We start from the raw sequence: 922746 nt of genomic DNA, 5'->3' as shown, positions 1-922746 counted from the left end.
CGGGGCGATCTGCCGCTGTTCCTGACCTTCCGCCGCCTGCTGCCGCTGCATGCGGACAGCACCGGGGCGACGTCGAGGGCCCGGCCGGTCGCCGAGCCGGTCGGCGCCCGGCCTGCCACCGCGAAGCCGGTCAGCATCCTCTACGGAAACATGTTCATGGTCAGTGACCGGCGGGGCGACATCGAGCCGGTGCCGTCCGCGCCGTTCGGATTGTTCTTCTACGACACCCGCTTCCTGTCCCACTGGCGGCTGACCGTCGACGGGCAACGGATGAACACCTTGTCCATCGACGACCTGCAGTACTTCGAGTCGCGGTTCTTCCAGGTACCGGGTGAGCCGACGCACTACGTGGACGCCACCATCTCGGTGTTCCGGCACCGCTGGATCGGCGACGCGTTCACCGAGCAGATCGCCGTTTTCAACCACCGGGAGGAGCCCGTCCGGCTGAGCCTGCGCATCGACGCGGGGGCTGACTTCGCCGAGGTGCTGGAGGTCAAGGACGGTTATCACACCGAGCGCGAGATCGAGGTTACGGCCGAGCCTGACGCGCTGCGGTTCCGCTACGAGCGGGGCACCTATTTCCGTGAAACGATCCTCTCCAGCAGTGTGCCGGCCCGCATCGATCCCGGCGGCTTGACCTTCGAGCTGGCCCTCGACGCCCACGACACCTGGTGCACCGATCTGACGGTGAAGACCTTCGTCCGTGGGGCCGGGAACCGCGATCTGCGCGAGAGCCTGCGCAGCTACGCCGAGCGGCCCAAGCCCGAAGTGCACCGGGAACTCGACGAGTGGGTGGCCCGGGCACCGAAACTGATCTGCGACCATGAACCGCTGCGGGAGGCGTACCAGCAGAGCGTCGTCGATCTGGCGGCGCTGCGCTACAAGGGCGTCAACTTTCGCGACATGCTGCCGGCGGCGGGGATGCCCTGGTTCATGACGTTCTTCGGCCGGGACAGCCTGATCAGCTGTCTGCAGGCGCTACCCTTCCTGCCCGCCACCACCGTGCCCGCGTTGGCGATCATGGCGCTGGCGCAGGGCACCCGCGAGGATCCGTTTCGGGCCGAACAGCCGGGGAAGATCCCCCAGGAGAGCCGGTACGCGGAGGCTGCGTTGTTCAACGAGGTCTCGCACGCCGCGGACTTCTCTGCCGCCGACACCACTCCGCTGTTCATCGTGCTGCTTGACGAGTACGAACGGTGGACCGGCGACACCGCACTGGTGCGCGACATGGAGTTCCAGGCCCGCGCGGCGCTGGACTGGATCGACCGGCACGCGGATCTGGTCGGCACCGGCTACGTCTGGTACGGGCCCCGGCCCACCCGCACCGGGCTGTTGAACCAGAGCTGGAAGTGCTCGCCGGGCGCGGTCAGCTTCCACGACGGGCGGGAGGCGACCTTCCCCCAGGCGACCTGTGAGATCCAGGGCTACGTGTACGACGCGCGGTTGCGTGGCGCCCGGCTGGCCCGGACCTGCTGGGGTGACCACGCCTTTGCGGACCGGCTCGAACAGCAGGCGGCCGAGTTGCGGGACCGGTTCAACCGGGACTTCTGGATCGCCGACCGCGGCTACTACGCCCACGCGCTGCAGGCCGACGGCAGCCCGGTCGACGCGCTCACCTCCAACATTGGTCATCTGCTGTGGAGCGGTATCGCTGAACCCACCAAGGCACGGTCGGTCGTCCGGCATCTGATGAGTCCGCAACTCTTCGGCGGCTGGGGAATCCGCACCCTCGCCACTGGGGCGCGGCGATTCAACCCGGTCGGCTACCACACCGGCTCGGTCTGGCCGTTCGACAACTCGCTGATCGCCTGGGGACTGTGGCGGTACGGCTACCGGGAGGAGGCAGCCCGGGTGGCCGGGGCGGTGCTGGAGGCGTCCCAGTACTTCGGGGCCCGGCTGCCTGAGTGCTTCGCCGGCTACGACCGGTCGTTGACCAAGTACCCCGTCCCGTACTCCGCCGCTGGCAGCCCGCACGCCACCTCGGCGGGCGCGACGCTGCTGTTCCTGCGGGTGCTGCTCGGTCTCGACCCGTACGACGGCGACCTGATCATCGACCCGGCCGTTCCGGAGGGGATGGGACACATGGAGCTGCATGACATCCCGGGACGCTGGGGCCTGCTCGACGCCTTGGGTCGGGGCCGACGTGACCTGGCCCGGCCGCGTCGCCGCACGCGCCGTCCCGGTGATCCGCTGCGGGCGGCGCTGTGACCTCGCCGTCTGTCACCGCTACCACGACTTGGCGCAATTGGTCCGGTGGGTTGACCTTCGAGCCGGCCACGGTGGCCCGGCCGGAGTCGGTCGCCGCGCTGTGCCGCGTCCTGCGCGCCGCCGCCGAGCAGGCGGTGACGGTACGGCCGGTTGGCGCCGGGCATTCGTCCGCGCCGCTCGTGCAGACCGGGGACATCCTGCTGAGCCTGGACCGGCTGCCCGCCGGGGTACTCGAACCGCCGCACAACCGGCAGATCTGGGTCGGTGCCGGCACCCGGCTGCACGACCTGGGCCGTCAGCTGCGCCACCACGGACTCGCGATGCCGAACCTCGGCGACGTCGACACCCAGGCGTTCGCCGGTGCCGTCTCGACCGGCACCCACGGCAGCGGCCTCGGCCTGCCGAACTTGTCCGCCCAGGTGACCGGGGTCCGACTGGTCACCGCGGCCGGACAACCGGTGCAGATCGACGTCGACAGCGACCCCGACCTGTTGCCGGCTGCCCAGGTGTCGCTCGGCGTGCTGGGTGTGTTCACCGCGTTGCGGACCCGGCTGGTCCCCGCGTTCCAGGCCCGGCGGCGGGAGTGGGGCCTGCCGGTGGAGGCGTGCCTGACCACGTTCGACGAGCTGCTGAAGGTCAACCGCAACGTCGACTTCTACTGGTATCCGCGGCGTGACGACGCGCACCTGCGGACGGTGAACCCGATCACCGACGATCCCGGCCCGGACACGCTGCCCGGCAGCGGCTGCACCGAGGAACGGACCGGCTCCAGCGACGCCGCGCTGATCAAGCGGCGGTCCCTGCGTTTCCACGAGATCGAGTACTTCGTTCCGGCCGCGGCCGGTCCGGCCTGCTTCCGAGAGGTCCGGCACCGGATCCGGACCCGGCACCGGCAGCACGCCGCCTGGCGGGTCCTCTACCGCTATGTGGCCGCCGACCAGGCGTTCCTCAGCCCGGCGTACGGTCGGGACAGCATCACCATCTCGGTGCACCAGAACGCGACGCTGCCGTACCGCGAGTTCTTCGCCGACATGGAACCGATCTTCCTGGCCCATGATGGGCGGCCGCACTGGGCGAAGATCCACGGGCTGGAAGGCCGGGACCTGCTTGCCCGCTACCCGCAGGCGGACCGGTTCCTCGCCGTCCGTGAGCGACTCGATCCCGACGGGCGGTTCCTCACCGACTACCTGCGTCGGCTGCTGAGCCTGTGACCGAGCTGCTCGGCTGCTGGTGGGGCCGGTGACCGGGCTCGCAGGTCCGGCCCCATCCGGCGGGCCTAAGATTGCCCCGTCCCGCAACCGGGTAGCAGGGGCACCGTCCGCCGCATCGACGGGCCACAAACCCGCCGCGCCACGGGCGGGCAGGAACTGGAGTGGGGAGCCGTGCGACCGACCGCAGCCAGCAACGAACCGTCCACCGACCGGCCGGCGGACGTGCCGGACGGCACGCCACCGGGGACGTCGCGCCGGGCGTTGATCGCCGTCGCCGTCGTCGCCGCCCTGCTGGTGGCGGCGACGATCGTGGCGGTGGTGGTGAACGCAGTGAGCTCCCGCCCGGCTACCGACGGCGACGTGGCGTGGACGGTGCAGACACCACGCGAGGGGCGGTCCGAGGCGCGGCTGGAGATTCCCGACGGTGCGCCAGAGATTCAGGTGGTGGCCGCCGATCTCGGTGATCAGCTGCTGCGGGCAGAGACTCCGGTCGGCGGTGCGGCGGCGCCGGAGGTGACCACCTCCGACGGCGTGGTCCGGGTCGGACTGACCGAGACCGGTTACGGCGGCGCCGGCGAGCTGCGAGTCACCGTCCACAGCGATCTTCTCTGGTCGGTCCGGGTGCTGGGCGGGGCGACCAGCACCCGGGTCGACCTGACCGGGGCCCGGGTCTCCCAGGTGGACGTCGCAGGTGGCGCCAGCGCGTTGGACCTGGCGCTGCCCGAGCCGTCCGGCACAGTTGTCGTCCGGATGTCCGGCGGCGTCAGCACCTGGCGGATCGAGTTGCCGGAGCAGACGCCGGTGCGGATCCGGCTGGGCTCCGGCGCGGGCAGCGTCGACTTGGACGGCGAGCGGCGCGACGGGGTCGCTGGCGGCGAGTCGGTGATCTCGACGGACTGGGACGAGGCCACCGACCGCTACGACATCGACGCCGTCGCCGGGGTCGCCGACCTCATGGTGACCCGACGGTAACCAGGGTTCCCCGCCCTCGGCCGGGCGCCGCCTCGGTGAACGGCGCTGGCCGGCTCAGCGGCGCGTCGGAAGGTCCTGCCGTTCAGCGGCATGCGCGCCGAGTGTCGGTGCGCCGCCGTGCAGGAGCGCCTGAGCGTTGCGGACGGCAGTCTCCGGGGCCTCCTCCGGCGCGGGGAACGCCGGCAGGTGCCGGTCGGCCCGGCCGGCGAACAGCGCCACCTCGTAGGCCACCGAGTCCATGTCGGAGCCGCCGTCGAAGACGGCTGCGATGATGGCACCACCGGGTGTCGCGGCGATGAACAGGAACGCCGTACCCATCTGGACGACGATCTGTCGAACCCGGCCGGTGTCGGCGTGCTGACCGACCGCGACGGCGAGGGCGCGCAGACCCGCCACCAGGCCGGACAGCTGTTCGCCCAGCTCGTGGTCGACCCCTTTGGACCAGGCCAGAAGGATGCCGTCGGGGGAGAGTGCCACCGCCTGTTGCGCCTGCGGCACCCGGTCCACCAGGTCGTCCAGCAGCCGGGAGACGTCACCAGTGGTGACCACGGGATATGCCATGGAGGGTCTCTCTTTCGGTCGGTGCGCGTTCCCGGCCAAACAGTACCCTCGACCCGACCCGTCAGTGCGTAACGGCACGAATCACCGGAATAGATTTCTGATCCATGGTGGAGGCGCGGGCCGCGCCTGCGGCGAGTGGGACGACGAGCGGGGTGCCGCTGGCCGGGTCCTCGATGACCATTACCCGCAGCCCGAACACCTCCCGGACCAGCTCTGGAGTCAGGATCTCGCCCGGTGCGCCGCTGGCCAGTACCTGTCCGTCCTTCATTGCGACCAGATGTCGGGCGTAGCGCGCGGCGAGATTGAGATCGTGCAGCACCATCACCACGGTGCGGCCGCCCTCCCGGTGCAGCCGGTCCACCAGTTCGAGTACGTCGATCTGGTGCGCCAGGTCGAGATAGGTGGTCGGCTCGTCGAGCAGCAGGATGTCGGTGCCCTGGGCGAGCGCCATGGAGATCCAGGCCCGTTGCCGCTGGCCGCCGGAGAGCGTGTCCACCGGATGTTCGGCGAGGCCGGTGAGGCCGGTCCAGGCCAGTGCCTGGCCGACGACCTCCTCATCGGTGCGGGACCACTGGCGCAGCCAGGTCTGGTGCGGCTGGCGGCCACGTGCGACCAGGTCCGCCACGGTGAGCCCGTCCGGCGCGGTCGGCGCCTGCGGCAGGATGCCGAGGCGGCGGGCGACCTCCCGGGTAGGCAACCGCTGGATCCGCTCGCCGTCGAGGAGCACCTCCCCGGCGGTGGGCCGCAGCAGCCGGCCAAGGGCGCGGAGCAAGGTCGATTTTCCGCAGCCGTTCGGCCCGACGATCGCGGTGACCGATCCGTCGACGATGTCCAGGTCCAGGTGCGGGACGACCACCTGATGGCCGTACCCGAGCCGCAGGGCCCGGGTCCGGAGCCGGGGTGCGTTTCCGGTAGGCCGGGTTTCGCGCGGTTCGGGTCCGGGCACAGTCACCGGCAGTTCTGCGAGGTCGGTCATCGGCTGCTCCTCGGCGTCGGTCGGCGAGTCCCGCGTTCCATGAGGGTAGCCTTACCGAAGCTCCGGTTCCACATCGAGGCCGGGTGGTGAGTCTCCACCGGCTAGGTACTCTCGGTAGTGGTCCGTCGAGTTTCTGCGACGTGCGATGGCCTGAACTGGGCATTTGTTTCCCCTTTTGACTACTCGAGGTGATCTTCGTCGGTCGATGGGTTCCTTTCGCCGGCCTGGTCGCACCCTTGACGCCTCTCGTGGTGCCCAGTAGCGTCTCAGATTAAGAACCTAGAACCACAATATGAGTCGCAATGAACTGGGGTTAGCCATGAGATTGCGTACCTTGCGGGTGGTCGGCGCCGCGCTGCTGGTCACCGCCGTCGCCGCAGCCTGTGCCGAGAATCAGGACCCGGGCAGTGGACCTGGCACACCGGCCGAGACGACGACCATCGACTTCGGGGTCGGCGTCGATCCCGCGTACTCGCCGATCTACCTGGCCGATCAGCAGGACCTGTTCGCCGAGGCCGGGCTCGACGTCACCGTCACGCAGTACCAGGAAGGCACCGGTGGCCTCGACGCGATCCTCGCCCGCGAGGGTCAGGTCACCGCGAGCACCGAATCGAGCCTGCTGAACCGAGCCGCCCGGGGCGACGTCAAGGGCGTTGCGGTCTTCTCCCAGTCGCCCGACTTCATCAAGCTCGTGGTCCGCGACGAGATCGGCGAGGTCGCAGACATCTCGCGGTACGGCGTGGTGACCGGAACGGTCAACGAGTACGCCACCAACAAGATCCTCGACAGCTACGACATCAGCCGCGACGCCGTCGAGTTCGTCACCTCCTCGCCAGCGGAGATGCCGGCGCTGCTGCAGCGCGGCGACATCGACGGCTACATCATGTGGGAGCCGTGGCCCTCGCGCGGTGTCGAGGGCGGCGGCAAGATCCTGCTCACCAGCGGTGACGTCGGCTATGTCTACAACCTGATCATCGGGGTGGACGGAGCCTGGTACGAGGCCAACCAAGAGGCCACCGCCACCCTGGTGGACACGATCGGCGAGGCATGTGAGCAGATCACCGCCGATCCGCAGGTCGCCGGCACCGCCACCGAGAACGCCATCGAGGTGCCCGCGGCCGAGGCCGTCGAACTGCTCGCTGGCGTGCAGTGCCAGGTCCGCGACTTCACCGACGAGGACCTGCAGCGCTACGCCGAGATCGCCCAGTTCCAGCAGGACAGCGGGATCGTGTCCGACCCGGCCGACCCGGCCGAGGTGATGATCAGGGGCGTGGCGTGACCGGGCGGACCGCCACCTCCCCCGGCCGGGGACCGGGATCGGGTCCCCGGCCGGGGGGCTCTCCGGTGCAGGTCCGCGACGTCGACATCCGCTTCGACGACTTCGAGGCGGTCGCCGGGGCGACGCTCGACATCGCCGGTGGTGAATTCGTCTGCCTGCTCGGCCCCAGCGGCTGCGGCAAGTCGACTTTGCTGAACGCGATCGCCGGGTTCGTCCGGCCGGCCGCCGGGCAGGTGCTGTGCGCGGGCGAGCCGGTCACCGGCCCGGACGTCAGCCGGGGCGTGGTGTTCCAGAGCGCCGAGGCCCTGTTCCCGTGGCTGACCGTACGTCAGAACGTGGCGTTCGGCCCCCGGATGCGGGGTGTGCCGCGTGCGCAGCGGGCCGGGATCGTCGACCGCTACCTGACCATGGTCGGCCTCAGTCACAGCGGCGACCGGTTCCCCAGCCAACTATCCGGCGGCATGCGCCAGCGGGCCCAGCTCGCCCGGGTGCTGGCCAACGAGCCGTCGGTGGTGCTGATGGACGAGCCGTTCGGCGCGCTGGACGCCCAGACCCGGCTGGTCATGCAGGCTGAACTCGACCGCATCTGGCGCCAGTCCCGGCCCACCATCCTGTTCGTCACCCACGACATCGGCGAGGCGATCCTGCTCGCCGACCGGATCGTCACCATGACCGCAGGCCCGGCGGCCCGGATCAAGCAGGTGTACCCGGTGGACCTGCCCCGGCCGCGGGAGCTGACCGATCCGGCCGCCGCCGGGCTGTTCCGCGAACTGCGCGAGGACATCGGCACCGAGGTCGCCCAGACCCTGCGCGCCCAGGGTCTGGACGACGGGCACGGCCTGAACGGAGGTAGCGGCTGATGGCCGTCGACGTGCAACGTCCACCGGCCGCCCGGTCGGCCGGGCCCCGCCCACGCCGCTTCGCCGGCCGGCGTCGACCCACCCGCGTCGTGCTGTCGGTGCTGTCCGTGCTGCTCGGCCTGCTCATCTGGGATCTGGTCAGCCGCAACTACACCGCGTTCTTCCTGCCCTCACCCCGGTTGACCGGGCAGGGAGCGGTGGAGTTGGTGACCAACGGGACGCTGTGGGACTCCGTCTGGGCGTCCAGCCAGCGCATCCTCAGTGGGTGGGGGCTGGGCGTACTGATCGGGGTGCCGGTCGGGTTGCTGATGGGCCGCAGCCGGTTGCTGCGGCTGATGCTCGACCCGTACATCCAGTTCTTCCGGTTCGTGCCGCCGATCGCCTTCGTCACCCTGGCGATCATCTGGCTCGGCCCGGGTGAGGCCTCGAAGATCGCGTTGATCTTCTACACCACGGTCTTCATCGTGGCGCTGAACACCCTCGCCGGGGTGCTCGCCGTCGACGAGCTGAAGCTGCGGGCGGCGCGGGCGCTGGGCGCCGGGCCGGTCCGCACCCTGGCCTCGGTGATCCTGCCCGCCACGGTGCCATACGCCGTCACCGGCGCCCGGCTGGCGATGGGCAACTCGTTCCTCACCATCGTCTCCGCGGAGATCGTCGCGGCGCAGAGCGGCCTCGGCTCGCTGATCTGGACCGCCCGCAACTACGCCAAGACTGAGTGGGTGTTCGTCGGCATCATCGCCCTCGGCCTGCTCGGCTACCTGTTCGACTGGGTGCTGCGCACGGTCGCCCGCGCCAGCCTGCGCCGCTACGGCGTCACCTTCTGACCGGTTCGGGTTCCGGGCGCGGGCCGACGCTCTCGGCACCCGCCCCGGGGACGTGACCCATCTGACCGAAAGGTTCCCTCATGCTGTGCATCGGCGTCGACATCGGCGGAACTTTCACCGATGTCATCGTGTACGAACCGGCCACCGGCCGGCTCGCCGAGGCCAAGACGCTGTCCACTCCGGCGGACCCGGCGGCGGCGATCCTCGACGGCCTGACCAAGCTCGACGTCCACCTGTCGGACGTCGAGCGGTTCGTGCACGGCACCACCAGGGTCACCAACGCCTTGCTGGAAGGTGCCGGCGAACCGGTCGCGGTAATCACCACCGAGGGTTTCCGGGACGTGTTGGAGATGGGCCTGGGCCACCGTCCCCGCCTGTACAGCGTCAAGGAGGCCGCCCGCCCGGCGCTCACCCCACGTCGGATGCGGCACACCGTCCGGGAACGGCTGACCGCCGCCGGCGACGTCGCCGTCCCGCTGGACATGACCGGTCTCGACGAGGTCACCGACCGGCTGGCCGCAACCGGGGCCACCGCGGTGGCGATTTGCTTCCTGCACTCGTACCGCAACGCGGGGCACGAGCGGGCCGCCGCAGAACGAATCAGCCGTCGCCACCCGCAGCTGTCGTGCAGCACATCCGCCGAGGTGGTCCCGGAACACGGCGAGTACGAGCGGTTCGCCACCACCGTGCTCAACGCCAGCGTCCGAGGTCCGGTCAGCGAGTACCTGTCGGGCCTCGGCTCGACCCTGGCCGGCAGCGGCTACCGCCACCCGTTGGCGATCATGACCAGCAGCGGCGGCGTGGTCTCCACCGACCAGGCCGGCCGGCTGCCGATCAACCTCGCGTTGTCCGGCCCCGCCGGCGGCGTGGCGGCCAGCGCGTACGTCGCCGGCCTGGCCGGCTTCGACAACGTCATCACCTGCGACATCGGCGGCACGAGCACGGACGTCTGCCTGATCAAGGGCGGCGTGCCGCTGATGACCAACCACGGCACCATCGCCGGGCACCCGAACCGGACCTTCCAGATCGAGATCAACACGATCGGTGCTGGTGGCGGCTCGATCGCCTGGCGCGACCGGGGCGGCGAGCTGCGGGTTGGCCCACGCAGCGCCGGCTCCGATCCTGGTCCGGCCTGCTACGGCCGGGGCGGCGCTGAACCAACGACCACCGACGCCCACTTGGTGGTCGGCCATCTCGACCCGCACGGGCGGCTGGGCGGCGAGGTCACCCCGCAGCTCGACGCGGCGCGTACCGCTCTTGGGCGGCTGGCCGCCGAACTCGGTGACGGCCTGACCGAGACCGAACTTGCGTACGGCATCCTTCGCCTGGCCACGGTCAAGATGACCAGCGCGATCAAGGAGATCTCGGTGGCCCGGGGCCACGACCCGCGGGAATTCGTGCTGATGCCGTTCGGCGGCGCCGGACCGATGCACGCCACCGCACTCGCCGACGAGCTGGGCATTCCACGGGTACTGGTTCCACCGGTGCCGGGAAACTTCTCGGCGCTCGGCTTCGTCGCCGCCCGGGCCCGTCACGACTACGTCCGTACCGCGCTGGTCCCCGCCGACTCCGCCGGCCTGGCGACGGCCCGCGTGCTGGTCGAGGAGTTGAAGGCGGCCGCCCGCGACCAGCTCAAGGCCGAGGACGCGGTGGAGGCCGACCAGGTCACCTTCCGGCTGTCGCTGGGGATGCGTTTCCGTGGCCAGAGCTTCGACCTGGCCGTGCCGCTGGACGATCTGCCCGACGAGCCCGCCGATCTGATCCGCGCCTTTCACGCCGCTTACCAGGAGCGGTACGCCTACCTGCGTTCGGAGCACCCGGCCGAGATCGTGAACTGCCGGCTCACCGCGTTCGGGCCACAGCCCGCCGTGACCTTCGCCGCGCCACCTGACGGCCCGGCGCCCGAGCCCGTCACCCTCCCGGTGTGGGGGCCGGACGGCTGGACCGATGCCGCCGTCTGGCAGCGTGGCGAGCTGACCGCCGGCGTACGGGTCAGCGGCCCGGCGGTCGTCCGGGAGAGCGGAAGCACGACAGTGGTCGGTTCCGGCTGGTGGGGGCGGGTGGATCCGCACGGGAACCTGCTGCTGGAGCGCGCCTGATGGCTTCCGTTGATCTGCCGGCGTACGACGCCGTGCTGCTGCGACAGGCCCGGCGACAGCCGGACCGGCCGCTGTTCGCCGTCGCCGGCCGGCCCGCCGTCACCGCCGGCGAGTACGCGGCGCTCGCCGCCCGGACCGCCAGCGTGCTCGCCGCCGCCGGTGTCGGCCGCGGCGACCGGATCGCCGTGTGGGCCGAGAACAGCATCGCCTGGCTGGTGCTGCTCGCCGCCGCGGCCTGGCGCGGAGCCGCCCTGGTCACCGTGCACCCCGCCGCGACGGAGCCGGAGCTGGCCGCCGCGTTGCGTCGGACCCGGCCGGTCCGGCTGTTCGCCGCGCGAGAAATCCGGGACCGCGACGTGACGTCGTGCGCCCGGCGCGCAGCGACCGGGCCGGTCACCTTTCTGCCGGCGGACCAGGCCGGTGACGCCCTCGCCGGCCTGCCCGGTTGGGCCGGACCCCCGCCGGATCCGGTCAGCGACCCCGACGCCCCGCTGAACGTCCAGTTCACCTCGGGATCGACAGGCACCCCGAAGATGGTCGTCCTGACCGGGCGGAATCTGGTCCGCAACGCGACCTGGACGGCCCAGGCCGCCGGGATCGGCTCCGCCGATCGGATCTGCTGTCCGCTACCGTTCGCCCACGCCGCCGGCCTCAGCAGCGGCGTGGTGCTGGCGGCGGTCACCGGGGCGCAGCTGTTCCCGGTGCCGCGGTTTCGTCCCGACGACGTGCTCGACCTCGTGCACCGGCACCGGTGCACGGTCGTGCAACTGGTGCCGACGATGGCGACCATGCTCGCCGAACGACTCGACGAACAGCCGGGGCGGTGGGACCTGGCCGCGCTGCGCCTGGGCTTCCTCGGCGGTGCCAACTGCCCACCGGCCCTGCGCACGCGGGTACGCGACACGTTGCGGCTGCGGCGGTTGGCGGTCGTCTACGGGCAGACTGAGGCCGGTCCGACCATCAGCGTCGACCCCGACGACGGCAGTTGCCCGCCGGACGGCTCCACCGTCGGACGGGTACTCCCCGGGTTGCAGGCCCGGATCGTCGCGGTGGACGCCGACGGGTCGCCCCGGCCGCTGCCCGCCGGAGCAGAGGGTGAACTGCAGGTCCGTGGCGAGTCGGTGAGCCCCGGCTATCTCGACGATCCGGCGGCGAACCGGACGGCGTACGACCCGCAGGGCTGGCTGCGCACCGGCGACCTGGCCCGGCTCGCCGCCGACGGCACCCTGACCCTGACCGGCCGGGTGAAGGACCTGATCATCCGGGGCGGGGAGAACGTCAGCCCGGCCGAGGTCGAGGCGGTCCTGCTGACCTGCGAGGGCGTCGCGCAGGCGTGCGTCGTCGGGGTCGCGTCCCCACGCTGGGGCGAGGAGGTGGTCGCGGTGGTGGTCGCCGCCCCCGGGGCGACCCTGCGCCGCGCCGAACTCGCCGCGGCTGCCGCCGGCAGCCTGTCCCGGCACAAGGTGCCGACCGACTGGCACCTCGTGACCGAACTGCCGCTGTTGCCGTCGGGCAAGGTGGACCGGCGGGCGGTCACCGCGATGATCGACGGAGCGGCACGGTGAATCCGCTCAGTTCCTGCTTCCTCGACTCGTTGACGGTGACCAGCTTCTTCGGCAACGCCGAGATGCGTGGGGTGTTCAACGACCGGCAGCTGATGCAGGCGTGGCTCGACGTGGAAGCGGCACTCGCTGGCGCCCAGGCCGACACGGGCGTCATCCCGGCCGGTGCGGCGGCGCAGATCACCGCCGCCGCCCGGGTCGAGCTGCTGGACCTGGCCGCGGTGGCCGCCGACGCCGCCGACACCGTGCATCCGCTGGTGCCACTGGTACGGGCCCTGACCAGGGCGGCCGGCGACGGCGGCCGCTACGTCCATCTCGGCGCCACCACCCAGGACGTCATGGACACCGGGTTCGTGCTGCGCGCCCGAGCCGGACTGGACATCGTCAGCCGGCAGATCGACGAACTGGTCCGCGTACTGCGCCGGCTCGCCCTGCGGCACCGGGACACGGCGATGGCGGCCCGAACCCATGGTCAACAGGCCCTACCGACCACGTTCGGGCTGCGCTGCGCGGTCTGGCAGAGCGAGCTGCAGCGCCACCGTGAGCGGTTGGCCCAGCTCCGGCCCCGGTTGCTGGTGGTCAGTATGGGCGGGGCGGCCGGCACCATGGCCGGCTACGGGCCACGGGCCTTCGACATCGAACGCGCCGTCGCCGACCGGCTCGGGTTGGGCGTCGCCCCGACCCCCTGGCACGCCACCCCGGACCGGGTGGTGGAGTGCCTCACCCTGCTCGGGCTGATCGCCTCCACCGCCGAGAAGCTGGCCCGCGAGGTGTACTTCCTCGGCCGTACCGAGATCGGCGAGGCACACGAGCCGCAGCGCGATACCCAGGTGGGCAGCAGCACGATGCCGCACAAGCGCAATCCGATCCGCTGCGAGGCGGTCATCGCCGCGGCCGGCACGGTCCGCGCACAGGTGCCGCTGGCGATGCAGACGATGGTGTCCCAGGACGACCGGGACATGGGCGTCGGAATGGCCCTGTGGAAGCTGGTGCCGGAGTGCTTCATCCTCGTCGGGGGCGCGCTGCAGCGCCTCAACGAGGTCTTCGCCGGGCTCCGCGTCGACGTCGCCCGGATGCGCGTCAACTTGTCCACGACCGGCGGTCTGGTGCTGTCGGAGTCCGTGATGCTGCGCCTGGCCGGCCCACTGGGCCGGGAACAGGCGCACCACCTGGTGATGCGGATCGTGCGGGACAGCCTCGACCATGATCGGCCGTTCGCCGAGCTGCTGCGCGCAGATCCGCAGGTCAGGGCGTCTTTGCCGGAGGCGGAGCTGACCCGGCTGCTCGATCCGCTCAGCTACGTCGGACACGCCGCGGCCCTGGTCGACCGCGCCCTACTGCAATCGGAGGCGACGTGACATCGGTACACCTGCAGCGTGCGGGCCGGCTCGCGGTGGTGACCCTGGACCGCACCGCTCGGCGCAACAGCTTCGACCTGGCCATGCTCGGGCAGTTCGAGCAGGTGCTGCACGAGCTCGGCCGCGACGACACTGTCGAGGTCGTGCTGCTGACCGGTGCCGGCACCGCCTTCTGCGCCGGCACCGACCTGACCGAACTGGCCACCCTCGACGCCGCCACCACGATGAGCGTGCAGCGGCGCACCGCCGAGCTGGTCGAGCGCTGGTACCGCCTGGAGCAGACCACGGTGACCGCGTTCAACGGTCCGGCGATCGGCTCCGGGGCGATCCTCGGGCTGGCCAGCGACCTGCGCCTCGCCGCCGACACCTGCTTCTTCACGTTTCCCGAGGTCGGCTTCGGTATCCCGCTGACCTGGGGCGGCATGGCCATCCTCGCTGACCTGGTCGGCGCCGACCGGGCCAAACGCTGGCTGCTGCTCGGCGAGCGGATCGACGCGCCCCGGCTGCACCAGCTGGAGTTGGTGACCGAGGTGGTGTCGCCCGACCGGGTAACCGACGCCGGCACCGAACTGGCCCACCGGCTGCTGGCGGTGCCGGCGCTCGGCCGGTCGATGACCAAACGGACCGCCCGGCTGGCCGGCCCGCGCTTCGACGCGGTGGCCACCGACTCCTATCTGGGTGCGCTGAGCGTCGCGCTGCGTCCCGCCGGCCCGTACCGCCGTCCGGAGGCGGACCGGCACCCGGAGGCGGACCGGTGAAGGTCTACCAGGCGATCGCGGACGCGTTGGTCGAGCACGGGGTGGACACCGTGTTCGGCTTGCTCGGCGACGCGAACATGTTCCTGGTGGCCGACCTGGTCGCCCGGCACGGGGTCCGGTTCGTGGCGGCTCGCAACGAGAACGCCGCGGTGATGATGGCCGACGGATGGGCGCGGGTCACCGGCCGGTGCGCGGTGGCCACGGTCACCCAGGGTCCGGGCCTGGCGGCTGCCGGCCCGGCGTTGACCATCGCCCGGCAGGCGGGGACACCGCTGCTGCTGCTCGCCGGGGACACCCCGACGAGTGACCCGTTGCACGTGCAGAACTTTCCGCAGCAGCCGTTCGCCCTGGCCACCGCCGGTGCCTTCGCGCCGATGACCGGCGCGTCGACAGTGTCGCGCGACGTCGCCGCCGCAGTGTGCGAGGCCGTCGGGCGACCGGGGCCGGTGGTGCTCGACATCCCGTTGGATCTGCAGGACGAGCCGGCCGGGGACCGGCAGGCCGTCCCGCTCGGGGCCGCTGTCATGCCGGCCGGACCGCTGCCACTGGCACCCGACCCGACGGCGGTCTCCGCGTTGGCACACCGCCTGGGTCGGGCCCGCCGCCCGGTGATCCTCGCCGGCCGGGGCGCGGTGCACGCCGGACCGGAGCTGACCGCGCTGGCCGACCACGCCGGAGCCGTGCTGGTCACCAGCCTGATGGCCGCCGGCCTGTTCGCGGGCCATCCGTACGCCCTCGGCGTTGCCGGTGGGCTGGCCCGCCCGCTGACCCGGGACGTGCTGCGCGAGGCGGACCTCGTCGTGACGTTCGGTGCCGGCCTGAATCGGTGGACGGCCGATCACGGACAGCTGTTCGGCGCCGCCCAGGTGTACAGCGTCGACCGGGATCCGGCGGCGATCGGTGCCCGCTGGCCGGTGCACGGTGGGCTGGTCGGCGACGCGGCGCTGGTGGCCCAGGCGTTGACCGGCGCGCTAATGTCGCCGCGGCCCGGTTCGGAGCCGGACGGCTGGCGCACGTCGCAGCTGGCCCGGGCGATTCGCGACGCCGACCCGTTCGCCGAGCTCGGCCCGGAGCCCACCGGCGCCCGGCACATCGACCCCCGCCGGCTGATGGCGATCTGCGCCCGTCGGCTGCCACTACCCCGCACGACGGTAGTCGGGGTCGGCCACTTCGGCGGGTGGCCCAACCTCTACCTGGACTCGCCAGCGGTGGACCGGTCGCTGGTCGCGCCGTGGGAGTTCGGCAGTATCGGCGTCGGTGTGACGTACGCGATCGGCGCCGCGCTCGGCCGACCGGACCGCCCGGTGGTGGCGTTCGAGGGCGACGGCAGTCTGCTGACCGCGTTGGGGGAGCTGGACACCTTGGCCCGGGTCGGCGCTCCGGTGCTGGTGATCGTGCTGGACGACGGCGCGTACGGGGCCGAGGTGCGCAAGCTGCGACCGGCCGGTGCTGACCCGGCCATCGCCCGCTTTCCGTACCGGGACCTGGCCGCGGTGGCCGGCGCGCTCGGTGTCACCGCGTACCGGGCGCACGACGAGGCGACCGTTTCGGCGGCGTTCGACGCGCTGCTGCCGCTGACCGGGCCGGTGCTGCTGCACGTGAAGGTTGATCCGGATGTCGTGCAGCAGCACTTCTGAGCCGGTCGCCGGTCAGCTGCCCCAGATCTGTCCGACGCCGTGGCCGAGCTGGCGGGACAGCTCGTCGGCGGTGCGGACCGCGGCGGCGGCGAGCGTGGCGACCCGTTGCTGGCTGTCCAGCCGGAAGATCGGGCCGGAGACGCTGATCGACGCGGTCACCGCGCCGAGCCGGTCCCGCACCGGTGCGCCGACGACCCGCAGGCCGTCCTCGCTCTCCTCATCGTTGAGCGCCCAGCCGCGTTCCCGCACCCCGGCGAGATCGGCCAGGAAGACGTCGATGTCGGTGATCGTGCGTCGGGTCAGCCGGGTCCAGGCCGCATCGGCGAGCAGCTCGCGGACCTGGTCGTCGTCCATGTCGATCAACAGCGTCTTGCCGGCCGCGCTGCACCACAACGGGATGCGCCGGCCCAGCCGGGAGACCAGCTGCAGGCTGTGCGACCCGGTCACCAGGTCGATCGAGATCGCGTCCAGGCCGTCGCGGATGGCGAGGTTGACCGACTCGCCCTGCTCCTCGGCCAGCTGGTGCAGCAGCGGTCGGGCGATGGCGTGCATGTCGAGCCCGGCCAGGAAGCGGGCGCCGAGGTCGAACACGGTGACCCCCAGCCGGTACGCGCCGGTCTCCTCGTTGCGCTGCAGGAAGCCGGCGTCGGCGAGCGCCCGGAACAACCGGCTGGCGGTCGACTTGTGCAGCCCGAGCTCCCGGCTGACGTCACTGACCTTGCGTTCGGGGGTGTCGCGCCGGAACGCGAGCAGCACGGCCAGCGCGCGATCGAGTGCCTGGGTGCCGGACTCGCGACCGGGGTCGGTGACAGACGACATCTTGCCTTCCCATCCCTGAAGTTGGTAGGTTCATAATATAACACAAGGCTCACATGATGGTCCAATCGATGGTGATCCATCCGGTGGTGATCCATCAGATGGTGATCCATCCGGTAGGTGCCCGTCCCTGTCAGCATTGCGAGGCCCCGCATGTCCCTGAACCCGATCGATCTCGAGGTCGTCACCGAAGGGCTGATCTCGATCGTGCGGGAGATGCGCCAGACGATCTTCCGCACGGCGCACTCCCCGGTGATCGCCGACGCGCAGGACTTCTCGTGCGCGTTGTTCAACGCGGACGGCGAGATGGTCGCCCAGGGCCGCGACATGCCCGGCCACGTCATCGCCATGCCGGCATCGGTGAAAGAGATCTTCGCCGACTACCGCGACGAGTTCCGGCCCGGTGACATCTACCTGGTCAACGACCCGTACCGCGGCGGCAGCCACCTCAACGACGTCACGCTGATCAGCCCGGTGTTCGTCGAGGAGGAACTGTTCCTGTTCCCCTGCGTCCGCATGCACTGGGCCGACATCGGCGGCATGACACCCGGCAGCGTCTCCGGGAAGGCCACCGAGATCCTGCAGGAAGGGCTGCGGGTTCCACCGATCCGACTGGTCGACGCGGGCCAGCCCAACATCGCCGCGACGCGGATCCTCTTCGCCAACGTCCGGATGGCCGACGAACGTCAGGGGGACCTGGAGTCCAGCATCGCCGCCTGCCACACCGCGCAGCGCCGGCTACGCGAACTCGTCGACCGGTACGGCCGCGACCTGATCCTCGGCTGCGTCGAGGCCAACATGGACCGCACCGAGCGGCGACTACGCGACCAGATTCGCGACCTACCGGACGGCACCTACCACTACGAGGACTACCTCGACCTGTACACCGACGGCGAGTACGACGCCGCACTGGTGCGCTGCGCGTTGACCATCACCGGTGACCAACTCGTCGCCGACTTCCGCGGCTCCTCCGCACAGGTCGCCGCCGTCGTCAACTCGTCGCTCGCGATGACCACCGCCGGGGTCTTCATCGCCGTCAAGTCCGCCTTGGACCCCGGTGGGCTGGTCAACCACGGCGCCTTCCGGCCACTGACCGTGCGCACCGACCCGGGAACCGTCGTACACGTCACCTACCCGGCACCGGCCAACGCACACAGCGAGGTCCGCAAGCGGGTCATCTCCGCGGTGATGGCCGCCCTCAGCCAGGTCGCACCGGACCTGATCGCCGCCGACCAGTTCGGTACGACCTTCCAGAACCTGATCGGCGGCATCGACGAACGCACCGGCCAGCCGTACCTCTACTACGACTATCCGGCCGGCGGCAACGGAGGCTTCCTCGGCTCCGACGGCCCGAGCGCGATGAACCCCGTCGACCTCGGCGACATCTCCACCATCCAGTCCGTCGAACGGCTGGAAACCGACATCCCGATCCTCGTCGAAGCCTGTGAGCTGCGTACCGGCTCCGGCGGCGCCGGCCGGCACCGCGGCGGCCTCGGTGCCCGACGGGCCACCCGGCTGCTGGCCACCAGCGGCGCCTACTCGGTGCAGACCGACCGCACCACCGTTGCGCCGTACGGACTCTCCACCGGCGCGCCCGGCGCCCCCACCGCCACCTATCTGCGCCGCGCCGGCCGGCGGATCGACTTCGACACCCCCGGCAAGGTCGCCGGACACCGGATGCGCGAAGGCGACGTACTGGTGATGGAGTCAGCCGGCGGCGGCGGCTGGGGCGACCCGCTCACCCGCGACCCCGACCTGGTGGCCGCCGACGTCGCAGCCGGCTACCTCACCACCGACCATGCCCTCGACCGCTACGGCGTGGTGTGCGACGACACCGGTCTCCTCGACGAAGCGGCCACCGGTGCCGCCCGCGACCAGGCCCGCGCCGCTCGTCACTGGTACCAGGTCACCACCACCGCCGAGCCGGCCTACACCGGTCAGCGGGGCCGCCGTCGCCTCGTCTACACCAACCCCGCCGACGGTCTGCCCGCCAACACGCTGATCGAACTGCACGGCGCCCACCCCGCACCGCTGCGTGCCTGGGTGCGCCACGACCCCGGCGTCGCTCGGCACCAGGCCGCGCTCGACGACGACGGGCTGCGGATCCTCGGCGCCCAGCCCGGTGACCGCTGCCTGCTGCGGGTCCTGCGCGACGCCCCGGCCCCGACAGGAGGACCGCGATGAGCAAGGTGTTCCGACTACCCGCACCGACCCGGGGCACCACGACCCGCACCCGGCGACCGGACTCCGCTGACGCCGCCCGCCCCGCCCCGGCAGGCCGCCGACCCGGTATCGTCGCCGGTTACCTCAGCCCGCACCCGCCGCACCTGATCTACGGCGAGAACCCGCCGCAGAACGAACCCCGGTCACAAGGCGGTTGGGAAGTGCTGCGCTGGGCGTACCATCGACTCCGCCGCCGGATTCGCGAGGTGCACCGGCCCGACGTGCTGATCGTGCACGCTCCGCACTGGATCACCATGGTCGGCCACCACGTCAACTGTGTACCCAACCCGCGCGGCATCTCCGTAGAGCCGATCTTCCCGCATCTGTTCCGCTACCACTACGACTTTCACACCGACGTACCACTTGCCGAGGCCATCGCCGACGAAGCCGCCGACCTTGGCCTGGTCACCAGCAAGCTGCACGACCCCGGGGTACGGGTCGACTACGCCACTATCGGCGCACTACACATGGTCAACCCCGACTGGGACATCCCGGTGGTGTCGCTGTCAGCCAACAACAACCCCTACTTCTACTCCGACGCGTCCCTCGGCCAGATGGAGGTGCTCGGTGAGGCGACCCGCCGGGCAATCGAGAACACCGGCCGACGCGCCGTGCTGCTCGCCTCCAACTCCCTGTCCCACCTGCACTGGCACGAGGAACCCCAGCTGCCCGAGGACATGGAACGTGAGCACCCGTACAACAACCACCAGTACCGCTGGGACATGAAGCTGCTGGAAACGATTCGCCAGGGGCCGACCAGCCGGTTACGCGAACTCATCCCCGAGCACATCGAAGCCACCGCCTCCGAGACGAAGGCCGGCAGCCTCACCTGGCTGCTGTCCGCGCTCGGCTGGCCGGACATCGCCGGCGACGTACTCGGCTACGGCACGATCATCGGAACCGGCAACGCGGTGGTCGAGTGGACACCGGAGAACGTCGATGACTGACCGTGGAATCCAGGCCGGCGTACTGCTGCCCGGCATGCCGCATCTGCTCGCCGACAAGCCCGCCACCAGTTGGGCGGCGTTGGCCGACTCCGCCCGTACGGTCGGCGACCGGCTGCGCGCCCTCGAGCCGGACGTCGTTCTGCTGCTGTCCACCCAGTGGTTCACCGTGCTCGGCCACCAGTTCCAGTGCGACCCGAACCCGCGTGGGGCGCACACCGACGAGAACTGGTACGCCTACGACTACGGCCACCTCAGCTACGACCTGCGCTTCGACGTAGAGTTCACCGAACGCTGGGCGGCCCGGGTGGACGCCGACGGCATGCAGGCCCGCCGCACCCGCTACCAGGGCTTCCCGATCGATACCGGGACCATCGTCACCTCCACGCTGCTCGACCCGCAGCGCACCCTGCGCTGGGCGCAGGTGTCGTGCAACCTGTACGCCGACGCCGACACCCTCGCCCAGGTCGGCCGGGCCGGCGCCGAGGCGGCCCGTGACGCCGGTGTCCGAGCGGCGGTGGTGGTGGTCAGCGGACTGTCCTCCGGGCTCATCCAGCAGTGGATCGAGCCGGACCAGGACCGCATCGCCGAGCCGGCACACGACCGGTGGAACGAACGAATCTTGCAGATGCTGACCGCCGGCGACACCGACCAAGTCCTCGCGGTCCGCGAAGACTACGCCCGCCAGGCCCAGGCCGACAGCCAGTTCCGGGCTTTCGCCTTCCTCGCCGGCACCGGAGTCGCCGCAACCCCGGGGCAACTGCACAGCTACGGAGCACTGTGGGGCACCGGCGCTGCCGTCCTGTCCTGGAATCTGCCGGCACCCGCGTGAACGGCGCCGGCCCGCACCGCATGACCGACAGCCCGACCAGCGGGCACCCGAAACACCAACGACAGGAGGAACCCGATGCGTAACGCCGCTGCGGGCTTCGTCGAAGCCGAGGGATTCATTCCGATCTTCGACGCGGTGGACGCCATGGTCAAGGCGACCGAGGTCGAAGTAACCGGAGTCGTACGCCTCGGCGGCGGAATCGTCGCCGTGGCGGTCCGCGGCGAACTCGCCACCGTGGAGGAAGCCGTCGACATCGGCGAGGAGACTGCCCGAGCCAAGACCGGTCGCCCGGTCCGGTCGATCGTCTTCGCCAGCCCATGCGACGCGGTCACCGCGCTGGCCATCGACCCCGGACTCGTCGGCAACTGAGCCGGCCCGGCCGGCGACACAGCCAGAAGGAGAAGTGCCATGTCCTCAGAGAAGGCGATCGGAATCGTGGAGACCCGGGGCATCGTCGCCCTCTCCGCAGGGATCGAAGCCATGATCAAGACCGCGGACGTACGGTGTATCGCCGTCGAACGGGTCACTAGCGGCTATCTCGCCGCTGCTGTGCAGGGCACCCTGGCGGCCGTACGGCAGGCAGTTTCAGCCGGCGAGGCCGCCATCCGTCAACACGGTGACCTGCGCAGCTCGCAGATCTACCCCAAGCCGCACCCGGCCACCTCGGCACTGCTGGAGGAGGGCGAGTCGACCCGGATCCGGGCCGTCATGGCGTCGATGCAGGGTGACAGCTGATGATTCTCGCGGAAGTGCTCGGCAAGGTCTGGCCCGACCGGATCGTCGCGACCCTTCAGGGACGCCGCCTGGTGCTGATTCGCGAGCACCCGGACGGGCCGCAGCGGGTCGCCGTCGACCTGATGAACGCCGGCACCGGCAGCACCGTACTGGTCGCCACGGATGAGGCAGCCGCCGCCGCGACCGGCGAAGCGACAGTCGACGCTGCCGTCGTGGCCCTGGTCGCTGACCAGGGCAGCGGCGTCGCCACCACGGACTGATCCCGGCACATCCCCGTACCGGCAACGGAAGGTAGAACATGGCAGCCATCGCACCGACGTCGCCCGCCCTGTGGCACCCCGACCTGTACGTCGGCCGGCCGGCCGCCGACGGTCCCGGCCTGCTGCGCAGTTTCGTCCACGGTCGGTTCGTCGATGCGGGGAAGTGGTTTGCGAAGGTGTCGCCGGTGTCCGGGGAGACGGTGTTCGAGGTGGCGGAGGCTGATTCGTCGATGGTGGACGCGGCGGTGGCGGCGGCCCGGTCGGCGTTGCGTGGTCCGTGGGGTGGTATGGGTGAGCGGGACCGGGCGGTGGTGTTGCGGGCGGTGGCCGATGAGTTGGACCGCCGGTTCGATGATCTGGTGGCTGCTGAGGTGGCGGACACCGGTAAGCCGGTGGGTCAGGCCCGGACGTTGGATGTTCCGCGTGGGGCGGCGAACTTTCGGGCGTTCGCGGAGATCGCGGCGACGGCGTCGACGGAGTCGTTCACGACGGTGACGCCGTCGGGTGGTCGGGCGTTGAACTACGCGGTCCGTAAGCCTGTCGGCGTCGTCGCGGTGATCGTGCCGTGGAATCTGCCGTTGCTGCTGCTGACGTGGAAGGTGGCTCCGGCGTTGGCGTGCGGTAACGCGGTGGTGGTGAAGCCGTCGGAGGAGACTCCGGCGTCGGCGACGCTGCTGGCGGAGGTGATGGCGGCGGCGGGTGTGCCGGACGGGGTGTTCAATGTGGTGCACGGGTTCGGGCCGGGCGCGGCGGGGGAGTGGCTGACCCGGCATCCGGGGGTGGACGCGATCACGTTCACGGGTGAGTCGGCGACGGGGTCGGCGATCATGCGGGCGGCGGCCGACGGGGTGAAGGCGGTGTCGTTCGAGCTGGGTGGTAAGAACGCGGGTCTGGTGTTCGCCGACGCGGATCTGGACGCCGCCGTCGCCGGTTCGGTGCGGTCGTCGTTCACCAACGGCGGTCAGGTGTGTCTGTGTACGGAGCGGTTGTATGTGCAGCGGCCGGTGTTCGACGAGTTCGTGGACCGGCTGTCGGCTGCCGCCCGCGACGCCCGGTGGGGTTGGCCCGCCGACGAGTCGATTGCGACGATGCCGCTGATCTCGCACGGCCACCGGGAGAAGGTGCTCGGCTACTACGACCTGGCCCGTGTCGAGGGCGCCGAGGTGCGCGCTGGTGGCGGCGTGCCGACCTTCGGTGACGTCCGCGATGGCGGCGCGTACGTGCAGCCGACGGTGTTGACCGGGCTCGACTCGTCGGCGCGGCTGGTGCGGGAGGAGGTGTTCGGCCCGGTCTGCCATGTCGCGCCGTTCGATTCGGAGGAGGAGGCGTTCGCGTTGGCGAATGATTCTGACTACGGGTTGGCGGCGACGGTGTGGACCCGTGACGTGGGGCGGGCGCACCGGGCCGGCGCCCGACTGGACGCCGGCATCGTCTGGGTGAACACGTGGTTCCTGCGGGACCTGCGGACCCCGTTCGGCGGGGTGAAGGCTTCGGGGGTGGGCCGGGAGGGCGGCGTGCACTCGCTGGACTTCTACTCCGAGTTGACGAACGTCTGTGTGGACTTTTCATGACTGTGGACATTGGGGCGGCTGTCGCGGCGTTGGCCGGGGCGTACGAGACGGGGGTGCCGTGTGCGCCGCTGCGGGACCGGCTGTTGCCGGTCGGTGACGTCGCCGCCGCGTACGCGGTGCAGCGGGAGTTGGTGGCCGGTTGGACAAGGGCCGGGCGGCGTCGGGTCGGCGCGAAGATCGGGTTGACGTCGCCGGCGGTGCAGGCCGCGTTCGGCGTCTACCAGCCCGATTTCGGGGTGCTCTTCGCCGACATGGCGGTGCCCGATGGTGACGAGGTCGACCTGGGCGGGCTGATCCAGCCCAGGGTGGAGGCGGAGGTGGCGTTCGTGCTCGGCGCCGATCTGCCGGACGGGCCGGCGACGGTGGTGGATGTGCTGCGGGCCACCGACTTCCTGCTGCCGGCGGTCGAGATCGTCGACTCCCGGATCACCGGCTGGGACATCTCGATCGTGGACACGGTGGCGGACAACGCCTCGTCGGGGTTGTTCGTCCTCGGTGACCGGCCGGTGCCGGCCGCCTCGGTGGACCTGCGCGGGTGCGGCATGGTCCTGGAATCGGCCGGTGAACCGGTGTCGGTCGGTGCCGGGGCCGCCTGTCTCGGCAATCCGGTGCACGCCGTCGCCTGGCTGGCGTCGACGCTCGCGGCGGCGGGGGATCCGTTGCGGGCCGGCGAGATAGTGCTCTCGGGTGCGCTCGGCCCGATGGTGCCGGTCACCCCGGGGGCGGCGTACGAGGCGCGGATCGCCGGGCTCGGCAGTGTGCGGACCAGATTCAGCGCCAAGTCAGGGGAGGGGTCGTAGTGGGTGTCGGGGTGGCGGTGATCGGGTCGGGCAACATCGGCACCGACCTGATGATCAAGGTGCTGCGGCTGTCCGGGTCGCTGGACATGGTGGCGATGGTCGGCATCGACCCGGAATCCGACGGGCTGGCCCGCGCCCGCCGCCTCGGCGTGGCGACCACGAGTGATGGGGTCGACGGCCTGGTGGCGATGCCCGAGTTCGCCGACGTCGGGTTGGTGTTCGACGCCACGTCGGCCGGCGCGCACCGGCGCAACGACGAGACCCTGCAAGCTTACGGGCGGACGGTGGTCGACCTGACCCCGGCCGCGGTCGGCCCGTACGTGGTGCCCCCGGTCAACCTGGACACGCATCTGGCCGAGCGCAACGTCAACATGGTCACCTGCGGTGGGCAGGCGACGGTGCCGGTCGTCGCCGCCGTCACGCGGGTGGCCCCGGTCGCGTACGCGGAGATCGTCGCCTCGATCGCGTCCCGTTCGGCCGGCCCCGGGACGCGGGCCAACATCGACGAGTTCACCCGGACCACCGCCCGCGCCCTGGAGGTCGTCGGCGGCGCCGGCACAGGTAAGGCGGTCATCGTGTTGAACCCGGCGGACCCGCCGCTGCTGATGCGCGACACCGTCTACTGCCTGATCCCGGCCGGCGTCGACACCGACCGGGTTGCCGACTCGGTGGCGGCCATGGTCGGGTCGGTCGCCGGGTACGTGCCCGGCTACCGGCTCAAACAGGCCGTGCAGTTCGATCCGGTCGACGCGTACGTGCCCGCGTTGGGCGGCCACTTCGTCGGTATCCAGGTGTCGGTGTTCCTGGAGGTGTCCGGTGCCGGGCACTACCTGCCCGCCTATGCCGGCAACCTCGACATCATGACCTCGGCCGCGCTGCGCACCGCGGAACGCCTGGTCGCTGTCCGAGAGGGGGCACGGTCATGACCCGCCTGTACGTCCAGGATGTGACGTTGCGTGACGGCATGCACGCCATCAGGCACCGGTACACCGTCGACCAGGTGCGGCAGGTCGCCGCCGCGTTGGACGCGGCCGGCGTCGACGCGATCGAGGTCGCCCACGGCGACGGGCTGGCCGGATCGAGCGTCACCTACGGCCACGGGGCGGCGTCGGACGCCGACTGGATCCGTGCTGCCGCCGAGTCGATCAGCCGGGCGACGTTGACGACGCTGCTGCTGCCCGGGATCGGCACCATCGACGACCTGAAAGCGGCCCGCGACCTCGGCGTGACCAGCGTCCGGATCGCCACCCACTGCACCGAGGCCGACGTCGCCGCCCAGCACATCGGCTGGGCCCGCGACCAGGGTATGGACGTCGCCGGGTTCCTGATGATGGCGCACATGAACACCCCGGAAGGACTCGCGGCCCAGGCCAAGCTGATGGAGTCGTACGGGGCGCACTGCGTCTACGTCACCGACTCCGGTGGCCGGCTGCTGATGACGGATGTCGCCGCCCGGGTCGACGCCTACCGGCAGGTCCTCGACCCGGCCACCCAGATCGGCATCCACGCCCACCACAACCTGTCCCTCGGCGTGGCCAACAGCGTCGTCGCCGTGCAGCACGGCACCACCCGGGTCGACGCCTCCCTCGCCGGGATGGGCGCCGGGGCCGGCAACGCCCCGCTCGAAGTGTTCACCGCCGTCGCCGACCTGCACGGCTGGAAACACGGCTGCGACACCTTCGCGCTGATGGACGCCGCCGAGGACCTGGTCCGGCCGCTGCAGGACCGGCCGGTGCGGGTCGACCGGGAAACCCTGTCGCTCGGCTACGCCGGCGTCTACTCCAGCTTCCTGCGCCACGCCGAACGCGCCGCCGACCGCTACAACCTGGACGTGCGGTCCATCCTGGTCGAACTCGGCCGCCGCAGGATGGTCGGCGGCCAGGAGGACATGATCACCGACGTCGCCCTCGACCTCGCCGCCGCCACCAACACCGCCCACGGAGGTGCGCAGTGACCACCAGCGCAGACGTCGACCTCGCCGGGTTGGCCGCCCGGCTCGACGAGGCGGCCGTCACCGGCACCCCGATTCCGCAGCTCGCCGACACCCACCGGGTCGACGTCGCCGCCGCCTACGCGGTGCAGCAGGCCCTTCTCGCCCGCCGCACCGGCCGGGGCGAACGCCTCGTCGGCGCCAAGATGGGGCTGACCAGCCAGGCCAAGATGGCGCAGGTCGGCGTCGATGAGCCGATCCTCGGCCAGCTCACCGACACCACGCAGGTGCCCGACGGCGCCGCCGTGGACATCTCCAGGCTGATCCACCCACGCGTCGAACCGGAGATCGCCTTCCTCCTCGACCGGCCGCCGACACCCGGGACGCCGTTCACCGACGCGGTCCGCGCCGTCGCCCCCGCCCTGGAGGTCATCGACTCCCGCTACCGCGACTTCACCTTCTCGCTGCCCGACGTGATCGCCGACAACACCTCCGCCGCCCTGTACGTCGTCGGCCCCTGGCAGCCGGTCCCCGACGAAGTCGACAACCTCGGAGTACTCCTCGACATCGACGGACACACCGTGCAGACCGGATCCACCGCCGCGATCCTCGGCGACCCCCGCCGCGCCCTGACCGCCGGCACCGCCCTCGCCGACCGGCACGGCCCCACCCTCCAAGCCGGGTGGATCTTCCTGGCCGGCGCGGCCACCGCCGCCGCCCCCCTCCCACCCGGCGCGCACGTGCGGGCCACCGTCCAAGGGCTCGGCACCGCCGCCTTCACCACCACCGGCGGTACGCCCCTCACCACCACCGGCGGTACGCGGTGACCGCGCACCTGGTCACCGGCAAAGCCACCCCACGCGGCAAGTTCCCGCACGTCAAGGTCGCCGGCGGGTTCATCTTCGTCTCCGGCACCTCCAGCCGCCGCCCCGACAACACCATCGCCGGCGCCACCGTCGACGAATACGGCACCACCCAACTCGACATCCGGGAACAGACCCGCGCGGTGATCGCCAACATCGCCGACCTGCTCGCCGCCGCCGGCGCCAGCCTCACCGACCTGGTCTCCGTCACCACCTACCTGGTCAACATGAACGACTTCGGCGGCTACAACCAGGTCTGGGCCGAACACTTCGACCACACCGGACCCACCCGCACCACCGTCGCCGTCCACCAACTGCCCCACCCGCACCTGCTCATCGAGATCCAGGCCATCGCCGTGGCACCGGATGGAACCGAGTGATGTCCGACTTGTGGAGATTCGCCGCCGCTGGCACGTTCCGGGTCTGTCAGGGTGCCGATCTCGGACCCCCACGATGCTGTGGCCCGGCTCGATTCTGGCCGGTGGCCGGTACGTGCGGGTGAGCGTGACACCACGTTGCGGGGTCGTCGCATGACCATCGCGGTACGGCAGGATGGGCGACGGAGACGCCCGTACCGCGACGACGACTGCCGGAGACGCCGTGACTACCGACACCCGCCCGCAGACCGCCAAGCCGGACCTGTTCGCCGTACCGACCGGCCTGGAGACTCCCAATCTGTTGCTCGACCTCGACGTTCTGGAGCGCAACCTCGACGAGATGGCCGGGCTGTGCCAACTGCATCAGGTGGGGTTACGGCCGCACGCCAAGACCCACCGGGTGCCCCGGCTCGCATCGATGCAGCTGGATCGTGGGGCGGACGGCATCTGTGTGGCGAAGCTCGGTGAGGCCGAGGCGTTCGCCGCGGCCGGGGTGACCCGCATGACAGTGGCCTATCCGCTGGTCGGCCGGGACAAGGCGGAACGTGCCGTACGGTTGGCGCAGCGCTGTGATCTGACCATCGGCGCAGACAGCGTCGCCGGTGCCCGGATGCTGGGGGAGGCGTTCGCCGCTGCCGGACGGCTGTTGGATGTACTGCTGATTGTCGACAGTGGTCTGGGTCGGTGTGGGGTGGCGCCGGCGGATGCCGCGCGGATCGCCTGGGACGTCGCCGAGCTGCCCGGCGTCCGGTTGACCGGGGTGATGACGTACGAGGGATCGGTGTACGCGGCGACTGACCGTGCGGATCTGACCCGGCGGTCACAGGAGGCGGCCGGTGTCATGGTGGATACCGCGGCCGCGATTCGGTCGGCCGGGCTGACCCTGTCGACGGTGTCGCTCGGTGCTTCCGCTTCCGCCCGGACCGTGGTGGCCGAGCCCGGGGTGACCGAGATCCGGCCCGGCGTCTACGCATTCAACGACCTGGGGCAGATCGCGCTGGGTAATGCCACCGTGGCGACCTGCGCGGTGCGGGTCCTCGCCACCGTGGTCAGCCATCCGGAGCCGCACCGTGCCTGCATCGACGCCGGGTCGAAGACGTTCGGCCAGGACGGCCTGCCGGCGTCGGCGCATCTCGATGCCTACGGCGGCCACGGGCTGCTGGTGGGGTTGCCCGGGTGGCGAATCGACCGGCTTTCCGAGGAGCACGGTTGGCTGCGGTGGGCTGGGCCGGGGCAGCCGAGTCCGCTCACGGTCGGGCAGCGGGTGCAGGTGGTGCCGAACCACGTCTGCATGGTGTTCGCCGGTCTTGGCGAGGTGACGGCGGTACGCGGCGGCGAGGTGGAGGCGGTTTGGCCGACGATCGGGCCGGGCGCGTCAAGGTAACCAGGGGCAGTAGCAGTCAAACTGTAGTTGCAAACTATTGGCAATAGCGCATACTGGTCGGGACCGCTGAGCCCGCGACCGGAGGGTGGACGATGGCTGTCTACACCTTGCCCGACATGCCGTACGACTACGGTGCCCTCGAACCCGCCATGTCGGGGGAGATCCTCGAGCTGCACCACGGCAAGCACCACGCCGCGTACGTCAAAGGCAGCAACGACGCTCTCGACCAGCTTGCCGAGGCGCGCGACAAGGGTGACTTCTCGACGTTGGTCGGTTTGGAGAAAACCTTCGCGTTCAACCTCTCCGGCCACGTACTGCACTCGATCTTCTGGAAGAACCTGTCGCCCGACGGCGGTGACCGTCCGGACGGCGAGTTGTCCGCCGCGATCGACGAGCACTTCGGCTCGTTCGAGGCGTTCGCCGGGCAGCTCTCCACAGCCACCAAGGGGGTGCAGGGCTCGGGGTGGGGGGTGCTCGCCTGGGAACCGATGAGCCGTCGGCTGATCGTCGAGCAGGTCTACGACCACCATGGCAACGTCGGCCAGGCCACTACTCCGATCCTCGTCTTCGACGCCTGGGAACACGCCTACTACCTGCAGTACCGCAATGTCCGCCCGGACTACGTCGACCGCCTGTGGGATCTGGTGGACTGGAGCGACGTCGCGGCCCGGTTCGCCGTCGCCAGCACGGCAGGCAGCCCGATCGTCCTGCCATGAGCGGCGGCGACAGTCGGGCCTTCGCCGAGTCGGCGTTCGTGGCCGCGCAGCGCGCCGCCGGGTTCATCGCCGCCCGTCAGCGCGGCGATCACGACGGCGCGGCGGCGCTGCTGGCGGAGTTCCCCGACGAGGCGACCCGGACCGGCGGCTTCTGCCTGCTGGCCGAGTTGGCGTTGGCGCTGGTCCGGGTGCAGACCGGGCAGAGCATGGACGACCTGGTGCAGGAACTTTCCCTGCACCTGGCAGCCACAGTGGCCGACCCACCGTCCGAGCCACCAGCGGCGGTCTGACCGGCCACCAGGTCAGGTCAGACCGCCCCGGTGGACCCGTTGTTGCTGACGATCGGGGTGCCGGGCGGTTCGTCCGGCGAGGCGAGGCTGACGTCGCTGTCTGCGGCGAGCAAGTCGGCCGGGGCAGCGCCACGCTGCCGACGTGCGCCGACCAGCGGCCGGTGCGGCTCGCAGAGCGCGGCCAACTCGTCGACCAGATCGTCCGGCCGGCCGTACGGGTCGAGCAGGTGCACGTGCACCGGGTCCAGCGCCGGCACCGGGACCTGGGAGATCAGCGGGTGCAGCGGCCGGTTGTCCGGCTCGCCGGCACCGAGCAGGTCCTCGTGCAGCTTCTCACCGGGGCGCAGCCCGGTGTAGATGATCCTGACCGGATTGTCGTACTGCTCGGCGATGCTGCGGGCGACGTCGGCGATCCGTACCGGATCACCCATGTCGAGCACCAGTGACTCGCCGTCGCGGCCGATCGCGGCTGCCTGGATGACCAGTTGCACAGCTTCCTGGATGGTCATGAAGTACCGGGTCACGTCCGGGTCGGTGACGGTGATCGGCTTGCCGGCCGCCGCCTGGGCGAGGAACGCGTGCAGCACCGAGCCGCGACTGCCGAGCACGTTGCCGAACCGGACACTGAGGAACGTGCCCTGGTTGACGGCGGCCGCGAAGGCGGTGAGCCGCTCGGTGATCCGCTTGGAGAAGCCGAGCACACTGGTCGGGTCGGCGGCCTTGTCGGTGGAGATGTTCACGAAACGCTCCACACCGGATGCGGCTTCCAACAGGGTCTGGGTGCCCCACACGTTGGTCTTCACAGCCTCACCCGGGTGACGTTCCAGCAGCGTGAGATGTTTGAGCGCGGCGGCGTGGAAGACCACCTCGGGGCGACGGGTGCGCATGATCTGCCGGATCGTGTCGCTGTCACGCAGATCGGCGAGGATCAGGTCCGGGCTGTCCAGCAGGGCCCGGCCGCGCAACGACAGTTGAACGGCGTGCAGCGCGGACTCGTCGCGGTCGAGCATCATCAGCTCACCGGGCTGGAACCGCTGGATCTGTCGGCACAGCTCGGAGCCGATCGAGCCGCCTGCCCCGGTGACCAGCACCCGTTTGCCGGTCAGATAGCCGGCGATCGAGTCGAGGTCGGTGTCGATCTGGTGCCGACCGAGCAGGTCACTGAAGTCGGGGTCGCGCAGGTCGGTGACGGCCGGCTCGTTCTCCAGCAGTTCGCCGACCGACGGGACCACTTTGAACCGGGCACCGGCCTGGTTCGCGAGGTGGCGTACTTCCCGGATCAGCGCGGCGTCGGCGTTGGCTACCGCGGCGACGACGGTGGTGGCACCGGTACGGGCGGCGACGGCCGGGATGTCTTGTCGGCTGCCCAGTACGGGTACCCCGCTGAGCCGTAGCTGCCGCTTCGCCGGGTCGTCGTCGAGCAGCCCCACCGGCAGGTACCGCCCGCTCGGCTCGTCCAGCATCGCCCGGAGCAGCGACTGGCCGGCGGCGCCGGCACCGAACAGCAGCACCCGCTGGATGTCTTGGCCGGCGGGTCGACGGCGCCGTTGCCGGTGCAGCCGGCGCAGGTACCGGACGCCGAGCATCTGGACGAGGGCCAGGCAGCCACCGACCAGCGGTGCGCTGGCCGGCACCGGCCGTTGTGGTGCGGCGAGGTCGAGCAGTAGCAGCAGGACCATGGTGGCCAGCACGCAGCGGGTTACCACCCGCACCTCGTCGAAGCTGCCCAGCCGGTACCGGTCCCGGTAAAGGTAGTTGAGGTGACCGGCCACCGTGTGCAGCACGATCGCGGCCAGTGTGACCAGGAGCAGACCGTTGAGGTGTGTTCCGGCGAGGGCGAACTCGTAGCGGGTCCAGACGGCGACGACCAGGCCGGCGCACCAGGCGCCGAGGTCCACCAGCCACATCGGTGCGACGGCGCGTTCCCGGTTGCGGCGGGTGGTGGCGTCAGCGGCTCGGGTCGATGTCTGCATTCCAGCCCCGTTCAGTCGGCGTACGGGCCTCCGCCGGGTACAGCCAGCGGTGCCTGCGGTCTCGTTCACTCCGGATGGGGAGCGCGGCAATGCCACTATTTGACCAGAAAACCCCTTTTGGCAGTGCAGATTGGTACAAGATGGTGCTGACCATGACGGAGCAGTATCTTTGGGAGGCCGTACCGATGGAACTGCGTGACTACTTCGACGCGGTGCGGAAGCGATGGTTCTGGGTACTCGCCGCCGTGACCGTCGCGGTCGGCGCCGCCGTGCTGATCAATGTCCGGACCACCCCGCAGTACGCCACCTCGGTCACCTTCTTCGTCTCCACCTCCAGCAGCCAGGGGGTGACCGACGCATACCAGGGCGGACTCTTCTCCCAGCAGCGGGTCAAGTCCTACAGCGGCCTGCTCACCAGCAGCCGGCTCGCCGAGACCGTGGTCGACCGGCACAGTCTCGGCCTGACCGCCGGGGAGGTGCAGTCGCGGGTCAGCGCTCGCCCGGTGCCGGATACGGTCCTGCTGCAGGCGACGGTGACCGACAGCTCACCGAACCGTTCGGAGCAGGTCGCCGAGGCGATCGTCGCTGAGTTCGTCCGCCTGGTCCAGCAATTGGAGACCTCCCCGGGTGCCGACCGGCCGGCGATCAAGGTCGAGGTGATCGCCGGCCCGCTGCTCAACCCGGTGCCGGTCTCGCCGCAACCGGTGCGCAACATCAGCCTGGGCCTTTTCCTCGGGCTGCTCAGCGGGGTCGGTCTGGCACTGCTGCGCGGGATGCTCGACAACACCGTGCGCACGGTCGATCAGATGCGCGACGTCACTGCGACCGGGGTGCTCGGCACGATCCCGTTGGACAACGCGGCCCGGCGCGACCCGCTGATCATCGGCCGGCAGGCGCACTCGGCGCGGGCCGAGGCGTTCCGCCAACTGCGGACCAACCTGCAGTTCGCCGACGTCGACAAGCCGGTGCGCAGCCTGGTGGTGACCAGTGCGATGCCCGAGGAGGGCAAGACCACCACTGCGGCGAACCTGGCATTGACCTTCGCCGAGGCGGGCAACTCCGTGTTGCTGGTGGAGGCGGACCTACGCCGCCCGCAGGCGGCCTCCTACCTGGACATGGAGGGCGCGGTCGGGCTGACGAACGTGCTCGCCGGGCAGGCCGAACTCGACGACGTACTGCAACCATGGGGGGACAGCGGCATGACGCTGCTGCCCAGTGGCTTCATCCCGCCGAATCCGAGCGAACTGCTCGGCTCACAGCAGATGGCGGACCTGCTCGCCACGCTGCGCGGCCGGTTCGACGTGGTCATCGTGGACACCGCGCCGTTGGTGCCGGTCACCGACGCGGCACCGATCGCCGCCCAGGTGGACGGCGTGATCGTGGTGGGACGGTGCGCCAAGACCACCGAGACGCACCTGCGGGCGGCGGTCGCCGCGCTACGCGCGGTGGACGCTCGGCTGCTCGGCTGCGTCTTGAACATGACGCCACACCGCAGTGGTGCCTACAACTACTACTATCACGAGCACGGCCGCCGGCGTCGGTCCGCGAACCCGGCCGGTCCGGCCCGGCAGCGTCAGGCGGTCGCGGTCTCCGACACCACGACGGCCGCCGAGGACCAAGCGACGGCGGACGTTGGCGTACCGGTCAAGACTTCGTGATGACGTCCAGCAGGATGTCGATGGTCTGGTCGATCTGGCTGGCGCACATCCGAAAGTCCCCGACCGGCCGCAGTACCGGGTCGGCGAGGTCGTCCTGCTCGGCGGAGACCGGCTGTACCCGGCTGCGGGCGGCCGCCGCAGCGGCCACCAGCGACCTAGCCCGGTCGGCGGCGTCGGGTGACGAGGTAACCGTTGGCGGGAGTGCGGCCTGGGCCAGCCGTCCGAACTGGCGGACGGTGAAGGTGCGGGCCAGCGCGGCCGGGGCCAGCGCGACGCAGTACGCCCGGTGCCGGCGGCTGGCGGTCAGCACCAGATCCGCGCGGGTCAGCATGGCAGCATCCACCTGCCGGCTGGCGAACCCGTCCGGATCCGCCTGGCGTTCTCGCAGGACCTGCTCGGTATACGGATGCATCGGCCGGCCGGTCAGCGCTTCGATGCCGGCGCTGTACGCGGCGACGCCGGCCCGGTCCGCGCCCAGTCGGGTCTGCACGGCGTACCGGGTCAGCCGTTCAGCGAGCGGCGAGCGGCAGATGTTCGCCCGGCACACGAACAGGATGGTGAACCGATCAGTGGTCATCAACGCCAGCCAATCCGATGTCTCCACGAGCGGCTGCCGGACCGCGCCGGCCAGTCGGTCGCAGCCACCGGCCCGGCCACGACCAGGTCAGCCTAGCCCGCGACCAGGACATTTCTCCGGAGCCGCGCGATGACCGGGCAGATCTACCTGTCCCCGCCGGACGTCGGCGTGCTCGAAGAGGAGTTCCTGGTCCGGACGCTGCGCTCCGGCTGGGTGGCCCCGTCCGGCCCGGAGGTCGACGCCTTCGAACAGGAGATGGCCCGACGGGTCGGCGTTGCACACGCGGTCGCGGTCAACTCGGCGACCGCCGGCCTGCACCTGGCCCTGCTGGCACTCGGAGTGGGGCCGGGCCAGTCGGTGGCGGTACCCACCCTGACCTTCGTCGCCACCGCGAACGCCATCGTCTACACCGGTGCCCAGCCGGTCTTCATCGACTGCGACCCACGGACCGGCAACGTCGACGTCGATCTGCTGGCCCAAGCGCTGACCCGGCGGGAGCCCCATCGGCCGCCGGTATGCGCGGTGGTACCGGTCGACATGTTCGGCCGCTGCGCCGACTACGACGAGATCATCCCGTTGTGCGCGGCGCACGACCTGCCGGTCGTGGAGGACGCAGCAGAGGCGCTCGGCGCCGGCCTGCGCGGTCGTCCCGCCGGCGGCTTCGGCCAGGCCGGGGTCTTCTCCTTCAACGGAAACAAGATCATGACGACCTCGGGGGGTGGGATGGTGGTCACCGACGACGAGGCGATCGCCCACCGGTGCCGCTACCTGGCCAGCCAGGCACGGCAGCCGGTGGCCCACTACGAACACACCGACATCGGCTACAACTACCGGCTGAGTAATCTGCTCGCCGCGCTGGGCCGGGCACAACTGCACCGTCTCGACTCGATGGTCGCCCACCGCCGGGAGACCCGTCAGCGGTACGCGAAGACCTTCGCCGGCGTTCCGGGGGTGCGCCTGCTCGGCGATCTCGGTGACGAGGCGGACCTCGGCGGCAACGCCTGGCTCACGGTGATCATCGTGGAACCGGCCGAGGCCGGCTGGGACGCCGCCGAACTGGGCCGCTACCTCGCAGATCGGCGGATCGAGACCCGGCCGGTCTGGAAACCGATGCACCGGCAGCCGGTCTTCTCCGCCGCGCCGCGGATCCTCACCGGGGCGGCGGACCGGCTCTTCGCGACCGGACTGGCCCTGCCGAGCGGCTCTTCGTTGACCGACGAGCAGATCGGCCGGGTGCTCGCGGCGATCGAGGCGTTCCTCGACGGACACCGGATCGGCCGATGAGCGCCCGGGACCTGGTGATCGTCGGCTGCGGTGGGCACGGCCGTGAGGTGTTCGGAGTCGTCGAGGCCGTCAACCGGGCCGGTCCGGCACCGGCGTGGCGGGTGATCGGATTCGTCGACGACGATCCCAGCCCGGCCAACAAGGATCGCCTCGACCGGCTCGGTGCCGTGCTGCTCGGCGCAGTGGACTGGCTGACCGGGCAGGGCGACCCGCCGGCATACGTGATCGGGATCGGCCTGCCGGCGTACCGCCGGGCGGTAGGCCAGCGGATCGAAGCCGCCCGGCCGGCGGCGGAACCGCTGGTTGCCGCCACCCTGATCCATCCCAGCGCCACGGTCGGTCCGGACAGCCGGATCGGCGCGGGTTCGGTGCTGTTCGCCGGTGCCCGAGTGACCACCAACGTGACACTCGGCCGGCACGTGCACATCAACCAGAACGGCGTGGTCGGCCACGACACGACCGTCGCGGACTACGGCTCGGTCGGACCGCTGGCGGCTGTTTCCGGATCCTGCACGTTGGACGAGGCCGTTCTGGTGGGGACGACTGCGGCGATTCTTCAGGGCCGCCGGGTGGGAGCCGCAGCCACAGTCGGCGCCAGCGCGTGCGTCGTGCGTGACGTGCTACCCGGCGCGGTGGTCAAGGGGGTGCCCGCGCGATGAAGGTCCGTTGGCGGTCGCGACGGGTGCCGCCGGTTTCGAGGGAGGCGTCAGACATGCGGGTGGTCGTGATACTCAAGACAGCCGAGGGCGGCCGGTGGATCGTGCCCCAGGTCGAGGAGCTGCGTCGGCGCGGCAACGAGGTGACGGTCGTGCTGCCTGCCGGGCCGGGCCGGTTGCGCGAACAGTTGTACCGGGCCGGGGTGCCGATGATCGACTCGCCGTTCCGGTTCCGATTCCGCCCGACATTGGCCACAGCCATGCAGCTGTGGTCGCTGCGTCGGCTGCTGCGTCGGCTGCGGCCGGACGTGGTGCACTACCACCACTACCACGCTGCGTTGGCGGTCCGGTTGAGCCTGCTCGGGCTCGACGTCGTCAGGGTCTTCATGGTGCCCGGTCCGCTCTTTCTGGAGTCGGCGCCGATCCGCACTGCGGAGCGCCTCCTGACCCGGCTGGACGACCTCGTGATCGCCGGCAGCACGCACACCGCCGACCTCTACCGGTCGATTGGCCGTCGTGGTAAGACGCTTGCGGCCGTGCCGTACGGGGTGGACACCCGGCTGTTCCGCCCGCCGGACGCCGCCACCCGGTCCGCCGCACGTCGCCGGCTGGGTCTACCGGCAGACGTCTTCGTGGCGGTCATGGTGGCGTACGTGTACGCACCCAAGTCGTTGGTGCACCGGGGGACCGGTATCAAGGGTCACGACGTGCTACTCGCGGCGTGGCGGTCGTTCGCCCGGGACTGTCCCCGATCCCGGCTGATCCTGGTCGGTGGGGGTTGGGACACGTCGGGTGAGGAGCACCGGCGGGACCTGCTACGACGTTTCGACGTGACGGCCGATCCGACCGTCGACTGGTTCGCCGGCGTCATCGACGTACGGCAGTATTACGCTGCGGCTGACGTCAGTGTCAGCCCGTCGCGGTCGGAGAACCACGGAGCGGCGCTGGAGGCCGGAGCCTGCGGGGTGCCCTCTGTCGTGTCCGACGCCGGAGGACTGCCGGAGACAGTCAACCGGGACAGCGGTTGGGTGGTCCCGACCGGTGACGTCGAGGCACTCGCCGCCGCGCTGCGCGGCGCACACGCGGAGTTCCGGTCCGGTCGGCTCGCCCGGCGTTCACCGGCGGCACGGGAGCACATCCAGCGGCGGTTCGACAGCGGTGACTGCGCCCGAGTGGTCGCCGACCTGGTCGAGACGATCGGCGGGCGCCAGCCGGCGCCGCGCCGGCACCTGACTCTGACGACCGCCTTGTAGGGAGCACAGTGGAGAACTCGCCAGGTTCCGCGATGGGCACCGTCGCGGTCAGCACCCAAACCCGGTTCCAACGCACACCGGACGGTGCCGTTTGGACCGTGATCGGGCCGGCGCACGGCTTCTGGGCCCGGTACCTGTCGGCCTTCGACCGGGTCCGACTGCTCGCTGAGGTCACCGACGTACCGCTACCGCCGACCGGCGCCTGCCGGGTGGACGGCGCGGGAGTGGAAGTCTGGCCGCTGCCGTGCGGTCGCCGGCCCCGCAGCCTGCTGCCGGGTCGTGTGGCGCTGCGCAGGTCGTTGCGGTACGGGCTGGACGACGTCGACGCCGTCATCCTGCGGAGCCCGTCACCAGCTGCCAACCTGCTCGCACCGATCCTGCGGCGCTCGCACCGTGGCTACGCGGTCGAGGTCGTGGCAGACCCGCAGGACATGTTCGACGGCCCGGTGGCGACGTACCCGGTGCGCCGCTGGCGCGCTCACCGGGCGGCGCGTCAGCTGCTGGAGCACTGTCGGGACGCTACCGCCGTGGCCTACACCACCGGGACATCGCTGCAACTGCGATGTCCGCCGGGTCCGCACACCGTCGCCGCCGACTACCCGGACGTCGACCTGCGGGCCGACGCGTTCGTCTGCGAGCCACGCGAATCGGCGACGTCCGGCGGTCCGGTGACGCTGATCTCGGCCGGAACGCTCGACCGCTCCCGGCACGGCGTCGACGTCGTCCTGGCGGCGATGCGTCGGCTGGCAAATGACGGCATCCGGGTCAACCTGGTCCACCTGGGCGACGGCCGGTCCCGGCCGCAGCTCGAACGCCACGTGGCCCGGCTGGGACTGACCGACCGGGTGGTCCTCGCCGGTGAGCGTCCCGCCACCGAGATCCGGTCCTGGCTGGACGCCGCCGACGTGTTCGTGTCGCCGACTCCCGCCAGCGCGTACTCCCCGGTAGTGGTCGAGGCGATGGCCCGGGGCCTGCCGGTGGTCGCCGTCGCGGCGGTGGGCTCGCCGGACCTGTTCGAGGCGGACTGTCTGGTCAGCCCCGGTGATCCGGCGACGCTGGCCGAGGCGGTCCGGCGGCTGCTGACCCAGCCGCAGCGGATGGTCGAGGTGGCGGCGGCCGGTCTGGTCCGGTCCCGCCGCTACCGCACCGAGCTCGTGGCGCCCCGGCGGGCGATGTTCTACCGCGTGGTCCGGATGGCCGGTCGCCCGATGCCGGTGGCACCGGCGGCCCGGGCGCGGGAACACGCCCCGACGAGCTGACCGCGTCAGCGCCCCGCCGCCCAGGTAGGCGGCGGGCCGGTCACAGCAGTTCCGTGCCGGCGGTGGCGGTCAGCCTCCGGCGGGTGTCCAGCACCAGTGGTGCATCGCTGAGCAGGGAGTAGTCGATCCCGTCGTGGTCGGTCAGCACGACCACCGCGTCAGCGGCTTCGACCTGGTCGACGGTGAGCGGCACCGCCCGTACGAAGGCTGGCATCTGCTCCGGGCGCAGTTGTGGGTCGACCACGTGCACCTGCGCGCCGGCCAGGTGCAGCAGTTCGGCGACGCGGACAGCCGGGGACTCGCGACAGTCGCCACTGTTGCGCTTGTAAGCCAGCCCGATGAGCAGCACCCGCGCGCCCCGCAACGCCCGGCTGCGCCGGTTCATCGCGCTGGTCAACCGTTCCACGACGTACATAGGCATGTAGTTGTTCACGTCGTTGGCGAGTTCGACGAACCGGAAGTTGCGGCCGAGGGTCCGCTTGACCTCCCAGGACAGGTAGGACGGGTCTACCGGCAGGCAGTGCCCACCGACGCCCGGACCGGGGGTGAACCGTAGGAAGCCGAACGGTTTGGTGCTCGCGGCGTCGATCGCCTCCCAGATGTCGATGCCCAGCATGTGCGCGTACACCGCCAGCTCATTGACCAGGGCGATGTTGACGTGTCGGAAGGTGTTCTCCAGCAGTTTGGTGGTCTCGGCCTCCCGGGTGCCGGCGACCGGCACGGTTCGGTCCACCAGACCGTCGTAGAACGCCTGCACCGACCGCAACGACTCGGGGGTGATCCCGGAGACCACCTTCGGAGTGTTGACGAAGGTCCATTCGCGGTTGCCTGGGTCGATGCGCTCCGGGCTGTACCCGAGGTGGAAGTCGAGCCCGGCCTGCAGACCGCTGCCCTTCTCCAACAACGGCCGGAGAAACTCGTCGGTGGTGCCGGGGTAGGTCGTCGACTCCAGGATCACCGTCGCGCCGGGAGTGAGCTGCTCGGCGAGCGACCGGGCCGCCTGCTCGATGTACCGCAGGTCGGGTGCGCCGTCACGCAACGGTGTCGGCACGGTGATCACCGCAGTGTCAAATCCCGCGGCTGCGGCGTAGTCGGTGGTCGCGGTGTAGCGGCCGCTGCCCAACGCTGCGTGCAGCTCGGCGTCGGTGACATCCTCGACGTACGAGACGCCCGCGCGCAGCATCCGAATCCGCTCGGTGTCGGTGTCCAGCCCGACGACCCGGTGTCCGACCGCTACGGCGCGCATCGCCACGGGCAGGCCGACATATCCCTGGCCGACGATCACCACCGGTGTGTTCGCCATGTCCTCCCACTTTCTGGAACCTAATAACCGACATAAGCATTCAACCATCCTAAGTTGTACCTATACCCCCAAATCTGGTTCTCTGGGTTGGCTGAAATTCGCTCGTGCCGGCGTGGCGGCCTGCCCGACAATCGCCCGATGACAGCGATCACCGAGATTCCGTCACTTCCTGCTGGATACACCCAGCGGCCCGCCGGGCCCGATGACGCACCCGCCGTCTTCCAGTTGATCGCCACCTGCAACACCGCGGTCATCGGCCGACCCGACTACACCCTCGACGAAGTCGCTGACGAACTCGCCGAACCGGACTTCGACCCGACCCGGGACGGTTGGCTGGTACAGGACCCGGGTGGCGTGACGGTCGGCTGGGGTTGGGCGTGCCGCAAGGGGAGTAGCGACACCATCGACATCGATGCGTACCATCTCGACACCGAGTCGGCGGTCGGAGACTGGCTCTGGTACCAGGCCCAACGTCGCGCTGTGGCGATCGCTGCCGAACTGGGCCATTCCCGGGCCGTGCTGGACGTCGGCTGCTACCGGGAGGACACCGCCACGGCCGAACGGCTGGCCGAGCTCGGCTTCTCGGTGGCGACCGTGTTCAACCGACTGTTCGTCGCGTACGAAGCGGCGAGCCCGAGGGCCGACCCCGGGGAACCCGACGGTGTGCGGATTCGCAGCACCGGTGACGATCCCGAGGTCCGTCACCAGGCATGGACGGTGCACCAGGCCGCCTTCGCCGACCACTTCGGTTTCGCGGCCAAGGCCTATTCCGACTGGGTCCGACACCTCGAGTCGCACAGTGACCACGACTGGTCGCTGGGTGAGGTCGCATACCTGTACGGCGTCCCAGCCGCGATGGTGTTGCGGTCGCATGCCTTCGTGGCCGACCAGCAGAGCGGCTACATACGGCTGCTCGCGGTCCGACCTGAATGGCAGGGGCGTGGCCTGGGTCGCCTGCTGCTGCGCCGGGCGTTCACCGCCGACGCCGCCGACCAGCGGCGGGGCACCTTCCTGCACGTCGATACCGATCCCCGGCGGCCGGCGCTGCGCCTGTACCTCTCCGAGGGCATGCGGCCGGTGCAGATCATCGACGCTTGGCGACGGACCGTCCCGGTGACGCCCTGACCGGGTGACGTACCCGACTCGACAGGCTGGATCCGTCGACAGGCTGGACCCGGCTCACCGCTCGGTCACCAGCGCGGCCACCGTCCGCTGTATGGCCTGCTCGAACAGTTCCCCGTCGACGACGGCCAGCGACGCGGTCATCGACACCACGACCAGCGTGGTGTCGACCTGTACGACAGCCAGTGCGGTCGTCGCGGTGACCCGTCCGGCACCGCGGCCGAGCGTCCGTACCAGGTCCATCCGCAAGGCGCGATCGCCGACGGCCGGTGCCGCGCGGGGCAGCGACTGGACCCGTAGCCCGGATCGTCCGTCGGTGAACTCCCGACAGGCCGCGCCGGCCCGTTCGATCGCGGCGAAGACCATCTCCACCGGCCGCGTCGAGGACATCGCTTCCCGCCGGTACGACACGACGTCGATCTGCAGGGTGGTCCGGCCGAGCCCACCTCCGCCCGGTGCAAGCGTCGCGTAGCGCGCCACGCCCTGCCCGGTACGTCCGGCGGCCGCCCGGCGCAGGTAGTCGTTGACGATCGACGGCTGACAGCCGGCCGGTCGACTCCCGGCCGGTGGTGGTGGCGGGAGCGGATCCGCCCGCCACGCCGGGCCGAGCACGAGCTCGACGGCTCGGGCGGCCCGGTCCGCCACGGTCGTGTCGACCGGGACGGGACCGACGGTCCTCGGGCCATCCGGACGGGCACGGCGGGCGCGGTCCGGGTCGGATTCGCCGCGCGGATCGGATCCGGTGTTCGGTACGGCGGGCGACGGCTGGACCAGCAGCGGCGCGGCGAGATTCGGCGCGGCCGCGGTGCCCACCGGGAAGGCGAGCAGACCGGCGACTACTCCGGCCAACATCGCCGGGACAGCAGCTGTGCCCCACGATCCGGCCGCGCTGGACCGTCCAGCGGTCAGCGCTGGCAGCAAACCGGCCAGGACCAGCAGAGCGGGTGCCAGCGCGGCGCCGGCGACCAGCCAGTCTCCCGCGGCGGGTGCCAGGTGCCACAGGACGGACGCCCCGGCCTGGCCCCCTGCCCCGGCGATCACTCCGGCGGCTGGCACGGTGCACCAGGCCACTGCCCGGGCGCCGCGCGTCCCGCCCGGGCCGCGGCGTAATCCGACAGTCAGGACGGCGACGGCGGCGGCCAACAGCAGCACGCGGGTCGTCGACCCGGCAAGCGTGCCGGGCCCTGGTCCGGTGACCGCGGCCGCTGCGGCCAGTGCGGCGCTCACCGAGGTTAGTAGCCACGGCCAGCCGCGCAGCACACCGCGGCGAGTGCTCAGGCCGGAGGCGATCCGGTCCAGTTCGGTGCGGACGAGTGGGTCGAACACCACCGGAACCAACGGCTGTCGGACCGCCGCCGCCGGCAGCACGACCGCCGCCCTCTGGCCCGGCCCGGCGATGCTGTCCGTCCGATGGCCGCCAATCCGCAACCGGGGCCGGTGGGAACCGACCAAGCTGTGCTGCCGGCAGAGTTCCTCGAAACGCGCCTCGGCCAGTGGAGAAGCCGGGGTTAACCGGGCGATCCGGCGTTGGGCGCGTACCGCCGTGACCAGTGTCCCGGCCAGGCCGCCGCCGAGCGCGATCGCCGCCCCGGCGGTCATCAGGGCGCCGACGGCCCAGGTCATCTCGGTCCGGCACATCGTCTGGTCGCTGGCCAAGGGCGGGCAACGGGTCAGCACGTCCAGGTACGCCAGCCCGATGGGACGGTACGCCAGGGCCAGCATCCCGCCGGTGGCCGCGCCGAGCGCGGCGAGTGCGACCGCGACCAACATCAGCGGCCACGTCCTGCCACACCTGGGCGTCATGCCGACGGACCCCCTTGACGTCCTCTTTCAAAGGAAGAGGAATCCGGTCTGCTGCATCCCCGGAGAGGTGCCACGACTTTCCACCGGAGTCCTGAAGAGCGGGGTACTGGCCTGCTTACCGTTGGCCGGACCATCCGTGCCGGATTGCGTACCGAACGTAGCCATCATGCGGGATCCTGGCCCGCTGGTCCAGCGTGACCTGCGGAGACCGTCAGATGGAGTAGCCTCGGAAACACTGTGGAAGGCAACGACGGGGTGAGCAAGCGGGTCGGTGACGAGCGGGTCGGTGACGCGCAGCGCAACCACGTCGTCGAGCTGCTCGCCCAGGCGCTCGGTGAGGGCTATCTGGACCTCATCGAGTACGAGCGGCGGCTGGTCGAGGCGACCGCGGCGACAACGTCGGGGGAGCTCATCGCGCAACTGGCCGATCTGCCGCGGCGGTTCCACTGGGACCCTGGTACGCCGGTCGTCGGGTCGTCGGTCGCCGACCGGGCCCGGGCCCGGCGTACCTCTGCTGCCTTGGTCATAGCCGTCGCGTCGCTGCCGTTCGCCGCCTGCTACGGCGCTGGCGCGGTACCGGCTGTCGCAGCGATCGTTCTGGCGGGTCCGGGCCGACGGGTTCCAGACCAGCGGGGCAGGGCGCTGGCAGCGATCGTGATCGGCTCGGTCGGCGTGGTCGGGTCCGTGCTGAGTGTCGTCCTGCTGCTCGTCGTCAACTGATCGCCCGGCCGTCTCCCGGTAAAGTGCCATCTATGGGCCGGCCGAGTCCGGTCGTCGCGGATAGATGTGATCGTCGATGACATGCGCCCGTCACGAACGGCCCGACATGCCGGGGTCCTCCTTGTTCTGCTGCTGTGTCTGACTGCCTGCAGCGCGACCAGCGCGAAATGCCGAAACAACAGTTGTACGGTCGCCGTCAAGACAACCGAAACTGCAAGCGTGGAGATTCTCGATCACCAGATGGAATTCCGGGATCTCGTCGCCGGATCGGTGACCGTGGTCTACGCCGAACAGCCCTATCACATCCCGGTCGGGCAGAGTGCGGGGGTCGGTTCGCTGACCGTGACGGTGACCTCGGCGGAACCGGGTCGGGCGCAGCTGGTCATCGCCGCGGACCAGCACAGTGGCGCAGATGCCGCTCGTGATCACCGTTGAATCCAGAGACGCAGCTCCTGTGGGTCGAGGCAGGTCAGTACCGCTTCATGCAGGATCATGCTGGCCGCCCGCGCCAAGGTGAGGTCGAACTGTCCGGTGCGGCCGTCGGGTAGCCGCAGCGCGACCGTGCCGGTACGCCGGTCCACGGCACAGCGCAGCGGTAGTTCGGCAGGCCGGCCACCCGGTGATCGGACCAGGACCCGCAGCTCGACCACGCCGTCGGAGACCAGTCGATCAACCATGGGCCCGTTGGCTGGTGGGGCGGGTCGACCGGCCGGCGCAGGCCGGATGCGTGCCGCCGGTTGGCGCTGGGGACGCCGGGGCGGATCGCGTTCCGGGCGGCAGGTCGGTGTCGTGGCGCGTCCGCTCGGTGGGCCCGGAACGGTCGCGGGCCGCGCCGCTCGGGCGGCACGCACGGGTTCGGGCGGTGGCCGCCGGTCGGCGCGGGGCGCGAGTTCGGGGCGGCCGAGCACCACGGTGTCCACGCCGGTGCCCTCCGCACCGGTGACCCGGTACCGGACGGTGACCGCGGTGTCGGACAGGTTGAGCACCACTCCGGGCCGCCAGGCCCCGGTACGGTGGATCCAGATCGGATCACCCCTTCGGTACGCCGTCACGGTACCCGCCGTACCGGCTGGTGGCAGGCGCGAGCTGCGGCCCGTGCCGCTCACCGGAACTCGTACCGCATTATTGGAACTGCCTCTGATCGCCGGGACAGGTCGTGACGTTGCTCGGCCGACGATACTTCCCTGATGACCGGGCGCGGCAGGGGTCGATGCCTGGTGCCTATTCGGATATTGCGGACCAGGAGGTGGGGGATGCCGAGTCGAGTCGTCTTCCCGACGATCAGCGAAGATGTCAGGCGCTCCGCCAGATATCGTAAGCTCCTGCCGCGTTGCCGAGGACCTGATCGACATGACTCGGTGTGAACACGCTTTAAAGGCTCATGCACTGTCGCGTTTCTCCGAACCGCTGTGACCTTGCCGGTAGCGTGCGCCGATGTACCGGGCCGGTGGTCGATCCCCGACCACTGCCGCCCTCGACGAAGTGGTCTGGCGACTCTCCGTAACGCTTTGTGGATGGCCGATGCCGGTCGGGCGGTAGTCCGCATGCCGTGCGGCGCCGAGGATCGGGCGCGTGCGGCATAGGCGGGACGGACAGCCAACCAGCCTCCTAGGATGCTCTAGAGGTTGTGTGGACGGCCGTCAGCTGATGAACGCGAACGTCCATCAGCTACTCACCAAGGAAAGTGTCCGCAGTGGAACATCAGAGCTGGATCGGCCGACCGGCGGCTGTGGCGCAGCGGTTGGCGGGAGCGTTGCTCAACCACCCAGTAGACCGCGGCGCATCGCCGGGCCGGCCGGAGCGCCGCTGATCAGCGGCGTGCGGCGATGCCGTCCAGGAAGAGGGTGGTGCAGTCGGTGATGAGCCGGTTCAGCGAGTACTTGCCGCCCGGCCGGAACCATCGCACGGTGAGCCACACTGCATCGCGGGTGAGCCGGTAGAAGGTCTTCGGGTCGATGTCGGAGCGCAGAGTGCCGTCCCGGCGGCCGGCGTCGATGACGGTGAGCCAGACGCTCTCCACCTCCTTGGCCACGCCCTTCAGGTAGCCGAACCGGGGTAGACCACGCAGGTAGTTCGCGTCGTTCTGGTAGATCTCGGTGGCGTGCGGGTGGCTGGCGGCACACTCGAGCGAGGCCCGGATGAGTTGCCGCAGCTGGTCGTCTGGCCCGTCCGGCCCGTCGAGTATCTGCTGATAGCGGGCGCGTAGGTCGGCGAGGTAGCTGGAGATGATCTCGTCGACCATCGCCTCCTTGGATTCGAAGTGGTGGTAGAGGCTACCGGACAAGATGCCCACGTCGTCGGCGATCTCGCGGACGGTCGTGCCGGCGACGCCTCGGCTGGCGAACAGCGCGCCAGCCCGGTGGAGTATCTGCTCTCGTCGGCTGCGGGAAGTCACCATTGTCTCCCTGGTCGTGTAGCGGTGAAGCGGACACTTGCTTGGCACCTTCCGCGACGAGCCGGCCTGGCGGATCCAGCCGGATTCGGCAGTCAACCATGGTGGCTCTCTGACCAATGTGATCGGTGACCGGGCGGTCATCCTGTGGGGCGGAGGAGGTACGTCCGTCAGTCTAGGACCCAGGCAAGACGATTAACCGTATGCGTCGCGACCCAGTCCAGTGTGTCTTGATCGGCGCTTGCGACGCTGTCCTGAGACTCAGTCGCTGTCCTGATACTCAGGAGTATGGTCAGCATGGACGGTCGGATCGGAGCGGCGTCCGCCGCGACCACGGATGGGCACGCCCGAGAAGTGCAGTCGCCGGTGCACGTAGCTGTACGACACGCCGAGCTCGGCGGCGATGCGCCGGATCGGCGCTCCGGCGAGGTACCGGTTGACGATCTGGGCGTTCGTCGGACGCTCGGCGGGCGGGGTGGCCGGCATGGCTGCTCCATAAGGTTGTTGATCGTCTGGGGTTGGTACCTCAGATCCCCGGAGCGCAGGGTGTGGCTGATGACTGCTTGCCGTGAGGTGGCCTCGTGGGAGTGGCCGCCCTGCCGTTCTGGACGCCCCGGCTGCTGATTGAAATCTGTGCGTGGGTCGCTGTTTATGGAGCTGCTGGCGGGGTCGTCCACGGGGTCGAGGTGTAGGAGGGGAGGACGGGCCCGGTGAAGGTCCGCGAGATGATCTGGGTCGGTATCGATGTGGGCAAGACCCATCACCACGCCTGCGCGGTCGATGAGACCGGCAAGGTGGTGTTCAGTAAACGGCTGGTCAACAGCCAGGCCGATATCGAGGCGTTGATCGGCCGGGCGGGCAAGGCCGCCGAGCAGGTGCGGTGGGCTCTGGATATGACCTCGGGCACCGCCGGGTTGCTGCTGGCGGTGCTGCTCGCCGGTCAGGCGCGGGTGCTGTACGTGCCCGGCCGGCTGGTCAACCGGATGGCCGGCGCGTTCGCCGGGGAAGGCAAAAGCGATGCCAAGGACGCGTTCACCATCGCCGAGACCGCCCGGCTGCGTCGCGACCTGACCGCGATCACCAGCCCCGACCAGGTCGTTGCCGATCTGCGGGTGCTCACCGCACGCCGGGAGGACCTGATGGGCGACTGGGTACGCGGCATCAACCGGCTGCGGGCCCTGCTCGCCTCGATCTTCCCGGCCCTGGAGGCGTCGTTCGACTACTCCACCCGTTCGGCGCTGGTCCTGCTGACCGGGTTCCAGACCCCGCAGAGCATCCGAGACGCCGGAGCGGACGGTGTCACGGCGCATCTGCTGGCCGGCGGGGCCTGGCCCAAGGGCATCCCGGCCATGGTGGACAAGGCCCTGGCCGCCGCGGCCGCGCAGACCATCGCGCTGCCCACCGAGGCCACCACCGCACCGCTGATCGCCCGGCTGGCCGAGCAGCTGCTGGACCTGGACCGAGAGATCAAGGACCTCGACAAGCAACTGACCGATCGGTTCGCCGAGCATCCCCACGCGTCGCGGATCACCAGCGTGCCCGGCTTCGGGCCGATCCTCGGGGCCCAGCTGCTCGCCGACACCGGCGGCGACCTGCCCGCCGCGTTCGAGACCGCCGGCCGATTGGCCGCCTACGCCGGTCTGGCGCCGGTACCCCGCGACTCCGGCCGGATACGCGGCAACCTGCGCCGCCCCAAGCGCTACCACCGTGGCCTGCGCCGGGTGTTCTACATGGCCGCCCTGTCCGCGATCAGGCCGGACGGCCCGTCGCGGGTGTTCTACCAGCGCAAACGTGCCGAGGGCAAGCTGCACACCCAGGCGCTGATCGCCCTGGCCCGCCGGCTGATCGATGTCATCTGGGCACTGCTGCGCGACGGCCGCGAGTTCCATGACTCACCACCGCTCACCGCAAACGCGGCTTGACACGATCATTGAAACTCCCTGGCCGGTTCTGGACGGTGGTGTCGTTGCGGATCCTCCCGGGCGGAGCCGGAGGCTGGTCCGTCGTCACCATGTCCCGCCAGCGGGAGCGGAGGTTGACCGGCCGGGTTGTCAGATCAACGGCACCCGGGCCGACGGATCAGGCCGCCCGGTCCCGGCGGATGCTGGCCGCGCCGCCCCGGACCACCCGCAACGGTGTCGGGCTGGTCGCTGGTGGCTCGTCGTCGAGTTCGACGCGCCAGCGTGACCGGGTGCGGCCGGCGTCCCCCGGTGACGTGTCCGGGTCGCCACCGCGTCGGCGCAGCGTCAGGATGAGCAGATATCCAGCGACGACCAGACCGTGGCTGAGCAGCCGCGGATAGTCGACCCGCCCGGTGATGACGTCGTTGACCGACAGCAGCGCCAGCACCGCGACGAACGCGGTCAGGGTCGGCAGCATCCCGGCCGGCCGGGTGCGCCGGACGGCGATCCACACGAAGCCGGCGCCGAGGGCGACGTTCCAGGCCGCGGACTCGTGCCACAGGTGGTTGGGTGCGGTCCCACCGACCGGATCAGGAACATGCAGATGGCCGTCGGCGACGCCGCCGATCTGGGCCGCGCCGAGCAGGAACTGCGCGATTCCGAGGACGCCGAGGGCGTACCGCAGCAGCAGGGCGACCCGGGCCGCGGTCAGCCGTCGGGGCGGCGCTAGTGCGTCGAGCACCGACTCGCCGACGGTGCCGACCGGTTCCGGGCCGGTACGGCGGGCTAGGTTGGTAACCACCTCGGCGTCGGCGTACCAGGCCCGGCACCCGGCGCAGCCGGTCAGATGGTCCCGCGCCGCGGCCGACTCGGCGGCGTCGGTTTCCCCGTCGAGTTCGGCCGACAGCAGCTCACGAAAGTCCACGCACCCCACATGTCAATAGTCGGTCCGGCCGCCGGGACGGTTCCCACCGGGGTGGTGCCTGGCCGGGCAGGCGCCACCCCGGGCGGGTGGGCTATGGCGGGGGAGGATTGCCGGATACCCTTCCAGGCATGCCGCACGCCGCACCGGACGACGCCCAGATCACCCGTTGGGCCCTCGCGGCCCGCGACGGTGACCGGGCGGCCGCCACGTCGTTCGTCCGGGCCACCCAAGGTCAGGTGCAGAGGTTCCTCACCCATCTGGTGGACAACACCGAGGCGGAGGACCTCGCCCAGGAGACGTTCCTGCGGGCGATGCGGTCGTTGCCGCGCTTCGCTGGGCGCTCCAGCGCGCGTACCTGGCTGCTCTCCATTGCCCGGCGGGTCGCCGTCGACCATATCCGCGCCGTCGTGGTGCGGCCCCGGGTCGCCGACCTGGCCGACTGGCAGGCGGTGGCCGAGGCTGCGGTCGCCGGCCCACGCTTCGAAGAAGTCGTGGCGCTGCGTCAGCTGTTGGCCGGCCTGGCCGCCGACCGCCGGGAGGCATTCGTGGCGACCCAGGTGCTCGGGTTGAGCTACGCCGAGGCCGCCGAGGTCTGTGACTGCCCGGTCGGGACGATCCGGTCCCGGGTCGCTCGGGCCCGCGAGGACCTGGTCGCCGCAATGACGGAGTCGGGGCGGCAGTCCGGCCGGCAGCTACGAGCGATCAGCTGATCCCTCGTGCCCCTGTCCCGCGGGACAGAGTCGGCGGCGTTCGTCCGCCAGTCCTGATGGTCTCGCGGCACCCGCCGGGCTGAACCCGGCACGTTCGCCCCGCCGGCCACCCCCTGCGTGTCCGGGTCCTGCTGGCCCGGCCGTTCGTCGCGGGCTTGTTTCAGCGTCGACCTCTTGCGTTAACAAACGTGAAGTGCAAGGCTTCGTCAACACCAACGAAGACGTCGACGGAGGCCAGCATGCAGAAGGCCCACACCAGGTTGTGGCGTCACGCGGCGGTGATTGGCGTTGCGGTGATCCTGACTGCCGCCTGCTCGTCAGGCGGTGACACGGACACGGACAGTAGTCCTTCGGATGGCACTGCCAACCCCGACGCCACCTTCCGCTTCGCAGACACCCTGCCAATCGACACCCTTGACCCGCACAAATCGCCCGGAGCCGGCAACAACGTCTGGCTCTTTCCCGTATATGACCGGCTCATCCACCTCAACTCGTCGGCCGAGCTCGTCCCCGGCCTGGCGACCGAATGGTCCTTCTCCGATGACGGCCGCACCCTGTCGCTGACCCTGCGGGAGAATGTCAGCTTCCACGACGGCACCGCGTTCGACGCCGCCGCCGTGCAAGCCAACATCGACCGGGCGAAGACGGTGGAGGGGTCGGCCGTCGCCAGCGAACTCGCCGTCATCGACTCGGTCGAGATCATCGACGACACACACGTCGACCTCAACCTCAACGCCGTCAACAGTGCCCTGCCCTACATCCTGACCGACCGTGCCGGAGCCATCGCCAGCCCGGCGGCGTTCGACGCCGACCTGGCCCGCAATCCGGTGGGCACCGGGATGTACCGGGTCACCGAGTACCAGCCGAGCTCCAGCGCGACATACGAGCGCAACCCCGACTACTGGGACCCGGACGCGGCCGCCGCCGCTCGGATGGAGTTCACCAGCATCACCGACTCCCAGCAGCGGCTCAACGCGCTGCGGACCGACTCGATCGACGCCACCATCCTGGACGCGGCGAACGTCGCCGCGGCCGAGTCGGCCGGTCTGGTGGTGGACTCCGCCCCGGTGCTGCAGTTCTACCACCTGCAGCTCAACCTGTCCCGCGAGTACCTCGACGACGTGCGGGTACGGCGGGCGATCAACCATGCGATCAACCGTGAGGACCTGGTCAGCGGCCTGCTGTTCGACCTCGGCGAGCCGGCGGTCCAGCCGTTCCCGAGCGGGTACTTCGCCCACGACGAGTCCGTCGCCGACCTGTACCCCTACGATCCACAGCGGGCCCGGCAGCTGCTCGACGAGGCCGGCGTACCCGAGGGCCACACCCTGGAGTTCATCAACCAGAACGCCCCCGCGTACACCCAGCTGACCGAGGCACTGCAGGCACAGCTGGCGGAGGTGGGTCTCAATGTCGAGATCACCCAGACGGTCAACTTCGCCAACTCCTTCTACGTCGAAGGCCAGGGCGACGCCGGAGCGATCAACTGGACCGGCCGGCCGGATCCGTCACAGACCGTCGGGCTGGTCTTCGCCGAGAACGGTTTCGCCAACCCGGGCAAAGTGACCACGCCCGAGGTGACCGCCCTCTACCAGGACCTGCAGGCCACCACGGACGAGACGCAGCGGCAGGAACTGGCCCGGCAACTGTCGGCCCAGATCACCACCGACGCCCTCGACGTCGTCCTCTACTTCCCGTACAGCAACGTCGCGTACAGCGACAAGGTGGTGGGCCTGGAGAACTGGCTCTCCGGCAAGCTGGAGTTCCCCGGCGTCGGCGTCGCCGACTGATCGTCGTCGTGCCGGGTGGGCGGCAGCGGCCGCCCACCCGGCACGACCCGGACCAGGCATGGTGAGGACATGATCGGACTCGTCGGCCGGCGCCTGTTGACCATGGTGCCGCTGCTGCTGTTCGTCACACTCGTGGTGCACGGCATCGCGATCTTCGTCCCCGGTGACCCGGCGGTCCGGATCGCCGGGGAGAACGCCACTGCCGAACAGATCGCTCTCACCCGGGACCGGCTCAACCTCGACGAGCCGTGGCCGGTGCGGTACTGGCGGTGGCTCACCGACGCGGTCCGGGGCGATCTCGGCAACTCGATCTTCAACAACGACTCGGTGACCCAGCTGATCCTGGAGCGGATGCCGGTGACCCTGGCGCTGACCCTTGCCGCGCTGGTCGTCGCGGTTCTGTTCGGCGTACCGGCCGGCATCCTCGCCGCCCTGCACCCGAACCGCTGGCCGGACAAGCTGGTCCGGGCCATCGCCACCGTCGGCATCGCTTTTCCCGGCTACTGGCTCGGCCTGCTGCTCATGCTGGCCTTCTCGATCCGGCTGGGCTGGTTCCCGACCATCGGCTACACGCCGATCAGCGAGGATCCGGCGGGCTGGCTGCGCCACATCACGCTGCCCGCCATCGCGTTGGGTGCCTCGGCCGGCGCGGAGGTGGCCCGGCAACTGCGCCGGTCGATGCTCGACACCCTGCACCGCGACTTCGTCCGTACCGCCACCGCCAAAGGACTGCGCTACCGGGCGGTGCTCGGCAGGCACGCCCTCAAACATGCCGCCGCGCCCGTGGTGACCGTACTCGCCACCCAGGTGGCGCTGCTGCTCGGCGCCGCCGTGATCATCGAGCAGACGTTCACCATCCCCGGAGTGGGGGCGCTCGCGGTCAGCTCGGTGATCGGCAACGACCTCACCGTCGTGCAGGGCATCGTGGTGGTCAGCACCGTCGCCATCGTGCTGGCCAACATGCTCGCCGACGTCGCCCAGGCATGGCTCGCCCCGAAGACCCGGTGATTCGCACCTGCCCCGACCCACATCCTTGCGACCAACAGGAAGGGAGGCGACCGTGACCGCCACAGCGACGCCGGCCGTGGGCACCTCGTCGACACCGTCGCAGCGCCGCCACCGCTGGCGGTTCCTGCGTCGGTTCGCCGGGCACCCGGGTGCCCTGCTGGCCGCCGGATACCTGCTCGTCGTGGCGCTGCTCGCCGTGTTCGGTGGCCGGCTGACGCCGCACGACCCACTGGCGCAGAATCTTGGCGCGGTGCTGCAGCCACCCACCGGCGGGCACCTGCTCGGCACCGACGACCTGGGCCGGGACCTGCTGAGCCGGCTCATCGTCGGCGCCCGGCCGTCGCTGCTGGCCGTGCTGCAGTCCCTCGCGGTCGGGGTCGGCTTCGGAGTGCCGATCGGGCTGCTCGCGGTGCTGCTGCCGGCGTTGCCCGGTGGGCTGCTGATGCGGATCGTCGACGGGGTGATGGCCTTTCCGCCGCTGCTGCTGGCGATCGGCGTGATCGGCGTGCTCGGCCCGGGGCTCAGCCAGGCGATGATCGCCGTCGGCGTGGTGTTCGTGCCGCGGTTCGCCCGGCTGACCCGCACCAGTGTCCTGCAGGTCTACCACGAGACGTACATCGACGCCTCGCGGGTCATCGGCACCCCGCTGGGTCGGCTGGTCCGCTGGCACGTGCTGCCGAACATCACCGGCCCGGTCGTCGTGCAGGTGGCGGTGGCCAGTGGGTTCGCCATGCTCGCTGAGGCCGGTCTGAGCTTCCTCGGGCTCGGTGTCCAGCCGCCGGACGCGAGCTGGGGCGCGCTGCTCGGCCGGGCGCTGCCGTACATCGACACCGCCTGGTGGCTGGCGGTCGCCCCCGGCGCGGTGATCACCTTGACCGTGCTGGCCACGAACGTGCTCGCCGACGGCGTCGGTGACTCGCTCGGCCGCGAATCCAGGAGCCCACGTTGACCACACCCGCCAGGAGCACCGAATCTGCCAGGAGCACCGCTCAACCGGCGCCGGTCACCGTCGCGGTGCTGCAGGTCACCGACCTCACCGTCGCGGTGGGTAGCGCCGCCGCCGCCGGCGGCTGGACCGACCTCGTTCACAAAGTGTCGTTCGAGGTGGCCGCAGGTGAGACCGTCGGGCTGGTCGGGGAGTCGGGCTGCGGCAAGAGCACCACCGCGCTGGCGTTGATGGGGCTGCTGCCGCCCCGGGACCTGCGGGTCGGGGGCGGCACGGTCCGGCTCGACGGGACCGACCTGTACCGGTTGTCCCGTCGGGGCTGGGAGGACGTCCGCGGCGACCAGATCTCCATGATCTTCCAGGAGCCGATGTCCAGCCTGCACCCGGCGTTCACCGTCGGCGAGCAGATCGCCGAGTCGGTACGCCGGCACCGGGGGCTGTCCCGCCGGGCGGCCGCCGACCGGGCGGTCGAACTGCTCGACCTGGTCGGCGTGCCGGACGCCCGGTCCCGGGCCCGGGCGTACCCGCACGAGTTCTCCGGCGGGATGCTGCAGCGGGTCCTGATCGCCATCGCGCTGGCCTGCGAGCCGAAACTGCTCGTCGCTGACGAACCGACGACGGCCCTGGACGTCACCGTACAGGCGCAGATCCTGGATCTGCTGCACGAGATGCGCGACCGGTTCGGGCTGGCCGTCCTGCTGGTCACCCACGACCTCGGGGTGGTCGCCGAAGTGTGCGATCGGGTGGTGGTGATGTACGCCGGCCAGGTCGTCGAGGAGTGCGACATCGACACCTTCCTCGCCGGTCCCCGCCATCCGTACAGCCGGGCACTGCTGGCCGCCGCGCCGGACGCCGCCGTCGACGGCGAACTGACCTGGATCCCCGGTGCCCCGCCCGGCCCGGACGAACTGCCGTCCGGCTGCCGGTTCCAGCCGCGCTGCCGGTACGCCCGCGACGCCTGTCGCAGCGGACCGATCGTGCTGCGCCGCACGGCCGACGGACACGCGAGCCGTTGCCTGTTCGACCCGGAGGCGATGACCGATGAGTGATCTACTGCGCCTTTCCGACCTGCACGTCACGTTCCCGGGCCGGTCGCTGTTCGGCCGCCGGGCCGCGCCGGTGCAGGCGGTACGCGGGGTGGACCTGACCGTGGCGCCGGGCGAGACGGTGGGACTGGTCGGCGAGTCCGGCTGCGGCAAGTCCACCCTCGGTCGTACCGCAGTCCGGCTGATCCGCCCCACCCGGGGCCAGGTGCTGTTCGAGGGCCGCGACATCGGGGCGATGTCCAGCCGTCAGCTGCGCCCGCTGCGGCCCCGGTTCCAGATGGTCTTCCAGGATCCGTACTCGTCGCTCGATCCGTCGATGAGTGTGCTGGACAGCCTCGCCGAACCACTGCGGGTGCACACCGGCGACGGGCACGCCGAGCGGGCCGCCCGGGTAGCTGCGGCGCTGCGTCAGGTCGGGTTGGACGAGCGGCACCTGTACCGCTACCCGCACGAGTTCTCCGGCGGGCAGCGGCAGCGGCTCGCGCTGGCCCGGGCGATGATTCTCGACCCCCGGCTGATCGTCGCGGACGAGGCGACCAGCGCGCTGGACGTGTCGACCCAGAACCAGATCCTCATGCTGTTGCGGGTGTTGCAGCGGGAACGGGGGGTGGCCCTGCTGTTCATCAGCCACAACCTGCTCGCCGTACGGCATGTCGCGGCCCGGGTGGCGGTCATGTACCTGGGCCGGGTGGTGGAGACCGGGCCGACCGCGCGGGTGTTCGCCGCACCGGCCCACCCGTACACCCGGGCGTTGCTCGCCGCCGTGCCGGGCGCGGCCCGGCGCCGCCGGCGCGGCGTGCGGGCCGCGTCGCCGGTCGGTGAGCTGCCCAGCCCGGTCGCGCCGCCGTCCGGCTGCCCGTTCCATACCCGCTGCCCGCTGGTGCTGGACCGCTGCCGGGTCGAGATGCCGGCGGCGGTGCCGGTGGACGACGGCGGTCACGTCTCGTGTCACCTGCAGACCGATGGTCCGGCGCTCGGCGGCCGGCCGCTGCCGGCGTCGCTGGCGGCCGGCGTCGGACCCGCGACGGCGGCCGGGTGACGCGGCACCGGTCGCGAAATGCCGGTCAGTGGCCGCGGGCGATCCACTCGTCGAGGTGCGGCCGTTCGGCGCCGATCGTGGTGCTGTCGCCGTGTCCGGTGTGCACGATCGTGTCGTCCGGCAGGGTGAACAGCCGGTCGCGGATGGACGCGATGATCGTGCCGAAGTCGCTGTAGGAGCGGCCGGTGGCTCCCGGGCCGCCAGCGAACAGCGTGTCGCCGGTGAACACCACGCCCAGCTCGGGCGCGGACAGGCAGCAGGCACCGGGGCTGTGCCCGGGGGTGTGCAGGACCCGCAGCGTGGTGCCGCCGACGGTGAGCTGCTGCCCGTCGGCCAGCGCGGCGTCCGGCGGCCGCCGCGGGTGGACCTGGTCCCAGAGCACCTGGTCGGCCGGGTGCAGTAGCACCGGCGCGCCGGTCTCGTCGGCCAGGCGCGCCGCGACCCGTACGTGGTCGTCGTGGGCGTGGGTGGCGACGATCGCCCGGACGGTACGCGCGCCGACGACGGCGCGGATCGCCTCGACCTCGTGCGGGGCGTCGATCACCACGCATTCGGTGTCGTCGCCGACCACCCAGACGTTGTTGTCGACATCGAAGGTCTGCCCGTCCAGGGAGAACGTCCCGGATGTGACGGTGTGGTCGATCCGGGTGGACATCAGAACACCACCACCGAGCGGAGCACGTCGCCGTGGTGCATCTTGTCGAAGGCTTGCTCGACCTGGTCGAGCGGGATCTCCTCGGTGACGAAGGCGTCGAGGTCGAGGCGGCCCTGCCGGTACAGTTCGGTCAGCATCGGGAAGTCGCGCGACGGCAGGCAGTCGCCGTACCAGCTGGATTTGAGCGCGCCGCCGCGACCGAACACGTCCAGCAGCGGCAGTTCGACGCGCATCTGCGGGGTCGGTACGCCGACCAGGACGACGGTGCCGGCCAGGTCCCGGGCGTAGAACGCCTGTTTCCAGGTTTCCGGGCGGCCGACCGCGTCGATGACGACGTCGGCGCCGAGCCCGCCGGTGAGCTCCTGGATCCGTTCCACCACGTCGGTCTGCCGGGCGTCCACAGTGTGGGTGGCGCCGAAGCCGCGCGCCCAGTCCAGTTTCCGGGGGTCGGTGTCGACGGCGATGATGGTCGTCGCACCGGCCAGGGCGGCCCCGGCGATCGCGCCGTCGCCGACTCCGCCGCAACCGATGACCGCGACGGAGTCGCCGCGGCCGACGCCGCCGGTGTTGATCGCGGCTCCCAGCCCGGCCATCACTCCGCAGCCGAGCAGGCCGACGGCGGCCGGCCGGGCCGCCGGGTCCACCTTGGTGCACTGGCCGGCGTGTACCAGGGTCTTCTCGGCGAAGGCGCCGATGCCCAGCGCGGGGGAGAGCACGGTGCCGTCGGTCAGTGTCATCTTCCGGGTGGCGTTGTGGGTGGCGAAGCAGTACCAGGGGCGGCCCCGGACGCAGGCCCGGCAGGTGCCGCAGACGGCACGCCAGTTCAGCACCACGAAGTCGCCGGGGGCGACGTCGGTCACCCCGTCGCCGACCTGTTCGACGGTGCCGGCCGCCTCGTGGCCGAGCAGGAACGGGTAGTCGTCGCTGATGCCGCCGTCACGGTAGTGCAGGTCGGTGTGGCAGACACCGCAGGCCTGTACCCGCACCACCGCCTCGCCCGGGCCGGGGTCCGGTACGACGATCGTGGCGACCTCGACCGGCGTACCGGTGCTCCGGGAGATCACACCCCGGACGTGTTGGCTCATCGGAACCCTCCTGGAACATCGTCGTCACACAGGTCCGGTCCGAACCTACCGCCGGGCGGGCCGGCGGGGAACCGTCCCGCCAGCCGTATCCCCTGGTGGTGGTGACGTCTACCGCTGGTCGGCGACCGATTCGACCAGGTGCCGGACCCGACTGAGGAAGGCGGCGCAGTAGGCGCCGTCGAGGACCCGGTGGTCGAACGACGCGGTCAGCACGGCGACCCGGCCGATGTCCAGTCGGGGCCGGTCGCCGTCGCGGACGACGACCGGCCGGTCGGCGACGCTGTCGAAGGACAGGATGGCGGCCTGCGGCTGGTTGATCACGGGGACGGTGAACAGAGTGCCGGACCGGCCCAGGCTGGAGATGGTGAAGGTGCCACCGGCCATGTCGGTGACGCCGAGCCGGCGCTGGTGGGCGCGGGCGGTGACGTCGGTGATCCGGTCGTGCAGGGTGGTCAGGTCGAGTTCGTCGGCGCGGTGCACGACCGGCACGACCAGGCCCGCGTGCCGCAGGTCGACCGCGATACCGAGGTTGACCTGCTCGAAGACCCGGATCCCGGCCTCTTCCCAGCTGGCGTTCAGCATCGGGAACTCGGTCAACGCCTGCGCGGTGGCCCGGGCCAGGTAGGCGAGCATCCCGGGGGGTCGGTCGCCGTGGGCGGCCCGGTCGGCTTCGACGGCGTCGAAGCGGACCTCGACGGCCATCGCCGCGTGCGGGCTGGTCGTGACGGATCTGACCATGTGGGCGGCGATCCGGCGGCGCAGTCCGTCCGGGCGGACCAGTTCGCCGGGCCCGCGGGGGTCGGCGGGCGCGGCGACTGTCGTCCCGGTCCCGGTCCCGGTCCGGGCGGGCGGGCCGGTCACGGCGTCTCGCCGACGATGACGGCGAGGACGGTACGGACCTCGACGACGTCGCCGGGCTGGGCGGTGATCCGCAGGGTGCCGCTGGCCGGGGCGGCGAGCACCTCGCGGGCCTTCTCCGCCTCCACCTCGACTAGGTCGGCGCCCTCCTCGACCCGGTCACCGTCGGCGGCGTACCACTGCATCACCTCGGCTTCGGACATGCCCATGCCGAACTGCGGCAGACGCACCTCGGTCTCCATGCTCACCTCTCTCCGAGCGTGCGGCGTACCGCCGCGACGATCTTCTCTGTCGACGGGTAGATCTGCTTTTCCAGGGCCGGGCTGAACGGCACGTGGACGTCGTCGGTGGTGACCCGCCGGACCGGGGCACGTAGTGCGTCGAACGCCTCCTCGACCAGGTGGGCGGCGATCTCGCTGGCCGCGCTGCAGGTGCGGTTGGCCGGGTCGACGACGACGGCGCGGCCGGTCCTGGCCACTGACGCGACGATGGTCGGCCAGTCCATCGGGACCAGGGTGCGTGGGTCGACGACCTCGACGGAGATGCCGTCGGCGGCGAGCTGGTCGGCGGCATCGAGGGCGAGTCTCACCCCGCCGCCGATGCCGATCACGGTCACGTCGGTGCCGGCCCGGGGAATCGCCGCGACGCCGAACGGGACCAGGTGCTCGTCGTCGGCCGGTGCCGGCCCCCGGCCGCGGCGGCCCCACAGGTTGGCGTCCTCGAAGCACAGCACCGGGTTGTCGTCGCGGATGGCTGTCTTGAGCAGACCCTTGAGGTCCGGTCCGTTGCTGGGCACGATGATCTTCAGCCCGGGGACGTTCATGAACATCGGGTAGGGGCGGTCGGCGTGGTGGGCGGCGGTGCCGCCGTGGTAGTAGAGCGCCTGCCGGTACACCACCGGCAGGCGGGCCTGCCCGCCGAACATGTAGCGGCTCTTGGCGACCTGGCTGATGAACTGGTCCATCGCGCCGAACATGAAGCTGGCCACGGTCAAATCGACGATCGGCCGCAGGCCGGCCATCGCGGCGCCGGCGGCCATGCCGACGCTGGCCGCCTCGGACAGCGGCAGGTCGCGTACCCGGGCCGGGCCGAATTCGGCGAGGAAGCCGGCGGCCGCGCCGAAGACGTTGGCCCGCAGGTCCTGACCCATCAGGACGACCCGCTCGTCGCGGGCCATCTCCTCCTGCTGGGCCTGCTGGATGGCTTGCAGGAAGCCAAGTTCGGCGCTGCGGCGCCGGGTCGGCGCCGCAGCGGTGTCCGCGCTCACGCGTGGGCTCCTTCCGGTTCGTGGTACAGGTCCCGGTAGGCCTCGGCCGGCTCCGGGTAGGGGCTGCTACGGGCGAACTCGACGGCCTCGGTGACCTCTGTGTCGACCTCGGCGCGCACCGCGTCGAGCCGGGCCGGGTCGGTTCGCCCGTCGGCGAGCAGCCGGGCGGTGAACAGGCTGATCGGGTCGCGGTCGGCGCTCCACGTGCCGACCTCGGCGTCCTCGCGGTACGCCTCGCGCAGTTTCAGGCCGTACGCGTGTTCGTGGAAGCGGTAGGTCTTGGCCTCCACGATGCTGGGTCCGTCGCCGGCGCGGGCCCGGGCGACCGCGGTGGCGACCGCCCGGTAGGTGGCGGTGACGTCCTGGCCGTCGACCACCACTCCGGGGATGCCGTACGCGACCGCCCGGGTGGCGATGTCCGGCACCGAGGTGAGGTCGTCGGCGCGCACACTGACCGCGTACCCGTTGTTCTCGCACAGGTAGACGACCGGGAGCTTCCAGACGGCGGCCAGGTTCAGCGATTCGTGGAAGACGCCCTCGTTGGCGGCGCCGTCGCCGAAGAAGCACAGGCAGATCCGGCCGTCGCCGAGGACGTCGGCGGCGAGTCCGGCGCCGGTGGCGACCGGGATGGCGGAGCCGACGATGCCGGACTCGCCAAGGCTGCCGACGGAGAAGTCGGCCAGGTGCATGCTGCCGCCCTTGCCTCTGCAGACGCCGCCGGCTCGGCCCAGCAGTTCGGCCATCAGCCGGTCCAGCCGGGCGCCTTTGGCGATCGGATGACCATGTGAGCGGTGGTTGCCGGTCATGTAGTCGTCGGTGCCGGTGGCCAGGCAGGCGCCCACGATCGCGGCTTCCTGGCCGATGCTCAGGTGCACCATGGCGGGTAGCTCGCCGGCGTGGAACAGGTCGATGGTGGCTTCCTCGAACCGCCGGATGCGTAGCATCCGGCGCAGCATCTCCACCGCCAGGTCGGGGTCGACGTCCGCCAGGTCGGGATCCGGGTCGACCAAGCCGGGGCCGGAGTCGGCTGGGCCCGGGTCGATGTCCGCCGGGTCGGGTGCCCGCTGCGTTGCCAGCTCCATCTCGATCTCCTCCGTGTTTTGCGTCGGCGGTCGCGGCCCGCGTCGTCGCCGCAGGTCGGGGACGGACCGACCATCGCGTAAACACTAGTGTTAACACAGTCGGCCGCGTTGCGGAACGCTCGGGCGGGGTCGATTTGGATTGTCAGCACTGCTGTTGACGCGCGGTCCGGTGCGGTGCTAGCCTTCCGTCAACATCAGCGGTGACGTGCATGTCATCGAGTCCGCCCGACCGGGAACCCCGAGGATGTTGGAGGCGAGGTAGATGGTGGTCGACACCCCGATCCGCCCGGCCCGGATCAATCCCTTCACCACCGAGCGCTTCCGGCACGTGATGGGTCACGTGCCCACCGGCGTGACGGTGGTCACCGCGATGACCCGGCAGGGGCCGGTCGGTCTGACCGTCGGCTCGTTCGTCTCCGCGTCGCTCGACCCGCCCCTGGTGGGCTTCCTGCCGGCCCGCACCTCGAGCACCTGGCCGCTGATGGTCCCGGTCGGGACGTTCTGCGTCAACGTGCTCGGTGAGGAGCACGAGCAGTTGTGCCGCGGCTTCGCCCGATCCGGTGGTCGCAAGTTCGACGGCGTCGACTGGCGGCCGGCGGCCGAGACCGGATCGCCGGTGATCGACGGCGCGCTCGCCTGGTTCGACTGCGTCTTCGAGCGCTGCCACCCGGCCGGCGACCACCTGTTCGTACTGGGCCGGGTGCGCAACCTCGACGTCCGCGCCCAGGGCCGACCGCTGGTCTTCTGCCATGGCCGGTACCAGCAGCTCGCGGCACCCGACGCCGCCCCCGATCCGTCCACTGGAGGCTGAAGCCTGATGCGTGTAGGGATGACCTGCATCTTCGAAGGTCACGAGAACGCGACCGACGAGGAGATCTACCACAACGAGCTGCGGCTCGCCGACCTCGCCGAGCCGCTCGGGTTCGACGCCATCTGGGGCGTGGAGCACCACTTCACCTCGTACACCATGTGCCCCGACGTCCTGCAGTTCCTCACCTACCTGGCCGGGCGCACCGAACGGGTGCAGCTCGGCTCCGGTGCGGTGATCCTGCCCTGGCACGACCCGGTGCGGGTGGCCGAACAGGTCGCCGTGCTCGACATCATCTCCAACGGCCGGTTCGTCTTCGGCATGGGACGTGGCCTGGGCCGCATCGAGTTCGACGGGATGCGGGTGCCGATGGGCGAGTCGCGGGAGCGCTTCGTCGAGGCCGCGCAGATCATCATGCAGGCCCTCGAGACCGGTGTGCTGGAGTACGAGGGCAAGTACTACACCATTCCCCGGCGTGAGCTGCGGCCCCGCCCGACGCGCGGCTTCCGGGACCGGCTCTACGCCGCCGCCGTCTCCCCGGAGTCGGTGCGCATCATGGCCGACGTCGGTGCCGGCATCCTGATCAACCCGCAGAAGGACTGGATGGAGGTGGCCGACGACCTCGACGCCTACCGGGCCACCTTCAAGGAACTCAAGGGCGTCGACGCGCCCGCCCCGCTGGTCACCGGCTGGGTCTGCTGTGACGAGGACCCGATCAAGGCCCGCGACATGGCCCAGGAGTACATCGGCGGCTATTACGAGTACGTGCTCAACCACTACGAACTCGGCGGCCGGCACTTCGACACCACGATGGGCTACGAGTACTACCAGAAACTGGCCCGGTCCATCCAGAAACACGGCTCCGACCGGGTCGTCGACAACTTCATCGAACTGCAGATCTGGGGCACCCCGGAGCAGTGCTACGAGCGGATCGTCGACATCCGGTCCAAAGTCGGCAACGACGGGTTCAACGGGGTCTTCTCGTTCGCCGGCATGTCGCCGCAGACCGCCGAGCACAACCTGCGGCTGTTCGCCGCCGAGGTGATGCCCCGGCTCAAGGCCCTCGACCCGGCGCAGGTGACGTCGTGACCTCCTGGACACCTCGGGTTGTCACTGGCGGCCTCGACTTCCCGGAGGGCCCCAGCCACCTCGGCGACGGCGCGGTCGCCGTGGTCGAGATGCAGGGCCAGCGGCTGACCCGGGTCGACGCCGACGGGAGCCGGTCCACCCTCGGTGACCTCGGCGGCGGCCCCAACGGCAGCGCGCGGGGCGCCGGCGGCGCGGTGTACGTCGCCAACAACGGTGGCCTGTCCGCCACCCGGACCGGTGGATACTGGCACGCGCCCGAACCGTTCGACGGCCGCGTGCAGAAGGTCGCCGTCGACGGCACCGTGAGCACGGTCACCGCCGACCTGCCCGGTCCGGCCCCGCACCGGCCCAACGACCTGTGCTTCGGCCCCGACGGCCGGCTGTACGTCACCGACTCGCACAACTGGGAGAACCTGCGCGACCTCAAGCCTGGCCGGATCGTCGCGGTGTCCGCCGACGGCGCGGTGCAGCAGGTCGCCGAGGTCCCCGCGATGCCCAACGGCATCGCGTTCGGCCCGGACGGACGGCTGTACCTGGCCCAGTCGCTGACCCGGCGGATCCTGGTGTTCGACCACACGCCCGGTAGCGGACTCGGCGACCCGCAGGTCTTCGCCAAGCTGCCCGCCGGCGCACCGGACGGCTTCTGCTTCGACACCGACGGCAACCTGTACGTGTGCGGCAGCGTCGGGCACGTCGTCGTGGTCATCGGACCGGACGGCTCGGTCCGCGACACCATCGACACCCCACCCGGCGCCCAGCCCACCAACTGCTGCATCGGCGACGGTCAGCTGTACGTCACCTTCTCGATGACCGGCGAACTGGTCGCGTACGACCTGGGCGTGGCGGCGTACCCGTTGCACGAGGGAGACATCGGATGAAGTTCGCCCTGATGTACGAGATCGCGGTGCCCCGCCCGTGGGACGACCGCAGCGCCTACGTCGCGTTCCAGAACGTCCTCGACCAGATCGTGCTCGCTGACAAGCTCGGCTTCCACAGCGTCTGGACCGTCGAACACCACTTCCTCGACGAGTACTCGTTCTCGTCGGCGCCGGGCGTGCTCTACGGCGCGATCGCCGCGAAGACGAAGAACATCCGGATCGGGCACGGCGTACGGCTGCTGCCGTTCCCGTACAACCATCCGGTGCGCGCCGCCGAGGCTGCCGCCACCGTCGACGTGCTCTCCGGCGGCCGCCTGGAGTTCGGCACCGGCCGCTCCGGCACCCGGACCGAGCTGGAAGGGTTCGGCATCGACCCGACCGACACCCGGCCGATGTGGGAGGAGGCGCTGGAGGTCATCATGGGCTGCTGGACCCAGGATGAGTTCTCCTGGGACGGCGAGCATTTCAAGCTGCCGCCGCGCGGGGTGGTGCCCAAGCCGATGCAGCGCCCGCACCCGCCGCTGTGGGGTGCCTCGTCCAGCGCCGACAGCCACGAGCTGATCGGGGAGAAAGGTCTGGGGCTGTTGTCGTTCTCGGTGGCCGCCGCACCGGAGACCCTGGTCAAACGGTTCAACCGGTACCGGGACGGAATCCGGCGCGCCAAACCGGTCGGGGCGTACGTCAACGAGCAGATCGCCACCTTCACGCAGGTGCACTGCGCCCAGACCACCGAGGAGGCGTACGCGGCGGCCCGGGACTGCTTCGGCTGGTACGTGCAGACGTCGCTGAAGTCCGTCGCCGAGCTCGGCGACTGGAAGGACGGCGCGCGGCTGGGCAGCTACGAGTACGCCAGGAAGCTGCTCGGCGGGATCGACCTGGACTCGCTGACCTTCGACTACCTGCTCGACAACGACGCGGTGATCGTCGGCAACCCCGATCAGTGCGTCGAGATGGCCAAACGGTACGAGGCGGTGGGGACCGATCTGCTGCTCTGCCTCGTCCAGCCGTACAACATCCCGCACGAGAAGGTCATGAAGTCGATCGAGCTGCTGGGCAAGCACGTGCTGCCCGAGTTCTCCTAGGTACCGAGGGGGTGACTGATGTCCACGCAGCGCACCAGCCGGGCGGCGGACTGGGTCCGGCTGCACGCCCGGAACACGCCGGGTCGGGCCTGCTTCGTCACCGACACCGACTCGTACTCGTTCGCCCAGGTCAACAGCCGGGTCAACCGGGTCGCCAACGAACTGCGCCGGATGGGTGTCGGCAAGGGCGACCGGGTGGCGCTGTTCGCCACCGACTCGCACTGCTACATGGAGACCCTGCTGGCCTGCATGAAGCTCGGCGCGGTCTACGTGCCGCTGAACTTCCGGCTGGCCCAGCCGGAGCTGCAGATGCTGCTGCGTACCGCCGAGGCGAAGGTGCTGTTCTTCAGCGAGCGGTACGCCGCCATGATCGAGTCGGTCGACGTGCCGACGCTGCGCTACACCGTGTCGTACGAGAAGACCGCGGTGGCCGACCGGGGGTACGAGGAGCTGGTGGCCGCCGGTGACGACGTCGAGATCGACACCCCGTTCGGCGACGACGAACTCATGTGCCTGGCCTTCACCAGTGGCACCACCGCCCTGCCCAAGGGCGTGATGCACCACCAGCGGATGACCAAGCACCTGGTGTTCCAGTGCATCCTCGAGCGGCGGCTGCCGGCGGACTCGTTCCACTACTCGCCGGCCCCGCTGTACCACGTCGCCGGAATGGGCTACGTGCTGGCCGGGGTGGCCCGCGGTTTCCCGTCGCTGATCCTGCCGGCGTTCGATCCGGTCACCGTCCTCAAGTGGCTGCGCCGCGATGTGCTCAACGGCGTCTTCCTGGTCCCGACGATGATCGACATGCTGCTGCAGCAGCCGGACGTGCGCGACGCCAGCTACGACCGGCTGCTGTCCATCGCGTACGGGGCGGCGCCGATGTCGCCGACCCTGCTGCGCCGGGCGATGGACACGTTCCGGTGCGACTTCATGAACATGTTCGGCGCCGGCACCGAGGCCGGTCTGCAGACGGTGCTGACCCCGCAGGACCACCACCGTGCGTTGGCCGGCAACGAGCATCTGCTCGGCTCGATCGGCAAACCGGGCATGGGCGTCGACCTGCGGCTGTGCGACGACGACCTGAACGAGGTCCCGGACGGTGAGGTCGGTGAGATCGTCACCCGGTCCGACGCGGTGATGACCGGCTACCTCGGCATGCCGGAGGAGACCGACCGGGTGCTGGTCGACGGCTGGTTCCGCGGCGGTGACATGGCCTGGCGCGACGACGAGGGCTACCTCTACCTGTCCGGCCGCAAAAAGGACATGATCATCAGAGGTGGGGAGAACGTCTACCCGATCGAGATCGAACAGGTGCTGTCGGAGCTGCCGACGGTGCAGGAGGTCTCGGTGGTCGGGGTGCCGGACGATCGGTGGGGCGAGATCGTCCGGGCGCACCTGGTGCTCAACCCCGGTGGCACCTTCGACGAGGACGCCGTCCGGGAGTACTGCCGGACCCGGCTCGCCGGATACAAGATCCCGGCGGTGTTCCGGGTCGAGGAAGCGCTGCCCCGCAACGCCAGCGGCAAGGTCCTCAAGCGGACGCTGCGTACCCGATGACTGCCGTCCGACGCGCTGCGCTATCATCAACGCGACTGTTCATAGATCGACTCTGGTCGGTCGTGCTGGAGGAGTGTGGCGCCCGTGGCGACCCGGGAACGCAACCGGACGGCAGCCAGCGACATCGCCCGTCGCCGGATGGAGCGCAGGCTGGCCAGCGGCCGCAAGTCCGACGCCCGCTGGCAGGAGGTCCTGGACGGGGCGGCCCGGGTATTCCAGCGGCTCGGCTACGCACAGACCACCCTGGAGGACGTGGCCACCGAGGTCGGCATCAACCGGGCCACGCTCTACTACTACGTCGGCACGAAGGAAGAGCTGCTCGTCTCGCTGCTGCATCAGCCGATCGAGCAGATGCGCGTGGAGCTGGAGCAGATCGTCGCCGAGCCGACGCCGCCCCGGGAGAAGCTCGCCCGGGGGCTGCGGGCCTACGTACACGCGATGCAACGCCGCCCGGAGCTGTTCATCTTCGTCGGCGAGAACATCCACAAGGTGATGACCGGCGACGAGGTGACCGACATCCAGCGCAACGCCGACCTGTGGGGCCGGCTGTTGACGAAGGTGATCACCGACGGCGCGGCCAGCGGCGAGTTCCGCTCCGACGTCGACCCGAACGTGGCGGTGCTCGGCATCGTCGGGATGTTCAACTGGACCTACCGCTGGTTCGACCCGGACGGGCCGCGCAGCCTGGCCGACTTCGGCGAGATCTTCATCGAGCTGGCCTTGTCCAGTCTGGCACCGAAGTCCTGACCGTGGGCCGGTGCCGCGGCGCGGCGTCCGGCAGCAGACCGCCCCGTCCGACCGGGACGTGCCGGTGAGCCGGGCCGCACCGGCACCGGCCACCGGCGGTGGCCGTCTGACCGGTCCCGACCTGACCGACCGGGTGGCGCTGGTCACCGGAGGCGGGTCCGGGATCGGCGCGGCGACCGCGCACCGGCTGGCGGCGGCCGGTGCCCGGGTGCTGGTCGCCGACCGGGACCTGACGGCCGCCGAGTCCGTCGCGGCGGCGATCGGCCCGGCCGCCGTGGCGCATCCGGTCGACATCGCCGACGCCGACTCCGTCGCGGCGATGGTCGCCGCGGTGGTCCACCGGTTCGGCCGGATCGACGTCGCGCACAACAACGCCGGGGTGACCGGTGTGTTCGCCGACACCGCCGACTACCCGGCGCACGTCTGGGACCGGGTGCTGGCGGTGAACCTCACCGGCACCTTCCACTGCCTGCGCGTCGAGATCGCCCAGCTGCTGGCCCAGGGCGGCGGCGGGTCGATCGTCAACACCGCGTCCGGTGCCGCGTTGCGCGGGGTGCCGGCGTCGGCCGCGTACGTGGCCAGCAAACACGGCATCGCCGGACTGACCAGGACGGCGGCGATCGAGTACGCCGCCGCCGGCATCCGGGTCAACGCGGTCTGTCCCGGCCTGGTCCGCACCCCGATCGTCCGGTTCGACACCACCGCGCTGGAGGCGACACACCCGATCGGGCGGGCCGCCGAGCCGCAGGAGATCGCCGAGGTGGTCTGCTGGCTCGCCTCGGACGCCGCCAGCTACGTCACCGGGGCGCTGCTGCCGGTCGACGGCGGCCTGGTCGCCGGGCTGGCCCGGCCGTGACGGACGCCGATCCGCAGGTGCTGCGCCCCGGGTTGCTCGCCGGCCGGACCGCGCTGGTCACCGGTGCCGGCACCGGTATCGGCCGGGCGGTCGCGCTGCGGCTGGCCGGCCTCGGCGCCCTGGTGGTCGGTGTCGGGCGGCGGCCGCAGCCGCTGGCCGGCACCGCCGGGCTGGCCGCACCGGGCCGCTTCGTCGCCCGGTCGCTGGACGTGCGTCGTCCGGAGCAGGTAACCGACCTGATCGCCGAGGTCGGCCACCGGTACGGCCTGGACATCCTGGTCAACAACGCGGGTGGGCAGTTCGTCGCCCCGGCCACCGGGATCTCCTCCCGGGGCTTCGCCGCGGTGGCCGACCTGAACCTGACGGCGGTCACCCGGCTGACCGAAGCGGCGCATCCGTGGCTCGCCGCGCGTGGCCACGGCCGGGTGGTGAACGTCTCGCTGTCCGCGCCGGAGGCCGGCATCCCGGGCCTGGCCCACTCGGCCGCCGCCCGCGCCGGTGTGCTGGGCCTGACCCGGTCGCTGGCGCAGCGCTGGTCCGCCGACGGGATCCGGCTCAACTGCCTGGCGCCGGGCACCGTGCTGACCGACGGCGTACGCCACGAACTCACCGGCACCGCGTTGGCGGAGGTGCTGCGTCGCACCCCGCTGGGCCGGGCCACCACCCCGGACGAGGTGGCCGCGCTGGTCGGCTTCCTGGCCGGGCCGGCGGGGGAGTGGATCACCGGCCAGCTGATCGCCCTGGACGGCGGCGCCACGCTCGTCGGCGCCGCCGGTGCGCTGCTGCACCACGGCTGACGGCTGGACCGGACCTGACGGCGATGCCGGTGCCGGAGCTGGTGCACACCCCGGGCCGATCCGGACACGTCGGAACCGACGCCGTCAGATGACGCCGGCGCTTCGCAGCCGCGTGTACCGTTCGTCGGTCATCGCGAGCAGACCGCGGTAGATCTCGTCGTTGTGGGCGCCGAGTGCCGGACCGGGGTGCCGGACCACGCCGGGGGTGCGGTCCAGCCGGGGGAAGACGTTCTGCATCGGCACCGCGCCCAGCGCCGGATCGTCGACCGAGACGATGGTCCGGCGGGCCTGGAAGTGCGGGTCGGTGAGCATCTCCGGTGCCCGGTAGATCTTGCCGACCGGCACCGAGTGGGCGATCAGCGTCTCGGTGAGGGTGTCCACGGTGAGGGTGCGGGTCCAGTCGGCGATCTGGGCGTCCAGCTCGGCCTGGTGCCGGCCGCGGGCGGTGTGGCTGGCGTACCGCTGGTCGGTGCCGAGCTCCGGTCGGCCCATCGCGGTGGCCAGCCGGCGGAAGACGGTGTCCTGGTTCGCGGCGATCAGCACCATCGCACCGTCGCTGGTGGGGTAGACGTTGGACGGTGCCACGTTGGGCAGGATCGGTCCGCTGCGCTCGCGGACGAAGCCGGCCAGCCCGTACTCGGGCACCAGCGACTCCATCAACGCGAGGACCGCCTCGTAGATCGCGGCGTCGACGACCTGACCGGTGCCGGTACGGTCCCGGGCACGCAGCGCGAGCAGGGTGCCGAGGGTGGCGAACGTCGCGGCGAGGGAGTCACCGAGGCTGATGCCGACCCGGCTGGGCGGGGTGGACGGGTCGCCGACCACGTACCGCAGGCCGCCCATCGCCTCGGCGATCGCGCCGTAACCGGGTCGTTCGGCGTACGGTCCGTGCTGGCCGAACCCGGAGACCCGGACCATGACCAACCCGGGGTTGATCCTGGTCAGCTGGTCGAAGCCGAGTCCCCACTTCTCCACGGTGCCGGGCCGGAAGTTCTCCAGCAGCACGTCCGCGTCGGCCAACAGGTCGCGGGCGATCTGCTGGCCGTCCCCGGTGCGCAGGTCGAGTGTGATCGACTTCTTGTTGCGGGCGATGATCGGCCACCACAGCGACCGTCCGTCGGACTTCTCCCGCCCCCATTCGCGCATCGGGTCGCCGACGCCCGGCGGCTCGATCTTGATCACCTCGGCGCCGTGGTCGGCGAGGAGCTGCCCGCAGAACGGGCCGGCGATCAGGGAGCCCATCTCGATGACCCGCACTCCGGCCAGTGGCGGTGCGGTGTCCGGGGTGCCGTCCGGCGGCTCGTGCGTCATGCCTGATGTTATACAGTCCACGTAAACGTTGACGCAACATCAGGGAGTGGTCATGGTCGAGATCGTCGAGGTGGCGCCCCGGGACGGGCTGCAGAACGAGCGCACCCTGCTGCCGACCGCCGACAAGCTCGAACTGGTCCGCCGGGCGGTACGCCACGGCGCACGGCGCATCGAGGTCACCGCCTTCGTCCGCCCGGACCGGGTACCGCAGATGGCCGACGCCGAGCAGGTGGCCGCCGGTCTGTCCGACCCCGGCCCCGGGGTGCGCTACACCGCCCTGGTGCTCAACGAGCGCGGCTACCTGCGGGCCCGCGACGCCGGTTTCACCGAGGTCAACATGGTGGTGCTCGCCACCGAGACGTTCAGCGAACGGAACCAGGCGATGCCGGTGGCGGCGGCGCTGCGGGCGATGACAGCCGTCCGCCGCCGGGCCGCCGCCGACGGGGTACGGGTCGCGGTGACGGTCGGTGCGGCGTTCGGCTGCCCGTTCGAGGGCGAGGTCCCGGTCGTACGTCTGGCGACCGTGCTGCGCGCGGTGCTCGCCGAATCACCGGACGAGCTGGTGCTGGCCGACACGATCGGGGTGGCGGTGCCGACCGACGTGGAGGAACGCTTCGGCCTGGCCGCCGAACTGGCCCCCGGCCTGCCCTTGCGGGCGCACTTCCACGACACCCGCAGCACCGGGGTGGCCAACGCGGTGGCGGCGGTGCGGTCCGGGGTCGCCGCCCTGGACGCCAGCCTGGCCGGGATCGGCGGCTGCCCGTTCGCGCCGGCCGCCACCGGTAACGTTGCCACCGAGGACCTCACCTACACCCTGAGCCGGATGGGCGTCGACGTGGGCCTGGACCTGCCGACGGTGCTGGACGACGCCCGTTGGCTGGCCGCCGCGTTGGGCATCACCGCCCCGGGCCGGCTCAGCCGGGCGGGGCTGTTCCCGTCACCGGTCTGACCGGGTGCCCTCCGCCGGGGCCGGTGCGAGCAGCGGCAGCAGGTCGCAGGCGTAGCCGGCGGCGTCGGCGGCGGGCAGCCGCTGCGCCGCGTCCAGGGCCCGTAGCGCCAGTCCCGCGCCCGGGGAGTCGGCCCAGGACCGGGCCAGCTCACCGGCCCGGTCGGCGCACTGCGGGTCGACTCCGGCGACCAGACCCCAGTCCAGTGCGGTAGCGGCGCCGAGGAACCGGCCGGTGAGGACCAGCTGCCGGGCCCGTCCCGCCCCGATTCGCCGGATCAGCAGGCCGGCCAGGTCACTGGCGAGCAGCGCTCCGCTGTCCGGGTCGCCGGCGGTGAAGGTGCTGGTCGGAGCGGACAGCACGACGTCGAAGTGCAGCAGCGCGGCCAGCCCGGCGCCGCCGACCGGGCCGGTAACGGCCAGGACGTTCGGTGCCGCCGCCCGGCGCAGCGCGGCGCACAGCCGGGCGGCGGCGCCGCCGGCGGCGACCTGGTCGCCCCGCGGGTCCAGCGCCTCCCCGGTGACCTCCACCAGGACGGCGGCCAGCCCGGTCTGCCGTGCCGCGTCGCGTACGGCCGTGGCCAGGTCGACCAGGTCGGCGCCGGCGCCGACCGCGACGGTGGCGATGTTCATCTCGGTCCCTTCGTCACGGATGCTCCGCACCCCACGGATGGTGCTCACCGGCCCTGGAAGCGGGGCGGGCGCTTGTCCAGGAACGCGGTGATCCCCTCGGTGTGGTCCGCGGTGCCGAGCAGCCCGGCCAGCATCGCGCGTTCCAGGTCCAGCCCGGCGCTGAGCGGGGTCTCCTCGGTCGCCCGGACCGCCGCGCGGGCCTGTCGGGTGGCGATCGGGCCGAACCCGGCCAGTTCCCGGGCGACCTCGACACCGACCTGCACCACCCGCTCACGCGGCGCGACCCGGTGCACCAGGCCGAGGTCCCGGGCCCGCCAGGCGTCCACGGTGCGACCGAGCAGGACGACCTCGGCGGCGACGAACCGGCCGGCGACCCGGGCCCAGCGTTGGGTGCCGCCGGCGCCGGGCATGATGCCGAGCCGGATCTCCGGCTGGCCGAACACCGCGTTGTCCGCCGCGACGACCAGGTCGCAGACGAGGGCCAGCTCGCAGCCGCCGCCGAGGACCGGTCCGGCGACGGCGGCGACCAGTGGGGTGCCGACCGACATGATCCGCCGCCACGCACCGACCCGGGGTGAGTCCAGGTACCGGGCGGTGTCGAGGGCGAGCAGTTCGCGTACGTCGGCGCCGGAGGCAAAGGTCTGGCTGCCGCCGGTGAGCACGATCGCCCGGACCTGCGGGTCGGCGTCGGCCGCCGCCAGGGCTTCCACCAGGTCGTGCATCGTGTCGGTGGTGAGCGCGTTGCGCCGGTCCGGTCGGTTGAGCCGGACGACGGCGACGGCGTCCTCCCGCTCGGTGAGCGCCGCCGGTGCCGGCGGCGGTTGTTCGGCCACCGGCCCTGTCGGGTCTGCCACTGTGCGACCTCCTTGACACGTCGGACCCCGCTCGGCAAGCTGGTCGACATCTACGTTGACGTTACCAACGCGACCGGTGGTCGGGAAGTACTGCGGAGACTTCGGAAAGGATCCGGGATGGGCGTGCTGTGGGAACCGGAACTCGACCCGGTCGGGGCCAGCTGGCTGGCCACCGCCCGGACCCTCGCCGCCGAGAAGTTCGCCCCGCTCGCCGCCGAGCTCGACCGGGACCAGCGCTACCCCTGGGAACACGTCGCAGCCTTCGTCGAATCCGGGTTGACCGGCATCTTCGTGCCGACCGAGTACGGCGGTGCCGGGCTGAGCATGCAGGCGGTGTGTGCGATCACCGAGGAGGTCTCCCGGGCCTGCGCCGCCACCGGCGCCATCCTGGCCGCGTACGAACTCGGCGCGGTACCGCTGCTGCTGGCCGGCACCGATGAGCAACGCCGACTGGTCCTCGGTGACCTGCTGCACGGCCGGGCGGTCAGCTTCGCCCTCAGCGAGACCGGCGCCGGCAGCGACGCCGCCGCGATCACCACCACCGCACTGCCCGACGGCGACGGGTTCCGGCTGCGCGGCGAGAAGATCTACATCGGCAACGGCGGCGCCGCACAGCACTACGTGGTCTTCGCCAAGACCGACCCGGACGCCGGGGCCCGTGGCATCACCGCCTTCCTGATCGACAAGGACACCCCGGGCGCGGTCATCGACCGCTACGAGGACAAGATGGGCATCCGGGGCACCCGGACCAGCAACCTGAAACTCGACGCCCGGGTACCGGCCGACGCGATCCTCGGCGAACGCGGCCGCGGACTGCGGCTCGCGCTGCGCACCCTCGACCTGGGCCGGATCAGCGTCGCCGCACAGGGGCTCGGCATCGCGGCGGCCGCCTACCAGCTCGCCACCGCAGAGGCTGCCCGCCGCAGCCGGTTCGGCCGCCCCCTGCTGGAACACCAGGGGATCGGCTTCCGGCTCGCCGACCTCGCCACCGAGCTCACCGCCGCCCGGCTGCTCACCTACCAGGCCGCACACACCTACGACGACGGCGCGTCGGTGTCCACCATCGGCGCCATGGCCAAGCTCTACACCAGCGAGGTCGCCCACCGCGCCGTCGACCTCGCCGTCCAGGTGTACGGCGGGGAAGGCTACTGCAAGCCCTGCCCGGTCGAACGGCTCTACCGCGACCAGCGGGTGCTGGAAATCTACGAGGGCACCTCGGAGATTCAGCGGATCGTCATCGCCCGGGCCATCGGCGCCGACCAGGCGGAGCCGGTCCGGTGACCGCCACGCAGGCCAGCTGCCTGGCCGCCGGCGCGCTCACCGGCCGTACCATCGGCTGGGTCGCCGGCACACCCACCCCGGCGCTGACCGCAGCCCTGGCCAGCCTCGGTGCCCGGCCGCCGGAGGCCGACGGGGCCGCGCCGGACCTGGTCGTCGCCGACCTGCGCGACGGTGTCGCCCCGACCACCGGCGACGCCGCGGCCACCCTCACCGCCGTCTTCGCCGCCGCCCGCGCCGGACACCACCTGCTCACCGGCGCATCCGGCGGCGGCCTGCTGCTGATCGCCGCCGCCGCACCCGGCCCGACCGGCGCGGCGCTGCACGCGGGCCTGACCTCGCTGACCCGGACCCTGGCCACCGAATGGGCACCGCAGCACATCCGGGTGAACTGCCTGCTCACCCCGGCAGCACCGACGGCACCGCCGCTGGCCGACCTGATCGGCTACCTCGCCGGCCCGGCTGCCGCCCTGCTCACCGGGCAGCTGCTCACCCTGACCCCGCCCGCCGCCCGACCGGGGAGGACCGCATGATCGGGCACCGGCCGGTACGCCGCTGGTGGTCGGAGTGCGAGACGTTCCCCCGCGACCGGCTAGCCCAGCAGCAGCTCACGGCGCTGCGCCGCCAGCTCAGCTACGTCTACCAGGCGAGCACCCTGCACCGGCGGCGGATGCTCGACATCGGCTGGCACCCGGCCGACCTCACCGACCTGGACTCGCTGCGGAACCTACCGATCATCGACAGGGCCGACTACCTGGACGGGCTGCGCGAGGAACCGCCGTGGGGGACCACCCGGGCGGCCGATCCGGAGGCGGTCCAGCGGGTCCACTTCTCCTCCGGCAGCACCGGCGACCCGGTGCCGGTGCTGTGGACCGGCCCCGACCTGGACCGCTGGGCCGACCTGTACGCGCGGATGGCGTACGGGCAGGGTGTCCGCGACCGGGACGTCTACCTGTGCCTGTTCAGCTATCCGTGGTTCGTCGGCGGGCTCGGCGCCACCGCCGGCTACCAGCGGATCGGCGCGACGGTCGTGCCAGGCGGATCCGCCGACACGCACCGGCAGATCGACACCATCTTCCGGTACGGCGTCACGGCCGTCGGCGGAACCCCGTCGTTCCTGCTGCACCTGGCCGAGGTCGCCGAGCAGACCGGCCGGCCGCTGCGCGACTGCCCGGTACGTCGGGTCATGGTCGGCGGTGAACCCGGCGGCGCGGTGCCCGCCACCCGGGCCCTGATCGAGCAGGCCTGGGGTGCCCGCTGCTTCGACGGCTACGGCTGCCTGGAGTTCCAGCCGGTGGCCTGGGAATGCGAGGAACAGGCCGGCGGGCACCTCGCCGAGGACTTCGTCCTCGCCGAGGTGCTGCACCCACGTACCCGCGAACCGGTGCCCGACGGCACGACCGGCGTCCTCGTCCTGACCCACCTGGACAAGCAGGCCACTCCGCTGGTCCGGTTCTGGACCGGTGACCTGGTGGTGCGCGACGGCACCGGCTGCGGCTGCGGCCGCACCCACGCCCGGCTGACCGGCGGGGTGCTCGGCCGGGCCGACGACATGCTGGTGGTCCGGGGCGTCAACGTCTTCCCCAGCGCGGTGGAGCAGGTCCTGCGGGAACACCCGGCCGGCCGGGGCCAGTACCAGATCGTGCTGGACGCCGACGTCACCGACCGGCACAGCGGATCCCTGACCGGGATCAAGGTCGAGATCGAGGTGCCCGACGGCACCGCGACCGCCGCCGCCGACCTGACTGCGGCGCTGCGGCAGGCGCTGCGGGTCCGCGCCCAGGTGGTCGCGGTCGCGCCCGGCAGCCTGCCGCGCCACACCCACAAGGCCCGCCGCGTCGTGCGACGCGGCGGCGGGACGGAGCGAACGTGAACCGGCACGTGTATCTCATCGGCGCCGTGCGTACCCCGCACGGACGCTACGGCGGCTCGCTACGCGCGGTGCGGGCGGTGGACCTGGGCGCCGCCGCGGCGAGAGCTGCCCTGGACCGGGCCGGCCTGCCGGCCGACGCCGTCGGCGAGGTGGTCGCGTCCAACTGCCGCCAGGCCGGCAACGGCCCCAACCCGGGCCGGCAGATCACCTTGCGGGCCGGCCTGGCGCAGCGCACCCCGGCGCAGACCGTCAACATGGCCTGCGCCTCCGGGCTGAAGGCCATCCAGCTGGCCGCCCAGTCGGTCGCCGTCGGCGACACCGGGGCCGCCCTGGTCGTCGCCGTCGAGTCGATGAGCACGATGCCCTACCTGGCCGACTCCGGGCTGCGCTGGGACGGCGTACGGCGCGGCGACATCACCCTGGTCGACGGCTGGCGCGACGGCGGCACCGACCCGGTCTGCGGGCTCAACATGGGCCAGACCGCCGAACGGATCGCCGAGCGGTACGGCATCGGCCGCGTCGAGCAGGACGCCTGGGCCGCCCGCAGCCACCAGCGGGCCGCCGCTGCCTGGGCGGACGGCCGGTTCGCCGCCGAGACGGTGTCGGTACCCACCGCCGACGGCGCGTTCGAGCGTGACGAGACGTTCCGTACCGACAGTACGCCGGCCCGACTCGCCGGACTGAGGCCGGCGTTCGTCGACGGCGGCACGGTCACCGCCGGCAACGCCAGCCAGATGGCCGACGGCGCCGCCGCCGTGATCGTCGCCGACGCGGCCACCGTCGAGCGGTACGGGCTGACGCCCGCCGCCCGGCTGGTGTCGTTCGCGGCGGTCGGCGTCGACCCGACCGAGATGGGGGTGGGTCCGGTGCACGCCGTGCCCCGCGCGCTGGCCGGAGCCAACCGGTCGACGGCCGACGTGGACCTGTTCGAGATCAATGAGGCGTTCGCCGCGCAGATCGTGCACAACGTCCGCGAACTCGGCCTCGCCGAGGACCGGGTCAACGTCAACGGCGGCGGTATCGCGCTGGGCCACCCGACCGGGCAGAGCGGCACCCGGATCGTCGTGTCGCTGCTGCACGAACTCGCCCGCCGCGACGCCACCACCGCAGTGGCCAGCCTCTGCGTCGGCGGCGGCCAGGGGGTCGCCGCCGTACTGGAAAGGGTCAGCTGATGGCGACGGTGGACGAACTGTCGGTGGTGGTCGTCGGGCTCGGGCCGATGGGCCGGGGCATCGCCCGGGTGTTCGCCCAGGCGGGTGCGCGGGTCACCGTGGTCGACGCCGACGAGACCAGCACCCGCGACAACGCCGAGCTGCTGCGCCGCGAGGCGCACCGCGACGACCGGCCGGTGCCGGTCACCGCCACCGCCGACCTGACCGCCGCCCTCGACGGCGCCGACCTGCTCGTCGAAGCCGTCGTGGAGGACCTCGCGGTCAAACGGGACCTGCTGGCCCGGGTCGCCGCCGCCGGGCCCGCCGACCTGGTCGTGGCCACCAACACGTCCTCGCTGAGCGTCGCCGAACTCGGCTGGGCCTTCGGCGACCCGACCCGCCTGGTCGGGTTGCACTTCTTCAACCCGGCGACCCGGATGCGGCTGGTCGAGGTGGTCGCCGGTCCACAGACCGCACCGCACGTCGTCGACCGGGCGCAGCGGTGGGTCGCCGGGCTGGGCAAGACCGCGGTGCGCTGCGCCGACACCCCCAACTTCGTGGTGAACCGGATCTGCCGGCCGCTGTACTACGAGGCCCAGCTGCTGGTCACCCAGGGCGTGCCGGCCCCGGTGGTGGACGCGGTGGCCCGAGGCGCGCTCGGCCACCGGATGGGGCCGCTGGAGCTGCTCGACTTCACCGGGCTGCACACCCACCTGGCCTCCTCGGAGACCGCGCTGCGGGAGTTCGGCGATCCGCGCTACCGGCCGATCCCGCTGACCCGGGCGCTGGTCCGCGCCGGGCTCACCGGCCGGGGCGCCGGCCGCGGCTACTACGACTACGCGGCCGAACCACCGGCCGCCGCGCGGCAGCGGGTCGTCCGACCGGCGCCGGCCGGTGCCGGTCCGGTCGTGCTCACCGGGCCGGCCGCCGACCGACTGCGCGGCGTCGCCGGCCTGATCGACGCCGCCGACGCACCCGCCGACGCGGTGCTGCTGTACGCCTGCGCCGGTGATCCGCGCCGGTGCGCCGCCGAGGTCACCGACCTGGTGGCCGCCGGCCGGACCGTCGTGCTGGACAGCTCCGACGCCGGTTGGCTCGACGTCGCGCCGCCCGGAGTGGGCTGGCTGCGGCTGCACCCCACCGCCGAACGGGTCTTCGCCGAGGTGGTCCACGACGACGTCGCCGCGGTCGCCGAGACCGCCGCGGTCACCACCGTGCTCGCCGCCACCGGGGCCGGCTCGGTCCGGCTGCCCGCCCTGCCCGGCCTGGTCGCCGACCGGCTGATGTACACCATGGCGAACGAGGCCGTCACGGTGGTCGAGGAGGGCACCGCGACCGCGGCAGCGGTCGACACCGCGCTGCGACTCGGGATGAACCATCCGGTCGGACCGACGGAGTACGTCGACCGGGTCGGCGCGGACCGGGTGCTCGACGGTCTCGTCGCGCTGGCCCGGTTCACCGGCGACCCCCGGTACCGGCCCGGCCTGCTGCTGCGTCGACAGGCGGCCGGCGCCGCCCGCCGCCGGTCATGACGCGGCCCGCCGACCGGCTGCGCCGGCCCACCCTCACCCTGGCCGAGGCCGTCACCCGCTACGTCGCCGACGGCGACTGCGTCTACCTGGGAAACTTCGGCGCGCAGCTGTTCAGCGTCGGCCACGAACTGATCCGGCAGCGCCGTCGCCGGCTGCACGCGGTCGTCGCGTCCGGCGGCCTGCTGCTCGACCAGCTGATCGGCGCCGGGACGTTGGCCGCCGCGACGTTCGGGCACTGCTGGAGCCCGGTCGGGCCGGACCCGGCGTGGAACTTCCGCCGGCTGGTCGAGTCGGGCGACCGGTCCGTCGCGCTGCGCGAGGTCAGCCTCGGCATGCTGAACGCGGCGTTGACCGCCGCCGCCTGGCGGGTGCCGTTCATGCCGGTGCCGTCGACGTCCGGCACCGGGTACACCGCCAGTGGCTGGTCGGGTGGGCTGCTCGGCACCACCGACGGCGACTTCGGCCCGGCCACCGTCGTGCGGGCGGTCACCCCCGACGTCGCATTCGTGCACGCCGACCTGGTCGACGAGCGAGGCAACGCGGTGATCCGTACCCCGCTCGGTGAGGTGCCCGCCGCCTGCCAGGCGGCGCGGCGGGTCGTCGTGGTCGCCGAGGCCGCCGCCAGCGTCGAGCAGGTGCGCGCGGCCGGTGCCACCCTGCCCGGCCTGCTGGTGACGGCGGTGGTGGTGGCACCCGGCGCGGTACACCCGGACGGCGCACCGGGCCGCTATCCGCGCGACGTGGCCGCCTACCAGGCGTACGTGGCGGCGGCCCGGACCAGCGACGGGTTCGCCCGCTGGCTGGCCGACGAGGTGGCGGTGTCCCGGTGAGCGTCGTCGACTTCCTGGTCCGGGCGGCCGGTGAGTTCCGTCGGGGCGGCTACGTGTTCACCGGCTTCCACTGGCCGGTGCTCGCCGCCCGGCTGGCCCACCAGCTGCCCGGGGAGCCGTTCGCCGAGGTGTACGAGGCGGGGGCGGTGTGTGACGCTCCGGCCACCACCGTCGCGACCAGCACCACCGACTACCACGCGTACGCTGACGCGGTGGGCTGGCGCGGCACCAGCGCCGATGTGCTGCTCTGCCTGGTCGCCCGCTGCGACCGGGTGGTGCTGGACGCGGCCAACGTGGACCTCGCGGGCCGGATCAACGCGAGCATGATCGGCGTCGGCCGGCCGCCGAAGGTCCGGCTGGCCGGCGGGGGCGGCGCGGCCGACGCCGCCGCTGCCGCCCGCGAACTGGTGCTGCTGCACGGCGGTGCCGATCCGGCCCGGCTGGCCGACCGCGTGCAGCACGTCACCGCCGCCCCGGGGCCGGCCACGCCGGTGCGGCTGCACACCCGCTGGGGAACCCTGCACCTCGGCGCCCGACCCCGGCTGGTGGAACTGGTCGATACCGCCGGAACCGCCGAGTTCCTGCACCGGTTGACCGAACTCGGCGTGCCGGTCGACGGTGCCCGGCCGGCGGCACCGGTGGCGCCGGCCGCCCGCCGCGCCGCGCGGCGGACCCTGGCCGAGGCGGCCCGCCGCGGCTACCGGGTGGCCCGCCGGGTGTCGACCGACCAGGCAGGACCCGGCCACCCGGGAACCGACGACGGAGGGCAGCGTTGACCGAGGATCTCCAGGAACTGCGCCGGCAGGTGCGTGACCTCGCCGACCGATGGCGGGCGGCCGGCCGCTTCCAGCCGGTCTGCGACGCCTGGCTGCGTGGGCACGACATCGAGTTCAGCAGGGAGCTGGCCCGCCGCGGCTGGATCGGCATCACCTGGCCGGGCGAGTACGGCGGCGGTGGCCGGTCGAACCTTGCCCGGCTGGTGGTCACCGAGGAGTTGCTGCGGGCCGGTGCCCCGGTGGCCGCGCACTGGATCGCGGACCGGCAGATCGGCCCGGCGATCCTGCGGTACGGCACTGCGCAGCTGCGCCGGGAGTTCCTGCCCCGGATCGCCGCCGCCGAGGTGACGTTCTGCCTGGGGATGAGCGAGACCGAAGCCGGTTCCGACCTGGCGGCGGTGCGCACCATCGCCACCCGCGACGGTGCCGGCTGGCGGATCACCGGCGCCAAGGTGTGGACCAGCCACGCGCACCGCAGCAGCCACGCCTACGTCCTGGCCCGCACCGGCGGCGGTGCGCGCCGCCACGACGGGCTGACCGAGTTCGTCGTCGACCTGGCCGCTCCGGGCGTCACCGTCCGGCCGATCATCGACCTGCAGGGCGAGCACCACTTCAACGAGGTGATCTTCGATGACGTGCCGGTCCCGGACCGCTGGGTGATCGGCGAGGTCGGCCAGGGCTGGCGGCAGGTGACCGAGCAGTTGTCGTTCGAACGCGGCGGACCGGAACGGGTGATGAGCACCTACCCGCTACTGGAGGCTCTGGCCCGGTCGGTGAGCGACGGAGCCGAGCCGGCCGCCGTCGAGGCGGTCGGTGAACTCGCCGCCCGGTTGTCGGTGTTGCGCCGGATCGCCTGGGAGATCGCCGCCGACCTGGACGCCGGCGTCGCCCCGGTGCGTCGGGCGGCGCTGCTCAAACACCTCGGCACCACCTTCGAACGGGAAGTGACCGAGACCGCCCGTCGGGTCACCGGCGTCCGGCCGGATCCCACCGGCGACGGCCTGCCCGCGCTGCTCGCCCAAGGGATCCTCGCCGCGCCCGGGTTCTCCATCCGCGGCGGCACCACCGAGGTGCTGCTGACCCTGATCGCCCGAGGGGAGGCGGACCGTGTCCGGTGACGAACCGACCGACGAGGTGATGCTGCGCCAGATCGTCGCCGAAGCGCTGACCGGTGTCGCGGCCGGGTCGCTGTGGGCCACTGCGCGGGACCTCGGCTGGCTGACCGTCGGCGTCGCGGAGCAGGCCGGCGGTTCCGGTGGCACCGTCCACGACGCGGCCGCAATCGTGCGGGCGGCTGCCGCCGTCGCTCCGGAGCTCGCCCTGGTCGAGGCGATGCAGGCGAGCTGGCTGCTCGGCGAGGCCGGCTGGCTCGACCCGGACCGCGACGAGCGGTACGCGGTGGCGCTGCCCGACCCGGCGGAGGCGATCAGCCTGCACACCGGGCTGACCGGCTCGGCCACCGGTGTGCCGGGGGCGCAGTCGGCATCCGCGCTGCTGGTCGGCGCCGTCGCGGCCGACGACGGCCGGCCGGTGCTGGCCCGGGTCGACCCGGCCGCCGACGGGCTGCACGTCACCCCGGGTACCAACCTCGCCGGCGAACCCCGGGACCGGGTCGCCCTGCGCGGCTGCGTACCGCTACGGGTGGCGATGACCGCACCGCACGTCGCCGACGTGCGGTGCCGGGAGTCGTTGCTGCGGGCCGCCGCACTGCTCGGCGCCGTCGAACGGACCTGCCAGTTGACGATCGAACACGTCCGGGTCCGTACCCAGTTCGGTCGGCCGTTGCTGGCCCAGCAGGCGGTGGCGCACGCGGTGGCGACCATGGCGGGGGAGCGGGAGCAGAGCCGGGCGGCGCTGCGCGGCGCCCTGGCCGCCTGGGGCGGCAACCACGCGGCCAGCCGGGTCGCCGCCGCCCGGGTGGTCCTCGGCCGGGCCGCCACCACGGTGGCCCGGCTGGCGCACCAACTGCACGGCGCGGTGGGCATCACCCGGGAACACCCGCTGCACCGCAGCACCGGCCGGTTGCTCGCCTGGCGCGACGAGCCGGTCGCCACCCGCGTGGCGTCCCATACCCTGGGCATGGTGGTCGCCGACGGCGGCGACCTGTGGCGGTGGACCGTGACCGACCGGATCGGGAGCTGACATGGAAACCCTTTCGTTGCGTACCGCCGACCATCCGGGCGTGCGGGTGCTGACCCTCGACGATCCCGACCGGCGCAACGCGATCGGCACCGTGATGAAGCGGGAACTGGCCGAGACGGTGTCGACCGTCGCCGCCGACCGCGACGCCCGGGTCCTGGTCGTCACCGGCGCCGGCACCGCGTTCTGCTCCGGTGCCCACCTCGACGAGATCTTCGGCGGCCCGGTCCGGCCGGTCAGCCAGACCCGCCGCGACCTGGAGGACATCTACCGCAGCTTTCTCGCGGTGCGCGACCTGGACCTGGTGACCATCGCCGCCGTACAGGGACCTGCCGTGGGCGCCGGCCTCAACCTGGCGATGTGCTGCGACCAGCGAATCGCCGGACCCCGGGCCCGCTTCGGGGCGACGTTCACCCGGATCGGCCTGCACCCCGGCGGCGGCTGCACCTATTTCCTGGTCGACGCGCTCGGCCCGCAGCGGGCGATGCAGATCCTGCTGGACGGCGCGATGCTCGACGCCGCCCGGGCCCACGAGCTCGGCCTGGTGCTCGACGTGGTCGACGATCCGCTGGCCGCCGCGTTGGCCGCCGCGCACCGCTACGCCGACCTGGATCCGCATCTGGTCCGCCACGTCAAGCAGAGCGTCCGGATCGCCGCCTCGTCCGGCCTGGACGCCTCGGTGCAGTACGAGGCGTGGGCCCAAGCCGCGTCGGCCAGCGACCCGGCGGTGCTGGCCACGCTGCTCGGTGACCGGCGCTGAGGCGGACCGCCGCCCGGGGCGTCAGGCCACCCCGATCGGTCCTTCCCGGGGCCCTTCCTCCTGCGCCGGCTGCACCGCCAGCGACGGGAAGTCGGCCAGGTCGCCGTCCGGTTCGGCATCCCACTCCGGAAACACCAGCTCACTCTGCAGGTAGAGGCAGAGCAGCTGGGTGAGGTGCCGCAGCCCCTCCAGGTGGGTGCGTTCGTGGCCGTGGGTGGCGTCCACCCCGAAGCCGAGCAGCGCCACCCGGGCGTGCGCGCCGGCCTCGACCGCCGCCGCCACGTCCGACCGGTAGTAGTCGAAAACGTCGCGGACCAGGTCCACGCCGTGATCGGCGGCCAGCCCGGCGAGCTTGCGGGTCAGGTGGTAGTCGAACGGGCCGACACCGTCGCCCATCGCCAGGGTCGCGGCGTCCTCCCGGGACTGCTGGCCGGGAGCCACCACCGCGGCGTCGACCGAGACGATCTCAGCCACGTCCGGGTCCAGCCCGTGGCTGGCGCCGTGCCCGACCTCCTCGGTGCAGGTGATCAGCAGGTGGGCGGTGACCGGCGGTTGCTGGCCGGCGTCGACCATCGCCTTCACGGCGGTCAGCACCGCCGCCACCCCCGCCTTGTCGTCCAGGTGCCGGGACTTGACGTAGCCGCTGGGCGTGATCGTCGGTGCCGGCAGCATCGCCACGAAGTCGCCGACGTCGATGCCGAGCGCGCGGAGCCCGGCGATGTCGGTGACCGGCTCGTCGACCCGCACCTCGACCTGCTCCCAGCCGACCCCCTGCAGGTCGACGCCGTCGTTGTAGCGGTGGCCGCTGGCCTTCAACGGCAGCACCTGGCCGGTGATCACCCGGTCCAGGCTGTCGGTGTATACCCGCACGTGGGCGCCTTCGGCGAACCGGGCGCTGTGGGTGCCGATCTGCTTGAGCTCCAGCCGGCCGTTCTCCTTCAACCGTTTGACCATCCCGCCGATCGTGTCGGTGTGTACCACGATCGCCCGGTCCGCGCCGGTGGTCCGCGGCCCGCACAGCGAAGCGCTGAGCGCGCCCCGCCGGGTGACCGTGAACGGGATGCCGAGAGCGGACAGCCGTTCCCCGACGTACTGCTGCACGTGGTCGGTGCGGCCGGACGGACTGGGGATGTCCAGCAGCTCCAGCATCACCTGCTGCAGGTAGTCGAGGTCCAGTTTGAGGGGGGCGGGGAGGTTCGGGTCGGCCGGCATGCCAAGACCGTACCGCCGCCGATCACGGCGTTGCCGGCGCCCCGCCGGGACCGGGCGGGCTCCACCGCCGCTGCTGCGCGCTGGTGCCGGGGAACAGCAGGTCGATGAAGCGTTCCGCGGTCGGCTGCGGCTCGTGGTTGGCCAGTCCGGGCCGTTCGTTGGCTTCGATGAAGACATGGTCGGGCTGATCAGGAGCGGTCACCAGCAGGTCCATGCCGGCCACCGGGATGGCCAGCGCCCGGGTCGCGGCCACGCACGCCGCCGCCAGGTCGGCGTGCAGCCGGTCGGTGACGTCGTGAATCGTCCCGCCGGTGTGCAGGTTCGCGGTCCGCCGCACGGTCAGCACCTCGCCGGCCGGCAACACGTCGTCCATCGTGTGCCCGGCCTCGGTGACCACCTCCCGGGTCAGGTCGTCCAGCGGGATCTTCGACTCGCCGCCGGTGGCCGCAGCCCGCCGCCGGCTGTGTCGCCGGATCAGCTCGGCCACCGTGTGTACGCCGTCGCCGGTGACCGCGGCCGGGCGGCGGACCGCAGCAGCCACCACCTCGTGGTCGATCACCAGGACCCGCAGGTCCTCCCCCTGGTGCCGCTGTTCGATCAGCACCTGCGGGCAGTGCCTGCGGGCCAGGTCGACGGCGGCCCGCAAGGCGGCGGGGTCGGTGACGCCGACGGTGATCCCGGTACCCTGTTCGCCGCGGGCCGGCTTGACCACCACCTCACCGACCTTGGCGAGGAACGCCTCGTCGTCGGCGTCGCCGGTGGCGGTCCGGCCGTGCGGCACGGCCAACCCGGCGTCGAGCAGCACCCGCCGGGTCACCCGCTTGTCGTCGCATCGGCTCATCGCCACCGCCGAGGTCAGCTCCGACAGCGACTCGCGGGTGACGATGCTGCGGGCACCGTTGGTCAGCCGCAGCTCGCCCCAGGAGGCGTCGATCACCTCGACCCGGATACCGCGGCGCATCGCCTCGTCGGCGACGATCCGGGCGTACGGGTTCAGCTCGTCGTAGCCGTCCGGCATGCTGGCCAGGAAGAGCCGTTCGTTGATCGGGTTCTTGCGTTTGACGCACAGCGTCGGCGTGCGCTCGAATCCGAGCCGTTCGTAGAGGCGGATCGCGCCGTCGTTCTCCGCCAGCACGGACAGGTCGACGTAGACCCGGCCGCGGTCGGCGAGCCGGCCGGCGAGCTCAAGCAGCAGCGCCTGGCCGGTGCCGGGCGGTGCGTGCAGCGGGTCGACGGTCAGGCACCACAGGCTGGAGCCGTTGTCCGGGTCGTCGAAGACCGCCACGTGGTCGATGCCGGTGATGGTGCCGACGACCTGCCCGGTGACGTTCTCGGCGACCAGGTGCACGAAGCGTTCGGTCGCGGCGTTGTCGACCAGGATGTCGACCGGGGCGGTGACCATCCCGTTGTGGGCGTATATCCGGTTGACCGCGTCGGCGTCGACTTCGTCGTGCAGCGGCCGGATCCGCAGCCCCGGTTCCGGCGGCTGCGGTTCGCGCACCTGGGTGAGGTCCAGCCGGAAGGTCAGCGACGGGTCGATGAACAACTCGTCCGGCAGCCGCGACACCAGTACGTGCGGGTCGGGCAGGTAGATGCAGATGTCACGGGAGCCGGCGGCTTCCGAACGCAGCACGTCGGCGACGTCGGAGGGGTCGGCGAACGTCTGACCGAAGACCAGCCGGCCCCAGCCGCACTCCAGGATGACGTCGGCGCTGTCGGTGGGTCTGGCCGGCGGATCGCCCGGGACGACCGGGTCGCCACCTGGGCCGATCCGCTCCCGCCGGGGGGCGGGGGAGTCGGGGCGGGGCAGGCTCGCGTCGTCAGTCAATGCCATGGTTCTGCAGCCACATCTCCAGCAGTCCGAGTTGCCACAACTTGTTGCCCCGCAGCGGGGTGAGTTCGGCGTTCGGGTCGCGTAGCAGCCCGTCGACGTACCCGTTCCGGAACAGCCCGCGCCGACGGGCCGCCGGCGCGTGCAGGGCGTCGCGCACCCGGTCGAGCAGCTTGCCCTCCAGGTGGGTCAGCCCGGGTACGGGGAAGTACCCCTTCGGCCGGTCGATCACCTCCCAGGGCAGCACCCGACGGCCGATCTCCTTGAGTACCCCCTTGCCGCCCTGGGCCAACTTGAGCTCGGGCGGGCAGGTGGCGGCGAGCTCGACGAACTCGTGGTCGAGGAAGGGCACGCGGGCCTCCAGCCCGTGCGCCATCGTCATGTTGTCGACCCGTTTCACCGGGTCGTCCACGAGCATCACCGTGGTGTCGATTCGCAGCCCCGCGTCGACCGCGTCCTGCGCGCCGGCGCGGCCCAGGTGGGCGGCGGCGAACTCGCGGGCGGGATCACCGGCGGCGAGGTACTCCGGGTTGAGTACCTGGGCGAGACCAGCGGCGTCGCGGTCGAAGAAGGCCGTGGCGTAGGTGTCCAGTGCCTGGTCACGGCCGACCCGGGCGAGCGGCGGGTACCAGTGGTACCCGCCGAGGATCTCGTCGGCCCCCTGGCCGGACTGCACCACCTTGAGGTGCTTGGCGACTTCCTGACTGAGCAGGTAGAACGCGACGCAGTCGTGACTGACCATAGGTTCGCTCATCGCCGCGACGGCGGCCTCCAGCGGCGGCACCAGGTCACGGGCGGCCACCCGGATCTGATGGTGGTCGGTGTCGAACCGCTGCGCCACCAGGTCGGAGTAGACGAACTCGTCGCCCTCCCGTCCACCGACCGCGTCAAAGCCGATCGAGAAGGTGGCCAGACCACGTTGGCCCTGCTCGGCCAGTAGCGCCACGACCAGCGAGGAGTCGAGCCCACCGGAGAGCAGGACGCCGACCGGAACGTCGGCGACCATCCGGCGCTGCACCGCGGTGGTCAACGATTCGAGCAGAGCGTCCTGCCAGTCCTGCTCCGACCAGTCGGCGCGGCGCGGGTCCCGGCCGAACGGCGGATCCCAGTAGCGGCGCTCGTCCACCCGGCCGTCGGGCTGGTAGACCCGCACGGTGGCCGGGGGCAGCTTACGGATGCCGTTGAGGATCGTCCGAGGCGCGGGGACCACGCTGTGGAAGCTGAGGTAGTGGGCGAGTGACACCGGATCGATGCCGGTGTCCACTCCACCGCCGGCCAGCAGCGCCGGCAGGGTGCTGGCGAACCGGACCACGTCGGGGCGCTCGGCGACGTACAGCGGCTTGATGCCCAGCCGGTCGCGGGCCAGGACCAGCCGGCCGCTGTCGCGCTCGGTGATCGCGACGGCGAACATGCCGACCAGGTGGTCGACAAAGTCGACACCCCACTCGGCGTAGGCCTTGACGACGACCTCGCTGTCACCCGAGGAGAAGAACGTGTGACCCCGTGCCTGCAGCTGCTCGCGCAGCTCACGGTAGTTGTAGATGCAGCCGTTGAAGACGCCGGTCAGGCCGGCGGCGGAGTCGACGATCGGTTGGTTGCTGGCCGCCGACAGGTCGATGATCTTCAGGCGGCGGTGTCCGAAGGCCACACTTCCGTGTGACCAGGAACCCCCGTCGTCGGGCCCCCGGTCACTCATTGTCGCCGCCATCCGCTCCACCGCGCCGATGTCGGCGCGAGAACCGTCGCGGCGCAGCTCACCCGCAAGTCCGCACATGCGTACCCATCCTGCCAGACCGTTGCGGCATCGCCCAGTTGACGGCCGGATCCGGTGTCCCGACCAGTGCCCCGGAGCACGGACGGTCCCGCTCGGTGCCCTGCGCCGGATCTCGCTACGCTGACCCGGCGACAGGGCGGTTGTGTGACTAATCAATCAAATGGTTGGTGGGTGCCGTGGGGGCCCCGGAGTTCGTCCCGACGTACGGTTCGCGGTAACGTTCGGTCGGGTTTGATGGCTGGACGGTGGATAGTTCCATCATCCGGCTGGCGTGGGTGCTCCGTCCCGGTTCGGGACGGATGCCGACCGGGGAGGGCTAGTTGCTGACCACGCTTGAGGGACACCACCTGCGGGCCTGCGTCCTCGGCCAGTCCTGGCTCATCCGTCAGTTGGAGCGCCGGGGCGCCGGCCTGGATTCGATCGCCCTGTTCGGGGTGGTCGAAGGGACCTTCGTGACGGTCGTCGACCAGTTGGGTCGTAGCGGGTTCCCACTGACCGAGCTGCGCTGCTTCGCCGACACCGCGGTACGGCTGACCGCCGCCGGCCGGGAACCGGTCTCCGCCGACGAGGTGGTCCGCATCGTCGGCTACCAGTTCGGGGAGCACGTCGACGTCGCCGACATCGAGGCCCGCCGTGCCGTGCCGGTACGCCGGGCGGTGATCGGTACGGCGGTACGGCGGTTGCGGCTCACCCTGCACGATGTGGACAACCTCCTCCGTCGGGGGGAGAGCCTGGCCTCCCAGTGGGGATTCGCCGCCACCACCTACCACCCAGGTCCGTTGACCGCCGCCTACCTGTGGGTCGCGGAGGCCCGGTGGGCGAGTCGGCAGGCGCGACGCAGCCGGCACACCCAACTTGGCCGGGTGCTGTGACCGACCGTACGGTCAGCGCCCCACCGGCAGGTCGGAGGGCGTCGTGTCGTCGGCCGGGAAGCCGAACAGCCCGAGTAGCCCGGTCGCCCACAGCTGCCGTCGGGTGAAGCTGCTGATGTTCTCCAACTCGAGCCGGCTGCCGCTGACCCCGGCAGCCTGGTGACAGGCGACCAGGCTGCCGATACCGGTCGAGTCGATGAAGCTGACGCACGTGAGGTCCAGCACGATCCGCTCGGGTGCGGACCGGGCGAGCAGCGCGGTGACCGCGTCGCGGACCTCGCCGGCTGTGGCGAGGTCGAGTTCACCGTGCAAGGCGAGTCGTACCGTGGTGCCCTGGTAGCTCCTGGTGATGACGAAATCCACGTCGTACCTCCGGTCGGGCGGCGACGGGTGCCGGGAAGGGAGGATTCTTGGCATTGGCATGTGCCGATATCCGCTGATGCGCGCGGTGTGTGAGCCGTCACGTTACGGTATGTGCGGCTGATGTGCCAGCCCCGTTTCGGACTGTGCACCAACCCGGTCGACCACTGTGAGCGATCATCTCGTCCGGGCCCGCCGGTGCGGTCGTCCCGGTCCGACCGCACCGGCGTAGGGCCACGGTCCGGGTCAGCTCTGCGCCGGCAGGGGCGTCTGCGGGCTGACCGTCGGCGACGGCAGGGTCGGATTCACCGTCGGCTCGGGCGTGGCGGTGCCCGGCGTGGTCGGGTCAACCGTGGGGCTCACCCCGGGACTCGGCGAGGTCGGCAGCCCGAGCTGCGCCGCGAGGCCCTGCAACGCCGCGTACAGGTCCTCGAGCACCGGTCCGGCCTCCTGTGCCAGGTTCACCACCCGTTCGTCGGAGCCCTGCGCGATCTCGGCGTTGTTCACCTCGATCGCCTGGGCGTAACCCGCCAGCTGGCTCTCCACGAACGCCGTGTCGAACTCGGCACCGGACAACCCGTCCAGCCGGGTGACCACGTCCTGCTGCTCCTGGGTGGGCGAGTCGGGCAGGGTGACGTCGACCTCACCGGCCACCCGGGTGACCTCCTCGTCCAGCCGGGTGTGGTCGGCCACCATGTCACCGCCCAGGTCCTTCACCGCCTGGTCGGCATCCTGCTTGTCCTGCGCCAACTGGCCGATCTGCACAGCGGCCAGATTGACCTGGTGGATCGTCCGCAGGTAGTCGCTGTCCTGCTCGGACGGTGCCGTCGCGTGCGCGGCCGCCGGGATCAACGCGACGGCGGTCAGCCCCGCCAACAGCCCCAGCCGGGTCAAAACGGTCCTTCTCATCGTGCTTCCTCCTCGCTCAGCGCTCGTCGGGGCACCGAGATACCCGGCACCCCGGACGCCATGCCCACCGGCCGGGATGAGCGCCGCCGGCCGCCGGCGGATGATTCGCCACCCTCGGCCGGGCTAGCCCGACCCGCCGCCGGCATATCGCCGCCCGTACCGGGTAGCCGGACAATGACCGACCAGATCACCGGGAGGCATCGTGACCAACGTCCAGCAACCGGAGATGCGTCGCAGCGGGGACAACCCGCTGGTCCAGGAGAGCAAGGGTCCCGACGGAGCTGACCGCCGGCCCGGGCGCCGTGGCGGCGGCAGCCGGCCCGTCCCGGCCGGCCAGGTCTCGCCGTACGGTCCTCCCCCGCCGGTCGCCGCCGACGACAGCGAATCCGACGACCAGCCGGACTGACCACTCCGGTCGGCCCCGGCACCATGCAGACCTTCCTGCCGTACCCGGACTTCGCGGCCAGCGCCGCCGTGCTCGACGCCCGACGACTCGGCAAACAGCGCGTCGAAGCGTTGCAGGTGCTGCGCGGCCTGACCGTGCCCGGGTACGGCTGGCGTCACCATCCGGCGGTCCGGATGTGGCACGGCCACCTGGAGGCACTGGTCCGGTACGGACTGACGGTCTGCGCCGAATGGACCCGGACTGGCCGGGCCGACACCGTCGCCGACACCTTACGCCGTGAATTCACCGCCGCGACCGGCCGCACCATGGTCCGCGACCAGGCCGAACTCGGTGCCGCCTGCGCGCTGCCGGCCTGGCTCGGCCGAGCCGACCTGCACCTGTCGCACCGCGCCGCACTGGTACACAAGGACCCCGACCACTACCGTCCCCGGTTCGGCGACCTCGCGCCCGTACCGTACGTGTGGCCGTGCCCACCGGCGGTACCGCCGCCGATCGCCCCCGCCCCGTCCGGCGAAAAACGTCCGTGGTCGGATTGAACCGTTCGGCCTCGTCCGCCGAACCCCTTACCGGTGGATCAGGATTCGGCGGCAGCGGCCGCCGACGTACGGGAGGCGAGGCTCATGGCCAACTGTCTGCGCGCGAACGCCGTCCGGATCGGCGCGGTGCTGTCCGGTCCGGTGCTGGCGGTCGCGCTGTCCGGTCCGGCGGTGGCCGCAGCCGGAATCGGCCTGGAACCGACCCAGGCACCTCGTGGGGCCGGCATCCAACTCACCTTCGAACTGCCGCAGGAACGGCCGGACGCACACACCACCGAGGTGCGCCTCGACCTGCCGGCGGACCTGCCCATCGCCGAGGTCTACCCGATGTCGGTCAACGACTGGGCACCCCGGATCATCAACCGGACCCTGCCGGAGCCGCTGCCCGGCCTGCACGGTGGCCTGATGACCGAGGCCACCGAGAGCATCATCTGGCAGCTGGTCGCCCCAGCCGCCGACGAACCGGCGCCGGTGCTGCTGACCGTGTCGGTCGGCCCGCTGCCGGACGCGGACCGGATCGACTTCGCGGTGACCCAGACCTACTCCGACGGCACCGTGGTCCGCTGGGGCGGCCCCGACGCGCAGCGGCCCGGCCCGGTGCTGACCCTCGGGCCGGCCGACCCGGCGGCGGCCGGTCACGGAGCCCACCACGGCGGCCCGGCACCGGCCGCCGCCCAGGACCCGCCGGCGCAGGCCGCCGCGGGCTCGGACGACGCCGCCGGCACCGGGATGGGACTGCTGCTGGCCGGCCTGGCCGGCGGAGCGGCGATCGGCGCGGCCGTCGTCTGGTGGCGCAGCCGCCACCACCGCAGCGTTCCGGCGGACCCGGCGGGCGCCGCCGGCGCCGACGACGAGGGCGAACTGGTCGTCGCCGGCGGCACGACCCCCTGGCGCTTCACTGAACAGTGACCGCTACCGTCCCGGTCTCCCTGCCGCACACTGGCCCGCCGCCGCTCAGCGCACCGGCACGGTGGTACGCACCGTCGCTTGGTCGATGTCGGACAGCCGGATGGTGAAGCGCAGCTCCCACTCGCCCGGCACCGGAAACGCGACCGCGCCGACGGCGTGGTTGTCGTCCACCCCCAGCAGCAGGGTGGTCACCGGTTCGACGTCCTGTGCCGGCAGCGAAGTGGTCATTGTCCACTCCTCGACCCGTACCGGCGCGCCCTCCGGCGTGTACACGTAGGCGTGCACCGTGTTGTGCTCGCCGAGCTGTACCGGGTAGATGTCGAACTGGAGGGTGTACAGCGAGCTGGTCAGCGTCTGGGCGAAGGTGTCCTGCCCGAGGGCCTGGGCCTCGACGACGGCGGTACGGGCCGGTGTCGTCTGCACCAGTACCGCGCTGGCCCCGAGCGCCACCACGGCCACCGCGACCTCGACACCGACCAGGCCGGTGAGTCGCCGCACGTGCGACGCCCGCCAACGCCCGACCAGCCGTCGCGCGTACCCGGCGGTCAGCAGCAGAACCGCCACCAGCGCGATCTTCACCAGCACCAACCGCCCGTACGCGGTGGTGGCCAGTGCGGTCGTGCCGCCGCTCTCCATCAACGCCTGGACGGCACCGGCCAGCAGCAGCCAGCAGACCGCCACCGTCGCCCACCGGGACCAGACCGGCAGAATCCGGCCCAGCACGCGGGGGTGGGTGCGGCGCAGCAGGACCGCGCCCAGGGTCACCAGCCCGCCGATCCACACCCCGACTGCGGCGATGTGCACGGTGTCGGCGGCGATACTGACCGGCGGTACCGGCGCAGCCACCGCGTGACCGGTCAGCGGCCAGGTGACCAGCCCGGCCAGGCCCAGCCCGACGAGGGCCAGCCCGCGACGGGTGCCGCCGACCCCGGCGAGGGCCGGTGACACCAGTGCCGCCACCGCGGCCAGGACCACCAGCCGGCCGAGCAGCGCCAGCCCGTACCCGCTGTCCACGACGGCGGCCAGGTCCCCGGCGGTGGCCTCCAGCAGACCACTGCCCGTCGAGTACGGTGCCTGCAGGTACAGTCCGGCCACTGTGGCCAGGCCGATCAGCCCCAGCCCGGTGCCGACCATGAGCCTGCCGGGCCGGCGGCTCAGCCGGGGCGGCCACAGCAGTGCCAGCAGCAGCGCGGGCCCGACGGCGAGCAGCACCCCGGCGTAGCCGACGTACTTCGCGGTGGTCACGGCGATCGCGACCGGCAACCGCTGTCCGCCGTCGCGCGGCTCGGGCACGGTCGCGGACGGCGCTCCCACCGAGTACGTGTAGCCGCTGCCCACCGGGTGGCTGTCCGCCGAGATCACCCGGTAACTGACCAGGTAGGTGCCGAGCGGGCGGTCGGCGACCCGGACCGGGACGGTGACTGTGGTCCCGTTGGTTCGCGGCGTTCCGTCGTCGATCCGTTTACCGTCCGGTGCCAGCACCTGCAGGCGCCCGGTGACCGGGCGGACCGGTTCGCTGAACGTCAGCACCACTTCCCGGGGCGAGTTGCCCAGCACCGATCCGGGGGCTGGCTCCGCCGTGACCAGCACCGCGTGTGCGGCCGCCGGGCCGGCGGGGGCGACCATTACCAGCATGCCGCCGAGTAGCAGTGCCGCGACGCCGGCTGCGGCGTGCCGGGCCCACCGGGCGGCTCGTCGTTGTCTCACCCCTGGTAGTTCGGTGCGGACGGGGCAACGGTTCATCGCGATCGACTCCGGGCGGGTGGTGGGCGTACCGACCGCCGGTGACGTCGGTCGTTTCGTGGGCCGAGCGCCAGGAACGGGCGCGTGCGTGCCGGGAGGAATCGTGGTCGACCGACCCGGACGTGTGCAAGCCGACCGCCGGTGGCCGCCCCGGTCAGATCCAGATGGTCGTCGATCGGGCCCGACCCGCCAGGTCAGGGCAGCGGTGCCAGCGGGGTGCCGTCGGCGTCGCGGATCAGAATCGCCTCGACCGGACATGACTCAGCAGCGTCGACGACGGTGTCAGCCGGGTCGATGTCGGACGCGGTCGGCCGGGACACCCCGTCGACCAGGCTGAAATGTCCCGGGGCGGTACCGGCGCAGATGCCGGACCCGATGCACCGTTGCCCGTCGACGCTGACCTGCCAGGACCGCTGGTTCATCGCCACCTCCGGGGAACGGCCACGGCACCGGCCGCAGGGGACTGGGACGGCTCATCGTCGATGGACGGCACGGTCGGGACGGTGCGGCGCGCGTCGGGCCCGGGAAGGAGGATCACCCCCAGGTCACCGGCATCGCGCTCAGCCCGCGCACCAGCAGCCCGGTCTTCCACACCAGTTGATCCTCCGGTACGGCGAGCCGTAGCTGCGGCAGCCGCCGCACCACCGCCTCCACTGCCACCTGCAGCTCCATCCTGGCCAGTTGGGCGCCGAGACAGTGGTGCACGCCGTGACCGAAGCCGACGTGCGGGTTGCTGGTCCGGGTCAGGTCCAGCCGGTCCGGGTCGGTGAAGACCTCGGGGTCGCGGTTGGCCGCCGACAACGATCCGATGACGGGTTCACCGGCCCGAACGAGTACTCCGCCGACCTCGACGTCCACGGTGGCGTACCGAGCGAATGAGGATGCGGCACCGAGCGGGACGTACCGGGTCAGTTCCTCGACGGCACCCGGTACCAGGGCCGGGTCGGCGCGCAGGGCGGCGAACTGGTCCGGCTGGGTGAGCAGGACGTAGACGAAGTTGGGTATCTGGGTCACGGTGGTCTCGTGGCCTGCGGCCAGCAGCCCGGCGGCGAGCTGCACGAGTTCGGCCTCGGTGAGCCGGCTCGAGTCGGTGTCCCGGGCGTGGACCATGGCGCCGATCAGGTCGTCGGTCGGGTGCCGGCGGCGCTGTTCGACCAGTCCGGCGATGTAGCCGTGCAGGTTTTCGAGGTACCTCCGTACCTGGTCGGGGGAGAGCGACGTGGTGGAGACGACGGCTTCGCTCCAGGTATGGAAGTGTCCCCGGTCGGCGTACGGCACACCGAGGAGCTCGCAGATGACCCGGACCGGCAGCGGGGTGGCGAAGTGTTCGACGAGGTCCGCCGGCGGCCCGTCGGCGATCATGTCGGTCAGCAGTTCGTCGGCGAATTGCCGGGTCTGCGGTCGGAGCTGTTCGACCCGCCGGGCGGTGAACGCCTTGGCGACCAGGCGCCGTAGCCGAGTGTGTTCCGGCGGGTCCATCGACAGAATTCCGCCCTCGATCTGCCGGGGGGTGATCCGTGGTTCGTCGCGGCCGACGCTGGCTGCGCGGGAGAACCGGGCGTCGCCGAGGACGAACCGGACGTCGGCGTGCCGGGTGGCCAGCCAGGCCGGTTCTCCGAACGGCAGCTGGACCCGGACCAGCGTCCGGTCCTGCTGCAGCTGCCGGTAGGTGTCGTCGAGGTGGAGACGGTCGGGCGCGGAGAAGGGGTAGCTACGGGGTTCGGCGGCCCGGAGCTCGGACATGGTTTCACCTCCTGGCAGCCGGGCGCCCAGCGAAGACGACGACCGGCACGGGACATTCCGATACTAGAGAAGTCTCTCGATTGATCGCAGTCCGGCGGCGGTATCGGACAGCTCAACCTAGCGTCCTAGCCTGATTTAGGGGATGTGCCTGACCGTGCACAAGACAGCCCAACGATGTCACGAAGACCGCAGCGATAGCTGGTCAGCTCCGCCCGGCGGCATCGTCGGGCTGGGCATGGGAGAACAGCACCGGGGTCACCGGTCGGGCCCGGGAAGGCTCGGGGGTCGTCGGCGGGGGATTGCTCGTCCGGGACTCCGCCGGCTGGTGTTCGCCGGTGATAACCAGCAGCTCGTAGGCCCGTTCAGCAGGCAGCCGGCCGGTGACGATCGCGATCCGCAACGGCACCGGCGGGGTTCCGGCGACGACGGCGACGGGCAGATCGAGCACCCTCGGGTCGACCTGCCGAGCGGCGAGGTGCCCGGCGGCCGCCGGGGGCAGGTCCCGCCAGGGGCGGACGGTCTGCTCGGTGAAACCGTGGCTGGCCCACTGGTCAGCCTCCGCGTTGACCCGGTCGGCGACGTGCTGTGGCACCACGTCACGACCGCCGAGGTCGTCGCTGAGCAGCGCTCGGGCGAGTGGGCTGAGCTGGTCGACCGGGTACCACCGGGTCCGCTGCGTACGACGGCGGGAGACCTCGCCTGGTGAGGCGTCGGCCGTGGACCGGTCACGCCGGGCGTCTGGGTCAAGGTGGGCCGGCATGCCCACCATCCAAGCATGATCGACTGCCGTCCGATGGCAAGGGGTCGCAGGTAGCGGGGATGTCGGGCCGGGTGTGCCGGGGTTTGCCGGCGACCCGTGCGGGTAGCCGGGCCGGGTGGCCGAGCAGCGGCAGGCGGTGGCACCGACGGCGGGCGTCGGGTCAGCGCTCGACGAACGTTGGGAGTACGGGTACCTGTACTTCGTGCAGACGGTGGCACCTGCCGAAGGGGGTAGGCAGCCGGCCGCCGGGCCGACGGTCACCGTGGTCGCTGACGGCGCGGGCCACCGGTGTCAGGTGTTGACCCGCCGACGGCTGGAGGTGCTCAACGAACTGGGTGGCCAGGGCTGGATCGTCAGCGACGGCCTGTGGAGCCCGGAGCGGGCCCGGTGGCTGGCTGAACTGGTGGACGGGGTGGAGCGGATGATCGGTTACTGGCAGTCGTTCATGCGTCGCCGGGTGACTGTCGGCGGGGGCGGCGACGGTGAGTCGGCAGGTGATGGGTGAGGGGCGCGTTATAGTGGCGCTCGCCAGGTGACAGTGCCCCTTGGGGGACCGTCGGGCTCGTTCGCCGCCGCTCGTTTCCGGTCCGGTGGGACAGGCCGGTCGGAGCGGGGGAGAGGAAGTGTCGGTGTCGCGTCCGTCCGCGCAGTCCGCGTCGACGCGGACCGATGTGGCGAGCCAGGTCTTCACCATTCCTAATCTGATCAGCTTTGTCCGTTTATTAGGTGTACCTCTATTTTTGTACCTCTTTCTGGTGCATCGTGCTGATGTTGCGGCGCTACTGGTCCTGGCCGTCGGTGGGACCAGCGACTGGGTGGACGGGTTCGTCGCGCGCCGGATCCGTCAGGTGTCCCGGCTCGGTGAACTGCTGGATCCACTCGCCGATCGGCTGTACATCCTGGCCACGTTGCTGGCGTTCACCGCCCGCGAGGTGATGCCGTGGCAGTTCACGGTGGCGTTGCTCAGTCGCGAGGTGCTGCTGGCCGGCTGCCTTGTCGTGTTGCGCCGATTTGGCTACGGACCACCGCAGGTGCACTATGTAGGAAAGACGGCAACCTTCGTACTTTTGGCGGCGTTTCCCATTCTGTTGCTCTCGGCAGTGCTGGGATTCACCACGGCGGCGACGGTGGCGGCTGCGGTCGGATGGGGTCTGGCCTGCTGGGGTCTGGTGCTGTACTGGATCGCGGGCCTGCTGTACGTACGGCAGGCCGCAGCGTTGGTCCGGGCCGCCGGGGCAGAAACGGAGCGGGCATGAGCGAGGCGGACCGCAGCGGTTCCGGCCCGCACCGTGGATACGCGCCGGACTTTCTGACCGAACTGTTCCGGGCGCCGCTGGATCCCGGCTACACGGACGCGGCGGCCCGCCGGTCGGTGACCGGACCACCGCAGGGTTGGCGTCGGGTGACGGCACGGGCGGCGATGGCCCTGTCGATGGCCGCGGTCGGCTTCCTGGTGGTGCTCGCCTACCAGAAGACGGTGGCGGACGAACCGAGCCGCTCGCAGGCACGGGCCGGCCTGGTGGAGCAGGTCACCCAGCGCCAGACGGAGACCGACGAGTTGCAGAACCGCGTGGACGCGTTGCGGGACGAGGTGGCCCGGGAGCGTGACACGGTGCTGGACGGGGCCCGGGCGGCGGACCTGCGCGATCTGGAAGCCGCCGCTGGGCTGGCCCGGGTCACCGGGGACGGGGTGGTCGTCGAGTTGGCCGACGCGCCCGAAGTGGTGGATCCGGTGACCGGTGAGGGCTCGGTCAGTGAGCTGGGTCGGGTGTTGGACCGGGATCTGCAGGACGTGGCCAACGCCTTGTGGAGCGTCGGCGCCGAGGCGGTCGCGGTCAACGGCCGACGGCTGACCGCGACCTCGACGATCCGGGCGGCGGGCAGCGCCATCCTGGTCGACTTCCGGCCGGTGACCGGCCCGTACGAGGTGTCGGCGATCGGCCCGGAGTCGATGGTCGATGCGTTCAGGATCAGTCAGGCGGCCGCGGTGCTGCGGGCGGTCTCGGCTGATCACGGTTTGTCGTTCGGGGTCCGTTCGGCTGATGATCTGATGTTGCCGGCGGCGAGTGGGCCGCAGCTGCGGTACGCCCGCGCGCCGTCGGCGTCGACGAGCCCGTCCGGGACGGGCGGCGCCGACCCGTCCGTGACCGCCTCGGGAGGAGGCCCTCGATGATCGCCGTGTTGGCGCTGCTCGCCGGAATGCTGCTGGGGATCTACTTCGACCCGGTGGTGCCGGCGGTGCTGCAGCCGTACCTGCCGATCGCGGTGGTGGCGGCGTTGGACGCGGTGTTCGGCGGGGTCCGGGCCAGTTTGGACGGAATTTTCGACGACAAGCAGTTCGTGATCTCGTTCATCTCGAATGTTCTGGTGGCGGGTCTGATCGTGTATCTGGGCGATCAGTTGGGGGTGGGCGGGCAGTTGTCCACCGGCGTGGTGGTGGTGCTCGGGGTGCGGATCTTCGGCAACGTGGCGGCGATCCGACGGCATCTGTTCCGGGCGTGAGGCGTGGCTGATGGTGCAACGTAGGAGTACCGGTACGGGCTGGCCGGACGCGGTGCCGGCGCGGTCGCCGGGTGCGGGTGGGCGGGTTCCGGCCGGGTCCGGGGAGCCGCTGGACACCGCCGGGGTGCCAGCTCCGGACAGTCCGGGCGCTGGGGTCGACGGTGGTGAGGACGGGTCGTCGGGTGCCGGCGCGGGTCGGGGTGCCCGGCGGGTGTCCACTGCCGGGCTGATGATCGTGGGTTTGCTGGTGCTGCTCGGGTTCACCCTTGCCGTTCAGGTTCGCAGCACGTCGACGGATCCGACGTTGGCGGCGGCCCGCCAGGAGGATCTGGTACGGATTCTGTCGGATCTGGAGGCCCGGGAGGAGCGGCTGCGGCAGGACATCGCGGAGTTGGAGGCGAGTCAGCGGCAGTTGACCTCTGGTGCCGAGGGCCGGGCGGCGGCGTTGGAGGAGGCGTCGCGTCGGGCGGACGAGTTGGGGGTACTGGGCGGCAGTCTGCCGGCGCAGGGGCCGGGCCTGCGGGTGCGGTTCGTCGCCGGCCGGGAGCCGATCCGGGCGTCGGAGCTGTTGGACGCGGTGCAGGAGCTGCGGGGTGCGGGTGCCGAGGTGATGCAGGTCAGCGGCGGGGACGGGCAGTCGGTGCGGATCGTGGCGAGCAGCTACCTGCTGGACGTCGACGGCGGTGTGGAGGTGGACGGCGTGCGGTTGACCGGCCCGTACGAGGTGCTGGTGATCGGTGAGCCGTCGACGATGCGGACGGCGTTGAACATTCCGGGTGGGGTGGTGGCTTCGGTGTCCGGTGACGGCGGTACGGTGATCGTCGAGGAGCGCGACGTGGTCGAGGTGTCGGCCTTGAGCGATCCGAGCCAGCTGCGGTACGCCCGCCCGGTCTCCTGATCGGACGGGGTGTCGTCGGTGGGCGGGTTGTCAGTGGTGGTGAGTGGTGCACAGACCGAAGGACCGGCCGTGATTCCAGAGGATCTGCGGTATACCGCGGAGCATGAGTGGGTGGCGGGTGACGCCGCCGGTCCTGTGCGGGTGGGTGTGACCCATTTCGCGCAGGAGGCGTTGGGCGACATCGTGTTCGTCGAGCTGCCCGCGGTCGGCGCCGAGGTGACGGCGGGCGAGCCGTGCGGTGAGATCGAGTCTACGAAGAGCGTGTCGGAGATCTACGCGCCGTTGACCGGCACGGTGGTGGCCCGTAACGAGGCGCTGGTGGACGCACCGGAGACGGTCAATGCCGACCCGTACGGTGCCGGTTGGCTGGTGCAGTTGTCGCCGGTTGATCCGCAGGCGGTGAGCGGGTTGCTCGACGCCGCGGCGTACCGGGAGCTCACCGAGCGCTGACCCGGCGGGGGCGGCGAGGTATCGTGTGCCCGCGAGTCTTGTTGACCCTTGTTTTCGGCGCTGGCTAGGCTCGCCCAGTCGACCGAGAAGCCAACAACAGTTGAGCGTTGCGGAAATTGCCGTCCTGGCACGGGGGAGCTTGCGCCTTGCGATCGTTCAAGGTCTGGTGGCCGACCCGACACACCCGACGCCGACCGAACAGATCCGTGAGGTGGTCCATGACGCGCCCAGACGACGAGTTCCCCCCGCTCGACGTCACGTCGACGTTGAACCTCGGTTCGCTCGACGAAGTGCTGGAGGGGCCGGACGCCGACGTGGTGCCGAGCCGGATGTCGGGTTCGTTGCCGCCGGGGATGGCGTTGCTGGTGGTGCGGCGGGGCCCGAACGCGGGGGCCCGGTTCCTGCTGGATCACGATGTGACGACGAGTGGCCGGCATCCGGACAGTGACATTTTCCTGGACGACGTGACGGTGTCGCGGCGGCATGCGGAGTTCCACCGTGACGGCGGTACCTTCACGGTGCGCGATGTGGGTAGCCTGAACGGCACCTATGTCAATCGTGAGCGGGTGGAGGCGGCGACCCTGAGCAACGGTGACGAGGTCCAGATCGGTAAGTTCCGGCTGGTCTTCATCGCCGGTCCGCGGCCGGACGAGGAGGCCGGCCGCGGTTGAGGTCCGGGGCGCGGGCGGAGGTGGCTTCGTGCGCGGTGTGTGGCTGACGCCGGTCGGTGAGCCGGGGGTGTCGTGGTGAGTGAGCAGGCGGCGGCCCGGGAGGACGTGGCCGGTTCGTCGTTGATGAGTATCGGCGAGGTGCTGGCCCAGCTCCGCCCGGAGTTTCCGGACACGACGATTTCGAAGTTGCGGTTCCTGGAGGCCGAGGGCCTGGTGGAGCCGCGGCGGACGCCGTCGGGTTACCGCAAGTACAGCTGGGACGATCTGGACCGGTTGCGTTTCGTCCTGACGGCGCAGCGGGACCAGTATCTTCCGCTGCGGGTGATTCGTGAGCAGTTGGCGGCGCGGGACGCCGAGTCGGCGGCGGGCCGGTCGCGTCCGACGTTGGTCGCGGTCGGTCCGTCCGGTGAGGTGCCGGGCCGGTCGCCGGCGCAGGGGCAGCCGGCGCAGTCCCGGTTGAGCCGGACGGAGCTGCTGTCCCGCAGTGGTCTCGAGTCGGTGACGTTGACCGAGGTGGAGCGGCTGGGTCTGGTGGTTGCAGTGGCGCCGGGCTGGTATGACGCCGATGCGCTGGTGATCGCCACTGCGGTGGCGGGGCTGCTGCGGCACGGTCTCGAGGTGCGTCATCTGCGGGCGGTACGGGCGGCGGCGGACCGCGAGTCGGGTTTGTTCGCCCAGTTGGTGGCGCCGTTGGCGCGGCAGAGTGATCCGGCTGCCCGGGCTCGGGCGGCGGAGACTGCGCGGGAGCTGATCGGGTTGTCGCAGCAGCTGCACGCGGCGCTGGTTCGGGCGGGTCTGCGGGGGGCGCTCGGCCGGTGAGGTGACTGGCGGGACCGGACGGTGGCGCTGTGGTCCGTGTACCGTGCAGGGAGGGCCGGAGCGGGTTAGGTGACGACGACACGGAGGCGGCGGTGCGTGAGCTGAGCGTGGTCGGGGTGCGGGTGGAGTTGCCCACCAACCAGCCGATCGTGCTGCTGCGTGAGGTGGACGGGGACCGTTACCTGCCGATCTGGATCGGTGCGGTGGAGGCCACGGCGATCGCGTACGAGCAGCAGGGCGTGAAGCCGGCGCGGCCGTTGACGCATGATCTGTTGCGGGACGTGCTGGCCGCGGTGCGGGCACCGCTGCAGGCGGTGGAGATCACCGAGTTGAAGGACAACGTCTTCTACGCGGACCTGGTCATCGGTGACAGTGTGCGGGTGTCGGCGCGGCCGAGCGATTCGATCGCGTTGGCGTTGCGGGTCGGTGCTCCGATTCGTTGTGCTGAGCAGGTGCTGTCCGAGGCGGGCATCCTGATTCCGGATGAGCAGGAGGACGAGGTCGAGAAGTTCCGGGAGTTCCTGGACCAGGTGCGTCCAGAGGATTTCGCGGGCTGACCGCTGCCGGTGGGTGTCATCCCGTGGCGTGGCTGCCTGTACGCGGCGTGTCGCGGCCCGGGTTGCCTGGTACGGCCCGCTGCCGGCGTTAGGCTGGTCCTGTCGATCGGCTCATGTTCCGTCCTGGTGTGGGCCGCCCTGACGGGGAGGTTTCCGTATGCCCGCACAGCGAGAGCCGGAGCCGGGATCGTCTGATGATGTGGACGGTGCCGGTTCGGACGCCGACGCCGTCGGCTATCGCGGAGTGACCGCCTGCCACGCGGTGGGGATCAGCTACCGGCAGTTGGACTACTGGGCGCGGACGTCGCTGGTGGTGCCGAGCGTGCGTGACGCGACAGGTTCGGGTTCGCAGCGGCTGTACTCGTTCCGCGACCTGGTGGTGCTGAAGGTGGTCAAGCGGCTGCTGGACGCCGGTGTGTCGCTGCAGAACATCCGTAGGGCGATCGAGACGTTGCGGTCCCGCGGGGTCGGGGACCTGGCGGGGATCACCCTGATCTCGGACGGGACGACGGTGTACGAGTGCCGGTCCCCCGAGGAGGTCGTCGACCTGTTGCAGGGCGGCCAGGGGGTGTTCGGAATCGCGATCGGCGGGGCGTTCAAGGAGATTCAGGGATCGTTGTCGCAGCTTCCGGCGGAGCCGGTGGCGACGGAGCCGGAGCCGGAGCCGGAGCCGGTGGCGACGGTGGCCGGAGGCGACGAATTGGCGGCGCGGCGGGCGCGCCGCCGCGCCGGCTGACCGGCGGCGCTCGGGTCGACACGGCCGGAGCTGGCTTCGTGATCGACGTCACCGCCCCGCAGGGCGGGTGCTGCCGGTAGCGTGGGGATCGCCGTACACCCCGTGCGGGAGAGACCGTCCGCTACCCGGTGGGCGGCGCCGAAGGGGCAAATCCTCCCCGGAACCTCTCAGGCAGAAGGACCACACGGGTTGGCGACTCTGGAGGCGGCGGCGCCGACAGAGGGGGAGGTTGCCTGCCGACCTCGTCCCGGGAGCCGCCTGGTGAGTGCCTCGTCCCTGTTCGTCGACCGTCACGTCGGCGTCGATCCGGTCGCCCAGCAGCGGATGCTGGATGTCGTCGGTTACGCCAGTGTCGCTGATCTGATGGATGCCGCCATTCCCGAGGTGATCCGCTGGCGGGGCCGGCTGGATGTGCCGGAGCCGGTCAGCGAGCCGGAGGTGACGGCCGCGTTGCGGCGGCTGGCCGACGCGAACACCGCGGCGGTGTCGATGATCGGGGCTGGCTACCACGGCACGCACACGCCGGCGGTGATCCGCCGCAACGTGCTGGAGAATCCTGCCTGGTACACCGCTTACACCCCGTACCAGCCGGAGATCAGCCAGGGCCGGTTGGAGGCGCTGCTGACGTTTCAGACGATGGTGTCGGATCTGACCGGGCTGGCCACGGCGAACGCGTCGATGCTGGACGAGGCGACCGCTGCGGCGGAGGCGATGACGTTGACGCGGCGGGCGTCGAAGGCGCACAGCGACGTGTACGTGGTGGACGCCGACACGTTGCCGCAGACGGTGGCGGTGCTGCGGACCCGGGCGGAGCCGCTGGGTGTGCAGGTGCGGGTGTGTGACGTGCGGGCCGGCCTGCCGGACGAGTTTTTCGGGCTGCATCTGCAGTTCCCGGGCGTGTCGGGGCGGCTGCGGGACGACGCCCCGCTGGTGGCGGCGGCGCACGCGGCCGGGGCGCTGGTGACGGTGGCGGCGGACCTGTTGGCGTTGACGTTGCTGCGCCCGCCGGGGGCGTACGGTGCGGACGTGGCGGTCGGCACCACGCAACGGTTCGGCGTGCCGATGGGGTTCGGCGGTCCGCACGCCGGCTACCTGGCGGTGCGTTCCGGTCTGGAACGGATGCTGCCGGGCCGGCTGGTCGGGGTGTCCCGGGACGTGGCCGGTGACCGGGCGTACCGGCTGGCGTTGCAGACCCGGGAACAGCACATCCGCCGGGAGCGGGCGACCAGCAACATCTGCACGGCGCAGGTGCTGCTGGCGGTGATGGCCGCCATGTACGCGGTGTACCACGGCCCGCAGGGGTTGACGGCGATCGCGCAGCGTACCCACGCGATGGCGGCCCGGTTGCGGGCCGGTCTGGCCGCCGGCGGGGTCGCCGTGGCGGACGGGCCGTTGTTCGACACGGTGACCGCGGCGGTGCCGGGTGGAGCTGCGGCGGTGGTGGCGCGGGCCGCGGACCGGGGGGTGAACCTGCGGCTGGTGAACGCCGACACGGTGGCGGTGGCGTGCGACGAAACCACCACCGGGGAGCACCTGGCGGTGGTGTGGGCGGCGTTCGGGGTGCCCGCGTACGTAGGGGAGACGCCGGTGCTGATTCCAGCCCGGTGGCGGCGCACCGGGGAGTTCCTCACCCACGAGGTGTTCCACGCGTACCGCAGCGAGACGGCGATGCTGCGGTATCTGCGGCGGCTCGCCGACGTCGACTACGCCCTGGACCGGGGGATGATCCCGTTGGGGTCGTGCACGATGAAGTTGAACGCGGCGGTGCAGATGGAGCCGGTCAGCTGGCCGGGGTTCGCCGACGTGCACCCGCTGGCGCCGGTCGGGCAGACGACCGGCTACCGGCAGCTGATCGGCGAGTTGGAGCGTTGGCTGGCGGAGGTGACCGGCTACGACGCGGTCAGTGTGCAGCCCAACGCCGGGTCGCAGGGGGAGCTGGCCGGTTTGCTGGCGATCCGCGGCTTCCACCGGTCCCGGGGGCAGACGCGGCGGGACGTGTGTCTGATTCCGTCGTCGGCGCACGGCACGAACGCGGCGAGCGCGGTGATGGCGGGCATGCGGGTGGTGGTGGTCGGCTGCGACGCCGACGGCAACGTCGACGTCGCCGACGCGGCGCGGCTGATCGACGTACACGGTGACGACCTGGCGGCGATGATGGTGACGTATCCGTCGACGCACGGCGTGTACGAGGACGGTATCGCCGAGTTGTGTGCCCGGGTGCACGACGCCGGCGGGCAGGTGTACGTCGACGGGGCGAACCTGAACGCGTTGCTGGGGTTCGCCCGGCCGGGCCGGTTCGGGGCGGACGTGTCGCATCTGAACCTGCACAAGACGTTTTGCATTCCGCACGGCGGTGGTGGGCCGGGGGTGGGGCCGGTCGCGGTGCGGGCGCATCTGGCGCCGTTCCTGCCGGGTGATCCGGTGGGCGGCGATGTTGACCGGCCGGTGGTGTCGGGTGCCCGGTACGGTTCGGCCGGGATTCTGCCGATCCCGTGGGCGTATCTGCGGCTGATGGGTGCCGCCGGGCTGGTGCGGGCTACCGGGGCGGCGGTGCTGGCGGCCAACTATGTGGCGGCGCGGCTGCGGCCGTATTTTCCGGTGCTGTACGCCGGTAACAAGGGTCTGGTGGCGCACGAGTGTGTGCTGGACCTGCGGGCGTTGACCCGGGCGACCGGGGTGACCGTCGAGGACGTGGCGAAACGGCTGATCGACTACGGGTTCCACGCGCCGACGATGTCGTTTCCGGTGTCCGGCACGCTGATGGTGGAGCCGACCGAGAGTGAGAACCTGGCCGAACTGGACCGGTTCTGCGACGCGATGATCGCGATCCGGTCGGAGATCGACGACGTCGCGACCGGCCGGTGGCCGGTGGCGGACAGCCCGCTGCGGCAGGCGCCGCACCCGGCGGCGCTGGTCACCGCCGACGAGTGGGCGCTGCCGTATCCGCGGTCGGTGGCGGCGTACCCGGCGGGGCCGGGGCAGCGGACCGGGAAGTACTGGCCGCCGGTACGGCGGGTCGACAGCGCCTACGGGGACCGGAATCTGGTGTGCGCGTGTCCTCCGCCGGAGGCGTTCGCCGCCGGCTGAGTACGGGTCGGGTCGGCTCGACGGTGAGCCTGCGGTGGCCGCGGCCGGTCAGGCGGCGAGAGCGTGCCGGGCGGGGCCGCGGTGCGGGGCGATGCTGCTGCCGTCGGGAAGCAGCTCGCCGGTGTCCTCGAACACGATGACACCGTTGCAGAGCAGGCTCCAGCCCTGTTCGCGGAAGCAGGCGACGACGCGGGCCGCTTCCCGGTCGACGGCGTCAGCCGAGGGACAGATTGGTTGGTGCTGGCACATCGGGATCTCCGGGAACTGTGGGGGGTGCTGTGTCATGGTTCACATGACCAGTGATGAACGTTACCAAGCCGAACGACACCGTTCCGGGCAGGTGACGGCCTGCGGGACCAAGAATCCTCCCTTCGGCCGATGCATGTCCGACCGGTTGGCGTGGAAACGCTCCCACACATCCTAGGCCCCCGCCGCCACCCGCCGCCTGCCCCGAACGGACCCGCACACCCGGCAACCCGCACCAGTTCCCCGGGTAGCCTGACCGCCATGACCATGCGCCCGATCCGGATCATCGGCGACGCCGCGCTGCGCACCCCCGCCGAACCGGTCACCGACTTCGACGACACCCTGCGCGCACTGGTCACCGACCTGATGGACACCCTGCTCGGCGCCCCCGGTCGCGCCGGCGTCGCCGCCCCGCAGATCGGCGTCAGCGCCCGCGTGTTCGTCTACGACGCCGACGGCCACCGCGGCCACGTCGTCAACCCCCGGCTCGAACCCACCGGCGAGCTGTCACCCGACGACACCGACACCGACGACGAAGGCTGCCTGTCCATCCCCGGCCTGTACTTCCCGACCACCCGCGCCCGCCACGCCACCGTGCACGGCGTCGACCAGCACGGCCAACCCGTCACCGTCACCGGCAGCGGATTCCTCGCCCGCGCCCTGCAACACGAAACCGACCACCTCGACGGCCGTCTCTACGTCGACACCCTGCGCGGCGACACCCGCCGCCGGGCGCTGCGTGAGATCCGCGCCGCCCACTGGGCCCGCCGCTGACCCCGGCACCGGCCCGACCATGGGCCGACGGCACCATCACACCACCACCATCCGCGGGTACGGATGCCGCAGAAAATCATGATGCGAAATGTCCCACCCGTACGCGCCGGCCCGGCCGAACACCACCACGTCACCCACCCGCAGCCGCCCCACCACCTGCCCCCGGCACAGCACATCGCGCGGCGTACACAACTCACCCGCCACATCCACCGCCACCGCCGCCACCTGCGGCCGGGCGAACGGATACGGCCACCGGTCCACCGGCACCACCCCGAACGGATGGTCGTACCCCCACGCCGCCGGCAACCGGAAGTGGTGCGTACCACCCCGCACCACCGCGAACCACCGGCCCTGCGTCCGCTTCAGATCCACCACCTGCGCCACATACCAGCCGGCGTCCGCCACCAGCAGCCGGCCCGGCTCGAACACCAGCCGCACCCCCGACGGCACCGCCAACCCCGCCAACCCGGCCCGCAACGCCGCCACATCGAACCGCCGCCCACCCCGGTAGTCCACCCCGAACCCGCCGCCCACGTTCACATACTCCAACCCCACCCCCCACCGCCGCGCCGCCGCAACCGCCCACCCCACCGCATCCACCACGAACCCCGCATGCGCCACCGCATCCACGTTGTTCGACACCGCGTGCAGACTGAACCCCACCAGCCGCACCCCCGGCAGCGCCGCCGCCACCTGCACCACCGCACCCAGATCGGCCTCGTCGACCCCGAACTGCGTCGCCGCACCCGCCATCCGGTGACTACCCGCCAACCCGCCACCCGGCCGGTTCACCCGCAGCGCCGCCACCGCCGACACCCCCGCCGCCCGCGCCACCAGATCCAGCCGCCGCAACTCCAACACACTCTCCACATTCACCACCGCACCCGCCGCCACCGCCGCCGCCAACTGCCCGTCCGTCTTCGCCGGCCCACCGAACACCAGCTGACCGGCACCCGCCGCCACCGCCGCCGCCAACTCGCCACCCGACGCCACCTCGACCCCGTCCACCGCCGCCGCCAACTCCGCCACCACCGCCGGATGCCCGTTCGCCTTCATCGCGTACAACAGCACCGACCCCGCCGGCAACGCCGCCCGCACCCGCGCCGCCACCGACCGCAACACCGCCCGGTCGTACACGTACGCACACACCGGCTCGTCACCGGCCGCCAACTCCGCCACCACCGCCGCCACCCGCGGCGGCACCACCACACCCGTCACCGCGCCCCCACCGGCGGACCACCATCGAACCCGGCATCACCGACCGGGTTGCGCACCGGCACGTACACGTCCCCGGCACCGGACAACCGCATCCGCACCAACGCCTTGTGCGCCACCATCGGCGCCGTCCACGCCCGATGATCGTCGGCCGCCCACCCCGCGACGACCCCACCAGCCGACCGCAACCCGTCGTACACCTCGTCCACCACCTCCCGCACCACCCGCCACGCCGCCGCCTCGTCGACCCCCCACCCGGACACCAACCCCAGCACCACCTCACCCAGATGCGCCTGCAACGCCGTGTACCCCAACTTCGCCCGCATCACCGCCGCGTCGTCGGTACCCACCACCGAACCCGACGCCAACCCCACCTCGACCCCCGCCCGCGCCAACCGGGGCAACAACAACCGCAGACCCGCGAAGTCCCGCACCACCAACCGGAACGGCACCCCGCCACGGAACGTCGGCAGACAGTTCTGCAGATGCGCCTCCAACGCCACCCCGAACCGGCTCGCCAACCGCAGCAACGGCGGCAACACCACCCGCGCGTACGCCCCCAGGAACCCCAACCCGGCCGCCGCCCCCACCGACCCCCGCACCCCACCGAAATCCGCCACCCGCCGCCCCAACTGCGCCGCCGTCACCAACGCCACCCCCGGCACCGCCACCTCACCCGGCATCAGCCGCCCCGCCAACCCGTCCCGCACGATCACCGACATGTCCCGCCCCGACCCCACCCGCACCGCCGCACCCGCCACCTCCGGCAACAACACCAGCCGCCGCGCCGCCACCTCGTCGGCCGCCACCAACGACGCCAACACCGTCGACAACGCCGGACCGTTACGCACACTCGCCACCGAGATCGTCCGCCGCGTCGACGTCACCTGAATGTCCACCGACATCTTCAGATAGCGCCGCGAACCGTCCCGCCCCGCCGGCAGCAGCACCGTACGCACCGCCGCCGTCGGCACCGCCGGCACCACCCCCGGCAGCAACCGCACCAACCCCCGGTCCAGCAGATCCGCGTACCGCGACGACACCACCGCCCGCTGCCACACATGCACCGGCTGCACCACCCAGCCCGGCGGCGCCACCGGCACCTGCGGATACCAGCGCGCCAACTCCGCCGCCACATCCTCACCCACATGCAGATCCCGGCGCACCGCCACGAACCCGACCCCCGTCGCCGGCGACTCCACATCGTGCGCCACCACATCCGCCACCGACCACCCCAACCGGGTCCGCCCACACGGATGCAGGTTGTGCCCCGCCACCGCCAACCGCTCGGCCCACACCCCCCACCCGTCCGGATCATCCGGACCCCGCGCCGGACCCGGCCGCGCCACCGCCACCGCCAGATTCACCACCGCGTCGGTCAACTCCACCGCCAACGCCCACCCCCGCCGTCGTGCCAGCACCGACACCGGCAACACCGCCAACGGATCCGCCACCGACCCCGCGTCAGCCACGAACCGGTCGAACCCGTGCCACCGGCCCGCGCCCCGCCACGCCCGGCGCACCCCACCCACATCCTCCCGGCACAACGCATCCACCAGCCGGCCACCGACCACCCCCGCCGCCCACGGCACCGCCTCCCGGAACCCCGCCACCAGGTCCGGCGCCACCCGCCCCAACCCGGCCACCGCCGACGCCACCGCCGCGTCCACCCCGACCACACCCAACCCGCAACCACACGACCGGCCACCGGACAGCCCCACCACCGACCCGACGCCGCTCACCACGCACCCGCCAACGGACTCGCCACCCACGCCCACCGCGGCGTCAACGGATCCGACGCCAACCGCATCGACAACACCGCCTTCACCGGCCACCGCCCACCCAGCACCGCCGCCGCCACCGACCCCCGCGCCGCCGCCGGCAACCCCGCCACCACGTCCCGCGCCACCACCGCCACCGCCCGCCACAACACCTGCGGCTCCACCCCGAACTCCCGGGCCAGCACCGCCACCGGCTCACCCAACGCCGTCCCCACCGCCGCCACCGCCGTCACCGCCACCTCCGCCGGATCCTCGGCCACCACATCGCCGTACACCGCCGGCACCGGCACCCCCGCCGCCGCCAGCCGCCGCACATCCAACCGCACCCCACCCACGTCCCGATACCACACCCGCACCAGCCGACCACCGCGCCACACCAGCAGAACGTTCTGCCCGTGCGCCTCCAGCCCCACCCCCCTACCCAGCAGCTCCACCACCGGCCCCAGCACCACCCGCGCCAACCGCGACACGAACGCCACCGGATCACCGCCGTACCCCGCCCGCACCAGACCCGCCACCACCGACGGACCACCCGGCACCCCCACCGGCGCCGCCAACGCCGCCACCGGCATCACCTGCACCCCCGGGCCCACCCGCGGCACCCGACGCCGCACCACCGCCAACGACCGAGACAACCCCCCGTCGACCACCACCGCCCCCGCCGCCACCTCCGGTAACACCCACAACCCCGGCACCCGCCGCGCCAACCGCGCCACCAACGCCGTCACCACCGGACCGTTACGCACCGCCGCCTCCGACACCGTCCGCACCGCACTGGTCATCTGCACATCCACCGCCGTCTTCCACTGCCAGCCCCCGCCTGACGACACCGGCTCCACCGTCCGCAACGACAACAACGGCCGTACCCGCACCACCCGGCCGGTCCGTCGCAACCACCCGTACCCGCCCAGCACATGATCCCGCTGCCACGGATGCACCGGCAGCAGCGGCGGCAACCCCGCACCCGAACTCACCCACCGGTCACCCGGCACCGCCACCAACTCCACCTCCACCACCGGCCGATGCTCCGGCGCGTACGCCAGCACCTCCTCCGTCGACATCCCCACCCGGGTCCGGCACCCCGGATGCACCGGATGCCCGTCCACGACCGCCTGCTCCCAGCCGAGCGCCGACCGGACCAGACCCCCGCCACCACCCGACGCCGCCCGCGCACCCCGCGCCAACGCCAGATTCGCCACACTGTTCGCCAGCTCACCGGCGACCGCCCCACCACCAGTCCACCCCAGCACCGACAACAACTCCGCCGGATCCGCCACCGCCCGGTCACCGGCCGGCCCCACCACCGAGACCCCCAGCCCCGGGCCCGCCGCCGCGAACAACTCCGCCGCCTCCGCCGGGCCCACCACCCGCCGCCCGTCAACCAACCCCAGCACCAGCCGTCCGTCAACCACCCGACGGTCCGTCACCTCCGGCACCGGTTCACGCCCCAACGCACCCCACAACCGTGCCAGCACCGCCGCCCGTGCCCCCGGCACCGCCGCCGACACCGCATCCACCAGCTCCGGCCGGCACCGCCGCACCGCCGCCACCGTCGCCGCCACGTCCGGACACTCCACCGACGACACCGCACCTCCCACGGACCTCGACCTGCGCCACCCACCAGGCAACCGACAAACCACCGGCACGCCTCACCGTCCCCGACGCCGCCGCAGCCACACCCCGCACCAGCCCACCACCAGGAACACCAGCGCGCTGCAGCACAACGCCTTCACCACCATCCCGCCACCCTGCCACACCACCCGCACCCCGTAAGGTGCCCGTGTGCGCATGGCCACCTACAACCTGCTGCACGGGCGCTCACCCCACGACGGGCACGTCGACCCCGACCGGATCACAGCCACCATCGCCGACCTCGACGCCGACATCTGCGCCCTGCAGGAAGTCGACCACGCCCAACCCCGCAGCGGGCACCTCGACCTGACCGCGCTGGCCGCCGCCGCGCTCACCGCCGGCACCCACCGGTTCGCCGCCGCCCTCGTCGGCACCCCCGGCACCACCTACCGGGTGCCCCGTCACGACCACGACGGACACGACGAACCCCGCTACGGGGTCAGCCTGATCAGCCGGTACCCGGCCCGGCACTGGCGGACCGTCCGGCTCGGTTCGGCCCCCGTACCCGCACCGGTCGCCGTCGGTGGCCCCGGCCCCCGGCTGCTGCTCCTACGCGACGAACCACGGGTGTTGCTCGCCGCCGTCCTCGACACCCCGCACGGCCCGGTCACCGTCGCCGCCACCCACCTGTCGTTCGTCCCCGGCTGGAACCTGCGTCAGCTGCGGATCGTCACCCGTGCCCTGCGGGCCATGCCGCCACCGCGGCTCCTCCTCGGCGACCTCAACATGCCGGCCGGGGTGGCCGGCGCGGCCACCGGCTGGCGACCACTGGGCCGGCTGCCCACCTACCCGGCCGCCCGGCCCCGGATCCAACTCGACCACATCCTGCTCGATCCGCGTGACGCGCCGCCCGCGCTGACCGCCGTGACCGCCGCCGCACCGGACGTCCCCGTCTCCGACCACCGCCCACTGACCGTCACCGTCTCGACCGCCACCCGGTAGCGCGCTGGCCCCGCCCGGTCCGGGGCCAGCGCCGTCACCGCCAGTTCAGGCCGGCCCGACGACTTGGCGCAGCGACCGGTTCGACCGGTTGGCCCGCGCCGCCGCCCGCTGCTGGTCGGCCGTCACCTCGATGTAGTTCTGGCTGGCCGTGAGGCTCGCATGGCCCAGCAGCCGCATGATCTCGGCGGCGTTCGCCCCGTCCTCGGCCAACCGGGTGGCGAAGGTGTGTCGCAGCGCGTGCAGCTGCGCACCCCGCGGCACCCGCTCGGTGATCCCGGCCCGCCGGAAACACGACCGCACCAGGTACTGCAGGCCGCCGCGGCGCAGGGCGGCGCCGCGCCGGTCGACCAGCAGCGAACCTCCGGGGCGTACCGACCGGGGGCCGAACCGTCGCCGCCGGCTGGCCAGGTAGCCGTCGACGACGACGTCGACGGCCGCCTCCACCGGGACGGTCCGCAGCCGACCGCCCTTGCCGGCCACCTCGATCCGGCGTTCACCGGGCCGGCCCGCGACCGAACCGACCCGCAGCCCCAGCAGCTCGCCGAGGCGCAGACCGGCGCACAGCGCCAGGGCGACCACCAGCAGGTCACGCTCCGGCCACGGGTCGCGCTGGCGGGGGTCGGTCCGCGCGGCGGCAGCCAGCAGCGTCTCCGGGGTCTCCTCGCCCCGTAGCGGCTTCGGTAGTGGCACCGGGGCCCGGGGGCGGCCCACGGCGGGCATCGGGTTTCCGGCGGCGACGCCATCGGCGACCAGGAAGTTGAACCACGAGTTCCACGTTGACCAGGCCCGGTGCACCGACGCGGGGGATCGGGGGGCCGCGAACCGGGCGAACGCGGCGCGGAGCCGTCGCTGGTCGAGCGCGTCCAGCGGTACGTCGGTCCAGGGCAGGGGAGTCGGTTCGGTGGAGTCGCCGATCAGGCGTAGGACGGCGACGAGGTCGCGGCGGTAGGCGTCCAGGGTGTGCGGGGAGGGTTTGCGGGAGGCGCGGTCGGCGAGGAAGTCCTCGACGAGCCGTACCGCCACCAGATCCACAAATTGGTGCATAAGGTATATTATGCATGCTTTTCGGATCGCCGCCAGAGCCGTCCGAGGGCCGCGGCCGGCAGGGGAGGTCGAACCAAGCGAGCTGAATGGGGGCGTCCCGGCATCCGCTGGAGCCGGTACCGGTCAGGCGACACCTCGGGTGCGAGGCTGAATAGCGGGACGCGTCACCACGGCGCGCCGGTGACGCCCCGCCACCCGCGGGGGTGACGAACGCCCGGAGGGTGTGGGAAGAACGCACCCGATTCCGTCGAGCTCTTTCAGGCCGAACCGAGCCGGCAGTCGCCTTCGTCCGAACCTCTAGTTGACATAATGTATATTATCGACCCAGCTACGAAGAGGTTCTGTGGCCGTGTCCTGCGACGCGGACCCAGGGTTCGTCCCGCACGCCTGCCCGGTGCCGGCGCCCGACGGCGCGTCGACTCACAATCCGCCGGCGACGCGGATCACCGTCCCGGTGGTGTACGACGCCTCGTCGCTGAGCAGCCACGCGACGGCGCCGGCGATCTCCTCGGGTCGGCCCGCCCGGCGCAGCGGCACGGTCGGCGCCACCCGGGCCGGTCGGTCCGGTTCGCCGGACAGGGCGTGGATGTCAGTCCAGACCGTGCCCGGCGCCACGCCGTTGACCCGGATGCCACACGGGCCGAGTTCCTTGGCCAGGCCGACGGTCAACGTGTCGGTGGCGGCCTTGACGGCGGCGTAGTGCACGTACTCGCCGGGACTGCCGAGGGTGGCGGCGGCAGACGACACGTTGACGATGGCGCTGCCGGCGGACATCCGACGGGCGGCCTGCTGGGCGCACAGGACGTAGCCGACGAGGTTGACGTCGACGACCCGGCGCAGGTCGTCGACGGTGAGATCGACGAAGGGGCCGATCCGGCTGGTGACGCCGGCGTTGTTGACCAGTCCGGTGACCGGTCCGAGTTCGGCGGCGGTGTCGAACAGCGCGGTCACGGTGTCGGGGTCGGTGGTGTCGACGGCGACGGTGACGGCGCGGCGGCCGAGCGCCTCGATGTCGTCGCGGACCGCTTCGGCGGCGCCGACGTCGGTCCGGTAGCCGATGACGAGGTCGTGTCCGGCGGCGGCGAGTCGGCGTACGGTCGCGGCTCCGATCCCCCGACTGCCGCCGGTGACCACGGTGACCGGTGTCATCCGGTACTCCTCTCCCCTGCTGTCCGTGTCGGGTCTGGGCCCGCCGGTGACGGTAGCGCGGGTGGTGGGGTCGCGGTCGGCGGTGTCGGCGGCGGCTGATAGGAAGGTCAGCACTCAAACAGGTGTACGGAAAGGGTGTCATGGCTGCCGCGGGTGCTGTTGCGGGTGGGTTGTCGGAAGAGGAGCTGGGGGTGATCCGGGAGGCGGTGTCCGCCGGCCGTAAGCCGAAGGTGATGTTCACCGAGTCGGCGGGGCAGATCGCCGGTCAGGTCGGTCAGGTGGTGGGTCTGGGTGACCCGGCGGTGTCCGACGAGTGGGTGGTGGTGCGGTTCGGTCGTGACGAGTTGCCGTTCTCCCCCGCTGATCTGGTGGTGGCACCGCGGGGCGCGTCGGGTCGGCGGGCGGAGCCGAAACCGGAGCCGGTGGAGCCGGTGGCGGAGCCGGAGTTCAAGTTGGGTGAGCCGCCGGTGGTGCCGGTGGCGCGTCGGGAGGACACGGAGGGGTCCACGGTGGATGCAGGTGCGGAGAAGCCGGTGCGGCGGGCGGCGAAGGCCGCCAAGCCGAAGGCGCCGGCCGGGTTGACGGTGACGTTGGCGTACACCGACGGCGAGTGGACGGTGGCGGCGACGCAGGGGGCGAAGGCGTTGGCGAAGCCGTACGTGGTCCGGCCGGCCGAGGCGTTGAAGATGGTGGCGTTGGTGGACGTGCCGGGTGTCCATGAGGCTGTGGAGCAGATCCTGGCGGCGGAGCGGGCCGAGGCGCAGCGGCAGGCGGAGAAGTTGCGGGCGGAGCTGGCTGAGGTGGAGGCACGGTTGGCGGAGTTGCCGGAGGTCGGTTGACGTCGCCGCGCACCGTCGGTACCCGCCGGACCATCTGCTGTGTCGAGCGGGTACCGACGGTGCGCGGCGGCTTCGCCAGCGACGGGTCGACGTGGCGCGGGTCAGTGGCTGGGCTGGTCGGTGACGCTGACGCGGCGGCGGAAGATCCAGTAGGTCCAGCCCTGGTAGAGCAGGACGACGGGGGTGAGCGCGGCGGCGACCCAGGTCATGATGGTCAGGGTGTAGGGGGTGGACGCGGCGTTGGTGGTGGTGAGGGTGCCGGCGGGGTCGGTGGTGGACGGCAGGACGGTCGGGAACAGGGTGGCGAACAGGGCGGCGACGGCGAGGCCGATGGCGGCGGCGGTGCCGGTGAAGGCCCATCCTTCGCGGCGTACCTGATTGGCGGCCAGCCCGGCGCCGAGGGCGAGCGCCGCGGCGACGGCGAGGGCGACGGCGGTGGGGTTGGCGCGGATGGTGAGGGTCCAGGCGAGGAAGGTGCCGGCGAGGGCGACGGCGGCCAGGCCGGTCCAGCTGGCGACGCGGCGGGCGCGGTGGCGCAGGTCGTCGGTGGTTTTGAGGGCGAGGAAGACGGCGCCGTGGGTGATGAACAACGCGGTGGTGGTGGCGCCGCCGAGCAGGGCGTACGGATTGAGCAGGGTGAGCAGGGTGCCGGTGTATTCGTGGTCGGCGTCCAGTGGTACGCCGGCGACGATGTTGGCGAAGGCGACGCCCCAGAGCGCGGCGGGGATGACGGAGCCGGCGAGGATGGTGTTGTCCCAGCGGGTCCGCCAGTGGGTTTCGGGGCGTTTGTCGCGGTATTCGAGGGCGACGCCGCGCAGGATGAGGGCGATGAGGATGAGCAGCAGCGGTAGGTAGAAGCCGGAGAACAGGGTGGCGTACCACTCGGGGAATGCGGCGAACATGGCGCCGCCCGCGGTGATGAGCCAGACCTCGTTGCCGTCCCAGACGGGTCCGATGGTGCTCAGCGCGGCGCGTCGTTCGGGTTCGGTGCGGCCGATGAGGCGGGCGAGGACGCCGACGCCGAAGTCGAATCCTTCGAGGATGAAGTATCCGGTGAACAGGACGGCGATGAGCCCGAACCAGACGGTGGTGAGTTCCACGAGGGGTCTCCGGTTGGTGGTGTCAGTGGGTGGCGGCGAGGGGCCGGTCGGGGGTGGTGTCGTCGGTGTCGTCCGGTGGTGGCGGGTCGGTGAGGTCGGGTAGTCCGTTTCGGGCGTAGCGGATGAGGAGTTTGACTTCGATGACGGCGAGGGTGGCGTAGATGAGGGTGAAGGCGGTGAAGGAGGTGACGACTTCGGTGAGGGAGACGCTGCGGCTGACGCCGTCGCGGGTGAGCATTTCGCCGAAGACGATCCAGGGTTGGCGGCCCGTTTCGGTGAAGATCCAGCCGAAGGTGTTGGCCAGTAGGGGCAGGACGGGCAGGGTGAGGCTGGCGCGCAGCAGCCAGCGGCTGGTGGGGGTGCGGCCGCGGCGGGTGGCCCAGAGGGCCCAGAGGGCGATGGCGGCGGTGGCGAGGCCGAATCCGATCATGAAGCGGAAGCTCCAGTAGGTGACGGGGATGATCGGGGTGTAGCTGCCGGGGCCGTACTGGGCGGCGTACTGGGCCTGCAGGTCGTTGATGCCCTGGACTTCGCCGGTGGGGTCGCCGGTGGACAGCCAGGACAGCAGGTAGGGGATCTTGATGGTCCAGATTTCGCGGCTGCCGTCGAGGGTGCCGACGGTGACGACGGAGAAGGCCGCGGGGCTTTCGGTGGCGTAGAGGGCTTCGGCGGCGGCCATCTTCATGGGCTGGACCTGGGTCATGATCTTGCCTTGGATGTCGCCGGTGCCGATGACGGCGGCGGTGGCGAGGATGGTGGTCCAGGCGCCGAGTTTGGTGGCGGTGCGCAAGGCGGGGGTGTCGGGGCCGTCGGGGTGGCGGACGAGGTGCCAGAGGGCGACGGCGAGGACGAGGGCGCCGGCGACCATGAAGCAGCCGGCGAGGGTGTGCGGGAACGTGATGAGGGTGACCTTGTTGGTGAGTACGGCGATGAAGTCGGTGAGTTCGGCGCGGCCGGTGTCAGGGTTGATGCGGTAGCCGACGGGGTTCTGCATCCAGGAGTTGGCGGCGAGGATGAACCAGGCGCTGATGATGCTGCCGAACGAGGCGAGCCAGATGGTGGCGAGGTGCAGTGCCTTGGGGAGCCTCCCCCAGCCGAATATCCAGAGTCCGAGGAAGGTGGATTCGAGGAAGAAGGCGAGGAGGGCTTCGATGGCGAGTGGTACGCCGAAGATGTCGCCGACGAAGCGGGAGTAGTCGCTCCAGTTCATGCCGAACTGGAATTCCTGCACGATGCCGGTGACGATGCCCATGGCAAAGTTGATGAGGAAGAGTTTTCCGTAGAACTTGGTGAGTTTGAGGTAGCGGTCGTCGCCGGTGCGGTGCCAGGCGGTCTGCAGGATGGCGACGAGGAGGCTGAGGCCGATGGTGAGTGGGACGAACAGGAAGTGGTAGACGGTGGTGACACCGAACTGCCAGCGGGCTATGTCGAGTGCGTCCACGGCTCCCCCATCTAGATACTACGAGGCGTAGTACATACTACAACCTGTCGTTCTGGCGGCCAGGGTCGGAGGTCCCCTCTCCCCCGGGACGTCGGACCCGGCCGCCGTCACCCCCGCCCGCGCCGGTGTCCCCGCACGGCGGGACCCACCGGCGCGCCCCGCTGTGCGACGATCGACGGTCGATGGACGACACCGCCGCCCTCTCGCCCCGCTGGCGGGCCCCGCTGCTGTGGCGGGCGCTGCAGGTCACCGCCCGGCTGGTCGTCGCGCTGGTCGCCCGGCTACGGGTCAGCGGCGACGTTCCCGGCGAGGTGCGCGACGGCCCGCTGATCCTGGCCGCGAACCACATCAGCCCGTTCGACCCGGTCGTGCTGGCCGCCGCCTGCCGGGTGCGGCGGGTCGCGCCCCGGGTGCTGGCCACCGGCGGGTTGTTCCGGGCGCCGCTGGTCGGCGCGGTGATGCGTTGGGCCGGGCACATCCGGGTGGACCGGCGGACCAGCACGGTCGCCGAGGCGTTGGGGTCGGCCGCGCGTGCGGTTGCCGACGGTTCGGTGGTCCTGGTGTACCCGGAGGGGCGCATCGGGCTGGACCCGCAGATGTGGCCCGAGCGCGGCAAGACCGGCACCGCCCGGCTCGCGTTGGCCAGCGGCGCGGTGGTGGTGCCGGTGGCGCAGTGGGGGGCGCACGCGGTGCTGCCGTGGGCGGCACCCCGCGGCCTGGGCCGGGCGGTGCTGCGGTCGATGCTGCGTCGTCCGGTGGTCACGGTCCGGTTCGGGCCGCCGGTGGACCTGTCCGGGATCGACCCGGCCCGCCCGGGTGCCGCGCAGCGGGCGACGGTGCGGATCGTGGACGCGATCACCGACACCCTGTCCGGGTTGCGGCCCGACGAGCCGGCGATGCCCCGGCATGTCGACCCGACCCGGCCGGTGGACCTGAGCCGGCGGCACCGGCGCGGCCGGGGTGACGTGGTGCCGGACGGGGCGACCGCCGACGTGCTGGCCGACGACGACGCCGACCAGGCCGACCCGGCGCCGGACGCGACCTGACGCGACCGGGTGTGAGCGCCCCCGCGCCGGCTCAGGGTGCCGGTCGTTGCCGCAGGTAGGCGAGGACGGCTTCGCGGGTGGTGCGGACCCCGAGGGCGGCGCGGGCCTGGGCGATGCGCCGGTTCGCGGTTCGCAGCGACAGGAACTCGGCCGCCGCGGCGGCGGCGATGGTCTCGCCGTTGGCGAGCCGTTCCAGCAGGGCCCGCTGCTCGGGTATGAGGGTGTCAGTGGCCGCCGCGGCCGGTGGTTCGGCCTCGGCGTGGCGCAGCACCGGCCCGAGGCGGGACAGGTCGTCGAGCAGGGCGCGGCCGAGGTCACCGGCCGGGTCGCAGATGGCGACGACGGCGGCGCCCCGGGCGGCGGCGAGGACCACCAGGGCGACGGTGTCGGTGTCCGGGACCCGGCCGTACAGGGCGAGCCCTCCGGTGGTCAGGTCCCAGGTGGGGTCGGTGACGGCGAACCCCTCCCGGGTGGTCCAGCCGTCGCGGGCCAGCCGGCGCAGCACCGTGGTGGCGTCGGGGGCGCTGTCGAGGACGTAGCGCGGCGGGTCGCTCATCGGTCGGGCTCCATCGCCAGGGCCGCAGCCTCGGTGCGGGTACGGGCACCGAGTTTACGCATCCCGGCACGGACGTGGGTTTCCACGGTCTCGGTGGAGATGCCGAGCTGGTTGGCGATTCGGCGGGTCGGTTCGCCGCGGGCGACCAGCCGCAGCACGTCGCGTTCCCGCACGGTGAGCAGGTCGCCACTGCGGGGGCCGCGTTCGTCGCGGCGTACCGCGTGCCGGCGCAGGGCGCGGCGGACCCGGCCGAGCAGGACGACCAGTCCGGCGTGCTCGGCGAGGGACTCGGCGGCGAGCAGGGCGGGTACGGCCCCAGCGGGGTCGGGTTCGTGCAGGCCGTGGGCGAGCAGACAGCGGACCTGCTCGCGGACGGCGACGTCGCGCCAGGTGTCGGCGGCGTGGGCGAACTGCCGTGGGTCGCCGGCGGTCCACGCGGTGACGGTGGCGGCGGCCGGCGCCGGCAGCGCCGCCGCCGGGATGCTGTCCGCAGGGGTGGCGGGTCCGGCACCGTCGCGGGCGGCCCAGTGGGCGGTGATCCGCCGCAGCCCGTCGACCAGGGGCGGTACGGGGACGTGGGGCGCCCCGGTGGCGGCCTGGTCCGGTTGGCCGTCGAGCCAGGCGGCTTCCCTGGCCACCCAGTCCAGCACGGCGGTGGTGGTGTTCGGGATGCCGGGGGCACCGGTGAGCCGGGCGCGGGCCGGGGCGAGCAGGCCGCCGTCGGCTTCGAGTAGGCCGGCGGCGGCGACGGCGTAGTCGCGGGCGGCGGCCGGCAGGGTGCGGTCGGTCAGGTCGACGGCGGCGCGCAGCAGGTCGTCGCCGACCGCCGGTGGCAGCCCGGCATCGTCTCTGGGCGGGGGGCCGACGGCTGGACCGGTGCCGTCGGCGGTCGGGCTCGGCGGCGGGCCGGTCGGGTCGCCGCGCAGGGCGAGGCACCACAGCCGGGCGGCGGTGAACCGGACCTGCCAGCTGTAGGCGAGGTCGGCGGCGCAGGCGGTGGCGGCCGCCACCGCGGCCTGCGCGGCCTCGGTGAGCCGTCCGTCGCCGGCGAGGGTCTGCACCAGATGCCAGGCGGTCCAGCGGGCGGTGAGCAGGTCGCCGGCGGCGCCGGCGACCGCTGCGGTGCCGGCGAGGGCGTACTCCCAGCCGGGGTGGCGGCCGGCGGCGGCGGTGGCGGCGAGGGCGGCGCGCAGCCCCAGGTGGGCCGGTTCGGGTCCGTGCCGGCGGGTGATCGTGGTGGCGCGGGCGTCCGCGGAGGTGGGGTCGGTGGCCAGGTCGGCGAGCAGCAGGACCCGGTCGCGGGCGGCGACCACCGGTGGTGGGGCGTCGTCGGGCACCGGCGCGGCGGCGGCGCGGGCGGCGGTCGGGTCGCCGGCCTGCAGCAGCGCCTCGGCGCGCAGCACGGCGGTGTCCGGGGTGGGCAGGGCGGTGCCGGTGAGCAGGTCGGCGGCGCGGCGGGGCCGCCCGGCGGTCAGCGCGGCCGAAGCGGCGGCGCGGCGGACCGGTTCGGTGGCGTCGGGTTGTGCGCTGGCGAACAGCAGCAACTCGGCGCGGGCACCGCCGGTGGTGGCGGTGTCGGCGGCGGTGACCGCCCGCTGGTAGGCGGCGGTGGTGTCGCCGGCGGCGGCGAGGTGCCGGGCGGCGGCCAGCGGGTCGGTGACGAGGTCGGCGAGGCGGCGGTGCAGGGCTCGGCGGGCCGGGTCGTCGAGCAGACCGGCGGCGACGGCGGCCTGGTACGGCGAGGTCGGGGTGACCAGTCCGTCGTCGCCGGTGTGGACCAGGTCGGCGGCGGTGAGTGCGGTGACGCCGTCGCCGAGCAGACTCGCCGGGGCACCGTGGCCGAGCAGGCCGAGGGCGGCCAGGGCGGTGCGGGCGGGGCGGGTGAGGGTGGCCAGTGCGGCGGCGACGGCGTAGCCGACCTGGTCCAGTTCGGCACCGCCCGGGGTGCCGCCGACGGTGGGTGGGGTGCCGGTGCGGGCGGCGTGGCGGGCCAGTGCGGTGGCGGCGAGCGGGTTGCCGCCGGCGTGGCGGGCCACCGCGGCGACGGTAGCCGGGTCGAGCACGGGTGCGGTGCGGCGGATCAGGTCGGCGACGGTGTCCTGGTCGGGTGCCGGCACCGTCAGCCAGAGGCCGGTGTCGCCGCGCAGCGGCTCGAGGGCTGTGCCGGGCAGCTGGTGCGGGGTGCGCAGGGCGACGACGACCCGGCAGTGCCGGGCGATGCCGGGCAGGGCGGCGACGGTCGCCGGGTCGGCCCACTGCAGGTCGTCGAGGACGAGCAGGCCGTGGCGGACCCGGGAGCGGACGGCTTCGGCGAGCAGCGCGGTGTCGTGGCCGGGCAGCCGTACCCGCAGGGCGTGGCTGAGGGGGAACGCCGGGACGTGGCCGAGGGCGGCGAGGCCGCCGCCGGTGTGGACGGGCCCGGTGGTGGCGGCGGCGACGCGGCGCAGCAGGGTGCTGCGTCCGCAGCCGGGTGGCCCGGTCAGTATGACGATCCCGGGACGGGTCAGCCGTTGCGTGGCGGCTGCCACGGCGTCGGCGACGGTCCCGGTGGGGACGCTGTCGCCGGCGGTGGTGCCGTCGGGTCGGGTGCGGGCGGGGTGTCCGCCGGCTGGGTGCCGCACTTGTCCTCCTCCCCCCGCTACGGCTCGTGGCCCCGCCGGGCGAGGTTGGCACGAACATGGGATCCTGCGCCGGTGAGGATATTCGTACGGTGGATGCCGGTGGTGGGCGCACCACCGCGTGCCGTGCTGTCGGGAGGACGACCAGCAAGATGAGTGTGTGCCGCCGTCGGATGCCCGTCGTCGCCGTTGACCGGGCGGCGGGGGGTCGGCTGTGAACGCCGGCCCGTTGAGTGGCCGGGTCGCCGCGTTGTGCGACGAGGTGGGTCCCCGGGTGAGCGCGGCCGCCGGCGGTGAGGTGCTGCGGGTGCGGCGGCGGCTGGACGAGCCGCTGCGGGTGGCGATCGCCGGCCGGTTGAAGGCCGGCAAGTCGACGCTGGTGAACGCGTTGATCGGGCGGCGGGTGGCGCCGACCGAGGTGGGTGAGTGCACCCGGGTGGTGACCCAGTTCCGGTACGGCACGGCCGACCGGGTGGACGTGGTACGCCGGGACGGCGCCCGGGTGAGCCTGCCGCTGGACGCGACGGGGGTGATTCCGCAGCGGCTGGGGGTGCCGCGGGCGCAGGTCGCGTTCGTCGACGTCACGTTGACCAGTGACCGGCTGCGGGGGTTGACGGTGATCGACACGCCGGGGTTGTCGTCGACCAGTGCCGGGGTGAGTGAGTCGGCGCGGCGGTTCCTGTTCGCCGGGGCGGGCGCGCCGGCCGGCTCCGGGGGCGGCGGCCCGGTCGTCGACGACACGGCGCCGTTCGACGCCGGTATCGACGACGACTCGGTCGGCGCGGTGTCCGGGGCCGAGGCGATCGTGTACGTGTTCACCCAGGCGGTACGCGACGACGACGTGCGGGCGTTGGAGGCGTTCCGGTCGGTGTCGGCGTGGCTGTCGAGCAGTCCGATCAACTCGGTGGGCCTGTTCAACAAGGTCGACAAGTTGGTGGCCGGTGGGGCGGATCCGTGGCCGGTGGCGGCGCCGCTGTCGGCCGACCAGACCCGGGTGCTGCGGCGGGTGGTGTCCGATGTGGTGCCGATGGTGGGGCTGTTGGCGGAGACGACCGAGGCGGGCCGGTTGACGGCGGCCGACTGTGAGGCGCTGCGGGCGTTGGCCGGGTTGCCGGCGGCGCAGCGGGCGGTGCTGCTGGCGTCGGTGGACCTGTTCGTGTCTCGGGAGGCTCCGGTGCCGCGTCAGCAGCGTGAGCGGCTGCTGGCGTTGCTGGACCTGTACGGGGTGGGGTTCGCGGTGGCGCAGCTGCAGGCGTCGCCGCAGTTGGCGTCGGGGGACCTGGTACGGGCGTTGTACGCGGCGTCGGGGTTCGCGCGGCTGCGGCACACGTTGGACGAGGCGTTCCGGTGGCGTACCGACGCGATCAAGGCCGGGTGGGCGTTGTCGTGTCTGGAGAAGGTGGCCAGCCACACGGCGCATCCGGGTGACCGGGAGTTGTTGCGGGACGCGGTGGAGCGGCTGCTGCACCAGCCGGAGTACCACCGGCTGCGGCTGTTGGAGGTGGCGCAGCAGGTGACGACCGGCGCGGTGGAGCTGCCGGAGCCGATGGAGCGGGAGTTGACCCGGTTGGCGTTGTCGGCGGATCCGCGCTGGGTGCTGGAGTTGCCGGCGGCGTCGGCGCAGGAGTTGTCGGCGGCGGCGGTGGAGGCGGCGACCCGGTGGCGGGTGTTCGCGGTCGCCGGGGCGTCGCCGGCGCAGTCGCGGGTGGCGTTGGTCGCCCACCGTGGGTTTCATCTGCTGTCGCAGCAGGCGCGGGCGGTGTCGCGGTGAGCGGCGGCCCGGCGGCGTTGGGTGCGCTGCTGTCCGGGGCGGTCGACACGTGTCTCGGGTTCGTCCGCACCATCGACGCGGAGGCGGCGGCGGAGATCGACGCGCAGCGGCGTCGGGAGGTGACCCGGCCGTCGGTGGTGGTCGTCGGTGAGACGAAGCGGGGCAAGAGTTCGCTGGTGAACGCGTTGATCGGGGTGACAGGTTTGTCGCCGGTGGACGCGGCGGTGGCGACGTCGGCGTACCTGGAGTTCGGTCATGGGGCGACGACGTCGGCGCAGGCGTTCGCGCCGGGCCGCGACGAGCCGGTGCCGGTGCCGGTGGACCGGTTGGCGGACTGGGCGACGGTGGCGGCGGCGCTGCCGGACGGGATGCGCCCGCCGCGACGGATCGCGGTGACCTGTCCGGCGCCGCTGCTGCAGTATCTGACGCTGGTGGACACCCCGGGTGCCGGCGGGTTGGATCCGGCGCACACCGAGATCGCGTTGGACGCGGTGTCGCGGGCGGCGGCCCTGCTGTTCGTGGTGGACGCGTCGACGCCGTTGACCCGGCCGGAGCTGGACTTTCTCATCGAGGCGAGCAAACGGGTCGACGTGGTGGTGTTCGCGTTGACGAAGGTCGACGCCTATCCGGGGTGGCGGACGATCCTGGCTGACAACCGGGCGCAGTTGCAGGCGCACGCGCCGAGGTTCGCGTCGGCCGCCTGGTTCCCGGTGTCGGCGCGGCTGGCCGAGTTGGCGTTGACGCTGCCGGCGGAGGCCGCCGGTGAGCTGGTCGGTGAGTCGCGGGTGGCGCCGCTGCAGCACGCGTTGGTGGGGTTGGCCGGCAACGGGCATCTGCTGGCCCAGGCGAACGTGCTGCGGACGGTGCGCAGTGAACTGGTCCGGCTGGATCTGGCCGCCGGTGAGCGGGTCGCCGCGTGTGACCCGGATCCGGCGGAGGTGGAGCGGGTGAAACGGGACCGGGCCGGGTTGGCGGCGCGGAAACGGACCGAGGCGCGGCAGTGGTCGTTGGCGTTGAACACGGAGACGCAGCGGGCCCGGGTGGAGGCGACGGGCCGGCTGCGGACCGCGGTCGGCGGCTTGCAGGAGCAGTTCCTGACCCGGATCGACGCGGCCCGCGGGGAGGCGTTGAAAGCGCTGCCGGCCGAGGTGGACCGGGCGTTGCACGCGTTGTCGCTGCAGCTGTCGTACGACCTGCGGTTCCGGTTCCACAAGGTCGCCGAGCGGACGTTGGCGCAGGTGTTCGCGCCGGCCGAGCTGCAGTTCGTGCTGCAGCGGATCAACGGCACGTTGCGGCACGCGTTGGCGACCCGGCCGCGGCGCGACGGCGGCGGCGGTGACAACGTGATGGTGGCGTTGTCGGCCGGCGGGATGGCGTTCATGGCCGGCCGGGGGGTCGCGGCGGGCGCGTCGGCGTTGGGTGCCGGCGCGCTGGTCGGCGGTGGGCTGCTGATCCCGGTCGCCGGGCTCGGTCTGGGGTTGGCCGCCGGCGCGTTCATCCTGTTCCGGCGGCGGGTCGCCAACGACCGGCAGCAGGCCCGGGTGTGGCTGCGGGAGGTGCTCGGCGAGGCGCGGGCGGCGTTGACCGACGAGTTGGCGCAGCGGTTCACCGACCTGCAGTACGCGTTGACGGTGGCGTTGGACGACGCCGTGGAGCGGCGGTTGGCGCAGTTGGACGCGCACATCGCCGACATCGACGCGGCGTTGGCGCGGGACAAGGCGGACCGGGCCCGGCGGCGGTCGGCGGCGCAGGCCCGCCGCGACGCCGTCCGGGCGCGGGTGAAGCAGGTCGACGAGGTGCTGGCCCGGGCCCGGGTGTTGACCCCGACAGCGGAGGCGGTGCCGCGATGACCAGCGAGTTCGGTGACTGGACCGGGGATGATCCGACCGGTGACGACGCCGACACTGCCGACCTGGGTGGTCCGGCCGACGACGGGTCGGGCGGCCCGGCCGTGGAGGGGTTCGGCGCCGCCGACCCGGTGGAGGGGTTCGGGGCGGCCGACCCGCCGGCCGGCGACGACCTGACCGGCGACATCGCCGACGGCAAGTACGGCGACGGCGGGTACGGCGGGGGTGACGCGGTGCCGGCGCTGGGCTACGGCGATGACCTGTCCGGCGCGGACCCGGCGGAGCCGGTGGACGCCGGGTTCGGGGCGGAGCCGGCGGCCGAGCAGGGGTTCGGGGCGGCGGACCCGCCGCCCGGGGTCGACCCGGACGTGCCGGCGGGGGCCGACGGGTGGCCGGAGGCAGAGTTCCCGCCGCTACTGGACCCGGCGGGGGTGCCTACGCCGGTCGACGGCTGGCCGTGGGCGGACCCGCAACTGCTCGGCGACGGCGGCCCGGTCGGCGCTGTGTCGCCGCACGTCGGCCAGGTCGACCCGGTCGACCTGGCCGGCTACGCGGGGGTGGACGCCGTCGGCGGTGACCTGTGGGCGGTGTTGCTGGGCAGCGACGACCCGGCGACCAGCGCGCTGGCCCGGTTCTGGTCCTCCGGAAGCTGACCAGGCGGGATCAGGGTGTCGCCCGGCCCGGTAGCTGCCCGGTTGGCCGGCGGGCGGGGTCAGCCTGTCGCGGCCGGCGGCACGGCGCAGGCGGCGGTACCGCCGGGCAGCCGGTGCCGGTTGTCGGCGATCCACCGGTACACCGGCCAGGCCAGGGCGGTGACCGGGCGCAGCCCGAGGACGGCCCCGGCGGCCCGCCACAGCGGGTTGCTGGTGCGCAGCAGCGCGGCGATCGCCGCCGGGCCGGCGGCGGAGCGGCTCTTGTCGGCCGGCACCCATTGCACGGCGGTCACCGCCTGGTCACGGGTCAGGCCCAGCGCGGCCAGGTCGGTCCACTGCCACGGCACGACGGTGGCATCGTTGGGCACCCGACGTTCGATGAACCGGACACACATGGTGCAGAACGCGCAGTCGCCGTCGTAGACGAAGGTGCCTGAGGGTGCGCTGGCGTCACTCATACGATCATTGTCCCGCGTCGGCGCCAGCCGGTGCCACCGGATGTGTCCGATCCGGTGGCACCGGCGGCGGCCACGTCGACCGCCAGCGCGGCGGGGCATCTGTCCTATGCAGGGTCGGTGGTCAAAGGCGAGCAGGAACTTGGTCACGGGATCGCCGGCGTCCTAACGAGTCGTTGACCGACAAGATGGGCTGGCGGACCGGATGAGCAGGTGCCTGTCCGACGCAGCCGCAGCCTCGACCACGACAGCCACCGATCATCGGTACGGCGGCCCACGACCACCGACGTCGGGTCCGATCGCGGGTCGACGTCTGCGGCGAACGCCCCCAACCGGCGGGGTAGCGCGAGATCAATTTATCGGATTGGAGGTCTATTCACAGGCGATCCTGTAGAAATGCAGCCCGATGGCACAGGAGATCGTTTCTGTGAAGGTCGCGAGCGGTCTGCGGTAGTCGGTGTGCAGGATTCTCCAGGTCTTCAGGTTCGCGATGACCTGTTCGACGACCCAGCGGATCTTGTTGACCTGCCTGTTGTATTCCTTCTGCCACTCTGTGAGCTCGCCGCCCTTGGGCTTCTTGTACGGAGTGATCATGCCGTTGCCGACGTATCCTTTGTCGCCGATCCAGTCTCCAGGGTTCAGGCTGGCGAGAACACCGGTGTCGTTGATCGCGTACGAGTCGTGGTGGTTGCCGGTGACAGGATCGGAGACCCAGGCGAGCGCGCCGTCGAGGGTGCAGGCGACCTGGACGCTCATGCCCGTGGTCTTGTGCTTGCCAGAGTACAGACAGCGGTCCGTGCGCCATGACCAGCAGGGGAACAGAGTGCCGTCGACGATGTACTGGACGGTCGGGTCGAGCTCGTCGGCGGTCGGCGCGAACCCCGCCAGCACGCGGTCGAGGACCGGGGTGATGCCGGCGACCGCCCGGGAGATCGTCGACTGGGAGACACCGTGCGCCTCGGCGATCTCCGCTTGGACGCGGTTGCGCCGCATGTAGGTCAACGTGACCACGAGGGCGCGGTAGAGGCCGAGGATCGGTGGCCACGGTTCCATGCCCAGGTTCCGGCATTCGGTGCGGACCAGCACGCAGAGGTCGCGGATCTGATCGGTCGTGAAGCCGGTGGTATGATACATGTTCGGCGGTCCGCTTTTCTTTGGTTGTTGTGTGGTAACTCCATCCTATGGGAGGGCGGGCCGTCTCGTTTATCGGGGGGGTCCACTGTGGGCTATCGGGGCCCTGCTGAATAAGCCTCTCTGTCGATCAAATCCAAAAAATCTCAGTTTAATAGCTCTCTCGCTGCCATGAAATGGCCTGGAAGATTCTGACGCAGCTATCCCAGCTAGTAAGTGCCCGTGGTTCAGGTGCCGCAAGAAATGCTCTCGAGGAACGAAAGGATGAGCCCGTGGGGAAGTCAATGGGACGCTCCATGTCGTTGGCGGCGATAGCTGCCGCCGTCGCAGTCGTCGGTGCCATGCTGCCGGCGGCCCCCGCTCAAGCGATTGGGAACAACAGGGAAGTCAGCCGTAGCTGCGGAACGAACTGGGTGGCGAGCGGGCGCTACAGCAGCACCTTCGCCTGGGCGGAAACGTCAAAGGTGAGCGGAAGTTGCTCGGGGCGCCTCAGCGCTGGGTTGCGCGCATCGGACGGCTACACTTGGCCGCACGTGTACGGTACGTCATCATATGCCTACACCTCGCGCACGGGCTCCGCAGGCTTCGGCAGTGGCATGCACTGGGATTGCGACGACTGCAACGTTACCTACAGCTGATAGTGCCATGTTTCATAAGCGCACACTGACAATCGTACTGGGTGTCGCGCTTGTGGCCGGTTGCGAAACGCCGCATGGTCGATTTCTGTAGCCTTCATGATGATTGCCCCGGTCACCTCGGTCGGCGGTGATCTGTTCGGCGACGCCGTTGTCGGCAACCTCCGTTTCGGGTTGGCTGTCGCTGTCGCCTGTTTCGTTCCGCTGCAGGATGCGCGACGCACCACAGGCACCGGGGAGCGGACCGCACCGCGGCAGCCGGGCGCGGTCACCGCCGTGCTGGACCGGACCACACCGTGACCTCATGTGGTCCCGGGCCCTGCCCTGGTCAGCTGAGCAGCAGCACGACCACGACCACGGCGGCGATGCCGACCATGGTGGCCAGTGCGGCCACCAGGACCGGGCCGTGTTCGTCGTACCAGGGGCGGCCCGGCGCGGCAGACACCGGATACGGCGACATCGGCGTCAGGTGCGGTGAGACCGGCGTCGGCATCGGCGCCGGCGACATCGGGGTCGGGTGCACCGGCGCCGGTGGACGCGGGCCGGGCAGGTCGACGCGGGCGGCGGCACCGAGGCGCAGCGCGCCGTCGGCGACGACGGTCTCCGGCTGCTCCAGTGTGGTCGGTGCAACCCCCAGTTCGGTGTGGATCAGCTGCGCGGCGAGCGGGATCCGGCTGGAACCGCCGACCAGGAACACGCCGACCAGGTCGGCCGGGGTAAGGCCGGCGGCGGCGACCGTCTGCGCCAGACACGTCACGGTACGGGCCAGGTGGTCGCGGATCAGCGACTCCAGTTCGTCGCGGGTGACGTGGGCGGCGATGTCCAACGCCGGCAGGTGCACGTCGGCGCTGACCGTGCGGGACAGCATCTCCTTCGCGCCGCGGACGTCGTCGTAGAGCAGGGCGCGGGCCCGCCGCGACCCGGTGTCGGCGGGGGCGACCAGACCGTTCCACACGCTCGTGCGGCTGGGCGAGTAGACGCCGCCGAGATGCTCGACCAGCGCCTGGTCGAAGTCGAGTCCGCCGAGTTCGGCCAGGCCCTGCTCGGCGAGCACGTCGAACCCGGTGGCGGTACGCCGGACCACGGCGGCGTCGAAGGTGCCGCCGCCCAGGTCGTAGACGGCCAACGCCCGCCCGGGCGGTATCGCCGTGCCCAGCGCGGACGTGTAGTAGGAGGCGGCGGCGACCGGTTCGGCGATCAGCGTCGGCCGGGGCAGCCCGGCGGCGTACGCGGCCTGGATGAGGACCATCCGCCGCCGCTCCCCCCACCGCACCGGATGGGTCAGCCGGACCTCGTCGACGCCGCCGAGCTGGCGGCGGGCCTCGGCGGCGACGTGCCGCAGCAGGGCGGCGACCAGCTGCGACACCGCGACGTCGGCGTCGCCGAGCAGCACCGTGCCGTCATCGACGCGGCGTTTCGGGTTGGGCTCGAACCCGGACGGGTCGATGCGGGCGCGGCGGTGCGCGTCCGCGCCGACGAGCAGCCGCCCGTCGGCGTCGCGGTACACCGCCGACGGCAGCAGCGGGGTGCCGTCGAACAGCAGCGGCCGTACCCGGCCGTCGCCGCCGCGTACCACCGCCACCGTGTTCGAGGTGCCGAAGTCGATGCCGAGTGCCCGCATGGGGGCACCCTACTGCCGGCGGCGCGGCGGCCCGCACCGGTCACCGGCCGGGGACCGGTCGGCGTCGCGCAACCTGCCGTACGCCCGCAGGTTGCCCGCGGCGGGCATACTGCGGGCGTGTCGCACCGGTTCGCGTACCTGGACTTGCCGGCTCCGATCGCGTTCGCGCACCGGGGCGGGGCGGCCCGCGGTGACGAGAACACCGCCGAGGCGTTCGGCCGTGCCGTCGGGCTCGGCTACCGGTACGTGGAGACCGACGTGCACGGCACCGCCGATCAGGTGGCGGTGGTGTTCCACGATCCGACCCTGGACCGGGTGACCGGCGACAAGGGCAGCATCGCGCGGCTGCGCTGGGCGGACCTGGCCACGGTGCGGGTCGGCGGGGCGTCGGTGGTGCCGCGGCTCGACGACGTGCTCGACAGCTGGCCGCAGGTGCGGTTCAACATCGACGTGAAGGCCGACGGCGGGGTGGAGCCGACGCTGGCGGCGGTCGACCGGTGCGCCGCCGCCGACCGGGTGCTGCTGGCGTCGTTCTCCGATCGGCGGCTGCACCGGCTGCGGACGTCGACCGGCGGTCGGGTGGCGACGTCGCTGGGCATGCAGGCGGTGACCCGGCTGCGGGTCGGGTCGTTGACCGGCCGGCGGCTGCGGCTGCCGCCGTCGGTGGTGGCCGCGCAGGTGCCGGTGCGGTTCAACCGGGTACGGGTGGTCGACGCCCGGTTCGTGGCGTACTGCCACCGGCTGGGGTTGCAGGTGCATGTCTGGACGATCGACGAACCCGCCCAGATGCACGAGTTACTGGACCTCGGGGTGGATGGCATCATGACCGATCACGTCGAGGTGTTGCGTGACGTGTATCTCGCCCGCGGCCACTGGCCGCCCGACCGGCGGGTCGACGCGGACCGCGCCGCCCACTGACCGACAGTGAAGGATCCGATGGCCGACCCCACCGAGCCACCCAGCGGCACGCCCACCGGGCCCGCGCCCGTACCGCCGCCGTCGGCGTCGCCCGGTGCCGCACCGTCGAGCACCCGGCGGGAACGCACCGGCTGGTACTTCTACGACTGGGCGATGTCGGCGTTCTCCACCACCGTCATCACCGTGTTCCTGGGGCCGTTCCTGACCACGGTCACCAAGCAGGCCGCCGGCTGCGCGGCCGACGCCGACGAGTGCACCGGCTCGGTGTACCCGCTGGGCATCGAGGTGGCGCCGGGGGCGTACTTCCCGTATCTGGTGTCGCTGTCGGTGGCGTTGACGGTGCTGGTGCTGCCGGTGATGGGCGCGCTGGCCGACCGGTCGATGCACAAGAAGCGGCTGCTGGCGGTGTCGGCGTTGCTCGGCGCCGGGGCGACGGTCGCGATGGTGTTCGTCACCGGGGACCGCTACCTGCTCGGCGGCGGGCTGTTCGTCCTGGCCAACATCGCGTTCGGCGCCAGCGTGGTGGTGTACAACTCGTTCCTGCCGCAGCTGGGCGGCCCCGACGACCGCGACCGGATCTCCAGCCGCGGCTGGGCGCTCGGCTACCTCGGTGGCGGGCTGCTGCTGGCCGTCAACCTGGTGGTGGTGCAGTCGTTCAGCGTCGACGGCGACGCGCAGCGCACCCTGGACCTGGCCCGCTGGTCGATCGTGTCGGCCGGGGTGTGGTGGGCGGTGTTCACCCTGGTGCCACTGGCGTGGCTGCGGGAACATCCGGCGGTCGACGCCCGGCCCGGCGGCAACGTGCTCACCGACGGGTTCAAACAGCTGGGCCGTACGGTGCGCGGGCTGAAGGCGTACCCGTTGACGTTGTTCTTCCTGCTGGCGTTCCTGGTCTACAACGACGGCATCCAGACGGTGATCGCGTTGGCCAGCCAGTACGGCACCGAGGAGCTGCGGCTGGGCCAGTCGACGCTGATCGTGACGATCCTGCTGGTGCAGTTCCTGGCGTTCGGTGGGGCGCTGCTGCTCGGGGCGGTCGCGCAGCGTATCGGTGCGTGGAAGACGGTGCTGGGCAGCCTGGTGCTGTGGACCGGGGTGATCGTGGCGGCGTTCCGGCTGCCGGCCGAGGCGCCGGCGCAGTTCATGGCGCTCGGCGCGGCGATCGGGCTGGTGCTCGGCGGCTCTCAGGCGTTGAGCCGGTCACTGTTCAGCCAGCTGATCCCGGCCGGTAAGGAAGGCGAGTACTACGGCTTCTACGAGATCAGCGACAAGGGCACCAGCTGGTTGGGGCCGTTGGCGTTCGGGTTGGTGTTCCAGCTGACGAACTCGTACCGGGTCGGTCTGGTCTCGTTGTTGATCTTCTTTGTGGTCGGGTTCGTGCTGCTGCTGGCGGTGCCGATGCGCCGGGCGATCGTCGCCGCCGGCAACACCCCGCCCCGGGTGCTGTGACCCGGGAGCGGGGCGGGGTGCCGCGGTGAGCGTCACAGGATCGGCTGCGTCGCCTCGATCTGCGTGATGGCGGTGCGGGTGGCCGCCACGAAATCCCAGAACAGCGTGTTGGTGGTGTTCTTGCGCTGGGAACGGGTGTTGGTGCCGAACATCGCCGCCCGCAGCGGAGTGGTCAGCTCCAGCTGGGCGCCCATGCCGAGCAGCGTCCGGTTGACGATGTTGTCAGTGGCGGTGCCGGCGATCGCCGGGATGCCGGTGGCGTCGAACGCGCTGATCCCGGCCGCGGTGTAGGCGGAGATCAGCCCGGCGCGCAACGCCGCGTTGCGGCCGCCGACGGCGACGGCCTGCGCGCCCGACGGCAGCCCGGCGGTGCCCGGGGTGCAGCCGTGCAGGGTGACGACGTTCATCGCGCCGGCCGCCACCGACAACGCCGGGACGTCGTCGCAGTGGCTGGCGGTGACGTGCAGTTCGGCGTTGCCGGACGAGCGGATGCCTTCGAACATCCAGTAGTCGTACGTCGGGCCGGCCGGTGGGGTCGCCGCCAGGTCCGCCGGGTGGTAGCCGGCGATCGCCAGGCACAGCTCCGAGGTGCCGCCTTCGATGCCGCCGCCGTGCGGGGCGATGATCGCGGTACGCGGGAACGGGAACGCGGTGGCGTCGGAGTTGTCGAGCAGCGGATGCCGGCGGTAGCGGCGGGCGTAGTCGACCCCTTCGGTCAGGTTCGGGTCCGAGTACAGGTCGGTGTTCGAGGTGTAGATGTCGGCGGCGGCCGCCGGGGTGGCAGGCAGCGTCGCCAGGGGTCCGGCGACCGCCGCGGTGGCGAGCAGGCCGAGGACCGTCCTTCTGCTGGTGTTCACGAGGTGTCTCCTCAGGTGTGGTTCGCGGTTCGCCCTCCGGTGTTGGGCGAGGCACACCGTGTCACGGCCGCCGACAGCACCGCGAACCATTTGCCGACCGGGTTTCCGTCCGCGCAGGCACCATTCGGCTGAAAAATGCAGCGGTACGGTGCCATTTGCACCGAAGAATCGTCGGATCAGCGACACATTCGGTGTTCGTGACCCGACATCGACAACAGGCCACCAGTCAGCGACTGGCCTTGCCGTACGGAGTGGTTCAGACGGTGAGCCGGCCCGGTCAGCCGGTGAGCCCGACCGCCAGGGCGACCACGCCCAGCAGCGGCGGCAGCCCCTGGATGAGCGCGGCGCGCAGCATCGCCGGCCGGGAGAGCACCAGGACCAGGCTGGCGGCGAGCATCGTGCCGGCACCGGTGAACACCAGCGTCGCGCCGACGGCGGTGGCCCCGGCCGCGACCACGACGATGCCGGCGACGACCGCGACGGCCAGGAACAGGTTGTAGAAACCCTGGTTGAACGCCAGCGTCCGGGTGGTCAGGGCGTCCTGCTCGCTGCGGATGCCGAACACCGCGCGGGTACGCGGCGCGGTCCACACCACCGACTCCAGGTAGAAGATGTAGCCGTGGATCAGCGCCGCCGCACCGGCGAGGACCAGACCTGCGACAACCACGGTGTCCCCGCTCCCACGAGACGTGTACCGACCGGACGCAATCTATCGGACACGCCACGTCGTAGGGTGGCGGCCATGGAACGCACGCCGGAACGACAGTGGCTCGACGCGCTCAGCGACGTGCTGCTGCGCTCCCACCTGTTCCAGCCCGACGAGCTGGCCGGCGCGTTCGCCGACGTGATGGCCACCCTCGGCGTGCACGCCACCATCTACCTGGCCGACGAGGAGCAGCACACGCTGCGGCCCGTACCGGTGCCGGGCCGGGCCGACCCGCAGCCGCAACCAGTCGAAGGGTCCGTCGCCGGACGGGCCTTCACCCTTGTCGAGTCGATCCCGGCGCTGAACGCCCCGGCGTGGTGGATTCCGATGGTCGACGGCACCGACCGGCTCGGCGTCATCGAGTACGTCTTCGACGATGCGGCCGACGCCGCCGGCCCGCACACCCGCCGCCGCTGCGAAACCGTCGCCGGGCTGATCGGGCACCTGATCACCGCTACCCGGCCGAAAGGCGACCATCTGCGGCTGGTCGGCCGGTCCCGGTCGGCGACCGTCGCCGGGGAACTGCTGTCGCAGGTGCTGCCGCCGCTGACCGCCGCCACGCAGCGGATCACCGTCAGCGCCGTCCTCGAACCCTGCTACGACGTCGGCGGCGACGGCTTCGACTACGCCATCGACGGCGACCACGCCTTCCTGGCGATCTTCGACGCGGTCGGGCACAGCCTGAAAGCCGGCCTGGCCTGCACGACGGTGATCGCCGCCGTCCGGTCGGCCCGCCGCTGCGGGCACGACCTGGTCACCCAGGGCCGCACCGCCGACGCGGCACTGACCGACCAGTTTACCGACGCCCGGTTCGTCACCGCGTTCCTCGCCGATCTGGACCTGGAGACCGGGCTGCTGCGGTATGTCAACGCCGGGCACCCGAGGCCGCTGCTGCTGCGCGGCGGCAAAATGGTCCGGGAGCTGCGTGCCGGCCGGCGGCTGCCGCTGGGCATCCCCGACACGGCCGCCCGCGTCGGCGAGGAGATCCTCGAACCCGGCGACCAGCTGCTGCTGTTCACCGACGGCGTGCCGGAGGCCGGGGTGCGCACCGGTGAGCCGTTCGGTCTGCGCCGCCTGGTCGACTTCGCCGAACGGCAGGCCGCGACCGGGCTGCCGGCACCCGAAGCGGTACGGCGACTCGCCCGCGCCGTCGCCGACCACCGGGGCGGCCCACCCGACGACGACGCCACCCTGCTGCTGGCCGAATGGTCCCGCACCGCCGCCGTCCGCGTCCTGCCCACCCCGCTGTGACACCTCCGCCGTAAGGCATCCGACACCGCGCCGGTCCGACCTTTCTGGCGGTACGGATCTACTGTGGCTACCCGACGACGGATCGTATCCAGCGGACGGCAGGGCCACACAGGTGATCAGACATTGGAAGGCGGCGACGCCTGCGGCGGCGGGTGCGGCGGCTCTGCTCGCCGCTGCCGTTGCGCTGCTGCCGGGCCGGCTGTGGCCGACACTGGGGCAGCTGATCGTCGGCCACTGGCTGGTGTTGCTGCTGGCCGTGGCCGGCGTGACCGGGTTGACTGTCGGCGGGGTGCTGTGGCGACGGTCGCAGCCGGCTGCCGAAGCGTCAGCAGCACCCGCCCCGCCACAGCGTCCACTGCGTCCGCTGCCGAGCTGGCTCCTCGGGCTCGGCTTTTTGGCCGTCGCCGGTATCACCTGGGCTGCGGTGTGGGGTCTGCAGTCCACCATCCCAGCCGGCGTCGGATCACCGTTGGAGCAGGCGCAACTGCGGGTGGAGACGATCCGCACCGGCCTGTCGGTCGGCGCGGGTGTCGGTGCCGCCGCCGCGCTGCTGCTGGCGTTACGCCGACAGCAGGTCACCGAACGAACCCAGCAGGCCACCGAGTACGACGCGGGCGAGAAACGGGTCACCGAGCTGTACGTCAAGGCCGCCGAACAGCTCGGCTCCGACAAGGCACCGGTACGCCTGGCCGGCCTGTACGCCCTGGAACGCCTCGCCCAGGACAACCCGGCGCACCAGCAGAGCATCGTCGACGTGATCTGCGCCTACCTACGTATGCCGTACACCCCACCGGCCGAGAAGCAGACGCCGAAGCCGGATCAGCCGACGCAACCTGACCCCCGGGAGGAACGCCAGGTACGGCTGGAGGCACAGCGCATCCTCGCCCGCCACCTGCGGCCGAAGACCTTGGATGGTAGCCCGGGCTCGGGGTACTGGAACGGCGTCACCCTCGACCTGACCGAGGCGACCCTCCTCGACGCAGATTTCACTAATTGTATTCTGCACGCCAGGTTCGACAACGCGTTTTTTGTCGGTGAAGCTGGTTTTGATAACGCAACGTTCGCCAATAGCGCCTGTTTCGACAATGCGAGATTTTCCGGGAAAGCATTCTTCATCGGATCGATAATTGTTGGATTCGGTCATTTCGATGGAGTGTATTTTGGCGAGGGTGTCAGCTTCTCCGGGGTCACATGTAAAGGCGGTATTACATTGACGGCCGCAACCGTAAGGGGCATTGCTGACTTCGACAAGGAGATGTTCGCAAGAAATTCTTTCCTCGACGGGGCTAAGTTTGAAGGTGGGGTGTATCTGGATGATCACATAACCGAGAGCGTTGACAGTTTCACCCATCTGCGACCATTGGCTACTCGATTTCAGATCGATCTCATCAACGGTCGCGTGGTGCACGTACTGTCAGAAGAGAAGCTGGAAGGGGACGCGGAGTCGGAGTGACGGCCCACTGCCGTCACTCGTCCGTGCAGTCCAGTGCGCCGCGATCACCTGGCTGTAGCGGATCCGACAGTGCGGCGGTCCGACTGGCTGGCGGTACGGGTCTACTGTGGTTGCCACCTCGGACGGACGGAGTGGTGGGCATGGTGGACATCGACCCGATCGCGGCGGCGACCGGTGCCGCGTTGATCCAGGCGATCGCGACGGACGCGTGGGAGAAGGCTCGTGACGGGGCGGTCGCGCTGTGGCGGCGGGTACGCCCGCAGCAGGCCGACGCCGTCGCCGCCGAGCTGGCCGAGGTACGCGAGGAGGTCATGGCCGCTCGCCGCGACGGTGACACTGACGCCGAGCGGGGCCTGGTCGACGACTGGCAGCGCAAACTACAGCGGCTGATCCGCCAGGATCCGGCGTTCGCCGCCGAACTGCGTCGCCTCCTCGACGACACCCTCACTCCCCTGCTGCCGCCCGCCGACCAGCAGCAGGTCGGCAGCATCACGATGACCGCCAACGCCAAAGACAACGCCCGCGTCTACCAGGCCGCCCGCGACCAGCACATCACCGAGCGGTGACGCGACCCGACATCCATCTGCGCGGTGAGGCCAGCGGCGACGGGCAGGTGTTCCAGGCCGCCGGTGACCAGCACATCACCATCTACGAGCAACGGCCGGCGTACCGGGTGGAGCGGTGGCAGCCGCCACGGCCGCCGGACCCGCGTACGTTGGTCAACCAGCCGAGCATGTTGCTCGCCGCCAACAACCAGGTGGTGCCGTTCACCGCCCTGCGCGACGCCGACCGCGCCGAGCTGGCCGCCTGGCGCGACGACCCGGCGCGCGGCGTGGCGGTGCGGCTGATGCACGGGCCGGGTGGGCAGGGCAAGACCCGGCTCGCGGCCCAGTTCGGCGCGGACAGCATCGCCGCCGGCTGGGCGGTCGCGGTCGCCCGGCACCGCAGCCAACTCGCCGCCGACGACCCGCCCGAGGCCACCGAGGTAACCGGGCGCGGCCTGCTGGTGATCATCGACTACGCCGAACGCTGGCCCGCCGAAGACCTGCGAGACCTGCTCAAGGACCGGCTACTACGTCAGAGCGTGCCGACCCGGCTGCTGCTGCTCGCCCGACCGGAGTCGACCCTGTGGCCATACCAGCATGATCTGACGACGCTGGGGTATGCGGCCGACGTCACCGCGCTGACCCCGGCCGCCGACAGCCCCGCGAACCGGCAGCGCATCTTCACCGAGGCGGCCGACCGGTTCGCCTACGCCTACGGCATCGACGGCAGCTCGATCCGGCAGCCCGCCGACCTGGCCACCGAGGAGGCGTACCGGCAGATCCTGGTGATCCACATGGCGGCGCTGGTCGCGGTCGACGCGGCCGCGCGTCAGCGGACCGCGCCGACCGGCGATCGGGACCTATCTGCCTACCTGCTACGCCGCGAGGTCGACCACTGGCACAAGCTGTACGAACAGCGGGCCAGCTTCGTCACGACCCCGCAGGTGCTGAGCCGTACGGTCTGCACGGCGACGATGACCCGGCCGCTCGACTACGGCGACGGCCTGGCTGCGTTAACGGTGGCCGGGGTGTGCGCGCCGGACGCCGCCGACCAGGTCCTGACCGACCATGCCGTCTGTTACCCGCCGGCCAAGCCGGACAAGGTGTTGGAGCCGCTGTATCCGGATCGGCTCGGCGAGGACCTCATCGCGCTGCGGCTTCCCGGCCACAAGGTGGCCGGCTCCCCTACCGATCCATGGTCCAGTGGGGCGATCACCCGGCTGATCACCGGCACCGACCCGGACGGCGCTGGTCAGCCACCCTGGTCGGCAGCGGCGTTGACGATGCTGGTCGAGGCAACCATCCGCTGGCCGCACCTCGCGTCCCGGCTGCTCTCTCCGCTGTTGCGTGACCGTCCCGAGTTGGCGGTCGCCGCTGGCGGCACCGTCCTGACCCGCATCGCCGACGTCGACGCACTCGACACCGCCGCGCTGGAAGCGATCGAGCCGCATCTGCCGCAGGGACTGCATGTCGGCCTGGCCATCGCCAAAGCCGCCATCACGAAGCGACTCACGATTCATCGGCTCACCACCGCAGATGAGCCGACGCGAGCGTGGTTACTTGCCACCCTCGGGTACCAGTTGTCGGAGGCGGGCCGGCGCGACGAAGCCCTGACTGCCACCACCGAAGCCGCCGACATCTACCGCCGGCTCGCCACGGTCAACCCCGCCGCCTACGAACCCAACCTCGCCATGTCGCTGAACAACCTCTCCCTCAATTTGTCGGACCTGGGCCGGCGCGACGAAGCCCTGGACGCCACCGACGAAGCCGTCACGATCCGACGCCGGCTCGCCACGGTCAACCCCGCCGCCTACGAACCCGACCTCGCCACGTCGCTGAACAACCTCTCCGTGATGCTGTCGAACCTGGGCCGGCGCGACGAAGCCCTGGACGCCACCGACGAAGCCGTCACGATCCGACGCCGGCTCGCCACGGTCAACCCCGCCGCCTACGAACCCGACCTCGCCACGTCGCTGAACAACCTCTCCGTGATGCTGTCGAACCTGGGCTGGCGGGAGGAGGCCCTGACTGCCACCACCGAAGCGGTCGGAATCTACCGCCGGCTCGCCCAGACCAACGCCGCCGCCTACGAACCCGACCTCGCCACGTCGCTGAACAACCTCGGCATCCGACTGTCGAACCTGGGCCGGCGCGACGAAGCCCTGGACGCCACCGACGAAGCCGTCACGATCCGACGCCGGCTCGCCACGGTCAACCCCGCCGCCTACGAACCCGACCTCGCCATGTCGCTGAACAACCTCGGCATCTGGCTGTCGGACCTGGGCCGGCGCGACGAAGCCGTGGACGCCACCGACGAAGCCGTCACGATCCGACGCCGGCTCGCCACGGTCAACCCCGCCGCCTACGAACCCGACCTCGCCATGTCGCTGGGGGCGTCAGCGTGGGTGCGGGTCGCCCATCAATATAAGCTGCCAGAGGCGTTCAAGGCTATGACCGAGTCAGTCGAGCGCTACGAGAAGCTGTTCCGGCAGATTCCGATGGCGTACGTCGGGGACCTGGTCAGGGCGCTGGGGACGTTGGCGGACGTACTCGACGGGCTCGGTCGCGGGGACGAGGCAACAGCGGTCAGGGCTCGCCGAGACGCGCTGACAGCCGGGCAATAGCTTCGGATTCGGCGATCTGATCGGGCCAGCGGAGGAACCGGCGGTACAGGTCCGGCGGGCTGAGCTGCTCGGCGTCGCATTCCAGCAGGTCGTCGATCGCCTCGTACATCAGGGTGGCGAGGTAGACGCACATACCGATCCGGTCGTTGGCCCAGTCGGCGGTGATCTCGATCTTGGCGCTTTCGCACGGCCATTCGGTACCGCACTCGCGACAATTCCAGTGGGGGCGGGACGCGATGTGCATCAGTGCGCCCCGTTCACTCGGGCGCGCTGTCCGCGCGTCAACAGGCCGGCGACCCACACGTACGCGGTGGGTTGGTTCCATCGGTGGCCGCGATCCCACTGCGGCGACTGCTTCGGCGGCCGATCCGTCGGCTTCGGACGCGGTGCTGGCGTGTTGTGCAGGTACGGCGCGATGGTCGACGACAGGTACTTGTCGGGGCAGGGCCAGCGTATTCCGCAGCGGCAGTACCGGCCGAGTCGCCGCCAGTTCCGGGCGTGTCGTGGCGCGAACCGTATCGCGCCGTCGCGTGTGGACCTCAACCCCATTTGTCAACCCTTCCTGCAACACATTTCCCATGATCGCTGAACTCTTCCTTCACATCATGCTTATTCGCCATCTGGCTCAGCGCAATCTCGCACCGGTAGGTTCGGACCTAACATCCACCCGCCATTACGCGACACGAGAGGACGGGGTTTCGTGGACGACGCCGGCAGCACTGTCCCCCGCAGGCAACTGGGTCGATATCTGAGAGAGCTTCGTGAAGACGCTCATGTCACGGTCGCCGCAGCGGCCAAGGCACTCGAATGGTCGCCGCCGCGCATCTGGCGCTACGAGGGCGGCCAGGTGCCGATCCACCCGAACGACGCCGAGGCGATGTGCCGGCTCTACGGCGCGCCCCCGGAAACGATCACGACGATGCGCAACCTGGCCCGCGAGACCAAGTCACGCGGCTGGTACCACGCCTACGACCACGCCATCACAGAATGGTTCAAGCTGTACGTCGGCCTCGAAGCCGCCGCCTCGACGATCCGCAAGTACGAGCCGAACGTCATCCCCGGCCTGCTCCAGTCCTTGGAGTACATGACGGAGATCATCACCACCGGAAACCCCGACCTCAGTCCGGCCCAGCAGCAGGCCAGGATCGAGGTGCGGTCCAAGCGACAGAAGTTGCTCGCCCGAGTCGTCCCACAGGCCCCCGACCTCGACGTGGTGATCGGCGAGGCGGCGCTACGCTGCCCGATGAAGGATCGGGCAGCGATGGCTCGCCAACTGCGGCACCTCGCCGCCGTCGCGACCCAACGCCACAACGTCACCGTCCGGGTTCTCCCCTTCGCCGCCGGGCTTCCCAGCAGGCCGGAGGTCGGGTCGTTCTCCATCCTGACCTTCCCCAAGGTCAGCGTCCGCCCGCCCGAGCCGACCACCGTCTACTCCGACGGCCCGTGCGGTGCCATTTACCTCGACAAACCCATCGAGATCGAGACCTACGAGGGCATCTGGTCGTCACTCAAGCAACACTGCCTCACCCCGCTAGAATCGACCGAGTTCATCACCCGGATTGCCAAGGAGTACGACCATGAAGGCTGACGGCGTCTGGCGTAAGTCCACCCGGTCCGGTGCCGACGGCGACTGCGTCGAGGTGGCCGGCCACCCGTACCGCGTCGCCGTACGCGACAGCAAGGACCAGACCGGCCCGGTCCTCACCTTCGACACCGCCGCCTGGCAGCACTTCGTCGGCACGGTGAAGACCCCACACTGATCCGCACCACTCCCGACCAACGACGAGCCCTGGTCCGCCGGCTGTCACGCAGCGGCGGACCAGGGCTTCACGTTGCTCTGATCAATCAGCCCGCGAGCCCTGGCTGGCCCACGTCAACCCTCCGGGGGCACACCGATGATCGACGCCGACCACATCGCTGCGACCGTCACCGTCTATCTGGACCGCCATCCCGACGAGGCCGGCCGGCTCGCCCCGCTGACCGCCGCCCTGCGTGAGCCCGGCGACCTGACGTCCCGCGCGACCTTCACCGGGCACGTCACCTGCTCGGCGCTCGTCCTCGACGCGGACCGGCGGGTGCTGCACATCCGCCACAACGTGCTCAACACCTGGCTGCGGCCCGGCGGACACCTTGAACCCGACGACACGACCCTGGTCGGGGCCGCGCTGCGCGAGGTCGCCGAGGAAACCGGCATCAGCACCACGGCGCTGACTCTGCTCGACGAGACGCCGATCGACATCGACGTCCACCCGATCCCGGCCAACCCGGCCAAGGGCGAACCCGACCACCAGCACTTCGACCTGTGCTACGCCTTCACCACCACCGCCCGGGATGTGACGTTGCAGGCCGAGGAGGTTCACGACTTCGCGTGGCTGCCCGCCGCCAAGATCACCCCCGCCGTTCTGGCCGAGCGGATCGCCGCAGTCGCCGCGACGACGTAAACGGCCCTCAGAGACGCCGGTCGCAGCCAAGGCACAGACGCCACATCACGACTGACAGAGAGTTGTGAGTCTTGACCATCGTGTGATCGGCCGGAATGATCTACCCATGCCGGCTGATCGTCACATGTCGATGGGAAGACCATGGGGACTGTTATCCGCCGGCTCGGCCGGATGCTCGCTGCCTGCGCCCTCGTCGCCGCCACCGCCCTAACGGGCGTTGTCGTAACAGGTAGCGCGGCCCACGCAGACGGCTGCTACACGTGGGGGCGCACCCTCTCTCAGGGGATGTCCGGTAATGACGTCAAGCAGCTGCAGATTCGCGTCTCGGGCTACCCGGGCTACGGCGCGGTCCTCGCCCTCGACGGGGCGTACGGCCCCGCCACCCGGTCAGCGGTGATCCGCTTCCAGCAGGCGTACGGACTCGCCGCCGACGGCGTCGCCGGCCCGCAGACCTTCAACAAGATCTACGCGCTCCAGGACAACGACTGCACTCCGGCCAACTTCAGCTACGCCGAGATGAACAACTGCAACAGCAGCTGGTCCGGTGGCGCGGTGTCCGCCAGCACCGCCAAGTTCAACGCCCTCGTGTCAATGTGGAAGCTGCAGGCCATGCGGCGTGCGCTCGGCAACGTACCGCTCTATGTCAGCAGCGGCTTCCGCAGCTACTCCTGCAACAGCGCGGTCGGCGGCGCCTCCAACAGCCGGCACCTGTACGGCGACGGCGTCGACCTGGTCGGCTCGCCCTCGTTCTGTCGGATCGCCCAGCAGGCCCGCTACCACGGCTTCAGCAACATCCTCGGCCCCGGCTACCCCGGCCACAGCGACCACACCCACCTGGGTGCCACGCCGAGCCGGTCCTGGTCCGCGTCGAGCTGCGGCATCTGAGGGCCGATACCCACAACGACCGAGAACTCTCTCCCCGCGACCGGGAATCTGCTCCCGCCTGACCGCCGGTGACCCGATCACCGGCGGTCAGGGCCGGCCGCCCAGCGCCACGGCCACGAATCATGCGCCCATCGGACACAATGAACAGATGGACACCGTCGCGCAGCTGACCATCGTCCGCCACGGGCAGAGCACGGCGAACGCGGCCTTCGCGGACGCCCACGCCCGAGGTCTGGCCGACCACGGCCTCACCGGCCGCGACGCCGACATCGAGCTGACCGCGCTCGGCTGGCAGCAGACCACCCACCTCGGTCATTGGCTTGCCACCCGACCCGCCGACCAGCGGCCCGACGTGGTCGTCTGCTCCCCGTACCTGCGGGCCCGTCAGACCTGGACCCGGGTGGCCGGCACCGCCGCCGCACTCGGCGTGCCGTGCCCGGAGGCGGTCATCGACGCACGGCTGTGCGACCGGCTGATGGGTGACCTCGAACTGCTCACCCCGCTGATGATCACCCAGCGGTTCCCGGCCGAAGCCGCCCGGCTCGCCGCCGACGGGCCGTACGCCTACCGCCCGCCCGGCGGTGAGACGTTCGACGAGGTCGTCGCGCGCGTCAAGGCCGTCCTGGCAGACCTGGACCGCGACCACGCCGGCCGGCGCGTCCTGGTCGTCGCCCACGACGCGGTGGTCATCGCGGCCCGCCACCTCCTCGACGGCTTGCCGTTCACCGAACTCGACGCGATCATCGCGACCACGCCGGTCGCCAACGCGTCGATCACCCGCTACGTCGACACCGGCGACGGCCTCGAACTGGTCGAGTTCGCCACCACCGCCCACCTGCCGCCGTGACTTCTACGGCCGCCCAGGCCGACGAACGCCGCACCCGGTAGCGCAGGTGAAGGACCCGGTTGCCCTGAATGATCACGTCAGGATCCGCCAGGAGGTGCTGCGCGTCGACCGACCCGAAGTAGCGCTTGCCGGACCCGAGCACGACGGGCACGACGTCCATGCGTGCCTCGTCGACCAGGCCTGCGGCGAGCACCTGGCCGCCGACGTCGCCGGCGGCGACCTCGACCAGGCGGTCGCCGGCAAGCTCCCGCGCCCTGGCCACGGCCGCCTCGACGCCGTCGACGAAGTGAAACGGCGCATCGGGATCCCAGCCCTCCGGCGCCGGCCGGTGCGTCACGACGACCACGTGGTCGACCCCCGCCGGCGGCGTGCCGTCCCAGCCGTCCGTCATGTCGAAGACGCGGCGGCCGACGATCGTCACCCCGATCTGGTCCCAGTACGGCCGGGCGTAGTCGTAGGAGATCTGCGACACCGTCAGGCCGCCGCTGTCGTCCAACGGGACGTCACCGCTGGACAGCCAGTCGAACAGCGGTCCGGGCTGGTCCTTCTCGTCCGCGATGAACCCGTCCACCGACACCGAGCTGTACATGACCACCGTGCCCACGGGCTCTCCTCTGCGTCCGGATGCCTCAAGTTAGCGCGCCGTGAGCTGGCGTTCTTGTAGAAAATCAATCCGCCGGCAGCGGCCAGCTGTCCAGCACGTGGCCGGGCTGTTCGCGCAGGAACCGCCGCCGGACCTCGACGTACCGGGTCGGCGTGAGCCCGGTGAACGCCCGGAACTCGTGGCCGAAATGGGCCTGGTCGAAGTAGCCCGCGCCGCTGGCGAGCTCGGTCCAGTCGACCGGTCCGGTCGGGTCGATCGCGAACACGGTGGCGGCGAAGCGGTAGATGCGGGCCAGCCGTTTCGGCGTGACGCCGACGATTTCCTTGAACCGCCGCGCCAGATGGGTGCTGCTGACACCGGCCGCCGTGCCCAGGTCGCCGATCGCGACCGCCCCACGGGTCGCCGTGATGACGCCGCTCGTGTGGCGGACCAGCCCCAGGCCGGCGGTAGCGCGCAGCCGTCGCGTCAGCTCCTGCTCCAGCAACGTCAGCATCTGCTGCGACGTGTCCGCCGACGCCAGCCGGTCCCGCAGCTCGGCGACGGCCGGCCGACCCCACACCTGTTCCAGCGTCACCGGCCGGTCACACAGCTCGGTGGCCGGCATCGGCAGGAACGGCGCCAGCCCCCACGGTTTGACGTGCGCGCCGACCGACCGGGTCCGGACCGGGTAGCTGAAGTCGTACGCGCGGGTGGGCGTGGTGACCACGCAGCCGTCGGCGTACTCGGCCGTCTCGATGTCGGTGCCGGCGCGGATGCGCAACGGCGCCCCGAGGTTGACGATGAGCAATGCCGCCGGCGGGGGCGGCAACGTCAACCGAGCGTGCGGCGGCGTACCCTCCAGGTAGTAGAGGTCGTCGATCAGCCCGTCCAGCGGCGGTTGCGGCACTCTGGACGTGTACTCCATGCCCAACAGCATCACCGACGACCCGCCGGCACCCTACGAGGAGTACGCCGTGACCGAGCCGTACGACACCGGGATGCTCGACGTCGGAGACGGCCACCAGGTCTACTGGGAGGTCTGCGGCAACCCCGACGGCGTACCCGTCGTGGTGCTGCACGGCGGGCCGGGCAGCGGATGCACGCCCCGGCACCGTCGTACGCTCGACCCCGAGCGCTTCCGGGTCGTCCTGTTCGACCAGCGCAACTGCGGCCGCAGCACCCCGTCGGCCGCCGACCCGGCCACCGACCTGAGCGCCAACACCACCGCCCATCTCGTCGCCGACATCGAACGGCTGCGCACGCATCTCGGCGTCGAGAGCTGGGTCGTGTACGGCGGATCCTGGGGTGCGACGCTGGCCCTGGCGTACGCGACTAGCCACCTCGACCGGGTACGCGGCATGATCCTCGTCGCGGTCACCATGACCCGTCGCTGCGAGGTCGACTGGCTGTACCGGGGTGCCGGCCGGTTCTTTCCCGAAGCCTGGCAGCGGTTCATCGCCCACGCCGGCCTGCCCGGCTACCGGCTGCCGACCGACAGCGAGCCGCCGATCGAGCCGGTGCTGCTGCGCTACGGCCAGCTGCTCGCCGACCCCGACCCGGCGGTACGCCAGCGGGCCGCCGACGAGTGGTGCGCCTGGGAGGACGCGCTGATCTCCGAGGAGCGCAACGGCAACCCGGGCGCGTACTCCGACCGTGAGTTGCGGCAGCGGCTCACGATGACCCGGATCTGCGCGCACTACTTCGGCAACGGCGCGTTCCTCGCCGACGGCGAGATCCTGCGTGACGTGCCGAGGCTGGCCGGGATCCCGGGGGTGCTGATCCACGGGCGTACCGACGTCAGTGGGCCGGCGATCACCCCGTGGGAGATCGCGCAGGCCTGGCCGGACGCGCGGCTGCACGTCATCGGCGACGCCGGACATACCGGCACTGCCGCGATGCGCCGTGTCCTGGCCGACGCCGCCGACACGATGGCCCGTCTGGCAGGGGCAGCTCAGTGAGTGACGTTTCGGACTCGGTCCCGCCACAGCGCGTCACCGTCGGCGAGGATCGACCTGGAAGCGACCGAAGATCGGAATCCCCTGGCGGGCTACGATGTGCGCCACTCTTCGTGTCTGAGTGATCACTATACGTAGATAAGACTCTTCCCGTTTGCATCGACGTTTTCTAATATCTGACCCACTGGTGCCACCGGACGGCACCGTCCGGTCTGCCCCCCGAGAGGCCGGGGCGACCAAATCGGAAGATGGGTGAGCAAATGAGCGAATCGTACGGGCAGCGGCCATTGAGTCGACGTGACGTGGTGCGAGGTGCGGCGGTCGGCGGGGTCGCCGCCGCAGCGGCAGTCGGCAGCACCTTCCTCCCGGAATCCCCGGCGGCGGCGGCCCCGCCGGTCAAGCCGATGCCCGCGCCCCCCGCGCAACCGGTGGCGGCGACGGCACCGACCACCGGGCTACTCGGTCTTGGCAGTTGGCTGGGCACGGCTTTGAAGGTCGCGAACGTCGCCGCGCAGGTGCTGCCCACCGTGCTCAGCCCGCAGCAAGGCAACGCGATCCCGTCGCCTTTCTACCTCGGAGACCTCAAGTTTGAATGGAGCAGCGTCGATGGTGGCAACATCTTCGAGTTGTACGTCACGAACAACACCGACAACGACATCGGGCTGTCCTACTCGGTCACCCGAAGCGGCCAAGACGCCAGCCTGTCTCTTCATCAGCCGGTCAGGGCCCATTATTCATACAAATGTCAGGCCGAAATGAGCACCTTCGCCAACGGACAGGTCGCTGCGGCGCCTACGCCGCTGGTTACCCTCTCCAACGCCGTCGACGGCCGCAAATTGTGGGCCGTCGCCAGATCGGTGGGCATAGGGGTCGGCGTCAACCTGCTGAGTGGCATGGTAGGGACGTTCGTCAAGGATTTGAGCAGTCACGGATTCAACTTCACGCTCGAGACGAACGACTCGGGAACTCCGGTTAGCGTGGAGGTTGCGGCGACCGACAAGAACGGCAACACCGTCAACGCCAAGCAAACGTCTTCGGGGCCGACGGCCACCCCCGACTCGACGATTACCATCCCGCTTCCACCCGGGGTGGATCTCGACCCCGCAGTCGCGGACATGCAGCTGGTAGTCGAGCTCGAGGAGTCGGACTACCAACGGCTCGTCGCCGATCGGCTCGACCGACTGATCGCCATCTGACGATCCGGTGCGGGTGCACCTGACTTGCCGGATGTGGGTATCTCCGCCAGGTTCCCAGCAGAGTCGGGTGCACCTTCTGGCGCGCGGCGGCGTCGGACTGCGCATCTTTGCGGGTCTCCCTGGCCGGCCGTCCGCCAGATGCGGCCACGTCCGGATTTGTGGGGATAGCCAGGGTTCGGCCGCGCGAATGAGGATTTGACGGATCCGGGTACGCCCTGGGCGCGCTTGTTGCCGACGTCCGGTTGTGAGGTATTGACATAGATCGCGCACCCCGGCAGTCTATGCCGCAACTACCTGAGGGCCATCGATGTGTCCTTCGGGGACGGTGCCAATGCGTTGTGCCTCAGGACATCCGGAACCGGGGTCGACCCGGCCGTCTGCTCTCTACGGATCGGAGATCTGATGCGTGTCGCCCTGCTCACCACCACCCAGCATGGCCACCTGAACCCGTACATTCCGGTGGTCAACGCGCTTCAGGCAGCCGGCTGTGACGTCGCGTTGCTGCTGTTGTCGGCCGACGGTGGCGTGCTCGACGAGCAGCGCGGTCAGGCCCTGGGTAAGGCGGAGGTGCACGCGGTCGGGCAGGTCGAGATGGCACCGTGGAGCGACGAACCGGCGAAAATCGGCCCGATGCTGCAGTCGTCGCCGGTCGCCGGGCAGACAGCCGACGTGCTGCGCGCGACGGCACCGGATTTCGTGCTCGTCGATTCGCTGCCGGTCACCGCGTCGGCGATGGTCGGCGCACATGCGTCCGGCGTGCCGTACGGGATGATCTGGGCAAATCTTGGTGGCGTATGTCCAGCCGAACATCGGCGCGGTCGCTGGCTGTACGACGAACAGGTCGGCAACTATCTGACCAGGCACGGGGTGATGTGGTCGATGCGTACCCATTCGGCGCGGTCGCCGATTCTCAATCTGATGCCGACGATCCCCGCCCTGGTCGGCGACGACGCGGTCACCGACGACGGGGTGCAGCTGGTCGGGCTGCCCGGTGCGGCGGGGGCCCGCGGCGACGAGGTCACCTTCCCCGGCCTGGACCGGATCGACCCCGACCGTCCGCTGGTGTACGTCTCCTTCGGCACGATCTTCTACCGGCGACCGGACCTGCTGCGTACGGTGATCACCGGGGCGGCGGCGACGGGGGCGCAGGTGGTCGCGTCGGTCGGCGACCTCGCCGCGGAGCTGGCGCTGCCCGACGACGTGCTCACCGCCCCGTACCTGCCGCAACGTGAGGTACTCGACCGCGCCGACGCGTTCATCACCCACGGCGGGTACAACTCGGTGGCCGAGTCGATCCGGGCGCAGACCCCGATGCTGGTGATCCCGCTCGCCGTCGACCAGCCCATCCAGGCGTCCTTCGTCGGCAGCGCCGGCTTCGGCACGGCGCTGGAACCGGCCGAGGTCACCCGGCAGACGGTCGCCGACGCCGTCACCGATCTGCTCAATCCCGCCCGGGAGTACCGGGCCCGGCTGCGGGCCGCGCAGCCGCAGTGCGGCGACTCCGCCGCCCGCACCGCCGACCTGGTCGTCGGCACCGTCGAGACGCTGCGGCGCGAGGGCGAGCGGTGACGCTCGAGCTGCAGCGGCCGGTGGGCGCCCCGATCGTGGTCGACGACCCCGAACGTCACTCGTTCCGGGTGGACCGTCGCGCCTACACCGACGACGACCTGGCAGCGCAGGAGACGACCAGGATCTTCGATCGCTGCTGGTTGTACGTCGGACACGAGTCGGAGGTGCCCGCGCCGGGCTCCTACGTGGCGCGTGACGTCGGCGGGCGGCCAGTGGTGATGGCGCGCGGCTCCGACGGGGTGCTCCGGGTGTTCGCCAACAGCTGCCCGCACCGTGGGGCGCTGGTCTGTTCGCAGCCGGCCGGGCAGGCCCGGTCGTTCCGCTGCCCGTACCACGACTGGACGTTCTCCAACCAGGGCGACCTGGTCGGCGTGCCGATCCCGGACGGGTACGGGCCCGGTTTCCGCAAGGCGGACTTCGGCCTGGCGCGGCACCGCAGCGACAGCTACCGGGGTTTCGTGTTCGTCACCTTCGACCCGGAGCAGCCGCGCACCCTGACCGAGTACCTGGCGGGTGCCACGGAGTACCTCGACCTGATCGACGACCAGTCCGAGGTCGGGATGGAGGTCATCCAGGGTGCCCAGCTGCACGGTGCCCGGGCCAACTGGAAGCTGATGATGGAGAACAGCGTCGACATCTACCACTTCCGGGCGCTGCACAAGCGGTACGTCAGTTACATGGAGTCGCTGGGGTCGGTGCCGCCGCGACGTCGGGGTGGCTTCGGCCGCGCGCTCGGGCTGGGGCACGGCGCCAACGAGCTGCCACCGGCGGCGGCCCGCCCGCTCGCCTACTGGACGCCGATGTTCGGCGCCGAGGTACGGCCCCGGATCGAGGCCACGGCCGCCCGGTTCGTCGAACGGTTCGGTGCGCAACGCGCCGAACGGATCACCGGCACCAACCGCGCGTTGCTGATCTTCCCCAACCTGATGATCATCGACGCGATCGCGATCACCATCCGCAAGATAGACCCGGTCGGCGCCGACCAGATGGCCATCACCTCGGTCGCCCTGGCCCCCCGCGACGAGGACCCGGACATCCGGGAGCTGCGCAAGAGCCACTACCTGACGTTCCTCGGCCCCGCCGGCTTCGCCACCCCCGACGACATCGAGATCATCGAGTCGTGCCAGCGGGGATACCTCAACCGCGCGGTCCGCTACTCGGACCTGTCCCGCGGCATGAACAAAGCGGTCCCGGAGACCACCGACGAGCTTCCCGCCCGCGAGTTCTGGCGGCAGTGGGACCGGCTGATGCAAGGGGCGTGACCACGATGATCACCGAGCTGACGGTCGACGACGCGGCCCGGGTGCGGCTGTGGCACCGGGTGAGCCAGTTCCTCTTCCGGGAGGCGCGGCTGCTCGACGAGTGGCGGCTACGCGAGTGGTACGACGAGATGCTGACCGCCGACATCCGCTACTCGGTGCCGGCCACCGACGTGCGCGGCGAGCCGGCCGACGCGCTCGGGCTCATCGACGACGACGCCGCCCGGCTGCGCCAGCGCATCGAACAGCTGCTCAACGGCGAGGTGTGGTGCGAGAACCCCCGGTCGCGGACCAACCGGATGATCACCAACGTGGAGATCCTGGCCGACCGGGGGACCCACCTCGACGTGGCGGCGAACGTCGTCGTGCACCGGTTCGGGCACGGGCGCTCCGACGCGTACGTCGGAAAGTACCGGTTCGAGCTCGTCGTCGACGGCGGGACGTTCCGGGTCCGCCGCCGGCTCGTCGTGCTCGACCACGAGACGTTGTACGAGCACGGCAAGCTCAGCATCATCCTGTGACCGGACAGTGACGGCGGCCGCCCCGGGCAGCGTCCCACCCGTCGCCGGCACCGCGCCGCCGGGTCTGCCCCGTGAGGTCTACGTCCTCAGCGTCGTCGGTGGCTGCGTCATGCTGGGCCTCGGACTGGTGCTGCCGGTGCTGCCGGTGTACGCGGCGACGTTCGGGGCCGGCCCGGCCCAGATCGGCGTGCTCGTCGCCCTGTTCGCGTTGCTGCGGCTGGCCGCCAGTCCGTTCTGCGGCCGGCTCGCGGCACGGTTCGGGGAACGGCGGGTGCTCGTCGCCGGCCTGCTGCTGTGCGCGGTCTCCTCGGCCCTGACCGCGTTCGCCGGGTCGTACGGGCAACTGCTCGTGTTCCGCGGCCTCGGCGGCGTCGGCTCGGTGCTGTTCTCGGTGTCCGCGCTGGCGACGCTGCTGGCGGTCGCCCCCGCCGACCAGCGGGGCCGGGCCAGCGCCGTGTTCGAGGCCGGCTTCCTGCTCGGCGGGATCTGCGGGCCGGCACTCGGCGGGCTGCTCGCGCTCATCACCCTGTCCGCGCCGTTCATCGCGTACGCCGTGCTGCTGCTGGCCGCCACGGTGCTGACCCTGGCGGTGCCGCGGACCGGCCCGCGCCCCGGCACGGCACCGGGCCGTACCGTTGTCCGACTGCCGGTCCTGCTGCGGGACCGGCGCTACCTGGTGGCCTGCGTCGCGGCGCTGGCGCAGGGCTGGGTCCTGTTCGGACTGCGCAGCGCTCTGGTCCCCACCGTGGTCGTCGCATGGGGACACGACGTGACCTGGGTCGGGTGGGCGTTCACCAGCTCCGCCGTCATCCAGGCGTTGCTGATCGTCCCGGCCGGTCGGGTCGTCGACCGGGCCGGCCGGCGACCCGCCATGATCGCCGGCACCGGGCTGGCCGCCACGGCGATCACCGCACTGGTGTTCGTGGACACCTACGCCTGGCTCGTCGTCGGACTCTGCGGGTATGCGGCCGGATCGGCGCTGCTCAACGCCGCACCGGCCGCGCTGATCGGGGACGCCGTCGCCGGCCGGGCCGGCAGCGGCGTCGCCGTCTTCTCGATGTGCACCGACATTGGTGCCGTCGTCGGACCGGTCGTCGTCGGGCTCGTCGCCGAGCAGGCGGGCGTCGCGGCCGCCTTCGGCAGCGGCACGGCGCTGCTGGTCGTCGCCTTCGCGGCGGCGTGGACGTTGACCACGGTTCGACCGACGAACACTGTCCCACCGACCCGAAGGAGTTGACCGATGGATCAGCCGGCTGCCCGCCGTGACCGCGGTGAGGCCATGTTCCAGCAGGTCTTCGGCCGCGAACCGCGCCCCGGTTCCTACCCGGAGTTCCTGCAGCTCACCGTCGACCATCTGTTCGGTGAGATCTGGACCCGCCCGCACCTGAGCGTCGAGGAACGTGAACTGGTCGCGTTGAGCGCGGTCACGCTGGCGCGCACCGACTGGGAGCTGCGCGGCCACATCGGCGCCGCCCTGCACCTGGGGATGTCGCGGGAGAAGATCATCGAAGTCATCATCCAACTGGCCTACTACGGCGGCTGGCCGGTCGCCAACAACGGGCTGCGGGTCGCTCAGGAGGTCTTCGCCGAACTTGACGCCGCCACCGGCCGGGACACCGACGATGGCCGCTGAACCCTCCCCCCTCGACCCGACCGAGAAGGTCGACCTGTGGCGGCAGCGGTTCTTCGAGGCCCAGGCCGCCGCCGAGGAGTTCATCCTGGCCGAGCACGGCGAAGAAGGGCTGGCCGCGTGGATCCAGGCCAACTCGCGCATCACCGCCGACCTGCTGCGGGCGCAACGGCCCGCCGGGGTGTCCGCCACCGACCACTTCATGACCCGGCTGCAACGTCAACTGCTGCTGTACGACTCGGCGGTGACCAGTGAACCCCAGCCGTCCGGCACCGTGTTGCGCAACGCAGACTGCGGGATCCTCCGCTACCGCAGACGGGCCGCCCGCGCCGGCGTCGTGCTGACCTTCTCGTCACCGTGCCCGTACTGCCAGGAACTCAACACCGCTATCGCCGCCCGATACGTGGAACCGGACGTCACGGTGTCGTGCGAGCAGGCCGGCGACGGCTGCACCTGGCGCGCGGAGTCCGCTCACCCGCCGGAAGACGACGACGCGGCCGGGTCGCCGCAGCGTGGCCGGACCGGCGACTGAACCACCGGCAACGCCGTCCGCTCGTCCACCGACGACCGGCTCATGTCGAGCGTCATGCCGAGCTGCCGGCCCACCGCCACACACAGGTCGACCGCCGCGGTACGGGTCAGGTCCTGATGCTCGCCCTGGGTCACGCACGCCGACGCCACGTTCCTGTTCCGTAGCCGCAGGTACCACGGGAACAACGAGCCCAGCGCGGGCTCGGTCAGCATCGTGCGCGAATGCACGATCGTCCCCACCAGCAGGTTGCCGAACGGGCGCTGCCCGGCGTTCATGAAACTCTTCAACCGTTCCTGGAAGATCTTCAACACCGCCGGTACGTTGCCCGCGTACACGGGCATGGCGAGCAGCATCGCCTGCGCACCCTCGGCCAGGTCGACGACCTGCGCGAAGTCGTCGTCGAGTGTGCACCGACCCACCTCCGGGTCCAGGCAGGTGTCCTCGCCCTCGCACATCGCGATGCGATGGTCGATCAACCGGATCCGCTGGATCCGCGCGTCGCTGACCTCCCGGACGACACCGCTGATCGCCGCCTCGAGCAACGCGTCGGTCAGCGACGGCAGACGCTTCTGTGTGCAGGACAACGCGATGATCTTCACCCTAGGGGCCTCCCCTGTCCGCTCAGCGCCACGGTGGACCGGCCACCTGACCATGCGTACGTGGCCACTCACCGAGACAGCCCCAACCTACCGGTCCGCCTGCCGGGCGAGCTCGAAGCCGTCGAACCTGTCCGGTTGTCGGCTGCGCCGAACCAGCGCGGCAGATGCTGGAGCAGATCCTGCTGGTCGTCGCCGACCCAGGCCACATGGCCGTCGGGACGCAGCAGGACGGCGGGTACGTCCAGGTCGTCGCTGGCGTCGACGACGTGGTCGACCCGGTCCGCCCAGCCGGTGACCGACAGCCGGCCGGTCTGGTCGAGCAGCAGCCCTCGGCCGCCGTGTGTCAGCTCGTAGAGGCGGCGGCCGCCGGTCAGCGCTACGTCGCGCAGCCGCCGGCCGAGCAGGTCATGGGCTGAGCCGCCACCGCCGTCACCGTCCTCGCCGCCGACGTCGTAGCGGATCCCGATGGCGGTGACCTTCTCGATCAGGCGGCGGCTGACCTCCTCGATGTCCATCAGCTCCGCGAGTAGCCGGCGCACCGCCTGCGGACCCGGCTCGGTGGACAGCAGCTCCATCTGCGCCCGGGTGTTGTCCAGCACGGCGGCCGCCACCGGATGCCGTTCGGTGTGGTAGCTGTCGAGCAGCCCGCCGGGGGCCCAGCCGGCGACCTCCGCCGCGAGTTTCCAGCCGAGATTGACCGCGTCCTGGATGCCGAGGTTGAGGCCCTGGCCGCCGAGCGGCGGATGGATGTGCGCGGCGTCGCCGGCCAGCAGCACCCGGCCGACCCGGTAACGCTGCGCCAGCCGGGTGGCGTCGCCGAACCGGGACAGCCAGCGCGGTGAGTGTACGCCGAAGTCGGTGCCGGAGGTCACCCGCAGTTGCCGGGCGAACTCCTCGATGGTCGGTGCGACGCTACGGTCGGCGGCCACTCCTGCGGCGGGCACCACCAGCCGGTACACGCCGCCGCCCAGCGGCGCGGCCCCGAACCGCTTCTCGGTGGCGCGGACCTCGGCGACCACGGCGGCTACGGTCTCCGGCGCTACGGCCACCGTCATCTCGCCCAGCAGGGTGTCGACCCGGGTCGGTTCGCCGGGAAAGGCGACGCCCAGCAGGTTGCGCACCGTGCTGCGGCCACCGTCGCAGCCGATGAGGTAGCGCGAACGCAGCCGCGTCCCGTCGGCGAGTTCCGCGGTCACCTGACCGTCGTCCTGGCGTAGGCCGACCAGTTTGCAGCCGCGCCGGATCTCGGCACCGAGTTCGGCGGCGCGTTCGGTCAGCAGGCGGTCGGTGACGGGTTGCGGGATGGCGAGCACGTACCCGTGCGCGGTGTCCAGCCCTTCCGGCGCGGGTTTGTCAATGCCGGCGAAGCCGCCGAACGGATACCGCTGGCCGTACGCGAGGAACCGGTCCAGCAGGCCCCGCTGGTCCATGATCTCGATGCTGCGCACATGCAGGCCGCCCGCGCGGACGTGGCTGGTCGGCTCCGCGTCCTTCTCCACGACGAGTACGGACACGCCGTGCAACCGCAACTCGCTGGCCAGCATCACACCAGTCGGCCCGCCGCCGGCAATGATGACGTCGAACATCGTTCCCCATTTCTGCGATCAGCCACCTGGGCAGCGTCGATCAGCGGACACACGTACGTGAATCCGCGCGTTTCTGCAGCTGATGGCTTCGGTCGCACATTCTGCGCCGCGACCCGGGTCTTGCCGCAAGACCCCCGATGCGATATACGTTGAATACGGCGAGGAACGATGTTCTCAGTCAGGTCGAGATCCGGTGGCGACCCTCATCAGATTCAGCGCCACCAGCCAGACAGCGGTCACCGTCGTGGACGCTGGCCGGACGTAGGACGTGACCAGCGGAATCGCGACGAAGACGAGCACCGCGCAGACGACTGCCGCGACACCCCAGAAGGTCTGTCGCGTCGCCGCAGCGGTGAACGCCACGCTGACCCATGCCAGGGCGGGAAGGACCTTGCCGGTGCCATCGGGGCACTGCAGCTGCACGCCGGGCGACACGTCCCCACCGGCCGTCCGGCACCCGATCCGCAGCGCGGACAGCACCAGCAGTCCGACGCCGCCGGTGGCGGCGCCGACCAGTACTGCGGCGGCACCGGTCGCGACGTACCAGACGGGCAACTGCTCTACACCGGACCGGAGCCGAGGCTGCGACATCCTGGTATTCCCCCAGTCCCGGTCCACTCAGGTGCCGCTCTGCCGGAGGTCGACTACGGTCGGCCGTCGAGGAACATCCGCAGTCGGGTCAGGGTCTGCTTGTCGTCGCCGGGCAGGTGCCCGTTGACCGCGCGGCACACCCAGCCCAGGCGCAGCGCCACCCGGGTCGCGGCCACCAGGTCGCCGGTGAACCGTTCGGCGTACGGCGCCAGGTAGGCGTCCCGGAACGGCGCGGTGTCGACCGAGTCCCGCACGTCGTCGAGCCCCCACGCCAGCCCACCGTCGAGGGTGACCGATAGGGTGAGGAACGGGTGCGACACGCAGGCGTCGCCCCAGTCCATGATGAGGTGGCGGCCGTCGCGGACGAAGACCTGCGCGTCGTGCAGGTCGTCGTGCTGCAGCAGCTCCGGCAGCCCGTACTGCGCGAGCTCGGCGCACAGGTCGGCCACCATCGGTGCCGCGTCGCGGAACCGTCGCTCGGCGCCGACGGCGTCGATGATCCGTGCGTACGCCTGCGGCAGGGTGGCCAGCCGCCGGTCGGGCACGCCGAGGGCGAGCAGGTCGTCGACGTCGTCGGCCAGGTCGAGCTGCACCGCGGCGTACAGCGGCAGGACGGCGTACCACCGGTCCAGGCTCTGCTCGCGCTGGCTCACCACCCGCAGCGTTTCCCCGGCGTCGGCCATCAGCATCCACCCGGTGTCGAGGTCGGCGGCCAGCGGCGGCGGCACCGCGTCGGGGCGGCGGGCGGCGATCCGTGTCACGACGGCCGCTTCGTGTCGCAGCGACTCGGCGTTGGCCTTGAACCAGACGTCACCGGCGTCGGTCGGGACGCGCAGCACCGTCGACCACGGGTAGATGTGCGGTTGCACGACCGGGCCGGTCCGGGTCGTCCCGAGCTCGTCGAGCCGGCCGTCGATCCAGTCCCGCACCCTGGCCAGCCACTGCGGATCCCGCCACCGTCTGTCGTCCACGGCCGGTGATGCTAGTCAGCCGTCGGCGCCGGCCGACACTTGTTTTTGGCTGGCCGGGACGTCACTGAGTGGCCGAAGGGGACGGGTAGAGGTCGGCCAGCCCGACCGTGCGGACCGGTTCACCGCGGTCGGTCAGGCCCGGTTCGAATCCGACCCCGCTGTAGCAGGTCAGCACCGTGCTGCGGGTGTCGTAGCCACGGCCGGCGAGCAGGTCGCGGGCCCGGCGCAGCCGGTCGACGTGGCGTGCCCCCATCACCTCGCCCCACTTCACCTCGCCCAGGGAGAGCAGACGGCGCCGCTCCCCCGGGACCGCCGGAGCGAACACGGCGACGTCCACTTCGATCCGGTGTCGTCGCTGCGGATCGGTGACGACTCCCGCGCCAACCTCACCGGGCAGCGCGCCGAACCGCTCCGGCGGCGAGGTAAGGGCGTACGCCCGGCACAGCCGTTCGAAGTGCGGACCGATCACCTGCGCGGCAAACCTGGACCGGGCGTCGCGCCACACCAGCTCGGCCCGCCCGCTCTCCAGCAGGCCCCACTGCGGTCGCATGATCACCTGGTAGAAGGTGATCAACGGCTCCGCGATCCGGTAGACGGCCCGGCCGGACCGGAACACGTCCGGTTCCCGCACGAGTAGGTGGCTGTCCTCCAGGACGTTGAGGTGGTGGCCGATGTCTGCCGCCTTGCGGCCGATGTAGCCGGCGATCCCGCCTCTGGTGTTGTTGCCGGCGGCGACGGCGGCCAGCACTGAGTGGTACAGCGCGGTGTCCCGGACGTCGGCTTCCTCCTGGAGCAGATACCGTGCCTCGCGGAACAACGGGGTGGCCGGGTTGAGCACGGTACGGGTCAGCCAGCCGTCGAAGTCGCCGAGGTCGCGCGGCGCGTCGTCGCCGACGAAGCGCCGGTACGCCGGGGTGCCGCCGACCACGGCGTGGTGCAGCACGGCGAGTCTCGGGTCGCTCAGCCCCCAGAACTGGGCGGTGAGCACGTTGTCGAAGGGCTGGACGACGAGTTCCAGGCTGGCCCGGCCGCGCAGCGGGGCGGACCCGGCCAGCAGCCCACCCGTGACCGACATCGCGGATCCACAGAGCAGCAGCGACAACGGCCGCTCATCCGACACGGCCCGGTCGATTTCCCGCTGCAGGATCGACGGCAGGGCCGGCTCAACCTTGCTCAAATAGGGAAACTCATCCAGGACGACCGGACCGGGCCGGTCGGACAGGGTGCACAGGTGGGTGACAGCCTCGTCCCAGCTGTCGAACCGGAGGGAGGCCGCGACACCCAGCCAGGTGTTCAGCGCCTGCGTGAACAGGCGTAATGACTCGGCCGACGTCGCCTGAGTGGCACCGAAGTAGAGCCCGCCGGTCTGCCGGGTCAAGGCCTCCAACAGGTACGTCTTGCCCTGCCGGCGTCGCCCGCTGACCACTCCCAGATGGGGGCCTGGGCGCGAGAGGAACGCGGTGAGCTGCCGCCACTCGAAGTCACGGTCGAAGATCCGGTCCGGTTTCGCGATCAGGACGGGCCTCCAAGAACGAGGAGTACGTTTTGTCGAAGTGTACTCCTCGTTCCGTATGCCAGGCGGGATCAGCCGTGGTCGGGAGCGGCGACTACGGTCGGCCGTCGAGGAACGGGCTGATGGAGCGTTACTGGCAGCTGCTGGGCGTCCTCAACGGCTGGCTGGCCGCCCCACCGCAGGTGCCGGCGTTGGAATGGTTCATCGCCGCGCTGCGCGCCCACGCAGACTGACGACGAATCGGCCGGGTCGCCACGGCGGCAACGTCGTGGCGACCCGACACCCCGCTCGACATCGATCTGGTCCCCTGGCTGGACCGATCCGCGCCATCACCGGCTGGCGGTGCCGGTCGAACCGCACCGGCTGCAGCCGTACCACCTGGTGTTGGTGCCGGTCTCGTACATCCACCGCAGCAGCGCGGGATTGCCGAGAGGTCGACCCGGCGGTCCGGCTGCCAGTGCAGCCGGTGCGGCAGCTCGACGACCCCGCTGACCGGTCCGCGCAGCTCAGAGAGATCAGCGGCGACGACCGCGCGGCGGCCTGGCCTGGCCATGCACCATGCCTGGCTGCGCCCGTCGGTCTCGCTGCGTCTCACCCTCTCGGGGTAGCGGGCAATCCGGCCCGTGACCGGCCTACGGGCCGCTCACCTGGCTCGCCGCAGATGTCACGCTGATCCGATGGGCCGCCCGTGACAGCCACAACGCCACCAGCCAGATGGCGGTCACCGGCAGGGCGAGCGGTACGACCAGCGGCAACCACAAGCCGACCAGCACGGCGGTGGCCGGCACCGCCAGACACGCCGCCAGCACCACTGTCGCGTACGCCGGACGGACGTAGGACGTGACCAGCGGAATCGCGACGAAGGCGATCGCCGCGCAGACGCCCACCACGACACCCCAGAAGGCCTGTCGCGTCGCCGCCGAGGTGGACACCACGCTGACCCACGCCAGGCCGGGCAGCGCCACCACCCAGGCGGCCAGCCACAAGCCGTGCCGGGCCACGCGGGCAACCGTGGAGGCGTCGCCCCGCCGGCTGAGCAGCTCCGCCGCCACCGCCAGGACGACGACGCAGCCGAGACCCGCGAACACCAACGCCGGGAGGACCTTGCCGGTGCCGTCGGGGCACTGCAGCTCGCCGCCGGGCAGTACGTCCCCACCGGTGGGACGACACCCGATTCGCAAGGCGGACAGGACCAGCAGGCCGACTCCGCCGGCGACCACGCCGACCACCGCAGCGGCGGCTGCGGTCGCGAGGTACCAGATGAACAGCTGTTCCCCGCCGAATCGGCGCCGAGGACTCTGCTGCGACATCCTGATCATCTCCCTGAGACCGACAATGGCCCGTGCGCCCAGGCAGCCATGGAACCGGTGACGGTCAGACTACCTGGGCCGGCACTATCAGCGTAGGCGTCAGTAGTAGACCACGGTTGGACAGCCGCTTACTCCCGGAGCGTAGCGAATCGGATTGGTGAATCCCTCTCCCATCAGGAAGCAGGCCGGCGATGTCCAGTTGCGGCTTGAGTTGACCAGCAGGGCGCTGCCGTCGAACCCAGCTGGAGGATCTCGATCGGTGTTCAGTCCCATGCAATCGGTATGCGGGGATAGTCCAAGATTGTTGCAGTCGTTACTCTTCATGCTTACGGACGCGGCCATCCGCGAAGAGCTTTCGTTGCCAGGATACAGCTCGGCGAACGCCAGGTACAGTGTGTCCTGGGCCAGTTGGCGCGGGAAACCGATTCCGATCTCAACTCCGTTTTCGTCGCAACCATCACTTGCAATGTTGTAGTCGGCGTAGGGAGCAGAGGATTCCGGGACGTTCGCCCCCCAAATGCCACCCATCTCGTAGGTGCCGGACCAGAAGTCCCAATCGGAGTCACCAAAGCCGGGCGGACAAAACGGGCGGACGACCCAGCCAGGAAGATCGTCGTTCCACGTTGTTATGCCGAGTTCCATTCCCCAATCACTCGGAAAAGTCGAAGGTTGCGCGCTGTAGGCGCTTTCGTAGACGAACCAGTAGTCATAAGCTCGAAGTTCTGCCTGTACCGGTGGGTAGACGGTACGGTAGGTGTCGCCTTCCCATATTGATGGGTAGTGCTCATCGATGGAACCGTCGAGAGGTTGTACGGTGTCGCGTGCACGCTCAACCGAAAACCTTCTCGACACCACTGCCGGCGCGGTGGTGGTGACCGCAGGTGGCGCCGCAGTCATCACGCTCTGCAACCTCTCGATCTCGGTCGAGGATGTCGACGCCCGGACGACCAGTGCGGATACCACCGGGCGACGATTGAACCGTCGCTGAAACGCGAGCTCGGCCCAGTTTGCCTGGTCCTTGGCGGTCACGCCATCCATCGGGATGATGCCGCCCACCACGCCATTGCCGGAGAACCGCAGCTCCAGAACCTGGATGTCGATCTTCTCCAGGATACTGAGCGCATCCTCGACACCCACTCTTGATGGCAACGTGACTACTCTTGCCTGCTCCCGCCGGTTGACATCGACAGGGAGGTCTATTCACAGGCGATCCTGTAGAAATGCAGCCCGATGGCACAGGAGATCGTTTCTGTGAAGGTCGCGAGCGGTCTGCGGTAGTCGGTGTGCAGGATTCTCCAGGTCTTCAGGTTCGCGATGACCTGCTCGACGACCCAGCGGATCTTGTTGACCTGCCTGTTGTATTCCTTCTGCCACTCTGTGAGCTCGCCGCCCTTGGGCTTCTTGTACGGAGTGATCATGCCGTTGCCGACGTATCCTTTGTCGCCGATCCAGTCTCCAGGGTTCAGGCTGGCGAGAACACCGGTGTCGTTGATCGCGTACGAGTCGTGGTGGTTGCCGGTGACAGGATCGGAGACCCAGGCGAGCGCGCCGTCGAGGGTGCAGGCGACCTGGACGCTCATGCCCGTGGTCTTGTGCTTGCCAGAGTACAGACAGCGGTCCGTGCGCCATGACCAGCAGGGGAACAGAGTGCCGTCGACGATGTACTGGACGGTCGGGTCGAGCTCGTCGGCGGTCGGCGCGAACCCCGCCAGCACGCGGTCGAGGACCGGGGTGATGCCGGTGACCGCCCGGGAGATCGTCGACTGGGAGACACCGTGCGCCTCGGCGATCTCCGCTTGGACGCGGTTGCGCCGCATGTAGGTCAACGTGACCACGAGGGCGCGGTAGAGGCCGAGGATCGGTGGCCACGGTTCCATGCCCAGGTTCCGGCATTCGGTGCGGACCAGCACGCAGAGGTCGCGGATCTGATCGGTCGTGAAGCCGGTGGTATGATACATGTTCGGCGGTCCGCTTTTCTTTGGTTGTTGTGTGGTAACTCCATCCTATGGGAGGGCGGGCCGTCTCGTTTATCGGGGGGGTCCACTGTGGGCTATCGGGGCCCTGCTGAATAAGCCTCAGGGTCAGGCTCTTGAGCGTGAGCAGGCCCGACAGCCAGGAGGCTGCCAATTGTCAACAGTGTCACGGTCGCCGCCGCGAAGGCGCGGCGACGGCGTCGCGTGCGGACAACATTGCTCGATCCCACACTGATTCCTTCCTTCTGCGAGAGGTTGGGGTGATCGCCCGAAGCTTCGGCTCCGCCTGGCGCGGGCTGGATTCGCGACCAGCCGGAAAGGGGGTGATCAGTCATGTCACCGCCAGACATGACTGCGTGTGTAGCTGGTGAACCGACCGTGCGCACCGCGTTGCCTGGCGCATCGACGAGACCTTCCCGTTACCACATTTTTGAACGGTGAGTCATGTTTGTCAATATGAATCTTGACTCCAGGTATAGATCAATGTTTCGTGACCCCGACCTGTGAGCCGTTTTCATCCTGTGTAGGGGTTGGCTTCGACGTGGTGCAGGACGAGGATGGCCTGCACGATCGCGGTGGCGCGGTGCGGGCTGCAGCGCAGCTTGGTCAGGATCTTCCAGGTCTTGAGCGTGGCGATGGCCCGTTCGCCGTGTGCTCGGATCTTCGCGTGCGCCCGGTTGATCGTCTTCTGTCGGCGTGACAGCTTCGGCCGGGAGCGGTGGCGCTTGAACGGGGTGCGGACGCTGCCGGTAGCCCTTGTCGGCGAAGGTCATCACCTGGGCGCTGGTCAGCGCGTGGGTGATGCCGTGGACGCGGGCGGCGGTGAGGTCGTGCGCCGAGCCCGGCAGTGTCCGGGAGGCCCAGACGAGCCGGCCGGCGGCGTCGGCGATGACCTGCACGTTCACGCCGTGGCGCCGGTGTTTGCCGGAGTAGTACGGCTTCTGGTCCGCCACTCGGTCGATCGGGATCAGGGTGCCGTCGAGGATCGTGTACGCCAGGTGTCGGATGCGGCGCATCGCCGTGGTCAGGTCCTCGGCGACCGCGGCGAGCAGGGCGATCGCTTCCTGCACGTACCGCCAGGCGGTGGCGACGCCGACGGCGAACCCGGCGGCGAGCCGGGTGTAGGTGTCGCCGTTGCGTAGGTGGGCCAGGGCGAGTAGTGCCTGGCGGCCGGGGTCGAGGCGCCGCCATCGGGATCGATGCTGGTTGCGGTGGGCTCGGATGAGGTCGGTGAGGTGGTTGAGGGTGCGGCTGGACAGCGGGATCGTGGAGGGGTAAGACAGCACGGGCGAGGCTCCCGGTCGGGGCATCGGATCTTGGTCGACTGCTGTCTTACCTGGAGCCTCGCCCTCATCGCTCTCCGGGCTTACTGCGCCCGCTCTGACCTGCAAGATCAGGTTGGAGAAGGCTCTGTGGTGTCCCTGACGCGGCTACGGTCGGCCGTCGAGGAACATCCGCAGTCGGGTCAGGGTCTGCTTGTCGTCGCCGGGCAGGTGCCCGTTGACCGCGCGGCACACCCAGCCCAGGCGCAGCGCCACCCGGGTCGCGGCCACCAGGTCGCCGGTGAACCGTTCGGCGTACGGCGCCAGGTAGGCGTCCCGGAACGGCGCGGTGTCGACCGAGTCCCGCACGTCGTCGAGCCCCCACGCCAGCCCACCGTCGAGGGTGACCGATAGGGTGAGGAACGGGTGCGACACGCAGGCGTCGCCCCAGTCCATGATGAGGTGGCGGCCGTCGCGGACGAAGACCTGCGCGTCGTGCAGGTCGTCGTGCTGCAGCAGCTCCGGCAGCCCGTACTGCGCGAGCTCGGCGCACAGGTCGGCCACCATCGGTGCCGCGTCGCGGAACCGTCGCTCGGCGCCGACGGCGTCGATGATCCGTGCGTACGCCTGCGGCAGGGTGGCCAGCCGCCGGTCGGGCACGCCGAGGGCGAGCAGGTCGTCGACGTCGTCGGCCAGGTCGAGCTGCACCGCGGCGAGCCGGCCGTCGATCCAGTCCCGCACCCAGGCCAACCACTGCGGATCCCGCCACCGTCTGTCATCCACGGCCGGTGATGCTAGTCAGCCGTCGACGTCGGCCGACACTCGTTCTAGCCGGCCGGGCCAGCCGGCAATGTGGGATCAGTCGTGGTCGGGGGCTCCGGTCAGGTAATGGTCGGCGGCGTACAGGGCCTCGGTGACCAGGCGGCGGACGTGGCCGCCGCGTGCCCGGTAGAGCACCCGGCGGCCGTCGCGGCGGCTGGCGACCAGGCCGGCGAGCAGCAGTTTCGCCAGGTGCTGCGACACGGCGGGGCGGGCGGCGCCGACCGCCGCCGCAAGAGTGCCGACGTCGTGTTCGCCGTCGCGCAGCTGCCACAGCAGGCGCAGCCGGGTCGGGTCGGCCAGCATCTTCAACGCGGTCACCGCCGTGTCGACCTGCGCGCCGGTCGGTTGCTGCTGCCCATCCGTGGCACCTGCAGCGTTGTCGCGTGCGTACATGAGCACGTATTCTGCCATCGTTATGGACCACGACCACCACCGTCACGACCACCACCGTCACGGTCACCGGCATCCGGTGCGACGGGCCCGGTGGCGACGGGCGCTGCACCGGCTCACCCCGCACACCCACGACACCGCCGCCAAGGTCGACGACTCCCTCGAAGCGTCCCGCGACGGACTCCGCGCCCTGTGGATCTCCCTGGCGGTCCTCGCCGCCACCGCCGCCGCCCAGGCCGTCATCGTCGCCGCCAGCGGCTCGGTGGCGCTGCTCGGCGACACCCTGCACAACGTCACCGACGCGCTCACCGCCGTACCCCTGGCGATCGCGTTCCTGATCGGCCGGCGCGCCGCCACCCGCACCTACACGTACGGGTTCGGCCGCGCCGAGGACCTCGCCGGCATCGTCATCGTGACCGTCATCGCCGGCTCGGCGATCGCCGCGGGCTGGACCGCCGTCGACCGGCTGGTCCACCCGGCGCCGATGAGCCACGTGCCGTGGGTGGCCGCCGCCGGGGTCGTCGGCTTCGCCGGCAACGAGTTCGTCGCCCGCTACCGGATCCGGGTCGGCCGGCGCATCGGCTCGGCCGCGCTGGTCGCCGACGGGCTGCACGCCCGTACCGACGGGTTCACCTCGCTGGCCGTCGTCGCCGCCGCCGGGGGCGCGGCGGCCGGCTGGCAGTGGGCCGACCCGCTGGTCGGCCTCGCCATCACCGTCGCGATCGGATACGTGCTGCGCGACGCCGCCCGCGAGGTGTACCGGCGGCTGATGGACGCCGTCGACCCGGCCCTGGTCGACACCGCCGAAACGACCCTGCGCGCGGTGCCCGGCGTCCGCGACGTGACAGCGGTACGGCTGCGCTGGATCGGCCACCGGCTGCACGCCGAAGCCGACCTCGTCGTCGACGCCGACCTGAGCCTGCTCGCCGCGCACGAGGTGGCCGCCGACGCCGAACACCAGCTCACCCACGCCGTGCCCCGGCTGGTGTCGGCGACCGTGCACACCGACCCGGCCGGGCACGCCGGGGCGCACCACCATGTCACGTTGTCGCACCGCCGCCGGGCCGCGACGCTTCGGTAGAAGGTGGCAGCCGGTCACAGCCCTGGGCTTGCACTCGGGTGGAGTGGTCGGCGCGTGCATCGCCTTTCACCAGCCGGTGACCGAGGTACTCGCGGCGTACAACGTCCGGATGTACTGACCCCGGTACCAGTGCCGGCGTGCCGGTGACGTGCCCGGCCCGTCGGATCAGCCCATCAGATCGAACCGGCGGGCCCACCCGGCCAGGTCGGCGACGGTCACGTTGCCGCCGCAGACCACCAGGCCGAGCCGGACGTCCGGGCCGACCCGCTCGACCACCCGGCGGGCGGCGGGCAGCAGACACCCGGCTGCCGGCTCCGCCCACACCTTGGCGTGCTCGGCCAGGTCCAGACTGCCGCCCACCGCCTCCGCGTCCGACACCACCAGCACGTCGGTTACCAGTTCGGTGACGTGGTCGTAGGTCAGCTGCGACACCGTCGGCGCGCTCAACGTCGACACGATCGACGACAGTTTCACCGGCACCGGGCCGCCGTTCCCGCAGGCCTGCGCCATCGCCGACGCGCCGTCGGTCTCCACCCCCCAGACCCGGACGCCGGGCCGGTGGGCGCGCAGCGCGGCGGCCACCCCGGAGATCAACGCGCCGCCACCCACGCTGACCAGCACGTCCGTCGGCGCCGTCCGGTCGTCGACGAACGCGTCAGCGGCGAACTCCAGGCCGACGGTGCCCTGCCCGGCGACCACCACCGGGTCGTCGAACGGATGCACCATCGCCAGCCCGTCGGCCCGCAACCGCGCCGTCAGGTCGAACGCCTCGGCCATGGTGTCGACCACCCGCACCGTCGCCCCGGCCGCGGAAGCGACCTCCACCGCCCGCTCCGGCGCGGAACGCGGCATCACCACCGTCGCCTTCACGTCCAGGGCCTGCGCCATCACCGCCACCGCGATGCCGTGGTTGCCGCCGCTGACCGCCACCACGCCGGCCGCCCGCTGCCCGTCGTCGAGGGTCAGCAACTTCGCCGCCGCGCCCCGCGCCTTGAACGACCCGGTCCGCTGCAGCAACTCCAGCTTCGCCGTCACCGGTACGCCGAGCAGCCCGGACAGGCCAGGGCTGGGCAGCGTCGGCGTCCGCACCACATGGTCGGCGATCCGCCGCGCCGCCGCTTCGATCTGCGCGACGTCAATGATCATCATGCCCTCCGGGTGCACTGGTCAGCAGCGCTACCAGTATGCCCACCGGTACTGCGACCCGTTCACCCGCGCCGGGCCACCTCGTTCAGCACCACTGCGGCGGTCAACAGCGCCGTCGAGCCGAACAACGGGACATGCCCGGCCAGGCGGGACCGGATGTCACCACCGTCGTCCGCCGACTCCCGACGACGCCGTTGCGGCGTCGACAACGCCCCCCACAGCACCACAGCGATCGAGGTGGTGCCCAGCCCCATGACCACCAGTCCGGTCCACCGCTGTCCGATGTTCAACTGCCGCGCGACGGCGAACACGGTGGGTCCGACCGCGACGGCCACGACCACGGCCGCCCCGGCGGCGAACAACGAGTCCCGGTCCGGTCGCACCATGTCGCCATTGTGGCAGGTCCACTCACCACCTCCCGGGGAGGCGGCACCGGTCAGCGTCGGGCGCGTGACCGGAAGTCGCCCACAAATGGGCAATGGCACGGTGTGCAGCGCCGCCGCCAGCGGCGATGATGATCGCCGTCCTGACCGGACATCTCACGTTCACCAGATCGCAGGAGGACTGTGTGAGGGATATATCCACGCCGATCAGACAGATCGGCTCCGCGCTGGCCGCCACCGCCGTACTGGTCGGTGGTCTGCTGGCCAGCCCGGCGGCCGCTGCCGCCGGGCCCGCCCCCGAACTCGGCGGTGAGGCCGCCCTGGCGCTGGCCGCCCGGCTGGGTGACCGGTCCGCCGGGGCGTACCGGGACGAGGTCACGGGTGACCTGGTCGTGACCGTGACCGACGCAGCCGCTGCCCGGGTGGTCCGGGCCGCCGGTGGGGTGGCCCGGACCGTCGAGCGTGGTGCCGACGACCTGGCCCGGGTCACCGGTGCCCTGTCGCGGTCCGCGGCCGTGCCGGGGACCAGCTGGTACGCCGACCCGGTCAGCAACCAGGTCGTGGTCTCGGTCGACGCGACCGTCACCGGAACCCGGCTGGCGCTGGTCGAGGCGGTCGCGGCCCGCTTCGGCGACGCGGTCCGCGTCGAACGCGTCGCCGGCACGGTGGAGACCACCGCCGCCGGCGGCGACCCCATCTACTCCAACGGCCGCTGCTCGCTCGGGTTCAACGTGTACGACAGCGCTGGCCGGCCGGGATTCCTCACCGCCGGGCACTGCACCGAGTCGCGGACGCAGTGGATGGTCGATGGGGTCGCCGACGCCGGCACCACGGTGGCCAGCAACTTCCCCGGTGACGACTTCGGCCTGGTCCGCTGGGTCGACACCACCGTCAAACGGCCCGGGGCGGTCAATCTGTACGACGGGACGCTGCGGGACATCACCGGCGCCGGCAACCCGTATGTGGGGCAGACGGTCAGCAAGAGCGGCAGTACCACCGGGGTCACCACCGGCCCGGTCGTCGCGATCAACGTCACCGTCAACTACTCGGCGGGTCCGGTGACCGGGCTGTTCCAGACCAGCCTGTGCGCGGACAAGGGCGACAGCGGCGGCGCGGTGTTCGCCGGCAGCACCGCACTGGGTCTGCACTCGGGCAGCAACCGGGCCGAGTGCCGGGCCTACCACCAGCCGGTGGCCGAGGCGCTGTCGGCGTACGGGGTCGACGTCTACTGACCGTGGCCGGAGTGGGCGGCCCGACGGCCGCCCACTCAGCCGAGCCCGGTCACGGAGAGCACCCGCACCTGATGGTCGGCGGTGACCACCGCGACGGTGTCGCCGCTGACCACCGCGTGTGTCACCCGGTTGTCCACCAGGTCAGTGCCGACGTCGACCGGTGCGGTCCGTCGACCGGTCGCCGCGTCCCACACGGACACCTGCTGCACGGCGGTCCTCGACGCCGTGTCGATGCGGTGGCCCAGCACCACCACCCAGCCGTCGGCCACCGCCGCCGCCGACCGGGTGTCGTCGGCGGCGGTGATCTCCCCGCCGTCCTCGTCGAGCAGGCAGAAGTCGTCGACCGTGGCGAACGTCTGGTCACCGAAGACGAGCCCGGCCGGCGCCGCGTACCAGTTGTCCTCGAATCCGAACTCACTTGTGCGGTTCCACTTCTCGTCGCCGGTGCCGATGTCGACGGCGATCGTGCGGTACGTGCCGCCGTCGACCGCCGCGCACACCAGTCGCTCCCCGCACGGTTTGACCAGTTCGATGGTGTCACCGGCCGGCAGCGGCACCTCCCACGCGCGGGTGAAACCGTCGAGGTCGTACGCGGCCAGCACAGCCCGTCCCGGCGACGCGCCGTCGGACAGCCGGCCGATCGCGAGCCCTTCGTAGACGGTCCACGCGTCGTGGTCCAGCGGCAGGTCGCCGCTGGCGATCGGGTCGCCGTCGCCGGTGTCCAGCACGAACCCCCGGCCGTTGCCCTCACTCAGCTCGACGACACGGCCCGGCTCGGCGTACCGGTTGTCCCGCAGCCCGTACCCGGCGGCCGGCAGCACCCCGGCGTCCTCGACACCTTCCGTGCCGGTCCACCGGGTCGCCGCGCGGATCCGGGACGCGTCGAGGACCAGCAGGTCATCGTCGGGGGCCTCGCGTCGCCACCGCTGCTCGCCAGTGGTCAGGTCGATCCGGGCGACCGCGTTGTCAAAAATGCCGTCCTTGATCTCGACGATCACGTCGGTGCCCAGCCGGACCACGTCGGTAAGGTCCTGCCAGCTGCGTTTCCACCGCACCGTGCCGTCGGCGGCGTCGAGCACGACCCGCATGTCGGCACCGCCGTCGGTCGCCGAGTCTGCGGCGTCGACGACGAGCAGCCCACCGGCGGCGGTGAGCCGCACCTGCGTCGGTTCGACGTCCACCGTGGCGGTCCAGGCCGGGTCGCCGCCGCCGGCCGGTACCGCGGTGACGGTGGTGCCGCCGACGGCGACCGCCGCGTACACGGCGAGGTCACCGGCGACGGTGACCGTCGACCCGCCGGTGCCGGCGGGCAACGTCACCTGGTGGACCTCGGTCAGGCCGCCCGCGGTGTCCCCCGTCCCGCCGCCGTCGTGGTCGCCGAGCAGGCCACCGAACAGGTTGGTGTCACGGGGCCCGCTACCGTCGCCGGTGAACTGGTCGAGCAGCCAACCGTTGGCCAGGCCGATCCCGGCGGCCAGCGTCACCGCCACGGCGCCGGCGACCGCCGCGACCACCCGGCCGCGACGCCGCCGACGTGCTGGCGGCGACGGCAGATCGTCGCCAGCCGCCGGTGTGGTGGGTCCGGGCACCGGTGGGCCTGGCTGCACAAGGTACGGCGCGGTCGGGCCCGGCCCGGTCGGGGCGGCGGTCGACGGCGCCGCGACATCCGTCGACGGCGTGTGGTGCAGCGCACCGAACGCCACCGGCAGCTCCGGCTGCTCCGGCACCGACGGGGCGACCCCGAGTCGGGCGTGCAACCGGCTGGCGACCAGCGGCATCCGGCTGGCCCCACCGACCAGCAGCAGCGCGGCCAGCCGCGCCGGGTCGACCCCGGCCAGCTGCAGCACCCGGCGGGTCTCGTCGACCGCCCGGTCGACCAGCGGCCCGGCGACGCGGTCCAGCTCCTCCCGGGTCAGATGCATCGGATCGTCGCGCCCGGGCACCGTCACCGGCGCCGCCGAGGCCCGCGACAGCATCTCCTTCGCGGCCCGCACCTCGGACCAGAAAGCGAGCCGGTCACGGCGGTCGGCGGCGGTCACCGGCCGGCTGAGCCGCTGCCACAGCTGCGGGTCCCGGACCGCGACCAGGTGACCAAGGTGGGCGACCAGCGCCTCGTCGATGTCGAGCCCGCCGAGGTCGTCAAGCCCGCCGGTGGCCAGCACCCGCAGCCCGCCGGCTCCGCCCACCGCAGGCTCGTTGCGGACCACCGCCACGTCGAGGGTGCCGCCGCCGAAGTCGAACACGGCCAGCGTGCCACCTGGCGGCACCTGCCGGCCCAGCACCCGGACACAGTAGGTGGCGGCCGCGATCGGCTCGTCGAGCAGCCGCACCGGGCCCAGCCCGGCGGCCGTGGCGGCCGCGCGCAGCAGGTCCCGACGCGGGGCGCCCCAGTCGGCGGGGCAGGTCAGCACGGTGCCGCCGGCCGGATGCACACCGGCGGTCGCAGCCTCGGCGGCGACCCGGCGCAGGGTCACCGCCAGCAGTTGGGCGACCGGCAGCTCCCGGTCACCCAGCAGCACCGAGCCGTCGTCGACGCGCCGTTTCGGGTGCGGCTCGAACCGGTGTGGCTCCCCGGCGGCCAACCGCTGCGCGTCACGTCCGCTGTGGACGCCACCGGCGGCGTCGATACAGACCCCGGAGGCCAGCAGCGGAGTGCCGTCGAACAGCAGCGGCCGAGGTGGCTCGTCGCCCCGGCGGACCACCGCGACGGTGTGTGTGGTGCCCAGGTCGACGGCGAGCCGTACCGGTCCGTTCACGGTCCTGATGTCCTCTCCCGGGATTGCGCCGGCGTGCGTACGCCGCCGGCGGGGATGCTATCGGCCGGCCGCCACCGAGGTGTCGGCACCGAGCTGCTTCAACACCCGGGTACGCAGCGTCTCGTACTGTTCGCGGCAGCGGTGCGGCGGACCGTCCGGCCGGTCGACGACCGTACCGCCGCTGATCCGCTCGTGCGGGCCGAACTGGTCGCGGGTCAGGTCGATCTCGACCACGCCGAGCCGGTTCCACCAGTGCCGGCCGGTCCGCCGCCCACCGGTGCTGACCTCCCCGACCAGCAGCTCACCGCCGAGTAGGTCGTGCAGCACCAGCGCGGTGACGCCGCACTGGCCGCGGGCCGGGTTGCCGGCGTGCCAGTCGGCCAGGTCGACCGGATCGCAGGTGTCGGCGGACCATGCGGTACGGATGACACGTTCGATGTGGGTGAGGGTCCAGGTGCGGGGGAACATGGCGGCAGATCCTGCCACAGTGGTCCGACATCGCTGCCCGGCCCGGGTCGCCCCGGCAACACCGCCTGACCCGGCAACGCGACCCGGGTCGCCGGTGCCGGCGGTAACGGCTAGTAAGCTGCCCGGTCGTGACCGACGACAGTCAGCCGAGGACAGCCGGGCCGGCCGGCGGCGACCAGTCCGCGTTGGCGACCGCCTGCCTGGCCGCCGGTGACGGACGGCTACGGCACGGGGCGGCGTTGAAGTTCTTCTGGGGTCCGATGGACTGCGGCAAGTCGACGCTGGCCCTGCAGATGGACCACAACCACGCCCGGCAGGGCCGCCGGGGTCTGGTGCTGACCCGCAACGACCGGTCGATGGGGCCGCAGGTGACCACCCGGATCGGGTTGGCCCACTCGGCGATCGAGGTCACCGACGACCTGGACCTGGTGGCGCTGGTGCGTGGCCGCTGGGCGGACGGCACCCGGGTCGATTACCTGATCTGCGACGAGGCGTGTTTCTACACCGTCGACCAGGTCGGGCAGATGGCCGACCTCGTCGACGGCTACGACGTCGACGTGTTCGCTTTCGGGCTGGCCAGCGACTTCCGGTCGGTGCTGTTCCCGGCCGCGCAACGGCTGTTCGAGATCGCCGACGAGGTGTGCCGTATCCAGGTCGAGGTGCTCTGCTGGTGCGGCCGGCAGGGCCTGCTCAACGCCCGCGTGGTCGACGGTGTGGTGGCCCGCCACGGCGAGCAGGTGGTGATCGGTGACACCGTCGACCACTCCGAGGTGCGGTACCAGGTGCTGTGCCGGCGGCACCACCGAACCGGGGACCTCGGACCCGGCTAGCCGACCACGTCAGGGACCCGGCTAGCCGACCGCCGCAACCGGCGGAGGGGGTTGGTCGGCGGCTTCGGCGGCGGCGAGCAGCGCCGCCTCCTGAGCCGCGCCGAGCCCCAGCGGCGGCAGGTCGGTACGCAGCGCCGGGCGGTGATCCACGCTGGCCAACCAGGTCCAGGTGTCGGCGACGGTCTCGGCCACCGGCCGGCAGCGCAGTCCGGCGGACAGTGCCCGGGACACGTCACCACGGTGCAGCGCATCGTGCAGCTCGCCCGGCGGCAGCCAGACCGGCAGCTCGGTCCAGGGCGCGACCCCGGCGGCGGCCACCGCCGCCGGGTCGACCCAGCGCAGCCGGGCGGCCGAGCCGGTTACCCGCACACAGGCCGCCAGCAGCTCCCCGATCGTGGTGTGGCCGGGCCGGCTGACCACGTTGCACGGCCCGGACAGCCCGGCTGCGGCCGCGTCGAGCAGCCAGGCCGCCAGGTCCCGGGCGTCGACGTACTGCAGCGGCAGGTCGGGTGGCCCGGGTGCGGGCACGTCGCCGCCCCGGGCGACGCGGTGCAGCCACCACGGCAGCCGGCCGACGTCCTCGTACGGGCCGAGGATCAGCCCGGCCCGGGCCAGCAGCACCCGATCACCGAAGGCGGCGAGCGCGGCGAGTTCACCGCCGCGTTTGGTGCGGGCGTAGGGGACGTCGCCGCCGTCGTCGGCGGACCCGTCGACCACCGGCCCGGTTTCGTCGAGCCCGGCCGGCGGCGGGTACGCGTACACCGACCGGCTCGACACGTACGTGTAGTGGCCGACCCGGTCGCGTAGCAGCCGTGCCGCGTCGCGGACCGCCGACGGTGCGCCGGCCCAGGTGTCGACGGCCAGGTCCCAGTCACCGGTACGCAGCGCGGCGAGACCGTCGGTGGCCGTCCGGTCGCCGACGATCACCTGCGCGCCGGCCGGCGCCGGCCGGTGGCCGCGGTGCAGCAGGGTGACCGCCCAGCCGCGCGCCAGCGCGTCCTCGACGACACACCGGCCGACGAACCCGGTGCCGCCCAACATCAGCAGTCGCATACCACCACTGTGCCGGCCGGCGCTACGACGCGGAAGGCCGTCACGCTGCCAGCGAAACCCACCACAGGTCACTGTCGGGTAGTCGAACTGCTCAGCCGGGACTGAGTCGCAGCTGCCGGGCATGGTAGCGCAACGTCCCGGATTGTCCACCAATGCCGTGTGTCGACGCGCGCGACGCCGCCGACGGGTGCACGATCTCTGACATGGGTTCGCTGGAGATCGGCCCGGGCGTGTGGGCCGTCACGATCGTCGTCATCATCGCGCTGCTCGCCCTCGACCTGGCGGTCGCCGCGATCCGACCGCACGCCGTCGGCTTCGGAGAGGCGGTCGCCTGGTCGGTGTTCTACGTCGCGGTCGCCGTCGTGTTCGGCCTGGTGTTCATGGCCTGGGCCGGCGGCGACTACGGCACCGAGTACTTCGCCGGCTACCTGGTGGAGAAGAGCCTGTCCGTCGACAACCTGTTCGTCTTCGTCATCATCATCAGCACCTTCGCCGTTCCCGAGGAGCACCAGCACAAGGTGCTCACCTTCGGCATCATCGCCGCGCTGGTCATGCGGGCGATCTTCATCGCCGCCGGCGCCACCCTGCTGAACCTGTTTTCCTTCATGTTCCTGGTCTTCGGCCTGCTGCTGATCTTCACCGCCGTGCAGCTGTTCCGGCACCGCAACGAGGACCCGCAGGTCGACGACAACGTGCTGGTCCGCGCCACCCGCCGGGTGCTGCCGGTGACACCTGACTACGTCGACGGGCGGCTCGTCACCCGCCTCGACGGTCGCCGTGTCGTCACCCCACTGTTCATCGTGCTGGTCGCGATCGGCAGCACCGACCTGCTGTTCGCCCTCGACTCGATCCCCGCCGTGTTCGGTGTCACCCAGCAGCCGTACATCGTCTTCGTCGCCAACGCCTTCGCCCTGATCGGGCTGCGGGCCCTGTTCTTCCTGGTGAAAGGCCTGCTGGACCGGCTGGTCTACCTGTCCACCGGGTTGGCGCTGGTACTGGCGCTGATCGGCGTCAAGCTGGTGCTGCACTGGGGCCACACCCTCGACGACCGGGTCCCCGAGGTGCAGACCCCGGTGTCGCTGGGGCTGATCCTGGTGATCCTCACCGTCACCGTCGTCGCCAGCCTGGTCAAGGTCCACCGCGACCCGACCGCCCGCGCCCACGCCGGTTCGCTGCGCGGCCACGACGACCAGCAGCGGCAACGGTGACCTGCCGGATCCGGTGAGACGCTCAGCCGGGCCCGGCGACGCGGGCCGCCCGCGCCGCCGCGATCCGGTACGCCGGATCCCGGTCCAGGTTGTACCGGTCCCGGTCGTACCGACGGGTGGTCCGCGGATCGGCGTGACCCATCGCGTCCTGCACGTCCTCCAGCGGCACCCCTTCGGCGCGGGCGGTGGTGGCGAACGCATGCCGCAGCGAGTGCGGCGACAGCCGGTCGCACGCCGGCAGACCGGCGGCCCGGGCCAGCCGCCGGACCAGCCGGAACACGGCGTGCCGGTCCAGCCGCGCGCCGCTGGCGGTGGCCAGCAGCGGGCCGTCGAGCGCATCGGCCGCGACACCGGCGGCCCGGGCCCGGACGGCCAGGTACGCGTCGAGCACCGCCGCCGTGTCCGGCGCCAGCGCCCGGCGGCGGGCCCGGCCACCCTTGCCGACGAACCGGACGCTGCGGTGCCCCCGCTCGTCGCCGACGTCGGCGACGTCGAGGCTGACCAGTTCACCGACACGCAGCCCCAGGTCGGCCAGCAACGCCAGCACGGCGAGGTTGCGCGCACCGCTCGCCCCGGTGTCGGCGCGGGCCGCCGCGAACAACGCGTCGACCTGGTCGGGGCTCAACCCGACGGTCGCCGAATGGTCCCGGTCGATCCGCGGCCGGTCCGCGTCGGTCACCGGGTTGGCCGGTACCGCCCGCAGCCGCACCAGGAACGCGTACCAGCTGGACATGGCGGACAGTTTGCGGGCCACCGTCGCCGGGGTCAGCAGCCGGCCGCTGCGCGGATCGACGGTGGCCTCCAACGTCCGGGCGTAGGCGTTGACGTCCAGGAACGACGCCTGCAGCGGGTCGAGCCCGGTGGCGGTGCACCACGACAACCAGCCGGTCACGTCCCGGCGGTACGCGGCCCGGGTGTGCTCGGACAGCCGACGGTTACGCAGCCACGCCTCGGTGAAGTCGACGGGGGCGGTGGCGGCGGGCAGGCCGCGGTCGACCGGCCGGGGGACGAGACCGGGGGTGGTGGGGCGACGCATCGCAGCAGGATGCCAAAGCCGGCGTCACCGACGACGCCGAAACGCCGTTCGTGATCTTTCCGCGCTGTTCGTGACCTCGGCCGGCCGGTCCGCGCGACGTGGTCAGGACATCCGGACGATCTGGCCGGTCACGTAACGGGCCTGGTGCGAGGCCAGCAGGGTGACGACCTCGGCGACGTCCTCCGGGCGGGCGATACGGCTCAGCGGGCTCGAACCGGTGATCTGCTTCTCCACCTCCGGCGTCACCCAGCCGGTGTCGGTGACCGGCGGCTGCACGATGTTCGCGGTCACTCCGTACGGGGCGAGTTCGGCGGCGGCCGACATGGTGTAGTTCTCCTGTGCGGCCTTGGCCGCCCCGTACGACACCTCCTCGGGAAAGCCGTGCGGGCCGCCGGAGGTCAATCCGACGATCCGCCCCCAGCTGGCCTTGCGGGCCAGATGCCGGCGGGCGAACTCGGCGATCAGCAGCGCCGGGGCGCGGGCGTCGACGGCGAACTGGCGGTCGAAGGTGCCGGCGTCGACGTGGGTCAACGGCCGGCCGAACCGGTCCCGGCTGTCCGGCCGGAACGTGTCGCTGAGCCAGTCGCTGGCGTTGTTGACCAGGATGTCGACCGGGCCGAACGAGGCCGCCGCCTCGTCGAACAGCCGAGCTGGGGCGGCCGGGTCCGCCAGGTCGGCCTCCACGGCCACCGCCTTGCCGCCGGCGGCGACGATCCGGTCGACGACGCTGCGTGCGTCCTGGGCACGGACCTGCCCGTACTGGGCGGGAAAAGACGGATCGTCGGCGTAGGAGGACGGGTCCATCCGCAGGTACGCGGCGAGCACCGCGGCGCCCTGGGTGGCCAGGGCGAGCGCGATCGCCGCGCCGATGCCCTGGTTCGCGCCGGTCACGATCGCGACGTGCCCGGTCAACCGGGGGTCGATCATCTTCCCAGGATGCCCGGCCGGCGACACCTGCGCGAGGCGTTTTCCCGGCTTGTCCCCCGCCGGGCACGACGAGTCCCCGCCCGGCGCCGGGCGGGGACTCGGTCAGCTGGGTTCAGTTGCTGAGCTGCCGGCGGCCGTCGTCGCCGACGCTGATCGAGACCCGGCGCGGCTTGGCGCGCTCCGCCACCGGGATCCGCAGGGTCAGCACGCCGGCCTCGTAGCCGGCCTCCAGCTTGTCGGTGTCGAGGGTGTCACCGAGGAACAGCTGCCGGGTGAACGTGCCCATCGGTCGTTCGGCGGCGACGAGTTCGACCTTGTCGCCGGAGGGGCGGTGGCGCTGGGCGCGCACCGTCAGCACGTTGCGTTCCACGGTGCACTCGATGCTGTCCGGGTCGACGCCGGGCAGGTCGAACGCGGCGTAGAACCAGTCGCCGTCGCGGTAGGCGTCCAGGTGCATGACGGCCGGACGGGTGGTGGTGCCGAAGAACTGCTCGGCGATCCGGTCGATCTCCCGGAACGGGTCGGTGCGCATCAACATGGTCGGACCTCCTCACGGGTGCGGGCTTCTCGCTACTCGCTACCTCAAGTTGAGCCCTACAGACTCAACTTACTTATAGCTATAGCGCGCAACTCTGGTACCCGTCAAGTTGTCGCACACGGGGACGATCCGGTGGACCGGGCCGACGCCGCACGGCAGGATCACCCGCTTTGCCCACCCCGACCGGTCGGCATCGACACCACCTCCGTGCCGTGGACCCGACTCTGCGACGACGACGGCCACGGCGAGACCTGGCGCCGCGACGCCGAGCACATCGGCGACCGGGCAGCGGACTGGACGCCCGCGCTGCTGGACTGACCGGCGCCGCGCCGGCGAGAGCCGGCGGAAGGCCACCCGTTCATCGAGGCGCTTCGTGGTTCCGTAGTGCGCCGTCGGAGGCGGCCTTCTTACCTTGGACATGCCCGGGCACCGGGTGACGGCCCGCCCCGGAAGCAGACATCCACCGAGGACAGAAGGGAAAGAGGTCATGCCGGTTATCGCCGACAAAGCTGTGGTCTGCCTCGTCTGCGACAGCCCGCTCGCAATCGACGGCGACGCCGAGAAGGGCGAGATCATCGAGTGCTCGGCCTGCGGCCAGGAGCACGAACTGACCGTGGCCGCCGACGGCGTGTACGAGGTCTGCATCGCGCCGGAGGTGGAGGAGGACTGGGGCGAATGAGTGGCCCGCCTACCGACGTCCTGCTGTCGGTAACGGTACTGCGCCCAGAGGAACGGCGGCTCCTGGACGCCCTGCGCGCTCAGGGCCTGTCCGCCCGACCGGCACTGCCACCTGACATCGCCGAGGTGCTCTCCGGACGCGAGGAGCCGCCCCGGGTCGCACTGATCAGGAACCTGTCGCATCGCGAGGCGTTGAGCATCGCCCGGCGACTGGATCGGGCCGGGATCACCACCGTCAACAGCGCGGCGGCGATCGAGGTCTGCGGCGACAAGGGCCTGCAGGCGCTGCTGTTCGAGCGGCACGGCATCGCGCATCCGACGACCCGGCACGCGTTCAACCACGACCAGGTGCGCCAGGCCGTGGCGGAACTCGGCTGGCCGGTGGTGGTGAAACCACCGTCCGGGTCCTGGGGCCGGGGCGTGGTGCGGCTGTCCGACCAGGGCGAACTGGAGGCGTGGACCGGCGGCCGGGAGTCGGCCGACGCGGCCGGCAAGCTGTTCCCCGTGCTGGTCCAGCGGCACGTCGACAAGCCCGGCCACGACCTGCGCGTCATCGTCGTGGGTGAGCAGCCGGTCGTCGCGTTCCGGCGGCGTAGCGAGAACTGGCGCACCAACACCCACCTGGGCGCCCAGGTGGAACGCGTGGACATCGACGCGGAGATCGGCCGGCTCTGCGCCGACGTCGTCGCCGCGCTGGGCCCTGGCTTCTACGGCGTGGATCTCATCGAGGACCGCGCCACCGGCGCGGTGGTGGTGCTGGAGGTCAACGCGAACCCCGAGTTCGCCCGCTCCTGCGACATCCACGGCGTGGACGTGGCCGGCCACTGCGTGGCGTACGCGACCGAGGTGGCGCGCTCCGGGCTCACCCTCGCCGCCTGACCTGAATCTCATTGCTACGGCGGCTGCCCGCGCCGGGCCGGCGCGGGCAGCCGCAGAAAGGAAGACCCGATGGAACAGTTCGATACCGCGCTCGTCCTCACCCGGGTGCTGACCTGCGGCGTGGTGATGAGCATCGAGAAGAACGACAAGGAACTACCGGCACTGGAACGGCTGCTGACCCGGCACAGCGGCCGGTCCCGGGCGGTCCTGGTCAACAGCCGTACCGCTGCGATCCACGCGGCGCTGTGCGGGCAGGGCATCGGACACGGCGACGCGGCCGTACTGCCCGGCCTTGACCCGGCCGCCGCCTCGTTCGTCGACTGGCTCGGGGTGCGGGCCACCGACGGCCCGGCTCCGGCGTTCGACCTGATCAGCCTGACCCCGGACAACGCCGACGAGTTCGCCGCCACCGCGCGCGACCGCACCGCGCCGGCGCTGGCCGTGGACCTGACCGGCCTCGGCTTCGGCCCGGCGGCGGCGATGCTCACCGACGACGAACGGATCTGGGCCCGCGCCGAACGCCTGAAAATCTTCGGAGCCTTCGACCTGCGCACCATGTGGACGCAGCAGGAGGCCGAACCCGGCCTGGCGCCGGGTCTCCAGTTCAACTACCGGCTGAGCCCGCTGGTCGCCGCCTGCGTCCGGATGGCGCTGATGCAGGCCGGCACCCGTACGCCCGCAATGACCGGAGGTACCCAGCGATGATCACTGACTTCCCGTCGGCCCCGCTCCCGTTGCCCGACCAGCGGGACGTCGACGCCGAACTCGCCCAGTTCGGCGGCCCGGCGATGATCGCGTCCGGGCAGCGCCGCACCGTCTTCCCGGTGATCACCAAGGAGGACGTGTTCACCATGCTGCTGGCGCAGCGCAACGACCCGGACAAGGTCGTCGCGGACTTCGCCGACGACTACCGCGGCTACGTCGGTGCCCGGCACGCCCTGCCGACCGCAAGCGGCACCTCCAGCCTGCACCTGGCGCTGATCGGTGCCGGGGTGCGGCCCGGCGACGAGGTCATCGTGCCGGCGTTCACGTTCATCGCCACCGCGCAGGCCGTCGTCGCCGCGAAGGCCGTGCCCGTCTTCGTCGACATCGACCCGCTCACGTACTGCATGTCGCCGCAGGCCGCCGAGGCGGCGGTCACCGGGCGGACCAGGGCGATCATGCCCGTGCACGTGCACGGGCTGCCGGCCGACGTGGCGGCGCTGCGCCAGGTGTGCCAGCGGCACGGCCTGGCCCTGGTGGAGGACGCGTCCCACGCGCACTCGGCGCGGATCGGCGAACGGATGTGCGGTTCGCTCGGTGACGCCGCCGGACAGAGCCTGATGGCGGACAAGAACTTCCCGCTGGGCGGCGAGGGCGGCATCGCGTTCTTCGGCTCCGACGCCGCCTACGCCCGGGCGACGGAGTTCCTGGAGCGCACCGGCATCGACTACCGGATGTCCTGGGTGGCGGCGGCGTTCGGGGCGAGCCAGCTCAAACGGCTGCCGTACTACGACGCGGTCCGGGCCCGCAACGCCGCACTGCTGGCCGGTGCGCTCGGCGAGACCGGCCTGTTCACCGCCCCCTACGTGCCCGACGGGCACACCCACGCCTACAACATGTACCGTATCGGGCTCGCCCCGGCCGCGGTCGGCCTCGACGACCTGCCGGTGTGGGCCGTCAAGGAGGCGGTGCACGAGCTACTCACCGCCGAGGGTGTCCCGGCCCGCGAGTGGCAGAACACGCCGATCCCGTGCCACCTTCCGTTCCGGCACCGCGCCGGGTTCGGCAACGGGTACCCGTTCACGCTGAACCCGGACGCGGTCCGCGACCACGAACCCACCGACTTCCCGAACGTCGTGTCGATGTTGGAGAGCACCGTCGTGCTCTGCCGGGAGCTGCGCTCGCCGGTCGAGTACGAGCGGGTGATCCGGTACGCCGACGCGTTCCGCAAGGTCGCGGCCCGCCCCGATGCCATCCGCAAGCTCGTCGCCGAGCGTGAGTACCGGCGGCCCTACGAGAAGGCGGCCCGTCTTGGCTGAGCGCGGCGCAGTGCGGGTCGCGGTCCTGGGCGCCAGCGGCTACACCGGCGCCGAACTGGTCCGGCTGCTGCTGGACCACCCGCACGTGGAACTGACCTACCTGTCCAGCGAACGGCACACCGGCCGGCCGATCACGTCGGTGCTCGCCGGGGTACGCAATCATCCCCGCGCGGCCGGGCTGCGGTTCCAGCCCGTCGACGCGGTCGACGAGGTCGACGTGGCGTTCGGCTGCCTACCCGGCGGTGCCCTGCCCGCCCAGATGCCCAAGCTGGCCGAGCGGGCCCAGCGGGTGATCAACCTGGCCGGGGACTTCCGCCTCACCGACCCGGCGCAGGCAGCCGCGCACTACCCCGAGTCGCAGGCGTGGACCGAACCGTTCCGGTACGTCGTCCCGGAGTTCGACGAACCGTCGGTCGGGGACCGGTTCATCAACCTGCCCGGTTGCATGGCCGCCACCACCTTGTACGCCCTGCGGCCGCTGGTCGCCGCCGGGCTGTCCGTCGGCGACGTCGTCGTGGACGCGAAGACCGGCGCCAGTGGCAGCGGCAGCCGGTCCAGCGAACACCCCGCCGACCGGATCGGCAACTTCCGGGTCCACAAGCCGTACGGCCACCGGCACGCGCCGGAGATCACCCAGGCGCTCGGCGCGGTCGCCGACGAGCCGCCCCGGCTGCGGTTCTCCACCTACAGCCTCGACGTCGCCCGCGGCATCGTGGTCACCGCGTACGGGCGGCTGCGCCCCGGCGTGTCCGCGCTGCAGGTCAAACGGGCCTACGGCACGGCGTACGCCCGGACCCCGTTCGTGCGGGCACGCACCGCGCCGAAGAGCCCGGGGGACTTCCCGATGCTCAAGAGCGTGGTGGGCAGCAACGTCGCGGAGGTCGCGGTGAGCGTGCGCGACGACGAGTACGTCGCGGTCGCCGCGCTGGACAACCTGCTCAAGGGCGCGTCCGGCCAGGCCGTGCAGACGCTGAACCTGCTGTACGGCTTCGAACAGTCCCTGGCCCTGCCGTTCACGGCGGTGACGCCATGAGCCGCCGGTCGCTGTACGTCATCAAGATCGGCAGCAGCACTCTGCTGCACCCCGGCGTCTTCGCCGAGATCGCGGCGATCCGGGCGCGCGGTGCCCGGGTACTCATGGTGGCCGGCGGAGCCGAAGGCATCGAGCGGTACTACCGCTCGGCGGGCCGAGACATGCCGCAGCTCACCCTCGGCAACGGCGACACCGTCCGGTACTGCCCGCCGACGGAGATGCCGCACATCGTCGCCGCCTACCGGCAGATCACCCTGCCGGCGGTGGAGGCGGGCCTGGCGGCGCACGGCCTCGCGGTGCACGCCTGCGTCGCCGCCGACGCCGCGCTGGTGACCGGCACCGCCAACCGGCCGCTGCGGGTGGTCCGCGACGGCCGCCCCAGGATCGTCCACGACCACCGGGCGGGTACCGTGTCCGGCGTCGACGCGGTGCGGCTCACCACCCTGCTCGACGCGTACGACGTGGTCTGCCTGAGCCCTCCGGTCCGTGACGCCGCCGGTGGCGCCGAGCTCAACGTCGACGCCGACGTGCTGGCCGCGACCCTCGCCAACGCGCTCGACGCCGACCACCTGCGGCTGGTCACCGGCACCCCGGGCGTGTTGAGCGACCCGGCTGACCCGACCTCGACCGTCCGCGACGCGGTCGCCGGCGACTGCGGCCGGTACGCCACCGGGCGGATGCGGCAGAAGGTGCGCGCCGCGGAGCTGGCGCTGCGCGGTACCGCGCACGTGGCCATCACCGGGCCGCACACGATGGTCGACGACCGCGGCTGGACCCGGTTCTGGGCCACCGAGGAACCCGCCGGGGACCTGCGCCTGCTCAGCCACGCCGCGCAGATCCCGTCGGTCTCCCACGACGAGCACGAACTGGCCGCCTACCTGGCCGGCTGGTGCCGCGACCGGGGCCTGACCGCCCGGGTCGACGAGGTGGGCAACCTGGTCGCCGAGCGCGGCGACGGACCCCGGACACTGCTGCTGCTCGGCCATCTCGACACCGTGCCCTTCACCTGGCCGGTGCGCTGGAGCGGCGACGACCCGGCGGTCCTGCACGGACGCGGAACGGTGGACGCGAAGGCCTCCCTGACCGCGTTCCTGGACGTGCTGGCGGGCACCGACGTCCCCGACGGCTGGCGCCTGCGCGTCGTCGGCGCCGTCGAGGAGGAGGTGTCCTCGTCACGGGGCGCGTTCCACGTGCGCGACCACTACCCGGCGGACGCGGTCGTGGTCGGCGAGCCGAGCGGCTCCGGCGCCCTGACGCTGGGCTACTTCGGCCTGTTCAAACTGCGGGTGACCGCGGCCGTGCCCAGTGGTCACTCGGCGGGATTCCAGGCGGTCTCCGCCCCCGACCGGCTCGCCGGGGCGCTGGACCGGATCCGTACCGCCGTGGTCAAGGAGGCCGACGACGCGCTCAGTGCGGTCATCGACCTGCGCTGCGACGCCGACGCCACCAGCCAGTACGCGACGGCGGTCCTCAACTTCCGGGTGCCGCCGGGCGCCGACCTGGACGCCCTGCGCGCCGTCGCCGGCGAGGCTGCGGGCGACGGGGTCCGGATCGAGTTCCTGCGGGCCACCCCCGGATACGCCGGCTCCCGCACCAGCGGCCTGGCGAAGGTGTTCGGGCGCGCCATCGCCCGGGGCGGCAGCCGGCCCAGGTTCTTGCTCAAGAAGGGAACCTCCGATATGAACACACTTGCCACCACGTGGCGCGACGTCCCGATGGTGGCCTACGGTCCGGGTGACTCCACCCTCGACCACACCCGCGACGAACACATCGACGCCGCCGAGTACCGACGGGCCCGGGCCGTGCTGGACGAGGCGGTGACCGCGTTCTTCGCCCTCAGCACGGCTGAGGGCGAACAGCGACCCGGAGGTGCCCGGTGACCGTGACGCTCTGCCCGGCCGCGCCGGCCCGGACCGGCGCCGACGACCTGGCGCAGCGGTCCCGCGCCGCCCGCCGGATGGTGATCGACATGGCGGCGTCCCCGACCGGCTGCCACCTCGGCGGCAGCCTGTCCGTGCTGGACATCCTCATCGCCGCCCTCGACCGGAAGATCAGCGCCGACGACGGCACCGAGGTGGTGCTCAGCAAGGGCCACGCCGCCGCCGGCCTGTACGCGGCGCTGCACGTCAGCGGCCTGCTCCCGCAGAACCCGGTGCCGCACTACGGTACCGCCGACGCCCACTTCACCGGCCACCCCGGGCATGCCGTGCCCGGGGTGCGGTTCCCCACCGGCAGCCTCGGCCACGGCGTGCCGTACGCGCTGGGCTGGGCGCTCAGCCGCCGGCTCGACCGGGCCGGTGGGCTCGCCATCGCCGTCGCCGGTGACGGCGAACTGCAGGAGGGCCTGGTCTGGGAGTCCTGCCAGGTGGCGGCCGCCCAGCAGGTCGGCAACCTGATCGTGGTGGTCGACCGCAACGGCGGCCAGAACGACGGGCCGGTGGCGACGATCTCACCACTGCCCCGGCTGGCCGACCGGTTCGCCGCGTTCGGGTTCGACACCTGCGAGGTGGACGGGCACGACCTCGACGCGCTGCGGCAGGTGTTCACACCGCGGCGCCCGAGCACCGGACGGCCGCTGGCCGTCGTCGCCCGCACGGTCAAAGGCAAAGGGCTCAAGCCGATCGAGGGCAAGGCCGCGGCCCACTACGTGACGATCGACGCGGCCCGGGCCGCGACCTGGAAGGAGCTCGTGCGATGACCCTTCCCGGCCGCGCCGCGTACCGCGACGAATTGACCCGCCTCGCCGCCGAGAACGAACGCATCGTGTGCCTGGAGGCCGACCTCGGCGGTCGTGGCCATCCGTTCGCGCAGGCCTTCCCGGACCGGTTCTTCAACGTCGGCATCGCCGAAGGCGCCATGATCGACATGGCGGCGGGACTGGCCGCCGCCGGCTACCAGCCGTTCGTGTCCACGTTCGCGCCGTTCGCCGCGCTGCGCGCCGCCGAGAGCATCAAACTCGCGATGGGCTACTACGGTGCCGGCATCACCGTCGTCGCCCCGTACGCGGGTGTCTCCGGAGCCTGGTTCGGCACCACCCACCACTGCCTCGAGGACCTCGCCGTGCTCTGCGCCATGCCGGGGATCACCGTGGCGGCCCCGTACGGCGAACGTGAGATGCGGGCCGTCGTCCGCCGCGCGGCGCGCACCGGCGCCCCGCACTACATCCGCACCGGCCGCAACGCCGCCCCGGAGAGCCTGCCCTTCACCGGCGACGAGCCGCCGGTGGTGCTGTGGGATGACACCGGCGCCACGGCGCAGCGCACCTGCCTGGTCTCCGCCGGCGAGGTCGGCACCGAGTTGTGCCTGGCCGTACGGCGGGCCCGCCCCGAACTGCCGCACGCCCACCTGTGCCTGCTCGACCGGGCCCACCTCACCCTGGCGGCGCGGGAACTGGCCCGGCGCTACGACAGGTTCGTCGTCGTGGAGGAACACCGGGCGTCCGGCGGCACCGCCTCGACGCTGGCCCTGCTGCTGCCCGGGCAGGTGGTCCGTTCGGTCGACGCCGGCGTGCGGTGGCCCAGTCACGGCGGCAGCCACCAGCAGGTCCTGGACGAACTGGGCCTCAACGAGACGGCGGTGTGGGACGCGCTCGCGGCGTGCGACGAGCGCCAGCCCCTCGCCGCGAGCGTAAGGAGTCGATGATGAGCACGCATCGTATCGGTCTGGCGCAGGGGACCGCCATCTACGTCGGAGCCATCCTCGGGGCCGGCATCCTGGCGTTGCCCGCCCTGGCGGCGAGCGCGGCGGGACCTGCCTCGCTGCTCGCCTGGCTGATCCTGCTGCTGTTCTGCATACCCGTGGCGATGAGTTTCGCCGCGCTCGGCGTCCGCTACCCGGACAGCGGCGGCGTGGCGACGTTCGTGGCCCGTGCGTTCGGGCCACGGGCGTCCGCCGCGGTCGGGTACTGGTTCTACTTCGCGCTGCCCGCCGGCGCCCCGGCCACCGCGTTCGTCGGCGGCCAGTACGTCTCCTACGCGCTCGGCGGCGGCCAGGGTCTGGCGCTGGCCGTCGCCGCTGGGCTGCTGCTGGCGGCGTTCGGCAGCAACGCGGCCGGGCTCAAGGTCTCCGGCGGGGTGCAACTCGTCCTGGTCGGGTTGCTCGCGGTCCTGCTGACGGTCGCGGTGGTGACCGCGCTACCGTCCGCCCGTGCCGCCAACCTCGAGCCCTTCGCGCCGCACGGCTGGCTGGCCGTCGGTCAGGCGGCGAGCCTGCTGTTCTTCAGCTTCGCCGGATGGGAAGCGGTCACCCATCTCTCCGGCGAGTTCCGTGACCCCCGTCGGGACCTGCCCCGGGTCACCGCTACGACGCTGGTGGTGGTCGGGGTGCTCTACCTGGGCCTGGCGCTGACCTGTGTGCTGGTGCTCGGCCCGCGTCTGGCGGGCTCCGAGGCCCCGCTGACGCAGTTGCTGCACCACGGGCTCGGCTCGGCCGCGTCGATGATCACCGCGGTGATGGCGATGCTGCTGACGTTCGGCACGATGAACGCGTACCTGGCCGGTGCCTCCCGGCTGGGTGCCGCCCTGGCCCGCGACGGCGCGCTGCCGTCCGCCCTGGCCCGTGGGCACCAGCCGGGCGAGGTGCCGCGCCGCAGCCTGGCCCTGCTCTTCGCGCTCAGCGCGCTGGTGTGCGTGGTCGCGCTGGCCACCGGAGCCACGCTGGCCACGGTGATGCTCGCCGCGTCGGCCTGTTTCATCGCGGTGACGGTCGCGGGTTTGGTGGCCGGCGTCCGGCTGCTGCCACGCGGCACCGCGGTCTGGTGGGGCGCGGTCCTGGCCGCCGCCGTGATGAGCGTGGTGCTGCTGTTCAGCGGCGTCGCGCTGCTGGTGCCGTTCCTGCTGGGCGTCGCCGCCGTCGTCGGTGCCCGCCGGCTCGGCAGGCCGCGGTCCGCCGCGCCCGGTACCGGATCCGCGCCGGCCGGAGCGGATCCGGCCGGCGCCGAGATGGCCGGCCAGAGCAGGTGACCACGCAGCTGAGACCGGCACAGCCGGAAGGAGAAACTGAGTGGATCTGGGACTGAACGGCCGTACCGCCATGGTCGCCGCCGCGACGAGCGGGATCGGGCTGGCGGTGGCCCGCCGACTCGTCGCCGAGGGCGCGACCGTGTCGATCTGCGGACGTGACCCGGACCGGCTGGACGAGGCCGTGCGCCTGCTGACGCAGCAGGCGCACGGCGCCGTGCACGGTACGGCGCTGGACGTCACCGACCACGCCGCCGTCCGCACCTGGGTCGACGAGGTCGCCGCCACGTACGGCGGACCGCACGTGGTGGTCGCCAACGCCGGCAGCCCGCCCGAGGGCGGCGCCGAGCGGTTCGACGTCGCCGACTACCGGGCGGCACTGGAGCTCAACCTGCTCTCCGCCGTCACGCTGACCCGCACGGCACTGCCGCACATGCGCGCTGCGGGCTACGGCCGGATCCTGTTCATCACCTCACTCGCCGCCCGGCAGCCCATCGCCGGGCTCGCCCTGTCCAACACGGTGCGCCCAGCCGTGCTCGGCTACGCCAAGTCGCTGGTACAGGAGCTCGCCGAGGCCGGTGAGGGGTCGGTCACCGTGAACGTCATCGCGCCGGGCATGACTCGGACACCGACGTTGCAGGCCTGGGCCGAGCAGCTCGACGGCGGTCTCGCCGCCCTGAGCGCGGACATCCCCCTCGGCCGGCTCGCCGAGCCGGACGAGATCGGCGCGGCGGCGGCGTACCTGGCGTCGGCGCTGGCCGGCAGCACCACCGGCGTGGTGCTGCCGGTCGACGGCGGCGCGGGACGGTCGCTGCTGTGAGCCCTCGGCCCGTCAACCCGCCGCTGTGGCCAGGGGTGACGGGCCGCGCTCGCCGTGCAGCGCGACCGCGAGCTGTGCCCGCCGGCTGATGGACAGCTTGCGGTAGATGCGGGTGATGTGCTGTTCCACCGCCCGCTGCGACACGCCCAGCCGGTCGGCCATCTGCCGGTTGGTGAGTCCGTCGAGCATCATCCGGGCCACCCGCAGTTCGTGCGGGGTCAGCCGGCCGACGTCACCCGGGCGTCCGCTCTCGACGTGCACCGGATGCGGGCGGCGGTGTTGCGGGGGCCGGGCCGGCAGCAGATCACCCAGCCGACGCGTCCGGGTCCCGGCCACCACACCGCCACGGACGTACGGGTCCCCGGACAGCACGGTACGCAGGGCATCGGCGTCCGGCACGTCGAGTAGCAGCGTGTCGCCACGGGCGTCCGTCCAGCTTCCCGCGTACAGCAGGACGCCCTCGTCCGACATGCGGCGCCAGTAGGATCGATGCCCCCGCTCCACGCCGGATGGCACGGTCCCGCCGCGAAACTCCCTCTCCAGCACGAATCTCATCAATCGCTCCTGCTTCTCGGTTGCGCCTCCAGTCTCGCGCCGCCCGCTACCCCCGCCGTCCCGCCCGGTTACCGTACAATTTGGACTTGGGGATCATGACCGGAACCGGCAGCCCGGCGGCGCTCGACACGTATTTGTCATGATCTCTACCGGTCCGGGTTCGCCGTGGCGCTGCAGACGGGAGTGGCACGGTGACGGATACAGCTGAGGGCCCGGTCCGGTTCAACATCCTCGGTCCGCTCGAATGCCGCACACACCGGGGACGGTCGGTGGCCATCGGTGGGCTGGTACCGGAGCGGGTACTCGTCTGCCTGCTACTCGCCCCGGGCCAGCTGGTGCCGGTGCCCCACCTCGTCGAGGCGGTGTGGGGCGAGGACTGCCCCACCACGGCGGCACACCAGATCCGCAAGGCGGTCGCCGGGCTGCGCCGCCGGATCCCGGACGGCCCGCAGCTGATCGCCACGTCCGGGCCCGGTTACCGAATCGTTCCCGGACCGCACCAACTCGACGCGACCGAGTTCGCCGACCTGATCCGGCAGTCACAGCAGGAGGAAGCCGCCGGCAACCCCGGTCAAGCCGTCGACGCGCTGCGTACGGCCCTCGCGCTGTGGCGCGGACCGGTCCTGGCCGGCACCGGCGGCGCGGTGATCGCCGCGGCCTCCGCGGCACTGGAGGAACGCCGCCTCGCCGCCGTCGAACGCTTCTTCGAACTGCGCCTGAGGATGGGAGAAAGCACCGAACTGGTCGGCGAACTGCGCGACCTGGTCAACGCGTACCCCCTGCAGGAGGCGCTTCGCGCCCAGCTGATGCTGGCGCTGTACCGCGGCGGCCGACCGGCGGAGTCGCTACTGGAGTACGACCGGGCCCGCAAGCTGCTCGCCGACGAGCTGGGCATCGACCCGGGCGAACGGCTCGCCACCCTGCACCTGGCGGTGCTGCGCAGCAGCCCAGACCTGGCCATGGCGCCTTCGACACCACACGGCGCCGGAGCGCCTGCCCCGCACCGCTGCACGCTGCCCTACGACCTGCCGGACTTCACCGGCCGCAAGGCGGAACTCGCCCAGCTGGCCAACCACCGCGGCCAGCCCGACGCGGAGCACCGCGACGGTCCCCCGCGCGGACCCGGCTGGAGTCCTCGCATCGTCGCCGTCGACGGCATGGGTGGCAGCGGCAAGACGTCCCTCGCGGTCCGGGTGGCACACCAGCTCGCCGACAACTTCCCGGACGCCCACCTGTACGTGGACCTGCGCGGGCACACGCCCGGCGAACAGCCGCTGCAACCGGGAACGGTCGCCGGGATGCTGCTGCGGATGCTCGAGGTCCCCGGCACGCAGATTCCCGACGACATACCCGGCCGACTCGTGATGTGGCGCAGCACGGTCGTCCACCACCGCCTTCTGCTGCTGCTCGACAACGCCGCCGGCAGCGGGCAGGTGCTGCCGCTGCTACCGGGCTCGGCCGACACGCTGGTCATCGTCACCAGCCGCACCCGCCTGGTGGAGCTCGACGGCGCCGAGTGGATCTCGTTGGGCGTCATGCCCCCCGCCGACAGCACCGCCATGCTCAGCACGATCCTGGGTGCCGAGCGCGCCGGACAGGAACCTGGGGCCGTCGCCGAACTCGCTGAACTCTGCGGTCACCTGCCGCTGGCGCTGCGGATCGCCGGTGCCCGGCTGCGCAACCGTCCCCGCTGGACGGTGCGGTACCTGGTCGACCTCTTGCGCGACGAGACCCGGCGGCTGGAGGAACTCCGGGCCGGCGAGCGCAGCGTCACGGCCACGCTCACCCTGTCCTACGACGCGCTCGACGAAGCGAACCGGGACGCGTTCCTCCTGCTGGGCCAGCACCCGGGCACCGAGATGGACAGGTACTCGGCCGCCGCGCTGCTCGGCACCGATCCGGCACCGGCCGAGGACATCCTCGAACACCTGCTGGACACCCATCTTCTCCAGCAGCACGAGACCAGCCGGTACGCGTTCCACGACCTGGTACGCAGCTTCGCGCTCTGGCTGCGTTCCCGCGACCACCCGCCGGGCGCCCAGGACCACGACGCGCTGGCCCGCCTGGCCGACTACTACCACGCGGCGTCCGACATGGCCTGCGACCTGGCCTTCCCCGGGCGCCGCCCCGAGCAGCCGCCCGGCCCCGCCGCGCCGCTGTCCCTGCCCGTGCTGACCAGCGGCCACACCGCCCGGGCGTGGCTCAGCCGCGAGTCGGACAACCTCGCCCAGGTCGCCGAGCAGGCCCGCGACGCCGGCCAGTACCGGCAGGCAGCGGACCTGGCCCACAACGCCGTACTCGCACTCGACGCCCGCGGCCGGTTCGAGGAGTTCCACCGCATCGCGACCCTGGGCGTCGAGTGTGCCCGCGCCCTGCACGACCGGTCGCTGCTGGCGCGCGGTCTGTCCGACCTGGCGGCCGCAGCCTGGCGGCTGGGCCTCCTTCAGGACGGCCTCACGGCGACCGAGGAAAGCCTGGACCTGGCCGTGTCCCTCGACGACAGGACTGGCGAAGCGGAGAGCACCGGAATGCTCGGCCTGCTGCTCGCCACGCTGGGCCGCTACGACGAGGCCCGAGCGCACCTGCGGCGCTCCATCGAACTCAAGCACGAACTGGGCGCGTACCGCGCGCAGGCCCAATCGCTGACCGACCTCAGCAGCCTGCACGAACACTGCGGCCGCTACCGGGAGGCGGCCGAGGCGGCCCGCCATGCCATCGAGCTGAACCATCGGATTGGCGCATGGGACATGGAAGCCCTCGCACTGACCGATCTGGCCGTCGCCCACCTCGGAATGGACCAGGACGAACAGGCCGGCAACTGCCTGGACCGGGTGCTCGAACTCAACGCGGAGTCCGCCCCGGCCGCAGAGATGTCGCGCGTGCACGCACTGTGCGCCCAGGTCCAGCACCGACTGGGTGCGAACGCCGCAGCGACGCGGCACGCGCAACGGGCCCTGGAGCTCGACGGCAGCAGCCGCGCCCCGCTGCGGCAGGCGGCGGTGCGCAACATCCTCGGCGTGGTGTACCTCGGCCAGGGAAGGTACACGGCGGCAGCCGATCTGCACACCGCGGCCCACGACATAGCCACCGGGGTCGGCTATCGGATCGAGGCGGCCCGGGCCCTCGCTGGCCTGTCGGCGGCGCTGCGGGCAGGCGGAGACACCGAGGCCGCCGACGACTACCGGGGCCGGGCCGCCGCGGAGTTCGACCAACTGGGCATTCCGTCGGGAAACCGCACCTGACCTGCGGCCGACCCGCGCTGGTACCCAGGTTCGCAGTCGCGGATCACCACCGTCACCGCCTCCGGTGAGCAGCCGATGATCCGGGCGACCACAGCGGTCAGCTCGGCCCGAAGGGTCGCCCGGATTCGGCGGTCGTTGCCCTGCCGGCAGTCGAGAGTGAGCACGGGCATGGGGAAGACCTCCTTTGACCTGTTCGGGGACAGCCATCGTCCCGGACAGCCTTCCCAAACCGGTTCCGCTGCGTTCCCGCACCGACGACGGGTACGTCCAGACCCGCGAACGTCGGTGGACCCGTGCCCTACCCGGCTGAGGCTCCGACCCGGCGCTCCAGCCGCCGGTACGCCCGCACCAGCACCCGCCGCGAGTACGCCACGAACGCCCCCTCGGTGCAGATCCTGCGGTGCAGCGCCGCCAACTGACCCCGGTAGCGGTCCACCGTGAAACCCGGCACCGTCCACACCACCTTCCGCAGAAACACGACCACCGCGGCGATGTCGAAGAACTCCATCCGCAGCGACTCCATCCGCAGGTCCACCACGTCCAGACCGGCCGCCGCCGCCGCGTCCCGCACCCGGTCCGGGCGCTTATCGGCACGCGGCGGCACCGACACCCCCAACGCCGCCCGCAGCTCACCGACCGAGTCCGGGCCGATCTGCTGGGACAGGTACGTCCCGCCCGGCACCAGCACCCGCGCCACCTCGGACCAGCCCACCACCGTCGGATGCCGGCTCACCACCAGGTCGAAACAACCGGACCGCAACGGCAGCCCGCCGGCCTGCGCGGCGCGCACGACATGCACACCCAGCGGCGCCAACCGCCACCGGTCTGCACATCCACCGCCCGCCGGACACCGGCCATCTGACGGCCCAGCAGCCGCGCGTACCCCCAGGACGGCCGCTGCTCGGTGGCCCGGCCGGCGAACCAGGAGAAGTCCCAGCCCGCCACCGGCACCGCCGAAGCCTCGGCGATCAGCTCGTCGAACGTCGACACCGGACGAGTCTGACCCGCACCGGGCGACCCCGGCCACCGGGAATCAGTCCGGCCCACAAACCGCCGACCCGGCTGACGCCGCCGCCCGGACACGCAGAAAGGCGTCCAGTTCGGCGGCACCGGCGAGCATCGCCCGGCCCCGCGCGGACAACCGGTCCCGCCAGGCACGCAGCGTCGACTCCAGCGGGGCGACGCCACCGGCCGAACGGACCTGGGTGATCAACGGCGCGATCTGCGCCAGCAGATGGCCACCCCGGCGCAGCTGGTGGATCAGCATCACGTCCCGCACGTCGGCGGCGTCGTAGACCCGGTACCCGGTCCGCCGGTCCCTGCCCGGCCGGACCAGACCGGCGGCCTCCCACGCACGCAGGGTGGCCGGGCGCAGACCGAGCCGGGCCGCCAACGGGCCGATGAACGTCCCGCCACGCTCGGGCGCGACCGGTGCCAGATCACGCAGCGCGACCTCGACCGCCTGCACGGTACGTCGGTCCTCGACCAACTGGCAGTGGCTGTCGTCGACAAGTCGCAGCGCCTCGTCGACGGCACCCCGGTTCACCGCCCGCATGATCGATGTCGCCGTGGCGTGACCGTGCCCGGCGACCAACGCGACGAACGCCCGCAGCGCCTGCGCGTGCACCGGCGTGTAGACCCGGTAGCCTGCGGCGGTACGCGCGGCCGCCGGCAGGACACCGGCCTGCTCGTAGTTGCGCACCGCCTGAGGGGACAGACCATGCTCCCGTGCCAGGTCCACCGGCCGCACAGATACCACAACCTTTGAGGGTTCACCCCGGCGTACAGCGTCAGTCGCGCACAAACCTTACACCGTTGTTTCAACGATACCGTTGAAGGAATGGATATCACGGACATCGCCCGACCCGCCGACGCCGCCGGCATCTCGGCATTCCTGCGGTCGCTGCCCGCCCGACCGCTGCTGCTCGGCCTCGGCGAGGCCCGGCACTTCGTGGCGGAACTGGGCCAGCTACGCAACGACATCTTCCGGCATCTCGTCACCCACGAGGGCTACCGGTCGATCGCCGTCGAAAGCGACTGCCTGATGGGCCTCGTCGTCGACGAGTACGTCGCGACCGGCACCGGCACCGGCACCCTCGACGACGTCATGCGCCACGGCTTCAGCCACCAGTTCGGCACCTCACCGGCCAATCGCGACCTGGTCAGCTGGATGCGGGCCTACAACGACGACCACGACGACAAACTACGGTTCCACGGCTTCGACGGCCCCCTGGAGTACTGGGCGGCCAGCCCACGCCAGGCACTCACCGGCCTGCACGACCTGCTCGACGACCCGCCGCCCGGCACCCGGGACACCCTCGACACACTGCTCGGCCCGGACGAGCGCTGGTCCGACCCGGCCACCGTCACCGACCCGTCCCGGTCGATCGGCCGGTCCACCGACGCCCGGCAACTCCGGCTGATCACCGACGACCTGCTGGCGCTGCTCGACACCCAGGCGCCGCAGCTGGACCCCGCCGACCGCGAACGGGCCGAACTGTACGGGCGTACCGCCGTCGGCCTGCTCCGCTACCACCACGCGATGGCCGACCCGTCCCCGGCCCGGATCGCCCGGCTGTCGGCGCTGCGGGACGCGATGATGGCCGCCAACCTGCGGGCCGTCGCCGACCACGGCCCCGCCCTGGTCTTCGCCCACAACCTGCACCTGCAGCGCAGCCGCAGCGTCATGTCGTTCGGCGACCAGCAGCTGCGGATGTGGAGCGCGGGCGCGATCACCGCGGCCCGCCTCGGCGACCGGTACGCCTACCTGGCCTCCGCTCTCGGCACCATCGGCGACGACACCCCACCGCCGGACACCGTCGAAGGTGTCCTGGCCACCGTGCCGTGGGACACCTGCCTCGTCGACGCCCGCCGACTGGCCCGCACCCTCACCGCAGCCGTCCCACGGGTCAGCCCCGACTTCGCCTACTTCCCGCTGGACCCGGCGCGGCTCGACACGGTCGACGGCGTCGTGTTCGTCCGACACGTCCCCCGACCGGGCGCACCGCGGTGACGGCGGGCGCGCCCACCCGCTGTCTCACCCGGTGATCCTGCCGGCCCGACGTCCGTGGTGTGCGCCGGCGCGTCGGTGTGCCGCGCGCAGCAGTTCACGCACCACCGCGTCGGTCCGCGCACCGGGGTCGACCACCGCCAGCCAGCCGCCGGCACCGTACACGGGATGGGCGAACAGGGTGTCGGCGGCGGCCGGATCGACCCCGGCCGGGGCGGCCCCGCGAGGCTCGTGCCCGGCGTGCCGCAGGAAATCGTCCCTGCCCGCGGCGACGTTGAGCCGGAACACCCCCGGCCGGTCCAGGCGCGACGTCGCGTCGCCCGGGTAGTCCTTGGTCACGATCGTTGCGAACGGCTGCCGCCCGGTCGGGACCGTGCCGTCGGGCGAGACGTAGAAGAACGTGTCGCCCCAGCTGATCGGCGGCGTGCCGTCGCCGGACGCCGGCCTGAGCGTCAGTACGTCGCCGAGGCCGGCGACGAACGCGATGATCTCGTCCTGGGTCATGGCTCAAGCGTTACATTGCAGTGCTTATGGAGACTTCACGGCCACGACAGCAGGTAGACGAGGCGGAAGGTCTCCACTCACCTCGGATGCGCACCGTCGACCTCGCCCGGCGACCCGTACCGCCACCGGCCACCGGGTCTTCGGGCACCTGCACCTGCAGTCGGCGCTGGCCTACCGTGCCCTGGCCACGGCGGTGGGACCGGCCGAGGCCGGCAGGATCGTCCAGGCCGCCCACCGCCGCCCGGCCGACGGGATGCTCGCCCTGCTCGACGCCGCCCACGCCCGGCTGCACACCGAACGCGCCGACCTGCGACAGGCTCAGCTGGCGGCCGAGGCCATCGCCGCCGAACCGATGACCGACATCCGCGCGTCCGACGCGATGAGCATCTCCGAGCTGGCCGCCGCTCTCGGCGTACGCCCGTCGACCCTGCGGCACTGGCACGCCGAAGGACTCGTCGTGCCCGGCCGCGACCGACCGGGCGGACCGCGCCGCTACACCCCGGCCCAGGTCCGCGACGCCCGCGTCGTGCACCAGCTACGCCAGGCCGGCTACCGGGTCGCGCCGCTGCGGGCCCTGATGCCGCGACTGCGCTCCGCCGGCCGGTCGGCCGACATCACCGCCGCGTTGGCGGTCCGTGACGCCGACCTCACCACCCGGTCCCGGGCCCTGCTCGACGCCGCCGCCGCACTGGCCATTGTGCTCGCGCTCACCGCCGCCCCGGACCACTCCCCGACGGTCGACCGGTCGGGTCCGGCCGGCCGACTACCATCGGTGTCGCCGCGACATGCACGTTCCGGGAGCAGCCGATGACCGTCGACGCCACGCTCGCCCGCATCAACGACGGGGTGCAGCTGCACCACCAGCGCGGTCAACGGGACGCCGCCCGTGACCTGTTCAGCCGGATCTGGGACGAGATCGGCGGACAGGACGGGGATCCGCTGCACGTCTGCGTCCTTGCCCACGCGATGGCCGACGTGCAGGACGACGTGCACCAGGAGCTGCTCTGGGACCAGCGGGCCCTGGCCGCGGCTGACCTGCTCACCGACGCCCGGGTGGCGCAGGCCGGCGTGGCCCTGCCGGTGGCCGGCCTGTACCCGTCGCTGCACCTCAACCTCGGCGAGTGTCACCGCAAGCTCGGTGACCTCGACCGGGCCCGGGAACACCTGCGGCACGCGCAGGCGGGCATCGACGCCCTGGGCGACGACGAGTACGCCCGGCTGATCAGAGCCGGCCTGGACCGGCTGACGCAGCTGCTGGCGTCCGGGTAGGAGCACCAGCTTACGGACGTCATCGAAGAACGTGACCGGATACCGCTGAGCTCACTCCGCGCGCTGACCGATACGCAGGACGCTCAGGTACCGGCGTGCCGCTCGGTCGCCCATGCGGGTGCGGATGCGCTCGGCGATGGCATCGAGCAGCGGCTCGCGGACGTCGCGGTCGAGCCTGCGGTACGGCGACTGCGAGCGCAGGAGGTCGGCGAACCCGTCGCCGTCGAACCACTGAACGGTGGGGTACCAGCGCACGATCGTGGGGCCGAACCGGCCGCCAGGATCGTCGACCGGTCCCCAGCCCTCGTGGGTGCTGCGCACGTCGTCCTCAAGCGGCGGACGGCCCCAGTCGGGATTCCCGGGGGAGAACAGTTCGTGGAGATCGGCGGTCTCCGCGTACACCTCCGGCTCGCCGGGCCGGCGGATGACGACGTGGCCGAGCAGCGCCATCCAGCCCTCGGGGTGGAGCACCTCGCGTGCTCGCCGCCAGCCGATCGCAGGTTCGACCCAGTGCCACGCTGAAGCTGCCACGAGGAGGTCGAAGCGTCGACCGCGGTCGTCCCACTCTTCGAACGTCGACGACTCGACGGTGACGTTGACGAAGGTGGCGAGCCGTTGGCGAGCAAGCGCAACCATACCCGCGCCCGGCTCGATGGCGGTCACCGAACACCCGAGTGCCGCCAGCGAACGGGTCGCCTGACCGGTACCGCAGCCCACCTCAAGCACAGGCGACCTCTCACCTAGGCCGGTGATGGTGACGAGGTCGGCGAACATCGCGTCGGGGTACCCCGGCCGGACCCTGTCGTACAGTTCCGGCACCTCGTTGAACACCTGACCGAGGCCACGTCGATCCGCGCCTGCCACCGCACCATCCTCGCCGAGACCGTCGCCGACGTGCCGATTCTGACCGACGGGCGCCCGCCACCTGACGCCAGACCAGGAACGTCCGGTCACCACATAACTGTCATTATGGTGTATCAGTTCTCCGTGACCACACGTCAACTCCGATTATCGGATTGTGATTAACGGTAATTCGATAATCGGGCCACCGGGTGCGGAGGAGCCCGGTGAGCGGGAACCGCCATACTGGTCCGCCATGGACCTGGACGACTACCAGCGCGGCGCCCTGCACACCGCCGCGCCGCGTGACAAGAAGAACGAACTGCTCCACCTGGTACTCGGCCTCGTCGGCGAGTCCGGCGAAGTCGCCGAAAAGTTCAAGAAATGGGTCCGAGACCACGACAGCGACGAGTCCAGGCTCGACCGGGCCGACATCACCAAGGAACTCGGCGACGTCCTGTGGTACGTGGCGACCCTCGCCGCCTACCTCGACCTCTCACTGAACGACATCGCGACCGACAACCTGGCCAAGCTGGCCAGCCGCCAGAACCGTGGCGTACTCGGTGGCAGCGGCGACAACCGCTGACCCGGCCCGTCCACCGTACGGCCCGCGCCCGGGCCGTACGATCAGCGCATGGTCACCCGGCTGGCATGGGTCTCCGCCCACGAGGCACGCGGACAAGACGAGGACGAACCGCTGGCCCTGCCGGCGCTACGGCAGGCCGGCATCGCCGTCGACGTGGTGGTGTGGAACGACCCTGCGGTGCGGTGGGCCGACTACGACCGGGCCGTCCTGCGTTCGACCTGGGACTACCCACAGCAACTCAGACAGTTCCTCACCTGGCTGGAAACCGTCGAACAGGTGACGGATCTGCGTAATCCGCTACCGATGCTGCGGTGGAACCTGGACAAGCACTACCTCGCTGACCTCGACCGGGCCGGGGTACCCGTCACACCGACCACGTTCGTGGAGCCGGGGCACCGTCCACACTTCCCCGCCGGCGACTTCGTGGTGAAACCGGCCGTCGGCGCGGGAAGCCGGCACGTCGCCTCGTACCGGCCGGCACAGCACGACGAGGCGTACGCCCACGTCCGCAGACTGCACGCCGCCGGCACCAGCGTGCTGGTCCAGCCACGACTCACCTCGGTGGCCGACGACGGAGAATGGCCCCTCGTCTTCTTCACCGGCAGGTACAGCCACGCCGCGAACAAACGGGTCCTGCTGCCCCACACCGACCCGGTCGACGACCTGTTCGCGCCGGAAACCAGCACGCCGCATGTCGCCGACCCGGAACTGATCGCCGTAGCGCGCAAAGCCGTCGACACCGTCACCGACTCGTTCGGCGTCCCGCTCTACGCCCGGGTCGACCTCGTCCGCGACGACCACGGCCAGCCATGCGTGCTGGAACTGGAACTGGTGGAGCCCTCCCTGTTCCTGCCCCAGACCACACCGGCCGCGCTCGAGCGTCTGGTCGACGCCCTGCAGGCCGACTGACGCCCGCGTCACCCTCCGCCGGTCCGGTCGCCCGGCAGATCCCGCAGCACCCGCGCCGGGTTGCCGACCGCGAGCACCCCGGCCGGCAGGCTCCGGGTCACCACCGACCCCGCACCGACCACCGTGTCCCTGCCGATCTCCACCCCGGGCAGCACGATCACCCCGCTGCCCAGCCACACGTTGTCGCCGATCCGGACCGGCTCCGCGGACTCCCACTTGTCCCGGCGTGCACCGGCCGCGAGCGGATGCGTCGGCGTCATCACCTGCACGTTGCAGCCGATCTGCACATCGTCACCGACGCTGATGGCCGCCGCATCCAACGCCACCAGCCCGAAGTTGACGAAGGTACGCGACCCGACGCTGATGTGGACGCCGTAGTCGACCCGCAGCGGAGGCCGTACCTCGGTATCCTCCCCCACCTCGGCGAACAGCTCGACGAGCAGCGCCCGGCGCCGCTCACCGTCACGCGCCGACGTGCGGTTGTACGCCTCGGTCAGATCCATCGCCCGCACCGACATCTCGACCAGCTCCGGATCGTCGGCACGGTACAGGTCACCAGCGACCATCCGTTCCCGCATCGACCGCCCAACACCGCCAGAACCCACCAGCCGACCGTACGCCGCACGGCCGGAACACACCCCGCGAAGCAGCCGAAGTCAGACCTGCGGCCACCACGACGGCGGTACGCGTCAGACCGGCAACTACACTTCGGCGGCGATGGACACCCCGCCGCCGGACACCGATACCGCAACCCGGCCCTGCGCACACTGCGGCGCACCCGTACCGCAACGGGCAGCCGCCGGCCGCCCCTTCCGGTACTGCCGCGACAACGACGGAGCCTGCCAACGCGCCTCCCGCGCCAACCGGATGCGCCGCCGCGACGCCCCTGGTCTCGCCGGCCAGATCGCCCGCAGCTGGGAACTCGTCGACCGCCTCGACCAGATGGTCGGCACCCTCACCGAGACACTGCACGCCGAACTCTCCCCAGCCGGCGTCGACCGTCGCGTCGCCGAAGTCCGGGCCGAAGCCGCCGCCACCCTCGCCGCCGCCCAAGCCGAACGCGACGACGCGCGGCAGACAGCCGAAGCTGCCACCCTCGCCGCCACCCATGCACAACAGATCGCCGCGCAGGCCGCCGCCCGCGCCGAAACCGCCGAGACACGCGCCGGAACCGCGACCGCCGAAGCCGCGGCGGCCCGCCAGCAGGCCGCGCAGGCACGGACGGAACAGGCCGCCGCGCAGCAACAGGCCGCCGCCGCCGACGCACTGCTGCGGCAGGCCGAACACGACCGCGACACCGTCCGCGAACAACTGGAACAACTGACCCGGCAACGCGACGACGACCGACGCGTCATCGACGAACTCACCCGGGAGGCGGCAGCGGCCACCGCCGCAGCAGCCGACGCCAGCGCCGCCGCGCGCACCGCCGACGACCAGCGCCGGCAGGCCGACATCCGCGCCGACCGGGCTCATGCGCAAGCCGAGGCCGCCCGGGCAGACGCCGCTCAGGCGCACGCAGAAACCGCCGCCGCGCGCGAGGCGCTACACCAGGCGCGCGCAGACATCGACCAGTGGCAGCGGCGGGCCGATGCGGCGCAGCACGATACCCAGACCGCCCGCGCCGACGCCGACACCGCCCGCGCGGAGACCGCCGCCGCCGTCGCCCGCGCCGAACAGGCCCGACACACTGCGACAGAACTCGCCGCCGCCCTCGACACCACCCGGGCCGAACGTGACAACGCCCAGGCCCGGGTCACGGAACTGTCCCGCCAAGTCAGCGACCTCGCCACGGCGCTGGCGGCGCTCAGCACCGCCCACCGGCCGGTCGACAACCACCCGGCGGCGCCCGCGCAGTGACCTACATCGCATCTACATCGTCACCGATGTGCCAGACTTCGTTAACGCCACGTTTCACCCCGGCGGCGACGGCCTCTGCGCACCGGTGACACGGCAGCAGCGAGCATCGGCCGGATACGCTCGCACACGTCCGGGCCGCGGGCCCTGCCGCTACCAGGCAGCGTCCGCTGACAGCGGGAATCGCCCGCCCCGTACACATCGTTACACCTGAAGACCAGCACCACGACCGAGGGGATAGCCGATCATGGGCGAGCGCATGCTGCGCGGAAGCCGTCTGGGAGCAGTCAGCTACGAGTCCGACCGCAACACGGAACTCGCGCCGCGCCAGACCCGCGAGTACCTCTGCGCCAAAGGCCACCAGTTCGAGGTCCCGTTCGCCGTCGACGCAGAGGTGCCGGTGACCTGGGAATGCAAGTTCGACGGCAGCGTCGCCCGGCTGGTCGACGGCAGCGAACCGGAGCAGAAAAAGGCCAAGCCGCCACGCACCCACTGGGACATGCTCCTGGAACGGCGGTCGATCGCCGAACTGGAGGACATCCTGGCCGAACGTCTGCAGGAGGTCCGCAACCGGCGCGGCGGCGTCTGACCACCCGGCCCCGCCCGGCCGGTGGGCAGCACAGACACCGACGCCCCTGACGCCGCACCCCGGCGTCAGGGGCGTCGTCGCGCTCCCGCACCCGGGCGTGTCCACTCACCGCGGCGGGTCGACGATCTCCCCTTCGATCGCCGGACCGGACGCGGCAGCCTGCGGCGCGGAACCGTCCGCAGACCCCGCCGGTGGCCGGTCCGCCGCCGGCGGCGGATACACCCGCACCCGGCGCGGCCCGAACATCTCCCCGGCCGCCGCCGACGACATCCGCCGCTCCGCAGCGACCTGAACCCGCCGCCGCACCACCCGCCGCACCTTCGGCACCGCCAACACACCACCGAACACGCCACTGACCAGCCCCGGCGTCGCCAACAACACCCCAGCGACCAACCCGAGCAGACCGTCACTGACCTGCTCGCCGGGCGGACGACCGGACTGCGCCGCCGCCCGGAAACTCCGCCAAGCGCGCATCCCTTCCCGACGCAGCAGCGCCATACCCGCCAGGGAAGCGGCGAGCACCAACAGCAACGCCCACCCGTAGCCGATCTGATGGGCGATCAGCAGGAAAACGGCGACCTCCAGCACCAGACCAGCCGCCAACGCCAACGGGATCAACCGCACTCCCCGGCGCATGTCACCTCCTGCGAACGTGGCGTCACGTCACCTGTCCAGCATGACACGCGCCGTCGTCACGGCCAGCGCGCCGACGCCGTGTCGCGACGCCGGCCGGTCAACCCGTCCCGGCGAGCCCGGACCCCCCAGACGGTCACCCGCCACAACGCCTCCCGCACAATCGACGCGCTCATCTTGCTCGCGCCCTGCTCCCGCTCCGCGAACGTGATCGGCACCTCGACGATGCGGAACCCCTCACGGTGCGACCGCCAGGTCAACTCCACCTGGAACGAATAACCCTGCGACGACACACTCGCGTAGTCGATCTTGTCGAGCACCGCGATCCGGTACACCCGGTAACCACCGGTCGCGTCCCGCACCGGCATACCCAGCGCCAACCGCGTGTACAGGTTCGCCCCCTGCGACAGCACCCACCGGTGCCGGGGCCAGTTCACCACCTCGCCGCCCGGCACCCACCGGGAACCGATCACCACGTCGGCGTCCCGCGCCGCGTCCAGCAGCTGCGGCAACTGCTCCGGAGCATGCGAACCGTCGGCGTCCATTTCGACCACCGCGTCGTAGCCACGCTCCCGCGCCCAGCCGAATCCGGCGACGTAGGCCGCGCCGAGACCCTGTTTCCCTGGCCGGTGCAGCACATGCACCTGGCCGTCGGCCGCAGCCAGCTCATCGGCGACCGCCCCGGTACCGTCCGGCGAGTTGTCGTCGGCGATCAGCACGTCGACCTGGGGGACAGCGCCGCGGATCCGGGCGGTGATCAGACGTACGTTCTCCGCCTCGTTGTAGGTGGGAACGACCACCAGCACCCGACCGACACCCGGGTAGCCCTCCGGGCCACCGCCCGCCGACACCGCCTCGCTCACCGTACCTCCGTATCCGAACTGACCACCCGCCGCCGCAGCCACACCGAGGTGACCAGCACCACGCCGGCGAACACCACCAGCACCGCCTCGGGCCAGAAACCCATCCGAGTCGCAAGAGTACGCGTCGCCCCGAGCTCGAGCTCACTCACCACGGCGGCCGCCGTGTTGAACCGGGTCGGCTGCGACACCCGCCCATTCTGATCGACAAACGCTGATATGCCAACGGTCGACGCCATCAACCCGGCCCGACCATGCTCCACCGCCCGCAACCGCACCATCGCCAACTGCTGCGCCGCCTCGGCCTCATTGAACGTCGCGTTGTTCGTCTGCACCGCCAACACCTGCGCACCACCGGTGACCGTGTCACGGACCAACCCGTCGTAGGCCACCTCGAAACAGATGATGCCGCTGATCGCCACCGGACCCACCCGCAGCACACCTGGCTGCGAACCGGCCACGAAATCCGCCCGGACCAGATCCACCTGATCGGTGACCATCCTCGCCAACCGCCGGAACGGCACATACTCCGCGAACGGCACCGGATGCCGCTTCACGTACACCTGCTCGACGTCGCCGCCGGAACCCGGCTCCCACACCAGGCTCACGTTGCGCACCTCCCCGGCACCGGGCCCGTACGCCAACGCACCCACCAGGATCGGCACCCCGACAGCCGCCGCCGCCTCGTCGATACTCGCCGCCGCCTGCGGGTCACGCGTCGGATCCACGTCGCTGGCGTTCTCCGGCCACACCACCAGATCCGGCGCAGGCACCTCACCGGCCGCCACCTGCCGCGCCAACCGGATCGTGCCCTGCACATGGTTGTCCAACACAGCCCTGCGCTGGGCGTTGAAATCCAACCCCATCCGCGGCACGTTGCCCTGCACGAGCGCTACCACCACCGAACCCGACGATCCGTCACCCACCGGCACCAACCCACCCACCAGCAGCACCAGCACCGCCGCACCGACACCCCCGGCCACCGGCGCCAAACCCCGCCACGAACGCCATGAACGCCACACCCCCACCGCTACCGCTCCACCGGCCACCGCCACCACGAACGTCACCAACGGCGCCCCACCCACCGCCGCCCACGACAACACCGGCGAATCACCCTGACTGAACGCCAACCGACCCCACGGGAACCCGCCAAACGGCGTCCGACCCCGCAACGCCTCCTGCCCCACCCACAACAACCCGGTCACCACCGGCCACAGCACGCCCCGGCGACGATCCACCACCGGAGACACGAACGCCGCCACCGCACCCAGCAACGCCAGGTAACCGGCCTGCAAGCCCGACAACAACACCCACGGCAAACTGCCCGTGTGCAGATTCGTCCAACTCAGCAACGGCGCGAAGAACACCACCCCGGCCACGAACCCCAGACCCGCACCCGCCCGCAACCGACGCCGATGCACCGCCACCGACAACGCCGCCACCCCCACCGGGGCCGCCCACCACCAGCCGTACGGCGGAAAAGCCACCAGCAGCGCCGCACCCGACAACACCGCCAGACCGATCGCCCACGGCAACCCCAACGGGCCACCCGCCGACGCGAGCGCCACCGGCCGTGACCGCTCCGGCGCCACCGCCGCATCCACCATCGCCACGTCGAGCCCCACCCGCCAGGCCACCACCCGCGGCAGCCACCGAACCGTCCGACGAAGGCTACCGGCAATCCAGCCCATCCGACGACGACAGCCACAGCCGGCGACGCACCGGCCGCCGAACGAGAAATCGGGGCGCGGCCGATCCGGCCGCGCCCCGCGCTCCCAGGCCCCTCCCCCGCCGATGCGGCAGGACGACCGTACGGTGACCTTCGGACCGGCCAACCGGGAACTGGCTGCCCCCGACGGACCGTTGTCTACTGGCCCCGCACGACCACCTGCCCGTGCACCGGAAAGTCGCGGCCGGTTCGCGCCGCCTCGCCGACCCTCGCCCACTGGACCTGGCCGATGCGGGCACCACCCGTGGCGATCCACGAGCGGCACAACCACATTGCGACAACAGTCGCTCGGCCAGCGGACGAAGAAACGAAGCGAACAACAGCCGCTTCCCGTGGTAGGACTCAAAGACGGTACGCGGGCCACCCCCGGTGCTGTCAACCCGGCCCAGGGGCACCGACCACCCCCACCGGCGTGTCACCACCGGCGTGTCACCGGCCACCCCCGCTCACCTCCCGCCGGCCGCCCGATCCTCCGCCACGAAGATCTCCCGACCCCGCAGCACCGTCCGCAGACACCGCGGCAGCGGCGTCGGATCCGCCGGCCCGCGCAACGCCGGATCCTCCGCCACCAGGACCGGCAGGCCGTCCGCCGACACACCCGCCGGCGTCTGCCACACCGCGAACGTCGCCGCCGCGCCCAGCGTCAACGCCCCCTCCTGCGCGGTCTGCACCACACCCGGCGGCAACGCCCGCCAACCGCCCCTGGTGTGCGCGGCGAACGCCGACCGAACCGCCAACCGCGACGCCGGATTGAAATGCGAAACGGCGGCCCGCACCCCACCCCACGGATCCAGCGGCGTCACCGGCGAGTCCGAACCGAACGCCAACGTGACGCCCACCCCGTGCAACGCACCGAACGGATTCGACGCCAACGCCCGGTCCACGCCCAGCCGGGCCGCGTACATCTGACCCCCACCACCCCACAACCGGTCGAACGCCGGCTGCACACTGGCCACCACCCCGAACTCGACGAACGCCCCGATCACCCGCTTGTCGACCAGCTCGACGTGCTCCACCCGGTGCCGGCCGGCCCGCAACCGCTCCACCCCGACCTCGCCGGCCGCCACCGCGAAGCCGTCCACGACCGCCGCCACCGCCGCGTCACCGATCGCGTGGAACCCACCCTGCATCCCCGACCGGACACAGTCCACCAGATGCGCCGCGACCTGATCGGCGGCCAGGAAACAGCTGCCGCAGCCGCCACCGTCGACGTACGGCTGCGACAGGTACGCCGTCCGCGACCCCAACGCACCGTCGGCGTACAGGTCACCACCGGCAGCCACCGCGCCCAACTCCCGTGCCCGGGCCGCCCCCAGAAACTCCCCCCAGTACCCGTACACCTCCGGCAGGCCGTCGCCCGACATCGCCAGCACGGAGACGAAGTCGGACTCCGACGACGTCTGCGGACCGCCGCACTCGTGCACCGCCGCGATACCCGCGCCGGCCGCCGCAGCCAACGCAGCCCGCTGCGCCGAGGTGCGCTGCGCCGGCGTCAACGATCCGAAGGCCAGCGCCCGCACCGCGTGATGGTCGTCCTCCCGCACCCACCCTGGCGGATCGGAGCGTTCCGCCAGACCCGGCACCGCCGCCAGCATCTCCGACGACACCAGCGCCGAATGGATCGACGCCTGAGACAGGTACACCCGCCGTCCGCCCGACGCCGCCGACAACTGCCGCGCGTCCGGCGGCACCGGCCGCTGCCACGTCGACTCGTCCCACCCGTGCCCCAGCACCACCGCGTCCTGGGGCAGCCCTGCCGCGAAGCCGGCGACCCGGTCGACCAGCTCGGCCGGCGAACGCACCGACGACAGATCCAGGCCGGACAGCACCAGACCGGTGTCGGTCGCGTGCACGTGCGCGTCGACGAAGGCCGGGGTCACCAGCGCGCCGGCCAGGTCGACCACCACATCCGCCCGTGGCGCGTCCGCGTCCGTACCCAACCAGCCGATCCTGCCGTCACGCACCAGCAACGCCGTCGCTCCCGGCACCGCCGGGCAGTACAACCTGCCGCCCCGGTACAGCACCGCGGGCAGCCCGGCCTCCGAACCCACCGTACGAGTCGTCATCAGCTCAGTCTGCCGCCAGCTGCGCGGGAGACGGCAGCTGCCCACCGGAGTCGCCGATCGACAACCGAATCACCACCTTGCACCTAGCAGGACCGGAAGACTTACGGCAGAATAGTCAACACACAGGAAATTATCCAGGAGTGCGGTACGCCCCACCGGACGCACCGAGCCAGGAGGACCGATGCCGCAACCCATCTCGGCGGACAGCCCCGGAACCAGCCCGACGCCGCCCCAACCGTACGAATACCAGCGTCGCGAACTCGTCGAACCCGACTGGAAACGACTACCCGGCTGGCGCGACGTCACCCCCGACCAGTGGCAGTCCGCCCAGTGGCAACGGGCCCACTGCGTCAAGACCGTCGCCCAACTGCACGCCGTCCTCGGCGACCTCGTCGGCGACGGCTTCTACGCCGAACTCGACGCCGACCAGAGCCGACACGCCACGATGTCCATGCTGGTCACCCCGCAGATGATCAACACGATGGTGCCAGCAAGCGCACCCGATACCGACTCCCTGCGGGCCGACCCGATCCGGCGCTACATGCTCCCGCTGGCCAGCGACCGCCGGACCGACTGGCCGTCCCACCCGTACGCCAGCCGCGACTCCCTGCACGAACACGACATGTGGGTGGCGGAAGGACTGACCCACCGCTACCCGACCAAGGTCCTCGCCGAACTCCTCGCCACCTGCCCGCAGTACTGCGCGCACTGCACCCGGATGGACCTGGTCGGCAATTCCACCCCGACCGTTGACAAACTCCGCCTGACCCTCAAGCCCACCAACCGCTACCAGGCTCATCTCGACTACCTACGTGGGCACCCCGGAGTCCGCGACGTCGTCGTCTCCGGCGGCGACGTGGCGAACCTCCCCTGGCGGCATCTCGAGAGCTACCTACAGAGCCTGCTGGACATCGACAGCATCCGCGACATCCGACTGGCCACCAAGGCGCTGATGGGTCTGCCCCAGCATTGGCTGCAGCCCGATGTCGTGACCGGCCTGGAGCGTGTCGCCCGCACCGCCGCCAGTCGCGGCGTCAACCTTGCCATCCACACCCATGTCAATCACGTGCAGTCACTCACCCCGCTGGTCGCCCGAGCCGCCCAGACCGCGCTCGACGTGGGCATCCGCGACGTGCGCAACCAGGGAGTACTGATGCGCGGGGTCAACGCCGACCTGCACAGTCTCCTCGACCTCTGCTTCGCGCTCCAGGGCGAAGCCGGCATCCTCCCGTACTACTTCTATCTCTGCGACATGATCCCCAACGCCGAACACTGGCGGGTCCCGGTCCGGACCGCGCAGCAGCTGCAGCACGACCTGATGGGTTATCTGCCAGGCTTTGCCACCCCGCGGATCGTGTGTGACGTGCCACTGGTCGGCAAGCGGTGGGTGCACATGCTCACCGAGTACGACCGGGAGCACGGCATTTCCTACTGGACCAAGAACTACCGCACCTCACTCGACAGCTCCGACGATCTGGGGCGGCGCTACCCGTACTACGACCCGATCGACACGCTTCCGGAGTCCGGACAGCGGTGGTGGTCCCGGCAACGGACGACCACCACCGGCTGATCCGGCCCGCTGCTCGTCAGCCGCTGAACGCGTCCCGTACGTTGCGGCCGGCGTCCTTTGCGTGCTCCCCCGCGTCCTTCGTCCGCGCCTTACTCGCCTCGGCGGCGCCCTCGGCCCGCATCTGCTCGTTGTCGGTCGCCGCGCCGTAGCGCTCCTTCGCCTGGCCCTTGAGCTCCTCGGCCTTGTTGCGCGCCTTGTCGGTCATGCCCATGGTCGATCACTCCTATCGCGGTACTGACCGAACGGTTTCCGTCCGTGCTTCCTGCATGCCCGGCGTCGTGGGCTTCAAACGGTGCGGCGGTCGGTGTGGTTGCCGGGTTGTTGATGTGTGGGGTTGTGCAAGCACAGCGTCTAGAGCGTCCTAGGACGGCAGGAAGGGCTTCCCGGCAGCCGGGCAGACCAGGCGACAGGCTCAGACGAGTTTCGGCGGACGTGACTCGTACGGGGTGGACAGCACCACCGTCGTCCGGGTGGTGACATTCGCCGCCGTCCGGATTTCCTGCAACAGCCGTTCCAGGTCCGCCGGGCTCGCCACTCGGACCAGCAACAGGTAGAAGTCCTCCCCCGCCACCGAATAACAGGAATCGATTTCGGCCAGATGCGACAGCCGTTCCGGGGCGTCGTCCGGCTGGGACGGGTCAAACGGCCGGATCGCGACGAACGCGCTCAACGGCAGCCCCACCGCCTCGTACGACACCCGGGCGGTGTAGCCGTTGACCACCCCGCGCTGCTCCAGCCGGCGTACCCGCTGATGAACCGCCGACACCGACAGGCCCACCCGCTCGGCCAGCTCGGTGTACGACACCCGGCCGTCAGTGGTCAGCGCGGCGACGATAGCCCGATCGGTCTCTTCCACGGCGAGAAACCTACCGTCACCGGGCCAGTGCCCGGGAGATCACCACCCGCTGGATCTGGTTCGTCCCCTCCACGATCTGCAGCACCTTCGCCTCGCGCAGGTACCGCTCCACCGGATGGTCGGCCACGTAGCCGTACCCACCGAGCACCTGAACCGCGTCAACGGTGACCTTCATCGCGACGTCGGTGGCGAACAGTTTGGCCTTGGCCGCCTCGACGGCGTACGCCCGACCGGCGTCGCGCAACCGGGCTGCGGCCAGGGTCACCGCCCGAGCGGCCGACACCTGGGTGGCCATGTCCGCCAACAGGAACCCCAGCCCCTGCAGGTCAATGATCGGCCGGCCGAACTGCTCCCGCTGCCGGGCGTAACCGACCGCGTGGTCGAGCGCCGCCTGCGCCAGCCCGACCGCGCAGGCGGCTATCCCCAGCCGGCCGGCGGCCAGCGCGGACATCGCCACACCGAAGCCGGAGCCCGCGGCACCCACCAGGTGCTCCGCCGGCACCCTGGCCTGGTCGAACACCAGTTGGGCGACCGGGGAGGAGCGCAGGCCCATGGTGCGCTCCGCCGGCTGCGCCAGCACGCCGGCGGTGCCGGCCGGGACGAACAGGCACGAGATGCCCCGCGTTCCAGGTCCGCCGGTGCGGCAGAAGACGTTGTAGAAGTCGGCCACCGCCGCATGGGTGATCCACGCCTTCGTCCCGGTCACCACGTAGTCGTCCCCGTCGCGAACCGCCCGGGTGGTCAGCGCCGCCGCGTCCGACCCGCCCTGCGGCTCGCTGAGGCAGTACGCACCCAGCAGCTCACCGCCGAGCATCTCCGGCAACAGCTTCCGTTGCCGGTCAGTGCCGTACTCGGCCACCGGATAGCAGGACAACGTGTGCACGCTGACCGCCTCGGCGACCGCCAGCCAACGGCTGGCCAGCACCTCCAGCACCTGCAGATACACCTCGTAGGGCTGGCCCGCGCCGCCGTCGGACTCCGCGAACGGCAGGCCGAGCAGACCGGCCCGGCCGAGGGTGCGGACCACCTCCCGGGGGAACTCGGCCCGTGCCTCGAATTCGGCGGCCCGGCCGGCCAACTCCCGGTCGGCGAGCTCGGTGGCCAACTCGATCAGGTCGTATGCCTCGGGCGTGGGCAGGACGCGTTCGACGGTCATGGTGGTGCGCTCCAGGATGGTGAGCGGGCCGGCGCCGGCCCGCGGTGGCGGGCCGGCGGTGCCGATCGACACCCAACAAGCTTAACGTTCGTTTGGCCGCGTCCCGTTGTGGTCCAGTCCCAGGACGCAACCCATCACCGTGCGGGTCCGCGCGACATCGGTTAGCAGCGCGGTGTGGTCGACGACCTGATCCACCGCCCCCAGCACCGGCAGCGCCCGCAGCTCGCGGTCACCGATCGCCGACCACAGGGCCCGAGCGAACCTGGCCGCGTCGAGCACCAGGAACGGCCGGTCCCGGAACGGCCGTACCGTCGGCTCCACCGGCGCGGCCAGCGCGAGCTGGTTGGTCCGCACCGCCAGCAGCTCGTACGCCTGGCACAACCGTCGCTGCCGCACACTCCACCCGGTCGCCGACAACGCCGCAGCCAACGTCGCGCACAGCCCGTCGTCGTCCGGAAGCCGGGCGAACGCGCTGCCCAGCCACTTGTGATACGGCGGATAGCAGCGGCCGACCAGCAACGCCAGCCGCATCAGGTCCCGCACGATCCGGGCGGTCACCACCGCGCCGCCGATCTCGTCGCCGACCTCCCCGCACCGGCCGACGAACGGCTCCTCGCCGGCTACCCGGGCCCAGGCCGCGGCCAGCACGTACCGCCAGATGTCCGGTGGGTACCAGGCGAGAACCGCACGACGACCGGTAAGCCCACCGGTCGGTTCGGCCGACCGGGCCGCCAGCTCCGGCAGGGCGTCGTGGAACACGTCCCCGGCGGTGAACTCGGCGAGCCGTTGGGTCGGGGTGGCGAGCCAGTCCAGCCGGCCCGGCCCAACGGCCGGATCGAAGCCCAGCACCCGCTGGCACCAGGCAGACACGTCCGTCACCGTCACCCCGTGCCGGGCACCGTCGAGCGCCGGCACCCCCAGAGTGCGGTCGGCGTCCGGCGCGAACCTGGTCGGGAAGCCCAGAAAGGTCGCCGGCAGGTCCTCGGTGACGGCGGCGCACACCTGGTCGGCCAGGCCGGCGTCGGCGCGGTCGAGGAACACCTGCACCCGCGGGCCCCAGTCATGGTCGCGGGAGCGTTCCGTGTCGAACCCGAACAGCTCCGAACCGGTGTCCATCCGGGCCGCGGCGTAGCGCAACCGGGGGAACCGAGCGGCGATCGCCGGCGCCACCACCGCGTGGTGAAACCGGCGGCTCAGTTCCAGGCCGGGCAGGAAGCTCATGTCGGCAGCCTGCCGCACCGGCCCGACGGCCGTGCCGGACAACCAGCGGTGTCACCGGGCTGTGCGAGGCTGTAGCGCGTGAACCGATCCGATGCTCTGCTGGCCGTCGACGCCCCGAGCCTGTACTTCCGGGCGTACTTCGGGGTGCCCGAGTCCGCCGCCCGCACCGCCGACGGCGAACCGGTCAACGCCATACGCGGCTTCCTCGACATGCTGGCCGCGCTGATCACCCGGCGGCGGCCGGCGCGGCTGATCTGCGCCCTCGACCACGACTGGCGGCCCGCCTGGCGGGTACGGTTGCTGCCGTCGTACAAGGCACACCGGGTGGCACCCACCGGCGGGGAGGTCGTCCCGGACACCCTGGTGCCGCAGTTGCCGGTACTGCTGGACGTGCTGTCCGCGCTGGGGGTGCCGGCGGTCGGCGTGGCCGGCTATGAGGCCGACGACGTGCTCGGTACGCTCGCCACCCGCCAGGCCGGCCCGGTCGAGGTGGTCTCCGGCGACCGGGACCTGTTTCAGCTGGTCGACGACGACCACCCGGTCCGGCTGCTCTACGTCGGTCGGGGGGTGGCCAAGCTGGAGGACTGCGATGGCGAGGCCGTCGAGCAGCGCTTCGGCGTACCGCCCGCCGGGTACGCCGACTTCGCCGCACTTCGTGGCGACCCGAGCGATGGCCTGCCGGGAGTGCCGGGCGTCGGCGCCAAGACCGCAGCGCGGCTGCTGCAGCGGTACGGCGATCTTGCCGGGCTGGTCGTGGCACTGGACGACCCACGGTCCGGGTTCGCTCCCGGTCTGCGGGCCCGGCTGGCGGCCGCCCGCGACTACCTGGCGGTCGCACCGACCGTGGTACGGGTAGCCAGGGACCTCGATCTGGCGGTCGAACCGGTGCGGCTGCCCGCCGCACCGACCGACCCCGACCGGTTGATGGAGCTGGCGGACCGGTGGAACCTTGCGGGCTCCTGTCGGCGGCTGGTCGACGCAATGGCACGGGGCGCCGGCGGGTCGGGCGGTGCGGACGCTAGCGGGTCAGGCGTTGAACCCGTTGAACCCGCCTGACCGGCTCGACGCGTTCTGTTCACTACCGGTGTTCGAGCCGCTGCGTAGCGGGGTAAACCCGTTCGGCCGGGCAGGGGTCGGTGGCTGTGGGGCGCTACGCCGCTCGGCGATCCGCGCGTCGAGGTATGCCGCCGCCGCCCGGTCCTCCTCGGTCGGGGCGGACAGGACCGCGTACACCAGGCCGATCACCACGAGCAGCACCGCCACGCCGATCGGTACCAGCAGGGTTGCCGCGGTCGCCCCGTTGAGCACGCCGGTCGGCTCGTGCAGGTGCACCGACATCGCCGTCATGCCGGTGAAATGCATGCCGTTGACCGCGACACCCATCAGCAGCGCGGATCCGGTCATCGCCAGCGGCCGGCGGACCGTGACCGCCAGCCACAGCGCCACCGTTGCCGCGATCACCGCGATCACCACGGAGAGTGTCACCCGGCCCGGCGCGTAGTCGATGTCGCCGTTGAGCCGCATCGCGGCCATCCCGGTGTAGTGCATCGCGGCCACACCCAGGCCGGTGATCACCCCGCCGAGCAGGATCTTCACCAGCGACGGCCGGCCGAAGCCGACCAGGAACAGCCCGAACGCGACTGCGGCGATCGCGATCACCGCGCTGGCGATGGTGATCGCGATGTCGTAGCGGATCTGGGTGCCGGCCACGCTGAAGCCGAGCATCGCCATGAAGTGCATGGTCCAGATGGCGGTGCCACCGATCGCGAAAGCCGACAGCGAGAGCCACCAGGCCCGCCGGCCCGGGGTGTCCGACTCCCGGACCCGCACGGCGCAGATCAGTCCGAGAAACGAACCGAGCACCGACAACGCGTAACTCAGCGTTGGCGTGATGAAGCCATACTCAAAATGGTTGATATCTGCCACGTCCACCCCTTCGGCCCGAACCACAGGCTGGTACTCCCCGGACCGATGGTGAGCAGCGGAAAGGGTCTTCGCAAGCGATCGTTCGGTTGTTTCGCCGGGCCGTGTCGACATTGTGACGCACCACCGGTACCGGCGACTACGGCACGCTGTTCGACCGTCGACCGGCAGTCACCCCGTCGTCTGGTACGCCAGCACGCCGCGCTGCAGCGCGGACACCGCCTGCGCGGCCGTCCGCGCCAGCTGCGACGACGCACCACGGGCCTGGGCCAGCTGTCCGAGCATGTCGGCGACCTGCCGGGCCCACCGGACGAAGTCCCCGGCCGGCATCTCCCCGTCCAGGCTGTCCCCGCTGGCCAGCACCTTGGCCAGCGGTTCGCCCCGGGCCCACCGGTAGATCGGCCAGACAAAGCCGAGATCCGGCTCCCGGGTCGACTCCAGGCCGGCGGCCGCCTCGTCGGCCTCCAGGCTGGCCCAGATCGCGGTGGTGGCATCCACCGCGGCGGTGACCGCCCCCCGCGGCAGCGCCGCCCGCTCGTCGACGTCGCGGCGGGCCTCGTACACCACCACCGACACCGCGGCGGCCAGCTCCGCCGGCGCCAGACCGTCCCAGACACTTCGGCGCAGGCACTCGGCGACCAGCAGGTCGGTCTCTGTCCAGATCCGGGCCAGCATCCGCCCGGCGTCGGTCACCGTACCGTCGGATGTCAGGTAGCCGCGGTCGGTCAGCAGACCGCAGACCCGGTCAAAGGTCCGGGTCAACGATCCGGTCCGGCCCGCCACCCGGGCCCGCAGCTCGTCGGTGTCGCGGGCCAGCCGGTGCCGTCGTTCCGCCCAGCGGGCATGCTCCTCCCGGTCCGGACAGCTGTGGCAGGGGTGCCGACGCAACTCGGCGCGCAACTGGGTCATCCGGTCGTCGTCCCGGTCACCGCGCGCACGCCCCCGGCGGCGAGCGCCGTGGCGACCCAGGCCCGTCCCGGCCACCGCCGCCGCCAGATCCCGCCGGGCCGCCGGTGACCGGTGGTTGAAATGCTTCGGCACCCGGATCCGGGCCAGCACCTCCGCCGGGACGGTGAAGTCGCCGACCGACACCCGGCCCGCCCACCGGTCCTGGGTCAGCACCAGCGGGCGGGGCTCGCCGAACCCCCCCGCCCCAGGATCCAGCACCACAGCCAACCCGGCCCGCCGACCCGACGGCACCCGGATGACGTCACCGACCCGCAGCCGCTCCAGCGAGTCGACCGCCGCAGTGCGCCGCTGCTGCTGACCCTGCCGGGCCAGCTCCCGCTCCCGGTCGGCGATCGCCACCCGTAGATCGAAGTACGCGTCGAAGTCGCCGAGGTCGCAGCGCGTCTCGACGCCGTACGCCTCGATCGTCTCGGTGTTGCGCTGCGCCTGCCGGGCCAGGCCAACCACCGATCGGTCCGCCTGGAACTGGGCAAAGGACGACTCGAGCAGTTCCCGGGCGGCGTTGAAACCGACGGTGCCGACCAGGTTGACCGCCATGTTGTAGGACGGTCGGAAACTCGACCGTAGCGGGTAGGTCCGGGTTGAGGCGAGCCCGGCGACGTGCCGTGGATCGACCTCCGGCGACCAGACCACCACCGCGTGGCCCTCCACGTCGATACCGCGCCGACCGGCCCGACCGGTCAGCTGGGTGTACTCGCCCGGGGTAAGGTCGACGTGCGCCTCACCGTTGAACTTGACCAGCCGTTCCAGCACCACGCAGCGGGCCGGCATGTTGATCCCCAACGCCAGCGTCTCGGTGGCGAACACGGCTTTGATCAGGCCTCGGACGAACAGCTCCTCGACGACCTCCTTGAAGGCCGGCAGCATGCCGGCGTGGTGCGCGGCGAGACCGCGTTCCAGCCCGTCCAGCCAGCCCCAGTAGCCGAGCACCGACAGGTCCTCGGCCGGCAGACTGGACAGCCGTGACTCCACCAGCCGACGGATCTCGGCGCGCTCGTCCGGGGTGGTCAGCCGCAGCCCGGCGGCCAGACACTGGGCGACGGCGGCATCGCACCCGGCCCGGCTGAACACGAACAGGATCGCCGGCAGCAGGCCCTCCCGCTCCAGACGTTCGATCACGTCCGCCCGCAGCGGGGGACGCCAACGTGGACCGCGACCACCGGACCGGCCCCAGCCCGGCCCGTGGGTACGGCCGTCACCGAGCTCCAGCCGCCGCAGCATCTCCCGGCTGTAGCGCAGCAACTCCGGATGCACGTCGTGTTTACGGGCCGCGTCGGCGTCATGGAACAGGTCGAACATCCGCCGACCGACCAGCATGTGCTGCCACAGCGGGACAGGACGGTGTTCGCTGACCACCACCTCGGTCTCGCCACGGACGGTGACGAGCCAGTCGGCGAACTCCTCGGCGTTGGACACCGTCGCGGACAGCGACACCAGGATGACCGACGACGGCAGGTGAATGATCACCTCCTCCCAGACCGCGCCCCGGAACCGGTCGGCCAGGTAGTGCACCTCGTCCATCACCACGTAGGCCAGGCCGTCGAGAGTGGCCGAATTGGCGTACAGCATGTTGCGCAGCACCTCGGTGGTCATCACCACCACGGGCGCGTCGCCGTTGATCGCGTTGTCCCCGGTCAGCAGCCCCACCTGGGCGGCACCGTACCGGTCGACCAGGTCGTGGTACTTCTGGTTGGAAAGGGCCTTGATCGGGGTGGTGTAGAAGCACTTGCGCGGTGGACCACCGGCCGGCGTGGTAACGGCGCGCAGCGCCAGGTGGACCGCGAACTCGCCGACCACCGTCTTGCCCGCCCCGGTCGGCGCGCAGACCAGCACCCCGCTGCCCCGTTCCAGGGCCTGGCAGGCGGCCTGTTGAAAGTCGTCCAGGTCGAAACCGAGATCGAGGGTGAACTCCCCGAGCGCGGGAAAGGCGGCGGCCTGCGCGGCCCGGCGGCGCGCTGCGGCGTACCGCTCGGCGGGGCTCGACATACCGCAAGATTAATCGCAGCCGGCCGGTGGCGTCCCGGTCAGGGGTCTCGTCACTCCCGGGCGCCGATGGTCGAGCAGCGGCGGCGTCCGCGCGGGTTAGGGCAACCTACCGGGCCGCCGAGCCGGCTCGATAAGGTGCAGGCGTGCCGGATCATCCCGAACGCCCCCGCCCCGACGTATCCGCCGGTCCCGGGTACGAACCGGCCGACCGGCCCCGACGCCGCCCGGTCGAGGCGGTCCTGTTCGACTTCCACGGCACTCTCGCCCAGGTCGAGGACCCGGTCCGCTGGGTCACCCAGGGTGCCGAGGCGTGCGGGGTGGCCCTGGACCGGGGGCGGGCTACCGTCCTCGCCGACCGGCTGCTGACCGCCGGCCGGGCCGGTGGGCCACTTCCCACCCGGGTCCCCCCGCAGCTGGCCGAGGTGTGGGCCGACCGCGATCTGTACCCGCAGGCACACCGGGCCGCGTACACCGGGCTGGCCGCGACGGTCGACAGCGGGGTGGACGGCCTGGCCGACGCCCTCTATCAGCGGCTGCTCGGCCCGGACGGGTGGCTGCCGTACGCGGACACCGCCGCGACGCTACGGGCCCTGCACGCCGCCGGGGTGCCGGTCGCCGTGGTCAGCAACATCGGCTTCGACATCCGTCCGCACTTCACCGCCTGGGGCCTGGCCGACCTGATCGGCGCCTGGGCGTTGTCCTACGAGGTGGGCCGCTGCAAACCCGACCCGGCGATCTTCCTGCGGGCCTGCGGGATGCTGCGGGTCGATCCGGAGCGGACCCTGATGGTGGGCGACACCCCGGCCGACGCGGGCGCCGTACGGGCCGGCTGCGCGGCGCTGGTGCTGCCGGCGGCCGACCCGGGTCGGGCCAACGGACTCGCCGCCGTGCTCGACCTGGCCACCGGCGAGCCGGACCGGTGATCACCGCAGCAGCCGCACCGCTCCCGGCACGGCCGTGACGGTCACCGGCAGCGGCCCGAGCCGTTCACCGTCGGCGTAGCAGACCAGATCCGGCGCGTCGATCGTCACCTGGCGGGCCCGGAGGCTGCGCACCATCGGATGGTCGACGTGACTGCCCCTTCGGACCTGCGGTTTGATCCGGATCAGCGTACGGCGGGAGACCGGCCCGGCCACCAGCACGTCGAGCAGACCGTCGGTCGGGTCGGCCGTTGGGCAGATCCGCATCCCGCCGCCGTAGCTGGCGCAGTTGCCGACCGCGACCAGCACCGCGTCGAACTCGTCCGGCTCGCCGTCGCACACCATCCGGTAACGGAGCGGCCGCAGCCGGGCCAGCTCGACCAGGACCGCCAGATCGTAGCGGCGCGGCCCGGCCGGCCAGCGCATCCGATTGGCCCGCTCATTGACGATCGCGTCGAACCCGGCAGCCAGCACCGAGCCGAACCACCGGTCCGGTCGGCCCGGTGCGGACACCCGGGCCAGGTCGACGGGCCGGCTCCGGCCGGCGCGCAGGGCGGCGGCGATGATCGCCGCCGCGCGGGCCGGATCGGCCGGGAAACCGGTGTCGGCGGCGAAGTCGTTGCCGGTACCGGTCGGCACCGGACCCAGCGGGACGTCGGTGCCGGCGAGCGCCTGCAGGGCGAGGTGCACGGTGCCGTCGCCGCCGAGGGTCACCAGTGCCGCCGCGCCGCCGGCCACCGCAGCCCGGCATGCACTCGCCGCCTGTTCAGCGGTGACGGCGGTCAGCAGCGGCACCGGCCGGCCGGTCGCCGCCAGCGCCTCGCGGACCAGCGGCAGGACCGCCGAGTGCCGGCCACGGCCGGCCGCCGGGTTCGCCAGCACCGCCACCGAACCGGGCACGACGGCGGACGGACCGCCGACCGGCCCGGTCACGTCATGTCGTCGTAGCGACGCTCGATCGGCAAAGCTTTCGGCACCGGCTGGGTCGGCACGACCGGGGTGACCGTCTCGGTCCGCTCGGCGACCGCGACCGGCTGCGGGTCGTCGTCCAGCGGCGACGCCTCGTCGTCGTCCATCCCGGCGTAGATCTCCTTGCCCCGGCCACGGCGCTTGTCGTTGAGGAACGCCACCCCGACCGCGACGAAGTACAACAGCGCCAGACACGCCGCCAGCAGGGTCATCCCGAACGGGCCGGGATCCGGGGTGGCGACCGCCGCGAACGCGAAGCAGACGAAGACCACCGCGCGCCACCAGCTGAGCAGGCGGCGTGCGCTGACCACGCCGGTGAAGTTGAGCATCAACAGCACCAGCGGGAACTCGAACGCGACCCCGAACAGCAGGATCATCGTGGTCACGAACGAGATGTACCGGGTGACCTCGAGCTGGGTAGACAGGCCGGTGACGCCGGATTCGAGCAGGAACGCCAGCCCCTTGTCGACGACGAAGTAGGCAAGCATGGCACCGGCCAGGAACAGCGGTGCCGCGATGGAGACGAAGACGTACGCCCATCTGCGTTCGTGCCGGTGCAGGCCGGGAGCGATGAACGCCCAGAGCTGGTAGAGCCAGACCGGGCCGCCGACGATCAGGCCGATCCAGAGCGCCAGCTTCAGCTTCAGGACGAAGCCGTCAGCCGGCGACAGCTGCAGGAACTCCCGGCAGGTGCCGTCTGCGGTCGTCTCGCCGGTGCCGGGCAACTGGCAATACGGCTGCTTGAGCAGTTGGAACGCCGGTTCGGCGAGGAAGAATCCGACGATCAGCCCGACGACGATCGCCAGCGAGGCCCAGAACAGTCGGGTACGCAGCTCACGAAAGTGCTCGATCAGGGTCATCGAGCCGTCGGAGGCACGGTCGAACTTGCTCGGACCGCGCCGGCGCAGGGCGAAGCCCACGGCAGGAGACCTTTCCGGTCAGTTGGCGTCGCGGACGCGCTGTGGCTGCTGATCGGCCGCCGGGGCCGGCGGTGGCTGGTAGCCCGGCTGATGCACGCTGGTCGGCTCGATCACCGGCTCGGCCTGGTACGGCGCGCGGCCGTGCTGGGCGTCGGCCTTCTCGGCGAGGTCCTTGTCGTCGTCGGCGAGGCTCTTGGTCTCGGCCTTGATGATCCGCAGGGAGCGGCCGAGTGACCGCGCCGCGTCCGGCAGCCGCTTGGCGCCGAAGAGCAGGATCAGCACGACCACGAGTACGGCGATGTGCCACGGCTTCAGGGCATGCATGGCATAGCTCCAGTCGGTGCGTCGGGTGGTGACGAGCCCATCGTACGTGCGTTCGCGGGGTCCGCCACCTGCCAGACCGGGTCAATCTGGCCTGGTCGGTGAAGTCTCAACCACGATCAACTGACCCGTCAACCACGGACGGCACAACGCTGACCGGCGCTTCGCAGGCACTGGCCGAACAGGCCAGCCCGGCGTGACCGGCCGGTCAGCCGCGGCCGTCCGGCCGGTCCCCGGCCGGCCCGCGTCGGGTGGTGGCGGCCCCCGCCAAGCTTTGCTCCAGCTTCGCCAGCCGCAGCTGCAACTGCTCGGCCTGCGCCGCCAACGCCTCCGCTTCGTCCTGGCGGCGCTGCAGGGCGAGCGCGGCACGGCGCAGCGCCGGCAACCGGGTCAGCACCGGACGGACCACCGCGACGAGCACCAGCAGCGCGCATCCCAGCACGGCGAGAACGATCCAGGTCAGCACCTGAGCAGACTAGCCGCTAGCGGACAGGTCCGCAGCCGGTGCACCACCGGGAACGGCGTACGCGGCAAGCGCGGCGGACGCGGCCGCGTGCACCTGCGCGACCAGCTGCGCCGGAGCGACCACCGTCACGTCCGGGCCCAGCCCGAGGACGAACCGGCGGGCCCAGGCCAGATCGGTGACCCGCATGGTGACCAGCCACTCCCCGTTCGGTTCGACCCGGACGTCCTCGCACGGGTAGTACTCGGTGATCCACCGACCGCACCGGCCGACCCGCAGGACCACCGACGGTAGGCCCGGCGACGGTTGGAACGCGGCCTCCCGGGGTTCGTGCCGACCGGCCTGCGGCGGAACGGCGGCCGGCTGGTCCAGCTCAACCAGGGCGTCGACCCGGTCGGCCCGGAACAGCCGGACCGCCTCGGCCCGCCGGCACCAGGCCTCCAGATAGCCCCGACCGCCGATCATGAGCACCCGGATCGGGTCGACGACCCGGTCGGTGGTCTCGTCGCGGGCCGCCGTGTAGTAGGTGATCCGTACCGCCCGGCCGCTCTGTGCCGCCGACCGCAGCCGGTCCAGCCGGGCCGTGTCTCCGGGCAGGCGTACCGCGACCGGGGCGCCGGCCGACTCGCCCGCCGCGTCCTCGATCTTGGCCAGTGCCCGCTCGACGGCGTCCCGGTTGGCCAGCCCCGGCGTCTCGGCCAGCATCCGCAGCGCCACCACCAGGGCCAGGGCCTCGTCCGGCGTCAGCCGCAACGGTCGGTCGATCCCGGCGTCGTAGGTGATCGTCACCCGGTCGCCGTCGAACGCCATGTCGATCAGGTCACCCGGACCGTAGCCGGGCAGCCCGCACACCCACAGCAGCTCCAGGTCCTCCCGCAGCTGACGCGCGCTGGTGCCCAGGTCGGCGGCGGCCTGGGCGATCTCCACGCCCGGCCGGGCCAGCAGGTAGGGCACCAGGTTGAGCAACCGGGCGAGCCGGTCGGCGGAGGCCCGCGAGCCGGTCGGTCGGGACGTGGTCACCCCCGCACCTCCGCACCGGCCGGCTGGTGCGCCACCACGATTTCCTTCAGCCGCTGGATCACCAGCTCGCGCAGCTCCGGCGGGTCGAGCACCCGCACGTCGGCGCCGTACCTGGCCAGCTGGCCGGCGAGCGCCTCCGGCTCGGCGTAGCGCAGGGTCAGCCGGTCACCGTCCGGGCCCGGGACGCAGGACTCCGCGCCCCGCCGCAGGCCGGCGGCCCGGCCCGGCCCGGTCAGCACGGTGGCCACCCCGGCACGTTCGACCGGGTCCGACCAACGGGCGACGTGACTGATCAGGTCGACGCCGGTCGGCGGAGAGAAACTGCCGGCCCGACCGGTGAGCCGCACCGCGCCCACCACCCGGGACAGTCGGAAGCAGCGGGTGGCCGCACGGTCCTGGTCGTGGCCGACCACGTACCAGCGGCCCCGCCAGCAGACCACCCCCCAGGGCTGCAGCCGCCGCCGGGTGGGGGTGTCGCCGCTGGGCACCCGGTAGTCGAAGGTCACCGGACGCCGGTCGCGGGCCGCGGCGGTCAACGCGGCGAACGCCGGGTCGACCGTGACCACCGGCTCCACCCCGAGGGTGGCCTGCGGATCAACGTCGATGCCGGCGGCCCGCAACTTGGCCAGCCCGGACGAGGCGGCGGCGGCCAGCCCGGCGTGCTGCCACAGCCGGGCGGCGATGCCGACCGCGGCGGCCTCCTCCGGCTCCAGCGGGATCTCCGGCAGCGCGTACTCGCGGTGGGCGATCCGGTAGCCCGGTTCGCTGTCGAAGGCGCTGGCCGCGCCGGTCTCCAGCGGCACGCCGAGGTCGCGCAGCTCCGCCTTGTCCCGCTCGAACTTGCGCTGGAAGGCCTCGTGGTCACGGACGTCGGACGGATCGTGTTCGTAGCCAGGTACGGTCGCGGCGATCTGCGCGGCGGTCAGGAAGCGCCGCGTCGACAACAGGCAGATCACGAGATTGACCAGGCGTTCGGTCCGGTTGCGGGACACGGCACGACGCTAGCAGTGTCGGCGGGGCAGCGACCGCCCCGCCCGGCCGCTGTACGGGGGTGCAGGTTAGCGTGCCCGGCATGGTGCGATGGCGTGACGGCAGGGTCACCGCGGTCCGGCGGCGGTGGCGCGGGGCGGTCGAACTGGACGTCGTGGTCGACGGGGAGCCGGTACGCGCGGTGGCCTATCCGGCGCTGGTCGGCGAACCCGAACCCGGCGACCGGGTGCTGCTGAACGTCTCGGCACTGCTGATGGGGCTCGGCACCGGCGGGTACGCCCTGGTGGTGGCGGTGCCGGACCGGCTGCCGCCGGACCCGCCGGGCGGGCGGGACCGCTCCGACGGGCATCTGGTGAAGGCCCGCTACACCCCGCTGCAGGCGATCGTGTGCGGGGTCGACGAGGAGGCGTCACCGCACCGACAGGTGCTGGCCGACGCCGAGGACCTGGCCGGGATGCCGGTGGTCACCGCCGACCTGCACTCGGCGCTGCCGGCGATCGTCGCCGGCGTCCTCGCCGACCGGCCCTGGCTGCGCGTCGGGTACGTGATGACCGATGGCGGGGCGCTGCCCGCTGGCTTCTCCCGGACCCTCGACGGGCTGTCCGCAACGCTGGCCGGTACGGTCACCGTGGGCCAGTGCTTCGGCGGCGATCTGGAGGCCACCACCGTGCACAGCGGGCTGCTGGCGACCCGGCACGTGCTGGCCGCCGACGTGACGGTGGTCTGCCAGGGTCCGGGCAACCTCGGCACCGGCACCAGATGGGGTTTCTCCGGCGTCGGGGTGGGCGAGGCGGTCAACGCCGCCGCCGTACTCGGCGGGCGGCCGGTCGGCGCACTGCGCATCTCCGCCGACGACCCGCGGCCGCGCCACCGCGGCCTGTCGCACCACAGCAGCACCGCGTACGGCCGGGTGGCGCTCGCTCCGGCGGACCTGGTGGTGCCGGCGGACCTGCCGGCGGAGATCGCCGACGACGTGGCGACCGCGTTGCGTCAACTGGTGGCGCCGACCGGCCGGCACCGTGCGGTACGGGTCGCCACCGACGGTCTCGACGCGGCGTTGCGGGCCAGCCCGGTGCCGCTGCGCACGATGGGCCGGGACCTGGCCGGCGACCACGCCTACTTCCTGGCCTGCGCGGCCGCCGGCCGGCACGCGGCGGCGCTGGCCGGCGGCGACCAGTGACCTGACAGCGCTGGCCGGCGGCGACGGGGGCGGCCGACCCGGCGGCACCGGCTCAGCTGACGATGATCAGGACCGCCCAGGCACCCAGGATGAGCGCCAACGCCGTGGCGAGCACCCAGGTGGGTACGGTGTACTCGCCGCGCCGGTTGCGGGCGATCTCCGCGGCAATCTTGTTGCGCCGCCGCTCGAGCCAGGTCTCGGTCCGGGGAAACGGACTCGGCTGGCCGGCGTCGGACGGCGGCAGTGGTGGTGGCGCGGGATCGTCGCGGGTGGGGTCAGCCATTGTCTGGTGAGCCTACCGTCACATGCTCGCGATCAGCCGCTCCACCCGCTCGTCGTAGGCCCGGAACGGGTCCTTGCACAGCACGGTCCGCTGGGCCTGGTCGTTCAGCTTGAGGTGGACCCAGTCGACGGTGAAGTCCCGCCGCTTCTCCTGGGCGTGCCGGATGAACTCCCCGCGCAGGCGGGCCCGGGTGGTCTGCGGCGGGGTCTCCTTCGCCTCGAAGATCTCCGGGTCGGTGGCCACCCGGTCGACCTGGCCGCGCCGCTCCAGCAGCGCGTACAGCCCGCGGCCGCGGCGCAGGTCGTGGTACGCCAGATCCATCTGGGCGACCCGCGGGTGGGACAGCGGCAGATCGTGCTTGCGCTGGTAGCGCTCGATCAGCTTCAACTTGGTCACCCAGTCGATCTCCCGGGCGACCGGGTCCAGGTCACCGGTCTCGACCGCCCGCAGTGCCCGGCCCCACAGCTCGACGACCCGTTTGGCGGTCTGGTCGCCGCCCCGGCGTTCGACGAACTCGGTCGCCCGGGCCAGGTACTCCTGCTGAATTTCCAGCGCGCTGACCTCCTTGTTGGAGGCGAGGCGGATCTTGCGCCGGCCGGTGATGTCGTGGGAGACCTCGCGGATCGCTCGGATCGGGTTCTCCAACGACAGGTCCCGCATGACGACACCGGCTTCGATCATCCGCAGCACGATGTCCGCGCTGCCGACCTTGAGCAGCGTGGTCACCTCGTTCATGTTGGAGTCGCCGACGATGACGTGCAGCCGGCGGTACCGCTCGGCGTCGGCGTGCGGTTCGTCGCGGGTGTTGATGATCGGCCGAGACCGGGTGGTCGCCGAGGAGACGCCCTCCCAGATGTGCTCGGCCCGCTGGGACAGGCAGTAGACCGCCCCGCGCGGCGTCTGCAGCACCTTGCCGGCACCGCAGATGAGCTGCCGGGTGACCAGGAACGGGATGAGCACGTCGGCCAGCCGACCGAACTCGCCGTGCCGGGACACCAGGTAGTTCTCGTGGCAGCCGTACGAGTTGCCGGCCGAGTCGGTGTTGTTCTTGAACAGGTAGATCTCGCCGGCGATGCCCTCGTCGTGCAGCCGCTTCTCGGCGTCCACCAGCAGCCCTTCGAGGATCCGCTCGCCGGCCCGATCGTGCGCCACCAGGTCGGTGACCGAGTCACACTCCGGCGTGGCGTACTCCGGATGGGATCCGACGTCGAGGTAGAGCCGGGCCCCGTTGCGGAGAAAGACGTTGCTGGACCGCCCCCAGGAGACCACCCGGCGGAACAGGTAGCGCGCCACCTCGTCCGGCGACAGCCGCCGCTGGCCGCGGTAGGTGCAGGTGACACCGTACTCGGTTTCGAGCCCGAAGATTCGCCGTTCCATGACCAGACATTAGCCGCCCCGAGGGCTCCGTGGTCAGTCTCGGGCGACCTGTCGGACGAACGACGCCCGACAGGTCGCTTTCGCGCAGAGTTAACGGCCAGATGCGTTACGGCGACTCGGCGACGGAGAGCCGGGCGGTGAACTCCCGGCAGCGGCCGTAGTCCGGCAGCAGGCCGTCGGCGCGGGCCTTGGCCAGGGTCGGGGCCGCGTCGTCGCGGGCGGACAGCTGTGGCGCGGCGACCGGCCAGTCGATGGCCAGGTCGGCGTCAAGAGGATGCACGCCGTGCTCGGCGCGCGGGTTGTAGGTGGCAGAGCAGAGGTAGTTCAGGGTGGCGTCGTCGGACATCGCGCAGAACCCGTGCCCGAGTCCTTCGCTGAGGTAGACCGCGCGGCGGTCCACGTCGTCCAGCCGCACCGCCGTCCACCGGCCGAACGTCGGTGAACCGACCCGCAGGTCGACGATCACGTCGACCACCGCGCCCCGTACGCAGCTGATGTACTTGGCCTGGCCGGGCGGCACGTCGGCGAAGTGGATGCCCCGGACCACGCCGCGCGCCGAGACCGACAGGTTGCCCTGGGCCAGCCGCAACGGATGCCCGACCGCCCCGGCCAGGTGGTCGAAGCGGTACCACTCCATGAACAGCCCACGCGGGTCACCGTGCTGCTGCGGGGTGACCTCCCAGGCACCCTCGATCTCGAGCTCCCGGATCTTCATCAGGCCTCCTCGGCCGGTCCGGCACCGGACAACCGGTGGTCGTGGTGCTCCTCGAGCAGGCTCAGCAGGTAGCTGCCGTAACCGCTCTTGGTCAGCGGCTCGGCGAGGGCACGCAGCTGACCGTCGTCGATCAGTCCGGCGCGCCAGGCGGACTCCTCGATGCAGCCGATCTTCATGCCCTGGCGCTCCTCGATCACCCGGACGAACTCAGCGGCCTGCATCATCGAATTGAACGTGCCGGTGTCCAGCCAGGCCGTCCCCCGGTCCAGCACGGTCACCGACAGCTGACCGGCCCGGCGGTACGCCTCGTTGACCGCGGTGATCTCCAGCTCGCCGCGGTCGCTCGGTTTCAGCCCTGCGGCGATCTCCACCACCTGGTTGTCGTAGAAGTACAGTCCGGGCACCGCGTAGCGCGACCGAGGCCGCTTCGGCTTCTCCTCGATCGACAGGACCCGGCCGGCGGCGTCGAAGTCGACCACACCGTACGCCTCGGGGTTGGCCACCGGGTAGGCGAAGATCAGGCCGCCGGTCAGGTCGGCGTGGTCGGACAACTTCCGGCCCAGACCAATGCCGTGGAAGATGTTGTCGCCCAGGATCAGCGCGACGGACTCATCGCCGATGAAGTCCGCGCCGAGCACGAACGCCTGGGCGATGCCCTCCGGCCGGGGCTGCGCCCGGTAGCTCAGCCGCAGACCGAACTGCGCGCCGTCGCCGAGCAGTCGTCGGAACTGCGGTTGATCCTCCGGTGTGGTCACGACCAGGATCTCCTGGATGCCGGACATGATCAGGGTGGCGAGCGGGTAGTAGATCATCGGTTTGTCGAAGATCGGCATTAGCTGTTTCGACACGGCGCGAGTGATCGGCCAGAGCCGAGATCCGGTACCGCCGGCGAGTAGGATTCCACGCACGGCGGGAGCCTACCGGCCTAACCACCCACAGCAACCGTCAATGGGCTCCCTGTACGGGCCGGTCACGGATGTCGGACCCTTCGTCCGACACCTGCTGGGCCGGTCGTGCACCAGTCCATTGCCGGTCCCGGCGGGGACATCGTCGGATAGCCGTCACCGGCGATCCCCCGGTCGACGGTGCCGGTGTCCCGTAGACTCCCGGACCTGTGAGAGTCCTCGTCACCGGCGGTGCCGGCTTCATCGGTTCTGAATTCGTCCGGATGCTGCTCACCGATCCGAACGCCCCGGTCAGTCCGGCTACGGTGACCGTGCTGGACAAGTTGACCTATTCCGGCAATCTCGCCAACCTGGCCCCGGTCCGCGACGACCCACGGCTTGCCTTCGTCCAAGCGGACATCTGCGACGCCGCCGCCGTCGACCGGGCACTCGCCGGACACGACATGGTGGTGCACTTCGCCGCCGAGTCGCACGTCGACCGGTCGATCACCGGTGCCGCGGAGTTCGTGACCACCAACGTGGTGGGCACCCAGACCCTGCTCGACGCGGCGCTGCGCCACGGGACGGACCGGTTCGTGCACGTCTCGACCGACGAGGTGTACGGGTCGATCGACGAAGGGTCGTGGACCGAGGACTGGCCGTTGTCACCGAACTCGCCGTACTCCGCGTCAAAGGCCGGCTCCGACCTGCTGGCCCTGGCCTACCACCGGACACACGGCATGGACGTGGTGGTGACCCGCTGCTCCAACAACTACGGGCCCTACCAGTTCCCCGAGAAGGTCGTCCCGCTGTTCGTCACCAACCTGCTGGACGGCGGTACGGTGCCGCTGTACGGCGACGGCGGCAACATCCGGGACTGGCTGCACGTGCGGGACCACTGCGTGGGCATCGCGCTGGTCGCCGGCGGCGGGCGCGCCGGCGAGGTCTACCACATCGGCGGCGGGACCGAACTGACCAACAAGGAGCTCACCGCCCGGCTACTGGACGCCTGTGGGGTGGGGTGGGAACGGGTCGTCCCGGTCACCGACCGCAAGGGGCATGACCGGCGCTACTCGCTGGACATCAGCAAGATCTCCCGCGAGCTGGGCTACACCCCGAGTGTCACGTTGGACGAAGGACTGGCCGACACGGTCCGCTGGTACCGGGAGAACCGGCCCTGGTGGGAGCCGCTGAAGAAGCCTGTGGCGTCGTCGTGACCGCCGCAGACCGGTGGCTGGTCACCGGCGCCGGTGGGATGCTGGGGCGGGACCTGCTGGCCGCGTTGACCGACCACCCGGACACCCGGTCGGTGACCGCGCTGACCCGTACCGATCTGGACATCACCGACCCGACGGCGGTCGCTGCCGCCGTCGACGGGCACCAGGTAGTGATCAACGCCGCAGCGTGGACCGACGTGGACGGCGCGGAGGCGGCTGAGGAAGCCGCCACCGCCGTCAACGGCACCGCCGTGGCGCATTTGGCCCGGGCCTGCGCCGACAGCGGCGCGCGCCTGGTGCACGTCTCCACCGACTACGTGTTCGCCGGCGACGGCACCTCCCCGTACCCGGAGGACGCCCCGACCTCGCCGGTCAACGGGTACGGCCGCAGTAAGCTCGTCGGCGAGCAGGCCGTCGCCCGACTGCTGCCGGAGCGCGGCTACGTGGTGCGGACCGCGTGGCTCTACGGAACGCACGGACCGAACTTCGTCGCGACCATGCTGCGGCTGGCCGGTGAGCGCGAACACCTCGACGTCGTCGATGACCAGCATGGTCAGCCGACCTGGTCGTACGCTCTCGGCCGCCAGCTCGTCGCACTTGCCGGGGCATCGGTCGCCGGCACCGCCCCCGCCGGGATCTACCACGCGACGGCGAGCGGGCAGACGACCTGGTGCGGGCTGGCCCGCGAGGCGTTCGCGCTGCGCGGCCTCGACCCGGCGCGGATCCGCCCCACCACCAGTGCCAACTTCCATCGGCCCGCCGCCCGGCCGGCGTACTCGGTGCTCGGACATCGGCGTTGGGCGCTCGCCGGACTACCGGTCATGGCAGACTGGCGGAGCATGCTCTCCACCGCGTTGCGCGACCCGGCGTTCGGCGGCTGATCTCGCGGCCGCCGGGTCGACGATCCCGACAGCCGACGGACACGACAGGCACGCCCGCGTCGGGCGGCCCGGCTCCCAGGCCAGGAGAGAAACCGAAATGTCGGAGATGAGCTACAAGTCCCGGGTGCCCTCCGGTCTGCCCCGGGTGAGTGCCGTCGTGCTGGCCTGGGGCGCTGAGCCGCTGCTGCGCCAATCGGTGGAAGCCCTGCTCGCCTCGGTCAAAGTCGACGTCGACGTGGTGCTGGTCGACAACGGGTGCACCACCGACGACGTCGCCGTGCTGGGCAACCTTTCCGGCGTCACGGTGGTCGGCGACGGCCGCAACGTCGGCTTCTCCGCCGGCTGCAACATCGGCGTGGCCGCTGCCGACGGCGAGTACGTGGCGTTGGTCAACGGCGACGCGGTGGTCGAGCCGACCACCCTCGCCCGGCTGGTGGACGAGCTCGCCGACCCGGGCATCGGCATCGCCGCCGGCGCGGTGCGGCTGGCCGACGAACCGGACCTGCTCAACTCCCGCGGCAACGAGGTGCACGTGCTCGGGTTGAGTTGGATCGGCGGGTTCCGCGAGCGGGAGACCCGCACCGAGTCGACCGAGACCGCCGGTGCGATGGGCGCCTGCCTGGTGACGCGGCGTGCGCACTGGGATCGGCTGGAGGGTTTCGACCCGCACTACTTCGCTTACCACGAGGACGCGGACCTGTCGATCAGAACCTGGCGAGTCGGTCTGCGAGTGGTCAACGTGCCGGATGCGGTGGCGCTGCACCGCTACGAATTCAGCCGCAACAGCTTCAAGTTCTACCTTGTCGAACGCAACCGGGTGATGTTCGTGGCCACGACATGGGGCGCCCGGTCGCTGGTGCTGCTCGGCCCGCCGCTGCTGGCCCTGGAGTTGGCGATGCTGGTGCTGGCGGCCCGGCAGGGTTGGCTGGCCGACAAGCTCCGCGGCTACCGGTGGCTGTGGCAGCACCGCAGCCACCTGCGGCGACGCCGGGCACGGCTGCAGGCCGAGCGGACCGTCCCGGACCGGGTCTGGATGCGGGTCCTCACCGACCGGCTGGACACCCCGCTGATCGACCCGCCGGGCAGGACGGTGTTCAACGCCGTACTGTCCGCGTACTGGCGGACGGTGCGGCGCTGGGTGTGACGCACCCGGGTCGAAACGCGGACCCGGCGCGTCACACCCAGCCCGGTCAGTCCTGTTCGGTGGTGCCGGAGTCGCCGGCGGCGTCCTCCAAGTCGGCGGAGGCGGCCGAGGAGGTCGGCTTCTCCGGCGTCGACTCGGGCACCCGGGGACCGCCGGACCGGCCCGCTTCTCCCGACGAGGGCTCGTCCGCCGAAGTGGCGGCACCGCCGTCGAGCAGTGCGGTCAACGCGGCACCAGTGATCCGACGGAAGGTCCGGCCACGGCGGCGACGGTCGAGCACCGCCACCTCCAACTGGTTGGCTGCGATGCTGCGGGTCGCACCGTTCTCGCCGCCGACTTCGGCCAGGGCCCGCACCGCGAGCCCGACCGCGTCGGACAGCGACATGTCGGCCCGATGGTCGGTACGCAGCACACCGGCGATCGTCTCGGCGTGACCGCCCATCGCCATCCACCCCGGCTCGTCGGTGACCGAGCCGTCGTAGGTCAGCCGGTAGATCTCGTCAGCAGCCGGCTCCAGCCCGACCTCGGCGACGCAAATCTCCACTTCGAACGGCTTCGACTGCTCGGTGAAGATCGACCCAAGGGTCTGCGCGTACGCGTTGGCCAGCGCCCGCCCGGTCACGTCGCGACGGTCGTAGCTGAGGCCGTTCAGGTCGGCCATCCGCACCCCCGCCCGGCGCAGGTTCTCAAACTCGTTGTACCGGCCGACGGCGGCGAACCCGATCCGGTCGTAGATCTCGCTCACCTTGTGCAGGGCGCTGGACAGGTTCTCGGCGACGAACAGCACACCGCCCTCGAAGCTCAGCACCAGCGCGCTACGGCCCCGGGCGATGCCCTTGCGGGCAAGCTCGGAACGGTCCCGCATGATCTGCTCGGGCGAGGCGTAGAACTGCATTGCCACGGCGGCGGCTCTCCTTCGACCAGGTGGTAACGACTACAGCGGACGAGACAAGTCGGCGCTCGCGGGTTCAGCCGCCCGGATTCTCGGTACGCGCGGCGACGACCGCCTCGGCGATCTGGGCCGACTCGGCGTCGGTGAGCCGGTGGGTGCCGGCCGCCGTCGCGGTCATCACCACCGGGAAGATCCGGCGGGTCAGGTCCGGGCCGCCGGTGGCGGTGTCGTCGTCGGCGGCGTCGTACAGCGCCTCCACCGCGAGACGGACCGCGTCGGCGCTACTCAACCCGGAACGGTACCGCTTCTTCAGAGCCGCTTTCGCGAACAGCGACCCGGAGCCGATCGCGTCGAAGCCGGTGGTCTCGTACGGACCGCCGGTGACGTCGAAGCTGAAGATCCGGCCGGCCTCGGCCGGATCGGTAGCGGCCAGGTCGAACCCGGCGAACAGCGGCACCACGGCCAGCCCCTGCAGCGCGGCGCCGAGGTTGTTGCGGATCATCGACGCGAGGCGGTTCGCCTTGCCGTCCAGGGAGAGGACGGCGCCCTCCATCTTCTCGTAGTGCTCCAGCTCGACCTGAAACAGCCGCATCAGCTCGATGCCGATGCCGGCGGTGCCGGCGATGCCGATCAACGAGTAGGCGTCGGCGGGATGCACCTTCTCAATGTCCCGGTTGGCGATCAGGTTGCCCATCGTTGCCCGGCGGTCACCAGCCATCACCACGCCTTCGGCGGTGACGAGCGTGACGATCGTCGTGGCGTGCGGACCGACGTCCGCGGACAGCCCGGGCGGCAGTGGGCGGCGCCCCGGCAGCAGATCCGGTGCGGCCGACGCCAGGAACTGGGTGAAGGAGGACGTTCCCGCGTTCGTGAACACGTCCGGAAGGCGTCCGGATGGATCGAATCCCGCTGCCACGTGGTCCCTCTCTGCAGAACGTGATCGCCTGACCGGGCCGCCGTGCCGGCACGGCGCCGGTCAAGGCCACCGGTGTGTTGGAGCAGACTAGCGTGCGCACCCGCTGGGTGCGATCTTCACCGCCGGCGAGCTACTCGCCGCCCTTCTGTACGTAGCCGCGGACGAACTCCTCGGCGTTTTCTTCGAGCACCGAGTCGATCTCGTCGAGCAGGTCGTCGACGTCCTCGGTGATCTCGGCATGCCGCTGCGCGGCCTCCGGATCGGTCTCGGTGACCGTCTCGTCGACTTCCTCGGCCCGGCGGGACTTGCCGGACTGGGACTGACCGCCGCTGTCACGGGTAGCCATCAGGTGCCTCCTCCACACGATCGCCTAGGTGAAACTTACCTCGCGGTGGCGACGGAACCGGCCGGCGTCGGCCACGTTCGCGCCAAGCGAACCTGGCCGGCTCAACCGCCGGTGAGCACCTCCAGCAGGTCCTTGGCGCTGGCGCACCGGTCGAACAGGTCGCCCACGTGGGCCTGGGTCCCCCGCTCCGGCTCCATCATCGGCACCCGGACCAGCGACTCCCGGCCCACGTCGAAGATGACCGAGTCCCAGCTGGCGGCGACCACCTCGGAGGCGTACTGCGCCAGGCACCGGCCGCGGAAGTAGGCCCGGGTGTCCGGTGGCGGCTCGACCATCGCGACGCGGGTGGCGCTGTCGTCGAGCAGGGTGCGCATCGCTCCCCGACCCACCAGGCGGTGGTAGAGGCCCTTCTCCGGCCTGACGTCGGCGTACTGCAGGTCGACCAGCTGCAGTTTCGGCGAGGCCCAGGTGAGCCCTTCCCGCTCCCGGTAGCCGTCGAGCAGCCGCAGTTTCGCGACCCAGTCCAGCTCCTGCGCGCAGGACATCACATCCCGCCCCAGCCGGTCGAGCACGTCCTCCCAGCGGTCCAGCACGTCAGCCGTGGCCTCGTCGAGGTCGGTGCCGTACCGGTCGTCGACGAACGCCCTGGCCCGTTCGTAGAACGCCCACTGCAGGTCGAGCGCGGTGAGCCGACGGCCGTCGCGCAGCCGCATCAGATGCGCCAGGGACGGATCGTGGCTCACCGCCTTGAGCTCGGCCACCGGGTCGGCGATGCCCAGATCGGCGCCGAGCGCCTTCTCCTCGATCATGGTCAGGATCAACGAGGTGGTGCCGACCTTCAGATAGGTGGAGATCTCCGAGAGGTTGGCGTCGCCAATTATCACGTGCAGCCGGCGGTACTTGTCGGCGTCGGCGTGTGGTTCGTCCCGGGTGTTGATGATCGGCCGCTTCAGCGTGGTCTCCAGGCCCACCTCGACCTCGAAGAAGTCGGCCCGCTGGGAGATCTGGAACCCGGCCTGGGAGCCGTCCTGGCCGATACCGACCCGACCCGCCCCGCAGACGATCTGCCGGGTGACGAAGAACGGCGTCAGGTACGCCACGATGTCGGCGAACGGCGTCTGCCGGCGCATCAGGTAGTTCTCGTGGGCGCCGTAGCTGGCGCCCTTGTTGTCGGTGTTGTTCTTGTACAGCTGGATGGGGTGCGAACCGGGGATGGTCGCCGCGCGGCGGGCCGCCTCCGCCATCACCCGCTCCCCCGCCTTGTCCCACCGGACCAGGTCCAGCGGGGTGGTGACCTCGGGGGTGGAGTACTCGGGATGGGCGTGGTCGACGTAGAGCCGGGCGCCGTTGGTGAGGATCACGTTGGCCAGGCCGAGATCCTCGTCGGCGAGGGCCTCTGCCGGATCGTAGGCCGCTCCCGAGTAGGTGAAGCCCCGGGCGTCACGCAGCGGCGACTCCTCCTCGTAGTCCCACCGGGCCCGACCGCCCCGGTTCAGCTCGGGTCGGGCGCCGTAGGCGTTGACCACCTGGGAGGAGGTGACCATCGGGTTGGCTCCGGGCTGACCGGGTACGGAGATTCCGTACTCCACCTCGGTGCCCATGATCCGCCGCACACTCATGCCGTTACCTCATCGCTTCCGTCGGCGCCCGTCGTGTCGAGCGTAGTCCGCGCACCGACGGAACCGGACGTTGGCGTGTCCGTGTGGTCACGCGGGGGCGCGTCGGACACCGGTTCCGAGGCGCGGTCCATGCGCGCCGCGGAACCGGTGTCCCGCACCCCGAGGCGGGGTGCGGGACACCGGACCGTGGTCAGAGGTACTGCCCGGTGTTGCTGGCCGTCTCGATCGACCGGCCGGCCTCCGCGCCCTTGCCGCCGGAGACGAGGGTACGGATGTAGACGATCCGCTCCCCCTTCTTGCCGGAGATCCGGGCCCAGTCGTCCGGGTTGGTGGTGTTGGGCAGATCCTCGTTCTCCCGGAACTCGTCGACGCACGCGTCGAGCAGGTGCTGCAACCGCAGACCCTTGCGCCCGGAGGTGAGGAACTCCTTGATCGCCATCTTCTTGCCCCGGTCGACGATGTTCTGGATCATCGCGCCGGAGTTGAAGTCCTTGAAGTACAGGACCTCCTTGTCCCCGTTGGCGTAGGTCACCTCGAGGAACCGGTTCTCGTCGGTCTCCGAGTACATCCGCAGCACCACGGCGTCGATCATGGCTGCCACGGTGGCCTGCGGATCGTCGCCGTGCTCGGTGAGGTCGTCCGGGTGCAGCGGCAGCCCGGTGAGGATGTACTTGGAGAAAATGTCCTTGGCCGCCTCGGCGTCCGGACGCTCGATCTTGATCTTGACGTCCAGCCGGCCGGGCCGCAGGATCGCCGGATCGATCATGTCCTCCCGGTTGGAGGCACCGATCACGATCACGTTCTCCAGGCCCTCGACCCCGTCGATCTCGCTCAGCAGCTGCGGAACGATGGTGTTCTCCACGTCCGAGGAGACACCGGAACCGCGGGTCCGGAAGACCGAGTCCATCTCATCGAAGAACACGATCACCGGGGTGCCCTCACCGGCCTTCTCCCGGGCCCGCTGGAAGATCAGCCGGATGTGCCGCTCGGTCTCACCGACGTACTTGTTGAGCAGCTCAGGGCCCTTGATGTTGAGGAAGTAGCTGGTGTGCTTCTCCTCACCCCGCCGCTCAGCGATCTTCTTGGCCAGGGAGTTGGCCACCGCCTTGGCGATCAGCGTCTTGCCGCACCCGGGCGGACCGTAGAGCAGGATGCCCTTCGGTGGACGCAGGTGGTGCTCACGGAACAGCTCCGCGTGCAGGAACGGCAGCTCGACCGCGTCCCTGATCTGCTCGATCTGAGCGTGCAGGCCGCCGATGTCGGTGTAGTCGACGTCCGGCACCTCCTCCAGCACCAGCTCCTCGACCTCGCTCTTCGGGATCCGCTCGTAGGCGTACGCCGACCGCGGCTCGATCATCAGCGAGTCGCCGGCCCGCAGCGCACTGCCGACCAGCGTCTGCGCCAGGTGCACCACCCGCTCCTCGTCGGCGTGCGAGATGACCAGAGCGCGGTCACTCGGCTCGCCGGTCGGGTTGTCGAGGAGTTCCTTGAGCATCACCACCTCACCGACCCGCTCGTACCCGAACGCGTCGACCACGTTGAGCGCGTCGTTGAGCAGGACCTCCTGGCCGCGTTGGAGCTCGTCGGCGTCCAACGAGGGGGAGAGCGCCACCCGCAGCTTCCGGCCACCGGTGAAGACATCCACCGTGCCATCCGCGTGTCGGGCCAGGAAGACGCCGTACCCGCTGGGCGGTTGCGCCAGCCGGTCGATCTCCTCCTTGAGCGTGACGATCTGGGCCCGGGCTTCCTTGAGGGTCGCCACGAGCCGTTCGTTGTTCTCGGTCAGTCGGGCCAGCTGCGCCTGCGCTGCCGCCAGCCGTTCCTCGAGCTGCCGGACGTGTCGGGGGCTTTCGGTCAACTTGCGCCGCACCAGAGCGAGTTCCTCTTGAAGAAACGCGACCTGGGTGGAGAGATCGTGGGCCTCCTTCTCCCACCGTGCGGCGCGCGAATCCGCGTCGTCGCTGCGTGCCACGTCCCACCTCCCCGGGGGCTAAAACGTACTGCCCTAACACTAGCCGTTTGCCGGACGTTTCGAACCCACGCAACACAGTCGTCCCACAACCTTGATCGCTCGGGCACGTCACAAGCGGCCGACGGACGCCTGGCCGGCCGGTCCCACGGCGTGTCGGGTACCGTCGGGACGCGAGGACGGGCACGACCCAGGGAGGTGCGCGGTGACGACCCCGACCGAGACCCGGTCCCCCGGAGAGCCGGGCGAAACGGCATCAACCGACACGGAGCTGCAGGTCTGGGTCGACCAGGACCTCTGCACCGGGGACGGGCTGTGCGTGCAGTACGCCCGGGACGTCTTCGAGTTCGACATCGACGGACTCGCCTACGTCAAGGACGCCTCCGGCGAACTGCAGGTCGCCGAGGGCGCCCGGGTCGCCGTCCCCGAACGGCTGCGGCTCGACGTGATCGACGCGGCCAAGGACTGTCCCGGCGAGTGCATCCACGTGGTCCGCGCGGACGACCAGACCGAGGTCAGCGGACCGGACGCCGGTTAGCCACCCAGTACTACCAGTACGGCTGCTGCCCGCCGGCACGGCCACCTGCCCTGCGATGCGTGACCCATGTCACAGCAACGGCCGGCCCACCACCGAGGCGACCACCCGGGCGAACTCCTCGAGCCGCGCGATCTGCCCCGAACCACCGTCGTCGAGCGTCTTGCCGAACCGCAGCGCGTCGTGCCGGGGGCCGAGATGCTCCTCCGGTTGCGTCTCGTCCTGCGAACTGAGCAGCAGGTAGACGTCGACGCTGTCCACCCGGATCTGCCCGGTCGGCGTACGGGTCAGCCGGCGGCGGCAGCCGACCTCGGTGACCGTGGACAACGGCACCACCCGCAGCGACGACGTCATCGACCCGACCGGCCCGTCCCCCGGCGGAACGTCCTCACCGTGCCACAGGACCATCCGGCTGCCGTCGCAGATCGCCACCTCCTGCCAGACCCCGTTGACCTCGTTGACGAACCGCTCGAGGGTGAAGGCGAGAACCTCGGCACCCGCCAGCACCCCACCGAGCGCCTCCAGCGCGACGTCCGGATCCCGCAGGTACGCCCGGCTGGCCGCGTCCAGCTCCGGATAGGGCGACCAGTCAGGGAAGACCGCCGGCAACTCGCCACCACCGAACGCGGGCCGGCTCATGCCGAACCCGTCCCGGCCACCGTGCCCCGCGACGCCGCCGGCCCTTCGGCCCCGTCGGGTGACGCCGGGCCAGCGGCGTCGGACGGCACCGGCGCACCGGTGTGGTCCCGGCGGCGCGCCGCGTACGCCTCCGCCCCCTTGCTCGGCTTGCGCCGCCGCGGCGGCGCGCTCACCCCCGGCGCCAACCGGCGGGCCGACACCAGGAACGCGGTATGCCCGATCATCCGGTGGTCGGGCCGCACCGCCAGCCCGTCGACATGCCAGTCCCGCACCAGCGACTCCCACGCCCGGGGCTCGGTGAACCCACCGTCGGCGCGCAACGCCTCGACCAGTTCGCTCAGCTGCGGCGTGGTGGCTACGTAGCCGACGAAGACCCCGCCGGGCAGCAGCGCCCGAGCCACCAGGTCCAGCACCTCCCACGGCGTCAACATGTCCAGGATGATCCGGTCGAAGCCGACCTCCGGACAGGATGCGACATCACCGACGTGCAGCCGCCACGCCGGGTGCGGGCCACCGAAGAACGCCCGCACGTTCGCCCGGGCCACCTCGGCGAAGTCCGCCCGGGCCTCGTACGAGTGCACCTCACCGTCGGTGCCGACAGCGCGCAGCAGCGAACAGGTCAGCGCGCCCGACCCGGCACCGGCCTCCAGCACGCGGGCACCTGGGAACACGTCACCCATCGTCACGATCTGTGCGGCGTCCTTCGGATAGATCACCTGGGCCCCGCGCGGCATGCTCAGCACGTAGTCGGCCAGCAGTGGACGCAGGGCGAGGTACGCGGTACCGCCGGCCGACGTCACCACGCTGCCCTCGGGCAGGCCGATCAGCTCGTCGTGCGCCAGGGCACCGCGATGGGTGTGGAACGACCGGCCGGCAGCGAGCGTGACGGTGTGCATCCGCCCCTTCGGGTCGGTCAGCTGCACCCGGTCGCCCGGCTGGAAGGGGCCACGCCGGGTCGAGATCGGCGTGGTACTGACGTCGCCGGATGCGACGGCGGTCGGCGGAGGGGTCACGGGCTCATCTTTCGGTTCGGTTCCAACAACTGCGCCAGATCGGCGACGTGCAGCACGCCGATCACGTCCTCGCCCCGGGTCACCAGGTACTGCGCGCCCGGATGTTCCTGCACGGTACGGACCACCTGCTCGCCGGTGAGGTCGACCGGGATCCGGCGTACCCCGTCGATGCCGCGCGCGACGGTGTCGACCGCCACCCACGGGCGGCGCTCCGGCGGGACCGCCGCGGCCGCGGCCCGGTCCACCAGCGCGACCAACCGGCCGACCGAGTCCGTCACCGCCATGGCCGGCTCCCGGCCACCCGGCTGCGCCGGGTGGGGGCCGGCGACCCGACGCTGCGCCTCGGCCAACGGCGTGCCGCTCGGCACCGGAAAGACCGGCTGGGCGAGCATCTCCAGGTCGACCAACGGGAACCGGCGGCCGATGCGCGCGACCCGGATCGACTGGCCGGCACCCTGCCAGAGGGTGAACGCCACCAGTAGCATGAAGATCAGCCCGAACGGGGACAGGATACCGGCCACCGTGAGCAGCACCACCAGGCCGGCGGTGCCCGCCGCCACGGCCCGACCGACCCAACCGGCGGCCTCGGTGCCGACGTGGCGGTCCCTGGTCACCGCCCAGACCGCGGCACGCAGCGCGCGCCCGCCGTCGAGGGGCAGCCCCGGCAACGCGTTGAACACCGCCACCAGCAGGTTCGCCGCCGCCAACTGGAACGCCAACTGGTTGATCAACGTACGGTCCGGCAGCAGCACAGTGGCCACCACCGCGACCAGGCCCAGGACCAGCGACACCGCCGGACCGGCCAGGGACACCAGCAGGTCGACCTTGGGGGTCGGGGCGTCCCGGTCCATCTCGGTGTAGCCGCCGAGCATCTCCAGGGTGATCCCGCGGACGCCGATGCCGTAGCGGCGGGCGGTCAACGCGTGACCCAACTCGTGCAGCAGCACCGAACCGAGCAGACAGACCACGAAGCCCAGCCCGACCGCGTACCGGGCCGGCTGCGGCACGTCCAACTGGGTGCGGACGAACTCGCCGTACAGCACGGTGACCAGGATCGCCAGGAACAGCACCGAGGTGTGGAGGTGCACCGGGAAGCCGAGCACCCGGCCGAGGCTGATCCCCGGCCGCCGGTCAGGGCGCCGGTCGGGGCGTTTCGCGGTGTCCTCCATCGGGTTGATGCTACGGAACACCGTACCGGCCGGCGCGCACGGTTTGACGCCGAGCCGCCGGCCGGATTGTCACAGCGGTGCCATACCCTGCGTGCCTTGACATCTCCCCCTGCTGAAGCAGGGAGGTTCGACCCTCACGGATCGAGCTTTCTGCTTCGCCGACCACAGCCGACCCGAATCAACGGCAAGGGACGGAGCACCGCCCATCGGTCCTACACAGTCTCCACAGACGTCACTTCCACCAGCCCGGCGGTAGACCTGACCGGCCTGGTTGTCACCGGAAAGGCGACGCCACGTTAGCACATCTGTTCGCCCGCCGGAGGGTCCTGGCGCGCGAGCGGTGGACGTCGATCCGCCTCGGCGAATCGACTCTCCCTGCCCTGCTCCGCAGGAGTCCGTTTCCTCCCCGGCCGGAAGGCCGGAGTATCCACGGAAGGCATTTGATGACAATCGGCCCGGACATCGCGCCCGACGTCGAACCACCCCGGCTGGCCACGTTGTCGCCGTCGCGGGCGGCCGATTTCAAGACCTGCCCGCTGCTGTACCGGTTCCGCAGCATCGACCGGCTGCCCGAGCGAACCACCGTCGACCAGGCCCGGGGCACCCTGGTCCACGCCGTCCTGGAGCGTCTGTTCGATCTGCCGGCCGACCAGCGCACCCCGGCGGCGGCCGCCGACCTGGTCGCCCCGCAGTGGCAACGGCTGCTGGACACCGACCCGACGCTGGCCGACGTCGTCACCACCGGGCCGGCGGAGCCGGCACCGGACGAGCAGGCGGGCCGCCCGGAGCTGGACGAGTTCCTGGCCGCCGCCCGACACCTGCTCGACGGTTACTTCACCGTCGAGGATCCCCGCCGGCTGGAACCGGCCGAACGGGAGAGCCTGGTCAACGCGGTGGTCGACGGGCAGCTGTTGATCCGCGGCTACATCGACCGGCTGGACGTCTCCCCCGCCGGGGATCTGCGGGTGGTCGACTACAAGACCGGCGGTGCCCCCCGAGAGGCGTTCGAGTCCCGGGCGCTGTTCCAGCTCAAGTTCTACGCTCTGGTGCTGTGGCGTACCCGTGGCGTCGTCCCCCGGGTGCTCCGGCTGCTGTACCTGCGCGACGCCGAGATCTGCGACTACACGCCGGACGCCGAGGAGCTGCAGCGGTTCGAACGCACCGTCCTGGCGCTGTGGCGGGCGATCCTGCAGGCCACCGAGAGCCGGGACTTCCGCCCCAAACAGAGCCGGCTCTGCGACTGGTGCAGCTACCAGACGTACTGCCCGGTGTACGGCGGGACCCCGCCGCCCTTTCCCGACCTGGCGCAGGACCTGGTTTCCTCCTGAGGGAGGAGGCCAGGTTCGTACCGCGGTGGGCGCGACGCCACCGCCGTACCGGATACCGTCGCGGCATGGAGCCCACCGAGCCGGACCGGTCCACCGGACCGCACGGGTCACGGCGGTGGTGGCGGTGGTGGCGTAGGGCCCGGAGCGCCGGCACGACCGGGCCGGTACCGTCGGTGCTGGCCCGCGACGGTCTGCTCGCCGCCGCGGTCATCCTGGTCGATCTGGCCCTGCACGGACTCGGCCAGCCCGGTCAGTCGAGGCCCGGGCCGGGCCTCGACTGGCCGGCCGTCGTCGGCTGGAGTCTGCTCGCGGCGGCGCCGATCGCGCTGCGCCGAGTCGTCGTCTGGCCCGCCGTGCTGGCCAGCGCCGCGATGGTGGCCGTTCCGCTGCTGACCGGCCACGAACCGGTGAGCATGGCGCTCGCCCTGGTGATCCTGACCTACACCGCGGCCTGCTGGCTGGCGCTGCGCCCGGCGGTCGTCGCCACCGCCGTACTGTGGCTGCCGGTGCTGACCGTCAACGCGGTGCTGCCGCAGGGCACCGAACTGCCGGGAATCTCCCGGATGTACCTGCTGTTCGTCAACGGGCTGACCATGCTGGTCGCCTTCTTCATCGGGCGGACCGTGCACGCCCGCCGGTCGGCGACGCGGACGCTGGCCGAACGCGCCCGGGTAGCCGAGGAGAACCAGCGGGCCGCTGCGGACCAGGCGGTCGCCGACGAACGGCGACGGATCGCCCGGGAGCTGCACGACGTCGTCGCCCACCATGTCAGCGTGATGGGGGTGCTGGCCACCGGTGCCCGTCGGGTACTGCAACGCGACCCGGCCGCCGCCGACGAGGCGCTCGGCACCATCGCCGACACCAGCCGCAGCACGTTACGGGAGATGCGGCGGCTGCTCGACGTCCTGCGCACCGACGCCGAACCGGCCGACGCCGAGCTCACCCCGCAGCCAGGGCTCGGCGGCATCGAATCCCTGGTCGAGCAGATCCGCGAGGCCGGTCTGCCGGTGACCCTGCGGATCGACGGGGTACCCGGGGACCTGGATCCCGGTGTGACGCTGACCCTCTACCGGATCGTCCAGGAGGCGCTCACCAACGCGCTCAAGCACGCCGGAGCGGCAACCGCCGAGGTGCGGCTCAGCTTCGGCGTCTACTGGCTGATTGTCGAGGTCTTCGACACCGGCCGCGGTCCCGGTCCGGACCGCGGCCGGGTCGGGCACGGTCTGGTCGGAATGCGGGAGCGGGTGGCCCTGTACGGTGGCACGCTGCGGACCGGCCCGCGCCCCGGCGGTGGCTTCCGCATCTACGCCAAGCTGCCGATGGAGCAGCTGGGGGCGGTTACCCGACAAGGAGCACCGTGAGCGAACCCGGCATCGCCGCGCCGTCCACCACCCGTCCGGTGCGGATCCTGCTCGCCGACGACCAACCGCTGCTGCGCACCGGATTCCGGATGGTCCTCGGCGCCGAGGACGACCTGGACATCGTCGGCGAGGCGGCGGACGGAGCGGAAGCTGTCGACCTGGCCCGCCGGCTCCTGCCCGACGTCGTGCTGATGGACATCCGGATGCCCCGGATGGACGGGGTGGCGGCGACCCGGGCGATCGTCGACGCCCGGCTGCCGGTCCGGGTCCTCATCCTCACCACTTTCGACCTCGACGAGTACGTGGTGGGGGCGCTGCGCGCCGGTGCCAGCGGCTTCCTGGCCAAGGACGTGCCCGCCGAGGACCTGGTGGCCGCCATCCGAACGGTGGCGGTCGGTGAGGCCGTGGTGGCCCCCCGGATCCTCCGCCGGCTGTTGGACAAGTTCGCGCTCAGCCTGCCCGACCCGGACGCGGCACCGCCGAAGGTGCTGGACGTGCTCACCGAACGGGAACGTGAAGTGCTCATCCAGATGGCCCGAGGGCTGTCCAACGCCGAGATCGCCACCACCCTGTCGGTCAGCGAAACCACCATCAAGACCCACGTCGGACACGTGCTGACCAAACTCCGGCTGCGGGACCGGGTCCAGGCCGTGGTGCTGGCGTACGAGTCCGGCCTGGTCCGCCCGGGCGGATGAGTCCGGCCCGTTGGGATCATCCTCAGGTCGGAGGAGCGGCCCCGTCGTGGACGGAGTGGTGAACCGTTCCCGGGCAGGACCCAGTCACCGTTGCCGGAACATACCGTTGGCGACAGACAACAACGGTAGGAGCCTCCGACGTGACAACGACGACAGCGACCGGACCGGCTGCCCGGGCAGCCGACGTGTGGAAGGTGTACGGCACCGGCGAAGCCCAGGTGATCGCCCTGCACGGCGTCACCCTCGACCTGGAACCCGCCCGCTTCACCGCCATCATGGGGCCGTCCGGCTCCGGCAAGTCCACCCTGATGCACTGCCTCGCCGGGCTCGACACCGTCACCCGCGGCACCATCACCATCGGCGACACCACAGTCACCGGACTCAACGACGCCGGGCTGACCAGACTCCGCCGGGACAAACTCGGCTTCATCTTCCAGCAGTTCAACCTCCTCCCCACGCTCACCGCCGAGGAGAACATTCTGCTGCCCATGGCGATCGCCGGCCGCAAACCCGACCCGGCCTGGTTCGACACCGTGATCGACACCGTCGGCCTGCGTGACCGCCTGCACCACCGACCCACCCAGCTGTCCGGTGGCCAGCAGCAGCGGGTCGCCTGCGCCCGCGCCCTCGTCGCCCGCCCGGACGTTGTCTTCGCCGACGAGCCGACCGGCAACCTCGACTCCCGCGCCGGTGCCGACGTCCTCGGGTTCCTCCGCAACTCGGTACGCGACCACGAGCAGACCATCGTCATGGTCACCCACGACCCGGTCGCCGCCTCCTACTCCGACCGCGTCGTCTTTCTCGCCGACGGCCGGATCGTCGACGAGCTACGGCAGCCGACCGCCGAGGCGGTCCTCGACCGGCTGAAGGGCCTCGACGTCGCGGCGATCGAGCAGGAGCATGCCTGATGCTGCGCGCCACGTTGAAGAGTCTGCTCTCCCGCAAGCTGCGGCTGGTGCTGTCCGGGGTGGCGATCATCCTCGGGGTGCTGTTCGTCTCCAGCGCCACGGTGCTCACCGACAGTTTGAGCAGCCGCTTCGAACGGCTCTTCCAGACCGTCAACGCGGACGTCGCCGTACAGGTGCAGGCGGCCGATTCGGCCGGTCAGCAGGCGGAGCCGCCGCTGCTGACCGACGCTGACCTGGATCGCATCGCCGCTATCGACGGGGTGGCGTCGGTGACCGGTGACGCCAGTTCGACCGGGGTGATCCCGTTCCGGGCCGCCGACGGCAAGGCGGTGCCGAGCCAGGCACCGCAGCTGGGCATCGGCCTGACCGCAGCAGGCGACGACGACGCGCTGCTCCAGATCGCCGAAGGACGCACGCCCAGCGCCGACGACGAGGTCGCGGTGACCCGGTTGACCGCCGAGCAGGCCGGCGTCACGGTCGGCGACCGGCTCCGGGTGTACGTCTCCAGCGCCTACCAGGCCAGCGAGTACGACGTGGTGGGCCTGCTGGAGTACAGCGGGGGCAGGTCCACCCTCGGCGGCGAGACCCTGGTCGCCTTCACCGTGCCACGGGCACAGCAGTTGTTCTACGGCGAGGCCGGAGTGTTCGGCGCGGCACAGTTGACCGCCGACCCCGGCGTCACCGACGACGAGCTCAAGCGGCTGGTGGCCGACGGGCTGCCAGTTGGGTTCGAGGCGGTGACCGGCGCGGAGCTCGCCGACGAGCAGGCGTCCCAGTTCACCCAGCTGCTGACCTTCGTCAACTGGTTCTTCCTCGGGTTCGCGCTGATCGCGTTGCTGGTCGGCATGTTCCTGATCTTCAACACGTTCAACATCCTGGTCGCGCAGCGGTCCCGCGAGCTGGCCCTGCTCCGGGCACTCGGCGCCAGCTGGGCCCAGGTCACCTCGGCGGTGCTGATCGAGGCGCTGGTCGTCGGCGTGATCGCGGCCACCCTCGGCCTGGCCGCCGGCATCGGCGTCGCCGCCGGCCTGCAGTTCCTGGCGGTCGAAGCGCTGTCGCTGCCCGCTGGCGGGCTGATCGTCTCACCGGTCGCGATCCTGGCGTCCTACCTGGTCGGTGTACTGATGACCATGGTCGCGGCGTTGATCCCGGCGATCCGCGCCTCGGCGGTTCCGCCGGTAGCCGCGATGCGCGACGTGGTCCGCCCGGACCGGCCACTGACCGGGCTCACCATCACCGGTGGGGTGGTCACCGCGCTCGGCGCGGGGCTGCTGGCCGTGGGTCTGATCGGTGTCTCCGGGCTGACCGCCGTCGCGCTCGGCGGTGGGGTACTGCTGTCGATCATCGGCGTGGCGCTGCTGTCGCCCGCCCTCACCCGTCCGGTGGCCGGCACCGTCGGTCGCCTGGTCAGCTGGGGTACGGCGACCGGTCTCGGCCGACGCAACACGCTGCGCAACCCGCGGCGTACCGCTGTCACCGCCGCTGCACTGATGATCGGGGTGACCCTGGTCAGCACCATCGCGGTGATCGGGTCGTCGTTGAAGGCGACCACCACCGACCTGGTGGAGAACGGCCTCGGGGCCGAGATCATCATCTTGACCAACGGCCAGCAACTGCCGACCGGGCGGGAGGGTTTCGATCCCGAACGCCTCGACCAGGTAGCCGAGATCGACGGTGTGACCGGCACCGTCGCGTACCACATCGCGATACTGACCGCCGACGGCCGCCCCAACCAGCTCATCTCCGCCACCGACCTGTCACAGGCCGGCCCGATGTTCGCTTTCGAGACCGTACAGGGCCGCCTCGACGCCGGCGACGGCGAGACGGTGGTTGACGTGAACACCGCGCAGTCCAACGGATGGACGGTCGGCGACGACATCGTCATCGACATGCCGCGTGGCGGCGAACGGGCCTACGAACTCGTCGGCGTCTACCGCACCGCGCTCACCGCCGGGCTGATCCTGCCCGAGTCCCAGGTGCAGTACCTCGCCGGGCCGCTGGCCTACCAGGGGTTCGTCGCCACCACCCCGGACGCCGACGTGCAGCGGATCGTCGCCGAGACCGAGGCGCTGATGGCCGACTACCCGTTGGTGACGGTCGGCGACCGCAGCAGCTTCGTCGAGCAGCAGAACCAGTTGGTCGACATCCTGCTCAGCATCTTCTACGTACTGCTGGCCCTCGCGGTGCTGGTGGCCTTCATCGGAATCGTCAACACCCTGGTGCTGAGCATCTACGAACGCACCCGGGAACTCGGGCTGCTACGCGCGGTAGGGATGAGCCGACGCCAGGTCCGCCGGATGGTCCGCGTCGAATCACTGCTGATGGCGGTCTTCGGCTGCCTGCTCGGTGTGGCGTTGGGCGTGGCGCTCGGACTGGCCGCGTCGTTCGCGATGCGCAGCCAGGACGTGCTGTCGGTGGTCAGCGTGCCGGTCGGCCAACTCGTCGGGTTCGTCGTCGCCGCCGCGCTGGCCGGCGTGGTCGCTGCCTGGTGGCCGGCCTGGCGGGCGTCCCGGTTGAACGTACTGCAGGCGATCTCGCACGAGTGACCGGCCAGGCCGGTTGACGGGCAGCCCCGAACCGGGGCTGCCCGTCAACCGGCCGCCACGGGCAGATCGGCCCGGTACGCGGCGAGCAGCGCGGTCAGATCGGCCACGGTCACGTCGCACAGACTGGCCCGTACCTGGACCCGGTCCGGCACCGGGAACGCCGCCTCGGCCGGCACCGCGAGCACCGCCGCCCCGGCGGCGTGCGCGCTGGCCACCCCGGCCGGGGAATCCTCGACCGCCACGCAGTCCGTCGCCGACACGCCGAGGGCGGCGGCGGCGGTCCGGTACGGGGCCGGATCGGGTTTGGTCGCCGGCACCTCGTCGCCGCAGCACACCACGTCGAAGTTGTGCCGCCCGATGGTGTGCAGCGCCACGTCGACCAGGGCACGTTCGGTCGAGGTGACCAGCGCGGTACGGAGGCCGGCCGCCCGGACGGCCCGGACCAGCTCGAAGGCGCCCGGCCGGGCCGGGACGCCGACGCTGAACAGTGCGGTGACCCGACGGGTCAGCCAGGCTGCGCCGGCCGCCGGGTCCCGCCACGGCTGGTCCAGGTCCTCATGCAGCAGCCCCATCGTGGTGGCCATGTCCGAACCCACCATCGCCAACCGCGCCTCGGCAGACAGTTGCCCGCCGTAGTGCACGGCCAGTTCCCGCAGGGCCACGTCCCAGAGCTTCTCGCTGTCGATCAACGTTCCGTCCATGTCGAACAGGACGGCGGCGGGTGGCGGGGTATTCAGCGGAACCTCCCTGGTCCGGGCACGACGGGTTGTCCCACGATCCTGCCTGATCACAGCGCTGTCGCCCAGCCGGCGACGGCGCAGGTCGCCGGCCGGCGTGAGTCAGGTCAGGTCACACCCGGCCAGCGACCGGTCGTACCCGTTGAAGAAGGCCGCGATCCGCTGGTCGGCGGTGCCGTGCGAGCCCTCCTCGAACCAGGGCTGGTCGGGATCGTCCGCCACGCTCGCCAGACCGCGTTGGAACTCCTCCAGGTCACCGTCGTCGAGCTGCAGCGTGCCGTCGCGTACCGAGTCACCGAGATAGGCCCCGGCCAGACAGTCGGCGGCCAGCTCCCGCTGGATGCTGAACCGGTACTCCAGATCCAGCCGCACCTGGATGCCGTGCGCGTATTCATGGCCGATGAGGTAGAACAGGAACGAGTCGCCGACCGTCTGGAACACGTCGAATGCCCAGTTCGCGTCGTAGGCGATGAACTCGGACCCGCTGGTCAGGCAGTAGACCGCGTTGTTGCGCGGAATGAGCTGGTCGCCGCAGCTCAGTTCGCCGTCGCGTTGGTAGGCGATCGCCTGCCCGATCGGCTCGAACGCCGCGCCGAACCCGGCGAACCGCTGCGACCAGTACTGGTCGGCGAGAGCTTCGGCCCCCGCGATGTCCTGCTCGAACTCCTCGACCGTGTCGGTGCCGTCGAGTGACCCGTCGGCCGCCCCGGTGGCACCGCCCCCGGGCACCGCCGGCTGATTGGGTTCACCCGGCCCGGCATCGGGCAGCGGCACCGCGGCGCAGGCCGCCGCCGCGACGACGGCGGCACACAACGCCACCAGCTGAAACCGGCCGCGGACACGGTCGCCGGGCTGACGCATACCGGCCTCCTCGCTCAGTTGTCGGACGGCGACGCGTGGCCGTCTGCGGTCCATGCTGCCCCAGTTGCGCAATACGTACGGCGGCGGTGCGCGGATCAGGCCGCCGGTGGAGCCGGCGCGGCCACCGGGCCGGGTCGTTGACCGGCACGTAGGCTGACAGGGTGAGGCACGACAACTACCCCGCACCCAGACGTCGACGAGTAGTCGCAACGACCGCGCGCACGCTGCCAGGTCGCAATGACGGCAAGGAGGCCCGGTGACCGAGTTCGACGGTCTTCCGGTGCTGCGGTCACCGGTGGCAATCGCCGCGTTCGAAGGTTGGAACGACGCCGCGGACGCCTCCACCGCGGCCGTCGAGCACCTGCAGGAGGTCTGGCGGGCCCGGGAGATCGCCGCGCTGGACCCGGAGGAATTCTACGACTTCCAGGTCAGCCGGCCGACCATCACCGGCTCCAGCGGTGACGCGCGCCGCATCGAGTGGCCGACGACCCGGTTCATGGTGGCCAGCCCGGAAGGCACCGACCGGGACGTGGTGCTGATTCACGGGATCGAACCGAGCATGCGCTGGCGCACCTTCTGTGAACAGGTCCTGGAGCTGTGCCACAGCCTCGAGGTCAACCGGGTGGTGCTGCTCGGCGCTCTACTCGCCGACGTGCCGTACACCCGGCCGCTGCCGATCAGCGGGACCGCCTCCGAGAAGGAGGCGGCGCAGCGGCTCCAGCTCGTCCCGACCCGGTACGACGGTCCCACCGGGATAGTCGGAGTACTGCAGGACGCCTGCGCCCGCGCGGAGGTGGACGCGGTCTCGTTCTGGGTGCACGTGCCGCACTACGCCAACAACCCGCCCTGCCCGAAGGCGACACTGGCGCTGCTGCACCGGGTGGAGGACGTGCTCGACCTGCCGGTGCCGATGGCTGACATGGCCGAGGAGGCGGCAAAGTGGGAGGCCCGGGTGCGGACCACCGCCGAGCAGGACGCCGAGCTGGGCGAATACGTTCGCGAGTTGGAGGAACGGGTCGGCGACGCTGGTATCCAGCCGCTGACCGGTGACGAGATCGCTCAGGAGTTTGAGAAGTACCTGCGCCGCAGGGGCGGGTCGGCCGGCCCGACAGCCGGTTCGTGGTGACCGGCCGGACGGATACCCGACCTGGATCTATCGGCTAACTGACAGCTCCGTCAGTCGGACGGCCCTTTACCGGAAAATGTCCGGATGCTAACCCCCACCCCTCTTATGCGTCTGGTGACCGGTTTCTGGAGCTTCAAGACCCTGGCCGCCGCCGTCGAGCTGAACCTGTTCACCAGGCTCGCCGGCGGCCGGACCATCACCGTCGGGCAGCTGTGCGACGAGTACGGGTTGGCTGAGCGCCCGGCGGATACCCTGCTCGCCGCCTGCGCCTCACTCGGACTGCTCACCAAGCAACCCGGCTCCAACAGCTACCGCAACGCGCCGATCGCCGAGGAGTTCCTGGTAGCCGACCGTCCCTACTACTTCGGCGGTCAGATTCGCTACTGCGACGAACGCACCTACCTACCGTGGCACCGCATCGGTGAGGCGTTGCGTACCGACCGGCCACTGACCTGGGATCCGGACACCCAGGAGTCGCTCTTCGCCGACGTGGACCCGCGGATCCGGAACTTGTTCCTGGAGGCGATGTACGCCGCGTCGATCTTCACGGCCCGCGCACTGGGCGACGCCTACGACTTCAGCGTCCACCACCGGCTACTCGACCTGGGCGGCGGGTCGGGCGCGTATCCCATCGAGTTGTGCCGGCGCTACCCGCATCTGCGGGCGAGCGTCTACGACCTGCCACACGTCGTGCCGGTCGCCGCGGAGAAGGCTGCCGCCGCCGGCCTGGCCGACCGGATCGACACCGTCGCCGGTGACTTCTTCGCCGACGAGAAGCTCCCTCAGGGACACGACACCATCCTGCTCGGCATGATCCTGCACGACTGGGACGAAGCGACCAACCGGGCGCTGCTGGCCCGCTGCCACGATGTGCTGCCGTCCGGCGGCACGATCGTCGTCTGCGAGTTGCTGCTCAACCCCGACCGCACCGGTCCGCCCGAGGCCGCCTTGATGGGGATGAACATGCTGGTAGAGACGGAGGGCGGGCGCAACTACTCGGAGACCGAGTACGCCGACTGGCTGGCCGATGCCGGCTTCGGCTCCATCCGTACCGTCGTCTTCGACGCCCCCGGTGCGAACGGTGCGCTGATCGCCCGCAAGCGGTGACCGCCGCCGGGCGGTGACCCGGCGCGGGACGGCCGGGTCACCGGGCCTGTCATCGACTGTTCCGGTGGTGCGGTTATGCCGGTAGTCGGGCTGGACACGTCTCGTTTGTTTTCCTAGGATGCTAGGTATCTTTCATCGGGAAGGACGGTCGGTTCGCAGATGCAGGTCAATCCTGGAGCCGCCGAGGTTCCACACCGCCAGATCGCCGACTTGATCCGGGAACGGATCCGGCGCGGTGAGTGGGCACCCGGCGAACGGCTACCCGCCATCCCCGCGCTCGCCGAGATGTACGGCGTGGCCAAGCAGACCGCGCAGCGTACCGTCGATCAGCTCCGCGTCGAAGGACTGCTGATCACCAAGCCGGGCTCCGGCACGTTCGTACGGGGCACGAGACGCCGGCTCAACCGACTTGCCCGCGGCCGGTACGGCGGACACCGTGGATACCACGCCGACCTGGCGGCGCGCTACCGCCAGCACCTGACCGAGGTCGGCCGGGCTCCGGCGGTGCCCGAGGTGGCCGACGCGTTCGGCGTCACCGACGGTACCGAGCTGATCGTCCGCCGCCACCTGGTCCGCACCGAGGACTCACCGGTCGAGGTGGGAGCATCCTGGTTCCGCGTGGCCGACGCCGCCGGCACCAGTCTGGAGCGGGCCGAGCCGTTCGGCCGGCCCACCTACCAGGAGGCCGAGGAGGTGACCGGTCGGCGGTACGTCTGGGCGCGCGACGTACTCAGCGCCCGCCAGCCCAGCCGGCAGGAGGCGCAGCTGCTCCGGATCCGTCCGGACACCCCGGTGCTGCATCTGCTGCACGTGGCCTACGACGGCGACCGGCGACCGATCGAGGTGGCTCAGGCGACCTGGCCCGGCCCGGTGACCACCTTGACCGAGGAGTACCGGGTCCCGGAACCCGTGCCTGATCCGGACCCGGATCCCGGTCTCGTACTCGGCTGACCGGGAGTTTCTTTCGCCTTACTTTGTTTTCCATTCAAACTATTGACATAGAAAATCGAGGCGTGTGAATCTCTGGACGGGACTGTCGCGAGGGTCGCGCGGCATGGCGGGACCGGGCTACCCGCCATCCGATCCGGCGGGAACGCCTGTCCCGGCGAACCCGCCACCGCCGTCCAACCTCTGTCCGGGAGCAGACATGCCTTCCCTCACCGCCTCTTCATGGGCACCGCTGCGCCGGGTGCTCACCGTCGCGGCAGCCGCCGCACTGCTGTGCACCACCGCGCTCGCCGACGTGGCCACCGCACACGGATCGTCGATCGATCCGCCGTCGCGCAACTACGGGTGCTACGAGCGCTGGGCCAATGACTTCCAGAACCCCGCGATGGCCACCGAGGACCCGATGTGCTGGCGGGCCTGGCAGGCGGACTCCACCGCCATGTGGAACTGGAACAGCCTCTACATCGACGGCGTCAACGGCCAGCATCAGGCCCACATCCCCGACGGCCAACTGTGCAGCGCTGGCAACACCGGCGGGGTCCGGTACGCCGCACTGGACGAACCCGGCAACTGGCGAGCCTCCGACGTCGGCACGAATTTCACCGTCACCTACCACGACCAGGCGCTGCACGGCGCCGACTACCACCTGGTGTACGTGACCCGGCAGGGATTCAACCCACTCACCCAGCGGCTGCGCTGGAGCGACCTGGAGCTGGTCCGGACCACCGACGGCGCGGACCCCGGTGAGGGCACCCGGACCAGCAACCCCAACCTCAACGGCGTGTCGGTCGACATCCCGGTCAGCGCACCCGGCCGGACCGGACGGCACCTCGTCTATCTGATCTGGAAGGCCAGCCACGCCGACCAGACCTACTACTTCTGCAGCGACGTGAACTTCGGCGGCACCGGCGCGACCCCGACGCCCACCACGCCGGCCCCGACCACCGCACCGCCTACCCCGGCGCCCACGACCGCACCACCGACCACCGCACCACCGACCACCCCGGCGCCGGGCGGCTGCACCGCGACCTTCTCCGTCGTCGCCAGCTGGCAGGGCGGCTTCCAGGCCGAGGTGCGGGTGACTGCCGGCGGAACGCCGATCAGCCGCTGGACGGTGAGCTGGACGAACCCCAGCGGGCAGCAGGTGACCCAGGCCTGGAACGCCACGATCAACAGCAACGGTTCGACCGTGACCGCCACCAACGTCGGCTACAACGGCAGCATCGGATCCGGGGCATCCACCAGCTTCGGTCTGATCGGTTCGGCCACCGGAACCCCTGTCGCACCGACCCTGACCTGCACACCGAACTAACCGGAGCACTGGTCGGGTCCGACGACGGCGTCGGACCCGACCAGTGCTCCGGCGCGGATGCGGTCGGCCGGGTCAGTCGCGCAGGCACACCCCGAGCAGGGCATCGCAGGTCTCGGCCATCAACGCCGGGGCCTGCGGGTCCACCCCGGTACCGGCGAGCGCGTGGTCGGCCCACTCGTCGATCAGGGCCAACGCACCCGGGGTGTCGAGATCGTCGGCCAGCCGGCCCCGGACTCCGGCGAGCAGCTGCGCGCCGGACGGTCCGGCAGCGGACCGGGCGGCCTCGCGCCACCGGTGCCACCGTTGCTGACCGGTTTTGAGCGTGTCGTCGGTCCACTGGCGATCAGCCCGGTAGTGCCCGGAGATCAGCGCCAGCCGCAGAGCCATCGGTGGCACCCCGTCGCCCCGCAGCCGGGAGACGAAGACCAGGTTGCCCCGGGACTTGGACATCTTCTCCCCGTTGAGCCCGATCATGCCGGCGTGCGCGTAGTGGGCGGCGAACGGACCGGTGCCGGTCAGCACCTCCGCGTGCGCGGCGGAACACTCGTGATGGGGGAACAGCAGGTCGTTGCCGCCGCCCTGGACGTCGATCCGGTCACCCAGCAGACCCAGCGCGATCACCGCGCACTCGATGTGCCAGCCCGGTCGGCCGGGGCCCAGCGCACCGCCGTCCCAGGCCGGCTCACCGTCGCGGGCGCCGCGCCACAGCAGCGGATCCAGCGGGTCACGTTTACCCGGACGCTGCGGATCACCACCCCGCTCGGCGGCGAAGACCAGCATCTGCTCCCGGGACAGGTTCGACTCGTAGCCGAACCGCGGCGCGGCGGCCACGTCGAAGTACACGTCACCGGTGCCATCGGCAAGCCGATAGCCGGCGCCGCGGTCGAGCAGGACGCCGACCCGCTCGGCGATGGCCGGAATCGACTCCACCGCACCCACGTAGTGGTCCGGCGGGATGATTCGCAACGCCTCCATATCCTCCCGGAACAGCGCGGTTTCCCGCATCGCGAGGACCACCCAGTCCTCCCCGTCGCGGGCCGCCCGCTCCAGCAGCGGATCATCGACATCGGTGACGTTCTGCACATACCGCACCCGGTGCCCCGCGTCCCGCCACATCCGCTGCACCAGATCGAACGCGAGCATGGTCGCGGCGTGCCCGAGATGGGTGGCGTCATACGGGGTGATCCCGCAGACGTACATCGTCGCCGGGTCGACCGGCCGGGTCGGTGCCACCGCCCGCCGTGCGGAGTCGAACAACGCCAACGGCACACCGGCGCCGGGCAGCCGGGGCACCTCGTGACCGGTCCAGGAGTCCATGGCGCCACCCTATCCAGCAGTGCCGGCGACGCCGGAGAATGGCAGATGAATCACATCGGCGGCCAAGGGATCGCGCTACGTGTCGCTGGCGGCGACGGAAACCGCCCGGCCTCGATCAGCCCGTCGATCCGCCCGGCCAGTTGGGTGATCTCGGCCTGGGTGAGCAGCGACGCCAGCTGCCCGCCCAGCGTCGCGTCGATCGCTGTACGCAGCTGACGCAACGCCGACCCGGCCTCCGGCGGCAACGGGCGCCCGGACCAGCCCCACAAGACCGTACGCAGCTTGTCGTCGACGTGGAAGCACAAGCCGTGGTCGACGCCGTACACCTCGTTGTCCGGTCCGGCCAGCACGTGCCCACCCTTGCGGTCGGCGTTGTTGACCACGATGTCGAACACCGCGAGCCGGGCCAGCTGCGGATCGTCGGCATGCGCCAGAGCGTACGGCTTCCCGTCCGTGTCCCGAGCCGCCGCCACCGGCAGCCAGTCGGTCGGCACCTGGTCGGCCGCGACAAAGTCGACCAGCGGCACGGATCCGTCCGGCTCGTCGATCCACAGCTGGCAGGCACCCGGACCGATCGGACCGTCACGCAACACCGTAGGCGGCACCAACGGCCACCCGAGCGCCTGCGCCACCAAATGGGCGGCGACCTCCCGGCCAGCCAAGGTGCCGTCCGGGAAGTCCCACAGTGGGCGTTCCCCGCGAACTGGTTTGTACACGCACCGGATCGCCGTCCCGTCGGCCTCGATGACGGCCCGCAACGTCGTGTTCGATGCATCGATCAACTGGCCTTCGAGCCGCATCGCGCCGGTACGGAGCAGTCGCAGCACGGTGGCGTCCCGGTCCACCGCCGGCTGCCGGCCGGTCTCCGTCACCTCAGCGGTGGTAGCCGTTGTGCCGCGGGCAGAGGTGGCCCCGCGGGTCCAGCGGTTGACCACAGAGCGGACAGGGTGGACGCCCGGCGGCCACCACCCGCCGTGCCCGGTCGATGAAGCCGCGGGCCGCCGCCGGGGTCAGCCGGACCCGGAGCCGGTCCAGACTGGCGTCGACCTCGTCGTCAGTGTCATCGTCGTCAGTGTCATCGTCGAGCAGGCCGTCGTCGTCGCCGGCTTCGAGCCCGGTCTCCGGCTCACCGGCGGCGATGGCCTCGATGACAACGGTGGTGGTGTCCACGTCGAAGGCCAAGCCGAGCGTGCCGACCCGGAACTCCTCGTCGACCGGCGTTTCCAGCGGTTCGTTGTCCGACTGCCCGGTCGGTAGTTCCGGCACATCGACACCGAACCGCCGCTGCGCCTCGGCCAGCAGCTCCTCGAGCTTCTCGGCCAGCAGCGACACCTGGACCTTCTCCAGGGCCACGCTGACCACGCGACCGCCACCCCGGGCCTGCAGGAAGAACATCCGCTCCCCTGGCGGCCCGACGGTCCCCGCGACGAACCGCTCCGGCGGCTCGAAGGCATGCACCTGGTGGGTCATGTCATCGACCCTATCGGGCGGCCGGGTCGATCCGGTAACGCACCGACCCGATTGACCGGTACGCTCACTGCCGGTCACGTCCGCCGGCACCGGCGCCGCCGCCGACGGCGGCATCGGAATCGGAATCGGCCGACCCACCCCGTCGCCTCGGCCGACGCTGCTTCCCCGGCACCAGCCCGGCCAGGTCACCACCGGTGTCGTTGAGCCGCACCAGGAACGGCCGGGTCGTCGTGTACCGGATCACCGTCAACGAGGCCGGATCGGCCACGATCCGCTGGAACAGGTCAAGGTGCAGGCCGAGCGCGTCGGCCACGATGGCCTTGATCACATCGCCGTGGGTGCAGGCCAGCCAGAGAGCGTCGGGCCCGCGTTCGGCGTCAACCACACCGTTCCAGTGCCGCACCGCGGCCACCGCGCGGGCCGCCACGGCGGCCAGCGCCTCCCCTCCGGGGAACACCGCAGCGCTCGGATGCTCCTGCACGACCCGCCACAGCGGCTGTTTCACCAGTGACCGTAGCGACTGGCCCTCCCACTCGCCGTACCCACACTCGATCAACCCGTCGTCGATCACCGGGGTCGCCCCGGGGACGGCCAGCTCCACGGTCTGCCGGCAGCGGATCAGCGGGCTGCTGACCACCTGTGCCCACGGCACCCCAGCCAGCCGGGCACCGACCGCCCGGGCCTGTGCCTGGCCGGTCTCGTCGAGCTCGACCGGCTGCCGGCCGGCCAAGCCGCCTTCCGCGTTGGCGGTCGTCCGACCATGTCGCAGGAGTACCAACGTCGCCACCGGACCAGCCTACGGGGGGCGGCCGCGCGCCGGCCGGCGGCCGACCCGGTCACAGCGGTCGGGTCCGGTCAGGTGGCCGAGATGGTTCCGGTGACCAGCAGCGCCATCACCAGGGAACCGAGCGCCACCCGGTAGAGCACGAAGGCGTACAGGGTGTGATGCGCGACATAGCGCAGCAACCAGGCGATCGCCGCGTAGCCGACCACGAACGCGATGGCGGTCGCCACCACCATCTGGGCCGCCGTCGGCGCCCGGCCCTGCGGGTCGAACACGTCGGGCAGACTGAACAGCCCGGACATCACCACCGCCGGGATGGCCAGCAAGAAGGAGAACCGCGCGGCCGCCTCCCGGGTGAGGTTCAACAGCAGTCCAGCGGTCAGCGTGCCACCGGACCGGGAGACGCCTGGGATGAGCGCCATCGCCTGGGCGAAACCCATGATCACGCCATCACGCAGAGTCAACCGCTGCAGCGTGCGGGTCTGCCGGCCGAGGTACTCCGCGACGGCAAGGATCAGCGCGAACACGATCAGCACGGTCGCGGTGATCCACAGGTTACGCAGACCGTCGCGGATCTGATCCTTGAACAGCAGGCCGATCACCCCGATCGGGATCGACCCGACGATGACGTACCAGCCCATCCGGTAGTCCGGCTCGCTGCGTACCGAGGGATTCCAGATGCCGACGACCCAGGTCCGGGTGATCCGCCAGATGTCCTTGGCGAAGTAGAGCAGCACCGCAGCCTCGGTGCCCAACTGGGTCACGGCGGTGAACGAGGCGCCCGCGTCCGCCTCGAAGAACAACGCCGAGGTGATCCGCAGATGTGCCGACGAGCTGATCGGCAGGAACTCGGTGAGCCCCTGCACCACGCCGAGCACGATGACCTCGATCCAGCTCACTGCCCCACCCCGGCCACGTCGAGGGCCCGCGCCACGGTCCGCAGCGTCGCCAACCGCGCCTCGGTGTCGGCGTCGAACAGGCTGACCGACAGGGTGGTCACGCCCGCGGCGGCATACTCGCCGATCCGCTGCGCGATCCGGTCCGGCGGGCCCAGCAGCGCGGTCTGATCGATGAACTCCAGCGGTACGGCGGCTGCGGCCTCCCGCAGCCGGCCGGCCAGATAATGGTCCTGCACCTCGTCTGCGGCGGCCCCGAAGCCCATCCGGGTGGCCAACTGGTGGTAGAAGTTCTGCGTCCGGCTGCCCATCCCGCCGACGTACAGCGCGGCGTACCCGCGCAGCAGGTCGGCGCAGGCTGCGACATCGTCGCCGACCACCACCGGCACGGCCGGCACCACGTCGAAGCCGGTGAGGTCGCGACCGGTGCGGGCCCGGCCGGCGGCGATCAACGCCAACTGGTCGGCGGCGGTGCTGGGCGAGAAGAAGACCGCCAGCCAGCCGTCGGCGATCTCGCCGGCCAGTTCGAGGTTGCGGGGGCCGACCGCGGCCAGATACACGGGAATCCGCGGCCGGGGCGGGCGGAAGTTGAGCTTCAACGCCTTGCCCGGGCCGTCGGGCAGCGGCAGGGTGTAGTGCGTGCCCGCGTACTCGACCCGCTGGCGCCCGACCGCGAGCCGGACGATCTCCACGTACTCGCGGGTCCTAACCAACGGCTGACCGAACCGTACGCCGTGCCAGCCCTCGGAGACCTGCGGACCGGAGACCCCCAGGCCGAGCCGGAACCGGCCACCGGACAACGTGTCGATGGTGGCGGCGGTCATCGCGGTCGACGCCGGGGTGCGGGCCGGGATCTGCATCACCGCCGAGCCCACGTCGATCCGGCTGGTCTGGCCGGCCAGCCAGGCGAGCAGGCTCGGCGAGTCGGACCCGTACGCCTCGGCGGCCCAGACCACCGCGTAGCCGAGCCGCTCCGCCTCCTGGACGAGCGCCAGTTGGTCGGCCGGTGAGCCAGCGCCCGTGAGGTAGCCGAGATTGAAGCCGAGTCGCACTCCCAGTCATCCCCCATCCCCCGCCAGGCGGGGCGTCGACGGCGCTGCCGGGGCAGCGGCCGTGGCCAAGCCGCACCAGGGTACGCAATCGTCCGCCACCATTGGACAACCGGCCGGTCGACTCGCCGACCGGCCGGTGCCGGCCGGCAGCAGACGTCGGCGGGAGTGAGGATGTCCGTACCGCCAGGTTCTGCTTAAGGTGCATCCATGCAGCAGCGACCGCTCGGCCGCAGCGGGCTGGCGGTCTCCCGGCTCGCGCTCGGCACCATGACCTGGGGCCGGGACACCGACGCCGACGATGCCGCAGCGCAGCTGAAGAGTTACCTGGACGCCGGGGGCAATCTGATCGACACCGCCGACGTGTACGGCGACGGCGACGCCGAGGCGGTCATCGGTTCGCTGCTGGACAGCATGGTGCCCCGTGAGGATCTGGTCATCGCTACCAAGGCCGGGTTGCGGCCGGGCGGGCCACGGCGGCGTGACACGTCCCGTTGGCATCTGCTGCGTACCCTCGACGCCTCGTTGCGGCGGCTCGGCACCGACTACATCGACCTGTGGCAGGTACACGGGTACGACCCGGACACCCCGATGGAGGAGGCCCTCGGCGCGTTGGACACGGCGGTGACCAGCGGGCGGGTCCGGTACGTCGGGGTGTCGAATTTCAGCGGCTGGCAGACCGCCCGGGCGGCGGCCTGGCAGGCCGCGGTGCCCGGCCGGGCCGCCGTGGTCGCCGCGCAGGTCGAGTACTCGTTGCTGCAACGTGGGATCGAACGGGAGGTGCTGCCCGCCTGCGCCGCACTGGGGCTGGGCGTACTGCCCTGGTCACCGCTCGGTCGCGGGGTGCTCACGGGTAAGTACCGGCATGGCCGCCCGGTCGACTCCCGGGCTGCGTCGCCGCATCTGGAACTGTTCGTCGCGACCTACCTGGAGCCGCGCTGCTCCAGCATCGTCGAGGCGGTCTCGACGGCCGCCGCTGGCCTGGGGGTGGCACCGTTGGAGGTCGCGCTGGCCTGGGTCCGGGACCGCCCCGGGGTCACCGCGCCGATCCTCGGGGCACGCACGGCGGGGCAACTGGTCGGGGCGCTGCAGGTCGAACGGATGACGCTGCCCACGGAGATCACCCGGGCACTCGACGACGTGTCGGCACCGCCCGTCGGCTACCCGGAACGCGACGGGTGACTGAGCCTCCGGAGGAGGCCGACGGGTGACTGAGCCTCCGGAGGAGGCCGACGGGTGACACAGCTCGGGGGCCGACGGCAGGATGGTGGTCATGGACTACGAGTACGCGCCGCTGCGGTTACCGCCGAACGTCGACCGGGTGACCGCAGCCGCGCAGTTGGCGATCCAGGCCGAGTTCTCCGGCTGGGAGCTCGCCCGGGTGCGGCTGTTCCGTGACGGGACGCGCCAGGTGGTGCTCCGGCGCAGAATCGCCCGGCAGCCGCAACCCGGGCTCAGTACGTAGTCGGTACGCTCAGCGCGGGTCGCCGCCCGGGGCCTCGTCGTCATCGTCCGGCAGGTAGGCGTGCTCGTCGAGTCGGCCGACGATCTCGTCGCCGGGGACCGACCGGAACGGTCCATCGACATCGCCGTCGCTGAACGCCTCCGGATCCAGCGGTGTGGTGACCTCGTGCACCATGACCACGCCGTCGAGCGGTTCCAGCTCCGGGATGTCCAGCGCGCCGAGTGAGCCGTCGCCGGCCTGCAGCAGCTCGAGCACCGCCTCTCCGACACCACCGACCGGCTCGGCCGCCTCGGCGGACGGGCTGCCCTGGCGGCGGGCCGCGTCGGCGATGCGGACCAGCGCGGCGACCGACGGCACCCGGTAGTCCCGACGCTGACGTACCGAGACGACCTGCGGGTGCGGGTCGGCCGGCTCGTCGCCGTCGACGCCGCCGGCACCGACACCGAACCGTTCGTCCGCCTCCTGCGGATCGATCGACTCGACGTCCCAGGGGGTCACCTCACCGAAAGCGTCCAGCAACTGCTCGTCGTAGGCGTACGACGCGTTGTTGAGCGTCACGTACGCCTGCCAGACGGCGTCGTCGTCGATCCGGCCGTCGGCGGCCTTGACCGTGGCCAGATGTGCCCGGGCAGCCTGGAACACCTGCTCCAGCGCGGCGTCGAGGTCGGTGTGCTGGTCGGTCATGCGGATGAAGTTCCTTTCACCGTCGATGGAGGCGCCGGCGGTCAGCTCTGGCGCAAGAAGCGGTCGAGCACATTCACGCCGAACTGTAGCCCCTCGACCGGGACCCGCTCGTCGATGCCATGGAACAGCGCAGAGAAGTTCAACTCCGCCGGCAGCCGTAGCGGGGTGAACCCGAAGCATCGGATGCCAAGTTGGCGAAACGCCTTGGCGTCGGTGCCGCCGGAGAGCATGTACGGCACCGTCCGGGCACCCGGGTCGGCGTGGCGCAGCGCGGCGGCCATCGCGTCGACCAGCGCACCGTCGAAGGTCGTCTCGATCGCCGGCTGCCGCTCGACGTGTTCGACCTCCACGTCCGGGCCGATCAGCTGGCCGAGTTCGGCCAGAAACTGGGTCTCCTGACCGGGCAGCACCCGGCAGTCGATGGTGGCGCTGGCCCGACCGGGGATGACGTTCTCCTTGTAGCCGGCTTCCAGCCGGGTCGGGTTGGCGGTGTTACGGACCGTGGCACCGATGATGTTCGCGATCGGCCCCAGCTTGGCGATCGTCGACTCCGGGTCGTCCGGATCGAACTCGATGCCGAGCAGGTCGGAGACCTCGGCCAGGAAGTCCCGCACGGTCGGGGTGACGACGATCGGGAAACGGTGTCGGCCGACCCTCGCCACCGCCTCGCACAACGCCGTGACCGCGTTGTCGTCGTGCATCATCGAGCCGTGTCCGGGACGGCCCCGGGTGTGTAGCCGCAGCCAGTTGATGCCCTTCTCCGCCGTCTCGATCAAGTACAGCCGCAGGTCGTCACTGACCGTGTAGGAAAAGCCGCCGACCTCGCCGATCGCCTCGGTGCAACCGTCGAACAGCCCGGGGTGCCGCTGCACCAGGTGGTGGGCGCCGTACCGGCCACCGGCCTCCTCGTCGGCGGTGAAGGCCAGCACGATGTCGCGCGGTGGCCGGGTCCCGCTGCGCTGCCAGTCACGGATCACGGCGAGCACCATCGCGTCGAAGTCCTTCATGTCGATCGCCCCACGGCCCCACAGGTAGCCGTCGCGCATCTCGCCGGCGAACGGCGGGACCGACCATTCGGAGGTGTCGGCCGGGACCACGTCGAGGTGGCCGTGCACGAGCAGCGCCCCGCGGGACGGGTCGGTGCCGGAGATACGGGCGACCAGGCTGGCCCGGCCGGGTGCGGACTCGACGATGGTGCTGGTGACGCCGACCTCGGCGAGCTGGTCGGCGACGTACTCCGCGGCGACCCGTTCACCGACGCTGGTCAGCGGGTCACCGGTGTTGGTGGTGTCGATCCGCAGCAGGTCGCGGCAGATCCGCACGACCTCGTCGGTCGGCGCCGGCGGCGGGGAGGGTGCAGTCATGCGGTTCTTCTTACCAGCCGTCCGGTCGCTGCCCCAGCCCCGCCGCGGCACGCCACACGGTTTCGGACGACAGCGTGGTGGGTACCGCCGCATTCGCCGGGCCGGCACCCGCACGGTTGCCGACCCGCAACGGCCGGGCCGTACGAGGTCCCCGGTCCGCACCGAAGGAGACGATCGTGTCGGTAGGCCTTCCCCCCATCCCCGAACTCGGCGACGACGACCTGCCGCACGATCCGGGCGGACCGCGGCTCACCACGCTGCTCGTCGAGGAGCACCGCCGCGTCGAGCAGCTCTGCGACCGGCTCGTCGCGGCGGCCGACCCGGACCGGCGGCGTCAGATCGCGGACGTGCTGGTCGCCGTGGTGAGCCGACACCTGTCGGCCGAGGAGCAGTACCTCTACCCGGCCATCCGGGCGGCCCTGCCCGACGGAGGCGCGCTGGCCGACCAGGGCATCGCGACGGACCGGCCGTTGCGCGACGTGCTCAGCTCATCCGACGTGGCGGCGGCCGGGACACCGGCCAAGGTCGCTGCCGCCTGGCGGCACCACCGTACGGTCGTCGAGCAGCAGCTGCTGCCGGGGCTACGGGCGGCGGCGACCGACGAGGAGCTCGTCCGGCTGGGCAACCGCGCGGAGACAGCCGAGGAGGCCGCCCCGACCCGGCCGCATCCCGACGCCCCGCTGCGGCCGCCGTGGAACCGGGTGGTGGATCCGGCGCTGGGGGTGCTGGACAAGACCCGGGATCTGCTGTCCGGCCGTACCACCTATCCCGAGGATCTGACTGCGACGCCGGTCGACCGCGACGGCTAGTCCGGAATATCCGTTCAGTTCTGTTTCATATTGATGTCGGACAACGTTTCCCGCATCGAAGGTCTTCCCGTCGATCCCGTTCTGGTCCTACCGTCACGTTATGAACCTGGAGCTGCGGCACCTGCGGGTTGTCTGCGCCATCGCGGAGACGGGAAGCGTCACCAAGGCGGCCTCCATGTTGGGGTTGGCGCAGCCCGCACTCACCGCGCAACTGCAACGGATCGAACGGACCCTCGGTGGACCCTTGTTCGAGCGCGACCGGCGGGGCGCCCGGCCGACCGCACTGGGTGAGCTGGTCCTGGCCCGGGCCCGGGTGCTGCTGCCGGCGATGAAGGGGCTGCAGGACGAAGCGGCCCGGCTGGCCGGCACGGGCAGCGTGATGAGCAGGTTCCGGCTCGGCGGGGTCAACAGCCCGATCCTGGGTGGCCTGGTACACCGGCTCGCCGCCGACCAGCCGCAGGCGCAGATCAGCACCTACGCCTCCTGGTACGTCGACGAGCTCGCCCAGATGGTGCTCAGCGGTCGACTGGACTACGCGCTCACCGGGGTGTGCGGCGACGCGACCCCGTCGGCTGAGTTCGGCCTGGCGTGGCGGGCGGTCGCCGTTGACGCGATCTTCGTCCTGTTGCCCGAGACCCACCCGCTGGCGCACCGCCCGGAGATCGAGCTCGGCATGCTCGCCGACGAGCAGTGGGTCGCCGCGCCCGGCGACGGATGCTTCGGCGACTGCTTCGCCGCCGCCTGCGCACGGGCTGGGTTCACCCCCCGCAAGATGTACGAGACCGACATCCGCGGCTGTGTCGACCTGGTCGAGTCCGGCGAGGCCGTCGCCCTGTGCCAGGCGACGTTCCGGCCGATCAGCGGGCTGGTGACTCGACCGTTGGCCGGCGCGCCGCTGCGCTGGCGGCTGTTGCTGGGCTGGCACCCGGACGCGACCGCCGCTGCCCTCGCCGACCGGGTGTTCACCCACGCCACCACGGCGTACACCGACTCGCTGGGGCGCAACCCGCAGTATCTCGGCTGGCTCGCCGACAACCCCGGATTCGGGGCGCAGAGGCTGGCCGGGTTCCCGGTCTCGGACAGCTGACCGGTCCTGCCTCTGCCCGACCGACCCCGCTCTGCCCCGACTGATCGCTGTGACGGTATGAGCCAGCTGGTATCTGCCTGCTGACATAGACCGCCATTAAGTTGGCAGCAACTCGACGTTATCCCCGAACGCCGACATCCCGGGCCCACCGGATCACCACGACCGGCGGACCATCCGAGACCCGGCCCGTCGGCGCCGGGAACGTCGGCGCCACGTGCCTCCGGCCGGCTCAGCCAGGCGATCCCTGGCCGCCCACCGGAGTCACTTCCGTTCAATCGTCAGGGGAGCAGATGAGACGAGCACTGATCGCGGCCACCGCGGCCGTTATCCTGCCACTGGGCGCGGCCGGTCTGGCCGCGATGCCCGCCATGGCAGCACCCAACGCCGGGCCGGTCGCCCAGCCGGCCGCCGACGCGGCCGCACCCGGAATGCTCGCGGCGATGCAGCGTGACCTGGGCCTTACCGCAGACCAGGCGCGGGTCCGGATCGCCAAGGAAACCAGCGCCAACAAGAAGGAAGCGATGTTGCGCGCCACGCTCGGCACCGACTTCGGCGGGGCGTGGCTGTCCCCCGACGGCGGCACGCTGACCGTGGCGGTCACCGACTCGGCCCAGACCGCCGCGGTGACCGCCGCCGGCGCGAAGGTCAAGGTGGTCGACCGCAGCGCGGCCGAACTCGACCGGGTCAAGGCCAAGCTCGACCGCACCGCAGCGAAGGCGCCGGCGACCGCCGTCGCCGGCTGGTACGTCGACGTGGCCACCAACACCGTGGTGGTGCTGGCCCGCGGCGACGTCTCGGTGGCCGAGAGCTTCGTCGCCGGCAGCGGTGCCGCGGCGGACGCGGTACGGGTCGTGCGCACCGATGAGACGCCGACCACTTTGTACGACGTCCGGGGCGGCGACGCCTACTACATGGGCGGGCGCTGCTCGGTCGGCTTCTCGGTGACCGGCGGGTTCGTCACCGCCGGGCACTGCGGCAGCGTGGGCACCGCCACCCAGGGCTACAACCAGGTGTCGCAGGGCACCTTCCGCGGGTCGTCGTTCCCCGGCAACGACTACGCGTGGGTGCAGACCAACTCGAACTGGACACCGCAGCCGTGGGTGAACAACTACAGCGGCGGAAACGTCACGGTCGCCGGCTCGGCCGAGGCGGCGGTCGGCGCGTCGGTCTGCCGGTCCGGGTCGACCACTGGTTGGCGCTGCGGCACCATCCAGGCCAAGAACTCGACGGTGAACTACCCGCAGGGTCGGGTGTCCGGGCTGACCCGGACCAACGCCTGCGCCGAGCCCGGTGACTCCGGTGGGTCGTGGCTCTCCGGCCAGCAGGCCCAGGGAGTCACCTCCGGCGGTTCGGGCAACTGCTCGACCGGCGGCACCACCTACTTCCAGCCGGTCAACGAGATCCTCTCGGTGTACGGCCTCACGCTGCGGACCGGCGGTGGCGGCAACCCGCCGCCGACCACCCCGCCGCCGGGCAGCGGAACCTGCAGCGGCTACCAGAACACCTACACCGGTTCGCTCTCCTCTGGCGGCACCCAGATCCAGCCCAACGGCAGCTACTTCCTCGCCGGCTCCGGCACCCACCGGGCCTGCCTGGACGGACCGACCAGCCGCGACTTCGACCTGTACCTGCAGCGGTGGAGCGGCAGCGGGTGGGTCAGCGTGGCCAGCGGCACCAGCCCCGGTCCGGATGAGACGCTGACCTACAGCGGCTCCTCCGGCTACTACCGGTACGTGGTCCACGCGTACAGCGGTTCGGGCAGCTACTCGCTCGGCATCACCCGGCCGTAGCCGTTCGTCTCCCGGCCGAGCCGGTCTGGCCGGGAGACGAACCGGCAGAGCCACACCCCGACGGCGGGTACCGGCAACGGGACCCGCCGTCGGCGTGCGCCAGGTGGAAGTGACTGGTCAGCCCGCCGTGTCCGCGTCGACGCGCAGCGGATCGTGCCCCAGGTCCAGCAGCGCCCGCCGCCACCGGTCGTCCGCCGCGCCCGCCGCCGGGCGGCGGGCGAGCAGGTCCCGGATCTCCTCGACGACCCGCGCCATCACCTGCCGGTCCGGTTCGGTCAGATCCACCCGCCGTTTGCCCAGCACCGCAAGTACGGCACCACCGGGTTGCGGCAGGTCGACGCCGGGTCCGACGAACGCTTGTTCGCCGGACGCCTCGGTCAGCAGCCAGTCACGCAACTGTTCCGAACTGATGTTCACGTACGCGTGGAACTCGTTCCACAACTGATCAGTGTCGGTGTCGGTACGCCGGTGCGCCGCCATTCGACAACCTCCTCACTATGACGGTCAGTCGGGGGGCTCGATGCTGCTCACCGGATCGTCGGAGTCGGCCCGGGTCTGTGTACCGGCCGGTTCCGGGCGCACATCGGTGTCCGCCAGGACGGCGCCGGGTCCGGTCCCGGTGTCCAACGGGCTGTTCCGGGCCAGCACCTCGTCGGTCTTCGCGGACTTCTCACGTTGTTCCTCAGGTTGACTCATGGTCGTCTTCTCCCTTCGGCCGCGCTGACGACATCGAACCGCAGACCACCGTCCCGCGCGTCGACGGTGACCCGTTGCCCCGCCGCCAACGTGCCGTCGAGCAGCAACCGGGACAGTTGGTTGTCGACCTCCCGCTGAATCGTCCGACGCATCGGCCGCGCGCCGAACTCCGGCTGGTATCCGGCTTCGGCTATCCAGTCGGCCGCCGCATCGGTGACCTCCACGGCGATGTGCTGGGCGTGCAGCCGTCGGCGGGTCTCCTCCAGCAGCAGGTCGGTGATCTGGCGCAGCTGCTGCTGGGCCAGTTGCCGGAAGATAATGATCTCGTCGATCCGATTGAGGAACTCCGGACGGAAGTCCTCCTGCAGGCGGCGCAGCAGGCGCTCGCGCAGGTCGTCGTCAGGGCTGTCGCCGTCCGTCCCGCCAAAGCCGACACTGCGGCCGCCGCCGGTGATCAGCTCCGAACCGAGGTTGCTCGTCATGATCAGAACCACGTTACGGAAGTTGACCGTCCGGCCCTGGCTGTCGGTCAGCCGGCCGTCGTCGATCAGCTGCAGCAAGACGTTGAACACGTCGACGTGCGCCTTCTCGATCTCGTCGAGCAGCACCACCGCGTACGGTCGCCGGCGAACCGCCTCGGTCAGCTGGCCGGCCTCCTCGTAGCCGACGTAGCCGGGCGGTGCCCCGACCAGCCGACTCACCGTGTGCCGTTCCTGGAACTCGCTCATGTCGAGTCGGACCATCCGGTCGGCGTCACCGAACAGGGCCGCCGCGAGGGCCCGGGCCAGCTCCGTCTTGCCGACACCGGTGGGTCCGAGGAACAGGAAACTGCCGACCGGCCGGTCCGGATCTCCCAGCCCGGCCCGCGAGCGACGGACCGCCTCGGCGACCGCGGTGACCGCGTCGTCCTGGCCGACCACCCGTTGGTGCAGTTCACCCTCCAGCCGCAGCAACCGGTCCCGCTCCTCCTCGGTGAGCTGACTGACCGGAATGCCGGTGGCCCGGGAAACCACCTCGGCGATCTCCTCGATGCTGACCTGGGGCACCCCGGCGCTGTCCGGGCTGCGGGCCGTCTCGATCCGCTGTTGCACCTGCGTCAGCTGGTCCCGCAGGCCGGACGCCCGTTCGTACTGTTCGTCGGCGACTGCCTGGGCCTTGTCCCGGTGCAACTGCTCGAGCTGCCGTTCCAGGTCCCGGACGTCGGCGGCCGGTGTGCGGGTGCGCAGCCGGACCCGGGCGCCGGCCTGGTCGATCAGGTCGATCGCCTTGTCCGGCAGGAACCGGTCGCTGATGTAGCGGTCGGCGAGTTCCGCCGCCGACAGCAGCGCGTCGTCAGTGAACCGCACCTGGTGATGCGCCTCATAGCGGTCCCGCAGACCGTGCAGGATCGTGATGGTGTCCGCAACGGTCGGCTCGGGTACCAGGACCGGTTGGAACCGCCGGGCCAACGCGGCGTCCTTTTCGATGTTGCGCCGGTACTCGTCCAGCGTGGTCGCGCCGACCACCCGCAGTTGGCCTCGGGACAACGCAGGTTTCAGCATGTTGCTGGCGTCCATCGACCCTTCGGTGCCGCCGCCGCCCGCCCCGACCAGGGTGTGCAGCTCGTCGAGGAACACGATGAGGTCGTCGCCGTGGCTACGGATCTCGTCAATGACCTTCTTCAACCGTTCCTCGAAGTCGCCGCGGTACCGGGTACCGGCGACCAGCCCGGCGAGATCCAGCTGCACCACCCGCTTGCCGATCAGCGTCTGGGGGACGTCCCCGTCGACGATGCGCTGCGCCAGTCCTTCCACAATCGCGGTCTTGCCGACCCCGGCCTCCCCGATCAGCACCGGGTTGTTCTTGGTCCGCCGGGACAGGATCTCCACCGCCTGCTCGATCTCCTCACCCCGGCCGACGACCGGGTCGATCGCACCCTGGGCGGCGAGTTCGGTCAGATCCTGCCCGTACTGGTCGAGGGTCGGGGTCCCGCGGGCCGTCCGCGGCTTGGCCGCACCGCCGCGTTCGGCGCTGGCGTTCTGCAGCGACCGGGGTTCGACGTGGCCGGCAGCGAGCATCCGCCCGGCGGCCGACTCCGGGTTGACCGCCAGCGCCATCAGCACGTGCTCGGGTCCGATGTAGGTCGCGCCGGTGGCCCGGGAGAGCTGATGCGCGTCCAGTAGTGCACGTTTCGCCGCCGGGGTCAGCGAGAGGTTGGCCGGTACCTCGCCCCGGCCGGCCGCCGGTCCGCCCAACTCGGCGAGCAGCCCGTTCGGGTCGGCCCCGGCCCGGCGGACCAACTCCCGCAGCGGTTGACGCTGCAACGCCGCCCAGAGCAGGTGATCGGTGTCCAGGTCGCTGGTGCCGGCCTGGGCCGCCCGCCGGGCGGCGGCGGTGAGCAGGTCACGGGCATCGCCACTCATCAGCCGGGTGATGTCGACCCGGTGCACCGGCAACCGGGGCTCGCCGCCGGTGAGAAACCGGGCCAACAGGTCCTCCCAGGGATCGGTGCCGAGCCCTCCCGGGCCGTACGGTCCGTCACTCATCTGCGCGCCCCCTCGCCGTTTCGCCCCCCGCCGGCTGTGAACCGGACTGTGGCTACCCGGGCCGCCCCGGGCCAAACGTCCCGGTCGACGAGCGACGTCCGAAACCACCCGGCACGCCGTCGAGGTAGCCGGCACGTGGGTCGGGATTGGTGTGGCCGGCCGGGGTGCCGGATCCACGGCCACGCGTGCTGGCAGGCTTGCCGGATGCGAACTCTGCTGATCGTGGACGGCGCGAACGTGGTCGGCTCCCGACCTGACGGTTGGTGGCGCGACCGGATGGCGGCGGCCGCCCGGCTGCGTGATCAACTGGTCGGCGTCGCCGACCGGGGACTCCCCGAGCTGACCGGACCGCTGGAGGTGGTCCTGGTGGTCGAGGGGGCGGCCCGTGGTCTGCCGCCGACCGACGGGGTACGGATCGGCGTGGCTCCCGGGTCGGGAGACGATCTGATCGTCGAGATCGCCGCCGAGGGCGGACCGGACCGGCGGGTGGTAGTCGTCACGGCCGACCGCCGGTTGAAGGACCGGGTCACCGGAGTGGGCGCACAGATCCACGGACCCCGATGGCTGACCGGGCAGTTGACCGGTCCGGTGTCGGACTTCTGACCGGTATTCAGCCTGAATACCTGATCCGCCACCGGCAGTTGCCCAGCTCACACGGGCTAAGCGCCGACGGCCGGACGGCCGCTGCGGAGCAGCCTATCTGCGGGACCAGACAGCCGGGCAGCAATCACCCACCAGCGGTAAGCTCTAATAGAGCCTTCCAGCCCCTTGAGGAGGTTTCGCCCGTGGCGAGTGTCGCCGAGGTCAAGTCCGCCATCGAAGCCGCGATCATGCAGGTGTCGGAGGGCCAGGCTGCCGTCCAAGCCGCCAGCGAGAAGATCGCCGAGGCGCAGCAGAGCCTGGCGGCCGCCTTCGAGGGCAGCGGCCACGAGGCGGTCGGAGCGGCCCAGGCCGCCCTGTTCCAGGCCAGCTCCGAGCTCGAAGAGTGCCTCGCCGCCACACTCGCCGCCGTCGAACAGGCGCAGACGTACTCCGCGACGCTGTAGTCACCAATGTCCCTCGCCGAGAATCTCGCCGCCCGGGTCCGGGCGGCCACCGACGACCTGCCGGTGGGCCAGCTCGCGGTCGCGGTGCAGAGGCTACGCGCCGCGACCGAGCTGCTCATCTGGGTCCGCCAGGAGTCGGCGGACCCGCTGGCGGTGCCGCAGCTCGCCGGCGCCACCGAACACGCGGAGCAGGCCGGCCACGCGATGCGGGTCGCTGCGCAGTCAGTGGACGACTACCTGGCGGCGATCGGCTTCGGCGCCGGCCCGGCATCGGGGGGCGACGGTGGGTGGCGGGCGGCGCTGGACAGCGACCGGGACCCGACGGCGGCACCGGGCGGCACCGGGCGGGCGAGCGCGCCCGCCGCGCCCGAGCTCGGCAACTGGTGGACCGCCCGGGTCGCGGAGCTGACCGACCGGGAATCCGGGGTCGGGCCCGGGCCGGACGCCGCGACCGACACGCCCGGGCCGGACGCCGCCACAGACACCGCCGAACTGCTGCGCAGGGTCGCGACGGCGGTCCGTCGGGAGGACCGGGCCGGACTGCACCGCGACCTCGCCGCGGCGGCCGCGCCGACCGGGCTGAATCTCGCCGCGGTCACCCCACCGCTGCTGCACCGCCTCGCCGGGGACCTGCTGGACCACGAGCCGCAGGCTGAGGACCTGCGTCGGCTCGCCTCCGCCACCACCCGACAGGTACGTGAGCTGCTACCCGGCATGCCGGATTCGGTGCTGTCGACCCTGCTCGCCCGGATCTGCCGGGTGCCGGCCGACGAGCGGGGCGGCGACGATCACCGGGCCGACGGTGAACAGACCGGGCAGCCCCCGGCTCCGCCGCACCCGGCCGACTCGGCGGTCGCCGGCGCGGTACTCACCGGCGTACTGCTACGGCTGCTCGACCGCGAGCCGCAGACGCTGCGCCCGGAGCAGCCCCGCCCGCTGCGGGGGCGCGATGCCTGACGCGCGGGCCGAGCTGGTAGCCGCGGTCCGTCGGGCGCTCGGTCATGCCCGGGCGGCGGCCCGCAACCGACTCGACGACGTCGAACAGGACATCGCCGCGGCGCAACAGCAGCTCAAACGGGTACGCATGGCAGCCGAGCAGGTGCCGCACCGAGCCGCGGCGCACCGCGACCGCCGGCTCGCCGACCTCGCCGAGCAGTACCGCGATCAGTTGGCGGTGACCGCCCGGCGAGCCGTCGCGGCGGTCGACCAGGCAGCGCCAGGAGCCGCCGCCGCTGACTGGGCCCGGTGGCATCCTGCTCCGGCGACGCGCACGGAAGCGCCAGGAGCTGCCCGGATCGGCCTGACCGGGCTGGCCGGAGGTCCCGCCGTACCCGCGCTCGTCGCGATCCTGGACCACGGCCACGTGGCGCTGGACGGCGCCGACCGAGCGGGGTGTGACGCTGTGCTGTCCGCACTGCTGCTGCGGATTCTCGGCCGTACCGCGCCCGGCACCGTCCGGCTGACCGGCTACGACCCGGAACAGCTCGGTGGCGGCCTCGCCGGTTTCGCCCCGCTGGCCGGACCCGGCCTGCTCACCTTCGCCGGCCCCGGTGGGTTGAGCCGGCACCTGGATGAGCTGGTCGACCACATCCGCCGGATCAACGAGACGGTGCTGGCCGGGGAGTTCCGATCGCTGAGCGAACTGGCGACGGCCACCGGCCGACGGCCCGAACCGTGGCGGATCGCCGTCCTGCTCGGCGGGCCCGGGGAGGAGCTGTCCCGGCACGAACGGGCTCAGCTGGACCGGATCACCCGCGCCGGCGCCGCCTGCGGCGTCCATCTGATCGTCCGCGGTGTCGGGCTCAGCGCCGCGCCCACCGTGACCACCGTGTCGGTCTCCGGCGGCACGGCTCGGGTCAGCGGCTATCCGCAGCTACCGGTACGGATCGACCCGCCGCCGCCAGCTGAGCTGGTCACGCGCACCTGCCGGGAGATCGCCGCCGCAGTCGCCGCCGGCCCGGTTCCGGCGGTATTCAGCGATTTGCTGCCCGAGCAGGAATGGACCGAGGCCGCCACCGCCGGGCTGACCGCGCCGGTCGGCGACAGCCCACAGGGCCGGCCGGTGACGGTGACGTTGAGCGACTATCCGCCACACGCGCTGATCGGTGGGCCGTCCGGTACCGGAAAGACCAACCTGATCTACGCCTGGATCGGTGCCCTGGCCGCCCGCTACTCCCCCACCGAGCTGGAGTTCTATCTGCTGGACTTCAAGGAGGGGGTGTCCTTTGCCCGGTTCGCGCCGGGCCGGCGGGACCCCAGCTTCCTGCCGCATGTCCGGCTGGTCGGGGTGAACGTCAACACCGACCGGGAGTTCGGCCTTGCGATGCTGAACTTCCTCGGCGCGCAACTGCGGCAGCGGGCCGACGCCGCCAAACGCCACGAGGTGACGAAGCTGGCGGAGCTGCGCGCCGAGGACCCACAGGGCCGGTGGCCGCGCATCGTGGCGGTGATCGACGAGTTCCAGGTGCTGCTCGCCGGCAACGACGCGCTGGCCACTGAGGCCGCGACGTTGCTGGAGGACCTGGCCCGGCGGGGCCGGTCACAGGGCATCCACCTGATCCTGGCGTCCCAGGACGTCTCCGGTATCCAGGCGCTGTGGGGGCGTACCGCGCTGATCGCCCAGTTCGCACTACGGATCGCGCTACCGAAGGCGCGCCGCGTCCTGCCGGAGACCAACACCGCAGCGGAGTCACTGCCCCGCCATCACGCCGTGGTCAACGCCGAGTCCGGGGCAACGGAGGCCAACCAGATCGTCCGGGTTCCGCCGGCCAGCGACCGGGACACCTGGCAGGAGCTGCAACACCGGCTGTGGCGACGGCGGCCCGCCGACCTGCCCACGCCGCGGCTGTTCGACGGCGACGTGGTGCCCCGGCTGGCCGAGGCACCGGACTACCAGGCGCTGGCCGTCGACGGCGACGGGCCGCGCGTGCCGGTGGCGTTGCTCGGCGAGACGATCGACGTACTGGCCCGCTCCGCCCGGCTCAGCCTGGCCCGGGCACCCGGACGCAATCTCGCGGTACTGGGCACCCGGGTGGACGAGGCGTGCGCCCTGCTCGACGCCGGTGCCCGGTCGCTGGCCCGGCAGTACCCGCCCGGCGCGGCGCGGTTCGATGTCGCCTGTCTGGATCCGGACGCGGAGGCAGCCGCCCACCGGCTACACGCGGCGTTGCCGGCTGGCACCGGACTGTACGACTTGGATACCGTCGGCGGGCTGCTCGCGGACACCGCCGACCGGCTCTCCCATGACGTGCTGGACGGTCCGGTCCGCCCGCACTTCCTCGTGCTGTACGCGGTCGACGCCGCCGCCGGGCGGCTGGCGGCGAAGTTCGCCGGCCGCTCCGGCCTGGACCGGCTCCGCCGGGTGCTGCACCTCGGGCCGGAGCGGCACACCCACGTGCTGGGCTGGTGGCGCGGGGTGGCCCGGATGCGCGACGATCTCGGCGGGGTCGGCTCACGGACCGACCAGATTGGCGCCTGGGTGGCGTTGGACGTGCACGGCTCCGATCTCGGACCGCCGCTGTACCCCCGGGCCGGCGGCCCGGCCTGGTATCCCCGGCCGTGGCGGGCACTGTTCTTCGACCGGACGGTGCACCGCAGTGCCGAAGTCATCATCCCGTACGGGCTGCCCTGATGGACGCCTCCTACCCCGAGCTGATGCGCCGGCTCGCCGAACTCGCCGCCGCGCTGCAGAACCGCCGGGACGAAGCGCAGCAGTGGTACGCGCAACGGTGCGACAGCGCGCAGACCGCGGTGGCCGAGGTGGAGGCCGACCTGGCGGAGCTGCACCACCTCCACGATCAGGCAAGCCGGGAGCTGGCGGACGTCGACCGGGCGGCCGCCGACATCTGGACCGAGGTCGGTCACCGGTTCGGGCCGTTGGCCGGACGGCTCGGCGGCCTCCCGCCGCCGCTGCCGACGCCTCCGGGTACCGCCGTCGACGACGATCCGGAGCACTGGCTCGCGGCCGCCCGTGCTTTGGTCGAGCGGTCCAACGACGTGGGCCCCCTGCCCCGGTCGGCGTATCCGGTGCTGGCGGTGTTCGGCGCCGCCGGCGCCGCCGCCGCGTTCGGGCTGTCCACCGCCGCGCGGTGGGCTGGCCAGCGCTACGGCGGCGACCTGGCGGTCGGGATGCCGGTGATCGCGCTCGTGGTCACCTTGGTCGGTCCGCTACTCGGGCTGGGTCCGGCTAAGGCGCTGGCCGACCGCCGGCACGCGGTGCTCGACCTGCGTACCGTGTCGATCGTCCTGGTCGCCGGCCTGGCAGCGACCGCCGCCCTGCTGACCGGGCTGGGCTGACCCGCCGACGCCCGGCCCCGGTGGTCAGTCGGCGACCGCGACCGCTTCGCGCAGCAGACGGCGGGCCAGCACCAGCTGGTCGGCGGTGGTGTCCAGCCCGGGCAGATCACCGACCCGGACACCGGCGGTGTCCAGCACCGTCCGCAGGGCCGGGAGGCACCTACCCGGAAACTCCACCGTACGGTCGAAGATCTGCAGGGTGGCCCGGTCGTCCGACTGCGAGGTGAGCCGCCAGCGCAACCCGGGTCGGCGGCGGATGACGTCGTCGACGGCCAGCGTCCGGATCCGGTCCGCCTGCCGCAGTGGGGGCAGTGGGGCCGGGCGGACCGCCGACCAGGCCCGACGGCGCATCCGCGCCGCGACCTGGTTGGGCTCGACGGAGGCCAACCAGTCCCGCAGTACCGCCACCGTTGCGCTCAGTTCCGAGGTGATACCGGCCGGTTCGCCCGGGTCGGCGCCGAACGGAAGCGAGGTGCGCAGCCGGGGCTCGGTCACGGCGAGCTCGAGTAGCGCCTCGACCAGCGAGTAGCGGGTGAACGCGCGGACCCCGACGGTGAGGTGGATCGAGCTCTCCTGCTGCGCGGTGGCGCTGTGCAGCCAGCCTCGGGGCAGGTAGAGGGCGTCGCCAGGGCCGAGCACGACGTCCAGCGCAGGTGCGGCCTCGGACCGGACGGCTACCTCGTCGGCCCGGCCCGACCAGGTCTGCTGGGGCAGCGGATCGATCAGTACCGGTTCGTGCACCCGCCACCGCTTGCGGCCCTCGGTCTGCAGGACGAACACGTCGTGGGTGTCGTAATGGGTGGCGAACCCGCGGCTGCCGGCCGGGGTGAGGTAGGCGTTCGCTTGCAACGGCTGGCCCAGTGTGGTGGACAACTCGCCGACGAACGAGATGATCGGTGGCCAGAGCCGGTGCAGGCCCTGCAGAACCAGGGTGGCTCCGTCCGCGTACAGGCCCAACACCCGCTCATCGAGCACCTGGTCGTCGATCTCGGCACCGGCGCCGGCACCGCCGGTGTAGGTCGGTTCCGCGAACACCTCGCCGTCCCGGGCCACCCGGAGGAACGGCGTACGCAGGCCGTGCCTGCTCAGCAGTTGGTCGGCCGCGGGGCGATCGAGCAGATCGGTGAATCCGGCGGGGCCGGCCAGGTCGACGGCGCGGGACAGCAGCGGTCTACGCCCCCAGTAGACAGCCGCGAAGGTCGCCGGGTCCACGGCAACGCACCGGGTCAGCGCCGTCGGGCGGCGCGACGGGTCCGCACCGCCCGGCGGGCCCGGTGACGTCGCGGCGAACCGCAGGTCGGGGAGTCCAGGCCCGCCGGTGCCGGCACCGCGTGACGCGGTGGGCAACTGGGTCAACGCCGGTTCGCCCCGCCGTCGGCACCACCGTCGCGCCCAGCCGGATTCGCCCCACCATCGGCCGGGCCCTCCTGCGCCTTCGGACCAGCGCCGCCGTCGGCACCACCGTCGCGCCCAGCCGGATTCGCCCCACCATCGGCCGGGCCCTCCTGCGCCTTCGGACCAGCGCCGCCGTCGGCACCACCGTCGCGCCCAGCCGGATTCGCCCCACCATCGGCCGGGCCGTGACCCGCTGCGGGCCCGGTGCTGCGGATGTCGTCGTCGTCGAGTGTCATGGCTGCCCCCCTGCGGGTCGGTCGACACGCGCCGGTCGCGCGCCGGCACGGTCCTGCCTGCGGGTGGTACCCAGGGCGGATCGTCACTAACCTCGCATGCACCCGGACCGGCTGAGGACTACAGCTCCTGGTGCGGCGCGCAGCTGTCCCGCACGACCAGCTCGGTGGCGAGCTCCACCCGCGGTGTCTCCAGCGGCTCCCCCTGCGCCAGACGCAGCACCGTGCGCGCTGCGAGCAGCCCCATCTCGGCCAGCGGCTGGCGCACCGTGGTCAGCGGCGGCGACGACCACTGCACCTCGGGCAGGTCGTCGAAGCCGACCACGCTGACGTCGTCCGGGACCCGCAAGCCGCGTTGCCGCAGGGCCTCGTAGGCACCGAGGGCCATCTGGTCGCTGGACGCGAAGATCGCACTGGGTGGTTCGTCGAGGTCGAACAGCGCGGCCGCGCCGGCGAAGCCGGACTCATGGTAGAAGTCGCCGGGAACGACATACTCGGGACGCAGCGGTATTTCGGCCGCCTCCAGCGCGGCCCGGTAGCCGTCGAGCCGGGCCCGGCTGCACAGCAGCCGGGGCGGACCGGCGATGAAGCCGATCCTGCGGTGCCCCAGGGAGATGAGGTGTTCCGTCGCCCGCAGTCCGCCGGCCCAGTTGGTCGCCCCGATGGTGGGAATGTCCAGGCTCGGCACGCCGGCCGGGTCGACCAGCACCATCGGAACGTTGAGCCGTCGCAGTTCGGTGTGCAATGGCGGAGCAAGTTCGCTGGTGACCAGGATGACACCGTCGGTGGCCCGGGTACGCAGGTTCTGCAGCCACTGCCGGGTCGACGCGGACCGGCGGTGGATGGCGGAGACGACGGTACCGACCCCGGCGGCGTGCGCGACGTCCTCTACGCCGCGGATTATCTCCACCGCCCACGGGCTGTCCAGGTCGTTGAAGACCAGATCGATGAGGCTGGCACCGGCGCGGGACCGGGTCGCCCGCCGCCGGTAGCCGTGCCGACGCAGCAACTCCTCGACCCGTTCACGGGTCTGCGGGGCGACGTCGTTGCGACCGTTCAGCACCCGTGACACGGTCGGCACGGAGACACCGGCTTCCTGAGCGATCGCGGTGATCGTGATCCTGCGTCCTTCATCGACCGTCACGTCAGCAGCTCCTTCGTCGAGGCTTCAGCGTACGGCCGAACCTTCCGCCAGCCGGTCCGGCTCCGTGCGCCGAGTCCGGGCCCTATCTTGCCGCAGTTGGAAAACGCTTGGCATCGACCCGGCCGACAGTGTGTCGCCGATGCCGGCGAGCGGGTCGGCCACACCACCGACCGGAACTTTCCGGAAGATCTGGCGGCGGTAGCCCAGACGGTAGCCGGATGGGGCGCTTGCGGCCCCTACGATGCGGGGAGCATACCCGGACACTGCCAGCAAACTGTGGGACGCCGGATCTCGACGGGGCGGTAGGTTTCCGGAAACATGTCGGAAAACAGGGCGCGACGGTCCGGCGACGCCGGATTGGACCGGCGCGGCGACGATCGATAGGAGGCTGCCGGTGAGCGGCAAGGACTACGCCCTGGACGAGGGGCCGGCCAAGCCCGGTCCAGACGGGCAGCCGGACGGTCGCTCCGCCGCCGCGGCCACCGGGCGGGCGGCCGGGCCGCCCGACGCTGACAGCCCCGACCGGTCAGCACCGTGGCGCGACCCCACCCTGGCGGTGGAGGAACGGGTGTTCGACCTGCTCAGTCGGATGTCGCTGGCGGAGAAGGTCGCACAGCTGTACAGCTACTGGCGGGGCGCCAATGCCTCGATCGACGACATGGCCCCGTTGCAGCATGACCTGGTCGACGAGTCGGTCGACTGGGCCGGCCTGCTGCACACCGGCCTGGGGCAGTTGACCCGGCCGTTCGGCACCGCGGCGGTGACTCCGGCCGACGGCGCCGGAGCGCTGCTCCGGCTGCAGACCGAGATCGCCGCCGGTAACCGGTTCAATATTCCCGCGATGATTCACGAGGAGTGCCTGACCGGGTTCATGACCTGGGGCGCCACCGTGTACCCGACCCCACTGGCCTGGGGTGCCAGCTTCGACCCCGACCTGGTGGCGCAGATGGCCGGAAGGATCGGGCAGGACATGCGGTCGGTCGGGGTGCACCAGGGACTCGCCCCGGTGCTCGACGTGGCCCGGGACCCCCGTTGGGGTCGCACCGAGGAGACCATCGGCGAGGATCCGTACCTGGTCGCCACGATCGGCACGGCGTACGTACGGGGGCTGGAATCGGCCGGGGTTGTGGCCACCCTCAAGCACTTCGCCGGTTACTCGGCCTCCCGGGCGGGGCGCAACTTCGGGCCGGTGTCGGTCGGCCCGCGGGAGTTCGCTGACGTCCTGCTCCCACCGTTCGAGATGGCCGTCCGGGACGGCGGCGCCCGGTCGGTGATGCACTCGTACGCGGAGGTGGACGGCGTCCCGGCGGCGGCAGACGGCGGTCTGCTCACCGATCTGCTCCGTGGCCGCTGGGGGTTCACCGGCACCGTGGTCGCGGACTACTTCGGCGTGTCGTTCTTGGAGCTGCTGCACCGGGTGGCCGACGGTCCCACCACCGCCGCCGCCCTGGCGCTCAGCGCCGGGGTCGACGTCGAACTGCCAGCGGTACGGTGCTACGGCCCCCCACTCGTCGAGGCGGTCCGGCAGGGCGCCGTACCGGAGTCGGTGGTCGACCGGGCCGTCACCCGCGTCCTGCGGCAGAAGTGTGAGTTGGGGTTGCTCGACCCGGACTGGGATCCGGTGCCACCGGCGCTGGCCGGTGCGTACCGCCCCGGCGAGGCGAGCGGGCCGTCCGCTGGTCCGGAGATCGACCTGGATTCGCCGGCGAACCGGGACCTGGCCCGGCGGCTGGCCGAGGAATCGGTGGTGCTGCTTGCCAACGACGCCGTCCTTCCGCTGCCCGAGCGGGGCCGTATCGCGGTGGTCGGGCCGCTGGCCGACTCGGTCACCGGGCTGCTGGGCTGCTACACGTTCCCCAGTCACGTTGGTACCGTTCCGGCCGATGTCGGGGAGCAACCCCAGATGGGAACCGTCCTGGCCGCGCTGCGGGCCGAGCTGCCCGCAGCGACCATCGAACACGTCGTCACCGGCCCGGTGGACGGGCAGGACACCCCGGGCATCGTGGTGGCCGCGGACGCCGCGGCGCGGGCCGACGTCTGCGTCGCGGTGGTCGGGGATCGGGCCGGGCTGTTCGGCGCCGGGACCTCTGGCGAGGGTTGCGACGCCACCGACCTGGAACTGCCCGGACGGCAGGGCGAGTTGATCGAGGCGTTGGTGGCCACCGGCACTCCGGTGGTGCTGGTACTGCTGACCGGACGTCCGTACGCGCTCGGTCGGTACGCCGACCGGCTGGCCGGGGTGGTGCAGGCGTTCTTCCCCGGCGCCGAGGGAGGCGGTGCGGTCGCCGGAGTACTCAGCGGCCGGGTCTGCCCGTCCGGCAGGTTGCCGATCGGGGTTCCCCGGCTGGCCGGCGGCCAGCCGACCAGCTACCTCAGCCCGCTGCTGGGACACCGGACCGAGGTGAGCAACGTGGATCCCGGTCCGCTGTACCCGTTCGGCCACGGGCTGTCGTACACCTCGTTCGAGTGGTCGACGCCACTGGTCGACGGGGTCGAGCACGGCTGGGGTGCGGCCCCGGCGCAGATCGGCACCGACGGCACGTTGCGAATTCGGCTGCGGGTACGCAACACCGGCGACCGGGCAGGCAGCGAGATCGTCCAGCTGTACCTGCACGACCCGGTGGCGCAGGTCACCCGACCGGTGATCCGGCTGGTCGGCTACGCCCGGGTGCCGTTGCAGGCTGGCCAGGCGCGCTGGGTCGAGTTCGACTTCTCCGCCGACCTGTCGTGTTTCACCGGGCGGGACGGGCGGCGGGTCGTGGAGCCCGGTGACCTGGAACTGCGGCTGGCCGCGTCGAGCATCGATGTCCGCCAACGGGTCGCGGTCCGGCTGGTCGGCCCCCAACGGCAGGTCGACCACCGACGCCGACTGGCCACCAAGGTGACCGTACGGTGACTGACGGTACGGCCCGCGGCGGCGCGGGCCGTACCGTCAGTCAGCCAACAGGTCGCGCAGTTCGACCGGTACGGTGGCCAGCACGTCGTCCCACTCACCGGAGCTGACGTGCCGTCGCAGCACCCGGCTGACCGTCCGGATCACCTGTTCGGCCCCGCCCTCGACGTCGAACGGAAAGTCCCGTCGCACCCGGGCGACAAACTCGGCACGGTCCAGCTTCGTCGGCGCCGAGGTGGCGTCCCAGCCCTCGTAGTACAGCCCGCGGACCAGCAGCGGCAGTTGCGCCGCGAGCTGCACCACCTCAGCCAGGGGTAGCCGGTCGCGCAGGGTGTGCAGCACGGCGGCGAGCGCCGAGTAGGACTGCTGACGGCGCTGGGCCGGCCAGCCGAGTTCGTGTTCGATCTCGCTGAGCAACCGGTTGGTCTTGTCCACCGTGGCGTCAATGGCGGTCAACTGGGCAGTCGTCATCTCGTGCTCCCTCGTCGGTTCGCGGTGCCGGTGATCCGGGGGGCGCTCGTGATCCGGGCGGCCACGGTCAGGCCGCCCGCCGCTCGCGGGACTGTTTGCAGGTGACGCAGGTGGTGGCCGAGGGATAGATCTCCAGCCGCTCCACCGGAATGGCCACGGCACAGCCCTCGCAACGCCCGTAGTCGCCGGCGGCGAGCCGGGCCAAGGCATGCTCGAACTGGGTACGACGCTCCAGGATGGTCCGGATCAGGGACTGGGCCGCGTCCCGCTCGGCGGTCTTCGTACCGCTGTCGGCCTGGTCGTCGCCAGCGGTGTCGCCCCCTTCGACCAGCCGGAGCACCTGGCTCTGCGTCATCGCCTGCTCGTACTCAGCCGTCAGCTCCTGGTACCGACTGGTCAGCGCGGTGCGGATCCGATCACTGTCGATGGTTCCCGGTGCACCCGGCGCGCCCGGACCCGGTCGCCGGTTCACGTCATGCGTCAGCATGCGCCCATCCCCCTTCAGATCGAGTACGGCGAGCCACGACCGGCTCGGACTCCGGCACACCGGGTCGCCGCGAGACCCGCCACTTACCCGTCGCCGACGGCCGGCAAACCCGTCCGGCCCTTGACCAGCCACGCGCCTTCGGGCCTCGCCGACGCCGACCGGTGCTCGCCGGCGGTGTGATCAGCCGGCGGTGTCGATGCTGACCCGGACGTCGTCGGCGAGCCGGTAGCCGACGCCGTACACGGTGGTGATCAGGGGCGAGTTGCCCACCTTGCCGCGGAGCCGGCGGATGTGCACGTCCACGGTACGCACCCCGGTGTGCTCGTAGCCCCACACCGCGGCGAGCAGCTGCAGCCGGGTGAAGACCCGGCGAGGGTTCTCCACCAGGTGCAGCAGGAGATCGAACTCGAGTCGGGTCAACAGCAGTGGCTCGCCGTCCAACAGAACGGTCCGCGACGCGACCATGACGTGCAGTGCCGGCACGGTGACCGTTGCGGTCCGCCCTGACCCGGTGGCGGGTTCGGTGAACACCCCGCCGGCCGCCGGCGTCGGACCCGGCCCGTCGCGGCCGGCGACGATCTGGTCGAGCACCGCGCCGGGCTGCGCCCGGGCCGCGTCGGCCGCCGGCATCTCCACCGTCGCCTCACCCCGTTCCACCAGCTCCCGGGCGGCCTCCAACAACTGACGGGCGGACGACGAGAGCGTTTCCTCACCGGCGGTGAGCGGAATCGACACGGTGACGGTCACGGTCGCCATCGCCGGGCCGGTCCCCCGCCGGGGCGCGGCGGGCGGACGGGCCGCACCAGACGGTGGCAAACCGGACCAGCCGGCGCGCGGCGAGGCGGGGCTGACCGACATGGTCCTCCTAGACGGTTCCGGCCGGAAGCGTGCATCCCGGCCGCCGGCCGGTGTCCGTACGCAAACGGTAGCCGGGTGGGACGCGGCAGCCGGCACCGGACACAGGGGACGACCCGGTGTGCCGGCGGCTGCGCACGAACCGATGCTGCCGTTCACTCGCTCCCGGGTCAATACCGGACTGCGTTGCAGAAATGTGATGATTGACAAGCGCACCGTAATCGATTGCTCGCTCTGGATACCCGACCTCGGTGCTATTGGCGAACCGGCAGGATGATCACATGCGCGCCATCGTCGCCGGGTTCGCCGCGATCTGGTCGGTCACCCTGATCGGGTACCTGATCGGCCGTTTCGAGCTGCTCGGCCCGGACGGCACCGCCGTCCTGGCCCGGCTGACCTTCTTCATCGCGACACCGGCGCTGTTGTTCACCACCCTGGCCGGCACGTCCCCGACCGAGGTGTTCACCCCCGCGTTCCTCGCCTACCTGGCGAGCACCGTGGTGGTGGCGACCGGCTACCTGGCGCTAGCCGGTTGGCTGTGGCACCGGCCGGCCGGCGACGTCACCATCGGCACGCTCGGCGCGTCCTATGTGAACGCGGCCAACCTCGGCATCCCGGTAGCGGCGTACGTGCTCGACGACGTCTCGGTCGTCGCGCCGGTGCTGCTGTTCCAGGTACTCGTCGCGGCACCGGTGGCCTTCGCCGTCCTGGACCTCACCGCCGGCGACCGCAACCCGTCCGTCCGTCGGCTGCTGTCCCTGCCGGCCCGCAACCCGATCATGATCGCCTCGGCGGCGGGCCTGGCGCTGGCGGTCAGCCGCTGGCAGCCACCCGCCGAGCTGCTGCGGCCCTTCGAGCTGCTCGGTGCGGCCGCCGTACCGCTGGCCCTGCTGGCCCTCGGAATGTCCCTGCCCGGAAGCCGGCCGCTGGCAGCCGACCCGCAGGCCCGGGAACGCTACACCGCTGTCGCCCTCAAGGTGCTCGGCCAGCCAGCGGTGGCCTACCTGATCGCCCGACACGGTCTCGACCTCAGCGGCACGGCGTTGCTCGCCGCAGTTGTCACCGCCGCGCTACCGACGGCGCAGAACGTCTTCATCTTCGCCACCCGGTACCAGCGCGGTCAACGCCTCGCCCGGGACTCGGTGGTGCTCTCCACGGTCGCCACCGCCGTCACGCTGCTGCTGATCGCCGCCGTGCTCGGCTGACGTACCCCAGCGGGCGCGAACCTGGCCGGCGTACCCCGACGACTGACGCTCACCTGCGGCGAGCGCCGCCGCGAACACGACCGGATCACCCGGATCGCCGGTGAGCGCCGCTCGCGCTGTCGCGTCCGGCGTCAGGAACACGAGCGTGGCGGGACAACCGGCGGCGGGACGCCTCTGCCGGGCCGCCACCTCGACCTTAGCCGGCCCGCCACCGGCCAGGATCATCACCGTCGCCGCGCTGGCCGCCAGGTCCGGGTTGCTCGTCGAACGGACCGCGCCGCTGATGTACCGGCGGCCGTCCACCGCCACCGGCCCGGTCACCCCCGGCAGCGCGCAACTGGCCGCGACCGCCCGCGGCAGGGCGATGCCGGCCGTCGAGTCCCACGCCACCAGCTCACCGCTGTCCGCGTCGACTGCGGTGACCAGCAGCCGGGGCGCGCTGGGCCAGCGATGGTCGCGCAGCAGGTCCGCCGCGGCGCGGACGGTGGCGTCCGACGGGTCGGCGGCGAGCGCCAGCCGACCGAGTTGCATCCGGGCCTGCGACGACGTGGCACCGCCGACGCGCAGGCTCCGGCGGGTCTCGTCAACCAGTTCGTAGTCGGTTTGCCGGGCCGCCACCGGCCAGGTCCCGGCCCGCCGTACGGTGCGCACGGCCGCGGCAGGGCCAGCGGCGCCGTAGACCAGCGCCGCAACCAGGGCACCGGTCGACGTCCCCACCACCAGATCCGGGGCGCGCAGTCCGGCGCCCGCCCGGTCGAGTCCGACGAGCATCCCCAACTGCCAGCCGGCCCAACCATCCCCGCCAGCGCCGAACACCACGGCTCGTCCCGTCACCGCCACCTCCGACGCGCGTCGACCTCGACGACGGGACCGCCGTTACGTTCCAACCGCTACGGTCCTGCCGGCGGCACCGCCACCGAGCACAACGCGCCGAAGCTGAACGTTCGGCGGCCTATGGATGAACATCCGACCAACTAGTCAGGCGCGGCGGGTGGTCGGACCGCGGTCCGACCACCCGCCGGTTGCCTCTGTCTCACCAGCGCGGTGTCACCAGCTGAGGTACCAGGGCTGGGTCTGCACGTTCAACTCCGGGAACCGGACCAGCTTGGCGCTCGCCGTACGCCAGTCCTTGAGGTCCAGCACATCCAGACCCTTCTGAATGTCGCTGGAGTAGATGTAGCCGTTGTAGTAGTACGCCGACCAGGGTCCGCCGGTGACCATCCGGGTATCCGAATACGGTCCCCGCTCCCAGTAGGCGATCTCCTGCGGCCTAGCCGAGTTGGTGAAGTCCCAGACCGAGATACCGCCCTGGTACCAGGCCTGGACCATGATGTCGCGGCCCAGCACCGGGATCAGCGAACCGTTGTGTGCCACACAGTTCTCGGTCGACCCGTTGGTCCGTGGAATCTTGAAGTAGCTGCGAAACACCAGCGTCCGCGCGTCACCCGTACCGGTGATGTCGTAGATCGCGCTCGCCCCCCGCTCGGGACCGATGGTCGGGTTGCAGGTCGCCGCCCCGCCCCCGCCGAGTTCGTCGGTGAAGACCACCTTGGTGCCCGAGTTGTTGAACGTCGCCGAGTGCCAGAAGGCGAAGTTGGTGGTGTCCCGGACCTGGTGGACGACCCGGGGTGCCTCCCGGTCGGAGATGTCGAGCAGCACGCCGTCGCCCATGCAGGCGCCCGCCGCGAGATCCTTCTGCGGGTACGCGGTGATGTCGTGGCAGCCGGTGGTGGTGGCGCTGCCGTTGCCGCCCGGGTTGCCGCCGTCCGGGAAGATCGCCGGAGTGGCCACCACGGCCGCGTCGGTCGGCTTCTTCAACGGCACCTTGACGATCGAGATCAGGTCGTGCGGTGGCTGGCAGTCCGGGAAGTTCGTCGACGGGTTGTACGACGAGACATAGAGATAGACGAAGTTGCGGCTCTTGGCCGGCACCAGGGTGTGGGTGTGTGAGCCGCAGTTCGTCTCGACAGACTTGACGTACCGAGGGTTGCTCTTGTCTCGAATGTCGAAGATCTTGATGCCCTCCCAGGACTCCTTCACCGACGCGGACTGGGAGGTGCTGGCACAGGAGTCGTCACTGCGCGACGAGTCTGTGGACAGGAACAGCAGGTCGCCGTGGACCGACACGTCGTTCTGCCCACCCGGGCAGACCACCTGCGAAACCAGCCGCGGCCGCCGCGGGTTGGCGATGTCGTAGATCACGAAGCCGTTGTAGTTGCCGACGAAGGCATACCTGCCCTGGAAGGCGAGGTCCGAGTTCAACGAGGACTCGGTGTCGAACGGCGCGGGCTTGGGCAGGCTGGCGATCTGACGCAGGTTCCGACTGTTGTCGATTTCGTCGACGCCGAGTCCGGGGTCGTCGGTCCCCGCCGCCGATGCCTGGGCCAGGCACAACTCGACCGCCAGCGCGTCGGTGGCGTCGGCGCAGTCGACGTCGAACGGGGTCCCTGCATGACTAGGTGTCGCCAACGCGGTGCTGCCGAACAGGACGGCGATCGCCGCCACTGCCACGGTCCGGAGCTGCCGCGGCCCTCGTGGGGAACGTCTGATCATGTGCGGCACCCTTCGAAAGGGATTGATGATGCTGCGACGATACCGCCCAGTTGCCGACATCGATGTGACAGTGATCACATCGATACATGGAGTTAGCCGGATAGCATCGCGACCGTCCACTCCGGGAGGCCCGATGTCCCGATTGTCACTCGGCCGGCACCGACGGCTACTGGCACTCGCCCTGATACCGGCCGTGGTCGTCGTCGCGGTGGTCGTGCTGCGGACCACCGCAACAACCTCGGCCACGACCACCACCGGCGACGCAGCGACCGAGCCGGCGGGAACATCCACCGGCGCCGACGGGACCACGGACGCACCGCCGGTGATCCTGCCCGGCCGGCCCGGCGAGCCGGCCGAGCTGCGCCCCGCGACGGACGTGACCATCGATCCACCGCAGTACAACGCGCTGGACACCTGGTACGTCCAGATGATGATCCCGCACCACACCCAGGCCGTGCAGATGGCGGCGCTCGCCGCCGACCGCAGTGCCGACCCAGGGGTACGGGCCTTCGCCGACCGCATCCGGGCAGGACAGACCGCCGAGATTGCCGTACTCCGGCAGTGGCTACGGGACCGGCGGTTGCCGGCCGGTGGACACGACCACGACACGATGCCCGGGATGCAGACGGAGCAGGCCGTCCGGGAGCTAGCAGCCGCCCGGGGGGCCGAGTTCGACCGGCTCTTCGTGACGATGATGACCGACCACCACCAAGGCGCCGTCGAGATGTCCGACCGGGTACTCACCGGCGGCAGCGACGTGACCATCGAGGAACTCGCCACCTCGATCGCCGCCGAGCAGGCCGTCGAGATCAACCGGATGCGGGACCTGCTGGGCAGCTGAGCCGGCACCAACGGTCGGGCGCGACCCGGTCGCACCCGAGGAGTCGGCTAGTGGCGGGCCAACGCGTCCAACCCATCCGACCGGCGGCCGCGCTCGTCGGCGGCCGCTACCTCCCCGACGTGGCGCAGCAGAGCCGTACCGTGGCGCAGCCCCGCCACCCCCACGCCGAGGCCGACCAGCTCCACGATCAACAACGGGACGCCGGCCAACGACGTCGGACCGGAGGTACGGATCAGGCCGGCGAGCAGGAACAGCCCGCCCATCGCCGTACTGATCAGGTTGAACCGGACCAGCGAGGAACGGACCGGACCGGATGGCTCGTCCCAGAGATCGACCAGACCCACCGCCACGGTCAGCGCCATCGCGGCCAACCCGGCGACCAACGTCCAGTAGCCGACCTCACCGAACAGGTCGGGTGCCCCGGCCACCACCGAGATGTCAAACAGGGCCGCACAGACGAAGAGTCCGAACGGCAGGGTCACCAGCATCGGCTGGATCGGCTGGCCGGGCACGCGGAGTTGCGCCTGCATCGCCCTCACGCCCTTCCCACTGGTCACACCGGTCACACCACCCGTGCTACCCGATTATCTCCCGCCGCGAACCCACCCGCCATCACCGTTGCTGGCTGTCGGTCCGCAGCACCGACGCCACCAACCGCTCGGCGACCTCCGGCAACGGCATCGCGGTCGCCTCGGCCGCTTCGCGCAGCACCGCGAGCGCCTCCCCGGCCGGGCACCGCCGCTGGGTCATCACGATGCCGATCGCCGGGCCGATCACGTCGCCGTACCCCGGCCGATCGCCGTCGGCCCCGCCAGCCGCCGCGTCGCGACGCCGGTCCCGAACCGCCGCGAGGAGCAGTCCGGCGTGCTCGGTGAGGAGCAGGGCGGTCAGCTGCTCACCGGCACCGAGCGCTCCGTCCCGGTCCGCGTACAGGTTGACCGCACCGATCGACTCGTCGTCGACGTCCACCGGCGCGCTGAGCACGGTACGGATCCCCCGGTCGACCGCCGCCCGACTCCACTGCGGCCAGCGCGACGAGTCGGTGCCCGGAGCGGCCAGCACGATCTCGCGGTCCCGGATCGCGGTCATCGCCGGCCCGTCGGAGGCGTACTGAAGCTCATCCAGGTCCTTGACCAGTGGATCGGACGCCGCCACCGAGGCAGGCCGGCCGGCCCGGAAAACAGACGCTCGCGTACGTCACTGTGGGCAGCGCGGACCGGGTGGTGCGGGCGAGATGCTCCACCGCTTGATCGAAATCGGTGCACCGGATCATGCCGGCGGTCAACTCCCGCAGCAGGGCTGCGGTCTCCAGTACGGCCAGCCTGCTGTCCGCCGGATCGACCTGGGTCAACGGGATCGCGCCCCGGCCGCGCTCAGCGGTGGCCGCTGCCACTGAGCCGGCGGCCAACGGACGAGATCAGCCGGTCCAGCTCGGAGCCGAACGGGTTGTCGTGCACCAGGTAGGTCCAGGTCGCACTGGGCCGGACCAGTTGGGCCTCGTCGGGCTGCCAGTCCTCGTCGAACTCGGTCTGTTCGAAAGTCGCGACGGTGCGGGCCTCGATCTCCGGAATCAGCTGGTTGAACGCGGGCACGGCCGCCCGGTGGAACTCGTCGAGTGGATCGAGCCGGCCGAGGGCCCGCAGATGCACGCCCTCGCGCACCTCGGACAGTTCGGCGAGGTGTTCGGTCCAGAGCCGGTCCAGGTGGTAGAGGGCGATCGAACGGGCGGCCCGCGACAGCAGATCCTCGTCCATCTCGGCGCACCGCTGCGGGAACCGGTCCATCAGCATCAGCGCGGCGACCTCGGTGGTCAGCAGCCGCTCACGCCGCTCCGCGAGCGCCTTGCGCTGCTGCTCGATTACCACGCTGTAGCGCCAGGTGTTCCGGTGGATCTCGTAGTCGACACCCTCGGCGATCCGCTGGGCATGTTCGATGGCGAAGTCAACCTGCTCGTCCTGGACGATGCCGTCGGGCGTCATCCGCGGCGAGGGTGGGATCGCGTCCGGGGCGTGCCGGACGACCAGGTCGTCCTCCAGGCTGACGAAGAACACCGAGCCACCCGGGTCGCCCTGGCGACCGGCCCGGCCGCGCAACTGGTTGTCCACCCGTCGGCTGTCGTGCCGGCCGCTGCCGATCACGTACAGCCCGCCCAGCTCGGCGACCTGGTCCCGGTCGGACTGGTCGCTGCCGCCGAGGCGGATGTCCACGCCGCGCCCGGCCATCTGGGTGGAGACCGTCACCGCCCCCAGCGCACCGGCTTCGGCGATGATCGCGGCTTCCTCGTCGTCGTTCTTGGCATTGAGCACCACGCAGGCAACGCCGGCCTCGCCCAGCGACGCCGCCAGGCTCTCCGACTCCTTGACGTCGAGGGTGCCGATCAGCACCGGACGCCCGGTGGCGTGGGCCGAGCTGATCTCTGCGACCAGCGCCTCGTCCTTCTCGGCGCGGGTGGCGTAGATCCGGTCCGGCTCGTCGGTCCGGACGCACGGGGTGTGTGGCGGGATCACCGCCACCTCCAGCTTGAAGAACTCGCGGAGCTGGTCGCCGACGAGGACCGCCGTCGCGGTCATCCCGCACAGGGTGCGGTACGCCGCGACGAACGCCTGCACGGTGATGGTGCCGAGCACCTCGCCCTCGGCCGTGGCGTTCAGACCCTCCTTGGCCTCGACCGCCGCCTGCAGCCCGTCCGGCCATCGGCGGCGCTGCGCCACCCGGCCGCGCATCTCGTCCACCAGTTCCACGGCGCCGTCACGGACGATGTAGTCGACGTCGCGGTGCAGCAACGCATGGGCGTGCAGGGCGACGTGGATCGCGGACAGCTGCCCGACGTTGTCGTCGGCGTACAGGTCGACGCCGTCCAGCTTGGCCTCGACCGCGGCCAGCCCGGCGGAGGTGAACGCGACGCTGCGGCCGTCGTCGGCGACCTCGTAGTCCCGGCCGGCGCGCAGCCCGCGTACCAGTGTGGCGGCGGCGTGCACCGGGTCCTGCTCACCGACGACTGCCCCGGCCAGCACCATCGGCACCCGGGCCTCGTCGATGAGGATCGAGTCGGCCTCGTCGACGATCGCCGTGGCCAGCGGTGGCTGGACCCGGTCGGCGATGTCGGTGACCAACTGGTCACGCAGGAAGTCGAAGCCGGCCTCGCTCACCGACACGTAGGTGACATCCCGCTGGTACGCGGTCCGCCGCTGCTCGGGGCTGCTGCTCTCGGTGACCCAGCCGACGGTCAGCCCGAGCAACTGGTAGACCGGCGCCATCCACTCGGCGTCTCGGCGGGCGAGGTAGTCGTTGACCGTCAGTACGTGCACCGGCCCGTTGCCCCGCCGCACGTGCCCGTAGGCGGCGATCGTGGCGGTCAGGGTCTTGCCCTCACCGGTGGCCATCTCCGCGACCTTGCCGGCCAGCAGGGACATTGCGCCGAGCAGTTGCTCGTCGAACGGCCGCTCGTCGATCGCCCGCCGGGCAGCCTCCCGGCCGACCGCGCAGAGATCGACGAACTCGTTGGCCCGGCCGGCCTCGGCAATCAGCTCGGCGTCGTCGAGCGCCCGCAGGTCATCCTCCCGGCCGGCGATGTCGGGGAGCAGTTTCGCCAACGGAGCGAGGTCGACCGTGCTGCCCGGCCGCTGGAGGAAACGCCGGAACCGACTCTTCAGACGCTGCGACACACCCATGACCGTCAACGCTACGCGACGCGTCCGGCTCGCGGTGCCCCACCCGCCCCAGGGCGCTCAGCCGTGGCGGCCGAACCCCGATCGGACGACGCATACCCCCCGCTGGGCGGGGTAGCCAGCAGCTGATCGAGCGTCGTCACGGGGGTGGATCATGGGGTACGCGCGAACGGCCGTCGCTCCCACGGTTGCGGACTGGACCGCCCGTCGCACCGGGACGGCGGGCCGGTGGACGCCCTGGGAACTGGCCATGGCCAAGGCCAGGACCGGCCGGCAGGTGAGCGTCGTGCTGCCGGCCCGCAACGAGGAGGCCACCGTCGGCGCCATCGTCGAGTCGATCGTCGGAAACCTGGTGGACCGGGTGCCGCTGGTCGACGACGTGGTGGTGGTCGACTCCCGGTCCGACGACAGCACGGCGGCCGTGGCCGCCGCCGCCGGCGCCCGGGTCGTCGGCCAGGACGAGATGACCCGGGGGCTGCCGCGACTGGAGGGCAAGGGTGACGCGCTCTGGGCCGGGCTGGCTGCCACCGACGGGGATCTGATCGCCTTCGTCGACGCCGACCTGCGGGAGTTCCAGCCGGCCTTCGTGACCGGGCTGCTCGGCCCGCTGCTCACCGATGAGTCGGTCAGCTTCGTCAAGGGCTTCTACCATCGGCCGCTGGTGCGGTCGAGTGACGTCGAGGCGGATGCCGGTGGCCGGGTCACGGAGATAATGGCTCGACCGCTGTTCAACCTCTTCTGGCCGGACCTGTCGGGATTCGTCCAGCCGTTGGCCGGCGAGTACGCCGGCCGACGCGACGTGCTGGAACAGATTCCGTTCGTCTCCGGCTACGGGGTGGAGACCGCGATGCTGATCGACCTGCTCGACGTCTGTGGGCTGGATTCCCTGGCTCAGGTCGATCTCGGCGAGCGGCGGCACCGGCACCAGAGCACCGAGGCGTTGGGGCGGATGTCCGCCCAGATCCTGTTGACCGCCTGGTCGCGGCTCTACCGAAAGGGCTGGGTAATCTCGGAGCGTCCGCCCGGCGGCCTGCTCACCCAGTTCCGGCGCGGCGAGGCCGAGGCACTGAGCAATCTGGAACGCGAGATCGTCGTCAGCGACGTGTCGGTCCAGGAACGGCCCCCGTTGGGCCAGCACCGGCGGGCGCTGGCGACCACCGCGGCCGCCGGCTGACGCCGAGCCCAACCGAATCCGCCGACCGGGTTACTTGCTTCCCGCACTCGGCTTGGTGGCGTGGAACACGATCAGACCGACCACCAACCCGACCAGTGCGATGGCACCGGAGTTCGACGTGTCGTCGCCGGCTCCGGAGATGCCGAAGGCGAACGTGCCCGCGCCTGCGACGATCGCCGCGACCAGGCGGTTTCCACGTTGTTTCACGGTCGGCACGCTATCGGCGCCGGTAACGCCGTCAGCGCCGGCCGGCACCGGTTCCCCCGATCGAGGTAGCGGGGCGAGGCCGGCTCAGACCACGGCGAACAGCGGTGCCAGTCCGGCCACGGTCAGGCTGCGTCGCACATAGGGCTGGGGCCGGGCGAACCGTAGCCGTACCGCCGCCCGGCGGGCGGCCTCGTGGCTGGCCAGCAACGCGGCGATGCCGGCGGCGTCGACGAAGCCGACGCCGTCCAAGTCGACCAGGACCTCGGCGTCGGGGCCGGCGGCCCGGACCGCGTCGACCAGTCCGACGCGGACCCGTTCGGCCGCCTCCCGGTCGAGTTCGCCGGTCAAGCCGATCTCGGTCCGGCCGTCGACGCGCCGGACGGAGACGGTCAGCGCGACGTCGGCCGGCTCCGGCTGGGCGATCCCGGACTCCCACCGGGGCGGGGCGTCGGTCAGCATCGCCTGGCGCAGCCAGGTCAGGGTCCGGGACAGCAGCCGGGAGACATGCATCTGGGAGATGCCGAACTCGGCGGCGATGTCCGACTGGGTGTAGTTGCCGTAGAAGCGCATGGCGAGGATCCGGCGTTCCCGGGCCGGCAGCCGGTAGAGCAGCCCGCTGACCGTCAGCCGGTCGTCGACGGACTCCAGGTCGGCGTCGAGGGCGCCGAACATGTCGCCCAGCTCGGCGGGTCCGTCGTCGCCGACCGGCCCGTTCAGCGACGCGGGTGTGTAGCCGGCGGCGGATTCCAGGGCCGCGAGGATGTCCTCTTCGGAAATGTCCAGCCGCTCGGCGAGCTCGGCGACGGTCGGCGACCGGGACAGCTCGCTGGTCAGCACCGCGGTCGCCTGGCTCACCTCGATGGTGAGATCCTGCAGCCGGCGGGGCACGTGCACGCCCCAGGTCCGGTCCCGGAAGTGGCGTTTGATCTCTCCGGTGATGGTCACCGCCGCGTAGGCGGTGAACGAGCCACGGTCTGGGTCGTAGCGGTCCACCGCCTTGACCAGCCCGAGCCGGGCGACCTGCTCGAGATCCTCCAGCGGCTCGCCGCGACCGCGGTAACGCCGGGCCAGCCGTCCGGCGAACGGCAGGGCCAGCTGGACGAGCTCCTCCCGCAGATCCCGGCGCCGATTCTCAGCCTGGTCGGCGAATCGGGCCGCGTAGGACAGAGCTGCTCCGTCGAGGTCCTCCAGCGCGTGTTCCGAGCGAGTTACCGTACGCCTTTGTCCGGACATTTCGCCCCTCCCCGGTGATCCGGCCCTGAGCTCCGCATTCCGGCACTTTGATCGGGTCGCGAGTCCGGTCCAGCACCGGACGGACGCCCTCACTAAGCCGGACCCTACTGGCAGTGACGACGCCACCCGATCCGAATGCCATGAAAATTCCACGCCGAGGACTGCGACCGACGCACCGGCGGTGCGCTCAGCTGGTGACCGGATCGGAGTACCGCAGAACGGCGCCGACCCCGCCGGCCAGATCCGCGTCACCGGGACCGACCAGCACCAGATCGGCGTCGGTGGCCGCCAGCGCGCGCAGCAGCGCCGCGTCGGCGCGGACCTCGCAGGGCTCGTCCACCGCCATCACGGCCAGGTCGGCCGGGTCCAGGGCGATCTGGGTCGGCTCGGGACCGATCCAGACCCGCTGGGTCGAGGAGGGGTCGTCGACCAGCAGCAGCGTGTCGACCTGAGCCCGCTGCAGCGCGTCGACCACGGCGGGCAGCCCATCGCCCCGACCCTGTTGCGCGCCGTAGCGATCAAGTGCCCGGTCGGTATGCTCGGCGGCCACCGCGGCGATGGCCTGGATGGTGGCCTCGGTCAACGGCTCGGGGTCGGCACCCACCGCCCGCGACCCGGCATCGGTCTGCACCGTACGCGACTGCCAGCGCCTCGGCAGCTGGCCGACGATGAGCTGGCGTGCATCCGGGTCGCCGGCGACCACCAGCACCTCGGCGCCGATCTGGTCGGCCAATGCCGCCGTCGCCGCGGCGCTGGCACCGGCGTTGCGTCGCCACGACACCTCGGCCGCCCGCTGGAACCGGGCCTGGGACCAGGCCCCCGGTTTGACCTTGCGGATCGGGTGGGCGGCCGGACCGTCGACGCCGGCCTGCCGGGGCAACCCGCCGGCGCTGACCGCGTCGATCTCAGCCCCGGTGCGACTGACCAGGACCCGCAGCCAACTGATTTCCTCGCCCCGCTGGGCGACCAGCGGCATCGCGTGCGGCAGCGGGCCGACCGTGGCGAGGTCATGCGGGGGCGGTGCCGGCAGGTAGTTGTGCAGCACCACGTCGCCGCTGGCGGCGCTGAGCGCGAGGCCGTACTCACCGGCACGGGGCACATGCCGGGTCACCGCCGCGCCCAGCGCCACGACAGTCGCCGGATCGGCGCCCTGCCGGTTCAGCTGATCACGCAGCGCCCGCCAGCGCAGTTCGAGCGCGTCCACCGCGTCCTCGGTGTCGTGTGAGGCGTCCAGGTATACCGACGCCCACGGTCCGGGCCGGGCGTAGAGCGGCCGCAGGAAGGACAGATCCATGACGTACCCCCTCCTTTCTCCGCCGGCATACCCGGACAGCTCGACTAATCACCTCAAATCAACCACCACCTTCCCCATGAGCCCATTCATTCACAGCATTCACTCGACCATCTCGATACAATGTGTGAACAAGAGCAAACATTGGGTGGTGATGGATGGATCCCGAACTCTTCCCCGAGCGAGCCGTCCACCGGCGCGGGCCGATCATCACCGGACATGTGGTCCGTCTGGTCGGTGGCTACTCGCGGCCGATCAAAGTCGGTCAGCCCATCCTGATCGGGGTCCTCGCGGCGGCTGGGGTGATCCGAGCGCTCGGCGCGGTGCTCGCCTCGATCCGCCTGGCCGGAAGCGGCTCCACCGCCGCTCGCCGCAAGTGGAAGGAACTGCGTAACGGACCCGAGTTCCTGGTGACCCCCCTGCACATCCGGGACACCGCCGGGGTGCTGTGCGAGATGGAGATTCACGGACATGTGCCGCAGAGCGCCCTCGACCCGTCCGACCACGTGCAGGTGACGGTACGCCGGCAGAAGGATCCCGAGCTGCCGCCCCGGGTGGAACGCATCGTCAACCTCACCACCGGTCAGTTCCTCACCCCACGGACCCCGACCGTCTGGTCGCACCTCGGTCCGGCACTGCTGTTCCAGGCGGTCCTCGGACTCCTCCTCCTGGTCGCACTCGCCGGGCTGGTCGTCGTCTTGGCCTGAGCGTTCTGGCCACCACCCGGAGATTCACTCCGGTTCCGTCCTCCGTCAGACGGAGGAACCCCGGCGCCGAGGTACTTCGTGAGACGGAGACAGCTGCCCCCCGACGGGGTGAGGGTGACCGGCGTCGGGTGAGGGATCATGGGACGATGACGCGCCAAGGGTGCCGACGGGCCCGGTCGTGACCGACTTACTGATCTCCGTGGCCTTCGCTGTCGCCTCGGCCCTCGCGTACGCCCTCGGCGCCGTGGTCCAGGAACGGCTCGCCGTCCGGCTCGGGGCCCAGACCCCCTGGCGGGCGATCGTCCGGGCGCTGCTAAGTGCCCGGCGCTGGTGGCTGTCGGTGGCGCTGAACGCCGCCGGCGCGCTTCTGCACGTGGCGGCGCTCGCGTACGGCCCCCTGTCGGTGGTACAGCCGCTCGGCGTCCTGACGCTCGTGCTGGCCCTGCCGATCGGCGCCGCGTTCGCCGCCCGGCGGGTCGCCGCCCGGCAGTGGGTCGGTGCCGCGGCGACCGTACTCGGTCTGCTCCTGCTGCTCAGCCTGACGGTGCCGGGCAGCGGCGACGGGATGACCTCAGCGGACGGCACCGTCCTGATCGTGGCCAGCGCCGTCGTGCTCACCGCGATGATCGCCGGCACCGCGGCACTGCGCCGTCCGGTGCCCCGGAGCCTGCTGTACGCCACCGGCGCCGGCATCGCGTTCGCCGTCGCGTCCGCGCTGACCCACGCGGTGACCCGCGAGTACGCCGAACACGCAGCGGCCGCCCTGATCGGCCCGACCGTGCCGGCCGTCGCCGCAATGGCCATCGCCGGGGTGCTGCTGTCACAGCTCGCCTACCGCGGCGGCGGCCTCGGCGCGCCGCTGGCCACGGTCACGCTGGCCAACCCGGTCGCGTCAGCGGTGATCGGGGTGGCCCTGTTCGGGGAACGCTTCGCCGACGGACCGGTCGCGATGGTGCTGCTGGTGTGCGCCTGCGGCACCGCCGGTGTCGGGATCCTGCTGCTGGCACCGCCGACGGCGGTGACCGACACCGCCGACCCGGTGGACCCGGCCCCCGACCGACCGGGTCCGCTGGCACTCTGCCGCCGCTGACCGCCGGCCGGCCGGGCATCAGGGGCACCGGCGACCCGGGACCGAGTGTCTTCGGTCACCTCCGGTACCTACGGGATGCGGATCCGGTCCGGATGTCGTTTCCTTGAGTACGGCGGTACCACGCACCGCAGCGTGGCAGCCCGCCCGCCACCGGCCGTCGGCCACCTTTTCTCACTCGCGCCACGGCCATCGGCCGCCGCTCGACCTCGTCGCGCAGCACCAGATCACCGCTTCAACACCCTCTCACCGCCTGTCCTGCCGTCACCGGCGCCGGCGCACCCGCACCTGTTCGAAATGGATGGAGAAGATCGCGATGCCCCTGCGGGTCGGCGACCAGTTCGCCAACGCACTGGTCACTCAGGACGGCCTGTGCCGTCCGGTCCCGACGTCCCGACCGCACCCGCCGCTGCCGGCCGCCGGCGACGCCGCCGACGGACGCCGCCGGATCCTGATGCTGTCCTGGGAGTACCCACCGGTGCTGGTGGGCGGACTGGGTCGACACGTACACGCCCTCTCCGTCGCCCTGGCCAACGCCGGCCACGAGGTCACCGTCGTCACCCGCCACGCCCCCGGCGCCCCCCTCGAGGAATACGCCGACGGCGTCCGCATCATCCGCGCCGCCGAGGACCCACCCCTGTTCCCCCTGGCCACCCCCAGCCTCCTCGCCTGGACCATGGCCTTCAACCACACCCTCACCCGCGCCGCACTCCGCGCCACCCAGACCGCCGAATACGACGTCATCCACGCCCACGACTGGCTCGTCACCCACACCGCCATCACCCTCACCGAACACCTCGACATCCCCCTCGTCGCCACCATCCACGCCACCGAAGCCGGCCGCCACCAGGGCTGGCTCCCCGACGAGATGAACAAGTCCATCCACTCCATCGAACACTGGCTCGGCCACGAGTCCGGCCGGGTGATCACCTGCTCGGCGTACATGCGCGACGAGGTGCTGAGCCTGTTCGGGGTGCGCCCGGACCGGGTCGACGTGGTGGCCAACGGGGTGGACGCCCGCCGCTGGCAGGTGCCGACGGACGCGGTCACCGCCGCCCGGGCACGGTTCGCCGGCGACGGGCCGCTGGTGTCGTTCGTCGGCCGGCTGGTCTACGAGAAAGGCGTCCAGCACCTGATCGCCGCGCTGCCCCGGCTACGCCGCCAGCACCCGAACGTCCGGTTGGTGATCGCTGGCGACGGTCCGTACCGCGCCGAACTGGAGGCCGACATCGACCGGCTCGGGCTACGCGACGCGGTCACGCTGCCCGGCTTCCTCGGCGGCACCGACCTGCCGGCGTTGATGGCGGCGTCGGACTGCTTCGCGGTGCCCAGCGTCTACGAACCGTTCGGCATGGTGGCGTTGGAGGGCGCCGCGGCCGGCGCGCCGCTGGCCGTGTCGGCCACCGGCGGACTCGCCGAGATCGTCGAACCCGGGGTCACCGGAATGACCTTCCAACCCAAGGATCCGGACGGACTGGCCAACGCGGTCGGTACCCTGCTGGCCGACACGACGCTGGCCCGGCGGGTGGCCCGGCAGGCCCGTCGGATGGTCCACGACCAGTACGGCTGGGCGGCGATCGCGCACCGCACCGCGGCGACCTACTCCGCCGCGATCGTCCAGTCCTCGGCGTTCGCCACCGAACGGGCGGCCGCCCGAATGGCGCACGGAAAGGCCACTATCGTCATCCCGGACGGAAACCTCCTCGCCGGCGCGGGGAGCAGATGACCGCTACCCGGGAGGCTGCCCTGACCGAGACGATCGGCGACATCGACCTGCACCTGTTCGCCGAAGGACGCCACGAACAACTGTGGCGGATGCTCGGTGCTCACCCGCTGCCCGGCGGTTGCCGGTTCGCGGTGTGGGCGCCGAACGCCCGCCGGGTCCGGGTGATCGGCGACGGCCCCGGCTGGGGCCCGTACGAAGGCCAGGAACTGGACCGGCTCGGATCCGGTGGCGTGTGGGCCGGCTTCGTGCCGGGCGTCGTCGCCGGGCAACGGTACAAGTACCGTGTCCAGGGGGCCGACGGCTCCTGGGCGGACCGGGCCGACCCGATGGCGCAGGCCACCGAGGTGCCGCCCCGGACGGCCTCGGTGGTGTACCAGTCCGGGTACGTCTGGCAGGACGCGGACTGGTTGCGCAACCGACGCGGTGACCACCACGCCCGGCCGATGTCCGTCTACGAGGTGCACCTCGGCTCGTGGCGACCCGGGCTCAGCTACCGGGAGCTGGCCGACCAACTGGTCTCCTACGTGTCGGACCTGGGCTTCACCCACGTGGAGTTCATGCCGGTGATGGAGCATCCGTTCGGCGGCTCCTGGGGGTACCAGGTGACCGGCTACTACGCGCCGACCTCCCGGTTCGGCACGCCGGACGACTTCCGGCATCTGGTCGACCGACTACACGGCGCCGGTATCGGGGTCCTGTTGGACTGGGTCCCGGCGCACTTCCCCCGCGATGCCTGGGCCCTGGCCCGGTTCGACGGCACCGCGCTGTACGAACACCCGGATCCGCGCCGTGGCGAGCACCCCGACTGGGGCAGCCTGATCTTTGACTACGGCCGGCGGGAGGTACGCAACTTCCTCGTCGCCAACGCCCTGTACTGGCTGGAGGAGTTCCACATCGACGGGCTACGGGTCGACGCGGTCGCCTCGATGCTCTACCTGGACTACTCGCGAGGGCCGGGCCAGTGGCTGCCCAACGACTCCGGCGGCAACGCCCACACCGAGGCGATCGAGTTGCTCAAGGAGCTCAACGCCACCGCGTACCGGCTCAATCCGGGCGTCGTGATGATCGCAGAGGAGTCCACCGCCTGGCCAGGGGTCACCAGACCCACCGACTGGGGTGGGCTCGGCTTCGGACTCAAGTGGAACATGGGCTGGATGCACGACACGCTGAGCTACCTGGCCCGCGACCCGGTGCACCGCAGCCACCACCACGACGAGATGACCTGGCCGGCGGCGTACGCGCACACTGAACAGTTCCTGCTGCCGATCAGCCACGACGAGGTGGTGCACGGCAAGGGCTCGCTGACCGCCAAGCTGCCCGGCGACCGGTGGCAGCGGCTGGCCGGACTGCGCGGGCTGCTGGCCTACATGTGGGCGTTCCCCGGCAAGCAACTGCTGTTCATGGGCAGTGAACTCGCCGACGAGCAGGAATGGAGCGAACAGCGCGGGCTCGACTGGTCGCTGGCCGCCGACCCGGCGGTCGGCGGGGTACGCAACCTGCTCCGGGACCTGAACGCGGTCTACCGGCAGTGCCCGGCGTTGTGGGAGCTGGACGTGACACCGGACGGGTTCGGGTGGATCGACCACACCGACCGGGGAGCCAACGTCGTCTCGTTCCTGCGGCACGGCCGCGACGGTAGCGTCCTGGCCTGCGTGGTCAACTTTTCTGGAGTGCCCCGGCACGGATACCGGATCGGACTGCCGCAGTCCGGACGCTGGCAGGAGACGATCAACACCGACGCCGAGTGGTACGGCGGGTCGAACGTCGGCAACCTCGGGGCCGTCACAGCGGACGGTGCGCCACTGCACGGTCAGCCGACGTCCGCCGTCGTGCAGGTCGGGCCCTTCGCCGCAGTCTGGCTGCGCCCGGACCCAGTAAGGCGGACGAACCACGCTAGTGGCTGACCGGAGCCCGACTATGCGTCCGACCCGCGCACCGACTGACCCGTCCGACGCCATCGGCGGGGTCGCCTGCGGCCGCAGGCGACCCCGCCGATGGCGGTTCAGCGCTGGTCGACTGGGACGAACTGACGCTCCTGCGGACCGACGTAGAGCTGCCGGGGCCGGCCGATCTTGTTGGTCGGGTCGGCGATCATCTCCCGCCACTGCGCGATCCAACCGGGCAGTCGACCCAAGGCGAACAGCACGGTGAACATTTTCGGCGGGAAGCCCATCGCCTTGTAGATCAGCCCGGTGTAGAAGTCCACGTTCGGGTAGAGCTTGCGGGAGACGAAGAAGTCGTCGGCGAGCGCGATCTCCTCCAGCTGCATCGCGATGTCCAGCAACGGGTCCGGCTTGTCCAGCCGGCCCAGCACGTCCTGCGCCGCCTGCTTGACGATGGCCGCCCGCGGGTCGTAGTTCTTGTAGACCCGATGGCCGAAGCCCATCAGCTTGACCCCGGCCTCCTTGTTCTTCACCCGCCGGACGAAGTTCTGGACGTCGCCGCCGGAAGCGTGAATCTCCTGCAGCATCTCCAGCACCGCCTGGTTGGCACCGCCGTGCAGCGGCCCGAACAACGCGTTGACCCCGGCCGAGACCGAGGCGAACAGGTTGGCGTTGCTGGAGCCGACCAGCCGCACCGTCGACGTCGAGCAGTTCTGCTCGTGATCGGCGTGCAGCACGAACAGCATGTCCAGCACCTGCGCGATGACCGGGTCGGCCTGGTACTCGGTGGCCGGCACACCGAACGTCATCCGCAGGAAGTTCTCCACGTAGCCGAGCGCGTTGTCCGGGTAGAGCAGCGGCTGGCCGATCGACTTCTTGTACGCGTACGAGGCGATGGTCGGCACCTTGGCCATCAGCCGCACGGTGGAGATTTCGACGTGGTCGGTGTCGAACGGATCCAGGCTGTCCTGGTAGAAGGTCGACAGCGCACTCACTGCGGAGGAGAGCACCGCCATCGGGTGCGCGTCCCGGGGAAAGCCGTCGAAGAACCGGCGCATCTCCTCGTGCAGCAGCGTGTGCAGCCGAATCCGCTCACTGAAAGCGGCCAACTCGTCACTGGTCGGCAGCTCGCCGTAGATGAGCAGGTAGCTGACCTCAAGGAAGGAGGCCTTGCCGGCCAGTTGGTCGATGGGGTAGCCCCGATAGCGCAGGATCCCGGCATCGCCGTCGATGTAGGTGATCGCCGACGCGCAGGAGGCGGTGTTGACGTAGCCCGGGTCGAACGTGACGTGACCGGTCTCCTTCAGCAGCGCCCCGACCTCGATCCCGGGCGGACCTTCGATAGCCGGCTGCACCGGCATCGACAGTTGGCCACCGGGATGGTCCAGCTTCACATCCGTCATATGGTCCCTCACTTCGCCGGCAGATCTTCGTCGAGTGCCTCATTTCTTACCGTAATCCTGCGGTGATGCGCTGCCGCAGCGAGCAGGTGAGGGTGAGGGATGCGTCACCCGATCCGGTGGCCGGACACCACCAAACACCCCAGAAACGGATGAAAGCACTAGTCAGTCGGTGCGCCGCCGCAGCTCGGTACCGTCACCGACCACCTCGAAGATCTCCACCCGGTTGTCACCGGAGCGCCACAGCGACTCGTCGGTGATCAGTGCGGCGAATCGCCGCCCCTCAGCGTCCGGGGCCAGCGCCGGCACCACGGTGGCGATCCGCCCGTTCACCGCCACAGCGAGCGGAGCACCGGTCCTCACCCGGTCGGGCAGTTCACCGTACGCCAGCGCGGGCAGGTTACCGCTTGCCGGGTCGACGTCGGTGTAGCTGTCGGCGTTGCTGATGGTGGCGCGAACACCGTCGTCGGTGACCGGCAGTTCGGCGACCGGGCGACCGACCAGCTCCGGCACCAGCGGCGCGGGTAACGGCGGACCGGCCTGCCCGGTGGTCAGGGCGGCGAACGTCGCCGGGCCCGGCACCGTCACCGGCCGACCCGGAACGTCCCGGAACTGCTTGTCCGCCCGTTCCCGGGGCGGGCAGCTGCCACATCGGCCGTCGACCTCGAACGGCAGGTCGATGCCCGCGTGCGCCGCGATGGTCGGCAGCAGGTCGACATGCTCCCAGTTACGGTCGTCGACCCGACCGGCCTGCTGGCCCGGCTCCTTGACGAAGGTCGGCACCCACAGCACCTCGGCCGGCGCGGCCCGCACCGCACCCATGCCCCGCCCCTGCTCCCCGAGGGTGAAGCTCACCCCGTGGTCGGCGGTGACGACGAGCAGCGCGTCGTCGTAGCGGCCGCTGGACCGCAGCGCCGCCAGGGTCTGTCCGATCAGTCCGTCGGTGTAGCCGAGCTGGGCCAGGTGCCGCTGACGGGCCAGCTCCACCCAGCCGGCACCTTCGTTCGGGAAGTCCTCGGGAGCCTCGTAGCGGACACCGGACGGCAGGTAGCTCCACGGCGCGTGCGGCATCAGCAGGTGGAGAAAATGCAGCGTTGGCCCCTGGTCCGGGGTTGCCAGCCCGTCGATGAACGTGGTGAACCGGGCTGGCTGGTTGTCGTCGAGTGCGTCGAACCGGAACCTGGGGTCGGTCGGGACGTCGCCACCGGCGAGGCCGGCGTCGCGACGGGTCGGCTCGCGGAAACTCGCCGTCGGGTCGTCGTGACTTTCCACCGGCGACAGGATCTGGCCGAGCAGTGCGGCCGTCTCCTGGAACAGCACCGGCAGGGCCGCCGTGGCGGACTCCGCCTCGCAGCGACTCGGCGCGCAGAGCTCGGTGATGCTCTCCTGCGCCCGGATCTGGTAGGTGCCGCCGAGCGCGCTGAACAGGTTGTCCGGGTGCTGGGAGTAGTGGGGTGCCACCTCGCGTTCGGGATACCGGCCGGACAGCATCGCCGGCAACGCGTACGGGGTCCAGCCGCTGACCGCGGTGGCGTTGCGGTACCAGGTCGAGCCGGCGGCCAGCTCGGCGAAGTTGGGGTAGCGTTCGGCGTCGATCCGCCCTTCCGGGCCGAGCAGCGACAACAGCGGCAGCTCGTCGAGGATCAGCACCACCACCGGTGGATGCTCGCCGTCGCCGGTAGCCGTGCCGGGCCCGGCGCTGGTCCGCTCGCTGCCGAGCACCACCGCCGAGGCCGGCGAGGTGAACACGAACAGCACCACAAAGACCGCTGGACCGACGGCGGCCAGCCGCAGCAGCTGCCCCAGCCCACCCCAGCGCCGGTAGGCCCAGGTCACGGCGGCACCGGCCAGCAGCGCGGCGGCCAGCAGCGACACACCTCGGATCGGCAGCAGATGCTTGCCGACCTGTACCGCCAGGGCGACCAGCAGCAGCCCGACCGTCACCAGGTGAGCGGTCCGGCGGACCGGCGGACCGGCCAGTCCGATCAGCGCGCCGGGCAGCCAGCAGACCAGAGGCGGTACGACCACGTAGAACGCCACCAGCAGCAGGATCTCGGCCGTTCCGGCACCGTGGAAGAGGAAGAAGTCCGGGCTGCGCCCGACGACGTCCAGCAACGGCTGCGCAACGACCAGGCCGCACAGTGCGACGATCTCCAGCAGCCGACGCAGCTCCGTCGCCCGGCGGGTAGGCGGGGCCGGTACCGCCGCAGCGGTACCGGGTTCCGCGTCAGCCACGCGGGACCCCGGCGTACAACGTCCGGGTGCCGGACGGGAGTTCCTCCCGCCGGGTGATCTCGTACCGTTCGGCGAGCAGCCGCTCGAACTCCGCCCGGTGGTAGTCGGGGAAGAGCCCGGCGGGCTTGTTGGCGAGCAGTTGCCGGGCCATCGGATCGTCCGGGTGGACAAACTCGATGATCATCTGGCCGGTGCCGCCGCCGGCCGGAAGCAGGCCGGTCAGCCAGTCCAGGACCCGTGGCAGCGGCACGTTGCGCCCGATCGCCAGGTGGTGGATGACCGCCAGGGCCAGCACCGTGTCCGCCCGGGCCCGGGCGGTGAACGAGGTACGCTCGTCACCGGCCCAGCCACCGCCGGGCGACGGGTCGGCGAGGTCCATCAGGATCGGCAGGATCCGCCGTTGCCCGTCAGCGCGCAGCCGCCGGTACAGATGGTCGACGACCGCCGGGTCACTCTCCACGGCCACCACCTGCTCGGCGTGGGCGGCGGCGATCCGGGAGTACGTGCCGTCGTTGGCGCCGAGGTCGAACACCGTCCCCGGGCGGTGTGCGGCGAGCTCGGCGTCGACGAAGGCGGTCTTCGCCGTCCGGTCAGCATCGGAGTACGTACAGGTCTGCTGGTAGTCGACCCAGTGGCTGCCCGGCGGAGCCCAGTCCAGGCGGTCCACCAGCTTGGCGACGGCCCGAACCGTGGCCCGGACGAGTTCGGTGGAGAAGCCGGCGTCGCGGATCTCCGCCCGCACCGATCCGGTACTGGCCGAGGCGTGCCGGGTCTGCATCGCGTCGTGCAGGTGGATGTGCTTGAACACACCAGCCCGCCACCGCCGGGCACCGCGGAACAGCCGCCGCATCTGACCCGACTCGATGCCGTCTATACGCGCCCGCAGCAACGGCTGGAAGTCCAGGCCCAGATGCGCCTGCAGCATCAACGGATAGAGCATGGTCTGACAGAACTGCCGGTAGCCGGCCCATGGTTCACCGGCAGCGGCCGGCTGGAACGAGCCCACGTCGATGAAGACCGGGTCGACCCCGCGCCACTGCAGGTTGTACGCCGAGCCGTCGGTCATGGTGACCCCGTCGACGAGCGCCGCCTCCAGCACCTCCAGGTGCAGGCGGGCGGCGTCGCGCAGTTGAGCGAAGGACCACTCGTAGGGGTAGGACACGAACGGCACCCGCTCGTGTCGTAGCACCGTCGTCCACCGGTCGGCGACCACGGCGGGCAGGTCCCCCGGCTCGACGGTCTCGGTGGCGACGACCTTACCGGCGGCCATCAGCGGCGCCAGGAAGGAGCTGTCCCGGACCGCCGCCCAGTCGCTCGCAGCCTGGGGTCCCAGGCCGCGGAGCACCGCGCCGTCGGCGTAGAAGATCTGGTTGTCCGGGTCCCGGAACGAGCCGGGCTCGTCACGGGGGGTCGAGGTGGTCGATTCGGAAATCATCGGTGCCGGGCCGCTCAGTCCTTCTTGGTGGGCTGCTTACGGAACCGGCTGACCAGCCGACGCCAGTAGAGCTTGGTCGCGACGACCATGCCGGCGGCACCAGCCACCACCGCTTGGACGATCAGGCTGCCGGATCCGGCATCCAGGTAGGCCAGGTTCTCCACGCCGGCCACCTCCCAACTGTGTCGAGTTCGTGCGGTACGTCCGTCAACTGCGGCCCGGGAGGGCCGACGCCACCGAGTGTTGTCCGGCCCGCCATCTTACGGACAGCTGCCGTACACCACCCTACGCGGCCGACCCTCTGGGCACCGCCAGCCCCACCGGCACCGCCGTTTCCCGACTATCGGAAACGGACCCGAGCTTGCGCGGTTTCGGCAGTGTTTATCACCTTTTCCGCCAGCGGTGCACCCGGCTCGTCCACAGCTGATGGACGAGCCGGGTGCACCGACCGGGTCAGATAACGGTTCGGCAACGGCACGAGGGCTCCTCGCTCCGCCGCACGGAGCCGGACCGCCGCCCCACCCGACCTGCTAGCCGACCCGCCGACCAGCGTCGCCGGAGCCGGCCGAGCCGAGAATCGACGGGAGGTCCCCGGGGTACAGCACCGCCAGCCGCGCGGTGGCCCGGGTCAGCGCCACGTACAGATCGTTACGGCCCCGTGGCGAGTCAGCGAGGATCGCGGCGGGGTCCACTACCACGACCGAGTCGAACTCCAACCCCTTGACCTGCGCGACCGTCAGCACCACCACCGGCGACTCGAGATCAGGCTGCTCGCCGGACGCGACCCGGTCGACTGCTGACCGTACCGGCTCAACCAACCCGTCGTGCCGGCCAACCGGGACGATCACCCCGAGCCGGCCGTCGCCGACCGCGGGCAGTTCCGCCCGGATCAGCTCGACCAGCCGGTCAACGAGCTGGCCGGCCCGGGGTACCCGCTCCCACCGAACCGGCACGCCCGACTCACGGACCGCCCGGGGTACCGAGGCGGCGGGATCGATGGCGCCGAGCACCCGACCAGCCACCGCCAGGATCTCGGCCGGAGTGCGGTAGCTCACCGTCAGCTCGGCCAGCCTCCAGCGGTCCGCCACATACGGCCGCAGCAGTTGAGCCCAGGAGGCCGCGCCGGCCAACGCCCCGGTCTGGGCCACATCCCCGACAATCGTCATCGACCGGTTCGGGCAGCGGCGCATCAGCAGGCGCCACGCCATCGCGGACAGTTCCTGGGCCTCGTCGACGACGACGTGACCGAAGGTCCAGGTACGGTCCGCCGCCGCTCGTTCGGCAGCCGTCCGGTGGTCACCGGCCACCTGCCGGGTCGCCAGCGCCTCGGCGTCGAGCAGGTCGGTCGCGCCGAGGATCTCCGGCTCCGCCTCGTCCTCCACGTCGATGGACTCCGACCCGCGCAGCACGTCCAACGCTCCCTCGGCGTACTCGAGCCGCTGGCGGCGCTGAGCCTCGGCGAGTGCCTGCTGCGCGCTGTCGTCGACACCGAGCAACTCGGCCGCCTCGTCGAGCAACGGTACGTCTGCCGCGGACCAGCCACCGCCCGGGGCGCGGCGCAGCGCGTCGCGTTCAGCTGGATCGAGGTCGGGGGCGGCGGCCGCGAGCCGCTCGGGCGAGGCGAAGAGTTCGGTGAGCAGCCGCTGCGGAGTCAGCACCGGCCAGAACCGGTCCAGGACCGACCGCAGCGCCGCATCGGCGCGCAGCTCCCGTCGAATCTCCGCGAGGTCGGCCTCGGCCAGTACCTGCGGGTCACCAGGAGCGTCGTCGCCACCGAGCGGATCGTCCGCGTACGGATCGATGCCGATCTCGTCGGCGATCTGATCGGCCAACGCGTGCACGATCTCGGTGTCGAACAATGGACGGGCCAGGTTGTGCAGCCGTCCCGACCGGCGGGTACGTTCGCGGGCCTCGGCGCAGATCTGCGCGGTGATCCGCAACTGGTGGCCGTCCACCTCGACCAGCACCGGCTCGTCCGGCACCTCCTGCCGGTCCCGGATCGCGGCCGCCACCACCTCGGCCATCGCCGCCCGGCCCTTGATCTCCGCGACCCGGTCCGGTTCAGTCCGGGTCGCGCGCACCCCGGGATACAGCTCTCCGGGGGTACGCAACAGCACCCCGGTCTCAGCCAACGATGGCAGCACCTGAGCGATGTACCGCAGGAAGGTAGCGTTCGGCCCGACCACCAGCACGCCTCGGCTGGACAGCTCCCGGCGGTGGGTATAGAGGAGGTAGGCGGCACGGTGCAGCGCGACGGCGGTCTTACCGGTACCCGGGCCACCCTGGACCACCAGCGCCCCGTCCACCGGTGCCCGGATGATCTCATCCTGTTCGGCCTGGATGGTCTGGACGATGTCCTTCATCCGCCCGGTACGACCGGCGGTGATCGCAGCGAACAGCGCCGCCTCACCGGTCAGCGTGCTCGTCCGGTGGTTCCGGGCGAGTTCCAGATCGAGCAGCTCGTCATCGATCGCGGTGACGGTCCGCAGCCGGCTACGGATGTGCCGGCGGCGGCGGACGCCGTCCGGCGCCGCCGCGGTCGCCAGGTAGAAGGGACGGGCGGCCGGGGCCCGCCAGTCGATCAGCAACGGCTCGTAGTCGCCCTGTTCGTCGAAGAGTCCGATCCGGCCGATGTAGCGGTGTCCCTCGTCGGTCAGATCGAGCCGACCGAAGCACAGTCCGTTCTCCACCGCGCTGTACTGCGCTATCCGTTCGGTGTGCAGCGCCACCGTGGCCTCGCGTTCGGAGCGCGCCTGCGGCGTGCCACCGGTCTGCCGCAGCGCGGCCACGAGCCGCTGCTGCGCCATCTCCCGCAGGGCGTCCAGTTGTTCGTGCAGCAGGGTGACGTACTGCTGCTCCGCGGCGAGGTCGGCGGCCCGGTCCAGGTCCTCGGGCCGGTCGGTGTCCGTGACGGTCTGGTCCACACCGTTGATGTTGTCACGCCCAGGTGCCTGCACCGCACTTGACAAGTGTGCCCCCTTGCTGTTAGCTGAGGAAGTCAGGCGCCGCAAGGGCGTCTTTCTTCTTGTGGTGTCCGTCCTCGTGGTGATCCGTCGACGAGAGCCTCAGTGACGAGAACCCTTCCGTTGACGAAACGTCAACGATAGCCGCTGGTGGTCGCCACCGCCTTCGTCGCTTGCCCGGCCCCGCCTCGGCACCCGCCCGATCTCGGTGTCGCCGACCGACCAGCCAGGTCACCCCGCGTTTCGCCGGGGCGCCCACGGGTACGCAGCCGCCGGGCAGGACGCGGAGGAGGCGTGATGGGTGCTTCGGAACCCTGGGTCCACCAGGCTTCGGCAACCGCCGAAGCGGGTCGGGTCCGTACCGACGACGGTGAGTTCTCCAGCCGGCTCGCCTCTCCGTTGGCCCCGCACGGCGGCGGCCTCACCCCGGAGCAGTTGCTGGCCGCAGCGTTCGCGTCCTGCCTGCACCACGCGGCGGTCGAGGCGGCCTCCGAGATCACCGACGAGTCGCACACCGTCGAGGTCCACGCCGAGACCCGGCTACGACGCGACCCCGACGGCCGGTACCGCGCCGACGTGCGGGCCAGTGTCGCCTCCTGCGGGCTGACCGTCGAGCAGCTTTCCGCGTTGGCCCGACGGGCCGACCTGCTCTGGCCGTTCTCCGGACAGGACAGTGCGCGGCACACCGTCGACGTCGTCGCCGCCAGAGCAGACGACGACCGCACCGCGACGGAGCACCGCCATCCGGTCGGTAGCGACGGTGCCCCGGTCCGGATGCCGCCGGGCTGACCCGGTTTGGCTCGCTGTCACCCTGATCCGGCCCGACGCAGCCGCGGCATCCGGACGATGTTCGCCCCCGGATGCAGGCTCGGGGCGAGCGCGCCGACGACCCCGTCGCGGCCGCGCCGCAGCATCGAGACCAGCTCGTCAACGTCGGCGGCGGCCGGACCGAACAAACTGCCCTGACCGGCGGCGCAGCCCAGCTCCCACAGCGTCCGTCGCTGCCCGGGGGTGGACACGCCGGCGGCGACCACGGTGTGTGCGAGGTCGCGACCCAGGCCGACCAGCGACCGCAGCGCTGCCGGCGAGTTCTCCGGCACCGCGAGCAGCCGATGGTCGACCTTCACCAGGTGCACCGGAATGCGGAGCAGCGCGGACAGCGGCGCGTCGGAGGTGCCGAAGCCGGCGAACGCGATCCGCACCCCGTCGTCGTGCAGCTGGTGCAGGGCGCTCAGCGCCATGTCCGGGCAGCTGATCCCGGTCGTCTCGGTGAGTTCGACGATCAACTGGTCGGCTGGCACGCGGTGCATGTCCAGCCGGTTTCGCACGTCGGCGGGGAATCCGGGATCCAGCAGGCTCCGCGCGGAAATGCCGATGGACACGGGAAGCACGAAGCCGGCGTCCCGCAGCAGCCGGGTGGCGGCGAGTGTCCGGTCAAACATCCCCCGGGTGAACTCGGCGAGCCAGCCGGAGCGCTCGACCAGCGCGAGCATCCTGGCCGCCGGCTGGTCACCGAGGTCGGTGTTGCCCCATCGCACCACCGCCTCGGCGGCGACCGCCGATCCGCTGCCGAGATCGACGATCGGGTCGAAGCCGACCGCGTAGTGGTGACCGGCCAGCGCGGCGGGAAGCTCACCGCGCAGGGCCAGCCGGTCCGGGTCAGCGGTGTCCCGGCTACGGTCGTACCTGGTCAACCCGCGGCCGCTCTCCTTGGCCTGGTACATCGCCACGTCCGCCCGCCGCAGCAGCTCCTCGGTGCTGGCGTTGCCGTTCGCCGTGGCCAGTCCGGCACTGGCCCGCAGGCTGATCCGGATCCCGTCGAGGTCCATCGGGTCACGCAGCACCTGCAGGATCCGTGCCGCCTGGTGCTCGGCGCGGGCCGGTGCCGCGTGTCCGGTGAGCACAATGGCGAACTCGTCGCCGCCCAGTCGGGCGACGAGGTCACCGGCGGCGGCCCGGTCCAGCCGCCGGGCGACCTCCACCAGAACCTGGTCACCGGCGGAGTGCCCGAGCGTGTCGTTGACCTCCTTGAAGTGATCAAGATCGATCAAGACCAGGGCGGTACGCGGCAGGCTACGCCGGTCGGCCAACGCTGCGGTGAGTCGTTCCCGCAGGTGTCGACGGTTCGCCAGGCCGGTCAGCGGATCGTGGGTGGCGTCGTGCTCGTGCCGGGACGCAAGGTCGATCACCTGTGCGTAGGCGATGGCGTTGCGGATCGCGGTGGTCAGCGCCGCACCGAAGGTACGCAACGTGTAGCGCTCGCGGTCGGACAGGCCCGCGCCGGCGAGGGCGAGCCGCAGCGCACCGGCGGCCTGTTCGGCGTCACCGGTGGCGCCGAGCGGTACCGTCAGCAGGTCACCGTCGACACCGGGCCCTGCCTGATCCACCGGACCGTCGTACCGTAGGCCGTGCTCATCGCCCTGCACCAGGCGTCGCTGCGGGCCGTGCTGGAACTCGATCTCGACGATTCGGGCCGAGAAGAGCCGCGCGGCTCCGGACGACGCGGTGCGCAGTACCGCATCGAGGTCCACGTTGTTGAGGGCGTCGGTGGTCTCGGCCAGCTGCCGCCAGGCCGACCGTTCCTCGGCCAGATGCAGGCGCCGTCGAAAGCTGGAGTGCAGCAGCAGGACCGCCAACGGGGTCGCCACCAGAAGGCGTGCGTCGACCGCCACCACGACCACCGTGGCCAGGGCGAGCAGCAACGTGGCGACCTTAACACCGGCCCGCATCCGAGCACCCCGGCGCACGACCCGCTGCCAGGACGTCCGATCCGCCAGCGCGACCACCGGCACCGGCAACGTCTCGTCGACCGCCGCGTAGGCCAGCGCCGCCACGCAGAGCGAGACGACGGTGACGGTCCAGGACCGGGTCAGGTGGCTGGTGCCGCCCAGCACCGGCGCGAGACCGGCCCACGTCGCCGCCGCCGCAGCAGCCAGCGCGCCGATCGATTCCTTGGCTGTGGCAAACGCCACCTTGACCGGCGCCGACCGGGCGACGGAACGCCCAACGGCCACGCCTACGGCCGTGCACACGACCACCCAGTGCACCGGCAGCACCGCCACCGACACCAGCACCGCGGCACTGGTCGGCGAGATGCCCTGCGGGGTTCGAATCCGGATCGGTACGGTGCAGCCGCTCGCCACGGCGACGAGACTGGTGAGCACCAGGGGGTAATAGAGGGCGGGGAGGCTGAGCGGTGCGCCGATCCCGGACACCGCCCATGCCATCGCCACCAGGCCACAGCAGACGATGAGCCCGACGAGCGGCGTCAGTCGCCGATTCACCCCGTCGCCACGCACCGTCGTCGTCGCCTCACTTCTCGTCTGGACAGCTTCATCCACATGAGCCTCGCGTTAGCGTCTCATAACTCACCGTCCATAGAACAGGTCCGGGATCACAGCCAATCGTTGTCACGCATGTCGCCACCTCCTCAATCCCCGGGATACACCCGAAGGATAGGGAAGATAAGTTGCGCTTGGTATAGCTAAATGTCTTTTGCGCCAGTACGCGATTATTATTGCGTTAATTACTTTGCGCCCGTTTTCGGGAACAGTCGGTAAACACGTCCGTGACCAGCGCCACAAGGGACAGGTCGATCAACCGCCAACCATCGAATCCGTCGACCCCGCCAGGGAAATCACCTTCGATCGCGGGGGTCCAGGGCTCGCCGGCCGTCGAGCAGGAACTGGCAGGCCCGAGGAAAGTCACGCAATGTGCTCGCAAATGCACTTAGGGTGCGTCGAATGCCTGTCACCGGGACGCCACGGGACCCGAGCACCTCCGTCGTCCAGTCGACGGCCTCGACGAACAACGTGGAGTCGTCCACGTAGACCGCAGCGGAAAGAAAGTCCACCAGGTAACCGAGATCGACGACCGTCGCGTCCCACTGCCCGGTGGTGTAGCCGGCCGTCGACGGTTCCCGGTGCCGCAGATCGTCCAGCGCGACGTCGATGATCTCCGCGCGCCGGCTCACCAGCGCGGCGTACTCCTCGCCGCCGAGCCGGCTGGTCGCCCCGAACGTCCGGGTCAGGTCACCGTCGGTGTCGGCGAGCAGGTCCGCCGCGGACCGGGCGTCCGGAGCCCACGCCACCCCCATTGCCCGGGCCCACCGGCCGTCGGGTCCGAAGCCCCGGCCACCGACCAGGACCGGCACGTCGGCCCGCTGGCAGGCCTGGATGGTGCGATGTGCCTGCGGCAGACGCATCGGCAACGCGCAGGCCAGTGCCACCGCCACCGGGTCGTGCCGGTGCAGATAGGTCATCAGGTGCACGGCTGGCACACTTGCGCCCAGAAACGTGACCTGCCAGCCACGCAGCCGCAGGACCTCGGCGACCAGTCGGGGAGGCAGCGCGTGCCACTCCCCGTCCAGGCAAGCCACGATCACCCTGCCCCGGTGCGGCCGGGGTGCGGCCCGGGTAGTGACCGCGGCGACCATCAACTCACTGATGTGCGTCGCCGCGTGCTCCTGGGCCACCGACCACTCGTTGCGCTGCCACCATCGGCCGACCTGGACCTGGGCCGGCGCGATCAGATCCAGCAGTACCGACTCGGCCGGGACCCCGGCCGCCAGCAACTGGTCGGCCAACGCCAGCGCCGCTACCTCGTCTGCGGCCGCCAGGCAGGCCAGCAGGGCCGGGTACGCGCCACCTGCCTCGACCGCTGACGGAGCGACCACTACCGTCGGTTCTCCGGCCCTGGGTCGGGCACGGCGGGCAGACGCCGGTCCCGCTGCCGCTGGCCGGCCGGCTCAGCGCGAATCGCGAGCACGGCGATGTCGTCGTGCTCGCGGCCGGCCAGCCAGTCCCCCGCCAACTGCTCCACCCGTTCGGCGAGTGCCGGCGCCGGCATCTGATGACACCCCTGCAGCGCCTGGGTGAGCCGGTCGAGACCATACTGCTCGATGCCGTACCGCCCACCACGGGCCTCGGTGACCCCGTCGCTGTAGAGCAGGCACGTCTCACCGGGCGCGAGGTCGACGGTCAACTGACCGATCCGCGGTTGCGGGACCACTCCGATCAGCATGCCGCTGAGCGGCACCGTCTGCACCGTAGCGTCGCGGCGCAGCACCAACGGCGGAAGGTGACCACCACCGGCCAGGGTGAGCGTCAGACCACCGTCGCGGCCCGGACGGGCCGACCCCAGCACCATCGTCGCGAACCGGCCCTGCCCCTGAGCCTGAGTCGTCTCCAGGACCGACTCGTTGAGCAGCCGGAGCAGTCGTCTCGGATCGGTCTCGACACTACGCAGCGCCTGCAGCGCCTGGCGTACCTGACCGGTGAACACCGCCGCTTCGACGCCCTTACCGGAGACATCGCCGAGAAAAAACAGCACCTCGCGCTCGGGCAGGTCGAACGCGCCGTAGAAGTCGCCGCCGATACGCAGCGACGAAGGGGCCGGCCGGTACGCCGTGCCCCACTGCACACCCGGCACCGGTCGGGGCGCCGCCGGCAACAGGCTAGCCTGCAGGGTCTCCGCGATTTCCGCCTGGTGGCGGTACAGCACCGCGGCGTCGAGCGCGGAGCCGGCGCGGGCGGCGAACCCCCGCAACAGATGCAGATCGGCGTCGTCGTACCCGACCGGACCAGGTCGGGCGACCAGCAGCACACCAGTCGGATGCGTGCTGCCCGGCAGGGCGGCGACCCGTACGGCGAAGTCCCGGCCTGGCGGCGGGAACAGCCAACCCAGGTCGACGAGTTGCTCGGCAAGCCAGTCCAGGGACGTCGCCTCGACGCCACGCAACGCCTCGGTGAACGCCGGCGGCAACTCGTCCACCGCGATCGTGCCGCCGTCGACCGGTGGTTTTCCACCGGTACCCGGGTCGCTGGCCCGCCACCAGTGGGCGCGACCACGGCGGGGTGCGACCACCAGCACCGCGAACTGTCCCAGCGTCGGCACCGCGAGCCGCACGGCGGCCCGAGCCGCCCGGTCCTCATGCAGTGGGTTGCCGAGTTGCTGGCTGGCGTTGGCCAGGAACATCCAGCGGGCCCGCTCGGCGAGCAGGGCGTCGGCGCGCGCGGTGGGCTCGGTCGTATCGTCGACGTACCAGGCGATCCGGTCGTGCGTCAGGGGAACCCGGCGCAACCGCAGCCGATGCCCATGGTGGGTCAGCTCCGCGGCAGCGGAGCTGTCGAAGGAGACCAGGTCCAGCCCGGCGATGCCGCTGGCGGCGGCCACCTGCCCGAGAACCAGCTCCGGCAGCAGCCGTCGGGCGGTGGCGTCCAGCTGCCGGACCACCCCGGCACCGTCGCAGATCAGCAGCCCTTCGCGGAAGTTGTCGACGGTGGCCTGCCCGGCCGGTCCGCCGGGGGCTGCGGTGGACGGTGTGGTCGGCTCCCCGTGCCGCAGTCGGGGATCAGCCGTGGCATCGAACGGGACAGCTTCGGAAGCCGCCGTCGCCGTCGACTCGGGTGTGCAGACCCGCCCGTCGCCCGGTTCCCAGTCCGTAACTTCGGCGGTGCTCACCAGCCAGGCCTCACTCCCTTGTCCCAGTCGACGGGCCCGGACAGGCGCACCGGGACCGTTGCTCGTGCTCCACCCTACGCGGCTGGTCAGGAACCGCCACCCTTGCGGTCGCGCAGTCGCAGGCGGTGGACCGCCCGCCGTCGGGTTGGTGCGGGCAGCTGCCCAGCCGCCCGCACCCGCCGTGTCAGCCGTCGACCACCAGCGGCAACAGGTCGTGCTCCAGTCGCTGCGCCGGCTCCGGTTCGCCGTCAGTCGGCACCGCGAGCGACATCGCGTGCTTCCACCGGTGGTATATCCGCTCGTACCGGGACGCCATCAGATCCGGCGAGAACGACAGCCGTACGTGCTCAGCGCACACCTGCGGGTCCAGTTGCCCGACCCGCTCGATAGCCTCCGGCAGCTCGGCCGGGTCGGTGCAGACCATCCCCGTCTCGCCGTGTCGCACCACCTCCGGCACCGCACCGCGGTTGAGGGCGACGACCGGGGTGCCGCAGGCCATCGCCTCCAGCATCACCATTCCGAACGGTTCCTCCCAGCGGATCGGCATGAGCAGACACCGGGCCTCGGTGAGCAGTTGCCAGCACCGCTGCCGGTCGGGATTGACCAGCAGCTCGACGTCGGGGCCGAGCATCGGCTGGACGACGTCCTCGAGATAGCGTCGCTCGGACGGCTCGGTCGCCTTGCCGGCAAGAACAAGCGGCACACCGGCTGTACGGCAGGCCTCGATCGCCAGGTCCGGGCCTTTGTCCGCCGCGAACCGCCCGAGCCACAACACCGGGCCGTCGGCCGGCACCGGTTTGGGCCGAACGTCGGCGGCCAGCCCGTTGTGCACGGTCGCCGCCCACGGCAGGCCGCTGCCCACTCGGCGCTGCGCGTAGGAGATCGCCACCAACGCGACGGCCCGGTCGATACCGCGCAGATACTCGCCAAGCTCGCCGTCCGGCGAGTTGTGCACGGTGACCACCGTCGGTACCCGCCGACGGGCGGCGGCGAGCGGACCGACGGTGGTGTGGTCGTGCACCACGTCGAAGGTGTCGTCCTCGATCAGCCGGTCCACCCGGGCCAGGTGCACGAGTTCCGGCAGTGAGTGACCGAGCCGGTCGGCCTGCAGCTCGCGTACGGTACTGACGAAGTTCGCGGCGGTCCCGGTCCGGCTGCCGGCTCCGAACAGCGTCACCTCGTTGCCCCGGGCGACCAACGCGTCGACCAGAGCGGCGCAGACCTGTTCGACACCGCCGTAGCCGGGCGGAGGTAGCTCGTAGTAGGGCGGCACGATCATGGCAATCCGCAACGGCTTGTGCTGCTCGGTGTGCGTGGACGGAACATCGTTCACGGCGCACCCCCTGCGCTGAGCCGACACTACGGCCGGATGTGCACCGGGTACCCGGTAGGGAGGGGCAAAAACTGATATGTCAGCGCGGAGCGGGCCTGCCGGCCGGAGTCCGCCAACGGGCAAAGGTCCCTCGCCGACGAGGTCGGACAACCGAGTATGTTTCTCCTCCGGTCCGTGGCCCGATTCCGGTGCCGACCCGGATGAGCCAAGCTCACTCGACCGGAATGGTCCGCTGCGACGATGGCGCGTTAGAACCGGACAGCTCGGGGAACGCCACCCGCGAAACACAGTCAGGGCCGGCGGTGCGCACAGGCAGCTCCGCCGGCACAGCGACGGGAGTGGCGGATGCGCACAGCCGGACAGGAAACCGTAGCGGGACAGCATCGCGCGCTCCAGCCGACCGCTCCGACGAACCTCGATCCGGTGCCACTGCTCGGATCGAAGACCGCCCCGCCGGATCCACCGGCCGGTTTGCTGGACCGGCCACGACTGACCGCCCGGTTGGAGGTCGGTACGCGTGGCCCGTTGACGCTGCTGGTCGCACCGGCCGGGTGGGGCAAGACCGCGCTGCTGGCCGGCTGGTTCGTCGGCCGACGGGCCAGGGGCAGTGCGATCTGGCTGACCCTGGAGTCCACCGACCGCGGCGACCGGTTCTGGTCGTACCTGCACGCGGCGCTCGCCGCCGAGACGGCCCGCCGGGACCCGAACCGGCCCGCGCCGCCTGCTCCCGGCCGCGCCGATCCCGAACTCTTCCTGCCCCGGTTCGCGTCGGTGATCTCCGCTCAGCCGGAGCCGGTCCTGCTGGTGCTGGACGACGCGCACACCATCACCGACACCGAGGTGGTCCGGGGAATCGAATTCCTGCTACGGCACTGCCGTGGGCGACTGCGTCTGGTGGTGGCCGGCCGCACCGAACCGGCGCTGGCGCTGCACCGGTACCGGTTGACCGGTGAGCTGACCGAGATCCGCGCCGCCGAGCTTGCGCTGACCTTGACCGAGAGTGCCCGTCTGGTCGACGCTCAGGGTCTCGGTTCGGCCACCGACCAGATCCGCGAACTGCACCACCGGGCCGAGGGGTGGCCGGCCGGGGTCCGGTTGGCCGGTCTGGTGTTGCAGGGAGGCGAAGGACCCACGACGGTACGGGAGTACGTCGGCGCCGATCCCGATCCGGCCGCCGACTACCTGTCCGCCGAGGTGCTCGCCGGGCAGGCCGCGCTGACGCGTCAGACGCTGGTCCGTACCTCGGTGCTGGACCGGGTCTGCGGGTCCCTCGCCGACGAGCTGACCGGGCGTGACGACGGCGAGGAGCAACTGGCCGCAGCCGCCCGCGACGCCGCCGGCTTCATCGTCGCCGCGGGCGGCGACCCGACCTGGTACCGCTGTCACCGGATGCTCAGCGACGTGCTGTACGCCGAGTTGAGCAGCCGGTCTCCTGACGAAATCCCGCGGCTGCACGAGCGGGCGTACCGGTGGCATCGCGCTCACGGCCGGCCACTGGCGGCGGTCCGGCACGGGCTGGCCTGCGGTGACCTGTCCGGTGCCGGCCGACTGGTCGACGAGCACTGGCCCGAACTACTGCTCTGCGGTCACGAGGACGCCCGGCACACCCCGCTGCCCACCACCCTGGACCCCGGCCATTCGGCCCTGGCGTTGGCTGCCGCCGTCGACCGGTTGGAAACCGCTGGTTGGCCGGCGGCCGGGCCGCTGCCCGATGTCTGCCGCACGGAACCGACCGGCATCGCCACCCGGATCGTGGTCGCGATCGACGGGAGCCGGTACGACGAGGCGCTGAGCCACGCCGACGAGCTGCTGGCCCTCACCGGCCAGACCGCGACGACCGCAGGTGCACCGGCCGGGGACACCGAGACCCGGGGTGAGCGGGCAGGCGCGGTGGCGACGGCGATGCTCGGAACCGCCCGGTTCGGTCACGGCGACCTGGCAGGCGCCGAGGCGGTGCTGACCGGTCTGGTCACCGCCCCGGCGATCGGCGGGTACGGCTGCCCCTCCCGGTACGCCGCCGGTCAACTGGCGCTGCTGCACGCTTGGCGGGGCGAGCTGGCAGCCGCGGACCGCACCGCTCAGCAGGCCCTGGCCACCACGGCCTGCCCGGGGCGGCGGTGTGCCGGCCATGCCGCCGCCGCTCATCTTGCGCTCGCCCTGGTCGCCCTGTACCGCGACGAACTGCCCGGAGCGACCCGGCAGTTGGAGCTGGCCGCAGCGCTGGTCGTGCCCGGGACACCGGGAACGGTCACCGGGCTGCTCCCGGTGGTCCAAGCCGCACTTCGGCAGGCGGAGGGGGACTTCGCCGCGGTCGCCGATCTGCTGACGACGGCGCCGGAGGACCGGGAGCCACCCGACGACCAGTACAGCCGGCTGCGCCGGCTGGCCCTAGCCGAGGCCCGGATGGCCTGTGGTGACCTCGACGGTGCCCGGGAACTGCTGCTGGACGGGAGCCACGACGAGCGAGTACCGGCGGTGGCAATCGCACTGGCCCGGCTACAGTTGCTCGCCGACGGACCGGCCGATGCGCTGGCAGTGCTGCCCCAGTGGTCGGCGTCGGACGGTGGATCACCGGCGGACCCGCTGGTGATGCGGCCGCAATGCCAGCCGGTGACCCTGCTGGAACGGTTGACCGCCGGGCTGGTCGCGGCCGTCGCCACCCATCGGATGGGTGACCAACGTCGAGCCCGCGAGCTGCTCGAACACGTGCTCGACCTGGCCGCCCCGGACAATCACCGGCTGGTGTTCAACCACGCCGGCTCCCCCGCGCGGGATCTGCTGGTCGAGCACCTCGACTCACCGACCCGGCACCGGAACCTTGTCAACGATCTCGTCGACGGTGCCGGTCGGCGGCACGCCGATCGGCACCGTCCGGCACCGGCGCTGGCCGAACCGCTCACCGACCGGGAACTGACCGTACTGCGGTACCTGCAGGGGACGCTGTCCAACGGTGAGATCGCCGCCGAGCTGTTCCTGTCGGTGAACACAGTCAAGACCCACGTCCGCAACATCTACCAAAAGCTCGGTGCCCCCCGCCGCAGGGAGGCCGTACGCCGGGCACGCGAACTACGTCTGCTCTGAGTCCACCGGCAGCCCGGCACGACGACATTCGTTGGAGGAAAATTGACTGCCGCGACGGTGCGTACGGACGAGGAGATCCAGCGTGACGTCCTCGAGGAACTCAAATGGGACGCCCGGGTCCAGCCCAACGAGATCGGCGTGACCGTGCTGGAGGGCGTGGTGACACTGCTGGGCTGGGTCGACAACTACGGCAAGAAGTGGGCGGCGGAACGCACCACCCACCGGGTACGTGGGGTGACCGCGGTCGCGAACGACATCGAGGTACGACTACCCAGCTCAGCGGAGCGGACCGACGCCGATGTCGCTGGCGCCGCCACCCGGGCGTTGGAGTGGGATGCGTTCGTTCCGATCGAACGACTCGAGGTCACCGTCGCTCACGGCTGGGTCACGCTCAAGGGCGAGGTCGAATGGGAGTTCCAGCGCCGAGCGGCGGAGCGGGCGGTACGCCGGCTCTCCGGGGTACGCGGGGTGACGAATCTGATCGCCGTCCGTCCCCGGATCAACCCTTCGGCACCGCAACTGCGACGCAGCATCGAGGACGCGCTGGTGCGCAGCGCCGCCACCGACGCCCGGCAGGTCACCGTCGACACCGACGGTGGCCGGGTCATCGTCAAGGGGGTGGTCCGCTCCTGGCTGGAGCGCGAGGAGGCGGAGCGAATCGCCTGGTCGGCGCCGGGAGTCACCGCCGTGGAGAACCGGATCACCGTGGAACCCGGTAGCTGACCGGGGCGGCGGACGGAGGTCACCGGACCGTGTGGGACGAGCAGTTGGGTCGGGCAGTGGCGACGGTGGTCGTCGCGGTCGGTGGCTCGCTGGCCCTGGCGTGGCTATCCGGCAGAGTGGTCCGGCACGCGGCGCGCGGCCGGGTCGCACCGTTCCTCAACACCCTGCACCGGGAATGCCACCGGCCATGGAGCGCCACGCTGCTGGTCACCGGATTGCTGCTCGCGGTGCCGTTCAGCGGGATCACCGGCGAGGTCCGTGACGAGGCACTGCACATCCTGCTGCTCGCGCTGATCTACGCCGGCGCCTGGCTGGTGATCCGGATCCTGTTCGTCTTCGAGGACACCGCGTTCCGCCGGCTGCCGGTGGACATGGCGGACAACCGACGGCGGCGACGCGCCCGTACCCAGATCGGTCTGCTCCGCCGGCTCACCGCGGTGATCATCAGTATCGTCGCGCTGGCTGCGACGCTGATGACGTTCTCCCAGCTCCGGGCGCTGGGCGCATCTCTGCTCGCCTCGGCCGGCGTGGCCGGGGTGGTGGCCGGCCTGGCGGCCCAGTCGGTGCTCGGCCACGTTTTCGCCGGGCTGCAGCTCGCCTTCAGCGACGAGCTGCGCCTCGACGACGTCGTGGTGGTCGACGAGGAGTGGGGCCGGGTCGAGGAGATCCGGCTCACCTATGTCGTGGTACGGGTCTGGGACCAGCGCCGGCTGATCCTGCCGACGTCCTACTTCACCACCACCCCGTTCCAGAACTGGACCCGCAACGAGGCGCAGGTGCTGGGCAGCGTGATCCTGCACCTGGACTTCACCGCCGACATCGACGTGCTGCGGGCGGAGGCGCACCGCATCGTTGACGCCTCCGCGCTGTGGGACCGTCGGGAGTGGGTGATGCAGGTGGTCGACGCGACCGAGACGACCATCTGCATACGGCTGCTCGCTTCGGCCGCCGACGCGCCCAGCTCGTGGGACCTGCGGTGCGAGCTACGCGAGGGCCTCTTCGCGTTCCTCCGCCGGCACCATCCCGACTGGCTGCCCAGGGCCCGCAGTGAGCTGGCCGCTCCGGTCGGCGAGGAGGAAGTGCTGCCGCCGGCCCGGCACGCAGCCACCGGCCCGTCGACCGGCCGGGCGGGCACGACCCGCTTGGGACGGCCCGGTGCCGGCGGACCGGACCCGGGAAGCAGCCGCGCCACCGGACCGCGCGGACGGGCGGCCCGCGCCGCCGGCACCCGGCAGTTTGGCAGTGCTGCGGCGACCCGCCGACAACGGACGATCGACTCGGCGGCGGCTGATTCAGCGCGCCCCGGTGACTGAAACGCACGGCCCGGCAACGGAACACGCGGCCGGCCGGTTCATCAGTCAGTCACGTTTGGTGCGACCAATGGAATCAGCAATCGCCGGGACGAACACGACGGCGACCTGTCGCAGCTCCGCGGCGAGCGTCCGCAGCCGCTCCACCGGGGCGTGCTCACGCAACGCGCCCCCGGCGTCGTCGAGAAGCATCCGGGCCCTCGTACGCTCGTGGGGGGGTACTCCGGTGGCCGGTCCGGTCAGTTCCTGCTCGACCAGCTCGATCAGTGACTCCAGATCCCCGGCGGGGTCGGTGGCGGCGGCCAGCGGCCCGGCGTCGCCCGTCGGCGACCGTGACTCGACGATCTCGGTCACCACGATCGATTGACGGCTACCGCCGTCGGCGTCGCGCGCTGAGATCGTCACCAGTCCGTCGGCGTCCGTGTCGATGGTGACCTCGATCCGGGGCACCCCACGCGGTGCCGGCCGGATTCCGGACAACCGGAACCGCCCGAGAACGCGGTTGTCCGCTGCCCGTCGGCGCTGGCCCTGCCGGACGACGACGTCGACACTGGTCTGGCCATCCTCTGCGGTGGAGAAGACCTGGGTCCGGCGGACCGGGATGGCGGTGTTGCGCTCGATGATCGTCGCCATCGTCCCGTCGTGTGCCTGCAGTCCGAGGGCGAGCGGCGTGACGTCACGCAACCGGGCGGGTCCGCCCGTACCGATGAGCAGCCCGGCCTGCACCGCGGCGCCGAGCGCCACCACCTCGTCGGCGTTGATCAACAACTGCGGCTCGTGACCGTCGACCAGCCGGCGCAGCAGGTCGCGCACCGCCGGAATCCGGGTCGCACCACCGACCATCAGCACCTGGTCGAGGTCCGCCGGAACGACCCGCGCGTCCCGCATCGCCTGCTCCACCGGATTGCGACAGCGTTCCACCAGGTCACCGGTGAGTTCGTCGAACGACGGCCGGTCGATCAGGGTCCGCAGGTGTTTGGGACCTGCGGCGTCGGACGCGACGAACGGCAGGTTGACCTCCGCCTCGGTGACTGCGGACAGTTCCTCCTTGGCCCGCCGTGCTGCCTCGATCACCCGCCGCCGGGTCTGCGGATCCGCCGCCAGGTCGATGCCGTGGTCCCGGTGAAACTCGGCGACCAGGTGCTCCACCAGGCGGTGGTCGAAGTCGTCACCGCCCAGGTGGGTGTCGCCAGCGGCGGCGCGGACCTCCACCGTGCCGTCACCGGCGGTCAGCACACTGACGTCGAAGGTCCCGCCGCCGAGATCGACCACCAGGATCGTCTGCCGCTGGCGCAGGTGCAGCCCGTAGGCCAGCGCGGCAGCCGTCGGTTCGTTGATCAGCCGCAGGATCTCCAGGCCGGCGAGTCGGCCGGCCTCACGGGTCGCGGTGCGCTGGGAATCGTCGAAATGCGCTGGTACGGTGACCACCGCCCGGTCGATCCGTTCACCGAGCGTCCTGGCCGCCTCGTCGATGAGGCTGCGCAGCACCAGCGCGCTGATCTCCTCCGGAGCGAACCGGCGGCCCCTGACGTCGAACCGGGCCAGACCGCCGTCACCGACCACGTCGAACACCACCTCGGCGGCCTCCCGGCCGACCTCGTCGTAGCGCCGTCCGGCGAAACGTTTGGCGGAGTGGACGGTACCGTGCGGGTTGAGCACCGCCTGCCGGCAAGCGGCGTCACCGACCAGCAGGGCGCCGGCCTCGGTGAACGCCACCACCGACGGCGTGGTCCGCGACCCGGTCGCGTTCGGTACGACCGTGGGCCGGCCCCCCGAGACCGCGGCGATGACCGAGTTGGTGGTGCCCAGGTCGATTCCCACTGCGCGCGGCATGACCGTCCCCCCTCGTACCGGCGTCCGGCGCGGGCCGGTTGAGCTGTCGTGATCCTGGCAGCCGCCCGGATGACGCCGCGTCACCCGGGCGGAGTGAGCTCGGGTGGGTGACGGCCGGGCGTGGGTCATCTGACGCCCGCCGGGCAGGCGTGGACCGGCCCGGGGCCGGGTACCGCTGCCGCCATGACCGACGCACCACGGCTCCCCGACTACGTCGACGGCCTGGACTTCCCGCTCTCCCGCGAGGACCTGGTCCGGCGGGCACAGGAACTCGGCGCGGACACCGCGTTGCTGCAGGCGTTGCGGGCGCTGCCCGCCGAACGGTTCGTCAACGCCGAGCAGTTGCTGGCCGAGATCGGCCCACCCGGCTGAACCCCCGACCCACGACTTACGGTGTGCACGTACCGCGTTTCGTCCGGTTGACGCCGGGTACCGGCGTCGGGTGTTCTACGCGGAGTTCTCCAGTGCCCGGCACCGGTTGCACGACGGTTACCTGACCACCACGGCCAGCGATCTGCTGGCCGCCGATCCCCGACTGCGCGACCTCGACGTCGAGGTCCGGTTCGACGGCGGCGTCGCGCATGTGACGGGCGACGCCGCCGACGAGGCGGCACTGCGGCGGGCCCGCGAGGCAATCGGACGGTTGGCGGGGGTGCACGGGGTCTGGGACCGCGTCCGGATCGCCGGCGCCGAGCCGGTGATCCTCGACATCGGCTGCGGCGACGGCCCGCAGTACCCCGGCAACATCGGCCTGGACCAGCGACCGGGCAAGGCGGTGGCGGTCGTCGCCGATCTGCGTGACGGCCTGCCGATGCGCGACGACGCGGCGGATCAGATTTTCGCGGTGCACGTGCTGGAGCACCTGACCGACTACCTGCGCCTGATCGACGAGTGCCACCGGGTGCTGCGGCCCGGCGGTGTGCTGCATGTGCTCTCCCCGTGGTGGCGGCATGTCAACGCGGTCGCGGACCCGACCCACCTGCGGTTCTTCGACCTGCAGACGATCAAGGGCATCTGTCAGCAGCCCGGGGCCGCCGGACGCTGGTATCCCCAGCACGCCTCCTGCGACGGGGCCACGGTCTTCGCCGACCTGGTCGCCGCCCGTCCGAACGATCCCGAGCCGTCACCCGGCCACCTCGCCCGGTTCTTCGACTAGTCGCCGGCCGGGTCAGGCCCCGGCCGGCGGCGGCACCAGTCCGCCGGCCACCAGGACCAGCCAGGTGAGTTCCGGATGGACGATGTCGCTGTGCGCGCCGGCCGGTGGCCCTCCGCGGCGCACGACGGCGGTGGCGTTCACGTTGTGGACCCGGCGATGCTCCAGTCGGTAACCGCCGTGGTCTGTTGCCGCCAGTGGCAACGACCGGGCACCGACGCCGGTGGCACCGTGGAAGCCGAGTGCCCCCCACCGCTCGGCGAGCGCCGGGGTCGCTGCGGCGTCGTCCCCAGCGGCCAGCGAGGCGAGCGGATAGAACACGCCCAGGGCCGAGTCGTTGGTCGAGAAGCAGACCGAGACCGGCCCGTCGATCCGGGCCGGCAGCCCGGCCAGAGCACCGGACCGGACCGGATCGAACGGCAGCGCCGGGGCGAAGGCGAACCTGGAGAACGCCCCTTGCAGCAGGGTCAACGACCGTACCGGGCGAACCGCTCCGCCGGCTGCCGGCTGCGCCGCGTCGGCGGCGAAGCTGACCAGGCGAGCCCCGAAGCTGTGCCCGACCAGGTGGATCCGCACGGACGGCGCCATCGTGACGAGCCGGGTCAGCACCGGCCCCAGGCCGGCCCGCCCGATCCGGCCGGCCCGGCCCTTCATCTGCCAGTAGGTCAGTTGCCGCAGCGCCTCCTTGGCCCCGTACCAGATTCCGCGCAGCGGATCCACCAGCCCGGCCGCGCCGCCGACCGCCGCGTCCAGTGGGGTGTGGCAGCGACGCAGCTCGTCGAGGAAGCGGGTGTACAAGGTGACCGGGTCCACGTCGAGCATTCCGGGCAGCGCCGATGCGGGCCCGGCCGGAGCCGGACCGTCCACAGTTCTCCCGGCCACCGTCAGGGCCGGGCTGGTCGGTACCGCGTCGCCGTCGTCGTCGCAACCGTCGTCGGTCACTATCGCGAACTGGCGGAGTTCGTCGGCGAAGGCCCGTACCCGGGCGTGGGTAGGCGAGGTGCGCAGCAGGTGCGCCATCCGGTCCAGGGCCGGCGCGCCAGCCGGGAAGGTGGCCCGCAGCACGTTCCGCGTCTCGTCGTCCAGACCCGCCGATCGGGGACGGCCCGTGCCGCGACGCCGGCCCACCGAGTCTGCCCCGGCACGGGCGGCGAGCCCGGCCGGACCGGGACCGGGCGATGCCGCGCCGGCCGGCTCGAAGTCCGGTGCCGGCTCGTCGGGCCACCGACGTGCCGGCCAGTGCACGCCGACCAGCCCGAGACTCTCCGCCCATGGTCCCGCCCGCCGCACCTGGCGGGTGAGCAGGTTGAAGAAGGCGGCGTAGAGCGCGTCCGCAACTACCCGATCGTTGTTCCAGCCGTGCGCGAGCACCACCAGATCGGTGACGCCATGGGCGCGGGCACCGGACAGCAGCGCGGCCACCGACACCGGATCCGGATCCCCTCCAGCGTCGAAGCGCAGCTCCCACCACGGAACACCGCCGATCCGTCGGTCCGTCATCGGGCCCCTCCCGTCGCCACCGGTGGTCACACCGACTGCAGTGCCCGCATTAGGTCCACCAGCCCGTGGCCCTGGTAGTGCCGGTCGCGGCCGAGCGGCACGGCGGTGTCGAGCAGGATCTGCTTGATCCGCTCCGGCTGGCCGATGAACTCACGACGCACCGACAGGAACGCAGCGACCGCACCGGAAACATGTGGTGCCGCCACGCTCGTACCGGACTCCTCCAGGTAGACCGCCGTGTGCGGGTCCGGGCCGCCGGCCTGGGTGGTGGCCAGCCGGGCACCCGCCGCGCAGGAGACGATCCGTTCGCCGGGAGCGACCAGGTCGGGCTTACGGCGGCCGTCGCCGGTCGGCCCCTTCGAGGAGAAATATGACACCCCGTAGGTGTGCGGCATGTCGCGGTGCGTCGACCCGACCGTGATCGCGCGTTCGGCGTTGCCCGGATCGTTGATCGTCGCGCCCAGCGTGAACTGCGACGGCACGCCCAACGGCGCGCCGACCGCGCCGTACCCGGAGTTCCCGGCGGCAGTCACCACGACCACCCCGGACCGGACCAGTTTGTCCACCTCCCGGCAGAGTGGGGACTGGCCACATGCGAACCACTCCGGATCGAACTCGTACCCGACGCTGAGGTTGACCCCGTGGATGCGCATCACCCGGTCGCTGCGCGCGTTGACCTCGCGTACGTAGGCCAGCGCGGCGATCACCCGGGACACCCGTTCGGTGAGATCACCCCCGCCGTGCAGCACCTTCAGGCTGACCAGCCTGGTCAGCGGCGCGACACCGACCATCGAGGCCGGGTCGACCGCCGGTCGGGACGCCGGGACCGGCACGGCCGGATCGTCGATGTCGTAGCGGTGCTCGATCACCCGTACCGTCCGCTGCGGATGCCGGCGCACCCAGTCGTCCACGCCGCCGGCGATGATCCCCGCGACGTGGGTACCGTGGCCGCTGTCGTCGGTCAGCGCGTCGTGTGACCGGGGCCGCGCCCCGGGCGGGAAGCTGCGGTGCAGGTCGCGGACCTCGGGTGCGGTGAGCGTCGCGTAGCTGGCAAAGTGCGGGTGCCGCGCGTCGATGCCCGAGTCGACCACCGCCCAGACGATCCGTTCGCCGGTGGCGTTGAAGGTCCGCCGGGCCGCGTCCGCCTTGATGGTGGCCGCCGAGACGTCGATCTGCGGCCGGACCGGGAAGTCCGGCCAGATCCGGTGCACGCTGCGCTGATGTGGATCGCCGACCACGGTGTCCGCCGCTACCAGCCGCTTCATCTGGTTGACGCTGAGTTCCCCGACGACGTACTCGCCGGCCAGTGGCCGGGGGTGCCGACCCGCGGTGACCCGGAACCAGAGTCCGGCCAACTGCTCGGTGGCGCGCTGCGGCCCACCGGCGAAGTACAGGTTGACCGCGACCAGCACCGGCACCGGCTCGTCCGGACCGAGTGGGAAACCGAGGCGCTGCCGCCCGGTGACCGCCCGCAACGGATCGGTGATCACCCCGGGCGCGGCGAGCGGCGCTGGACGGTCCGGACCGGGCGCGCCGTTGCCGACGGTGGCGGGCGGCCCGTCGGATGCCGGCACAGCCGGTGCCCCGTGGCCGGCCAGCAGCGTAGCCCGCGCCCGACCGGCGTCGGTCAACGACCAGGTCCGGCCACCGGTGACCAGGTTCGCGACGCGCAGCCGGTCCAACGCCTGCCGGACCCGGTGGTGCCACTGCGGTTCGCCGTCGTGGTCGGCACGCTCGGCGTCGCCGAGCCGGTCACCGTACCGGAAGGCCACCTCGCGCAGCACCGTGACGAGACCGGGGGCGGCCCGGGGGCGGCCGGCGAGCGCGATCAGCGTACGGCTGTCCCAGTCATCCGGCTGCGTCACGGCGGTCCCCTCCCACCAGCGCCGCGAACGGCCGATCGACGACCGCAGCGACCATCTCAAGCATAGAGCGACGAGACAACTACTTAAAGTGAGCAATCGACCTAGGTTCCGGACCGCCACCGGCTCCGAAAACAGGAAACCTGCTCAGATACGCATCGCCCGGCTCTACGGTGAGGAGACGAGAGCCACCACAGACCGTCATCCCCCGGGGCGGACCGACGCCAGGGAGGTGACGCCCGTGTTGGAGCGTCCGGCAGCCACCATCAGCTCGGTACGGCACCGCCGGATGGCTCACGCCCGGCATGCCTGGGCCTACGACGGCCACGCCCATCTCGAGGTCAGCACGGACGACCATGGTCGGGTGATCGTCAACGTGCAGCGGCTGGAACAGGCCCTGCACGAGGTCGACGGAGTGCACTGGGCAGCCTGGAACGGCGCGCTGGGGCGGATGGTCGTCCGGTTCAACCCCGAGGTGATCGGCAACTCCCGGCTCGTCGCCGCGCTCGCCGACGCGGAGCGGCGCGTCGCCCCGCAAGCGACCGGCACCACGCACGTCGATGCCGGCCTCGGCAACGCCGTGTCACTGGCCGGTGACCTGATCGGCGCCGGCGTCGGAGCCGTCGGCAAGGTACTCCGGCTGCCCGCACTACCCAACGAACTCGCCGCGCTGCCCGCCGCCTTCGAGCACGTGCCGCAGCTGCGTTCCTGGTTGCGCCGTACCCTCGGCCCGGTCGGCGCCGACCTGGGCCAAGCACTGTTCAGCACCGCCGTGGCAGCGGCCTCGCAACGCCCGCTGACCAGCCTCACCGATGCCGTACTGCGAGTCGCGCTGATCGCCGAGGATTCCGCCTACCACAAGGTGTGGGCCGCCCGGGCCCACGAACTGCATCCCGACCCGGACAGCAGTCGCGCACCGGCGCTGCCGGCGCCGGCCCGGCCTCGGCCGTTGCCGGACGGCCCGATCGAGCGGTACGCCCAACGGATGAGCACGCTGACCCTGGTCACCGCCGGAGTGCTCACCATGCTGCCGGGCGGCCGGCAGCGTGCCGCCCGGGTCACCGCCGTCGCGTCCCCGCGCAGCGCCCGGACCGGCCGCGACGCCTACTGCGGTGAGCTCGGCCGGCTCCTCGCCCGGCGGGGCGTGGTGGTGCGGGAAGCCGCCGCGCTGCGCCGGCTGGACCGCGTCGACACCGTGATCATCGACGCCTCGGTGCTGCTCACCGGCCGCACCCTGGTCACCGCAGTGGTTCCGATCAGGGGTACCGAGGAGCAGGCCCGCCGCATCGCTGCCCGGCTGCTCGATCCCGTCACCGACCCGGGGGACGGCCGTGACCAGCCCCGATCGACCACCGGCGGATTGGACCGCGACGAGGCCACCGACGGCTGGGCGTTGACCGCCCCGCACCGGCTCACCCATGTGTTGCCAGCCGATCTGCTGGGCCGGCTCGGCAGCAGTGCTCCGCCAAACGGCGCCCGGGCCGGGACTCCTGGCGGCGACCTGCTGGTGCTCACCCACCACGGAGAGCCGATGGCCCTGGTACGCGCCGAGGCCGAGCTGGACCCGCTGGCGGAGGCGCTCACCACGGCAGCCCGCCAGGTCGGCCAGTTGCTCATCGCGGGCCGCAGCCGGGCCGGCCGCAGTCCGGCGACCGGCCCGACCGGCAGCCTGCTCGCCAGCCGCTGCCAGGCGGCGGGGACGGTGGCCGGGGGATCGAAACTGGCCGCCTCGGTAAGGACGTTGCAGCAGGCCGGCCACGGGATCGCCCTGATCGCCGCCCGCAACGACGTCGCCCTGGCCGCCGCGGACTGCGGAATCGGGGTGGTCCAGGCCGCCGACCGCCGACCGCCGTGGGGTGCCCACCTGATCTGCGCGCCCGGGTTGGAGACTGCCTGGCTGGTGCTGGAGGCGACGGCGCTGGCCCGTTCGGTGAGCACCGACAGCGCCCGGCGGGCCATGCTCGGCTCCGTCGCCGCCGCCGCGCTCGGCGTGCTCGACGGTAGCCCCCGTGGCGGCTCGCGGTCGCTACTGATCGACAACGTGGCTGGGCTGGTCAACCTGGCGATCGGGCACCGGGCGGCCCGCGGGCTGCGCGGGCGGGCCACACCCGCGCCGCGCAGCCGGGCACCCTGGCACGCCATGCCGGTCGAAGAGGTACTCACCCGGCTCGGCTCCTCGACCGAAGGGCTCAGCGATGTGCAGGCCCGGCAGCGGCAGGCCGAACAGTCAGGTGACCAACCCGACGACGGGCCAGGACGGGGGCTGTGGCAGGCCACCGCAGCCGAGCTGGATACGCCACTGACCGGTCCGTTGGCCGCCGGCGCCGGGGTGTCGGCGATGACCGGATCGACCGTGGACGCCGTCATGGTCCTCTCGGTGATCATGGCCAACGCGCTGCTCGCCGGGGCTCAGGAGATGGCAGCCGGGCGGGCGCTGCGCCGGCTGCTCAGTGCCGGGGCCCTGCGGGTACGGCTGCAGCGCGACGGCGAACAGCGTGTCCGCCCGGCGGAGGACCTGGTGGCCGGAGACCTCATCTGTCTGGAAGCGGGCGACTCGGTGCCCGCCGACTGCCGACTGGTCACCGCCAACGGCCTGGAGATGGACGAGTCGAGCCTCACCGGTGAATCGGTCCCCGTGGCGAAGACCGTCGACGGCACCGGAGCCGACGTGGTCGCCGACCGGACCAGCATGGTGTACGCGGGCAGCACCGTGGCCGCCGGCACGGCAACCGCCGTCGTGGTGGCGACCGGCCGGTCGACCGAGGCGGGCAGCTCCATCGACCAGGTGCAGGACGAGACTCCACGCGGCGGAGTGCAGGCCCGGCTGCGGCAGATCACCTCGGCGTCGGTACCGACCGCACTCGCCGCCGCTGCGGCGAGCCTCGGCAGCGGACTGCTGCGGGGCCGGCTGGCCGAATCGGTCGGGTCCTCGGTGGCCCTCGCCGTCGCCGCCATCCCCGAAGGACTGCCGTTCGTCGCCACCGCCGCCCAGCTCAGTGCGAGCCGGCGGTTGTCCCGGCACAACGTGCTGATCCGGGATCCCCGGGCGATGGAGGCGCTCGGCCGGGTCGACGTGATCTGCTTCGACAAGACCGGCACCCTCACGCAGGGATCGATCCGGCTGCAGAGTGTCTGCGACGGCCGCCGGACCGAGCCGGTCGACGCGCTGGGCTCCGACCTGCGTCGGATTCTGGCCGCGGCGCTGCGGGCCACCCCGGTCCCGGACGGCGATCAGAAACTGCCCCACCCGACCGACCAGGCGGTGGTCGACGGTGCCCACTCGGCCGGGGTGGGCATCCGGGAGAACGCCGAAGGCTGGGAACCCCTCGCAGAGCTGCCGTTCGAGCCGGGCCGGGGCTTCCACGCGGTGCTCGGTACCTGCCCGGGTGGTGCCGTCATCAGCGTCAAGGGCGCCCCGGAGACGGTGCTGCCGCGGTGCGCGACCTGGCGCCGCGCCGACGGAGTGGTGCCGCTGGACGACGCTGGACGACGCGAGATCGACCTGACCATCGACGGGCTGGCCCGCAGCGGTTTGCGGGTACTCGCCGTCGCCGGTCGGGTCGCGTCCGGTCGCCGGGACCTCGACGACGACCGGATCGACCGGTTGGAGCTGCACGGACTGCTCGGCCTGGCCGACCCGCCACGCGACACCGCCGCCGATGCCGTCCGGCGGTTGCGCCGTGCCGGGATCACCGTGGTGATGCTGACCGGTGACCACCCGAGCACCGCCGAGTCGATCGGCTCGCAACTCGGCCTGCTCGACGGCAGCGCGGTGGTCACCGGGGCGGACCTCGACGCCGCCGGACCGGACCAGCTGCCCTGGCTGGTGTCCCGGACAGCGGTCTTCGCCCGGGTCAGTCCGGCCCACAAGGTCGCCGTGGTCCGGGCGCTGCGCCAGGCCGGTCGGGTCGTCGCGGTGACCGGTGACGGTGCCAACGACGCCCCGGCGATCCAACTCGCCGACGTCGGAATCGCCCTCGGCGATCACGGCACCAGCGCCGCCCGCCAGGCGGCGGACATGATCGTGGTCGACGGCCGGATCGAGAGCATCGCCGAGGGCGTGGCCGAGGGGCGGGCGATGTGGGTGTCGGTGCGCGAGGCTCTCGCCCTGCTGCTCGGCGGCAACCTGGGGGAGATCCTCTTCTCGGTCGGCAGCTCGCTCATCTCCGGCCAGCAGGCACTCAACCCCCGGCAGATCCTGTTCGTCAACCTGATGACCGACCTGCTGCCGGCGATCGCCGTGGCGTCGCGCCCACCACGGAGGATCAGCGCCGACGAACTCGCCCGCGAGGGACCGGAGTCGTCGCTCGGCGCCAGCCTCAACCAACAGGTCGCTCGGCGGGCAGCGGCGACCGCGCTGGCCGCCACCGGAGGTTGGCTGGCCGCCCGGTTCACCGGCTCCCCCGCCCGCGCCGGCAGCGTGGCGCTCGCCGCGCTGGTGGCTTCCCAGTTGGCGCAGACCGCAGTTGCCGCGAAGGGTGATCCGACGGTGCTGGCGGCGACCGGGCTGTCACTCGGGGCGTTGTTCGGGGTGGTGCAGACGCCGGTGGTCAGTCAGTTCTTCGGCTGTCGTCCGCTGGGACCGGTCGGCTGGTCGATCGTCGGCGGTTCGGCGGTCGCCGCAGCCGGGCTCGGCCTGCTGCCGTTGGAACGGATCGAACGGCTCCGCCGAACCCGACTGGGCCGGTTGACCACGGATGTCACCCACCGGGGGGCCGGCCACCGGGTGCGCCGGGCCGTCCGCCCGGTGCGCCGGTTGCGGCCGACCGGCACCGACGCCCCGGTCCAGGTCTGACACCCGGATTCGTCGACCTACGCCGCCGCGCTGATCTGGCGTTCGAAGCGCTGCCGCAGCCCGTCCGCCCGTTGCGGGTCGACGAAACCCTTGAACGCCTGGTCAACGAACTCCGCCGGGATCATCGCCTCGACCTGGGTCCGAAAGTCCTGGTCGAGCCGGGTGACGGTCAGGTCAGGCGGATCCGTGAGCCGGGCCACGATCGGGCCGGCGTTCATCCGGGACAGCAGATACGGCGTGCCCGGCGTACCTGTCGCGCACAGGTAGTAGCCGTAGGCAGTGCCCACCTCGTCGGAACGGGCGGTGGCCGGGTCCAGCCGCCAGACCTCCGCGGTGCACAGCATCCGTTCGTCCGGGTTGACCTCGTGACCGTGCGCGGCATGTTCGTCCGCGGTGGACTGCTCGATGGTGGTCGCGATCCGCAGCGCGGCGTCGTCGCGCAGTTGTGCCTCGGTCAACACCGGCGCCGCCGCCGCGGTCGAGTAGTGAAAGCCTCCCGCGAGAAGCACCAGCACCAGCAGCTCCGGTACCAGCGACCACGCCGCGACGCGTCGCCGCAACACCCGAGGCGAATCGACATCTTTCAACACCGCAACAGTGTCTCAGCAGCCAGCCGGGAAGGGAAGCCACCGGCTGCGCCGGTGGCGACGGCACGGCCGGCGGCTGCGGTCAGTGGCCGCCCTTACCCTCGCCGAGCCGCAACGCCAGCGCCGGGCACATGTTCACTGCCTTGCGGGCACCTGGTTCCAACCACACCGGCACCGGGGACGGCGGGAAGGCCGGATAGCCGTTCGCGTCGAGCCGGATGAACTCCGGAACCACGTGCGCGCACAGGCCGTGCCCGTCGCACCGGGTCCAGTCCACACTCAGCCGCTTGGTGCCGCCGGACGGTGCGTCAGCCGGCAGTGGGAGGACACCCTTGACCGGCTTGCCGCAGCCGTCGCCCTGGGCATGCGCGGCCAGGTCCTCGGTGAACACCTCCAGGGCCGAGATGGCGAACCGGGACGTGCCGTCCGGATGGCTGCAGGCGCCTCGGCCCTTCACCACACTCGCCGCCGCCCGGACCATGTCGACAGCCGCGCTGCCGATGACCAGGGAATCGACGGTGCGGGCCAGGTCCGGCAGGCCGAGCCGGCAGGGCCCGCACTGCCCGGCCGACTCACCGGCGAGATAGTGCACCACCCGGGCGACCTCGCCCATCGGACAGGTGCTGTCGCCGAGCGGGATGGTGATGCCGGCGCCGATCGTGCCACCCACCTTGGTGAAACCTTGCCGGGACACGTCGACCACGGACACCGCCTCGGGGGTGATCCACTTGCCGTGGAACCCACCGATCAGCAGCCCCGGGCCGACCGGCGCCTCGCACAGTTCCAGGATGTCCCGCAGCGGGGTCCCGGTGGGGCACTCCACCACGGCCGGGCGGGCGGCGGACCCGCCGATGGTCAGCAGCACCGTCCCCGGTTCGTCGGCCAGACCGACCGCGCCGTACTCGTAGGGGCCGAGCCTGGCGGCGATGGCGATCTGGGAGTACGTCTCCGCGTTGGACAGCAGCGTCGGCAGACCGGACACCCCGGAGTCGCTGGCCCGGACCTTGACGCCGGGTGGGATGTGCGGCAGACCGTTGATGCCTCGGACCAGCGCCCCGCCCTCGCCGGAGATGAACCGGTGCGGGACGGTGACGATGCTGGCCGGCACCGGCATCCGGCGTTCGGCCAGCGCCGCCGACAGCGACGCGCCGCCGACGCCGTCGTCCGCGACACCGATGACGATCTCGTCGGCTTCCAGCGCGTACGCGGCCAGCGCGGCACCGTCCAGGATCAGATGCGGCGCCCGGGTGAGCAGCACCTTGTCCTTCCAGCTCGCTGGCTCCCCCTCGGTGGCGTTGACCACGACGACAACCGGCTTGTCCTGCTTGTCGGCTGACTCGAGCACCGCCTTGACCTTGCGGTGAAACGGGAACCCGGCACCGCCGCGTCCCCGGAGGTCGATCGCTTCGGCCAGCCGCATAAGGTCGTCGACCGACAGTGGTCCGACCCCGCCGTGCACCTGTTCGTGCGCCCGCAGATCGAGCCGACCGAACTCTTCTAACCCGGCGGTCAACCGGGGCGGGCCGACGGTGGCGACCGGCGGGACCGATGCCGTGCTCAATTCGCCTCTCCTCGAAGCTGCGTCCAGTACTCGTCGTCGGAGTCCTCCGCGTCCCGGCGTCGCCGGGACCGCCGGCTGCCCGCAGACTCTGCCGCAGCCGCCCGTTGGGCCCGCCGGGAGGCCAGGTCGACCAGCGTCGGGGTGTCGTCGGCCGGCAGGTAGTCATCCAGCTCCCGGTCCACCGGAACCGGATCGGGCTCGGCCCGGTAGCGCGCCGCCCGACCGCGGGCCGGCTCGGCGGAGACCGGGCGGTCGTCGAATCGGCCACGTGGACCGGCGCCGGAGACTGGGCGGTCGTCGGCGAACCGGCTGCGGGCACCGGCGCCGGAGACCGGGCGGTCGTCGGCGTAGCGGCCCCGGGAGCCGATGGTCTCCGCCACCGAACGCCGTGGCTCGTAGCCACCGTCGTCGGTGGCCTGGCGCCGCCGACCGCCGTCCGGCTCGGCGTAGCGCCGCTGGTCCGGCTCCTCCGCGTGGCGTCGGCGGGTGCCGGCGTTGTCCTCGGCGTACCGGCCCCGGCCGGTCTCCTCCTCCGCGTAGCGACCGCGGCCGGAGTCGGACCGGCGGTACTCCCGGGAGTCCTCGGCCGCGGCCGGACGCGACCGCGGTGCGGGTCGTCCCACCTCGGGTACCCGGTACCGGTCGGCGGACCGGGTGGAGGTTCCGCGCCCGGCACCGGCCGGCGCCCACGAATCGATCATGTCCGCGCCACGGTCACCGAACGACGCGAAGCGGGCGGTCGCCGGTTCCAGGCTGATTCCCTCGTCCCGGCCGCCCCGACGGCGTGAAGATCCGGACCCGGACCGGGAATCGTCGGCCAGCTTGCCGACCGGCTTCATCGAGGTGCCGGTGGCCTGCGACACGAACGGCTTCTTCTTGCCCACGCCGGTGGCGAACCGGACCAGCAGGGCGATGACCACCAGCACAAGACAGATCACGTAGCTGAGCGTCACCCACGTCGCCGGGGGTCGGCCGGTGCCGAGTCCGTGCGTGATCCCGATCGGCCAGGCGACATATGCGCCGCTGTGCAGCGCCCGCCACAGCCACGGCGGGCCCACACCGACCCACCGGGCCCGCGCCAGACCGGTCCACATGATGGCGAACATGAGGTACGCCGCGAGGGTGCCCATGCCCACATAGATCGCCTGACCGCCGCCCAGGAACGGGATGAACGCCCCGACGGCAGAGACCGCACCGGTGGTGATCTGCGTGATGACGTGCAGCACCAGGAAGGTGATCGCCATGATCCCGGTGGTGCGGTGCGCCGACTGCAGAAGCACCCGGTGCCGGGGCAGCAGCACGATCCGGTCGGTCGCCAGCAGCCCGACCATCACCGTGATACTGAGCGCCACCAGGGCGAAGACGCCACCGAAGAAATCCAGGAAGAAGAACGCGTAGACGTACGCGACACGGCCGGCCGACGTGAGCATCGCCAGTGCCCAGAAGGCCGCCAGCACCGACGCCGAGAGAATCAGGACCGAAAGGCGGGACGGCTGTCGCCCGCCGGAGGGTTCGGTCCTGGGGCCGGCGGGTCGCTGGTTCTGGTTCGTCCGCGCCATCTGCTCCTCGATCTCCACTCGGTGCCATCCGCGCACCCGCACCGGCCGGACTCATCCGCCCGGTCCACCGCGAGTGCCCTGCCCTTGGCTTGGCGCCGGAGAAACCGTACCGCTTCCCGGTCGTTTCGCCCGCTCCAGTGCCGTCCCTCTGCATCTACGTAGTTGAGGCGTCGACGGATGAACGGCGTCGGGATTTGATTGTGAGGTCCCTGGTCTGCCGGAAACATCCCGCTACCTACCACTCAATCCACGTGCCAAAACGCACTCGAAGCCACGCAAAGTCACCGCGTGGTCACAATAGATTCTAAGCCGAAATTAAGATGCCCCTCCGGCGACCGCGAGGAGGGCGGCGCCGGAGGGGCGGGTTCCCGGGTGAGCGGCGGGAACCTGTCTGTGTCGGCCGGGGTCAGTCGTCCCGCAGCTCGCAGGTGGCGAGCTGGTCGAGACCAGCCGGACGATCCCCCTGCCGACCGATCGAAATCGCGATCCGCTCGATCGCCGCCGTCCGCTTACTCGCCAACGGACCAAGAATCGCGTTGTCCACGAAGTTCGGACCACCCTGACCCTGACTGCTCACCAACCGCGCGTTGGCCTCCGCGAGCTGCGTCTCCAACGCCCGCAGATTCCGGTCCACCTCGGCCCGCGCCGCCGCCGGTACCGCCGGCAACCGGTCCACCACGCTCGGACAGACGATCGTCCCGACGACGTCGGCGGCCGCAGCCTCGGGCCCGCCGGCCGGCGGGGTGGTCGCCGCGCCGTCGTCGACGCTGCTTCCACCGGCCTGGCCGGCGGCAACGAGTTCGCAGGTGGCGAGCTGGTCGAGACCAGCCGGACGATCCCCCTGCCGACCGATCGAAATCGCGATCCGCTCGATCGCCGCCGTCCGCTTACTCGCCAACGGACCAAGAATCGCGTTGTCCACGAAGTTCGGACCACCCTGACCCTGACTGCTCACCAACCGCGCGTTGGCCTCCGCGAGCTGCGTCTCCAACGCCCGCAGATTCCGGTCCACCTCGGCCCGCGCCGCCGCCGGTACCGCCGGCAACCGGTCCACCACGCTCGGACAGACGATCACTCCCACGTCATCTGCGGCAGAGGTGTCGGCCGCCGCGAGGCCGAGGCCGGCCCCCATGATCACAGCCGCCAGGCCGACCGTGCCGGCCACCTTCCACCGCCGGGAGTTCAACGGCGAGGGACCGACCGGGTGGTCGACCCTCCGCCGGGGAGAACGCGAGTACATGGGACTGACAACCCAACCCTTCTGGGGACAGTTGCCGGTAGCCGCGCCGCTCGATCGACGGCGTCCCGGTGGGCCGTACGGCCCGTGTCCGGCAGCGCCCCGAGCGTGAGGCCACCAGACACTGTCGGAGGATGTTCGGTGAGGCGTCGACGGTTTCCGCCGCTGTCTCGACCATGCATACGGCGGTCCGACGGGGACGGTTCAACCCGGTCGACAGATCATCCGATCGACGGGCGCCCGGGCAACGGACCGGGTCAATGAAACCCGGGCCGATGAAACCCGGGGTGACCGGACCGCGACCGGGGGGCCACCGGGTCCGTCGCCGACGGCCGGTTTCGAAGGTGGGGCGACGCAGCCGACTCTTGCGGGAGACCGACGTTAAGGCGCGCCGCCCCGCCGACACACACTACTCGCGCACCCTGCGAAAAGGATCACTGGACGCGCTGTAGCGGACTAGCAATTGTTTGGTTCGACGATCGGTGCGGCGCCCCGTTGCTGAGTCGCGACTCAGCGCAGCCGATCCGGCACCAACGGCACCGACCCCGGACCTGCCAGCGCCGGCACGGGCGCGTCGGGACCGCCGACCGGTGCCCACGGTGCCAGAATACGACGGGTGACGACATCTGCTGCCGGGCCGGAGATCAGCGACGCGCTGCGCGACTTCTGGCGCGAACGGCACCTGTGCACGCTGACCACGCTGCGTCCGGACGCAAGCCCGCACGTTGTTCCGGTCGGAGTGACCTTCGACCCGGACAGCGGCGTCGCCCGGGTGATCACCTCCGCCCGGTCCCGCAAGGCGGCACACGTGCGGGCCGCCGGCGTGACCGGGGCTCGGGTGGCCGTCTGCCAGGTCGACGGCAAGCGATGGTCGACGCTGGAAGGCCTGGCCCGGCTCCACGACGATCCGCCGACGGTCCGTGACGCGGAACAGCGCTACGCCCTGCGGTACCGGGTACCACGCCCCAACCCGGACCGGGTGGTGCTGGTCATCACGGTCACCCGCCGGCTCGGCAACGTCTGATCCGGGCGACGTCACGCGGAGCACCACCGACGGGGTGGCCATGTCGAGCAACGCGGCGAACCGATACCGTCGGACGATGCCCCCCAGATCCGGACCGGCTGTGGTCACCGTCGTCGGTATCGGCGCAGACGGATGGGATGGGCTGTCCGGCGCCGCCCGGGCGGCGCTGCGCGCGGCGACCGCGCTACTGGGCAGCCGCCGGCAGATCGAGCTGATCCCACCCCCTGAACGGCCCGCGACCACCGGCACCTGGCCCACCCCGTTGCTCGCCCACCTGCCCCGGCTGCTCGACGAACACCGCGGGCGGCACCTCGCGGTGCTGGCCAGTGGGGACCCGATGCACTACGGCATCGGTGGCACCCTGGTCCGGCTACTCGGCCCCGACCGGGTACGGGCGGTGCCCCACCCGTCGGTGGTTTCGTTGGCCTGCGCCCGGCTCGGCTGGCCGGTCGAGGAGGTCGACGTGGTCAGCGCCGTCGGCCGCCCGGTACAGCTGCTGCACCCCCTGATCCACCCGGGGAGTCGGCTGCTGGTGCTCAGCGCCGGCACGACCACCCCGGGTGAGGTGGCCGACCTGCTCACCGCCCGGGGCTACGGACCCAGCCCGCTGACCGTACTGGAACAACTCGGCGGCACCCGGGAGCAGCTGCGGACGGCCACCGCCCAGGACTGGGGCGGCCTCGATGTCGACCCGCTCAACGTCGTCGCGGTGGACTGCCGGGCTGAGCCGGGCACCCCGCCGCTGCCCCGGGTGCCAGGGCTGCCCGACGACGTCTACCAGCACGACGGCCAGCTGACCAAACGGGAGATCCGGGCCGTCACGCTGGCCCGGCTGGGTCCCCTGCCCGGGCAGCTGCTCTGGGACATCGGGGCCGGATCGGGCAGCATCGCCATCGAGTGGTCCCGTGCCCATCCGCAGTGCCGGGCCGTCGCCGTGGAGCACGATGCACGGCGGGCTGAACGGATCGCGGCGAACGCGGCGACGCTCGGCGTACCGGGCATCACGGTGGTCGCCGCGGCGGCCCCGCAGGCACTGGTCGGTCTCGACCCTCCGGACGCGATCTTCGTCGGCGGCGGGGTCACCACCACCGGGCTGCTGGACGCCGCCTGGTCGGCACTGCGGCCCGGCGGCCGGCTGGTGGTCAACGCGGTGACCGTCGAGTCCGAGGCGCTGCTCGCCGGTTGGCACTCCCGCATCGGCGGCGACCTGACCCGGATCGCCGTCAACCGGGCCGCCCCGGTCGGTGGGTTCACCGGGTGGCGACCGATGATGCCGGTGACCCAGTGGGCGGTGGAACGCCAATGACCGTACGATTCGTCGGCGCCGGCCCCGGTGCCGCCGACCTGATCACCGTCCGGGGCCGCGAGGTCATCGCGACCAGCCCGGTCTGCCTGTACGCCGGCAGCCTGGTCCCGACCGAGCTGCTCGCCCACTGCCCGCCCGGGGCCCGGCGGGTCGACACCGCCCGGCTGACCCTGGACGAGATCGTCGCCGAGATGCTGGCCGCGCACGCCGCCGGGCTCGACGTCGCCCGGCTACACTCCGGCGACCCCTCGCTGTTCAGCGCCGTCGCCGAACAGATCCGTAGGTTGGACGCCGCCGGGGTGCCGTACCAGATCGTGCCCGGCGTGCCCGCCTTCGCCGCGGCCGCCGCCGCGCTCGGCCGAGAACTGACCGTGCCGGAGGTCGGCCAGACGGTGATCCTGACCCGGGTGTCCGCCAGCTCCACCGCCATGCCGCCGGGCGAGGACCTGGCCACCCTCGGGGCCAGCCGGGCCACCCTGGTGCTGCACCTGGCCGTGCAACGCATCGACGAGATGGTGGCCGACCTGCTACCGCACTACGGCCCGGACTGTCCGGTGGCGGTGGTGGCCCGGGCGAGTCGTCCCGACGAGGTGGCGCTGCGGGGCACGCTGGCTGACATCGCCGGCCAGGTGCACACCGCCGGCGTACGGCGTACCGCGGTGATCGTCGTCGGCGCGGTGCTCGGCGCGGCAGGTTTCCCCGACAGCCATCTGTACAGCGCCGACCGGTGCCGGCAGTGACCGGTCACCGGACCCGCCCCGGCCCGGACGGCGGACCCCGGGTGCTCATTCTCGGCGGCACCGCCCAGGCCCGTCAGCTCGCCGCCGCGCTGTCGACCGACCCGACGGCGCGGGTGGTCACCTCGCTGGCCGGCCGGGTGGCCCGGCCCCGGCTGCCGCACGGCGAGACCCGCGTCGGTGGCTTCGGTGGACCGGACGGGCTGGCCCGCTGGCTACGGGACGAGCGCATCGGTGCCGTGGTGGACGCGACCCACCCGTTCGCGAACCGGATCTCCACCTCGGCGGTCACCGCCTGTGCCCGGACCGGCACACCGCTGCTGGTGCTGCGCCGGCCGGGCTGGCCGGCCGGGCCGGGCGACGTCTGGCACCGGGTGCCGGACCTGACCGCTGCCGCCGCCGCGCTGCCCGCACTGGGCAGCCGGGCGATGCTGACCACCGGCCGGCAGAGCCTGGCCGCATTCGCGCCGCTGAGCGGCATCTTCTTCCTGATCCGGACGGTGGACCCGCCGCAGCCGCCGCTGCCCGCCGACCGGGTACTGCTGCTCGACCGTGGGCCGTACACCGTGGACGGCGAACGGACGCTGATGCGCACGCACGCCATCGACGTGCTGGTCACCAAGGACAGCGGCGGCGACGAGACGTACGCCAAGCTCGTCGCCGCCCGCGAGCTCGGACTGCCGGTGCTGATGGTCGACCGGGCCGCCGCGCCACCCGCACCGACGGTCAGCGACGTCAACGCCGCCGTGACCTGGTTGGCCGGGCTCGGCACGGCGGCAGGTGCTCAGCCCGGGTAGTGCCGTGGCGTGAAGACCACCGGCGCCGCGTCCCGGCCGTGGTTGACCTGGGTCGCTGACGAACCGACGATCAGCAGGGTCCGCATGTCCACCGTGACCGGGTCCAGATCGGCCAGCGCCACCACGTCGACACGTTCGCCGGGGCCGCCGATGTCGCGGCCCACCACCACCGGTGTCTGCGCCGACCGGTGCTCCAGCAGCAGATCCCGGGCCCGGGCCAGCTGCCAGGTCCGGCTGCGCGACGCGGGGTTGTAGATCGCGATCACCAGGTCGGCGCGGGCGGCGGCGAGCAGCCTCCGCTCGATCACCGGCCAGGGTTTGAGCCGGTCCGACAACGACAGCACGCAGTAGTCGTGCCCGAGCGGTGCCCCCACCCGGCTGGCCACCGCCTGGGCGGCGGTCACCCCGGGCAGCACCCGGACCGGCACGTCCTTCCAGCGGGGCTCGGCGGCGACCTCCAGCACCGCCGTGGCCATCGCGAACACCCCGGGGTCGCCGGAGGAGACCACCGCGACCCGGGCTCCGTCGGCCGCCAGCCGAAGCGCGTGCGCGGCCCGCTGCGCCTCGACCTGGTTGTCCGACGGATGCCGGCGTTGCCGGGGGTTGGTTGGCACCCGGTCCAGGTACGGTCCGTACCCGACCAAGTCGTCGGCGGCCGCGAGAGCGGCCTGGGCCTGCGGGGTGATCCAGTCCCGGCCGGCCGGTCCGAGGCCGACCACCACCACCTCTCCCCGGCCGGACCGGGCGGTGTCGGCGGCGCTCGCCGCGACGGTGCCACCGCGACGGCTGGCCAGCAACGCCAGGGAGAAGTACGGCACCGTCGTAGGGTCGACGTCGGCCAGCGGCTCGACGCGTTCCCCCCCGGTGCTGGCCCGTTCGACGTACCAGGCGTCGTCGAGCCGGCCGGCGGCGGTCAGCGCGTCGCGTACCGCCGGGAAGGTCCGGCCCAGCTTGAGCACGGCGGCAGCGTCGGTCTCGGCCAGCCGTCTAGTCAGTTCCGCCCCGGACAGGGTGCCGGGCAGGACGGTGAGCACCTCGTCGGCCTCGACCAACGGCCGGCCGAGTGCGGCGGCGGCACCGCTCATCGAGGTGACGCCGGGCACCACCTCGGTCGGATACCGGTCGGCCAGCCGCTTGTGCAGGTGCATGTAGGAGCCGTAGAACAGCGGGTCGCCCTCGGCGAGCACGACCACGGTCCGACCAGCGTCGAGATGGGCGGCGAGCCGCCGCGCGCAGTCGGCGTAGAACTCGTCCATCGCCGCCCGGTAGCCGCCGGGGTGGGTGCTGCGCTCGGTGGTCACCGGGTAGACCAGCGCCTCTTCGATCTGTCCCGCGCGCAGGTACGGCTCGGCGATGGACCGGGCGACGCTGCGACCGTGCCGGGCGCTGTGGTGCACGATCACGTCGGCCGCAGCGATCAGCCGGGCCGCCTTCACGGTAACCAGTTCCGGGTCACCCGGGCCGAGCCCGACGCCGTAGAGCTGACCCGGTCCGCCGCGACGCGCGTTCAACGCCCCACCTGTCCCTCGTCGTCGTTGGCTATCGCGTTGAGGGCGGCGGCGGCCATCGCGCTGCCACCGCGTCGTCCCCGGACCACCAGGTATTCCAGTCCGCCATGGTCGATCAGAGCCTGCTTGGACTCTGCGGCGCCGATGAAACCGACCGGTACGCCGAGCACCGCCGCCGGCCGGCCGGCACCGGCATCGACCAGCTCCAACAGCCGGAACAGCGCGGTCGGTGCGTTGCCGACGGCGACCACCGCGCCGTCAAGGCGGTCGACCCACAGCTCGACGGCCGCGGCGCTACGAGTGGTGCCCAGCCGGTCGGCCAGCTCGGGCACCCGGGGGTCGGACAGGGTGCACAGCACCGCGTTGTCGGCCGGCAGCCGGCGCCGGGTGATGCCGGCGGCGACCATGGTGGCGTCGCAGAGGATCGGCGCGCCGGCCCGCAACGCGCCCTGGGCGGCAGCCACCACCTGCGGCGAGAAGACCAGGTCGTCGACCAGGTCGACCATCCCGCAGGAGTGGATCATCCGCACCGCGACCCGGGCCTGCTCGGCGGTGAGTCGGCTCAGGTCGGCCTCGGCACGGATGGTGGCGAACGACTGCCGGTAGATCTCCGCCGCGTCGCGGACATGGTCCATCATGGCTCCTCACGTGCGGTCTGGACGGCCGCGCCAAGGGCGGCCCCGATCGGGAGGCGGATGCTGGTCCGGTCGGGGGCGTCGATCTGGTACCCGTCACCAGTGGCGGTCACCCGGACCACCGGCCCGGCCGGACTGCCGCAGCCACGCTCACAGCCGATCCAGTGCACCGGCAGGCGGTTACGACTCCCCGGTGCCGGCACACCGCCGGTCGGGGCCGGCCGCCCGGTGTGCGTCGCTGCGGCGTCGGCACGCACGTCGGCCCGGGACCGGGCACAGCCCGGCAGCCCGGCGCAGGCGGTCACACCGAGCCACGGCGAGTCGGGGTCGGTAACCAGCCCGGCGCGGGCGAGCCGGTCCGCCCAACCGGCGGGATCGGTGACCCGGGGCAGTACCACCCCCCGCCACGGCGTGATCCTCAACTGCGGCGACGCGGCCGTGAGCAGGTCGACCTGGTCGACTGTCAAGCGTCCCAACGGGACCGCCACGACGAGGGCGAAGTCGCCGTCGGGACGGTGCCGCATCCCGACCGGCGCGACGGGACCGCCGGCCGGGGTCAGTGGTTGCCACCGCCGCGCGGTACGCCGTACCCCGGGTGCGGTGCCGGCCTGGAACACGACGCGGTCCAGCGCTGCCGGGGTCAGGTCATCGAGGCGCCACGCGCTGCCGGCCGCCGCGTCTGGATCGTCCAGGAAGGCACGGGCGGCGGCGACCGCGACCCGTACCGCGTCGGCGGGCCGGGCCCGCAGCCCGTGGTCGGCGCCGGCGAGCAGCACGGTCACCTCGTCGGCCGGTCCGGGCAGCAGACCGACGTCGGCTCGGACCGCGACGGTGTCACCTCGACCATCGTCGATGGCGAAGAGGAACCGCCCGGAGAGCCGGGCCAGGTCGGGCTCCGCGCAGATCGCCGCGTCGAGGGCGCGGACCTGCGCCCCGACGTCCCAGACCGCCGGGGTGTCGATGTCGGCAAGGGCGGAGCCGAGGATGTTGCGGACCCGTTCGTGCGTGGTCGAAGGCAGCAGCCCGGCGGCGCGCAGCCGGGCGGCGAGCGGTCCGGTGTCGGCGGCCGCGACCGCGCGCACCTGGACGTTTGCCCGGCTGGTCAGTTCGAGATGTCCATCACCGTGGTCGCGGGCGACGGCGGCCAGCAGCCGCAGCTGGACAGCGGTGAGCAGCCCTCCGGGGCAGCGGATCCTGGCCAGCAGGCCGTCGGCGGCCGGGTGCAGGTGCACGGCGCCGGGGCAGGCATCGGGTGCGCCCCGAGCGGGCGGCGACGGCAAGGCGGGCACCCGGCGGATACTACGGGTCGTCCCCGGACGGCGGCCGCCGCACAACGAATACATCACACCTTGACGAAATGTCCGCCGGTCGTGACAGTGTTCGTAGCCAGACGCGGCGACAAGCGGAGGAAGTCCGGTGTGAATCCGGTGCGGTCCCGCCACTGTCACCGGGGAGCAGACCCCACCGACGGCCACGGTCCCTCAAGGGCCGGAAGGCCGGGGCGAGCCTTGATCCGGGAGCCAGGAGACTCCGGTCGCCGCGACCGACGACCCGGGGCGCGGACCCCGAGGGAGGACCGGGCGTCCGATGATGCTACTTTTGTCCACTTCAGATACTGATCTGTTGAGTGGACGGGCCAGCGGTGCCGACTGGCGCCTGGCAAACCCGGCCCGGCTGTCGGTCGACGACCTTCCGCAACTGCTGGCCGGCGTCGACCTCGTGGTGGTCCGGCTGCTCGGCGGCCGCCGGGCCTGGCCGGACGGGATGGACGCACTGCTGGCCGACGGCCGCCCCGTGGTGGTGCTCAGCGGCGAGCAGGCCCCGGACGCCGCCCTGATGGAGCTGTCCACCGTACCGGCCGGGGTGGCCGCCGAGGCGCACGCCTATCTGGCCCACGGCGGCCCGGCCAACCTCGCCGAACTGCACCGTTTCCTGTCCGACACGGTGCTGCTCACCGGGCACGGCTTCGCCGCGCCGCAGCCGGCCCCGGAGTGGGGCGTGCTGGAGCGCACGAACGTGCCGACCGGACCGGGCCGGCCGACCGTGGCGGTGCTCTACTACCGGGCCCACCACCTGGCCGGTAACACCGGCTTCGTGCACGCGCTGTGCGACGCGGTCGACGCCGCCGGCGGTCGGGCGCTGCCGGTCTACTGCTCGTCGCTGCGCTCGGCCGACCCGCAGCTGCTGGCCACCCTGGGTCAGGCCGATGCCCTGGTGGTGACCGTGCTGGCCGCCGGCGGGACCCGACCGGCGACCGTCGGCGCCGGCGGTGACGACGACGCCTGGGACGTCGGGGCCCTCGCCGAGCTGGACGTGCCGATCCTGCAGGGGCTCTGCCTGACCAGCTCGCGGCAGACCTGGGCGGCCGCGGACGACGGACTGTCCCCGTTGGACGCCGCGACCCAGGTGGCCATCCCCGAGTTCGACGGCCGGCTGATCACCGTGCCGTTCTCGTTCAAGGAGATCGACGCCGACGGCCTGTCGGTGTACGTGGCCGACCCCGAGCGGGCCGCCCGGGTCGCCGGCATCGCGGTCCGCCACGCCATGCTGCGCCACATCGCTGCGGCCGACAAACGGATCGCGGTGCTGCTGTCGGCGTACCCGACGAAGCACGCCCGGATCGGCAACGCGGTCGGCCTGGACACCCCCGCCAGCGTCCTGGCGCTGCTGCGGACGCTGCGCGACGCCGGCTACGACGTCGGGCCGCCGGACGGCCCGGACGCGGTCCCCGGCCTGACCGACGGCGACGGCGACGCGCTGATGCACGCGCTGATCGCCGCCGGCGGGCAGGACCCGGACTGGCTGACCGAGGAGCAGCTGGCCGGCAACCCGGTGCGCATCCCGGCCGCCGACTACCGGCGCTGGTACGCCGAGTTCCCGGCGCAGCTGCGCGAACAGGTCGAACGGCACTGGGGTCCGCCGCCGGGCGAGCTGTACGTGGACACCTCCCGGGATCCCGACGGCGAGATCGTGCTCGCCGCGCTGCGTACCGGCAACATCGTGCTGCTGGTGCAGCCGCCGCGCGGCTTCGGGGCCAACCCGGTGGCCATCTACCACGACCCGGACCTGCCGCCGAGCCACCACTACCTGGCCGCGTACCGGTGGCTGGAGCACGGCTTCGGCGCGCACGCCGTGGTGCACGTCGGCAAGCACGGCAACCTGGAGTGGCTGCCGGGCAAGACGGTCGGGCTCAGCGCCGCCTGCGGGGCGGACGCCGCCCTCGGCGACCTACCGCTGATCTACCCGTTCCTGGTCAACGACCCCGGCGAGGGCACCCAGGCCAAACGCCGGACGCACGCCACCCTGATCGACCACCTGGTGCCGCCGATGGCCCGGGCGGAGAGCTACGGCGACATCGCCCGGCTGGAGCAGCTGCTCGACGAGCATGCGAACATCGCCGCCCTGGACCCGGCGAAACTGCCGGCGATCCGGGCGCAGATCTGGACGCTGATCCAGGCCGCCCGGCTCGACCACGACCTCGGTCTGGACGACCGGCCGCACGACGCTGAGTTCGACGACTTCCTGCTGCACGTCGACGGTTGGCTCTGCGAGGTCAAGGACGTGCAGATCCGCGACGGGCTGCACGTGCTCGGCTCGGCACCGGTCGGCGCGGCCCGGGTCGACCTGGTGCTGGCGATGCTGCGGGCCCGGCAGATGTGGGCCGGGCAGGTGGCCGCGCTACCTGGGCTGCGGGAGGCGCTGGGCCTGGACGAGTCCGGCACCGACCGCGATGGCACCGACGCGGCCGAGGCGGTCGCCCGGGAACTGGTGGTCGCGATGGAGGAGCACGGTTGGCGACCGGACGCCGCCGCCGAGGTCACCACGCGCGTGCTCGGCGACGACGGGCTGGTCACGCTGGTCACCCGGATTCTGGAGTTCGCGGCGACCGAGGTGGTGCCCCGGCTGGCCCGCACCACCGACGAGCTGGCCCACGTCGTGCACGCCCTAGCCGGCGGGTACGTGCCGGCCGGGCCGAGCGGGTCGCCGCTGCGCGGGCTGATCAACGTGCTGCCGACCGGGCGCAACTTCTACTCGGTGGATCCGAAGGCGGTGCCGAGCCGACTGGCCTGGGAGACCGGGCAGGCGATGGCGGAGTCGCTGCTGGCCCGCTACCGGGCCGACACCGGCGACTGGCCACGTTCGGTGGGACTGTCGGTGTGGGGCACGTCGGCGATGCGGACCGCCGGGGACGACGTCGCCGAGGTGCTGGCGCTGCTCGGCGTACGGCCGGTGTGGGACGAGGCGTCGCGGCGGGTGACCGGCGTCACGGTGGTCCCGACCGAGGAGCTGGGTCGGCCCCGCATCGACGTGACGGTACGGATCTCGGGTTTCTTCCGCGACGCGTTCCCGCACGTGGTGGCCATGTTGGACGACGCGGTCCGACTGGTCGCGGCCCTCGACGAGCCGGACGAGCTGAACTTCGTCGCCGCGCACGCCCGCGCCGACCTGGCCACCCACGGCGACACCCGGCGGGCCACCATGCGGATCTTCGGCTCCAAGCCGGGGACGTACGGTGCCGGGCTGCTGCAGCTGATCGACAGCCGCAACTGGCGCGACGACGCCGACCTGGCCGAGGTGTACGCGGTATGGGGCGGCTACGCCTACGGCCGTGACCTCGACGGCGCGCCGGCCCGCAGCCAGATGGAGTCGGCGTACCGGCGGATCGCGGTCGCGGCAAAGAACATCGACACCCGAGAGCATGACATCGCTGACTCCGACGACTACTTCCAGTACCACGGCGGGATGATCGCCACGGTGCGGGCGTTGACCGGGTCGGCCCCGGCGGCCTACGTCGGTGACAGCACCCGGCCGGAGGCGGTGCGCACCCGAGCCCTGCACGAGGAGACCGCCCGGATCTTCCGGGCCCGGGTGGTGAACCCGCGCTGGCTGGCGGCGATGCGCCGGCACGGCTACAAGGGGGCGTTCGAGTTGGCCGCCACGGTCGACTACCTGTTCGGCTACGACGCCACCGCCGGGGTGGTGGCCGACTGGATGTACGACAAGCTGGCCGAGACGTACGTGCTCGACGAGGTCAACCAGCGGTTCCTGACCGAGTCGAACCCGTGGGCGCTGCACGGGATCACCGAGCGGCTGCTGGAGGCGGCCGACCGCAAACTGTGGGAGTACCCCGACCCGGCGGTACTGGACGGGCTTCGGGAGGTGTTCCTGCGCACCGAAGGTGACCTGGAGGACCGGGCCGGGTGACCTGCCGCGTGGAGCGGCCGGACGGGCCGGTCGACCTGTCTGATGGAGCGACCGGACGGGCCGGCGGTGCCGCGCGTAAGGTCGAGGCATGAGTGCGGCGGCGTCGGGGAGCATCCGGTACGACGGGACGACGGTCGCCGGCGCGCAGCCGGAGAGCGTGCTGCTACCCGGCCACGACGTGCCGCTGGGCCGCTACACGACGGTCCGGCGGCTGCTGCCGCAGCGACCCCGGCGCATGGTCGGTGCCTGGTGTTTCGTCGACCACTTCGGGCCCGACGACGTGGCCGGGCGGCCCGGCATGCAGATTCCGCCGCACCCGCACACCGGGCTGCAGACGGTGACCTGGCTGGTCGACGGTGAGATTCTGCACCGCGACAGCCTGGGCAGCGTGCAGTCGATCGTGCCGGGGCAGCTCAACCTGATGACCGCCGGGCACGGCATCGCCCACTCGGAGCAGTCGCCGCCGGCGCATCCGCCGGTGATGCACGGCCTGCAACTGTGGGTGGCGTTGCCCGAGTCGGCCAGGCACGGCGAGCCTCGGTTCGAGCATCATGCCGCGTTGCCGCAGGTGGGTGCCGGTGACGCGCGGATCACCGTGGTGGTCGGCGAGTACGCCGGTGTCCGGTCCCCGGCCGAGATGGCCAGCCCGATCGTCGGAGCACAGGTCGACATCGACACCGACGCGCCCGTCGCGCTGACGCTGCGCGACGATTTCGAGTACGCCCTGCTGACGATGTCCGGCACGGCCCGGGTCGACGGGGTGGAGCTGGCCCCGGGCGGGCTGCTCTACCTGGGCGAGGGCCGGTCGGCCACGACGGTAACCACCGACGGCTCGACCCGGCTGTTCCTGCTCGGTGGGGAGCCGTTCGACGAGCCGCTCGTGATGTGGTGGAACTTCGTCGCCCGCAGCCACGAGGAGCTGGTCGCCGCCCGCGACGGCTGGGCGGCCGGTAGGCGGTTCGGCACGGTGACCGGCTGCGTCGACGCCCCGCTGCCGGCGCCGGAAATGCCGATCATCAGGATCAAGGCCCGCGACCGGCACGGCCGTACCGTCGGCTGACCGTCGCACGATCGGTCGACTTCGTCGACGTATCGAAATTCTTCGTTCACAATCTTTACTGTTAACTGTCCTTACGCTAACTTCGTCGGCAACGGCCGGCCGCCCCACCGCCACCACGACGCGCGGAGCGCCCCCATGCGACGACGAATTCTCCTGCCCCTGCTCGCCACCGGCACCATCCTTGGCACCCTGCTGGTCGCCACCCCGGTTAGCGCCCACGGCTACGTCTCCTACCCGCCCAGCCGACAGGCGATGTGCGCGCAGGGCCGGGTCGCCAACTGCGGCCCGATCGTGTGGGAGCCGCAGAGCGTCGAAGGCCCCAAGGGGCAGCGCACCTGCCACGGCGGGGTGAGCCGGTTCGCCATTCTCGACGACGACAGCGTCAACTGGCCGGCCACCACGGTCGGCGGGGCGGTCACCTTCACCTGGACGCTGACCGCCCGGCATGCCACCAGCACCTGGGAGTACTTCGTCGGCAGCGCCCGGATCGCCGTGTTCGACGACGGCGGCCGGCAGCCCAACGCCACCGTGTCGCACACCGTGCACCTCGGTGGCCGCACCGGCCGGCACAAAGTGCTGGCGATCTGGAATGTCGCCGACACCACGAACGCCTTCTACTCCTGCGTGGACGTCCAGATCGGGGCCGGGCCCGGCCCGTCGCCGACCCCGCCACCGCCGTCACCCACTCCGACGACCACCCCACCGCCGCCGACCACCGCGCCACCGACCACCGCGCCGCCCGGCCAGCCCAGTGGCATCTGGTCCGCCGGCACTGCGTACCAGATCGGTGCCGTCGTCAGCTACGCCGGCGTCGACTACCGGTGCCGGCAGGCACACACCGCCCTCGTCGGCTGGGAACCGCCGAACGTACCGGCACTGTGGCAACGGCTCTGACCGGTCGGTGCATCCTGTACGGATGTCGTCACAATCGCTCGGCAAGCCGTTCTGGCGCTTCTGGGGTGCCGCCACCCTGGCCAACATCGGCGACGGGATCCGGGTCGCCGCGTTCCCGCTGCTGGCCCTGTCGCTGACCGGGGATCCGCTCGGACTGGCCATCGTCGCCACCGCACAGACCCTGCCCTGGCTCGTCGCCGGGCTGGCCGCCGGAGCACTCGCCGACCGGATGGCACCCCGTACGCTGCTCGCCGCCGCCGACGCGGTGCGCGCCCTGCTGCTGGTGGTCCTGGTGGCGACGGTGGCAACCGGCACCGCCACGATCGCCCTGGTCGCCGTCTGCGCCTTCGGTCTCGGCGTCGGCGAGGCGGTACGGGACACCGCCGGCCAGGTGGCGGTACCGAGACTGGTGCCGCCGGCCGCGCTGGAGCGGGCCAACGGCCGGCTCACCGCCGGCACCATCGTCGGCAACGAGTTCGTCGGCCCGCCGGTCGGTGCCGCGCTGTTCGTCGTCGGCGCGGCCGTACCGTTCGCGGCCAACGGGGCCAGCCTGGCGCTCGCCGTAATGCTGGTGCTGTCGTTGCCACTGAGCCTGGCCCGTACTCCCACGGCTACGACTGCGGCCACGACCGCCGCCACGACGGTCGGCCCGAGCATCCGGGCCGGGCTGGCCTGGCTCGCCCGCCACCGGACGCTGCGCGCCCTGGCGCTGGTGGTCGCGGCGGTCGCCGCCGCCGACGCCGCCTGGTTCGCGATCTTCCTGCTGTACGCCCGGGACGTGCTCGGTGTCGGCGCGCTCGGCTACGGCCTGCTGCTGTCCGCTGGGGCCGGTGGCGGGCTGGCCGGCGCGTTCCTGGCCGACCGGCTGGTCGCCGGCCGCCGGCACCGGCTGGTGCTGGCGGTCTCCCTGGCGGTCACCGCCGGAGTGCCGGCGCTGCTCATCGCCGTACCGCAGATCTGGGTGGCGGTGGTGGTGACCGTGGTCTCCTCCGGCGCGTTCGCGGTGCTGAACATCTGTGCGGCGACGCTGCGGCAGCGCACCGTACCGGACGGGTTGCTGGGCCGGGTGACGGCGGCGTCCAAGACGCTGATCTACGGTGCCGCCGGCGGCGGCGCACTGCTCGGTGGCGCGCTGGCCGCCGGGGTCGGGCTGGCCGCCCCGTTCGGCTTCGCCGCGCTGGTCGCCGTGGTCGCCACCGCCGGCTGGTCGCTGGCCACCCGGGGCGACGCGCCGTCAGCCCGGCCGGCCTGACCCGCCTTGTCGGCGCCTGATGCCACACCAGTGCAGGGCGCGACCCAGGCGTGTCGGATCATTGCTTGTCCAACTCATCTGACAAAACCACCGTCTCGGTCATGAGCACTCCGACAACGGCGATGCCGAAGCGGCAGTTCCGGGGTTTCTGGCTGGCGACGGTCGCCAACCTGGACTGGCCGAGCCGACCCGCACTGACGCCGGACGCCCAGCGGGCGGAGCTGCGCGGCTGGCTCGACCTGGCCCGGCGGCTGCGCTGCAACGCCGTCGTCGTGCAGGTACGCCCGAGCGCCGACGCGCTCTGGCCGTCGCCGTACGAGCCGTGGTCGGCGGTGCTCACCGGGCAGCAGGGCACCCACCCCGGCTACGACCCGCTGGGTGTGCTGGTCGACGAGGCACACGCCCGCAACCTGGAACTGCACGCCTGGTGCAACCCGTACCGGGTCGCCAACCACGCCGACCCGACCCGGCTGGTCGCCGGCCATCCGGCCCGCCGCCACCCGGAGTGGGTGATCGCGTACGCCGGCCGGCTCTACTACGACCCGGGCCAACCGGCGGTACGGTCCTTCGTCCAGGACGCGATGCTCGACGCGGTCACCCGCTACGACGTCGACGCGCTGCACTGGGACGACTACTTCTACCCGTACCCGGTCGCCGGAGAGACCTTCGCCGACCAGGCCAGCTTCGCCGCGTACGGGGCCGGCTTCGACAGCCTCGCCGCGTGGCGCCGGCACAACGTCGACCTGCTCGTCGCGCAGATGAGTGACCGGCTGCGGGCGGTCAAGCCGTGGGTGCGCTTCGGCATCAGCCCGTTCGGCATCTGGCGCAACGCCGCCACCGACCCGCTCGGTTCGCGGACGAACGGGTTGCAGTCCTACGACGCGATCCACGCCGACAGCCGCCGCTGGGTGCGGGAACAGTGGATCGACTACATCGCTCCGCAGCTGTACTGGCACCTCGGCCACCCGGCCGCCGACTACGCCGAGCTGGTCCGCTGGTGGTCGGCGACGGTGTCGGGTACCAGTGTGGAGTTGCTCGTCGGGCAGTCGACCTACCGGGTCGGCGTCGCCGGGCAGGACCCGGCCTGGCAGGACCCGGCCGAGCTGAGCCGGCACCTGACGCTGCACCACAGCTACCCGCAGGTCCACGGCGACCTGCAGTTCAGCGGCAAGGACGTGCGCGCCGACCGGCTCGGCGGGGTCAGCCGGCTGGTCGCCGACCACTACGCCCGGCCCGCGCTGGTGCCGGTCGCGGCCGGGCGCGGCGGCGTACCGGCCCCGGGCGTCACACCGCCGCCGCCGGCGATCACCGCCGTGACCCGCACCCCGACCGGGGTACGGCTGGACTGGATCGCCGCCACCGGCGCCACCGTCCCGACGGCGTACGCGCTCTACCGCTGCCCCGGCACCGACGCGGCCGACCCGACCGCGTTCGACGACGCCCGGCACCTGCTGGCGACGGTACGGGCCACCGGCACCGGCGGCTCTTTCAGCGACGTGACGGCGGCGCACGGTTCTGCGTACACCTATCTGGTCACCGCCCTGGACCGCCAGCACCGGGAGAGCCCAACCGGGCCGGCGCGGGTGCTGGCTGCCGGCAGCGACGCGTTCAGCGTGATCGTCGACGACGGCACGCCGGGCGGATTCACCGCCAGCGCCGCCTGGGGCACGTCGAGCTGGTCGGCCGGACGCTACGGCGCCGACTACCGGTTCACCAGCCCACAGCCGGTCAGCGACCCGGCCTGGTTCACCGTCACCGTGCCGGCGGCCGGCAGCTACCGGGTCGACGTATGGCATCCGGCGGCGTCGGGCTACCACCCGGCCGCGCCGCACCTGGTGCAGACCACCACCAGGCTGGTCAGCCGGCCGGTGGATCAACGCACCGGCGGCGGCCGGTGGCGGGAGCTGGGTGTCTTCGCGCTGGCGGCGGGGCGGCGGCCGGTGGTCGGGGTGAGCCGGTGGGCACAGCCCGGCGGTCACATCGTCGCTGACGCGGTACGCCTGACCCGGGTGGGCTGACGCGAGGCCGATCGGTTGCCCGGCTAGCTGGTCGAGGCTGACCCGCTCGCGCAGCGGTCAGGTCCGCAGTGACAGTCCGCGCGTCGCACGCTACGTCGGCCGGTCGAGGCCGACGCGGACCCGGCCGGTCTCGTACGCCCAGATCGCGACCTCGACCCGGTTGCGGACGCCGAGCTTGGTCATCAGGGCAGCGAGGTGGCTCTTGACCGTGCTGAGGCTGATGTGCAGCTCGCCGGCGATCTCGGTGTTGGTGCGGCCCCGGGCGACGGCCACCAGCACCTGCTCCTCGCGGTCGGTCAACGGATCGAGCGGCTGGCGGGCCGGCGCTTCCGGACCGGCGGCGGCGAAGGCGCTGAGCAGGCGGGTGGTGACGGCCGGCGCGATGAGTGCGTCACCGGCGGCGGCGGCCTGGACGGCCTGGGTGAGCAGCGCCGTGCCGGCGTCCTTGAGCAGGAAGCCCCGGGCACCCGCGCGCAGCGCCGCGTAGACGTACTCGTCGAGGTCGAAGGTGGTGATGACAACCACGGCGAGCGGATCGACGACGCCGGGACCAGCGAGGCGGCGGGTGGCCTCGATACCGTCCACGTCGGGCATCCGGATGTCGAACAGGCACACGTCGGGACGCAACCGGTGGGCGAGGTCGACCGCCCGTCGGCCGTCGGCCGCCTCGCCGACGACCTCAATGCCCGGCTGGGCGTCGAGGATCATGGTCAGCCCGGTCCGGACGATCTCCTGGTCGTCGGCGACGACCACCCGGACGGTCACGTCCCGGCCCGACCGGCCGGGGCCTGGCGGGGCAGGGACACGGCGACGGTCCAGCCCCGATCCTGGCTCGGACCGGCGTCGCAGGTGCCGCCGAGCAGCGTCGCCCGCTCGGTCATGCCGACGATGCCGAATCCGCCGCCGGTGGCGACCGTCCGCGCCGTGCCGGTGTCGCCGTCGTCGCTGACCCGCAGCCGCACCGCGTCGGCGTCGGCGTCGACGCGGACCTCGATCCGGGTGGCGTGCCGGGCGTGCCGGCGGGCGTTGGTCACCGACTCCTGGGCCAGCCGGTAGACGGCGGTCGCGACGGTCGCCGGGATGTCGTCGAGGTCGCCGTGCAGGGTGACGTCGACGACCGGTCCGGGCTGGTCGCGGCTGGTGAGTCGGGCGACGTCGCCGATGCCGGGATTGGGGGCGAGGTCCGCCGGGTCCAGTCGCGCGGCCGGTTCGCCGTGACGCAGGTCGCGCACCATCAGCCGCATCTCGGACAGGGCGCGGGTCGCCTCGGCCTCGATCACGGCCAGCGCGTCGAGCGCCGCCGCCGGACGGGTCGGCGCCACCGCGATGCCCGCCTGGGCGCGGACCGCCATCGCCGACACGTGGTGGGCCACCGTGTCGTGCAGGTCGCGGGCGAGTGCTTCGCGTTCGGCCGATCTGGCCTGGTCGAGTTCGCGGGCCCACAGCGTCGCCCGGTATCGCTGTGCGGTGGCGACGGCCATCGCGGCGGACACCACCACCGTCCCGCCGACCAGGTCGGCGAGGTCGAGATGGCCCACCCCCATCGACAGACCCAGCTTGGCCAAGATGATCGCCGTACCGGCCACGATCTGCCGGCCGGAACCCCAGCGGTACAGCGCGTACGGCAGGATCAGCAGGTAGACACCGGTGACCAGGTCCGGTTCGTGGCCGACCAGCAGCGCGGCCACGGCGGTGACCGGAAAGGCCACGGCGACCATCAGCAGCGGCCTGGTCCGCCGCCACCACAGCGTCGGCGCCAACGCCAGGGCGATGATCAACGAGTACGCGGGCGACACCAGGTCGGTACGGAGCAGTCCTTCGATGGTCGCCACGACCCAGACCGCGCCGAGCAGTGCCCAGTCCCGCCAGACCCGCGTCGGCGGATCGGCGACGGCGGGCTCCGCCCACACCGACCGCAGCAGCGCACGCACACCGCGATCGTACGCAGCGGGCGTTCACGGCGTACCAGCCAGAAGTACGACGAGCGGCCCCGTCCAACGGCCGGGACGACAACGGCCCGCGTGGCGATGACCATCGGCCGTGCCGCCGCGACGATCGAGCCATGACCACACCCGTACCGAATCCACGGTCGACGCCGCAGTCCTCCGTCCGCACCGCCACCGGCCGCTCTCCCGCCGCCAACTGGCTGATTCCCGCCGGGTTGGTGCTGCTCAGCGTGGTTCCGGTTGCCGCCGGCAGCCTGCGGCTGGCCGAACTGGCCGGCGGGCCGCCCATCGTGCCCGACGGCGACCGGGTCACCGCTGCCCCGGTGGCGTTGGTGACGCACATCGTCGCCGTCACTGTTTTCAGCCTCGTCGGTGCGTTCCAGTTCGCGCCGGGCCTGCGGCGACGCCACCGGGCCTGGCACCGGGCCGCCGGGCGGATCCTGGTGCTCTGCGGGTTGCTCACCGCCGGGACCGGCCTGTGGCTGACCCTGTTCCTGCCGCCGGCGGCCGTCGACAGTGAGCTGCTGGTCGCCATCCGGGTGGTGGTGAGTGTGGCGATGGCGGCGTGTGTGCTGGTCGGCTTCCTCGCGGTCCGGCGCCGCGACTTCGCCGCCCACCGGGCCTGGATGATCCGGGGTTACGCGATCGGGATGGGTGCGGGCACCCAGTTCTTCACCCAGCTGGCCTGGCTGGCCGTGGTCGGCCCGGTGACGGCGTCGGGCCGGACCGGCACCATGGCCGCCGGTTGGCTGATCAACGTGGTGGTGGCGGAATGGGTGATCCGGCGTCGTGCCGTCGCCGGGCGCCGACGGCACGACGCGGTACGGGTCAGCTGATCCGCTCGACCACGACCCGCCGGATGACGAACTTGCCCGGCTCTCGGATCTGTTCGAAGGCGGCGTCGTTGAGCAGGACGCAGCTGCCCGACGGGCTGGTCACCGTGACTGTGATGCTCCGGTCGTTGTCCAGGTTGGTCACCTTGAGCACGGTGCCGACAGGAAAGGTGCCGCTGGAGGCGGCCGGGGCGGCGTCCTCGTTGAACAGGGTGACCGTCGATCCCGCACAGACGACCTCGCCGGGTGCCCCGGTGTCCGGTGCGGCGGCGTCGCCCGTACCGTCGGGCTGCTCCGGCGCGGGCGTTGCGACCGGCGCGCCGACGCCGACGTCGGCCGTGCAGCCGGCGGCGGCCCGCCGCTGCTCGATCAGGTCGACCACTGCCTGCCGGTTGGCGATCCGGTCGTTGGACAGGGCGTCCGGGTTGGCCCGCTGCTCGGCGATGAAGGTCAGGTTGTTCCGCAGCGCGGTGTCCAGGCCGTCGCAGTTCTCCCCCGCGTTGCCGAGCCCGGTGCCGACCGCCAGTCCGCCGCCGAGCAGGGCTGCCGCCGCCACCCCGACGAAGACCTTGCGCGCCCGCCCACTCCTGATGTCCCACCCGTACATGCACCGCTCCTCTCGGTAGCCGCTGCCCGAAACGCAGCTACCGGGCGATACGTGGGTGGATGGTCGACGGATCTGTCCGGAACCTCAAGTTTCTATTAAGGATATTCACAGAATCGCGAACAGTCACATCGTGCGGTTGTCGTCGACGATGGTCATGGCGGAGCCGTGGCCTACCGGGCCGCCGGGGCGCGGACCACCAGACGATCCAGCAATTCGCGGCTGGCGGCGGCGACGGCCGCCACGGCGGCGTCGAACGCCTCCGCGTTGTGGGCGGCGGGTTGCCGGAAACCAGAGATCTTCCGGACATACTGCAGCGCGGCGGCCTCAATGTCGGCGTCGGTCACATCGGCGGTGTACGGCTCACGGAGCGTCTTGATGCTTCGGCACATGCGCTCCATACTGCCGCAGCTCGCGTCGACAGGCGGCCCGAGCCCGGCCCGGCCGAGCCAGACCCACTTGACGCCGGGCCACTTCGACGACCCGGGCCAACTTGACGGGCCAAGCTAACAACATTAGCTTCAACGTTATGATCTGTAGCCAGCCGACGCGGTCCGGCCGCCGACGTGCCTAGAGCAGGGCTCACCCGGGGCGGCCTGGTCGACGCCGCGATCGCCCTCATCGACGAGCAGGGACTCGACGCGCTGTCGCTCAACGCGGTGGCCGGCCGAGTCGGGGTCGCCACACCATCGCTCTACAAGCACGTCACCGGCGGCCTCACCGAACTGCGGGCGCTCATCGGGTCCCGGCTCGTCGGTGAGTTCGCCGACGAACTCACCCGCCACACCCTCGGCCTCAGCCGGGACGCGGCCGTCGCCGCCCTGATGCACGCCAGCCGGGACTACGTCCGCCGGCATCCCGCCCGGTGGGCGGCGATGCCCGCCGACCCGATCCGCGACCCGATCACCGCCACCGAAGGAACCAGGCTGCTGGAGGTGTTCCTGGCCGTGCTGCGCGGCTACGGACTGCAGCGGTCAGCGGCGGTACACGCCACCCGCTGCCTACGGGCGATGATGCACGGCTTCGTCAGCCTGGAAATCGACGGCGGGTTCGGCCTGCCCGAGGACGTTACGGAGAGCTACGAACGGCTGATCGCCATGTTCACCGCCAGCTTGCCACGGGACTGACACCGCCCGCCGCGCGGCCGCGACCAGCCGGGACGCGATCTGCGGCCGGGCGGCCCAGTGCAGGTGCAGATACGACGCGTGCACGCCACCGGCGACGAAACCCTCCGGCGCCGCGCCACGCCACCCCCAGGCCGGTGCCGCGCCGGCCCGCGGCGTCACCTCGGTACGGTGGAACTCGTGGCCGGTCAGCCGGGCCCCCTCCGGCGCCAACACGCTGTCGGTCAACGCCACCGCATCGCGGTAGCCGAGCGTCAACCGGGACGTCATCCGCGCATCCGCCGGCAGCACCCCGCACATCGGCGCCTCGTCGAGGGTGCGGCACAGCCACAGCAGGCCGGCGCACTCGGCGACGATCGGCGCGCCGGCGGCCGCCAACGCCGCCACCTGCCGCCGCAACCCGGCGTTCGCGGCCAGCTCGGCGGCGTACACCTCGGGAAAGCCGCCGCCGACGACCAACGCCACAGTCGCCGCGGGCAGTCGCTGGTCGCGGACCGGATCAACGGTACGCACCTCGGCACCGGCTGCCGTCAGCAGCTCGACGGTCTCCGGATAGCCGAAGCTGAACGCCGGTCCACCGGCGACGGCGACCACCGGCCGGTCACCGCTCGCCTCCCCAGGCACGTTCTCGCCGGGACGGGCGTCCGCATGCCGTACGGCAGCCGCCGGCGACCAGGGTTCGACCGCCAGCGGGGGTGCGGCACCCGCCACCGCCGCCACCGCGGCCAGGTCCACCGACGCGGCGACCAACTCCGCCAGCGCACCGACCGCCGTACGTGCCTCGGCGGCGCGTTCCACAGCCGGCACCAGACCCAGATGCCGGGACGGGGTGTCGACCGACGGATGCCGCAGCAGCACCCCGAGCACCGGCGCGCCGACCTCCGCGCAGGCGTCCCGCAGCACCTGCTCGTGCCGGTCGGAGCCGACCCGGTTGAGGATCACCCCGGCGATGTGGACCTGACCGAACGACCGGAACCCGTGCACCAGTGCGGCGATCGACCGGCTCTGCCCGGCCGCGTCGACGACCAGCAGCACCGGGGCCGCAAGCAGCGCCGCGACCTGGGCGGTGGAGCCGACGTCGGCACCGCCGACCCGGCCGTCGTAGAGCCCCATCACGCCCTCGATGACCGCGAGGTCGGCACCGGCAGCGCCGTGGACGAACAGTGGCGCGACGCGCTCCTCACCGACCAGCACCGGGTCCAGGTTGCGGCCGGGCCGGCCGGCGGCGAGCGTGTGGTAGCCGGGGTCGATGTAGTCCGGGCCGACCTTGAAGCCGGCGACCCGGACACCCTGGACCGCGTAGGCTGCGAGGAGGCCGGTGGCCACCGTGGTCTTGCCATGCCCGGAGCCGGGGGCGGCCACCACCACCCGAGGTACGGCTACCACTCGATGCCCTGCTGGCCCTTGCGTCCGGCGTCCATCGGATGCTTGACCTTGGTCATCTCGGTCACCAGGTCGGCGAGGTCGATCAGCTCCGGCGCCGCGTCCCGGCCGGTGACCACCACATGCTGGCCGCCCGGCCGGTCCCGCAGCACCGACACCACCTCGGCGACGTCGATCCAGCCCCACTTGATCGGGTAGGTGAACTCGTCCAGCACGTAGAACCGGTACGCCTCGGCGGCCAGGTCGCGGCGGATCTGCGCCCAGCCCTCGGCGGCTTCGGCGGCGTGGTCGCGCTCGCTGCCGGGGCGCTGAATCCAGGACCAGCCCTCACCCATCTTGTGCCAGGTCACCGGCGCTCCCCGGCCGGACTCGCCGAGGGTACGCAGGGCTGCCTCCTCGCCAACCTTCCACTTCGGAGACTTGACGAACTGGTAGACGACCACCGGCCAGCCGGCCGCCCAGGCCCGCAACGCCATGCCGAAGGCCGCTGTCGACTTGCCCTTACCGGGCCCGGTGTGCACCGCGAGCACCGGCTGACGCCGCCGGGCCCGGGTGGTCAGCCCGTCGTCGGGGACATGTTCCGGCTTACCCTGTGGCATCAGGCAGCCCTCCCGTCGGCGAGGCCGACCCGAGAATGCGGCAGCACCGCCGACAGCGCCTCCAGCGGCAGCCATTCGGCGTCGAAAGCGGTGGCGAGCCGCTGGGCCAGGCCCAGTCGCACCGGACCGGACTCGCAGTCGAGCATCACCATCGCGGTGCCGGCGAGCAGCGGCGCCAGGGCTATCGGATTCGGCCCGCTGGTCGACCGCCCGTCGGTGACCAACAGGATCAGTGGCCGGCGGCGTGGCTCGCGGCGGCGCTCGGCGGCGACGGTGGCGGCGGCGGCCCGCAGCCCGGCGGCGATCGGGGTACGGCCACCGGTGCGCAGCTGCGCCAGCTTGGCGACGGCCACCTCGTGGCTGCTGGTCGGCGGCAGCACCACGTCGGCGGTGGCACCCCGGAAGGTGATCATCCCGATCCGGTCCCGCCGGTGGTAGGCGTCGCGCAGCAGCGACAGCACGGCGGTCTTGACCACGGTCATTCGCTGCCGGGCCGCCATCGACCCGGAGGCGTCGACCACGAACAGGATCAGGTTCGCCTCCTGGCCGACGTAGCGGGCCTGGCGCAGGTCGGCGGGGGTGATCCGGCGGGCACCCCGGGATGCGGCGGCGCGCACCGTGGCCGGTAGGTGCACCGTCGACGGCCGTCCGGCCGGTGATCCGGCACCGACCACCCGGCCCCGGTCGGCGTGGGCCGCCGAACGTCGGCCGGGCGTCGCGCCGGCCCCGAGCCCGGGTAGCCGCAAAGTCCGGGGCCGGTACGCGGGCCCGGCCGCCGCCGGAGCCGGACCGCCCGGCGGTACGCCGTCCGGCTGCTCGGCACCGTCCGCCGGCCCGCTGGCGTCCGGCGTAGCTGGCTCGGTCGACGGGCCGGCGTCCGACTCGGGCGGGCCGGTTGACGGGCCGCCGGCCGGTGGTGGCGGACCCTGCGGCGGACCGGCGTCCGGTGGTGGCGGATCCGGCGGCGCAGGACCGGGGTCGTCGTCGCCGCACTCGTCCCGCAGCACCTCGTCGAGGCGCTGCTCGTCGGCGCCGGGCGGATCGAGCGGGTCACGGCGCCGCCGGTGCGGCAGTGCCAGCCGGGCTGCCTCGGCGACCTCGGCGGCGGTGACCGCCGCCTGACCGCGCCAGGCGGCCAGCGCGACCGCGGCGCGGGCCATCACGATGTCAGCCCGCATACCGTCCACCTGGTACGCCAGGCAGATCCGGGCGATCCGGTCGATCTCGGCATCGGGCAGCGTGACCGCGGGCAGGGCCGCCCGCGCGTCGCGTACCCGCACTGCGAGCTGGCTGTCGGTGGTCCGCCAGCGGTCCGCGAACGCCACCGGGTCGGTCTCGTACGCCAGCCGCCGGCGCACCACCTCGGCCCGGTCGGCCACCTCGGTAGGTGCGGCCACCGACACCATCAGCCCGAAGCGGTCCAGCAACTGTGGACGCGGCTCGCCCTCCTCCGGGTTCATCGTGCCGACCAGCAGGAACCGGGCGGCGTGACTGACCGACACCCCGTCGCGTTCGACGTGGGCCCGGCCCATCGCCGCCGCGTCCAGCAGCAGGTCCACCAGGTGGTCCGGCAACAGGTTGACCTCGTCGACGTAGAGCAGGCCCCGGTGCGCGGCGGCGAGCAGCCCCGGCTCGTAGGCCTTCACTCCGGCGCTGAGCACCCGCTGGATGTCGAGGGTGCCGACCACCCGGTCCTCAGTGGCGCCGACCGGCAACTCGACCAGAGCGGCCGGGCCGCGGCGTGCGGTCACCGGCGCGGTGTGCGGCCCGTCGGGGCAGGTCGGGTCCGGGGCTGCCGGGTCGCAGCCGAACCGGCAGCCGGGCACCCGGTCGACCTCCGGTAGCAACCCGGCCAGCGCGCGGACGATCGTTGACTTCGCGGTGCCCTTCTCACCCCGGATGAGCACACCGCCGATGCCGGGGTGCACTGCGGCGAGCAGCAGGGCCTGCCGCAGGTCGGGCAGGCCGACGACGGCGGTGAACGGGTACGGCGTCATGGCAGGGGCCGACAGGTGTGCATGGTGAATCCCTCCCGCGGGTGTCCACGCCCGCGTACCGGTGGACCAGCGAGCGGCCGGAGTCTCCTGGCTGCCGGATCGACGTCGCGTCCGGAGCCTTCCCGCCGCTGGGGCAGTGGCTGTCTCATGGGGACGCGACTCACCGGTCACAGTGGCGGGACCGCCCCGGATTCGCACCGGGTTCCTCCGCGCACCGCTCGCGCCGGTCATGCTCCCCCACCGGCGGTCCACCGTCAATGTGGCGCCGGTCCCGGTGCCGGCCACGGCCGCAGTCATTGCCCGAGCGGTCACCACGGCGGTACGCTGCGCAGGCCACGGTGTTCGGGAAGCCGGTGTGATTCCGGCGTGGTCCTCGCCACTGTGACCGGGAAGTGTCCGTTCCACCACGCCACTGGGCCGACGACGGTCCGGGAAGGCGGGACGGCCGCGACGATCCGGGAGCCAGGAGACCGGCCGTGGCATGCACCGCATCGCCACGAGGCATGGACGAGAGGATTTCCTGGCATGACTGCACCTTCTGTCGGCGGCGAGGTCACCACCACCGCCATCCGCGTACCGCTCGCCGGTTGGTTGCTGGCCGCCGTCGCGGCGGTCGTCATCTACCTGGTCGCGCAGGACAACGGGCTGGTGCTGGCCGGTGCCGCCGAGTTCGTGCACGAGTTCACCCACGACGGCCGGCACGCCCTCGGCGTACCGTGCCACTGAGCGGCGGCCAGCTCCGATGAGCACCTACCCGTTCGGTGCGGTGCTGGGTTGCGGCCTGCTCGCCGGCGCGGCCGCCGGCGCGGCGGGCGCGGTGGCGGCCCTGCTGATCGTCGAACCGCAGATCGAGTCGGCGCTGGTCGTCGAGGAAGCCCGCGCGGCGACCGGGCCGACTGGACACCGCCACGACGAGGAGTTGGTCGGTCGGGCCATGCAGGTCTTCGGCGGGCTGGTCGCCACCGTGGCGGTGGCGCTGTGTCTGGCGTTGATCGTCGCCGTGGTCTTCGCGGCGACCCGGCACCTGCTGCCCGGCCGCGACGACTTCCGCCGGGTGGGGCTGCTCGCCGGGCTCGGCTTCGTCGTGGTGGCGCTGCTACCGGCGATCCATTTCCCGGCCAACCCACCGGGCGTCGGTGACCCGGACACCGTCAACCAGCGCACCGGACAGTATCTGTCGTTCATCATCGCCGCGGCCGCCGTGACCTGGCTGGCGCTGCTGACCCACCGGCGGCTGACCGGCTGGGCGCGGCCGGCACCCTACCGGACGGTGGTCGCGGCGGCGCTGGCCGTCGTCGGGTACGCCCTGCTGCTGGCGCTCTGGCCGGCCACCGGGGTCGACGTGCCCGCCGACATCCCGGCGGCGCTGCTGTGGGACTTCCGGCTCGCCTCGCTGGCGCAGCTCGCCACGATGTGGACGGTACTCGGGGTGGTCTTCGGACTGCTACTCACCCCGGCCCGGACCGGTGGTCGGCGGCCCACGCTCGCCGACGTCGCGTGACGACTGAGGACGGCGCGGCGGGCCCGGCGTCCGGGCACCCCGTCCGGGTGACCGTTTGCCGAGGCTGCTGTTGCGGCACCCGCCGCAAACACCCGAACGTCGACCACGACCGGCAGCTCGACGTCCTGCGTACCAGTGCGCCGGTACGGGTGTCCGACTGCCTCAACGCCTGTGACCGGTCCAACGTAGTAGTCGTGCAGCCGGCGGTGTTGGCCCACCGACTGGGCGCCCGTGCGGTGTGGCTCGGCGGGGTGCTCGACGAGACGTCACTGTCGAGTGTCCTCAAGTGGATCGCGGCCGGCGGGCCGGGCCTGGCCGCGCCGCCGGACCGGCTCGCCGGGCTGCGGTTCGCCGCCCCCCGCTGGGGAAAGTCAGCCCCGAGCTCCTGACCGCCGTGGTGCCGTCGCTTGTCGGCCGTGACGATCCGGCGGGCCGACTGGCGACGCCGAACGTGCCCTGCCCGGATCACGGTCACCGATCGGCGCACGGCGCACGGTGCGCGGTCCGCCAGGGCCGATGGGCAGGCGGGACAGGTCCGGCTGCGGCAGCGTGTCGCAGCCGGACCGGAGACGATCAACGACCGGCCGCGCCGTAGTACGCGGTGCGCATGATCTCCTGCATGTCGTCGAGCACCGGCATCCGCGGGTTCGCCGGGGCGCACTGGTCCTCGTACGCGTTGACCGCCTGCTGCGGCAGACTGGCCAGGAACGACTCCTCGTCGACCCCGACCGCCTGGAACGACGGTTCGATCTTCGGCCAGCCGGACAGCTCGCCGGGCCGCGCCCCGTTGTGACGGATCACGTGCGGCATCAGGATCGCGTTGGTCCGGCCGTGGGCGCTGTGGAACGTCGCGCCGGCTTGGTGTGCACCTCAACGACTGCGGTCATGCCGATCACCTCGTTCGGTCGGCACCGGCGGCACCCTGCCGCCGGTGCCGACCTCATCGTCACTCGGTACGGTGATCGAACACTGCCGCCTTACGTCCCGATCGCCGGAACCTAAGTCACCAACGTCGGTCCACTTTGGCTGTCGGGCCGTACCCGGTCAGGTTGCGGAGCGGGCCGCCGCCAGCTCCCGGGCCTTGGCCGGCCAGGTCGGCAGGCTGGCGGTGGCGCGTACGCCGGCGGCACGTACCGCCGCGCGCAGCGCCGCCTCGTCGGTCGCGCCCAACTGCTCGTACGTGCGGATCCCGGCGGACTGCAGGGCGGCGGCCATCTTCGGCCCGATGCCCTCGATGCGTCGGAAGTCGTCCGCCGGCCCCGGTTCGGCGAGCGGCTCGGCAGCAGTGGACGGCTCGGCGGCCGTGGGCGGGTCGACAGCGGGTCCAGCAGCGGCTGGCTCGACGGCGGCGGCAGCGGGTTCAACGGCGGCAGCGGGTTCAACGGCGGCGGCGGGCGTCGCGGGAGCAGGATCAGCGGCCAGCGCCGGCTCGGGGTCGACCGGCTCGGGGTCGACCGGCTTGTCGGCGGTGGGCTCGACACTGACCGGCTCGGCCGCGGCGGGCTCGGCGGGAACCTCGGTGGCGGGCTCGGTCTTGACCGGATCAGCCGGCGATGCGGGTTCCGGCCGGGCCGGTTCGGCCGGCGACGGCTCCTCCGAGGTAGCAGTCGGCGGCTCGGCCACGGCAGTCGCCTCGGGCTTCACCGAGGCGTCCTTGCCGGCGGCGGACCGGCGGCTCATCACGAGCCACCCGGCGACTGCACCGAGCAACACCACGACCAGCAGAATCAGTATGTTCCCGAGGGACCAGTCCACGGCAAACCTCCAGCACCAAAAGTCAGAATCGCGAAAGGGTCTCGTTGTGGCCTTGTCGCTGTCAACCTACGGGCAGTCGCAAGGCGCTTCGAGGGCAGGTCGGTCCCGCTACTCTTCGCCAACCATGGTGGGACGGTGCGTGCCGCCGAAGAACGGAGAGCGCACCCCCCGCGGGTGCAGTTCCGCCGGATCCACGTCACCTGAACCGACCCGCCCGGTGACCGCGCGTACCAATGTCGGCCGGTCCCATCGGCGCGCCGCCCGCAGCGGCGCCAGGGTGGTGCCCGCCGACAGCGCCACCACCAGGTCCGCCGCCGGGGCGGTCAGCCACGACGCCATGCCGAGGCCGTCGGCCAGGTCGACACCGTGGACGGCGAGCTCGACGACCCGGGTGGCCTGGAAGTCGGTCAGCGTCATCAGGTCACCGTGCCGGGTGACGACCAGGCGGTCCGGCGACTGCGCCGCGACTCGCGCGGCGGCGGCCGCTGCCCGCGCCGCCAGCTCGTCGACAGCGGCGGAAACCGTCCGAGCCGCCGCCCACCGCTGAGCGTCGGCGATCCGCCCACCGTCCGCATCGGGACGGAACCGTGCGTCGGGCGTGTAGTAGCCGATCGCGTCCACCGGGCCGTCGGGGCCGGCGGCAGGTGCGCCGTCGTCGAGCATCTCGACGGTACGGGACAGCGCGATCACGGTGTGCGCAAGCAGTTCCTTGACTGTCCACGGCGCGCATCTGGTCGGCCGGTCAAAGTCCGCCCCCGGTACGGCCCGTAGCGCGTCGACCGCCGCTCGGCTCTCGGCGGCGTAGGCGAGGGCCACCTCGCCGGACCGCCAGATCCGCTGCACGATCCGGAACCGTTCGGCCACCACCATCGTCCGGGCGTCGACGGTGAACGTCTCGTCACCGAGAGCGGCCCGCATCGGCGCCGACTGCCAGAAGTCGATGTGCGCGCGGCGCCAGCCGGCTACGTCGGTGAACCCTTCACCTTCGTCGACGGCGTGAGCGAGGTCCACCTCGGCAAGTGGGACCACCCGTACCTCGGTGGTCTCCAGCACCGCGCAGGGCCGGTCCGCCGAGTCCACCAGAACGGACCGGTCCCCCGCGACCGGCAGCGGCTCGTCCTCGTGCCGGTACTCGCGCAGCAGCCCGGACGTGGAAGTCTTCGCACCGGTGAGGATCGCCGCGACCAGCCGGTCGCGCAGCGGCCCGGGGAACGCGAACTGGGCCTTCGGCAGGTCGTTGAGGTGGTGCGGCAGGTTCTGACCGCCACCACGGTCCGCCTCGGTCGCCACAGCGGCAGTGTACTGGCGGCGGTGCCGCCTGGTCCCACCCACGATCGTGTGCCGCCGGCCGACGACCGTCGCGCAATTGACGTGACGGCACACGACCAGGTACGCCACGATGTGCCGGTGACGATGTCAGACGCGCGTACCGTATCGCTGCACCCGATGACCCAGAGCGAGTACGACGTACGGATTCCCGCACTGGTGGCGGGTTATGCCGGTGACCTGCTGCGGTCCGGTCGGGCCACCACCGAGACGGCACTGACCGAGTCCCGCCGCCAGCACGCCGAGTTGGTGCCCGACGGGCTGGCCACCGAGCGGATGCTGTTCCTCGTCGTGCGGCAGACGGGCACCGACGACGCGCGGCCGGTCGGCTGGATCTGGGTCGGGCTGCCGGATCCGGCAGAGCCGGAGCGGCCGGCCTGGATCTACAACATCGAGGTGGACACCGCCCACCGCGGCACCGGGTACGGGCGGGCCATCCTGGCCGCTGTCGAGCCGGTGCTGGCGGCGCGCGGAGTCACCCGGCTCGGGTTGAACGTTTTCGGAGACAACCTGGCGGCCCGCCGACTGTACGAGTCGACCGGATTCACGGTCACCGCTCAGCAGATGGTCAAGCCGATCGGTTCCGCGCCGCAGGAGTCGGCGTGACGAATCCGACGTACCGCTGCCGGCGCGACTTCACGGAGCTTGTATCTCGAGCCGCTTGAGATCGCACAGTGGACGTCGTGGAGATGAACGAGCTGTACCCCACCGGGGATGTCGCCCGACGTACCGGTCTGAGCGTCAGCGCCGCGAGTTGCACCAGGTGTGCACCACCGGGGCCGGGCCGCTGATGACCTCATCGCCGATGCTGGACCGGATGGAGGCGGCTACGCCGATCGGCCAGGCGGTGATGGACGCGGCGCGGGACCGGGTACCACCGGACTCGCCGCAGGGGCGGGAGATCGCCGACCGGTGGATGGGCTGGCTGACCGGCGTATTCGCGACACCGGACAGCCCGGGTTCGCCGGATACCCCCGAATTCCGGATCCAGACGGCCGACCACATGGCGCTGGTCACTGCCGTCAACGGCGTGGAGCCGGAACGGTTCCCGTTCGAGTGGCTGGCCGAGGCGCTGCGCGCGTCCGCCCCACCGGTCTGCTGATCGCGGCGGCCATGCCCGGATCGGAGACTGGCATCATGCTGCTGAACGGGAAGCCCGTCGATCTGGATCACCTGAGAGTCCTGGGTCTCACCAACTACGGTCACTTCACGTCCATGCGAGTGGACGCCGGCCGGGTGCGCGGACTCGCACTTCACCTCGACCGGCTGGCAAGGGACTGCCGCGCGCTCTTCGGCGCGGAACTCGATCAGCACGAGGTTCGCAGCTATGTCCGCCAGGTTGTGGGTTCCGCCGAGTCGACCGTCGCCAGGGTGACGGTGTTCGACCCGGACCTCGACCTGGGGTATCCCGCCAGCGCATCACGCCCTCAGGTGCTCGTCACCACACGAGCGGTGTCGTCGGTCCCACCACGACCGCTGGCGCTTACCACTCGCTGCTACGAGCGGGACGTACCGGCCGTCAAGCACCTCGGCCTGTTCGCGACGATGTTCCACCGCCGGCAGGCTCAACTCGCTGGGTTCGATGACGTGCTGTTCGTGGACAGGGAGGGTTTCATCTCCGAGGGGGCGACCTGGAACCTCGGCCTGATCGAAGGCGACGAGATCGTCTGGCCACGGGCACCGGTGCTGCCGGGAATCACGATGGCATTGATCCAGCAGGTACGCGCAGGGCTCGAGCGCCGCGTCGACGTGTCGGAGCTGGATCGCTACGCCGCGGCCTTCACCACCAACGCCGCGGTTGGCGTCCGGGCTGTCACCGCGATCGACGCCACCCGATGGTCCGACATGACTCCGCTGGTCGAGCAGATTCGCAAGGACTACAGCGCCATCCCCGGCGAACCGCTCTGATGCCCTGCACGTCGGTACATACACCTGCCCCCGGCCAGTGCGGCGCTGCCGCACCCTCCATGTTGCGATCTGCCGGCGCCGCACTGTGACCCGGGTAACACCCTGTCATGCCGGGTCGGGGTGTCTCGTCTGTGGTGGTGAGGACGACGAGTGGAGACCACCCGATGACGACCCGTACCGAAGGGCGGCGGTAGTCGGCCATGCCGCCCACCGAAATCTACGACGAACTGCGCCCGTGGGCGTTCACCATCGCCTACCGGATGCTCGGCAGCGTCAGCGAGGCCGAGGACGTCACGCAGGAGACGTTCCTGCGGATGCACCAGAGTGCGCTGCGGGGCGAGGCGATCGCCTCACCCCGGGCGTACGCCGCCACGCTGGCCACCCGGTTAGCCATCGACCAGCTCCGCTCGGCCCGGGTCCGTAGGGAACGTTACGTCGGCGAGTGGCTGCCTGAGCCGCTGGTCACCGATCCCACACCGGCCGAGCAGGCGGAGACCGCCGATTCACTGTCGCTGGCCTTTCTCGTCCTGCTGGAGAGCCTGTCAGCGCAGCAGCGCGCCGCGTTCCTGCTGCGCGAGGTGTTCGACTACCCGTACCCGCAGGTGGCCGAGATCGTCGGCGCCGACGTGGACGGTGCCCGGCACCTGGTCGCCCGGGCGCGGGAGAAGATCCGCGCGCGCCGACCGCGTTACCACGCCAGCCGGCGGCAACGCGACGAGCTGGCCCGACGGTTCCTCGCTGCCGCCCAGCAGGGCGACCTGCCGGCGTTGGAGCAGTTGCTGGCGCAGGACGTGGCGATGCACGGCGACGGCGGCGGCAAGGTTCCCGCGCTGCCCCGGCCGGTGTACGGGCGTACCCGGGTGGCCCGCGTCCTGGCGACCTGGCTGCCCCGGCTGCCGGATCTCGGGGTACGGCTGAGGCCGGCCTCGGTCAACGGACAACCCGGCGCGGCCGCCTACGACCCGCAGGACCGGCTGGTCGGGGTCATCGGGCTGGACATCGCCAACGGGCGGGTCCGCGCCATCCACTCCATCGCCAACCCGGACAAGTTGCGGCACCTGGGCCCGGTCGGCGACCCCACCACCGTGGTACGTGCCGCTCGCGACCGATCGAAAGGACAACCATGAATTTCGTACTGTGGATCGTCACCGGCTGGCTGGCCGTCGTCATGGTGGTCAGCACCGGGAAGGTGCTGGTGCCCCGGGAGAAGCTGGCCTCGATCGGTCGGGCCGGGGAGTGGGTGATGGACTTCAGCCCTCGCACGCTGTGGGTCATCACGATCCTGGAGCTGTTGGCGGCAGCGGGGCTGATCCTGCCGGCGGTACTCGGCATCGCCCCGGTCCTGGTGCCGGTGACCGCAGTCTGCGTCGCGGTGCTGTTCACCGGTGCGGCGACCATGCGGCTGCGACGCGGCGAGCGCCTGACGGTTTTGCCCGACCTGGTCTATGCCGCGATGGCCGCGTTCGTCGCCTGGGGCCGGTTCGGTCCCGCGCCGTTCACCGGCTGAGTTGATCCGACTCCGCCGGGCCGGTCCGCCCGGCGGAGACGGAGATGCTCAACCCATCGGCACGGCGATCCGCAGGCTCAGTGCACCGTGCAGGTCGAGCCAGACGTCGACCGGGCCGCGTACCAGTCGCAGCAGCACCCCGGTGCAGTGCGGGCAGCGGGCGACCAGGCCGGGCGCGTCGGAGTAGACCCTCAGGGCGGCGAGCGGTCCGGCCCGCCCGCAGCTGGCGCAGCGGCCGATCGCGGTGGTGACGTCCACCGCGAAGATCTCGCCCAGCGGACCGGCCAGCGCGTTACCGTCCAGGTGGTGCTCGTCGGGCAGGTGCTGCTCGTCCGTCAGATGACGTCCGTCGCGCAGCACCGACGTCACGGGCCGATCAGTCATGTCAACCTCCGGTGGGTCCGAATCGTTCCGTGCGGACGCGGCGGGGGTCGTGCCCGAGGGCGATCAGGATGTCGGCGACCGTCTCCACGAAGCCGGTCGGCCCGCAGACATAGCAGGCCGGTTCGAGCATGGCCGGCCAGCCGTCGGTGTTGACCCGGGAGACTCCGATCCGGCCGACCTGGCCGGGCCAGCCCTCGGGCGCCTGGCGGGTGTAGACGTAGCTGACGTCGAGACCGGCGTCGTCGCGGGCGCGGCGGCGCAACTCGTCGGCGTAGTAGACGTCGGCCGGGGTACGCACCGAGTAGATGAGCCGGAACGGTACCCGGCTTCGGGCGACCCGCCGGGCGCGGATCATCGCCATCAGCGGCACGATGCCGGAGCCGCCAGCGATCAACAGCACCGGATCCGTCGTGTCCGGTCGCCACACGAACCAGCCGCCGACCGGTCCGCGGATCTCCACCGGATCACCGACGGCGTACGGGCCGGCCAGGTAGCCGGAGACCTCGCCGTCGGGCACCCGCTGCACGGTCAGCTCGACCCGGTCGCCGTCGGCCGCGTTGGCGACCGAGTAGCTGCGCTGTGCCTGGTAACCGTCGGCGGCGGTGAGCCGCACGTCGACGTGCTGGCCGGGCAGGTGTCCGGGCCAGTCCGGCACGTCGAGCAGCAGGGTACGGGCGGTCGTCGTCTCGTCGCGGACGGCGGCGAGGCGGGCCACCCGCCAGCTCAGTCGCCCTGGTACCGCTGCTCGCGCCATGGGTCACCGTACTCGTGGTAGCCGGCGGTCTCCCAGAAGCCGGGTTCATCGTCGGTCAGCAGCCGGATGCCGTGCACCCATTTGGCCGACTTCCACAGATAGAGGTGCGGCACCAGCAGCCGGGCCGGGCCGCCGTGCTCCGGGCTCAGGTCGGCGTCGTCGTAGCGGTAGGCGATCCATGCCTGCCCGTCGAGCAGGTCGGCCAGTGGCAGGTTGGTGGTGTAACCGCCGTACGAGTGGGCGAGGGCGTAGTCGGCGCTGGTGTCTATGTCAGCCAGCAGGGTGTCGAGGGAGACGCCGTGCCAGCGGGTGCCGAGCTTGGACCACTTGGTCACGCAGTGCAGGTCGACGGTGACGTCCTCACTGGGCAGGTCGAGCAGCTCCGGCCAGCTCCACCGCTGCTCGGTGCCGTCCTCGGTGGTGACCACGAACTGCCAGCCGGCGACGTCGATGCGCGGGGTCGGGCCGGCGGACAGCACCGGGAAGTCCTCGGTCAGATACTGTCCCGGCGGCAGGGTGACAGCGCCGGGAGAACGTGGACGGCCCTGGAACCCGGGCGACACGATACCCATCGGACCGTCGTACCACCTGGCCAGGCGCTTCCGCCAGCGTCGGCGGGGATTGCACCCGTCCGAGGTGCCAGGCCGCGCGCACCTGTCAGAGGTCGAACAGGTCCCGCATCGCCTCTTCCAGTCGGGCCATGCTGGCACCGGTCACCATGCCGACCCGTTCCGCCCCGGATCGGCCGGAGATGCGGCGCATCCGGTTGACCACGACGACTCCGGACAGCGGGTCGGTCTCGGCCAGCGGCACCACGAACGGCGGCAGGCTGGTGGCGCCGCGCTGGCGGACGATCGGCGCGCAGTACGGGGCGGCCCTGGGCCGCTCGTTGTGCGTGTCGCCGGACAGCACCACTACCCGGTAGCGCAGGTCGGAGCGCTCGCCGACGGTCCAGATCTCGCCGCGGTTCACGCCGCGTCAGACAGGTCGGACCAGCCGGACTCCAGCGTGTCGGCGAGTTCGTCGAAGCCGTCCAGTTCGTCGCGGACCTCCGGGTTGGCGGCCAGCCACTCCTCGTGTGCCCGGGCGGCGTCGCGGCGCGCTTCCCGGCGGGCGGCCCGGTCGATCCAGTCGGAGAGCGTCATCCCGTCCCGTTCGGCAGCGGCCCGCGCCCTGGCCAGGGTCTGCGGGCTCAGCCGCAGGGTGACCATCTCTGCCATGTCGCGATGGTACGACCAGGGCGGCCGGCGTGCTGCCCCGGCCCGGCCCGGGTCGGCGGGCATGTCGCGGAGTTGTAACGTTCAAGTCAGCCATTGACGCACATGTAACTGACTCCTAACCTACGTTGACAAGCGCTTCCTGTGGCCCCTGACACATGGTTACGCACCTGCTGGTCGGCTCGGATCCGGAGGTTTCTGATGGCAATATTGAAACGATTCACCAGGTCGCTGGCCATCGCTGCCACCCTCTCGCTGGTCGCCACCGGCACCGTCGCCTGCGGCGACGACACCGAGTCGGGCGAGGTCGCGCTGCGCTACTCCTGGTGGGGCAACGCCGATCGGGCCGACCTGATGCAGCAGGCGATCGACCTGTTCGAGGAGAAGAACCCGGGCATCACCGTGACGCCGAGCTTCCAGGAATACGAGGCGTACTGGCAGAAGCTGACCACCGAGACCGCCGGCGGCAACATGCCGGACGTCCTGCAGATGGACTTCTCCTACCTGCGCGAGTACGCCGACCGGGGAGTGCTCGGCGGTCTCGACGAGCACATCGGCACCGACCTCGTCCTCGACGACCTGCTGGCCGGGTTCGACGGCGCCGGCGCGGTCGACGGCACGCTGTACGCGGTCCCGGTGGGCGGCAACACCTGGAGCATGTTCTACAACCCGGCGCTGTTCGAGCAGGCCGGGGTGCCCGCGCCGGCGATCGGCTGGACCTGGGACGACTACCACGCCGCGATGGCCACCATCAAGGCCGAGACCGGCACCTACGGCGGCGGCAACTACACCGGGGTGATCTACAACCTTGAGGCGCAGCTGCGTCAGGAGGGCGGCGCGCTGTTCACCGAGGACGGCCGCCTCGGCTTCAGCAAGGAACGGCTGGCGCGGTTCTGGCAGCAGGGCATGGACCTGATCGAGCAGGACGTGGTCCTGCCGGTGGAGACCGCCGTCCAGATCAAGCCGGCTTCCCTGTGGGTCGACGATCTGGCCGCCTCCGACCTCAGCTGGGACAACTTCCTCACCCGGTACGCGGGCGAGACCGACACCGAGATCAGGCTGGGCCCGGTGCCCAGCAACAACCCGGGGCAACTCGGGCAGTACCTCAAACCGGCGATGCTGCTGAGCACGTCGGCCGACACCGAGCATCCGGAGGCGGCCGCCAGACTGATCTCCTTCATGATCAACCATCCGGAGGTGGGTCGGATCTTCGGCGGCAACCGTGGCCTGCCGGCTACCAACGCCCAACGCGACGCGGCCGAACTCGACGGACCGCTGGCCGCCGTGGCCGCCTACGAGGAGACCATCGCCGATCTGCTCACCCAGGCACCGCCGGCGCCACCGCGCGGTGCCGGCAGCATCGAGGCGGCGTTCATCCGGATCAGCGAGGAACTGCACTACGGGCGGATCGGCGTGGCAGGAGCGGTCGACCAGCTCTTCGCCGAAGCCGAGGAAGTCCTCGAGCCCTGATCCGTACGCGGTGACCAGCCCGAGAGATCCGATGACAAGCTCCACCGTCGACTCCGCCCGGCCCGCGGCAGCCGGCCGCCGTAGACCGGCGACGCCGCCATCGGGTCGCCGCAACGGCGACCCAGTGGCCGGTTACCTGTTCCTGTCCCCCTGGATCGTCGGCATGCTGCTGCTGACGGTCGGCCCGATGGCGGCCTCGCTGTATCTGTCGTTCACCGACTACAACCTGTTCACCAAGCCGGGATGGGTCGGGCTGGACAACTACCGCCGGCTCTTCGACGACGACCGGTGGCTGCAGTCGGTCCGGGTCACCGCTGGCTATGTGCTGCTCGCCGTACCGTTGAAGCTCGTCGCGGCGCTGGCGGTGGCGATGCTGCTCAACCAGCGCCGCCGCGGCCAGGGTTTCTACCGGGCAGCGTTCTACGGGCCGTCGTTGATCGGCGCCAGCGTCAGCGTCGCCATCGTCTGGAAGGCGCTGTTCAGCGACGACGCGGTGGTCGACCGACTGCTGAGCTCGGTCGGCCTGGACAGCGGCGGATGGGTCGGCAATCCCAACTTTTCGCTGCTCATGCTGGTGCTGCTGGCGGCCTGGCAGTTCGGCGCGCCTATGGTGATCTTCCTCGCCGGACTCAAGCAGGTGCCGACCGAGCTGTACGAGGCGGCCGAGGTGGACGGCGCCGGCCGGGCGCGTCGGTTCTGGTCGGTGACCCTGCCGATGATCTCGCCGGTGCTGTTCTTCAACCTGCTGCTGGAGACGATCAACTCGTTCCAGATCTTCACCTCGGCGTACGTCATCGGCGGCCGCAACGGCAGCCCTGCCGGCTCGACCCTGTTCTACACGGTCTACCTCTATGACCGGGGCTTCACCGACTTCCGGATGGGCTACGCCTCGGCGATGGCCTGGATGCTACTGCTCGGCGTGGGGCTGGTGACCGCGATGCTGTTCCGGACTGCCCGTGGCTGGGTCCACTACTCGGGAGACGACCGATGACCCCCGGGTCCCAGGCGGCGGGTGCCGCCACCCGGCGGCGTCGCCTCGGCAGCGTCGGCTGGCATCTGGCGGCGGTGGCGCTGCTGGTGATCATCCTCTACCCGGTGGTCTGGGTCGTCTCCGCCTCGTTCAAACCGTCCGGGTCGATCGTCGGCAGCCTGGAACTGTTTCCCCAGGACCCGACGCTGGGCAACTACCAGCGGGCGGCCGAGGGCATGGCCGGTATCAGCGTGCTGCGGTTCTTCTGGAACTCGGCGGTGCTGGCGGTGCTCGCCGTGGTCGGGACGGTGGCGTCGTCGGCCCTGGCCGGCTACGCCTTCGCCCGGCTACGGTTCCGTGGTCGTACCGTCCTGTTCGTACTGATGATCTCGACCCTGCTGCTGCCGTTCCACGTGCTGATCGTCCCGCAGTACGCGGTCTTCCAGAAACTCGCTCTGGTCGACACCTACGTGCCGCTGCTGGCCGGCAAGTTCCTCGCCGCCGAGGCGTTCTTCGTCTTCTTGATGGTCCAGTTCATGCGCGGCATCCCGCATGAGCTGGACGAGTCGGCCCGGATCGACGGCGCTGGGCCGTGGGGCATCTTCTGGCACGTGGTGCTGCCGTTGTCCCGGCCGGCAATGGTCACCACGGCCATCTTCACCTTCATCTGGACCTGGAACGACTTCCTCGCCCCGCTCATCTACCTCAGCACCCCGGACAAGTACCCGTTGCCGTTGGCGCTGCAGCTCTACATCGATCAGACCACGCTGTCCGACTACGGTGCATTGATGGCCATGTCGATGCTCGCTCTGCTGCCGGTCATCGGGTTCTTCCTGCTCTTCCAGCGTCTGCTGGTCGACGGGGTCGCCACCTCGGGGCTGAAGGGGTGAGCGCCACCGGCCGCGACGACCTCGCCACCACCGCCGGAGCAGGTGTGCGTGGCGCCCGCTTCGCGTTGTTCGGTGAGACCCTGCTGGTCGGAGTGCTGGTGCTGGTCAGCGGGCTGCCGCTGGTCACGCTGCTGGCCGCGTTGGCCGCCGGGTGCGCGCAGCTGCGGGCGTACGTCGACGACACCGGCAGCACCCGGCTCGGTGCCTTCGGCGTACGGTTGCGGGCCGCGCTGCCCGGCAGCTGGCGGTGGTCGCTCGCGGCGGTCGGGGCCGGACTGCTGCTGTACTTCGACGCGGCGGTGGTACGCACCGGCCAGTTGCCCGTCGGTGAGCTGGTCGCGGCGGCCTGCCTGCTCACCGCGGTCGGCCTGGGCGCCGTACTGTTGCGGGCCGCCGCTGGCTGGCACCCGGGCGCAGCCTGGCCGGCGCTGCTGCGCACCGCGGTGCACACGCTGCGGACCGACCCCGGCGGTACGGTGCTGCTGACGCTTTCCCTCACCGGTCTGATCCTGGTCACCTGGCAGCTGGTCCCCCTGGTGGTGCCGATGACCGGCTGTGTACTGCTCGCCGCAGTCGCGGTGCACCGCCGTCGGGCAGCACCGGCTGGACCCGACTGACCCTCCGGGCCCGTCGGATGGACAGCCGACCGTCAGTCGTGCAGCTGGGCGAGGTGCCGCATCTTGTTCATCGCGTCCAGCGCGGCGACCTTGTACGCCTCGGCAAGGGTCGGATAGTTGAACACGGCGTCGACAAAGTAGTCGACGGTGCCGTTGCAGCCCATCACCGCCTGCCCGATGTGCACCAGTTCGGTGGCCCCGGTGCCGAAGATGTGCACGCCGAGCAGTTGCCGGCTGTCCGGGGCGACCAGCAGCTTGAGCATCCCGTACGAGTCGCCGACGATCTGCCCACGGGCGAGCTCCCGGTAGCGGGCGACCCCCACCTCGAAGGGCATCCGGTTGTCGGTGAGCTGGTCCTCGGTGCTGCCGATGAAGCTGATCTCCGGGATCGTGTAGATGCCGATCGGTTGTAGCTGCGGCATGCCACGGGCTGGTTCACCGCAGGCGTGGTGAGCGGCGAGCCGGCCCTGCTCCATCGAGGTGGAGGCCAGGGCGGGAAAACCGATGATGTCCCCCACCGCGTAGATGTGCCCGGCCGTGGTCTGGAAGCTTTCGTTGACCTGAATCCGGCCCCGGGTGTCGGCGGTCAGGCCGGCCCGCTCCAGATCGAGGTCACCGGCGACGCCCTGGCGCCCGGCGGAGTACATCACGGTGTCGGCGGCGATCCGCTTGCCGCTCTCCAGCACCGCGACCGCCCCGCGCTGGTGGCGCTGCACCGACGCCACCTCCTCACCGAATCGGAAGGTGACAGCGAGGTCACGCAGATGATACTTGAGCGCTTCGACGATCTCCAGGTCGCAGAACTCGAGCATCCGGTCCCGCCGCTCCACCACGGTGACCTCGGTGCCGAGCGCGGCGAACATCGAGGCGTACTCGATGCCGATCACCCCGGCTCCGATCACCAGCATCGACTGCGGCACCTGTTCGAGGTTGATGATGCCGTCCGAGTCGATGATGGTCCGCTCGTCGAAGTCGACGCTGGCCGGGCGGGCCGGGCGGGTGCCGGCCGCGATCACGATCTTCTCGGCGGTGACCTTGTTTCCGTGGCCGGTCGCATCGGTCACCACCACGGTGTGCGGGTCATCGAACCGTGCCGTGCCGGTCATGATCCGTACCCGGTTGCGGGTCAACTGGCTGCGGGTCACGTCGATCTCGCGCCCGATCACGTGCTGGGTCCGGGCGGCCAGGTCACTGACCGTGATGTGATCCTTGACCCGGTAACTCTGACCGTAGACCTCGCGCTGGTTGAGGCCGGTCAGGTAAAGGACGGCCTCGCGCAGGGTCTTGGAGGGGATGGTGCCGGTGTTGATGCACACGCCGCCGAGCATGTGCGCGCGCTCGACGACCATGACGCTCCGGTCGAGCTTCGCCGCGGCGATCGCCGCCTTCTGTCCGCTGGGGCCGGATCCGATCACGAGCACGTCGACGTCATACACCGGCCCAGTCTGACAGGCCCGGGTTTCCGGATGCTTACGACCACCCCTGTCCGTCCGGACGACCTGGGGCGATGGACGGGTTGCCTTCCGCAGCGAAAAGCCTACTATGGGGCAGCACATGAAGGCGACGTGTATGAATATATGACGGCACAGGCGTTGATGTCCGCTATGCCGTAGGCCACCGCTTCCCTCGCCAGTCGGAGCTCCGCCCCGCCCAGTCGGACCTGAGAGGCACTACCGTGAGCCACCCCTACCGCACTGCTGCTGACCACTCCGGATTCTCCCCCTCCCGCCGCCGGCCCGTCTGGCTGTGGATCACCGCGCCGGTCGTGCTGGCCGTCCTGGTCATCGGGATCGGCGCGCTGACCAGGGGCGAGCAGTCGCAGGCGACTCCGGCGCCAGCGGCCGACGAGAGCACATCGCAGACCCCACCGGCCGACACCGAAGGCTGGCAGGCATGCCAGGACCTGCGTGAGATCAGCGCGGCCGAGCTCGACCACGACGTCAATCGGGAAATCGGCCGGCAGGCACAGGCATCGACCGACGCCACCCTGGCCGCTCGCGGAAAAGACCTGGTGGACGCCGCCCGGGCCGCCGCCGACCAGGAGCCGATCGAGGGGAACCTGACGATCTCGGCCGCTCAGGTCGACCTGCGCGAGGCCTGCGACCGGGCGTTCGGCCCGGCCTGACCCGCCGACACGGTGCCGGCCGGCCGAGGGCTAGCCGGCCGGGGCCGGCCGGCGCCACGTGTCGAAGGCGATTCGCACCGCCTGTTCCACCGCCGCGATGCCGGCATCCAGCGAGTCGTGGTGGTCGGACAGCACCGCCACCAGCCAGTCGTGGTCGTCCTCGACGATCCGCCCGATGCTGTTGACAAGCCAGCGTCCGTCATGATCGTCGACGGTGTCCCAGCCGTTCTTCACCCAGGTACGGGAGCCGGTCGTACCGGCACCGACCGGCACCCCCCACCGCTGTCCGTCGACTACCCGACCCATCAGGTCCAGCACCAGGCCCCGGTCCGCCGGTCGCAGCGGGCTCTCCTCGTCGACCAGCACTCGGAGCAGCCGGACCTGGTCGGCTGAGGTGGTGACGGTCGTTCCCCAGGCCGACCTCGGTCGGGTCCGGGCCAGGCCGAGTCCGGTGCTGACCCGGTCCAGTCCAGAGACGCCGCCGATGGCGGCGAAGAGTTCACTGGCCGCCGCGTTGTCACTGGCTGTGATCATGACCTCGGCCCGGTCGCGTTGCACGGCGGTCAACGGGATCCCGTCCCGGTCCAGCAGCAGGGCAGTGAGAATCCCCACCTTGACGATGCTCGCCGTCTGGAACTGGAGCTCGTCACCGGTACGGAACCCGGCCCCGGTGCCGCGCTCGACAGCCGCGAAGCTGAACTGGCCGGGCAGGCCGGCGGCGTATCCGCGTACCTGTCGGGCCGCCAGCGCCGCCCGGCGGCGCTGCTCCGCCACGACGTCCGGGGTCGGCACCGCAGAGGTCGGCACGGCCACCACCGTACCCCGGCCCGCCGGCGGCCACCCGACCGCCGGCCACCGGTAAAAGCGGCGGCAGCGCCGCCACCCATCACCGAGGCCACCCGGGGCCACCTGCGGCGAGCAGGCCGAAGCCGTGCAGTGACCGACGAGATGTCCCGCCACGGGAGTCGGTGCGTCGGCCGGACGTCGCGGTACCACGTGGGCCCCCAGATCCGGTGCTGTCCCCGCTCTGCCGCAGGTGGTCGGGGCATCGCACGGCGGACGTTCGAATCGACGGCTCAGCGGGGGGCGTGTCCGGGTGCGACCGGGTGCAACGCATAGGGTGGCGGGCATCCTCCCGATGACCGACAAGGCGGATCGACGATGGCGGACACGGCTGCGGTTGGCACGCTCGGCGCTGGCGACCATGCCTGTCTCACCTTCTCCGACCAGGAGGAGCGACTGGACCTGGTGGCGGCCTTCGTGCGTGGCGGGCTGCGAGCCGGGCAGAAGGTAATCTGCTGGACCGACTCGGTGAGCCCGGACGGGCTCGCCGGTGAGTTGCACGACCGCGCGGTACGGCCTGGATCGGCCCTGCGCCGGGGCCAGCTGCGCATCGCCTCGGCCACCGAGTCGCTACTCGGCGGGGCACCGGCCGACGCCGGGGCGATGGTGCGGACGCTTACGCGGGAGGCTCGCCAGGCCAGCGACGAGGGGTACGTCGGCCTGCGGGTGACCGCCGACATGTGCTGGGCGACCCGCCCGGCCGCCGCGGCCGATCAACTGGTCGAGTTCGAGACGCTGGTCGCCGACCTGTTCGCGCACGGCCGGCTCTGTCTGATCTGCCAGTACGACCGGGAACGGTTTGACGCCGTCACGCTGGCGTTCGCCGCCCGGGCCCATCCCCGGACCGTCGCCGCTCAGGTCTACCTGGAGCATCCGCTGCTGCGGGTCTGCCGGCAGTACAGCCCGGCCGGCCTGCGCATCGCCGGTGAGCTGGACTACCGGCACAAGGATGTGCTCGAGTTGGCGCTGGCCGAGTCGGTACGGATCGACCGCCACCTGCACATCAACCTGACTGGGCTGGACTACATCGACGGCGCCTGCGCCGGGATCATCCTGGCTGCCGCACGGGCGTTGCCGAGATCGCGCCGGATGACCGTGTCCTGCCGACGGCTGGTCGGTACCGTGCTGTCCCTGGTCGGCGCGGATGACGTGGCTCAACTGCGGGTACAGAGACGCCATGAGCAGCCCTGATCCCACCTCGCTCGGCATCGGGGGACGGCCGACGGACACTCCGTCCCCGGCCGGTGCCGTCGACCAGCCGTTCGACCGGGACGGTCTGTACGGCCTGCGGGCTACGCTCAGCGCACACGCTCCCGGGCTGGACATCTCGGCCGAGCAGACCGAGCATCTGCTCATCGTCGCCGGGGAGCTCGCCACCAACGCGATACGCCACGGCGGCGGCAGTGGCCGGCTCCGGTTGTGGCGCCGCGACGACATCCTGTACTGCCAGGTCAGCGACGACGGGCCGGGGGTGCGTGACCCGCAGGTGGGAACCGTTGCGCCGGATCAGGCGCGGGCCGGTGGTCGGGGGATCTGGATCTGCCGGCAACTCTGCAGCGAGTTGATCATCGATCGTGCCGAACCGGGGCCGGGGGCGGTGGTCACCGCGGCTATCAGCCTGGCCGGGCCGGCCAGCCGGTGACCAACGGTCCGGGGGCGCTGATGCTGGTGTCAGAGGGCCAGGACCGCGACCACGGCGAGGTAGCCGCCGAACAACAGGGTGCCTTCGAAGCCCAACCGGCCCCAGCCGCGGACCTGCCGGGCCAGCAGCCCACCGAGCAGCACCGTGGTCATCAGTAGCGCGGCAGAGGTGAGGAACAGTTCGTCCGAACCGGCCGCGTGGTAGATCGACCCGGGGCGGTAGAAGACGTCAGCGACCACCAGGTTGAGCGCGTCGAGGCAGTTGCCACCGAGGACGGCGGCGACCGCGAGGGTCACCGCCCCGCGCCGTACCGCCGCGATCGCGGTGATCGTCTCCGGCAACGCGTTGACCAGGCCCATGAGCACCCCGCCGACGAATCCGGCCCGTAGCCCGGTCGCCTGCACCAGACTCTCGGCGGCGAGTGCGGTCAGCCAGCCGCTGGCGGCGACGGCCAGCCCGACGAGGGCGAACCGCACCCACAGCCGACGCAGTGGACGGTCATCGAGGACACCGTGGCTCTGCGGCAGATCCCGGCGGGTCTCGTTCGTGTCGACGGCTTGCCAGTAGGGCGTAACGTCGGTGGAGTGGACGATCATGACGCCGCCGAGGTAGCAGCCGACCATGATCATCGAGACCGGGTGGACACCCGCCACCGCGCCGTCCGGGGTGTAGGTGGCCAGCAGCGCCAGGGCCAGCAGCGCCAGCAGCAGGCATCCGAAGAGCAGGTTGGACAGCGAAGCGGCGGCGTGTTCGAGGTTGACCCGCCGGTAGAACAGGTCGGCCACCGCGATCGCGGTGGTCTGCGCAGCGATGCCGCCGACGGCGTTGCTGTAGGCCAGTTGCGGAGCATTACTCACAGCAGTCACCGCAGTCATCACGATCCCGGACAGCGACGTCGCCAGACCAAAGAAGACCGCACCGAAGACCGCTTCTCCCCAGCCGGTCCGGTCGGCGAGCGCGTCACCCACGGCGACGAGCCGGATCCCACCCGCCACCGTCACCACTCCGGCGATCGCGAACGCGGCTATCGACCAGGAGACAGGCCAGCCCGCCGTCACCAGAAAATCCGGCATAGGCGCATTTTTTCACATGTCCGGCAGGCACATGCGATATCACCGGACCACGCCGACAACCGCCCACGACAACCCGTCATGATCGATCAGGATAAACTGAACACCTGCCATCATATCCACACTGGATGCCCTAAATGCCGAGGGCACGGTCCGTCAACCGAGAACCGAGAGGAATGTACGTGGTATTCAAGAAGATGCTGGGCGCTCTGGGAATCGGCGCTCCCAGCGTCGACACGGTGCTACAGAACCCCAACGCCCGGCCGGGCCTTGCCCTCACCGGGCAGGTGAACATCACTGGCGGCAGTCACGACGTGCAGCTGGACCAGATCACGGTCAGCTTGGTCACCCGGGTTGAGGTGGAGGCCGGCGGCGAGGACCACAACGCCCTGGCCGAGTTCCACCGGTTCCCCGTGTCCGGCGGCATCCACCTGCGCGAAGGCCAGCAGTTGTCGTTGCCCTTCCAGGTCCCGGTGCCGTGGGAGACCCCGGTGACCGACCTCTACGGGCAGCGCCTGCACGGCATGACCATGGGTCTGCGGACCGAGGTCGCCATTCCGGGGGCGATCGACCGAGGCGACCTCGATGCGGTGCACATCTACCCGCTGCCGTTGCAGGAGCGCATCCTGGAGGCGTTCGCCCGGCTCGGCTTCGCCTTCAAGGGCGCCGACCTGGAGTACGGGCGACTGCACGGCGTGCCCCAGACCCTGCCGTTCTACCAGGAGATCGAGTACTACGCCGCCCCCCAGTACGCCGGCGGCATCAACGAGGTCGAGCTGACCTTCGTGGCCAGCGAGTACGGCATCGACGTCGTGCTGGAGTTCGACAAGCGCGGCGGTCTTTTCCGGCCAGGGCACGACTCGTACGGCCGCTACCGGGTCAGTCACGCAGACGCCGACCAGGTGGACTGGACCGCCCAGGTCGACACCTGGGTCCGCCAGGCACTCTCCCAGCGCCAGTCGCTGATCGGCGGGTACGGCGCGCCCGGTGGGCACTACGGCGGGCACCATGGCGGGTCGGGAATGGGTGGTGCCGTCGCCGGCGCGGTCGGTGGCGCCGCGCTCGGCTTCGCCGGCGGGATGATCGCCGGCGAGGTCTTCGACTCGTTCGGCGGGGACGACGACCCGGGTGAAGAGTTCGAGGAGGAGTGACCATCAGCCGGGCGTTGGTGCTCCGCTCGGGGCACCAACGCCCGGCGGCGCGGCGACGCCACCAGGTCACCTCGGTACCCGGCACACAATCGAGAAACATCCGACCCACGCCCAAGTTATCCACTGCGGACACCCATCACCGATGGTTCGACAATTCAGCTGGTTCATTCGACAGCTGACGTTGCAATGCTGAGCGACATAGACGTAGGTTGAGGTCAGCCGACCGACGTACACGGCCAACCCGTTCCGAGCGGCGGCATTCGGTACGACCGGCGAGGGTGACGACTTTGCGTATCCGGGTCCTCGGTCAGGTCTGCGCCTGGCGCGACGGTGAACAACTGGATCTCGGACCAACGGCTCAACGGGCCATCCTGGGACTGCTCGCGATCGCGGCCGGACAACCGGTGCGGGTGGCAGAGATCTCGGCTGCGGTCTGGGCCGACCGGCAGCCGCCACCGACCGCCCGGAACGTGATCCAGACCCACATCAAACACCTGCGGCGACGGCTCGAACCCGACCGGCCGCCCCGCGCTCCGAGTACGGTGCTCCCCCAGGTCGGGGACGGCTACGCGCTGCGGCTACCCGCTTCGGAGATCGACGCGGAGGTCTTCCGCCACCGGCTGGCCGCAGCGGCCGGTCTGCAGCGCAACGGCGAACTGAGTCGTGCGGCTGACGAACTCGAACAGGCCCTCCGGCTGTGGCTCGGCCCGCCGATGGCCGACATACCGACGTTGGCCGAGCATCCCCGGGTCGTCGCGTTGCTCGAGGAGCGGCACACCGCCCTGGCACGGTACGGCGACATCATGATCGCCGCCGGGCGGGCCGCCGAGGCGGTGACCGCTCTGGAGGAGGCCGCCGCCGCACAGCCGCTGGACGAGGCGGCACAGGCCCGACTGATCCGGGCGTACCACGCCGCAGGACACCGTGCCCGTGCGTTCCACGCGTACCACCGGGTGCGCCGGCACCTGACCGACGAGCTCGGCGTCGATCCCGGGCCGGAGCTGACCGCCGCACACACCGCGCTGCTGCACGACGAGGAGCTGACCGCCGCCCCAGATTCCCGACCCCCGGGCGGCGAAACCGGCCGGGCAAGGCCCGAACCGGCACCGGCCCAGCTGCCGGCCGACATCCCCGACTTCACCGGGCGGGTCACCGAGCTGGCCGAGCTCGACCAACTGCTTGACGACGCCCGGGGGTGGACCGACGACGACGTGGACCGGTCGCCGGTGGTGACCGTCGCCGCGGTGTCCGGCACCGCCGGCGTCGGCAAGACCGCGCTCGCCGTCCGCTGGGCGCACCGGGTCCGGCACCGGTTCCCCGACGGCCAGCTCTACGTCGATCTGCAGGGCTACGACGCCGAGCAGCCCGTCTCCCCGGGCCAGGCGCTCGCCGGCTTCCTGCGGGCCCTCGGCGTCGCCGGTCCGGACCTGCCGCTGGACCTCGACGAACGGGCGGCCTGCTACCGCAGCCTGGCCGACGGACGGCGGCTGCTGGTCCTGCTCGACAACGCGGCGTCGGCGGAGCAGGTCCGGCCGCTGCTGCCCGGCTCGCCGTCCTGTCTCGTCCTGGTCACCAGCCGGGACTCGCTGGCCGGGCTGGTCGCCCGGCACGGCGCCCGCCGGGTCGGCCTCGATCCGCTGCCGCTGGCCGAGGCGGTGGCGCTCATCCACCGGCTGATCGGCGCCCGGGCCACCGTCGAACACACCGCCGCAGCGGTCCTCGCCGCGCACTGCGCCCGTCTCCCGCTGGCCCTGCGGGTAGCCGCGGAACTGGCGGCCACCCGACCCACCGCGCCACTGGTCGAGCTGGTCCGCGAACTCGCCGATCAGCACCGGCGCCTCGATCTGCTCGACGCCGGTGGCGACCGGCGCACCGGCGTACGCGCGGTGTTCTCCTGGTCCTACCTGCATCTGCCGGCTGACGCCGCCCGCGCGTTCCGGTTGCTGGGGCTGCATCCCGGGCCTGATCTGGAGCCGCACGCCGCCGCCGCGATCACCGCCACCTCGGTGCCCGACGCCCGACGGTTACTCGAGCTGCTCGCCCGCGCCCACCTGATCGAACGTGGGCCCGGCCACCGCTACGGGATGCACGACCTGCTCCGGGCGTACGCCGTGGACCTCGCCGGCCAGCAGGATTCACCGGTCGACCGGCACCGGGCGATGACCGTCCTGTTCGACCACTACCTGCATACCGCCGCAGCCGCCATGGATCTGCTCTTCCCCGCCGAGCGACACCGGCGGCCGGCGGTGACCGGCCCGAGCATCGCGGCGCGGCCGCTGCCCGACGCCGTCTCGGCCCGGACCTGGCTGGAGCAGGAGCGGGCCAACCTGGTCGGCGCCGTCGTGCACACCGCCGGGAACGGCTGGCCGGAACATGCCCGGCGGCTGGTGCTCACCATCTTCCGCTACCTGGAGGGTGCCGGCCACTATCCGGACGCGGTCACCGTGCACCACCACGGTCTGCTCGCGGCCGAGATCATCGGTGACCGGGACTCGCAGGCGCACATGATGACGAACATCGCCGTGGTGTACGGGATGCAGGGACACCGGCAGCTGGTGGCCGACCATCTCCAGCGTGCGCTGGTGCTCTACCGGCAGACCGGCGATCGTGCCGGGAAGGCCCGCGCACTGGGCAACCTCGGCGTCTTCCACGGCCAGCAAGGCCAGTACGACGAGGCCACCGCCCATCTGCGGGAGGCGCTCGGTCTGCTGCGGGACGCTGGTGAGGCGCACGGCGAGGCGATGGCGCTGGGCAACCTCGGCTGGATCGCCGTACTACGGGGCCGTTACTCCGAGGCGGCCGAGCACCTGTCCGACGCGATCGCCCTGTGCCAGCGGATCGGGCACCGGGTGGGGTTGGCGTTCGCGCTGGACTCGCTGGGCCAGTTGCATGCCCGGCTGGGCAGCTTCCGGGCCGCCGCCGACCATCACGGGCAGGCCCTGGAGATCTACCGGGACACCAGTCAGCCGATGGGTGCGGCGTCCGCGCTGGTCGGACTTGCGGACGCGCTGATGGAGGTCGGTCACGCCACCGCGGCCCGGGACCACTACCGGCAGGCGCTGTCGATATCCGCGCAGATCGGCGACCGGACGCAGCAGGCCCGGGCGCACGCCGGGCTGGCCCGTGCCGGGCAGCGGTTGGCCGACACCGACCGCAGACGATCGGTCACCGGCCCGGGCAACACCCCCGACGACGTATGGGACCACTGGTGCCACGCACTGGCCCACTTCAGCGCGATCGGCGCTCCCGAGGCCGAACAGATCCGGGCCCGGCTGGATGCGGCGGACCGCGAGCGGACCGACACCGGGCCCGGCACCGCCCCGGTCACGGTCAGTGGTCCGGACACCCCGGTCACGGTCAGCGCACCGGTACCGGGTCGGTGAGCACGGCGCCGGTCGCCTTTCGCCGCCGGTGCAGGTACTGGGCGAGGAGCAGCCCGCCGGCTCCGACCGCGATGTCGCTGCACACGCAGACCAACCGGCTGGCCAGCACCACGGTGCCGGCCAGCGGCAACGGCATCACCGACGCGAGAGCCAACGCGAGCACCGCTTCGCGCACCCCGATACCGTCCGGCGCGACCATAACCAGCAACCCGGTGACGGTGGCCAGTGCGAACCCGGCGACGCAGATCAGGTACGACCGGCCGGCCGGTGCCCCGGCGACGACCGCCAGCAGCCACAGGTGATGACCGGAGATGATCCACGACAGCGCCTGCGCCAGGATGGACCGACGCACCCCACCGGCCGAGGCTCGGACCTGCGGCGCTGGCCGGCGCAGCACCCGGGCGGCCAGCCGGATACCCCGATCGAGCAGGTCGGGCCGGATCAGCAGGACGGCAACCGGCAGCGCGGCGGCGGCCATCCACCACATCCCGCCGCCGGCGACCGAGGGCCCGGCGGCGATCCCCACGGTAAGCCCGGTGAGCGCGACGATGCTCCAGCTGAGCAGGAACACCGAGGCGAGCCGGACCGGACCAACGTCGACAGCCTTGCCCATCCGTACCAGCACCGGCAACGCGACGAAACGCCCGGGCACGAACTTGACGAGGAAGCCGACGAAGAAGATCCGAGCCGCCGTCCAGGTGTCGACCCGGGCGCCAAGGTCGACGAAGAGCGCCCGCCAGGACAGCACCCCGAGGACCAGTCCGACGCAGTTGACCGCGAAGGCACCGCCGACGGTGAGGTAGACGGCGACCGGGTCGAGAGACCCGGCCAGCTCGCGAACCGGTGCCCAGTCCTGGGTCCGCAGCACGGCGATCAGTCCGACCACCAGCAGGGCGATGAACCCGACGACGAACACCCGGTTCGCCACCCGCAACCAACGACCCCACCGGCCGGATGACGGCACGGCGCTCTGTGGACGGCCCGGCACCGTTGCACCGGCCTCGTCGGTACGGCCGGTCATCGGCCCGTCTCCGGTGCCGTCGTCGACCGGGCCGGTCGGCGGCGGGTCGAGCGCACCAGGCCGGCGGCGAATCCGACCGTCATCCCCGCGAGTTGGGTGGTGTGCATCAGGAAGTGCATCGCGACGAAGTACACCAGAAACCGGTTTCCCTTCCGCCGCCGGACGAAGCGGAACAGGGCCCCGTCCACCAGGGTGAAGGCGGTGAAGGTGGCTGCCGGCACCGCCAACAGCCAGCCGGCGACGGCGGCCAGTGGCAGGGTCAGGGCCGTCGCCGCGCAGCACAGCATCGCGGCCACCGCACCGACGTCGACGCCCGAAGCGGGGCGCGCGGTCTCGGGCCGCTGCCCATCGGCGCGGTGCACCCGACGCCGGTCGTCAGCGACGAGCACGCCGACCAGCAACGCCCCGTAGCTGACCGCACGGCGGACGTGTTCGGCCAGGAACGGCCGCAGCCGGTCGACGTCGTCGTGCCGGCCCACCACGTCGGCGCTCATCCGGATCTCGTACCGGGCGGGCAGTCGGGTGCCGAACTCGATGTCCTCCGCGTCCCGCAGCCGCTCGTCGAAGCCGCCCACGTCGTCGAACGCCTGCCGCCGGATCGCGGTCAACGCGAACAAGGTCGCGTCCGCGACACCGTCACGCTGGCGCCGCCAGTAGTGCTCGAACAGGGTCTTGTAGACCTCCACCGGGCCGTCGGCGGCCAACGGCTCCGCGTCGTAGATGCCCTGCACGACCGCGCACCCGGGATGCTCCCGAAGGACCCGCAACGCGTTGCCGATCGCGTCCGGCGCCAGCGCGATGTCGGAGTCGACGAAGAACAGCACTTCACCGACGGCAGCCGCCGCACCGGCGTTGCGTGCGGCGGACACCCCCTGGTTGGTGGGCAGGCAGATCAACCGGCAGGGCAGCCCGGCGGCGATCTCCCGGGATCCGTCGGTGCTGGCGTCGTCGACCACGATCACCTCGACCGGCTGGCAGGTCTGGCGGTACACGGCGCGGACACAGTCGGCCAGGGTCTTTGCCTTGTTGTATGTCGGAATCACCACCGACACTGTCGGGTACCCGGTCACCATGACACCCACAGCGTCTGCGGCCGGTGGTCGGACATGCCCCGGGCGTCGCCGAACTCGTACCGGTGCACGGTGACTCCGGCGGAGACCAGCGCCCAGTCCAGTCGCCAGGACGACACCTGTTCGGTGGGCCACGACGCGAGGTAGACGGACCGGCTGACCGACCCGGCGTCGCGCAAGCCGGTCGGCAGGCGGCGCAGGTCACCCATCGCGGGGCTGGTGTTCAGGTCCCCGGCCAGCACCACCGGGTTGTCGTTGCCCGCCACGTCCGCGGCCAGCGCCCGGAACTGCGGTATCCGACGCTGGTGCTGTTCCCGGACCGTCCGGTGGAACTCCTCGCTGAACAGGCTGGGGCCGCCGGCCCACAACGGCACCGGCAGGTGCGCGTTGTAGGTGGACAGCACCCGGTCACCGACCCGCACGTCGGTGCGGAGCACCTGGTAGCGCCAGAAGTCGGTGAAAGCGTCCGGGGCCGGGGGAAGTCCGTCGGCCTCCAGCGGCGTCTGGTCGACGATCGGGTACCGGGACAGGGTGACGAGCTCGCCGATGACCGCCACCTGAAAACCCGGCATCTCCCGGCGCAGCCGGTCGAGGTCGTCGATCGGCACGATCACGCCGTCGACCTCGGCGATGTACTCCTGCAGCAGGTATACGTCGGCCCGCTGGTCCCGCAGCAGCTGGTAGAAATCGTCGGCCCGGTCGGTGGTGTGCCAGTACCCGGTGTTCCAGGAGACCACCCGTAACGCGTCCGGCGGCACCTGCGGCGCCGACCGCAGCGGTCCGGGCAGGTTGATTCCGGCCAGTCCGGCGCCGGCCAGCAGCGACACGGCGCACATCAGCGCCGCCGGGCGCCGGGTCCGCCGACAGCCGGCCGCCGCCGTGGCGAACAGCAGCGGTACGGCGACGAACATCACCGGCGGCATCAGCTCGGCGAGCACCCACCACCAGACGCGCCCGCTGAGCAGCCGGTGGGCCAGCACGTACGCCAGCCAGGCCGCCGAGCCGGTCAGGAACACCCGGCCGAGCCAGCGGCGCCACCACCGTCCCCACGGTCCCGGCCCTGCTGAGCCGCCGCCGGTGGGCGTCGCCTCGGCCGGACCGCCGCCGGTGCCCGGCGTCATGTCGACCGGGCCGGCCCCGGCCGGTGCGACGTCACCGGCGGCAGCGGCCTGAGCGGTCATACGGTGGCCTCCGCGGGGAAGGTGCTGTCGTAGAGCTGCCGGAACGGCCGGGACACCAGCCACTGCAGCGTACCGACCGCGACTCCCGCCGTGATGGTCACATTGACCAGGAAGTGCACCGCGACGAAGAAGGCCAGGAACCGGACTCCGCGCAGCCGGTGCGCCAGAGCGTACATCGGCCGGTCGGCGGCGACCGAAGCGACGAACAACCCGAGGGGCACCACCGACCACAGCGGACCGAGCAGCGCCGGCAGCGCCACCGCCGGCACTGCGGCGGCCGCCGCCAGGCTGCCCCAGGCTCGCGACGCCGTCTCGAATCCGGTGGCGAACCGGCGGGCCCGGGCGTACAGCGGGATTCGCAGCCGGGCCCGGTGAAAGAGCTTGCGCAGCAACGGCACCAGCTGGTGGTCGTGATCGTGCCGGCCGCGGACCCGGGAGGTCAGTCGGAGCTGGTGACGGCGGGACAGCCGGTAACCGTAGTCGACCTCCTCGGTCTGCTTCAGCGCCGGGTTGAACGGCCCCACCTCCTGGTAGACGCGGCGCCGGATGGCGCACATCGCCGGGAACAGGAAGGTGACGTTGCCTTCACCGCTGGCCGACCAGTGGTGGTACTGCAGCCCTCGGTAGCGGGCGACGGCGGTGTCGTGCAGCAGCGGCTCCGGGTCCTCGATGCCGCAGACCGCGCCGACCTCCGGCTCATCCTGCAGAATGGCCACCGCCTCGGCGACCGCGTCGGGGGCCATCGCCACGTCGGCGTCGACGAAGAACAGGATCTCGCCGCTGGTGCTGGCGACGCCGATGTTGCGGGCCCGGCCGCAGCCGCCGTTGTCGGCCAGCGCGATCACCCGTACGCCCTGCGCCTCGGCGACCGCCACCGAGTCGTCGGTGCTGCGGTCGTCGACAACCAGCACCTCGATCGCCGGGTAGCTCTGGTCGGCGATCGCCTGCAGGCACACCGCCAGCGAGTCGGCGTAGTTGTAACTCGGCACGATCACCGAGACCAGTGGAGTCGACATGTCACACCGCCTCGGCCGGCTTGTCGTAGAGCCGCCGGAACGCCCGCGACGTGAGGTAGCTGGCGAAGCCGACGGCCGCGGCGACGCCCATCACCACGTTCAGCAGGAAGTGCATGGCGACGAAGTAGCCGACGAACAGCGGGTTGCGGCGGGCCGCGACGAACCGGTACATCGGCCAGTCGCAGGCGACGAAGCCGGCCAACGCGGCCACCGGCAGAACGCTCCACCAGGGACCGAGCAGCAGCGGCAGTACGGCGGTCAGCACGGTGAGCAGCGCGGCGACGCTGCTCCACGCCCGAGGGCCGCTACGCAGCCCGCCAGGGAAGGTGGGGTTCTGGGCGTACATCGGGATGTGCAACATGGTGCGGGTGAAGACCTTGCGGATCATCACCCGCAGTTCGTGGTCGTGGTCGTGCACGCCGCGCACCGCCGGAGTCAACCAGATCTCGTACCGGCTGGCCAGCCGGAACCCGTAGTCGGCGTTCTCGGTCTCGCGCAGCCGCGGGTTGAACGGCCCGATCTCGGCGAACACCTCGGCCCGCATCGCCAGCAGCGCGGTGTACATGGTGTAGATCCGCCCCTCGTCGGCGATCAGCCAGTAGGACTGCTGCATGCAGCGGTACTCCTCGACCAGACTGTCGCGGATCAGCGGCACCGGGTCGTAGTTGCCGCACACCGCACCGATCTCCGGCCGTTCGGTGAGCAGCGCCACCGCGTTGGCCACCGCGTCGGGTTTGGCGGCCACGTCCGAGTCGACGAAGAACAGGATCTCCCCGTTGGCGTTGGCAGCGCCGAGGTTGCGGGCCACCGAGGGACCGCCGTTGACCGGGGTCTGCACGACCCGCACGCCGTACGACTCGGCCACCGCCACCGAGTCGTCGGTGCTGCGGTCGTCGACGACGATGATCTCCAGGCGGGGGTACGTCTGGGCGCGCAGCGCGGACAGACACAGCCCCAGCGCCCGGGCGTAGTTGTAGTTCGGCACGATGACCGACACGAGCGGGTCAGGCATAGGAAGAGACCACTTTCGGGAAGGATTCGCTAGGACGACGGGTACTGGGCGGCGAGCAGGGCGATACCGACGCTGACGGCGAGCAGCGCGGCGGCGACGACGATCAGGCGGTCCCGCAGTACGGTCCGGACCGGGTCGCCGCCGCCCCGACGGACCAGCACCGCCTGCAGGTAGCGGGAGATTCCGAACAGCACGAGCGGTACGGCGCTCAGCAACAGGGCGTTGCGGTACACACCGACCGGCGCGTCCGAGTGCAGGTAGAGCAGGAAGCCGATGACCGCGACGGTGGCGTTCACGGTGAGCAGTTGGTCGGCGAGGTTGAGGTTGTAGCCGCGCAGCGCCGGGCGGTGCGCGGCACCGTCGACGGCGAGCTCCTGCCGGCGTTTGCCGAGAATCAGCAGCAGACAGGTGGCGAAGACGGTGGTCAGCAACCAGGCCGAGACCGGGCCGGCGGTCGCCGCGTAGCCGAGCAGCACCCGTAGCACGAAGCCGGCGGCGACCACGCAGATGTCGACCAACGGGACGTGCTTGAGCCACCGGCTGTACGCCAGGTTGAGCACGAGGTAGCCGGCGACCGGCCACCAGGCCAGGGCAGGTCCGGCGACGACGCCGGCCGCCAGTGCGGTGGTGAGCGTGGCGGCGAACACCCAGGCGGTGGCCGCAGAGACCCGGCCACTGGCCACCGGTCGGGACCGCTTCGACGGGTGGCCGGCGTCCAACCGCCGGTCGGCGACGTCGTTGACCACGTACACCAGCGACGACGCCAGGGTGAACAGCAGCACCGCCCAACCGACCCGGCCCAGCGCGGCGGCGGTCCACACCGGGGCGTCCAGCAGCGCGATCGGAACGGCGAGCAGGTTCTTCGGCCACTGCTGCGGCCGGGTCAGCGCGGCAAGGTCGGCGGTGGTCCGCACCATTCGGGCGGCCGCGCCGCGCGCCGTCCACCCGGACCGTCCGGTCCGGGTCGGGTGGGCGCCAGGCGGCGCCACCGGTGTCGGGGACACCGATGTCGGCTCGGCCGCGACCTCGACAGCGGGCATCGGCACCTCCTGGCTAGAAGAAGACCTTGGCGGCGGCGAGCACACCCTGCCGCCACGGGTCTCGGCTGGTACGGCCGCTGGCACCGGCCGGCGGACCACTCGCCTGCTGCCCCTGCCACCACCGGAACGTCTCCAGCACCGCGTCCCGGTTGCTGTATCGAGGGCTGAACCCGAGTCGTCGCCGGGCCCGACCGATATCGACGTAGGAGTCGTCCATCAACTTGTGCAGCAGCCGGCCGTACACGGGGGACAACTTGGTGCGTTCCAGCAGGCCGAGGGCGGCGAGGGCGGGCCGGGCCGGCAGTGCGACCACCCGCTTGCCGTGCCCGGCGGCGTCCAGCACCGCCTGAAAGTCCTCCCGCAGCGTGCCGAACTCGGCGGCGCCGATGTTGTACGTGTCGTTGGCGACCTCGGCCGGTGCCTGCAGCACGGTGACCACCGCTTCGACCAGGTCGGCGACGTGCAGCATCTGGATCCGGACCTGGCCGTCGCCGAGCACCGGGAAGTTACGTCCCTCCTGGGCCCACTGGAACAGCATCGAGAACAGCCCCATCCGGCCGGGGCCGAGGAACGTCTTCGGCCGCAGCACCGGCAGCACCAGGTCGGCGTCACGGTAGCCGACCGCCAGCCGTTCGGCGTCCGCCTTGGCGGTGCTGTAGGGGTCGACCGGCGCGTACGGGTGCTCCTCCGGTGTCGGCACCTGCCGGGGCAGCCCGTAGACCGCGGTGGAGGAGATGTAGACCAGCCGGGGCACCCGTGCGGCACGCACCGCGTCGAGCACCGCCCGGCTGCCGTCGACCACGATGGAGCGAATCTGTGCCGCCGGGTAGCTGGGCAGCGCGGCGGCGCAGTGCACGACCGCGTCGGCTCCGGTCAGCGCCTGCCGCAGCGCGGCCGAGTCCCGCACGTCGCCGGTCAGGTGCCGGTAGCCGGGCGGGGCGGTGCCCGGTGCGGGTTCCCGCAGGTCGAGTCCGACCACGTCGACCCCGTCAGCGACCAGCCTTGCCACCACCGACGAGCCGAGCATGCCGGCGGCCCCGGTCACGGCGATCACCACAGCGAGCCGACCTTCTGCGCCACGAACCGGGTCAGCAGCCGGTTGAGGCCCTGGTCGAGGACCTTGTCCAGACTGTCCAGGAAGTAGTCGACGTCGTCGTCGGAGGCGACCAGCGGCGGGCCGACCACGAGCGGGCTGGCGCCGTTGAGGGTGTAGTAGGAGTAGATGTCATGGTCGCGGTAGAGCGCGTTGATCACCGCGCAGGTGACCACCTTGGTCCGCAGCTGCGGATCCCGGGCCAGGCCGGCGGGTGCCAGCTTCGCGGCCAGGTCCAGCACCTTGGGGCCGCCGTCGATGAACACTCCCCAGAGCGCGCCCGATCCGGCGACGTCGGCGACCGCGTCGGGGTGCTGTTTGGCGATCCGCCGCAGGCCGGGTGCCAGCAGTTGCTCGATCCGGCGGGCCTGGCCCGGGTAGTCGTCCTCGACGGCGATGTTGACCGCTTCGATCGCGGTGACACATTCCTCGCCGAACCCGTAGTAGGTGGTCGAGGTGGAATGCATCAGCGCGTCCATCGGGTTGTCGTACGCCTTGCGGAAAGTTCCTTCCCGGGCGACGTACGCCGAGATGGACGACTTGCCGCCACCGAACGACTTCGAGGTGGTCAGTACGTCCGGCAGGAGTCCGGGGTAGCGCATGAAATAGAACAGGCTGCCGGTCTTTCCCCAGCCGGTGTAGATCTCGTCGAAGATGAGCACGATCTTGTGTTCGGTGCACAGGTCACGCAGACCGCGTAGAAACTCCTCCGAGCACCAGCGCATGGTGGAGGCACTGAACGGCTCGATCAGGATGGCGTATACGTCATCGGGATGCGCGGCGACCGCAGCGCGTACCGATTCGAGATCATCGTAGCCGAAGGTCACGACACCGGAAATGCCGGGAAACTTGAAATGGTTCTGCGCTCCGCCGGTCAGACTTCCGGAGCCGAGGAGCTTCCCGTGGAAACTGATGTCCGCGCGCAGGATGGTGTTGCGTCGCCCACCGTGGTGCTTGTAGGCCAGCTTGACCGCGCCCTCGACGGCCTCGGCGCCCGAGTTCGGCAGGAAGGACATGTTCAGGTCACCGGGCAGCACCTCGGCCAGATTGTGGGCCAGCGCGGCGACGTACGGCGAGAAGTACGTTTTGTGCACCTCCATCCGCTGCCGCTCGGCGAACCGCTGGCGCGCCGCCAGGATGCGGGGATGGTTGTGTCCGTGGTTGAGAACCCCGACCCCGCCGGTGAAGTCGAGGATGCGACGGCCGTCCCGCAGGTACAGGTAGGCGCCTTCGGCCCGGTCGACCAACTCCCGACCGAACCCGAAGGACGTCATCAGCCCGACCTGGCTCCGGTTGACGTACCGCCGGTACAGATCGTGCACCTGCTTGACGGAGAGCTCGTCACAATCATCGACGGTGAACAGATCAGACACCTATCGACCCTTTCTCCAGAACTCGCGGGTGACACCGCATCGGACACGGAGCACCGCCGGGAGCCCTTGCAATTGTGCCGGCCGGCACTGAACGACGACTGTAAAGTGACTGGAACCGCACTGGACGGCGAGCTACAGCCAATTGACCACCATCGTGACTACGACTATCGTCTCGGCAGTCACGGTGACACACTTCCCGGCGGTCCCGACATTCGACAAAGGTGGTGTCCGTGCCCCCACACGTATCGGTCGTCATCCCCGCCTACAACAGCGAACGGACCCTGCACGCCTGCCTGAGCGCGGTGTACGAACAGACCCACCCGCCGGTGGAGGTGATCGTGATCGACGACGCGAGCACCGACCGGACCCGGGAGATCGCCCGGCGGTTCCCGGTACGGCTGCTGCAGACTCCGGTCAACAGCGGCCCGGCCGCCGCCCGCAACCGCGGGATCAAGGCGAGCACCGGTGACGTGGTCTTCTTCGTCGACGCCGACTGCGCGCCGACGCCGGCCGCGGTCGCCACCGCGCTGCGGATCATGGCTGACGAGCCGGACATCGACTGCGTCCACGGCGTGTACCTCACCGAGCCGTTGTACGACGACGGCCCGGTCGAGGCGTACCGGTTGCTGCACGCCCACTACTGGCGGGTGCGCAACACCGGCCGGGTACGCACCGCGATCTTCGCGCTGTGCGCGGTCCGTCGCTCGGTCTTCGACGACGTCGGGTTCTTCGACGAACGGCTCCGCGCCTCCGAGGACGTCGAGTTGAGCGATCGGATGGCCGACCGGCACGGCATCTGGTTGTCCGCCGACGTGACCTGCCGGCACGACGACGACAGCCGGCTCTGGCCGATGCTGCGCAAGCAGTTCGGCCGCTCGCAGATGCTGGTGCCGGTGGCGGTACGGGAACGGGGCCCGGCCGGGCTGCGGGCCAACCGGCCGGGCGGGGTACTGTCCGCCGCCGCGGTGCTCGGCACCCTACCGTTGGCCGTGCTGACTCCGGTGCTGCTGGTCCTGCCAGGGCTCGCCCTGACCTGGTTCGTCGTCGCCGACCCCGGGCTTGCCGGCTTCGTCCGCCGGGAACGGGGCACCGCATTCCTCGCCCTGTTCCTCGGCCTGCACTTCCTGGTTCACCTGGCCATCGTCTGCGGCGGTGCAGTCGGCGGGGTGCGCTTCCTGCTGGACTCGGACTTCGGACCGACCCATCGACTGGCCCCGGGGACGAGCCGGTGAACCAGCTGCCGATGCTGCGGGCGAAAGCGCTGGAGGCCGGCTTCCTCGGCGTACGGACCTTCCACCGGCTCCGGCCGGTGTCCCCGTCGGCGCGGCGCAGCTGGCCGGTGTTCCGGGTCGGGCCCGGTACGGTCGCACTCACCGTCGACGACGGTCCGGACCCCCGATGGACTCCAGCGCTGCTGGATCTCCTCGCCCGGCACCGGGTGCCGGCGACGTTCTTCCTGATCGGCGACCGGGTCGCCGAGCATCCGGAGCTGGCCCGCCGGATCGTGGCCGCCGGCCACCGGATCGGCAACCACTCGCTGCGCCACCCGATGCCGTTCGCTGCGCTCGACGCCGACCGGTTGCACCGCGAGATCCACCATGCCCAGCGGCGGATCCACGACGCCACCGGGGTCGCCGCCCGGCTGTTCAGGGCACCGAGCGGCGGCTGGTCGGCGCGGGTGCTGGCGGCCACCGTCGACGCCGGGCTGACCCCGGTCGACTGGACGGTCAACTCCAGCGACTGGAAGGAACCCGGCGTCGGCCACATCACCCGTACCCTGTCGCGCGCCGGCTCCGGTCATGTGCTGCTCTGCCACGACGGCGGTGGTGACCGCTCGCAGACGGTCACCGCGCTGGGCACCGTGATCCCCCGGCTGCTGGACCGCGGGCTGCGGTTCGTTCCGGTCCCCGACCGCCCTACCGCCGCCGAGGAGGCGTGATGGCTCACCCGTTGTTCCGGCTTGCCGCCCAGGCGCTCAACTGGCCGCTGACCGTCCTGGTCCGCCCGTACCCCCGGGTGAACGCCGTGATGTGGGACCTGCAGTACGCGCTGGGGTTGTGGCGGTATCTCGACCAGGGACGTGACCGCGCCCCGCTGGAACTCGCCCAACGGGTCACCCCGCGGCCACGCATCCTGGACCTGGGCTGCGGTACGACCGTCAATCTGGCGCTGCCGCCCGGCGGGTACCGGCACTACCACGGTGTCGACATCAGCCGGGCGGCGATCCGCCGGGCCCGCGCGCTGCGCCGGCCGGACACGTCGTTCGAAGCCGCAGACCTGTTGACGTACCGCACGGACGAGCGCTACGACGTGGTCCTGTTCCGCGAGGTGCTCTACTACTTCAGCGTCGACGACGCGGTCGGTCTGCTGCACCGCGCGGCCGACCTGCTGCGACCGGGCGGGCGGGTGCTGGTCTGGGTGTACGACGGGACCACCGACGCCGGCCGCGAACTGCTGTCCCGAGCCCGTAGCTGCGGGCTGCCGGTGCACGATGAGCTTGTCGGTGGGGCGGCCGGCGCGGGCAGCGTTCTGGTGCTGGGGGCCGCCGATCCGGCGCGCAGTGGCCGGTCGTGACCGCCCGCGACACCCTACCGACGGGCGTGGCCCGCGCAGGGGCCGCGCCGGTGGGCGACCGACGACCGGCGGTACGCAGTTGGCTGTTCGCCGGGGCGTCCGCCGCCGCGCTGGGCCTCGCCGCCGGCGTGCTGCACCACACCACCGGCCTGTTCTGGGGGGACCTGGCCGCGTACCGGGCGGGTGCGGTCGCCGCTGCCAGCGGTGACGGGCAGCTGTACCAGGCGGTCCACCGCACCCCGGACGGCATAGCGCTCGGCTTCACCTACCCGCCGTTCGCCGCGTTGCTGATGCAGCCGCTGGCCGTGGTGGCGATGCCGGTCGCCGTCGCGGGGTGGACGGCGGCGAGCGTGGTGGTGCTGGTCGCGATCATCCGGCTGACCCTGCGGTGGATCGGGCCGCCCGCCCGGCAAGGACTGACGTGGACGGTTGGCGGCCTGGTCGGCGCGTTGCCGATCTTCGCGGTGACCGGCCACTTGCAGGTCGGCCAGGTAGGACTGCTACTGACCTGGCTGGTGCTGGTCGACCTGGTCGCCGGCCGGGGCGGCCGATGGCACGGGCTCGGGATAGGTGTCGCCGCCGGGCTCAAGCTCACGCCGCTGATCTTCGTCGGCTACCTGGTGCTGACCGGACGGCTGCGGGCCGCCGCCACCGCGACCGTCGCGTTCGCCGCCACGATTGGCGTCGGCTTCGCCTGGCGGCCGAGCGACTCGAACTGGTTCTGGACCGGTGGGCTGCTGGACACCGACCGGGTCACCGGGGATCCCCGGACCATCCTGAACCAGTCGTTGTCCGGCGCGGTGACCCGGGTGCTGGACGAACCGCGGCCTGCTTTGCCGTGGCTGGTGGTCGCGGTGCTGGTCGGCGCGGCCGGGATGACCGTCGCGGTCCGCTGCGCGCGGGCCGGCGACGAACTGCTGGCGGTGCTCGCCTGCGCGGCCACCGGGCTGCTGGTCTCCCCTGTCTCCTGGCACCACCACTGGGTGTGGTGGGTGCCGGCGCTGCTGGTCCTCGTCGGTGACCAACGGTGGTACGGCCGCAGGTCGACCATCCTCACGGCCGCCGCCGGCTGGCTGGTCCTGGTGGGCAGCACGAGCTGGGTACTGGCCAGTCCGGGCGGGTGGGACCTGCACTTCTCCGGGCTCGGGCTGATCTACAGCAACCTGTACGTGCTGCTGGCGCTCGGTGGGCTCGGGCTGCTCGGCTGGCGGGTACGGCCGAACCGGACCGGACCCCGACGGCGGGCGGCGGCAGCGGTGGGGCCGGCCGAGGCGGCTGCGTCAGGGCTGCGCGAACGCATCGATGTCGATACGCTGTCGAACAGTCAACAGTGATTCGACTGGAGAGGTTCACCAGTGCGGACACGACCGTTTGGTGCCACCGGGATGCGGGTCAGCGCCATCGGCCTGGGTGCCTGGCAGCCGGGCCGCTCGCCGGCGCACTGCGTTTCCTGCTCAGCTACGACACGGTGTCGACGGTGATCCCGGGGAATCAGGTCGGTCGCCCAGCTCACCAGCGGCATCGCCGGTGGTCAGCCGCGTTCCAGCAGGTGACCGATGACCTGCGGGGCCAGCATCACCGGGGTGCCCGAACTGTCCCGGCGCGGATCGAGCTGCGGCAACGCCACCGACTCCCCGGACGGGGTGGCACCGACCGGTCGGGAACCCACCCAGGCCAGTTCCAGCCCCGACTCGCCCTTGAGGAACCGCTGCACCCGGACCCCACCGGTGGCCCGGCCCTTCGCGGGATACTCGGCGAACGGCGTGACCTTGACGTGGTGCCCGGTGGAGGTGACCACCATCGGCTCCCCGTGTACCGGATCGTCGGTCCGTACGGCGGCGAAGAACAGCACCCGGGCATCGGCGGCGAGGTTGATCCCGGCCATGCCGCCGCCCTTGAGCCCTTGCGGACGGACCAGCTTCGCGGCGAACCGCAGCAGCGAGGCGTCAGTGGTGACGAACACCAGGCTCTCGGTGCCGTCGGTCAGCCAACTGGCTCCGACGACCTCGTCGCCGTCACGCAGACCGATCACCTCGAACTCGTCGGCGCGTACCGGCCAGTCCGGCGCGCAGACTTTCACTACGCCTTGGCGGGTGCCCAGCGCGAGTCCCGGCGCGTCCCGTTGGGTGGCCGGGGCCAAGCCGACAACCTGCTCACCCGTGCCCAACGCCAGCAGTTCGGCGACCGGCATGCCGCCGGACAGCGACACCGTTCCGGAACGCTGCGGCAGCACCGGCAACGGCAGGACGTCGGTACGGACCGCCCGGCCGGTGCTGGTGATCAGCAGCACCTGGCCACGGGCGGTGGCCGGCACCACGGCCTGCACCGCGTCGTGTCGGGCCCGGCTGTTGCGCCGGGCATCCTCGACCGACTCCTCGCTCTCGGCGACGGTGCGGGCGACAAGCCCGGTGGCGGACAGGATGACCTGGCAGGGGTCATCGGCGACCTCCAGCGGACCGGCCGGGACCGAGGCGGCCAGCACCTCCTTGAGGTCGCCGTCGACGAGAGTGGTCCGCCGGGGGGTGGCGAACTGCTTGGCCACCTTGGCCAGCTCGTCGGAGACCAGCTTCCGCAGCGCCGCGGGATCGTCGAGGATCCGCGACAGCTCGGCGATCTCGCCACGCAGCCGGTCCTGCTCGGCCTCGAGCTCGATCCGGTCGAACCGGGTCAGCCGGCGCAGCGGGGTGTCCAGGATGTAGCCGGCCTGCACCGCGGTCAGCCCGAACTCGGCCATCAGCGCGTCCCGCGCCGCCTGCGCGTCGTCGCTGCCCCGGATCAGCCGCACCACCCGGTCGATGTCGAGCAGGGCGATCAGCAGACCGTCAACCAGATGCAGTCGATCCTGCCGCCGGCTCCGTCGGTAGAGGCTGCGTCGGGTGACGACGTCGTACCGGTGAGCTAGGAAGGCTTCCAGTAGCTCCTTCAGCCCGAGCGTACGTGGCTGCCCGTCAACCAGCACCAGGTTGTTGACGCCGAATGACTGCTCCATCGGGGTCAGCCGGTAGAGATCGGCGAGCAAGGCCTGCGGGTTGACCCCGATCTTGCATTCGATGACCAAACGGGTGCCGTTCTCCCGGTCGGTCAGGTCCTTGACGTCGGCGATGCCCTGCAACCGTTTGGTCTTGTTGACCTCTTCAGTGATTTTCTCGATGATTCGCTCGGTGCCGACCCCGTAGGGCAGCTCGGTCACCGTGATCGCCTGCCGCCCACGGCTGCCCTCGAGCAGGCCGATCTGCACCTTGGCGCGCATCCGCACCACCCCTCGCCCGGTGGCGAACGCGCGCCGCACCTCGTCGAGTCCGAGCAGCAGACCACCGGTCGGCAGATCCGGGCCGGGGACGAACTCCATCAGTTTGTCGAGGCTGGCGTCGGGATGGCGGATCAGCCAGCGGGTGGCCGCGACGACCTCACCGAGATTGTGCGGGATCATGTTGGTCGCCATCCCGACGGCGATCCCGGACGCGCCGTTGACCAGCAGGTTCGGAAAGGCCGCCGGCAACACCTTCGGCTCGGTCAACGAGCCGTCGTAGTTGGGCTTGAAGTCGACGGTCTCCTCGTCGAGCTCGCCGACGAGCAGCATCGCCGGGCGGGACATCCGCGCCTCGGTGTAGCGGCTGGCCGCCGGGCCGTCGTCGGGGGACCCGAAGTTGCCGTGCCCGTCGACCAGCGGCACGTTGAGCGAAAAGTGCTGCGCCATCCGGACCATCGCGTCGTAGATCGCGGTGTCGCCGTGCGGATGGAACTTGCCCATCACGTCGCCCACCACCCGAGCCGACTTGACGTAGCCCCGGTCCGGGCGATGCCCCTGCTCGCTCATCGAGTAGAGAATCCGTCGGTGCACCGGTTTGAGTCCGTCCCGGGCGTCGGGCAGGGCCCGCGCGTAGATGACCGAGTAGGCGTACTCCAGGTAGGAGTCCTGGATCTCGGTCTCCAGTGGGTTGTCCAGGATCCGGGCGCCGGCCTGGTCGAACGCGGACAGGTCGACCCCGGACTGCTTGCTCTTGCTGCGTGCCATCTCTACGTTTCCAGCGCTTCCTCGATCGAGCAGGTCATGCTCAGGCGTCGATACTCTCCTGGTCGACCCGGCCGGCCGAGTCGATCAGCCAGTTGCGGCGCGGCTCGACCTTCTCCCCCATAAGCAACTCCAGGGTGCGGTCGGCGACCTCCACGTCGGCCAGGGTGATCCGGCGGACCGAGCGGGTCGCCGGGTTCATGGTGGTCTCCCACAGCTCGTCGGCGTCCATCTCGCCGAGGCCCTTGAACCGGGGCACCGGGGTGACGACCTGTCGCCCGGCCCGCTCGATGCGCCGTACGGTCTGCTCCATCTCGGCCTCGGTGAAGGTGAAGATGGTCTCCGCGTTCCGGCCCTTGGTAGTGATTTTGTGGAGCGGGGGCATCGCCGCGTACAGCCGGCCGGCCTCGATCACCGGGCGCAGGTACTTGGCGAACAAGGTGATCAGCAGGGTCCGAATGTGGGAGCCGTCCACATCCGCGTCGGCCATCAGGATCACCCGGCCGTACCGCATGGCGGCCAGGTCGAAGGTGCGCCCGGTGCCGGCGCCGAGGACCTGGACGATCGCCGCTACCTCGGCGTTGCGCAACGTGTCGGCCAGGTTGGCCTTCTGCACGTTGAGGATCTTGCCCCGGATCGGCAGCAGTGCCTGGTACTCGGCGACCCGGGCCATCCGGGCCGAGCCGAGCGCGCTGTCGCCCTCCACGATGAACAGCTCACTGCGCTGCAGGCCGGTCGACCGGCAGTCGACCAGCTTCGGCGGCATGGACGCCCCTTCCAGGGCGGTCTTGCGCCGGGCGGCGTCCTTCTGCTGTTTCTGGGTGAGCCGGACCCGGGCCGCGTCGACCACCTTCTGCAGCACGGTCCGGGCCTCGGTACGGGTCCGGCGGTCCTCCACCCAGGACTTGATGTGCCGCTCCACCACCGTCTGCACCACCCGGGTGATGCCGGCGGTGGAAAGCTCGTCCTTGGTCTGCGAAGTGAACTGGGGCTCCGGGATCCGCACGTGCACCACGGCCGTCATGCCTTCGAGCACGTCGTCGACAGTCGGCGGATCCTCCTTGGGCTTGAGCAGCCCCCGGCTGTTGCGTACCGCGTCGACGACGGCCCGGGTCACCCCGCGCTCGAAACCCCGCCGGTGGGTGCCGCCGTGCACGCTGCGGATGGTGTTGGTGAAGCACTCGACGGTCCGCTCGTAGCCGGTGCCCCAGCCGAGGGCGACCTCCACCTCGGCCCGGCGCTCCACGTCCGACTGCATCACCCCGTTGGCGTCGGCGGCGTTCTCCTTGTAGGTCCCGGTGCCGGTGATGAACAGCGTACCGCTGACCGGTCGGTCCCCGGTCGGGGTGAGGAACTCCACCATTTCGACCAGGCCACGGGGATGGTGGTACACCTCCTCGGCCAGCTCGCCAGAGGTGGCGTCGCGCAGCACGTAGGTGACCCCGGGTACCAGGAAGGCAGTGTTACGCAGCCTGGTCCGCACGGCCGCCACGTCGAGTGCGGCGCCGGCGTCGAAGTAGCGGGCGTCGTACCAGTAGCGGATGGAGGTGCCGGTGGCCTCGCCGCGCTTCATCCGGCCGACCGCCCGCAGCCCCGACTGCCTGGTGAAACCGGCGGCCGGGCCGGGGCCGTCGAAAACCCCCGGAACGCCCCGCTGGAACGACATCTCCGACACCCGGCCGGCCCGCCTGACCCGTACGTCGAACCGTAGCGAGAGCGCGTTCACCGCCGACGCGCCGACCCCGTGCAGGCCGCCGGACGCCTTGTATCCGGAGCCGCCGAACTTGCCGCCGGCGTGCAGCCGGGTCAGCACCAGTTCGACCCCGGACAGCCCGGACCGGGTGTGTACGTCGGTCGGGATGCCCCGGCCGTCGTCGTCGACCTGGACCGAACCGTCGGCGTGCAGAGTCACCTCGACCCGGCTGGCGTGGCCGGCGACGCCCTCGTCGGTGGAGTTGTCGAGGATCTCGTTGAGCAGATGGCCGACGCCCCGGCTGTCGGTGGAGCCGATGTACATGCCGGGCCGCTTGCGGACGGCCTCCAGCCCTTCCAGGTGGGTGAGGTCGTCTGCTCCGTACAGCGTCTCAGGTTGTGCAGTCAACGCGTCGAACTCCCGGTGCCGGCCAACGGTGCCCCGCCTCGCCGATGGACAGGACCAGCCGGCAGGGCAACGACGGTGGCCTGTGAGCCACCGTCCGACGAGCGTAACCGCAGCCACTGACAGCGCCGCGCCGGGCCGGTACCGGGGTGTCGCCGGGCCCAGCCGGGCCGCACCCCGCGCTCCCGGTCGCCGCACGCGGACGGGGCCGGTGCGCGGGACGTCCCGCGTACCGGCCCCGTCCTGGGGTGGTTGCCGTCAGCCGGCGCTGCAGGTCGGGGTCATCCCGCTGCCGGTGCCAGTGCCCTGGAAGCCGAACTGGGTCGACTGCCCGGCACCGATCTGGCCGTTCCACGGTGCGTTGCTGAAACGCACCGTACCGGTGCTACCGCTGGCCTGCGAGTTCCACGCGTTGGTGACCGCCGCCCCGGACGGCAGGGTCATGGTGACCGTCCAACTGCTGGTCGAGGCGGACCCGGCGGTCACCCGCACGTTCGCCACGAAGCCACCTGGCCACTGGTCGAGCGAGATCACCGCAGCTGAGCAGTTGCCACCCGGCGGCTGCGAGGTCGGCGGGGCCGTGGTCGGGGGCGGAGCGGTGGTCGGCGGAGCGGTGGTCGGCGGCGGTGCCGTGGTGGGCGGCGGGGTGCCGCCGGCGTTGAGCGCGGCGAGGGTCGAATCGTACGCCTGCTTCTTGTTGCCGTTGCACTCGAACAGCAGCGGAGTGCCGCCGCTACGCCACGAGTCGCAGTCCCGCACACCCCAGACCGTGATGCCGGTGCAGCGGGACACCGCCAGGCAGTCCTGCACCACGTTGCGGTAGGTGTTGGCCTGGCTGCTGCCGGAGCCTTCGATGTCGAGCTCGGTGATCTGCACGTCAACGCCGAGGGCGGCGAAGCTGGACAGCGTGGTGCGGTAGTTCGACGGGTACGGCGAGCCGCTGTTGAAGTGCGACTGCAGGCCGACGCAGTCGATCGGCACGCCGCGCTGCTTGAAGTCGCGCACCAGGTTGTACGCGGCCTGGGTCTTGGCCCAGGACCAGTTGTCGATGTTGTAGTCGTTGTAGCAGAGCTTGGCGCCGGGGTCGGCGGCGCGGGCGGCCCGGAACGCCGCCTCGATCCAGTCGTTGCCGGTGCGCTGCAGGTTGGAGTCGCGTCGGGCACCGCTACCGCCGTCGGCAAAGGCCTCGTTCACCACGTCCCAGGAGTGGATCTTGCCCCGGTAGTAGGAGGCGACCTGGGTGACGTGGTTGAGCATGGCCTGACGCAGTGGGGCGCCTTCCATCTGCTGCATCCAGCCGGGTTGCTGGGAGTGCCAGGCGAGGGTGTGGCCGCGGACGGCCATGCCGCGGGAGATGGCGTGGTTGACGATCCGGTCGCCGTTGCTGAAGTTGAACTGGCCCTGCTGCGGCTCGGTGGCGTCGAGTTTCATCTCGTTCTCGGCGGTGACGCTGTTGAACTCCCGGTTGAGGATGTTCACGTACGTCGAGTCGCTGAGCTTGTTGGCCGCGACGGCGGCACCGAAGTACCGGCCGGACTGCTCCGCGGCCGCGCCGAGCGTGGACTCGGCGGCGCTGGCGGAGGTCGCGTACAGCAGCGCGGTACCGGCGGCGAGGGCGACCACCGCGGCGGAGGCCAACGCGGCCCGCGGTCCCCTTCTCCTCGGTCTGCTGGCGGATTGATGGGTCATGGTGATGGTTGCCTCTCGGTGCGGAGTGTGGTCGGCAGGTGAACCTCGGCCACACATCGACTTTGATCGAAGTGCTGTTGAGCGATGCTAACGGAAAACTTCCGGTAACTCAATGACCAAGACCGGTACCGGTCGACCCGCTGGTCAGCCAGCGATCCGGGGGACGGCAGCACAGGATCGGCACCTGATGGCGAGACCAGAGGTACCGAAATTTTCGGGAAAAGATCCGGGCAGATCCGGACACCGCGCGCAACACCGTCAGCGGCACCGTCGCGCTACGGGTCGGCGGTGTCGGCCGCGCCCGGACAATGCGGCATGGACACCAGCCGGCCGGCTGCGACTCGCCCGGCCGCTGTATGGAACTCTGTCAGATGAGCGCCCCGGGAGGAAGCACCTTGACGGACTCGACACCGGTCACCCTGCACGACGTCCGCGACGCGGCCGCGCGGATAGCCGGCGCCGCGCACCGCACCCCCGTGCTGCGCTCGCGCACTCTGGACGCCATGGTCGGCGCCGAGGTCTTCGTCAAGTGCGAGAACCTGCAACGGGTCGGGGCGTTCAAGTTCCGTGGCGCCTACAACACGATCTCCCGGCTGTCACCGGCCCAGCTGGCCCGGGGCATCGCCGCGTACTCGTCCGGCAACCATGCCCAGGCCGTCGCGCTGGCCGCCCGGGAGTTGGGCAGCACCGCGGTGATCGTGATGCCGCAGGACACCCCGGCGGCCAAGACGGCGGCGGTCCGCGGCTACGGGGCCGAGATCGTCACCTACGACCGGTACACCGGTGACCGGGTCGCCATCGGTACGGCGTTGGCCGCCGAACGGGGACTGGCCCTGGTCCCGCCGTACGATCACCCGCACGTCATCGCCGGACAGGGCACCGCTGCGCTCGAACTGGTCGAGGAGGTCGGCCCGCTCGACGCGCTGCTGGTGCCGGTCGGTGGCGGCGGGCTGGCGGCGGGCACCGCAGTCGCCTCGAAAGGACTCCTGCCCCGGATCCGGGTGATCGGCGTCGAACCGGCGGCCGGCGACGACACGTTGCGATCGCTGGCCGCCGGCCGGCGGGTCACCATCCCGGTGCCACGCACGATCGCCGACGGGCAGGCCGCCGAGACGCCCGGTGAGCTGACCTTCGCGATCAACCGGCAACTACTCGACGACATCGCGCTGGTCGACGATGACGAGATCCGGATGGCGATGCGGTTCGCCTTCGACCGGATGCGGATCGTCGTCGAGCCCAGCGGCGCGACCGGGCTGGCCGCCCTACTGGCAGGTCGGCCGGCATCGACGCTACGGCGGGTCGGCGTGATCGTCTCCGGCGGCAACGTCGACACCCGGCGCTTCGTCGACCTGATGTCCACCGCCAAGTCGCCCCCGGCCGGCTGATCCCAGGTAACTCACCCGACGCGGGTGATGCGGGTCGGTCTCGGCCCGACCTACGCTGCGCTGGGTACGTCACACGGCGTGAGGAGGTGGGGCCGGATGGTCGACACGGTCGAGGACGCGCTGGATCGGCTGGCCCGCGACGCAAGCTCGGTCCTGACCCGGCTGCCACCCCGGTTGAGCGGCACCGTTCGCTTCGACGTGCACGACGAGAGCAGGACGACGTACTGGTTTGTCACCCTGGGAACCGGGAAGGTCCAGGTGTCGTCGACGGGGCCCGAGCCGGATTCGGTCGTCCGCAGCGACCGGGTCTGCTTCAACCGGTTGGCCCGGGGCGAGGACCGGTTCATCCCCCTGCTGTTCCGTAACGCGGTCGTCGTCGAGGGAGACCTGGGACTCGCGGACCAGCTCTGCCGGGTCCTTTTCGGCCGTGTCCCGGCCGGGCTGCATCCAAGGGACTTCACCCAGAGAGGTGGCGCCGAGAATGAACGAGAAGACAGTCAGCATCCTTGACGGGAACACCTTCGTGGTGACTGACGAGCGCGGCGACGTCACCGCCTCACCAGACCTGCCGACCGGCCTGTTCTCGTTCGACACGCGCTTCCTGTCCACCTGGGTGCTCCGGATCGACGGCCACCGGCTGAACGCGCTGTCCCAGGACGACCTGCACTTCTTCGAGACCCGGTTCTTCCTCGTGCCCGGCCGGCCCACCCACTACGTTGACGCCAAGCTGTCCGTCATCCGTGAGCAGTCGATCGGCGCGGCGTTCGTCGAGCGGCTCACCGTGCTCAACCACGACATCGCGCCGGCCACCCTGACCCTGCGAGTGGATATGGACACCGACTTCGCGGACCTGTTCGAGATCAAGGACGTCCAGCACAAGCGCGGTACGAAGTCGGTCCACCACGACGAAGGTCGGCTGCGATACAGCTACCGGCGGGAGACCTTCCAGCGGGACACCGTCATCTGCAGCACGCTCGCGGCCCGGATCGACGACGACGGCATGACGTTCGACGTCACCCTTGAGCCGCGCGGTCAGTGGCAGACCGAACTCCGGGTGGAACCGGTGATCAACGGCGGCGACACCGCGTCGCCGACCATCTGGGGGGCCTACCGACGCCGGGCCCGACCGCAGGTGCGCCAGGAGCTCGAGCACTGGATCGACCGGGCGCCGCAGCTGCTCGCCGACAACCCCAACCTCACCACGGCGTACGAGCGGAGCCTGATCGACCTCGCCGCGATGCGGTACGCCTCGCTGACCGCCACCGGGCCTATCCCGACCGCCGGACTGCCCTGGTTCATGACGCTGTTCGGCCGGGACAGCATCTTCATCAGCCTGCAGACCATGCCGTTCCTGCCCCGGCTCACTCCCCCGGTGCTGCGGCTGCTCGGTTCGTTGCAGGGCGGCAGCCTCGACGACCTGCGCGAGGAGGAGCCCGGCAAAATCCTGCACGAGTTCCGGTACGGCGAGTCGGCGGCGTTCGAGGAGCAGCCGCACACGCCGTACTACGGCTCGGCCGACTCCACCCCACTGTTCGTGATCCTGCTCGACGAGTACGAACGGTGGAGCGGCGACGTCGAACTGGTCCATGGGCTCGAACGCCAGGCCCGCGCCGCGCTGCACTGGATCGACGAGTACGGCGACCTGGTCGGCAACGGCTACGTCTCCTACTGGCGACGCAACACCCGCAACGGCCTGGAGAACCAGTGCTGGAAGGACTCCTGGGACGCGATCTCCTACCGCGACGGACGGCTGTCAGCGCTGCCCAGGGCAACCTGCGAGCTGCAGGGCTACGCCTACGACGCCAAGATCCGTGGCGCCCGGCTGGCCCGCGAATTCTGGAACGACCCGGCGTACGCCGACCGACTGGAGCGGGAGGCGGCCGACCTGAAGCAGCGGTTCAACCGCGACTTCTGGGTGGCCGACGGCGGATACTACGCGCTCGCCCTCGACCCGGACGGCACCCCCGTCGACGCGCTGGCGTCGAACATGGGGCACCTGCTGTGGAGCGGCATCGTCGAGCCGGATCGGGCCGGCAAGGTGGCCGAGCATCTGCTCGGGCCGGCGATGTTCTCCGGCTGGGGGGTACGGACGTTGGCCGAAACCGAGGCACGGTACAACCCGGTCGGCTACCACGTGGGGTCGGTCTGGCCGTTCGACAACTCGATCATCGCCTGGGGGCTGCGCCGGTACGGGTTCCGGGAGGAGGCCGCCCGGATCGCCGAAGGGATGATCGAGGCGTCCGGGTTCTTCGACGGGCGGCTGCCGGAGGCCTTCGCCGGCTACCGGCGCGAGTTGACCGGATATCCGGTCGAGTACCCGACAGCGTGCAGCCCACAGGGCTGGTCGGCGGGGGCGGTCCTACTGCTGCTGCGTACCATGCTGGATCTCACCCCGTACCACGACCACCTGGGCGTCGACCCGCATCTTCCGCCATCGATACCCCGGATCGAGCTGCTCGACGTACCCGGCCGGTGGGGCCGGGCGGACGCGCTCGGCCGACGGGCCGAGCGTCACCAGCGGCAGCACACCGGGCTGCTCGCCCGACTCGGACGCACCGACAACGGCTGATTCGGGACGGTCACGCCCCGGGCCGGGTCATCGCGCGTGACGGGTGCGTTCGACAAGTGCCGCGCCGCGCCGCGCGGCCGCGTCGGCGTCCACCGACAGATCCGGTTCATCCGCCGGACGCGGCACGCACAGCAGCAGCGCCGCCGGCTGGACCGTCACGCGCAGGGTGGCGCCGGGCTCGATCAGGTCGCCGTCGAGCTCGCGGGGTCGATCACGGTCACTGATCACCGACACCTCGCGCCCCCGGTACACCTGCATCCGCGGCACCCGTCGCCGGCCCCGCACCAGTGCCCAGGCCAGCGCTAGCCAATGCCGCAGCGTCCGTGGCGTCAGCACGGCGACGTCGAGCAGACCGTCGTCGGGTTCGGCGTCGGCCAGCAGGGTCATCCCGCCCTGCAGCCGGCCGACGTTGGCCACCAGCACGGTGCGCGCCCGGGTCCGTACCGGCGGCTGGTCGTCGATCTGGACCCGCACCGGCATCGGCCGGTCCCGCAGGTGCCGCATGGCGCCGGCAACGTACGCCGGCCAGCCGATCCGCGCCTTGGCCTGCTCGGAGGTGGCGGCCAGCAGGCTCGCGTCGAACCCCATGCCGGCCATCACCACGAAGCAGCGCTCGTCGTCGAGCCGACCGACGTCGAGCCGGCGGGTCTGCCGATCCACCGCGACCTCCAGCCCGGCCGCGAGGTCGGTCGACAGCCCCAGGTTGGCAGCGAGCAGGTTGCCAGTGCCGGCCGGCAGGATGGCGAGCGCCACGTCGGTGCCGACCAGACCGGCGACACACGACATCACGGTGCCGTCGCCGCCGCAGGCGAACACGACATCGACCCCGGCCGTGACCGCGTCCCGGGCCTGCGTCCGCCCCGGTTCGGCAACCGTCGTCTCCAGCCAGATCGGTGCCGCCCAGCCGGCTTCGGCCAGGCTCGCGTCGACCGCCGCTCGCAGGCCGTCGAGGTCAGTGACCTTCGTCGGGTTGACCACCACGGCGGACCGTACCGGCGCTGTTTGTCTCTGCACCAGGTCAGTGTGGGCCACCGGGGCCGGCGCGGACCAGTCGACGCCGGTCCGCGCCGTCGGTGGGCGGTGTCTCCGTCGTTGGCGACACCGCCCACCGGGTCAGCCGGTGACGCGGAAGGTGGCGTCGGCGCGTGCCTGCGCGTCGGCAATCGGGTCGAGGCGCAGTTGGTAGCCGTAGTGCCGGATGTAGCGATCCGGGAAGTTGTAGGACTGGAACGACGACCATCCGGCGTCGGCCAGGCCGGCGACCCGGCGGAAGGTGGCGTCGGCGGCGAAGACCGCCGAGCCGTCGTCGGGTGCCAACTCGAAGTCGTACGCGTAGTGCCGCAGGTAGTGGCCCGGATAGTTGACCGACTCGATCGAAACGTAGCCCGAGCCGCCGGTCAGGCCGGGCACCAGCCGGAACTGCGCGTCCTGCGCCGGGCTGACGTTGGCGTCGATGCGTACGTCGAAGTCGGCGTGCCGCACGTAGCGGTCCGGGTAGTTGTACGACTGGATCCGGTTCACCGGGGTGGACGTGCCCCAGCGGGCGAGCACCCGGGACTGCTCGGCCGCGGTCAGGTTGAGGATTGATCCGTGCCGCTTGCGGCTGCCGCCCATGCTGTAGTCCGACCGGGTCCGGAAGTTGCCCGTGCTGCCCAGGTTGGTCGAGGTGACCGGCAGGTAGCCGCGGCCGGTCGCGTACTGGTCAAGCCAGAGCACCCACTCGTTCCGGCCGTTGAACTGGGCCCACATCGGGCCCTCGACCACGTTGCCGCCGCCGGTGCCGTTGGAGATGCCCAGGTGCGACAGGTTGCCGAGGGTCGTCCAGCTGCCCAGGATCGAGTTGCTCGCCTCGATCGTGATGTGACCGTCGGCGGAAGCCCGATAGTAGCGGTAGCCGCCGACGCTGTTCGATACCTCGATGATCTGGGTGTCGATGATGCCCTGGCCGCTACCCCGGTCGATGTACAGCTGCGGAGTACCGATGGTACGGAAGTCGCTGGTCCGCGCGTACCAGATGCGGTGCTTGGTGACCCCGTTGCGGGCCGAGTTGGTCGCCCAGTAGACGACGTAGTCACCGGTCGCCGGGTTGTAGATCGCCTCCGGTGCCCAGGCGTTGCCGGCGCCCACGATACCGCTGGCGACGTTGAGCAGCCACGGCGCCGACCAGTTGACCAGGTCGGTGGACTCCCAGACGACGATCGAGGTGCTGCCCCGGTTGGCGGCGTCGTTCCAGGACGTGCCGCTGGCGATCCGCAGATCGGTGGCGATGATCCAGTACCGGTCGCCGGCCGGTGAGCGGACCAGGACCGGATCCCGTACGCCACGGGTGCCCACTGTAGATAGCAGAACCGGGCCGCCGTTGTTGAGGTCGGTCCAGTGCAGCCCGTCGGTGCTGTACGCCAGATGAATCTGCTCGCCGTTGGCCGACTCACCGGTGAAGTGGGCCATCAGGTATCCGGTGAACGGATCGAGGGCGGCAGCCGGTCTCGCCGCGGTCACCGACCACGAGGTGAGCAGCAGGCAGGCGGCGGCAAGCACGGCGCTGAGCCGGGCAAGGATTCTCGGCATCGGGTCTCCTTCTGTACGAGTTGGTCGGTCCGGCCAATGCCGGTGGTCCGCCGCCTACCGGCGCCTACCGGCCTGGTGATGCGAACTCACCGGCTGGGCACGATCGGGCGGATCGTGCCGTCGGCGAGTCGCTTCTGCAACACGACGCCGCGGTTGAACCGACTGGTCCTGGTGACGCAGGAACCGTCCGGGGTAGTTGACCGACTCCACCGACCGGGCACGGACGGCAGCGACCCGGCGGCCGTCACCGGGCCGGTGTCGCCGGTGCTGCTCGCGGCGTCGGCCCGCCGAGCGCAAGACCGGCGCGGACCAGGATGGCGAGCAGGACCATGGATCCGGTACGCATCCGAACCCTCCATTGTTATCGCTAACATGATGGGGAGAGGATTACCACGCGATTGCCAGGCAGGATCGACAGTGTTAACTACGACGACGACCGATGTCAATGGGCCAGGGCCGAGGACGGACACCTGCCTACCGAGGGTGAGCCGGCCAGCGACCCGGCAGCCGCTTAAGCTGGTGCATGCTCGATGAACTCGTCGCACGCGCCCACCGACTCGTCCCCCGCGACGGCCGGCTCGTCCTCGGCATCACCGGTTCCCCGGCGGCGGGCAAGTCGACGCTCGCGGCGCTGCTGGTCGCCCGGCTACGACAGGACGGAGTACCGGCGGCGCTGGTGCCGATGGACGGCTTCCACCTGTCCGACGTGGCACTGGACCGGCTCGGCCGACGCGACCGCAAGGGCGCCATCGACACCTTCGACGGCGACGGCTACCTGGCCCTGCTGCACCGGCTACGGACCGAACGACACCGAACCGTCTGGGCCCCGGGCTTCGAACGCGATCTCGAACAGCCGATAGCCGGCACCATCGCGGTGGATCCACCGGTACGACTGGTGGTCACCGAAGGCAACTACCTGCTCGCCGACCGGGAGCCCTGGCCGGCGGTGCGCACCCTGCTGGCCGAGGTGTGGCACTGCCAGCTCGACGACGACATCCGGCGGGGCCGTCTCATCCGCCGGCACGTCGAGTTCGGCAAGTCACCCGCTGCCGCCCGCCACTGGGTGACCACCGTCGACGACCCGAACGCCCGGTTGATCGAGGCCGGCCGGGACCTGGCCGATCTCGTCGTCGACATGACCGTGCTGGACGGCCAGGTCACGGCGCTCGGGTGACGGAACCGGATGGCCTGCCGGTCGGGTCCTACCCGGTCGCGGCCAGTACCGCGAAGGACTCCGCCGGCAGCACGACCTGCGCGTCACCGGACTGGACCGGCGCGGACGACAGCAGCACCTTCCCCGAGGGAGCGCCGAACGGCACCGGCTGTTCCACGTCGGCGAGATTGCAGACCAGCCGCACCCCGCCCCGGCGCATCACCAGCCATCGCCGATGCTCGTCAACCTCCACCGCGATCCGGTTCAGTCTCGGATCGGTCAGCTCAGGTCGGCTGCGGCGCAGCGCGATCAGGTCGCGGTACAGCGTGAACAGCCGGTCGTGGTCCGGCTCGGCGAGCTCCGACCAGCGCAGTTTCGACCCGAGGAACGTGTCCCGGTCACCCGGATCGGCGGTGCCGGCCACCCCCCAGGTCGCGCCGAGCTCGGCACGCCGCCCGAGGCGGACCGCTTCCCTCAGCTCCGCGTCGGCGAACGAGACGAAGAACTGCCAGGGACCCCGGCTCCCCCACTCCTCACCCATGAAGATCATCGGGGTGTACGGCGAGCAGAGCACGATCGCCGCCGCACAGCTCAGCAGGCCCGGGTTCAGCACCGCCGAGATCCGCTCGCCCCCGGCCCGGTTGCCGATCTGGTCGTGCGACTGCACGTAGACCAGGAACCGGCTGGCCGGAATCCTGGTGGTGTCCACCGGCCGACCGTAGCTGCGGCCCCGGAACGACGAGTGGCGGCCGGCGTAGACGAAGACGTCGCGCAACGCGTCGCCGAGGGTACGCAACGGACCATAGTCCGCGTAGTAGCCCTGCCGCTCACCGGACAGCGCGGCGTGCAGGCTGTGATGGACGTCGTCGTTCCACAATGCCGTCAGCCCGTACCCGCCGGCTTCACGCGGGGTGACCAGCCGGGGATCGTTCTGGTCGGATTCGGCCAGGAGGACCAGGGGGCGGCCGAGGTGCGCCGCGAGCGCGTCGACCGTCTCGGCCATCTCCTCCAGCAGGTGCACGGCCCGGCCGTCACGCAGCGCCTGCACGGCGTCCAACCGCAGCCCGTCAAGGTGAAAGTCACGCAGCCAGCTGACCACGTTGTCCAACACGTACCGGCGTACCTCGTCCGATCCGTCACCGTCGAGATTCAGCGCCGGACCCCACCTGGTCTGGTCGGCGAAGTACGGTGCGAACCGGGGGCTGTAGGCTCCGGCCGGGCCGAGGTGGTTGTGCACGACGTCCAGCAGCACGCCCAGCCCGCGCTGGTGACAGGCGTCGACGAACCGTTTGAGCGCATCCGGACCGCCGTACGGTTCGTGCACGGCATACCAGAGCACCCCGTCGTACCCCCACCCGGCGTCACCTTCGAACGCGTTCACCGGCAGCAGCTGGACGAAATCGGCTCCGAGCCGCACCAGGTGGTCGAGCCGGTCGATCGCCGCGTCGAACGTCCCCTCGTCGGTGAACGTACCGACGTGCAACTGGTAGAGCACCGCACCGGCCAGCGGACGTCCCCGCCATCCCGAGTCCCGCCAACGGTACGCGGCATGGTCGTACCGGCGGGACGGGCCGTGCACGCCGTCGGGCTGCCACACCGACCGCGGGTCGGGCAACGCCGTCGGATCGTCGTCGAGCAGAAACGCGTAGTCCGTGCCCGGACGGGCGTCGGCCACCTCGGCGTACCACCAGCCGCCGCCGGACGCCGTCATAGCGTGGTCGCGCCCGTCGACCCGGACAGTCACCCTGGTCGGTAACGGTGCCCACACCGAGAACCTGTGCACCTGAGTCAACCCTGATCCTCCGTCTCCTGCGACACGAAACGGCCCGACCGACAGACCGGCCAACGCCCGGCTATCGGATCGCCCGGTCCTGCGGGGCGTCCGACGCGACGGACACCGGGTCGGCCTCGTGCCGCTGCGGGCCGGCCAAGAGGAACAACGGAAGCAGCACCGCCGCTCCCGCGCTGATCGCCAGCACCGGGTAGCCAACCGTGCCGAGCACCATCCCGGCGCCGACGCTGGCCACCGCCGAGGCGCCCCAGACGATGGCGTCGACGCCGCCCTGCACGTGCTGACGATCGGCAGTGGTCAACGCCTGGGTGAGCAGACCACTGCCGCCCACGAAAGTGAGGTTCCAGCCGTGACCGAGCAGGAACAACGCGATGTACAGCTGCGCGCTGCCGGCCAGCGGCACCAGCGCGGCCATCGTGGACAGCGCAATCATTCCGATGCCGGCGATGATCGCGGTCCGCCCGCCGAACCGGTCGGCGACGTACCCGGACAGCGGAGCCAACATGAACATGCCGAGCAGGTGCGCGCTGAGCACCGCGCCGACCGCGCTGAGACCGTGGCCGTGCATGTCCATGTGCAACGGTGTCATCGTCATCACCGCGACCATCGATACCTGGCCGGCGGTCATCGACACCACCGCGGTCCGGACCACTGGGCGTCGCCACACCCCGGCGGAGACCGGGCCGGATACCGTACCGCCACGGCGGGTCCGGGTCGCCGGCAGCGTCGCCGACGCCGCGGCGGCGACGCCCGCGCAGGCCAGTGCCAGGAGGTACGAACCGGCGAGCGGCGGCAGGCCCAGTCCCTCGGAGAACCCGGCGAGCGGCGCGATCAGGTTCGGCCCGGCCAGTGCGCCGACCGTCCCTCCCCAGACGATGACGCCGACCGCGAAGCCCTTGCGATCAGGTGGGTACAGATCCGCTGCGCAGTACCGGGACAGCTGCGCTCCGCCGTTGCCGATGCCGAGCAGCAGCATGCCGACCATCAGCAGGCCTGCCGAATCGGCCGTCACGGCGACGCCCGCGACGACCGCGCCGACGACCGCGACCAGGTACCCCAGCACGAGCGCGGTGCGGCTGCCTCGCCTGGCCATCACCGCGGCCAGGGTCAGCGTGCCGACGGCGGAGCCGACGACCCCGGCCGCGTTGGGAATGCCGCTCCACAGCGGGCTGAGCAGCTGTGCCCCGATCAGCGTGCTCACCGTGCTGGCACCGACCATCGACACATTGGTGGCCGCCGAACCGGTGAACAGGGCGGCCATCGGATAGCGGCGGGCCCGCCGGGCCTCGACCAAGGTGAGATTCATCGTTCCCCCCGGATCAACAGGGCCACGGGATACCGACGCAACAGGTCGGCCACCCGGGGCGTACTCGTCTCGACACGTTCGCCGCTGATCACGTCGGTCCACCGGCCGGTACCGGCCGGCAGCGGCAGCAGCGTCTGCGACCAGCCGGTGGCCGCCAGCGTCATCGGCAAGCGGGTGGCCACCGCCACCACCTCACGTCGCCTACCACGGGCGAAACCGACGAGATGACCGGCCGCCGGCCCCTCCGCCCGCACCGGCACGTACCCGTCCCACAGCTCAGGTCGGTCCCGCCGCAGCCGCAACACCCTGGACACGACGAGCAGCTTCACCGCCGCCGTCTCGTCGACCTCCGGACGCCACCCGCCGTCCAACCGGTCGAGCAGGGCACGCCGGGCGGCGAAGTCCACCGCCCGGCGGTTGTCCGGATCGACCAACGACCAGTCCCACAGCTCGGTGCCCTGGTACACGTCCGGCACCCCCGGACCGGCGAGCTGCAACAACTTCTGGCCCAACGAGTTGGACCAGCCCGGCTCCCGGATCCGGTCGACGAACGCGGCGACCTCGGCGGAGAGCTCCGGATCCGCCCCGACCCGCTGTGGCCAGTCCGTCAGTACCTTTTCCAGGGCATGGTCGGGCTGGGTCCAGCTGGTGCGCTGCCGCGCCTCCCGGGCCGCTTTGAGCAGGAAATCGCTGAGCCGTCGCGGTTCGATCGGCCAGGCACCGACCAACGTCTGCCAGGCGAGCGGCTCCAGCGCCGGATCCCCCACCGGACAGCGGGCCGCCCAGCGCCGCGCCAGGGCCAGGAACTCGTCGGCCATTTCGCTGAGCACCGCCAGCCGGGCCCGGACGTCCTCGGACCGCTTCGTATCGTGGGTGGACAGCGTGGTCATGGTGCCCGGCCAGGCCGACTGACGCGCGGAGTTCGCCGTGTGGAACTCCTCCGGCGACACGGCGAAGCGGGTCAGGTCACCGCCGACCTCGTTCAGTGCGATCAGCCGGTGGTAGCGGTAGAAGGCGGTGTCCTCGACGCCCTTGGCCATCACCGCCCCGGTGGTCTGCTGCATCCGGATGGCGAGCTCACCGCCGGGTCGGGCTACCATCTCGTCCCGGACGGCGGCCACGATGCCGGCCAGGTCCGGACGCCGTCGCCGCGCGATGGCCACCGCCTGCTCCAACGCCCGCCGCTGTTCGGGCAGGTACGTCCGGTACACCGGGAACGCGGTGAGCAGCTCCACCACCGCGTCGTGGCACTGTCGCGGGTCGCGTCCAGGTAGCAGGGCACCGACGAGGGCGGCGACCCGGCGAACCTCGGCGGGAAGCAGGGTGAGCGCCACCTGCCGCCGGCTGTCCGCGGCGACCTCAACCGGGTCGACCGGCTGCTCGGACTCGAACCACCGACGACCGGCCGGGTCGACGAAGACGCCACACACCTGCCGTAGCGCGTCGTACCCGGTCGTCCCGTCGACCGGCCAGGAGATGGGCAGCGGCTCGTCGACGCCGACGACCTTCTCCACCACGATCCAGGTGTCCGGCGCGGCCCGACGCAACCGGCGCAGGTAGCCGCCCGGGTCGGCCAACCCGTCCGGGTGGTCGATCCGCAGCCCGGTCACCTCGCCGGAACGCACCCAGCGCAGCACCTCCTCATGAACCGCCGCGAACACCTGCGGATCCTCGGTCCGCAGCCCTGCCAGCGTGTCGATGTTGAAGAACCGGCGGTAGGTCAGCTCGGCCATGCCCCGTCGCCACGACACCAGCCGGTAGTGCTGACGGTCGTGGATCTCCCGCACGGTGCCGTCACCGGTACCCGGAGCCAGCGGGAAGCGATGCTCGTGGTATCGCAGCGTCGTACCGTCCGTGGTGATCTGCGCCAGCGCCGGGCCGTCGCCCTCGCCGTCGTCGGCAAGCACCGGCAGCAGCAGCGGACCGGCCGACCAGTCGATGTCGAAGAACCGGGCGTAGGCGGAGTCGGGCCCATGCCGCAACACGTCCCACCACCATGGGTTGGCTGCGGCGTCGGCCACCCCCATGTGGTTGCACACCACATCCACCACGAAGCCCAGCCCGGCCCGTCGCAGGCGCGCAACCAGGTCACTGCGGGCATCCTCGCCGCCCCGCTCGTCGCAGGTCCGGGACGGGTCCACCATGTCGTAGCCGTGGGTCGACGCCGGGGAGGAGGCGAGCAGCGGCGACGCGTACAGTGCGCCGACGCCCAGCGCGGCCAGATAGTCGGCGACCGGTCCGGCGTCGGTGAGCCGCAGATGCGGGCCGAACTGCAGACGGTACGTCGAAGTCGGCGCAGCCATCAGCCGGTGAACCCCCGTGCCCGTCGTTGCTCGGCCTGCCGGTCCCGGCCGTAGATCTCGGTGAGTCGACGCAGTCGGACTTCGACACCGGGGGTGAGCGCCCGCGGCTCGTACCGCCACTGCCAGTTCCCATCGGCCCGGCCCGGGGTGTTCATCCGGGCCGCCGACCCCAGCTGCAGGACGTCCTGCAACGGCAGGACCGCCAGCCGGGCCACCGATCCGAACACGGCCCGCGCGGCAGACCAGCAGATGCCGTCCGGCAGGCCACCGAGATACGACTCGACGCGCTCCCGTTCCTCGGCGGTGGCCGTGTCCCACCAGCCGGCCGTCGTGTCGTTGTCGTGGGTGCCGGTGTACGCCACACAGTCGACCGGATAGTGGTGTGGCAGGTGCTGGTTCTCGTCCCCGGAAAACCCGAACTGCAGCAGCCGCATGCCCGCGGCACCGGCATCGACACGCAACTGCTGGACCTCGGCCGAGGCCGGCCCCAGGTCCTCGGCCACCAGCCTGACGTCGGGCAACTCCTTGCGCACGGCGCGGAACAGATCGGCGCCGGGACCCTTCTCCCAGTGCCCCTGGGTGGCGTCCCCCGGCACCGGGACCGCCCAGTAGTCGAGAAAACCACGGAAGTGGTCCAGCCGTACGATGTCGAACAGTTCCTGCATCCGGCGGATCCGGTCGATCCACCACCGGTAGTCCTCAACGGCAATGCTGTCCCAGCGGTACAGCGCGTTGCCCCAGACCTGGCCGTCCTGGCTGAACTCGTCCGGGGGAAACCCGGCGACCGCGGTCGGCCTGCCGTCGCCGTCGAGCTGGAACAGATGCGGGTTGGCCCACACGTCGGCGCTGTGCACGCCGACGTACATCGCGACGTCGCCGAGGATCTCCACGCCCATCGCGTGCGCCTGCTGCCGCACGGCCGCGTAGTGCGCGCCGAAGACGTACTGCTCGAACCGGTGGTAGGCGATCTGCCCGGCGGACTCCTCTGCCGAGCGGACCAGCGCATCCGGTTCGCGGCGGGCCAGCGGCTGCGGCCACCGCGTCCACTCCCAGCCGAACCGGCGCCGCAGAGTCATGTAGTGGGCGTAGTCGTCGAGCCACCAGCTCTGTTGACGGACGAACCGCTCGCTGTCGGGGGTCGGGCTGAAGTTGGCGAACGCCCGGGCCAGCAACCGTTGCTTGATCGCCGTCGCGGCCGGGTAGTCGGCCACCCCGGCCGGCAGTTCAGGGACGTCGGCCAGGTCGGTCCGGCTGAGCAGCCCCATGTCCAGCAACCGGTCGACGCTGATGAACAGCGGGTTGCCGGCCAGCGTCGCGTACGACTGGTACGGGCAGCCGTCCGTGTCGACCGGGTTGAGCGGCAGGAGCTGCCATACCGTCTGCTCGGCGGCGGCGAGGAACTCGATGAACTCGACAGCCTCCGGGCCGAACTCGCCGATGCCGTACCGTCCGGGCAGGCAACTGGGATGCAGCAGGACGCCGCTGCGGCGGGCCGGGCTCACCGGTACCGCTCCGGCTGCTCGTCGGCGTTCGCAGACGACGCCGGGCGTGCCGGGGGACGGTAGAGGCGTTCATAGCGGGCGGCGGCCTCGTCCCAGGTGAACCGCGCACGCATCGCCCGGTCGCGCAGCCGGGTCCAGCCCCGGTCGCCGCGCTGGCGGGTCACGCTCTCCCGGACCGCAGTCAGCAGACCGGACCGGTCGCCGTCAGCGAACGAGAAGCCGAGCCCCGTGTCCGCCACCGTCTGCGCCATCCCGCCGACCCGCCGGACCACCGGTACCGATCCGTAACGCAGAGCGATCAGCGGGGCAAGGCCGCAGGGCTCGAACTCCGACGGTGCGAGGAACAGATCCGACCCGGCGTACGTCAGCCGCGCGATCGCCTCACCGCTGTCCGGGTGGAACGCCAGGTTCGGGTGGAACCGCGCAGCGCGGGCGAAGGTGCGCTCGAACCGCTCGCCCCGACCCACCACCACCAGCTGGACGTCCAGGTCGGCCAGCTCGTCGATGTGCTCCAGGAGCAGCTCCACACCCTTCTGCTTGACCAGCCGCCCGACGAAGGCGACCAGCGGCCGGTCCGGCTCGGTCGGCAGACCGCTGGCCCGCTGCAGCTCGGCCTTGCACACCGCCTTGCCTGCCATGTCGTCCACGTCGTACCCGGCCGGCAGGTGCGAATCGGTCGCCGGATCGAACTGGTCGTAGTCCACCCCGTTCAGCACGCCCTGGTAGTCGTCACCCCGGCTGCGCAGCAGTTCGTCCAGCCCGCAGCCACGCAACGGCGACAGCGTCTCGTCGCGGTAGCGCTCGCTCACCGTGGTGACCACGTCGGCGTACCTGATGCCCTGGGCGAGCAGGTTACCGGTGCCGTACGCGGTGAGTCCGAGCTCACTGGCCTTGGTCTGGGGGAAAAGCCCTTGGTAGGCCAGGTTGTGGATGGTGAGCACCGAGCGGCATTCGGCATCCAGCGTACGCAGGTAGGCCGGCAGGTGCCCGACGTGCCAGTCGTTGCAGTGCACAGCGTCCGGCCGCCACCCGTCGCGGGTCGCCAGCAGGGCCAGGGCCCGGGAGAACAACACGAACGAGGCCAGATCCTTCTCCACGTACCCCTCCGGACGGTTCCACGGAACCGGCCCGGTCGGGCCCACCGTGTAGTAGCGCACCCCGTCGTACCGCCCCTGATCGGCCACCTGGAGGGTCGCCCGGACCGAACCCGCGGTGACGGCCAGCTCGGCGACCGGCTCTCCCGCCGGCAGACCGGTGTACCGGGGCAGGAAGAGCTCCACCTGATGCCCGCGCTGCGCCAGACTCTTTGGCAGCGCCTGCGCCACATCGCCCAGACCGCCGACCTTGACCAGTGGGTACACCTCGGAGGTGGCGAAATGGACCCGGAGTGGACGCCCTCCGGGACCGGGCGTGTCCGGCCGGACGTCGCCGCCCCGGCCCGGCTCGGCGTACCTCATCTCGCCCCTTTCCGATCTGCGGCCGACGCGGCGCCGACCAGCCGGGCCACCGGCGTTCCCGACAGGTCCAGTACGACACCGTCCGCTCCCACTCGGCAACCCACCGCGGCCAGACCAGGAGCGGTCCAGGTCGCGCCGCTGCCCGACAGACTCGACTCGTCGCCCACTCCGACACAGGCTGCGCCGGCCCGTACCGCAGCCGTCACACCACTCGGAGCGTCCTCGAACACCAGGCAACTTGCCGGGTCGTGTCCGAGCCGGTCCGCGCCCAGCAGGTAACAGTCCGGTGCGGGTTTGCCCCGGTCGACCTCGCCCCAGGTCACCAGGACCGGAAACGCCGTACGCAGGCCCAGTACGTCGAGCACCCGGCCGGCACGGTCCGCCGATGCGCCGGTGACCAGCCCGAGCGGGACACCGGCGGTGTGCAGCCGGCCGACCAATTCCGTGGCACCGGCGACCGCGACGAACGCCAGGTCCGGTTCGGCGGCACGGACAGCCTCCAGCAGACCTTCGCGACCGGCATCATCGAGATCGGAGAACAGCGCCGCGACGGTGTGTTCGGGTGCGCAGCCCAGCACGTGACGTTCGATCTCGCCGTCGCTGATCCGCCGGCCGAGCCGGGCGGCAAGGCCGTGCCACAGTGCGACGATCGCCGCGTGGGAGTCGATCAGGACCCCGTCCAGATCGAACAGTGCGCCGGTGAACAGCCGCGTACTCACCCGCCCGCGACCGCCGGTAGGATGAGGATGGAGTCCCCGTCGGTCACCTCGGTGTCCAGCAGGTCGAAACCACGGACGTCCTCGTCGTTGACGTAGATGTTCACGAACCGGCGCAGCGCCCCGTCGTCGCCGATCACCCGGGCACGAATGCCACGGTAGCGGTTGTCGAGGTCGACCAGGACCTCGCCGACCGTCGAGCCGGTCGCCGAGACCTTCTTCACGCCGTTGGTGTAGGACTGGAAAACGGTGGGGATCTCCACGAAGACGGCCATCACCCAACCGCCCCGGACAACCCGGTGGAGATCTCGTCGCCGGGCATACCGCCACTCAGGTACGCCAGCCGCCCCGCCTCCACCGCAGACCGCATCGAGGCGGCCATCAGCAGCGGTTGTCTGGCTTCGACCAGTGCGGTGTTCACCAGCACCGCCGACGCGCCCATCTCCATCGCGAGGGTGACGTGCCGCGCCGTGCCGAGGCCGCCCTCCACCACCACCGGAATGCCCACCCCGTCGATGATCCGCCGGATCGGACCGGGGTCCGGGATACCACGGCCGGAGGCGACCGGCGCCGCCATCACCCGCAGTGCGGAACAGCCGAGCGACTCCAGCGCCGCAGCGTCCTGCTCATCTGGCAGAATGAACGGCAGCACGCTGAATCCCTGGTCGCGCAACGTCGCCGCTATCTCGACCGTCGCCCGGTTGTCCGGCATGTTGCCATCGTCTCGGACATCCAACTTGAGCAGCTCGATGCCGTACGAGTCACGAAGGATGTGGGCGGTACGGAGCGCGCTGCTGCCCGACCGGGCGAAGGAGGTCGTCCCGATCCAGAGGTAGCGGTCCATCGGCAACTCGTCGGCCAGATCCGACAGCAGCAGACTGGGCCGGTTGTTGTCCGGATCCACGGTCGTGATGAAGACCTGTGAATTGGTCACCTCCAGCACCTGACGCACCATGGTCGGCGACGTGTACTGCTCTATGCCGACGAGAAGCCGTGAGGTCAACTCATAGCCTCCCAGAGTCAACCAGTTGTCATCGACGCCAATGTCCCCCGGCGCTGTCACAGACATGCATTCGCCTCTTCCGCGAGATGTTGACTGTTAGCGAGATGTTGACGAGATTCTTCACGGCAGACCGGGAGGAAACTTCTTCCGTGTTGCCCTAATGTGGACTTCAACTGGGCCGGTCGGTCACCCACCACCGGGGTCGTCGGCGCAGGCGCCAGCGGGGTCGCACACCGGCGGGCACGACGGCAGGCGGGCCATGGGGGTAGCCGATGGCCCGCCTGTCCGGTGCCGGCCGACTCGCGGCGTAACGCGGCCGGATCGGCCCGGGCCCGACCTGTCAGTTCGGGGCGTGGACCCCGGTCGCCGCGTAGTCCCTGATGGATCCCCGCACGTACATCTCACTGCTACCGTTGCCGGAAAAGTACTGCTCGATCGAGCCGGGGAACGGCGCGTTGGAGGCGTTGCGCCCGTACACATCGGTGTACACGGTAGATGGACCGCTGTTGCGTACCGAGAAGGCGCCGGGCCGGTACTCGCGAAGGGTGCCCTTGAACGGCGAGCGCGGATCATCCCAGGCGACCTGCTGGCCGGTCTGCTGGGTCACCCGTCGGGCCTCGGCGCAGTAGTCGCCACCGGCGAGGTCCGTGTAGCACAGGTCCACGATCCGGCCCATCCTGTTTGGCAGGCTCGGGTCGTAGTACCGGGACGGATTCACGACGTAGAACAGCGGCGCGAGGTGAAAGTCCAGCCCGGAGCCCGTCACCTGCACGTCGGAGAACCAGAAGTCGTCCATGTCGGAAACCGTGAACGGCACCGGATTGGGGTAGAGCGGGTCGAAGTGCGTACGGCCCTCCCGGATCGCGTCGATACAGCCGGTCTCGGCGATCAGCCGGCCCAACGAGCGGGTGTCCGACGGCGAGTCCGCCGGCACCGGGGGTGCGACGTTGATGAACGGGCGGCCGAAGCCGGGGCATTCGCTGGGGCTGAAGCCGCCGGGTCGACCGAGCGGGATCATCGCGTTGTACCGGGCCTCGGTGACCGGGCCACCGTTGCTTCCGACGCAGCGCTGGTTGAACAGCAACTCGTGGACGTTGTTGGTGAACGCGTCCGGCGAGTGGGTGCCCTGGTGGAACTTGAGCAGGATGTCGCAGACGGCGACGGTGGGCCCCTGCGGCGGGAAGAAGCTGGTGCCGTTGTCGCCCTGGATGACGTTGCTGTTGTTCACCACCAGTACCTTGTGCCCGACGTGGTCCTCGTGGCGGTGACTGTGGTCTGGCATGTTGTCCAGCATGACCTCGCTGGTGTAGCCGAAGGCGGGCCACCCGGCGGTGCCGTACAGGTCCGAGGTCCGCGGATCGTCACCGTGCTCGTGGCCGAAGTAGCAGCCGCTCGGATCCCGGGTCGGGTGCCAGGTCGGGTAGACCTTGCCGTCGGGGCCGTAGGTCCAGTACCGAGCGTGGATCTCGACCGAGCACTCCCCGGCCTGCGGCAGGTAGCCCTTCTCGTTGGCGGTGGCGATCAGTTCGTACGCCCGGCTCCTGGGCGCACTCGCCGGCGGCAACGCCGTACCCCAGGTCGGGTCGCCGGGTGGCATGGTCGGTGGCGGACTGGACGGTGGGGCGGTGGTGGTGGGCGGTGGGGTGGTGGGGTCGGTCGGCGATCCCGTACAGGTGGTGCCGTTGAACGCGAAGCTGGTCGGCGCGGTGTTGCTGCCGTTCCACGAACCGTTGAAACCGAACGACGCGGTCGCCCCGGTGGCGATGCTGCCGTTGTAGCTGGCGTTGCGGGCGGTGACCTGCCCACCGCTCTGCGACACCGTGGCGTTCCAGGCCTGGGTGATCTGCTGACCGTTGCCGTAGCTCCAGGTCAGCGTCCACGAGCTGACCGGGTCACCGAGGTTGGTGACGGCCACGTTGGCGGTGAAGCCACCCGGCCACTGCGAGGCGACGGAGTAGGTGACGCCGCATCCGACGGCAGCGTGAGCGGCCGTGACGGCCACTCCGCTCCCGGCGATGACGGCCGTCACGGTCGCGGCTGACCACAGCCGGGACCGGTACCGGTGTAGGCGCATGTGCTGGCTCTCCTCCACTGTTGTGCGGACGGATCGACAGGGCGCGCTGTCACCTACGGTCGACCACCCCGGGTGGCCTGAAGCGCGAAGTCCCGGTGTGGCGCGGCACGGGTGGCACCGGGCAGCGCGGCGTGGTGGATCGTCCGAAGGGAAGACAGCGAACGCACCATCAATAGATGTTCATAGATGTTACGCCCGGGGCACTCCCTGTCAACTGGATACACTGGCGCCTGTCGGTGTAGGCTTGATCATCTTTGGAGCTGCCGAACCTCGCCTACCCGTTCTCGGTCCGACGCAGTCCGAACGCGTGCGTAAGCTGCGCGCCGCTATCGACGACGACGCCCTCGGCCGCGTACTCAGAGCCCTTCCGGCTCCCCGGGTACGGACACTCACCCCGGATGTCTGTGCCGGACTGGACATCGAACTACGCAACCGCTTTGCGGCAGTGGGATGGACGGCGCGGCTCGACCACTTCCACGCGCGGGGTGTCGCCCAGTGGGGGCCGAGTGGGCGGTACGAGGATGTCCTGACCGGCACCGACATCGACGGCGTCAACATCGTCGCCGTCAAGGAGGGCGAGCTCTCCGAAGCGGTCCTGGTCCTCGCCCACCACGACACGGTCCCGGGCACCGGCGGCGCCGACGACAACGGCACCGGCATGGTCGGGCTACTGGAGCTGGCCCGCCTGCTGGGTGCGGCGCGATTCCGCCGGACGGTGCTACTCGTCGCGGTCGACCACGAGGAGCTCGGCTTTCACGGTGCGCGTCATCTGGTGCGGCAGATGTTGGTTGGCAGGCGGAAGGTGGTCGGTGCCTACGTGTTCGAGATGCTCGGATTCATTAGCACCGAGCCGGGCAGCCAACATCTGCCGCGCGGGCTCAACCTGCTCTATCCCGGGCAGATCCGCCGGATCCGGCGCAACGGGCAGCGAGCGGACTTCGCCGCAGTGCTCTACCAGCGGTCCAGCCGGACGATGGCGGCCCTGTTCGCAGCCGCACTGACCCAGCTGAACGGCCCGACCGGCGCCGTCCTGCTCCGCGCGCCAACCGACCTGCCGGTGCTGGGGCCGCTGCTCAACCGGTTCGTACCGTTCACCCAGCACTTCGCGCGCAGCGATCACCTGCCGTTCTGGGACGCCGGACTGCCCGCGGTCCAGATCACCGACACGGCCAACTTCCGCAACCCGCACTACCACCGGCCCGGCGACGTGCCCGACACGGTGAGCATGACGCAGGTGGCGGACGTTGTCGCAGCCACCGCCCTGGCCGTGGAGATCCTGGCGGAGCGGCTCGGCTAGCTGGAACTGGCGCCCGCGAAATCCGGACGGCATCCTGACACCCTCGACATCTCCCTGTTGGAGAGGGTCTTGAGCGACGTGCCAGACCAAACATCCATGCCGATCAATGAAAGGAGGCCCGCAAGCTTACTGCCTGCGGGCCTCCTTTCGCTGTCGGGACGGCCGGATTCGAACCGACGACCCCTTGACCCCCAGTCAAGTGCGCTACCAAGCTGCGCCACGTCCCGCTTCAGCCGGCACAGCGCCGGCGGCAGCCGGTACAGCGTAGCGCACCGGTCGGCCGGGACACCGTGGCCCCCACCCGGGGAGCCACGACAGCCATACCGGCGACGGGTCTCAGCCGTGGGCCTTGCCCCGCCCGCCGGGACCCACCTGCTTGCGCGGGCGCACCGTGACCTCGATCGGGGTGCCTTCGAAGCCGAACTCCTCCCGCAGTTTGCGCTCGACGAACCGCTGATAGCCGGCGTCGATCGGGCCGGTGGTGAACAGCACGAATCGCGGCGGCGCCACGCCGGCCTGGGTGGCGAAGAGGATGCGCGGCGCGCGGCCGCCGCGTACCGGGTGCGGGGTGGCCTGCACCAGGGCGGTGATCCACTGGTTGAGCTGGCCGGTCGGAATCCGGGTCTCCCAGCTGGCCAGGGCGGTCCGCAGCGCCGGGGCGAGCCGCTCCACCGACCGGCCGGTCCGGGCGGAGATGTTCACCCGGATCGCCCACGGGATGCGCCGGAGATCCCGCTCGATCTCCTTCTCCAGGTAGTACCGCCGGTCGGCGTCGACCAGGTCCCACTTGTTGAACGCGATCACCAGCGCCCGACCGGCCTCGACGACCATCGACAGCACCCGCTGGTCCTGCTCGCTCAGGACTTCGCTGGCGTCGAGCAGGACGACCGCCACCTCGGCCGCTTCGATCGCACCGGCGGTGCGCAGGCTGGCGTAGTACTCGGTGCCGCTGGCCCGGTTTGCGCGCTTGCGCAGCCCAGCAGTGTCGACGAACTGCCAGGGCTCACCGCCGATGTCGACCATGCTGTCCACCGGGTCGACGGTGGTGCCCGCGACGGAGTCGACGACGGCCCGATCCTCCCGGGCGAGCCGGTTGAGCAGACTCGACTTGCCGACGTTCGGCCGGCCGACCAGGGCGACCCGGCGAGGGCCGCGCGGCCCACCCGGCTCGGTGACCGGCGGCGGATCAGGCAACGCGTCGAGGACCGCGTCGAGCAGATCGCCGGACCCGCGGCCGTGTAGCGCGGAGACCGGGTACGGCTCCCCCAGGCCGAGCGACCACAGGGCGGCCGACTCCAACTCGACGGACATGTTGTCGGCCTTGTTGGCGACCAGCAGGACCGGTTTGGCGCTGCGTCGCAGCATCTTGACCGCGGCCTCGTCGACGTCGGTCGAGCCGACCGTGGCGTCGACGACGAACAGGACGACGTCCGCGGTGGCCACCGCGGCTTCGGCCTGGGCGGCGATCGCGGCGGCGCGGTCGCGGGCGTCCGGCTCCCAGCCGCCGGTGTCGACGACGACGAACTGCCGACCGGACCAGTTGGCGTCGTACGGCACCCGGTCCCGGGTCACACCCGGGGTGTCCTCCACCACCGCCTGCCGGCGGCCGATGATCCGGTTGACCAGTGTGGACTTGCCGACGTTGGGACGCCCGACGACGGCGACCACCGGGACCGGGGCGGCCGGCCCGGTCCGCTCGTCCGGGACTGCCTCGGCGCTCACCGGGTCGTCCGGGCTGCGAGCAGCTCACGGAGCCGGTCGACGACCTCGTCGATGCCCATCCCGGTGGTGTCCAGCTCGACCGCGTCGGCGGACTGCTGCAACGGGTCGGCGGCCCGGGTCGAGTCGAGCCGGTCGCGGCGGGCCAGCGCCGCCGCTGTCGCCGCCACGTCGGCGGCGGTCTCGGCGCTGCGCCGCATCGCCCTGGCCTCGGCCGACGCGGTGAGGTAGACCTTGAGATCAGCATCGGGTGCGACGACGGAGCCGATGTCACGGCCCTCGACGACGATCGGGGCCGGCTGGTCGATCAACGCACGCTGCTCGGCGACCAGCCGTTCACGTACCGCCGGCACGGCCGCCACCGCGGACACCGCGGAGGTGACCTCCTGGCTGCGGATCTCGACGTCCACCGCGACGCCATCCGCGCTGATGTGCGGTGCCGCCGGATCGGTGCCGACGGTCAAGGTGACGTCCGACGCGACCTTGACGACCCCGGGCATGTCGTGCGGATCGACGCCAGACCGGAGCACCGCCCAGGTGATCGCCCGGTACATCGCCCCGGTATCCAGGTAGCGGGCGCCTGTCGCGGTGGCCAGTCGCCGGGAGACGGTGGATTTGCCGGATCCGGACGGGCCATCCACCGCCACCACGAAGTGCCCGGTCCGTGCCTGCTCAGCCACCGTCGGTTTCCTCTCTTCCGTACCACCGGCCCCGGCAGTCCCGGGAGCATCCACGAGGGCACCTGCCGAGTGCCCGCTTTCCGGGTCCATCATGCCTGGTTAGTCGCTAACGGCCGAGAAGAGGGCGGCGACCTCCGCGTTGTTCAGCCGCCGGGTCCGCCCCGGCCGCAGGTCACCGAGCCGGATCGGCCCGATGGCGGTCCGCACCAGTCGCGAGACCGGGTGCCCCACCTCGTCGAACAGCCGACGCACGATGTGGTTGCGCCCCTCGTGCAGCACCACCTCGACCTGCGCGGTGCGACCCAAGGTGTCCAGCAGCGCGTACTTGTCCACTTTGGCCGGCCCGTCGTCGAGATCGACACCGGCGAGCAGCCGGCGGCCGACCGCCCGGGGCACCGGGCCGGCAATCTCACACAGGTACGTCTTCGGCACCCCGTACGACGGATGCGTCAGGCGATGCGCCAGCGTGCCGTCGTTGGTCAGCAGCAACAGTCCCTCACTGTCCGCGTCCAGCCGGCCGACGTGGTAGACCCGCTGGTCGACCCGGTCGAGCAGGTCCGACAGCGCGGTACGCCCCTTTTCGTCTGCCATGGTGGAAACGACGCCGCGGGGCTTGTTCATCGCCAGATAGGCGAGCCGGTGGTCGGCGACGACCCGTTCGCCGTCGACGTGGATGACCGCCGTACGCGGGTCGACCTTGTCACCAAGTTGAGCGATGCGTCCGTCGACCGTCACCCGGCGTCGGAAGATCAGATCCTCGCAGGCCCGCCGCGAGCCGACCCCGGCGGTGGCGAGCACCTTCTGCAGACGCTGGACACCGCTGTCGTCATCGCTGGGCATCGGCAATCTCTTCCACGTCGTCGGGCAGGAACGGCGCGAGCGAGGGTAGCTCCTCGACGCTGTCCAACCCCAGTTTTTCCAGGAACAGCGTCGAGGTGCGGTAGAGGTAGGCGCCGGACTCCGGCTCGCTGCCGCACTCCTCGATCAGACCACGGGACAACAGGGTACGGATCACCCCGTCGCAGTTGACACCCCGGATCGCGGAGACCCGACCACGCGTCACCGGCTGCTTGTAGGCGACCACGGCGAGGGTCTCCAGCGCGGCCTGGGTCAGCCGCGCCGACTGCCCGTCGAGCACGAACCGCTCCACGTACGGTGCGTACTCCGGACGGGTGTAGAGCCGCCAGCCGCCGGCTACCCGGCGCAGGTCGAAGCCGTGACCGGCCGCGGTGTAGCCGGCGGAGAGGTCGGCGAGGACCGCGGCGATCCGGTCGGTGGGCTGCTCCAGCACCTGGGCCAGGATCACCTCGGCGACGGGTTCGTCGACCACGAGCAGGATCGCTTCGAGCGCGGCGCGCAGCTCGCCGTCGTCGAGCAACGCCAGCGCCTCCGGCCGGACCGGCGACGGCTCAACCACCGGGGTCGGCTCGGGAGCCGACACCGGTTCAGGCTCGGGAGCCGACACCGGTTCAGGCTCGGGAGCCGACACCGGTTCAGGCTCGGGAGCCGACACCGGTTCGGGCCCGGGGGCCAGCTCCGCCGCCGGGACCAGTTCAGGCTCGAGGGCCGGCGGCGGCTCCGGTTCGGGCGCGGGGGCACGCTCCGCTGGTACGGGGGCCCGCGCCCACGGTGGCACCCAAGCGGCCGCCTGCTCGGCGAGCGAATCGGGCTGCTCGTCGGTGCTCATGAGGTCTCCTCGTGGACGGTGTCCGGCTGGGCGGGCGGTGCCGCCGCGGCGTCCCGTTCCTCCGGGTGGCCGGCGTACTCGTCGATGGTGAGCTCCCCGCCGCTGTCGGCGCCCCCGGTCCAGCGTACGGTCAGATCCCCCAGGGCCTGCTCCTGGCTGAAGCCGACCAGACCCTCCCGGTAGAGCTCCAGCAGCGCGAGGAAGCGTGCGACGACCTCCAGGGTGGACTCGCAGTCCAGGCACAGCGTCTGGAACGTCGCGGTGCCCATCCGGCGCAGCCGGTCACGCAACAGAGTGGCGTGCTCCCGCACGCTCACCCGGATCTGGTGCACGTGGTCGATGGAGACGACCGGTGCGGCGCGTGGCGTCATCGCCCTGATCGCGAGCTTCGCGAGGCGCTCCGGACCGATACCGAGCACCAGCTCGGGCAGCGCCTGCGCGTACCGCTCCTCCATGGTGACCGAGCGGGGATAGCGGCGGGCCCCAGCGGTCTCCAGCTCGGCGATGTGCGCCGCGGCCTCCTTGAACGCCTTGTACTGCAACAGCCGGGCGAACAACAGGTCCCGGGCCTCCAGCAGAGCCAGATCCTCTTCGTCCTCGACCTGAGCTGCCGGCAGCAGCCGGGCGGCCTTGAGGTCGAGCAGGGTCGCCGCGACGACCAGGAACTCACTGGCCTCGTCCAGGTCCCAGTCGTCGCCCATCGCCCGGATGTAAGCGATGAATTCGTCGGTGACCTGGTGCAACGCCACCTCGGTCACGTCCAGCTTGTGTTTGCCGATGAGCTGCAGCAACAGATCGAACGGGCCGGTGAAGTTGTCCAGCCGGACGGTGAATCCGGTGCTCTCGCCGGGCAGGGTCACCCCGGCGGCGCCGCCGGAGCCGGGGGCCGTCTCAGCCACCTGCCCAGCTGTCGCGTCGACCGTCGGAGCGCTCACCCGTCGACCGTAGTCCACCTGCTCGACGAGCTGCACCGCAGGTTAGCGCTCCGCCTGGTGCGCGATGACCTCACGGGCCAGCTGCCGGTAGTTGCGGGCCCCGGAGGAGGCCGGGTCGAGGCTGGTGATCGGCGCGCCGGCCACCGTCGACTCGGGGAACTTCACCGTCTTGGTGATGACTGTCTGGTAAACCTTGTCGCCGAACGCCTCGACCACCCGCTGCAGCACCTGCCGGCAGTGGGTGGTGCGGCTGTCGTACATCGTGGCGAGGATGCCTTCCAGCTCCAGGTCGAAGTTGAGCCGCTCGCGGACCTTGTCGATGGTGTCCAGCAGCAGCGCAACCCCGCGAAGGCTGAAGAACTCGCACTCCAGTGGGATCAGCACACCGTGCGCCACGGTGAGCGCGTTGATCGCCAGCAGACCGAGCGAGGGCTGGCAGTCGATCAGAACGAAGTCGTACTCCTTGCGGATCGACTTGAGCACCCGGGCCAAGGCCATCTCCCGGGCGACCTCGTTGACCAGCTGGATCTCCGCAGCCGACAGGTCGATGTTGGCCGGCAGCAGGTGCAGACCGGCGACATCGGTCTTGATCAGCACGTCCTCGGCGGTGACGTCGTCCTGCATCAGCAGGTTGTAGACCGACAAATCGAGGTTGTGCGGGTTGACCCCGAGCCCGACCGACAACGCGCCCTGCGGGTCGAAGTCGACCAGCAGCACCCGGCGTCCGTACTCGGCCAACGCGGCACCGAGGTTGATCGTCGTGGTGGTCTTGCCGACGCCGCCCTTCTGGTTGGCCATCGCGATGATCCGCGCCGGGCCGTGCCGGTCGGTCGGCATCGGCTCGGGGATCGGCTTGCGCATGGTGTAGGCGGTCGGATCGGCGGGACCGAGCTCCGCGCTCAGATCGAGCCCCGCCTGTTGTTCGCGGAGCGTCGAGGTCCACGCCTCGGCACGGTCACTGTTGCCCGCCATGTCCTGTGCGCCCCCTCCCGACGACTGCTCGGCGCCGGAGCCGACCGGCGTCTGCAGCGGCGTCGCCGCTGCGGGCCTTCGCCTGCCGCCGTACGAAAGCCGCACCGTTGCCCGACTGTACGCCACCCGGCCGGGGTGCGGCGGACACCGGTCCGGCGTGTCGACCCGGCTTGACCCGGGTACGCCCGACGTCCGCACCCGCACCCGGCTACTTATCAACCGTAGGCACGCGGAGCGGGTCAACGACGGGCCCGCGGGTGCGAGGTGGCGTAGACCTCGCGGAGCCGGTCGACGGTCACCAGAGTGTAGACCTGAGTGGTGGTCACCGACGCATGCCCGAGCAGTTCCTGGACCACCCGTACGTCCGCGCCGCCGTCGAGCAGATGGGTGGCGTACGAGTGCCGCAGGGTGTGCGGGGAAACCGGATGCGCCCCGCTCACCGGCAGCCCGGCGCGTTCGGCGGCGCGCCGCAGCACCGTCCACGCGCTCTGCCGGGACAACTGCCCGCCCCGCGCGTTGAGGAAGACGGCCGGGCTGCCCCGTCCCGCCGCCGCGAGGGCCGGCCGCACCCGGGTCAGGTACGCCCGCAGCGCGGCGGCCGCGTACCCACCGACCGGGACCACCCGCTGCCGGCCGCCCTTGCCGCGAAGCAGGACCGCCCCGGTGGCCAGGTCGAGGTCGTCGACGGCGGCACCGACCGCCTCGGAGATCCGCGCCCCGGTGCCGTAGAGGAACTCCAGCAGCGCCCGGTCGCGGACCGCCAACGGCGGCACCGGACCGTCCACTGCCCCGGCGGCGGCCAGCAGCCGTTCGATCTGGTCGAGGTCGAGCGCCCGGGGCAGCCGGCGCGGCGGGACGGCGGGACGGACGTCGCGGCCGGCGTCGGAGTCGGCGTGTCCCTCCCGGACGGCGAACCGGTGCAGCCCGCGGATGGCGCTGGCGGCCCGGGCCGTGGACGCGGCCGACAGCGGCGGCTGCCCATCTGCGCCGGACCGCATCGCGGCGAGGTGCCCGGTGATCTGCGCGGACCCCACCTTAGCCAGCTCATCGATCCCCAGGTTCGCCAGGGTGCCGAGGTACCGGTCCAGGTCGCGCCGGTACGACCGGAGGGTGTGCTGGGACAGCCCGCGTTCGACGGTCAGGTGGTCCAGGTAGCTGCGGACCGCATGCCGCAGCGCGGGTGCCGGCGGCACCGTCGGCGGCGGCGCGTCGCCGGTCAGCCCAGCACCTCGGCCAATGACCGGCTACTCAGGCCGTGTGCCTCGGCCACCGGGCCGGAGGTGATCTCGCCGTCGTGGGTGTTCAGACCGGCGGCGAGAGCCCGATCGTGGCGCAGCGCGTCGCGCCAGCCCCGGCTGGCGAGTTCGAGGGCGTACGGCAGGGTGACGTTGGTCAACGCGTACGTGCTGGTGTGCGGGACGGCGCCCGGCATGTTCGCCACGCAGTAGAAGACCGAGTCGTGGACCGGGTAGACGGGTTCGGCGTGGGTGGTGGGCCGGGAGTCCTCGAAACAGCCACCCTGGTCGATCGAGATGTCGACGAGCACACTGCCAGGCTTCATCCGGGACACCAGTTCGTTGGTGACGATCCTGGGTGCCTTCGCCCCGGGCACCAGGACCGCGCCGATCACCAGGTCCGCGTCGATCACCGCCCGCTCGATTTCGTAAGTGTTTGACGCAACCGTCTTCATCCGCCCCTGGTGGATCGCTTCCGCCTGACGCAGCTTGCTGATGTCCCGGTCGAGCAGCAGGACGTCGGCGTGCATCCCGAGCGCGATCGCCGCCGCGTTCATCCCGGACACCCCGGCCCCGATGACCACCACCTTCGCCGGGTAGACGCCGGGGACCCCGCCCATCAGCACGCCGCGCCCGCCGCCGGGACGCATTAGGTGGTACGCGCCGACCTGCGCGGCCAGCCGACCGGCGACCTCGGACATCGGTGCGAGCAGCGGGAGGGACCGGTCGGCGTTCTCCACCGTCTCGTACGCTATTCCGGTGACCCGCTGCCGCAGCAGGGCGTCGGTGCACTCCCACGACGCCGCAAGGTGCAGGTAGGTGAAGAGCACCTGGCCGGGACGCATCCGGTGGTGCTCCTCGGCGACCGGCTCCTTCACCTTGAGTACCAGGTCGGCGCTTGCCCAGACATCGTCGGCGCTCGGGGCGATGCTCGCCCCGGCGGCGGCGAACTCGTCGTCGGTGATGGAGGACCCGACGCCGGCACCGGTTTCCACCGTCACCTGGTGACCGGCCCGGGTGAACTCGTGCACCCCGGCCGGGGTGATCGCCACCCGGTACTCGTGGTTCTTGACCTCGCGGGGAATGCCAACCTTCACGTCGCCGTCACCTTTCCGCAGGCCACGCTGCCCGAACCTGTCTCCCGGCGAAGTCTAGATCCGGTCGACGGGTCCGACAGCCCGCAGGTTGACAGTCACTGTCGGCGCGGCTTGACGGTGTGTCATCCCGCGCAGCCGCCGGCCAGATAGCCACACAGAGTGAAGGTTCGAGACCACCAGGTAGCACCCGTTCACAGTTTTCCCAGAATCCGGACCTTCGCTGCGACGACCTGGACCAAGGTCACTACATTGCCGCTTCATGACCTTTCCTCAGCATCCTGGCGCCGGTGGCGTCTCCGACAAGAGCAAGATCATCGCCGGGGTCCTCGGCATCCTGCTGGGCGGCTTCGGAGTCGGCCGGTTCTATACAGGCCACACCAAGATTGCCGTACTCCAGCTGGTCGTCAGCGTCGTCACCTGCGGCCTCGGTTCGCTCTGGGGCCTGATCGACGGAATTCTCGTCCTGGTCAACGGCGGCACCGACGCTCAGGGTCGGCCGCTGCGCGACTGACCACACCACAGCTCGGCGACTACCGCCTAACCGGTAGCCGAACGGAGACTGCGACAAGTCGAACGGCGGTCGGGCGGACAACATCCGCCCCGGCCGCCGTTCGCTGTCCACCGGGTCAGCGCGCTGCGCCGCCGGGCGGGCGCGGGGCAGGTTCGGTGACGGCGCGCAACGCCGCCCACCCCGTCTGCCGGGCGCAGGCGGCAGCCAGCAGACCGGCCACCGCCGGACCGTTGGTGATCTCGCCGGCCAGCACCATCCGGGCCGCCTCGTCGAGGTCGACGAGGCGGACCTGCAGCTCCGCCTCCTCGTCGTGGCGGTGGTGCCGGTCCTGCTCCGGCACCGGGGTGAGGTCCCGGGCGAGGAAGATCCGGACCGTCTCGTCCGAGAATCCCGGCGACGGGTGCACATCGACGAGCAGGTCGAGTCGACCGGCGGCCAGGTCGGCCTCCTCGACGAGCTCCCGGTGGGCGGTGACGGGCAGGTCCTCCCCGGCGACGTCGATCAGGCCGGCGGGCAGCTCCCACAGTTGCCGGCCCACCGGGTGGCGGTACTGACGGATCAGCACCACCCGTCCGGCCTCGTCGAGCGCGACCACTGCGACCGCGCCGACGTGCCGTGCATAGTCGCGCCTGGCCACACCGCCGCCCGGCATCGTCACCTCGTCACTGACAACCGAGAAGACCGGGCCGGAGAACCGGTCGGTCCGCGACAACACCTGGTAGGCGTGACCGCCCGAGCCGTCTTCGGCGTCCGGCCCGTGCTCCCGCATCAGGCTCGGCCTCCGGGGGCCGGCGCCAGATCCACCGGCAACTGGTCGGCCTCCGAATAGGTGATCACGGCACCGACGAAGGCGTGGAACAACGGATGCGGCCGGGTCGGACGGCTCTTCAGCTCCGGATGGGCCTGGGTGGCCACGAAGAACGGGTGCTCAGCCCGGTCCAGTTCGACGAACTCCACCAGCCGGCCGTCCGGCGAGGTGCCCGAGATCCGCAACCCGGCTTTCTCCAACACCTCCCGGTACGCGTTGTTCACCTCGTAGCGATGCCGGTGCCGCTCATTTACCTCGGTCGCCCCGTACGCCTGCGCGACGATCGAGCCCTCGGCCAGCAATGCCCGGTACCCGCCCAGCCGCATCGTGCCGCCCATGTCCCCCTTGCCGGCGACAATCTGCTCTTGGTCAGCCATGGTCGCGATGATCGGGTGTTCGACCTCCTCGTCGAACTCTGCCGAGTTGGCACCGGCCAGACCGGCGCCGTTGCGGGCCACCTCGATCGCCATGCACTGCAGACCGAGGCAGAGCCCGAGCACCGGGACACCCCTCTCCCGCCCGTACCGGGCCGCGCCGATCTTGCCCTCGATGCCCCGCACCCCGAACCCGCCCGGAATCACGATCCCGTCGACCCCGCTGAGCGCGGCGGCGGCACCGTTCGGGCTGACACACTCGTCGCTGGGCACCCACCGGATCTGCACCCGCGCACGGTGCCCGAAACCCGCCGCCCGGATCGCCTCGGTCACCGACAGGTACGCGTCCGGCAGGTCAACGTACTTGCCGACCAGCGCCACGGTCACGGTGTGTCGCGGATGGTGCACCCGCTCCAGCAGGTCGTCCCAACTGGTCCAGTCCACGTCCCGGAAGGACAGGCCCAGCCGGCGCACCACGTAAGCGTCGAGGCCCTCCCGGTGCAGCACCTTCGGGATGTCGTAGATGCTCGGCGCGTCGGGGGCGGCGATGACCGCCTCCCGGTCCACGTCACAGTAGAGCGACAGCTTGTGCTTCAACTTGTCCGGGATCTCCCGGTCGGAGCGGCACACGATCGCGTCCGGCTGGATACCGATGCTGCGCAGCGCGGCGACCGAGTGCTGCGTCGGCTTGGTCTTGAGCTCGCCGGACGGCACCAGGTAGGGAACCAGCGACACGTGCAGGTAGAAGCAGCGGTCCCGGCCGACATCGTGGCGGACCTGGCGGATCGCCTCCAGGAACGGCAACGATTCGATGTCGCCGACAGTGCCGCCTACCTCGGTGATCACCACGTCCGGGATCAGCCCGTGCTCGTCGGGCTCCCCCATCGCCCGGATCCTGGCCTTGATCTCATTGGTGATGTGCGGGATCACCTGCACCGTGTCGCCGAGGTACTCGCCCCGGCGTTCCTTGGCGATGACCTCGGAGTAGATCTGACCGGTGGTCACGTTGGCCTTGCAGGACAGGTCACGGTCGAGGAACCGCTCGTAGTGCCCCACGTCGAGATCGGTCTCGGCGCCGTCGTCGGTGACGAACACCTCACCGTGCTGGAAGGGGTTCATCGTGCCGGGGTCGACGTTGAGGTACGGGTCGAGCTTCTGCATCACCACCCGGAGTCCGCGGGCGCTGAGCAGGTTGCCCAGGCTGGATGCGGTCAACCCCTTGCCTAGTGAGGACGCGACGCCCCCGGTGACGAAAATGTGCCGTACCGTCTGTGTCGAAGGGGCCAAGGCGTGCTCCCGTGGGTCGTCTGACTGGTCGTGCAGACCGGCGCGTCACTGATGAAGCTGCTGGCGCGATCCACGGGACTCCACGGTAACACCTGCCGAAACAGCGGACCCGCTGACCTCGTCGGGTGCCTTCGCCGGGATCTGCTCGGCCGAGCCCGCCGGGCCGGTCGACGGTCTGGTCCGGTCCGCCGAGTGCCCGAGCACCCGCAACGCCACCAGCGCGGCCAGCGGCACGGTCACCGCCGCCGCCGCACCAGCCACGTCCAGCGCAGAACCCGCGAGTCCGCCGCCGATCACCGACGACACAGCGATGCCGGCCATCGCCGCCCGCACCGCCGGGTAGATGCCGAACAGCCGTTTCAGCCCGCCCCACGGCTGCAGCAGGGCGAACCACACGAGTACTGCGGCGACCAGCGCCAGCACCGTCAACGGGCTGCTCAGCAGGGCCGACATGTTGGCCGCCGAGGAACGGTGCAGGGTGAGACCGCCGGTGCCATCGGCCAGTGCGGAGAGGAACCGTCCCAGGCTGCCCCGTTCGGTCTCCGGCCGCTGCAGATCGAGCAGTGCGAAGCTGGCGGTCACCAGCAGACCCGCGATCGTCGCCCACGCCACTCTGGGCACACTCAGCCAACCACCGGTGCTGATCGCCGCCGTGATCGCCACCCCGGCGGTCAACGCGATCGCTCCTACCGGATCGGCACCCAGGTAGGGGCTGCCGACCAGGATCACCGCTGCACCACCGATGGTGACCACCACCGTCACCCGCCAGCCCCGCCGGACCCGCTGGGCCAGGCAACCGGCGGCTAGCAGGGTGCCGGCGATCAGCACTCCCAGCCCCACCGTGCCGAGCCCGGCGTAGCGGCCGCCTTCGGAGGCGGAGTACCCGGTGACGCCGTTGAGTTGCAGCCGGGCCCCGGTCAGCACGTCGGCGGCGACGACCGCCGCCGCGATCGTGGCGACCAGCGTCATCGGGGCGAGCGTGTGCCGGTAGGAACGGCTGAACCGGACCGCCGCCGTCGTGGCGGCGACCGCCAGCACCGTGGTCACGGCCAACGCAGGGCCTGGCTGGCCACTGCGCCACCAGGGCACCACCTCGGCCAGCAGCGCCGCCGGGATGACGAGCGCGGCCGCGATCAGCAGCACCTCCATGACGGCGTTGGCCCGTCGGGTGACCGGGTCCGGGCCGGACCGCCCGGCGGTGCGTCGGACCCGGCGCAGCAACGGTACGACGGCCACGGCGAGGACCGTATGAAACCCGGCGAGCAGGCCGAAGAACCAGACCGCGGCGCGTCGCTGGGCGCGGGCCTCCCGGTCGGCGTCGGCCGGGTACGCGATCGCCGTCGCGAGGTCCTCCGGCCGGCCGGGTGCCGAACTCGCCGGCTGGCCGATGAACAGCCCGTCGGGTTGGTCCCGGTCGAGCACGTGCAACGCGGTCGGCGCCAGATCCACCAGCTGCAGGTAGCCGTCCCGGCCGGTGGTCGGCGACGTCATCCACCCGGCGTCCCAGCCGGGGCCGTCGGCGATCGCGACGTGCAACCGGGTCGGTGCGCCGGTGCCGGCCAGCCCGGCGACCAGCACGAGTGAGCGCTGCGGGCGGGCCGCCAGGACCCGCGCCAGCGTCGCGTCGGCCCGCCGGGCGGCGGCGGACCGTTCGGTCGGGTCGGAACCGGCGACCACTCCGGCGTCGACCACGCTCAGCACGCAGGAGGCGAGCAGGTCAGCCGGGTCCTGCGGGAGTGCCGGCTCGTAGCGGTCGACCCGGCCGAACGGCCGGGCGGCGGTCAGCGCGGCACCCGGCCCGACGGCCACCGTGCACCGCACCGACTCGGCCAACGCGCCGGGCACCGCGCCCCAGGCGAGACGTTCCTGGTTGAGGCGTACGGTCGCGGGCTGCGACGTCAGGTATCCGCCGATGCCGTCGGGTTGCTCGACGGCGATCTGCGCCGGCGGGCAGGTGCCGTCGCCGGTGGTGCCGTCGTACGCCGCGTAGTTGCCGGCGCCGAGGGTGACCCAGCCGTCGGCCGGACAGGTCGGCCGCTGCGCGGACCGCACCGACAGTGAGGCGATCGAACCCCGCTCCGCCAGCCGCCACAGCGTCGGCGTCGTCCGCCGGTCGATGTCGTCCCAGCGCAGGCCCGGAACTCCGACGATCACCACGTAGTCGGCGCTGCGGCCGGAGGTGCCCACCGCCGGCCGGTCGGCCAGTGCCGCCACGCCGGCGGCCAGCAGCGCCGACATCAGCAGCAGCGGCACGACCCGGTGACGCATCAGCCGCTCCCGTCCACGGGTCGGTCGTCGCGGTCGGCCGGCCCGTTGCGGCGGCCCGGCACCGACTGACCGCCGGCTACCTTCCGCCCGCCGGCGACGCCCCGCCCGTCGGTCAACTCCCGGTAGACGGATCGGACCAGGTCGAGACTGTCCGCGTCGGTCGGCCAGCCGGCGGCCTGCCGGGGTCCACGATCGGCCAGGTCGGCCCGCTGCTGATGGTCGCTCAGCAACTCACGCACTGCGCCGTCCAGTGCGGCCAGGTCGCCGGGCGGAATCAGCCGGCAGGCGTCTCCGACCAGTTCGGGCAACCCGCCGACCGCGGTCGCCACCAACGGTACGCCGGCCCGCAGCGCCTCCTGGGCGAACAGCTGTCGAGCCTCCCAGTCGCTGCTGACGACCGCCAAATCGGCACCGAGTAGCAGGTCGGCCACGTCATGACGGTGGCCGAGCAGGGTGACCGGGGCCCGTACCGCCGAGATCTGCGCCGCCAGGGACAGGTAACTGGGCCCGGTTCCGGCGATCACCACCTGCGCCGGTGGGGTCAGTTCGCGCCACCCGGCGGCGGCGTCGACCAGCAAATCGTAGCGCTTCTGCGGGTGCAGCCGGCCGACCGAGAGCACCAGGGGTCGACGGGCGCCGACACCGAACTCCGCGCGAACCGCGGCACGGCTGCGTCTCGGCGCGGGCAACTCCGGCGCCGCCACCGGGCCGAGCCGGGCATCGGGCGCGCCGAGCGCCAACGCCCGCTCGACGAGGTCGGCGGAGGCGCCGAGGGTCACCTGGGCGGCCCGCGCCACCCGCCGCTCGACCAGCCGCGCGAGCCGCCCCCGCAGTCCACCTGCGAGAACACTGTTGTGCCAGGTCACCACGATCGGCGCGGACGGTCGGGCGAGCGCCGCGACGAATCCGGCGCGGAGTCCGTGCGCGTGCACCACGTCGGCCCCGTCGGCGAGCACGCGGCGGATCGCGGTCACCGCGCGGGCGTCGGCCAGGGTCGGGTTGGCCGGGATCTCCACCGGGACGAACCGGGCACCGGACGCGGTGAACCGGAACTGCTGTTCGACAGCGAGCGGACCACACACGGTCACTCGCGCCCCGCCCGACACCAGGCCGCGGCTCAGGGATGCGACGTGCTGGCCGATACCGCCCGTGCTGGAGCCGATCAGCAGCAGGACCGCACCGGCCCAGCGGTCGTCCGTCGGATCACTCACCGCGACTCCGTCCCCTTCCTGTCCCGTCGCCACCCGGCCGCCAGTCGCCAGGTCCGGCGCACCGCACCAACAACCATCGGCCGCAGATCGTGGCGGTCCGCAGGCAGGGCCACCGCGAGAAAGACCGCCAACCCGGTCACCCCGGACAGCATGCCCTGCAGCAGCACACCGGGCACGGTCGGGGTGGTCGGCCCCGGCCCGGTCAGGTGCGCCACGCCGGCGCCCGCAGCCGCCGCGGCGGCACTGGCTACCAGACCGGTCGCCGTCGCCCGGCCGAGCCCGGTCAGCACCGCGCCACCGCCGACCCGGCGGAGCGCCGCGACCAGCAGCAGCCCCATCACCAACATGCCCAGCGCGTTGGCCAGCGCCAAGGCGGGGACCCGGTCGCGGTCCGGCAGCACCAGCGACAGCACCGGCGCGGCAACCAGCACGCAGCTCCAGCCGCCGGCTACCGCTGCGGCGGCAGGCGCCGGGCGGCCGGCCGCGTACAGCGCCCTGGAGCCGATCGCGAAGATGCCGTAGCCGATCAGGCCCGGAGCGAAGCCGGCGATGCCGGCGGCCAGCGTCCCGGCCTGCCCGGCCGGGACCAGGAAGGCCGCAACCGGAAGGCAGACCGAGACCAGGACGGCCGCGCCGAGACAGCAGAGCAGGACCACGCCGCGCACGGCCGGACCGAGGTTGGACCGGTACCCGGCGATGTCCCCGTGGCTGTGGGCTGCGGCCAGGGTCGGGTACGCCGCAGTCGCCAGCGGCACCGCGAGCACCGACCAGGGCAGCAGGAACACCGTCTGGGCCAGCGTGAACAGCACGACGCTGCCCTGCGGCGCGCCACCGGCGAAGCAGAGCCAGACCGCGACCAGTATGGCGAGCTGCTGCGCGCCGACAGTCACCGCGCCGGCCGCCGCCAGCGGGCCGACCGCGTCGCGGGCCGCGCCGACGAACCGTAGGCCGGGTCGCAGCCGCAGACCCAGCGGGCGCAGCGGCACGAACAGGCACAGCGACAGCACGGCCACACCGCCGGTGGTACCGGCGGCCAGCAGCAGCTGGCCCGACGCGCCCACCCCGGGCAGGTCGGCCAGCCGTCCCTCGGTGGCGGCGAAGGTCAGGTAGGTGCCGATCACCGTGACGCTGGACAGCAGCGGGGCGATCACCGGCCAGGCGAACCGGTGGTGCGCCTGCAGCACTCCGGTGAGCACCACGGCGATCCCGTACAGCGGAAGTTGCGGGGCGAACAGCCGCAGCATCAGGGTGCCGGCGTCGATCTGCGCGGGACCGGCGTCGGCGTCGAGCAGCCGCACGATCGGCCCGGCCGCGAACGCGAGCAGTACCGCGAGTGGGACCAGCAGGGCCAGCGTCCAGGTGAGCAGCGCCGACGTGGTCGCGGACACGCCGCTACGGTCACCGGCGGCCACCGCGCCGGCGAGCAGCGGCACCACGAGGCTGGCCAGCGCTCCCCCGGCGACGATCTCGAAGATGATGTTGGGGATCGTGTTGGCGGCGAGGTAGATGTCGCCCAGCGCGGTCGGCCCCACCGACCAGGCGAAGACGGCGGTACGGCCGACCCCGGCCAGCCGGCTCGCCACGGTCAGCACCGCGATCAGCGCCGCAGCACCGGCGACCCGGGTGCCGACCGCCGAGTTGGTCATTGCCGCGTCCTGGTCAGGGTGTCCGGCGGCCTAGGGCGTCGAGCTCACGCAGGCCGGGGGTGCGCGCGATCACCTGGGTGAAGCTGACCCGCTCGCTCGCTGCGGTCAGCCCGGCGAGCACGGCGAGCACGGCCGCGCGGCCGGCCGGCCCGGTACGCTGCGCGACGGCGACCCCGAGCAGGGCACCCAGCGCGTTGGCGCCGCAGTCGCCGAGCATCACCTGCTCGTCGAGATCGTCGCGGAGCAGCCCGAGCACCGCGCCGCTGGTCCCCGCGGCGGTGCCCGCCGTCGGGCCGGCCAGCAACGGGGCGGCGATCAGCAGCCCGGCCTTGGCCGCCCGCCCGGGACGCAGGTCCAACAGATTGACCAGGTTGGCGGTGCCGGCGATGACGCCGGCACCGAGCAGCACGTCAGCCGCCCGGGTGACCGGTCGGCGGGCGGTGTCCCGGCGGTCCGCGGCGAGCAGCGCGGCCGCGGCGGTGGCGGCGGCGCCGACCCCCACGATCTTGACCAGCCCACTGGTCACCCGGCCGGACCGCAGCGCCGAGAGATGCCCGGCGAAGCCCTTGGCCGCCCGCTGGTCCGGTCGGGCGCCGACGATGTCGTCGTAGAGCCCGACCGCTCCGGCACCGGCACCGGCGACCAGCGCCGCTGCGGCGGCAGGCGGGCTCGCGGCCCCGAACGCGGCGGCGGTCGACGCGGCGGCGGCGAGGGCCGGGCCGCCGGCGAGGCTCACCGAACGGCCCCGGAAGTTGGTGCGCTCCAATGCGCCACCGGGTGCGATCCGCTTGGCGCTGCGCAGTGCGACGCGGGCGGCGGCGGCACCGGCGGCACCGAGCAGCAACAGGCCCAGCAGGCCACGATTCGGCATCAGGGGTTTCACTCCGTCGACAGGGTGCTATTCGGGACGTTTCGGCATCAACGACGTGGCACCCGCGCCAAGCCCGTAATGCCCGGCCTGATCGAGGGTGAACTGCTCGGCCACGGCGAGCGCCGTCACCGACTGGCCGGCGGTCGTGTTGCCGTTGTCGACGGTCGAGATCGACTGGGTCAGCGTGGGGTCGTCGCGGACCGCGGAGACCAGGTTCCCGTCACTGGAGCCGGTCCCGGCCACCACGACCTGGCTGACCCGGTCGAACTGCACCACCATGGTGACCACCGCAGCGTCCTTCTTGGCGGCGTCCCGGTCGACGTACGGCTGCCCGCTGACCACGACGACCGCCTCAGCAGGTCCGGTGACCTCCTGTTCGACGGTGATGTAGCCGGCGTCGCCGTACGCGTCGAGCAGCGCCGCCAGGTCCGCCGGTTCGACTGCCGGCGGCTCCTCTCGGTCGATGAGCGCGCTGGCCAGCAGCGCGCTGGAGGTCTCCACCCCGTCGCTGTTACCGGGCAGTCCGGCGGTGGGGATGGTGGGGCGGGCCGCCGCCGTGGCGAGCTCCAGCAACTCGACACTGTTGTCCGGGTTGACGAACTTGTCCTGCACGTCGATCCGGCCGGTCAACGTCGCTCCGGCGAGGTCGAGCGCGGCCATCACGCCTTCGGCGTGGTCCCGGCCGCTGGGCAGACAGACCACCAGCAACCGGCGACCGGCGAGCTTGTCGGCGAGCAGGATCGGCGCGGCCTCGGCGACGAAGTCCTCCTCACGGTTGACCTCCTCGCGCAGCGAGTTGACGGTTTCCCGCAACTGCGTGTTGTCCTTGCGGAGCGCATTCACGTTGTCGCTCAGAGAATCGGCAACCGGGCCGTTCAGCGCAGCGGTGCCGACCACGAGGCCGATCGCCAGGGCGAGGAACACCGCGGTGAGCGACACCACGTGGTAACGGAAGTTGATCACACTTGCCGCCTTCTCCGATCCGTCTGCGCTGACCAGCAGTTTCGTCCGCGCTAGAAGAGCTGACCCAACTGGAAGACGAAATTGTCCCACCACTCGGATGCGACCCCGAGATAGGCCTTACCGACCGTGGAAACCGCCACGGCGGACGCCATGGCTGCGATCGCGGAGAGCACCAGCAGCAGCAACGACGAGCCGGAAATGCTCTGCCGGTACAGCCGGCTCACCCCTTTGGCATCGACCAGCTTACCGCCGACCTTCAACCGGGTCAGAAAGGTGGAGGCCATCCCGCCCCGCCCCTTGTCGAGGAACTCGACCAGCGTGGCGTGGGTACCGACCGCGACGATCAACGACGCGCCCTTCTCGTCGGCGAGCAGCATGGCAAGATCCTCGCTGGTCGCCGCCGCCGGGAAGGTCAACGCCTCCACCCCGAGTTCGCGGACCCGGTCCATGCCCGGCGCCCGGCCGTCGCGGTAGGCGTGGACGACCACCTCGGCGCCGCAGCGCAGCACGTCGTCGGTGACCGAATCCATGTCCCCGATGATCATGTCGGGGGTGTAGCCGGCCTCGACCAGCGCGTCCGCTCCCCCGTCCACACCGATCAGGACCGGCTTGAACTCCCGGATGTACGGCCGCAGCACGTCCAGGTCTGCCTTGTAGTCGTAACCCCGGACCACGATCAGACAGTGCCGGCGAGCGATCCTGGTCTCGATGTCCGGTACCCCGACCCCGTCCAGCAGCAGGTCCCGTTCCTGTTTGAGGTACTCCATCGTGTTGGCGGCGAACGCCTCCAACTGGACCGAGAGTCCTTCCCTGGCCTCGGCCATCGCCTTGGCGACCGAATCCGCGTCCTGGCGTACCCCGGACGCCACCCGGTCGTCACCGACGAAGACCCCGGCCCCGTCGACCCGTACCGTGTCGCCCTCGCGAATCTTCTCGAACGCGTCCTCACCAAGGCCGTCGACCAGGGGGATACCCGCCTGGATCAGCACCTCCGGACCGAGGTTCGGGTACCGGCCGGAGACCGACGGCTTGGCGTTGAGGACTGCGGCCACGCCGACGGCGACCAACGAGTCGGCCGCGACCCGGTCCAGGTCCACGTGGTCGATGACGGCGATGTCACCTGGCCGGAGCCGACCGGCAAGGCGCTTCGTCCGGCGGTCGAGCCGAGCCGTGCCGGAGATCGTTCCGGGCTCGGGATTACGGGCTCGACGCAAGGTGGGTAGACGCATCCCTACCATCCTGGCATGTTGGGCGGTGAACACCGACACGACATGCCCGCTGTGCCACTACCGGCAGGTCAGACACACCGGGCCGACTCCGGCAGGTCAACCCCGTCGATCGCGAGCGGCGACCGCGAGCAGTTCCTCCGCGTGCGCGATACCCAGATCCGAGTCGGGTAGCCCGGCGAGCATCCGGGCGAGTTCCCGCGCCCGGTCGGTGTCCTCGACCACCCGCACGCCGCTGGTCGTCACCGCTCCCCCGGTGTCCTTCGCCACCACCAGGTGCCGGTCGGCGAACGCCGCCACCTGCGGCAGGTGCGTCACCACCAGCACCTGATGGCTACGGGCGAGCCGGGCCAGCCGACGACCTATCTCCACCGCGGCCTGCCCACCCACCCCGGCGTCAACCTCGTCGAACACCAGTGTCGGCGGGCCGCCGGCTCCGGCGAACACCACCTCGATGGCGAGCATCACCCGGGAGAGCTCGCCGCCGCTGGCACCCCGCTGCAACGGCAGTGGCGGCGCACCCGGATGCGCCAGCAACCGCAGCTCGACCTCGTCGGCACCGTCCGGGCCGACACCGGCCTCGGCTCCGTCGACGGTCAACGTCGGCTCGCCCCGACCGACCGGCCGGGCGAGCACCGCGACCTCGATCCGGGCGTGCGGCATGGCCAGCCCGGCCAGCTCCACGCTCACCAACTCGGCGAAACGCGCCGCCGCCTGCCGACGGGCCGCCGACACCCGGGCCGCCAGCTCCGCCACCTCGTCGGCCAACCGGGCACGTTCCCGGTCCAGCTCGTCCAGCAGCTCGTCGGAGCTGTCCAACTCGGCCAGCCGGGACCGGGCCCGCTCCGCCCAGCTGATCACCCCGTCCACGTCGTCGGCGTACTTGCGGGTCAGCCCGCGCAGCGCCATCCGCCGCTCGTAGACCACCTGCAGACGCTGTGGGTCGGCGTCCAGCGCGGCGAGGTACCCGGACAGCTCCGCCGCCACGTCGCCGACCAGGGTCGCCGCCTCGGTCACCCGGGCCGCCAGTTCACCGAGCGTCGGGTCCACGCCGGCCTGTGCCTCCAGCGACCGGCGGGCGGTGCCGAGCAGACCGGTCGCGTCCGGCGTGTCGTCGGCCGATTCGGTGCCGCCGGCGAGAGCGAGGGCGGCGAGCTGGGCGGCGGTACGCAGCCCTTCGGCGTGCTCCAACCGTTGCGCCTCGGCCTTGAGCGCGGTCTCCTCGTCCGGCTGCGGATCGACCCGGGTGATCTCGTCGAGACCCAGCCGGAGCAGGTCTGCCTCCTGGTTGCGCTCGCGGGCGTTGCGCCGCCGGTCGGCCAGATCCTCGCTGACCTGGCGCCACCGACCGTACGTCTCCCGCATGGCCGCGAGCAGCTTGTCGTGGTCGGCCCCGGCGAACCGGTCGAGCGACGCCCGCTGCTCAGCCGGGCGCAGCAGCCGCAACTGGTCGGACTGCCCGTGCACGGCGACCACCTGGGCGCCGATCTCGCTCAGCACCGACACCGGCATGCCGCGGCCGCCGACGTGCGCCCGGGACCGTCCTTCAGCGGTCACCGTACGGCTGAGCAGCAGGACACCGTCCTCGTCAGGCTCGCCTCCGGCGTCTACGACCCGTTCGCGCACCACGGCTCCACTGGCACCGACCAGCCGCAGCCGGCCCTCGACGACCGCCCGGCCAGGATCCGCTCGGACCCGCCCGGCGTCGGCCCGGCCACCGAGCAGCAGCCCCAGCCCGGTCACCACCATCGTCTTGCCGGCCCCGGTCTCACCGGTGATCACATTCATGCCGCCGGTCAACGGCAGCGTGGTGTCCTCGATGACGCCCAGCCCGGTGATGCGCAGCTCTTCCAGCACAGCCACCGACAGTAGTAGCGGGCCGCGACGTTGACTACCCGGGGCGGTCAGCGCCGGTTACCCCGCCAACCGTTGACCGGTAGATCGAACTTGGCGACCAGGCGGTCGCTGAACGGTCGCGGATGCAGCCGGACCACCCGCACCGGCAGGTCGCCCCGTTGGACCGTCACCCGCGCACCGGGCGGCAGATCGTAGACCCGCCGGCCGTCGCAGCACAGCACCGCGAACGTGGTGTACGGGTCGACGGTGATGACGAAGGTGGAGCTCGGCGCGGTCACCAGCGGCCGGCTGAACAGCGCGTGCGCGCTGATCGGCACCAGCAGCAGCGCTTCGACCTCGGGCCACACCACCGGACCGCCGGCCGAGAACGCGTACGCGGTCGACCCGGTCGGCGTAGCGCAGACCACCCCGTCCGCGCCGTAGCGCGACAACGGTCGGCCGTCCACGTCGACCATCAGCTCCAGCATCTGGGCGCGCTGCCCCTTCTCGACACTGATCTCGTTCAGCGCCCACGAGTCGATGGTGACGCCGTACTCCAGCTCGGCCCGCACGTCCAGGGTCAACCGTTCGTCCACGGTGTAGTCACAGGCCACCACCTGCCGGACCGCCCGGTCCAGATCACCGATCTCAGCCTCGGCCAGGAACCCGACCTTGCCGAGGTTGATCCCGAGCAGCGGGGCCTTCGCCGGACGGGCCAGCTCCGCGGCGCGCAGGAAGGTACCGTCACCGCCGAGCGCGAACACGATCTCCACCCCGTCGGCAGCCGCCGGACCACCGACCGGCTGCACCCCGGGCAGATCCAGATCGTCGGCCTCCTCGGCGACCACCCGTACCTCGAAACCCGCCTCGATCAGGTCGGCGGCGACGGTCCGGGCATGGTCGGTGCTGCGCCGCCGACCGGTGTGGGTGACAAGCAGCGCCGCTCTGGCACCGCGGGGGGCCATCGGCGCCCCGCCGGTCGGGACTGTCGCGTTCACCGCGCTCCACCTTCTTCCGTGGCCGGACCGGCGTCGACGATAGCCCGCACCCGGATCGGGTCGACGGGGGGCGCGTCGGCCCGGAACCAGACGAAGAACTCGACGTTGCCCCGCGGGCCGGGTAGTGGACTGGCGACCACCGCCGACACGCCGAAGCCAAGCTGGGCACCGGCCTGCGCGACCGCGAGCACCGCCTCGGCGCGCAACTGCGGATCGCGCACCACCCCGCCGGAACCGACCCGCTCCCGGCCGACCTCGAACTGTGGCTTGACCATCAGCAACAGATCGCCGTCCGGCTCGGTACAGGCGACCAACGAGGGAAGGACCAGTCGCAGCGAGATGAACGACAGATCCGCCACGGTCAACCCGACCGGGCCGTCGATCCGGTCGGCGGTGAGGGCACGGACGTTGGTTCGTTCGTGGACGCGTACCCGCGGATCGCCCCGCAGCGACCAGGCCAGCTGTCCGTAGCCGACATCCACCGCGACCACCTCGGCCGCGCCACGCCGCAGCAGCACGTCGGTGAAGCCGCCGGTCGAGGCCCCGGCGTCCAGGCAACGCCGACCGGCGACCGCGACTTCGGTGCCGGTCAGGGCGCCGATCAGCTTGTGCGCACCCCGAGAGACGTACCCGTCCGCCGGGTTCTCGCCGAGCAGCCGGACTGCCTCCGCCGGGTCGACCATCGCTGCGGCCTTGGCGGCGGCGACGCCGCGCACCTCCACCCGCCCGGCCGCGATCAACTCCGCGGCCTGTTCACGGGACCGCGCGAGTCCGCGGCGGACCAGCTCCACATCGAGGCGGTTACGGCGTGCCATGCGACTCCGGGGAGGATCTCGGCCGGTCAGGCCTGGTCGATGGTGGCGAGAGCTTCCTGCAGGGTGCCGTGCGCCGCTTCGTACTGGGCAATCTGGTCGGCCGGCGGCAGATTAGCGGCGTTACGGACCGCCTCGATGGCCGCGTCGACCGCCGGGTGCCCGGTCCGGGTATCGGTACCGCCGGCGGTGACGTGCGTACCGCCGACTGTGCCGTCCACCGCCGCGGTGCCCGACGCGGCGGCCGCACCGGGTGGGGTCGGCGAAACCCGGCCACCGGATGGGGGCCCCGGCACCGGGCCGGTCACTGCCCACCCGCCGAGCCGTCGACGGATCTGCGGCCCACCGTTTTGCTGGCCGGGGCCTTCTTGGCGACGGCCTTCTTCGCCACTGCCTTCTTTGCGACCGTGTTCTTCGCCGCGGCTTTCCTGGCCACCGCCTTGCTGGCCACCGCTGGTTCGGCCCCGGTCCGCTGCGCCGGTTGTCCGGTGGCTGCGGTCGCCGGCTCGCCCGCCGCGCCACCGGTGCTGCCCCTCCCCGGACCGGCGGACGGCGCAATCGCCGCCTCGGCTGTGGCGGCGGCCGCCGAAGCGGCGGCGGCCCGGCTCCGGGCCCGCTCCATGTCGGCCTCCAGCCGGTCGATCCGGTCCCGCAGCGCCACGACTTCCTCGGCCTTTACCAGGCCCACTGCGCCGAGCGCCCGGTCCACCTCCGCCCGCACCAGCCGGGTGAGTGATTCACGGTTCGCGGTGCCGGCCGACAGCAGGTCCTCCGCCACCGCCTGCAGCTGGGCGGCGGTCGCCCCGCCCTTGCCGACCAACGACCGCGCAGTCTGCTCGGCCTTCTTCCGGGACGCCTCGGTCAGGCCGAGGGCCAGTTCCAGGTACGCCCGCCAGGCGTCACGCATGGTCCGACTCCTTCACCGCGGAGAATGTTCGGTTGACACGCTACCGGGACGCGACGCCGCGGTGCGGTACGGTGCCTGTGCTGAACACCGGTGGTGCGACCACCGGTCGCGGTGCCCAGCCGGGCACCGCGACCCACCGCGAAGCCCGGGAGGTGCGATTGTGGCCAGCATCGACGAGTGTCGGCAGGCACTGCGGGAGCTCGCCACCCGGCTCGAGGGCAACGCCGACCAGGTACGCGAACGGGTCAACCTGGACCGTACCCTCGCCTGCCGGATCACCGACCTCGGCGCCGCGTTCCACGGACGGCTGACCGACGGTCGTCTCGTCGACCTCGCCGACGGGGACGACCCGAAGGCCAAGATCGCCATGAACATCGGCAGTGACGACCTGCTCGCGCTGGTCCGTGGCGACCTCGACGTAGGTCGCGCGTTGGCGGCCCGACGGCTGTCGGTCAGCGCCAGCCCGTTCGACCTGTTGAAGCTCAGAAAGCTGCTGTGGGCCGACCCGCTCCACGGCTAGGTCCGCGTCCGCCGGCCCGGCTCACCCGGCGACCCAATCCCCGGTCAGCGTAGGCTGCGGCCCAACGTCGGACCACCCCAGCACGTCAGGTCACGCCAGCCCGAGGACGCGCAGCGCCGACTCGGCTGCGGCGGACTCGCATCGCACCTCGGTCACCGGGTCGCCCTGCCATGCGTGCTGGCAGAGCAACCGCAGCGCCTGCACGCTGTCACCGCCGGTGCCGTCGAGAACGAGCACCGCCGAGCCGTCGCGGTGCACCTGCCACCCGGCACCGTCCGTCGGCCCGTCATCGATCGGTCGGGCGGCCGCGGTCGCGAACAGTCCGGCGAGGTCCGCCGCCAGGTACGTCGGCCGGCGTGCCGGCGGGGCGGCCAGCAGTTCCCGAGCGTCGCTGATCCCGGTCAGCACGAGCAGACTCGCCATGCCGGCGCGGTTCGCCCCTTCGATGTCGGTATCCAGCCGGTCACCGACCACCAGCGGCCGGTCAGCACCGGCACGTCGAGCGGTAGTGACGAACAAACCCGGTTCCGGTTTGCCGACGACCTGGTCCGGCTCCCGGTTCAGCGCCGTTCGCAGCGCGGCGACCAGCGAACCGTTACCGGGCAGCGGTCCCCGGGCACTGGGCAGGGTCCGGTCGGTGTTCGTCGCCACCCAGTCGGCGCCGCCCCGGATCGCCACCGATGCCTCCGCCAGATCGGCCCACCCGATCTCGGGGCCGTACCCCTGAACCACCACTGCGGGCTTGTCATCGGCCGCCGCGACCAGCGCCAGCCCGGCCTCGGTTAGCTCGTCACGCAGCGCGTCCGCGCCCACGACCAGCGCCTTGGCTCCTGGACCGTACTGCTGTGCCAGCAGCGCGGCGGTCGCACCGGCCGACGTCACCACCTCGTCGGCAGTGGCCGGCACCCCCATGCCACGGAGCAGCCCGGCGACGTCGGCCGAACGCCGGGAGGCATTGTTCGTCGCGTACGCGACCGGCGGGCCGGCCCGCCGCAGCCGATCCACTGCCTCGACCGCCCCGGGGATGGGCCGGTCGATCAGGTAGATCACCCCGTCGAGATCAAATATCACCAGGTCGTGTGCGGCGGACAGCCCGCAGCGCCCAGCGGTGGCGTCGTCGGCTCGGGTCATCGGGGCCGGTCTTCTTCCGCGCTTCGGAGAGGTGAGCTGCCAGGGTGTGGCGTGGCGGCCGGCTCGTCGTCGGCCTCGTCGTCCGTCTCGTCCTCAGTCAGCAGTACGCCGTCGATTTCCAGAAGGCGCTCGGTCGCGTCAGTTGCCGCTTCCTCGTCGGCCTCGGCCGCCCGGGCGAACCATTCCCGGGCCTCGTCCTTACGCCCAGCGCTGAGCAGCGCGTCGGCGTACGCATAACGGAGCCGGCAGACCCATGGCTCGGCGGACTCCAGGGTCAGCTCTCGAACCTGCAGCATCGCCACCGCTGCGGCCGGCTGCCCCAGGTCGCCACGCGCACCTGCGGCGACCATCAACAACTCGACGGCGGCAGCGGGGTCCAGGCCGGCGCGATCCGCGCCACGGTATATGTCGATCGCCCGCTCCGGCCGGCCGAGGGCGCGTTCGCAGTCGGCCAGTACGGCGAGGTGCGTCTGACGTCCGGTCATCCGGTGATAGGTCCGGAGTTCGGCGACGGCGGTCTGCCACTGCCCGGCCCGGTACGCGGCCAAGCCGACGGCTTCCCGCACCGCCGCGATGCGGGCGGCGAGCCGACGTGCCGCTAAGGCGTGGGCGAGCGCCGTCTCCGGCTCCTCGTCGAGCAGTTGCCCGGTGGCGACAAGGTGCCGGGCCACCGTGTCGGCCACCGGTCGGGCCAGTCCGAGAAGTTCAGCCCGGATCTCGGCGTGCAGGTCGGTGGCGAGGATATCGTCGGACAACTCCGGCGGCGGCGTACGTTCGGACCTGCGGTCAGCACCGTCCCCGTCGCGCCGACGGTACGGCGCGGCGGAGGCCGCTGCGGAACGGTCCGACGATGCCCGTCGGAAGGGCCGGTCTGTCGGACCGTCCGTACGCCTACGGAACTGCCCCGGCGCGCCGTCGACACGGGACCGGGCGGCGTCACCGGAATGCGGGCGCCGGTCCTCGGACCGAGGGCTTCTCCGGTCGGCCGGTCGACCGGTGGTCGGAAAGCTGCCCGAGCGGCGATCACCGTGGGAACGGTCGCGCCGCTCGTCCCCCTGCCCGGTACGTCGGTCACCACCCCGCTGCTCGAAGCGCCGGTCCTCCCGTCCCCGCCCGGCATCGGACCGACGCTCACCGTCAGCACGCTGGGTGCGAGGTCCCCCGGTCCGGAATCCACCGCGGTCGGACCGGCGCTCGCCACCGTCCCCACCCGTGGTCCGGCGGTCGCTGCGGAAGCCTCGGTCCCCGCGGGACTCACTGCGGCGGCCGTCGTCGGACCAGCTCCTGCGCTCGCTGCGGAAACCGCCGCTTCTGTCCCCCGCAGCGCCACCGAATTCCCCTCGGCCACCCCGACGGTCGTCGTCACGGCGGCGGGCCGGCTCCCAGTCGCCGCGTCGGTCCCGGTTCGGCCGTGATGCGCTGTCGTCGCGCCGGCGGAACCCGGACGGCTCTCGGCCGGCACCGGACTCGTCACGGCGCACGTAGCCACGGTCACGACCGCCGGCCCTACGGTCGTCGGGCTGTCGGCGGTCACGGTCCCAACCGCCCCGGCGGCGGTCACCGTCATTACCGGTGGCACCACCCCGGCGTTCACCGGCGAACGGTTGCCGGCGGTCGGAACGGAATCGCTCCGCACCGCGCTCGCCACCGCGCCGCCCGGTGTCGTGGTCGTCCCGGCGCGGGGTCCGGTCGCCACGGTCGTCCCGGCTGCCGCCGTAGCCGCGGCTGAAGCCGCCGGCGCGACCGTGTCGTTCGTCGGTGCGGCGAGGTCGGTCGCCATCCTGCCCAGTTGGGTTCACGACTCCATCCTCCCTGATGCCGCCTAGCCAAAGTACGGCGGGCAGACACAGTTGAGGGCCGCTCCCCGCAGGGAGCGGCCCTCAACTGTAAGATGTCCGGCGGTGACCTACTCTCCCACACCCTCACGAGTGCAGTACCATCGGCGCTGGAGAGCTTAGCTACCGGGTTCGGAATGTAACCGGGCGTTTCCCCTCCGCCATAACCGCCGTAACCCTAACAACAAACCAAACACACACAGTGTTCGTTTGCCCAGAATCACACAGTGGACGCGTACATCTTCGAAGTCAAGTCCTCGGCCTATTAGTACCGGTCAACTGAACCAGTTACCTGGCTTACATCTCCGGCCTATCAACCCAGTCATCTACTGGGAGCCTTACCCCACAAAATGGGTGGGACACCTCATCTTGAAGCGAGCTTCCCGCTTAGATGCTTTCAGCGGTTATCCCTTCCGAACGTAGCCAACCAGCCGTGCCCCTGGCGGGACAACTGGCACACCAGAGGTTCGTCCGTCCCGGTCCTCTCGTACTAGGGACAGCCCTTCTCAAGTATCCTACGCGCGCGGCGGATAGGGACCGAACTGTCTCACGACGTTCTAAACCCAGCTCGCGTACCGCTTTAATGGGCGAACAGCCCAACCCTTGGGACCTGCTACAGCCCCAGGATGCGACGAGCCGACATCGAGGTGCCAAACCATCCCGTCGATATGGACTCTTGGGGAAGATCAGCCTGTTATCCCCGGGGTACCTTTTATCCGTTGAGCGACACCGCTTCCACACGCAAGTGCCGGATCACTAGTCCCGACTTTCGTCCCTGCTCGACCTGTCAGTCTCACAGTCAAGCTCCCTTGTGCACTTACACTCAACACCTGATTGCCAACCAGGATGAGGGAACCTTTGGGCGCCTCCGTTACCCTTTAGGAGGCAACCGCCCCAGTTAAACTACCCACCAGACACTGTCCCTGAACCGGATCACGGTCCGAAGTTAGAAACCCAAATCAACCAGAGTGGTATTTCAACAACGACTCCACCGATACTGGCGTACCAGCTTCACAGTCTCCCACCTATCCTACACAAGCTAATTCGAGTACCAATGTCAAGCTATAGTAAAGGTCCCGGGGTCTTTCCGTCCTGCCGCGCGTAACGAGCATCTTTACTCGTAATGCAATTTCGCCGGGCCTGTGGTTGAGACAGTAGGAAAGTCGTTACGCCATTCGTGCAGGTCGGAACTTACCCGACAAGGAATTTCGCTACCTTAGGATGGTTATAGTTACCACCGCCGTTTACTGGCGCTTAAGTTCTCAGCTTCGCCCCGAAGAGCTAACCGGTCCCCTTAACGTTCCAGCACCGGGCAGGCGTCAGTCCATATACATCGAATTACTTCTTCGCATGGACCTGTGTTTTTAGTAAACAGTCGCTTTCCCCTGGTCTCTGCGGCCATACAACGCTCCACCCGAAAAGAGCTTCACGTCTCCGGCCCCCCTTCTCCCTAAGTTACGGGGGCAATTTGCCGAGTTCCTTAACCACAGTTCGCCCGATCGCCTCGGTATTCTCTACCTGACCACCTGTGTCGGTTTAGGGTACGGGCCGCTAGAAGCTCGCTAGAGGCTTTTCTCGGCAGCATAGGATCACTGACTTCACCTGAATCGGCTCGGCATCACGTCTCAGCCACACGCACCACGGATTTACCTATGATGCAGCCTACACGCTTACCCCGGCACAACCACCGGCCGGGATCAGCTACCTTCCTGCGTCACCCCATCGCTTGACTACTACCCGCCAGGTTCCCGCGCTCCCTCAGATCAGTCCGAAAACCTCACCAAGTTCGGGCAGTTAGCACAACGAGGTTCATCATGGGCGCTCCTTCGCGGGTACGGGAATATCAACCCGTTGTCCATCGACTACGCCTCTCGGCCTCGCCTTAGGTCCCGACTCACCCAGGGCGGATTAGCCTGGCCCTGGAACCCTTGGTCATCCGGCGGAAGGGTTTCTCACCCTTCTTTCGCTACTCATGCCTGCATTCTCACTCGTGCCGCGTCCACAGCTGGGTCACCCCGCTGCTTCACCCCCGGCACGACGCTCCCCTACCCATCCACACACCTGCACCAACCCTCGAAAGAGTCAGCGAAGTACACGCGTGAATGCCACAGCTTCGGCGGTGTGCTTGAGCCCCGCTACATTGTCGGCGCGGAACCACTTGACCAGTGAGCTATTACGCACTCTTTAAAGGGTGGCTGCTTCTAAGCCAACCTCCTGGTTGTCTAAGCGACCCCACATCCTTTTCCACTTAGCACACGCTTAGGGGCCTTAGCTGGTGATCTGGGCTGTTTCCCTCTCGACTACGAAGCTTATCCCCCGCAGTCTCACTGCCACGCTCTCACTTACCGGCATTCGGAGTTTAGCTGATTTCGGTAAGCTTGTAGGCCCCCTAGACCATCCAGTGCTCTACCTCCGGCAAGAAACACGCAACGCTGCACCTAAATGCATTTCGGGGAGAACCAGCTATCACGGAGTTTGATTGGCCTTTCACCCCTAACCACAGGTCATCCCCCAACTTTTCAACGTTGGTGGGTTCGGCCCTCCACGCGGTCTTACCCGCGCTTCAGCCTGCCCATGGCTAGATCACTCCGCTTCGGGTCTAGAACATGCGACTCAACGCCCTCTTCAGACTCGCTTTCGCTACGGCTACCCCACACGGGTTAACCTCGCCACATGCCACTAACTCGCAGGCTCATTCTTCAAAAGGCACGCCGTCACCCCTAAAGGCTCCGACGGATTGTAGGCGAACGGTTTCAGGTACTATTTCACTCCCCTCCCGGGGTACTTTTCACCATTCCCTCACGGTACTCGTCCGCTATCGGTCACTAGGAAGTATTTAGGCTTACCAGGTGGTCCTGGCAGATTCACGGCAGATTTCAGGGGTCCGCCGCTACTCGGGAACATCCACAGAAGACCAGAAGTTTTCACCTACCGGACTATCACCGTCTACGGCTGGCTTTTCCACACCATTCAGCTAACAACTGGCTTTATCACTTCTCGACCGAATGTCAGTCCGATCAGCAGAGTCCCACAACCCCGACCACGCAACCCCTGACAGGTATCACACGCAGCCGGTTTAGCCTCATCCGCTTTCGCTCGCCACTACTCACGGAATCACTATTGTTTTCTCTTCCTGCGGGTACTGAGATGTTTCACTTCCCCGCGTTCCCTCCACACACCCTATGAGTTCAGGTGCAGGTGACACCACATGACTGATGCCAGGTTTCCCCATTCGGACACCCTGGGATCACAGCTCGGTTGACAGCTCCCCCAGGCCTATCGCGGCCTCCCACGTCCTTCATCGGCTCCTAGTGCCAAGGCATCCACCGTTCGCCCTTGACAACTTGACCACAAAGATGCTCGCGTCCACTGTGTAATTCTCAACAAACGACCAACCCGCAACCCCCAGCCCCACACCAGCACCACCACACACGATGGCCGGTATGCAAGACCAGGCCGCGCCTGGCACCAGAGACAACAACCCACCACGTGGCCTGTTCCCTCAGGACCCAACAGGATGCCCACCATCCACACCAGCCGCACCAACACCACCCTCCACACCCCCACCCGAAAGCAGAAGCAGTACTAGCAGCATCAGCCGTTGCCGACACGAACTCACCAGTGTCTCCGCCACATGAGCACCCCCACCCCACACTCGGGGGCAGCAGGCTCCCTACCCGACCTTCGCCGGGAGAGCGCTCCTTAGAAAGGAGGTGATCCAGCCGCACCTTCCGGTACGGCTACCTTGTTACGACTTCGTCCCAATCGCCAGCCCCACCTTCGACAGCTCCCTCCCACAAGGGGTTGGGCCACCGGCTTCGGGTGTTGCCGACTTTCGTGACGTGACGGGCGGTGTGTACAAGGCCCGGGAACGTATTCACCGCAGCGTTGCTGATCTGCGATTACTAGCGACTCCGACTTCACGGGGTCGAGTTGCAGACCCCGATCCGAACTGAGACCGGCTTTTTGGGATTCGCTCCACCTCACGGTATCGCAGCCCATTGTACCGGCCATTGTAGCATGCGTGAAGCCCTGGACATAAGGGGCATGATGACTTGACGTCATCCCCACCTTCCTCCGAGTTGACCCCGGCAGTCTTCGATGAGTCCCCGCCATAACGCGCTGGCAACATCGAACAAGGGTTGCGCTCGTTGCGGGACTTAACCCAACATCTCACGACACGAGCTGACGACAGCCATGCACCACCTGTGACCGCCCCCGAAGGACCCCACATCTCTGCAGGTTTTGCGGCCATGTCAAACCCAGGTAAGGTTCTTCGCGTTGCATCGAATTAATCCGCATGCTCCGCCGCTTGTGCGGGCCCCCGTCAATTCCTTTGAGTTTTAGCCTTGCGGCCGTACTCCCCAGGCGGGGCGCTTAATGCGTTAGCTGCGGCACAGAGAACCGGAGAGGCCCCCCACACCTAGCGCCCAACGTTTACAGCGTGGACTACCAGGGTATCTAATCCTGTTCGCTCCCCACGCTTTCGCTCCTCAGCGTCAGTATCGGCCCAGAGACCCGCCTTCGCCACCGGTGTTCCTCCTGATATCTGCGCATTTCACCGCTACACCAGGAATTCCAGTCTCCCCTACCGAACTCTAGCCTGCCCGTATCGACTGCAAGCCCACAGTTGAGCTGTGGGTTTTCACAGTCGACGCGACAAGCCGCCTACGAGCTCTTTACGCCCAATAAATCCGGACAACGCTCGCGCCCTACGTCTTACCGCGGCTGCTGGCACGTAGTTGGCCGGCGCTTCTTCTGCAGGTACCGTCACTTACGCTTCGTCCCTGCTGAAAGAGGTTTACAACCCGAAGGCCGTCATCCCTCACGCGGCGTCGCTGCATCAGGCTTCCGCCCATTGTGCAATATTCCCCACTGCTGCCTCCCGTAGGAGTCTGGGCCGTGTCTCAGTCCCAGTGTGGCCGGTCGCCCTCTCAGGCCGGCTACCCGTCGTCGCCTTGGTAGGCCATCACCCCACCAACAAGCTGATAGGCCGCGAGCCCATCCCAAGCCGAAAAACTTTCCACACACCACCATGCGGCAGCATGTAATATCCGGTATTAGCCCCGGTTTCCCGGGGTTATCCCAAAGCCTGGGGCAGGTTGCTCACGTGTTACTCACCCGTTCGCCGCTCGAGTACCCCGAAGGGCCTTTCCGCTCGACTTGCATGTGTTAAGCACGCCGCCAGCGTTCGTCCTGAGCCAGGATCAAACTCTCCAACAAAAACCTGTGAAGAAATCAAACCCGGCATATAAAATGCCAAGGAATCACCAACCAGAAAACCACCACAAACGCGGCAGTCAACCAGCCGGGAACCAAACAAACTTTGGCACTGGCTTATCAAGCACCCTGTTGAGTTCTCAAAGAACAAACACACACCAGCAGAACCACCCACACCAAGCAGGCAACCCCACCAGGGCCATCCGTCCCACCCGACTCCCGCCGGGCACTTTTACTACCTTACTCCGACTCGTTTGCCCCGTCAACCCGGATTTTTCCGGATCGTGGTGCTCTGTGCCGGTTTGACCACCTGGTCGAGCGCACGGTGTCACCCGTGTGTCCGTACCCGGTTTTGCAGGCCGGCCGCGACGTCTCCGTCGACTCGCCCGGTGCCCTGCGGTCATCAACCCTAGCCGGTCGGTCTCGCCGCTCCAAATCGGCCCCGGCGCTGCCGGTGCGACCCTTGCGACCCCGCCCGCCAGCTCCATTCGGTGCGAACACCCGGACCTGGAGGTTGTCCCACAGCTCCGGCCGGTCACCTCGGCTGCGATTGCTGCTCCGGTGTTTCCGTCCGTTCCCCTGCGGGCAGAGAGAAAGTTACGCGCCCGCCCGATCAGTCGTCAAATCGAGCGAACGCGTCCCACGTCACAACGTCGATCGGCGCCTATCTGACCAGCTCAACACCGGCAAACGTTCGCTTGCCGCGGCGCAGCACCAGGAACCGGCCGTACAGCAGCGTCTCGGCCGCAACCACCGCCTCGACGTCCGACACCCGCTGATTGTTGAGGTAGGCGCCGCCTTCGGCGATCGCCCGGCGTGCCTCGTTGAGACTGCCGACGAGTCCCGACTCCTTCAGCAACGTGGCAACTGCCGGCATCTCGCCGGTCACGGTCAGCAGGCCTGCCTCACGCAACGCGGCGTGCAGTGTCTCCGGTGCCAGTTCGTCCAGTGAGCCCCGGCCGAACAGGGCCTGGCTGGCGGCCACCGCCTGGGCAGCCTCCACCGGACCGTGCACCAGGGCGGTGAGCTCCTCAGCCAGCGCCCGCTGGGCGATCCGCGCCGCCGGCCGGGCCGCCGACTCCCGCTCCAGTCCGGCTATCGTCTCGCGATCCTGGAAGCTGAAGTAGCGCAGGAACCGCCCGACGTCGCGGTCGTCGACGTTGACCCAGAACTGGTAGAAGGCGTACGGGCTGGTCAGCGCGGCGTCCAACCAGACCGCGCCGCCCTCGGTCTTGCCGAACTTGGTGCCGTCCGACCGGGTGACCAGCGGCGTGGTGAAAGCGTGCACCGGGCCGGCTCCACGCCGACGCACATAGTCGACCCCTGCGGTGATGTTGCCCCACTGATCGGAGCCGCCGAACTGCAGCAGGCAACCGTGCCGCCGGTGCAGCTCAAAGAAGTCGTTCGCCTGCAGCAGCTGGTAGCTGAACTCGGTGAAGCTGATGCCGCCGTCCAGCCGGGCCCGGACCACCTCACGGGCCAGCATCCGGTTGACCGGAAAATGCTTGCCCACGTCCCGGAGGAACTCGACGACCGACATCGGCCCGGTCCAGTCCAGGTTGTTGACCGCCTGCGCCGCGACCGGCCCGGTGAACGAGACGAACGGCGCGAGCTGGTCGCGGATCCGGTCGACCCAGCCCGCCACCACCTCAGGCGGGTTCAGGTTTCGCTCACCACCCTCCTTCGGGTCCCCGATCTGCCCGGTGGCCCCGCCGACCAGCAGCAACGGCCGATGTCCGGCGAGTTGCAGCCGACGGGCGGTGAGCACCTGGACCAGGTGGCCCACATGCAGGCTGGGGGCCGTCGGATCGAAGCCGACGTAGAAGGTGGTGGGGTCGCGCAGCTGCCGACCCAGCTCGGTCACATCCGTGGCATCCTGGATCAGGCCCCGCCAACGCAGCTCGTCCAGCACGTCAGGCGTACCGGCCGGGTCTTGTTCGTCCGTCACGGCGCGATTGTCCCTCATCGCGGACCAGCACGGACATCCGGTTTCCGACCTGCGGCGCAGCTTGCCAAGAACCCGTGCACCCATCGAAACCTGTCGTTGACAGGGCCAACGCTGCTCGACCCGCCTGCGGTGGAGATCGAACTGGCCGCGACTTGACCTGCGGCGATGACGTCGGATTGGCCGGTGTCGGCGGTGGCCTTGGCCGGCTGAGCGGGCTTCACGTGGTCAATCACCACGCCGTGCCCGCAACGGGTGGCTGTGGCAGGGTGGCACCGTGGCGATGACACCCGTGAGCCCGGCGGCGCGTGGCGCCCACCGAGCCGTCCGGCTCGAGGATGCCATCCATGCCCTGTTGGAACGCCGGCTGCGGCGACGAGGTTGGGATCTCACGCTCATCCCGTACACCGGCTACGGAGCGCCGGGCTGGGTCCGGGTGATGGCGCGGGTGCTGCTGGGTCGGCCCGATCCGCCACGTCGGCGGGCGAAGAAGGTACGGGGCTGGCGCAGCTTCGCCACCCTGCCGGTGAAGGACGCGCCGGTGGTGATCGAAGCTGGCGGCAAGCGGCACGAGGTCCGGGCCGACCGGGGCGGGTTCGTGGACACGGTCGTGCCGGCCGATCTGGAGCCCGGCTGGACGTCGGTACGGCTGCACAGCGGCGACTCCGAGCCGGTTGACGCGCCGGTACGTATCGTCGACCCGCAGGTCCGGTTCGGCATCATCTCCGACGTCGACGACACGGTCATGGTGACCGCGCTGCCCCGGCCGATGCTGGCCGCGTGGAACACGTTCGTGTTGGACGAGCACGCCCGGGCATCGGTCGCCGGGATGGCGGTGCTGTACGAACGTTTGGTCACCGCGCATCCGGGTGCACCGGTGCTCTACCTGTCCACCGGTGCCTGGAACGTCGCGCCGACCCTGAGCCGGTTCCTGTCCCGGCATCTCTACCCGGCCGGCCCGCTGCTGCTGACGGACTGGGGTCCGACCACCGAACGGTGGTTCCGCAGCGGTCGGGAGCACAAGCGTGCCAGCCTGGCCAGGTTGGCGGAAGAGTTCCCGCAGATCCGCTGGCTGCTGGTGGGCGACGACGGGCAGCACGATCCGGAGATCTACGCCGAGTTCGCGGCGCAGCACCCGGACAGCTTGGCTGCGGTGGCGATCCGTCGGCTCTCGCCGACCCAGGCGGTCCTGGCCGGCAATCTGCCGGCACCGGCCGGTGAGACCTCCAGGGCTGCCGGGCCGGGTGGCCGGCGGTGGTTGTCCGCGCCCGACGGTGCCGGCCTGGCACACCTGCTGCGCGAGGCGCGGCTGCTGTGACCGGCTGCCGGAGCCGGCGGCTCAGCTGACCGGCGACTCAGTCTGGAGGCGGGGCATCCGCCGGACCGGCCTCGACGAGGCGCTGTCGGAGCCGGTCTCGGATCTGCTCCGCAGTGTAGGCCCGACGGCGTCGTTCGGCCCGGACGACGACCGCTCCGGTCGCGGCGACCCCGACGAACGCGGCCAGGCCCATTACCTTCCACCAACGCATCGGCCTAGGGTAGTTGAGTGACCGGCGAACCACTCTCCCTCGACGCGGCGGTCGAGCTGACCCGTACCGGTGACCTGTGGCTGTTTCGCGGGCGAACGATGCCCGACCGGGCGATCCAGATGACCACCAACAGCCCGGTGAACCACGTGGGGATGGCGGTGGTGATCGAAGATCTCCCGCCGCTGCTGTGGCACGCCGAGCTCGGTCGGTCACTGCCGGACATGTGGTCGGGCAGCCACCACAGAGGGGTGCAGCTGCACGACCTGCGCGACGCGGTCACGGTCTGGGCACGGCGCTACGGTCAGCGGGCCTGGCTGCGGCAGTTGGAGCCGCCCGCCGACAGCGCGATGGAGAATGCCGTGCTACGGACCGTCGCCCGGTTGGACGGCACCCCGTTCCCGTCCACCGCCGCGCTGGCCTGGCGGTGGCTGCGGGGTCGTACCCCGTCCGTACGGCGGGCGCCGCTGGCCGGCGCGGTACGCGAACGGTTGGTCAGCTGGTTGCCGCCGGCTGGTCGGGGTACGGGTGGCGCCGAAGCAGCCGAGGGGTCGGGTGGCGCCGGACCGTCGACTGACGGTGCTGCCGGACGGACGGATCTGGAGAGTGTCTACTGCGCCGAGGTGGTCGCGGTGACCTACGAGGCGATGGGGCTGCTGCCGACAGGTCGGCGGACCAACTGGTACGACCCGGGCCGGTTCTGGAGCGGTGACCGGCTCCGGCTGAGCGACGGTGCGCAGCTCGGGGTGGAGGTCGCGGTCCGGGTTCCGTCGGCGACCGTCGGACGGCGGGCCGCCGACACAGCGGGATGACCGGCGCCGACGACCGAACTGGAAGCGATCAGCCGGCTGGCGGGTCCGGCCGGGACCGATCCGCCCGGTGGGAACGGCGACTGGCGGTGCCGGTGCTGGTCGCGGCGCTGGCCTCGGTTCCGGCGGTGTTCCTCACCCTCGCCGGCGGGGCCCTGGCGACGGTCGGTGAGATACTGCACTGGGCGAGCGGAGCGGTGCTGGTCGCCGAGACGGCCGTACTGCTGGCCTTCTCCGCCGACCGGCTGGCGTGGCTGCGGCGCAATCGAGGGCTGGTGACGCTGACCCTGATCGTGGTCCCGGTCACCATCCTGGCGTTGGGGCCGCTGCAGGTGTTCCGGTTGGTCTACACGGTAGGCACGTTACGGCTGGTCCGGGCCCGACGGATCGTGCGCGCTGTGCTGGTGCTGCACGGCCGGTTCGGACCGAGCGGGCCGTGGGCGACCGCGTTCGCCGTCGGCGCCGGAGTACTGGTCGCCGCGTTCGTGGCGATCACGTTGGTGGATCCAACGTCCCGCTCCCGGATGCTGCTGCAGGACTGGTTCGGCTGGACCGGCAGCGGTCACGTGGTCGCGGTCTGCCTGGCCGGAGCGATCGTGTTCGGTGCCACCTGGATGGCGCTGCGCAACCGTCGCCGGTCCGGGCAGAGCGACGACGCGGCGTCGGAGTAGTCCGGCAGCCGTCGACGCAGGGCGGCCGGCCGCCGCCACTGCCGCGAGGGACAATGGTCGGGTGAGACCGTGGCTGCAGCTGACCAGCACTGACCTGATCGCCCAACTGCCGGCGGGTGAGGACCAGCAGGTGCACTTTCCGGAGGCTCTGGTCGAGGCGGTGATCGACGAGTACACCACGCCCGGGCAGGCGGTGCTGGACCCGTTCGCCGGCTATGGCACCACACTGGTGACCGCGGCGCGGATGGGTCGACGGGCGACCGGCGTAGAACTGCTGCCCGACCGGGTCACGCTGATCCGGCAGCGGCTCGCCGGGGCGGCCGGTGCCGAGATCGTCGACGGTGACGCCCGGAAGCTGATCGGTCTGGTCGACGGACCGTTCGACCTCTGCCTGACCTCACCGCCCTACATGGACGCGACGGACCATCCGGAGAACCCGCTCAACGCCTACGAGACCCTCGACGGTGACTACACCAGCTATCTCGACGAAATCGGTGACGTGTTCGGTCAGGTCGCCCAGTTGCTGCGGCCGGGCGGCCACGCCGTGGTCAACGTGGCGAACATGCGGGTCGACGGCCGGGTGACCACCCTCGCCTGGGACGTGGGTCGGGTGATCCGCGCCCATCTCACTCTGCTTCAGGAGTCGTTCCTGTGTTGGGACCACCAGCCCGACTGGCTGACCGGCGACTACTGTCTGGTCTTTCAACGGCCGAGCTGAGCGGGCGGTTCTCGGCGGCGGCACGGTCGCCGCCACCCGCACGGTCGCCGTCGTCCCGCGAGGATCGGCGCAGCCGTACACCGCTGATGGCGTGGTGGTCGACGGAGGCGACGGTGATGGTCCAGCCGTCGACCCGGACCGACTCGCCCGCGTCGGTGGGAATGTGGCCGAGCCGGGCCAGCACCAGACCTGCCACGGTGGTGTAGTCGCCGGCCGGGCGGCCGGGTAGGTCGACCCCGATGTCCGGCAGGTCGTGCACGGGGAAGGTCCCGGGGACCAGCATGGTGCCGTCCGGCTCGGTGCGCACGGCGCGGATGTCCCGGTCGGTCTCGTCGTAGATCTCGCCGACGATCTCCTCCAGTACGTCCTCCAGGGTGACGATGCCGTCGACGGCACCGCGTTCGTCGACGACCAGCGCGATGTGCTGGCGGTGTGTCTTGAACCGGCGCAACGCGTCGACCACCGGCAGCGACTCGGGCAGCAGCATGGGCGGGCGGGCCACCGCGTCGACCGGCCGGTCATCGGGTACGCCGACCAGGTCACGCAGGTGGATCACGCCGACGGTGTCGTCCAGCATCCCGTTACGGACCACCGGGGCGCGGGAGTGCCCGGAGGTGGCCAGCACGATCCGGGCCGCCTCGGCAGACGTCCCGCTGTCCAGGGTGAAGACCTCCAGCCGGGGCACCAGCACCGCCCGCAGCCGCCGGTCGGCGATCTCCAGTGCCCCGGAGATGATGGTCTGCTGCTCGGCGGTGAATGCCCGGTGACCGGCCACGATGTCGCGCAGTTCGTCCGGGCTTATCTCGTCGCGGGTCGCCTTCGGATCGCCGCCGACGAGGCGGACCACGAGGTCGCTGGTGGCACCGAGCGCCCAGACCGCCGGCCGGGCCAGGCTGGCCATCATGTCAAGAGGCCGGGCCACCGCCAGCGCCCACCGCTCGGCCCGCTGCATGGCCACCCGCTTCGGGGCCAGCTCGCCGAAGACCAGTGTGACGAAGGTCAGCACCAGGGTGATCAGCACGATCGCCACCGGCTCCGCAGCCCGGCCGAGCACGTCCAGCGCTGGCACCAACGGCTGGGCCAGCGACACCGCGGCGGTGGCCGAGGCCAGGAACCCGGCCAGGGTGATGCCGATCTGAATGGTGGCGAGGAACCGGTTCGGGTCCTTGGCGAGCTTGGCCAGGACCCGACCCGTCCGGCGGGACCGTTCCAGCCGCTGCAGCTGGCTGTCGCGTAGCGACACCAGGGCGATTTCGCTACCGGCGAAGACCGCGTTCAACACCACCAGGATCCCGACCAGCGCGAGTTGTGTTCCGTACCCCTGCACGCACGCACCTTCCATCGCCGCCGTCGTGACCCGGATTCCATCGCCGGTGTGCTGCGGCCTGCTTTGCCCACCCGGGCCGGATGCGAATCCTGCCATCCGTCCGGGTTACCGGGCCCCTCGGGCCGCCAGTCACCTGGCATCCGGCGGCTCTGTGCCCAGCGGGCGAAGACCCCCCTAGCATTTTCTCAGCAAGATTTCGTAGTGTCCGGTCGTATGAGCTGGAAGCATCACCTTGCCGTACGGATCGCCCGGTCGACCGGAATGCAGATCACCCGCCGGGGCGGCCGTCCTGCCTTCGTCCGCCGCCCGCACCGACTGCTGCGCCAACCAGTGTTCATTCTGTCGTCGGTCCGGTCGGGGTCGACACTGCTGCGAATGATGCTGAACAGCCACTCTTCGCTCTACGCTCCGCACGAGCTGCATCTGAGCAAGCTGCGGGTGGAGTTCAGTGACCACTACATCACTGACAGCATGGGCGAGTTGGGCTGGGACGCTCAGGAAATCACCCACCTGCTGTGGGACCGGGTGTTGGACGCGGCGTTGCAGCGCAGTGGCAAACAGGTCCTGGTCGAGAAGACTCCGCACAACGTGTTCATCTGGCCCCGAATCGCCCGGGTGTGGCCGGACGCGCGGTTCGTGTTCCTGCTACGCCACCCGGCCGCGATCCTCGACTCGTGGACCAGGGCCCGACCCCAGCAGACGCCGCAGGAGGCAGCCGAGAGCGTCGGCCGGTACCTGACCAAACTCGCCGAGGCACGCCGGGTACTTCCCGGACACACGGTCCGCTACGAGGATCTGGCGGCCGATCCGACGACCGAGACCCGGCGCATCTGCGAGTTCCTCGGCCTGGAGTGGGAGTCGGACATGGTGGAGTACGGCCGGTTCGACCATGGCCGGATCAAGGCCGGGCTGGGTGACTGGACCGGGCGGATCCGTACCGGCACGGTCCAGCCGCCCCGGGAACTGCCGGCCGACGTGGCGCTGCCGGGTCCGCTGTTCGAGGTTGCCCAGGGCTGGGGCTACCCCGCCCGGCGGGACGACTGAAGGCCGAGGTGCACTGCCGTGTCCCGGGACTCGGTGATGTCGCCGGCGGCGGTCTGCGCAGCCGTGCGGCCTGTCGGTTGTCGCGCAGCAGCGACTCGTACTGCTGGACGGCTCCGGCCAGTCGGCCCTGCTCGGCCAGCGCGCGAGCCAGGCCGAGCTGCGCCCCGGTCCGGGTCAGCGGCTTCGATGGCGAGCCGACCGTACGACAGGGTCAGCGCGGCGGATCTGGTGGCGACCGCGTCCGCTTCCCCGGCGAGTTCGGCCACCGAGCAGCCGAGGGTCTGTGCCAGTCCACGCAGCACCCGTCATCCGGTCGCACCGGTCGCCCGTCATCCGGTCACGTTCGGCGCCCCGGTCCGGCCGCCGCGCGGCCGGGGAGCGGCCCGGCGGTACCCGCTGACCGTCGGCTCGCCGGCCAGCCAGAAGCGCCATGGCGTGTGCTGGGCCGCGCCCACCCCCACCCGGGGGCCGGTGCGGACAGCTCCGGCCGGGATCGGCACCGGCGATGGCGTCAGCGACAGCGGGCCGGTGCCGTCGAGCACCGACGTACCGTTCGCCGTGCCGTCCAGCCCGAGCGCGGCCATCAGCCGGGCCGGACCACGGGCCAGGTCCCGGTCCGGCACCCGCAGGCCACGGCGGCGCCGGGCCGCCCGGTGGCCGGCGATGATCTCGCCGGCCCGCAGCAGCACCGCCGCCGCCTGTCCCGGCGGGCCGGTGACAACGTTGCCGCACCAGTGCATGCCGTAGCTGAAGTAGACGTACAGCTGCCCGGGCGGCCCGAACATCGGGGCGTTACGCGGCGTACGGCCCCGGTGGGCGTGCGAGGCGGGGTCGGCGCCGACCCCGGCGTACGCCTCGACCTCGGTGAGCCGGACCTCGACATCGCCGACGGCGACCCGGCAGCCCAGTAACGCGCGGGCCGCCACGTCGACCGGTCCGGCGAGCACCGTCGCGAGATCGCCGACCGGCGCGGGTGGTCTCATGGTGCCAGCACAGCACAGCGACCCAGCACACCACCGCCCGGGAGCGACCGATGAGTCCCGCCGACACCCCGCCACCGCCGTACTACCTGGTTGTCTTCGCCTCCACCCGCACCGACGACGACCACGGCTACGCGGCCACCGCCCGCCGGATGCTGGAACTCGCCGACGCGCAGCCAGGCTTCCTGGGCGTGGACAGTGCCCGGGACCCCGACGGGGTCGGCATCACCGTCTCCTACTGGCGTGACGAGGAGTCGATCGCCGCCTGGCGTCGACACGTCGAGCACCTGGTCGCCCAGGCCGACGGCAGGGCCCGGTGGTACGCCAGCTTCGCGGTGCACGTGGCCCGGGTGGAACGGGCCTACCGGTTCCCGCCGCCCACCCGGTGACCCGGACCCGGCCGCCGGTTAGGTCAGCGGGGCACCACCGACTCCGCCGCCCACCGGCGCCACCCGGACAGCTGCTCCGTGACGGCGGCCAACTGGTCGGACACCGGACCGGGGCCGGTCGAGCCCGGCGTGGTCCGCACCGCGAGCGCCGACCGTACCGAGAGCACGTCCCGGACGCCGGCGTCAAGGTGCTCGCTGACCAGCCGCAGATCGTCGTCGGAGACCTCGTCGAGCGCGCACTCCCGGGCCGAGCAGAGCGCCACCAGCTTGCCGGTGACCTCGTGCGCGTCCCGAAACGGCACACCCTTGCGGACCAGCCAGTCCGCCACCTCGGTGGCCAGGGTGAACCCGGCCGGGGCGGCGGCTGCGAGCCGGTCCACCCGTACCGTCATGGTGGAGATCATCCCGGCCAGGGCCGGCAGCAGCAGTTGCAGGGTGTCGACGGCGTCGAACGCCGGCTCCTTGTCCTCCTGCATGTCCCGGTCGTAGGTCAGCGGCAGCCCTTTGAGCATGGTCAACACCGCCACCAGCCCGCCGACGAGGCGGCCGGACTTGCCCCGGGCCAGCTCGGCGATGTCAGCGTTCTTCTTCTGCGGCATGATCGACGACCCGGTGGCGAAGGCGTCGTCGAGCTCCACCCAGCCGAACTCCTGCGAGGTCCAGAGCACCACCTCCTCCCCCAGCCGGGACAGGTGCACCCCGACCATCGCGGTGGCGAAGAGGAACTCGGCGGCGAAGTCCCGGTCGGCGACCGCGTCCATCGAGTTGGCGAACGACGTCCGGAATCCCAGCTCCTTGGCGACCGCGACCGGATCCAGCGGAAGGCCGGAGCCGGCCAGCGCGCCGGCACCCAACGGTGACACTGCGGTACGCGCGTCCCAGTCGCGCAACCGGTCCAGGTCACGCAGCAGCGGATGGACGTGGGCCAGCAGCCAGTGCCCGAACGTCACCGGCTGGGCGTGCTGCACGTGGGTCATCCCGGGCGCGGGGGTTTCCAGGTGCCGCTCGGCCTGCTCGACCAGGGCAGCGGCCAGCTCGACCAGCTGTGCGGCCAGGCCACGGGCGTGGTCGCGCAGGTACAGCCGCAGATCGGTGGCGACCTGGTCGTTACGGGACCGGCCGGCGCGCAGCTTGCCGCCGAGCGAGCCGAGCCGCTCCAGTAGGCCGCGTTCCAGCGCGGTGTGCACATCCTCGTCGTCCACGGTCGGCCGGAACGACCCGGAGGCGCAGGCTGCCTCCAGGTCGTCCAACGCGGCCAGCATCCGACCCAGTTCGTCCGGGTCGAGCAGGCCGGCGGCGGCCAACACCCGGGCGTGTGCCCGGGAGCCGGCGATGTCGTACGGGGCCAGCCGCCAGTCGAACTGGACGCTGACCGACAGGCGGGCCAGCGCCTCGGCCGGCCCGCCGGCGAAGCGACCACCCCACAGGCTGGTGCGGTTCGGGCTGGCGGTGTTCTCGGTCAGGCTCTTGTCGTCCACGGCGACCATTGTCGGGGTCAGGCCTGCGAGCCGGGCAGCCGGGTTTGCTCACCGGGGCCGGCGAGCCGGGTGTCGCGGGCGGTGGCCAGCCGGCTGGACAGCCCCCACAGTTGCACGAAGCCCTTTGCCTGGCTCTGGTCGAAGGTGTCACCGGTATCGTAGGTGGCCAGGTTGAAGTCGTACAGGCTGGCCTCGGAACGCCGGCCGACGACGACCGGCCGGCCGCCGTGCAGCACCATCCGGATCTCGCCGGTGACGTGCCGCTGCGTCTCGTCGATGAACGCGTCGAGGGCCTGCTTGAGCGGGGAGAACCACAGGCCGTCGTAGACCAGCTCGCCCCAGCGCTGGTCCACGGTCCGCTTGAACCGGGCCACCTCGCGCTCCACGGTGACGTTCTCCAGCTCCTGGTGGGCGGTGATCAGCGCGATCGCGCCCGGTGCCTCGTACACCTCGCGGCTCTTGATCCCGACGAGCCGGTCCTCGACCATGTCCAGCCGCCCGATGCCCTGCGCGCCGGCGCGCCGGTTGAGCTCCACCACCGCCTGGTACGGGGTGACCGTCTCGCCGTCGACCGCCACCGGCACCCCGGCGTCGAAGGTGATGGTCACCTCGTCGGCGTCGCGCGGCGCGGCCGGGTCGGCGGTGTACGCGTACAGGTCCTCGATCGGGGCGTTCCAGATGTCCTCCAGGAAGCCGGTCTCCACCGCCCGGCCCCACAGGTTCTGGTCGATCGAGTACGGCGACTTGTGCGACACGTCGATCGGCAGCCCCTTCTCCTCGGCCAGCGCGATCGCCTTGTCCCGGGTCCAGGCGAAGTCGCGGGCCGGGGCGACCACCTTCAGCTCCGGCGCGAGCGCGCCGATGCCGACCTCGAAGCGAACCTGGTCGTTGCCCTTGCCGGTGCAGCCGTGCGACACCACGGTGCCGCCGTGCTTACGGGCCGCCGCGACCAGATGCTTGACGATCAGCGGCCGGCTCAGCGCCGACACCAGCGGGTACCGGTCCATGTAGAGAGCGTTGGCCCGCAGCGCCGGCAGGCAGAAATCGGCGGCGAACTCGTCCCGGGCGTCGACCACCTCGGATTCGACGGCGCCGCAGTCCAGCGCCCGCTGCCGAATGACGTCCATGTCCTCGCCGCCCTGACCGACGTCAACCGCGACGGCGATCACCTCGGCGCCGAGTTCCCCGGCGAGGTACGGAATGGCGACCGAGGTGTCCAGGCCGCCGGAGTAGGCGAGTACCACCCGCTCAGTCATGATGTCGTGCTCCTCGTTGAATGTGCGTATCGGGTAAATCAGGTGGTGGTCGGGCGGTACAGCGGGGGTGGTCGGGCCGTTCAGGTGGTGGTCGGGCCGGGCGGGGTGGCGGCCCAGGTGGAGAGCTTTCCGGCCAGGCCGGCACCGCCGGCCGGGTCGCGGGCGACGACCAGGATGGTGTCGTCGCCGGCGATGGTGCCGGCCACGTCCGGCAGCCCGGACCGGTCCAGCGCGCTGGCCAGAAACTGCGCCGCACCCGGTGGGGTACGCAGCACGCAGATGTTGCCACTGGCGTCGACTCCGGTGAGCAGCTCGTGCAGCAGCCGGACCAGGCGGGCCGGGGCCTGCTCGGCGGGCCGCAGCGTCGGGTTGCCGTCCTCGGGAATCAGGTAGACCGCCGGGCCGCCGTCGCGGCCGCGTACCTTGACCGCGCCGAGTTCCTCCAGGTCCCGCGACAGGGTCGCCTGGGTGACCTGCATGCCGTCGCCGGCGAGCAACTCGGCCAGCTCGGTCTGTGACCGGACCGCCCTGGCCCGGATCAGCTCGGTGATCCGGGCGTGCCGGGCGGTCCGGGTCGCCGGGCCGGTCACGACGGCCCGTCCTGCTGGCGCAGCAGCCAGGTGAGCAGCGCCTTCTGCGCGTGCAGCCGGTTCTCCGCCTGGTCGAACACGGCGCTGCGCGCGCCGTCGAGCACGTCGTCGGTGATTTCCTCACCCCGGTGGGCGGGCAGGCAGTGCAGCACGATCGCCTCCGGCGCGGCGGCGTCGAGCAGCTCCTGGTTGACCTGGTACGGCCAGAACGGAGTACGCCGGTCCCGCCCGTCGGCCTCCTGGCCCATCGACGTCCAGGTGTCGGTGGCCAGCACGTCGGCGCCGTCGGCCGCCTCCGTCGGGTCCCGGATGACCTGCACCGACCCGCCGGTCCAGGCAGCGATCTCCCCGGCCCGGGAAACCACCGACGGGGACGGGTCGTGCCCGGTCGGCCCGGACACCCGCACATGCATCCCGGCGGTGGCCCCGGCAAGCAGGTAGGAACTCGCCATGTTGTTCGCGGCGTCGCCGACGTACGCCAGGGTCCGTCCGGTGGTGGCGCCGCAGTACTCCCGGACGGTCAGCAGGTCGGCGAGCAGCTGGCAGGGGTGGAACCCGTCGGTGAGCGCGTTGACCACCGGCACGCTCGCCCCTGCCGCGACCTCGGCGAGCCGGTCGTCGCCGAAAGTACGCATCACGATCGCCGACACGTACCGCGACAGCACCCGACCGGCGTCGGCCAGGGTCTCCCCGCGACCGAAGTGGGTGGCCTGGGTGTCCACCACGATCGGGTTGCCGCCCAGCTCGGCGATGCCGACATCGAACGACAGCCGGGTCCGCAGGCTCTGCTTGTCGAACAGCACCGCGACCGAGCGAGGGCCGGCCAGCGGCCGGTGGCCGTACCGGTCCGCCTTCATCGCCGCGGCCAGATCCAGCACCGCCGACTGCTCGGCCGGGCTCAGGTCGTCGTCGCGCAGCAGGTGCCGGATCATGACGCCGCTCCAGTGGTCGTCGCCGCGGCGTCGGCGACGGCGGTGAGGACCGCCGGCAGCGCGGCCAGGAACTCGTCGGCCTGCTCCGCGGTGAGAATCAGCGGCGGAGCCAGCCGGATCAGATCCGGCTGGGCCGGATTGACCAGGAACCCAGCTTCGCGCAGGCCGGCCGCGACCGCGGCCGAGACGGGCGCGGTGAGCACCACGCCGAGCAGCAGACCGGCGCCCCGTACCCCGGCGATCAGCGGGTGGCCGAGCGACTCGACGCCCCGGCGCAGCTGCTCGCCGACCCGCTTGACGTGGTCGAGCAGCCCTTCGGCGGCGATGGTACGCAGCACGGCGAGAGCGGCGGCGCAGCAGACCGGATTGCCACCGAAGGTGCTGCCGTGACTGCCCGGGGTGAGCAGCGCGGCCGGGGTGCCCACGCCACCGACCTGGGTGTCGGCGAAGGCGATGCAGGCACCGATCGGCAGCCCGCCGCCGAGCCCTTTCGCCAGGGTGATGACGTCCGGGGTGATCCCGTCGGCCTGGTGGGCGAACCAGTGGCCGGTCCGTCCCACCCCGGTCTGCACCTCGTCGAGGGTGAGCAGGGCACCGTGCCGGCTGGTGATCTCCCGGGCGGCGGCCAGGTAGCCCGGCGGCGGCACCACCACGCCGGCCTCACCCTGGATCGGCTCCAGGATCACCATGGCGGTGCGGTCGGTCACGGCTGCGGCGAGCGCGTCGATGTCGCCGTACGGCACGTGGCTGACCTCGCCGGGCAGCGGCCGGAACGGGTCGGCCTTGGCTGGCTGCCCGGTCAACGCCAGGGCGCCCATGGTCCGGCCGTGGAAGCCGTCGTGGGTGGCGACGACGTGGGTCCGACCGGTACGCCGGGACAGTTTGAACGCGGCCTCGACCGCCTCGGCCCCGGAGTTGCAGAAGAACGCCGCGCCGGGGCGGCCGGTGAGGGCGAGCAGCAGTTCGGCAAGGGCCACCGGCGGTTCGGCGACGTAGAGGTTCGAGACGTGTCCGAGGGTGCCGATCTGCCGGGTGACCGCTTCGACGACCGCCGGGTGGGCGTGTCCGAGCGAGTTGACCGCGATGCCGCCCAACAGGTCGAGGTAGCGTCGGCCGTCCTCAGCGACGACGGTCGCGCCCTCGCCGCGGACCAGCGCCAGCGGCGGTGTGCCGTAGTTGTCCATCAACGATGCGGACCAGCGGTCCCGCAGCGAGGCCATTCAGGACTCCCCGTCGTTCGTCGGATCGGTGACCATGGTGCCGAAGCCCTCCGAGGTGAAGACCTCCAGCAGGGTGGAGTGGGCTACCCGGCCGTCGACCACGTGCGCGGCGGGCACCCCGCCCCGCACCGCCCGTAGGCACGCCTCCATCTTCGGCACCATGCCGGCGGCCAGGGTGGGCAGCAGGCCGGCCAGTTCGTCGGCGGTGATCCGGCTGAGCAGGCTGCCGGTGTCGGGCCAGTCGGCGTACAGGCCGGGCACGTCGGTGAGCACGACCAGCTTGCGGGCCTGCAGCGCGACGGCCAACGCCGCCGCAGCCGTGTCGGCGTTGAGGTTGTGCAGTACGCCGTCGACGTCGGGTGCGACCGTGGAGATCACCGGGATGCGCCCGGCGGCGATGATGTCGGCGACGGCCGACGGGTTGACCGTGTCGACGTCGCCGACCTGGCCGACGTCGACCGGCTCACCGTCGACCCAGGCGGGCCGACGCACGGCGGTGAACAGCCGGGCATCCTCACCGGACAGCCCGACGGCGTACGGTCCGTGCTCGTTGATCAGGCCGACGAGTTCCCGGCCGACCTGACCGACGAGCACCATCCGGACCACGTCCATCGCTTCCGGGGTGGTGACCCGCAGGCCGCCCTTGAACTCGCTGGCGATGCCGAGCCGGCGCAGCATGCTGGAGATCTGCGGGCCGCCGCCGTGCACCACCACCGGCCGGATGCCGGCGTACCGCAGGAACACCATGTCGGCGGCGAAGGCCCGCTGCAGCTGCGGGTCGATCATGGCGTTGCCGCCGTACTTGACCACGATCGTCGCGCCGTGGAAGCGGGCCAGCCAGGGCAACGCCTCGATCAGAGTGGCTGCCTTGGTCTGGGCGACACTGAGATCGCGGCTCAGCGTGCTGTGCGGCGTGGTCGGCCGGGTGGTGTCGGTCATGTCGAGTACGCCGAGTTCTCGTGCACGTACGCGTGCGACAGGTCGTTGGTCCAGATGGTCGCGGTGGCGGCACCGGCGTGCAGGTCGATCCGGATGTGCACCTGCCGGCCGGTGAGGTCGACCTGGTCGCGGGGTGCGGCGGCGGCCCCGTCCCGGCAGATCCACACGTCGTTGATCGCCACGTCGAGCTGGTCGGGTTCGAACACCGCGCTGGTGGTGCCGACCGCCGCGAGGATCCGCCCCCAGTTTGGGTCGTTGCCGAACAGCGCCGTCTTGACCAGGTTGTTGCGGGCCACCGCCCGGCCGACCTGCACCGCGTCGGACTCGCTGGCCGCGCCGACCACCTCGATGGCGACCTCCTTGCTGGCGCCTTCGGCGTCGGCGATCAGTTGCCGGGCCAGGTCGGCGCAGGCGGCGGTGACCGCGGCGGTCAGCTCCCCGGCCGACGGGGTGACCCCGGAGGCACCGCTGGCCAGCAGCAGCACCGTGTCGTTGGTGGACAGGCAGCCGTCGGAGTCGATTCGATCGAAGGTGGTGCGGCAGGCTTCGCGCAGTGCGGCGTCGAGGTCGGCGGGGTCGGCGAGCGCGTCGGTGGTCAGTACGCAGAGCATCGTCGCCATGGACGGGGCGAGCATGCCCGCGCCCTTGGCCATCCCGCCGACCTGCCAGGCCGGTCCGCCGGTGCCGGCCGGGCCGGCGTCGACGACGGTTGTCTTCGGCCGGGTGTCGGTCGTCATGATCGCCCCGGCGGCGGCGGGTCCAGCGTCGTCGGCCAGCCTGGCGACCGCCGCCGTCACCCCGGCGAGCAGCCTGTCCATCGGCAACCGTTCGCCGATCAGCCCGGTCGAGCAGACCGCGACCTCACCGGCGCCGACGTCGAGGCCGGTGCCGGACAGTGTCGCGGCGACGTGTTCGGCGGTGGCGTGGCTGTCCTGGAAGCCGCCCGGCCCGGTGCAGGCGTTGGCCCCGCCGGAGTTCAGCGCCACCGCGCGCAGCTTGCCGGCGCGCAGTACCTGCCGGCTCCACCGCACCGGCGCGGCCTGAACCCGGTTGGCGGTGAACACCCCGGCGGCGGCCGTGGCCGGTCCGTCGTTGACGACCAGGGCGACGTCGGCGGCGCCGCCGCTCTTCAACCCGGCGGCCACCCCGGCCGCCCGGAACCCGTTCGGTGCGGTCACCGTCATGGCGCGATCCCCAGAGCAGTCAGGCCGGTGGTCTCCGGTAGACCGAGCATCAGGTTGGCGCACTGTACTGCCTGACCGGCGGCTCCCTTGCCGAGGTTGTCGATGGCGCTGGTCACGATCACCCGTCCCGAGTCGACGTCTGTGGTCACCTGCAGTTGGCAGGCGTTGGATCCGAGGGTCGCGGCGGTGGCCGGCCAACTGCCGGCGGGCAACAGGCGCACGAACGGCTCGTCGGCGTACGCGGCGGTCAGCGCCTTGCGCGCCGCGGCGGCCGGGTCGGCGGCGGTGTCGGCCGGGCGGGCCGTGACCGTGGCCAGGATGCCGCGCGGCATCGGAGCCAGCACCGGGGTGAAGGACAGGCTGGTCGCGCCGGTGGCCTGCTTGATCTCCGGGACGTGCTGGTGGGCGCCGACCTTGTACGGTGACAGGCTGCCCATCACCTCACTGGCCAGCAGGTGGGTCTTGGCGGACCGGCCGGCACCGGAGGTACCGCTGGCGGCGACCACCACGACGTCGTCCGGGGCGACCACTCCGGCGGCGATCAGCGGGGCGAGCGCCAGGGTGGTGGCGACCGCGTAGCAACCGGTTGCGGCGACCCGGTCGGCAGCGGCGACCCGGTCCCGCTGGCCGGGCAGTTCCGGCAGGCCGTACGTCCATGCGCCGGTGTGCTGGCCGCCGTAGTAGCGGGACCAGGCGACGGCGTCGGCGAGCCGGTGGTCGGCACCGAGGTCGACAACCTTGACGTCGGCCGGCAGGGTGGCGGCGAGCGCGGCCGACTCGCCGTGCGGCAGCGCCAGGAAGACCAGGTCCGCGGCGGCCAGGTCGGCCGGATCGGTGGCGACGAACACCAGGTCGAGGCCGGCCAGATGCGGATGTACGGCGGCGACCGGCGCCCCGGCCTGGCTGTGCGCCGTGGCGGCGACCAGGTCCAGCTCGGGGTGCCCGGCGATCAGCCGCAGCAGCTCTCCCCCGGCGTACCCGCTCGCGCCGACGACGGCGACCCGGATGCCCATACCCACCTCCGCATTTCTATGCAGAGGACGGTATCAGGATGCATCCGGGCCGACAAGACCCTTTTCACCTGCCCGTCAGGTGCCCGCCGCTCCGCCCGTCAGGTGTCGACGACCTCCACGTCGCGCCAGAAGGCGACCCGGTCCCGGACCATGTCGGCCGCCGGCAGCGGTGCCGGGTAGTACCAGACCGCGTCGGCGCTGCGTTGACCATCGCGCTCCAGCGAGTAGTAGGACGCGTCGCCCTTCCACGGGCAGTGGGTGTGGGTGTTCGACTCACGTACCAGGTCGTCACGCAGCGACGACCGGGGAAAGTAGTGGTTTCCCTCGACGACGACCGTGTCGTCGCTCTCGGCGATCACAAGTCCGTTCCAGATGGCCTTCGGCATGAGACCCAGCGTAGGCCGTCGATCGTTATACCGCCGATCCGTCGGATGCCGGCGACCGGAAATCCGCACCCGCGAACACTGTAGACCGCGGGGCATCGCGTCGATATTATGTTGTCGGACCGTGCCGGACCGGCTCCGTCACCGTCTCGACGTTCACTGGGTCCTCATCCACACCACCGGTGCCCGCCCCACCTCAATCGAGCGGACGACGGCCGGCCTCCGAGCAAGAGGGAGTTCCGTTGACACGACACCTCCGACGGATCGCGACGTACATCGCCGTGGCACTACTGACCGCAGGCGGGCTGACCTTCATTTCAGCACCACCAGCGCGGGCATTCGGCGGCGAGACGTTCGGCTGCCGCGTCGCTCCCGGGACCGACCTCGTCTGGCGATCGATCTGTTACAACAATCAACCGGCGGGCACCTACAACGCTGGCTTCGCAGTCCGGAACACCTCCGGCACCGGATACACCTACTCTTGGAGCATCAGCGGCTCGTACTTGTACGTGATCACCGGCTGCACCACGACGTCCTCCGACTGCGCCCTGGCAATGCCCAACGCGGACGGCGCCGTTCAGGTCACTGTGACCTACACGCAAGCCGGCCAGAGCGCTACTAGCTCAACCACCGCCGTCATCAGACAGTTCTGCGGCACGTACCTCTGCTGAGCGACCGGCCGGTGCGGGTCACGGAACCGACCGCTGATCACGGGACCGATCCCAGCAGGATCAGCAGACCCGCCACGGCCCCCAGCAGCGCGGCAACCAAGCCAAGACCCTCCCAGGTGTGACGGGTGAGTGTCGGACCGCGACCCGGCGGCACCGCCACGACCGAAGCGCTCCGGCGGTCGCCGACCGGGTTACGTGGTTGCGCACCCAGTAGCCGCTCGATCTTGTCCAGGCGGTGCAGGTCACAGCCGAGGAGCAGGCCATACCCAAGGTACGGGCAGTCGCCGTCGCGCCACAGCGGCTCGCCGCACCGGGCAGGGACGGCGAGGACCGCGTACGGCAGCCCGACAGTGAAGGTGATGAAGCAGCCCCAGTATGGCAGGCCGCTGGCGAACGCCGCCAGCGCCAACGCGACAATCGACGCACCGACGGCCAGACGATTCGTCCGCCACTGAGGCATACCCGCATCCTAGTCGGAGGATCGACCGGGCCCGGCACCCACATCGGACTCCAGTGTGCGGTCCGGGGACGGGCGCGTCTCCCGGTCCCGGCGGGATGCGATCTGGTCGACCACCACAGACATCGGCAAACCTCTATTATTGTCGGTCGGTCTGACGTCCGGTCGGGCCGACCGACAAGGAGGTTGGCGTGCGTCCTAGTGAAAACCACACCGGCTCGTCCAATTCAGCTGCCCCGGTCCGGCGTACCCGATCAGCCGGATGGACGGCGGCGATCAGCGGGGGTGCCGTCCTGGCCATCACGGTCGCGGCCACGCTCGCCGCAACCAACGGCGGCGCCGCACCCCCGGTACCCGCCGCAGCCACCGGCCCGGCCGGCCCTGACCGGCACCCGGCCACCTGGGTCGCCGCCTGGGCGCCCAGCCCGGTCGAGGGCAGCACCATCCCCTGGTCGGACTGCCCGGCCGGAGACGGGCTGACCAACCAGACGGTGCGCAACGTCGCCTTCGTCAGCGCCGGTGGCCGGGCCGTCCGGGTACGGATCACCAACACGTTCGGCACCCGGGAGCTGACCGTCGGCCGGGCCTCGGTCGCCGTGCAACACGACGGCGCGTCCGCCGTGCCCGGCTCGATGCGGGTGCTGACCTTCGGCGGCAGCCACGAGGTCACCGTCGCCGCTGGCGGTCGGGCGCTGAGCGACCCGGTCCCGCTGCGGGTCGCCGCGCTGAGCACCCTGCTGGTCAGTGTGTACGTACCGGAGCCGACGGGACCGGTGACCAACCATCCGTTCACCGCCCAGGGCAACCATCTGGCGGCGGGCGACCGGGCCGCCGCGCCGACCGCCGACGGGTACGCCGACACGCCATGCTGGATGCTCGTCGACGGAATCGACGTGCAGGCCGATCCCCGGGTCGTCGGCTCCGTGGTCGCGCTCGGCGACTCGATCACCGACACCGGCAACACCACCGGCAACGCCAACCGGCGCTGGCCCGATTACCTGGCCCGTCGCCTGCACGACCAGCGCGGGCCCACCCTGTCGGTGGTCAACGCCGGACTCGGCGGCAACCGGCTGCTCGCCCCACGTGACGGGGAACCGTACTGGGGGGTGCCGGCGCTGGCCCGGCTGGAACGCGACGTCTACGCGCAGACCGGAGTCCGGGCGGTGATCCTGCTGGAAGGCACCAACGACATCGGCTACAGCGCCCCGGCCGCCGACATCATCGCCGGCTACCGGCAGGTGATCGCGCAGACCCGGGCCCAAGGGCTGCCGATCCTCGGCGGCACCGTGCCACCGTTCGGTGGCTCCTTCCTGGACACCCCCGAACGGCAGGAGATCTGGCGCGACGTCAACCACTGGATCCGCACCAGCGGTGCCTTCGACGGGGTGATCGACTTCGCGGCGGCGCTGGCCGACCCGGCCGACCCGACCCGGCTGGCGACCGCGTACGACAGCGGTGACCACCTGCATCCCAACGACGCCGGCTGCGCCGCGATGGCCGACGCCGTCGACCTCGGCGCGCTGCTACGACGCTGACCGACGGTCACCGGCCTTTCCCGACCCGGTCCGCCCGTCGTCGCGGCGGACCGGGGCCGGGACCCACTGTCGGTCGGTCAGGCGCCGCGCAGCGTCGCGCCGAGCCGGGAGGCGGCCTCGGCGACCGCGCCGTCGCGGGCCGCCACCGCCTCCTCGACGGTCAGCGTCCGGTCTGCGGCCCGGAACACCAGCTTGTACGCCAGGGACTTGCGCCCGGCACCGAGCTGCTCCCCCGCGTACACGTCGAACAGCCGGACCGATTCGAGCAGCTTGCCCGCCCCGGCCACCAGCGCGGCGCGGACCTGCGCCGCCGGGGTGGCCTCGTCGACGACCAGCGCCACGTCGATCAACGCCGGCGGGAAGCTGGAGAAGTCCGGTGCTGGCACCACCGGAGCCGCCGGCACCGCGTCCAGGTCCAGCTCCATCGCACAGGTACGCCGGGGCAGTTCCAGCGCGGCGACCGCCGCCGGATGCAACTCCCCGGCGTGGCCGACCACCACCCCGTCGACGAGCAGTTCGGCGCAGCGGCCGGGATGCCAGGGCGCGTACTCGCCGGCGCGGACCTCGACCCGATCGGCCGGAACGCCGGCGGCGTCGAGCACGGTCCGACCGGCCTCGACGGCGTCGGCCCAACTGGCCGGCCGGCCCGCGCCCCACCAGCCACCGGGCTCAAGCTCACCGGCCAGCACCACCGCGACGTGCCACGGCTGGTGCGGTACTGCGGCGTCGGCGGCCGCGAACACCTCGTCGGCGGGCCGGTCGTCGACCCCCATCGGCGGCGGTGCGGCGGCACCCGGCCGGGGTTGGAACACCACGCCGATCTCGTAGAGGGCGACGTCGCGCTGCCCCCGGCCGATGTTGCGCCGCAGCGTCGCCAGCAGCGGCGGCAGCAGGCTGGTCCGCAGCAGCGGGTCGGTGTCAGCCAGCGGGTTGGCCAGCCGGACCGCGTCGCGGCGCGGGTCGTCGGCGGGCAGCCCCAGGTCGTCGGCGACCTGCGGGGAGACGAACGGGTAGCAGAGCGCCTCGACGTGACCGGTCTCGGCCAGCGCCCGCGCTACCGACCGGCGGCGGCGTTGGTCGGCGGTGAGCCCCCGGCCGGCCGGGGCGGGCGGCAGGGCGCTGGGCACGTTGTCGAAGCCGTCCAGCCGGACCACCTCCTCGACCAGGTCGGCCGGGTCGGTCAGGTCGGGCCGCCAGCTCGGCGGGCCGACGACCAGCGGCGCCGTACCGTCGTCGGCGGCCGACGCCGCCGAGGTGGCGGTGGCCACGCCGGTGGCGACGGCGCTGGCCACCCCGGCGGTCGACCCGGTGGCGACGGTGCAGCCGACCGCCGCCAGCAGGTCGACGACCCGCTGCCGCGGGTACGCCACCCCGACCCGGCGGCCGGGCAGCCCGGTGTCGAGGACGATCGGGGCCGGCGGGGCGACGTGGTCGATGTCCAGGATCTCCGCGCCGGCGGAGCCGCCGGCGTGTTCGGTGAGCAGTGCGACGGCGCGGTCGATGGCGACCAGCGGCAGCGCCGGGTCGACGCCGCGTTCCCACCGTTTGGCGGCTTCGCTGAACAGCTTGTGCCGACGGGCGGTACGCCCGACCATCACCGGATCCCAGTGCGCGGCCTCGAACAGCACGTTGCGGGTGCCGGGCACCACCTCGCTGGTTTCGCCGCCCATCACTGCGGCGAGCGAGATCGGTCCGGTGTCGTCGCAGATCACCATGTCCTCGGCGTCGAGGACCCGGGCCACCCCGTCCAGGGTGGTCAGCTTCTCCCCCGCGACGGCGCGACGGACCACCAGCGGCCCGGCGAGCCGGTCGGCGTCGAAGGCATGCATCGGCTGGCCGATTTCGAGCATCAGGTAGTTGGTGATGTCGACGGCGAGGCTGATGCTGCGTACCCCGGCGATGGTCAGCCGGCGGGCCATCCAGGCCGGCGTCGGCGCGGTCGGGTCGATGCCGCGGACCATCCGGGCGGCGAACCGGTCGCAGCCGACGGTGTCGCGGACCTCGACCGGGTAGGCCGGGGTGTCGGTGGCGCCGGGTGCGTCGATCGCCGCCGGGTCCCGCCACGGTACGCCGAGCGCCTGGGCGAGTTCGCGGGCGATCCCGCGCACCGACATGGCGTACCCCCGGTCGGGGGTGATCTCGACGTCGACCACGACGTCGTCGAGGCCGACGACGGGCCGGGCGTCGTCGCCGGGCGCGGCGGTGACGTCCGGCGGCAGCACGATGATGCCGGCGTGGTCGTCGCTGACGCCCAGCTCCCGGGCGGAGCAGATCATGCCGTTGGAGTTGCGCCCGTAGGTTTTGCGGGCGCCGATGGCGAATCCGCCGGGCAGCACCCCGCCGGGCAGGATGACGACGACCTTGTCGCCGGGGGCGAAGTTGGTGGCGCCGCAGACGATCTCCTGCGGCTCACCGGTGCCGTTGGCGGTGCCCACGTCGACCCGGCAGAACCGGATCGGCTTTTTGAAGCCGGTGAGTTCCTCGACTTCGCGGACCTCGCCGACGACGAGTGGGCCGGTGACGGTTCCGGCCAGGTCGACGATGGACTCGACTTCCAGGCCGAGGCCGACCAGGGCGTCTTCGAGCCGCTGCGGCGTCAGGTCGGCCGGCAGGTCGACGTGCTCGCGCAGCCAGGAAAGTGCGATCCGCATGTCTCAGACCTCCATCCCGAACGCGCGGGTGAACCGCACGTCGCCTTCCACCATGTCGCGCATGTCGCTGATGCCGTGCCGGAACATCAGGGTGCGTTCGATGCCCATCCCGAACGCGAATCCGGAGTAGACCTCCGGGTCGATGCCGCAGGCTCGCAGCACCCGGGGGTTGACCATGCCGCAGCCGCCCCATTCGACCCACCGTGGCCCGTCGCGGTGCTGCGGGAACCAGACGTCGAACTCGGCGGACGGCTCGGTGAACGGGAAGTAGTGCGGCCGCCAGCGGGTCCGGGCGTCGGCGCCGAACATCGCCCGGGCGAAGTGGTCCAGGGTGCCCTTGAGGTGCGCCATGGTGATACCCCGGTCGACGACGAGCCCTTCGACCTGGTGGAACACCGGGGTGTGGGTGGCGTCGAGTTCGTCGGTGCGGTAGACCCGCCCCGGGCAGACCACGTGGATCGGCGGGGTGCGGGTCAGCATGGTCCGGGCCTGAACCGGTGAGGTGTGGGTACGCAGCACCAGGCCGGGCAGGTCAAGGTGGAAGGTGTCCATCAGCCCGCGTGCCGGGTGGTCGGGGCTGATGTTGAGCGCGTCGAAGTTGGTCCACTCCAGCTCGGCCTCGGGGCCTTCGGCGATCTCGTAGCCCATCCCGACGAACAGGTCGCCGATGCGTTCCATCAGGGTGGTCAGCGGGTGCCGGGCGCCGCGCGGGCGGCGGTCGTACGGCAGGGTGACGTCGACGCGTTCCTCGGCAAGCACCCGACGGGCCCGCTCGGCTTCGAGTTCGCCGCGCCGGGCGTCGTACGCGGTCTGCACCGCGGTACGCGCCTCGTTGACCCGCTTGCCGGCGTCGGCCTTGGCGGCCGGCGGCAGCGCGCCGATTTCCCGGCGGGCCAGCGAGATCGGGGCGCGGTCGCCGAGGTGCTGGGATCGCAGCGCGGTCAACGCGTCCAAGTCGGCGGCGGCGGCGAACGCCTTCTCGGCGTCAGCGACCGCGCCGGTGAGCGCGGCCGGGTCGAGCAACGCGACCTGCTTCGGATCGTATGGGTCGTTGCGGTAGGTCATGACGTGCGGGCACTCCCTCGCGGCGTGCGGTCACCGGGGCCGATGACCGGCAAGAGTCTACGGACGCGCGGCGCTGCCGCAGCCCGCCGGTAGGGTGCGCAGGCAGGAAGGGTCGGTCAGCCCTGCCGCCCGCCGGAACCGGCGGGCCGGGTAAACAGCCGATGAGGTGGCACATCACAGCCGGGTTGCCGGTCGCGGCGCGTCGGATGGTCGTCGACGCGCGCCGGGTAGCTGCGGACGCTCATCGCGTGGGCCTTCCTGGGCGCTGTGCTCTGGCCGAAGTGTACAGGCAGACGGCTGCGGCGGCAGCCAGGTTCAGGCTCTCGGCGCGGCCGTGCAGCGGCACCCGGACCCGGGCGTCGGCCCGGTCGGCCAGCTCGGCCGGCAGGCCGTGCGCCTCGGTGCCGAACAGCCAGGCGGTCGGCGCGGCCAGCGCGCCCGAGTCGGCGAGGTCGTCGAGGTCGGTGTCGCCATGGCCGGTGGTGGCGAGCACCCGCAGGCCGGCGGCGCGCAGCTCGTCGACGACGTGTGCCGGGTCGTCGTGGCGGACCACGTCGACGTGGAACAGGCTGCCGGCGCTGGCCCGGACGCACTTTCCGTTGTACGGGTCGACGGCGGCGCCGGCGAAGACCACGGCGCCGGCTCCGGCGGCGTCGGCGGTGCGCAGCACGGTGCCGGCGTTGCCCGGGTCGCGGATCTCGACCAGCACGGCGGCCAGCGCGGGCCGGCGGCGTAGCGCGCCGTCGAGGGTGACGTCGAGGTGGTCGCAGACGGCGACGACGCCCTGCGGGTTGACGGTCTCGGCCAGCGCGGTGAGCGCGGCGTCGTCGACGGTGGAGACGTCGACGCCGGCGCTGGCCGCCGCAGCGGCCAGGTCGGTGTGCCGGGTACGCCCGGCGGCGGTGGTGAACAGTTCGCGGACCAGTCCGGGCACGGCGAGCGCCTCCCGGACGGCCTGCGGGCCTTCGGCGAGGAAACGCCCCGTTGCGTCGCGGTCGCGGCGCCGGTGCAGCCGCCGGGCGGCCACGATCCGGGGGGTACGGGTGGTGAACGTCGGCTGCTGGTGGTCGACCCCGCCGCCGGTGGTGGCCGGGACACGGTCGAGGCGCCCGGCTGGCCGTGGTGCGGTCATGCCGGACGCCTCGATTCGTGCCACGTGCGGGTCAGGGTCGCGCCGGTTCAGGCGGCCTGGGCCGCCGCGCCGCCGGTGCCTTCGGCGGCGACCGCCGTGCGGGCCACCTCCACCAGGGCGGCGAACGCGGTGGCGTCGTTGACCGCCAGGTCCGCGAGGACCTTGCGGTCGACCTCGACGCCGGCCAGCTTGAGGCCCTGGATGAGGCGGTTGTAGGTCATCCCGTTGGCGCGGGCCGCCGCGTTGATCCGGGTGATCCACAGCTGCCGGAAGTCGCCCTTGCGGTCGCGGCGGTCCCGGTAGGCGTACTGCATCGAGTGCAGCACCTGCTCCTTGGCCTTGCGGTACAGCCGGGACCGCTGGCCCCGGTAGCCGCTGGCGTCCTCCAGCAGGGTACGGCGCTTCTTCTGGGCGTTGACGGACCGCTTGACGCGTGCCATTTCACCTACTCCTTCGGGTCAGTGGCGCGCGTCAGCGGCCGAGCAGCTTCTTGATGCGCTTGACGTCGGCCGGGGACACCTCGACGGTGCCGGTGAGCCGGCGGGTCCGGGTGGAGGGCTTGCCCTCCAGCAGGTGGCGCTTCCCCGCCTGCTCGGCCAGGATCTTGCCACGGCCGGTCACCTTGACCCGCTTGCCCATACCGGTGTGGCTCTTCATCTTTGGCATGTGTCGCGTCTCTCCCCTGTCACTCGCCGGTGTTCCCGGCGGGTCCGGCCGTGGCGGCCGGTGGTGGTGCCTCGACGGCGCCGGATTCCCGGTCCCGGGAGGCTCCGCCGCCCCGGGCCGCCGTCGCGGCGGCCGCAGCGGCCTTGGTGGCCCGGTGCGGGGCCAACACCATGATCATGTTCCGGCCGTCCTGCTTCGGTGCGGCCTCGACGTACCCCAGGTCGGAGATCTCCGATTCGAGCCGGCGCAGCAGCCGGTAGCCCAGCTCCGGCCGGCTCTGTTCCCGGCCCCGGAACATGATCGTGACCTTGACCTTGTCTCCGGCCTTGAGGAACCGCACCACGTGACCCTTCTTGGTCTCGTAGTCGTGCGGGTCGATCTTGGGTCGGAGCTTCATTTCCTTGATGACGGTCTGCTGCTGGTTACGCCGCGCTTCGCGCGCCTTGAGTGCGCTCTCGTACTTGAACTTGCCGAAGTCCATGAGCTTGCACACCGGCGGACGCGCCATCGGCGCAACCTCAACCAGGTCCAGGTCGACGTCCGCGGCCAGCTGCAGGGCGCGCTCCAGCGGGACGATGCCCACCTGCTCACCCTCAGGGCCGACCAGTCGGACCTCACGTGCCCGGATCTGCTCGTTCACGCGTGGTTCGACGCTGATGGGGCCTCCTCGAGTCGGTAATCTCCGTGGTGCCGTCGCACCCCGGGCCGGCCCCCGGTTGGGGACGCCCCGGGAAAGCAGAAGGCCCTGGCACATGCCAGGGCCTGCTCGACCGGTCGGTGACGCCGTCGACGGCGTCGGCCCGGTGGCGGACGGACCGCCGTCGGGAGACCGGACCCGCCCGCTGGATGGTGGTCCGCGGTACGGGTGGGAGCAGGCGCTCCGCTTTCGCGACTACCTCCGCCCGGCTGCCGGCTCGCGCCGGCGCCGCCGGTCGAGGGCAGCGTGGTCGACGCGACAAGACTACCAGGCTCCGGCCATAGCCGTACGCCCGGCCGGGTGTCAACCCACGGTGTCCCCGGCGGGGGTGTAGCCAGTGACGGTCGCCGCGCGAACCCCGCGGCGTCAACCAGCGGGGCGTCAGCCGGCGGCGGCCGCCGCGCGGCCCGCCGCGTGCAGCCGGCGCAACGCCCGGACCGCCTCGACGGCGTGTTCCCGGTCGACAGACTGCAACGCGAGCATCGGCACCAGCTCGTCGTCGGCCAGCTCCAGGCTGGCCCAGGCGGCGTCCCGATCGAAGCGGACCGCCGTGACCAGCGACCACGGCAGCTGGTAGGTGCGCAGCACGTTGCGCACCCGTACCCCGTCGGCGTCGGCGTCGACCCGGGGCCGGGTGAACAACAGGATCACGGCGGCCCCCACCAGGCCGAGGCCGACCATGGCGGCCTGGTCACCACGCTGGAAGCTGCCCAGATTCGCGCCGGTGGACCCGCGCAGGCCGAAACTGACCGCAGTGAAGACCAGCAGCAGCGCGGCGGCCAGCGACCAGCACATCACCCGCAGCCGGCGAGCACGCACCACCAGCGCGCCGGTCAGCTCGGTGGTCGGAAAGGTCGGCTTGTCTGCCACCCGGTCAAGTCTGCCACCGCACGGTCCCGGCCGACCGGCCGGGACCGGCGGGTGCCCCGGCCGGACACCAGCACCGCGACGATGATCAGCGCGGCGCCGGCGATCGGACCCGCGCTGACGCCGGGACCGCCGGGGACCAGGACGTCGATCAGCAGCGCCCCGACGAGCTGACCGGCGACCACCCCGAGCCCGGTCCGCAGCACTCCGACCGACCGGACCCCGACCAGCAGCGCCACCACGATGCAGACGCCGAACAGCCCGCCGAGGTAGAGGTACCACTCGCCCGGCCACGCCCGGCCGGCCGCCGCCCGGTAGCCGCCGAGCAGACCGGCCGCGATCAGCACCAAGGGCGTACTGACCACGAAGTTCGCCACCGTGCCCATCGCGGTGGTGCTGGCCGCCGAAACCCGCCCGTTGAGCGCGGACTGCACCGACACCGCCAGCCCGCCGGCCACGGCCAGCGCGATCACCCCGACCGCGAGCTGCCCGACCGGCCGGCCGATCTGGGCCACCACCACCGCGCCGATGCCGAGCAGCGCCCCGACCAGCCGGGGTATGGTGACGGCGAGTCGGCCGGCCGGGGCCAACCCGACCCGGTCCACCACCAGGCCGCCGAGACTGTTGCCGGCGACCTGGGCGATGGTCAGCACCGCCACCCCGAGCACCGGGACGGCGTAGGTGGCGGCGGTGACGAAGAACGCCCCGCCGACTCCGCCGAGGTAGGTCCACCAGGGCAGCCGGGCGGCCCGCAGGGTATGCAGCCCGGCGCGCATCGACGGCAGGAGCAGCAGCCCGAGGGCGACCAGCAGCGACCCGCCGATGTTGTTGACCACCGCCCCGATGACGGCGCTGCCCATCCGGGCACCGAGTTCGGCGTTGACCGCGCTCTGCGACGCGGACGCCACCCCGCCGAGCCCGGCGACGGCGAGCGCCAGCCAGGGCGGCAGCACCCCGGCGAGGCGGCGCGGGCCCGGCTCCCGCGCCGGCTGGAGAGGCGTGGTGGCCGGCGTAGGGTCCGGTGGTGTCACCCGGTCACTGTCACAGCCGGCCGCGACGATGTCTGTGACGGACATCGCGTACCGTCGACGGATCGACGTCCGTCCAGCAGCTGCCGGTCCGCCGGGTCAGAACGGGAACCGGCTGATGTCGCCCTGCATGGTGAGCCACTGGGTCTCGGTGAACGCCTCGATGTTGGCGGCCGGCCCACCGAACCGGCTGCCGGTGCCGGAGACACCAACCCCGCCGAACGGCGCCACCGCCTCGTCGTCGACGGTCTGGTCGTTGATGTGCACGATGCCGCTGGGGATCCGGTCGGCCAGCGCCATCGCCTTCATCACGTCCCGGCTCAGGATGCCCAGCGACAGGCCGTACTCGGTGTCGCCGGCCAACGCGACCGCCTCGTCCAGGTCGGCGAAGGTGGCGACCGGCGCGACCGGGCCGAACACCTCCTGAGCGAACGCCGGTGTGGTCGGGGTGGCGTCGGCCAGCACCGTCGGCCGGTAGAACAGCTCCTCGTAGGTGCCGCCGGCCGCCAGCCGGGCTCCGGAACCGACGCTGGCCGTGACCAGCGAGTGGATCTTGTCCCGCTGATGTTCGTCGATGATCGGGCCGAGCGCCACCTGGGCCGTCGCCGGATCCCCGACCGGCAGGTGGTCGGCCTTGGCCGCCAACTGCTCGACGTACCGGTCGGCGATCCGCTCGTGCACCAGGTGCCGGCCGGTGGCCATGCAGATCTGCCCCTGGTGCAGGAACGACCCCCAGGCACCGGCCGAGACCGCGAGATCCAGGTCGGCGTCGTCGAGCACGATCAGCGCCGAGTTGCCGCCCAACTCCAGGTGGGCCCGCTTGAGATGGCGGGCGGCGGCCTCGCCCACCTTGCGCCCGGCGGCGGTGGAACCGGTGAAGCTGACCACCCGGACCCGGGGGTCGGCGATCAGCGCCTCGCCGACATCCGCCCCGCCGGGCAGCACGTGCAGCAGCCCGTCGGGCAGACCAGCCTCCTGGAAGATCCGGGCGATCGACACCCCGCCGCAGACCGCCGTACGCGGATCGGGTTTGAACACCACCGCGTTGCCCAACGCCAGGGCCGGTGCGATGGACCGGATGGACAGGATCAGCGGGAAATTGAACGGTGCGATGACGCCGACCACGCCGACCGGCAGCCGACGCGCCAGACTCAGCCGGGGCTGGCCGCTGGCCAGGATCTCTCCGGTCGGGTGCGACGGCAGGGTGGCCGCCTCGTAACACTCCTGGGCGGCGGTGGTCGTCTCGACCTCGGCTTTGGGCGGCACCGACCCGGCCTCGCGGATCAGCCAGCCACCGATGTCGTCGGCGTACTGCTCGAACAGCTGACCGGCCCGGCGCAGCACGGCGGCCCGCTCCAGATAGCTGGTGGCGGCCCAGTCGCGTTGCGCCTGCGCGGCCCGAACGCAGGCCCGCGTCACGTCGTCGGCGTTGCCGACACCGACCCGACCGATCTCCTGCCGGGTGGCCGGTGACATGGCGGCCATGGTGCCGCCGGCCGCCTCGGTCCAGCCGTCGCTGAAGATCATGCCGTGCCACGTCGTCGTGTCGAGTAGTGCCATGAGGAACCTCCGGCCGGTCGGGAATCCGAATCCTCCCTACCTTCCCGCACCAGCACCGGATCCACCTCAGGAACCCGCGTCACCCGTACGAGGAGTTGAGCCGCGACCGGACACGACGACGGCGAGCAGGATCAGTACCGCGCCGACCAGCAGGCCGGCACCCGTCGAGGGCCCGCCGGGAACGAGTATGTCGATCAGCAGCGCGCCGACGAGCTGCCCGCCGAGTACGGCCAGCCCGGTGCGCAGCACACCCACCGACCGGACTCCCACCAGCAGGCCGATCATCACCATGACCCCGAACAGGCCACCCAGGTAGAGGAACCACTCCCCCGGCCAGCCGCCCCGCGTCGCGGCACCGGACGCGCCGAGCAGCGCCGCCGTGCCCAGTACGAACGCCGCGTAGGTGGCGGCTACCACGAAGATGTTGTTCACGATCGCGCCGACCGGTGCGCTGCCCATCCGGGCGCCGAGTTCGGCGTTGACCGCGCTCTGCGACGCGGACGCGACCCCACCGAGCCCGGTGACGATCAGTGCCAGCCAGGGCGGCAGGACCCGCCGCGTGGTCGCGGTCAGAGGCGGCAGGCGTGGATGTCGGTGACCAGGATGGCGCGGGCACCCAGGTCGTACAGCTCGTCCATGATCCGGTGCACCTCGGCGCGGCGGACCATGGCCTGCACCGCCACCCAGCCTTCGCGGTGCAACGGCGAGATGGTCGGCGACTCGATGCCCGGGGTCAGCGCGGTGGCCTGCTCCAGCAGGTCGGCGCGCACGTCGTAGGCGAGCATCACGTACCGGTGGGCGACCAGGACCCCCTGCAGCCGACGGATCAGCTGGTCGGCCTGCCCGGTGGTGGCGGTGCCGGCCGGGTGCACCAGCACCGCCGAGGAGCGCAGGATCGGCTCGCCGACGGTGACCAGGCCGGCCTGGCGCAGCGTGGCACCGGTTTCCACCACGTCGGCGATGACGTCGGCGACGCCGAGCCGGATGGCGTTCTCCACCGCGCCGTCGAGCCGGACCACCTCGGCCTTCAGCCCGTGTTCGCCGAGGTAGCTCTCGACCACCCCGGGGTACGCGGTGGCGATGCGTCGCCCGGCGATCTGCTCCGGCACCCGGGTCAGCGTCTCCGGGCGGGCGGCGAACCGGAACGTCGCCCCGGCGAAGTCGAGGTCGAGCAGCTCCTCGGCCGGGCTGCCGGAGTCGATCAGCAGGTCCCGGCCGGTGATGCCGAGCTCCAGCTCACCGCTGCCGACGTAGGTGGCGATGTCACGGGGCCGCAGGTAGAAGAACTCGACGTCGTTGGCCTCGTCGCGGCAGACCAGGTCCTTGGGGTCGGTGCGCTGGCGGTAGCCGGCCTCGCGCAGCATGTCGGCGGCCGGTCCGGAGAGGGTGCCTTTGTTCGGTACGGCGATGCGCAGCATCTCGGTCTCGCTCCTGTCGAGGGTGTGAGGGTCACACGAGGGTGCGGGTCACGGTCGCAAGGGCGGGTCAGAGATGTCGGTAGACGTCCTCGAGCTCCAGTCCGGTGGCCAGCATCAGCACCTGCGCCTGGTAGAGCAGCTGGGAGATTTCCTCGGCGGCCCGGTCGGGGGTCTCGTGCTCGGCGGCCATCCACGCCTCGGCCGCCTCCTCGACGACCTTCTTACCGATGGCGTGCACGCCGCGCTCCAGCGCGGCCACCGTCGACGAGCCCGGGGTCCCGGCTGCCGCCTTGGCCTGCAGCTCGGCGAACAGCTCCTCGAACGTCTTCACGGTGCCCGATTGTGGCAGCCCGGCACCGGGCGGGTCGGCACCGGGTCCGCACCGGTCCACCTGCTGATCACCGTACGGTGATCGCGGCGTCGACGAGGTACCGGGGCCCTTCGTCGGCGACCATCGACTCCTCGTACGCCTCGATGGTGTAGTCACCGGGTGGCAGGCTCAACTCGACGAACGCCTCCCCCCGGCCAGGTGCGCCCGCGTCGAGCGTGACGTACCGCCGGTGCACGACCTGTCCGCCCTGGCGGACCCGCAGCTGGGCGGTGGCCTCGTGGACGCTGCCGGCGAGGTGCACGGTGAAGGTCCGCCCGACGGTGTCGCCGTGCTGCGGGTCGATCAGCCAGAGCATGGCCAGGGTGTCCAGCGCGGCCCCCTTGGTGATCTCGTCGCCGGTGTCGACGTGACCCCACAGCCGGTCCACCGGCTCGCCGTCGAGCAGCAGCCGGATCCTGGGGTCGCCGCCGGTGACGCCGGCCACGGTCCAGGCGAGCTGCTGCACCGCGGCGGCGGCTGCGGCGGCGTCGAGGTTGGCGACCCCGGCGCCGGTGATGTTGACCCCGACGATGTCGTACTGGGTCCACACGGTGGCCACGGTGGCCCCGGCCGGCCACAGGGTGCGGTAGTCGGGGTCGGCGAGCCGGGCCGCGGTGAGCATCTCGCCGAGCGCGGCCCGCAGTTCGGCGACGACACCGGTGTCGGTCAGCTGAAAACGGTGGAACTCGCGGTAGAGCCGCAGCCCTTCGCCGTCGGCCGTACCGACGTAGTAGACCGGCAGGGTCGCCACCGGGCTGCCGGCCTGCTGTCCGGCGGCGCCGGCGGTCGGCGGACCACCGGTCGCCGGTCCGGCGACCGGGGCGTCGCGGTCGGTCGGCCGGTCCGTCGGCCCAGCGGTCGGTGCCGCGCCGGGCGGGGCCGGGCCGGCGCTGGCCGCCCCGGACGGCGGGCCGGGCTGCGGGGCCGGCGGCAGGCAGCCGACCACGCCGACCAGGCTGGCGGCGACGGTCGCGGCGGCGGCGCCGAGCAGCACCGCCGGCATCCGGCGCCGTCGGCGGGCGTCGATCTTGCCGCGGATCGCGGTCAGCCCGTCGGGCCGTACGTCGACCCGGTCGGCTTCGGTGTGCAGCGCCCGGCGCAGCAGGTCGGCGGTGCTTGCGTCGCCGGGCAGATTGTCGTGGTCGGTGTCCATCACAGGCCGTCCAGGCTGGTTCGCAGTGCGGCGATACCGCGTGCGGTGTGGCTCTTCACCGCGCCTCGGCTGACCCCCATCGCGTCGGCGATCTGGGCCTCGGACAGGTCGGCGTAGTAGCGCAGCACGATCGCCTCCCGCTGGCGGGGCGGTAGGGCGCGCAGCGCGGTGATCACGTCGGCGTGGCGGAGCTGGTCGAGGGCGCCGGCTTCGGCGCTGGGTGCGTCGGGGTCGGGCCGGGCGGCGGCCAGGTGGGCCTGCACGACCCGTCGGTGCCGAATCGCCGACCGGCACCGGTTGACCACGGTGACCCGCAGGTAGCCGAGTGCCTTGTCGGCGTCGCGGAGCCGCCACCAGCGGCTGTGCAGGGCCACGTAGGCGTCCTGCACGATCTCTTCAGCCATGCCCGGTTCCCGCAGCAGCAGGGTGGCGAGGCGCACCAGCGGGCGGTAGTGCGCGGCGAACAGGCGGGTGACCGCCTCGTCCGCCGCCCACGTCGTCGTCTGTGCCCGCTGTCGTGGCATCGTCCTCCCCGAGCCCAGGTCGGTGACCAGTTCGGGTGTCACGCCACTACGACGTGTCACCAGCGCATCTGGTTTACCGCGCGAGCGGCGGGAACGTGACGGGTCGGGGTACCGCGGTTCGAGAGGTCAGGTTCAGCCCACCGGTACGGCGTGCACGGCCCGCAGGGCCAGGGCGGCGTCGAGCACGGCGACCATCGACGACCAGCCCTTGTCCTCGGCCGAGCCGGGCAGCCCGGCCCGGTCGCGGGCCTGGTCGATGGTCTCGACGGTGAGCACGCCGTGCCCGACCGGGGTGGACTCGTCGAGTGACACCCGGGTCAGGCCGTCGGTGACCGACCGGCACACGTAGTCGAAGTGGGCGGTGGCGCCGCGTACCACCACTCCGAGGGCGACCACCGCGTCACAGCGCCGGGCCAGGGCCTGGACGACGACGGGCAGTTCGACGGAGCCGGCGACCCGGACCACCTGCACGTCGGCGACGCCGCAGGCGTCAGCGGCGGCGAGCGCCCGGGTGAGCATCGCGTCAACCAGGTCGGTGTGCCAGCGGGCGGCGACGACGCCGACGGTGAGCCCGGCGGCGTCGACGCTGGAGACCCCGGGTTCGCCGAATCCGGCCATCAGGCCCGCCCTCTGGACAGTTCGCCGACCGGGTCGAGGTCGGCCGCGCCGTCGAGGTCGGCCGGTGCCGCGCCGGCCGGCTGGTCGAGACCGTCGAGCAGGTGGCCCATCCGGTCCCGTTTGGTACGCAGGTAGCGCACGTTCTCCGGATGCGGATGGACGGTCAACGGTTCCCGCCCGACGACGTTCAGGCCGTAGCCGGTCAGCCCGGACACCTTGTCCGGGTTGTTGGTGAGCAGCCGGATCGAACGGACCCCGAGGTCGTGCAGGATCTGCGCACCGGTGCCGTAGTCGCGGGCGTCGGCGGGCAGGCCGAGTTCCAGGTTGGCGTCGACAGTGTCCCGTCCCTGGTCCTGCAACTGGTAGGCGCGCAGCTTGTGGGCCAGACCGATGCCCCGGCCCTCGTGGCCGCGCAGGTAGAGCACCACGCCGCGGCCCTCGGCGGCGACCCTGGCCAGGGCGGCGTCCAGCTGCGGGCCGCAGTCGCAGCGCAGCGAGCCGAAAACGTCCCCGGTGAGGCACTCGGAGTGCACCCGGACCAGCACGTCACGACCGTCGTCGAGGTCACCGTGGACCAGGGCGATGTGCTCGGCCGGGTCGTGGGCGACCCGGTAGCCGACGGCACGGAACACCCCGTACGGCATCGGCAGCCGGGCCTGTGCGACCCGCTCGACGTGGGTCTCGTTCCGCCGCCGGTGGGCGATCAGGTCGGCGATGGTGATCAGGGTGAGCCCGTGGTCGGCGGAGAACTTCTCCAGGTCGGGCAGGCGCATCATGGTGCCGTCGTCGTTGACCAGTTCGCAGAGCACCCCGGCGGGGCGCAGCCCGGCGAGCCGGGCCAGGTCCACGGCGGCCTCGGTGTGACCGGGCCGGTGCAGGACACCGCCGGCGCGGGCGCGCAGCGGCACGACGTGGCCGGGTCGGGACAGGTCGGTCGGGCCGGCGGCGGGGTCGGCGAGCAGCCGCAGGGTGTGTGCCCGGTCGACGGCGGAGATGCCCGTGCTGACGCAGTCGCGGGCGTCGACGGTGACGGTGTAGGCGGTGCCCCGCCGGTCCTGGTTGGTGTGGTACATCGGCGGCAGGTCGAGCCGGTCGCACTCGGCTTCGGGCAGCGGCGCGCAGATGTAGCCGGAGGTGTGGCGCACCATGAAGGCGACGAGTTCGGCGGTGGCGTGTTCGGCGGCGAAGATCAGGTCGCCTTCGTTTTCCCGGTCGGCGTCGTCGACGACCACCACGGCCCGGCCGGCGGCCAGGTCGTCGAGGGCCTGTTCGACGGTGCCGAACCCGGCGGCGGTCACGGGCGGACCCCGCCGACGAAACGTGCCCCGTCCAGTTGCTTCGCCACGTACTTTGCGATCACGTCGACCTCCAGGTTGACCAGGGCCCCGACCGGTTTCCGGCCGAGGGTGGTGAGTTGCAGTGTGGTGGGGATCAGCCCGACGCCGAACCAGCCGGCCACGCCGGGCCCGCCCGACCCGCCGGTCGCGGCCGTGGTCGCGGCCGTGGCGTCGCCGTCGGACACCTCCATGACGGTCAACGAGACGCCGTCGACCGCGATCGAACCTTTCTCCACGACGTACCGGTGCAGGCTGGCGGGCAGGCTGAACCGGACCTGCTCCCAGCGGTCGCCGGGGGTGCGTTCGACGACCGTGGCGACCCCGTCGACGTGGCCCTGCACCAGGTGCCCGCCGAGGCGGGTGGTGAGAGTGGCGGCGCGTTCCAGGTTGACCGGGTCGCCGGGCCGCAGCGTCCCCAGTGAGCTGCGGTCGAAGGTCTCCTTCATCACGTCGACGGCGAACTGTTGGCCGTCGACGGAGACGACGGTGAGGCAGACGCCGTTGACCGCGATCGAGTCGCCGTGCCGGACGTCGGCGGCGACCAGTGGGCCGTGGACGGTGAGCACGCCGCTGTCGCCGTGCCAGTCGAGCGGGCCGGCCGCGCCCAGCTCCTCGATGATGCCGGTGAACATCGACTCAGCCCTCTTTCTGCCGGGGTACGGCGGTGATCCGCAGGTCGGGGCCGACCTGGGTGACGTCGACGATGGTCAGGTCGATGGCGTCGGCGATGGTGTGCACTCCGGCGTCGCCGAGCGCGGCGGGGCCGGCGCCGAGCAGTCTCGGGGCGAGGTAGCCGACCACCCGGTCGACCAGGCCGGCCCGCAGGAACGCCCCGGCGAGCACCGGGCCGCCTTCGAGCAGCGCGGAGCGGATACCCCGGTCGTAGAGGGCGGTCAGCAGGGCGGTGAGGTCGACTCGGCCACGGTGGTCGGCGCCGAGGTCCGCGGTGGTGGCGATCCAGGTGCCGGCGGCGGCGTCACGGACCCGGGCGTCGGCCGGGGTACGCCCGGAGCTGTCCACGATCACCCGCAGCGGCTGCCGGACGGCGGGTCCGCCGGCGCTCGGGGTCCGGACGGTGAGCCAAGGGTCGTCGGCGAGTACGGTGCCGACGCCGGCGATGATCGCGTCGGCGGTGCCGCGCAGCGTGTGGACGTCGGCGCGGGCCGCCTCCGAGGTGATCCACATGCTGGTGCCGTCGTCGGCGGCAGAGCGCCCGTCGAGAGTGGCGGCGTACTTCCAGGTGATGTAGGGGCGGCGCCGACGGACGGCGGTCAACCAGGCGATGTTGGCGATCTCGGCCTCGTCGGCGCGCAGCCCGACCTCGACGTCGATGCCGGCGGCGCGCAGCGTCTCGGTGCCACCGGCGGCGATCGGGTTGGGGTCGGGTACGGCCAGCACGACGCGGGCGAGCCCGGCGTCGACCAGGGCGGTGGAACAGGGTCCGGTGCGTCCGACGTGGTTGCACGGTTCAAGGGTGACGACGGCGGTGCCGCCGCGGGCCCGGTCGCCGGCCTGGGCGAGGGCGGCGATCTCGGCGTGCGGCCCGCCGGCGTGGGCGTGGAAGCCTTCACCGACGACGTGACCGGCGGTGTCGAGCAGGACGCAGCCGACGATGGGGTTGGGGCTGACCGAGCCGAGGCCATGGACCGCAAGGTCGATGGCGCGTCGCATCGCCTCGTCTTCGGAGAGGATCGCCATGGCCGTTTCTCTTCTCCTCGCCTGCCGGGGTGCGCGGCGGGCGGGAGGTGCCGGGCCCGGTAGGGGTGGCCGGCGACAGCATGGCGGCGGCGGAACGCCTCGGCGCGCGGCCACGACGGACCGGCCCCGGGGGCGCTGCACGGGTACGGCGGTGCCGGTCGGCACGCCACACCTGAGCGTCCGTTCCGCGCGCTGTCTCCCATCCGGACTGTCTGGGCCGGTCCGTGCCAGGTCGGCACGGTCTGGCCCAACCGTCGGCTCCGGAGTCTCACCGGATCCACCGGGCGTCGTCTCCGACGACCGGGTCGCGGGCTGGCCACGGCTTGCGCCGTGGATCACCGCCGGTTCGGAATTTCACCGAGTCCCGCCAGCGCGTGGTGGGTGCTTCTCCGAGTGTTACACGGCACACGGGGATCATCGCCAGGGACGCGACCGACCTCACAACTGTCGGATACCCGACAGCAGATCGGTCGTCGGCCCGTTCGGGCAGGTCAGTTGGTGGACAGCCGGCGGTCGACCGCGATGTACGAGCCGGGTTGGCTCTTGGCAACCGACTTCATCTCGTTGGCCACCGTGATGATCTCGCGGGGGTCGCTGAACCGGCGGCTGCCCGCCGACACCGCCACCCCGACCGAGAGAGTGACCAGAGCTGCCTTCTGCAGGTTGCCACGTCGGTCCTTGACCTCCACGTAGCCGCGCCGCGCGTCGGACGGGTCGTACAGCTCGTCGGCGGCCTTCTCGAAGTCGAGGATCGCCTGCTCGATGATCGGCCGTACCTGTTCGGGCGCGCAGACCACCACGAAGTCGTCGCCGCCGATGTGGCCGAGGAACGCCGGCGGCAGCCCGATCGAGACCACCGCCCGGTGCATGCACCGGGCCAGCGCGGAGATGAACTCGTCGCCGCGGGCGAAGCCGTACACGTCGTTGACGCTCTTGAACCGGTCGATGTCGACATAGCCAACGGCGTAGTCGGCACCGCTGCGGACCCGGTCGGTGATCTCCCGGCTGACCCGGGTGTTGCCCGGCAGCCCGGTCAACGGGGACACCTCGCGGTACTCGCGGTTGCGCCGCAGGGTGGAGCTGACCCGGGCGATCAGCTCCGAGGTGTCGAAGGGCTTGACCAGGTAGTCGTCGGCGCCGGCGGTCAGCCCGACGACCTTGTCGACGGTCATCCCCTTGGCGGTCAGCATGATGATCGGCAGCGCCGCGGTCATCGGGTCGGCCCGCAGCCGCCGGGTCAGGTCCAGCCCGCCGATGCGGGGCATCATCAGGTCGACCACGGCCAGGTTGGGCCGGTGCCGTTCGATGATGTCCAGAGCCTCCTGACCATCATGGGCGAGCATCACGTCGAAGCCGTGCAACCGCAGGTTGACCTCGACGAACCGGGCGATGTCAACATCGTCGTCGACGACCAGGATCAGGTCCGGCCGGGACTCGGCCCCTTCCGGGCTCACCACCGTGGCGCGGTCCGCTCGGCGATCTGCCGCAGTCTGCGGACCGCCTCGGCGGGGTCCTCAGCGCCGTACACGGCGGTGCCGGCGACGAACGCGTCCGCGCCGGCTGCGGCGGCCTGCTCGATGGTGTCCGCGGCGATCCCGCCGTCGACCTCGATCCGCAGCTCAAGATGGCCGCTGGCGGCGTGCCGGCGGGCGGCGCGGACCTTGTTCAGCATTTCGGGGATGAACCGCTGGCCGCCGAACCCGGCCTTGATCGTCATGACCAGCAGGGTGTCGAAGCTGGGTAGCAGCTCCAGGTAGTCCTCCACCGGGGTGTCCCGGTCGACCGCCAGGCCGGCCTTGGCCCCGGCCGACCGCAGCTCCTTGGCCAGCGCCACCGGGTCGTCGCACGCCTCGGCGTGGAAGGTGACGTTGTACGCGCCGGCGTCGGCGTAGCCCGGTGCCCAGCGGCGCGGGTCGGTGATCATCAGGTGCACGTCGAACGGCAGTGAGGTGGCCGGCAGCAGGCTCTGCACCACCGGCAAGCCGATGGTCAGGTTCGGCACGAAGTGGTTGTCCATCACGTCGACGTGCAGCCAGTCCGCCGCCCCCTCGACCGCGCGGGCCTCGTCGGCCAGACGGGAGAAGTCGGCGGCCAGGATGCTGGGCGCGATGAGCGGCGCTGGTGCGGTCACCGCGCCAGTCTACGAACGTGAGCAAGCGTTCCACACCCGCCACGACGATCGCCCGCCCGACGGGTGATCCGACGGTCGGAACCGCCGGCGGACCCGCCGATGTACGGCCGACCGGGGGGGTAGCCGGGGCGGTCGGCACCGGGGCCGCGACCGGGCGTCGCAGGCGGTTACGCCGGCCCAACAATCCGCGCGAATGCGTTATTGACTGCCTTTTACCGACATACGCAACGGGGCCGGTGGTGGCTCGAATAACTCCAAGATCCACCACCGGCAATGCAAAATTTCCGATTGTAGCCACGACAGCACCTTCGGTAAGGTGACCGCCATGACCGACCCGCGTCGCGTCGACGCAGATCCGGCTGCCCGCAGCAGATCCAGGCCAGTTCCACGGCTCAGCCTGCGGGAAAATCTCGTCGGGATGCAGGCTATGCGCCGGGATCAGCTTGCATTCCTGCAGGACGCGGTCCGTAACCACGGTGACATCTTCAGGATACGTCTCGGTGGTATACCGATGGTGGTACTGACCAACCCGGAGCACATCCACCATGTCCTGGTCGACAAACACGCCAACTACGACAAGGAAAACTTCCTCTGGCGTACGGTCCGGGCGATCCTCCGGGAAGGACTGATCGGCAACCGGGGCGACGAAACCTGGCAACGCAACCGCCGGCTGATGCAGCCGACGTTCAACCACGCCAGCGTCGCCCGCTTCGCCCCGAACATGACCGGCCTGACCGCAGACATGATGCACCGATGGGCGCCGGAGGCTGCCTCCGGTGCGCCGGTCGACGTCGTCGGACCGCTCACCGACCTGGCGCTGAAGATCGTCCTGCGGTCGCTGTTCGGCGTCGAGCCCGACGAGCGCAGCCACCAGTTCGAACGCGACTTCCTGGAAGTCAACCGCCGGCTCGGCGACTTCCTCCGGTTCCCCTTCCCGCCGCTGAGCTGGCGCACCCCGTCCCGCAACCGGATCCGTGCACTGACCCGGAAGCTGGACGGCTTCGTCCGCTACCTGATCGACACCCGACAGCACGAGCACGACAGCGACCACCGGGACCTGTTCAGCCTGCTACGGCACGCGGTGGACCCGGTCACCGGCACCAGACTCACCCCGGACCAGCTCTCCAACGAGATCCTGGCGATGATCATCGCCGGGTACGAGACCACCAGCAACTCGATCTCCTGGGTGTACTACCAGTTGGCCCGCCAACCGCAGGTGCAGCAACGGGTGCACGACGAGGTCGACACCGCCCTCGACGGGCGGGTGCCGACCTTCGACGATCTGCCCCGGCTGCCGTACACCCGGATGGTCATCGACGAGACGCTGCGGCTGTTCACCCCTGCCTGGCAGACGATGCGGCGGGCGGCGACCGACGATGTGGTCGGCGGCTACCGCATCCCGCAGGGCACCGAGGTGCTGATGAACCTGTTCCTGCTGCACCGGCACCCGGACTTCTGGCCCGACCCGGACCGCTTCGACCCCGACCGCTTCACCCCGGCAGCGGTCGCCGCCCGGCCCCGGCACGTCTACCAGCCGTTCGGCAGCGGCCCGCGGCACTGCATCGGCAAACACTTCGCCCGTACCGAGCTGCACCTGATCACCGTGATGCTCGCCCAGACGTTCGCGGTCAGCCTGCCCGAGGGCGCGCCGCCGGTCACTTTCGCACCGCTGGTCACGCTGCACCCGGCGGGCGGCATGTGGCTCCGACTGCACCGACGCTGACCTGCACCATCGCTGACCGGTCCACCGCGTCGACCCGTGGAAAGTGAGAAGATCATGTCCCCGCAGGTACGCAGCCGAGCCCCGGGCGGCACCCGGGAGATACCCACCGTCACGCCGGGCAGCGGCGTCGGCGGCACCTTGGCCTTCAAACGCGACCAGCTCGCCTTCCTCGGCCGGGGCGTCGACCGCTACGGCGACATTTTCCGGTTCCGGCCCCTGGGTATCCCAATGGTGCTGGTCAACCATCCCGACTACATCCGGCATGTGCTGGTCGACGAGGGCGAGAAGTACGACAAGAACGCCGTCCTGTTCAAGGTCGTCCGGCCGGTGCTGCGCAAAGGACTCATCGCCAACCCGGACATGGATCTGTGGCGACGGCAACGGCGGATGATGGCGCCGCACTTCACACCCCGTACGGTCAGCTCTTTCACCCGAAACATGACCGACGAAGCCGAACAAATGCTCGTCCGGTGGGAGCAGAATTACGGCCGGGGCGGCACCCTCGACGTCACCGACGAGATCGGCCAACTCGCCCTGCGAATCGTCAACCGGTCGCTGTTCAGCGCGCAGGTCGGCGACATCGCGCAGGCCTTCGAACGGGCATTCGGCGAGGCCAACGCGATCCTCGGCGCGTTCTTCCGGTTCCCGTTCCCGCCGCTGAGCGTGCCGACCCCTCGGCACCGCCGGCTGCGCGCCGCGATCGCCGACATGGACACCTTCGTGTCGACGTTCATCAACCGCCGGCTGCACGAGGAGGTGCCCACCGGCGAGGAGACCGACCTGCTCACCCTGCTGCTGCACACCGTCGACGAGACCGACGGCCAGCGGATGGACCTGGAACAGCTGCACCACGAGGTGCTCAACATCTGCATCGGCGCCTACGAGACCACCACGAACACCCTGTCCTGGGCGTTCTACCTGCTCGCCCGGCACCCGGAGGTCGAGGCGAAGCTGCACGCCGAGGTCGACTCGGTGCTCGCCGGCCGGACGCCGACCTTCGAGGACCTGCCCCGGCTGCCGTACACCCGGATGGTCGCCGACGAGACGCTGCGCATCTACTCACCGGCGTACCAGTTCATGCGCCGGGCCAGCTCGGCCGACGTGATCGACGGCTACCGGGTACCGGCCGGCACCAACATGCTGATCAACAGCTACCTGCTGCACCGGCACCCCGACTTCTGGGACGACCCGGAGCGCTTCGAACCGGAACGGTTCACCCCGGAGCAGGTGGCGCGGCGCCCGAAGCACGTCTACGTGCCGTTCGGCAGCGGCCACCGGATCTGCATCGGCAAACACTTCGCGCTGTCCGAGCTGGTCCTGGTGCTGGCCTCGGTGGCCCGTCGGCACCGGCTCGTACTGCCACCTGGCGCACCCGAGGTGCGGCCGGAGGCGCTGATCACCCTGCACCCCAAGGGCGGGGTCCACCTCAACCTGGAGTACCGGTGACCTTCACGGACGACACGGCCAGCCACCTGAGCCTCGACCCGGTCCAGCGGACCCTCGACCGCTTCCCCTACCAGCTCAACCCGCACGTCGAACAGGCCCGCGCGCACCTGACCAGTTGGGTACGCGACACCGGACTGGTGCTGCGTGAGCAGGCCCGCGCCCGATTCGACCACGCCGACTTCGGCTGGTTCGCGTCGATGGTCTACCCGACCGCCGACGCGGCGCACGCCGAGCTGATGGCCGACTGGTTCGCCTGGCTGTTCCTGGTCGACGACCAGTTGGACGACGGTGCCGACGGACGCAGCCCGCAGCACCTCGCCGAGGTGATGGCCGCGATGCGGCGGGTGCTGTCCGCCGACGACTTCGGCGCCGCCGACGCGCGGCGCCGGGACCTGCCCCGGGCGGTGTCGTCGCTGGCCGACCTGTGGCGGCGTACCGCGCCGGACGCCACTGCCCGCTGGCGGCAACTGTTCGTACGGCACCTGGAGCAGTGCCTGACCACCGCCGCCACCTGGGAGGCCGGCAACCGACTGTCCGGCACCGTGCCGGACGAGGCCACCTACATCGAGAAACGCCGGCACACCGGGGCGATCTACGTCTGCATGGACTTCATCGACGTCGTCGAACGCATCGACATGCCCGACGAGGTGTACGACAGCGCGCCGTTTCGCACCGCACTCGACGCCGCCTGCAACGTGGTCTGCTGGACCAACGACATCTACTCACTGGACAAGGAACGCGCTCTCGGCGAGGTACACAACCTGGCGTACATCGTCGGCTACCACCATGGGCTGGACCGCGACGCGGCGGTCGACCGGGTGACCCGGGCGATCGACGCCGAGACCGACCTGTACCTGACCGCGCAGGCGCAGCTGCGGCGAAACTACCCCGGCCGGGCGGCGGTGCTGGAGCCGTACCTGGCCGGGATGCGCAGCTGGATGCGCGGCAATGTCGACTGGTCCAGCCGGACAAAGCGCTACCAGCCGACGCAGACAATTACAGAACCGGCACCACAGGAGTATCTGGAGGCCACGTTGCTCGGGAGCCAGGGTTGACCGCCGCGACCACCGCACAACGCGACGCCTGGGCGCGGCTGGCGGCGGCGCGGACGTTGATCGGGCCGCAGCTGCGCCGCGCCGTCGACCGGCTCGCCGACCCGATCCACACCGTCGCCGGCTACCACTTCGGCTGGTACGCCGCCGACGGCAGCCCGGCCGAAGCCGGCTGGGGCAAGGGGCTGCGCGGCGGCCTGGCACTGGCCGGCGCCGAGGCGGTCGGTGCCCCGGCGGACCGGGCGGTGCCGGCGGCGGTCGCGGTGGAGCTGGTGCACAACTTCACCCTGCTGCACGACGACGTGATGGACGGCGACCGGACCCGGCGTGGCCGGCCCACCGCCGGGGCCGCGTTCGGCGACGCGCAGGCCATCCTGGCCGGTGACGCGCTGCTCGCGCTGGCCTTCGACACGGTACGCGGGCAGGCCGCCCCAGCCGCCGCCGAGCTGTGCCAGGTGCTGCTGGATCTGGTGGCCGGGCAGAGCGCCGACGTGGCGTTCGAGTCACGTACCGCCGTGGGGTTGGACGCCTGCCTGGCGATGGCGGCCGGCAAGACGGCGTCACTGATCGGTGCCGCCTGCGCGGTCGGCGCGATCAGCGGCGGCGCCGACCCGGACCGGGTCGACGGACTGAAAGGGTACGGCCACCACCTGGGGATGGCGTTCCAGCTGGTCGACGATCTGCTCGGCATCTGGGGCGACCCGGCGGTGACCCGCAAACCGGTCGGCGCCGACCTGCGGCAGCGCAAGAAGTCGTTGCCGGTGGTGTTCGCCATGGGCAGCGGCACGCCGGCCGGCGCCGAGCTGGCCTCGCTCTACGCGATACCGGGTGCGTTCACCGACGGGCAGGTGGCCCGGGCCACGCTGCTCGTCGAGCAGGCCGGCGGCCGGGACTGGGCGCGGCGGGAGGCGGACCGGCACCGGGCGGCGGCGCTCGACCGGCTGGCGACGGCCCGGCCCGAGGCCGACGCGGGTACGGCGCTCGCCCAGTTCGCCGACCTGGCCGCCCACCGGGACCGCTGACCCGGATGGACAGTGCTCCGGGGCCCGGCCGGTCCGTGGCCGGCCCGGTGTCGTACCCTCGTCGGCTTGAGTGGACAACGGGGAGGCAGCGGGATCATGGTCCGACGGTGGGGTGTCCGAGCGGGACTGGCAGCGCTGCTGACCGCCGCGTCACTGACCACGACGGCCGGCTGTGTGCCGCTGTCGCCGGGCGTGGACGGGGATCTGGTCAACGGCTGGGTCGCGATCGACGAACCCGTCCACTTCGCACCCGAGGCCGGCAGCTGCCATAACGACAGTCGGCGCTTCATCGACTGGGAGAGCTATCGACCAGTTGGCTGCGTCCGGTACCACCTGGTGGAGACCGTGCACGTCGGGATGCTTGGCGACGAGCCGGCGGTGCCGTTCGACGAGGACGGCGCGGCGGACGGTCTGATCCCGGCCCGGCGGGCCGCCCGGGCCGAGTGTGACCGACGGGTGAACGAGTTCCTTGGCGGTCCCTGGCAGACCGCCCGGCTGCGGATGACGGTCGTGACGCCGTCCGACGCCGCCTGGACCGGCGGGGCCCGCTGGTTCGGCTGCGACGTCGGTGTCGTGGACAGTCCTGGCGGCCCACTGGTCGACTGGTACGGCACCATCGAGGGTGCGCTGCACGCTCCCGGCCATCCGCTGCGCCTGACCTGCTACGACTCGACGGCGGTCGGTATCGACGACGAGCCGCTGACCGAGCCGCTGGACTGCGACACCCCGCACCAGGCCGAGTTCGCCGGCACGTACGTGGAGGACAAACTGGCGTACGACGAGGTGGAGTTGAACGACGAGCGGGTCCACAGCCGGTGCCGCAAGGTGGTGGCCGACTACGCGAAGGTGCCGAACAACGGCGACCTGCAGTACCGGGTGGGCACCATCTACACCTACTCCGACGTCCTGGACTGGGCGGAGGGCGACAGGACGATCCGCTGCTTCGCCTGGCGGGCCGACCCGCTGTTGACCGGTTCGGTGCGCGACGGCGGCACCAGCGCCCTGCCCATCCAGTACCAGTGAATCGGCAGATTCTCATGATCTTGCAGCCGCTACGGACCAGGATGGTCGCGCTGCTGGCCGCCGCGTCGCTGGCCGTTACGGCCGGCTGTGCGGCACCGCCGCCGGGGACCGACGGCACCCTCACCGACGGTTGGGCCGGGTTCGACGAGCCGACCACCTTCGTCCCGCAGGCCGGCACCTGCCACCGCGCCGAGGCTGCCTCGGGCAGCGGCAGGTACTACCGTCCGGTCGACTGCGACGAACTGCACCTGGTCGAGACAGTCCACGTCGGCACCTTCACCGGTGCCGACGCACAACGGACGACCGCCCCGGTGGGCAATGTCCCGGCCCGCGAGACGGCCCGCGTCGAGTGCGATGCCCGGGCCGCCGAGTTCCTCGGCGACATCTGGCAGCACGGCCTGCTCGACATGACCGTGCTGGTGCCGCCGCAGGCGGCCTGGAGCGCCGGGGCCCGCTGGTTCCGCTGCGACCTCACCGAGATCAGCAGTGTGTTCCGGGGCAAGGTGCTGCCCCGGACCGGAAGTCTGCGCGGCACGCTGGCCGACGGTGGCGCGCTGCGGCTGGGCTGCCACGACGTGCGGTGGGGCGACGACCACCTCGAAGCGCTGGAGCCGGTCGACTGCGCCCGGCCGCACCACGGCGAGTTCGTCGGCGTCTTCGACGGCGGCACCCTGCCCGGCAGCTGGCCCGGGGACGAGGCGATTCAGGAGCGCTGTCTGCTGATGATCGCCGACTACGCGGACCTGCCGGTCGACGAGGACCTGCCCTACCGGGTGGCCACGTTCTGGTTCCGGACGGGGAACCCTTCGGTGTGGGCAGGCGACCTGCGGGTCCGCTGCTTCCTGTACGTACCCGACTTCACCACCCCGCTGGTCCGCTCCGCCAAGGGCGGCGGGCCCGACCTGTTCCCGGTCTGGTAGCCGCTCACGATCCCTGGCGCGCCCGACCCCCGACCAGGCATAGTGCTATTCTGCTAGCGACCTAGCAGAATAGGAGTCGGCGTGATCGAGTTCAGGCTGGACCGCCGGTCCGGCGTCACCCCGTACCTGCAGTTGGTGCAGCAGGTACGCCAGGCGGTGCGGCTCGGCTGGCTGCAGGAGGGCGACCGGCTGCCGACCGCCCGGGAGGTCGTCGCCGCACTCGGCATCAACCAGAACACGGTGCACAAGGCGTACCGCGAACTGGAACGCGACGGCGTGGTGCAGTCCCGGCCCGGCGTCGGCACCTTCGTACTGGCGTCGCTGTCGGCCCGCCGCGCAGCCTGGGACCCGGCGATCCGCACCCAGCTCGCGGCCTGGGTCGCCACCGCCCGCGCCGCCGGCCTGGACGACGACGACCTGCGCGCCATCCTGGCGGCCGAACTGGCCGAGAGCGCCTCGACCCGGACGACGGACGACCAGCCGGGGCGGACCGGATGATCACGTTGCAGACCACCGGCCTGGGCAAACGGTACGGCCGCAGCTGGGCGCTGCGCGACTGCACGCTCGCCGTACCGGCCGGCACGGTCACCGCGCTCGTCGGCCCGAACGGTGCCGGCAAGACCACCCTGCTGCACCTGGCGGTCGGGCTGCTCACCCCCACCACCGGGCAGGTCCGGGTCGGCGGACGGCCACTCACCGGGCACGGCCACGACCTGGCCCGGGTCGCGTTCGTCGCCCAGGACAAGCCGCTGTTCGCCGGGTTCACCGTGGCGGAGATGCTCCACTTCGGCCGGGCCACCAACCCGGCCTTCGACACCGGCGGGGCGCGGGCCCGGCTCGACGACTACGGCATCCCGCTGCAGCAGCGGGTCCGCACCCTCTCCGGTGGGCAACGCACCCTGGTCGCGTTGGCCCTCGCCCTGGGCAAACGCGCCGAACTGCTGCTGCTCGACGAGCCGCTCGCCGACCTGGACCCGTTGGCCCGTACCGAGGTGATGGGCGCGCTGATGGCCGCCGTCGCCGACACCGGCGCCACCGTGGTGCTCTCCTCGCACATCCTGGCCGACCTGGTCGACACCTGCGACTACCTGCTGCTGCTCAACCGTGGCCGGCTGCAGGTGGCCGGCGGATTCGACGAGCTGACCGAGGCGCACCGGGTGCTGACCGGGCCGGTCGAGCTGGCGCAGCGGCTGCGGGCGGCGGACCAGCCGCCCGTACACCTGAGCGTCACGGCCCGGCAGACCACCGCGCTGGTCCGGCAGGCGTCGGCCGCAGTACGCGGAGAGCCGGCCGCGGTACGCGGGCAGCCGGCCAGCCACGACGCCGGGCAGGTGCCCGGCCTGGAGGAGCTGGTGCTGGCGTACCTGCGCAACCCGGACGCCGTCTGCCTGCCCGCGCCCACCCTCGTCGCGGCCGGTCAACCGGCGGGGAAGGACGTCCGATGATCTGGCTCGCCTGGCGTCAGCAGCGATTCCCGTTCATCGCCGCCGCGATCCTGATCTGCCTTTACGGCGGGTTGACGGCGGCCGCCCACGTCGACGCCGAGTTCGTCACCATCACCCAGCTGTTCGCCGGCTACCTGACCATCGGGGTCTGCATGTTCTGGGGCGTGCCGCTGGTGGCCCGCGACCTGGAGCAGGGCACCCACCGGCTGGCCTGGACGCAGAGCCGGCCGCGCGGCCACTGGCTGGCCGCCCGGCTGGCGGTCGCGGCGGCCGGGTCGCTGACCGCCGCCACCGTGGTGACCGCCGTCGTCACCTGGGGGTTGCCGTCCGCCGACGGCGACCCGATGCGCTGGTTCGCCTACGAGTCACACGATCTGGTCCCGCTGGCCCGGGTGCTGTTCGCGCTCACCCTCGGCGCGGCGTTGGGTGCGGTGACCCGCAACACGCACGTCGCGATGGCGCTCAGCGTGCCGGTGCTGGGCATCGTCCAGCTGGGCGGTGCACGTGCGGTGCGCGAGGCCAGCTCGTGGACGTACTGGCAGTTGCAGGTCGCCGAGTCCGGCGTCTACCTGGGCGCGGCGGCCGTACTCACCGCAGTCACGTTCCTCGCCGTCCACCGCCGGACCTGACCCGCACTGGCGCCCGCACGGTCCCCGCGCCCCGCTGGCTTTGATGAGCACACCGGTCAGTACAGATCAGTAGATCCAGCTGAATTCCAACTCGTCGATGGTGGTGCCGACGTGGACTTCGGCCAGGAATCGGCGCATCAGGCTGCCCGGATCGGCGGCGTCCTCGATCTGGATCAGCATGCCGCGTCCGTGGGCGACGACGGCGTCGAGCACCAGGCGTTCGAGCTTCTCGGCGTTGACCGGGCCGGGCCGGCAGCCGCACGGTGCGCCGTACGCCCGGCCGCTCAACGTCTGCAGGCAGACGAGCCGACGGTCACAGCCGGCGCAGGCCAGCAGCCCGTCGAGGGAAAACTCGGACCGACCCGCGCGGTCGACGCGGTACATGCCGGTCGGCGGTACGTGTCCGCCGCTGGTGGTGCGCTCGCTCATGTTCGCAACCTCCGTCACGAGATACCGGATTCCGTGAATTCACCCTTGTGGCGGACCACACTTCCAGCCGGCGTACGGCAGACTCAATCGTGGACGCCGGCTCGTCTCCACTGTGATGTGGCGATTTCGGCGACCAGCCCGACCAGCGGTTTCCTTTTGAAACATTGGCGCGGGTGGTGGGTGTGTCGGACGAAAGGAAGGTGAAGCGATGCCGGTCACCGGACCGACTGTGGTGCGCCGTCAGCTGGGGCGGCGGCTGCGCCGACTGCGGGAGGAGGCGGCCCGCACCGAGCAGGAGGTGGAGCGGGCCAAGGTCTGTTCGCGTACGACGTTGTGGCGCATCGAAAACGGAAAGTTTCCGGTCAAGATGAACACCGTTCGCGGTCTCTGCTGGTTCTACGGTGCCGACCCGGAGACGACGGACGCGTTGACCCGGCTCGCCGGGGCCAGTGATGATCACGGGTGGTGGGAGTCGCACGGGGACGCCGTACCGGACTGGTTCCGCTTGTACGTCGGCCTCGAAGCCGCCGCCACCGAGATCCACAACTACAACCCGGAGCTGATCCACGGCCTGCTGCAGACCCCTGACTACATGCGCGCGGTCTTCCGCGCCGCCGACCCGCAGGCGACCGAGCAGAAGATCGAAGGTCAGGTGTCGCTGCGGCTGGACCGGCAGATTTCCTACTACGACCGCGAGGAGCCGGCCCGGATCGTCGCGGTCCTCGGTGCGGGTGCGCTGGCCCGCGAGGTCGGCGGACCGGCGGTGATGGCCGAGCAGCGCGCCCACCTGGCCGGGCTGGGTCGACGGGTACGGGTGGAGATCCGCGTCCTACCCTGGTCGGCGGGTGCGCATGCGGCGATGGTCAGCCCCTTCACGTTGCTGGACTTCGCCGACCCGGACGACCCGGACATCGCCTATGTCGAGTCCCATGTGGGTGCTCGTTACCTGGAGCGGCCGGAGGAGTTGGCGGAGTACCGTCGAATTTTCCGGCTGATCCGTGAGCAGTCGGTCCCGATCGAGGAGCACCTGCGATGAAGCCCGACACCCCCTGGTTCACCTCCAGCCGCAGCGGTGGCAACGGCGGCGAGTGCGTCGAGGCCCGCCGGCACGCCGGCCAGGCCGAGGTGCGCGACAGCAAGGACCGCGCCGGCCCCACCCTCACCTTCACCACGACCCAGTGGGGCACCTTCACCACCGCCCTACAGACCGGCACCCTCCCCCACTGACCACCGCCGATCGCCCTTTCCCCCACCCCTATCCCTGGGGTGGGGGACGCTCGTCCTCCTCCTGACACTGGTGACGCGTGAACGTCCTTGATCTCAACCGAACCTGGGACGAAGCGAGCTACCTCGCGCTGGGCAGGCCACCCGACCGGACGGAACTGGTCGACGGCTGCTTGTGGATCAGCCCCGCACCGAGCAAGCGTCACCAACAGCGAAGGAACCGTTACCGATGCGACCGAGGTCGTGCTGATCTGCGAGATCACGTCTCCGAGCAACGCCGCCACCGATCGACTGCTCAAGATGCAGTTGTACGCCGCCGCCCGAATCTCGTGGTATCTGCTGGTTGAGCACGAGTTGCCGAATCCGTCGGCGGTGACACTCCGGCTCTTCCGGCTCGACAACGAGCACTACGTCGAGCACGTGACCGCGACCAAGGGCGAGTCTTGACCACCGATCAACCGTTCCGGTTCACGCTCGACACGGCCGCACTGCTCGACGAGTAAGCCCTCCGGCCCGGTCAGCCGAAGCCCGTCGCCAGGAACGCTCCGAGGCCGAGCAGCGCCAACGGCAGCGCCGTGGCGAGGCTGAGGATCCGGTTGCGGGTCGTCCGACCGGCAAGAACGATTACCAGTACGCCGAGCACCGCCCGGACCACGACATGCGGGATCTGCTCGCTGCCGTAGCTGGGATCGCCGATCCGGGCCGCCTCCAACGCCGCCTCGGTGTAGCACACCGCTCCCGGCAGGGCCGTACCGATGGTCTGCCGCCAGCCTGAGCCGCGTGCCCAGACACCGCCGACGCCGAAGACCACTCCGGCGAGGACCCCGAAGGCCATCCAGAGCAGAGAGGTCGGCGCCCACAGCAGCGACCAGTCGTCGCCCTGGATCAGCGCCGCCGCGACGTAGTAAGCGGGTACGGCGATCACCAGTCCGGCGGCGGCACCGACAGCGGCCCGCAGCCATCCGGTCCGAACCCAGTAGCCGAAGAAGAACGCGGCGACCGCCCACACCGCAGACGAGTTGCCCAGGTCGGCAAGGGGCCACCAGGGCATGGACTTGATCCATACGAAGTCGACGAACCCCAGCAGGAAGCCGCCGACCACAGCGACGAGCGCAACGCGCCGATTGTCCGGATACATGCCGCCGGACCTTACCGTGCCGCGGGCGCGGGCGCTCCTCGTGCAGCGGGCACCCGCCGCACCGCCACCTGCCCGCTCCCGAGCTCCTCATGCGCCCTTGGGCGTGACGCGGTTTCTGACTCGGAGAGTGACACGTCGGGCACGCTCGCCCGGCTCGCCGGCGTTTCTGTACGCCCTTGGGCGTGACGTGGTTTCTGACCACGTCGACGCTGACCGCTAAGTGGCGGTCGGCATGGTGGGTTTCTATACGCCCTTGGGCGTGACGTGGTTTCTGACCCACGAAGCGCGGTACTACGTCAAGGCAGCAATGATCTACAAGTTTCTATACACCCTTGGGCGTGACGTGGTTTCTGACCCTACCCGCTCTGGCGGGGCTGTGACCAGCGCAGATGCGCGCCCTCTGCACGGCGACCTCCGGAGCTCCACATGCGACGGGGGATGCAGGTCACTTTTCTGGACGTTTCCGCAGCTCAGGGGCTTGCACGGCGTACCGCCGATCTTCATGATCGCCTAACCAGGCCCGACTCGTCCGCCATCCGACCTACTTGCGCCCTCCGTACCTTTCGTCACAGCACCACCCAGTAGGGTGGCTCTGGGTCGATCCGGTGCTGGCCGATCACCACCAACTGATCCTGACAGCCAGCGCAGATCGACACGATGTGAATCGTATCCGTCTCCACGTCGATCATCGCCTCCAACCGGGCGGCAAGTCGAGACAACCTTGCCCGGTCGAGCTGGCAGAGGAAGACGCTGCGCTGGATCCGTTCGCCCCACTGCTGCAGCGCCGCCGCCACCCGCAGCCGGCGACTGTCCCGCGAGATGTCGTAGCACACCAGCACCGTCGTCAACGCCACTCCAACCCGTCCCACGGCACGTCCCGCTCCACCCACGCGGCCAGCCGCTGCGCCTGCCGGTGCAGGTGACGACGGATCGACCCGGTGAAGCCGGGCAGGGCGCTGCGGGTCACCGTCGCCATCCGCTGCTCGTACGCGTCGATCAGCACCGCACGCCCCTCCCGGTTGAGCAGTACACCGGCCCGGTCGGTCTCCTCGCTGCCGTGCTCCAGACCCAGCCGGCCGGTGCGGGCCAAGTGCAGCACCACCTGGTCCACCACGTATGGCCGGAACTCCTCGATCAGGTCCAACGCCAGGCTCGGCCGACGGTCCGCCGGGGTGTGCAGCAGCCCGATCGCCGGGTCGAGGCCGGCCGCCGTCAGCGCGGTCACCGCCTCGCCGAGCAGCAGCGTGTAGCCGAACGACAAAGCCGAGTTGATGACGTCCAGCGGCGGTCGACGCGACCGGGTGGCGAACCGCAGCGGTGCCGGCAGCAACGCGCCCAGCGCCGCGAAGTAGGCACGGGCGGCCGCGCCCTCGGCCCCCATGATCTCGTCCCGGCTGGTCGCGCCCGCCACGGTGTCGATCGACCGGATGAGCCCGAGGATCGCGGCGTCGACCTGGTCGTGCCGTTCCTGCCGGCGGCTGCGGTGCAGCAGCACGGCCTGATTCGACAGCTTCGCCGTCACCACCGCCCGGCCGAACGTCACCGCCCGCCCCGGGTCGTCCGAGGCGCCCAGTTGCGGGCACCAGCCGACAGCCCCACCGGCCCGCACAGTGCCAGGCCACGGACGTGACCGGCCGGCACGCTCAGCAGGGTGACACCGTCGGGTGAGCCCACGACCAGCCGGCCGCCACCCGTACCGTCGCGCCCGGCACCCCGACGTAGATCACCTTGGTCGGCGCGCGATCCCCGTCCGACGACCCGATCCCGCCGTACGAATCGATATCGCCCAGGTCGACGCCGAAGCTCACCGCCGGACCGCCCCGTCTCCCGCCGCTGTCATCACCCGCCGTTACCCGGTCGTTGGCCGAGTCAGCGGACCGACCTGCGCTGCTGTGTTCGGGCGAGCAAGCGTGGTGAGATCAGGCGATGATGTGACCTCTGCTCGACGCCGGACACCGGCTCTACGCCCGCCGGCTGCGCGCCCGGCTCACCGCCGCCGAGTTGCCCCGCCACCTCGCGATGGTGATGGACGGCAACCGGCGGTGGGCCCGGCAGATGGGCTTCGACGACCCCAAGGTCGGCCACCGGCACGGCGCCGAACACCTCGACGAGGTGCTGAGCTGGTGTGCCGAGATCGGAATCCGGCACATCACGGTGTTCGTCGCCTCCGTCGACAACGTCCGCAAACGCGCCTCGGACGAGGTCGACAACCTGATGGGCATGATCGAGACCGTCGTCGCGGATCGGCTGACCCGCGACGGCAACATCTGGCAGCTGCACCTGGCCGGTCGACTTGAGGTGCTGCCCGACTCGACCCGGCACGCGCTGAAGCTCGCCGAGGAGGCGACCCGGCAGCGGGCGACCGGCCACCACTTGACCGTGGCCATCGGCTACGACGGCCGCGAGGAGATCGTCAACGCCGTACGGTCGCTGTTGGACGACCAGGCGCGGCGCGGGGCGACGCTCGACGACATCGCGCAGCGACTGACCGCCGACCAGATCGCCGCCCACCTGTACACCAGTGGGCAACCGGACCCGGATCTGGTCATCCGCACCAGCGGGGAACGCCGGGTGTCCGGCTTCCTGCTGTGGCAGGCCGCCCACTCCGAGCTGCACTTCTGCGACGTCTACTGGCCCGGCTTCCGCAAGATCGACCTGCTCCGGGCGCTGCGCTCGTACGCCGCCCGCAAGCGGAAACCCTGACCGCTACCGCCAGGTCGGTTCGAGGCGGACCAGGCCGAAGCCCCGGCCACGCTGCGCGCCGACCCCGCTGTACGGTGCCAGCCGCCTGCTGGCGGAGTGCCGCAGCTCCGCAACAGCGGCACCAGCTCTGGCGGCTCGGATACCTGGGGGTGCGTGCAATAATAAGCGTGACTTATAGTCACACCATGTGGGAGGTGTCCTTACATCCTGAGGTCGAGGACTGGTTCATCGACCTTTGCCGTACCGACCCGGCCACCGCCGACCGGGTTGCCGAGGCCGTAGACCTGCTGGCCGAACACGGTCCCGCGCTAGGAAGGCCTCTTGTGGACCGGCTCAAAGGCAGTCTGTACCACAACATGAAAGAGCTCCGGCCAGGGTCGACAGGTGATACAGAGATCCGCATGATCTTCGCCTTCGATCCCCTCCGGGAGGCGATATTCCTCGTGGCGGGTGACAAGTCTGGCCAGTGGAAAGCCTGGTACGAGACAGCCATCCCGCTAGCCGATGCGAGGTTCGACGAGCACCTGACGAAACTCAAGGAGAATGTTGATGAGCCCGACGAACTGGCGAGACGTCAAGGCTAAGGCACGCGCGGCCGATCCCGAGTGGGACAACCCCAGCCGGGTTGCTCGACGTGCCGAGATGCGTCAGCAGATGTTGGCGTCCGTGAGCGGTGTCCAGCTTGCCGAGATCCGCAAGCAACTGGGCATGACTCAGGTGCAACTCGCTGAGGCAGCAGGACTGTCGCAAGCTCGGATCAGCCAGATCGAAAATGGCGAAGCTACCAGCCTGGAGTCTCTCAGGTCGTACGTCGCAGGGCTTGGCGGACACCTCGACATCATCGCCCGAATCGGAAACATACAACTGAATGTGGCATAAGTTTCTGGGCTGTCGGCAACACTCTGCACCAGCCTGAGCCGAGCGCATCGGAGTCGCTCATCGCCAGGTCGGTTCGAGGCGGACCAGGCCGAAGCCGCGGCCGCGCTGCGCGCCGACCCCGCTGTACGGGGCCAGCCGCATCAGCCGGTCCACTGCCCCGACCAGGGCGGTCGGCCCGTCGCAGACGTAGCGGATGCGGCCCATGAAGCCCGACACCGTACGCCCGTTGACCTTGACCACGTCGCTGGTGCCGTCGATGTCGCTCACCCACAGCGCGTCCCGGTCCGGCCGCTCCCCCGGCCCATCAGTGCCCGGCCCGCCGATGCCCGGCAGCGGAAGCACCAGCTCCGGCAGCCCGGCCGGCGCGTTCGCCCGCCACACCGCCCGCAGCCCGGCCACCACCGACCACGGGTCCGGCCACGGCGTGAACCCGTTGCCGCGCCGGAACGTCGCCGGGGTCAGGAACCGCAGCGACCACGCCGCGTCGCCGGACGGCCGGGCCAGCTCCAGCCACGACACCCCGGCCACCTGCCGCGCGCCGGTGACCAACGCGCCGACCTGACCACCGAACCGGATCACCGCCCCCGTCGCCGCCCCGGCCCGCAGCTTGTCGACCAGGGCGTCGTCGAGCAGGCCGACCTCGACCAGGGTGCCGGCCGGGTGCGCCACCGGCGGGCTGACGCTGTACGCCTTCGCATGCGACCGGTGCGCCGCCTCGTCCACATCGAACCAGCGGGACACCACCGCGTGGACGTGTTCGAGCCGCACCCCGGCCGGATCGATCCCCGGCACCACGAACTGCCACCTGCTCGGCATCACGCACTCCCCTCTGCCCGGCGAACCCACCAACGTAGGCCAGCCGCTCCACCTTCGACAAGCCTGGACCGTCGTCAGGTGTGGGGGCCGAGACAAGATCAAGTGAAGGCCAGATACCTCAACCGGCGGGTTGATAGGTATCTGGCCTTCACTTGATCTTGCGCATGGTGCGGGCGGGGCCGGTCGGTCAGGCGGGTAGGTCGAGGCGGGCCAGGTGTTCGGCCGACAGTTCGAGGTCGGCGGCGGCCGCCGAGTCACGGATCGTCTCCGGACGTGACGCCCCGGGGATCGGGACCACGACCGGCGCCTTCGCCAGCATCCAGGCCAGGCAGACCTGCTGCGGGCTGACCCCGTACTCCTTCGCGACCTCAGCGAACACCGCGAACCGCGACCCCAGGTCGGCGGCGCTGGCGATGCCGCCGAGCGGACTCCACGGCAGGAACGCGATGCCCAGCTCGGCGCAGAGCGTCAGCTCCGGCTCACTGGAGCGGAACGCCGGGGAGAACTGGTTCTGTACGCTGACCAGCCGGCCGCCGAGGATGTCGTGGGCGAGCCGGATCTGCTCCGGGTCGGCGTTGGAGATGCCGGCGAGCCGGATCTTCCCAGCGTCGAGCAGGTCCCGGATGGCGCCGATCGAGTCCGCGTACGGCACGGTGGGGTCGGGCCGGTGGAACTGGTAGAGGCCGATCGCCTCGACGCCGAGCCGTTTCAGCGACGCCTCGCAGGCGCTCTTCAGGTAGTCGGGCGAGCCGTTCTTGGTCCACGAGCCGTCGCCGGGTCGCAGGTGGCCGCCCTTCGTGGCGATCAGCACGTCGGACGTGTCACCCCCGAAGGTCGCCACGGCGCGGGCGATCAACGACTCGTTGTGGCCGACGTCGGCGGCGTACAGGTGATAGGCGTCAGCGGTGTCGATCAGGGTGACACCGGCGTCCAGCGCGGCGTGGATCGTGGCGATCGACCGCTGCTCGTCGGGCCGGCCCTCGATGGACATCGGCATGCCGCCGAGGCCGATCGCCCCGACGGCGACGCCACCGATGTGACGGGTGTGCATGAAGTCTCCTCTACGGGATGGTCCGTGGGCGCGGTTGTCGTACCCCACACGCCCGGGTTCCACCCTCTTACCCTGCGGTTAAGCTGTCCAACAGAAGGATCCGATCCCGGCGATCAGTTTTGGTGATAAATCGTGGAGCTGCGTCAGCTCGAGTACTTCGTGGCGGTCGCCGAGGAGCGGCACTTCACCCGGGCCGCCGAGCGGATGCACGTCGCGCAGTCCGGCCTGTCGGCGTCCATCCGCTCGCTGGAACGGGAGCTGGGGGCCAGCCTGTTCGTCCGCAACACCCGAAGCGTCGAGCTGACCAACGAGGGGCGGGCGCTGCTCTCCGAGGCCCGACATGCCCTGTCCAACGTCGCCGCCGCCAAGGACGCGGTGGCCGCGGTCCGGGGGCTGCTGCGCGGCCAGCTGGCGGTCGGCACCCTGCAGTGTCTGGGCGCGGTCGACCTGCCGGCGGCGCTGGCCCGGTTCCACGCCGCCCATCCTGGCGTCGAGATCCGGCTCCGGCAGGGCGGTTCGGCGGACCTGGTCGAGCGGGTCCGCACCGGCGACCTCGATCTCGCCTTCGTGTCGATGCCGGCCAGCGCGCCGACCGGTGTCACACTGGCCCCGATCCGCACCGAGCCGATGGTGCTGGCCTGCGGGCCGGACCATCCGCTGCGCGAACGTGCCAAGGTCGACCTGGGCGAGCTGGCCGGTGAGATCTTCGTCGACTTCTCCCCGGGCTGGATCAGCCGGGACGTCGTCGACCAGGCGATGGCCGTCGCCGGTGTCGATCGCCGGGTCGCCTTCGAGGTCAACGACGTGCACTGGCTGCTCGACCTGGTCAGTCACGGGCTGGGCGTCGCCGTCGTACCGCAGTTCTTCACCACCAAGCGGACCGCCGCGCGCTTCGCGCCGATCACCGACGCGCCGCACTGGAACGTCGCGGTGGCGACCGCGAGCGGCCGACACCCGAGCACCGCCGCGACCGCGCTGCTGTCCCTGGACGGTCTCCGCCCCCGATCCTGACGACGACGGCGGTTCCTCGACTTCGCGCAGCAAACGTTCCGGGCTCGTAAGCCCCAGCCTCCGTCGCATACTGTCGGTCGTGGAAGCCACAAAACCGACATCTTCGGTCATGCCCGCCGCACCAGGCATGAAGGTCTCTCGCCTCGAGTTGTTCTACGACCTGGTCTTCGTGTTCGCATTCATCCACGTGACCACTGCCTCGGTCGAGGATCTGCAGCCGTTCGGACTGGTGGCGATCTTTCTGCTCCTGTCGGTGCTCTGGCTGGTCTGGTCCCGGTTCGCCCTGCTGGGGAACAATCTCCGGGCCGACTGGGGAATCATGCCGATCCACGGCTTCACCATCATGGCGATCGTCTTCATCGCGGTGGCGACGCTGCCCGGCCTCGGCGACGAACCGCCGCAGGCACAGCCCGGCGTCCCGCAGGTCATTCCCGGCGAGTTCATCTTCCCTACCTGTTACCTGCTGATCTGGTTGCTGGAAGCCGCCGCGCTGCGCGTCGCCGCGAGGACGCACCCCGAACTACTGGGCACCTGGTGGAGGGACACACCGGTGCTGGCCGCCAGCACCGCGTTGCTGTTCGTCGCCGCGGTGGTACCGCTGTTGGGGTGGCCCGGCGAGGGCGTCGTCACACTCCTTCTGCTCTGGACGCTCGGCGTCGGCGTCGCGTACCTGACCACGGTCCGCCTCGAACCGTTCGCCGTGGTCTCCGCCGGGCACTGGACGGAGCGGCACGCACAGATCGTCCTCATCGGGTTCGGTGAGGCGCTGCTGTCGCTCGGGCTCGGCTCCGGCGCCTCGATCGGGGCGCCGGGCACCGTCCCGGTGATCACCGCGACGCTGCTCGGCATCGCCCTGATCTGCGCCATGTGGTGGGCGTACTTCGACACCCGGTCGTACGCCGCCGAGCAGGTGCTGCACCACACTCACGGGGTACGCCGCGACCGGCTCGCCCGCGACGCCTACACCCTGCTGCATCTGCCCATGCTGTTCGGCATCATCCTGCTCTCCCTCGGGTTGAAGCAGACGTTGGCCTTCCTGGCCGGGGCGTCGTCGACCGGTGACGACGCCCCGCTCGAACCGATCCACCTGCGCGCGCTGTACGGCGGGGTCCTGCTCTACCTGGTGGCGTTGTCGGCCTTCCAGTTACGGACCGTCCGCAGCGTCACCGCCAGCCTGGCCGTACCCGCCCTGCTGCTCGCCGCGCTGCTGCCGGTGGTCGACCGGATCCCGGCGTTCGCGGCGCTGCTGCTGCTCACCGTAATCACCGTCACCGGTGTCGCCGCCGACAGCCAGCGGTCCGGGGTCTGGCGGCACCACCTGCGCGAACACCGACTCGCCGAGCAGCAGGCCCTGGAACGCAGGGAGAGTGACTGGCGGCGCCGCCACGGATGACGGACGTAACCCGCAGTGCGGCGCACACGTAGCCACACTCTCACCGACAGTGATCCTGCTGTCCGCCGGCGATGGTACGGACGACGCCGACCATGTCGAGGGCCCCGTCGCCGCGGCTGACCGCGTCGGCGTAGAGCGCCCGGCACAGCTCGCTGAGCGGGACGCCTGCCCCCACTGCGGCGGCCGCGTCCACAATGAGCTCGGCGTTCATCTGCACATCGGCGATTGCTGCCTGCGCGTCGAGGTCGTCGGCGACCAGCTTCGCGGTCTTGACCCGGGAGATCGGCGAGGACATCTGACCCGCGTCGAGGACGCCGCGTAGCAGGTCCCGGTCGAGACCGTGCCGGTCGGCGAAGTGGAACGCCTCGGCGAGGCCGGTCACGAGGGCGATCAGGAACACGTTGGCGGCGAGCTTCATCGCGATCCCGGACGGCACCGGCCCGCAGGTGGTGATCTGCGCGCACAGCGGGTCGAGCAGCGCGACGGTGCGCCGGACGACGTCGGGGCGGCCCGCCACCATCGCGACCAGTTTGCCGTCCTCCGCCGGGCGGCGGGAGCCGGAGACCGGGGCTTCGACGTAGTGTCCGCCAGCGCTTTCGACCTCGTCGGCCAGCGCCTTGGAGTACTCGGGGGGAAGTGTTCCCATGTTGACGATCGTGCGTCCGGCGACGAGGTGGGCGAGTCCGCCGGGGACGTCACGGAGGACCTGATCGACGGCGTCCGCGTTGCGCAGCATCACGATGACCGTGTCGCACTGCGCGAACACCTCCGGGACGTTCGCGGCGGTACGGGCGCCGGCCGCCTTGAGTTCGTCGTCGGACTTCGGGGTACGGCTCCACACGGTCAGCCCGACGCCGCTGCGGGCGAGCCGGCGGGCCATGGGCAGCCCCATGATGCCCAGGCCGAGGAACCCGACCCGACCCGGTGGGGCGCCGGCGCCGCCTCCGGGCAGCGACTTGACGAACCAGTGGTGCGCGTACGGCTGGTCGTTGAACGGGGCGGCCTCGTCGTATCCGGCAGCCCGGTACAGGCCGATCGCCTCGGTGAGGGTCCGGTTGGTGTCCAGTCGTACGACGCCCGCCCCGAGCGACGCCGCAGCCTCCTCGGCCGCGGCGAGCAGCCGCCGTCCGATCCCCAGCCCGCGCAGCTCGGACGACACCCAGAGCCGGCGGATCTCCGCTGACGTGTCGTCGACCCTGGTGACGGCGACGCAGCCGACGGGGCTGTCCTTCAGCGTCGCGAGCAGGAACAGCCCGGACGGGGGACGCAGCGCGTCGTCGGCGGTGGGGACGGCCCGGTCCGGTCGGAACCCGCCGTCGAACCGGTCGTCGAGCGTGCGGCGGTACGCGTCGACCGCCCGTCGTGCCGGTTCCGAGGACGGGTCGGCAGCGGCGATCGCGACCGTGGAGGCGGTGAACAGGCGGCGTACGGTCTCGGTCGCGGTAGCGAGCTCGTCGCGTTGGCGCTCGGTCAGCGGGGCCAGGATCGTCCCGACGAGTTCGTCGGAGAGCCGGTCCAGCACCGCCAGCTCCGCCAACCCCGACGGGGTGAGGGTGGCCCGGCGGACCCTGCTGTCGTGTTCCGAAGGGGACACGACGACCAGCCCTTCCTGCTCGAGTGCGCGCAGCTGCCGGCTGGTGTAACCGGAGTCGAGTCCGAGGCGGCTGCGCAGCTCACGGACCTCGATGCCCTCCGTGCCGATCTCCCACAGCAGCCGATCGAGGCTGAGCGGTCGGTCGCGTGCCAGGTAGCGGTCCTCCAGCACGCCGAGTCGTTCGGTGACGTCGCGGTTGAACGCACGGATGGTCTGGATCCGGGATTCCAAGCTCACGATCTCTGACTATAGTCAGAGATATCTCCGCTGCCGTCGGCCGGGGCGCGTCCAAGGGGATACCCCGGTCGACCGTTGACACAGACAGGTGGCCGCTATGGACTAAAGGTCCACTACAGTCCGGCCGTAGCGATCACCTGATCCATCCGGTCGGAGGATGCGATCGGCGAGCAGTCGGCCATTGACCTGAGGAGATCAGCCGTGAGATCCAAGTACCGCGCGACGGCGTGCGCGCTCGGCCTGGCCGCCGCGCTGGCATCGGTGACGTACGGTGGCCTACCGGCCGCAGCCGCGAGCGGCACCGTGTGGTCGGCGGCACCGGCCACGGCCGACGCAGCCGGACCGGCGACCTGGAAGGCCGCCGGCCTGGTGGACGAGGGTCAGACCATCTGCACCCGGCCGACCGTCGGGCAGCGCAGTCTCGTCCTGATCAGGCTCGTCGGCAGTTGGCCGCAGTTGGCAACGGACACCAACCACTTGCCCGCCGGGTCGTCGGTCGCGACGTATCCCATTTACCCGGGGTCGAACGACAGTCCCACCCAGATCAGCTCGGCGGTCAACGTGCTGCTGCCGGCGCTGCCGCTCGGCACACAGCGCACCGCCGAGGTCGAGGTCACCGACGGCGTACACACCCAGAGCGTCGCGTTCCACATCGTGGTGACCGAGGACTGCACCGGGTTCCGCCTCTGACCGACGAGCGACAACCGACCGGCAAGGACCGGCCGGGACCCGGTGTCAGGTGGGGCGGCCCAGATCGAGCTGCGGGATCGTGAACTGCGCACCGAGCTGGAAGTAGATCGGCCACACATGCCGCGGCCAGCGGTACTGCCGGGCCGACCAGATGCCGAGCCCGACCGAGATCTCCTGCGGCAGCTGCGCGCCGAGCAGGACGATCGCCTCCGGAGCGGCGGCGGCCTGATCCGCCACCCACTGGGCCGCCGCCGCGACGATCGCCGGATAGTCCGCCCACCGGTGCTGGGTCTCGCCGGGCGGCGGCAGGTAACGCCACTCCCGTAGCTCCGTCGACATCGTCGCCGGCAGTCCCAGCCCGACCGCGTCGTGCAGCTCGAAGACGACCGGTTCGCGGCTGCCCGCCGCCGCGTCGTCGTGGGCGGCCCGGTCGGTGACGTCCACCGGCAGGCTCGGCAGCAGCCCGAACCGGTTGTGGTTGGTCCGCAGCACCAGCAGCAGCACCTGCGGCACCGGTTCCAACGCGGTCCCCGGCGCGGTAGCCGGCACCGGCTCCGGTCCGGCCGCCGTACCCGGCTGACCGTTGCGGCTGATCTGCAGCCGCACCTGGTGACGTCGCACGTTCAACTCGCCGAACAGCCCGTCGCCGGGGCGCTCGATCTGCTGCTGGAACGAATGTCCGTCGTCCTGGACCGGTCGCGCCCGCACCGGGCCCTGGCGGCCGAAGCTGTCCCGCTGGCGGACCCGTACCGCCCGGCCCCGGCTGAGCGCCGTCGTCCGCTGCCCGAACGCGACCGCCACCGGCCACGGTGCCCACACGAACAGCGACCGGTCCAAGGCGGCGTCCCGGCCGTCCGGGTCGTGGTTCACGACCTGGAAGTGCCGGACCACAGCGTCCATGTCACGCCCCCAGCGGGTCGCCTCCTCACCGTGCGGCCACACCGCCGTCCGGTCGAAGCTGCGCAGCGGCGGCACCGGTCGGAACACCGCGAACTGGTCCCGTACGTCGCTCAGGAAGCCTTCCTTCTGCTCCGGGGTCCACTCGGCGGCCGTCTCGTTGACGACGTACGCGATGCCCCGGGTCTCCCGCAGCCGGTTGCGCCACCACCACAGCGTCGCACCGGCGGCGACCGTAGCCACCGCCACGCTGAGGAAGACGACCAGCCACCAGACCCGGTCCCGCCCCTGCGACCAGCCCTCGGCGGCCAGGTCCGGGACGATCCCGCCGGCTGCGCTGAACGCGGCGGTGCCGACGGTGAACAAGACGCCGATGAATCCGGTGCCGGCCGGACCCGCCAGCCACCTCGCGAAACGTGCCACATCCACGGTACGGCGGGCGCGTCGCGCCACGGTTGGCCGATTCCGTTCTACCTCAGACAAGGTCACCTCGCCGCTTTCCACCGGTACGGTCAGCCGACCGTAACCACTTGACCGGCGTACGCAATCCCCCGGGTGGATCTTCCGCCGCCCGCGGGCGGCGGAAGATGGGCGAGATCACACCGGCCCGACCGGGTGACCGGTCGGGCCGGTAGCGGCCGGAAGCGTCACGGGCGCTCCGGCGCCGGAGTACGGAATCTACAGCGGCCAGAGGATCGTCGGCAGGCCGGTGCCGGTCACCACGAACCCGACCGCGACGGACTGACCCGGCGCGAGCGATCCGTTCCAGCTTGTGTTGATCAGGGTGTAGTGCGGCGTACTGGTCGCGATCTGCGCATTCCATAGGTTGGAGACGGTCGACCCCGCCGGTAGCGTGAAGGCCAACTCCCAGCCGGTGATCGGCACAGTGAAGTCGTTCGTGACGACAACCTCGGCGACATAACCGGTCGACCAGGAACTTGTCTGGGTAAATGTTGCCGTCGTCGCCTGCGCCGACGGCGCGAAGAACAATGTCGCGGAAACACCGATTGCCAGTGCCGCGACGAAGCCGAGCAGCTTCCGCATTGAGAGCACCACCATCCACTAGTTCTGCCAGGTGACATGACCTTACGACTTTGCATAGCCACGCTTCAATGCCACTTCTTGCAGCATAAAGTGATGCGCGAATCGCATGACAGACCGGGCCACCGTAGGAAATATGCGAGTTTCACCCACGTGATCCGTAGGGCACCGAAAGCCCGCCGGGAGTCGGCTGCCCACCAAACAGCCACTTTGAACGATGGGCGTCTATGATGAGTGGGCGGGAGCGGCAGTGCTGACAGTCCGAGCCGAGGGCAACGGCGACGGAACCAGACCGTCCCGCCCGGATCGCGCCGGGCGGAGGAGAGGAAGCCTGATGAGGCTCGCCCCCCGTGGCAAGATCCCACCCTCCCAGTTGCGTCGCGGAACCGGCGCGGCGGCGGCACTCGCCGCGGTGACCGCTGCGGTCACCGCGGCGGGCGTCCTGACCGCCCCACCGTCGATGGCCGCGACGCCCGACATCACCGTCAACACCGGCTCGTCGTACCAGACGATCGACGGGTTCGGTGCCGCCACCCCGATCTTCAGCAGCGGCGGCGACCAGTGGACGACCACCGAAACCCAGACGCTCGTCGGCATGGGTCAGGGGCAGCTCGGTCTGTCGATCGTCCGGACCGTCGTGTCACCGACGTCGAGCGAGTGGAGCTGGCCGGTGAGCAGCCTGCGGACGGCCAAGTCCTACGGCTCCGACGTCAAGATCCTCGCGTCGCCATGGACGGCTCCGGCGCACTTCAAGACCAACAACAGCCGGGTCAACGGCGGCAAGCTCAGGACCGACTACTACGACGACTACGCCACCCACCTCAACGACTACGTGCAGTACATGAAGGGACAGGGCGTCACCATCGACGTCACCTCCATCCAGAACGAGCCGGACTGGCACCCCGACTACGACTCGATGGACTGGACCGGCACCGAAATGCGCAACTTCGTCCGCGACCACGGTGCCGCCATCCGGGACACCGAGCTGATGGTCGGTGAGTCGCTGAGGTTCAACCGCGCCTACAGCGACCCCACGCTGTACGACGCCGCCGCGCGCAACAACATCGGGTACGTCGGCGGCCACCTGTACGACACGGAGAACAGCGGAAACCTGTCCCCCTACCCGCTCGCGAACCAGTACGGCAAGAACCAGTGGATGACGGAGTGGAACCTGCACGCCGCCGATGGAAACGGCTCGAACATCTGGGGGGACCCCAGCAACACCGCTGTCTGGAACGAGACGCTGGACGACATCATGCGGACCGTGCACAGGTCGATGGAATCCGGTTGGAGTGCGTACATCTGGTGGTATGGCCGCCGATTCTATTCCTTCATCGGTGACGGCGAGTCACAGTACGGCACCACAAGGGGCGCGCCGCTGCGACGCGGCTACGCCTTCTCCCAGTACGCCAAGTACGTCCGGCCGGGTGACCGACGGGTCGCCCTGTCGAAGAGTTCCCGGGTCTCCGGCCTGGAAGTCACCGCCTACCAGGGGCGGGGCAAGACCACTCTGGTGGTTCTCAACCGATCCAACAGCGTCGTCGACGACGCCGTCGTCCAGATCCCGCAGAACATCTCGACGGCCGAGTACACCGTCACCTCCCGCACCCAGAGCGCCCAGCCACAGCCGGTGAGCGTCAGCGGCGGGCAGGTCACGGTCGACGTCCCTGCGCGGAGCATCTCCACGATCACCCTCACCGAAGGGACCGCACCGCCGACCACCGCACCACCGACGACCGCACCACCGACGACGGCACCACCCACCACCGCACCACCCACTACGGCACCACCGACGACCAACCCGCCGGCCGGCGGCTGCCGGGTGACCAACACGGTCGACGCGTGGAACTCCGGCCTGGTCGACAACATCACCATCACCAACACCGGCACGGCAACGGTCAACGGCTGGTCGTTGAGGTTCACCCTCGCGCCCGGGCAGACCATCACGTCCGGTTGGAACGCCACCTACGCCCCGAACAGCGGTCAGGTGACCGCCACGAACGTCAGCTACAACCCCACCATCCCACCCGGAAAATCGGTCAGCATCGGCTTCCAGGCCACCCACACCGGTAACAGCTCCGCGCCCAGCGGGTTCACCCTCAACGGTGCCACCTGCGGCTGAGCCCGGCGCAACTTGCCCTGAGCCGTACACCGGCCACCTGCGACGGCGGGACAGCAACGGCCGGTGTACGGCTCGGCGGTCATGACAACGGATCCATCCGGAGGTCGGACATGGACCGGTAATCGATCTAGCTTACTGTCAGCGCAGCGTCCACCCCGGGCCTCGCCCTTCGGCACCGGGTCAGGTCGCACTGACCGAAAGGGAATCGATGCGCTGGCTTCAGACATCACGACGGCGCCTGCTGTCCGCCACCGTCCTCATAGCTCTGCCCGCCGCTCTGGCAGTGGCCCAGTCACCGGCCACCGCCAGGCCGCTACCCTCGCCCAGCGGAGCGGCGTTCGACACGCAACTGCTCGCCAAGGCCACCCCGGACGAATGCTTCGCCGGTATCGGCCTGCCCTACCCGGCCGGCCCGCCGTGCGAGTCCGGCCAGGCCAAGGTCAACCAGGCGTACGTGTGGTCGCTCGCCCAGGCCAACGACCGGCTGTGGTTCGGCACCGGGTCGAACGTCAACTGCATCGTCACCGGGGCGACGCTCTCCCTGCCGAACCCCCGGATGACCGACGACTACGTGTGCGAGTTCGCCGAGAGCCAGGTTGCCAAGGATAATCCGATCATGCCGGTCAGCGTCGGTGACCACCGGCAGCCCCGGGCGTACGTCTACGACCTGGCTTCCGGCACGTTGACCGAGAAGACCAGTGACATAACCTCCGCGTCGCCCGATGATCTGTCCCGGCTGCGCCGCACGCTGGGCCTTCGGGCCGGCGGTACCCATCAAGGCGTGGTGCTGCTGGCCGGGCCGGCGCTCGGGGCCACGGTGAGCATGTTCGCCTTCGACACGGTGACCGGTGACTATCTCGGCTCGGCCAACTTCACCCAGTACGGCAACATCCGCAACTTCCTGGTCGCCGACGGCGTGCTGTACGCCGGGGTCGGTGTCGGCCCCAACGGTCGCGACGGCGGGCACATCCTGCGCTGGGCCGGCGACCGGACCGACCCGTTCAACTTCGTCGAGGTCGGGCAGTTGCCGGCGCAGGTCGCCGACCTGGAGTTGCACGACGGCCGGGTCTTCGTCAGCACCTGGTCGGCCGCTGGCAGCGGGTCGGCCGGCGCGCGTACCGCCAAAGGCCGGCGGACCGGCCGGATCGGGGTCACCGATGAGCCAGACCCGGGCATCGCCGGGGTGTGGATGAGCCCTCCGCTGGCCGCCGCCGAGCCGGGTCTGACCCCGGACGACACCGCCGGGTGGACGCAGGTCTGGAGTGCCGCCTCCTACGAGCCGGATCCGGTGATCGCCGGCTCCTACGGGCTCGGCGCGCTGGCCTCGTACCGTGGATACCTCTACTGGGGCACGATGCATGTGCCGATGAAGTCGACCGCGATGGTGGCCGAGGCGTACCCGCCGGTCGACGAACTGGCGGCCCGCACGACGCTGGAGCGGTCGCAGCGGGCGGTGAGCATCTTCCGGGGCAAGCGGTTCGGCACCGCGAGGCAGCGGGTCGACCTGCTGTACGGCGAGGCGGTGCTGCCAGCGTACGACGCCAGCGCGAACGACGGCGCCGGTGCCTGGCGCTGGTCGCTCACTGGCTACCGGGCCAGGTACGGCCACATGGGGTTCGGCAACATCTACAACAACTACACCTGGACGATGGCGGTCTCCGGTGGCCGGCTGTTCGTCGGCACGATGGACTGGAGCTACCTCGCCAAGGACCTGCTGCCGCAGACCGTGGCCGAGATGGGCTATCCGGCGGCGGCCGCCGCGTCGACCGCCGGGCCCGACCCGATCACCATCGATCCGCAGCTGTACGGCGGCGACTTGTGGATGTTCGGCTCGAATCTGCGGCCGGCAACGGCGGTCGACACGCAGGGGCTGGGCGGCAACTACCTCAACTACGGCATCCGCACGATGGTGGCCGACGGATCGACGCTGTACCTCGGCATGGCGAATCCGATGAACCTGCGGACCGATCCGACCGACGACGTGCCGGAGGGCGGCTGGGAGTTGATCAAGCTGACACCGACCGTTCCCTGACCGCGCGCTCACTCCTCAGTGGGCACACACCGCACTCTACATCGGCGGTGTGTGCCCACTCGTCGGTCAGCTACCTGACTGTTCGCTCATGCCGGACATGCGACGGCAGTCGAGGTATGCGGATCGCGGAACAACCGACGGTGAAAGTGGAGCGCGTCAATGCGTCACCCTAGGCTTTGGCGGTCCCGTCACCGTACCGGTGGAGGTTCCATGGTCAGCATCCGATGTCCGTTCGCCGCCCCCGTCTTTGGAATCTCGGTGTACTGGTTCTCGCACGCGAACTGAGGGCGGCCGGTGGCTGCCCCGACGACGCCCAATCCGACACCGCATCCCAGCGCCGAAGCCCGGCGCCCACGGGCCTGACCCAGCAGGCCCGGTGGACAGGGGACAACGGCACGGCGGCTAGTACGGCAGCCGCCATTAGGGCTGTGACCAGGTAGGACGCGTTGGCAGGGTGGTGCGACGTAGACGCAGCCGCCTGTTGATCATGTGTTTGTGAGGACAACAAGATCGAAGGCGGCTGCTGCTGCCAGGGTAGCGGCCGCCCGCGCTGAGCGCGCACGGGCCGAACTGTTGGAGCGAACGCGGTCCTGTTTCGTCCAGGTGCGGACGTGGCTGCACGCGGGCCGGTACGTGTCGGCGCTGGTCAGCAGGATGCCGAAACGCAACGGGTGGACCATCGCCGAGCATGTCGGGGATGCCACGCCGGACCGGACTCAGCGGTTGTTGAACCGGGCGGTGTGGGACGCCGAGGGTGTGGCGAGCCAGGTGCGGCGGTACGCGGCGGCCGGGTTGGACACGGCGGCCGGCCGGCGGCGTGGGTTGGTGGTGGGGGCGCTGGACGAGACCGGGCAGCCGAAGCAGGGCACCGGGACGGCCGGGGTGAAACGGCAGTACATGGGATGCGCCGGTCGGGTCGCCAACGGCATCAACACGGTCCACCTGGCCTATGTGCGGGAACGGACCGGGCACGCCCTGGTCGCCGCCCGGCAGTGGATCCCCGCCGAGCAGATCACCGACCCGGACACCGCCGCGCGGACGGGGCTGCCGACGGACACGCAGTTCCGCACGAAGGGCCAACTCGCGATCGACCTGTGCACCCACGCGTACGCCGACGGCTTGACCTTCGACGTGATCTGCGGTGACGAGGTGTACGGCGGCTGTACCGAACTGAGGGAGTTCCTCGAACAACGTGGGCAGGCGTACGTGCTGCGGGTCGCCTCCACGTTCATGATCCAGATGCCGTCCGGTGACAGGCTGGCCTGCACGCAAGCCGTCACGGGACTCGCCGGCAGGCGCGGTCGTGGCTGGCAGGTCCGCTCGGCCGGTGCCGGGTCGAAGGGACACCGCTGGTACGCGTGGGCGTGGATCGCCACCGCCTCACCCCGCCACCATCTCCTCGTGCGTCGTCACCTGGCCACCGGTGAACTGGCGTTTCACTACTGCTTCGTGCCCGAGGGGCAGCCGGTGGTCGTGTCGCGGCTGGTCCGCGCCGCCGGCCTGCGGTGGCCGGTCGAGGAATGCTTCGAGTTCGGCAAGGACCACTTCGGCCTGGACCAGTGCCAGGCCCGCCTGCACGGGGCGATCGCCCGGCACACCGTGCTGGTCATGGCCGCCCTCGCCGTCTGCGCGGTCACCGCCGCGCGGCTACGCCACCGCACCGACAGCCAGGCACCCCCACCGACCACACCCGACCAGCCGCCACCGACCGAGCCCGGACTGATCCCACTGACCGTGCCCGAGATAGGACGGCTTCTCGCTGACGCCCTCCACCACCCACAACCACCCGACCACGCCCTCAACTGGCTGACCTGGCGACGACGCCACCAGGCCCGAGCCCGCTGGTTCCACCAACGCACCCGACTCAACCGCGAATACGCCCTGGTCAACTAGCAAATGGCGGCTGCCGTACTAGGATTTCGCCCGGCAGAACCACGCACACACCGACTGGGAGTTCACTTCGTGCACACTACAATGAGGACAGCACTGCTGGCGGGTGCCTCGGCAGCGGTCCTCGCCGTCACCGCCTGTGGCGGCTCATCAGCCACAACGGACGAAGGCGGCGCCGAGACGTCCGGCGTACTGGCGCAGCTCGCCAGCGACGCCACCGGCTCGCTGCAGAAGACCGTGGAGACCACCACCAGCGCCAACTCGGCAGCGGTGACGATGACCGGCACCAGCGGTGGGGAACCGGTCGACGTCAGCGGCGTCATCAGCTTCGGCGACTCACCGGCCGCCGAGCTGACCCAGGTCGACCCCGAGGACGGCGAGATCACCGTACGGGTGATCGGCACCGCGTTCTACGTGAGCATCCCCGAGGCCGATCAGGCGTCCATGGACGGCAAGAAGTGGTTCAAGATGGACTTCGCCGCCCTCGGTCAGACCTCGGACGACCTCGCTCAACAGCTCGAAGGCTTGGACCCGGTGCAGAACGTCCGGACCCTGCTGGAGGGTGCGGAGGTCACCGTTGTCGGCGAGGAGACCATCGACGGCGTGCCGACCGTGCACTACACGTCGGTCACCCCGGTGGACACCTACCTGGAGCAGTTCGAGGCCGAGATCCGCGCAGGCGTCGAGGAACAGCTCGCCACGGCGGAGATCACCGAGGTCGCCGTCGACGTGTGGGTCGACGAGCAGTACCAGCCACGTCGAGTGCGGATCGTCATGGGCACGATGAGCGACATGACGATGAACTACACCGACTACGGCAAGGCGGTCACCATCGAGGCACCGCCGGCCGCCGAGACGGCCGACTTCGCCGAGCTGATGCAGGACCTGCAGGATCTCGCCGACGAACTCGAGGGCTGACCTGCGCCGACCAGTGCCGCCACCCGGCGTCCTGGTCGTGGCCTGTCGCCGGAAGCAGGTTCCCTGCTTCCGGCGACACCGGCTCACAGACAGAGTCACCGCAGCACGTTGAGCTCGCCATCACCACGCGGCTCTGGAGCTCACGGTGTCACGGGCGGCGAAGGCCCGTAGCGTCCGGAGCTTGTGGTCCCGGGCCACCCGTTCGATCTCGTTGCTTGACGCGCCCGCTTCGATCAACGCCACTATCCGTTCGTGCTCGTCGATCGACTGCTCGGGTCGTCCCGGCATCATGCCGAACGCCGACCGGCGGATGGTCTCCAGCCGTGCCCATTCCCGTGAATGGGTAGTCCTCAGGTAGGCGTTGGGGCACGCGCTGCAGATCAGTTCATGGAAGGACCGGTTGAGCAGGGTGAAAGCGCGGAGATCGCCGGCCCCGAGACTTTCCTTCATCCGCGCGTTGACGTCGCGTGCCTCGGTCAATTGCGCGCTGTTCAGGTAGGGAGCGGCCTGTGCCGTCGCGGCACCCTCGACGATGGCGAGCACCTCCACCGTCTCGACGTAGGTGTCCGGGTCGATCGCGGCCACAACGGCCCCTACGTTTGGTGTGAAATCCACCAGCCCTTCGGCCTCGAGCCGACGCAGCGCCTCGCGCACCGGCAGCGCACTGACCTGTAGATCGCCGGCGAGTCTGCTGAGCACCAGCCGGTGCCCGGGCAGATAGGAGCCGTCGAGAATCCGGGACCGGATGGCCTGATAGGCGATCTCGGCCTTGGAATGGTTGCTACGTTCGACGATCATCGTTTTCCTGCCTCTGTCCCCACACCAGGCTACTGGTCACTATCGGTAGCGCCACGCATTCGATCGATCAGGGCCAGGGCGTCAGGTAGGTCGTCCAGCTGCTCCCAGCCTAGCCGCTCGACAAAGTCGTCCCGGTGCCCAGCGGCCCGGGCGAGGCGCTCCGCCTTGCCGCGTACCAGGGAAGGGGTCTCCGGATCGTCAGCGGCTCCCCGCACTCGACCCACAGTAGACAGCTGTCGGCCGGCAACGAGTTCGACCCGCACGGACGCCTCGCGCCGGAACAGCCCGTCGGCTGCGGCGCCTTCGACCACGTCGATCCGTTCGATGACGTCGAGCAGTTCCGGACGTGCCATCGCCTCCGGCGTGAACTGGTCGAGAAAGACATCCCCGTCGAGTAGGTAGCTGGCCAGACAGAACCGGAGGTTCATCTGCGCGGACGCCCTGGACGACGGTGTCCACCCGAAGCCGACCGCCCGGTACGCGGCCGGATCCAGCTGAACCTCCACCTGACGGACGGTCGTGGCGTCCACCACCGCCCCGGTCCGCAGTTGCCGGAGCGCCTCCAACGCGGGATGGATGGGAAACCGGCAGGCCCAGAACTTGAACCTGGTGTGCAGCATCGCCCAGCCACCTTCGGGTTGCGCCGCAGCCAGGCCGGAGTCCCAGCTGTCGGCACCGCCGGAGACGACCGGGAAGAACCCACCGTACGGGCGCTCCAGCATGTCGGATCCGCTGGTGAAACCCTCCGCCGCGAGCAACGCGGCAAAGGTGCCGTTGCGGGCGGCGACCCCAGCGAGCAGTCGCTTGCCCATCCCACCGTGCTGGGTGGCCATCAGGCCGCAGGCCTGCTGGGCGGCGTGACCGATCGCGTGGCTCAACCCGGTCGCGTCGAGACCGAGCACCCGGCCCGCGGCGACCGCGGCGGCGAAGGTGGCGATCACGCTGGGTCCGTGGAACCCGACCACCGCGTGCGGGGTCCGGCCCACCACCGCCTGGATGCGCGCGGCGACCTCGCAGCCGGCGACGAGCGCGACCATCAGCTCCCGCCCACTGAGGCCGGCGGCGAGCGGCGCCACCGCCAGGGCAGGCGGCAGCACCGACGCGCCGTAGTGCTGTCCCACCGCCACGTCGTCGAGCTCGTGGGCGTGCACCGCCGTGGCGTTGACCATCGCGGCGCTCGGCGGGGACATCGGACGTCGGGCCGCCCAGGTGGCTGCCGGCCCTGCCGGTTCGACCCGGGCCAGGGCCCTGGTGAGCAGATCGACTTCGTCGCTGTCGACGCCGACGGTCGCGCAGGCCGCGGTGTCCAGCACCAGCAGCCGGACGTGCCGCCGGACCGGCTCCGGTAGATCGTCGAAGCGCAGTGCCGCCGCGTACCGCCCGAGCGTCTGTGACACGGTCTCGGTCACGACCCACCTCCCGGCGCCGTCGGAGCGGTCACCGTCCGGGCGTGGCGGCGCCGCAGCAGTTGGATCGGCCACTGCGCCAGCGGCAACAGCAGCACCAGTACGGCGAGACTGAGCATCACGACGGACAACGGGGTGCTGACGAAGCCCTCGTAGCTGCCGCGTGAGATCACCAGGGTCCGCGCCCACTCCTGCTCCAGCAGCGGCCCGAGCACGATACCCATCACCGCCGGCGCGAGCGGGATGCCCAGCAGCCGGAACGTCAGACCGATGACGCCCAGTCCGAGCACCACGAACAGCAGCACCGGGGTACGCCCGATACTGTAGGCGCCGACCGTGGAGATCACGATGATCAGCGGGTACAGGATCGCGCCGGGAATCTCCAGCAGCTTCACCCAGATCCCGACCAGCGGCACGTTGAGCACCAGCAGCATGGCGTTGGCCACCAGCAGCCCGCCGATCACCCCCCAGACGAGTTCCGGGTTGTTCTGCAACATCAGCGGACCGGTCTGGACTCCGAAGCCCTGCAGGGCACCGAGCATCAACGCGGTCGCGGCCGATCCGGGGATACCGAGGGTGAGCAGCGGCACGAACGAGCCGCCGGAGCCGGCGTTGTCCGCGGCCGACGGCCCGGCGAGCCCCTCGATGCTGCCCCGTCCGAACTCCTCCGGGTGCTTCGCCAGCCGACGTTCCAGGTTGTACGACAGGAAGGTGGCGACCGTGCCGCCGAGGCCCGGCAGCACTCCGACGACGAAGCCGAGCACGGAACCGCGCAGGTACGGCGGGACCGATCGACGCCATTCCTGCCGCGTCATGTACAGCTTGCCGATGACGGCCGGCTTCGCCGGACCGGCACCGAGGTTGGCCAGATTCAGCACCACCACGCTGACCGCGTAGAGGCCGATCGCGACCAGCGACAGGTCGATACCGGAACGCAGTTCGGCGATCCCGAACACGAAACGCTCGTCCCCGCTGATGCTGTGCGTGCCGATCGTGCCGAGGGCCAGGCCCACGGTGAGGGCGAACAGGCCCGGCCACAGCCGGTCACCCATGAGGGTGGTGGTGGCCAGCGCGAAGGCGATGAGGGCGAAGTAGTCGGCCGGGCTGAGCTGGACCGCGACGTCGACGATCGGCCGGGCGACGAAGACGATCGCCGTGGTCGCCAGCAGCCCGCCGACGAACGAGCCGACCCCGTTGCTGAGCAGTGCGGCGCCGGCCCTCCCCCGCAGGGTCATCTGGTGGCCGTCGAAGACCGAGACGATCCCCGACGATTCGCCGGGCAGCCCGAGCAGGATGCTGGTGATCGACCCGGCGTACATCGAGCCGTAGAACACGCCACCGAACAGGATGATCGCGCCGAGCGGATCGCCGAGGGAGAAGGCGACCGGCAGCAGCATCGCCATGGTCATGGTCGGACCGAGTCCGGGCAGTACCCCGACGATGGTGCCGAGTGCCGCGCCGGCCAGCGCGTACAGCAGGTAGATCGGCAGCAGCGCGGTGGTGAGGCCGGCCAGCATCTGGCCGAGGTCGTCAATCATCTCCGGTCACCTAGAACGGCAGGGCCAGCAGGCCGGGCGGGAGTGTGATGCCGAGCAGGCCGAACAGCCAGCCGATCCCCACGGTCAACGCGGCCGACAGGCCGAGGGAGGCTACCGGTCGGCGCCAGAAGTAGGCACCCATGCCGGCGAGCAGCCCGAAGGTCGACAGGGCGTAGCCGAGTGGGAAGAACGTCGCGACGTACACAGTGGTGGCGCCGAGCGCGGTGACGAGACGCCACGGGGACGCGACCGGCTCCGCGTCGTGACCGCCACCGGGCGCGCTGTCCTGGACAATCGCCGGACTCTCCGGCCCGCCCGCCGGACGCTCCTGGCCGATGTCTGCCGTGGCACGCCAGCGCAGGTACCGCAGCACGGCACCGAGAAGCATGCCGGTGGCCGCGAACACCATTGCGGTCCCGACGATGGTCGGGAAGGTGGCGGCGGAGACCGGTGTCGGGCGCCCTGGCGGCGGCAGGACCAGAGCCTGCCACAGGAAGGCACCTGCCAGGACCCAGAGGATGCCGTAGGAGACGACCCGTCTGCGCAGGTCACGCCCGACCGCCCGGCGTCGGTGTGACGCGGCCTCGGTGGGCGACGCGGTAGGCGACACGAGTGTCCTTCCGTTCCGTGCTCGCGGCTGGTGGGTGACGGGCGGCCAGCAGGGCCGCCCGTCACCCGGGCGGTCAGCTGTTGATCAGCCCGATCGTTTCCAGGGCGCCTTGCAGCGAGGCTGCCTCCTCGTCGAGGAAGTCGGCGAAGTCGTCGCCGGCGAGGTAGTCGACCTCCCAGCCGTACTGCTGGGCCGCCTGCTGGAAGGAGTCGGCCTGAACGGCCCGTTCCAGTGCGGCGTACCAGAAGTCCAGGGCGGGTTGCCCCATCGTCGGAGGGGCGAAGACGCCTCGCCAGCTGCCCTGGACGACCTCGTACCCGCTTTCGGTGTAGGTCGGGACGTCCGGTGCGGCCGCAACGCGTTCGGCGGCGGAGATGGCCAGGGCCCGGAAATCGCCCTTCTCGACGAACTGCATCGACTCCAGCCCGCCGGAGATCACGTCCGCGTTGCCGCCGAGCAGGGCGAGCTCGGTCTCCCCGCCGGACAGCGGCAGGTACGAGACCTGGTCGAACGGCACCCCGACGGCGGTGGTGAAGCGGGCGATGGCCAGGTTCGACGGGCTGCCGAGCGACCCGCCGGCGAAGGTCAGCGAGCTGGCGTCCTCGCTCAGCCGCCGCGCGACGTCGTCGACCGTCTGCAGGTCGGAGTCGGCACGGACGTACATGGTCGAGTACTCCTTGAACAGCAGGGCGACCGGCGTCAGTTCGGTGATCTGGAAGTCGTCCGGTTTCTGCAGCGACGTGGTCAGCGACGAGATCGAGGTCAGCTGCAGGATGTCGTCGGTTCCTTCCGGGGACCGACCGAGCTTCTCGGCGGCGATCAGCCCGGAACCGCCCGGCAGGTGGTCGATGCCCATCGGCACGGTGACGGCCGGGTCGGCCTTCAACGCCTGGATGGTGGTGTTGATCGCGAGGTCGATCCCGCCACCCGGTTCGAAACCGGACAGGAACGTGATGCGGTCGGTCGGGTAGTCCGCCTCACTGGCAGCGTCGCCGCCAGCGGCCTGGCATCCGGTGAGTGCGACCACGACCGAGGTCGCGGCGGCCACGCCTATCGTGTGGAGATTTCGACGCATGGTTACCTCCAGACAGAACGATGGTGATGGTGGGGTTCAGTTGGTTGCGTGCAATGTGGTGAGCAGGTCGAGCGCCGAGCCGAGTTCGGCGCTGGACCAGGCCAGGTCGAACGCGTGCCCGGCCCGGTCAGCACCGAGCCGACGGGTGGTCAGGCTGAGGAACTTGGACCGCAGGTCGTCGTGGTCGAGCGGGTTGGCTTCGTGGCCGCGTGGGTTGCGACTGACGATCGTGTGCTCGGTGCCGTCACGCAGGTGCGCCACCAGGCGTACGCCGATCTCGGCGGGCCAGCGGGAGTCGATGTCGGGGTCGGGCACGACGGTGATCCGCCGCATCAGATCCCTGGCGTGCGGGTCGGTGATCGCCTCAGGGGTGAACGCGTCCTCGTCGACCCGGCCGGCGGACAGCGCCCGCCACACCGCGTACGGCAGGCTGTGGTCGGCCGTCTCCCGCGTCTTCGGATCCCACTTCTCCGGCTCGCTGCCCGACTCGTGGGCGAGGAACTTCGCCGTGTGGAAGGTGAGCCGTTCCACGTCCCGCCAGCTGGCGATCCGTTCCCGTAGGTCGAGCGCCGCCCAGATGGCGGGTTGGATGTTGTACGCCACCGGCCAGAACTTCAGTCGGGTCCCGGTGAGCTTCCAGTTGCCGTCGAACGGCGCGATCTCCAGCCGGCCCGCCTCCCCGGTGAGCAGTTCCACGATGCCGTGCCGACCGTCGAACGGCGCTGCCGGCCCGGTCATGCCACGGGCGGCGAGTCCGACGGTGAACACGGCGTCCCGGGTGCTGAACGCGGTGGCGACGCCCTTGTAGTCGGACAGCTGTCCGGCTCGGCTGGCGCGCAGTTGCAGGCCGTTGGTGGCGGCGATGGCAATGGCGTCGCGGGTCTGCTGTTCGTTCAGGTCGTACAGCAGGGCCAGGCCAACGGTCGCCGCGATCGAGATGCCGTAGCCCTGGTCGATCGTCTGTGGACGGCGGATCAGCACGGTCTCGGCGAACCGGGTGTAGACCTCGTGCGCCGCGGCGACGGCGCGGTGCAGTTGTGCCCCACTCGCGGCGGTGGCCGCCACGGCGGCGATCAGCGCGCCGATCAGGTCGCTGGGGTGCCCCGCCGGGTAGGTGTCGTTGAAGTCCAGGTAGCGGATCGCGGCGGTGTTCGCGAAAGCCGCCTGCTCCACGGCGACGCGCTCCGGTCGTCCGATCAGTACTCCGTCGCCGGGCGGACTCATCTCCCGGGCCGCGCGGGCGGCGAGGCAGTCCTGGCCGGCCACCGCGCACGCGACAGTGTCGACGATGACGTCCCGAACCCGCCCGGCGGCGTCCGGGGGGATCCGCGCGTGGCGAACGTCCATTGCGAAAGCGGTGATCGACTCGAGCGTGGCGTCTGCCATCGGGCGCCTCCTGACAAGGTGATGGGGTGCGGCAGACCGTATCACGCATCTGATACGATCTGGAAGCCTCCCAGCAACATCTGGCTGATCTGCCGGATACAGGGTGACAATTATTGATACGATTAGGCGAAGTGCGGGGCACCTGGATGCAGGAAATGATCCGAAGGCCGTCGAAGGTCGTCGCTGTCCACCTCAACTACCGGTGCCGCGCCGCCGAGCGCGGCAAGACCCCGGAGTTCCCCTCCTACTTCCTCAAACCGCCCAGCTCGGTCACCACGTCAGGAGTCTTGGCCCGCCCCGCCGGCACTCGGCTGCTCGGATTCGAGGGCGAGATCGCGTTGGTTCTGGGCACCACCGCGACACGCGTCGACCCGGCCGACGGCTGGCGGCACGTGGCGGCGGTGACCGCCGCCAACGACTTCGGCATCTACGACATGCGCGCCGCCGATGGCGGTTCCAACGTCCGCTCCAAGGGTGCGGACGGCTTCCTGCCCGTCGGTCCCCGCCTCATCGACGCGGGCCTGGTGTCACCCGGACGGCTGCGGATCCGCACCTGGCTCAACGGTGTGCCCGTCCAGCAGGCGACGACCGAACAGATGCTGTTCGACTTCGGCTACCTGATCGCCGACCTGTCCCAGACACTCACTCTGGAACCCGGCGACATCGTCCTCACCGGCACCCCCGCCGGTGCCTCGGTCGCTGTCCCCGGCGACGAGGTCGAGGTCGAGGTGGACGACCCGACGGCCGCCGGGCCGGTCACCAGCGGGCGGCTCGCCACCCGGATCACTGCCGGATCCCATCCGTACCGCATCGGTGCCCGACCCCACACGGACCCGGCGCTGGAACGGCTGGCCTGGGGCGAGGGACGGGTCCCAGGAGGCATTGATGGCTGATCCAACCCCCGGGCACCAGCCGCCGCGCGCGCCCGCCGAGCAGCCCCCCGTGGACGCACCGCTGCTCGACCAGCTCCGGACGATCGCCACCGCCACCCTCAGCGCCCAGCTGCACAAACGGGGATACCGCACCGCCAACATCGAGGGAGTCCGCGCCAACCGTCCGGGGAGCCGCCTCGCCGGGGTCGCCCGGACGCTGCGGCTCGTACCGTTCCGCGTCGACCTGTTCGATGCTCATGGTGGCGGCTACAACGCCCAGAAGCAGGCGTTCGACACCCTGCGGCAAGACGACGTCCTGGTGATCGAGGCCCGTGGGGAGCTGCGCGCCGGCACCCTCGGTGACGTGCTCGCCGCCCGGGCGGCCCATCTCGGTGCGGCCGGCATCGTGACCGACGGCTGCGTCCGCGACGCCACCGCCGTGGCCGCCCTCGGCATCCCCACCTTCGCCGCAGCGCCCCATCCCGCGCTCATCGGCCGGCTGCACGTGCCGTGGTCGACCGACGAGACGATCAGCTGTGGTGGCGCGACCGTGCAACCCGGCGACGTCATCGTCGGTGACGACGACGGTGTCGTGGTCATCCCGGTGCGGCTGGCCCGGTCGGTGGCTCGCGACGCCGCCGCCCAGGAACTGGAGGAACAGTTCATCAGCGAGGCGGTGCAGCGCGGTGAACCGCTCGACGGCCTGTATCCGATGAATCCCGCCTGGCGCGAGCGGTTCGACGCCTGGCGGCGTGCTACATCCGACCCCGAGGAGAAGTAGATGCGCTGGCGCAACAACCCGGCCGACCTGCGTGGTTCCATCGCAGCCCTGGTCACGCCGTTCACCGACGACGGTGACCTCGACCTGGAAAGCCTGCACCGGCTGGTCCGTCACCAGCTCGCACACGGCTCTCACGGGATATCGATCGGCGGTTCCACCGGTGAGCCGAGCGCCCAGACCCTCGCTGAACGGGCGACCGCCATCCGTGCCGTGGGGCGGGCCGTCGCGGACCGGGCGTACTTTGTGCCCGGCACCGGATCGGCCAAGCTCGACGAGACCCTCGAACTGACCGCGGTCGCGGCCGAGGCCGGAGCGGACGCCGTGCTGGTGATCACCCCGTACTACGCACGCCCCACCCAGGAGGCACTTTTCCACTGGTACCGGACGATTGCCCAGGAATTCCCCGACATGCCGATCATCGCCTACAACGTTCCCGGTCGGACCGCCGTCGACCTGGCACCCGAGACCGTGCAACGGCTCTACACCGAGATCGACAACTTCGTCGGTGTCAAGGAGACCACGACCGACTTCCAGCACTTCTCCCGCGTCATCCGGCTCTGCGGCCCGGACCTGCTGGTCTGGTCCGGGATCGAACTGCTCTGCCTACCGCTACTCGCGATCGGCGGGGCCGGGTTCATCTCCGCGACGGCCAACCTCGCCCCCGCCGCCCACGTCGAGCTGTACCAGGCCTGGGTCCAGGGTGACCAGGCCACCGCCCAACGTATCCACTACGGAATGCACCCCTTGGTCGATCTGTTGTTCGTCGAGACCAACCCTGCACCGAGCAAGTGGGTGCTGCACCAGCTCGGTCTGCTCGACTCGCCACGGGTGCGACCACCGCTCATCGAGCCGACACCTGCAGCCGTCGAACGGATCAGCGAGCTGCTCGCGGAAGGCGCCGTCCTCGTCTCACCGACCAGCGCGGACGTCCGACCGTCCGGCACGGACATCGGGACAGCAGCCGCAGAAGTCCGGCCGGGAACGGCAGACGCCAAGGTCAGCGCTCCATGATTACCGCGACGTCACCGACGGGAACGACCACACCGTTGCGCTCGCTGCTGTTCATCGACGGCCAATGGTGCGAGGCCAGCGACGGCGCCCGGTTCGATGTCGTCGATCCGGCCGCCGGACGGCCGGTCGGCTCAGCCGCCAACGCTGGCGCGGCGGACGTCCGCCGGGCGATCGACGCCGCGGCGACGGCGTCCGCCCACTGGCGTGCCACCCCGGCACCCGACCGCGCCAGGCTCCTGCGCCGCAGCGCCGAGCTGCTTCGCGAGCGCACCGACGCGATTGCGGCGGTGCTCACCGCGGAGCAGGGAAAACCGCTTGCCGAGGCGGCCAGCGAGGTCACGTACGCCGCTAGGTTCTTTGACTGGTTCAGCGGCGAGGCCGAGCGGGTGTACGGACAACTGGTCCCGGCGGCCGACGCGACGCATCGGATCGCCGTATCGCGGCAGCCCGTCGGCGTGACCGCCGCGATCACCCCGTGGAACTTTCCCGCCGCCATGGTCGCCCGCAAGGTCTCCGTCGCGCTGGCCGCCGGCTGCACCACGATCGTGAAGCCGGCCGAGGCCACCCCGCTGACCGCCGCGATGCTGCTCGCGGCGGTGTCCGACGCCGGCTGTCCGGCCGGGGTGGCCAACCTGGTGACACCGGCCGATCCGACGGTCTTCTCCGACGCCGTGTTCCGCGACGTACGGGTCAGGAAGGTCTCCTTCACCGGCTCGACGGAGGTCGGCAAACATCTCATCCGCCGCTCCGCCGACCAGGTGAAACGCCTGTCGCTGGAGCTCGGCGGGCACGCGCCCTATGTGATCTTCGACGACGCGGACCCGGAGGAGGCGGTCGAGCAGATCATCGCGTCCAAGTTTCGCAACGCCGGCCAGACCTGCATCTGCGCCAACCGCATCTACGTCCACCGTCCTCTCCATCAGGTGGTGCTGCAGCGGCTGGCGGCCCGCGCCGCCGAGCTGACAGTCGGACCGGGCGACGCCGCCCGGACGCAGATCGGCCCGCTCATCGACGCCGCCGCGCTGGCCAAGGTGGCCGAGCACGTCCGCGACGCGGTCGACAAGGGAGCCCGAGTCGTCACCGGCGGGAGCCGGCTGACCGGCGACGGACTCGCCGATGGCTTCTTCTACGCTCCCACCGTCATCGACGGCGTCACCCCCGACATGCGGATGTGCCGGGAGGAGACGTTCGGCCCGGTGGCCGGGGTCGCCGCCTTCGACACCGAGGCAGAGGCGTTACGGCTCGCGAACGACACCGACTACGGTCTGGCCGCCTACTTTCACACCCGCGACTATGCCCGCCTCACCCGGGTCGCTGAACAGCTGGACTACGGAGTGATCGGGGCGAACACCGGACTCGTCAGCGCCGCCAACGCACCGTTCGGCGGGATGAAGGAGTCAGGTTACGGTCGCGAGGGCGGTGCGGCGGGGATCGACGACTACCTGGAGACCAAGTACCTGCTGGTTGGCGGAGTGGACCCGGCGTAGACACCTGCGTCGGTGGTCGGCGGCGCGCCCGGAGTCCCCGGCGCGAACCGGGGCTCCGGGCGCGGGGGTCCGAGATGTGGTCTCGGACCCCCGCGTGACCTGGCGACCGCGACGCGGTCACCGACCCGCGGTCACAGGTTCAGCGTCCAGCTGTCCAGGTAGCCGGTGTCCAGGCTGGCCGAGTCCTGCACCCGCAGTTTCCAGGTGCCGTTGGCCCCCTCACCGGACAGGTCCCGGGTGTAGGTCTGGAAGATGTTGTCGGTGCTGCCGCCGGACCGGCTGTGCAGCACGTTGATGCTGCCGTCCGGGGCGATCAGCGACACGGTCAGGTCACCGATCCAGGTGTGGAAGATGTTCACCTCGATGGTGCTGGTCGAGCTGGCGTTGCCCGGGCAGCCGGTGATGGTGATCGAACTCTCCACCGTACTGTTGTCGTTGATCGCGACATCGGTCGAGTTGGTCTGCGAGCAGCCGGGCGGGCCGTTGACGGTGAGGGTGAACGGCGCCGACTGCGCCGTCTCCGGCCCGGTGCCCACCACGGTGAGCGGGAAGACGCCGGTGGCGGCCCCGGTCGTGGTGGCGATGGTCAGCGTCGCCGACCCGCCGGAGGTGACCGACGACGGGCTGAAGGTGGCGGTCGCACCGCTCGGCAGCCCGGTGACACCGAGGGTGACGGTATGCGGTGCCCCGATCACGGTGGTGGTGCTGACCGTCGCGGTCACCGAGTCACCCGGGTCGACCGCACCGCTGGTCGGGGTGACCGCGAGGGTGAAGTCCTGGGTGGGCGGCTCGAAGTCGCCGATGTACAGCAGCTTGTTCGGTGATCCGCTGCCCGGGTTGCTGACCGCGTTGCTGGTGGCGTCGTCGACCAGCAGGTCACGGATCTGCTGGGGGGTGTAGCCAGGGTTGGCCGCCAATGCCAGCGCTGCCGCCCCGGCGACGTGCGGGGCGGCCATCGAGGTGCCGCTGATCGTGTTGGTGGCGCTGTTGCTGGTGTGCCAGGCCGAGGTGATGCTGCTCCCCGGGGCGAAAATGTCCAGGCAGGTGCCCCAGTTGGAGTAGCTGGCGCGGGCATCGGTGCTGGTGGTGGCACCGACGGTGATGGCGTCGGGGGTGGCGGCCGGTGAGTAGTTGCAGGCGTTGGCGTTGCTGTTGCCGGCGGCTAGCGAGTAGACCACCCCGTCGGCGATCGACCGGGTGACCGCGTCGTTGACCCCTTGGTCGAAACCGCCACCGAGGCTCATGTTCGCCACTGCCGGTTCGCCGGCTGCGTGGTCGGCGGTGACCCAGTCGATGCCGGCGATGACCCCCGCGTAGGTGCCGCCGCCGCTGTTGTTCAGCACCCGGACCCCCACCAGGGTGACATCCTTGGCCACCCCGTACGCGGTGCCGCCGACGGTGCCGGCGACGTGGGTGCCGTGTCCGTTGCCGTCGTCGGCGCTGCCGCCGTCGACCGCGTCGAAGCCGGTGACGGCCCGCCCGCCGAAGTCGTTGTGGGAGAACCGGATGCCGGTGTCGATGATGTACGCGGTGACACCGGATCCGGAGTTCGGGTAGGTGTAGCTGTCGTCGAGCGGCAGCGCGGTCTGGTCGATGCGGTCCAGGCCCCAGGACGGGGTGGGGGTCTGGGTGGCGGCGAGAGTGACGGTGCGGTTCTGCTGGACGTAGTCGACCGCTGGGTGGGCGGCGAGGCGCTTGGCGGCCTTCTCGGTCAGCCGGGCCTCGAAGCCACGCAGCGCGGTCGAGTAGGTGCGGGCCACCGCGCCGCCGTGCTTCGCGGCGAGGGTACGGGCGGTGCGCCCGACCACCCCTGTGTCCACCTTGTCCTCGTCGAAGACGACGATGTACGAGCCGGCGACGGTGTTCTCGCCGCCCGCGTAGAGGATCTGGCCTTCCGATGGTTCGGCGTTGGCCGGTGCGGCGAACGCCAGCGCGGCGGTCGCCACCGCGACAGTGGTGAGCCCGAGGCGCCAGCGACGCCGGGATGGCCGGGAGAGTGTCATCTCCCGCCTCCTTTCGATGCACGGCAGGCCGGTTTGTGACAGGCCGACCGGTGACCGGGTACCTGACTGACACAGATGTTAGGCCCAAAACAGATTGATGTAGAGATATGTGATTCCGTCTCGTGTTCCCGTACTCTGGCACCTTTTACCAATACCGCTCGAACTCCGGATCCACCCAACATCGCATTGATGTACATCGTCATAGAGTTGACAATGACCAGACTGGAACCAGGCGCCACCCGGTCGGTGGCCGGTCAGAAAATCGCAAGTGCCCGACTCCGGGCCGGCTCCGGGCCGCGTCGGGTCAGAAATCAGCCGACTGAAGGGTGCACGCCGGCAGTGTGCAGCACGGCGTGATTGTTCTCCCGCAACTGGGCGAACGCCTCGACTTCGTCGACGAACGTGTCCCGCCGTACCGACGCCAAGGTGCCGGCGACGACCGCCGCCAGGTCGACGTCGGCCCGGTAGACGTACGACGCGTTGCCCTGCAAGGTGGCCTGCCAGGCCGTCGGGTCACCGGTCAGCCAGGCCGTCGCCACCCCGCCCGGGTTGCGGACGGTGATCCGCTCGCCGGCCCCGGCCAGGCCGAGCCGCGACCAGACCGCCCGGGACGCGACGACACCCGAACCGCACGACGGGGTCAGCCCGGCGCCCCGCTCGTGCGTCTGCACGTAGATCTCGCCGTCGTCGAGCGGGAACACGAACGACAGGTTCGCCCCACGCGGCACCAGGTCCGTGGCGGCGGTGATCCGCTCCCCGGTAGCGACCAGCTCGGCCTCGTCGAACTTCTCCACCACCGCGACGAGGTGATCGTTCGGTACGGAGAGCGCGGTCAACCGGTACGTCGGGTGCAACGCCGGCAGCGGGGTGTCGACGTGCGGCTGCGCCACGGCGACCACCGGCTCGGCGGGATCGAAGTCCACCTTCGGCATCTCGACCGCGGTCTGCCGGACCCCTTCCGCCGTCGACTCGGCCCGCAGCACGACGAAGTCGCTGTCCCCGGCCCGGACCACCGCCCGCTCGGCGTCGCGGGTGTCCAGCACCAGCCGTCCGACGCAGCGCATCCCGTTGCCGCACAGCTTCGCGAACGAGCCGTCCGGGTTGAAGAACACCGCCTGCGGCACCGCCGGGCCGAGATCGACGAAGTAGACGCCGTCGCCGCCGAGCGGCCCAGACCGGTCACAGAGCCGGCGGACCAGGTGCGGCACGTCCGCCTCGGCCGCGTAGTCGCCCGGCCGGCCCTCGACGACCAGGATGTCGTTCTGCGAGCCGTGCGCCTTCAGAATCGGCAGGCCTGACCTCATCCGTACGCACTCCCCCGCTGTCACTCGCCGCCGCGACCGGCCGACGCCGGCGACCAGTGTACGGCTGCGCCACCGGCCGCCGCCGAGTGTCCGTACCGCCGGTCGCCGACCGGGCGGCCGGCTCCACCTACGGCAACGCCGGCGATGTCGGTCGGGGCGGCACCAGCCGACTGGTCACCGAGGCCCGCCGGCTGGTCGCCGCCTCCCGATAGCCGGCCGGTGCTGACCGGGAGGCGGCGCTGTCGAGGTCAGTCCTCGGCCCGCCAGCGGTAGTACTCCTTGGCGACCGCGTCCACCGGGCCACGCCAGGCGTCCTGGTTGTACGGGCCGATGTAAGGGCTCAGCTCTTCCATGATCTTGCCGAACTTCGGCTTGTCGTGGATCCGCGCGTCGTCGGCGGTGTGCGGGACCGAGCGTTCCAGCAGGTGCACGTAGACGTCGTCGATCGAGTAGAGCCAGCGTGCGGTCACGCTCATCTCGACCGGCAGCGTGCCGGCGTCGGATTCGGTGAAGATCCGGGCGACGTTGTCCTCCGCACCGGGCTTGATCCGCCCGACGATCACGGTCAGATGCCGACCGGCCGGGTCCGGGCCGGTCCCTTCCGCTGGGCTGCTCCCCTCCGCAGCCCAGCGGTAGAACTCCTTGGCCACCGAGTGCGACGGGTTCTGCCAGTTGCGCGGGTACGGCGTGACGTACGGGCCGATCGCCTCGGCGATCTCCTTGAACGCCGGCAGGCCCCGGGTCTGCCCGGAGACCGCCGGGTCCTCGTTGCGTTCGACGATGTGGATGTAGAGGTCGTGGTGGGACAGCAGAATGCGCCCGATGACCCCGAAGTCCTGCGGCCGGGTGGCCCTGTCGTAGTGGCCGAAAGTCTTGGCGATCTTGTCCTCGCTGCCCGGCACCATGCGGCAGACGATCACGTTGCGGAAGACCATGACAACTCCTCGCAGAACGGTGTGGATCGGCCGGGTCGGTTCGCCCGGTGGTCGGTGGTACGTCAGCCGGTGGCGGTGAACCGGACCGGCAGCTCGAGCAGCCCGCGGAACGGCGAGGCCGCCGGGAGTCGGCGCAGTTCGGCGGCGGGTACGGCCAGCCGCAGGTCCGGCAGCCGGCGCAGCAGCCCGCCGATGCCGGTCCGGGCCTCGATACGGGCCAGCGAAACCCCCAGGCAGTAGTGCACCCCGTGGCCGAAGCCCAGATGGGGCCCGCGTTCGCTGGTCACGTCGAGACGGTCGGGGTCGGTGAAGTGGTCCGGGTCTCGGTTGGCCGAGTTGAGCACCACCCCGACCGCCGCCCCGCGCGGGATGCGGACACCGTCGTACTCGATGTCCTCGGTGGCCACCCGGGGGCTGGCGATCGGCAGCGGGCCGTCGAAGCGCAGCAGCTCCTCGACGGCCGCTGGCAGCAGTTCGGGCCGGGCCCGCAGCAGCTCGTACTGTCCGGGGTTGGTCAACAGGGCCAGCATGGCGTTGCCGATGAAGTCGGCGGTGGTCTGGTGACCGGCGAACAGCAGCAGGAACGCGGTGGAGACCAGCTCCCGTTCGGTGAGCGCCCCATCGTGGTCGCAGGCGTCGATCAGGGCGGTGAGCATGTCGTCGGCCGGCGTCGCGCGTTTGGCCCGGACCAGCCCGGTCAGGTAGTCGTGCAGCTGTGCCTGCACCTGCTGCACCGCCGCCCGCTCCTGCTCGGGCGGCCGGCTGGCCGACCCGGAGGTCCGGATCACCTGGGTCCAGCCAAGCACCTGTTCGTGGTCGGGTTTCGGCACGCCGAGCAGCTCGCAGATCACCACCATCGGCAGTGGTACGGCGAACTCGTGCATCAGGTCCGCCTCGCCTCTCGGCGCGAACTTGTCGAGCAGGTCGTCGACGACCTGGCCGATCCGGGGCCGCAGGGCCTCGATCCGCCGGGGCGCGAACGCCTGCGACACCAGCCGCCGCAGCCGACTGTGCTCCGGCGGATCCGAGTTGAGCATGTTCTTGTTCAGGCCCTCCGAGTTGGGCCCGAAGAACCGCAGATAGTGGCCTTCCGGGCCGTACAGGTCCTTGGACAGCCGAGGGTCGGTCAACGCCGCCCGCGCGTCGTCGTAGCGGGTGATCAGATAGGAGTCGAACCGGGGTGAGGCGACCAACCGGACCGGGCACTGCGCACGCATCCGGGCGTAGGTGGGGTACGGATCGGCGGCGTAACCGTCGGTGTAGAACTCCGTCGCCGGGACGGCTGGCTCGGCGGGCCCGACCGGCTCGGCCGGTCGTGGGTCGGCGGTCATCGCGGCTCCTCTCGTTCGCTCGGCACGCTGTGCAGCACCTGGTAGGTGTGCCGCTGCGCGGATTCACGCAACTCCCGGATCACCCGCAGCAGCCGGTCGCGCTGCGCGCTGCGGCCGAACGCGTCGAGGCGTTCCCGGTCCGCCCAGTCGGTGATGATCAGGTAGCTGCGGGGATCGTCGGCGTCGCGGACCAGGTCCTGGCGCAGGCAGCCGTCGAGCGTGCGGATCTGATCGGCGATGGTCTGCCACTCGGTCTCGAATCGCCGCTCGCACCCGGGGCGGGTCCGCATCGACAGCACGGCGCGGACGGGTCCCGCCCGCTCCGTCGGGCTTGTCTGGCCCGTCTGGTTCGGGGTAGCGGCGGTCACCGGACACCGCCGTTGAACACCAGGTGCAGGTGGTGGCGTAGTGCATCGACGTCGATCGGCTGGCTGCGGAAGCCGACGTACCCGTCCGGCCGGATCAGGTAAGCGGCGGCACCGGCGGTGCCGTACCCGGCCCGGAACTCACCGGCGACGTCGTGGAGCACCGGTGGATGGTCCGCTGGCAGGGCTGACGTGTCCGGGCTGAGCAGCAGGTAGACCTCGACTTCGCCGTACGTCCGATCCGGCAGGTCGGCGCTGAGCTTGTCGATGGCGGCCAGAGTGGCCTCGTCCGCCGTCCGGTCGGCGTAGAGCAGCAGAGTGTGCCGGGTCCCCCGGGTCAGCTCGTGCAGCCGCATCGGATGTCCGACTCCGCGTCGACGTAGGCCGGACACGTCGGGAGCGCGCTCCCCCGGGGCCGGGCCGGCCCGCAGCGCGTCCACACTGGCCAGCGACTCGCCGACAAGTGGACTGTCGGCGTAGCTGACCAGCATCGACATCTCCTGCAGGAACTGCCTTTCGAGGTCCTCGCGTTCCAACTCATCGGTGAAGGCCAGCCGCACCGCCCGCCCGACGACCTCTTCCCCCTGTGGCCGGCGCTCAATCTGGTAGCTGTCCAGCAGGCCGGGCGCGGCGACACCACGGACCGCCAATGCCAGCTTCCAGGCCAGGTTCCAGGCGTCCTGGATGCCGGTGTTCATGCCCTGACCGCCGGCCGGCGGATGCAGGTGTGCGGCGTCGCCTGCGACGAAGACCCGTCCGTCGCGGTAGCGGTCGACGATGCCGTGACTGATCCGGAAGATCGACGACCAACGCAGGTTGGCCGCGGTCGTTGCGGCTGGGGCGAGCTGGTCCAGCACTGACTGCACGTCGGCGAGGGTCGGTTCGCCGAGTTCGGCGCTGAACCCGGGCGGGGCGTTTTCGCCGCGGGTGGCGGCGAAGTAGCGCGGCGGCGCCATGGTCGCGATCCGGTAGCGGGATTCACCCCGCAGCGGTACGCAGACCAGCATGTTGTCCAGCTGGCCGTCGGTTTCGTGGATGAACCGCAGCAGGTGGCCGGCGGGCATGTCCCAGTCGACGTCGACGTCGCCGAGCATGAACAGTTGCGGGAAGCGGCCCAGCCCGCCGGTGAAGGTGAGGCCGAGCAGTTGGCGTACCCGGCTGTGCGCGCCGTCGGCGCCGACGAGGAACTTGGCGCGGACCGTCTCGGTGCCGCCGTCGGCGTGAGCAAGGTTGGCGGTGACTCCGTCGTCGTCGCTGGTGAAGTCGACCAGTTCGGTGCCGCGCCGGGGCCGTACGCCGAGTGTGGCGAGCCGGTCGGTGAGGATCCGTTCGGTTTCGTACTGCGGCAGCCCGAGGTGTGCGTACGGCAGCCCTGGCAGCTCCCAGCTGCCCCGGTGCACCTGGTGCCCGTTGACGAAGACCGCCTGACCGACCAGCCAGCTGCCGGCGTTCATGGCCTCCCGGTCGACGCCCTGATCCGCCCAGATCTCCATGGTGCGGCAGTGCACCCCGATCGCCTTGTCGGCCTGGTCCGGCGGGCTGGTCAGCTTGTCGATCACCTGGCAGTCGATGCTCCGGCGGGCCAGTTCGATCGCCGTGGTCAGCCCGGTCGGTCCGGCCCCGACCACCAGCACGTCCGTGGTGGTGTGCCGGGCGGCGGGTCGGGTCGCGGCCGGCTGGACGGGTCGCGGGCCCGGGTCGGCGGCGCGGAACACCCGTGGCCGGATGCCGACCAGGAACTCGGCGATCGGTCCCGCTTCGGCCCGCTCGTGGTCGGGGTCGTCGACCCAGCGGCGGAACGGTTCCGCACCGCGCCACTGCGCGAAGATGTGGTGTACCGGTGATCCGGGTTCGCGCAGCAGTTCCTCCCCCAGGTAGCCGGGTACCGCAGCCATCCGGGCTACGACCTCGGCGTGGCCGCGCTGGAACTCGGCGACCCGGTCGGCGGGTACGTCGACCGTCACGTCCACGTACATCAGCGAGTCCGGGTCCGGCTGGTCGTCCATCACCCGGTAGCTGTCGGGGGTCACCGGCTCGCAGGCGGCTTCGACCACACCGGCCAGGTACGCGGCGACCGGCCCGCTCTCGTAGTGGTTCCGGGCCGCCTCGTCGGTCCACTCGGCGACCATCACGTAGGTCGACGGATCGTCGGCGGCAATGAGCAACTGCCACAGACGGTTGCCGGCGCTGTCGCCGACCCGGTCGGCAACGGCTCGCCACGCGGCTTCGACCGTCTTTGCGGATCCGCGACGGGTGCGGATCCGCAGCATCGTCCTGATCATGTGGGCTCCCTGACGGCTCACGCGACACGAGTGGTTGGCGGGCCGGGTGACGACCGGGTGTCGCGGAGGTCGTGCGGCCGGTCCGTGCTGCGGTCGACGATCTCTGACTGACCGTCACCAGGTCGTAACCGGTGACGGGCGGGCCGGATCCGGCCGGTGACGCCGCGGCGACGCCCCGTCCGGCCAGCCAACCGAATGCGTTTCACCCTCACCTTTCGTTCCGATTTCACCGACTTTCGGAAAATCACCCGTCCAGTGGCGACGAAACACCATGGAAATCAGCCCTCCGTAGCCCGCTTCATGCCGCCTTCCGTGCTACAAACTCATCTGGCACCTAGCAGTTCAGTGAAATGCGAAAGGGGCAACCCCGTTGAGGATCATTCGATTTTCTACCGGCGGCAAAGGCGGGGCCCACCGCGCCGTCGAACCACGCTCCGTCGGCAACCGGAAACGGAGGATCGTGCTCGGTTCGGTGGTCGCTGCGGCCCTCCTGGGCGGTGCCACGATCGCACCGCAGGCGTACGCGACGACGGCTTTCGATGGGCCGGGTATCCGCACCGACGTGGTGGACGCGATCACCGGCGAGCCGGTGGCCGACATCTGCGTATTCGCCGTTCCGGTATTCACGTTCAGCTTTACCGACGTCTGCCCGACCCGGAGCGACTCCCGGGGCCGGGTGAATGTCTCGGTTCCCGGGCCGGGTTCCTACAATCTGTTCGCGCTGCCCGACTCGGGTAGCCGGTACGGTGCCCAGTGGGTCAGCCAGGACGGCGGTACCGGCTCCCAGAAGAATGCACGGTGGTTCACCTTCTCCGCCGACGAGGTGCGGCCCGGGCCGACGATCCGACTGGACGCGCGCTCAGTGATCGTCGGCACCGTGCAGGGTGCCGACGACGAGACCCTGACGAACGGTATGGTCGGGCTCGTCGCGCCGGTCGCCGACGGTTCGCGGGATCCGCGCTACGCACCGGTCGACGACAAGGGCTCGTTCGTCATCGACTGGCTGGGGCCGTACGAGTGGCCGCTGCTGTTCAAAGCGGACGGCTACCCGTACCAGTGGAGCGGGCACGTCGGCAACCGGCTGCGCGCCGACCTGGTAGCGGCGGACGTGAACGCACCGCCGTACGCGTACCAGTTGGAGGCCGGGACCTCGGTGAGCATCGAGATCGCCGATCCGCCGCAGGGTCCGGGCCAGCTGGTTCTGCTCAACGTCAGCACGAAAGACCCGGTGGGGATCGTCGAGCTGGCCGACGGGGCGACCGGCGCGTCGCTCATGGTGCTGCCGCGACAGCAGGTGAAGATCCATTGTGTCTGCAGCGGTGAGCACCGCTGGCATGGTGGCACCGACTTCAGCAGTGCCACTGGCGAACCAATTCGTATGAACGGTCCACAAAGCATCACGTTCATCCAGCCCGCCTGATCCGCCACCAGTTGTCCGGCTGCGGCCCGATGCTCCATCGCGGAGCATCGGGCCGCTGTCCGTCGAATCAGCAGGTCACGGTTACTGTGGAGAGTCATTTGACTACGTGAAGTACACTTAGCTGTCTACGATCTTCCAACCACGGGGAGGGCGTACGACATGCGGTGGTGGGTAAGGCTGGTTCTGACGGTCGCCGTTCTGACGACAGCGGCGGGATGCGCGCCCGCTGTCCGGTCCGACATCGGCGATGGCGACCTGACCAACGACTGGGCGAGGATCGCGACACCGAAAGTGTTCGTACCACGGGCCGGCGAGTGCCATCCGGTCTCCGCCGGTACCGTCGGCCAGGGCACCGAGTACAGACCCGTCGACTGCGGACAGTCCCACGAAGTGGAGACGGTCTTCGTCGGGATCTTCACCGGGGTGTACGGCGTACCGGACCACTCCCCTGCCCCTGGCTCGTCCAGCCGGCGGGCCGCCCGCACCGACTGCGACCAGCGGGTCCACGAGTTCCTCGGCGACGACTGGCAGGCCGGCCGGCTCCGGCTCGAAGTTGTCGTCCCGTCCACCACGGCCTGGACCGGCGGCGCCCGCTGGTACCGGTGCGACCTCGGCGAGGTGGTCAGCATGCAGGACCGCACCTTCGTCGCCCGCACCGGGAGCCTCGCCGGCGCCCTCGACCAACCGAGCCCGCTGCGCTGGGGCTGCTTCAACCCGAGCGCCAACGCCGCCGGCGACGTCGGAATCCTCGCACCGGTGGCCTGCACCGAACCGCACCAGAGCGAATTCGCCGGGCTGTACCTGGAAGCCGACCTGCCCTACGACGACTTCGCCGCGAACGCCGACCAGGTACACCAACGGTGCCGCCGGGTCGTCGCCGACTACGTCGGCCTACCCGTCGACGACGACCTGCGGCACCGCTTCGGCACCATCTACGACTACCCGTTCAAGGACGAGTGGGACGACGGCAACCTCGCCGTCCGCTGCCTGCTCTGGCGCGACCAACCACCGCTGACCCGCTCGGTACGCGACGGCGGCACCGCCGCCCTGCCGGTCCGTCAGGGCTGACCGACCCGACGCAGCAACGCCACGAACATCGCATCGGTGCCGTGTCGGTGCGGCCACAGCTGCACCGACGGCCCGGCGCCGAGCCCGGGCATACCCGCCGGCAGCAACGGCCGGGCGTCGACGAAGTCCACCGGTACGCCCGACCTACGGGCCGCCTCGGTCACCGACACGTGCGTCTCCACCCGGTGCGGCGAGCAGGTCACGTAGGCCACCACGCCGCCCGGCCGGACCGCCCGCAGCCCGGCGGCGAGCAGCTCCCGCTGCAACCGGGTCAACGGCGGCAGGTCCGACGGCTGGCGCCGCCAGCGCGACTCGGGTCGGCGGCGCAGCGAGCCGAGCCCGGTGCACGGTGCATCCACCAGCACCCGGTCGAACGACGACTCGGGCAGCTCCGTCCCGGCACCCACCCGACGACCGTCGGCGACGTGCACCGCCACCGGCAGCCCGCGTACCGCCTGCTCCACCAGCCGGGCCCGGTGCTCGGCGACCTCCACCGCGGTCACCTCGGCGCCGCGACCGGCGGCCAACGCGCCGAGCAGCGCCGCCTTGCCGCCCGGCCCGGCGCACAGGTCCAGCCACCGCCGGTCCGAACCGGACACCTCGGCGTCGGCCAACACCGCCGCCACCAGCTGCGAACCTTCGTCCTGCACGTGCGCCCGGCCCTGACGGACCGCCGACACCTCGCCCGGCGCGCCGCCGGGCAGATAGACGGCGTACGGCGAGAACGCGCCCGGTGCCCCGCCGGTGGCGTCCGCCAGCTCGACCGCGTCGGCCCGGCCCGGTCGGGCGCACAGGTGCACCGGTGGCGGCTCGTTGTCCTCGATCAGCAGCCGGGTCGTCTCCGCCAGACCGTCGCCTGGCTCCTCACCGAGCGCCTCCGCGAACGCCCGGACGATCCACGGCGGATGGTGGTAGGTCACCGCCAGGTGGCCTACCGGGTCGGCCTGCTCGTCCGGTGCCAGCTCCGCGAGCCAGTCGTCCAGGTTCCGGGTGGCGATCTCCCGGAGTACGGCGTTGGCGAACCCGACCGCCCCCGGCGCCACGTCATGCACCAGATCCACCGTGGCCGACACTGCGGCGTGCGCCGGAACCCGGGTACGCAGCAGCTGGTAGGCGCCCAGTCGCAGCGCGTCACGGGCCGGTGGGTCGATCCGGTCCACCTCCCGCCCGGCCGCCCGGGCAATGATCAGATCGAGCGTGCCGACCAGTCGTAGCGTGCCGTAGGTCAACTCGGTGGCGAAGGCGGCGTCGCGGCCCTGCAACTCCCGGTCCCGCAGGATCGTCGGCAACGCCAGATTGGCGTAGGCGTCGTCGCGGTACACCGCCGCGACCGCCTCGTACGCCGCGTCCCGCGCCGGATCCGCCCGCCGCCGACGGCCACGCTGGTCGCGGTCGCCCCTGCCGTTCACGACTGCGGGGCTCACTCGCTGCGCTCGTTCACTCCTCGCGCTCACCCGAAGAACTCGCCGGTGGTGATGCGGGCGCCGCGCGCCCAGTCCGCCGCCGACATGGCCTTCTTCCCGGCGGCCCGGACCTCGCCGAGCGCGACCGGCACGGTGGCCGTACCGACCAGCAGGCGGTTACGTTCGGCCAGCGCCTCCCCCGGCTTCAGCTCCGGGCCGTCCGGCACTGGCCGGACCGGCCCGAGTTTGACCCGTTCGTCACGGAACGTGGTCCAGGCGCCCGGCGCCGGGGTGCCGGCCCGCACCCGCCGGTCCACCGCGAACGCCGGATCGGTCCACCGCACCCGGACGTCGTCGACGGTCAGCTTGGGGGCCAGGGACACCCCGTCACCGGGCTGCGGCACCGCACGGGCGGTGCCGGCGGCGATCCCGTCGAGCACCGCGACCAGCAGCTGCGCGCCGCTGGACGCCAGCCGCTGCAGCAGGTCACCGGCGGTGTCCGTCTGGCCGACCTGATCGGTCACCGTGCCGAACACCGGGCCGGTGTCCAGCCCTTCCTCCAGCTGGAACACGCTCGCGCCGGTCACCTCGTCGCCGTGCAGCACCGCGTGCTGCACCGGAGCCGCCCCGCGCCAGGCCGGCAACAGGGAGAAGTGCAGGTTGATCCAGCCGTGGGTGGGGATCGCCAGCGCGGTCGGCGGGACCAGGGCACCGTAGGCGACGACCGGTACGCAGTCCGGGGCCAGCTCGGTCAGCCGGCTGAGGAACTCCGGCTCCCGTGGGCGCTGCGGGGTCAGCACCTCGATCCCCCGCTCGTCGGCCCAGGCGCCGACTGCGGAACGGACCAGCCGGCGCCCCCGCCCGGCGGGGGCGTCCGGCCGGGTGACCACCGCGACGAGGTCGTGCGCGCTTGCGGCGATGGCGTCCAGCGCGGGGACGGCGACCGCCGGAGTACCGGCGAAGACGAGTCGCATCGCCGTCACCCGCCCAGCCCGAACGGGCTGGTCGCCGCACCGGGCCGGAACAGGCCACCGGGTGAGCGGTGCGGACTGACCTTCACCGTCGGCGGTGCGGCGGCGTCGTACCAGTCGGCTTCGCGGATGGCCTTCATCGCCTCCTTGCGGGTGGCGGCGTCGAGCCGGTCCAGGAACAGCACCCCGTCGAGGTGGTCGGTCTCGTGCTGGACGCAGCGGGCCAGCAGACCGCTGCCGACGATCTGCATCGGGTCTCCGTACTCGTTGAAGCCCTTCGCGACGACGTTCTGTCGACGTTTGGTGTCGAAGTAGAGCCCTGGGATGGACAGGCAGCCTTCCGGGCCGTCCTGTTCCTCCTCGTCGGGAAAGTCCAGCACCGGGTTGACCAGGTGGCCCAGCAGGTCGTCGACGTGGAACGTGAATACCCGCAGCCCGACACCGAGCTGCGGCGCGGCGAGGCCGGCACCGTTCTGATCGGTCATGCTGTCGGTCAGATCGGCGACGAGCCCGCGCAGCTCGGCGTCGAAGTCGACCACGGGCTCGGCCGCAGTGCGCAGCACCGGGTCGCCGAAGAGTCGGATGGGCTGGACGGTCACGCGGTCAGGCTCCTTGTCGTGGGCAAACGGTGCCTTCAGTCTACGGGCGTACGCCGGACGTGGTGACGGACGCGGTGGTCACTCGGGCGACCGTGACCGTGAAGTCGGGAAGACGGTATTGACGACATGGTGATCCGGTCGTAATACTTCTTCACTGTTAACGTTCACATCGACGATCTTGGTTGGGCCGGGGTCAGGGCCGTGGCCGGGCGATCAGGAGGCAGCCCATGTTCCGACGATCCGCACGACCAGGGCTGGCCGGCAGCGCGCTGCTGGTCGCATCGCTCGTCGCCGCCGGAGTCGCGGCCGCCGGGCCGAGCCTTGCCAACCCGCCGCGACCGGAGCCGGAGTACACGATCACCGTCGACCCCGCCAGCGCCGGCGTGCCGATCAGCGACACCATGTACGGCGTCTTCTTCGAGGACATCAACTACGCCGCCGACGGCGGCCTCTACGCCGAACTGGTCCGCAACCGGTCCTTCGAGTTCCTGCCGGTGGACAACCAGTCCTTCACCGGGCTGACCGGCTGGACCCCGCGCGCCGAGGCCGGCGGGTCCGGCACCGCAGCCACGGTCGACGACGACAGCCGGCTCAACGACAGTAACCGCACCTACCTGCGGCTCGACCTGGACAACAGCGACGGCGGACGCTACGGGGTGACCAACTCCGGCTACAACAGCGGAATCGCGGTCGAGGCCGGCAAACGCTACGACTTCTCGGTCTGGGCCCGTACCGACGCCGCCGGCAACCAGCTGACCGTCCGGCTGGTCGACGTCGACGGCCGCCGGCTCGCCGAACCGCAACGGTTGCGCGTCCGCGGCGACGACTGGACCAGGTACACCGCCACGTTCACCGCCCACCGGAGCACCGACGTCGGCCGGCTGGCGGTGCTCGCCGGTGGCACCGGCACCGTACGGCTGGACATGGTGTCGCTGTTCCCCCAGGAGACCTTCCGGGGCCGGGCCAACGGCCTACGCAAGGACCTGGCCCAGAAGATCGAGGCGTTGCGGCCGGGCTTCGTCCGCTTCCCCGGCGGCTGTCTGGTCAACACCGGCAGCATGTACGGCTACGACGCCGACTCCGACTGGGAACGCGCCCGCTCCTTCCAGTGGAAGGACACCGTCGGCCCGGTGGAGACCCGGGCCACCAACGCCAACTTCTGGGGCTACAACCAGTCGTACGGACTGGGCTACTTCGAGTACTTCCAGTTCGCCGAGGACATCGGCGCGATGCCGCTGCCGGTGGTGCCGGCCCTGGTCACCGGCTGCGGTCAGAACCAGGCCACCGTCGACGAGGCCCTTCTGCAGCGGCACATCTCCGACACCCTGGACCTGATCGAGTTCGCCAATGGCCCGGTCAGCTCCACCTGGGGCGGGCTACGCGCCGAAATGGGACATCCCGAGCCGTTCGGCCTCACCCACGTCGGTGTCGGCAACGAGGAGAACCTGCCCGACGAGTTCTTCGCCAACTTCCGGCGCTTCCGCGCCGCGATCGAGGCTGAGCACCCGGAGATCACGGTGGTCAGCAACTCCGGACCGGACGACCAGGGCACCACCTTCGACCGGCTGTGGCAGCTCAACCGGGCTGACGGGGTGAAGCTGGTCGACGAGCACTACTACAACAGCCCGGCCTGGTTCCTGCAGAACAACGACCGCTACGACAGCTACGACCGCGCCGGACCGAAGGTGTTCCTCGGCGAGTACGCCTCCCAGGACAACAAGCTGTTCAACTCGCTCGCCGAGGCGGCCTACATGACCGGGCTGGAGCGCAACGCCGACATCGTCGAGATGGCCTCGTACGCCCCGCTGCTGGCCAACATCGACCACGTCCAGTGGCGGCCGGACCTGATCTGGTTCGACAACGACGAGTCCTGGGGCACCACCAGTTACCAGGTGCAAAAGCTGTTCATGACCAACGTCGGTGACCGGACGGTGCCCAGCGAGGCCACCGGGCCGGCCCTCGGCACCCAGCCGATCATCGGACGGGTCGGCCTGTCCACCTGGGCCACCTCGGCGACGTACGACGATGTGACGGTCACCGCCCCGAACGGCACCGTGCTGTTCAGCGACGACTTCTCGGCCGGGGCGGGCCAGTGGACGCCGGTCGCCAACCGGGGCAGCTGGGCGGTGGTCGACGGCGCGTACACGCAGAGCGACACAGCCGCGCTGGACACCATGGTCGCCGCCGCCGAGATCACCGCCACCGACTACGACCTGTCGCTGACCGCCACGAAGAACGCCGGCGCGGAGGGCTTCCTGATCGGGTTCGGCGTCAAGGACGCTGGCAACTTCTACTGGTGGAACCTCGGTGGCTGGAACAACACCCAGGGCGCGGTGGAGAAGGCCACCAACGGTGCCAAGCAGACGCTGATCGCCAAGCCGAACCAGATCACCACCGGCATCACGTACGACATCACCGTCAAGGTGCGTGGCGACAAGGTCACCCTGCTGCTGGACGGCGAGGTGTGGGGCGAGTTCGTCGACGACCAGGTCACCCGCCCGTTCGCCCAGGTCGTCACTCGCGACGACGCCACCGGCGACCTGCTGGTCAAAGTGGTCAACGCGCAGGAGAAGGCGGCCGTGACCCGGATCGACCTTGGCGACCTGCCGGTCCGTTCGCATGCCCGGATGACCGTGATCAGCGGCGACCCCGGTCAGCAGAACACCCGGTCGGCCGAGCCGATCCAGCCGGTCACCACCCAGCTCACCGGCGTGGCGTCCAGTTTCACACACACCTTCGAGCCGTACTCCGTGACCTTCATCCGCATCCGCACCAAATGACTGAGGTGGCCCCATGACGTACGAGGTGAACCGGCGTGCCCTGCTGCACCGCGGCCTGGGCTTCGCCGCTGCCGGCCTGACTGGTCTGGCCGGTGGGCTGACCGCCGGCGCCGGACGACCGGACCCGGCCGCCGCCGCACCGACCGCCGGCAACACCCCCGGCCCGGTCGGCGCACCCACCGACGCGCAGGTCTACGGCGTACCGACGATCGACCCGCTCGTCGACCAGCGGGCCGACCCGTTCGTCACCTACCCGGTCGCCGGCATGTACTACTTCACCGGCTCGGTGCCCGAGTACGACCGGATCGTGGTGCGCGGCGCGTCCACCATCGCCGGGCTGGCCACAGCGACCGAGACGGTCATCTGGCGACGGCCGGCCAGTGGCCGGATGGGCGGCCACATCTGGGCGCCGGAGCTGCACCGCATCGACGGCAAATGGTACGTCTACTTCGCCGCCGGTGACTCCGACAACGTGTTCCGGATCCGGATGTACGTGCTGGAGTCCCCGCTGGACGACCCCCGGGACCCGGCCGGCTGGCAGCTGCGTGGTCAGATCGTCACCGAGTGGGACAGCTTCGCCCTGGACGCCACCACGTTCCACCATCACGGCCATCGGTACCTGGTCTGGGCCCAGGGTGAGCCGGAGATCGCGGTCAACTCCAGCCTGTACATCGCCGAGCTGGCCGACCCGTGGACGCTGAAGACCAAGCCGGTGCGCATCGCCACCCCGACCCGCCCATGGGAGGTGCAGGGGTACGCGGTCAACGAGGGCGCGGCAGTGATCGTCCGCAACGGACGGGTGTTCATGACCTTCTCGGCCAGCGCCACCGACTCCCGTTACTGCATGGGCCTGCTCACCGCCGACGCCAGCGCCGACCTGCTCGACCACCGCTCCTGGACGAAGACCCCCGACCCGGTCTTCGTCACCAACGAACAGACCAGCCGGTACGGCCCCGGACACAACTCGTTCACCGTCGCCGAGGACGGCAGGACCACCGTGCTGGTCTACCACGCCCGTGACTACCGGGACATCACCGGCGATCCGCTGTACGACCCGAACCGGCACGCCCGGGTGCAGAAGCTCTACTGGGACGCCGACGGCAACCCGCTGTTCGGCGTCCCGGTCGGCGAGGGCGGCCCGATCGTGCGGCTCTCCCCCGCCGACACCACCCGTGACACCTTCGTCCGCCACGTCGGCGCGACCGTGCTGGTCGACACCGACTCCCAGCGGCTGGCCGACACCCAGTTCCGCATCGGTGCCGGGCTGGCCGGGGCGGACACCGTGTCGATCCAGTCGGTCGACCTGCCCGGACATTACCTGCGGGCGGTCGACGGCACGGTACGCCTCGCCCCGGCCGCCGACAGCGCCGAGTTCGCCGCCCAGGCGAGCTTCCACCGGATCCCGCGGGTGAACGGACGCATCTCGCTGCGCCTCGCCGGGGTCCCGTCGGCCTTCGTACGCCACGAGAACGGGCAGCTGACCATCGGTCCCGCCGCCGGGGCGCAGTCGGCCTTCCGGCTCAGCTGAGCCCACCGGCAGCACCGAGGTCTCCCACGGCTCCGGCGGGACACAGTGCTAGCTTCCGGGAAGCTAAGAGGGTGTTTGCGATAGGTGTCAGTCGGGCCAGTCGTAGGCGCGGCGTTGTTGTCGGCGGGCCGGGCCGCCGCGGGTCAACCGGCGCAGCATCTGGTTGATCGCCGCCCACCGGACCATCGCCTCCGACACCGCCGGATCACGCTCGTAGTCCCGCGCCAACCGGCGATGCGCCGTCAACCACGCCAGACTGCGCTCGACCACCCACCTGCGCGGATGCACCACGAATCCCCGCTGCCCGGCAGGCTTACGCACAATGTCCACCGTGGTCGACACCACCCGCCGCGCCCACTCCACGAACCCGCCGGCGAAGCCCTGATCAGCGAACACGTACCGCATCGACGGCACCGCCGCCACCGCCGCGACCAGCGCACCCCGACCACCATCGCGGTCCTGCCACGACGCCGCCAGGACCCACACCGTCACCAGCAGCCCCATCGTGTCGGTCACCACGAACCGCTTCCGACCGTTGATCTTCTTCCCCGCGTCGTACCCACGGCTGTCGGACCCGACGGTGTCCGCGCCCTTCACACTCTGCGAGTCGATGATCCCCGCCGACGGGTCCGGATCACGCCCGGCCTGGAGGCGGACCTCCTCGCGCAGCCGGTCGACGATCCGCTCGGTCACCCGCCGCTGTTCCCACTTGCGGTACTGCCCGTACACCGTCTCCCACGGCGGGAAGTCCGCCGGCAACTGCCGCCACGAGCAGCCGGTCCGCACCACGTACAGGATCGCGTCGACGATGTCCCGACGCGGATGCTTCGGCGGGCGACCGGGCTCCTTGATCAACGGGAGCATCGGCTCGATGATCTCCCACTGGGCGTCGGTCAGGTCCGAGGGGTAGGTAGGGGTTCGCGCCACACCAGGTACATCGACCCAACCCCATCCCCACCAACAGACACGCCGTCCGACACACCTATCGCAAACACTCACTAAGGTGCCCCCGCGAACGTGATGCCACAGGTGCATTTTGATGCACCTGTGGCATCAGGCCCAATCGGCACCCCCGACCCTGGGAAGTCAACGGTGCTTTCACTCTCCGGTGGCCCTGTGCCAGGGCTGGACGACGTCGCGCGCTAAAGCAGGTCGAGCGGGTCGATCTGGATGCGTACCGGCTGGCCGGCACGGCGGGCGGTGCGGGCGCCGGCTGCCACCCGCAGCTGCCGGGCCAGTTCGGCCGCCTGCGACCGGCGGACCCGGATCAGCATCCGTTCCTGGCCGTCGGCCGCCGGCACCGGACCGAGCAGTTCGGCGCTGTCCGGCATCCGCAACGCGGCCAGCAGTTCGGCCACCGCCTCGGCGGGGCCGGTCACGCTGGCCATCCGGGCCGCTGGCGGGAAACCCAGCTCCCGCCGGTCGGCCAACTCGCGGGCGGCGAACCAGCCGGGGTCCCAGCGCAGCAGTGCCTGCACCGGGGCGAGCCCGCCGTCGGCGACCACCACCACCTGGCCGCCGTCGGCCGCCGGGCGGGCCAGCGCGGCGGCGGACAGCCAGCGGCGCAGCGTCTCCTCCGCCGCGCGCAGGTCGGCCCGGGTCAGCAACGCCCAGGTGTCCAGCAGCAGCACGGCGCCGTAGCCACCGACGGCCACCGGCTCGGCGCCCGGGGTGGCGACCACCACCGCCGGCTCGGCCGGCACCGAGGTGAGCACCTCGTCGCGGCCGGAGGTCCGCACCGTGGTGCCGGCGAACGCCCGGCCCAGCTCTTCGGCGGTACGCCGGGCACCGGTCACCGACGCCCGTAACCGACGCCCGTGGCAGTGCGGGCAGGCGTAGCCGGCGGCCGGCCGGCCGCACCAGCGGCACTGTGCGGTGGCGGTCGCCGCCGGCAGGGCCAGCGGACCGGAGCAGTGCGGGCAGCGGGCCGGGGTCCGGCAGTCGGCGCAGGACACCGCCGGCAGGTAGCCGCGCCGAGGCACCTGCACCAGCACCGGCGTCCCGGCCTGCAACGCCGTACGCGCGGTGGCGAAGGCCAGGCTGGGTAGCCGGGCGGTGGCGGCGCCGGCGTCGCGGGCCAGCTGGGGATCGTCGCCGGCCGGTGTCACCCGTGGGGTACGTCGCCGGACGGTGGCCCGCGTGGCGACGATCTCCCGGGCCCAGCCGGTCTCGACCAGTTGCTGCGCCTCACCGGAGCGGGCGAAGCCGCCGAGCAGCGCCGCGACCCCGCCCAGCTGCGCGCGGGTGAGCAGTACCTCGCGGGCGTGCGGATAGGGCGCACGGGGCTCGGCGTGCACGTCGTCGCCGTCGTCCCAGATGGCCACCAGGCCCAGATCGGCGACCGGGGCGAACATCGCCGCCCGGGTGCCGACGACCACCTTGACCAGCCCTCGGCTCGCCGCGAGGAACGCCCGGTAGCGCCGGGCCGGGCCGAGCGCCGCAGTGAGCACCACGTGCCGACCGGCACCGAGGACCCGGCGCAGGGACGCGTCGAGCCGGTCGACGTCGCGTCCGTCCGGTAGCACCGCGACCGCGCCCCGGCCGGCCCCTACGGTAGCGGCGATCGCCTCGGCGTACCGCGCCGGCCAGTCCTCGCCAGGCAGCGGCGCCCAGACGGCGCGGGCCGGCCGGCCGTCGGCGACGGCACGTAGGAACGCGGGTCCGGACGGGTACGCCGCCCATCCGTCGGCGGCGGTCGACACGGCGTCGGGTGGCGCAGCAGCCGGTGGCACGGCGGCCGGACCGGGCTCGGGTTCGCCGGGCTCCTGCTCGACGCGGGCGTGTCTCGGCGGCACGGCCAGCCGCAGCACGTCGGCCAGGTGCCCGGCGTACCGGTCGGCGACAGTGCGGGCCAGAGCGGCGATCTCGGCGCTGAGCACCCGTTCCGGCGAGACCAGCTTGTCGAGGAAGGCGAGCTTGCCGTCGTGGCCGGAGGCGGTCACCCGGTCCAGCACCCATCCGGCCACCAGTTGACCGGCGAACCGGACCCGGACCCGGGTGCCCGGCTGCACCCCGTCGTCGAGCTCCGCCGGGACCAGGTAGTCGAACGGGCGGTCCAGGTGCGGCAGCGGCACGTCGACGCAGATACGCGCGACCGGCAGCCGGTCGGCCGGCTGCCGGTCGTGTCCCGCTCGGGTGCTCACCGGGCCATCCTGCCCGGCCGCCGGGGTGGCCGGCGACCCGCCACCCCCGGCGGTACGGTCAGCGGCGGTGGGTCAGGCTCCGGCGGCGGACTTCAGGTCTGCGGCCCGGTCGGTGCGTTCCCAGGCGAACTCCGGCAGCTCCCGGCCGAAGTGGCCGTACGCGGCGGTCGGCCGGTAGATCGGCCGCAGCAGCTCCAGGTCCCGGATGATCGCGGCCGGCCGCAGATCGAACACCTCGCCGATCGCCCGTTCGATCCGGTCCACCGGCACGTTCTCGGTGCCGAACGTCTCCACGAACAGGCTCACCGGGTGGGCCTTGCCGATCGCGTACGCGACCTGCGCCTCGCACCGCTCCGCCAGCCCTGCCGCCACCACGTTCTTGGCCACCCAGCGCATCGCGTACGCCGCCGAGCGGTCCACCTTCGACGGGTCCTTACCGGAGAACGCGCCGCCACCGTGCCGGGCGTACCCACCGTAGGTGTCCACGATGATCTTACGGCCGGTCAGGCCGGCGTCGCCCATCGGTCCGCCGATCTCAAAGCGCCCGGTCGGGTTGACCAGCAGCCGGTAGCCCTCGGTGTCCAGACCGAGGCCCTCCAGCTCGGGGGCGATCACGTGCTCGCGCACGTCCGGAGTGAGCAGTGACTCCAGCGAGATGTCGGCGGCGTGCTGGCTGGAGACGACCACGGTGTCCAGCCGCACCGGCCGCAGCCCGTCGTACTCGACGGTGACCTGGGTCTTGCCGTCCGGCCGCAGGTACGGGATGGTGCCGTCCTTGCGGGTCGCCGACAGCCGCCTCGCCAGCCGGTGCGCCAACGCGATCGGCAGTGGCATCAGCTCCGGCGTCTCCGAGCAGGCGAATCCGAACATCATGCCCTGGTCGCCAGCGCCCTGGGCGTCGAGCGCGTCGTCGGCCGACTCGCCGACCCGGCGCTCGATGGCGGTGTCGACGCCCTGGGCGATGTCCGGCGACTGTGCGCCGATGGACACGCTCACGCCGCAGGACGCGCCGTCGAACCCTTTCTTGGAGGAGTCATAGCCGATCCCGAGGATCGTCTCGCGAACGATGGCCGGGATGTCCGCGTACGCCTGGGTGGTGACCTCCCCGGCGACGTGCACCTGGCCGGTGGTGATCAGGGTCTCGACCGCGACCCGGGACCGGGGGTCCTGGGTCAGCAGCGCGTCGAGGATCCCGTCGCTGATCTGGTCGGCGATCTTGTCCGGGTGGCCCTCCGTGACAGACTCGGAGGTGAAGAGACGGCGTGCCACGGTACTCCTTGAATCCGAAAGCAATGGTTTCCGGCAGTCTAGTCATCCACGTTGGGGTCTGGCGCCGTGCCGACCAAGGAATCCGGCGGTGCGCCGACCGCCGTAGCGCAGCTCACTGCGACAGTCGGGCCACTACCAGATCCCATATGTCGTCGGCGAGCTGCTCCTTGCCGCGTTCGTCGAGCACCGCGACCGGACCGTCGGCGTCGAGCACTGTGGCCGAGTTGGCATCCGCGCCGAACACCTGGTCGACACCCACCTGGTTGGCGACGATCAGGTCCGCGTTCTTGCGCGCCAGTTTCGCCCGGGCGTTGGTCAGCAGGTCCCCTGTCTCCGCGGCGAACGCGACGAGGAGCTGTCCGGGCCGCTTTGCCGCGCCGAGTTCGGCGGCGATGTCCGGGTTGGTGACCAGTTCGATCACCGGTGGTCGCCCGCCGTCGTCCTTCTTGATCTTCGTGGGTACGTAGCTCGCCGGCCGGAAGTCGGCCGGCGCCGCGGCCATCACGACCACGTCGGCTTCGGCTGCTGCGGCGAGCGTGGCGACCCGCAGCTCCTCGGTGCTGCCCACCCGGATCAGCCGGGCACCGGCCGGATCCGGCAGCGACACGTTCGCGGCGATCACCGTCACCTGCGCGCCACGGGCGACGGCGGTACGGGCGAAGGCGTACCCCTGTTTGCCGGACGACCGGTTGCCGAGGAACCGCACCGGGTCGAGCGGTTCACGGGTGCCGCCGGCGGTGACCACCACCCGACGGCCGGTGAGGTCGGCGACAGCACCGGGCGGGCGGGCCAGGACCCGGCGGGCGACGGCGAAGATCTCCCCGGGGTCGGGCAGCCGGCCCTTGCCGGTGTCGGACCCGGTCAGCCGGCCGGTCGCCGGATCGAGGACCAGCACCCCGCGGCGGCGCAGCAGCGCCACGTTGTCGGTGGTGGCCGGATGCTCCCACATCTCGGTGTGCATCGCCGGGGCGAACAGCACCGGACACCGGGCGGTCAGCAGGGTGTTGGTGAGCAGGTCGTCGGCGAGCCCGTGCGCGGCCCGGGCGATCAGGTCCGCTGTGGCCGGGGCCACGAGCACCAGGTCGGCCTGCTGGCCGAGCCGCACGTGCGGCACGTCGTGGACGTCGCTGAAGACGTCATCGGCGACCGGCTGCCCGGACAGCGCCGACCAGGTCGGCGCACCGACGAAACGCAACGCCGCCGCAGTCGGCACCACCTTGACCTGGTGGCCCGACTCGGTCAGCAGCCGGAGCAGCTCGCACGCCTTGTACGCGGCGATCCCGCCACCGACGCCGAGAACGACCCGGGGCGGGACGCGGGCCGGCGTACCGGCGCTCAGGGCTGGTCGGTGGGCTCGGCGGTGAGCAGGTTGGAGTTGATCTCTCGCATGGCGATGGAGAGCGGCTTCTCCTGCGGCGTGGTCTCCACCAGCGGTCCGACGTACTCCAGCAGGCCCTCACCGAGCTGGCTGTAGTACGCGTTGACCTGGCGGGCACGCTTGGCGGCGAAGATCACCAGGGCGTACTTCGACGAGGTCTTCTCCAGCAGCTCGTCGATGGGCGGGTTGGTGATGCCTTCCGGGCTGGCAATGGATCCCACGGGATGCAACCTTTGTGTCGTCGGGCTCTGTCGCTGGGTGTCATCGTCAAACCGACGTCGTGAACCGGTGCTGCCAGACCAGACCGGGCTGTCAGACCGGGCGGTGCGACTGGGCGTCGGTCAATAATGACGAACCGAGCAATCCTACCAGCTCGATCGCGGCTCGCGTCACATCGTCGTTGACCACCGTGACGTCGAACTCCTGCTCGGCGGCCAGCTCCTCGTCGGCGTGCTCCAGCCGGCGACGGATCGTCTCCTCGTCGTCGGTCCCCCTACCGACGAGGCGCCGTTTCAGCTCCTCGACGCTGGGTGGCGCGAGGAAGACCAGCTGGGCCTCGGGCATCGCCGCCCGCACCTGCCGGGCACCCTGCAGGTCGATCTTCAGCAGCACCGGCTCGCCGGCGTGTAGTCGTTGCTCGACCGCCGAGCGCGGAGTGCCGTAGAGGTTGCCGGCGAACTCGGCCCACTCCAGCAGCTGCCCGGTGGCAGCCATCCGCTCGAACTCGGGTCGGTCGACGAAGTAGTAGTGGACGCCGTCGACCTCGTAGTCCCGCATCGGGCGGGTGGTCACCGAGACGGACAGCCAGATCCAGGGCGAGCGCGCCCGGATCAGCTCGATCACGCTGTCCTTGCCGACCCCGGAGGGGCCGGAGAGGACCGTGAGCCGAGCTGCCGGGCGCGCGTCGTCATACATGGTCACTGCTTGTTTCTACACCCTGCCGCGAATCAGTTCGCGGCGAACTCCCCGAGCAGGGCCTTGCGCTGCTGGTCGCCGAGGCCACGGAGGCGACGACTGTCGGCGATCTTGAGCTTCTCCATGATCTGGGTCGCCCGGATCTTGCCGATGCCCGGCATCGCCTGCAGCACGGCGGAAACCTTCAGCTTGCCGACAACGTCGTCGGACTCCGCCCGGTCGAGCACGGCGGCGAGGGTGGTCTTGCCCTGCTTGAGTTGCTCCTTCAACTCAGCACGGGCCTTACGGATCTCCGCGGCCTTCTCCAGCGCGGCTGCGCGCTGTTCGGGGGTCAGTGACGGGAGCGGCACCAGTTCTCCTCAGGTCCCTATCGCGACGGGCGGATCGCACCGCCGCTCTGTGAAACGTGGTGTGGCCGGGAACCAAAGGGGCATGTGGTTCCCAGCGCGGGGAAAACTAGCGGTCAGCGACGTTTTCGGCAACGTGGCCGCACCACGATCACGCGGGGGTGATCGGTCGCTCACTCAGATCAGCACCCCGAGAGCCTCCCGACACTTAACAAGCGTCTGTTCGGCTGCGGCCCGCAGCGCCGACGGGTCCGGGCCGGCGTTCAGCACCTCGCGGGAGTACGACGGAAGGACTGCGGAAAGCGCTTGCCCGAATACTGTCCGCAGGTCCTCGGGCCGTCCACCTTGCGCACCCAGGCCAGGAGCAAGCATTGGGCCATTGACATGCGACAGTTCATGGCCGGTGTCACCAACGGTCGCACCGACCACCAGACCGAAACTACCAATCGGCTCCGCACCCACGTTGAGCTGCGAAATCTCATCGATCACCGTCTGAGCGACGGTGCGTCCATCGGACAGCCGGGCGTGCTGCACGGCCCGCCCCTCGGGATTCGAGGTCAGCGCGACCACGAAGACGCCGCCGCCGTGCCGGCCGGCGAGATCGAACATCGGAGCGAGCGCCCCGACGCCCAGATACGGGTTGGCCGTGACCGCGTCGACCGCCAACGGGCTCGCCGGATCGAGGTAGGCGGCGGCGTACGCGTCGACCGTCGAACCGATGTCGCCGCGCTTCACGTCGAGCAGGACGAGGGCTCCAGCCTCGCGAAACTGTCGGATAGTTGACTCTAGGACACCGATGCCCGCAGCCCCGAACCGTTCGAAGAAGGCCGATTGAGGCTTCACCACTGCGGCCACGTCGCCGAGCGCGTCGACCGCCGTCGCGGCGAACCGGGCCAGCCCGTCGACGTCGTCCGGCAGCCCCCACCGGGTCAACAGCTGCGGATGCGGGTCGACACCCACGCACAGCGGGCCCCGGACGCTGACGGCCCGGTGCAGTCGCTGACCAAAGGTCTCCATCGGCTCTCCCTTCCTCGGCGGTACCACCGGGTGGACCTCAGCGCGGTACCGCGACGGCCGCAGCCGCCATCGCGCGGGCGATCCGCGCGATGTCATCGTCGTCCGCCGGATAGGGCGGCATGGTGTAGATCAGGTCCCGGAACGGCCGCAGCCACACCCCGGCGTCCACCGCCGCCGCGGTCGCCGCCGCCAGGTCGACCGGCCGGTCCAGTTGGACCACCCCGATCGCGCCGAGCACCCGGACGTCGCGCACGCCGGGCAGCGTCGCGACCGGAGCCAGGCCGTCGCGCAGCCCGGCCTCGATCCGCCGTACGGCGACCTGCCAGGCCGCGACGACCCCAGCCGGCGCCGGACCGGTGGCCGCAACCGGCTCGGCCCCGGCCGCCGGCGCGGCGGCGCGCAGCAGTCCGATAGAGGCGTTGGCGACCGCGCAGGCCAACGGATTGCCCATGAAGGTCGGTCCGTGGGCGAGGACTCCGCCGGCGGAGATCCCGGCGGCCACCTCCGGGGTGCACAGCGCGGCCGCCAGTGTGAGGTAGCCACCGGTCAACGCCTTGCCCAGGCAGAGCACGTCCGGTGTCACCCCGGCGTGCTCGGCGGCGAAGAACGCGCCGGTACGGCCGAACCCGGTGGCGATCTCGTCGAAGATCAGCAGGACGTCATGTGCGGCGGTCGCCTCGCGCAGGGCGCGCAGGTACGCCGGATGATGGAACCGCATGCCGCCGGTGCCCTGCACCACCGGCTCGACGATTACCGCGGCGATCTCGTCCGCGTGGCGGGCCACCGCGTCGACCAGCTCGGCCAGGTACCGCTCGTCCGGCGCCGCCGCGAAGTCGCCCGGCGGGGCGGACACGAACACCTGCGCCGGCAGCACTCCGCGCCACAGGTGGTGCATCCCGCCCTCGGGATCGCAGACGCTCATCGGGTGGAAGGTGTCCCCGTGGTAACCGCCGCGCCAGGTGGCCAGTTTGCGCCGGCCGGGCCGGCCCTGGCCGAGCTGGTACTGCAGGCCCATCTTGATCGCGACCTCGACGCTCACCGAGCCCGAGTCACAGAGGAAGACGTGCTCCAGGCCGGGCGGGGTGATCTCCACCAGGGTCTGTGCGAGGCGGACCGCCGGCTCGTGGGTGAGCCCGCCGAACATCACGTGCGCCATCCGACCCAGTTGGTCGGTGACGGCCGCGTCCAGCACCGGGTGCCGGTAGCCGTGCACGGCGGCCCACCACGACGACATCCCGTCGACCAGTTCCCGCCCGTCGGCCAGCCGCAGCCGGACCCCGGCGGCGCTGTCGACCAGCAGGGGCGCCATGGCCGGGGGCAGCGCGGTGTACGGATGCCAGACGTGCCGACGGTCCAGCTCCCGCAACCGATCGGCGCGGTGGCTGTCGCCGGGCACCGGCAGTTGTGCGCTCGTCGGCCCCGGGCCCGCCGGACGCGGTACGCTCATCGGCCCCGGGCCCGCCGGGCGATCGACCGGACCAGCCCCGGGCCCCGGTAGATGAAGCCGGTGTAGAGCTGAACCAGGCTGGCACCGGCGTCGAACATCCGGGTCGCGTCGTCCGGGTCGAGAATGCCGCCGACCCCGATGACCGGCAACGCGCCGTCGGTCTCCCGGTGGACGAAGGAGACCACCTCGCGGGCCCGGCCGGTCAACGGACGGCCGGACAGCCCGCCGGCCTGTCCCGCCTGACCGGCGTCGTCGGCGGCCAGGCCGGATCGGGACAGGGTGGTGTTGGTGGCGATCACCCCGGCCGCACCCCGGGCCAGACAGACCTCCAGCAGTTCGGCGATGGCCGACTCAGCCAGATCCGGCGCGATTTTGACCAGGATCGGCCGCTCCCCCACCAGCGCGGCCAGCAGGGTGTCGAGGTGTTCGCGGTCCTGCAGCTGCCGCAGTCCCGGGGTGTTCGGCGAGGAGACATTGATTACGAAGTACTGGCCGTAGCCGCTGAGAGCCTTGTACGCCGACAGGTAGTCGTCGACCGCCTCCTCGATCGGCACGACCTTCGACTTGCCGAGCGAGATGCCCAACGGCACCGGGCGGTCGGCGTGCGCCGGATGCGAGCGGCCGAACCCGGCCCGCTCGTCCAGCCGGCCGAGCACTGCGAGCCGGTCGGCGAGCGCCTCGGCGCCAGCGTTGTTGAACCCCATCCGGTTGATCACCGCCTCGCTGGTCGGCAACCGAAACAGCCGGGGTCGGGGGTTGCCCGGCTGGGGACGCGCGGTGACCGTGCCGACCTCGACGAAGCCGAAGCCCAGCGCCGGCCAGGCGGGCAGGGCCAGGCCGTCCTTGTCCATCCCGGCGGCGAGGCCGACCGGGTTGGGAAAGTCGACCCCGAAGACGGTACGCGGCGCGGCTACCGCGTACCGGGTACGCAGTGCGGCCAGCGCCACCCGGCTGCGAGACAGGGCGGCCAGCCGGCGCAGCGTCCACTCATGGGCGGTCTCGGCGTCACCGCCGCCGAGCCGGAACAACGCCGACCGGGCCAACCGGTACCCGCCGGATCGGGTCACCGGGCCGCCTGCCGGCCGGCTGTCTCCGGGCGCAGCGCCGCGTGCAGCTGCTGCAGCGGCCGGACCGCCATGTCCCCGTTGATCAGCGCCTCGATGCCCATCACGGCGGCGGCGACCCCGGGCACGGTGGTCACGCACGGGGTGTCCGCGGTGACCGCCGCGCTACGGATCTCGTACCCGTCGGAGCGGGCGCTGGCCCCGGAGCCCTGCGGCGTGTTGATCACCAGGGCGATCTCGCCGGAGGCGATCAGCGTCACCGCGTCCGGTTGGCCGTCGCCGGACTCCTCCCAGTGTTTGCGGGTCAACTCGCAGGCGATGCCGTGGCGGCGCAGCACCTCGGCGGTGCCGGCGGTGGCGACGATGTCGAACCCGAGATCGGCCAGCCGCTTCACTGGAAAGATCATCGCGCGTTTGTCCCGGTTGGCGACCGAGACGAAGACCTTTCCGCTGGTCGGCAGGGAGCCGTACGCGGCAGCCTGCGACTTGGCGAAGGCGTTGCCGTACGCCGGGTCGATCCCCATCACCTCGCCGGTCGACTTCATCTCCGGGCCGAGCAGCGAGTCGACGCCGTGCCCGGCACGGGTGCGGAACCGTTTGAACGGCAGCACCGCCTCCTTGACCGCGATCGGCGCGTCCGGGGGCAACGTGCCGCCGTCTCCGGTGGCCGGCAGCATGCCTTCGTCGCGCAGCTGCGCGACGGTGGCCCCGAGCATGATCCGGGCCGCCGCCTTGGCCAGCGGCACCGCGGTGGCCTTGGAGACGAACGGCACGGTCCGCGAGGCGCGCGGATTGGCCTCCAGCACGTACAGCACGTCGTCCTTGAGTGCGTACTGCACGTTGAGCAGCCCGCGCACCCCGACGCCGCGGGCAATCTGCTCGGTGTAGTGCCGGATGGTGGCCAGGTGCGGGGCGGCCAGGGTGATCGGCGGCAACGCGCAGGACGAGTCGCCGGAGTGGATGCCTGCCTCCTCGATGTGCTCCATCACCCCACCGAGGTAGACCTCGCCGGTGGCGTCGCACAGCGCGTCCACGTCGATCTCGATGGCGTCGTCGAGGAACCGGTCGACCAGCACCGGGTGCTCCGGCGAGATGTCGGTGGCCCGGCCGATGTAGTCGCGCAGCGTCGCGTCGTCGTAGACGATCTCCATGCCGCGCCCGCCGAGCACGTACGACGGGCGGACCAGCACCGGATAGCCGATCTCGTCGGCGATCGCCTTGGCCTGCTCGAACGACACGGCGGTGCCGTGCGCCGGGGCGCGCAGCCCGGCGCGGGCCAGCACCTGACCGAACGCGCCCCGCTCCTCGGCCAGGTGGATCGACTCCGGTGGGGTGCCGACGATCGGTACCCCGGCGTCGGCGAGGCGCTGCGCCAGCCCGAGCGGGGTCTGCCCGCCGAGCTGGACGATCACCCCGACCACGCCGGGGCCGCCGGCGGCCCGGCCGGCGGCGTCCTCGGCCTGCCAGACCTCCAGCACGTCCTCGAAGGTGAGCGGTTCGAAGTACAGCCGGTCGGCGGTGTCGTAGTCGGTGGAGACCGTCTCCGGATTGCAGTTGACCATGACGGTCTCGTACTCGGCTAGCGCCATCACCGCGTGCACGCAGGAGTAGTCGAACTCGATGCCCTGGCCGATCCGGTTCGGCCCGGAGCCGAGGATCAGCACCTTCGGCCGGTCCGACGGTGCTACCTCGGTCTCCGCGTCGTAGCTGGAGTAGTGGTACGGCGTACGGGCGGCGAACTCGGCGGCGCAGGTGTCGACCGTCTTGTAGACCGGGCGCAGACCGAGCCGGTGCCGCAACGCCCGTACCCCGTCCTCGCCGGCCAGCTCCGGACGCAGCGCGGCCACCTGCCGGTCGGACAGCCCGGCCCGCTTGGCCCGGCGCAGCAGCGCGGCGTCGAGCACCGGCGCGGCCTCGATCTCGCCACGCAGCTCGACCAGGCCGGCGATCTCCTCCAGGAACCAGGGGTCGATGCCGCCGGACGCCTCGGCGACCTGGGCGACGGTGGCGCCCAGCCGCAGCGCCCGTTCGACTGTGTAGAGCCGGCCGTCGTGCGGGACAGCCAGTTCGGCCAGGGTGGACTCGACGGTGGCCCCGGCCGGGTCGGGCACCGTCCAGAACCCGGCGGCCTTGGTCTCCATCGAACGCATCGCCTTGTTGAGTGCCTCGGTGAAGTTGCGGCCCAGGCTCATCGCCTCGCCGACCGACTTCATCGTGGTGGTCAGCTCCGGGTCGGCGCCGGGGAACTTCTCGAACGCGAACCGGGGGATCTTGACCACGACGTAGTCGAGGACCGGCTCGAACGCCGCCGGGGTCTGCTTGGTGATGTCGTTGGGGATCTCGTCGAGGGTGTAGCCGATCGCCAGCTTGGCGGCGATCTTGGCGATCGGGAAGCCGGTCGCCTTGGAAGCCAGCGCCGACGACCGGGACACCCGGGGGTTCATCTCGATGACGACGAGTCGGCCGGAGGTCGGGTGCACGGCGAACTGGATGTTGCAGCCGCCGGTGTCGACGCCGACCTCGCGCAGCACCGCGATGCCCATGTCGCGCATCTGCTGGTACTCGCGGTCGGTGAGGGTCATCGCCGGGGCGACGGTGACGCTGTCGCCGGTGTGCACCCCCATCGGGTCGATGTTCTCGATGGAGCAGACCACGACCACGTTGTCGTTGCGGTCGCGCATCAGTTCCAGCTCGTACTCCTTCCAGCCGAGCACGCTCTCTTCGATGAGCACCTCGTGCACCGGGGAGGCGGCCAGCCCGGCGCCGGCGATGCGCTCCAGGTCCGCCGGGGTGTGCGCCATGCCCGAGCCGAGCCCGCCCATGGTGAATGACGGTCGGATCACCACCGGCAGCCCGAGTTCGGCGACGGTGTCGTGCACCTCGGCCATGCTGTGGCAGACCCGGCTGCGCGGGGTCTCGCCACCGGCGGTGGCGACGATGTCCTTGAACAGCTGCCGGTCCTCGCCGCGGCGGATCGCGTCGACGTCGGCCCCGATCAGCTCCACGCCGTACTTGTTCAGCACGCCGGCGGAGTGCAGGGCGACAGCGGTGTTCAACGCGGTCTGCCCGCCGAGGGTGGGCAGCAGCGCGTCGGGACGCTCCCGGGCGATGACCAGCTCGACGAACTCGGGCGTGATCGGCTCGACGTAGGTGGCGTCGGCGAACTCGGGGTCGGTCATGATGGTCGCCGGGTTGGAGTTGACCAGCGACACGCGCAGCCCTTCGGCGCGCAGCACCCGGCACGCCTGGGTGCCGGAGTAGTCGAACTCGCAGGCCTGGCCGATGATGATCGGCCCGGAGCCGATCACCATGACATGCTGCAGATCTGTCCGCTTAGGCATGTTTTCCCTCGATCAGCTCGACGAACCGGTCGAACAGGTAGTCCGCGTCGTGCGGGCCGGCCGCCGCTTCCGGGTGGTACTGGACGGTGAACGCCGGCACCTCGTGGGCCCGTAGCCCCTCGACCACGTCGTCGTTGAGGCACACGTGGCTCACCTCGACGCCGCCGAAATCGGTGTCGATCACCGTGTTCAGCGGGGCGTCCACGGCGAACCCGTGGTTGTGGCTGGTCACCTCGACCTTGCCGGTGGTGCGGTCGAGCACCGGCTGGTTGATGCCGCGGTGGCCGTAGCCGAGCTTGTAGGTGCCGAAGCCGAGGGCCCGGCCGAGGATCTGCGAGCCGAAGCAGATACCGAACAACGGCGTACGCCGGGCCATCACCTGCCGGGCCAGCTCGACCGCGTGGTGTGCGGTAGCCGGGTCACCCGGCCCGGGTGAGAAGAACACCGCGTCCGGCCCGGTGGCCAGGATCTCGTCCAGCGTCGAGGTGGCCGGCAGCACGTGGGTGGTCACCCCGCGCTGGGCCAGCCGGCGCGGCACGTTGCGCTTGATACCCAGGTCCAGCGCGGCGACCGTGTAACGGTGCTCGCCCTGGGCGGTGACCGTGTACGGCTCGGCGGTGGTCACCTCGGCGGACAGGTCCGCGCCGACCATCTGCGGCGCCTGCCGGACCCGGTCCAGCAGCCCCTGCGGGTCGTCGGTCAGCGTGGAGACGCCGACCCGCATCACCCCGCGGTCCCGCAGGTGGCGGGTGAGCGCCCGGGTGTCCACCCCACAGATGCCGACCACACCCTCGGCGGCGAGCCGGTCCTCCAGGTCACCGGTGGACCGCCAGTTCGACGGGCGGCGGGCCGGATCCCGGACCACGTACCCGGCCACCCGGATCCGGTCCGACTCGTCGTCGTCGACGTTGACCCCGGTGTTGCCGATGTGCGGCGCGGTCTGCACCACCACCTGCCGGTGATAGGACGGATCGGTCAACGTCTCCTGGTAGCCGGTCATCGCGGTAGTGAACACCGCCTCGCCGAAGGTCTCCCCGACCGCGCCGTAGCTCTCGCCGGGAAAGACCCGGCCGTCCTCGAGCGCCAGCAGCGCCGGAACCCGCCGACGGGGTGCCGCGGTGGTATTGGTGGTGTCGTTCATCGCACGGCCTTTCCGTCGAGCACCGTCGCGTCGCCGCGCAGGAAGGTGGCGACCACCTGGCCGGGCAGCACCATCCGCGCGTACGGGGTGTTGCGGCTGCGGCTGGCCGACTCGGCCGGGTCGACGGTGCGGCTCGCGACCGGGTCGATCAGGGTGAGGTTCGCCGGAACGCCCGGCGCGGGGTCGTGCCCGTGCCCGGTCAGCCCGGCGATCCGGGCCGGGGCCCGGGACATCCGCTCGGCGATCAGCTCCCAGTCTGGTACACCGGCGTCGTCGTGCAATGCGGTCGTGAGCAGCACCACGGACAGGGCGGTCTCCAACCCGAGCATCCCGGGCCGGGCGTACGCCCATTCGCACTCCTTGTCCTCCACCGCGTGCGGAGCGTGGTCGGTGGCGACGATGTCGATGACGCCCTCGGCGAGCGCGGCGCGCAACGCGGCGACGTCCTCGCCGGTCCGCAGCGGCGGGTTGACCTTGAAGACCGGGTCGTAGCTGACCGGCGCCTCGTGGGTGAGCAGTAGGTGGTGCGGGGTGACCTCGGCGGTGATCCGGACCCCACGGGCCTTGGCCTGCCGAACGATCTCCACACTGCCGGCGGTCGACAGGTGGCAGACGTGCAGTCGGCTGCCGACGTGTTCGGCGAGCAGTGCGTCGCGGGCGATGATCGCCTCCTCGGCGACGGCCGGCCAGCCGGTCAGGCCGAGCCGGGTGGAGACCTCACCCTCGTGCATCTGGGCGCCCTCGGTCAGCCGGGGCTCCTCGGCGTGCTGGGCGACGACGCCGTCGAACGCCTTGACGTACTCCAGGGCGCGGCGCATCAGCCGGGGGTCGGCGACGCAGTGCCCGTCGTCGGAGAAGATCCGCACGGCGGCGGCGGAGTCGGCCATCGCGCCGAGCTCGGCGAGGCGTTCGCCGGCCAGGCCCACGGTGACCGCGCCGATCGGCTGCACGTCGACCAGCCCGGCCTGGCGGCCGAGCCGCCAGACCTGTTCGACGACGCCAGCGGTGTCGGCCACCGGGGAGGTGTTCGCCATCGCGCAGACGGCGGTGTAGCCGCCGAGCGCGGCGGCCCGCGACCCGGTCTCCACCGTCTCGGCGTCCTCCCTGCCGGGTTCACGCAGGTGGGTGTGCAGATCGACCAGACCGGGCAGGGCGATCAGGCCGTCGGCGTCGAGCACCTGCGCACCCGGCGCGGTCAGTCCGGAGCCGGCGTCGGCGACTACGCCGTCGCGCAGCAGCAGGTCGACGGGGTCCCGGCCGAGGACCCGGACGCCCTTGATCAGGTACGCGCTCACAGCGAGGTCCTTTCGTCGTGCGCCTGGGGGCGATGGTGCCGGTGCGCATGTGGGTGACCGATGCGCCGCATCAGCCACGGCCGCCGAGCAACAGGTAGAGCACGGCCATCCGGACGCTTACCCCGTTGGCGACCTGTTCCACGATCGTGGAGCGGGGCGAGTCGGCGACCTCGGCGGAGATCTCCATGCCCCGGTTCATCGGTCCGGGGTGCATCACGATGGCGTGCCCGGGCAGCCGGCGCAGCCGGGCCCCGTCCAGGCCGTACCGGCGGGCGTACTCGCGCGCGGACGGGAAGTAGGAGTCGGCCATTCGCTCATGCTGCACCCGCAGCATCATCACCACGTCGGCGGTGGGCAGCACGGTGTCGAGGTCGTAGCCGACCCCGACCCCGGGAGCGAGCGCGGTGGCGATGTCGACCGGGATCAGCGGCGGCGGCCCGACCAGGGTCACCTTGGCACCGAGGGTGGCCAGCAGCAGGACGTTGGACCGGGCCACCCGGCTGTGCAGCACGTCGCCGACGATCACCACGTGCAGGCCGGCGAGCCGACCCAGCCGGGCCCGCATGGTGTACGCGTCGAGCAGCGCCTGGGTGGGATGTTCGTGGGTGCCGTCGCCAGCGTTGACCACTGACCCGTCCACCCAGTTGGCCAGCCGGTGCGGGGCACCGGAGGCGGGGTGCCGGATCACCACCGCGTCGGCCCCCATCGCCTGCAGGGTGAGCGCGGTGTCCTTGAGGCTCTCGCCCTTGGAGACACTGGATCCCTTGGCCGAGAAGTTGATCACGTCGGCGGAGAGCCGCTTGGCGGCCGCCTCGAATGAGATCCGGGTCCGGGTCGAGTCTTCGTAGAACAGGTTCACCACGGTGCGCCCACGAAGGGTGGGCAGCTTCTTCACCTCGCGGCCGGCCAGCGAGGCGAGTTCGACCGCAGTGTCCAGGATCCGGGTGGCGTCCGTCGCGTCCAGATCGGCGCCGGACAGCAGGTGCCTGATCATCGCTGGCCCCTCTCCCGCTGCGGGCCGTCCGCCGGGTGGGCGGCGCCGGGGGAGCTGAACAGACGTACCTCGTCGGAGCCGTCGGCCTCGGCGAGCAGCACCTTGACGTTCTCGGTGAGCGCGGTGGGGATGTTCTTGCCGACGTAGTCGGCGCGGATCGGCAGCTCCCGGTGACCCCGGTCCACCAGCACCGCCAACTGCACCGAGCTGGGCCGGCCGAGGTCACTGATCGCGTCCAACGCCGCCCGTACGGTCCGGCCCGAGTAGAGGACGTCGTCGACCAGGATGACCCGCTGGCCGTCGATGCCACCGGCGGGCAGCTCTGTGGGCCCGACCGCGCGGGTGGCCTTCAGCCGGAGATCGTCCCGGTAGAGGGTGATATCGAGCACACCGACCGGGACGGCGACCCCTTCGAAGGTGCGGATCCGGTCGGCGAGACGGCGGGCGAGCGGCACGCCCCGGGTGGGGATTCCGAGTAGTACGGTGCGTTGCGCCCCGTTGGTCTTTTCCAGCACCTGATGGGCGATCCGGTCGACGACGCGTTGAATGTCGGCGCTGGTCAGGATGCTCTTAACAGACGGTGGCATCGTCGCCGATGATTGGGTGGCCGACGGGTAAGCCACAGCGGACCCCCTTCCCCGCCTCACGGGACGGGTCGTTAAAGGACGTCATGGGTACCGCCGGCCAGCACCCGGCTGGTCAGCGGACACGCCGAACGTTACCAGCGTCCCGTTGCCGGGCCGATATGGGGCGCTGAGTGTCGCATCAGTAAGACGAAATTTGGGGCAAGTCGTCACGATCTTGTTCACTGGTAGCTATTCACCACTTGACCGCGCTTGCGAACCGCCGTACCGTCACGCTCCGTAGCGATCGCTGGGGAAAGCCCCGGGCAAAGCACTGGGAGAGTCCGTATGCCCTCTGAGTACGCCAAGTCGTTGGGCGCCCGCCTGCGCTCCATCCGTCAGCAGCAGGGGCTGTCCCTGCAGGGGGTGGAGGAGAAGTCGAACGGGCGTTGGAAGGCTGTCGTCGTCGGTTCCTACGAGCGTGGGGACCGGGCAGTCACCGTCTCCCGTCTCGCCGAACTGGCCGACTTCTACCGGGTACCCGTGTCGGAACTGCTGCCGGACGGCAGTGGGGTACGTCACGAGCCCACCAGCAAGATCGTCCTGGATCTGGAGCGGCTGTACGACGAGGTCGGCGAGGACCTCGCCTACGTCGCCCGGTACGCCCGGGCGATCCAGCAGCAGCGCGGTGACTACAACGGTCGGGTGTTGTCCATCCGCGCCGACGACCTGCGGGCGCTGGCGATCGTGTACGACTCGTCGCCGTCCGGCCTCATCGAGCGGCTGAACGAGCACGGCGTACTGGTCGCCGACCCGCGGGCGTTCTTCGCCTCCTGACGGCTGCGCACCCAACCGCCGACGGGCCCGATCCAGCTGGATCGGGCCCGTCGGCGGTGTCGCGTGGCACCGGCGGTCGTGGCGGTGCCCGTCGGGGCGGCGGGAGCCGCTAGTGCGGGGTGTACTCGGCGATCCGGTCCAGCAGACCGTTGAGGAACCGCGGCGAATCGTCAGTCGACATCTGCCGGGCCAGCTCGACCGCCTCGGTGATGGCCACCGGGTCGTCGATCTCGTCGACGTAGAGCAACTCGTAGACGGCGATCCGGGCCAGGTTGCGGTCGACCACCGGCATCCGGTCCAGCGTCCACCCCTCGGCGTAGCTGCCGATCAGCTCGTCGATCCGGTCCCGGTGGGCCGCCACCCCCTCGACCAGGCCGACCGCGTAGTCGAGATGCTCCGGACGCGGGGACAGCCGGGCCAGGTACCCGACCAGCACCTGGGTCGGCGGCAGACTACGCATGTCCGCCTCGTAGAGCACGTCCAAGGCCCGTTTGCGCGCCTTGCGGCGCGCCGGCATCGAGGTCTTCGGCCCCTCGGCCATCAGGCTCGGCCGAGGTAGCGGCCGTCGCGGGTGTCGACCTTTATCTTCTCGCCGGTGGTGACGAACAACGGCACCTGGACGGTGGCGCCCGTCTCCATCGTGGCCGGCTTGTTGCCGCCGGTCGACCGGTCACCCTGCAGGCCCGGCTCGGTGTAGGTGACCTCGAGGACCACGCTGGTCGGCAGCTCGACGTACAGCGGCACGCCTTCGTGGGTCGCCACGATCGCCTCGGCCTCGGGCAGCAGGTAGTTGGCTGCCTCGCCGACCGTGCCGCCGGGCACCATGATCTGGTCGAAGGTCTCCAGATCCATGAAGACGTAATCCTCGCCGTCGGCGTACAGGTACTGCATGGTCCGCTTGTCGACGGTCGCGGTGTCGACCTTGGTGCCCGCGTTGAAGGTCTTGTCGACCACCTTGCCGGAGAGCACGTTCTTCAGGGTGGTGCGCACGAAAGCGCCGCCCTTGCCGGGCTTGACGTGCTGGAACTCCACGACGGCCCACAGCTCGCCATCGAGGTTGAGAACCAGCCCGTTCTTCAGGTCGTTGGTGGTCGCCATTTCCTGCCTTGATCATCAATGTGCGGACGGATCTACCAAGTCTATCGGGCCAGACCCGGCTCAGCTGGGACGGCCCGACCTCTACCCGTCCCGGCTCAGCAGGACGCGGCCCACGACCGGCGCCCGTCCCGGCTCAGCGGGGACTGGCTGCGGCCAACCGGGCGACGTGCAGCAGCGCCAGCCGGTAGCCGTCCACCCCGAGCCCACAGATCACCCCGGTGGCGACCGCCGACACCACCGAGTGGTGCCGGAACTGCTCGCGGGCGTGGATGTTGGAGATGTGCACCTCGACCAGCGGTCCGCGCAGCAGTGCGCAGGCGTCCCGGACCGCGTACGAGTAGTGCGACCAGGCACCCGGATTGAGCACCATGGCGGCCTCGCTGTCAGCGGCCTCGTGCAGCCAGCCGAGCATCTCGTGCTCGGCGTCGGTCTGGCGCACCTCGACGTCGAGCCCGGCGTCCCGGCCCACCTGCTCACACATCGCCACCAGGTCGGCGTAGCTGGTCAGCCCGTACACGTCGACCTGACGGCTGCCCAGCCGGCCCAGGTTAGGGCCGTTCAGCACGTAGGTCCGCATGCCGCGCCACCTCCCGTCACGCCGCCACCTGCCGGTACGCCTCGGCGAGCAACGTGTCGGCCGGGCCGTCGAGGATTCCCGGCCGGGCCAGCGCGTCGAGCACCACCAACCGCAGCCGGCTGCCCCGGGCCTTCTTGTCCACCCGCATCGTGGCCAGCAGCTCCGGCCACGCGTCGGCCCGGTAGCTGGTGGGCAGCCCCAGGGCGGCGAGCACCGACACGTGCCGGTCGGCGACCGTCGCGTCGAGCCGGCCGGCCAGCCGGGCCAGGGTCGCCGCGTAGACCAGGCCGACCGACACCGCGTGCCCGTGGCGCCAGCGGTAGCCTTCTACCTTCTCAATCGCGTGGGCCAGCGTGTGCCCGTAGTTGAGCACCTCACGCAGCCCCGACTCGCGCAGGTCGTCACCGACCACGTCGGCCTTGACCCGCACGGCGCGCTCGATCAGTTCCCGCACCTGCGGCCCGTTCGGGTCGGCGGCCGCCGCCGGATCGGCCTCGATCAGCTCCAGGATCGCCGGGTCGGCGATGAACCCGCACTTGACCACCTCGGCCAGCCCGGCGACCAGGTCGACCGGCGGAAGGCTGGCCAGCAGATCCAGGTCGGCCAGCACCCCGGCCGGCGGGTGGAAGGCGCCCACCAGGTTCTTGCCGGCCGCCGTGTTGATCCCGGTCTTGCCGCCCACCGCCGCGTCGACCATGCCGAGCAGGCTGGTCGCCACCGGCACCCAGCGGACCCCGCGCAGCCAGCAGGCGGCCACGAAACCCGCCAGGTCGGTCACCGCACCGCCGCCGACCCCGACCACCGCGTCGGTACGGGTGAAGCCGGCCGCGCCCAGCTCCGCCCACGCCTGCCCGGCGACCTCGAGCGACTTGCCGGCCTCGGCGTCCGGCACCTCGATCAGCAGCGGCTTGACCCCGGCCGCGGCGCAGCCGGCGGCGATCCGGTCGGCCTGGCCCTGCAACGGAGGCGCGTGCAGTACCGCCACCCGGTCCGCGCCGGGCAGCAGGTCGGACAGCTGGTCGAGCAGCCCATGACCGACCAGCACGTCGTACGGTCGGTCGCCGGGCACCGGGATGCGGGTCGTCGAGTTCATCGGCGCCGAGCCTAGTACCCGGACCGGTCGGCCGGTGTACGCAGCAGGGTGGCGATCTCCTCGGCGACCTGTTCCGGGGTACGGCCGTCGGTTGCCACCCGGTGCGTGGCGACCTGCTCGTAGAGCGGGCGACGCTGCTCCAGCAGGTGCCGCAGCGTGGCCCGCGGGTTGATCGCCAGCAGCGGCCGGCCGGCGTCGAGGCCGACCCGGCGGACCGCGTCGGCCAACTCGACACCGAGGTGGACCACGGTGTGCCCGGCGAGCGCGGCGCGGGTCTCGTCGGCCAGCACCGCGCCGCCGCCGAGCGCGAGCACGCCGTCGAAGCCGCGCAGTGCCGCCCGGACAGCCGCCCGCTCCAGGGCCCGGAAGTGCTCCTCGCCGTCGTCGACGAAGATCTCCGGGATCGGCTTGCAGGCCGCCGCCACGATGTCGCTGTCGGTGTCGCGGAAGTCGCAGCCGAGCAGCCCGGCCAGCGCCGTACCGGTGCTCGTCTTGCCCGCGCCGGGCGCGCCGACCAGCACGCAGACCGGGGCCATCAGCGGATCACCGGAGCCATCAGCGGATCACCAGGTGGTCCAGGTATCCGGCGAGGTTGCGGCGGATCTCGGCGACCGAGTCGCCGCCGAACTTCTCGGTGGCCGCCTCGGCCAGCACCAGCGCCACCATCGCCTCGGCCACCACCGCGGCGGCCGGCACCGCGCAGACGTCGGACCGCTGGTTGATCGCGGTCGCCGGCTCACCGGTGACGACGTCGACGGTCGACAGCGCCCGGTTCAACGAGGAGATCGGCTTCATCGCGGCCCGTACCCGCAGCGGCTCGCCGGTGGTGATGCCGCCCTCCAGCCCGCCGGCCCGGTCGGTGACCCGGCGCACCCCGGCGGCGGTCGGGATGATCTCGTCGTGCGCGACCGAACCCCGCGACCGGGCCTGCTGCCAGGCGTCGCCGATCTCCACACCCTTGACCGCCTGGATCGACAGCACCGCGGCGGCCAGCCGGGCGTCGAGCTTACGGTCCCACTGAACGTGGCTGCCCAGCCCCGGCGGCACCCCGTAGGCGAGCACCTCGACGATACCGCCGAGGGTGTCGGCGTCGGACTTGGCGGCGTCCACCTCGGCGACCATCCGGGCGCTCGCCTCGGGGTCGAGGCAGCGCAGCGGGTCGGCGTCGACCCGCTCGGCGTCCTCCGGGCGGGGCTGCAGCCCGGGTTTGGCGGCCACCGAACCGAGCTCGACCACGTGCGACACGATCTCGATGCCCAGTGCCTGCCGGCACAGCGCCCGGGCGACCGTACCGACGGCGACCCGGGCGGCGGTCTCCCGGGCGCTGGCCCGCTCCAGGATCGGCCGGGCGTCGGTGTGGCCGTACTTCTGCATCCCGGCCAGGTCGGCGTGCCCCGGCCGGGGCCGGGTCAACGGGGCGTTGCGGGCCTGCCCGGCCAGCTCGTCCGGGTCGACCGGGTCGGCAGCCATCACGGTGCGCCACTTCGGCCACTCCGAGTTGCCCACCCGGATCGCGACCGGGCTGCCCAGCGTCACCCCGTGCCGCAGGCCGCCGACGATCTCGATCTCGTCCTGCTCGAAACTCATCCGGGCGCCCCGGCCGTAGCCGAGCCGCCGACGGGCCAGCTCGCGACCGATCTCGGCACTGGTCACCTCGACGCCGGCGGGGACGCCTTCGAGGAGTGCGACCAGTGCGGGGCCGTGGGATTCACCTGCGGTCAGCCAACGCAACACGTCGGAAAGTGTGGCACGGCGTGGTCGGGGCCCGGTGACCCACGTCGCCCGCGTCCCGCCCTCCGGACACCGCTGGAGCTGACCTAACGTACGGTTGGTCGGTCTCGGGGGGTGGGGTTTCGTTCCGGCCGACATCCGCCGCCGACCAGCGGTGCTGCTCATCCTGCTCGGCGCGGTCACCGCGGTGGGGCCGCTGTCGATCGACATGTACCTGCCGGCGTTCCCGGCGATCAGCGACGACCTCGCCGCAACCCCGGCCCGGGTGCAGCTGTCGCTGACCGCCTGCCTGATCGGCGTCGCGTTCGGGCAACTGGTCGGCGGGCCGGTGAGCGACCGGTGGGGGCGGCGGCGACCGGCGCTGGCCGGCTTCCCGGGCTACCGGAATGCGGGCCAGTGCTCCGGCCTTCAGGCCGGGGGTGAAGGCCCGCGCTGGGAGGGCCGCCAGGCCCGAGCAGTGCCTTAACCGGGACGGTTCTGCTGCTCGATGTACTGCTTGATGACGCTCAACGGTGCGCCGCCGACAGACCCGGCGAAGTACGAGCCGGACCAGAGTTTGTTGGCCCGGTAGTAGTGGCGCACCAGGTCGGGGAACTCCTGCCGGAGGCGGCGCGAGGAGACCCCTTTGAGGCTGTTGACCAGCCTGGCCACGGCGACCTTGGGCGGAAAGTTGACCAGCAGGTGGACGTGGTTGTGTCCGCCGTTGAACTCGACCAGTTCGGCCTCGAAGTCGGCGCACACGTCTCGCATGATCGCCTCCATCCGGGTCAGGTGCCGGTCGGCGAACACGTTGTGCCGGAACTTCGCCACGAAAACCAAGTGGACATGCATCGCGAAAGTGCAGTGCCTGCCGGTGCGGATGCCTTGAAGTTCGACCATAGACCAACATGATACAGTGATGGCCGTGCAGCTCCGTTACAACTACCGGATCACCCCGGACGCCGCCCAGCGCACCGCGCTGGCGCAGGCGTTCGGGTGTGCCCGGGTGGTTTTCAACGACGGACTCAGGCTGCGTCAGCAGGCCCGCGAGGCGGGCGAGAAGTACATCTCCGACGGCGACCTGTCGAAGTTGGTCATCACAGCGGCCAGGGCCAGCGAGGACCGGGCCTGGCTGGGTGAGGTGTCGGCCGTGGTGTTGCAGCAGGCCCTCGCCGATCTGAACACCGCGTACCGCAACTTCTTCAACTCGCTGTCCGGCAAACGCCGGGGCCGCACGGTGGCCCCGCCCCGGTACCGGTCCCGTAAGGACAACCGGCAGGCGATCCGGTTCACGAAGAACTCCCGGTTCAAGGTCTGTGACAACGGCCGCCTGCGGCTGCCGAAGATCGGCGACGTTGCGGTGCGCTGGTCGCGCGGCCTGCCGTCGGATCCCACCTCGGTCACCGTGATCAAGGACACAGCAGGCCGGTACTTCGCCTCGTTCGTCGTGCAGATCGGCGAGGACGAGACGCTGCCGCCGGTCGACTCCGAGATCGGCATCGATCTGGGCCTGACCCACTTCGCGGTCATGTCCGACGGCACGAAGGTGACCGCCCCGAGGTTTCTGCGCCGCGCGGCCCGCAAGCTCAAGCGGTTGCAGCAGGCACTCTCACGCAAGCAGAGGGGCAGCAACCGCCGCAGGAAAGCCGTGATCGAGGTGGCCCGCGCTCACGCGCGGGTAGCCGACACCCGGCGGGACTGGCAGCACAAGCTGTCCACGGCGATCATCCGTGACAACCAAGCGGTGTACGTCGAGGACCTGTGCGTTGTTGGTCTCGGCCGGACTCGGCTGGCGAAGTCCGTGCACGATGCGGGCTGGGCCGCCTTCACCGGCATGCTGGAGTACAAGGCGGAGCGGTACGGGCGCGCGTTCGCCCGGGTGGACCGGTGGCTCCCGTCCACCCGGATGTGCTGCGACTGCGGCCGGATCAACGAGAAGATCGCGTTGAACGTCCGGGAGTGGGACTGCCCGTGCGGCAGTCACCACGACCGGGACATCAACGCCGCCATCAACATCAAGGCCGCCGGACAGGCGGACTTCAACGACCGTCGAGCGCACGTAAGACCGGGACTTGTCCCGGCGGCGCGCAGTGAAGCGGTAACCCACCCGGACGCCGCGTGTTCCACACGCAGCGTGGAGGGAATCCTCGTCCCTTAAGGCGAGGAGGATGTCAAGTCGTCGTCTCGCTGGCGTGCGCGCTGGCCCCGAACGCCGAGGCACTGGCCGGGTTGCGGCTGCTCCAGGGCTTCGCCGGCGGGGTAGGGGTGGTCGTCGCCCGCGCGGTGGTGCGCGACCTCTACTCGGGTGCCGACGCGGCCCGGTTCTTCTCCCGTCTGCTGATCATCTTCGGGGTGGCACCGATCGCCGCGCCGGTGCTCGGCGCGGCGGTGCTGCGGGTGGCCTCCTGGCGGGAGATCTTCGTCGCCCTCGCGGTACTCGCCGCGCTGCTCACCGTCGCCATGGCCCGCTGGTTGCCGGAGACCCTGCCGCAGGAGCGCCGCAACCCGGACGGTCTGGCCGGCGCCGTCCGGGCGGCCCGGCTGGTCCTCACCGACCGGGCGTTCGTCGGGTACGCGTCCACCCAGGGTCTGGCGTTCGCCGGCTTGTTCGCCTACATCTCCGGATCGCCGTACGTGCTGCAGGACGGCTTCGGGCTGTCGCCGACCATGTTCAGCCTGGTGTTCGGGGCCAACGCGGTCGGGCTGATCGCGCTCGGGCAGGTCAACGCCCGACTGGTCGGCCGGTACCGGACCCGGCCATTGTTCGTCGGCGCGTTGACCGCCGGAGCCTGCGCTGCGGCGCTGCTGGTGGCCGGCGCGACCACCGGCCAGCTGTGGCTGATCGTGCCGGCGCTGGCCGGCTACGTCGCCACGATCGGGATGCTCATGCCGAACGGGACCGCGCTGGCCCTGCAGGAGCACGCCCGGCACGCCGGCACCGCCGCCGCCCTGCTCGGCGCGGTCCAGTCGGGAATCGCCTCGCTGGCCGCGCCGGTGGTCGGGCTGGCCGGCACGGCCAGCGCCACCCCGATGGCGCTGATCATCCTCGGCGCGGCGGGGCTGTCACTGGTCGCCGTGTCGACAGCGCGGCCCGCATCGCCGGTACCGGCGCGGCGACCCCGGTGAACTGTTCGAACTGCCCGACCGCCTGGGCCAGCAGCAGATCCAGTCCGGAGACCACCCGGCAACCGGCGGCGGCCGCCGCCGAGGCCAGTGGAGTCGGCCAGGGATCGTAGATCGCATCGAAGCAGACCGTGCCGGATACCCACGGCAGCTGGCCGGCGTACGGGTCGGCGGCTCCCTTCGGCAGGGTGGAGACCAGTACGTCGGTGCCGGCCGCCGCCGTCGGGGCCGCCGATAGGTCGGCACCGGTCATCGACACGCCGAGCGCACCGGCGACCGGCACCAGCTCGTCGACCGCCGCCGGCCGTCGGGCCGCCACGATCACCGAGTCGGCGGCCAACGCGGCGGCGGCCGCCAACGCGGCCCGGGCGGTACCGCCGGCGCCGAGCACGGTGAACCGGGCCCCGGCGCCGACGCCGGCGTCGCGCAGCACCGCGACCATCCCCGGCACGTCGGTGTTGTCGGCGAACCAGGTGCCGTCGGCCCGACGTACCAGGGTGTTGGCCGCCCCGACTGCGGTGGCCACCGACGAGGCCCGCCCGGCCAGGGCGAGCGCCGCCTCCTTCAACGGCATGGTGACCGACAGCCCGGCCCACTCCGGGCCGAGGCCGGCGACCAGGCCCGGCAGCTGCACCTCGGCGCATTCGATCGCGGTGTAGCTCCAGCCGGTCAGCCCGGCGGCCCGGTAGCCGGCGTTGTGGATCACCGGCGACAGTGAGTGCCCGACCGGCTTGCCGAGCACCGCGGCCCGCCGCCGGACGGCGGTGGACGGTCGGGGGTCGGACACCTCAGAGGATGCCGTTCTGTCGGGCGATTTCGATGTTCTGGTTGTGCTGGTCGAGGGTCTCGGCGAACGCCGAACGGCCCTCCTTGTCGATCGCCACGAAGTAGACCCAGTCCTCGTCCGGCGGGTTGATCGACCCTTCCAGGGCGGCCTTGCCCGGGTTGTTGATCGGCGTGGGCGGCAGCCCGCTGTGCGCGTGGGTGCTGTACGGATTGCTCTCGTCGTACAGCTCCTCGCGGGTCATGTCCTTGGACGCCTTGGTCTCCTGGTCGGTCAGCTCCCAGTAGTAGTTGACCGTCACATCGAACTGCAGGCAGCTGCACGGGAAGGTCTCGCTGTACACCCGGTTGTACGCCACCCGGGAGACCTTGGCGAGGTCCTCGGCGATGCCGGCCTCGGCCTGCGCCAGCGACGCGACGATCAACGCCTCGTACGGGCTGATCCCGCCGCGTTCGGCCTGCACCCGGTCGGCGTACTCCATCTCGCCGGTGACGGTCAGGAACCGGTTGACCATCACCCGGAGGATCTCCGGTGCGGTGACATCGGGATCGAAGTCGTAGGTGTCCGGGAAGAGGAACCCTTCGGCGGAGACCGTCACCTCCTGACCGTCGGTGCGGGTCATCCACCACTCGGGCACGCCCAGGGCCAACGGGTCCTCGGCTGCGGTGGCGAACTCCTCCGCCGGGATGTCCGTCGACTCGGCCAGCAGTTGATAGATCTGCTTGGCGGTACGGCCCTCCGGGATCGTCACCCGGTTGGAGACCTTGTTTTCCAGGTCCAGCAGCAGGCCGAGCGCGGTCGCCGCGCTCATCTCCAGGCGCAGCGTGTAGAAGCCCGGCTGGATGTTCTGGCTGCGGGAGTTGTCCCGGGCCTCGTTGACGAACGCCTTGGTGCTCTTGACCACGCCGGCCTCGACGAGGGTGTTGCCGATGTCGGTGGCGGTGTCGCCGGCCCGGACCTGGACCACCACCTCACCGGTGCCGCCGCCGTCGTAGTCCGGGGTCGCGAAGTAGCCCTGTACCCGGTCGAAGCCGTACCAGACACCGCCGCCGAGCACGCCGAGCAGCAGCACGGTGACCAGCAGCGCGGCGGCGGTCTTGCCCCGGCCGCCACCGCCAGACGACTTCTTGCGCCGCGCCCCCCGACGGTGCCGGCCCTTGTCGGCCCGGTCCTCGAAGGCGAGGTCCAGTTCGTCGATCATCACTTCTGCCTCCGCTGCGCGTCCAGCCAGCTCTGCAGGATCTCCACGGCGGCCGCCTGGTCGACCACCGCCCGTTGGCGTCGTCCTCGGACGCCCCGCTCGGACAGCCTACGGCTAGCGACCACCGTCGACATCCTTTCGTCGGTCGTCAGGACTGAAATCGGCGATACCGCCACTTCGAGTAACCGTACGTATGCGCTGACCGCGTCGGCGGCCGGTCCGTGGCGACCGGCGAGGTTCACCGGCAGACCGACAATAACCGCACTGACCTCGTACTCATGGACTATCTGGACAATTTTCGCGATGTCCGTAGGCACGTCGGCCGGTGTCGTCGCGCCGCCGGTCGACAGGTCCCGCCGCACCGTCAGCAACGGGGTGGCGAGAATGCCGTCCGGGTCGCTGATCGCCAGACCGACCCGGACCTGCCCCACGTCAACGCCCAGCCGGCGCCCACGGACGAATCCACTCACCTCGTACCGCTCATCTCAGGCCGTCTCGGCGATTGCCTTTTCGACCGCGACCAGCAGGTTCGCCGCCTCGGCCGCCGGCAACCCGCCGCCCTGCGCCAGGTCGGCATTGCCGCCACCCCGGCCGTGCAGCGCGCCCTTGACCAGGTTGGCGGCGGACACTCCGCGTGATTTGCCGGCCGCGTTCACCGCCACCACCAGCGCCGCCTTGCCGTTGGCCCGGGCGGTCACCGCGACCACCGCCGGCCGGGCCGCGTCGATCTTGCCCCGGATCTCCTGCGCCAAGGTCCGTACGTCGTTGCCGGCCGCGCCCTCGGGCGCCTCGGTGCCGACGTAGGCCACCCCGCGCACGTCACGCGCCTGGCCGGCGATCGCCGCAGCGCCGCCGAGCACCAGCTGCGCGCGCAGCTTCTCCAGCTCCTTTTCCGCGTCGCGCAGCTGGGTGACGGTCTGCTGGACCCGGTCCGCGACCTGGTCGGCCGGCACCCGGTACAGCTCGGCGAGCCGCGCCACCAGCAGGTGCTCGCGGGCCAGGAAGTTGAACGCGTCGATGCCGACCAGCGCCTCCACCCGGCGCACGCCGGAGCCGATCGACGACTCGGAGAGGATCTTCACCACGCCCAGCTGACCGGAGCGGGTCACATGCGTGCCACCGCACAGCTCCCGGGCGTAGTCACCAACCTCGACCACCCGGACCTCGTCGCCGTACTTCTCCCCGAACAGCGCCATCGCGCCCAGCCGGCGCGCCTCCTCCTGCGAGGTGATGAACGCGTTCACCTCCAGGTCACGCAGCAGTACCTCGTTGACCTGTTGCTCGATGTCGTGCAGCACCGACGGCGCGACCGCGCCGGGGGTGTTGAAGTCGAACCGCAGCCGGCCCGGCGCGTTCAGCGACCCCGCCTGGGTCGCCGACTCGCCCAGGAAGTTGCGCATCGTCTGGTGCACCAGATGCGTCGCGGTGTGCGACCGGGAGATCGCCCGCCGACGCGGGATGTCGATCTCGGCGTAGCCGGACTCCCCGGCGCGCAGCTCACCGCTGACCACCCGCGCCCGGTGCACGATCAGGCCCGGCACCGGCTGCTGCACGTCGAAGATCTCCACCCGGCCGGCGCCGACGGTGAGCAGGCCGGTGTCCGGCTGCTGGCCGCCGCCCTCGGCGTAGAACGGGGTGCTGTCCAGCACCAGCTCCACGACGTCGCCCTCACCGGCCGCGGGCAGCACCGCGCCGCCGGCGCCGAGCAGCGCCCGGACCCGCGACTCGCGGGACACCTCCGCGTAGCCGGTGAACTCCACCGGCCCGCCGCTGTCCAGCACCCCGCGGTACGCGGACATGTCGACGTGCCCGGTCTTGCGGGCCTGCGCATCCGCCTTCGCCCGGGCCCGCTGCTCGGACATCAGCCGGCGGAAACCGTCCTGGTCGACGGAGAGCCCCTGCTCGGCGGCGATCTCCAGGGTGAGGTCGATCGGGAACCCGTAGGTGTCGTGCAGCTGGAAGGCCTGGTCGCCGGAGAGTTTGCCGCCGCCGGCCGACCTGGTCTGGGCGATCGCCGTGTCCAGGATCGTGGTACCGGCGCGCAGCGTGGACAGGAAGGCGTTTTCCTCGGCGTACGCGTACGAGGAGATTCGCTCGAAGTCGGCGGCCAGCTCGGGGTACGACGGCGCCATGCAGTCCCGGGCCACCGGCAGCAGCTCCGGCAGGGCGCGCTCCTGCCAGCCGAGCAGCCGCACCGAGCGGATCGCCCGGCGCATGATCCGGCGCAGCACGTAGCCGCGACCCTCGTTGGACGGGGTCACCCCGTCGCCGATCAGCATCAGCGCGGTCCGCACGTGGTCGGCGATCACCCGCAGCCGTACGTCGTCGGGGTGCGACTCGCTCGCCGCCTGGCCGGAGCCCGCGCCGTAGCGCTTACCGGTCAGCTCGGCCGCCCGGTCCAGGATCGGACGTACCTCGTCGATCTCGTAGAGGTTGTCGACCCCCTGCAGGATCGACGCGATCCGTTCCAGGCCCATGCCGGTGTCGATGTTCTTCTTCGGCAGGTCGCCGACGATGTCGAAGACCTCTTTGCTCCGCACGTTGGTAATCTCGTACTGCATGAAGACGAGATTCCAGAACTCCAGGAAGCGGTCCTCGTCGACCTCCGGGCCGCCGTCCGGGCCGTACGCCGGACCCCGGTCGTAGTACAGCTCCGAGCACGGCCCGGCCGGCCCGGGGATACCCATCGACCAGAAGTTGTCCTTGTTGCCCCGGCGCACGATCCGCGCCGCCGGTACGCCGGTGCGCCGCCAGATGTCGGCCGCCTCGTCGTCGTCGAGGTAGACGGTGACCCAGATCCGCTCCGGATCCATGCCGAACCCACCCGCGTCGACCGGCCTGGTGGCCAGGTCCCAGGCCAGTGGGATCGCACCTTCCTTGAAGTAGTCGCCGAACGAGAAGTTGCCGTTCATCTGGAAGAAGGTGCCGTGCCGCGACGTCTTGCCGACCTCGTCGATGTCCGGGGTACGGATGCACTTCTGCACGCTCGTCGCCCGCTGGTACGGCGGTGTCCGCTGACCGAGGAAGTACGGCACGAACTGCACCATGCCCGCGTTGATGAACAGCAGGTTCGGGTCATCGATCGCGGGCAGCGGAGCTGACGGCACCACGGCATGGCCGTTGGCCTCGAAGTGCGCGAGGAACCGCCGCTTGATCTCCGCCGTTTTCACCGAACGTCCTCCTGGGGGAATATCTCCACGTCACCGACGCTCGGGTCGCCCCGCAGGTCGGCGAACTGGTCGTCAAACGCCACGCCCTCAGCGAACGCGGCCTGGATCTGCTGCTCGCGCTCTGCCATGCCCTCACGCACGTCCTCCACGAAGGTACGGACCGACTCGACGAAACCACCAGCGGATTCCGACAGCGAGGAGGCGATCCCGGACGGTGTGTAGGAGTGGGCGGTCCGGGCCAGTTTGCGGACCACCACCGCGCCGACGGCGATGCCGACACCGAGCCAGAGCAGGCGTTTCATGACGGCGTCCTCCCGGTCATCCGGCGTTGCGCCGGGCTGCCCGGCGCCGCTGCTTGAGTTCCGCCCGTACGTCGCGCTCCTGCTCGGCGTGCCGACGGGCGGACGCGGCGCGCCGGACGCCGTACCCGAAGGCGGCGACCTTCACCAGCGGGTTGGCCGCCGCCGCCGACACGACGGTGGCGAGGTTCGCCACGTTGGCGGTGACGTTCTGCGCGTGACCGGTCATCGTGTCGATCTTGGCGAGCTGGATGTTGACGCCGTCCAGCGTGGTGTGCACCTGCCCGAGCGCGGTGTTGACGTTCTCCATCGAGGTATTGACCTGCCCGAGCAGTGGACCGGTGCGGTCGTTCAGGTCGTTGATCGCCCTTGTCGCCGCGTCTACGGTGTGCCGCAGCCGCAGGATCGGCACCGCGAGCACCAGCACGAGCATCAGGAACGCTCCGGCCGCCACCAGCGCCGCGATCTGTCCACCGTCCATGCCTGTGTCCTCCTCTGTCACGACGCCTCGCCGCCGCTGCTCACCTGACGGCGGTCAGCTCGCGCCGCACCACCGTGCAGACCCTACCGTCAGTGATGGTCGTCCGCTCACGACGGTTCGACCTCCAGGTCCAGCAGCGGGTCGTCGGTGAAGACCGGATCCGGATCCTCACCGGTGAGCGACGGATCGGTGCTCGGCTGGGGCTTCATCCGGTCGTCACCGATCGCGTTGCGTACCTTGATCGACACGACCGAACCGGTGCAGGTCTCGGCCTCGGTGACCGGCGGCGAGTCGGCCGATTCCCCGTCGGTCGACCCACCGTCGGTCGACTCGCCGGACGGCGGCTCCACCGTCGGCCGCTGCAGTAGCAGGTCGTCCGAGCAGGCCGGCGGCCGGACCCACAGGTCGAGGGTGAGTTCGTCGCGGGTCCAGCAGTTGTACTGGCCTTCGACCGGCTGGGACGGGCACAGCTCGGCGTCCCACGGCAGCCACCCGGCGTCGGTCAGTGCCGCGGTGTAGACCTGGGCGGTCTCCTCGGTGCCGCGTTCGGAGGTCATCGTCCGCTCGCGGAACCGGCAGTCGATGAGGCACCAACGGCTCCCACTGACCGCGTCGGTACGCTCCTGCGCCGCCCACTCGGGCACGTCGAGTCGGTCAAGGGAGTTGAAGACCGGGTCGCGGGTCGCGGCCCGGATGCCGAAGTAGAGCGGGAGGGCGGCCAGCACCACGACGGCGACCATGATCAGGGCCATCGCCCGCAGCCGACGCTGCTGCAGGTTCGGGCCACCCTGCTCGGAACCCGACTGGTCGGCACCGGACTCCTCAGGGCCGGAGTGCTCGGATCCCGACCGGTCAGGGCGGTACGGCCCGGACCGGACCGGTGAGCCACCCCCACCGGACACCGGGGCGACCCCTCCCGGGACCGGCACGGCTCCCGGGACCGGCGCGGCTGCGCCCGACACCGGGGCGAGTCCGCTCGGCGGCACCGGCCCACCCGGCCGCACCGGCACCGACGCCGACCGCGCCACCGTCGCCCCGGCACCGGAGATCGGGCGGGGCGGGGCGGGCGTCGGCCGATCACGGTGCGGCGGCGCGGCGGCACCGGCAGGGCCACCGGACACCGGCCGGCCAGGTGCCGGCGCGCCGGGCATCGTCGCGACGCCACCGGGTCCGGGTTGAGCTGGCCGGCCGGGTTGAGCTGGCCGGCCCGGGTGGCTGGGGCGGCCGAAGGTGCCGACCTCGTTGGAACGGCCCGGCGGGTCGGATCGGCCCGGCTGGCCGGGGCGCATCGGACCGGTGGCGTACGGGTCCCGTCGATCGGTAGCCGGCGGCCCGGTCATCGGTGGCCGCGGCCCGCCACCGGCCGGCACCGGCCCGGCTGCCGGGACCGTCGCCCGGCCGGGACCAGTGCGGGTGGCGGTCGGCGGGCCGGCCGGATGGACTGGCGGCGGTCCTGCCGGGCGGGTTCCCGGACGGGGCGGCTGGTCGGTGCCCGGGTCAGGCTGCGGACCACGGGCCGGCGGCACGGCACCGCCCGGCCCGGGGACCACGGGAGCGGCCAGGGGACCGCCGGGGCCACCCCGGGATGGCTGACCGGGGATCGGCCCGGACCGCGCCGGGCGAGGCCCGCCCGAGGTCGGCCGGGCCGGCTCGAACGGCTGGCCGGCCGAGGCATGCCGGCCGGCCGACGGCCGCGATGGTGCCGGGCCGTCCCCCTCCCGAGTCTGACCCGCCCGGTCCGCCCCGGCGGCCGGGCCACGTTGCGGCGTCTCCGGGCGGCGTTCCCAGCCGCTGGTCTCGTCCGCCGGTTCCGGGGCACGTCGACGCCCGCCGGACGACCTGACCGGCGGAATGATCCGGGTCTCGTCGCGCCCATCGGCACCAGGGCCGGACGTTGGTCGGGTCGGGGTGCCCGGCGCGGAACGGGGGCCGCCGAAGGCGTCGGCGGATGGCCGCTGCGGCGCGGACGGCGGCAACGGCGGTGCGTTGCCCGACTGCGGCACGACCGTGTCCGCCGCTGGCAGGCGTTGCGGCGGTCGCTGGTACCGGCCCGGGGCCGGGCTCGGCCCACCCGGGACCGGGGCCGGGCTCGGCCCACCCGGGACCGGGGCCGGGCTCGGCCCACCGGAGACCGGGGTCGGGCTCGGCCCACCGGAGACCGGGGTCGGCCCGCCCGGGGCGGGGCTGACGGGTCGGGGTCGGGGTCGGGGTTCGGACGGTTTCGCGCCAGCCGGGGACACCGGCTCGGCCGCCCCTGGACCGGTGCGCGGCTGCGGACCCGGACCCGCAGGCGGCTGCGGCTGTGGACGGGACGGGACGGCGGACCGGGAAACCGCCGATCGGGACGGCGGGCCGTCCGTCGAGGAGTCGCCGGATGCTCCGGCGCCGCCGGGTCCGATGTCGATCCGCTGTTCCTTGGCGGTCCGCAGATCGTCCAGCCAGCCAGTCTCCTCGCCGCTGACTTCTTCCTCGACCGGTGCCCGGCCCCACCGACGGCCCTTCGGCTTGCCCTCACGACGCTCGTCGGGGTGATCGGAGCGGTCAGAACCGCGCGCTCTCACTGCTGTACCTCCCCGGCAGCAACGCTGCCGCTGTCATCGGGCACCGGACCAGCCTCGGACGCTGGGACGGATGGATCAGGTTCGGCGGCACCAGCGGACGAGCCGGAGCCGGTGCGTCCAGCGGACGCGCGGGTGTCGGGTGGCAGGCCGCGCACGATCCGGCGGAGCACCGGCAGCCGCGCGGAGACCGTCCGCTCGGCGCCGTGCTCGGTCGGTTGGTAGTAGTCGACACCGGCGAGTTCGTCGGGCGGGTACTGCTGGGTGACCACCCCCCGGTGGTCGTCGTGAGGGTAACGGTAGCCACCTCCGTGGCCGATCCGCCGCGCGCCCGAGTAGTGGCTGTCCCGTAGATGTGCCGGCACCGTCCCACCCCGGCCGGCCCGCACGTCGGCGACGGCCGCCGACAGCGCGGTGGTGGCCGAGTTGGACTTCGGAGCGGTGGCCAGGTGGATCACCGCCTGGGCAAGGTTGAGTTGTGCCTCCGGCAGCCCCACGTACTCCACGGCGTGGGCGGCCGCGGTCGCCACCGACAGCGCAACCGGGTCGGCCATCCCGATGTCCTCGCTGGCGAAGATCACGATCCGCCGGGCGATGAACCTGGCGTCCTCCCCGGCGACCAGCATCCGGGCCAGCCAGTGCAGCGCGGCGTCGACGTCCGAGCCACGCATACTCTTGATGAACGCGCTGGTCACGTCGTAGTGGGCGTCGCCGTCGCGGTCGTAACGCACCGCGGCGACGTCGATCGCCCGCTCGGCGGTACGCAGGTCGATCTCCCCGGTGTCAGTCGCGGTGGCCGCCGAGGCCGCCGCCTCCAGGGCGGTGAGCGCCTTGCGCACGTCGCCACCGGCCAACCTGACCAGGTGGTCCTCGGCCGGCGGGGACAGCCGTAGCGAGCCGCCGAGTCCACGCTCGTCGGTCACCGCGCGCCGGAGCAGGTCACGGACCGCCTCGTCGCCGAGCGGCCGGAGGGTGAGCAGGACACACCGCGACAGTAATGGCGAGATGACCGAAAAGTGGGGGTTTTCGGTGGTTGCTGCCAACAACGTCACGGTACGGTCCTCGACCGCCGCGAGCAGCGAGTCCTGCTGGGTCTTGCTGAAGCGGTGCACCTCGTCGATGAACAGCACCGTCGGCAGCCCGCCGGTACGCCGTTGCCGTCGGGCCTCGTCGATCACCGCACGGACGTCCTTGACTCCGGCGGACAGCGCCGACATCGCTACGAAGCGACGGTCGGTGGCCCGGGCCACCAGGTGGGCGATCGTCGTCTTGCCGCAGCCCGGCGGTCCCCACAGGATGACCGACATCGGCGCGGTACCGGTCACCAGCTGCCGCAGCGGCGCGCCCGGGGCCAGTAGATGCTCCTGGCCGACCAGCTCGTCGAGGCTCGCCGGACGCATCCGAACGGGCAACGGCGCCGGCGTGGTCGGGCCGGAGCCGGAGTCGCCCGCCACCACGCCGTCACCAGCCGGCGACGCATCGCGGCGGTGCTCGGCGGTGGGGTAGGAGAAGAGGACGTCGGACTCCATCAGCAAGACAGTACCGGCCCGATCTCGGACGCCGGAAATGCACCGAGATCGGGCCAGTGAACAGCCGGGTCAGCTGCGCCGACGGCGCCGGGACCAGCCGCCGGTGCCACGACCGACCCCGGCGAAGAACAGGGCCAGGCAGAGCAGGCCGATCAGCACCATGGTGTTCCAGTTGAACAGGTCGGGCGCACCGAGATCGGTGTCGAGCAGGTCGAGCAGCAGGGCGAAGCCGAAAACGACGGCCGCAGCGATGGCGAACATCAGATCCTCCTGGGGGGTTCAGTCACTCGGCCGTTCCGTACCCACCGGCCGCGCCGGCCAATCCAGCTTGGACCAGGCGCGACCAGGTACAGCGGTGCGGCTGCGGCCAGCACGGCCGCACCGACCAGCATTGCCAAGCTGACGGTGGTAGCGCCGGCGATGGCCATCAGCACCACCCCGCCGAGCGCTCCCGCTGGGTGCGCGACCATCGAGTTGAGCGAGAGCACGCTGGTCCGGTGCCGGCCGTCAACCTGCCGGTGCAGCAGGCCCATGTGCACCGGGTTCGACGCGCCGTGGATGGCGTAGCAGGCCAAGAAGGCGGCAACTACTCCGACCGGTCCGGCGAACAGCGCCATGCCCGCGACGGTCGCCCCCTGCAGGACGCGGAACGCGGCAGCGGTCACCGGTGCGCCGAGTCGCCGGGCGACCGCCGGCACAAGCGCGGCGCCGCCGGCCGACGCCAGCCAGGCGGAAGCACCGACCGGGCCGAGCAGCGCCGCCGCCCGGTCGGCGTCGCCGGTCACCTCCGCCAGGCGTACCGGCGTCAGGGTCTCGAAGGAGATCATGCCGAAACCCCAGAACAGCTCGACCGAGACAAGGGCGAGCAGGATCCGGGAACGCCGCAGCAGCGCCAGCGCGTCCCGCATCACGGACGGCACCTGCCGGATCGACGCACCGACCGTCGACACCCGCGCCGAGCGTCCCCCGGCGACCGGCACTGCCCCAGCCGGCCGCGCCTCGACCAGCAACCACGCCAAACCGACGAGGCCGACGACCTGGAGCAGCGCTGCGACGAGCACCGGCCCCGTCATCGCGCTGACCGGACCCACCGGGCCGAGCGCCACGAGCCCACCGCTGGCCAGCGCGGCGGCCGCGATCGCGAGACCCAGCACCACTCCCCCGTGGCTCAGCCCGCCCTCGTACCGCGCGTCGGGGTCGGCGGCGAGCGTGGCGTCGACGTACCAGGACTCCAGTGGCCCGCTTTCCAACGCCCGGTAGACGCCCTGCAGCAGCATCACCACGACGAACAGGGTGAAGGAGTCCGCGACGACGAGCAGCGACAGCGACGCCAGGTTCACCACCGCCGCGCCGATCAGCACCGGCTTGCGACCGACGGCGTCGGCCAGGCCTCCGGTCGGCAGCTCCAGCAGCAGTACGGCCAGCCCTTGTGCCGCGACGACCAGGCCGATCTGCGCCAAGGTGAGCCCGCGTTCCAGCATCAGCAGCACCCAGACGGGGATCAGCAGCCCGACGGGTGCCCAGCGCAGGCCGTGCAGGATCAGGTAGCGCCGGTGCACCTGCCGGACGGTCAGCCCGGTCACGGCTCGCCTCCGACCGACCCGTCCCCGGCAGATCCGCCCCGGTCGCCGTTGACGACGCGGGGGAAGCCGTAGGTGTAGAGCATCACCTGCTCGGCCACGCCGTCGCCGGGGCCGGGGTCGGCGCGGTAGCGCTCGACGACCGCGTGCAGGTCCGCGTTGAGCCGCCGCAGTTGGTCCGAGGTGAGGGTCAGGATGTAGTCGGAGTACTCGGCGGCGTCCCGCCACTCGATCGGGTAGCCGTCGCGGGCCATGTGCCAGTCCTCGGCCAGCCGGACAAACTGCTGGACGAAGTAGCTGTTGAGCCAGTCGGCGGCGGCCCGGGCGTCCGGGTCGTCGTCGAACGAGGTGCCGCGCCACGAGGAGACCTGGTGCACCGAGCGCCACCAGCGCTCACGGCCGGTGCCCCGGGCCAGCTCCTCGCGGACCAGCCCGACATCGGCGAGTTTGCGCAGGTGGTAGCTGGTCGCTCCGGTGTTGGTGCCCAGCTCGTGGGCGAGGGCGGTGGCGGTCGCCGGGCCGTCCAGCCGCAGCGTGCCGAGCAGCCGCAACCGCAGCGGGTGGGCCAGGGTGCGGACCTGATCCCCGGTCAGCCAGACCGTCGACTGTTGCTCTTCCATGCTCTGCACAATAGTTTTGCAGAGATAGTGTGCACAACTTCTTTGCAAGCTTTCTCTGCGGTTCGCTCCGGTCGAACAGAAGCGGGCCGGATCCACGGGCGTGCGAAACTCCCATGGACCCGGCCCGCGAGGGTCAGGGTCGTCGGATCAGGAGGGTTCGACCGGGGCGGCCACCCCTGCCGTACCGGCGGCCGGGGTCGGCGCGACACCGGCCGGCGGCTTTGGCTTGGCGTCCACCCCGGCCTCGGCCCGCTGCTGCGCGGTGATCGGCGTCGGCGCCTGGGTCAGCGGGTCGAACCCGCCACGCGTCTTCGGGAACGCGATCACCTCACGGATCGAGTCCACGCCGGCCAGCAGCATGCAGATCCGGTCCCAGCCGAACGCGATGCCGCCGTGCGGCGGCGGGCCGTACTTGAACGCCTCCAGCAGGAAGCCGAACTTGTCGGCCGCCTCCTGTTCGCTGATGCCCAGCAGGTCGAACACCCGCCGCTGCACGTCGGCGCGGTGGATACGGACCGAGCCGCCGCCGATCTCGTTGCCGTTGCAGACGATGTCGTACGCGTAGGCGAGGGCCTCGCCGGGTGCCCCGTCGAACCGGTCCAGCCACTCGTCGGTCGGCGAGGTGAACGGGTGGTGCACCGCCGTCCAGCCGCCCTCCTCGGTCGGCTCAAACATCGGCGCGTCCACCACCCAGCAGAACGCCCACGCGCTCTCATCGACCAGGTTGGCCCGCCGGGCGATCTCGATGCGGGCCGCACCGAGCAGCTCCTGCGCCTCCCGCCGGTTGGTCGAGGCGGCGAAGAAGATCGCGTCACCGGGCTTGGCACCAACCGCGTCGGCCAGCCCACCCAGGTGCTCGGCCGACAGGTTCTTCGCCACCGGGCCGCGCGGTTCGCCGGTTTCGGCGTCCAGCACCACGTACGCCAGGCCCCGCGCACCGCGCGCCTTGGCCCAGTCCTGCCAGCCGTCCAGCTCCTTGCGGGTCTGCGCGGCACCGCCGGGCATCACCACCGCACCGACGTAACCGCCGGCGTCGATCGCCCCGGCGAACACCCGGAACGCCGTGCCGCGCAGGTAGCCGGTCAGCTCGGTCAGCTCCACGCCGTAGCGCAGGTCCGGCTTGTCGGAACCGTACCGGTCCATCGCCTCGTGCCAGGTGATCCGCGGCACCGGACCGGTGATCTCGTGCCCGGCCAGCTCCCGCCACAGCGCGCCGACGATCGACTCGCCCAGCTCGATCACGTCGTCCTGGGTGACGAACGACATCTCGATGTCCAGCTGGGTGAACTCCGGCTGCCGGTCGGCCCGGAAGTCCTCGTCGCGGTAGCAGCGGGCGATCTGGTAGTACCGCTCCATCCCGGCGACCATCAGCAGCTGCTTGAACAGCTGCGGCGACTGCGGCAGGGCGTACCAGGTGCCGGGCTGCAGCCGCACCGGGACCAGGAAGTCGCGGGCCCCCTCCGGGGTGGAGCGGGTCAGCGTCGGGGTCTCGACCTCCACGAAGTCGCGGTCGTGCAGCACCGTACGGGCGATCTGGTTGGCCCGCGACCGCAGCCGCAACGCCCCGGCCGGGCCACTGCGCCGCAGGTCCAGGTAGCGGTACCGCAGCCGGACATCGTCGCCGGCGTCGACCTGGTCGTCGATGGGCAGCGGCAGCGGCGCGGCCTCGGACAGCACGGTCAGCTCGGTCGCGGTGACCTCGACCTCGCCGGTGGCCAACTCCGGGTTGTCGTTGCCCTCCGGGCGGCGGTCCACGACGCCGGTCACCCGTACGCAGAACTCGTTACGCAGCGCGTGGGCCAGCTGCATCTCCTCGCGGAACACCACCTGCGCCACGCCGGAGGCGTCGCGCAGGTCGACGAAGATGACCCCGCCGTGGTCGCGCCGGCGGGCCACCCACCCGGCAAGCGTCACCGTCGTGCCGGCGTGCGTGGCGCGCAGGCCGCCGGCGTCATGGGTACGAATCACGGCACGGAACTCCTCATCGCGGGTACGGGACTGCTTCCGCATTGTGTCAGCCCGTCCGGTACCGGTCCGCGCCGATCCCGACCCCGGCGGGACGTACCATCACCGGGCCCGACACCATCACCACCGCTCCCGCCGGTCCCGGAGTTCACATGCTGCTGCTGAGTTTCGCCGCCGTACTGCTGCTCGCCGTGCTGGTGTCGGCGTTGGCCCACCGCACCATCCTGTCCACGGCGGCGTTGTTCCTGGTGGCTGGCTTCCTACTCGGGCCGCAGACCACCGGCGTGCTGGACGTGCGGGCCGATTCGTCGATCGTCAACACTCTCGCCGAGCTGGCGCTGTTCGCCGTGCTGTTCACCGACGGGATGCGGGTCGGCTGGCAGGACCTGCGCTCCGCATGGCGGCTGCCCGGCCGGGCGCTGGGCTGGGGGCTGCCACTCACCCTGGTGATCACCGCGGTGCTGGCCCACTACGTCGCCGGGCTGGGCTGGGCGGAGTCGCTGCTGATCGGCGCGGTGCTGGCCCCGACCGACCCGGTGTTCGCCGCCGCGCTGGTCGGCAACAAGAAGGTGCCGTACCGGCTGCGGCATCTGCTCAACGTCGAGTCCGGGATCAACGACGGCCTCGCGTTACCGTTCGTGATCCTGTTCCTGGCGATCGCCACCGGCTCCGGCGACCTGCACCTCGACGAACTGGCCACCGAACTCGCCGTCGGCCTGGCCATCGGAGTCGCCGTCCCCGCACTGGCGATCGCCCTGGAACGGACCCGGTGGTTCGCCGCGTCAGCCCTGTACGCGCCACTCAACGGGGTGGCGATCGGCCTGCTCGTGCTGGCTCTCGGGCAGGCCACCCACGGCAACCTGTTCCTGGCCGCGTTCGCCGCCGGCAGCACCATCGCCACCTTCGGCCCGCGTCAGCGGGCCGCGTTCGAGCATTTCGGCGAGAGCGTCTCCGAGTTGCTCAAACTCGCCGCGCTGTTGGTCTTCGGCGCGCTCATCTCGATCGAGTTCCTCGGCGAGATCTCCTGGCCGGGCTGGGTCTTCGCGGTGCTGGCCATCTTCGTCGCCCGGCCGGTGGCGCTGGCGATCGCGTTCATCCGCTCCGGGTTGGCGCCCCGGGAGCAGGCGGCGGCCATGTGGTTCGGGCCGAAGGGCTTCGCCTCGGTGGTGTACGGCCTGATCGTGCTCAAGTCCGGCATCGACGCCGCCGACGAGGTGTTTCACCTGGTCGCCCTGACCATTGTGATCTCGATCCTGCTGCACTCGTCGACCGACGTGGTGATCGCCAACGCCTTCGACGACGAACGGGAGACACCGGCCTGGCACGACCGCTTCCGGCGCCCAAGGGCCGACACCAGCCACGGCCCGGATCAGTCGTCGGAAGACTGACGACAGGGTCGCGGCACGCCGAACCGCGTACGGCCATCACGACGTGGCCGACTCCGGCGGCCTGGCTCTCTGCGGGTAGATCGTTTCGTGCCGGGCCAGCATGGCGACGATCTCGCCGATCTTCCGCTCGCGGGTCTGCGCCCGTTTGACGCCAATCACCCGGTTGATGAGGGCAAAACGGTTGGTCCTGGTGAGTACGTCGAACATTGCCTGGGCGGCGGGGTCAGCGGCGATCGCAGCGAGCAGATCGGCCGGCACCACGGCTTCCGAAGGCGGCGCATAGGCGGCCGCCCACCGTCCGTCTCCCTTCGCCGCGTCCACCGCAGCACGGCCGGACGGCATCATCCGCCCCTGTGCCTCCAACCGGGCCACGTGGGCGACGTTGCGCTGTGACCAGGAGCTGCGGGTCCGGCGCGGGGTGAACCGGATCCAGGAAGTCTGCTCATCCCGCTTCCGAGCCTGCCCATCGATCCAGCCGAAACACAGCGCCTCGTCGACCGTCTGCTGCCAGGTCAGAGTGGTGACCGTGCCGCCCTTCCTGGTCAGGGCGAGCCACACTCCGGGCGATGTGCCGTGATTGACCGACAACCACCCGCGCAACGCCTCGGCGTCCGCGACGATCAACTCGTCCAACTCGGCGCTTGCCATAACGGCAGGCTAGCCGGTACGCCGTGGCCGCAGCTTCCGCCCGTTCGACCGGCTCGACCCTGCCTGGTTGCATCGCACCCGGACTTCGGACGGGCTGCCCTGCGAGGTCGCCGCAGGTGAGCCGACCCGTGCGTACCAGGCCGGACAGCAGGTGACACCCAGACAGCGGATACGCGTACGTAACGTGATTGAAATGTCAGAATGCCAGCATCTGGCACGACCCAGGTCTCGATCGCTCATGGAGGTCCGGCTTGTTTCTCACCCGGCACGAGCAGGAGCGACTGCTCATCCACGTCGCAGCCGACGTGGCCTGGAAGCGCCGTGAGAGGGGCATCCGGCTCAACCACCCGGAGGCGACCGCGGTGATCACCGCCTTCCTGTTGGAAGGTGCCCGGGACGGCCGCAGCGTGGCGGAGCTGATGGAGGCCGGGCGCACCGTGCTCGGCCGCGAGGACGTGCTCGACGGAGTGCCGGAGATGCTCCCCGAGGTGCAGGTGGAAGCCACCTTCCCCGACGGGACAAAGCTGGTCACCGTACACGAGCCGATCTCCTAGGAGCGAGATTGACTGCACCATCCACGCCGTCGGGCACCGACGGCGGCACAGTCGTTCCCGGTGAACTGATCCCCGGCGACGGGCCGGTCACCGTCCACTCCGGCCGTCCGGTGCTGACCCTGCCGGTCGTCAACACCGGCGACCGGCCGGTGCAGGTCGGCTCGCACTACCACTTCGCCGAGGCCAACCCGGCGTTGGAATTCGACCGGTCCGCCGCCTGGGGTCACCGGCTGGCGGTGCCGGCCGGCACCTCGGTGCGATTCGAGCCCGGCGTCGACCGGGAGGTCACCCTGGTGCCGTTCGGCGGCCGGCGGATCGTCGCCGGGCTGCGCGGCGAATGCGCCGGCGAGCTGGACGGACGCGGCCGGACCGATGCCGCGGGCACCGGACGCGGCCCGGCTGATCAGGCAGGCACCGGCGCGACGGGAGGCACGGCGTGAGCACCCTGGACCGGCGGCGGTACGCCGCACTGCTCGGCCCGACCACCGGTGACCGGATCCGGCTGGCCGACACCAACCTGCTGATCGAGGTCGAGGAGGACCGCTGCGCGCCGCCCGGCGCCGACGGAACCCCGGCGTACGGCGACGAGGTGGTCTTCGGCGGCGGGAAGGTGATCCGCGAGTCGATGGGCCAGTCCCTGGCCACCAGGGCCGATGGGGCACCCGACACGGTGATCACCGGCGCGGTGGTGCTGGACCACTGGGGCGTCGTCAAGGCCGACGTCGGCATCCGCGATGGCCGGATCGTCGCGCTCGGCAAGGCCGGCAACCCGGACACGATGGACGGGGTGCACCCCGACCTGGTGATCGGGCCGGGCACCGAGATCATCGCCGGCAACGGCAAGATCCTTACCGCCGGGGCGATCGACAGCCACGTGCACCTGATCTGCCCGCAACTGCTGGAGACCGCCCTCGCCGCCGGGATCACCACCATCATGGGCGGCGGCACCGGGCCGGCCGAGGGCAGCAAGGCGACCACGGTCACCCCCGGCCCGTGGCACCTGGGCATGATGCTCGCCGCGCTCGACCCGTGGCCGGTCAACGTGCTGCTGCTCGGCAAGGGCAACACGGTCAGCGAAGAATCCATGTGGGAGCAGCTGCGCGCCGGCGCCGGCGGGTTCAAGCTACACGAGGACTGGGGCACCACCCCGGCCGCGATCGACGCCTGCCTGCGGGTGGCCGACGCCTCCGGCGTGCAGGTGGCGATCCACACCGACACCCTCAACGAAGCCGGGTACGTGGAGTCCACCCTCGCCGCGATCGCCGGCCGGTCGATCCACGCGTACCACACCGAAGGGGCCGGCGGCGGGCACGCGCCGGACATCATGCGGGTCGCGGCCGAGCCGAACGTGCTGCCGTCGTCGACCAACCCGACCCGCCCGCACACCGTCAACACCCTCGACGAGCACCTCGACATGCTGATGGTCTGCCACCATCTGAACCCGAGCGTGCCGGAGGACCTGGCGTTCGCCGAGAGCCGGATCCGGCCCAGCACGATGGCCGGGGAGGACATCCTGCACGACCTCGGCGCCATCTCGATGATCGGCTCCGACTCGCAGGCGATGGGGCGCGTCGGCGAGGTGGTCATGCGGACCTGGCAGACCGCGCACGTGATGAAGGCGCGCCGTGGCGCGCTGCCCGGCGACGGGCCGGCCGACAACATGCGGGCCCGACGGTACGTGGCCAAGTACACGATCTGCCCGGCGGTGGCGCACGGCGTCGAGGGCGAGGTCGGCTCGGTCGAGCCGGGCAAGCTGGCCGACCTGGTGCTGTGGGATCCGGCGTTCTTCGGCGTACGGCCGCATCTGGTGATCAAGGGCGGCATGATCGCCTGGGCGCAGATGGGCGACGCGAACGCGTCCATCCCGACCCCGCAGCCGATGCTGCCGAGGCCCATGTTCGGCGCGTACGGCACCGTGCCGGCCGCCACCAGCCTGGCGTTCGTCGCGCCGGCTGCGATCGACGCGCTGCTCGGTGACCGGCTCGGGATCCGTCGCCGGCTCGCCCCGGTCGCCGACACCCGGCGGCGGGGCAAGGCCGACATGCCGCTGAACGACGCCACCCCCCGGATCGAGATCGACGCGGACACGTTCACGGTACGCATCGACGGGGAGACGATCGAGCCGGCTCCGGCGGTGGAGCTGCCGATGGCACAGCGCTACTTCCTGTTCTGACCGCCGGCGATGATGACGATGTGTCACGCCCGGACCCGCCGATGAGCGGGCTCGCCACGCTGCTGGTGCTGGCCGACGGCCGGTTGCCGGCCGGCGGGCATGCCCACTCAAGCGGGCTGGAGGCGGCCGTCGTCGCCGGCCGGGTCGGTGACCTGGCCGGCGTGGCGGCGTACCTGACCGGCCGGCTCACCACCGGTGGGCGTACCGCCGCCGCGTTCGCGGCCGCTGCGGCTGCAACAGCCGCGACCGCCGACGGGGCCGGCCCTGGCCGGCTGGACGCGCTCGACGACGGTATCGACGCGCGCACCCCGTCGCCCGCGCTGCGCCGCGCGTCGCGGGCACAGGGCCGGGCGTTGCTGCGTGCCGGACGGGGCATCTGGGCGCTGCCGGCGGGCGGGCCCCGGGACCGGCACCAGCCGGTCGCGCTCGGCGTGGTCGCCGCCGCCGCCGGCCTCGGTCCGGCCGAGGCGGCGCTGGCCGCCGCGTACACCACCGTCACCGGACCGGCCAGCGCCGCCGTGCGGCTGCTCGGCCTCGACCCGTACGCGGTGCACGGCCTGCTGGCCCGGCTCGCGCCGGACATCGACGCGGTCGCCGCCGGGGCGGCCGCCCTGGCCGACCGGCCGGTCGACGACCTGCCCGCCGGCTCGGCCCCCATCCCGGAGGTCGACGCCGAACACCACGCCACCTGGGAGGTGCGTCTCTTTGCGTCCTGAACCAAACACCCACGTCCACGGCGGGTCCGCCGAACCGCACACGCACACCGACGGGGAGGTGCCGCACACCCATCCCGATCCAGGGGTCGACCCGCACCCGCCCCGGCTGCCGGACGGCTTCCCCGCGCTGCGGATCGGCATCGGCGGGCCGGTCGGCTCCGGCAAGACCGCGCTGGTCGCCGCGCTGTGCCGGGCGCTCGCCGACGAACTGCGGCTGGCCGTGGTCACCAACGACATCTACACCACCGAGGACGCCGACTTCCTGCTGCGCAACGGCGTACTGCCGGCGGAGCGGGTCCGGGCGGTGGAGACCGGCTGCTGCCCGCACACCGCGATCCGCGACGACATCTCCGCCAACCTGGACGCCATCGAGGACCTGTCCGACCAGTTGGGCACCCTTGATCTGGTGCTGGTCGAGAGCGGCGGGGACAACCTGACCGCCACGTTCAGCCGGGGCCTGATCGACCAGCAGATCTTCGTGGTCGACGTGGCCGGCGGCGACAAGGTGCCGCGTAAGGGCGGGCCGGGGGTGAGCACCGCCGACCTGCTGGTGATCAACAAGACGGACCTGGCGCCGCTGGTCAACGCCGACCTGTCGGTGATGGAGCGCGACGCCGCCGCCCGCCGGGGCGAGCTGCCGACGGTGTTCCTGTCGCTGGTGCAGGACCGCACGGCGACGCCGGTGGCCGACTGGATCCGGGGGTTGCTCCGGGCCCGCGCCCAGACACCGGCGGAGGTCGCCGGCTGATGCGGGCCCACGCCCGGCTGGTCGCCGAGGTCGACGCCGCCGGGCGGACCCAGCTGGTCTGCCTGCGCGGCGAGCCGCCGCTGGTGCTGCGCCGCACCGGCCCGGCAGCGGCCGCCGACGGCGGCGAAGTCCAGGTGCACCTGGTCGGCGCGGCGGCCGGCCCGCTCGGCGGCGACGACCTGCGGCTGGACGTCGAGGTCGGGCCGGGGGCGCGGGTGTGTCTGCGTACCGTCGCGGCGTCGCTGGCGTTGCCCGGACCTGACGGCCGCCGGTCGACGCTGCAGATGCTGGTCCGGGTTGCGACCGGCGGCGAGCTGCGCTGGCTGCCGGAGCCGTTGATCGCCGCCGCCGGCTGCCACCACCTGTCCCGGTCGGTGGTGGAGCTGGCCGACGGCGCGGCCGTGGTGTGGCGGGAGGAGCTGGTCTGCGGGCGCGACGGTGAGCCGTCCGGCGACGCCCGGATCGACACCACCGTCCGGTACGCGGGCCGCACGGTGCTGCGTACCGACCTGGCGGTGGGGCCGCGCGCCGACGGCTGGGCCGGGCCGGCGGTGCTCGCCGGGGCGAAGGCGACCGGTTCGGTGCTGGTGGTCCGGCCGGAGTGGGCAGCCGGTGGGCCCCCGGCGGCCGGCCCGCTCGGCCCCGGCGCGGCCCGGCTGCCGCTGGCCGGCGGGCCGGCGGTGCTGGTCACCGCGACCGGCCCGACCGCCCGCGGCGTCCGCGCCGAACTCGACCGGGCCGAACCCGACCGAGCCGAACCGGACCGGGCCGGGGCTCAGCCGCCGACGTAGGCGGCGAGGTGCTCGCCGGTCAGCGTCGAACGGGCCGCGACCAGATCGGCCGGGGTGCCCTCGAAGACGATCCGACCACCGTCGTGACCGGCACCCGGCCCCAGATCGATGATCCAGTCGGCGTGTGCCATGACCGCCTGGTGGTGCTCGATGACGATCACCGACTTGCCGGCGTCGACCAGCCGGTCGAGCAGGCCGAGCAACTGCTCGACGTCGGCCAGGTGCAGGCCGGTGGTCGGCTCGTCGAGAACGTAGACGCCGCCCTTCTCCGCCATGTGGGTGGCCAGTTTCAGCCGCTGCCGCTCGCCGCCGGACAGGGTGGTGAGCGGCTGGCCGAGGGTGAGGTAGCCGAGCCCGACGTCGGCGAGCCGACGCAGGACGGCGTGCGCGGCCGGGGTGCGGGCGTCGCCGGACGCGAAGAACTCCTCAGCCTCGGCCACCGACATCGCCAGCACCTCGCTGATGTCCCGGCCGCCGAGCTGGTACTCCAGCACCGCCGCCTGGAACCGCCGGCCCTGGCAGTCCTCGCAGACGGTGGCGACGCCGGCCATCATCGCCAGGTCGGTGTAGATGACCCCGGCACCGTTGCAGGTCGGGCAGGCGCCCTCGGAGTTGGCGCTGAACAGCGCCGGCTTGACCCCGTTGGCCTTCGCGAACGCCTTGCGGATCGGGTCTAGCAGCCCGGTGTACGTCGCCGGGTTGCTGCGCCGAGAGCCTCGGATGCCGGTCTGGTCGATCGACACCGCCCCCGCGTCGGCCGGGATCGACCCGTGCAGCAGCGAACTCTTGCCGGAGCCGGCGACCCCGGTCACCACGACCAGCACGCCGAGCGGGATGTCGACGTCGACGTCGCGCAGGTTGTTGGCGTTCGCGCCCCGGATCTCCAGCGCGCCGGTGGGCTCGCGGACTGTCTTCTTCAGACTGGCCCGGTCGTCGAGGTGCCGGCCGGTGACGGTGACGCTGGCCCGCAGCCCGTCCACGGTGCCTTCGAACATCACCTCGCCGCCGGCGGTGCCGGCACCGGGGCCGAGGTCGACGACGTGGTCGGCGATTGCGATCGTCTCCGGCTTGTGCTCGACGACCAGCACCGTGTTGCCCTTGTCCCGCAGCCGCAGCAGCAGGTTGTTCATCCGGGCGATGTCGTGCGGGTGCAGCCCGATGGTCGGCTCGTCGAAGACGTAGGTGACGTCGGTCAGTGACGACCCGAGGTGCCGGATCATCTTGGTGCGCTGCGCCTCGCCGCCGGACAGGGTGCCCGCCGGGCGGTCCAGGGAGAGGTAGCCGAGGCCGATCTCGACGAACGAGTCGAGGGTGTGCCGCAGCGCGGTCAGCAGCGGAGCCACCGACGGCTCGGCCAACGACTGGACCCACTCGGCGAGGTCGCTGATCTGCATCGCGCACGCGTCGGCGATGTTGATCCCGTTGATCTTCGACGACCGGGCCGCCTCGTTCAGCCGGGTGCCGGCGCAGTCCGGGCAGGTGGTGAAGGTGATCGCCCGCTGCACGAACGCCCGGATGTGCGGCTGCATCGCGTCGACGTCCTTGGCCAGGAACGACTTCTGAATCCGCGGGATCAGGCCCTCGTACGTCACGTTGATGTTGTCGACCTTGATCCGGGTCGGCTCCTTGTACAGCAGGTCGTGCAGCTGCGACCTGGTGAACCTGCGGATCGGTTTGTCCGGGTCGAAGAAGCCGCAGCCGCTGAAGATGCGCCCGTACCAGCCGTCGACGCTGTAGCCGGGGATGGTCAACGCGCCCTCGTTGAGCGACTTGCTGTCGTCGTACAGCGCGGTCAGGTCGAAGTCGGTGACCGATCCCCGGCCCTCGCAGCGCGGGCACATCCCGCCCAGCCGGGTGAAGGTCTGCTTCGTGGTCTTGCTGGCGCCGCGTTCGACGGTGATCGCCCCGCTGGCCCGCACCGACGCCAGGTTGAAGGAGAACGCGTTGGGCGGACCGACGTACGGCTGACCGAGCCGGCTGAACAGGATCCGCAGCATCGCGTTGGCGTCGGTGGCAGTGCCGACCGTGGACCGCGGATCGCCGCCCATCCGCTCCTGGTCGACGATGATCGCCGTGGTCAGCCCGTCGAGCACGTCGACCTCGGGCCGGGCCAGCGTCGGCATGAACCCCTGTACGAATGCGCTGTACGTCTCGTTGATCAGGCGCTGCGACTCGGCGGCGACCGTGCCGAACACCAGCGAACTCTTGCCCGAGCCGGAGACCCCGGTGAACACCGTCAGCCGGCGTTTCGGGATCTCGACGCTGACGTCCTTGAGGTTGTTGACCCGCGCGCCGTGCACCCGGATCAGGTCGTGACTGTCGGCGGGGTGCGGGGTGGACGGCCGCTCCCCCGAGGCGGTGGCCCTGCTCATCGAGAATCCCTACCTATCGAGTCTGCTGGATGCGGATCAGGTTGCCGGCGGGGTCACGCACGGCACAGTCGCGGACCCCGTACGGCTGCTCGGTCGGCTCCTGGACGATGTCCGCGTCGCCGGCCTGCAGCCGCTCGAAGACCCCGTCGAGGTCGCTGGTGGCCAACAGGATGCCGGCGTAGGTGCCCTTGGCCATCATCTCGGTGATGGTACGGCGCTCGTCGTCGGTGATGCCGGGGTCGACACCCGGCGGGTGCAGCACGATGGCGGTGCCGGGCTGGTCGACCGGGCCGACGGTGAGCCAGCGCATCCCGTCGTAGCCGACGTCCAGGCGCAGCTCGAAGCCGAGCAGGTCGCGCCAGAAGGCCAGCGCGGCGTCGGCGTCGGCGTGCGGCAGGAAGCTGGAGTGAATCGTGATGTCCATGCCGGTCACGCTAGTTGCGCCGCCGGAGCCCGCGCTTCTCGATTCCTGATCGGTCTGGTTACCTGTTTTGCCAGGCAGGCGGGCATCTCCGGGCGGGCGGAGCCGGCCCGGCGCCGGTACACGCTGGGCGGGACGCCGACCAGCTCGGTGAACCGGGTGCTGAAGGTGCCCAACGAGGAACAGCCGACCGCGAAACAGACGTCGGTGACGCTCAGGTTGCCCCGGCGCAGCAGCGCCATCGCGCGTTCGATGCGCCGGGTCATCAGGTACGCGTACGGCGACTCGCCGTAGGCACGCCGGAACTCGCGGCTGAGGTGCCCGGCCGACATGTGCACGCCACGGGCCAGGGCCTCGACGTCGAGTGGCCGGGCGTACTCCCGGTCGATCCGGTCGCGCACCCGGCGCAGCCGCGCCAGGTCGCCCAGGTGCTGCTCATGCCTCACGCTGCCGGTCACCTGCGCGATGCTGCCACACCCCGCCGACAAACTCCCGCCCGGCGGGGCCAAACCTACGGTGCGGCGGGAGCGTAGCGCGCGTTCGGCATGTGAACGACACGTAGGAAGGCGGGCAGGCGCCACGGTCGCGGCCCTCCGACGACGACGTCGCGACGCATCGCGGCCACGGCGGTGCCGGTCCGGCCGAAGAGCATCAGGTTGAACCGGGCCGGACGGAACCGCAGCCGGACGTCGACCGGGTCGTCCGGTGGGGCGAGCCGGATCCGTCCGTCACCGAGCACGACGGTTGCGGTCGGGGTGTACGCGGAACTGAACTGCACCGCGATCGGCCGTTTCGGCATTGCCCGCGAGGTGTCCAGCAGGACGCCGTAGTCGTGGTGCAGCATCCCGAGGAAGAACTGGTCGAAGTACAGCGACGCGTAGTCGTCGGGCATCGACCAGGGGCGGCGCAACACCCGAGCGATGTCCCAGCCGTGCACCAGCAGCTCGTTGACCAGGTGCGCCACCATGCCGGCGATCGGCACCCGCGCGTCACCCAGCCACTGGACGGTCCTTTCCGGCGGCAGCTGGGCGGTCGCCGCGAGGATCGCGTCGGTCGCCTCGCCGAGCAGTTCGGCGAGGCGAGCCGGGTCGCGTTCGGTGAAGTGCCGCAGCACATGGTCGTTGACGTCGGCGACGGTGTCGACGTTCGCGGCGGACAGGGCCGCGCGGATGTCGGGGATCTGCAGCGGCGGCTCGTCACCCTCGACGAGGGTGACGTACAGCATCGCGATGCTCACCACGTGCGCGGCGGTGTCCGACACCGTCCAGTCGCGGGTCGCCATCGCCTTCGGCTGACTGTCGACTGTCAGCAGTGATTGGAATCGGTCGGTGAGGACACTCAACGCCGTACGGGCCAGGGTCCAGCGGTCAACGGGTACAACGAAACTCATCCGGTGATCGTGGCACCGGCTGCGTCGACAGTGTTCCTTGACGTTGCGCGTTTCATGCGCGATTTCCGATGAGCCGACCCTGGCCGGTGTCGCGCCTGGCGACGACACGGGCGAGGGTGCGCAGCATGGTACGGACGAAGCGGTCGAAGACACGGTCGGGCAGAATCCGCCGGGCCGCCAGGATCACCCGGGCGGCCCGGCCGACGGGGTAGCGGGTCCGTGGCCGGCGGGCGCGCACCGCTCTGGCGACGGCGTCGGCGACCACCGAGGGCGGCGACGCCGGGCCGTCCTCGACCGCGAGGATGGCCGCGCCAAGTGCCGCCTGGTCGGCGTACGGGCCGCGACCCGAGGTGGCGAGGAGATGCTGGCCGGCGATGGCGGGCCACTCGGTGGCGATCGCGCCGGGCTGGATGACGACCACGTCGATGCCGAGCGGAGCGAGCTCCATCCGCATCGAGTCGCTGAGCCCTTCGACGGCGAACTTGGTGGCGTGGTACCAGCCGCCGAGCGGTTCGTGGATCTTCCCACCGATTGACGAGATGTTGACGATGCGTCCACTGCCCTGCCGGCGCATCTGCGGCAGCACGAGTTGCGTCAGCCGGGCCAGGCCGAACACGTTGACGTCGAACTGGCGGCGGGCCTCGTCCAAGGGCACGTCCTCGACCGCGCCGAACGAACCGTACCCGGCGTTGTTGACCAGCACGTCGACCCGCCCGGATTCGGCCAGTACCTGTTTGACGAGGTCGACCAGCGCGGCGTCGTCGGTGATGTCGGCCCGCACGGGCCGGATGCCGACGTCGGCCAACGGGGTGATCCGGTCGAGCCGGCGGGCGACGGCGTAGACGTGGTAGCCCATGGCGCGCAGCTTGCGGGCGGTGGCCTCGCCGATGCCGGAGGAGGCGCCGGTGACGACGGCGACCTTGTCGCTCATGATCTCTCCCTTGGTAACCAACTAGATAGTTACATCATCGGCGCTACCCGCGCAGTTGTCAACCAACCAGTTGGTTTTGGGTAGGCTGGCGGCATGGTCCGCGACTCCACCGCAACCAAGCACCGGATCCTCGACGCCGCCACCGTCGAGTTCGCCGCCCACGGCCTGGCCGGCGCCCGGGTCGACCGGGTAGCCGAGCGCGCCGGCGCCAACAAGCAGCTGATCTACGCGTACTTCGGCAGCAAGGAACGGCTCTTCGACACCACCCTCGCCACCCACCTGGAGCGCTTCATGGAAGCGGTGCCCTTCGACGCAGACGACATACCCGGCTACGCCACCGCGATGTTCGACTTCGGCGTCACGCACCCGGACCTGCTCCGACTGCTGCAGTGGCACACCCTCGAACGGCCCGGCGAGCTCGCCCGGATGGAGCAGAACCACCACACGACCCGACGGAAACTGGCCGCCCTGGCCGAGGCCCAGGCCGCCGGCCTGGTCGACGACACGCTCCCGCCCGCCGAACTGCTCGCCGTCGTTCTCGCCGTCGCCCGGGCCTACGACGATCCGGCGCCGACGTCGGTGGCCGCGCGCCGGGCCAGCGTGACCACCGCCGTACGCCGGCTCGTCACCCCCGGCCCGCGCCCGTAGAGCCAGCTCGTCACTCCGCCCGCGACCGTAGATCCCGGCGACCCGGGTCCGGCGCGCCGCCGGTCCGCGACATCGAAACGGTTGTGCCGGGAACCAGCGACGCCGTTGCACCGACTACTCCTATCGGACCCCGGGACATATTATTGACTGACGTCTATCTGGAGTGCTCCGTGCCGCGACCCCGCATGCTTGCCGCCGTCCTCGCCGCGTCGATCGGACTCACCACAGCCTGCAGCGCTGACTCCGGTGGTGGCGCCACCTCGACGACGTTGCGGATCGGGTTGGGCACCGAGTCGGGCGCACTGGACCCGCACGCGTTCACCGGCAACTTCCTGCTCCTCGACGCCATCTACGAGCCACTGGTCAGCTACGGCGAGGACGGGCAACTGGAGCCGGGCCTGGCCGAGTCCTGGACGGTGGCACCGGACGGACGACAGGTGAGTTTCGACCTACGCGACGACGTGCACTTCACCGACGGGACGCCGGTCGACGCCATGGCCGTCAAGTGGAACTTCGACCGGTGGGTGGGCAACGAACGCTTCTCGTTCTTCCGGGCCTCGCAGGTCGTCTCCGCTGTGGACGCCCCGGATCCGGACACGGTCGTGCTCACCCTGTCCGAACCGTACGAACCGCTGCTACAGGAGTTGTCGATCGTCCGTCCTGTCCGGCTGCTCAGCCCGGAGTCCGCCGACGCCGACGGCACCTTCCAGGACCCGGTGGGCACCGGGGCGTGGAAGCTGGTCTCCAACGGCGCCACCGGCACCGTGCTGGAGCGCAACGACGACTACTGGGGGCCGAAGCCCAGTCTGGAACGGCTCGAGTTCAAGGTGATCCCGGATTCGCAGGCCCGCGTCGACGCACTCACCAACGGCGAGATCGATCTGATCGGCGGCGCCTACCTGGCCCCGATCACGCCGGTGGAGGCGCAGTCCTTGCGCGATCGCGCCGGCGTACGGCTGATCACCGGCGCGGCGGACGTCTCGATCCTGCTCGGGTTCAACCCCGACGGCCCCGCCGGCGACCGGGCGGTCCGAGAGGCCGTCGGCCGGGCGATCGACACCGAGGCGCTAGCGACGGCGTTGTTCCTGGGCCAAGCGGAACCGGCCCGTCGGGTGTTCCCGCCGAGCGTGCCGGACTCCGGTACCGATCTGCCGGTCGGCTTCGACCGGGCCGCCGCAGGGCGGGTGCTAGACACCGCAGGCTACCTCCGCGAAGGGGAGATCCGGACCCGCGACGGCGAGCCGCTGTCGTTGCGGCTGCTCATCCCGGCCGCACCGGCCGAGGGGCAACTCGATCCGCGCACCATGGCCGCCGCGATCGCCGCCGCTCTGCAGGAGGTGGGGATCGGCGTGGAACTGGTCCCGGTCGACGCCGCCGCCTACTACGACGAACGGGCCGAGGGCAGGTACGACCTGACCTTCTTCGAAACCCTCGGCGCCCCGTACGACCCATCCAGCTCGATCGTGTCCCTGTTCACCGACGGGGCCCGGGCGCCGCTGTGGGTGACGCCGACCACCGAGGACCTGGTCGACAAGGCGTTGTTCGCCACCGACCCCGCCGACCGCGACAAGGCCTACCAGGACCTCTACGAGGCGGTGGCCGCCGACAACGGGTTCGTCCCGTTGGTGTACCGGCCCCGACTGTGGGCGGTGCGCGACGGGGTGAACGGCTTCGCGGTGCCGCCCACCGACGTGGATCTGGAACTGACCGGAGTCACCGTCGGGTGAGCGGATCCGGGCGGCCACGGACCGTCGGCGGCCACCTCGTACGGTGGACCGTCGACACCGTCGGCGTGCTGCTCGCGCTGTCAGCCGGAACGTTCGCGCTGGTGCTGCTGGCCCGCGGCGATCCCGCCGCGGTGCTGGCAGCCACCCGGGCCGGCCGGCCGGCGACTCCGGAGCAGGTCGAGGCCGTCCGCTCCGAACTTGGGCTGGACGCTCCCGCCCCGGTGCGGTACCTACGGTGGCTGGCCGACGCCGCCACAGGCGACTTCGGACTGTCGCTGCGGACGAACCTGCCGATCGGCCCCGAGGTCGCCGACCGGCTGGCCGTGACGGCGGGGCTGGTGGCGGGATCGGTCGTGGTGGCCGTGGTGGTGGGGATGACCGTCGGCGTCGCCGGGGCGGTGGCCGGGCGGGGACCGCTGCGTGGGGTACTGCGGATCGGGGCGCTGCTGGCGACGTCGGTGCCGGCGTTCTGGCTGAGCTACCTCCTGGTTCTGCTGCTGGCTCTACGGTGGCAACTGGTGCCGACGTCAGGCATGGCCGGTCCCGCCACCTGGGTGATGCCGATGGCGGTGCTCGGGCTGCCGGCGGCCGGAGTGCTCAGCCGGGTGGTGGCGGTCACGTTACGGGAAGCGATCGACCGGCCGTACGTCCTGGCGGCGCTGGCCCGGGGCAGCGGGCCGATGTCGATCGTGCTCCGCGACGGTCTGCCGAACGCGGCCGGGCCGATCCTGTCCGTAACCGGGGTGATCATCGGCGGTCTGCTGGTTGGCACGGTCGTGGTGGAACAGATCTTCGGCTGGCCCGGTCTCGGGGCGTACTTCGTCCACGCCGCCGCCGCCCGTGACGTGCCGGCCCTGCAGGCCAGCGCGCTCGTGCTCGGCGGCGGCTTCATCCTGGCCAACCGGCTCGCCGACGTCGTGCAGGTCCTCGTCGATCCCCGGGCCCGGTCGGGGGTCGGATGACGGCCGGACATGGAAAGTGGACGATGCCCGCCCCGGTACGGACGGCGCTGGTCGGCCTGCCGTTGGCCGGGTTCGCGATCGTGGGGCTGCTCGCACCGGTGCTGGCGCCGGCCGACCCGGCGGCCAACGATCTGTCGGCCGGTCTGCTGCCGCCGTCGGCGGACCATCTGCTCGGCACCGACCAGCTGGGCCGTGACCAGCTCAGCCGGCTCCTGCACGGTGCGCGAATCTCACTCGCCGTCACGGCGGCGGTCCTGCTGGTCTCGGTGACCATCGGGGTGCTCGCCGGCGCTGTCGCCGGATACCTGGGTGGCTGGGTCGACCGAATCGTCGCCCGGGTCGTCGACATGGCGGTCTCGCTACCGGGAATGCTGGTGGCGCTGGCGGTCATCGGCATACGTGGCCCCGGTGTGGGGAATCTTGTCGTCGCGATGTCGCTGTGGACGTGGGCCCCGTACGCGCGGATCGCCCGCGCCCGCGTCGCGGGTCTGCGGGCCAGTCCGCACCTGGACGCGCTGCGGCTGCTCGGCGCCGGCCCGGTGCGCGTCATCGGCCGTCATCTGCTGCCGCGCGCCCTCGCCCCGTGCCTGGTCTATGCCAGCACCGACGTCGGCTCCATCGTGCTCGGCGTCGCCACGCTGAGCTTTCTCGGCCTCGGCATCCCACCACCGCAGGCGGAGTGGGGACAGATGCTCATCGAAGGGCGCGCCTACCTTGCCTCCGCCTGGTGGCTGGCCTACCCGCCCGGCATCGCGATCACCGCCGTCGTGTTCGCGAGCAACCTGCTCGGCGAACGGCTGGCGGTCGGCGACGAGCGCCCGTCGGTGCTGCGTTGGATACTTCCGGCCCGGCTGCGGGTGCCGCGACCCAGGCGGCCGGGGCCCGGGGTGCCCGCAACCGGCAGCACGGAGGCCACGGCCACCGTCACGTCGAGGGCCGCTGCCGACGACGACGTACTGCTGCGGGTGCGGAACCTGTCCGTAGCCTATCCACGTGCCGGCGGCTTCCGGCGCGCCGTCGCCGACGTCTCCTACGCGGTACGCCGTGGCGAGACGCTGGCGATCGTCGGCGAGTCCGGCAGCGGCAAGACCACCTCCGCGTTGGCGCCCTTCGGGCTGCTGGACCCGAGCGCGCTAGTCTCCGGTTCTGCGCAGCTGCGGACCGGGCCAACGGCACGTGAGCTCGTCGGACTCGCCCTCCTGCAACGCCGCCGGGTCAACGGCCGCCGGGTCGGGGTGGTGTTCCAGGACAGTCTCGCCGTGTTCGATCCGCTGCGCAGCATCGGCGCGCACGTCGACGAGGCGGTCCGCAACGCGGGCGGCCGGGGCCGGCGGGCGGCGGTCCGCCGAGTCAGCGAGGACCTGCTGCGTCTGGCTGGTCTGCCCGACCCCACGGCGGTCGCCGGCCAGTATCCTCACCAGCTCTCCGGCGGGATGCGGCAACGGGTCCAGATCGCCGTCGCGATCGCCGGTGAGCCGGAGCTGCTCGTCGCCGACGAACCAACCTCCGCGCTCGACGTCACCGTCCAGGCGCGCCTACTCGACCTGCTCGGGCAGCTCCGCGACGAGCTGCGTATGGCCATGGTCGTCGTCAGCCACGATCTGGCGGTGGTCACCCGGCTGGCCGACGCCGTGGCCGTGATGTACGCCGGCCGGATCGTGGAGTACGGGCCGCTCGACTCCGTGGTCCGTCATCCCGACCATCCGTACACCCGGGGTCTGCTCGACGCCGTGCCGCGTCCCGGTGCGGCGCCGGGCACCCGGTTCCGCACCATGGCGGGACGCTCCGGTGCCGGGCCGGACGACACGTCAGGTTGCGCGTTCGCTCCCCGGTGTCCGATCGCCGTAGCCGGATGCGGGCACGAGCAGCCCGTGCTGTTGGCGGTGGGACCGGACCCGGCGCACCGGTCGGCGTGCCCGCCGACCCGGACGGCCGACGCGTCGCTGCGGCGCGTGGCAATCGGTGACCTGGACGGAGACTGACCGATGCTGGAGATCGAACAGCTCACCGCCGACCACCCCCGGCGGCACGGCCGGGGCCGGCTCAGTGTGGTCGAGGACGTCACGCTCCGGGTCGCCGCCGGTGAGATCGTCGGGCTCGTCGGCGAGTCGGGCTGCGGCAAGACAACTCTCGCCCGCGTGGCCACCGGACTGCACCGGCCCCGGGTCGGCTCGGTGCGGTTCGAGGGTGTCGACATCCACGCCCTGCGCGGTCGCGCGCTGCGGGCACACCGACGACAGGTCCAGATGGTGTTTCAGGACCCGTACCTGACCCTTAGCCCTGTCCAGACGGTGCGCCAGGCCGTCGCCGAGCCGCTGCGCATCCACCGGATCGGCGACGGCCGGTCCCGCGCCGCACGGGTGGAGGAGGTGCTCGACCTCGTCGGGCTCGGCCCCGGGGTCGGCGGACACCGGCCCCGGCAGCTGTCCGGCGGTCAGCAGCAGCGGGTGGCGATCGCCCGCGCGCTGGCGCTGGGACCACGCCTGCTGGTGTGCGACGAACCCGTCACCGCACTCGACGTCTCGGTGCAGGCGAAGATCCTCAACCTGCTGTGCGATCTGCGCGACCGGCTCGGCCTGGCCTGCCTGTTCATCTCCCACGATCTCGCCGTCGTCCGGCAACTCGCCAACCGCGTCGCGGTCATGCGGCGCGGCCGCATCGTCGAGCAGGGACCGACCGGGCAGGTCACCGGCGGCCCGCGCCATCCGTACACCCGGGCGCTGCTCGCGGCGACCCCCACCATCGACCTCGGCGCCACCGACCGGCCACGACGTCACGCGTCCGAGCCGGCCGGGTTGTCGTAGACGGTGACGTGGGTGCCGGTGCCGAGGTAGGGCTCCCGGCGCCAGCCACCCCAGCGGTGCCGACGGCGCAGACCGGCGAGGCGGGCCATCAGGTCGAGTTCGGACGGCCAGGCGTAGCGCATCGACACCGGGGCCAGCCGCATCCCGTCGTTGCTGATCAGGATGTGCTGGCCGTCGAAACGCTGGTCTACGGGGTCGTGGCGGACCGCGACCAGGCGGACGTGGTCGTGGTCGACACGGTGGGCGTCGACGCTCTGCTGCCGCTGGTAGCGGGCGAGGTCGGGCACCAGGCACTCCAGCACGAACAGCCCGCCCGGCAGCAGTCGTCGGGCGACGTTGGCGAAGCACCGCACCTGCTCCTCCTGGGTCATCAGGAAGAAGAAGGTGGTGAAGACGACGAAGACCATGGCGAACCGGTCGTCGGTGCCGGGATCGACGTCGGCCATGTCGCCGATGGTGACGGGAATCCGGTCGCCGCCTGGCTTGGCCCGCATCCGGGCCACCATCGCCTCGGAGGCGTCGATGCCCCGCAGATCGATCCCGCGACCCGCCAACGGAACGGTGACCCGGCCGGTGCCGACCGCCAGTTCGAGGACCGGCCCGGCCGGCCCGTGCCCGATCAGGTCGGCCAGGCAGTCGACGGCATCGGTCGGGTCGAGGTCGGCGTGCCACTCGTCGTAGACGTCGGCGTTGCGCTCACCGTAGGTTTCCGGTCCGTACGTGGTCATGAGGCTCCTGTCCGAGGCTTCAGTGCAGCGGTCGCATGTCGTGGGTGACGGTGCCGGCGGCGGCCAGCGCGTGGTAGAGCCCGATCTCGGCGGTGGGCCCTTCGGCCATCACCAGGGCGGTGCAGCCGCGTTGGTCGGCGAGGTGGACGATCCGGTCACCGGGCTGGGCGGTCGGGAAGAACTCCGGGCCGCCGGGGAACATCGGTAGCCGTTCGGGTCCGCGCCAGCCGGCGAGTCGGCCGGCCGCCGGTGGATGCAGGAACGTCATGCCGTAGCCACGGTCGGCACTCAGTGGTGCGTCGAGCAGCCGGGGCCGTCGGCCGAGCGCGGTGTCGGTCACCGCCGCGTACACGTTCACCCCGAGCGACCGGCACATCATCTCCCCGATGACCGCCCCGGCGATCCGGCCGTTGATCTCCACGACCTCGGGGCCGGCCGGGGTGTGGGCGAACTCGGTGTGTGCCACGCCGTCGGTGAACCCGACGGCGGCGAGGACCTCCCCGATCCAGGTCGCCAGCCGCTCCGACTCGGCTGGCGGGAGCGCGACTGGAAAAGCGACGGCCTCCTCCCGACGGACCGGCTCGGGGGTGTGGATGTGCACGGCGATCCCGAGCAGTCTGGTGTGCCCACGCCAGCTGACGGTCTCGGCGCTGTACACCGGGCCCGGGAAGTACGGTTCGACCACCAGGTGTCGACCCAGCAGGGTGGCTTCGGCGACCTCGCGGGCGGTCCGGTCGCGTTCGGCGTCGTCGCGGATCAGCCACACCGACCGGGACGATGTGCCCGCCGAGTCCTTCACTATCACCGGGTAGCCGATCGCCGCGACCGCCCCGGCGACCGCCTCGCCGGTGGGCTCCACGCGGAGCGCGTCGGCGCGGCTGAGTCCGGCCCGGTGCAGCAGGGTACGGACCTGTGCCTTGTCCCGCAGAGTGTGGGCTACCTGCGGGCCGAGCGTGGCCAGGCCGTACCGGGCCGCCAGCGTCGCACCGGGCAGCATCCACGTGTCGGTGGAGTTGACCAGCCCGGCGAGGTCGGGCAGCCGGTCGAGCACGGCGGCGCAGGCGGCCACGTCGGTGGTGTCGACGTCGATCACCGTCACGTCGTCGGGTCCGAGCCGGTCGAGTTCGTACGCGTAGATTGACCGGTCCCCGGTGAGCAGGCACAGCCGGTGCCCGGACTCGGCGGCGGCGGCGCGCAGCCGGGTGAGGCCGAACGTCAACGCCTCCAGCGACACGATGGTCACGCCCCCGCCTCCTCGGCCTGCCGGGGACGGCTCGCCTGCGCAGGACGGCTCGCCTGCACGATCAGCCGCTGCGCGTGATTGTCGTACGGTTCACCGGCGAAGCCGCCGAAGCAGGTGATGCCGGTGAATCCGACGGTGTCCAGCATGGTGCGGATCTCGGCGGCGCTGTAGACGAACTGTTCGAAGTACGCGTGCCGGGCGGTGTCGCCCCGGATCAGGGTCCAGTCGCTACGAAACCGGGTCCAGTCGTCCAGGATGGTGTCCCGCATGACCAGATGTCCGCCGCTCACCTCGACGACCTTCGGGGTGCCCGCCCACCGGGCGAAGATCTCCTTGCTGAACAGATCCAGCAACAGTCGCCCGCCTGGCACCAGGCTCTGCCAGGCGTTGCGCAGTACGAGCTGGTTCTGGGCCGGGTCGGTGAAATACCCGAACGAGGTGTACATGCTGATGATCAGGTCGTAGCTGTCCCGCTCGACGAACTCCCGCATGTCGGCGCGGACCAGACGTAGCGTCACTCCGGCCTGCTCGCCGGCGAGGTCGGCTCGGTCCAGCATGGTCGCGCTCAGGTCCACCCCGGTGACCCGGGCACCGCGTGCGGCGAGCGGCACGGCGTAGGTACCTGGACCGCAGCCGAGGTCCAGCACTCTGGTCCCGGCTGCGACCTCCAGCAGCGGCGAGGTCGCCACCCAGTTCCGGGCCTCCTGCTGACGGTGCGGGGCGAACAACGCGCCGGCGAAGTCCACCCAGAACCCGTCGTCTGCAAACCACTCCATCGGCAGCTCCGAACTCATGCGACGACTGACGCCTTACAGGTCGCTCAACGACGTGCGGAAGTTCCCCGCCGACCGAAGAAAACTGATCACCTCCACATCAGGGTGAAGCAAATGAATCCTGGATCATTATATCGATGTCGGACATTGTCCAGCGCTCGACTGCCAGCGTCCTGATTCGCACGACAACAGGAACCAATCCACCACTCGGAGCGACCAACATGTCAACGGAACGCCTCGACACCGAGCAGACACATTCCCCGACGACAATGTGATGAACATCAGAGGAGCGATCAGCCCATGCCGTCCACGGGCCCGTCGACGCCCCCGCCGCCGGTACACCTGCACGTCACCGACGCCATCAAGACACCGAGCCTCATCCGCCTGTCGGACACCATGATCCTGGCCCGGTTCGAGACCCTGAAGGTCTACGCCGCCCTCGGCGCGGTACGGGCCCTGCTGGCGGCGGGGACCGTCCGCCCCGGCGACACCCTCGTCGACAGCTCCAGCGGAATTTACGCCCTCGCGCTGGCCATGGCCTGTCACCGGTACGGACTGCGCTGCCACATCGTCGCCTCGACCACGGTGACCCCGACCATCCGGTCGCAGTTGGAGATCCTCGGCGCCACCGTGCACCAGATGCCCGTCGAGAGCGATCTGCGACTGGACCAGCACCGACGCGTGGCGCGGGTACGGGAGCTCCTGCGCGCCAACCCCGGCATGCACTGGATGCGCCAGTACCACGACCCGGTGCACCGACTCGGCTATGCCGAACTGGCGACACTCGTCCGGGCCGCCGTACCGCAGGTCCCGCTGACCCTCGTCGCCAGCGTCGGCACCGGTGCGTCCAGCGCCGGACTGATTCTGCCGATCCGCGCCCACGACCCGTCGACCCGGCTCGTAGGTGTCCAACCGTTCGGCAGCGTCAGCTTCGGCAGTGAACGGTTTCCGGATCCGGACGCGATCATCGCCGGGATCGGCAGCGCCATCCCTTTCGACAACGTCCACCACGAACTGTACGACCAGGTGCACTGGATCGGCTTTCGCCACGCCATGGCCGGCACCATCGCGCTGATGCGGTCTCATGCGGTCTTCGCCGGCCTCTCCACCGGTGCGGCGTACCTCGCAGCGCGGTGGGAGGCCCGCCGCCACCCGGAACGGGTGCATCTGCTGATCGGAGCCGACACCGGCCATCGGTACGTCGACAAGGTCTTCGCCCGCCACCGCGAAGCCCTCGACATGGAGACGTTGGAGCCGGTGGAGATTGCCTCTCTCGACGAGCTGGCCCCGCCCTGGTCGACCTTGCCGTGGGCGCGACGCGCCCATCCGCCGTCAGCCGGCCAGGACCTGCACCCCGCCGCCGTCACCGGCGGCCCAGGAACAGACCGGCCCGCAACAGACCGGCCCGCGACGGCCGGATGAGCGCAGCTAGGAACCCTGCTGCGGTACGCGGCGTCCCAGCCATCGCCCGACAGTGAGCACCAGCACCGGAAGGACGACACACTGGGCGGCGACGACCAGCCAGAAGCCGGGTAGGAACCCGACTTGTTCGAACGCCCCGTACACGCTGCCCCCGGCGACGCCACTGAGGAACGAACCGACCCCCACCGCGAGCCGTTGCTGGCCGAAGGCCACCGTCGCCGACCTTCTCGACCCCGCCAACGCTTCGAGGTCGTTCTTGAGGAACAACACGGCGCTGCCGGCGCTGATCGCGGCGACCCCGCAGACCACCGCCGGACCGTTGCCAACCGCGAACGCGGCCATCCCGGTCGCCAGGGCACCGAATCCGATGGCCATCGCCGCCGGGTAGCTCATCCTCCCCACCCGCTCGGCGACCAGGGGCTGCACCACCACCAGGCCGAGCGAATAGCCCATCATCGCCGCCCCGAACAACAGGGTCGCCATCCGGCCCTGGGCGTAACTGGAGAGGTACTGGTAGAACTGCATGTGCACGTAGAACGACACGGCGGTGACGACGAACGGCAGCACCGCCACCCCGTGCAGCATCCGCCGGAACGGCTCCACCGGTGGCGCGTCGGCGACCTGCCGCTCCCGGCGGAGAAAGACGTGACCGAGCGCCACACCGGCGTACACCGTCGTCACGGCCGCGAACATCACGGTCGGCCGGTGCACGAACAACGCCCCCACCACCGGCCCCACCGCTATACCGAGGTTGCCTGCGGCGTTGCCTGCCGACACCAGCCGGGGCCGCTGCTCGTCGCCCACCTCGTGCACCAGATAGCTGCGGTACGCCGGCGAGTACAGTGATCCGCCGCCGGAGATGAGCAACAGGCCGGCGACGGTCAGCACCGGGAACCGCTGTCCCGCGAGGAACGCCGCCCCGCCGAGGCTGTACAGCGTGAGGGCCGCCACCAGGGCCCGCTTGAGACCGACCCGCTCGGCCACCGCAGCGGTCGCCGGGGCGCTGGCGAACTGCACCAGGGTCGCCGCCCCGAGCACCACCCCGACCTGCGCCATGCCCACGCCCATGCGTTCCCGCAGCAGCACGGCCAGGTACGGATAGATCGAGAACGAGCCGACGTTGACCAGGAATCCGCCGATCAGCACGGCCCACTGGGCCCGGGTGAAGGAACCCCTGCGCAACGCCGACCAGGGGCGGTTGCCCGCAGCCGCGCGGGGGGTGGCCGGTGCGGCCATCAGTCGGCCGGCCCGCCGTCGGATGGGACACCGACCCCGGTCGACGGGTCGACGCCGCCGAAGGCATGCTGGTCGGACGGCAGCACGCCCAGCCCTGGGGCGTCGCCGAGAACGATCCGCCCCTGGTCGAGGCCCAGCCCCCGGAACGGGGGGTCGCGCAGGAGGAACTGGCTGTCGATGTCGATGCGCTCGGCCAGCGGGGCCAGTAGGGCGGCCTGGCTCAGCGCTAGCTCCGACTCGCAGTTGCAGCTGAGCATCACCGACAGGCCCGCCTGGCGGGCGGCCTCCATCACCCGTCGGGTGGCCCGGACCCCGCCGGACTTGGCCAACTTGACCACCACCCCGTCGGCCAGGCCGGCGGCCGCCCGGACACTGTCCACGTCGGTGCAGCCCTCGTCCAGGAAGACCGGCAGCCGGTCGGGCAGCTCACGGTAGCGGCGGTACGCCTCGACCGCGTCTCTCGGGAACGGCTGCTCGACGAGCTGGATGTCGAGGGCACGCAGGGCCGGGGTCAGTTCCTGCGCGGTCCGCAGGTCCCACGCCTCGTTGGGGTCGATCCGCACCGGCAGGTCGGTGACCGCGCGGACGGCGGCCAGCCGGTCGAGGTCCTCGGCGCCGCGCACCTTGATCTTGAACGCGCCGACCGGCGGCGCGTTCGCGACCAGTTCCAGGGTCTGCGCGACGCTGCCGAGCCCGATCGTGTACCCGGTCGGCTCGGGCATGGTGCGCGGTACGCCGTACAACTGCCATGTCGGCACGCCGGCGGACCGGCCCACCCAGTCGTGCACCGCGCCGTCGAGTGCCATCCGCGCGCCGACCGGTCCGTCCCAGTCGGCCACCCGGTCCAGGACCCGGTCCGGATCGGACAGGTCCGGGCCGAGGACGTCTCTGCCGTGTTCGGCGACCGCCGCGACGACCTGCTCGACGGTTTCGCCGTGCGCCCAGGCCGGTGTGCCCTCACCCAGGCCGGTGACGCCGTCGTGGACGACGGCGCTGAGGCAGGTGTCCGTCGAGTCGTAGGAGTGCTGTGAACTCCGGAACACCGTCAACAGGCGCAGGGTCATCCGACGGACGTCGAGCTCCATGCGGATCAGCTTGTCACGCACCACGCCGATAATCCACGGTGATCGATCTGGCGTCCGGGTCAGGGACGGCAGAGGATCTCGCCGTGCAGGATGGCGAACCAGCCGTCGGGCGCGTCGGCCCAGCTAAGCCAGCCGGCGGAGAGCCGTCGCAGGTCGGCGGGGGTGGCGGTGCCGGCGGCGAGGATCTGCCGGGCCATCTCGGAGGCGACGATGCGCTCCGACCACATGGTCCCCCACCAGCGGCGGTCCTCGTCGGTGGCGTAGCACCAGGCGGAGGCGCCGGGCGTGACGTCACCGAACCCGGCGGCCCGCGCCCAGGAGAGCAGGCGGCGACCGGCGTCCGGTTCGCCGCCGTTGGCGCGGGCGGTCGCCTGGTAGAGCGCGAGCCATTCGTCGAGCTCGGGTACGGCGGGGTGCCAGGCGAAACGGTCGTAGTCACTGTCGCGGGCCGCGACCACTCCCCCGGGCTGGCAGACGCGGCGCATCTCGGCGAGCGCGCGGACCGGGTCGCCGACGTGCTGGAGGACCTGGTGGGCGTGGACCACGTCGAACGCGTCGTCGGGGAAGGGCAGATCGTGTACGTCGGCCGTGGTGAAGTCGACAGTCGTGACGCCCCGGGCCTGCGCCTCGGCGCGGGACAGGGCGAGCGCTTCGTCGGTGACCTCGGTGGCGGTGACCCGGCCGGGAGCGACGAGCGCGGCGAGGTCCATGGTGATGGTGCCGGGACCGGCGCCGATGTCGAGCAACGCCTGGCCGGGCCGCAGGTGCGGCAGCAGGTACGCGGCCGAGTTCTCGGCGGTACGCCAGCGGTGGGAGCGCAGCACCGACTCGTGATGACCGTGCGTGTATACAGCTGACATGCTCCGACGATAGACCGGCTGTCTCGCAATTCGGGAGCAGCTTCCCACATTATGGCCACTGCGGGATCACGACGGTACGCGGCTCAGCTGACCCGGGGCGGCCGGTTCTCCTGAATCCACCGCTCGACATCGGCGCGAAGCCAAACCTCACCCTGTTTGAGCTTCGCAACCGGCAGCGGGAAGGTTCGAGACCTGGTGATGGTGTACGTGCGTTGACGGGACAGCGGGCCGCCTGGCTGGCCCAGCATCTCGGCTATCTCAGCGCTGCCGACCAGGTCGATGTCCACACTCTCGCAAGTTAGGCTGCAGGCAACCGCACTTGACGGTTGCCCGTAATTGTTTCACCCTGTTGGGTATGACTGGCAGGGGTGACGGCCGACGGGCGAAGACGTACAACGGGAGAGCTGCCCGGACGGCGGGCATCAACGCGCAGGCCGGCGGGACGGCCCTGCTGCGGCGGCAGGTGGGACGGTGCCTGGCGGCGTTGCGGTACGAGGCCGGGCTGTCCCAGGACGTCGCCGCCGACAAGCTGCGACGCGGCAACAGCACGCTCTGGCGAATCGAGGCCGGCGACCCGCGGGTGCGCTGGACCGAAGCGGACATGTCGGCGATGTGCCGGCTGTACCGGGCCGACGACGAGACCCGGGAACGGCTGCTCGCCCTCGCGGCGGAGATCGACCGCCCCAGCGGCGGGCGCTGGTGGCACGACGGGCTGGCCGGACTGCCGATCGACGCCGACCCGTACCCGGTGTTCGAACAGTCCGCGACGCTCATCCGCTGCTACGGCCAGGCGACGCTGCCGGACCTGCTTCAGACCCCGGGGTACGCCGAGGCGCTGCTGCGCTGCCCGGCCGGTCTGCGCAGCGACGACGACATCGCCGCCCGCCTCGACCAGCTGGCGGCGCGGCAGCGGCACCTGCTGACCCACCCGCATCCGCCGGCGGTGCAGGCGATCGTCGGCGAGGGGGCGCTGCGGCGTACCGTCGGCAACGACGCGACGGCGCGGGCGCAACTCGACCACCTGCGGGCGCTCGCGATCAGGCCGGGGATCTCGGTACGGGTCCTGCCGCTGGCCGGCGGCGCGCACGCCGGCATGACCAACCCGTTCACCCTGCTGCGCTTCGCCGCCGCCACGACGGTCCCCGGACGGCGGCCGGCCGGGTCGGGGCTGGTCCGGCTCGACACCCTGACCGGGACGATGCACCTCGACCAGCCGGCGCACGTCGTTGCGTACGAGCGGGTCTGGTCCGACCTGGCCGCCCGGGCGCAGCCGATACCCGACGGCAACGGGTCGGCAAAGTGACCGAAACCACAGCGGCGTCTACTCCGGGGTGACTCACCAACGGTGAGGCGCACCTAGGGTTCCGCCGCCGCCGGGCAGCCAGGCACGGGCAGCCGGGGACGGGACAGGTCCGAGAGGTGCAGGCGTCGGGCCGCCAGCGTGGCGGGCGGCGTTCCACGGCGGGACAAAAGCCCGGGAGGCAGCCGGATGTCTGGCTGTGCCTCAGCCAGGCCCTCATTCGGAGGTGCCCCGTGGGCTTGCACCACCATCATCACCACAGTCACCAGCACCGCGACCAGCAGCCCAGCGACCAACCCGAGCTGCACGGCAGCTACGGCCCGGAGGCAGCGTACGCGGTCGCCCGCGAGGCCGAACTGCCCACCACCAAGTGGGAAGAGGAGATCGCCCGGGGCCTGGAGTACGGCCTGCCCGGTGCCGATTCGATCGTCGACAAGCGGATCCCGACGTTCTCCCGTGGCGAGCTGCCGCACTTCGCCGGGATCAACACCTTCCTGAAGGCACCGTACGTCGAGGACGTGCGCCGCTGCGGCGAGTACGACGTGGCGGTGCTCGGCGCGCCGTTCGACGGTGGCACGACGTACCGCTCGGGAACCCGGTTCGGGCCGCAGGGTATCCGCAAGATCTCCGCGCTGTACGGGCCGTACTCGTTCGAACTCGGCGTCGACCTGCGCGAGTCGATCACGATCGCCGACCTCGGTGACGTCTTCACCATCCCGGCGAACATCGAGAAGACCTTCGACCAGATCTCCAAGGCGGTCAGCCACGTCTACTCCTCCGGGGCCTTCCCGGTGGTGCTCGGCGGGGACCACTCGATCGGCTACCCGACGGTGCGCGGGGTCGCCGAACACCTCGACGGCAACCTGGGCATCATCCACTTCGACCGGCACGTCGACACCCAGGAGACCGACCTCGACGAGCGGATGCACACCACCCCGTGGTTCCACGCCACCGACATCCCGAACGTGCCGCCGAAGAACCTGGTGCAGATCGGCATCGGCGGCTGGCAGGCGCCCCGCCCCGGGGTCAAGGTCGGCCGGGAACGCGGCACCACGATCATGACGGTCACCGACTGCGTCGAGATGGGCATCGAGGCCGCCGCCGAGAAGGCCCTCGAAGTCGCCTGGGACGGCGCCGAGGCGGTCTGGCTGTCGTTCGACGTGGACTGCCTGGACGCCGCGTTCGTGCCCGGCACCGGCTGGCCCGAACCGGGCGGCTTCCTGCCCCGCGAAGTCCTCAAGTTCATCCAGCTGATCGCCGAACGGCCGTTGGCGGGCATCGAGGTGGTGGAGTGCTCGCCGCCGTACGACAACGCCGAGATCACCTCGCTGATCGCCACCCGGGTCATCTGCGACACCCTCGGCTGTCTGGTCCGCGCCGGGCACCTGCCGCGCCATCGAGCCACTGAGCGCTGAGCCGACGCGGCGCCGATCCCCCGTAGTTTCCCTTCCGCAGGAGGACATAGAGATGCGACGTACCCCCAAATTTTCCCGCCGTTCCACCACCCGGAGGCTGATCGCCGCCGCCTGCGCGACGACGCTGCTGGTGAGCGCCGCCGGCTGCGCCGACGGCGACGACGGTTCCACCACCGACGGCGACGGCTCGACCACCGTACGGCTGGGGTTCAGTGCCTGGCCGGGCTGGTTTCCCTGGCAGGTCGCGCAGGAGCAGGGGCTGTTCGGCGACAACGGCGTCGACGTCGAGTTGACCTACTTCGACAGCTACACCGACAGTCTGACCGCGCTGGCCACCGGCAATCTGGACGCCAACAGTCAGACCCTCAACGACACCCTGTCGTCGGTGAGCGGTGGCGCAGCGCAGACCGTGGTGCTGGTCAACGACAACTCGACCGGCAACGACCAGATCATCGCCGCGCCCGGGATCGACTCGGTGGCCGATCTGGCCGGCAAACGGATCGCGATCGAGGAGGGTACGGTCGACCACTACCTGCTGCTGTTGGCGTTGGCCGAGGCCGGCCTGAGCGCCGACGACGTCGAGATCAGCCCACTGCTGACCGACGCGGCCGCCGCCGCGTTCCTGGCCGGGCAGGTCGACGCGGTGGGCGCGTTCGCCCCGTTCACCACCACCGCGCTGGGCCGCGAGGGCAGCCGGGCGATCGCCACCTCGGCGGAGCACCCCGGCGCGATCCCGGACCATCTGGTGTTCGACTCGGAGTTCGTGGCCGCGCATCCGGAGCAGGTCCAGGCGGTGGTGGACACCTGGTTCGACACCCTGGACTGGATCGCCGACAACCCGGACGAGGCGGTCGAGATCATGGCGGCGCAGGCCGGGGTCAGCGTCGAGGACTACCGCACGTACGACGCCGGGACGACGATTTTCGACCTGGCCGACAACCAGGCGGCGTTCGAGCCGGGCGACACCCCGGCCAACCTGGACTTCCAGGCCCGGTCGATCGCCGAGTTCCTGGTGGCGACCGGTCTGGTGGACGAGGCACCGCCGCTGGACGGGCTGCTCGACGGGCAGTTCGTCGCGGCGGTGTCGCCGTGACCGTCACCCGGGAACCGGCTGCGGCCACCGACCGTGCGGACCGGGCGTCGTGGGGGCCGCTGCCCCGGCGGCGACCGGCCCGCCGGGTCCCGGCGTTACTGGCCATCCGGACGCCGATCCCGGCGACCGGCCGGTGGACGCTGACCGTCGCCTCGATCGTGGTGCCACTGGCCGCCTGGCAGATCGGCAGCATGCTGGTCGACGGGCAGCCGGACTTCCTGCCGTCGCCGCTGGAGTCGGTGGCCGCCGGGGTGGAGATGGCCCGGACGGGTCAGCTGTGGACCGACACCGCAGCGACCGTCGGCCGGGTGCTGCGCGGTTTCGGCCTGGCGGTGGCGGTGTCGGTGCCGCTCGGACTGCTGATGGGCAGTTTCCAGGCCGGTCGGGCGGCGCTGGAGCCGATGATCGGCCTGCTGCGGTACCTGCCGGCCAGCGCGTTCATCCCGTTGCTGATCATCTGGCTGGGGCTGGGCGAGCCGTCCAAGGTCGCGTTGATCTTCATCGCGACGGTCTTCTTCAATACGTTGATGACCGCCAACGTGGTCCGCACCGTGCCGGCCGGGCTGATCGACGTGTCGTACACCCTCGGCGCCCGCCGGTTCGAGGTGCTGCGCAAGGTGATCGTGCCGCACTCGCTGCCCGGCATGATCGACGCGATCCGGGTCAACGCGGCGGCGGCGTGGAACTTCGTGGTGGTCGCCGAGCTGATCAACGCCCAGTCCGGGCTGGGCTACCGGATCGTCCGGTCGCAGCGGTTCAACCAGCTCGACAACATCTTCGCCGTACTGATCGTGATCGCCCTGATCGGGGTGGCGATCGACCTGGCGCTGCGGACGACCCGCGACCGGGTCGGGAGGTGGGCATCGTGACCGTGACCGAAGGTTCGGTTGCCACTTCGGGCCCAGGCCCGTCGCTGGTGCGCCTCGACGGCGTCGGCAAGGACTTCCGGACCATCGCCGGCGGCTCGCTGCGCGCACTCGACGGGGTGGATCTTGCGGTACGTCGGGGCGAGTTCGTCTGCCTGGTCGGCGCATCCGGGTCGGGCAAGTCCACCCTGCTGTCGCTGATCGCCGGGCTGTCCGCGCCGAGCCGGGGCACCGTGCTGCTCGACGGTGCGCCGGTCACCGGGCCGGGTCCGGACCGGGGGCTGGTGCTGCAGAGCGGTGCCGTGTATCCGTGGCGGACGGTGGAACGCAACGTCGCGTTCGGGCTGGAGCTGCTGCCGGTCAGTCGGGCCGAACGGGCCCGGCGGGTCGCCTGGTACCTGGCCGAGACCGGGTTGACCGGGCTGCGGCACGCGCTGCCGAAGCAGCTCTCCGGCGGGCAGCGACAGCGGGTGGCGATCGCCCGGGCGCTGGCCTGCGAACCGCGAGTGCTGCTGCTCGACGAGCCGTTCGGTGCCCTCGATGTGCAGACCAAGGAGGACATGCAGTTGTTCGTCCGCCGGGTGTGGGCCGACACCGGCACCACGGTGGTGATGGTGACCCACGACGTCGAGGAGGCGGTCTTCCTCGGCCAGCGGGTGGTGGTGCTGGCCAGCGACCCGGGCCGGCTCGCCGCCGACCTGCCGGTGCAGCTGCCGCCGGACCGCGACGGCACACCCCGGGACCTGGCCGTCAAACGGCTGCCGGAGTTCCTGACGCTGCGCGCCGAGGTGGAGGACCAGGTCCGCGCCTACCACCAGCGGCACGCCGCCACCGGGTCCGGCGGCTGACGGTGACCGCCGGCTGACGTCGGCCGGGTTCGGCGGCTCGGGCTCAGGCAGGGCCGATCAGGTCCCACCGGTTGCCGGCGATGTCGACGAAGACCACCACCCGGCCGTACGGTTCGGTGCGCGGCACGGTCACGAACCGCACATCGTGGTCCACCATCCGCTGGTACGCGGCCTCGAAGTCGTCCACCCGGAGGAAGAAGCCGACCCGACCGGCCGTCTGGTTGCCAACCGCCGCCCGCTGGGCGTCGCCGTCGGCGCGGGCCAGCAGGATGCCGGTCTCGGCACCGGGCGGCCGCACCACCACCCACCGCTTGGGGCGACCGTCGTTGGTCGTCGACGGGGAGTCCTCGACCAGATCGAAGCCGAGGACGGTGGTGAAGAAGTCGATGGCCGGGTCGTAGTCGTCGACGACGATGGCGGTGAGCGAAATGTGCACGCCCGCAGCGTAGGACTTCAGCCGGTCGGTTCGCGGCGGCGGGCACCGGGGCCGGGGCGGGGAAGTACGTCGCGGGGGTCGGCGACGTCGTGGCCGGCGGCGCAGCGCATCGTGACGCCGACCTCGGCCCCGCAGTCGCGGTGCGCGACGGCGAGCGGGGAGCCGTCCGGGTCGACGCAGTACCGGTCGCCCCACTGCAGCAGGGCGACCAGCACCGGCCACAGGTCGAGGCCCTTGCCGGTGAGCCGGTACTCGTAGCGTTGCCGCTCCCCCGGTTCCTGGTACGGGTGCCGGCGCAGCAGGCCCTGGTCGACCAGCATGGTGAGCCGGTTGGTCAGCACCTGGCGGGGCACGCCGGTGCGCTCGCGCATCTGGTCGAACCGGCGTACGCCGTTGAAGACCTCGCGGAGCACGACGACGGTCCACCGCTCGCCGATGATCTCCATGGTGCGGGCGATGGTGCAGTTGTCGATGGACCAGTCGAGTGCGGTAGGTCTCACCCCGACCAGGCTAGGTCTTGTTGACAGACCTAGCAACCGACTGCCAGGCTGCGTCTATGACACAGACTCAGCAGCCGGCGCCGGACGCGGCGCAGCGCAGCCGCACCTTCTCGTGGACCGACCCCGCCACGGTGCGGCTGGCGGCGTTGAACGGCCTCGACGGGCTGGGTCAACTGCAGGCGATGGCCTCCGGTGAGATCCCCGCCCCACCGGTGATGGTGATGCTGGGCCTCGAAGGCTTGGAGCCCGAGCACGGCCGGGTGGTCACCGTGCTGACCCCGCAGGAGTTCCACTACAACGCCCTGGGCACGGTGCACGGCGGTATCATCTCGACCCTGCTGGACACTGCGGCCGGCTGCGCGGTGCACTCGGTGCTGCCGGCCGGGACGAGCTACACCTCGATCGACCTGAACGTGAAGTTCCTGCGCCCGGTGACGCTCGCCTCGGGCACGCTGCGCTGCGAGGGCACCGTGGTGCAGCGCGGTCGGCGCACCGCGTACGCCGAGGCGAAGCTGACCGACGCCGCCGGCCGGCTGACCGCCCACGCCACCTCGTCCTGCCTGCTGTTCGAGCTGCCACCGACCAGCTGACGGCAGGTCCGGCCGACCGGTGCCGGCCGGGTCACACCGACAGCAGTTGGCGGACCGACTCGTCGCGCAGGTCCGCCTTGTCGCCGGCCCGGACCACCTCGCCGGCGTCGAGGATGACGAACCGGTCGGCCAGCCGCAGCGCCAGTTCGAGATACTGCTCGACCAGCAGGATCGCCAGCCCGGCCTCGGTGTGCAGCCGTTCGATCGCCTCCTCGATCTCGATGATGATCGACGGCTGGATGCCTTCGGTCGGTTCGTCGAGCAGCAGCATCTTCGGCCGGGTGACCAGGGCACGGGCGATCGCCAACTGCTGCTGCTGGCCGCCGGAGAGGAACCCGGCCCGGCGGCGCAGCAGCCCGCGCAGCGCCGGGAACAGGTCCAGCGCCTCGTCGACCGCCGCCTTGTCGGTCCGGGCCGCCTCGACCGCCACCTGCAGGTTCTCGGCGACGGTCAGCTGCGGGAACGTCTCGTGGCCCTGCGGGACGTAGCCGAGACCGAGCCGGACCCGTTCGTGGGTGCGCAGCCTGGTGATGTCCCGACCGGCGAACGTCACCCGGCCGGACCGCACCGGCAGCACCCCGGTGATCGCCTTCAGCAGGGTGGTCTTGCCGACCCCGTTGCGGCCCATCACGCAGACCAGCGACCCGGCCGGGGCCTGCAGGTCGACCCCGAACAGCACCTGGGCCCGACCGTACGCGACGTCGAGCGATTCGACGGTCAACATGGCACTCACGACGACGCCTCCTCAGCGGCTGACGGTCCGGCAGCGGTCGACGGGACGGAACCAGCCGACGGTACGGCGGGTTCAGCACCCTCCTCACCGGAGCGCCCCAGGTAGACCTGCTGCACGCGCGGGTCGGCCTGCACCTGAGCGACGGTGCCCTCGCAGAGCAGTCGGCCCTCGTGCAGCACGGTGACGGTGCTGGCGAACCGGCGCAGGAACTCCATGTCGTGTTCGATCACCATCACCGTGTGGTCCTTGGCGACCTCGCGCAGCAGCTCACCGGTGCGGTCCCGCTCGCTGCGGCTCATCCCGGCCACCGGCTCGTCGAGCAGCAGCAGACTGGGCTGCTGCACGATCAGCATGCCGATCTCCAGCCACTGCCGCTGCCCGTGGGAGAGCACCCCGGCCGGCCGGTACGCCAGGTCGGCAAGACCGGTGGTGTCCAGCGCTCGGGACACCTGGTCGGAGACACCGCGCCGGCGGCGCAGCAGGCCGACCATCCGCCGGCGGAAGCTGGCCGCCAGGTCTAGGTTGTCCAGCACGGTGAGCTGCTCGAAGACCACCGACGTCTGGAAGGTCCGGCCGATGCCGAGCCGGACGATCCGGTGCTCACGGCGGCCGACCAGCTCCTGGCCGTTGAACCGCACCGAGCCGGACGCCGGCCGGGTCCGGCCGGTGACCACGTCGATCAGGGTGGTCTTGCCGGCACCGTTGGGGCCGATCAGGAAGCGCAGCTCCCCCGGCTCGACGGTCAGGTCGAGGTCGCTGATCGCCCGGAAGCCGTCGAAGACGACGTCGAGGCCGCGTACCTCCAGCTTGCCGCTCATGGTTTCGCACCCCCGACCCCGACGGTGGTCTCCGCCGGTCGCCCGGCGGCGTCGGTGGTGGCACCGTCCGTGCCGGCCGCCGGGGAGACCGGTGCGGTCGGTCCAGCCGGTCCGGCGCGGCCCGGCCAACGGTGCCGCACCGCCGCCCAGCCGTCGGCGAGCAGCCCGGCGAGGCCGCGCGGCGCCCACATCATCACCGCGATGAACAGGCCGCCGAGCAGGTAGAGCCAGCCGGACGGCCACTGTTCGCTGAGCACGGTGCTGCCGTAGTTGAACAGGATCGCCCCGCCGACCGCACCGACCAGGGAGAACCGCCCGCCGATGGCGACCGCGACCAGCATCTCGATCGACGGTACGACGCCGAGGTCGGCCGGGCCGAGGATGCCGACCACCGGCACGAACAGCGCGCCGGCGATCCCGGCCATGGCCGCCGACAGCGCGTACACGATGGTCTTCACCACGGCCGGGTCGTAGCCGAGGAAGCGGACCCGGTCCTCACCGTCGCGGATGGCGACCAGCAGCTTGCCGAACCGGGAGTGGGTGAGCTGCCAGGCGGCGAGGAAGACCAGGCCGAGCGCGACGACCGCGACGTAGTAGACGATCCGTTTCTGCGTCGGGTCGTACAGGTCGAGGCCGAAGAAGAACTGCACGTTGGTCAGGCCGTTGGTGCCGCCGGTGAGGCCCTGCTGGCCGACCAGCAGGATCACGAACGCGGCGGCCAGGGCCTGGGACAGTACGGCGAAGTAGGCGCCGCGCACCCGTTGGCGGAACACCAGGGTGCCCAGGATCAGCGCCACCACGGTGGGCAGCACGACCACCATGACCAGGGCGAACGCCGGGCTGCGGAACGGCCCCCAGATGGCCGGTAGGGTTTCCACCCCGCTCCACACCATGAAATCGGGCAGGTTGCCCTCGCCGGCGTCGGCAAGTTTGAGGTGCATGCCCATCGCGTAGCCGCCGAGCCCGAAGAACACGCCCTGGCCGAGGGTCAGCATGCCGCCGCGCCCCCAGGCCAGGTAGATGCCGACCGCGACGATCGCGTAGCAGAGGTACTTGGCGAGCAGGTCGAGCCGGAACGGGCTGAGCACCAGCGGTGCCACCACCAGCAGCAGCACGCCGCCGGCGACGAAGCCGACCGGTCCGGGCCAGCGGCTGGCCGGCCGGGCCGGCCCGGTGGCGGGGGTGGTCGTCCGGGCGGCGCTCATGTCAGCGCCCGGGAACGGAGGACGAACATGCCCTGCGGACGGAACTGGAGGAAGGCCACGATCACTGCGAAGACCACCACCTTGGCCAGGCTCGCATCGGTCCAGAATTCGACGAAGCTGTTGATCGCGCCGAGGGCGACCGCCGCGATCACCGCCCCGCGCAGCTGTCCGAGTCCCCCGGCGACGACGACGAGGAACGCGTCCACGATGTAGTAGGTGCCCAGCGACGGCCCGACCGGGCCGATCAGGGTCAGCGCCACCCCGGCGACACCGGCCAGGCCGGAGCCGATGAAGAAGGTGAGCTGGTCGACCCGCTGGGTGGCCACCCCGGTCACCGCGGCCAGCTCGCGGTTCTGCATCACCGCCCGCATCCGCCGGCCGTACGACAGTTTGCTGAGGTAGAGCGAGATCGCCACCACGCAGCCGACCGCGAGCGCCATGATGAAGATCCGGTTGTACGGCAGCTGTACGCCGGCCACGTCGATCCCGCCGGTGAGCCAGCTAGGTGCGGTGACCTGCACGTTGGGCGCGCCGAAGATGTCCCGGGCCAGTTGCTGCAGGATCAGGCTGACTCCGAAGGTGAGCAGCAGCGTGTCCAGCGGCCGACCGTAGAACCGCCGGATCACCAGCCGTTCCAGGATCAGGCCCATGGTGCCGGCGATGAGGAACGCGACCGGCAGGGCGGCCGGGACGGCCTGCGCCCCGACCAGCCCTTGCATCATGTACGCGGTGTAGGCGCCCGCCAGGATGAACTCCCCGTGGGCCATGTTGATGACGCCCATCTGTCCGAAGGTGAACGTCAGTCCCAGCGCGATCAGGAGCAGCACCGCTCCGATGCTCGCGCCGATGACCAGTTGGTTGAGTACCGCCATGGCGGGCACCTCCCTCCGCTTGCTACTAGCCTGTTACGACAGGCCTTCGGCCCAGTCGTAGCCGGTCAGGTACGGGTCCGGCTTGATCGGTTCACCGGAGTTCCACACCTCCTGGATCTGCCCGTCGGGCTGCACCACGCCGATCCGGGCCGTCTTGAAGACGTGCTGGTTGTCGCCGTCGATGGTGACGGTGCCTTCCGGTGCCTCGATGCTGATCCCGCCGGCGGCCTCCTTGACCGCCTCGACGTCGGTGCTGCCGGCCGCCTCGACCGCCGCCGCCCACAGGTAGACCGCGTTGTAGCCGGCCTCCATCGGGTCGGAGGTGACCTTCTCCGCCCCGTACTTGGCCTTGAATGCCTCGACGAAGGCGGTGTTCCGCTCACCTTCGGTGGTCTGGTAGTAGTTCCAGGCCACCAGGTGGCCGGCGACGTTGTCCGGGCCGATGCCGACGACTTCCTCCTCGGCGACGCTGACCGACACGGTCGGCATCGTCTCGGCGGTGACTCCGACGCTGGTCAGCTGCTTGAAGAAGGCGACGTTGCTGTCGCCGTTGAGGGTGTTGAACACCGCGTCGGGCTGAGCCTGCTGCAGCTTGTTGACCACGGTGCTGTACTCGGTGTGGCCCAGCGGGGTGTACTCCTCGCCGACGATCTGCATGCCGTTGGCCTCGGCGTACGCGGTGATGATCTTGTTGGCGGTACGCGGGAAGACGTAATCGCTGCCGACCAGGAAGATCGTCTGGTGACCCTGCTCGGCGAGGTAGTCCAGAGCCGGGACGATCTGCTGATTGGTGGTGGCCCCGGTGTAGAAGATGTACTCGGAGCTCTCCAGCCCTTCGTACTGCACCGGATACCACAGCAGCGCCTTGTTGCGTTCGAAGACCGGCAGCATCGCCTTGCGGCTGGCCGACGTCCAGCCACCGAAGACGGTGGCAACCTTGTCCTGGGATATGAGCTTCTGCGCCTTCTCGGCGAAGGTGGGCCAGTCCGACGCGCCGTCCTCGACGACGGGTTCGATCTGCTTGCCCAGCACGCCACCGGCGGCGTTGATCTCCTCGATCGCGAGCAACTCTGCGTCGCGTACGGTGACCTCGCTGATCGCCATGGTGCCGCTCAGCGAGTGCAGGATACCGACCTTGATGGTGTCGGAGTCACCGCCGCCACCGGCCGAGGACGTGGGGTCCTCCGCACAGGCGGTCGCGGCAACCAATGTCGACAATATACAGAGTGCGGCGAGGCCGCCCCGGAAGCGTCGTGGCATCCAACTCCCCTTCAGCCGAAGTCGTGGTGCCACGAAACGTAGGGACGCCGAGTTTCATGAATCTTGACCCATCGATTTCCAACGCGTTAAGCCCGTCTCACAACGAACCTGGACCGCTGTGCGGTCGACAGACCGGACGGGCACGGTGGACGGGCCACACACGACGAAGGTCCCGTGGCCGACCAGCCACGGGACCCGCATCTCACGGTTCGCAAACTGCCGCGACAGCACTCACCGGCCGCGGGTGCGCCGCTCCTCCCGCCGGGCCTCGAACCGGGACGCCGTGGTGTCCAGTTGGGTCATCTGCGCGGCGATCTGGTCCCGGGCCGCCTCGCCGTCGGCGTCCAGCCCGGTGACGTTCCAGATGTCCCACTGGCGCAGCACCGGCGCGAGCACCTCGTCGCGGTGCTGCCGCAGGTCGTAGATGCCGGCCATGGCAATCGCCACCGACTTGCGGGCGAAACCCTCGATGCCCACGCCCGGCATCTGGAAGTCGGCGACCACGTCCGCCACCGCCCGCATCGCCTGGCTCGGCGCCAGTTCGAATGCCGCGCCGAGCAGGTTGCGGTAGAACATCATGTGCAGGTTCTCGTCGGCGGCGACCCGGGCCAGCAGCCGCTCGCAGAGCGGGTCACCGGTGGCCCGGCCGGTGTTGCGGTGCGAGATCCGGGTGGCCAGCTCCTGGAACGACACGTACGCCAGCGAGTGCAGCACCTCGTCGTCGTGCTGGTTGGCGTACCCGTTGGACATGTGCACCATCCGGGCCCGCTCCAGCGCGACCGGATCGACCGCCCGGGTGACGGTCAGGTAGTCCCGGATGGCGATGCCGTGCCGACCCTCCTCGGCGGTCCACCGGTGCACCCAGGTGCCCCAGGCACCGTCGCGACCGAACAGGGTGGCGATCTCGCGGTGGTACGAGGGCAGGTTGTCCTCGGTGAGCAGGTTGACGATCAACGCGGTACGGGCGACGTCCGGGATCTGCGAGTCCTCCGGCGACCACGGTTCGCCGCCGAGCAGGCCGTCGAAGGTCCGCCCGTCGCTCCACGGCACGTACTCGTGCGGGAACCACTCCTTGGCCAGGCTGAGGTGCCGGTCGAGGTTCTCGGCGACCACCGGTTCGAGCTCGACGAGCAGCGCGGTCTGGGACATCGGGGTGGTGGCGGCGACGGTCAACGACGTTCTCCCTACCGGGGGTAACCTACGACGGCGTAACTTACGCAACCGTAGGTTAAGTCGGGCCGCGCCGCCACTTTCCCCGACGATCTTGCGGCTATCACCGCTGTATGTCCGCTATGTCGATTGAGTGGTCACCGTCGGCCGGTCACCACCGGTCGCAGGTCCGCTGACGGCGGTGACCAGGCGTCCGCAGCCGCCGGCAGCTGATCCCCCAGGCGGATGTCCTTGACGCTGTCCGGCTCACCATCGACCCCGAGAAACCAGACGTACGGGATGTCACGGCGCTGCGCGTACCGGATCTGCTTGCCGAACTTGGCCGCCGACGGCGACACCTCCGTGGCGATCCCCCGCCGACGCAGCGCGTCGGCCACCCGGTTGCCGGCCGGCCGGTCGGTCTCGGCCGGCAGCGCCACCAGTACGCAGGTCGGCACCGGCCGGGAGATGGCCAGCGCGTCGGCGCCGAACAGCAGCCCCAGCAGCCGGGACACCCCGATCGAGATGCCGACGCCGGGGAAGCGGTCCGCCCCGGCCGAGGCGAGGTCGTCGTAGCGGCCACCCGAGCAGATCGAGCCGAACCGCTCGTACCCCTGCAGCTGGGTCTCGTAGACCGTACCGGTGTAGTAGTCCAGACCCCGGGCGATGCGCAGGTCGGCGACGCACAGGCCGGGCGCGTGCGCGGCCGCCGTCTCCAGCACCGCGACCAGCTCGGTGAGCCCGTCATCGAGCAACGGGTGCTCGACGCCGAGGCCACGGACCGCGTCGGCGACCGAGGCGTCCGGTGCGGAGATCTCCGCCAGGGACAGGCAGGCCTTGGCCTGGCTGTCGCTCGCACCGGCCGTCTCGGCCAGCAGCTCGGCCACCCGCTGCGGGCCGGCCTTGTCCAGTTTGTCGATCGCCCGCAGCGCCGCGTCCGGGTCGGTCAGCCCGATCCCCCGGTAGAAGCCCTCGCAGACCTTGCGGTTGTTCACCTGGATCCGCACCGGCGGGATCGGCAGGCTGGCCAGCGCGTCGCCGATGACCAGCGGCAGCTCGGCCTCGTGGTGCGGGGCCAGCACGTCGCGGTCGACGATGTCGATGTCGGCCTGCAGGAACTCGCGGTAGCGGCCCTCCTGCGGCCGTTCGCCGCGCCACACCTTCTGGATCTGGTAGCGGCGGAACGGGAACTGCAGTCTGCCGGCGTTCTCCAGCACGTAGCGGGCGAACGGCACGGTCAGGTCGAAGTGCAGCCCGAGGGCGTCGTCACCGGCCTCGGCACCCGGATCGGCCTGCAGCCGGCGCAGCAGGTAAACCTCCTTCGAGGTCTCCCCCTTGCGCAGCAGCTGGTCCAGCGGCTCCACCGCGCGGGTCTCCAGCGGCGCGAACCCGTACAGCTCGAAGGTGTGCCGCAGCCGGTCGATGACGTACTGCTCAATCATCCGCTGCGGGGGCGACCACTCCGGGAAGCCGGAGATCGGCCTGGGCTTGCTCATCAAGGTGTCCTTGTCACAGTCCGGTACGTCGGGCCGAGGCGGCGGTGCAGCCGCCGGCGGCCTCGTGCAGGTGGGGCGCGGCCGCGCGGGCGACCTGCTGGAGATAGGGGTTGCTCATGCGCTCCCGGCCGATGGTGGTGGCCGGGCCGTGGCCGGGCAGCACCACGGTGTCGTCGGCCAACGGCAGGACCTTGTCGCGCAGGCTGGTCAACATCGTCGGCATGCTGCCGCCGGGCAGATCGGTACGGCCGATCGAGCCGGCGAACAGCACGTCACCGGAGAGGCAGACCTGCTCGGCCTCCCAGGGCGAGCCGGCGCCGGGCAGCCGGAACAGCACCGAGCCTCCGGTGTGGCCGGGGGCGTGGTCGACAGTGATCTCCAACCCGGCGAGCACCAGCGTGGCACCGTCGGTCAGCTCGGCCACGTCGTCCGGTTCGCTGTACGGCAGCCGGCCGCCGAACATCGCCGCCAGGTCCGCCGACAGGCCCTTCGCCGGATCGGCTAGCAACTCCCGGTCGCCCGGATGCACGTACGCGGTGATGCCACGCGCCCCACAGACCGGCGCGACCGAGAAGGTGTGGTCAACATGGCCGTGGGTGAGCAGCACCGCCGCCGGATGCAGCCGGTGCTCGGCCAGCACCTGGTCCAGCTGGTCGAGCACCCCGATGCCGGGATCGACGACGACGCACTGCTCGCCCGGCCCGCCAGCCACCACGTAGCAGTTGGTGCCGAACGCCTGCGCCGGGAAGCCGGTGATGAGCACGCCTCTCCTCTCTGCTAGGCCGGCCCGCGCGGGCCGGCGGAACCGTCTCCTCGTCGAGCCTAGCCGCCATGACACGCCGGGCCGCCAGGGCACACCCGCCGGCCTGCCCAGGCCGTGACGGCAGCGATGATCTCCGATTGGATACGGAGCGGACCTCGTACAACAATTTCCCAGCCGATACCCGTACACTCTTGCGGGCGTGTGGCGTGGCGCACCGCAAAGGCGCCCGGGTCCGGCACGCCCTCCGCAGGACACGTACCGACCCGCCGCACGGCGCAGGGACGATCAGGAAAGGGGAGCGCGGGTGGCCTCCAGCAGGGACCGGCAGCGCAAATTGGCGCGGGCGAAGCTCGACCGGCAGATGGCCCGGCGTGCCGCCGCGGCCCGGCGCAAGCGGCGGATCCGCGCCGGGGTGGGCGCCGGCCTCGCGCTGCTGCTCATCGCCGGCGGCTCGGCCTGGGCGCTCGGCGCCTTCGAGGGCGAACCGGAGACCCCGGAGGCCGCCGGCATCTGCACCTGGACCCCGCAGGACACGGCCGCCAACAGCAACCTCACCGACGTCGGCATGCCGGAGACCACCGACCCGCCGCACCGGGGGGTCCAGCCGATGACGATCACCACCAACCAGGGTGAGCCGATCACCGTCGAGCTCGACCTGGCCGCCGCGCCCTGCGCCGCCGCCAACTTCGCCCACCTGGCCAGCCGCAACTTCTTCGACGACACGACCTGCCACGAGATCACCGACGAGGGCGCGATCCTGTGCGGCGACCCGAGCGGCACCGGACAGGGCGGGCCGACGTACTCGTACTTCAGCGAGAACGTGCCGGTCTCGCCGCAGCTGGACCCGTCGGCCGACCCGACGCAGGAGCTGGCCGACCATCCGCCGCTCTACCCGGCCGGCACGGTCGCTGCGGTCGGCGTGCCGCAGGGCACCAACGGCAGCCAGTTCAAGATCTTCTTCGAGGACTACACCACCGAGTTCCCCTCGTACCCGATCATCGGGAAGGTGACCTCGGGGATGGACACGGTCGAGGCGATCGGCGCTCTCCCACTGGTGAACAACGCTGCCGGCGCCCAGGTGAAGCCGGAGACCGACGTGGTCATCCAGAGCCTGACCGTCGGCGAGCCGATCGGGGCCGACGAGACCGAGGCGACCCCGTCGACCGACCCGAGCACCTCGGCACCGGCCACCACCGACCCGTCGGCCACCGAGCCGGACGCGGAGGGCACCGACGGCACCGCCGGCCAGTCCTGACCAGACCAGACAATCCGAATCCAGGAGGATCCACCGTGACGTCGACCAGGGAGCGGCAGCGTGCCGCGGCTCGGGCCCGCCTTGAAAAGGAGATGGCCCAGCGCGCCGAGGCGGCCCGCAAGCGCCGCCAGTTGCAGGCCAGCATCGGTGCCGGCGTCGCCCTGCTGCTCGTGGCCGCGGGCACGGTGTGGCTGGTCGCCAGCCTCGGGGACGACGAGAGCGAGACCACGCCCCAGGCCGACGGTGCCGACGCCGGCGTGACCTGCGTGTGGAACGAGATCCCCGCCGAGCAGCGCCGTGAGACAACCGTGGACGTCGGTGTGCCGCCGACCACCACGCCGCCGGACACCGGCACCCAGGTGATGACCCTGGACACCAACTTCGGTGAGATCCAGGTGGAAATGGACCTGGCTGAGGTGCCGTGCACGGCGGCTAGCTTCAGCCACCTGGCCAGCCAGCAGTTCTGGGACAACACCAAGTGCCACCGGATGTTCCCCGGCATGCTGCAGTGCGGTGACCCGAGCGCCAGCGGCGAAGGCTACCGGGACACCGACGGCACCGGCGGGCCCGGCTACCAGTTCGCTAACGAGAACCTGCCGGTTGACGACCGGCCCGCCTACCCGGCCGGGGTGGTGGCGATGGCCAACAGCGGCCCGGACACCAACGGCAGCCAGTTCTTCTTCATCTACCAGGACGTCGAGCTCAGCCCGGACTACACCGTGCTCGGCCGGGTCGTCGAGGGCCTCGACGTCATCCAGGAGGCCACCGAGGCCGGTCACGACGGTGCGTTCGAGCCGTCCCCCGGCGGCGGCCACCCCAACAACGACATTCTGATCAACTCGTTGACGGTGAGCGAGCCGCAGTAGTCCACCGGGCTCGGCGGCCGGCAACGCCGCCGAGCCCGCTGAGCCGGTACCAGTGCGCCAGGGCATTACCCGATGCCCTGGCGCCTTCTTGTCAGGTGCCGGAGGTGACCCGGTAGGCGTCGAAGACGCCGTCGACCTTGCGGACCGCGTTGAGCAGATGACCGAGGTGCTTCGGGTCGGCCATCTCGAACGAGAAGCGGCTGACCGCCACCCGGTCCCGGGTGGTGGTCACGGTCGCCGAGAGAATGTTCACCCGCTCCTCGGAGAGCACCCTGGTCACGTCAGCCAGCAGCTTGTGCCGGTCGAGCGCCTCAACCTGGATGGCGACGAGGAACGTCGACGCCGAGGTCAACTTCCAGGTGACCTCGACCAGCCGTTCCTGTTGCGCCTTGAGCTCGGCCGCATTGAAGCAGTCGTCGCGGTGCACGCTGACGCCGCCGGACCGGGTGACGAAGCCGAACACCGTGTCCGGCGGGACCGGGGTACAGCAGCGGGCCAGTTTGATCCAGACGTCGGTGACCCCGCGTACCACCACGCCGGGGTCGGCGCCGTTGTGCCGTGCCCGGGGCGGGCGGGTTGCGACGGCCGACTCGGCCAGGTCCTCGGCGGCCCCTTCCTCGCCGCCGAGGCTGACCATCAGCCGCTGCACCACCGACTGCGCGGACACCTGGCTGTCGCCGACCGCCGCGTACAGCGCGGCGACGTCGGCCAGGTGCAGGTCGCGGGCGATCGCCATCAGCGAGTCCGTGGTGAGCATCCGCTGCAACGGCATGCCCTGCTTGCGCATCGCCTTGGCGATCGCGTCCTTGCCCGTCTCGATTGCCTCCTCGCGGCGTTCCTTGTTGAAGTACTGCCGGATCTTGGTGCGGGCCCGAGGGCTCTTGACGAAGCCCAGCCAGTCCTGGGTCGGGCCGGCGGTCGCCGACTTGGAGGTGAAGATCTCGATGACGTCGCCGTTGGACAGCGTCGATTCCAATGGCACCAGCTTGCCGTTGACCCGCGCCCCGATGCACTTGTGCCCTACCTCGGTGTGCACGGCGTAGGCGAAGTCGACCGGGGTGGAACTGGTGGGCAGCGGGATCACGTCGCCCTTGGGGGTGAAGACGTAAACCTCCTGGCTGGACAGGTCGAAGCGCAGCGCGTCGAGGAACTCGCTCGGATCGCTCGCCTCCCGCTGCCAGTCGAGCAGTTGCCGCAGCCAGGTCATCTCGTCGATGTGCGCCGGCGGGCCGACGACGGTGGCGCCCTTCTGCTCCTTGTACTTCCAGTGCGCGGCGATGCCGAACTCGGCGGTACGGTGCATCGCGTAGGTGCGGATCTGCATCTCCACCGGCTTGCCGGTGGGCCCGATCACCGTGGTGTGCAGCGACTGGTACATGTTGAACTTCGGCATCGCGATGTAGTCCTTGAACCGGCCGGGGACCGGCTGCCAGTTCGCGTGGATCACGCCGAGCGCCGCGTAGCAGTCGCGGACCGTGTCGACCAGGATGCGTACGCCGACCAGGTCGTAGATGTCGTTGAAGTCCCGCCCCCGGACAATCATCTTCTGGTAGATCGAGTAGAGGTGCTTCGGCCGGCCGGTGACCTCCGCCCTGACCTTCGCGGCGCGCAGGTCGACCTGCACCTTCTGGGTCACCTTGCGCAGCTGGGTGTCGCGCTGCGGCTGGTGTTCCCCGATCAGCCGGTTGATCTCCTCGTACCGTTTCGGGAACAGCGTGCCGAATGCCAGATCCTCCAGCTCCCACTTGACGGTGTTCATACCGAGCCGGTGGGCCAGCGGCGCCAGGATCTCCAGGGTCTCCTTGGCCTTCTGCTCCTGCTTCGCCTTGGGCAGGAAGGTCAGCGTCCGCATGTTGTGCAGCCGGTCGGCGAGCTTGATCACCAGGACCCGGGGGTCCTTGGCCATCGCCACCACCATCTTGCGGATGGTCTCGGCCTTGGCCGCGTCGCCCAGCTTGACCCGGTCGAGCTTGGTGACCCCGTCGACCAGCAGCGCCACCTCACCGCCGAAGTCGGCGCGCATCTCGTCCAGGGTGTAATCGGTGTCCTCGATCGTGTCGTGCAGCAGCGCGGCGACCAGTGTCGTGGTGTCCATGCCGAGATTGGCGAGGATGGTGGCGACCGCCAACGGATGCGTGATGTACGGATCGCCGGATTTGCGGTACTGCCCGGAGTGCCACTTGGAGGCCATCTCGAAGGCGCGCTGCAGCACCCGTGGATCGGCCTTCGGATGGCTCTGCTGATGGGTGGCGATCAGCGGTTCCAGCACCTCGGGGATGTGCGGTGCCTGCCAGGGGGCGTTGAACCGGGCCAGCCGGGCCCGTACCCGACGCCCGGTCGGCGCACCGTTGAAGCCGAAACCGTTGCCCGCCGCTGCCGTGCCGGGGTGGTCAACCGCGCCGTTCGCCGCCACAGCCGCCGCACCGTTCGCCGCCGCACCGTTCGGCGCCGCAGGTTCGGCGCCGCGCTCCGCAGCGATGTCGGGGCCGCCCGAATTGACGGCAGAGCTGGGTGCCTCGTCGTTGGTCACGCCCGCAGTTGGGTTGACCTCGCCAGTCGGATGCACAGTGCCCTCCATGGAAGGAGCGACGACGTCGGGGGACACCGGCCTCCCTCACCTCTGCCGGAACTCAGCCGACCGTATCGGGCTGAGCTGCTACCGCGCTAGCCAGGAGACAGCGCCCCTGACTGACAGGGACCGCAATATTACCCGTCCGGCCGGTGCTGTGCCCGGCGGCCGAGCTGCTCGGTCGGCCGGCTCACACCCGCCACATGGCGTGCACCGACCGGGGCGCGAGCCGGTCCCGACCGGCGAGGAAACCCAGCTCCAGCAGGACGGTGAAGCCCACCACCGTGCCACCGGCCCGATCGACCAGGTCCAGGGTAGCGGCGGCGGTACCGCCGGTGGCCAGCACGTCGTCGACCACCAGGACCCGCTGACCGGCGGTGAAGGCGTCCTGATGCACCTCCAGGACCGCCTCGCCGTACTCCAACGCGTACGAGGCGGAGAACGTTGCCCGGGGCAGCTTGCCGGCCTTGCGGACCGGAACCACCCCGGTACCGGTGGCGTACGCAATCGCCGCTGCCAGCACGAACCCCCGCGCCTCGATGCCGGCGACCACGTCGAAGGAGTCCGCCCCGTGGTGGGCGATGATCCGGTCGGTGATCTCCCGGAACGCCGGCCCGTCGGCAAACAACGGCATCAGGTCCTTGAAGACGATGCCAGGTTTGGGGAAGTCCGGTACGTCGATGACCCGACTCGCCACCAACGCGGCCGTCTCGGCCCCGCTGTCCCCGACGAGCACTGCCTCGGTTTCCGTCACCTTGCGCCTTTCCGTGCCGGATGGGACCGGTGGTGTTCCGGCGGCGACAGTGCCTCCGGAACACCACCGAGGGAATCGTCAGCGACGCTTCGCGCCGCTGGGGCGCTTACGGCCCCCGCCGCCGGGTCGGCCGCCGCGACCGCCGCCGGACTGGCGCTTGCCGACCGGCCGGGCACCGGCCTTCGGTGCGGTGCCGGCCAGGGCGGCGTCCGCGGCGGGCTCGGTCTCGGCGGGCTCGTCGGCCGACGTTGTGGTCGAGGCACCGGTACGCGACCGCTTCGGCGCCTTGTCCCGCTCCGCCAGGGAGGACCGCTTGGCCTGCACCCGCTGGGTGTGCAGCTTGTACTTCGGCTCCTGCTCCTTGAGCACCGTCACCAGTGGCGAGGAGAAGAAGATCGACGCGAAGAAGGCCGCGCCCATACCGACGAACAGCACCAGACCGAGGTCCTTGAGGGTTCCGGCGCCGAGCAGCCCGGCGCCGATGAACAGCAGCCCACCGACCGGCAGCAACGCGACGATCGACGTGTTGATCGACCGCATCAGGGTCTGGTTGACCGCGAGGTTGGCGGCCTCGCCGTAAGTCTGGCTGCTGCCGCCGGTGACGCCCCGGGTGTTCTCCTGGATCTTGTCGAAGACCACCACGACGTCGTAGAGGGCGAAGCCGAGGATGGTCAGGAAGCCAATGATCGTCGACGGGGTGACCTCGAAGCCGGAGGCCGAGTAGATGCCGGCGGTCAGCAGCAGGTCGAGCACCAGGCCGGCGACCGCCGCGATCGCCATCCGCGCCTCGAAGCGCAGCACCAGGTAGATGGTGACCAGCACCATGAAGACCAGCAGACCGAGCAGCGCCCGTTGGGTGACCTGGCTACCCCAGGCACCGCTGACCCGGCTGTCGCTGATCGCCGACTGCTCGATGCCGAGCCGCTCGGCGAGACCCTGCTTGAAGGCTTCGGTCTGCTCGGCGGTGAGCTCGGCGGTGCGGAACAGGTAGGTGGTGCCGCCGACCTCCTGGCCGGAGACCACCTCGAGCGGCTCGGAGGTGTCCAGCTCGGCGAGCTCGGCGTCGAGGGCATCCTCGGCCTGCGGCAGGGTGCCGACGCTCGCCGGCACCTGGAACTCGTTGCCGCCCCGGAAGTCGATGCCGAGGTTGAAGCCCCGGATCGCGACGCTCGCGATCGCGAGGACGACGACCACCGCAGCGATCACGAACCAGGTGTTGCGCCGCTTGACGATCGGGAGGTTGGCCTCACCCCGGTAGAGGCGTCCGGCGAAACCGCTCATGTCAGGCCTCCTTGACGCGCGGGTTGCGGATCGGGGTCTCGTCCTCGGTCTTCACCGCGCGGCCGAGGCCGCTCACCCGGGGAGACAGGAACGCCTTGGTCCGGGCCAGCATCGACATGATCGGGTGCCGGAACAGGAACACCACGACCAGGTCGAGCACGGTCGCCAGGCCGAGGGCGAAGGCGAAGCCCTTTACCGTGCCGACCGAGACGATGTAGAGCACGACCGCCGCCATCAGGGTGATGGCGTTGGCCGAGATGATCGTCCGCCGGGCGCGCAGCCAGGCCCGGGGTACGGCGCTGCGCGGACTTCGACCCTCACGTATCTCGTCCTTGAGGCGTTCGAAGTACAGCACGAACGAGTCGGCCGCCACACCCAGCGAGACGATCAGACCGGCGATCCCGGCGAGCGTGAGGGTGAAGCCGATCTGCCGGCCGAGCACCACCATCGCACCGAAGACCAGCAGCGCCGACAGAATCAGGCTGAGGAAGATCACGATGCCGAGCAGCCGGTAGTAGAAGAACGAGTAGATTGCGACCAGCAGCATTCCGATCCCGGCGGCGAGCAGCCCGGCGCGCAGGTGCTCGGTGCCAAGCGTGGCCGAGATGCTCTGCGCCTCCTGCGGCTCGAAGGTCAGCGGCAGCGCACCGTAGCGCAGGTTGCCGGCCAGCTCGTTGGCGGTGGCGAGGGTGAAGTCGCCGGTGATCTGCGAGTCGCCGGTGAGCACGCCCTGGATCTCCGGTGAGGAGATCACCTCATTGTCGAGGACCACCGCGACCCGGCACTTGCCGTCCTGGCCGAGCGCGCTGGCCTCGCACTCCTGGTCGGTGTTGTTGAACGCCTCGCGGGTCAGCTCGGTCCAAGCCCGCTGGCCGGATCCGGTGAAGTTCAGGCTGACCACCGGCTGGCCGGTGGTCTGGTCCAGCACACCGCTGGCGTCGCTGACGTCGGTGCCGACCACCTTCGCCTCGTCCAGCAGGTACTTGACCAGGCCCTCGCAGGCGACGACCTGCTGGGACTCGTCGCGGATCGAGCCGGCCTGGCGCAGCAGGAGCTTGTCGCAGGTCACGTACGGCACGTTGTACTGCACGCCGGCCGGCAGCACCCGGATCTCCGCCGGGGTCAGTTCGCCGAACGGGGCCAGGGTATCGGCCAGCGTCGGGTCGGCGCTGAAGTCGGCCGGGGCCTGCAGGCCGGTCGCCGCCGCCCAGGCCGCCTCGCCGACCTTAGCCTGGACCTCGGCGAGGTCGGCCGGCCCGTCAGCGTCGGCAGCGGGCGTCGGGGACGCGCTGGGGCTGGCATCGGGGCTGGCGGAGTCGGTCGGATCCGGCTGGGCCATGCCGCCCTCGCCACCGGCGCCCTCGCTCTGCTCGGCCTCCGCCTGCGGCGACGATTCCGCACCCGGCGACGCCTCGGCGTCGGGCGAGGCACCGGGCGTCGGCGACGCGTCGGCCCCTTCCTCACCGGTGCCCTCGCTCGGCGTGGGGGACGCCTGCGGCTGGATCGGCTCACCCCCGTCGGTGGCCTTGAGCACCTTGCGGAACCGCAGCTCGGCCGCGTTGCCGATTTCGCTGAGGTCGCGGTTCTGGCCGGGCAGCGAGACGACGATGTTGCGGTCGCCCTCGGTGACCACCTCGGCCTCGGAGACGCCGAGGCTGTTCACCCGGTTCTCGATGATGTCGCGGGCCCGCTCCAGCGAGGCGGCCGGCGGCGCGCTGCCGTCCTCGGTGGTCGCCTCCAGGGTGACCCGGGTGCCACCGATCAGGTCCAGGCCGAGTTTGGGCTCCAGCCGGTCCTGCCAGCTGCCGCTGGCTCCGGCGAAGAACACCATGAGGTAGAGGACGGCGAAGATGAGCCCGAGTGCGGCGAGTTGCCGCCCGGGGCGCATCTGTCCCTGAGGTGGTGCCACGGCGGTCCTGTCTCCCTGCGCGGTTCGGCCGCTGATGCCCCGGGCGGCAGCGGTTGGTGCCACTGGTGCGAGCGGCGGTGGGGTGGTCGTCGTACCAGCCGCGACCGTCAGGTCGAGCGGTCGTGACCGGCAACACAACGATCAGTATCGTCGATGTAACTCGGGTCTGACGACCCGGGGTGGCTCAGTCCTTGGTCGGCACCTCGTCCGCCGGGGCGGACTCGGTCGTCGCGCTGGCGTCGGTCTTCGGCACCACCCGGGCGATCGCCGGTCGGGCGTAGCGCTCGTGCACGCCGGGCGAGACCTCGAGCATCACCGTCTCCTCATCCATGCTGGACACGGTGCCGTACAGGCCGCCGATGGTGACGACCTCGTCGCCGGCGCTGATCGACGACTGCATCTGCTCGGCTTCGCGGCGCCGCTTCTGCTGCGGCCGGATCATCATGAAGTACATGACGACAAAGAGCAGGCCGATCATCAGGATGGGCATGAAGCTGGCGCCGCCCGCGCCCTCTTGCGCCAAGAACACAACAACAACCTTTCGTCAGCCACTCGCGACGCCGTTACGCTCTGCGGAGGCGAGATCTCAGTGCCGTACAGACCGCGGCGAGTCTAGTCGCTGTGACTGTGAACTCTGTGATCGGCACGGATCACGTTCAGATCACGAGATAATCTAAGCCTCATCCGAGAATAAATCAGGCATATTGGACACCATGCCGCCTGCCGTACCGGCCCGGGACTGAACACCCGGCACGGCCGGACCGCCGAGCGTTCCCGGCGGCGGCACCCGGCCGAAATGCCGCCAGGTCGCCTCGGTCGCCACCCGCCCCCGGGGGGTACGGGCCAGCAGCCCCGCCCGCACCAGGAACGGCTCGCAGACCTCCTCGACCGTGTCCGGCTGCTCCCCCACCGCCACCGCCAGGGTGGACAACCCGACCGGGCCGCCACCGAACGAGCCGATCAACGCGGTCAGCACCGACCGGTCCAGCCGGTCCAGACCCAGCTCGTCGACGTCGTACACGGCCAACGCCGCCCGGGCGGTATCCCGGTCGACCACCCCGGCCGCCCGCACCTCGGCGTAGTCGCGGACCCGGCGCAGCAGCCGGTTGGCGATCCGCGGGGTCCCCCGGGACCGGCCGGCGATCTCAGCCGCCCCGTCCGGCGTGATCGGCACCGCGAGAATCCCCGCTGACCGGGTCAGCAGCACCTCCAGCTCGGTCGACTCGTAGAAGTCCAGATGCGCGACGAACCCGAACCGGTCCCGCATTGGCCCGGTCAGCAGACCGGCCCGGGTGGTCGCACCGACCAGGGTGAACGGCTCCACGTCCAACGGGATCGCCGTCGCGCCCGGCCCCTTGCCGACCACCACGTCGACCCGGAAGTCCTCCATCGCGCTGTAGAGCAGTTCCTCGGCCGGCCGAGCGATCCGGTGGATCTCGTCGATGAACAGCACGTCGCCCTCGGCCAGGCTGGTCAGGATCGCCGCCAGGTCACCGGAGCGCTCGATCGCCGGCCCACTGGTCACCCGGATACCCGAACCCAGCTCAGCGGCGACGATGTTGGCCAGCGTCGTCTTGCCCAGCCCCGGCGGGCCGCTGAGCAGAATGTGGTCCGGCGGCGCGCCCCGGCCCATCGCGCCCCGCAGCAGCAGGTCCAGCTGGTCGCGGACCCGGTGCTGGGCGATGAACTCGGCCAGCCGGCGCGGCCGGACGCTGACCTCCGCGTCGCGTTCGGCGTCGCTGGCGTACGCCGACACCAGGCCCTCGACGTCGCCACTCACCGGCTCTTACCCAACAGCCTGATTGCCTGCTTGAGCAGCACCGGGACCGGCGGCGGCGGGCCGTCCAGGCTCTCCGCCACGGCGGCCACCGCCTGGTCGGCCTGCCCGGCGGTCCAGCCCAGCCCGACCAACGCCTGCCGGACCTGTTCCGGCCACGCCCCAGCGGTCACCCCGGCCGCCCCGTCGGCACCCACCGGCACCGGCCCGACCCGGTCCCGCAACTCCAGCACCAGCCGCTCGGCGCCCTTCTTGCCGATCCCCGGCACCCGAGTGAGCGCCGCCGTGTCGGCATTCGCGATCGCCTTGCGCACCGCGTCCGGGGTGAGCACCGACAGCACCGCCTGCGCCAGCCGGGGCCCGACCCCGCTGGCCGTCTGCAGCAGCTCGAACAGCTGCTTCTCGTCGTCGTCGGCGAAGCCGTACAGGGTGAGCGAGTCCTCCCGGACCACCAGGCTGGTGGCCAGTCGGGCCGGGCTGCCGGGGCGCAGGTTGGCCAGGGTGCCCGGGGCGCAGTGCACCGCCAGGCCGACCCCGCCGACCTCGATCACCGCGCTGTCCGGCGCGACCGCCAGCACCACCCCGCGCAGACTCGCGATCATCAGGCACCTCCGCTCCGCGCCGCCCGCTGTGCGGCGGCCAGCCGGTCATGCGTACCACCTCGCCAGATGTGGCAGATCGCCAGGGCGAGCGCGTCGGCGGCGTCCGCCGGGCGCGGCGGGCGGTCCAGCCGCAGCAGCCGGGTGACCATCGCGGTCACCTGGGCCTTGTCGGCCTGGCCGGAACCGGTCACCGCCGCCTTCACCTCACTCGGGGTGTAGGTCCGCACCGGCAGCCCGGCCCGCGCGCCGGCCAGCACGGCCACCGCGCTGGCCTGCGCGGTGCCCATCACGGTACGCACGTTGTGCTGGCTGAACACCCGCTCGACCGCCACGCTGCGCGGCTGGTGCTCGGCGACCAGGGCGGTAAGCCGCTCGTCGAGGTGCAACAGTCGGTCCGGCAGGTCGTCGCCCGGGTCGGTCTGCACCACGTGGTACGCGACCAGCCGGCACGGCCGACCCGGCACGCCCTCCACCACGCCGACCCCGCACCTGGTCAGGCCGGGATCGACCCCGAGCACCCGCACCGCCGATCCTCCCCCAGCCGACACCACGCCACACGTACGTGTGTTCGACACCCTAGCCAACCAGCAGCGGGCCGGGACAGCCGACACGCGTGCCGGAGCCACCCGGCCGGTACGTCAGTTCAGCTGTACGTCGATGACCGCGTTCTGGCTCAGGTCGACCGCGTACTCCAGGCGCAGGCCGGTGGTGCCGGCGGGGACCTCGAACGGGACGTACCCCTCGACCGAATCACCGGGGGCGAGGGTGACCGCGTCCGGAGCTTCCCCGACCTCGGCGTCGTAGAAGGACGGCGCGTAGGTCTCGTCCGACTCGTCGAGGAGGAAGAACTGCACGACGTTCGACTCCCAGGGTTCGGCGTCGACGTTCTCGATCTTCACCTGGAGGTACAGCACCTCGTTGCCCTCGCCGACCTCCCACAGTGGGGAGCCTGCGGCGGAGGTGCCGAACGATTCGACGGTGAGCCTGCGCCCGTTGAGTTCCTCGGTGTACGGGAGTGGCTCCGCCGCGGTGCCGGTGTCACCGCCGGCATCGGCGCCGTCGGCCGGTTCGTCGGCCTGCGACGGCGCCGCTGTCTGCTCGACGTTCGTCGGCGGCGTCTCCTCCGTCGACGAACAGCCTGCGGCGATGAGCCCGAGTACGCCGAGCACGGCGATCTGGGCAACTGCGGCACCGAGTTTCCTGTTGGCCATCGTGTCCTCGTTTCCGGCTCTGTTGCGACTGGATCTGCGCACCCGAACCACGACAGTGGAGAGCCGCCAGCTCAGGTGATCTTTGACGTCCCCGTGACGCTAGGAGACGTTGTCAAACGGCGCGGCACCGAGCAGCAGACAGTCGTGGCCACGTTCGCGTAGCCCAGCAGCGAGGGCGTGCAGCGCAAGACTCCGGTTCGACCAATTGGTCTCACCGGTCGAGTTCACCGAGGCGGTCGAGGTGGGAGCCACCGGAGGCGGCGATCTCCTGCAGGTCAGCCAGCGCTCGTCGCCGCCGTTCGCGGCGTACTCTCACCACCTGCCGGAGAGCGTCGGTCACCGTCTCCCGCTCCGTGGTCGTGCCCAACGCGGCAGCGGCTTCCGTCAACAGGTCCTCATCAAGATGCAGGTGCGTCGCGGCCATGGACATCTCCCAGGGGATGGTTCTCCGCTCGGCCGGCAGGTGCACGTTGTGCCCGTGCCGGCTCTCGGGACCCAACAGTGCTCCGACGGCTTGATGCCACAGGTGCATCAAGATGCACCTGTGGCATCAGGCTCAACAAGTGCTAGGCCCGGTGAGCCGTGGGGAGGGGTAAGACGCGACGCCCCGGGGCGTTCAGGAGGGGCCCGGAAGCGTCGGGTCCCGAGGAGGGACAGGGGGAAACGATGGGACTGCCCGCCGCGAGTCGCTCGCGGCAGTAGGCGCACACCGGGGCGGGCGTCCTGGTGACCGCCCCGGGCTGGCGCAACGCGTCGCGGTACGCCCGCACGCTGGTGATGCTGCCGTGCCGCCGTGGGTCGTCGCTGACCTCCCGACCGTAGAGCGTCACCCACGAGAACCACTCCGGGGACGGCCATACCTCCTCAACCCGGAGCCGGACCGGGCGATCGGCGTCCACGTGGTCACACTGCCGCAGCGCCACGAGATCCCCGGGGCACACCAGAGCTTCGTCGTCAGGCATCGTCCGATGCTCCGTACGACTCGGCGGACTCGTCACGGCCGTCGTGCGGGTAGCCGGCGGTCATCAACCCGGAGAGATGCAGTACGGCGCGAATCCGCCGGGCATTACTCGGGTCCCAGCGGTCCAGGATGGCGATCGCCCTCAGAAACGGCCGGCAGGGTCCGGGTACGCCGCCGCACCGATGGCATTCCCCGGTGGTCCGGTTCGGGATGTGGGTGCGGGCGGTCGAGTTCGCGTCGTGGACCGCCCGGGACAGTTCCGGGGACCGGGCGGCCACCGAGGACTCTGCCGACCTGGGCGGAGCGGGCGGGCAAGCATCCGCGCGCTCCGCGCTCGACGTGTCGTTCGGGTCGTGTTGGAAAGATCGATATCGCGCGAGGCGTGGTTCACCACCGATTCCGTCGTTCCTGATCATCCGTACCCCCTCGGGTGGAGTCGACCGGGTTGCACTTCCGTCGATTTCCACCCTGGACTGTTCCCGGCAGTGGGCGGAAGATGGATTCGGCCATTGCCCGACGATGGCACACCTGTCGACCGACCATTCGGGGTGATAATCGTGAATGATCTGGCTTCCCTGCCAGCCCGCCTGCGCGAGCTGCGGACCAGCCGGAAGATGGCTCAGGACCGGCTCGCGGCGGCGATCGGCGTGTCGAAGTCCCTGGTGCAGTCCTTCGAGTCGGGAAAGCTGGTGCCGCAGGAGGGCACAGCGGAGCGCATGGACGAGTTCTTCGGCACCGGCGACGAGATCCAACGAGCGGCCAAGGACGCGCGGGAGGACCGGCAGCCCTGGCTGCGCTCCTGGTTCGACCAAGAGCGCCGGGCGACCTTGCTGCGCAGCTGGGCACCGATGCTGGTGCCGGGGCTGTTGCAGTGCGAGTCGTACATGCGCGAGGTCTTCTCGGCCGTGCCGTCGAACGCCGGCAAGGTCGACGCACTGGTCGCCAAGCGGCGGGAACGCCAGGCGGCGACGATCGACCGGGACGACCCGGTGGGGCTGTCGGCGATCATCGGCGAGGTGGTGCTGCGGCGTGGGCCGAGCGAGGTGCTGATGGACCAGCTCGGGCACCTGGTGGACGTCGGCCATCGGCCGCATGTCCGCATCCGGGTGATCCCGGCCGAGTCGGAGGGCATCCACGTCGGGCTCTCCGGAGCGTTCGTGATCGCCAACCTGCCGGACGGCCGGCGATCGGGCCATCTCGATGACCAACTGACCGGCCACGCGCCGACCACCCGTGGCGACCTCGGACACCTGGAGCTAGCCTGGGAGGAGATTGACGCGCTGGCCCTGCCCGTGGTCCAGTCCCGAGACCTGATCCTGAGGACGCTGAATGAACACAGATGAGCCACGCTGGCGCAAGAGCACCCGCAGCAACGGCACCGGCGACTGCGTCGAGGTCGCAGACAACCTTCCCGGCCGCGTCCACGTCCGGGACACCAAGAACCGCGACGGCGGCACCCTGACCTTCCACCCGACCGCCTGGTCGCGTTTCGTCGAGGTGACAAAGACGCACAGCTGAATCCGCGTACGGACGGACAACAAGAGCCCTGGACCCACCTGGATGGGTCCGGGGCTCTTGGCACGCCGCTCAAGTGATCCGCTCCTGCCCATTGCTGCACGACATACTGTCCGCGAATTTCAGGGTGCGGATCACTAGCAGCCGATGATTACTAGGAGGCGAGCTGGCCCGTCAGCTCCACTGCGACACTACCCCCCAGTGCGGTGTCCTCGTCATCGATAGCCAGAGTCTTGGACAGGGTGCTGGGAAAGATTGCGAATGAATCCACACGCACGACGTAAGTTCCAGGCTCCTGGAGCCAGAAACGTGCAACTCCCGAGCCATCGGTTTGACCCGACATAGATATTTCCGGACCGGAGACCATTACATCGGATTCCGGCAGCGGCAGCAAGTAGCACCTACTGGCACTACTCGGACAGTGTTCAGCCTGAACCCTCAGAACGAGCTCGGCACCAGCGGGCCGAGCTAACGTGCACGCATAGGTCGCTGAACCGCTTACGAGAACCGCGAGAACCGAAGCCAGGGTGAGCAGTCTACGCCTTGCTCGGAGAAGCACATTAACGGCAACCCCTCTCTCTCGAATCCTTGCTGTCGAGTAGCCGGATGGAGTTTCACCCTCCGGCTACTCGCTGGGCTTCTGACAGTCCGAGGGATAGCTAGGGCGGTGAACGACGCCCGGTCAGCCGACGGCGGCCATGATCTCGTCGGAGACGTCGAAGTTCGCGTAGACGTTCTGCACGTCGTCGCAGTCCTCCAGGACGTCGATCAGCTTGAAGATCCGCCGGGCGCCGTCCTCGTCCAGCGGCACGTTCATGCTCGGCACCAGGGAGGACTCGGCGGACTCGTAGTCGATGCCGGCGTCGACCAGCGCGGTGCGCACGGCGACCAGGTCACCTGGCTCGCTGACCACCTCGAAGGCCTCGCCGAGGTCGTTGACCTCCTCGGCGCCGGCGTCGAGCACCGCGAGCATCACGTCGTCCTCGGAGTGCTCGCCCTTGGGCACGATCACCACACCCTTGCGGGAGAACAGGTACGACACCGAGCCGGCGTCGGCCAGCGACCCGCCGTTACGGGTCAGCGCGGTACGCACCTCGGTCGCCGCCCGGTTGCGGTTGTCGGTCAGGCACTCGACGAGCAGGGCGACACCGTTCGGCCCGTACCCCTCGTACATGATCGTCTGCCAGTCGGCACCGCCGGCCTCCAGGCCGGAGCCGCGCTTGACCGCGCGGTCGATGTTGTCGTTGGGTACGGAGCTCTTCTTCGCCTTCTGGATGGCGTCGTACAGGGTGGGGTTGCCGGCCGGGTCACCCCCGCCGGTCCGGGCGGCGACCTCGACGTTCTTGATCAGTTTGGCGAACATCTTGCCGCGTTTGGCGTCGATGACCGCCTTCTTGTGCTTGGTCGTCGCCCACTTGGAGTGGCCGGACATGTGCACCTCCGTCGCTTCCCACCTGCTGGGTCAGCCTGCCGCGACGGCCATCTCCACGAACAGTCGGTGCACCCGACGGTCGCCGGTCAGCTCTGGGTGGAAGGCCGTGGCGAGCAGATTGCCCTGCCGAACCGCGACAATCCTACCTGTGGCCGCTCCGGCGGCTACCCGGCCCAGCACCTCGACGTCCTCGCCGACCCGTTCGACCCATGGCGCGCGGATGAAAACCGCGTGGAACGGCGGGCCGTCGACACCGTCGATGACCACCGGCGCCTCGAAGGAATCCACCTGCCGGCCGAACGCGTTGCGCCGCACCGCCATCGAGATGCCGGCGAAGGACCGCTGGTCAGGCCGGCCGTCGAGGATCTCGTCGGCCAGCATGATCATGCCGGCGCAGGACCCGTACACCGGCATGCCGGCGGCGATCCGCTTGCGAATCGGCTCCAGCAGGTCGAACTCGACCGCCAGTTTGCTGATCGTGGTCGACTCGCCGCCGGGCACCACCAAGGCGTCGACCTGCTCCAGCTCCTCGGGGCGACGGACCGGGCGGGCGGTGGCACCGCATTCGGTCAGCGCCCGCAGGTGCTCGCGGACGTCGCCCTGCAGCGCCAGCACGCCGACCCGCACCTGCGCGTCGGGAGCCGGCTGGGCCGCGCCGGTCACCAGCCGCGCTCGGCGAGGCGGTGCGGCACCGGGATGTCGTCGACGTTGATGCCGACCATCGCCTCGCCGAGCCCACGGGAGACCTTGGCGAGCACGTCCGGGTCGTCGTGGAAGGTGGTGGCCTTGACGATCGCCGCCGCCCGCTGGGCCGGGTTGCCGGACTTGAAGATGCCGGAGCCGACGAAGACCCCCTCGGCGCCGAGCTGCATCATCATTGCCGCGTCCGCCGGGGTGGCGATACCGCCGGCGGTGAACAGCACCACCGGCAGCTTCCCGGTCTCGGCGACCTCCCGGACCAGGTCGTACGGGGCCTGCAGCTCCTTCGCCGCGACGTACAGCTCGTCGGGCGACAGGGAGGTCAGCCGGCGGATCTCGGCGCCGATGCGCCGCATGTGGGTGGTGGCGTTGGAGACGTCGCCGGTGCCGGCCTCGCCCTTGGAACGGATCATCGCGGCGCCCTCGGTGATCCGGCGCAGCGCCTCACCGAGGTTGGTCGCCCCGCAGACGAACGGCACGGTGAACGCCCACTTGTCGATGTGGTTGGCGAAGTCGGCCGGGGTGAGGACCTCGGACTCGTCGACATAGTCCACGCCGAGCGCCTGCAGCACCTGGGCCTCGACGAAGTGTCCGATCCGGGCCTTGGCCATCACCGGGATGGAGACCGCTTCGATGATGCCGTCGATCATGTCTGGGTCGCTCATCCGGGACACGCCGCCCTGGGCACGGATGTCAGCGGGCACCCGTTCGAGGGCCATCACCGCGACCGCCCCGGCGTCCTCGGCGATCTTCGCCTGCTCGGGCGTGACCACGTCCATGATCACGCCGCCCTTGAGCATCTCGGCCATGCCGCGCTTGACCCGGGCGGTACCGGTGACGGAGGCGGGCGCGACGGCACCCGGGGTGGCGGCCTGAGCAGCGGGGGTCTCGGACACGACGAATCGGCTCCTCGGCGAAGTACGCGACAGGGGTACGTCTGGGATGCTACGCCCGCCGGCAGGGTCCACCGACAGCCAATCGACAACCCGGTGGCCTGCCCTGTGGCCCAGATCACCGGCCAACAGACCCAGGTCACCGGCGGGTCGGGTCCACCACCCGGGTAAGGGTCGGATCGTCGATGTCGAAGTAGCGGGGTTCGTCGTGCCGGCGGCCGAAGCGCAGCAGCCGCACCAGCGGCCGCCGGCGGGCCAGCAACGCGTCGCGGACCAGGTCGGTGTGCAGTTGACGGGCCAGCACCAGCCGGCGGCTGGCCACCACCACCGCCTCGGTCGCCGGATCCGGGCTGGTCAGCGCCGTCGCCCGCAACTGCCGGGTGAGGTCGTTCTCGGCGGCCTCACGCTCCTCCGGCGACGCGGCGTCCAACGCGATCCGGGCCGCCGCGTACAGCTCCACCGCGTACTGCTCCTCGGCGAGCACCGCGGCGGCCGCCGCCCGGCGCAGCAGGTGCGCGTCGAGCGCCCGGGCGGCCGCCGCCACCCGGACGTGCAGCCGGTCCACCCGGGCCGCGGTCCAGGTGAGGTACGCCGACAGCAGGACGACCGCGACGCTCACACCGACCACCCACCGCATTCCCGGCATCGTAGTGCCGCCGGCGTAGGCCCCGTGGACCCGATCATGGTGGCTCCGCCCACTCCTGATAGAGCACCCGCCCATCGGTGGCCTCGATCGCGGCGGCGTACACCTCCAGCACCTGGCGGGCCACCGCGGGCCAGTCGAAGGTCGCCACCACCTGCCGGGCGTGGCCGGCGAGCGCTTCCCGGCGCGGCGCGTCGTCCAGCAGCCGGGCGACGGCCCGGCGCAGCGCCACCGGGTCACCGGTGGGGAACAGTTCCCCGGCCCGGCCGTCGTCGAGCACCCGGCGGAACGCGTCCAGGTCACTGGCGACCACCGCCGCGCCGGCTGCCATCGCCTCGGTGAGGATCATGCCGAACGACTCACCGCCGATGTTCGGCGCGACGTAGAGGTGCACGCTGCGCAGCATCCGGGCCTTGTCCGGCTCCGACACCAGCCCGAGGAAGGTCACCCGGTCGCGCAGCCCGGCCGGGACGGCGGCGTACAGGTCGTCGGGCCGGCCCGGACCGGCCACCAGCAGCCGCAGGCCCGGGCGGTCCGGGGCCAGCGCGACGAACGCCTCACGGAGCAGACCGAAGCCCTTTCGCGGCTCGGTGAACCGGCCGAGGAAGCCGAGCGTGCCGCCGGTGCCCGGACCGCAGTCACCCGGCCAGCCGGGCAGCGGCTCGGCGTTGGCGTACTTCGCCACCGCCACCCCGTTGGGGATCTCCACCGCGCCGCCGTCGAGGTGTTCGACCTGCACCCTGCGGGCCAGCGCCGACACCGCGATCCGGGCAGTGATCTTCTCCAGCACCAGCTGCAGCATGCCCTGCGCGGCGGCCAGCGCCCGGGACCTGGTCATCGCGGTGTGGAAGGTGGCCACCACCGGACCCCGGGCGCAGAGCACCGCGAGCAGGCTGACGCTGAGCGCGAACGGCTCGTGCACGTGCAGTACGTCGAACTGGCCACGATTGAGCCAGCGCCGGACCCGGGCGGTGACCACCGGGCCGAAACTCACCCGGGCCACCGAGCCGTTGTACGGCACCGGCACCGAGCGGCCGGCGGCCACCACGTACGGCGGCAGCGCTGCGTCCTCGTCCGCCGGTGCCAGCACGCTCACCTCGTGGCCGAGATCGATCAGCGCCTCAGCGAGGTCGACGACGTGGTTCTGCACCCCTCCGGGGACGTCGAAGGAGTACGGGCACACGATGCCGATCCGCACGGTGGCCCCCGCTCATCCCGGCCCGGTGGCCGAGCTGCCCGACCGGTCCCGGTCGGGGTCGGGGTCGGGGTCGGGGCGCTCGTCCAGCCACAGCCGCTGCATCATGTGCCAGTCCTGCGGGTGGCGGGCGATACCGACCGCCAGCCGGTCGGCGATCTGCTGGGTCAGCAGGCGGACCCGCACGTCCAGCGGGCCGACCGACGGGTCGGGAAGCGGCACCGGCCCGTCCAACTCGCCGTGTGCGCGGTCCGGTTCGAACCACATGGTGGTGACGTAGAGCGGGGCACCGGTACGCAGCGCGAGCAGCGCCGGGCCGGCCGGCATCCGGGTCCGGCCGCCGAAAAAACTGACCTCGACGCCTCGGGCGGACAGGTCACGGTCGGCCAGCAGCGGCACGACATGGCCGGCAGCGAGCCGGTCAATCAGGACGTCGAACGGTGGCCGGGGACCGCCAGAGGCCGGGACGATCTCCATGCCGAGTCGTTGCCGGACGGCGACGAACCGGTTGTAGACGCCTTCGGGTCGCAGCCGTTCGGCGACCGTGGTCAACGGCCAGCCGTTGGCCGCCACCCAGGCGCCCGCCGCGTCCCAGTTGCCGGCGTGCGGCAGCGCCACCACCGAGCCCCGCCCGGCGGCCACGTCGGCGGCGAGCATCTCCGAACCGGCCAGGTGGAAACCGTCGAGCCGCTGCTGCCGGCTCAGCGACGGCAGCCGGAACATCTCCATCCAGTACCGGGCGTACGAACGCACCGCTTCCCGGGTGAGCCAATCGAACTCGGCCGCTGGCAGATCCGGGCCGACCACCCGGCGCAGGTTGGCGGCGAGCCGGCGGACCGACGCCGCGCCGCGCCGGTGAGCCCGGTCGGCGCCGACGCGGAACAGGGCAGCTGCGGCCGGCCGGGGCAGCGTCCGGATCAGCCGCCAGGCCGCCGCGTAGCCGAGCTCGACCGGGGTCACGCGTCCACGCCCTGCACCGTCTGTCGGGTGCCCGCCGCCGCGGCGGCGGTCTGCTGGTGGACGTGGGCGATCCGCTGCCAGATCGTCACCAGTGACAGCGCGGCGAGCAGCCAGAGCGCGGCCGGCAGCCCCCAGCCGACACCGAGGCCGCTGAGCAGGCCGCCGACGCCGACCAGGATCAGCCGCTCGGCCCGTTCGGCTACGCCGACGTTGCAGGTCATCCCGAGCCCTTCGGCGCGCGCCTTCACGTAGGACACGATGCCACCGGCGACCAGGCAGATCAGCGCCGCGACCGCACCCGCCCGGTTGCCGCTGACCGCGAGCCAGTACGCCACCGAGCCGAAGATCGCCCCATCGGCGATCCGGTCCATGCTCGAGTCGAGGAATGCGCCGAAGGTGCTCGAACCGCCGCGCAGCCGGGCCATCGTGCCGTCCAGCACGTCGGTCAGGGCGGACAGCGTGACGATCACCAGACCGGTGATCAGGTGGCCACGGGAGCCGAAGCCGATCGCCCCGACGAGCACACCGACGGTGCCGGCGACCGTGACCGCGTTCGGCGAGATCCCTGCGCCGAGCAGTCCGCGGGCTACCGGCTCGATCACCCGGGTGATGCCCGCGCGGACGGACACTCTGAAGATCTTCGCCATGGCGGTCCCACGATAACGGTCGACGGAAAGGGTCGGCACGGTGGCCACGAACGTGAACCGGTGGCGGTCACCTCGCGCGCCGGACTTGTGTACGGCGCGTCGCGGGTGTGGGATCGACACGTGAACGTGAGCGAGCTCACCCGGGCCCGGTTCACGTTACCGAGCAGGTCCCGCCCGCCTGAAGATGTCGCCGCGGATTCACCCCGCGGTCATCCTCTGCGGTCCCGGGCGGTCCGGACCGGACCGGAGCCCGGCCTGGTCCGCAGCGCGGTCGCCCCACCCAGTCAGGCAGCCAGGAGGTGCGCAGTCATGGCGCAGAAGAACCACGACAGGGGGCCCGCCGGGTCCGTTGCGGTGGTCGCCGATCCCGAACGGATCCGCAATGTGGTGCTGGTCGGGCACTCCGGTGCCGGCAAGACCACGTTGATCGAGGCGTTGCTTGCCGCCACCGGGACGATCAGCCGGGCGGGGCAGGTCCCGGACGGCACGACGGTCTGCGACCACGACCCGGCCGCGGTACGCCAGCAACGCTCCGTCGCGCTGACCTGCGCGCCACTGTTCCACCGCGACATCAAGGTCAACCTGTTGGACACCCCGGGGTACGCGGACTTCGTCGGCGAGCTGCGGGCCGGACTACGCGCAGCCGATGCCGCGCTGTTCGTGGTCTGCGCGGCGGACGGGATGGACGCGGCCACCGCCGCGCTGTGGGAGGAGTGCGCGGCGGTCGGCATGCCCCGGGCGGTGGCGCTCACCCGGCTCGACCATCCGCGCGCCGACGTCGACGAGACCGTCGCGCTGTGTCAACGGGTCTTCGGCGACAACGTGCTGCCGCTGCACCTGCCGATGCTCGCCGACGACGGGGTGGGCATCGCCGGGCTGCTGGACCTGCTCGCCCGGCAGGTGCTGGACTACTCGACCGGCCATCCCCCGCAGGTGCGGGAGCCGGACCCGGAGCACCTGCCGGCGATCGCCGAGGCACGCGACGAACTGATCGAGGGGATCATCGCCGAAAGCGAGGACGAGACCCTACTCGACCGGTACCTCGCCGGCGAGCAGCTCGACCCGAAGATGCTGGTCGATGACCTGGAGACGGCGGTGGCCCGGGGCCACTTCCATCCGGTGCTGCCGGTCTGCGCCCACACCGGGGTCGGGCTCGACGCCCTACTGTGGCTGTTGACCGCTGCCTTCCCGGCACCGCCCGAGCACACTCTGCCGGCGGTGACCGAGCTGGACGGCACGCCCCGGCCGCCGCTGGGCTGCGACCCGGCCGGCCCGCTGGTCGCCGAGGTGGTCCGGACCACCGTCGACCGGCACGTCGGCCGGGTGTCGCTGGTCCGGGTCTTCTCCGGCACGCTGCGCACCGACCGCACGGTGCACGTGGCCGGTCATGGCCTCAGCCAGCGGGGCCGCCCCGACCACGACGCCGACGAACGGGCGGCGCACATCTACAGCCCACTGGGTGCCCAGCTGCGGGAGGTCGAGTTCTGCGTCGCCGGGGACATCTGCGCGTTGACCAAGTCGGGCAGCGCGGAGACCGGTGACACCATCTCGGCGGCCACGGATCCGCTGCTGGTCGAGCCGTGGGAGATGCCCGAACCCCTGCTGCCGGTGGCGGTCGTCGCCCGTACCCGGTCGGATGAGGACGCGATGGCCCGCAACCTGGGCCGGCTGGTCGCCGGTGATCCGACGCTGCGGCTGGAACGCAATGCCGAGACCCGCCAACTGGTGCTCTGGTGCATGGGCGAGGCGCACGCCGACGTGTTGTTGGACCGGCTGCGCTCCGGCGGCGTCGAGGTGGACGTCGAGCCGGTCCGGGTGCCGCTGCGGGAGACGTTCACCGCGCCGGCCCGGGGGCACGGACGACACGTGAAGCAGTCCGGCGGGCACGGACAATACGCGGTGTGCGAGATCGAGGTGGAGCCGCTTCCGGAGGGCAGCGGCTTCGAGTTCGTCGACCGGGTGGTCGGCGGGGCGGTGCCGCACAACTACATCCCATCGGTGGAGAAAGGCGTGCGGGCCCAGATGGACCGGGGCGTGGTCAGCGGACATCCGGTGGTCGACCTGCGGGTGACCCTGGTGGACGGCAAGGCACATCCGGTCGACTCGTCGGACGCGGCGTTCCAGACCGCCGGGGCGCTGGCCCTGCGGGACGCGGCCACCACCGGCCGACCGACGCTGCTGGAACCGGTCGATGCGATCATGGTGCGGGTGCCGACCGGTGCGGTCGGGTCGGTGCTCGGCGACCTGGCCGGCCGACGCGCCCGGGTGCTCGGCACCACCGGCGATGACGAATCCGGCGACCGGACGGTCATCCGCGCCGAGGTGCCGGCGACCGAACTGCTGCGGTACGCGGTGCAGCTGCGCTCGATCACCGGAGGTGCCGGCACGTTCCGGCGGGCGTTCGCCCGCTACGAACGCGTATCGTCCAGTTGACCCTCAGCCTCCGGTCCGACTGCTGTGAACGAGACTGCGTCCGGTGTCGACGACAGTGTCCTCTGCCGGCCGCGGTGTCCAGCCGAAGGTTTCGCGGGCGGCGTCGGTGCAGACCGGGCGACGCACCCCCAGGTTGCCGACCATTGCCCGCAGCTGCGGGACGAACGGGGCCAGAATCCGCACCAGCGTCGATGGCATCGCTCGGATGGAGACCTTCGCTGCGTCCGCGCCGAGCCGGCGGCGCAGGATCGCGGCGATATCCCGCAACGACAGCAGGGCGCCGCTGGCGGCGAGGTAGCGGTGCCCGGCGGCTTCCGGCGTCAGCATGGCGGCCATCTGCAGGTCTGCGAGGTCCCGCACATCGACCGGGGACACCCACAGGTCGGGAACGCGCGGCATCCGGCCGGACAGCATCGCCTGGATGATGCCTACCGAGGGGGGATGGTCGCTGCTGAGGACCGGCCCGAAGATTCCGGTGGGGTTGAGGACCACCAACTCCACACCTCCGTCGGTACCCTCGACGAAGTCCCATGCCGCCCGCTCGGCGACGGTCTTGGACTTGATGTACGGGTCGATACCCGGCGCGTCGGGATCCGTCCAGTCCTGTTCGGTGAAGGGACGGTCCGGCGGTTGCTGGCCATAGCCGACCGCCCCAAACGACGACGTCATCACCACTCGATGTACTCCTGCGTCGCGGGCGGCCCGCAACACTCTGAGCGTGCCGTCGCGGGCCGGCAAGACCAGATCGTTCTCGTTGGCCGGTCGGATTCCGGGGAACGGGGAGGCGATGTGCAGGATGTAGCGACAGCCCTGTGCGGCGGCGTCCCAGCCGGCGTCCTCGGTGAGGTCGGCGGTCACCACCTCGATGGAGTCGTCGCCGACGGTGCGGCGTAGCTCGGGGGTCCGGGCCGGCGAGCGTACGGTTGTCCGGACCTGGAAGTTGCGGGCCAGGGCACCTCGGATCACGTACGAGGCGACGAAGCCGGTGCCACCGGTGACCAGGATACGGTTTGTTGACATCGAGATTCCCCAAACTTGACAGCGCGAACCAACGATCACGGACCGTGATCGCTCGGGACAGGCAACGAGCTCGTCGGATGACCTGGGCCAGACGGCGCGGGAGCTGACTCAGCCGCGCGTCGCGCTCAGCAGCGGCAACAGGACCTCATCGACGATTCGGGCGGCCAGGCCGGGCCGGTGACCGAGGTAGAGCTGGCCGGCCAGCAACGGCCCGAGGAGGATCTGGTCCACCAGATCGAGGACCGGGTTGTCCGGGCCGATCCGCCCGGCGTCGACGTGTCGCTGAAGCATCCGACGCATCGCCTGGATCTGCGGCTCGATCATGAGCTCGCGGAGGGCGAGCATCAGCTCGGGATTGAGCAACACGTCCCGGGCCAGACCCGTCATGGCCGCGTCATGCGAGTCCCTGATTCGGGCCGCGTCGCTGGCTATCGTCGCCAGTGCCAGCAGGTCGCCGCGGAGGGAGCCGGTGTCGATTTCGATCGCCGGAGCGGGCTTCTGCGCCTGCAGAGCCCGAATGACCAGCATCGGCTTGCTCTCCCAGCGCCGGTACAACGTAGCGGTGCTGGCCTTTGCCGCAGCCGCGATGTCGTCGATGGTGACCGCGTCGTAGCCGCGCTCGCGCACCATTGCCAGTGCGACCGTCAGCAGCTCCTGCTCGCGCTCCGCCGAGAGCCGGCTGCGACGCGGTCTGGCCTGCGTTTCCGACACCGTCACCTCCTCGCCCCTACCGACACTACGAAAACCAGATACCGAAATCAAGTTTTCGACAACTAGTTTTCGCTAACGGGGACACCCCTGTCAGGTCGCCGGCCACGCCCCGCTGAACAGGTCGCGGGTGTCGGCGAGCAGCTGCGGCAGCACCTTGGTACGGCCGATCACCGGCATGAAGTTCGCGTCCCCGCCCCACCGGGGCACCACGTGCTGGTGCAGGTGGGCGGCGATGCCGGCACCGGCCACCCCACCCTGGTTCATCCCGATGTTGAAGCCGTGCGCGCTGCTCACGGCGCGGATCACCCGCATCGCGGTCTGGGTGAACTCGGCCAGCTCGGCGGTCTCGGCCCGGTCCAACTCCGGGTAGTCCGCGACGTGCCGGTACGGGCAGATCAACAGGTGACCGGGGTTGTACGGGTAGAGGTTGAGCACGGCGAAGACCCGTTCGCCCCGGGCCACCACCAGACTCTGCTCGGCCGGCCGACCGGGGGCCAGGCAGAACGGGCAGCCGGTCGGCGAGTCGTAGCCACCGTCGGGCCGGTCCGCACCGGAGATGTACGCCATCCGGTGCGGTGTCCAGAGTCGTTCCAGGCCATCCGGGCCCGGTTGTCCGGTCGTGCCAGTCACCCCATGATCGTACGGGCTCGGCCGGCCGGACTCACCCGACGGCGACCCGGCTCACTGCCCGGCGGGCCCCTGCTGACCGTCGGACCCCGACTGACTGTCGGGAACGGTCGCGGTCGGGTTGACGTTGGTCCGGGACCGCACCACGTCGACGACGTGGGCCACCGCCTGAGCCAGCGGCACTCCGTTACGCTGTGAACCGTCGCGGTAGCGGAACGAAACGGTCCCGGCCGACACGTCGGCATCGCCGGCGATCGCCATGAACGGCACCTTCTGCTGCTGGGCGGTGCGGATCTTCTTCTGCATCCGGTCGTCGGAGAAGTCCACTTCGGCCCGGATGCCCTCGGCGCGCAGCATGGCGACGAACTCGGCCAGGTAGTCACCGTGATCGGTGCGGATCGGGATGCCGGTCACCTGCACCGGGGCCAGCCAGGCCGGGAACGCGCCGGCGTAGTGCTCGGTGAGGATGCCGAAGAACCGCTCGATCGACCCGAACAACGCCCGGTGAATCATCATCGGCTGCTGCCGGGTGCCGTCGGCGGCCTGGTACTCCAGGCCGAACCGCTTCGGCTGGTTGAAGTCCAGCTGGATGGTGGACATCTGCCAGGTCCGGCCGATCGCGTCACGGGCCTGCACCGAGATCTTCGGGCCGTAGAAGGCCGCGCCGCCCGGGTCGGGCACCAGCTCCAGCCCCGAGTCGATGGCCGCCTGCCGCAGGGTCTCGGTGGCGTCGGCCCACTCGGCCGGGTCGCCGATGAACTTGTCCGAGTCGTCGCGGGTGGACAGCTCCAGGTAGAAGTCGTCGAGGCCGTAGTCCCGCAGCAGGTCGAGCACGAAGGCGAGCAGCGAGCGCAGCTCACCGGGCATCTGCTCCCGGGTGCAGTAGATGTGCGAGTCGTCCATGGTCAGCCCGCGCACCCGGGTCAGGCCGTGCACCACGCCGGACTTCTCGTACCGGTAGACGGTGCCGAACTCGAACAGCCGCAGCGGCAGCTCCCGGTACGACCGCCCCCGCGACCGGAAGATCAGGTTGTGCATCGGGCAGTTCATCGCCTTGAGGTAGTACTGCGCGCCTTCCATCTCCGCCGGCGGGAACATGGTGTCGGAGTAGTACGGCAGGTGCCCCGAGGTCTCGAACAGCTGGGACTTGCTGATGTGCGGGGAGTAGACGAACTCGTACCCGGCCTGCTCGTGCCGACGGCGCGAGTAGTCCTCCAGCTCCCGACGGATGATGCCGCCCTTGGGGTGGAACACCGCCAGCCCGGATCCGATCTCGTCCGGGAAGCTGAACAGGTCGAGGTCCGCGCCGAGCTTGCGGTGATCGCGGCGGGCGGCCTCGTCGAGCAGCCTCAGGTACGCCTTGAGTGCGTCCCGGGTCGGCCAGGCGGTGCCGTAGATCCGCTGCAGCTGCGGGTTGCGCTCGGATCCCCGCCAGTACGCCGCCGCGCTGCGCATCAGCTTGACCGCGCCGATCAGCCGGGTGGACGGCAGGTGTGGGCCCCGGCACAGGTCCGACCAGCAGGTCTTACCGGAGCTCGGGTCGAGGTTGTCGTAGATGGTCAGCTCACCGCCGCCGACTTCCATCACCTCGCTGGCGTCGAAGTCGGCGGTGCCCTTGACGTCGACCAGCTCCAGTTTGTACGGCTCGTCGGCGAGCTCCGCCCGGGCGGCGTCCAGATCGGCGAACCGCCGCCGCCGGAACCGCTGCCCGGATTTGATGATCTCCTGCATCCGCTTTTCCAGCTTGTCGAGGTCCTCGGGCTGGAACGGCCGGGCGACGTCGAAGTCGTAGTAGAAGCCGTTGGTGATCGGCGGGCCGATACCCAGCTTGGCGTCCGGGAACAGGTCCTGCACCGCCTGGGCGAGCACGTGCGCGGTGGAGTGGCGCAGCACGGCGAGCCCGTCCGGGGAGTCCAGGGCGACCGGCTCGACGCCGGTGTCGGCCTCCGGTGACCAGTCCAGGTCGCGCAGGGTGCCGTCGGGGTCGCGGACCACGACGATCGCCTTCGGGCCGTGCACCGGCAGACCGGCGGCGGCGATCGCGTCCGCAGCCGTGGTCCCGGCCGGGACCACGACGGGTTCGGCCTGGGGACTGGCTGCGCTTGCGGACACGACGGGCTCCTCACGGTCGATGGATCGGTGCGTACGGTGGTCCGGCACGGGCCGGCCGGCGCGCGGTGCTCCGGTGGCCGGGGTGGGCCCGGCCGGCCATGATGCTATCGCCCTCCGTCGGCGTGACCGGGTGTCGGTCCGGTTGCAACGCCTGACGTCGACCCGGTTCCGGCGTTAGATTGACGCCGTGGCTGCCACCGACATGGTCGGCGCTCTACGGCGCCGATACGACTCATTTTTCGCCAGCCGGCGGCCGGTGCCGTTCGCCGTACTGGACGTCGCCGGCATCGAGCACCGCTTCGGCCCGGGCGACCCGCAGTTCACCATCGCCGTACGTCACCCCCGTGGTGCCCGGGCGCTGGCCGCGTTGGACCAGTTCGCGGTCGCCGTGGCGTACCTGCAGGGTTGGCTGGACGTCGAGGGCGACCTGTCCGCCGCGCTGCGGATGCGGGCGTTCTTCACCGATCTGCATCCGGTGGCCCGGTTCTCCGGCGTGTTCGCCGGGCTGCTGCGCGGCCGGCGGGAGGACGACCGGCGGGCGATCTCCCACCACTACGACTCGGAGTCGGAGTTCTTCCTGACCTTCCTCGACAACCGGCACCGCTGCTACACGGAGGGCGTGTTCGCCGCCGACGACGAGCCGCTCGAGGACGCGATGACCCGCAAGATGGACCTGGCGCTGGAGGCGATCGGGGTCAAGCCGGGTGACCGGGTGCTGGAGGTCGGCGGCGGCTGGGGGGCGTTCGCCGAACACGCGGCCCGGCACGGCATCGAGGTGACCACCACGACCCTGTCCCAGGAGTCGGAACGCTACCTCGTCGACCTGTTCGAGCGGGAGCAGCTCGACGTACGGGTGGTGCGTCAGCACATCTTCGGCTTCACCGACGAGCGTCGCTACGACGCGATCGTCAACATGGGGGTGACCGAGCACCTGCCGGACTACCGCCGCAGCCTGCGCAAGTACGCGGAGCTACTCAGGCCCGGCGGGCGCGTCTACCTCGACGCGCTGGCGATGCGACGCAAGCACGTCGCGTCGGCGTTCATGAAGCGCTACATCTACCCGGGCCGGTCCGCGCCGCTGCTGCTGCACCAGTACCTGCGGCACGTCGCCCGATCCCCGTTCGAGCTGTGCAGCATCGCCGACGACCGGCACAACTACTACCTGACCTGCCGGGAATGGGCCCGGCGGCTGGACGCCGCCCGGGACGAGGTGGTGCAGCGCTGGGGGGAGCCGATGTACCGGCGGTTCCGGATCTTCCTGTGGGGGTCGGCGGCCGGCTTCGACACCGGGCTGGTGCAGGCGTACCGCTGGGTGTTGCGGCTGCCCTGAGCCATCGTCGGCCGCGACAGACCCAGCGGTCGGCGTCGACCGGGCCGCGACGTACGTCGGGCGGCGCCGCCGTGCGCGGTGACCGCGGTCACCACCGACTTGCCAGGGGCAGTACGGTCGTGAGGTGGCTACGGTGCTCCTGGTCGAAGACGACCACGTTGTGCGCGGCGCCATGTTGCGCTCGCTGGCCGACCGCGGGCACGCGGTCCATGCGGTCGGCACCGCCCTGGACGCGTTACGCCGGGTCGCCGCGGAAACCCCCGACCTGGTGGTGCTCGACCTGGGCCTGCCGGACCTGGACGGGTCAGACGCGTTGCGGATGCTGCGCGGCATCACCGACGTGCCGATCATCATCGCCACCGCCCGCGACGACGAGCAGGCAATCGTCCGGCTGCTGCGGGCCGGGGCCGACGACTACATGGTCAAGCCGTTCACCGGTGCGCATCTGGACGCCCGGATCACCACGGTGCTACGCCGGGCCGGCCGGGCGAGCCGGTCGGTGCCGCCCGCCGTGCACCAGGTGGGTGGGCTACGGGTCGACGTCGGCGAACGCAGCGCCACGCTGGACGGCGAGGCCCTGGCGCTGACCCGCAAGGAGTTCGACCTGCTGGCCTATCTGGCCGCCCGCCCAGGTCGGGTAGTGTCCCGCCGGGAGCTGTTGGAGGAGGTATGGCGGCAGCCGTCGGTCGGCGAGGACCAGACCATCGACGTGCACCTTTACTGGCTTCGCCGCAAAATGGGCGAATCCGCAGCGAAGCCGCGCTACCTGCGCACCGTGCGGGGGGTCGGCTTCCGGCTGGTGGTACCGGACTGAGGTTGGCGCTGGCCTACCTCGGGGCCGGCATGGCATCGATCATCGCGTTGGTCTTCCTGATCCCGCTCGGCCTGCAGCTACAGCGGGAGACCCGCGAGCAGGCACTGGCCGACGCGGCCCGGCGTGCCGCCGTGGTGCGCGGCGCGTTGGCGGTCAGCAACGACCCGGAAGGGGTCCGCCGGGCCGTTGCCGGTCTCGGCGAGAGCGCCGACCGGCAGCCGGTGGTGCACGGGCTCGACCTGGCCGGCACCGTCCGGGCGACCAGCCAGCAGGTCACCGAGGCCGCCGCCGGCACCGGGCCGACGGTGGTGGCGACCGACGGCGGGGTCCTGCACCTGGAGCCGGTCACGGTCGGTGAGGCGGTCACCGTCGTCGAGGTCTTCGTGGCCGACGGCGAGCTCAACCGTGGTGCGGCCGGCACCTGGCTGCTGCTGGTCGGCATTGCCGCGGGTCTGGTCGTCTGCTCGGTCATCGTCGTGGACCGGATCGCCGCGCGCGCCGTCGCCGCAGCGAAAGGGCTGGTCGACGCGGCGATGGCGGTCGGTGACGGAGATCTGGCGGTACGCATTCAGCCGGACGGGCCGCGCGAGCTCGCCGAGGCCGGGTACGCGTTCAACCGGATGGCGGACCGGCTGGTCACCTCCCGCACCGACGAACGTGAACTCGTCGCCGACCTGTCCCACCGGCTACGCACCCCGCTGACCGTACTGCGGCTGGACGCCGACGCGCTCGACTCCGACGACACCAGCGTCGGCTCGTTCAGCGAGGCCGAGCTGGACCGGCGGCGGACGATCCGCCGGATCCGTCAGGCGATCGTCACCCTGGAGGGTGAGGTCGACGTTCTGATCAACACGACCCGCAAGACGGTCACCCAGGAGGTCGGCCAGGGCAGCTGCGACGTCGCCGAGGTGGTCCGCGACCGGATGGTCTTCTGGTCGGCGCTGGCCGGCGACCAGAACCGGCCGTACAACGTGATCGGCGCGCAGCTGCGGACCCCGGTGCCGGTGCCCCGGGCCGAGCTGGCGGCCGCGCTCGACGCGGTGCTCGGCAACGTGTTCCGCTACACGCCGCAGGGCACCGCGTTCGAGGTGGCGGTGTCCCGCCGGGACGGGTACGTGGCGATCCGGGTCGACGACGCCGGGCCGGGTATCGCCAACCCGGACCGGGCACTGCGGCGCGGCGCCAGCGACCAGGGCTCCACCGGGCTCGGCCTGGACATCGCCCGTCGGGTGGCGTTGCAGGCGAACGGGTCGGTCAGCCTGGACCGGGCCCGGCTCGGCGGGGCGAGCGTGGTGATGCTGCTCGCCGACGCCGAGGCCGCCCCACCCCGCCCGATGAGCCGGTTCGGGCTGGTCGGCCGGCTGGCCCGGGAACGTGACCGGGAGCGGGAGCGGGGCCGCACCCGTCGCCGGCCGACGCCGCGCTGACCAGCAGGTCACGGCCGGGTCTTCGCTGGCACAAGTATTCCTTAGGTCTGGGTTAACGTCGTTCCGCGCGCCCCGCGCCGGATGGCAGCATCTGCTCCGAACCCATCGGCGTTCCTGGACGACTCACCCGCAGTACCGTCCCGAATCCCCAGTCCAGGGGCGCTTGCGCGCGGCGGGGCTCGGTCCCCCAACACCGGATGTCCCGCCGCGCGCCCACCCTGGACAGAGGCAGGTCGACGTGTCACCGTCAGCCGCTGCGCCGCCGCCGGCCGCTGAGCCACCGTCGGGTACGTACGCCGTCGGGTCACCGCCAGCGGGGTCACCCACCGTCGACGAGGGCGGGGCCACGCCGATCACCGCGCGGCAGGTGCTGCGCTGGGTTGCGGTGATCGCCGCGCTGGTGGTCGCGGTCCTCGCCTGCTGGCAGGACCCGGGCTACGCGACCTGCGCCAGTAGATAGACCGGCACAGGCGGCGGCTCAGCCGGCCGACGCCAGGTAGCCGTCGATCTCGTCCCGCAGCCGCCGCTGCTCGGTGGCAGGCAGGAACGAGGCGGTCACCGCGTCGCGGGCCAGGCCGGCGAGTTGCTGCGGGCCGGCCTGCAGCAGGGACGCGGCCACCGCGTACTCCTGGTTCAGGCTGGTGCCGAACATCGGTGGGTCGTCGGAGTTGATCGTCACCAGCAGGCCGGCGGCGACCATGTCGGCGAGCGGGTGCGCGGACAGCTGCGGCACCGCACCGGTGCGCAGGTTGGACGTCGGGCACACCTCCAGCGGAATCCGCCGCTCCGCCAGGAACGCCATCAGCTCCGGGTCCCGCACGCTGGACGTGCCGTGGCCGATCCGTTCGGCGCCCAGCTCGCGCAGCGCGTCCCAGACCGTCTCCGGCCCGGTGGTCTCGCCAGCGTGCGGCACCGAATGCAGCCCGGCCGCCCGGGCCTGGTCGAAGTACGGCTTGAACTGGGGGCGGGGTACGCCGATCTCCGGCCCTCCCAGGCCGAAACTGATCAGACCGTCCGGGGCCTCGTCGAGGCAGATCCGCAGCGTCTCCTCGGCCGCCGGCAACCCCGCCTCCCCCGGTATGTCGAAGCACCAGCGCAGCTCGATGCCGAAGTCGGCGCGCGCCCGTCGCCGGGCGTCCTCGATCGCCGCACAGAACGCGGGCGCCGGAATGCCGCGCCGTACGTGCGAGTACGGCGTCACCGTCAGCTCGGCGTACCGGACCTGCTGGGCGGCCAACTCGCGGGCCACCTCGTGGGTGAGCACCCAGACGTCCTCGTCGTCGCGGACCAGATCGACCACACTCAGGTAGATCTCGACGAAGTGGGCGAAGTCGCGGAACACGAAGTAGTCGGCCAACGCGGCCTCGTCGGCGGGGACCGGGGACCTCCCCTCGTGCCGCTGGGCCAGCTCGGCGACGATCCGCGGCGACGCCGACCCGACGTGGTGCACATGCAGCTCGACCTTTGGCAGCCCGGCGATGAAGTCCGACAGCACGGGCGGATCCTCCGACAGCACGGACGGAGACGACGGTTGCTGGCTCACCGTGGCGTTCGACCTCCTCGGGAAAACGGACATCCCCGGCGGGGGCCCGGCTGCGCCGAGCGTACCGTTCGGGCGGTCGTCTAGGCTCGCCAGGTGGACAAGCGTACGTTTCCGCGGCTCGGCCGCGCGGTAGGGGCAATCGGTCTGGGTGCCTGGCAGCTCGGCGCCGACTGGGGGACGGTCACCGAGGACGAGGCGGCGGCGACGCTCACCACCGCCGTCGAGGCCGGCACCACCTTCCTGGACACCGCCGACGTGTACGGCGACGGGCGTAGCGAACGGATCATCGGCCGGTTCCTGCGGGAGTCGGCCGGCGACGATCTGTTCGTCGCCACCAAGATGGGACGCCGGGTAGCGCAGCACCCGTCCGCGTACGTGCTGGACAACTTCCGGGCCTGGACCGACCGGTCCCGGGCGAATCTCGGGGTGGACCGCCTCGACCTGGTCCAGCTGCACTGCCCGCCGACCGAGGTGCTGCGCACCGACGCGGTCTACGACGCGCTGGACACCCTCGTCGCCGAGCAGCGGATCGCCGCGTACGGCGTGAGCGTGGAGACGGTCGACGAGGCGCTGGCCGCGATCGCCCGGCCGGGCACGGCCAGCGTGCAGATCATCCTCAACGCGTTGCGGCTCAAGCCGCTGGAGCGGGTGCTGCCGGCCGCTGCCGCCGCCGGGGTCGGGATCATCGCCCGGGTGCCACTGGCCAGTGGCCTACTCTCCGGCCGGTACGACGAGCACACCAGCTTTGCCGCCGACGACCACCGCACCTTCAACCGGGACGGCTCGGCGTTCGACGTCGGTGAGACGTTCTCCGGGGTCGATTTCCATACCGGGCTGGCCGCCGTGCGTCGGCTCGCCCCGCTGGTACCGCCGCAGGCCACCATGGCCCAGTTCGCCTTGCGCTGGATCCTGGACCAGCCCGGGGTGACGGTGGCGATCCCCGGTGCCCGCAACCCGGCCCAGGCGAAGGGGAACGCGGCTGCCGCGGAGCTACCCCCGCTGGACGACGCCACCCAGCGGGCGGTGCGGGAGGTCTACGACGACCTGATCAGGCCGCAGGTGCACCACCGGTGGTGACCCGCCGCCCAGCGCTTCGCACGAGCAGGGGCCCAGTCGCGCACGAGCGAGGGCCCCGTTGTTCCGGCCGGAACAACGGGGCCCTCGTCACGACCTTCGCGGGTCGGTGCCAGCCCGACCGCCGGACGGCACCGGCGACCGAGGTCAGATCGGGCGGACCTGCTCGGCCTGCGGACCCTTCTGGCCCTGGGCGATCTCGAACTCGACCCGCTGGTTCTCCTCCAGCGTGCGGTAGCCGCTGGTCTGGATGGCCGAGAAGTGGACGAACACGTCAGCACCCCCGCCGTCGACGGTGATGAAGCCGAAGCCCTTGTCTGCGTTGAACCACTTCACGGTTCCCTGCGCCATGTGTATCTCCTTCTGAAACTGGCGGCCAAGCACGCCGTGCGGCCGGTTGGCCGTTTTCGAGCAGCGGCGCCTGAGGTGGCCCCCGGTGAAGGAGGACTTCTCTCAACCCACGCTGTCTCGCAACAGCGTGGACAGCAAACCACGTACGCAAAAACTTCGCACAGCCTACCTGACGAACGTCTCCGACATGTGACCTGAGACGCCGTTCACGCCCTCGTGGCGTGCCCGAATCTGGTCGCCGTCCGGGCCCGGTCCGGTCTGGTCGTCGCGCCTCTGACCAGCGGTGGCGCTCACGACGGCCAACGGCCGGTGAGCCGGCGCACCCCGGTCGCGCCGCCGCGGTCCACAGCGGCCCGGACAACTGAGAAGATCGCCCCCTGCAGTGCGGCCGCGGCCAGCACTTCGCCCCAACCACGCTCCTCGTCGATGGCGTTGGGCGCCTCGTCGTCGCCGGCGGCGAGCTTCCACACCTGCCGGAATATCGCCCCGGCCAGGGCACCCGCTGCCAGCCCGAGCACCAGGCCGACCGGCCGGTAGGCCAACTTGTTGACCGGTTTGCTCACCCGCGCCTCCCTCTCCTCGTCAACCACACCAATACCACCGTGACCACCGTGCCGGCCACCACCAGGGTCGGGCCCGCGACGGTACGCCGGTCGGGCCGGCGCGCCGTGGCCGCCACCTGGCGGGCCGAATCCCGCAGCCGCAACCGGGCCCGGTCGGCCCCGAGCCGCAGCCGGCTCTTCACGTCGGTCTTCGCAGCCAGCGCCTGCACCGTCTGGCCAAGTTCGGCCCGGGTCTGTCGGATCTCGGCCCGGAGCAGGTCGAGATCGCCGGTGCCGTTGCCGGACCTGCCGTTGTGCGACGTCACGACTGCCGCCCCCGCTTCATCGCCGCGCCGAGAACTGTCACGTCCGCCCGTACACTGTCCGCCGCCGCCGACGGCACCGGCGGCGCCGCCTGACGGACCTGTCGTCGCCCGGCGAGCGCCAGCACGCCCGCGACCAGGAGCAGCAGCACCGCGACGGCCAGGGCGGCCAGCCACGGCGGCCAGGCCTGGGCGAGCAGCAGCACGCCGGCGGCGATCAGCACACCGAGGCCGTAGAGCGCGACGACCCCGCCACCGCCGAACAGCCCGATACCAAGTCCGGCATGCTTGCCTTTTTCGGTCAGTTCGGCCCGGGCGAGTGCGAGTTCGTCGCGCACCAGTCGCGATATCTGCTCACCGGCCTGCTGCACGAGTTCCGCGGTGGACCGCTCGGCTGGCGGCCGGTGCAAAGTGTCGGCCATGGTGCCTCCTTTCCCGCTGTTCGCCGCTGTATGCCCGGCCCGGACCTCGGTCAATCCTGCTGGCGGCGATCAGCAACGACGGGTTCCTCGGGTCCGACGAAGACCGACGCGCGGGCGTCGCCCTCGGCGTCACCGCCGAACAGCCGGGCGTCGTCGGGTACCTCGTGCCCGCCGGCAGCGGTGGTCATGACCGGCGCGACCGGGTGACGGCCGTTGCGCTGCCCGCCGGTGACCGGCCGGCGCCGCACGTCCAGCCAGTCCAGCAGACTGTCCCCGTCGCCGACCTCGGCCCGCCACCGGGGCAGCGCGGTCGGTCGGTGGTCGCGGACCCAGCTGACCAGGTGTTCGCGGACCTGACACCGCAGATCCCACAGACTCGGCGAGTCAGCGGCGCTGACCAGTGCCCGCAGCCGGACCGTGCCGCCGGTCGCCTCGGTCACCTGCAGCACGCACACCCGGCCGTCCCACAGGTCGGTGCCCTCCACCAGCCGGCGCAGTTCCTCCCGCATGGCCTGGACGGGGACCGACCAGTCCAAGTCGAACTCGGCGGTGCCGAGCACCGCGGCCCTGGTCCTGGTCCAGTTCTGGAACGGCGTGGTGGTGAAGTACGAGGTGGGCAGGATCAGTCGCCGGTCGTCCCAGATGTGCACCACCACGTAGCTGAGCGTCAACTCCTCGATCCGGCCCCATTCGCCCTCGACCACCACGACGTCGTCGATGCGCACGGCGTCGCTGAAGGCCAGCTGCAGCCCGGCGATGACGTTGCTCAGTAGGCTCTGCGCGGCCAGCGCGCCGACCACCCCGATCACCCCGGCGGAGGCGAGCAGGCTCGCGCCGACACCGCGTACGGCCGGGAAGGTCGTCAGCATCACCCCGACGGTGAGGATGACGATGACCGCGATGGTGACCCGGCGCAGCATCACCACCTGGGTGTGCAGCCGGCGGGCGTGCCGGTTGTCCGGCACGTCGGTGCGGAACCGGGCCAGCGTGGTGTCCTCCATGGCCAGCAGCAGCGCCCCGACCAGCCAGGCACACGCCGCGATCATCGCGAGGACCAGCAGATGCAAGGTGGTACGCCGCCACGGCTCACCGACCGCGTGACCGGTCGAGAAACGGACCGCGAGCTGAATGGCCGTCACGGTCGCGGCCACCAGCGTCGCCCGGTGCGCGTGGGTCGAGACCTCGGCGAGCAGTACGGAACGTCGGCCGAGACGCCGGACCACCCGGTGACCGATCGCCACCACGGTCACCGCGAGCAGCGCAGCCGCGACCGTGACGAGCACCGTCCAGACAACCGGATGCACGAGAGCATCCTCCTTCACATCGCCATCAACAGTGACAAAACGTCAATGATGCCGGGCGAAGGGAGGTCCTGCCATGGGCGGTATGTCACACCTTCCGGTAGCGGGACTGGGCGAAGCAGTAGACACCGAAGGCCGCGAAGCCGGCCGCCACCAGTGCCAACAGGACAGACCCGAACGCCTGCTCGCGCAGGGTGTGCAGGGCTGCGTCCAGGCCCCGGGCCTGTTCCGGGTCGAACTGGACGGCAGCGGTCACCACCAGTGCCCCGGCGGTGCCGTAGGCGACGCCCTTGGCGACGTAGCCGGCCGTACCCAGCCGACAGACGACAGTCCGCACCTGGGCGCTCATCGCCCCGGTCCGCAGCTGTTCGGCGAACCGCCGGGTGACACCGTTGACGACCATCCCGACACCGATGCCGACCACCACCACGCCGACGAACCCGACCAGCCACCGACCGCCGGGAGCGGACATCACCCGTTCGCTCAGCGCCTGCTGCTGGTCGCCGGTGTCGGCGTTGGCGTCACGGAACACCTGGACGGCGGTCCAGGCGAAGGACAGGTAGACCGCGGTCCGACCGACCGACAGGACCCGCTCGAACGTCCGCTTGCTGCCCCGCTCGGTACGGTGCCCCGCGGCGGCCTCGATGCCCTGCCACACCGCCATCGCGGCCAACCCGACCGCGACGGCGATCAGCAGCACCCCGCCGAGCGGCTGCGCGGCGAGGGTACGCAACGCGCCGGACTGGTCCCCGTTAGCGGCCGGGCGGCCGAAGGCGATCTGCAACGCCAGCCAGGCCACCAGCAGGTGGACCAGGCCGTACCCAAGGAAACCGGCTCGGGCGAGCAGCTCCAACGACCGACTGTTACCAACCTGGTGAGCGGTGCGCTGCGCATCCCTGGTGTTCGGCATGGCGCTTCATATGACCGGTCAGCGCCACCGCCAAACGTACCCGACCGGTGGTCAGCCCAGCTGCCGGGCGACCCGGATCGCCACCTCCGAGTCGGTCACCCGCTCGAGACTCACGTCGAAGCCGCCGACCTCGGTGGCCTGCTCGCCGACGGTCAGGGTGACCTGCTCACCGGCCACCTCGACTGTGACCCGGTCGCCCTCGGCCCCGATCAACCGGGCCTCGACGCCGAGAAAACTGGCGCTCGCCTCGACTCCTCGGTAAAAGGTCACCGTGCAGGCGTCCAGCCCGCAGTCGGTGCTGGCGCCCTCGGAGCTGCAACCGGCGAGCAGTGCCGCGCCGAACAGCAACCCGGCGGCCAGACCGGCGATCCGGGAGATGGCGCCGGCCCGGCGGCCGAATCTGGTGGATCGAAAGGCGCGGGAAGCTGATGACAGCAGGGGTCCGGTGGTCACCGGACAAGCCTACTTGGCGCTCGTGACGGTGCCCCGGAGCATCGGCCCGCCGCCGGCCTGCCGCCGCGCCCGCCGGCGGGCTCACGGTTAGGCTCGAAGCCGTGCCGGCCTGCCGATGAGTCGGCCTTGACCCTGTGGGCCCCTGACCGAGGAGGTGTCCGACCGTGACAGTGCTGGTGGAGGACAACCCGGCGCGCAACCGGTTCGAGATCCTGATCGACGACGGCCTGGCCGGGTTCGCCAGCTACCGGCCGGGCCCGGCGGCGGTGACCGTGACGCACACCGAGATCGATCCCGCGTACCGGGGACGGGGTGCCGGTGACGCCCTCGCCCACGGCCTGCTCAGCGAGCTCCGCGACCGGGGCGAACGGGTTGTTCCGCAGTGCTCGTTCATCGCCGCGTACATCGACCGGCATCCGGAGTTCGCCGAGCTGGTCGCCGATGACTGAGCGGCGCTGGCCCGGCCGGGCGCGTACGGCGGTCGCGGTGGTCGGCGTGCTCGTGCTGGCCGCCACGGTGGTGGCGACGGGCGGCTGGCTCGGCTGGTTCAGCGACCCGACGATCTCCGACGCGCCCGAGGCGTCGGCCGACGTCGACGTCGTCGCGACCGGACTCGCCGCGCCGTGGGACCTCGCGTTCCTGCCGGACGGCACCGCACTGGTGACCGAGCGGGACACCGCCCGGTTGCTGGCCGTGGACGCGCAGGGCAGCACCCGGGAGATCACCCGGATCGACGAGGTCGTCCCGGACGGGGAGGGTGGCCTGCTCGGCGTAACGGTGTCCCCGCAGTACGCCGCCGACGGCTGGGTCTACCTCTACTACACCGGCGCCGATGACAACCGGGTCGTCCGGTTCCGGCTCGGGCCCGATGGCCCGACGACGCCCCCTGAGCCGGTGCTGACCGGGATTCCCCGGGCACCGACCCACAACGGCGGCCGGATCGCTTTCGGTCCGGACGGGATGCTGTACGTCGGCACCGGCGACGCCGGTGAGCGGGAAGCCGCGCAGAACCCAACCGGGCTGGCCGGCAAGATCCTGCGGGTGCGACCGGACGGCACCGTCCCGGCAGACAACCCGCTTGCGGGATCACCAGTGTTCAGTTTCGGCCACCGCAACGTGCAGGGACTGGCCTGGGATCCGGCCGGGCAGCTGTACGCCAGCGAGTTCGGGCAGAACCGGCACGACGAACTGAACCGAATCGAGGCCGGCGGCAACTACGGCTGGCCGGAGGTCGAGGGGGTGGCCGACCGGGCGGAGTTCGTCGATCCGGTGGCCACCTGGGCCCCCCGGGACGCCTCCCCCAGCGGTCTCGCCCACCACCAGGGCCGGCTCTGGCTGGCGTGTCTGCGTGGCCAGCGGCTGTACCGGGTCGCCCCGGACGGCACCGACGCCGAGACGTTGCTCAGTGGCGAGTACGGCCGGCTGCGGCACGCGGCGGTGGCACCGGACGGCAGCCTGTGGGTGCTCACCTCGAACCGGGACGGGCGCGGTTCACCCACCGGCGACGACGACCGGATCCTGCGGATCAGCGGCTGACCGGTCCGCCGTGCGGTCCGGCCCGGTCGGGCCGGACCGCACCGTCGGACTCGGCACCGTCGGACCCGACCCGGTCGGACCCGGCGTGCCGGTCCTGGCCACCGGCGTCTGCCAACCGGCCAGCCGCTCGGCGGCGGCTCGGCTGTTCGCCCAGCTCGCCCCGTAGGTCGACAGGTGGACGTCACCGACGATCCGCACCGGTACCCCCATCTCGACCACGACGGCGTCGGGTCGGACGGCGAGCGCGCGGTCGACCGCAACCGACATCCACCGGTGCCGGTGCAGGTCGCGGACCACCAGGACGAGGGCGTGGTGACGGGCGGCGAGCAGCGCGGTGTCCAGCGGCTCAACCGGTCGGCCAGGAACGCCGGCAGCCGTTGACGGAGCCACCGACGCGTCGAGATCCCGCTCGGTCAGTCGGACGGTGAGCGTCCCGGGCCGCAGCGTGGCGAGGGCCTGGCCGATGCCCCACGGGGTCTCGGCCCCGATGGCGATGTTGTGCGGCGGCGCGAACTCCACCACGTACGCGGGTCGGGTCAGCGGCAGCCGGGTCGCGGCCCGGATCCGCAGCGCGCGCCGGGCGGCGGCGAGCCCGACGGCGGACCGCACCGGACCGGTCGACGGGCTGGCGGACGCCAGCGTGTCGGACCTGCTGCCACCCGGTTCGGGTCCGTTGCCGTCCGGTCGGCGGTGCCGCACCGACCACTCCGCCAGTTGCCGGATCCGCTCCGCCGCCTCGGCCAGCCGCTGTGCCGGCAACTGTCCGGTGACGACCGCGTCGACGATCTCGTCGGTCAGTCGCCGGACGGTCTCCTCGTCGGCGTGTTCGCCGCCCACGCAGACGGCGTCGACCCCGGCGGCGAGCGCCCGGACGGTCGCGCCGGCCAGACCGAAGCGCCGGGTCACCGCCCGCATCTCGATCCCGTCGGTGATCACCGCGCCGGTGAACCCGAGCCGGTCCCGCAGCAGGTCGACCAGGACCGCACGGCTGAGGGTGGCCAGGTTGGCCGGGTCGATCGCCGGCACGAGCAGGTGTCCGGTCATGATCGTCCGGGTGCCGGCGGCGATGGCGGCCCGGAACGGGGTCAGCTCCACCGCGTCCAGCCGGATCCGGTCGCCGTCGATGCGCGGTACGGCGGCGTGCGAGTCCACGTTGGTGTCGCCGTGCCCGGGGAAGTGTTTGGCGCAGGCGGCGACTCCGGCGTCCTGCAGCCCGCGGATCCAGGCGGCCGTGTGCCGGGCCACCAGGTGCGGATCGTCGCCGAACGCGCGTACCCCGATCACCGGGTTGTCCGGATTGGAGTTGACGTCGGCAACCGGGGCGTAGTTGACGGTGACTCCCGCGCCGGCCAGCTCCAGACCGAGATCGTGGGCGACCCGCCGGGTCAGTTCCGGGTCGTCGACCGCACCGAGGGCCAGGTTGCCGGGTCGGGAGCTGCCGTGTCCGGACTCGATCCGGGTCACGTCACCCGCTTCCTCGTCGATGGCGACCAGCACGTCCGGCCGTTCGGCGCGCAGCGCGGCGGTGAGCGCGGCGACCTGTTCGGGGTCGCGGACGTTCCGGGCGAACAGCACCACGGCACCCAACCCGTCGGCGACCCACCGGCGCACCCAGTCCGGTGGGCTGGTGCCGATGAACCCGGGCTGCAGCACGGTGGCCGCCATCCGCCGCACACTGGGACTGGAATCGACCATGCGGCTCATGTTCACATCACGGATAGTTTTAGTCAATAAACCTTCCTATTAACCGGGACCCGCCCTGCGGCGACGCCGCCGCTCCGCCGTACGGCACGGTCTGTCGCCGGACGGCCCCGGTGTGGCACAGTGCGTAAGTGGTTCCGTTCGTCCAGTACGCCGCCGAGGAGACCAGCTGGCAGGACATCCCCGGGGTCCAGGTGGTCGGTGCCGTCCTCGGCATCCTGCTTCTGCTTGCCGCGCTACGGGCGATGTTCGGCAAGGGGCGGTGAGCGCGGGTCCGGCGAGCGCCCCGACCGGTCGGCCGGACCGGTCACCGGACCGGTCACCGGACCGGTCACCGGACCGACCGGCCCGTTTGGCCGTGGTCGGCGCCGGGTAACCACGGAATCCGATGAAGCTGCCCCTGCACTCACCCCGGCTGCGCCGCGCTGCGCGCCAACGCTTCGGCTGGTCAGCGTTGCGGCCCGGCCAACTCGGCGCGATGCGGGCCCTGCTGAAGGGCCGCGATGCCCTGGTGGTGCTGCCCACCGGCGCCGGAAAATCGGCCGTGTACCAGATCCCGGCCACCATGCTGCCCGGCCCGACCGTGGTGATCTCTCCGCTGCTCGCGCTGCAGCAGGACCAGATCGCCGCGCTCAACCAACGCGGCCAGGCCGAGCTGCGGGCGGTACGGATCAGCTCCGCGGAGAGCCCGGCCCAGCGACGGGCGGCGCTCGACGACGTCCGTGCGGGTCGGGCCCGGTTCCTGTTCACCACACCGGAGCAGCTGTGCGACCCGGACCGCCTGGCCGAGGTACGACAGCTGTCCCCGGCGTTGGTCGCGGTCGACGAGGCGCACTGCGTCTCGGCCTGGGGGCACGACTTCCGACCCGACTACCTGGCCGTCGGCCACCTGGTGGAGCAGTTGGGCCGCCCTCCGGTGGTGGCGCTGACCGCCACCGCCTCGCCGCCGGTGCGCGACGACATCGTCCACCGGCTCGGGCTGACCGATCCGCACCTGGTGGTGGCCGGACTCGACCGGGGCAACCTGTTCCTCGAGGTGGCCCACTGCCCAACCGAGGACTACCGGTGGCGCAGACTTGTCGCCCTGCTCGACGTGGAACAGCCGCCCGGCATCGTCTACGTGCCGACCCGGCGGGCCGCGACAGACCTGGCCGGTCAGCTCGTCGCCGCCGGCTACCCGGCCCGCTGCTACCACGCCGGGATGTCGGCCACCGCCCGGCAGCAGCTGCACGACGAGTTCCTCGCCGGGCAGGTGCCGGTCATGGTGGCGACGTCCGCGTTCGGCATGGGCATCGACAAACCGGACGTACGGTGGGTGGCGCACACCGCGCTGCCGGACTCGCCCGACAGCTATCTGCAGGAGATCGGTCGCGGCGGCCGGGACGGCCGGCCGGCCCGCGCGCTGCTGTTGTGGCGGGCCGAGGACATCGGTCTGCAGCGGTACTTCACCACCAGCCCGCCCGACCACGACGAGTTGCGTGACGTCGCCGAGGTGCTGGACACCAAGCCGGCCACCCGCGCCGAGCTGCGCCGCCGCACCGGGCTCGGCGCCCGCAAACTGAGCCAACTGCTCGCCCTGTTGGAAGAGGTGGGCGCGGCCCGTACCGTCGCCGGCACCCAGACCGTCCGGCCGTTCTACGCGCCGGACCCGGCGCGGGCCGCCGCCGACGCGGTGGCGGCGGCCGGACATCGCCAGACGGTGCAGCGCTCCCGTACCGACATGATGCGGGCCTTCGCCGAGGCGACCGGTTGCCGCACCCGGGCGTTGCTGGCCTACTTCGGGGAGCATGTGGCGGACGCCTGTGGCCATTGCGACAGTTGCCACGCCGGGACCAGCACCGCCGACGACGGCGCCGCCGGCCCGTTCCCGGTACACAGTATGGTGCGACACGCGGAATGGGGGGCCGGCCTGGTGCTCGGGTACGAGCAGGACCGGATGACGGTCCTCTTCGACGGTGTCGGCTACAAGACGTTGTCGGTGCCGGTGGTCAGCGACCAGGGTCTGCTGGCCGCCGAGCAGCGCTGAGGATCGCCACCGTCGGACACCGGTCCGGCGGGCAGCAGGTTGAGAGGGGCAAAGCGTGACGGAACTGCCGGTGTACACCGAACTCGGGTTCTCTGACGAGGAATGGGGGCTGCTGGTCGGGCTGCCGCAGGCAGTGCTGAACGCGGCCAGCGCGGCCGAGTCCGACGGTGGACGGCGGACCCGGGCGGAGAACGCCGCCGGGCTGGAGACGATCAGCGCCGGCCGGGAGTCGGCCAGCCCGCTGGTCGCCGCGGTCGCCGGAGAACTGGTCAGCCGGGTCGGCGATCCGGAGACCGGCGAGGAATTGCCGGTGATCGAACCGGCCGACCCCCAGGCGCTGATCGCCGACGTGCTGGCCCGGGCGGGTGCGGCGGCCCGACTGCTGGCCGACCGGGTGGACGACGGCGAGGCCGGGGCGTACAAGCACTGGCTGGTCGGCATCGCCGAACAGGTGGTCGGCGCCGCGAGCACCGGCGGGGTGCTGGGCATCGGCGGCGAGACGGTGACCGAGTCGGAGCGGCGGTTCCGCGACCGGCTCGCCCACGTGCTCAACGACTGAACGGGAGGGCTCCCGGTGTACGGGCGGTTGACCACCGCCAGTACGGTCTGGAACCGCGGGCCGCACCGGCCCGGTGGACACCCCTCTCCCGGGAGCATCGATGGAGCTTCTGACCAGCCCCGAGTTGTGGATCGCGTTCGCGACCCTGCTGCTGCTGGAAGTCGTGCTGGGCATCGACAACGTCGTGTTCATCTCGATCCTCGCCGGTCGGCTGCCCGAGCACCAGCAGGCCAGGGCCCGCACCATCGGGCTGTCACTGGCCCTGGTCACCCGGCTGCTGCTGCTCGCCTCGTTGTCCTGGGTGATCGGGTTGACCGCACCACTGTTCGAGGTGTTCGGGCAGGAGATATCCGGTCGTGACCTGATCCTGCTGCTCGGCGGGGGCTTCCTGCTGGCGAAGGCGACCTACGAGATTCACGAGCACCTGGAGGGCGCCGACCACGGCAGTAGCGGCAAGACCGCGTCGTTCGCCGGAGTGATCGCCCAGATCCTGGTGCTCGACGTGGTGTTCTCGCTCGACTCGGTGATCACCGCGGTGGGCATGGTCGACCAACTGTTCATCATGGTCGCCGCCGTGGTGGTCGCGATGGTCATCATGCTGGTGTCGGCCGGGGCGGTCAGCGGGTTCGTCAACCAGCATCCGACGGTGAAGATGCTGGCCCTGTCGTTCCTGTTGCTGATCGGCGGCAGCCTGATCGCCGAAGGGCTCGGCCACCACATCCCCAAGGGGTACGTGTACGGGCCGATCGCGTTCTCCGTCTTCGTGGAGTTCCTCAACCTGCGGCTACGGTCGCGCAAACAGGCGGCGGCACCGGTCAGCCTGCACCCGACGTTCGTCAAGGAGCAGCCGGCGGCGTCCGGCAGTACGGACAGCGCCGACCGGACCGACTCAGCGTAACGGAAGCAGTCGACGGACCGCCTGTTCGGCGGCCGTCCGACTGGGCTCGACGGCGGCGAGCCGGGCCACCCGGCCCCGGTTGAACGACTCGACCACGCGGGGGTCGACGTAGGAGGCGCGGGCCACGGTGGGGGTGTTGCCGAGCAGCTCCGCGACCTCCCGCATCACTGCGGCCACCGTCCGCCGCCGGGCCGCCGCCGACTGCCGTACCCCGGCGGCCGCCAGCCGGGTCGCGGCGAGCACGGTGGCATGCCAGGTACGGAAGTCCTTTGCCGTCATCTCGGTGCCGCTGGCCTGACGCAGATACTCGTTGATCTCGTCGCTGTGCACGTCCCGCCAGCGCCGCCCGTCCCAGTAGCAGAACAGCCGCTGCCCGTCGTGCCGACGACGACGCAGTGCCCGCAGCACGGCACACACCTGCGCGTCGTCGATCCGCCGTACCTGGGCGACGCCCCCCTTGGCCGGAAACTCGAGGACCACGCAACCCCGCTCGAGCCGAGCGTGTCCGGGCCGCAGCGTCGCCACCCCGAACGTGGGCTCGTCGCCGGCGGCGTACTGGTCGTTGCCGATCCGGAACATCCCCAGATCCAGCAGGCGCACCAGGGCGGCCAGCACCCGTTGCCGACCCAGACCCCGGCCACGCAGATCGGCGTCGACCCGGTTCCGCAGCCGGGGCAGCCGGTCCGCGACCCGCCGCACGTGCTGGAACTTGGCAACGTCCCGACGGACCCGCCACTGGGGGTGGTAGAGGTACTGCCGCCGGCCGGCCGCGTCCACACCGACGGCCTGGATGTGACCGGCCGGGTGCGGACAGATCCACACGTCCCGCCAGGCAGGTGGGATCACCAGCGCACGCAGCCGCTTCAGCTCCGCCGGGTCGGTGACCGGCTGGCCCCGGGTGTCGAGGAAGGCGGTCCCCCGGCCCCGGTGACGGCGTCGGTATCCCGGTCGGTGCAGTTCACTGCGCCGCAACCGCATCGCGTTCCACCTCGCCGATCGCGGCGAGCACCTCGTCGACGCAGATGGCGGCCATCGACGGGTGCCAGTCGGCGGCCGGTCCATCGGCGGCCGGCGGGTCGCCGGCCGCGGAGTCGGCGGCTGTGGGGAGGGCCGCCGGCTCCTCGGCCCCGGCGGACAGCAGCGGGTAGTGGACCACCCGGTGCCGCGTCCGGTGCACCCGCGGGCCCCAGCGGGCTGGCGAGGTGGGACCGAACAGCAGCACCGACGGTACGCCGAAGGCCGTTGCCAGGTGCCCCGCGCCGGTGTCGGCGGCGACCAGCAGACGGGCGTGCGCCAGCAGGGCGGCGAACTGGTACAGGTCCATCCGCCCGGCGCAGACTGCGGTGCCGGGCAGCCCGGCACCAGCGGCGACCGCCTCGGCCAGCGGACGCTCGGGTGCCGACCCGGTCACCACCACCCGGTGGCCGGCGGCGGTCAGCCGACCGGCCAGCTCGGCGAACCGGTCGACCGGCCACCGGCGGCGCGGCGCCGCCGCGCCGGGATGCAGTACGGTCACCGCGACCGGCACCCGGTCCGGTACCGGACGGGGCAGCAGCAGGTCGGTCGGGTCACAGTCGACGCCGTACCAGGTGAGCAGTCGGCACCACCGCACCACCTCGTGCTCGTCCTCGCGCCACGGTGGGCCGTCGTGGTGCGCCGCCGCCGGACACCGGTAGGCCCACAACCGGCCCGGCTGCGTCGCGGCGAGCAGCCGGTGCGACTGCGGGCCACGGCCGTGCAGGTTGACCGCCCAGTCCGGGCCGCCGTCGAGCAGCGGCACCGCGTCCAGCCCGGACAGCGGCACCAGCCGGTCCACCACGCCGGTCAGGTCAGCCAGCGGGGCGAGCCAGGCCGGCGCGGCCAGGGCGATCGTCTCGGCCGGGTAGGCGGCCCGCAGCCCGCGCAGCGCCGGCACGGCGGTGGCCAGGTCACCGATGCCGAGAGCCCGCAGCACCAGGATCACGGGTAGGACGTTTCCCGGTCCGCGCAGATCACCATCTCGCGCACCGCGCAGCCGGCCGGCTGCTGCAGCGCGAACAGCACCGCCGCCGCCACGTTGCCGGGGTCGTTGAGCGCGGCGTCGGCCGCCGGCCGGTACCGGGCCTCGCGCTCGTCGAAGAACGCGGTCCGCATCCCGCCGGGCACCAGCAGGGTGACGCCGACGGTGCCGGCGAGTTCGGCGGCCAACGCCCGGGTGAACCCGACCACCCCGAACTTGGCCGCGCAGTACGCGGTTGCGTCACCGACCGCCTTCACTCCCAGGGTGGAGGCGATCGTCACCACCGAACCGCCGGCCGAGGTCAGCCAGGGCAGCGCCGCCCGGATCACCGCCGCGGTGGCCAGCAGGTCGACCGTGACGACCCGTTCCCACACCTGCGCGGGGGTGTCGGCGAGGCGGCCCGGCACGTCCATCCCGGCCGCGGTGACCACCGCGCTCAGCCCGCCGGTGTGCTCGGCGAGCCGGTGAGTGGCGGCCTCGGCGGCCCGGGTGTCGGCCAGGTCGCAGTCGAGCCAGGGCACCCCGTCCGCTGGCGGCTGCCGGTCGATGACGCATGGCCGGTAGCCGGACTTGGCCAGCAGGTCGACGACGGCTGCCCCGAGACCGCTCGCGCCGCCGGTGACCAGCACCGCCGGGCTGCCGGGATGGTTCGTCACGATGATTCCTCCACAGTGGTGGTCGACGGAACGGGCCGCCCGGCACGGGCGGCGGCGATCATGCCGGTGGTGGAGCGTCCGTCGAGGTACGGCACGATCGCCGTCTGCCCGCCCCATCGGCGTACCACTTCGGCCTCGGGCAGGTCCGGCTCGGCGGTGCCGCCACCGGCGTAGTCGCCACCTTTGACCCAGATGTCCGGCCGCAGCCAGCTGAGCACCGCGTGCGGGGTGTCCTCGTCGAAGACGACCACCGCGTCCACGCAGCCCAACGCAACGAGCAGCCGGGCCCGGTCGTGCTCGCCGACCACCGGCCGCTGCGGTCCTTTCAGTCGGGCCACGCTGGCGTCGGAGTTGACGCAGACGATCAGGCAGTCACCCAGCTGCCGGGCGGCCTGCAGCGCCGACACGTGTCCGGCATGCAGCAGGTCGAAGCAGCCGCCGGTGGCCACCACGGTGCCCCCGACGGACCGTACCCGGGCGGCCAGCGCCCCGGCGGCACGCGGACCGACCTGCTCCACCGACGCCGCGGCCAGTGCCCCGGTCTCCACCGGCACCGCAGCCTGGTCGGACCCGGTCAGCAGCCGCCGTAGCCCAGCCGTACCGCCGTCGGCGACGTACCGGGACGCCTCGGCGACCGCCGCCTGGACCGCCTCGGACACCACGGCTCCGGCGGCCAGCGCCGTCGCCGCAGCGGTGGCGAACCGGTCCCCCGCGCCGCAGGTGTCCCCGTCGGTGCTGATCGGCGTCGGCACCATCAACGGCACGCTCCCGGCGTGGCACAGCAGCGCGCCGTCGCCGCCCATCGTCACCGCGACCGCCCCGGCCCGCCAGCGGCGCCGCAGCTCGTCGGCGCCCCGCGTGGCGGTGGCCACCCGGGTGTCCCCGACCGGCTGCCCGGTCAACTGACGGACCTCGGCCTCGTTGGGGGTGATCAGCCGGGCACCGGCGACCGCCGCCGGGCCGCGCGGGTGCGGGTCCCACACCACCGGTGCGCCGGTCGCCGCCAACGCCGCCCGCAGGCCCGGCAGCCGCGCCACCCCCCGGCCGTAGTCGCTGACCACCACCGCCGCAGCCGCCGCGAGCACCTCGGCGGTGGCCGGCGGCAGATCGCCGTGCACCCGGCCGTCCCCGCCCCGGTCCAGCCGCAGCAGCACCTGGCCCCGGGTCCGCAGCCGGATCTTCTCGGCGGTCGCGCCACCCAACGGCAGCGGATGCAGGTCCACGCCGGCCGCGGCGAGCAGCGCCGCGAGCCGACAACCGGCCGGATCGGCGGCGAGCGCGCTGACCAGCACCACCGGGTGTCCCTGCCCGGCGGCGAGCGCCGCAGCCAGCCCGGCGCCACCGGGCCGGTCGGTGACATACCGCTCGTCGAGCACCGGCGCGGCGGCGTCCGGGCAGACCCGGGTCACCGCACCGTCGACGTCCCGGTCGAGCAGCGTGTCGCCGACCACCACGATCGGGCCGGCGGTCACCGGACACCGCCGCGGACGTCCACCGGCAGACCGGCCGTCACGGCGGGCGCCGGGGACGCACCGGCGGGGACGTCGACCGACCCGGCGGGGACGTCGACCGTGCCGGCGAGACCGAGCACGCCGGGTAGTGTCTGGTCGACGTAGCCGCACAGCAGGTGTGCGGTGACCAGATGCAGCTCCTGCACCACCTGCGGATCGGCCGCCGGCACCGCCAGCACCTCGGCGCACGCCTCGGCCAACGGGTTCGGCACCGGGCCGGTGCACGCCCAGCAGCGTAGCCCGACGTCACGGCCAGCCCGGGCCGCGGCGAGCAGGTTGCCGCTACGTCCACTCGTGGACAGCAGCAGCAGGATGTCGCCGGGGCGGCCGTGGGCCCGTACCTGCCGGGCGAAGACCTCGTCGAAGCCGAAGTCGTTGCTGATCGCGGTGAGCGAGGAGGTTTCGGCGGTCAACGCGATCGCGGACAGCGGCGTCCGGTCGTCACGCAGCTTGCCGACCAGCTCGGCGGCGAGGTGCTGGGCCTCGGCGGCGCTACCGCCGTTGCCGGCAATCAGCAGCCGGCCGCCATGACCGAGCGTCCAGGCCAGCTCGGCACCCCAGCGACCCAGCCGGGTGGCCACCTGGCGGTACGGCAACAGCGCCTCTGCCAGCCCGGCGAGGTGGGTGTCGATGAGCGAGTTCACGTCGGACATCTCAGGCCACCACCCGGCTCGGCTGCCGCACCCCACTGACCGTGCCGTAGATTTCGGTCAGCTGCGCTGCGGCGCGCTGCCACGAGTAGCACTGGCGCGCCCGGTCCAGCGCGGCGGTGGCGTAGGCGAACCGCCGGACCCGGTCGTTGAGCAACCGGCGCAGTGCCATACCGAGCGCCCGTGGGTCCCGGGGCGGCACCAGATCGCCGGTGAGGCCGTCGACGACGGTGTCGGTCAGCCCGCCTACGGCGGTGCCGACCACCGGCACGCCGCAGGCCATCGCCTCCAGCGGGGTGAGCCCGAACGGCTCGTACCACGGGGCGGCGACCAGCACGTCGGCCGACCGGTACCAGGACGGCATCTGTTCCCGGGGCACCCCGCCGACCAGCCGGACCCGGTCACCCACCCCGCACGACTCGGCCAGCTGGCGCAGCTGCCGGGCCTGCGGGTCGGTGTCCAGTTCGGCGGCCGGCGGGCCACCCACGACGACGCACTCCGCGTTCGGTACGAGTTGCATGGCCCGTACGACATCCTGGAAACCCTTGCGGGCAACCAGCCGGCCAACGGTCAGCACCCGCAGCCGGCCCTCGTCGCGCGGCACGGCCGGTCCGTCGGGGGCGAAGGTCTGCTCGTTGACGCCGGACGGCACCACCGAGAGCCGGCCCCGGGGCACCCCCATGCTGATCAGCTCGGCGACCTCGTCCTGGGACTGCGCGACCACCCGGTCGACACTGCGGCCCAACGCCCGCTCGTAGCCGATGCGGCGGGGCGGACTGGTGTCCATCGCGCCCTGGTGGCGACGCTTGACCGTGCCCAGCGCATGGTAGGTCTGCACCACCGGCACCCCGGTCAGCCGGCCGGCGTGCATGGCGGCGAGCCCGCTCATCCAGAAGTGCGCATGCGCGACCGCCGGGGTCCAGTCGTGGCTCCACTGTCCGGCCAGCCACCGACTGAACTGCGCCATGTGCGGCAGCAGGTCGTCCTTGGCGATGTGCTCGGCCGGGCCGGCCGGCACGTGCACCACCGCAACCCCGTTGTCCAACTGCACAAGTTCCGGCAGGTCCACAGCGTCCCGGCGGGTGAACACCCGGACCTCGTGGCCGTCGGCGGCGAGCGCGGTGGACAGCTCCGCGACGTGCGTGTTCTGGCCGCCGGCGTCCACTCCGCCGAGCGCGGCGAGCGGGCTGGCGTGCTCCGAGATCATCGCGATGCGCATAGCGCCTCCTCCAGCAGCTCGTCCCAGTCCGCGAGGAACCGGTCCAGTCCGTATCGGTCCTGCGCCGCGCGCCGCGCGCCGTCGCCGAGCCGGCGGGCCGCGTCCGGCTCGTCGATCAGCCACTGGGCGGCGTCGACCAGGGTCTGCACCCGGGTGGCGAGCACCCCGGCCGACGGCGGTACCGCGGCGACCGCCTCGGTGGTGCCGAGGACGACCACCGGCATACCCATCGCCATCGCCTCGATCAGGCTCAGGCCGAGTGAGGTCCACCGACACAGGTGCAGGTACGCGCGGCGGCGGGCCACCTCGGCGTGCATCGCCGACTGCGGCACGTCGTCGTGGACGGCCAGCTGACCGGCGGCCAGCCCGCCGAAAGCCTCGGGCAGCCCGGCGACTCCCATCCCGTACACGTCCAGCGGGGCGACCCGGGCGAACCGGGGCATCAGGTCGGTGCCGGTGACCCGGCGGCGGCGTACCGGCTCGTTGGTGACCACGGCGAGCCGGTCGAGTTCGCCGCTGTAGCGGGCGGCCGGGGCGACGACGCCGTGCTCGATCACCCGGGTCCGGGTGCCGCCGGTGTCCCAGAACAGGTCGTTGAAGTGGGTGACGTGGACCACGGTGAGGTCGTCACGGTCGGCCATCGGATGCCGGCTGGTCGGCACGTCACCCTTTGGCGTGTTGTGCTCGACGTATACCGCCGGCACGTCCCGACCGACGGTCCGGCCGAGCCAGCTGGTGGCCAGGTCGAGCTCCTCGGGGCGTTGCAGGATCACCAGGTCGACCTCGGCGGTGGCGAGCTGCCCGGGGCGGATCTCGGTGACGCCGTCCGGCCACGGGTAGGTGCGCGCCCGGCCCAGCCCGTACGGCCCCCGGTCCGGGGTGACCGGCACCAGGTAGTGGTGCTTGCCGTGGACGAACGCGGTGGTCCACGATCCGTGGACGTGCCAGAGGAAGATGTTCATCCGGCCGTCCCGCAGATCAGTTCGACGGCCTCGACCACGCTGTCCGGGGAGACCGTCGACAGGCACGGATGGCCGGGCACCGGGCAGCGGGCGGCCCGGGTGTTGCGGCAGCCGGCGACCGGGTCGCCGAGCCGGACCCAGGGCACCCGGTAGGGGCCCCACTGGCCGAACGGCACCGTCGGCGCGAACAGGCTGACCACCGGGGTGCCGACCGCCGCCGCGAGGTGTGCCGGCCCGGTGTTGCCGACGACCAACGCGCCGGCCTGCGCGATGATCGCGGCGAGCCGGGCCAGCGAGGTCTGACCGCCGAGGTCGACACCGGACCGACCGGCGACCCGGCGGCTCAGCGCCTGCTCACCGGGGCCGCCGGTGACCACGACCCGGTGCCCGGCGGCGTGCAGCGCGTCGACGAACGCGGCGCACCGCTCCGGCGGGCAGGCGCGGGACTCGACGGAGGATCCCGGGTGCACGACGACGTAGCCCGGTGGCCCGGCCCGGCCCGGCTCCGGCACCCGGCGACGCACACCCGAGCCGGGCTCCGGTGGTACGGGCCCGGCGGCCGGCCGCAGACAGCCCGGGCGTAGCCGTAGCACCGGTTCGTCGTCGCCGGGCAGCGTGAACCCGGCGGCGGCGGCCAGCGACAAGGCGCGTTCCGGCTCCGGTACGCCCGGCGGCACCCGGTGGCGCACGTCGAGCAGGGAGCCGGGGTAGTCGTCACTGATCGCCGCGATCCGGTCCACCCCGGCCTGCCGCAGGAGCAGCGCCAGCGGCAGCGGCGACTGATGAAAGGAGGTGAAGATGATCGCCTCGTCGGCGCCGACCTCGGCCAGCCGGTCCGTCAACCGGGTCAGGTCGACCGGGTCCACCGGACCGGGATCCGGGTCGATCCACGGAATCGGCCACTCGATCAGCTCGCCGACACCGGGCAGCAGTTCGGCGGCGGCCCGGCCGCGCGGACCGCAGAGCATGACCACCTCGTCCGCCCCGGCCGCCACGGCGCGGATCGCCGGCCCGGTGACCAGTACGTCGCCGACCGAGTCGGAGCGCACGACCAGGACCCGGCCGCCGCGCGGGCCGGGCCCGTCGGGGGCGGTCGCCCGGTGCCGACGCAGGATGAGATCGGCGGCGCCGGCCAGGTCACCAGCGACGGCGGGAGCGGCGGCCGTCTCCTGCGGTCGGGTCGTCTCGGTGGGTACCAGGATGCCGGTCGCGCCGGCGGCGCCGGCGGCGACGATGTCCCGGCCGATGTCGCCGACCACGACGCACCGCCCGGCGGTGGTGCCCAGTTCCCGGGCGGCGGCCAGGACCATCCCCGGTGCCGGTTTGCGGCACCGGCAGCCGTCGCCGTCGTCGTGCGGGCAGATCTGCCAGGTGTCGAACGGGCCGAGAAGCTCCTCGATCCGGTCGTGCACCCGACGCATGTCGTGCGCGGTGAAGTGGCCGCGGGCCAGGCCGGACTGGTTGGTGACGACACCGAGCCGCAGGCCAGCGGCGCGGAGCCGGTCAAGCGCGGCGCGGGCACCGCGTACCGGGCGGACCAGGTCCGGGTCGCCGTTGTACGGCACGTCGTGCACGAGCGTCCCGTCACGGTCGAAGAGCACCGCGTCGAACAGCCCGCGGCCCCGACTGATCAGTTCGCTTCGCACCTGGCTCCGTTTCCCGGGTGCGGGGCGAGTAAACCAACCACGGCGTTCGTCCGGTCCGCACCATTTCGCCGGTGGCCGGGTTAGCGTGCCGCCCGCGGGGTACCCGGCTGATCGTGGCTGTCGTGCAGCGGGTGATCCCCGCCCCGCCGGACCAGGTGTTCGCCGTGCTGGCGAACGGCTGGTCGTACAGCGACTGGGTGGTCGGCACCGTGCACATCCGCGACGTCGACGAGCACTGGCCGCAGTCCGGGGCCCGGCTGCACCACACCGCCGGTCCCTGGCCGCTGTCGTTGTCCGACACCTCCACGGTGATCTCCTGCCAGCCGGGTGACGAGCTGACGTTACGGGCCGGACTGTGGCCGCTCGGCGAGGCGACGATCGTGTTCCGGCTCGCACCGACCCCGGGCAACGGCACCCGGGTCACCATCGCCGAGTCGTTCACCGGAGGGCCGCTGCACTGGATCCGTACGAAGCTCGACGATCTGGTCCTGCACCACCGCAACCGGGAGACGCTGCGCCGGCTGTCCGACATCGCCACCCGGCAGACCGTCAGGTGACGCCGGAAGGCCACGGCCTGGGCCCGACGGACGGGTCCACGGCAACAGGGCCCAGTCAGGGCAGATCCTGCCTGGGCAGGTCAGTGGACGGGTGCCGAACGGCACCCGCAGGGAGGTGATCGGGATGAGCCAGACCGTGATGATCACTGGCGCGAGCGCCGGCATCGGACGCGCCACCGCCCAGCGGTACGCACGCCGCGGCGCCCGGCTCGGGTTGCTCGCCCGAGGAGCGGCCGGCCTGGCCGCAGCCGCCGAACAGTGCCGTGAGCTGGGCGCCGAGGCGGTGGCCACGTACCAGGTGGACGTCGCCGACGCAGCAGCAGTCGACGAAGCCGCCGATGACCTGCACCGACGCAACGGCGGCCTGGACGTGTGGATCAACAACGCGATGGTGTCGGTCTTCGCCCCGACCTGGGAGATCAGCGCCGACGAGTTCCGACGGGTCACCGAGGTCAACTACCTCGGCACGGTGCACGGCACGCTGGCGGCGCTGCGACAGATGCGCCCGGCCGGAATCGGCACGATAGTGCAGGTCGGGTCGGCGCTGGCGTACCGGGGCATCCCGCTGCAGTCGGCGTACTGCGCCAGCAAGCACGCCATCCAGGGATTCAACGACTCGCTACGGGCCGAGTTGCTCCAGGCCAGCCCCGAGATCAAGCTGTCGATGGTCCAGCTGCCGGCGGTGAACACGCCGCAGTTCTCCTGGGTGCGCACCCACCTGCCCCGACACCCGCAACCGGTACCGCCGATCTTCCAACCCGAGGTGGCCGCGGCGGCGATCTGCTGGGCCGCCGACAACGGCAAGCGGGAGGTCAACGTCGGTGGCCCCACCCTGCGGGCTCGGCTCGCCGACGTCATCGCCCCCGGGCTGCTCGACCGGCTACTGGCGATCCGGCAGGTCGGATTCGACTCCCAACAGACCGACGAGGTCATCGACCGGGCCCGCTGGCGGGACAACGTGGACGCCCCGGCCGATGCCGAGGTCGATCACGGCGCACACGGCGCCTTCGACGACCAGGCACGTCGGCGGTCGCTGGCACTGTGGGCCGTGACGCACAAGCAGACCGCCGCCGCCGCGGTCCTGGCCACCGCGCTCGGCACCGTTCGGGCGATGGTCGGCAACGGGCCGGCCCGGCTGCGGGCAGCGGTCCGTCGACCGGTCGGGCGGGCGGCGTGACTGTCTGACACCACCGCCGCCCGTTGGGCCGCCGGTCGCCGCCGTCGAACCGGCGGCCGTGGCACACAAGGGGGATACAGCCCGCCCGCCCACCGATGCATCATCGATCGCACGGACGATCATGGGGCGGCGGCGACCGCCGCGCCCAACCAGGAGGTGGCGGTCGATGACAACCGATTCGAGCTGGGACGACTACCTGATCAGCGACACCAGCGCCGACACCGGCACGACGGATTTCACGGGTAGCTCGACCACGCTGCCCGAGCCGGTCGCCGGTGCGGTAGAGACCCATCTCGACCAGGCCGTGGCCGACCAGGAGTGGTCCGACTGGCACGCCGACGTAAGCGACTCGTGGAGCCAGGCTGCCGACGGTCACCTGCAGAACGCGGCGGACAGCGTCGCCGCCGGCTTCGACCCGACCGCCTCACTCGAGGCGGCCGACCGGCAGTACTCGCTGGCGGCTGACGAGGCCGGTACGGCGAGCGACTACGCGGCCGCGACGGACTACAGCGTCGACGCCGCAGCCGCTGAGATCAGCGCGTACGACAGCACCAGCGGTTACGACTCCGGCAGCAGCTTCGACACCGGATTCGGCGCGGAATGACCTGGGCAGACAGCAACGGCAGGGCACCGGCCGGCGGCGATGATCGGCAGGCCGGGCAGCTCGCCGCCGGAGCGGAGCGGACCGTCGCCGCTCCGCTCGCCGTCGTGCGGCAGCATCTTCTCGCCGTCGTACGGAACCTGGGCTTCCAGCTCACCGCCGAGCAGCTCACCGTCATCCAGGCGGTACGCGGTTCCAAGCTCGGTGCGGTCACCTTGCAACCGGCCCGGATGCCGGTGCAGTTGCAGATCGGCCTGGAGGCCGACCCGGCCGCCTGCCGGGTCACCGTCCAGGTGAGCGACCGCTGGCCGGCCAAGGTCGGGCGTAACTGGGGTGCGACCGCGGTCTACCAGGACGTCTTCGGGTCCGTCCTGGCCACCGTCGACGCCGCTCTGGCCCGGCTCGACCCGGCGGCCGCCGGCGGCTTCGCCGGCTGGTGGCGCAACACCGGGACCGGAGACGTCGCCGCCATGCAGAACGCCGCCGGGTGGGCGGCCCAGGCCGGCTCGTTGATCTCCCGCCACACCACCCGGTTCCTCGACGGGACCGACCCGGCAAAGGGTGCCCCGGTGAGCCGGACCGGGGCGGGCACGTTCACCTTCGTCGCTGCGGATACGGTCGCCGAGGTGCCGACCCAGCTCGCCGACGGGATGCTGACCGTCGGTACCCTGATCACCAGCCGGCCCGGACAGATGCCGGCGAATCTCGTCACCCAGATCCAGGGGCTGGTGTACCGGGTCGAGGAGTACATCGCGGCGGCAGCCGCCCCGGCCGGCGCTTCGACGCCGTTCCGGTTCACTGTGGACCCGGCCGACGTGCCGGTCGTGACGTTCCTGCATCAGCAGGCCCAGCTACGGGAGATGCTCCCGGTTCGGACGCTGTTGATCTGCACGACCTGCAAGCTGGAAAAGATCGTCAACCCCGAACTGGAGCGCCTACAGGAACGCAACCGCCGTACCCGCGACCTGGCGACCACGGTGGGTGCGGTGATCAGTCCGTTCGTGCTGGCCGGGCGGCTGGCCCAGACCAAGGGTCCGGCCTTCGCCTGCCCACGCTGCCAGGGTCTGTCAGCCGACGAGTCGGTGGTGACCTTCTGCCGGCAGTGCGGCGACCGGTGTACGGAGTCAGCACTGCGGTCCTGCAACAAGTGCTCGTTCGACTTCCGGTCGCTGCTGCCAAAGGCCCCGCTGTGGGTCGCGCCGACCAGTCGGGACCAGTCCGCCACGCCCGCTGTCGCACCGGAGACCCAGCCGGCGACACCGTCGACAGCAACGGCGTCACCACCACCGGCGGCGACCCGCGCACCGGCAGCTCCGGCACCGACCGCGACACCGGTCGAGGAATCCTGGCCGCGTCCCCCCGGCCAGTGACCCCGACGGTTCCAGCCGGAGATCCGACACCCGCCCCGGGACCTGTCCGCGTCGCGCAGGGCGACCCACCCGATTACTCTAAGTAGCCAGACGCGGACGGGGACGGTCGTCGCCGACCGCCGGCGAGCGGGAGGGCAGATGGCGTACTACCTGGCACCTTCGCTGCGGGTGCTGCGGAGTGAGATCGACGCCCGGTGGCCGGACCGGGACCGCAGGTCCGACGGCTGGATCGGCGACGCCGCGCATGCGGCCCGGACCTCGGACCACAATCCCAACGCGCGGGGCAGTGTCGACGCGATCGACGTCGACCGGGACGGCATCGACGTACCGACGCTCCTGGCCGCGTTCCAGACACACCCCGCCGCCCAGTATTGGATCTTCGATCGGCAGATCGCCAACCGGGCCACCGGTTGGCGGCGACGGGCGTACACCGGGAGCAACCCGCACACCGGACATGTCCACCTGTCGATCCGGCAGAGCGCCGCCGCGGAGCAGGACACCACCGGGTGGGGTCTGCTGCCCGGCCCGGTCGGCCCGGTGCCGTCGGCGCCGGCCCCATCCGGTCCCCCACCGGTGCCGGCACAACCACCCCGGCGTCGCCGGGCCCGGATGATCATCGACTGACCGGTCGGCCACTCGATTCGGCCACCGGCTCAGCGGTAGACCGCGCGCTGCGCCGCCGACACCACGGCCCCGTACATCCGCCCGGTCACCGCGCGGTCGCGGGCCAGCGCCGCCCGCGCTGCGTTCGACCCGGGCGCGCCGTGCACCCCGCCGCCGGGGTGCGCCGACGCCGAGGCGAGAAAGAGCCGGTCGACCGGGGTGTCCGCGCGGCCCAGGCCGGGCACCGGCCGGAAGAACAGCTGCTGGTACGCGGCCGAGGTGCCGCCACCGACCGCTCCCCCTACCAGGCTCGGGTTGTGCTCCTGCAGATCTACCGGACCGGCAACGTGACGGGCCCGGACCAGGGCACCGAAGCCCGGTGCCTGCCGGTGCAGCACCGCCTCCATCCGCGCGACGTGTTCGAAAATCTCCTCGGCCTGCCACGAGGTGCGGTGCGGCAGGTGCGTGTACGCCCACAGCGACTCGGTGCCCGCCGGCGACCGCTGCGGGTCGGCGGTGGTGAGCTGGCCAAGCAGCAGGAAGGGGTCGCGGGGCACCTCGTCGCAGGCCAGCGCGGCGGCGTACCGGGTCAGACCGTCCAGATCGGCCCCGAGGTGCACGGTGCCGGCCCCGGCGACCGCCGGGTTGCGCCACGGCATCGGGCCGGCGAGCGCCCAGTCGACCTTCACCGTCGACCCGTCCCACCGGAACCGGCGCAGGTCGTCCACCATCCTGGTGGGCAGCCACCGAGCGCCGACCAGGTCGAGCAGCAGCGCCGGAGCGGGAACGTCGGCGAGCACCGCCCGCCGCGCCTGCCACAGCCGGCCGTCGACGGTCCGCACGCCGACCGCCCGGCTACGGGCGATCAGCACCCGGCCGGCGGCGGCGCCGGTGACCAACCGTCCGCCCCGGGAACGCAGCCGGCCGACCAGCGCGTCGGTGATTCGTTGCGCGCCGCCCGCCGGCACCGGCCAGCCGATCTCCTGACCGAGCATGGTCAGCAGCCAGCCGTACACGCCGGACGCGACATCGTCGGGGGCCAGGTCGGTGTGCAGCGCGCAACCGGCGAGCAGCGCCGGACCGCCGGCACCGGCGAAGGTCTCCCGGCCGAGCTGGCGGACCGGCAGTAACAGGCGCCGGGCCAGCCGCAGCGATCCGGCGCTCCGGAGCCGGCGCAGCAGCGCGGCGCCGGCCCGCACCGGCGGAAACGGGGTGAACAGCGCGTCGATCAGCGGTGCCGACACGGCCCGCCACTCGGCGTACGCCGACAGCCAGCGTTCGCCGTCGCCGTCGGCGAACGTCTCCAGCGACTCGGCGGTCCGCCGGGGGTCCAGGTTGACCACCGCAGCCCGGTCGTCCGGCAGCAGGTGGGCGAAGGCGTCCGGAGCGTGCCGCCAGCGCAGCCCGAACTCGGCCAGCCGCAGTTCCCGCAGCACCGGCGAAGCGAACCCGAGCGGATAGAACGAGCTGTACAGGTCACTGAGATAGCCGGGAGCGGTCACCTCGGCGGACCGGACCGCGCCGCCCGGCGCCCCGGCCGCCTCCAGCACCAGCACGTCCCAACCGGCGTCGGCGAGCAGGTTGGCGGCGACCAGACCGTTGTGTCCGGCGCCGATGACGACGGCGTCCGCCGTCTCCACATTCGTGTCTGCCATCTCCGCGCGGCTACCCCGGCCGGGCTCGGCCAAACGTTTACCGGCGCGGCCTTCGGGAACGACTGCCGGATGTACGACGTGGAGCAGTTCATCGACGGCGTGTGGGGGCGGTTCGGCGACGGTGCCGAAATCGTTGTCGAGGACCCGTCCGAGGGCACCCCGGTCAGCCGCAGCCCGGTCGCCACCGAGGCGAACATCGGCACCGCGGTGAAGTCGGCCCGCGAGGCGGCACCGGGGTGGGCTGCGACACCGGCGGCGGAGCGGGCCGCCGCGCTGCGGCGAATCGCGGACGCTCTGGCCGCCGCCACCGACCAGGTCGCCGAGGCGCAGAGCGCGGAGATGGGCAAGCCGTTGGCCGGGGCTCGAGCCGGAATCGCCGCCGGCGTGGCGACCCTGCGGCAGTACGCCGAACTGGGTCCGGTGCACCGGGGTCGGGCGCTGGCCGGCGATCCGGCCGCCCTGGATCTGATGGCGTACGTGCCGCGTGGCGTGGTGGCGGTGCTGACACCGTGGAACGACCCGGTGGCGGTGGCTTGCGGGCTGCTCGGCGCGGCGCTGGTCACCGGCAACACGGTGGTGCACAAGCCGAGTGAACGCTGCCCGGCGACCGGCGCGTTGCTCGCCCGGCTGGTCGCCGACGAGGTTCCCGACGGCGTCTTCGCCCTGCTGACCGGCGACGGGGGCATCGGTGCCCGGATCGCCGCCGCCGACGGGGTGGACCTGGTCGCCCATGTCGGGTCGACCGACGCCGGGCGGGCGGTCGCCGAGGCGGGCGCCCGGACCGGGGCCAAGGTGCTGCGGGAGAACGGCGGCAGCGACGCGCTGATCGTCGACGAGGGCGTCGATCCGCGGTGGGCCGCGCAGCAGGCGGCGTCCGGTGCGTTGGCCAACTCGGGTCAGGTGTGTGTCAGCGTGGAGCGGATCTACGTGCACAGCACGATGGCGGAGCCGTTCGTCGAGGAACTCACCGGGCACTGCTCGGGGATGCGGTTGGGGCCGGCCCGTGACCCGTACACCGAGTTGGGTCCGTTGGTGGACCGCCGACACCGCGACCGGGTGCACGCCCAGGTCTCGGCGGCGCTGGCGGCCGGGGCGACGGCGCGGTGCGGCGGGCGGATCCCGGACGGGCCCGGCGCCTTCTACCCGCCGACGGTGTTGACCGGGTGCACCGACGACATGGCGGTGATGCGGCAGGAGACGTTCGGCCCGGTCGCCCCGGTGATGACGGTGGGGTCGTTCGACGAGGCGCTGTCCCGGGCAGCGGCTTCCCCGTACGGTCTGTCGGCGACCGTGCTGACCCGTTCCATGGACCACGCGCAACGGGCCTGGCGTGAACTGCCGGTGGGCACCGTGAAGATCAACTCGGTGTTCGGCGGAGCGCCGGGTGGTGCCGCGCACCCCCGGCGTGGCAGCGGGGAGGGCCTCGGATTCGGACCGGAACTGCTCGACGAGATGACCGTCGTCAAGGTGCTGCATCTGCAGGCTCCGGGTGGACCGGACGGCCGCTGGTGAGCGGTCCGGCCCGGCCGACGCGGTTACGCGAGATCCGGTTGACCACCTGGCGCGCCGTGCTGGTCGGCAGCGGACGCCGGTTCGTCCGGGACAACTGCGTGGACTGGGCCGCTGCGTTGACCTACTACGGGGTACTCGCGTTGTTCCCCTCGTTGATCGTGGTCGTCGCGCTGGTCAATCTGGTCTCCGACGGTCAACGCACGGTGGACACCGTGGTCGGCCTGGCGGAGGAGCTCGGCGCCGGAGCAGTGGTGGGCGACGAGGGTTTCGTCGACGTCATCCACGAGGTGGTCGACCAGCGCAGTTCCGCCGGTGTGCTGCTCAGCTTCGGTCTGGTGGCCGCGCTGTGGTCCGCGTCGGGCTACGTGCGGGCGTTCACCCGAGCTGCCAACGCCATCTACGGGGTGGCCGAAGGTCGCCCCTTCTACCGGTTGCAGCCGCAGCAGCTCGGGCTGACCGCCGCCGGACTGGTGCTGCTCGCGCTGGTCGCCGTGATGCTGATTGTCAGCGGCCCGGTCACCGACGCGCTCGGTGACCGGATCGGCCTGGGCCAGTCCCCACGTACCGCCTGGAGCCTGCTCAAATGGCCGGTGCTGATCGCTATCGTCACGACCCTCTTGTCTCTTCTGTACTGGTTCGCTCCCAACGTCCGCCAGCCGAAGCTCCGCTGGCTGGCCGTCGGCGGCGTGGTGACCCTACTGCTGGCGGCGCTGGCTTCCGCCGGATTCGGCACCTACGTCGCGTACTTCGGTTCATATGACGTGACCTATGGCAGCCTCGGCGCGGTGATCGCGTTCCTGGTCTGGCTCTACCTGACCAACCTGGCGGTGATGCTGGGCGTCGAGATCAACGCGGAGCTGCAGCGCGGCCGGGCCGCCCAGGCCGGCGAGTCGGAACCGGCCGACCCGGTGCTCCCGCCACGTACGCCGGTTTAGCCACGCCGGTCACGGGTAGTCGAACAGCTATGGAACGCGGCAACAGCAAGCACAGTCCCCGGGTGGACGACAGCATGGCCCACGACACCCGTGGGACCACGCAGGGCACCACCGGAGGCCGGGCCGAGGAGTGGCACGAGGCGGAGCCCCCGGGCGAGGACCAGCCGGAGCCGGCTGCGGTTCCGGCCGGCGACAACCGCTCCGGTACGCCGCAGGGCATGACCAGCGAGGAGGTCGAGCAGCGGAGCAGGCTGGGCCGCTACATCAACCTTTCGGCGCTACCCGGCGACCGCAGCATGCTGCGCGACAGCGCGCTGGAGAACGAGGCGCCCGACGACGTGCTCGACGAGATCGATCAGTTGCCGCCGGGTCGCACGTTCCAGACGGTGTCCGAGGTGTGGGCCGAGCTGGGCCATGCCAACGAGACGACCCGCTGGTGACCGCGCCGCCCGCGGCCCGGCGGAAGTAGAGGAGGGACTCACATGGGAGCAGTGACCGAGTATGTCGACGTCGCGGTGCCGGTTCGCGCCGCGTACAACCAGTGGACGCAGTTCGAGGAGTTCCCTCAGTTCATGGAGGGCGTTTCCGAGGTGACCCAGGTGTCGGAGACCTTGACGCACTGGACGACCGAAATTGCCGGGGTGTCGCGTGAGTTCGACGCGAAGATCACCGAGCAGATTCCCGACGAGCGGGTCGCCTGGACCGCGACCGGTGGGGTGAAGCAGGCCGGTGTGATCACGTTCCACCGACTGGATGACACCCACACCCGGGTCACCGCACAGATGGAGTTCGACCCGGAGGGAATCGCGGAGCAGGCCGGCGACAAGCTTGGCATCGTGGACCGCCGAGTGAAGGGCGACATGAAGCGCTTCAAGGATTTCATTGAGAGCCGGCATGGTGTGGAGACCGGCGCCTGGCGTGGCGAGGTTCCTCGACCGCAGCCGTGACAGTTCGACCGACTGCCCGACTTGGAACAGCGCCCACCGGCCGACGGTGAATCCTCCCGAGCCGGTTGGTCGGTGGGTCTGACGGCTGGGGCGGGCGGGCCGAGACCGGCCCGCCCGCCCCAGCCGCGTTTGTCGGCAGCCCGGCCGGGTAACCCGACCGGCATGACTGATTCCGCGGACGACGTTTGGCGCGACGAGGACCGGCTGCCGGTCCGCGAGCTGGAGCGGGCGGTCGCCGCACCAGCGGGCGACGGTGAGGTGGACGACATGACCGGCAACGATGCCGCAGCCGAGGAGGAGTTCGGCCACGGCGCGGAAGCGGTCGACCGGGCCGGCGGCCGCCCCGGCGGACCGGCGACGACCGACCCCGAGCGGCCGTACCGGCCCTCGACCACCGGCCGGACCGGCCCACACTGATCTCGCCAGTCGGTCGCTGACGCATCGGTCAGCCATCCTCGGCCGATCGGCTGACGGCGGTGGGGATCATCCGAGCGAGACTTTTCGGATGCGCCCCACCGCCCTCGGATTCCTCACGCCGCGCCAGCGACGCTGGGCCTGGCTCGGCTTCCTGCTGACCGCGATCCAGGCGCCGGTCTCCGCCTACCTGCTGCCGGACGACTCCTGGTTGTTCAGCGTCTGCGTGGCGCTGATGGTCGCCGCGGTGATCATCGCCGACGACGCGGCCCGCCGCCGCCCGGCCCCGGCCGACAACCGACGCGTCGAGTAGCCGGGCAGGCACAGTACATGAGTCCGTTCCCCGCTGCCCCGCACGGCCTACTGGCCGCCCCGGCCGCCCGAAGGGCGGCGCAGACCTCGTTGGCCGATCTGCACGCCTCGCTCGGTGCGGCCGGCCTGGCCGCCGCAGCGGTCCAGCCCGGCCTGCTGGCCGAGCTGGATCAGCACGCCGCTGCGGTCCGGGACCGGCTGTTCGCCGATCTGCGCCCGCTCAGCCCGGTGACGTTGGCGCGGTACGCCGACGGGGTGCGCGACGCGGCTACCGAGGCCGGCTGGCGCCCCCCGGTGGTCGGGCCGACCACCCAGTGGACGACGGTCGACTGGGTGACGTTGCGGCTGGTCGCCGTCTGCCAGCTGGCCGGGATCAGCGGCGCGGCCCCGCGCTGACCCCGGCCCCGTACTGGCTTCCCGGCCCGACCGGACGGATCAGCTGCGGGAGGTCCCGCCCGGTCCGGTCATGCCCCCCGGCCGGTCGGCGCCCGGCCCGGCCGCGCCCCGGCCGCTGGCCGCCTCACGACCGCCGGACATCGCCGGCGCCTGCTGGGTCTGCGGGATGACCTGCGTCGGTTCGTTCATCCGGCCACCGGCGTCGTCCCGGCCAGCCTGGTACGCCTGGGCACTGTCCCGCACCGCCTGCGATTCCTCCGCCATCCGGGTGAGCCAGCCCTCCCACCGTTGCTGCATGGGTCGGACCAGGCCACCGCCGACCCCGACGATCAGCACGCCGGCGATGGTGGCGAGCACCGCGATCAGCACCGGGGTGGTGACCGTGGTGGCGATACCGACCTGGTTCAGCGCGGCGATGACGCCGAGCGCGACGATGAACACCGACGCGGCGGTGGCCAGCAGGCGTCCGTAGGAGAGCCCACCGAGCGCCCCCGACACCAGGTCACGGACCGCGGTTGCGATGGCAGCGGCGACGACCACGATGACGATCGCGACGAACGCCCGCGGCAGCCACGCCACGACCGCGCTGATCAGGTCGCTGATCGGGTTCGGCCCCCAGACTCCGAACGCGAACTGCAGGGTGAACAGCAGCACCGCGTAGTACGCCAACCGGGCCAGGATGTCGCTGGCGTCGTATCGGGTCCGTTCCAGGGCCTTGCCGATGCCGCCGCGTTCCACCGCCCGGTCGAACCCGACCCGTTCGAGCGCCTTGTCGACGCCCTTCAGCACTGCCCGTGCGATCAACCATCCGACCACCAGAATCGCGATGAACGCGATGGCCCGGGGTACGAAAAGTATCACGGACCGCCACATGTCAGTCAGCGCGTTGCCGATGTCGACCTGCGCCGACGCGTACGTCGAGGACATCCGGTCCCCCCTTTCCGGCTCATCTACCGATGCGTCGCCTCGTTGTCGTACGGACGCGCTGCATCGCCTACCGCCGGCCCGCATACCCACCTGGCGCCGGTCCACGCCACCCACCGACGGCGGCCCCCGGATAGGCTGCCCCCCATGGCAGGCACCGCCGGGCAGACCCGGGACACCCCGTCGGGGGTTCCGGCTGCACGTTCAGCCACCCCGGCCGGCACCAACCCGGACAGCGCCGTACCGGCCGGACTTGTCGACCGGCACGACTGGGCGGGCACACCGCTCGGTCCGCTGGATGGTTGGGATCCGGCGGTACGGGCAGCGGTCGTGCTGGTGCTCGCTTCACCGGTGCCGATGGCCCTGCTCTACGGCGACGACTTCCTGATGATCTACAACGACGCCTACGCGGAGCTGCTCGGTGCCAAGCACCCGGAGGCGTTCGCCCAACCCGCGGCCGCGGTGTTCGCCGACGCATGGCACCGGCCGGGCGTCGGCGACGTGGTGCAACGGGTCTACCGCACCGGCGAGCCGTTCCTCGAGTCGGAGGCTGTGGCGCCGTTCGGCACCGGCGAGTCAGGCTTGTTCGGCGGCACGGCCTTCACCCGTGGCTACTCCGCGGTGCGGGACAGCGACGGGTGGATCGTCGGAATGCTCTCGGTCGCGACCGAGACCGGTACCATCACCCACCGGCTGCAGAGCCTCAGCGAGCTGACCTCGGCGTTGGCCGGCACGCTCACCCTCGACGACGTCGCCCGGGTCGCGCTGCGGTACGGTCTGGCCTCGCTCGACGTCGACCAGGTGGCACTCGGCATCGACGACGGCGGCGGATGGCGAGTGGTCCGCCGGGTCCGCGGTGAACTGCTCGACGAAGCCGACGAGCGACTGCCGCCGGTGTGGCGACGGATCCCCCGGGACGCTCCCACCCCGTTGGCCACCGTCGCCGGCACCGGTGTCCCCCGGTTCGCCGGGGAGGGCCGCCCGCTCGCCAGGTACGCCACGGACCGGCACGACGAGCTGGTGACGGCGCTCGCCGCCCTGCCGCTGCGGGCCGGATCGCTCCGCGGTGGGATCACCTTCGGGTACCGCGAGCCACATTCGTGGGCGCCGGCCGAACGGGCGCTGCTTTCGGCGGTCGCCGAGCTGGTCACTCAGGCGGCCGAGCGGGCCCGGCGGTTCGAGACCCAGCACGGTACGGCTCAACTGCTGCAGCGCAGCATGCTGCCGGAGCAACTGCCGGATCTGCCGCTGCTGCGGTTGGCCGCACGCTACGACCCGGGGGTGGACGGCAATTCGGCCGGCGGGGACTTCTACGACGCGTTCCGGCTGCCCGATGGCGGGCTGGCCGTGGTGCTCGGCGATGTCGTGGGACACGATGTGCGGGCAGCGGCGCTGATGGGCCAGGTCCGGGCCGCGCTGCGCGGGCTCGCGCTGGCCGAACCGGAGCCGACGGCGGTGCTGAACGGGCTGGACCGGCTGGTGCACAGCCTGGGCGCGGAGAGCCGGAACGAGGAGCTGTTCGTGACCGTGCTGTACGGGGTGCTGGATCCGGCGACCGGCGGATTGACGGTGGCCAGCGCTGGTCATCCCGCTCCGCTGATCCGACGCTGGTCGTCGACCACGGCGAGCGCCGAGTTCGTCCCGGTACCGCCCGGACCGCCGCTTGGCCTGGCCGGGCCACGGCGGCCGACCCGGGTCGAGCTACGCCCCGGCGACACGCTGCTGATGTTCAGCGACGGCGTGGTGGAACGACGCGGTCAGGATCTCGGCATCGGGATGTCAGCTCTGGCCACAGCCGTCGCCGAGACCAGCACCAGCGATCCGCGCAACCTCTGCGCGGTGGCCAGTGCGGCGGTGCCGGGCACCACGGACGACGACGTGGCGGTGCTCGCGGTGGAGCACGCGGCCGCGCCGAGCCGGTCGGCGGGGTTGCTGGTTCCTGCCGAGCCGATCGCACCGAGCCGGGTGCGGCACTGGTTGGCCGACCAGTTGGCCGGGTGGCAGGTTCCGGAATCGGTGATCGGTCCGGCGGTGCTCTGTGCCAGCGAGCTGACCACGAACGCCCTGCTGCATGCCGGTACGGAGGCGCGCGTGGAGATCGATCTCAGCCAGGAACGACTGCTCGTCTCGGTTGCTGACAGTGGCACCCGGGGCACGGTCAGTCGGGCACATATCGACACGTTGAGTAGCCGTGGCCGGGGCCTGGGTCTCATCGAGCAGTTGAGCGACACCTGGGGCACCGACCCCTCGGTACGCGGTTCAACGGTGTGGTTCGAGATAATGTTGCCGATCAACTCGTAACCCCAGTGTTTACCCATAGTGATCTAAATTGGGCCATTCGGCCGAGTCGCGGCGGGCGTCTCCGTGGCGTACGGTAACTGACTACGCCAATAGGATATATGACGCGAAGAGGTACAAAGCGGTGCGAATCAGAGGCTACGCCACGGGAACCCCCTGCTGGTCCGAACTACGCACCAGCGACACCGCGGGTTCGAGCGACTTCTACCACGAACTGTTCGGTTGGAAGCCGGTCGACCTGCCGAACAGCATTGGCGCCGAGTTCCACCTGCGAGACATGGCCGTCGCCGGACTCGCCCCCGCCCTCGCCGCAAACCAGCCGGCGGCCTGGCTGACCTACCTCGCCTCGGACAACCTGGCCGCGACGGTCGAGAGTGTGCACCGGGCCGCCGGATCGACACTCTCGCCGCCCGCCCAGGTCGCCGAGCGGGGCCACTGCGCCCTGATCGCCGATCCGCAGGGCGCCGTGCTCGGGCTCTGGCAGCGGGGCACCTTCCCCGGCGCACAGGTGACCGGTGAGCCCGGCGCTACCTGCTGGAACGAACTCGCCACCCGGGACGTGGCCGGCGCCGGGTCCTTCTACGGCTCGGTGTTCGGGTGGACCACGCGACCCAGCATCTACAGTGAAGGGTCCGGATATCAGGAGTGGTTGCGGGAGACCAGCGAGGTGGCCGGGCTGATCGAGATGGGCGAGATGTACCCGCCGCAGGTCCCGGCGCACTGGCGGACGACCTTCGAGGTCGACGACTGCGAGGCGGCGGTGCGGCGCTGCCAGGCGCTCGGCGGGACAGTCTCCTTTGGTCCGTACCAGGCGGGTCCGGGCGCCTACGCACAGTTGACCGACCCGTTCGGTGCCGCGTTCGGGATCATCGCGTTGCGTCCGGAGTTCCGCACGCCGCTGGGCTGACCCAGGCTACCAGCGGGTCAGATATTTCACTTTAGGCCATCTTTGGAACGATTGGCGTCACAGGCTCTTCACATATCAGCAACATCCCCGTACGGTGGTCGATATCTATGGGAGCGCTTCCACTGAACGCTCTCAATATATCGTCCCTACCCGGAGGGAGCACGCATGCGCAGAAGATCTGCGCTCACCGCAGCTGGCGCCGCCGCCGTCATGGCGTTCACAGCGGCCACCGCGGTCGGTGTCGGGCTGCTGCAGCCCACGGCAGCCCAGGCCGCCGACTCCGCCTTCTACGTCGACCCGGACACCTCGGCCGCCCGCTGGGTGGCGGCGAACCCCGGTGACTACCGGGCGAATGTCATCCGCGACCGGATCGCCTCGGTGCCCCAGGGCCGCTGGTTCACCCAGTACAACCCAAGCGAGGTACGCGGCCAGGTCGACGCCTTCGTGGGTGCCGCCGCAGCGGCCGGCAAGATCCCGATCATGGTGGTCTACAACATCCCCAACCGCGACTGCAGCAACCACAGCAGCGGTGGCGCGCCCAACCACAGCGCCTACCGGCAGTGGGTCGACCAGGTCGCGGCCGGGCTCGGCAACCGGCCCGCATACATCGTGCTCGAGCCCGACGTGCTCGCCCTCATGGGCACCTGCATGAGCCAGTCGGAGCAGGCCGAGGTACGCGCCTCGATGGCCTACGCCGGCAGGGCACTCAAGGCGGGATCGTCCCAGGCCAAGGTGTTCTTCGACGCCGGACACTCGGCCTGGCACGCCCCGTCGACGATGGCAGGCCTGCTGGTCGGTGCGGACGTGGCGAACAGCGCGGACGGCATCTCCAGCAACGTGTCCAATTACCGCAGCACCAGCGAGGCAGTCAACTACGTCAAGGCGGTCATCAGCGCCACCGGCGCCAACCACCTCACCGCAGTCATCGACACCAGCCGTAACGGCAACGGCCCGCTCGGCTCCGAGTGGTGCGACCCGGAGGGTCGGGCCATCGGCACGGCGAGCACCACCAACACCGGCGACAGCAAGATCGAGGCATACCTCTGGGTGAAGCTGCCCGGCGAGGCTGACGGCTGCATCGCAAACGCGGGCCAGTTCGTGCCGCAGCGGGCGTACGATCTGGCGATTGCGGCCGGCCCTGTGCCGACCACCGCACCGCCGACGACCGCACCGCCCACCACGGCACCCCCGCCCACCACCGCTCCGCCGCCCACCACGGCACCGCCGCCGACCACCGCTCCGCCACCCACCACGAACCCGCCGGCCGGCGCCTGCAGCGTCAGCTACACCACCAACCAGTGGCCCGGCGGCTTCACCCGGGATATCCGGATCACCAACACCGGTGGCTCGGTCAGCAGTTGGACCCTCGCCTTCTCCGCCGGATCCAACGTCAGCCTGAGCAACGGCTGGAACGGTGACTGGTCCCAGTCCGGCGGCCAGATCACGGTCCGCAACGCTGCCTGGAACGGCTCGCTGGCCTCCGGTGCCACCGTCAGCATCGGCTTCCAGGGGACCTTCTCCGGTAGCACCCTGCCGCCGCTGAGCAACATCACCCTCAACGGCGCGGCCTGCGCGAGCTGACGCACAACGAGTCAGGATCCACAGGCACCCTTCGGCCCCCGCCCGGTACCGGGCGGGGGCCGAAGTCCGTGCGGGGAACGGGTTACCCGGGCGGCTCACCGGGCACTCCTGCCGAGGAGAGGAGGCCAAACATGACCAGATCCACGACGCGTACGGATAATCCGTCGCCGGGCATGTTCGGCGACACCGCCAACTTCCCGGCCAGCAACCTGCCGGCCGGACCAGCCGGACCAGCCACCGCGCCCGGCGCCGCACCGCAGGACGGCGGTCCCGCGCGGACCAGCGTGACCGTCGCCAGCTATCCGGACTACGCCTCCGCGCAGCGCGCCGTCGACCGGCTGTCGGACAACCGGTTCCCGGTGGAGCGCACCGCCATCGTCGGCACCAATCTCCGGCTGGTGGAGGAGGTCACCGGCCGACTCACCACCGGCCGGGCGGCGTTGGCCGGCGCGGGAACCGGTGCCTGGTTCGGCCTGTTCATCGGCCTGCTGATCGGCATCTTCGCGGTGGTGAACTGGCTGGGTATCATCGTCACCGCCGTGGTGATCGGTGCGGTCTGGGGTGCCGTGTTCGGTGCGGTGGCGCACGCCATGACCGGAGGCCGGCGGGACTTTTCCTCCCGCAGCCTGCTACAGGCCAGCCAGTACGGTGTGACGGTCGACGCCGAGTACGCCGACCGGGCCCACCAGGTGCTACAGGAGTCGACCCAGCCGGCCGGACACCCATCCCGTTGACGAGGAGCGGCCCCAGCAAGGAGATCACGAGCAAAGTGGCGGGGCAGCAGCACCCGGGGTGCTGCTGCCCCGCCACTTTGCTCTTCCCGGAACGGTGTTTGGGTGGGGCGGACCGGGTACCCGGTTGCTGCGGCGACACCCGTAGGTGGCACGGCTCCGGGATTCACGGACGAGACCTGCTGCCTACCGTCATTGTCAAGATGCCAGGGCAGCAGGCTGAGGAGGCACGATGAGCACCGAAATCGTCACCCCGGATCCCCAGCAGACCTACTCCGACCAAACCATCCAGAGTGAACAGGGACTACTCCTCGCGGTCCTGGTGATGGTGGTGCTGGGGGTGCTCGGGGTGTTCCTGGTCTCCTGACCCGCCGTGCCCGGCCAGCAGCACGTCGGCGAGGCTCAACGTGGCGGCTGCTGGCCGGCACCGTGCGCAACGTCTGCCGCCGGCACCGCCCCCAGCCGGCCCGCCTGGTAGTCCTCGAACGCGGCGAGCAGCTCCGCCCGGGTGTTCATCACGAACGGCCCGTACCGGGCGATGGGTTCCCGAATCGGCCGACCGCCCATGACGTACACGTCGAGCTGCGGTACGCGGCTGTCCTGCCGGGCGTCGGCTGCGATCAGCACTGTGTCACCCGGCCCGTGGACAGCCAGTTGGCCGGTGCGCACGGGCCGCAGCTGCGGGCCGACGGACCCCCGGCCGCCCAGGATGTACACCAGAGCGTTGAAGTCGGCCCGCCAGGGCAGGTCCACCTGCGCCCCCGGCTGTACCGTCAGGTGGCTGACGGTGATCGGGGTGTGGGTGGAGCCGGGACCGTCGTGCCCGGCGACCGAGCCGGAGATCACCCGGATCAGTGCTCCGCCGTCCGGGGTGGTGAGCAGAGCGACCTGGTCGCCTCGGATGTCCTGGTAGCGGGGCGGTGCGAACTTCTTCGACCGGGGCAGGTTGACCCACAGCTGGAGGCCGTGGAAGAGCCCACCGCTGGCGACCAGGTGTTCCGGTGGTGCCTCGATGTGCAACAGTCCGGAACCGGCGGTCATCCACTGGGTGTCCCCGTCGGTGATCGTGCCGCCACCACCGTGCGAGTCCTGATGGTCGAAGATCCCGTCGATGATGTACGTGACGGTCTCGAAGCCGCGGTGCGGGTGCCAGGCAGTGCCCTTCGGCTCGCCCGGCGCGTACTCCACCTCACCCATCTGGTCCAGATGCAGGAACGGGTCGAGCTCGGTCATCGGCACACCAGCGAATGCCCGACGTACGGGAAACCCTTCGCCCTCGAAGCCCCTGGGGGCGGTGGTGACCCGGCGTACCGGCCGGATCGTGCCGGTGGCCGGATCGTGGGCCGGCACCCGGGGCAGCACGAGTACGTCGTCGACGGTGATGGCGGGCATCGGGATCCTCGATTCCGAACTGCGGTACGCGTGGCTCTGCCGGTAGGTGGGCGGGGTGGTGCTGGTTACCGACCCCGACCAGGTCGCCGGTTGCAGCGTACGCTCTGATCAAGGGTTCAACCATCTGCCGGACGTGACGGGGGTCGCCCTCGGCAGCCGGTGCGACGATTGCGTCCGACGGGTACCAATGGGCAATGGGTGACCAGAGGACGACCCCGCCGGCAGGAGAGATCGGCTGCCGACTCAGCTACCGCGTCGAGGCGGCAGCCACACTGGTACTACAGGTCACGGCGTACCGGCCGGCACCGCCGCCCCGGCTGGTGGCGGGTACCGCGGACGGCGACGACGTTGCCGTGACGGAGATCGACGGGAGTTGGGCCGACGGCGGCCGTCAGCATCTGGTACGGGCGCCGGTCGGAGACCTCACGATCTCGTACCGCGCGACCACGCCGCCACGCCCCGTCCCGGCGGCGGCCGGGTCGACGGTCAGTCAACTGGAGCGCATCACCTACACTCGGCCGAGCCGGTACTGCCCGTCGGACCGGATGGCGGGATTCGCGGCCGCACGGTTCCCCGGCCACCGCACCGACGCGGACGGCGTCCGGGCGATCTGTGACTATGTACACAGCCGGACCTCGTATACGGCCGGGGCGAGCGGGCCGGGCACCGACGCCGCCGAGACATTGCTCAGCGGGGCGGGCGTCTGCCGCGACTACGCGCATCTGACGGTGGCGCTCTGCCGGGCTGTCGACATCCCGGCGCGGGTGGTCGCGGTCTACGCACCCGGCCTGACTCCGATGGATTTCCATCTGGTCGCCGAGGCCGCTGTCGGTGACCGGTGGTATGTCTGGGACGCGACCCGGCTGGCGCCCCGGCCCAGCATGGTGCGGATCGCGACCGGCCGGGACGCAGCGGATGTCGCCTTCGCGACCGCCCTCGACGGCGTGTCGGAGCTGACCGGGATGTCCGTCCTCGCGGTCGCCCCGGGTGACCTGCCGGTCGACGATCATGAGGCGCTGGTGACGCTTCATTGACCGTGTACGGGGTAACCGACGGCCGGAAACGGTGCTCACAGGCAGAGAAATGTCCGACTTGATCAATCATGGGCGATAAATACATCATACTTTCGGCTAGCTTTTGACTGACCGACCAGGTTATTGTTGGAGGCCGAAAGACCCTAGCGGACGCATCAAGACGCACCACTCTCCATATCCGCGGACGAGGTGCAGGGAGGACCACCATGACCGCGACACTGACCGGACACCGCACGGTGACCGAGCCGACGACAGTAGCCCAGCCGAGTACAGTGGACCGGACGATGACAGTGGACCCGTCGGTGACCACGCCGGCCACACTGGACCGTCGGACGACCGCGCCGCAGGACAGCGCGACCGAGCTGCTGGCCGCGATGGCGGCGCTACCGACCGGGCACCCGTCCCGGGAGGCATTGCGGGACCGGGCCATCGAGGCATGGCTCCCGCTTGCCCAACACCTCGCGCAGCGTTACAGCGGCCGGGGTGAGCCGACCGACGACCTCGCGCAGACCGCAGCCGTCGGCCTGATCAAGGCCATCGACAAGTTCGACCCCGCGCGCGGGGTCGACTTCGCCGGCTACGCGATCCCGACGATCATCGGTGAGCTGAAGCGGCACTTCCGGGACCGGACCTGGGACATCCGGGTGCCCCGCCGGCTGCAGGAGCTACGGCTGAGCATCTCGGAGGCGAACAGCACTCTGCTGCAGAAGCTGGGCCGGTCGCCGACGGTCGCCGACATCGCCGCACACCTGCGGATCACCGAGGAGGAGGTGCTCGAAGGCCTGGAGGGTGCCCGCGCGTACAACGCGGTGTCGCTGTCCACGCCGACCGGCGACGGCGAGCGCGCCACCGAGTTGGCCGACATGCTCGGCGCCGAGGACCGCGAGTACGAGCTGGCGGAGCTGCGGGTCGCGCTCGGCCCGGCGCTGGCCACCCTCGACGAGCGCGAGCAGCGCATCCTCACCCTGCGCTTCTACGGCAACCTGACCCAGTCGCAGATCGCCGATCAGATCGGCGTGTCCCAGATGCACGTGTCGCGGTTGCTCGCCAGGGCACTGACCAAGCTCCGCGGACAGTTGCAGTCGACGTACTGATCGTGCCGGTCGGTCGGGCCGTTGCCGGCCGCCGGTTGCGACCCACGCTGCAGGCTTCCCACCGGCTGCGGCCGGCCCCGACCTCCCGGGCCGGCCGCAGCCGGCGACTCGGTAACCGTTACCCGGCAAGGTCGCCGGTGACCTCGGTGATGTCGCCGATGACCACGGTGATGTTGTCCGGACCACCGGCCCGGATCGCCAGGTCGACCAGCCGCTGCGCGCCCGCCTGCGGGTCCGCGTAGGTGGCCAGGACCTCGGCGATGCTCTCCGCCCGTACCACGTTCGACAGCCCGTCGCTGCACAGCAGCCAACGGTCGCCGGTCTGCGGCTCGAAGACCTGGTAGGCGGGGTTGACGTTCTCCCCCTGCAGCGCCTGGGTGACTACCGCCCGACGCGGATGGCTGGCGGCCTGCTCCGCAGTGATGACACCCTCGTCGACCAGCATCTGCACGAACGTGTCGTCCCGGGTGACCTGCTCCAGCGCACCGCCCCGCAGCAGGTACGCCCGCGAGTCGCCGATGTGGGCCAGGGCGATCGCCGCGCCGGACCTGGCGAAGAGCAGGGCGGTCAGCGTCGTTCCCATCCCCTCCCGCGCCGGATCCTCGGCTATCGCCTGACGGATCCCGGCGCTGGCGGTCTCGACCGCCGCCTGCAGCCTCGGTACCAGTTCATCGTCCGCGACGGCCGCATCGAGCGGTGCGATCGCCTCGATCGCGATCTTGCTCGCCAGATCCCCGGCGGCCATCCCACCCATGCCGTCGGCGACGGCGACGAGCCAGTCGCCGGCGTGCACGGAGTCCTGGTTCCCGCTCCGGATCAGGCCGCGGTCGGTCACCGCCGCGGAACGCAGCTTCAGGGTCATGGCTGGCAGCCTGCCAGGAACAGGGCAGATATGTCTCTAGTAGATCAGCATGCAGATGTTAAAGATCATGGAGAATTGCGGTCGGGCGACGGACATAAGTTAAGAAACACCGCAAATCAGACGTCCGGGGCCGGTCGCGCGGCCCGCCGCGCCTGACGTGATTGACACCCCGGTAACACCCTGGCAACATCGTCTCAGATCAATGGGAGCGCTCCCAATTCTGCCCTCCGGCGCGGCCCGGGGAGGACCGACGTCAGGTCCGGTCCTCGGACGCTCCGGCCCGGGCAGTCCGACCCACGCGCGGAAGGAACCCCGTGACCCGATCCAGACGACGCCGGACGGTCGCGCTGCTCGCTGGCACCAGTGCCAGCGTCCTGGCGTTGACCACCCTGACCGTGACGACGGCGTACGCCGAGGAACGCGAACATATCGTCAACGGCACCTTCGACGACGGAACAGCCCCCTGGTGGGGCACCGAGAACGTCGCCCTGGCCGCCACCGACGGCCAACTATGCGCCAGCGTGCCCGGCGGCACCACCAACCCGTGGGACGCCAGCATCGGACACAACGGCATCGAACTCATCGACGGTGCCGCGTACCGCCTGGCCTTCACAGCCGCCAGCGACGTCCCCGCGACCGTACGGGCGAACGTCCAGCTCAACGCGGAGCCCTACACCACCGTCCTCAGCCGCGAGCTGGACCTCGGGCTGGACGGCGAGGCGGTCGTATACGAGTTCACCGCGAACCTCGACTCACCCGACGGCACCCTCACCTTCCAACTCGGCGGCGGTGCCGCCGACTACACCCTGTGCCTGGACGACGTATCGCTGATCAGCGACGACAGCGCCGGTCCTCCGCCCGGCGGGCCGGAGCAGATCACCAACGGCGACTTCAGCAACGGCACCGACGGCTGGATCAGCTACGGCACCAGCAGCACCGGGGTGGTCGACGGACAGCTCTGCGCCACCGTCCCGACCGGGCTGGCCAATCCGTGGGACGCCGGCATCCTGCAGGAGGGCCTGCCACTGATCGCCGGCGAGGAGTACACGATCGGCTTCACGGCGTCCGCCGAGCCGGCCGCCGCCGTACGGGCGGTTGTCCAGCTCGGCGCCGACCCGTACACCGGCTACTTCGGCCGCGACCTGGCGCTGACCGCCGAACCGTCGCGGGTCGAGGCGACCTTCGTCGCCAGCGAGGACACCGAACGGGCCCAGCTCGCCTTCCAGGTCGGTGGCAACGCCGACGAGTACACCTTCTGCCTGGACGACGTCTCGCTGCGCGGCGGCGAGGAGGAGCCGCCGTACGTGCCGGACACCGGCCCACGTGTGCGGGTCAACCAGGTCGGTTACCTGCCCGGCGGGCCCAAGAACGCCACCGTCGTCACCGACGCCACCGAGCCGCTCGAATGGCAGCTGCACGACGCCGCCGGGGCCGTCGTCGCCAGCGGCACCAGCACCGTACGCGGGCTGGACAGTGCCTCCGGCGAGCAGACGCACAGCGTCGACTTCTCCGGGTACCGGGGCACCGGCACCGGGTTCACCCTGGTTGCCGACGACGAGACCAGCTACCCGTTCGCCATCTCCGGCGACATCTACCAGCAGCTGCGCTCCGACGCGCTGCAGTTCTTCTACATCCAGCGCAGCGGCATCGCCATCGACGGCGACCTGGTCGGCGAGGAGTACGCCCGCCCGGCCGGCCACGTCGGCGTCGCCCCCAACCAGGGCGACATCGATGTGCCGTGCCAGCCCGGTGTCTGCGACTACCGACTCGACGTGCGCGGCGGCTGGTACGACGCCGGCGACCACGGCAAGTACGTGGTCAACGGTGGCATCGCCACCTATCAGCTGCTCAGCGCGTTCGAGCGGACCAAGACCGCGCCCAGCGCCGACGGCGGGGCCGGGCTCGGTGACGGCACCTTGCGGGTGCCCGAGCGGGACAACGGCGTGCCGGACATCCTCGACGAGGCCCGCTGGGAGCTGGAGTTCCTGATGCGGATGCAGGTGCCGGCTGGTGAACCGCTCGCCGGCATGGCGCACCACAAGATTCACGACCGGAACTGGACCGGCCTGCCGCTGCAGCCGGAGGACGACCCCGAGCTGCGGGAGCTGCACCCGCCGTCGACCGCAGCCACGCTGAACCTGGCGGCCGTCACCGCCCAGTGCGCCCGGCTGTACGCCCCGTACGACACCGCGTTCGCCGACCAGTGCCGGACTGCGGCGACGACGGCCTACGCGGCTGCCAAGGCCAACCCGGCCCGGCTCGCCGACCCGGCCGACGGCAACGGTGGTGGCGCCTACAGCGACGGTGACGTCAGCGACGAGTTCTACTGGGCGGCGGCCGAGATGTACCTGACCACGGGCGAGCAGAGCTACCTCGACGACGTCACCGCCTCGCCACACCACACCCGGGACGTCTTCGACGCGACCGGCTTCGGCTGGGGATCCACCGCCGCGCTCGGCCGGCTCGACCTGGCCACCGTGCCGAGCGGGCTCGCCCCGCAGGAGCGGGACCGGATCCGCGCCTCGGTGGTGGCCGCCGCCGACTCCTACCTCGCCACTCTGGCCGACCAGGCGTACGGGTTGCCGATGCCGGGTCACCGGGGCGCCTACTTCTGGGGTGCCAACAGCAACATCATCAACAACGCGGTGGTGCTCGCCACGGCGTACGACATGACCGGCGACAGCGGGTACCGCGACGGTGCCGTGCAGACGATGGACTACATCTTCGGCCGCAACGCGCTGAACCACTCCTACGTCACCGGCTGGGGTTCGGTGTACCCGCGCAACCAGCACAGCCGCATCTTCGGCAACCAGCTCGACCCGGACCTACCGATCCCGCCGGCCGGGTCGATCGCCGGCGGCGCCAACGCCGGCCTGGACGACCCGTTCGTCCGGGACCTGCTGGACGGCTGCGCGCCGATGTTCTGCTACGTCGACGACATCGAGTCGTACGCGACCAATGAAGTGGCGATCAACTGGAACTCGGCGTTGAGCTGGATCGCCTCCTTCCTGGCCGACCAGGGCGATGCGGTGCCGGCACCGGCGCCGTTGAGCTGCCGGGCCGAGTACGTCAACTACGGCGAGTGGGCCGGCGGCGGAGGCTTCACCGCCCAGGTCGACATCACCAACACCGGGGACGCCACGGTCGACGGCTGGACGGTCCACTTCGCGTTCACCGGTGACCAGCGGCTCCGGGAGGCGTGGATGGCCGAGGTCAGTCAGAGCGGGGCGACGGTGACCGCCCGCAACGAAACCTACAACGGCCGGCTGGAGCCCGGCGAGACGGCGATGTTCGGGCTGAACGCCACTACCGCCGGCGGGGCCAACCCGGCACCAGAGTTGATCACCGTCAACGGGGTGGCCTGCTCCTGAACAGGTGCTGGTGGCTGGCCCGCTGCTGCGCCGCGAGCGGCGGGCCAGCCACCAGTCGGCCGGCCCGCCGCTCGCCGGGACGGCCGACGGACGGACCCGCCCGTCCCCGTCGCCCTCGGGTGGCCGACGCAGGGCCGCCCGAGGGCCGGACGAATCGTCGCCAGCGGACGGTAGCCATCGGACGGCTGCGGGTCAGCTCCTGCATCGCCCGCGCCAGCAGCTCCTCCAGCGCGACACCGAGCGCCCGGCAGATCGACGCCAACATCTCCGAGGACGGTTCCTTGCGTCCACGCTCCAGCTCCGACAGGTACGCCGTGGACAGGCCGGCGGCTCGGGCGACGTCCTGCAGGGTGCGGCCCTGGTCCTGCCGGAGCCGACGCAGCACCCGCCCGATAACCTGTCGCAGCAGCATCGAGAGTCTCCGTCCCGGCTCGCCCGGTCAGCTGGGGACGCCACCGGTGGACAGCTGTGCCGTGGTGGCGATCACCTGGTCGATGATGCCGTACTCGCGGGCCTGCTCGGCGGTGAACCACCGGTCCCGGTCGGAGTCCCGCTCGATCTCCTCGCGAGTGCGTCCGGTATGGAACGCGATCCGCTCGATCGTCGTCCGTTTGATGTGCAGCATGTTCTCGGCCTGGATGGCGATGTCGGCCGCGGTGCCGCCCATCCCGCCGGACAGCTGGTGCATCATGATCCGGGTGTGCGGCAGGGCGTACCGCTTGCCGGGCGCACCGGCGCAGAGCAGGAACTGGCCCATCGACCCGGCGAGACCGAGGCCGACGGTCGCCACGTCGTTTCCGACGTAGTGCATGGTGTCGTAGACAGCCATGCCGGCGCTGATCACGCCACCCGGCGAATTGATATACAGAAATATGTCGCGCTCCCTGTCCTCGGCCGCCAACAGCAGCATCTGCGCGCAGATCGTGTTGGCCGAGGTGTCGTCCACCTGGGTGCCGAGAAAGATCACTCGCTCCTTGAGCAGCTGTTGGAAGACCTGGTCGCCGAAGCCGGTGGTCGCGCCGTCCGCAGCCATCGCGGGACTGGTGTGCCGCATCAGTGACGCCCTCTCGATCACGGTGATGATGGCTACCAGCATCAACCGGTGGCGGACCGGACCGCTGCCCTTTCTGCTGACAGGAGATCTGCTGTGAGCAGAATGCTGTCGGCGCCATCCACTGTGGGTGCGGCCCTTCGGTCGGACCGAAGGGCCGTACCCGGGTCTCAGTCGAGCAGCTCGGCCACCGTGCCGGCGGCCACCGTCCGGCCGCCTTCCCGGACCGCGAAGCCGAGCCCGACGTCCATCGCGACCGGCTTGCCCAGCTCCACCGTCACCTCGACGGTGTCGCCCGGCATGACCATTCCGCCGTCGGCGAGCCGCACCGACCCGACAACGTCCGTGGTACGGAAGTAGAACTGCGGCCGGTAGTTCGCGAAGAACGGCGTGTGCCGGCCTCCCTCAGCGGTGGTCAGGACGTACAGCCGGGCCTGGAACCGTTGGTGCCCGGTGACGCTGCCGGGCACCGCCACCACCTGACCCCGCTGCACCTGGTCGCGCTTGACCCCGCGCAGCAGTACGGCGGCGTTGTCGCCGGCCTCGGCGATGTCCAGCGATTTGCCGAACGTCTCCAGCCCGGTCGCCACGGTCGACAGGGTCGGACCGAGCCCGACCACCTCCACCGGGTCGCCGATCCGCAGGGTGCCCCGCTCGACCGCGCCGGTCACCACGGTGCCCCGGCCGGAGATGGTCAGCACGTTCTCGATCGGCATCAGGAACGGCTCACCCAACTCGCGGGACGGCACCGGGACGTACCGGTCGACCGCATCGAGCAGCTCCACGATAGAGTTCACCCAGCGCAGGTCGCCCTCCAGCGCCCGCAGCGCCGACACCCGGACCACCGGCACCTGCTCACCGGGGAACCCGTACTCGGTGACGAGGTCGCGGACCTCGAGCTCGACCAGGTCGAGCAGTTCCGGGTCGTCGACCGCGTCGGCCTTGTTCATCGCCACCACCAGGTACGGCACCCCGACCCGGCGGGCCAGCAGCACGTGCTCGCGGGTCTGCGGCATCGCCCCGTCGAGCGCGGAGACGACCAGGATCGCCCCGTCCACCTGCGCCGCCCCCGTGATCATGTTCTTCACGAAGTCGGCGTGGCCCGGCATGTCCACATGAGCGTAGTGCCGGGTCGCGGTCTCGTACTCGACGTGCGAGATGTTGATGGTGATGCCCCGCGAGACCTCCTCCGGCGCCCGGTCGATGCCGTCGAAGGACACGAACCGGTTGGCCGTCGGGTCCCGGTCGGCGAGAACCTTGGTGATCGCGGCGGTCAGGGTGGTCTTGCCGTGGTCGACGTGACCCATGGTGCCGATGTTGATGTGCGGCTTCGTCCGCACGAACTGACTCTTCGCCATGATGATCTTCCAGGGATGGGAAACGAGCTGGCGGACGACGAACGCGGGCGGGTGCCAGACCGCCCGACCGCGGCAGAACCACGCCGCCCGGCGCGCCCGTCGACGGGCAGCGCCGGAAGGACCGGGCCACCCTCCTCCGTGGTTCTGCCGCAGCGGGAGGAGGGTCAGCCTCGGGTATCAGCCAGCCACGCGCACACGACGGCGGCGCCCGGCAGGTGAAGACCTGCGGGCCGCACAGCGCCGACGGTGCCGAACATGGCGGTCACGCTAGCCGGCAACGCCGGGCGGGGCTATCAGATTCCGGCTCACTCGAACGGCGAGAGCCCTGGATCGCAGAGGGCGCGAACGCCGGCTTACTCGAAGAGTGAATGCCGTACGCCCGGTTGCCTCCGCCGGCGGGCCCGGCGGCGACGCTGCACGACGACCAGGTCGACCAGGGCGATCACGGCCAGCACCCACAGCACGATCGCGCCGGCGGTCAGGTCGGCCCGCCAGGCGAGCACCCCGAGCACAGTGCAGAAGATCAGTCCGAAACCGGCCATCGCCAGTCGCAGATTCAACGCGCTGTAGGCGTGACCGACGGTCCCCCGGGCCCCCTTGGGCTGCGACTTCGTGGCCATCCCCGAGCTGTACCCGGCAGACGCCGGGCCGTAACCTCGCCACCGACGCCGGCCCGCACCACCAGGTCGAGCTGAGCACCCCTACTCATCCGGACCGGCCCGGTCCGGCAGGAAGCTGAGCAGATGAACATTCCGTCGCCACCGGAGTGGACCGCACCCCGGGTCGGCATCACCGGGGTCGGCGTCAGCCTGCCCGACCGTACCCTCGCCACCGCCGACCTGCAGGACCGGATCGCCGCCGCCAGCGACGTCACGCTGCCGCCCGACCTGTTCGCCACGATGACCGGGATCGGACAGCGTCGGGTCGCCGCAGCCGACGAGTACGCCTCGACGTTCGCGGTGCGGGCCGCCCGGCGTGCGCTGGACGCCGCCGGGCACACCCCCGACGACGTCGATCTGCTGCTGTTCGCCTCGGCCAGCCGGGACATGGTCGAACCGGCGACCGCCCACATCGTGCAGGCCGAGCTGGGCGGCTCGGCGCACGCGGTCGACGTCAGCAACGCCTGCAACAGCTTCATCAACGGCATCGACCTGGCCCGGTCGATGATCGTCGCCGGTCGGGCGCGGCGGGCGCTGGTCGTCACCGGCGAGACCCCGACCCGGGTGATGCGTCCCCGGCTGGACAGCATGGCGCAGGCCCGGTCGTCGTTCGCCGGCTACACGTTCGGCGACGGCGGGGCGGCGGTGCTGGTCGAGCCGGTGTCAAACGGCGGGATCGTCGACGTCGACACCGAGACCCGGTCCGGGCACTGGGCGGTCGGTGGCATCTTCGGCGGTGGCTCCCGGCATCCGCGCGGTGACGAGCACACCTACTTCCACGGCGACGGGCACGCCCTGCGGTCGGTCTTCGAGCGGATCGGTACCGACATCCTGGATCGGGTTCGGCGGCGCACCGGCTGGGACTGGGTCGACTACGAACGCGTCCTGGTGCACCAGGTCAGCGTGCCGTACCTGGAACGCTTCATCGAGGTCACCGGGGTGCCGAAGGAGAAGCTGGAGGTGACGGTCACCGAGTTCGGCAACCTGGCCAGCGCCACGCTCGGCGTGCAGCTGGCCCGGATCGACGCCGGACTGCGCAGCGGCGACCGGGTGCTGGCGGTCGGCCTGGGTGGCGGGGTCAGTGTGATGACGATGGTCTGGGAGAAGCCGTGACCCGGGCGGTCGAGCAGCCACCCGCCGCACCGGCGGCGGCCGGTACCGGGCCGCTGTGGGTGGTGGTACCGGCGTACCAGGAGCAGGTCCGCATCGGTGCCACGCTGGCCGCGCTGGCCGACCAGACCGACCGGGACTTCACCCTGGTCGTGGTCGACAACGGCTCCACGGACGGCACCGCCGCCGTAGTCGAGCGGTTCGCCGCGGCCGCGCCGTTTCCGGTCCGGCTGCTGCAGGAACCGCAGAAGGGCGTCGGCGCCGCGGTCGACACCGGTTTCCGGTACGCCATCGCGCACGGCGCCCGGTGGCTGGCCCGCACCGACGCCGACTGTCTGCCGCACCCCGGTTGGGTGGCGGCGGCCCGGGCCGGGCTGGCCGGCGGTGCCGGGCTGGTCTGCGGCGCGATCCGGGCCCGCCGCGACGAGCACGGCCCGCTGGGTCGGGCCGGGTTCCGGCTGCTGGTGCTCCTCGCCGCGTCGTTCGGTCGGCTGCGGCCGGCACACCGACGCGGCGACGGCTACCTGGCGCCGTACCGGATGCACGCCGGCAACAACATGGCGGTCACCACCGAGCTGTACCAGGCGTGCGGCGGCATGCCGCGCCGGCCGTCGCCGACCGACCGGGCCTTCCTGAACCGGGTACGCCGCACCACGTCGGCGATCGTCCACCGCCGGGACATGGTGGTGGAGAACTCGACCCGGCGGCTGCGGGCGTACGGCCTGCGCCGCACCGCCGCCTGGTACCTGGACCGGGGTGCCGGCCCGCTGACCGAGGACCCGCGGTGAGTCCGCCGACCGGGAAGGACTGCGGCTGATGCTGGACCGCCTCGCCACGGTACTGCGCGCCGACCCGCTCCGACCGGCGGTGCTGACCGCCACGGCGCTGACCGGTCGGTCCCGGGTCCGGGCCACCACCGGTGAACTGACCAACCTCACCGACCGGTACACCGCCGCGCTGGCCCGGCACGGGCTCGCCGCCGGGGACACTCTCGGTCTGGCGGTACGCCCGGGCCCCCGGTCGCTGGCGGTGCTGCTGGCCGCCTACCACCTGGGGGTGCGGGTGGCGGTGCTGGACCCGACGGCCGGCCCGGATGTGCTGACCGCCCGGCTCGCCGTGGCCGAGCCGGCGTTGGTGCTGGCCGACTCGGCGGCGCAGGCGGTGGCTGGTTGGGCCGGCCCGCTGGCCCGCCGCGCACACCTGGCGTTGCCGGACCTGACCCGGATCGCCCCGGTCCGTACGGTCGGGCGCCGGTTGCCGGGCTGCGCGCCGACGCTGCCGGCGGGCGTCGGCCCGCTACCGGCGGCGTTCGACGGCGACGGTGACGCGGTGATCGTCTTCACCTCGGGGACGACCAGCCGGCCACGGGCGGTGGTGCACACCCGGGCCGGATTGTCCGCCGGGATGCGGGCGGTGACCGGGCTGGTCGGCCCGCAGCCCGATGTGCCGGTGCTGGGCGGCACGTTCTTCGTACTGGTGCCGGCGTTGGCGGCCGGCGCGCCGGTGGCGTTGCCGGCCCGGTCGCCGTCGCTGCTGGCCCGGCAGCTGACCCGGCTGCGGCCGCAGGCGACCTACCTGACGCCGCCGCAACTGCGCGCGGTGCTGGAGCACTCGCCCCGACTGACCGGGCAGGTGTTCAGCGGCTCGGCCCCGGTCAGCGCCGCCCTGCTGGGCCGGGTCCGCCGGGCCGGCGCGGACCGGGCGTACGGGGTGTACGCGCTGACCGAACTGTTCCCGGCCGCCGCCGTTGAGGAGGCCGACAAGCGCGGGTACGCCGCCGACGGAGACCTGGTGGGCCGGCCACTGCCGGGGGTGGTCGCCCGGGTCGACCACACCGGGCAGGTGCGACTGTCCGGTCCGGGGCAGGCGGACCGGTACCTCGGTGAACCGCCGATGGCCGAGGTGGCCACCGGCGACGTCGGCCGGCTCGACGGCGACCGGCTGGTGCTCGCTGGCCGGTGCAAGGACATGGTGCTGCGGGCGGCGGAGAACATCTACCCGGGCCTGTACGAGCCGGCGTTGCACGTGCCGGGGGTGGCGTTGGCGGTACTGGTCGGCGTGCCGGTCGACGACGGTGACGAACAGCTGGTGGCCGTGGTGCAGCCGGAGCCGGGCGCCGACCGGGCCAGGCTGCGGGTCGCGTTGCGGCCGGTGCTGGACCGGATGGGGTCGGCCCGGCCGGACCGGGTGGTGTTCGCCCGGGTTCCGCTGGCCGGGCGGTCCCGCAAGCCGGACCGGCAGGCGGCGGCTCAGCTGGCGGCGCAGGTAACGGCGCGAGCTGCGGCGCGGGTGGCCGGCGATGGATGAACAGCGACCGACCCGGCGGGGCCGCCGCCGGGACCGGCTGGTCTACCTGGGTAGCCATCCGGTGCTGTTCGCCCTGTTGGCGGCGACCCGACGCGCGCCGGTGCGCCGGATCGGCCGCATCGTGCTGGTGCACGACGCGGCGCCGTTCGCCGACGCGCTGCGTCGGGTCCCGTTGGACCGCTCGGCCGAGCGGACCACCGCCGGGGCGGCGCGCCGGGCCACCGGCGGCGACGGGTTCCTGTTCGACCAGGACGGTGCCGGGCACCGACAGACCCGCCGGGGTGCCGCGTCGGTGTTCGGCGCCGACGGGGTCGCCCGGCTGCGGCCGGTCTGGTTGGAGGTACTGCGGCGGCGGCTGGCGCCGCTGGGCGACGGGGGCGAGGTGGATGTCGTCGACCTGGTGGCCGAGCTGTCCGGGGCGAGCACCGCCGCGATGCTGGACGTGTCGGTGCCGGCGCACGCGTTGACCGCCGCGGCCCGGTCCGCTGCGGCGCTCGCCGCCCGGGGGCATCTGCCCGGGCTGCGCTGGCCGGGCCGGGCCCGCCGGGACCGCGCCGCCACCGCGTCGGCCGCCGCAGAGCTGACCCGGCTGCTCGGCGGGCCGGCGGACGAGGCGGCCCGGGCCGGCATGCTGGCCGTCGCCTCGATCAACACGACGGTGGCGGCGATTCCTCGGGCCGTCGCCTGGTGCGCCGACGACCGGCTGTGGCCGGCGGCGGACCGCGCCGATTCGCGGACGGTGCTGGTGGCGGAGCTGCTACGGGTGACCGCGCCGAGCCCGGTGCTGCCCCGGGTGGTGGCCGGCGCTGCCGAGCCGACCAGCACCGCCGAGCTGGCCGGCACCCGGCTGCGGGCCGGCGACCGGCTGCTGCTGGTCGCCCGGCACGCGGCCCGCGCCGATGCGCCGCACCCGAATCCGGACGCGCCGGTGCCGGTGGCGGTCGGGCATCTGGTGTTCGGCACCGGCGCGCACCACTGCCCCGGTGCCCGGCTGGCCCACGCCCAGCTCGACGATGTGCTCGCCGCGCTGGCGCCGTACCGGCCGGTGGTGACCGGGGCGCGGGTGGACCGGCGGTCGGCGCTGCCGGGCTGGGCCCGGCTGACGGTCCGGGCGACCCGGTGAACACCCGGCTGACCGGGCTGCGGGTCGCGGTGACCGGGGCCAGCGGCTTCTGTGGGTCGGCGGTGGCGCGGGCGGCCGCCGCGGCCGGCGCCGAGGTGGTGGCGGTGGGCCGCCGCCCCGGCCCGGTGGGCCGGCACGTGCCGTGGGACGCCGGCCGGGAGGTTCCGGACCTGCGGGGCGTCGACGTCGTCGTGCATCTGGCGGCGGCGGTCGGGGATCCACCGGCCGGCGCGGCGGCAGAGGCCGCGTACCACGCGGTGAACGTGGCGGGCACCGCCCGGCTGCTGCGGGCGGCGGCCGACCGGCCGGTGGTCTGGGTGAGCAGCGCCAGCGTCTACCGGCCGGGTCGGCACGGCGTCGCGATCCGGGAGGATCACCCGACCGACGGCCAGCCCACCGGGTACGGGCGGACCAAGGCCGCCGGGGAGCGGCTGGCGCTGGCGGCCGACGCGGTGGTGCTGCGGCCCCGGGCCGTGTACGGAGCCGGCGACCCGCATCTGCTGCCCCGGTTGCTGGCCGCGGTCCGGCGGGGTCGGGTGCCGGTGCCCGGTCCGGACGTGGCGCTGAGCCTGACGGCGGTGGAGAACCTGGCCGACGCCTGCCTGGCGGCGCTGCGCTGGCCACCGGGACCGTACAACGTGGCCGACGCGACGCCGTACTCCCGCGACGCCGTGGTCACCCGGGTGCTGGCGGCGGCTGGGCGACCGGCGCGGCCGCTGCGGGTGCCGGTTCCGGTGGCGCTGGGCGCTGCGGCGCTGGCCGGCGGCGTGACCCGGCTGGGGGTGCCGGGCACCGGGCGGCTGACCCGGTACGCGGTGGAGCAGCTGGCGTACGGCACGGTGCTGGATCTGGGTCGGGCGTACGCCCAGGGGTGGGTGCCCCGGCGGACCCTGCCCGAGTTCCTGGCGGAGCTGTCGACCCACCGGGGCCGGTGGGTGTCGCCAGATCCACGCCGACGCATATAGTTACCCTTCCGTCGCTTTCCGTCTCGCTGGAGGTCCGGATGCACCGACGTTGGGTGGCCGGCGCCGCCGCTGTCTGCGCCCTCGTGGCGCTGGCCTGCGAAGCCGGCGAGGACGGCGACGGGCCGGGCACGCCGGCACCGCCGCCACCTGGCACCGACCTGCCGTCGTCGATGGCGGCGCTCGGCGACTCGATCACCGCCGGGTACGGCTCCTGCATCGTACTGACCAGTTGCCGGCGCAACTCGTGGTCCACCGGCGACGGTTTCCGGGTGGAGAGCCTCTACCAACGGATCGCCGAGATCAATCCCGCTATGGAGGGGCAGGAGCACGACTTCTCGGTGCCGGGGGCCCGGGCGGCGGCGCTGGCCGACCAGGCCGCGTCGGCGGTGGACGTCTCGGCCCAGTACGTGACGGTGCTGATCGGCGCGAACGACGTGTGCCGGGCGACACCGCAGGACATGACCTCGGCGGCGGCGTTCCGGGACGACGTCGACCGGGCCCTACGGGTGCTGGGCGACGGGCTACCGCAGGCGAAGGTCCTGGTGTTGAGCATCCCCGACCTGTACCGGCTGTGGGAGATCGGGCACGGCGAGGAGCGGGTGGTGCGGGCCTGGGACCGTGGCGTGTGTCCGTCGCTGCTGGCCGACGCCACAGCGACCGACGAGGCCGCGACACAGCGCCGGGCGGCGGTACGCGACCGGGTCGCGGCGTACAACCGCGAGCTGGCCGGGGCCTGCCGGGCGTACGGCGACCGGTGCCGGTTCGACGACGGAGCGGTACACGACACCCGTTTCACCGTGGACCAACTGAACCGGCTGGACTACTTCCACCCGGACACCGACGGACAGAACCTGCTGGCTGAGGTGGCGTACGCCGCCAGCGGCCTGGCCGGGTGACCAGGGCCGCTGGCGGCGTACGGCGTCAAAGGGCTTGACCGGTGTTCCGGTCGGTACGTGGGACGGGCGGAACGGGACGGGCGGTGCTCAGCGGGCCGCGAGCACCGCGGTGACCACGGCATCGGCAGCGGCCTCGTGCTGGGCGTAGTGCCCCGGGTACGCCGAGACCTGCACCGCCTGAGCGGCGACGGTCAGCGGCAGCTGTTCCCAGCCGGCCACCCGCTGCAGGGCGAGATAGAACTGGGTCGCCGAGTAGGTCGGGTTCATCAGGTCGGCCACCGCCCCCCAGCCGGTGCTGGTGCGCTGCTGGAACAGCCCGACCGAGTCATGGTCCCAGCCGGTGCCCTGGTGCGGGTAGTTCTTGGACTCCGGCAGTACCTCGCTGGCCCGGTTGAGCAGGGTCGACTCCTGCATCGCGGTGGCCACCGCGATCACCATGGCCCGGCGCGGCAACTGCAACGCCAGGCCGGCGTCGACGATGGCCGTGGCGTTGTCCATCTGCACCTGGGACAGCCCGGCGACCGGGGCGACGGTGGTCGAGGTCGGCGCCGGGGCGGGCTCGGCGGTCTCGGTGGGCTCCGCAGCGGCGACGTCCGGGTCGGCCGGTGGTTCGGTGGTCTCAGCGGCCTGGGCTGCGGCGGCGGCCGCCGGTTCCCCCTCGCCGGGCTCGGAGCGCTGGGCCCGGGAGGCACCGTCAGCCGCATCGGCCCGGCGCTGCAGGTCGGCCTCGGCGGCGGCCGGAGCCGGCCCGGTCGCCTCCGGCGCCTCGGCGGTCGATTCGACCGCCGCGACCACGCCGAGGGCGCAGACGACGGTGACGACCAGCGCCGTCCGGGCATTGGGGCGGTGACGCAGGGCGGCTCCGAGCGATTGGGAGGTTGGCCGGGCGGAGTGTGGGTACGACAGGGCGGGCAGCCGGTTGCGAAGGCGCTCCCACCGGGCGATGGCCCGGGTCGCGCCGGTCGGCACGGTGTCCGAGGGGACATCAGCCGAACGGTCATCGCGACTCAGGGTGGCGTCCTCGCTCCTTGTGGTGTCGTCATCAGGCATTCGACGAGGCTAGGCAGGCCGAACCCCGATCACCCAGGGTGATTTTGTGATGGGCGCCACATTCTCTCGTCGGCTAATCGGACGATCCCTCAGCGACATCGGCACGACTGACCGATGACGTCAAACCACCAGTAGAGGAAATTTCGCTCATCACTGTCTACTGCGGCATTTGTCACCGGTTAATTGACTACCTCCCGTCACCGCCCCGCCACTCCCCCGTCCGGCCGGCCGGATCATCCGTCCCGCCAGACGCGGCATCCCCCGGACAGGCAGCAGCCGACCAGTGATTGTTGACTTGTCGTGTCCACTGCTGGACCGTGAGTAGTCTCCCGTGTCGGATCGACGCCCGGAAACCGGAATGCGCCGGCATGGGACTAGCGTTGCCGCAACTGGAGATGCCGTACCCGCCGTACCGTTCTGAGGAGGTTGCGCCCGGTGCTCGACCCACACGAGCTCTACGACGTCGTCGATGAGGTGCCCGAGCTCGGTCAGCCGGTGCTGATCCAGGCGATGACGGGTTTCGTCGACGCCGGCAACGCGACCCGACTCGCCCGTGAGCACCTGCTCGCCTCCCTCGAGCACGAGGTCGTGGCCACCTTCGACATCGACCAGCTGCTCGACTACCGGTCCCGGCGGCCGGTGATGCTCTTCGTCGAGGACCACTGGGAGCACTACGAGGAGCCCCGGCTCGAGGTCCATCTGATGCGTGACGACGCCGGCACGCCGTTCCTGCTGCTCGGTGGCCCCGAGCCTGACCTGCAGTGGGAACGGTTCACCGCTGCGGCGATCGCGGTGAACCGCCGGCTCAACGTCGGCACCACGATCGGGCTGAACGCCATCCCGATGGCGGTGCCGCACACCCGGCCGACCGGGGTCACCGCACACGCCAGCCGTCGCGAGCTGATCAGCGGCTACGAACCCTGGCTGCAGCGGGTCCAGGTGCCGGGCAGCGCCGGGCACCTGCTGGAATACCGCCTCGGTCAGCAGGGCCACGACGCGGTGGGCTTCGCCGTGCACGTCCCGCACTACGTGGCCCAGGCCGAGTACCCGGCCGCCGCCGAGCTGCTGCTCAACTCCGTCTCGCGGACCACTGGTCTGCTGCTGCCCACCGAGCAGCTGCACAGCGCCGCCGAGGCGGTCCGGGAGGACATCGACCGGCAGGTAGCCCAGACTGAGGAGGCCGGATCCCTGGTGAGTGCGTTGGAGGAGCAGTACGACAGCTTCACCCGGGGTCGGTCCGGCACCAATCTGCTCGCCGAGTCCAGCGGGCCGCTGCCGACCGCCGACGAGCTCGGCGCGGAGCTGGAGCGTTTCCTCGCCGAGCAGACTCGGCCCGGTGACCTGCCCGGCTGACCTGCTCAGGGCGGCCTGCCCCGGGTGACCCGCCCGGTCCGGGTGAAGCCCGCCCGGTCCGGTCCACCAGATCGATGTTGTGGCACGCTGGCCGGGTGCGGATCGCCACCTGGAATGTCAACTCGGTCAAGGCCCGGCTGAACCGGCTGCTCGGCTGGCTGGCCGACACCGCCCCGGACGTCGTGTGTCTGCAGGAGACCAAGTGCGCGGCGGCCGCGTTTCCGGCCGCCGAGGTCGGTGACCTCGGCTACGAGGTCGCGGCGCACGGCGACGGCCGCTGGAACGGCGTCGCGGTGCTGTCCCGGGTCGGGCTCGACGACGTGCGGACCGGGTTCGACGCCGAGCCCGGCTTTCCGCTGCCGGAGGCCAGATCCGTCGCGGCGACCTGCGCCGGGGTCCGGGTCTGGTCGGTGTACGTGCCGAACGGGCGCAGCCCCGACTCGGCACACTACACGTACAAGTTGGACTGGCTGGCCGGGCTGCGCCGCGCGCTCGCCACGGAGGCCGCCACCGATCTGCTGGTCTGCGGCGACTTCAACGTCGCGCCGACCGACGCGGACGTGTGGGACCCGACGGTCTTCGTCGGCTCCACCCACATCACCCCGGCCGAACGGGCCGCGCTGGCCGACCTGCTCGCTCTCGGCCTGGTTGACGTGGTGCCGCAACCGATGAAGGGCCCGCACCCGTACACCTACTGGGACTACCGGGCCGGGATGTTCCCGAAGAACATGGGCATGCGGATCGACCTGGTCTACGCCAGCGGCACCGTCAACCGACGGGTCCGGGCGGCCTACGTGGACCGCGACGCCCGCAAGGGCCCGACCCCGTCCGACCACGCCCCGGTCGTCGTCGACCTGGACTGAGCCCGCGGTGCCGGGTCGACGACACCGGGCCGTCGGTGCCGGTCGCCGTGGCTGACGGGGCACGCCAGCCACGGCGACCGTACGACCGGACCGGGTCAGCCGGCCGGATCAGTCGGCTGGGTCGGGTCAGCGAGACTCGACCTGGCTGCGGTCGTCGGCCCACAGCACGTGGAAGCTGCCCTCGGCGTCAATCCGGCGGTAGGTGTGCGCACCGAAGAAGTCCCGCTGCCCCTGGATCAGGGCGGCCGGCAGCCGGGGGGCCCGCAGCCCGTCGTAGTAGGCCAGCGCGGACGCGAACCCGGGAGCCGGCACCCCGATCTGCGCGGCCGTGGCAACCACCCGGCGCCAGCCCTGCTGGGCACCGGCGAGCGCCTCGGCGAAGTAGCCGTCGGTCAGCAGCGTCGGCAGCTGCGGCGCCGTGTCGTACGCCGCCCGGATCTTGTCCAGGAACGCGGCCCGGATGATGCAGCCGCCGCGCCAGATCCGGGCCACCGCGCCCAGATCGATGTCCCAGTCGTACTCGGCGCTGCCGGCCTGGATCTGGTGGAAGCCCTGCGCGTACGCGACGATCTTCGACGCGTACAGCGCCTGCTCGACGTCGGCGATCAGCTCGTCGGCCGACCCGGCCCAGCTGCCCACCGGGCCCGGCAGGTCGGCGGCGGCGGCCCGGATGTCGGCGTGGCCGGACAGCGACCGGGCGAAGACCGCCTCGGAGATGCCGCTCACCGGCACCCCGAGGTCGAGGGCGCCCTGCACGGTCCACCGGCCGGTGCCCTTCTGACCGGCCTGGTCGAGCACGACGTCGACGAACGGCTTGCCGGTGACGGCGTCGGTGTGGCCGAGCACCTCGGCGGTGATCTCGATCAGGTACGAGGAGAGCCGACCGGAGTTCCAGCTGCGGAACACGTCGGCGATCTGTGCCGGGGTGAGTCCGCCGGCGCGGCGCAGCAGGTCGTACGCCTCACCGATGAGCTGCATGTCGGCGTACTCGATGCCGTTGTGGACCATCTTGACGAAGTGGCCGGCGCCGTCCGGGCCGATCCGCACGCAGCACGGCGTGCCGTCGACCTTGGCCGAGATGTCCTCCAGCAGCGGGCCGAGCGCGGCGTACGACTCGGCCGAACCACCGGGCATGATGCTCGGCCCGTGCAGGGCGCCCTCCTCGCCGCCGGAGACGCCGGTGCCGACGAAGTGCAGCCCGCGTTCCCGCAGCTCCGCCTCGCGCCGACGGGTGTCCAGGAAGTGGGCGTTGCCGCCATCGATGATCATGTCGTCCGGCTCCAGCAGGGGCGCGAACTCGTTGATCACCGCGTCGGTGGCGGCCCCCGCGTTGACCATGATCACCACGCGGCGGGGCCGTTCCAACGAGGCCACGAAATCGGCCGGGCTCTCCGCCGGCAGGAAGGTGCCCTCGTGGCCGAACTCGGCCATCATCTCCTTGGTCCGGCCGACCGACCGGTTGTGGACCGCCACCACATGGCCGTGCCGCGCGAGGTTACGGGCCAGGTTACGGCCCATCACCCCCAGACCGGTGACCCCGATCTGCGCCGTCTGGCTCATGAATCCTCCTCGGTGCTGCTGGGTGTGCTGGCTATCTTTCCGCCTTCCGGATGGCGGGACACTCCGGGGCAGCCGGTGGCGACGGGGGCACGCTCCACCGGCCGCCCCGGAGGTCGGCCGGGGCGGCCTACAGCCGGCCAGCTCCCGCCCCGGCGGTCACCAGCGCCTCGATCTCCGAGGCTGGATCAAGCTGGTACGCGTACGGGATGTCAGCGACGTCGCCACCGGCCTCTCCGGCGCCCGAATCGAGCAGCAGGTTGTCCCGGGCGATCAAGGTGCCGGGGCCGGAGGCTGCCTCGGCCAGGTGGAACGGGTCGTCGACGCCGACGAACACGTTGCCTTCGACCAGCACCCCCGCGTCCTCGGTGGACGCCACGCCGTAGCCGGACACGTCCTGGTAGAGGTTGTTGAACACGTGTACCGGATTGCCGAATCGCACACGAGGGTTGCGCTGCACAGTGCCCTCGAAAAAATTGTGGTGGTACGTCACCCGCAGTTTGCCGATGTCCTGCGCGCCGTTGTTGTCCGAGTGGCCCAGCAGCATCACCTTGTCGTGGCCGGTCACGCGGTTCCAGGACACCGTGATGAAGTCCGAGCCGCGCTTGATGTCGACCGCGCCGTCGACGCCGACACCGAAGCTGTTGTGATCGACCCAGACATTGGTCGACTCGTCCTCTATGTTGATCGCGTCGTCGTTCCAGTCGTCGAAGGTCAGATTCTGAATGATGACGTTGGTCGACTCACTCAGGGTAAGGCCGCCGCCGGTGATGGTCGCATCGCCGCCGACCCCCACTATCGTCTTGTTCGACCCCACAGGCGTCATGTCGGGCAGCGCGAGCGCTCCAGTCACCTCAACCACCCGGGCCTGCCCGTCGGTCACCGCCTCGGTGAACGCCGCCACGCTGTCCACCTGAACGGTCTCGCCGCCGGCGCCACCGGTGGTACCACCGTTCTGTGTCGCCCATCCGACGAGCTCGGCCGCGAAAGTGCTAGCCGGTTCACCGGCTGCCGGTGACGTCGTTTCCGCTCCGGCCGTTGCGGTCACCGCCAGCATGATCCCAGCGGTAGCGGCAGCGCCAGCGACCAGGACGGGTTTGCGAGCGACTCGGGACGGTCTGGGCTTGGCTGTTGAGGTCATGTCTGCGAACACGTACCCCGACCACCGCTCAGTTCATCACTGTTCGTAGTGGCACCTCAGGCCTTCCTCGTCGACACCAGGGAGGCGAACACCACGATGTTGTCCGCGTACCCGACGCCATTGCCGAGCCACTCGCCACCGCAGGTGATCAGCCGCAGGCCGGGTCGGGCGTAGTCGCCGTACACCTGCTCGACCGGCAACTCGTCCTTGCCGAAGTGCTCGACCGAGTTGACCTCGAAGACGGCCACCACCCGGTCCCGGCGGGTCACCTCGACGGTCGCCCCCGGCTCGATGTCGGCCAGATCATGGAACACCGACGGCCCGTCCCGGGTGTCGGCATGGCCGACGATGATCGCCGGCCCGAACTGACCGGGCGTCGGCCCTCCGTCGTACCAGCCGGCCTGGTTGTGCCGGTGCAGCGCCGGTACGGCGATCGACCCGTCGTCGGCGAGCCCGACCGAGTGCACCGGGGCGCGGATGTCGAGCGACGGGACGGCGATCCGGATCGGCCGGCTCGGCTCCAGCACCGGGAACTCCCGGGGCGGCGGATTGTTGCCGCCGGCCAGGATGTCCCGCCAGTTGCCGTCGCCGCCGGACCCGATCGCGAAGAGCCCGACCAGCACCAGCACGATCGCGGCCGGCCCGGTCCAGCCCCGGCCACCACCCTTCGCCACGGCCCGTCCCCTCCCCTGCCGCGCCTGGTCAGGCCGACCGGCGCCGACGCAGGGTCAGTACGCCGAGCAGCGCACCGGCGGCCAGAGCGATCACGCCGACCCCGGTCAGCAGGCCGCCGGCACCGTCGTCACCGGCGGTGCCACCGAAGCCGGTGGCCGGGCCACGACTGGGCCGGGTCGGGTCCAGCACGTACAGCGTGGTGGCCGCCGACCGGTCGTCCGGGCAGGTCAACCGCACCCGGTAGCTGCCCGCCTCGGTCTCGGCCGGCACGGTCACCGCCGCGGTGAGCTCCTCGAACTGCGGCCGCACCTCGACGCTGCCGAACGCGTCGGACTCGACGGTGGCCGGCGCGGTGTTGTCGGTACAGCTGGCCCGGATGCCCACCAGGTAACCGGACTCCACCGTGCTCGGATTGAGATCGACGAACACGTCGGCGGCCCGGGCCGGGGCCGCGCCAAGCAGCCCGGCGACGACCGCGAGGGTCACGCCGAGCCCTGCGGTGGCCAGTGAACGGCGTACGGACATCGGTCACCATCCTCTCCGCGACGCTGCCGGGATCCTCTCACCACGCAGCCCTGGATGACACCCCGGACACGCTCGGTATCGGAGATAGGCTGTCGCCACGTGAGCATCCGCACCTACCACCCGCGCCGGGGACGGCTCAGCGGCCGACACCATGACGCGCTCGACCGGCTGTCCGACGCGTACCGGACGGTCGTCGCCGAACTGCCGGCGCCGCTGGACCCGGCGGCGTTGTTCGGTCGGACGGCGCCGGTGGTACTCGACATCGGTTTCGGCATGGGCGACGCCACCGCGACGATGGCGGCGGCCGACCGTGACCGCGACTACCTGGCCGTCGAGGTGCACACCCCGGGCATCGCGAACCTGCTGGCGCTGATCGAACAGCACGCGCTGACCAACGTCCGGGTCGCCACCGGCGACGCCCTCGACCTGGCCCGCCGCTGCCTGCCGGAACGCAGCCTGGACGCGGTGTACGCGTTCTTCCCCGACCCGTGGCCGAAGGCGCGCCACCACAAGCGGCGTCTGGTCCGACCCGAGCACGTGGCGCTGCTGCGCTCCCGGCTGCGGCCCGGTGGGCGGCTGCACTGCGCCACCGACTGGGCGCCGTACGCCGAGGCGATGCTGGCCACCCTGACCGCCGACCCGCAGCTGCGCAACCTGCACGACGGGTACGCGCCCCGGCCGGCGTACCGGCCGGAGACGAAGTTCGAACGGCGCGGGGTCCGCGCCGGACGACCGGCGGTTGACCTGGTCTTCGAACGCGTCTGGGGTACGCCCGACGGCTGACGACGGTCACCCACGTTGGCGGCCGCCGGCGGCGGCAGGCAGGATGGACCGACATGACGCAGACCGCCCCGACTCTGACCGACCTGCTGCCGCGCGGCGCGGACCCGGACGCCGTCTACGAGGCGTTCGCCGGTTGGGCGGCCGGCCGTGGGCTGGAGCTGTACCCGCACCAGGACGAGGCGCTCATCGAGATCGTCTCCGGGGCGAACGTCATCCTGAACACCCCGACCGGCTCCGGCAAGAGCCTGGTCGCCACCGGCGCGCACTTCGCGGCCCTGGCCGACGACCGGGTCACCTTCTACACCGCGCCGATCAAGGCGCTGGTGTCGGAGAAGTTCTTCGCGCTCTGCGAGATCTTCGGCGCGTCCGAGGTGGGGATGCTCACCGGTGACGCGAGCGTCAACGCCGACGCGCCGATCATCTGCTGCACCGCCGAGATCCTGGCCAACCTGGCGTTGCGCGACGGTTCCGCCGCCGACGTCGGCCAGGTGGTGATGGACGAGTTCCACTTCTACGCCGAGCCGGACCGGGGCTGGGCGTGGCAGGTGCCGCTGATCGAGTTGCCGCAGGCGCAGTTCGTGCTGATGTCGGCGACGCTCGGGGACGTGACCCGGTTCGTCGACGACCTGACCCGGCGGACCGGGCGGGCCACCGCCGTGGTCTCCTCGGCGCAGCGGCCGGTGCCGTTGATGTTCACCTACGCGACGACGCCGCTGCACGAGACCCTCGAAGAGCTGCTCAGCACCCACCAGGCCCCGGTGTACGTGGTCCATTTCACCCAGGCGGCGGCGCTGGAACGGGCCCAGGCGCTGATGAGCATCAACGTGTGCACTCGGGCGGAGAAGGACGCGATCGCCGGGGCGATCGGCAACTTCCGGTTCTCCTCCGGTTTCGGGCGCACCCTGTCCCGGCTGGTCCGCCACGGCATCGGGGTGCACCACGCCGGCATGCTGCCCAAGTACCGCCGGTTGGTGGAAACCCTCGCCCAGGCCGGGCTGCTCAAGGTCATCTGCGGCACCGACACCCTCGGTGTCGGGATCAACGTCCCGATCCGCACGGTGCTGTTCACCGGCCTGTCCAAGTACGACGGGGTACGCACCAGGCTGCTCAAGGCCCGCGAGTTCCACCAGATCGCCGGGCGGGCCGGCCGGGCCGGGTTCGACACCCTCGGCACCGTCGTCGTGCAGGCCCCGGAGCACGTCATCGAGAACGAGAAGGCCCTCGCCAAGGCCGGTGACGACCCGAAGAAACGGCGCAAGGTGGTCCGCAAGAAGCCGCCGGAGGGGTCGATCGGCTGGGGCAAGCCGACCTTTGAACGGCTGGTCGAGGCCGAGCCGGAGCCGTTGACCTCCAGCTTCCGGGTCAGCCACGCGATGCTGCTCAACGTGATCAGCCGGCCCGGCGACGCGTTCACCGCGATGCGGCATCTGCTCACCGACAACCACGAGGACCGGGCGGCGCAGCGCCGGCACATCCGCCGGGCGATCGCCATCTACCGGGCGCTGCGCGCAGGCGGGGTGGTCGAGCAGCTACCCGAGCCGGACGCCGAGGGCCGGCGGGTCCGACTCACCGTGGACCTGCAACTCGACTTCGCGCTCAACCAGCCGCTGTCGCCGTTCGCGCTGGCCGCGATCGAACTGCTCGACGTGGAGTCGCCGACGTACCCGCTCGACGTGCTGTCGATCATCGAGGCGACGTTGGACGACCCCCGGCAGATCCTTTCCGCGCAGCAGCACAAGGCCCGCGGCGAGGCGGTCGCGCAGATGAAGGCCGACGGCATCGAGTACGAGGCCCGCCTGGAACTGCTCGACGAGGTCACCCACCCGAAGCCGCTGGCCGAGCTGCTGGAGATGGCGTACGAGACGTACCGGCAGGGGCATCCATGGGTGGCCGACTACGAGCTGGCGCCCAAGTCGGTGGTCCGCGACCTGTACGAGCGGGCGATGACCTTTGTCGAGTACGTCAACTTCTACGGGCTGTCCCGGTCGGAAGGTCTGGTGCTGCGGTACCTGGCCGACGCGTACCGGGCGCTGCGCCAGACGGTGCCCGACGACGCCAAGACCGAGGAGCTGATCGACCTCATCGAGTGGCTGGGTGAGCTGGTCCGCCAGGTCGACTCCAGCCTGATCGACGAGTGGGAGCGGCTGCGCAACCCGACCGACGACCCGGAAACCGCGGTGGTCGCCGACGACCGGCCGCCGGCGGTCACCGGCAACCTGCGGGCGTTCCGGGTGCTGGTCCGCAACGCGCTGTTCCGCCGGGTGGAGCTGGCCGCGTTGCGCCGCTACGACGAGCTCGGCGAGCTGGACGCCGACTCCGGCTGGAACGCCGACGCCTGGGCCGACGCGCTGGAGCCGTACTTCGACGAGTACGACGAGATCGGCACCGGGCCGGACGCGCGGGGACCGGCGCTGCTGCTGATCACGCAGGAGCGGGAGCGTTGGCTGGTCCGACAGATCTTCGCCGACCCGGCCGAGGACCACGACTGGGGGATCAGCGCCGAGGTGGACCTCGCCGCCTCGGACGAGGCGGGAAGCGCGGTGCTGCACGTCACCGCCGTCGGTCAGCTCTGACCGTCCTCGCCGTCCCGCGCCGCCTCCGGCAGGTGGCTCTCCGGCCACAGTCCCGCGTACTCCAGCACCGACCTGACCCGTCGGGCCCGGACCGGATCCCAGCGGTCCAGGACCGCGATCGCCTTGGCGAACGGTTCGCACATCGCCGCAGCGCCGCACACCCGGCATTCGCCGACGCGGCTCGGCAGGTGGGTGGTGACGATGTCGCGGGCCCGCAGCACGACCGACTCGGTCGTGCTGCGGCGTGCCAACGGCGAGCGGTTCGGGTTCGGCCCGGTCAGCCGGCCGCGCGGTGGCGTACCGATCGAGGTGTACCGGGCCAGGCGCGGCGTTCCGCCGATGCCGTCGTTTCGCATTTCCGTTCCTCCTGGGTGGAATTGTCGCCCTGAGCGGCCTCACTTGCTTCCACCCTGGACTGTTTGGACCGACGAGCGGAAGATGGTTGGCGACCGAGCGTAGCTATTCGATGACTGACACAAGATCAGATAGGTCAGTCGCGGCAAATTGAGGGATGTGAAGGTATTGTGAGCGGGAGCGAGTATCTGGTAGGCGAGCTGCGGCGTGTCCGCGAAATGCTCGGCCTCACCCAGGAAGCGTGGGGCGAGCGCATCCACTTTTCGACGTCGCACGTCGGCTCGATAGAACGCGGCGAACGGCCCGCACTGCCCGACTATCTGGGTGCGGTGGATCGGGCATTCGGCACCGCGTTCGTGAAGTTCTATCGCGAATTCGTCGTCGGTGAACGCGCCCCGGTCTGGTACCGGCCATTCATCGAGCAGGAGGGCAAGGCGACGCTCATCCGGGTCTTCCAGCCCCTCGCGCTGCCCGGACTGCTACAGACCGAGGCGTACGCCCGAGCGGTGCTGCTCGCGTACGGCGAGCGCGGCGAGGCGATGGACGTCGCGTTGGCCACCCGACTCGGCCGCAAGGAGATCCTCTACCGGCAGCCCGACTCCTGCCAGCTCGTCGCGGTCATCGACGAGAGCGTCCTGCACCGGCGGGTTGGCGACCCGTGCGTGATGTACGAACAGTTGACAGCGGTCGTCGCCGCGTGCGAGCAGCCGAACATCCGGGTCCAGGTGGTGCCGGCCGACGCCGGGGCGTACCCCGGGCTGGACGGACCGTTCGTCATCGCCACCGTCGACGGCAGATCCGTCGGCTACCTGGAGGGGTACCTGCAGGGGCGAGTGGTGGAAAATCCGGACGACGCGTCCAGCCTTGAACGTACCTGGGAGAGCATCCGCGACTACGCTCTATCTGGCCCGCAGAGCCTAGAACTGATCATGAGGACGGCTGAGAGATGGATGTAAGCACCGCGCCCCGGTGGCACAAGAGCACGCACAGCGACAGCACAAGCTGCGTGGAGGTCGCCGAGAACCTGCCTGGGCGGGTGCTGGTCCGGGACACCAAGGACCGCGACGGCGGCACCCTGACCTTCGCGCCGGCCGCCTGGTCGGCCTTCCTCGACCTGGCGACGGCCGACCGGTCGGACGCACGTTAGCCGTGCTGCGCCGTGGCGTGCTGCGCCGCGACCAGAGCTGAGTGATCACTTGCGCAAAATTCGGCCGACACGCCGTTAGCTGCCCTGCAGCACGTCAAGTGATCATGACGGTCACCTCACTGGGCACGCCCGGCGATCGGGACGTACACCTCGGCGGCAAGGATGACGTCGGCCGGGCCCAGTGAGGTCACCAGCAACCCCCGATCGTCCGACACCCCTCGGCGACGGTGAACCGATCATCCCCGCCCCCGGCGCCGATGAACGCCTCGTGCTCGCCTTCGATCAGGCTCTCCACGTACCAGCTGCCCGGTTTCACCCAGAGCCGCAACGCGCGGTCGTCACCGAGGTCGACGGTGTCCACGACGACGTGACCGGCGGGTGGCTGCCACGACCCAGCCGACCCCGGCTCTTCGCGCGGCACCAGGCTGACGACCACAGCCAGCGTCAGCGCGACACCGGCGAGGCCGGCGACGGTACGGATGTTGCCCCGGGTCGCCGTGCTGTCCATCTGTCGATACTGTCATCCGCCACTGTCTGGTGGAGACTCGTCAGGACCGGCCCTCGGCACCGGCCGTCTCGGCCAGGAACGGAAGCATGAGCGCGACCACCTGGTCGGGGAACTGGGTGTGCGGGTAGTGCCCGGCTCCGTCGAGCATCGCCACCGTACCCAGGCCGGCGGGCAGCGCCGCGACGATCGCCTCGCCTTCGGCACGCGGGTCAGCCCAGTCCGGGTCCAGCGTCCCTTCGATGATCAGTACGGGGCAGCGGACGTTGCCGAGCTGCGCACCGGCGTCGGCCGGGCTGGACTGGCCCATCTTCTGCAGCACCTTCATCCGGCCGGGCTCGCGCAGGCGTGCCTCGGTCCCAGCCAGCTGCTCGGCCCAGTCGGCGGGCCGCTGCCCAGGGAAGGCGACGTCGAGGTATCCGAGCCACTGTTTGACGCTGCCGAACACGCCGGCGCCCAGCAGCCGGCTCATGCCCTGCCGGTACCGCTTGACGCGCAGGTCACCGAGGCTGATCGACTGTCTACGGGTGAACGGCGCAAGCTCGACCACGGCGGTGACCAGCTCGGCGGCGGTCGCAGCGGCGATGGTGGCCGCCCCGCCGGAGATCGAGTGCCCGACCAGCACAGCCGGACCGCCCAGGTGCCGAACCAGCGCGACCAGGTCACCGGCGATGTCGGTACGGGAGTACGACGGCCAGCCGATGCTGGACTCGCCGGTGCCCCGCAGGTCGGTGGCGGCGACCCGGTAGCCGGCTGCGATCAGCTGCGCGACGACGAACCGGTACGCCGTGCGGCTCTCGCCCATGCCGGGCGCGAGGACCACGAGTGGGCCGTCGCCGGTGACCTCGTAGGCGATGCGCCCGCCGTCGAGGGACAGGTACGCGGTCATCACGACCTCCAGACCGGGAGCTAATTCTTGTAGCATTTAAGCTAATAGTGTTAGCTAGAACTGTCAACCGAAGGACGAAGAGGTGCCAGCAGAGCGGTGCCGCCGGGGACGACCATCGCCCGGTACTGATCCAGGACGTCGTCGAGGTGAGGCTGGCGCACGTCATTCCGCGATTTGACATGCGCCAGCCTCACCTCGCGAGCGTGCGCACGGTATCGCTGGCCACCCTGGAGACGGAGACGGGCCACACCGTTGACCAACTGCGATCGGACCGGCTGTCTCCTGACAGGCCAGACAGTGCGTCGGAGCGTGATCAAACACTGGGCGCAGCGTCACTTCTCGATTAGAATGGGTGTACTAATCCGGCTCCTGACCTGGGAAGGAACGCCGTGATCGCACCCCCTCCTGCCACCGCCTCGACCCCCACCGCAGCACCGACCAGCCCCGCCCCGGTCCCGTACGCGACCCTGCTCGGTTTCACCCGTTACGTCGGGCAGTCCGGGCCGGCCAAGGCAACCTTCGTCGGCGGGCTGCGCCGGCAGCGGGTCAGCCGCTCCGGGTTCAACCCGCACGGGCAGCTGGTCAAGGCGCTCAAGGCCGACATCCGGTTCCGCACCGGCGGCAGCCACCTGGCGGCCGTGGTCGGGCAGGTCGCCCAGCGCTGGCAGCCGCTGTACGCGACCCTCACCCCAGGCGCGCAGCGCTACCTGGAGTCGCTGGGGGATCTGAGCCAGGTGGAACTGGCGCAGACCCACGACGCGCTCGGCATGGTCGGCAACCTCCCCATCAAGATCAACCCACACTTCGGCCTGCGGTACGCCGACGGGCACGCCGAAGCGGTCCGGATCCACTTCGACGACCAGCCACCCAGCCCCGACGCGTACACCGCGACCCTGCACCTGATGGCCCGGCACATGGACCAGGTGCTGCCGCACGCCGAGCCGGTCCTGGTCGACCTGCGGCGCGGCGCCACCTTCCGCCGTCCGGACGTCACGTCCCGCCCCGACCAGGTGGAGCGCTGGCTGGCCGGTGAGGCCGCAGCGTTCACCGCCATCTGGTCCACCGCCGGCTGAGCCGTCCGGCACATCGCCACTTGATGCGAGCGCAGGGTGCGCCGGGGGTACGCCGCCACGTGCGGCGTATCCTCGGCCACCGGTGAACCTGTGGACCGAACTTCGCGCCGGTGCCGTCCTGTTCGAGGACGACACCGCCCTGGTGCTGAACAAACCTCCCGGTGTCGCGGTGATGGGCGAACGGCACGGCACCGACCTGGCCCGCCTCGCCGAAGAGGCCGGTGAGCCGGTCTTCCCGGTGCACCGCATCGACAAGAACACCTCCGGGGCGATCCTGTTCGCCAAACAGCTGCGCCACCACGGCGACCTGACCCGGCAGTTCAACCGCCGTACCGTGGAAAAGGTCTATCTGGCCGTGGTCTCGGCCGCCGCCACCGATGCCGATGCCGCTCGCGCGCCGCTGCCCGACGTCGGCGTCATCGACCTGCCGCTGAGCGTGGGCCGCAAGAACCGGGTACGGGTCGCCGGCAACCGCGCCGACATCGGCTTCGACGCCACCACCGCGCGCTGGTCGCTCGCCACCGGGACCGAGTTCGACCACGTCAAGACGTACCCGTCGCAGAGCCGGATCACCGCCGTCACCGCCGGGTCCGACGGGGTCACCACCGGATCCGGTACGCCAGTAGCCGACGCCACACACCGGCTGCTCGCCGTCGCGCCGCTCACCGGCCGCCGGCATCAGATCCGGGTGCACCTGGCCTGGATCGGGCACCCGATCGTCGGTGACCCGCTGTTCGACCGAGCCGCCACCGCCAACGGCATGCGGACCTATCTGCACGCCTGGCGGCTCGGCTTCGACACGGCCGGCGGCAGGCGGGTCGACGTAATGGCGTCGCCGGACCCCGACTTCTGGCAGCCGGTGCCCGGCGACGCTCCCCTGCCGGAAGATCTGGGCCGGGCGTACCAGCGGTTGCACGGGTCCGGCTGACCTGGCGGATATCCGCGCCCCGCTGGCCCGGCAGCGCGGCCGTCGGCTGCGCAAGCCGTCCGATGGTGCGCTGCCTCCACCGGCGGGTCAGCTGGTCCAGCCGCCGTCCGAGGTGATGACGGCGGCGTGTCCGTCGGCGGCAAGCAGTTTGCCGGTGCCGTCCAGCCCATCGGTGTCGACGTCGCAGCCGACCACCGGCGCTCCCTCGGCAGCCAGCCGCAGCGCCACCGCCCGGCCGATGCCGGATCCGGCGCCGGTGGGTGCCCTCGACCGTGGCCACTCGACGCAAACTCGCGCTGCCACGACCACCGCCAAGATCAGCTACGTGGGGCGCCTGGTCGAGGTGACGAAGCGGGACCAGGCCGACGGGGCGAAGGTGAGCGTCCCGCCGGTGCGGTCCTTGCTGTCCCGGACCAGGACCCGGCCGGGCAGGTTGTCGGCGACCTCGACACAGGCACCGCCGTTGCTGCTGCTACGGGTGGACGTGCGCCACACCGGCTCGCTCATGCTCATCGATCACTCTCAGGATCAGGTCACGGGACTGGCCACAGGGCAGTGCCCGCGCGCAGATCATCTCCCAGGCGAGCACCAGGTGGCGGAGCTTGTCGGCGGTCTCGCAGACCCGCCCCGCCATCTGGTCGTCAATGTACGCCGCCGTTGCGCCGTCCGGCAGGGTCGCCAACACGAACGCCCCGGCCAGTCCAGGATGCAGCCCGGCGGAGAACGGCAGGACGCGCACGTGCACGGTCTGCCGGTGGCCGATGTCGACCAGATGCTCCAGCTGGTCCTTCATCAGCGCCGACGGCCCGACCCGCAGCGCGGCCTCGCCGATGATCGCGGTCAACGGCACCGGGTGCGGGTGGGCCCGCTCCAACGCCGCCGTCTGCCGCTCCATGCGCTCCCGGGTCATCTCCTCAATCTGCACCTCGGTGTGCGTGCCGGCGGATATGACCTCCCGGGCGTACGCCTCGGTCTGCAGCAGCCCCGGGATGAGCGAGTGCTCGAACCAGCGCAGCTGCACCGCCCGGGACTCGTTCAGCTTCCACGGGCGCATCCACGGGGCGACTGCCTCGCCGCGCGCCTGCTCGGCCAACCGGCGCAGCTCGTCGCCGGTGCCGAGCACCCGGTCCAGGTTGACCGCCAGGTCGTCGGGCGGCAGTGAGCGCCCCGTCTCGTAGTGGCCGATCTGCGATCCGGTCACGTGCACCTGGGAGCCGAGTGCGTCCTGCGACAGTCCTTTCTCGGTTCGCCGCAACCGCAGGATATGCCGAAATTCATTCACATTCGCCATCTGTTCCCCCACGCCGGTGAATTAGTGACCCTATTACCGCCACACATCTTCCTGGCCGGACGACGGATAGTCCAGGGTGGAAGTCAGACCCGGAGGGAATGACCGGCAAGCGTTCCCTCCGGGGCACCCGGATCGCACTCTCCACGTAGGGGGAACGGTGCCTAGAAACGACGGAATCGGCGGGACGCCCCGGCTCGCCCGGTACACCTCGATCGGTACGCCACGCAATGTCGACCCGACCCCGAACCGACCTCCGCTGGCGAAGCGGACCCCCGGGCAGATTGACCCGGACCGTGACTGGCCGTTCCAGCTCAACGGCGCTCAGCCACGCTCCGCCGCACTTGAGGCTGCGATCCGGCAGGCCAACGAAACGGCCCGTACCCACATCCCGAACCGGACCACCGGCGAGTGTCACCGGTGCGGCGGGGTGGTCGCGCCGTGCCGGCCGTCGCTACGGGCGCTCGCCGTCCTGGACCGGTGGGACCCGAGTTCGGCGCGCCGGGTCCGGGCGGTGCTGCAACTCTCCGGCCTGATGCCGGCCGGCTACCCGCACGGCGGCGACCTGAACGACGACACCGATGACGACCCGCCCGACGTAGACCGCGACCCGGCCGGCGACGTCAACGACGAGTGAACCGTCATCTGTGAGACGCCTCGGGGCCATTCCCGACGTCCACACGGGGTCCCTGACTCATCGATGTGAGGCTGAGATACCGATTCCACGCCGGATAACGAATCTCAGCCTCACATCGCGGAGGGGCGGGGCAGGGAAGCGACGGACAGCGCGCGGGGCAGTCGACGGCAGCGCCGTGGCCGGTTAAGCTCACCAGCAGCGCGTCGGGGATCGCGCCGAGACTCGCCGGAAGGCTTGAAGCCACCCCACATGCTTTGGTTCGAGCGACGGACGCCGGAGCTCTGGACCGCCCGTGCGAGTCCGGGCGCAGAGCGAGGTTCCTGTGAAGACGCTCCCCGACAACCCACACCTGAATCACCTGCGGCAACAGGCCAAGGATCTGCTGGCCGGGCTGCGTGAGGCTGACCCGTCGGTGACCCTGGCCGACGCGCAGGCGACGCTGGCCGACCAGTACGGCTTCCGTACCTGGCCGGATCTCAAAGCCGAGGTGGACCGGATGGGTGGGCGGGCCGACACCACCGACCCGGCACTCGCCCAGGCCATCGCGGACCGCTTCGACCTGGGCAGCGTCGCTGGCCCGATGCGCTCACTGGCCCGGCCCGACGACATGGGCCGCCGCTGGTCGGTCAGTACCGACCGGGGCCGCTTCACCGTCCGTACGATGGACACCTGGCTGCCGATCGTCGATGCCGACACCGATACAGCACTGCAGCTGGCGGCCGCTGCGGCCGGCGTGCTGGTGCCGGCACCGGTACGCAGCCGCGACGGCGAGGTCGTCGAGTCCGTAGGTGGTCACCGGTGGCGGGCGTACCAGCAGCTGCCAGCCGGGCCGCCGCTCGCGGCCCCGGTGAGTGCGGCGGTCGCCGGTGCGGTCGGCGACGTACTCGCCACGCTGCACGGTTTGGCGTTGCCGGTCGACCGGGTCAGCCCGTGGCACGCCAGACGGCTCGGTCCGGCCAGTTGGGCCGGGCTGGCGGCCACCGCGACCGCCCGGCAGGCACCCTGGGCCGGGCACCTGGCGGCGGCGGTGCCGGCCCTGGAGGACCTGGCGGCGGTCGGCCGCGACGTGCCGGTGTCGGATCCGGTGCTGACCCACAACACACTCGGGCCGGCGCAGACCCGGCTCGCTCCCGACGGTCGCCTCGTCGTCGTCGGCTGGGAGCACGCCGGTGGCCAGCCGCCAGCCTGGGAGCTGGCGAACGCACTGCTGGACTGGGCAGTCGCCCCGCACGGCCGGGTCGACGCCGTCGGCTCGCGGGCGCTGATCGACGGCTACCGGCAGCGGGCCGGTGGCGGGCCGACGCTGTGCCTGGCCGATTTCCGGGGCGCGGCGACCGGTCTGGTCAACTACGTGTACGAGCAGGTCGAGGCGGCGTTGGCGGCGGAGACGACCGAGGAGCAGCGGTACGCCGACCGCAGCGTCCGCCACCTGCTGACGCACCTGCCGACCCGTACCACCCTGGAACGCCTGCTCGACGCGGTGGCCTGAGCCAGGGACAGGTGGCCGGAAACCCAGGCGACCGGCAGCGGGACGGCGGGTATCGTGGTCAACGCCATGAACCCGCCCTCCGCCGCGCGCTCCGCCCCTGAACTGCTGAAACTCCTCCCCGAGCTGACTCTTCGTGACGAACGGCGGCTGCACCGGCGCCTCGACGGGGTACGCAAGGTCCGCGATCCGCAGGCCCGGCAGGCGGCGCTCGACGAGATCGCCACAGCGGTCGCGTCGGCGCAGCAGGCGGTGCAGCGGCGGCGGGACGCGGTGCCGCAGGTCAGCTACCCCACCGGACTGCCGGTCAGCGAACGCGCCGACGACATCGCGGCGGCGATCCGCGACCACCAAGTGGTGATCGTGGCCGGCGAGACCGGCTCCGGCAAGACCACCCAGATCCCGAAGATCTGCCTGGAGCTGGGTCGTGGCGTACGCGGGCTGATCGGACACACCCAGCCGCGCAGGCTCGCTGCCCGTACCGTCGCCGACCGGATCGCCGACGAGCTCGGCACCACCCTCGGCGACGTGGTCGGCTACAAGGTCCGGTTCAACGATCAGGTCGGCGGCCAGACCCTGGTCAAGCTGATGACCGACGGGATCCTGCTGGCCGAGCTGCAGCACGACAAGATGCTGCGCCAGTACGACACGTTGATCATCGACGAGGCGCACGAGCGCAGCCTGAACATCGACTTCATCCTCGGCTACCTCAAGCAGCTGCTGCCCCGCCGCCCCGACCTGAAAGTGGTCATCACCTCGGCGACGATCGACCCGCAGCGCTTCGCCGACCATTTCACCGAGCCGGGCCGGCCACCGGTGCCGGTGGTCGAGGTGTCCGGGCGTACCTATCCGGTGGAGGTGCGCTACCGGCCGCTGCTGCGGGAGACCGTCGACCCGGACGACCCCGACGCCACGCCGGGCACCGTCACCCTCGACCAGGTCGACGGGATCGGCGCGGCGGTCGAGGAGCTGGCCGGTGAAGGCCCCGGCGACATCCTGGTCTTCCTCAGCGGCGAGCGGGAGATCCGCGACGCCGCCGACGCGCTGGGCAAGCTGGTCGCCAACCGGCCCCGGCTGCGCGACACCGAGATCCTGCCGCTGTACGCCCGGTTGTCCGCCGCCGAGCAGCACCGGATCTTCCAGCCGCATCCGGGCCGGCGGGTGGTGCTGGCGACCAACGTCGCGGAGACGTCGCTGACCGTGCCGGGCATCAAATACGTGATCGACCCGGGTACGGCGCGGATCTCCCGCTACAGCAACCGGTTGAAGGTGCAGCGGCTGCCGATCGAGCCGGTGTCGCAGGCGTCGGCCAACCAGCGCAAGGGCCGCTGCGGGCGCACCTCCGACGGCATCTGCATCCGGCTGTACGACGAGGCCGACTTCGAGTCCAGGCCGGAGTTCACCGACCCGGAGATCCTGCGCACGAACCTGGCCTCGGTGATCCTGCAGATGACGTCGATCGGGTTGGGCGACATCGCCGCCTTCCCGTTCGTCGAGCCGCCGGACCGCCGGCAGATCACCGACGGCGTCGCCCTGCTGCACGAGCTGGGCGCGATCGAGCCGCCGTCGCCGGGCCTGCCGCCCCGGCTGACCCAGGTAGGTCGGCGGCTGGCGCAGCTGCCGGTGGATCCCCGGCTGGGCCGGATGGTCCTCGCGGCCGAGAGTAACGGCTGCGTCGACGAGGTCGCGGTGATCGCCGCCGCGCTGTCCATCCAGGACCCCAGGGAGCGGCCGGCGGAGCAGAAACCCCAGGCCGACCAGGCGCACGCCCGGTTCGCCGATCCGGAGTCCGACTTCGTCGCGCTGCTGAACCTGTGGCGCTACCTGCGGGAGCAGCAGCGGGAACGCTCCGGCAGCGCGTTCCGGCGGATGTGCCGCGCCGAGTTCCTCAACTATCTGCGGGTCCGCGAATGGCAGGACATCCACAGCCAGATCCGACAGGTGCTGCGATCGATGAACGTACCGGTCGACCGGGGCGGTGAGCCGGCCGCGCCGGCCGCCGTACACCAGTCGTTGCTGGCCGGCCTGCTGTCGCACGTCGGGGTGAAGGATCCGGCCAAGCCGGAGTACCTGGGCGCCCGGGGGGCCAAGTTCGCGGTCTTCCCCGGCTCGGCGCTGGCCCGCAGACCGCCGCGCTGGGTGATGGCCGCCGAGCTGGTCGAGACGTCCCGGCTGTGGGCCCGCACGGTCGCCAGGATCGAACCGGAGTGGGTCGAGGCGCTCGCCGGCCACCTGGTGAAACGCTCGTACAGCGAGCCACACTGGGAGAAGAAGCAGGCGGCGGTGATGGCCTACGAGAAGGTCACCCTGTACGGCGTACCGCTGGTTGCCGGCCGCAAGGTGACCTTCGGCCGGGTCGATCCGGTGCTGAGCCGGGAGCTGTTCATCCGGCACGCCCTGGTCGAGGGCGACTGGCACACCCCGCACCGGTTCTTCCATGACAACCGGGCGCTGCTCGACGAGGTCGGCGAGCTGGAGGAACGGGTCCGCCGCCGGGACATCGTGGTCGACGACGAGACCCTGTTCGAGTTCTACGACCAGCGGCTGCCCGCCGAGGTGGTCTCCGGCCGGCACTTCGACTCCTGGTGGAAGAAGACCCGCCGGGACCGGCCCGACCTGCTCACCTTCGACCGGGACATGCTGATCAACCAGGGCAAGGGCCGCATCGACCCGGCGGACTTCCCCGACGAGTGGCACTCCGACGGGATGGCCCTGCCGCTGACGTACCGGTTCGAGCCCGGCACCGGAACCGACGGGGTGACCGTCGACGTGCCGTTGGCGATGCTCAACCAGGTGTCCGACGACAGCTTTGACTGGCACGTGCCCGGGCTGCGCGAGGAGCTGGTCGTGGCCCTGATCCGGTCGCTGCCGAAGCAACTGCGCCGCAACTTCGTGCCGGTGCCGGACTTCGCCCGCGCGGTGCTGGCCGCGATCACCCCCGGCTCCGAACCGCTGCTGGACGCGCTGGGTCGGGAGCTGCGTCGGCTGACCGGGGTGATGGTGCCGCACGACGCCTGGGACCTGACCAAGGTGCCCCAGCATCTACGGGTCACCTTCCGGGTGGTCGACGAGAACGACAAGCCGCTGGCCGAGGGGAAGGACCTGGCCGCGCTGCGCCGCGAGCTGACCACCGAGGTACGCAAGGTGGTGGCGGCCGCCGCGCCGGAAGTGGAACGCCGCGGGCTGCGCGACTGGAGCATCGGCGCGCTGCCGCGCAGCGTCGAGCAGGACCGGGTCGGATACCGGGTCACCGCGTACCCGGGTCTGGTCGACGAGGGGGCGAGCGTCGCGGTCCGGGTGTTCGACAGCGCCGCCGTGCGGGACCGGTCGATGTGGGCCGGCACCCGGCGGCTGCTGCTGCTCACCCTGCCGTCCCCGGCGAAGTTCGTCTCCGGCCGGTTGTCCAACCAGGACAAGCTGGCGTTGAGCCGCAACCCGTACCGCAACGTCGTCGAGCTGCTGGACGACTGCGCCGGGGCGGCGGTGGACCTGCTGATGACGCAGGCGGGCGGTCCGGCCTGGGACGCCGACGGCTTCGCCGCGCTGCGCGAGCAGGTCCGCGCCGGGCTGGTCGACGTCACGGTCGAGATCGTTTCCCGGGTACGCCAGGTGCTGGCGGCGGCGTACGCGGTGCAGCAGCGGCTCGGCCGTACCACCGATCTCGCGCTGGTGGCGGCGCTCAGCGACGTCCGCGAGCAGCTCGCCGCCCTGGTCTACCCGGGGTTCGTGACCGCCACCGGGTACGCCCGGCTGGCGGACCTACCGCGCTATCTGACCGCGATCGAACGCCGGTTGGAGAAGCTACCGCAGAATCCGCGCCGGGACCGCGACCAACAGGCCAGGATCGACACGGTACGCCGGGAGTACCAGCAGATGCTCGACGGGTTGCCGCCGGCCCGGCACAACACCGAAGCCGCCCGGCGGATCCGCTGGATGATCGAGGAGCTGCGGGTGAACGTGTTCGCTCAGGCGTTGGGTACCCCGTACCCGGTGTCGGAGCAGCGGATCTACCGGGTGATGGACGAGGCCGAGCAGGCCGAGTGAGTCAATCAGTTCCGTTGCAGGGTGAGCACGGAGAGTCCGGCGACGGCGTCGATGTCGTACCGGTCGGTCGCGCCGGCCCAGCCCTGGCCGGTGAACACCGCACCGGGGGCGATGCCGTCGTGGCTGCGGGTGTCGATGGTGGCGCTGGCCGCCCCGGACCCGAACCGGACCTGGGCCGGGGGCCCATCCGGAGCGTTGATCAGGAACTGGTTGGCGCCGCCGGTCATCCGCACCGGCAGGGTGCCGTCCGGCGCGGGCAGGGACAGCTCGATGCGGGCCGCCCCGCCGACGATGTCCACTCCGCTCAGCTCGGCACCGGTCAGGTCGATCAGGTGTTCCGCGACGCCGCCGGTGAGCCGCAACTGCCAGCGCACCGACGAGTGCAGCTCGATGTCGACGACACCGGGTCCGGACTGGTCGTTCGGCACCAGGTGCAGCTTGATCCGGTTGCCGTCGGCGATTACCCGTGGTTGCACGTCCGCGTCGATCGGGGTCCGGACCCGGTACAGGTCGCCGCCGAGGTCGGCGGCCCGGATGTTGACTGTCGTGGTACCGCTGACCAGGTCGAACTCGGCCTGCTGTAGTTCGCCGAGCGGGCCGGTCACCAGGCGTTCGGTGGCGGGTTCCGGGTCAACGGCGGCCGGGTCGACCACTGCGGGGCCGTCGGCCGGCGGCGGGGAGTCGGCGACCGTGGGGTCCGATGTGGTCCTTAGCGCGTCGACGACGCCGGCCCCGACCAGCGCGGCGAGCACGAACAGTGCCACCAGCCCGGTGACGACCATCGCGAGTCGGCGCGGACCGCGACCGGTCGGCTCGGACATGTCGGGTTCCGGGTCGAAGAACGGCACCGCCGGGGTGACCGGTTCCGGTCGGTCCAGTTCGCGGGCCAGCCACGGCGGCGGCGGCAACAGGCGCGGCGGCGCGGTCACCGGCTCGTCGTGGTCGGAACGGCCGAGGTGGTGGTCGTCGTGGTCGGTGTGGTCGAGCTGTTCCGGCTGCTCGTCGTCCGGTTCGCGCGGCTGGCCGGGAGCAGGACCAGGCCAGACCGTATCGGGCCGCTGCACTGGGCCAAGCTCGATCGCGGCTGGTTCGCCACCCTGTGCCGGTCGCTGCATGACTGCCCCTCCTCGGCGTTCGCGGGCACGGCGCACCGTTGTGCCCGTACAGCAGTACGCAGCCGGACGTTCGGCGGATCGATGCCGGTGCCGGAATGTTCGGCCGCCGGTCACAGCCTGACCTTGGGCTCAGCGGTCACTCATACTCGGTGGCAGGGCTCGCGTCCACCCCCGCCTACCCGGCGCGAGCCCCGGAGGACAGTGATGCGCATTCAGGTCGAAACGAGCATGCCACCCGAATTGTCCGAAGCGACCTGGCAGTTGTACACCACCGCGTTCGACGAACTCCGGGTCACCGCGGTCCAACGGCACGTGATGGACCGGGCCGAGTTCGACCAGGTGCTGAGCGACACCCGGGTGCTGAAGTATCTGGGGCGCGACGACCGGTCCCCCGATCTGCTGACCGCGCTCGCCACCTTCACCAACGAACTGGAGTCCATGCCGCTGATCTCCCCGGACTACTTCGCCCACCACTGGCCGGACCTGTACGCGCAACGCCGGATCTGGTACATCGGCTTCTTCGCCGTCCATCCGCAGTACCGAGGCAGCGGCATCTTCGAATCGGTGATCGCCGACATGTGGCGACGCGTGCAGGACAGCAACGGTGTCGCGGCGTTGGACATCTGCCGCCGCAACGACCAGATCGGGCTCGGCCGGGCCATCCATCAGACCTTGGAGTCGTTGACCGAGGGAGCGCGGGCGACCCGGTTGGACGAGCAGACGTTCTGGCTCTACGAGTTGCCGCCGCGACCCTGAACCTGCCTGGCAGCCGGCACCGCCGGCCCGTCCACCGGGTCGGCGGGTCGGCTCGCCCACCGTCGGGCGAACTCAGCCGGGCCGACCGGCTCTCCCCAGAGCCTGCCCTGTCCGAACAGCACGCCGAGGACGGCCAGCACGCCCTGCTGCAGCGGGGTCTCCACCCCCTCGGCGACCACGGTCAGGTGCAGGGCGCTGCTCATCGCCACCACCGCCCGGACAATCTCTTCGTCCTTGGCGCTCTGGCCGAGGCCGGCGACGAACGCCCGGTCCACCTTGACCCCGGTCACCGGATGCTTGCGCAGATAGCCCAATGCGGAGAACCCGGTGCCGAAGTCGTCGACGACGATCCGGATCCCCCGCTGCCGGAGGTCAGCCAGCACCTGGCCGGTGACGCTGGTCGGGTCGATCATCACCGACTCGGTGATCTCCAGGACGACGACGGAGGCCGGCACCCGGTACCGGTCGAGCGCGTCGTCCAGCGCCCGGATCAGACCCGGGTCACGCAACTGGCGGGGCGACACGTTGACCGACATCCAGAAATCCGCCGTCACCGTGCCGTCCGCCCGCCACTGCGCCAGCTGCCGCACCGACCGGTCGAGCACCCAGCGTCCGATCGGGCCGATCAGCCCGGTGTCCTCGGCGATCGGGATGAACACCGCCGGTGAGATGTTGCCCCGGCCCGGATGTTCCCAGCGCAGCAGCGCCTCGGCACCGATCAGGCTGCCGCTTTCCAGGTCGACGATCGGTTGAAAGGCGATCCGTAGATCGTCCTCGCCGAGGGCGATTCGCAGGGCCTGTTCGATCTCCACCCGCTCGCGGACCCGCTCGTGCATCGACGCGTCGAACATCACCCAGCGGCCGCGACCGTCGGCCTTCGCCTGGTACATGGCCGTGTCGGCGTCGCGCAGCAACGCGTCGGCGGTCACCGGCGGATCGTTGCCCGCGCCACCGTCGTCGAGGTGGGTCCCGGCGATCCCGACCGAGGCGGTGATCACCGCCTCGACCTGCCTGATCCGCAGCGGTTCGTGCACACAGTCGACGATCCGGTCGGCGAGCGCCACGGCCTGCGCGCGGCTGCCCAACTGGACCACGACGAACTCGTCCCCGCCGACCCGGGCGACCGTCGCCGCGGCCGGCAGCGCCGCCCGCAGTCGGGCCGCCACCTGGGCGATCAGCTGATCACCCGCGTGGTGCCCCCACGAGTCGTTGACCAGTTTGAACCCGTCGAGGTCGAGGAAGAACACCCAGACCCCGGCGTCCGCTGGTCGACCGGCGGTGAGCAACCGGCGCACCTCGGCGGCGAGCATCAACCGGTTCGGCAGGCCGGTCAGTGGGTCGTGGGTGGCGCGGTGCTCGTAGCGGCGTTGCGCGGCGGCGTACCCCTGGACGGCGGAGACCGCCCGCATCATCAGCAGCACCACCATGGCAGCACCGCCTACGCCGAGCACCAGCCGGTCGGCCGTCGATCGCCCGGAGACGAAGACGGTGAGCACGAACGGCGCGGCCAGCGCCGGGCCGATCAGCAGCAGCCGCTGCCACGACCAGGCCTGCACCGGCAGCCGGGCCGCCTGGCCGAGGTCGACCACGGAGGGGTGCAGGGCGGCGGCGCCGATCAGCAGGAAGCCGAGCATGAAGGGCAGATCCAGCAGCCGGGAACCGGTGAGCTGACCGGAGACCCCGATGATGGCGTACAGCACGTCGCCGACCACCAGCAGACTCATGGAGGCGACCAGCAGCAGGTAGCTCGGCCGCCGTACGGCGGTGGTGAAGGCCAGGCTGACCAGCAGCAGGATCAGGATCACGTCGAAGATCGGATACAGCGCGGCCAGGGCGGAGACCAGGGCCGGACGGTCGGCGATGCTGCCCGCCGGCACCGCCAGCAGCAGTACGGAGCACAGCGCCGCACCGATGAAGACGATCAGACCGTCGATCACCGCGTGTGACGGCAGCCGGCCCCGGGTGCGCAGCAGCCCGGCCAGGCCGAGCAGCATGAACAGGTAGCCCGGCACGGTGGCGGCGTCGGCGGTCAATGCGTACGGCCCGTCCTGCTCGACCGCCCACGGCCGGGCCAGCGCCCCGGTGAGGAAGCACACGCAGGCGACGGCGAGCAGCCACCAGGCCCAGCGGGGCTGGGCCCGGTGCCAACGGGGGCCCAGGGTCACGGCGAGCGCGCCACCGACCCCGGCGACGGTGAAGGCCGGTCCGGCGATCATCGGCGTGTCGAACGCCGCGTAGAGCACGGCTGCGACAACGCCGAAGGCCAGGAACACCAGTGCCGGCAACGACGACGACAAGGCCCGTCCCGTCCCCGGCGCCGCGGGTCGCGTCACGATGGCCCCTGCGCACATGTCATTCACCGGCTGATTCGTCGAACAGGCCGACACCATACCAAGGTGACGGGGCGGTCAGCCTGGTCAGGCCGGGCCCGCCACGGTGGGGCCGATCGGTCGCGGCTGATGGTCGCTGCCGCACCGCCGACCAATCGTCCGTTTGGCGTATGGCTCGGTCGGATATCGCCGGTTTGACGTGCGAAGTCGGTGGATATGTTGGCCCGGTGCCTGCCACCCCTCCCTCGCCGGGCCGGCTGCCGTCGCTGACCGGGCTGCGGTTCGCCGCAGCGCTACTGGTCTTCGGCGTGCACGCCTACTCGTTCATCCCGTTGGCTGACCCGCCGGCCGACCGGGTCGCCGGCATCCTGTTCAACGGCGGTGACCTGGGCGTTTCGTTCTTCTTTGTGCTGTCCGGATTCGTCCTCACCTGGTCGGTCCGCCCCGGCTACCGGCCGGGTCGGTTCTGGTGGGGACGCCTGGCGCGGGTCTACCCGGCGCATCTGGTCGCCCTGGTGCCGGCCGTCGTCGGCCTGATGCTGACGGCACGACTGCCGGACATCTGGCCGCGGCTGCTGGCCTTCTCGGCACCGCTGGTCCAGGCCTGGCATCCGTCGGACGTGTACTACCTGGGGATCAACCCCGTCACCTGGTCGCTGTCCTGCGAAATGGCGTTCTACCTGGCGTTCCCCCTGTTGTACGCGGGACTGCGCCGGCTCGGCACGACGGCGCTGCGGGTCGCCGCCGTCGCCCTGCCGGCCGCCGTCTGGCTGATGCCGGTGGTGGCCGACCTGCTGATCGCGGCGGAACACCGCCGCTGGTTCGTCTACATCTTCCCGCCGGTACGGATGTTGGAGTTCCTGCTCGGCATCGTGCTGGCGCTGCTGGTGCGGCGGGGCGCCTGGCGGGGTCCGGGACTGCCGGTGGCCACCGCTCTGTGGGTGGTGAACTATCTCGCCGTCGAGTGGCTGCCGGCGCAGGCCCGCGACACCGCAGCGACGATCGTGACGATCGGTCTGCTGGTCCCGGCGGCGGCACTGGCCGACCTGTACGGCCGGCGGTCCTGGTGGCGGCACCGGGTCGCGGTCCATCTGGGCGAGGTGTCATACGCGTTCTTCCTGCTTCATCTCGTGGTGATCGTGACCGTGATGCACCTCGTCGGCCGGGACCGGGAGTGGACCGCCTGGCAGGCGGTCGGGTTGACGCTGGCGTTCCTGGTCGGGTCCTACCTGTTGGCGGTGCCGCTGCACCGGTGGGTCGAGCTGCCGGCGATGCGTCGACTCAGGCCGACTCCGCCGGCAACTCCGCCCGGACCACCCGAACCGCCGACGCGGGACCGGCGACAGACCGGGCCGGCTCCCCGGCAGGACGCTCTCACCGGTTGACTACGCTCGCCGACGAGGCGGGACCGCCCGCCGACGGGAGGCACCATGGACATGCCAGTGGGTGGGTTCGACGCACAGCTCGGCGTACGGGCCGAAGAGATCTCCGCGGAGCGGGTGGAGCTGCGGCTGCCGGTGACCCAGGCGCTGCACCAGGTGTTCGGGATCGTGCACGGCGGGGTGTACTGCGCGCTGGTGGAGAGCGCGGCGAGCATCGGCGCGGCGACCTGGCTCGGTGACGAGGGCCGGGTGGTGGGGGTGGCCAATCAGACCGACTTCCTGAAAGCGGTCTCCGGCGGGGAACTGATCGCCGTCGGTACTGCGGTCCACCGCGGCTACAGCCAACAGCTGTGGCAGGTTCACATCACCGACGGTGACGGACAACTGGTCGCCCGGGGTCAGGTGCGGCTGCAGAACCTCCGGCCGGGGGGCGGCCGCCGCTCCTGACACCGCCCGCTGCCCGCCCGGGCACCACAGCCCGCCCGTTGCCGCGGCGATCCGGCGAACCGGGCAGCTCTCCGGTCCGTACACACTGGCAGGAGGCGATGAGACATGGGCATCATGGTCAACCCTGCACGCCGTGACACGACCGGTTCCGACCTCTACATCCTGCGCGGTCTGCTGTGGTGCGGTGACCGCCTGTTGATTCCGGCCAGCACCGACGACGGCACCCGCCACTATGCCTGCCCCGACACGGAATGTGACCGTTCCCTGATCAACGCCGAGGAGATCGAACAGCAAGTGTGGCAGCGGTACGTACAGCTGAACGCCGACGCCGCCGACGTGGTCAGTCGCGACCAGCGGCGGGCGGCGCTGGTCGGCGTACTGGCCCGGGTCACCGTCGGCACCAGCCTGGTGGGGCTGGACTACGGCTGGCGGGACTGACCGCCGCCAGGACCGGCACTCACCACCCGAACGGGCCGGTCACCGCACGAACGCTTGGTCACAGCACGAACGCATCGGTCCACAGCTGCCCGGACCGGCCGGTCAACGCGCCCAGCAACGCGACCGCCTGGCCGTCGGTGAGTGAGGCGACGTAGTCGACGATCGCCCGACCCTGAGCGGCGGCGACCAGGCTGCCGCCCGGGGCGCCGCTCACCCCGGGGACGGCACCGGTGCCGGTGGTCGCCGCCAGCTCCGCCTCGGCCAGCTCGACCAGGTCGTGCAGTCGGCGGGGCAGCCGCCCCTGCTCGTCCGGGTCGGTCACCCAGGCGTGCAGCGCGTCGACCAGGGTGGCCAGCAGATCGGCCTGACCGCGCTGATGCAGCGCCAGGTCCGGCCGGGCGAGGACGAACCGGTGGTGCACGAACTTGAGCACCTGCACCTCGTGCCACTGGGCGGTGGCCAGCAGCACGTGGCCGGAGCGTACCGGCGGGTCGGCGGTGACGCCGATCGCGCCGACCAGCCGCCGGGTCCACCGCGCGGAGAACGTGCTGATGCTCTCCTCCGCTTCGATCGACCCGTCGAACGGCACCATCAGCAGGCCGTCCACCAGCTCCTGACGGACGTGTTCGACGGCGGCGGCGAACGCCTCGTCGGAGGCGATCCAGCTGTCCTTACGGTGCAGCTGGCGGCGGAGCCGCTCGATGGACCGGCCAGGGCGGTGCGCGCTGGCGGCGATCTCCGCGTCGGCGAGCTCCCGCAGCTCCGCGGCGGAGCGTTGCCAGGTGACGAGTTCACCGGCGACCGGGCCCTGCTGCAGCACGCCGACCCGGTGGAAGTCCTCCACGTCGTGGATGGCGTACGCGATGTCGTCGGCGGTGTCCATTATCGACGCTTCGACGGTCTGCTGCCACGGCTCGATCACCCCGGCGAACGGTGCCCGGGCCTGCCGCAGATCGGCCGCCTCGGTGGTGTAGGCGCCGAACTTGACCGACCCGACCGCCGGATCGTCGGGCGCGACCGCGGCACCCCGCGGCGCCGGGCGCAGCAGGCTCGGATGCGGCTGCGGATAGGTGCGCCGGGTCCACGGGTACTTGAGCATGGCGGCCCGCACCGCCGCGGTCAGGTCCAGACCGACGGCCGCCTCGCCCCGGATCTCGGTGCTGGTGACGATCCGGTAGGACTGGGCGTTTCCCTCGAACCCGTCCGGCAGACCGAGCCGCTGCCGGGCCACCCGGTCCAGCACCCGTTCACCGAGATGCCCGAACGGCGGGTGGCCGAGGTCGTGGGCGAGCGCCGCCGCCTCGACCACGTCCGGGTCGCAGCCGCCGAGCTCGTCGAGCAGGGTCCGGTGTCGTTCGTCGGCCGTCAGTCGCTCGGCGACGGCCCGGCCCACCTGGGCCACCTTGAGGCTGTGGGTCAGCCGGTTGTGCACCAGCAGGCCGGAGCCGCCCGGGCTGATCACCTGGGTCACGCCGCCGAGCCGGGCGAAGAACGGTGAGGAAACGACCCGGTCCCGGTCGGCCCGGAACGGACTCGCCGCCAGATCGCTGGCGGCGGCGGCCCGTCGGCCGAACAGGCGGCGGGCGCGGAGGTCCCCGGCCGGCGGGGTGGCCGACCGGACTGCTGCTGGTGCCGGGTCCACCAGCAGACGCTAACCCGGCACCGGTGCCGTACCTGGTCCGGGGTGGCATTTCGGCGCTGTCGAAGGAACATTCACCAGTTTCCAACAAAGGAATGGCTTGAGCTGATTGGTCCGGCGTCGTAAGGTTCCGCTTCAGCAAGGTCAACCATCCTTGCCGGGCCGTTCCCGCGGCCCTGCTCGGCTCGCGCACCAGAAACCGCCGCAGGGGACGACTCGATGCGCCGTGCTCGAACTCCGACGGAGTTGACGCTGACCGAGGAGTTCTTCCTGGTTGCGCTCGACGACAGCACCGGCCGGCCGATGGTCGGCCGGGATCTACTCGGTGCCGGGCTCGCCGGCACCGCGATCGCCACGCTGATCCTCGCCGGTCGTGCCGAGGTCTGCGACGGCCTGCTGGTGCCGGTCGACGGGCAGCCGCTCGGTGACCCGGTCGCCGACCCGCTGCTGGCCGAACTGCGGCTGGAACAACGCCAACCGGTGCCGGACTGGATCGCCCTGATGCGACCAGGGCTACCCGGGGTGGTCGCCGAGGATCTGGAGACCCTCGGCGTGCTGCGCACCGAACAGGTCCGCCATCCGGTGACCCGCCGGATGACGACCCGGTTCCCGGCGATGGATCCGGTCCGCGCGGTCGGCCCCCGGGTCCGGCTCGGCCACGCCCTCGGCCGGGTCGTCCCGGTGGACGCCCGGACCGCCGCGCTCGCCCAGATCGTCCGTGCCACCGGCACCGAAGGCTGGTTCGTGACCATGTACGGGGCTACGGTGCGGCGCCAACTGACGGCCACCGCGAGCCGGCTCGACCCGCAGCTGACGGCTGTGGTCGACGCGATCAACCACCCGGTGCCACGGTCCCGGCTGGCGGTGCGGCTGTGGCCGCAGCGGGACACGTCGATCGCCTGGTGACCTGCGCCGTCGACCGGGTCGCGTGGTGGCGCGACACCGACCGCCGGTAGCCGGCAGAATGCTCCCCGGACCACCCACCGTGGTCCCCGGCACCGGCCGCAGGACGGGTGCCGGGCCAGGCATCGGGCCGGGCGGGAGCACCCCCGCCCGGCAGCCGGGGAGTTGGAGCGGGGCACGCGACGTGACCACAGCGATTGATCAGCGGATCGCCGAAGAACTGGGAGTACGGGCCGGGCAGGTGGCGTCCGCCGTCGAACTGCTCGACGGCGGCGCGACGGTGCCGTTCATCGCCCGGTACCGTAAGGAAGCCACCGGGATGCTCGACGACGCCCAGCTGCGTACCCTCGAGGAGCGGCTGCGCTACCTGCGTGAGCTGGACGAGCGCCGCGACGCGATCCTGGAGTCGATCCGCAGCCAGGGCAAGCTCGACGAGGCGCTGACCGCGCAGATCATGGCGGCCGACTCGAAGGCCCGGCTGGAGGACATCTACCTGCCGTACAAGCCGAAGCGGCGGACCAAGGCGCAGATCGCCCGCGAGGCAGGCCTGGAGCCGCTCGCGGATCTGCTGCTCGGCGATCCGGGTCAGGACCCGCGGACCGCGGCCGCCGGCTACGTCGACGCCGACAAGGGTGTGGCCGACGCGGCGGCGGCGCTCGACGGTGCGCGGGCGATCCTGGTGGAACGCTTCGCCGAGGACGCCGACCTCATCGGTGGGCTGCGGGAGCGGATGTGGTCGCGGGGCCGGCTCACCGCCCGGGTACGCGAGGGCCGGCAGACCGAGGGGGCCAAGTTCGCCGACTACTTCGACTTCGCCGAGCCGTTCACCAGGCTGCCGTCGCACCGCGTGCTGGCCATGTTCCGGGGGGAGAAGGAACAGGTCCTCGACCTGACCATGGAGCCGGAGGAGGTGCCGGCCGATGCTGTCGCCGGGCCGAGCAGCTACGAACCGATCATCGCCGGCCGGTTCGGCATCAGCGACCAGGGCCGGCCGGCGGACAAGTGGCTGGCCGACACCGTCCGCTGGGCGTGGCGTACCCGGATCCTGATCCACCTCGGCGCCGACCTGCGGATGCGGCTGTGGCAGGCGGCCGAGGACGAGGCGGTCCGGGTGTTCGCCGCCAACCTGCGGGACCTGCTGCTGGCCGCGCCGGCCGGCAGCCGGGCCACGATGGGTCTGGACCCGGGCGTACGCACCGGGGTGAAGGTGGCCGTGGTCGACGCCACCGGCAAGGTGGTGGCCACCGAGACGGTCTACCCGCACGAGCCGCGCCGGCAGTGGGACGCCTCCATCGACACGCTGGCGAAGTTGGCCGCCGCGCACCGGGTGGACCTGGTGGCGATCGGCAACGGCACCGCGTCGCGGGAGACCGACAAGCTGGTCGCCGACCTGATGGCCCGGAACCCCGGGTTGCAGCTGACCAAGGTGATGGTCTCCGAGGCCGGCGCGTCGGTCTACTCGGCTTCGGCGTACGCCTCCCAGGAGCTGCCGGACCTCGACGTGTCGTTGCGCGGCGCGGTCTCCATCGCCCGCCGGCTGCAGGACCCGCTCGCCGAGCTGGTCAAGATCGACCCTCGGTCGATCGGCGTCGGGCAGTACCAGCACGACATCTCCGAGACGAAGCTGTCCCGGTCACTCGACGCCGTGGTCGAGGACTGCGTCAACGGGGTCGGGGTGGACGTGAACACCGCGTCGGCGCCGCTGCTGACCCGGGTCTCCGGCATCGGTGCCGGGTTGGCCGAGAACATCGTGCTGCACCGCGACACGCACGGGCCGTTCCGGTCCCGGGAGGCGCTGCGGACCGTGCCCCGGCTGGGGCCGAAGGCGTTCGAACAGTGCGCCGGCTTCCTGCGCATCCGCGACGGCGACGACCCGCTCGACTCGTCCAGTGTGCACCCGGAGGCGTACCCGGTGGTCCGTCGGATCCTCGCCGACACCGGCAGCGACCTACGGACGTTGATCGGTGACACGAAGACGCTGCGCCGGATCCGGCCGGAGAAGTTCGTCGACGCCGTGTTCGGTCTGCCGACGGTCACCGACATCCTCGCCGAGCTGGAGAAGCCGGGCCGCGACCCGCGACCGGCGTTCCGTACCGCCACCTTCGCCGACGGTGTGGAGACCCTGGCCGACCTGCGGCCCGGCATGGTGCTGGAGGGCGTGGTGACCAACGTGGCCGCGTTCGGCGCGTTCGTGGACGTCGGGGTGCATCAGGACGGTCTGGTGCACGTGTCGGCGATGTCGAAGACCTTCGTCAAGGATCCCCGCGACGTGGCCAAGCCCGGTGACATAGTCCGGGTGAAGGTGCTCGACGTGGACGTGGCCCGCAAACGGATCTCGTTGACGCTGCGGCTGGACGACGAGCCGGGTGCCGGCCGCGCACCGGGTCAGCGCGACGGCGCGGACGGCAGCCGGGGCGGCGGCCCCGGCCGGGGTGGGCAGCCCCGGCAGCAGGGCCGGGACGGCAAAGGCGGCCGAATCGGCCAGGTCGGCAAGGACGGCCGGGACGGCAGAGGCGGCAGGGACAGCCAGCGCGGCGGAGGCCAGCCCGAGGGTGCGCTCGCCGACGCGCTGCGCCGGGCGGGTCTAGCCTGACCGGTCGGTCTGCACGCGAGGGGTCGGGACGGTTGCCGTCCCGACCCCTCACCGGTCAGGTGCTCGACGAATAGGTGAGGAAGAAGTTGTTCGGTGCCTGCGAACCTCCGGCGTTGAAGCAGATCACGTTGCGAACCAGCGCCGTGTTGGCGGACAGCACCCACGGTGTCTGCAGGTTGCAGTAGTCCGGGCTGGTGCCGAGCGCGGTGACCTGCACGGTGCTCGCCGGAACACCCACCGACGGCAGTGTCACCAGGTACTGCCCGACGCCGGAGACCGCGATGCTGTTGGCCCCACCGGCGGAGTTGAAGTTGGTCGACCCGCCGAAGGGCGAACTCAGCAGGTAGGCGAACCGGGTCGGCGGCACCGAGCCGAAGATCGGCCGCTCCCGGTGGTAGGTCAGGTTGAAGTAGCTGTCGATGAACGACCCGGCTGGGTCGAAGCAGAACACGTACGCCAGGATCGCGCCGCCGCTGGGGGACCACTGGGCGATCTTGCACCGCCGCGGACCGAACGGGTGCTCGGCGGTGGCCTGCAGGTTGCCGTCCAGCAGGGCGGTGCCGAGTCCGTTGAGCTTCACCTCGTAGAAGCCGGTGCCGAGCTGGGTGACCGTGTTGCCGGCACCCATCGAGTTGTAGGACGACAGCATCGCCCCGACCGGGTTCGCCCTGACGTAGCCGAACGCGTCCGACCCCGGCGGCAGCATCCCGGAGGCGGAGGTGTAGTCGACGACGAACCGGGCGTTGTCCGGTACGCCACCGGGCCGGTAGCACTGCACGATCACCATGTGGTCAGGTCCGGCGGGGGCGTTCGAGACCACCTGGCACCATCGTGGTGCGTTGTCGACCGTGGTGACGTGAACGACACCGTTGGGTGAGGCGGCCAGCGGGAACCGCACCTGGTAGCGCCCGACACCGACCTGGTCGACGGTCGCCCAGAGCGCGGGTGCGGTGGCCTTCCAGCTGCCCCACTGCCGGGTGGTGTCGAGGATGGTGCCGGGTGCCGGGGTCGGCGTGTGCAGGTAGGCGAAACCCCAGCGGTCAGCGACGGCCGCCTGAGCCGGCGCGGCGGCTCCGACCACGGCGGCGGTGGCGGTCAGTAGCCCGGTGGCGAGCAGGGCGATGCCACGGCGGACCAAGCCGCGGCCGTTGTTGGATCCAGTGCGGACAGACACCGGTCCACCTCCATTCACGAGGAGCGATATCCAGTCAGCCTAATGAATACACCACGTGCCCGTACAGTTATTGACCGTGATCTGATTTGATGCGGCATCCGGTCCGGCTCACAATCCGGGAATCACCCGCCAGCAGCGACTTTTACCTGATCCGTACCGGAAACTGATGCGGTCGTTTACCGGTCACGTCAAGATGGGCGGGTGACCGCAGCACCGCAACCAGACCGGGGACTGGTGCTCGTCGTCGAGGACGAACAGCCGATCGCCGACCTGATCCGGCTCTACCTCACCCGCGACGGGTTCGGCGTACACGTGTGCGCCGACGGTGACAGCGGGCTGGCCGCCGCCCGACGGCTGCGCCCGGTGCTGGCCGTGCTGGACATCGCGCTGCCCGGCGTCACCGGCACCGAGATCTGCCGGCGGCTGCGCGCCGACGACGACTGGACCCCGGTCATCTTCCTCACCGCCCGCGACGACGAGATCGACCGGGTCGTCGGCCTCGAGCTGGGCGCCGACGACTACGTCACCAAACCGTTCAGCCCCCGCGAACTGGTCGCCCGGGTGCGGGCCATCCGCCGCCGCAGCCTCGGCCCGCCCGGCGGTCGACCGGTCCGTACCGTCGGTGGCGTCACCCTCGACCCGGCCCGGCGCACCGTCACCGCCGACTCCCACCCGGTCGTCCTCACCTCCACCGAGTTCGACCTGCTGGACCATTTGATGCGCCGGCCCGGACGGGTCTACACCCGTGAGGAGCTGCTCTCCGCCGTCTGGGGTTACGCCGCGCACGCCGGCACCCGCACCGTCGACGTGCACGTCGCCCAGGTCCGGGCCAAGCTCGGCACCGCCGCCACCGTGATCCGCACGGTACGCGGCGTCGGCTACACCGCCGATGGTTGAACCGGACCAGACCGGGCAGCGGTCCGGCTGGCGCCAGCTCACCGGCACACTCACTGCCCGTACCGTCGGGGTCGCCTGCGCGGTCGCCCTACTGTCGGTGCTGGTCACCGCAGCGGTCGCCATCCCGCTCGGGGTCCGGGGCACGGAACGCGGCGCCCGCGCCTCGCTGGCCGCCAAGGCCGACCTGGTCGCGGCGGCCGTCACCGACGCCCCGGCCGGCACGCGGACGGCTCTCGCCGGCCGGCTGACCGGCGAACTCACCGACCAGGGCATCGAAGTGCTGCTCGTCCGGCCAGGCGGGACGGTGCCTCGGCAGCTGCCCGGCCAGGTGGTCCGCCGGCTCGCCGCCGGTGCGCCGGTGACCAGCCGCCGGCCGGCCCGCGTCGACGGCCAGCCGACCCTGATCGAAGGACGGCCCACCGGCGACGGCACGGCGGTGGTGCTGCTCCAGCCGGTACGACCAGGAGTCGGCCGGCTGGTCTGGAGCAACCTGTGGCTGGCGTTGGCCGCCGGGCTCACCGCCGGCCTGATCGCCGGGGTGCTGCTCGCCGCCCGGCTGTCCCGGCCGATCCGGGCCGCCGCACACGCGGCGCAGCGGCTGCGCGCTGGGGACCGCACCATCCGGGTACCGCTGGATCCGCCCGTCGAGGCCGAGCAGTTGGCCCGCGCGCTCAACGACCTCGCCGCCGCGCTCGCCGTCAGCGAGGCACGGCAACGGGACTTCCTGCTGTCCATCTCGCACGAGCTGCGCACCCCGCTGACCACCCTGCGCGGGTACGCCGAGGCGATCGCCGACGGGGTGGTGGACCCCGACGGAGCCGTGCGTACCGGGCAGATCATGCTCGGTGAGGCGCAGCGGCTGGACCGCCTGGTCGGCGACCTGCTGGCGCTGGCCCGGCTGGAGGCCTCCGACTTCGCCCTGGAACTGGTCGACGTCGACCTCGGCGCGCTGCTCACCGACGCCGTCGATGCCTGGCGGCCCCGGTTCACCGGCAACGGGGTGACGGTCGACCTGACCCCACCGGCCGCGCCGGTGACCGTCCACACCGACCCGGGGCGGCTCCGGCAGGTCGTCGACATCCTGCTGGACAACGCGCTGCGGGTGGTGCCGGCCGGCGGCACCGTACGGCTCGGCGTACCGCCGGAACCGGCGACCGGGCAGGCTGGATCCGCCGCCGGGCAGCCGGACTTCGTCGCGGTGCAGGTGCACGACGACGGCCCGGGGTTCACCGACGACGACCTCGCGGTGATCTTCGAACGCGGTGCGCTGCACCGCCGCTACCGGGGCGAACGGTCGGTCGGCACCGGGATCGGGCTGGCCCTGGCCGCCGGGCTGGCCCACCGTCTGGGCGGGCGGATCAGAGCCGGCCACTCCCCCGGCGGCGGTGCCGTGTTCACCGTACGGTTGCCGCGCAGGACGGCCCGGTAGCTCGGCTGCCTCCGTCGGACCGACGGCGCCTTACCTGATCCGAACATCGACCTGACGGTGGCTTCGTGTCGGTGGCCGATGCTGACCACATGAGAAGTTCAGTTGGCACGAAGGCATTCACCGGTGCTGCGGCGGGGGCGGTCGCGATCCTGGCCCTCACCGGCTGCGGGTCCGGCGGCTCCCACACCGCTGCGGATCCACTCCCGGTCGCCGCGGTCGACACCGTCGACTACAGCGACTTCGGTCTCTCCAGCGACGACCGGCCCGGCTGGTGGGACGGCCGCCGTGGCGCGTGGGGGCGACCCGGCCCACGCGTCGGCTGGCTACGCGGCCTCGGGGCGGGCGGTGCCGGTCTGCACGGCGAGATGACCGTACAGACCGACGGCGGGCCGCGCACGCTCGTCGTGCAGCGCGGCACGGTCGACTCCATCGACGGCAGCACGATCAGCGTCGAGTCGGCGGACGGCTTCGTCCTCGACTGGACCTGCGCCGACGAGTGCCGGGTGATCGACGACGGCGACGAGGTCAAGCTGTCCAGTCTCGACGTCGATGCCGAGGTCGGCGTCCGCGGACTCCGTGACGGCGAGGAACTGCTCGCCCGGATCGTGCTGCGACCCGAGACGGACTGACCCGCACGTCGCAGTGACCTGTAGTGACCCGTAGTGACCCGCACCGCCGGGCACGCGGCCCGCGCGGTGGACTCCGGTCCCACGACAGCCGCGTGGGCCGCGGTCGATCCGGGCGTCGAGTGCCTTGCCGCGCCGGTCCGGCACCCGGATCGCCGACCCTCCTACAGCGTGATCTGCCAATTCTGCTGCAGGAACTGACGCAGCGCCGCGACGCCCGGTTCCACCGCCGCCCGATACGCTCCGGACCTCGCTTCCAGAACGTTCCGGATTTCCTCGTCGTCCAGCACACCTACGGCATTGGCCAGACTTGTGACCTCGTACAGGTAGACGTTCCCGTTTTCGGTCTTGCCGTGCAGGACATGCCCGTGCTCGTGCCAGATCACCGCTGAGCGGTAGGCCATGGTTCCGTCGAAAACCCCTTCCTGGATCACCAGCGTGTCGAGCGCGACGGTGCCGATGATCCCGTCCCAGTCCACGTCGTCCTCGACGTACTTGCGGACCTCGGGCGCGGCCATTTGCTTCTTCACCCAGTTCACCTGGATCGCCGACTTCAGACAGATGGCCGGGTTCTCGGCCGTGCCGACGGACATCGACTGCGGAACGACGACAACGTTCACGCCGTTGGCGACCTGCCCCAGAATGGCACCTGCCTGCTGCAGCATGGCGTTACTGATCACGTGCCGAACTCCTGTCTCGATCAGGATGGACAACCCGGTCCGCGCACGAGAAGCAGACACCCAACGGGCATCGACAAGGAGCGTGTATCTGGTGCGGAGCGAACAGACCGGGTGGATTCACGTAGTGGTCGACCCGGACGTCGGGCGAATTCTGAATCCGCCTCGACAATAGTCGAACGGCGACCGTGGTCACCACGGTCGCCACGGTCCGGATCACGACAAGGGGTGGATGCCCAGGGCGCCGGCCAGGGCGGCATCGACGGCCCGCTACGGCATCCGACGTACGGGATACGCTCCGACGATGCGGGTGAGCGGGCACGCTGCGGCGGCGGGCACGGCGGTGCCGATCGCCACGCCACGGCTGGTGGGACGGTCCGGTGAGGTGGCGACGCTGGCCACAGCGCTCGCCCGTCCCCCGGCGGTGGTCCTGCTGGAGGGTGAGGCGGGGATCGGCAAGAGCCGGCTGGTGCGGGAGACGTCGGCAGCCGGGGCCGGTCTGCGCCCCGGCACCCTGCTGGCGGTCTGCCCACCGCTACGCGAATCGCTCACCCTGGCGCCCATCGTGGACGCGCTGCGCGATGTCCGGCCACGGCTGGCCGGGGTGGGGCTGAGCGCGTTGGCCGGGGCACTGCGCCCGCTCCTGCCGGAATGGTCGGCCGAGCTGCCACCGCCACTGGACCCGGTGGACGACGCCACCGCGGCCCGGCACCGGCTGTTCCGGGCGTTGGACGAGCTGATCCGTGCGCTCGACGTCGACCTGCTCGTCGTCGAGGACGCGCACTGGGCCGACGAGGTCACTCAGGAGTTCCTGGTGTTCCTCGCCGCCCGACCGGCCCCCGGTGGGCCGAGCCTGCTGGTCACCTACCGGCCCGAGGAGGTCGACGACCGCTCGCTGCTGCTGCGGCTGTCCCGGCCGGCGGCCGGCGGCGGCGCCCGGCTGCGGATCACCCTGGCGCCGCTGGACGTGGCCGACACGGCGGCGATGGTCTCGTCGATGCTGGACGGCAATCCCATGTCGACCGAGTTCGCCACCTTCCTGCACCAGCGCACGAGCGGCGTGCCGCTGATGGTCGAGGAGTCGGTACGCCTGCTGTGTGACCGGGCCGACATGGTGTTCCGGGACGGACGCTGGGTGCGGTTGAGCCTGAGTGAGCTGCAGGTGCCGGCGTCGGTGCGGGACTCGACCCGGGAACGGGTCGGGCGGCTGACCCAGGCCGCCCAGCGGGTGCTGCGCGCCGCCGCCGTACTCGGCGAACCCGCCGACGAGGCCACCCTGGCTGCCACCGCCGGCCTGCTGACCCGGGCCTGCCGGGCCGGTCTGACCGAGACGGCCACCGCCGGTCTGCTGGACAGCGACGAGCGTGACCACCCCGGCGGCGGTCGGTGGCGGTTCCGGCACGCCCTCGCCGCCACCGCCGTCTATGAGGCCATCGCGCACCCCGAGCGGCGTACGCTGCATCTGCGGGCCGGACAGGCGGTCGAGGGTCTGGATCCGCCCCCGGTCGCCCAGCTGGCCCGACACTTCCGCGAGGCGGGTGACGTGGCGCGCTGGGCCCGGTACGCGGAGGCCGCCGCCGATCGGATGATCGCCTCCGGCGACCACACCACCGCCGCGGTCGCCCTCGACGAGCTGCTGACCGTGGCGGGACTGGCGGCACCGGACCGGGCCCGGATCGCCCGTACCGCCGCCGTCGCCGCACTCGGCCGCCGCGAACCGGTCGACGACGTCTACCACCGGGTGGTCGCCACCCTGCGGGCCGTGCTGGAGTCGACCCAGCTGACCGCGCGGCAGCAGGCCGACATCCGCAACCCGCTGGGCCGGCTGCTGATCATCGGCGGTGAGGCACAGGCCGCGCTCACCGAACTCGGCCGGGCGGTGGAGCACCTGGCCGACCCGGTGGAGGCGGCCCGTGCGATGACCTACCTCGGCTGGGCGTACGCCGGCCCGTGGCCGGCCGCCACCCATCTGCGGTGGCTGCACCGGGCCGCCGAGCTGATCCCGCGGATCCCGTCCGCCGCCGACCGGATGTCGCTGGCCGGCAACCGGGCGGCGGCGCTGCTGATGCTCGGCGAACCGCAGGCCTGGGAGGTGGTGGCCGGGCTGCCGACCGACGGCGCGGCGCCGGCCGAACGGCGGGACATCGCCCGGATCCACGCCAACGTCGGCACCGGGGCGCTGATCTGGGGCCGGTACGCCGACGCCGGGCGGCACCTGTCGGTGGCGCTGGCTCTCGCCGACGCCGAGGGTCTGGTCCGGCTGCGCTACAACGTCCTGGTCGAGCAGGCCAACCTGGACTGGTTCACCGGCCGGTGGGACGGCCTGGCCGACCGGGCCGCCCAACTGGCCGAGGCGGACCGGGACCGGCCGGGCGTCTATCTGGGGAGTCTGCGGCTGGCCGGCCGGCTGGCCGCAGCCACCGGTCAGCTACGCCACGCCGAGCAGCAGTTCCAGGTGGTGCTGGACGAGGCGGCCCGGCGCGGCGCGGTCGACGACACGGTGGAGCCGGCCGCCATGCTCGCCCGGCTTTGGCTCGACGACGGACAGGCCGATCGGGCGGTGCGGGTCACCGATGGTCCGATCGGGGCGGTCGCCGCCAAGCGGGTCTGGGTGTGGGCCACTGACATCGCCCCGGCGCGGGTGGCGGCGCTGCTCGCCGCCGGCCGGCCGGACGAAGCGGCCGAACTCGTGCGTCGATTCGCCGGCGGGCTACGCGGCCGGGCCGCGCCGGGCCCGGCGGCCGCGCTGGCGGTGTGCCGGGCCGCGCTGGCCGACGCAGCCGGTGACCATGACCGGGCGGCGGCCGGCTTCGACCGGGCCGCCCGCGCGTGGGCGGCGCTGCCCCGCCCGTACGACGCGCTACTCGCCCGGGAGCGGCAGGCACTGGCGTTGCTGGCCGCCGAGCGGGCCGAGCCGGGACGGGCGCTGCTGGTCGAGGTGTACGACGGTCTGGCTGACCTCGGCGCGCGCGGTGCCGCCGACCGGGTGGCGCGACGGCTACGCGAACACGGCGGGGAGGTGCCGCGCCGGTGGCGGGGCGGTCGCAAAGGGTACGGCGACCGGCTGTCCCCGCGCGAGCTGGACGTGGTCCGGTTGGTGGTGGCCGGGCACACCAACCGGGAGATCGGCCGGATCCTCGCCAAGTCGTCGGCCACAGTGGATCAGCAGCTCCGATCGGCGATGCGCAAGCTGCGGGTGTCCAGCCGTACCGCGCTGGCGGTCGCCGCCGTGGAGGCCGGCGTCCTTGCGGCGGACGACTGAAACGGCCCGGCAACCCGGTCGAAACCGGATCGGGCACATCGACCGCGACCGGTCGATTCTTTGACGTATCTGCTGGATAGCTAACGATCCGCCGGCTCAGCAGCATGACTTGCATGCACGAGCCACCAGGGCGGTCAACAGATGAACCCGCGCCCGAATCCGACCCCGAATCCGACCGACCCGTACCCGGTGGACCCGAGGCGGACGCGGACGCGGCACCCGACGGTGGCACCGGTACCTGCGCGACCTGCAGCGCGGAACGCCGCGACCCGTACCAACCCCTGTGAGGGGCGCGGCGTGCCCACCCGCGTGGCCGATCCCACGGAAGGAACCCCCCAATGAAACCCATCGCACGAGCGTTGTCGCTGGTGCTGCTGGCCGGTGTGGCGTTGGCCGCACCGAATCCGGCGGCGGCGGCACCCCGGCCCGGCCCCGATCCGGGCGGTGACCCGGGGCGCGGCGTCGCAGACAAGATCCAGCCCGAGCTGGAGCGGTCGCTGCAGTCCGACGGCTCCACCGACCTGTGGATTCGGTTCGCCGAGCGGGCCGACCTGGCGCAGGCGAGGCAGATCGACGACTGGACGGCGCGCGGCGAGGCGGTCGCCGAGGCGCTGCGGACCACCGCCGCCACCAGCCAGACCAGTGTCCGGCACCTGCTCGACACCGAAGGCGTGACCTACCAGGCGTTCTGGGCCAGCAACGCGATCTACGTCCGGGACGGATCGTCGATGCTGGCCCAGGAGCTGGCGGCCCGGCCCGACGTCGAAGGCCTCTACCAGCCGGTCGAATACCAGCTGATCGAGCCGACCCCGGACCAGCCGGCCCGCGACGACGCCGACGGTGCGGGCGAGCGTGGCACCCAGGCCGAGGACGTCGAGTGGGGCATCGCCAACATCAACGCCGACGACGTGTGGGAGCAGTTCGGCACCAAGGGCGCCGGCATCACCGTCGCCAATCTTGACACCGGTGTCCAGTTCGACCACCCGGCGCTGGTCGCCCAGTACCGGGGCAACCTGGGCGACGGCACGTTCGACCACAACTACAACTGGTTCGACGCCGACAGCCGGTGCGGCGCGGCCCCGTGCGACCGGGGCTCGCACGGCACCCACACGATGGGCACGATGGTCGGCGACGGCGGCACCGGCAACCGGATCGGCGTCGCGCCCGAGGCGAACTGGATCGCGGCGAACGGCTGCTGCCCGACCGACGCTGCGCTGGTCGCCTCCGGCCAGTGGCTGCTGGCACCGACCGACCTCGACGGGCAGAACCCTGACGCCGGCAAACGTCCACACATCATCAACAACTCGTGGGGCAGTACGCAGCCCTCGCTGGACCCCTTCATGGAGGACGTGTCGCTGGCCTGGGACGCCGCCGGCATCCTCGGCATCTGGTCCAACGGCAACAGCGGCGCGCAGGGCTGCCAGTCCAGTGGGTCGCCCGGTAGCCGCTCCGTGAACTACTCGGTCGGCGCGTACGACGTCGACAACGAGATCGCCTACTTCTCCGGCCGCGGTCCGGGCCAGGACGGCGAGTTCAAGCCGAACATCTCCGCACCCGGGGTCGCGGTCCGCTCGTCCGGACCAGGCGACAGCTACTACAGCGAGAACGGGACCTCGATGGCCGCCCCGCACGTCGCCGGCACGGCGGCACTGCTGTGGTCCGCAGCCCCAGCACTGATCGGTGACACCGACGCGACCCGGGAGCTGTTCGACCGTACCGCGATCGACACCGCCGACCCGCAGTGCGGCGGCACCGGAGCGGACAACAACGTGTACGGCGAAGGCCGCCTCGACGCGATGGCGCTGCTGGAAGCGGCTCCGGTCGGCGACACCGGGACCCTGTCCGGTGTGGTCACCGACGCGGCGACCGGCGCGCCGGTCGAGGGCGCGACGGTGACCATCGGAGGCGAGACGGTCCGGGAGCGGGTCACCGCGGCGGACGGCTCCTACTCGGTCCGGTTGACCGTCGGGACCTACCCGGTGACGGTCACCGCGTTCGGCTACGCCGAACAGAGCACCGAGGTGACCATCACCCTGGGCGGGACGACGATCGAGGACGTCTCGCTGACCGTGCTGCCGACGATGACGCTCAGCGGGCTGGTCCGGGACGGTTCCGGGCACGGCTGGCCGCTGTACGCCAAGGTCAGCGTGGCCGGCACCGGGGTCAGTACCTTCACCAACCCGTTCAACGGCCGGTACCGGCTGGTCCTGCCGACCCACGCGACGTACACCCTGGTGGTGGAGCCGCAGTACGACGGCTACGGCACCGTCGAGCAGCCGGTGCAGGTACACGGCGGCAACCGGACCATGGACGTGGCCGCGCCGGTGCAGCGGTGCGCGTCCGCACCCGGCTACGCCTTCTCCGCCGGGATCGGGATCCTCGGCGACGAAGCCGGAAAGATCGGCGCCTTCCTCGACGACCAGGGCGTCCCGACCACCGAGGTCGGCTGGGACACCGACGTGTCCGGCTACGACGCGATCATCGTCAACCGGCCGAGCAACCCCGGCGAGGAGACGTTCCTGCGGTTCCTGGCGGACACCGACGCGGCCGGCGTGGGTGTGCTGTTCCTGGACACCTGGTCCAACGTGGGTGGTAACGGCATCTACCTGCTCAGCCAGTACACCGGTAACCCGGGGGCCCGCAGCAGCGGCATCGTCTACGACACCGAGGGCGACCTGTCGTACCAGGTGATGCAGGAACACCCGGTGGTGGAAGGGTTCCCGCTCGGCGGACGGATCGCCTTCGACGAGACGGACAACTACTCCAAGTACTACGGCTTCTTCGACGCCTACGGCGGCGAGGGTCGGATGGTGGTCGCCAACGCCGTCACCTCGGAAGTCGGCACCGTCGGGGTCGGCATCGGGGTGCAGCAGCGGACGAACAACCGGCACGTGCTGCTGTCGATGCACGCCGCCAGCTACAACACCGGGCCGCAGACCTGGCACGACGACAGCGCCCGGGTCTTCAGCAACGCGGTGGACTGGATCGCCGAGACCGAGTTCGAGTGTGTGAAGGTCGAAGGCGGGCTGGCCGTCGGCTTCGTCCGGGACGCCAACACCGGCACCGGGCTGGCCGACGCCGAGGTGACGCCGGTGGACGGCTCCGTCGGCACCCGTACCGTCGCGACGCCGCAGGACCCGGACCTCGACGACGGCTTCTACGCCCTGTTCTCCCCCGCCGGCCGGCACCGGATCACCGCTTCGGTGAACCAGTACGCGGAGCTGGCCCGATGGGCAGAGGTCACCGAGGACTGGGTCACCCGGCACAACTACAAGCTGGCGGCCGGACGACTGACGGTGACCGGCTCGCCGGTCGAGGCGACGGTGCCGCTCGGCGGAGCGACGACCGCCGAGGTCACGGTCACCAACACCGGCGGCGCGCCCGCCGAGGTGGAGCTGAGCGAACGAGCCGGTGAGTTCGAGATCCAGCGCGCCGACGGTTCGCGGGCGGCGTCGCGCCAGATCGCGGCGGCCGCCGGGGCACCGACCCGCCGGATTCCACTCGACGCGCCGATCGAGCAGCTCGCCGGGGCCGCGTCGGCGACGGTGTTCGGACCGGGTGCCGCACCGGCGGCGACCCCTGCGGCTGAACCATGGCTCAGCCTGCCGGGGCTGCCCCGGACGGTGATGGACAACAGCGCGGTCACCGTCGACGGCAAGTTGTACTCGTTCGGCGGGTCCAGCGGATTGTCGTCGCTGGCGCAGGTGTACGTCTACGACCCGGTCACCCAGGCCTGGTCCCGGCTCGACGACATGCCGCACGGTGCCCGCAGCCAGGCCGCCGAAGGCGTCATCGGCGACAAGGTCTACCTGGTCAGCGGGTGGAGCACGTTGAACACCGACACGCTGATCTTCGACCCGGCCACCGGCGGGTGGAGCACGGGTGCCGACGTGCCGGCCGCGTCGGCCGCCGCCGGATCGGCGGTGCTCGACGGCGAGTTGTACGTGGTCGGCGGCTGCACCACGACCAGCTGTGCCCCGTACAGCGACCAGGTGTTCCGCTACGACCCCCGGGCCGACGCCTGGGACACCGTCGCCAGCTACCCGGTGCCGATCGCCTGGCAGTCCTGCGGCGCGGTCAGCGGCGGGATCGTCTGTGCCGGTGGACTGTCCAACAGCCAGCCGGTGACCGCCAGCTACTCCTACGACCCGGCCAGCGACTCCTGGACGCAGGTGGCGGACCTGCCGGTGAACCTGTGGGGTTCGGCGTACCACACCGCCGACAACCAGCTGCTGATCTCCGGTGGCGGCACCGGCACCCAGGCGATCACCAACGAGGGGTACGCCTACGACCCGGCGACCGACGCGTGGTCGCCCCTGCCGACGGCGAACAGCCCCGGCTTCCGGCCGGGCAGCGCCTGCGGGCTCTACCGGGTCGGCGGATCGGCGATCTCCGGATTCCAACCGACCAGCACAGTGGAACTGCTGCCCGGCTTCGACCAGTGCGGGTCGATGACGGACACCGAATGGTTGACGGTGGACCCGGGCACCGCCACGATCGCCCCCGGCGAGAGCCTCACGGTGACGCTGACCCTCACCGCCGAGGTGGCCCAGCCGGGCACCTACACCACCGGCGTCACCGTCTTCGAGGACACGCCGTACGCGGTGGACACGGTGCCGGTGACGATGACCGTCACCCCGCCGGACACCTGGGGCAAGATCACCGGTACGGTCTCCGCCGTGGGCTGTGACGGCGACCTGACCCCGATCACCGGGGCGACGGTGCAGTTGAGCACGTGGACGATGGAGCTGCCGTTGACCACCGACGCCGACGGCGGCTACGCCCACTGGCTCGACCACCGGCACAACCCGGTCACGATGATCGTGGCAAAGGACGGCTACATGCCGCAGACCCGCCAGACCCAGGTCACCGCCGGTGACGTACGGGTCGAGGACTGGGCACTGCGCCAGGTGTGCGGCCGATCGGCGGGAGCGCTGGAGACCAGCTGACCCGTGACCCGGCTCGCCGGTAGATGACCCGTCGACGGTGAGCCGGCCCGAGCGTACGCCCCGAGGTGACCCCTCGGGGCGTACGCCATTGTCGGCCGACTCAACGGCTCACCGGCTTCCTGCTCGCGGGCCGGCGGCGGACCAGTGCGGGCAGCCACGGCAGCACCGCCACGAGGGACAACAGCGCCAGCAGCGGCAGCCGCCACGTCCAGGAGACACCGGCCGGCGGCGGATCAACGGCGGCGGCGACCCACGGCCGCGCGGACTTCGACCAGGCGAGGAACGCGTCACCGATCGGCATCAGCCCGAACGCGTACCGCCGGGTGTTCGGGGTGTCGACCGGCAGGCCGGCGAAGTCGCCGTAGCTGGCCAGCGCGGCGGCCAACGCCGCGTCGCCGTGCACCTGGGCCGCGCCGAGGGTGACCACGGTGGCCGACAGGCTCACCCCCAGCGGCAGCGGCCCCGAGTCGACGTCGGCCGGGCCGCTGGTGCCGTCCCGGTACTCCAGCACCGCTGGGCCGAGCCGCAGCGGTGCGGCCACGAACCCGTCCCGGAAGGTCAGGTACTGCTCCCGGGCGAACGCCGCGTCGATCTCCGGCAGGAACCGGTGGATCAGGCTCTGCGAGGTGCCCCGGGCCACCTCGGCCGGCGCGCCGGTCACCGGATCGACCCGGTGTGGCAGCAGGCCGGTGGCCGGGTCGAGACGCTGCCGTACGCCGGCCAGCCAACGCGCCACCGTACCGTCGAAGCGGTCCGGCAACAGGCTGTCGTGCAGCCGCAGCGAAGCCACCGCCACCGTGGAGTCCACCGGCCAGGCCTGCCCATGGTACGCCGGCAGGTACGGCGACCCGGTTGTGTCCAGTGAGGTGTCGAAGGCCGCGCCGAGGTCCGCCGCGGCCCCGGTGAACCGGGCCAGCTCATCTCGGTCCCGACCGCCCGGCGGTTGCAGGCTGAGTACGCCGCCGCGCAGCCAGTTCGTCCAACCCTGGTAGAACACGCCGTACGCCGGGGTCAGGTCGGCGGGAAACGGTGCCCGGCCGGCCGGTGACTCAAGTCTGGTCAACGCCCACCGGGCCTCGGCCAAGGCCTCGGTCCGCTCGCCGGCCGGAGCGCGCAGCCCGAGGTCGACCCAGGCCAGCCCGTACATCGCGTGGCTGAAGAAGTAGCCTTCCGGGAAGAGCCGCTGTGCCTGTTCACCGGCCCCGTCGTCCAGCGCCGCCCGCAGGAAGGTCAGCTGCCGCCGTACGCCGGGCGGTTCCGCCTCGGGCCCGGCGGTGGCCGGTGCGACCAGACGCACCGCACCGACCACCGCCGCCGATCCGACCAGTACCGCGACCACCACCCGCAGGGCCCGGCCGACGCCCGAGGTGGGCGACGGGCCGGACCGACGACGCTGCTCGATCATGGGCCCATCCTGTCAACCGTGCGGGCCCGCCCGGACCGGGCCTCAGCTGAGCGTGCAGGCCGCCGACACCGCGGCGTCGCCGACGCCGGAGGCGAGGAACCCGAAGCTGGCGGTGCCACCGGCCGGCAGGTTGCCGTTCCAGCTCACGTTGCGGGCGGTGACCACCGAGCCGGTCTGGGTCACGCTGGCGTTCCATGCCTGGTTGACCTGCTGACCGCCGCCGAGGGTGAGCGTCGCGGCCCACGCCGACGTCGCCGCCGACCCGGCGTTACGGACACTCACCTCGCCCTGGAAGCCGCCGTTCCACTGGCTGACCACCCGGTAGGTGGCGGTGCAGTCCCTGCCGGCCGGTGGGGTGGTCGGCGCGACCGTCGGCGTCGGGGTGACCGGTGGCGTGGTCGGCGCGACCGTCGGCGTCGGGGTGACGGTGCCGAGGAGTCGCGCGATCGCCGGCGCGAACCGGCCGGCCATCTTGCGGAACCCGGCGTCGTTGGGGTGTACGCCGTCGCCGGTGTCCGTCGCGGCGTCGAATCCGGTCCACTGGTCCACCACGGCGATCGGTGACCGGGCGGTGGTCAGGCCGGTGGCCCAAGTGGCGATCCGGTTGTTGAGCGTCACCGTGTCGGCCGGGCAGGTCGTGCAGCCGTGGTGCGGGATGATCTGCGCGACGAGGATCTTCATGTCCGGGTTGTTTGCCCGCATCTGCCCGACCAGTTTGGTGAACGCGGCCATGATGGTGTCCATCGACTGCCAGCCGCCCCACAGGTCGTTGGTCCCCAGGTGCATCACGACGATGTCCGGGGCCGCCGCGCTCAACCACGGCGGCAGTTGGTTGTTGTCGGCGATGCCGACCGCCGAGAAGCCACCGTGGCCCTCGTGGTCGGGGTCGTACGAGAAGCCGTAGTTGCAGCTACCGCCGTCGGTGGCGCTGCCGACGAAGTCGATGTCGGTGTGCCCGGCGCTGCGCAACTGGTCCCAGACGAGGGCCCGCCAGCAGCCGGGGCCGGCGGTGATCGAGTCGCCCAGCGGCATGATCCGGACCGGGTCGGCGGCCGACGCCGCAGGTGCCGTCGTCACCGCCAGCCCCAGAGCCATGGCGAGGGCGGCGAACAGCGAGCACACGAGGGCTCTTCGTAGCATGGTCTGCGTTCCTTTCGAGGTCACACTGGACCTGCCGGTCACCCGAGTGGTGACCGGCAGGTGCCGTGGAAGGACCGTCGATGGGAGCGCACCCCCAGCTTTGTTTAGCTTCCCGACTAAGTCAAGCAACACGTCCCACCGGCTACCGTGGTCGCGTACGACGGTCGCGAGTCCGACGACACGGGCCGCCGCACCCCGGCTCATGCGGCCTCGGGTCGCGCACCGGCTGGAGAGGACTGGGCGATGAACCATGGCAAGCGGATCCGCGATCCCATGGACAGCGGTGACCGGTCGCACAACCGCGGCGATGTCGACGCCGCCATCCGTGCCTACCGGGGCCGACCACCTCCCCGGCTGACGCCGGGACTGGAGGAGGTCAACGCTCGTAGTGGTACCGGCAGGCGACGATCTCGACGTCCTCCTTGGTGATCCGGTACACGAGTCGGTGTTCGCGATCGATCCGGCGGGACCAGAATCCGGACAGCTCGCCACGAAGGGGCTCCGGCTTGCCAATGCCCTCGTAACCGTTACGCATCACGTCGGCGATGAGGTCGTTGATGCGTTTGATCAACTTTCGATCCGTATGGCTGAGGTACTGGGCCCATGCTGTCGCGGTGAAAACCAGTCTCACGCAACGTCCCGTACGGCGGTTGGATCGACGAGCTGCTGCTCCTGCGCGTCGCCGTTTTCCAGCTCTGCGATCGATCGCCGCAGGGCTGCAGCGTTGCTCGGGTTACGGAGCAGGTACTCGGTCTCCTTCATCGACTCGTACTCGGCGAGCGGCACGATGACGACCGGCTCATGACCCGACCGGGTCACCACGACCTCCTCGGCGTCGTTGACGACGCTGTCGAGCTCGGCGGCCAGATTCTGCCTCAGCTGGGTGAAGTTCACCGTCCGCATGATCACCTCCACGCAGGTACAGAAAATTGTACCTGAAGCGGCGGTTTCGGTCATGCCCGACGGTCGGGTCGGTCGCCCAGCGCGTCGGCGATCATGCGTTCGCCGGCCTGCCGGTGGACGTCCGGGTCGTCGGCGTACCCGCTGCCGAGCACCAGCTCACCCGGCAGGAACCGGGTCACCAGCAGTTTCGCCTCGGCGTTGCCGTACGCCAACGTCGGGGCGCGGCCGATCCTGGTCCACGGGCGCAGCCAGTGCTGGTGGGCGTGCAACTCGCGAGCGAGGTGATGGTCACCGTCGCCGCCGGCCTTGACGATGCACCGCGACCCGGCATGCGTCACCTCCAGGACGGTGGTCGCCACCAGGCCCCAGCTGTGGTCCCGCTCGACGCTCACGCCGGGCAGCCAGCGGTCCAACAACGACCGCTGCTGCCCGGTGAGCGTGCCGAGCGCCGGGTCCACAGCCCTGGACCCTACGGGCGTACACGCCGGCCTACGGGCAGACGGCCACGTCGACGGCGATGGGCTGACGACTGTCCGGGTGCGTTGCGCGTATGTCACACCCGAGCCTGCCGAATGCCGGGGCTTGTCAGTTCGTGCAGAGCGCGCTGACCGTGACGTTGTAGACGTGCCAGGATCCGTCCGGCGCGGTGAACACGTTGCTGGCATTCGTCGCCCAGTTCGCGCAGGCCACGCCGACGGCGAGAATGTCCGCGCGGGCAGCCTGGGCCCCGTTCTGGATCGCGCTGGTCGAGGTGGCACCGCTGCCCTGCCGGGTAGCAGAGCGGGCAACGGTGTACGACGGTGGCGGCGGGGCCGGTACGCAGTAGCCGGTGGCTGTCGCCTCGTAGACGTACGCCGAGCCGTCGGGCGCGGTGTAGAGGTGTCGCGGCGCAGAGACCGTGACATTGCTGCAGGTCTCGCCGAGGTTTGCGGCGAGTGAGGTGAGCGCCGCGCGGGCGTTGTTCGCCGCGTTCTGCTGGCCGGCGGTTGGGCTCGGCCCCCACCCGGTAGATGTCGCCGACCGCCACGCGGCAGCCTGCGCTGCTGCCGCCGGGAGCAGGAAGAGCCCCACGGTGACAGCCAGAGTGACGACCGTCAGCCGGCGGAGCGACCTGCTGATCAGTCCACCCATTCGCCTGCCGAAACCATTCATGCGTTTGCCCCTTTCCGACCGTTAATCATTGCTTTGCTTCGATGTCCACGACGCCTTCTCTGTGATACTAGTCAATGTCTTGGAATCTCGAACCGACAGAGTTGACTCAGCCCTGCCGGTAACCTGGCCGACGGCTGGCACACCGATCACCTCGTAGGTGACCGAGCCGGTCCGCGGTTGACCTCGAGCGCGCTCCAGGTGCAATCCTGAGTCGCAACAGGATCATCGGAAGGAGCACATGACGATGGAACAGCGGCCTCTCGGCAGCATCGGACCGGTCAGCGTCCTCACCCTCGGCGGGGGTGGGCTGGGCCAGGTGTGGGGCGTCACCGACCGGGACGAGGCGGTGGCGACCGTACGGGAGGGGGTCGATGCCGGTATCGACCTGCTCGACGTCGCACCCGGCTACGGCGACGGCGAGGCGGAGCGGGTGGTCGGCGCGGCGTTCGACGGCGGTCTGCCGGCCGGCGTACGGGTCGTCACCAAGTGCGGGCTGGGCAACCCGGCCGCCGGTGACGTCGCGGCCCTGCTGGAGAAGTCCCTCGACGACAGCCTGCAGCGGATGCGACTGTCGTTCGTCGACGCGCTACTGCTGCACAATCCGATCGTGGCACAGGCCGCCCCGGGCACCACCGGGGTCACCTCCGCCGATCTGTTCACCGAAGCCGTCCGGCCGGCGTTCGAGGACCTGGTCCGGCGCGGCCGGATCGGCGCCTGGGGGATCACCGCCGTCGAGGAGCCGGACGTGATCATCCGGGTGCTCGGCGATCAGCCGTCCCCGGCGGTCGCCCAGTGTGTGACGAACCTGCTGGACTCCCCCGGCGATCTCCTGATGCCCGGCAGCGAGGGCTCCCGGCCACGCGACATCCTGACGGCCGCCGGCCGGCACGGCGTCGGAGTGATGGGCATCCGGGCGGTCGCGGCCGGCGCGTTCACCGACGCCGTTGACCGGGACCTGCCGCCGGAGCATCCGACCATGGTCGACTTTCGGCGGGCCGCGCCGCTACGCGAGCTGGCCGGCGAGCTGGGTGAGTCGGCCGCCTCGCTGGCGCACCGGTACACCCTGTCGATGCCCGGCGTCGACACTGTGGTCCTCGGTGTGAAGAACCGCACCGAGCTGCGCGAATGCCTTGCGGCGGAGGCCGCCGGTCCGCTTCCGGCCGACCTGATGGGGATCATCGAGGCCCGCGTCGGCGCTCAGATGTCCAAGTAGTCGGGCGGCACCGCGTCGGTGAGCCACACCCCGTTGGCGCTGCGGTAGAACAGGTGACCATCGCGGGCCATCGCCGCCGAATCGACGGTGAGGATTACGACGCCACCGGCCCGTCGGGCGCCGACCCGGCGGGCCGTGTGGGTGTCCGCCGACAGGTGCACGTGGTGCCGCCTGGCCCGGTGCAGCCCGGTGGCCCGGATCGAGTCGAGCGCGGCGGCGGTGGTGCCGTGGTAGAGCCGCTCCGGCGGAGGCAGCGCGACCAGCCCCAGGTCGATCGGGACCGAGTGTCCCTGGTTCGCCCGGATCTGCTCGGTGCCGTCGGGGTCGCGGCGCAGCGCGAACCGTTGTTTGCCGTCCCGCTCGACGACGGTGTCCAACTCCAGCCGGGTGATCCGCAGCGCGTCGAGCAGGTCCGTCACCCGGACCCAGCCGGCCGGGTCCAGTTCGAGATCGAACCGGTCGGGCGCGTGACGCAGCGCCAGCGACATCCGCTTGCTCATTCTGACCAATACCTTGTCGTTCACACCGGCATTGTCGCCGTACGGCGCACCCGCCCGCATCGACATTGCCGCCAGCCGAGCACACCCCACCAGAGCATCACCGGTAGATGCAGGAGGTAGCCGAGCTGTTCCGCAGCTGCCGACGGGCCGTCGGTCCCGGTTGTCCACGGTAGAACCACAGCGGCGGCACCGGACACTGCGACGGCCACCCCGGCACGGCGCAGCCCGGTCGGCAACGCGATGCCGGACGCGGCCGCCAGGGTCGCAGCCACCCAGAGCACCGTCCTGGAGATCCCGGTCGTGGCTGCCCTGGCCGGCGAACGGAGCCGAAGTGTCAGCCGGGTGTGATTACCTACCGCTATGCCGCACCCGATCATGTTCGACGACGCCGACCCGCTGCTCGCCGAGGTACGCCGGCTCGCGCTGGCCTTCCCCGACGCCGCCGAGAAGATCTCGCATGGGCATCCGGCGTTCTACACCACCAAGGTGTTCGCCTACTACGGCGGCTCGGTGAAGGTCGAGGGCGTCTACCAGCAGCATGATCACTCCGTACTGGTGCTGGTGGACCCGGACGAGCGGGCGGCGCTGCTGGCCGAGCCGCGCTGTTACGCCCCGGCGTACCTGGCCAGCTCCGGCTGGGTGGGGGTGGATCTGGCCGACGACACCGACTGGGCGGAGATCGGCGAGCTGCTCGACGCCAGCTACCGGCGGACCGCCGGGCCTCGCCGGGTGGCCCGGCTCGACGCCCGGTAGGTCGACGCATCAACAGGTCGACAGAACCCCATCCGACGGAACCCGATATCGATCACACAAACTATCCGGAATTTATCCGATCTCCATCATGGACTCCGACTTGTCGCACTGATAGAGGTAGGGGTGGCATTCGACGCACCGCCCCACCATCAGCAGATCGGGGATCCGACAATGCACGAGGTGCACCGCATCATTCGCACACTGCGCACCGAGCGCGGGCTTTCCCAGCAGCAGCTCGGCGCGTTGATCCAGCTCAGCGCGTCGTCGATCGGCAGTTACGAGAACGGCCGCCTGGTCCCGGTGCAGCAGAACGCGAAGATCCTCGACGATGTGCTGGGCAGCGGCGACCGCGTGCAGCGCGCCTCCGCCGAGGCGCGCGGAATGTCCTTCGCCGGCTTCCTGCGCCCGTGGGCCGAAATGGAGGAGCGGGCCACCCTGCTGCGGTCGTTTCAGCTCGCGGTCGTCCCGGGCCTGTTGCAGACCCGGGAGTACGCCGAACGACTGCTGCGCGTCGGCCCGGTCGACGACGTGCCGACCCGGCTGGCGAACCGGCTCACCCGCCAGCAGGTGCTCACCCGCGCCGACGACCCGGCCGAGTTCATCGCCGTCATCGACCGCAGCGTGCTGCACCGTCAGGTCGGCACGCCGGAGCAGATGGCCGAGCAGCTGCGCAGTCTCGCCGAGGCGGCGGCGCGCCCCAACATCTGGGTGCACGTGGTGCCGGGCAGCGCCGACGCCTACCACGGGCTCAACGGCTCGTTCGCGATGGCGACCGTGGACGACCACGTGTTCGGCTACGTCGATTCCCATTTCGGCGGCGACGTGATCAGCAACCCGGCCGACGTGCAGACATTGGAGCGGTCCTGGGAAGGTGTCCGCAGTTATGCTCTGCCTGTCGAGGAATCCCACGACATGATCCTGAAAGCGGTGCAGACATGGAGCTGAGCACCACCCCTCGCTGGCGCAAGTCGACCCGCAGCAACCCCGCTGGCGGTGACTGTGTCGAGGTCGCCGACAACCTCCCCGGCCGGGTCCACGTCCGCGACACCAAGGACCGCGACGGCGGCACCCTGACCTTCGCCCCCGCCGCCTGGTCCGCGTTCGTCACCCTGGCCAGGACCACGTCCGTACGCTGACCGGCTCCGCCAACCAGCGGCGGTAGCGCCGCAGTGACCGGCGTCGCTGGAGCTGCTCCTGCATGAGGGAGACGACCGGGTCTGCCCGGCCGGGGTCGGCGGCTCCTCGCCCGACCTGGCGGAGCCGGCAGTGCACGACGGCCTGGGTGGCCGCCGAGGCCAGGTGCTTGTTCTTCCAGCGCGGGCCCGGGGCCGTGACCGCTGCTTCCTCGCCGCGCAGCCAGCGCCGCGGTAGCTCCGGGTCCACGGCGAGTGCCGTCGCCACTCCGACCACCGCCGCGCCCTGGGCGCGTACCCGCTCGGCGACGGCGCGCCGTCGCACGCCGCCGGTCAGCATCACCGGCACCGGGGCCTGCGGGATGATCGTCGCGGCGGCGTCGAGGAAGTACGCCTCCCGGGCGAGGGTGTGTCCGTCCGCCGGGTAGCCGTTGGTGGCCAGGCTCTCCACCGACCCTCCGGAGAGTTCGACCAGGTCGACGCCGGTGTCGGCGAGCATGCCGACCACCTGCCTGGCGTCGTCCGGGGCGAACCCGCCGCGCTGGAAGTCGGCGGTGTTGAGCTTGACCGCGACCGCCGCGCCGTCGGGCAGTCGACGCCGGACCTCGGTGACCACGTCGATCAGCAGCCGGGCCCGGTTGCGCAGTTCACCTCCCCAGCGGTCGGTCCGCCGGTTGGTCAGCGGGGAGAGGAACTGACTGATCAGGTAGCCGTGGGCAGCGTGGATCTCCACGCCGTCGAATCCGGCCTCGACCGCTCGTTGTGCCGTGCGACCGAACCGGTCGACGACCTCGTCGATCTGTTCCGGCGTCATCGCGGTGGGTTGGGCGAAGAAGCGGGACAGCCGCCCGATGCTGACCGGTATGTCGGACGCCGACCAGGCCAGCCCCGGCATGTCCGCGTAGACGACCCGACCGGGGTGGTTGATCTGCATCCAGGCGCGGGCACCGCCAGCGGTCGCCGCCGCCGCCCAGCGCCGGAACGGTTCCAGCGGGGTACGGTCCGCGAGCACGACGTCGGAGGGGTCGGCGAGGGCACGCTCGTCGACCATGACGTGCCCGGTGATCAGCAGCCCCGCTCCGCCGGCACCCCAGCGCTGGTAGAGCGTGGCGAGCTCGGTGCCGGGCAGCTGACCGTCGACGGCCAGGAACTCCTCCATGGCGGCCTTGGCGATCCGGTTCGGCAGGACCTGCCCGCTGGGCAGTTCGAGCGGTTCGGCCAGTTGGGTCATGGTGCGGCTCCTCAGACATACTTCGAGACTCGAAGCGTTTCAGACCGTAATAGTTCGAGACTCGAAGTGCAAGTGGTACCGTCGGCCGGTGGACCACCGGGACCTCGTTGACGCCATCCGCGCCAACCACGAGATCTTCATGACGGCCAGCGACCGGCTCGAACCCGCCCTGACCGCCCACGGGCTGACCAACGCGACCGCGCAGGCGCTGTGGGCGATCGACCCGACCGGACCGGCCCCGTCAATGAAGGCGCTCGCCGAGCGCTTGTACTGCAACGCCCCCAACCTCAGCTTCATCGCCAACCAGCTGATCGAGCGCGGACTGGTCGAGCGCAGCGTCGACCCCACCGACCGACGCGGCCGGGTGCTCGCCCTCACCGACAAGGGCCGAAAGGTACGCCAAGAGATCATCGCGGCGACGCTGGAGGCGAGCCCGTTCGCCGACTGCCCGCCGCAACTGCTGCACGAACTCGCCACCCTGCTCCGGCAGGTCGCCGCCGGGCACCCGCCGGCAGCAACCTGACTCCGACCGAGGCGCCACGTCTCCGCACAGCTCAGACAGATCCGGGCCAGCACCAGTATTCGGGGGCAGCATGCTCGAGGTTGATCAGATCGGGTTCCGGTACGGCTCCAAGCCAGTGCTCAGGGGCGTCAGTGCGACCTTCGAGCCGGGGGCGACCGTGCTCCTCGGCAGAAACGGCGCCGGCAAGACGACCCTGATCCGAATCCTGGCCGGTGCGGCCGCCCCGAGCGGCGGGCAGGTCCGGCTGAACGGCTCAGCTCAGGGCAGCCACAGCCGGGCAACCCGCGCCGTGCTGCGGCGCATCGGGTGGCTCCCGCAGACGTTCGGATTCCCGCCCCGAATGGCCACCGCAGAGTTCGTAGCGTACGCGGCCTGGCTGAAAGAGGTACCCGGCCGACAGCTGACCAGGCAGGTGGCTGACGCGTTGGCGACCACGGGCCTCAGCGACCAGGCACGGAATCCTCTACAGACGCTCTCCGGTGGGCAGCTACGTCGGGCCGGGCTGGCGGCGGCACTCGTCGCCGAGCCTGAGGTTCTCGTCCTCGACGAGCCCACAGCCGGCCTGGATCCCGAACAGCGGGACGCGTTCCACGGCCTGGTCCGACGCATTCGATCGGAGCGGGTGGTGGTGATCGCTACTCACCTACTGGAGGACGTGGAGGCGCTGGCTGACCGGGTCGTCGTCATCGACCGGGGTAGCGTCCAGTGGACGGGCACCATCGACGATCTGGCCGGACTGTCGCAGCAGCAGGGCCTGTCGGCGCTCCGCGAAGGGTTCCAGATCGTACTCGACCGGGCCGTGTCGTGATCGTCTCCCGCCGTCTCGCAGCGGGACGGATCGCCCTATTCCTCGGCGTCGCGGGGATCACCATCATCCAGGGCATCGCCTCGGTGGCGTCGAAGTCGCAACGGTGGTCCGGCCATTGGGCGAACAGCAGCGTCGTGATCGGCTGGGCAGGAGTGTGGGGCGCGTGCATCGCTGCCGGAGCCACCGCCCTGATCCTCGCTGCGCCCCGCGGCCGAGGGTACGACGACCTGCAGCGCGCGTCGTCCCGCTCCCAGGCTCGGGTCCACCTCGCCGGCCTGGTCACGGTGGCGGCCGGGAGTTTGGCCGGCTACACCGTGGTGACTGGATACGTTGCTGCAGCGACCGCGACGAGCGCGACGCACGGTGGACTCGACATCATCGAACTGCTCCCGACTGCCGCGTCGGTGCCGCTGGCGGTGGGAATCGGCGCCCTCTTCGGGCGGCTGGCTCCGCCGAGGATCGCTCCGGTCGTGGCGGCCGTCGCCCCGTACCTGATCTACATGGCTGTGGTGTACGCCGAGGCGTACAGCGGCCAGATCGCGTACATGGATCTTTTGTGGACAGATCAGGTGGATCGCACCTACCTCAGGCTTCCGGCTGAGCTTCTGGTGTCCCGTGCGGTGCTCTGGATGATGCTCGGTGTCGCTCTGCTCGGCTTGTCGCTCCACGCGTTACGCCTCGCCTACGCCAGCGCCGTCGTAGCCAGCTTGTCCGCCGCCGTGGCGCTACTCTCCCTCGGTACGCGGATCGAAGTGCCGGCGGCGTACGCCGCCGCCTGCTCGGGTGAACAGCCACGGGTCTGCGTCGACCGGGCACACGACCACATTCTGCCCGAGTATCAACGGGAAATCGTCACATCCGTACAGCCGGTGCAAGGTCTGGACCTGTCCACCATGGTCGTCGTGATGGACGAACACCTCGCCGCCCCGGGGGCGGACCTTCCCGGGTCCGGTCCCGACGCGCGGCGGGTCATCGTGCCCATCGTGAAGCGCAACACCGCGCCCGAGCACGAGATCGACTCTGCGACGCTCACCGCCAACGTCGGGTTCGCACTTTTCCTTGCGCCCTGCATGGCGAGGCCGACGGCAGCCGACGACGTCGGGCTGACCACCGCCGCTGCGCTCTACCACTGGTGGCTCACCAGCCACGGTCTGCCGACCGACGGCACGAACTTTCCCGGCGAGCCGAGCCTCGACTCGATCCTGATCGAGAACGAGGAGGCGGCACGTACCGCCGGCAGCTTCGACCGGTTGGTCGAGGAGGAACGACAGGAATGGTTCAGCGAGTCGACCGAGCCGGTTCTGACCTGCACGGCCGTTCCGGCCCGGTGAGCCGTCCGCACCGAACCTCAGCTGCGTTCGCTCTCCGCGCGTTTGCGACGGCGCGGGGCGTTACCGTCCGCGGGCTCGTCGGCTACCTGCTGATCTGGCTGTTCATCGCAGCCGCATCACGGTTCACGGTCTCGGCCACCGGCCTGCAGTTCGCCCCGCCGGGCAGCGCGGCGTTGGACACGGTCGCCGTGATTCTCCTGCTCCTGCCAGCCGGTGTTCTCGCCGGCACGTTGACCTCCCGGACACCGCACCTGGAGGCGACCCGGTCCCGCAGCAGTCAGCCCGCACACGCGATCTGGGTAATCGGCATCACCGCTGTCGGTCTGCTGAGCCCATGGCTCGCCTCCCCGTTGGTCCATCCGTCCATCGACATGGTCGCCTTCTTCACGACCTGGTGCACCGTGCTGGGCCTCTGGTGGGCCGTCGCCCGTATCGGGCCGACGGTTCTCGCCCTGAGCTGTACGTTCATCGTGCTCGCCGGATTCAGCACACCGGGACTCGTACCCTGGCATCTCAACATCGTCTACAACGTGGAGATCGGCGGCAGCGCCGCGCTCGTGGCCACAACCGCTCTCGGCTCAGGCACGATCCTGCAGGCACTACTCAGCCCGCCCCCGAGTCGAGGAAGCGGTGGGCGTTGCCGCCGCGCAGGGCGGCCCGCTGGTCGGCGGTGAGGAAGTCCGCCTTGTCGATCACCGCGCCGACCGGCCGCTCCCCCAATGGGTACGGGTAGTCGCTGCCCAGCAGCACCCGGTCGGCACCCATCGTGTCGACCAGCAGCCGCAGCGCCGCCGGGTCGAACACCACCGAGTCGACGTAGAACCGGTCCAGGTAGTGGCTCGGCGGGCGCGCCGAGCGGCCACGTACCACGTCACCGCGCCGGTGCCAGGCGTTGTCGGCGCGGCCCAGCCAGAACGGGAAGCTGCCGCCGCCGTGGGCGAAGCAGATCCGCAGCGTACGGGGCAGCTGGTCGAAGCCGCCGCCGAGGATCAGCGCCAGGATCGACAGGTGGGTCTCGGCGGGCATGCCGGACAGCCAGCGGGCCATCCAGCGGTCCAGCCGTGGCCCGTCCGGCATGTCCCACGGGTGGACGAACACCGGCGCGCCGACGTCGGCGCAGTGTCGCAGGAAGGCGACGATGCCGGCGTCGTCGAGGTCACGGTCGCCGACGTGGTTGCCGATCTCCACCCCGGCGTGGCCGGCGGCCAGGCAGCGGTCCAGCTCGGCGCAGGCGGCGTCCGGGTCCTGCAACGGCACCTGGCAGAACGGGATCAGCCGACCGCCACCGGCGGCGGTGACCTCCAGGGTCAGGTCGTTGAAGATCCGGGCCACCTTGACCGCCTGGTCGGCCGGCCGGTCGTAGGCGAAGAACACCGGCGTCGGGGAGACGACCTGCACGTCGACCCCGTCGACGTCCATGTCGGACATCCGGGTGGCCGGATCCCAGGTCTGCGGGCCGACCGGCCGGAACTCCGTCTGACCCACCATGATCATGGCGGCGCGTTCGGAGTCGACCCGCAGCCACGGCCAGCCGGTCCCGCCACAGGCGGCGGCGAGATCCGGCCAGCCCTTGGGCACCAGGTGGGTGTGGACGTCGATGGTCTGCCCGGCGTCGGTCACGGTGAGGCTCAGCCCTTGCCCGGGTGCAGCGCGCCGCACTTGTCGCAGGTACGCGCGGACTCGTCACCGTAGAAGGCGGTGAAGACCGGCGGCAGGTCGGCGACGATGTCGCGCACCTGCAACTCCACCTCGTGCACCAGGTTGCCGCAGTCGAGGCAGTACCACTGGAACTTCTCCAGGGTGCCCTCCTCGCGGACCCGTTCGATGACGACCCCGATCGAGCCGGCCTCCGGGCGTTGCGGCGAGTGCGGTACGAATCCGGGCAGCACCCACATCTGGCCTTCGCGGATGTGCACGGTCTGCGGCCCGTCGTCGGTCATCAGGTTGACGTGCATGTTGCCTTTGACCTGGTAGAAGAATTCCTCGTACGGGTCGACGTGGAAGTCGGTGCGCTGGTTGGGGCCGCCGACGACCTGCACGATGAAATCGTTGCCGGTGGGGAACATCTGCTTGTTGTTGACCGGTGGCTTGAGCAGGTGCTCGTTCTCGCTGATCCAGTTGGGAAAGTTGACCGGTTCGGCGATGTCGCTCACGGGTGTCACTCCTTCCGGGTGGGGGCGTCGGCCGGTGCCACGGCGACGGCCTGGATCTCGATGAGCAGGTGTGGGTGGGGTAGTTGGTGGACGGCGACGGTGGTGCGGGTCGGTCCGGTGTGGTCGAAGTTTTCGGCCCAGACCTGGTTGTAGCCGCCGAAGTCGTTCATGTTGACCAGGTAGGTGGTGACGGAGACCAGGTCGGTGAGGCCGGCGCCGGCGGCGGCGAGCAGGTCGGCGATGTTGGCGATGACGGCGCGGGTCTGTTCCTGGATGTCGAGTTGGGTGGTGCCGTATTCGTCGACGGTGGCGCCGGCGATGGTGTTGTCGGGGCGGCGGCTGGACGTTCCGGAGACGAAGATGAATCCGCCAGCTGTTTTGACGTGTGGAAATTTGCCGCGTGGGGTGGCTTTGCCGGTGACCAGGTGCGCGGTCATGATCGGTCACCTCCTGCGTTGGTGGTGAAGGCGGCGGTGCCGAGCCCTTGGACGGTGGCCCGCACGTGCGCGCCGGGGGCCAGCGGCACCGCGGCGGTGGCCGCGCCGGCCAGGAAGATCCAGCCGGCCCGCAAAGCCGGGCCGTGCCGGTCGGCGAGGGCGACGCCGGCGGCGAGGGCCCGGCGGGGGTCGCCGAGGATCGCGGCGGTGGATCCGGTCTGCACCGTGCGTCCGTCGATGTCGAGGAGTACGCCGAGGTTGTCGACGCCGTCCGGGACCGGCTGCCACGCCCCGACGGTGAACAGGGCGGCGGAGGTGTTGTCGGCGATCACGTCGGGCAGCGAGAAGGTGAAGTTGGCGTACCGGGAGTCGATGACCTCCAGGGCGGGAGCGACGGCCCGCACCGCGTCGGTGAACGGCATCCCCAGTGTCGGCGGCCTGTCGAGGAGGAAGGCGATCTCCGGTTCGACGCGCGGGTGGATCAGTCCGGCGATGTCGACGCCGCCGCCGTCGGGTACGGCCGTGGCGTCGGTGAGCTGGCCGAGGATCGGGGAGTCGACGCCGACCTGCGCCATCTTCGCCCGGCTGGTCAGCCCCATCTTCGCGCCGACGAGGCGTTCGCCCCGGTCGGTACGGCGGGCGATCAGCGCCCGCTGCACCCGGTACGCGGCGTCGACGTCCACCCCGTGGGCGGCGGCGAGCTGCCCGATCGGGGTGCCGGTGACCGCCGCCTCGTCGAGCCGGGCAGCGAGGTCGGCGGGGTCGATGCTGGTGGCGGTCATGGGCGCTCTCCGTTGACGAGGTCGAGGGCGACGTCGGTGATCATGTCTTCCTGGCCGCCGACCATCCTGCGGCGGCCGAGTTCGACCAGGATGGACCGCACGTCCAGGTTGTAGCGGTCGGCGGCGCGTTCGGCGTGGCGCAGGAAGCTGGAGTAGACGCCGGCGTAGCCGAGCGACAGGGTTTCCCGGTCGACCCGCACCGGCCGGTCCTGCAGCGGCCGGACCAGGTCCTCGGCGGCGTCCATCAGCGCGAAGGTGTCGCAGCCGTGTTTCCAGCCGTGCAGGTCGGCGACGGCGGTGAACACTTCGAGCGGGGCGTTGCCGGCCCCGGCGCCCATCCCGGCGAGGGAGGCGTCGACCCGGGTGGTGCCGTGCTGCACGGCGACGACGCTGTTGGCCACGCCGAGGGACAGGTTGTGGTGGGCGTGGATGCCGATCTGGGTGGCCGGGTCGAGGACCTGCCGGTAGGCGTCGACCCGGGCGGCGACATCCGTCATCAGCAGCCGGCCACCGGAGTCGGTGACGTAGACGCAGTGCGCCCCGTACGACTCCATCAGCTTGGCCTGGGCCGCGAGTCCTTCCGGGGTGTTCATGTGCGCCATCATCAGGAACCCGGCGACGTCCATGCCGTTGTCGCGGGCCCAGCCGATGTGCTGGGCGGCGATGTCGGCCTCGGTGCAGTGGGTGGCGATCCGGACGCTGGTGACGCCGAGGTCGCGGGCGGCCCGCAGGTCGTCGATGGTGCCGATGCCGGGCAGCAGCAGCGTTGTCAGTCGGGCGTTGCTGATCGACCCGGCGGCGGTGGCGATCCAGTCGGCGTCCGACGCCGCCCCGTGGCCGTAGGTGACGCTCGATCCGGCCAGGCCGTCGCCGTGGGCGACCTCGATCGCGTCGACGCCGGCCGCGTCGAGCGCGGCGGCGATCGCCCGGACCTCCTCGACGGTGTAGCGGTGCCTGATGGCGTGCATGCCGTCGCGCAACGTGACGTCCTGGACGTACAGCCGGGTCATGACCGTGCCCCCTCTCGGACAGTGACCAGGCGTTCGGCGGTGCGCAGCGCCGCCGAGGTCATGATGTCGAGGTTGCCGGCGTACGCGGGCAGGTAGTGCCCGGCACCGGAGACCTCCAGGAACACCGACACCTGGGTGCCGGTGAAATGGCTGCCCAGCGCCGGCACGTACGTGTCGACCGGGTCGAACTGCACCCGCTGCTTGAGCCGGTAGCCGGGCACGTACTCGGCGACCGACGCGACCATGGCCGCCACCGAGTCGGCGACCGCGCCGGTATCGGTGTCGGCCGGGATCAGGCAGTAGACGGTGTCGCGCATCAGCAGCGGCGGGTCCGCCGGGTTCAGCACGATGATCGCTTTGCCGCTGCCGGCGCCGCCGACGACCTCCAGGGCGCGGGCGGTGGTCCGGGTGAACTCGTCGATGTTCGCCCGGGTGCCCGGACCGGCCGAACGGGACGCGATCGAGGCGACGATCTCCGCGTACGCGACCGGCGCCACCCGCGTGACGGCGGCGACGACCGGCACCGTCGCCTGCCCACCGCAGGTCACCATGTTGACGTTCGACTCGGTCAGGTGCGTGTCCAGGTTGACCGGGGGCACCACGTACGGGCCGATCGCGGCCGGGGTCAGGTCGACCACGGTCCGCCCGTGGGCCTGCAGGACCTCGTTGTTGCGCCGGTGCGCACCGGCCGACGTGGCGTCGAAGACGAGTCGCACGTCGGCGAACTCGGGCATCGCCACCAGGCCGTCGACCCCATCACTCGTGGTCGCCACGCCGAGGCGGCGGGCGCGGGCCAGCCCGTCCGATCCGGGGTCGATGCCGACCATCGCCACCATGTCCAGCGACCCGGACAGCCGCAGCACTTTGATCATCAGGTCGGTGCCGATGTTGCCCGACCCGATCACCGCCACCCCGACACCCGTCACGACCCCTCCCCTGACTTGGCGCTGAATCTGGTCCGCACACTGCCGAGCCCGGCGATCCGCGCCTCGTACGCCGCCCCCGGGGTGACCGGCACCATCGGGCCGAGCGCACCCGAGAGCACTATCTCGCCGGCCCGCAACGGATCCCCCGCCGCTGCGAGCGTCGTGGCCAGCCAGGCGACGGCGTGCACCGGGTTACCGAGGCAGGCGGCCCCGGCACCGACCGACACCGGTTCACCGGCCGATTCCAGGACCATGCCGCACCCGCGCAGGTCCACCGAGGCGGCCGGCACCGGCCGGTCACCGAGGACGAACAACCCCGACGAGGCGTTGTCCGCCACCGTGTCCACGATCGAGATGTCCCAGCCGGTGATCCGGGAGTCGACGATCTCGACCGCCGGCAGCAGGAAGTCGGTGGCCCGCAGCACATCCACCACCGTCGCCGGCCCGTCCGGCAGATCGGCGCCGAGCACGAACGCCACCTCCGCCTCCACCCTGGGCTGGATCAGCCCGGCCAGGTCGACCTCGTCACCATCCGCCACCGCTATGTCGGCGAAGAGCACCCCGAAGTCGGGCTGGTAGACGCCGAACGCGGCCTGCACCGCCGGCGACGTCAACCCGATCTTCGCGCCGACCCGACGCCGCCCGGCCCTTGTCCAACCGGCCACCAACTCCCGCTGCACCGCGTACGCGGCGGCGACGTCGCCGGCGGGCAGCAGCCGGTCCCGCAGCGGCGCACACGGCACCCCGGTGTCGTACGCCCCGGCCAACGCCGCGACAGCCGCCCCAATGTCCACAGTCATGTCAAGTCCACGCAGACGTTTGTCAACTCGGAGTAGAAGTCCAGCGAGTGCACGCCGCCCTCCCGGCCCACCCCCGAAGCCTTCACCCCGCCGAACGGGGTCCGCAGGTCCCGCAGGAACCAGGTGTTGACCCAGACGATGCCGGCGTCCAGTCGGGCGCCGGCCCGGTGCGCCCGCCCCACGTCACGGGTCCACACGGTCGCCGCGAGGCCGTAGTCGGAGTCGTTGGCCAGCGCGAACGCCTCCTCCTCGGTGTCGAACGGGGCGATGTGGCAGATCGGGCCGAACACCTCCTCCCGCACCAGCCGCGCCGACGAGTCGAGCCCGGTCAACACCGTCGGCTGCACGTACGCGCCGCCATCGCGGACGTCACCGAAGGTCGGCACGCCGCCACCAGCGCGCACCTCGGCGCCCTCGACACGGGCCAGGTCGTAGTAGCCGAGCACCTTCTCCCGGTGGCCGTGCGAGATCAGCGGCATCGTCGCAATCGACTCGTCGGCGGGCCAACCCCACCGGGCGTCGCGGGCGGCAGCCGACAGCCGGTCCACGAACTCGTCGAACACCGGCCGCTGCACATACAACCGCTCCGTACACAGACACACCTGACCGCCGTTGGTGAACGACGACCGCACCGAACCGGCGACGGCGGCGTCCAGATCCGCGTCGGCGAACACCAGACCCGCGTTCTTACCACCCAGCTCGAACGACACCGCCTTCACCCCGTCGGCCGCCGCCCGCATGATCGCCGACCCCGTCGCCGACTCACCCGTGAACGTGATCGCGTCCACCCCCGGATGCCGGGTCAGCCACTCCCCCGCCGCGCCCGGCCCGAACCCGTGCACCACATTGAACACCCCGTCCGGCACACCCGCCGCCGCCATCACCTCGGCGAGCAGCGTCGCCGACGCCGGGGTCTCCTCACTCGGCTTGACGACGACGGCGTTGCCGCAGGCCAGCGCCGGGGCGACCTTCCAGGTGAGCAGCAGCAGCGGCAGGTTCCACGGCACGATGACCGCGACGACGCCGACGGGTTTGCGTACGGCGTAGTTCAGCGCCCGGCCACCGGTCGGGGTGACCGTGGTGAACGACTCGGTCGGCGCGGTCGCGGCGATCTCCGCGAACGCCCGGAAGTTCGCCGCCCCGCGCGGAATGTCCAGGGTACGGGCCTGGCTGACCGGTTTGCCGGTGTCGGCGACCTCGGCGGCGACCAGGTCGTCGAAGCGGCGGTCCAGTTCGTCGGCGACCGCCCGCAGCACCACCGCCCGGTCCCGCTCGCCCATGCCGCCCCAGGGTCCGCGCAGCGCCGACCGGGCCGCCGCGACCGCCGCGTCGACCGTCGAGGATTCGGCCTCGGCGACCTCGAAGACCGTCTCGCCGGTCACCGGCGACACCTTCGCAAACCGCTTCCCCGCGTCGACGAACCGGCCGTCGACGAAGTTGCGCAGCAGGCCGGGGCCGTCGGCGGCCGGCCGACCGGCGTACAGGTCGGGGTGCCACAGCGTCATGAGCGCCCCCTCGGGGCAGAACTGTGTCCCTGTCGGACAGCACCGTGTCCCTTACCGACGGACCGGGTGACGGCGGCGCCGAGTGCCCCTACCAACAGCGCCGCCGTCCCGGCCACCGTCGCCGCCAGCAGCTGGTGCTGGCGGCGGACCCGACGCCTGACCTCGGCGTACGGGATGGTGGTGAAGGAGACCATTTCGTAGCGGGACACGTAGCGCCCCGGCAGTGCCCGTTCCAGGGCGTGTTCGACCTTGCGGAAGGTCTGGAACGTCGGGGAGGCGACCTTGTCGCGCATCTCGACGAAGTTCGCCAGGGCCATCTGGGCGATTGCTTCGGCGTTGTCCTGGCGGCGGGACTGGTACAGCGGCAGCGCCGCCGCCCAGTCGCCGCCGGTGTCGTCGAGGCAGCGGTCCAGCTCGACGACGTCCTCGAAGGCGCAGTTGGCGCCCTGGCCGTAGAACGGCACGACCGCGTGGGCGGCGTCGCCGAGCAGCGCCACCCGGCCGCCGACCTGCCACGGGTCGCAGCGCACCGTGCCGAGCAGACCGACCGGGTTGTGCTGGTAGTCGTCGACCAGGTCCGGTGCCAATGGCGGCACGTCCGGGTAGTGGGTACGGAAGTGCCGCTCGATCGCGGCCGGGCTGCTCAACGAGGCGAAACTAGACGTGCCGCCGGTCGGCCAGAACAGGGTGCAGGTGAACGACCGGTCCGGGTTCGGCAGGGCGATCATCATCGACGTGCCGCGCGGCCAGATGTGCAACGCGCCCGGATCGAGGGCGTAGTCGCCGCCAACGGCCGGGATGGTCAGCTCCTTGTAGCCGTAGTCGAGGAAGTCGAGGCTCTCGTCGACCAGACCGTGGGCGAGCAGTTGGCCGCGTACCGCCGAACCGGCGCCGTCGGCGCCGAGCACGACCTGCGCGTGCGCGCGGACCGTGCCCTGCGGGGTGTCGAAGGTCGCCTCGCCGGTGTCCGGGTCGAGACCGACGAGCCGGTGGTCGAAGACGACGGTGACGCCGGGCGCGGCCTCGGCGGCGTCGAGCAGCGCGTTGTTGAGCGCGCCCCGGCTGATCGAGTTGATCGCCCGCTGCCCGTCGGCGCTGTAGGGCTGGAAGTCGAGGTCGCCGTCGACGGGGTGGATCATCCGGCCGGGCATCGGCAGCGCGTCGGCGAGCACCTGGTCGGCCAGGCCGATGCGGCGCAGCGCGTCCAGGCCGCGTTCGGACAGTGCCAGGTTGATCGACCGGCCGCGTTCGGCGGTGCCGCGTCGCGGGTCGGGCCGCCGCTCGTAGAGGGTGACCGGCAGGCCACGGCGGGCCAGGAAGCAGGCGAGCAGGCTGCCGGCCAGGCCGGCGCCGACCACCGCGACGGGTGCAGGTTCAGACATCGTCGCCGCCTTCCGTCGGGAGGGTCGCGGCGAGCGCCCGGGCGGCCCGCCAGCAGTCGTGGTACGTGGAGTACAACGGCACCGGGGCGAGCCGGACGATGTCCGGTTCGCGGGCGTCGGCGATCACCCCGTGTTCGTGGCGCAGCCGGGCGGTCAGCGCGTGCGCCCCGCCGCCGGTGGCACCCGACCCGCCACCGATGCGCAGCGACAGTTGGCAGCCGCGTCGGGCCGGATCCCGTGGGGTGACGACGCGGACCGGCCGGCCCGCCACGAACTCGTCGAGCAGTTGCTCGAGGTAGCCGGTGAGCCGTTCGCTGCGTTCGCGCAGCGCCGGCATGCCGACCTTGTCGAAGATCTGCAACGAGGTACGGACCGGGCCCATCGCGAAGATCGGCGGGTTGGAGATCTGCCAGGCGTCGGCGCTGGCCGGTGGCCGCGACACCGGGGTCATCTCGAAGCGGGTCGCCGGCTCGGTGCTCCACCAGCCTTCGAAGCGGGCCAGCGTCGGATCGCCGTGGTGACGTTCGTGCACGTACGCCCCGGCTAGGGCGCCCGGACCGGAGTTGAGGTACTTGTAGGAGCACCAGGCGGCGAAGTCGACGCCCCAGTCGTGCAGCCGCAGCGGCACGTTGCCGGCGGCGTGCGCCAGGTCCCAGCCGACGATCGCGCCGGCGGCCCGGCCCGCCTCGGTGATCGTCGGGATGTCCAGCAGCTCACCGGTCAGGTAGTTGACCCCGCCGAGCAGCACCAACGCCACCCGGTCGCCCTCGGTGCGCAGGTAGTCGACGACGTCTTCGGTGCGCAGCGTGTCCTCGCCGGGGCGGGGTTGCAGTCGGACCACCGTACGGTCGGGGTCGAGGCCGTGGAAGGCGGCCTGGCTGCGCACCGCGTAGCTGTCCGACGGGAACGCCGAGTCCTCGATGACGATCCGGGTGCGGTCGCCGGCCGGCCGGTAGAACGACACCATCAGCAGGTGCAGGTTGACCGTCAGCGAGTTCATCACCACGGCCTCGCTGGGCAGTGCGCCGACCAGTCGCGCGGCGGTGTCGGTGAGCAGTTCGTGGTACGGCAGCCACGGCCGGCCGGCTTCCAGGTGGCCTTCGACGCCGAGCCGGGCCCAGTCGTCGAGGTCGTCGAGCAGCTCGGCGCGGGTGGCCTTCGGTTGCAGGCCGAGGGAGTTGCCGGCGAAGTAGGCGACGTCGGGGTGGTCGCCGCCGGTGGCCGGCGGGATGTGGAACAGGTCGCGGTGCCCGGGGTCGGCGGCGTCGCGGCGACGGGCGTCGTCCTCATTGAACATGCGGCAGCCTCTCACATGCTGGTCCGGGCGGACCAGATCTCGGGGAACACCACCCGGTTCATGCTGCGCTGCAGCCAGGCCAGCCCGGCGGAGCCGCCGCTGCCGACCTTGGCGCCCATGGTGCGCTGCACCGCCTTGAGGTGTTTGTACCGCCAGTCACCGAACTGTTCGGCGACCTCGGTCAGCGCCTCGCCGAGCTGCCGCAGGTGGTTGTCCGGGCCGTTGACCCGGTAGACCTCGACCCAGGCGGCCTCCACCGACGGGTGCGGTTCGTGTTCGGTGGCGACGTCGCGGCCCAGCAGGTCGGCCGGGATGTCCTGGCCGGCGCGGGCGAGCAGGGCGATCACGTCGTCCCACAGGCTCGGCGCGTGCAGGGCCTGCTCCAGCTCGGCGTACACCTCGGGTTGGCGGCGGAACGGGCGGATCAGCGACGGGGTCCGGATGCCGAGGGTGAACTCCAGTTGCCGGTACATCGCCGACTGGAAACCGGAGCCCTCACCGAGCAGGTTGCGGAACCGGTTGAAGTCGGCCGGGGTCATCCAGCGCAGCGTCTGCCAGGAGGCGTTGAGCCCTTCCAGGTGCAGGGCGGCGCGGCGCAGCGGGGCCAGCGCCTCCCACACCCGGTCGGCGCGGATCAGCCGTTGGGCGTCGCGCAACTCGTGGCGGGTCAGCCCGAAGTACAGCTCCATGATCTGGCTGACCATCAGGAACGACATCTCGCCGGGGTCGTCACTGAGGGTGCGCTGCAGGCTGTGCAGGGTGCTTGCGTGCACGTAGGCGTCGTACGGCACCCGGTCGCCGAACTCCAGGGTCGGCTCGCCGGCGTTGGCGGCGGCGCGGGCGTCGCGTTCGGCGGCGTCCACCGGCCGGACGGCCGGCGGGCTGGCCACGTCGGTGCTGTTCACATCGGCTGCCCTCCCTTGGCTGTGTCGCCCATGATTGCCGACTTGCGGTCCGCGGCTGAATACCGGATCAACGGCGGTACGCCGCCGCGACCTGCAGGTCCGTGGCTAGATTTGGGTGGTCGGTTAACGAAGGGAAAGTGTCCGTGGACGAGATGGATTGGGCGCTGCTGCGTGAGTTGCAGGCCGATGCCCGACTTTCCTTCAGCGAGCTGTCCCGCCGGGTGCACCTGTCGCCGCCGGCGGTCGCCGAGCGGGTCCGCCGGCTGGAGGAGTCCGGGGTGATCGACGGCTACCACGCACACGTCGACCTGACCCGGGCCGGCTGGACGGTGATCGCGCTGATCCGGATGTCCTGCTACGGGTCGCACTGCATCCTGCGGGACCCGCAGGTGCCGACCTGGCCGGAGATCCTGGAGATCCACCGGATCACCGGGGACGCCTGCTCGATGCTGAAGGTGGCGGCAGCGTCGATGGACGCCTTCGAGGACGTCATCGACCGGCTCGCCCCGTACGGCCAGCCGTCCAGCACGATGGTGCTCTCCACCCCGCTGGGCTGGCGTCCGGTCACCGCCGCCGACTGACCTTAAGCTCCCCGAGGTGACCACCTCGAAGAAAAGTTGGGAGTCCTCGTGACGATTGTTCGGCCCTACGGCGACGGGGTGTGGGTGCCGCTGGACCGGGCCCGGCAGCGGACCAGCATCAAATGGCGGCTCTACCCGGCTGACGTGCTGCCGGTGTGGGTGGCGGAGATGGACGTCGACCCGGCCGGGCCGGTCGTCGAGGCGATCGACGCGGCGGTGCGTGCCGGCGATCTCGGGTACGCCACCGGTGCCGGTTACGCCGAGGCGGTCGCCGGGTTCGCGGCCGAACGGTGGGGGTGGGACGGTCTGGACCCGGCGCGGACCGCGACCGTGCCGGACGTGATGCTCGGCGCGGTCGAGATGCTAAAGCTGGTGACCGGCCCGGGCGACACGGTGGTGGTCAACCCGCCGGTGTACCCGCCGTTCTACGGGTTCCTGCGCAACCTGGACCGGCCGGTGCGGGAGGCCCCGCTCGGGTCAGACGGCCGGCTGGACCTCGACGCGCTGGCCGAGGCGTTCACCGCCGCCCGGGCGGGTGACCGCCGGGCGGTGTACCTGCTGTGCAGTCCGCACAACCCGACCGGGACGGTGCACACCGCCGACGAGCTGGCCGCCGTCGCGGAGCTGGCCGGCCGGCACGGCGTACGGGTGGTGGTCGATGAGATCCACGCCCCGATGACCGCGTCGGGTGTGACGTTCGTGCCGTACCTGTCGGTGCCCGGCGCCGACGACGGCCTGACACTGATCTCCGGCTCCAAGGGCTGGAACCTGGCCGGGTTGAAGGCCGCCCTCGCGGTCGCCGGACCGGCCGCCGCAGCCGACCTGGCCCGGCTGCCGGAGGAGGTCGGCCACGGGGTCAACCATCTCGGGGTGATCGCGCACACGGCGGCGTTCCGCGACGGCGGCGACTGGCTGGACACCGTACGGTCGGCGGTCGACGCGAACCGGCTGCTGCTGGCCGATCTGCTCGCGGACCGGTTGCCACAGATCGGGTACGCACCCGGTGAGGCGACCTTCCTGGCCTGGTTGGACTGCCGGGCGTTGGGGCTCGGCGACGACCCGGCGGCGGTGTTCCTCGACCGGGGGCGGGTGGCGCTGAGCGCCGGGCTGGACTTCGGCGCGGGCGGGGCCGGGCACGCCCGGTTCAACCTGGCCGCCGCGCCGGAGACGATCACCGAGGCGGTACGCCGGATGGCTGCCGCCCTCGGCTGACCGTCGCCGGGTCCACCGGCTCGTTGCCCTGACACCGACGTCAAGGTTTAGCGTCACGGTGGGTCCGAGGCTGGCCGGGGAGGTCACATGTTGATCGGTGAGCTGGCGCGGCAGGCCGGGACGAGCGCTCGGACGCTGCGCTACTACGAGGCGCAGGGGCTGGTCCGGCCCCGGCGATGCGCCAACGGCTACCGCGACTACGACGATACGGAGCTGCGGGTGGTCGGCGAGATCCGGTCGTTGCTCGCCGTCGGTTTCGATCTGGAGGACATCCGCCCGTTCGTGACCTGCCTGCGGGCCGGGAATCCGTCCGGCGACGTCTGCCCCGACTCGATCTCGGTGCTGCGGCGCAAGCTGGCCGAGGTCGATGCCGGACTGGCGCGGTTGGTAGGTGTCCGGGAACAGCTACGGTGCCAGCTCGACCGGGCGCGGGCAGATCGGCGGCGGCGGTGAGGTTCGCGGTCAGTTACAGCACCCCGCTGCAGGGCACCGACCCGGACCGGCTCATCGGGTACGCCCAGCACGCCGAGGCATGCGGGTTCGAAGGGTTGTACGTGCCGGAACACGTGGTGCTGTATGTATCCAGTTGCGACGGTCGGGGCGGTCGAGATGCCGCCGTCGCTGCCGTACGCGGACCCGTTGGACCTGCTGGCCTTCGTGGCGGCGGCAACCGACCGGCTGCTGCTCGGCACCGGGGTGCTGCTGCTGCCGTACCACCATCCGGTGGTGCTCGCCAAGCGGCTGGCGACGATCGACGTTCTGTCGAAAGGCCGGATGCGGCTGCTGACCGTCGGACTGGGCGGCCTGCCCGGTGAGGCGACGGCGGTGGGGGTCGACTTCCGTTCCCGTGGCCGACGTGCCGACGAGGCGATCGACGTGCTCCGGCTGCTGTGGGGCGGTGACGCCGACGGCGTGTCGTTCCATGGCGAGTTCTTCGACTTCGAGCGGGTGTGCAGCTTTCCGAAGCTGCACGGTGCCACCGCGTTGCCGATTCACGTGGGTGGTTCGAGCCGGGCGGCGGCCCGGCGGGTCGGGCTACGTGGCGACGGCTACTTTCCCGGTGGGAGGTTGACCCCGGACGAGCGGGCGGCACAGTGGGAGCTGACCCGGTCCGTCGCGGCGGAGGCCGGCCGTGACCCTGACGCGCTGGAGTACACCCGGTGGGGGTCGACTGAGCTTTCGGCGCAACGGGTCGAGGCGTACGCGGCGCAGGGGGTGACCCGCATCGTGGTCGGCAGCGGCGCCGACACCCTGGCGGAGCAGCGGGACGACCTGTCCGGTTTCGCCGACCGGTTCGGTCTACGACCGACGAAGGGTGATCAGCGGCTCAGTCGACAGTAGCGTTTCCGACGCTTCGATTGATTACCGGCTATCAGCAGCGCATGCTCACTTCGACTTTGGATATGATGGCCGCCCGGCCGGAGCGTCTCCACCATCGAAGGTGGCGCCACCATGCTGAGCCGTGCCCGAAAGCTCCGTCCCGCCCTCGCGTTGCCCGTCGCGGCGACGCTGCTGATCACCATCGCCGCCGCAAGCGCCGCCGGCACGACCGACGCCACGTCCGCCGCCGACGACCGGCAGTACGTCGCGTTGGCCGACTCGTACTCGTCCGGGGTGGGCGCTTCACCGTACACCGACGGGGACTGCGACCAGAGCGCCCACTCGTACGCCGCCCAGTACGCCCGGAACAACCCGCGTCTGTCGTTCGGCTTCTCGGCGTGCAGCGGCGCCACCACCGACGACGTGATCGCGCACCAGCTCGGCTTCCTCGGGCCGGACACGAAGCTGGTGACCGTCACCGTCGGCGGCGACAATCTCGGCTTCACCTCCACCTTGGAGACCTGCATCACGGCGCTGCACGACAGCACCTGCGAGGACGCGGTAGCCAAGGCCCGCGAATACATCAAGACGACGTTGCCGGGCAAACTGAAGCAGGTGTACGGCGACATTCTCGCCGCCGCCCCGAACGCCAACCTGGTGGTCCTCGGCTACCCGCAGCTGTTCGCCCCGTCGTTCTGCTTCGAAGCGCCGCTGGACGCGAACCGACGGGGGTGGATCAACCACGCGGCGGTGCAGCTCAACGAGGCCATCGGGAACACGGCGAAGACGTACGGCGCGTACGCCCCGGTCGACGCCTTGTTCGACAGGCACCGGGTCTGCGACGACGACCCGTGGCTCAACGGCATCACCGCCGTCGACGACGCGTTCCACCCGAACCTCGCCGGCTACACCGACGGCTACCTGAAGGCGCTCACCGGTGCCCACCCCGCAGCCGCCACCTACTGACCCGGACCGACCCGCCTCGCGGTTGTGCGTGCCGGCATGGCGGACAGGCGACCCCGCCGGGCGGTGCCTCCAGTCGGCGTCCAATCGCGATCCAGCGATAGTTGGGAAGCGGGCCAAACCCGCGATCTGCGGGAAAACGTATGTCCCGACCAACCTTTCAACCACAGTGGATGACGGGTCGGGGCTGCCGTCGGCCAGAAGGGGAGATTGATGAGACGCGTCCTGCTCCGCCGAACCGTCGCCGCTGTCGCCGCGGTCGTGGTCACCCTGCCGCTGGGTGCGCGACCCGTCCAGGCGTTCGGCTTCACCGCAATCATCGGTGCCGCGAAGGCCGCTTACGAGCTGTACAAGGAGTACAAGGAAGGTCAGTCGCTGGATGACGCGACAGACAAGATCATAAATACCATCAACAGCGCCAAGACCGACATCCTGGCCCAGGTCGACCGGCTGGCGACCGCGCAGGCGAAGTCCTGCGCGCGCAGCGCGATCATCGACTTCAACGACATCAAGAACTTCAACCAGACGACCCTGCAGGCGTACGCGCGGGACACCACCGCCTGCGTGACGCTCATCGACAGCCTGCTCGAAGTCGTCACCGACAAGGCCTCCGCCGACCTGCTCGACCGCCATCAAGGGGCTCACTGGCGTCCCGCAGAACGGCGCGGTCTACACCTGGGAGACCAGGTGCACCGCCTACGACGGCAAGACCGCCAGCACCAGCAGACGCATCGCTAACCCGCCGACGACCAACCCAATCGACGTCCCCGGCACCACCAACCTGGTGATGCGCCACACCAGCCACGCCCAGGCAACCGCCGTCCTGCCGGTCCTGCGGGCCACCCCCGCCTGACCTGAGCCGTCCGGTCCGGGTGACCGACCGTCGCGCCCCGGCCACCGCTGCTGTCGCGACGGCGCACGGCCGGCGCGGAAACGCCCGCCCACACCGGCCACACCACCGCCGCGTGATGGCCGTTTTCGCAGCTCAGCACCGGTCCCGGCCTGGTAGCGAGGCGGCCGGCGCTGGTAGCGTGGCGCGACGACGCCGAGGGGGAGAGTCAGGCCATGCCACGCATCCTCGTGATCAACCCGCTCGGTATCGACGTGCACAACGAACACGACCGGCAGGCGGCACGGCAGGCGGTCGGCCCGGACACCGAGATCGTGGTCCGCAACCTGCGCGAGGTGCCGCCGAGCGCGTACATCGCCGCCGACGACCTGCTGTTCAGCCCGCTGCTCGGAGCGGTGCGCGCCGGTGCCAACGACGGTTTCGACGCGATCGCCGTGGCCTGCGCCTCCGACCCGGCGGTACGCGAGGCGAAAGCGCTGGTGCCCGTACCGGTGACCGGGCCGTTCGAGGCGGCTACCCGGATCGCCGCCGCGTACGGCAGGTTCTCGGTCCTCTACCCCGGCGTCGCCTCCGGCCCCAACGAGCAACTGCCGCAGGACGCCAACTGGGTGCGCCGGCTGGCCCGCGAGTACGGCTGCCTCGACCTGCTCGCCGGCGCGGCACCGGTGCCGGTGCGACGCCCGCAACGCGAGGTCACACCGGGGCTGACCGGCGAGGCCGCGCTCGCCGAGGCGGCGGCGGTCGGCACCGAGGTACGGCAGCGGATGGCCGAGGCAATCGGCACGTACGGACCCGAGCTCGCCCGCCGCGCGTACCTCGACCAGGAGGCCCAGGCCGTCTTCGTGGCCTGCACCTTCTGGTCCGGGCAGCTCGACCCGCTACGCGCCGCCGCACCAATCCCGGTCATCGACCCGATCCACGCCCTGGCCCGCTACGCCGACCTGCTCGCCCGCACCCGCTGACGTCAGCCCGCCTGCGACCCGAGCAGGGACCGACCCGCAACTCCCACTCATACGTTCGGCCTGCCCGGACTTCGTCGGCCGTCCGCAGCGGGCGGCGGCGGGATGGTGGTGAGTTCGCCGCATTTGGGGCACCAGCGGCTCTTGACGCGGAACGAGAACAGCCCGGCGAGATAGCCGAGCGGTGCGGCGCTGGTGAGTGCACAGATGTGCATGGCGTACCTCCTGATTGGAAAACACCCGCTCGGCGTCGACCCACCCGCCACCCCGACACACTGGCCCCGCCCGCCCGCCGTACCGCCCGAGGGAGACTCAGCCACACCGCGGCACGGGACCGAGGCTCACGGTGTGGGGCGTACCGTCGCCTCCCGCGTCCCCTTCCCGAGTCGGGAGATGACAGCTACGCAAGCCCTCAGACAACCTTGCATCTTCCGTAGACGAAACAAACGAAGGTAGTTACGATGCTTTCGAGGAGGCAGGGATCATGGTGGCATCTGCACTGAAGGAAGAGACGTACCTACCCCAGCGCAACGAGCAGCTCGCTCAGGTCCATGATTTCCTGCGGGCTCACGAACAGGCAGGCAGAGGGTCAGCGCTGCCGCGATACTTTCTCGTCGGAGCCACGCCGGGCGATCGGGTGGAACTGCCCGCCGAGATCTACGCAGCGCTTCGACAGGTAGTCGACGCCTTGCGGCAAGGCTTCGCGGTGACTGTTGCCCCCCAGACTTTGACCTTGACCACCCAACAGGCGGCCGATCTGCTCGGCATCAGCCGCCCCACGGTGATCAAGCTGCTCGACGAGGGCCAGATTCCGTTCGAACGGGTGGGCACCCACCGCCGTGTCCGACTACCCCACCTGCTCGCCTACCGCGAACGCCGCCGAGCTGAGCAGTACGCCGCCCTCGAAGCCACTGCGGTAAGCATCGACGACGAAGAAGACCTCGACAGCGTAATCACTCGACTACGGACAGCACGCCGGGCGGTCGCACGGCGACGGACCAGACCATCAGAATAGGACGATGTTCGCCGCTCTTCTGGACACTTGCGTGCTGTGGCCGAGCCTACAAAGGGACTTCCTCCTGTCCCTAGCGATCGAGGGCCTGTACCGACCGGTGTGGAACACCGTCATCCTCGATGAGCTGGCGTACGAGGAGCGAGCCAAGCTGATCAACCGGGGCGCGGATGCCAGCACGGCGACCAGACGGGCCAATCGTCTCGTCGCACAGATGCGGCGACACTTCGACGATGCCGAAGTCAACGGATGGGAAGGTCTGGACGGCACGTACGGGCTCCCTGATCCCGACGACGAACATCTGGTCGCCGCCGCCGCCGTTAGCGGCGCCGGTGCGATCGTCACCCACAATCTGCGGGACCTACCGGCCGGCAAGATGCCGTACGGCCTGCAGGTTCTGCCCCCGACGGAGTTTGCGGCGAACACCGTCGCGCTCGGCCCCGCCCGAGCCTGGGCTGCTCTCGCCACGATCGCGGGCCGCTCCGGTAGAACTGGTCAGCCCCGTACCGAGGCGCAGATCTTGGACTTGCTCGAATCCCGCTACGGCATGAAGGAAGCGGTAGATCTGATGCTCGACGCGTCAGCCGACGGATAGCTGGCCGATACGAGCCGTGGAGCCGGTATCTCCATCGATCTCCCGCACCGGTTCCGATAAAGGCATAACCAGTCTGGGAGAAAGAACAGTGATGCCCACACCGTAGAGGTACCTTGATACGCGGGGCCGAACCAGAACCGACGCCTTCGGTGCGAACACGTGGAGAGCTGGCAGACCCGGGGCTTGACAAAGGACGGTCGACCAACAACCGGTGGACTCAAGCGACGCTTGGATCCAAGATTCACCCGTCTGCCACCAGTGGCTGCGACCACCGCGCTGGTCCTGGCCCGGCCACGACAGTCAAAAACCCGGCAAAAAGGCCACCGTACGGTCGTCGACGAGCACCGGCGTGCTGGACGAGTACTCCAGGCCGCCGGCGCCGGCGGCGTTCTCGACGCCGATGGTGGCACCGGCGCCGCGCTCACCCGGGCTGGCCGGATCGATCCCGGTGTAGTTGACCTGGATGACGCCCAGCTCACCGAGCACCACCTGGAACGTCATCCGCTCGTCGGGGTCGGCGGCGCGGCGTACGTCCCGCCATTCGACGACGAACTCGCGGAACGGCGCGAAGCCCCGCGTCGCCGTCACCACGCTGGCCTGCCCGTCAACGATCAGGTCGTCCCAGAACGCGGCGACCATCGCATCGGGTCCGCCGACGGTGGGGATGCCGGCCGGTGTCGGGTGCGAGCCGCCGGGGTCGGTGAAGGTCAGGATCCCGTTGGTGTCCACCCAGGCCGAGTCGTAGGTCTGGCCGAAGAAGGTGACCGGGAACGGCAGTGCGGTCTCGGTGACCTCGTCGTCACCGGTGAGGGCGAGCGCCGTGCCGGACACCGGCGTGAACGGCTGGGTCAGTTCCTGGCAGAGGCTGCCGTCCGGGCTGGCCACCGGGGACAGGAACAGCACGACGTCGGCGGTATCGGGGACGGTGATCTCCGTGCTGGCGACGGCTCCACAGTCACCACTGCCGGAGCTCGCGGTCACGGAGTACTGCCCCGGGTCGACGTCCGCGAAGCTGAAACCGCCGTCGGCGCCGGTGGAGGTCTGCCGACCGCCCGGCTCGAGGGTGACCGTTACGCCGGCACCGACCGGCATGAAGTCTGTCCCGTACACGGTGCCGGTGACCGTCACGGGTGCGGGCAGCACCTGCAGGGTCACGCTCGTGAGCGGGCTGGTGAGGCCTTCGGCGGTCCGGCTGCCGACGAATACCGGCACGTCACCGAGTGCCGTCGGAGTGACGGACACGGTGACCGAGCCTCCGGGTACGTCCGGCACGGCATTCTGGTTCAGAATGGCCGAGCCGACGCTGTAGCGGAACTGGGTCACGTTGGTGTCACCGCCAGCGTCGAAGGTCATCGCAACGGAGGTGCCCAGATCGACACTGGCGCCGTCGGGCAGACTGACCTGGGGCGCGAACGGGCGGGCCTGCTCGCCGATCTCCGATGTGGAAAGCGCTCGCTGGTAGACGCGGACGTCGTCGAGCTGGCCGAAGAACTGGTCGGTGGCCGCGCCGGCCCGGAGCGCCTGCCCGATGGTCACCGGCCCGGTAGCGGCGACGCTGCCGGCGAGAGTGGCGGTCGCGTTCTGCCGAACGCCGTTGACGTGCAGCTGCATCGCGCCGGAGGGCTTGTGGTAGGTCGCCGCGAGGTGGGTCCACCGGCCGGGGACGGCGGCGGTGTCAGAGTCCACACTGATCAGCGTGGCGGCGGCGGAGTCGCCGTCGGCCATCGTGAAGCGCCACCGGTCGGCGGTCGCGTCGTAGCCGATGGAGGCGACCGAGGTGGTGCTGCCGTCGACCGTGACGACGGTCTGTGCGGTACCGGCCGCATCGAGTCTGGCCCACGCCGACAAGGTGAAGGTCAGGTCGGTACGCAGGGTGAGCGCGGCTGCGGTCGTCGGGTGCGGCCAGGTGACTGGTCCAGTGGTGGAGGCGTGGTCGCCGGCTGCGGTCAGTGACAGGGCGGGACTGCTCCGTCCTGGCTCGGTGGTGGCTCCGACGACGGTGAGGGGGTTGCCGTTGCCGGTGTCGTCATCGCCGACGGCACCACCGTCGTCGAAGCCCCAGCGCGCGGCCGGCGCGTTGCCGCTGGCGACCCGGAACTCATACTCCACCACGGTGGAAACCAGCCCTGCCTGGTCCTTCGACCAGACCCGCAAGGTGTTGAAGCCGTCTCTGCTCGGCTGAAGCTCGAGCGTGGCAGAGCCGTCGGCGGCGGCCGGCACCACCGGCGCGGAGCCGGGGCCGATGCCGCTGTCGAGGGTGTAGGCGTAGCCGACGATGCCGGTGGCGTCGGCCGGCGGGCTGATCGTGAAGACTCCCGGGATACCGATCCCGCCGACCGGCGGCTGGTTGGGTGTCATCGGCGGATAGTCGGCCGAGGTGACCGCCGACGGTGGCTGTGGTGCGACGACATCCACGGTGAACCGGCACGGCTTCGACCAGCCCCCGGTCGACGTGCCGTCGCTGGTGCGCGCGCGGAGCAGGTAGGACGCGCCGTGCTCCAACGCGGCTGCCGTCGGCACCGTAGCGGAGGCGAAGGACGGGTTGCCGGTGCTCTGCTGCACCTGCTGCATGGTGTGCGAGGGCTGACCGACCCGCCGCCAGGAGAACGTGGTGGTGAGCGACTGCTGACCGGCGTCCGCGTCGCTGGCGCGGGCGGTGAACGTCGGTGTCGTCGTGACGGTCCAGACTCTGCCGGCGCCCGGCTCGCAGGCGCGGCCGTGCACGGTGAGCTGGGTCGGGCGGTCTGGTGCCTGGTTGGCGGCCGCAGCCGCTGGTGCGGCCGGCACCAGGGTGACCACCAGCAGGGTCGCCACGCCAGCAGCGAGGCGAGGCGGCCAACCCGACAGTCCCTTGAGTACCCGGTCTGCGTCGAACGTCAACTGGCGCCTGCCGTACGGCACGTCCACCCCCGTGATGTGTAAATGTGAATGCCCAAGCAGCCTAGCCACCGGACACCGGCGTCCGTCAATCCCTTTTCTCCACAGGACCTCACGTCAAGGAAGATGTTCGACACGCTGAGTGGTCAACTTCGAGGTCGACGGGCGTGTCCTCGTCAGCGAGCGCATTGTCTGCCGGCGACGTCCGGTCGGGGTTCCGGTCGGGGCGGTTAGTTCGATACCATCGAACAAGAATCGGCGCGGCCCGGCGGGCGGTCCGCGCGGGGGGTCACGGGAGGTCCGGTGCGCAGGTCTGATCGCGTCGTCGCCGACGGCGACGCACGCCAGGATCTGGTCGGCGCCCGGATGCGCCAGTTCCGCAAGGAGCAGGGGCTGACCCTGCGCGGTCTGGCCAGCCGCGCCAACCTGTCGATCGGGTTCCTGTCCCAGGTCGAGCGGGGTGTCTCGTCGATCGGGCTGACCGCGCTCAACAGCGTCGCCGCCGCGCTGGACCGGCCGGTCGCCGAGTTCTTCAGCGCGGAGCCGGCCGAGACCGCCGAGGACCCGCAGGGCAGCCTGCCGGTGCACTTCACCCTCACCCGGGCCGACAACGGTGCCACCGAGTACGTCTCCGGCCAGCAGACCTACCGGATGCTCTCCGACCGTGGCCCCAACCTGGTGCTGGAGCCGATGCTGGTGCACATCGCGCCGGGCGGGCGCCGCGAGGAGGCGTACGGGCACTTCGGCGAGGAGTTCGCGTACGTGGTCAGCGGCGAGCTGCTGTACGAGGTCGACGGGGTGGAGCACCGGCTCTACCCGGGCGACAGCCTGCATCTACGGTCCAGCACCCCGCACCGGCTGTACAACGACACCGACCAGGTGACCACCGTGGTGTCGGTGGTCACCCCACGGCTGTTCTGACCGCCGCACTGCCCACTAGTGGGCAGCATGTTCACTGACACGTAATAATTTCGGGCCGGCTGACCGGGTCCGGCCCGTCACCGGCCCAGGACCCGGTCCAGGAAGTGGTCCACCTGCGTCATCGTCGCCTGCCAGATCGGCGCGGCCGGGTCGATCACCGAGAAATGGTCACCCGGCTGCTCCAGCCAGCCCGGGTCCTCCCCGGCGGCCCGCGCCGCCGCCACGTACCGGCGGTTGAAGTCGATCAGGTCGAGGTCGTCGCCGGCACCCTGGACGATCAGCTGCGGCACCCCGATCGGCAGCCGGGCCATCGGATCCGAGGCGGCGTACACCTGCGGCACGGTGTCGCGGTCACCGCCGAGCGCGGCGGCGACCGCACCGGTGCCGACCTGCCGCCGGTCCCCTTCCGCCAGGTCGAGCACCCCGGCCAGGGAGACCGCCAACGCCACCGGCACCGGGCCGCCGTCGGCGGCCAGCCGCACCGCCAACTGCCCGCCGGCCGAATGGCCGAACACCGCGACCCGGTCCAGGTCGAGCAGACCGTCCGGCACCGCGCCACCGGTCAGCTCCGGCAGGTTGGCCAGCACCGCCAGCCCGGTTGCCACGTCGGCGGTGGTGGCCGGCCAGCCGTGCCGGTCCGGCCGGCGGTACTCCAGGTTCCACGCCGCGTAACCCCGGTCGGCCAGGTCGACGGCGAGCGCGTCCATCAGGTCCGCCGCCCAGATCGACCGCCAAAAGCCGCCGTGCAGCAGCACCGCAACCGGCAACGACTTGGCGGACACCTCAGACGAATCGGCCGGTAGCCGCAGCTCGCCCCACTGCTCCGGGTCCGGGCCGTACGCGACCCGCCGCGCCGGGCGGCGCAGCCGGTGCACGGCGTGCCGGATCGCCCAGGCCAGCCCCCACACACCCCGGCCGGACAGGTGGACCGAGCCAGGGTCGGTCGGCTGCGGGTCGGTCACCTGCGGGTCGTAGTGGACGGCGCGTCCCACCCAGCGGCCGTCGGCGGTCAGCAGCGCCCGTACCGCCGGGTCCGGGCCGGGCAGCAGCACCACCGCGCGCCCGCCGACGCTGCCGACCCCGTCGAGCAGGCCGCGGACCTCGGCGGCGTCGGCGGCGACCACGAAGTCGCCGACCACGCCGAGGCCGGCTGCTTCGGCGACGACCAGGCCCCGCAGCAGCTCCGGGTCGACGGTCAGCCCCGGGCCGGCGACGACGAGTACACCGTCGACTGTCATCGGGAAGCCTCCCTGTGTAGCAGCGGCAGCACCGCGCTGCCGAGCAGCTCGACGCCACGGTCGTCGGTGAGCCCGTGCGGGGTGCCGAACTCGACCCGACGCACCCCCGCGTCGATCAGCGCCTGCGCCTGGGCGGCGACCTGCTCCGGGGTGCCGGAGAAGGCGAACCGGTCCAGCAGATCATCGGGCACCAGCCGGCCGGCGTCGACGTCGCGGCCCGCCGCCACCAGCGACTTGACCTGCGCCAGCAGGTCGTCCGGCACGGTCACCGTCGGGTCCAGATCGGCGACCACCGCCAGGTACATCGCCACCTCGGTGCGGGCCTTCGCCCGCGCCGCCGCACCGTCGGTGTCCACCACGGTCACCGCGCCGAACACGATGCCGACGTCGTCAACGGAGCGGCCGGCGGCGTCGGCACCGGGACGCAGCCGGTCGCGGATCACCGGCACCATGTCCGGGTTGGCGCTGCCGCCGACCTTGATCTCGTCGGCGATCCGCCCGGCGAGCGCGGCACCGCGTGGCCCCCACGCGCCGAGCAGCAGCGGCGGGTCCGGGCGGTGTACCGCGTACCGCAGGGCGGTCTCCGGGGCCAGCCGGAACACCTTGCCGGCGAAACCGGCGGTGTCGCCGCGCAGCAACCGGCGGATCACCTCGGCTGCCTCGGCGAGCACGGTCAACGGACGCGGCTGCTCGATGCCGACCGCGCCCAGCCAGGTGCCGCGGGCAAGCCCCAGGTAGGCCCGTCCGTGCGAGGCCAGGTCGAGGGCGGCGAGCTGGCCGGCGATCTCGTACGGCGCCATCGAGTACGGGTTGAGGCAGGCGGTGCCGAGCCGGACCCGTCCGGTGGCGGCGGCCATCTCCAGCAGCGGGAAGATCGGCGGCTGGTACATCAGGTCACCGAAGACGCTCAGCACGTCGAAGCCGTACGCCTCGGCGGCACGGGCCAGCCGGGCGTAGTCGCCGGCGCGTTTGTCGCTCTGCAGGCCGAGTCCAATTTCCACAGCCACGCGAACCTCCGATGGATCAGGGACAGGTCACGTCAGGTCAGGTCGGCCGAGTTCATCCGCCGCTTGCAGGTCCGTTCGACCCGCATGACCAGGCCCTCCTCCGGGTCCGGGCAGGCGAACAGGGTGTCGCGTTCCAGCCAGTCCCCCGGCGGCATGTCGCGCTGCTTGGCGGCCAGGAACGGCAGCACCGACGCGAGCGCGTACACGCAGAAGTGTTTCCCTTCCGGGATCTTCAGGTGCGCGCTGTCGGTGAGGTCGAAGTGGTCGCCGACGGCCATCCCGCAGACCGACCGGCCGGTGATCCGGTCCACGCTTACCCGCAGGTCGTAGACCTCCATGTCACCGCCGCCGGTCAGGTCGTCGCCGTCGGTGCCGGCAGTCTGATCGCTCACGATTGCTCCCTCGGGTCGATCCGGACGATGATCTTTCCGGTGGTGCGTCGGTCGGCCAGGTCGGCGAGCGCGGCCGGGCTGCCGGCCAGGTCGACGACCCGGTTCACCGGGGGTCGGACCGTGCCGGCGGCGATCAGGTCGAAGATCCGCCGGTACGCCTGGGCGACCGCGTCCGGCCGGGTCCACGGGTACGTCGAGCCCCAGGAGAGCCCGACCAGAGTATGGTTGCCGGCGATCAGCCGCATCGGGTCCACCGGCGGCGGGTCGCCGCCGGCGGCACCGACCGCGACGAGCCGGCCCTCGAACGCCAGGCAGTCCAGCGACCGGGTGAACACCTCCCCGCCGACCGGATCGACGATCACGTCCGCACCGGCGCCACCGGTGGCGTCGCGTACCGCGTCGACGAAGTCGCCGGCCAGGTAGTCGATCGCGACGTCGGCGCCGTTGTCGCGGCACAGCACGGTCTTCGCCGGCCCGCCGGCGGTGCAGATCACCCGGGCGCCGCGGGCGGCGGCCAGCTGGGTGGCGGCGATGCCGACGCCGCCGGCCCCGGCGTGCACCAGCACCGTCTCACCAGGTTGGACTGCGGCGCGGTCCAGCGCGAACCAGGCGGTCTGGTAGGTGACCGGGACGGCGGCGGCGACGACCGGGTCGATGCCCGCCGGCCGCGGTACGGCGAGCGCCGCGTCGATGGTGACGGTCTCACCGAGCGCGCCGTGCGGCAGCGCCGGGCAGGCCACCACGTCGGTGTCGGCGAGCGCTTCGGCGCCGGCACCGGCGGCCACGACCCGGCCGGCCAGTTCGACCCCGGGGGTGAACGGCGGCGCCGGGCGGACCGCGTACTCGCCCCGGCAGAGCATCACGTCGAGGAAGTTCAGCCCGACCGTGGCGACGGCGATCCGCACCTGACCGGGGCCGGGCGGTGGGTCGTCGGGCAGATCGGCGACGGTGAGCACCTGCTCGGGTTCGCCGTACCCGGTGGCGACAAGGCGTCTCATGCCGGACCGCCGGCCGGTTCGAGGGCCGGTCCCGCCGGGTGGCGGACCAGTTCGGAGTGGTGGTGCACGATCCGCCAGCCGTCGCCGGTGTGGCGCAGCACGTCGGTGACCCGGCTGTGTTCGGCCGGGCCGCCGCCGGTCGGCACCGCGACCAGCACGTAGCGGGCCACCGCAGCGTCGCCCCACACGTCGATCCGCAGGTCCTCGGGGGCCAGCCGGTCCAGCACCGGCCGGGCTCCAGCGGCGTCGCGCTGGGACCGGTAGGCGTCCAGCTGGTCGCGGGTGCGCAGCGGGCCGGGCAGGTGCGTCTCCCAGGTGGTCACGTCGGCGTGCAGGTGCCGGTCGAAGCGAACCCGGTCGCCGGCGAGGAACGCGTCGTACATGTCGCCGATCGCGGCGGCGATCTCGGCGGTCTCCTGCTCGGACATTCTGCTCCTCACGTCGTTCACCAGGCGGTCCGGCCGGACCGGTCGTCGCGGACCACCCGGCCGCCGGACATCACCCAGCGCACCCCCCGGAACGCCGACGTGTCGGCGGTCGGGTCGGCGTCCATCGCCACCAGGTCGGCGTACTTGCCGGTCTCGACGGTGCCGAGGTCGGCCTCGGCGCCGAGCCAGCGGACCGGGCCGAGGGTGCCGGCGTACAGGGCGCGGGCCGGGCCGATGCCGCTCTCCGACAGGTACTCCAGCTCCCGCACCGAGGCGTTGGTGCCCTCGAAGGACCAGAACGGCGGCATGTCGCTGCCGAGCAGCACCTCCACCCCGGCTGCGAGGGCCATCGCGTAGCTCTCCAGGTGTCGGGGGCCGGCACCGAGCGAACGGCACTGCATCCATTCCGGTACGCCGAGTTCGTCGAAGAACTCCTTGCACCGGGTGACCAGCAGGGTCGGCACCAGCGCGGTTCCCCGCTGCGCCATCCGCGCCGCCACCTCCTCGGTGAGCTGGTAGCCGTGCTCGACGCAGTCCAGGCCCAGTTCGACGGCCTCACCGATCACCGGTGCCGGGCCGGCGTGCGCGGTGACCTTGCGGCCCCAGGCGTGCGCGGTGTCGATGACGGCGGCCATCTCGTCGGGGAACAGCTGCCGGGTGTGGATCGACTCGTGTTCGCCGGCGATGCCACCGGAGATCATCACCTTGATCAGGTCGGCGCCGGCTCTGATCTGGCTGCGCACTCCACGCCGGAACCCGTCTGCCCCGTCGCATTCCAGGGTGTCGGTGCTCTCGTGGCCGTGCCCGCCGGTGCAGACCAGCGCCCGGCCGGCGGTGAAGATCCGTGGCCCGGTGACCCGGCCGGCGGTGATCGCCCGGCGCAGCGCGAAGTCGGCATGGTCCTTCTCCGCCACGCAGCGGACCGTGGTCACCCCGCAGAGCAGGGTTCGCCGGGCCCCGTCGGCCATGTAGAGGGCCAGTTCGTGCGGGGTCATGTCCTTGACGCTCTGCCCGCCGGCACCGGGCAGGGACAGCGACAGGTGGGTGTGCATGTTGGTCAGCCCGGGTGTCAGATACGCGCCGCCGAGGTCGATCTCGGTGACGTCGGCCTCGGCGCGGGCGGTGGCGGTCACCTCGGCGGCCCGTCCGACGGCGGCGATCCGGTCGCCGCGCACCCAGACGGCGGCGTCGGTGACCGGACCGACGCCGTCGAGGATGCGGGCGTCCACGACGGTGCAGTTGGTCAGGACGGTGTCGACCGGTCCGGGGTGGGTGGCGGCGCTCATGTCGGCGTCCGGTCAGCGGGGTTGGTCATCGCGGGCCTTTCTGCGGGGTGCGGGTGCGGGGACGCCGTAGACGTCGCGGGCGGCCGCCGGTGACACGTGTCCGTAGACGTCGCGGGCGGCCGCCGGTGACACGTAGCCTTCGGCGACGTCGGCGCGAACCGCCTCGGGGTCGCGGTCGCGCGGGTCGCCGTGCCCGCCGCCACCGGCGGTGAGCAGGGTGACCCGGTCACCGGGGGCGACCGGCGTGCGTTTCGTGCTGACCCGTCGTTCCCGGTCGGTGCCGGGGTGGACGACCACCTGGATCGGGTCCGGCTGCCCGCCACCGTCCAGCGCCCACGGCGCCGACCTGGTCTTCTTCACCACCGACAGGAACTCGCCGGCGGTGGTGAACCGGATGTCGCGGCGCAGCCCGGGTCCGCCCCGGTGCCGGCCGGCGCCGCCGGAGTCGGTGCGGATCTCCAGCCGTTCGAAGAACATCCCGGTCCGGGCTTCGAGCACCTCGACCGGGGTGTTGCGGGCCTGGGTCTGGCACAGGTGGTTGGCCGGGCCGATGCCGTCGTGGTCGGGCGAGGCACCCCAGCCGACCGGGTCGTTGTTGCTGACCGCGTACAGCTGCCCGGTGTCCGGGTGGGTGCCGACCATCATGAACCCGGGCACGTCGCCACCGGACGACGCGGCCAGCCGGTCCGGCATGCCCTGGGCCAGCGCCCGGTAGATCAGCTCCATCGCCACCGTGCCGGTCCACTGGGTGAACGTGGCGGCCGGGTAGACGGCGTGGAACAGGCTGCCCGGTTCGGCGACCACCCGCAGCGCGGTGAAGTGCCCGGCGTTGGTCTGCTCGGTCGGTGTGGTGAGCGCCTTGAACGCGACCCGGGCGGTGGCGATGGTCGACCCGTACGGCAGGTTCACCGGTCCGGCGACGGCCGGTGACGACCCGGTGAAATCGACGGTGCAGGTGCCGTCGGCGATGGTGACGGTGACCTGCATCTTGATCGGCTCGTCGGTGATGCCGTCGTCGTCGAGCCAGTCCACGGCGGTCCAGGAACCCTGCGGCAACGCGGCGAGCGCGTCGGCGGTGGACGCTTCGGCGGCGGCGATCGCGGTGTCGACGACCGTGGTGACGGTGGCCGGGCCGAACCGTTCGACCAGCTCGATCAGCCGGCGCTCACCGGTGCGCAGCGCCGCGACCTGGGCGTGCAGGTCGCCGATGACCAGTTCCGGCATCCGCGAGTTGAAGCGGATCAGTTCGATGATCTCGGGCACCGGCTCGCCCCGGCGGAACACCTTGGTGCCGGGGAAGATGACACCTTCCTGGTGCATGTCGGTGGAGTCGAGCACGTAGCCCGGGTCCTTGGCCCCCAGGTCCATCCAGTGCGCCCGCACGCACAGGAACCCGATCAGCGTGCCGTCCCCGGCCGGCCCGTCACCGCCGGCACCGGCCGGCTCCGGCAGGAAGACCGGGGCGAACAGGGTGGCGTCGTAGGCGTGCGCCGCGTTCCAGTACGGGTAGTTCAGCAGCACGATGTCGCCGGCGTGCAGGTTCTCCCGGCCGACGTACTCGACGCCCTTGCGGATCGAGTAGTCGTTGGCGCCCAGGAACCGGCTCAGCCCGGTGGACTCGGCGACCAGCCGCAGGCGTGCGTCGTAGATGGAGATGCCGAAGTCGTACACCTCGTAGATGACCGGGTTGAAGGCGGTGCGTACCAGGGCGGAGCGCATCTCCTCGGCGGCGGCCACCAGGTAGCTGCGCACCACCTCGGTCGCCGCGCCATCCACAGTGGCATTTTCAGTCATCGACGTCGACCCCGTACACCTCGCGGGCAGCGGGCGGCGACACGTAGCCTTCGGCGACGTCTTCGCGTACCGCCGCCGGGTCGCGCCGACGCGGGTCGCCGTGCCCGCCACCACCGGCGGTGAGCAGGGTGACCCGGTCACCGGGCACCACCGGCGTCCGTTTCGTGCTGACCCGCCGTTCCCGGTCGGTGCCCGGGTGCACGACCACCTGGTTCGGGTCCGGCCGCGCGCCGCCGTCGAGCGCCCACGGCGCCGACTTCGTCTTCTTGATCACCGACAGGAACTCGCCCGGGGTGACGAACCGGATGTCGCGCCGCAGCCCCACGCCGCCCCGGTGCCGGCCGGCGCCGCCGGAGTCGGTGCGCATCTCGAACCGTTCGAAGAACATCCCGGTCCGGGCCTCGAGGACCTCGATCGGGGTCATCCGCCCGGTGCTGCCGGAGACGTGGGTGGCGGCGTTCATCCCGTCGTGTTCCCGGGTGCCGCCCCAGCCGACCGGGTCGTTGTTGCTGACTGCGAAGAGCTGGCCGGTGTCCGGGTGAATGCCGACCATCATGAACCCGGGCACGTCGCCGCCGGACGAGGCCGGCAGCCGGTCCGGCATGCCCTGGGCGAGTGCCTTGAGGATCAACTCGACGGCGACGATGCCGGTCCACAGGGTGAACGTCGGCTGCGGGTAGACGGCGTGGAACAGGGTGCCCGGCTCGGCCCTGACCCGCAGCGGCGCGATGGTGCCGGCGTTCGACGGCTGGTCCGGTGAGGTCAACGACTTGAGGATCACCTTGCAGATCGCCTCGGTCGCGCCGTACGGCATGTTGATCGGGCCGGGCACCGCCGGTGACGAGCCGGCGAAGTCGACGGTGAAGGTGCCGTCGGCGATGGTGACGGTGACCTGCATCTTGACCGGGTCCTCGGTGATGCCGTCGTCGTCGACCCAGTCGGTGGCGGTCCACGAGCCCTGCGGCAGGGCGGCCAGGGCGGCCCGGCTGCGGGCCTCGCCGTCGGCGATGATCGCGTCGACGGCGGCGGCCACCGTGGGCCGGCCGAACTTTGCCAGGATCTCCAGCAACCGCCGCTCACCGGTGCGCAGCGCGGCGATCTGGGCGTGCAGGTCGCCGAGGACCTCGGCCGGCATCCGCGAGTTGAACCGGATCAGCTCGTGGATCTCGTGCACCGGCTCGCCCCTGGACACCACCTTCGTGCCGGGGAAGATCAGCCCTTCCTGGTGCATGTCGGTGGAGTCGAGCACGTAACCCGGGTCCTTGGCACCCAGGTCCATCCAGTGCGCCCGCACGCAGAGGAACCCGACCAGGTCGCCGTCGGCGTCCGGTTCGGCGTCGGCCGGGTCCGGCATGAACACGGGGGCGAACAGGGTGGCGTCCGAGGCGTGCGCGGCGTTCCAGTACGGGTAGTTCAGCAGCACGATGTCGCCGCGGTGCAGGTTCTCCCGGCCGACGTACTCGACCCCCTTGGCGAGGGAGAAGTCGTTGGCGCCGAGGAAAAACGTCAACCCGGTCGCCTCGGCGATCAGCCGCAGGTCGGCGTCGTACATCGACATGCCGAAGTCGTGCACCTCGTAGATCACCGGATTGAACGAGGTACGGATCAACGTGGCCCGCATCTCCTCGGCGGCGGAGATCAGGTAGCTGCGCACCACCTCGGCGGTGGCTCCGTCCAGCGTGCTCACTTCGCCTCCTCCAGGGTCACCAGCAGGTAGCCGTGCGGGTCGACCTCGACGCGCTGCCCGCTGGGCACCACCGTGGTGGAGGTGCCCTCGTCGACCAGGGCCGGCCCGGTGAACCGGTCCCCCGGAGCGAGCTTCGCCCGGTCGTAGACGGCGAACGACGCCACCTCGCGGGTGTCGAAGTCGAAGGCGTCTCGGCGGCCGAGCAGCGCCCGCGTCGGGTCGCCGTCGCCGGCCGGCGGGCGGACCAGCTCCGGGCGGGTGGTCCGGCCGATGCCGCGCACCCGCAGGTTGAGGATCTGCAGCCGGTTGCTCATCGCGTGGCCGTACCGGGATCGGTGCAGCTGCTCGAACGCGGACCGGATCGCGTCGCGGTCCAGCTCGGCGCCGACGGTGACGATCAGGGTGTGTTCCTGACCGAGGTAGCGCAGCTCCAGCTGGCGTTCCAGCACCGCCGAGCCGGCGTCGACGCCCTGCTCCACCAGGGAGCCGACCGCCTCCGCCTCGACCTCGACGAACATCGCCTCCAGCGCGGCCAGGTCGACGCTGCCCTCCGGCGCGTCGGCGTCCAGGGTGGCCAGCACGGTCCGGGAGAAGTCGTCGACGATGTCGGCCGACAGCATCCCCCAGGCGGAGAAGCCGGACGGGGCGAACGGCACCACCACCTCCCGGATGCCCATCTCGCGGGCCAGCAGCGGGGCCAGCAGCGGCCCGGCGCCGCCGAAGGCGAGCAGCGAGAAGACCCGGGGGTCGTGGCCGCGTTCCACGGTGATCTGACGGACCGCGCCGACGGTGCGGGCCAGCAGCACGTCGTAGACGCCGGCCGCAGCGGCGGTCGGGCTCAGCCCCAGCGGGGTGGCGATCTGCTCGTCGAGCGCCGCCTGCGCCGCCTTGGCCTGCAGACCCATCGTGCCGGCCAGGAACCGGTCCGGGTCGACGTAGCCGAGCACCACCGAGGCGTCGGTGACGGTCGGCCGCTGCCCGCCCCGGCCGTAGCAGACCGGCCCCGGGTCGGCGCCGGCGCTCTGTGGACCGACCTTCAGCAGCCCCCGGTCCAGCCAGGCGATGGAGCCGCCGCCGGCACCGATGGTGCGGATGTCGTACGTCGGGATCAGCAGCGGGAAGTGCTCCAGCTGCGCCTCGTACGCGGCGACCGGGCTGCCGGCCTCGATCACGCAGGCATCCAGCGACGTCCCGCCGATGTCGAAGGTGAGCAGGTTGTCCCGGCCCAGCGCCCCGGCCAGGTAGGCGGCGCCGACGATGCCGCCGGCCGGGCCGGACAGCACGGTGTGCGTCGGCGACTTCTTGGCCGTCGTCGAGGTCATCGACCCGCCGCCGGACCGCATGATCAGGAACCGGCCGGCGAAGCCCCGGGCGGCCAGCCCGGCCTCCAGCTCGTCGACGTAGCGTTCGAAGATCGGCCGGATGTACGCCTCCAGCACGGTGGTGCTGGTCCGCTCGTACTCGCGGTGCTCGCGCACGATGTCCGTCGACACCGAGACGCTGACCTGCGGGTACGCCTCGCGGATGAGCTCGGCGGCGGCACGTTCGTGGCTCGGGTCGACAAACGAGTGCAGGAAGCAGACCGCGATCGACCCGACCCCTTGCTCCTCGACCAGGGTGCGGGCGGCGGCCCGGACACTGTCCGGGTCGAGTTCGGTCACCACCCGACCCCGGTAGTCGAGCCGGCCGGTCACCCCGGCGGTGTACCGCCGTTTGACCAGGCTCTCCGGCCGTTCGTACTGGAAGTCGTACATGTGGTCGGCGGGCACGTTGCCTCGGCCGAGCAGGAAGACGTCCCGGAAGCCCTCGTTGGTGATGATGCCGGTGGCCCCGCCCCGGCGCTCCAGCACCGCGTTGAGCCCGAGCGTGGTGCCGTGGATGAACAGCTCCACCTCGGACAGGTCGGTGCCGAGCGCGGTCACCGCGTCCAGCACCCCTTCCCAGGGGCGGGCCGGTGTGGTCGACGCCTTGCGGAACCGGACCTGGTTGGTGCGGGTGTCCAGCTCCATCGCGTCGACGAAGGTGCCGCCGATGTCGACGGCGAGCCGGATGTGCGGTGCGGGCATCGTCTCAGGTCACCTTTCGGATGCGGTCAGCAGGTCGGGGATCTCCGGGGCCCGCCAGCAGGCTGCCCGGCTGCGCCCGTACGGCTGCAGTTGCTGTTCCTCGGTACGGCACCGGCCGGTGACGAACGGGCAGCGGGCGGCGAGCGGGCAGCCGGCGGCGGCGTCGGTCTCGTCGAGGTCCTTGAGCAGGTCGACGCGGCCGCCGCCGAACCCGGCGCCGAGGCTCGGCGCGCTGGACAGCAACGCCCGGGTGTACGGGTGCGCCGGGCTGCTGAAGACTTCGTCGACCGGCCCTTCCTCGACGATCCGGCCCAGGTAGAGCACGATCACCCGGTCGGCGAAGCCGCGTACCGTGGCCAGGTCGTGGGAGATGAACACGCTGCCCCGGTCCCGGTCGGCGGCGACGTCGCGGATCACTTCCAGGATCTGCGCCTGCACGGTGACGTCCAGCGCCGACGTCGGCTCGTCGAAGACGATCAGGTCGGGGTCGCCGACCAGGGCGCGGGCGATGCCGACCCGCTGCGCCTGCCCGCCGGAAAGTTCGTGCGGGCGGCGGCCGAGGATCGACCGGTCCAGCTCCATCCGGTCCAGCGCCACACCGACCCGTTCGGCCCGCTGCTGGGCAGGCACGCCGAGGGCGCGCAGCGGTTCGGCGATGGCGTCGGCGACGGTGCGGCGCGGGCTGAGCGCGCCGAACGGATCCTGGAACACCATCTGGGCGCGGGTCCGCAGGGTGCGCAGCGCCCGGCCGCGCAGCTCGGCCATCCGGGCGCCGCCGATCTCCACGGTGCCGCTGGCCGGCTCGACCAGCCCGAGGATCAGCTTGGCCAGGGTCGACTTGCCGCAGCCGCTCTCCCCGACCACACCGAGGGTTTCGCCGGCGGCGACGGTCAGGTCGACGCCGCGCAGCGCGTGGTGCCCGCCGCGGCCGAACCGGCTGCGGTAGACCACGTGGGCGTCCTCGATCCGCAGCACCGTCCGCTCGGCTGCACCGGCCCGCTCGGCGTCGACCCGCGGTGCGGTGCCAGGCGACGCGGTGCCCACCGACGTGTCGACGACGGCCGGGTCGGTGACCAACGGCCCGGTCTGCGGGTGGAAGCAGGCCAGCGTCCAGCCGGCCGTCCCGCCAGCGGCACCGTCCGACGCGGCCGTGACCGACGTGGCGGCCGGCACGGCGCCGGTCGGTGGACGCTGCGCGGCGCAGCGGTCGGTGGCGTGCGCGCACCGGGAGACGAACGGGCAGTCGTCGGGCGGGGCGGTCAGCAGCGGCATCCCGCCGGCGGTGGCCCGCACCGGCCGGCCGTCCACGTCGGGCACCGAGGCGAGCAGCGCCCGGGTGTACGGGTGGGCCGGGGCCCGCAGCACCTGCGCCGCCGGCCCGCTCTCCACGACGGTGCCGGCGTAGAGCACCACCACCCGGTCGCAGACCTCGGCGATCGAGGCCAGGTCATGCGAGATGAGCAGCACCCCACGCCGGTCGGCGTCGGCGGCCTGGCGGAACTGGCGGAGGATCTCCCGGGCCAGGGTGACGTCCAGGCCGGTGGTCGGCTCGTCGGCGATCAGCAGGCCGGGCGCGCAGCCGGTGGCCAGCGAGATCATCACCCGCTGCGCCATCCCGCCGGACAGTTCGTGCGGGTACGCGTCGAGCCGCCGCTGCGGGCTGCGGATACCGACCGCCGCGAACAGTTCCCGGGCCACCTGACGGGCCTGCTGCCCGGTCATCCCCTGATGGGTGGAGAGCCGGTCGGTCAACTGCCGACCGACGGTACGGGTGGGGCTGAGAGCGCCGCGCGGGTTCTGGAAGCAGATCGCCGCGCCGTGGCCACGGTGGCGGCGCAGCTGCTCCGGGTCGAGCCGCAGTACGTCGACCGGTCCGCCGGTGTTGCCGGCACCGTCACTCGGCCCGCCAGCGGGGTCACCGGTGGCGTCACTGGTGAGGTCACCGGTGACGTCGCCGCCGTGGAAGCGGACCCGGCCGGTGGCCTGCGCGCCGCCGGGCAGCAGGCCGACGATCGAGCGAGCCACCATGGACTTGCCGCCGCCGCTCTCGCCGACCAGGCCGACCACCTCGCCCCGGTCGACGTGCAGGCTGACCCCGCTGAGCGCGGCGACCTGCCGACCGGGTCGGCGGATCAGCACCGACAGGTTCTCGATGGCGAGCAGGTCGCGGGTGATCGTCGTCGGGTCCATCGCGGTCACCGCCGTTTCGCTTCCGCGCGTTCCTGCAGCCCTTCGCCGAGCAGACTGAAGCCGAACACGCTGATCAGCAGGAACAGGCCGGGCGGCACCGAGGTCCACCAGCGGCCGGCGACCACGTCCGGCGAGCCGAGACTGATCATCGACCCCCATTCGGCGGTCGGCACCGAGATGCCCAGCCCGAGGAAGGACAGCCCGGCCAGGGTGAGCATCGCCCAGCCGCAGCCGAGCGGGGCGATCACCCGCACCGGGGTGAGACTGTTCGGCAGCACGTGCCGCCACAGCACCCCGAGGTGCGACGCCCCGGAGGTGACCGCAGCGTCGATGAACGGCAGCTCGCGGACCGAGCGGACCTCGGCCCGCACCAGCCGGGCGTACCCGGGCGCGTTGACCAGGGCGATGGTCAGGATCAGGTTGACCGTGCCGCCGCCGAGCAGCGCGGCCACCGCGAGGGCCAGGATGAAGGTGGGGAACGCCTGGAAGATGTCGAGCAGCCGCATCAGCACGTCGTCGATCCAGCCGCCGAAGTAGCCGGCGACCAGGCCGAGGGTGGTGCCGGCGAACACGGCGAGGGCGACCGCGGCGACCGCGATGCCCAGGTCGAGCCGGCCGGCGTGCAGCAGCCGGCTCCACACGTCCATCCCGTTGATGTCGGTGCCGAGCAGGTGGCCGCCGCCGGGCGGCAGCAGGGTGCCGGCCGGGTCGATCTCCTGCGGGCCCCAGGACGACAGCAGCGGTGCGGCGATCGCGGCCAGCGCCACCACCGCGAGGATCGTCGCGCCGACGGAGATCAGGACGGTGGCGAACCGGCCGCCCCGGGCGGTGCCGGCGGCCACCACCGGGGCGGCGTCGTCGGCGCTGTCCGCCGGGCCACCGGCTGCGCGCAGGTCAACCATCAGATCTTCACTCTCGGGTCGAGGATCGCGTGCACCACGTCGGCGATCAGGAAGACGAGGACGTAGCAGACGGCGATGAGCAGCACAGAGGCCTGCACCACCGGGAAGTCGCGGTAGAGCAGCCCGCGCAGCGCCCACTGGCCGAAGCCCTGCCACGAGTAGACGTACTCGATCAGCACGGTCGACCCGACCGCGGTGCCGAAGACCAGAGCGGCCAGCGACGGCAGCCGGACCAACGCGGAGCGCAACAGGTAGCCGCGGCGCAGCAGCCGGTCGCGCAGCCCGTGCGCGGCGGCGGCGGTGTACGCCTCGGAGTGCAGCACCTCCAGCGCGGAGGCGCGCACGCTGCGCAGCAGCGGGGCGACCACCACGATCGCCAGGGTGGCCACCGGCAGCGCCAGGTGGGCCAGCGCGGAGGTGAACGCCGGTCCGTTGGCGGTCAGCGCGGCGTCGATCAGCTCTGCGCCGGTGATCGGGGTGAGGTTGGTGTCCGGGTCGACCCGGCCGCTGGGGGCCGGGAACCAGCCGAGCATGCTGTAGCCGACCAGGACCAGCACCAGGCCGAGCCAGAACTCCGGCACCGAGTTGCCGATCAGGGCCAGTACCCGGATGCCGTGGTCGGCGGCCCGGTCGGCGCGGCGCGCCGACCAGATGCCGCCGACCACGGCGATGAGCACCGCCACGGCGACCGCCAGCACCACCAGTTGCAGGGTGGGGCCGACCCGTAGGGCCAGCTCGCCGGCGACCGCGTTGCCGCTCTGGATCGACGTGCCGAGGTCACCGGTGAGCAGTCCGCCCAGGTAGTCCAGGAACTGTTTCCACAGTGGCTGGTCCAGTCCGTAGCGGGCCCGGGCGGCGGCGGCCTCGACCTCGGTGGCGTTCGGGCCGAGGATGGTCCGGATCGGATCCCCGGGGAGCACCCGTACCAGGACGAAGGTCGCGACGATCACGCCGAGCAGCACCGGTACGAGCTGCAGCAGCCGGCGGGCGACGAAGCGGGCGATACGCATGAGGGGTGGGTGCCGGAGTGGGTCAGGCCGAGGCGTGGAGGTAGCGCAGCCGGGCCAGTCCGTCCATGGGCTGGACCCAGCCGCTGACCTCCTCGCGTACCGGCAGGTTGAAGTTGGGCTGGCAGAGGATCACCCAGGGCACGTCGGCGGCCAGGATCTCCTGCACCCGCAGCCAGAGTTCGTTGCGCTCGGCCGGGTCGACGACGGTGTGCGACCGCTCGTAGATATCCTCCAGCTCAGGGTTGACGTAGTTGGAGTAGTTGAGGTTGGCGCCCTCGACGAAGCTGGTGGCCAGCATGTACTCGACGTCGTTGACCCACAGCTGGCCGGCGGTGATCTGCAGCGGGATGTTCTTCTGCTGCCGCCGCTCGGCCAGGGTGGCCGGGTCCAGCGGGACCAGTTCCAGCTCGATGCCGACCTTGCGGGCCTCGCTCTGCACCAGGACCGCGATCTGCTGCTGGGTGTCGTTGTCGGTGGCGTAGACCAGCTCGGAGCTGATCTGGTCGGCCCCGGCGGCGGCGAGCGCGGCGCGGGCGGCGTCCGGGTCGTAGCCGTACGGGTAGCCGCGCTCGTCGTAGCCGGGCATGTCCAGCGGCACCAGGCTCTTCGTCGGGCGGGCGTCGCCGCCGTACACGTTGTTGATGATCTGGTCGTACGGCACCGCGTGGGCGAGGGCCTTGCGGACGTCGACGTTGTCGAACGGCGCGGTGGTCACCGACATCTGGATGGCGACCTGCTCGTTGCTGGCCGCAGAGATGACCTTGACGCCGTCGGTGTTCTTCAGGTCGGCGATGTCGCGTTGGCCGATGCCCAGCGCCACGTCGATGTCGCCGGCCTCCAGCTGGAGTCGCTGGTTGGCGGCGGCCGGGACCACCGAGATCCGGACGGTCCTGGTCTGCGCCGGGTCGGGGCCCGAGTAGCCCTCGTTGGCGGCGAGCACGATCTCCTGGCCCTGCACGGCCCGCTCGACGTTGAAGTAGCCGCCGGTCGGGGCGTTGTTGGCGAACCACTCGGTGGCCCACGGGTCGGCGTCGGTGGCGTGCGTCTTCGCTTCCTCGGAGTCGAAGACGTACAGCGAGATCGCCTGGATCTGCCGGGTCAACGCGCTGGGGAACGCCTGGGTGAACTGCACCGTGTAGTCGTCGACCACGGTGACCTGGTCCGGCTCGGTCAAACCGATGGTCCGGTAGATGCCGGCGACGTTGGCCTGGGCAGCGAAGGCCCGGTCCTTGGACCACTTGACGTCGGCGGCGGTCATCTCGTTGCCGCTGGCGAAGGTGACGCCCTGACGCAGCTTGAGGGTCCAGACGGTCTGATCCTCGTTCGGCTCGAACGACTCGGCGAAGGTCGCCATGACGTTCTCGGTGTCGAGGATCCGGGAGCCGTCGACCTCGGTGACCCCGTAGTCGATCATGTACGGGAAGACGTTCTTGTACAGCATGAGCGCAACCGGGTCGAAGCCGACGAAGTCCTGGTCCCAGCTGCTCAGGTAGCTGGAGACGGCGATACGCAGGGTGTCGGCGGAGGTGCCCGGGGAGGCGTCGTCGGAGCCGTCGGTGCCCGAGCCGGAGGCACAGGCGCCGGTGGCGAACAGGAACGCGCCGATGCCCCCGAGCTGGAGCACCGACCGGCGGGAGAGGGCGGGCGGGGCGGATCCGCCCCGCGGAGAGGTACCAGCCATGGGAGAAGTCCTCCGTCGTGAACGGCGAGGGTGACCTTGCATTCAGGTAGCTGTGCGTCAGGTAGCGGGTCAAGCGATGAAGCGGGCCGTGAAGTACGGCGCACCACCACCGTGTTCTATCAGGCTGAACGTTAGTGAACAAGAGGTGAAACCCGTTCACCGAGACTATCTCGGCGTGTGGCGAGGCAGAGCAGCCAAAAGACCGAGGCCACGAGCGCAACATTGTTCACAAGGTTTCACACACCTGATACACAGCACTGATCCGACCGCCCACAGGTGATCGACAAAAGTTGATGCTGGGCCTAAGCTGCCAGATTGACCTCTGGTAGCGCTCCCAAAGCCGTCCCCTGCCGGAGGCGCACCGAGAGGAGGAACGGTCATGCGCCGCTCTACCGCGAGCGTACTCGTCGGGGTGGCCGCCCTGACACTCGTCGCCGGCTGCACCCCGCCCCCGACGGGGTCCCCCGGTACCCCGTCGGTCCCGGGCGTCGACACGCCGACCGAGACCCGCGAGCCGATCCAGGTCAACGTCGCCGAAGCGCTCGACGTCGCTCAGCAGGAGTTCGACCTGATCGTCGGCGGCGACTGGTCGGGTGCCTGGCAGCTGTGGACCGCCGAGGCCCAGCAGTCGGTGCCGGAGAACGTGTTCGTCGAAACCAACGAGGCGTGCCCGGTGCAGGACGGCGTCGAGTTCCAACTGCAGGAGGTGACACCGGTCGACGAGACGGCCGTCGACCTGACCTGGCGCCGCGACGACACCGTGGGCAACAGCTCACTGCGGCTGGTGCAGGACACCTGGCGGTTCGACCCGGGCGGCGGCGTACTCGTCGAGTACGCCTCGGGCGCCGCCGACGCGATCGAGAAGCGCCGGGCGGCCGGCAACTGCCCGTCCTGACCTGAGAGGCGGTTGCCCGGTCCGGTGGCAACGGACCCCGACCGTTGTGCTCCGGACCGGGCAACCTGTCGCGGCGTACCGCCTTCAGCGACGCCGCTTGTTCCGGTGCAGTGCGTCCCCCGCCTGCCGTAGTAGCTTCGAGGTACGCGACGACGGGCCCCTACGGGACTCCACCACCGAGCTGAGCTTGCGCGCCCCGGCTGCCGCCAGCGGTACGGCGACCGCGACGACCGCCCAGCGCTTGATCATCCTGCCGACCATGGTCGCCTCCTCCGGTCGGGTATCGACACCCGGCAGACTCATACCCAGCGGCCCGCTCCGCTAAGCCTGATCGGGCACGATCGGCGGAGTGGACCGGCAGCGGGAGGGTGAGGTCTCGGATCAGCCGGTGATGGGCAGGCGCCGCAGAGTCGGCGCGGTTCCGGTCGGGCCGTCGCCGGCCGGCTCAGCGTCAACCACCACGAACAGCTCCAACCGGTTGGCACCAGCGACGAACAGCCGCTCGTCCGGGATCAGCCCGACGAACCGGAGTTGCCCGGCACCGTCGCGCGCCGTCTGGACCACCGTGCCGACCCGCCCGTTCAGCGCGACCGCGACCGGGACGCCGACCGGCACCGACTCCGGCAGGGTGCCGTGCACCAACGCCGGGATCTTGCCACGCTCCGCCCGGACGTCCTGGTACTCGGACAGATTCGTCACGGTCGCTGGCGGGCCCGTGCCGACCACAGTCAGATCGTCGACCGCCGTACCGATCAGGTCCGCCGCTGGCAGAGGCGGGAACACCGGCCGGGCGCTGGAACCCGCCCGTACGGCCGCGAAGTGGGCCGGGCCGTCGATCGTCACCGGCTCGCCCGGTCGCGGATCGAACCGCTTGTCGGTGGTCTCCCGCTCGCCGCGCAGCGCGGAGATGCCATCGGTACGCCACGGCACCTGCACCCCGGCGTGGTCGGCGACGGTCGGCAGCAGGTCGACCTGCTCCCAGTTGCGGTCGTCAATCCGTCCAACCTGTTGGCCGGGTTCCTTGACGAACAGCGGCACCCAGGCGAGCTCGGCGGCGGCGGCGAACTGGTCGTCCATCTCCCGGCCGGCGACCCCCTCGCTGAAGCTGCCGCCGTGGTCGGAGGTCACCACGATCAGCGCGTCGTCGTAGAGGCCGTTCGCGCGCAGCGTGCGCAACGCCTCGCCGATCAGCAGATCCGTGTAGCCGACCTGCTGCAGGTGCCGCTGATGGGTGAGCCGGGCCCACCAGGGTCCGTCGTACGGCAGCCCGCCCGGACCGTCGTACCGCATCCCGCTCGGCAGATAGGTCCACGGCGAGTGGGGCATCAGCAGGTGCAGGAAGTGCAGCGTCGGGGTGTCCCGGGGTCGCAGCGAACCGAGGAACTCGGTGAACCTGGCCGGCTGGTTCTCCTTCAACCTGCTCATCCGGAACCCGGGGCCGGCGTCCGGGGACTTGTCGTTGGCCCGGATGTCGTCGGCCACCGTCGGTTCGCGGAAACTCGCCGCCGGGTCGTCCAGCGAATCGTCCGGAGAGATCAACTGGCCGTACAGTGCCGCGGTTTCCCGCAGCATCACCGGCAGACTGCCCCGGTCCTGCCCGGGACGTCCCCGACAGTGCTGCGGCGGGCAGAGCTGGGTGACGTTCTCCCAGGCCTCGACCTGGTAGGCCGGCCCGAGCAGGGTGAACAGGTTGTCCGGGTGCTGCGAGTAGTGCGGGGTCAACTCCCCGGTCGGGTACCGTCCCGTCAGCATCGCCGGCACCGCGTTGACGGTCTTGCCGCTCACCGTTGTCGCGTTGCGGTACCAGGTCGAGCCGGCGGCCAGCTGGGCGAAGTTCGGCACCAGCCCGGCGTCGATTTCACCCCGCTCGTCGAGCAGCGACACCAGCGGGAACTCATCGAGGATGATCATGACGATCGGCGGGTGGGGACCGATGCTGCGCACCGGCGCACTGGACGCCCCCCGGCCGAGCAGCACCGCCGACGACGGCGAGGCGAAGACGAACAGCAGCACGAACGCCAGCGGACCGACCGCGGCGACCCGCAGCACCTGCCGGGCGACCGTCGACCTGGCGAACCCCGCGAGCAACACCGTGGCGACGACGACGGCGAGCACCACCAGCAGCGGGCCCCGCACATCGATCAGCGCCTTTCCAACCTGCACGATGAACAACACGGTCAAACTGCCGAGCTGGGCCAGATGGGTCCACCGCCGGACCGTCGGCCCGGCCAGCCCCGCCAGCCAACCCAGACCCCACAACAGCGCCGGCGGAACCAGCACGATCACCGCTACCAGGGCGAGAACGGCGGCCGGTCCGGCACCGTGAAAGAAGAAGAAGTCCGGGCTGCGACCGATCACGTCGAGCAGCGGCTGGGCCACCACGAGCCCGCAGAGTGCGATCAACTCCATCAGGTAGGACCACCCGGACACCCGTCGAGGGTCCGGCTTCGGGTCGTCGGCACCGGCGCCGGGCTGCGTCTGGGTCACCGTGCACTCATACCACACCAGGCGATGTCGAATGCCGGCGCGGACGACCGGACGGCTGGCGCGCGGGAAGGTGTGCGCACCAAAGGAGAACTTAACATCTATGAACCTAGATTGACCGTGTTCATCATGGCATGATCAGCCGAACGTCGTCCTTTGCTTTCAATCAGTCACCAGTCGACCCGGTGGACCCTGCGGTCAGGTGGCGGAACGGAGATCGTGTGCAGGGTGACCGCATGATGGGTCCGACACCCCGACCGGGTGCCTCTCCCGCCCCGATGCGTCCGGTCGCGGCGCTACGCGTCCTGCCCGGTCTGGTCCGCGACCCGCTGCGGACCCTCGTCGGGCTCGCCACTGACGCCGACGGCGGCATCGTCCGGCTGTCCGCCGGACCGGCCCGGCTCTATCTGGTCAGTGATCCCGCCCAGGTGGCGCACGTGCTGCGGGACAACGCGGCCAACTACCTGCGCGACGGCCGTGGTTTGCTCTGGCGGCCCATCCTGCGGTTGTTCGGTGACGGCATCCTGGGCGAAGGTCCGGTCTGGTCGGACAGCCGCCGTACGCTGCAGCCGCTGTTCACCGCCCGCCGGCTGGACGCCCTCACCGACGACCTGGCCACAGCGATCGCGGACGCGACCGGGCCACTGGCCGACGCGGCCCGCCACGGACACACCGTCGACATCGGCGACGAACTGGCCCGGCTGGTCTGCCGCGCCATCGTCCGGGTGATGTTCGCCGACCGGTTCACCACCGACCAGGCGCTGCGGATCACCGCGGCCCAGGACACCATCGCCACCGCCGTACTGCCGAGGCTGCTCCTGCCGTTCGTGCCCAACGCGGTCCCACTGCCCCGCGACCGCGCGTTCCGTCAGGCCGTCCGGACCATCGACGACATCGTGCTGCCGGTGGTTCGGCAGGCCCGGGCCGACGGCGACGACACAGACGACGTCGTCGGGACCCTGGTCCGCGGTCGCGACCGCGACGGCCGGGGCTTCGACGAGGCGCAGATCCGCAACGACACGGTGGCCATGTTCGCCACCAGCACCGAGACCACGTACGGCGTACTGACCTGGCTCTGGCCGCTGCTGCACCGGCACCCGGCGGTCGCCGACCGGCTGCAGCGGGAGATCGACGAGGTGGTCGGCGCCGGACCGGTCCGCCACGAGCATCTGCCGCAGCTGCGCTACACCCGCATGGTGCTGGACGAACTGCTGCGGCTGTACCCGGTCGCCTGGCTGATCCCGCGTACCGCGCTCGCCGACGACGTCATCGACGGTGTCCGCATCAAGGCCGGCGCGCAGCTGATGGTGAGCCCGTACCTGACCCACCGACTGCCCACGGTCTGGCCGGACCCTGACCGGTTCGACCCCGACCGGTTCGACCCCGACGGTACGCAAGACACCGACGCCGGTCCGTCGGCCCCGGCGTCGGCACGGCGTCGGCAGCGGTACGCCCACTTCCCGTTCGGCGGCGGACCACACCAGTGCCTCGGCCAGCACCTGTTCTACCTGGAGGCGCCGCTGATCGTCGCCACGATCCTCAGCCGGTTCCGGGTGCGGGTGACGGACGGCCGGCTGCCCACGCCGCAGGCCGGTGCGTCGGTACGGACCGACGCACCGGTACGGGTCCGGATCGAACCGGCCGCCCTCTCCCGGACGGTCTGATGCACACGGTGTCCTCATCGGCCGCAGCGAACCTGCAGAGCGCGGCCGAGAACGGCCGGATCTGCGCGATCGCGATCCACGGTCAGCGTGACCTGGCCGAACACACCCGGGCCTACCCCGGTCTGTTCCCGGCCCGCCCGTTCGACCCGGCGGTCAGCGCCGCGATCTCGCTGGCCACCGCGTTCGCCGCGCCCTGGTGCACCCCGGAGCAGCTACGGCTGGCCAACCGGGCCGCGCTGTGGGTGTTCGCCGCCGACTGGTTGATCGACTACCAGGCCACGACCGACGACGAGATCGTCGCCCTCGTCGACCGGTGCCGCGCCGTGGCGTACGGCGCCGCGGCCGGACCCGACGACGAACTCGGGCGATTCCTCGCCGACATCGTCGCCGAACTCGACCAGGCACCCGCCTTCGCCGACCGACGGGACCGCTGGTGGACCGAGCTGGACCGGACGCTCACCGCCATGCACCGGGAATGGCGGTGGAAGGCGGCCCGCCGCGCCGCCCCGGCGCAAGCCGGCCCGACCTTCGCCGACTACCTCGACAACGCGGACAACTTCGGGTCGACCTTCGTCAACGTGACGCACTGGCTGCGTCTGGGCGACGGGCCGACGCTGGCGCACCTGACCGAGCTGATCACCGTCAGTCGGGAGGTGCAGCGGGTGCTCCGGCTGGTCAACGACCTCGCCTCGATCAAGCGGGACACCACCTGGGGTGACCTCAACGCGCTGCTGCTGACCGCCGACCGGGGTGTCGTGGAGGACCAGATCGGACATCTGGTGGACGGGTGCCGCGACCTGCTGCGGCCGTTGGAGGTCCGCTGCCCCAACCAGGCCGCCTACCTGTCCCGGCAGCTGGGGTACACCAGCGGCTTCTACCGGGTCACCGACTTCTGGGGGGAGCTGTGACGGTCACCGGAAGCCGGGCCGCGCCCGGTGGCGGACGCGCCACGGCCGACCCGGTCCCGGTCCGTGCCCGACGCTACGTCGGACCGGTCACGGACAGCTGGGACCGGGCCGCGCAGGAGATCGTGGACCGACTGCCCGGTCAGCCCTGGGGCCGCACCGACGTCTCCGTCTACGAGACCGCCCGCCTGGTCAGCCTCGCCCCCTGGCTGACCGGACACCGGGCCCGGGTGCGACATCTGCTGGCCAGCCAGCAGCCGGACGGCAGTTGGGGCGGTCCGGGCGGCTACGCGCTGGTCCCGACGCTGAGCGCCGTCGAGGCGCTGCTCGGCGTCAGGGCCGTACCGCCGGTCCGGTCCAGCGCCACGCCACTGCTCGACGCCACATCGCTGCCCGACGCGACGATGCGGGGGCTGACCGCCGCACACCGGATCCTCGCCGCGACGACCGGCGGGACGCTGCCCGACACCCCCGCCGCCGATCTGATCGTGGCGGCGCTGGTCGACCGGATCAACCAACGGATACGGCACCGCCCCGGCCTGCCCGCGAGCGACCCCCCACTACGGCTGCGAGGTGCACTCGACTCCGACCGGCTGGACGCGGTGCGCCGGCTGTCCGCCGGTGGCCGGCCGGTGCCGACAAAACTGCTGCACGCGTACGAGACCTTCGCCGACCAGGTGGCGCCGCCGAGCCGTCCAGCGGTGGCCCCCGTGCCGGCCCACCCGCTCGCAGGGTCCGGGACAGGCGGACAGGCCGGGACGGTCGGCGGTTCGCCGGCCGCCACCGCAGCCTGGCTCGCCACCATCGATCCGGTCCGCACCGAGGTCGACCCGATGCCCGCGCGCCGCTACCTGGAAACGGTGGTACGCCAACACCACGGTCCGGTGCCGTGTGCCACGCCGGTCGCCGTGTTCGAGCGGGCCTGGGTCCTGACCACCCTGTTGCGCGCCGACGTCGCCATGCTGGTGCCACCCGAACTGCCGGGATCCCTGCGTGCGGCGCTCACCCCGGCCGGAGCGGCGACCGGGGCGGGCCTGCCGCCGGACGCCGACACCACCGCCGTGGTCCTGCACTGTCTCGCGCTGCTCGGCCAGCCAGCCGATCCGGCGGTGCTGCTCGGCTTCCGGGTCGGCGACCACATCGCCACCTGGCCGGGCGAGGACGGCGCCTCGGTGACCACCAACGCGCACGCCCTCGACACCCTCCAGGCGGTCGGGGGTGGCCGGCGCGCCGCCGACCTGGATGTACTCCGCCGGTCAATCAGCACCTGGCTGTGCGACCAGCAGCAACCCGACGGCTCCTGGCAGGACCGCTGGCACGCCTCGCCGTACTACGCGACCGCCGCCTGCGCGTTGGCGTTGTCCGCCGCCGGCACCGGGGCCCGGCCGGCAGCCGCTGTGCTGCGGGCGGTGGACTGGGTGCTGCGTACCCAACGGCCGGACGGCTCCTGGGGGCGCTGGCACGGCACCGCCGAAGAGACCGCGTACGCGGTACGGATCCTGCTCGACACCACCGACCCGCCCAGTGACCGGATGCTGCGGGCCGCCCGCCGGGGCGCCGCCCATCTCGTACCGTCCACCGCCGACCAGGGGCCGGCCCTCTGGCACGACAAGGACCTCTACCAACCGATCACAGTGGTCGCGGCAGAGATCGTGGCCGCCGGCAAACTCGCTCACCGGGCACGCGTAACCGGCGTCAACAGGCACGCTTGAGCACCGGACCGCGACGCTGCTAGCGTGCGCCGTGCCAATGCGCTCATGAACAGGCGCGGCGCAGTCCGCGTATGTACGGCCAGGAGTAGCAGGCAGATGACGAGACATTCGCAGGTCAGGCCGGGGACGGTGTAATGGTGTCACGCGGATTTCACCTGCGTACCAAGATTGTCGCGCTGCTGCTGTCACTCAGCGCGCTGTGGGCATTCGCCGCATGGGTGACCCTGCGCGACGGCCTGAATTTGTTGTGGGTGCAAACCTACGACAGCCAGATCTACCAGCCGAGCGAGCCGCTGCTGCTCGGACTGCAGTCCGAGCGGCGCCTGGCAATGGAATACCTGGCCGGGCCGACCGACGAACGCCGCAGCGAACTGGTTGAGCTGCGCGGGGCGAACGAACGGCTCGCGGACGAATTCCAGGCATCCGCCCAGCACTGGTGGGCGGACCTCGCGGCCGGCGCCGAGCTGGAACAGCAGGTCGCCGACACCGTGCGATGGCTGACCGAGCTGCGCGTCACCCGCGACGCCGTCGAGGCAGGGGAAGTCGACCGGGGCAGCGCACACGAGGCCTACACCAACACGATCGCCGCGTTCTTCCAACTGTTCGGTGCGCTGGGCAACCTCGACGAACGCGACATCGCCGACGACACGGCGACCCTGACCGATCTCAACCGGAGTCAGGAACTGGTCGCCCAGCAGGATGCGCTGATCGCCGGTGTGATCGTCGCGAAGCGCTTCACCGCAGCCGAGCACACCCGGTTCGTACAGCTGGTCGGCGCACAGGAATTCCTCGTCGACGCCACCGTGGTGAACCTGCCGGAACCGGACCGGGCCCGGTATGCGGAACTGGTCGACAGCGACAGCTACGAACGTTTCCGCAACGCGCAGCAGCGGATCGTCGCGAACGGGCCGTCCTCCTCGTCGGCACCGTTGACCGAGGCGCAGTGGCGGCCCGCGGCCGACACGACCATGTCCGATCTGCACACGATCGTGCTGGCCGGCGGCGACGACCTCGTCGACCGGGCCGTGCCGGTGGCCCTGCTGGTACTGCTCCGGCTGCTGCTCGCGGCCGGTCTCGGCATGCTCGCGGTCGTCGCTTCGATCATCATGTCGATCACCACCGCGCGGGCGATCGTCGCCCAGCTCGAACGGCTCCGGGACGCGGCGCACCGGCTGGCCGAGGAGCGGCTGCCGGGCGTGGTCGACCGGCTCGGCCGGGGCGAGGAGGTCGACGTGGCGGCCGAGGCACCGCCGCTGGAGTTCGGCAACGACGAGATCGGGCAAGTGGGCCGCGCGTTCAACCGGGTACAGGAAACCGCGGTGCGCACCGCCGTGGAACAGGCTGAGCTGCGGCGCAGCGTCCGCGACGTGTTCCTCAGCCTGGCCCGCCGAACCCAGGCCCTGGTCCACCGGCAGCTCACCCTGCTCGACTCGATGGAACGCCGGGAGGAGGACGCGGACAAGCTGGAGGAGCTCTTCCGGGTCGACCACCTGGCCACCCGGATGCGGCGCAACGCGGAGAATCTGATCGTGCTGTCCGGCTCGACACCCGGCCGGACCTGGCGCCGCGACGTACCGATGGTGGACGTGGTCCGGGGTGCCATCGCCGAGGTCGAGGACTACACCCGGGTGACCGTCGCTCCGATCGGGCAGGTCTCGTTGGCCGGCCGGGCCGTCGCCGACGTGATCCACCTGCTCGCCGAACTCATCGAGAACGCGTTGTCGTTCTCCCCGCCGCACACCACCGTCCAGGTCAAGGGACAGTTCGTCGCCAACGGCTACGTGGTGGAGATCGAGGACCGCGGGCTGGGCATGAGCGACGACGAGCGAGCTGCCGCGAACGAACGGATCACCGAGCATCCGGAGTTCCGGTTGTCCAGCACCGTCCGGCTCGGCTTGTACGTGGTCAGCCGGCTGACCGAACGCACCGGCATCCGGGTGCACCTGAAGGAGTCGCCGTACGGCGGCTCCACCGCTGTCGTGCTGATTCCACGGGAGCTGGTGGTGCCGGGCGACGAAGCCACCGACCCGGATCTGCGCTCCAGCGACCGGCTCCCAGCGGCTGTCCCGGCTGTTTCTGCTGCGACCGACGCCGTCGAGACGCTGCCCCTGGCGGCCGCAGCCGGCCCAGGTCGGGCCGCCGAGCGGCGTTCCACGGTACGGGCGGTCGCCCCGGTGGCCGCCACCGCCCGCTCCGAGCCCGTACCGCAACCGGGCGGCGACGCACCGACAGCGGCGACAGCGGCGGGACGTCCGGCCGGGTCGGTGGAGTCCGAGCCTGACCAGATCCGTGCCGCCCCGCCAGCCGGATCACACACATCGACGTACACCCCGTCCGGGCTACCGGTCCGGGTACGCTCCACAGCCGCCGGATCCGCCGGTGGGCCGGGCGCGAACCCGCCCGACAGGTCACAGCGGGACAGGCACCCGGAAAGCGAACCGGCCGATCCCCCGGCCCGCCCGGCCGAGCAGGTACTGCGGATGATGAGCGCATATCAGAGCGGGACGAGGCAAGGTCGGTCGGACGCGGCGCGACTGCCCGACGCGCCGCCGCCCGAGGATTCTGCGACGGCGCCGCAACAACAGTCACCGGCCACCGCACCGGTCAGCGACGACCGGAACCCACCATCGGCGTGAGCCTCAGCGCTAGGGCTGGCACGAACAGGAGAACCACTGATGCAGCAGACCGCCTCGATCGCGGACCTCACCTGGTTGCTCGACGATCTGGTCGGTCGGGTCAAGCAGGCCGAGCATGCGATCGTGCTTTCCGTCGACGGCCTGTTGATGGCCGCCTCGGCCGGCCTGGGACGCGACGACGGCGAGCACCTCGCAGCACTGGCCGCCGGAATCCAGAGCCTCGCCCGCGGCGCCGGCAAACGATTCCGCGGTGGACCGGTTCGACAGACCATCATCGAGATGGAGTCCTCGTTCCTGTTCGTCACGGCGGCCGGGCATGGTGCCTGCCTCGCCGTACTGGCCAGCGAGGAGACCGACGTGGGACTGATCGCCTACGAGATGGCGATGCTGGTGACCAGGGCCGGCAAGTACCTGGCTTCCCGCACCCGCCCGGCCGAGAACCACACAGAGAAGTGACCCGGCGACGATGAGCCAGTCCGACGAATCCGGTGAGGACCGGTGGATCGACGACCATGCCGGGCCGGTGGTCCGGCCGTACGCGATGACCGGCGGCCGCACCCGGCCACGTCGTGGCCGGTTCGACCTCATCTCGTTGGTGCTGGCCAGGCCACGGACCCCACCGGGGGAAGCTGGTCTCGGCCCGGAGCACCTGGCGATCCTGGACCGCTGCCGCGAGCCGCTGTCGGTGGCCGAGGTCGCGGCCTACCTGGATCTGCCCCTCGGCACCGTCAGGGTCCTCCTCGGCGACCTGCTCGAACACGCGCTGGTCGAGGTACAGGAACCCCGTTCGGCGTCGAACCCGACTGACGACAGCGTATTCGAGGCGGTTATCAATGGACTACGAGCGCTCTGATCCGGCCGGCACCAGGCCGATCGCACCGACCGCGGTGAAGGTGCTCATCGCCGGCGGTTTCGGGGTGGGCAAGACGACCCTGGTCGGTTCGGTCAGCGAAACCCGGCCGCTGCGCACCGAGGAACTGCTCACCGAGGTCGGGGTCGCCGTCGACGACGTCTCCGGCGTGGAGGAAAAGACCACCACCACGGTGGCGATGGACTTCGGCCGAATCACCATCAGCGAGGACCTGGTTCTCTACCTGTTCGGCACCCCCGGCCAGGAGCGCTTCCTCTTCGTCTGGGACGAGCTCGCGACGGGCGCGCTCGGTGCGGTGGTTCTCGCCGACACCCGGCGGCTGGCCGACTGCTTCCCGTCCATCGACTACTTCGAGCAGCGGGGAACCCCGTTCATCGTCGCGGTCAACTGCTTCGACGGTGCCCGGCAGTACGCGCTCGGCGAGGTCCAGTTGGCGCTGAACCTCGATCCGGACGTGCCGGTGGTGCTCTGCGATGCCCGGCAACGGCGGTCCGGCAAGGAGGTCCTGGTGAAGCTGCTGGAACACGCCCGGGATCACTCGCGCCGGTCGGCCGCAGTCGGATAGCCACCCCTGATAGCCGTCGGCCCAGCCGACCTCCGGCACCGGCCGGCGGGACCTCCGGCCCTGCCGCCCTGCCGGGAAATCCCCTGACAATCGATGTGTCGGAGAGAGCGCCGGACACCGACACCGATCAACGACAGGGGAGGGATCCAGATGGCACGCACCACACACCCGGCACCAGCCGCCACCGACAGGGGATTCGCCGCCACGCCAGCCGAGGCCCGGTTCGGCGAGGTCGTCTGGGCAGTGACCAGACTGGTCCTCGGATTCATCTTTCTCTGGGCTTTCCTCGACAAACTCGCCGGTCTTGGCAAGTCGACCCCCAGTGAGCGCGCCTGGATCAATGGCGGATCCCCGACCACCGGGTACCTCAGCAACGTAGAGGGCCCGTTCAGCGGATTCTTCAGCGGCATGGCCGGTCAGGCCTGGGCCGACTGGTTGTTCATGGTCGGCCTGCTCGGCATTGGCGTGGCGTTGATCCTCGGCGTCGGAATGTGGGTCGCCGCAGTATCCGGCTCGTTGTTGCTGACCCTGATGTGGCTGGCGTCGCTGCCGATCGCCACCAACCCGTTCCTGGACGACCACCTGGTCTACGGCCTGGTGCTGCTCGGTCTGGCCGCGACGGGCGCCGGTCTTCGGTACGGTCTGGGCAGCTGGTGGTGGAACCTGCCGCTGGTACGGCGCAACGCCTGGCTCCGCTGACCCAAGCTAGCTCCGTGACCCACCCGGGTCGGTCAACCGTCACGGCCCCGCTGAGTGAACTCAGCGGGGCCGCCCGCTGTCCGCGCAATTCGACGGCAGGGAGCGCACATGAGCGCCGGCTGCGATGATCACCGCAGCCGGCACCCACGTCCATCAAACGGCAGCTACCGAGCATCCGAACCGGACGCTCACCGCTCCTGCGGTCGTCGCCTGAACCAGGCGATCGTCACTGCTCCTCTATCCTAGAGAGCCGCCGTCGGTTCGGTAATGGATTGTGGGCCATCCCACGTGGTGTGGCCGGCCAGTGCCGGCGGACCGGATGATCAGTGACCCCGCCGGGCAGGCATTGACCGCCGCACCCGGATGCCGGTTTCCTCGACCGACCGCCCCCTGGCCAGCGCCAAATGGTGTCCGGAACGAGATCCGGAGCCGGCGAACGCCGACCGCCTGACCACCGACAATGGCCGAAGTGTTGCGGAATCGATGGCCAATGCGTCAGACTCAATTCCGAACACGGCCGTATCCCGAGGAGTGAGCATCTGTGGCCAAGAAAGTCATTACTCTGCTGACCGACGACCTCGACGGCAGCGAGGCCGACCGGACGGTCGAGTTCTCGCTGGACGGTGTCACTTACACCATAGATCTGTCTGAGAAGAACGCCGGCAAGCTGCGCAAAGCCCTAGACACGTACATCGCCGCCGGCACCCGGGTGAGCCGAAGCAGCGCCGGCGGTCGAGGCGGCCGCGGGAGCTACTCGGCCGCGCCGGCCCGCTCCGACCGCGAGCAGAACCGCGCCATCCGCGAATGGGCGGCCAAGAACGGCTACCCGGTCTCCGAACGCGGCCGCATCCCGGCAAACGTGATCGCCGCCTACCACAAGGGCTGACCACCTGTCGGGCGCATTCCAGGCAGAGCTGCCCACGCGTCACTCGGGCAGCTGGGTTATCGGCGCCGGCGGCGCCGCCGGACGATTTCGTCCGGCGGCAGGGCGGACATCCGCCGGCGCCACCGCCCCTTGGCCGGATGGCTGGGAGACACGCGATCAGTCGAACGACACATGGTCGAACGCGAACTCGCCACTCATCTCGGCACGGCGGGACAGCAAGGCCCGAAACTCGCCGGCCAGCTCGTGACGCTTACGCAACTGCGGCTCGCCGATCTCCAGTGTCGTCAACCGCTCCCCAACGGCCGCCGCCGCCAAGTCTTCAGCGAATCGTCCGGGCGCTATCCCGCAGTGCAGCCGGTGCGGCCAGATCCGTACCCTTTCGAACAGCAGCCCACCCTCGCCGGCAGTCAGCCAGGCCCAGCCTTCCGCGCCGCCGTCGGTCCACTCGACGTGCAGGCCACGTAGGAGCGGATCGGACAGCTGCCGGCTGACGAAGGCCTCCACTGCCCGGACGCGTGCCACCGCGCCCAGATCGTTGACCTGGCCGGTCCGACCGTCCGGCAACCGGCCGACGATGTCCCGGTAGCTGATCTCCCCGACGATCTCGCCGGACCGCAACCCGGCCGCGCTCTGCTGGAACGTCCGTGCGTCGAGCACGTACTCCACCACCCGCCGGCCCGGACCGGTCGCCGTCAACGCCGCCGACTCGACCCGCAGCACCGCCAGGCCCACCGCTTCGCACACGGCGTCGGTCATTCGTTCGTCGCGACGCTGCTCGGCGGTCCGGTCGGCGGGGTCGACGAAGTCGGCCACGAAGACCGGACGGTAGTCGTCGGCACCACAGACCACGAGATCGAACCGCGCCCGAGTGGCCACACTCCACTGCCGGGTGGTGACACCCGGTGGACGTCCACCCACCAGCTGCCCGAGCCGCCGGCCCGGCACGATGACACAGCCGGCACGGTCGAACAGCTCGCCGCGCCGAACGCCCGCGGCGTGTTCCGCGAGGCTGAGAACCGGGCGCAGCCAGGGCTCCCGGACGTCGTCGTCGTTGGTCATGGATCGTGTCCTTGGCTTCCTCGCCACGCCGCGACCGGCGGGACCTGCCCATGCTAGACGCCCGTCAGCCAGGGGTGGACGGCGGCGGTACGTGTGGGTCAGCTCGGCGACAGCGGCACGCGGTCAGCGTCGCCGACGCGCCGGCTGGGCGGAGGTCAACCGCAACGCGAGCTCCGGACAGTTCGCCACGGCACGGTCGGCGTGCCGGCGCAGCTCCGCAGGCACCGCCGGCTCCCGGCTGCCGTCCCGGGAAATCGGAAAGCCCCAGTCGTCACGGGTCAGCAGCTCGGGCAGCAGCTCGATGCAGAGACCCCGACCGTCACAGCGAGCCCAGTCGATCTGCAACCGTGCACCGTGCGGATCGTTCACCTGTCGTCACTCCTAACGGCGCCACCCGGTGAAGGCCGTGTGTGGAGCAGCTTCACGCTGGCATCCTGTCCGCCCTGAAGCTGAAGGACGGAGCTGCACGAGATACACCGTACCGTGTTGGTCTATGGCTGAACACGAAGGCGTCCGTACCGGCAGACATTGAGTTCTCGCGATGCATGTCCGTTCTGGTCTTCGTGACGAAGTTTCGGCACGAGGTGCTCGGCGATCGGCACCTGGCCCGCGTGGAGGCGATCACGGGCCAGGTGCCGCGACTTCGAGAAGGGCGTCTCCTCGCGCACTACTCGGGCCTGACGGCCCTCCCAGCGCGGGCTCTCACCCCGCCCTGAGTGCCGGAACGCTGGCCCGCAATCCGATAGCCCTCGGAGTCACCGTACGGCGGGATGGCACCGGCTTCGGGCGGTCGCCGGGCGACGAGGTCGCCGTCGGCGCCAGCGTCGGGCAGCCAGCCCGGCGGGTCCGCCGGCTGGAAGACCGATCCCGGCTTGCGGTACATGTCCAGCAGGCTGGACGGTACGGAGGCGGCGGCCCGGCCGCCGACGTAGGAATCGACCGGGTGCTCTGCCTGACCTACTACCGCAGGCGGACGGTCCCACATCGGCCCGGTCGGCTGATACTCGGCAGGTTGGTAGCCGGCAGGACCGGCAGGTCGGTAGCCGACGGGAACGGCAGGTTGGTAGCCGGCAGACGCGCGGTCGCCCGGCGGGTCGGCGTGCAGCCAGTCGGTCGGCGGACGGACGGCTGCCTCGTCGGTCGTCAGTCCCGACCGCCGGTGCGATCCCCCGGGGGCCTGCCCCCCGGGTCGGGGAGCGTCGTCGGTGGCCCGCCGCCGCGACCGGGGCCGCACCCACAGCAGCAGACGCCAACCGAGCGCGCCCAGCACGGCCGCCAGACACCCGGCGTTGACCGCCACCATCCAGGTCTGGCCGCTGTCCGTGCCGGTTCCGACCGAGTGGCCGAGCGCCGCCGGCCAGGCGGCGTACGCCAGCCAGTGCAGCGCCCGCCACAACCGCACGCCGATCCGCCGACGCAGCAGACTGGTCACCACCAGCACCAGCATCACGTCACCGGCGAGCGTGCCCAGCCCCATGTACAGCGGACGGTACTCGGCACCGAACGGCACGAACAGGTCGTACACCCGGAGCTTGGCGTACGGGTCGAAGAGCAATGTGACCACGTGGACCGTCAGCAGCCCAACCGCCAGCACCGCCGCATTGCGGTGGACCAGGCTCACCGCGAACCGGGGCAGCCCGAACACCGGCCGACCCGACCGGCTGCCCACTCCCAGCACCACGACCACCGACAACACGACGAGCGCCGTCACCCCGGTGCCGCGCGCGACGAACCACCCTGCCTCCGTCACTGTGTCTCCTCCTCCGCGGACCAGCCTCCGACGGTCCGCACCGTGCCGTCCCCGGCCACCAGCCGGGCCGGTGCGCCGAGACCTGCGAGCCACCGATCGGCGGTCGCACCGCGCACCAGCGCTGCGGTGCTCAACGTGTTCGCCCGCACGCAGCTGTACGCCGCCACGGAGACGCTGCGCCACACCTGGCCCGCCGGCGTACCGGTGCGGGGGTCGACGATGTGGTGCATCGTGGCGTCTCCGGCGGTCCACTGCCGGCTCACCGTGCTCGAGGTGGCCACCGCGCCACCAGCCGGCAGACCGATCACGCACGCCGGATCCGACGGACGGTCCTGCACCCGGATCCGCCAACGCTCGTTGGGGGCCGGCCCCGCAGTGGCGATGTCGCCGCCGAGGGCGACCAGCACACCGACCCGGCACCGGCGGGCGACGTCCCGGGCGCAGCGATCGGCCGCCCATGCCTTCGCGGTCGCGCCGAGGTCCAGCTGCACCCCGTCCGGTACGGTCAGCTCGGTCCCGTCGAGCCGGACCTGACGCCAGTCCGCGGCCGGCGGAACGGTCCGCGCCACGGCGGGCCGGCCATGCAGAGTCACCCAGCGCAGATCCTCGTCGTAGCCCAGTCGGCACAGCGCCGAACCGACGGTCGGGTCGACGTCGCCGTCGGTCTCCCGGGCCGCCCGCAGCGCCACCGACACCAGACCGGCGAGCAGCGGACTGATCCGCACCGGCGTTCCTCCGCTGCGGCACGCCCGGACCAGTTCGGAGTCGGCGCGGAACCGGCTGCAGGCGGCGTCGACGGCGGCCAGCACGTCGTCGACGATCGTCCGGGCCGCCGGCACCGCCGCAGGGTCGCTCACCACCACCCGGGCCAGCGTCCCCCACACCGGCCACTGTGCGCAGTCCGGCCCGACCGGGATGGTCTCCAGCAGCGGCATCGCCTCACGACCCGCCGGAGGTGGCCTGGCCGGGTTCGCCACCACCGCCGGTCACCGGCGGAAACTCCGCCGTCGGCGGGGCCTGGTCGACCGGCTGGTCCGGCTCGGCCGCGCCGTCCGGGGCAGGTTGTCCGTCGCCGGCCGTCGCCGCCGCATCGGTACCCGCCTCACCCGGGGCGGGTTGCCCGTCGGCACCGGCCGGCTGCGGCGCGGTTTCGCCCTGCACGCTGCCCGCCGGAGTGTTCGCGTCCTGGTCCGCCGTGTGATCGGCGTGCGCCACCACGGCGACACCGAGCGTGCCGGCGATGCTCGCCACGGCCAACCCGCCGGTGATCATCGTGACCCGCCGCAGCCCCAGCTCCCGCTCCCCCACGTGGCCTCCCGAATCGCCGTGCTCGGCGGACCACCCGCCGTCAACCCGGGATACGGCTCGGAAGGATGCCCGGTTCAACCGACTGGGCACACACCCCCGGCGGGTCCGCCAGGTTTCACCGGCGGCGGATTTACAGCGCTGATGATCGATGACACAGTGTCCACAGCGGAGGACAAAGGTCCCTGCCACTGGTGGCTGGCCGGACCGGCGACCACCTGTCGTCAACGGAGGGAAACTGGATGTCGACAAGGACAACGACGAGGTCCACAGCGGCAACCCTGATAGCGGCGGCGGCGGCACTGCTGATGATCGTCGCCGCGGCACCCGCCAGTCAGGCGGCGACGCCGCACTTCTCGCATCTCAATCCGGGCGGTGCGCCGACGCTCACTGAGAAGGTTCCGGTCAACGTGGTCTTCCTCGGCTACAGCCGGACGCAGGTGGACCGGTCGGCCTACCTCGACGAACTGCCACAGCGCTACGAGCCGGTGGTCCGCTCCCGGCTGTGGTACGACCAGGTCGAGAAGCTGGGCCTGACCTACACCTACGACTACCACGTCCGGTACGCGAACAAGCGGTACGAGGACCGGTTCTTCGCCGAGTTGCAGCGGTTGGCCACACCTGCACCGCTCACCGCCTACCAGGAGCTCTACAACGAGCAGCAGGGCAACGTCGCCACGATCACCGACAACCACCACATCGACGCACCGAGCGTGGAGCGGTGGCTGGCGCTCAACCCACCGGCCGGCGTCGACACCCGACGCAACACCATCTTCTTCATCAACTGGTTCGGCCGGTCGGACTTCAAGTTCCACGTCTACACCAAGACCGATGAACCTGACCCGGACACCGGGCACAACTTCGGCGCCGAACGGGACAGCCGGAAGATCTCCGCGTGGGGCGGTACCACCGCCGACGACGAGGAGAACGGCCTCGGTTCCACCCGGCGGGTGTGGTTCCACGACCTGTCGGCCGGGCCGGAATCGTGGACCGAGAACTGGAACGTCGATGATCCCGACCTCGACGGCAACGGCGTCGAGGACTACCGGATGCCACCGGTCTGGGAGTACGCCGCCGACGGCTACCGCTCCCCCGACGCGCTCACCGGCGACCTCGCTCTGATCACCCGATACGTGGCGATCAACCTGCTGTTCACCACGTCGCCGCTGTACCCGGCGGAGCTGCCGAGTGCCGCACCACCGAAGTCGATCAACATCGACAGCAACGTCTACGAAGGCTGGGACGGCGTTGACGCCTCGGTCCGTTACATCGACGAGGAGCTACTGCAGCTGGAGTTGCGGGAACTGCGGTGGCGCAACGTGCTGGACTACGATGGACAGAACCTCGCGTTCGAAGGTGACGCCGAACGCTGCTACTACGCCGTGCTGCTCGACGACGAGTCCTGCTACCCGGAGCTGGGCTATCCGCCGTTCGCCAACTTCTATCTGCAGAACAGTTTCGAACTCGACCGGGTGCTCGACGATCAGGACCGGGTCGACTACGAACTGCCGGTGTTCAGTTACGCGTTGCCGGCCGGCACCCCGGTGCCGGCGCTGGGCTTCGCCGACGACAACTACACCGACGGTACGCAGTCGTACGTCTTCGCGTTCGTCTCCCCGGAGATCGTCGACAGCGGCTACGGGCTGACCACCACGCTGATCCACGAGGTGGGACACCACCTGGGTATGAGCCATCCGCACGACGGTTACGACAGCGAGACCGGCGTGGACTACGGCCCGGAGGATGACTTCTTCTTCGCCTGGTCCGGCGACCAGGTCAACTCGATGATGAGCTACATCGACCTGAACTGGGACTTCAGCCAGTTCGACCGGGACAACAGCGACCGGTTCCTCACCGCCACGTACAACGAGGCGGCGAACCGGCTCGCCGAGTCGGTGCTGGACGGTCCGCACCCCGGCCGGGCCCACCGTGACCTGCGGGCCGCCGACCGGCTGATCGGTGCGGCCGAGCACGCGCTCGCCCGGCACGACTACCGGCGCGCGCTGGTCCTCACCGAGCAGGCGTACGGGAAGGTCGTCGACGCTGCCGGGCGCGCCGGAGTGCCGGCGGGGACCGTGGCCGAGCAGATGTCTGCCCGGGCGCAGCAGGCCCGGACGGCGTCCGAGGTGACCGGACCGCACGAGTTCATCGACACGCTGGGCCCCGACAGCCCACGTAGCCAGCCCTGACCAGCAGGTAACAGCAGACCAGGAGCCGGGCGGCCTGGGCCGCCCGGCTCCTGGTCTGCTCGCGGACCGCCGTTGCTCTTCCGGTGTCCGTCCGACGGGTGGGCAGAAGCCGGGCCGGGTGAACCGGCGCACCGCCTGCAGAGCATCCTAGGACGAGTTCATCCTACCGGTCAGGCAGCGCAGTCCGGGCTGATCGCCGCCGGCCTGTCCACCCCAAACAGCATCGAGTCCTTCCGCTCCGGCGGGCGACGGCCGCGTCATCAGGTCAGGTCACAGCGGCGGGTACGCGTTCGCCATCAGCTCCTGGAACTGAGCCGAGAACCAGTGCCCGGAAACCGGGGCGTTCGGCAGGGCACCACTCATGTTGTTGTTGTTCCGCGGGTTACCCGTGTACGTCGGGTCACACATCCGGTCGAAACCCTTACCCTCGTCGTTCGGGATCTCCCGGCTCGAACCGTCCGACTCACCCGGCGGCTTGATCCACACGTACGCGTCGATACCCGAAGCGGGCGCCGCGGTCGGACGCTCACCCAGACCCGCACCCGACTGGTTGCACCAGTTGCCCTTCTGGAACCGCCGGTCGATCCGCGACTCGTCGACACGGGTGTCCACATCCGTGGCGTTGCTCGGACCGGTCGGACGGCCCGGACCACCCCAACCGTTACGCGACGTGTCGATCAGCATACCGATGCTCGACGGGAACCCGGCCTGCACCAACCGCTGCCGGAACGCCTGCGCGAACGTCAACTCGTCGTTGTAGTTGTTCCAGTCGATCCACGACGACTGGCGGGTGTTGCTGTCCACCGTGATGTACGGCTCCCGCAACGCCGAGTAGTTCGCCGTGTTCGTGATGAACCCGTGCACATCCGACGGCGACGCACCCGACGCGTTCGCCGCCTGCGCGATGATCTGCGCCGTCGGACCGAAGTTGTCCTCCCAGCCGATCCAGCCGTGATGCCCGGCGTCGATGTAGTTGTACACGTTCGGCACGTCACCCAGCTGCGAGATCGCGTAACCCACACCCGTCACGTAGTTGCCGTTCGCCAGCATCACGTCACACTCAGGCGTCGCCGTCGCCCGGGAACCCACATTCGTCACCAGGTTCGGCAGCGAGTCGATCTCGATCACCGCCACGATCCGCAGATTCCGGTACTCCGCCCGACCCACGATCTCCGCGATCGGATCGATGTACTCCGTCCGGTACGCGCCGATCTCCGTCGGACCCAACTCACCGTTCGACGCCAACGCCGCACAGTCCCGACCCGGCAGGTTGTAGATCACCACCTGGAACACCAACGGACGGCTACCGTTCGCCGCGTCCTGCCGCACCGCCTCGTCCAGATGGTCCGCCAGACCCATGTCACCCGTCGTCGGGCTGTTGTTGCCGTAGATCGCACTCGTGCGGTCCAGCCACACACCCGTCGGCTCGTCCGCGATCCGGCTACCACCCGGCTCAGCCGCCGCGTTCGCACTCCAGATCGGGTTCACGTAGACATCGGCACCCACGTACGGGTTGTCCACCCGCGGCCCACCCGGCGGCGGGGAGGTGGGCGGGGGCGCGGTCGTCGGCGGCGCCGTCGTGGGCGGCGGAGGTGCCGTGGTGACCGGCGGCGGAGTTGTCGGGCCGGTGCCGCCGTTGCACGCCACCCCGTTCAAGGTGAACGCGGTAGGGCTGGAGTAGCTGCCGGTCCACCGCCCGTTGAAGCCGATCGAGGTGGACGCCCCGGTACCCAGGTTGCCGTTCCACGAGGCGTTGGTCGCGGTGATCGCGCCGGAGCTGCCGCTCCAGTTCGCCGACCAGCCCTGGGTCAGGGTCTGACCGGACGGCAGGGTGAAGCGCAGGCTCCAGCCGTTGACCGGATCCTGCCGGTTGCTGATGGTGATGTTGGCGGTGAATCCGCCGGCGCCGGAGCCTTCGTTCCAGGTGTTCGCCTGGTAGGTAACGTTGCAGACCACCGCGGCGTGGGCGGCGGTGGTGGGGACGGTCAGGGCTGCGGCGACCAGTGCGGTGGCGCCGCCGACGGCCAGCAGATTACGGCGTACGGTGCGTCTCGGGACAGATGACATCGTGTTCTCCTACAAATCCGCAGGGCTGCCACCACGGGCCGGAGGGTCGGTCTGGACCGGCTTGCGACCGAATCTGCCTCGGACGGTGCGGCCGCACGGTCGAGGACGGTCGGCGTGGTGGGCTGGGGAGAGGAGTGCCCGGCGCCGGGTGGTGCTCACCCCCGGCGGTCCCCTCGGTCTGAAACGAGCCGCTCGCGTTTGCTCCCGGTGCGGCTGAGGCGAATTCTGGCACGCGACAATGATCGATACAATCACCGATTCAGCCGGCTCGGACGGAGTTGATCCGTCCGGCGGGGTTTGACGTCGTCTGCGAGCATGATCGCCGTGACCAAGCTGACCAGATCATCGCGGTGGAGGAGGGCGTCAAGAGCAAGTCCTTCGCGGAGTTGACCGAGGTGCACCACGCGGTGCAGAAGCAGCCGCTGCTATCCGGAATCTCCCGCACCTACCAGCCGAAGGACGAGGAGGGTGAGCAGTTCCCGCCCGAGTCGACCCGGGTGCAGGTGCACGCCGAGCGGTCGGCTACTGGACGACGGTGTAGTTCTCCGGTGCGCTGCCGGCCCGGCGGGTCAACGAGTTGCTGGACCGGATCGCGGCGCTGCAGACCGCAGTCGAGTTCGCCCGCGAGGAGGCCAACGGCGCCGAGGTCACGGACCAGCGCATCGGCGACGCGGTCTTCGGCTACCTGTTCGGGTAGTCGCAGAGCACCTGCTGGTGGATACGATCACAGTCTCCCCGGACTGAGCCCCGGGGTGGCCGTCAGCCGGGTTCGCACCGGCTGACGGCGGAGGAGCACCAAGCTGAAGCTGACGACGAATCTGACGAAGCGGTCCCAGTGCGGGTTCGAGTCCCGCCCCCGGTACCAGCCATACCGGGGTGGCCCTGCTGGTTCGATTCCAGCTCGCGCCTCCACCGCGGCGCGGTAGTTTGGGCAAAACACGGCGTCATGAAGAGTGATTCATCCCTTTCAAAGGTACTGGCGACAGCAAATGGGCGGCAGCCCAGAGGCCCGGAGACAGGACAGCTCTCCGGGCCTCGCCATGTCCGGACGGGACCCGCTGGGCACACCATCGACCAGGTCAAGACCGACCCCGGCCAGGATGTTGATCGACGACAAACGATTTACAACCTGGTCGGTTGGCCGTATCGTCCACATCATCGGACGACAGCACGGGGGATGTCTGAAATGATTGATTCCGGCGTGCCACTGACCAGCCTGGCGGACAGCCACGTACTCGCGGCCCAGCAATGGGTCAACGCCACCTATTCCGGCGCGCCGGGATACCTCAGCTGCCCGGAGGACGGGCGCACCGGCTGGCCGACCGTACTCTCGCTGACCCAGGGGCTGCAGTACGAGCTCGGCATCTCGCCGACGGTGCAGAACTTCGGGCCCGGCACCCTCGCCGCGGTCCGCACGCGTAACCGGCTGCCAGCCGAGGAGACCAACACCAACCTGGTCCGCATCTACAACGCCGCGCTGTGGTGCAAGGGCTACTGGGCCGCCACCGGTCAGGGAGTCTGGACCGCCGATTCGGAAGCCTCGTTCAGTCAGCTCTACATCGACGCCGGGCTGTCGTACACCGATCTGTCGGCCCGGCGGGCGATGTGGCCGCACGTCGCGCGGGCGATGCTGCGGATGGACCAGTTCCGCATAGTGCCGCAGGGTGACAGCACCGTCCGGGGCATCCAGCAGCGGTTGAACTCGCGCTACGTGGCCGGCATCGGCATCCCGGCGATGAGTCTGGTGCCCTGCGACGGGATCTACTCCAGGGACGTGCAGCAAGGGCTGATGATGGCCATCCAGTACGAGGTCGGCATCCCGCTGGGCTCGATCAACGGTAACTTCGGGCCGGGCACCCAGGCCGGGCTGCGTGGGGTCGGCTCCGGCCGGCTCACCGGCAATCTGCGGCACCTGTTCCGGTCGGCGTGCTACGTCAACTCGCCGACCTTACTGCCGGGCGATCCGCAGCTGCCGCTGCCGTACCACCCGCAGGACATCGACACCGATGTGGAGACCGCCACCCACCTGGCGTGGCTGCGCGCCTTCCAGCGTTTCTCGCAGCTCCCCGAGAGCGTCACCAACGACTACACCACCTGGGCCCAGCTGCTCGTCTCCTGCGGCGACACCGGCCGGCCCGCCACCGGCTGCGACTGCATCACCGAGATCACCGCAGCCCGTGGCGCGCACCTCGTCGCGGCCGGCTACCGGATCGTCGGGCGCTACCTCGACGAGCATCTGCCACCGTCGGACCCGTACTTCTTGAACAAGGCGCTCAAGCCCGGTGAACCGCAGACCATCCTCGACGCCGGGCTGCGATTCTTCCCGATCTTTCAGTACAACGGCACCCAGCTGGGCAACTTCACCTACCCCAAAGGGTACGACCAGGGCCGGATCGCCCATCAGAAGGCCGTCGAGCACCGGATCCCCGCCGGTACCTGCATCTACTTCGCAGTCGACTTCGACGCCCTGGACAGCGACATCGACAGCGGGATCAAGCCGTACTTCCACGGGGTGAAGTCGGTGCTCGCCGAGCTGGGCGAGCGCTACCAGTTCGGAGTCTACGGCTCGCGCAACGTGTGCAGCCGTGTCTCCCAGGAGGTCGGCGCACGGTGGTCGCTGGTGTCCGGGATGTCCTGGGGCTACTCCGGCAACCTCGGCTTTCCGCTGCCGGCGAACTGGGCGTTCAACCAGATCCGGGAGTACGTACTCACGCCTGGCTGGGGACTGGACCACGATGTATGGCGGGACGGAGCCGATCCGGGGGTCGCCGCGCTCGTCGCTGGCGAGTGAGTCGTGCTCGTTGCCGGCCAGCGAGTGAGGAGCCCGAGATGATCAGCAGACGTGTCCTGCTCGGCGGCGCCGTCGGCACCGGCGTGCTCGCTCTGACGCCCACTGGTGCCGCCCGCGCGACCGAGGTTGCCGAGGCGCGGAATGAAATCCACGAGGTGTCCGCAAACGGCTGGCGGATCGATCCGGCCGCCATCGCTGTCCACCGGATCGAGGGTTCCACCGCCTCGGTGGCGCTGCGCCGAGGTCCCGCCGCCGGAGTGCTACTGCACGTCGCCCGCCGCTGGCACTACGAGATCGGCCCGGTCGACACCGGGGAGGGCGGCGGCGTCGCCGGCTACGCTGCCGGCCGCGTGGCGCGCACCGCCGTCGAATCCAACTACCTCTCCGGCACCGCGATCGCCCTGCACCCGACCGCCTACCCGCTGGGCGGTAGCGAGTCGCTGTGGCCGCACCAGGAGGCGGTCGTACGGGACATACTTGCCGACTGCGAAGGCACCGTGGTCTGGGGCGGTGACCTGTCGCCGGCGACGGCCTCGCACTTCCACATCGCCGCCCGGCCCGGTGACCGGGCCCTGACCCGGGTCGCCGCCCGGCTGGGACCCGGCGTCCACGTCGCGCGCCGGACACCGGTGGTCGTCACCGACTAGGCAGGAGTCTCGGCACCGACGTAGGCGTGAGTCCGGGCGGCGACGCGGCCGATTCTCCGGGCCCGCCATCGACCGTTCCCCCTCCGAGCATTGACGCCGGACGCGATGTGGTGCCGATGTGGTGCCGATGTGGCCGGACCGCGAAGAGTCGTCGGTGAGGTGGGACGGACCCGCCACAACGGGAGGACCAGTGATTCGCGCGCTACCCCGCACCGGCCGCCAGCTGCTCGCCACGGCAGGAGCCCTCGTTCTGGCGGTGACCACAGTGGTGGCCCTGTCCGCCGCGCCAGCCTCGGCCCACTCGCAGGCCGAGGTTATCCAGGCCGCCTGCGGCTCCGGATACGACATCGTCAGCGACGGGACGCGGACCATCCGGACCCCGTCCGGAACGGTCTACGGCTACGTTTACCTGACCTACAACGCCAGCAACGGCAACAACTGCGTGGTGACCCGGAAGACGGCCTACCACGGTACGCCGACCCGGACCCGGGTGCAGATCGGAGTACAGCAGTCGAACGGCACCGTTGTCTACTACGACGACGCGGGCGACTACTCGCACTACGCCAACCGGACCGTGTACGCCGCCGACCGATGCGTCAACTACTTCGGCTGGATCTGGAACGTGCCGACCGCTTCCACCGCAGCCGGCACGCTCGCCTCCGGCGGCCGCACCCAGTTGGGTAACTGCGGCTGACCAACGGGCGACGGTCACGGCTGGGACGGACCAACGGGGGTTCCGTCCCGGCCGGGCGCCGGGTCGCTGCCGGTCAGCTGACGGAGCAGGTTGAGCCGCTCGTCGAGGAAGGGGTCGGCGACGACGAGCCGGTTGGCCTGCGCCCGCGCCCAGCCGGCTGCGCTCCGGTCGCCGAGCCGCTCGTACAGCTCGGCCAGCAGCCGCAGGGTCAGCGCCGCGCGCCCGTCGTTGCCGAGCCGGCGCAGGGCCAGGCCGCACCGACGGACCTCCGCCGCCGCCTGCCGGACCATGCCCCGCCGGCACAGACGCAACGCGAGGTTCCGCTCCATGCTCAGGATGAGCGTCTGGTCCCCGATCTGCACCCCAAGGTCGAGCGCGGCGACGAACTGGACCACGGCGTCGTCGACCCGGGCCAGCCCGAGCAGCAGGTAGCCGAGTTGGCTGTGCGCGTACGCTCGGACCACCCGCTCTCCGATGCCGGCCAGCAGGGCGACGCAACGTTGGGAGTCCCGCGCGCCGTCGGCGTAGCGGCCCGCGACGGTCAGGATCCCGGCCCTCGCGTTGAGCAGCATCGCGAGGGCCATCGGATCGTCCAGCGACTCGGTGATCGGCACCGCCTGGTCCGTCACGGCGAGCGCGGCATCGGAACGGTCCGGACGGTTGAGCGCCAGCGCGGTCACCCGCAGCGCCTCGGCCTCGCCGGCCCGCTGGCCGATCCTGCGGAACACGGCCACGGCGAGGCGTCCGTACCGGACGGCAAGGTCGTCACCGGCCCGCCCCTCGGCCAGGTAGAAGCTGAGCGCACTCAGCGCGTGCCCGACCAGGTCGTTCATGGACAGCTCCGATGCCTGTGCCCGCGCGGCACGGAAGCCGGTGACCGCCGCCGTCAACTCGCCCCGCAAGCTGGCTACCCGAGCGTTCATGAAGATCGACCAGGCCAGGTACCTCCGATGCCCGTGCCGGGCGGCGGCAGCGCGTACCGTGCGGTGCACGGCGGCCAACTCGTCGAGGCGCCCCTCTGTCCACAGGTGGGAGTTGAGCGCGGCCGCCAGCACGACGGACTGGTCCAGCCAACCTCGTACGGCGGCGTACCGGCAGGCCGCTACCAGGTTTCGCTGCTCTGCCCGTAACCAGGCGCGGGGTTCGTGGCGGATCTGCCGGGCCAGGTCACCGCCCAGCAGTCCGGCCGGCCGGTCGCCCGGCCACGTCTGCGCCGGGTCGCCCGGCGGCGAGGGGTCGAACGACGGGCGCGGCAGCCGTGCGTTGGCCGATCGGGCGGCACAGCAGGCCGCAGTGATCAACCGGTAGAGCGCCTCGTCGAGACTCCCGGCTGGTTCCTCTGTGTCCGCGCGCTCCAGTGCGTAGGCACGCAGCAGGTCGTGCAGCCGGTAGCGGGGCTCGTGATGGGCGGTATCGACCTCCACCAGGTTGGCGCTGATCAACTGATCGACGGCGGCCTCGGCTGCTGCCGGGCCGGTGCCGGTGTCGGTGTCGGTGTCGGTGTCGCAGAGTAGGACGAGCGCTCGGGCCGGAATGTCCCGCGCGCCGAGCACGGCGATCCGGCGCAGGATCTGCCGGGCCGGCGGGGCCAGGCCGACGTAGCTGAGGTGCAGACTGCCGCGGACCGCTTGGTCGGTGGTAGCCAGTTCGTCGAGTCGGCGACGCCGATCGGCGAGCCGATCGGCGAAGGTGGACAGGGTGAAGTCCGGTCGGGCCGCCAGCCGGGCCCCGGCGATCCGGAGCGCCAGCGGCAGGTTCGTGCAGTAGTCCCGGACCCGTTCTGCCGCTGCCGGCTCAGCGGCGACTCGGTCCGGCCCGACGATGCGGGAGAGCATGACCAGCCCATCGTCGTCGGCCAACGGTTCCAGCACCAGCAGGCCGGCACCGGGCAGGTCGCTGAGTCGCCACCGGCTGGTGACCAGGACCGCGCAGCCGGGGGTGCCGGGCAGTAGCGGCAGCGCCTGACCGGCGGAGGCCGCGTCGTCCAGCACGACCAGTAGGCGGCGGTCGGCAACCGAGGACCGCCAGGCGGCCGACCTGGCATCGAGCCGGTCGGGCACCGATCGTACGCTGGCTCCGAGACCCTCGATCAGGTCTCGCAGGACGTCGGCCGAGGAACGGCTGCGCTCGGTCGCACCGGACAACCGAACGAACAGGACGCCGTCCGGGTAGGCCCGACGTGCCGCGTGTGCGGCGTGCACAGCCACAACTGTCTTTCCCACGCCTGGCGGCCCGGAGACGACCACCACCGGGGGCGCGGCTCGCGCCGCCGGCGTCAGCCGGGCGAGCAGATCAGCGACCATCTTGCCACGTCCGGTGAAGTCAGCGACCACCGGCGGCAGCTGGCACACCGGTGGCACGGCGGGGGACGCCGGTACGGCGGCCCCGCCGGCTACCGGCGCGGCCGTCGGCGTCGTATCCGTGGCCATGGGCAGTTCACCCCGCAGCGCCGCGCGATGCACGGCGGCCAGCCGGGGACCGGGCTCGGTGCCGAGTTCGTCGCGCAGGACGTCACGCGCCCGCTGGTACGTGTCGAGTGCCTCGGCGACGCGCCCGTCGGCGGCCAGCGCCCGCATGAGCAGGGCCCAGAACGGTTCGCGCAGCGGGTGCTGGCGCACGAGCGCCTCGGCCCGCGCGACCGCCGGATGGTGCCCGCCAATGACCAGCTCGGCGGTGAGCAGCCCTTCCTCGGCGGCTAGCCGTAGCTCGTCCAGCCGGGCCAGGTCGGCCGTGAAGCTACCCGCACGAACACCAGCGAGCGGGGGTCCGGCGAACCTGTCCAGTGCGTGTCGGTACGACACCGCCGCCAGCCGTACGTCGCCGCTCGAGGCGGCATCACGGGCCGCGTCGATCTCGTGCGCGAACAGGTGCACGTCGATCTGGTTCGGATCGGCGTCGATCCGGTAGCCGTCGACCTGCCAGCGAATCGGGGTGCGCGGCAGCAGCCGACGTAGCCGGGACACGTGGGTCTGCAGATTCGCCAGGTACGACTTGGGCGGATCGCCTTCCCACAGCAGCTCCGCGAGCTCGCCGACCGGCACCCGTCGTCCGGCCCGCAGCAGCAGCCCCACCAGCAACCGGGCGGGCCGCCCCGGCGGCACGGTCACCACTCGGCGGGCGTGGTCGCGCACGGTCAGCGCACCAAGAACTTCGAACTCCACCGATGCTCCCCCTGTTTCGAGGCTATCCGGCAGAAGATGAAGTTCATGTCAGACTAGTTACAGACTGGTGATCGGCATCCAACCAAGGGTGGCCGGTCGGCACCGGCCACCCTCGGTCATCGGGTACGGGGGTCAGTCAGTTCACGGGCAGGGCTGCCAGGCCAGGTGGTACAACGTCTCGATGCTGCCGTCCGTCGAGTCCATGGTCAGGAAGCTAACGTCCGTCGACGATCCCTTGCTCAGGCGCAACTCGGTGTTGATATTGAGGTTGCGGATCTCGCCACACGGATGCCAGACCACGGAGGCGATCGGCACCTCGTCGCTCACCATCCAGTTGTCGTCCAGCGGAGCCGGAATCGGATGGCTGCTGAAGGTGCCCTGAGTCATTCCCTGGAAGTAGTAGTTGGCCCGCTGTGTGGCGATGGCACCCGGGCTGAGTAGCCCGTAGCCGCGGTAGTCCACCTTCACGATCGCGAAGGTGTAGCCCGCCGGCGCGTGCACCAGGACGTTGAGCTGACAGTTCCGGCGACCTTCGGTGACCGAGATACCCGGACCCGCCTGCACCAGGTAATCACTGTAGATGGTGGTGAAGGCGGTGTTGTCCGGCGAGACGGCGACGTCGGCGGTGCCCGGCCGACAGCCGGAACCCGCCATCGCAACCAGATCGATCACAACCTGGTCATCCGGTGGGTCATCCAGGATCCCCTTGGCGGACACGGGTGCGCCCGAGATCAACGATGAGGCGAGCAACGCAATCACCACGCCGCCACGCGTCAGCAGTTTGCGCATGAAACCTCCTCCGATGTGTGATGCGACGATGCGTGCGCAACAATCTACGTACAAACATTGATGCTTGTCAACGTAAGTTTAATTGCCGCAGAGACTTTGCTAATTGATCGCACGCCGCCTCGCCACCGACCATCCCGACCCAGCCGGCAGCGCAGACGGCGCCTGCGTCAACTGCGCAAATCACCCGTAACATGACAAGAAGGTGCCCCAATTGCCTCCAATGACCAGCTGGTTGATCCCGCCGAAACGGGCACACGACATACGACCTGGGCAGAATCAATATCAACATATCGACCTTGTCAGATACTTGCATGTATCGACACTCGTCGCTATCATCCTTTCGCAGGACGCCCCGCCGAAACACTCTGGACCCAATCCCCCATGATCCAATGGGCCCAGCAGACAAAGATCCACGGCGCGGTTGTTCCGCAAAGTCGTGTGTGCCCAGCCGTCATAACCTGAGCCCCGAGGGGAACGGAATGAAAAGAAGCCTCACCGGCGCGAGACACGGGATGTCCGCCGTACTCGGCACAGTTCTCGCGCTGACTCTGACCGCTCCGGCCCATGCCTCACCGGCGACGTCGAGCGCCGTGCCGGACAGCGACATCACCGTGGAGGTGGTGGCCGCCAGCGGTTCAGGCTGCGCGCCCGGCACGGCCAGGGTCGTTGCCAACCCCGACAACACCGGCTTCCGGATCCGCTACTACGACTTCCTCGCCACTGTCGGTGCCGGGGCCGACCCGACGGACAGCCGGAAGAACTGCCAACTCGGTGTGCTCGTCAAGGTGCCGGCGGGCTGGACCTTCGCGGTCGCCACCGCGGACTACCGGGGTCGGGCCCGGATTCCCAGTGGAGCGACCGGCCGGCAGCGGACGAACTACTATTGGCAGGGTTCGTCCGACAACAGCCGTACCGACGCCACGTTCAGCGGACCGTACAACGGCTTCTGGGCCACCGCAGACCACGCACCGGTGCTGGTGTACGTCCCCTGTGGGCAGCAGCGGGTGCTGAACATCAACACCGAACTGCGAGTGGACGCCGGCACCTCCAGCGGCCAGGCCAGCATGTCGATGACCACGACCGAAGGCAACGTCGACACCCTGTTCAACCTGGACTGGGTCAGGTGCTGACCCCCTGATCCGCCAGTCAACGCCGGGCGCGGGCAGTTCGATGCCCACGCCCGGCGCTGTCGTACGCGGAACCGGACTCGGACTTGGAGCGAGCAGCACGGGCAAACTGGTCAGCGCCAGCGTCGACCCGGTGGGCACGAAGAAAGCCGTCGACCGCCGCCGACCAGGGAAAGCCCTCCGCCCGGCGGCGGGCCGCCGCGCGTCGCGCCGCCACCGGTCGCCCGGCCAGTTCGCAGATGGCGTCCGCGTACTCCTGCCCGCCGCCAGCCACCGCCAGCCCGGCGTCTCCGATCACCTCCGGCAGCGCACTCTCCGCGGCGACCACCACCGGGGTGCCGCTGGCCAGGGCTTCCAGTGCGGCCAGTCCAAAGGTCTCCACCGGCCCGGGGGCGATCACCACGTCGGCGCCGGCCAGCAGCCTGGCGACCTCGTCGCGGTCGCCGACGAAGTTGGCGAAGTGCACGGTCAGCCCGGCCTCAACGGCGTGTGCGCGCAGACCCGCCTGACGAGGGCCGGTGCCGACGATCACCCCGACGGCGGGTACGCCGCGGTCGCGCAGCGCGGCCAGCGCCGCGAGGACCCGCTCGGGGCACTTCTCCGCGGACAGCCGGGCGCAGTGCAGCACCAGCAGTTCACCGTTGGGCGCGTACTGCTCGCGTACCGTCTCGTCGTGCCGACGGGGATGGAACTGGTTGAGATCCACGCCGAGCGGCACCCGGGCCAGGTTGTCCGCCCCGATCCGGGTGAACTCGCGCGCGGCCCACTCGGTGGTGCACACCACCCGGTCGTATCCGGCGGCGGTCGCCGCGTTGAGCCGGTCGGCGATCCGCTCGGTGATCCGGTCGGTCAGCTTCGCCGGGCCGGCGGATCGGACGCCGAACGGCAACCGCAACAGGCCGTCGAGCGTCTCGTGGGAGACCATCAACGCGGGTACGCCGTGCCGCCGCGCCCACTGTCCGGTCCACCGCAGCGTGGTGCGGTCGGAGACCTCCAGCCGGTCCGGGGCGAGTTCGGCGAGTAGGCGGCGTACCCGGGAACGGTCAAGCAGCACCCGGTAGCCGCCGGTGCCGGGCACCGCCGGCCCGGCGATGGTGATCACCCGCCCCTGTAGGGTGTCCTCATCCGCGTCGGCCGCCCCCGGCACCACCAGCACCGGCTCGTGGCCGGCGGCCAGGTAGCCTGCGCCGAGTTCCCGCAGCGCGGTCCGTAACCCACCGGAACTGCCGGTGATGAAATTCGCCAGCCGAACGATCCTCATGATGCCGTCACCATGCGGCCAGCATGGCAACCGCCGGGCGGCGGGCAGGGCACACGATCGTGACGTGTCGGCGAACTGTGCCCGACGGCTGTCTTCGTCGTCGGGCACCGGCCCGGTCAGGACCAGCCGTAACCTGCCCGCAACGCCTGGCACACCCGGTCGAACCGGCCCCGGTCGAGGATGGCACCCTCACGCCGGATGCTGTCCTCCCGCATGGTGAGCACCCGGTCGAGCCGGATCCAACTCGGCCGGCCGTCGTCGCCCCAGGTGCCCAGCGACAGCCAGTGCCGCTGCCCGTCGCGGTCGGACTGGCTGGACAGCATCAGCCCGAACAGCGTGCGGCTGCGCCGGCCCACCACCAGGACCGGGCGGTCCTTGCCCTGCCGGGGGTCCTCCTCGTACGACACCCAGGTCCAGACGATCTCGCCGGGATCGGCGTGCCCGTCCAACTCGGGTGCGTACGACAGCTTCCGCCGTTGCAACGCGGCCACCTGCCGGCGCCGGGCCAGCTTGGCCGGTGTCGGGCGCCGTTGCGCCGGTATGCGTTGACCGGCCAGCCGGCCGACGGTCGCGGTCACGCCCTGCCACAGTCTTCCCACGACCGACGACCCTATCGGTAGGCACCACCAGCGGTGCGCGACGGGCTCGGCCCGTCGCACACCGCTGGTCAGCTCCCGGTCTGTCGAGTCGTGGTCAGCCGAGCATGTCGATGACGGTCCGGGCCTGGTGGGTCAGCGCGGCCGCGGCGGTCGGGTCGACCCGGTCGCGCCGCTGCGGATGCGTCAGATGGTGCACGAAGCGCTGCAGGGCCTGCGTTGCCGGGCCGGTGCGCCCCCGGTCGAGGTGCCACTGCGCCTGATCCAGCGCGGCGGACAGCCGGTGGGTGACCGGTCCGGTGATCGCGCCGTCGCGCCGGAATCCGTGGTACGCGCTCCGCAGCGCGGGCAGGCTGCCCGGTGCCCAGAGGTCCGGCACCGGCACCTTTGCGAAGTCGGTGTCGGCGGCCAGGTAGAAGCCGGGGTACGACGGCTGGTTGTAGGTGGTCTGCTGGCGGGCCACCTCGGCGCGGTACTGCGGATCGTGCAGCAGGGTGTACATCTTGCGATCGGTCACCTCGGTGCTCAGGTGGATCCGGATCGCACTGCTGTCGACCGTACGCAGCAGCAGTTCCTCCCGCCAGTCGCCGAGGACGTCGGCGACCAGGCCCGGGTTGCCCTTGGTGTAGTTGTTGGTCCGGGTGCCCTCGGCGGTGAGCAGCCGACCCCGGCGCCAGTCGTCGATGGTCGGGGTCTGGTCGATCGCGCCGTCGACGATCTGGGTGCTGCCGTCGGCCGCCCACCGGATGCTCATGTTGGTGCCGGGGGTCTGCGAGCCGAGCGGCTCGCCGGCGGCGGTGTGCAGGCCGAGTCCGCTGACCGCCCACACCTCGTGGCCGGGGTGCTGCGGGTCGATGTCGCCGATCATGCCCCGGCCGGTGTCCACTCCGGAGTAGGCGCCGAAGATCACCTCACCGGTGGCGGCGTCGAGCAGTCCGTGCCCGTACGGTGCCCACCGCCCGCCTTCGAAGACCAGGTATGCCTCCAGGCCAGGCCGGCGCGGGTCGATGTCGGTGACGTGCATGGCGTCGCCGTGGCCGAGCCGGGCCATGGTGCCCGGAGCCGCGCTGCCCGGCGGCAGCTGCGCGAACGCGCTGTACAACAGGCTGCCGTCGTCGTCGATGGTGGCGGCGCCGTAGACGATCTCGTGCCGGCCGTCGCCGTCGACGTCGGCTGCGCTGATCGAGTGCTGCCCCTGGGTGGTGATGGTGGCGAACTCGTCGTCGGTGCCGTCGCGACCGTGCGGCGAGTCGTCGAACGGGTTGGTCATCGGCGTCCAGCCGCTGTCGACGTACCACTGCTCGGTGAGCTTGCGCCCGTCCCATCCGTAAGCGACCAGGGTGGATCGGGTGTAGTAGCCGCGGGCGAAGACCGCCGACGGACGGCGGCCGTCCAGATAGGCCACCGCGGCGAGGAACCGGTCGACCCGGTTACCCGGCTCGATCCGCGACATCGCGTAATCGCCCCACATCAGGCCGTCGTCGTGCCGACCGGGCTGGTAGCGGACCGTCTGCAGCTCTTGCCCGGTGGCGCCGTCGAACACGGTGAGGTACTCGGGGCCGTCGACGATGAAGCCTTCGAAGGCACGCAGGTTGTTGCGGCTGCTGCGGGCCGGGGCGTAGACGTCGATGAAGTGGTCGGCGAGGGCCTGCGCGTCGGTCCGCGACAGCGGATACTCGTACGCCGGGTCGATGCCGAACGCCGCTTCCAGGGTGGCCGGCCAGTTGCCGGCGGCCACCTCCGGGTGGGCGTGCCAGCCCTGGAACATGTCGACCAGGTGGTCGTGGTAGTCGGCGGCGGACATCCGGTAGTCGTCGCGGTGCGAGTAGCCGGCCCGCCGGTCGGACTCCGGCATGGTGACGTAGCGTTCGTCGGCGATCCGGCCGTCGGGCCGGTAGCTGATCGTCCTGGTGCCGGGGGCGGTCTTGAGCATCATCTCCGAGCGGCCGTCGCCGTCGAAGTCGTAGACCAGGAACTGGGTGTAGTGGGCGCCCGCCCGGATGTTGACCCCGAGGTCGACGCGGTGCAGCAGGGTGCCGTCCAGCCGGTACGTGTCGAGGTAGACCGGTCCGGTGTAGCCGACCTGGGAGACGTCCTTGGAGTTGGACGGGTCCCACTTGACGACGAACTCGTACCGCCCGTCGCCGTCGACGTCGCCGACGCTCATGTCGTTGGCGGAGTAGGTGTACGCCTCGCCGGCCGGGGTGATCCCGTCGGCGGGGCGGCGCAGCGGCAGGTCGTGGTAGGCCTGCGACCACGGGTGCACCGGATCGCTGCGGTCGATCTCGACGCCGTCGATCACGGCGGCGACCTGGTAGCCGGCGCCGGTCGGGGGGTCGGTGTCCAGGTAGTTGGTGCTGTCGGTGACGGTGGCCAGCCGCTGGCCGTCCCGGTAGACGTGGAAGTCGGCACCGGTCATGCCGGTGGCACCGGAGCCGGTCACCTCGTGGCCGAGCAGTCGCCAACTGAGGAAGACGCCCTGGTCGGTGGCGGCGGCGACCAGGCCGCGGTCGAGATGTTCGAGTTGGACGGCGTGGGGGCGACCACCACCGGTCGGTCCGCCGGCGGGGCCGCGGACATCGTCGGCCCGGTCGGCGGACGCGGCGCCGGCCGGTACGCCGAGGGTCAGCGTGAGGACGCCGACGAGCAACGCCACGGCGGTGGGGGGACGGTGGGGACGGCGACGTCGGGTACGACGGTTCATCCGGAATCTCCTCGGTCGACGGGCGGCGTGGCCGGCGCTGGCCGACCGGCCGGCCGGCCGCAGGACGGTGTCAGGCACCCGTGACAATCGATGAAACGATACAAGAGACTGAAGGCTATGGATGCGTTCGCCAGTGTGTCAAGGCGAGCTGTCGTCGAATGAACCGTTCCATTCGTACTGCGGACCGAGCCGACGTGGACCACGGTCACCTGAGGTCATCGAGTTGTGACCCCTGCAACGATCGACTAGGGTCGGTGCACCGATCCGCAGCCAGTCGCGGCATCATCCGGCGGCACCACGCAGTTGGCGATGTGCACCAGCCCCGACGTGCACCATCCCGTCGACGCAACCCGGCCCGTCAAGCCCGTAACGGCGACAACGAGGTAGGAGACAGACGGTGAATCCCTCCCCAGCGTTCCCGCACCGGCGGCGATCCGCACGTACCGCCCGGTCTGCCGTGCGCGCGACGAGCCTCGCCGCCGTCGCGACGCTCGCGCTGGCCGGTTGCTCGGCCGGCGAGTCCCTGGAGACCGACGACGGGTCGGCCACCTCCGACGGCACGCTGGTGGTGGCCATCTCCAGCGAGCCGGACAGCCTCGACGTGCACGTCTCCACCGCGTCGCCCACCTTCCTGGTACTGGAGAACGTCTACGACACATTGGTGGAGCCGGCCCCCGACCTGAGCTTCCAACCCGCGCTGGCCACCGAGTGGGAGGTCAGCGAGGACCTGCTCACCTGGACCTTCCAGCTGCGCGACGGCGTCACCTGGCACAACGGGCGGGAGTTCACCGCCAGCGACGTGGTCGCCAGCTTCGAACGGATCACCGACGCGGAGACCGCAGCGAACGCCTGGCGGTTCGAAACCGTCGACGAGGTACGCGAGGTCGACGACCGTACAGTGGAATTCGTCCTCAACCAGCCGACCCCCAACCTGCTGGCCAACATCGGCGGGTTCAAGGGGATGGCGATCGTCGCCCCCGAGCTGATCGACGGAGACGGACTGACCACCGACGCGATCGGCACCGGGCCGTTCCGGTTCGTCAGCTACACCCCCGGTGACCGGATCGTGCTGGAGGCCAACCCGGACTACTGGGGCGACGGACCGTACGTCGACCGGGTCGAGTTCCGGTTCGTCTCCGAGCCGACCACCGCGCTGACCAACCTGCGCACCGGTGCCGTGCACCTGACCAACAACGTGCCTGCCCAGGAGATCGCCACCCTGCGCGACGACCCCGATGTAGAGCTCGGCCAGCAGGCCAGCAACGACTACTGGTACTTCACCTGCAACTTCGACCGGGCGCCGTTCGACGACATCGACGTACGCCGGGCGCTGTCGTTCGCCATCGACCGCGAACAGGTGGCCCAGGCCGCCTTCTTCGACGCCGCGACGCCGGTGCAGTCGGCGATGCCGCCGGGCAACTTCTGGGCCACCGACTACGCCCCGTTCAGCCACGATCCGGACCAGGCCCGCGAGCTGCTCGCCGACGCCGGCGTCACCGACCTCACCGTCGACCTGATGCTGACCAACGAGTATCCGCACACCCTGGCCGCCGCCGAGGTGATCGCCAGCCAGTGGGGCGACGTCGGCGTCAACGCCGAGATCCGTACCCTCGACTTCGCCAGCTGGCTCGACGAGCAGGGCAACGGCAGCTACGACTGCTACATCCTCGGCTGGCTGAACAACCTTGACGGCGAGTACGCCTACTACGCCCAGCACCACTCCGCCGGTTCGTTCAACTTCCACGGCTACGCCAATCCGCAGGTCGACCGGTACCTCGACCAGGCCCGGGCCAGCGTCGAGGACACCGAACGGCGCGACCTCTACCACCAGGCGGCTGAGCTGATCATCGACGAGGTCAGCTACGGCTACCTGTACAGCCCGCAGGCCACCCTGGCCTGGGCGCCGCAGGTGTCCGGCGTGGAGATGCACCCGGACGGCAAGACCCGGCTGCGGACCGTACGGCTGGCCGACTGAGCTGGCGCGATGACGCGCTTCCTGCTCTGGCGGGCGTTGCAGACGGCCATCGCGATGCTCGGGGTCAGCGTCGCGGTCTTCCTGATCGTCCAGCTGGTGCCGGGCGACCCGATCCGGCTGGCCCTGGGCACCCGCTTCGACGAGGAGCTTTACCAGGCGATGCGGGCCCGCGCCGGGCTGGACCAGCCGCTGCTGACCCAGTACGGCGGCTGGCTGGCCCGCGCGCTCAGCGGGGACCTGGGGGTCAGCTTCCGCAGCGGTGAGCCGGTCACCCGGCTGCTGCTGGCCCGGCTCGGCCCGACCAGTTTGCTCGCCGGCGCGGCGCTGGCCGTCGCGCTGGCGATCGCGCTGCCGTTGGGCATCGTCTCCGCGGTGCGCTCCGGGTCGCTGGTGGACCGGATCGCCACCGGGTTCAGCCAGCTGTGGATCTCGGTGCCGGACTTCTGGAGCGGGATCATGTACATCCTGCTCTTCGCGCTGCTGCTGGGCTGGCTGCCGGCCTCGGGTTACGTGTCCCCGTTGGACGATCCGGTCCGTGCTGCCCGCCACCTGGTGCTGCCGGCGATGACCGTGGGGCTGATCTCCGGTTCGGTGCTGACCCGGTTCGTCCGCTCGGCGGTGCTGGAGGCGCTGCACCAGGACTACGCCCGTACCGCCCGGGCCAAAGGGCTGTCCCGCTGGCAGACGGTCCGCCGGCATGTGCTGCCCAACGCCTGGATCTCCATCGTCACCGCCGTCGGCCTGCAGCTCGGTTTCCTGCTCGGCGGAGTGGTGATCGTCGAGGTGATCTTCGAGTGGCCCGGTCTGGGCCGGTTGGCGTACGACGCGGTCGTCCGACGTGACTACAGTCTGCTGCAGGGTGCGGTGCTGGCTATCGCGTTGATGTTCCTGGTGGTCAACTTCCTGGTGGACCTGCTCTACGGCTACCTCGACCCGCGGGTACGGCGCCGATGACCCGCCGACTGATCCTGTTGCTGCTGGGCAACCGGCTGGCCCTGGCCGGGCTGCTGGTGCTGGCCGGGCTGGCGGCGGTCGCCATGGTCGGGCCGTGGCTGGCCCCGTACGACCCGAACGAGGTCGACGTGCCTGGCCGGCTCGCGGGCCCGTCGTGGGCGCACCCGTTCGGCACCGACAACCTCGGCCGGGACGTACTCAGCCGGGTGCTGGTCGGTGCCCGGGTGTCGCTGCAGGTCGGGTTCGTCGCGGTGGGCATCTCGCTGACCGCCGGGCTGCTGATCGGGCTGGTCGCCGGCTTCTACTCCAGCGCGACGGACGCGCTGCTGATGCGCACCATGGATGTGCTGTTCGCGTTCCCGGCGATCCTGCTGGCGATCGCGGTGCTGGCCATCCTCGGGCCGGGCATCACCAACGCGATGATCGCCATCGGTATCGTCTACACGCCGATCTTCGCCCGGATCGTGCGGGCCGCGACACTCGTCGTCTCGGCCCAGCTGTACGTCCGGGCCGCCCGCGCCGTCGGCGCCGGCGACCTGCGGATCCTCCTGCGCCATGTGCTGCCGAACATCGCCGCGCCGGTGATCGTGCAGACGTCGCTGAGCCTGGCGTTCGCGATCCTGGCCGAGGCGGCGCTGTCGTTCCTCGGCCTCGGTGTGCAGCGACCCGACCCGGCCTGGGGCCGGATGCTCGCCGAGGGCCGCGACTTCGTCAGTCAGGCACCGTGGATGGGCATCTTCCCCGGTCTGGCGATCTTCGCGACCGTGCTGGCGTTCAACGTGGTCGGCGACGGGCTGCGCGACGCGCTCGACCCACGGCAACGGTCGGTCATCGAGTCGAGGGGGCAGGGCTGATGGCCGGCGACCCGGTGCTGTCGGTACGGGACCTGACGGTGCGCATCGGCACCCGGCGAGGGGTGGCGAGGGTGGTCAACGGGGTCAGCTACGACGTGCACCCGGGCGAGACGCTGGCCATCGTCGGCGAGTCGGGGTCCGGCAAGTCGGTCGCCGCGCTGGCGGTCCTCGGCCTGCTCGACGAGGCGGCCACCGTCGCCGGGCAGGTGTTGCTGAACGGTGTGAACCTGCTGGCCGCCGGGGAGCGACAGCTGCGGCGGATCCGTGGCAACGAGATCGCGATGGTCTTCCAGGACCCGATGACCTCCCTCAACCCGGTCAAGACGATCGGGTCGCAGTTGGTCGAGCCGATCGAGCTGCACGGCGTGGCCACCGGCGCGGCGGCCCGCGACCGGGCAGTGGAGCTGCTCGAACAGGTCGGGCTGCCGGACGCCCGGGACCGGCTCGGCGACTACCCGCACCGGTTCTCCGGCGGGATGCGCCAGCGGGTCATGATCGCGATGGCGCTGGCCTGTGAGCCGAAGGTGCTGCTCGCCGACGAGGCGACCACCGCGCTGGACGTCACCACCCAGGCACAGATCCTCGAAGTGGTCGCCGGGCTGCAACAACGGCTGGGTCTCGGGGTCGTCTGGATCACCCACGACCTGGGGGTGGTGGCCGGGATCGCCGACCGGGTGGCGGTCATGTACGCCGGCCGGATCCTGGAACAGGCACCGGTCGACGAGCTGTACGCCGCGCCCCGGCACCCGTACACGATGGGGTTGTTGGCGGCGGTACCCCGGGTCGGCACCGAGCGGCCGCGCCGGCTGACGACGATCCCCGGTCAACCGCCGGACCCGACGGCGCTGCCGCCGGGCTGCGCGTTCCATCCGCGTTGCGGCTACCGGCACGATCCACGGGCGGCCACCGAGGTGCCGCCGCTGCGCGCGGTCGGCCCGGGGCACCGGGTGGCCTGCTTCTACGACGTAGACGGTGGCACCGCCGCCGGCACGGACGGTGCGCGTGACTGAGCAGCCGCTGTTGAGCGTGACCGACCTGCGGGTGCACTTCCCGGTCGCCGCTGGTGGGGTACGCCGCCGGCCGGATGCGGTGGTCCGGGCGGTCGACGGGGTGAGTTTCACCGTGGCGGCCGGCGAGACGCTGGGGCTGGTCGGCGAGTCGGGTTGCGGCAAGAGCACCACCGGGCTGGGCCTGCTGCGACTGGTCGAACCCACCGGTGGACGGGTGAGCGTGAGGGGCACCGAGGTCACCGCGCTGCGCCGGCGGGAGCTGCGGGCGATGCGCCGGCAGCTCACGATGATCTTCCAGGATCCGTACGCGTCGCTGGACCCCCGGATGACGATCGGCTCGGTCGTCGCCGAGCCGTTGGCGGTGCACGGCCTGCACCGGGGGTCGCGGGCCCGCCGGCACCGCGTCGGTGAACTGCTGGAACTCGTCGGCCTCGACCCGGACCACGCGCACCGGCACCCGCACGAGTTCTCCGGCGGGCAGCGCCAGCGGGTGGGCATCGCCCGCGCGTTGGCCTGTGAGCCCGAGCTGATCGTCGCGGACGAGCCGATCGCCGCGCTCGACGTGTCGATCCAGGCGCAGATCATCAACCTGTTGGAGGACCTGCGCGACGAGCTCGGGCTGTCGTATCTGTTCATCGCCCACGACCTGGCTGCGGTCGGGCACCTCAGTGACCGGATCGCGGTGATGTATCTCGGCCGCATCGTGGAGGTGGCCGACCGGGCGACGCTGTTCGCCCGGCCGGCGCACCCCTACACCCGGGCGTTGCTGTCCGCGGTGCCGCTGCCCGACCCGGTCGCCGAGCGGGCCCGGGAACGGATCATCCTGCGGGGTTCGGTGCCGTCTCCCGCCGACCCGCCGAGTGGCTGCAACTTCCGGACCCGCTGCCCGGCGGCGTTCGACCGGTGCGCCGTCGACGATCCGGTGCTGACCCTGCGCGGCGACGGCCACCTGGCCGCCTGCCACCTGCCGGACGACGCCGCCGGCTGAATCGAACCCGGGTCGGTCAGCGGCCTGCGGAGTGTATGACGGCCCGGTACCGGCTCAGTCGACGCGGGTCGCGGCCTCGGCGGCGGCCAGCCGACGCCGCAGATGTTCCCGGTCCGGTTCGGTGCCGGCCAGGTCCCCCGCCTGCCGGTAGGCGTCGGCCGCGTCGGCGTACCGGCCGAGCCGGTGCAGCAGATCGGCCCGGGCGGCCGGCAACGGGTGGTACGACCGCAGGCGCGGATCGGCGGCCAGGTCGTCGAGCAGGGCCAGACCGGCTGCCGGGCCGTCCCGCATGGCCACCGCCACCGCCCGGTTCAGCGCCACCACCGGCGACGGTGCCACCCTCAGCAGTACGTCGTAGAGGGCGACGATCTGCGGCCAGTCGGTGCCGGCGACGTCGGGCGCCTCGTCGTGCAGCGCGGCGATGGCAGCCTGCAGCCCGTACGGGCCCGGTGCGCCGCCGGTCAACGCCGTGCGGGCCAACGCACAGCCTTCCCCGATCATTGGACGGTCCCACCGACGCCGGTCCTGCTCGTCGAGGAGCACGGGCACCCCGTCCGGTCCGGTCCGGGTATGTCGGCGGGCGTGCACCAGCAGCAGCAGACCGAGCAGTCCGGCGGTCTCCCGTTGCGCGGGCAGCAACCGGTGCAGGATGCGGGCCAGCCGGATAGCCTCCTCGGCCAGGTCCAGGCGTTGCAGGCGAGGGCCGGAGCTGGCCGCGTAGCCCTCGGTGAAGATCGAGTACACCGCCTGCAGGACACCGGGAAGCCGCTGCGGTAACTCGTCGGTGCCGGGTACCCGGAACGGGATCCGCGCGTCGCGGATCCTGCGTTTCGCCCGGACGATCCGCTGGGCCATGGTTGCCTCCGGCACCAGGAAGGCCCGGGCCACCTCGGCGGTGGTCAACCCGCCGAGGCAGCGCAGGGTCAGCGCCACCCGGTCCTCCTCGGTCAGCGCCGGGTGGGCGCAGGTGAAGAACAGGGCGAGCCGGTCGTCGGGCAGGTCCCGGTCGACGTCCGCCGCCGGAGCCGGGTCGGCCCGGTCCGCCTCGGTCTGCAGCACCGCGATCCGCAGGGCCAACGTTCGGTCGCGGCGAATGCGGTCGACGGCCCGGCGGCGAGCGGTGGTCAGCAGCCACGCGCCGGGACGGGTCGGCACCCCGGAGACCGGCCAGTGCGTCAGCGCCGCCTCGATGGCCTCGGCGGCGGACTCCTCGGCCAGGTGCAGGTCACCGAAGCGGCGTACCAGGGTGGCGAGCAGCCGGCCGTGCTCCTCGCGGAACACGGCCGCCACCGACGCGCGTACCGCCGCCGGGTCGGTTTCCGGGGCCCGGGCGGCTGGGTGGTCCTGCGGCTCGCCGCCGATCATCCGGTGTCAGAGCCCGAAGTCGGCGATCGGACGCACCTGCACCGATCCCCCGTCGCGGGCGCCGGGCGAGCGGGCCGCCCAGTCCAGCGCGACGTCCAGGTTTGGTACGTCGATGACGTCGTACCCGCCGAGCACCTCACGGCTCTCGGCGAACGGACCGTCGGTGACGATCCGTTGTCCGTCGACGTCGACCTTGACCGAGGTGCAGGTGGTCAGGTCGGCCAGGGCATTGCCGCTGACCCAGATGCCGGCGTCCTTCATCTGCTTGTCGTAGGCCATCCAGTCCTCGACGGTGCACTGCGCCCCGGGCTGGTCCGGGCTGTCGGTCGGCGCACTGACGAACAACAGCATGTACTTCATGTCGGGCTCCTCGCAGGTGGTGGTGTTGTCGTACGCCATGACGACGATCGGCGGGCCGGCGTTTCGACAGCTGATCCCTGCGAATCCTGCAGGAACTACTCGGAGTCGGCCAGGATGCCGTACAGCTTGCGGCGGGTTTCGTCGAGTACGGCCAGGGCCCGCTCCCGCTGCTCGACGGTGCCGTTCATCATCACGTGGCGCAGCGCGTGCAACGTCTGCATACCGGATTCGCGCACGTCGTGCCAGCTCTCCACGGTTTCCGGGGCGAGCTGCGTCCACGGTGCCTGCTCGGCGGCCTGCTCGGCCTCGGGGCGGCCGGCGTCGGTCAACGCGTACTGCCGGCGGCTGCCGCCGGCCGCGTCCACGGTCCCGACGACCAGCCCTTCGTCCTCGAGCAGTTGCAGGGTGGGATAGATCGATCCCGGGCTCGGTCGCCAGGCACCGCCGGTGCGGGAGTCGAGTTCCCGGATCATCTCGTACCCGTGCATTGGTCCTTCGACGAGCAGGGCGAGCACGGCGGCACGCACGTTCGGCCGGCGGCGGCCGCGGCCGCCGCCCCGGCCCCGCCACGGGCCGCCGCCCGGTCCTGCGCCGAAGCCAGGACCGGGACCAAAGCCGGGGCCGGGACCGGGACCGAACGGCGGGAATCCGAATCCGCCCCGCATCCATGCCTGCGGTCCGCCGTGGAACCGGTGGTGGAACTTCATGGCTGCCTCCAACGATGCTTTGTCGATACACTGACGATATATCGTCAACCCGTCGGCGACAACATGCCGTACGCCCGGCGGGTGCAGGACCCGCCGGGCGTACGGTGATGTGGTGCATTTGCTATGAAATGTTGGTTTCCCGAGCTCTCTGTCAGCTACGTGCCCCGAGGTTCGGGTAACTGCGTGGTTGCAGAAAGGCGGAGCTCCGGATGTCGCCGTCCGCATCGCGCGGGCCGGTCAACACCGAAGGGTCCGTGCTGAGCAGATCCGAGTTGCTCCAGGAACTCTTGATGTTCCACGAGTTCCCGGTCGCCGTGGAGTTGCCCAGCGACACCCCCGCCCCGTTGCTGACCGCGAGGTTCGCGGTCAACCGCGAGGTCGAGTTCGCGAACTTGTACCCGCTGTCGCCGTTGTTCCAGGCCGTGGTGCGGTCCACCGTGATGGTGCCCGGGTTGCCGTTGTCGATGAACCCGCTCACCGCGTTACTGAACGAGAAGCTGTTACGGATGGTGTGGTTCGCGGCCGGGTCGGGGTCACCGCCGCCCATCTTGAACCCGTTGCCGTCGCCGCTGTAGTTGGGCAGACCCCACCGGTTGAAGCCGTTACCCCAGGCCGCAGAGTCCTCGACGAGGATCGGAGAGGCGAACTCCCAGGCGTCGAAACCGTCGTCGGAGTTGTTCCACAGCCGGGCTCCGCGTACCACGTTGCCGTTGCCGGAGCCCTCCTTGATGGCCAGGCCGTCGGCGCTCTCACCGTTCTTGCGTGGATCCCGGTTGCCGTACGAGTCGAGGTTGATCACCTGGTTGTTGCTGGCCGCGCCCTGGATCTGCAGGCCGGACTCGTAATTGTCGCGGGTGACGAGGCGTTCGAAGACGTTGTTGCTGCAGTCGCGGCAGAAGATGGCGTACGGGCCGTGCGCGATCTCCAGGTCACGCACCCGCCAGTAGTCGGCCTCGATGTGCAGCACGCCGCGTTCGAGATTTGGAATGCTGCCACCGACCGGGGCCGGGGTGTGCGGCAGGTTCTCCCCGTCGAGAACCACCCGCTCCCGGTTGTAGCTGGTGATCGTGTACGGGTTGGCTGAAGTGCCGTCCTTCATGATCCGCACGTTGGTGCTGAACTGGTAGGTGCCGCCCCGCATGGCGATCGTCGTGCCGGGGGAAGCCAGGGTCACCGCCCGAGCCAGGGTCGCCAGTGGAGCCCCGAGTGTGCCAGGATTCGCGTCGTTTCCGTTGGTCGCGACGATAAGCGTGTTGACAGGTGGCGCTGTCGTCGGTGGCGGCGCAGTCGTCGGTGGCGCAGTCGTCGGTGGCGGCGCTGTCGTCGGTGGCGCAGTCGTCGGTGGCGGCGCTGTCGTCGGTGGCGCTGTCGTCGGTGGCGGCGCGGTGGTCGGTGGCGGGCTGGTGGGAACGGGTCCGTTGCAGACCGTGCCGTTGAGAGTGAAGGTCGTCGGCACTGGGTTCGACGAGTTGTTCCAGGTGCCGTTGAATCCCCCGGTCACAGTGCCGCCGGTAGGGATCGACGCGTTGTAGCTGACATTTCGCAGGACGACGGTGCCACTGGCCGGGTCGGCAGTGAATCCCCAGGACTGGGTAATTGCCTGGCCGGCAGCGAAAGTCCAACTCAGCGTCCAGCCGTTGATCGGCGCACCGTGGTTGGTAACGGCGAGGTTGGCACCGAAGCCACCCGGCCATTGCGCAGCGACGGTGTACGTGACCTGGCAGCCGCTGGCGGCGCTGGCCGACAGGGTGGTCACCGCGGTCATCCCCGCAGTGAAAGCCACGGTGGCCACGGCCGCCACCGGCCACGCCGGCCGTCGGAGGTGTCGAGTCATGGATTCTCCTGGTGGTCGATCCAGCGGTTACCGGCAGGCAGCACGCCCACTGACGACCGGGACCACTGGTGGGTGAGGTTCGACGATGAGACAGCAGTTGGCATCCGCCGACCGGCCGGTGCCGGCCGGTCGGCCGAGTCACCTCCTGAACCTCGGTAACCTGCGGTGAGGTGCGTGAAAGCGCTTTCCACAACACATCATATTGATAGATGTCATCACGTCAACAGCCGGGAGTCTGCTGCCCGGCCGGGTCGACCTGAGGGACCTGCTCGTCGACGCGGGGGACAGGGCCGCGCAGCGATGACCGCGCTGATCCCTTGGGCATCCTCGAGGCCCGCGACGCGTCAGCGAAACGTGGGATGGATCAGGACGAAGGCCGTGACACACGCCATCACGACAGCACCGATCAGCACCGGCAGCGGCGCCCAGACCGCGTACAACGCCGTACTGGCGGTCGGTGCGAGCACGAAGGTGAGCCCGTTGGTGGCACCGATCAGGCCGGCCAGCCCGCCCTGTTCCTCGCGGCGAACCGCCAGCGTCGGACCGGCGACGTAGCCGGGCATCGCGATACCGAGACCCAGTCCGATCATGGCCATCGCGACCACCAGGAACGCGATGTGCGTGTCGGGCACCAGCAGAGCGAACCCGACCAGCCCGACAGCACCGCCGACCCGCAGCAGCCTCGCCGGCCGCCAGCCGCTGCGCGGCACCACGACGGTCTGCGCGAACGCCATCCCGACACCGGCGGCGAGCAGCGCCGTACCGGCGATCAACCCGGTCGCCTCCGCATCCAGTCCGAACCGGTCCTGGACGAGGAATCCGCTGACCACCTGGACGAAGCCGAGCGCGGTGAACATGCCGAACCCGGCGAGCAGGTACGGCCACACCCGGGCGTCCCACGCGCTGACCCGTACCGGCTCCTCGATCAGCTCGGTACGGTGCTCCCGGCGTAGCCGCACCGCGACGACGACCAGCCCGGCGGCCAGCAGCACCGGCACCACCACCAGCGGAGCCATCAGCCCGAACCCGGCGAGCAGCCCGCCCACCAGCGCGCCGACGACCATCGCCACGCCCTGCACCGCCCCGATCCCGGCCATCCCCCTGACCCGGGCGGACTGGTCGTCGGTGACGTCGGCGATGTACGCCTGCGCGGTCGGCGGCACGGCGGCGAGCGCGGCTCCGAACCCGACGCCCCGGAACGCCACGAAGAGCAGGAACAACGTGCTGCCGGTCACGACGCCCCGCATGCCGAGGTCGGCGAGCAGCGCGAACAACGCCATCGTCAGGGTGGCCAGGGTGAACGCTGCGACCAGCACCGGCTTGCGGCCCCAGGACTGGGACCGGCGCCCCCACAGTTGGCTGGTGGCCACGACCGTCAACGCGGAGATGCTGATCGTCACCCCGACCTGCCACTCGGCGAGGCCGATCTCCCGGGCCAGCGGAGCGATGATCGGGTTCATCGACATCTGACCGAGGAAGACCAGGAAGACCGCGCCGAGCAGCAGCGGGATCTGCGGCCGTGGGACACCGGCCGGGCTGTCGGCGCTGGCCGTGCCGGGTGAGACCATCCGGTCACGCTAACCACCGGTGATCATCGGCACCAAGGACGCCGGTCACACCTGCCACCCCGGCTGACCAGCGACGATGGCGGTAGCCGTCACACCTGGCAGCCGTGGTCCGGGAGGTAGTCGAACCAGTCGAAGCGGACCGTGCCGGTGGCGGCGTACATGCCGATCACCCGGCCGGTGAAGCCTCCGGCGACCTCGGTCGACAGGTAACGGCCGTCGAGCTCGGCCAGGACGGTGAACTCACCGTCACCGGTTTCGAGGCCGAGCCGCAGCACGTCCGGCCCCTGCCGGGGATGCCAGGTCGGCGACGGGACGGCGTCGACCCGCAGCACCACCGGCCCGGGCGGCACCGGTCGGGCATCCAGCACCGGCCGCAGCGGGCCGATCCGGGCCGCGACGTGCACCTCGCCGCCGCCGGCCTCGACCGTGTAGTGGTGGTTCTCGTCCATCCGCACCGCCAGGCCGCCCCGGCCGGCACCCGGGTCGATCAGGGTCCGGACCCGGCAGGACAGGTGCTGCTGACGGCGGCCGACGAAGGTGACGTCCGGGGCGTCGAGCGACGCGCCGCGCGCGTGCAGGGTCAGCCAGCCGGGCGGCCGGCTCGTCGACCAGGCGTCGGCGGGCCGGGACCGCACCGACAGCCACTGTGGGTGCAGCGGGTCGCCGTCGAAGTCGTCCCGGGTCGGCGGCGGTGTCACCGGCTCCGCCGGCCAGCGCGGGGCGGTCATCCGCTCGGTGAGCGCGCCGACGACCGGCCAGTCGTCGACCCAGTCGACCGGGGTGAGGAACGTCTCCCGGCCGAGCACGTGCCAGCCGGGGGTGCCGCCGCGCGGTCGGGCGCCGAGCAGGACCAGCCACCAGGAGCCGTCCGGTGCCTGGACGAGGTCGCCGTGGCCGGTGTTCTGGATCGGCAGGTCGGTGCCGCGGTGGGTGAGGATCGGGTTCGCCGGGCACGGCTCGAACGGGCCGTCCGGTGCCGGGCCCCGGGCGACGGAGATGCCGTGGCCGCGTTCGGTACCGCCCTCGGCGATCAGCAGGTACCAGTAGGCACCGATCCGGTACAGGTGCGGGGCCTCCGGTGCCTGGGCTCCCGGGGTGCCGGACCACAGCCGGCGGGTCGGCCCGAGCGCGGCACCGGTCCGCGGGTCGATGCGGACCTGCCCGACGCCAGCGGTCGTGCACCAGCAGTTGCCGTCGTCGTCCCAGGTCAGGTCGGGGTCGATGCCGGCCACGCCGGGCAGCGGCACCGGGTCCGACCACGGACCGGCCGGGTCGACGGCGGAGACCAGCAGGTTGCCGCCGCCGTCCGCCACGTTGGTGGTGATCAGCCAGAACCGGCCGTCATGGTGGCGCAGGGTGGGTGCGTACACCCCGCCGGACGACGGTGCCGACGCGGGGATGGTCAGCTGCTCGGGGCGGTCCAGCACGTTGCCGATCTGGGTCCAGTTGACCAGGTCGCGGCTGTGGAAGATCGGTACGCCGGGAAAGTACTCGAAGCTGGAGCAGGCCAGGTAGTAGTCGTCGCCGACCCGGCAGACGCTCGGGTCCGGGTGGAAGCCGGGCAGCACCGGGTTGGTGAACCCACCGTCGACCCATCCGTCCACTGTCATGTCGTCCTCCCCGGTCCGGTGTGCGGTGGATGCACCGTACCCGGACCGGGGTCGACCTCGGTCGGGTCGTTCAGTCGGCGTCGTCTGCGCTCGCGGCGGCGCCGCGGGCCGGCAACGCGACGGTACGCGGCAGCAACTGCGCGGTGAGCAGGGTGGACAGTGCCGAGGCGTCGCCGCCGCCGGTACCGTCGGTGCGTACCACCACCGGCTGCGGGGCCTTGCCGGCGAGCGCAGCGCCCACCTCCAGCCGGCGCAGCGCCAGCTCGTACTGCAGGACCGCCCGGTTGTCCCGGTACGCCTGGGCCAGCCGGCGTTGCGCCTTGGCCTCGTTCTCGGCGGCGATCAGCCCACTGCGGCCCCGGGTCTCGATCTCGAACCGGACCCGCTGCGCGTTGGTCTCCTGCTCCTCCAACAGCTGCGCGACCTGCTCGCGAGCCTTGTTCAGGGCCGCCTTGACCTCGACGAACCGGGCGTCGCGCACCTTCTTGGCCCGCTCGATGTCCATCTGCAGGCTGTCGATGCGCCGCTTGCGGGTCAGCCCCCACTCCTGCTCGTACGCGGCGTGCTCCTTGGCGACCCGCTCCCGGGTGGCCAGGTGCTGCTGGTACTGGGCGGGCAGCTGCACGTCGGGGATGTTGCAGCCGGTGATCCGCACGCCGTAGCGGGACAGCTGCCGGTTGAGCAGCTCCTGCATGTCGGCGACGTCGGAGCCACGCAGGTCGTACGCCCGTTCGGTCTGCACCTGGCGGGCCCGCTGCCGGATGGCGTCCTGCACGGCGCTGGACAGCACCAGGTCGAAGTTGCCGGCGCCGATGGCCCGGACGAACAGCACCGCGTCGGTGATCCGCAGCTTCATGAAGAACTCGATCGAGCGCAGCGGCACGTTCTCCCGGGTCGGGCAGGCCATCACCGGCGCCGAGTACGGAATCTCGGTGGCCACGTCGACGACGAAGTCGACCCGCGACCAGGGATGCCACAGGTAGTGCCGGCCCGGTTCCAGGGTGCGCACGACCGCCCCGTAGCGGGTCAGCACCCCATGAGTGCCCTGTTCGATCTCCACGATGGACGACCGCCACCACCAGAGCGCGCCGAGCAGCAGCAGCGCCACGCCGGCGAGATAGCTGGCTGTGGCGAGGGCGCCGTACGCGGCGCCGACCAGCCCGTCGGCACCGTGCAGGGTGAACATCACGCCGGACAGCAGGGCGAGCAGACCGAGCCAGAGCGGCACCATCCAGCCGAGCCGGCGCCGGTGCTTGGGAATCACCACCGGTACGAGGCTGCCCGCGTCACCGCCGCGCAGCAGCTGGGCGAGCTCGCTCCACGGCGCCACCGCCTCGGAGATGACCGACCTGCCGCCACTGAGTTTGCTCATCACCGCTGTGCCTCCGGGTCGTCGTCGGTCGGCTCAGGCGCACCGGGAGCCAGGGAAACGCCGGCGTCGGTGCCCGGCACTGTCGGTTGGTCGGCCGCACGCAGCGCGGCGATCTCCGGCTCACGTTCGGCGATCCGGGCGGCGACCTCGGTCAGCCGGGTACGCATCGCGGCCATGTCGGTCTCGCTGAACAGCTCGGCACCTCGTTCGCCGACCAGTTCGCGGGCCAGTTTCAGCAGGTCCACGCCCACCGCGCCGTCCGGGCCGGTGGAGCCACCGATGCGCACCAGCCGGGGCAGGTGGTCGGCGACCTCCTCCAGGGTGTCGAGCACCTCCCGCTGGTAGCGGTAGTCGAGGATCTCCGGTGCTTCGGCGGCGGTGACCGCCCGGATGTCCAGGGCCTGCGCCTCCAGCAGGGCGGCGTTGGCCCGTGCCTCGGACTCGGCCAGCACGTACCGCTGGCGGGCGAGCGCCTCGGCACGGTTGGTCTCCCGCTCGACCGCGGTGTCCATCTGCGCCTGGTACTGGGCGATCTCGGCCTGGATGCCGGAGAGGGTCTCGTGCAGGGTGGCCAGCTCCTTGGTCAGGTCGCCCTCGTCCTGCTCCTTGCGCAGCTGCAACGCGTACTGGTGGGTGTAGGCGTCCTTGGCGACCCGCACCATCTCGGGCGCGGCGAGGTCCATCCGGTACTCCCGGTCGGACGGCTCGGCGTGGGTGATGTTCGCGTTGGTCAGCTCGACCGCCGGGAGGAACTGCTGGTTGAGCTGCTCCAGCAGGCGACCGGTGTCCTCGCCGACCATGTTGTAGATGTCGGCGGCCTGCTGTTCGTAGATCAGGCTGCGGATGGTCTCGCTGACCGCGTTGCTGAGCTTCTCCTCGAAGCCGCGGACCGCGCCGAGGGTGTAGACGAACTCCACCGGGTCACTGATCCGGAACTGGATGAACAGGTCGATGGACGCCTTCACGCCGCCCTTGGTCGGGGCCTCACGCACCGGTGCGTTGAACGGGTACTCGCGGGTGGTGTTGACGATGTACGACACCCGCTTCCACGGGTTCAGCAGGATCACCCGGCCGGGGCCGACGACCTGCTCCAGCTTGCCGAACCGGGTGATCAACGCGGCGCAGCCGTCCGGCACCATCACCATGCCCTGGCGCCACCAGACGAAGCCGACGGCGAACAGCGACAGCACCCAGTAGTGGATCCCGAACAACGGGTTGAGTAACAGGTCGCCACCGGCGACCGAGACCACCGCGGAGCCGAGTACGCCGAGCACCAGCAGCAGCGACACCGGCAGCATGGTGAGCAGCGAACGGCCGCGCGGAATCACCATCGGGCAGATGACGTGCGCCGCGCCGCCCTCGCCGCGCCGCTGCTCACTGCGGTTGAGCACCTCCCCCGCGTCGTCCAGCGGCACCCGGCGCTGTTCCATGACGGTGTCGATGCTCCCGCCGAGGTCACGGGCCGCCGGGAAGTCGACCGGGTCCATCCCGTCCTCGACCGGCTGACCGCCGCCGGCCCCGCCGGTGCCGGCACCGCCACGGCGGCGCAGCTCGGCCATGGCCATCTGACGTGGATCGTTACCCTCGGCTATCGCATAGGCGGCGTTGCGTATACCTTGTTGGACCCGTGACACGGTTCCCCTTCCGCAGCTCTCGGTCGGCGCCCGACTCGGCCGGCTCGGCGCACCGGTCCCGCGAAATGCTAGCCACCCAGGTCAACCGGGGTGACGGTCACACGGGGTCGGGCACCGACGCCGTGCGTACCGACAGCAGCAGGTCGGCGACGGGCAGGCGGTGCCGGTCGGCGCGCTCCCTCGTGGCGAGCGGCTCGTCGAGCTCGATGGTGGCCGCCCGGCGACCGACGGCGACGACGACCAGCGGGGTGACCGCCGCCGTGGGCAGCAGCGCCGCGACCCGTTCGGCGTCGAAGCCGGCGAGCTGGTGCACGGCGAGCCCTTCGTGCTGGGCCTGGATCGACAGGTGCGCGACCGCCTGTCCGGTGTCGTAGGCGGCCCACGGGCGGCTCGCGCCACTGTCGGCGACGGTCTGCGCGGCCACCACGATCAACGCGGCGGCGGCATGCGCCCAAACCCGGTTTCCCGGGTCGAGCGCGGCGAGCAGGCTGACGTGGGCGGCGTCGCCACGGCGGACCACGCCGAACCGCCAGGGTTGGCTGTTTCCGCAGCTGGGTGCCCAGCGGGCGGCTTCCAGCAGCGCGGTCAGCTGCCGGTCGGTGAGCCGGTGCTCCGGGTCGAAGGCACGCGGGCTCCACCGGTCGGCGAGTAGCGGGTGCAGTGGCTCGGCCGTGTTCGCGGTCTTCGGGGCGTCGGACACCAGATGCTCCTGTCAGGATCGTGGTCGAGGGCGAAAGTCGAAAATCAAGTGTCGAGGGTCGGCGGTCGGCGGTCGGCGGTCGGCGGTCGGTACGACCGTACGACGATCCACAGGTGACCGGCGAGCCATCCCATCGATTCATGTCGCTTTTACGCCTAGTCTGGATCGACACACGTGGTGCCGTACGTCCGCGACGCCACATCCGGCCACCCGAAGGAGGCAGCCGATGCCTGCCGCACCCCGCCCCGGGGAACACCCCCGCCGTTGGCGGCGGCGCCTGGTCCGCACCGCCTGCGCCGCCCTGCCCGTCCCGCTCATGCTGGTCGCCGCGCTCGCGCTCGCCGCCGCACCGGCCGCCGCCGCACCGGTCACCGTCACCAATGCCACCCAGTTCACCGACACCACCGGCGCCGGCGTCCACGCCCACGGCGGCGGCATGATCAAGGTGGGCGGGTACTACTACTGGTTCGGTGAAAACCGCCACGACGACCACACCTTCCGGTACGTCTCCGTCTACCGGTCAACCGACCTGCGCACCTGGGAGTTGCGCAACCACGTGCTGCGACAGTCCAGCAGCCCGGAGCTCGCCGTCGCCAACATCGAGCGCCCCAAGATCCTCTACAACCCGGCCACCGGCAGGTACGTGCTCTGGATGCACTGGGAGAACGGCGTCGACTACGGCCAGGCCCGGGTGGCGGTGGCCACCTCCGACACCGTCGACGGCGACTACACGTACCTGGGCAGTTTCCGGCCGCTCGGGTACGACTCGCGGGACATGACCGTGTTCCGCGACGACGACGGCACCGCGTACCTGATCTCCTCGACCCGGGTCAACGCGGACCTGAACATCTACCGGCTGACCCCCGACTACACCGGCGTCGCCGCCCTGGTGCAGACCCTGTGGCCGGGCAACTACCGGGAGGCGCCGGCCATGTTCAAACGTAACGGCGTCTACTTCCTGGTCACCTCCGGCGCCACCGGCTGGCAGCCCAACCAGGCCCGGTACGCCACCGCCTACAGCATCACCGGCACCTGGACCGCCCCGACCACGTTCGGTGACAGCATCACCTACGGCTCGCAGCCGGCCTACGTCCTGCCGGTGCAGGGCACCGCCACCACCTCGTACCTGTACCTCGGTGACCGCTGGGCCAGCGCCTGGGGCGGCCGGGTCAACGAGTCCCGCTACGTCTGGCTACCGCTGACCTTCCCGTCGAACACGTCGCTGAGCATGAGCTGGCATCCACAGATCAGCATCGACACCGCGACCGGGCAGGTCACCGGCGTCGGCGGCGGGTACGCCTACGAGACGCTGCGGGCCCGGCACAGCGGCAAGTGCCTCGACGTGCTCAACGAGTCCACCGCGGACGGCGCCGGCGTCGCCCAGTACGGCTGCCACAACGGCGGCAACCAGCACTGGCAACTACGTGACCTGGGTAACGGCTACCACCAACTGGTGGCCCGACACAGCGACCGCTGCCTGACGGTGTCGAACGGCTCCACCGCCGACCACGCCGCCGTCGCCCAGTACGCCTGCCAGCCGGGCCGCACCGACCAGCAGTGGCAACTGGTCGACGCGGGCTCCGGCTACCTGCGGACCGTGGCCCGGCACAGCGGTAAGTGCCTCGACGTCGCCGGGTACTCCACCGCCGACAGCGCCCGGGTGATCCAGTACACCTGCGGCACCGGCGGCAACCAGCAGTGGCAGCGGGTCGGAGTCTCCTGAGACCGGCGCCGGCCAGGCCGCAGGACCGGGCGGCGTGGCATCGCCGCCCGGTCCCGCAAGATCACGGGTCGGTCCCCGCAGCAGGTACGGATCAGTCCCGCAGCGGGTACGGGATGAAGGTGCTGCGGTTCTCGTCGACGTCGAGCCGCCGGCTGATCGGCGGAGCGGCCCGCTGCGGGCAGGTCATCCGTTCGCAGGTCTTGCAGCCGGGGCCGATCGGGGTGGCGGCGTCGGCGGCGTGCAGGTCCATCCCGGCCGAGTAGACCAGCCGACCGGCATGACGGGTCTCGCAACCGAGGCCGATCGCGTACACCTTGCCGGGTTGACCGTAGCCGCCGTGGTGGCGGATGACGGTCCGGGCGATCCACAGGTAGCGCTGGCCGTCGGGCATCGCGGCGACCTGGGTGACCACCCGACCCGGCGAGCCGAACGCCTCGTAGACGTTCCACAGTGGGCAGGTGCCGCCGGTACGGGAGAACGGGAACCCGGTCGCCGACTGGCGCTTGGACATGTTGCCGGCCCGGTCGACCCGGACGAAGGAGAACGGCACCCCGCGCGAACGGGGCCGCTGCAGGGTGCTCAACCGGTGGCAGACCGTCTCCCAGCCCATCGCGAAGTGCTCGGTGAGCAGGTCGATGTCGTAGCGACGGCGCTCGGCGGCGGTGAGGAACCGCTCGTACGGCAGGATCAGTGCGGCGGCGAAGTAGTTCGCCAGGCCGACCCGGGTGAGGATCTGCGTCTGGACGTCGTCGAACCCTTCCTCCTCGATGATTTCGTCGATCACGTCGGCGTACTCCAGCAGGGCGATCTGCGCGGCCATCCGGATCGCCTCCTGTCCGGGTCGCAGCGAGGTGGACAGGTGCAGGGTGCGGGTCTGCGGCCGGTAGCGGTGCAGCTCGCCGCCGAGGGAGTCGGCGTCGTCGCGGGAGATCCGTACGCCGTGTCGCTGCGCCAGCCGGTCCTGCAGCGCCGCCCGCGCCTCGCCACGGCGGATGCCGATCTGATCGGACAGCCGCTCGGCGGCCTCGTCGACTGCCGGAACGTAGTTCTGTCGCCGGTAGAAGAACTCAGTGACCTGGTCGTGCGGGCTGTGGCCGACCCGCTCCCGGTCGCCGACGAGCTCGGAGAGCTGCTCGTCGGCCTGCTGGTAACGACGGTGCAGGTCGAGCACCGCCTCGGCCACCTCCGGCAGCCGGGAAGCGAACTCGGTCAGGTCGCCGATGCCGGTGCGGGAGCCGAGCGCCTCGCGCAGCCCGGCGACGAGTCGCGGGGTGTCGTGCGGGGCGAAGCTGGTCGGGTCGACGCCGAAGACCTCGGTGATCCGCATCAGCACCGCGACGGTCAACGGCCGGGAATCGTGCTCGATCTGGTTGAGATAGCTCGCTGAAATGTTGAGCTGCCGGGCCAACTCGGTCTGACTGATTCCCCGGTCCTCACGCATCCGGCGCAGTCTGGCACCGGCGAAGGTCTTGGCGATCGCCCTCACCTCCACGCTCGTCCCGGCTGCGATCCGCCAACGTTAACACGCGCCCGGCCAGCATTAGCAGGCCTGCGAATGGACGCTTTCGCAAGTTGGCTAGATGGGCCGACGACTTTTCAATAATTGGCTACTTCCGTCTCTCGACCAGTCGCCGGCGTCGTGTGACCGTTGGTCGCACGCCACCCGAAGGAGACGACGATGCCCACCGCAGTGGAGACCGTGCAGACCGCAGTGGATCAGTTGCGACACGAATGGGACACCGACCCGCGCTGGCACGGGGTGCGGCGCAGCTACCGCCCCGCCGACGTGGTACGGCTGCGCGGCGCCATCACCGAGGAGCACACCCTGGCCCGGCACGGCGCCCGGCGGCTGTGGCAGCTGCTGCACAGCGAGGACTACGTCCACGCCCTCGGCGCGCTCACCGGCAACCAGGCGGTGCAGATGGTCCGGGCCGGGCTGAAGGCGATCTACCTGTCCGGCTGGCAGGTGGCCGCCGACGCCAACCTTGCCGGGCACACCTACCCCGACCAGAGCCTCTACCCGGCGAACTCGGTGCCGGCGGTGGTCCGCCGGATCAACAACGCGCTGCTACGGGCAGCGCAGATCAGCACCGCCGAGAGCGGTGCGGACGGCGCCGGACCCGACGGTGCCGGGCCGGGCGGCGGGGACGGCCCGGCGACCGACTGGCTGGCCCCGATCGTCGCCGACGCCGAGGCCGGCTTCGGCGGCGTGCTCAACGCGTACGAGCTGATGACGGCGATGATCGCGGCCGGCGCGGCCGGGGTGCACTGGGAGGACCAGCTGGCCGCCGAGAAGAAGTGCGGCCACCTGGGCGGCAAGGTGTTGATCCCGACCGGCGCGCACATCCGTACCCTCGAAGCCGCCCGGCTGGCCGCCGACGTGGCCGGCGTGCCGAGCGTGGTCATCGCCCGCACCGACGCGCAGGCCGCCACCCTGCTCACCACCGATATCGACGAGCGGGACCGGCCGTTCGTCACCGGCGAGCGCACCGCCGAAGGCTTCTACCGGGTGCGCAACGGCATCGAACCGTGCATCGCCCGAGGCCTGGCCTACGCGCCGCACGCCGACCTGCTGTGGATGGAGACCAGCACCCCGGACCTGGAGGTCGCCCGCCGGTACGCCGAGGCGATCAAGCGCGAGTACCCGGACCAGCTGCTGGCGTACAACTGCTCGCCGTCGTTCAACTGGCGCAAGCACCTCGACGACGCGACCATCGGCAAGTTCCAGCGGGAGCTGGGCCACATGGGGTACAAGTTCCAGTTCATCACCCTGGCCGGCTTCCACGCGCTGAACTACTCGATGTTCGACCTGGCGCGCGGCTACGCCAGTGACGGGATGAGCGCGTACGTGTCGCTGCAGGAGCGCGAGTTCGCCGCCGAACCGGCCGGCTACACGGCGGTGAAACACCAGCGGGAAGTGGGTACCGGCTACTTCGACCTGATCTCGACGGTGCTCAACCCGGCCGGCGAGACCACCGCGCTGCGCGGTTCGACCGAGGAGGAGCAGTTCGCGTGAGGTACGAGATCCTCGGCCCGATGGCCGACCGGTTCGACGAGGTGCTCACCGCCGAGGCGCTGGAGTTCCTGATCGCCCTGGACGGCGAGTTCGCCGCCCGGCGGGTGGCGCTGCTGGACACCCGCCGCGCCCGGCGGGCCCGGTACGCCTCCGGCCAGCTGCCCGACTTCCTGCCGGAGACCGAACACATCCGCACCGACCCGACGTGGCGCGTCGCGCCGCCCGCACCCGGGCTGGTCGACCGGCGGGTGGAGATCACCGGACCGACCGACCGGAAGATGACCGTCAACGCGCTGAACTCGGGCGCGAAGGTGTGGCTGGCCGACTTCGAGGACGCCACCAGCCCGACCTGGCGCAACGTGATCGGTGGGCAGCTGAACCTGATGGACGCCCTCGACCGGCGGATCGACTTCACCGACGAGCGCGGCAAGCGGTACGCCCTCGGCGAGGAGCCGGCCACGATCGTGGTCCGCCCACGCGGCTGGCACCTGGTGGAGAAGGGCATCGTGGTGGACGGGCGGCCGATCTCGGCAAGCCTGGTCGACTTCGGGCTGTACTTCTTCCACTGCGCCCACCGGCAGCTCGACGCCGGTGCCGGGCCGTACTTCTACCTGCCGAAGTTGGAGAGCCACCGCGAGGCGCGGCTGTGGAACGACGTGTTCGTCCTCGCCCAGCGCCGGCTCGGCCTGCCGCAGGGCACCATCCGGGCGACCACGCTGATCGAGACGATCACCGCCGCGTTCGAGATGGAGGAGATCCTGTACGAGCTGCGGGAGCACTCGGCCGGGTTGAACGCCGGCCGGTGGGACTACATCTTCAGCATCATCAAGAACTTCGGGCAGTGGCCGGACTTCGTGCTGCCGGACCGCGCCGAGGTGACCATGACGGTGCCGTTCATGCGGGCGTACACCGAACTGCTGGTGCGGACCTGTCACCGACGCGGCGCGCATGCCATCGGCGGGATGGCCGCCTTCATCCCCAGCCGGGACCCGCAGGTCAACGAGGCCGCGCTGGGCAAGGTGCGGGCGGACAAGCAACGCGAGGCCGGCGACGGCTTCGACGGCTCCTGGGTGGCCCACCCGGGTCTGGTGCCGACCTGCCGGGAGGTCTTCGACGCGGTGCTCGACGGGCGTCCGCACCAGGTCGACCGGTTGCGCGAGGAGGTGGCGGTGACCGCGACCGACCTGCTGGCGGTGGACAAGACGCCCGGCCAGGTGACGGCGGCCGGGGTCCGCGCCAACGTCGCGGTGGCGCTGCGGTACGTCGATGCCTGGCTGGGCGGTGCCGGCGCGGTGGCCCTGTGGAACCTGATGGAGGACGCGGCGACCGCCGAGATCGCCCGCTGTCAGGTCTGGCAGTGGCTGCACCACGGCACCCCGTTGGCCGACGGTGGGTGCGTCACCGAGGACCTGGTCCGGTCGGTCCTGGCCGGGGAGCTGGTTGCGCTGGTCGACGGACGCGACGGACCGGACCGCGACCGCGCCGAGGCGGCGGCCCGGATCGTCGAGGAGACCACGCTCGGCGAGGACCTGCCGGCGTTCTTCACGACCGAGGCGTACGCCCGGCACCTGTCCCCCGCCGCGCTGACGGACCAGCGCTGACGCCGCCCCGCGGTCACTGCGGGTCGCGGACAGCCGCCAGCCACCGGCGGCGGACCGGCAGCCGGTACGGGCTCAACGACGCGCCCGTACCGGCTGGCGTCGGAAATCTAACACTTTCAGATTGATTGAGATGACACGCGGCACCCGCAAAGACGTCGGTCGATCGACTCCTTAGTTGTGGTACGCAACTTAAATTGGTATGGCCACCGCCACACCGATTCTCGCAGGAGTCCGTATGCGCCTCATCCGACTCGGCGTCGCCGTCGCCACCACCGTGCTGATGATCGCCGCTACCGCGGTGACCACCGCCGCCCCTGCCCACGCTGCCGTCTGGTGGTCGTCCGACCGCTGGGGCACCTGGAACAGCGGCGGCTACACCCTCTACAACAACATCTGGGGATCCGGCTTCGGCGCCCAGACGATCTGGGCGAACTCCCCCCACAACTGGGGCGTGTGGGCGGACCACCCGAACACCGGCGGCATCAAGTCCTACCCGAACGCCACCCGGTACATCGGCCGCCGGGTCAGCCAGCTGGGCCAGGTCACCAGCGACTTCAACGTGACCGTACCGACCAGCGGCGTCGCCTTCACCACCGCGTACGACGTCTGGACCACCGACCACGCGCACGAGATCATGCTGTGGATGAACAGGTACGGCCCGGTCGGTCCGCTGGGCAGCTTCCAGACCACCGCCAGCGTCGGCGGGCACACCTGGAGTATCTACCGTGGCTCCAACGGCCACAACCAGGTCTACTCGTTCATCCGGACCAGCAACACCCACTCGGGCTGGGTCGACGTGGCCGCCGTGGTCCGCTGGATCCGCGATCGGGGCTGGTTCGGTGACGTGACCATCGGCGACGTCCAGTTCGGCTACGAGATCACCTCATCGGCCGGCGGCCGCGACTTCGTCACCAACTCGTTCTCGGTCACCGGCTGACACCCGCAGACGCCACGTCCGGCGGATGATCCGGTCCCGCTGAACGGAACGAACTGCCGTCCTCATCGGCTCCCCGTCCACCTGCCCGCAGCAGACGGACGGGTGACCCGGTTACCGGAAGGCCGACGGTGGCGGCCGCCGTCTCGATCGCTTCGCGGGGCTGGGTGTGCTCGACCTCCTCCACCCGTGTCGGCGGCCAGGAAGGCGACCCGTTTGCCCTGCAGTGTCGTCGCCATCTGCGGCTCCTCTCACTCGCGGACGGTGCCCAGTTGGTACATCTGCGCCAGAACCGCCCACTCGAACCCGACGGGGCCGTGTAGTGCGTGGCGCGTGACGCGACGATAGAGCAACAACGGCTGTGAGACCGGGACCATCGGAGTATTCTTCACGAAGGAGACGCCGAATTGAAGATCGATTCCAGGGGCCCCGCACCCGTGTCCCGGTATCTGCGAATACTCGCGTTTGCCGAACAGATCCGCCGACTGGCAACATCGGTAGAGTGAGTCCATCGTCGATGGTGTCGCCCGCCGGTCACGGCTTCGCCGAGAAGGTCGATTGAGATCGTGGGCGAGTCACCGGACGCCATCGAGCTGCAGCCCTGGGACGCCGAGCACCCGGTGCTCAAGATCATTCGGAAACGGCGCGACTCCGGCAGCCGGCCCGGTGCCCGCGATCCCGGTGACACGGCGAAGGTCGGCCTTGCGGTCGAGGGCGGCGGGATGCGCGGCGTCGTTTCCGCCTCGATGCTCGCGGCACTGGAGGACCAGGGTTTCAGCGACGCGTTCGACGCGGTGTACGGCTGCTCGTCCGGCGCGGTGAACAGCGCCTATTTCCTCGCCGGCGGGACCTGGTACCCCGTTTCGATCTACTACGACGATCTGACCAGCCGCCGGTTCATCGACTTCACCCGCGGCCTGCGTGGCGGGAACATCCTCGATCTCGACTACGCGTTCGGAGAGATCGTCGAGATCATCAAGCCGCTCGCCTATGACCGCGTTCTGGCAGCCGACCTCCCACTTCATGTAGCTATCACCGATGTCGATGCAATTTCCACCCGGCTGGTATCCGATTTCTCCGACCGTGCCGACCTCAAGGCAGCGCTGCTGGCCTCCGCCTGGCTGCCGATCGCCGTACGGGGAACGGCGCAGTTCCGGGGCTGGCGGGCTCTCGACGGTGGCGTGGTCACCGCGCTGCCGTTCCGACTCGCGCTGCGCGACGGATGCACCCACGTGCTCTCCCTGAGTACCCGGCCCATGCGCAGCGGCAACGGCGGGCTCGGTCTGCAGCACCGGTACACCTGCCGTTACCTGGAGAGAATCAAGGAAGGGCTGGGTGCCGCCTACCTGGCCTCGGTCCGGCAACGGCTCCGCGACCAGGTCGACCTCGCCGCCCGGCGCGGCACCGCGAGCCAGCTGCCGCCGTACGTCCTCGACCTCGCCCCGTTGCCCGAGGACACCGAGGTCAAGCGGCACGAACTGCGCTCGCACCTGCTGATCAGCGCGGCACGCCGGGCGTACTCCCTGATGTACTGCGCGGTCGAGGGACGGCCGGTGGATCTGCTCCGGTCGGGACGACTGCACGCGGTACCCCGTCTGATGGTCGTGGACCAGCGCTGATGGCCGGACGACCGACCCTCGACCAGTTGGTCGAGGAGCTTTCCCGACCACCCACGCCGCCCGGTCCGGAGCTCGACCGGCTGGCGAAACTGCTGCTGCCGGCCGGCGGTGAGTCGGCCGCCGGGCGGCGGACGACGGCGACGAACCGACCGACGGCCGATGACCTGACCTCCTGGCGGGCGCTGCTGCGTGACGTGCCGTTCGACCAGCGGTCCTTCGACGACCGGTTCCGCCCGGGCAGCTGGAAGGCGGTCCTCGACGGACTGGCGCGGCACTGCGACCGGCTCGCCGATGGTGCCGCCGACCTGCCGCCGCCGCGTCGGCAGACGGTCGGCTTCCTGGCGCTGCTGTTGATCACTCTGACCGGCCTGGCCGAATCGAGTGACCGCCGAACCGCCGCCGCGCCGGCCCGGGCGGGTACCACCGACGGGAGCACACCCCCACCCGGTCACGACTGTCCCGGCGTGTGCGGGCGTCTCGTCCGGCAGCGGCCGGTACGCGAGACGATCCGCGAGCTGTACCGGCCGGTCGGCGGACCGCTTCCGGACCAGGCCGGTCAGGATGCCGTCGCGGGGTCCGAGTGGACCGCCGGAGTCGACTTCGACACCCTCGATTTCCATGAGCACGGCACCACCTCGCTGATCCTGCGCGGGTCCGGCACGCGACGGGGCGGGCTGCGTCGACCCTTCGCCCTCAAATTGATCCTCTACCCGTACCTGCGGATCCCGCGCATCGCGAGCACGACGAAGGCGTACGCCGGGCTCTACGATCTCGCCGGTGCCCAGGCGGAACATCTGGTCGCGGTCTGGGCCAGCTCGCACAGCTGGATCCTGATGGACTTCGTCGCCGGGCGTCCGCTGCACGAGGTGTGGCGGGAACGCACCGCGCGACGCCGCACCGCGCGACGTGCCCGCCCCGGACCCTCGGCGACATCCGGCGACGACCAGGGCCTCGGCGAGGCCTCGGTCGACCGGTTCGCGCTCCTGGCCGACCTGCGGGACTACGGCACGGCCGCGTTCCTGGCGCTCGCGGAGCTCGACCGGTTCCTCAACGCCGGCAACCACCCCACCGAGCCGACCAGGCGGGGGCACGGCGACCTCGCCCCGTCGAACATCATGGTGACCTACCGGGACGGCCGACCCGTTTTCCGGCTGATCGACATCGGCGCGAACTACCTGTACACGTACGCCTTCGGCGCGCTCGAAGGCCCGGACGGACAGTTCATCGCTCCTGAGGTGAAGGCCGACGGGACGGCCGGTGACAAGTCCGACGTCTATTCGCTGGGCAAGTTGCTGACCATGTTCGGTGGCGGGGAACCGGGTGATGTCGTTCCAGACGAGTTCTACGCCCACGCGCCGCTGCTGGCCCGGTTCATCGAGGACCTCATCGACACCCACCCGGACCATCGGTTGCTGCTGTTCTCGCCGGACACCGACCCCGCCGAGCGGCACGCCGCAGCCGGTGAAGAACAGCAACCGGCACCGGACGTCTCCCGGTACGCCCGACTCCACGACACGTTCGCTGCGGAACTCGACGCCGAGGCGGCCCGGACGCCGCCGACCGACGACCGGCTGGTCCGAGGCACCTGGGAGCTGTTCCAGACCCGACTGACCCTCGGACTGTTCCGACCGCTCGCCGGTGCCCCCGGTCAGCTGCGTCGCATCTACCGGACGCGCCGGGCTGAGCCGGGTGCCGCCGGCCGTGCGTCGGCCCTCGCCGCAGCCCGGTTGCTGGCCTGGTCCTGGCTCTCCTCCGTGGCCTGGGCGGTGACCTGCGCCATCACCCTCATCTGGATCATCCGGCAGTTCGACTGGTCCTGGGGCAACCGGATGGTGGAGTCCCTGCAACGGACGCTGGGCGGCTCGGAAGATCACTTCCCGGTCCTCGACTCGCTACGCGCTCCCGGGTACTCGATACCGGACATCGAGGCGAACGCGCCGGCCCTGCTGGTCGGTCTGACGTACGCGATGGTGTCGGCGAAGTACTACCACAACATCTTCGCCAGCATGAATCCGCTGGCCGCTGGCTGGCGGGCCGGCGGCCTCACCGTCCGCGCAGCCCTCGCCCAGTTCGCCATCCGGATACAGACGGTCACCGGCGCCGTCCTGGTGCTGCCGATCGTGCTCTACGACCCCCGGCTGTGGCCGATCAACAGCGCCATCGGCCAGACCCTGTCGCTGTTCACCAACAGCGCCGTCCTCCTGTTCGCCCGACGTGCCCTGGCGGACGCACGTCGGCGTGGGCTGAGCACCGTACCGCCGAGCGACGCGAAGGTCACCGGGCTCGCGTCGTTCGCGGAGTGGACGCCGTCCTCGCTGTTCTACGCGGGGATCGTCTGGACGATCGGGCTCGCGGTCTACCAGGGCGCGCTGCAGGACGTGTACGTGTACGCCTTGTCCGTGGCGTCAATCAACCTCTTCCTCTTCTACATGATCAAGTGTGGCCGGGGAGCGGCCGAGGTCAGGACCGCGCTCACCCGGGCCACCGGGGCGGCCGAGCGGCTGCGGTGCCTCGCCCTCGCCCACCGCGACGACCATCGGGTGTAGCCGAGGTCAACTCAACCGGTCGCACCCCAGCGCAGCGACAGACCGGTGACCGCCCGCTCGGTACGGATCTCCATCATGCTGCCGAGGATGGTGGCCCGGTCGACGACGACGGCGGTCGTGTCGACGGCGTAGGTGATCCGGTTGCTGACGAACACGGCACTGCCGACCGGTTCCTTCAGCAGGGGCCCGACGACGGAGTCGAGCAGGCCAGGGTGAACCGTCTCGGCCGCCCTGGCGACCGAGACGCCGATGTCGGCGAGAGCGCCGTACAGCGACTCGGCGGTGAAGTCGCGGCCGCGGAGCCGGTCGGCGTGCGGTTGGCGTACCCAGGAGACCTGGTGAATCGCGGGACGGCCGGCGAACTCACGCAGTCGCTCCAGCCGCAGCGCGTGCTCGCCCGGCGCGATCCGCAACTGGGCTGCGGCGCGAGCCGACGCGAGCCGCACCGACCGGGCGAGCACGGTCGTGCGTACCTCGTGGCCCTGTCTGACCAGGTCGTCGGCGAAACTGTGCAGCGAGCCGAGTTCGTACGCCAGGTGCGGCGGGGCGACGAAGGTGCCCCGGCCGGGCTGCTGCACGATCAGCCCGTCGTCGCTGAGCCGACGCAGGGCCTGGCGCAACGTCATCAGGGTGACGCCGTAGGCGGCGCTCAGCTCGCGTTGCGGAGGCAGCGCCTCGCCAGGGGTGTACTCGCCGCCCCGAATCTTCGCCGCGAGGTCGGTGGCGATGGCCTGGTACCTCGGAGCGGGTCCAGGGCTCGCGGTCACGGTCGTCACGCTCCTGCTCGGTCACGCTCTGGTCCACCGTCCACCGCCCGGAGGCAGGTCCTGGTCGAGGGCGCGGCGCATCCGGGCGAGGTAGCTGCCGACATCGTACGGGCTGGCTCCGTCCAGCACCCGACGCATCAGCGCGGCTCCGACGACGACGCCGTCGGCGGAGCGGGCGGCGTGCGCGGCGTGCTCCGGAGTGGAGATGCCGAATCCCACCATGACCGGCCGGTCCGTGCTTCGCCGTAGCTGGTCGGCAAGTGCCCCGGCGGAGTCGGCGACCGTGGTCCGCTCGCCGGTGGTGCCCATCACCGACACGGCGTAGACGAAGCCCCGGCTACGCTCGGCGATCTGCGCCAGCCGGGGTGGCGGGGTGGTCGGCGCGGCCAGCAGGACCAGGTCGATGCCGGCGGAGGCAGCCGAGCCGGCCAACTCGTCGGACTCGCCGAGCGGCAGGTCCGGCACGATCAGACCGCTGACTCCCGCGTCGCGCAGCGCGGCGCAGAACCGCTGGGAGCCGGCGTGCAGGACCAGGTTGTAGTAGGTGCTGGCCACCAGCGGCACGTCGGCCGCGGCACCGGCGAGGTCGTCGAGGATGCCGCGGGTCGTCGCCCCGCGTGCCAACGCCCGGTGGGTCGCCTCCTGAATGGTGGCGCCGTCCAGGGTGGGGTCGGAGAACGGCAGGCCGACCTCGACCGCGTCGGCTCCGGCCTCGACGAAGGCCCGCAGCTGGTCTAGCCAGGTCCTGGTGATCCCACCGGTGACGTACGGCATCAGCAGTTTGCGCCCGGCGGCCCGGCGCCGCCGCAGCCGGTTCTCAAGCGTCATGCCGGGTCACCGGGGGTCGGACCGTCACCGGGGGTCGGACCGTCCTTGAGCGTCGAGACATCCTTGTCGCCTCGCCCGGAGATGGTGAGCAGGACGGTCGCGCCAGGCGGCAGCTCACCCGCGCCGGCCGCGCGGACCACCCAGGCGAGCGCGTGCGCCGACTCCAGCGCCGGCACGATCCCCTCGGTACGGGCCAGCCGGACCACGGCGGCGGCCGCCTCGTCATCGGACACCGTCTCGTACCGGGCGCGACCGAGATCGCGCAGGTGGGCGTGCTCGGGCCCGACGCCCGGGTAGTCGAGTCCGGCGGCGATGGAGTGCGCCTCGACGATCTGGCCGGCGTCGTCCTGCAGGAACCGGGAGCGGCATCCGTGCAGGACGCCGACCCGGCCGAGAGTCACGCCGGCGCCACCAGCCGCTTCCACCCCGACCAGCCGGGCGGACGTGTCGACGAAACCGGCGAAGGTGCCGGCGGCGTTGGAGCCACCGCCGACGCAGGCCACGACGTAGTCCGGCACCGCGTTGGCCAGCTCGCGGGCGCACTGGCCGCGCGCCTCGTCGCCGATGACCCGTTGGAAGGTCCGCACCATCCACGGATACGGGTGCGGACCGATCACCGAGCCGGCGCAGTAGTGCGCGTCGTCGGTACGCCCGACCCAGTAGCGCATGGCCTCGCCGGTGGCGGCGGAGAGAGTGCGGCTGCCGGTACCGACCGGAACCACGTCGGCACCGAGCAGTTGCATCCGGAACACGTTGAGCGCCTGCCGTTCGATGTCCCGCTCACCCATGAAGACGGTGGCGTGCAGGCCGATCAGCGCCGCTGCGGTGGCGACGGCGACGCCGTGCTGCCCGGCACCGGTCTCGGCGATCAGGCGCGACCGGCCCATCCGACGAGCGAGCAGCGCCTGACCCAGCACGTTGTTGATCTTGTGGGAGCCGGTATGGGTCAGGTCCTCCCGCTTGAGCATCAGGTGGACGCCGAGTTCCGCGGAGAGGCGCAGCGCCGGCGTCAGCGGCGTCGGTCGCCCGACGTGCACGGCCAGCATGCGGGTGAGGCTGTCCCGGAAACCCGGGTCCGACCATGCCTGCCGGAACGCCTCCTCCACCCGCCGGCAGGTCTCAACCAGCGACTCCGGCACGTAGCCGCCGCCGTAGCGGCCGAACCGTCCGGTCGGTCCGGGGTCACCCATCCCGGCACTCCTGGACCTCTGCAGTACGTCGGCCACGATGTCACCTCTCCGCTGTCAGCCGTCTGGATAATCCTCAACAGGTCTATAACTATGAGGGTGTGTTCTATAACACTAGCAGCTTGGCACAGCGACGCACCCGCAGGCAACTACGAACAGGAGGGCGGGCGCACCGACCACCGCCCGACGATCCGGCAACCGCCAGGAAAGCGCCTCCACCAGGACAGTCGAATCCGTCCAGTACGGACCTCGCCCCCCCCCGGGCGGTCGCTGTTATCGCTAACACCACCTCCGCCCGACGGACCGACCCGATCCGGGGGACGGCCGGTGAGCTAAATCGAATCCGAGATCCCACCCATCGCCGACGGATCCGTCCAGACAACCGCCCCACAGATCATGTCGGAGCAGCCTGCAGCCTTCGGGCGGCTCTCAGGGAAGGCCTTTCCCGACCCCTTCGACCGATCCCGGCCGACACGACTTGACGACCACCGTGTTATCGATAACAATCAATGCCTAGGAGACCTGCGACTCACCGGGCGAGCCGCTGGTCGAGCCCTAGATCGAGTCGTCCGCCCAGGGCATGCCGAGCGCCGAGCCGGGTTACGGCCAACGTCCGAACCGGCGGATACGACCACCGGACACATCGATCGCGTGAGCCGGCATGCGCACCCCACCCTGTGCCATGAATCCAAGGAAGTGGCAATGTCAAAAACTCGATTCTCTTCCGGACCTCTCCTGCTCGCGGCGTTGGTCGCGGTGGCAGCGGCCGGCACGACACTCGGCCGCAGCTTCGACAGCGCACATCTCGACAGCGCCGGCACGACAGTGGGCACCGGCGTGGTGTCGACCACGGATCTCGGCATCGCCGCAGCGAGCGCCGGATGCGGCCGAAACCCGACAATGGGCAACGGCACCCACACGGTCCAGAGCAGCGGCCGCAGCCGCAGCTTCATCCTGCGGCTGCCCGCCAACTACGACAGCGCCCGTCAGTACCGGCTGATCATCGCCTACCACTGGCGCGGGGGCACCGCCAACGAGATCAACTCAGGTGGCAGCAGCGGCGCCGCCTGGGCGTACTACGGCCAGCAGCAACTGTCCAACAACAGCGCGATCCTGGTCGCCCCGCAGGGTATCGACAATGGCTGGGCGAACCCCGGTGGTCAGGACGTCACCTTCTTCGACGACATGGTCCAGCGAATCGAGAGCGACCTCTGCGTGGACACCACCCAGCGCTTCGCCCTCGGCTTCAGCTGGGGCGGTGGGATGAGCTACGCGCTCGCCTGCGCGCGGCCTGACGAGATCCGGGCCGTCGCGGTCATCTCCGGCGGGCTGATCAGCGGGTGCAGCGGTGGCACCCAGCCCGTCGCATACTTCGGACTGCACGGCATCACCGACAACGTCCTACCGATCTCCATGGGGCGGTCACTGCGCGACACGTTCGTCCGCAACAACGGCTGCGCCCAGCAGAGCCCCGGTGAGCCCGCGCAGGGCAGCCGGGCGCACATCACCACCGCCTACCCGGGCTGCCGCTCCGGGTACCCGGTGCAGTGGGCCGCGTACGACAACGGCCACACCCCGGGCCCGGTCGACGGCACCTACACCGAAAGCGGCGTCAACACCTGGACCAAGGGCGAGATCTGGCAGTTCTTTTCCCAGTTCCAGGGCGGCCAACCGAACCCGACCACGCCCCCGCCCGGCCCGACCACGCCCCCGCCCGGCCCGACCACGCCGCCGGGCAACGGTGGCTGCACCGCGACCGTCTCGCTGAACTCCTGGACCGGCGGCTTCGTCGCCACCGTCCGCATCACCGCCGGCTCCGCCGGCACCAACGGGTGGACCGTCACCATGACCCTGCCCGGCGGGGCCAGCGTCACCAACACCTGGAACGCCAGCGCCAGCGGTAGCACCGGCACCGTCCGATTCGCCAACGTCAGTTACAACGGCCGGCTCAACCCCGGCCAGGTCACCGAATTCGGCTTCCAGGGCAACGGCAGCGGATCCGGCATGACCCCCACCTGCACCGCGAACTAGACCACCGCTGGCCCGGCCCCGACCCGTCCCGGGGCCGGGCCAGCGGTCCGTCCAGCGGGGCATGAGGGCGCCAGCGCTCAAGCAGCGAACGCAGCACCTTGATGATCTCCTCGGGTGCTTCCTCTGCCATGAAGTGTCCGGCCCGAGGTGGTGCGGTGCTCCAGGTCGTCGGCCCAGGTACGCCACAGCGCGGCGGCGTCGAACCCGAGTGCGGCAACGCAGTCCTGCTGCACGACGGTGACCGGCTTGACCAGCCGCTTACCGGCCGCCCGGTCGGCCCGGTCGTGTTCGATGTCGATGTCGGCCGAGGCCCGGTAGTCGGCGACGATCGAGGTGACGCCTCGCGCGAGGCCCGCAGGTACTCCGCCCGTGCGTCGGCGGGGATGGCCTGCTGGTCGCGGGTCCACAGGTCGAGGAAGTAACCGAAGAAGGCGTCCGCGCTGGCGCCGATCATCTGCTCGACGAGCTGGGCATCGAGCCGGGCCCGCGACTGCGGCATCTGGAGGCCGATCCTTCGCCGTACCCGATGAGCCGGCTGCCACTGAGCCAGTCGGCATCGATGGACGTCACGGCCGTGCCGTGAATCCTATCGACGGCGTGGGTACGCTCTGCCACACTCCGGACATGGACCACCCCCCGATGGACACCACGGCGCCCCGTCACCTGCCCGCCGCCGAGCTCATCGCCGGGCTCGCGGAGGTGGACCGCTCCCCACGCGGCTCCGGCAGGTTGGACCTCGTGGTCCGCCGGCCAGCCGTCGACGAGCGGGAGCTGCTGGCCGAAGGGACGCTCGACATCACCGACGGGCTGGTCGGCGACAGCTGGGCGCAGCGCGGCAGCTCGAAGACCGGTGACGGCTCGGCACACCCGGACCGGCAGCTCACCGTGATGAACTCCCGGTTCGTCCGGCTGGTCGCCGGCGACGACCCGCAGCACTGGGGGCTGGCCGGTGACCAGCTCTTCGCCGATCTCGACCTGCACACCGACGCGCTGCCCGCCGGCACCCGGCTGGCGGTCGGCGACGAAGCGGTCATCGAGGTGACGGCCGAACTGCACAACGGGTGTGCGAAGTTCGCCAACCGCTACGGGCGGGACGCGCACAAGCTGGTCTGGAGTGAGCAGGGTCGCCAGGCCCGGCTGCGTGGCCTCTACGCCCGCGTCGTGGTCGGTGGCGTCATCCGGCCCGGCGACCAGATCCGCGTACTCGGCACGGCGGCCGACGCCACCGAGGGAACCGCCATGACCCTCAACCCGCCGGTTCAAGGGGCATAGCGGTTCCCTCGTCGTGAGGCGCCGGTCGTCAGCCCGATCGCCGTCGCCAGCCGGGCAACGCCGGCAGTGTCCGGCCCGCACCGGGCAATCTCCACCACGAGGGTACGGGCGGAGGGCCGGCAGCGGATCTCAGCCGGTACGATGCGGTCCGCCTCGACCAACCACCGTCCCCCCGCTTTGAAGTCGCCGGCGGCCGGTCCGAAACTCGCCTGCCGGTACCGGCACATCCGCACGCTGAAACCACTTCCCGAACACGACACCCCCTGAACGAGAGTTGGAAGGGCGGCGACCCGAGGTGACTCATCCAGCTCGCGCAACGACGCCGGCTGGCTGGGCACCACCTCGCCTGGCTGCACTGCTCTCGGCCCGCGAAGCCGACTGCTGGGCACAACTCGGAGACGCAGCCTCGTCACGCAACGCGATGCACCGCGCCTACCACGTCTTCCACCCTGATGTCGGCGACGACGACCCGTAGTGGCTCACGTTCTTCGACACCGCAGAGCTCGCCGCCCGCCGAGCCACCGCCAGCACCTACCTCGGCCGACCCGAGCAGGCCGCCAGTGCGATGCGATCCGCTGTGGATGGATTGGGAATCAAGTTCCAGCGCAACCGCGCCTACTACAGCGTCCGCCTCGGCCTCTTGTTGCTGGTCGAAGGGAACCAGACTGATGCCTGCCAGGTCGTTGCCCCGGCGCTGCCGCTGTTCACGTCCGTCCGCTCCAGCCGACCTGCCTAACTATCGCCCGCATCTCGTAGACCTCTACCGGACGACCTACACCGAGCCGCCCTACTGGGAAACCGAAGAGGGTCGGTCACGCCGCTGCGGCTTCGATCCGCGCGACCGCGCTCGCGACGCCGTCCTCGGTTGTGACCCGCCGCCCCAACCTGGCCGCCGCGTCCCGGACATCGGCGTCGGTGGTGACCTGGCGGATCGCGGCGGCGAGCCGCTGCGCGGTGATCGTCGACTGCGGCACCGGGGCGCTGCCCGCACCGAGCGCCGCCACTCGCCGACCCCAGAAGAACTGGTCCAGGATGAACGGACAGATCACCGAGGGCCGGCCGGCACGCAGCGCGGCGGCGGTGGTGCCGGCACCGCCGTGATGCACCACGGCGGACACCCGGGGGAACAACCAGTCGTGCGGTGCCTGCGTGATGGGCAGGACGTTGCCCGGCAGGCCAGCCGCGTCCAGCCCACCCCAGCCGGTGGCGACGATGCCGCGTACGCCCGCCAGGCGCAGCGCTTCGGCGACGACGCGGGTGAGGCGCTGCGGATCCCGCCCGGCCATGCTGCCGAAGCCGACGTACACCGGTGGGTCGCCGGCGTCGAGGAAGTCGACCAGTTCGGCCGGTGGCTGCCAGCCGGTGGCATCTTCGAGGAACCAGTATCCGGTGAGGTGGGCGTGCCCGGGCCAGTCGGCCGGGCGCGGCAGCACGTGACCGCTGACGGCGTGCAGCACCGGGATCGGCCGCCCGTCGGGCAGCCGGGTGGCCAGGGCGGCACCCCTGCGCCGGGCCAGCCCCAACGTCTCCTGCCGGAAAGTGTTGACCATGCCGTCGTACATCCGGTAGCCGGCACCGACGAGCCGGTAGGTGAGCCGGTTGTACGGGCGGCCGAGCGGCAGCGCCGGCATGCCGATCATCGGGAAGTCGCCGGTCGCCACGGACATCGGTACAGGCACGGCCTGCACCGCCGGCACGCCGAGTTTCTCGGCGACGTGCGGGCCGGCCAGCGCCTTGGGGTGGTAGACGATCACCTGCGGGTCGGCCTGGCGGGCCGCCTGCCAGACATCGGCCAGCAGGCCCCGGTTGATCGGGTTGGCCTGCCGGGCCAGCCGGATGTTGGTCTTGACCGAGCCGAGAAGTCCGGTGGTGTCCTCCATCGCGGCGCGACCCGCCGCCGAGTCGAGCAGTTGCAGGATCTCGTCGCCGAGGTGACCGTACGCCAGGCCGTGATCGGTGACGAAGGACCGGAATCGGGCGCAGGTGGCCAGGGTGACGTCGTGACCGGCCGCCCGCAGCCCGGTGCCGAGCGCCAGGTACGGCTGGACGTCACCGCGGGATCCGACGGTGACGATCAGGACCCGCACCGTCACACGTCCCGTTTGGTCTGGCGCCGGAACTCCTCCATCAGCGCGGGCGTCCGTTCGATCATGAAGGTGTAGAAGTCGCGGGTGTGCCGGAGCCGGTCCGCCTCCGGGGCGTCCGCGTCGCCGACGAGATCGATGCCACGCTGCATCAGGTCGATGAAGGTGCGCATCTTGTCGGTGGGGTCGATCGCCCGGGCGAAGGCGTCCGGGTGCATCTCGTACGCGTGGCCCCGGCCGCTGGTCGGCACCCGGCGCACCATGCCGGACTGCTCCAGCGCCCGCATCCCGGCCGAGACGGATGCCTTGGACAGCCCGACCGCCTCGCACAGTTGCGCGGTGGTCTGGCCCGGCGGGTCGCAGATCAGCAGCCAGCCGAGCAACTTGCCGAACGCCGGGGTGGTGCCCATCTGGGCGAGGGCGACACCGACCTCCTCGGCGTACCGCCGCCCGGCGTCCGGGTCCACGCAACATCTCCTTCGTCGCCGAGAACGCCCCATCATGAGGAACGCCACCATCGAAGAACGCCATCATCACGAATGTTCAGGACTTCCCGAACATCAACCGTAACACAGCGGCTGGTGAGGCGACCCGGACCGGTCCCACCCGACTCAGCGGCGGGCGAGCGCCTGGTCGATCAGTTGCTCGCTGTCGGCCCAGAGCTGCCGTGCCCGGGCGACGTCGTACGACTCGGGTGAGGATGGAGCAATCTTCGGACCCTCCAGGTAGGCGCCAGTGGTGCCGTCGAACCGGGCGTCGGCGACCAGGTCGGCCAGGTGCCGGGCGGAGGCCCGGGAGCTACGCGCGCCGGGCAGTAATGCGCTGATCAGCGGAGCGGCCATCCGAAAGCCGGTCCGGACGAGCGTCGGGTAGTCGCGGGAGAGGCTGGTGTCGGGCATCAGCCCCGGGTCGTACGCGTTGACGCTGATCGGCCGCCCGTCCAGTCGGCGGGCAAGCTCGTAGACGAAGTAGATGTTCGCCAACTTCGAGGTGGAGTAGCGGACCCGGCCCGCCGTCGGGGTCGCGTCGGCGTCGGACGGGTCGGCGAGTTCGCGGGCACTTGTCCAGCGCGGTTCCGGGAAGCCCATGCTCTTCTCCCGCCAGTGGGTGCCGCTGCTGACGATCGCGATCCGGGCCCCGGCGGCCAGGTCATCCAGCAACCCGGTGACGAGCAGGTGGTGACCGAGGTGGTTGGTGGCGAAGGTGAGCTCGTAGCCGTCGACGGACCGGCGTACCCCGTCGATGATCTGAACGCCGGCGTTGCCGACGATGGCGTGCAGCGGCGGACGCTGCCCGGAACGGCGCAGTTCCCCGGCCGCGTCGGCGACCGAGCGCAGGTCGGCCAGGTCGATCCGGAGCGGTTCGAGGCTTGCAGCGGGGGTCCGGCGACGGATCTGCCGGGCCGCCGCTTCTCCCCGGCTTTCCGCCCGGTAGCCGAGCACAACGTGCCAGCCCTGGGCGGCGAGCCGCCCGGCGACGCGCAGTCCGAGGCCGGTGGTTGCCCCGGTGATGACGACGGTCCTCATCAGAATGAATCCTCCATGGGTTGACGCTGTCAACCTGACCCTACGTCTTCCAGGTTGACAGCGTCAACCTGATCTAGGATCAGGCAATGAGCACCCGGGACGACCTGCTCGCAGCGGCGACCGCACTGCTTGACGAGGGCGGCCCCGAGCGGGTCACTCTCCGAGAGGTCGGGCGTCGGGCCGGCGTGTCGCACAACGCGCCGTACAAGCACTTCACCGACAAGCAGGCGCTGTTGGAGGCCGTCGCCATCCAGGAGTTCGACCGGCTCGACCGGCTCATGACGGAGACACCGACGCCACGGGCCGAGGCCGCCGCGCTGCTGCGGCGGGTCCTGCTCGAATACGTACGCTGGGCGCAGCACCACCCCCGTCGGTTCGCGCTGGTCTACGGGTGGTCGATGAACGCCTCTGCGGACCTGCACGAGCGGGCCGGCGCCACCTGGCGGCGACTCGTCGAGCTGACCGCCGAGGCGCAGGCCGCCGCAGCCCTGCCCGCCGGCGACCCGGAACGGGCCGCCGCCCTGGTCCGCGCGCTGGCGCACGGCGCCGCCGACCTGGCCATCACCGGCCACCTGGCAGCCGACGGAAAGGGCCGCGCCAGCGCCGAGGACCTGGTCGAGGACCTGCTCCGGGTGCTGGGTCAGGCCGGACGGTCGAGCTGACGTTCTTCGCTCAGGATCGGTTCGCCGCGTACAAGCGGTCCAGGTCGACGAGCTGAATGCCGGGGTCCGTGGCCGCAACGGCGCGAAGGTCGTCGGCGAAGCCGCCGCCGCTGAACAGCAGCAGCCGGCACCGGTCGGCCCGGACGCTGTCGCGGCCGACCAACAGGCTACGGAGGTGTGCCAGGCGTTTCAGGTGGCTGGTGCCGACGGCCTCCTGCCACTTGGCCTCGCCGATCGCGAGGAGTTCCTCATGGCCCTGCTCGTCGCGGCCGAATACCGCCACGGCCACCTCGTGCTGCGTGCGTGCGGCGGGGTCGTTGACGACACCGGCCGCGACCCGGGTCGGATAACCGCCAAGAACGTCCGGATCGGCCTCCCAGCGGGCCCATTGGCGGCAGATCGTTTCGAAGTGCGGCCCGACGACCTTGCTCAGGAACGTGCGCTGCAGCCGGGGCCAGACCTGCCGGGACCGACCCGCACGCTCCAGGTCGCCCCAGGCCGGGCGCATCACGGCGTGGTAGAAGACGAGCAGCGGCTCGGCGCTCCGGTAGACGCCCCGGTTGCTCCTGAACGCGTCGGTCTCCCGCACGACCAGACCGACGTCCTCCAGCACACCCAGCGGATGGGCCAGGTCGGACGGCTGCCGACCCAGGAAGTTGGCGATCTCCCCACGCCGGGTACGACCGTCCGCGATCGCCGCCAGCACCGAGTGGTACAACGCGGGGTCGCGGATGTCCGGCTCCTCCGCCAACAGGTAGCGGGCCTCCCGGAACAGCGGGCGGGCCGGGTTCAACACGGCACGCACCACCCAGTCGTCGAAATCGTCCGGCCCGGCCGGTGAGTCGTCCTGCGTGAACTCGTGCCGATAGGCGGGGGTGCCGCCGACGATCGCGTTGACCTGTAGGGCGGTGCGTGGGTCGGCGATCCCCCAGAACCGGGCCGCTGCCCGGTAGTCCAGAGTCCGGACCACCAACTCCAGGCCGGCCCGTCCGCGCAGCGGCGCGGCGCCGGACAACAGGTTGCCCATGAACGACAGCGCCGAACCGCACAACAGCAGCCGTACCTGGGTGTTCGACCGCTGTCCCGCCGGGTCGAGCGCCCGCTGGATGATCGAGGGAAGTGCCGGACTGACGCGGGCCAGGAACGGAAACTCGTCGATCACCACCGGCAGTGGCCCGGCAGGGGCGAGTGTCATCGTCCGGGTGACCGCCTCGTCCCAGTCCGCAAACCGCAGCGGCGTCGCCTCACCCAGATAGTCACTGAGCGCCTCACCGTACTGGCGCAGCGCGTCAGCCTCGGACGACCCGGTAGCCGTGAACAGGAACCCGCCAGCCGCCCGTACCAGCGCGTCGAGCAGGAACGTCTTGCCCTGACGACGACGACCGGAGACCACTCCCAGCATGGCCCCGCCCTGCGGCAGGCGCGCGAACCGGACCAGCTCGTCCCACTCGACCTCACGGTCGAAAATCTCCGCCGGCTTCTCCACCGCGCTGGCGACCGAACGTGCGCGTACCGAGGCATGGATCAGCGCTTTCCACCTCGCCGAGGAACGCGGTGACGCAGCCCGCCCGGCTGACGCCGACGAGGGAACCTGCATTGTCGTAGAACTGGCGGGTCGAGGGTCATACAGGTTCCCTCGTCACGAAACGCCGGTCGTCAGCCCGAGCGCCGTCGCCAGCCGGGCGACGCCGGCCGTGTCCGGCCCGCACCGGGCAATCTCAGCCACGACCGTACGGGCGGAGGGCCGGCAGCGGATCTCAGCCGGTGCGACGCGGTCCGCCTCGACGAGCCACCGTCCCGCCGCCGCGAAGTCACCGACGCCGAGGTGTGCCCGCGCGGCATCCACCAGGTACGCCGCCCGATGCTCGGCCGGCAGCCCACGCCATGTCAGCTGCCGGGTGGCAGTCTCGTGCCGGCGTACCGCCTGCCGGGCGTCGCCCGACTCCACGGCCGCCACGACGTGCGCCAGCTCGACGGCCGCCGGGCCGAAGCTCGCAGTACGGTAGTCCAGCCCGTCACCGATTCGGCCAGCGACGTCAGCGGCCCGGCCGAGCAGCTCGTCGACGCTGCGGGTTTCGCCGCAGCCGGCAGCGGCCAACCCGGCCTGCAGCAGCAACGTCCCGTACACCGGGCCGCACTCGACCGATGCCGTCGCGATGCGGTCGGCGGCGGCGACCGTCGTCGTCATCGCCAACCGGTCCTGGCCCAGCCCACGCAGCGCCTGCCCGAGCGGCACCGCCGCCGACCCGGCCAGCACCGGATCACCGCCGGCCACGGCAAGCGCCCGATCGGCCGCCAACCAGGCCAGCTCAGGTTCACCGACCTTGACCAGCACGAGCGCGATGATCCGGTACGAGCGCACCAACAACTCCGCCCCCGGCGCAGGACGGGTGGCGTGCAGCCGCCGGGCGGCGTCCAGCAGCTCCGGTGTCATCCGCAGCAGCCGGGGATAGTCGCCGTGCTGGTACGTCGACCAGGCGTGCTCGACCCGCTGCGTTACCTCGCGTTCCACGGCCGGGCCGCTGTCGGCGGCGGTGAACACCTCGTAGCTGGCCAGCGCCGCCCGGACCGCCGCCACCCCGTCGACCGCCCCGCCATGCTCCGATGGCCGGGCCGGGCCGATCAACTCCGCCGGGTCGACCCGCAGCACCTCGGCGACCTGCCGGATCAACGAGAACCGGTCCAACCGCCGGACACCACGCTCGACCTTCTCCACCCAGCTCTTCGACCGGCCGATCCGGTCGGCGAGCACCTGCTGGGTCATCTGCCGGCGGACCCGCCACAAGGCGACCCGACGCCCGACGGCCACGCTCATCGCCTGCCACCCGCGTCGATCCAGGTCCACGACACGAAGCGTTCGTACAACTCGGCCGGGTCGGTGATCCTGGCCTCCTCGGCGGCGGTCGTCAGCAGGTCGCCGACGTCAATCGACAGCGCCAGCGGCTCACCGACGTACGCCTCCGCCAACTGCGTCCGACCCGGCGGACACGGCCACGGCGTCCCGTCCGGACAGACCGCGCAGCACCACGACGGACGCACCGGCTCGTGCACCGGCCCTTTGCCGGTTCCGGGTGTCCTCATCGCAGGTAGTGCCGGCCGGCGTTACCACCCCGGCGCTGCGCCCGATCGGTACGGGTCGCCGGCCGACGGTCCGGCGGCGGCACCGTACGGTCGGCGTACCGCTGGCGGCCCGGCACCGGATAAACCACATCCACCGGCACGTCCGCACGCTGAAACCACTTCCCGAACACGCTGCCCCCTCAACGAGAGTTGGAAGGGCGGCGACCCGAGGTGGCTCTCCACGTCAACCCCGAGCCGCCGCCCGACAGGCGGGCCCGACGCGCGATAGGCGATCACGGGATGCGACGCCGGGCCCACACAGCAAGCTATGGGCAGCCCGATCTTCCAAGAGGGACGATTCCTACCCCGGGTAGGGCGGGACGCTGAACAGCGCCTCCACAAATCTCTAGTCGGCGATGCGCCGCTACGCGACCAAGCCAACCTTCGATGCGAGGTCACGAGCCTCGTTCCGCATTGTCCGTGGCCCGTCGAGCAGGTCCAGAGTGATCTGGCGGGCGTAGCCGTTGAAGCGAATAGTCTCCGGTGCCGACTCGTACGCCTGCCGAAGGGCCGCCACGGCTGCCTCGTAGTTGCTCCTGCTGTGAGCGCCACGAGCGACCTCGATCAAGTGTCGAGCACGACGCGGCCTTGACGGGATCGCGGCCGGATCGATCCGTCGTGACTGCCGCATTGCCTCGCCGGGCTTCTGCAACTCCACGGCCACCGTCACCGCATGTACGCCCATGATGATCTGGGAGAATGAGGTCTGCGGCTGGTAGAAGCCCTGCGGAAGTCGTTGAGCGACTTGATCGGCACGGTCCCAGTACCGCCACGCACGACCTTCCTCACCGGCGCGCGCGGCGGTGTAGGCAGCCTCGAAGTTCAGTGCTCCCCACAGAGCGAACAGGTTTGGGGTTGACTTGGCTACCTGCGACTCCAACGCCGAGATGACGTCCAGCGTCACTGCCATGGCGGTGTCCCAGTCTCCTGCATCCCGGTGCACCTGACACAGAAACCAACCAGCGCACGCCAATGCTTCGGGATCCCCTGACTCCTGAGCGGCGACCATCGCGCGGTCCGCGACGCGCCACAGGAGTTCCGCCGCCGGCTGGTAGGCCAGGAACATCTGCGCCAGCCCCAGTACCTCTGCCAGCAGCGCCTGTGCCTGCCGACGCTCGTCGCCGTCGTACATCAACGCGGCACGCTGCGCGTCACGCAACAGCTCCGGCAAGAGTGCACCAAGCACCGTGCGGTGATCAGACGCCTGATGGCGTGCCCGCCACGCCGCTGCGAGGCGCTCCCGGAGCCGAGGCAATGGCTGTACCGCGACGTCGTTGGAGAGCGTTGAGCGGTTCACGGCGTCGCGAACCGATGCCAGTGCTGGATGCTCCGGTCCGTTCACCACGGCCGAGTGGTCACCCAGCTCCCCGATGAGCGCGGATACATCAACTTTCAGGACACGGGCGATGCGGTCCAGCATGTGTATGCGCGGCGGCAGGATTCGGTCGGTTTCCACTGCCTTGACCCACTCGGCGCTGCGACCAACGAGGCCGCCGAGCACTGCTCGGGTCTTTCCAGACCGCTCGCGGTAGACCTTCAGACGCTGCCCGAAGGTCAGCCCAGGCATGTGGTCCATCCCGAACCTCCTCATCGTACGGAATCGCGATCGCCGACCCGGATCGCATCTCCTGCCACGGTACCGGCTGTCGCCACGCCAGATAACCCCGCGCACAGTAAGTTTGTTCATCACCAATACCTACAGAGAGCCACGAACGACAAATGTTCCTTCTCAGTTGTATTCGCGGAGGCATCATGCCGAACTTAATGTACAAGGAGGCTTATTCAGCAGGGCCCCGATAGCCCACAGTGGACCCCCCGATAAACGAGACGGCCCGCCCTCCCATAGGATGGAGTTACCACACAACAACCAAAGAAAAGCGGACCGCCGAACATGTATCATACCACCGGCTTCACGACCGATCAGATCCGCGACCTCTGCGTGCTGGTCCGCACCGAATGCCGGAACCCTGGGCATGGAACCGTGGCCACCGATCCTCGGCCTCTACCGCGCCCTCGTGGTCACGTTGACCTACATGCGGCGCAACCGCGTCCAAGCGGAGATCGCCGAGGCGCACGGTGTCTCCCAGTCGACGATCTCCCGGGCGGTCACCGGCATCACCCCGGTCCTCGACCGCGTGCTGGCGGGGTTCGCGCCGACCGCCGACGAGCTCGACCCGACCGTCCAGTACATCGTCGACGGCACTCTGTTCCCCTGCTGGTCATGGCGCACGGACCGCTGTCTGTACTCTGGCAAGCACAAGACACGGGCATGAGCGTCCAGGTCGCCTGCACCCTCGACGGCGCGCTCGCCTGGGTCTCCGATCCTGTCACCGGCAACCACCACGACTCGTACGCGATCAACGACACCGGTGTTCTCGCCAGCCTGAACCCTGGAGACTGGATCGGCGACAAAGGATACGTCGGCAACGGCATGATCACTCCGTACAAGAAGCCCAAGGGCGGCGAGCTCACAGAGTGGCAGAAGGAATACAACAGGCAGGTCAACAAGATCCGCTGGGTCGTCGAACAGGTCATCGCGAACCTGAAGACCTGGAGAATCCTGCACACCGACTACCGCAGACCGCTCGCGACCTTCACAGAAACGATCTCCTGTGCCATCGGGCTGCATTTCTACAGGATCGCCTGTGAATAGACCTCAAGGGAATAGTTCAGCGCTGACCCGCTGCTCGTGCACATCCTTTTCCCGCAGGGCGGTGAGCCGCTCGTCACGCCCGATGAAGGCCGGGTTGCGGATGCGCCTGGCGAAGGCCAGGGGTGATCCATCGCTCGACCTCGACCGAGTCGCCGTCCCCGCCGACGCGTCAAGCGATGCCACTGTCTAGCCGTTCGGCGGCCGCATGCGAACAACTTGACGCAGACGTGCCGACCCAGTGGCATCGGCGACCACAGCGACTTCGTCCAACGCCTGGCTCGCCGCTTTCCGGTCGCCGATCGCCGAATGCACGTCGGCCAATGCGAGCAGGTAGTCACCGGCCCACTCCGCGTTCCGTTGCTCATCTGGGAGGGCAGCAAGACCAGCTGTCAGGTCGGCGATCGCGGCATCGGCGGCATGCCGGTCGACGCCGGAATGGATCGCGTGTACGAGGCCGCGTTCCATTGTCAGGAAGGCAGACGACCGGTAGTAGTGCCACGGCGGCGGGTCGTCGCCGCTGATCTCGAACTCCGCCCCGAGTTGATCAGCTTCTCGGATTGTCTCAGTCGCTGCTTGACGGCCGTCCACGTGCGCCACGGACCGAGCGAGCTGAAGTGTGTCGTAGACCCGCTCACCGATATAGACCTCGGTGCCGCCAGCAAGCGCCGCTCGGGACAGTTCAGCAGCCTCCGTCGGACGCCCGCACAGTTCCGCCAGATGTCCCTGGAAGCTGACCACGAGAGCGGTCAGGTCGACGTCCCCTGCAGCCACTGCCACCGCTTCGGCCTGAGCGAGAACTCGACGGGCTTGCGCGTACCGACCCAGTGTCATCTGCAACCATCCGACCAGTTGGGCGGACTGTGCGGCAAGATGCAGCAGCCTGACCCGGCCAGCCCCGGCGGCGTTGGAAGCCAACTGCTGGACTGCAGTGAGGTGCGCGGCTGCGGCGTCGACGACCGCAGCCGATCCGACGGCATCTTCGAGATGACGGTGTTGGGCCAGATTCACCGCCAGCGCCTCTGCGGCGGCGGCACTGGTGTCGCCGGCTGCGAGACGGGAACGCTGGTCGTCGTCGAGTTGCCCGGCGTCGTCGACCACGAGTTGCGCCAGCCGGCCACTCGCGCCGAGAGCGACGTCGAGGTGCCTGGCGACCTGGATCGTCGGCGTCTTGCGGCCAGCCTCGAGTTCACACAGATAGCTCGACGAGTAGGCGACACGTCGTCCGAGCTCCCGATAGGAGAGATTAGCTCGCTGACGCAGTGCACGCAGCGTGCTCGGCCAGCGTGGATCAACGTCGCGGCTCCCTGGCGGGCGGCGTGGAGGGGCGCGGTCGAACCGAGCGCCACCACGTCCGACCGTGCCCCTCTCCTGGCACTATCCCCTTGCGACACACGGTTCTGCCAGGGAACGACGTCAGCGTAGCGGCATTTGTCCCAAGGGCCAGCGGTGACGTCGGTCAGGCCAGCTCACCGTAATGCCGCAGCAGGCTGTTGACCTTGCGCAGCTTGTCGATGGTGTCGGGCGGTGGCGGGTCCGGGTTGAAGTGCATGACGTCGTTGCGGATATGCCGGATCTCGTGCAGTCGGTCGATGAACGTCCGACGGTCGAGCGGCCAACCCAACGTGCTCCAGACGCTGGTGTCGTCCAGGACCCGCAGGTAGTCACCCATGCTGAGGTCGTCGAAGGAGTTGACCGAACGATTACACAGCTTGCCCACCTGATCGAGGTCGACCCGACGGGTGATGATCCGGCGCAGGCTCCGGTCCAACTCGCCGATCTGAAAAAAGGGCATTGCCATCTCGCCGTACGCCTGCACCACGTCAGCGGTCGTGACGATGCCGGCAACCACGTTGTCCTCGCTGCGGACGAACACGTAGCCGCACCGCTGCAACTCGGGCAGCACGTCGATCAACTCGCGGTCATAGCGTACGGCGACGGCCTCGGGATCGATCGCGTCGGTCAGTTTGGCGTTCGGGTCGGCATGACGGGCGTGCGCTATGGACTGCCAGGTGATCGCGCCCCGAAGGTTGCGTGGTCCGTTGAGCACGGCCAGTTGCGAGTAGCCGTTGAGGAGCATCTTGGTGATGGCCTCGTCGAAGGTGGCGTTGGGCGCGACGTGCTTGAGCCCACCCAATGCGGACGGCAGGTTGCCGACGGTCAGCCCGATCGGGTCGTCGTCCAGGTCGTCTGCGGGCCCTGCCACCGGAACGGGACCTGCTGCCGCAGCCGGTGAGTCGTCTGTGCCGCCGGATGCCACCACCAGCCGTACGGTCGAGTCCAGCGTCACCTTACGGAAGCTCGGCGAGGTGACCAGCCCGTGGTTGGCGAGATCGTCCTCGATCCGGCCGATCTGGTCACCACGATCCTTGGCACCCCACAATGACAGCAGTTCGCGAACTGAGAACTGCTCGGGCTGGTTCTCCTCCGCCCGCTGGCGTGCTTTCCGGAGCCGTTGATGCACCCGCCGGTCGAATCCCTCGACACCTGGCTCATCAGGCGGACCCGCCGCAGCGCGGTCGAGCAGTTCCTGGCGCAATGCGTCCAGCGGGCGCCCGTTCTCCTCGACTGTCCAGGCCAGCCAGCCGTCCACCGCCCGCATCCCGGCGGCGGCCATCGCTGCTCCCGACGGGGAGGAGAACTCCTGGCCGTCGGGAAGCCGGATCCGACCGTTGTCGATGATCTCGGCGTGGTAGATCTCGCCGACCCGCCGACGGACGAACCGTAGCCGCGCACCCGGCCGCAGCAGACCGGCGTGCAGCAGGTCGCTCACCCGCACCCGACGACCACCCAGCAAATAGGTCGTCCGCTGGGTGGTCCCGACACTCGGTTCCCACTGCCTGTCGCTCATACCGTTCATCTGCCCGCTAGCCTCGCCGCAGGTTGGCATGTTTGCCACGACCGCCAACGAGGAGATTGAGGATCCGCTTGGCGACCTCGTCCTTCCTGCCGCTCGACGGGACGTTGAGCGTCTTGGCGACGGCTCGCAACTGGTTCACGCCGAGTTTGAGCGACGCGAGCCGTTCGGTGGCCTCGTCGATCGTCTGGCAGGCGCGAAGCTGCGTCACCACCGCACCGGCGTCGAACGGTTCAGCAGGCACCGTCTGCCTGCGGCTGCGCGGCGGCCGCCGGATAACCTGCGCGGGCGCGGGATCGGCCGCCGAGACGGCGACAGGCTCGACCGATGGCGCGGCGACAGGTACGACGGATGGCGGCTCGGTGGTCGTCGCCGCCACGCCTCCGCTGGGCTCTACCAGCGCCAGGCGGGCACGCCCTTCGACCAGGTCGAGGAGCCGGTCGCTCGGCAACTCGGCGAGGAACGTCGCCATGCTCGCCTGTGCTCGCAGCAGCAGCTCGATGTCCCTCACCGTGCTGCCCCCGTTCCGACAGAGTCGAGGATCTCGGTGGTCAGCTTGCGGAACTCGACGACCACGTCGTCGGTGACCGGCGCACGCAGTACGGCCGGCACGCCGCCTTCCCCTGCGTCGCCGAAGTATCGAGGGCTGTCCCGAATCATGCCGTTTAGCGGCAGAATGTCGCTGTTGAGTCGAACATCTTCCATGTAGTACCGCTGGGCACCGATTGGCTTCTTGGCGTGGAACTTCACCATTGTGAAGACCACCCCGAGATATCTGGTCCGGATAGCCCTGTCACTGTCATTCTTTGCGGCACCGTGATTGACATAGTCGTTGTACTCTGCGACCAGCTCGTCACAGTTACTGGCCAGATACTGGATGCCGAGCGTGGACAGGTAGTCGGGCCTGGCCGGCACCAGGACATGGTCGCTCGCGACAATCGCAGTCTTGGTGACCAGGCCGAAGTTCGGCGCGCAGTCGATGAGGACGAGATCGTACCGCTCGAACTCCTCGTGCCGGAGCGCACGCGCGAGACATCCGTGCAGGTCGAGGAACTTGCGCTTGGACTCACCGAGGGTCGTACCGGCACCGAGCCGCGCAGCCAGTCGCAGGTCGATGTCGATGAGCTTCAGGTGCGAGGAGATCAGGTCGAGTCGACCCCCCGACTCCTCCAGTTCTGCGTTGACCCGAGGCGGCGTAACGATGAGATCCTGCAGCTCGACCTCACGGCCCGGCATCTCCCCCTCGTACCACCGCATGATCGTCGCGTCCTTGCTGAGCTCCTCCCGCCACTGGTCAACGCCGTAGAAAGAAAAGGTAAGGTTCGCTTGCGGATCAAGATCGATCAGTAGCACCTTGTGTCCGCGACTAGCAACATCGGCACCCAGATTTGCCGTCAGTGTCGTCTTGCCGACACCACCTTTGTAGTTCATGATCGCGATGACCTGCACGGAGCACTCCCGTCGATCGACAAGCAGATCCGGCGACAATACCAGGAGTGCCGTCATGAACAAATGGCCGTGAACTCCAGGTAAATTGCCAACTAGTTGTCACATCGACGCCGGCGAGAGGGTTCACCACCCCGTCACTCAACCGCCAGGACAGCGACTGAGCAGGACATTAGAACACGCGTTTGAGGACCAGGTCCGGCCAGACAGCTCCTCGCCGGGAAGACTTCCTCGCAGAACTCAAGGGCCGACGACCCGGCCCTCACACTTTCCGCGCAGGCCACGTTCGATGATCCACAATAGGCCAACCTTGAGTGTTGATGTGATCACTGTGCGCACATATGGTGGAGGCGCTCGCCGAATCCCTTGTCGATGGAGACGATCAATGCGAGGTCACCGCATCGCTGCACCACGCACGTTCGGATCGGGCCAGCTGACCACCGTCCTGACGATCACCGCAGTGCTCGCCGCAGCGCCAGCACCGGCGGCGGCCCACCCACAGGTCGCGGAGGACATCGGGCCCGCCGTGGTCGGGGCAATGGACATCCCAGGTGGTTTCGCCAGTTGGGCCGAGCTGTTCACAATGCAGGACAAGCTCAACGTCGCAGCGGACGCTCTGCGGGCCCTGCGAGGCACAGAGGGCACCGGCTACGCCGGCGTCACCGCCGACCCGGCCGACCGCGCGGTCCACCTCTACTGGAAGGGGTCGGTGCCTGCAGCGGTGCACAGCCTCGCGCGGGATCAACAGGTGCCGGTCCAGATCCGGCCGGCGCGCCATACCGAGGCAGAGCTGTCCGCCCTGGCCTGGAATGCGGTTACCGAAGGCCGATTCACGTCGGCCGCACCGCGAGCAGACGGCAGCGGTCTCGTCGGCGACAGCCGACAGGTGGTTGCGGCCGGTGTGTCCCCAGCCGACGACGAATCCTCGAACAGGATTGCGACAATGCCGCCGTTCGGCGGCGGTTTCCAGTTCCGGAACGTCGATGCGCAACTGAGCTGCACTCTCGGCTTCACCGTCAACTACGGAAGCAACAAGCACATCGTCAGTTCCGGCCAGTGCGGTGATGACGGAGATCAGACGACGGTAAGCTACATGTCACACGGGGACATCTTCGGCACCAACAAGGCCAAGGACCTCCTGCTCGTCGAATCGTGGCAGCCCCAGAACATCATGTACTGGCCTCGCGGCACCGCTGGCCGTCGGGTTCGCGACGCACACGGCAGTCACGTCGGCAACTACGTCTGCACGATGCGTGAGTACGACGAGTTCTGCGACATGCAGGTGCAGGCGACCGGCGAGTACGTCGACATCGGCTATCTGATCGGGCCGCTGGTCCGAGCGGAGAAGTCCGACGGCGGGTGCGTGTTCACCACGGACCGGATCGGCGGCCCTGTCTATACCGTGCGGGAGGACGGCTACTCCGTCAATGCACGCGGCACGCTGAGCGCCGGGATCCTCAACACCGTCTGCCCGATCTACCAGGGCACCGTCGCTGGCTCCAGCGTCATCTGGTACGTCGACATCATGGACAGCCTCGCCGGGTACGGGGCCACCATCGCCACGTCCTGATCATCCGCCGACGGGAGCGGCGTCACCACGTGCAGACAAACGGTGACGCCGTTCTCATCACCGAGGGTGCGGCAGGGCATCGGACAGTGCGGCGCGGCTGTTGACCCAGACGACCAGCAGCGCGCAGCCGGGCAGCGTCGACAGCGCCAGCAGCGGCGCCTGGTTGACCGACAGCAGGGCGGCCAGCAGCACGACCAGGCTGAGCAGGCTCAGCGGTGCCCGGCGTACCGCCGACCAGGCCGCGGCCCGGACCGCCGCGCGCACGCCCAGGCCCGGGGCCAGCTCGACCAGGGCCAGCAGCAGCACCGTCGTTGCGGCCACCAGGACGGTCAGCACCACCAGCAGCGGTACGAGCACCGCCGGCCAGCCGGCGTCGTGCAGCCAGACGATGTCGGTCACCAGGACCGCCACCAGCGCCGTCGCCGCCGACCAGCACCGCGTCGCGGCGACGAAGTTCCGCCGGTACGCGCGGACGTACTCGCGTACCGGTGCCCGGTCGTCGTCCTCGGCCTGCCGCAGGTAGCCGAACGCGGCGGCGACCGCCGGACCGGCGCTGAGCGACAGCAGTGTGAAGAAGACCGGGTAGCGCCACGGCTGGGCGACGACGGCGAGCGCGACCAGCAGCGGCAGGTTGGTGATGGTCAGACCGAGGTTGACCACCAGCACCCGGTGCACCAGCGACCAGATCGTCGACCAGGTGTCCGCGCCGACGTTGACCCGCGCGGTCAGCGACGGCCGCAGCGGCTGCCGGGCCGGTTGGCGCACTCCGGCCGCGCTCATTTCAACCCGCTCGTGGCGATGCCCTGCACGAAGTAGCGCTGGCCGAACAGGAAGACGACCAGGATCGGCAGGATCGACAGCACCGAACCGGTCATGATCATGGCGTACTCGGCCTCGTAGAGCCCGATGAACGTTCGCAGCCCGATCTGTACGGTCCACAGGTCGTTGCTGGTCAGGTAGATGAACGGTCCCATGTAGTCGTTCCAGGTGTTGACGAAGGTGAGCAGCGCCAGACTGGCCAGCGCCGGCTTGGACAGCGGCAGCACGATGCGCGCCCAGATGCCGTACTCGTTGAGGCCGTCGATGCGGGCGGCCTCGGTCAACTCGTCGGGGATGGTCAGGTAGTACTGGCGCATCAGGAACACCCCGAACGCGCCGAACGCCTGCAGCAGGATCAGCGACAGGCGGGTGTTCACCAGGCCGAGCCGCTCCATGATGATGTACTGCGGCACCATGTACGCCTGCCACGGCACGGCGATCGTGGCGATGTAGGCGAGGAACAGCAGGTCCCGGCCCGGGAAGCTGATCTTCGCGAAGCCGTACGCGGCGAAGCTGCCGGTGAGCACCTGCAGGAACGTGATGGTGACGCTGAGGAACATCGAGTTGTACAGATAGGTGCCGAGCGGGATCCGGTCCCAGATGCGGACGTAGTTGTCGAAGTGGAACTCCTGCGGGATCCACTGGATCGGCACGGTGAGCACCTGCGAGTCCAGCTTGACCGAGGAGACCAGCATCCAGGCGAACGGCACCAGCACGGCCAGGCCGAGGACGGTGAGCAGCAGCTGCAGGACGGCCCGGCGCAGCACGGCGAGGCTCATCGTTCCCCCCTCCGTTGCAACTGGAACTGCACCACCGTGATCACCAGAACGACCACGAACAGCACCATGGCGATCGCCGACGAGTAGCCGAACCGGCCCTGGGTGATCCCCTCCCGGAAGATCAGCTGGGACAGCACCAGCGTGGATCGGCCCGGACCGCCCTCGGTCATCACCTGAATCAGGTCGAACACCTTGAAGCTGGAGATGGTCAGCATGATCAGCACGAAGAAGGTGGTGGGCCGCAGCGACGGCACGGTGATGTGCCGGAACCGCTGCCACGCCGACGCCCCGTCGGTGCGGGCCGCCTCGTACAGCTCGGCCGGAATGGTCTGCAGCCCGGCCAGGTAGAGCACCATGTAGTAGCCCATGTCCCGCCACACGCTGGTGATGATCACCGCCGGCATCGCCCAGGTCGTCGACGTGGTCCAGCCCGGCGGGTCGTCGACGCCGATCGCCCGCAGCAGCTGGTTGACCGGCCCGGCGTCCGGGTTGAACAGCATGTTCCACACCACGGCCACCGCGACCAGGGCGGTGATGTAGGGGAAGAACAACGCGGTACGGAAGAACCGTACGCCGCGCAGCGCCCGGTTGAGCAGTACGGCGAAGCCGAGCGCGGCGACCAGGGTCAACGGGATGTGGCCGAGCGCGTAGTAGGTGGTGTTGTACAGCGCGGTCCAGAACGTCTCGCTGCCCACCATCCGGCGGAAGTTGTCCAGCCCGACCCATTCCGGGGTGCTGTAGGAGTTCCACTCCATGAAGGCCAGCGCCAGCGCGGCGACCACCGGCACCAGGGTGAGCGCGGCGAAGCCGACGAAGTTCGGCAGGATGAAGCTCCAGCCGGCCAGGGTGTTGCGTCGGCGCAGCCGACGTGCCGCACCGGCACCCGGCGGCGGACCGCCGGGTGCCGGTGTGCGTACGGTGTCGATCGGGGTGTGGATCGCCATGGTGCGGGTCAGTCGACCTCGGAGGTGACCCGCTTGCCCATCTCGGCGAGCCCGGCGTCGAGCTCCCGCTCCCCGATCATGATCAGCTCGTGCTCCTCGGTGAGGATGACGTCCACGTCGGAGGACTTCTCGCTGACCGGCATCTCCAGCATCACCTCGTCGGGCTGGAACGCCGCCTGGGCGACCTCGTCGTTGGTCATCCCGTCGACGCCGAAGTAGGTCTCGGTGATCGTCTCGTCGGAGTAGGCCGGGAGGACGCCGATGCTGGCGATCGCCGCCGCGCCTTCGGGCCCGGCGGCCCAGGCCACGAAGGTCCGGGCGGCTTCGGAGTTGCGGGCCTTGTTGTTGACCGCGAACGCGGTCGGCGAGCCGAAGGTGGTCACCGGGCCGCCCTCGGTGACCTGCGGCAGCGGCGCGATGCCCCAGTCGACGTCGATGCTGCCAGCCTTCTTCTCCTCGATCAGCCGGGCCGCGTACCAGGTGCCCATCGGCAGCATCGCGGCCTGCCCGGTGGCGAACATCGTGTGGTACTGGACCTTCTGCGTCGACGCGGTCGCCCACGGCAGGGTGGCACCGGCTTCCTGCAGGTCGAGGACCATCTCGTAGCGGTCCTTGAGGAAGCCGTACTCGCCGCCGATCAGGTCTCCGCCGCTCTGTGCCGCCGCCGTCGAGTGGATGATGGAGCGCCAGGTGTGGTGGTACGTGCCGTAGACGGTGTCCTGGCCGCTGCCGCTGGTCAGCCGCTTCGCCAGGTCGGCGTACTCGGCCCAGGTGAGGCTGGTCAGGTCGGCGCCGGTGTCGGCGAGCACGGCCTTGTTGTAGTACAGCACCCAGAAGTCCTGCCGGTACGGCAACGCGAAGTAGTCCCCGTCGAGGTCGAACGGCTCCAGGCCGAGATACTTGCTCTGGTCGAGATCGGCCGCCTCGTCGGCCACCGACGCCAGCTGGCCACGCAGCGCGTAGCGGGAGTAGTCGGTGACGTTCTTCATGGTGAGCACGTCGGTCTGGTCGCCGCCGGCGAGCATGGTGGTGACCTTCTCGGCGTAGTCGTCGGCGAGGATGTCGACCGGTTGCACGTCGATGTCCGGGTGGGCGGCCTCGAACCCGTCGATCAGGGCCGCGAACTCGGGGGTGCTGTCGTAGTTCCACAGGGCGATGGTGAGGATCTCGCGGCCGTCGTCGCCGACGGCCGGCTCGTCGCCGCCACCGCAGCCGGCGGTGACGAGAACCAGTGCGGTGGCGGCGGCCACCGCTGCACCGAGGTGTCGGTTCATCCTGCCGGTGTGTCGGTTCATCAGGTGACTCCTTTGCGGAGGGTGCGGGGTTTCGTGAGGGTGCGGAGCCCGGCCGGTCAGGCGTGCAGCGTGAACGCGTCCGGGGTGACTTCGGCGTGCAGTGGTTCCCCGCCGGTCCAGCGGGCCAGTTCGTCGAGGGTGTGGTCGGTCAGCCGGTGAATCTCGGTGCCGAGGGAGCCGGCCAGGTGCGGGCTGACCATGACGTTCGGGCTGCCGCGCAGGGCGGCGTCGACGGGTAGCGGTTCGGGGTCGGTGACGTCGAGAATCGCGTACAGCCGGCCGGAGCGGCATTCGGCGGCGAGCGCCGCCGGGTCGACCAGACTGCCCCGGGCCGTGTTGATCACGGTCGCGTGGTCGGGCAGCAGCGCGAGTTCGGCCGCGCCGATCATGCGGTACGTGCTGGGCAGCTCCGGCGCATGCAGGGTGAGGATGTCGCTGTGCGGCAGCATGTCGGCCAGCTCGACCAGGGTGCCGCCGGCCAGGGTTACCTCCGCCGGGTCGGCGTACGGGTCGGCGACCAGGCAGCGGGCCGAGTCGAGGCAGCCGATCAGGTCGACGACCCGCCGGCCGATCCGGGAGAAGCCGACCACGCCGATGGTCCGGCGGTAGTTGGACAGGTCGCCGTGCCCGTGGTGGTGGCTCCAACCCCGGTACGCCCGGTCGGGGTCGGTGGCGATGAACGGCACCTTCTTGCCGGCGAAGATGATCGCGGCGAGGGTGTACTCGGCCACCGGCACGGCGTTGGCGTCGGCGGCGGTGCTGACCTGGATGCCGCGCCGCCACACCTCGTCGGTCACCAGTGACCGGACGCTGCCGGCGGCGTGGAAGACGGCACGCAGGGCGGGTGCGGTGTCGAGGCGTTGCCGGGTCAGCGGGGGTGCCCCCCAGGACGTCACCAGCGTCTCGACCGTGGCCAGCCGGGCGCGTACCGCCGGCGAGTCGAGTTCGTCGGCCCAGACCGGGTCGGCCAGGGCGACGAGACGGCCGAGGCGCTCCAGCCGTGGCTCGTCGAAGTGGGCCCGGTAGGAGTCCCGGTCCATCACGACGAGCGCCTGCGGCGGGGTGTGCACCGTCAACGTGTCTCCTCGGGTGGCGAACCTCCGGCCGACGTCCGACGCCGTGGGGACCTGCTGGATTCGCCGATGTGACATGGTTAACCTTCGGTGAACATGCTCGCTACCAGCCAATCACATTCGGTCGGAAACGTTCGCGAACGAACATTGATGGGAGTGCCCATGCCGGCGGACCGGATGTTCAACCTGCAGCGCCGGGAGCGGCTGCTGGAGGAGTTGCGCCGACACGGCTCGGTACGAGTGGCCGACCTGGCCCCGCTGCTCGGGGTGAGCGAGCTGACCGTACGGCGCGACATCGCCGCCCTGGCCGAGAGCAACCTGCTGACCAGGGTGCACGGTGGCGCCACGCTACCCACCCAGCTCGGGCCGGCACCGCGCCGACCCCGGGTGGCACCGACCCGGTTCACCATCGGCATGGTGGTGCCGTCACTGGACTACTACTGGCCGCAGATCGTCACCGGCGCCCGCAGCGCCGCCGCCTCGCTCGGCGTGCACATCCAGCTGCGCGGGTCGAGCTACGACCCCACCGAGGACCGCCGGCAGATCACCCGGCTGATCGACGCGCAGCAGGTGCAGGGTCTGCTGCTGGCACCCAGCCTGGACACCGACGGCGCCGCCGACATGATCTCCTGGATCGGCAACCTGCCGGTGCCGACGATCCTGGTCGAACGGCAGGCCCCCCGGTGGACCCCTACCCTGCGCCAGCTCGAATGGGTCCGCAGCGACCACGCCCTCGGGCTGGAAATGGCGGTGCGGCACCTGCACGAGCACGGTCACCGCCGGATCGGGCTGGTGCTGTCCAAGGGCAGTCCCACCTCCGCCCACCTCGCCCAGGGCTGGGCGCTGGCCTGCGCGGACCTCGGCCTGCCCGCCGACCTGGTCATCCGGGAGGCGGTCGCGTTGGACTCCCCGGGGCACCGGGAAATCATCGGCGACGTGCTGCGGCGGTGCCGACGCGAAGGCGTCACCGCGCTGATCGTGCACGGCGACCCGGACGCCATGTCGGTCGCGCAGTACTGCGCCGAGCAGGGCGTGCCGATCCCCGACCAGCTCGCCCTGGTGTCCTACGACGACGAGGTGGCGCACCTGGCCGAGCCGGCGCTCAGCTCCGTCCGCCCGCCGAAGAACCAGGTGGGCCGGGTCGCGGTCGAGCTGATGGTGGCCCGGCTGGTCGAGGGCCGACGCCGCCCCGTGCAACGGGTGCTGATCACCCCTGAACTGGTGATCCGCGACTCGTCGACGCCCCGCCCGCCGCGCTGAGCTCACCCCGGCGCGGCCGGCAGCAGCATCGTCGAGGTGTGGCCGTCCGGCCAACGGATCGCGACCGTGTCTCCCGCGCCACCGGTCGTCACCGTCACCAGCGGCACCGCCGCGTCGGCCGGGCCTCCCCCGGCGCCGGTCAGGGTCACCGCCGCCACGTACACCCGGCCGGGTGCCGGCACCGTGGCGGTCCGCAGCACCGGCACCGCCACCTGGTCACCCAACGGCGATCTGGCCCGCTCGCGGCGTACCAGTGCGTGATCGAAGCCGGCCAGGCCGACCAGCCGGGACGTCACTGCGGCACCGGCCACGACGGACACCGACGGGTCGTCGCCGGTACGCGCCGACGGCGGTACGTCACCGGTCACCGGCCAGCCGCTGAACTCCAGCACGGTGCCGCCGTCGACACCGTCGGCGGAGTCGACCCGGGCCAGCCGCACCTCGGTCGGGCCACGCACCGCCGAGGCCGTCGTCACCACCGGGCCCCGGCGCACCCGGCCCCGCCGACCGGATCCGTGGTCCGGACCGGTGTCGTCGACGGTGTCGACCCAGTGGGCGTCGGCCCGCGACACCGCCCAACCGACGCCGTCGACCACCCGGCAGTCGACCGCCACGAACCCGTTGCGGTGGCTGCGGCGACCGGTCGCATCGACGACGGCGACCGAATTGTCCGACGGGTCGCCGACGGTGGCCCCGGTCAGCGGCGGCATCGTCGCCGTCGAGTAGCCGAGCCGGGCGTACAGCGGCGAGTCGGCGCGCTCGTCGCCGGGCACCGAGTGGTCGGTGCCGTGGTTGACCACCCGGACCACGCCGTCACGGCGGGTGCCGGTGACCAGCCAGCCCGGCGTCGGCACCGCCACCAGCAGGTCCGCCCGCTCGACCGGCAACGGCCGCTCGGTCGCCGTCCACACCGGATGATCGGCCGGCAGGGCCAGCCCCAGCATCCCCTTCGCCGCCCAGTACGGCGACCCGGGCCCGGAATACGACTGGGCCATCGCCGGCCACTCGTGGTGCCAGCCGATGGTCAGCAGGCCACGCCCGTCCGGTGCCCCGTGGTCGTGGAAGTGCCGCAGCATCCCGCTCGCCGCCCGGCGCAGCACCCCCGGCGCCACGTCGGTCGCGCCGGTCATCGCGCCGACCCACAGCGGCGCGGCCGCCGCGAACCGGTACGCCAGGCTGCGGCCCTGCATCAGCGGCGACCCGTCGGCCCCGACCAGCCGGACCGCGTCGTCGAGGAACGCCGCGAGCCGCTGACGCCACGCCTGACGCAGCCCGTCGGGGCACAGGCCACCGGCCTGGTCGGCCCAGAGCAGCGGATATACGTGCAACGCCCAGCCGACGTAGTGGTCGTAGGACCGCTCCGGACCGTCGGAGTACCAGCCGTCAGCCCGGTACAGCGACTCGTGCACCCGCAGCCCGGACTCGATGTCCTCGGTCGACCACGGGCCGCCGACCGAGCGCAGGAACGTCTCCACGACGATCTGGAACCACACCCAGTTGATCGGCGGGTACGGCTGCCCGACGACGGTGGCGAGCCAGTCGACGGTGCGGTGCCGGGTCGCCCCGTCGAGCCGGTCCCACAGCCAGGGCCGGGTCAGGTGCAGCCCCAACGCGATCGAGCAGGCTTCGACCTTGGCCTGGTCCAGCCGGTCCGGCCGGGGCCAGGCGGTCGGCGACGTCGGGTCGGTGCCGGCGCGCAGCCCGGCGGCGTACCAGTCGGCCAGCCCGTGCGGGTCGGCGCCGGCCTCGCCGCGTAGCCGGACCGCCGCCAGCAGGAACGACCGGGCGAACGCCTCCAGCGAGTCGCTGTCCGGTCCGTAGGCGCTCGACCGGCCGGGCAGGTCGATCCGGGCGTGGTCGGGTGAGGCGTACGGGCGCAGCGCCAGCAGCATCCGGTCGGCGACCGCCGCCCAGTGCGCCCGGGTGTAGCCGGTGTACGGAGACAGCCGCCGGTCCTCGGCGAGCCCGTCGTCGGCGATCATTCGGAGCCTCCGGAGACGGTCACGGTGACGGAACCGGTCCGCTGGGCCGGCAGGCTGAGCACCAGCCGGTGCACGGCGTCGCCCCAGACGTCGCGCAGCAGCGGGTCGTCGACCGGCTGCCGGTCCAGCCGGCCGGCACCGAGCTGCGAATCCCAGGTCAGCACGAGGCTTCCGCCGGCCAGGGTCCGGACGGCGAGCCGCCCGGCGGCGTGGGTCAGCGGTTCGCCGGCGAGGACGTGGTGCAGCCGCAGGTCGGCCGGGTCGTCGACGCGCCACCGCTCGGTGACGGTCACCGTCGACCGGCGGCGGTCCAGTCGCACCTGCCGCCGCCACGACCGGCAGCCGGCCTCCGGCGGGTAGGCACCAGCCAGGTCGAGGCCCAGCGTGTCGGCGTCGGCACCGGTGTGGACGGCGACCGACGACGCCCGGAAGTCGCGGCCCGCGGCCTGGCCGTGGCCGCCGACGACCGGCAGGTTGTGCCACTGGCTCTGGGTGACCCACTGTTCGTAGCGGCGGTCGGTGAACGAGATCGCGGTGTAGGTGGGCTGGCCGAGGTCGACCAGCACCGGGCACCCGTCCAGGGCGACGAGGTACGAGCCGACGTCGTTGTGGTTGTGGTTCTCGTCGTTGTGGCCGCCCTTGACCGCCACGGTCAGCCCGGCCGTGCTGCCGGCCCGTTCCCGGCTGACCAGCAACTGCAGGTCGGGCAGCCAGGTGGTGGCCGGCAACGGCGGCGCGGTCGGCGGCTGCGTGATCCACTGCGGATCGGTCAGCCCGCGTACCGCCCGGCCCAGCCCGGCGGCGACCGTCACGGCCGGTCCACCGGGGGCTCGGTGGCTGGCGGCGTGCGCGACGACCTGCCGGTCGCCGGTGGCCCGACCCCACCGGTGCGGCACCTGCCATGCCTGCGCGGCGCTCGGCCGGGCCGGTCCGTCACCCACGTTGACGTACCAGCCGTCGCCGAGGGCCATCCGGTGCGGGTAGCGGGCCAGCTGCGGCAGCGGCGACCACCGCCACGGATCCAACCGCCCGCCGAGGACCCGGTCGAGCAGGTCGAGCGCTTCGGCCAGCCGCGCCGGCCCGTTCCACCAGTACGCGTACCCCTCGTCGCAGCCGCCGTCGGCGGGCAGCGAGTTGAGGTAGCGGTCGAGTCCGTCGACGACGAGGTCGACCGTTCGTGTCCGGACGTCCGCGTCGTCGACCAGGAACAACGCGGCGGCCAGCAGGTGGCCGTGGATCCACGGGTTCCAGTTGTGCAGGTGCCCGTCCAGGCCGAGCCAGTGCCACTCGCGGCTGCCCAGGAACGGCGCGACGACCCGGACATGAGCCTCCCGGCGCATCCGGTGGCGCAGCCCCGGGGTGCGCTCGTCGAGCGCCGCGCCGAGGATCAGGTCGGCCCAGGCCAGCACGGCGACCGTCTCGGCGGCCCCGAGGTCCAGGAACGGCCGGTCGACGTCGGGCACCACCCGGCCGTCGACGGCGGCGAACCGCTCGTGCGCGGCCCAGCACCAGGTGCTCTGCTCGCAGAGCTGCAGCAGCCCGTCGGCGGCCTCGTCGAGGTAGGGCTGGCCGTGCAGCGCGGCGGCCAGCGCGGCTGTGGCGGTACGCCGCCGCAGCTCACCGGCGGGCTGCTCGTAGGCGGTCCGGACCCCGTCGCGCCAGTAGCGGGCATAGTCGGACAACAGCAGTCGGGGCCAGGCGGTGCCCCGGTCGGCCTCGGCGGCGGCCACGATGGCCCGCTCGGTGACCTCGTCGACGTACGGCCAGGCCGCCCGGCCGGTGCCGGCGGCGAACCCGATCGCCTGCCGTGCCCGGCCGAGCGCCGCCGTCCGCAGCTGCGGGTCCAGCGCCGCCCACCGACGGGCGAGCGGTCCGGGCCCGGCCGTTGCCGCTGCTGCCGCCGGGTCTGGCTCAGCCGGCACGACGGTCCGGTGTGATCAGTCGGGTCAGCGTCGCCGCTTCGATCGCGACCCGGTCGGGATCGTCGTCGATCACGAACTCCAGCAGGGTGTCAAAGTCCCGGCCGGTACCGCGCAGTTCGGCGAAAACGTCGCGCCAGAGTCGATCGCGGGCGGTCAACGGCAGCCGCTGGTAGCCGGGCCACCAGGAGAAGACATGCACCGCGTCGACCCAGGGCATCACCTGCCGCAGGTCGTCGACGGCGGCGGCGTCGGGCAGGTCGAGCGGCGGCTGCCAGTACGTGCGTACCGCCGGATGGTCGACGTCGGCGAGCAGCCGCAGCGTCGACTCGGCCGTGTCGGTCAACGTGCCGGAGTGGTACTCGAAGGCGAGGGTGACGCCGGCGTCGGCGGCCAGATGCGCGGCTGCCCGGCTGGACCGGACCACTGCCCGACGCTGCTCGGCGCTGGCCTGCGCGGAGCCGAGCGTGCCGGCCCAGATCCGGATCCGGGGTGCGCCGAGCGCGACCGCGCTGGCGAGTACGGCGGTGAAGTCCTCGTCCGGGTCGGAGCCGGCCCGGTAGTAGGAGCCGTAGGAGGCGACCCCGACGCCCCGGTCCCGGCCGGCGTCGCGCACCGAGGTCGCGGTGTGGGTGTCACCCGGCGGCACGTGCACGTCGCCGCCCCATTCGACGCGACGCAGGCCGGCCCGTACGGCGACGTCGAGTACGACGAGCGCCGACTCCTGTCGCAGGGTGACGGAACACATGCCGCTGTGGATCTTCGGACTGGCCGCCGGCACGCGCCCTCCTCGCTGGGTCGGCAAGCGCTTTCCGCGAGACCCTAGAGCAGCGATTAGGCGAGTGCAACAGCCTCACCGGGTCGCCCGAGCGTCACGGCCAACCCCGCCACTCCGCCCGACCGATCGTGCCACCACGTAGCACCCGGTGCCACATCATGTTAGGGTCCGGGTATGGCAGCGGAACTGACGCAGCGGGATCTTCGGGCAAGATCCGGACAAATCATGGACGCCGTCGCGCATGGCGAGTCGTTCGTCGTCACCCGCAACGGCACCCCGATTGGGGAGCTGATCCCACTGCGTCGGCATCGAGTGGTGACGCGGGAGCAGTTCGCGGGGGTGTCTGCGAACGCGCCGGTCATCGACGCGGCGCGGTTCCGAAGTGATCTGGACAGCGCAATGGAAAACGAGCTTCAGGACCCTTATGAACTCTGAAGTCCACGGGCTACTCGACACCAACATACTGATCTTGCGCCGACAAATCGACCATGCCCGACTTCCGGATACGATGTCGATCAGCGCAGTCACCCTCGCCGAGTTGTCCGCAGGCCCACATCACACCGACGACCCAGTAGAGCGTGCGCGCCGGTTGGACGTGCTCCAGCGGGCCGAGTCGGAGTTCGACCCGCTTCCGTTCGATGCTGAGGCGGCCCGGGCGTTCGGCAGAGTTGTCGCAGCCGTACTGGCCGCAGGGCGCAAGCCGAGAGCACGTACGGCAGATCTCATGATCGCGAGTATTGCCATTGGCAACCGCCTACCGATCTACACCACAAACCCCGACGACTTCGCCGGCTTGGAGGGTCTGGTGACCGTGGTAGCGGTGCCAGTGCCGAACTGAACGGCAGCCGCCGCTGGTCCGCTGCTCCTTGATCCGGGCTGGTCACCAGCAACTCAGTCTTACCGGGTCAGCCCGAGCGTCGCGGCCAGTCCGGCCACGCCGGCAGCCGGCGGCGCGCACCGGGTGACCTCGGCTACCACCGTACGGGCGGACGGCCGCAGCCGGACCTCGGCGGACGCGACCCGGTCGGCGTCGACCAGCGACCGGCCCGCCATGATCAGGTCCCCGGACTGCAGTGCCGCCCGCGCTACGTCGACCAGGTACGCCGCCCGGTACTCGGCCGGCAACCCGCGCCAGCCGGGACGCCGCACCAGCACATCGTGTCGGCGTACGGCTTCTTCCGCCTCGCCGAGGTCGGCGGCCGC

The 922746-nt window shown here is 71.2% G+C and carries 844 protein-coding genes, 1 tRNA gene, 3 rRNA genes, 16 pseudogenes, 1 CRISPR repeat array and 4 riboswitches (2 of these 869 running past the window's edge); of the genes and pseudogenes, 386 read left to right on the top strand and 478 right to left on the bottom strand.

Annotation, left to right across the window (positions count from 1 at the left end):
* From O7621_RS21300 to O7621_RS21290, 3 genes are all read left to right on the top strand, one after another.
* Window positions 1-2208, top strand: the 3' portion of a protein-coding gene (locus O7621_RS21300; protein WP_282230887.1) for a glycogen debranching N-terminal domain-containing protein. The gene continues 276 nt to the left of window position 1, outside the view; only the last 2208 of its 2484 coding nucleotides appear in the window; the start codon falls outside the window, past its left edge; its stop codon occupies window positions 2206-2208.
* Window positions 2209-2258: 50 nt separating this feature from the next.
* Window positions 2259-3419, top strand: coding sequence for a D-arabinono-1,4-lactone oxidase (locus O7621_RS21295; RefSeq protein ID WP_282230886.1), 1161 nt, complete (start codon window positions 2259-2261; stop codon window positions 3417-3419).
* Window positions 3420-3590: 171 nt separating this feature from the next.
* Window positions 3591-4391, top strand: a complete 801-nt coding sequence (locus tag O7621_RS21290) for a hypothetical protein (RefSeq protein ID WP_282230885.1) — start codon at window positions 3591-3593, stop codon at window positions 4389-4391.
* A gap of 54 nt (window positions 4392-4445) precedes the next feature.
* Here the strand turns inward: O7621_RS21290 and O7621_RS21285 are convergent, their stop codons facing one another.
* Entirely contained in the window at window positions 4446-4952 is a 507-nt protein-coding gene (locus tag O7621_RS21285; protein WP_282230884.1) for a roadblock/LC7 domain-containing protein, read from the bottom strand.
* Window positions 4953-5013: 61 nt separating this feature from the next.
* Complete coding sequence (locus O7621_RS21280) at window positions 5014-5928, bottom strand: ABC transporter ATP-binding protein (protein ID WP_282230883.1); 915 nt, start codon at window positions 5926-5928, stop codon at window positions 5014-5016.
* A 319-nt stretch (window positions 5929-6247) separates the two neighbouring features.
* On the opposite strand from O7621_RS21280, the gene O7621_RS21275 reads away from it, so the two are divergent.
* From O7621_RS21275 to O7621_RS21240, 8 genes are all read left to right on the top strand, one after another.
* Entirely contained in the window at window positions 6248-7207 is a 960-nt protein-coding gene (locus O7621_RS21275; RefSeq protein ID WP_282230882.1) for an ABC transporter substrate-binding protein, read from the top strand.
* A 65-nt stretch (window positions 7208-7272) separates the two neighbouring features.
* Window positions 7273-8067 (top strand): ABC transporter ATP-binding protein, encoded by a 795-nt coding sequence (locus tag O7621_RS21270; RefSeq protein ID WP_282230881.1) that lies wholly within the window; start codon window positions 7273-7275, stop codon window positions 8065-8067.
* Window positions 8067-8891 (top strand): ABC transporter permease, encoded by an 825-nt coding sequence (locus O7621_RS21265; RefSeq protein ID WP_282230880.1) that lies wholly within the window; start codon window positions 8067-8069, stop codon window positions 8889-8891. Before O7621_RS21270 ends, O7621_RS21265 begins: the two co-directional genes overlap by 1 nt.
* 80 nt (window positions 8892-8971) lie before the next feature.
* On the top strand, window positions 8972-10990 hold the full coding sequence (locus O7621_RS21260; protein WP_282230879.1) for a hydantoinase/oxoprolinase family protein: 2019 nt from the start codon (window positions 8972-8974) through the stop codon (window positions 10988-10990).
* On the top strand, window positions 10990-12555 hold the full coding sequence (locus O7621_RS21255) for a class I adenylate-forming enzyme family protein (protein WP_282230878.1): 1566 nt from the start codon (window positions 10990-10992) through the stop codon (window positions 12553-12555). The genes O7621_RS21260 and O7621_RS21255 overlap by 1 nt, the downstream gene beginning before the upstream one ends.
* The gene (gene purB / locus O7621_RS21250; RefSeq protein ID WP_282230877.1) at window positions 12552-13910 is read left to right on the top strand and encodes an adenylosuccinate lyase; all 1359 of its coding nucleotides are present in this window, start codon (window positions 12552-12554) and stop codon (window positions 13908-13910) included. The genes O7621_RS21255 and purB overlap by 4 nt, the downstream gene beginning before the upstream one ends.
* Complete coding sequence (locus O7621_RS21245; protein WP_282230876.1) at window positions 13907-14668, top strand: enoyl-CoA hydratase/isomerase family protein; 762 nt, start codon at window positions 13907-13909, stop codon at window positions 14666-14668. Before purB ends, O7621_RS21245 begins: the two co-directional genes overlap by 4 nt.
* Window positions 14665-16305 (top strand): thiamine pyrophosphate-binding protein, encoded by a 1641-nt coding sequence (locus O7621_RS21240; RefSeq protein ID WP_282230875.1) that lies wholly within the window; start codon window positions 14665-14667, stop codon window positions 16303-16305. Before O7621_RS21245 ends, O7621_RS21240 begins: the two co-directional genes overlap by 4 nt.
* 12 nt (window positions 16306-16317) lie before the next feature.
* Here O7621_RS21240 and O7621_RS21235 read toward each other — a convergent pair whose 3' ends face one another.
* Window positions 16318-17124, bottom strand: a complete 807-nt coding sequence (locus O7621_RS21235; RefSeq protein ID WP_282230874.1) for an IclR family transcriptional regulator — start codon at window positions 17122-17124, stop codon at window positions 16318-16320.
* Window positions 17125-17274: 150 nt separating this feature from the next.
* Between O7621_RS21235 and O7621_RS21230 the strand changes: the two genes are divergently transcribed.
* From O7621_RS21230 to O7621_RS21160, 15 genes are all read left to right on the top strand, one after another.
* Entirely contained in the window at window positions 17275-19305 is a 2031-nt protein-coding gene (locus O7621_RS21230) for a hydantoinase B/oxoprolinase family protein (RefSeq protein WP_282230873.1), read from the top strand.
* Entirely contained in the window at window positions 19302-20291 is a 990-nt protein-coding gene (locus O7621_RS21225; protein WP_281554993.1) for a tRNA U-34 5-methylaminomethyl-2-thiouridine biosynthesis protein, read from the top strand. The genes O7621_RS21230 and O7621_RS21225 overlap by 4 nt, the downstream gene beginning before the upstream one ends.
* Window positions 20284-21120 (top strand): 2-amino-5-chlorophenol 1,6-dioxygenase subunit alpha, encoded by an 837-nt coding sequence (locus O7621_RS21220; RefSeq protein ID WP_282230872.1) that lies wholly within the window; start codon window positions 20284-20286, stop codon window positions 21118-21120. The genes O7621_RS21225 and O7621_RS21220 overlap by 8 nt, the downstream gene beginning before the upstream one ends.
* A gap of 75 nt (window positions 21121-21195) precedes the next feature.
* Window positions 21196-21489, top strand: coding sequence for a BMC domain-containing protein (locus O7621_RS21215; protein WP_282230871.1), 294 nt, complete (start codon window positions 21196-21198; stop codon window positions 21487-21489).
* Between the two features lie 39 nt (window positions 21490-21528).
* Window positions 21529-21855: a BMC domain-containing protein gene (locus tag O7621_RS21210; RefSeq protein ID WP_282230870.1), complete on the top strand. Its 327-nt coding sequence runs from the start codon at window positions 21529-21531 to the stop codon at window positions 21853-21855.
* A complete protein-coding gene (locus O7621_RS21205) occupies window positions 21855-22115 on the top strand; it encodes a EutN/CcmL family microcompartment protein (protein ID WP_278169250.1) in 261 nt (86 codons plus the stop codon). Before O7621_RS21210 ends, O7621_RS21205 begins: the two co-directional genes overlap by 1 nt.
* A gap of 38 nt (window positions 22116-22153) precedes the next feature.
* Window positions 22154-23686: a 2-hydroxymuconic semialdehyde dehydrogenase gene (locus tag O7621_RS21200; protein WP_282230869.1), complete on the top strand. Its 1533-nt coding sequence runs from the start codon at window positions 22154-22156 to the stop codon at window positions 23684-23686.
* Window positions 23683-24486: a fumarylacetoacetate hydrolase family protein gene (locus O7621_RS21195; RefSeq protein WP_282230868.1), complete on the top strand. Its 804-nt coding sequence runs from the start codon at window positions 23683-23685 to the stop codon at window positions 24484-24486. Before O7621_RS21200 ends, O7621_RS21195 begins: the two co-directional genes overlap by 4 nt.
* Window positions 24486-25412 carry an acetaldehyde dehydrogenase (acetylating) gene (locus O7621_RS21190; RefSeq protein ID WP_282230867.1) on the top strand — a complete coding sequence of 309 codons (927 nt, stop codon included), beginning with the start codon at window positions 24486-24488 and terminating at the stop codon, window positions 25410-25412. Before O7621_RS21195 ends, O7621_RS21190 begins: the two co-directional genes overlap by 1 nt.
* Window positions 25409-26440 (top strand): 4-hydroxy-2-oxovalerate aldolase, encoded by a 1032-nt coding sequence (dmpG, locus tag O7621_RS21185; RefSeq protein WP_282230866.1) that lies wholly within the window; start codon window positions 25409-25411, stop codon window positions 26438-26440. The genes O7621_RS21190 and dmpG (O7621_RS21185) overlap by 4 nt, the downstream gene beginning before the upstream one ends.
* Window positions 26437-27243, top strand: a complete 807-nt coding sequence (locus tag O7621_RS21180) for a fumarylacetoacetate hydrolase family protein (protein WP_282230865.1) — start codon at window positions 26437-26439, stop codon at window positions 27241-27243. Before dmpG (O7621_RS21185) ends, O7621_RS21180 begins: the two co-directional genes overlap by 4 nt.
* Window positions 27240-27659, top strand: coding sequence for a RidA family protein (locus tag O7621_RS21175; protein ID WP_282230864.1), 420 nt, complete (start codon window positions 27240-27242; stop codon window positions 27657-27659). Before O7621_RS21180 ends, O7621_RS21175 begins: the two co-directional genes overlap by 4 nt.
* A gap of 220 nt (window positions 27660-27879) precedes the next feature.
* Window positions 27880-29040 (top strand): alanine racemase, encoded by a 1161-nt coding sequence (locus O7621_RS21170; protein ID WP_282230863.1) that lies wholly within the window; start codon window positions 27880-27882, stop codon window positions 29038-29040.
* 92 nt (window positions 29041-29132) lie between these two features.
* Window positions 29133-29756: a superoxide dismutase gene (locus O7621_RS21165; protein WP_282230862.1), complete on the top strand. Its 624-nt coding sequence runs from the start codon at window positions 29133-29135 to the stop codon at window positions 29754-29756.
* Window positions 29753-30046, top strand: coding sequence for a superoxide dismutase (locus O7621_RS21160; RefSeq protein ID WP_282230861.1), 294 nt, complete (start codon window positions 29753-29755; stop codon window positions 30044-30046). Before O7621_RS21165 ends, O7621_RS21160 begins: the two co-directional genes overlap by 4 nt.
* 17 nt (window positions 30047-30063) lie before the next feature.
* Here the strand turns inward: O7621_RS21160 and O7621_RS21155 are convergent, their stop codons facing one another.
* Window positions 30064-32019: a polysaccharide biosynthesis protein gene (locus O7621_RS21155; protein WP_282230860.1), complete on the bottom strand. Its 1956-nt coding sequence runs from the start codon at window positions 32017-32019 to the stop codon at window positions 30064-30066.
* A gap of 152 nt (window positions 32020-32171) precedes the next feature.
* Here O7621_RS21155 and O7621_RS21150 point away from each other — a divergent pair, with 152 nt between their 5' ends.
* On the top strand, window positions 32172-33677 hold the full coding sequence (locus O7621_RS21150; protein ID WP_282230859.1) for a polysaccharide biosynthesis tyrosine autokinase: 1506 nt from the start codon (window positions 32172-32174) through the stop codon (window positions 33675-33677).
* Here the strand turns inward: O7621_RS21150 and O7621_RS21145 are convergent.
* The gene (locus O7621_RS21145; RefSeq protein WP_282230858.1) at window positions 33664-34254 is read right to left on the bottom strand and encodes a low molecular weight phosphatase family protein; all 591 of its coding nucleotides are present in this window, start codon (window positions 34252-34254) and stop codon (window positions 33664-33666) included. The two genes, O7621_RS21150 and O7621_RS21145, sit on opposite strands and share 14 nt — an antisense overlap.
* 129 nt (window positions 34255-34383) lie before the next feature.
* Between O7621_RS21145 and O7621_RS21140 the strand changes: the two genes are divergently transcribed.
* Genes O7621_RS21140 through O7621_RS21125 form a run of 4 tightly spaced genes read left to right on the top strand, consistent with a single transcriptional unit; the run spans window position 34384 to window position 38706 of the window.
* Window positions 34384-35538 carry an aminotransferase class I/II-fold pyridoxal phosphate-dependent enzyme gene (locus tag O7621_RS21140; RefSeq protein ID WP_282230857.1) on the top strand — a complete coding sequence of 385 codons (1155 nt, stop codon included), beginning with the start codon at window positions 34384-34386 and terminating at the stop codon, window positions 35536-35538.
* A complete protein-coding gene (locus O7621_RS21135; RefSeq protein ID WP_282230856.1) occupies window positions 35535-36197 on the top strand; it encodes a NeuD/PglB/VioB family sugar acetyltransferase in 663 nt (220 codons plus the stop codon). The genes O7621_RS21140 and O7621_RS21135 overlap by 4 nt, the downstream gene beginning before the upstream one ends.
* 53 nt (window positions 36198-36250) lie before the next feature.
* Window positions 36251-37447: a glycosyltransferase gene (locus tag O7621_RS21130; protein ID WP_282230855.1), complete on the top strand. Its 1197-nt coding sequence runs from the start codon at window positions 36251-36253 to the stop codon at window positions 37445-37447.
* Window positions 37448-37455: 8 nt separating this feature from the next.
* Window positions 37456-38706, top strand: a complete 1251-nt coding sequence (locus tag O7621_RS21125; protein WP_282230854.1) for a glycosyltransferase — start codon at window positions 37456-37458, stop codon at window positions 38704-38706.
* 40 nt (window positions 38707-38746) lie between these two features.
* Here the strand turns inward: O7621_RS21125 and O7621_RS21120 are convergent, their stop codons facing one another.
* Window positions 38747-40009, bottom strand: coding sequence for a nucleotide sugar dehydrogenase (locus O7621_RS21120; RefSeq protein ID WP_282230853.1), 1263 nt, complete (start codon window positions 40007-40009; stop codon window positions 38747-38749).
* A gap of 138 nt (window positions 40010-40147) precedes the next feature.
* Here O7621_RS21120 and O7621_RS21115 point away from each other — a divergent pair, with 138 nt between their 5' ends.
* The gene (locus tag O7621_RS21115; RefSeq protein WP_282230852.1) at window positions 40148-41134 is read left to right on the top strand and encodes a GNAT family N-acetyltransferase; all 987 of its coding nucleotides are present in this window, start codon (window positions 40148-40150) and stop codon (window positions 41132-41134) included.
* Window positions 41135-41188: 54 nt separating this feature from the next.
* On the opposite strand, the gene O7621_RS21110 is transcribed toward O7621_RS21115, so the two are convergent.
* Window positions 41189-42901 (bottom strand): hypothetical protein, encoded by a 1713-nt coding sequence (locus O7621_RS21110; RefSeq protein ID WP_282230851.1) that lies wholly within the window; start codon window positions 42899-42901, stop codon window positions 41189-41191.
* A 270-nt stretch (window positions 42902-43171) separates the two neighbouring features.
* Between O7621_RS21110 and O7621_RS21105 the strand changes: the two genes are divergently transcribed.
* Both O7621_RS21105 and O7621_RS21100 read left to right on the top strand, forming a co-directional pair.
* Complete coding sequence (locus tag O7621_RS21105; RefSeq protein WP_282230850.1) at window positions 43172-43654, top strand: DUF1707 domain-containing protein; 483 nt, start codon at window positions 43172-43174, stop codon at window positions 43652-43654.
* A gap of 66 nt (window positions 43655-43720) precedes the next feature.
* Window positions 43721-44089 carry a hypothetical protein gene (locus tag O7621_RS21100; protein ID WP_282230849.1) on the top strand — a complete coding sequence of 123 codons (369 nt, stop codon included), beginning with the start codon at window positions 43721-43723 and terminating at the stop codon, window positions 44087-44089.
* On the opposite strand, the gene O7621_RS21095 is transcribed toward O7621_RS21100, so the two are convergent.
* From O7621_RS21095 to O7621_RS21085, 3 genes are all read right to left on the bottom strand, one after another.
* Complete coding sequence (locus O7621_RS21095; RefSeq protein WP_282230848.1) at window positions 44080-44706, bottom strand: hypothetical protein; 627 nt, start codon at window positions 44704-44706, stop codon at window positions 44080-44082. The two genes, O7621_RS21100 and O7621_RS21095, sit on opposite strands and share 10 nt — an antisense overlap.
* Window positions 44707-45464: 758 nt before the next feature.
* On the bottom strand, window positions 45465-46049 hold the full coding sequence (locus O7621_RS21090) for a TetR/AcrR family transcriptional regulator (protein ID WP_282230847.1): 585 nt from the start codon (window positions 46047-46049) through the stop codon (window positions 45465-45467).
* Window positions 46050-46307: 258 nt separating this feature from the next.
* On the bottom strand, window positions 46308-46532 hold the full coding sequence (locus O7621_RS21085) for a helix-turn-helix domain-containing protein (RefSeq protein WP_282230846.1): 225 nt from the start codon (window positions 46530-46532) through the stop codon (window positions 46308-46310).
* A gap of 224 nt (window positions 46533-46756) precedes the next feature.
* Here O7621_RS21085 and O7621_RS21080 point away from each other — a divergent pair, with 224 nt between their 5' ends.
* A complete protein-coding gene (locus O7621_RS21080; protein WP_282230845.1) occupies window positions 46757-47968 on the top strand; it encodes an IS110 family transposase in 1212 nt (403 codons plus the stop codon).
* A 157-nt stretch (window positions 47969-48125) separates the two neighbouring features.
* On the opposite strand, the gene O7621_RS21075 is transcribed toward O7621_RS21080, so the two are convergent.
* Window positions 48126-48872, bottom strand: coding sequence for a zf-HC2 domain-containing protein (locus tag O7621_RS21075; protein WP_282230844.1), 747 nt, complete (start codon window positions 48870-48872; stop codon window positions 48126-48128).
* Window positions 48873-49000: 128 nt separating this feature from the next.
* Here O7621_RS21075 and O7621_RS21070 point away from each other — a divergent pair, with 128 nt between their 5' ends.
* The 6 genes from O7621_RS21070 (at window position 49001) to O7621_RS21045 (ending at window position 55408) form a co-directional block, all read left to right on the top strand.
* On the top strand, window positions 49001-49582 hold the full coding sequence (locus O7621_RS21070; protein WP_282230843.1) for a sigma-70 family RNA polymerase sigma factor: 582 nt from the start codon (window positions 49001-49003) through the stop codon (window positions 49580-49582).
* A 239-nt stretch (window positions 49583-49821) separates the two neighbouring features.
* Entirely contained in the window at window positions 49822-51369 is a 1548-nt protein-coding gene (locus tag O7621_RS21065; RefSeq protein ID WP_282230842.1) for an ABC transporter substrate-binding protein, read from the top strand.
* Window positions 51370-51438: 69 nt separating this feature from the next.
* Window positions 51439-52377 carry an ABC transporter permease gene (locus O7621_RS21060; RefSeq protein ID WP_282230841.1) on the top strand — a complete coding sequence of 313 codons (939 nt, stop codon included), beginning with the start codon at window positions 51439-51441 and terminating at the stop codon, window positions 52375-52377.
* 52 nt (window positions 52378-52429) lie between these two features.
* On the top strand, window positions 52430-53326 hold the full coding sequence (locus O7621_RS21055) for an ABC transporter permease (RefSeq protein ID WP_282230840.1): 897 nt from the start codon (window positions 52430-52432) through the stop codon (window positions 53324-53326).
* Window positions 53323-54372: an ABC transporter ATP-binding protein gene (locus O7621_RS21050; protein ID WP_282230839.1), complete on the top strand. Its 1050-nt coding sequence runs from the start codon at window positions 53323-53325 to the stop codon at window positions 54370-54372. Before O7621_RS21055 ends, O7621_RS21050 begins: the two co-directional genes overlap by 4 nt.
* The gene (locus O7621_RS21045) at window positions 54365-55408 is read left to right on the top strand and encodes an ABC transporter ATP-binding protein (protein WP_282230838.1); all 1044 of its coding nucleotides are present in this window, start codon (window positions 54365-54367) and stop codon (window positions 55406-55408) included. The genes O7621_RS21050 and O7621_RS21045 overlap by 8 nt, the downstream gene beginning before the upstream one ends.
* Before the next feature lie 25 nt (window positions 55409-55433).
* On the opposite strand, the gene O7621_RS21040 is transcribed toward O7621_RS21045, so the two are convergent.
* From O7621_RS21040 to O7621_RS21015, 6 genes are all read right to left on the bottom strand, one after another.
* On the bottom strand, window positions 55434-56063 hold the full coding sequence (locus O7621_RS21040; protein WP_282230837.1) for an MBL fold metallo-hydrolase: 630 nt from the start codon (window positions 56061-56063) through the stop codon (window positions 55434-55436).
* Window positions 56063-57148: an S-(hydroxymethyl)mycothiol dehydrogenase gene (locus O7621_RS21035; RefSeq protein ID WP_282230836.1), complete on the bottom strand. Its 1086-nt coding sequence runs from the start codon at window positions 57146-57148 to the stop codon at window positions 56063-56065. Before O7621_RS21035 ends, O7621_RS21040 begins: the two co-directional genes overlap by 1 nt.
* A gap of 108 nt (window positions 57149-57256) precedes the next feature.
* A complete protein-coding gene (locus tag O7621_RS21030; RefSeq protein WP_282230835.1) occupies window positions 57257-58009 on the bottom strand; it encodes a 2-oxo acid dehydrogenase subunit E2 in 753 nt (250 codons plus the stop codon).
* Entirely contained in the window at window positions 58006-58248 is a 243-nt protein-coding gene (locus tag O7621_RS21025; protein ID WP_282234675.1) for a lipoyl domain-containing protein, read from the bottom strand. Before O7621_RS21025 ends, O7621_RS21030 begins: the two co-directional genes overlap by 4 nt.
* A 2-nt stretch (window positions 58249-58250) precedes the next feature.
* Window positions 58251-59273, bottom strand: a complete 1023-nt coding sequence (locus O7621_RS21020) for a transketolase C-terminal domain-containing protein (protein WP_282230834.1) — start codon at window positions 59271-59273, stop codon at window positions 58251-58253.
* On the bottom strand, window positions 59270-60355 hold the full coding sequence (locus O7621_RS21015) for a thiamine pyrophosphate-dependent dehydrogenase E1 component subunit alpha (RefSeq protein ID WP_282230833.1): 1086 nt from the start codon (window positions 60353-60355) through the stop codon (window positions 59270-59272). Before O7621_RS21015 ends, O7621_RS21020 begins: the two co-directional genes overlap by 4 nt.
* 262 nt (window positions 60356-60617) lie before the next feature.
* Between O7621_RS21015 and O7621_RS21010 the strand changes: the two genes are divergently transcribed.
* The 8 genes from O7621_RS21010 (at window position 60618) to O7621_RS20975 (ending at window position 68166) form a co-directional block, all read left to right on the top strand.
* The gene (locus O7621_RS21010) at window positions 60618-61166 is read left to right on the top strand and encodes a flavin reductase family protein (RefSeq protein WP_282230832.1); all 549 of its coding nucleotides are present in this window, start codon (window positions 60618-60620) and stop codon (window positions 61164-61166) included.
* Between the two features lie 6 nt (window positions 61167-61172).
* Window positions 61173-62252 (top strand): LLM class flavin-dependent oxidoreductase, encoded by a 1080-nt coding sequence (locus tag O7621_RS21005; RefSeq protein WP_282230831.1) that lies wholly within the window; start codon window positions 61173-61175, stop codon window positions 62250-62252.
* The gene (locus tag O7621_RS21000) at window positions 62249-63130 is read left to right on the top strand and encodes an SMP-30/gluconolactonase/LRE family protein (RefSeq protein WP_282230830.1); all 882 of its coding nucleotides are present in this window, start codon (window positions 62249-62251) and stop codon (window positions 63128-63130) included. Before O7621_RS21005 ends, O7621_RS21000 begins: the two co-directional genes overlap by 4 nt.
* A complete protein-coding gene (locus tag O7621_RS20995) occupies window positions 63127-64212 on the top strand; it encodes an LLM class flavin-dependent oxidoreductase (protein ID WP_282230829.1) in 1086 nt (361 codons plus the stop codon). The genes O7621_RS21000 and O7621_RS20995 overlap by 4 nt, the downstream gene beginning before the upstream one ends.
* An 18-nt stretch (window positions 64213-64230) precedes the next feature.
* Complete coding sequence (locus O7621_RS20990) at window positions 64231-65766, top strand: AMP-binding protein (RefSeq protein ID WP_282230828.1); 1536 nt, start codon at window positions 64231-64233, stop codon at window positions 65764-65766.
* Window positions 65767-65850: 84 nt separating this feature from the next.
* The gene (locus tag O7621_RS20985) at window positions 65851-66513 is read left to right on the top strand and encodes a TetR/AcrR family transcriptional regulator (protein ID WP_282230827.1); all 663 of its coding nucleotides are present in this window, start codon (window positions 65851-65853) and stop codon (window positions 66511-66513) included.
* A gap of 10 nt (window positions 66514-66523) precedes the next feature.
* A complete protein-coding gene (locus tag O7621_RS20980; protein ID WP_282230826.1) occupies window positions 66524-67369 on the top strand; it encodes an SDR family NAD(P)-dependent oxidoreductase in 846 nt (281 codons plus the stop codon).
* Window positions 67366-68166 (top strand): SDR family oxidoreductase, encoded by an 801-nt coding sequence (locus tag O7621_RS20975; RefSeq protein WP_282230825.1) that lies wholly within the window; start codon window positions 67366-67368, stop codon window positions 68164-68166. Before O7621_RS20980 ends, O7621_RS20975 begins: the two co-directional genes overlap by 4 nt.
* Window positions 68167-68250: 84 nt before the next feature.
* On the opposite strand, the gene O7621_RS20970 is transcribed toward O7621_RS20975, so the two are convergent.
* Window positions 68251-69477 carry a CoA transferase gene (locus tag O7621_RS20970; protein ID WP_282230824.1) on the bottom strand — a complete coding sequence of 409 codons (1227 nt, stop codon included), beginning with the start codon at window positions 69475-69477 and terminating at the stop codon, window positions 68251-68253.
* A 52-nt stretch (window positions 69478-69529) separates the two neighbouring features.
* On the opposite strand from O7621_RS20970, the gene O7621_RS20965 reads away from it, so the two are divergent.
* Entirely contained in the window at window positions 69530-70426 is an 897-nt protein-coding gene (locus tag O7621_RS20965) for a hydroxymethylglutaryl-CoA lyase (RefSeq protein ID WP_282230823.1), read from the top strand.
* Here the strand turns inward: O7621_RS20965 and O7621_RS20960 are convergent.
* Together O7621_RS20960 and O7621_RS20955 are read right to left on the bottom strand one after the other, a co-directional pair.
* Window positions 70415-71086 (bottom strand): enoyl-CoA hydratase-related protein, encoded by a 672-nt coding sequence (locus O7621_RS20960; protein WP_282230822.1) that lies wholly within the window; start codon window positions 71084-71086, stop codon window positions 70415-70417. The two genes, O7621_RS20965 and O7621_RS20960, sit on opposite strands and share 12 nt — an antisense overlap.
* 14 nt (window positions 71087-71100) lie before the next feature.
* Window positions 71101-71910, bottom strand: coding sequence for an enoyl-CoA hydratase-related protein (locus O7621_RS20955; protein WP_282230821.1), 810 nt, complete (start codon window positions 71908-71910; stop codon window positions 71101-71103).
* 117 nt (window positions 71911-72027) lie between these two features.
* On the opposite strand from O7621_RS20955, the gene O7621_RS20950 reads away from it, so the two are divergent.
* From O7621_RS20950 to O7621_RS20905, 10 genes are read left to right on the top strand one after another with little or no spacing between them, the layout of a single operon-like run.
* Window positions 72028-73191, top strand: coding sequence for an acyl-CoA dehydrogenase family protein (locus O7621_RS20950; protein ID WP_282230820.1), 1164 nt, complete (start codon window positions 72028-72030; stop codon window positions 73189-73191).
* On the top strand, window positions 73188-73721 hold the full coding sequence (locus tag O7621_RS20945) for a hypothetical protein (protein WP_282230819.1): 534 nt from the start codon (window positions 73188-73190) through the stop codon (window positions 73719-73721). Before O7621_RS20950 ends, O7621_RS20945 begins: the two co-directional genes overlap by 4 nt.
* A complete protein-coding gene (locus tag O7621_RS20940; RefSeq protein WP_282230818.1) occupies window positions 73718-75061 on the top strand; it encodes an AMP-binding protein in 1344 nt (447 codons plus the stop codon). Before O7621_RS20945 ends, O7621_RS20940 begins: the two co-directional genes overlap by 4 nt.
* Window positions 75058-76233, top strand: coding sequence for a thiolase family protein (locus tag O7621_RS20935; protein WP_282230817.1), 1176 nt, complete (start codon window positions 75058-75060; stop codon window positions 76231-76233). The genes O7621_RS20940 and O7621_RS20935 overlap by 4 nt, the downstream gene beginning before the upstream one ends.
* The gene (locus O7621_RS20930; protein ID WP_282230816.1) at window positions 76233-77744 is read left to right on the top strand and encodes a 3-hydroxyacyl-CoA dehydrogenase NAD-binding domain-containing protein; all 1512 of its coding nucleotides are present in this window, start codon (window positions 76233-76235) and stop codon (window positions 77742-77744) included. The genes O7621_RS20935 and O7621_RS20930 overlap by 1 nt, the downstream gene beginning before the upstream one ends.
* Complete coding sequence (locus O7621_RS20925; RefSeq protein WP_282230815.1) at window positions 77741-78574, top strand: CoA-transferase; 834 nt, start codon at window positions 77741-77743, stop codon at window positions 78572-78574. Before O7621_RS20930 ends, O7621_RS20925 begins: the two co-directional genes overlap by 4 nt.
* Complete coding sequence (locus O7621_RS20920) at window positions 78571-79350, top strand: co-chaperone HscB (RefSeq protein ID WP_282230814.1); 780 nt, start codon at window positions 78571-78573, stop codon at window positions 79348-79350. Before O7621_RS20925 ends, O7621_RS20920 begins: the two co-directional genes overlap by 4 nt.
* On the top strand, window positions 79347-80468 hold the full coding sequence (locus O7621_RS20915) for an acyl-CoA dehydrogenase family protein (protein ID WP_282230813.1): 1122 nt from the start codon (window positions 79347-79349) through the stop codon (window positions 80466-80468). The genes O7621_RS20920 and O7621_RS20915 overlap by 4 nt, the downstream gene beginning before the upstream one ends.
* Window positions 80458-81492: an acyl-CoA dehydrogenase family protein gene (locus O7621_RS20910; protein ID WP_282230812.1), complete on the top strand. Its 1035-nt coding sequence runs from the start codon at window positions 80458-80460 to the stop codon at window positions 81490-81492. Before O7621_RS20915 ends, O7621_RS20910 begins: the two co-directional genes overlap by 11 nt.
* Window position 81493: 1 nt before the next feature.
* Window positions 81494-82249 carry an enoyl-CoA hydratase gene (locus tag O7621_RS20905; protein ID WP_282230811.1) on the top strand — a complete coding sequence of 252 codons (756 nt, stop codon included), beginning with the start codon at window positions 81494-81496 and terminating at the stop codon, window positions 82247-82249.
* A 21-nt stretch (window positions 82250-82270) separates the two neighbouring features.
* Here O7621_RS20905 and O7621_RS20900 read toward each other — a convergent pair whose 3' ends face one another.
* The 3 genes from O7621_RS20900 to O7621_RS20890 are packed head-to-tail and all read right to left on the bottom strand — an operon-like array spanning window position 82271 to window position 87066.
* Window positions 82271-83461 carry an osmoprotectant NAGGN system M42 family peptidase gene (locus O7621_RS20900; protein ID WP_282230810.1) on the bottom strand — a complete coding sequence of 397 codons (1191 nt, stop codon included), beginning with the start codon at window positions 83459-83461 and terminating at the stop codon, window positions 82271-82273.
* A gap of 22 nt (window positions 83462-83483) precedes the next feature.
* Window positions 83484-85295: an N-acetylglutaminylglutamine synthetase gene (gene ngg / locus O7621_RS20895; protein WP_282230809.1), complete on the bottom strand. Its 1812-nt coding sequence runs from the start codon at window positions 85293-85295 to the stop codon at window positions 83484-83486.
* On the bottom strand, window positions 85282-87066 hold the full coding sequence (locus tag O7621_RS20890; protein WP_282230808.1) for an N-acetylglutaminylglutamine amidotransferase: 1785 nt from the start codon (window positions 87064-87066) through the stop codon (window positions 85282-85284). Before O7621_RS20890 ends, ngg begins: the two co-directional genes overlap by 14 nt.
* 320 nt (window positions 87067-87386) lie before the next feature.
* On the opposite strand from O7621_RS20890, the gene O7621_RS20885 reads away from it, so the two are divergent.
* A complete protein-coding gene (locus tag O7621_RS20885) occupies window positions 87387-87938 on the top strand; it encodes a hypothetical protein (RefSeq protein ID WP_282230807.1) in 552 nt (183 codons plus the stop codon).
* Window positions 87939-87950: 12 nt separating this feature from the next.
* On the opposite strand, the gene O7621_RS20880 is transcribed toward O7621_RS20885, so the two are convergent.
* Window positions 87951-88301 (bottom strand): STAS domain-containing protein, encoded by a 351-nt coding sequence (locus O7621_RS20880; protein ID WP_282230806.1) that lies wholly within the window; start codon window positions 88299-88301, stop codon window positions 87951-87953.
* A gap of 243 nt (window positions 88302-88544) precedes the next feature.
* Window positions 88545-89207: a DUF4142 domain-containing protein gene (locus O7621_RS20875; protein WP_282230805.1), complete on the bottom strand. Its 663-nt coding sequence runs from the start codon at window positions 89205-89207 to the stop codon at window positions 88545-88547.
* A 202-nt stretch (window positions 89208-89409) separates the two neighbouring features.
* Between O7621_RS20875 and O7621_RS20870 the strand changes: the two genes are divergently transcribed.
* Genes O7621_RS20870 through O7621_RS20860 form a run of 3 tightly spaced genes read left to right on the top strand, consistent with a single transcriptional unit; the run spans window position 89410 to window position 91058 of the window.
* Window positions 89410-89613, top strand: a complete 204-nt coding sequence (locus O7621_RS20870) for a hypothetical protein (protein WP_282230804.1) — start codon at window positions 89410-89412, stop codon at window positions 89611-89613.
* A 23-nt stretch (window positions 89614-89636) separates the two neighbouring features.
* A complete protein-coding gene (locus tag O7621_RS20865) occupies window positions 89637-90149 on the top strand; it encodes an MSMEG_6728 family protein (protein ID WP_282230803.1) in 513 nt (170 codons plus the stop codon).
* Between the two features lie 33 nt (window positions 90150-90182).
* On the top strand, window positions 90183-91058 hold the full coding sequence (locus tag O7621_RS20860) for a DUF1775 domain-containing protein (protein WP_282230802.1): 876 nt from the start codon (window positions 90183-90185) through the stop codon (window positions 91056-91058).
* Window positions 91059-91103: 45 nt separating this feature from the next.
* Here O7621_RS20860 and O7621_RS20855 read toward each other — a convergent pair whose 3' ends face one another.
* From O7621_RS20855 to O7621_RS20840, 4 genes are all read right to left on the bottom strand, one after another.
* Window positions 91104-92693 carry a copper resistance protein CopC gene (locus O7621_RS20855; RefSeq protein ID WP_282234674.1) on the bottom strand — a complete coding sequence of 530 codons (1590 nt, stop codon included), beginning with the start codon at window positions 92691-92693 and terminating at the stop codon, window positions 91104-91106.
* 302 nt (window positions 92694-92995) lie between these two features.
* On the bottom strand, window positions 92996-93223 hold the full coding sequence (locus O7621_RS20850) for a ferredoxin (protein ID WP_282230801.1): 228 nt from the start codon (window positions 93221-93223) through the stop codon (window positions 92996-92998).
* 112 nt (window positions 93224-93335) lie between these two features.
* Window positions 93336-94544: a cytochrome P450 gene (locus tag O7621_RS20845; RefSeq protein WP_282230800.1), complete on the bottom strand. Its 1209-nt coding sequence runs from the start codon at window positions 94542-94544 to the stop codon at window positions 93336-93338.
* A gap of 202 nt (window positions 94545-94746) precedes the next feature.
* Entirely contained in the window at window positions 94747-95313 is a 567-nt protein-coding gene (locus O7621_RS20840; RefSeq protein ID WP_282230799.1) for a hypothetical protein, read from the bottom strand.
* Between the two features lie 106 nt (window positions 95314-95419).
* Between O7621_RS20840 and O7621_RS20835 the strand changes: the two genes are divergently transcribed.
* The 11 genes from O7621_RS20835 to gcvP all read left to right on the top strand — a co-directional run bounded on the left by O7621_RS20835 (window position 95420) and on the right by gcvP (window position 105024).
* Entirely contained in the window at window positions 95420-95809 is a 390-nt protein-coding gene (locus O7621_RS20835) for a hypothetical protein (protein ID WP_282230798.1), read from the top strand.
* Between the two features lie 124 nt (window positions 95810-95933).
* Window positions 95934-96560 carry a CDP-alcohol phosphatidyltransferase family protein gene (locus O7621_RS20830; RefSeq protein WP_282230797.1) on the top strand — a complete coding sequence of 209 codons (627 nt, stop codon included), beginning with the start codon at window positions 95934-95936 and terminating at the stop codon, window positions 96558-96560.
* The gene (locus O7621_RS20825) at window positions 96557-97477 is read left to right on the top strand and encodes a DUF881 domain-containing protein (RefSeq protein ID WP_282230796.1); all 921 of its coding nucleotides are present in this window, start codon (window positions 96557-96559) and stop codon (window positions 97475-97477) included. Before O7621_RS20830 ends, O7621_RS20825 begins: the two co-directional genes overlap by 4 nt.
* Entirely contained in the window at window positions 97474-97806 is a 333-nt protein-coding gene (locus O7621_RS20820; RefSeq protein WP_282230795.1) for a small basic family protein, read from the top strand. Before O7621_RS20825 ends, O7621_RS20820 begins: the two co-directional genes overlap by 4 nt.
* Before the next feature lie 10 nt (window positions 97807-97816).
* Complete coding sequence (locus tag O7621_RS20815; protein WP_282230794.1) at window positions 97817-98704, top strand: DUF881 domain-containing protein; 888 nt, start codon at window positions 97817-97819, stop codon at window positions 98702-98704.
* A gap of 69 nt (window positions 98705-98773) precedes the next feature.
* On the top strand, window positions 98774-99154 hold the full coding sequence (gene gcvH / locus O7621_RS20810; RefSeq protein ID WP_278174508.1) for a glycine cleavage system protein GcvH: 381 nt from the start codon (window positions 98774-98776) through the stop codon (window positions 99152-99154).
* A 218-nt stretch (window positions 99155-99372) separates the two neighbouring features.
* A complete protein-coding gene (locus O7621_RS20805; protein WP_123601610.1) occupies window positions 99373-99825 on the top strand; it encodes an FHA domain-containing protein in 453 nt (150 codons plus the stop codon).
* A gap of 123 nt (window positions 99826-99948) precedes the next feature.
* Complete coding sequence (locus O7621_RS20800; RefSeq protein WP_282234673.1) at window positions 99949-100644, top strand: MerR family transcriptional regulator; 696 nt, start codon at window positions 99949-99951, stop codon at window positions 100642-100644.
* Window positions 100645-100736: 92 nt separating this feature from the next.
* On the top strand, window positions 100737-101201 hold the full coding sequence (locus O7621_RS20795) for a bifunctional nuclease family protein (protein ID WP_123604662.1): 465 nt from the start codon (window positions 100737-100739) through the stop codon (window positions 101199-101201).
* A gap of 157 nt (window positions 101202-101358) precedes the next feature.
* A complete protein-coding gene (locus O7621_RS20790) occupies window positions 101359-101937 on the top strand; it encodes a MerR family transcriptional regulator (protein ID WP_282230793.1) in 579 nt (192 codons plus the stop codon).
* Window positions 101938-102032: 95 nt separating this feature from the next.
* A riboswitch (glycine riboswitch) is annotated at window positions 102033-102130 on the top strand.
* Between the two features lie 68 nt (window positions 102131-102198).
* Window positions 102199-105024: an aminomethyl-transferring glycine dehydrogenase gene (gcvP, locus tag O7621_RS20785; protein WP_282230792.1), complete on the top strand. Its 2826-nt coding sequence runs from the start codon at window positions 102199-102201 to the stop codon at window positions 105022-105024.
* Window positions 105025-105072: 48 nt separating this feature from the next.
* Here gcvP and O7621_RS20780 read toward each other — a convergent pair whose 3' ends face one another.
* On the bottom strand, window positions 105073-105273 hold the full coding sequence (locus tag O7621_RS20780; protein WP_278174506.1) for a DUF5999 family protein: 201 nt from the start codon (window positions 105271-105273) through the stop codon (window positions 105073-105075).
* A gap of 258 nt (window positions 105274-105531) precedes the next feature.
* Here O7621_RS20780 and def (O7621_RS20775) point away from each other — a divergent pair, with 258 nt between their 5' ends.
* On the top strand, window positions 105532-106044 hold the full coding sequence (gene def, locus O7621_RS20775) for a peptide deformylase (protein ID WP_282230791.1): 513 nt from the start codon (window positions 105532-105534) through the stop codon (window positions 106042-106044).
* A 36-nt stretch (window positions 106045-106080) separates the two neighbouring features.
* Here def (O7621_RS20775) and O7621_RS20770 read toward each other — a convergent pair whose 3' ends face one another.
* From O7621_RS20770 to O7621_RS20755, 4 genes are all read right to left on the bottom strand, one after another.
* Window positions 106081-107262 (bottom strand): alanine racemase, encoded by a 1182-nt coding sequence (locus O7621_RS20770; protein ID WP_282230790.1) that lies wholly within the window; start codon window positions 107260-107262, stop codon window positions 106081-106083.
* Entirely contained in the window at window positions 107259-109001 is a 1743-nt protein-coding gene (locus O7621_RS20765; RefSeq protein WP_282230789.1) for an IucA/IucC family protein, read from the bottom strand. The genes O7621_RS20770 and O7621_RS20765 overlap by 4 nt, the downstream gene beginning before the upstream one ends.
* Entirely contained in the window at window positions 108998-110626 is a 1629-nt protein-coding gene (locus tag O7621_RS20760; protein ID WP_282230788.1) for an IucA/IucC family protein, read from the bottom strand. Before O7621_RS20760 ends, O7621_RS20765 begins: the two co-directional genes overlap by 4 nt.
* A 63-nt stretch (window positions 110627-110689) precedes the next feature.
* Complete coding sequence (locus O7621_RS20755) at window positions 110690-110830, bottom strand: hypothetical protein (RefSeq protein ID WP_281554927.1); 141 nt, start codon at window positions 110828-110830, stop codon at window positions 110690-110692.
* Here O7621_RS20755 and O7621_RS20750 point away from each other — a divergent pair.
* Window positions 110823-111614 carry an endonuclease/exonuclease/phosphatase family protein gene (locus tag O7621_RS20750; RefSeq protein ID WP_282230787.1) on the top strand — a complete coding sequence of 264 codons (792 nt, stop codon included), beginning with the start codon at window positions 110823-110825 and terminating at the stop codon, window positions 111612-111614. The genes O7621_RS20755 and O7621_RS20750 overlap by 8 nt on opposite strands.
* 45 nt (window positions 111615-111659) lie before the next feature.
* On the opposite strand, the gene O7621_RS20745 is transcribed toward O7621_RS20750, so the two are convergent.
* Both O7621_RS20745 and O7621_RS20740 read right to left on the bottom strand, forming a co-directional pair.
* Window positions 111660-112658, bottom strand: coding sequence for a tyrosine-type recombinase/integrase (locus O7621_RS20745; RefSeq protein ID WP_282230786.1), 999 nt, complete (start codon window positions 112656-112658; stop codon window positions 111660-111662).
* Window positions 112659-113078: 420 nt separating this feature from the next.
* Window positions 113079-113807 carry an SDR family oxidoreductase gene (locus tag O7621_RS20740; RefSeq protein WP_282230785.1) on the bottom strand — a complete coding sequence of 243 codons (729 nt, stop codon included), beginning with the start codon at window positions 113805-113807 and terminating at the stop codon, window positions 113079-113081.
* A gap of 140 nt (window positions 113808-113947) precedes the next feature.
* Between O7621_RS20740 and O7621_RS20735 the strand changes: the two genes are divergently transcribed.
* Complete coding sequence (locus tag O7621_RS20735; RefSeq protein WP_282230784.1) at window positions 113948-114646, top strand: hypothetical protein; 699 nt, start codon at window positions 113948-113950, stop codon at window positions 114644-114646.
* A 101-nt stretch (window positions 114647-114747) separates the two neighbouring features.
* On the opposite strand, the gene cydB is transcribed toward O7621_RS20735, so the two are convergent.
* A complete protein-coding gene (cydB, locus tag O7621_RS20730) occupies window positions 114748-115746 on the bottom strand; it encodes a cytochrome d ubiquinol oxidase subunit II (RefSeq protein WP_282230783.1) in 999 nt (332 codons plus the stop codon).
* Between the two features lie 22 nt (window positions 115747-115768).
* A complete protein-coding gene (locus O7621_RS20725) occupies window positions 115769-117187 on the bottom strand; it encodes a cytochrome ubiquinol oxidase subunit I (RefSeq protein WP_282230782.1) in 1419 nt (472 codons plus the stop codon).
* A 182-nt stretch (window positions 117188-117369) separates the two neighbouring features.
* On the opposite strand from O7621_RS20725, the pseudogene O7621_RS20720 reads away from it, so the two are divergent.
* A pseudogene (locus O7621_RS20720) lies at window positions 117370-118143 on the top strand (lysophospholipid acyltransferase family protein); the annotation flags it as partial.
* Window positions 118144-118264: 121 nt separating this feature from the next.
* On the opposite strand, the gene O7621_RS20715 reads toward O7621_RS20720, so the two are convergent.
* Window positions 118265-118789 carry a LuxR family transcriptional regulator gene (locus O7621_RS20715; protein WP_282230780.1) on the bottom strand — a complete coding sequence of 175 codons (525 nt, stop codon included), beginning with the start codon at window positions 118787-118789 and terminating at the stop codon, window positions 118265-118267.
* A complete protein-coding gene (locus O7621_RS20710; RefSeq protein ID WP_282230779.1) occupies window positions 118786-121410 on the bottom strand; it encodes a LuxR C-terminal-related transcriptional regulator in 2625 nt (874 codons plus the stop codon). The genes O7621_RS20715 and O7621_RS20710 overlap by 4 nt, the downstream gene beginning before the upstream one ends.
* Window positions 121411-121621: 211 nt before the next feature.
* Between O7621_RS20710 and O7621_RS20705 the strand changes: the two genes are divergently transcribed.
* The 3 genes from O7621_RS20705 to O7621_RS20695 are packed head-to-tail and all read left to right on the top strand — an operon-like array spanning window position 121622 to window position 125678.
* On the top strand, window positions 121622-123178 hold the full coding sequence (locus tag O7621_RS20705; RefSeq protein WP_282230778.1) for a dynamin family protein: 1557 nt from the start codon (window positions 121622-121624) through the stop codon (window positions 123176-123178).
* On the top strand, window positions 123175-125028 hold the full coding sequence (locus O7621_RS20700; protein WP_282230777.1) for a dynamin family protein: 1854 nt from the start codon (window positions 123175-123177) through the stop codon (window positions 125026-125028). The genes O7621_RS20705 and O7621_RS20700 overlap by 4 nt, the downstream gene beginning before the upstream one ends.
* Complete coding sequence (locus tag O7621_RS20695; RefSeq protein ID WP_282230776.1) at window positions 125025-125678, top strand: hypothetical protein; 654 nt, start codon at window positions 125025-125027, stop codon at window positions 125676-125678. Before O7621_RS20700 ends, O7621_RS20695 begins: the two co-directional genes overlap by 4 nt.
* A gap of 59 nt (window positions 125679-125737) precedes the next feature.
* On the opposite strand, the gene O7621_RS20690 is transcribed toward O7621_RS20695, so the two are convergent.
* A complete protein-coding gene (locus tag O7621_RS20690; protein WP_282230775.1) occupies window positions 125738-126136 on the bottom strand; it encodes a DCC1-like thiol-disulfide oxidoreductase family protein in 399 nt (132 codons plus the stop codon).
* 369 nt (window positions 126137-126505) lie between these two features.
* Window positions 126506-127267, bottom strand: a complete 762-nt coding sequence (locus O7621_RS20685; protein ID WP_282230774.1) for a transposase family protein — start codon at window positions 127265-127267, stop codon at window positions 126506-126508.
* A gap of 731 nt (window positions 127268-127998) precedes the next feature.
* Here O7621_RS20685 and O7621_RS20680 point away from each other — a divergent pair.
* On the top strand, window positions 127999-128199 hold the full coding sequence (locus tag O7621_RS20680; protein ID WP_282230773.1) for a hypothetical protein: 201 nt from the start codon (window positions 127999-128001) through the stop codon (window positions 128197-128199).
* A 28-nt stretch (window positions 128200-128227) separates the two neighbouring features.
* Here the strand turns inward: O7621_RS20680 and O7621_RS20675 are convergent, their stop codons facing one another.
* Complete coding sequence (locus O7621_RS20675) at window positions 128228-129520, bottom strand: Hsp70 family protein (RefSeq protein WP_282230772.1); 1293 nt, start codon at window positions 129518-129520, stop codon at window positions 128228-128230.
* Window positions 129521-129637: 117 nt separating this feature from the next.
* Here O7621_RS20675 and O7621_RS20670 point away from each other — a divergent pair, with 117 nt between their 5' ends.
* Both O7621_RS20670 and O7621_RS20665 read left to right on the top strand, forming a co-directional pair.
* The gene (locus O7621_RS20670; protein WP_282230771.1) at window positions 129638-130438 is read left to right on the top strand and encodes a glycerophosphodiester phosphodiesterase; all 801 of its coding nucleotides are present in this window, start codon (window positions 129638-129640) and stop codon (window positions 130436-130438) included.
* An 18-nt stretch (window positions 130439-130456) separates the two neighbouring features.
* On the top strand, window positions 130457-131887 hold the full coding sequence (locus O7621_RS20665) for an MFS transporter (RefSeq protein ID WP_282230770.1): 1431 nt from the start codon (window positions 130457-130459) through the stop codon (window positions 131885-131887).
* Between the two features lie 32 nt (window positions 131888-131919).
* On the opposite strand, the gene O7621_RS20660 is transcribed toward O7621_RS20665, so the two are convergent.
* Together O7621_RS20660 and O7621_RS20655 are read right to left on the bottom strand one after the other, a co-directional pair.
* Window positions 131920-132744: a poly-gamma-glutamate hydrolase family protein gene (locus tag O7621_RS20660; RefSeq protein ID WP_282230769.1), complete on the bottom strand. Its 825-nt coding sequence runs from the start codon at window positions 132742-132744 to the stop codon at window positions 131920-131922.
* A gap of 277 nt (window positions 132745-133021) precedes the next feature.
* Complete coding sequence (locus O7621_RS20655) at window positions 133022-133411, bottom strand: DUF1304 domain-containing protein (protein WP_282230768.1); 390 nt, start codon at window positions 133409-133411, stop codon at window positions 133022-133024.
* Between the two features lie 75 nt (window positions 133412-133486).
* Between O7621_RS20655 and O7621_RS20650 the strand changes: the two genes are divergently transcribed.
* The 4 genes from O7621_RS20650 to O7621_RS20635 all read left to right on the top strand — a co-directional run bounded on the left by O7621_RS20650 (window position 133487) and on the right by O7621_RS20635 (window position 139323).
* Window positions 133487-134701: a PP2C family protein-serine/threonine phosphatase gene (locus O7621_RS20650; RefSeq protein ID WP_282230767.1), complete on the top strand. Its 1215-nt coding sequence runs from the start codon at window positions 133487-133489 to the stop codon at window positions 134699-134701.
* A gap of 112 nt (window positions 134702-134813) precedes the next feature.
* The gene (locus O7621_RS20645; RefSeq protein WP_282230766.1) at window positions 134814-136154 is read left to right on the top strand and encodes a pentapeptide repeat-containing protein; all 1341 of its coding nucleotides are present in this window, start codon (window positions 134814-134816) and stop codon (window positions 136152-136154) included.
* A gap of 140 nt (window positions 136155-136294) precedes the next feature.
* Window positions 136295-136720 carry a hypothetical protein gene (locus tag O7621_RS20640; RefSeq protein ID WP_282230765.1) on the top strand — a complete coding sequence of 142 codons (426 nt, stop codon included), beginning with the start codon at window positions 136295-136297 and terminating at the stop codon, window positions 136718-136720.
* On the top strand, window positions 136717-139323 hold the full coding sequence (locus tag O7621_RS20635; RefSeq protein ID WP_282230764.1) for a tetratricopeptide repeat protein: 2607 nt from the start codon (window positions 136717-136719) through the stop codon (window positions 139321-139323). Before O7621_RS20640 ends, O7621_RS20635 begins: the two co-directional genes overlap by 4 nt.
* On the opposite strand, the gene O7621_RS20630 is transcribed toward O7621_RS20635, so the two are convergent.
* Entirely contained in the window at window positions 139286-139567 is a 282-nt protein-coding gene (locus tag O7621_RS20630) for a flavin reductase (protein WP_282230763.1), read from the bottom strand. The two genes, O7621_RS20635 and O7621_RS20630, sit on opposite strands and share 38 nt — an antisense overlap.
* A 456-nt stretch (window positions 139568-140023) precedes the next feature.
* On the opposite strand from O7621_RS20630, the gene O7621_RS20625 reads away from it, so the two are divergent.
* From O7621_RS20625 to O7621_RS20605, 5 genes are all read left to right on the top strand, one after another.
* Window positions 140024-140911, top strand: a complete 888-nt coding sequence (locus tag O7621_RS20625; RefSeq protein WP_282230762.1) for a helix-turn-helix transcriptional regulator — start codon at window positions 140024-140026, stop codon at window positions 140909-140911.
* Window positions 140901-141083: a DUF397 domain-containing protein gene (locus O7621_RS20620; RefSeq protein WP_282230761.1), complete on the top strand. Its 183-nt coding sequence runs from the start codon at window positions 140901-140903 to the stop codon at window positions 141081-141083. Before O7621_RS20625 ends, O7621_RS20620 begins: the two co-directional genes overlap by 11 nt.
* A 135-nt stretch (window positions 141084-141218) precedes the next feature.
* Window positions 141219-141764: an NUDIX hydrolase gene (locus tag O7621_RS20615; protein ID WP_282230760.1), complete on the top strand. Its 546-nt coding sequence runs from the start codon at window positions 141219-141221 to the stop codon at window positions 141762-141764.
* A gap of 285 nt (window positions 141765-142049) precedes the next feature.
* Complete coding sequence (locus tag O7621_RS20610; protein ID WP_348775253.1) at window positions 142050-142649, top strand: D-Ala-D-Ala carboxypeptidase family metallohydrolase; 600 nt, start codon at window positions 142050-142052, stop codon at window positions 142647-142649.
* A 148-nt stretch (window positions 142650-142797) separates the two neighbouring features.
* Window positions 142798-143496 (top strand): histidine phosphatase family protein, encoded by a 699-nt coding sequence (locus tag O7621_RS20605; protein WP_282230758.1) that lies wholly within the window; start codon window positions 142798-142800, stop codon window positions 143494-143496.
* A 25-nt stretch (window positions 143497-143521) separates the two neighbouring features.
* On the opposite strand, the pseudogene O7621_RS20600 reads toward O7621_RS20605, so the two are convergent.
* Both O7621_RS20600 and O7621_RS20595 read right to left on the bottom strand, forming a co-directional pair.
* Window positions 143522-144100, bottom strand: a pseudogene (locus O7621_RS20600) (dihydrofolate reductase family protein); the annotation flags it as partial.
* Window positions 144101-144164: 64 nt separating this feature from the next.
* Window positions 144165-145004, bottom strand: a complete 840-nt coding sequence (locus O7621_RS20595) for a helix-turn-helix domain-containing protein (protein ID WP_282230756.1) — start codon at window positions 145002-145004, stop codon at window positions 144165-144167.
* Between O7621_RS20595 and pip the strand changes: the two genes are divergently transcribed.
* From pip to O7621_RS20555, 8 genes are all read left to right on the top strand, one after another.
* A complete protein-coding gene (gene pip, locus O7621_RS20590; RefSeq protein ID WP_282230755.1) occupies window positions 145003-146037 on the top strand; it encodes a prolyl aminopeptidase in 1035 nt (344 codons plus the stop codon). The two genes, O7621_RS20595 and pip, sit on opposite strands and share 2 nt — an antisense overlap.
* A 257-nt stretch (window positions 146038-146294) precedes the next feature.
* Window positions 146295-147230 (top strand): twin-arginine translocation signal domain-containing protein, encoded by a 936-nt coding sequence (locus tag O7621_RS20585; RefSeq protein ID WP_282230754.1) that lies wholly within the window; start codon window positions 146295-146297, stop codon window positions 147228-147230.
* Window positions 147231-147632: 402 nt separating this feature from the next.
* Window positions 147633-148799, top strand: coding sequence for a glycosyltransferase (locus O7621_RS20580; RefSeq protein WP_282230753.1), 1167 nt, complete (start codon window positions 147633-147635; stop codon window positions 148797-148799).
* On the top strand, window positions 148796-150061 hold the full coding sequence (locus tag O7621_RS20575) for an aromatic ring-hydroxylating dioxygenase subunit alpha (RefSeq protein ID WP_282230752.1): 1266 nt from the start codon (window positions 148796-148798) through the stop codon (window positions 150059-150061). Before O7621_RS20580 ends, O7621_RS20575 begins: the two co-directional genes overlap by 4 nt.
* Window positions 150062-150066: 5 nt before the next feature.
* On the top strand, window positions 150067-150579 hold the full coding sequence (locus O7621_RS20570; protein WP_282234672.1) for an aromatic-ring-hydroxylating dioxygenase subunit beta: 513 nt from the start codon (window positions 150067-150069) through the stop codon (window positions 150577-150579).
* Window positions 150580-150586: 7 nt separating this feature from the next.
* Window positions 150587-151816, top strand: coding sequence for an MFS transporter (locus O7621_RS20565; protein ID WP_282230751.1), 1230 nt, complete (start codon window positions 150587-150589; stop codon window positions 151814-151816).
* A gap of 3 nt (window positions 151817-151819) precedes the next feature.
* Window positions 151820-152212, top strand: a complete 393-nt coding sequence (locus O7621_RS20560) for a carboxymuconolactone decarboxylase family protein (RefSeq protein ID WP_282230750.1) — start codon at window positions 151820-151822, stop codon at window positions 152210-152212.
* Complete coding sequence (locus O7621_RS20555) at window positions 152202-152741, top strand: hypothetical protein (RefSeq protein ID WP_282230749.1); 540 nt, start codon at window positions 152202-152204, stop codon at window positions 152739-152741. The genes O7621_RS20560 and O7621_RS20555 overlap by 11 nt, the downstream gene beginning before the upstream one ends.
* Here O7621_RS20555 and O7621_RS20550 read toward each other — a convergent pair.
* The 11 genes and pseudogenes from O7621_RS20550 to O7621_RS20500 form a co-directional block, all read right to left on the bottom strand.
* Entirely contained in the window at window positions 152681-153340 is a 660-nt protein-coding gene (locus O7621_RS20550) for an NAD(P)H-dependent oxidoreductase (RefSeq protein ID WP_282230748.1), read from the bottom strand. The genes O7621_RS20555 and O7621_RS20550 overlap by 61 nt on opposite strands.
* 68 nt (window positions 153341-153408) lie before the next feature.
* Window positions 153409-154926 (bottom strand): rifampin monooxygenase, encoded by a 1518-nt coding sequence (rox, locus tag O7621_RS20545; protein ID WP_282230747.1) that lies wholly within the window; start codon window positions 154924-154926, stop codon window positions 153409-153411.
* 174 nt (window positions 154927-155100) lie between these two features.
* Window positions 155101-155517: a hypothetical protein gene (locus O7621_RS20540; RefSeq protein WP_282230746.1), complete on the bottom strand. Its 417-nt coding sequence runs from the start codon at window positions 155515-155517 to the stop codon at window positions 155101-155103.
* Window positions 155518-155570: 53 nt separating this feature from the next.
* Window positions 155571-156488: an aminoglycoside phosphotransferase family protein gene (locus O7621_RS20535; protein ID WP_282230745.1), complete on the bottom strand. Its 918-nt coding sequence runs from the start codon at window positions 156486-156488 to the stop codon at window positions 155571-155573.
* 61 nt (window positions 156489-156549) lie between these two features.
* A complete protein-coding gene (locus O7621_RS20530) occupies window positions 156550-157914 on the bottom strand; it encodes an ATP-binding protein (RefSeq protein WP_282230744.1) in 1365 nt (454 codons plus the stop codon).
* A gap of 719 nt (window positions 157915-158633) precedes the next feature.
* Window positions 158634-159311, bottom strand: a complete 678-nt coding sequence (locus O7621_RS20525; protein WP_282230743.1) for an adenylate cyclase — start codon at window positions 159309-159311, stop codon at window positions 158634-158636.
* 99 nt (window positions 159312-159410) lie between these two features.
* Window positions 159411-160448 (bottom strand): hypothetical protein, encoded by a 1038-nt coding sequence (locus O7621_RS20520; protein ID WP_282230742.1) that lies wholly within the window; start codon window positions 160446-160448, stop codon window positions 159411-159413.
* Between the two features lie 59 nt (window positions 160449-160507).
* Window positions 160508-161269, bottom strand: a complete 762-nt coding sequence (locus O7621_RS20515; RefSeq protein ID WP_282230741.1) for a transposase family protein — start codon at window positions 161267-161269, stop codon at window positions 160508-160510.
* A gap of 529 nt (window positions 161270-161798) precedes the next feature.
* Window positions 161799-162570: pseudogene (locus O7621_RS20510) on the bottom strand (transposase family protein).
* A gap of 144 nt (window positions 162571-162714) precedes the next feature.
* Window positions 162715-163329, bottom strand: coding sequence for a hypothetical protein (locus O7621_RS20505; RefSeq protein ID WP_282230740.1), 615 nt, complete (start codon window positions 163327-163329; stop codon window positions 162715-162717).
* Window positions 163330-163404: 75 nt separating this feature from the next.
* Window positions 163405-163761 carry a metalloregulator ArsR/SmtB family transcription factor gene (locus tag O7621_RS20500; protein ID WP_282230739.1) on the bottom strand — a complete coding sequence of 119 codons (357 nt, stop codon included), beginning with the start codon at window positions 163759-163761 and terminating at the stop codon, window positions 163405-163407.
* On the opposite strand from O7621_RS20500, the gene O7621_RS20495 reads away from it, so the two are divergent.
* Window positions 163760-164839, top strand: a complete 1080-nt coding sequence (locus O7621_RS20495) for a cation diffusion facilitator family transporter (protein ID WP_282230738.1) — start codon at window positions 163760-163762, stop codon at window positions 164837-164839. The two genes, O7621_RS20500 and O7621_RS20495, sit on opposite strands and share 2 nt — an antisense overlap.
* A 165-nt stretch (window positions 164840-165004) precedes the next feature.
* On the opposite strand, the gene O7621_RS20490 is transcribed toward O7621_RS20495, so the two are convergent.
* A complete protein-coding gene (locus O7621_RS20490; protein ID WP_282230737.1) occupies window positions 165005-165985 on the bottom strand; it encodes a threonine/serine dehydratase in 981 nt (326 codons plus the stop codon).
* A 62-nt stretch (window positions 165986-166047) separates the two neighbouring features.
* Entirely contained in the window at window positions 166048-166371 is a 324-nt protein-coding gene (locus tag O7621_RS20485) for a hypothetical protein (RefSeq protein WP_282230736.1), read from the bottom strand.
* A gap of 182 nt (window positions 166372-166553) precedes the next feature.
* Between O7621_RS20485 and O7621_RS20480 the strand changes: the two genes are divergently transcribed.
* Window positions 166554-167600: a S1 family peptidase gene (locus O7621_RS20480; RefSeq protein WP_282230735.1), complete on the top strand. Its 1047-nt coding sequence runs from the start codon at window positions 166554-166556 to the stop codon at window positions 167598-167600.
* A 35-nt stretch (window positions 167601-167635) separates the two neighbouring features.
* Here the strand turns inward: O7621_RS20480 and O7621_RS20475 are convergent, their stop codons facing one another.
* The gene (locus O7621_RS20475; protein ID WP_282230734.1) at window positions 167636-170356 is read right to left on the bottom strand and encodes a hsp70 family protein; all 2721 of its coding nucleotides are present in this window, start codon (window positions 170354-170356) and stop codon (window positions 167636-167638) included.
* 57 nt (window positions 170357-170413) lie between these two features.
* On the bottom strand, window positions 170414-170824 hold the full coding sequence (locus O7621_RS20470) for a hypothetical protein (protein ID WP_282230733.1): 411 nt from the start codon (window positions 170822-170824) through the stop codon (window positions 170414-170416).
* A gap of 185 nt (window positions 170825-171009) precedes the next feature.
* Here O7621_RS20470 and O7621_RS20465 point away from each other — a divergent pair, with 185 nt between their 5' ends.
* The gene (locus O7621_RS20465) at window positions 171010-171654 is read left to right on the top strand and encodes a thymidine kinase (protein ID WP_281555584.1); all 645 of its coding nucleotides are present in this window, start codon (window positions 171010-171012) and stop codon (window positions 171652-171654) included.
* A 21-nt stretch (window positions 171655-171675) separates the two neighbouring features.
* Here O7621_RS20465 and O7621_RS20460 read toward each other — a convergent pair whose 3' ends face one another.
* The gene (locus O7621_RS20460; RefSeq protein WP_282230732.1) at window positions 171676-172707 is read right to left on the bottom strand and encodes a reductase; all 1032 of its coding nucleotides are present in this window, start codon (window positions 172705-172707) and stop codon (window positions 171676-171678) included.
* A gap of 203 nt (window positions 172708-172910) precedes the next feature.
* On the opposite strand from O7621_RS20460, the gene O7621_RS20455 reads away from it, so the two are divergent.
* Window positions 172911-173915 (top strand): TerC/Alx family metal homeostasis membrane protein, encoded by a 1005-nt coding sequence (locus O7621_RS20455; protein WP_282230731.1) that lies wholly within the window; start codon window positions 172911-172913, stop codon window positions 173913-173915.
* A 22-nt stretch (window positions 173916-173937) separates the two neighbouring features.
* Here O7621_RS20455 and O7621_RS20450 read toward each other — a convergent pair whose 3' ends face one another.
* From O7621_RS20450 to O7621_RS20440, 3 genes are all read right to left on the bottom strand, one after another.
* Window positions 173938-174951 carry a tyrosine-type recombinase/integrase gene (locus tag O7621_RS20450; protein ID WP_282230730.1) on the bottom strand — a complete coding sequence of 338 codons (1014 nt, stop codon included), beginning with the start codon at window positions 174949-174951 and terminating at the stop codon, window positions 173938-173940.
* A 102-nt stretch (window positions 174952-175053) separates the two neighbouring features.
* Window positions 175054-175878 carry an SDR family oxidoreductase gene (locus tag O7621_RS20445; RefSeq protein WP_282230729.1) on the bottom strand — a complete coding sequence of 275 codons (825 nt, stop codon included), beginning with the start codon at window positions 175876-175878 and terminating at the stop codon, window positions 175054-175056.
* 112 nt (window positions 175879-175990) lie between these two features.
* A complete protein-coding gene (locus tag O7621_RS20440) occupies window positions 175991-176416 on the bottom strand; it encodes an Hsp20/alpha crystallin family protein (protein WP_282230728.1) in 426 nt (141 codons plus the stop codon).
* A 487-nt stretch (window positions 176417-176903) separates the two neighbouring features.
* Here O7621_RS20440 and O7621_RS20435 point away from each other — a divergent pair, with 487 nt between their 5' ends.
* The 10 genes from O7621_RS20435 to O7621_RS20390 all read left to right on the top strand — a co-directional run bounded on the left by O7621_RS20435 (window position 176904) and on the right by O7621_RS20390 (window position 186805).
* A complete protein-coding gene (locus tag O7621_RS20435; RefSeq protein ID WP_282230727.1) occupies window positions 176904-177095 on the top strand; it encodes a lysine biosynthesis protein LysW in 192 nt (63 codons plus the stop codon).
* Window positions 177092-177973, top strand: a complete 882-nt coding sequence (locus O7621_RS20430) for a RimK family alpha-L-glutamate ligase (protein ID WP_282230726.1) — start codon at window positions 177092-177094, stop codon at window positions 177971-177973. The genes O7621_RS20435 and O7621_RS20430 overlap by 4 nt, the downstream gene beginning before the upstream one ends.
* A 69-nt stretch (window positions 177974-178042) precedes the next feature.
* On the top strand, window positions 178043-178678 hold the full coding sequence (locus O7621_RS20425; protein WP_282230725.1) for a degT/DnrJ/EryC1/StrS aminotransferase: 636 nt from the start codon (window positions 178043-178045) through the stop codon (window positions 178676-178678).
* Window positions 178675-179994 carry a DegT/DnrJ/EryC1/StrS family aminotransferase gene (locus tag O7621_RS20420; protein ID WP_282230724.1) on the top strand — a complete coding sequence of 440 codons (1320 nt, stop codon included), beginning with the start codon at window positions 178675-178677 and terminating at the stop codon, window positions 179992-179994. Before O7621_RS20425 ends, O7621_RS20420 begins: the two co-directional genes overlap by 4 nt.
* Window positions 179987-181027: an N-acetyl-gamma-glutamyl-phosphate reductase gene (gene argC, locus O7621_RS20415; RefSeq protein WP_282230723.1), complete on the top strand. Its 1041-nt coding sequence runs from the start codon at window positions 179987-179989 to the stop codon at window positions 181025-181027. The genes O7621_RS20420 and argC (O7621_RS20415) overlap by 8 nt, the downstream gene beginning before the upstream one ends.
* Window positions 181024-182907, top strand: coding sequence for a M20/M25/M40 family metallo-hydrolase (locus O7621_RS20410; protein WP_282230722.1), 1884 nt, complete (start codon window positions 181024-181026; stop codon window positions 182905-182907). Before argC (O7621_RS20415) ends, O7621_RS20410 begins: the two co-directional genes overlap by 4 nt.
* Complete coding sequence (locus O7621_RS20405) at window positions 182904-183725, top strand: 1-deoxy-D-xylulose-5-phosphate synthase N-terminal domain-containing protein (protein ID WP_282230721.1); 822 nt, start codon at window positions 182904-182906, stop codon at window positions 183723-183725. Before O7621_RS20410 ends, O7621_RS20405 begins: the two co-directional genes overlap by 4 nt.
* Window positions 183722-184669, top strand: coding sequence for a transketolase (locus O7621_RS20400; protein ID WP_282230720.1), 948 nt, complete (start codon window positions 183722-183724; stop codon window positions 184667-184669). The genes O7621_RS20405 and O7621_RS20400 overlap by 4 nt, the downstream gene beginning before the upstream one ends.
* A complete protein-coding gene (locus O7621_RS20395; RefSeq protein ID WP_282230719.1) occupies window positions 184669-185988 on the top strand; it encodes an amino acid permease in 1320 nt (439 codons plus the stop codon). Before O7621_RS20400 ends, O7621_RS20395 begins: the two co-directional genes overlap by 1 nt.
* Before the next feature lie 40 nt (window positions 185989-186028).
* Window positions 186029-186805, top strand: coding sequence for an SDR family oxidoreductase (locus O7621_RS20390; protein ID WP_282230718.1), 777 nt, complete (start codon window positions 186029-186031; stop codon window positions 186803-186805).
* Window positions 186806-186817: 12 nt separating this feature from the next.
* Here O7621_RS20390 and O7621_RS20385 read toward each other — a convergent pair whose 3' ends face one another.
* On the bottom strand, window positions 186818-187276 hold the full coding sequence (locus O7621_RS20385; RefSeq protein ID WP_282230717.1) for a LuxR C-terminal-related transcriptional regulator: 459 nt from the start codon (window positions 187274-187276) through the stop codon (window positions 186818-186820).
* Window positions 187277-187551: 275 nt separating this feature from the next.
* Between O7621_RS20385 and O7621_RS20380 the strand changes: the two genes are divergently transcribed.
* Window positions 187552-190602 (top strand): BTAD domain-containing putative transcriptional regulator, encoded by a 3051-nt coding sequence (locus tag O7621_RS20380; protein WP_282230716.1) that lies wholly within the window; start codon window positions 187552-187554, stop codon window positions 190600-190602.
* 298 nt (window positions 190603-190900) lie between these two features.
* Here the strand turns inward: O7621_RS20380 and O7621_RS20375 are convergent, their stop codons facing one another.
* From O7621_RS20375 to O7621_RS20370, 3 genes are read right to left on the bottom strand one after another with little or no spacing between them, the layout of a single operon-like run.
* Window positions 190901-191392 carry a hypothetical protein gene (locus tag O7621_RS20375; RefSeq protein ID WP_348775252.1) on the bottom strand — a complete coding sequence of 164 codons (492 nt, stop codon included), beginning with the start codon at window positions 191390-191392 and terminating at the stop codon, window positions 190901-190903.
* Window positions 191332-191592, bottom strand: a complete 261-nt coding sequence (locus O7621_RS29235) for a hypothetical protein (RefSeq protein WP_348775251.1) — start codon at window positions 191590-191592, stop codon at window positions 191332-191334. The genes O7621_RS20375 and O7621_RS29235 overlap by 61 nt, the downstream gene beginning before the upstream one ends.
* A gap of 43 nt (window positions 191593-191635) precedes the next feature.
* Window positions 191636-192343 (bottom strand): MerR family transcriptional regulator, encoded by a 708-nt coding sequence (locus O7621_RS20370; protein WP_348775324.1) that lies wholly within the window; start codon window positions 192341-192343, stop codon window positions 191636-191638.
* Between the two features lie 99 nt (window positions 192344-192442).
* On the opposite strand from O7621_RS20370, the gene O7621_RS20365 reads away from it, so the two are divergent.
* A complete protein-coding gene (locus O7621_RS20365) occupies window positions 192443-193615 on the top strand; it encodes an erythromycin esterase family protein (RefSeq protein ID WP_282230714.1) in 1173 nt (390 codons plus the stop codon).
* Between the two features lie 24 nt (window positions 193616-193639).
* On the opposite strand, the gene O7621_RS20360 is transcribed toward O7621_RS20365, so the two are convergent.
* Window positions 193640-194116 carry a DUF6194 family protein gene (locus O7621_RS20360; protein WP_282230713.1) on the bottom strand — a complete coding sequence of 159 codons (477 nt, stop codon included), beginning with the start codon at window positions 194114-194116 and terminating at the stop codon, window positions 193640-193642.
* Window positions 194117-194309: 193 nt separating this feature from the next.
* Here O7621_RS20360 and O7621_RS20355 point away from each other — a divergent pair, with 193 nt between their 5' ends.
* The gene (locus O7621_RS20355; protein ID WP_282230712.1) at window positions 194310-194927 is read left to right on the top strand and encodes a MerR family transcriptional regulator; all 618 of its coding nucleotides are present in this window, start codon (window positions 194310-194312) and stop codon (window positions 194925-194927) included.
* Window positions 194924-195385, top strand: a complete 462-nt coding sequence (locus tag O7621_RS20350; protein WP_282230711.1) for a hypothetical protein — start codon at window positions 194924-194926, stop codon at window positions 195383-195385. Before O7621_RS20355 ends, O7621_RS20350 begins: the two co-directional genes overlap by 4 nt.
* Window positions 195386-195436: 51 nt before the next feature.
* Here the strand turns inward: O7621_RS20350 and O7621_RS20345 are convergent, their stop codons facing one another.
* Window positions 195437-196249, bottom strand: a complete 813-nt coding sequence (locus O7621_RS20345; RefSeq protein ID WP_282230710.1) for a class I SAM-dependent methyltransferase — start codon at window positions 196247-196249, stop codon at window positions 195437-195439.
* A 232-nt stretch (window positions 196250-196481) separates the two neighbouring features.
* Between O7621_RS20345 and O7621_RS20340 the strand changes: the two genes are divergently transcribed.
* Window positions 196482-196811, top strand: coding sequence for a nucleoside triphosphate pyrophosphohydrolase family protein (locus O7621_RS20340; protein ID WP_282230709.1), 330 nt, complete (start codon window positions 196482-196484; stop codon window positions 196809-196811).
* Window positions 196812-196859: 48 nt separating this feature from the next.
* A complete protein-coding gene (locus O7621_RS20335; protein WP_282230708.1) occupies window positions 196860-197720 on the top strand; it encodes a hypothetical protein in 861 nt (286 codons plus the stop codon).
* 8 nt (window positions 197721-197728) lie between these two features.
* On the opposite strand, the gene O7621_RS20330 is transcribed toward O7621_RS20335, so the two are convergent.
* Complete coding sequence (locus O7621_RS20330; protein ID WP_282230707.1) at window positions 197729-198298, bottom strand: sugar O-acetyltransferase; 570 nt, start codon at window positions 198296-198298, stop codon at window positions 197729-197731.
* A gap of 139 nt (window positions 198299-198437) precedes the next feature.
* On the opposite strand from O7621_RS20330, the gene O7621_RS20325 reads away from it, so the two are divergent.
* Together O7621_RS20325 and O7621_RS20320 are read left to right on the top strand one after the other, a co-directional pair.
* Window positions 198438-199577, top strand: a complete 1140-nt coding sequence (locus O7621_RS20325) for a serine/threonine protein kinase (RefSeq protein WP_282230706.1) — start codon at window positions 198438-198440, stop codon at window positions 199575-199577.
* A 244-nt stretch (window positions 199578-199821) separates the two neighbouring features.
* Window positions 199822-200163, top strand: a complete 342-nt coding sequence (locus O7621_RS20320; protein ID WP_123601539.1) for an RNA polymerase-binding protein RbpA — start codon at window positions 199822-199824, stop codon at window positions 200161-200163.
* A 105-nt stretch (window positions 200164-200268) separates the two neighbouring features.
* On the opposite strand, the gene O7621_RS20315 is transcribed toward O7621_RS20320, so the two are convergent.
* The 4 genes from O7621_RS20315 to O7621_RS20300 all read right to left on the bottom strand — a co-directional run bounded on the left by O7621_RS20315 (window position 200269) and on the right by O7621_RS20300 (window position 205451).
* Window positions 200269-200799: an FxsA family protein gene (locus O7621_RS20315; protein WP_282230705.1), complete on the bottom strand. Its 531-nt coding sequence runs from the start codon at window positions 200797-200799 to the stop codon at window positions 200269-200271.
* Window positions 200800-200855: 56 nt separating this feature from the next.
* Complete coding sequence (locus O7621_RS20310) at window positions 200856-201659, bottom strand: polyprenol monophosphomannose synthase (protein ID WP_282230704.1); 804 nt, start codon at window positions 201657-201659, stop codon at window positions 200856-200858.
* Window positions 201656-203263, bottom strand: coding sequence for an apolipoprotein N-acyltransferase (gene lnt, locus O7621_RS20305; RefSeq protein WP_282234671.1), 1608 nt, complete (start codon window positions 203261-203263; stop codon window positions 201656-201658). The genes O7621_RS20310 and lnt overlap by 4 nt, the downstream gene beginning before the upstream one ends.
* Before the next feature lie 568 nt (window positions 203264-203831).
* Window positions 203832-205451 (bottom strand): amidohydrolase family protein, encoded by a 1620-nt coding sequence (locus tag O7621_RS20300; RefSeq protein WP_282230703.1) that lies wholly within the window; start codon window positions 205449-205451, stop codon window positions 203832-203834.
* Between the two features lie 181 nt (window positions 205452-205632).
* Here O7621_RS20300 and O7621_RS20295 point away from each other — a divergent pair, with 181 nt between their 5' ends.
* On the top strand, window positions 205633-207021 hold the full coding sequence (locus tag O7621_RS20295) for a lysine 2,3-aminomutase (RefSeq protein ID WP_282230702.1): 1389 nt from the start codon (window positions 205633-205635) through the stop codon (window positions 207019-207021).
* A gap of 16 nt (window positions 207022-207037) precedes the next feature.
* On the opposite strand, the gene O7621_RS20290 is transcribed toward O7621_RS20295, so the two are convergent.
* The 4 genes from O7621_RS20290 to O7621_RS20275 form a co-directional block, all read right to left on the bottom strand.
* Entirely contained in the window at window positions 207038-207232 is a 195-nt protein-coding gene (locus O7621_RS20290; RefSeq protein WP_123601535.1) for a CsbD family protein, read from the bottom strand.
* Between the two features lie 201 nt (window positions 207233-207433).
* On the bottom strand, window positions 207434-207877 hold the full coding sequence (locus tag O7621_RS20285) for an Lrp/AsnC family transcriptional regulator (RefSeq protein ID WP_282230701.1): 444 nt from the start codon (window positions 207875-207877) through the stop codon (window positions 207434-207436).
* Between the two features lie 16 nt (window positions 207878-207893).
* Window positions 207894-209033: an acyl-CoA dehydrogenase family protein gene (locus O7621_RS20280; protein WP_282234670.1), complete on the bottom strand. Its 1140-nt coding sequence runs from the start codon at window positions 209031-209033 to the stop codon at window positions 207894-207896.
* An 81-nt stretch (window positions 209034-209114) separates the two neighbouring features.
* On the bottom strand, window positions 209115-210254 hold the full coding sequence (locus tag O7621_RS20275) for a DUF4037 domain-containing protein (RefSeq protein ID WP_282230700.1): 1140 nt from the start codon (window positions 210252-210254) through the stop codon (window positions 209115-209117).
* Window positions 210255-210332: 78 nt separating this feature from the next.
* Here O7621_RS20275 and O7621_RS20270 point away from each other — a divergent pair, with 78 nt between their 5' ends.
* Complete coding sequence (locus tag O7621_RS20270) at window positions 210333-211310, top strand: 5'-3' exonuclease (RefSeq protein WP_282230699.1); 978 nt, start codon at window positions 210333-210335, stop codon at window positions 211308-211310.
* Here O7621_RS20270 and O7621_RS20265 read toward each other — a convergent pair.
* Together O7621_RS20265 and O7621_RS20260 are read right to left on the bottom strand one after the other, a co-directional pair.
* Window positions 211281-212180, bottom strand: a complete 900-nt coding sequence (locus O7621_RS20265) for an MHYT domain-containing protein (protein WP_282230698.1) — start codon at window positions 212178-212180, stop codon at window positions 211281-211283. The genes O7621_RS20270 and O7621_RS20265 overlap by 30 nt on opposite strands.
* Before the next feature lie 168 nt (window positions 212181-212348).
* Entirely contained in the window at window positions 212349-215132 is a 2784-nt protein-coding gene (locus tag O7621_RS20260) for a DEAD/DEAH box helicase (protein WP_282230697.1), read from the bottom strand.
* Window positions 215133-215275: 143 nt separating this feature from the next.
* On the opposite strand from O7621_RS20260, the gene O7621_RS20255 reads away from it, so the two are divergent.
* Entirely contained in the window at window positions 215276-216055 is a 780-nt protein-coding gene (locus O7621_RS20255; protein WP_282230696.1) for an HAD family hydrolase, read from the top strand.
* On the opposite strand, the gene O7621_RS20250 is transcribed toward O7621_RS20255, so the two are convergent.
* The 6 genes from O7621_RS20250 to O7621_RS20225 form a co-directional block, all read right to left on the bottom strand.
* Window positions 216056-216985 (bottom strand): diacylglycerol kinase family protein, encoded by a 930-nt coding sequence (locus tag O7621_RS20250; RefSeq protein WP_282230695.1) that lies wholly within the window; start codon window positions 216983-216985, stop codon window positions 216056-216058. It abuts the gene before it with no gap.
* Window positions 216982-217941, bottom strand: a complete 960-nt coding sequence (gene tatC / locus O7621_RS20245; RefSeq protein ID WP_282230694.1) for a twin-arginine translocase subunit TatC — start codon at window positions 217939-217941, stop codon at window positions 216982-216984. The genes O7621_RS20250 and tatC overlap by 4 nt, the downstream gene beginning before the upstream one ends.
* A gap of 18 nt (window positions 217942-217959) precedes the next feature.
* Window positions 217960-218265, bottom strand: coding sequence for a Sec-independent protein translocase subunit TatA (gene tatA / locus O7621_RS20240; RefSeq protein ID WP_282230693.1), 306 nt, complete (start codon window positions 218263-218265; stop codon window positions 217960-217962).
* A 205-nt stretch (window positions 218266-218470) separates the two neighbouring features.
* Complete coding sequence (locus O7621_RS20235; RefSeq protein WP_282230692.1) at window positions 218471-218728, bottom strand: hypothetical protein; 258 nt, start codon at window positions 218726-218728, stop codon at window positions 218471-218473.
* 9 nt (window positions 218729-218737) lie between these two features.
* A complete protein-coding gene (locus O7621_RS20230; protein ID WP_282230691.1) occupies window positions 218738-219745 on the bottom strand; it encodes a YafY family protein in 1008 nt (335 codons plus the stop codon).
* Window positions 219742-220737 (bottom strand): WYL domain-containing protein, encoded by a 996-nt coding sequence (locus O7621_RS20225; protein WP_282230690.1) that lies wholly within the window; start codon window positions 220735-220737, stop codon window positions 219742-219744. The genes O7621_RS20230 and O7621_RS20225 overlap by 4 nt, the downstream gene beginning before the upstream one ends.
* 80 nt (window positions 220738-220817) lie before the next feature.
* Between O7621_RS20225 and O7621_RS20220 the strand changes: the two genes are divergently transcribed.
* Window positions 220818-221915: a DUF3866 family protein gene (locus O7621_RS20220; RefSeq protein WP_282230689.1), complete on the top strand. Its 1098-nt coding sequence runs from the start codon at window positions 220818-220820 to the stop codon at window positions 221913-221915.
* A 52-nt stretch (window positions 221916-221967) separates the two neighbouring features.
* On the opposite strand, the gene O7621_RS20215 is transcribed toward O7621_RS20220, so the two are convergent.
* The 4 genes from O7621_RS20215 to rfbA all read right to left on the bottom strand — a co-directional run bounded on the left by O7621_RS20215 (window position 221968) and on the right by rfbA (window position 225198).
* Entirely contained in the window at window positions 221968-222198 is a 231-nt protein-coding gene (locus O7621_RS20215) for a hypothetical protein (protein WP_282230688.1), read from the bottom strand.
* 18 nt (window positions 222199-222216) lie between these two features.
* Window positions 222217-223575, bottom strand: a complete 1359-nt coding sequence (gene pafA / locus O7621_RS20210) for a Pup--protein ligase (RefSeq protein ID WP_123601522.1) — start codon at window positions 223573-223575, stop codon at window positions 222217-222219.
* Window positions 223576-223681: 106 nt separating this feature from the next.
* The gene (locus O7621_RS20205) at window positions 223682-224290 is read right to left on the bottom strand and encodes a dTDP-4-dehydrorhamnose 3,5-epimerase family protein (protein WP_282230687.1); all 609 of its coding nucleotides are present in this window, start codon (window positions 224288-224290) and stop codon (window positions 223682-223684) included.
* Complete coding sequence (gene rfbA / locus O7621_RS20200; RefSeq protein ID WP_282230686.1) at window positions 224290-225198, bottom strand: glucose-1-phosphate thymidylyltransferase RfbA; 909 nt, start codon at window positions 225196-225198, stop codon at window positions 224290-224292. Before rfbA ends, O7621_RS20205 begins: the two co-directional genes overlap by 1 nt.
* A 206-nt stretch (window positions 225199-225404) precedes the next feature.
* On the opposite strand from rfbA, the gene rfbB reads away from it, so the two are divergent.
* From rfbB to O7621_RS20185, 3 genes are all read left to right on the top strand, one after another.
* Window positions 225405-226391 (top strand): dTDP-glucose 4,6-dehydratase, encoded by a 987-nt coding sequence (rfbB, locus tag O7621_RS20195; RefSeq protein ID WP_282230685.1) that lies wholly within the window; start codon window positions 225405-225407, stop codon window positions 226389-226391.
* Complete coding sequence (gene rfbD, locus O7621_RS20190) at window positions 226388-227272, top strand: dTDP-4-dehydrorhamnose reductase (protein ID WP_282230684.1); 885 nt, start codon at window positions 226388-226390, stop codon at window positions 227270-227272. The genes rfbB and rfbD overlap by 4 nt, the downstream gene beginning before the upstream one ends.
* 97 nt (window positions 227273-227369) lie before the next feature.
* Window positions 227370-228416 (top strand): glycosyltransferase family 2 protein, encoded by a 1047-nt coding sequence (locus O7621_RS20185; protein ID WP_282230683.1) that lies wholly within the window; start codon window positions 227370-227372, stop codon window positions 228414-228416.
* Window positions 228417-228462: 46 nt separating this feature from the next.
* Here O7621_RS20185 and prcA read toward each other — a convergent pair whose 3' ends face one another.
* The 5 genes from prcA to arc all read right to left on the bottom strand — a co-directional run bounded on the left by prcA (window position 228463) and on the right by arc (window position 234161).
* Complete coding sequence (gene prcA, locus O7621_RS20180; protein WP_282230682.1) at window positions 228463-229317, bottom strand: proteasome subunit alpha; 855 nt, start codon at window positions 229315-229317, stop codon at window positions 228463-228465.
* 67 nt (window positions 229318-229384) lie between these two features.
* Window positions 229385-230224, bottom strand: a complete 840-nt coding sequence (gene prcB, locus O7621_RS20175; RefSeq protein WP_278169020.1) for a proteasome subunit beta — start codon at window positions 230222-230224, stop codon at window positions 229385-229387.
* Window positions 230225-230354: 130 nt separating this feature from the next.
* Window positions 230355-230570: a ubiquitin-like protein Pup gene (locus O7621_RS20170; RefSeq protein ID WP_123601515.1), complete on the bottom strand. Its 216-nt coding sequence runs from the start codon at window positions 230568-230570 to the stop codon at window positions 230355-230357.
* 101 nt (window positions 230571-230671) lie between these two features.
* The gene (gene dop, locus O7621_RS20165; protein WP_348775250.1) at window positions 230672-232189 is read right to left on the bottom strand and encodes a depupylase/deamidase Dop; all 1518 of its coding nucleotides are present in this window, start codon (window positions 232187-232189) and stop codon (window positions 230672-230674) included.
* Window positions 232190-232379: 190 nt separating this feature from the next.
* Window positions 232380-234161 carry a proteasome ATPase gene (gene arc, locus O7621_RS20160; protein ID WP_123601513.1) on the bottom strand — a complete coding sequence of 594 codons (1782 nt, stop codon included), beginning with the start codon at window positions 234159-234161 and terminating at the stop codon, window positions 232380-232382.
* Window positions 234162-234363: 202 nt separating this feature from the next.
* Here arc and O7621_RS20155 point away from each other — a divergent pair, with 202 nt between their 5' ends.
* Window positions 234364-234696 carry a ferredoxin gene (locus O7621_RS20155; protein WP_278169019.1) on the top strand — a complete coding sequence of 111 codons (333 nt, stop codon included), beginning with the start codon at window positions 234364-234366 and terminating at the stop codon, window positions 234694-234696.
* Between the two features lie 69 nt (window positions 234697-234765).
* Here the strand turns inward: O7621_RS20155 and O7621_RS20150 are convergent, their stop codons facing one another.
* The 3 genes from O7621_RS20150 to O7621_RS20140 are packed head-to-tail and all read right to left on the bottom strand — an operon-like array spanning window position 234766 to window position 237514.
* Window positions 234766-235332, bottom strand: coding sequence for a hypothetical protein (locus tag O7621_RS20150; protein WP_282230681.1), 567 nt, complete (start codon window positions 235330-235332; stop codon window positions 234766-234768).
* The gene (locus O7621_RS20145; protein WP_282234668.1) at window positions 235329-236294 is read right to left on the bottom strand and encodes a tRNA (adenine-N1)-methyltransferase; all 966 of its coding nucleotides are present in this window, start codon (window positions 236292-236294) and stop codon (window positions 235329-235331) included. The genes O7621_RS20150 and O7621_RS20145 overlap by 4 nt, the downstream gene beginning before the upstream one ends.
* Before the next feature lie 47 nt (window positions 236295-236341).
* A complete protein-coding gene (locus O7621_RS20140) occupies window positions 236342-237514 on the bottom strand; it encodes a site-2 protease family protein (RefSeq protein WP_282230680.1) in 1173 nt (390 codons plus the stop codon).
* Window positions 237515-237957: 443 nt separating this feature from the next.
* Here O7621_RS20140 and O7621_RS20135 point away from each other — a divergent pair, with 443 nt between their 5' ends.
* From O7621_RS20135 to O7621_RS20115, 5 genes are all read left to right on the top strand, one after another.
* The gene (locus O7621_RS20135) at window positions 237958-238842 is read left to right on the top strand and encodes a PD-(D/E)XK nuclease family protein (RefSeq protein ID WP_348775249.1); all 885 of its coding nucleotides are present in this window, start codon (window positions 237958-237960) and stop codon (window positions 238840-238842) included.
* Between the two features lie 65 nt (window positions 238843-238907).
* Entirely contained in the window at window positions 238908-240203 is a 1296-nt protein-coding gene (locus O7621_RS20130) for a sensor histidine kinase (protein ID WP_282230679.1), read from the top strand.
* Window positions 240200-240898, top strand: coding sequence for a response regulator transcription factor (locus O7621_RS20125; protein ID WP_282230678.1), 699 nt, complete (start codon window positions 240200-240202; stop codon window positions 240896-240898). Before O7621_RS20130 ends, O7621_RS20125 begins: the two co-directional genes overlap by 4 nt.
* Window positions 240899-241038: 140 nt before the next feature.
* On the top strand, window positions 241039-241806 hold the full coding sequence (locus O7621_RS20120; RefSeq protein ID WP_282230677.1) for an ABC transporter ATP-binding protein: 768 nt from the start codon (window positions 241039-241041) through the stop codon (window positions 241804-241806).
* The gene (locus O7621_RS20115) at window positions 241806-244352 is read left to right on the top strand and encodes an FtsX-like permease family protein (RefSeq protein WP_282230676.1); all 2547 of its coding nucleotides are present in this window, start codon (window positions 241806-241808) and stop codon (window positions 244350-244352) included. The genes O7621_RS20120 and O7621_RS20115 overlap by 1 nt, the downstream gene beginning before the upstream one ends.
* A gap of 44 nt (window positions 244353-244396) precedes the next feature.
* Here O7621_RS20115 and O7621_RS20110 read toward each other — a convergent pair whose 3' ends face one another.
* Together O7621_RS20110 and O7621_RS20105 are read right to left on the bottom strand one after the other, a co-directional pair.
* Window positions 244397-245089: an HAD family phosphatase gene (locus O7621_RS20110; protein ID WP_282234667.1), complete on the bottom strand. Its 693-nt coding sequence runs from the start codon at window positions 245087-245089 to the stop codon at window positions 244397-244399.
* A 102-nt stretch (window positions 245090-245191) separates the two neighbouring features.
* Entirely contained in the window at window positions 245192-245950 is a 759-nt protein-coding gene (locus O7621_RS20105; protein ID WP_282230675.1) for a neutral zinc metallopeptidase, read from the bottom strand.
* Between the two features lie 256 nt (window positions 245951-246206).
* Between O7621_RS20105 and O7621_RS20100 the strand changes: the two genes are divergently transcribed.
* The 4 genes from O7621_RS20100 to O7621_RS20085 all read left to right on the top strand — a co-directional run bounded on the left by O7621_RS20100 (window position 246207) and on the right by O7621_RS20085 (window position 250443).
* Complete coding sequence (locus O7621_RS20100; RefSeq protein ID WP_282230674.1) at window positions 246207-247076, top strand: PAC2 family protein; 870 nt, start codon at window positions 246207-246209, stop codon at window positions 247074-247076.
* Between the two features lie 84 nt (window positions 247077-247160).
* Complete coding sequence (locus O7621_RS20095; protein WP_282230673.1) at window positions 247161-248183, top strand: methyltransferase; 1023 nt, start codon at window positions 247161-247163, stop codon at window positions 248181-248183.
* A 159-nt stretch (window positions 248184-248342) separates the two neighbouring features.
* A complete protein-coding gene (locus O7621_RS20090) occupies window positions 248343-249134 on the top strand; it encodes a GntR family transcriptional regulator (protein WP_282230672.1) in 792 nt (263 codons plus the stop codon).
* A gap of 196 nt (window positions 249135-249330) precedes the next feature.
* Window positions 249331-250443, top strand: a complete 1113-nt coding sequence (locus tag O7621_RS20085; RefSeq protein WP_282230671.1) for a lytic polysaccharide monooxygenase — start codon at window positions 249331-249333, stop codon at window positions 250441-250443.
* Window positions 250444-250515: 72 nt separating this feature from the next.
* Here O7621_RS20085 and mshC read toward each other — a convergent pair whose 3' ends face one another.
* The 6 genes from mshC to O7621_RS20055 all read right to left on the bottom strand — a co-directional run bounded on the left by mshC (window position 250516) and on the right by O7621_RS20055 (window position 255962).
* Window positions 250516-251760, bottom strand: coding sequence for a cysteine--1-D-myo-inosityl 2-amino-2-deoxy-alpha-D-glucopyranoside ligase (gene mshC / locus O7621_RS20080; RefSeq protein WP_282230670.1), 1245 nt, complete (start codon window positions 251758-251760; stop codon window positions 250516-250518).
* 50 nt (window positions 251761-251810) lie between these two features.
* Entirely contained in the window at window positions 251811-252560 is a 750-nt protein-coding gene (locus O7621_RS20075) for an SCO1664 family protein (RefSeq protein ID WP_282234666.1), read from the bottom strand.
* 73 nt (window positions 252561-252633) lie between these two features.
* On the bottom strand, window positions 252634-253230 hold the full coding sequence (locus O7621_RS20070) for a DUF3090 domain-containing protein (RefSeq protein WP_282230669.1): 597 nt from the start codon (window positions 253228-253230) through the stop codon (window positions 252634-252636).
* A gap of 64 nt (window positions 253231-253294) precedes the next feature.
* Complete coding sequence (locus O7621_RS20065; RefSeq protein WP_282230668.1) at window positions 253295-254017, bottom strand: MSMEG_4193 family putative phosphomutase; 723 nt, start codon at window positions 254015-254017, stop codon at window positions 253295-253297.
* A 68-nt stretch (window positions 254018-254085) separates the two neighbouring features.
* Window positions 254086-254913, bottom strand: a complete 828-nt coding sequence (locus O7621_RS20060; RefSeq protein WP_282230667.1) for an undecaprenyl-diphosphate phosphatase — start codon at window positions 254911-254913, stop codon at window positions 254086-254088.
* Window positions 254910-255962, bottom strand: a complete 1053-nt coding sequence (locus O7621_RS20055; RefSeq protein WP_282230666.1) for an LLM class F420-dependent oxidoreductase — start codon at window positions 255960-255962, stop codon at window positions 254910-254912. The genes O7621_RS20060 and O7621_RS20055 overlap by 4 nt, the downstream gene beginning before the upstream one ends.
* Window positions 255963-256169: 207 nt before the next feature.
* On the opposite strand from O7621_RS20055, the gene O7621_RS20050 reads away from it, so the two are divergent.
* Entirely contained in the window at window positions 256170-257141 is a 972-nt protein-coding gene (locus O7621_RS20050; protein ID WP_282230665.1) for an aldo/keto reductase, read from the top strand.
* A 91-nt stretch (window positions 257142-257232) separates the two neighbouring features.
* Window positions 257233-257424: a DUF5703 family protein gene (locus O7621_RS20045; protein ID WP_281554796.1), complete on the top strand. Its 192-nt coding sequence runs from the start codon at window positions 257233-257235 to the stop codon at window positions 257422-257424.
* Between the two features lie 9 nt (window positions 257425-257433).
* Here the strand turns inward: O7621_RS20045 and O7621_RS20040 are convergent, their stop codons facing one another.
* Together O7621_RS20040 and O7621_RS20035 are read right to left on the bottom strand one after the other, a co-directional pair.
* On the bottom strand, window positions 257434-258108 hold the full coding sequence (locus O7621_RS20040) for a hypothetical protein (RefSeq protein WP_282230664.1): 675 nt from the start codon (window positions 258106-258108) through the stop codon (window positions 257434-257436).
* 41 nt (window positions 258109-258149) lie between these two features.
* Window positions 258150-259472 carry a M20/M25/M40 family metallo-hydrolase gene (locus O7621_RS20035; protein ID WP_282230663.1) on the bottom strand — a complete coding sequence of 441 codons (1323 nt, stop codon included), beginning with the start codon at window positions 259470-259472 and terminating at the stop codon, window positions 258150-258152.
* 176 nt (window positions 259473-259648) lie between these two features.
* On the opposite strand from O7621_RS20035, the gene O7621_RS20030 reads away from it, so the two are divergent.
* The 3 genes from O7621_RS20030 to O7621_RS20020 all read left to right on the top strand — a co-directional run bounded on the left by O7621_RS20030 (window position 259649) and on the right by O7621_RS20020 (window position 263158).
* Window positions 259649-260281: a hemerythrin domain-containing protein gene (locus O7621_RS20030; protein WP_282230662.1), complete on the top strand. Its 633-nt coding sequence runs from the start codon at window positions 259649-259651 to the stop codon at window positions 260279-260281.
* 100 nt (window positions 260282-260381) lie between these two features.
* Window positions 260382-261368 carry a LysR family transcriptional regulator gene (locus O7621_RS20025; RefSeq protein WP_282230661.1) on the top strand — a complete coding sequence of 329 codons (987 nt, stop codon included), beginning with the start codon at window positions 260382-260384 and terminating at the stop codon, window positions 261366-261368.
* A 290-nt stretch (window positions 261369-261658) separates the two neighbouring features.
* A complete protein-coding gene (locus O7621_RS20020) occupies window positions 261659-263158 on the top strand; it encodes a S1 family peptidase (RefSeq protein WP_282230660.1) in 1500 nt (499 codons plus the stop codon).
* 117 nt (window positions 263159-263275) lie between these two features.
* On the opposite strand, the gene O7621_RS20015 is transcribed toward O7621_RS20020, so the two are convergent.
* The 3 genes from O7621_RS20015 to O7621_RS20005 are packed head-to-tail and all read right to left on the bottom strand — an operon-like array spanning window position 263276 to window position 266379.
* Window positions 263276-263638, bottom strand: a complete 363-nt coding sequence (locus tag O7621_RS20015) for a DUF3140 domain-containing protein (protein WP_278168994.1) — start codon at window positions 263636-263638, stop codon at window positions 263276-263278.
* Between the two features lie 24 nt (window positions 263639-263662).
* A complete protein-coding gene (locus tag O7621_RS20010) occupies window positions 263663-263854 on the bottom strand; it encodes a hypothetical protein (RefSeq protein ID WP_282230659.1) in 192 nt (63 codons plus the stop codon).
* The gene (locus tag O7621_RS20005; protein WP_282230658.1) at window positions 263851-266379 is read right to left on the bottom strand and encodes an ATP-dependent Clp protease ATP-binding subunit; all 2529 of its coding nucleotides are present in this window, start codon (window positions 266377-266379) and stop codon (window positions 263851-263853) included. Before O7621_RS20005 ends, O7621_RS20010 begins: the two co-directional genes overlap by 4 nt.
* 204 nt (window positions 266380-266583) lie before the next feature.
* On the opposite strand from O7621_RS20005, the gene O7621_RS20000 reads away from it, so the two are divergent.
* From O7621_RS20000 to O7621_RS19980, 5 genes are all read left to right on the top strand, one after another.
* Window positions 266584-266982 (top strand): hypothetical protein, encoded by a 399-nt coding sequence (locus O7621_RS20000; protein WP_282230657.1) that lies wholly within the window; start codon window positions 266584-266586, stop codon window positions 266980-266982.
* 182 nt (window positions 266983-267164) lie between these two features.
* The gene (locus O7621_RS19995; protein ID WP_278168988.1) at window positions 267165-267425 is read left to right on the top strand and encodes a hypothetical protein; all 261 of its coding nucleotides are present in this window, start codon (window positions 267165-267167) and stop codon (window positions 267423-267425) included.
* A 6-nt stretch (window positions 267426-267431) separates the two neighbouring features.
* Window positions 267432-268382, top strand: a complete 951-nt coding sequence (locus O7621_RS19990) for a hypothetical protein (protein ID WP_282230656.1) — start codon at window positions 267432-267434, stop codon at window positions 268380-268382.
* A complete protein-coding gene (locus O7621_RS19985) occupies window positions 268375-271056 on the top strand; it encodes an FtsK/SpoIIIE domain-containing protein (RefSeq protein ID WP_282230655.1) in 2682 nt (893 codons plus the stop codon). Before O7621_RS19990 ends, O7621_RS19985 begins: the two co-directional genes overlap by 8 nt.
* Entirely contained in the window at window positions 271056-271721 is a 666-nt protein-coding gene (locus tag O7621_RS19980; protein WP_282230654.1) for a hypothetical protein, read from the top strand. Before O7621_RS19985 ends, O7621_RS19980 begins: the two co-directional genes overlap by 1 nt.
* A 24-nt stretch (window positions 271722-271745) precedes the next feature.
* On the opposite strand, the gene O7621_RS19975 is transcribed toward O7621_RS19980, so the two are convergent.
* From O7621_RS19975 to O7621_RS19965, 3 genes are all read right to left on the bottom strand, one after another.
* Complete coding sequence (locus O7621_RS19975; protein WP_282234665.1) at window positions 271746-273017, bottom strand: cupin domain-containing protein; 1272 nt, start codon at window positions 273015-273017, stop codon at window positions 271746-271748.
* A gap of 56 nt (window positions 273018-273073) precedes the next feature.
* On the bottom strand, window positions 273074-273352 hold the full coding sequence (locus tag O7621_RS19970) for a BatC protein (RefSeq protein WP_282230653.1): 279 nt from the start codon (window positions 273350-273352) through the stop codon (window positions 273074-273076).
* Window positions 273353-273470: 118 nt separating this feature from the next.
* On the bottom strand, window positions 273471-274493 hold the full coding sequence (locus O7621_RS19965; protein ID WP_282230652.1) for a LacI family DNA-binding transcriptional regulator: 1023 nt from the start codon (window positions 274491-274493) through the stop codon (window positions 273471-273473).
* A gap of 394 nt (window positions 274494-274887) precedes the next feature.
* Between O7621_RS19965 and O7621_RS19960 the strand changes: the two genes are divergently transcribed.
* The gene (locus O7621_RS19960) at window positions 274888-277389 is read left to right on the top strand and encodes a glycoside hydrolase family 3 N-terminal domain-containing protein (RefSeq protein ID WP_282230651.1); all 2502 of its coding nucleotides are present in this window, start codon (window positions 274888-274890) and stop codon (window positions 277387-277389) included.
* Between the two features lie 36 nt (window positions 277390-277425).
* On the opposite strand, the gene O7621_RS19955 is transcribed toward O7621_RS19960, so the two are convergent.
* The 3 genes from O7621_RS19955 to O7621_RS19945 all read right to left on the bottom strand — a co-directional run bounded on the left by O7621_RS19955 (window position 277426) and on the right by O7621_RS19945 (window position 279202).
* Window positions 277426-277857, bottom strand: a complete 432-nt coding sequence (locus O7621_RS19955) for a DUF2267 domain-containing protein (protein ID WP_282230650.1) — start codon at window positions 277855-277857, stop codon at window positions 277426-277428.
* A 67-nt stretch (window positions 277858-277924) separates the two neighbouring features.
* The gene (locus O7621_RS19950; RefSeq protein WP_282230649.1) at window positions 277925-278344 is read right to left on the bottom strand and encodes a TraR/DksA C4-type zinc finger protein; all 420 of its coding nucleotides are present in this window, start codon (window positions 278342-278344) and stop codon (window positions 277925-277927) included.
* Between the two features lie 180 nt (window positions 278345-278524).
* Window positions 278525-279202: a winged helix-turn-helix domain-containing protein gene (locus tag O7621_RS19945; protein WP_282230648.1), complete on the bottom strand. Its 678-nt coding sequence runs from the start codon at window positions 279200-279202 to the stop codon at window positions 278525-278527.
* A gap of 278 nt (window positions 279203-279480) precedes the next feature.
* Here O7621_RS19945 and O7621_RS19940 point away from each other — a divergent pair, with 278 nt between their 5' ends.
* Window positions 279481-280404 carry an AEC family transporter gene (locus tag O7621_RS19940; RefSeq protein ID WP_282230647.1) on the top strand — a complete coding sequence of 308 codons (924 nt, stop codon included), beginning with the start codon at window positions 279481-279483 and terminating at the stop codon, window positions 280402-280404.
* Between the two features lie 264 nt (window positions 280405-280668).
* Here O7621_RS19940 and O7621_RS19935 read toward each other — a convergent pair.
* Window positions 280669-281220: pseudogene (locus O7621_RS19935) on the bottom strand (patatin-like phospholipase family protein); the annotation flags it as partial.
* Window positions 281221-281451: 231 nt separating this feature from the next.
* Window positions 281452-282957: a hypothetical protein gene (locus O7621_RS19930; protein WP_282230646.1), complete on the bottom strand. Its 1506-nt coding sequence runs from the start codon at window positions 282955-282957 to the stop codon at window positions 281452-281454.
* 133 nt (window positions 282958-283090) lie between these two features.
* Here O7621_RS19930 and O7621_RS19925 point away from each other — a divergent pair, with 133 nt between their 5' ends.
* On the top strand, window positions 283091-283798 hold the full coding sequence (locus tag O7621_RS19925; RefSeq protein WP_282230645.1) for a DUF305 domain-containing protein: 708 nt from the start codon (window positions 283091-283093) through the stop codon (window positions 283796-283798).
* A 47-nt stretch (window positions 283799-283845) separates the two neighbouring features.
* Here O7621_RS19925 and O7621_RS19920 read toward each other — a convergent pair whose 3' ends face one another.
* From O7621_RS19920 to secA2, 3 genes and pseudogenes are all read right to left on the bottom strand, one after another.
* Window positions 283846-284328: a DUF2231 domain-containing protein gene (locus O7621_RS19920; RefSeq protein ID WP_282230644.1), complete on the bottom strand. Its 483-nt coding sequence runs from the start codon at window positions 284326-284328 to the stop codon at window positions 283846-283848.
* 82 nt (window positions 284329-284410) lie between these two features.
* A pseudogene (locus O7621_RS19915) lies at window positions 284411-285071 on the bottom strand (GAF and ANTAR domain-containing protein).
* A 100-nt stretch (window positions 285072-285171) separates the two neighbouring features.
* Window positions 285172-287469, bottom strand: coding sequence for an accessory Sec system translocase SecA2 (gene secA2 / locus O7621_RS19910; RefSeq protein ID WP_282230643.1), 2298 nt, complete (start codon window positions 287467-287469; stop codon window positions 285172-285174).
* A gap of 151 nt (window positions 287470-287620) precedes the next feature.
* On the opposite strand from secA2, the gene O7621_RS19905 reads away from it, so the two are divergent.
* The gene (locus O7621_RS19905) at window positions 287621-288640 is read left to right on the top strand and encodes a glucosyl-3-phosphoglycerate synthase (protein WP_282230642.1); all 1020 of its coding nucleotides are present in this window, start codon (window positions 287621-287623) and stop codon (window positions 288638-288640) included.
* Window positions 288641-288670: 30 nt separating this feature from the next.
* Here the strand turns inward: O7621_RS19905 and O7621_RS19900 are convergent, their stop codons facing one another.
* From O7621_RS19900 to O7621_RS19890, 3 genes are all read right to left on the bottom strand, one after another.
* Window positions 288671-288847 (bottom strand): hypothetical protein, encoded by a 177-nt coding sequence (locus tag O7621_RS19900; RefSeq protein WP_158632101.1) that lies wholly within the window; start codon window positions 288845-288847, stop codon window positions 288671-288673.
* 84 nt (window positions 288848-288931) lie between these two features.
* The gene (locus O7621_RS19895) at window positions 288932-290080 is read right to left on the bottom strand and encodes a SigB/SigF/SigG family RNA polymerase sigma factor (RefSeq protein WP_282230641.1); all 1149 of its coding nucleotides are present in this window, start codon (window positions 290078-290080) and stop codon (window positions 288932-288934) included.
* Between the two features lie 187 nt (window positions 290081-290267).
* Window positions 290268-291374 carry a Vms1/Ankzf1 family peptidyl-tRNA hydrolase gene (locus O7621_RS19890; protein WP_282230640.1) on the bottom strand — a complete coding sequence of 369 codons (1107 nt, stop codon included), beginning with the start codon at window positions 291372-291374 and terminating at the stop codon, window positions 290268-290270.
* A 155-nt stretch (window positions 291375-291529) separates the two neighbouring features.
* On the opposite strand from O7621_RS19890, the gene O7621_RS19885 reads away from it, so the two are divergent.
* From O7621_RS19885 to glgB, 4 genes are all read left to right on the top strand, one after another.
* Complete coding sequence (locus O7621_RS19885; RefSeq protein ID WP_282230639.1) at window positions 291530-292078, top strand: hypothetical protein; 549 nt, start codon at window positions 291530-291532, stop codon at window positions 292076-292078.
* 178 nt (window positions 292079-292256) lie between these two features.
* A complete protein-coding gene (locus tag O7621_RS19880) occupies window positions 292257-293168 on the top strand; it encodes a DMT family transporter (RefSeq protein ID WP_282230638.1) in 912 nt (303 codons plus the stop codon).
* Between the two features lie 451 nt (window positions 293169-293619).
* Window positions 293620-294891, top strand: coding sequence for a glycosyltransferase family 4 protein (locus O7621_RS19875; RefSeq protein ID WP_282234664.1), 1272 nt, complete (start codon window positions 293620-293622; stop codon window positions 294889-294891).
* Window positions 294888-296795, top strand: coding sequence for a 1,4-alpha-glucan branching protein GlgB (gene glgB / locus O7621_RS19870; RefSeq protein WP_282230637.1), 1908 nt, complete (start codon window positions 294888-294890; stop codon window positions 296793-296795). The genes O7621_RS19875 and glgB overlap by 4 nt, the downstream gene beginning before the upstream one ends.
* Window positions 296796-296893: 98 nt before the next feature.
* Here the strand turns inward: glgB and O7621_RS19865 are convergent, their stop codons facing one another.
* The 5 genes from O7621_RS19865 to O7621_RS19845 all read right to left on the bottom strand — a co-directional run bounded on the left by O7621_RS19865 (window position 296894) and on the right by O7621_RS19845 (window position 304729).
* Window positions 296894-298177, bottom strand: a complete 1284-nt coding sequence (locus O7621_RS19865; RefSeq protein WP_123601467.1) for a citrate synthase — start codon at window positions 298175-298177, stop codon at window positions 296894-296896.
* Window positions 298178-298339: 162 nt separating this feature from the next.
* Entirely contained in the window at window positions 298340-300409 is a 2070-nt protein-coding gene (locus O7621_RS19860; protein WP_282230636.1) for a sulfatase-like hydrolase/transferase, read from the bottom strand.
* Window positions 300402-301844, bottom strand: coding sequence for a methyltransferase (locus O7621_RS19855; RefSeq protein ID WP_282230635.1), 1443 nt, complete (start codon window positions 301842-301844; stop codon window positions 300402-300404). Before O7621_RS19855 ends, O7621_RS19860 begins: the two co-directional genes overlap by 8 nt.
* A gap of 14 nt (window positions 301845-301858) precedes the next feature.
* Complete coding sequence (locus tag O7621_RS19850) at window positions 301859-302017, bottom strand: hypothetical protein (protein WP_158632100.1); 159 nt, start codon at window positions 302015-302017, stop codon at window positions 301859-301861.
* A 357-nt stretch (window positions 302018-302374) separates the two neighbouring features.
* Window positions 302375-304729 (bottom strand): ATP-binding domain-containing protein, encoded by a 2355-nt coding sequence (locus tag O7621_RS19845; RefSeq protein WP_282234663.1) that lies wholly within the window; start codon window positions 304727-304729, stop codon window positions 302375-302377.
* Between the two features lie 375 nt (window positions 304730-305104).
* On the opposite strand from O7621_RS19845, the pseudogene O7621_RS19840 reads away from it, so the two are divergent.
* Window positions 305105-305503 (top strand): annotated as a pseudogene (locus O7621_RS19840) (OsmC family protein); the annotation flags it as partial.
* A 110-nt stretch (window positions 305504-305613) separates the two neighbouring features.
* On the opposite strand, the gene O7621_RS19835 reads toward O7621_RS19840, so the two are convergent.
* The 4 genes from O7621_RS19835 to O7621_RS19820 form a co-directional block, all read right to left on the bottom strand.
* A complete protein-coding gene (locus O7621_RS19835) occupies window positions 305614-308091 on the bottom strand; it encodes an EAL domain-containing protein (RefSeq protein WP_282230633.1) in 2478 nt (825 codons plus the stop codon).
* Window positions 308092-308444: 353 nt separating this feature from the next.
* Window positions 308445-309482: a cobalamin-dependent protein gene (locus O7621_RS19830; protein WP_282230632.1), complete on the bottom strand. Its 1038-nt coding sequence runs from the start codon at window positions 309480-309482 to the stop codon at window positions 308445-308447.
* The gene (locus O7621_RS19825) at window positions 309482-311269 is read right to left on the bottom strand and encodes a SpoIIE family protein phosphatase (protein ID WP_282230631.1); all 1788 of its coding nucleotides are present in this window, start codon (window positions 311267-311269) and stop codon (window positions 309482-309484) included. The genes O7621_RS19830 and O7621_RS19825 overlap by 1 nt, the downstream gene beginning before the upstream one ends.
* Before the next feature lie 184 nt (window positions 311270-311453).
* The gene (locus O7621_RS19820) at window positions 311454-312548 is read right to left on the bottom strand and encodes a glycosyltransferase family 4 protein (protein ID WP_282234662.1); all 1095 of its coding nucleotides are present in this window, start codon (window positions 312546-312548) and stop codon (window positions 311454-311456) included.
* 477 nt (window positions 312549-313025) lie between these two features.
* On the opposite strand from O7621_RS19820, the gene O7621_RS19815 reads away from it, so the two are divergent.
* Genes O7621_RS19815 through O7621_RS19805 form a run of 3 tightly spaced genes read left to right on the top strand, consistent with a single transcriptional unit; the run spans window position 313026 to window position 317719 of the window.
* The gene (locus tag O7621_RS19815; RefSeq protein ID WP_282230630.1) at window positions 313026-315683 is read left to right on the top strand and encodes a LuxR C-terminal-related transcriptional regulator; all 2658 of its coding nucleotides are present in this window, start codon (window positions 313026-313028) and stop codon (window positions 315681-315683) included.
* Between the two features lie 42 nt (window positions 315684-315725).
* Window positions 315726-316406 carry a BON domain-containing protein gene (locus O7621_RS19810; protein ID WP_282230629.1) on the top strand — a complete coding sequence of 227 codons (681 nt, stop codon included), beginning with the start codon at window positions 315726-315728 and terminating at the stop codon, window positions 316404-316406.
* A 29-nt stretch (window positions 316407-316435) separates the two neighbouring features.
* On the top strand, window positions 316436-317719 hold the full coding sequence (locus tag O7621_RS19805; protein WP_282230628.1) for a mechanosensitive ion channel domain-containing protein: 1284 nt from the start codon (window positions 316436-316438) through the stop codon (window positions 317717-317719).
* A 45-nt stretch (window positions 317720-317764) separates the two neighbouring features.
* Here the strand turns inward: O7621_RS19805 and dnaK are convergent, their stop codons facing one another.
* Complete coding sequence (dnaK, locus tag O7621_RS19800; protein WP_282230627.1) at window positions 317765-319549, bottom strand: molecular chaperone DnaK; 1785 nt, start codon at window positions 319547-319549, stop codon at window positions 317765-317767.
* A gap of 183 nt (window positions 319550-319732) precedes the next feature.
* On the opposite strand from dnaK, the gene O7621_RS19795 reads away from it, so the two are divergent.
* Together O7621_RS19795 and O7621_RS19790 are read left to right on the top strand one after the other, a co-directional pair.
* Entirely contained in the window at window positions 319733-319921 is a 189-nt protein-coding gene (locus O7621_RS19795) for a DUF2795 domain-containing protein (RefSeq protein WP_281554754.1), read from the top strand.
* Window positions 319922-320027: 106 nt separating this feature from the next.
* The gene (locus tag O7621_RS19790) at window positions 320028-320705 is read left to right on the top strand and encodes a methyltransferase domain-containing protein (protein WP_348775323.1); all 678 of its coding nucleotides are present in this window, start codon (window positions 320028-320030) and stop codon (window positions 320703-320705) included.
* Window positions 320706-320717: 12 nt separating this feature from the next.
* Here the strand turns inward: O7621_RS19790 and O7621_RS19785 are convergent, their stop codons facing one another.
* Both O7621_RS19785 and O7621_RS19780 read right to left on the bottom strand, forming a co-directional pair.
* A complete protein-coding gene (locus O7621_RS19785; RefSeq protein ID WP_282230625.1) occupies window positions 320718-322202 on the bottom strand; it encodes a hypothetical protein in 1485 nt (494 codons plus the stop codon).
* Window positions 322203-322228: 26 nt separating this feature from the next.
* Window positions 322229-324067 (bottom strand): S8 family peptidase, encoded by a 1839-nt coding sequence (locus O7621_RS19780; RefSeq protein ID WP_282230624.1) that lies wholly within the window; start codon window positions 324065-324067, stop codon window positions 322229-322231.
* A 238-nt stretch (window positions 324068-324305) separates the two neighbouring features.
* On the opposite strand from O7621_RS19780, the gene O7621_RS19775 reads away from it, so the two are divergent.
* A complete protein-coding gene (locus O7621_RS19775; RefSeq protein ID WP_282230623.1) occupies window positions 324306-328859 on the top strand; it encodes an HAD-IC family P-type ATPase in 4554 nt (1517 codons plus the stop codon).
* A 17-nt stretch (window positions 328860-328876) separates the two neighbouring features.
* On the opposite strand, the gene O7621_RS19770 is transcribed toward O7621_RS19775, so the two are convergent.
* The 4 genes from O7621_RS19770 to O7621_RS19755 form a co-directional block, all read right to left on the bottom strand.
* Complete coding sequence (locus O7621_RS19770) at window positions 328877-329449, bottom strand: hypothetical protein (RefSeq protein WP_282230622.1); 573 nt, start codon at window positions 329447-329449, stop codon at window positions 328877-328879.
* 79 nt (window positions 329450-329528) lie between these two features.
* Complete coding sequence (locus O7621_RS19765) at window positions 329529-331007, bottom strand: NADH-quinone oxidoreductase subunit NuoF family protein (RefSeq protein WP_282230621.1); 1479 nt, start codon at window positions 331005-331007, stop codon at window positions 329529-329531.
* Complete coding sequence (locus tag O7621_RS19760; RefSeq protein WP_282230620.1) at window positions 331004-332608, bottom strand: hypothetical protein; 1605 nt, start codon at window positions 332606-332608, stop codon at window positions 331004-331006. Before O7621_RS19760 ends, O7621_RS19765 begins: the two co-directional genes overlap by 4 nt.
* Window positions 332609-332972: 364 nt before the next feature.
* A complete protein-coding gene (locus tag O7621_RS19755; RefSeq protein ID WP_282230619.1) occupies window positions 332973-333731 on the bottom strand; it encodes a hypothetical protein in 759 nt (252 codons plus the stop codon).
* A 688-nt stretch (window positions 333732-334419) separates the two neighbouring features.
* On the opposite strand from O7621_RS19755, the gene O7621_RS19750 reads away from it, so the two are divergent.
* The 4 genes from O7621_RS19750 (at window position 334420) to O7621_RS19735 (ending at window position 337667) form a co-directional block, all read left to right on the top strand.
* A complete protein-coding gene (locus O7621_RS19750) occupies window positions 334420-334827 on the top strand; it encodes a TIGR03618 family F420-dependent PPOX class oxidoreductase (RefSeq protein ID WP_282230618.1) in 408 nt (135 codons plus the stop codon).
* Window positions 334828-334903: 76 nt separating this feature from the next.
* The gene (cbiE, locus tag O7621_RS19745) at window positions 334904-336133 is read left to right on the top strand and encodes a precorrin-6y C5,15-methyltransferase (decarboxylating) subunit CbiE (RefSeq protein ID WP_282230617.1); all 1230 of its coding nucleotides are present in this window, start codon (window positions 334904-334906) and stop codon (window positions 336131-336133) included.
* Window positions 336130-336873: a precorrin-4 C(11)-methyltransferase gene (gene cobM / locus O7621_RS19740; protein WP_282230616.1), complete on the top strand. Its 744-nt coding sequence runs from the start codon at window positions 336130-336132 to the stop codon at window positions 336871-336873. The genes cbiE and cobM overlap by 4 nt, the downstream gene beginning before the upstream one ends.
* The gene (locus tag O7621_RS19735; RefSeq protein ID WP_282230615.1) at window positions 336870-337667 is read left to right on the top strand and encodes a cobalt-precorrin-6A reductase; all 798 of its coding nucleotides are present in this window, start codon (window positions 336870-336872) and stop codon (window positions 337665-337667) included. The genes cobM and O7621_RS19735 overlap by 4 nt, the downstream gene beginning before the upstream one ends.
* On the opposite strand, the gene O7621_RS19730 is transcribed toward O7621_RS19735, so the two are convergent.
* From O7621_RS19730 to O7621_RS19720, 3 genes are read right to left on the bottom strand one after another with little or no spacing between them, the layout of a single operon-like run.
* Window positions 337655-339178 carry a precorrin-2 C(20)-methyltransferase gene (locus tag O7621_RS19730; protein WP_282230614.1) on the bottom strand — a complete coding sequence of 508 codons (1524 nt, stop codon included), beginning with the start codon at window positions 339176-339178 and terminating at the stop codon, window positions 337655-337657. The two genes, O7621_RS19735 and O7621_RS19730, sit on opposite strands and share 13 nt — an antisense overlap.
* Window positions 339175-339813: a precorrin-8X methylmutase gene (locus O7621_RS19725; protein ID WP_282230613.1), complete on the bottom strand. Its 639-nt coding sequence runs from the start codon at window positions 339811-339813 to the stop codon at window positions 339175-339177. Before O7621_RS19725 ends, O7621_RS19730 begins: the two co-directional genes overlap by 4 nt.
* Window positions 339810-341099, bottom strand: a complete 1290-nt coding sequence (locus O7621_RS19720; protein ID WP_282230612.1) for a precorrin-3B synthase — start codon at window positions 341097-341099, stop codon at window positions 339810-339812. The genes O7621_RS19725 and O7621_RS19720 overlap by 4 nt, the downstream gene beginning before the upstream one ends.
* Before the next feature lie 116 nt (window positions 341100-341215).
* Window positions 341216-341341: riboswitch (cobalamin riboswitch) on the top strand.
* A 56-nt stretch (window positions 341342-341397) separates the two neighbouring features.
* Here O7621_RS19720 and cobN point away from each other — a divergent pair.
* From cobN to O7621_RS19695, 5 genes are all read left to right on the top strand, one after another.
* Window positions 341398-345015, top strand: a complete 3618-nt coding sequence (cobN, locus tag O7621_RS19715; protein WP_282230611.1) for a cobaltochelatase subunit CobN — start codon at window positions 341398-341400, stop codon at window positions 345013-345015.
* Window positions 345016-345103: 88 nt separating this feature from the next.
* Entirely contained in the window at window positions 345104-346075 is a 972-nt protein-coding gene (locus O7621_RS19710; RefSeq protein WP_282230610.1) for a pirin family protein, read from the top strand.
* Window positions 346076-346210: 135 nt separating this feature from the next.
* A complete protein-coding gene (locus O7621_RS19705) occupies window positions 346211-346969 on the top strand; it encodes a lytic polysaccharide monooxygenase (RefSeq protein WP_282230609.1) in 759 nt (252 codons plus the stop codon).
* Window positions 346970-346976: 7 nt separating this feature from the next.
* Window positions 346977-348221, top strand: coding sequence for an MFS transporter (locus O7621_RS19700; RefSeq protein WP_282230608.1), 1245 nt, complete (start codon window positions 346977-346979; stop codon window positions 348219-348221).
* A gap of 101 nt (window positions 348222-348322) precedes the next feature.
* Complete coding sequence (locus O7621_RS19695) at window positions 348323-350239, top strand: family 10 glycosylhydrolase (protein ID WP_282230607.1); 1917 nt, start codon at window positions 348323-348325, stop codon at window positions 350237-350239.
* Window positions 350240-350329: 90 nt separating this feature from the next.
* Here the strand turns inward: O7621_RS19695 and O7621_RS19690 are convergent, their stop codons facing one another.
* Together O7621_RS19690 and O7621_RS19685 are read right to left on the bottom strand one after the other, a co-directional pair.
* A complete protein-coding gene (locus O7621_RS19690) occupies window positions 350330-351004 on the bottom strand; it encodes a response regulator transcription factor (protein ID WP_282230606.1) in 675 nt (224 codons plus the stop codon).
* Window positions 351001-352170, bottom strand: coding sequence for a histidine kinase (locus O7621_RS19685; RefSeq protein WP_282230605.1), 1170 nt, complete (start codon window positions 352168-352170; stop codon window positions 351001-351003). The genes O7621_RS19690 and O7621_RS19685 overlap by 4 nt, the downstream gene beginning before the upstream one ends.
* Window positions 352171-352301: 131 nt before the next feature.
* Between O7621_RS19685 and O7621_RS19680 the strand changes: the two genes are divergently transcribed.
* Window positions 352302-353021, top strand: a complete 720-nt coding sequence (locus O7621_RS19680; RefSeq protein WP_282230604.1) for a DUF2306 domain-containing protein — start codon at window positions 352302-352304, stop codon at window positions 353019-353021.
* Here O7621_RS19680 and O7621_RS19675 read toward each other — a convergent pair.
* The gene (locus O7621_RS19675) at window positions 353014-353625 is read right to left on the bottom strand and encodes a hypothetical protein (protein ID WP_282230603.1); all 612 of its coding nucleotides are present in this window, start codon (window positions 353623-353625) and stop codon (window positions 353014-353016) included. The two genes, O7621_RS19680 and O7621_RS19675, sit on opposite strands and share 8 nt — an antisense overlap.
* Before the next feature lie 170 nt (window positions 353626-353795).
* Window positions 353796-354014: a DUF2277 family protein gene (locus tag O7621_RS19670; RefSeq protein WP_278168922.1), complete on the bottom strand. Its 219-nt coding sequence runs from the start codon at window positions 354012-354014 to the stop codon at window positions 353796-353798.
* Between the two features lie 174 nt (window positions 354015-354188).
* On the opposite strand from O7621_RS19670, the pseudogene O7621_RS19665 reads away from it, so the two are divergent.
* A pseudogene (locus O7621_RS19665) lies at window positions 354189-354665 on the top strand (TetR/AcrR family transcriptional regulator); the annotation flags it as partial.
* Here O7621_RS19665 and O7621_RS19660 read toward each other — a convergent pair.
* Genes O7621_RS19660 through O7621_RS19650 form a run of 3 tightly spaced genes read right to left on the bottom strand, consistent with a single transcriptional unit; the run spans window position 354624 to window position 358725 of the window.
* Window positions 354624-356132 (bottom strand): cobyrinate a,c-diamide synthase, encoded by a 1509-nt coding sequence (locus O7621_RS19660; protein WP_282230602.1) that lies wholly within the window; start codon window positions 356130-356132, stop codon window positions 354624-354626. The pseudogene O7621_RS19665 and the gene O7621_RS19660 sit on opposite strands and share 42 nt — an antisense overlap.
* The gene (cobO, locus tag O7621_RS19655) at window positions 356126-356728 is read right to left on the bottom strand and encodes a cob(I)yrinic acid a,c-diamide adenosyltransferase (RefSeq protein ID WP_282230601.1); all 603 of its coding nucleotides are present in this window, start codon (window positions 356726-356728) and stop codon (window positions 356126-356128) included. Before cobO ends, O7621_RS19660 begins: the two co-directional genes overlap by 7 nt.
* The gene (locus tag O7621_RS19650; RefSeq protein WP_282230600.1) at window positions 356728-358725 is read right to left on the bottom strand and encodes a VWA domain-containing protein; all 1998 of its coding nucleotides are present in this window, start codon (window positions 358723-358725) and stop codon (window positions 356728-356730) included. The genes cobO and O7621_RS19650 overlap by 1 nt, the downstream gene beginning before the upstream one ends.
* Before the next feature lie 80 nt (window positions 358726-358805).
* Window positions 358806-358933: riboswitch (cobalamin riboswitch) on the bottom strand.
* Between the two features lie 111 nt (window positions 358934-359044).
* Window positions 359045-359219, top strand: a riboswitch (cobalamin riboswitch).
* A gap of 31 nt (window positions 359220-359250) precedes the next feature.
* Between O7621_RS19650 and O7621_RS19645 the strand changes: the two genes are divergently transcribed.
* Genes O7621_RS19645 through O7621_RS19635 form a run of 3 tightly spaced genes read left to right on the top strand, consistent with a single transcriptional unit; the run spans window position 359251 to window position 360615 of the window.
* Entirely contained in the window at window positions 359251-359451 is a 201-nt protein-coding gene (locus tag O7621_RS19645; RefSeq protein ID WP_278168918.1) for a CbtB-domain containing protein, read from the top strand.
* A 16-nt stretch (window positions 359452-359467) separates the two neighbouring features.
* Window positions 359468-360226, top strand: coding sequence for a CbtA family protein (locus tag O7621_RS19640; protein ID WP_282230599.1), 759 nt, complete (start codon window positions 359468-359470; stop codon window positions 360224-360226).
* A gap of 47 nt (window positions 360227-360273) precedes the next feature.
* The gene (locus O7621_RS19635; protein ID WP_282230598.1) at window positions 360274-360615 is read left to right on the top strand and encodes a hypothetical protein; all 342 of its coding nucleotides are present in this window, start codon (window positions 360274-360276) and stop codon (window positions 360613-360615) included.
* Window positions 360616-360799: 184 nt separating this feature from the next.
* Here the strand turns inward: O7621_RS19635 and O7621_RS19630 are convergent, their stop codons facing one another.
* The 4 genes and pseudogenes from O7621_RS19630 to O7621_RS19615 all read right to left on the bottom strand — a co-directional run.
* Entirely contained in the window at window positions 360800-361036 is a 237-nt protein-coding gene (locus tag O7621_RS19630) for a hypothetical protein (protein WP_282230597.1), read from the bottom strand.
* 234 nt (window positions 361037-361270) lie between these two features.
* Window positions 361271-361906: a helix-hairpin-helix domain-containing protein gene (locus O7621_RS19625; RefSeq protein WP_282230596.1), complete on the bottom strand. Its 636-nt coding sequence runs from the start codon at window positions 361904-361906 to the stop codon at window positions 361271-361273.
* A 183-nt stretch (window positions 361907-362089) separates the two neighbouring features.
* A pseudogene (locus O7621_RS19620) lies at window positions 362090-362773 on the bottom strand (maleylpyruvate isomerase N-terminal domain-containing protein); the annotation flags it as partial.
* A gap of 39 nt (window positions 362774-362812) precedes the next feature.
* A pseudogene (locus tag O7621_RS19615) lies at window positions 362813-363235 on the bottom strand (ASCH domain-containing protein); the annotation flags it as partial.
* Window positions 363236-363394: 159 nt separating this feature from the next.
* Here O7621_RS19615 and O7621_RS19610 point away from each other — a divergent pair.
* The 5 genes and pseudogenes from O7621_RS19610 (at window position 363395) to O7621_RS19590 (ending at window position 366722) form a co-directional block, all read left to right on the top strand.
* Window positions 363395-363913 carry a GNAT family N-acetyltransferase gene (locus O7621_RS19610; protein ID WP_282234660.1) on the top strand — a complete coding sequence of 173 codons (519 nt, stop codon included), beginning with the start codon at window positions 363395-363397 and terminating at the stop codon, window positions 363911-363913.
* 139 nt (window positions 363914-364052) lie between these two features.
* A pseudogene (locus O7621_RS19605) lies at window positions 364053-364409 on the top strand (MerR family transcriptional regulator); the annotation flags it as partial.
* Window positions 364410-364444: 35 nt separating this feature from the next.
* Window positions 364445-365215, top strand: coding sequence for an aminotransferase class IV family protein (locus O7621_RS19600; RefSeq protein ID WP_282230595.1), 771 nt, complete (start codon window positions 364445-364447; stop codon window positions 365213-365215).
* Window positions 365216-365415: 200 nt separating this feature from the next.
* Entirely contained in the window at window positions 365416-366342 is a 927-nt protein-coding gene (locus O7621_RS19595) for an RNA polymerase sigma-70 factor (RefSeq protein WP_282230594.1), read from the top strand.
* A complete protein-coding gene (locus O7621_RS19590; protein ID WP_282230593.1) occupies window positions 366339-366722 on the top strand; it encodes a DoxX family protein in 384 nt (127 codons plus the stop codon). Before O7621_RS19595 ends, O7621_RS19590 begins: the two co-directional genes overlap by 4 nt.
* Before the next feature lie 48 nt (window positions 366723-366770).
* On the opposite strand, the gene O7621_RS19585 is transcribed toward O7621_RS19590, so the two are convergent.
* From O7621_RS19585 to O7621_RS19565, 5 genes are all read right to left on the bottom strand, one after another.
* On the bottom strand, window positions 366771-367043 hold the full coding sequence (locus O7621_RS19585; RefSeq protein ID WP_282234659.1) for a DUF6510 family protein: 273 nt from the start codon (window positions 367041-367043) through the stop codon (window positions 366771-366773).
* 64 nt (window positions 367044-367107) lie between these two features.
* Window positions 367108-367860 (bottom strand): ferredoxin reductase, encoded by a 753-nt coding sequence (locus O7621_RS19580; RefSeq protein WP_282230592.1) that lies wholly within the window; start codon window positions 367858-367860, stop codon window positions 367108-367110.
* Complete coding sequence (locus tag O7621_RS19575; protein WP_282230591.1) at window positions 367830-368432, bottom strand: sulfite oxidase-like oxidoreductase; 603 nt, start codon at window positions 368430-368432, stop codon at window positions 367830-367832. Before O7621_RS19575 ends, O7621_RS19580 begins: the two co-directional genes overlap by 31 nt.
* 85 nt (window positions 368433-368517) lie before the next feature.
* The gene (locus O7621_RS19570) at window positions 368518-368832 is read right to left on the bottom strand and encodes a type II toxin-antitoxin system PemK/MazF family toxin (RefSeq protein ID WP_278168906.1); all 315 of its coding nucleotides are present in this window, start codon (window positions 368830-368832) and stop codon (window positions 368518-368520) included.
* Complete coding sequence (locus O7621_RS19565; RefSeq protein ID WP_278168905.1) at window positions 368829-369080, bottom strand: hypothetical protein; 252 nt, start codon at window positions 369078-369080, stop codon at window positions 368829-368831. The genes O7621_RS19570 and O7621_RS19565 overlap by 4 nt, the downstream gene beginning before the upstream one ends.
* A gap of 198 nt (window positions 369081-369278) precedes the next feature.
* Here O7621_RS19565 and O7621_RS19560 point away from each other — a divergent pair, with 198 nt between their 5' ends.
* Genes O7621_RS19560 through O7621_RS19545 form a run of 4 tightly spaced genes read left to right on the top strand, consistent with a single transcriptional unit; the run spans window position 369279 to window position 373024 of the window.
* The gene (locus O7621_RS19560; protein ID WP_282230590.1) at window positions 369279-370547 is read left to right on the top strand and encodes an extracellular solute-binding protein; all 1269 of its coding nucleotides are present in this window, start codon (window positions 369279-369281) and stop codon (window positions 370545-370547) included.
* Between the two features lie 31 nt (window positions 370548-370578).
* The gene (locus O7621_RS19555; protein WP_282230589.1) at window positions 370579-371538 is read left to right on the top strand and encodes a sugar ABC transporter permease; all 960 of its coding nucleotides are present in this window, start codon (window positions 370579-370581) and stop codon (window positions 371536-371538) included.
* The gene (locus tag O7621_RS19550) at window positions 371535-372407 is read left to right on the top strand and encodes a carbohydrate ABC transporter permease (protein ID WP_282230588.1); all 873 of its coding nucleotides are present in this window, start codon (window positions 371535-371537) and stop codon (window positions 372405-372407) included. The genes O7621_RS19555 and O7621_RS19550 overlap by 4 nt, the downstream gene beginning before the upstream one ends.
* Complete coding sequence (locus O7621_RS19545; protein ID WP_282230587.1) at window positions 372404-373024, top strand: hypothetical protein; 621 nt, start codon at window positions 372404-372406, stop codon at window positions 373022-373024. The genes O7621_RS19550 and O7621_RS19545 overlap by 4 nt, the downstream gene beginning before the upstream one ends.
* Window positions 373025-373056: 32 nt before the next feature.
* Here the strand turns inward: O7621_RS19545 and sthA are convergent, their stop codons facing one another.
* The gene (gene sthA, locus O7621_RS19540) at window positions 373057-374460 is read right to left on the bottom strand and encodes a Si-specific NAD(P)(+) transhydrogenase (RefSeq protein ID WP_282230586.1); all 1404 of its coding nucleotides are present in this window, start codon (window positions 374458-374460) and stop codon (window positions 373057-373059) included.
* 239 nt (window positions 374461-374699) lie between these two features.
* Here sthA and O7621_RS19535 point away from each other — a divergent pair, with 239 nt between their 5' ends.
* Window positions 374700-375149 (top strand): hypothetical protein, encoded by a 450-nt coding sequence (locus O7621_RS19535; protein ID WP_282230585.1) that lies wholly within the window; start codon window positions 374700-374702, stop codon window positions 375147-375149.
* 30 nt (window positions 375150-375179) lie between these two features.
* Here O7621_RS19535 and O7621_RS19530 read toward each other — a convergent pair whose 3' ends face one another.
* Window positions 375180-375956, bottom strand: a complete 777-nt coding sequence (locus tag O7621_RS19530; protein WP_282230584.1) for a serine hydrolase — start codon at window positions 375954-375956, stop codon at window positions 375180-375182.
* 354 nt (window positions 375957-376310) lie between these two features.
* Between O7621_RS19530 and O7621_RS19525 the strand changes: the two genes are divergently transcribed.
* Both O7621_RS19525 and O7621_RS19520 read left to right on the top strand, forming a co-directional pair.
* Window positions 376311-377183, top strand: a complete 873-nt coding sequence (locus tag O7621_RS19525) for an MEDS domain-containing protein (protein WP_282230583.1) — start codon at window positions 376311-376313, stop codon at window positions 377181-377183.
* Complete coding sequence (locus O7621_RS19520) at window positions 377170-377634, top strand: ATP-binding protein (protein ID WP_282230582.1); 465 nt, start codon at window positions 377170-377172, stop codon at window positions 377632-377634. Before O7621_RS19525 ends, O7621_RS19520 begins: the two co-directional genes overlap by 14 nt.
* A gap of 29 nt (window positions 377635-377663) precedes the next feature.
* Here O7621_RS19520 and O7621_RS19515 read toward each other — a convergent pair whose 3' ends face one another.
* The gene (locus tag O7621_RS19515) at window positions 377664-378707 is read right to left on the bottom strand and encodes a cation transporter (protein WP_282230581.1); all 1044 of its coding nucleotides are present in this window, start codon (window positions 378705-378707) and stop codon (window positions 377664-377666) included.
* Between the two features lie 179 nt (window positions 378708-378886).
* Between O7621_RS19515 and O7621_RS19510 the strand changes: the two genes are divergently transcribed.
* The 3 genes and pseudogenes from O7621_RS19510 to O7621_RS29225 all read left to right on the top strand — a co-directional run bounded on the left by O7621_RS19510 (window position 378887) and on the right by O7621_RS29225 (window position 383238).
* The gene (locus tag O7621_RS19510) at window positions 378887-379855 is read left to right on the top strand and encodes a sporulation protein (protein ID WP_282230580.1); all 969 of its coding nucleotides are present in this window, start codon (window positions 378887-378889) and stop codon (window positions 379853-379855) included.
* A gap of 287 nt (window positions 379856-380142) precedes the next feature.
* Window positions 380143-381966 (top strand): annotated as a pseudogene (locus tag O7621_RS29230) (BTAD domain-containing putative transcriptional regulator); the annotation flags it as partial.
* Complete coding sequence (locus O7621_RS29225; protein WP_348775322.1) at window positions 381940-383238, top strand: tetratricopeptide repeat protein; 1299 nt, start codon at window positions 381940-381942, stop codon at window positions 383236-383238. The pseudogene O7621_RS29230 and the gene O7621_RS29225, both read left to right, overlap by 27 nt.
* Here O7621_RS29225 and O7621_RS19500 read toward each other — a convergent pair.
* Genes O7621_RS19500 through O7621_RS19465 form a run of 8 tightly spaced genes read right to left on the bottom strand, consistent with a single transcriptional unit; the run spans window position 383213 to window position 391945 of the window.
* Window positions 383213-384259: a lysylphosphatidylglycerol synthase domain-containing protein gene (locus tag O7621_RS19500; RefSeq protein WP_282230578.1), complete on the bottom strand. Its 1047-nt coding sequence runs from the start codon at window positions 384257-384259 to the stop codon at window positions 383213-383215. The two genes, O7621_RS29225 and O7621_RS19500, sit on opposite strands and share 26 nt — an antisense overlap.
* The gene (locus O7621_RS19495) at window positions 384256-385302 is read right to left on the bottom strand and encodes a glycosyltransferase family 2 protein (protein ID WP_282230577.1); all 1047 of its coding nucleotides are present in this window, start codon (window positions 385300-385302) and stop codon (window positions 384256-384258) included. Before O7621_RS19495 ends, O7621_RS19500 begins: the two co-directional genes overlap by 4 nt.
* A 23-nt stretch (window positions 385303-385325) precedes the next feature.
* Window positions 385326-386510, bottom strand: coding sequence for an endonuclease/exonuclease/phosphatase family protein (locus tag O7621_RS19490; RefSeq protein ID WP_282230576.1), 1185 nt, complete (start codon window positions 386508-386510; stop codon window positions 385326-385328).
* Window positions 386507-387526, bottom strand: coding sequence for a glycosyltransferase family 2 protein (locus O7621_RS19485; protein ID WP_282230575.1), 1020 nt, complete (start codon window positions 387524-387526; stop codon window positions 386507-386509). The genes O7621_RS19490 and O7621_RS19485 overlap by 4 nt, the downstream gene beginning before the upstream one ends.
* Window position 387527: 1 nt before the next feature.
* Window positions 387528-388538, bottom strand: a complete 1011-nt coding sequence (locus O7621_RS19480; protein ID WP_282230574.1) for a glycosyltransferase family A protein — start codon at window positions 388536-388538, stop codon at window positions 387528-387530.
* A 29-nt stretch (window positions 388539-388567) separates the two neighbouring features.
* A complete protein-coding gene (locus tag O7621_RS19475) occupies window positions 388568-389578 on the bottom strand; it encodes a UbiA prenyltransferase family protein (RefSeq protein WP_282230573.1) in 1011 nt (336 codons plus the stop codon).
* 13 nt (window positions 389579-389591) lie between these two features.
* Entirely contained in the window at window positions 389592-390635 is a 1044-nt protein-coding gene (locus tag O7621_RS19470; protein ID WP_282230572.1) for an NAD-dependent epimerase/dehydratase family protein, read from the bottom strand.
* Window positions 390629-391945, bottom strand: coding sequence for an aspartate aminotransferase family protein (locus O7621_RS19465; RefSeq protein WP_282234658.1), 1317 nt, complete (start codon window positions 391943-391945; stop codon window positions 390629-390631). Before O7621_RS19465 ends, O7621_RS19470 begins: the two co-directional genes overlap by 7 nt.
* A gap of 320 nt (window positions 391946-392265) precedes the next feature.
* Here O7621_RS19465 and O7621_RS19460 point away from each other — a divergent pair, with 320 nt between their 5' ends.
* The 4 genes from O7621_RS19460 (at window position 392266) to O7621_RS19445 (ending at window position 395952) form a co-directional block, all read left to right on the top strand.
* Window positions 392266-393276 carry a glycosyltransferase gene (locus O7621_RS19460; protein WP_348775248.1) on the top strand — a complete coding sequence of 337 codons (1011 nt, stop codon included), beginning with the start codon at window positions 392266-392268 and terminating at the stop codon, window positions 393274-393276.
* The gene (locus O7621_RS19455) at window positions 393273-393983 is read left to right on the top strand and encodes a polysaccharide deacetylase family protein (protein ID WP_282230570.1); all 711 of its coding nucleotides are present in this window, start codon (window positions 393273-393275) and stop codon (window positions 393981-393983) included. The genes O7621_RS19460 and O7621_RS19455 overlap by 4 nt, the downstream gene beginning before the upstream one ends.
* Window positions 393983-394618: a class I SAM-dependent methyltransferase gene (locus O7621_RS19450; RefSeq protein ID WP_282230569.1), complete on the top strand. Its 636-nt coding sequence runs from the start codon at window positions 393983-393985 to the stop codon at window positions 394616-394618. Before O7621_RS19455 ends, O7621_RS19450 begins: the two co-directional genes overlap by 1 nt.
* A gap of 83 nt (window positions 394619-394701) precedes the next feature.
* Entirely contained in the window at window positions 394702-395952 is a 1251-nt protein-coding gene (locus O7621_RS19445) for a glycosyltransferase 87 family protein (RefSeq protein ID WP_282234657.1), read from the top strand.
* 197 nt (window positions 395953-396149) lie between these two features.
* Here O7621_RS19445 and O7621_RS19440 read toward each other — a convergent pair whose 3' ends face one another.
* The 3 genes from O7621_RS19440 to O7621_RS19430 all read right to left on the bottom strand — a co-directional run bounded on the left by O7621_RS19440 (window position 396150) and on the right by O7621_RS19430 (window position 402417).
* The gene (locus O7621_RS19440) at window positions 396150-398633 is read right to left on the bottom strand and encodes a DNA topoisomerase IV subunit A (protein WP_282230568.1); all 2484 of its coding nucleotides are present in this window, start codon (window positions 398631-398633) and stop codon (window positions 396150-396152) included.
* Between the two features lie 40 nt (window positions 398634-398673).
* Window positions 398674-400731 carry a DNA topoisomerase IV subunit B gene (locus tag O7621_RS19435; protein ID WP_282230567.1) on the bottom strand — a complete coding sequence of 686 codons (2058 nt, stop codon included), beginning with the start codon at window positions 400729-400731 and terminating at the stop codon, window positions 398674-398676.
* A gap of 255 nt (window positions 400732-400986) precedes the next feature.
* On the bottom strand, window positions 400987-402417 hold the full coding sequence (locus O7621_RS19430) for an endo-1,4-beta-xylanase (RefSeq protein WP_282230566.1): 1431 nt from the start codon (window positions 402415-402417) through the stop codon (window positions 400987-400989).
* Between the two features lie 395 nt (window positions 402418-402812).
* Here O7621_RS19430 and O7621_RS19425 point away from each other — a divergent pair, with 395 nt between their 5' ends.
* The 3 genes from O7621_RS19425 (at window position 402813) to O7621_RS19415 (ending at window position 406371) form a co-directional block, all read left to right on the top strand.
* Window positions 402813-403802, top strand: a complete 990-nt coding sequence (locus O7621_RS19425) for a threo-3-hydroxy-L-aspartate ammonia-lyase (RefSeq protein WP_282230565.1) — start codon at window positions 402813-402815, stop codon at window positions 403800-403802.
* Between the two features lie 96 nt (window positions 403803-403898).
* Window positions 403899-404312, top strand: coding sequence for an SCP2 sterol-binding domain-containing protein (locus O7621_RS19420; protein ID WP_282230564.1), 414 nt, complete (start codon window positions 403899-403901; stop codon window positions 404310-404312).
* Window positions 404284-406371, top strand: coding sequence for a glycogen debranching N-terminal domain-containing protein (locus tag O7621_RS19415; protein ID WP_282230563.1), 2088 nt, complete (start codon window positions 404284-404286; stop codon window positions 406369-406371). Before O7621_RS19420 ends, O7621_RS19415 begins: the two co-directional genes overlap by 29 nt.
* A gap of 27 nt (window positions 406372-406398) precedes the next feature.
* Here O7621_RS19415 and O7621_RS19410 read toward each other — a convergent pair whose 3' ends face one another.
* Entirely contained in the window at window positions 406399-407385 is a 987-nt protein-coding gene (locus tag O7621_RS19410; RefSeq protein ID WP_282230562.1) for a diacylglycerol kinase family protein, read from the bottom strand.
* Between the two features lie 99 nt (window positions 407386-407484).
* A complete protein-coding gene (locus O7621_RS19405) occupies window positions 407485-408939 on the bottom strand; it encodes a glycoside hydrolase family 43 protein (protein WP_282230561.1) in 1455 nt (484 codons plus the stop codon).
* 523 nt (window positions 408940-409462) lie between these two features.
* Here O7621_RS19405 and O7621_RS19400 point away from each other — a divergent pair.
* The gene (locus tag O7621_RS19400; RefSeq protein WP_282230560.1) at window positions 409463-410113 is read left to right on the top strand and encodes a nucleoside/nucleotide kinase family protein; all 651 of its coding nucleotides are present in this window, start codon (window positions 409463-409465) and stop codon (window positions 410111-410113) included.
* 28 nt (window positions 410114-410141) lie between these two features.
* Here the strand turns inward: O7621_RS19400 and treZ are convergent, their stop codons facing one another.
* From treZ to O7621_RS19355, 9 genes are all read right to left on the bottom strand, one after another.
* Window positions 410142-411875, bottom strand: coding sequence for a malto-oligosyltrehalose trehalohydrolase (treZ, locus tag O7621_RS19395; RefSeq protein ID WP_282230559.1), 1734 nt, complete (start codon window positions 411873-411875; stop codon window positions 410142-410144).
* Window positions 411876-411945: 70 nt separating this feature from the next.
* Window positions 411946-413190 (bottom strand): MFS transporter, encoded by a 1245-nt coding sequence (locus O7621_RS19390; RefSeq protein ID WP_282230558.1) that lies wholly within the window; start codon window positions 413188-413190, stop codon window positions 411946-411948.
* Entirely contained in the window at window positions 413187-415493 is a 2307-nt protein-coding gene (gene treY, locus O7621_RS19385; RefSeq protein ID WP_282230557.1) for a malto-oligosyltrehalose synthase, read from the bottom strand. The genes O7621_RS19390 and treY overlap by 4 nt, the downstream gene beginning before the upstream one ends.
* The gene (malQ, locus tag O7621_RS19380) at window positions 415493-416995 is read right to left on the bottom strand and encodes a 4-alpha-glucanotransferase (protein ID WP_282230556.1); all 1503 of its coding nucleotides are present in this window, start codon (window positions 416993-416995) and stop codon (window positions 415493-415495) included. The genes treY and malQ overlap by 1 nt, the downstream gene beginning before the upstream one ends.
* Entirely contained in the window at window positions 416992-418452 is a 1461-nt protein-coding gene (locus tag O7621_RS19375) for a glycogen synthase (RefSeq protein WP_282230555.1), read from the bottom strand. The genes malQ and O7621_RS19375 overlap by 4 nt, the downstream gene beginning before the upstream one ends.
* Window positions 418449-419171 (bottom strand): HAD family phosphatase, encoded by a 723-nt coding sequence (locus O7621_RS19370; protein WP_282230554.1) that lies wholly within the window; start codon window positions 419169-419171, stop codon window positions 418449-418451. The genes O7621_RS19375 and O7621_RS19370 overlap by 4 nt, the downstream gene beginning before the upstream one ends.
* Complete coding sequence (locus tag O7621_RS19365; protein ID WP_282230553.1) at window positions 419168-419443, bottom strand: MoaD/ThiS family protein; 276 nt, start codon at window positions 419441-419443, stop codon at window positions 419168-419170. The genes O7621_RS19370 and O7621_RS19365 overlap by 4 nt, the downstream gene beginning before the upstream one ends.
* Window positions 419443-420237: a thiamine biosynthesis protein ThiG gene (locus tag O7621_RS19360; protein WP_282230552.1), complete on the bottom strand. Its 795-nt coding sequence runs from the start codon at window positions 420235-420237 to the stop codon at window positions 419443-419445. The genes O7621_RS19365 and O7621_RS19360 overlap by 1 nt, the downstream gene beginning before the upstream one ends.
* Before the next feature lie 274 nt (window positions 420238-420511).
* Window positions 420512-422245, bottom strand: a complete 1734-nt coding sequence (locus O7621_RS19355; protein WP_282230551.1) for a cellulose-binding domain-containing protein — start codon at window positions 422243-422245, stop codon at window positions 420512-420514.
* Between the two features lie 307 nt (window positions 422246-422552).
* Between O7621_RS19355 and O7621_RS19350 the strand changes: the two genes are divergently transcribed.
* Window positions 422553-423542, top strand: a complete 990-nt coding sequence (locus O7621_RS19350) for a M20/M25/M40 family metallo-hydrolase (RefSeq protein WP_282230550.1) — start codon at window positions 422553-422555, stop codon at window positions 423540-423542.
* A gap of 153 nt (window positions 423543-423695) precedes the next feature.
* Here O7621_RS19350 and O7621_RS19345 read toward each other — a convergent pair.
* The 9 genes from O7621_RS19345 to ald form a co-directional block, all read right to left on the bottom strand.
* Window positions 423696-423769 (bottom strand) — tRNA-Pro (locus O7621_RS19345).
* A gap of 109 nt (window positions 423770-423878) precedes the next feature.
* Window positions 423879-425264 carry a ribosome biogenesis GTPase Der gene (gene der, locus O7621_RS19340; RefSeq protein ID WP_282230549.1) on the bottom strand — a complete coding sequence of 462 codons (1386 nt, stop codon included), beginning with the start codon at window positions 425262-425264 and terminating at the stop codon, window positions 423879-423881.
* Window positions 425261-425941 (bottom strand): (d)CMP kinase, encoded by a 681-nt coding sequence (gene cmk / locus O7621_RS19335; protein WP_282230548.1) that lies wholly within the window; start codon window positions 425939-425941, stop codon window positions 425261-425263. The genes der and cmk overlap by 4 nt, the downstream gene beginning before the upstream one ends.
* Window positions 425942-426040: 99 nt before the next feature.
* Entirely contained in the window at window positions 426041-426781 is a 741-nt protein-coding gene (locus O7621_RS19330; RefSeq protein WP_282230547.1) for a pseudouridine synthase, read from the bottom strand.
* Complete coding sequence (scpB, locus tag O7621_RS19325) at window positions 426768-427628, bottom strand: SMC-Scp complex subunit ScpB (protein WP_282230546.1); 861 nt, start codon at window positions 427626-427628, stop codon at window positions 426768-426770. The genes O7621_RS19330 and scpB overlap by 14 nt, the downstream gene beginning before the upstream one ends.
* A complete protein-coding gene (locus O7621_RS19320; protein WP_282234656.1) occupies window positions 427625-428527 on the bottom strand; it encodes a ScpA family protein in 903 nt (300 codons plus the stop codon). Before O7621_RS19320 ends, scpB begins: the two co-directional genes overlap by 4 nt.
* A gap of 78 nt (window positions 428528-428605) precedes the next feature.
* Window positions 428606-429535 (bottom strand): ParA family protein, encoded by a 930-nt coding sequence (locus O7621_RS19315; protein WP_123601316.1) that lies wholly within the window; start codon window positions 429533-429535, stop codon window positions 428606-428608.
* Between the two features lie 239 nt (window positions 429536-429774).
* Entirely contained in the window at window positions 429775-430728 is a 954-nt protein-coding gene (locus O7621_RS19310) for a site-specific tyrosine recombinase XerD (protein ID WP_282230545.1), read from the bottom strand.
* A 23-nt stretch (window positions 430729-430751) separates the two neighbouring features.
* Complete coding sequence (gene ald / locus O7621_RS19305; protein ID WP_282230544.1) at window positions 430752-431867, bottom strand: alanine dehydrogenase; 1116 nt, start codon at window positions 431865-431867, stop codon at window positions 430752-430754.
* Window positions 431868-432126: 259 nt separating this feature from the next.
* On the opposite strand from ald, the gene O7621_RS19300 reads away from it, so the two are divergent.
* Window positions 432127-432378: a TM2 domain-containing protein gene (locus tag O7621_RS19300; protein ID WP_278168812.1), complete on the top strand. Its 252-nt coding sequence runs from the start codon at window positions 432127-432129 to the stop codon at window positions 432376-432378.
* A gap of 115 nt (window positions 432379-432493) precedes the next feature.
* Here O7621_RS19300 and O7621_RS19295 read toward each other — a convergent pair whose 3' ends face one another.
* The 13 genes and pseudogenes from O7621_RS19295 to O7621_RS19235 form a co-directional block, all read right to left on the bottom strand.
* Window positions 432494-433147 (bottom strand): NUDIX hydrolase, encoded by a 654-nt coding sequence (locus tag O7621_RS19295; protein WP_282230543.1) that lies wholly within the window; start codon window positions 433145-433147, stop codon window positions 432494-432496.
* Window positions 433147-434847 (bottom strand): CTP synthase, encoded by a 1701-nt coding sequence (locus tag O7621_RS19290; RefSeq protein WP_282230542.1) that lies wholly within the window; start codon window positions 434845-434847, stop codon window positions 433147-433149. Before O7621_RS19290 ends, O7621_RS19295 begins: the two co-directional genes overlap by 1 nt.
* A 150-nt stretch (window positions 434848-434997) precedes the next feature.
* Window positions 434998-437115 (bottom strand): annotated as a pseudogene (locus O7621_RS19285) (hypothetical protein); the annotation flags it as partial.
* Window positions 437115-438326 (bottom strand): glycosyltransferase family 4 protein, encoded by a 1212-nt coding sequence (locus tag O7621_RS19280; RefSeq protein ID WP_282230540.1) that lies wholly within the window; start codon window positions 438324-438326, stop codon window positions 437115-437117. The gene O7621_RS19280 and the pseudogene O7621_RS19285, both read right to left, overlap by 1 nt.
* Window positions 438323-439972, bottom strand: a complete 1650-nt coding sequence (locus tag O7621_RS19275) for a lipid II flippase MurJ (protein ID WP_282230539.1) — start codon at window positions 439970-439972, stop codon at window positions 438323-438325. The genes O7621_RS19280 and O7621_RS19275 overlap by 4 nt, the downstream gene beginning before the upstream one ends.
* Window positions 439973-439985: 13 nt before the next feature.
* On the bottom strand, window positions 439986-440843 hold the full coding sequence (locus O7621_RS19270) for a hypothetical protein (RefSeq protein ID WP_282230538.1): 858 nt from the start codon (window positions 440841-440843) through the stop codon (window positions 439986-439988).
* Window positions 440844-440870: 27 nt separating this feature from the next.
* The gene (locus O7621_RS19265) at window positions 440871-441806 is read right to left on the bottom strand and encodes a copper transporter (protein ID WP_282230537.1); all 936 of its coding nucleotides are present in this window, start codon (window positions 441804-441806) and stop codon (window positions 440871-440873) included.
* Between the two features lie 50 nt (window positions 441807-441856).
* Window positions 441857-443035, bottom strand: coding sequence for a putative cytokinetic ring protein SteA (gene steA / locus O7621_RS19260; protein WP_282230536.1), 1179 nt, complete (start codon window positions 443033-443035; stop codon window positions 441857-441859).
* A 96-nt stretch (window positions 443036-443131) separates the two neighbouring features.
* A complete protein-coding gene (recN, locus tag O7621_RS19255) occupies window positions 443132-444889 on the bottom strand; it encodes a DNA repair protein RecN (protein ID WP_282234655.1) in 1758 nt (585 codons plus the stop codon).
* A gap of 47 nt (window positions 444890-444936) precedes the next feature.
* A complete protein-coding gene (locus tag O7621_RS19250) occupies window positions 444937-445833 on the bottom strand; it encodes an NAD kinase (RefSeq protein ID WP_282234654.1) in 897 nt (298 codons plus the stop codon).
* A gap of 29 nt (window positions 445834-445862) precedes the next feature.
* A complete protein-coding gene (locus O7621_RS19245; RefSeq protein ID WP_282230535.1) occupies window positions 445863-446681 on the bottom strand; it encodes a TlyA family RNA methyltransferase in 819 nt (272 codons plus the stop codon).
* 26 nt (window positions 446682-446707) lie between these two features.
* The gene (locus O7621_RS19240) at window positions 446708-446986 is read right to left on the bottom strand and encodes a hypothetical protein (RefSeq protein WP_282230534.1); all 279 of its coding nucleotides are present in this window, start codon (window positions 446984-446986) and stop codon (window positions 446708-446710) included.
* Window positions 446983-447585: a hypothetical protein gene (locus O7621_RS19235; protein ID WP_282230533.1), complete on the bottom strand. Its 603-nt coding sequence runs from the start codon at window positions 447583-447585 to the stop codon at window positions 446983-446985. The genes O7621_RS19240 and O7621_RS19235 overlap by 4 nt, the downstream gene beginning before the upstream one ends.
* A gap of 160 nt (window positions 447586-447745) precedes the next feature.
* On the opposite strand from O7621_RS19235, the gene O7621_RS19230 reads away from it, so the two are divergent.
* Window positions 447746-448105, top strand: coding sequence for an SCP2 sterol-binding domain-containing protein (locus O7621_RS19230; protein ID WP_282230532.1), 360 nt, complete (start codon window positions 447746-447748; stop codon window positions 448103-448105).
* A gap of 90 nt (window positions 448106-448195) precedes the next feature.
* Here the strand turns inward: O7621_RS19230 and O7621_RS19225 are convergent, their stop codons facing one another.
* From O7621_RS19225 to tyrS, 6 genes and pseudogenes are all read right to left on the bottom strand, one after another.
* The gene (locus tag O7621_RS19225; protein ID WP_282230531.1) at window positions 448196-449236 is read right to left on the bottom strand and encodes an HAD-IIA family hydrolase; all 1041 of its coding nucleotides are present in this window, start codon (window positions 449234-449236) and stop codon (window positions 448196-448198) included.
* Window positions 449237-449301: 65 nt separating this feature from the next.
* A pseudogene (locus tag O7621_RS19220) lies at window positions 449302-449907 on the bottom strand (Replicase polyprotein 1ab); the annotation flags it as partial.
* 1222 nt (window positions 449908-451129) lie between these two features.
* Window positions 451130-451246, bottom strand: a 5S ribosomal RNA gene (rrf, locus tag O7621_RS19215).
* Window positions 451247-451316: 70 nt separating this feature from the next.
* Window positions 451317-454421, bottom strand: a 23S ribosomal RNA gene (locus tag O7621_RS19210).
* A 356-nt stretch (window positions 454422-454777) separates the two neighbouring features.
* Window positions 454778-456294, bottom strand: a 16S ribosomal RNA gene (locus tag O7621_RS19205).
* Together the 16S, 23S and 5S rRNA genes form the textbook arrangement of a ribosomal RNA operon.
* A gap of 661 nt (window positions 456295-456955) precedes the next feature.
* Window positions 456956-458239, bottom strand: coding sequence for a tyrosine--tRNA ligase (gene tyrS / locus O7621_RS19200; protein WP_282230530.1), 1284 nt, complete (start codon window positions 458237-458239; stop codon window positions 456956-456958).
* 280 nt (window positions 458240-458519) lie between these two features.
* On the opposite strand from tyrS, the gene O7621_RS19195 reads away from it, so the two are divergent.
* Window positions 458520-459554, top strand: a complete 1035-nt coding sequence (locus tag O7621_RS19195; RefSeq protein ID WP_282234653.1) for a phosphatase domain-containing protein — start codon at window positions 458520-458522, stop codon at window positions 459552-459554.
* Window positions 459555-459591: 37 nt separating this feature from the next.
* On the opposite strand, the gene O7621_RS19190 is transcribed toward O7621_RS19195, so the two are convergent.
* Complete coding sequence (locus O7621_RS19190; RefSeq protein ID WP_278168796.1) at window positions 459592-459765, bottom strand: hypothetical protein; 174 nt, start codon at window positions 459763-459765, stop codon at window positions 459592-459594.
* A 17-nt stretch (window positions 459766-459782) separates the two neighbouring features.
* On the opposite strand from O7621_RS19190, the gene O7621_RS19185 reads away from it, so the two are divergent.
* The 3 genes from O7621_RS19185 (at window position 459783) to O7621_RS19175 (ending at window position 461960) form a co-directional block, all read left to right on the top strand.
* Window positions 459783-460574, top strand: a complete 792-nt coding sequence (locus tag O7621_RS19185; RefSeq protein WP_282230529.1) for a hypothetical protein — start codon at window positions 459783-459785, stop codon at window positions 460572-460574.
* Between the two features lie 86 nt (window positions 460575-460660).
* Window positions 460661-461242, top strand: a complete 582-nt coding sequence (locus O7621_RS19180; protein WP_282230528.1) for a hypothetical protein — start codon at window positions 460661-460663, stop codon at window positions 461240-461242.
* Window positions 461243-461303: 61 nt separating this feature from the next.
* Window positions 461304-461960 (top strand): DNA methyltransferase, encoded by a 657-nt coding sequence (locus O7621_RS19175; RefSeq protein WP_282230527.1) that lies wholly within the window; start codon window positions 461304-461306, stop codon window positions 461958-461960.
* On the opposite strand, the gene O7621_RS19170 is transcribed toward O7621_RS19175, so the two are convergent.
* Window positions 461869-463287: a hemolysin family protein gene (locus tag O7621_RS19170; protein WP_282230526.1), complete on the bottom strand. Its 1419-nt coding sequence runs from the start codon at window positions 463285-463287 to the stop codon at window positions 461869-461871. The two genes, O7621_RS19175 and O7621_RS19170, sit on opposite strands and share 92 nt — an antisense overlap.
* A gap of 213 nt (window positions 463288-463500) precedes the next feature.
* Between O7621_RS19170 and O7621_RS19165 the strand changes: the two genes are divergently transcribed.
* On the top strand, window positions 463501-464331 hold the full coding sequence (locus O7621_RS19165) for a sulfotransferase (protein ID WP_282230525.1): 831 nt from the start codon (window positions 463501-463503) through the stop codon (window positions 464329-464331).
* Between the two features lie 329 nt (window positions 464332-464660).
* On the opposite strand, the gene O7621_RS19160 is transcribed toward O7621_RS19165, so the two are convergent.
* Window positions 464661-465314, bottom strand: a complete 654-nt coding sequence (locus O7621_RS19160; RefSeq protein ID WP_282230524.1) for a DNA-3-methyladenine glycosylase — start codon at window positions 465312-465314, stop codon at window positions 464661-464663.
* Between the two features lie 50 nt (window positions 465315-465364).
* Between O7621_RS19160 and O7621_RS19155 the strand changes: the two genes are divergently transcribed.
* On the top strand, window positions 465365-465700 hold the full coding sequence (locus O7621_RS19155; protein WP_282230523.1) for an antibiotic biosynthesis monooxygenase: 336 nt from the start codon (window positions 465365-465367) through the stop codon (window positions 465698-465700).
* Window positions 465701-465723: 23 nt separating this feature from the next.
* Here the strand turns inward: O7621_RS19155 and argH are convergent, their stop codons facing one another.
* The 9 genes from argH to O7621_RS19110 form a co-directional block, all read right to left on the bottom strand.
* Window positions 465724-467187 carry an argininosuccinate lyase gene (gene argH / locus O7621_RS19150; protein WP_281554624.1) on the bottom strand — a complete coding sequence of 488 codons (1464 nt, stop codon included), beginning with the start codon at window positions 467185-467187 and terminating at the stop codon, window positions 465724-465726.
* Between the two features lie 8 nt (window positions 467188-467195).
* Entirely contained in the window at window positions 467196-468434 is a 1239-nt protein-coding gene (locus O7621_RS19145) for an argininosuccinate synthase (protein ID WP_282230522.1), read from the bottom strand.
* A gap of 80 nt (window positions 468435-468514) precedes the next feature.
* Window positions 468515-469024, bottom strand: coding sequence for an arginine repressor (locus O7621_RS19140; RefSeq protein WP_282230521.1), 510 nt, complete (start codon window positions 469022-469024; stop codon window positions 468515-468517).
* Entirely contained in the window at window positions 469021-469956 is a 936-nt protein-coding gene (argF, locus tag O7621_RS19135; protein WP_282230520.1) for an ornithine carbamoyltransferase, read from the bottom strand. Before argF ends, O7621_RS19140 begins: the two co-directional genes overlap by 4 nt.
* Window positions 469953-471176 carry an acetylornithine transaminase gene (locus O7621_RS19130; protein ID WP_282230519.1) on the bottom strand — a complete coding sequence of 408 codons (1224 nt, stop codon included), beginning with the start codon at window positions 471174-471176 and terminating at the stop codon, window positions 469953-469955. Before O7621_RS19130 ends, argF begins: the two co-directional genes overlap by 4 nt.
* Entirely contained in the window at window positions 471177-472115 is a 939-nt protein-coding gene (argB, locus tag O7621_RS19125) for an acetylglutamate kinase (protein ID WP_282230518.1), read from the bottom strand.
* Window positions 472112-473299 (bottom strand): bifunctional glutamate N-acetyltransferase/amino-acid acetyltransferase ArgJ, encoded by a 1188-nt coding sequence (gene argJ, locus O7621_RS19120; protein ID WP_282230517.1) that lies wholly within the window; start codon window positions 473297-473299, stop codon window positions 472112-472114. The genes argB and argJ overlap by 4 nt, the downstream gene beginning before the upstream one ends.
* Window positions 473296-474312, bottom strand: a complete 1017-nt coding sequence (argC, locus tag O7621_RS19115; RefSeq protein WP_282230516.1) for an N-acetyl-gamma-glutamyl-phosphate reductase — start codon at window positions 474310-474312, stop codon at window positions 473296-473298. The genes argJ and argC (O7621_RS19115) overlap by 4 nt, the downstream gene beginning before the upstream one ends.
* A 98-nt stretch (window positions 474313-474410) precedes the next feature.
* Entirely contained in the window at window positions 474411-474698 is a 288-nt protein-coding gene (locus O7621_RS19110) for a DUF427 domain-containing protein (RefSeq protein WP_281554616.1), read from the bottom strand.
* A gap of 278 nt (window positions 474699-474976) precedes the next feature.
* On the opposite strand from O7621_RS19110, the gene O7621_RS19105 reads away from it, so the two are divergent.
* Window positions 474977-475366 carry a hypothetical protein gene (locus tag O7621_RS19105; RefSeq protein WP_282230515.1) on the top strand — a complete coding sequence of 130 codons (390 nt, stop codon included), beginning with the start codon at window positions 474977-474979 and terminating at the stop codon, window positions 475364-475366.
* Window positions 475367-475403: 37 nt separating this feature from the next.
* Here the strand turns inward: O7621_RS19105 and O7621_RS19100 are convergent, their stop codons facing one another.
* Window positions 475404-475826 carry a hypothetical protein gene (locus O7621_RS19100; protein ID WP_282230514.1) on the bottom strand — a complete coding sequence of 141 codons (423 nt, stop codon included), beginning with the start codon at window positions 475824-475826 and terminating at the stop codon, window positions 475404-475406.
* Window positions 475827-476014: 188 nt separating this feature from the next.
* Between O7621_RS19100 and O7621_RS19095 the strand changes: the two genes are divergently transcribed.
* Window positions 476015-477358, top strand: a complete 1344-nt coding sequence (locus O7621_RS19095) for an SGNH/GDSL hydrolase family protein (RefSeq protein ID WP_282230513.1) — start codon at window positions 476015-476017, stop codon at window positions 477356-477358.
* Window positions 477359-477435: 77 nt separating this feature from the next.
* Here O7621_RS19095 and O7621_RS19090 read toward each other — a convergent pair whose 3' ends face one another.
* The 20 genes from O7621_RS19090 to rpe all read right to left on the bottom strand — a co-directional run bounded on the left by O7621_RS19090 (window position 477436) and on the right by rpe (window position 496273).
* On the bottom strand, window positions 477436-480009 hold the full coding sequence (locus tag O7621_RS19090; RefSeq protein ID WP_282230512.1) for a phenylalanine--tRNA ligase subunit beta: 2574 nt from the start codon (window positions 480007-480009) through the stop codon (window positions 477436-477438).
* Window positions 480010-480012: 3 nt separating this feature from the next.
* Entirely contained in the window at window positions 480013-481074 is a 1062-nt protein-coding gene (locus tag O7621_RS19085; protein WP_282230511.1) for a phenylalanine--tRNA ligase subunit alpha, read from the bottom strand.
* A 241-nt stretch (window positions 481075-481315) separates the two neighbouring features.
* Window positions 481316-482206, bottom strand: a complete 891-nt coding sequence (locus O7621_RS19080) for an RNA methyltransferase (protein WP_282230510.1) — start codon at window positions 482204-482206, stop codon at window positions 481316-481318.
* 47 nt (window positions 482207-482253) lie between these two features.
* Window positions 482254-482646 (bottom strand): 50S ribosomal protein L20, encoded by a 393-nt coding sequence (rplT, locus tag O7621_RS19075; RefSeq protein WP_123601272.1) that lies wholly within the window; start codon window positions 482644-482646, stop codon window positions 482254-482256.
* Between the two features lie 31 nt (window positions 482647-482677).
* The gene (rpmI, locus tag O7621_RS19070) at window positions 482678-482872 is read right to left on the bottom strand and encodes a 50S ribosomal protein L35 (RefSeq protein WP_123601271.1); all 195 of its coding nucleotides are present in this window, start codon (window positions 482870-482872) and stop codon (window positions 482678-482680) included.
* Between the two features lie 19 nt (window positions 482873-482891).
* Entirely contained in the window at window positions 482892-483512 is a 621-nt protein-coding gene (gene infC, locus O7621_RS19065) for a translation initiation factor IF-3 (RefSeq protein ID WP_123601270.1), read from the bottom strand.
* Window positions 483513-483950: 438 nt separating this feature from the next.
* Window positions 483951-484364 (bottom strand): PH domain-containing protein, encoded by a 414-nt coding sequence (locus O7621_RS19060; RefSeq protein WP_282234652.1) that lies wholly within the window; start codon window positions 484362-484364, stop codon window positions 483951-483953.
* Between the two features lie 38 nt (window positions 484365-484402).
* Window positions 484403-485512: a DMT family transporter gene (locus O7621_RS19055; protein WP_282230509.1), complete on the bottom strand. Its 1110-nt coding sequence runs from the start codon at window positions 485510-485512 to the stop codon at window positions 484403-484405.
* Between the two features lie 51 nt (window positions 485513-485563).
* Window positions 485564-487024, bottom strand: coding sequence for a benzaldehyde dehydrogenase (locus O7621_RS19050; RefSeq protein WP_282230508.1), 1461 nt, complete (start codon window positions 487022-487024; stop codon window positions 485564-485566).
* A gap of 66 nt (window positions 487025-487090) precedes the next feature.
* A complete protein-coding gene (locus O7621_RS19045) occupies window positions 487091-487552 on the bottom strand; it encodes a DMT family transporter (RefSeq protein WP_282234651.1) in 462 nt (153 codons plus the stop codon).
* A 41-nt stretch (window positions 487553-487593) separates the two neighbouring features.
* Entirely contained in the window at window positions 487594-488442 is an 849-nt protein-coding gene (gene hisG / locus O7621_RS19040) for an ATP phosphoribosyltransferase (RefSeq protein WP_278168769.1), read from the bottom strand.
* Between the two features lie 67 nt (window positions 488443-488509).
* On the bottom strand, window positions 488510-488791 hold the full coding sequence (locus O7621_RS19035) for a phosphoribosyl-ATP diphosphatase (protein ID WP_348775321.1): 282 nt from the start codon (window positions 488789-488791) through the stop codon (window positions 488510-488512).
* A gap of 49 nt (window positions 488792-488840) precedes the next feature.
* Window positions 488841-489965 carry a Gmad2 immunoglobulin-like domain-containing protein gene (locus tag O7621_RS19030; protein WP_282230506.1) on the bottom strand — a complete coding sequence of 375 codons (1125 nt, stop codon included), beginning with the start codon at window positions 489963-489965 and terminating at the stop codon, window positions 488841-488843.
* On the bottom strand, window positions 489965-490531 hold the full coding sequence (locus tag O7621_RS19025) for a SigE family RNA polymerase sigma factor (protein ID WP_281554604.1): 567 nt from the start codon (window positions 490529-490531) through the stop codon (window positions 489965-489967). Before O7621_RS19025 ends, O7621_RS19030 begins: the two co-directional genes overlap by 1 nt.
* 90 nt (window positions 490532-490621) lie before the next feature.
* On the bottom strand, window positions 490622-491107 hold the full coding sequence (gene ribH, locus O7621_RS19020) for a 6,7-dimethyl-8-ribityllumazine synthase (protein ID WP_282230505.1): 486 nt from the start codon (window positions 491105-491107) through the stop codon (window positions 490622-490624).
* Window positions 491107-492405: a bifunctional 3,4-dihydroxy-2-butanone-4-phosphate synthase/GTP cyclohydrolase II gene (locus tag O7621_RS19015; protein ID WP_282230504.1), complete on the bottom strand. Its 1299-nt coding sequence runs from the start codon at window positions 492403-492405 to the stop codon at window positions 491107-491109. The genes ribH and O7621_RS19015 overlap by 1 nt, the downstream gene beginning before the upstream one ends.
* Window positions 492402-493076 carry a riboflavin synthase gene (locus tag O7621_RS19010; RefSeq protein ID WP_282230503.1) on the bottom strand — a complete coding sequence of 225 codons (675 nt, stop codon included), beginning with the start codon at window positions 493074-493076 and terminating at the stop codon, window positions 492402-492404. The genes O7621_RS19015 and O7621_RS19010 overlap by 4 nt, the downstream gene beginning before the upstream one ends.
* A gap of 4 nt (window positions 493077-493080) precedes the next feature.
* Window positions 493081-494142, bottom strand: coding sequence for a bifunctional diaminohydroxyphosphoribosylaminopyrimidine deaminase/5-amino-6-(5-phosphoribosylamino)uracil reductase RibD (gene ribD / locus O7621_RS19005; RefSeq protein WP_282230502.1), 1062 nt, complete (start codon window positions 494140-494142; stop codon window positions 493081-493083).
* 491 nt (window positions 494143-494633) lie between these two features.
* On the bottom strand, window positions 494634-495599 hold the full coding sequence (locus O7621_RS19000) for a response regulator (RefSeq protein ID WP_282230501.1): 966 nt from the start codon (window positions 495597-495599) through the stop codon (window positions 494634-494636).
* Window positions 495593-496273: a ribulose-phosphate 3-epimerase gene (gene rpe / locus O7621_RS18995; RefSeq protein ID WP_282230500.1), complete on the bottom strand. Its 681-nt coding sequence runs from the start codon at window positions 496271-496273 to the stop codon at window positions 495593-495595. Before rpe ends, O7621_RS19000 begins: the two co-directional genes overlap by 7 nt.
* A 325-nt stretch (window positions 496274-496598) precedes the next feature.
* Here rpe and O7621_RS18990 point away from each other — a divergent pair, with 325 nt between their 5' ends.
* The 9 genes from O7621_RS18990 (at window position 496599) to O7621_RS18950 (ending at window position 505533) form a co-directional block, all read left to right on the top strand.
* Window positions 496599-497996, top strand: a complete 1398-nt coding sequence (locus tag O7621_RS18990; protein WP_348775247.1) for a cytochrome P450 — start codon at window positions 496599-496601, stop codon at window positions 497994-497996.
* Between the two features lie 36 nt (window positions 497997-498032).
* A complete protein-coding gene (locus O7621_RS18985; RefSeq protein WP_282230499.1) occupies window positions 498033-499442 on the top strand; it encodes a cytochrome P450 in 1410 nt (469 codons plus the stop codon).
* Complete coding sequence (locus O7621_RS18980; protein ID WP_282230498.1) at window positions 499439-500497, top strand: hypothetical protein; 1059 nt, start codon at window positions 499439-499441, stop codon at window positions 500495-500497. Before O7621_RS18985 ends, O7621_RS18980 begins: the two co-directional genes overlap by 4 nt.
* Complete coding sequence (locus O7621_RS18975) at window positions 500494-501516, top strand: polyprenyl synthetase family protein (RefSeq protein ID WP_282230497.1); 1023 nt, start codon at window positions 500494-500496, stop codon at window positions 501514-501516. Before O7621_RS18980 ends, O7621_RS18975 begins: the two co-directional genes overlap by 4 nt.
* A 66-nt stretch (window positions 501517-501582) precedes the next feature.
* Window positions 501583-502539 (top strand): septum formation family protein, encoded by a 957-nt coding sequence (locus O7621_RS18970; protein WP_282230496.1) that lies wholly within the window; start codon window positions 501583-501585, stop codon window positions 502537-502539.
* A gap of 14 nt (window positions 502540-502553) precedes the next feature.
* On the top strand, window positions 502554-503459 hold the full coding sequence (locus tag O7621_RS18965) for a septum formation family protein (RefSeq protein WP_282230495.1): 906 nt from the start codon (window positions 502554-502556) through the stop codon (window positions 503457-503459).
* An 81-nt stretch (window positions 503460-503540) separates the two neighbouring features.
* Window positions 503541-503957, top strand: a complete 417-nt coding sequence (locus O7621_RS18960; protein WP_282230494.1) for a GntR family transcriptional regulator — start codon at window positions 503541-503543, stop codon at window positions 503955-503957.
* Window positions 503954-504904 (top strand): ABC transporter ATP-binding protein, encoded by a 951-nt coding sequence (locus O7621_RS18955; protein WP_282230493.1) that lies wholly within the window; start codon window positions 503954-503956, stop codon window positions 504902-504904. Before O7621_RS18960 ends, O7621_RS18955 begins: the two co-directional genes overlap by 4 nt.
* Complete coding sequence (locus tag O7621_RS18950) at window positions 504901-505533, top strand: hypothetical protein (protein WP_282230492.1); 633 nt, start codon at window positions 504901-504903, stop codon at window positions 505531-505533. Before O7621_RS18955 ends, O7621_RS18950 begins: the two co-directional genes overlap by 4 nt.
* A 66-nt stretch (window positions 505534-505599) precedes the next feature.
* Here the strand turns inward: O7621_RS18950 and O7621_RS18945 are convergent, their stop codons facing one another.
* A complete protein-coding gene (locus tag O7621_RS18945; protein WP_282230491.1) occupies window positions 505600-505962 on the bottom strand; it encodes a hypothetical protein in 363 nt (120 codons plus the stop codon).
* A gap of 208 nt (window positions 505963-506170) precedes the next feature.
* On the opposite strand from O7621_RS18945, the gene O7621_RS18940 reads away from it, so the two are divergent.
* From O7621_RS18940 to O7621_RS18930, 3 genes are all read left to right on the top strand, one after another.
* Window positions 506171-506998 (top strand): DUF5753 domain-containing protein, encoded by an 828-nt coding sequence (locus O7621_RS18940; RefSeq protein ID WP_282230490.1) that lies wholly within the window; start codon window positions 506171-506173, stop codon window positions 506996-506998.
* A complete protein-coding gene (locus tag O7621_RS18935) occupies window positions 506995-507189 on the top strand; it encodes a DUF397 domain-containing protein (protein WP_282230489.1) in 195 nt (64 codons plus the stop codon). The genes O7621_RS18940 and O7621_RS18935 overlap by 4 nt, the downstream gene beginning before the upstream one ends.
* Window positions 507190-507429: 240 nt before the next feature.
* Complete coding sequence (locus tag O7621_RS18930) at window positions 507430-507633, top strand: Uma2 family endonuclease (RefSeq protein WP_282230488.1); 204 nt, start codon at window positions 507430-507432, stop codon at window positions 507631-507633.
* A 70-nt stretch (window positions 507634-507703) separates the two neighbouring features.
* Here the strand turns inward: O7621_RS18930 and O7621_RS18925 are convergent, their stop codons facing one another.
* From O7621_RS18925 to O7621_RS18910, 4 genes are all read right to left on the bottom strand, one after another.
* The gene (locus O7621_RS18925) at window positions 507704-508324 is read right to left on the bottom strand and encodes a DUF6518 family protein (RefSeq protein WP_282230487.1); all 621 of its coding nucleotides are present in this window, start codon (window positions 508322-508324) and stop codon (window positions 507704-507706) included.
* A 94-nt stretch (window positions 508325-508418) separates the two neighbouring features.
* Window positions 508419-508680: a CRISPR direct-repeat array (repeat unit 27 nt; unit sequence CCCTTGGGCGTGACGTGGTTTCTGACC).
* Window positions 508681-508890: 210 nt separating this feature from the next.
* On the bottom strand, window positions 508891-509193 hold the full coding sequence (cas2, locus tag O7621_RS18920) for a CRISPR-associated endonuclease Cas2 (RefSeq protein ID WP_282230486.1): 303 nt from the start codon (window positions 509191-509193) through the stop codon (window positions 508891-508893).
* Window positions 509169-509933, bottom strand: a complete 765-nt coding sequence (cas1, locus tag O7621_RS18915; protein WP_282230485.1) for a CRISPR-associated endonuclease Cas1 — start codon at window positions 509931-509933, stop codon at window positions 509169-509171. Before cas1 ends, cas2 begins: the two co-directional genes overlap by 25 nt.
* A 34-nt stretch (window positions 509934-509967) precedes the next feature.
* Window positions 509968-510132, bottom strand: a complete 165-nt coding sequence (locus O7621_RS18910) for a hypothetical protein (RefSeq protein WP_282230484.1) — start codon at window positions 510130-510132, stop codon at window positions 509968-509970.
* A gap of 193 nt (window positions 510133-510325) precedes the next feature.
* On the opposite strand from O7621_RS18910, the gene uppS reads away from it, so the two are divergent.
* The 3 genes from uppS to O7621_RS18895 all read left to right on the top strand — a co-directional run bounded on the left by uppS (window position 510326) and on the right by O7621_RS18895 (window position 511906).
* Window positions 510326-511027, top strand: coding sequence for a polyprenyl diphosphate synthase (gene uppS / locus O7621_RS18905; protein ID WP_282230483.1), 702 nt, complete (start codon window positions 510326-510328; stop codon window positions 511025-511027).
* Between the two features lie 185 nt (window positions 511028-511212).
* Window positions 511213-511611, top strand: a complete 399-nt coding sequence (locus O7621_RS18900) for a type II toxin-antitoxin system RelE/ParE family toxin (protein WP_282230482.1) — start codon at window positions 511213-511215, stop codon at window positions 511609-511611.
* On the top strand, window positions 511577-511906 hold the full coding sequence (locus tag O7621_RS18895) for a helix-turn-helix transcriptional regulator (RefSeq protein ID WP_123601237.1): 330 nt from the start codon (window positions 511577-511579) through the stop codon (window positions 511904-511906). Before O7621_RS18900 ends, O7621_RS18895 begins: the two co-directional genes overlap by 35 nt.
* Before the next feature lie 57 nt (window positions 511907-511963).
* On the opposite strand, the gene cas6 is transcribed toward O7621_RS18895, so the two are convergent.
* Both cas6 and O7621_RS18885 read right to left on the bottom strand, forming a co-directional pair.
* Window positions 511964-512722 carry a CRISPR system precrRNA processing endoribonuclease RAMP protein Cas6 gene (gene cas6, locus O7621_RS18890; RefSeq protein ID WP_282230481.1) on the bottom strand — a complete coding sequence of 253 codons (759 nt, stop codon included), beginning with the start codon at window positions 512720-512722 and terminating at the stop codon, window positions 511964-511966.
* 187 nt (window positions 512723-512909) lie between these two features.
* Window positions 512910-513773, bottom strand: a complete 864-nt coding sequence (locus O7621_RS18885; protein WP_282230480.1) for an aldo/keto reductase — start codon at window positions 513771-513773, stop codon at window positions 512910-512912.
* 132 nt (window positions 513774-513905) lie between these two features.
* On the opposite strand from O7621_RS18885, the gene O7621_RS18880 reads away from it, so the two are divergent.
* Together O7621_RS18880 and O7621_RS18875 are read left to right on the top strand one after the other, a co-directional pair.
* On the top strand, window positions 513906-514784 hold the full coding sequence (locus tag O7621_RS18880) for a LysR family transcriptional regulator (protein WP_282230479.1): 879 nt from the start codon (window positions 513906-513908) through the stop codon (window positions 514782-514784).
* A gap of 109 nt (window positions 514785-514893) precedes the next feature.
* Window positions 514894-516177 carry a low temperature requirement protein A gene (locus O7621_RS18875; protein WP_282230478.1) on the top strand — a complete coding sequence of 428 codons (1284 nt, stop codon included), beginning with the start codon at window positions 514894-514896 and terminating at the stop codon, window positions 516175-516177.
* Window positions 516178-516217: 40 nt separating this feature from the next.
* On the opposite strand, the gene O7621_RS18870 is transcribed toward O7621_RS18875, so the two are convergent.
* Window positions 516218-518008 carry a GNAT family N-acetyltransferase gene (locus O7621_RS18870; RefSeq protein WP_282230477.1) on the bottom strand — a complete coding sequence of 597 codons (1791 nt, stop codon included), beginning with the start codon at window positions 518006-518008 and terminating at the stop codon, window positions 516218-516220.
* 201 nt (window positions 518009-518209) lie between these two features.
* On the opposite strand from O7621_RS18870, the gene O7621_RS18865 reads away from it, so the two are divergent.
* Complete coding sequence (locus O7621_RS18865) at window positions 518210-518698, top strand: DUF5980 family protein (protein WP_282230476.1); 489 nt, start codon at window positions 518210-518212, stop codon at window positions 518696-518698.
* A gap of 45 nt (window positions 518699-518743) precedes the next feature.
* Here O7621_RS18865 and O7621_RS18860 read toward each other — a convergent pair whose 3' ends face one another.
* Both O7621_RS18860 and O7621_RS18855 read right to left on the bottom strand, forming a co-directional pair.
* Window positions 518744-520018: a hypothetical protein gene (locus tag O7621_RS18860; RefSeq protein ID WP_282230475.1), complete on the bottom strand. Its 1275-nt coding sequence runs from the start codon at window positions 520016-520018 to the stop codon at window positions 518744-518746.
* 255 nt (window positions 520019-520273) lie between these two features.
* The gene (locus tag O7621_RS18855) at window positions 520274-520639 is read right to left on the bottom strand and encodes a cellulose binding domain-containing protein (protein WP_282230474.1); all 366 of its coding nucleotides are present in this window, start codon (window positions 520637-520639) and stop codon (window positions 520274-520276) included.
* A gap of 331 nt (window positions 520640-520970) precedes the next feature.
* Between O7621_RS18855 and O7621_RS18850 the strand changes: the two genes are divergently transcribed.
* The 4 genes from O7621_RS18850 (at window position 520971) to O7621_RS18835 (ending at window position 527598) form a co-directional block, all read left to right on the top strand.
* On the top strand, window positions 520971-522758 hold the full coding sequence (locus O7621_RS18850; protein ID WP_282230473.1) for a cellulose binding domain-containing protein: 1788 nt from the start codon (window positions 520971-520973) through the stop codon (window positions 522756-522758).
* Between the two features lie 283 nt (window positions 522759-523041).
* Window positions 523042-524790 (top strand): hypothetical protein, encoded by a 1749-nt coding sequence (locus O7621_RS18845; protein WP_282230472.1) that lies wholly within the window; start codon window positions 523042-523044, stop codon window positions 524788-524790.
* Window positions 524791-525393: 603 nt separating this feature from the next.
* Window positions 525394-526683 carry an IS701 family transposase gene (locus O7621_RS18840; protein WP_282230471.1) on the top strand — a complete coding sequence of 430 codons (1290 nt, stop codon included), beginning with the start codon at window positions 525394-525396 and terminating at the stop codon, window positions 526681-526683.
* Between the two features lie 81 nt (window positions 526684-526764).
* Window positions 526765-527598: an LppX_LprAFG lipoprotein gene (locus O7621_RS18835; RefSeq protein WP_282230470.1), complete on the top strand. Its 834-nt coding sequence runs from the start codon at window positions 526765-526767 to the stop codon at window positions 527596-527598.
* A 120-nt stretch (window positions 527599-527718) separates the two neighbouring features.
* Here the strand turns inward: O7621_RS18835 and O7621_RS18830 are convergent, their stop codons facing one another.
* The 6 genes from O7621_RS18830 to O7621_RS18805 all read right to left on the bottom strand — a co-directional run bounded on the left by O7621_RS18830 (window position 527719) and on the right by O7621_RS18805 (window position 534411).
* Window positions 527719-528396: a GntR family transcriptional regulator gene (locus O7621_RS18830; protein WP_282230469.1), complete on the bottom strand. Its 678-nt coding sequence runs from the start codon at window positions 528394-528396 to the stop codon at window positions 527719-527721.
* Between the two features lie 29 nt (window positions 528397-528425).
* Window positions 528426-529805 (bottom strand): MmgE/PrpD family protein, encoded by a 1380-nt coding sequence (locus O7621_RS18825; RefSeq protein ID WP_282230468.1) that lies wholly within the window; start codon window positions 529803-529805, stop codon window positions 528426-528428.
* Window positions 529802-531340, bottom strand: coding sequence for a tripartite tricarboxylate transporter permease (locus O7621_RS18820; protein WP_282230467.1), 1539 nt, complete (start codon window positions 531338-531340; stop codon window positions 529802-529804). The genes O7621_RS18825 and O7621_RS18820 overlap by 4 nt, the downstream gene beginning before the upstream one ends.
* Before the next feature lie 10 nt (window positions 531341-531350).
* Entirely contained in the window at window positions 531351-531950 is a 600-nt protein-coding gene (locus O7621_RS18815) for a tripartite tricarboxylate transporter TctB family protein (protein ID WP_282230466.1), read from the bottom strand.
* 73 nt (window positions 531951-532023) lie between these two features.
* On the bottom strand, window positions 532024-532998 hold the full coding sequence (locus O7621_RS18810) for a tripartite tricarboxylate transporter substrate-binding protein (protein WP_282230465.1): 975 nt from the start codon (window positions 532996-532998) through the stop codon (window positions 532024-532026).
* 63 nt (window positions 532999-533061) lie between these two features.
* The gene (locus O7621_RS18805) at window positions 533062-534411 is read right to left on the bottom strand and encodes an MmgE/PrpD family protein (protein WP_282230464.1); all 1350 of its coding nucleotides are present in this window, start codon (window positions 534409-534411) and stop codon (window positions 533062-533064) included.
* A 155-nt stretch (window positions 534412-534566) separates the two neighbouring features.
* On the opposite strand from O7621_RS18805, the gene O7621_RS18800 reads away from it, so the two are divergent.
* Genes O7621_RS18800 through O7621_RS18785 form a run of 4 tightly spaced genes read left to right on the top strand, consistent with a single transcriptional unit; the run spans window position 534567 to window position 538562 of the window.
* The gene (locus tag O7621_RS18800; protein WP_282230463.1) at window positions 534567-535304 is read left to right on the top strand and encodes a fumarylacetoacetate hydrolase family protein; all 738 of its coding nucleotides are present in this window, start codon (window positions 534567-534569) and stop codon (window positions 535302-535304) included.
* Complete coding sequence (locus O7621_RS18795) at window positions 535297-536064, top strand: hypothetical protein (protein ID WP_282230462.1); 768 nt, start codon at window positions 535297-535299, stop codon at window positions 536062-536064. The genes O7621_RS18800 and O7621_RS18795 overlap by 8 nt, the downstream gene beginning before the upstream one ends.
* Window positions 536065-537075, top strand: a complete 1011-nt coding sequence (dapA, locus tag O7621_RS18790) for a 4-hydroxy-tetrahydrodipicolinate synthase (protein ID WP_282230461.1) — start codon at window positions 536065-536067, stop codon at window positions 537073-537075. It abuts the gene before it with no gap.
* The gene (locus tag O7621_RS18785) at window positions 537072-538562 is read left to right on the top strand and encodes an NAD-dependent succinate-semialdehyde dehydrogenase (protein WP_282230460.1); all 1491 of its coding nucleotides are present in this window, start codon (window positions 537072-537074) and stop codon (window positions 538560-538562) included. The genes dapA and O7621_RS18785 overlap by 4 nt, the downstream gene beginning before the upstream one ends.
* Before the next feature lie 131 nt (window positions 538563-538693).
* Here O7621_RS18785 and O7621_RS18780 read toward each other — a convergent pair whose 3' ends face one another.
* Together O7621_RS18780 and dapF are read right to left on the bottom strand one after the other, a co-directional pair.
* Window positions 538694-540565: a S8 family peptidase gene (locus O7621_RS18780; protein ID WP_282230459.1), complete on the bottom strand. Its 1872-nt coding sequence runs from the start codon at window positions 540563-540565 to the stop codon at window positions 538694-538696.
* A gap of 311 nt (window positions 540566-540876) precedes the next feature.
* Window positions 540877-541869 (bottom strand): diaminopimelate epimerase, encoded by a 993-nt coding sequence (gene dapF / locus O7621_RS18775; RefSeq protein ID WP_282230458.1) that lies wholly within the window; start codon window positions 541867-541869, stop codon window positions 540877-540879.
* 86 nt (window positions 541870-541955) lie between these two features.
* Between dapF and O7621_RS18770 the strand changes: the two genes are divergently transcribed.
* Window positions 541956-542081: a hypothetical protein gene (locus O7621_RS18770; protein WP_282230457.1), complete on the top strand. Its 126-nt coding sequence runs from the start codon at window positions 541956-541958 to the stop codon at window positions 542079-542081.
* Between the two features lie 36 nt (window positions 542082-542117).
* Here the strand turns inward: O7621_RS18770 and O7621_RS18765 are convergent, their stop codons facing one another.
* The 4 genes from O7621_RS18765 to O7621_RS18750 all read right to left on the bottom strand — a co-directional run bounded on the left by O7621_RS18765 (window position 542118) and on the right by O7621_RS18750 (window position 546782).
* Window positions 542118-542804, bottom strand: a complete 687-nt coding sequence (locus O7621_RS18765; RefSeq protein ID WP_282230456.1) for a TcmI family type II polyketide cyclase — start codon at window positions 542802-542804, stop codon at window positions 542118-542120.
* 62 nt (window positions 542805-542866) lie between these two features.
* Entirely contained in the window at window positions 542867-544135 is a 1269-nt protein-coding gene (locus O7621_RS18760; protein ID WP_282230455.1) for a cytochrome P450, read from the bottom strand.
* Window positions 544132-544503, bottom strand: coding sequence for an antibiotic biosynthesis monooxygenase family protein (locus tag O7621_RS18755; RefSeq protein WP_282230454.1), 372 nt, complete (start codon window positions 544501-544503; stop codon window positions 544132-544134). Before O7621_RS18755 ends, O7621_RS18760 begins: the two co-directional genes overlap by 4 nt.
* The gene (locus tag O7621_RS18750; protein WP_282230453.1) at window positions 544500-546782 is read right to left on the bottom strand and encodes an FAD-dependent monooxygenase; all 2283 of its coding nucleotides are present in this window, start codon (window positions 546780-546782) and stop codon (window positions 544500-544502) included. Before O7621_RS18750 ends, O7621_RS18755 begins: the two co-directional genes overlap by 4 nt.
* A 460-nt stretch (window positions 546783-547242) precedes the next feature.
* Here O7621_RS18750 and O7621_RS18745 point away from each other — a divergent pair, with 460 nt between their 5' ends.
* Together O7621_RS18745 and O7621_RS18740 are read left to right on the top strand one after the other, a co-directional pair.
* Window positions 547243-548202, top strand: a complete 960-nt coding sequence (locus O7621_RS18745) for a hypothetical protein (RefSeq protein WP_282230452.1) — start codon at window positions 547243-547245, stop codon at window positions 548200-548202.
* A gap of 291 nt (window positions 548203-548493) precedes the next feature.
* Window positions 548494-549270, top strand: coding sequence for a septum formation family protein (locus O7621_RS18740; RefSeq protein ID WP_282230451.1), 777 nt, complete (start codon window positions 548494-548496; stop codon window positions 549268-549270).
* Here O7621_RS18740 and O7621_RS18735 read toward each other — a convergent pair.
* From O7621_RS18735 to def (O7621_RS18725), 3 genes are read right to left on the bottom strand one after another with little or no spacing between them, the layout of a single operon-like run.
* The gene (locus tag O7621_RS18735) at window positions 549261-550679 is read right to left on the bottom strand and encodes a transcription antitermination factor NusB (protein WP_282234649.1); all 1419 of its coding nucleotides are present in this window, start codon (window positions 550677-550679) and stop codon (window positions 549261-549263) included. The genes O7621_RS18740 and O7621_RS18735 overlap by 10 nt on opposite strands.
* A 41-nt stretch (window positions 550680-550720) precedes the next feature.
* Entirely contained in the window at window positions 550721-551647 is a 927-nt protein-coding gene (fmt, locus tag O7621_RS18730; RefSeq protein WP_282230450.1) for a methionyl-tRNA formyltransferase, read from the bottom strand.
* Between the two features lie 5 nt (window positions 551648-551652).
* Complete coding sequence (gene def, locus O7621_RS18725) at window positions 551653-552243, bottom strand: peptide deformylase (RefSeq protein WP_278168682.1); 591 nt, start codon at window positions 552241-552243, stop codon at window positions 551653-551655.
* 227 nt (window positions 552244-552470) lie between these two features.
* Between def (O7621_RS18725) and O7621_RS18720 the strand changes: the two genes are divergently transcribed.
* Both O7621_RS18720 and O7621_RS18715 read left to right on the top strand, forming a co-directional pair.
* The gene (locus tag O7621_RS18720) at window positions 552471-555023 is read left to right on the top strand and encodes an alpha-L-arabinofuranosidase C-terminal domain-containing protein (protein ID WP_282230449.1); all 2553 of its coding nucleotides are present in this window, start codon (window positions 552471-552473) and stop codon (window positions 555021-555023) included.
* Between the two features lie 13 nt (window positions 555024-555036).
* Window positions 555037-556551, top strand: coding sequence for a family 43 glycosylhydrolase (locus tag O7621_RS18715; protein WP_282230448.1), 1515 nt, complete (start codon window positions 555037-555039; stop codon window positions 556549-556551).
* 87 nt (window positions 556552-556638) lie between these two features.
* Here the strand turns inward: O7621_RS18715 and O7621_RS18710 are convergent, their stop codons facing one another.
* From O7621_RS18710 to pyrR, 15 genes are all read right to left on the bottom strand, one after another.
* A complete protein-coding gene (locus O7621_RS18710; RefSeq protein WP_282230447.1) occupies window positions 556639-557478 on the bottom strand; it encodes an IS5 family transposase in 840 nt (279 codons plus the stop codon).
* Window positions 557479-557693: 215 nt separating this feature from the next.
* Window positions 557694-559637 (bottom strand): primosomal protein N', encoded by a 1944-nt coding sequence (locus O7621_RS18705; protein ID WP_282234648.1) that lies wholly within the window; start codon window positions 559635-559637, stop codon window positions 557694-557696.
* Between the two features lie 129 nt (window positions 559638-559766).
* Entirely contained in the window at window positions 559767-560963 is a 1197-nt protein-coding gene (gene metK / locus O7621_RS18700; protein ID WP_282230446.1) for a methionine adenosyltransferase, read from the bottom strand.
* A gap of 112 nt (window positions 560964-561075) precedes the next feature.
* Window positions 561076-562302: a bifunctional phosphopantothenoylcysteine decarboxylase/phosphopantothenate--cysteine ligase CoaBC gene (gene coaBC / locus O7621_RS18695; protein WP_282234647.1), complete on the bottom strand. Its 1227-nt coding sequence runs from the start codon at window positions 562300-562302 to the stop codon at window positions 561076-561078.
* Window positions 562299-562562, bottom strand: coding sequence for a DNA-directed RNA polymerase subunit omega (gene rpoZ / locus O7621_RS18690; RefSeq protein ID WP_123601182.1), 264 nt, complete (start codon window positions 562560-562562; stop codon window positions 562299-562301). Before rpoZ ends, coaBC begins: the two co-directional genes overlap by 4 nt.
* 91 nt (window positions 562563-562653) lie before the next feature.
* Entirely contained in the window at window positions 562654-563256 is a 603-nt protein-coding gene (gene gmk, locus O7621_RS18685) for a guanylate kinase (protein WP_282230445.1), read from the bottom strand.
* 32 nt (window positions 563257-563288) lie between these two features.
* Window positions 563289-563606, bottom strand: a complete 318-nt coding sequence (gene mihF / locus O7621_RS18680) for an integration host factor, actinobacterial type (protein WP_123601181.1) — start codon at window positions 563604-563606, stop codon at window positions 563289-563291.
* A 174-nt stretch (window positions 563607-563780) separates the two neighbouring features.
* Complete coding sequence (gene pyrF, locus O7621_RS18675) at window positions 563781-564620, bottom strand: orotidine-5'-phosphate decarboxylase (RefSeq protein WP_282230444.1); 840 nt, start codon at window positions 564618-564620, stop codon at window positions 563781-563783.
* A gap of 37 nt (window positions 564621-564657) precedes the next feature.
* The gene (locus O7621_RS18670; RefSeq protein WP_282230443.1) at window positions 564658-566067 is read right to left on the bottom strand and encodes an adenosylmethionine--8-amino-7-oxononanoate transaminase; all 1410 of its coding nucleotides are present in this window, start codon (window positions 566065-566067) and stop codon (window positions 564658-564660) included.
* A complete protein-coding gene (locus tag O7621_RS18665) occupies window positions 566064-567134 on the bottom strand; it encodes a quinone-dependent dihydroorotate dehydrogenase (protein WP_282230442.1) in 1071 nt (356 codons plus the stop codon). Before O7621_RS18665 ends, O7621_RS18670 begins: the two co-directional genes overlap by 4 nt.
* A complete protein-coding gene (gene carB / locus O7621_RS18660) occupies window positions 567131-570472 on the bottom strand; it encodes a carbamoyl-phosphate synthase large subunit (protein WP_282230441.1) in 3342 nt (1113 codons plus the stop codon). The genes O7621_RS18665 and carB overlap by 4 nt, the downstream gene beginning before the upstream one ends.
* On the bottom strand, window positions 570465-571613 hold the full coding sequence (carA, locus tag O7621_RS18655; protein ID WP_282230440.1) for a glutamine-hydrolyzing carbamoyl-phosphate synthase small subunit: 1149 nt from the start codon (window positions 571611-571613) through the stop codon (window positions 570465-570467). The genes carB and carA overlap by 8 nt, the downstream gene beginning before the upstream one ends.
* Window positions 571610-572908, bottom strand: a complete 1299-nt coding sequence (locus tag O7621_RS18650; protein ID WP_282230439.1) for a dihydroorotase — start codon at window positions 572906-572908, stop codon at window positions 571610-571612. The genes carA and O7621_RS18650 overlap by 4 nt, the downstream gene beginning before the upstream one ends.
* A gap of 70 nt (window positions 572909-572978) precedes the next feature.
* Window positions 572979-573902, bottom strand: a complete 924-nt coding sequence (locus O7621_RS18645; protein ID WP_282230438.1) for an aspartate carbamoyltransferase catalytic subunit — start codon at window positions 573900-573902, stop codon at window positions 572979-572981.
* Entirely contained in the window at window positions 573899-574525 is a 627-nt protein-coding gene (pyrR, locus tag O7621_RS18640) for a bifunctional pyr operon transcriptional regulator/uracil phosphoribosyltransferase PyrR (RefSeq protein ID WP_282230437.1), read from the bottom strand. The genes O7621_RS18645 and pyrR overlap by 4 nt, the downstream gene beginning before the upstream one ends.
* 288 nt (window positions 574526-574813) lie before the next feature.
* Between pyrR and O7621_RS18635 the strand changes: the two genes are divergently transcribed.
* The gene (locus O7621_RS18635; RefSeq protein ID WP_123601171.1) at window positions 574814-575302 is read left to right on the top strand and encodes a transcriptional regulator; all 489 of its coding nucleotides are present in this window, start codon (window positions 574814-574816) and stop codon (window positions 575300-575302) included.
* Between the two features lie 109 nt (window positions 575303-575411).
* Here the strand turns inward: O7621_RS18635 and nusB are convergent, their stop codons facing one another.
* The 6 genes from nusB to aroC all read right to left on the bottom strand — a co-directional run bounded on the left by nusB (window position 575412) and on the right by aroC (window position 579804).
* Window positions 575412-575819 carry a transcription antitermination factor NusB gene (nusB, locus tag O7621_RS18630; RefSeq protein WP_282234646.1) on the bottom strand — a complete coding sequence of 136 codons (408 nt, stop codon included), beginning with the start codon at window positions 575817-575819 and terminating at the stop codon, window positions 575412-575414.
* A gap of 23 nt (window positions 575820-575842) precedes the next feature.
* Window positions 575843-576400, bottom strand: a complete 558-nt coding sequence (efp, locus tag O7621_RS18625; RefSeq protein ID WP_123601169.1) for an elongation factor P — start codon at window positions 576398-576400, stop codon at window positions 575843-575845.
* Between the two features lie 133 nt (window positions 576401-576533).
* On the bottom strand, window positions 576534-576977 hold the full coding sequence (gene aroQ / locus O7621_RS18620) for a type II 3-dehydroquinate dehydratase (protein ID WP_282230436.1): 444 nt from the start codon (window positions 576975-576977) through the stop codon (window positions 576534-576536).
* Window positions 576978-576993: 16 nt separating this feature from the next.
* Window positions 576994-578070, bottom strand: a complete 1077-nt coding sequence (aroB, locus tag O7621_RS18615) for a 3-dehydroquinate synthase (protein ID WP_282230435.1) — start codon at window positions 578068-578070, stop codon at window positions 576994-576996.
* 11 nt (window positions 578071-578081) lie between these two features.
* Window positions 578082-578606: a shikimate kinase gene (locus O7621_RS18610; RefSeq protein ID WP_282230434.1), complete on the bottom strand. Its 525-nt coding sequence runs from the start codon at window positions 578604-578606 to the stop codon at window positions 578082-578084.
* A 19-nt stretch (window positions 578607-578625) separates the two neighbouring features.
* A complete protein-coding gene (gene aroC / locus O7621_RS18605) occupies window positions 578626-579804 on the bottom strand; it encodes a chorismate synthase (RefSeq protein WP_123601165.1) in 1179 nt (392 codons plus the stop codon).
* 154 nt (window positions 579805-579958) lie between these two features.
* On the opposite strand from aroC, the pseudogene O7621_RS18600 reads away from it, so the two are divergent.
* Window positions 579959-580171: pseudogene (locus O7621_RS18600) on the top strand (MFS transporter); the annotation flags it as partial.
* 92 nt (window positions 580172-580263) lie between these two features.
* Here O7621_RS18600 and tnpA read toward each other — a convergent pair.
* On the bottom strand, window positions 580264-580680 hold the full coding sequence (gene tnpA / locus O7621_RS18595; protein WP_282230433.1) for an IS200/IS605 family transposase: 417 nt from the start codon (window positions 580678-580680) through the stop codon (window positions 580264-580266).
* Between the two features lie 19 nt (window positions 580681-580699).
* Between tnpA and O7621_RS18590 the strand changes: the two genes are divergently transcribed.
* The gene (locus O7621_RS18590; protein ID WP_282230432.1) at window positions 580700-581938 is read left to right on the top strand and encodes a transposase; all 1239 of its coding nucleotides are present in this window, start codon (window positions 580700-580702) and stop codon (window positions 581936-581938) included.
* On the top strand, window positions 581899-582906 hold the full coding sequence (locus tag O7621_RS18585) for a Bcr/CflA family efflux MFS transporter (RefSeq protein WP_282230431.1): 1008 nt from the start codon (window positions 581899-581901) through the stop codon (window positions 582904-582906). The genes O7621_RS18590 and O7621_RS18585 overlap by 40 nt, the downstream gene beginning before the upstream one ends.
* On the opposite strand, the gene O7621_RS18580 is transcribed toward O7621_RS18585, so the two are convergent.
* From O7621_RS18580 to aspS, 12 genes are all read right to left on the bottom strand, one after another.
* Window positions 582821-583645: a shikimate dehydrogenase gene (locus O7621_RS18580; protein ID WP_282234645.1), complete on the bottom strand. Its 825-nt coding sequence runs from the start codon at window positions 583643-583645 to the stop codon at window positions 582821-582823. The genes O7621_RS18585 and O7621_RS18580 overlap by 86 nt on opposite strands.
* Window positions 583646-583691: 46 nt before the next feature.
* Window positions 583692-584888 carry an endolytic transglycosylase MltG gene (gene mltG / locus O7621_RS18575; protein WP_282230430.1) on the bottom strand — a complete coding sequence of 399 codons (1197 nt, stop codon included), beginning with the start codon at window positions 584886-584888 and terminating at the stop codon, window positions 583692-583694.
* Window positions 584888-585358 carry a Holliday junction resolvase RuvX gene (gene ruvX, locus O7621_RS18570; RefSeq protein ID WP_282230429.1) on the bottom strand — a complete coding sequence of 157 codons (471 nt, stop codon included), beginning with the start codon at window positions 585356-585358 and terminating at the stop codon, window positions 584888-584890. The genes mltG and ruvX overlap by 1 nt, the downstream gene beginning before the upstream one ends.
* A gap of 15 nt (window positions 585359-585373) precedes the next feature.
* Window positions 585374-588058, bottom strand: coding sequence for an alanine--tRNA ligase (alaS, locus tag O7621_RS18565; RefSeq protein WP_282230428.1), 2685 nt, complete (start codon window positions 588056-588058; stop codon window positions 585374-585376).
* A complete protein-coding gene (locus O7621_RS18560; RefSeq protein WP_282230427.1) occupies window positions 588055-588360 on the bottom strand; it encodes a hypothetical protein in 306 nt (101 codons plus the stop codon). Before O7621_RS18560 ends, alaS begins: the two co-directional genes overlap by 4 nt.
* Before the next feature lie 16 nt (window positions 588361-588376).
* On the bottom strand, window positions 588377-588838 hold the full coding sequence (locus tag O7621_RS18555) for a DUF948 domain-containing protein (RefSeq protein ID WP_278168655.1): 462 nt from the start codon (window positions 588836-588838) through the stop codon (window positions 588377-588379).
* 107 nt (window positions 588839-588945) lie between these two features.
* Window positions 588946-589614, bottom strand: coding sequence for a hypothetical protein (locus O7621_RS18550; protein WP_278174469.1), 669 nt, complete (start codon window positions 589612-589614; stop codon window positions 588946-588948).
* Between the two features lie 1781 nt (window positions 589615-591395).
* Window positions 591396-592925: a replication-associated recombination protein A gene (locus O7621_RS18545; RefSeq protein ID WP_282230426.1), complete on the bottom strand. Its 1530-nt coding sequence runs from the start codon at window positions 592923-592925 to the stop codon at window positions 591396-591398.
* A gap of 69 nt (window positions 592926-592994) precedes the next feature.
* Window positions 592995-593186 carry a hypothetical protein gene (locus O7621_RS18540; RefSeq protein WP_282230425.1) on the bottom strand — a complete coding sequence of 64 codons (192 nt, stop codon included), beginning with the start codon at window positions 593184-593186 and terminating at the stop codon, window positions 592995-592997.
* Window positions 593186-594508, bottom strand: a complete 1323-nt coding sequence (locus tag O7621_RS18535) for an MFS transporter (RefSeq protein WP_282230424.1) — start codon at window positions 594506-594508, stop codon at window positions 593186-593188. The genes O7621_RS18540 and O7621_RS18535 overlap by 1 nt, the downstream gene beginning before the upstream one ends.
* A complete protein-coding gene (locus O7621_RS18530) occupies window positions 594505-595125 on the bottom strand; it encodes a winged helix-turn-helix domain-containing protein (protein WP_282230423.1) in 621 nt (206 codons plus the stop codon). The genes O7621_RS18535 and O7621_RS18530 overlap by 4 nt, the downstream gene beginning before the upstream one ends.
* Before the next feature lie 147 nt (window positions 595126-595272).
* On the bottom strand, window positions 595273-597093 hold the full coding sequence (gene aspS / locus O7621_RS18525) for an aspartate--tRNA ligase (RefSeq protein ID WP_282230422.1): 1821 nt from the start codon (window positions 597091-597093) through the stop codon (window positions 595273-595275).
* A 149-nt stretch (window positions 597094-597242) separates the two neighbouring features.
* Here aspS and O7621_RS18520 point away from each other — a divergent pair, with 149 nt between their 5' ends.
* Window positions 597243-598478, top strand: a complete 1236-nt coding sequence (locus O7621_RS18520; RefSeq protein WP_282230421.1) for a cation:proton antiporter — start codon at window positions 597243-597245, stop codon at window positions 598476-598478.
* Between the two features lie 36 nt (window positions 598479-598514).
* Here O7621_RS18520 and O7621_RS18515 read toward each other — a convergent pair whose 3' ends face one another.
* Entirely contained in the window at window positions 598515-599126 is a 612-nt protein-coding gene (locus O7621_RS18515; RefSeq protein WP_282230420.1) for a YdeI/OmpD-associated family protein, read from the bottom strand.
* Between the two features lie 251 nt (window positions 599127-599377).
* Here O7621_RS18515 and O7621_RS18510 point away from each other — a divergent pair, with 251 nt between their 5' ends.
* From O7621_RS18510 to O7621_RS18485, 6 genes are all read left to right on the top strand, one after another.
* Window positions 599378-599680: an urease subunit gamma gene (locus O7621_RS18510; protein ID WP_123601150.1), complete on the top strand. Its 303-nt coding sequence runs from the start codon at window positions 599378-599380 to the stop codon at window positions 599678-599680.
* 8 nt (window positions 599681-599688) lie between these two features.
* Window positions 599689-600120: an urease subunit beta gene (locus O7621_RS18505; RefSeq protein ID WP_282230419.1), complete on the top strand. Its 432-nt coding sequence runs from the start codon at window positions 599689-599691 to the stop codon at window positions 600118-600120.
* The gene (locus O7621_RS18500; protein ID WP_282230418.1) at window positions 600117-601853 is read left to right on the top strand and encodes an urease subunit alpha; all 1737 of its coding nucleotides are present in this window, start codon (window positions 600117-600119) and stop codon (window positions 601851-601853) included. The genes O7621_RS18505 and O7621_RS18500 overlap by 4 nt, the downstream gene beginning before the upstream one ends.
* 41 nt (window positions 601854-601894) lie before the next feature.
* Window positions 601895-602569: an urease accessory UreF family protein gene (locus O7621_RS18495; protein ID WP_282230417.1), complete on the top strand. Its 675-nt coding sequence runs from the start codon at window positions 601895-601897 to the stop codon at window positions 602567-602569.
* A 106-nt stretch (window positions 602570-602675) separates the two neighbouring features.
* Window positions 602676-603317, top strand: a complete 642-nt coding sequence (gene ureG, locus O7621_RS18490) for an urease accessory protein UreG (protein WP_282234644.1) — start codon at window positions 602676-602678, stop codon at window positions 603315-603317.
* Complete coding sequence (locus O7621_RS18485; protein WP_282230416.1) at window positions 603317-604108, top strand: urease accessory protein UreD; 792 nt, start codon at window positions 603317-603319, stop codon at window positions 604106-604108. The genes ureG and O7621_RS18485 overlap by 1 nt, the downstream gene beginning before the upstream one ends.
* Here O7621_RS18485 and O7621_RS18480 read toward each other — a convergent pair.
* The 5 genes from O7621_RS18480 to O7621_RS18460 form a co-directional block, all read right to left on the bottom strand.
* On the bottom strand, window positions 604093-606480 hold the full coding sequence (locus O7621_RS18480; protein WP_282230415.1) for an excinuclease ABC subunit UvrA: 2388 nt from the start codon (window positions 606478-606480) through the stop codon (window positions 604093-604095). The two genes, O7621_RS18485 and O7621_RS18480, sit on opposite strands and share 16 nt — an antisense overlap.
* Before the next feature lie 13 nt (window positions 606481-606493).
* Entirely contained in the window at window positions 606494-606904 is a 411-nt protein-coding gene (locus O7621_RS18475; RefSeq protein ID WP_281554519.1) for a VOC family protein, read from the bottom strand.
* A 5-nt stretch (window positions 606905-606909) separates the two neighbouring features.
* A complete protein-coding gene (locus tag O7621_RS18470) occupies window positions 606910-607347 on the bottom strand; it encodes a helix-turn-helix transcriptional regulator (protein WP_282230414.1) in 438 nt (145 codons plus the stop codon).
* Between the two features lie 65 nt (window positions 607348-607412).
* Window positions 607413-608291, bottom strand: a complete 879-nt coding sequence (locus tag O7621_RS18465) for a maleylpyruvate isomerase N-terminal domain-containing protein (protein ID WP_282230413.1) — start codon at window positions 608289-608291, stop codon at window positions 607413-607415.
* Window positions 608292-608343: 52 nt separating this feature from the next.
* Window positions 608344-609222: an oxidoreductase gene (locus tag O7621_RS18460; RefSeq protein ID WP_282230412.1), complete on the bottom strand. Its 879-nt coding sequence runs from the start codon at window positions 609220-609222 to the stop codon at window positions 608344-608346.
* A 93-nt stretch (window positions 609223-609315) separates the two neighbouring features.
* On the opposite strand from O7621_RS18460, the gene O7621_RS18455 reads away from it, so the two are divergent.
* The 5 genes from O7621_RS18455 (at window position 609316) to O7621_RS18435 (ending at window position 615363) form a co-directional block, all read left to right on the top strand.
* The gene (locus O7621_RS18455; RefSeq protein ID WP_281554515.1) at window positions 609316-609870 is read left to right on the top strand and encodes a TetR family transcriptional regulator; all 555 of its coding nucleotides are present in this window, start codon (window positions 609316-609318) and stop codon (window positions 609868-609870) included.
* Window positions 609871-610040: 170 nt separating this feature from the next.
* Window positions 610041-611597, top strand: coding sequence for an ABC transporter substrate-binding protein (locus O7621_RS18450; RefSeq protein WP_282230411.1), 1557 nt, complete (start codon window positions 610041-610043; stop codon window positions 611595-611597).
* Complete coding sequence (locus O7621_RS18445; RefSeq protein ID WP_282230410.1) at window positions 611594-612559, top strand: ABC transporter permease; 966 nt, start codon at window positions 611594-611596, stop codon at window positions 612557-612559. Before O7621_RS18450 ends, O7621_RS18445 begins: the two co-directional genes overlap by 4 nt.
* 23 nt (window positions 612560-612582) lie before the next feature.
* Window positions 612583-614541, top strand: a complete 1959-nt coding sequence (locus O7621_RS18440) for a dipeptide/oligopeptide/nickel ABC transporter permease/ATP-binding protein (protein ID WP_282230409.1) — start codon at window positions 612583-612585, stop codon at window positions 614539-614541.
* A 3-nt stretch (window positions 614542-614544) separates the two neighbouring features.
* Window positions 614545-615363, top strand: a complete 819-nt coding sequence (locus tag O7621_RS18435; protein ID WP_282230408.1) for an ATP-binding cassette domain-containing protein — start codon at window positions 614545-614547, stop codon at window positions 615361-615363.
* On the opposite strand, the gene O7621_RS18430 is transcribed toward O7621_RS18435, so the two are convergent.
* Genes O7621_RS18430 through O7621_RS18420 form a run of 3 tightly spaced genes read right to left on the bottom strand, consistent with a single transcriptional unit; the run spans window position 615333 to window position 618110 of the window.
* Window positions 615333-616091: a class I SAM-dependent methyltransferase gene (locus O7621_RS18430; protein WP_282230407.1), complete on the bottom strand. Its 759-nt coding sequence runs from the start codon at window positions 616089-616091 to the stop codon at window positions 615333-615335. The two genes, O7621_RS18435 and O7621_RS18430, sit on opposite strands and share 31 nt — an antisense overlap.
* A gap of 19 nt (window positions 616092-616110) precedes the next feature.
* The gene (locus tag O7621_RS18425) at window positions 616111-617334 is read right to left on the bottom strand and encodes an ATP-grasp domain-containing protein (protein WP_282230406.1); all 1224 of its coding nucleotides are present in this window, start codon (window positions 617332-617334) and stop codon (window positions 616111-616113) included.
* Window positions 617331-618110 carry a methyltransferase domain-containing protein gene (locus O7621_RS18420; RefSeq protein WP_282230405.1) on the bottom strand — a complete coding sequence of 260 codons (780 nt, stop codon included), beginning with the start codon at window positions 618108-618110 and terminating at the stop codon, window positions 617331-617333. The genes O7621_RS18425 and O7621_RS18420 overlap by 4 nt, the downstream gene beginning before the upstream one ends.
* Before the next feature lie 297 nt (window positions 618111-618407).
* On the opposite strand from O7621_RS18420, the gene O7621_RS18415 reads away from it, so the two are divergent.
* A complete protein-coding gene (locus O7621_RS18415) occupies window positions 618408-619529 on the top strand; it encodes a pyridoxal-phosphate dependent enzyme (protein ID WP_282230404.1) in 1122 nt (373 codons plus the stop codon).
* Window positions 619530-619535: 6 nt separating this feature from the next.
* Here O7621_RS18415 and O7621_RS18410 read toward each other — a convergent pair whose 3' ends face one another.
* The 4 genes from O7621_RS18410 to O7621_RS18395 all read right to left on the bottom strand — a co-directional run bounded on the left by O7621_RS18410 (window position 619536) and on the right by O7621_RS18395 (window position 622997).
* Window positions 619536-620765, bottom strand: coding sequence for an MFS transporter (locus tag O7621_RS18410; protein ID WP_282230403.1), 1230 nt, complete (start codon window positions 620763-620765; stop codon window positions 619536-619538).
* Complete coding sequence (locus tag O7621_RS18405) at window positions 620765-621871, bottom strand: enolase C-terminal domain-like protein (RefSeq protein WP_282230402.1); 1107 nt, start codon at window positions 621869-621871, stop codon at window positions 620765-620767. Before O7621_RS18405 ends, O7621_RS18410 begins: the two co-directional genes overlap by 1 nt.
* Window positions 621872-621909: 38 nt before the next feature.
* Window positions 621910-622710 (bottom strand): methyltransferase domain-containing protein, encoded by an 801-nt coding sequence (locus O7621_RS18400; protein ID WP_282230401.1) that lies wholly within the window; start codon window positions 622708-622710, stop codon window positions 621910-621912.
* Between the two features lie 83 nt (window positions 622711-622793).
* Window positions 622794-622997 (bottom strand): hypothetical protein, encoded by a 204-nt coding sequence (locus O7621_RS18395; protein WP_348650086.1) that lies wholly within the window; start codon window positions 622995-622997, stop codon window positions 622794-622796.
* Between the two features lie 68 nt (window positions 622998-623065).
* Between O7621_RS18395 and O7621_RS18390 the strand changes: the two genes are divergently transcribed.
* The 5 genes from O7621_RS18390 to O7621_RS18370 all read left to right on the top strand — a co-directional run bounded on the left by O7621_RS18390 (window position 623066) and on the right by O7621_RS18370 (window position 628232).
* Window positions 623066-624013 (top strand): helix-turn-helix transcriptional regulator, encoded by a 948-nt coding sequence (locus O7621_RS18390; protein WP_282230400.1) that lies wholly within the window; start codon window positions 623066-623068, stop codon window positions 624011-624013.
* Window positions 624014-624243: 230 nt separating this feature from the next.
* Window positions 624244-625425, top strand: coding sequence for an agmatinase family protein (locus O7621_RS18385; RefSeq protein ID WP_282230399.1), 1182 nt, complete (start codon window positions 624244-624246; stop codon window positions 625423-625425).
* A 52-nt stretch (window positions 625426-625477) separates the two neighbouring features.
* A complete protein-coding gene (locus O7621_RS18380) occupies window positions 625478-626518 on the top strand; it encodes an aliphatic sulfonate ABC transporter substrate-binding protein (RefSeq protein WP_282230398.1) in 1041 nt (346 codons plus the stop codon).
* Entirely contained in the window at window positions 626515-627387 is an 873-nt protein-coding gene (locus O7621_RS18375; RefSeq protein ID WP_282230397.1) for an ABC transporter permease, read from the top strand. Before O7621_RS18380 ends, O7621_RS18375 begins: the two co-directional genes overlap by 4 nt.
* Window positions 627384-628232, top strand: coding sequence for an ABC transporter ATP-binding protein (locus O7621_RS18370; RefSeq protein WP_282230396.1), 849 nt, complete (start codon window positions 627384-627386; stop codon window positions 628230-628232). Before O7621_RS18375 ends, O7621_RS18370 begins: the two co-directional genes overlap by 4 nt.
* 43 nt (window positions 628233-628275) lie before the next feature.
* Here the strand turns inward: O7621_RS18370 and O7621_RS18365 are convergent, their stop codons facing one another.
* Window positions 628276-628668 (bottom strand): VOC family protein, encoded by a 393-nt coding sequence (locus tag O7621_RS18365; RefSeq protein ID WP_282230395.1) that lies wholly within the window; start codon window positions 628666-628668, stop codon window positions 628276-628278.
* Window positions 628669-628685: 17 nt separating this feature from the next.
* Complete coding sequence (locus O7621_RS18360) at window positions 628686-629168, bottom strand: helix-turn-helix domain-containing protein (RefSeq protein WP_282230394.1); 483 nt, start codon at window positions 629166-629168, stop codon at window positions 628686-628688.
* Window positions 629169-629224: 56 nt separating this feature from the next.
* Between O7621_RS18360 and O7621_RS18355 the strand changes: the two genes are divergently transcribed.
* Entirely contained in the window at window positions 629225-629758 is a 534-nt protein-coding gene (locus O7621_RS18355) for a PaaI family thioesterase (protein ID WP_281554496.1), read from the top strand.
* 31 nt (window positions 629759-629789) lie between these two features.
* Here the strand turns inward: O7621_RS18355 and urtE are convergent, their stop codons facing one another.
* The 8 genes from urtE to O7621_RS18315 all read right to left on the bottom strand — a co-directional run bounded on the left by urtE (window position 629790) and on the right by O7621_RS18315 (window position 638054).
* Window positions 629790-630482, bottom strand: coding sequence for an urea ABC transporter ATP-binding subunit UrtE (gene urtE / locus O7621_RS18350; protein ID WP_282234643.1), 693 nt, complete (start codon window positions 630480-630482; stop codon window positions 629790-629792).
* 5 nt (window positions 630483-630487) lie between these two features.
* Window positions 630488-631309, bottom strand: a complete 822-nt coding sequence (urtD, locus tag O7621_RS18345; protein ID WP_282230393.1) for an urea ABC transporter ATP-binding protein UrtD — start codon at window positions 631307-631309, stop codon at window positions 630488-630490.
* A complete protein-coding gene (urtC, locus tag O7621_RS18340; RefSeq protein WP_282230392.1) occupies window positions 631306-632514 on the bottom strand; it encodes an urea ABC transporter permease subunit UrtC in 1209 nt (402 codons plus the stop codon). Before urtC ends, urtD begins: the two co-directional genes overlap by 4 nt.
* Entirely contained in the window at window positions 632511-633386 is an 876-nt protein-coding gene (gene urtB, locus O7621_RS18335; RefSeq protein ID WP_282230391.1) for an urea ABC transporter permease subunit UrtB, read from the bottom strand. The genes urtC and urtB overlap by 4 nt, the downstream gene beginning before the upstream one ends.
* 33 nt (window positions 633387-633419) lie before the next feature.
* The gene (gene urtA, locus O7621_RS18330) at window positions 633420-634595 is read right to left on the bottom strand and encodes an urea ABC transporter substrate-binding protein (protein ID WP_282230390.1); all 1176 of its coding nucleotides are present in this window, start codon (window positions 634593-634595) and stop codon (window positions 633420-633422) included.
* 282 nt (window positions 634596-634877) lie between these two features.
* Complete coding sequence (locus O7621_RS18325; protein WP_282234642.1) at window positions 634878-635795, bottom strand: acyl-ACP desaturase; 918 nt, start codon at window positions 635793-635795, stop codon at window positions 634878-634880.
* Window positions 635796-635953: 158 nt separating this feature from the next.
* Window positions 635954-637291, bottom strand: coding sequence for a histidine--tRNA ligase (gene hisS / locus O7621_RS18320; RefSeq protein WP_282230389.1), 1338 nt, complete (start codon window positions 637289-637291; stop codon window positions 635954-635956).
* 13 nt (window positions 637292-637304) lie between these two features.
* Window positions 637305-638054, bottom strand: coding sequence for an MBL fold metallo-hydrolase (locus O7621_RS18315; protein ID WP_282230388.1), 750 nt, complete (start codon window positions 638052-638054; stop codon window positions 637305-637307).
* A 304-nt stretch (window positions 638055-638358) separates the two neighbouring features.
* Between O7621_RS18315 and O7621_RS18310 the strand changes: the two genes are divergently transcribed.
* Both O7621_RS18310 and O7621_RS18305 read left to right on the top strand, forming a co-directional pair.
* Entirely contained in the window at window positions 638359-639309 is a 951-nt protein-coding gene (locus O7621_RS18310) for a peptidylprolyl isomerase (protein ID WP_282230387.1), read from the top strand.
* Window positions 639310-639344: 35 nt separating this feature from the next.
* Entirely contained in the window at window positions 639345-640175 is an 831-nt protein-coding gene (locus tag O7621_RS18305) for a peptidylprolyl isomerase (protein ID WP_282230386.1), read from the top strand.
* A gap of 91 nt (window positions 640176-640266) precedes the next feature.
* Here the strand turns inward: O7621_RS18305 and O7621_RS18300 are convergent, their stop codons facing one another.
* The 11 genes from O7621_RS18300 to O7621_RS18250 all read right to left on the bottom strand — a co-directional run bounded on the left by O7621_RS18300 (window position 640267) and on the right by O7621_RS18250 (window position 651517).
* On the bottom strand, window positions 640267-642753 hold the full coding sequence (locus tag O7621_RS18300; protein WP_282234641.1) for a bifunctional (p)ppGpp synthetase/guanosine-3',5'-bis(diphosphate) 3'-pyrophosphohydrolase: 2487 nt from the start codon (window positions 642751-642753) through the stop codon (window positions 640267-640269).
* Window positions 642754-642934: 181 nt separating this feature from the next.
* Complete coding sequence (locus O7621_RS18295) at window positions 642935-643498, bottom strand: adenine phosphoribosyltransferase (RefSeq protein WP_282230385.1); 564 nt, start codon at window positions 643496-643498, stop codon at window positions 642935-642937.
* Window positions 643499-643576: 78 nt separating this feature from the next.
* Entirely contained in the window at window positions 643577-644779 is a 1203-nt protein-coding gene (secF, locus tag O7621_RS18290; RefSeq protein ID WP_282230384.1) for a protein translocase subunit SecF, read from the bottom strand.
* Window position 644780: 1 nt separating this feature from the next.
* A complete protein-coding gene (gene secD, locus O7621_RS18285) occupies window positions 644781-646688 on the bottom strand; it encodes a protein translocase subunit SecD (protein ID WP_282230383.1) in 1908 nt (635 codons plus the stop codon).
* A 184-nt stretch (window positions 646689-646872) separates the two neighbouring features.
* The gene (gene yajC, locus O7621_RS18280) at window positions 646873-647178 is read right to left on the bottom strand and encodes a preprotein translocase subunit YajC (protein WP_282234640.1); all 306 of its coding nucleotides are present in this window, start codon (window positions 647176-647178) and stop codon (window positions 646873-646875) included.
* A 183-nt stretch (window positions 647179-647361) separates the two neighbouring features.
* A complete protein-coding gene (gene ruvB, locus O7621_RS18275) occupies window positions 647362-648468 on the bottom strand; it encodes a Holliday junction branch migration DNA helicase RuvB (protein ID WP_281554484.1) in 1107 nt (368 codons plus the stop codon).
* Entirely contained in the window at window positions 648465-649067 is a 603-nt protein-coding gene (ruvA, locus tag O7621_RS18270; RefSeq protein ID WP_278168611.1) for a Holliday junction branch migration protein RuvA, read from the bottom strand. The genes ruvB and ruvA overlap by 4 nt, the downstream gene beginning before the upstream one ends.
* Window positions 649067-649591: a crossover junction endodeoxyribonuclease RuvC gene (ruvC, locus tag O7621_RS18265; protein ID WP_282230382.1), complete on the bottom strand. Its 525-nt coding sequence runs from the start codon at window positions 649589-649591 to the stop codon at window positions 649067-649069. Before ruvC ends, ruvA begins: the two co-directional genes overlap by 1 nt.
* Window positions 649592-649705: 114 nt before the next feature.
* The gene (locus O7621_RS18260; protein WP_282230381.1) at window positions 649706-650278 is read right to left on the bottom strand and encodes a DUF4352 domain-containing protein; all 573 of its coding nucleotides are present in this window, start codon (window positions 650276-650278) and stop codon (window positions 649706-649708) included.
* Between the two features lie 211 nt (window positions 650279-650489).
* On the bottom strand, window positions 650490-650777 hold the full coding sequence (locus O7621_RS18255; protein ID WP_282230380.1) for a type II toxin-antitoxin system VapB family antitoxin: 288 nt from the start codon (window positions 650775-650777) through the stop codon (window positions 650490-650492).
* A 455-nt stretch (window positions 650778-651232) separates the two neighbouring features.
* Window positions 651233-651517 (bottom strand): hypothetical protein, encoded by a 285-nt coding sequence (locus O7621_RS18250; RefSeq protein WP_282230379.1) that lies wholly within the window; start codon window positions 651515-651517, stop codon window positions 651233-651235.
* A gap of 279 nt (window positions 651518-651796) precedes the next feature.
* Here O7621_RS18250 and O7621_RS18245 point away from each other — a divergent pair, with 279 nt between their 5' ends.
* Together O7621_RS18245 and O7621_RS18240 are read left to right on the top strand one after the other, a co-directional pair.
* Window positions 651797-652582 (top strand): helix-turn-helix transcriptional regulator, encoded by a 786-nt coding sequence (locus O7621_RS18245; protein ID WP_282230378.1) that lies wholly within the window; start codon window positions 651797-651799, stop codon window positions 652580-652582.
* Entirely contained in the window at window positions 652569-652757 is a 189-nt protein-coding gene (locus O7621_RS18240) for a DUF397 domain-containing protein (protein WP_282230377.1), read from the top strand. The genes O7621_RS18245 and O7621_RS18240 overlap by 14 nt, the downstream gene beginning before the upstream one ends.
* Window positions 652758-653436: 679 nt before the next feature.
* Here O7621_RS18240 and O7621_RS18235 read toward each other — a convergent pair.
* The 7 genes from O7621_RS18235 to pgsA form a co-directional block, all read right to left on the bottom strand.
* Complete coding sequence (locus O7621_RS18235) at window positions 653437-654186, bottom strand: YebC/PmpR family DNA-binding transcriptional regulator (RefSeq protein WP_123601103.1); 750 nt, start codon at window positions 654184-654186, stop codon at window positions 653437-653439.
* Window positions 654187-654216: 30 nt separating this feature from the next.
* The gene (gene pdxT / locus O7621_RS18230) at window positions 654217-654813 is read right to left on the bottom strand and encodes a pyridoxal 5'-phosphate synthase glutaminase subunit PdxT (protein WP_282234639.1); all 597 of its coding nucleotides are present in this window, start codon (window positions 654811-654813) and stop codon (window positions 654217-654219) included.
* A 32-nt stretch (window positions 654814-654845) separates the two neighbouring features.
* On the bottom strand, window positions 654846-655781 hold the full coding sequence (gene pdxS / locus O7621_RS18225) for a pyridoxal 5'-phosphate synthase lyase subunit PdxS (protein WP_282230376.1): 936 nt from the start codon (window positions 655779-655781) through the stop codon (window positions 654846-654848).
* Between the two features lie 136 nt (window positions 655782-655917).
* Window positions 655918-656424, bottom strand: a complete 507-nt coding sequence (locus tag O7621_RS18220) for a hypothetical protein (protein ID WP_278168593.1) — start codon at window positions 656422-656424, stop codon at window positions 655918-655920.
* A 34-nt stretch (window positions 656425-656458) separates the two neighbouring features.
* On the bottom strand, window positions 656459-657619 hold the full coding sequence (locus O7621_RS18215; RefSeq protein WP_281554476.1) for a glycosyltransferase family 4 protein: 1161 nt from the start codon (window positions 657617-657619) through the stop codon (window positions 656459-656461).
* Window positions 657620-657631: 12 nt separating this feature from the next.
* A complete protein-coding gene (locus O7621_RS18210; protein ID WP_282230375.1) occupies window positions 657632-658576 on the bottom strand; it encodes a phosphatidylinositol mannoside acyltransferase in 945 nt (314 codons plus the stop codon).
* Entirely contained in the window at window positions 658573-659223 is a 651-nt protein-coding gene (pgsA, locus tag O7621_RS18205; RefSeq protein ID WP_282230374.1) for a phosphatidylinositol phosphate synthase, read from the bottom strand. The genes O7621_RS18210 and pgsA overlap by 4 nt, the downstream gene beginning before the upstream one ends.
* 309 nt (window positions 659224-659532) lie before the next feature.
* On the opposite strand from pgsA, the gene O7621_RS18200 reads away from it, so the two are divergent.
* Window positions 659533-661656: an elongation factor G-like protein EF-G2 gene (locus O7621_RS18200; RefSeq protein ID WP_282230373.1), complete on the top strand. Its 2124-nt coding sequence runs from the start codon at window positions 659533-659535 to the stop codon at window positions 661654-661656.
* Between the two features lie 3 nt (window positions 661657-661659).
* On the opposite strand, the gene O7621_RS18195 is transcribed toward O7621_RS18200, so the two are convergent.
* The 4 genes from O7621_RS18195 to thrS form a co-directional block, all read right to left on the bottom strand.
* Window positions 661660-662676 carry an aldehyde reductase gene (locus O7621_RS18195; protein WP_281554472.1) on the bottom strand — a complete coding sequence of 339 codons (1017 nt, stop codon included), beginning with the start codon at window positions 662674-662676 and terminating at the stop codon, window positions 661660-661662.
* Between the two features lie 108 nt (window positions 662677-662784).
* On the bottom strand, window positions 662785-663387 hold the full coding sequence (locus O7621_RS18190; RefSeq protein ID WP_282230372.1) for a TetR-like C-terminal domain-containing protein: 603 nt from the start codon (window positions 663385-663387) through the stop codon (window positions 662785-662787).
* A 90-nt stretch (window positions 663388-663477) separates the two neighbouring features.
* Complete coding sequence (locus O7621_RS18185) at window positions 663478-663954, bottom strand: HIT domain-containing protein (RefSeq protein ID WP_281555545.1); 477 nt, start codon at window positions 663952-663954, stop codon at window positions 663478-663480.
* Window positions 663955-664068: 114 nt separating this feature from the next.
* The gene (gene thrS / locus O7621_RS18180; protein ID WP_282230371.1) at window positions 664069-666126 is read right to left on the bottom strand and encodes a threonine--tRNA ligase; all 2058 of its coding nucleotides are present in this window, start codon (window positions 666124-666126) and stop codon (window positions 664069-664071) included.
* Between the two features lie 187 nt (window positions 666127-666313).
* Here thrS and O7621_RS18175 point away from each other — a divergent pair, with 187 nt between their 5' ends.
* The 4 genes from O7621_RS18175 (at window position 666314) to O7621_RS18160 (ending at window position 670157) form a co-directional block, all read left to right on the top strand.
* Window positions 666314-667456 (top strand): class I SAM-dependent methyltransferase, encoded by a 1143-nt coding sequence (locus O7621_RS18175; protein ID WP_282230370.1) that lies wholly within the window; start codon window positions 666314-666316, stop codon window positions 667454-667456.
* 124 nt (window positions 667457-667580) lie between these two features.
* Window positions 667581-668270, top strand: a complete 690-nt coding sequence (locus O7621_RS18170) for a response regulator transcription factor (RefSeq protein ID WP_123601096.1) — start codon at window positions 667581-667583, stop codon at window positions 668268-668270.
* 29 nt (window positions 668271-668299) lie between these two features.
* Window positions 668300-669697 (top strand): HAMP domain-containing sensor histidine kinase, encoded by a 1398-nt coding sequence (locus tag O7621_RS18165; protein ID WP_282230369.1) that lies wholly within the window; start codon window positions 668300-668302, stop codon window positions 669695-669697.
* Window positions 669698-669935: 238 nt separating this feature from the next.
* Entirely contained in the window at window positions 669936-670157 is a 222-nt protein-coding gene (locus O7621_RS18160; protein WP_282230368.1) for a hypothetical protein, read from the top strand.
* Window positions 670158-670175: 18 nt separating this feature from the next.
* Here the strand turns inward: O7621_RS18160 and O7621_RS18155 are convergent, their stop codons facing one another.
* The gene (locus O7621_RS18155; RefSeq protein ID WP_282230367.1) at window positions 670176-671192 is read right to left on the bottom strand and encodes an adenosine deaminase; all 1017 of its coding nucleotides are present in this window, start codon (window positions 671190-671192) and stop codon (window positions 670176-670178) included.
* A 141-nt stretch (window positions 671193-671333) separates the two neighbouring features.
* On the opposite strand from O7621_RS18155, the gene O7621_RS18150 reads away from it, so the two are divergent.
* Entirely contained in the window at window positions 671334-672317 is a 984-nt protein-coding gene (locus O7621_RS18150) for an aldo/keto reductase (RefSeq protein ID WP_282230366.1), read from the top strand.
* Window positions 672318-672461: 144 nt separating this feature from the next.
* Here the strand turns inward: O7621_RS18150 and O7621_RS18145 are convergent, their stop codons facing one another.
* The 7 genes from O7621_RS18145 to O7621_RS18115 all read right to left on the bottom strand — a co-directional run bounded on the left by O7621_RS18145 (window position 672462) and on the right by O7621_RS18115 (window position 676541).
* A complete protein-coding gene (locus O7621_RS18145) occupies window positions 672462-672665 on the bottom strand; it encodes a cold-shock protein (protein WP_007075740.1) in 204 nt (67 codons plus the stop codon).
* Window positions 672666-672955: 290 nt separating this feature from the next.
* Window positions 672956-673228 (bottom strand): DUF4235 domain-containing protein, encoded by a 273-nt coding sequence (locus O7621_RS18140; protein ID WP_123601092.1) that lies wholly within the window; start codon window positions 673226-673228, stop codon window positions 672956-672958.
* Window positions 673225-673533: a DUF3618 domain-containing protein gene (locus O7621_RS18135; protein ID WP_282230365.1), complete on the bottom strand. Its 309-nt coding sequence runs from the start codon at window positions 673531-673533 to the stop codon at window positions 673225-673227. The genes O7621_RS18140 and O7621_RS18135 overlap by 4 nt, the downstream gene beginning before the upstream one ends.
* Entirely contained in the window at window positions 673530-673952 is a 423-nt protein-coding gene (locus O7621_RS18130) for a phage holin family protein (RefSeq protein ID WP_282230364.1), read from the bottom strand. Before O7621_RS18130 ends, O7621_RS18135 begins: the two co-directional genes overlap by 4 nt.
* 50 nt (window positions 673953-674002) lie before the next feature.
* Entirely contained in the window at window positions 674003-675256 is a 1254-nt protein-coding gene (locus tag O7621_RS18125; protein WP_282230363.1) for a mechanosensitive ion channel domain-containing protein, read from the bottom strand.
* Window positions 675257-675341: 85 nt separating this feature from the next.
* Window positions 675342-676163: a DUF1206 domain-containing protein gene (locus O7621_RS18120; protein ID WP_282230362.1), complete on the bottom strand. Its 822-nt coding sequence runs from the start codon at window positions 676161-676163 to the stop codon at window positions 675342-675344.
* Between the two features lie 51 nt (window positions 676164-676214).
* On the bottom strand, window positions 676215-676541 hold the full coding sequence (locus tag O7621_RS18115; protein WP_282234638.1) for a hypothetical protein: 327 nt from the start codon (window positions 676539-676541) through the stop codon (window positions 676215-676217).
* Between the two features lie 239 nt (window positions 676542-676780).
* Between O7621_RS18115 and O7621_RS18110 the strand changes: the two genes are divergently transcribed.
* Entirely contained in the window at window positions 676781-677065 is a 285-nt protein-coding gene (locus tag O7621_RS18110; protein WP_282230361.1) for a GNAT family N-acetyltransferase, read from the top strand.
* The gene (locus O7621_RS18105; RefSeq protein ID WP_282230360.1) at window positions 677058-678152 is read left to right on the top strand and encodes a PQQ-dependent sugar dehydrogenase; all 1095 of its coding nucleotides are present in this window, start codon (window positions 677058-677060) and stop codon (window positions 678150-678152) included. Before O7621_RS18110 ends, O7621_RS18105 begins: the two co-directional genes overlap by 8 nt.
* Here the strand turns inward: O7621_RS18105 and O7621_RS18100 are convergent.
* Window positions 678108-679856 carry a glycoside hydrolase family 3 protein gene (locus O7621_RS18100; protein WP_282230359.1) on the bottom strand — a complete coding sequence of 583 codons (1749 nt, stop codon included), beginning with the start codon at window positions 679854-679856 and terminating at the stop codon, window positions 678108-678110. The two genes, O7621_RS18105 and O7621_RS18100, sit on opposite strands and share 45 nt — an antisense overlap.
* Window positions 679857-679984: 128 nt before the next feature.
* On the opposite strand from O7621_RS18100, the gene O7621_RS18095 reads away from it, so the two are divergent.
* The 4 genes from O7621_RS18095 to O7621_RS18080 all read left to right on the top strand — a co-directional run bounded on the left by O7621_RS18095 (window position 679985) and on the right by O7621_RS18080 (window position 683336).
* On the top strand, window positions 679985-680119 hold the full coding sequence (locus O7621_RS18095; protein WP_282230358.1) for a hypothetical protein: 135 nt from the start codon (window positions 679985-679987) through the stop codon (window positions 680117-680119).
* A gap of 122 nt (window positions 680120-680241) precedes the next feature.
* Window positions 680242-681879 carry an ATP-dependent DNA helicase RecQ gene (locus tag O7621_RS18090; RefSeq protein WP_282230357.1) on the top strand — a complete coding sequence of 546 codons (1638 nt, stop codon included), beginning with the start codon at window positions 680242-680244 and terminating at the stop codon, window positions 681877-681879.
* Window positions 681880-681934: 55 nt separating this feature from the next.
* Window positions 681935-682438, top strand: a complete 504-nt coding sequence (locus tag O7621_RS18085; protein WP_278168568.1) for a hypothetical protein — start codon at window positions 681935-681937, stop codon at window positions 682436-682438.
* 100 nt (window positions 682439-682538) lie between these two features.
* Complete coding sequence (locus O7621_RS18080; RefSeq protein WP_282230356.1) at window positions 682539-683336, top strand: TerC family protein; 798 nt, start codon at window positions 682539-682541, stop codon at window positions 683334-683336.
* Here the strand turns inward: O7621_RS18080 and O7621_RS18075 are convergent.
* Genes O7621_RS18075 through O7621_RS18040 form a run of 8 tightly spaced genes read right to left on the bottom strand, consistent with a single transcriptional unit; the run spans window position 683328 to window position 691979 of the window.
* A complete protein-coding gene (locus O7621_RS18075; protein WP_282230355.1) occupies window positions 683328-684314 on the bottom strand; it encodes a DNA topoisomerase IB in 987 nt (328 codons plus the stop codon). The two genes, O7621_RS18080 and O7621_RS18075, sit on opposite strands and share 9 nt — an antisense overlap.
* Window positions 684295-685299 (bottom strand): glycosyltransferase family 9 protein, encoded by a 1005-nt coding sequence (locus tag O7621_RS18070; protein WP_282230354.1) that lies wholly within the window; start codon window positions 685297-685299, stop codon window positions 684295-684297. Before O7621_RS18070 ends, O7621_RS18075 begins: the two co-directional genes overlap by 20 nt.
* The gene (locus O7621_RS18065; RefSeq protein WP_282234637.1) at window positions 685296-685994 is read right to left on the bottom strand and encodes an SDR family oxidoreductase; all 699 of its coding nucleotides are present in this window, start codon (window positions 685992-685994) and stop codon (window positions 685296-685298) included. Before O7621_RS18065 ends, O7621_RS18070 begins: the two co-directional genes overlap by 4 nt.
* A complete protein-coding gene (locus O7621_RS18060; protein ID WP_282234636.1) occupies window positions 685988-687445 on the bottom strand; it encodes a PfkB family carbohydrate kinase in 1458 nt (485 codons plus the stop codon). The genes O7621_RS18065 and O7621_RS18060 overlap by 7 nt, the downstream gene beginning before the upstream one ends.
* A gap of 14 nt (window positions 687446-687459) precedes the next feature.
* Window positions 687460-688155, bottom strand: a complete 696-nt coding sequence (locus O7621_RS18055) for an SIS domain-containing protein (protein ID WP_348775246.1) — start codon at window positions 688153-688155, stop codon at window positions 687460-687462.
* Window position 688156: 1 nt separating this feature from the next.
* A complete protein-coding gene (locus O7621_RS18050; protein WP_282230353.1) occupies window positions 688157-689371 on the bottom strand; it encodes a glycosyltransferase in 1215 nt (404 codons plus the stop codon).
* Entirely contained in the window at window positions 689356-690333 is a 978-nt protein-coding gene (locus O7621_RS18045) for a glycosyltransferase (RefSeq protein ID WP_282230352.1), read from the bottom strand. The genes O7621_RS18050 and O7621_RS18045 overlap by 16 nt, the downstream gene beginning before the upstream one ends.
* A complete protein-coding gene (locus O7621_RS18040; RefSeq protein WP_282230351.1) occupies window positions 690330-691979 on the bottom strand; it encodes an HAD-IIIA family hydrolase in 1650 nt (549 codons plus the stop codon). Before O7621_RS18040 ends, O7621_RS18045 begins: the two co-directional genes overlap by 4 nt.
* 113 nt (window positions 691980-692092) lie before the next feature.
* On the opposite strand from O7621_RS18040, the gene O7621_RS18035 reads away from it, so the two are divergent.
* The 5 genes from O7621_RS18035 to O7621_RS18015 all read left to right on the top strand — a co-directional run bounded on the left by O7621_RS18035 (window position 692093) and on the right by O7621_RS18015 (window position 696308).
* Entirely contained in the window at window positions 692093-692536 is a 444-nt protein-coding gene (locus O7621_RS18035; RefSeq protein ID WP_282230350.1) for an SRPBCC family protein, read from the top strand.
* Between the two features lie 124 nt (window positions 692537-692660).
* Complete coding sequence (locus O7621_RS18030; protein WP_282230349.1) at window positions 692661-693713, top strand: SDR family oxidoreductase; 1053 nt, start codon at window positions 692661-692663, stop codon at window positions 693711-693713.
* 166 nt (window positions 693714-693879) lie between these two features.
* Window positions 693880-694317 (top strand): hypothetical protein, encoded by a 438-nt coding sequence (locus O7621_RS18025; protein ID WP_282230348.1) that lies wholly within the window; start codon window positions 693880-693882, stop codon window positions 694315-694317.
* On the top strand, window positions 694314-695684 hold the full coding sequence (locus tag O7621_RS18020; protein ID WP_282230347.1) for a hypothetical protein: 1371 nt from the start codon (window positions 694314-694316) through the stop codon (window positions 695682-695684). The genes O7621_RS18025 and O7621_RS18020 overlap by 4 nt, the downstream gene beginning before the upstream one ends.
* 138 nt (window positions 695685-695822) lie before the next feature.
* Window positions 695823-696308 (top strand): hypothetical protein, encoded by a 486-nt coding sequence (locus O7621_RS18015; RefSeq protein WP_282230346.1) that lies wholly within the window; start codon window positions 695823-695825, stop codon window positions 696306-696308.
* Between the two features lie 29 nt (window positions 696309-696337).
* Here the strand turns inward: O7621_RS18015 and O7621_RS18010 are convergent, their stop codons facing one another.
* Window positions 696338-697942, bottom strand: coding sequence for an NAD(P)/FAD-dependent oxidoreductase (locus O7621_RS18010; RefSeq protein ID WP_282230345.1), 1605 nt, complete (start codon window positions 697940-697942; stop codon window positions 696338-696340).
* Between the two features lie 69 nt (window positions 697943-698011).
* Between O7621_RS18010 and O7621_RS18005 the strand changes: the two genes are divergently transcribed.
* The 7 genes from O7621_RS18005 (at window position 698012) to O7621_RS17975 (ending at window position 702458) form a co-directional block, all read left to right on the top strand.
* Window positions 698012-699454, top strand: a complete 1443-nt coding sequence (locus O7621_RS18005; RefSeq protein WP_282230344.1) for an aldehyde dehydrogenase family protein — start codon at window positions 698012-698014, stop codon at window positions 699452-699454.
* Window positions 699451-700389, top strand: coding sequence for a YihY/virulence factor BrkB family protein (locus tag O7621_RS18000; RefSeq protein ID WP_282230343.1), 939 nt, complete (start codon window positions 699451-699453; stop codon window positions 700387-700389). The genes O7621_RS18005 and O7621_RS18000 overlap by 4 nt, the downstream gene beginning before the upstream one ends.
* A 29-nt stretch (window positions 700390-700418) precedes the next feature.
* Window positions 700419-700829: a DUF2795 domain-containing protein gene (locus O7621_RS17995; protein WP_282230342.1), complete on the top strand. Its 411-nt coding sequence runs from the start codon at window positions 700419-700421 to the stop codon at window positions 700827-700829.
* A gap of 42 nt (window positions 700830-700871) precedes the next feature.
* The gene (locus tag O7621_RS17990) at window positions 700872-701336 is read left to right on the top strand and encodes an SRPBCC family protein (RefSeq protein WP_282230341.1); all 465 of its coding nucleotides are present in this window, start codon (window positions 700872-700874) and stop codon (window positions 701334-701336) included.
* Between the two features lie 162 nt (window positions 701337-701498).
* Window positions 701499-701753, top strand: a complete 255-nt coding sequence (locus O7621_RS17985) for a hypothetical protein (RefSeq protein ID WP_282230340.1) — start codon at window positions 701499-701501, stop codon at window positions 701751-701753.
* Window positions 701754-701841: 88 nt separating this feature from the next.
* Complete coding sequence (locus O7621_RS17980; protein ID WP_282230339.1) at window positions 701842-702063, top strand: hypothetical protein; 222 nt, start codon at window positions 701842-701844, stop codon at window positions 702061-702063.
* Window positions 702064-702080: 17 nt separating this feature from the next.
* On the top strand, window positions 702081-702458 hold the full coding sequence (locus O7621_RS17975) for a DUF6401 family natural product biosynthesis protein (protein ID WP_282230338.1): 378 nt from the start codon (window positions 702081-702083) through the stop codon (window positions 702456-702458).
* Between the two features lie 39 nt (window positions 702459-702497).
* Here O7621_RS17975 and O7621_RS17970 read toward each other — a convergent pair whose 3' ends face one another.
* Window positions 702498-703385, bottom strand: coding sequence for a hypothetical protein (locus O7621_RS17970; RefSeq protein WP_282230337.1), 888 nt, complete (start codon window positions 703383-703385; stop codon window positions 702498-702500).
* Window positions 703386-703529: 144 nt separating this feature from the next.
* On the opposite strand from O7621_RS17970, the gene O7621_RS17965 reads away from it, so the two are divergent.
* The 5 genes from O7621_RS17965 to O7621_RS17945 all read left to right on the top strand — a co-directional run bounded on the left by O7621_RS17965 (window position 703530) and on the right by O7621_RS17945 (window position 709266).
* The gene (locus O7621_RS17965) at window positions 703530-705683 is read left to right on the top strand and encodes a SpoIIE family protein phosphatase (protein WP_282230336.1); all 2154 of its coding nucleotides are present in this window, start codon (window positions 703530-703532) and stop codon (window positions 705681-705683) included.
* A 121-nt stretch (window positions 705684-705804) separates the two neighbouring features.
* Entirely contained in the window at window positions 705805-706587 is a 783-nt protein-coding gene (locus O7621_RS17960) for a VOC family protein (RefSeq protein WP_282230335.1), read from the top strand.
* Window positions 706588-706752: 165 nt separating this feature from the next.
* Window positions 706753-708168 carry a glycoside hydrolase family 6 protein gene (locus O7621_RS17955; RefSeq protein WP_282230334.1) on the top strand — a complete coding sequence of 472 codons (1416 nt, stop codon included), beginning with the start codon at window positions 706753-706755 and terminating at the stop codon, window positions 708166-708168.
* Window positions 708169-708299: 131 nt separating this feature from the next.
* Window positions 708300-708902, top strand: coding sequence for a general stress protein (locus O7621_RS17950; RefSeq protein ID WP_282230333.1), 603 nt, complete (start codon window positions 708300-708302; stop codon window positions 708900-708902).
* Between the two features lie 229 nt (window positions 708903-709131).
* Entirely contained in the window at window positions 709132-709266 is a 135-nt protein-coding gene (locus tag O7621_RS17945) for a hypothetical protein (RefSeq protein WP_278168539.1), read from the top strand.
* Between the two features lie 35 nt (window positions 709267-709301).
* Here the strand turns inward: O7621_RS17945 and O7621_RS17940 are convergent, their stop codons facing one another.
* Window positions 709302-710291 (bottom strand): pirin family protein, encoded by a 990-nt coding sequence (locus O7621_RS17940; protein WP_282230332.1) that lies wholly within the window; start codon window positions 710289-710291, stop codon window positions 709302-709304.
* A gap of 194 nt (window positions 710292-710485) precedes the next feature.
* Between O7621_RS17940 and O7621_RS17935 the strand changes: the two genes are divergently transcribed.
* Window positions 710486-711325 (top strand): transglutaminase family protein, encoded by an 840-nt coding sequence (locus tag O7621_RS17935; protein WP_282230331.1) that lies wholly within the window; start codon window positions 710486-710488, stop codon window positions 711323-711325.
* Between the two features lie 284 nt (window positions 711326-711609).
* The gene (locus tag O7621_RS17930; protein WP_282234635.1) at window positions 711610-712419 is read left to right on the top strand and encodes a SigB/SigF/SigG family RNA polymerase sigma factor; all 810 of its coding nucleotides are present in this window, start codon (window positions 711610-711612) and stop codon (window positions 712417-712419) included.
* Between the two features lie 118 nt (window positions 712420-712537).
* Here O7621_RS17930 and O7621_RS17925 read toward each other — a convergent pair whose 3' ends face one another.
* Window positions 712538-713281, bottom strand: coding sequence for a protein phosphatase 2C domain-containing protein (locus tag O7621_RS17925; protein WP_282230330.1), 744 nt, complete (start codon window positions 713279-713281; stop codon window positions 712538-712540).
* A 314-nt stretch (window positions 713282-713595) separates the two neighbouring features.
* On the opposite strand from O7621_RS17925, the gene O7621_RS17920 reads away from it, so the two are divergent.
* Window positions 713596-716652 carry a glycoside hydrolase family 9 protein gene (locus O7621_RS17920; protein WP_282230329.1) on the top strand — a complete coding sequence of 1019 codons (3057 nt, stop codon included), beginning with the start codon at window positions 713596-713598 and terminating at the stop codon, window positions 716650-716652.
* A 214-nt stretch (window positions 716653-716866) separates the two neighbouring features.
* On the opposite strand, the pseudogene O7621_RS17915 reads toward O7621_RS17920, so the two are convergent.
* The 4 genes and pseudogenes from O7621_RS17915 to O7621_RS17900 form a co-directional block, all read right to left on the bottom strand.
* Window positions 716867-717064: pseudogene (locus O7621_RS17915) on the bottom strand (helix-turn-helix transcriptional regulator); the annotation flags it as partial.
* A gap of 27 nt (window positions 717065-717091) precedes the next feature.
* Window positions 717092-717706, bottom strand: a complete 615-nt coding sequence (locus O7621_RS17910) for an ATP-dependent Clp protease proteolytic subunit (RefSeq protein ID WP_282230328.1) — start codon at window positions 717704-717706, stop codon at window positions 717092-717094.
* 167 nt (window positions 717707-717873) lie between these two features.
* The gene (gene tuf / locus O7621_RS17905) at window positions 717874-719061 is read right to left on the bottom strand and encodes an elongation factor Tu (RefSeq protein WP_282230327.1); all 1188 of its coding nucleotides are present in this window, start codon (window positions 719059-719061) and stop codon (window positions 717874-717876) included.
* Between the two features lie 353 nt (window positions 719062-719414).
* On the bottom strand, window positions 719415-719681 hold the full coding sequence (locus O7621_RS17900; protein WP_282230326.1) for a DUF6343 family protein: 267 nt from the start codon (window positions 719679-719681) through the stop codon (window positions 719415-719417).
* A 123-nt stretch (window positions 719682-719804) separates the two neighbouring features.
* Here O7621_RS17900 and O7621_RS17895 point away from each other — a divergent pair, with 123 nt between their 5' ends.
* The 6 genes from O7621_RS17895 to O7621_RS17870 are packed head-to-tail and all read left to right on the top strand — an operon-like array spanning window position 719805 to window position 726121.
* Window positions 719805-720833, top strand: coding sequence for a 3-oxoacyl-[acyl-carrier-protein] synthase III C-terminal domain-containing protein (locus tag O7621_RS17895; RefSeq protein ID WP_282230325.1), 1029 nt, complete (start codon window positions 719805-719807; stop codon window positions 720831-720833).
* Complete coding sequence (locus O7621_RS17890) at window positions 720830-721618, top strand: glycosyltransferase (protein WP_282230324.1); 789 nt, start codon at window positions 720830-720832, stop codon at window positions 721616-721618. Before O7621_RS17895 ends, O7621_RS17890 begins: the two co-directional genes overlap by 4 nt.
* A 28-nt stretch (window positions 721619-721646) precedes the next feature.
* The gene (locus tag O7621_RS17885; RefSeq protein ID WP_282230323.1) at window positions 721647-723137 is read left to right on the top strand and encodes a class I adenylate-forming enzyme family protein; all 1491 of its coding nucleotides are present in this window, start codon (window positions 721647-721649) and stop codon (window positions 723135-723137) included.
* Complete coding sequence (locus O7621_RS17880; RefSeq protein ID WP_282230322.1) at window positions 723130-724260, top strand: cytochrome P450; 1131 nt, start codon at window positions 723130-723132, stop codon at window positions 724258-724260. Before O7621_RS17885 ends, O7621_RS17880 begins: the two co-directional genes overlap by 8 nt.
* On the top strand, window positions 724257-725225 hold the full coding sequence (locus O7621_RS17875; protein ID WP_282230321.1) for an NAD(P)-dependent oxidoreductase: 969 nt from the start codon (window positions 724257-724259) through the stop codon (window positions 725223-725225). Before O7621_RS17880 ends, O7621_RS17875 begins: the two co-directional genes overlap by 4 nt.
* Before the next feature lie 38 nt (window positions 725226-725263).
* Window positions 725264-726121: a GDSL-type esterase/lipase family protein gene (locus O7621_RS17870; protein ID WP_282230320.1), complete on the top strand. Its 858-nt coding sequence runs from the start codon at window positions 725264-725266 to the stop codon at window positions 726119-726121.
* A gap of 87 nt (window positions 726122-726208) precedes the next feature.
* Here the strand turns inward: O7621_RS17870 and O7621_RS17865 are convergent, their stop codons facing one another.
* Window positions 726209-727171 carry a hypothetical protein gene (locus O7621_RS17865; RefSeq protein WP_282230319.1) on the bottom strand — a complete coding sequence of 321 codons (963 nt, stop codon included), beginning with the start codon at window positions 727169-727171 and terminating at the stop codon, window positions 726209-726211.
* A 435-nt stretch (window positions 727172-727606) separates the two neighbouring features.
* Here O7621_RS17865 and O7621_RS17860 point away from each other — a divergent pair, with 435 nt between their 5' ends.
* Both O7621_RS17860 and O7621_RS17855 read left to right on the top strand, forming a co-directional pair.
* Complete coding sequence (locus O7621_RS17860; protein WP_282230318.1) at window positions 727607-728524, top strand: PAC2 family protein; 918 nt, start codon at window positions 727607-727609, stop codon at window positions 728522-728524.
* A 95-nt stretch (window positions 728525-728619) separates the two neighbouring features.
* Complete coding sequence (locus O7621_RS17855) at window positions 728620-729387, top strand: exodeoxyribonuclease III (RefSeq protein WP_282230317.1); 768 nt, start codon at window positions 728620-728622, stop codon at window positions 729385-729387.
* A 126-nt stretch (window positions 729388-729513) separates the two neighbouring features.
* Here the strand turns inward: O7621_RS17855 and gndA are convergent, their stop codons facing one another.
* From gndA to O7621_RS17835, 4 genes are all read right to left on the bottom strand, one after another.
* Window positions 729514-730947, bottom strand: coding sequence for an NADP-dependent phosphogluconate dehydrogenase (gene gndA, locus O7621_RS17850; protein WP_282230316.1), 1434 nt, complete (start codon window positions 730945-730947; stop codon window positions 729514-729516).
* A gap of 127 nt (window positions 730948-731074) precedes the next feature.
* Window positions 731075-731848: a pectate lyase gene (locus O7621_RS17845; RefSeq protein WP_282230315.1), complete on the bottom strand. Its 774-nt coding sequence runs from the start codon at window positions 731846-731848 to the stop codon at window positions 731075-731077.
* 293 nt (window positions 731849-732141) lie between these two features.
* The gene (locus O7621_RS17840) at window positions 732142-732759 is read right to left on the bottom strand and encodes a class F sortase (RefSeq protein WP_282230314.1); all 618 of its coding nucleotides are present in this window, start codon (window positions 732757-732759) and stop codon (window positions 732142-732144) included.
* 28 nt (window positions 732760-732787) lie between these two features.
* Complete coding sequence (locus O7621_RS17835; RefSeq protein WP_282230313.1) at window positions 732788-733285, bottom strand: hypothetical protein; 498 nt, start codon at window positions 733283-733285, stop codon at window positions 732788-732790.
* A gap of 54 nt (window positions 733286-733339) precedes the next feature.
* Between O7621_RS17835 and trmB the strand changes: the two genes are divergently transcribed.
* Both trmB and O7621_RS17825 read left to right on the top strand, forming a co-directional pair.
* A complete protein-coding gene (trmB, locus tag O7621_RS17830) occupies window positions 733340-734068 on the top strand; it encodes a tRNA (guanosine(46)-N7)-methyltransferase TrmB (RefSeq protein WP_282230312.1) in 729 nt (242 codons plus the stop codon).
* 53 nt (window positions 734069-734121) lie between these two features.
* On the top strand, window positions 734122-736641 hold the full coding sequence (locus O7621_RS17825; RefSeq protein ID WP_282230311.1) for a DEAD/DEAH box helicase: 2520 nt from the start codon (window positions 734122-734124) through the stop codon (window positions 736639-736641).
* Here O7621_RS17825 and O7621_RS17820 read toward each other — a convergent pair.
* Entirely contained in the window at window positions 736632-736997 is a 366-nt protein-coding gene (locus tag O7621_RS17820) for a hypothetical protein (protein WP_282230310.1), read from the bottom strand. The genes O7621_RS17825 and O7621_RS17820 overlap by 10 nt on opposite strands.
* Before the next feature lie 168 nt (window positions 736998-737165).
* Here O7621_RS17820 and O7621_RS17815 point away from each other — a divergent pair, with 168 nt between their 5' ends.
* A complete protein-coding gene (locus O7621_RS17815) occupies window positions 737166-737951 on the top strand; it encodes a helix-turn-helix transcriptional regulator (RefSeq protein WP_282230309.1) in 786 nt (261 codons plus the stop codon).
* Window positions 737942-738142, top strand: a complete 201-nt coding sequence (locus O7621_RS17810) for a DUF397 domain-containing protein (protein WP_281554403.1) — start codon at window positions 737942-737944, stop codon at window positions 738140-738142. The genes O7621_RS17815 and O7621_RS17810 overlap by 10 nt, the downstream gene beginning before the upstream one ends.
* A gap of 187 nt (window positions 738143-738329) precedes the next feature.
* On the opposite strand, the gene O7621_RS17805 is transcribed toward O7621_RS17810, so the two are convergent.
* On the bottom strand, window positions 738330-738650 hold the full coding sequence (locus tag O7621_RS17805) for a hypothetical protein (protein ID WP_282230308.1): 321 nt from the start codon (window positions 738648-738650) through the stop codon (window positions 738330-738332).
* Between the two features lie 40 nt (window positions 738651-738690).
* Window positions 738691-739536: an alpha/beta hydrolase gene (locus O7621_RS17800; RefSeq protein WP_282230307.1), complete on the bottom strand. Its 846-nt coding sequence runs from the start codon at window positions 739534-739536 to the stop codon at window positions 738691-738693.
* Between the two features lie 467 nt (window positions 739537-740003).
* Between O7621_RS17800 and O7621_RS17795 the strand changes: the two genes are divergently transcribed.
* Both O7621_RS17795 and O7621_RS17790 read left to right on the top strand, forming a co-directional pair.
* The gene (locus O7621_RS17795; RefSeq protein ID WP_282234634.1) at window positions 740004-740609 is read left to right on the top strand and encodes a hypothetical protein; all 606 of its coding nucleotides are present in this window, start codon (window positions 740004-740006) and stop codon (window positions 740607-740609) included.
* A gap of 82 nt (window positions 740610-740691) precedes the next feature.
* Window positions 740692-741537: an RNA pseudouridine synthase gene (locus O7621_RS17790; RefSeq protein WP_282230306.1), complete on the top strand. Its 846-nt coding sequence runs from the start codon at window positions 740692-740694 to the stop codon at window positions 741535-741537.
* 87 nt (window positions 741538-741624) lie between these two features.
* Here the strand turns inward: O7621_RS17790 and O7621_RS17785 are convergent, their stop codons facing one another.
* Genes O7621_RS17785 through O7621_RS17775 form a run of 3 tightly spaced genes read right to left on the bottom strand, consistent with a single transcriptional unit; the run spans window position 741625 to window position 742828 of the window.
* Entirely contained in the window at window positions 741625-741840 is a 216-nt protein-coding gene (locus O7621_RS17785) for an SDR family NAD(P)-dependent oxidoreductase (protein WP_282230305.1), read from the bottom strand.
* A gap of 18 nt (window positions 741841-741858) precedes the next feature.
* Window positions 741859-742050 carry a DUF397 domain-containing protein gene (locus tag O7621_RS17780; protein WP_282230304.1) on the bottom strand — a complete coding sequence of 64 codons (192 nt, stop codon included), beginning with the start codon at window positions 742048-742050 and terminating at the stop codon, window positions 741859-741861.
* Complete coding sequence (locus O7621_RS17775) at window positions 742010-742828, bottom strand: helix-turn-helix transcriptional regulator (RefSeq protein ID WP_282230303.1); 819 nt, start codon at window positions 742826-742828, stop codon at window positions 742010-742012. Before O7621_RS17775 ends, O7621_RS17780 begins: the two co-directional genes overlap by 41 nt.
* 157 nt (window positions 742829-742985) lie before the next feature.
* Here O7621_RS17775 and O7621_RS17770 point away from each other — a divergent pair, with 157 nt between their 5' ends.
* The 3 genes from O7621_RS17770 (at window position 742986) to hrpA (ending at window position 748992) form a co-directional block, all read left to right on the top strand.
* The gene (locus O7621_RS17770; protein ID WP_282230302.1) at window positions 742986-743462 is read left to right on the top strand and encodes a hypothetical protein; all 477 of its coding nucleotides are present in this window, start codon (window positions 742986-742988) and stop codon (window positions 743460-743462) included.
* A 322-nt stretch (window positions 743463-743784) separates the two neighbouring features.
* Window positions 743785-744951, top strand: coding sequence for a phosphotransferase (locus O7621_RS17765; RefSeq protein WP_282230301.1), 1167 nt, complete (start codon window positions 743785-743787; stop codon window positions 744949-744951).
* A 66-nt stretch (window positions 744952-745017) separates the two neighbouring features.
* Window positions 745018-748992 carry an ATP-dependent RNA helicase HrpA gene (gene hrpA, locus O7621_RS17760; protein WP_282230300.1) on the top strand — a complete coding sequence of 1325 codons (3975 nt, stop codon included), beginning with the start codon at window positions 745018-745020 and terminating at the stop codon, window positions 748990-748992.
* A 5-nt stretch (window positions 748993-748997) separates the two neighbouring features.
* On the opposite strand, the gene O7621_RS17755 is transcribed toward hrpA, so the two are convergent.
* Window positions 748998-750107: a hypothetical protein gene (locus tag O7621_RS17755; protein ID WP_282230299.1), complete on the bottom strand. Its 1110-nt coding sequence runs from the start codon at window positions 750105-750107 to the stop codon at window positions 748998-749000.
* A 228-nt stretch (window positions 750108-750335) separates the two neighbouring features.
* Here O7621_RS17755 and O7621_RS17750 point away from each other — a divergent pair, with 228 nt between their 5' ends.
* The gene (locus tag O7621_RS17750) at window positions 750336-750863 is read left to right on the top strand and encodes a GNAT family N-acetyltransferase (RefSeq protein WP_282230298.1); all 528 of its coding nucleotides are present in this window, start codon (window positions 750336-750338) and stop codon (window positions 750861-750863) included.
* Here the strand turns inward: O7621_RS17750 and O7621_RS17745 are convergent.
* The gene (locus O7621_RS17745) at window positions 750839-753196 is read right to left on the bottom strand and encodes an EAL domain-containing protein (RefSeq protein ID WP_282230297.1); all 2358 of its coding nucleotides are present in this window, start codon (window positions 753194-753196) and stop codon (window positions 750839-750841) included. The two genes, O7621_RS17750 and O7621_RS17745, sit on opposite strands and share 25 nt — an antisense overlap.
* A gap of 224 nt (window positions 753197-753420) precedes the next feature.
* Between O7621_RS17745 and O7621_RS17740 the strand changes: the two genes are divergently transcribed.
* The 3 genes from O7621_RS17740 to O7621_RS17730 all read left to right on the top strand — a co-directional run bounded on the left by O7621_RS17740 (window position 753421) and on the right by O7621_RS17730 (window position 755460).
* Window positions 753421-754578: an acyltransferase gene (locus tag O7621_RS17740; RefSeq protein ID WP_282230296.1), complete on the top strand. Its 1158-nt coding sequence runs from the start codon at window positions 753421-753423 to the stop codon at window positions 754576-754578.
* Window positions 754579-754623: 45 nt separating this feature from the next.
* Window positions 754624-755022, top strand: coding sequence for a PaaI family thioesterase (locus O7621_RS17735; protein ID WP_282230295.1), 399 nt, complete (start codon window positions 754624-754626; stop codon window positions 755020-755022).
* Between the two features lie 105 nt (window positions 755023-755127).
* The gene (locus O7621_RS17730) at window positions 755128-755460 is read left to right on the top strand and encodes a zinc ribbon domain-containing protein (protein ID WP_281554388.1); all 333 of its coding nucleotides are present in this window, start codon (window positions 755128-755130) and stop codon (window positions 755458-755460) included.
* Window positions 755461-755518: 58 nt separating this feature from the next.
* Here O7621_RS17730 and dgt read toward each other — a convergent pair whose 3' ends face one another.
* Window positions 755519-757102 (bottom strand): dGTP triphosphohydrolase, encoded by a 1584-nt coding sequence (dgt, locus tag O7621_RS17725; protein ID WP_282230294.1) that lies wholly within the window; start codon window positions 757100-757102, stop codon window positions 755519-755521.
* 216 nt (window positions 757103-757318) lie between these two features.
* On the opposite strand from dgt, the gene O7621_RS17720 reads away from it, so the two are divergent.
* Window positions 757319-758005 carry a GPP34 family phosphoprotein gene (locus O7621_RS17720; RefSeq protein ID WP_282230293.1) on the top strand — a complete coding sequence of 229 codons (687 nt, stop codon included), beginning with the start codon at window positions 757319-757321 and terminating at the stop codon, window positions 758003-758005.
* Window positions 758006-758186: 181 nt separating this feature from the next.
* The gene (locus tag O7621_RS17715; protein ID WP_282230292.1) at window positions 758187-760595 is read left to right on the top strand and encodes a Tex family protein; all 2409 of its coding nucleotides are present in this window, start codon (window positions 758187-758189) and stop codon (window positions 760593-760595) included.
* A 55-nt stretch (window positions 760596-760650) separates the two neighbouring features.
* On the opposite strand, the gene O7621_RS17710 is transcribed toward O7621_RS17715, so the two are convergent.
* Window positions 760651-761769 carry a hypothetical protein gene (locus O7621_RS17710; RefSeq protein ID WP_282230291.1) on the bottom strand — a complete coding sequence of 373 codons (1119 nt, stop codon included), beginning with the start codon at window positions 761767-761769 and terminating at the stop codon, window positions 760651-760653.
* Between the two features lie 201 nt (window positions 761770-761970).
* Here O7621_RS17710 and O7621_RS17705 point away from each other — a divergent pair, with 201 nt between their 5' ends.
* The 3 genes from O7621_RS17705 (at window position 761971) to O7621_RS17695 (ending at window position 764724) form a co-directional block, all read left to right on the top strand.
* Window positions 761971-762666, top strand: a complete 696-nt coding sequence (locus O7621_RS17705) for a response regulator transcription factor (RefSeq protein WP_282230290.1) — start codon at window positions 761971-761973, stop codon at window positions 762664-762666.
* Window positions 762659-764095 (top strand): HAMP domain-containing sensor histidine kinase, encoded by a 1437-nt coding sequence (locus O7621_RS17700; protein WP_282230289.1) that lies wholly within the window; start codon window positions 762659-762661, stop codon window positions 764093-764095. Before O7621_RS17705 ends, O7621_RS17700 begins: the two co-directional genes overlap by 8 nt.
* Before the next feature lie 89 nt (window positions 764096-764184).
* Window positions 764185-764724: a hypothetical protein gene (locus O7621_RS17695; protein ID WP_282230288.1), complete on the top strand. Its 540-nt coding sequence runs from the start codon at window positions 764185-764187 to the stop codon at window positions 764722-764724.
* 161 nt (window positions 764725-764885) lie between these two features.
* Here O7621_RS17695 and O7621_RS17690 read toward each other — a convergent pair whose 3' ends face one another.
* The gene (locus O7621_RS17690; RefSeq protein WP_282230287.1) at window positions 764886-765401 is read right to left on the bottom strand and encodes a hypothetical protein; all 516 of its coding nucleotides are present in this window, start codon (window positions 765399-765401) and stop codon (window positions 764886-764888) included.
* 301 nt (window positions 765402-765702) lie between these two features.
* Here O7621_RS17690 and O7621_RS17685 point away from each other — a divergent pair, with 301 nt between their 5' ends.
* Window positions 765703-768660, top strand: a complete 2958-nt coding sequence (locus O7621_RS17685) for a LuxR family transcriptional regulator (RefSeq protein WP_282230286.1) — start codon at window positions 765703-765705, stop codon at window positions 768658-768660.
* 338 nt (window positions 768661-768998) lie between these two features.
* Window positions 768999-773609, top strand: a complete 4611-nt coding sequence (locus O7621_RS17680) for a S8 family serine peptidase (protein WP_282230285.1) — start codon at window positions 768999-769001, stop codon at window positions 773607-773609.
* Window positions 773610-773709: 100 nt separating this feature from the next.
* Here the strand turns inward: O7621_RS17680 and O7621_RS17675 are convergent, their stop codons facing one another.
* The 6 genes from O7621_RS17675 to O7621_RS17650 all read right to left on the bottom strand — a co-directional run bounded on the left by O7621_RS17675 (window position 773710) and on the right by O7621_RS17650 (window position 778188).
* Complete coding sequence (locus O7621_RS17675) at window positions 773710-775014, bottom strand: hypothetical protein (protein ID WP_282230284.1); 1305 nt, start codon at window positions 775012-775014, stop codon at window positions 773710-773712.
* A 42-nt stretch (window positions 775015-775056) separates the two neighbouring features.
* The gene (locus O7621_RS17670; RefSeq protein ID WP_282230283.1) at window positions 775057-776154 is read right to left on the bottom strand and encodes a cellulose binding domain-containing protein; all 1098 of its coding nucleotides are present in this window, start codon (window positions 776152-776154) and stop codon (window positions 775057-775059) included.
* A gap of 376 nt (window positions 776155-776530) precedes the next feature.
* Complete coding sequence (locus O7621_RS17665; RefSeq protein ID WP_123601014.1) at window positions 776531-776785, bottom strand: Txe/YoeB family addiction module toxin; 255 nt, start codon at window positions 776783-776785, stop codon at window positions 776531-776533.
* A complete protein-coding gene (locus O7621_RS17660) occupies window positions 776782-777057 on the bottom strand; it encodes a type II toxin-antitoxin system prevent-host-death family antitoxin (RefSeq protein ID WP_123604528.1) in 276 nt (91 codons plus the stop codon). Before O7621_RS17660 ends, O7621_RS17665 begins: the two co-directional genes overlap by 4 nt.
* A gap of 50 nt (window positions 777058-777107) precedes the next feature.
* Window positions 777108-777515: a hypothetical protein gene (locus O7621_RS17655; RefSeq protein WP_282230282.1), complete on the bottom strand. Its 408-nt coding sequence runs from the start codon at window positions 777513-777515 to the stop codon at window positions 777108-777110.
* Window positions 777516-777642: 127 nt separating this feature from the next.
* Complete coding sequence (locus O7621_RS17650) at window positions 777643-778188, bottom strand: hypothetical protein (RefSeq protein WP_282230281.1); 546 nt, start codon at window positions 778186-778188, stop codon at window positions 777643-777645.
* A 265-nt stretch (window positions 778189-778453) separates the two neighbouring features.
* Between O7621_RS17650 and O7621_RS17645 the strand changes: the two genes are divergently transcribed.
* Window positions 778454-779422, top strand: coding sequence for an aldo/keto reductase (locus tag O7621_RS17645; protein ID WP_282230280.1), 969 nt, complete (start codon window positions 778454-778456; stop codon window positions 779420-779422).
* Here O7621_RS17645 and O7621_RS17640 read toward each other — a convergent pair.
* A complete protein-coding gene (locus O7621_RS17640) occupies window positions 779407-779922 on the bottom strand; it encodes an RNA 2'-phosphotransferase (RefSeq protein ID WP_282230279.1) in 516 nt (171 codons plus the stop codon). The genes O7621_RS17645 and O7621_RS17640 overlap by 16 nt on opposite strands.
* A gap of 20 nt (window positions 779923-779942) precedes the next feature.
* A complete protein-coding gene (locus tag O7621_RS17635; RefSeq protein WP_282230278.1) occupies window positions 779943-780194 on the bottom strand; it encodes a hypothetical protein in 252 nt (83 codons plus the stop codon).
* Window positions 780195-780282: 88 nt separating this feature from the next.
* Here O7621_RS17635 and O7621_RS17630 point away from each other — a divergent pair, with 88 nt between their 5' ends.
* The 3 genes from O7621_RS17630 to O7621_RS17620 all read left to right on the top strand — a co-directional run bounded on the left by O7621_RS17630 (window position 780283) and on the right by O7621_RS17620 (window position 781811).
* A complete protein-coding gene (locus tag O7621_RS17630; protein WP_278168459.1) occupies window positions 780283-780675 on the top strand; it encodes an MmcQ/YjbR family DNA-binding protein in 393 nt (130 codons plus the stop codon).
* A 180-nt stretch (window positions 780676-780855) separates the two neighbouring features.
* Entirely contained in the window at window positions 780856-781620 is a 765-nt protein-coding gene (locus O7621_RS17625) for a helix-turn-helix transcriptional regulator (protein WP_282230277.1), read from the top strand.
* On the top strand, window positions 781611-781811 hold the full coding sequence (locus O7621_RS17620) for a DUF397 domain-containing protein (protein WP_282230276.1): 201 nt from the start codon (window positions 781611-781613) through the stop codon (window positions 781809-781811). Before O7621_RS17625 ends, O7621_RS17620 begins: the two co-directional genes overlap by 10 nt.
* Here O7621_RS17620 and O7621_RS17615 read toward each other — a convergent pair.
* On the bottom strand, window positions 781780-783039 hold the full coding sequence (locus tag O7621_RS17615; RefSeq protein ID WP_282230275.1) for a hypothetical protein: 1260 nt from the start codon (window positions 783037-783039) through the stop codon (window positions 781780-781782). The genes O7621_RS17620 and O7621_RS17615 overlap by 32 nt on opposite strands.
* 88 nt (window positions 783040-783127) lie before the next feature.
* Between O7621_RS17615 and O7621_RS17610 the strand changes: the two genes are divergently transcribed.
* The 4 genes from O7621_RS17610 (at window position 783128) to O7621_RS17595 (ending at window position 786375) form a co-directional block, all read left to right on the top strand.
* Complete coding sequence (locus tag O7621_RS17610) at window positions 783128-783562, top strand: MarR family transcriptional regulator (protein ID WP_282230274.1); 435 nt, start codon at window positions 783128-783130, stop codon at window positions 783560-783562.
* Window positions 783563-783632: 70 nt separating this feature from the next.
* Entirely contained in the window at window positions 783633-784370 is a 738-nt protein-coding gene (locus O7621_RS17605) for an ATP-binding cassette domain-containing protein (RefSeq protein WP_282230273.1), read from the top strand.
* On the top strand, window positions 784367-785701 hold the full coding sequence (locus O7621_RS17600) for a hypothetical protein (protein ID WP_282230272.1): 1335 nt from the start codon (window positions 784367-784369) through the stop codon (window positions 785699-785701). Before O7621_RS17605 ends, O7621_RS17600 begins: the two co-directional genes overlap by 4 nt.
* Window positions 785698-786375, top strand: coding sequence for a hypothetical protein (locus tag O7621_RS17595; RefSeq protein WP_282230271.1), 678 nt, complete (start codon window positions 785698-785700; stop codon window positions 786373-786375). The genes O7621_RS17600 and O7621_RS17595 overlap by 4 nt, the downstream gene beginning before the upstream one ends.
* Here O7621_RS17595 and O7621_RS17590 read toward each other — a convergent pair.
* The 11 genes from O7621_RS17590 to O7621_RS17540 are packed head-to-tail and all read right to left on the bottom strand — an operon-like array spanning window position 786305 to window position 796898.
* On the bottom strand, window positions 786305-787360 hold the full coding sequence (locus tag O7621_RS17590; RefSeq protein ID WP_282230270.1) for an amidohydrolase family protein: 1056 nt from the start codon (window positions 787358-787360) through the stop codon (window positions 786305-786307). The two genes, O7621_RS17595 and O7621_RS17590, sit on opposite strands and share 71 nt — an antisense overlap.
* On the bottom strand, window positions 787330-787854 hold the full coding sequence (locus O7621_RS17585) for a 3-hydroxyanthranilate 3,4-dioxygenase (protein WP_282230269.1): 525 nt from the start codon (window positions 787852-787854) through the stop codon (window positions 787330-787332). The genes O7621_RS17590 and O7621_RS17585 overlap by 31 nt, the downstream gene beginning before the upstream one ends.
* 5 nt (window positions 787855-787859) lie before the next feature.
* Window positions 787860-788291 carry a RidA family protein gene (locus O7621_RS17580; RefSeq protein WP_282230268.1) on the bottom strand — a complete coding sequence of 144 codons (432 nt, stop codon included), beginning with the start codon at window positions 788289-788291 and terminating at the stop codon, window positions 787860-787862.
* Window positions 788288-789073: a fumarylacetoacetate hydrolase family protein gene (locus O7621_RS17575; RefSeq protein ID WP_282230267.1), complete on the bottom strand. Its 786-nt coding sequence runs from the start codon at window positions 789071-789073 to the stop codon at window positions 788288-788290. The genes O7621_RS17580 and O7621_RS17575 overlap by 4 nt, the downstream gene beginning before the upstream one ends.
* On the bottom strand, window positions 789070-790083 hold the full coding sequence (gene dmpG / locus O7621_RS17570; protein WP_282230266.1) for a 4-hydroxy-2-oxovalerate aldolase: 1014 nt from the start codon (window positions 790081-790083) through the stop codon (window positions 789070-789072). Before dmpG (O7621_RS17570) ends, O7621_RS17575 begins: the two co-directional genes overlap by 4 nt.
* The gene (locus O7621_RS17565) at window positions 790080-791009 is read right to left on the bottom strand and encodes an acetaldehyde dehydrogenase (acetylating) (protein WP_282230265.1); all 930 of its coding nucleotides are present in this window, start codon (window positions 791007-791009) and stop codon (window positions 790080-790082) included. Before O7621_RS17565 ends, dmpG (O7621_RS17570) begins: the two co-directional genes overlap by 4 nt.
* The gene (locus O7621_RS17560) at window positions 791006-791809 is read right to left on the bottom strand and encodes a fumarylacetoacetate hydrolase family protein (protein WP_282230264.1); all 804 of its coding nucleotides are present in this window, start codon (window positions 791807-791809) and stop codon (window positions 791006-791008) included. The genes O7621_RS17565 and O7621_RS17560 overlap by 4 nt, the downstream gene beginning before the upstream one ends.
* Window positions 791806-793314 (bottom strand): 2-hydroxymuconic semialdehyde dehydrogenase, encoded by a 1509-nt coding sequence (locus O7621_RS17555; RefSeq protein WP_282230263.1) that lies wholly within the window; start codon window positions 793312-793314, stop codon window positions 791806-791808. Before O7621_RS17555 ends, O7621_RS17560 begins: the two co-directional genes overlap by 4 nt.
* Window positions 793311-794696, bottom strand: a complete 1386-nt coding sequence (locus tag O7621_RS17550; protein ID WP_282230262.1) for an NAD(P)/FAD-dependent oxidoreductase — start codon at window positions 794694-794696, stop codon at window positions 793311-793313. Before O7621_RS17550 ends, O7621_RS17555 begins: the two co-directional genes overlap by 4 nt.
* A complete protein-coding gene (gene kynU / locus O7621_RS17545) occupies window positions 794689-795993 on the bottom strand; it encodes a kynureninase (protein WP_282230261.1) in 1305 nt (434 codons plus the stop codon). The genes O7621_RS17550 and kynU overlap by 8 nt, the downstream gene beginning before the upstream one ends.
* An 11-nt stretch (window positions 795994-796004) precedes the next feature.
* Window positions 796005-796898, bottom strand: coding sequence for a tryptophan 2,3-dioxygenase family protein (locus O7621_RS17540; RefSeq protein WP_282230260.1), 894 nt, complete (start codon window positions 796896-796898; stop codon window positions 796005-796007).
* Window positions 796899-797041: 143 nt separating this feature from the next.
* On the opposite strand from O7621_RS17540, the gene O7621_RS17535 reads away from it, so the two are divergent.
* From O7621_RS17535 to O7621_RS17505, 7 genes are all read left to right on the top strand, one after another.
* Window positions 797042-797479: an Lrp/AsnC family transcriptional regulator gene (locus O7621_RS17535; protein WP_282230259.1), complete on the top strand. Its 438-nt coding sequence runs from the start codon at window positions 797042-797044 to the stop codon at window positions 797477-797479.
* A gap of 48 nt (window positions 797480-797527) precedes the next feature.
* Window positions 797528-798691 (top strand): aminotransferase class I/II-fold pyridoxal phosphate-dependent enzyme, encoded by a 1164-nt coding sequence (locus tag O7621_RS17530; protein ID WP_282230258.1) that lies wholly within the window; start codon window positions 797528-797530, stop codon window positions 798689-798691.
* An 87-nt stretch (window positions 798692-798778) separates the two neighbouring features.
* Entirely contained in the window at window positions 798779-799144 is a 366-nt protein-coding gene (locus O7621_RS17525) for a MerR family transcriptional regulator (RefSeq protein WP_282230257.1), read from the top strand.
* Between the two features lie 123 nt (window positions 799145-799267).
* A complete protein-coding gene (locus O7621_RS17520; protein ID WP_282230256.1) occupies window positions 799268-800032 on the top strand; it encodes a TIGR03619 family F420-dependent LLM class oxidoreductase in 765 nt (254 codons plus the stop codon).
* Window positions 800033-800143: 111 nt separating this feature from the next.
* Window positions 800144-800977 carry an SGNH/GDSL hydrolase family protein gene (locus O7621_RS17515; protein WP_282230255.1) on the top strand — a complete coding sequence of 278 codons (834 nt, stop codon included), beginning with the start codon at window positions 800144-800146 and terminating at the stop codon, window positions 800975-800977.
* A 210-nt stretch (window positions 800978-801187) separates the two neighbouring features.
* Window positions 801188-801712 carry a hypothetical protein gene (locus O7621_RS17510; RefSeq protein WP_282230254.1) on the top strand — a complete coding sequence of 175 codons (525 nt, stop codon included), beginning with the start codon at window positions 801188-801190 and terminating at the stop codon, window positions 801710-801712.
* Between the two features lie 327 nt (window positions 801713-802039).
* Complete coding sequence (locus O7621_RS17505) at window positions 802040-802786, top strand: aspartate/glutamate racemase family protein (RefSeq protein WP_282230253.1); 747 nt, start codon at window positions 802040-802042, stop codon at window positions 802784-802786.
* 47 nt (window positions 802787-802833) lie between these two features.
* Here the strand turns inward: O7621_RS17505 and O7621_RS17500 are convergent, their stop codons facing one another.
* Window positions 802834-802998 (bottom strand): hypothetical protein, encoded by a 165-nt coding sequence (locus O7621_RS17500; protein ID WP_282230252.1) that lies wholly within the window; start codon window positions 802996-802998, stop codon window positions 802834-802836.
* 269 nt (window positions 802999-803267) lie between these two features.
* Between O7621_RS17500 and O7621_RS17495 the strand changes: the two genes are divergently transcribed.
* Window positions 803268-803798, top strand: a complete 531-nt coding sequence (locus O7621_RS17495) for a helix-turn-helix domain-containing protein (RefSeq protein ID WP_282230251.1) — start codon at window positions 803268-803270, stop codon at window positions 803796-803798.
* Window positions 803799-803802: 4 nt separating this feature from the next.
* Complete coding sequence (locus O7621_RS17490) at window positions 803803-804390, top strand: PIN domain-containing protein (RefSeq protein WP_282230250.1); 588 nt, start codon at window positions 803803-803805, stop codon at window positions 804388-804390.
* 300 nt (window positions 804391-804690) lie between these two features.
* On the opposite strand, the gene O7621_RS17485 is transcribed toward O7621_RS17490, so the two are convergent.
* Complete coding sequence (locus O7621_RS17485; RefSeq protein ID WP_282230249.1) at window positions 804691-807291, bottom strand: LamG-like jellyroll fold domain-containing protein; 2601 nt, start codon at window positions 807289-807291, stop codon at window positions 804691-804693.
* 279 nt (window positions 807292-807570) lie between these two features.
* Between O7621_RS17485 and O7621_RS17480 the strand changes: the two genes are divergently transcribed.
* Window positions 807571-808188, top strand: a complete 618-nt coding sequence (locus tag O7621_RS17480) for a cupin domain-containing protein (protein WP_282230248.1) — start codon at window positions 807571-807573, stop codon at window positions 808186-808188.
* Window positions 808189-808265: 77 nt separating this feature from the next.
* Here O7621_RS17480 and O7621_RS17475 read toward each other — a convergent pair whose 3' ends face one another.
* From O7621_RS17475 to O7621_RS17415, 13 genes are read right to left on the bottom strand one after another with little or no spacing between them, the layout of a single operon-like run.
* Entirely contained in the window at window positions 808266-809426 is a 1161-nt protein-coding gene (locus tag O7621_RS17475; protein WP_282230247.1) for an alpha/beta hydrolase, read from the bottom strand.
* On the bottom strand, window positions 809423-810433 hold the full coding sequence (locus O7621_RS17470; protein ID WP_282230246.1) for an LLM class flavin-dependent oxidoreductase: 1011 nt from the start codon (window positions 810431-810433) through the stop codon (window positions 809423-809425). Before O7621_RS17470 ends, O7621_RS17475 begins: the two co-directional genes overlap by 4 nt.
* A 32-nt stretch (window positions 810434-810465) precedes the next feature.
* Complete coding sequence (locus O7621_RS17465; protein ID WP_282230245.1) at window positions 810466-810825, bottom strand: TIGR04076 family protein; 360 nt, start codon at window positions 810823-810825, stop codon at window positions 810466-810468.
* Window positions 810822-811823: an NADPH:quinone oxidoreductase family protein gene (locus O7621_RS17460; protein ID WP_282230244.1), complete on the bottom strand. Its 1002-nt coding sequence runs from the start codon at window positions 811821-811823 to the stop codon at window positions 810822-810824. The genes O7621_RS17465 and O7621_RS17460 overlap by 4 nt, the downstream gene beginning before the upstream one ends.
* A complete protein-coding gene (locus O7621_RS17455) occupies window positions 811820-812251 on the bottom strand; it encodes a DUF4440 domain-containing protein (protein WP_282230243.1) in 432 nt (143 codons plus the stop codon). The genes O7621_RS17460 and O7621_RS17455 overlap by 4 nt, the downstream gene beginning before the upstream one ends.
* Before the next feature lie 17 nt (window positions 812252-812268).
* On the bottom strand, window positions 812269-813537 hold the full coding sequence (locus O7621_RS17450; RefSeq protein ID WP_282230242.1) for an amidohydrolase family protein: 1269 nt from the start codon (window positions 813535-813537) through the stop codon (window positions 812269-812271).
* A 12-nt stretch (window positions 813538-813549) separates the two neighbouring features.
* Window positions 813550-815331, bottom strand: a complete 1782-nt coding sequence (locus O7621_RS17445; RefSeq protein ID WP_282230241.1) for a hydantoinase B/oxoprolinase family protein — start codon at window positions 815329-815331, stop codon at window positions 813550-813552.
* Complete coding sequence (locus O7621_RS17440; RefSeq protein ID WP_282230240.1) at window positions 815324-817018, bottom strand: hydantoinase B/oxoprolinase family protein; 1695 nt, start codon at window positions 817016-817018, stop codon at window positions 815324-815326. Before O7621_RS17440 ends, O7621_RS17445 begins: the two co-directional genes overlap by 8 nt.
* Window positions 817015-819084, bottom strand: a complete 2070-nt coding sequence (locus tag O7621_RS17435) for a hydantoinase/oxoprolinase family protein (RefSeq protein ID WP_282230239.1) — start codon at window positions 819082-819084, stop codon at window positions 817015-817017. The genes O7621_RS17440 and O7621_RS17435 overlap by 4 nt, the downstream gene beginning before the upstream one ends.
* Before the next feature lie 9 nt (window positions 819085-819093).
* Window positions 819094-821274, bottom strand: a complete 2181-nt coding sequence (locus O7621_RS17430; protein WP_282230238.1) for an ABC transporter ATP-binding protein — start codon at window positions 821272-821274, stop codon at window positions 819094-819096.
* Between the two features lie 5 nt (window positions 821275-821279).
* A complete protein-coding gene (locus tag O7621_RS17425; protein WP_282230237.1) occupies window positions 821280-822176 on the bottom strand; it encodes an ABC transporter permease in 897 nt (298 codons plus the stop codon).
* A complete protein-coding gene (locus tag O7621_RS17420; RefSeq protein ID WP_282230236.1) occupies window positions 822176-823186 on the bottom strand; it encodes an ABC transporter permease in 1011 nt (336 codons plus the stop codon). The genes O7621_RS17425 and O7621_RS17420 overlap by 1 nt, the downstream gene beginning before the upstream one ends.
* A 22-nt stretch (window positions 823187-823208) precedes the next feature.
* Window positions 823209-824867 carry an ABC transporter substrate-binding protein gene (locus O7621_RS17415; protein ID WP_282230235.1) on the bottom strand — a complete coding sequence of 553 codons (1659 nt, stop codon included), beginning with the start codon at window positions 824865-824867 and terminating at the stop codon, window positions 823209-823211.
* Window positions 824868-825246: 379 nt separating this feature from the next.
* On the opposite strand from O7621_RS17415, the gene O7621_RS17410 reads away from it, so the two are divergent.
* A complete protein-coding gene (locus O7621_RS17410; protein ID WP_282230234.1) occupies window positions 825247-825762 on the top strand; it encodes a hypothetical protein in 516 nt (171 codons plus the stop codon).
* Between the two features lie 84 nt (window positions 825763-825846).
* On the opposite strand, the gene O7621_RS17405 is transcribed toward O7621_RS17410, so the two are convergent.
* The gene (locus tag O7621_RS17405) at window positions 825847-826023 is read right to left on the bottom strand and encodes a hypothetical protein (RefSeq protein WP_278116793.1); all 177 of its coding nucleotides are present in this window, start codon (window positions 826021-826023) and stop codon (window positions 825847-825849) included.
* 120 nt (window positions 826024-826143) lie between these two features.
* Window positions 826144-828249, bottom strand: a complete 2106-nt coding sequence (locus O7621_RS17400; protein ID WP_282230233.1) for a sulfatase-like hydrolase/transferase — start codon at window positions 828247-828249, stop codon at window positions 826144-826146.
* A gap of 233 nt (window positions 828250-828482) precedes the next feature.
* Between O7621_RS17400 and O7621_RS17395 the strand changes: the two genes are divergently transcribed.
* From O7621_RS17395 to O7621_RS17355, 9 genes are all read left to right on the top strand, one after another.
* The gene (locus tag O7621_RS17395) at window positions 828483-829910 is read left to right on the top strand and encodes a cytochrome P450 (RefSeq protein ID WP_282230232.1); all 1428 of its coding nucleotides are present in this window, start codon (window positions 828483-828485) and stop codon (window positions 829908-829910) included.
* Window positions 829910-830818 (top strand): terpene synthase family protein, encoded by a 909-nt coding sequence (locus tag O7621_RS17390; protein ID WP_282230231.1) that lies wholly within the window; start codon window positions 829910-829912, stop codon window positions 830816-830818. Before O7621_RS17395 ends, O7621_RS17390 begins: the two co-directional genes overlap by 1 nt.
* Window positions 830815-832527, top strand: coding sequence for a prenyltransferase/squalene oxidase repeat-containing protein (locus O7621_RS17385; RefSeq protein WP_282230230.1), 1713 nt, complete (start codon window positions 830815-830817; stop codon window positions 832525-832527). Before O7621_RS17390 ends, O7621_RS17385 begins: the two co-directional genes overlap by 4 nt.
* Before the next feature lie 134 nt (window positions 832528-832661).
* Window positions 832662-835163 (top strand): nitrate- and nitrite sensing domain-containing protein, encoded by a 2502-nt coding sequence (locus O7621_RS17380; RefSeq protein ID WP_282230229.1) that lies wholly within the window; start codon window positions 832662-832664, stop codon window positions 835161-835163.
* Window positions 835164-835202: 39 nt separating this feature from the next.
* Complete coding sequence (locus O7621_RS17375; RefSeq protein ID WP_282230228.1) at window positions 835203-835619, top strand: roadblock/LC7 domain-containing protein; 417 nt, start codon at window positions 835203-835205, stop codon at window positions 835617-835619.
* Window positions 835620-835629: 10 nt separating this feature from the next.
* Window positions 835630-836016: a DUF742 domain-containing protein gene (locus tag O7621_RS17370; protein ID WP_123600961.1), complete on the top strand. Its 387-nt coding sequence runs from the start codon at window positions 835630-835632 to the stop codon at window positions 836014-836016.
* Window positions 835997-836599, top strand: coding sequence for an ATP/GTP-binding protein (locus tag O7621_RS17365; protein WP_282230227.1), 603 nt, complete (start codon window positions 835997-835999; stop codon window positions 836597-836599). Before O7621_RS17370 ends, O7621_RS17365 begins: the two co-directional genes overlap by 20 nt.
* Before the next feature lie 150 nt (window positions 836600-836749).
* Entirely contained in the window at window positions 836750-837298 is a 549-nt protein-coding gene (locus O7621_RS17360) for a hypothetical protein (RefSeq protein ID WP_282230226.1), read from the top strand.
* Between the two features lie 541 nt (window positions 837299-837839).
* A complete protein-coding gene (locus O7621_RS17355; protein WP_282230225.1) occupies window positions 837840-838184 on the top strand; it encodes an Lsr2 family protein in 345 nt (114 codons plus the stop codon).
* Between the two features lie 156 nt (window positions 838185-838340).
* On the opposite strand, the gene O7621_RS17350 is transcribed toward O7621_RS17355, so the two are convergent.
* From O7621_RS17350 to O7621_RS17330, 5 genes are all read right to left on the bottom strand, one after another.
* Window positions 838341-839243, bottom strand: coding sequence for a DUF2726 domain-containing protein (locus O7621_RS17350; RefSeq protein ID WP_282230224.1), 903 nt, complete (start codon window positions 839241-839243; stop codon window positions 838341-838343).
* 123 nt (window positions 839244-839366) lie between these two features.
* Window positions 839367-839612: a ferredoxin gene (locus O7621_RS17345; protein ID WP_278168406.1), complete on the bottom strand. Its 246-nt coding sequence runs from the start codon at window positions 839610-839612 to the stop codon at window positions 839367-839369.
* Window positions 839613-839910: 298 nt separating this feature from the next.
* Window positions 839911-840993 carry a ferric reductase-like transmembrane domain-containing protein gene (locus tag O7621_RS17340; RefSeq protein WP_282230223.1) on the bottom strand — a complete coding sequence of 361 codons (1083 nt, stop codon included), beginning with the start codon at window positions 840991-840993 and terminating at the stop codon, window positions 839911-839913.
* Window positions 840990-841928 (bottom strand): FAD:protein FMN transferase, encoded by a 939-nt coding sequence (locus O7621_RS17335; protein WP_282230222.1) that lies wholly within the window; start codon window positions 841926-841928, stop codon window positions 840990-840992. The genes O7621_RS17340 and O7621_RS17335 overlap by 4 nt, the downstream gene beginning before the upstream one ends.
* 4 nt (window positions 841929-841932) lie before the next feature.
* The gene (locus O7621_RS17330) at window positions 841933-842301 is read right to left on the bottom strand and encodes a hypothetical protein (RefSeq protein WP_278168402.1); all 369 of its coding nucleotides are present in this window, start codon (window positions 842299-842301) and stop codon (window positions 841933-841935) included.
* A gap of 239 nt (window positions 842302-842540) precedes the next feature.
* On the opposite strand from O7621_RS17330, the gene O7621_RS17325 reads away from it, so the two are divergent.
* Window positions 842541-844487 carry a hypothetical protein gene (locus O7621_RS17325; protein ID WP_282230221.1) on the top strand — a complete coding sequence of 649 codons (1947 nt, stop codon included), beginning with the start codon at window positions 842541-842543 and terminating at the stop codon, window positions 844485-844487.
* A gap of 270 nt (window positions 844488-844757) precedes the next feature.
* Here O7621_RS17325 and O7621_RS17320 read toward each other — a convergent pair whose 3' ends face one another.
* On the bottom strand, window positions 844758-846554 hold the full coding sequence (locus tag O7621_RS17320) for a glycoside hydrolase family 6 protein (protein WP_282230220.1): 1797 nt from the start codon (window positions 846552-846554) through the stop codon (window positions 844758-844760).
* 281 nt (window positions 846555-846835) lie between these two features.
* On the opposite strand from O7621_RS17320, the pseudogene O7621_RS29220 reads away from it, so the two are divergent.
* The 4 genes and pseudogenes from O7621_RS29220 (at window position 846836) to O7621_RS17305 (ending at window position 850686) form a co-directional block, all read left to right on the top strand.
* Window positions 846836-847251: pseudogene (locus tag O7621_RS29220) on the top strand (hypothetical protein).
* Window positions 847252-847740: 489 nt separating this feature from the next.
* Complete coding sequence (locus O7621_RS17315; protein WP_282230219.1) at window positions 847741-849345, top strand: glycoside hydrolase domain-containing protein; 1605 nt, start codon at window positions 847741-847743, stop codon at window positions 849343-849345.
* A gap of 38 nt (window positions 849346-849383) precedes the next feature.
* The gene (locus tag O7621_RS17310) at window positions 849384-849992 is read left to right on the top strand and encodes a hypothetical protein (RefSeq protein ID WP_282230218.1); all 609 of its coding nucleotides are present in this window, start codon (window positions 849384-849386) and stop codon (window positions 849990-849992) included.
* Window positions 849993-850182: 190 nt separating this feature from the next.
* Window positions 850183-850686, top strand: a complete 504-nt coding sequence (locus tag O7621_RS17305; RefSeq protein ID WP_282230217.1) for a hypothetical protein — start codon at window positions 850183-850185, stop codon at window positions 850684-850686.
* 14 nt (window positions 850687-850700) lie between these two features.
* On the opposite strand, the gene O7621_RS17300 is transcribed toward O7621_RS17305, so the two are convergent.
* Window positions 850701-853847, bottom strand: coding sequence for a BTAD domain-containing putative transcriptional regulator (locus tag O7621_RS17300; protein ID WP_282230216.1), 3147 nt, complete (start codon window positions 853845-853847; stop codon window positions 850701-850703).
* Between the two features lie 141 nt (window positions 853848-853988).
* Window positions 853989-854636 carry a DUF4360 domain-containing protein gene (locus tag O7621_RS17295; protein ID WP_282230215.1) on the bottom strand — a complete coding sequence of 216 codons (648 nt, stop codon included), beginning with the start codon at window positions 854634-854636 and terminating at the stop codon, window positions 853989-853991.
* A 479-nt stretch (window positions 854637-855115) separates the two neighbouring features.
* Here O7621_RS17295 and O7621_RS17290 point away from each other — a divergent pair, with 479 nt between their 5' ends.
* The gene (locus O7621_RS17290; RefSeq protein ID WP_282230214.1) at window positions 855116-855766 is read left to right on the top strand and encodes a DUF4360 domain-containing protein; all 651 of its coding nucleotides are present in this window, start codon (window positions 855116-855118) and stop codon (window positions 855764-855766) included.
* A gap of 16 nt (window positions 855767-855782) precedes the next feature.
* On the opposite strand, the gene O7621_RS17285 is transcribed toward O7621_RS17290, so the two are convergent.
* The 3 genes from O7621_RS17285 to O7621_RS17275 form a co-directional block, all read right to left on the bottom strand.
* On the bottom strand, window positions 855783-857024 hold the full coding sequence (locus O7621_RS17285; RefSeq protein WP_282230213.1) for a glycosyltransferase: 1242 nt from the start codon (window positions 857022-857024) through the stop codon (window positions 855783-855785).
* 116 nt (window positions 857025-857140) lie between these two features.
* A complete protein-coding gene (locus tag O7621_RS17280) occupies window positions 857141-857623 on the bottom strand; it encodes a type II toxin-antitoxin system PemK/MazF family toxin (protein WP_282230212.1) in 483 nt (160 codons plus the stop codon).
* 94 nt (window positions 857624-857717) lie between these two features.
* Window positions 857718-860324 (bottom strand): rhamnogalacturonan lyase, encoded by a 2607-nt coding sequence (locus O7621_RS17275; RefSeq protein ID WP_282230211.1) that lies wholly within the window; start codon window positions 860322-860324, stop codon window positions 857718-857720.
* Between the two features lie 457 nt (window positions 860325-860781).
* Between O7621_RS17275 and O7621_RS17270 the strand changes: the two genes are divergently transcribed.
* Genes O7621_RS17270 through O7621_RS17250 form a run of 5 tightly spaced genes read left to right on the top strand, consistent with a single transcriptional unit; the run spans window position 860782 to window position 866105 of the window.
* Window positions 860782-862299 (top strand): ABC transporter substrate-binding protein, encoded by a 1518-nt coding sequence (locus O7621_RS17270; protein ID WP_282234633.1) that lies wholly within the window; start codon window positions 860782-860784, stop codon window positions 862297-862299.
* Between the two features lie 9 nt (window positions 862300-862308).
* A complete protein-coding gene (locus tag O7621_RS17265; RefSeq protein ID WP_282230210.1) occupies window positions 862309-863253 on the top strand; it encodes an ABC transporter permease in 945 nt (314 codons plus the stop codon).
* Window positions 863250-864107, top strand: coding sequence for an ABC transporter permease (locus O7621_RS17260; protein ID WP_282230209.1), 858 nt, complete (start codon window positions 863250-863252; stop codon window positions 864105-864107). The genes O7621_RS17265 and O7621_RS17260 overlap by 4 nt, the downstream gene beginning before the upstream one ends.
* Entirely contained in the window at window positions 864107-865117 is a 1011-nt protein-coding gene (locus O7621_RS17255) for an ABC transporter ATP-binding protein (protein WP_282230208.1), read from the top strand. The genes O7621_RS17260 and O7621_RS17255 overlap by 1 nt, the downstream gene beginning before the upstream one ends.
* Before the next feature lie 25 nt (window positions 865118-865142).
* Complete coding sequence (locus tag O7621_RS17250; RefSeq protein ID WP_282234632.1) at window positions 865143-866105, top strand: oligopeptide/dipeptide ABC transporter ATP-binding protein; 963 nt, start codon at window positions 865143-865145, stop codon at window positions 866103-866105.
* Window positions 866106-866159: 54 nt separating this feature from the next.
* On the opposite strand, the gene O7621_RS17245 is transcribed toward O7621_RS17250, so the two are convergent.
* The 9 genes from O7621_RS17245 to O7621_RS17205 form a co-directional block, all read right to left on the bottom strand.
* A complete protein-coding gene (locus O7621_RS17245; RefSeq protein ID WP_282230207.1) occupies window positions 866160-867470 on the bottom strand; it encodes a DUF6596 domain-containing protein in 1311 nt (436 codons plus the stop codon).
* 6 nt (window positions 867471-867476) lie between these two features.
* Window positions 867477-867869 (bottom strand): YciI family protein, encoded by a 393-nt coding sequence (locus O7621_RS17240; protein WP_282230206.1) that lies wholly within the window; start codon window positions 867867-867869, stop codon window positions 867477-867479.
* A gap of 56 nt (window positions 867870-867925) precedes the next feature.
* The gene (locus O7621_RS17235; RefSeq protein ID WP_282230205.1) at window positions 867926-868537 is read right to left on the bottom strand and encodes a PadR family transcriptional regulator; all 612 of its coding nucleotides are present in this window, start codon (window positions 868535-868537) and stop codon (window positions 867926-867928) included.
* Window positions 868538-868688: 151 nt separating this feature from the next.
* Window positions 868689-870371: a cellulose binding domain-containing protein gene (locus tag O7621_RS17230; protein WP_282230204.1), complete on the bottom strand. Its 1683-nt coding sequence runs from the start codon at window positions 870369-870371 to the stop codon at window positions 868689-868691.
* A 344-nt stretch (window positions 870372-870715) separates the two neighbouring features.
* Window positions 870716-871939, bottom strand: coding sequence for an MFS transporter (locus O7621_RS17225; protein WP_282230203.1), 1224 nt, complete (start codon window positions 871937-871939; stop codon window positions 870716-870718).
* Window positions 871940-872028: 89 nt separating this feature from the next.
* Complete coding sequence (locus tag O7621_RS17220; RefSeq protein WP_282230202.1) at window positions 872029-873549, bottom strand: glycoside hydrolase family 43 protein; 1521 nt, start codon at window positions 873547-873549, stop codon at window positions 872029-872031.
* A 70-nt stretch (window positions 873550-873619) separates the two neighbouring features.
* Window positions 873620-874921 carry an SPFH domain-containing protein gene (locus O7621_RS17215; RefSeq protein WP_282230201.1) on the bottom strand — a complete coding sequence of 434 codons (1302 nt, stop codon included), beginning with the start codon at window positions 874919-874921 and terminating at the stop codon, window positions 873620-873622.
* Window positions 874921-876486 (bottom strand): SPFH domain-containing protein, encoded by a 1566-nt coding sequence (locus O7621_RS17210; RefSeq protein WP_282230200.1) that lies wholly within the window; start codon window positions 876484-876486, stop codon window positions 874921-874923. Before O7621_RS17210 ends, O7621_RS17215 begins: the two co-directional genes overlap by 1 nt.
* Before the next feature lie 166 nt (window positions 876487-876652).
* On the bottom strand, window positions 876653-877255 hold the full coding sequence (locus tag O7621_RS17205; protein WP_282230199.1) for a nitroreductase family protein: 603 nt from the start codon (window positions 877253-877255) through the stop codon (window positions 876653-876655).
* Between the two features lie 226 nt (window positions 877256-877481).
* Here O7621_RS17205 and O7621_RS17200 point away from each other — a divergent pair, with 226 nt between their 5' ends.
* Window positions 877482-878978, top strand: a complete 1497-nt coding sequence (locus O7621_RS17200) for an RICIN domain-containing protein (RefSeq protein WP_282230198.1) — start codon at window positions 877482-877484, stop codon at window positions 878976-878978.
* A 91-nt stretch (window positions 878979-879069) separates the two neighbouring features.
* Here the strand turns inward: O7621_RS17200 and O7621_RS17195 are convergent, their stop codons facing one another.
* Entirely contained in the window at window positions 879070-880464 is a 1395-nt protein-coding gene (locus O7621_RS17195; protein ID WP_282230197.1) for a short-chain fatty acyl-CoA regulator family protein, read from the bottom strand.
* A 192-nt stretch (window positions 880465-880656) separates the two neighbouring features.
* Between O7621_RS17195 and aceA the strand changes: the two genes are divergently transcribed.
* From aceA to O7621_RS17170, 5 genes are all read left to right on the top strand, one after another.
* A complete protein-coding gene (gene aceA / locus O7621_RS17190) occupies window positions 880657-881994 on the top strand; it encodes an isocitrate lyase (protein WP_282230196.1) in 1338 nt (445 codons plus the stop codon).
* Window positions 881991-883595 (top strand): malate synthase A, encoded by a 1605-nt coding sequence (gene aceB / locus O7621_RS17185; RefSeq protein ID WP_282230195.1) that lies wholly within the window; start codon window positions 881991-881993, stop codon window positions 883593-883595. Before aceA ends, aceB begins: the two co-directional genes overlap by 4 nt.
* A 235-nt stretch (window positions 883596-883830) precedes the next feature.
* Window positions 883831-884532: a hypothetical protein gene (locus O7621_RS17180; RefSeq protein WP_282230194.1), complete on the top strand. Its 702-nt coding sequence runs from the start codon at window positions 883831-883833 to the stop codon at window positions 884530-884532.
* A 563-nt stretch (window positions 884533-885095) separates the two neighbouring features.
* Complete coding sequence (locus O7621_RS17175) at window positions 885096-886148, top strand: patatin-like phospholipase family protein (RefSeq protein ID WP_282230193.1); 1053 nt, start codon at window positions 885096-885098, stop codon at window positions 886146-886148.
* On the top strand, window positions 886148-888694 hold the full coding sequence (locus O7621_RS17170) for a hypothetical protein (RefSeq protein ID WP_282230192.1): 2547 nt from the start codon (window positions 886148-886150) through the stop codon (window positions 888692-888694). The genes O7621_RS17175 and O7621_RS17170 overlap by 1 nt, the downstream gene beginning before the upstream one ends.
* A gap of 11 nt (window positions 888695-888705) precedes the next feature.
* Here O7621_RS17170 and O7621_RS17165 read toward each other — a convergent pair whose 3' ends face one another.
* The 3 genes from O7621_RS17165 to trpB are packed head-to-tail and all read right to left on the bottom strand — an operon-like array spanning window position 888706 to window position 891479.
* Complete coding sequence (locus O7621_RS17165) at window positions 888706-889461, bottom strand: GntR family transcriptional regulator (RefSeq protein WP_282230191.1); 756 nt, start codon at window positions 889459-889461, stop codon at window positions 888706-888708.
* A gap of 21 nt (window positions 889462-889482) precedes the next feature.
* A complete protein-coding gene (trpA, locus tag O7621_RS17160; RefSeq protein WP_282230190.1) occupies window positions 889483-890289 on the bottom strand; it encodes a tryptophan synthase subunit alpha in 807 nt (268 codons plus the stop codon).
* On the bottom strand, window positions 890286-891479 hold the full coding sequence (trpB, locus tag O7621_RS17155) for a tryptophan synthase subunit beta (protein ID WP_282230189.1): 1194 nt from the start codon (window positions 891477-891479) through the stop codon (window positions 890286-890288). Before trpB ends, trpA begins: the two co-directional genes overlap by 4 nt.
* Window positions 891480-892178: 699 nt before the next feature.
* Between trpB and O7621_RS17150 the strand changes: the two genes are divergently transcribed.
* Window positions 892179-893507 (top strand): cellulose binding domain-containing protein, encoded by a 1329-nt coding sequence (locus tag O7621_RS17150; RefSeq protein ID WP_282230188.1) that lies wholly within the window; start codon window positions 892179-892181, stop codon window positions 893505-893507.
* Window positions 893508-893584: 77 nt separating this feature from the next.
* On the opposite strand, the gene O7621_RS17145 is transcribed toward O7621_RS17150, so the two are convergent.
* The gene (locus tag O7621_RS17145) at window positions 893585-893914 is read right to left on the bottom strand and encodes a hypothetical protein (RefSeq protein WP_282230187.1); all 330 of its coding nucleotides are present in this window, start codon (window positions 893912-893914) and stop codon (window positions 893585-893587) included.
* 217 nt (window positions 893915-894131) lie between these two features.
* Between O7621_RS17145 and O7621_RS17140 the strand changes: the two genes are divergently transcribed.
* Window positions 894132-894779, top strand: a complete 648-nt coding sequence (locus O7621_RS17140; protein ID WP_282230186.1) for an MOSC domain-containing protein — start codon at window positions 894132-894134, stop codon at window positions 894777-894779.
* Between the two features lie 812 nt (window positions 894780-895591).
* On the opposite strand, the gene O7621_RS17135 is transcribed toward O7621_RS17140, so the two are convergent.
* The 3 genes from O7621_RS17135 to O7621_RS17125 form a co-directional block, all read right to left on the bottom strand.
* Window positions 895592-896872 carry a glycosyltransferase gene (locus tag O7621_RS17135; protein ID WP_282230185.1) on the bottom strand — a complete coding sequence of 427 codons (1281 nt, stop codon included), beginning with the start codon at window positions 896870-896872 and terminating at the stop codon, window positions 895592-895594.
* The gene (locus tag O7621_RS17130) at window positions 896869-897330 is read right to left on the bottom strand and encodes a MarR family transcriptional regulator (protein ID WP_281554248.1); all 462 of its coding nucleotides are present in this window, start codon (window positions 897328-897330) and stop codon (window positions 896869-896871) included. Before O7621_RS17130 ends, O7621_RS17135 begins: the two co-directional genes overlap by 4 nt.
* Window positions 897331-897474: 144 nt before the next feature.
* On the bottom strand, window positions 897475-898389 hold the full coding sequence (locus O7621_RS17125; protein WP_282230184.1) for an SDR family NAD(P)-dependent oxidoreductase: 915 nt from the start codon (window positions 898387-898389) through the stop codon (window positions 897475-897477).
* 86 nt (window positions 898390-898475) lie between these two features.
* Here O7621_RS17125 and O7621_RS17120 point away from each other — a divergent pair, with 86 nt between their 5' ends.
* Window positions 898476-899051, top strand: a complete 576-nt coding sequence (locus O7621_RS17120; RefSeq protein WP_282230183.1) for a TetR/AcrR family transcriptional regulator — start codon at window positions 898476-898478, stop codon at window positions 899049-899051.
* Window positions 899052-899061: 10 nt separating this feature from the next.
* Here the strand turns inward: O7621_RS17120 and O7621_RS17115 are convergent, their stop codons facing one another.
* From O7621_RS17115 to O7621_RS17095, 5 genes are all read right to left on the bottom strand, one after another.
* Window positions 899062-900537 carry an ATP-binding protein gene (locus O7621_RS17115; protein ID WP_282230182.1) on the bottom strand — a complete coding sequence of 492 codons (1476 nt, stop codon included), beginning with the start codon at window positions 900535-900537 and terminating at the stop codon, window positions 899062-899064.
* A gap of 153 nt (window positions 900538-900690) precedes the next feature.
* Window positions 900691-901866 (bottom strand): helix-turn-helix domain-containing protein, encoded by a 1176-nt coding sequence (locus tag O7621_RS17110; RefSeq protein WP_282230181.1) that lies wholly within the window; start codon window positions 901864-901866, stop codon window positions 900691-900693.
* A complete protein-coding gene (locus tag O7621_RS17105; protein ID WP_282230180.1) occupies window positions 901863-902132 on the bottom strand; it encodes a hypothetical protein in 270 nt (89 codons plus the stop codon). The genes O7621_RS17110 and O7621_RS17105 overlap by 4 nt, the downstream gene beginning before the upstream one ends.
* Window positions 902129-902272, bottom strand: a complete 144-nt coding sequence (locus O7621_RS17100; RefSeq protein ID WP_281554242.1) for a hypothetical protein — start codon at window positions 902270-902272, stop codon at window positions 902129-902131. The genes O7621_RS17105 and O7621_RS17100 overlap by 4 nt, the downstream gene beginning before the upstream one ends.
* Before the next feature lie 263 nt (window positions 902273-902535).
* Entirely contained in the window at window positions 902536-903747 is a 1212-nt protein-coding gene (locus O7621_RS17095; RefSeq protein WP_282230179.1) for a helix-turn-helix transcriptional regulator, read from the bottom strand.
* Window positions 903748-904144: 397 nt separating this feature from the next.
* Between O7621_RS17095 and O7621_RS17090 the strand changes: the two genes are divergently transcribed.
* Together O7621_RS17090 and O7621_RS17085 are read left to right on the top strand one after the other, a co-directional pair.
* The gene (locus O7621_RS17090; protein WP_282230178.1) at window positions 904145-904444 is read left to right on the top strand and encodes a transposase family protein; all 300 of its coding nucleotides are present in this window, start codon (window positions 904145-904147) and stop codon (window positions 904442-904444) included.
* Window positions 904441-904824 (top strand): transposase family protein, encoded by a 384-nt coding sequence (locus O7621_RS17085; RefSeq protein WP_282230177.1) that lies wholly within the window; start codon window positions 904441-904443, stop codon window positions 904822-904824. The genes O7621_RS17090 and O7621_RS17085 overlap by 4 nt, the downstream gene beginning before the upstream one ends.
* A 186-nt stretch (window positions 904825-905010) precedes the next feature.
* Here O7621_RS17085 and O7621_RS17080 read toward each other — a convergent pair whose 3' ends face one another.
* The 4 genes from O7621_RS17080 to O7621_RS17065 form a co-directional block, all read right to left on the bottom strand.
* A complete protein-coding gene (locus tag O7621_RS17080) occupies window positions 905011-905922 on the bottom strand; it encodes a hypothetical protein (RefSeq protein WP_282230176.1) in 912 nt (303 codons plus the stop codon).
* A gap of 358 nt (window positions 905923-906280) precedes the next feature.
* Window positions 906281-907672: a hypothetical protein gene (locus O7621_RS17075; RefSeq protein WP_282230175.1), complete on the bottom strand. Its 1392-nt coding sequence runs from the start codon at window positions 907670-907672 to the stop codon at window positions 906281-906283.
* 16 nt (window positions 907673-907688) lie between these two features.
* Entirely contained in the window at window positions 907689-908189 is a 501-nt protein-coding gene (locus O7621_RS17070) for a hypothetical protein (RefSeq protein WP_282230174.1), read from the bottom strand.
* Window positions 908186-909184: an AAA family ATPase gene (locus O7621_RS17065; protein ID WP_282230173.1), complete on the bottom strand. Its 999-nt coding sequence runs from the start codon at window positions 909182-909184 to the stop codon at window positions 908186-908188. The genes O7621_RS17070 and O7621_RS17065 overlap by 4 nt, the downstream gene beginning before the upstream one ends.
* A gap of 250 nt (window positions 909185-909434) precedes the next feature.
* On the opposite strand from O7621_RS17065, the gene O7621_RS17060 reads away from it, so the two are divergent.
* On the top strand, window positions 909435-910694 hold the full coding sequence (locus O7621_RS17060; RefSeq protein WP_282230172.1) for a hypothetical protein: 1260 nt from the start codon (window positions 909435-909437) through the stop codon (window positions 910692-910694).
* Between the two features lie 57 nt (window positions 910695-910751).
* On the opposite strand, the gene O7621_RS17055 is transcribed toward O7621_RS17060, so the two are convergent.
* From O7621_RS17055 to O7621_RS17035, 5 genes are read right to left on the bottom strand one after another with little or no spacing between them, the layout of a single operon-like run.
* Window positions 910752-911474, bottom strand: a complete 723-nt coding sequence (locus O7621_RS17055; protein ID WP_282230171.1) for a YesL family protein — start codon at window positions 911472-911474, stop codon at window positions 910752-910754.
* Window positions 911471-912292, bottom strand: coding sequence for a carbohydrate ABC transporter permease (locus tag O7621_RS17050; protein WP_282230170.1), 822 nt, complete (start codon window positions 912290-912292; stop codon window positions 911471-911473). Before O7621_RS17050 ends, O7621_RS17055 begins: the two co-directional genes overlap by 4 nt.
* Window positions 912289-913236 (bottom strand): sugar ABC transporter permease, encoded by a 948-nt coding sequence (locus O7621_RS17045; RefSeq protein WP_282230169.1) that lies wholly within the window; start codon window positions 913234-913236, stop codon window positions 912289-912291. Before O7621_RS17045 ends, O7621_RS17050 begins: the two co-directional genes overlap by 4 nt.
* Before the next feature lie 8 nt (window positions 913237-913244).
* Window positions 913245-914531: an extracellular solute-binding protein gene (locus O7621_RS17040; RefSeq protein WP_282230168.1), complete on the bottom strand. Its 1287-nt coding sequence runs from the start codon at window positions 914529-914531 to the stop codon at window positions 913245-913247.
* A 56-nt stretch (window positions 914532-914587) separates the two neighbouring features.
* Window positions 914588-915601, bottom strand: a complete 1014-nt coding sequence (locus O7621_RS17035) for a hydroxyacid dehydrogenase (RefSeq protein WP_282234631.1) — start codon at window positions 915599-915601, stop codon at window positions 914588-914590.
* 153 nt (window positions 915602-915754) lie between these two features.
* On the opposite strand from O7621_RS17035, the gene O7621_RS17030 reads away from it, so the two are divergent.
* Entirely contained in the window at window positions 915755-916864 is a 1110-nt protein-coding gene (locus O7621_RS17030) for a LacI family DNA-binding transcriptional regulator (protein ID WP_282230167.1), read from the top strand.
* Window positions 916865-916866: 2 nt separating this feature from the next.
* Here the strand turns inward: O7621_RS17030 and O7621_RS17025 are convergent, their stop codons facing one another.
* From O7621_RS17025 to O7621_RS17015, 3 genes are read right to left on the bottom strand one after another with little or no spacing between them, the layout of a single operon-like run.
* Window positions 916867-918846 (bottom strand): DUF2264 domain-containing protein, encoded by a 1980-nt coding sequence (locus O7621_RS17025; RefSeq protein ID WP_282230166.1) that lies wholly within the window; start codon window positions 918844-918846, stop codon window positions 916867-916869.
* Entirely contained in the window at window positions 918843-920768 is a 1926-nt protein-coding gene (locus tag O7621_RS17020) for a heparinase II/III family protein (RefSeq protein WP_282230165.1), read from the bottom strand. Before O7621_RS17020 ends, O7621_RS17025 begins: the two co-directional genes overlap by 4 nt.
* Window positions 920758-921546, bottom strand: coding sequence for a TIM barrel protein (locus O7621_RS17015; protein WP_282230164.1), 789 nt, complete (start codon window positions 921544-921546; stop codon window positions 920758-920760). The genes O7621_RS17020 and O7621_RS17015 overlap by 11 nt, the downstream gene beginning before the upstream one ends.
* A gap of 171 nt (window positions 921547-921717) precedes the next feature.
* On the opposite strand from O7621_RS17015, the gene O7621_RS17010 reads away from it, so the two are divergent.
* Window positions 921718-921978, top strand: coding sequence for a type II toxin-antitoxin system prevent-host-death family antitoxin (locus O7621_RS17010; RefSeq protein ID WP_281554231.1), 261 nt, complete (start codon window positions 921718-921720; stop codon window positions 921976-921978).
* Window positions 921968-922381, top strand: coding sequence for a type II toxin-antitoxin system VapC family toxin (locus O7621_RS17005; RefSeq protein WP_281554230.1), 414 nt, complete (start codon window positions 921968-921970; stop codon window positions 922379-922381). Before O7621_RS17010 ends, O7621_RS17005 begins: the two co-directional genes overlap by 11 nt.
* A gap of 59 nt (window positions 922382-922440) precedes the next feature.
* On the opposite strand, the gene O7621_RS17000 is transcribed toward O7621_RS17005, so the two are convergent.
* Window positions 922441-922746, bottom strand: the 3' portion of a protein-coding gene (locus O7621_RS17000) for a hypothetical protein (RefSeq protein ID WP_282230163.1). It continues 171 nt past the right edge of the window; 306 of the gene's 477 nt are visible here — the last part of the coding sequence; its start codon lies off the right edge, out of view; the stop codon is at window positions 922441-922443.

This window comes from Solwaraspora sp. WMMD937, from assembly GCF_029581175.1.
Classification (GTDB): domain Bacteria; phylum Actinomycetota; class Actinomycetes; order Mycobacteriales; family Micromonosporaceae; genus Micromonospora_E.
The sequence above is the reverse complement of the archived record's forward strand: the minus strand, read 5'-3'. Positions and strand labels throughout refer to the sequence as shown.

Bases quoted from the DNA above. Each gene is read 5' to 3' on its own strand.
- O7621_RS20020 (WP_282230660.1), top strand. From the start codon at position 261,659: ATGAGACGAGCACTGATCGCGGCCACCGCGGCCGTTATCCTGCCACTG.
- O7621_RS19890 (WP_282230640.1), bottom strand. From the start codon at position 291,374: ATGGATCTGTCCTTCCTGCGGCCGCTCTACGCCCGGCCCGGACCGTGG.
- O7621_RS17645 (WP_282230280.1), top strand. From the start codon at position 778,454: ATGGAACAGCGGCCTCTCGGCAGCATCGGACCGGTCAGCGTCCTCACC.
- O7621_RS18715 (WP_282230448.1), top strand. From the start codon at position 555,037: ATGACGTACGAGGTGAACCGGCGTGCCCTGCTGCACCGCGGCCTGGGC.
- argH (WP_281554624.1), bottom strand. From the start codon at position 467,187: ATGGTCGCCGTGGACGACAAGAGCCTGACCGAGAACACCGCCAGCCCG.
- O7621_RS20540 (WP_282230746.1), bottom strand. From the start codon at position 155,517: ATGTCGCAGCCTCGGCTCCGGTCCGGTGTAGAGCAGTTGCCCGTCTGG.
- ribD (WP_282230502.1), bottom strand. From the start codon at position 494,142: ATGGCGATCCTCTCCGAAGACGAGGCGATGCGACGCGCCATCGACCTT.
- O7621_RS20805 (WP_123601610.1), top strand. From the start codon at position 99,373: ATGACGCGCCCAGACGACGAGTTCCCCCCGCTCGACGTCACGTCGACG.
- O7621_RS20205 (WP_282230687.1), bottom strand. From the start codon at position 224,290: ATGAAGATCCGGGAGCTCGAGATCGAGGGTGCCTGGGAGGTCACCCCG.
- O7621_RS20490 (WP_282230737.1), bottom strand. From the start codon at position 165,985: ATGATCATTGACGTCGCGCAGATCGAAGCGGCGGCGCGGCGGATCGCC.
- O7621_RS19560 (WP_282230590.1), top strand. From the start codon at position 369,279: ATGGCAATATTGAAACGATTCACCAGGTCGCTGGCCATCGCTGCCACC.
- O7621_RS17805 (WP_282230308.1), bottom strand. From the start codon at position 738,650: ATGGACAGCACGGCGACCCGGGGCAACATCCGTACCGTCGCCGGCCTC.
- rplT (WP_123601272.1), bottom strand. From the start codon at position 482,646: ATGGCACGCGTCAAGCGGTCCGTCAACGCCCAGAAGAAGCGCCGTACC.
- O7621_RS19315 (WP_123601316.1), bottom strand. From the start codon at position 429,535: ATGGCGGGCAACAGTGACCGTGCCGAGGCGTGGACCTCGACGCTCCGC.
- O7621_RS17050 (WP_282230170.1), bottom strand. From the start codon at position 912,292: ATGAGCCTCGCCGTGCTGCGCCGGGCCGTCCTGCAGCTGCTGCTCACC.
- pip (WP_282230755.1), top strand. From the start codon at position 145,003: ATGCCCAACAGCATCACCGACGACCCGCCGGCACCCTACGAGGAGTAC.
- argF (WP_282230520.1), bottom strand. From the start codon at position 469,956: ATGATCCGGCACCTGCTGCGCGACGACGACCTGAGCCCGGCCGAGCAG.
- O7621_RS17010 (WP_281554231.1), top strand. From the start codon at position 921,718: ATGGCAGCGGAACTGACGCAGCGGGATCTTCGGGCAAGATCCGGACAA.
- O7621_RS17910 (WP_282230328.1), bottom strand. From the start codon at position 717,706: ATGCGGCACACCAGTCCCGCGATGGCTGCGGACGGCGCGACCACCGGC.
- O7621_RS18765 (WP_282230456.1), bottom strand. From the start codon at position 542,804: ATGGTCTTCCGCAACGTGATCGTCTGCCGCATGGTGCCGGGCAGCGAG.
- O7621_RS19245 (WP_282230535.1), bottom strand. From the start codon at position 446,681: ATGGCACGCCGTAACCGCCTCGATGTGGAGCTGGTCCGCCGCGGACTC.
- O7621_RS18780 (WP_282230459.1), bottom strand. From the start codon at position 540,565: ATGACACTCTCCCGGCCATCCCGGCGTCGCTGGCGCCTCGGGCTCACC.
- O7621_RS17085 (WP_282230177.1), top strand. From the start codon at position 904,441: ATGAGCGTCCAGGTCGCCTGCACCCTCGACGGCGCGCTCGCCTGGGTC.
- ribH (WP_282230505.1), bottom strand. From the start codon at position 491,107: ATGGCCGGATTCGGCGAACCCGGGGTCTCCAGCGTCGACGCCGCCGGG.
- O7621_RS20420 (WP_282230724.1), top strand. From the start codon at position 178,675: ATGATCACTGACTTCCCGTCGGCCCCGCTCCCGTTGCCCGACCAGCGG.
- O7621_RS18200 (WP_282230373.1), top strand. From the start codon at position 659,533: ATGGCGCAGAAGAACCACGACAGGGGGCCCGCCGGGTCCGTTGCGGTG.
- O7621_RS18495 (WP_282230417.1), top strand. From the start codon at position 601,895: ATGAGCGGGCTCGCCACGCTGCTGGTGCTGGCCGACGGCCGGTTGCCG.
- O7621_RS17825 (WP_282230311.1), top strand. From the start codon at position 734,122: ATGACGCAGACCGCCCCGACTCTGACCGACCTGCTGCCGCGCGGCGCG.
- O7621_RS21235 (WP_282230874.1), bottom strand. From the start codon at position 17,124: ATGTCGTCTGTCACCGACCCCGGTCGCGAGTCCGGCACCCAGGCACTC.
- O7621_RS20365 (WP_282230714.1), top strand. From the start codon at position 192,443: ATGGATATCACGGACATCGCCCGACCCGCCGACGCCGCCGGCATCTCG.
- O7621_RS19330 (WP_282230547.1), bottom strand. From the start codon at position 426,781: ATGCCCAGCGATGACGACAGCGGTGTCCAGCGTCTGCAGAAGGTGCTC.
- O7621_RS21015 (WP_282230833.1), bottom strand. From the start codon at position 60,355: ATGGAGCTGGCAACGCAGCGGGCACCCGACCCGGCGGACATCGACCCG.
- O7621_RS17410 (WP_282230234.1), top strand. From the start codon at position 825,247: ATGCGCCGCTCTACCGCGAGCGTACTCGTCGGGGTGGCCGCCCTGACA.
- O7621_RS20315 (WP_282230705.1), bottom strand. From the start codon at position 200,799: ATGCGCCGGGGAGTGCGGTTGATCCCGTTGGCGTTGGCGGCTGGTCTG.
- argJ (WP_282230517.1), bottom strand. From the start codon at position 473,299: ATGACGGTGACCGCACCGAACGGGTTCCGGGCGGCCGGGGTGGCCGCC.
- gmk (WP_282230445.1), bottom strand. From the start codon at position 563,256: ATGTATGACGACGCGCGCCCGGCAGCTCGGCTCACGGTCCTCTCCGGC.
- O7621_RS20950 (WP_282230820.1), top strand. From the start codon at position 72,028: ATGGGCGTGCTGTGGGAACCGGAACTCGACCCGGTCGGGGCCAGCTGG.
- O7621_RS17255 (WP_282230208.1), top strand. From the start codon at position 864,107: ATGGCCGGCGACCCGGTGCTGTCGGTACGGGACCTGACGGTGCGCATC.
- O7621_RS19465 (WP_282234658.1), bottom strand. From the start codon at position 391,945: ATGACGTCCTTCGGGTTCGGTCGGGAGTTGGTCGACCGGGCCGAAGGC.
- O7621_RS17985 (WP_282230340.1), top strand. From the start codon at position 701,499: ATGACTGATTCCGCGGACGACGTTTGGCGCGACGAGGACCGGCTGCCG.
- O7621_RS20495 (WP_282230738.1), top strand. From the start codon at position 163,760: ATGAGCACGTATTCTGCCATCGTTATGGACCACGACCACCACCGTCAC.
- O7621_RS19950 (WP_282230649.1), bottom strand. From the start codon at position 278,344: ATGCTGACGCATGACGTGAACCGGCGACCGGGTCCGGGCGCGCCGGGT.
- O7621_RS20015 (WP_278168994.1), bottom strand. From the start codon at position 263,638: ATGGCGGCGCACCGGCGTACCGACACCGACACTGATCAGTTGTGGAAC.
- O7621_RS20360 (WP_282230713.1), bottom strand. From the start codon at position 194,116: ATGACCCAGGACGAGATCATCGCGTTCGTCGCCGGCCTCGGCGACGTA.
- O7621_RS20220 (WP_282230689.1), top strand. From the start codon at position 220,818: ATGGTGCGATGGCGTGACGGCAGGGTCACCGCGGTCCGGCGGCGGTGG.
- O7621_RS21200 (WP_282230869.1), top strand. From the start codon at position 22,154: ATGGCAGCCATCGCACCGACGTCGCCCGCCCTGTGGCACCCCGACCTG.
- O7621_RS17930 (WP_282234635.1), top strand. From the start codon at position 711,610: ATGACAGTGGACCCGTCGGTGACCACGCCGGCCACACTGGACCGTCGG.
- O7621_RS18415 (WP_282230404.1), top strand. From the start codon at position 618,408: ATGCCGTCCACGGGCCCGTCGACGCCCCCGCCGCCGGTACACCTGCAC.
- cbiE (WP_282230617.1), top strand. From the start codon at position 334,904: ATGCCCCCCAGATCCGGACCGGCTGTGGTCACCGTCGTCGGTATCGGC.
- O7621_RS20335 (WP_282230708.1), top strand. From the start codon at position 196,860: ATGGTCACCCGGCTGGCATGGGTCTCCGCCCACGAGGCACGCGGACAA.
- O7621_RS17935 (WP_282230331.1), top strand. From the start codon at position 710,486: ATGGGTGACCAGAGGACGACCCCGCCGGCAGGAGAGATCGGCTGCCGA.
- O7621_RS18465 (WP_282230413.1), bottom strand. From the start codon at position 608,291: ATGAGTTTCGTTGTACCCGTTGACCGCTGGACCCTGGCCCGTACGGCG.
- O7621_RS19695 (WP_282230607.1), top strand. From the start codon at position 348,323: ATGAGCACTCCGACAACGGCGATGCCGAAGCGGCAGTTCCGGGGTTTC.
- O7621_RS17650 (WP_282230281.1), bottom strand. From the start codon at position 778,188: ATGGGTGGACTGATCAGCAGGTCGCTCCGCCGGCTGACGGTCGTCACT.
- secF (WP_282230384.1), bottom strand. From the start codon at position 644,779: ATGAGCGGTTTCGCCGGACGCCTCTACCGGGGTGAGGCCAACCTCCCG.
- O7621_RS17720 (WP_282230293.1), top strand. From the start codon at position 757,319: ATGCGCCGTGCTCGAACTCCGACGGAGTTGACGCTGACCGAGGAGTTC.
- O7621_RS18795 (WP_282230462.1), top strand. From the start codon at position 535,297: ATGGCTGATCCAACCCCCGGGCACCAGCCGCCGCGCGCGCCCGCCGAG.
- O7621_RS18560 (WP_282230427.1), bottom strand. From the start codon at position 588,360: ATGAAACGCCTGCTCTGGCTCGGTGTCGGCATCGCCGTCGGCGCGGTG.
- O7621_RS20640 (WP_282230765.1), top strand. From the start codon at position 136,295: ATGGTGGACATCGACCCGATCGCGGCGGCGACCGGTGCCGCGTTGATC.
- pyrF (WP_282230444.1), bottom strand. From the start codon at position 564,620: ATGGAGACCTTTGGTCAGCGACTGCACCGGGCCGTCAGCGTCCGGGGC.
- O7621_RS17475 (WP_282230247.1), bottom strand. From the start codon at position 809,426: ATGACAGTCGACGGTGTACTCGTCGTCGCCGGCCCGGGGCTGACCGTC.
- O7621_RS21230 (WP_282230873.1), top strand. From the start codon at position 17,275: ATGTCCCTGAACCCGATCGATCTCGAGGTCGTCACCGAAGGGCTGATC.
- treY (WP_282230557.1), bottom strand. From the start codon at position 415,493: ATGGCTGCGCCGACTTCGACGTACCGTCTGCAGTTCGGCCCGCATCTG.
- O7621_RS17335 (WP_282230222.1), bottom strand. From the start codon at position 841,928: ATGCCGCTGCTGGAGACCATCCCGGTCGGGCCGGACTGCGCACAGTGG.
- scpB (WP_282230546.1), bottom strand. From the start codon at position 427,628: ATGAGCACCGACGAGCAGCCCGATTCGCTCGCCGAGCAGGCGGCCGCT.
- O7621_RS19970 (WP_282230653.1), bottom strand. From the start codon at position 273,352: ATGACACTCGACGACGACGACATCCGCAGCACCGGGCCCGCAGCGGGT.
- trmB (WP_282230312.1), top strand. From the start codon at position 733,340: ATGACACCCCGGACACGCTCGGTATCGGAGATAGGCTGTCGCCACGTG.
- O7621_RS17940 (WP_282230332.1), bottom strand. From the start codon at position 710,291: ATGCCCGCCATCACCGTCGACGACGTACTCGTGCTGCCCCGGGTGCCG.
- mltG (WP_282230430.1), bottom strand. From the start codon at position 584,888: ATGATCGACGAACTGGACCTCGCCTTCGAGGACCGGGCCGACAAGGGC.
- O7621_RS19100 (WP_282230514.1), bottom strand. From the start codon at position 475,826: ATGCCTCAGTGGCGGACGAATCGTCTGGCCGTCGGTGCGTCGATTGTC.
- O7621_RS20440 (WP_282230728.1), bottom strand. From the start codon at position 176,416: ATGTTGATGCGCACCGACCCGTTCCGGGAGATCGACCGGATCGCCGAG.
- cobN (WP_282230611.1), top strand. From the start codon at position 341,398: ATGATGCTACTTTTGTCCACTTCAGATACTGATCTGTTGAGTGGACGG.
- O7621_RS18520 (WP_282230421.1), top strand. From the start codon at position 597,243: ATGCTGCTGCTGAGTTTCGCCGCCGTACTGCTGCTCGCCGTGCTGGTG.
- O7621_RS20010 (WP_282230659.1), bottom strand. From the start codon at position 263,854: ATGAGTCAACCTGAGGAACAACGTGAGAAGTCCGCGAAGACCGACGAG.
- O7621_RS20650 (WP_282230767.1), top strand. From the start codon at position 133,487: ATGGAACGCACGCCGGAACGACAGTGGCTCGACGCGCTCAGCGACGTG.
- hisS (WP_282230389.1), bottom strand. From the start codon at position 637,291: ATGAGCAAGCCCAGGCCGATCTCCGGCTTCCCGGAGTGGTCGCCCCCG.
- O7621_RS18895 (WP_123601237.1), top strand. From the start codon at position 511,577: ATGAGCCCGACGAACTGGCGAGACGTCAAGGCTAAGGCACGCGCGGCC.
- O7621_RS20930 (WP_282230816.1), top strand. From the start codon at position 76,233: ATGGCGACGGTGGACGAACTGTCGGTGGTGGTCGTCGGGCTCGGGCCG.
- O7621_RS18590 (WP_282230432.1), top strand. From the start codon at position 580,700: ATGGCCGTGCAGCTCCGTTACAACTACCGGATCACCCCGGACGCCGCC.
- O7621_RS21045 (WP_282230838.1), top strand. From the start codon at position 54,365: ATGAGTGATCTACTGCGCCTTTCCGACCTGCACGTCACGTTCCCGGGC.
- urtD (WP_282230393.1), bottom strand. From the start codon at position 631,309: ATGAGCGGCAAGCTGGAGGTACGCGGCCTCGACGTCGTCTTCGACGGC.
- O7621_RS17980 (WP_282230339.1), top strand. From the start codon at position 701,842: ATGCGCCCCACCGCCCTCGGATTCCTCACGCCGCGCCAGCGACGCTGG.
- O7621_RS21060 (WP_282230841.1), top strand. From the start codon at position 51,439: ATGATCGGACTCGTCGGCCGGCGCCTGTTGACCATGGTGCCGCTGCTG.
- O7621_RS18455 (WP_281554515.1), top strand. From the start codon at position 609,316: ATGGTCCGCGACTCCACCGCAACCAAGCACCGGATCCTCGACGCCGCC.
- O7621_RS17735 (WP_282230295.1), top strand. From the start codon at position 754,624: ATGGACATGCCAGTGGGTGGGTTCGACGCACAGCTCGGCGTACGGGCC.
- O7621_RS21155 (WP_282230860.1), bottom strand. From the start codon at position 32,019: ATGCAGACATCGACCCGAGCCGCTGACGCCACCACCCGCCGCAACCGG.
- O7621_RS19500 (WP_282230578.1), bottom strand. From the start codon at position 384,259: ATGACCGGCCGTACCGACGAGGCCGGTGCAACGGTGCCGGGCCGTCCA.
- O7621_RS17555 (WP_282230263.1), bottom strand. From the start codon at position 793,314: ATGACGCTGTGGCACCCCGACCTGTACGCCGGTCGGCCGGCCGCCGAC.
- hisG (WP_278168769.1), bottom strand. From the start codon at position 488,442: ATGCTGCGCATCGCCGTACCGAACAAAGGCACCCTCTCCGGACCGGCC.
- O7621_RS17895 (WP_282230325.1), top strand. From the start codon at position 719,805: ATGAACATTCCGTCGCCACCGGAGTGGACCGCACCCCGGGTCGGCATC.
- cobM (WP_282230616.1), top strand. From the start codon at position 336,130: ATGACCGTACGATTCGTCGGCGCCGGCCCCGGTGCCGCCGACCTGATC.
- O7621_RS17550 (WP_282230262.1), bottom strand. From the start codon at position 794,696: ATGTCTGAACCTGCACCCGTCGCGGTGGTCGGCGCCGGCCTGGCCGGC.
- O7621_RS18400 (WP_282230401.1), bottom strand. From the start codon at position 622,710: ATGTCAGCTGTATACACGCACGGTCATCACGAGTCGGTGCTGCGCTCC.
- O7621_RS20450 (WP_282230730.1), bottom strand. From the start codon at position 174,951: ATGCGTCGCCCCACCACCCCCGGTCTCGTCCCCCGGCCGGTCGACCGC.
- O7621_RS18965 (WP_282230495.1), top strand. From the start codon at position 502,554: ATGATCTTGCAGCCGCTACGGACCAGGATGGTCGCGCTGCTGGCCGCC.
- O7621_RS18900 (WP_282230482.1), top strand. From the start codon at position 511,213: ATGTGGGAGGTGTCCTTACATCCTGAGGTCGAGGACTGGTTCATCGAC.
- O7621_RS20585 (WP_282230754.1), top strand. From the start codon at position 146,295: ATGAGCGAATCGTACGGGCAGCGGCCATTGAGTCGACGTGACGTGGTG.
- lnt (WP_282234671.1), bottom strand. From the start codon at position 203,263: ATGGTGGATGCGGCGGTGGCGCCGGAGCGGTCACGGCCGGTGGCGCTC.
- O7621_RS18050 (WP_282230353.1), bottom strand. From the start codon at position 689,371: ATGCGCATCGCGATGATCTCGGAGCACGCCAGCCCGCTCGCCGCGCTC.
- O7621_RS18300 (WP_282234641.1), bottom strand. From the start codon at position 642,753: ATGGAGGGCACTGTGCATCCGACTGGCGAGGTCAACCCAACTGCGGGC.
- O7621_RS20995 (WP_282230829.1), top strand. From the start codon at position 63,127: ATGAAGTTCGCCCTGATGTACGAGATCGCGGTGCCCCGCCCGTGGGAC.
- O7621_RS20330 (WP_282230707.1), bottom strand. From the start codon at position 198,298: ATGCGGGAACGGATGGTCGCTGGTGACCTGTACCGTGCCGACGATCCG.
- O7621_RS20215 (WP_282230688.1), bottom strand. From the start codon at position 222,198: ATGGCTGACCCCACCCGCGACGATCCCGCGCCACCACCACTGCCGCCG.
- O7621_RS20260 (WP_282230697.1), bottom strand. From the start codon at position 215,132: ATGTCGAGCCCCGCCGAGCGGTACGCCGCAGCGCGCCGCCGGGCCGCG.
- O7621_RS17975 (WP_282230338.1), top strand. From the start codon at position 702,081: ATGAGTCCGTTCCCCGCTGCCCCGCACGGCCTACTGGCCGCCCCGGCC.
- O7621_RS18800 (WP_282230463.1), top strand. From the start codon at position 534,567: ATGATCCGAAGGCCGTCGAAGGTCGTCGCTGTCCACCTCAACTACCGG.
- O7621_RS17995 (WP_282230342.1), top strand. From the start codon at position 700,419: ATGGAACGCGGCAACAGCAAGCACAGTCCCCGGGTGGACGACAGCATG.
- def (WP_282230791.1), top strand. From the start codon at position 105,532: ATGACCATGCGCCCGATCCGGATCATCGGCGACGCCGCGCTGCGCACC.
- O7621_RS20350 (WP_282230711.1), top strand. From the start codon at position 194,924: ATGACCGTCGACGCCACGCTCGCCCGCATCAACGACGGGGTGCAGCTG.
- O7621_RS18430 (WP_282230407.1), bottom strand. From the start codon at position 616,091: ATGACCACGTACGGACCGGAAACCTACGGTGAGCGCAACGCCGACGTC.
- O7621_RS17700 (WP_282230289.1), top strand. From the start codon at position 762,659: ATGGTTGAACCGGACCAGACCGGGCAGCGGTCCGGCTGGCGCCAGCTC.
- cas6 (WP_282230481.1), bottom strand. From the start codon at position 512,722: ATGCCGAGCAGGTGGCAGTTCGTGGTGCCGGGGATCGATCCGGCCGGG.
- O7621_RS17660 (WP_123604528.1), bottom strand. From the start codon at position 777,057: ATGCGGACGGTGAACTTCACCCAGCTGAGGCAGAATCTGGCCGCCGAG.
- O7621_RS21040 (WP_282230837.1), bottom strand. From the start codon at position 56,063: ATGTCCACCCGGATCGACCACACCGTCACATCCGGGACGTTCTCCCTG.
- O7621_RS19060 (WP_282234652.1), bottom strand. From the start codon at position 484,364: ATGTGCTGGTCGCTGGCCGCCGCGCTGCTGCTGGTCTTCACTGCGGTC.
- O7621_RS20045 (WP_281554796.1), top strand. From the start codon at position 257,233: ATGGACTACGAGTACGCGCCGCTGCGGTTACCGCCGAACGTCGACCGG.
- O7621_RS20325 (WP_282230706.1), top strand. From the start codon at position 198,438: ATGGACACCCCGCCGCCGGACACCGATACCGCAACCCGGCCCTGCGCA.
- O7621_RS17955 (WP_282230334.1), top strand. From the start codon at position 706,753: ATGCGCAGAAGATCTGCGCTCACCGCAGCTGGCGCCGCCGCCGTCATG.
- O7621_RS21065 (WP_282230842.1), top strand. From the start codon at position 49,822: ATGCAGAAGGCCCACACCAGGTTGTGGCGTCACGCGGCGGTGATTGGC.
- O7621_RS18130 (WP_282230364.1), bottom strand. From the start codon at position 673,952: ATGGCCGACACTTTGCACCGGCCGCCAGCCGAGCGGTCCACCGCGGAA.
- O7621_RS17105 (WP_282230180.1), bottom strand. From the start codon at position 902,132: ATGAGGACACCCGGAACCGGCAAAGGGCCGGTGCACGAGCCGGTGCGT.
- O7621_RS20560 (WP_282230750.1), top strand. From the start codon at position 151,820: ATGGATCAGCCGGCTGCCCGCCGTGACCGCGGTGAGGCCATGTTCCAG.
- O7621_RS18075 (WP_282230355.1), bottom strand. From the start codon at position 684,314: ATGCGGTTGCGGCGCAGTGAACTGCACCGACCGGGATACCGACGCCGT.
- O7621_RS19625 (WP_282230596.1), bottom strand. From the start codon at position 361,906: ATGAGCCGCCGGTCCGCCGCCGGCAAGGACGCCTCGGTGAAGCCCGAG.
- O7621_RS17170 (WP_282230192.1), top strand. From the start codon at position 886,148: ATGGCCGGACGACCGACCCTCGACCAGTTGGTCGAGGAGCTTTCCCGA.
- O7621_RS19480 (WP_282230574.1), bottom strand. From the start codon at position 388,538: ATGCCTGACCCGCTCGTGTCGGTCATCGTGCCGAACTACAACTACGCC.
- O7621_RS17670 (WP_282230283.1), bottom strand. From the start codon at position 776,154: ATGCTACGAAGAGCCCTCGTGTGCTCGCTGTTCGCCGCCCTCGCCATG.
- O7621_RS19250 (WP_282234654.1), bottom strand. From the start codon at position 445,833: ATGGCCCCCCGCGGTGCCAGAGCGGCGCTGCTTGTCACCCACACCGGT.
- O7621_RS19010 (WP_282230503.1), bottom strand. From the start codon at position 493,076: ATGTTCACCGGCATCATCGAGGAGCTGGGCGCGGCCGGCCCGCTCGAC.
- rox (WP_282230747.1), bottom strand. From the start codon at position 154,926: ATGTTCGACGTCATCATTGCCGGCGGCGGGCCGACTGGTGTGATGCTG.
- O7621_RS20665 (WP_282230770.1), top strand. From the start codon at position 130,457: ATGGCCGACCCCACCGAGCCACCCAGCGGCACGCCCACCGGGCCCGCG.
- O7621_RS17225 (WP_282230203.1), bottom strand. From the start codon at position 871,939: ATGGTCTCACCCGGCACGGCCAGCGCCGACAGCCCGGCCGGTGTCCCA.
- O7621_RS17675 (WP_282230284.1), bottom strand. From the start codon at position 775,014: ATGATCGAGCAGCGTCGTCGGTCCGGCCCGTCGCCCACCTCGGGCGTC.
- O7621_RS17350 (WP_282230224.1), bottom strand. From the start codon at position 839,243: ATGACCAACGACGACGACGTCCGGGAGCCCTGGCTGCGCCCGGTTCTC.
- O7621_RS20300 (WP_282230703.1), bottom strand. From the start codon at position 205,451: ATGACGACTCGTACGGTGGGTTCGGAGGCCGGGCTGCCCGCGGTGCTG.
- O7621_RS19670 (WP_278168922.1), bottom strand. From the start codon at position 354,014: ATGTGCCGAAGCATCAAGACGCTCCGTGAGCCGTACACCGCCGATGTG.
- O7621_RS17685 (WP_282230286.1), top strand. From the start codon at position 765,703: ATGCGGGTGAGCGGGCACGCTGCGGCGGCGGGCACGGCGGTGCCGATC.
- O7621_RS20685 (WP_282230774.1), bottom strand. From the start codon at position 127,267: ATGTATCATACCACCGGCTTCACGACCGATCAGATCCGCGACCTCTGC.
- O7621_RS21085 (WP_282230846.1), bottom strand. From the start codon at position 46,532: ATGCCGGCCACCCCGCCCGCCGAGCGTCCGACGAACGCCCAGATCGTC.
- O7621_RS20280 (WP_282234670.1), bottom strand. From the start codon at position 209,033: ATGACCGTCGAACGCGTCCTGCCCACGCCCGAGGCATACGACCTGATC.
- O7621_RS20690 (WP_282230775.1), bottom strand. From the start codon at position 126,136: ATGAGTGACGCCAGCGCACCCTCAGGCACCTTCGTCTACGACGGCGAC.
- O7621_RS21210 (WP_282230870.1), top strand. From the start codon at position 21,529: ATGTCCTCAGAGAAGGCGATCGGAATCGTGGAGACCCGGGGCATCGTC.
- O7621_RS21115 (WP_282230852.1), top strand. From the start codon at position 40,148: ATGACAGCGATCACCGAGATTCCGTCACTTCCTGCTGGATACACCCAG.
- O7621_RS19055 (WP_282230509.1), bottom strand. From the start codon at position 485,512: ATGTCCGTCACAGACATCGTCGCGGCCGGCTGTGACAGTGACCGGGTG.
- O7621_RS21140 (WP_282230857.1), top strand. From the start codon at position 34,384: ATGACCGGGCAGATCTACCTGTCCCCGCCGGACGTCGGCGTGCTCGAA.
- O7621_RS20090 (WP_282230672.1), top strand. From the start codon at position 248,343: ATGCAGGTCAATCCTGGAGCCGCCGAGGTTCCACACCGCCAGATCGCC.
- O7621_RS19925 (WP_282230645.1), top strand. From the start codon at position 283,091: ATGTCCCGATTGTCACTCGGCCGGCACCGACGGCTACTGGCACTCGCC.
- O7621_RS19235 (WP_282230533.1), bottom strand. From the start codon at position 447,585: ATGCGTGACGCCTGGCGGGCGTACCTGGAACTGGCCCTCGGCCTGACC.
- O7621_RS18645 (WP_282230438.1), bottom strand. From the start codon at position 573,902: ATGATCAGGCACCTGCTGTCCGGCGCCGATCTGGACGCGACGGACGCC.
- O7621_RS17200 (WP_282230198.1), top strand. From the start codon at position 877,482: ATGCCTGCCGCACCCCGCCCCGGGGAACACCCCCGCCGTTGGCGGCGG.
- O7621_RS17120 (WP_282230183.1), top strand. From the start codon at position 898,476: ATGAGCACCCGGGACGACCTGCTCGCAGCGGCGACCGCACTGCTTGAC.
- O7621_RS17140 (WP_282230186.1), top strand. From the start codon at position 894,132: ATGGACCACCCCCCGATGGACACCACGGCGCCCCGTCACCTGCCCGCC.
- O7621_RS19675 (WP_282230603.1), bottom strand. From the start codon at position 353,625: ATGTACGGGTGGGACATCAGGAGTGGGCGGGCGCGCAAGGTCTTCGTC.
- O7621_RS17520 (WP_282230256.1), top strand. From the start codon at position 799,268: ATGTATCCAGTTGCGACGGTCGGGGCGGTCGAGATGCCGCCGTCGCTG.
- O7621_RS19450 (WP_282230569.1), top strand. From the start codon at position 393,983: ATGGCTCACCCGTTGTTCCGGCTTGCCGCCCAGGCGCTCAACTGGCCG.
- O7621_RS18720 (WP_282230449.1), top strand. From the start codon at position 552,471: ATGTTCCGACGATCCGCACGACCAGGGCTGGCCGGCAGCGCGCTGCTG.
- O7621_RS19080 (WP_282230510.1), bottom strand. From the start codon at position 482,206: ATGACCGCACCACGGCCAGCCGGGCGCCTCGACCGTGTCCCGGCCACC.
- O7621_RS20580 (WP_282230753.1), top strand. From the start codon at position 147,633: ATGCGTGTCGCCCTGCTCACCACCACCCAGCATGGCCACCTGAACCCG.
- O7621_RS17365 (WP_282230227.1), top strand. From the start codon at position 835,997: ATGGACTACGAGCGCTCTGATCCGGCCGGCACCAGGCCGATCGCACCG.
- O7621_RS20515 (WP_282230741.1), bottom strand. From the start codon at position 161,269: ATGTATCATACCACCGGCTTCACGACCGATCAGATCCGCGACCTCTGC.
- O7621_RS19475 (WP_282230573.1), bottom strand. From the start codon at position 389,578: ATGCCCGCTGTCGAGGTCGCGGCCGAGCCGACATCGGTGTCCCCGACA.
- O7621_RS18850 (WP_282230473.1), top strand. From the start codon at position 520,971: ATGAGGCTCGCCCCCCGTGGCAAGATCCCACCCTCCCAGTTGCGTCGC.
- O7621_RS20680 (WP_282230773.1), top strand. From the start codon at position 127,999: ATGATGATTGCCCCGGTCACCTCGGTCGGCGGTGATCTGTTCGGCGAC.
- O7621_RS20005 (WP_282230658.1), bottom strand. From the start codon at position 266,379: ATGAGTGACGGACCGTACGGCCCGGGAGGGCTCGGCACCGATCCCTGG.
- O7621_RS18830 (WP_282230469.1), bottom strand. From the start codon at position 528,396: ATGATCGTCGAACGTAGCAACCATTCCAAGGCCGAGATCGCCTATCAG.
- O7621_RS19610 (WP_282234660.1), top strand. From the start codon at position 363,395: ATGTCAGACGCGCGTACCGTATCGCTGCACCCGATGACCCAGAGCGAG.
- O7621_RS18195 (WP_281554472.1), bottom strand. From the start codon at position 662,676: ATGTCAACAAACCGTATCCTGGTCACCGGTGGCACCGGCTTCGTCGCC.
- O7621_RS19725 (WP_282230613.1), bottom strand. From the start codon at position 339,813: ATGATGGACCATGTCCGCGACGCGGCGGAGATCTACCGGCAGTCGTTC.
- O7621_RS19875 (WP_282234664.1), top strand. From the start codon at position 293,620: ATGCTGTCCTGGGAGTACCCACCGGTGCTGGTGGGCGGACTGGGTCGA.
- O7621_RS21120 (WP_282230853.1), bottom strand. From the start codon at position 40,009: ATGGCGAACACACCGGTGGTGATCGTCGGCCAGGGATATGTCGGCCTG.
- ngg (WP_282230809.1), bottom strand. From the start codon at position 85,295: ATGGCATTGACTGACGACGCGAGCCTGCCCCGCCCCGACTCCCCCGCC.
- O7621_RS18635 (WP_123601171.1), top strand. From the start codon at position 574,814: ATGCCCTCTGAGTACGCCAAGTCGTTGGGCGCCCGCCTGCGCTCCATC.
- O7621_RS19275 (WP_282230539.1), bottom strand. From the start codon at position 439,972: ATGACCAACTCGGCGGTCGGCACCCGGGTCGCCGGTGCTGCGGCGCTG.
- O7621_RS19490 (WP_282230576.1), bottom strand. From the start codon at position 386,510: ATGACCGCTCAGGCCGCTGCCGCCGGTGACGTCGCACCGGCCGGGGCC.
- O7621_RS20485 (WP_282230736.1), bottom strand. From the start codon at position 166,371: ATGGTGCGACCGGACCGGGACTCGTTGTTCGCCGCCGGGGCGGCCGTG.
- O7621_RS19600 (WP_282230595.1), top strand. From the start codon at position 364,445: ATGCTGCTGAACGGGAAGCCCGTCGATCTGGATCACCTGAGAGTCCTG.
- O7621_RS19885 (WP_282230639.1), top strand. From the start codon at position 291,530: ATGGATCCCGAACTCTTCCCCGAGCGAGCCGTCCACCGGCGCGGGCCG.
- O7621_RS19945 (WP_282230648.1), bottom strand. From the start codon at position 279,202: ATGTCGGTCAGCCCCGCCTCGCCGCGCGCCGGCTGGTCCGGTTTGCCA.
- O7621_RS17620 (WP_282230276.1), top strand. From the start codon at position 781,611: ATGGAGCTGAGCACCACCCCTCGCTGGCGCAAGTCGACCCGCAGCAAC.
- O7621_RS19515 (WP_282230581.1), bottom strand. From the start codon at position 378,707: ATGCCGGATTTTCTGGTGACGGCGGGCTGGCCTGTCTCCTGGTCGATA.
- O7621_RS20925 (WP_282230815.1), top strand. From the start codon at position 77,741: ATGACGCGGCCCGCCGACCGGCTGCGCCGGCCCACCCTCACCCTGGCC.
- aceA (WP_282230196.1), top strand. From the start codon at position 880,657: ATGCCCACCGCAGTGGAGACCGTGCAGACCGCAGTGGATCAGTTGCGA.
- mshC (WP_282230670.1), bottom strand. From the start codon at position 251,760: ATGGACTCCTGGACCGGTCACGAGGTGCCCCGGCTGCCCGGCGCCGGT.
- O7621_RS20455 (WP_282230731.1), top strand. From the start codon at position 172,911: ATGGGTTCGCTGGAGATCGGCCCGGGCGTGTGGGCCGTCACGATCGTC.
- O7621_RS19550 (WP_282230588.1), top strand. From the start codon at position 371,535: ATGACCCCCGGGTCCCAGGCGGCGGGTGCCGCCACCCGGCGGCGTCGC.
- O7621_RS19165 (WP_282230525.1), top strand. From the start codon at position 463,501: ATGAGCTGGAAGCATCACCTTGCCGTACGGATCGCCCGGTCGACCGGA.
- carB (WP_282230441.1), bottom strand. From the start codon at position 570,472: ATGCCTAAGCGGACAGATCTGCAGCATGTCATGGTGATCGGCTCCGGG.
- O7621_RS19630 (WP_282230597.1), bottom strand. From the start codon at position 361,036: ATGCCGCACGTGATCCGTCACAACGGGGCGCGGCCCGGCGAGCTGTCC.
- O7621_RS18760 (WP_282230455.1), bottom strand. From the start codon at position 544,135: ATGACCGCCGACCCACGACCGGCCGAGCCGGTCGGGCCCGCCGAGCCA.
- O7621_RS17065 (WP_282230173.1), bottom strand. From the start codon at position 909,184: ATGACGGCACTCCTGGTATTGTCGCCGGATCTGCTTGTCGATCGACGG.
- O7621_RS20940 (WP_282230818.1), top strand. From the start codon at position 73,718: ATGATCGGGCACCGGCCGGTACGCCGCTGGTGGTCGGAGTGCGAGACG.
- O7621_RS19930 (WP_282230646.1), bottom strand. From the start codon at position 282,957: ATGATCAGACGTTCCCCACGAGGGCCGCGGCAGCTCCGGACCGTGGCA.
- O7621_RS17180 (WP_282230194.1), top strand. From the start codon at position 883,831: ATGCGCCTCATCCGACTCGGCGTCGCCGTCGCCACCACCGTGCTGATG.
- urtC (WP_282230392.1), bottom strand. From the start codon at position 632,514: ATGAGCGCCGCCCGGACGACCACCCCCGCCACCGGGCCGGCCCGGCCG.
- O7621_RS17235 (WP_282230205.1), bottom strand. From the start codon at position 868,537: ATGAAGTTCCACCACCGGTTCCACGGCGGACCGCAGGCATGGATGCGG.
- pafA (WP_123601522.1), bottom strand. From the start codon at position 223,575: ATGGAACGGCGAATCTTCGGGCTCGAAACCGAGTACGGTGTCACCTGC.
- O7621_RS20140 (WP_282230680.1), bottom strand. From the start codon at position 237,514: ATGGAGGACACCGCGAAACGCCCCGACCGGCGCCCTGACCGGCGGCCG.
- O7621_RS20890 (WP_282230808.1), bottom strand. From the start codon at position 87,066: ATGTGCGGACTTGCGGGTGAGCTGCGCCGCGACGGTTCTCGCGCCGAC.
- O7621_RS20385 (WP_282230717.1), bottom strand. From the start codon at position 187,276: ATGTCGGACGAGGGCGTCCTGCTGTACGCGGGAAGCTGGACGGACGCC.
- O7621_RS20070 (WP_282230669.1), bottom strand. From the start codon at position 253,230: ATGACCCACCAGGTGCATGCCTTCGAGCCGCCGGAGCGGTTCGTCGCG.
- O7621_RS19195 (WP_282234653.1), top strand. From the start codon at position 458,520: ATGACACCCGTGAGCCCGGCGGCGCGTGGCGCCCACCGAGCCGTCCGG.
- O7621_RS20850 (WP_282230801.1), bottom strand. From the start codon at position 93,223: ATGAACCAGCGGTCCTGGCAGGTCAGCGTCGACGGGCAACGGTGCATC.
- O7621_RS17265 (WP_282230210.1), top strand. From the start codon at position 862,309: ATGACGCGCTTCCTGCTCTGGCGGGCGTTGCAGACGGCCATCGCGATG.
- O7621_RS18145 (WP_007075740.1), bottom strand. From the start codon at position 672,665: ATGGCGCAGGGAACCGTGAAGTGGTTCAACGCAGACAAGGGCTTCGGC.
- O7621_RS19640 (WP_282230599.1), top strand. From the start codon at position 359,468: ATGAGCACCTACCCGTTCGGTGCGGTGCTGGGTTGCGGCCTGCTCGCC.
- O7621_RS21145 (WP_282230858.1), bottom strand. From the start codon at position 34,254: ATGACCACTGATCGGTTCACCATCCTGTTCGTGTGCCGGGCGAACATC.
- O7621_RS19520 (WP_282230582.1), top strand. From the start codon at position 377,170: ATGAGCAGCCCTGATCCCACCTCGCTCGGCATCGGGGGACGGCCGACG.
- O7621_RS17755 (WP_282230299.1), bottom strand. From the start codon at position 750,107: ATGCAGCGACCGGCACAGGGTGGCGAACCAGCCGCGATCGAGCTTGGC.
- tuf (WP_282230327.1), bottom strand. From the start codon at position 719,061: ATGGCGAAGAGTCAGTTCGTGCGGACGAAGCCGCACATCAACATCGGC.
- O7621_RS17240 (WP_282230206.1), bottom strand. From the start codon at position 867,869: ATGGCGTACGACAACACCACCACCTGCGAGGAGCCCGACATGAAGTAC.
- cobO (WP_282230601.1), bottom strand. From the start codon at position 356,728: ATGCCACAGGGTAAGCCGGAACATGTCCCCGACGACGGGCTGACCACC.
- O7621_RS20430 (WP_282230726.1), top strand. From the start codon at position 177,092: ATGAGTGGCCCGCCTACCGACGTCCTGCTGTCGGTAACGGTACTGCGC.
- O7621_RS21150 (WP_282230859.1), top strand. From the start codon at position 32,172: ATGACGGAGCAGTATCTTTGGGAGGCCGTACCGATGGAACTGCGTGAC.
- O7621_RS20130 (WP_282230679.1), top strand. From the start codon at position 238,908: ATGGAGCCCACCGAGCCGGACCGGTCCACCGGACCGCACGGGTCACGG.
- pgsA (WP_282230374.1), bottom strand. From the start codon at position 659,223: ATGGCGAAGATCTTCAGAGTGTCCGTCCGCGCGGGCATCACCCGGGTG.
- O7621_RS17775 (WP_282230303.1), bottom strand. From the start codon at position 742,828: ATGGCGAATGTGAATGAATTTCGGCATATCCTGCGGTTGCGGCGAACC.
- O7621_RS20715 (WP_282230780.1), bottom strand. From the start codon at position 118,789: ATGAGCGACCCGCCGCGCTACGTCCTCGACAGCGCCCCCGACGCCACC.
- O7621_RS19270 (WP_282230538.1), bottom strand. From the start codon at position 440,843: ATGCCGAATCGTGGCCTGCTGGGCCTGTTGCTGCTCGGTGCCGCCGGT.
- O7621_RS20000 (WP_282230657.1), top strand. From the start codon at position 266,584: ATGCGAACTCTGCTGATCGTGGACGGCGCGAACGTGGTCGGCTCCCGA.
- O7621_RS19085 (WP_282230511.1), bottom strand. From the start codon at position 481,074: ATGACCTACCGCAACGACCCATACGATCCGAAGCAGGTCGCGTTGCTC.
- O7621_RS19440 (WP_282230568.1), bottom strand. From the start codon at position 398,633: ATGGCACGCAGCAAGAGCAAGCAGTCCGGGGTCGACCTGTCCGCGTTC.
- O7621_RS21165 (WP_282230862.1), top strand. From the start codon at position 29,133: ATGGCTGTCTACACCTTGCCCGACATGCCGTACGACTACGGTGCCCTC.
- O7621_RS17215 (WP_282230201.1), bottom strand. From the start codon at position 874,921: ATGAGCAAACTCAGTGGCGGCAGGTCGGTCATCTCCGAGGCGGTGGCG.
- O7621_RS19160 (WP_282230524.1), bottom strand. From the start codon at position 465,314: ATGAGACCACCCGCGCCGGTCGGCGATCTCGCGACGGTGCTCGCCGGA.
- O7621_RS17445 (WP_282230241.1), bottom strand. From the start codon at position 815,331: ATGACTGAAAATGCCACTGTGGATGGCGCGGCGACCGAGGTGGTGCGC.
- O7621_RS17750 (WP_282230298.1), top strand. From the start codon at position 750,336: ATGCCACCCGAATTGTCCGAAGCGACCTGGCAGTTGTACACCACCGCG.
- O7621_RS20340 (WP_282230709.1), top strand. From the start codon at position 196,482: ATGGACCTGGACGACTACCAGCGCGGCGCCCTGCACACCGCCGCGCCG.
- O7621_RS17005 (WP_281554230.1), top strand. From the start codon at position 921,968: ATGAACTCTGAAGTCCACGGGCTACTCGACACCAACATACTGATCTTG.
- O7621_RS17460 (WP_282230244.1), bottom strand. From the start codon at position 811,823: ATGAGACGCCTTGTCGCCACCGGGTACGGCGAACCCGAGCAGGTGCTC.
- O7621_RS19295 (WP_282230543.1), bottom strand. From the start codon at position 433,147: ATGCGGGAGCACGGGCCGGACGCCGAAGACGGCTCGGGCGGTCACGCC.
- O7621_RS19565 (WP_278168905.1), bottom strand. From the start codon at position 369,080: ATGGCAGAGATGGTCACCCTGCGGCTGAGCCCGCAGACCCTGGCCAGG.
- O7621_RS21005 (WP_282230831.1), top strand. From the start codon at position 61,173: ATGCGTGTAGGGATGACCTGCATCTTCGAAGGTCACGAGAACGCGACC.
- O7621_RS17055 (WP_282230171.1), bottom strand. From the start codon at position 911,474: ATGAGCGCGGCCGGAGTGCGCCAACCGGCCCGGCAGCCGCTGCGGCCG.
- O7621_RS17970 (WP_282230337.1), bottom strand. From the start codon at position 703,385: ATGTCCTCGACGTACGCGTCGGCGCAGGTCGACATCGGCAACGCGCTG.
- O7621_RS18555 (WP_278168655.1), bottom strand. From the start codon at position 588,838: ATGGACGGTGGACAGATCGCGGCGCTGGTGGCGGCCGGAGCGTTCCTG.
- O7621_RS19865 (WP_123601467.1), bottom strand. From the start codon at position 298,177: ATGACGGATGTGAAGCTGGACCATCCCGGTGGCCAACTGTCGATGCCG.
- O7621_RS19400 (WP_282230560.1), top strand. From the start codon at position 409,463: ATGCTCGATGAACTCGTCGCACGCGCCCACCGACTCGTCCCCCGCGAC.
- O7621_RS17095 (WP_282230179.1), bottom strand. From the start codon at position 903,747: ATGGACCACATGCCTGGGCTGACCTTCGGGCAGCGTCTGAAGGTCTAC.
- O7621_RS20595 (WP_282230756.1), bottom strand. From the start codon at position 145,004: ATGGAGTACACGTCCAGAGTGCCGCAACCGCCGCTGGACGGGCTGATC.
- O7621_RS20610 (WP_348775253.1), top strand. From the start codon at position 142,050: ATGTCCGGTAATGACGTCAAGCAGCTGCAGATTCGCGTCTCGGGCTAC.
- O7621_RS21280 (WP_282230883.1), bottom strand. From the start codon at position 5,928: ATGACCGACCTCGCAGAACTGCCGGTGACTGTGCCCGGACCCGAACCG.
- O7621_RS20035 (WP_282230663.1), bottom strand. From the start codon at position 259,472: ATGACTGCACCCTCCCCGCCGCCGGCGCCGACCGACGAGGTCGTGCGG.
- O7621_RS19090 (WP_282230512.1), bottom strand. From the start codon at position 480,009: ATGCGGATCGCACTTTCCTGGCTGCGCGAGCACGTCGACCTGCCGGCC.
- O7621_RS19485 (WP_282230575.1), bottom strand. From the start codon at position 387,526: ATGTCGACTCCACTGGTCTCGGTGATCGTGCCGAGTTACAACTACGCC.
- O7621_RS18220 (WP_278168593.1), bottom strand. From the start codon at position 656,424: ATGCCGGGAATGCGGTGGGTGGTCGGTGTGAGCGTCGCGGTCGTCCTG.
- O7621_RS20555 (WP_282230749.1), top strand. From the start codon at position 152,202: ATGGCCGCTGAACCCTCCCCCCTCGACCCGACCGAGAAGGTCGACCTG.
- O7621_RS17730 (WP_281554388.1), top strand. From the start codon at position 755,128: ATGGGCATCATGGTCAACCCTGCACGCCGTGACACGACCGGTTCCGAC.
- O7621_RS19575 (WP_282230591.1), bottom strand. From the start codon at position 368,432: ATGGGTATCGTGTCGCCCGGGTTCCAGGGCCGTCCACGTTCTCCCGGC.
- O7621_RS18025 (WP_282230348.1), top strand. From the start codon at position 693,880: ATGACAACCGATTCGAGCTGGGACGACTACCTGATCAGCGACACCAGC.
- gndA (WP_282230316.1), bottom strand. From the start codon at position 730,947: ATGAGCCAGACGGCGCAGATCGGGGTCACCGGTCTGGGGGTGATGGGC.
- O7621_RS18015 (WP_282230346.1), top strand. From the start codon at position 695,823: ATGGCGTACTACCTGGCACCTTCGCTGCGGGTGCTGCGGAGTGAGATC.
- tatA (WP_282230693.1), bottom strand. From the start codon at position 218,265: ATGCATGCCCTGAAGCCGTGGCACATCGCCGTACTCGTGGTCGTGCTG.
- O7621_RS17510 (WP_282230254.1), top strand. From the start codon at position 801,188: ATGAGACGCGTCCTGCTCCGCCGAACCGTCGCCGCTGTCGCCGCGGTC.
- O7621_RS20470 (WP_282230733.1), bottom strand. From the start codon at position 170,824: ATGTTCCCCCGCACCTGGACCCTCACCCACATCGAACGTGTCATCCGT.
- O7621_RS20845 (WP_282230800.1), bottom strand. From the start codon at position 94,544: ATGTCCGAGCTCCGGGCCGCCGAACCCCGTAGCTACCCCTTCTCCGCG.
- O7621_RS17455 (WP_282230243.1), bottom strand. From the start codon at position 812,251: ATGTCCGAGCAGGAGACCGCCGAGATCGCCGCCGCGATCGGCGACATG.
- O7621_RS19300 (WP_278168812.1), top strand. From the start codon at position 432,127: ATGACCTTTCCTCAGCATCCTGGCGCCGGTGGCGTCTCCGACAAGAGC.
- O7621_RS21195 (WP_282230868.1), top strand. From the start codon at position 23,683: ATGACTGTGGACATTGGGGCGGCTGTCGCGGCGTTGGCCGGGGCGTAC.
- O7621_RS17110 (WP_282230181.1), bottom strand. From the start codon at position 901,866: ATGAGCGTGGCCGTCGGGCGTCGGGTCGCCTTGTGGCGGGTCCGCCGG.
- O7621_RS18105 (WP_282230360.1), top strand. From the start codon at position 677,058: ATGACTGAGCGGCGCTGGCCCGGCCGGGCGCGTACGGCGGTCGCGGTG.
- O7621_RS17375 (WP_282230228.1), top strand. From the start codon at position 835,203: ATGCAGCAGACCGCCTCGATCGCGGACCTCACCTGGTTGCTCGACGAT.
- O7621_RS17290 (WP_282230214.1), top strand. From the start codon at position 855,116: ATGAAAAGAAGCCTCACCGGCGCGAGACACGGGATGTCCGCCGTACTC.
- O7621_RS20745 (WP_282230786.1), bottom strand. From the start codon at position 112,658: ATGCACCAATTTGTGGATCTGGTGGCGGTACGGCTCGTCGAGGACTTC.
- O7621_RS20815 (WP_282230794.1), top strand. From the start codon at position 97,817: ATGGTGCAACGTAGGAGTACCGGTACGGGCTGGCCGGACGCGGTGCCG.
- O7621_RS18925 (WP_282230487.1), bottom strand. From the start codon at position 508,324: ATGTATCCGGACAATCGGCGCGTTGCGCTCGTCGCTGTGGTCGGCGGC.
- argB (WP_282230518.1), bottom strand. From the start codon at position 472,115: ATGACCGACACCACCCGGCCGACCACGCCGCACAGCACGCTGAGCCGC.
- O7621_RS18010 (WP_282230345.1), bottom strand. From the start codon at position 697,942: ATGGCAGACACGAATGTGGAGACGGCGGACGCCGTCGTCATCGGCGCC.
- O7621_RS21025 (WP_282234675.1), bottom strand. From the start codon at position 58,248: ATGGAGACCGAGGTGCGTCTGCCGCAGTTCGGCATGGGCATGTCCGAA.
- O7621_RS17870 (WP_282230320.1), top strand. From the start codon at position 725,264: ATGCACCGACGTTGGGTGGCCGGCGCCGCCGCTGTCTGCGCCCTCGTG.
- O7621_RS17405 (WP_278116793.1), bottom strand. From the start codon at position 826,023: ATGGTCGGCAGGATGATCAAGCGCTGGGCGGTCGTCGCGGTCGCCGTA.
- O7621_RS19955 (WP_282230650.1), bottom strand. From the start codon at position 277,857: ATGACGACTGCCCAGTTGACCGCCATTGACGCCACGGTGGACAAGACC.
- O7621_RS17090 (WP_282230178.1), top strand. From the start codon at position 904,145: ATGGAACCGTGGCCACCGATCCTCGGCCTCTACCGCGCCCTCGTGGTC.
- O7621_RS19525 (WP_282230583.1), top strand. From the start codon at position 376,311: ATGGCGGACACGGCTGCGGTTGGCACGCTCGGCGCTGGCGACCATGCC.
- O7621_RS20790 (WP_282230793.1), top strand. From the start codon at position 101,359: ATGCCCGCACAGCGAGAGCCGGAGCCGGGATCGTCTGATGATGTGGAC.
- O7621_RS17925 (WP_282230330.1), bottom strand. From the start codon at position 713,281: ATGACCCTGAAGCTGCGTTCCGCGGCGGTGACCGACCGCGGCCTGATC.
- O7621_RS20040 (WP_282230664.1), bottom strand. From the start codon at position 258,108: ATGACCGACCAGCACACCGACCTCGACGCCGCGCTGGAGCAGGTGTTC.
- O7621_RS20875 (WP_282230805.1), bottom strand. From the start codon at position 89,207: ATGAGAAGGACCGTTTTGACCCGGCTGGGGCTGTTGGCGGGGCTGACC.
- O7621_RS19375 (WP_282230555.1), bottom strand. From the start codon at position 418,452: ATGAGGTACGCCGAGCCGGGCCGGGGCGGCGACGTCCGGCCGGACACG.
- O7621_RS21285 (WP_282230884.1), bottom strand. From the start codon at position 4,952: ATGGCATATCCCGTGGTCACCACTGGTGACGTCTCCCGGCTGCTGGAC.
- O7621_RS17990 (WP_282230341.1), top strand. From the start codon at position 700,872: ATGGGAGCAGTGACCGAGTATGTCGACGTCGCGGTGCCGGTTCGCGCC.
- O7621_RS17360 (WP_282230226.1), top strand. From the start codon at position 836,750: ATGGCACGCACCACACACCCGGCACCAGCCGCCACCGACAGGGGATTC.
- O7621_RS18785 (WP_282230460.1), top strand. From the start codon at position 537,072: ATGATTACCGCGACGTCACCGACGGGAACGACCACACCGTTGCGCTCG.
- O7621_RS17370 (WP_123600961.1), top strand. From the start codon at position 835,630: ATGAGCCAGTCCGACGAATCCGGTGAGGACCGGTGGATCGACGACCAT.
- urtE (WP_282234643.1), bottom strand. From the start codon at position 630,482: ATGTTGACCGTCGAATCGCTCGACGTCGCGTACGGTCGGGCCCAGGTG.
- O7621_RS18355 (WP_281554496.1), top strand. From the start codon at position 629,225: ATGACACAGACTCAGCAGCCGGCGCCGGACGCGGCGCAGCGCAGCCGC.
- O7621_RS17285 (WP_282230213.1), bottom strand. From the start codon at position 857,024: ATGAGGATCGTTCGGCTGGCGAATTTCATCACCGGCAGTTCCGGTGGG.
- O7621_RS17490 (WP_282230250.1), top strand. From the start codon at position 803,803: ATGTTCGCCGCTCTTCTGGACACTTGCGTGCTGTGGCCGAGCCTACAA.
- O7621_RS17425 (WP_282230237.1), bottom strand. From the start codon at position 822,176: ATGGTTGACCTGCGCGCAGCCGGTGGCCCGGCGGACAGCGCCGACGAC.
- O7621_RS20900 (WP_282230810.1), bottom strand. From the start codon at position 83,461: ATGCCGGCCGACCCGAACCTCCCCGCCCCCCTCAAACTGGACCTCGAC.
- O7621_RS17150 (WP_282230188.1), top strand. From the start codon at position 892,179: ATGTCAAAAACTCGATTCTCTTCCGGACCTCTCCTGCTCGCGGCGTTG.
- O7621_RS20320 (WP_123601539.1), top strand. From the start codon at position 199,822: ATGGGCGAGCGCATGCTGCGCGGAAGCCGTCTGGGAGCAGTCAGCTAC.
- O7621_RS19820 (WP_282234662.1), bottom strand. From the start codon at position 312,548: ATGATCGTGCCGCCCTACTACGAGCTACCTCCGCCCGGCTACGGCGGT.
- O7621_RS21265 (WP_282230880.1), top strand. From the start codon at position 8,067: ATGGCCGTCGACGTGCAACGTCCACCGGCCGCCCGGTCGGCCGGGCCC.
- O7621_RS18240 (WP_282230377.1), top strand. From the start codon at position 652,569: ATGAACACAGATGAGCCACGCTGGCGCAAGAGCACCCGCAGCAACGGC.
- O7621_RS17900 (WP_282230326.1), bottom strand. From the start codon at position 719,681: ATGGCCACGAAGTCGCAGCCCAAGGGGGCCCGGGGGACCGTCGGTCAC.
- dapA (WP_282230461.1), top strand. From the start codon at position 536,065: ATGCGCTGGCGCAACAACCCGGCCGACCTGCGTGGTTCCATCGCAGCC.
- O7621_RS18410 (WP_282230403.1), bottom strand. From the start codon at position 620,765: ATGGCCGCACCGGCCACCCCCCGCGCGGCTGCGGGCAACCGCCCCTGG.
- O7621_RS17390 (WP_282230231.1), top strand. From the start codon at position 829,910: ATGCACACGGTGTCCTCATCGGCCGCAGCGAACCTGCAGAGCGCGGCC.
- O7621_RS21160 (WP_282230861.1), top strand. From the start codon at position 29,753: ATGAGCGGCGGCGACAGTCGGGCCTTCGCCGAGTCGGCGTTCGTGGCC.
- O7621_RS21220 (WP_282230872.1), top strand. From the start codon at position 20,284: ATGACTGACCGTGGAATCCAGGCCGGCGTACTGCTGCCCGGCATGCCG.
- O7621_RS17245 (WP_282230207.1), bottom strand. From the start codon at position 867,470: ATGATCGGCGGCGAGCCGCAGGACCACCCAGCCGCCCGGGCCCCGGAA.
- urtB (WP_282230391.1), bottom strand. From the start codon at position 633,386: ATGGCGGTACTCAACCAACTGGTCATCGGCGCGAGCATCGGAGCGGTG.
- O7621_RS19645 (WP_278168918.1), top strand. From the start codon at position 359,251: ATGACTGCACCTTCTGTCGGCGGCGAGGTCACCACCACCGCCATCCGC.
- O7621_RS19595 (WP_282230594.1), top strand. From the start codon at position 365,416: ATGCCGCCCACCGAAATCTACGACGAACTGCGCCCGTGGGCGTTCACC.
- O7621_RS17325 (WP_282230221.1), top strand. From the start codon at position 842,541: ATGTCGACAAGGACAACGACGAGGTCCACAGCGGCAACCCTGATAGCG.
- O7621_RS17075 (WP_282230175.1), bottom strand. From the start codon at position 907,672: ATGAGCGACAGGCAGTGGGAACCGAGTGTCGGGACCACCCAGCGGACG.
- O7621_RS18485 (WP_282230416.1), top strand. From the start codon at position 603,317: ATGCGGGCCCACGCCCGGCTGGTCGCCGAGGTCGACGCCGCCGGGCGG.
- efp (WP_123601169.1), bottom strand. From the start codon at position 576,400: ATGGCGACCACCAACGACCTGAAGAACGGGCTGGTTCTCAACCTCGAT.
- O7621_RS19990 (WP_282230656.1), top strand. From the start codon at position 267,432: ATGTCCCTCGCCGAGAATCTCGCCGCCCGGGTCCGGGCGGCCACCGAC.
- O7621_RS20170 (WP_123601515.1), bottom strand. From the start codon at position 230,570: ATGGCTACCCGTGACAGCGGCGGTCAGTCCCAGTCCGGCAAGTCCCGC.
- O7621_RS18045 (WP_282230352.1), bottom strand. From the start codon at position 690,333: ATGAACATCTTCCTCTGGCACGTCCACGGATCGTGGACCACCGCGTTC.
- O7621_RS21275 (WP_282230882.1), top strand. From the start codon at position 6,248: ATGAGATTGCGTACCTTGCGGGTGGTCGGCGCCGCGCTGCTGGTCACC.
- O7621_RS18435 (WP_282230408.1), top strand. From the start codon at position 614,545: ATGCTGGAGATCGAACAGCTCACCGCCGACCACCCCCGGCGGCACGGC.
- O7621_RS20290 (WP_123601535.1), bottom strand. From the start codon at position 207,232: ATGGGCATGACCGACAAGGCGCGCAACAAGGCCGAGGAGCTCAAGGGC.
- O7621_RS17680 (WP_282230285.1), top strand. From the start codon at position 768,999: ATGAAACCCATCGCACGAGCGTTGTCGCTGGTGCTGCTGGCCGGTGTG.
- aroQ (WP_282230436.1), bottom strand. From the start codon at position 576,977: ATGCGGACCTACGTGCTGAACGGCCCTAACCTGGGCCGGCTGGGCAGC.
- O7621_RS18515 (WP_282230420.1), bottom strand. From the start codon at position 599,126: ATGGCAAGCGCCGAGTTGGACGAGTTGATCGTCGCGGACGCCGAGGCG.
- O7621_RS18805 (WP_282230464.1), bottom strand. From the start codon at position 534,411: ATGGCAGACGCCACGCTCGAGTCGATCACCGCTTTCGCAATGGACGTT.
- O7621_RS17505 (WP_282230253.1), top strand. From the start codon at position 802,040: ATGCCACGCATCCTCGTGATCAACCCGCTCGGTATCGACGTGCACAAC.
- O7621_RS17495 (WP_282230251.1), top strand. From the start codon at position 803,268: ATGGTGGCATCTGCACTGAAGGAAGAGACGTACCTACCCCAGCGCAAC.
- O7621_RS20735 (WP_282230784.1), top strand. From the start codon at position 113,948: ATGGCTGCCGCGGGTGCTGTTGCGGGTGGGTTGTCGGAAGAGGAGCTG.
- O7621_RS18530 (WP_282230423.1), bottom strand. From the start codon at position 595,125: ATGGAAGAGCAACAGTCGACGGTCTGGCTGACCGGGGATCAGGTCCGC.
- O7621_RS29225 (WP_348775322.1), top strand. From the start codon at position 381,940: ATGCACGACCTGCTCCGGGCGTACGCCGTGGACCTCGCCGGCCAGCAG.
- O7621_RS18030 (WP_282230349.1), top strand. From the start codon at position 692,661: ATGAGCCAGACCGTGATGATCACTGGCGCGAGCGCCGGCATCGGACGC.
- O7621_RS20395 (WP_282230719.1), top strand. From the start codon at position 184,669: ATGAGCACGCATCGTATCGGTCTGGCGCAGGGGACCGCCATCTACGTC.
- O7621_RS17045 (WP_282230169.1), bottom strand. From the start codon at position 913,236: ATGGCGATCCACACCCCGATCGACACCGTACGCACACCGGCACCCGGC.
- O7621_RS18950 (WP_282230492.1), top strand. From the start codon at position 504,901: ATGATCTGGCTCGCCTGGCGTCAGCAGCGATTCCCGTTCATCGCCGCC.
- yajC (WP_282234640.1), bottom strand. From the start codon at position 647,178: ATGCCCATCCTGATGATCGGCCTGCTCTTTGTCGTCATGTACTTCATG.
- O7621_RS18020 (WP_282230347.1), top strand. From the start codon at position 694,314: ATGACCTGGGCAGACAGCAACGGCAGGGCACCGGCCGGCGGCGATGAT.
- nusB (WP_282234646.1), bottom strand. From the start codon at position 575,819: ATGCCGGCGCGCCGCAAGGCGCGCAAACGGGCCTTGGACGTGCTCTAC.
- O7621_RS17950 (WP_282230333.1), top strand. From the start codon at position 708,300: ATGACCAGATCCACGACGCGTACGGATAATCCGTCGCCGGGCATGTTC.
- O7621_RS17515 (WP_282230255.1), top strand. From the start codon at position 800,144: ATGCTGAGCCGTGCCCGAAAGCTCCGTCCCGCCCTCGCGTTGCCCGTC.
- O7621_RS19190 (WP_278168796.1), bottom strand. From the start codon at position 459,765: ATGCGTTGGTGGAAGGTAATGGGCCTGGCCGCGTTCGTCGGGGTCGCC.
- O7621_RS18090 (WP_282230357.1), top strand. From the start codon at position 680,242: ATGAAGCTGCCCCTGCACTCACCCCGGCTGCGCCGCGCTGCGCGCCAA.
- O7621_RS18480 (WP_282230415.1), bottom strand. From the start codon at position 606,480: ATGAGCAGGGCCACCGCCTCGGGGGAGCGGCCGTCCACCCCGCACCCC.
- O7621_RS20820 (WP_282230795.1), top strand. From the start codon at position 97,474: ATGATCGCCGTGTTGGCGCTGCTCGCCGGAATGCTGCTGGGGATCTAC.
- O7621_RS19710 (WP_282230610.1), top strand. From the start codon at position 345,104: ATGAGTGCGGCGGCGTCGGGGAGCATCCGGTACGACGGGACGACGGTC.
- O7621_RS17605 (WP_282230273.1), top strand. From the start codon at position 783,633: ATGCTCGAGGTTGATCAGATCGGGTTCCGGTACGGCTCCAAGCCAGTG.
- O7621_RS17835 (WP_282230313.1), bottom strand. From the start codon at position 733,285: ATGTCCGTACGCCGTTCACTGGCCACCGCAGGGCTCGGCGTGACCCTC.
- O7621_RS17695 (WP_282230288.1), top strand. From the start codon at position 764,185: ATGAGAAGTTCAGTTGGCACGAAGGCATTCACCGGTGCTGCGGCGGGG.
- O7621_RS17380 (WP_282230229.1), top strand. From the start codon at position 832,662: ATGGTGTCACGCGGATTTCACCTGCGTACCAAGATTGTCGCGCTGCTG.
- argC (WP_282230516.1), bottom strand. From the start codon at position 474,312: ATGGGCATCCGGGTCGCCGTCGTCGGCGCGAGCGGGTACGCCGGGGGA.
- O7621_RS17395 (WP_282230232.1), top strand. From the start codon at position 828,483: ATGATGGGTCCGACACCCCGACCGGGTGCCTCTCCCGCCCCGATGCGT.
- O7621_RS18610 (WP_282230434.1), bottom strand. From the start codon at position 578,606: ATGGCCCCGGTCTGCGTGCTGGTCGGCGCGCCCGGCGCGGGCAAGACG.
- O7621_RS20085 (WP_282230671.1), top strand. From the start codon at position 249,331: ATGCCTTCCCTCACCGCCTCTTCATGGGCACCGCTGCGCCGGGTGCTC.
- O7621_RS19795 (WP_281554754.1), top strand. From the start codon at position 319,733: ATGACCGACGCACCACGGCTCCCCGACTACGTCGACGGCCTGGACTTC.
- O7621_RS17310 (WP_282230218.1), top strand. From the start codon at position 849,384: ATGATCAGCAGACGTGTCCTGCTCGGCGGCGCCGTCGGCACCGGCGTG.
- O7621_RS19705 (WP_282230609.1), top strand. From the start codon at position 346,211: ATGCGACGACGAATTCTCCTGCCCCTGCTCGCCACCGGCACCATCCTT.
- O7621_RS20075 (WP_282234666.1), bottom strand. From the start codon at position 252,560: ATGCGGCTCGAAGGCCAGTTGATCGATGCATCGAACACGACGTTGCGG.
- O7621_RS17500 (WP_282230252.1), bottom strand. From the start codon at position 802,998: ATGCACATCTGTGCACTCACCAGCGCCGCACCGCTCGGCTATCTCGCC.
- aroB (WP_282230435.1), bottom strand. From the start codon at position 578,070: ATGAACTCGACGACCCGCATCCCGGTGCCCGGCGACCGACCGTACGAC.
- O7621_RS19650 (WP_282230600.1), bottom strand. From the start codon at position 358,725: ATGACGCCGTACCCGTTCACCGCCGTCGTCGGCCTGCCCGACCTGCGG.
- O7621_RS17220 (WP_282230202.1), bottom strand. From the start codon at position 873,549: ATGACAGTGGACGGATGGGTCGACGGTGGGTTCACCAACCCGGTGCTG.
- O7621_RS18875 (WP_282230478.1), top strand. From the start codon at position 514,894: ATGCCCGCCGCACCAGGCATGAAGGTCTCTCGCCTCGAGTTGTTCTAC.
- O7621_RS21205 (WP_278169250.1), top strand. From the start codon at position 21,855: ATGATTCTCGCGGAAGTGCTCGGCAAGGTCTGGCCCGACCGGATCGTC.
- O7621_RS18260 (WP_282230381.1), bottom strand. From the start codon at position 650,278: ATGGCCAACAGGAAACTCGGTGCCGCAGTTGCCCAGATCGCCGTGCTC.
- O7621_RS17040 (WP_282230168.1), bottom strand. From the start codon at position 914,531: ATGAACCGACACACCGGCAGGATGAACCGACACCTCGGTGCAGCGGTG.
- O7621_RS17230 (WP_282230204.1), bottom strand. From the start codon at position 870,371: ATGACTCGACACCTCCGACGGCCGGCGTGGCCGGTGGCGGCCGTGGCC.
- O7621_RS21225 (WP_281554993.1), top strand. From the start codon at position 19,302: ATGAGCAAGGTGTTCCGACTACCCGCACCGACCCGGGGCACCACGACC.
- O7621_RS19680 (WP_282230604.1), top strand. From the start codon at position 352,302: ATGACCACACCCGTACCGAATCCACGGTCGACGCCGCAGTCCTCCGTC.
- O7621_RS21130 (WP_282230855.1), top strand. From the start codon at position 36,251: ATGCGGGTGGTCGTGATACTCAAGACAGCCGAGGGCGGCCGGTGGATC.
- O7621_RS19855 (WP_282230635.1), bottom strand. From the start codon at position 301,844: ATGATTTCCGAATCGACCACCTCGACCCCCCGTGACGAGCCCGGCTCG.
- O7621_RS20800 (WP_282234673.1), top strand. From the start codon at position 99,949: ATGAGTATCGGCGAGGTGCTGGCCCAGCTCCGCCCGGAGTTTCCGGAC.
- O7621_RS20525 (WP_282230743.1), bottom strand. From the start codon at position 159,311: ATGTCGCAGCAGAGTCCTCGGCGCCGATTCGGCGGGGAACAGCTGTTC.
- O7621_RS17420 (WP_282230236.1), bottom strand. From the start codon at position 823,186: ATGCGTATCGCCCGCTTCGTCGCCCGCCGGCTGCTGCAGCTCGTACCG.
- O7621_RS18955 (WP_282230493.1), top strand. From the start codon at position 503,954: ATGATCACGTTGCAGACCACCGGCCTGGGCAAACGGTACGGCCGCAGC.
- O7621_RS18670 (WP_282230443.1), bottom strand. From the start codon at position 566,067: ATGAGCGTACCGCGTCCGGCGGGCCCGGGGCCGACGAGCGCACAACTG.
- O7621_RS18750 (WP_282230453.1), bottom strand. From the start codon at position 546,782: ATGATCAGGACGATGCTGCGGATCCGCACCCGTCGCGGATCCGCAAAG.
- O7621_RS20435 (WP_282230727.1), top strand. From the start codon at position 176,904: ATGCCGGTTATCGCCGACAAAGCTGTGGTCTGCCTCGTCTGCGACAGC.
- O7621_RS17880 (WP_282230322.1), top strand. From the start codon at position 723,130: ATGGATGAACAGCGACCGACCCGGCGGGGCCGCCGCCGGGACCGGCTG.
- O7621_RS20500 (WP_282230739.1), bottom strand. From the start codon at position 163,761: ATGTACGCACGCGACAACGCTGCAGGTGCCACGGATGGGCAGCAGCAA.
- dmpG (WP_282230266.1), bottom strand. From the start codon at position 790,083: ATGACCCGGCTGTACGTCCAGGACGTCACGTTGCGCGACGGCATGCAC.
- O7621_RS20295 (WP_282230702.1), top strand. From the start codon at position 205,633: ATGCCGCAACCCATCTCGGCGGACAGCCCCGGAACCAGCCCGACGCCG.
- O7621_RS19110 (WP_281554616.1), bottom strand. From the start codon at position 474,698: ATGCCGAAGGCCATCTGGAACGGACTTGTGATCGCCGAGAGCGACGAC.
- O7621_RS21255 (WP_282230878.1), top strand. From the start codon at position 10,990: ATGGCTTCCGTTGATCTGCCGGCGTACGACGCCGTGCTGCTGCGACAG.
- O7621_RS20615 (WP_282230760.1), top strand. From the start codon at position 141,219: ATGATCGACGCCGACCACATCGCTGCGACCGTCACCGTCTATCTGGAC.
- O7621_RS20050 (WP_282230665.1), top strand. From the start codon at position 256,170: ATGCAGCAGCGACCGCTCGGCCGCAGCGGGCTGGCGGTCTCCCGGCTC.
- O7621_RS17800 (WP_282230307.1), bottom strand. From the start codon at position 739,536: ATGACCGCGTACCTGTCCCTCGACGGCGGGCGCATCGCCTACGAGGTC.
- O7621_RS17780 (WP_282230304.1), bottom strand. From the start codon at position 742,050: ATGAGCATGAGCGAGCCGGTGTGGCGCACGTCCACCCGTAGCAGCAGC.
- O7621_RS18835 (WP_282230470.1), top strand. From the start codon at position 526,765: ATGAGGACAGCACTGCTGGCGGGTGCCTCGGCAGCGGTCCTCGCCGTC.
- O7621_RS20275 (WP_282230700.1), bottom strand. From the start codon at position 210,254: ATGAGCTTCCTGCCCGGCCTGGAACTGAGCCGCCGGTTTCACCACGCG.
- steA (WP_282230536.1), bottom strand. From the start codon at position 443,035: ATGCGTCTACCCACCTTGCGTCGAGCCCGTAATCCCGAGCCCGGAACG.
- O7621_RS21110 (WP_282230851.1), bottom strand. From the start codon at position 42,901: ATGTTGGTCGCGGTCGCACTCGCCGCGCTCGGCGCGGCCACCGGCGGG.
- O7621_RS20780 (WP_278174506.1), bottom strand. From the start codon at position 105,273: ATGTGCCAGCACCAACCAATCTGTCCCTCGGCTGACGCCGTCGACCGG.
- O7621_RS20025 (WP_282230661.1), top strand. From the start codon at position 260,382: ATGAACCTGGAGCTGCGGCACCTGCGGGTTGTCTGCGCCATCGCGGAG.
- O7621_RS17580 (WP_282230268.1), bottom strand. From the start codon at position 788,291: ATGACCGCGCACCTGGTCACCGGCAAAGCCACCCCACGCGGCAAATTT.
- dnaK (WP_282230627.1), bottom strand. From the start codon at position 319,549: ATGCCGCGCGCAGTGGGAATCGACCTGGGCACCACCAACTCGGTCATC.
- tnpA (WP_282230433.1), bottom strand. From the start codon at position 580,680: ATGGTCGAACTTCAAGGCATCCGCACCGGCAGGCACTGCACTTTCGCG.
- O7621_RS20970 (WP_282230824.1), bottom strand. From the start codon at position 69,477: ATGACGCACGAGCCGCCGGACGGCACCCCGGACACCGCACCGCCACTG.
- O7621_RS18380 (WP_282230398.1), top strand. From the start codon at position 625,478: ATGCGACGTACCCCCAAATTTTCCCGCCGTTCCACCACCCGGAGGCTG.
- O7621_RS20965 (WP_282230823.1), top strand. From the start codon at position 69,530: ATGGTCGAGATCGTCGAGGTGGCGCCCCGGGACGGGCTGCAGAACGAG.
- O7621_RS17415 (WP_282230235.1), bottom strand. From the start codon at position 824,867: ATGGCTGGTACCTCTCCGCGGGGCGGATCCGCCCCGCCCGCCCTCTCC.
- O7621_RS17965 (WP_282230336.1), top strand. From the start codon at position 703,530: ATGGCAGGCACCGCCGGGCAGACCCGGGACACCCCGTCGGGGGTTCCG.
- O7621_RS19905 (WP_282230642.1), top strand. From the start codon at position 287,621: ATGGGGTACGCGCGAACGGCCGTCGCTCCCACGGTTGCGGACTGGACC.
- O7621_RS19895 (WP_282230641.1), bottom strand. From the start codon at position 290,080: ATGTCCGGACAAAGGCGTACGGTAACTCGCTCGGAACACGCGCTGGAG.
- O7621_RS18885 (WP_282230480.1), bottom strand. From the start codon at position 513,773: ATGCACACCCGTCACATCGGTGGCGTCGCCGTCGGGGCGATCGGCCTC.
- O7621_RS18990 (WP_348775247.1), top strand. From the start codon at position 496,599: ATGACCGACCCGCGTCGCGTCGACGCAGATCCGGCTGCCCGCAGCAGA.
- O7621_RS17260 (WP_282230209.1), top strand. From the start codon at position 863,250: ATGACCCGCCGACTGATCCTGTTGCTGCTGGGCAACCGGCTGGCCCTG.
- O7621_RS20150 (WP_282230681.1), bottom strand. From the start codon at position 235,332: ATGAGCCGGCCCGCGTTCGGTGGTGGCGAGTTGCCGGCGGTCTTCCCT.
- O7621_RS18325 (WP_282234642.1), bottom strand. From the start codon at position 635,795: ATGTCCCAGACCGCGCTGCTCGTCGAGCTCGAACCGGTGGTCGCCGAG.
- O7621_RS19145 (WP_282230522.1), bottom strand. From the start codon at position 468,434: ATGACTGAGCGGGTGGTACTCGCCTACTCCGGCGGCCTGGACACCTCG.
- O7621_RS19985 (WP_282230655.1), top strand. From the start codon at position 268,375: ATGCCTGACGCGCGGGCCGAGCTGGTAGCCGCGGTCCGTCGGGCGCTC.
- O7621_RS17275 (WP_282230211.1), bottom strand. From the start codon at position 860,324: ATGAACCGTCGTACCCGACGTCGCCGTCCCCACCGTCCCCCCACCGCC.
- O7621_RS17865 (WP_282230319.1), bottom strand. From the start codon at position 727,171: ATGCCTGATGACGACACCACAAGGAGCGAGGACGCCACCCTGAGTCGC.
- O7621_RS20840 (WP_282230799.1), bottom strand. From the start codon at position 95,313: ATGGTGGGCATGCCGGCCCACCTTGACCCAGACGCCCGGCGTGACCGG.
- O7621_RS20605 (WP_282230758.1), top strand. From the start codon at position 142,798: ATGGACACCGTCGCGCAGCTGACCATCGTCCGCCACGGGCAGAGCACG.
- kynU (WP_282230261.1), bottom strand. From the start codon at position 795,993: ATGTTCAATGAGGACGACGCCCGTCGCCGCGACGCCGCCGACCCCGGG.
- O7621_RS19390 (WP_282230558.1), bottom strand. From the start codon at position 413,190: ATGAATCTCACCTTGGTCGAGGCCCGGCGGGCCCGCCGCTATCCGATG.
- O7621_RS20630 (WP_282230763.1), bottom strand. From the start codon at position 139,567: ATGCACATCGCGTCCCGCCCCCACTGGAATTGTCGCGAGTGCGGTACC.
- O7621_RS20185 (WP_282230683.1), top strand. From the start codon at position 227,370: ATGTCGGAGATGAGCTACAAGTCCCGGGTGCCCTCCGGTCTGCCCCGG.
- ruvA (WP_278168611.1), bottom strand. From the start codon at position 649,067: ATGATCGCGAGTCTGCGCGGGGTGGTGCTGGCGGTCGCGCCGGACAGC.
- O7621_RS18940 (WP_282230490.1), top strand. From the start codon at position 506,171: ATGCCGGTCACCGGACCGACTGTGGTGCGCCGTCAGCTGGGGCGGCGG.
- O7621_RS17450 (WP_282230242.1), bottom strand. From the start codon at position 813,537: ATGAGCGCCGCCACCCACCCCGGACCGGTCGACACCGTCCTGACCAAC.
- O7621_RS18235 (WP_123601103.1), bottom strand. From the start codon at position 654,186: ATGTCCGGCCACTCCAAGTGGGCGACGACCAAGCACAAGAAGGCGGTC.
- O7621_RS19360 (WP_282230552.1), bottom strand. From the start codon at position 420,237: ATGTCTGTGACAGCGCCGGGGGACATTGGCGTCGATGACAACTGGTTG.
- O7621_RS21070 (WP_282230843.1), top strand. From the start codon at position 49,001: ATGCCGCACGCCGCACCGGACGACGCCCAGATCACCCGTTGGGCCCTC.
- O7621_RS18475 (WP_281554519.1), bottom strand. From the start codon at position 606,904: ATGGACATCACGATTCACTCCAGCTTCCTGCCGCACGCCGACGCCGAC.
- O7621_RS18855 (WP_282230474.1), bottom strand. From the start codon at position 520,639: ATGCGGAAGCTGCTCGGCTTCGTCGCGGCACTGGCAATCGGTGTTTCC.
- O7621_RS19405 (WP_282230561.1), bottom strand. From the start codon at position 408,939: ATGCCGAGAATCCTTGCCCGGCTCAGCGCCGTGCTTGCCGCCGCCTGC.
- O7621_RS19030 (WP_282230506.1), bottom strand. From the start codon at position 489,965: ATGGACACCGACCACGACAATCTGCCCGGCGACGCAAGCACCGCCGAC.
- O7621_RS21260 (WP_282230879.1), top strand. From the start codon at position 8,972: ATGCTGTGCATCGGCGTCGACATCGGCGGAACTTTCACCGATGTCATC.
- O7621_RS17615 (WP_282230275.1), bottom strand. From the start codon at position 783,039: ATGACCCAACTGGCCGAACCGCTCGAACTGCCCAGCGGGCAGGTCCTG.
- O7621_RS17125 (WP_282230184.1), bottom strand. From the start codon at position 898,389: ATGAGGACCGTCGTCATCACCGGGGCAACCACCGGCCTCGGACTGCGC.
- O7621_RS21035 (WP_282230836.1), bottom strand. From the start codon at position 57,148: ATGAGCCAACACGTCCGGGGTGTGATCTCCCGGAGCACCGGTACGCCG.
- O7621_RS19130 (WP_282230519.1), bottom strand. From the start codon at position 471,176: ATGGCCTCGCTGCGGGACCGCTGGTCCGCATCGTTGATGGACAACTAC.
- O7621_RS17210 (WP_282230200.1), bottom strand. From the start codon at position 876,486: ATGGCCATGGCCGAGCTGCGCCGCCGTGGCGGTGCCGGCACCGGCGGG.
- O7621_RS17525 (WP_282230257.1), top strand. From the start codon at position 798,779: ATGTTGATCGGTGAGCTGGCGCGGCAGGCCGGGACGAGCGCTCGGACG.
- O7621_RS17945 (WP_278168539.1), top strand. From the start codon at position 709,132: ATGAGCACCGAAATCGTCACCCCGGATCCCCAGCAGACCTACTCCGAC.
- O7621_RS17295 (WP_282230215.1), bottom strand. From the start codon at position 854,636: ATGCGCAAACTGCTGACGCGTGGCGGCGTGGTGATTGCGTTGCTCGCC.
- O7621_RS18055 (WP_348775246.1), bottom strand. From the start codon at position 688,155: ATGTCCGACGTGAACTCGCTCATCGACACCCACCTCGCCGGGCTGGCA.
- O7621_RS20425 (WP_282230725.1), top strand. From the start codon at position 178,043: ATGGAACAGTTCGATACCGCGCTCGTCCTCACCCGGGTGCTGACCTGC.
- secA2 (WP_282230643.1), bottom strand. From the start codon at position 287,469: ATGGGTGTGTCGCAGCGTCTGAAGAGTCGGTTCCGGCGTTTCCTCCAG.
- dop (WP_348775250.1), bottom strand. From the start codon at position 232,189: ATGAGTGTGCGGCGGATCATGGGCACCGAGGTGGAGTACGGAATCTCC.
- O7621_RS19590 (WP_282230593.1), top strand. From the start codon at position 366,339: ATGAATTTCGTACTGTGGATCGTCACCGGCTGGCTGGCCGTCGTCATG.
- O7621_RS20990 (WP_282230828.1), top strand. From the start codon at position 64,231: ATGTCCACGCAGCGCACCAGCCGGGCGGCGGACTGGGTCCGGCTGCAC.
- O7621_RS19940 (WP_282230647.1), top strand. From the start codon at position 279,481: ATGCGCGCCATCGTCGCCGGGTTCGCCGCGATCTGGTCGGTCACCCTG.
- O7621_RS20740 (WP_282230785.1), bottom strand. From the start codon at position 113,807: ATGACACCGGTCACCGTGGTCACCGGCGGCAGTCGGGGGATCGGAGCC.
- O7621_RS18545 (WP_282230426.1), bottom strand. From the start codon at position 592,925: ATGGAGTCCGACGTCCTCTTCTCCTACCCCACCGCCGAGCACCGCCGC.
- O7621_RS18945 (WP_282230491.1), bottom strand. From the start codon at position 505,962: ATGAGCGAGCGCACCACCAGCGGCGGACACGTACCGCCGACCGGCATG.
- O7621_RS17820 (WP_282230310.1), bottom strand. From the start codon at position 736,997: ATGCGAAACGACGGCATCGGCGGAACGCCGCGCCTGGCCCGGTACACC.
- O7621_RS20905 (WP_282230811.1), top strand. From the start codon at position 81,494: ATGGAAACCCTTTCGTTGCGTACCGCCGACCATCCGGGCGTGCGGGTG.
- O7621_RS19050 (WP_282230508.1), bottom strand. From the start codon at position 487,024: ATGGCACTACTCGACACGACGACGTGGCACGGCATGATCTTCAGCGAC.
- O7621_RS20675 (WP_282230772.1), bottom strand. From the start codon at position 129,520: ATGCGGGCACTCGGCATCGACTTCGGCACCTCGAACACGGTGGCGGTG.
- trpA (WP_282230190.1), bottom strand. From the start codon at position 890,289: ATGACGCTTGAGAACCGGCTGCGGCGGCGCCGGGCCGCCGGGCGCAAA.
- O7621_RS20755 (WP_281554927.1), bottom strand. From the start codon at position 110,830: ATGCGCACACGGGCACCTTACGGGGTGCGGGTGGTGTGGCAGGGTGGC.
- O7621_RS19430 (WP_282230566.1), bottom strand. From the start codon at position 402,417: ATGACCCATCAATCCGCCAGCAGACCGAGGAGAAGGGGACCGCGGGCC.
- O7621_RS19785 (WP_282230625.1), bottom strand. From the start codon at position 322,202: ATGACGGACCGACGGATCGGCGGTGTTCCGTGGTGGGAGCTGCGCTTC.
- O7621_RS20105 (WP_282230675.1), bottom strand. From the start codon at position 245,950: ATGCGTCAGCCCGGCGACCGTGTCCGCGGCCGGTTTCAGCTGGTGGCG.
- O7621_RS20115 (WP_282230676.1), top strand. From the start codon at position 241,806: ATGCTGCGCGCCACGTTGAAGAGTCTGCTCTCCCGCAAGCTGCGGCTG.
- O7621_RS18440 (WP_282230409.1), top strand. From the start codon at position 612,583: ATGCCCGCCCCGGTACGGACGGCGCTGGTCGGCCTGCCGTTGGCCGGG.
- O7621_RS20460 (WP_282230732.1), bottom strand. From the start codon at position 172,707: ATGCGACTGCTGATGTTGGGCGGCACCGGGTTCGTCGGCCGGTGTGTC.
- O7621_RS18460 (WP_282230412.1), bottom strand. From the start codon at position 609,222: ATGAGCGACAAGGTCGCCGTCGTCACCGGCGCCTCCTCCGGCATCGGC.
- O7621_RS18390 (WP_282230400.1), top strand. From the start codon at position 623,066: ATGACTGGCAGGGGTGACGGCCGACGGGCGAAGACGTACAACGGGAGA.
- hrpA (WP_282230300.1), top strand. From the start codon at position 745,018: ATGAACCCGCCCTCCGCCGCGCGCTCCGCCCCTGAACTGCTGAAACTC.
- O7621_RS21135 (WP_282230856.1), top strand. From the start codon at position 35,535: ATGAGCGCCCGGGACCTGGTGATCGTCGGCTGCGGTGGGCACGGCCGT.
- O7621_RS19355 (WP_282230551.1), bottom strand. From the start codon at position 422,245: ATGCGCCTACACCGGTACCGGTCCCGGCTGTGGTCAGCCGCGACCGTG.
- O7621_RS18935 (WP_282230489.1), top strand. From the start codon at position 506,995: ATGAAGCCCGACACCCCCTGGTTCACCTCCAGCCGCAGCGGTGGCAAC.
- carA (WP_282230440.1), bottom strand. From the start codon at position 571,613: ATGAACGACACCACCAATACCACCGCGGCACCCCGTCGGCGGGTTCCG.
- O7621_RS19580 (WP_282230592.1), bottom strand. From the start codon at position 367,860: ATGGCGCGAGCAGCGGTACCAGGGCGACTGAGCTGGCGGGTGGCCCGC.
- O7621_RS18820 (WP_282230467.1), bottom strand. From the start codon at position 531,340: ATGATTGACGACCTCGGCCAGATGCTGGCCGGCCTCACCACCGCGCTG.
- O7621_RS18420 (WP_282230405.1), bottom strand. From the start codon at position 618,110: ATGGAGTGGTTTGCAGACGACGGGTTCTGGGTGGACTTCGCCGGCGCG.
- O7621_RS17025 (WP_282230166.1), bottom strand. From the start codon at position 918,846: ATGATCGCCGACGACGGGCTCGCCGAGGACCGGCGGCTGTCTCCGTAC.
- O7621_RS20135 (WP_348775249.1), top strand. From the start codon at position 237,958: ATGACAATCGGCCCGGACATCGCGCCCGACGTCGAACCACCCCGGCTG.
- O7621_RS21215 (WP_282230871.1), top strand. From the start codon at position 21,196: ATGCGTAACGCCGCTGCGGGCTTCGTCGAAGCCGAGGGATTCATTCCG.
- O7621_RS20825 (WP_282230796.1), top strand. From the start codon at position 96,557: ATGAGCGAGGCGGACCGCAGCGGTTCCGGCCCGCACCGTGGATACGCG.
- O7621_RS19415 (WP_282230563.1), top strand. From the start codon at position 404,284: ATGAACGAGAAGACAGTCAGCATCCTTGACGGGAACACCTTCGTGGTG.
- O7621_RS20445 (WP_282230729.1), bottom strand. From the start codon at position 175,878: ATGATCGACCCCCGGTTGACCGGGCACGTCGCGATCGTGACCGGCGCG.
- O7621_RS17560 (WP_282230264.1), bottom strand. From the start codon at position 791,809: ATGACTGTGGACATTGGGGCGGCTGTCGCGGCGTTGGCCGGGGCGTAC.
- O7621_RS17885 (WP_282230323.1), top strand. From the start codon at position 721,647: ATGCTGGACCGCCTCGCCACGGTACTGCGCGCCGACCCGCTCCGACCG.
- O7621_RS20620 (WP_282230761.1), top strand. From the start codon at position 140,901: ATGAAGGCTGACGGCGTCTGGCGTAAGTCCACCCGGTCCGGTGCCGAC.
- O7621_RS18100 (WP_282230359.1), bottom strand. From the start codon at position 679,856: ATGAGCCGCATGGTCGATTCCAGTCCCAGTGTGCGGCGGATGGCGGCC.
- O7621_RS17320 (WP_282230220.1), bottom strand. From the start codon at position 846,554: ATGTCATCTGTCCCGAGACGCACCGTACGCCGTAATCTGCTGGCCGTC.
- O7621_RS20095 (WP_282230673.1), top strand. From the start codon at position 247,161: ATGCTAACCCCCACCCCTCTTATGCGTCTGGTGACCGGTTTCTGGAGC.
- O7621_RS19420 (WP_282230564.1), top strand. From the start codon at position 403,899: ATGGTCGACACGGTCGAGGACGCGCTGGATCGGCTGGCCCGCGACGCA.
- O7621_RS17630 (WP_278168459.1), top strand. From the start codon at position 780,283: ATGCCGCACCCGATCATGTTCGACGACGCCGACCCGCTGCTCGCCGAG.
- rpmI (WP_123601271.1), bottom strand. From the start codon at position 482,872: ATGCCAAAGATGAAGAGCCACACCGGTATGGGCAAGCGGGTCAAGGTG.
- dmpG (WP_282230866.1), top strand. From the start codon at position 25,409: ATGACCCGCCTGTACGTCCAGGATGTGACGTTGCGTGACGGCATGCAC.
- glgB (WP_282230637.1), top strand. From the start codon at position 294,888: ATGACCGCTACCCGGGAGGCTGCCCTGACCGAGACGATCGGCGACATC.
- O7621_RS17640 (WP_282230279.1), bottom strand. From the start codon at position 779,922: ATGAGCAAGCGGATGTCGCTGGCGCTGCGTCACGCGCCCGACCGGTTC.
- O7621_RS20570 (WP_282234672.1), top strand. From the start codon at position 150,067: ATGATCACCGAGCTGACGGTCGACGACGCGGCCCGGGTGCGGCTGTGG.
- O7621_RS20855 (WP_282234674.1), bottom strand. From the start codon at position 92,693: ATGCTGGTAATGGTCGCCCCCGCCGGCCCGGCGGCCGCACACGCGGTG.
- O7621_RS18185 (WP_281555545.1), bottom strand. From the start codon at position 663,954: ATGGCGTACATCTCCGGTGCGGACCGGCCCGACGGTGGCTACGACTCG.
- fmt (WP_282230450.1), bottom strand. From the start codon at position 551,647: ATGCGACTCGTCTTCGCCGGTACTCCGGCGGTCGCCGTCCCCGCGCTG.
- trpB (WP_282230189.1), bottom strand. From the start codon at position 891,479: ATGGGTGACCCCGGACCGACCGGACGGTTCGGCCGCTACGGCGGCGGC.
- O7621_RS18120 (WP_282230362.1), bottom strand. From the start codon at position 676,163: ATGCCGAACACCAGGGATGCGCAGCGCACCGCTCACCAGGTTGGTAAC.
- O7621_RS17575 (WP_282230267.1), bottom strand. From the start codon at position 789,073: ATGACCGCCACCAGCATCGACCCCGCCGACCTCGCTGCCCGGCTCGAC.
- O7621_RS17030 (WP_282230167.1), top strand. From the start codon at position 915,755: ATGGGAGTGCCCATGCCGGCGGACCGGATGTTCAACCTGCAGCGCCGG.
- O7621_RS20695 (WP_282230776.1), top strand. From the start codon at position 125,025: ATGACCAGCGAGTTCGGTGACTGGACCGGGGATGATCCGACCGGTGAC.
- O7621_RS20400 (WP_282230720.1), top strand. From the start codon at position 183,722: ATGACCCTTCCCGGCCGCGCCGCGTACCGCGACGAATTGACCCGCCTC.
- O7621_RS18540 (WP_282230425.1), bottom strand. From the start codon at position 593,186: ATGTTCGCCATCGCTGCGGCCGTCGTTTTCGGCTTCGCCCTGCTGCTC.
- O7621_RS19555 (WP_282230589.1), top strand. From the start codon at position 370,579: ATGACAAGCTCCACCGTCGACTCCGCCCGGCCCGCGGCAGCCGGCCGC.
- O7621_RS19225 (WP_282230531.1), bottom strand. From the start codon at position 449,236: ATGACCCGAGCCGACGACGCCACCGCTGGGCGCTGCGGGCTGTCCGCC.
- O7621_RS19980 (WP_282230654.1), top strand. From the start codon at position 271,056: ATGGACGCCTCCTACCCCGAGCTGATGCGCCGGCTCGCCGAACTCGCC.
- O7621_RS20410 (WP_282230722.1), top strand. From the start codon at position 181,024: ATGAGCCGCCGGTCGCTGTACGTCATCAAGATCGGCAGCAGCACTCTG.
- dapF (WP_282230458.1), bottom strand. From the start codon at position 541,869: ATGAGGTCAGGCCTGCCGATTCTGAAGGCGCACGGCTCGCAGAACGAC.
- O7621_RS20865 (WP_282230803.1), top strand. From the start codon at position 89,637: ATGCAGACCTTCCTGCCGTACCCGGACTTCGCGGCCAGCGCCGCCGTG.
- O7621_RS19365 (WP_282230553.1), bottom strand. From the start codon at position 419,443: ATGGCCGTCTTCGTGGAGATCCCCACCGTTTTCCAGTCCTACACCAAC.
- O7621_RS17430 (WP_282230238.1), bottom strand. From the start codon at position 821,274: ATGGACCCGACGACGATCACCCGCGACCTGCTCGCCATCGAGAACCTG.
- O7621_RS21010 (WP_282230832.1), top strand. From the start codon at position 60,618: ATGGTGGTCGACACCCCGATCCGCCCGGCCCGGATCAATCCCTTCACC.
- O7621_RS17435 (WP_282230239.1), bottom strand. From the start codon at position 819,084: ATGCCCGCACCGCACATCCGGCTCGCCGTCGACATCGGCGGCACCTTC.
- O7621_RS18165 (WP_282230369.1), top strand. From the start codon at position 668,300: ATGGCATCGATCATCGCGTTGGTCTTCCTGATCCCGCTCGGCCTGCAG.
- O7621_RS19155 (WP_282230523.1), top strand. From the start codon at position 465,365: ATGAGTCCCGCCGACACCCCGCCACCGCCGTACTACCTGGTTGTCTTC.
- O7621_RS18080 (WP_282230356.1), top strand. From the start codon at position 682,539: ATGGAGCTTCTGACCAGCCCCGAGTTGTGGATCGCGTTCGCGACCCTG.
- O7621_RS19920 (WP_282230644.1), bottom strand. From the start codon at position 284,328: ATGCAGGCGCAACTCCGCGTGCCCGGCCAGCCGATCCAGCCGATGCTG.
- O7621_RS17810 (WP_281554403.1), top strand. From the start codon at position 737,942: ATGGATGTAAGCACCGCGCCCCGGTGGCACAAGAGCACGCACAGCGAC.
- O7621_RS18005 (WP_282230344.1), top strand. From the start codon at position 698,012: ATGTACGACGTGGAGCAGTTCATCGACGGCGTGTGGGGGCGGTTCGGC.
- O7621_RS17315 (WP_282230219.1), top strand. From the start codon at position 847,741: ATGATTGATTCCGGCGTGCCACTGACCAGCCTGGCGGACAGCCACGTA.